The following is a 777,082-nucleotide window of genomic DNA, read 5'->3' as shown; positions in this document are numbered from 1 at the left end:
GTGGCGAACCGCCGCTCAAAGTGGGGAATTACGTGGCGAGAACCCACCTAAAGTGAGGAATTCCGTGGCGGACGACACGCTCCGGCGGCAGTGCTTTGATTTTCCTTGGAACCGTAGGAATTCGTCCGCCGCCAGCCTTTCTCGTATCCATGTCTCACAACTTTTTGGCTGAATAGCTGGATCCACCCTTAGTTTCGAGGCACCGGACTCATGACGAAATCCGATCTGTGTTTGTTTCGACACGGCGGCAATCCATGCACTGGCAGCGCTCGGATCTTCCTGCGCCGGACGCGATAACTTCCGTGATCGCGGTGGGACCGGGACGTGAGCTTTGTGACCCAGTCGATGGGCACCGGGCTTGTTTTCCGTGTTCTGCGGCGGTGCACCGTCCGGCCGGACGAATGGGTCAATGGATGGCGCTGCAGCCGACCGTGAATCTGGCGCAGCGGTAGGTGAGGAGGAAGGCGTATCCGTCAAAGGTTGTCTCCGAGTTCGACACGGCCGACCCTGCATATTCGGGGGGCATGGACAGCATGTCGCTCACGGATTGGATGAGGCCGGTGGTCGGCACGAATCGGTGCTCGGCATCCCAGTAAATGGGGAATGCGCCGGCCTGCGCCGGCCGCACCCAGGTGCGACCCTCTGTATTGATGGTTCCGGACGGTCCGATCTGGGCCGCGATGGTGTGCGTGGCGACCGCGTTGGCATAGCGCTGCCGGCTGACTTGGCCGTACCGGTAGCCGAGCGTTGCCTCCAGCGAGCCGAATATGAATGTGCGCAGCGCCGAGGCCCGTTGCGTTTCGCAGTCCAGAGGTGTGCAGGCCGGGATGCCGTACCCGACTTTGGTCCACAGCTGCTCAAGGTGATCAGCGGTCTGGGCGGGTGTGCTGCCGTCCATTCCCGCGCTGATGAGGACCGGGTAATTGTTTTGCGGGTCGTCGCTCTTGGTCAGGGTCTGCAGGGCTTGGGTCGCCTGCAGGAACGGATCACGGCGGCCGGCAAGCAGGAAGGTGTCCACGCCCAGCAGGCAGATCTTGCTGGTGTAAGGGTAGGCCGTCGTGCCTGCGGGCGGAAGATGGTCGCAGTCGGCGTAGGCATTCTCTTTTCCGGCGGCTGTGAAGGGGAGGTCGCCGGGCAGTTGCTTGCCTGCGCCAAAGATCGTGGCGCGCAAATCCGCCCCTGGTGTGAAGCCGTTGGCCCGCAGGAAGGTTGCGAGCCGGTCCGCCCTGTTGCTGTCTCCGCGGAGAACTGCATACAGGTAGGCTTCCTGGGTGGCGTGGCGGACGGTGTAGCGCAGGCTGCGCAGCAGGCTGCGGGCAGCTGTTGGGAAGTAGTGGACGACGGGTGCGGTGGTCGTGTCGGTTGAGTATGCTCCGAGTGGCACGTTGTCCAGCCATAGCTGGGCGCTGGTGTCTTTGTCGGTCAGCTGCGAGTCTGAAACCGTGACGCTGAACTCGTCAGGGGCGGCGGCCCAGTCCATGGACACGCTGACGCGGAGTGCGTCCGGGACCGAGGGTGTTGCGAAGGAGACCGTGTAGCTCTCTGTGGTGGTGCTGCTGTCGTCGGGTCTGATTGAGGTTGCTCCGGAACATCTGGGCAGGCAGTCTCCGGCGCGGCCCTGCCCGAGGAGCACCCATTGGTCGTAGCCGGGGAAGTAGACACGCAGCGGCAGGCCGTAGTCCTCGCTTTGTACTGCCTGCCCGTCGGGCAGCGGTTTGTACAGCCCGTCGAGGTAGCCCTGGGCGAGGGTGATGGCTGTGTTGACCTGTTCGAGGGACGGGCCGGGCGTTGACGGTGGCACCGTTTCGGTGGTTCGTCCTGCCATCAGGAAGGGGATGAGGAGCGCGGCTGCGGTGAAGGCAACGCAGCGGCGGATGGCCGGAGACTTGCGGTGCCTGCTGCGCGGAGCTCGCGCGGCGGCGGGGATCTTCATGCGCTCAGAACGCTGTGGCGGGTGCGGAACGATGGTTGCCGGTGGGCCGGCGGCGGTACAGCCAGCGGTCGCAGACAGTGAACCGGGTCAGCATGAGGATGCCCACTGCGGCGCCGCTGGCCAGCAGGTAGGAGTCCGCTAGCAGCGGCTGCAGTGCCGCCGCAAGGGGCAGCTGGGCAAGCAGCGACACGCAGCTGAGTACCCAGAACGGCACCAGCCGCCGCAGCCAGTGACCGCCATGCCCGCCGAACGCCCACCGCTCGGTCAGGGTGAAATTCCATGCGACGGCCAACTGGGTGGCGATAACGGCACTGAGCGCGTCGCCGCCGACGAGCAGGGAACCGGGGCGGGCCATCAGCAGCAGCGCCAGGGCCAGCAGGTTCACCCCCAGCCCGCTGACCCCGACCACCGCGAAACGGGCCAGCCGGGCGAACCGGTCGGCGGACGACGGCCGCAATGCGGTCAGCCGAGCAATCAGGGACAAGGACGCGCCAAGGGCGGGACCCGTAGGGATGAGAAGGGGGCGGCGCAGGGCCGCCGCGACGCCCGCTGCACGGCGGGTGGTGGAAAGCTTGCGCATGATGAGACCCTTCGTTTCCAGCAACCTGGAAGCCGCACAGCAGCTCCCGACCCCCGGCCCCGCGCCGGGGAAAAAGCAATGCCCTCATGCTTCAAGGAGAGGCACACCCGGGGCAATGAATCCGTGTACTCGTCTTTCCGACCGACCGATGAGTGGGAAATTCTTGGCTTCTTACCTGAGTACTTGGTCCGGGGGCTGCCGGGTATGGGCCGGCGCGGACGTCGTCGGGACCGGGCGGTCTCCGGCATGTTCTGTTGGCTGCAGCCGTGACAAGGCACGCAGACGGGTAGGGTGCGGTGCCGAAGGGATGGCAGGCGGACATCGAAAAAGGCACCCTGTCAGTCACGCCACCCTCGGGAAAATCCCCGGCAATCAGCCGATCCCAAGGCACGTCCGGCGCGGCTCTCGGCCACCCGGACGCCTTGGGTCGGCAGGCGTTCGCCGCTGCCCGACCCAAGGCGTTCGCGCCGGGAGGAGTGCAGGCTGACGACACCAGCCGGACGCTCCAGCGGGCACCGCAGGGTCCTCAGGAGGTCAAACCAAGTGGTCCGCCGAATGGACGGCGCCCAGCATCCGGATGAATGGTGGCCGCGAACTGGGTGCACAAGAATTGTGCATTCCTTGAGCCAAATCATGGCGACTACAAGGAGCTGTTGCAGCCCCGCATGTGAGCCTGACCGGGACAGCGGGACGCCTTCACGCGTCCGGCAGCTTTAGGGCATGAAGTGCCCGATAACGACCTGGGTCCCGAGCCAGCGGGTACCGGATGAAGGAAGTGCCCGGTATTTCACCCTCCCGATCCGGACCTCAGCTTGGAGGTGAGATCGGCAGGGTCGAAATGATCCGCCAGTTGTCGGCGTGGCCTTACGTGAAGGCGCCGGACCACAGTGAACAGCTCGCCAACGAATGGAAGGCCCTTCTCCCGCCGGACCCGCCCGGAACGTTCGAGGAAGTGGGTGCGGCGTTGGACAAGGGACTAATCGACGGCGACGCGTACGACGTCATTCTCGATTCGTACACCGAGGAGCCGGACGTAGCGTGACTACGCTGTAGAGCGTGACTTCTGAAGACCAAGCGGCAGCCCATCGCCCACGGCTGGAACGCCTGTGCGCCGAGGGCGGTCCGCTGACCGCGCACTCCCGGCACGCGACAACGCAGAACCCGGAGTGGTCCAACGTCAAGCGGCAGCAGCCACTGCACGCCCCGGCGCACCGCTGATCCGGACACAGAGCGACTGCCGTCCCCTTCGAAATGGGGAGCGGCAGTCGCTCTGTGTCCAAAATCAGTTCAAATCTCTGGGAGAGACATGACGAGGGTTTCGCTGGCGGGACCGCGGGTCGTGCTGCCGTTTGAGATTTTGTATGCGCATGCATGTTCATGGTGACTTTGGCTGGATGCTGCACGACCCGGACGTATTTTTTTTGAACTTTTTTCGGCGGGTTCCGTGGCGAGGATATCCTTCGTCGATCACCACTTCTTCATGGTGGCCCCGTGCGGGAACTGCATGATTGGAGAGGTGGGCGCCGGTGGTTCGCAGCGGCCGCACACTGTCTCACGGCCGGCCCGGGTGGCTTGTGCGACACATGGCTGACGTGGCCGTTCACGATCATGGGAGCATCAAAGTCCCCGGGAGTGTGGACTGCGGCGTAGCCTTTTTTGGTGGCGAGCATCAGGATGCGTTCCAGGAAGGACGGCTCCAGGTCCTATATGGTGCGCTGGCGCGATCGGAAGTCGCGCAAGCAACGGGGCCTCACGGTTGCGACCGGCATCGAAGCGGAAACTCTGAAGCGGCTGCTGGATGCCAACGGTCAGTCCTTCGAAATCGCGCAGCATGCGATGCTGGCCAATGCAAGGCGGGTACCGACCGCCGCGGGGGTCATCCAGGAACATATTGATCTGTTGATCCGGCCCTCGAGCGGAACTATCAAGACTTACCAGAGGATGCTTGACCTTCATGTGCGGGATGTGATCGGCCACGTTCCTGTGGATGAGCTCGATTATCGCCATCTGGCGCATTGGGTGAAGTCGATGATGCGAAAGGGCCGTTCTCCAAAGACGATCCACAACGTGCATGGATTGATCTCTGCGGCCATGAATACTGCGCAAATGCTTGGGTATATTCCCCGGAATCCTTGCCGTGGTGTGCAGCTGCCCACCCTGGAAAAGCCTGAGGATGAAGCCAGGTTCCTCACCCACGCCGAGTTCAGCATGGTCATGGAGGGCATGGGGGAGCGCTACAAGGCCTTCACGAATTTTCTTGTCATGACAGGAACCCGTTTCGGGGAGGCTACAGCCCTCACCGTTGCCGACCTTGACCTGTTTTCAAAGCCACCCACTGCACGGATAAACAAGGCATGGAAACGCGATGGCCAGTCCCAGTTCTACATTGGAGCCACCAAGACCGGGGCCGGTAAACGCACCATAGGCCTGAACCCATCCCTTGTGGAACTGCTGATCCCTTTGGTTGCCAATCGCCCCGGGAACGAGTTGGTCTTCACCACGCACCAAGGTCGTAGGATCATTCATCAGGTTTACTGGCGCCAATACTGGGTGCCGGCAGTGCAGGCAGCGAAAGCTCAAGGACTTACGAAGTCCCCGCGCATCCACGACCTGCGGCACACCCACGCTTCGTGGCTGGTGCAAGACGGTGTAAACCTCTTCATCATCTCGCGGCGGCTTGGACACACTTCCACCCGGACGACAGAACAGGTCTACGGACACTTAATGCCGGACGCCCTGCAGGTTGCCGCAGATGCTACGGAACGCTCGATTTCCGGGACGGGTGAATGAGGTTCTTCGGCCCGACAGGGATGTGGAAATATTGTCGACAATATGTAAAGCCCGAGTAGGGGTGAGCTCCCGTGCACTGTCAATCCTTGCTCCGGCCTCTGCCCAACCGGCGCAACTTTGCGCCATCGCCGGCCTTAGGTCGGATGCTGCGGTCACGTCGGTGCCAGCGCTGTTCAAGATCGGCGCACTTCGTTGCCGTTTTTAATCACGAGAAGAACGTCGTTGAATGCGCGGATATATCAGAGGCACGCATGTAGTTGCCGCTGCTGTTCACTGGAGTCAGGTAGGGCTTCGTGAACAGGTTGGGAGACGGGGCGTGGATCGCGTGGGATCTATCTGGGTGAAGCGGGGAAGTGCAGGGGGAGCTCCATGAAGACGCTGCTCGGATCCAGGGTGTAGTCCGCGAACGGTGGGCATTGGGTGAATCCGTGCCGGGCATAGAGCCGTCTGGCGGGCGCGAAATACTCTTCCGTTCCCGTCTCCAGGTAGAGGCGTTCGTAGCCGCGGTTCCGTGCAACGGCCACGATGTGTTCGAGCATGCCGGTGGCGACGCCGCGTCCGCGTGCGCTGGCCGTGGTGCGCATGGACTTGATCTCGCCCAGCCGGCGCGCTTCTGGTTCCGTACCTGCCTCGGTTCCCAGGTCCTTCAACGCGCCGCACCCCAGAAGCTCTCCGTCATCACGGGCTGTCCAGAAGCTGATCGATGGGTGGGACAGAGCCGAATGGTCCAGCGCGTGCACGCTTTCGGCCGGCGAAGTGGCAAACATGTCAGCCAGATGTTCACTAAGAAGTTGGTGCACATCCGGGCGCATGGGATCATCTGGCTCAACGCGGATCATGGACTCGAGTCTACGTGCCATGCGGCCTTTACTGACGTTGACGCTGAAACGTACGGTGGAGATGCCGTTCCAGCTTGCGCAAGACGCCCATCGCCGCGGCAATGTGGGCCTGGGATCAGCCAGCCTGGTGGCGATGAACGATCAACCGTCGACATGGACGGTCAAGCGGCCATTACTATGGAATACGGGAACCTCCGGTGGGAGTGGGCCTTAGACAAGCCACATCCCACCCGGAGGTTTTCGTTCAATCAACCAGGTTCGCCGCTACCAGTGCGCTGGCCGGGTAACACCTAGCGCCCCAAGGCTACGCCGACCGCCTGACGCAGGCTCAGCCGGATCAGCCCAGCACGCTCCGCAGCCACGCGGCGTCGCGCTCCAGTGCCTCCGGCCTATCGTCCGGCACGAACTCGAACATCACGTCCACCGGCCGCCCGGCCTCCTGCAGCACGTCCATCGCCCCGCGCCACAGCCTTTCCCGCTCCGCCAGTGGCAGGCGCGTGTCGAACGGCCACCAGGAGAAGCAGTGCACGCCCCGCAACCAGGGGAGCAGGGCTCGCAGATGCTGCAGCGCGTCGTCGTCCGGCTGGTCGACGTTCGGCTGCCAGTACACGCCCACGTTCTCCCGGCCGACCTCCTCAAGCAACGCAAGCGTGCTATCAAGCGTGTCCGTCAGCGTGTTGCCGTGATACTCCAGCGCGACGGCGACGCCGGCGTCCGCTGCCTCATCGGCCGCTTTGCGCAGCCGCCGGGACAGCCTGGCCCGGGCCGCAGGTTCTGTCGACTCGCTCCCGCGGCTCCCCGCCCAGACACGGATCCGCGGCGCCCCCAACGCCACGGCGGTCTCCAGGACAGGCAGGAAGTCCTCACTTTCGGCACCGAAGTACGAACCTAGGGAGAGCGTCCGTAGGCCGACGGACGCCGTCGCTGTCCGGACGTGCGCCGCGGCGGGCGCGTCCGGGCAGTGCACGTCCCCGCCCCATTCGACTCCGTCGAGTCCCGCCCGTACCGCCGCAGCCAGGACCTCGTACACGTTTCGCTGCCGGAACGTGACGGAACACAGGCCTAGAGTGATGTGCATGGGTCCAGTCTAGGAAGCGTGGCGGGCGCCGTGCATAGAAACTGAGGTTCGGCGGGGGGTCCAGGAACACTGTTCCTGGGTGGTGCCGAATGGAACTGAGGGGTCAAGAGCCGCGGTGTACTCGTTGCCTGACAAGCGGGTTACGAGGATGCCGCGGTCGCCGCGGGCCAAGGCCTCAGGAAGCAGCGCGTCGATGGCTTCATCGAGCCTGGAAACCAGTTCAAGGGCGTTGTCGCTCCTTACCCGGATAATTGGTTCACGTTCAAGCGGGGTGTTCATGGTGTGCCCTTTCATGGTGGGGATTAGTCGAGCGCCTGGATTCGCCAGCAGGCATGGTGTTCTTGTCCGGGAGCCAGGATTACCAGATCGATTCCGGAATTGACGGCGTCCGGCGGGTACGTCATGGGTTCCGTGGTCAGACCCAGACGGTTGGGGGCGGGAGTTTCTTTGTCTGCGGTGTGAATCTGGATCCACGGGTAGTCCTGATTCCAGCGCATTGCCACCCCCGTGCCGTTTGCCGGGTCGGAGGATCACGCTGGCAGTTCCGGTGGCCGAGAAGTCGATTCCGGTGAAGGCATGATCGATTTTCCTTTCCCCGATCCGGCGCGCCCTGCCCCAGTGTGGAGATCGGCGCCCGGTCCGCGGCGTACAGCGGGTGCAGCGGTTCCAGGACCAGCCGCACGCCGTGGTCGACGGCGAACGGCACCAGCCCCTCCAGCCGGTCCGCCACACGCTGCCGGGCGGCCACCACGTCCTTTTCGCCAGGGGCCAGGCCTCCGACGACGAGGAACAGTTCGCGCGTTTCCCGCGCCACGGCTTCGCGCACGGCCTCGAAGTTGTCGGCGAGCGCGGCAGCCTGCCCTTCGGCGTCGGGCGCGGTGAGGAAGCCGCCGCGGCGGAGCGAGGAGACCCGCAGCCCGGCCTCGCGGATCATCCGCGCGGCCTTGTCCAGCCCGGCTTCGTGCCCGCGGTCCCGCCACGGCCCGATCGCGGGGATCCCGGCGCGGACGCAGCCCTCCACGGCCTCGGCGAGGGTCCACTTCTTGGTGGTGGCGGTGTTCAGGGAAAGCCTGTTCAGGGACAGCCGCTCGAAGCTCATGCGCCCACCCCGTTCACCGCAGGAACCCGGCCATGCGGAACTCCGCCAGCGAGGGATCCAGCGGCAGCCCTCCTGGTCCGCGAGTTCGACGCTTCCAAGGTGAAGCCACCGGCGTCGCGGATGGGCAGGATGGAACGCAGCAGGTGCTGGCGGTAACCCATGCGGCCGGTGATGCCGTTCATGGCAATCCGGAGGGATCTTGTGGGGTCATAGGTCCTCCCGTGCTCGTAGTCTCGTCCCACTTGGCAAGCGCTTTCCGACATTCAGTGTGACAGTCTCCCCGGTTTTTGGCAATCGTTGTCCACCTGCCACGATCTGCTCTTGATTCTCTGCATGGATCAATACATCATTGACTCTCAGCGCCTCAGGTCGGCATGGCTTATCGCTGTGCCGGACAAAAATCCAGCCAATTCAGGCTCTGTGCAGCAGCGCGCCTCCCACAGCGGAAACTGTTGCTCTCGTTCTTCATGTCACCTCCAGGAGTTACTCATGTCTGCACCAGAATTCGCCCCTGCCGGCGTTATCGCGCCCGGTAAGGTCTTCCGCGACCAGGAAGGCAAGGTGGCGCAGCTGCACGGCGTCGGGATCCAGCAATTCGGAGACACGTTCTACGCGTGGGGCGAAGACAAGACGAACGGCGACCGGTTCACGGGCGTCGCCTGCTATTCGTCCACCGATCTGGCCACCTGGACCTTCCTGGGCCACGCCCTCGCAGCGGATGAGAACATTGAGGATCTCGGCCCCGACCGGATCATCGAACGCCCCAAGGTGCTCCAGGCGCCTGACAGCCGGTACGTCATGTTCCTGCACGTGGAATCCGGCGACTATTCCTATGCCCGGCTCGGCTGGGCAGTGGCCGACCGCCCCGAAGGCCCCTACACGTATCTGCGCAGTGAGCGCCCGCTGGGCAATATCAGCCGAGACATCGGTGTTTTTCAGGACGAAGACGGTACCGGCTATGTGCTGAGCGAGGATCGTGAGCACGGCCTGCACATCTACCGGCTCTCGGCCGACCACCTTGCCGTGGAGGAAATCGTCTCCACCACACTGGCGCCGCCCAGCGATCACCCCCTGGGCTCCCACGGCCTTGAGTCGCCCGCGGTCGTCAAGCATGAGGGACTCTATTACCTTTTTGGTTCCGAGTTGACCGGCTGGGACACGAACGACAACCAGTACGCAACAGCGACCAGCCTGGCCGGCCCATGGAGCGAATGGAACGGATTCGCCCCCGCGGGTTCGTGCACCTTCGACTCCCAGACGTCAGTAGTAGTTCCCGTACGCGGCACCGAGACCACGTCGTTCGTCTATGTCGGTGACCGGTGGATCAGGGAGGACCTCTTCCACTCTGCTCCTGTCTGGCTTCCCTTGACTCTGAAGGATGGCGTGGCGGAGCTGCAGTGGCACGAACAGTGGACCGTTGACACTGTCACCGGCGTCGTGTCCTGACCAGCGGACGGTAATTCTCAGGTGAAGGAAACGCGCCGTGAACGGATCGAATTCTGACTCCCGTAGTCCATATGCCCTGCTGAACCAGGTGCTGCGCCCATTCCGCAGCCGTCTGGCGGTCGCCGCCCTGGTTTTCGCTGTCAAGGATTGCCCGCTGTGGCTCTTGCCGCTGATCACCGGAGCCGCGGTGGATACCGTGGTGAAGGGTGGACCGCTCGCGGCCTTGGGTTGGCTGGCGATCGCGGCGGCTGTGCTGGTGACACAGAACTACCCGGCCCATCAGCTGTTCACCCGCCTCTACATGGGGAGTATGAGGACCGTAGGCGCCCAGCTGAGGGGCCTGCTGGCTGAACGTCTGCAGCTGCTCTCCATTGCCTTTCATTCGAGATCCAGCGCCGCCGTGATGCAAAGCAAAGTGGTGCGGGACGTGGAGAACATCGAAATGATGCTCACCCAGGCGGGCCCTCTGGCGCTCTCCTCACTACTGGTATTCAGCGGCGCCGTCGCATTGACTGCCGTCAACGTGCCACAGTTCCTCCCCGTGTTCGCTCTCTCGGTTCCTTGCGGCACCGGCGTGTGGTGGCTCATGCGCCGTGCCGCCCGGCAGCGGAATGAGGAATTCCGCCGAGACCTGGAGGTGTTCGCCGCACGGGTGGGGGAGATGACGGCACTGATCCCGATCACCAGGGCTCATGGCCTGGAAGAGGTGGCCGTTGAACGCGTCCGAGAAGTCGCCGAACGGGTCCGGGAACGCGGCCTGAACCTGGATCTGGTCAACGGGCGTTTCGGCGCCGTGAGCTGGGTGACCATGCAGCTGCTTTCCGTTGCTTGCCTTCTGGTCGGGGCCGCCGTCGCGGTACTCGGCTGGGCGCCGATCACCCCGGGGCAGGTGGTTCTCCTGGGAACGTATTTTTCCGCTCTGACCGGAACCGTCACCACGATTCTGGGTCTCATGCCGATCCTGGCTCGTGGCACAGAATCGCTACGTTCCGTGGCTGAGGTGATGCAGGATTCCGAGCTCGAACACAACGAGGGCAAAAAGCGGGCCAGTGAGGTGGCCGGGCGCCTGGTACTGGAGGACGTCACTGTCCGCTACACGTCCGGCCGGAAGACCGACGACGACGGTGCGGGCTTCGGTGCCGGCCGTCCAGCGCTGGACGGGGTGTCTCTGACGATCGGGGAAGGGCAGACGGTCGCCTTTGTCGGCCCTTCGGGGTCGGGTAAGTCCACTGTGGTGAACACGATCCTTGGCTTCATCAGGCCGAACGAAGGCAGAGTGCTGTTGGACGGCGCGGATATGGCGGCTCTGGACTTGCGAACGGTGCGGAAGCAGGTCTCCGTGGTCCCACAGGAATCGGTGCTGTTTGAAGGCAGCATCTATGAGAACGTGGCATACGGCCTGGCGGATGTGGATGCTTCCAGAGTGCGGAAAGCACTGGAGGACGCCAATGCGCTGGACTTCGTGGACGCGCTTCCCGAGGGCTGGGACACCATCGTCGGAGAGCGAGGAGCGCGGCTTTCCGGGGGACAGCGACAAAGGCTTTCCTTGGCCCGCGCATTGGTCCGCGAGCCCCGGATTCTGATCTTGGACGAGGCGACCAGTGCCCTGGATTCGGAGTCGGAGAGCCACATTCAAGACGCTCTGGAGCGGATGGTGCACCGGCGGACCACTTTAGTGGTGGCGCACAGGCTGTCCACGGTGCGGAGCGCGGATCGAATCGTGGTGCTGGATCAGGGAAAGGTCGTGGAGACAGGAACTCATGAGGAACTGCTGGCGTTGGAGGGGCGCTATGCCAGGGCCTGGGCAGTTCAAGTGAAGTGAGAGTCCAGCCGGCTCACACCCCGATATGAAGTCATCTTTCTTAAGGAGCTCAACGTGGCATTAACTGATTCTGGAGCGGCTGCCGTCCCGAAGCCGCTGTTCCGCGACCCCGTGCAAGATGGAGCCGCTGACCCCACGGTGATCTGGAACCGCGCGGCGGGAGAATGGTGGATCTTCTACACCAACCGCCGAGTCATGGCGCCCCCGCTTGACGACGTCTCCTGGGTTTTCGGCACAGACATCGGTATCGCGGCCTCTGCCGATGGTGGTGCCACCTGGTCGTACCGGGGCACGGCGCAGGGCCTGGAGACCGAATGGGGCAGGAACACCTACTGGGCGCCGGAGATCGTGGATGACGGCTCCACGTACCACATGTACGTGAGCTACATCGTGGGGGTACATGCGACGTGGGGCGCGCCTGCGGAGATCCGGCACTACACCAGTGTGGATCTTGAGCATTGGGAGTTCCAGTCGACTCTGGACCTCAACTCCAAGTGGGTGATCGATGCGTGCGTGTTCCCGCTTCCGGACGGCGGATGGCGTATGTGGTTCAAACAAGATAATCACACCTACGCCGCTGACAGCCCGGATCTTTTTCACTGGACGCCGATCGGGTTTGCCGTAGGGAACCTTCCGCATGAGGGTCCGAACGTTTTCGCCCTGGATGGTTCGTTTTGGATGCTGACAGATGAATGGGCTGGGCTCAGGGTCCACCGGTCCGATGATCTGCTCCACTGGAACACCCTGGGCCGGATTCTTGCCGAGCCCGGTCTGGGCACGGACGACGGCGGCAACGGCTTGCATGCCGACGTCGTAGTGGTCGGTGACGAGGCCTTTGTCTTCTACTTCACCCACCCGGGCCGGGGAAGCGAAGCTGTTTCCCATAGCCTCCAGGAGCATCGCCGGACGTCGCTCCAAGTGGCCCGTGCACGCATGGACGGTGACGTCCTGGTATGTGACCGGAATGAAATTCTGACTGCGCCGATTCTGCCGATTGACGGCCTCTAGAAGCAGTCATCAAACCTGATGAGAGTAAGGAACCGAACTCACCCATGAATCCCCCAAGCCAGTACGCGGGTTACCTCTACATCCATTTCAAGCGCGAGTCGGAGGACGGCGAACAGATCCACTTCGCGTTAAGCCGGGGTGATGACCCTCTCCACTTTGACGACCTCGATGGCGGGAAACCCGTGCTCCGTTCATCCCTGGGACAGTGCGGGGTCCGCGATCCCCATATAGTGAGGTCTCCGGATGGTGAGCGCTTCTACCTGATCGCGACGGACCTGCGGGCCTACGCCAAGCCCGACTGGGACGCCGTGCAACGCTGGGGGAGCCGATCGATCGTTGTCTGGGAATCAGCCGATCTGGTGAACTGGGACGAGGGCCGTCTTGCCGAGGTGGCTCCTCCCGAGGCGGGGAACACCTGGGCACCTGAGGCCATCTGGGATCCCGAACAGGAGGCGTTCCTGGTCCATTGGTCGTCCTCCCTCTACGACGACGCAGAGCATCTCGGCGAGAGCTACAACCGGATCATGTGCGCCACCACCCGGGACTTCCGCGAATTCTCCGCGCCACGAATCTGGATTGACCGCGGATGGGCCACCATCGATGCGACAGTGATCGAAGAGGGCGGCCTCTACTACCGCTTTGTCAAGGACGAGCGCCACCGGAGTGACCAGGCTCCTTTCGGCAAGTCGGTTTTCGCGGAGGTCGCCGGAACGCTGTCGGCGGCCGAATGGGAGCCTGTGGCCGAAGGCATCGGGCTCGGTGCGATCAAACAGGGTGAAGGGCCCCTGGTTTACAAGTCGAACACCGGAAACCAGTGGTTCCTGTGGATTGACGAATTCACCCCGGAACGCCGTTACGTCCCCTTCGAGACGACAGATCTGGCGAGCGGAGAGTGGACGGCCTGTGGAGACTACAGTTTGCCCGATGACCCCTGCCACGGCGTGGTCCTGCCAGTGACAGCCGATGAATTCGAGCGCCTGCGCATTGCCTGGTAGAAGGCGCCCGACTAAAAGAAGCTTCAGATGACACCGTGCAGGACGCCGGGCGGCAGGAGCTGGCCGTCGGACTGCCGCCCCACGAAACTCCCACGAACTGAACGATCTGCTGAAGAGGAACCCCAGTGAGCACCGATTTCCTTCCCTTGTCCGCTGTCCGCCTGCTGGATAGCCCTTTTGCCCGGGCGCAGCACGTAAATCTCGAGAGCATCCTGCGGCTGGACCCGGCTAGGCTCCTCCAGCCGTTCAGACGCGACGCCGGCGTGCCGTCCGGCGCTGTGGCCTACGGGGGCTGGGAGGAGTCTGGCCTCGGTGGGCACACCGCCGGACACGTCCTCTCCGCGCTGGCGCACGCCCTGGCCGGCGGAGCCGACTTCCGGGCAACGGACATGCTCGGCTCGATGCTGCACGGCTTGCGGGAAGCGCAGCTCGCCCACGGTACCGGCTATCTCGGTGGTGTCAAGGACGGTGCCGCCCTCTGGAAAGAGCTGGTCAGGGGGGACATCAAGGCCTCTCCTTTTGAGCTCAATGGCCGGTGGGTTCCCCTGTACAACCTTCACAAGGTTCTGGCCGGCTTGGTGGACGTCTGTGAACTGGCTCCTTCGCCGGTAGCGAATGTTCTGCTTGACGGCCTGGGAGAGTGGTGGCTTTCTACTGCAGCTCAGCTGACCCAGGAAGCACTGGAGCAGATCCTGTCCACGGAATTCGGCGGTTTCCCGGAGGCTTTTGCACGACTTGCCATTCTGCGCCAGGACCCGCGCTACCTAGACCTGGCGCTACGCTTCGTCCGGCAGGAACTCCTGGAGGCCGTGAGCCGATTGGGTGATCCTGAGGGGCCTGACACCATGGCCGGCTGGCACGCCAACACCCAGGTTCCGGTGGTGATCGGATACGCCACGATTCAGCGAGCGGCCCGCCGACTGGACAGGGAAAACCCACAGACCGATCGGATCGGCGCCGCAGCGCAGCTGTTCTTCCAGGACGTGGTCCACCGGCGAAGCACAGCGCTGGGCGGGCACGGCGTACGTGAACATTTTCACCGTCGTGACGACTTCAGACCCATGTTCCTCGCTCGAGAAGGCCCGGAAAGCTGCAATAGCTACAACATGATCAAACTCGCCGCAGAGTTGTACCGCCTGCATGGCGACGATGAGTATCTCGACTACATCGAAACCACCCAGTGCAGCCACGTGCTCTCCACGATTCATCCGGAGCACGGCGGGCTAGTCTACTTCACCTCCCATCGGCCAGGCCATTACCGGGTGTATTCGCCGGAGCAGGACGCTTTCTGGTGCTGCATGGGCTCAGGTTTCGAAGCACATTCCCGGCATGGTGCGCACGCCGCCGCAGTGTCGGCGGACGAACTCCGGCTCATCTGGATGCTTCCCGGGACAGTGCGCTGGGAGGCACGCGGCGCCGTCGTACGCATCGAATCTGATTGGCCGCACGGCAGCCAGGCGACCATCACGGTGGATGTTCAGGAAACAGCGGAATTCACTCTGGCGATCCGCGTCCCGGCCTGGGCGGCGTCCGCGCGCTTGGAGCTGGACGGGAACGTGATCGACGACGACGGCGGCTGGTGGCGTCTGCGGCGTCAGTGGCACGGGACGGTGAACCTGCAGCACACCGTTGAGCGGGCGCTGCGGATCGCTCCCTCGCCAGATGGGTCGCCCTGGGGCTGGCTCCAGTATGGCCCAATGGTGCTTGCGGAAGAGATCGAAGATTCCGCGCTGAATTACCGGGCCGGGGGAGCGAGGACGGCCCAAATCGCGTCCGGAACGCTCCAGGCCCTTGCGGAAACTCCAGTTCTTCACTCCGGCACGCTGAATCCAGAGCCGGCTGGCGGTGAACTTGTTGTTCATGCGGTGGACGGCCAAGCGATCAGGCTCAAGCCGCTCCACCAGATCCACGATGCCCGTTACCGGATCTCGTGGCCGGTGGTCGGGTCTTCGTCCGAGGTGGAGGCGGTCGTCGCCGCGCTGGCAGGGGCGGACACCGCATCCACCGCCTTGGAGGCCCGGGCGGTTGACGTGGTGACCTTTGGAGAGCAGCAACCCGAACTGGACCACGAGGTGACAGCGGACGAGGTTGAGCGCGGCCGGACCGCAGAAGGACATCAGTGGCTGCGTCCGCTCAGCCCGATGACCGTGAAGCTGCAGGACTGGCAGGCGGTGTCCACCAGCCTGCGGCTCGAGTGGCTGCCCGCGCCGGAAAGCGCCGCGGAGCCGGCTGAAGCGTTTGCCGTGGGCCGGCTGGAAGGCGGGGACGCCGTCGTCGTTCATGCCGATGACAGTGGATGCTGCGAATTGCCCTTCGGCACGAACGGCGAGGTGGCCACCCAGGTGCTGATTGCTCCTGTGGAGGGGGCCCGTATGCCTCGTCTACGCCGGATTCTGCTGCTGACCGACGCCGCCGATTCATAGCGACAGAATGCTGACGACTTTGTGTAACCCTTCCACACCGTCTCGTGATCCAGGACGATCCGTCGTCTCGGCTGAACCATCGGGAGGACCGTAGTTGTTGGCGAGGTCGAACTGAGTGATTCTGCGGTCGAACGCGTGGCGCAGTATGGCAGGTTGAGTCTCAAACGGCTTGCCGTCTCCGAAGTTATGCCAGAGCCCGAGCGAAATGGCGGGAAGCTTGAGACCGCTGCGCCCCACACGGTACTGCATGTTGTCGTAGCGTTGAGGATCCACGGGGCCATCAAGAGCCAGGCTGCCCGGACTGAAGGGGTGGTATGAGGCGCGCGGTCTGGCCTGGGCATCTGATCAGGAGGCAAGAACCTGGGGTCCTGCCCAGCCTGGGCCTGAGTGCCTCAGAGGGCGTTCTCCTTCGTCGCGGCCGGGCCCGTGAGTCATCGCGAGTCCACTGAAATCGGGCATGCGCTCGAAACGCCACCGCATCCGTCTCGGCGCCTAAGTTATCGGCGAGTTAACGCAAGGCATTGCCCTGTCATTGGGTGTCGGATATCGTCGAGGCGGATAACGTTTGCCTTCCGGCGCGTCATCAATCACCCTCAACGGAGAAGGTACAAGTCATGAGCCCATCTCACGTCATCTCACGGCGTTCCCACATGCTCAAGAGAGCGCTCGCCTTAGGTTCAGTGCTAGGCGTTCTACTCGGTCCATTGCCGCAACCGATTGCGCAGGCTACAACGGTCTCGGGCACCTGCGATGTGCAGTTTCACTCGACCACGAGCGCTGAAGGTTTTACCCACCCGGGGATCGGTCTCACCGAGCCCATCATCCAGAATGTTAAGGCCGGGCTTGCAGCGGGCGCGGAACCGTGGGTCTCGGGTTTCGACGCGCTGAAGCGCGCGCCTGCCGCAGCGGAAAACGCCACGCCCTCCAACGCCGGCGCCGATCCGACCAAGCCGCGTACGACCGCGTTCAATTCGGGCACACGGTTCCTGTTCGAGAACGACGGGCTGAAGGCCTATTCGCAGGCCGTCATGCACGTGCTCACGGGGAAGCAGGTCTACCGGGCCAATGCTCTGGCGATCATCCGCAACTGGGCGCAGATGGACCCGACCCAATTCACGTATTACACCGATTCGCACATCCACAATGGCGTTCCGCTGTTCCGCATGGCCACCGCGGCTGAACTGCTGCGGTACACGAGCTGTGGCAGCGACCCTGCGCTTGTGCTGACCGATGCGGATGCCCAGGCCTTCAGCAACAATCTGATCCGGCCGGCGATCGCCACCTTCATGTCCTCGCCGGACCGTTTCATGAATCAGCACAACTACCCGCTGCTGGGGTCGATGGCCGGATCGATCTTCATGGACGATGCTGCGCTGTATCGGGAGAAGGTCGAGTGGTTCACGGTGAATTCGACGGCTAAGGATCAGGGTTTCAACGGGTCCATCTCGCGTCTGGCCCGGTGGGTCGACAAGAATGACAAGACCGGCGAACCGATCCCCAACCCGCATGTTCAGCAAGTGGAAATGGGGCGTGATCAAGCCCATGGCGGCGGCGATCTCACGAACTTTGCGGGCCTCGCTCGTATGATGCTGTCCCAGGGCACCAAGATGGATCCCGTTCAAGGAACGGTATCGACCGCAGCCAACGCTGTGGGACCGTACGAGTTCCTCGATGACCGGGTCATCAAGGCAGCCGATTACTTCTGGCAGTTCATGTCCGGCCGCGATCCCGAGTGGACCCCGGTCGGGTACGCCATCTCTCCGGACGGCACGATCCGTGACACTTATAACCACATTGCCGATGGCTACCGTGGCCGGTACTCGACCGCGAGCTTCTGGGAGATGTACTACTACTACAAGTACGTGCGCGGAGTGGACGTCGCGAAGATCGCTCCGTTCTACGCTGAGGCGTACGCCAAGCGCTTGACCCCTCAGCAGATCACCTGGGACGGCCACGATGGTGGTGGCGACTCGTGGATGTTCGCTCCCGCGGCGGCAGCAGGCGAGACTGCGGCACCGCCGAACGCCAACCCCAACATTCTTGAGATCGAGCAGCACTACACGCGCCTCGCCGGCGACGTCACTACGGGCGACGGGTTTGTGAGCATGCCCGGAGGCTCGAAGATCGCCTATCTCAGCGGTGCCAACAACAATCCGCAGCAGGGCTTCCGCGTGCGCACGCGCGGCGCGGCCGTCATCCACCTTGGGAGCGTCAGCCACGCCAACACGGTGGAGCGAGACACCGACATCACCGTGCCTGATACCCGCGGCGAATGGCGATACGTCACCGCGAAACGTTCCATGGGCGACATCCTGTACGTCGAGACCGAGGGCGCCACGGTCGACATCGATAACATCGACATCAACGCCCAGGTAGACCTTCACAGCCCGACGTTCCCGGCGAATGCAGCCAAGAGGATCGTCGGCTGGAAGGGTGCCAACCTCGAGATCGACCTCGCGGCCACCGGCCCGGGTGCCATCACGTACAGCGCGACCGGGCTGCCGAACGGCGCGACACTCGACTCGGCCACGGGCCACCTCAGCTGGAATGGCGAGAACCCGGGGACGATCACGCTCGCCGCTGATGATGGAACCAGCGTTGTCGCGCGCACGATCGTGCTGGACACCGCCCCGGACCGCGCTGCGGCTCTGGCGGTGGCGGGGAAGGACTACAAGCCGGATCTCGGCTATGAGTCCGCAACGGACGCCGCGTTCGTCGCTGCACGAGATGCTGCCAAGAACCTGCGGAAGAACAGCACCGACGCGGAGTACGAGGCGACCATGGCCGCCATGGTCGCAGCGGCGGACGGCCTGCGCCTTATCTCGCCGAAGTCCGCCCTTGACGGCAGCCTCGACTACCGGAACGTCCTGTTCTCCTCCACAGCGAAGGAACGCACACCCCTTCTGCTGGACGGCGACGAGCAGACCGGTACCGGCTACCCGCAAGCCGTCAACATGTCGCACATCTTCGACTTCGGCCCTGACTTCCGTGTCTCGGCCAGCAAGTTCGGCTTCCAGAGCAACATCTTCGCCGACCGGCTCGCTAACTCGACGATGTACGGCTCGAACGACGGCGTCAACTGGACCAGGATCACGCCGGGAGCCACGGCGTTCACTCAGGACTACAACACTCTCGATGTGGCACCGGAGTTCATCGACACGCAATTCCGGTATCTCAAGGTCCAGATGATCAAGCAGCTACCTGACGTGCTGTACGGCATTGTTCGGGGGGTGTTCGAGATGACCGAATTCCACATCTACGGCGAACGCCACGAGATTGGAAATCAGATCGCCTCGGCCGTGATCACGTCCCCCGATGCCGTTGCGGGGAAGGTATCGGTGGGCGATACCGTCAATGTCACCGTGACCACGAAGAAGGCGGTCCAGGCCGTTAACGTCAACGTCATGGGCATCCAGAAGGCTGCCACGTCGAGCGACGGTATCAACTGGCTGGCCCCTGTCGCTCTTGACGGCGTCGCAGCCGGCCCTGTTTCGCTCAGCGTCGACTACACCGACGGCGACAAGGCAGGTCCCACCCTGTACGGCACCACCGACGGAAAGAACCTGTTCGTCGGAGGTAACCGGGCCCAGCGCATCGACGTGGCAAACAGCGCGACCGTCGTCGCCTCTTCCCCCCAATTGGCGACCAGCAACCCATTGCCTGCGGACAAGGTCGGGTACCTGCTGTTCGACAACGACTCGACGACGTTTACTGATCTCCAGGCGGCCGCAGCCTATTACACTCTCGATTTCGGTGCCGGGAAGTCGGTCCAGCTCAACGATCTGTTCTTCCTTCCGCGAACCGGTCAGACCGTCCGCGCTGACGGCACCTTCGTGCAGGGTTCGAACGACGGTCAGACCTGGACGAACTTGAGCGCGCCGCTCACGGGTAGCAAGGATGGCGTGTGGACCGCGCGTCCTGTCACGGACAGCACGTCCTACCGCTATTTCAAGGTGACGAATGCGAGCAACTGGCGGGGCAACATGGCGGAGATCCAGCTCTTCGGCACGCTCCGATAACAGAGTTCCGTCTTAACGCTGAAAGGCCGCGGTAGCTCGCGACGAGAGGGGATCGTGTCCAACACACGGTCCCCTCTCGTGCTGTCTCGACCGACTTTTGAACCTCTGTCACAGGCCGCATTCGACATTGACAGGGTGGGCGCGGTCACAGCATAATTGGATGACGTTATCCATTCGGAGGCGAGTGGGACTACTTGTACCGATCCGCACACCATGTGGGTGTGGAACACGAAGGAGTGATTCATGCGATCTGGAAATCGACGGGCTCTCGCCCTCACTGCAGGTCTTACGGCCGCCGCCCTCTTGAGTGGCTGCTCCACCGGAACCGCGACGGAACCCCAGGGAAAGCCCGGCGAACCGGTTACGATCGACGTGTGGGGGTGGGACCCGGTCCAAAAGCAGGTTGTTGACGCGTTCAACATGAGTCAGGACCAGGTCAAGGTCAAATATGTGCAGCAGGCGGACAATGTCGCGATGCAGACCAATTTCCGTAATGTGATGGAGTCCAAGAAGGACGTTCCGTGCCTGGCGCAGGGCTTTGCGCCGTTGGCGACGTCGCTCGTGAATGGATGGGCTCAGGACATCACCGCGTATGTCAAGCCGATCGAAGACAAGTTCGGTGCCGGGGCGTTGTCTGCGGCAAAGCTCGGGGACAAGTACTACGGCATCCCGACTGGTGCGAGCGCGAAGTTCATGGTGGTCAACTCGAAGACGCTGAAGGCCGCTGGCGTCGAGGCCCCGAAGACGTGGGAGGAACTGATCAAGACCGGTAAGGCGCTTGCGCCTTCCGGGACCAAGGTGATCAATCTTGCAGGTGAGGACCCGAGCGTGCTGCTCGATCTCGCGCAGCAGGCGAAGGCCGAATGGTTCAAGATTGACGGTGACAAGTGGGTCGTCAACCTGCACAGCCCGGAGACCTTGAAGGCGGCTGATGTCTTCCAGCAGATCGTGGACAACGGCCTGAACTCGACGCAGACTTACAAGGATCGCCCGGCACTGTACTCGTACTTCGACAGTGGCAAACTGGCGACGCTGCCGACGCAGTGGTGGTCGCTGCCTGGGCTGCAGACCAACTTCAAGACTTCGCTCGGCGACTGGCAGGCCGTTCCCATCCCGCAGTTCGAGGGCGGGGCGGGCCAGGGAGCCCCTGGTCGAGCCACGGCGTCAATCGTTCCGGTCGGGTGCAAGACCCCGGACGCGGCGGTGAAGTTCGTGACCTTCGCCTTGACCGATCCGAAGGGTATCGAGGCGAGCCGCACTAAGGACACGGGAACGGTTGCGGTTCCGGCGGCGCTGAAGGATGTGTCGCAGTACACGGAGGCGGTGGTTCCTACGAAGCTTTTCGCTCAGTCGCCCAAGGAGGTCGGGAAGGTCATTGCTGATGCGCAGGCCAATGTGATCGGCGGGTTCGAGCAGGGCCCCGACTACGATTCGTGGTTCCCGCAGCTGCAGGACCAGTGGGGCAAGGCTGTTGCCAAGCAGATCACGTTCAAGCAGGCCCTGGTGAATGTCGAGGCGTACATTGCGGACGATCTGAAGAGCAAGGGCATCGCTTACACGATCGCGAAGTAGTCCGTTCGTCATATCAAAGGAAGGAGACGCGGATGTCATCCGTCACGGACGTGCGTGAGCACGAACTGGACCTGGCGTCAAAACGGGTCAGACGTGAGAGATCCGGGTCTCCACGATTGTCCTGGCGCACTGTGCAGCGACTCAAGGGGGCGTCGTTCACCTGGCCCTTCTTCGCGGGCTTCGCGCTGTTCACGCTGGTTCCGGTGGTCATGGCGCTCGGGCAGAGTCTGTTCACGACCAAGTCATCTGGTCTCGGATTCGGTGGAGCGCAGGTCACGTTCTCGGGGTTCGACAACTTCGCCCGGGGCTTGGCCGACGGTGTCTTCTGGGAGTCGATGCTCCGGGCAGGAAGCTATGCCGTGGTCGTGGTGCCGCTGACGCAGATTGTCAGCCTCATGCTCGCCCTGCTGGTTGACGCCGTCACTCGCCGAGTTGCAGGTCGCTTCCGGCTTTCGCTGCTTGTGCCGTACATGATCCCTGGCATCGTTGCCACGATGATCTGGATCTATCTTTACAGCCCGACAGTGGGTCCGTTCCAGTCGCTCTTTGAGTTGCTGCATCTCGACATTAATTTCTTTGCGGGGTCGATGATCTGGGTATCCATCGGAAACCTTCATATCTGGGGGACCATCGGATTCAACATGTTGATTCTCAACGGTGCTTTACAGTCAGTTCCACGCGAACTCTTCGATGCCGCACGCGTTGATGGCGCTTCTGAGCTGCGCATCGCACTGTCGATCAAGGTGCCATTCGTCCGCACGTCGCTGGTGCTGACGGGTTTGCTCGCGATCATTGGCACCTTGCAGATTTTTGCTGAGCCGGTGCTGTTCCGCTCGGTGTCGCCGGAGACGATTACGAAGGACTTCACCCCGGCCATGGTGATTTATAACCAAGCATTCCAGGTTGGAAACCTTAACTATGCCGCAGCGCTGTCGATCATACTTGCCGGAGTTGTCGGGATTGCCTCCGCTGTCATCTACCGCTTCACGAACAAGGTCGGATCATGAGCCTCACACGTATGGACAATGAGACGGCGGACACGACGCGGGCGGTGATGTCGGCTGAGCGGAAGGACCCGCGTGCTGTGCGTCGTCGGCGGAGAGGGGCGGCGATGGGTGATGACTCGGGTGGCGCAGCTGTACGCGGCGCATCGAAGTGGTTCGTGCTCGCTGGCCTGATCCTGTTCACGATCTACTCCGTCGGGCCAGCATGGTGGTTGATCGTTTCGGCAACCAAGTCCAGGGAGCAGTTATACACCACCAACGGTCTGTGGTTCGCCGACTTCCGCCTGATCGACAACATCGTTGAACTCTTCAAATATGAGAACGGATCCTTCGGTCTTTGGCTGTGGAATTCGGTCCTCTACGCCACTGCCGGGTCAATCGGTCAGACGATCATCGCGCTGGCTGCCGGTTACGGTCTGGCAATGTACCAGTACAGGGGCAAGGGAACCTCGATGGCGTTCGTTATCGGTTCCTTCCTCATCCCTGGCGCACTTCTCACGGTCCCGTCATACCTGCTGTTCGTGCAGCTGGGGCTCTTCGACACCATCTGGTCGATGATCATCCCCGCATTTTTCGGACCTTTCTCCGTCTATCTGGCCAAAGTGTATGCGGAAGGTGCCGTGCCCCAGGAACTTCTGGAAGCAGCCCGAATTGACGGTGCCGGCGAGTACCGCACGTTCTTCAGCATCGGCCTGCGCCTGCTTACCACGGCTGGAGCCACCATCTTCCTGCTGCACTTTGTCGCTGCGTGGAACTCTTTTTATGGGCCACTGATCATGCTCCGTGATCGCAATCTATGGCCGGTCATGCTGGGCCTCTATTCGTGGATGGGAAGGGGAGCAGACTCGCAAGTGGATGTGACGACGCTCGTAATCACAGGTTCGCTCGTGGCGACCATTCCGATGGTGCTCCTTTTGGTCGCCATGCAGCGGTACTGGCGTGCAGGTGTGACGATGGGAAGCCTGAAGTGACCGTGTCTGATGAACGGGTAGCACTGGCCGATGAAGGCGAGCAGGCGGCTTCGCTTCTCGCTGAATTGCACTGGTCGGCAGAGCAACCGCTCTCCTTGATCTCCCTCGACGGCGTCGAGCTTCTCGGTCGACAGGGCGTGCCGCTTGTGGAGGTGTTCACGGCGCGCGAGCAACGCGCGCGAACGAGTCAGGCCTATGTGCGCTCCGCTGTTGGGTCCCGGCTGCGTGTGCATCACCTTGAAGAACAGAGCGAAGACGGCATGCAGCGCCTGATGGTGGAGCAGCGCGATGAGCTCTCCGGTCTTTCCGTGCAGACCACGCTGAGCCGCCCTATCGGGATGAGTGTGATGCGCGTTGAAACCCTTCTGCGTAACACCTCGAGTGAGCCGCTCACGGTCACTGCGGTCACGACGTCGTTCGGTATTGCCCAGACCGAGCGTCTCGACGGAATTGACGTGGGAACGGCGGCGAGCGAGTGGCTCGGTGAGAACCGCTGGCAGGAAGTACCTCTGAGCGAGGTTCTTCCTCAACTTGCCCTGGCATTCCATGGTCAGGACGCCCGCGGGCATCATGGCATCACAAGCCACGGTGGATGGTCCAGTGGTGAGCGTCTGCCGATCGGGTATCTTGCTGACCGCGTGTCCGGGGAGACGGTCGCCTGGCAGATTGAGACGAGCGCCGGGTGGCACGCTGACTTGTCCGCGACGCGGGAGGGGGCCGTTCTGGCGCTCCTGGGGCCCGCCGACCTTGAGCATCATTTTGCCCATCGGATCGAACCGGGTGCTTCGTTCGAGGCGGTCGCGATAGCAGTCGCGGTGTCGGAACAGGGCCGGGACGGCGCGCTTGGGCAACTGACGGCCTACCGTCGATGGTTGCGGGGCGATGCGCCTCGGGGAGGCGACCTGCCCGTCATCTACAACGATTTCATGAATACGCTCATGGGGCAGCCGACAACTGAGGCCCTCCTTCCGCTGATCCGGGAAGCCGCGGCTGCAGGTGCAGAGGTATTCTGCATCGACGCAGGCTGGTTCGCGGACCCGGAAATCGGCGACTGGTGGGACACCATCGGTGAATGGACCGAGGCCCCCGGCCGCTTCGCGGGCGGTCTTGGGGCAGTCATCGAGGAGATCCACAGCAACGGCATGCGATCCGGCATCTGGCTGGAGCCCGAGATTGTGGGGGTCAAGAGCCCGCTCGCTGCCGCACTTCCTGACGAGTGGTTCTTCCAAAGATTCGGCGAGCGCGTCCGCGAGCACGACCGGTATCACCTGGATCTGCGCCATCCCGAAGTGCGGCGTCACCTCGACAGGGTGATTGATGGGCTTATCAGTGATTTCGGTGTGTCGTACTTCAAATTCGACTACAACATCAATCCCGGTGTTGGCACGGATTGGCAGGCGGTCGGCGCCGGTGACGGGCTGCTTGGGCACACGCGGGCGCTGCGCGACTGGCTGGTGGGGATCGGTGAGCGGCATCCGCACGTTCTCATCGAGAATTGCAGCTCTGGTGCGATGCGTGCTGACTACTCGCTGCTTTCTGTGACCCACATCCAGTCCACGAGTGATCAACAGGACTTCCGTTTGTATCCTCCGGTCGCGGCTTCGGCTCCGGCCCACATCATTCCCGAACAGTGTGGGAACTGGGCCTATCCGGCGTCGGACATGACGGCAGAAGAGACGGCGTTCACGCTGGTCACAGGGCTCAGCGGCCGTCTGTACCTTTCCGGTTTCCTCGACCAGCTCAGCTCCTCTCAGCGTGAGCTTGTGAGCGAGGCTGTCGCTCTGTATCGACGGGACCGTCACTTTCTGAGCTCGGCGATCCCGTTCTGGCCACTCGGTCTACCGGCCTGGACGGACCGGACGGTCTGCCTGGGATTGCGTCATGCTGACGGTGTGAGGCTCTATATCTGGGATCGCGGAGAGGAACCAGCAGAGCTGCTGATCCCCGATGTCCACGGATCCGCATTCGTGGCTTACCCGAATAGGGCGGCATCCTGGTCGCTTGAACAACGTTCTGGGGGGCTCGCCGTGCGGACCCTGCCCGGAGCAACAGCCCGTGTGATCACCGTAGTGGAGGAGAGGAACTGATGGCAGGCGTGAAGGCGGTGTTCGCCATGAACCCCGAGGTCATGCCCTTTGTCTTCGGCGAAAGCGAGATCGAGCGCCTGCGTGAGCTCGTTGACGTGGACCCGCAACGGCTCCTGACCTGGGTGGAGGACCGTGAGCCTGTTCTGGAAGGGCTCGCCGACGTCGAACTGGTGATCAGCGGCTGGGGTGTCCCGTTCCTCGGCGCGAAGCAGCTCGAGCAGCTACCGGCGTTGCGTGCGGTGGTGCACTGGGGAGGGGGAGTCGGGTTCCTCGATCACAGCGCCCGCGAACGTGGGATCGCGGTGTCATCGGCTCGTGTCGCTAACGGCATCCCCGTCGCGGAATTCACCATCGCGATGATCACTCTGGCCGCCAAAGACGCCTTCTGGGTCTCGCGACAGTACTGCCGTGAGCAACGAGAGGTTTACCGCGAGGCCGAGCTACCGCATACCGGCCTGTATGGAACCACGGTGGGCCTGGTCGGAGCATCGACGATCGGGATGATGGTAATCGAGCAGCTCGCCGCTCGGGACGTAGAAGTGCTCGTGTACGACCCGTACCTGGGGGAGGCCGCTGCTGCACGCCTCGGGGTGGAACTCGTCAGCGATCTTGAAGACCTTGCCCGGCGGAGCACCGTGCTCTCCCTGCACGCCCCGGTGACTCCCCAGACGGAGGGGATGATCTCGCGCAAGGTGCTCGCCGCCTTGCCCGACCGGGCGACCCTGGTCAATACGGCCCGAGGGATCCTGGTCGACCAGGACGCCCTCGTCGAGGAACTCGCCGCGAACCGGATCCGGGCGATCCTGGACGTCACTGAACCGGAAGTGCTGCCCGAGGGACACCCCCTCTACACCCTGCCCAACGTCTTCCTCACCCCGCACCTTGCCGGATCCACCGGTGTCGAGCTGAGAAGGCTCGGTCATGCGGCTCTGGCCGAAATCGAGCGGTTCATTGCGGGCGTCCCCTTCGCCCACCCGTTCCCCGTTCCTTGACCGACGCACGCAGATCACGGCGTCCTGCTGACCTCGACAGCGACGGAACGGGCGCTGCGATCGGGCGGCGATGTCAGCCCTTGTGCTTCGGCTGGACCCCTCGGGAACTTCGCGATCGTCACTCGTTCTCTAACCGCGAGTGCTTGCTGACTGACGCACTCGTCAGGCGACGGGCCCGTCGGCCAACTGAACTGGGCTGACAACGCCCCCATTGATGACCATCGCGAAGACCGTCTACGCGGTGGTCATCAATGGTGTTAAGCAAGAACGCTGCCAGAATCGCTGAAGTAAACAGCCCCACTGGCGCCGAACTACGGACACTGCCGGGCAACGAAGCGCTCCTGGATCGCGAGTCAATCCGGGTCGTTATCTGCCTCCGATATGCGTATCGCCCGGTCCAACGATCAGATTGAACGACGTTCACCAGTGCCGACTGTGACAGTTTTGTTTGGCCCTGGTAGGACGGGGCGGATTCTAACGAACGCCGCAATGCTCAGCGGTTATATGTGGGTGTTTAGCCTAGCAAAGCGTTCTGCCCGGGTGTCGTCATCAAGGACGGCGCGCGGGGTCGGTCGTTGAATGCAGCAGCCACCAACGCGAGGTTCGCGGGTGAGTGAAGAGCCTGATCACTGACTTGGGATCAGGGAAGCGAAATGAATCTTCCCGCCGATTTCACCGCCGCTACCGGCGTCCCCGTCTACTGCCGCGAGCCCCGATCGCCCTGGGAGCGCGGCACCAATAAGAACACGAACGGGCATGTCGTGGCCCGGTCTGCAGGGTTGAACGGCCGGTCGTTGATCATCAGCACGTTCCCTGGGAAAGCGATGGAGTGTCGGGGTTGACAGGGCGGACGAACCAATTGCAGTCGGATAACGCTATCCTTAAAGGGAGGTAAGCTATCAACTCCCATCAGTGAAAGGACGCCTCCATGCCTATCGAAAGCGAGAAGGCCGCCGCCCAGGGCCTTTTGGGAACCGATCCCGGGGTGATCTTCGATAGTTGTCCAGCGGTGAACTTCACCGAGGGGTTCCTCCTCGGCAATGGAACGCTCGGCGCCACTGTGTATGGCGGGTATGGTACCGAGACGTTCGACCTCAATCTCGACACCGTGTGGTCGGGCGGACCGCTTTCCGACACCGAGGCCCCGCATGGGGACATCGCCGATCGGCTGCGTGAAGCGATCGCTGGTCATGATCATGCCTCAGCTGACGCATTGGCACGGCGTCTTCAGTCGGACCGCTACACGCAGTCGTACCAGCCCGTCGGCCGCCTCACCTGGCATTGGGGGGACCCCGCGCCAGCGGACGACTATAGAAGACGTCTCGATCTGAGGCTGGCCGAAGCGACGGTCGAACATGCCGGCCAACGGATGCATGCGTACGTCACTGCCCCGGATCGGGTGCTCGTCGCTGAGGCGGAAGGGGACGTTCGTCCCCTGTACCCCAAGGCGAGCGTTAGTTTCGAGAGTCCCCATCCTGTGCTGTTCGAAGAGAGGGCTGCGGACGGTGACGTGGAGTGGGTCCTCGCGGCCGGCCGCGCCCCAGCTCTGGTGCTCCCGAATTACGTGGAGGACCCAGAAGCGGTGCGGTACGGTGATGAGCCGATCGGGCCGGGTGCAGTCGCGCCCGCAGGGATGGGCTGGGCTATCGCTGCCGCCGTGAAACGGGAGCGCGGTGATACCGCTCGACTGATCGCGACCGTGGTAAGCGGGTTTCAAGGCCATAACGAGCCTGTAAGTATCGACCTTGAGCAGCTGGTCGCGACGGCTCGCGCCCGCGTCCAATCTGCGCTGAGCGCTCCTTCGGGCGAACTGGCCCGCCGGCATCGGGCCGATTACGCCGGTTGGTTCGACCGTGCTGCGATCGATCTCACGCCGTCGGGGGCGCCAGCAGCGGTGCAACGCTACTTCGACCTCGGGCGTTACCTCCTCATCTCCTCGTCCCGCCCGGAGACGCAGCCGGCAAACCTGCAGGGGATCTGGAACGTCGACGTGCGGCCTGGGTGGAGCTCGAACTACACGAGTAATATCAATGTGCAGATGAACTACTGGGGAGCCGAGCTTGTCGGCCTCGGGGAGCTTGCTCATCCGTTGCATTCTCTCGTGTCAGACCTCGCTGTCGCTGGGCGATCTACGGCGCGCCTGCGGTATGGGGCGCGTGGGGCTGTCGTGCATCACAACACGGACATCTGGAGGTTCAGTGCTCCGGTTAAGGGGGAACCCAGATGGTCGAACTGGAGTATGGGGCTGGCGTGGCTCTGTGCGCATCTGGGCGACCGGCTGGACTTCCGATGGTCTGATCGGTTCGCCCGGGACGTCGCGCAGCCCGCACTTCGAGCCGCGGCCGAATTCGTTCTCGACCAGTTGATGGAGGGCGATGACAAGCGGCTGGTGGTCAGTCCATCCAGCTCCCCTGAGCATGCCTTTGCGCACGAAGGCACGACGGGCAGTATCACGGCCGGAGCGGCTATCGACCAGGAACTCGCGCATCAGGTGCTCAGTCGTTACATCGCCCTCGACGAAAAGCTGGGGCTCAACGATGACTTGGCGACAGAGGCCGCGGACGCGCTGCTGCGCCTGCACCTTCCCGGCATGGATGCTGACGGGCGAACCGAGGAATGGCTGCCGGACTTCACGGCGACCGAGCTGGATCACCGGCACCTCTCCCACCTCTACGGGGCGTTTCCGGGATCGCGCGTCACCCGGACCGGTGACCCTGCGGCTTTCGAGGGCGTACGAAGGGCGTTGTTCTCGCGTCTGGAGCACGGCGGAGGTTACACGGGCTGGAGCCAGGCCTGGGTTCTCTGCCTCGCAGCCCGGCTCGGCGACGCGGAGCTGGCAGAGCTCGCGCTCTCGCGGCTGCTGGATGATCTCAGCTCCACAACGCTGCTCGACCTTCACCCGCATCATGACTGGCCGGGCGGTAACATCTTCCAGATCGATGGCAACCTCGGCGCCGTGGCTGGCATCACGGAACTGCTCCTTCAAAGCCACGATGGCGCGATCTCGTTACTTCCGTGCCTCCCTGCGAGCTGGACGGATGGGTCCGCGCGGGGTCTGAGAGCGAGAGGGGGCGTTGTCGTGGACATGCGCTGGGTTGATGGCGCGCTGCAGGATGCCAGCCTCATGGTGAAGGAATCGGGCGTCATCGTGGTGGAGCTAACGGACGTTACGGAGATCGAGGTGCTGAATGGTGGCGGCGCACCGGTGGACATTGTCCGCCTAGGAAGCCGGGCCGGGCGGGGCCGATGGCAGTGGAACGCGTCGCGTGATGGTCGATACCAGATCCACACGCGCCAGCACCTTACAGATGGGATAGCGTATGCATGAGAGCGCACGTGGAAGGAAATCGAAGTTGTCTGTGAATAAACCGCCTACGCTGGCGGATGTGGCCAGACTCGCAGGCGTATCCGTCCCAACAGCTTCGCGGGCGCTCAATGGAGGAGTCCGCGGCAAGGACAGTGGGTCCCCTGAGCTTCGGCTCCGAGTTCTCGACGCCGCGGACGCCCTGGGGTATGCCGTGAACCCTGCAGCGCAGACCACGAAAGGCGGTCGCGCCCGCACTGTCGCATTGCTTGTGAGTGATATCGAGGACTTCGGATCCGCGACCATAATCTCGGGCGTCATGCATGCTGCGGAAAAGCGCGGCGTTTCTGTCGCAGTGCGCACCACTTTGGACGATCCGCTGCGCGAAATTAAGCTTCTCTCTGCACTTCGGGGCGAACGGCACCGCGCGGTCGTGATCGCCACCGCGAGAACCACCGACGCGCACCGCGAGCAGGCTCTGGAGGCGCAGCTCCGGACCCTCGACGAACACGGCACGCGGGTCGTGATCGTGGGCGACAGCGACCTCGATTTTCCTGCCGTCACCGTAGACAATCACGAATCGAGCCGCCTCCTCGCGGATGCGCTTGCACGATCCGGCAAGCGGCGCTTCGCTATTCTGGCTGCACCGCCCATAGAGATCACCTCGAGGGATCGCGTTCACGGATTCCTCCAGGGGCTCGCTGAACATGATATTGCCGTCCCTGAGTCCAACGTGGTTCACCAGGCCTTCTCCCGGGATGGGGGGTATGCGGCTATCGACGAGCTAGGCGATCGGATCAGGGAGCTGGACGTGATCGCAGCCATGAGTGACGCGATGGCGGTGGGTGCCATCGCCAGGCTGCGTGAACTCGGCATTGAGTCGCCGCGGGATCTTGAGGTCACGGGGTTTGACCATGTTCCGATGCTTGGCGATGTTCTTCCTCGCTTCAGCACGGTGGAGGTTCCGCTCGAGGCGTTTGGAGAGGCGGCACTGTCGCTAGCACTGGATGAGGGTCTCTCCGATCCTAGTGCCCGCATCGCGTTGTATGGGACGCCCATCGTGCACGGAGAGCCTATCGTGCGCTGACATTAGCGGATCCTTGCGCTTCCTTTGGTATTGCCCAATCGGCTTGGCATCTTGGTTCAGGAACAACTTTCTGCGTTCGGTGTAGTAGGAAGGGGTCGCGACGCTCCAGTCTGCTGAGCTTGGGCCATCGACTACGAAGCTTGGAAATCGTTATCCTAGTCTGTGGAGGCGCGAATCGGCAGAGCGCCGGCTGACGGAATGCATCCGGAAGCAACACTCAGATGCCGCGAGCTTTTGGGCTTCGTTCTGTAGAAACCATCCCCTGAGATTGGAATCCGTCAATGTCCCACTTTGAGATCGGCGAGCGTGATTTCATGCTCGACGGCCAGCCACACCGGATCATCTCCGGCGCCTTGCATTACTTCCGTGTCCACCCGGAGCAGTGGGCGGACCGAATCCGCAAGGCACGTCAAATGGGGCTGAACGCCATCGAAACGTATATTCCATGGAATGCGCATGCTCCGGCCCGCGGGATTTTTGAGACCTCGGGAATCTTGGATCTGGGACGGTTTTTGGATCTCGTGTCGGCTGAAGGTATGCACGCCATCGTTCGGCCAGGCCCATACATTTGCGCTGAATGGGACAACGGGGGGCTGCCCGCGTGGTTGTTTGATTCCGGGGTGAACGCCATCCGGGAGGACGATGACGCATACCTAGGAGCAATTAGGGAGTACTTCGAACAGCTCGCACCCATTTTGGTCCCCCGTCAGATCGATACCGGCGGACCCATCATCCTGATCCAGATAGAAAACGAGTATGGTGCCTATGGCGACGATCATGTCTACCTGGAGAAGTTGGTGCAGATCAACCGCGACATCGGCCTGACCGTGCCGTTCACCACCGTTGACCAGCCCGAAGACCGCATGCTGGCGAACGGGAGCCTTCCTGAATTGCACAAAACCGGCTCCTTCGGCTCCCGCGCAGCTGAACGCCTGGCAATCCTCCGCCGGTACCAGCCCACCGGGCCGCTGATGTGCTCAGAGTTCTGGGTGGGCTGGTTTGACCATTGGGGTGCCCACCACCATACGACGGCGGCTGAGCCGGCGGCGGAAGAACTGGATGTCATGCTAGGGCTCGGCGCGTCAGTGAACATCTACATGTTCCATGGCGGAACGAACTTCGGCTTCACCAACGGCGCCAATGACAAGGGCGTGTACCAGCCCACGGTCACAAGCTATGACTACGATGCCCCACTGGACGAATCCGGCAACCCGACGGCCAAGTATTGGGCCCTTCGGGCCGTGATCGCCAAATACGCCGACCTTGATGACAGCGACGTTCCGGTACCCACCCAGCCCATGGACCACGCAGTTGTGCAGCTCTCAAGCAAGGTGTCGCTCTGGGAGTCCTTGGACCAGCTCGGGGAGGAGAACCAGGAGAGGGTTCTACCTACACACGACGACCTGGCGCACTATTCCGGGTTCAGTGTCTATTCCATCGAAGTGGCTGTTAGTGGTCCCTCGGTCCTGGACTTCGACGCCATCCGTGACCGCGCGCAGGTCTTCCTAAACCGGCAGCCGGTCGGGACCATGGCACGTGACCACCACGAGACGTCCATCACCCTGCCCAATGATGCAGTGGGAACGCTTCAGATCCTGGTTGAGGACCAAGGCCGGGTGAATTACGGACCGAGGCTAGGGGAGCCGAAGGGCCTCATAGGGGAAGGACGCATCAACGGTAAGGCAGTCGAAGAGTGGAACTGCCTTCCCCTGGACCTTGCGGGTATCCCCGGCGGGCTGCCCGGGGCGAACCACCACCCGGTTGCCCCGGACCAGCCGGTCTCCGGCCCCGCATTCGTCCTCGGTGACTTCGAGGTTCACACCCCTGCCGATACTTTCCTGTCCATGGGCGGCTGGACCAAGGGCATCGTCTGGATCAATGGCTTCTGCCTGGGCCGATACTGGTCCCGGGGCCCCCAAGATGCCCTGTACGTCCCCGGACCGCTCCTTCGAAAAGAAAAAAACTCGATCACAGTCTTCGAACTGCACGCAGCAAGGGCGCCGATCGTAGAACTGGTGCCCGCACCTGGACTCGGACACACCGAATACTGAGCCAGCCGGTGCAGCGCACGAACAAGCCAAAGCCCCCCCGCAAAGAAGGCGTCGTAGGGCGCTGGCTCCTTTGTAATTGACCAATACAAGACTCGTTCAATCACCGCATCCCACCCGGATAGGTGATAGTAACTACCTCCTCTGTAATCGTGTGGTCCCACGTCAGTTTGACGATGTCGGAGACGTGCTGGCCAGTACCAGTGCAAGGATGATGTTGCGCGGTCTCGTGGGCATGAATCGAGAGTGTCGTGGCGCCAGCCCGGATCGCTTGATCTTATCCGTGGCCAATGGTGTTGGTGTAGGTGCGCGGGACAGCTTTGGCGATGGTTGCCCTGGTACCCGCGACGTCGAGCACAGCCCTTCACAGGGTCGACTGGCCCCCGGGCTTCTCCCCGTTTTCGGGGAGAAGCCCGGGGGTTCGCATACTGTTCCCCTTTTTCGATTTCGGGGCTATGGCGGCGCAAGTTGGAGGCGCTTTGTGCCCCCGCGGGTTGACCTGCGGGCTCTATCAGCCCGCGGCCGCACAGCACCCGGCTCAGACCTCGGCAACTTCCTCGCCGGCCCTTGCCCGCTCAGTGAGATGGACGTGCAACCGCCCGGCACGATCGAGCTCCGCACCAACGCGCATCGTTTTGAAATCAGCAACTTCAACCTCGCGGCCATCCACGCCCTCGGCGGCGCGCTGGAACTGATTAAAAAGGTCTGCGTGGCCAACATTGAAGAGCACACCCACACCCTGGGGGATCAACTAATCGGAATCGCTGACCGCCTCGGCATCAATCATTCCCATGAGGCGTCTTAGAACTAACGAAGTCGCCGGTGGACTCACGCCAGATGATGCGCTGCAGTCCTCCGCCGGAAGGCGGTTCTGGTTCATCACGCAAGGCGGCAACTAGTCGCTGAACTGATCGGGCACCGAGCCTCTGGTAGTCCAGGAAGACGGTAGTGATTGACGGCACTTGGAGTGCGCTGGAGACCAGGTCGTCCCACCCTGTGACGCAGAGATCGCCGGGTACGGTCCATCCGCGCTCCAGTGCGCCACGAACGACGCCGGTGGCCACCAAATCGTTGGATGCTACGACTGCCAGCGGAGGGGCGTCATCGGGAAGACTGCGAATCGCGTTGAGTCCTGACTCGCCGGTCCAATCTCCCTCGATGACGCCCAGGGATTGCAACCCGAGTTTTTCGATAGTCCTGACATAGGCGTCCCTACGGGCCCTGGCCGAAGGGTAGGCCAGCGCTCCGGTGATGTGGAGGAACCGCCGGTGCCCGCGCGAGGCCAGTTCTTCGATCATCGTGACAAGGGGGGCGGGATCAGTGAGGTCCCCAGACACTTTCATATCGTCATCAAACTCAGCGAGAGACAAGACGGTCGCTCCGCCCTCACCGGACGGGCATGGCGGCATCGGCACGAAAGACAGGACTCCTTCAAACTGCCCGGAGTTGACGATCTCATCAAGGCGTTGTTGCCTCGCGTGGAAGTCGCCTGGGAGGGTGTGGACCTCGATGGTGTAGCCGGCTTCCTGGGCTGCTTGGGTTGCGCCAGCAAGTATTTTGGATGCGAACCAGGTGGTGATCGGGAGCACCAATGCCAATCGACCGGTGCGCTGCGTCCGCATGGACCGCGCCGCCAGATTCGGACGATAGCGCAACTCTTTTGCGACTTTAAGTACGCGCTCACGGGTCGCTTGGGAAATGCCAGGCCGCCCGGTCAGGACGTTTGACACCGTGGACTGCGATACGCCCGCGCGGGCTGCTACGTCACGGCTGGTCGGAACTTTTCCCATGCCGCTTCTCCTGCCAGTTATTAGTTCGGTGTCACTTGACGTCTGGTGATCTTCGTCTCATACTAGCAGATACGTATTACTAATACGTATTACATGGACGTGTTGAGGGTCCCAGCCATCGAGGAGGATGTGACAGCAACCTGCTGCGGACTCGAACTGGGTTGGTCTTGAGAAGTACCGAACGGTGCTTGCGGACGCAATGATCGCGGACGTGAAAGCCTCCGCTAACACGGCCACCTAACGTAACCTGGGGTCCCCTTGGCATCTCTGGCCCCCTCCACCCTTCTTGCTTCATGGAGAGAGAGACGAGCGAATGCTCAAAATTGGAATCATCGGCACGGGAGGAATCGCGGATGCCCACATTCGCGGGTATCTGGAGTTCCCTGACGAGTGCCAAATAGTCGCCTTGGCGGACATCCATCCCGGGAAGGCGGCGAGCAAGGCCGAAGCGTTCGGCTTGATTGACGCGGCCACCTACGATGACCCGGCAGAACTCATCGCTGCCGGCGGGGTCGACCTGATCAGCATTGCCACGCCGCCCAGCAGCCATGCCGAACTCTCTATTGCGGGGTTGGACGCGGGCGTCAATGTACTGGTCGAAAAGCCTATGGCACCGTCCCTCGAAGAATGCGACGCGATGCTCGCCGCGCAGAAGCGGTCAGGCAAGGTCTTGTCCGTGGTCGCGCAAAACCGCTTCCGCGACGATATGGCCATCCTCAAGGAAGCGGTCGAGTCAGGAATGATCGGTTCCGTGTCGCATATGCGCATCGACTCCGCCTGGTGGCGTGGCCTGCCGTACTACGACTTGTGGTGGCGCGGAACGTGGGAATCGGAGGGCGGCGGGTGCACGCTCAACCATGCCATTCACCACATTGATCTGACCTTGTGGCTGATGGGAAAGCCCAGCCAGGCCGTCGCAATGATCGCCAATGCGCAACACGACAACGCCGAGGTTGAGGATCTCTCCGTTGCGATCCTCAAGTACGGACGAGGGCTGGCGCAGCTGACCAGCTCTGTCGTGCACCACGGCGAGGAGCAGGAAATCGTTATCCAGGCTGAACACGCGCGCATCTCACAGCCATGGCGCGTCACCGCGGAAGTATCCCAGCCCAACGGATTCCCCCGTGAAGGCGGCAACCCCGCACTTGTCGACGAACTGAACGCGCTGGCCAGCGCGCATGTCCCGCTTGCTCATCAAGGCCACGCCGGGCAGATCGGGGACGTAATGGCGGCCATCCGGGCCGGACACGCACCCACCGCAGACGGTATCGACGGTCGCAACGCCATCGAGATCGTCACTGCGATCTACAAAGCCGGCATCGAGCACGAAGTCGTCGACCTGCCGCTACGCGCGGACGACCCCTACTACCGGGCGGGCGGTCTTCTCCAACGGGCCCCGCACTTTTACGAAAAACGAGAGTCCGTAAGGGAACTCGCCGGCGACATCATCGTGGGCGCCGCAACAAGCACAGTCTCCGACTGACCGAACAAGAGAAAGTTTCAAGATGCCCAGCTCCGACGGCGCCACGTACGCGCCCGCGCCCATGCCCCAACCCGTCGTCAAACCCGGAGAATTCATTTTCGCGGCTGCACACCTGGACCACGGACACATTTACGCAATGACCGAAGGTCTGCTCGGCGCCGGAGGCACGCTGAAGTCGGTTTACGGCGACGATCCAGCCAAAGTTGCCGCCTTCCGGGCAAAGTTCCCCGATGTCCAGGTCGCAGCTAGTGAGGCCGAGATCCTCACCGACCCGGACGTCCGGCTGATCGCCAGCGCTGCAGTTACCTCCGAACGCGCTGCGATCGGACTGCGCGTCATCGATGCCGGAAAAGACTACTTCACCGACAAAGCACCCTTGACCACGCTCGAGCAGCTCGAGGCGGTCCGTGAAGCCACAGACAGGACCGGGCGGAAATATGCGGTGTACTACTCCGAGCGCATCCACGTCGAAGCCGCCGTCCTCGCCGGGCAGCTCATTGAGCGGGGCGCCATCGGAACCGTTCTGCAAGTCACTAGCCTCGGCCCTCACCGGATCGGCGCCCCCGGCTCCCGACCAGACTGGTTCTATGACAAGGATCAGTTCGGAGGAATCCTTTGCGACATCGGCAGCCACAACTTTGAGCAGATGCTGTACTTCACGGGGGCCTCTGACGCCGAAGTCGTCAGCGCAACCGTCGCCAATTACGCACATTCCGAATACCCCGCGTTCGAAGATTTCGGTGACGCGCACATCGTCATGAACAACGGGACTACCGGTTTTGTCCGCGTTGACTGGTTCACCCCGGACGGCTTGCGCACGTGGGGTGATGGACGCACAATCATCCTCGGCACCGACGGCTTCATCGAATTGCGAAAGTACATCAACATCGCCGCCGACGACGGCGCCGACCACCTGTTCCTGGTTAACAAGGACGGCGAACAGTACATCAACGCCACAGGTCGGGTCGGGTACCCGTTTTTCGGCGCACTGATCCGTGACTGCCTGGACCGCACCGAGACCGCGATGACGCAGGCCCACGCCTTCAAAGCCGCGGAAATCAGTGTCAAGGCGCAGATGCTCGCCCGCGACCTCACTGCCGCCGCCGTGGGACAGGAAGCTCGATGATCGACCCCGGACACAGTGGCGCCCGGTGGGACTCGTTCCCTGACCCTGCCTTCAAACCTCAGCCATATCTCTCAGAAGTAGGTAGGACTGCCCTGTGAAGATCACCGACGCACGGGTTGTCGTCTCCTCGCCGGGACGGAACTACGTCACACTCGTCATTGAAACCGAGGACGGGCTGACCGGCATCGGCGACGCCACCCTGAACGGCCGCGAGCTCGCCGTCGCGGCCTACCTCACGGAGCATGTCTGTCCGCTCCTCGTTGGCCGCGACGCCCGTCGTATCGAGGACACGTGGCAGTACTTCTACAAGGGCGCGTACTGGCGCCGCGGCCCCGTGACCATGACGGCGATCGCCGCGGTGGACGTCGCGCTCTGGGACATCAAGGGCAAGGCGGCCGGCATGCCGGTGTACGAGCTGCTCGGCGGCGCAGCCCGCGAGGGCGTTATGGTTTACGGGCACGCGAGCGGCTCCACCCTGGATGACCTCAGCGCGGATTTCCAGCACCACCTGGACCTTGGTTACAAGGCCATTCGGGCACAGGCCGCCGTCCCGGGTCTGGACAAGACCTACGGCATCGCGCCCGTGGACGGCAAGCTTTACGAGCCGGCCAGCAGCAACGTTCCTCAGGAAGACGTCTGGGAAACCACGGCCTACCTGGACTTCGCGCCCAAGATGATGGCGCACGTCCGTGAGCAATTTGGCTACGGGGTGCACGTACTCCACGACGTCCATCACCGCCTGACGCCCATCGAAGCCGGCCGGCTGGGCGCCTCGCTGGAGCAGTACCGGCCGTTCTGGATCGAGGATCCGACGCCGGCCGAGGACCAGTCCGCGTTCCGGCTGATCCGCCAGCACACCACCACGCCGATCGCAGTGGGTGAGGTATTCAATTCGATCTGGGACTGCCAGCAGCTCATCACCGAGCGGCTGATCGACTACATCCGGACCTCCGTCTCCCACAGCGGCGGCATCACCCACCTGCGCCGAATCTTCTCCCTCGCCGAGCTCTATGGAGTCCGTTCCGGGTCGCACGGCGCCGGCGATCTCTCACCGGTGTCCTTCGCCGCGGCGTTGCACGTGGACACGTCCATTCCCAACTTCGGCGTCCAGGAATACATGGGCCACCGCGATCCGGCTGGAGAGGTCTTCACCACCTCCTACAGCTTCACGGACGGCTACATGCACCCCGGGGACGCACCGGGCATCGGTGTGAAGTTCAACGAGGAGGCCGCCACGCGCTTTCCCTTCGACCCCAAATACCTGCCCGTCAACCGCCGCCTCGACGGGTCGGTGCACGACTGGTGAACAGCATCGACAGCAACTTCGATGTGGTGGTGATGGGGGAGATCCTCGTCGAGGTAGCCACCGACCAGCCTTTCAGCCACGGTGTGCCCGCGCACTTGGGCATCTCGGGCGACGCGCTGAACGTCGCCGCCGCTGCGGCCGCCTCGGGTGCCCAGGTCGGCCTGCTCTCCGTGCTGACCGACGACGACCTCGGCCAGGCCATTGCCGCCCGGATCGCCGAATTGGGCATCTCCACCGCTCTCCTGAAATTCCGCAAGGGCCAGCAGGGCGTCTACCTCGTCCACAGCGATCCCGACGGCGAACGCGAGTTTTCCTACGCCCGCACCGGCAGCGTCGGGTCCAGCCTGGGCCCGGACGACGTCGACCCGGCAGTTTTCGCTGCTGCAGGCGCCGTAGTGGCGGGCGGCATCGCCTGCGCCATTTCGGAGTCGTCCCGAGCGGCGGTGTTCAAGGCCGCTGTCGTCGCCAAACGCTTCGTGTTCGATCCCAACTTCCGCCCGCGTCTTACCTCGGTGGAGGAAGCGACGGCGGCACTGCTGCAGCTGGCGCCCCGTGCCTTCCTGGTCACCCCGTCCTTCCCAAGCGAGACCTCGGCGTTGTTGGGCTGCTCCACGCCGGTGGAGGCAGCCGCGAAACTGCGCGGCCTAGGTGCCTGGAATGTTGCCGTCACCTGCGGTGCCAAGGGCGTCCAGCTTGAAGCCGGCGGCGTGTCAGCCTGGGTGCCGTCGATCCCGGCACCTGCCGTCGTGGATCAGACCGGTGCCGGCGACGCGTTTGTTGGCACCCTGACCGCCCGCCTGGTGCTCGGCGACGACTTCCCGACGGCGGCCCGGTTCGGCGCTGCCGCATCGTCCCTGGTGGTGGGCGGCAGGGGCGGTACGGACTTCATTCCAAGTTTTGAGCAGACCCGGGCGCACACCGCCGGGACTTTGGTTGAAGGGACAGTGCCATCGAACGCCTGAGCAATTTATCCCTCGCGGCTGCCGGCCGGACACCTGCGCTTCAGCGGGAGAAGCTGCAGCCCGGAATCGTCCACCTGGGCCTGGGTGCGTTTGCCCGCGCCCACGCCGCCATTTTCACTGGAAGCAATGCTCGCGACCGGCGATTCCGGCTGGGGGATCATCGGCGTCACCCAGCGTTCAGACACCGTGGGACGCCAGCTGGCGCCACAGGACGGGCTCTTCTGCGTCGCGGAGCGGGGGAAGGGTGCTGCGCCGCTCCGTTTTTCCCCGCGGGCCCAGCAGACGGCCCGGAGTACCTCGCCGCCATCGGAGAACCCATCCCGGAGGTGCTGTTTTCCCCGACGGGCGGGGTGAGCCTTGGAGCCGCGCCTAGGTACCCGCGCGCAGCCATGGAAAACGACGACTGGGAACAGATGACGAACCTACCTGTCGCGGACAAATGTCGCCTACGTTGGCGGCAGCTGGCTCACCTAGCACGTGAAGCCTCCAGGCTCACGGGGGCCAAGTGAATAACGTGATCAGCTCCCGTCGCCCCGTGGCCGATTCTTGCCGAAAGGACAATATGTATGGCAATTTTTGGCAACCGCTTGCCTATCGTTGTTGCAATTCCCTAAAAGTACTGACATGACGGAAAAGTGAGACGAGGCCGCGGCACTACGGGTTTGAGTGCTTCACATAACGCGCCTCGTCCATTCTGCGGAAAGAACAACGGCAGCTTGGAGGATGCCGCCCCCCAACAAAGTATCGCCCCTAAAAAAGCATCGCCCACAGGGCGACCACCATCGAGGAGGATGTAAGTGGCTAAAAAAATTCGAACAACAGCACGTCTGCTGGCAGCACTCACCGCAGTTGCCATGCTTGGCGCATGTGCACCGGGACAGGTCGAAGGCCAGGGCTCGGGAGCGGCGCCATCCGCTGTGAAAAGTGTGGACCCGGCAGAGTTTGCGGGTAAGACCCTGAACTACGTCTACTTCACGGATGGGCCGGACGCACAGGCGACGGCCCAGCTTATCTCGAAGTTCGAGGAGAAGTACAAAGTCAAGGTAAACTTGGAAACCCTGCCTTATAAGGACCTGGTGACCTCGGTCCACGCCAGGCTCTCTGGTGGGAACGCTCCTGACGTAGTCAGGCTGACAGGTTTGACCGACTTCCGTGACGACCTCCTGGATCTGCGCGGCTACCTTGGCGAAGACTATGCCAAGGCATTCCTCCCCGGCCCCGTGGTCGGCGCAACCGGCAAAGACGGCAAGATGCTTGCCGTCCCATCAGACCTGACTCTCAATGGCCCGTTCGTCAACCTGGATATGTTCAAGAAGGCAGGCGTCAGCCTTCCCGATCCCGAGAAGCCGTGGACGTGGGAGCAAATGATCGACGCTGCCACCAAGGTGCAGAAGGCAACGGGCTCACAGTACGCCTTTGCCATGGATAAGTCCGGACACCGTCTCTCTACGGTCCTGAACCAGTACGGCACGGCATTGGTCGCAAACGGGAAGTCCGCGCTGGATGCGGAAAAAGCCAAAAAGGCGCTGACGCCCCTTATCGACATGATGAGTGACAACCGGATGCCCCGAGACTTCTGGCTCGGCTCCGGATCCCGCTACTCCGGTGCCAACGAAATTTTCCTCGCACAGGATGCCCCCGTCTACCTCTCCGGCAACTGGCAGGTCGGTCAGTTCGCCAAGAACGCCAAATTTGAGTGGGCCGCCGCCCCTAACCCCTGTGCGGATAACTGCGGTGGCTTCCCGGGCGGCAAGTACATGGCTGCTCTCCAACAAAGCAAGAACCCGGCGCTGGCAGCGGAATTCATTCGGTTCATGAACAGGACCGAAAACCAGGAAACATTCATCAAAGCAGGCGGTTTCCTGCCCACCCGTAAAGACCTGACTGAAAAGGGTGTTGCCTATCCTGCCCGTCAGGCAGACATGAACGTCTTCCTGAAAGACCTGGCCCGCACTCCCGATCTTGGATACGCGGCGAACTCTGATCCCGCTTTTGTTGGTTCTGCTACTGAGCTTGTCAACGCCGTTTCCGACGTCGTAGGTGGAAAGAAGGATCTCTCGACAGCGGTGTCAGACCTGCAGAAGAAGACGCAGTCCCTCGTGGAGGAACTGCACTAATGGCAGCAGTACAAGCCGCGTCGCGCCTTCGGCAGCCCAAAGCGCCGCTGAAGATGCGCTTGGTTCCCTATCTCTTCCTGCTGCCAAACATGGCGATCTTCGGACTCTTCACCGTATGGCCGGCCATCAACGGCTTCAACATCTCGATGTACTCCTCGTCCAACGGCCGCACGTTCCGGTGGGAGGGCGCCGGTAACTACCAGCGCATCCTCACAGACGAGGATTTTTGGGGCATCGTCAGGAATACGGTCGTTTACGCTCTGTCATTCGTCCTTTTGTCTGTCGTGCTGGGCGTCATGCTGGCCGTGCTTGTTGACCAGCAACGCCGGGGTCGGACCTTCTTCCGGTCCGTGTTCTTCGTCCCCGTCTTGATCTCGCCCGTCGTCGCCGGCCTGGTGTGGAACTGGATGCTTGAGCGTCAAAATGGCCTAATCAACACCTTCTTGGGCTCCTTCGGCATACCGGAGGTCCCGTGGTTGGTGGATAACGCCCTCGCTATGGTCGTCGTCATTGGCGTCGGAACATGGATGCAGGTGGGTTTCTACATGCTTATCCTTCTGGCCGGTCTGCAAAGTATCGACCCGTCGGTCTATGAAGCTGCAAAAATCGATGGTGCGTCGCGCTGGCGGCAGTTCATCAGCCTCACCTTTCCGTTGCTGCAGCCCAGCATCCTTGTCGTTGTCGTACTTGCCACAATTCACGGCTTCCAAGCATTTGATTTCATCTACACCTTGACAGGCGGCGGCCCCGTGGGCGCAACGACACTCATCGTTCAGTACATTTACGAAAACGGCTTCGTCTCGCCAATCCGGTACGGCGTCGCATCAGCCGGCAGCGTCCTGCTGTTCTGTGCAATATTCGCGTTGACCATCGTCAATTGGATGATCGGCCGCAAAAGGGAGGCAGCATGAGCCACAGCACCATAACCAAAAGCCCTCCCGAGATCGGCCCGTCCAAGGCGTGGACGTCCACGGGGCGGAGGAAAGTCACCTCCACAGATGCGTTGAGGGTAGTCATCCTGGTGACGTCAGCACTGCTGGCCCTCATCCCCATCGTGTGGCTGGTTCTCGGGTCGTTCAAGACGCCGGCAGAACTCTCCAAGCGCCCGCCGACGCTGTTGCCTGAGTCCTGGGGGCTTTCCAATTACACGGAGGCTATGACCCGGTTCAATTTCCCCTCATACCTGACCAACAGCGTCATCGTAACCCTCGCCGCAACGTTGCTCACCCTGGCGATCAACTCCATGGCAGCCTATGCTCTGGCGAAGTACAACTTCCGGGGGAAAAACGGGCTGTTCCTGCTGACCCTCGCCACAATTATGATTCCATTGCAGGTCATCTTGCTCCCGGTGTATCAGGTTGTGGCGTCCCTGGGAATGGTCAACACCCTATGGGGTCTCATCATCCCCGCAGCAGCCACTCCAACCGGCGTGTTCATACTGCGGCAGTACATGCTCTCGATTCCCGATGAGCTAATAGAGGCTGCACGAGTAGACGGGGCAGGGGAGTTCCGCATATTTTTCCGGATCGTGCTTCCGATGTGCCGGCCGGCGCTTGCCGTCGTGGCCATCCTGTCCATCATGTGGCGGTGGAACGATTTCCTGTGGCCCCTGGTGGTCGCTCAAAGCGAGGCTGTCTACACCCTGCCGGTTGCCCTTGCCCGGTTCACCGCCGAGGAAACCGTTCCTTTCAACCTCATCATCGCCATGAGCGTCGTCACTGTTCTGCCCGTGATCATTCTGTTCCTCTTCTTCCAACGGCAAATCGTCACCGGCATTGCCAACACGGGCATCAAGTAACCGACACCCGATCCCAGGTACCAGACCGAAAATGGTAATAGTCGCCAGCCCTGTTAGGGCATTCACTCACCCGACGAGCAGGACCGTTCACGCCACAGGTACGGACGGATCGGTCAGGGGACTGGTTGGTCTCGCCTCTATGGGCTGCGCTCTGTGGGGGACGGGAGGAACTCCTCGCGGCCCAGACAGATCCTTGGACCGGGGGCCGAAGAGTATTCACTAACGGACCGGATGTGGGCCTACCCAAGGAAAGGCTTGCGCAGGCAGTTGCCACATAGCGGTCGGCCGTGGCGCCCGGCGGGCCGGTCGACCGTGTCGGTTCGGTGCCGACGTCGTGGCTCATGGCGGCCGAGGCCTTTCTCCATTCGTGGCTCAACCACGGGCCTCGATTCGGGATCTAGTTTTTAGTGGAGCCCAACGCTAGAAACCCGAGGCCTGACATTCGTAGAGCCGAACGTGAGCGCGCACATGATCCATGACGAAAATCAATAGGCGGTCACCCCGTCTAGAGGATGTGGCGGAACCGGCGGGAGTGTCACACCAGACGGTGTCTCGGGTGATCAACAATCATCCGAATGTCAGCAAGGCCACGCGCGCTCGTGTGGCGGCCGCCGTAGGCGAGCTCGGCTACCGGCGTAACACGGCGGCCCGGAATTTAGTCACGCGGATGTCGCACGGGATGCTGGGCAGCGAGCTGTCCCAGTACGGTCCCGCCAACACACTGCTGGGCGTTGAGCAAGCCACGCGAGATGCTGGCTAATTCGTCAGCATTGCAGCCCTTCGCAGGCGGTTTTCTATGCCATCCGGCATTTCCTCGATCAGTCCGTGGACGGCATTGTAGGTGATCGTGCCGCATATCCGAGACCCTCTTGGCCCTCGCAGAGTTGAAACCCGGTGTCTCCGTGGTGGCCGTGGGATCGCTGGGCAGTGGGACGGTGAGCGCCGCCATGGTGAACCAGAAGCGGGGCGCGGAGCTTGCCGTCGGGCATCTGATGGAGTAGGGCACCAGCGGGCCGGCCAGATCGCCGGCCCGCAGAACTGGATTGATGCAGCGGCGCGTGCCGAAGGCTGGAGCGCGGCGTTGCGCTCGGCCGGGCTGGACGACAGCCTGGTGGTGGAGGGGGACTGCAGCGGAGGCTGCGATGGAAGGCCGTACTGCGAGTAGTGTGACTTGCGGATCAACATGGTGCAGAACCGTTGCACCCTTGGATGCTGCGTCAGCCATGTGGGGCCGGTTAGAGGGGCCGGCCCGAACGCACCGCCAAGCCTGTCACCCATTGTCCTTTTGAAGAGCTTCCCACCTGCCTACACGAACTGTTGCCGTTGGATTTGGGTGTCGTTCTGATAAACCGATGATGCTCAGCCCTCTACAGGCGGGAGTGCTTCAGGTCCGGCGATGCGTTGCTATTTCTGGTATCTGGTCATTGCTGCCTGGCCGCGCGGGTCGTCGCCATGAGCAGGAGGATCGATTTCGTCGAGATGACGACGACGAGGAGCGTGACAGCGGCGAGGACTCCGATGGTGATGGCCTGCCAGGCAATCGGTTGGAACAGGTGCAACCATGTGATGGCCAAGGCGGCGACGCTGGCTACGGGGAAAGTGAATGACCAGTGGCCGAGCGAGAACGGCAGTGTGCCATAGCGGGGCAAGAGCATTACTTGGATCAACACCATCAACGCGGTCATCACGATCAACCCTTGGAACACATAATCGGCTCGACCGTCGGAGATCTTGAGCCACGCGGCCCCCGCGACGGCTGGAGGGGCCATCATGATCGCAAGTGTTGGGACGAGCGCGGCAGGCATGGCAGGTCGCAGGGCAAGCCGGAGAAAGAAAAGCACGGAAAAGACCAGCCAGAAGGAGATACCGACCGTGAAGCTTCCAAAGGCAAGCCAGACAGGCCCGGTCTCCGCGGCCGTCAGCGCCCCGACCAGGCCGGCCGCACTGATCGGCAGGAAGTAGCCACCGTGGACGGAGTCGAGGGTCAGCTCCCCACGCATCCAAAACCTCAGAATCCACGCCGCGAATGCCGCCGCGGACGCAATCGAGATCAACGTCAGCGCGGTCCCCGCAAGTGGAACGCTCTGGTGAATGCCAGCTCCGAGCAGCATTGCGGCGATGGGAAGCAAAGCCGCAAGTGGCCCCTGAGTGGCGTGGGTGAGCTGATCGAAGATCGATTGGTCGGCGCGTCTACCGCGATGCACGTGAACCGCGATTGTCCAGATCCATGCGATCGTCGCGATTACCCAGAACGCTTGCCCGAGTTGGAACGCGACGCCGAGCGCGGAAGTTGCAACGGACCAAACTTGCGCGAGGCCAGCCAAACCCAGTGGGATGGCGAGCGTGTTCAATGGGACGCGAGTGGGCGCAGTCGTTGCGGAGACGGCTTGCGTCACGGAGAGCTGATCAGCCAAAGGAATGCCTTCCTGGGAGGGGCCGCGGGATCAGAACGATGAACCACCGCGCCAGTTATTGACCTTGAGGTACAAAACTGTACACGGTATTCTTTCCACGTGGGTAGACCGATGCGTTTTGAGACAGACACCGCTATCGACAAGGCGATGGACCTGTTCTGGCAGCAGGGGTATGCCCGAACGACGCCGCAGGAGTTGGCAAGTCAGCTGGGGATCGGCAAGGGAAGTCTCTACAACACGTTTGAGAGCAAACACGCGCTGTTCATGCGTGCCCTTCAGCGATACAGCGAGATACGACTCCAGTACCTGACCGATCTGTTCTCAGCGCCTGGGGCGATCCGGCCGCGTCTCAGGGAAGCGATGACTGTCCTTGCGGGCGTCGGCGAGCACCAGCGAGGATGCGTCATGGTCAATGCCGAGGTGGAACTCGGCACCGCAGACGATGAAGTGACCCGCATCGCGGACAGCCTCTTCACAGGTATCGAGTCGGTGTTTCGGCGAGCAATCGCACGGGGACAAGAATCGGGTGAATTTGGCGCAGACCGGGATGCTGGAACTGCCGCTAGTCAGCTGCTCGCATCCGTGATCGGGCTCAGCGTTCTCGTCAAAACAGGTGGGCCATCGGAGCGGCTCGGGATCGTCCTCGACGGCATCATCGATGAATTGTGACGTCGAAGAGAACCTACGCTGAGACCTGCAGGCGTGCCAGTCAGGCTGATGCTGAGAAGAGTTCGATGCCGGCTGCCAGCGCGACTTCGCGATAGGAGTCTGCCAAGTCAGCGAGGCTGGCATGCCTGTTCAAGCCGCTCGGGTTCGGGACCACCCATACGGAGGCACCTCCCAGCGGATGCGGCTGATGTCCGACCCTCGCTTGCGGCTCTGCAAAAGCCGTGCGGTAGGCGGTGATTCCCAATACGGCCACCACGGCGGGGGCGATGCCTTCGACGCGTTTGGACAACGCCTCGGCTCCAGTGACGAGTTCCTTTGCCGTGAGTTCCTCGGCGCGCGCTGACGCCCCCGCGACGAGAGAGGTGATGCCGAGGCCGCGTTCCTGCAGATGTGCAAGGTCTCCAGGAAGGAAGCCCGCGGACGCGTCTATCCGCCGATCGACAATGCCCGCTCGATAGAGGGCGGGGTAGAAGCGGTTGCTCCCGCCGCCGCCGAAGTGTGCCTGCACCGCGACGGCGCGCAGACCGGGATTAATCCCGACGAAGAGAAGTCGCGTGCACTCGCCGAGGAGGTCCGGCAGGCTCTGCCCACGGAATGATTCAAGCGTAGACCTAGTAAACCGCACCTACCCACCTTAGGGCGTGCGGCATCAGGGAGTCATGGGGTCCTTGATCGGCTAACATCCTCCGAACCATTCGGCGCCGATTTCGCCTGCGCGGAAATGCTCTGCGAAACCGGTTTGCCCGTCAGTGCGACGGGTCGGCTCTCGGCCGTCTGGTGACATTTTGCGCTGTGGAAACGCCGACATTTATCGCAGCGGCTGGAAGTGGTGGGTATTGGGCCCGTGGCCCGCTATTCAACCGGTCCAGCTGCCCAGCTACCGAGGAGGCCGCGGCGCCGCCTCTCTCGGGGTGTAGCCTCGCCAACGAGGCACCAGGCGAGGATGTCCAAGGCGCGCAGGGGAGTGATGGTCGGTTCGGAGGCCGGCCCGGCAAGCTCGCACCAGAGCGTCGAGGCCCTCTTCAAATCATCTTGTACGTGCGGCAGCCAGGCATGGCCCCGACCCCTATCCTGCAGCAATGGTGTCTCAGTTCCAAGGGTTTCGGGAGGTTGAAGGAATCCGGCAAACGGGCAGCTCCGTTTTTCAAATGCGTCACACCATCCCCGCGAAAGGTATGCACAGGACCGGCAGGTCACTCCGGCGCAGCCGACATGGAAAGACAAATACTCACTACCCGTGCCAGGTGGCATCGAGGCTTCTAGTCGGAGGCATTCGCGTGCGCCAAGCCAAGTAACCCAAACTCCAAGAGGGGATTCCTTGAAACGTAAGTACGCGGGGTCGTTGGCCGTGATCGCTGCGTTCATCTTGGTGCTTTCCGTATGCGGCGTGAGCGGGTTCTTCGTAGCGCTCCTGGTCGTCGCGGCCGTCGTGCCCCAGGGGTAACGGCTCCGTAGGCTAGTCAGGCTTGGGCCTCTGACTCAGGAGGCGGAGGGGTCCCCATCGTTGACGCCTATCGACCGTCCCCGCGCGAAATGGGCGTTGGCGATTCATTGAGCTCCCGGCAGCTCTTCCCGGGGTTGCTCAGCCGGATCCACTCGTAGTCCCACTCCTGCATGTCCCGAACGTGGCGGACCTTTTTGGTGGCGCGCATCTGGGCCGCGAGATCGTCGCTGACGAGGGCCGGACGGGGCGGGTCCATGACTGGCTTGGGCTTGGGTGGAGTGGCCGGCTTGGGCGGAGCTTTGGCGATGCGGACGAGCGCCACGGTCAGTGCAACCACGCCGAGAGCGATCAGGAGAACCTACCAGTACTGGATGAGGAGCCCGATCACGACGAGGGCGAGGATGGGGCCACACGCGCCGGCGCCGGCGACGGCGCTACTTGAGCGACGACGTTTCGTTGCCATGCTGCAGGATCCCACCTGGTGCCGACAATCTTTGCGGGCAGAAGCGCTCGAGGGCCAGCGAGCTTGATTTCACGCTTTGGTTCATCGGTTGCGAACCCCCGCATTTACGACGGCTTGGGGATGTTGGATTCTCAGGCCGTCGGTCCGACGTGACGTGAATAGGCGCCGGTCTCTTCACCCTTGGCTCCCCGTGGAGTTATCGAACGTGAACGTCACTATCGCACCGTGCCCGAGGAATGTCACGCGTAGCTACTACTCGACTTGGCGGGAAAACCGTGCGGAGACTCCGAGGATCACTCAGATCGAGCCTGCCCGCCGCGCGATGGTCCAAGGCGCCAGAGACGCCACGGACGTTGGCTGGACGATTGAGCTTTCGGCTCTCGTACTGACGTCTCGCACTGGCCGCGGTCGAACACGAACCGCACGAATCCGGAGTACATCACCAAACCGCGAGTCATCCGCTGGTTAGCCGAGGCGGTGTGGGCAGTTCCCATATCTGTGCGTATTCGCCGGAAGCCTTCGGTTGGCGCCGGACCAGCCGCAGACCATCCTTGACTACTTTAATCACATTGACCAAGGGTCCGAAGACGACGAAATTCGTGGGGGATCACGCTGCCGGCCGCGTCTTTCCGTCCCAAAGGATCCCGGAAACGCAGTGCAACCTTCTCGCCGACGCGGAGGCAGACTTCCGGCTCGTCCTCGATACCAGAGAAGACGGCATTGTATTCCTGCAACGGACCGGGAAATCCCCCCGTCAAGGAGAAACCGGAAACCCCAGGTCCGCCCACGAGTGGCCCAGATGAGCCTCACTTACGGCTCCTGACAGAAGGCCGGATCCTCAATCAGGGTATTGTCACTGGCCGGAGCGGCCGCCGTGTCAGTATTCCAGCCAGCCATGGCTGGGTCCTTCAACAGATTCCCAACAGTGAGCCGCGACCGGCGCCGCTCCCTGCAGTTACTCGTCGTGTGGATGCACACGACGCTAGGCAGTATGGCTCTGGCAGCAGGACCGGCGCTGCTGCACACTAGTCCAAGCTGCATTCACATATGTCCCTGAGCAGCATGTCCATAGGCAGGGCAGTGGCGTGGGGCGACATCGACCAGCTCTAACCGTCACCTCGTCGAATCGCCCCGAGCAGGCGTCAGTATCACCGCTGGCTGACCGGCTTGTACCTGGCATCGCTCAACCGCCCCGTATCCGGTTAAGCGATTTCCGGTCATCAAATCTCGAAGGCCCCACCTCGAACACAAGGCAACTGCCGCGCCCCTTGAAAGGGGGTGCGGCAGTCGCTTTGCATTGTTCAAATCTGTTCAAATCTGTCAGGAAGGGCGGTGTTGACAATGTTAACGGAATCGGCGGCGGACTGGGTCGTACATCGGTCGAACTGGGCCGGATTGCTTACGTTTTCTGGAGTTCCTTGTATTTGCAGGGGCTGAATTCTGGTTCGAGTTCCACCTTGGGCACACGTTTTCCCTTAGGCTGGGCGGTTTTTGGGCCCCCGGCCGGTGTGGACACTGTCCACACTTCTGGGAGTGAAGTGTCGCTAGGGTGTCCTGGCCGTGTTATTCGGTTGTCCTGGCCCTGGTGTGGCCAGCTTCCTCCATTCCTTGATTTTCTTTGATCGCTTGCTTGGTTTCATTCGTTCATGGCGGCTCTGTGGCCGCACGACATGACTTTGGGGTTTCCCTGCAGGAACGGTCGCGTCCTTCGGGAGCATGAACCCCTTATTTTTGATCCTTCACGTCAGTTCATGCTTGCCCCGGTCGCTGACTACATACAATCGCCGAAGGACTTCCATTTGTCCTTAGTCTGGGGTGCGCCGCGACCCAGGGCTGTTTCCTCACGGGCCCGTGACGCCGGGGCCTGGTGTCTTAGCCGTCCGTTACGCCGGCCAGCAGCCACTGTTCCGAGAGCGGGTCCCGGCGCAGGTGGAACGTCCGCCGGGCGGACGTCGACGCGCCCAGGCGCACCTGGAGGCGCCAGTGCTCGACGCTGACCAGGTCACCGGACCCGACCGGCGCCCGGCGGCTGGTTTTCCACCAGTCGCAGCGGTCGAACCAGTGCACCGGCTCGGCAACGACGGCCCAGATCCGACCCTCGTGGCGGACGGCTAGGGGAACGCCTTTCGCGGTGAAACTCGCAGGAGCGGAGATTCGCCGCAAGGGCCGTGCAGAAGAGTCCCAGTTGCCTACCCCTTATGCCTACCCCTTAAGACCGGGACTCTTCTGCTCTGAAAGGCACCCCTGGGTGACGGCGAGCATACAAAGCCCACTAACCACACATCAACAACGCAAGGATCCCGCCCCATCGGGCACGAAGCCGCAGCCGCCGGTCTCGTCTCGAGCCTGCAGCACGAGTCTCACCGCCCCTCAGCGATCGCCGGCCGCGGATGGCCGGGGTCACGCCGAGGCGATGAGGCGGGGGAGGTTGGAGAGCGCTCCGGCGGCATGGGCTCGGCTGCGCTCGCGAGCCTCGGGGAGGCGTGGGTCGTCGGCGTAACGCTCCAGCTCGGCGAAAGGATACAGCCGGCTCGTGCGCGACCAGGCGGACACGGCCGGATGCTGGCCGCGAGCCCGGGCGTTCGCCATCAGCGCGGCGTAGGCGATGAGGAAGTCGACATTCCGATCCCAGAGGTGCAGCGGGCGGCACAGTTCGTTCTTCTGGTCGTCGTCGTGGAGTTCGGCTTCGACGACGCCAAGCATCGCGTACTGGAACGAGACGGTGCCCCAGAACATCGGCTGAAGGGTGATGCGGCCAGGCTCGAAGATCGGGCGCAGTGGCGGCCGGACGAGCCCCGGCGCCGCGCAGTGGAGGTGCAGCGTGTCGCGTGTCGTGGGGATAATACCGTCGTCGAGGATGATGCGGTCGCGCTCGACAGTACGCACGTGACCGAGGCGGACGACATCCTCGATTCGCCGGAGGAGGGCGATCTCGGCTTCTCCGACGATCGCGCCGTGGAACATAGTGGGCGGCACCGCGGGATCGACCCGCAGCAGGATTCCCTGTTCGTCGAGCCGTGCGAAGAGATCGTCAACCGTCGTCGCTTGGGCCATGGCCTCGATCTGTGCGGCGTTTGCGACGTACTGGTCGACGACGAGGTCGTGCGGCTGCAGGTAGCGTCGATTCGGCCACCATCCCTCGCGCGGTTTGATCCACGTGAGGTCGGCGGGGTCCACACCCTGCTCGAGAAGCCACACACACGTGTCGAGGGCTGTCTTTCCCGCGCCGATCACCGTGAAGTGTTCGGCCGGGTGGGCGAGTCGGGCGAGCCCACCGGTGGGGATGCAGCGGACTCCCTCGGCCACGGCGAACGGCGGGGCGGAGGTGGCGGGGATGCGGCCCTCGAGGTACCTCGCATCCACCACGCGGCGGCGCACGGTGACGGGCACGGTGCGGCCGTCTAGGCGGGAGACGATCCGACCCTCGTCAACGAACTCGCACTCGGGCAGGTAGACTACACGACCGGTCGGCAGGAAGACCCGCGTCATCGCCTCTTCGAAGTGCGCGCAGATCTCGCTCGGGCCGGCCAACTCGTACATGCCTGCGTTCGTGCCGCTGACGTCGCGCCTGTTGGCTCCGAATGGCACGGATTCGACGCCGTAGAGGTTCGCGGGCTGGTGCAGCCGAACGAACGGATATGCGTCCTGCCAGTGTCCGCCGGGTGCGTGCCGGCGATCGACGATCGCAACCGTGGCATCCGAATGCGCGAGGATCCGGTCGGTGAAGACCATCCCCGCTGTCCCAGCGCCGACCACCAGATAGTCGGCTTCGATGCGCCCGCGCACGCACTCACAGTAAAAAGATTCACACCGAATGGCCAGCACCTGCGTAGCGAATTCCGCGTCCCGCTGGCTGCCGTTTGAAGTGGCTGTTGGGAGAGATGACCCGGTCCGTGAGCGAGACCCGGGCGCGCATCTCATCTCCTGTAGCTGATTCGGAACGCGGCCGTTGCATGGATGGCGCCGAAAATGGAGAGCCCTGACATGCCGGATTTTGACCTGTATGGTCGTGAAATCCGCCATGCTGCACACCTAAGGCGGCCTCAGAAAGGGAGCCCTATCCAAGCCTTGGAGAAGTGGAGCCGTGATCTCGCTCAAGCTCTGCAGATCCCCGATTTGCACATCGATCACGAGATGCTGGAGCTCGCTCGACGGTCAGCGGACACGATCACCGACGCTGCTGCACCGGTCACAGCCTTCCTGGTCGGCTATGCTGCCGGCTCACGGGGACCAGGAGGCTCCGACTCCATCGCCGCCGCTGTGGGCGTAGCTATTGATCTTTGCGATAGCATCGGCCAATGCGAGCCAGGGGAGTGACGGGAGGCCATCCGGCTTCCTGACGTTTTGGCCGGTTTCCCATGGGCCAGGTTGTAACCCGGTTCCCTGAGAGCATGCTTTCGGTCATTGGACTGACGGGGACTTTCTGGTAGCGGAGTCCCCGCTGGGCTGAGGGGCCGGAGTGCAACGGGGACCGGCCGATCACGAAAAATTCGTGAGGAGATAAGCGACGGGGAGCGCCGAGCGGATTTTTCGTGGGGAGGCAGGCGCGCAGCGCCCTGGTTGCGCGAAGGGCGCGCCCAGCGAAGATGGCGTCATCAGAATGCAGACGCTGCTGTTAGTGATTAGCGGAGGACGCTGCCGATGTCGGACTCGACAAGTCGCGGTCCTGGCGTGGGGTCTGGTGCGATACGTGCCGCCGAGTCATTAAAGGACGCTCCCGGCCCCGCGGCATTGCCTTTGCAGTCTTGTGAGCAGGAGCCGCTCAGGTACTGCTTTGGTACCATGACGTTATGGCCATGAATTTGCGGGTTCCCGAAGATCTTGATCGGCGTTTGGAGCAGTTGGCCGCCGAGGAACATACGTCGAAGTCTGCTCTGTTGTTGCAGGGTGCGGAGTTGGTGCTGCAGCGGTATGGGCGCCGTCGTGAGATCAGCGAGGGTTTGGAGTTCGTGATGAGCCATGACGCGGAGCTGCTCAAGCGCCTCGAGGACGCGTGACTTCCTACCTGGACATTGAGGATGCCCTGCAGGTTGTTGACCGGTACGGGTTCCATATCCGGGATGTGGGGTTGCTGGCCTCGGCGCTGGCCCGGCCGGCGACGACGGTCATGGGGTCGGAGGCGTATCAGGGGTTGCCGTTGAAGGCTGCAGCGTTGTTGGAATCGGTGACCCGGTTCCATCCTTTGGTGGACGGGAACAAGCGCACTGCGTGGACGCTGATGGTGCTGCTGTTGTGGATCAACGGTTATCAGCATGATTTCAGCACCGAGGAGGGGTTCGACCTGGTGGTGGGGGTCGCTGCCGGTGATGTGTCGCTGCAGCGCAGTGCCGAGCTTATCGCTGCCCATCTTGTGGCCAGGCAGTGATTCCCTGATTGGCAGCGGCTGCCCGGCCGGCTCTGACATGTGGCCATGCATTTCCCACGCCTCCGCCCGTGAGACGCAGGAAGGGGAAGGGAGCCGCCACGAGGGACCCCGAGAAATCAATCCGTAATGGCCCTAAACCCGAACACAAAGCGACTGCCGCGCCCCTCGAATTGGGGTGCGGCAGTCGCTTTGTCTTGTTCAAATCTGTTCAAAATCTATCAGGGAAGGCCTTGTTGACACTGTCAACAAGAATGGCGTCGTACTGGGTCGTACATCGGTCGGATTGGGCCGGATTGCGGAAGTTTTCTGGAGTTCCCTGTGTTTCCAAGGGCTGAAATGCGGTTCGAGTCCCACCTCGGGCACGCGTGTTTCCGCAGGTCAGGGACTGTTTTGGGTCTCTGACCGTGTGTACACTGTACACACCCTATGGCGGTGTGCTGTCCGCGGTGGCTCGGACCGGTGTCCTCGCCGCGGTATGAAATTGTGGGTGGCGGTTTCTGTGACCGGGTTCCTTCCTTTCGCGGATGCGTGTCGGCTTGCTCTTACTCCTTCATTGCCGCGCCGTGCGGTTGCAGCATGACTTTGTCTGGCACCGGGGGAGTTGGCCTGCATCGGCTTGGTGGTTCTTCTCGTTTCACGCATGTTCATGGTGGTCCTCGTGGGCTACTGCATGACTAGTGAAATAGTTCCGGTGTCCACGGCCACGCCTGCCTACGGGTTGCGTTGGCGGCGGACATGGCCGTGGGCCTCGAGCCGCATCAGCGTCTGCCAATTGTCTGGGCCTGCACACGGACGTTCCGGGCGAGCATCGTCTGTGTCATGGGTCCCTCGGCGACCAGGACATCCAGGGCGATGACACCGGCGTGGGTCAGGCCCATGCCGCATACCTTCTCATTCCACGCGTCTTCAACCAGCAGCGGCGCGGTTGACAACAGGCGAGCGGTTGCCCAACGCTCCATGTCAGGCAGAGAGGCACTATAGGACGCGGCGTTGCGTTTCACGGGAGGTCATCAGCCGGGCGGTCTGGTCGTCGGAGTCTCCGTCCTTGGGTTACCCGGGATCCCCACGCGCCAGGCGCTCTTGGGGAAGAGGATCCTTGAAAATCCAGTGCCACTTGGGGTTGCCTTGCGAGTCTGCGAGAGGTTGGACGTCAAACATGCCGGTAGCCGTGAGACGGGCCACCGGTCTGCGGCCCATCTGGCCGTGCCGCCCCATCGGCGTTGAGAGGACCGGACTACGAATGACGGGGTGAATATCTCAACGTCCGACGGGACTTTGCTGACACGATCGCTTGATAGCGTCCAGTGAATGTAACCGACCCACTTGGGTTCAAAGCACAGTTGCCCCGGCAAAACATTCGCAGCCGGCAGGACCTTTACGGCCTTCGCCCATGCGACTTCCATTGGCGGGCGTAGCCCAGTTGGAATCCCCTCAACGGGCCCTGACATGACTTCAGCATAGGCCTGGTCATTCCGAAGGCCCCCGCCAGGCGGCCTTGTCCGGGTTCAGTTGCCGGTGCTCGTTTCCGGCGTAGGATTCAACTCGTGATCGACGTCCAGGCGTTTAGCATGGTCATGGTCTTGGTCGCAGCAGCTCTTCTTGCCGCCGTGCTGGCCCATCGTCTCAGCGCCCGGCTCCGGGTGCCGGCGCCGGCAGTGTTTCTCTTGGCTGCGGCCCTTGCCTCGGGTGTTGCCCCTGTGCTGGGAGAAATCCCGCTGACGGTGGATGAACGGATTGTCACCGTGGCTTTGGTGTTCATCCTCTTCGATGGTGGAATGCACATCGGCTGGCGCCGGTTCCGCCGCTCGGCCGTGGCCATTGCGTGGATCGGGGTCGCCGGGACCGCAGCCACGGCCGCCGCCCTGGCCCTGGCCGCACATGTGTTTTTTGGTTTCGGTTGGGGCGCGGCCCTGCTTATTGGCGCGGCCCTGTCCCCGACAGATCCCGCCGCGGTGTTCTCCATCCTGGGCGGGCGGGAAATCACCGGCCGGACCGGCACGATCCTGGAGGGTGAATCGGGGGCGAACGACCCTGTTGGCATCGCCCTGATGATCAGTCTGCTTGGCGCCACCGGGGGCGGGCTCGACGCTGTGGCCAGTGGTACGGCGGACTTCATGCTCCAAATGGCGATCGGGGCGCTCATTGGTTTCTTCGCCGGCCGTGGCTTATTGGCACTGATGCGCAAAGTTGTCCTGCCCAACGAAGCCCTACACTCGGTGGGAACGATGGCAGCCGTCGCGTTCATCTACGCCGCCACGACCTTGCTCCACGGTTCAGGGTTTTTGGCCGTGTTTTTGGCAGGAATCATCATCGGCGACCAACGAGCCCCTTACAAACGCGACATCGAACGCTTCAGCGCCGCCACCGCCAGCCTCGCCGAAATCGTTGCGTTCACAGTTCTCGGACTCACCGTCTCGCTCCGAGATGTCCTCCGATCCGGCGAGCTGGGGATCGGGCTGGCCCTCGCCGGCATGCTGATCCTCATCATCCGCCCCACCCTTGTCGGATTGCTCATAATACCCGTCCAGCTGCGCTGGGGCGAACGCGCATTCATCCTGCTCACCGGCCTCAAAGGAGCCGTCCCGATCCTGCTGGGCATGTTCATCCTCAGCGCCGGACCGGCCGATGCGTGGCGCATCTACTCCATTATTTTCATCGTCGTCCTGACCTCGGTCATCGTTCAAGGAACACTCGTGCCCTACCTCGCCGCCCCCCTGCACGTGCCGATGCGCCGCAGCGACCCGGAACCCTGGGGCATTGGCCTCCGGTTCACGGACGAACCCCGCGGTCTGCACCGGCACCTCGTTGAGCCAGGGTCACCCGCGGATGGCTCCACTATTGCCGATCTGGCCCTGGGCGAGTCGGGCTGGATTAGCCTGATCCGAAGAGATGGCCAACTGATCCAGGTCCGCGGCCATACCACACTGCGTGCCGGTGACGTCATCCTCGCCCTCTCGGATTCAGAAACCGGGCTCGCGCGACTCTTCCAACAACCCCGGTAAGTCCTGCAGGCGCTCCAACCAGAGCGAGAGGCGGACACCTGCCCCGCATTCGCGTCCATGGCGCTCTACTCACCCAAAAGCCACAGCCTCCCCGCCCAACCGGCCCGTCACTGTGGACAACCGGTGCTCGGCCATTCACAGAAAGAACCCGGCGGCGCCGGACCCCCTGGAGCCCTCGGGAGGCGCCGGGGCCGCGCATCGCGGCCGGGGCTCGCGCCGCCCTCGCGGCAAACTTATTCGGTGTCCTAGCTAGTTGGCGTCCGTTGTGCCGCCCGAGGCGTGGAAGGCCTTGAGCAGTGCCCCGCCTTCCGCGAGGAGGGGTTCGCGGTCGGCGGGCTGGGCCACGAGCCGGGTCACGTCGCTCAGGAGCGTCTCGACGTAGTGCCGCACGACGGCGCGGTGGGCTTCGTCACCGAACCATAAGAGATCCCCGCACACGCGTAGCAAGGCCCGGACGACGCGAGGCTCGTTCGCGCCGTACCGCCGCACTTGTCCGAGGGCCAGATCCACGAGATAGGCGAAATCGCGGGCCGGCACGTGCAGCCGGACGGTGCCCCGGGCGTCCGCCACGGCCTGTGGGCCGTGCTGCCGCAGTGCGAGGGCCGCGAGGATCGAGCCGAGATGGTCCACCGCTTGGTTCGCGGTGTAGGGGTCGTTGATGGCGGGCGAGAGCGCCTTGGACGCGATGTCGGCGAGTTGCCGGATTCCGAAGGCGACGTCCTGCTCAAGCGTCCGTTCGTAACCGATCCGCACGCTCTGTGAGAGGGCCCGGCGCAACTCAGCGCCGACGCCGGGGGCAAGGGGATGTTCGCTCTCACCGGTGTTCCCCCACACCCAAGCGAGCGGGGACCCGGCGATGACGTGCCGGCCGACCATGGGCACCATCCGGGCAGCGAGGTCCCGGCTCGCGAGCACCCCTACGAATGCCTCGACGTGGAAGGCCTGGACATATCCCGATTGCGGTACTAGCAACGCTGTGGCGCCGGGCGGCGGGTTTGGCATGCGAATACCGGGATCGCCCGGAACGAACGAGCGCTCGATCACCGTGAGTGTGGCTTTCTCGACGCCCTTCATGACTTGGTCCACCTGGATGGAATGGGCCAGATGGTGGGCGAAGAACACGAGCATGACCATGCTCACGAACAACAGCAGCAGCGCGCCGCTCACGGCGAGGCGCGGGTAGTCCTGGGTGCGCTGTCCGCCTGCGATACCGACGGTGTAGAGGCCCGCCGTGCTGTACGCGAACGTGGCCACGAAGGCGCTGAGCGTAACCTGGTTGGGGATGTCGCGCAGGAAGTTCCGCAGCAGCCGCGGGCTGAACTGCGTGGACGCGAGCTGCAGGGCCACGACGGTGAGCCCCAGCACGACGGCGATGACCGTGACCATCGTGCTGGCGATCCCGATGAGCAGGTTCCGAGCGTCGTCGGACGTCCCTTGGAACAGGAGGACAGCCAGGGGCGACGTTGCGTCGAACTGCACCGCGGAGAGTCCGGCCCCCGCGATAATCGCGAGCATGACGGCGCAGGTCGGCATCGCCCACAGGGCACTCGCCAAATACTCCCGAACGGCCTCACGCCTCACACGTGACACTCTCGGCCCATGGTCCTTGCGAGTCAAGTGCAACGTGCCAGGTTGTCGCCCAGTGGTGGCGCGTGGGGAACTCCCGCATCGGTAGGGGGACCAGGTCCGTTGCCGGCGGCCAGGGCTGCAACGGTCATCACCAATCAGACGCTTACGGTGGATACAGTGTGGACGAGCACGGGATCGCCCTGCTGGGTGCAGAACGCGCTGCGGGTCGGTTCCGGCATGAGGTTGACGATCGGGCCCGGCGTCGTCGTGAAGATGCACCGGCTGGCCTGAAATCAAATCCCTAAGGGCCTCTTACCCCGGACACAGAGCGACTGCCGCGCCCTCGAAATGGGGAGCGGCAGTCGCTATGTGGCGTTCAAAATCTGTCAGGAAGGGCGTGTGTACATTGCGCACAGTTTTGGCTTCGGATGGGGCCGTACATCGGCCGGATCGGCTCGGTTTGCTTATGTTCTCTGGAGTTCCCAGTGTTGGCGGGGCTGGAATGCGGTTCGAGTCCCACCTCGGGCACGTTTTCCCATGTCAGGGGCGCTTTTGGGTCTCTGACGGTGTACACACGTTGTCGGCGGTGGCTCAGATCGGTGTCCTCGCCGCATGTTATGTAGGTATGGCTGGCGGTGGCGGGCTCCTTCCTTTCCTGGCTACGCTGTCGGGTCTGCTTTTACTACTTCATTGCGCGCCGGGGCGGCTGCAACATGACATGTTTGGACCAGGGGAGCTGGGCCTGTGTCGGCTTGTTGGTTGTTCTGTTTTCATGCATGTTCATGGTGGTTGGTCTGGACAGTGCATGACTGTGGAAAAGAAACTTCCCGGAATTTCCGAGTTGGTAGCGTCGAACCTCTGTCGGACGACCTGATTCTCTGAATGAAGGTGCGCAGAAGACTTCGGTCATTTGCGCAGGGCCCAAGAATCCTCCATCGGCGATGGAGGATTTCTTGGGGTTGATCGTGGTCGGTGGGACAGGGTTTGGATACAGCGTAAGTCCTCGAAAAAGCGGCTGGTGGTCTAGAGGAGAAATCGTATGGTTTCCGAAGCCGGCTGCTGTCCTTTCATCCAAGCGGAGGGGTGGCCGATGGTGAGGGAGGGGCCGCCGGGAGGAAGGGAAACACATCCGGCTTCATACATCCCAGCCATACCCAGAAGATCTCGGGTAGGGCTTCGAGTTGGTGCCACGATTTCGGCAGTTCTTTAAGCCCAGATGGCAAGGTTCTCGTCCTTCATGCAGATGTAGCGGCGTTCGTCTGGGCCGTAAGGTTCGAGCCAAAAGCCACTGCCGTCGGGCATTACTTCTTCCACTCGTCCTGTGCGTGGGGAAGCGTTGTGGGAGCGTATTTCAACTATGTCGCCTGGGCTCGGCGTCCACGTTCTTGGCTGTGGGACGCGAGGCCTGCGGGCAGTCACGGAATGCATGGGTTTCCTCTCAGGCTGGCGCCGATGGGACGGCGCACGGGGGTGTGCGATTTCGTGAAGTGGAGTTCGTGGGCAGCGATACCGAGTCATTCGGCTAGTGGAAGCCACCCCATGAGTTTTTGCGGTTGTCGCCGCCGTCTATGATGACCAGTTCAGAGCCATTGCAGGCGGCTTGTCGGATGGCGGCTGCTTCTTGGTACTCCGGTGAGCTGTACATCGCCAATGCTTCCTTAAGGGAGGGAAAGCGGTGCAGGAAGTAGCGTTCGAATTTGAGGTCGCCTTCGAGTTCCACAAAGGTTTGACCACGCGACAGGGGTTCGAATCCGTAGCGTGGTTGAATCCGGGACACGATTTCGGCGTACTGGACCAACAGTGCTCCGTCGCGGGGGTTTGCTCGTCCCAACCAATATGCAGGCATGATTCTCCTAGGAGTAGGGGTTCTTGAGAGTTGACCCGGTGCCCGGGTCGGCCCGGGCACCGGTGGTGTCAGTGGACGTGTCGTTCCAGGCCTGCCCAGTACTGCTCGCGCAGTCGCTTCTTGTCGATTTTTCCGACCGCTGTCATGGGCAGCTGGTCTACGATTTCGATTGCTTTGGGGGCTTGATGAGCACCCTTGCGTCGCTTGACTGACTCGGTGAGGGTTGAGGTGTCAATTGTGCTGCCAGGGCGTGGGACGACGACGGCGGTTACGGCTTCGCCCCACTGGGCGCTGGGGATCCCGATCACCGCTACGGCCGCGACGTCGGGGTCCTCAGCGATGACGTCTTCGATCTCGCGGGAGTAGACGTTGAAACCGCCTGAAATGATCATGTCTTTCTTGCGTTCGACTATGTGGAAGTACCCGCGTTCGTCTTTCAGGGCAAGGTCTCCGGTGTGAAGCCAGCCGGACCTGAGTGCTTCTTCTGTCTGTTGGGTAAGGCCTTGATAGCCGCTCATGATTCCGCGGCCGCGCACGCAAATTTCCCCGACGGCACCTGCTGCTACGGGCTGATCTTCTTCATCGAGGAGTTCCACTCTGGCGCCCAGGACCGGGCGGCCGCAGGAGCCCAGCAGATCCGGGTCGCCGATTGGGTCGTGTTCGTCCTTACGCAGGACGGTGGCCCAGGAGACGCACTCTGTCTGGCCATAGGCCTGCAGCAGCACTGGTGTTAGGCGTCGCGTTATTTGACGGTGGCGGCGTCAGTTTTTGTGACGACGGGGCGGGCATGGAAACGCCCCGCGGGTGGTTTCCTGCGGGGCGTTCGTCGTCGTCGTGACGTGGTGGTGGTCATCGGTGACGGGGGTTTTTCTTACTCGCTGTTCTCGGTGATTGCGGACTGGGCCGCGGAGACGTCCACGATGGCCTTGTTGCTGGCGTAGGTCGCGATCAGGGCGGAAACGGCGAGGTTGTTCACCGCCCGCGGGTAGCCGCGTGATGCCTGGTGGATTTCGGTGATGGCGTCGTCGGAGAACAGGGTGTCGGATCTGCCGGCGAATTTGAGGTGGTGGCGGATGTAGTCCGCGGTCTCGGCCAGGTCCATTCCGGTGATCGCGAACCTGGTGGAGATCCGTTGGTCCAGTGCGGCCAGGACGGCGAGTTTGAGCCGTCGGCGCAGGGTGGGCTGGCCGACGAGCAGCAGCGCGAAGTGCGAGCCGGTGTCCATCCCGGTGTTGGTCAGCATCCTCAGGGATTCCAGCTCGGTGTTGCCGAGCAGGTGCGCCTCGTCGATCACGACCACGGGCAGGCGGGCGCGTTCGTCCAGTTCCCCGGCGAGCAGGGACGCGGTCTGGTGGGCCAGGACCCCGGAGTAAAACGCCGGGGACCCGCCCAGGGCGGTCACGATCGCCGTGTGGATCCCGCGCATGCCGATCGTGGGGTCCGCGATGTAGACGACCTGGTGGCGGGAGGCTTCCAGCTGGGCCAGGGCTGCCCTGACGGCGACGGTCTTGCCGGCGCCGACTTCGCCGGTGACCACGCCCATCTGGCGTTGGGCAACGCACCATTGGATGCGGGCGACTGCCTCGCGGTGTCCGGGGTGCGGGTGCAGGGCCTGGACCGGGATTGAGCGGCCGAAGGGCATGGTTGTGAAGCCGTAGTGGGATTGCAGGTTTGAGATGCTCATCGGGGTCCTCCATTGGTTCCGGTCGCGCCGGCGCCGGCGGCCATTTTCTCGAAGCTGATCGGGGCGCCCGTCATCGCGGTTTTGTGGCGGGTTTCGACCAGGCGCAGGTAATCGATACCCGACGCGGCGTTCTTCGCCCCCTTGTCGGCGTCTTTGGCGGCGTTGGCGGCTTTGGGGTGGACGTGGCGGTGGATCTGAAGCAGGACGGCTTCGCCGGCGGGGACGCCGCCGGCGGCGGTCACGGCGACCGGGCCGGTGAGATCAAACGGGTCATAGATGAGTTCGATACGGGCCCCGGCCAGGGACGGGTCGACCTGGTAGGTGTTGCCCTGCAGGGACACGGTCCCGGTTTTGGTGACTTTGCGGGCCGCGGACCAGCGGAACGCTTCGGCGATCACGTCCGGGTCCTTCCGGTCCGGGCGCCGGTTCTCCCAGCCTGCATCCCAGCGGGCCAACGGCGTCATACCCGTGGTGGAATGCACGGTGCGGTGGTAGACCATCTGCACCCAGGAGGTGAACAAGGCGTTGAGCTCCTGAAGCGAGGTGACCGCGGTCCCGGCAGGATCCTCCCCGGTGCCCGGAACGATCGTCTGAACCGGGGCGTCGAGCACGGTGACTTCGGAGAGGAACTGGGAGGTCACCGTGTTGAAAAAACGCTCGATCTTGCCTCTGCCCTGGGGCCTGTAAGGCCTGGAATGGATCAGCTTGATGCCCAGCCGCGCGCAGATCCTGGCCAGTGACGAATCGACAAAAGCGCTGCCGTTGTCGACATATGCCGCGTCGGGGATCCCGTGGGTCTGCAGGGCCGGGCGCAACGCGGCCGAGAGCCTCACGGCGTCTTCGGCGAACGCCCAGCGGGCCGCGGTCACCAGACGTGAATAATCATCCAGGAACGCGAAAAGGTAGGTTTTCCGGCCCCCGATCCGGGGCCCGTGGAGCCCGTCACCGACCCAGATCTCGTTCGGGCGCCCAGCTTCGAACCGGCCCGTGGCGGCCGGGGCGGTCCCGGTGGGGATGTCGAGGGTGCGGAAGTGGCGCAGCAGTGTCGACTCAGACGGGGCATCGCCGAGGGTCTCGGCCATGATCCGGCGCACCTGGGCCGCGGTGCGCTGCGGGCGCTCCAGCTTCAGCGTCGCGGCCAGCGACAACACGGTCGCCGGAGTGGCCGGGCCCGCGGCCCTTTCCCGCGGCTTGAGCCCGTCGAACCCGTCACGATGCCAGGCACTTATCCACCTGTCCAGGGTCTCGCGCGAGTAGCGCACGGGTTGGCCGTCCGGGCCTGTATGCTCGGCGCCCGCCAGGGCCCGGACGATCGGTCCGCGCTGGCGGCCAGTCAGGGTTTTGTCCGCGGCGCCGCGGATTAATTGGTAGCGGAACAGGGCGATCTTCTCCGCCCGGTCCTTACGGGCCAGGGGCCCGCGCTGCGGTTTGGCGTCTGTCATGGGGAAGCAGTCCTTTCAAAAGGCTCACGAAGGGATGGCCCCGGCGGGTTCAGCCGGTGCTTCCTTCACCCTTGCCGCCCCGGACTTCCGGGGTAAGAGCCAATTCGTGTTGCACCCCTCCATGCCACCGTCCGGTGCTGAAGAAGAACGGACCGGCCGCTGCAAGACCAGCGCCGTGCCACGGCAGCGCGGCGACGGCGAACCGTTCCGCGAGTACGGACGCGTAGGCTGTGACCGCGCCAAGCGCCCGCCCGGCCGGCGTCAGTTCCGGGGCCGGCCAAAGTCCGGCCCCGTCAGCCCCGTCACGGTGGGCAAGGGCCGTGAACACTTCAGCGATCGAGACGGCGGAAGCGGCAAATGCGCGCAGCCAGCCGCGCACCGTGGACGCGGGACGGCCCAGCCAGGCCGCGATCTTCCGGTGCCCGTGGCCCGCGGCGGTTTTGGCTTCAACGGCGGCGGCAATCACCGCAGCCGCATCGGCCCGCCGCGCAGCCAGCCCGGCTTCAAGCAGCACATGGGTGGCAGCGCATCCGGCGCAGCGTCCGCGGCGCGGACGATGGCGGACCAGGAACCGCCCGGGCCCGGTTCCGTGGCGGATCAGCCGTTCGCGCGCCCAGCCCCAGGGACGCAGCCTGCCCCTGCATTCCGGGCACTCAAGGCGTCCGCCGGCCAGATCGGACTCGACAGAGACAGCGTCGTGATTTACCGTGAGCATCGGCGCGCCCTTTACGCGTCAGAGCGGCCCGGCGTGGACCTTCGAAACCTCACGCCGGGCCGTTCGTTGTATCCGGTCATCGTCAGCCTGACGCCGCCGACGGCACTAAATCAAGACATCACGCGAAAAACCTGCATCGTCACCGGCAAAGACGCCGTCACCGTCAAATACTGCGACGCGCAACAACTGGTCCGAGAGCCTCGTGAGCCTCAGCAATCCGGGACGGGGACATGGGAGAGGCACCATACATCAGGGTTTCGAGTGAGCTGACGTCGTATTTGCTGGCCAGGCCTGAGTCGAGCAGCTTGTAGAGCATGGTGGGAACGCAGAAGCTCCAGTTCACGCGTTCGTCCTGGACTGTGCGAAGCCACTGCTCGGGATCAAAGCCTTGGTGCACAACGATCGTGCCTCCCCGCAGCAGGGTCGGTACGATCGGGAGCACGCCGGCGTGTGAAAGCGGTGCAACTGCTAGATATCGAGGGCTGCTCGGCAAGTCGAGTGCCGCTGTCACCGACACGACAGCCTGAGACATCGCCCGGTCTGGGAGCTTCACCCCTTTGGGGCGGCCCGTTGTTCCCCCCGTATAGGCAATCCAAGGAACGTGCTCGGGTCCGAAGTCGTACCGCACGAGCTGGGTAGGCGGAGCCGACTCGGAAAGGTGGATCAAATCGGGCGCGAGGTCGGACTGCCCCAGCACAAATGTGTGCCTGACGGCGGCCGACTTGGCCATGATTTCTCCGCCAACGGAGGCATGGGCGGGATCGACAATGAGGACATTCACCCCTCCGTCATCACATACGTAGGCGTGGTCTTCTGCCGAACCCAGGGGATGGAGTCCGCTGTAGTGCAGCCCCAGCAGGGTAGCTGCGGCCTGAACCATCCACACCTCAGGCATGTTGGCACTGAGAACACCAATGCCGTCGCCGGGAGCCACGCCGTGGTCAGAGAGTACGCGCATGAACCGGCCTATCCGGTCACGGACCATGTCGTAGGAGAGTCGGCGGTCTCCCGCCACGAACGCGGTTCTGGTCGGATACCGCGTGAGAGCTTCAATCAGCAGATCGCTGTAGTTGACGTCTGTCAGAGACGACATCTTTTTCACCTCTTCTTTGAAGTTAAGCGTGACATAGAGCACACACTTAATGGTAACTTGGTAAGACCAACCATCCAAGCACGAAGGAGTGCCTGATGACTTCAACCGCAGATTCCGTCTTGGTCTCACCCAAGGGGGAGACCGCCTTGGTGATCTCGCGCGATTTGCAAGCCACACCCGAAATTGCGTGGGACGTTCACAACGAGCCCGAACACGTCAGGCAGTGGTGGGGGCTGGAAGGGCACGAGAACCACATCACTGAAGTTGATCTTCGACCGGGCGGTTCGTGGCGTTTCGGTCAGCGCGGCCCGGATGGAACGGAGGTGATTTTCGGTGGCGCTTACCGTGACCTCGATCGGCCGCGGATGTTCAGTTACACCAAGGACTGGCCGGCCGCTGATCCATCCTCGGAGAAGCTTGAGGAAAGTTTGATCACCATCTGGTTCGACGGACATGACCAGGGGACCACAGTCACCTTGGTTTGCGAATTTTCTTCGACAGCTCTACGCGACAGGGTCGCTGCAGGAGGCTTGGATCGGCTGCGCCAGTCGTATGACCGCATGGACAAAGTGCTCGAAACCCTCCGCTTCTCAGAGGTGACCGAAGTGGGCTGACGCCTGCTTGCTTTGCCCCAACCCAGCGCAAATCGCCACATGTCTGCAGATTCTCTCCTGGGGACAACGGGCGATGAACGGACGGCCCCTGGGCCGCCGGACTCCTCATTCCAAATTTCCTTGAATAACGGCACGGAGACACAATGCAATCTCAACCCGATGCTTCACCAGCATCAATCGGAATACTCTCCCGCACAGGTCCTGAGATCATGGCTCGGCTGGAAGGCCTGCCCTTCACGCGGCTCCACAAACGCTTCATCACGATCATTGGCTTGGCCTACTTGTTCGACGCGGCCGATGTTGCCCTCCTGACCTTCGTCCTGGCCCCCATCAGCGCGGAGTTCCACATCGACAAGCTCCAAGCCGGCACCATCGCCAGCATCGCGTTTGTCGGTATGGCCATTGGTTCGATCTGCTCAGGATGGCTATGCGACCGTTTCGGTCGACGGCCCGTTTTCACTTACAGCATGTTGCTCTGGGGCGCCGCCAGCCTCTTTACGGCATTTACGTGGGACTACGGCTCTTTGCTGACCGCCCGGTTCTTTACAGGAATCGGAATGGGAGCAGAACTACCGTGCGCCATGGCCCTTGCATCGGAGTTCTTGACCAAGAAACGGCGCGGGACCTTCCTCGGCTCCGCCCAGGTGCTTGTCATTATGTCGTTCCTTATCTCCGGTGGCATCACGCTGCTCGTGGGCTGGCGGACAGCATTCATCATCATGTTCGTGCTCTCCATGTTCTCGTTCGTCGTACGACGAGGTGTCCCGGAATCCATCCGGTGGCAAGTCACCCATGGACGTCTTGAAGATGCTCAAAAGACCCTCGCCCGCTTCGAAGCGGCCGCCCCTCCAGGCTCCATTACTCCCGTCACGCCTCCGCCACCCGTGGAGGGCTCCACCGTTCCTGCGTCGCGTGGACCGCTGCGTGACCTGTTCGCCGGCGGTCAAGGCAAGCGAACAGTGACGGCCTGGATGATGTGGTTCTTCCAGCTCATGGCCCAGTACGGAATCACCATCTGGATTGCCAAACTGCTTTTCGACAACGGAGCCAGCATCGCTGCCTCGATCGGCACAACAATGCTGATGCAGGTATGGGGCATCCCCGGTGCCCTGACATCCTCGTTCCTTCTGGAGCGGCTGGGCCGGCGTCCTATCTATGTAGCCGCCGCCATCTGTACCGCCGCTGCGGCATTTTGGTATGGAAATGCACCCTCGCCCGCCGTAGCCATTGTCGCTGGCTCGGTACTGCAGTTCTTCCTCTCCGCCATGACTTCGGCACTCAACGCCTACACGCCGGAACTGTTCTCCAATTCTTGCCGTGCAACCGGGATCGGAACGGCAACGGCCTGCGGACGGGTCAGTTCCGTGGTCGGTCCACTTGTCGTGCCCGCGATCCTGCTCACCTGGGGGTACGCAGCCACGTTTGTTGTCCTGGGTCTGTGCTTCCTCGCAGCAGCTACGGCCGTCCTTGCCCTGGGGCGCGAAACACGCGGTAAGAGCCTGGAAGAGGCAGTCCAATAACACCTCACCTGACGCGCGTTGCGGAGGCACAACGAGCCGTGTCTCCGCAAACCGCGGCACAGTTCGATCAAGGTACGACCAAGGTTTCCGGAGCCTTGAGCTCCGATCCCAAGATGAATCACGAAAAGGATGGCACCAAATGCCAGTTGTCATAGGTCAAGTAGCATCGTTGACCGGCAACAACCCGGGCGGCACTGAGAATCGCTTGGGAGCAGAACTCGCCGTTGCCGAGATCAACGCGGGCCAAGGACTGCTGGGGCAGGACGCTGAACTCCTTGTGGCCGACGATGAAACACTGCCAGCACAAGCCATCAGGGCTTATAACGAATTGGTCGGGCAGAAAGTCTGCGCCGTTGTGGGGACATCCTTCTCCAACGCGAGCCTCGCCATCATCCCGGAAGCTGAAAAAGCTGCGGTCCCGTACATCTCAACCGGCGCAGCAGACAGCCAGGTCGAGCCCGTCCGTGCCTACGGTTTCATGACTCCCCCGACCGCAGCGGCAGTCGCCGAGCAAATGCTTCGATACTTCCGGGCCTACGGGTTGACAAGGCTGGCCCTCGTTTACGACGACAACAGCATGTTCGCCAAATCCGGGTTGGAGAAGCAGACACGGCTCGCAGAGGACTACGGCGTAGAGTTCGTGCACCTCGACAAGTTCCATGTGGACACCACCGACTTCGGTTCACTGTGGGCCGGGGTGACTCACGCCGGAGTCGACGGAATCATGGCCTGGGCGACAGGACCACCGGCTGTCGAACTAGTCCGGCAGCGGCCTGGCGGACTTCCCTTCGCGATGAGTCACGGGAACTCCAATCAGCGCTTCCTGGACGCCGCCGGAGAAGCCGCCGATGGCATCATCGCTGCAGCCAACCTCGGGCTCGTAGCAGACGAGCTGCCTGCCTCCGATGTCGCGGAGGCCGCTACATCCTTCGCCCAGACATTCAAGGCGCGCCACGGCCGATTCCCATCCTCATATGCAAGCGACGGGTACGCGGCAGTGAAGCTCATTGCAGCGGCGGTGGTAAAAGCCGGCAGTGATGATCCGAAACTCGTCCGGGATGCCCTTGAGGAGGTTGACGTCGTCACTCCCCAAGGCCGATACCGTTACTCGGCCACCAACCACTACGGCCTGAACGCTGATCAGGTAGCCGTCACGGTCATTCGAGACGGCAGATTCTTCCTAACAGGCTGGTCCAGCAAGGAGCTGGCGCAAGAAGCAAATCACCACGGGAGGTCGTCATGAACAACAGGCAGGTTGTCCTGACCCATGTGCAGGGACCAGTCGGATGGATACGCCTGAATCGGCCGGAAGCGCTCAATGCACTCAACGCCGAACTGGTACCACAACTGGATGAGGCACTTACCCGCTTTGAGACGGATTCGAGTGTCCGGGTCATCGTCATCACCGGAACGGGGCGCGCGTTCTGCGCCGGCGGCGACTTGAACTCCTTCGATCCCTCAGCCGAAGACACCGTACAGGTATTCCTTGAACGCGCGGCCGAAACCCTTGAACACATACCCCGGATCGACAAACCAGTCATCGCAGCCCTCAACGGGGTTACTGCTGCTGGCGGCTTGGAAATAGCAATGGCATGTGACCTCGTTGTTGCAGCACGCAGCGTCCGGATCGGCGACGCCCACGCAAACTTCGGGTTACTCCCAGGTGCTGGAGGAGCGGTGCGCCTTGCCCGGGCTGTGGGGCCAGCCCGCGCGAAATACCTGTCCTTCACCGGCCAACTGTTCCCCGCTGACTTCTTCCTCTCCTGGGGCCTGGTCAACGAAGTCGTCGATGACGACCAGCTGGATAAGCGCGTCCAGGAACTGGCCGAGACGATAGCGGCCAAGAGCCCGATAGTCCTCGCCGGAGCAAAACAGCTCATCGATGAAAGCTTCGACCAATCCCTTGAAGCCGGGCTCAAGGCCGAACGCGACGCGATGTACGCCCACATGCAAACCGAGGACATGCGCGAAGGTCTCGCAGCTTTCGTCGAAAAACGCACCCCCAACTACACCGGACAATGAGGACCACGAAATGACAATTTACGTACTAGTGCACGGCGCCTGGCAATTCGGCGAAAGCTGGGACCAGGTGCGCGCAGAACTTGAAGCGCTCGGACACGAAGTCCACACGCCCACCGCAGCGGGACTCCGCCCGGGTGATCCGGCCGATATCAGCACCGACGACGCCTGTAAACCCTTCATCGACTACATCCTCGAAAAGGACCTCGACGATTTCGTCCTCGTCGGCCACAGCTGGGGCGGCGTTCTGATTGCCAAGATCGCAGAAGCGCTGGCTTACCGGATACGACGAATAGTCTTCCAAGGCGCCTTCGTGCTCCTGGACGGACAAACGGTCCTCGAGAACATCCCACCATTCTTCCCGCCTGCCCTGCAGGCAAACGCCGAAGAGCGAGGCGACGGAAGGGTGATGCTGCCGTTCGAAGTATGGCGCGACGGCTTCATGAACGATGCCCCTTTCGACCTCGCAAAGGACGTCTACGACGGGCTGCGACCCCATCCCTTCCGAACCTTCGCCGAACCGGTCGATCTGGAAAAGTTCTTCGACCTGCCGATCCCGAAGAGCTATCTGCACGCTACCGAAGACAACTGCCTGCTGCAGGGCGAATGGGGGTGGCACCCGAGGATGTCGAACCGGTTGGGATACTTCCGCTTGGTCCAAATGCCAGGAGGCCACGAAGTCATGTACACCGCACCGAAGTTGCTGGCATCAAAAATTGAAGAGGCAGGCCGAGACTAGGAATAGTCAGTTGGTATGACCAGCTAAGCTTGGAGGTGAACACCAGACGGCGGAAGGGACCCCCGGATGACGCAAGTCGCAGACGACGATGGCAACGTCGAGCTATTCGCTCCGGTTGGAAAGCAAAGGCTGTTCGAGAGCGTCTTGAGCCAATTGGAAACCCTCATTTACGAGGGACAGCTCAACGCGGGGGACCGTCTGCCTAGCGAACGCGCACTGAGTGAAATGCTTCAAGTCAGCAGGCCATCCGTCCGCGAAGCACTTCGAGTTCTTGACGCCATGGACATCATCACCGTAAAAACCGGTGTAGGGTCCGCCGGTGGTACCAAAATCAGCGACAAGCTGGGCCCCATGATCTCGAGGCTGATGCGCCTTTACATGGCCTTGGGGCACTTTGACCTGGACAATGTCTTGGAAACCCGTCGTCTGCTCGAGGAAGAAGCCGTCCGTGTCGCTGCGACAAAACGCACGGACGAACAACTTACCGGGATGGATAAGCTGCTGGCGCAGATGGACGACCTTGTGGAGGACCGCGAGAGGTATCTGGCGCTCGACGGAAAATTCCACGTGGCCGTCGCACTGGCCAGCAGCAATCCCCTGCTGGCACACCTCATGGGGTCCATGCGGGACGCCGTAACGGAAAACCTCGTGAAAGCACACGTCGAAGAGAACGACTGGCAGACACTCGCGCGCAAGGCTCAACAGAACCACCGAAAACTGGTCGAGGCCCTGCGAGCAGGGGATGGAGACGCTGCTGCCCAATGCGTCGGCCAGCACGTCGACTTCTATGATGAGGCCCGTCTCAAATCCAAAGGCACATAGATCTCGACGGCGAAACCGCAGCCTGGGGGAAAGGACAGCGTTCCAGTACGAAAGGAACGGAATCGCTACGCGGACGGTCGCGCCTCTACGAGCTAGCGCGACGGCAGCTTTTGGCCGTCGCGACGCAGCCCCCCGGTGTCGAGACATGGCGGTAAGGGTTTGGCGGGTGATGCCGAGTTCGGTGCGGAGGGGGCCAATTGTGGCTTCCGGTTTGCCCATGGAGGCCTTAGCGAGTTGGACCTTGGCCGAGGTTACTTTGTAGTGGCGGCTATCTTGCATCCCCGGGCACGGGAGGCGAGGCCGGCGAGGGTGCATTCTGAGATAAGTTCCCGGAAGAAGCGACGGAGGAGCGCAGAGCGAAGACTTTGATAAGGTGCCACCGCGGGAGCGCCAGGGTTGGGCGGAAGGCCCGCCCAGCGATGATGGAGCTATAAGAACGACAAGCAGCGTTGATGAGTCTCATTCGTCATTTGTGTACCGGCCTGGCGGGACATCTTGTCCGTTGCAAAGCTGTCTCGCTTCCGTGCAGCACGGCAGTCGCTTTGATGGGACAGGGAAATTGGGCAAAAAAAGAAGTGTGTACTTTGTACACACCTTTCGCTTCGGACTGGGTCCTATATCGGTCGGTTTGGCTCGGATTGCTTATGTTTTCCGGAGTTCCCAGTGTTGGCGGGGCTGGAATGCGGTTCGAGTCGCACCTCGGGCACGCGTTTTCCCTCAGACTCCCCGTTCATTGCGGGCGGTGGGGCTGACTGCATGATTAATCGGTTGGCGCGCCTGTCCAGAATCGATTTGGGCACCACCCGGATCCTTTGTCGAAGCAGCGCGGGTGGTCGACGTCACCGCCGGCAATGGGGCGGTGGTGGTCAGTTGGTGTTGCCTGCGCAGGTGGTTGGGCTCCAGAGCCCTCGCTGGGCTGTGCGGGCTGCTTGTTCGGCGTCGCGGAAGGCGTCCTGGTATTTGTAGGGAGCGGCGTAGGTGTATTCGTGGGCGTAGCCCTCGTTGACCAGTCTTTGATTGACGAGTTCGGTGTCGTTGAGCCAGACGTAGGCTAGGGTGCGGCCGTAGCGGTCACGCCGGGCTTGGCTGGGGTCGTATTCCAACCAGACCTGGGTGCCGTCCAGGAGTTCGTGGGCGCGGCGGGATGCCTCTTGTCCGAAGCATTGGACGGGTTTGCGTGGATCGGTGACCTCCGGAGAGTCGATGCCGATGAGCCGCACGGGCGTGGATTTGCCGTTGATGGTGACCAGGATGGTGTCCCCATCGGTGACTGAGGTCACGCGGAAGGGGCCTTCCGCACTTGACGGGCGGGAGACATTCGTCCCGTTCTCGTGAGCTGTGTTTGGTGCCGGGGCGGTCCCGGTTTCGGTGCATCCGGCAAGCAGGAGCACGGAGAGAAGGGCTGCAAACGGGGCGCGCCAGGCGCTCATGCGGTTCGTCAGTGCCTGTCGGCAGCACAGCCGAGACGGGATGACCTGCTGGGCGTGCCGGCGCAGGTAATCCTCCGGCGAGGCTTTTGGCGCGGAGTTTGCGACCATCTGCCGGAACTTGTCGCAACTCGCGGGCGGCTTGCTCCGGCTTCCAGCAGGTGAATCGGCGACACCGGCGCGGCTGCACAGCCTGGAGATCTCAGAGGCCCTGGCATGGGGAGTCAATGAAGCGGGGTTTCAGTCTTGGCAGTCGGGCCAGATATCGAATCCACCGTCGTGGACGCGGTTCCCGGATGTCCAGGTCTTAGCAGCGGTCGACGACGTCCACCACCCCGTGGACGGGGAGCTGATTCCGCTGGAAACGCGAACCTCGGTGCCTTCGCAGGAAGGGCCGACAATGGGCCGGGAAGCTGCTATCCGCTTCATCTCAGCCAGCCACGCCGATCAGTGACGCGAGGGCGGATGCGTTGTCCAAAGCTGCTGCCTGATTCATGGCTCCTCCAGCTCCCGGGTTCTCTCGTTGCCTGCCGCGTCAGCGGCCCAACTCCTATGGCTTGTTGCTGGGTTAAAGCATGCCGCTCCTGGATCAAGGACTGCCGTGGTTTTCCAGAGCCTTGGTGCAGTTTTTGGGCAGGAAAAGGCAAGCACCCGGGGACGGTCTGTCGGTGTGAGATTGATGGTGAGCGTTTCCATGTCGGTGATTCCTCGTATCGTGGTGGACCTGTGGGCGTTGGTTTCGGCCCGTCATTCGGATAGAGGATCCACCGCTGGGCTGAGGGCGTGGAGTGCAACTTGGGGGACCGGGGCCAATCCAAAAGTTTGCGAGGAAGGAAGTGACGAAGGAGCGCCGAGCAACAGTTTTGGATTTGTTCCGGCCCGGCAGCGCCCTGGTTGCGCGGAGGGCCCACCCAGCCATCATGGAGCGAACGGAATGACAAAAGCGCTGATTCTGCTGGTTCATGGCTGTGTTCGAAGCAGCGCAGCATGACATTCGGACCGGTTGACGGAGACCGCCACCGTTGCCGGACATGAAGCACAACGACAAGACAGGACGGCGTATCAGGGAATCCCGATGGCTGAGGTTGGCAGAAACTGCCTACGTCGAGATCCAGGTTCAAATCTTGTGTTTTACAGCCGGTACTCTGGGCCAGTGATCGGTGGTTATATTTCGTCGATGGAGCGGCCTGCCCGGGAAGCGGGCAGAGACCAGCTCGGCAGTTTAAACAACCCTTGCCTGCCGCGCTTTGGGTAGGCAAGGGGTTGCGATGATCCCTTGTCTCTCACGAGCGTTCTGGATCAGCGGGATTTTTAGGGTAGGAAGTCGTTAATTCGCCAGGAGCGAGATGTCGCGGACGGCGCCCTTGTCCGCGGACAGGGCCATGGCGGCGTACGCGCGGAGCGCAGCGGAGACCTGGCGGTCGCGGTCCTTGGGCTTGTAACCGCCGTTGACCAGGAGTTTCTCACGGCGTTCGGCGAGGATCTCGTCGGAGACCTCCAGCTGGAGGGATCGCTGGCTGATGTTGATGCTGATGATGTCGCTATCTTCCACCAAGGCGATGGTGCCGCCGGAGGCGGCTTCCGGGGAGATGTGCCCAATCGACAGGCCGGAGGTACCGCCGGAGAAGCGGCCGTCCGTGATGAGGGCGCACTTTTTGCCCAGGCCGCGGCCCTTGAGGAACGACGTCGGGTAGAGCATTTCCTGCATGCCCGGACCACCCCGGGGGCCTTCGTAGCGGATGACCACTACGTCGCCTTCCTTGATGGTCTTGTTCAGGATCTTTTCCACGGCTTCGTCCTGGGATTCGCAGACAACGGCCGGGCCGGAGAAGGTCCAGATGGACTCGTCCACGCCTGCGGTCTTCACTACGGCGCCGTCGATGGCCACGTTGCCGCGCAGTACGGCCAGGCCGCCGTCCTTGGAGTAGGCGTGCTCCACGGAGCGGATGCAGCCGCCCTCGGCGTCGGTGTCCAGGGAGGTCCACTCGTTCGACTGTGAGAACGCGGTGGAGGAGCGGACGCCGCCGGGGGCCGCGCGCCACAGGGCCTTCGCTTCCTCGGTGGCCTTGCCGCCGCGGATGTCCCAGTCATCCAGCCAGCCGTCCAGGTCCGAGGAATGGACGGAGTGAATGTCCTTGTGCAGGAGGCCGCCGCGGTTCAGCTCGCCGAGCAGGGCGGGGATGCCGCCGGCGCGGTGCACGTCTTCCATGTAGTAGGTCTTGTCCTTGGCGACGTTCGGGGCCACCTTGGCCAGGCAGGGCACCTGGCGGGACTTGGCGTCCATGTCACCCAGGCCATAGTCCACGCCTGCCTCCTGGGCCGCGGCCAGCAGGTGCAGGATGGTGTTGGTGGAGCCGCCCATGGAGATGTCCAGGGCCATGGCGTTGTCGAAGGCCTTGGCGGTGGCGATGGAGCGGGGCAGCACGGAGTCGTCGTCGCCGTCGTAATAGCGCTTCACCAGTTCGACGACGGTGGCGCCGGCCTTCTCGTACAGCGCCTTGCGCGCGGTGTGGGTCGCGAGGATGGAGCCGTTGCCCGGCAGGGAGAGGCCGATGGCCTCGGTGAGGCAGTTCATGGAGTTGGCGGTAAACATGCCGGAGCAGGAACCGCAGGTGGGGCAGGCATTCTCTTCGATGAGGTTGATGTCAGCCTCGGAGATGGACTCGTCGACGGCGTCGGCGATGGCGTTCACGAGGTCCAGAGACCGGACGGAGCCGTCGGTCAGGGTTACGCGGCCGGCCTCCATCGGGCCGCCGGAGACGAACACGGTGGGGATGTTCAGGCGCAGCGCGGCCATCAGCATGCCGGGGGTGATCTTGTCGCAGTTGGAGATGCAGACCAGGGCATCGGCGCAGTGCGCGTTGACCATGTACTCGACGGAGTCGGCGATCAGGTCGCGGGACGGCAGCGAGTAGAGCATGCCGGAATGGCCCATGGCGATGCCGTCGTCGACGGCGATGGTGTTGAACTCGCGCGGCACGGCACCGGCGGCGAGGATCGCGTCGGAGACGATCCGGCCCACGGGGGCGAGGTGGGTGTGGCCGGGGACGAATTCGGTGAAGGAGTTGGCCACGGCGATGATCGGCTTACCGATGTCCGAGTTGGCGACGCCTGAGGCGCGCAGCAGTGCGCGGGCGCCGGCCATGTTGCGGCCGTGGGTGACTGTTTTAGAGCGTAGTGCAGGCATGAATACCATCCTGCTGTGGCCGGGGCACGGGAGGAAGACGGTCCTGCTACTAGTAGTGTGAGTACCAGAGTAATAGTATTTTCTGGTGCAGAATTCAGGGCGCCGCAGAGAACTGGGCCTCTTCCTCCGGGCCCGCAGGGACCAGGCCCTCCGCGCCGATTACGGCTTGCCGGCCATAGCGCGAAAGCGGGAACGGGGCCTTCGCCGGGAGGAGGTGGCGTTCCTGTCCGGGGTGAGCGTCACTTGGTACACGTGGCTGGAGCAGGGCCGCGACATCAGCCCATCCCGCCAGGTGCTGGAAGCTGTGAGCAGGGCACTGCACCTGTCAGATACCGGCCTGGATTACGTCCTGTCGCTTGGGGGCTACGCGTCCGCCGGGCCCGGTACCACCGCCGCTGCCACCGTGCCCGCCCATGTCCAGCGCCTGCTGGATGCCCTCGACCCGAACCCGTCATTCGCACTGTTCCCCGACTGGGGCGTCGCCGGCTGGAACAACGGCTACGCGGCGCTGTATCCGAACATCGCCACGGTACCCACTGCCGACCGCAACCTGCTATGGCTGGTGTTCACCGACCCCTACGTTCGGGACCTGTTGCCAGACTGGGAGATGACGAGTAAGAGGTTCCTTGCGGAGTTCCGCGCCGAGACCGGGCAGCGGCTGGGGGATGTGGACGTCAAGAACCTGGTGGAGCGGCTGAAGAAAGCCAGCCCGGAATTCCGGGAAGCGTGGGACAGGTACGACATTCTGGGCTTCGAGTCACGTGAGCGGCTGTTCCACCACCCTGCCGTGGGGGTCCTGCAGCTGGAGCACCACCAGCTTTCGCCCTCGGACCGGCCCGACCTGCACCTCGTTGTCTACACCCCGGCTCCGGGGAGTGACGCCGCCGCCCAAATGCAGTCAATCATGGCCGATGCTCCCCGGGCTTCCTGACGGCGGCTTGTTCAGCCTAGGCAAAGGGGGAGGTCAGTGGCACTAAGGGGTGTGGACTCCGTGCATCATAGCTTCGCCGGGTGGGACGTCGAGGAGCGTCTTGTAGCCGTCCATGCGGTGGTACATGCGCCGTCCCCCGTTCGCCGGGACCCGGATCAGTTCGGCCGTCGCGGGTGACAGCGTCGACGGTTCCCTCCACCGGTGCAGACTCCTGGTCCGGCCGGATGAGGACGACGCTGTCGCCGTCGACGAGTTCCCGCCAGTCAGCGACGGCCGGGCGGCGGTACCCCTGGAATGTCTGCCGGGGGGAGTGACGTGTATGTTGTGTCAGCGGGATGGCCCATGGATGATTCAACTTTCGTGTGTCTGGGAGCGGAAATGGCGGCGAAACCGATCTGGTTCCGCCGCCATTGCATTTCAGCCGGTAATTATCCTCATGCGGCCGACGTGCAGGGGTCTTGGAATACCACTTGGATTTCGTCGCTGAGCGTGCGCCGTTCCTTGCGGTTCAGCCTGGGCCGCCTTCCCGGCGTACCGCCGCCTCTTTCACACCTTTATTGCACGCCCCGATGCAGGCTTGCATGCCAAAGCATATCTATGTATACAATCGTGTACAGCGATGGAGCTGAGGAGAATGATGATGATCAAAAGCGATGTCTTGATAGTTGGAGGCGGCAACGCGGGATTTGCGGCGGCTCTTTCCGCCGCTGAACGCGGACGCAAAGTTATCCTGCTTGAAAAGTCCGAGGAGGCCTCTTCGGGCGGCAACAGCTTCTACACCGCCGGCGCCACCCGTATCTCCCACAATGGGCTTGAGGAGCTCACCGATTTTGTAGAACCTGATGAGCGGCACGCCGTCAGTGAAGTCCCCGCCTACAGCGCCGACGAATACCTGGCTGATCTCTGCAAGGTCTCTGAAGGGCGGAATGACCCCGAACTGTCTGGTGTTCTGGTCAGCGAGAGCAACCCGACGGTGCGCTGGCTTCAGGGCATGGGACTCAAATACCGCTTGATGTACGAGCGGCAGGCATACCGGACCGAGGACGGAGGCTATCTGTTCTGGGGAGGACTCCACGTGGGCAACGTCGGCGGCGGCAAGGGGCTCATGGCCGACCACCGGGCGGCCGCGAAGCGCCTGGGTGTGGAAGTTATCTATGACTGCGCGGCAATCGGACTGATCCTGGAGGACAGCCGAGTATGCGGAGTCCGCTACCGCACCTCCTCGGAAGAGGGCGAATTCCGGGCCGAATCAGTGATTCTGGCGTCCGGGGGCTTCGAAGCCTCACCTGAGCTCCGACGTCGATACTTGGGTGAGGGCTGGCAGAACGCGAAGGTGCGCGGCACCCCTGGCAACACGGGTGAGATGATCCTTGCTGCCTTGGACGCCGGGGCGGCTAGGGGCGGCGACTGGTCCAGCTGCCACAGCGTGGCCTGGGACGCGTGGCATCCGGAGAACGAGAGCAACCTGGAGCTCACCAACCAGCTGACCCGCGGCGGTTACCCGCTCGGGATCGTGGTGAACAACGAGGGCAAGCGGTTTGGCGACGAAGGTGCCGACTACCGTAACTACACCTACGCGCGGTATGGCCGGGACATCCTTGCCCAGCCGGAATCGGCTGCCTTCCAGATTTTCGACGCCTCCTCCCGCCCCATGTTGCGGAGCGAGGAATACGACATGCCCGGGGTTTCGGTGGTCACTGCGCCAACCCTGGCCGAACTGGCCCAGAAAGCATGCATAAGTGTCGAGGGCCTCAAGGACACTGTCCGGAGCTTCAACGAGTCGATCAGCGGGGGTGCGCCCTTCGACCCCAACGTCAAGGATGGCCGTCGGGCGGATACGGAACCTCCTAAAAGTAACTGGGCCCGCAGCATCTCCACGGGCCCGTTCTACGCCTTCCCCGTTACCTGTGGCATCACCTTCACCTTCGGAGGCCTGAAGACTGATACCTGGGGCCGGGTGCTTACCGAAGGCGCGGAGCCGCTTGAAGGGCTCTACGCCTGCGGGGAAGCGTTGGGCGGATTGTTCAGCGGAAATTACCCCGGTGGCTCCGGGCTCGCAGCAGGAGCTGTCTTCGGACGACGGGCCGGCTCCATCGCCTGAGCCCAACCTGCTGAACCCACACGGAAAGAGGAAGAAATTGGCCACCCCCATCCATCAGCGACTTCGCGAAGACGTTCTGGCGAGCGTCTTCGCCCCTAACGAGCCGCTCACGGAGGCTAAGCTCACCGCGCGTTATGGCGCTTCGAGAACCCCAGTGCGGGAAGCCCTCCAGCGGCTGGAACAGGACGGGCTCGTCGAAAGGCGTGGCAAAGCGGTGGTGGTCCGCACGCATTCGGCTGAGGAAATCATCGATATCTACGAGTCGAGAATCATCCTCGAACAGGCCGCCGCTTCCAAAGCCGCCGTCAAGGCAACGGCTCTGGACAAGTGGTCGCTGAACGCGCTGCTGCTGAAAATGCGCGAACTGGACATCGACGACGGGCGAGCGCTTGCGGACGCAAACCGTACTTTCCACACGCAGCTCTGGCACGCCACTCACAGCCCATCGCTTATCGGCCTGCTGGAGCGTCTGGACCAGCAGGTCCGCCGGTACACCCTCACGACGTTGACCTACCCCGGCAGGTGGCCAGTGGTGCTGGCGGACTACACCGAACTGCTTGCTGCCATTGAGGAGGGCAACCCGGAGCTGGCGGGCCAGGTCGCCGCGCGCCATATGTCAGAGGCCCTGGCCATCAGGTTGAAGATGTACGCCGAGGACCCCAGGACGCTCTAGGCCGTAGCCAGGACCCGGGGACGTTCCCAACCGAGCCCGCCGGCCGATGTTCCTGCATACTCCATCGCAACAGGTAACCCGAAAGTCGGGCGCAGGACATCGGTCGGCGCAAGATATGGGCCAGGCTCAAAAGGAACCCGGCCCACCTCGCATTTCAAATTCTTGGCAGTTGCCGGAAGTCACATCCAATATGTCAAAGATGCCCCGACTCTGGAGGCAAACCGCAAGCCCTTTAGCGTTCCAGTCCTGCCTACCTGCAACAGTCAAGGCAGCTACAGTGCAGCGCCGCGACCTTTCTGGGCACGCCTAGGCAGACTTACGACGTTCTGCTGAAGGTGTTCGCAGCCTGGGCCGAACGCCTCAAAGACCTTCTGGCCGAGGCGGGCCTGCACCGCCGTGATGCCGAAGAGTTCGCCTGGATGCTCATCGTCACCACGGGAGGGAGCCGTCGTGCTCGCACGGGCGCAGCGGAGCATGAGGCCACTCGACCTGGCGCGGGACCAGTTGCAGCGGCTTGGGCGGACCTTCGCCGGCCAGTAGAAGCGATCTATGGACACCCTGCCGGGGAAACCTACAAAAAAGATCGGGCTGATCGCGACCGAGCCCGAGACTGATGAAGCGATTCTCACCTAAGCCGGAAGTGCGGACGACCCAACCGGTCCAGAGGCCTCCGGCCGCAGATCCCTGCTGGGACAACAACCTGCGACGGTGGAAGCGATACAGAAATGCGGGGAGGTTTTGGATTGAGTCCGTCGCGTCCGCCACTCGGGATCGTCCCTGGCTTCGTCATGCAGGTCAGGGTGACCGCGAAGCGATCATTCACCTCGAAGTCACCCGAAGGGGCAATTCCGGACCATGCAGGCACTGCCCCTTCGCCGTGTTGTTCTCAGTGCCCCCGCTGCAGGCCCCTGATGAATGCTTTCAAGGTTTCCTGGCCCAGGCGCCGAAGGATGTCGTTCGAGAACGTCAGGGCCTTCCGAGCTGTAGAGCGTGGACTCATCGCGGCTTCCTGGAATGCGAGCCAGTCACCGACGTCGGTGATGTCCCTGCCTTTGGAGGCCGCGACCGCGTCGCATGCGAAGCCAACCGCCGTGGAACCGTCGGTCAGTTGGACAGAGCCGAGCAGCATCGGTTCAGGCAGCTCCGAGAGGAAGGAGCCCAGCGCAGCCTCTGACAGCAGCCAGCGCTCGGCAACCAGTTCGGCGCCGTCGTCGGACCGGAAGACGCCGGGCTTCGGCGGCTGCGTATCCAATGCAACCATCCGATACCGCGGCGCCAGGGTGACCGGCCCGTCCCAGAAAGCACCACGGCGTTCAAGCTCGCCGGCAAGGGGCTGTCCCTTGCGGTGTGCGCCCACCACCACCAAGGGAACGACGGCGGCGCCCGCCGCCACAGGCCACGGTCGCTGATGCGTCGACAAGGGGGCCGGCGAAGCCCCGCCTGCAAAGAGCGCGGGTGGCTCAGGGCTGGCTTCGACGCGCCGAGCGATATCGGCGACCAGCCCGTCGTCGAACGTCCGCCCCACCACGGTCAGCCCGAACTGCGACACGCCATCCACCTCAGTGACGGTGCCCGCCGGAACCGAGACTGCACAGAAATCAAAGAGATTGCAGAAGTTCGTGTATGTGCCCATGCGCGAATTCACTCCCACCGGATCGGCGGCCACCTCGCTAATCGTGGGATGGAATGGCGCAGTTGGCACAATCAGTGCATCGAACCCCCGCAAGCCGGACAGCGCTTCACGCTTGAGCCGTTCCAGTCTGTCCGTGTCTGTAACGTAGCCGTGGGCGGGGAGCCGGCCGGCGGCGGTGATGATGCCGGTTACCGTCGGGTCGAGTCCGACGTCGGTGTCGTCCTGTAAGTCCTGCACCGCGTCCAGTGCCGCGTCGATGAAACTCCCGACGGCGGCGTAGCGCTCGGCGACCAGCGCGCCGTCGTACAGCAGCCGCGCTGCCGCAAGGAAGACATCCAGCTCGATCGGCTCGGCGTCAACGCCGCCGGCACGCAGCCGCTCGATCTGGGTTCCAAACGCCTCTGCCCAGGCGTCCGGCAGCGCAGGGAGGGACGCGGGGTAGGCGACCCGGGGGACCGACGGCGCGGCGAGCCGGATGTCCGATGGCCACGGCCTGGAATCCCCGGCCATGATGCCCACCGCCAAGTGGGCGGTGGGGAGGTCGCGGGCAAAGATCGTGGCGGTGTCCCAGGACCTGCAGGCCGGCACCATACCCTCCGTAGACACCACGCTCAGCGTAGGTTTGATCCCCACGATGCCTTGCAGTCCGGCCGGAACGCGTCCCGAACCGGCTGTGTCAGTGCCGATCGCGATGTCCACAAGGCCCAGGGCTACTGCAACAGCGGATCCTGAGCTTGATCCGCCGGAGATGCGGTCCGGCCTCCGCGCATCGCGGACAGCACCATACGGACTGCGCGTGCCGACGAGTCCGGTGGCGAACTGGTCAAGGTTGCTCGCCCCCAGCACGATGGCGCCCGCAGCCCGCAGCCGTGCCACTGCCGCGGCGTCCCGTTCAGGGACGCAGGCAAAGCCGGGGCACGCCGCCGTCGTCGGGATTCCGGCGACGTCAACGTTGTTTTTGACGGCGAGCAGGAGCCCGGCGAGCGGCAGGTCCGCTCCGGCGGCGACCGCCGCGTCGATCCGGGCAGCCTCGGCGAGCAGTTCCGCGCCACCCCGAAGATGGATCCAGATCTCCGGGCGGTCGACGGCGTCTATCGCCTCGAGTGCAGCGGTGACCCGCGCCGTCGTCGACCCTGTTGCCAATGCGCGGGTGGGGTTCATGCGGCGCTCCCTTCAAGTATCAAGTCGTCGTTCTCTCCAGCTGCCGTCGCGAGCACCACGAGAGGTTCACCGGCCACTACCTGGGTGCCGGCCGACGCCAGCACTTGATGCACAATCCCGTCGTTCGGCGCGGTGATGACCGTCTCCATCTTCATCGCCTCGATGGATGCCAGCGCTTGCCCAGCCACCACGCGCTGGCCGGGTTCGACGTCGACTTTCCAGACGCTCGCGGCGAAGGGCGACGCGACCATTGCGCCACCGTCGGGCACCACCACGTCCCCGGCGACGACGGCGACATCGGCTGCCGCTTCGGCGCGGTCGAACTCACCTGCGTCCTCCCACACCTGCCGTTCGACGGCGAATGCCGCCGCCTGGCGGGTGCGGAAGGCCTCGATCGACTCACTGTTCCGGGCGAGGAAGTCTTCGTGTTCGGCTAGGGAGAAGGTGCCGTCTTCGATCTCGACGCCGCGGCCCCGGCCGGCAGCCATATCGGCCCGCAGGTCCAGGAGTTCCTCGGGACTCACGGGGTACCAGGAGATCCGGTCGAAGAATCGCAGCAGCCACGGCGAGCCGGGCTCGAAAGGCGCCGCACTCGCGTGCCGGGACCAGACCTGCGTTGTCCGGCCGACGAATTGATAGCCGCCCGGCCCCTCCATGCCGTAGATGCACAGGTAGGCGCCGCCGATGCCTACGGCGTTTTCCGGGGTCCAGGTCCGTGCCGGGTTGTATTTGGTGGTGACTAAACGGTGTCGCGGGTCCAGAGGCGTGGCCACGGGGGCGCCGAGGTAGACGTCGCCGAGTCCGAGGACGAGGTATTCGGCGTTGAAGACGGTGTCAAACACGTCGTTCACGGAGTCCAGGCCGTTGACGCGTCTGATGAACTCGATATTCCATGGGCACCATGGTGCGTCGTCGCGAACGCCTGCCATGTAGCGCTCAATCGCCTCGCGCGTGGCCGGGTCGTCCCAGGACAGCGGAAGGCGGACCCTGCGGCTGGGCACCACAAGCTCCGAACTGGCGGGCAGGGCTGTGTCGATCTCCCTGACCATCCCCAGCAGCGCGGCCGTCGGCAGTACAGAAGGATCCACCTTGACCTGCAGCGAGCGGATGCCGGGGGTGAGGTCCACCACACCCTTGATTCCCAGCCTCTCGAGTTCCTGATGCAGCGCGTGCACGCGTGCCCTCAGGCCGAGGTCCAGAACCATGTCGCCGTACTCGACCAGCAGGTTGTCGTCTCCGGAACGGCGGTAGGTGACCGACGGACGGCCATCGCTTTCCGGCACGCGGCCCAGCACGCCGTCGTCGCCATCTGCCTTCAACGGCGCCCCGGGGAGGAGAAGCTGGCGCGCTGGCCCGAGTTCCCTGGATGAAGGTGCCTGGGCCGCAGGAATAGGCACAAACCGGACTTTGTCGCCGGGCCGGAGCTGACCAAGCTTCCACCGATCTCCGGTGACGACGGTGACCGGGCAGACGAAACCGCCCAGGCTTGGGCCATCGGGTCCAAGGAGGATAGGCGTGTCGCCGGTGAAGTCGAGGGCTCCCACGGAGTACGCGGTGTCGTGGATGTTGGACGGGTGCAGGCCTGCCTCGCCGCCGTCGTTCCGCGCCCAGCGCGGCTTCGGGCCGATCAACCGGACACCGGTGCGCGCCGAGTTGAAGTGCACATCGTACTCGGCGGAGAACAGTTCCTGGATGTCTTCGCGCTGGAAGAACTCCGGCGCGCCGTGGGGCCCCTCCACAACCATGAGTTCCCAGTGGTTGCTGAGGGCGGGACGGTGGTTTGCCGGGACAGGCGCCGCGGACTCAGCCAAAGTGCCGGAAGCCGCCCGCAACACGTCGCCGGCACGCAGGACCCTGCCGCCGTGCCCGCCAAACTGGCCGAGCGTGAAGGTGGAGGCGCTGCCCAGGTATTCGGGGACATCCAGTCCACCCTCGAACAGAACGTAGCCGCGGAGCCCCGCGCTGTCAGCAGATCCGATATCCAGGACGCCGCCGGCGGGAACAACCACTGGCTCCCAGGCGGGCGCGGGGATGCCGTTAATAGTCACGGACACATGGGCGCCGGTCACGCAGATGGTGGTGGGATGCGTGAAATGCAGTGCCGGGCCTGCCATGGTGAACTCCAGTCCGGGAACGCCTTCAGGGTTGCCCAGCGCCACATTGCCCAGACGGAAGGAGAGATCGTCCATCGGGCCGCTCGGCGGGACACCGATCTGCCATAGCCCGGTGCGTCCCGGCCAATCCTGCACGCTGGTTTGGAGGCCGGGCCGCTCGACAGTAATGCGCGGTTCGGGATCGCCCACGTGGTCAAGGGTTCCGGTGGAGTGCATGGCTGTGCGGACGTGTTGCAGTCCCGTCACCGCGCGGAGCATCCCCAGGTTCGTCTCGATGCCGTCCAGCCTGGTCTCCGCGAGGGCGCCGGCCAGTACATCGAAGGCGCGGTCGCGCGTGCTGGCAGAGGTAATGAGCTTGCCCAGAAGGGGATCGTAATTGGTGGATACTTCGCTGCCGGTCTCCGCCCAGGCATCCACCCGGACGTTTCCGCAGTCGATCTCTCCACGCTGCGGGTACTGCACATTAGTCAGCGTCCCGGCACTCGGCTGGAAGTTTCGTGCGGGGTCTTCGGCATAGATACGGGCCTCCACGGCGTGGCCGGTGACCGGAAGGCTGTCCGGAATCCCCTGCAGCACAGGGTTTTCCTGGGCCAGTTCAAGCATCCATTCGACGAGGTCCACGCCGGTGACGGCCTCGGTGACCGGGTGCTCCACCTGGAGGCGGGCGTTGACCTCGAGGAAGGACGCCTCCTGCCGGGAGGGGTCGTACACGAACTCCACAGTTCCTGCCGACCGATAACCCACCGAGGCGCAGAGCGCCCGCGAGGTGCGATGGAGTTCCTCCCGCAGTTCAGCAGGAAGATCGGGCGCCGGCGCCTCCTCCAGCACCTTCTGGTGCCTGCGTTGCAGTGAGCAGTCGCGGTCACCGAGGGAAACCACCCTGCCCTCGCCGTCGCCGAAAATCTGGACTTCCACATGCCGGGCGTGCTCAATATAGCGTTCGGCGAACACACCGGCCGTCCCGAAGCTTGAACTGGCCAGCCGGGATACGCGGGCGTAGCTTTCGGCCAGTTCGGCCTCACTTCGGCACACCGCCATGCCGATGCCGCCACCGCCGCCTGTTGCCTTGAGCATGAGCGGGAAGCCAATTGTTTTCGCGGCGGCCACTGCGGCGTCCAGATCCTCGAGCAGTCCCGAGCCGGCGATCATGGGGACGCCGGCGCGTTGGGCAGCGTCCCGTGCGGTGTGCTTCGTGCCGAAGATGCTTAGCTGTTCCGGCGTGGGCCCGACGAAAACCAGCCCCGCAGCCTCCACGGCTTCCGCGAATGCGGCATCTTCGGAAAGGAAACCGTAACCGGGGTGGATTGCCCCGGCGCCTGTGGCGGCAGCGGCAGCAAGGATGGCGTCCACACGGAGGTAGGATTCCTTGGCCGGCGCCGGGCCGAGGAGCACGGCTTCGTCGGCGAGCCGGACGTGCCGGGCTCCGCGGTCCGCCTCGGAGAAAACGGCCACGGTGCGGAGGCCGATCTTCCGTGCGGTCCCGATAATTCGGCAGGCAATTTCGCCGCGGTTAGCGACCAGGAGCGTATCGAAGCGGTTCATCGTGAAGCCTCCGGACGAGTGACGATCATACGCACGGGCGTCGGGTTGAAGCCGTTGCAGGGGTTATTGATTTGCGGGCAGTTGGAGACCAGGACCAGCGTGTCCATCTCGGCACGAAGGGCGACGCGCTTGCCCGGGGCCGAGAGGCCGTCCACGATGCCGAGGGCTCCGTCCGGATCTACCGGCACATTCATGAACCAGTTGATGTTGGAGACAAGGTCCGGCTTTCCAAGGCCCCACTTGGAACCCTCGATGAGGAAGTTCTCCACGCAGGCGTGCTGATCATGAGTGTGGTGTCCATAGCGGAGGGTGTTCGATTCCTGGGAACAGGCCCCGCCGATCGTGTCGTGAACGCCTACTTCGTCGTCCACCACGGTCATGAGGGCGGTTCCGCTGTCTGCCCGCAGGACCGTGCCGGTGGTGAGGAAAATCGAACGCTGCGACGCGATGGTGACGGCCGCGGAGTAGCGGGTGCCGACATCGTTGGCTGAATACAGGAGGCAGTCCACCGCCTGGTTGCCCTCCACATCAACGATCGTGAGGACATCGCCGGCGGCGACTACGGCGGACCATGGTCCGCGGGACTGGACGTATTCGTCCAGGACCACGTCACCGTTCACCAGGGCGAGCGGAGCCGCGTCCGGCTGCGTGGCGTGCGACAGGGCTGCGGCGGGGTTCATGCGGAGGTCCTTGCTGTGTTGTCGTGTTCGGTGTTCTGCAGGGCGAGCAGGTGTTCGGGCCCGAGGACAAGACCGAGCCTGCCCGCGGCCAGGGCTTCGAGGTCCTGCGGCGCCCGCCAGGCGACAATGTCCACAGCGCTGCCTTCGAACGATGACCGTGGGTCCAGTGGATGGGCTGTGTTGGCGAGCACCAAGATGGTGTCCATGTGGAGGAGAAGTTCGACGGCGGCTCCCGCGCCGGCGCTGCCGGCGAAACCGATGCTGCCCTCCGGGTCCACCGTGATGCCTTTGAAGAACGAGATCGACGGCGGCATTTGCCGCTGCGTAACGCCGTGCTTGAGTGCCCCGAGGGTCAGGAGTTCGCGGCCGGCGGGGGAGGCGCTATGGGCGGAACCGGCGCCGTACTTGGCCTCGTTCCCGGCGAGGTGCGTGGTGCCGGTGAGGGCATCATGCCGGCCCGACGAGTCGGAGACGACGGTGGCCATGAGTCGTCCCGCATCGGATAGGAGCGGGTGGCCCAGGCCGATGTAGGCCTGCCAGGGGACTTTTACGGTGTCGGCTACGTTGAGCCGTTCGTACGTGGCGCCGCCGCGGAGGAGGACCGCGTGGACGCACGCATCGCCGCTGGTGTCTGTCAGCCGAATTCGGGTTCCTCGGGCCAGTTCCAGGTGGGTGTACCGGCCGAAGGCCAGGGATTCCGCCCAGGTGAGAGAGGCTATGGCCTCCTTGTTCAGTCCGGCTGTCAGGCGTTCCGGAGCGGAGGAAGCGGGCACATGGATCATGGTTTCAGCGATCCGTCCATGCTGGGCGCGGGCGTGGGCACGTGCGCCGGCCGTTGTCGCGGTGCTGGCTGGGGCTGTGCTGGCTGTGGCTGTTTCCGGGGCTTCTAGGGTGTGCGTCATGGAGGTCTTTCCCAGGTAGTTGGTGGTGATGGCTCAGGCTGCTTGGGACAGTGTCCGCTTCCGGACCCACAAGCCGAGGAGGAGGACCGCGCCAACCATCAGGGGCGCGGAGAACAGGAGTACGGTGTTCCCGCCGCTGGGGTCATAGACTTCCGGGCGCGGCCAGGCGAGGTTGATGACCATGGCTGCCCCGTAGAGTACGGCGAGGATGTTGACCGGCAGGCCCCAGCGGCCCAGCGAAAACAGGCCGGCGGGCATGGCCTGGCCTACCCGGCCCCAGTCACCGCGGAGGCGGTTGATGAGTTGGGGGACGGTGACGAGCAGGTACGCCAGGTACACCATGACGATGCAGACGCTGCAGAGTGTGGTGAAGAGCGCTGCGTTGCCGATGTTGATGGCGAGGACTCCGACCGCGAGCCCGCCGATGGCAACGGAGGGCCAGGCGGGTGTGCCGCGACGTGGGTGAACGGAGGACAGAAGGGCAGAGGCGGGGAGCTGGCGGTCCCGGGCCATGGAGAACACCAGGCGGGAGCCGGCCGTCTGGATGGCCAGGGTGCAGACAAAAATCGCAACGGCTACGTCCACCAGCAGGACTTTGCCCCAGAACGTACCCAGGACGGCGGTCAGGACGTACGGGAGGCCTTCGGTGGCGAGGCGGCCGTCGTCGAGGCTGGGCGCCGCCATGAGTGCTGTGACGATCATGAGTCCACCGCCGATTCCCGAGATGACCAGGGCCGAGAGGATGGTGCGAGGCGCGGTCCGGCGCGGATTCCTTGTCTCCTCGGACAGCTCCCCGGCTGAATTGAAGCCCACCATGACGTAGGCGGCCATCAGGCCGGAGACCAGGAAGGCCCCCACCGCTCCCAGATCGGAGCTGCTGATTACGCTGACATCCGCGACGACGTCGGGTCCCCTTTGAGCGGCCGAGATCAACGCCAGGATGACGGCGGCTACCCCCACGATTTCGCAGGTGACGCCGATTGAATTGACGTGCGACATCAGCTTCACGCCGAGGCAGTTGATGATGGTGGTGACCACCAGGAGTCCGGCGCCGAGGATGACGGCGTTCGTAGCACCGGTGACGCTGGCCAGTGCCGGGTCGCCGCCGACAATCTGGAAGCCGTCCCACAGCTGCGGCAGGACAACCTGCAGGGCTATCGCTGCGGCGGCCGCGGTGATCACTTGGGCGATGGCCATGAACCAGCCGGCGAACCAGCCGACGCCCTGGCCTCCCATGCGGCGCGCCCATTGGTAGACAGCGCCGGACAGGGGATACCTGGCCGCGAGTTCGGCGAAGTTCAGGGCCACGAGGAGCTGACCGATGAGGACAACGGGCCAGGTCCAGAAGAAGGCAGGGCCGGCGAAGGAATAGCCGAAGGCGAAGAGCTGGAAGATGGTGGTCAGGATGGAAACGAACGAGAAGCCTGCCGCGAACGACTCATAGCGGCCGAGTTTGCGGTGCAGGGAAGGCTGGTATCCGAGCGAGGTGAGGTCGGCGTCGTCCGCGTGGGCGGATGCCGCGGGGAGCGTTGAGGTCATCGGTTTCTCCGTGTCTGGAAGTGGGAGTGACGACGGGACCGGCGGCCATGGAGGCCGTCCGTAATACCGGTCAATTGATAGTTTTCCAGCTGGATATCCTCAGATAGTTTCGCACCCGTAAAAGGCCTGTAACCGGCTAATTTCGGTCATGTGAACGAAACCTCACCGGTTCTTGGTTGCGGTGTAGCCTCGCTGGCCGATGTAAGAATGTGGGGTGACTTCAGCCGGACCTGGACGCCCCAGAAAGAAGCAATCCGTGCGCCCCGGCTCCACCGCACGCGAGGAAATCCTGGATGCAGCGGCGGAGCTCTTCACGAATCAGGGCTTCGCGAACACCCCCACACGCGCCATTGCGGATGCGGTTGGCATCCGGCAGTCGTCGCTGTACCACCACTTCGCCACCAAGGAGGACATCCTCGGAGAACTCCTCGACGGGACCGTGGCGCCTAGCCTCGCCTTCGCGAGGACGGTCCACCGGATCGACCGTCCGGGCAAGCCGGTCGAAGCGGCGGCCCGTCTGCATGCCGTCGCGTTGTTCGACGGGAGCCAACTCTGCCAGGCCCGTTGGAACCTCGGTGTGCTCTACCATCTGCCCGAGGCGCGCACCGACCGCTTTCAGCGGTTCGCCAATGACCGGCTGGAACTGCGAAACCTGTACCGGGCGTTGGGAAAGGACGTGGAGGATCTGCTCGCGCCAGGCCCGAAAGGGCGGGCACCGCTTGGAGACCTGATGTTCCGGCTGGTCGAGTCCCTGATCAGCCTTCGGGCAGATGGACTCAGCGACACCGGATCCGCCTCACAAACAGCCGATGCCGGAATCGAACTGGCTGGCCTGGCATCGGAACTTGAAGCCGTTCGGGCCATCAGTGAGGCACTTGTCTCCTCCCGCACGGACTTAGCTTAGTAAGACTGCCAGTCCGCGGGGCTACCCGTCCGGGGTCTTAGAACGTCGGCGTGTCGCGGGTTCGCGACAAGGAGAGCCCCATGCATGTCAGTCGTCAGGCCTGACAGCTCGATCATCACATCACGGGCCCAGTCATCCCGCATTCAGTTATGGAAGTTTCGGTACTTCTCCCAAGGCGGGTCTGAAAGGGGGTGACCCGCGGTGACTGAATTCGAGTCGACAAATGTGCTGCGAGGGGCTGCTGGCCGGAATCGGCGGGCCGGAAATCGCCCGGTAGGTGCCGGATCCGAACACAGAGCGACTGCCGCGCCCCCTCCAAAATGGGGTGCGGCAGCATTGCTTCATCGGACGCGACGGCTCGGTGTCCAAGTCATTGGTGCAAGGACTGCGCGGAGTCCCGGTTCCAGGAAATGGGACGGTCTTCAAGAGGCCACCCCTTGTGGCTATGGTTCCCGCGTGAGAGCGGGGAGGATGGCCGCGACAGCTTCTTCGGCTTTGGTCCTGGCATTGGGCACGTCGTCGTGACCTTCGAATGCGGCGAGGAACCCTTGATGAAAAGCAACTCCGATGAGGAGCCGGGCCACCGATGCGGTGTTGCTCGTTGCAGCAACGCGTCCGGCGTCTCGTTCTGCATCGAGGTAAGCCTGCAGGCTGAGCACAGGCCCGGCGGGCCCGTATCCGCGCCCCGTTACTCCCGTGCGGTGCTGGGCGAGAAGTTCTGGGGAGCCGAAGATGGATGCGGCCATGGGGAAGGTCTGCACGAAGAATCCCATGAGCTCCTGGACAATGCGGGTAAGGTTTTCCGCAAGGTTTCCGCTGCCGGCGGCCTCGAGCTGAAGCTGCGCCGAGGGGCTCCGTTCCTTCAAGACCAGAAGGAACAACTCCTGTTTGTCGGCGAAATGCTTGTAGAGCATGGCCTCGGAGTAGCCGGCGGCAGCGGCGATCAATTTGGTCGTGGTTTTCGCCAGGCCCTTCTCGCGCATCACGGTCGCGGCGGCATCTAGTATCCGTTCACGCGCCGGCTTGACTTCCTCACGGTTCCGCATGTTCACTAGTCTACGTTAGTAATTGTTTACTAACCTCTATTCGATTAGTGGAGTTCGCATGCGAGTCGCAGTCATCGGAGCATCGGGCCGGACCGGCAGGGCGACCGTCGCTCATGCTCTCGCGGCGGGTCACGACGTTATCTCATTCGTACGCACCCCCGCGTCCGCACCGCAGGGGACGACGGTCGTGCAAGTGGACGTCCGCGACGAGGCGGGGCTGGCCGCCACTCTCACGGGAGTGGACGCCGTGGTCTCCTGCGTCGGGCACGTCACCAGTGATCGGGACAACACGGTGCTGCACGATGGCGCGGTCGCGCTCACCGCAGCCATGGCGTCCGCCGGGGCGTCCCGTCTGGTTGCGGTCTCGGCTGCGGGTGCCTATGTTGCGAGCGACGACCCGCTGTCCCGCTTCATCGCCAAGCCCATCCTCGAACGGATGCTCAAGACGAACAACGAGGACACCCGCGCGATGGAGAACGTAATTCGAGCCAGCGACACGTCCTGGACCCTCTTGCGACCCTCGCGGCTCGTCTCTGGCGACGGCGTGCGCGGCTACCGCAGGCGCCTGGACCAGAGCGTGTGGTGGCACTACAACACCAGGTTCGACACGGTAGGTCGAGCCGCCGTCGACGCTATCGCAAAACCCGAATGGATCGGGCACGCCGTGTTCATCACAGATTGACCGGCAGCCTCGAAACACCTGCCGACCGTTTCGCCGAGCGAGCGCGCCATCGCCACCTGGGAGGCCCGCTGAAGACGCAGTCTCGAAGCGATCACGTTGACGAATCTGGTCCGTGTCCCTGACTGGACCGACGTCAGACAGTGACGGGCCCCTCTGGGCCCACGCCAGCAGCTGAGGAATGTGGGTAACGGCCCTCCTTTCATGCCCTTGGAGAGGGGGACCAGGCCTAGCCGGGATGCGGTGCCCACGCGCACAGACTGTTCATCGATGCTTCAGGTGGGTAAGGATGTAGTCACGGCGGGAAGAGCTGTGGGAACCAAGAGCGGGCGCGTGGCGGGGGCATAGCATGGAATGGAAAAGCGGCGGGCAGGAACACCGGCGGCAGAAGGCTGTAACGGCGGGTCGTTCCTTCGGGGGAGCGGTCCTGGATAGTCTGCAGCCTCTGTCGGTTCTGGTCGCTGATGATGATGCGGGGTCGTTGCTGGTTGCCCAGGCTGCCGTCGAACGGTCCGGGCATCTGTGCCTGACGGCCGCTGACGGGGAAGCGGCCTGGAAGATTTACCGGCAGCACCGGCCTGATGTGGTGGTCACGGACTTGGCGATGCCCAACATGGACGGGCTGGCGCTGTGCCGGGCCATTAGGGCAGCGGAAACCAATTCCTACTCGTACATCATGCTGGTGACCTCCCATGACGCGCGTGAAGATGTTCTTGCCGGTATGCAGGCCGGGGCCGATGACTACGTGACAAAGCCTCTGGATCCTTTTCTCCTGCACACCCGGCTCGTGGCGGCCCGCCGGGTGACCGCGCTGCACCGGGAGCTGGCCGGCGCCCTGAAGTCGGCCACGTCAAGCAATGAACGGTTGGCCGAATTCACTGGGCGTGTCAGCCATGACCTTCGCAACCCGCTGACGTCCCTTCTCGGCTATGTGGAGCTGGCCGAAATGGACGACGACGGAACAGACGGCGAAAACCCGGCGGAGTACCTGCCCCTCATTGGTTCCAGTGCCAGGAGGATGCTGGCCATGGTTGATGACCTGCTTGGATTCGCCTCCATCGGCGGGTCACTCTCACGGTCCCGGATATCGCTTGCGGAACTGGTGCGTGAGGTCACGACGGATTTGAACCAGTGGCTGACCCAGGCCGGTGCTTCCGTTGAATGCACCGATTTCGTCTTTAGCGCCGATCAGGTGCAGATACGGGTCGCGCTGCAGAACCTGATCCATAACGCCGCCGCGTACCGTCGTCCGCAGGTGCCGCCGGTCATTCGGATCTCCGGTCGTGACGTGGAGGATGGTGTGGTGGTGCAGGTGTCCGATAACGGCAAAGGCATCAGTGAAAAGGACCGCCGCAGGGTCATGGAGCCCCTGGTCCGGCTGCACCGGGAAGGTGACCCGCCCGGCACAGGCCTGGGCCTTGCAACCTGTGCACAAATCGCCGCTGCGCACGGTGGCCGACTGGATATCGCAGCCGGGGAAAACGGCGGGACGACAGTAAGCCTCCACCTCCCGAACACCGGGTAGTTCGCGCGGTGCCCGTTCATGGTGTCGCCGACGGCACCGGCGCCATGGACTCTCTCGACTTCTAGGATTCGCGCGTGGCGGACATGCGGGCGGATTTCCTGGCGGCAGGGCTAGCCGAGTGGGTAGGGCAGGGAGGTTGCCGCGAGATGCGGAGTCTTCGATCCTTTTTTGCCCGGCCGGGAGATCGTCCAAAGCCCAGGTGGATCGGCAGGGTCAGCTACTGTCAGCGTCACCGGACTGTCGACGATGGGCAGGGGGATGGCCATGATTCCTTCAGGACCGGAAATTTCGATCATCCCCGTATCGATGATGATGCGCAGTTGTGAGCCTTCAGCAGCGGGGAGGGCGGCATCTGTGAAGTCTGGATTTCCCGGCGTGGTGACGCGGATTGCGCTTCCGTCCTGACGGATGGTGACAAGGGTCCCTGCGAGGGCTGCCAGTCGGATGGCTGTCCCGGAAACGATGGTGCACCGCAGGTCCGCGCCTTCGGCCAGCTCGGCCTCGAAGACGCCGTCGGTGACCTGGTCGAGTTTGGCCGGTTTCGAGTATTTTTCGAGGTCTCCGTGGGGTGTGGCTACGAGGATGTCGCCGTTGAGGGAGAGAGTGTGGGGGATGCTGAGGGCGCTGGCCCACTGCCCGTCCTGGCTGATGACGCCGCGTGCCCAGAAGATCAGCGACGGTGCCCCATCCTTGTCCCGGAAGAAGGAGGGCGCGTAGTAGCTCTTGCCGTAACTCAACTGTCCCCAGGAGCGGGCTTCAAACGTGCCTACGGCGTAGGTTCCCACGCCGTAGGCGACGTAGTGCAGGACGTCGTCTTCCCAGATGGAGGTAATCAGGACATGGGAGCCGTCGATCTCGAATAGCTGAGGGCATTCCCACATGGTGCCTGTCCAGACTGGGGTCGTTTCGCTGCCGTGACGTTGTGCGGCGATGCCGTCCAGGGTCCATACGGCCAGGTCGGGGGAACTGTAGGAGACGGCGGCCGCGGCTCCGCTGGCGAGTCCGGCGCCAACAAACATGCGCCATTGCCCGCCGTCGCGGAAGACGAAGGGGTCACGGTAGGCGATGACGTCTAAGTCCGGGGCGCTCATGAGCTTGGGGCCTTTGGCCCAGGTGTCCCAAGAGGGGTTTTCGGGGGCCGCGGTCCGGACAGTGCCGATACCGATGTCGGGCTGGGTGACGGAGGTGTAGAACATGGTGGTGTTCCCGCCGTCATCGGTGACTATGGAACCGGACCAGACGCCGTCGTCTCCTTCGCCGGGGGCAATGGCGATGCCCTGCTCGGTCCAGGAGATCATGTCCGGGGACGTGGCGTGGCCCCAGTGACAGTTGGAGGCCCAGGTGGTTCGGCCGGGGACGTACTGGTAAAAGAGGTGGTATTGGCCGTCCTTCCAGGTCACGCCGAGGGGGTCGTTGATCCATCCTTCGTTGGCCGTGAAGTGGAAGTTGGGACGGGGAGCGTGGGTATTCATGCTGGTCCTCGTTTGATTGTTGGGGCTACTGGGCCATGACGCTGTTGGAGGCAAGGAACCGTTCCCTGATTTCCCGTGCCTGCACCGCATTCGCCTTTTCCCATTCGTCGATTTCTGCTCTTCGTTCCTGCCTGACGGCATCGCGGGCTTCCGTGAAGCGCTTCATGCGTTCGGCGGATGCCTTGCGGGCGGCTTGCTGGGCGGGGGTCAGGTCTGGCAGGGGAACTTCTACGACATGTTCGCGGGGCCGCAGCGGCAGGCGCTCCTCGACGGCGTCGATGTCCAGGACGGGCGAGGGGAGTGTCTGGTACCAGTAGGCGGTGGAGGACCAGTCATCGGAGAGGTGGTTGGCGTGTCCATGCTCGAATGTGACTTTGATTCGCTTTTGGAAGCGGATGGGGTCGGTCATGTGGAATCGGTAGCTGTGGTGGAAGCCGGGGACGTTTTCTTCGTGGACCATGGTGCCGTTCATGAGGAAGGCGTTGTGCTGCATGCCCCAGGCGTGCCCGAAGTAGTCTTCCATTCCGGTGCCGTGGAGGCTGGGGGGCCAGGTGTCGTCGTCGATGAAGATCATGTCGTCTCCCTCGCCCCACCATGATCCCTGGAAGTGGCGTACGGCGAGGTTGCAGCCGACGTAGTGGCCCTGGCCTTCGGTTTCGAGGACGACGTAGTTGTCCTCGCCGGTGAGGTTGGGGATGGCGACTTCGATGCTGTTGGTCTGCAGGTCCGGACCCCAACCGGCATTGGGTTTCTGCCGGCGCCAGTGTGCGTGGAAGTAGGCGGTGTCTTCCGGGAGCGGCTCGGTGTAGAGCTCGTAGTCAATGTAGAAGTATTGCAGGTAGGGGATGTCGTTTTGGTTTTCGACGACGATCCTGGCCCGGGAGTTGAATGGCATTTCGAAGTAGCTGTTGAACGCTGCGCTGCCGCCGAAGGTGTTCAGTTCGCCTTCTTTGGCCGAGACCGAGAGCGGCAGCGAATCGTAGGAGCCGGACAGGGAGTTCAGCAGTCCGAAGAAGTCCCCAAGGGGTGCGAGCACGCTTGGGGTTTCCTGGTCGTCCCAGTACATCTTGATGAGGATCTTGCGGTAGTAGTCCGGGTCAACGACTTCCCAGCTGACGCCGAGGGCGTTGTGGATTTCGAGCATCGGTACGCCGACGAGTTCCGGCGGGATCTGGCCCGGGCCCGGCTGGATGCGGCAGGACTGTGTCATCCAGATATGTGTGATGGCGCCGGGGCCCTGGATGTCGGCAAGGACGCGTTCTTCGCCGGGCATGATGATCCAGTTGTCACGGTTGCGTCCGGTCTGGTCCCAGCTTGACGCGCGCGCGGTGCGTGCTGAGGAGAGCCGCGTCAGGCTGGAGAGCAGGCCGGAGCGTGGGGATGGAGCCATGGTGGTTTTACCTTTCGGGTGGTGCTAGCCCTTGACGGCTGATTGGGTGAGGCTGGCGATGATCCAGCGCTGGGCCACGAGGAAGACGACGAGCGCCGGGGCGATGGCGATGGTGGTGGCTGCCATGACCTGAGCGACGTTGCCGGCTCCGTAGGGCCCAAGCATGAGGACCAGGCCCAGCGGGAGGGTGGCGGTGTCGGTGCTGTTAAGGAAGATGGAGGGCGCAAAGTACGCATTCCAGCTACCGAGGAAGGTGATGACGCCGAGGGTGCTGACGGCGTTTTTTGCCAGTGGCAAGGCGATGAGGCGGTAGGTTTGCCAGGCGTTGGCTCCGTCCATGCGGGCGGCGTCGATGATTTCCTGCGGCAGGCCCAGGAAGAACTGGCGCAGCAGGAACACTCCCAGCGCGCCGGTGATTCCCGGCAGGATGAGGCTCAGCGGGTTGTCCAGGAGTCCGAAGGTTCGCATCAGCAGGAACAGGGGAATAATGGTGACCTGCGCCGGAACCATGAGGGAGGACAGCAATCCTACGAAGATGGAGTTCTTGCCCGGAAATTGGAGCCTCGCGAACGCGTAGCCAGCCATGGGTGCCGTGATGATCATGCCGATGCTGACGGCGATGGCGATGATTGCGCTATTGAGCATGTTCTTAAGGATGGGAACCGGTCCGCTGACCGCCCCCGCGTAGTTGGTCCAGTCCCACTCCGTCGGGAGCCACTGCGGGGGCAGATCGTAGGCTTGCGCTGCGTCCCGGAGTGAGGTGGTGAACATCCAAAGGAAGGGGGCAATCATTGCGACGGCGCCGATGATCAGCAATGCCACCGATATGGTCTTTCCAATCACGGGCTCGCGGCTGGCCTGCCGGGTTGGCGTGCGGGATGCCCTGATCCCGAAGTTGACGCTACTCATTGTTCACCCACGACTTCCTGAGGCGGAACTGCGCCAGCGTCACCAGCATGATGATGAGGAACAGGGTTACCGCGATGGCTGAGGCGTAGCCCATGTCGAATTTGTTGAAGGCGACTTCGGCGATGTACATCACGACGCTGCGGCTGGCATCGCCCGGGCCGCCCCTGGTGAGCACGATGATCGACTCGTAGATCTGAAAGGCCCCGATGATGGTCATGGTGATGTTGAAGAACGTTGCCTGGCTGATCATGGGCATGACGATCCTGCAGAAAATCTGCCATTCGTTCGCGCCGTCCATACGGGCCGCTTCAACCATGTCTTTCGGTACTTCCTGCAGGGCGGCGACGAAGATCAGCATCGCGAAGCCTGCGTTCCGCCAGGTGTCGACAATGATGACCGACACTTTGGCGAATTCCGAACTGTTGAGCCAGTCGATCTTTTCCCCGCCCAGGGCTGTGAGGTAGTAGTTCAGGATTCCGGTGTCCTTCTGGAACAGGGCCTGCCAGATGATCGACACGTAAACCAGGGCGACCAGGTAGGGGAAGAAGTAGGCGGACCGGAAAACATAGGTCAGGGCTTTGGGCAGCCGCTGGTTGATCAGGACTGCGAAGAGGAGGCCGAAGCCGTTGATGAGAACAACGGCGGCGCCCACATACAGCACGGTGTTCCCGTAGGTCTGGGCCAGCCGCTCGTCCCGGAACATCCGGACGTAGTTGTCAATTCCGATAAATTTCGGCGGCGTCAGAATATTGTATTTTGTCAGGCTCAGGTAGATTGCAGCGACGAGGGGGCCGAGGACGAAGACGAGGAACCCGACGATGGTCGGTGCGGTGAAGGCATAGCCGGTGAGGGCTTCCTGGCGGCGGGCCGTGCTTATCCGTCCGGGCCGCCCCCGGCGCCCTACTGCGGGCGCTGGGGGCAGCTGGGTTGGCGGGACGGTGAGGGTCATTGCTTCAATGCCTCCTGCACGTCCTTTTGTGCCCTCTGAAGGGATGTGCCGATGTCCTGGCCGGACATGATTTCATCCATCGCCCTCATGAACGCCGGGTCCAGGACGTTGTAGGCGCGTGGGGCGGCTACGGGTTTGGCGTAGGACAGGGAGTTGTAAAACTCAGCTGCGTGCTTGGGCGAGGCAAGAAATTCCGGTGAGGATGCAGCCGTCTTGGTCGAGGGGACAGCGGCGCCGGCGTCGGCCCATTTCTTCTGGGTTTGCTGGTCGGTGAGCATCTTGATGAACTCCCAGGACAGTTCCGGGTTCTTGGAGGTTTTGGAAATGGCGAACGCTCCGGCCCCGAAGACTGTTGACTTAGTGGATCCCTTGGGCCACGGGAGGATGTCGTAATCGGCGAAGCCGGCTGCTTTGAAGCCGCCGGTGACGAAGTGTCCGGCGCCGGTCATGGCTGCCTTTCCGGCAGGGAACAACTGGTAGGGGTCGGCGCCCTTGGGCTGGGGTGACACGCCGTGTTTGGTGACCAGGTCCCGCACCCAGCCGACGGTTTCCTGCAGCTTCGGATCTGTCAGCTGGGCAGTGTTCATGTCATTGCTCATCATGGACGTGCCGTTGGAGTACAGCCATGGAGTAATCCCGAAGGAGTAATACGGCATGGCGAAGCCGTAGACCTTGTTCGCCCCGGAGCCGGTCGTTAGCTTCTTCGCGATCGCCAGGAAGTCGTCCCATGTCCAGTCATCGCTGGGACGCTGTATCCCGGCTGCCTCAAACATCTTGGTGTTGTAGTAGATGACCATGGTGTTGAAGGTGTTGGGCATCAGGTAGGTGGAGCCGCTTTTGCTGAACCCTTCCAGCAGCTTCGGGTCGATGTTCTCCCGAAGGGACTTCGCTTGTGGGTCGTTTTTGAGGAAGCCGTCCATTGGCGCGAAGAGCTCGTTGGACAGTCCCAGCTCCACACCTTCGGTGGCGATGTTGATGACGTCTGGGGCTTGGCCGGCGGCAGCCTGGGTCACGAGTTTGTTGACGTACTCGGTCCAGGTGGTGATGGGCGTGAAGTTGTTGTTCACCGTGACGTTCGGATACTTCTCCTTGAAGCGTGCAGCGACGCCGTCGTAAACCACTTTGTCGCCCGGGTCCCCCCAGTTGGAAATGGAGATTGTGGCAGTGACGTCCTTGGCTGGGGCCGAATAGGGGTCATCGTTGGCAGGACCTGCGCTTTGGGTGCCCCCGCAGGCGGTCAACGCCAGCAGGGCTGTCGCCGCGGCCGCAGCCACGGTGGCACGTATGGTGGTTCTCATCTGATGCTCCTTTGCATGTCCTCGGGTGAAATGAGGCGCAGTGGGTTGGGGGATGCGGTGAATGGGATAGTCGCGGGTCGTTGGTCCTTGACTATTCGGTTGACTGGCGGAACTCGATGGAGGATTTGAGCCGATGAATCTGTGTGGCGCCGGATGGGTCCTCCAGACGCCGTACCAGCAGTCCGACGGCCTCTTCTCCGATTTGGAAGGCGGGCTGTCGCACTGTGGTGATCTGGGGTTCGAAAAGGTCTGAATAGGCGAATCCGTCGAATGTGGCGAAGGCCATGCTGTCTGGAATCAGCAAACCCGCTTGCTGTACTGCCTTAAGCACCCCGGCACCCAGAAGGGTGCTGCAGGCCAGGATGGCGGTGGGCTGTTGCGCCGATGTCCGGAGTAGTTCTCCTACCTGCTCGAATGTTGCGGCTGCGGTTGACGTGCCTTCGCACAGCAAATCGGAGGGCGTGTCCAGTCCGCGTTCCCGCATGGCCAGCCGGAATCCGTCGTAGCGCTCCCTGAGGGAGGAAACCCGAAGGTCTCCGGCCACAAGCATGATGCGTTCGTGGCCTTTGTCCGTCAGGTGCTCCACGAGGGCGGTGACGGCGGATTGGTTGTCCACGCCCACTTGGTCGACGTCCAGGTCGGCGAGCCGGTCGAGCAGGACGAGGGGCTTCTTTTCCTCGCGGATCCTCGCCAACAGGCCTGCTCCCGACCCGGCGGCCATGGCCAGGATGAGGCCATCGACCCTCCTGTCGAGCAGGGCCTCAATAGCAGCGCGTTCTCTGGCGGGGTCTTCCGCTGAGTTCGCCAGCAGCAGGGAAATGCCACGTTGCGCCGCCGCTTCCTCCACACCATGGACCATGTCCGCGAAAGCCGGCTCCCCAGCGTCGGAAATCACCAAGCCGATGGAGTCCGTCCTGGAACGGCGAAGCGATCTGGCCAGGGCGTCACGCCGGTAGCCCACGCTTTTCATCGCGGCCACAACCTTGGCACGGGTTTCGGGCTCCACATGTCGTGTTTCGTTCAGGACATGCGACACGGTCGACGTCGAGACGCCTGCCAAGGATGCGACTTCGACGATGGTTGCCATCTGATACCTTCCCAGCGAAACGTTTGCGTCAACGTTTCGATGGTAGAAGCAAACGTTTCGATGTGCAATGGGTCACGTGAAGGTTTTTGCAGAAGTAGCTAAATAATGGCTTGGCGACTTACCGCATCAGGCGTTAGGTTCGGGGGATTCTCCGCTGGAGCGGCGGTATTCGATCGTGGGCATAAGTCGGACGGTGGTGGGCTCCACTGACTTGTCGGCCAATCTCCGGGCAAGAAGCTCGGCCGCGGTTACACCGACGTCGAAGGCCGGCTGGCGGACTGTGGTCAGGCGTGGCTCAAAGAGATCTGAATATGCGAATCCGTCGAAGGTCGCGAAGGCTATGTCGTCAGGCATGCGCAGGCCCCTGCGCTGAAGCGTACGCAGCGCTATGGCGGCGAGTACGGTACCGCAGGCAATCACTGCCGTGGGCGGCTCCCTGCGGTCCAACGCGGCTTCTATTTCCGCCTCGATCACCTTAGGGTCGGCAGCGGTGATGGTGAGCTGTTCGAGTGATGAAAGACCTGCGGCCGTTGCGGCCTCTCCGAAAGACTCCAGTCGTTCTCTCAAGGTGGAGACTCGAATGTCTCCGGCGACCAGCAGCAGCCGTCGGTGCCCTTGGGACGCGAAGTGCTGCACGAGATCATTTGTGGGTTGGGCGTTTTCGATGCCTGCCTGGTCAAAGGGCAGATCCGACATGCGGTCCATCAGGACCACAGGCGTATCTTGCTGGCCAAGGGCAGCCAGCGCCTCTGAAGTCGAGCCGGCGGCCCGGGCCAGGATAAGACCGTCGACGCGGCGTTCCAGCAGGGTCCGGACAGCTCTTGCTTCCCGCTCGGGATCTTCAGCCGAATTAGCCAGGAGGAGGGTTACGCCGTGGCGGGCAGCGGTTTGTTCCACGCCGCGAACCATTTCGGCAAAGGCCGGCTCTCCGGCGTCGGAGACAATCAGACCAATGGTGTCTGTCCTGGACCGGCGCATTGCACGGGCAAGGACGTCTTGGCGATAGGACGTTTCTTCGATGGCCTTCAGAACCCGCTGCCGGGTCTCCTCTTCAACGTGCCGTGTGCCGTTGACCACGTGCGAAACAGTGGAAGTCGAAACACCGGCCAGCTTCGCCACATCTACCATTGTCGCCATTACGGAACCCTATCGAATCGTTTACGCGAACGTTTCGCACATCGGGGCTAGTCTACCTGCCTGTCCCACAGGCAATCCGAATTGGGCCAGGACGTTTCAGACGGCCTGCGTCTTCGACGTGGTTACGTGGTCGATGGAAAAGCTCGTCGCAAGCATTCTCGTGTGGCTTCCCACCTCCGCCTAGGGCGCCCTTGGGCTGGCACCGATGGGCACAACGGCGTAGCGTCGATTGACAAGGCGGCGATCGAACGGTCGACCCGGATCCGCGTGGTGCCGCCGGAGTGTTGAGCCGTTGAAGTCAATCCTTTGAAGGAGTCGGGATGGCTGGATGGAATGCTGACACTGCTGCCGGGCCATTGGGGTCCGGGACGGTCACGCTGGTGGAGGGCTCATCCTTTTGCATCTCCTCGCAGAACGGGGATATCCATCCTGAATTGCCGCATGGGGTTTTCTTCGAGGACACCCGCATCTTGTCCCGCTGGAATCTGACCGTCAATGATGAGGCATTGGAGGCGTTGGCGGCGAAGTCGAAGGAGCCGTACCGGGCCTTGTTTGTCGGCCGGGTTCCTCGCTCGGACGGGTATGCGGACAGCCCGCTCATTGTGGAACGCGTCCGTGAAGTAGGCGCCGGAATCGTGGAGCAGATCACGGTCCGCAACTACTCGACCGCGCCAACCGAGTGTGTGGTTTTCCTTAGGGTCGCGGCGGACTTCGCGGATGTTTTCGAGGTGAAGGATGCGCGGGTCCAGCGGCGGTGGGAAGAGTCCCGCAAAGCGGACGGTGAATCGTTGACCATCCGGGCTGCGTGGCAGGACGTCCGGAAGGGCGTCGTCGTGTCAGCCCGCGGGGCCGACGTCGGACCGGAGGGCCTGACGTACCACACCGTTGTCCCGCCGCGCGGACAATGGAGCGCCACCGTAAGCGTGTTGCCGACCGCCGACGGATCCGGTCCGGTGGCGCCATTCATTCGTCCGATCGAGGGCGAAGTGTCTCCGCGCGATCTACGCCGGCAGCAGTGGGTATCTAGGATTCCGGTGCTGCACATGGGCAACCGCGCAATCGAGCGTACCCTTCGGCGCAGCTATGACGACCTGGGCGCGCTCCGCATTGAGGATCCCGACCACCCGGAGCGGATCGTGGTGGCTGCCGGCGCGCCATGGTTCATGACGCTGTTTGGACGCGACTCGCTGTTGGCATCTCTCATGGCGCTGCCGGTGGACCCGTCCCTGGCCCTCGGTACCATCCAGACGTTGGCGGACCGGCAGGGCACTGTGGTGGATCCGATGAGCGAGGAGGAGCCGGGCAAGATCCTGCACGAGGTCAGGCTCGGTGTCTCCAGCGGGCTGGCGCTGGGCGGCAAGTCCGCCTACTACGGCAGCGTTGACGCCACCCCACTGTTCGTGGCCGTCCTCGGAGAAGTCAGCCGCTGGGGTTTCGCTAAGGACATCGTCGGCGCTTTGCTGCCCCATGCCGACCGGGCACTGGATTGGATCCGTGACTACGGGGACAAGGACGGCGACGGTTTCGTCGAGTACGCCCGGCTCAATCCTCGGGGCCTGATCAATCAGGGCTGGAAGGACTCTTGGGACGGGATCAACTTCGCCGACGGTCATCTGGCAGAGGGTCCGATCGCGCTGTGTGAGGTGCAGGCCTACACTTACAGCGCGTATCTAGCCCGCTCCTGGATGGCCTACGACGCCGGTGACGTGGACTTGGCCGTCGCGTGCCGGGACCGCGCTGCGCGGCTTAGGGAGCAGTTCAACGAGCGGTTCTGGCTGCCCGAGCGCGGCTACTACGCCATCGCTTTGGATGGCAAGAAGCGACCAGTCGATGCCTGCGCTTCCAACATGGGGCAGTGCCTGCTGTTGGGCATCGTCGACGAGGACAAGGCGCCGCTGGTGGCGGAGCGGCTGATGTCTCCGGAAATGTTCAGTGGCTGGGGGGTAAGGACCCTGGCCAGCGATATGGGCGCTTATAACCCGGCGAGCTACCACAATGGTTCGGTCTGGCCCCACGACAACGCGCTCATCGTTGCCGGACTCCTGCGCTATGGCTTCGTGGAGCAGGCGCAGCGGATCTCCACCGCCCTGCTGGAAGCGGCCGAGTACTCAGACGGCCGGCTGCCCGAGTTGTTCTGCGGCTTCAGCCGGGAGCACTACGATGAACCCGTGCCCTATCCCACGGCATGCTCGCCGCAGGCCTGGGCTGCCACCACCCCAATCCAGCTGATCAAGGGCCTGATGGGCTACTACGCGGACGTTGGTCGCGGCGGCCTGTGGATGGATCCCGTGCTTCCGGAATCCTACGGCGATCTGCACATCAGCAATGCGCCCATGGCCAACGGCCGGATCACCATCGACATCTCCGGATCCAACGCGACCATCCAGGGGTTGCCCGAAGGGATGATATTCCATCAAGGCACCCGGCCGTGGGCAGCTGACCTCGTCGAGCAGCACAGAAGGACTGGAAAGGCTTAACCAGATCGGGAGTCCGTCTGCCCTTGTAATCAACGCGCTCGGCCCTCCTCCGAATACCGTGCAGTCCAACGCTGACTCCGTGAGGTGCCTTGCCTTTCGGGTGCCCCGGCGGATTTGCCGCGGCGGCACCTGTCATGTGCCGCCCCTGTGCTTGACAAAGTGAACCGGCTCCCGCTGCATGAGTCATGCTCCGACCTTGACGGATCTAGGTGCCTGTCGGCTACAAGTCTCGCAATTGCGTACCGCTCATTGGAACAGTGCGTTCCTTCTAGAGTGTGAACCCTGCCACTATCTCCTAGGCCGTTGCCGAGCATGCGCGCAACGGCATATGGAAGGAGTCGCAACGATGCGAATAAGGAACCCGCAGCGGACGCTGATCAAAACCGGACCCCGCGAAATCTGGGTTGACATTGCGGTCTGAGGGGCTGATCCGCGAAAATCTGGCGGAGGAGCCAGCCGCCTGGGAAGGCCAGTCGGTAGCGGACCTGTGCCGGCCGGCCTATCTGGTTGGGCTCATCGGTGACGGAGTCCTGCCTTCGCTGAGCCCGCCGATGCATGAGCGGGAGGCTGAGTTTCATGGGATACGCCTGGTCTACCGCCCGATCGACCTTCCCAGCCTGGGACTGGGAGCCGCGGATTTGAAGAGCTTGCTCCACTACGCCCAGCTCTTGGGCTACAACGGGCTGAACATCACGCATCCGTACAAGCAGACCGTCCTCGGGTTACTGGATGAGGTTTCCGATGATGCCCGGATCCTGCGCTCGGTTAACACCGTGGTTTTGGACGGCGACGGCCGGATGACCGGCCACAATACGGATCATCTGGGATTCCAGAGGGGCCTGGCAGAAGGCTTGGGGGACGCTCCGCGCGAGCATGTGGTGCAGGTCGGCGTCGGCGGCGCCGGTGCGGCCGTGGCCCTGGCGCTTGTCCGCTCCGGTGTGGAGCGCCTGACAATCAGTGATCTGTTCCCGGAGCGGGCCCACCTCCTGGCGGTCACGCTTAACGCAACTGCGGACCGGGACGTGGTCCGCGTGGCGGACGGTGGCCAGCTGCGGCAAGCCATCCGTTCTGCTGACGGCGTCGTCAATGCCACGCCCATAGGCATGGCCGCCCACCCCGGAACCTCCTTTGATGTTGGCCTGCTCAACAGCGGCCAGTGGGTGAGCGATGTCGTATACCGGCCGCTGCGCACCGAACTGCTGCGACGAGCGGACTCCATCGGATGCAGGACGTTGGACGGCGGGCGTATGTGTGTCCACCAGGGCGCCGAAGCATTCAGGCTTTTCACCGGCCTCGAGCCGGACCCGCAGCGCATGCGCCGCATTTTCCTTTCCCTTATTGACGCTGAACAACGCAGTTCCGAACACGAGAAATGAGCTCCAAAATGTCCATCTCGGTAAAAGGCCCGACACCCTTGCCCGGCCACGCCCCTACCCCTGTCAAGGCCGCCCTCGCTTCCTTCCTGGGCTCTATGGTGGAGTACTACGACTTCTTCATCTACGGCGTTATGGCGACGCTGGTACTGAACAAGGTCTTTTTCACAGACGCCGATCCGGCCACCGGTACATTGCTCGCGCTGGCAACGTTCGGCGTCGCGTACGTGGCCCGTCCTGTCGGCGCGTTCTTCCTCGGCCACTACGGGGACAAACTGGGCCGTCAGAAGGTCATGGTGTTCTGCCTGCTGCTGATGGGCATCTCCACGTTCCTGATCGGGGTCCTGCCTGATTACAACTCCATCGGCCTTTGGGCTCCAGCGCTGCTGGTTTTCCTGCGTCTGTGCCAGGGCCTGTCCGCGGCGGGCGAGCAAAGCGGTGCCAGCTCGCTGACGATCGAGCATGCACCGATGGGCCGGCGCGCGTTCTTCGCCAGCTGGACCCTCAACGGCACGCAGGCCGGCCTGATCCTGGCCAACCTCGTGTTCCTGCCCTTTGCCGCGCTCCCGCCGGAGCAACTGTACACATGGGGCTGGCGGGTACCGTTCCTGCTCAGCGCCGTTCTGGTGGTCATTGCTTTCATCGTCCGCCGCACGCTGGATGACGCGCCGATCTTCACCGATCTCGAAGAAGACCACAAGGTCGAGAAGATGCCTATCAAGGCACTGTTCCGTGATCAGTGGCGAGATATCATTCGCGTGATTGGCTGCACCAGCCTTGGCGTGGTCAGCTCTGTTACCGCAACCTTCGGTGTGGCCTACGCCTCCAAACCCGAATACGGGCACGCCAACGTGGTCTCCTCGAGCACCATGCTGTGGGTAGTCATCGGGGCAAACCTCGGCGCCTTGATCGTCCAGCCTCTCGCGGCGATGCTGTCAGACCGGATCGGCCGCAAGCCGGTTCTGATCACGGCCGCGGTCGGCTGCACGCTCAGTTCCTTTTTCTGGCTGACCACACTGACATCCGGCAACGGCTGGCTGATCTTCCTGGGCCAGTTCACCATCACGTCCCTCTTCTACAGCTGCTACAACGCCATCTGGCCGTCCTTCTACCCGGAACAGTTCGCGGCCAGGGTGCGCTACTCGGGCGTGGCGGTCTCTACCCAGCTGGGCGTGGTCCTCACCGGCTTCGCACCTTCCATCGCTGCCGCTATCGTGCTCAAGGGCGAGATGGGGTGGCTGCCGATCGCGATCTTCGTCGCCGTCGCATGTTCAATCAGCGCTGTAGCCGTCCTGTTCAGCCGGGAAACCTACAACATCCCGCTGGAGGAGCTGGGTAAGAAGAACCCCCGCCGGGTGGACCTGAAGGCCACCCGGGCAGACCGGATCAAGGCCTCGGTCTGACAGACATTGAACTGCTGCGGCCCGACCCCGAAGCTCCGGTTTCGGGGCCGGGCTGCGCTGCGTCGTCGGCTACGAGGGGTCCGTGCCTTCAGATTCTGTTCAGGAGCGAGTTGTTCCGGATTAGGCGGTTCAAGCCCATCGTGGCCGCCTGGACGGCGGGCCCCACCCTTTCCAGCTGAACGACGCCGAGCGGCCCGGAGACGCTGATGGCCGCCAGTGGTTCACCGTTTTCGCGCAGTATGGCGCTGGCCGCGCAGCAGACGCCCGCAGCTGACTCCTCCTGTTCGTAGGCGACGCCATGTGTGCGCACCGATTCCAATTCCACCCGCAGGTCCTTGGGGGAGGTGAACGTGCGCGGGCCCATCTGCTCCAGCTGACCACCAAGGATCTCCTCCACGGCCGCGGAATCCGCATGGGCCAAAAGGGCTTTGCCGACTCCGGTGGCGTGCGCGGGCATACGCCCGCCGACCCGCGACGGCAGCTGGACGCCATCGCGGCCCCTGAGGATCTCGATGTAGACCACCTCCCGGCCTTCGCGGACAGCCAGGTGCACGGTATGGCCGGTCGCCTGACGCAGGTCAGCCATCGTCGCCAGGGCCAAACGGCGGAGGTCCTTTGGCCTGCGGGTGACAGATCCGAGTTCGAAGATCCGCAGCCCCAGCCGGACCGACGTGCCGCGACGCTCAAGAAACTCATACTCGATAAGCTCCCGTGCGATCCGCGAAACCGTCGCTTTCGCCAGGCCCGTCCGGCGGGCGATCTCGGAGATTCCCAGGTCTTCGTCGTCGGGGCCGAAGGCACCCAGGACCAGCGAGACTCTTCCGATCATGGACTCGGGGACGTTTCGTTCAGTGGGACACATGGTTGGAGTATGGGGCAGCAACCGGCAGTATTCCAAGTGTTCGTTCCATTCACCGGCCGACCAGGCCGCAGCACCACGACTGACGGAGAAGGCATGACCACCAGCACCCGCGACAACGACGCCGCACAGGCACTCCTTGAGGCCTACCGCACCCGTCAGACCGTTGCCCCCCTCACCGACACCGCTCCCGACCTGGGGGTTGAAGGTGCCTACGGTATCCAGTTGGCACAGGTTCAGGCCTGGAAGGTCGAAGGCCGTACCGTCAAGGGCCATAAAGTCGGCCTCACCTCCCGGGCCATGCAGGTGCAGCTTGGCGTGGACCAGCCCGATTTCGGGCACCTGATGGACGACATGTTCTTCGCGGACACGGATCCCATCCGGGCAGGCCGTTTCATCAACCCCAAGGTCGAACCAGAGTTCGCGTTCGTCCTCGGAAAGTCCCTGACCGGCCCGGGCGTCACCGCCACCGAAGCACTCAGCGCGATCGACTACGTCGTGGGGGCACTGGAAATCATCGATTCCAGAATCACGGACTGGAAGATCAAGCTCGCGGACACCATCGCCGACAACGCTTCATCCGGCGGGGTCGTCCTCGGTTCACGGCCCGTGAAACCTGCAGACATGGACCTGCGGACCACGGGGGTGAACCTGTTCCGGAATGGTGAGCTCGTTGCCACCGGCGCCGGCGGTGCGGTGCTCGGCTCACCGCTGAACGCACTCGCCTGGCTCGCAAACACCCTGGGCCCTCTGGGCGTTACCCTCGAGGCTGGCTCCGTTGTTCTTCCCGGCTCCATGACAGGCGCCGTCGCGGCGGCGCCCGGAGACACGATCTCGGCCACTTTCGCCGGCGGTCTGGGCACCGTCACTGCGAACTTCGCCAACTGATACCTCCAACAAGCCACAGGAGTAACCTCATGGACCACCGTCCACGTCCCATCGCGGCCATCGTCGGCCCGGGAAACATCGGCACCGACTTGCTCATCAAGCTCCAGCGCAGCGGCACCCTCGACGTCCGCTACATGATCGGCGTCGATCCCGCGTCGGACGGGCTGCGCAGGGCACGCGAGCTCGGCGTCGAAGCCAGCGCCGGGGGAGTCGACTGGCTCCTTGACCAGGACATCCTGCCCGACGTCGTCTTCGAAGCGACCAGCGCCAAGGCCCACGAAGCGAACGCCCCGCGGTACCGCGAAGCCGGCATAGCCGCCGTCGACCTCACGCCCGCCGCCGTTGGCCCCTTCGTATGCCCGGCAGTAAACCTCGATGAGCACCTGGATGCTGGCGGCGGTACCACGTCGAACATCAACATGATCACCTGCGGCGGCCAGGCCACCATTCCGATCGTTGCTGCCGTCTCCAGGGTCACCCCGGTGCCATACGCCGAAATCGTCGCCTCCATCTCCTCCCGCTCCGCCGGACCCGGAACCCGGGCGAACATCGACGAATTCACCGAAACCACTTCACACGCCCTCCAATCGGTGGGCGGCGCCACAAGGGGCAAGGCCATCATCATCCTGAACCCCGTGGAGCCGCCGATGGTTATGCGTGACACCGTCTTTGCCGCCATCGGACCTGACGCGGACCGCGAAGCCATCACCGAATCCATCCACCGGATGGTCGCCGAAGTCCAGCAGTACGTCCCCGGCTACCAGCTCAAATCCGAGCCCCAGTTCGATGACCCGCGCCCGGACTGGGACGGCAACGGACGGGTTGCCGTCTTCCTCGAAGTCACCGGCAACGGCGACTATCTCCCGCCATGGGCAGGCAACCTCGACATCATGACCGCCGCCGCCGCCCGCGCGGGCGAACAGTTGGCCCTTGCCTGGGCCGCCACGAACGAAAAAGAACAGGTGACAACCAAGTGACCTCCACTGAACCAGCCGGCGTGGCCAACACCGCCGCGAACCCGCCCGTGCGCATCATCGACACCACCCTGCGCGACGGCAGCCACGCCGTCAGCCACAACTTCACCGTCCAACAGGTCACCGACATCTCAAAGGCACTGGACAAGGCCGGCGTACCCATCATCGAAGTCACCCACGGTGACGGGCTCGCCGGGTCCTCCTTCAATTACGGCTTCTCCGCTGTCCGGGACATCGACCTGGTCGCCGCAGCTGCCGAAGCCGTCACCAACGCCAAAATCGCCGTCCTGCTGCTTCCCGGACTCGGTACCGTAAACGATCTCCATGAAGCCCGCGCCGCCGGGGCAGGCATGGCACGTGTCGCCACCCACTCGACGGAGGCCGACGTCAGCGTCCAGCATTTCCGGGCTGCCCGGGACCTGGGCATGGAAACAGCCGGGTTCCTCATGCTGTCCCACCGCACGGAGCCCGCCCAGCTGGCCAAGCAGGCCCGGATCATGGCCGACGCCGGCTGCCAGTGTGTGTATGTTGTGGACTCCGCGGGGGCACTGCTTCCCCACGGCGTCCGGAACAGGGTCGATGCGCTGGTCCAGGAACTGGGCGACGACGCCATGGTGGGCTTCCACGGACACCAGAACCTGTCCATGGGTGTAGCGAACTCGGTGGAAGCCTACCGTGCCGGGGCGCGCAGCATCGACGGAACGCTCCGTGCGCTCGGTGCCGGTGCCGGCAACACCCCAACCGAAGTTCTGGTCACCGTCCTGGACGCCATGGGCATCGCCACCGGCGTTGATGTCGAAGCGGCCCTCGCCGCCGCCGAAGAAGTCTTGGCCCCGATCGTGACACGCATGCCGGTGATGGACCGCTCCTCGATCGTCCAGGGGCGCTACGGTGTGTACAACTCCTTCCTGCTGCACGCGGAACGGGCAGCAGACCGTTATGGCGTTCCGGCCTACCAGATCCTCCGCCGAGTCGGCGAAGCCGGCTACGTCGGCGGGCAGGAGGACATGATCATCGACGTCGCCATCGAACTGGCGGGTCTGCAGCGCCAGGCAGCCGAACACAACGAAAGAGTCCCCGCATGAGCAACGAACCCACCTCACCGTCCGCCCAGGGCAGCGCCTGGACCGAAGAGCGCGTCGCGGACGTGCTGTACAAGCGCGAACTGGACCGGACCGACGGCGGAAAGATCACCGACGAATACCCTGAGCTTGATCTCGACGCCGCGTACCGCGTCCAGCGTAAGCTGATCGACCTCAAGGTAGCGGGAGGAGAGCGCGTCATCGGCGTCAAGCTCGGCCTGACAGCCAGGGCGAAGCAACAGCAGATGGGCATCGATTCGCCCCTCACCGCCGTGATCACCGACAAGATGGTCCTGCAAGCCGGCGTTCCCATCCCGATGGACGAACTGATCCACCCAAAGATCGAACCGGAAATCGTTTTCGTGATGAAGGAACGCCTCGCCGGACCCGGGGTGACGGCCGCAACTGCCATGGCCGCCGTCCAAAGCGTCCACGCCGGCTTTGAGGTCATCGACAGCCGCTACACCGACTTCAAATTCACGCTCCCGGACGTGGTGGCGGACAACGCCTCATCCTCACGGCTCTTCATCGGAGCAGACGGCACCCAGCCCTCCGGCCTTGACCTCGCCCTCGAAGCCGTGGTCCTGTCCGTCAACGGCACGGTGGTGGCCACCGCCACCGGGGCCGCCGTCCAAGGGCACCCCGGCGAAGCCCTGGCCCTGGCGGCCAACGCCCTCGCGGAACGCGGAGAAAGCATCGAAGCCGGAGCCATCGTGCTAACCGGAGGACTGACCGACGCCGTCTTTGTCCGCCCGGGTGAACAGGTCACCGCAGAGTTCACCAACCTGGGAACACTGACGGTCACCGGCGCCTGAACCCGCGCCACGGCACGACCCAGACACACACGACGGAAAAGAGGGAGACGGCCATGACCGCTACCGAAGCCCAGAACTGGCAGATCGATGAATTCCTGGACACCTACCGCGAACTGATGGGCTTCGTGCCCCCGCGCATCCAGGCCCGTTTCGACCGGCTCCGGGACACCAACCCCGAGCTGCTGCTCGCCGAGGAGCGGGTCCGGAACCTGATCTGCTACACGGACAAGCTCGACCAAAAAACAGTCCAGCTGATCCTCTTCGCGGTCCTGGCCGTCAACCTGCGCGACGCGGCCAAGCTCCATGGCCTGGCCGCCCGTCGGGCCGGCGCCAGCTGGGACGAACTGCAGGCCACCATCGATCTCGCCTACCTTTTTGGCGGGCTGTCCGTGGCCAACCATGCCCCGGCGATCCTGGACGGAATCGCGGAGCTTGAGCAGAAAAACGAGGCCGGTCTGGGCGCAACTGCCGCGCCACGCTGACACCTGCAGCTGACCCATCCACAGGAATACCGGGCGGCCCCGCCGGGCCGGCCGCGTGCAAAGGAGCACCATGGTTGACATCTCGCACCACGCCGAACGGCTCACTGACCCCGGAGAGGACACATACAAAGAACCGGTCTACGACGTCGCCCAACTGGGGCACGTGGAAATCCTCAGCCCGGACCTCCAAGCCACGGCGGATTTCTTCACCAGGGTCTACGGGCTCTACACCGTGGAGGAGACGGCTGACTCCGTCTACCTGCGGGCGTGGAACGACGATGTGCTCACGTCGCTGAAGGTGACCGCCGCGGCGCAGCCCGGGCCCGGACACGTGGCGTGGCGCTGCACCAGCCCTCAGGCGCTGCGCCGCAGGGTCGCCGCCCTGGAGGTCAAGGGCATCCAGGGCCAGTGGATTGACGGGGACGTCGGGCACGGTGCCGCCTACCAGTACCGCGGCCCCGGCGGGCACCTTCAGGAGATCTACTTCGAAACGGAAAAGTTCCTCGCCCCTGCGGGACAGAAGCCTTACTTGCCCAACCAACCCCAAAAATACGATCCCCGCGGCGTGGGAGCTGCCCACCTGGACCACATCAACCTGCTGGTGCCGGACGTCGGCCAGGCCAGCGCCTTCGCGCAGGAAGCCCTCGGCTTCAAATTACGGGAGCGTCTGGTCCCGGCCGGTACAGAGCAGGAAGTCGGGGCCTGGCTCTCGGTCATGACCAAGGCACACGACCTTGCCCTGACCCGGGAGCCTTACCCCACGTCAGGCCGGCTGCACCACCTGGCCTACGCCGTCGAAAGCCGCGAAGACGTGCTCAAGGCAGCCGACATCTTCATGGAGAACGGGGTGCCGATCGATTTCGGCCCCGCCAAGCACTCCCGCACCCAGGGGTTCTTCCTCTACGTCATCGAACCCGGCGGCAACCGGATCGAGGTGTTTTCCGGAGGCATCCACATCTACTCCCCGGACTGGGAACCGGTCACCTGGGACACCGAAACCGGCGGGCGCAGCACAGCCTGGGGTCTGGCCACCCCGCCCAGCTTCAAGGAATACGCCACTCCGCCCTACTTGCCCACGGCCGCGCAGGTCGGCTGAGCAGTGACAACGCGCCAGAAGGTACCCCACGCCGACTGCTTCGTAGCGAGCTTCTTCACCCTGTCCGGCAGCGGCTTCGGGCAACCGCCCCGGCATACGTTCACCGACCGGGTTCAGGCAGCAGCCGATACCGGCTACGCCGGCATCGGCCTGCACCTGAACGAACTCACCGACCCGGACTGGAATGAGCTCGGCACGGACGACCCCTCGGAGGTGCTGGCCCACATGTCCGGAGTTCTGCGCGGAACCGGGCTGGACGTCGTCGAAATCGAGTTCATGGGGGGTTGGTGCGACGGACCCGGCAACCCCGCCGTCGCCAAAGCCGCCGAACTTGTCGGTGAAGTGGAAGGGCATCTGGCCACCAACTCTGTCGGCGGACATCACGTGAGTGTCGGGGAGTTCGGCGCCGGACCGGCTGCGGATCCGCAGCTTGCCGGCCGCGGACTCGCCGAACTAGCCGCGTTAGTGGCCGGTACCGGCTACGCCCCCGCCGTCGAGGCCTTCGCGTGGTCAAAGATCCGGGACTACGGCCTGGTCCGCGAAATCCAGGCTATTGCGGGCACCGGGGGAGCGCTGGCTGACACGTGGCACGCCTCAACACAGACTGCACCACTGACGGGATCGCCAAGGGGGAGATGGGGCCGATCACGGCTGTCCAGCTCAACGGCGGATACCGCGTCCACGAAGATTTCCTGGCCAATGCACGCTCAACCCGCCGGTTGCCCGGCGACGGTGACCTCGACGGCGCAGGCTTCGTCCGTGCCGTCCGCACCGCAGGCTTCACCGGGCCGTGGTGCGTAGAAGTCAACTATCCGGAATTCCGTGCGCTCGATTCCACCGCCGCGGCCCGCAGCAGCATCTCCGCCGCCCGCACGCTCGTCGCACACGCCCTGGAACCTTCATGAAACACCAAACCCTTTTAGACCTCGAGCAAGAAAGCAGCCCCATGACCAATCGTGTCCTGGTCCTTAACGGACCCAACCTGAACATGCTCGGCACCCGCGAACCGGAAATATACGGTAGTGACTCGATCGCCGACGTGGAACGCATGGTCCGCGACCGTGCCGCCACCCACGGGCTGGAAGTGGACTTCCTGCAAAGCAACCACGAGGGTGACCTCATCGACGCGCTGCACCGTGGCCGCACCGAGAATGTTGGCTGTGTTATCAACCCGGCCGGCCTGACCCATACCTCCGTCGCATTGCACGACGCCATTAAGGCTTCGGAGTTGGACGTCGTCGAAGTCCACATCAGCAACCCCCACACCCGCGAAAGCTTCCGCCATCACTCCTTCGTCTCGCCCGTGGCCGCCGCTGTCATCGCCGGCGCGGGGGTGAGTGGTTACGCCTTTGGCATAGACATCATCGCTGACCGGCACGCCCAGCGCTCCAAGGCAGTAACCAGGGCTGCACAGGAGAACTGACATGCCGCACGGAAATCTCCGTGTGGGCATCATCGGATGCGGAAAGATCGCGATCAACCACACGGGGGCACTCCAGAGCATCCCCCGAGGTTGAGCTGGTCGCCTGCTGCGACGTCGACGGCGGACGAGCGGGCACATTTGGTTCCCCCTCGCCGCTGCCTAGCCACAGGATGGCACCGTCCGCCGTCGTATCCTCGACGCGGCCGCGCCGCACGGTGGTCCCGCCCTGTCGGCTCTCCACACTTGCGCCGTCTAGGACGGCGTCCACGCCTCCCGTTGGTCAACTCCTTACGCGCTGCATAAACCTCTCGCCGGGGAGGGCCCCGTCAGCCCCGGTTTTGTAGGCACGTAGCGCTTCTCCTCGGATGACACAGTCGCGATGACGCGCGCTGACCGGGATTTCAATAGCTGGATGACCAGCTGAACCACTCCGCCGGCTCCGGCACATCCGGCCCCGCCGGGTCGGCTAGCAACAATGGCTCGGATCATGTTTTCTCCTTTGGAATGTCGCTGGCTGGTGGTGCGGCTGAGGTTCTTTCTCGTGACAGTGCGGCATCGGCCAGCGGATGGGGACTCGGTTGACGAGGCCACAGGCCGCACCTACACTGAGGAACATCCGAACTTTCGATCGGACTCCGAACGGTGAGATGAATCATTCCTCATACGACATCAATTTCCCGTTATCGCTGGAGACTCCTATGGCAAAGAAGCCAACCTCTACCGCCGAGCTGGACAGCTTGGCCCTTACCGAAGCCGGCACCCTTGAGAGCCGGACCCAGATGCGCCGCGTGGCATTCGCCAGCGCCATCGGCAACGCGATTGAGTACTACGACTTCAGTCTGTACGCAGTCGCGTCCTCGCTGGTGTTCAACGTCGTGTTCTTCCCCTCGGGGAACGCCCTTGTCGGTACCCTGCTGGCATTCGTGACGTTCTTCGTCGGCTACTGCGCCCGACCCATCGGCGGCATTATCTTTGGTCACTACGGCGACCGGATTGGCCGCAAGAAGATCCTGCTGCTCACCATGATCATCATGGGCGCGGGCACTTTCATCATCGGCCTCGTGCCGTCCTATGACACGATTGGCATCCTGGCCCCCATCGCGCTCGTTATCCTCCGGCTCGTCCAAGGCATCGGCATCGGCGGCGAGTACGGCGGCGGCATGACCATGACCATCGAACACGCCCCGGCCAACAAGCGCGGTTTCTACAGTTCGCTCGTGCACATCGGCGTCCCCGCCGGCCTGGTGCTGCCGGTCATCTTCCTGGGTGCCCTCTCCGCCCTGCCCAAAGCAGACTTCTTGGCTTGGGGATGGCGCATCCCGTTCATCGCCAGCATCATCCTCGTCGCGATCGGCTTCTTCATCCGCTACCGGATTACGGAGTCTCCGGCGTTCGCCGCCGTCAAGGAAGCTGGCGACACGGCCAAGCTCCCGGTAATCGAGGCACTTCGTGACCACTGGCGAAGCATCCTCCTCGGCATTGGCTCCAAGGTGGCCGAAAGCGGTCTGTTCAACATCTACGCTGTCTTCGCCATCACATTCTGTGTAAGCACCCTGAAGCTGCCCCAGCAGGAGATCCTTAACGGCGTATTGATTGGTGCGGTTCTCGAATGCATCACCCTGCCCCTGTTCGGCGCCCTTTCCGACAGGATCGGACGGCGCAAGGTTTACATCGGTGGCTTGCTCTTCCAGGCTGTGCTGGCGCTCCCATTCTTTGCCATGCTCAGCAGCGGGAACCACGTCCTGATCTACGCCGCCATCGCGCTGGGCCTAGCCGTGGGACACGGCTCCGTCTACGGCGCGCAGGGTGCGTTCTTCTCCGAACTGTTCCCGGCACGCGTCCGCTACAGCGGCCTGTCACTCGTCCAACAGCTCGGACCAATCCTCGGCGGCGGACTCTCGCCCCTGATCGCGGCAACACTGCTGGCCCAGTACGGTACGAGCAATGCCGTCATGGCTTACATGATCATCATCGCTGTTATCTCGGCAGGGTGTGCCTACGCGTTGCGCCCGATCAAAACCATGACCCCCATCGACTGAAACCCGGAGCATCCTTTCGTGAACGGCAACCTCAACGGCGCCATCGCAGTAGTTACCGGCGGCGCGGCAGGCATCGGCAAGGCAGTAGCCAGCGCCCTGCTCGCCGCCGGCGCCAAAGTATCCATCCTGGACAAGAACACCGCCGGAAGTCCTGCCGGCGCTGACCTGTACCAGACTGACATGGGCAGCGATGACCAGGTACGCGCCGCCTTCGACAGCATCGGCCAAAAGCATGGGCACATCAACATCCTGATCAACAACGCCGGTGTCAGCTACCCTGCGACGGTCGAAGACGGGCCCCTGGAGGACTGGCACAGTGTCTTCGATGTGAACGTCCTGGGCTATGTGCGGGCCACGCGGGCAGCCCTGCCATACCTGCGCCGGCGCCGGGGTGCCAGCATCACGAACGTTTCATCGTGCACCGCGACGACAGGGCTCCGGCGCCGGGTCCTCTACTCAGCCACGAAAGGTGCCATCGAGGCCATGAGCCGCGCGATGGCCGCCGACTTCCTACACGAAGGCATCCGTGTGAACTGCGTGAGCCCCGGGACGGTGGACACGCCACTCATCGCGGAACTGATACGGCAGGCGCCGGACCCCGCTGCCCAGCAGGAGGTGTACAACAATCGCCAGCCCACCGGATTCATGGTTTCTGCCGAGGAAGTTGCCCGCGCCGTCATCTATGTGGCCGACCCGGCCGCCGTATCGACGGTGGGCACTGTTCTAACAGTCGACGGCGGTTTTGCTTCGCTGCGTCTCTTCGATTCCTGACCGCCCACCAAACCCAAGGAAGAAATCATGGTGAAAGAGCCCGCCCCGTCGGACAACCCAAAGAACGTCGTTAACTCGGTCGGCAAGTCCTTCGCGGTTCTGCAGGCCTTCGGACCGGAGAACCCAGTGATGAGCGTCAGCGAAGTGGCCGCTGCTGCCGGACTGGACAGGGGTACGGCGTTCCGGTTGCTGCACACGCTGATGTCCCTGGGCTATCTGCGGTCTGTCCCCGGCAAACGGTTCCGATTGGCCCTGAAGTGCCTGGACCTGGGCTACTCGGCGCTTGCCTCCCATGAGCTCTGGGACAACAGCGCACCGTTGCTGGAGGATTGCGTTCCGGACATCGTTGATGCCGCGTCGCTAGGCGTCTTGGATGGAAACGACGTCATCTACCTGAAGCGCTACGACACCTTGGTAGTGCGTCACCGGGTGGACGCGCGGCCGGGCCGGAAAGCAAGCAACCACGCCGCCGCCCTCAGCCACGCGGTCCTGGCTTGGCTGCCCGAGGACCGGCAGGTCGAGATCCTGGAGAGCCAGCCGCGAATCAAATTCTCAGACCGGACGCTGATTGAGCTGCCTGAACTCCTCGAGCGGCTTCGCCAGGTCAAAGCCCAGGGCTATGCGGTGTCCGACGGTGAAAATGCCTACGGACTGCGAACGGTCGCAGTGCCGATCCTTGACGAAAACGCGAGTCCGCTCGCTGGAGTCAGCCTCACCACGGACGCCACACGCATGACGATGAGCGAATTGATCGACACCGCCCTTCCCCGGGCACTCAGCATTGCCGCGGAGCTCTCGCGTGCAATCACCCACCTTTCCGGCGCCCAAGCTGGACCAATTTCTGCATAGGAGAGCAATTGAAAACACCGATCAACACCTTCAAGCGTCGGCTGGGACAGGACCAGCAACTGGGAATGTTCTCAACGCTGAACAGCGCTTCCCTTGTCGAACTCCTGGCGGGCGCCGGATTCGACTGGATCCTGCTGGACACCGAACACTCGCCGACCGAAATGGCCGATGTCATCGAACAGTTGCGTGCCTTGGCCGTCCATGGAGTCAGCGCCGTAGTGCGTCCGGCCTGGTCGGACATGATCCTGATAAAACGACTGCTTGATGCCGGTGCCCAGACGCTGCTGATCCCCAGCATCGATACGGCAGAGGAAGCGGATACGGCGGTTAGCTACACCCGTTACCCGCCCTTCGGCGTCCGGGGCGTCTCCGCCAGTTCCCGAGCCGCGAACTACGGGCAGAATCGCAGCTACGTGACAACTGCCGAGGCTGAAATCTGCATCATCGTGCAAATCGAAACGCCGCTCGGCCTGAGCAATCTCGAGGCGATCGCATCCGTACCGGGAGTGGATGGTGTCTTCATTGGTCCGGCAGACCTCGCGGCATCAATGGGACACGTCGGCAACGCCCAACACCCGGAGGTGCAGGCCGCCATCAATGACGCATTTGACCGCCTGCGCGCCCTCGGCAAGCCCTCCGGTTACCTGACGCTGAACGAGGACGAAGCCCGTTTCCGAATGGGTCAGGGAGTTGACATGCTCGGTGTCGCGACAGACACGTCCATCGTCAACAGCGGCGCAGCAGGCCTGATTGGCCGTCTTGGAGTTGTCGCCCAGGACAAGGTGGCCCTCTGACATGTGGTTTGAAAGTACGCGCTATCCGGATCCGGCCATTGTGGTCCATGACCCGTCCTTCGAGAAATACCGGATAGTTTTGGCAGGGGTGGAGAGGCTCGCCACCGGGTTCCGGTGGACCGAGGGGCCAGTCTGGTTCGGGGACGGCCGCTATCTGCTATTCAGTGACCTGCCCAACAACCGCATCATGAAGTGGGACGAGACGACGGGGGAGACGTCCGAATTCCGACGCCCGTCAGACTTCACCAACGGCAACACCCGCGACCGCCAAGGGCGTCTCGTCAGCTGCGAACACGGCACCCGCCGTGTCACCCGCACGGAATACGACGGAACGATCACGGTCTTGGCAGACAGTTACGACGGCAAACCACTGAATTCGCCCAACGACGTCGTAGTGAAATCCGATGGCAGCATATGGTTTACCGATCCGGCCTTTGGGCTGCTGAGCGACTATGAAGGCTACCGCGCCGAGCCCGAGCTGCCCACCAACATCTACCGGATCAGCCCGGAGGGGGAACTCACGGTGGCATCCAGCGAGGTCCGGTCGCCCAACGGACTCGCCTTCTCGCCGGACGAATCCAGGCTGTACGTAGTCCAAAGCCGGGCCATCCCGCGCCGCAACATTGTGGCTTTTGACATAGCGGCCGACGGACAGACGCTGGACGGGCCCCGCGTGCTGATCGACGCCGGCGACGGCGTCCCGGACGGTTTCCGCTGCGACGAGGACGGAAACCTGTGGTGCGGTTGGGGCATGGGAACCGACGAACTTGACGGCGTGCGGATCTTCAACCCTGACGGCCAGCTGATAGGCCAGATTGTGTTGCCCGAGCGGTGCGCCAACCTCACCTTCGGCGGACCACGGAAAAACCGGCTGTTCATGGCCGCCAGCCGATCCTTGTACTCCCTGTATGTCAACACCCGAGGAGCCATCTGATGCCCGCCCCACAGGCACCGCAGACCATCGTTTTCATCCACACCGTGAGTTTCCTGGTGGAGGAATTCAAGAAGCGCATGGCCGAGGAACTTCCCGCCGTGAAGACCAGGCACGTACTGAACGAAAGCCTGCTTCAGGACCTGCTCGCAGGGGTCCCGACCACAATGGTCTACCGCCGTGTCGTGGAGCAGGTATTGATCGCGGCCGACGCCGGCGCAGACCTGATCGTGATGACCTGCTCTTCGACCTCGCCGGCGGTGGATATCGCCCGTCAACTCACTACTATCCCCATCATCAAGATCGATGACCCAATGGCCTTGTCCGCCGTGCACGCCGGCCGCAACATCGGTCTGGTCTGCACGGCCACCAGCACGGTGGCGCCAAGCACGGCGCTGCTGCGGGCACACGCCGGCACCCAAGACCTCAATGTCACTGTGCTGCTCGAAAGTGACGCCTACGATGCCCTGCTCGGTGGAGATAGGGACCTTCACGACAAGATCGTGACCGCCGCCGCTGTCGACCTTGCACCGCGGGTTGACACCCTGGTTTTGGCACAGGCCAGCCTGATGCACCTCCAAGGGCCGATCTCCGCCGCCACGGCTACTCCGGTCTTGGCCAGCCCGCCGTTGCTGATGCAGGAACTCCATCGACTTCTGAGCGTGACGCCGGAACTGCTGAGCGAAGGGGCAGCATGATCGGCGCGATCGCAGATGACTTCACGGGCGGAACCGACGTAGCGGTCGCCTTCCAACAGGCCGGACTTCGGACTGCCATCGTCTTCGGCGACCCGGCGGCCTCGCATGAGCTGCCCGACGTCGACGCCACGGTGGTTGCGCTCAAAACCCGCACCGTCGCCGCCTCCGAGGCTGTCCGGCGATCCTTGGACGCGGCGCGCTGGCTCCAGGCCCGGGGAGCCACCCAGCTGTATTTCAAGTACTGCTCCACCTTCGATTCAACGGCGAAGGGGAACATTGGACCCGTTTGCGACGCGCTGGCACACCACATGCAGGCCCCCGTCACTGTTGTCGCGCCCTCATCTCCCGTGCACGGCCGGACGCAGTACATGGGCAGGCTCTTCGTCGGCGAACAGCTCCTCTCCGAGTCCTCCATGCGGCACCATCCGCTCACGCCCATGAACGATTCCCGTATTCCAGCGGCGCTGCAACTCCAGACTCCACGCGAAGTCGGTTTGGTGGCCTACCCGACCGTGGCCCGTGGCCATGCGGCCGTCCGGGATGCGTTGGACCTGCTGGCCCGCGATGGAATCGGCTATGCGGTGACTGATGCTCTGAGCGATGCCGACCTCAGGGAAATCGGAAAGGCGTGCGTGGACGACGTCCTGGTCACGGGCGCGGCCGGTATGGCAAGAGGCCTCGGGGACGCGTGGGCAGCTCGCTTGCCGCTGGCCGGCGCTGGTGCGCAGGATGCTCACCACGATCCGGTGGGGGACTCTCCGGCAGCCGCACTGGCTGGCAGCTGCTCGGCACGGACCCTTGAACAGATCGAAACCATGCAATCCACCCACCCTTCCTTCTGCCTGGATCCGGTGGCAACCCCTGACGCTGCAGGACTCGCAGAGCAGGCACTGGCCTGGTACGACAGCCGTGAGGACGAGCGTGCACCGCTGATCTACGCATCACGACCGCCAGAGGAACTCATCGAAATCCAGAACACGCTGGGTTCCGCCCGGGCAGCCGATATCTTGGAGGGCGCCATGGGCCTCATCGCCAGAGGGCTCGTAGCCCGGGGCACACGTCGATTGGTGGTGGCAGGCGGCGAGACGTCTGGCGCCGTCGTCACCGCACTTGGCGTCTACGGCGGAGTCGTCGGTGAGGAAGCCGCGCCGGGGGTCCCTTGGATCTACACCACCTCGGATCAACCACTGGCTCTGTTGCTCAAGTCAGGCAACTTTGGCGAACCAGGACTCCTGGCCCGGGCTGCCGGGGTAGGCATCAAGCAGAAGGCGGACGCGTGAACGAGGACCAGCTGCGGGATTCTGTAGTGGCTGCCGCCCGATCGATATTCACTCGAGGTTTGACGCATGGAAGCACAGGCAACATTAGCGTCCGGTTCGGGGAACGGATCATCATCACGCCCACCGGTAGCAGCCTGGGTACCGTCGAATCCGAAGAGCTAGCCGTCATCGACGCCGACGGCCGACATGTGGACGGCAACCGGCCATCCAAAGAGGCGTTCCTCCATGCCGCAGTATTGCGGGCACGCCCACAGGCCGGTGCGGTGGTCCATACCCATTCAACACACGCGGCTGCCGTGTCCTGTCTGGCCGGCCTCGACCCGTCGGATGCACTGCCTCCCCTGACCGCCTACTTCGCCATGCGCGTAGGCTCGCTGCCGCTCCTGCCTTACCATGCCCCGGGAGACAGGTCGCTCGAGGAACTCGCCGAAACAACAGCACGGAAGAGCCAGGCCATGCTGTTGGCAAACCATGGGCCGGTCACATCAGGACACAGCCTTGCCGCAGCGATTGACGCCATCGAGGAACTGGAGGAAACCGCCAAATTGTTCCTGCTCCTCCAAGGTCGCAACGTCCGAACCCTCACTCCGGAGGAGGCAGCGAAGCTGGCAGGCGCCAAGTGACCTGCCTTCATTGCTCCCGGAGGCTTGAGACGAAGATATTTTGGAGGATCGTCAGGGGGTAGCTGCTTCACACCATCAAGGATCAGGGTGGCGGTGTCGTCCCCTCTGGGCAATGCCCTCGGATCGTTGGAAGAGCAGGATTTGGTCGGTGTTGCCGCAGTTTTTGCGCAGGATTTTCAGAGATTCCATTCACGGCCTGTCGCGGCAGGGGTTGTTTTGTCACCATGGTCTGGGGTTCCGGTCCGGGCTGATTGGGGACGGGATCCGGCACCTGCTCCATGGGGGTCGGCGGCCCTGGCGCGGGGAATTTGTTGTTCGCATCCGGGGCCGCCGAAACCGATCGTTCGCCCCTGACGGGGGCTTCGTTTTCGCTGATGCTGGGGAGTGTTTGTGCGTAAGAATCGTTTTGTTGGGCTGGTGGTGTCGGGACTTGTCCTGTCCCTGGCCACCCTGTTTGGCATTACCGTGCCCGCCGAAGCGGCACCCGCAAAGGCGGGAATCACGCTGAGCGCGTCCTCCAGCCCAGCCGGGGCGTCGGTCACAGTGACAGGATCGGGCTTCGCCCGCCAGGCAAATGGCACGCTGACGGCCGGGTCCTCCACCGTTCCGTTCACCACGACGGCCCAGGGGTCGTTCACGGTCGCGGTGACCATCCCTGTGACTACGGAACCCGCGGTGACGGTGACGGCCGCGGCTGGCAAGACGTCCGCGTCGGCGCCTTACGCGGTGACCTACAGCCCGGCCTCGCTCACGGCCGGGAAGGAGGCCGCAGCGGCAGGGGCGCCGTTGACCATGGCTGCCCGGACGCAGACGATGACCGCGTCGTCGGTCCCGCCGATGAGCACGGACCAGTTGCGCTTCGGCGTGTCCACCCCGGGCGGGCCTCAGGCCACCGCGGAGCTGGACGAAGTCGCGTCCCTGGTGAATGAGAACCCGTCGATCGTGATGTCCTACAAGGACTTCTCCCAGGCTGCCCCGATCGCTGACCTGAACGCCGTCGATGCCCGCGGCGCGGTGAGCCTGGTCACGTGGGAGCCGTGGCTGTGGAGCGGCAACGGCGCCAACCAGCCCGCCTACGCGCTGGACCGGATCACTGCCGGGGATTTCGATGCCTACATCGCCCAGTGGGGCACGGCACTGGCATCCTGGGGCAAGCCGGTGATGCTGCGCTTCGCCCATGAGATGAACGGCAACTGGTACCCGTGGGCCGAGGCCGCCAACGGCAATGGCGCCGGGGACTACGTCGCCGCCTGGCGGCACGTCCACGACGTGATCGCCGCCACCGGCGCGTCGAACGTGCAGTGGGTGTGGGCCCCGAACGTACCGTACTGGGGCTCCACCCCGCTGTCCGGCCTCTACCCGGGTGCCGGATACGTCGATGTCGTGGCCCTGGACGGCTACAACTGGGGCACCTCGCAGTCGTGGAGCGCCTGGACCTCCCCGTCGGCGCTGTTCGGCGACGGCCTGACCGCGCTGCGCAGCCTGGCCCCGGGCAAACCGATCATCATCTCCGAAACCTCCTCGGCCGAAGCCGGCGGATCCAAAGGGGACTGGAACACAGCCCTGGTCTCCTATCTCGCCGCACAGTCGGACGTGACCGGGTTTGTCTGGTTCCACCACAACAAGGAAGTGGACTGGCGGATCAACAGCTCCACCAGCTCCACGAACGCCCTCGCCGCCGCCCTGGCGGCCAGGAACAACTAGGGCCGCCCGCTGCGCTGCACCTCCTAATCGTCCGTGGGGGTGCGGCGCACCGGGTCAGGGGCGACCTGAAAGGGGCCGGTCTGTGGTGAACCATCAATTCCTTGTCCGCGCCGATCAGGATGGTGCCGGACCTTACCAACGACCGAGTCCTGCGCCCGCACCAATCGGTCGACCATTGGCTCCGGTGATTCGCCCGCTGTGTGTCGTGGAACTGCACGCCTGCGCGGACCCTGACTGCCTCGGGACGATCCGCGGCCGCGTTGCCCGGCTCTGGGCCGACGTCGGAGGTGTCTCCGCGATCGACCAGATGATGTTCGAAATGGCGGTGATCGACATCGCCTCCAACATCGTCCGTCACGGAAGGCCGGAAAGCACCGCGGACGGCAGCATGACCTGCAACCTCATCCTCGAGGTCTACAGTGACCGCCTCGACGCCCGGTTCCGGGACGACGGACGGACCGCGCACGTGGATGCAGCGGCCATGCCCGGCGATCTGCCCGAAAACGGCACCGGACTGGCCATGGCCAAGGCAGCCATGGACGTCCTCCGCTACGAACGATGCGACGACGCGAACTACTGGACCCTCAGCCGCACCCGCACACGCATCTGGCCGCCCTTCCTTACACCGTCAGGTGGCACTTAGGCTGGGGCGCGGCGCAGCGCGACGGCGGTGAGGTCGTGGTCGGGGCGCAGGCCCTCGGTCAACGACCGGCTTGCGATAGACGGTGGAGTCTGCGGGCTGCGATCGTTGACTCCCTCAAGAATTCCTTGAGATCGGGCCGGCTGGGCGCTGTGGTCATCTCAGCCAACTGTCAGGAGGACATTTCCGATTTTCTGCTCTGTCTCGACGTATCTCGTTGCCTCAACGACCTGGTCGAGGGTATAACGGCGGTCGATCACGGCGCGGTATTTGCCCGCTTCGATGAGGCCCTTGAGGAAGAGAACTTCCTCAGGGGCGTATCTCGGTAACGGGAATTTGACCTTCTTGCCACCGGCAACGGAGGTCAACAGAGCCAGAAGGGGGTTCTGCGGGAAGGGCCCCAGATCGGTGCTCGTGTAGATTCCGCCCGGCCGCAGCGAGTCTCGGCATCGACCGAACGAGAGCTTGCCCACGGCGTCGAAGATAACGTCGTAGGTCTCGCCGTTGGCGGTGAAGTCCTGCTGGGCATAGTCGATCACCCGCTCGGGACCGAGAGAGCTAACGACGTCGAATCCCTTGGTGCTGCATACAGCGGTGACCTTCGCGCCCAGGTACTTGGCGAGCTGCACGCCGGCGGTTCCGATTGATCCAGAGGCGCCGTAGATGACGACGCTTTGGCCTGGCCGAACACGCGCCGCTTTGAGGTATGTCATGGCCAGGAGGGCCCCGTCGCACATGGCTGCGGCCCCGTCGAAGGACAGGTGGTCCGGCATTACCGCGAGCGGGGCGTCCTCCGGGATGCAGACGTACTCGGCGTGCGTGCCGAAGCGGTTGGCGTTGACGCCGAAGACGTGGTCGCCGACCTTGAAGTGCCGGACGGCCGGTCCTGCTGCCTCGATCTCCCCGGCCAGTTCGGTGCCGAGGATACGTTTCCTGGGTCGCGAGAGGCCGCTGAAGAAGCGGACGACGAAGGGATCGGCTTTGCGAAACCCGCAATCGGTCCGATTGACGGTTGTGGCGCGGACCCGGACGAGGACCTCGTCGGCTTTGGGCGTCGGCTGCTCGATGTCAGCGAGCCGCAGCACCTCGGGCGGTCCGTACTTCTCGTAGACAACTGCTCTCATCAGGTCACCCGCCTGGGCGGTCGTGGGTGTGAGCGCCGAGGTTGGCGTCCAGCATCTGCCCGGAGTCTACCGGAGCCAACCCGCATGTTGGCAGACGTCTTCCCGGCCGACTTCGTCGGGTAGGGTGCGCCAGGGTGATCGGGCCCTGGCGCCCTGATTGTGCGGAGCGTGCGCCCAGGGACCGATCGAAACATCAGAATGACAAACATGCCGCAATCCGCTGACATCACCGATCTTTCGCGCGCGCCGTGATGCAAGCCCTCCTTGGCGTTCAGTCGTAGCTCTATCCACAGGAAGTTTGAGCGAATTCTGATTGAGGGGCACTCGACCCCGCTCCTACGGCTGCGCATCTTCCGCCCGCAGCCTCCGGATCGTAGGGATTGCGAAAATTGCTTGTTTTTGTCCTTTGGTAAGACAGGGGAGTGGATGTCGCTACTTGGGTTCGCGTGCCATGTTCAAGTGTCTCGGATGGCATTTGCTGCCCGTTCGGCCAGCTCGCGCCGGCGCAGCGCGCGCACTGTGTGCGTGTAGCCGATGAGTTCGTGTCCGACTACTTCCACTATCGTGCTGAACGCGACGAGCGCGATTATCACGATGAGGGCGTCTCGGCCGGGGCCGTCGTCAGGGCCTAAAGGAGCAGTGGGACCGGTGACGACGGCCACCACCACTGCCGCGGCGAGCGGGAGCAGAGCAGCGGCGAGCAGGGGGATGTGCGAGAGGTCGTAGGCGTGCACCAGCGTGCTCCACAGGAGGAAGATCAACGCAATGACCAAGCCGACCGGGGCTACTAACGCGATCGTGACCTGCAGCAGCGTGACCTGTCCGCCCTCGACTGCGGCCGCTGCCAGTCTTAGGCCGCCGCCGACGGCTGCAATCGCCCCGTACATCGGCAAGTGCGCGTAGCGCCAGACAAAGATCCGCTCCGGCCAACGGGCAAGAATCAGCCGGGACGGTACGAGGTAGTACCCCCACCACAACCCCGCGACGAGGACGATTCCTGCCGCAGCGATCGCCGCAGCGCCAACGGACCATCCCCCATTCTGTACGAGCGCGCCCACTGCCTCGGTGGTCGCGGCGACGACCTCTCCTAGCGTGATGAGAGCGAGCAGGCTGAAGCGTTCGGCGAGGTGGGTCGCATCCCATGGCGGCCACCCGAGGCGATTCTCTATGACGATCCGAACACCCATCTCCACGGCGACCAGCAGGACCAGAACCAGCACGGCAAGGACGCCCGACATCGGGACGATCGCTGCGAGCAGCCACACCAGCTGAGCGCCCCCGATCGCCGCCGCATATGCGAGCGCCGTCCTGCGATGCCGACGGTCGTGGCGGGCAGCGCGCAGCCACAGCAACACGAGTGGGGCGCGCATGACGAGGTAGCCGACTGCAACCATCAGGTTGTTCGGGTTCGCCCCCGCCGCAGCATCCTCGAAGCTCTGGGGCAGACCGAACGTCAGAACGATGACGCCGACCATTTGGATGATCGTCGCCACCCGGAACAGCGCGTCGTCGTTGCCGTAGGCGGAGGCGTACCACGAGAAATTCAGCCAGGCCCAGCCGACGGCGAAGACCGCGAATACCAGAGCCCCCACCCCTGCAGCGACGTGACCGGCGGCTACCGTTGCGGCCAGCTCTTCTGCGGCCTTGCCGAAGGCGACCACGTATGTGAGGTCGTACAAGAGCTCCAGCGGACTCACAGGCCGGGAGCTTCCGCCAGGGATCACACCTGTCAACGGGCGCAGCCGATGGCGAAGCTCGCGCCGCAGATCCACGTAGAAGTCGGAGACGGTGTCCTCACCGTCAATCGCCGGTTCGGGAATGGTCATGGGTCTATTGGAGCACTGACAGGGCCGCACGTCTCCCTGCCGAGGCGAGGTGGACGAACCATCTCACGCCGCGACAAAGACGCCGAGCCGGGCTAAAAGGCCGCTGTTGACGCGGCACGCGGTATGTTCAGCCGCAAGGGCCCACAGAGGGGTCGACGAGACAGGCAGCGGTGGGTACCGAGTACGCCTGAGAAGCGCTGACTTCCCGGCATCCAGCACGCCCTCGGTTTCGTCCGCACGTTGGTCGTCCTTACCGGTGGTGGTGTTCGGCTGGTTGAGGGTTGTGGCCGAGGGCCCAGTTGGCCAGTAGGCGAAGGGCGTCTTCGGATGCGCTGCCGGATTCGGTGCTGTAGGCGAAGAGGATGAGGCCGTCGGCGGGCAGGTCGAGGGTTTCGTAGTTGAGGTTGAGGGTGCCCACGACTGGGTGATGGATGGATTTTCTGCCTTGGTGGTATTGGCGGCCGTGGGGAAGAGGACAACGGCATTGCCGATGTCCTCGCAGCAGCGGGTCAGGACGTCGGCGACCTGATGAGGTTCGACACGCGTCATCGAAAGCCCGATCCCGGCAAGGATCGGCGCGGCGGCGTTCCCAGCTGCCCAACCGGAGACGGCTTCGACGATGTCCCTGAAGGCTGGGCTGTCTACCGCCCAGCTGTCGACGTTCTTCCTCAGGGGCCGGAAGTCGAGTCCCACAATCCTGTGGTCCAGAGCGGCGCCGACCGAGCAGATCGCGACACAGTGGGCGTACCGTCCCATCTTCGGACGGGGGGCCTGGCCGGTTGTCGGGCGCTGTGACCGTCCCCGTGAAGCCCAGGGGTTTGATGGCTTCGGCGATGGCCTCGGCGATCTCGAATGAGTGGCTCGTGGAATACGAGCACGGACGGCGAGCCGGTCTGGCGCGGCCACCACGAATTGCGGCCGGCACCCGCCCCAACGTCCTGAAACAGGCGTAACCAGGCTTAAGCGTCGGCAGCGAATCGGGCCGCGAAACCGTGAAGGGTTGGGAACCCCATGCGTGGCCCCTTCGGCTTTCTGCGTACTACGTGTTCACTTCTGGTTTTCTACGCGGGTCAGGTGGGCCACGCAGGCTGCATAGCCTGTCATGACGGAGTCGAAGTTGAGTAGTTGTAGTCCGCCGTCGATGGCGGCCGCATCCCATCCGCCCTCGTCTTGGTCGACGGCGCAGAGGAGGGGTTCGCAGGTTCGTCCTGCCGTGGTGAGTGTTGCGATTCCCCAGGGGTGCCGGGCTGCCGTAGCGGTGATGCCGGCCGAGTCCAGGACGTCGCTCAGGACGTAGGCAGTCACGGTGCGCCAGGACTGTAGGAAAGGTGAGCGGAGCTGGTCGATGAGTTCATCGTCTTTGGCGTGGTACGCCTGGCACAGGGTGTTTGAAAGGTCATCCCATTCGGCGGCGGAACGGACCATCAGGTGGCCGGCCCGGATACGGACAGCGGTGTTATTGAACAATGTCTTGTTCCCCCTTGGCATTAGTGTTGCTGGCAGCGAGGTCTGTCCGCCGGTTTCTTTTTCTTGAGCGGCCGGCCCCTGTGGGCTCTGTCCCCGATATGGGCCGATCATTGTCGGAGCCGGGACGGTAAAGGGTTGCCCGGAGGGTAATCACGAAGTGACGAGAAGCGCCCTTTACCGTTCCGGTGGAGACACTAGAATGATGGGCTCGGGGCAGAGCACCTAGGTGGGACTTAGGTGCTGGAGATGGTGGGTATTCAGTTCAAGAACATGATGCCTTCGAGAACGAGATTGTCCAAGACCCTGTGTCTGGCGGGCAGCCGCACACAACCGGGGCACCGGCCCGCAGGAAGCTCGCCACCGTATGCCGGTGGATGTTGAGCAGCAGGACAATAATCCAGTTCCCGGCGATATCTGTCTCTTGAGCTTCTCCTTTGGCCTGCCAAGCTGTCCTGAAGCAGTGGTAGCAATAAGAATTCTCCCGACGGTTGCGAACGCAGGACGGCGGATCGACGACGAAGCGGCGGTCCGTCACTCATCAGCCAGGGGGTGGAGAGCGACAGGATCGCACGGATCTTCGCCACGCGGAACCCGGACAATCTCCCCCATTTGGCGAGTAGACCGGCTGGCGCGTTAGCCGCTCAGACCTCGAGGGTCCGCCGCGCCCGCACAACGCCCGGGGCGTGGGTGAGACGCGGGTCGGGCGTGCCTGCATGCTGGCCGCCCCGGCTCTGCTGCCCCGGTCCTGCGGCACTCGAGTGCCCGTCGCCCGAACATGCGAGGCGCGTCAGGCTCCGAACCAGCGGGCGCGTCGCACCGCGCCGTACTCTGCCTTCTCGTCGGCGTACGCCGGCGATGGCCCCAGGAGCGGCGCGGTGGGCCCGCCGTCAGCGTGGAAATCAACGTCGACGCGACCGACGTCACCGTGGCCGAACTCCAGGTAGCAGAGCCCGGTGCCCCCGGATGCAAGTCCGCCGGCGCCTCGGATGCTGCGAACGATGCCGTCCGCGACGACGTGGGCCGCGCTCTCGGCGAAGGTGCCGGCCTTCGGGATCCCGGTCTCGGCGCAGTCACCGATCGCGTACACTCCGGCGTATGGCGTCTGCAGTGTCACGGGGTCGACCGCGACCCAGCCGTCCTGCGTCAGGCCCGCCTCGACGAGCACGTCGGGCACCTTGTGGGTCGGGATGCCGATGAACAAGTCGTACGGCTCGTCGTGGTCCTTGAACTGCGCGACCCGCGCGTCGGGGTCGATCCCGTGGATCCGATGGCGTTTCGTGTACGCGATCCCACGCTCGGCCATCGCGCGTTCCAGCGCGGCCGACGCCTGCGGCGAGACCGGGATGGGCGACGGCTGCGGACTGACCATGTGAAGGTTGCTGCCCTTGCGGATGCCGCGGGCGACGAGCTGGTCGTGGAGTAGCAGGATCGCCTCGTATGGCGCGGGCGGGCACTTGAACGGGATGGAGAGCACGGCCAGCATCACCCGGCCGCCGCGGAACGCCGCTAGTTCGTCGCGCAGCCGCTCGGCGCCTGCGACCGTGTAGTACTCGAACCCTCCGTCGGCGAAGCCGGGTGTCGCGGCGATGTCGTAATCGGCACCGAGAGCGACGACGACGATGTCGGGATCGTAAACCGCAGCGTCGGTGACGACGTGCCGCGTCTCCGGGTCGATCGCGAGCACTCGCTCCTGGCGGAACTCCACGCTCGGCGTGCGGATCTCGCGGTACGGGATCCGTACCTGTTCCGCGTTCTGGTGCCCGAAGAGGACCTCCAGCTTGGAGAAGCCGAACACGAAGGCGTCGTGCTGGTCGAAGAGGGTGATGTCGACCTCGCCGGCAAGGCGCTCCGACAGAGTCCTCGCCAGTTCCAACCCTCCGAAGCCGGCGCCGAGGATCATGACGGTTGTTGTCATGCACCTCATCTTGCGCCTTGGACGGTCTGGCGTCCATGCCCGATGGATGATGCCCGTTGGACCATAGGAGACTCTGGGCGGGGAGGGCCTGGACCAGTAGACCCTGGACGCGTGGCTGGTCACCCACACCGAAGACAGCATCGCGCTCAGGTTCTTCCGCCTGCTCGTGCCTACACTGTTCTCCGCGGAGTCTCCGGAGCTTTCCCTTCTGATGCCTCTTCTACGTCAAGTCCGGCACCAGCCTTGAAGTATTGGCGGCGATCACAGGCGATGCCCAGGAGTAACGCGTGGTCGCCGGCACCCACCTCGTCTCCGAGAGCATGTCCGCCGCACTGGGTGACGCGGTCCGGTTCAACGCCGTTGTCCGGACCATCCGCCAGGATGAGACGGGCGTGCACGTCGAGTACGAAGGCGGCAGCCTGTGTTCTCTCCGTCCTCGGCGGCAGCCGGGGCGTCGGCGTCGGGTATCGGCCTGGGACGAATATCCATCCGCCCCTTCAGCACAGAGACCTTAGGCGTCGGGAACCCGTCGTCTATGAGCTCCTTCGCCATCCATCTCCCTTGCGTGGCCCTCTTGAACGCCGCGAACGCCTGCGGGCTGCATACAGCTCCTTTCTGGCGATGCACAAGGAATAATGCTGTCCATGACCAGCAGGGAGAACGGTGAAGGGGAGGCCCGGAACCCGGCTACCCCCATGGCGCATGTCGACGGCGCCACCACGCTGCCGGTAGCCATGACCGGCAGGGCGAGCCCGGCGAAAGCGGCGGTCGGTGACAAGCCGGTTTTCGCATATATAGCGAGTTTGCCGCAGCCGCAGCGTGGCATCGCCGAAGCGGTCGACGCGCTGGCGGCAAAAACGCTGCCCGGGCTTCGACGCTCCGTCAAGTGGGGCATGTCGTACTACGGCGTAGGTGACGGGTGGTGCTTCAGCTGCGGCGGTTTTGCCAGCCACGTCAAGCTCATGTTCATCAATGGTGCGGCGCTCGAGCCCCTACCGCCGGTGACACCGGTCGGGATGGGCAAGTCGACGCGCGGCGTGGAGCTCGAGTCCATTGATGACATCGACGAGGACCAAATCGCGGCGTGGATGAAACAAGTCACGTCCGTGCCGGGTGTCGGGGGTAAGAAACGTTGAGTCCCGGGGGAGAGCCGAGTCTGTCAGGACAGTGGCGGCTGCGTCGAGGGCGTCGTCAATGACTACGAGGTAGTTGTCCGCGCACACCCGCAGCATCGTTGTCACGCACGGCGGCGGCTGGGATACTCAGAGCACTGCCGCCCGCCGTGGGCGTACTTCCGGCCCCGCCCCGCAACGCGAAAGGGATCCGCCATGGCCGAGTTCACCGAACGCGAACTGCTCGAGATCGACAAAGCCAATGACTCCGGACTGCGTCCGGTGATGTTCGTCCACGGGCTCTGGCTGCTCTCCAGCAGCTGGGACCGCTGGAGAGCCCTCTTCGAGGACCAGGGTTATGCCACCCTCGCTCCCGGCTGGCCAGACGACCCGGAATCGATCGAGGCAGCTCAGCGGGATCCGGACGTCTTCGCCAAGAAGATGATTAATCAGGTCACGGAGCATTACTTGGCGGCAGCCGGCGCTCTCACTGCCAAGCCCGCGGTCATCGGACACTCTTTCGGTGGCCTGATTGCTCAGAAGGTCGCCGGGATGGGGGCGTCGGCGGTGACGGTGGCCATTGACCCGGCCCCGTTCCGGGGTGTGTTGCCGCTGCCGGTTTCCTCCCTGAAGTCTGCGTCGCCGGTGCTGGGGAATCCGGCCAATGCCTCGCGCGCGGTGTCGTTGACGTTCGAGCAGTTCAGCTATGGCTGGGCAAATGCCCTTCCGGTGGAGGAAGCCCGCGAACTGTATGAGACGTTCCATGTGCCCGCCTCCGGAGTGACGCTGTTCCAGGCCGCAACGGCGAACCTGAACCCGTTCACCGAGGCCAAGGTTGACACCAAGAACCCGGAGCGGGGACCCTTGCTGATCATTTCCGGGGAAAAGGACCACACTGTGCCGTGGTCCATTGCCCATGCATCCTTCAAGCGGCAGAACCGGAACCCGGGACTGACCGAGATCAAGGAAATACCCGGGCGAGGCCATTCACTGACCATCGACCATGGCTGGCGCGAGGTCGCGGACACGGCGCTCGAATTCATTAGTCGGAACAGCTGACGCGCTCAGCAGCCAGGTCCATGTTTGGTTGCGGACCTGGCTGCTGATCTATTGAGTGGGCCTGTCCCGGTGAACTGCCTTTAGGCGCCTGTATCTTCCGGGACGAGGGAAAATGTCGCGGAGCCGGGGGTGGGAATGGCATCGGCTGCCGGCGCGTGTCCGCGGAGGTGGGGTTTCTTCCACCCCATGTAGAGCAGGCCGGCTCCGACCACCAGCGCGGAAGTCAGCAATGTCAGCCAGTTCTCCCACCATGGCCCGTCCGGAGTGCGCGGCCATGCCATATTGATCATGCCGGTTACACCCCAGGCGAGTGCCAACATGTTTACAGGCGCCCCCCATTTGCCTAGCTTGAACTGTCCGCCGGGCTTCCAGCCTTTGAGTCGTGCTCGAAGGGACGCAAGGACGACCATTTGGAATGCGAGGTAGATTCCCATCGTCGCGAAGGACATGATGGCCATCAGTCCCTCTTCAGAGAACTTTGACAGGAGGACGATTAGGGCAGGTGCGACCCCGGCCAGGAGCAGCGCGAACGGCGGCACTCTGCGGCTCTTGCTGAACCTCGTCCATAGATCACTCAGCGGCAGCATCCGGTCGCGGCCCATGGCATAGGTTAGGCGGCTCGTCGCCGCCTGGAAGCTTAGCAGGCAAGAGACGAAGGAGATCATAACGACGGCGAGGACCACTTTGACTCCGACTGCTCCGAACGCGGATGCGAGGGCAGAGTGGACCGGATCTGGGTCCGCTCCGGAGATGACGGCGCCGAAGTCCGGAACGGCAAGCAGGAGCGAGAGGCATACGAACATGGAGGCGGCTCCTCCGATGTAGATGGTCACCCGCATGGCCTTCGGAATGGTTGTCCCGGGATTTTTGACCTCCTCCGCTACATCGCCACATGCCTCGAAGCCGTAATACTGGAAAATTCCGATCAGACCGGCTGCCGCAAAGGCTGCGAAGTACCCATCGCCTCCGCCTGCACCGAATGTCTGGAAAATCACCGAGATGTCTTGGTTTCGGGAGGCGGTCAGCAGCCAGCTGCCGACGAGGATCGCCCCGCCGAGCTCGGCGATCAGACCTATCATCGCCACGGTATTGAGGATCTTGGTCCCACAGAGGTTCAACGTGGTGGAGATGGCGATGAGGATGATTGCCGCTGCGATGGTTGTGTCTACGCCGGGTTCGAATCCGAAGAGGTCTGCCACGTAAGGTCCGGCCCCGTAGCCCACTGTGGCGATGCTCGTCAGTAGGGCGAACAGATAGATCCATCCGCTCATCCAGCCCCACTTGCGGCCCCAGAGGCGTCGTGACCATGGGTAGATTCCACCGGCGACGGGGTAGCTCGAGACCACCTCGCTAAAGACCTGGGCTACGAGGAACTGGCCGACCCCCACGATAAGAAGGGACCAGATCATGGGTGGTCCACCGATGCCGAGGGAACTGGCGAACAGCGTGTAGATGCCGACTACTGGTGACAGGTAGGTGAAGCCGAGGGACACATTGCCCCAGAACGTTACATCGCGCTCGAATTTCGTTTCGTAGGAGTAGCCTAGCTCGCTGAGATGTTCGGCGTCCCCATCCGGCTCTGGCGCTTGGTGGCGAGGGGTTGTGATCGTAGTCATTACACTCCTTGGATCAAGGCAACTATGGGTTGAAAAGCAGGTTGAGAGGTGTAAGGGCGGCGTTTTCGTCCGCGAATTTCTCATGTCGTGACCGGAAGTCCGAGTAAATGTGGCCTCCACGGCGCACCCCAAATGTGGAGTGAGTACTTCTGGGTACTGGGCCGGTTTCTCCCGATACGCACCGGGTTTGGCTCTATGACTGCATCGCGGCCAGTTGCATGAGTTGCTCGATGTGATTTCAGAGGACAACTGATATGAAACTATTGTGAATGACAGTAAACTTGCGATGGGTTTCAGGGTTGTAAATTTCACGTTGCCTTCCCCGTCACAGAGTCTGTGGTTCCCGCGTGTACTTGCAATGGCTGGCCGGAAACCTGGAAGGAACCGTGCACGGTTCTTCGGGTTGTGCCGCAGAGAGCCGGGAATTCTTCGGTCAGGGGTGGCGGAGGCTGTGCAACTTGATGGCAGACGTGAATGTGTCGTCCTGGTTCCCGGGTGCGTCGAAAGCGGATCCATCCCGGTTCGGGGGCTGCTTCGCCCCTGAAGTCTCTTTCGTCTTCGCGGGCGTCGTCGATCAAGAAAAGGCCGGGGCCTCCTTGGGTGAGGACTTCGGATGCACGGTTCGGCGCCGGGGCGAAAGTGCGATGGTCGGCGGGGCGGCACTGATGAGGACTTAGGACCTCGGAGTGAAACAGAGACTTAACCTGGGTGAAATCCACGAAGGTCCACTGTCGGTAATCATGGTTTCACGACGCTAAACCACAGCGAAAGAAATTCAAGACTTTGTGCCGGGCATTCGATCCGGCTCAAACCCTCGGCCCACCCAGCTTCCCCTGGCACCGCTGTGCCGCAAGGGTGAAACCCCAAAGGAGCCCATTCAATGCATGTTGCAACCGACGTCAAGGCGCACCTTTTCGATGTGTCATTCGATGGCACTCGTGGAAGTCCCCGAGACGTCATGCCAGACTGGTCAAGGCACGACCGTTTCGGCATCGTTGTCCGGGAACCGTTCGGCGCCCTCGGGGCGAGCCTGCTCATTCAACTGGCCGCGCTGAACTTTTATGAGGCCCGGCCGGACCGGCGCAGCGAAAACGCGCAGTACCCACAGACTTACCTCTTCCACGTCGGCGGCGCCTTTGGCGACCACAGTAGTTTTGACGTTTGGCCCGCACGGCACGAGGTTGCTGTCGCCGATGACCCGGGCGCCCTGCTCGGCGAAATCAACGACAGGGGCATCACACGGCTGGCCGTGCCCATGGGCCCCGCCCGGTCCCTGGACTACATCGACGCCGGCCCAAGCGGCTGGACCGACAGGTCTGCCGCATTGGACCGTATAAGCAGTGTCCTCGTGTATTCGCCGGATGGTCAGGTTCCCTGCCACGACGTGACAATGACAGCAGCCGACCCCCAGCTGGAGCTCATGGCCAGCTGGACCCTGAGGGCCGAAGAGACCAAGCGCCACTTCGATCACCTCACTGACCAGGAACTCGTCGAGATGGAAATCGGACCAAGCACCGCAGCAGACCTGAGGGCTTGGACGGCTGCCTTCGGCCAGAGGATCAACGAAATCCCGCAAGCTCAGCGCAAAGCCATCGCCCTGCGCAGACGCCAGGGAATGCCAGGCCTCGTTCGCACGGAAACATTCCGACGAGTTTCCGTGGACGAAGGCCTCGCACTCCTCTAGGCGCCGCATGACCCTTTCTCGCCCGTACGGACATTTTGCCGCTTCGGACGTTCCGCCTTTACAGAACGGAGTTTTCAGTATGACCAGCAAGAAAATGCGAGTAGGCATTATCGGTGCCGGGCCCAGTGGAATGGCGCAGCTGCGGGCCTTCGAGTCCGCCAGGAGGAAGGGTACCGAAATCCCCGAGATCACCTGCTTCGAAAAGCAGTCGGACTGGGGTGGCCAATGGAACTATAGCTGGCGAACCGGCCTGGACGGTCACGGCGAGCCTGTCCACAGCAGCATGTATCGCCACCTTTGGTCGAACGGCCCCAAGGAGTGCCTGGAATTCTCCGACTACTCCTTTGACGAGCACTTCGGACGGTCCATCTCGTCCTACCCGCCGCGCGCCGCACTGTTCGACTACATCGAAGGAAGGGCCGTCAAGAGCGACGTCCGGAAGTACATCCAGTTCAGCACAATAGCCCGCTGGGTCGATTACGACGACGTGGCGCGCGAATTCACGGTGCTGGTCGAGGACCTGGTGACCAAGCAGACCCGCAAACATGTCTTCGACAGGCTCGTCGTGTCCACCGGCCACTTCTCAACGCCAAATGTGCCCGAATTCGAAGGAATCCAGACATTCCCGGGACCAGTTCTGCACGCCCACGACTTCCGCGGAGCGGAGCAATTCGCAGGGAAGAACGTGCTCCTGGTGGGTAGCAGCTACTCCGCCGAGGACATCGGCATGCAGGCGTACAAGATGGGCGCCGCCTCGGTGACCATCAGCTACCGGACTGGACCGATGGGATTCAGGTGGCCCGAAGGCGCGCGGGAAGTCCCGACCATTGAGCGTATCGACGGGCAGCAGGTGCACTTCGTCGACGGCACATCCGGCCGGTTCGATGCCCTCATCCTCTGCACAGGCTACCGCCACAAATTCCCCTTCCTTCCCGGGAGTCTCGCCCTAAGCACCCCCAACGTTCTGTACCCGGCAAATCTCTATAAGGGAATCGTCTGGCAGGGCAACAAAGACCTCTTCTACATCGGCATGCAGGACCAGTACTACACCTTCAACATGTTTGACGCCCAGGCCTGGCTGGCCCGCGACTACATCATGGGACGGCACAACATTCCGGACGACCGAGAGCGGCAAGAGGACATTCAGCTCTGGCTCCAGAAACAGGAAGCCCTGCAGAGCCACGAGGACGAGGTCGACTTCCAGACCGACTACGTAAAGGACCTCATTAGCCGCACGGACTATCCTCCGTTCGACCTTGACGCGGTTGCAGTCTTGTTCAAGAAGTGGCTGCACGACAAGGAAGAGAACATCCTGGGCTACCGCGACAACATCCACACCTCAGTCATCACAGGGACGACCGCTTCACCGCACCACACCCCGTGGCTCGACGCCATGGACGACAGCATCGAGGCTTATCTGTCCGCACCGGTTAACTCCCAAGCCTGAGCAAATTTACCGGGTTGGGCCGAATTGCAGACCATGGGAATCAGCCCCCCGAAACCCATAACAATTGAATTTCCGTAAGCCCCATTTGACTGTAGCGAATTCGAAAAGGAGAACGTCATGGATACGACTTTGAGCGGCACGATGTCCAAGGGTGGTTCCATCCACAAGGTGGAGAACGGCTTCCTGGACCTCCCCAAAATGGACGAAGAAGGATGCGAGGCCTTCATCGCGGACTCCTACGCGAACCCTGAAGGCTCCGCGATGTGCGCTGGGTTCTTCGAACTGAAGGCCTCTGAGCCCCTCGTCTACGAATACACCTACGACGAGATGAAGCTGGTTGTCCAGGGCGAATTCATTCTCACCGACATGGCCACCGGCGCCGTCATGCACGCCAAGGAACGCGACGTCCTGTTCTTCCCGAAGGGGACAACCGTGAAGTTCGAGACACCTGACTACGCCTTGGGCTTCTTCACCGGTGACCGCACCTTCGCCCCGTAAGGCATGATCCTGGACCATTCCAGCGTGCCGGTGCCGGGGGCAGCTCCCCCGGCACCGGCACATCACCCGCGCAGGCGCTCTGGTGACCGGTCGTGAGAGTTTCCGTCCCTGAAGCCATGAGAGCGGTGAAGGGAGGTGAACCGCCGTGAGTGAAATCAAGTCGACTAGTCATGCAATCTAATCCGTAAAAAAGGGGTTGGCCGGAATGCTGCTGCGGACGGCATTCGATGAAGGAAACAGAGCGACTACCGCACCCTTTCAAAACGGGAGCTGCAGTCTCTCTGTGTTGGAAATATGTTCAAAATCTCTTATGAAGGCACTGTTGACAGTGTTAACAGAATTGGAGTTTGGCTGTCCGCCGCCGATGACACTCCGCAGGTAATGCGTTCAAAGCACGGCCACGCACGCCCGTGCCGGTTGTACGGCACCGGCGGCTTCCGGTCCGGAGGACCTCCGAGGACGCGCGAAAGGTCTAGTCTCGGACGTATGGGCAGCGATCCCGTGCCGGGGAAGAGATTCCCGTACGCTCCGTCTTACGATGTGCACCGCCGCGTCGTGGACACGTACGTCCGCGACCTGCCCAGCGGCAACAGCCTGCTGGACGCCCTCGCGAAACGTACCAGCCGCGGGGGGCGCAAGGCCGAGTTCGAGTTCACGTCCACTCCGTACAGCTTCTGCGAGGTCCTCTGCGTGGCGTCCCCGGAGACCGCCGTGGCCTTGCTCGATGCGGGGATCAGCACGGCGGACGAGGCTGTGGCGTTCCTGGAAGAGCAAGGGCTCGACGACCTTGTCGAGGACAACTACGATGTCGCGGAGGCGGCGCTCCGCTGGGCGGCGATGCCTTCGGAGGTGCTCGACCGTTTCCAGCATTCCCCGCTGTCCTTCTACGACGACCCGGATGGCTTCGAGGAGAAGTTGGGGGAGGACCTGCTTGGCAAGCTCCGGCGGAACCGGACGGTCTGGGCCGCCGTGCAGGAGCGCAGGATCGATCTGCGGGACATCCTGCAGATCGGCATTTCGCGGTTCCTGGACGCCGAGGACGACGAGGGTACCCTCGGTGGGCTGCTGGCCAGCCTGAGGTCGGGTGCAGATCAGCCGGTCAGGGCCGAGGACATCAGCGGCTGGATCGAGCGGTTCGAGATCGGTATGGCAACCCCAAACGTGGTTAAGACCGGCGTCTACCGGCTCGCCGCACGGCACGGCGGCGACTTCGCCGCGCTGATCCAACGGGATTCACGCACCATGAGGCTTGTGGGCGGCCTCTCGCGTGCCGCCCACAGCGAGAGACGTAGTCTCGACTTCGAGCGGCGCCTAATCCTATTCGGGGTGGCGGTCCTGGACGGGGCCTCGCGGGCGGTAGGGCCGTCAGCTTTGCCGGACGAGCGCGACCTGATGAGGCTGGTCGACGCGGAGATCACCGCCCCACAGGCAGCCGAGGGGTACGTGAGGGGGATGAGCGCGGCCCAGATGATAGCGGTGCACCGGGACGACATCGTCCCCGGCGTCTCAGACGGCTGGATCTGACGCCCCGCACCGCACGCCAAGCGGCCCGAGCGCCGTGCGCTGTGCGAGACAGGGGCGCAGCGCCCGGGAGAGACAGGCATCGACCGGGAATGGAGAAACGGGGGCATAGCCTGGCCGGAGAGGCAATAGCGGCGTCCAGTGAGGCGGAAAAGCAGGCAGGTTGTGACGGCGGAACCCTTGTCGTCGTCGCGAGGTCCCGGCGCGGGAACCTCGCAGGCCGCGGGAGCGAATCCCTGCGGTGGTACCGCACAGGCTTCGGCTGGGCACAACTCGAACGATCCCAAGGGGAGAGAATCGCCGTTTCCACCTTGGGGACTTCGTTCTTCAACGGGCGTCACCCGGGGTGGTTCAAACGTCATCTCGGCAGAAATGCGTCACGTGAGGTCACAGCGGAATCGTTTCTTAACCACGGAGGTGCCCGTCACGAAAAGGAAACAGAGGACACGACTCGACGCCGGTCATTGGACTGGGGCGTCGTGCGATGAATTTGGAGCGACGAGCAAAATTTTCTTGGGGTGGCCTGCGCTTGATGCCCTGGTTGCGCGGAGGACTCGCCTTCCCTTGCTGGCGCTCAGCCACGTGGCGGAACGGTCCTAGCGTGACCGATTCCGTGTGTGCCGTGCACTGCCGTCACGCTCGCCACGGCGTTAGTCGTGGCCACCACCCCGGGACGTTGTGCCGGTACTCGAGGTACTGCTCGCCGTAGGTGCGGGTCAGGGTCGGCTCCTCGTAGCCCTTCACGAAGGCGACGAACGCGGCTAGGACGATCACGGCGTAGAACACGAGCCACCAGCTGCCGAACAGCAGTGTCTGGCCGAGGATGATCGTGAGCACCGCGAGGTATATAGGATTGCGCACGAATCGGTAGGCTCCCGTCACGACGAGCGTCTCGGTCGGAGCGACCGGAGCCGGCGTACCACCGTGCATAGCGAACAGTGCGAAGGCGTGCAGGAGGAAAGCCGCCCCGGTAGCGATCGCGACCCAGGCGACCGGCACGACGACCCAGGCCGCACCGCCCCAGTCGTACCATCGCCAGCCGGAGATGAGCCACGGCATGAGGCCCGCGACGCTGCCGGGCGCGAGAAAGAGGAAGACGATCGTCCCGATCCACGCGCGCACGGGCGAGGCTGGCTGGGTCATGGGCGTCAGGTTAGCGTGATTCTTCCGACCACGCGAGGGCCACGTGAGCCGCCTATGAGGTTAGCCCTGCCATGCTGGTCATGCGAGTTCCTCCGCACGGTGGGCGCCGGCGCGGACGCGGTCAAGGGGGAGCCGCCGGGGCGGGACATCAAGGCACGATCTCCTTTGCCTCAGCAGATGGCCCTTCCCGAATCCAGCGCTGGTCTCACTGTAGTTGGCCCAAATCCCGCCACGATTCGAAATGCATGCCACGCAGTGGATGCCACCTGGGATTGTGATGACTCGTAACGAATCGTGTGTGACAAGCCGTGGAGATCGCGCCTCTGTCATGATCCATTTGCCCGAGGGGAGCAGAGCCTTCATGGCATGGACCAACAGAAATGGGCTAGATATGAAAGAACCACGTTCAATAGCGATCCGAAAACGAGCCCGCGGTGCGGTCGTCGCGGCAGCCACCGCGGCGACCCTGGCCCTTGCGCCGGTTACGGCCGCGTTCGCCGACCCGGGCGAACCGGTGTACGCCTCTGTCGACCAGCCCGGGCCCGCGCTCTCCGTGCCGCAGAACCTCCTGGCGGGCAGCCTCGAGTGCACCGCGAATGTCAGCAATGCGAGCCGCGACGTGGTGCTGCTGATCCCCGGAACCACGCTGACGCCGGATGCGAATTTCGACGGGAACTGGTTTCAGGCCCTGGACGCACTGAACTGGCCCTACTGCTCCGTGAGTCTGCCCGAAGACGCGATGAATGACATCCAGGTCACGGCCGAGTACATCGTCAATGCGATCCGCCAGATTCGAGAAACCAGCGGCCGCAAGGTAGACCTGCTGGGGTTCAGCCAAGGCGGTCTGGCTCCCCGGTTTGCACTGCGGTTCTGGCCCGACGCACGGGCAATGGTCGATGACTACGTGGCTCTGGGTGCAACCAACCACGGCAGCCTGACCGTGGACGGCATGTGCGCTGCCGGATGCGCGCCGGCACTGCAGCAGCAGCGTTACAACTCTGCCTTCACCCAGGCGACCAACTCGCACCAGGAGACCTTCGCGGGCATTTCCTACACCGACATCTACTCTCACACCGACCAGTTCGTCACCCCCAACCTGAACGAGTCCGGGACCACGTCTCTGCACGGCGGCGGAGGCAGCATCACCAACGTCGCCCTCCAGGATGTCTGCCCGCTCAACGCGGCCGACCACCTGGCCACCGGCACGTATGACCCGGTCGCCTACGCCCTGGCCGTCGACGCTCTTAGCCACGACGGTCCGGCAGACCCCGCGAGGGTGCCGGCCTCCACCTGCACGAAACTGCTCATGCCCGGCGTCAGTCCAATGACCTTCCCAGGCAAATACGTGAACCTCTGGAACACCGTCCTCGCCCAGCTCGTCGCGTACCCGCACGTTGGGTCCGAACCGACCCTCAAGCCCTACGTTTACGCACAGCCATGAACCCGGCAGGACACGGTTGGCCCCCGCACGGATTCGCTGCGGGGCCATCAGCCTCCTGTTGCTGGCTGCAGCCTATCGACACCCTGCCGGCCCCCTCAGTCCGCGATCGGCGTCACGAGGCTGAACATGCCCGTCATGTCGCCGGGCGTGAAGCGGTCCCGCAAACGAGCACAAAGCTAAAGTCTTAGGAATCAAGGGGCTTTTTGAAGAAGGCCGTGGCGTCCTCATACGTCAGGGCACGATAGAAATCGTCTGCCTGCCGGCTCGTCAGAGAGACATAGGCCGCTCCTTGCGTCTGCGCCCACGATTCCGACTTATTCATCAAGACCTGCCCTACGCCTTGCCACCGGCGCCGCCCTGTTCGCCGGTCTCCGAGTCCCATCAGCGGAAGTTGAACAGTGGCCCGGTAATGGCGGGGTTAAGGTCGCTGCCCAGCGCAGCGAATGCGGCGAACACCACCAGCGCTGCTCCGGCCAACGCCAGGTCTTTGAAGAACTGCACCTTCTCCATCGCCCGCTTCCGGGCATCGCTTTCCGTCCAGAAGGCATGCATCAGGATCGGCACGGGCACGAGAAACACGAACAGGATCAGCGCACCAAGGTCAGGCCAGAGCCCCAGGGCGACCATGAGCGCCCCGACGGCAATTTGCACGCCAGTGAACGGCACCCAGAATCCGGCCGCGCGAACGCCTTTGCCTGCCGCATATCCGGCCATCATTTTCCACTTCGTGAAGTGACCATAGGCGGACACCAGGAACAGCACCGAAAACAGGACCCGGCCAATGAGGATGAGAATGCCCATTCGTGGACCTCCAATCACCTTGCAATCATCACGTTGCACGGCGCGCGCGTCAGAACGGTGGCTGCAGTGCCCGGGTGGCCTTCGCGGCCGTGCGCTCCCAGCACAAGCAGTTCAGCCTCTTCCCCCGCTTCCACCAGCGCATCCGCCACAGACTCATCCGAGATGAGGTCCTCGGTGGCGGCAAGATCAGGGTCAAACTCCCGCACGGTGAGCATGGCATTACGCAGCACGTCCGCGCCGTGGAACTTCGACGGCACGTGACGTCCCCGTAACGGCTTCGGCGGGTCAACGTGAACGATCCGTAGCTTCCCCTGAAGAGCGCGTGCCATCTGCACCGGCTGCTCCAATACCTTGCTGCTCCTTAGGCGTCCGTCGACGCAGGCGACCACCGGCTTGCCCTCCGAGCGCCGTGCCCTGACCACCACGATGGGACAGGGGCAGGACCCGGCCAGCTCGGCCGAAACGGAGCCGAGCAGTTTTCCAAGGAAGCCCCCCAGTCCGCGGTTACCGACCACGAGCAGGTCAGCGTCAATGGCTTCCCTGCGCAGGACCTCCGGGGGCAGCCCAGCAATCATGCGTGGATGTATCTCCAAGTCCGGCGCGATCTCGCGGGCAAGACCGGCGCCTTCGGAGAGAATCATCTCTGCGGCATGACGCAGGCCGCTGCCCTCCACACCCTTCACCGGTCCCAGATCCTGCGTGAACAGGGGCCAAATCCACGCATGCACGATGCGTAGCGCGGCACCTGATGCCGCGGCATATTCCGCAGCCCAATGCAACGCCAACTTGGACGGATCCGAGCCATCGTATCCGATGGCCACCGTGACCATCTCGGACGTCTCCTTTCTCAGCCTCGGCCTATAGAATCAACGGCCGGCGGCCCCCGAATCTTCCGCCGCGCCTGTCACGCTCGACATTCCGGCCGCACTCCCGCCGATCCTGCCAGGCACAGTCCGAAGAAGAGCCACGCAGCCTTCGGAGCGGGAGTGCGGGCCCAAGGCGGAATGGGCAGGTTAGGGGCGAACCCTTAGAGTCTCGCCGGCGAAAGCGCAGGGCTGCCGCCTGTGGGACTCACCCGGCGTCGTTTCCGGAATCCCCTTGATGCCCGGCCGGCTCTTTCAGGCCGGTCTTCTTCCTGATCTGGCCTGGGCCGGTGGCCCGCGCGGCCTTGAGGTCCCGTTCCAGACGCCGGTTGTCGGCTTCCAATACCAGAACCATTCGGACGCCGGCCAGATTCAAGCCCAGGTCCAGGAGCTCACCGATCCGCCGCAACGTCGCGAGATCATTCTCGCTGTACTGGCGGGTCCCGCCCAATGTCCTGCCCGGTTCCAGCAAGCCTTTGCGTTCATAGAGGCGCAGATTCTGCTGCCCCATGCCCACCAGTTCGGCCGCGACGGAAATCGCGTACACGCCCCGCCTCCGGTCCTCGGCCTGATCCATCCCAACCTCCCAAATATTTCCGCCTGTCACGCACTTGCCCTGAATCATGCGCGGTGCTATAAAAAATATATAGCAGCCACTATAGATTGGCTGGATTCACAAAGGAAATAGACTGCGATCTGCAAGGAGTGAGACACCGTGCTGATGCGAACTGACCCGTTCCGTGAATTCGACCGACTGGCCCAGCAAGTACTCGGCACCACGGCCAGGCCGGCGGCTATGCCCATGGATGCCTGGCGGGACGGGGACGATTTTGTGGTCGCCCTCGATCTTCCGGGGGTCAGCGTCGATTCTGTGGACATTGACGTCGAACGAAACGTTCTGACCGTCAAGGCCGAACGCCCGGACCCCGTGAAAGAGGACACGGAACTGATTGCCTCCGAACGTCCCCGCGGCGTCTTCAGCCGCCAGATCATCCTCGGAGACGCGCTCGATACCGACGGCGTCAAAGCCAGCTATGACGCAGGGGTCCTGACCCTCAGGATCCCGATCGCGGAGACCGCGAAGCCGCGCCGCATCGAAATCGAAACGCCAGCGAACCAGCGGCAGGAGATCAGCGCCTGACCGCGGCCCCAGGTCTCCTGGACCGGGGGCATCGGACGGGTCCGGTGATTTTGAAAGAGGGCGATGGATTGACAAACCACGCCACCGCGCGGGTAGCGCACAATCGAGACCCTGACGATGCCCCCCAACGATGGTCCCCGGTCAAACGGACCGGGGACCATCCCATCCTTCGCCACTGACAAGCTGCACTGGTAAACCATGAAGAACGACGCCCCGGACCCCTACGCCGTCCTGCACATCGCCCCGACCGCGACGCGAAGTGAGGTGGTGCGCGCCTACCGCGCGCTCGTGCGGAGCCGACACCCGGACACCCGGCCAGCGGAAGAACGCGACGCCGGACGGGATTCAACACCGACCGAGCTGCACGAGATCATGGCAGCCTACGCCATCCTCGGTAACCCGGAAAGGCGGGCCGCCTACGACCGGAACCACCGGCAAACCGTAGCAACACCAACCACTCCACGGCCGGAAGCCTTTATACGGGCGCCAAGGCGACCGCTTCCCGCGGCCTCGTTGCTGATCGGACCGGTGCGCTGGGAATCTGGACCGCGATGGGCTGCCGCGATGCCGCTCATACCAGGTCCACATCTGCCAGGCGGCTACATGCTGATCCCGCGGATCCGGCCCTAACTGCCGGTTCTGCGCAAACCGGACGCTGGGCCCGCCGCAACGAGCCACGTCCCCAGCAGCAACGCCTAAACATTCCCCGAGCATACCCAGCCGCGGGGGGCGCCGCCCGAATGTGCGCTATGCCGACGTCCCGACCCCCAAAGCGCCAACCTGTCCGACGCCGTCCGGTGCCGGTCGTGCCATTCCCGCGACCCTTCGACGTCGAACCGAACTGCCTGCCGCTTCAGCCCTGCCTGCGACAGGAAACGTGGTTCGAGGACATGGATATGCCCCTACATGCGGACTCCGGAATCAAGACGGAGCCGTGGACGTTAAATTTCTTGCCCTCAATTGCGCGCAGAAAGTCGCGCGGGAAGGAACAGGATGAATAGGAGAAAACTGAACATCGAGGTGGTCGAGGACGACGCCGGCAACGCCACCACCTACCACCGGCACCCCAACGGGGGTGGCCTGCTGGCATCGGGCGCCCAGGTGAAGACGGATTCTTTCATCGGCGCAACAACCTATGTCGAGGCTGGGGCCAGCGTCGGCTCGGGATGCTGGATCGGCCGTGGAGGCTGGATCGACCGCCAGGCAAGAGTCGGGAACCATGTTTTCATCGGAGACGACGTCTACGTGGGGCCGGGAGCCGTGCTGGGCAGCAGGGTCCACGTCGGCAGCCACTCACGCATCGGTGCAGGGGCGCGCATCGGTCACGGGGTCCGGTTGCACGGAGACAGCCTGGTCCCCGATGGCGCCCATATCCCCGACGCCAGGACTTCCCGTGGCGCCTCACCCCGCATCAGGAAGGCCCACGGCCCGGACTCCCAGATGGTGGCCTAGACCTGCGACTCTCCCGCGGACACAAGGGGCCTTCATTCGCGGCAGAATGACAAACAAGACGGATTGTGTCCTTTGGGTGGTCCCGTCGCGGCGGTCCGCTTCCTTCATCCCTGCAGGCATTCTGGAACCCCCTCCACAGCGTTCGACGTCAGGGGTAAGCGGTCATCACTAACCGGCGTCTTCGCCGGCGCCGGGGTAGTCGTCGTCGTTGCCGGTGGGGAGTTCGGTTGCCTGGTCGAGGAGGTCTGCTTCGGCGGCCTCCGCTTCCGTGGCGGCGATCCCGTCGAAGCCAACGCTGCCGGGCTGTACGTCCGTGTGCTGGTCGATGAAGTCCGGTTGCGGGACGTCATCGGGCAACAGGTCCGGTACCGTCGATTCCTCGGTGCTTTCCGCCAGCACCGGCGTACGCTGCTCAAGTGCGTCGGCCTCCGGCACTTCGGGGCCGATTTCCTCTGGCTCGGTGTTCATCGTCAGTCTCCTATCCCTACACTGGTATTTCCGCAGCACCCCTCCACCTACCATTCTCACACCGTCCGTCTGGGCCACTGCGGGGGCCAACCATACCAACAGCGAAACGGAGGGACTGAAGCCGTCATTTAGCGGGCGGATTCGATCTGTGTGTATTCGGGGTCCGGGTCAGGCTGCGCGGCGGGGGAGCGAGAGCCTATCGGCCGGCCTTCCCTCCGGTGGCCGGTGATTCCGAAGTGATCGATGCGGGAGGCTTTACGGCCGCGGACAGTGTCAACGCGTCGGGGCGCTTCGCCCCTGACGCGTTCCCGACAGCATGCGGGCCCAAATGTCCCAGCGCCCACGGGATCAAGTACCGCCTGGCCCAGAGGAGGTCTCCGGCCCTTGCCTGGTGCCAGCTTCTTTCCGGCAGTTCCCTGGGCTGCAGGGGCCGGAGCGAGTGCGGGACGTGCAGGGCATCCAGCACCGTCATGGCAACCACGCGGTGCCCCTCAGGTGAGAAATGCAGGCGGTCAGGATCCCACATTCGGGCGTCCGCCTCCTGCGTCAAGGACCACAGGTCTGCGATCACTGCATGGTGACGCCGGGCGACGGTGCGGATGTTCTCGTTGTAAATGGCGACCTTGGCGCGGTTACTACCTCCCAGCAGCGGTGTCCCTCCCCAGTCCGGGCCGGTGAACAGCACCAGGGTCGCGCCGGTGGAACCCAGCAGTTCCACGCCGGCATCGAGTTGGGCCGCCAGTTTGTCCGGATCGCTTCTACGGAAAATCAGGTCATTGCCCCCTGCATTGAGGCTGATCAGGTCCGGCTCAAGCGCCAGCGCCGGCCCGGTCTGCTGATTGAGGATCTGCTCCAGCAACAGGCCTCGCACGGCAAGATTCGCGTAAGTGAAACCCGGGTGGTCCTTGCCGAGTTCTTCGGCAACACGGTCCGCCCAACCCCGCAGACCGCCAGGGCTGCCGGGTTCCGGGTCACCCAGCCCTTCAGTGAACGAATCCCCCAAGGCGACGTAACGCTTCCACGGATGCTTCTCTGGTTCGTTCCCGGGGTTGGCGCAACCGCGGAAGACCCTGGAAAGACTGCCCCAGCCGACGGCGCGTCTGGCGTTCATCCGGCACCTTCTTGTGAACCTGTCTGTATCCTGAATAACCGCCGGCGGAGGCCCTGTGTTCCCCGATGCCGTCTTGCGTCGTGAATCGACCAAACAGTCTGCCGTTAGCGGTCGCTGAGGTTACGGTGGACATGATCTCGGGAACACCGATGGAGGAACGCTACCTCGCTGTGTCGCCGCATCCCGATCGTGAGCACCTGCAGGGCCTGCTCGATAAGCTCGCGCGCTACGGCCCGGGAGAAATCGGATGGAGCGACGAGAAGATCCGAGGAATCGCCGCCCCGACGCTTATCACGGTCGGTGACTGTGACATGGTCAGGCTTGATCACGCGGTGAAGTTCCTCCAACTGCGCGGGGGAGACGTAAACGGCGATTTCGAGGGCGTGCCCGCGTCGCAGCTCGCGGTGTTCCCCGGCACGACGCATTTTTTCGGGCTCGCGCGGACCGACCTCGTGCTCGACGTCGTGATCACGTTCCTCGATACACCCTCTCCCACCGCCTCGACCGATCAGTGAGGGTGCACCAATGAACGATCGCGTAGTCGCTTGAGCGCACCGATCGTTAAACGGGAGGCGCCACGATCCAGGTCCTCGGCGTTGCGCGATGCTAATCGGCAGCATATGGTGCTGCTGAAGAACCTGCCAGAGGATCGGGGAGCAGGACGCGTGGCGCCGGTCTGGACCGGGTCCGGCCTGGACTTTCGATATGGTTTTCGGAAGCACTATTGTCCTTCCTGAAGCGCGGAAGATGTCCAATCAAGGGCGGGCGTGCGATCGGGCGCCCCAGCCTGAGTTACTCGGAGCTCTGACGGAGGTCAAGGCCTATGCCCGCTGGCTCCACCGGGCCCGGTATCGGTGCCGGCCACAGGGTGGGGTTCGGATCCGCCCCGCACGAATGAACTTATGTTCAGGTACCTGCTCGGGGTTGTCTGAGGGGTTGGCGCGCCGACGCTGGGCGGATATCCCGGCAGTCAGCAGAATGCAGCCGGCGGCCATAAGCAGGCCGTGGGCGACTCTGAGGGGCTGGGATGCGGCGAACTGGGGGATGTAGAGGGCGACGGCGGTAGTCAGCGGCGGCAGCGTCCAGCCGGGGCGTGGAAGATGTGACCACGCGGCGGTAGTCAGCACGACGGTTCCGCCGGCGAGGGCGAGCAGTCCGAGGATGATGAACCAGATTCCGCTTTTCCCCGCGGAGGGCGGGGTAGACCGCGAATCCGGCCGCGCAGAGCAAAAGTTCCGGGGCGAGGCTCAGGGAGCGAATCAGCGACGGACGTACAGAGCTGGTGGCGGCTTGCACGATGGAGGATGTCATGGCGCTTCTCTATGGGGTATGGATCCGATCGTGATCGGGTTAGCTTTGTGCGTCGGCGGTTAGTTGCTTGGTTGCTCGTTGCTGGCCCAGCCTGCGATGGCCGTGTCGATCCCCTCGACCAGCCGCCGGTAGCTGCGGTCGACGTCGGTGGGAAGCCCGAAGGCGTGGTTGGTCTCCAGATGGACGAAGCCGTGCAGGGTTGCGCGGAGGGCGCGCACGGCATCAATGGCGTCGTCGCCGCTGAGCCCGTAGGCGGACAGGGCGGCTTTGACGAGTTGGAACAGTTCGACGGCGGCCTGATCCTGCCCGGGGTGCTCTCCCGTGGGGGCCGAGACGGTCGCCTGGTAGCGGCCGGGGTGCGCAAGGGCGTAGGTGCGGTAGGCGTCAGCCATCGCGTGCAACGCCGCGCTCCCGGACTTGCCGACCACCGAACTGGTCAGGGCGGCTGTCAGCTCCCGGAGTCCGAGAGCGCTGACCTCCAGGCGCAGCGCGTCGAGAGAGGCGATGTGCTTGTAGAGACTGGGCAGCCTCACCCCGCAACGGGACGCGAGTCCCGCCAGGGACAGACCGTCCCAGCCTGCCTCGTCGGCGAGTTCGGCTGCCTGCTCGACAACCTTCGCAGCATTAAGTCCTGCCCTAGGCAAGTTTCATCGCTTTTCGGGCGAAATCGATCAGGGCGGGGTTGACCTGCTCCGGGCTGTCGGCTTGGGGGTAGTGCCCGCCGCCGGGCACTAGGAGCTGCTCGGCGCCGTGAAGACGCTCCGCGATCCAACGGGCCTCTGCCGAGGGATTCTTGAAATCCGGGTCGGCGGTCCCCATCACCACGAGGGCCGGTGCCTTCACCTCGGGCAGTCTGGCTTCTGCCGGAGCATGGCTGGTACGCGTGGTGGCGGCGAATGCCCTGGCGTAGCCCGGGCGGCGCATGCTGGCCCGGATCCGATCCCGGTGCTCGGCGAAGTCAGCGGGTTTGCGTTCGGGGTAGAGCGAGGGCAGGTAGCTATGCCATACTCCGGCGACCCACGGTCCGGACATGGCGACCCTGAACGCCCACGCCAGCAGAGGATTGATCGGCGGATTTCGTACGAACGGTCCCAAGAGTGCGACACCCGAGACCAGATCCGGTCTCTCTGCGGCGGCCCACACCGCAGCTCCGGCAGCCATTGAGTTCCCCACGACGACGGCCGGTCCGCCCAGTTCCTCAATCAGGGCAAGGATGTCTGCGCCCGCGGCGACGTCGTCATAGCTTGAAAAAGTTGCGTCGCTGTCACCATGACCGCGCAGGTCCATCGCAGCGACCATGAACCCGGCTTCGGCCAGCGGACGCAGGTTGTACCGGTAGGCCCCACGCAGTTCGCCCATGCCTGGCACGCAGACAACCAACGGTCCTTCGCCGTATATCTCATAGGCGATCTGCCCTTCACCGCGGTGAAGCTTCCTCATGCCTGGGTCGATTGCCACAGCCAGTTCCCTTCCCTTTTGCTAGCTTTCATAGCCCAAAAGCTACTCTGATTAGCTATGGGTGGTCAAGGGATCATTCAGTCCCGATGAGCCCGGGTGACAAAGTGCTCAACCCGGCGGTCAGGAACTAGCCAGATCAGGGCCACGATGGTGTAGGCCGCAACCCCAAGCAATGGCTGGACTGCTGTTAGCCCGAGGCCTGCGAGGTAAATCAGTGGCGACGTTTTGCCTTTCCAGTCCCGGCCAATTGCCTGCGCGAGGGGGCCGTCCCGGCCCTGTTGGCGGATCAGTGCCTGTTCCAGAATGAAGTAGGCGATCGCGGCGAACAGCAAGTTGATCCCGTACGTCAGCACCGGGATCTGCACGAACCCGGACTCATCCATCCAGCGGGTGGTGAACGGGATTAGTGAAAGCCAGAACAACAAGTGCAGATTGGCCCAGAGGATCGCGCCGTTGACCCTGCTTCCCAGATGGATCATATGGTGGTGATTGTTCCAGTAGATTCCGACGTAGACGAAGCTGAGCAGGTAGCTGAGGAACGTGGGCAGGACGGACCCCAAACCACGCCAGGTCGGTTCGTCCGGCACATGGAGTTCCAGCACCATGATTGTGATGATGATGGCGAGCACACCATCGCTGAACGCCTCCAAGCGGTTCTTGTTCACCGGCTTCCCTTCATCGAAGCAATATCCCAATTAAGGATCCTCATCCAAGGCCCGGAGTGCTCGCACGTGACGATCGTCCGCTCATCAGGACCTTCGCCGCTGCTGGGGATCTGAAGCTCGTGCACGCGCCTGCACGGAAACGCTAAACTATCTATTTTACGAGAGTAGGGCGCCGCTTCCCGGATCTGGTTCCGCCGACTGGGGCGATACTTTTCTGCCCCGTGGAGTACGGAGCAGAGCGCGCAACGTCTGGATGGTGTCGGCCTCCGCGGCCGTCTTGTCGTCACGATAGCGCTTTACGCGTGCGAACCGAAGGGCGATTCCACCGGGATAGCGGGACGAGTGCTGGACGCCGTCGATGGCGATCTCGACGACGGTGACCGGCTGCGTCCAGACTGTTCCTGCCGTACGCCGCACCTCCAACTCCTGAAACTTTTCAGTCTGCCATTGCAGCAGCGCGTCGGTGAGGCCCTTGAAAGTCTTGCCCACCATCACGTAGCCGCCGGGTTCACCGAACTCGCCAACAGGGTCCAGGGCTCCGAGGTGCAGGTTCGACAGCAGCCCGGTGCGCCGTCCTGACCCCCATTCGCAGGCGAGCACCACCAAGTCGTAGGTGAGCACCGGCTTCACCTTGATCCAGTTCGAACCCCTGCGCCCGGCGGCGTAGGTCGAGCCCACTGCCTTCACCATCACACCCTCATGGCCCGCGGCAAGCGCATCGTGCGACACTCTCTCGGCAACAGCCGCATCCGCAGTGATTTTCCCCGGGATGCGGTAACCGGGGGCGATGCGTTCGAGCACATCGATGCGTGTGGACAGCGGCTCGTCGAGCAGGTCGCGCCCGTCGATGTGCAGCACGTCGAAAAACCATGGATGCAGTAGCGTGGTGCGCGCCGCGTCCGCCCCGAAGCGGGACATGGTCTCCTGGAACGGCCGGGGGCCGCCGTCCTCGTCTAGGGCTAGAGTCTCGCCGTCGAGGATCACATCGCGCACGGGCAGTCCGCGCACCACCTCCACCACCTCGGGCAGCCGATGGGTCACTTCGGCCAGGGTGCGGGTGTAGATGCGTACGTCGTCGCCGGCACGGTGAACCTGGATGCGTGCCCCGTCGAGCTTGTATTCCACCGACGCTTCCCCTGTGGCTTCCAGCGCCTCGCCGGTATTGGCCGCGGTTGCGGCGAGCATGGGCTGCACGGGACGTCCGACGACGAGGCCGACAGCGTCAAGCTGGGCCGCGGTGCCTGTGATCGCCAGCAGGGCGGTCCCGCCGAGATCGCCGGAGAGCATTGCTGCCCGGCGTACGGCCTCGACCGGCCGGCCGGCAGCGCTGGCGATCGCATCCGTCAGTACGCCTTCAAGTGCGCCGGTACGAAGTTCTCCGAGCAGCACGCCGGCAATGAAGGCCTGCTCTCGTTCGGTGGCTTCCGCCATCAGAGTCCGAAGGGTGGCGGCGCGGTCCACGGTCGAGCCAGCGCCTACGACTGCCAGCAGCCGGTCCAACGCAGCGTCGAGGTGGGCAATAGTGAGATGCGGCTCAGGAGCGGACTCGACCCTGGCCGCCCGCATGCCGCTCCAGCCTATCCCGACTCGGCCCTGGCGAGGCTTAGCGGTGAGCAAGCCGACCGCCGTCGGGATGTCCGCGGGGTCGAGCCGAAGCAGCAGCCTTGCCAATTCATTGATCTTCGTGAGCCGGGAGCGGGTGGCCGCAACGGCTTCCGAGGTTCTCACGATCTCGTCGAGCAGCATGGCACCAGTCTGTCACGGCCGCTGGCTATGCAGGATCGTCGAGCGTTGAGTCGGTAGCCCGCGGGAGCCGTTGTCGGGAATGTCGGCCATCAGCTTCACGGAGGGGAGCCCGAGCCTGTACGATCGGGCAGCCATGGGCAGGAAGATTGCGTCGCCGGCGCCGGTTGGGTCATAAAGGCCCGAGCCGACGTCCGCGTGCACTGCTTCGACGACGGTGGTCACGTCGACGGCGCCGATCAGGGTTGCGATCTGGTCGGCGGCGAGGACGAGCGTCACGAGGCGGTGCCGACCGTGCGGGTTCCGCTGAGTTCGTCGAGCGAGGGGGCGCGGGTGATCAGACCGGCGTCGGCGAGGATCCGCATCCAGCGGCCGGACGCGCCGGCGTCGATGACGGTGGTGTCCCAGACCCCGCCGCGGGCCATCTCGTCCACGGCCTGGCGCAGCAGGGCCGGGTTCCGGTCCGGCCAGCGGGCCGCGAGGACGGTGTCGATCTCGGCGGTCGCCGCGCCGGACGTGATGCGTTCCATGGACACTGCGATGGCTTCGACGAAGCGTGCGATCCGGTCGGCGAGTTCGTCCGCCCGGTCGGTCCGGCAGTAGTACACGCTGTTGGGCATGACCCCTCCGGCGTCGAGGTGGCTGAAGACGATGGTTCCTTCGCCTGCGGCGACGAGTTCTTTTGCGGAGAGGAGGTCGAGGATGATGGCATCGCCGAGGCCGCCGCGGTACAGCTCGATGAGCATTGCGGTGGAGAGGTCGCGCACCCAGCGGGTCGCGGCGGGATCCAGCCCGGCCTCGCGGATGAGCCCGGCTGTGAACTCAAACGGTGCGCTGCCGCCGGCGCCGGGGGCGAGCACAACGCGTCCGGCTAGCCCGTCGAGGCCCACGGGGCCGGCGGCATGCCGTGCGACGATGGTCATCGGGAAGCGGTGGTTGAGCTGGCCCACGACGGTGACGCGGCGGTCCATTCCGGCGTACATGCCGGGGACCCACAGCCCGCCGAGCGCGAGGTCAGCGGCACCGGAGTCGAGATCGTCGAGCACACCGGTCCACGGGTCGCACGCGGTCGCGGTGACGCTCAGGCCGTTGGCGGCGAAGATGCCTCCGACGTCGGCGACGTACTCGGGGAGGTAGTTCAGGCCGTTGGCGGTGGCTGAGATGTTCAGGGATTTCATGTTTTTCCTCCAGGAGGGTTGAGCGGTGTGGGTTGATGGGGTGCCGCCGGAACCCGGCGGCACCCCATGGGTCAGGCGTGGGCAGTAGCGAGGGTGTTCTCGTTGACGTCTTCAAGGGACCTTCCCCGGGTTTCCGGGGCCAACCGTGCCGCAAGCACCAGGGCTGCGTACATTACGGCGGCAAGTCCGAAGACGCCGGCGAAGGCGAAGGTGCCGTAGAGGGCGATGGCGAGGAAGGGCATGACCGCGCCGGCGATGTTGCCGATGCCGTTCACGATGGATGCTCCGGAGGCTCGGATGGCCGTCGGGAAGACCTCGGCGGTCCACGATGCGAGCGTCGTGTTGGTCACCATGGTGAAGAACTGGAACAGCGCGCCGAACACCAGGATGGTGGCAGTGCCGTTTCCGAACGCGGCGAAGGCGAGTGCAGTGAGGCATCCGAGCACCCCGGCGACAGTGACGGCGGTGCGCCGCCCGACCTTTCCTGCAATGACCGCAGCGGTGGTGGCGCCTAGCAACGAGCCGATGTTCATGATCATGGTGTAGAGCAGGCTCTCCGACACAGAGTAACCGCGTTCAACAAGGAGCGTGGGCATCAGGAAGTTCAGCGTGACTTGGGACCCGAATGCCATCCAGGATGCGACACCGAGGGCGGCCGTCCGCCGGAGGACGAGGCGGTGGAAGACCGCCGCCGGCGAGGAGCGGAGCGGAACCGGGGGGAGGTCCTCCAAGCTGAGTTCCACTTTCGGACGTTCCTTGGTGGGGCGGAGCGAGTCGGATGCGAGGATGGCGAGTGACTGGTTCGCTTCGGTGACGCGTCCCTTCGAGAGCAGGAACCGCGGGGTCTCGGGCAGCCGCCGCCGGTAAAGGACCACCAGGAGGGCGGGGACGGCGAGGATGACGAATGACCAGCGCCAGACGGCGTCTTCGCCTCCCAGCGGTATTTCCAATGGTCCCAGCAGGAGAAGGAACAGGCCGTAGGAGATGAAGTTGCCGAGGCCGCCGGCGCCGACGTTGATGGCTCCGATTGCGATGCCGCGGAACCGGGTGGCGACCATTTCGGAGAGCATCACGATGCCGATCATGAACTCGCCGCCGATGCCGATACCGACGATGAGCCGGCTGACGAGGAGCATTTCGTAGTTGAACGAGACGGCGCTCAGGAGGCCGCCGAGGGTGTAGATGAGCAGATTGAAGCTGAGGGAGAAGCGCCGGCCGTACCGGTCGGCGAGCCAGCCGGCGAGGACCCGGCCTATGAGCCCGCCGACGACGGTAGCGGTGTTGATTGCGGTGAGTTGGACGTCGCTGATCTGCAGCGACCCTTTGATGTGGGTGGCCATGGCGCCAACGGAGTTCTGCTCGAGGGTGTTGAAGAACTCACCGGCGAGGATCAGCAGAAAGACCCAGAACTGGGCGCGGGTGAATCCGATCGAGTCAAGGACAGAGGCGACGGTACCGCCCGGGGACGGTGCCGGTGACCCGGTAGTGCGGGATACAGCAGTCATGTGTAACTCCACGGCATGAAGGGGAGGGCCGGCCCCGATAAGATCGGCGCCGAAAGGGATACCCATTTTGTATCCCAAAAGCTGTTTCGCGGAGGTTTCAATCATGCTAAGAATTGATTCAAGCCCATAAATCCGGGAATTTATGAGCGCCGCAGCCTTGGTTGCGCCAATTTCTGTATACCGTTTTGGAAAGCTGCTCGGCACGAGAAGCAATGACGGATTGCACCCAATGTAGGCAGGGGTGTTGAGAAATGGGGGTCCACTTCGCGGCCGGCTGTTGAGTCCGCGCCCGGCTCCGCAGAGTTCCGCCGCGCCCGGCTCCTCAGGGCTCCGCCGCGCCCGGCTCCTCAGGGCTCCGCCGCGCCCGGGGCCAGTATTACCGTTTTGCAAGGGCTGGAATGTCGTACCTGAATCTGGCCGCCCTCAGCCCGTCCAGGGCTTGCTAGGCGCACCCGACCGGCAAGGACGAAGCTGTGCCCTGACTCGTCCGGCCGGGGCACAGTAGTGTCGTGTCAGCTGGCGCTGGCGGCGGGTTCGGTCACGTCACCGCCCAAGGCAACCCACAGGTACCGGATGGCGTTCTCGACTCCCTTGGGATCCACCCCCGCCAGCAGCTGGAGGACCAGCCCATCCAATGCGGCAAAAGCGGCCTCGGCGGCGCCGTTTTGGCCGTCGAAGCCGATCCGGCGCAACCCCTCCGAGAGCGCGGCGACGTAGCTGGCGTACAGCCGCCGCACGGCACCGGCAAGCTCGGGTCGGCGCCGGGACTCAAGGATCATCTCGTACTGGAAAACCTGGAGGTCAGGATTATCGGCAATCAACGCCAGGATGCTTTGGCAGAATTCCTCTTCTGTGTCCGGGAGTTCTTCCAGCTGCGACAGGCCGATGGACCGCTTGACCGACCACTCCAGAGCGGCCTCGATGAGTGCATCGCGGGTCCCGAAGTGGTGTGCCACCAGGCTGTTGTTCACTCCCGCCTGCTCGGCGACAGCGCGGAAGGTCGCACCCCTGAGGCCCTTGGCGGCAACGACGTGCACTGTCGCGGCCAATAACGCCTCCCGGCCGGTCCCGTACCCCTTGTGTTTGTCGCCGTTCATGGATCGATTCTAGCTTTCCGAAATGCAGTATTGACGTACTTCCTGAGCAAATGCTTAGATGTGATTCAACACACAACTAAGCATTCGCTTAGTTCTGATTGAAGGAGACTTTGATGTCCGCAATACCGACCACCACGACCGGCTTTTCCATCCACGACGCTTTCGACCCGCAGAAGTACGAGCCCTTCATCCTGGGCCAGGTCCAGTGGGTTCGCCGCCCGGGTGAAGGTGACCGGCCAGCTCTTTCCTCCGGTTTCTGGCACGTCACCACGGCCGAAGCCCCAGAGCCGTTCGACCTGCTGATCGAAGCCGATGAGACCCTGCACATCCTCGAAGGTCACCTGCATATCGAAATTGAAGGCGGCGAAAGCTTCGACCTCACCCCCGGCTCCGCGGCGTCGTTCAATAAGGGCACCCAGACCCGGTGGACCGTCGTGGCAGACACCACTGAATTTTTCGTCTACTCCTGATACCCGCCCGGATTTTCCTGAAAGCAGATTCCGCCGTGACTACCACCCCCACCCCTGAGCAGGCAGACGTCGTCATCATCGGCGCAGGCTTTGCCGGACTAACCGCAGCCCGCGAACTCCGTCAGGCCGGCTTGAAAGTGATCGTCCTCGAAGCACGCGACCGGATCGGAGGCCGCACCTGGCTCGACGACCGGCTGGGCAGGCCCCTGGAGATGGGCGGGACCTGGGTGCACTGGACCCAGCCCTACGTTTGGGCCGAAATGAAACGCTACGGTCTGGGAACGGTCCAGAGCCCGGTCCCCGAGCGGGCGTACTGGTGGGCGGCCGGCCAACGCCACGAAGGCACCCCGGACCAGCTGCTGGGGGAGATCGATGAACCCAACCGGAAACTGGTGCAGGGATCACGGAACTACTTCCCCCAACCGTTCAGCCCCTTCACCAGCACCGAGATCAAAAGCATCGACGAGGTATCTCTTCCGGACAAGTTCATTGAGCTGGGCCTCTCGGAGTACTCGCGGGACATCTTGGAATCCTTCTGGGCGCTGAACTTCAATGGCCCCGTGGCCGGGGCGGCATTCACCCAAGCCCTGCGCTGGGTTGCCCTGACCAACGGGGACTGGATGGTCAACTTCGAAGCTTGCGCCACCTTCAAAATCCAGGGTGGTACCGGGAAGCTCATCAACGGTATTGCTGCCGGTACCGACGTCCGTCTCGGGACAACCGTCGCCTCGGTCAACTACGCTGCCGACAAAGCGACGGTCTCCACCACGGACGGTGGAACCTTCGAGGCAGGATATGTCATCAGCACGCTCCCACTGGGCGCACTGGGGGCGGTCGAATTCGAGCCGTCGCTGCCGGCGCAGGAGCAAACGGCCATCAACGAGGGCCAGATCTCCAAAGGCATCAAGGTCTGGATCACGGTCAAGGGCGAGGTCAAGCCGTTCGTCGCCCTCGGCTCGGCCGAATGGCCCCTGAACTTCGCCCAGGCCGAGTATGACCAGGACGGCAACACGATCCTCGTCGCCTTCGGACCCGACACCGCCCGCCTTGACGGGGCAGACAAGGCCCAGGTCCAGGTAGCGCTGGACTTGCTGGTGCCCGACCTGGAGGTCCTGGATGTCGCGAGCCATGACTGGACCAACGACCCCCTTGCCCGCCAGACCTGGCCCATGCACCGCACCGGCTTCCTCACCGAATCACTGCCCGGCTTCCAACAACAGCACGGCCCGCTCCTGTTCGCAGGATCGGACTTCGCCAACGGCTGGGGCGGCTTCATCGACGGCGCGATCGAAAGCGGACTCGAAGCAGCCCGCACGATCGCCAACCAGCACCTCGCCTAGGCGCACCGCAATCCCCCAAAATCCTCAAAGAAGGTTGACATCCACCATGTCGCACACAGAAACCCCCTCGGGCTCCACAGCGGCAACGAAGCCGGTGACCAGGCCGGGAACCGAGCTGAAGAAGGGCTCCATCGGAGTCATCGGAATCTTGTTCTTCGTCCTCTCGGCCCAAGCGCCGCTGACCGGTATTGCAGGGGCATCCGGTCTCACAGTCCTCCTTGGCAACGGCCCCGGCGCGCCGGGTGCCTACCTGACCGTCGGCGTCGTCATCATCATCTTCGCCGTTGGGTTCATCGCCATGAGCCGCAAGATCCGCGCCAATGGCGCCTTCTACGCGTACGTCACGGCAGGACTCGGCCGCTACGCTGGAGCAGGGTCGGCCTGGCTCGCGCTTTTGGCCTACGGCACAGTCCAGGCCTGCATGTACGGGCTGTACGGGGCAAGCCTGAGCGCCCTGGTTGCCACCTACACTGGACTGAGTGTCCCGTGGTGGCTGCTCGTCTTGGCGACCATGGCCGGCGTCCAGGTCCTCGGTTCCCGGAACATCGAGCTAGGAGCGAAGTTCCTGGCCATGCTCGTCGGCGCCGAAGTGGCCATCCTGCTGGCCTTCGGCATCAGTGTCCTCAGTTCGGGGGGAGGCCACGAAGGCTTGGACCTGGCAGCCAGCTTCTCGCCGGCCGCCATTGCGGCCGGCGCCCCGGGCGTGGCCATCATGTTCGCCGTCGCCTCCATGTTCGGCTTCGAATCCACGGCAATCTACTCCGATGAAGCGAAGGACCCGCGCCGCACGGTCGCCCGCGCAACCTATCTCTCCGTCAGTGTCATCGCCATCTTCTTCGCCTTCATCACCTGGATGCTCGTCTCCTACTACGGTGCCAGCTCAGTAACAGCAGCGGCCGGGGCAGCAGTCGAATCTGGCGATGCCACCTCGTTCTTCTTCGCCGCCGCAGTCGACAAACTCGGTCAATGGGCCGGCCCAGTGGGCGGGATCTTCCTCATTACGTCGGTCCTTGCCGGAATCATCGCCTTCCACAACGCCATCAACCGCTACCTGCACTCGCTCGCCCAACGCGGCTCCATGCCCTCGAGCCTTGCCAGGACGAACTCCCACGCCGCACCCTTCGCAGCGGCGAGAGTACAGACCGTTATGGCGCTGATCATGACCATGCCCTTCGCCATCCTGAACCTGGATCCGGTCCTGACGCTCTTCACCTGGTTCGCCGGTATCGCGGTAGTGGCCCTGCTCGTTCTCTACGTCCTGGCTTCTGCAGCAGTCGTCGTTTTCTTTCGCCGCCACGGCGGCCAGGGCATCTGGCAGACAATCATCGCACCAGCCCTGGCGGTGGTGCTGATGGCCGCGGTCCTCTGCTCAGTGATCAGCAACTTCACCACGCTCATTGGCGGCGACCCCGTAACAGCCAACTGGCTGCTCGCCATGGTCCCCGTCGCCTTCATCGCCGGTGTCGTCCTGGAACGCCGCAACTGTACAGCACAGAGCATCGAGTTCACCGACACCACCACCGCACGCGAACCCGACGTCTAAAAACACCGGCCAGACTCACACCATTTTTTTCTTTACCTGAGATAAGGCACACCCATGAACACCCCACCAATCCTGACCCAGGACGCCGTCACCACCTTGGTGGCGGACATGTTCGGCCCGCCCTGCCGATCATCCGCCACAGCACCATTGACGAGGCCGTCACCAAGGCAAACGCCCTCGACGTCGGACCGGGCGCCTCGGTCTGGTCCTTCGACCTGACCGCCCACGCGAAGTCGCCGCCCGTATCCAGGCAGGAACTGTCTGGATACAAAAGCACGAAGCCGTCGACCCCCGCGTCCCGTTCGGCGGAGTCAAGCAATCCGGTTACGGCCTCGAGTTCGGCGTCGAAGGCCTCAAAGCCCTCGGCGTTCCCCCAGGTCATCAACGGCTAACGCCACAGTCCAACGGCCCGGCCCAAGGGTTTGGGTGTCGCCTGGCCGGGCCGTTCCTCTTTTTCGGAATTCCCTTCTTGAGGTCTGGGGACTACAAGTCGGGTACTGCCGGGAAGATACCGGCGATTGCCGCTGCAGACCCCAGACCGTGCGCCGGGCCCGGGGTGCTCAAAGGGATTGGGCCTTTTTCATGCAGTCCCTGACATAGGCGTCGGACGCGCGAAGGTATTCACCGATTCTTTCGAAACTCCATCCCTGCGTGCCATGGCACTTGAGGCTGGCGACGCCTTCATACCCGACACGGCGCAGCGTTCCCAGCATTACGGAATGGTCAAGTGTTCCGTCGGCGCGGGGGAGTTGCAGGTCGGCGGGACCGAAGTTCAGGCCGTCTATGCCGTGGCGGTAGGCGCGGTCGATGTCCCAGATGTAGTAGTAGAAGAGCCGCTTGCGTTCCGCGAGGAACGTGATCGCTTCGCTGATGGTGTCCTGCATCACCCACAGGTGCGGGGGAGCGATGCAGACGCCAAGGTACGGGTCGTCGATGTCGCGGATGAGCCGTTTCATCTGCGCGAGGGTGTCAACGCCTTCGTCCCAGCGGTGGTCTTCGTTGGCACCGGATTCGAAATCGGCGGAGAACGGGACGGTGAGATGGTTTTCGACTGCGATCCGAACTCCGCGGCGCGCTCCAGCTTCGACGATGGGTGGCAGGAACGTGGAGACGAAGTCGGGGTAGTTGGCTTCGCAGTCGAAGATGAGGGTCTCGATTCCGAGGTCTGCCGCGAAATCGACGCGTTCAAGGATTTCGTCCTGGGTCTTTCCGTAGACGGTGAGGCCGCAGGGTTTGACCCCGTACTTGTCCAGCACTTCTAGGATTTTGCCGGGGTCATCTCCCGGGTTGACGTGGTGGGCCAGCGGTGCTGCGGAGGACCAGAGGTTGACTTCCTTGAAGCCGATGTCGGCGAGGTCGCGGATCGAGTCTTCGAAGCCGTGGTCGTGGTATGGGACGAGTTCGGCGGCATATCTGAACATGGGTTCTCTCCTTGGGAGGGTTTACGGGGTTTACCAGACGAAGACGGCTTTTTCGGTTTCGCGTTGGTCGAAGGCCCGGAAGGCTTCCTCGGCCTGATCAATGGAAAAGTCGTGGCTGATGAGCTTTTCGACCGGGATTTTCTGGTCGATGACCAGGCGCACGATTTCTTCCCAGTCGCTGATGGGGAAGTACCAGCCGCCGACGACGGTGAGCAATTTTCTGAGCATCTGGTCGCTGGGATTGATCTGCGTGGCCCGCGACTCACCGACGAACGCGACGGCGCCTAGCTTGGCGGCGGCGTCCAGGGCCGAGTTCTGCGCGGCGGGGTTGCCGGAACAATCGATGCAGACGTCCGCTCCGCGGCCTTGGGTGAGGTTCCTGATCTGCTGGACGGCATCGGCTGTCGCGCTGTTGATGACGGCGTCCGCGCCGAGCGAGCTGCCCTGTTCGAGCCGGTGGTCGATGACGTCGACGGCGATGACGCGCGCGCCGAAGGCCTTGCCGATGAGTACCGCGGCTGATCCCATTGGTCCCATACCGAAAACGGCGACCGTTTTTCCGCCAACCACGCCGAGCTGCTTCTGCACGTGGTACTGGCTGCCGACCATGTCGGTCATCACCGCGCCGGCGCGAAAGCTGAGTTCGTCAGGGAGCTGAAGACAGTTGCGCTCGGGCAGCACGAAGTAGTCGGCGTCACCGCCATGGACGTCGAAACCGAAGCATTTCCACTGGTTGCACAGCATCATGTAGCCGCTGAGGCAGTACTCGCAGAAGCCGCAGCCCAGGGCGAGGTAGCCGGCGACGCGGTCGCCTACTTTAACGTGGGTCACGGCGTTTCCGACCTTGACGACTTCGCCGGCTGCCTCGTGCCCGGGTATTACCGAACCGTGGCCGGCGCCTTCGCCGCCGACGATCGGGGTGCCGTAGTAGATGCTCATGTCGCTGCGGCAGATCGCGGAGGCACGGGTCCGCACCAGCACCTCATGCGGTCCAGGCTCCGGGATCTCGCATTCCACGACGGTGACTCTTTTGTCACCGGGGAGGATGACTGCTTTCATCTTTTCTTCTCCAATACTCATTTACTTGACTGCACCGAAGGTGAGGCCGGCGACCATCTGGCGCCGCAGCACGACCATGAGGACCAGGATGGGCGCGACGATCAGGGTCGCTGCGGCGGTGATGTTGCCCCAGTCTGTGCCGTACATGCCGGTGAACTGCTGCAGGCCCACCGGAGCGGTCTTGGCTCCGCTGCGGGTCAGGGACAGGGCGAACAGGAATTCGTTCCAGGACAGGACGATGGTGAGTACGGCGGCCGTGGCGACGGACGGCACGAGGAGGGGCCAGATGATCCGGCGGAGGACCTCCCATGTTGAGGCCCCGTCGACCATGGCTGCTTCCTGGATCTCATAGGGCAGCTGCAGGATCGAGCTGCGAAGGATCCAGACGACGATGGGCAGGTTGAAGGCAGCGTACGGGATGATCAGGGCCGGGTAGGTGTCCATGAGCCCGAGCTTGCCGGCGAAGACGAAGACCGGGATGACGGCGACGATGGGTGGGAACATGTAGGTCGACAGGATCCAGGATGAGAGTCCCTTGCGGGCCCGGAAATCCCTCATGGTCAGGGCGTAGGCGGCCGGGACCCCCACGATGATGGCCAGCGCGGTGGCACCGAGACTGACGATTGCGCTGTTGGTGAGCAGCTGACCGAAGCTTTCGGATTTGCCGCCGCCGGCTGAGAGCACAGAGTCGTAGTTATCCAGGGTGGGCTGGAAAATCCAGGCCGGGGGAATCTGGTTGGCGATCCCGGCTGGCTTGATGGAGGTGATGACCATGAACAGCAGCGGCACCAGGCCGATCAGGAGCCATGCCCACAGGAACGTGCGTCCGATGATGACGCGTGCCATGGTACCGCGGCGGCTGGTTGATGATGTCGTTGTCATTACATTTCCTCGGGGTCTGCTCGGCGGCCGATGATGCGCAGCATGAAGGGGATAAGGAGCGAGAGGATGATCAGGAAGACCACGCCCAGGGCGCAGGCGAGACCGACGTTGAAGCTTTGAAGGCCGACGCGGAATACGCCCAGATTGACTATTTCGGTCGATTCACCGGGACCGCCGCCGGTGAGGATCTTGAAGGAATCGAAGGTCTTGAAAGCCTGGATCGTCCGCAGCACGGCCGCGATGGCAATGAACGGCACCATTGCCGGGAACGTGATGTGCCGGAACATCTGCCATGGGGTGGCTCCGTCGACCATCGCTGCTTCCCGGGGTTCCCCCGGCAGGGACTGAAGCCCGGCCATCAGGATCAGGGCGATGAACGGTGTCCACTGCCACATGTCCAGAATGACCAGGACGATCCATGCCGATGTCGGATCACCGAGCAGGTCAATGCCTTTGGGAAATCCGAAGACGCCGAGGTAGTAGCCTACCCACCCGTAGTTGGGATTCAGCAGTTGCTTGAATACCATGGCCGCAACCGCGGGGGTGACGGCGAAAGGCAGCAGCATGAGCGCAGCCCCGACTTTGTTGGCGCGGGTTTGGGCCGCGAGCGGGAGAGCAAGGGCGAAGCCCAGGATCATCTCCAGGATCACGGCGACCGCAACGAAGCCGAAAGTGATAAGGAATGCGTGCTGGACCGAGGCGTTGGTGACGGCCGTGATGAAGTTGTCCAGTCCGACGAATTTGCCCACGCCCCCGAGGATCTTGTCGTTGCGGAATGCCGAATAGAAAATAAATAGGGCCGGGGCCACCGTCATCAGTAGCAGGACAAACATGGCCGGGGCCATGTAGGCCCACGGGGTCGAACGTTTTTTCCAGGTCAGCGGCTTCCTGCCGCGCGGAACGGCCGTGGTAAGGCCGTCCGCACGGCGGGAAGCGTCAACCGTCAAAGTCGCATCCAATGGTGCGGCGGTTGCTTTCATAATCGATACTCCTTGGGCGACCTTGAACGGTCCGATGGGTTAATAGCCAGCCGACTTGAGGAGGGCCGAGACCTTCCCTGAAGCGGACTTGAGTGCATCCGATGGCGAGGAAGCGCCGGTCGCTGCGTTGTTCACTGCGACTGCCACCTCGTGGCTGACTTCGGTGTAGTTGGTCAACCGTGCACGGCCAACGCCCTCCGCGAGGGATTTGCCGAGGGTGTCGTAGAAGGGTGCGAGGGGGTTATCGCTCTTGATGCCGGTGAAGACGGAGTTCCGGCTGGGGTGTAGGGACTTGGCGGTCATCGTCGTTTGCTGCTCGGCGGCGGTCAGCCAGCTGATCCCCTGGTAGGCCCACTCCTTGTTCTTGGAATTCTTATTGACGCTCAGCATCCAGGTCCCGAAGTGGGGCCCAGCGGCCTTCGCTGTGGGCACCGGGGCATAGCCGATGGTGCCGCCCTTGACGTTGTCACCGAGCTTCAGGTCGTGGTAGTTGATCGTCATGGCGGTCAGCCCGCTGCCGAACGATTCGGCAGTTGTACCCCAGTCCGCTGACGTGCTGCCCGGGGGGACATGTCCGCTTTGCGCCAGCTTGGCATAGTAATCCAGCGCCTGGACTCCTTCGGGCGTGTCGAACGTTGGCTTGCCGTTCTGGTCCGCCAGGGTGCCGTCCCCGCCCTGGGATGCGAGCAGGGTCTTGAAGTCATCGGTGGCCCAGTCGCCGACACCCGCCATGACCGTGGTGCCGTAGAGCTTCTTGTCCGGCTGGGTAAAGAACTCCGCCACTTGGGCATAGTCGTCCCAGGTCTTCGGGACCGTGAGGTCCTTGCCGTACTTGGCCTTGAAATTCGCCTTCTGGGCCGGGTCGTTGAACAGGTCGCTGCGGTAGGCCATGACAGCTACGTTCGACTGGATCGGCATCCCGTACACGTCGAATCCTGCATTCTTTATCGCGGAAGCGTCGGGCTTCGCCGTGGGATCCGGGTAGCGCTTAATCGGGGAATCAGCGTTGTAGACGGCCGTGTCGTAGAACACTTTGGGGATGAAGTCGCCCACGTTGGACTGCGGGCCGTCGGGGTTCAGGGCCCCGTTCTCGAGATACTGGCTCAGGGGCTCGAGGTTCTGCACAAGGGCCGGCGCCCACGGAGTGTCGACGACGACGATGTCGTAGTAGCTGCTGTTGGAAGCGAACTCTGAGAAGACCTTCTGCTGCAACGCGTCGTACGGCTGGTTGTCGATCTTCAGATCGATGCCGAACTTTTCCTTGAACTGCGGCACCAGCGACGCGACGGCGGCGCTGTTGGCTTCATCGGTAGTGTAGAGCATCCGCAGCTCTGCCGGTTTTGCCGCCGCCGTGTTCGGTGCTGATGACCCGCCGGTGCATGCGGTCGCCAACAGCGTTACGGTGAGCGCGGCACCCAAGCCCGCTACGATGCGTGACCGTTTGCCGCGATCGAGAGATCGGATCATCCTACTGCCTTCCTTAAGCCACGGGCGCCCCATGCGCCGAGGCATATTTGGATAAATTTTCATTACTTCACTCCTTCTAGTTTTTTCGCGTCTGGGACGTCGACCCACTCGCCGCCCCTGCTGGATTCGATGATGCTTTCGGTGAGGACGGCGGATCTGAGGCCGTCCCGAAAGGTGGGGAGGCCATCGCGGATGTGTCCGTCGATTGCGGCGTAGGTATCGGCGACAAAAGCGTTGAATGCGTCCTGATAACCCTGCGGATGCCCAGCCGGTAGGACACTGAGCCGTGCCGCTTCGGGGCTAAGCGCGTCCGGGTCGCGGACAAGCAGCTGGGAACCGGACCTTTTGCCAAGCCACAACGTCTCCGGGGCTTCCTGGTCGAATTGGAGGGTGTTCTCTGAACCAGAAATCTCGAACATCAGGCGGTTCTTTCGCCCAGGCGCGACTTGGCTGACCAGGAGGTTTCCCACGGTGCCGGCCTCAGTCACGAATACAGCCGCAACTAGGTCTTCGGTCTGGACGTCCTTGTGGTTTGCCCGGCCGGAGAAGAGAGTGCGGCTCAGGGCCCCGACCTGTGCTATCTGTTCCCCGCTCACGAACTCTAGGAGGTCGCACAGGTGGGACCCGATGTCGGCGAACGCCCGCGAAGGGCCACCGATACCGGCGTCGACCCGCCAGTTATCGTCGTCCCGGTACAGCAGCCAGTCCTGAAGATAGGATCCCTGAATGGTGGAGATGCGTCCCGTTTGGCCGGATGCAATGCGTTCCCGGGCTTCCCGGATCATCGGGTGGAACCGGTAGACGAAGGGAACGGTTGCAACCGTTCCGGTCCTAGCGGCTAGCTCCACGAGGGCAGTGGCATCCTGCACGTTGGTAGCCAGGGGCTTCTCACAGACAACGTGCTTGCCTGCTTTCAGCGCGGCCTCTGCCAATGCGTGGTGGGTGGCGTTCGGGGTGCAGATGTGGATGACATCGATCATGTCGTCATGGACGAGGTCGTGGGCTGAGGCGTAAGCCTGTTCGACGCCGAGGCGATCTTTGGCGCGGGCGGCACTGGCAGGGCTCGAGGACGCTATGCCGGCGATTTCCGCCCCTGCGGCACGGGCGGCTCGGCTATGCACCTCCGCCATGAACCCGGCGCCGACAAACCCGGCCCGTAACCGGGAGGGGGCTGTCGTGGTTCTGTCGTTTTCCATGCCGAAACAGTGACATGCAGCACGTAACTTTCGTCAGTCAACCAGCAAAAGTCTGCACCTTTTGACGCTCTTAGGGACGGTTTACGCACCGAAGCTGCACTTTGTGATGCTTCGGGCCTCGACGAGTGGACGGGGGCGAGTGGGCACCTTGACACTGAGTGGAGATGAGGTCCCCTCGGAGTCCTGTGACGCGTGGTGTGTCAAGACCTGATGTGTCAAGACCTGACGCTCCCCACTCCTCTTTTGAGTCCCGAAACGGAGAGACATGCACAACGGCGGCGCCGGCGAACTTTTGCGCATCTTGCGGGACGGACGCCCGCGAACCAGGGCCGACCTGGCCGGGATAACGGGCCTGGGGCGAGCAGCCATCAGTTCCCGCCTCGAGGCCCTCCTGGAACTCGACCTAGTGGTGCCGGTGTCGGATGCGGCTTCCACCGGAGGCCGTCCCTCGGCGCGACTAGCCTTCAACCCCGGTGCAAGGCTAGTCGCTGCCGCCGACGTCGGCGCCACGCACGCGACCGTGGCCCTTACGGACCTGTCGGGGAGGATTCTCTTGCAAACGACTGAACGACTTGAGATTTCGTGCGGACCCGAATTTGTTCTGGACTGGCTAGCGATGACACTGCAGGGTCATTTGAAAACGGAGAAGCGTCCGGCAACGGACATCATCGCTGTCGGGATCGGGTTGCCCGGTCCCGTTGAACACTCCACCGGAAAGCCGACCAGCCCTCCGATCATGCCGGGATGGGACGGATTCAATGTTCCCGCTTATGTTCAACGGACCTTTGATGTTCCCGTATTGGTTGACAACGATGTCAACATTATGGCCCTCGGCGAGCGGGCGACACGCTGGCCCAATGAGGACAACATGATCTTCCTTAAAGTCGCCACCGGCATCGGCTCCGGTGTCATTAGTGGAGGCATACTGCAGCGAGGCGCAGCAGGAGTCGCTGGAGACGTCGGCCATATTGCCGTTTCCAACGCGGCAGGAATTCAATGTCGCTGTGGCAAGAGTGCCTGCCTGGAGGCCATCGCAGGCGCCCCGGCAATCGCGGCCCAGCTCCGCGAAAACGGACTCGAAGCAACAACCGCAAACGACATCGTCTCACTCGTCCGTTCCGGCGATTTGAATGCTATTCAAGCCGTCCGGCAGGCTGGCCGCGTCATCGGAGAAATGCTCAACATGTGCGTGAGCTTCATCAATCCCGCGCTGATTGTCGTGGGCGGATCGCTTGCACAATCCGGAGAACATCTGATCGCCGGAATCCGTGAAGCAGTCTATGCACGCTCAACGCCGTTGGCGACCCAGCATCTGAATATCACCCAATCGAAAACCGGCCCGGAAGCCGGAGTCGTTGGGGCCAGCATCTTGGCTATCGAATATGCCCTCGCCCCCGAACGGCTCAATGATCTCCCAACCACGCTGCATCCCGGCGGACACCTAAATACCGATCTGCAGAATGTGGAACGCGTCGCCCCAGCATCCCAGTCTTCACTCCGTGACTCCGTGGCCAGTTAATGGCAACGCGCATTTCTTTGGCCACGTTTCCAATGATGATGTGGAAGACACGCGCGCCATGGCTAACAGCTCCTCGTAGGAGCAGAGCATATCGCCCGAGCATGCCCTGTCCAACGGCATTCACCCAAGCCAGTGCGGCGACAAAGCCGGTCATGTTGGGGCGCCGGGACTGAAACCACCAACGCACCAAATGAAGATGTGTACACAGGTAAAATATGGTTAACGGCTGTGGTCTTTTCTGGCCAGCCTTGCGTGTGTGCAACGGCTGGCTCAAGACGTCGTGGCCACTCCAGCGGAGCGCTATGAAGGTTCACGCTGGTGAAAAAGGAGGATGGCATGCCTCAATCTGCTATCGAGACCAGCGGTCAGCTGCGACGATATGCGGTGCCGGAGGGGCTCAGTCCTGAACAATGGTTCGAACATTGGCGAACGTGGTACGGCAGTGCTGTCGAAACACCGATGCGGTTAGAAAAGTCGGCACACGCTGTTGCCGTGCCTTTCACTCCTTCGGCCATTAGTCTTGCCGGGCCAGGTTTCAGCCTCATAGAAATAGTCAACGCCCCCGCATTGGGTTCGTGGGCGCCGAATCCCGACACCAAGGATCTTCGCCTGGTCTACTTCAGGAAAGCGCAGGCCCTAACCCTCGCTCTCAACGGCGTGCCTGAGCCTGTATCACCGGGCTCCGTCAGATTCATCGACACCTCGCTGGGCGGCAGCTTCGATGCGCCCGAGGGCTTTCACGCCTTGCAGATCAACATCGACCGCAGCAGTCTAGATGTAAGCGAGGCGGCGCTACGCTCCCTACTTCGCCTGCCGGACCTCGCAAAGCATCCAATTGTGGGCACTTTCGTGATTCCTGCTCTGTTGAGTTGGAAGCGGCCCGGCATCAGCAGGGAGGCGTCGGGAACCGCAGATATCCTCAGATCCATGATGGCGACCCTGGTGGGCTCCCTGCTCGAAACGCCGGTCGACGATGAGGCGAAGAAACCAGCCCTAAATCGGGCGGTGAAAAAATACCTTGAGGCCAGCTATGACAACCCCGATCTGGACGTGGCAAAGGTCGCTGAAAGGTTCAACCTCTCCCGTCGGTCCCTATTCTACTTTTTCGAGAATGAAGAACTCCGCTTGGGCGAGCGTATACGCGCCTTGAGAACGCGCAAGGCGATGGAGCTCCTTCTGCAGGCCGAGGCCCAAAGGACCACCTACTCAGAAATTGCGACATCGTGCGGGTTCACAAACGTGCAAGGCATGCGCCGTGCGGTCAAAGAGTTTACCGGGATGAATCTGAGAGAGGTCCACCAATCAGAGACCGTAGTTCGGGTTGCGCTGCAGCAACTGCGGGAGTCGCTGATCCCCTGACGCTTGACCGAGTTGGCGGAGGCAGCTATAGAACTCCATCGCCTCGAACGAATCATTTCTCCGGCTGGACCAAGACCTTCACCCACCCACGCAGTGCGCAGCTGGTGGGGTCGCCGGAGGCCGCCTTTTGCAAGCTCGACACTGAAGGCTGGCCGTGGATAGGGTTTGGCATCCTGGCAACGACGGGTGGTGCCGCACTTGTCATGCCGATGCCCTGGCGTACCAGGCTCAGCGACCAGCTGCGGGCGTCATTGAAATAAGCTCCCCAAGCCCGCCCTCGAGGGCAGCCTTCGCTGCAGGAAGCTGCTCGCTGGACAGGGCCTGTTCGTAAGCCGCGTTGAGCACGTCTGCGATAAGGACGCGCTGCCCGGACTCAGCGGATCGCACGGCCGCCTCAACCATGGCCAGGCTCAGGATGTTGGAATGGACCTCGCCCGACGGCGTCTCGCCCGTACGTAATGCGGACACGAACTCCGCCAATGCGCCGGCAATCTCTTCGGGGGAGTCATCATCCGCAGAGCTGGGCAGACCGTCGTCGAACGCCAGGCCCTGAACGAACTCTGCTACGGGGACGGACGTTCCGTCCCAGAGGGCGGTGCCGTTGGCGCCGTTCACGCGCCAGCTTCCGTTCCACGATGTTTCCAGGCCGTCCGCGCACCAGCTGCCGGTGTAGGAGAAACGGGCACCACCGCTCATCTCGAAGACGGCAGTGGCGGAAGCGTTGCCGGCGTACCAGCTCCAGCCGGGATTGTATTCCTCGCAGTAGACGGATACCGGGTCCTGGTCCAAAACATACCGTGCGGCATCGAAAGCGTGGATCGCCATGTCCACCAGCAGCACGTGGGGCATTTCTTCACGGAAGCCGCCAAAGTGCGGTGCCTTGAAGAAGTCGCAGGTCAGCGCGCCGATTTCACCTAGTCGGGATGCGTGCCGCCGGTACTGGGCCAGGGCACGGAAGTACCGGCGCGACTGGCTCACCATGAGCAGCTGCCCTGTCGCCTCGGACACCGCGGCCAGCGAGAGCGCCTGGGCGATGGTGGGGGCCACGGGCTTTTCACACAGGATCGGGAGACCGAGCAGGTGCGCTTCGACGTTGACGGGGTGGTGTGCGGCCGGGATAGTCACGTTGACCACCGCCTGGGCATCAACGACGGCGGCAAGCTCGGTCAGGCTGCCAGCAACCGGAACGTCGTGGATCCCCAGGTCGTCCAGCGCCGCGCGCGCCGTTTCCAGGTTGAGGTCCACCACCCCGACGAGCTCGACGTCCGGTGTCGAAGACAGGAGCCGAAGCCAGGCGCGGCCCATTCCTCCGGCGCCCACCTGGATGACCCGGACCGGACCGGTGGCATCCTGCAAAGGAAGGAAAGTACTCAATTGTGCATCGCCCCCTGGTAGCCATGGCCGTTGTAGAAGTCTTCGGTTTCGTAGCGCAACAGCACCGGGTCGGTGCGTTCGGGCCGTAGCGTGCGCGCCCATTCCACACCGTTGGCGATGACCCTGCGGACGTCCTTGTGGTGGTAGACCGGGTAGTCCTGGTCTCCCGGGCTGAAGAAGAAGATCTTGCCGTAGCCCCGCTTGAACGTGCAGCCGCTGCGGAACACTTCGCCGCCGGAGAAAGTGCTCAGGAAAATGAGTTCGTCCGGGGTCGGGATGTCGAAGTGCTCGCCGTACATCTCCTGCTCCGGAATGATGAACGGATGCGGCACGCCCTGGGCGATGGGGTGGGTGGGATCCACGGTCCAGACGATTTCGCGGTCCCGTTCGGAACGCCAGCGGAGCGTACAGGTGGTGCCCATCAGCTTGCCGAAGATCTTGGACCAGTGGCCGGAATGCAGGACCACCAGGCCCATGCCGGCCAAGACGTGCCGGTGGACACGCTCCACTACCTCGTCGGAGACTTCGGCGTGGGCGGCGTGCCCCCACCAGACCAGGACGTCCGTGTTGCGGAGGCGGTCTTCCGTCAGCCCGTGCTCCGGGTCGTCGAGGGTGACGGTGTCCGCTTTGACACGGTCCCCGAGGTTTTCCTCGATCCCTTCGCGAATGGTGCTGTGCATGCCGTCGGGGTAGATCTCGGCGACTTTCGGTTGGAGCTGCTCGTGGCGGTTTTCGCCCCACACGGTGACCCGTAGGGGAGTGTTGGCTGTGCTTTCGGTCATGGGAAGGTTCCTTTGCTGGTGAAGGCGGCTGCCGTCGTCGTCTGTCACTTGACGGCACCACCGGTGGCTCCGGCAGCGATGTACTTCTGGGCGAGGACAAGCAGGACGATTGCTGGGATGGAGGACAGCACGGCCGTGGCCATGACGGCACTCCAGTTGGACACCTGCGTGCCCAGATACGTGTAGATACCGAGGGTTACGGGACGGACATCCTCCGTGGTGGTGAGGGTCAGGGCGAAGAGGAAGTCGCTCCAAGAAAAGAGGAACGCGAACAGCCCGGCCGTGATGAGGGAGTTGCGGCTGATGGGGAGGACGATCGATACGAAGGCCCGCGCTATCCCGGCGCCGTCCACCCGTGCCGCTTCCACGATGCTCGGCGGAATCTTCATCATGAACGCGCGCACGATGAGGATGACGAAGGGAATGGCGTGGGTGGCGTCGGCCAGGATCAGCCCGGGTATCGAGTTGAGCAAGCCGAGATCGTTGTATGCGGCGTAGAGGGCGTTGGCGATCACGATTCCTGGGATCATCTGGGAGATGAGGATGGCCAGGAGACCGACGTTGATCCAGCTGGAGCGGATCTGACCCAGCATATAGGCCGCCGGCGCGGCAACAGCGAGGCTGAAGACCACCGTGCCGAGGGAGATCACCAAGCTGGTCACCAGGTTTGTTCCCTGCTGTTCAATCGCCTTCTGGTAGCCCCCGAAGTCCGGCTTGAGCGGCAGGAAGTCGGCAGTGAGGGTGTTTCCGGACGGCTGCAGGGACGCGTTGATCATCCAGTAGATCGGGAAGAGCATCACTGCGAGGAACAGGATTCCGACGGCGGTGTGGCCCAGCTTCGGCCGGTCGGCCCGCCGGGAGCGGGCGGTAACGGACGGCCGCAGCCTTGCGGGTGCTGTGGTGGGAGTTGCAGTCATGGTGGTTCCTCTTACTCGTCGACCGCGCGACGGTTCAGGCGTAGGTAAATTACCGCGAAGACCAGCGAGATCAGGATCAGGATGTTGCTGAATGCTGCGCCGACGCCGAACTGGAAGTTCACGAACGACTCTTGGTAGGAGCGCACGGCCAGGGTCTGCGTTGCGTTGGCGGGTCCGCCGTTGGTCAGGCCAAGGATGATGTCCAGGACCTTCAGCGTGTAGACCACGCCGAGCACCAGGACCACGCTTACCACGGGGCGCAGGTTGGGCCAGGTAATGTGCCAAAAGGCCTTCCAGCCCGTGGCGCCGTCCACGGCCCCGGCCTCATAGAGTTCCTCGGGGATTTCCTGAAGGCCGCCGTAGAGGATGGTGACGTTGAACGGGATCCCCACCCAGATGGTCACCAGGACCACGGCGAGCAGCGCCACCGAGGGACTGGTCAGCCACGGCACGGGCTCCTGGATGATGCCCAGGCTCCGCAGGAATGCATTGAGGACTCCACTGTCCTGGTCCAGGATCGAACGCCACGTGGCGCTCGAGACGATCAGTGGGAGCAGCCACGGCAACAGCAGCATGGACCGCAGGAACCCGCTCAGGGGGAACTTCCGGCGGAAGAAGGATGCCAGGGCGAGCCCGATCGCGAACTGCCCCACGATCGAGCCGATGGTGAACAGCGCCGTGTTGAGCATTGCCGGCGCGAACAGGGTACTGCCCAGCGCCGTCGCGTAATTCGCCAGGCCCACCCATGGCGCTTCTCCCGTGAAGAAGGTCCTGGTGGTGTATGCCTGCATGCTCATGAGGACGTTCTTGACCACCGGGTAGCCGAAGAACAACACGAGGTACAGTCCTGCGGGGGCCAGGAAGAGGACTTGGACCAGCCGTTCCCGGCCGCCGCGCCGGCGTCGGGCGCCCGGCACTGGTGACGCCGCCCGCGGTGCCTTTTGCCGCCCGGGTGGGGCCGCGGGCCCCGGTCCCAGGGTTGTGTCAAGTGTGGGAGGCATTGCGGTTACGTCAGCCGGCCGAGGCGCGGGTAAAGGCTTCCCCGGGAGTGGCCTGGTCCGTTAGTGCGAGCTGGATCGCGGTGTACATGACAGTGGCGGCCTTTGGCCATTCCTTGCCGAGCTTACCGGTGCGTGAACGGGCGTGGGACACCTGGTCAGTGAAGGCTGCCATCTGAGGTACAGCCTTGACGTAGTCGCCGGCCAGGGCGGTCCTGGTAGGGACAGTGAAGCGTTCCTTGGCCAGGGCCAACTGGTTCTCATCGCTGGTGATGCATTCGACGAGCTTGGCTGCCTTGGCCTGCTTGTCCTTGTTGCCGGTTAGCGGGACGGTCCAGACCTCGCCGCCGAGGGGAGCCACTGGGATCTGGCCTGCCTCATGGACGGGAACCTGCACTGCTTCCCAGCTGATGGTCGGCGTCTTGGCCAGGGAAGGTATCTGCCAGGGCCCGTTGATCATCATGGCGGCCTTGCCGGCCGCGAACTGGTCCCGCACATCCGCCTGGCTCCAGTTCACAACGCTCTTGGAGGCAGAACCGGAGGCCACGAGATCGTCGATGAGCTTCAGCGACTCTGCTACCTTGGCGCTCTTGAGGTCAGTCTCATCCCCACCGTTGGTCCACATAAACGGCAGGAACTGCCAGCTGCCTTCGTACGTGGCGATCGCGGAGAACGCGAGGCCGTACCGGTCACCGGTGGTGAGCTTTGCCGCGGCCGCCTTCAGCTCGTCCCACGTCTTGGGCGGCTGGATCCCGGCCGCGGCGAGCATCTCCTTGTTGTAGAAGAGGCCAAGGGTATTGGCGGTGGGTGCAAGGCCATACACCTTGCCCTCGTAAGTGGCGGCGTCCAGCATGCCCTGGGCGAAACCGGAGGTGTTAACACCGTAGTCGCTCAGCGGGCTGAGGCCTCCGGTGGCGGCAATCTCCTGGACGTCCGGGTTGTCGAGCATGAGCACGTCTGGAAGGGTGCGGGAGGAGGATCGCTGCAGGACCTTTTGGATCAGGTCCTTGCCGGGGACGGTTTCCCTCTTGAGGGTGACGCCGAGCTCGCTGGCGCACTTGTCCAGTGCTTTCTGGATGTGGGTCTTGTCGGGCTCATTGTTGTAGTAGTCGAGCACGGTCAGTTCGCCGACTTTGCCATTGGCCGAGGCCTGACTGCCGCCACCGCCGCAGGCCGTGAGGGCCAGGGGTGCCAATGCGGCTAATGCCAGCAGTCGGTTGATCTTCTTGTTCATACGGGGCTCCTTTGCCATGTCTTAGCAGGTTGGAGTTGTTAGGGGAGGGAGGGACAACGGGTTCAAGCGTTTTGCGGAACATCGCTTGGGTGAATGGGGCGCCACTGCGCGTTGCCAGCGGCACTGGACTCGACGGCGTCGAGCAGTTTTTGGATGGCGAGGCCATCGGCGAATGACGGTTCCGGCTGTTCACTGCGGGCGATGCACCGGGCGAAGTCGGCAACCTCGTGGACGAAGGAGTGGTCGTAGCCCAGGCCGTGCCCGGGCGGCCACCAGGCACCGGCGTCGGGGTGCTGGGGTTCGGTGACCAGGATCCGGCGGAACCCTGAGGACGGGGCAGGCTCAGTCTGGTCGTGGAACCAGAGCTCGTTCGGGTTCTCGAAGTCGAAGGCTACCGACCCCTTGGAGCCGTTGAGCTCCAGGCGGATGGCGTTCTTCCGGCCGGTAGCGAAGCGCGTTGCCTCGAACGTTGCCAGGGCGCCCTCGTCCGTGCGCGCCAGGACGGCGACGGCATCGTCCACGGTCACCTCGCTCCGCTCGCCGCCGCCGGTACCGCTGGCTTGGAGCCCGGCCGACGCAGCGGGCGGTGGCCGATCTTCGGGTCTTCGACGAGCCGCCGCCAGTCGGTTTCCACCCGCGTGATGCCGAAGGCCTCCGCAAAGCGGCCGGCGGCTTCCGGGTTCCGGCCGCACAGTGCAGCCAGGACCGGAGAAGTTCCAAGGTCGAAGAAGCGGGGCGCGGTGGTCCATGCATGGGCATGGATCGGGCCCATGAACGAGTAGCCGATGAGGGCTACCCGGAGAGGCGCGGGGACACGGGAACTATCTGCCGTACTGGACGTCATCGTCCTCCTGTCAGGGAAGGTCCGGGCTTTGCTGGCTGTTGGCTCGCGTTCGAACGACCGGAATCGTTTAAGCGGTTAACCGATAACTGGCGAAGATTTTTCCGGAGGAAGGCTTTGGAGTGATGCACAACACTGTGCCCGCCCGGAGGAGTGCTTGTCAAGGAAAAAGTTAAACGGTTTACTGAAGGGGCGGAAAGCAGAAGAAAGGACTCCGGCTTGGCAACGATGAGCGATGTTGCGCGACTGGCTGACGTCTCTATAGCCACGGTCTCGTTTGTGATCAACGAGACCAAACCCGTCACGGCTGCTACACGCAAACGCGTCGAGGATGCCATGCGGGAGTTGGGGTACCGCCGCAATGCGCTAGGCCGCGCGCTGGCCAGCAAGCGGACGCGGATCCTGGCGATGCTCTACCCGGCGCTGCAGCGGCGGCTGCACGAAAGCGCCGTGGAGTTCTTCACCAGTGCCGCCGAAAGGGCCCGCGAACTGGACTACAGCCTGGTCCTTTGGCCCATCAGCAACGACGCCGACCAGGTGCAGGAGCTTATCGGCAACGGCTTCATCGACGGCGTCCTGCTGATGGAAGTCCAGCGCGACGATGCCCGGGTGGAAGAGCTGACCGGGTCCACCATGCCGTTCTCGCTCATCGGCCGGACCCGGGACCCCAAGGGGCTTCCCTATGTCGATGTCGATTTCGAAAGTTCGCTGGTGGAGGTTATCGACTACCTCGAGGGGCTTGGCCACCGGAAGATCTGCCTGCTGGACAACGGCAGTGCGGAGCACGCCCTCGTGGACTACGGGCCGCTTGTGCGGACGCGGGCAACCTTCGCCGAGGAGATGGAGCGACGGGGACTGGATTCCGTGCATGTCTCCTGCCCGGACACGCCAATTTCCGGCCAGGAAGCTGTGGACGAGCTCCTTGCCACTGCTCCCGATACGACTGCCGTCATCCTAATGAATGACAGCGCTTCCTTTGGGTTTACCACCGGCCTTACCAAGCATGGCATCACGATCCCCCGGGACATTTCTGTGGTCCTGTTCGCTTCCACCCCGGACGTGGCTGCCTCAACCGACCCCCGGCTCACCCTCTGGCGCCTGCCGAGCACGGTCCTGGGCAGGATGGGCGTCGAATCCCTGGTTGACCAACTGGAGAACCGGGCAGAGGAGATGACGCAGTCGGTAGCGGCCTGCACGTTTGAGGAGGGCTACTCCACCGGCCCGGCTCCAGCGGGCAATCCCTAGCGGCCAACCCTTGCTCTTTCGGTTGCCCACGACACTGGAACGGGCCGGTGGCCTGCCCGCCGGTGACCTCGGTATACCCGGCTGAGTGACTAGTCCTCGTCCTGCTTTCCACGCAGGCGTGCGTTGTCGGCTTCGAGTTCGGCGTTGTCCGCCTCCAGTTCCAGGACCATGCGGATGCCTGCGAGGTTCAGCCCGGCTTCGAGGAGTTCATTGATCCGGCGGAGCGTGTCGATGTTTTTCTGGCTGTATTGCCGGGTTCCGCCGGCAGTGCGGGCGGGGGTGAGGAGTCCTTTGCGTTCGTAGGCGCGGAGGTTCTGCTGGCCTGTGCCGGCCATCACGGCGGCCACGGAGATCGCATACACGCCCGCGGTGTACGGGACTGCGGTGCCTGGCATGGTTCCCTCGGCTGTTCGACGAAATTTTCTCTTGCCCCAGTCTCGCACCGGTGCTATAAAAAATCTATACCAGCGAGGTTAGATCGTTGGTATTGCGTCGATATGGAAACCGATAGCGAAAAGGAGTGACAACCACCATGTTGATGCGCACTGACCCTTTCCGGGAGCTTGACCGGATTGCCCAGCAGGTCCTCGGTACGGCCGCCCGGCCCGCGGCGATGCCGCTGGATGCGTGGCAGGAGGATGGCCAGTTTGTTGTTGCTTTCGACCTTCCCGGCGTTGATGTCGATTCGGTGGACCTGGACCTGGAACGCAACGTCCTCACTGTCCGCGCCGAACGGAAGAACGCGGCGGGGGAGGATACCGAGATGCTGGCATCCGAGCGGCCGCGCGGTGTGTTTAGCCGCCAGTTGATCCTTGGCGACGCGCTGGACACCGACAGGATCCAAGCCTCGTACGATGCCGGTGTCCTCACCCTCCGTATTCCGGTGGCCGAGCAGGCCAAGCCGCGGAAGATTGCTATCGAAAGCACCTCGCAGCGGCAAGAAATCAGCGCATGACATCAGGGCAGCGCCAGCTGGCACGGCCTGCGGTGACTCACGCACCGCGGGCCGTGCCCCGCCGACCCGACGACCGTGTCCTGCCGCGCAGATGACAGCAGACCGCAGCCTTCCGCCTGATCCTTATGCCGCGCTCGGCGTTCCGAGGGACGCCTCGATCAGGCAGATCCGGAGCGCCTACCTCGCCTTGATGCGCCGGCACCACCCCGACACGGCCGCCGGCGGAAGGGACGACGGCGGTCTCCCACCTTCCGGGGCGCACGACGCCGGCCCCCCGCCTGGGGCTGGTGACGTCACCGAAGAAGTAACCGGTCCGGGCGTCACCGCCCAGAACGACGGCGGCCACCCATCTTCCGGGGTGCACGACGCGGGCCCCCCGCCTGGGGCTGGTGACGTCACCGAAGAAGTAACCGGTCCGGGCGTCACCGCCCAGGACATCACGGCCGCCTACACTTTGCTGACCGACCGTGTTCGCCGGGCCGCCTACGACGCAGCAACCAAGGAAAGCAGCAATCCGGGCGGGCGTGGCAGCTCCGCGGTTTCCGCCAGGCAGCGGGACGGCCGGGCAGTCGGGCTGCCAGCCGGCGTCGACGTTGTGATCGGACCGGTGCGCCGCGAGACGACTTAGGCCAAAGACCTAACGTCCAGGCCACCCTCGCGAATTCTGGGCAAGCCGTGCCCACGCTTGAGTAACCACCCAATTCCGTGATCGGGAGCTTCCATGAGCAGTAGTTGGCGGCGGTACGACGCCGAACTTATTCCTTTGTTCTTTGAACGTTTCGAGGAGCGGTGGGGTGAGGGGTCCGCGCCCTTCCTTGACCCGCTTCGGCACAACCACCCCGTCCCCCGCGCGCAGTGGATCAACGTGGACACCGGCGCCGCAGTGGCCGTGGTGCCCATTTGGGCCGATGATGAAACGCACCGCACTTTTGGCGTGTTCTACCTGCCGCCTGCCGGAGACATCTGGACGTTGGGGCCGGGCCGCGCCACCTACATTGAGGACGCCCTGGACCGCGACCCGAGCCAGGTGAGTCTGCGTAACGACGAGTTCAAAAAGGCCGTGGCCCACGCCAAGGAATTCATCCACGGTCCCGAGGAATGATGCAGTCCGCCTAATCACTCCTGCCAAGTCCGGAGATAAACGGTGAGCAAAGCGCAGATCGCCTCACAGGAGCTCGGAGAGGGCCTCGCGGATGGCTGCCACGCCCATTTCAACCTCGGCGTAGCTGGTGCTCAACGGGGACAGTCCGATGCGCAGGCCGTGCGGGGGGCGGAAGTCAGGAATGACGCCCTTTTCCCATAGCCTTGCCGTGACGTCGGCAAAGAGCGGGTGTTCCACGGTGATGTGCGAGCCTCGTTCTGCAGGGTCGCGGGGGCTGACCATCTGCACACCGAGCGGCTCCAAGAGCTCCTCGGAAAGGGTGATGGCATACTCGGTGAGCTTGATGGATTTCTCCCTGATGGCGTCCAGGCCCACCGATGCAATCAGTTCCACCATGTCTTTGAGTGGCTGCATGGCCAGGATCGGCGGCGTTCCGGTGATGAAGCGGCGCACTCCTTGGGCCGGACGGTAAGAATCGGTCATCGCGAAGGGATTCTCTGCACCCATCCAACCCCATATCGGCTGCTGAAGGCGGTCCTGGTGGGACGCGTTGATATAGGCGAAGGCGGGCGAACCCGGTCCACCGTTGAGGTATTTGTACGTGCAGCCGACCGCCAGGTCGACGCCCCAGGCGTCCAGTTCCAGTGGCACGCAACCTACGGAATGGCAGAGGTCCCAAAGCATGAGGGCGCCAGCCTTGTGCACTACGGAGGTGATCGCCTCTGCGTCGGCAAGGAACCCTGAGCGGTAGGCCACATGGCTGAGGACCACGACGGCGGTTCGCTCACCGAGCAGCCCGTCGAGGTCGGCAGCGCGGACGCCGCTGGCGGGGTTGGCTGCGATCCACTTGATGCTTGCCCCGCGCTCCTTGGCGATCCCTTCGATGATGAAGCGATCCGTGGGGAAGTTGTCTCGGTCGATGATGATTTCGTCACGGCTAGGCTGGGCATCCATCGCTGCCCGGATCAGTTTGTACAGCATGACGGACGTGGAATCGCCCACGGTGACTTGGCCGGCGGCAGCGCCGAGGGCCACTTGGCCAATGCGGTCGCCCACAACTATTGGTTCATCCATCCACTGCTCGTCCCAGCCACGGATCAGCCGGCTGCCCCAGGCGTCGTGGACGAAGGACGCCAGATTCGCTGCCGTGGCTTTCAGCGGGCGTCCGAGTGAGTTTCCGTCGAGGTAAGAGATGAGCTGGCCCGCCTCGGGGCTGTAGAAGGCGTCCCGCTGGGAGGCGAGCGGATCTGCGGCGTCCAATTCGGCCGGCGTTGGCCGCTGGGTTTGCTGTACGGGGGTCACGGTTCCTCCTGTGGGGATGTTGGGCCGCGGTTGGCGGGCGATGCTTAACGGCCGATCTCAGTGCGGACGGCGAAGAGCTCGGGGAAAAATGTCAGGTCGAGAGCGCGCTTCAGAAAGTCGACGCCGGACGAACCGCCGGTGCCCACCTTGAAGCCGATGGTCCGTTGGACTGCGCGAAGGTGGCGGAAACGCCAGGCGTGGAAGTTGTCCTCGATGTCCACCAAGTCTTCGCACGCTTCATACAGGCCCCACGGGGTGTCGTCCGATTCGTAGATCTTCTGGAAAACCGGAACCAGGTCTTGCCGGAACGTCCACGGTTCACTGGTGTTCCGTTCGAGGATGTCGGCCGGGATGTCGTATCCGGCGCGGGCGAGGGCGGCCAGGAACGCGTCGTACAGGGTGGGTTCTTGCAACAGCGTGTTGAGCAGGGCGTGCGCCCGGGGGTCGCTTTCGAAGACCCTCAGCATTTCGCGGTTCTTGTTGCCGAGCAGGAATTCGACGCCGCGGTATTGGTACGACTGGAAGCCGGAGGAACTGCCCAGGAAGCCGCGGAATTCGGCGTATTCGCGGGGAGTCAGGGTTCCCAGGACGGACCACTGCTCTGTCATAGTGCGCTGGATGGCCTTCACGCGTGCTATGCACTTCAGCGCCTTGCCGAGGTTGTCGGCGTCAAGGAGTGCGCGCGCCTCCAAGAGTTCGTGGAGGACTAACTTGAGCCACAGTTCGCTGGTCTGGTGCTGGATGATGAACAGCAATTCGTCGTGGTGTTCGGGTTCGCTTAAGGGGTGCTGTGAGCTGAGCAGTCTGTCGAGGTCCAGGTATCCGCCATAGGACATCGCGTGCCGGAAATCCGTGCGGACTGTGTCCTCGATGCGGCGGACGCTCTGGGGGGAATGGGCGGGGGGCTTTACCATAACGTCGAGACTATCATTTTCATGACGCGCGTCAAGTTAATGATTTTTTGGATCGACAACTGACGACCGTCACAAGTTTTGGAAAAGTTGACACCGCCAACTCACCGGGCGCCAACTGAGCATGATCGGTCTCGGCGGAGCGATCGGGACCGGGTTGTTCCTTGGCTCTGGGTTGGCCATTTCGCAGGCCTGGCCCAGCCGCGATCATTGCCTACATCGTCTGTGGTCTTGTGGCCTTGGTGGTTGCGTGGGCTCTTGCCGAAATGGCGGTGGTGCACCGTACCGCGCTCTTCGCCTCTGTCATCTCGCTGGTCGCCGCGGACACTGCCTACTTGGCCCTCTTTGGCGTATCGGTCTTCGGTGCATTGGTGGTCTGGATCCTGATCCTGGTAACGCACTTTCGCTTCCGCGTCCTTAGGGAACGCCTCAACCTCCCGGTTTCTCCGGCGAGACTTAAGGGAGCCCCTGTCACCACAGTCCTAGCTATGCTGTTCGTGGCCACCGTCTTGGCTTCGACGCTGTTCATCGATGGATTGAAGTGGGCCTGGATAGCTGGCCTGTTCCTGGCCGTGGTGCTCGGCGCCTACTTCTACGTGGACAAGCGCACCAAGGGCTCAATCGGCCGGTATGACCCCTGGCCGAAGAAATCAAGACAGCCAACGCACTACCGCGCGCAGGCGTCATGGCTGGCGAGAAGTTGGAGGAATAATATCAGTTTCTTGACTGGCGTAATGAAACTGATATTATTGGGAGGGTCAGTCAATGAATCCAGCCAAGCACTGGTGAACCGTCCGCCGTCCGCGATGTCTTAACGGAGGTCCAATGACTCCAGTCCTTGACGACACTTTCTCCCGGCCCGGGAGCGTCGTTTCCTTACTTCGGACAACCATTGGGCTTTACCTGCGCGATAGCGGGGGATGGATGCCTACTAAGTCGCTGACGGATCTCATGGAGCTCTTGGACGTCCCGGTCGATCTCACGCGCACAGCACTGACGCGTCTGAAGCAAAAAGGAGTGCTCACACCGGATACCCGGGGGGGACGGAAGGGATTCGGTCTGACCGAAGAGGCGCATGCCATGTTCTCACGTGGGGATCGTCGAATCTATCAACCCCGCAACATGGAGCCCGGCGACAATTGGTGTGTGATTTCGTTTTCGGTACCGGAATCCCAGAGGCAGCGGCGTCATCAGCTCAGGCGCCATTTGAGCTGGATCGGTTGTGGAACCGTGGCCCCCGGTCTCTGGGTATGTCCGGACTTCTTACGAGAAGAAGTTGTTGGTATCTTGCGTGACCTGGATCTGCAGCAGTATGCAGTCCTATTTAGAACCGAGACTCCCGAAGTAGCTGGCGACATCCGATCAACTGTCCAAAAATGGTGGGATCTGGACTACTTGGCTGACCTTCACCGCAAATTCATCGCGGCGTACAGCACAGTCGCAACGGCATCTGTGCCGGCCAGTGCAGGCACCTTTGCTACCTACGTCCGGTGCATCGACCGTTGGCGAGTGATTCCATACGTCGACCCGGGACTCCCTGACGACTTCCTGCCTGAGGAATGGCCTGGCAAGGAATGCGTCGAACTGTTCGAGCGAATCCGCGAATCGCACGAGCAACCAAGCCGTGAATTCGTACTGACCATGCTGTGACCCGATGTGGCCACCTCCGAGCCTCTGCCCGCCAGCCGGGTTGCCGACGACAGTAATTGATTTGTCAGAGAACCGCCGGGATTTGCTTCAGAGCCACGGGCGGCGCGGATGCCGCTTCGATGCAGCGTAGTGAATGGTCCTAGTCCCGAAGCCATTCCAGCTCGACGCGAACGGGCCGCTCGCCGATGCCGAGGCGGCAACCCGTCATCGGCTCGCCGTCAACGCGTATCGCCGCGGCGCGGGGGAGCCGCACCCGCGTCCCCTCTGGCGGTGCGAGCCACCCGGCCCCAGGGAGTCGACGCACAGTGAAGGCGGCACCTTGCGGCTCCCAGTCAAGCCGGTCGACGGCGAGGCCCCCGCGTGCGCGGAGTCCCGTCACGCATCCGCGCGGCCATGCGGTGGGTAGGGCCGGCAGCACTGACAGCGAGTCGGTGCTGGACCCAAGCAACATTGAGGCAACGAGGCCCGGAAGACCTCCGCTTGCGTCCAGGTTGAATATTCTGCCCGCATCGTGCGTCGTGGTCAGGGTCGGGCTCCAGTGGTCAATTGCGAGCCAGTTGACGCAGGTCTCGGCCGCCGCTGCATCCCCGAGGGCCGCGGCCGCCATCCCGAGTTGGACGAGGCCGAATGCCATCTCCATCCGTCCGGGCGGCGCCGTGGGCATCTCCGCACGCCACGCGATCTTGTTCCTCACGGTCGCAAGGGCGGCTGCACGCAATCGCGTCGCCTCCTCCCCGTCGCCGTCAAAGGCCGGATCGATCTCGTACCACAGCGGGTAAAGCTGGGAGGCGTGACGGTGCGCGATGTTCTCGTTCCATTGCGGGTCGAGCCACTCGGCGAGAGTGCCGTCGCCTGCGACGCGATACGGCGGCAGGTCGCGCAGGACACGTGACCATCGTTCATCCAGTGAGTCGTCGCCGCGGGCTCGGCCCAGTAGCGCAGTCGCCCGCGCGGCATCGCGGAGAATGGCCACATCGATCGTCGCGTCCGTCGCGAGCGGGACCCGGGCACCTCCCGGTGTGTTCTCGGGCGAATAGGAAGGGACAATCCTGCGGACGCCGTCGACCTCAAGCAATGCCGTCTCAGCAAAACGGAGGACTCCTTCGGCCAGTTCCCACGCCCTGTCATCGACGATCGATCGGTCGCCGGTAGTGCCCACCGCATCGGCTACGATCCGCAGAACCCAGCCGCCGCACCCGGTCCAGAACAGGTGGGGATATTGCTCGGCGAAATGGTTGGCGCGGCCGTGCGTGGACATCCGCGAGGGTAGCAGCATTCCCTCGGCACCGAAGACTAGGCGTGCGTTATCACGGTAGTCTTCGAGGTGCGGGAGTACGAGGTTGAGGAGCGACACGGCAAGCTCCGGGGTGCCCGTCGGAGTCATACCGGCCATCGCGCCGTTCTGTACGTTGCCGTTCAGGGTGTAGTCGGCCGACCAAGCGGGGCGCCAGGTGCCCTGCCAGACACCCTGCAGGGTCGGCGGCAGCTCGCCCGTGGAGGCGATGATGTTCGCCCGTCCGCTCAAGTACGCTGCCTCAACCACGCGGCGGCGCGCGTCTTCGTCGCCGGTGCGGGCTTTCGCCCAAAGGTCCTCGGTTCGTGCCTCGTACGAGGCGCCCTGCAGATCGAGCATCGAGGCACCGCTGAGGGGGCAACGCGCTTCCCGCTGCTCGCTGCGGACCGCGTCCCACGACGTCGGCACGCCGCCGGCCGCTTCAACTCTTCCCGCGTTGGTCGGCAGCGTGATGTCGACCCGGATCAGCCGAGACGCCCCGGGCCCCGTCCGTGCGCTTGAGCGTGTGATGTCTCCATCGACCTGCCACGGCGTCCCCATCAATGCCGTGATGGCAGTACGGACGGCAGTCGATCCATCGCCTGCGTCGGCCACGAGTAAGCCACGGGCCCCACCCTCGACACTCGCGTTGACCGCGGCGGAGGCGTCGGGAACCCCCGTGTCAAAGGACGTTGGGGCGCCGGCACCCAGACCTAGCTCGACGATGCTTGTGCTCTCGCATTCCGCCTCGAGCGCAAGCACTACAGACTCGCCACCGTGCGGGGCGATGAGCCGGAGCGCGTGCCGTTTGAGTTCGAGATCGGTCCACTCAACCGCGACCTCGCCAAGAAGCGGATCGATGATCCGCTGCGACTCAGAGACGCCGCCGGGGGTACGGATGGTGAGTGTCGCGCAGAGACCGAGCGGGTCGGTCCAGATCAGGCTGTCGCCGTACCCGCTTGCGCGGACGCCGTCGCCCAGCGCGGCGCTTGCGACCTCAGCATCACCAGAGAGGAACGCGTCCCGCAGCCGCTCCCGCACGGGGGCGAGGTCAGGTGCGTCAGGTCGGGGATTCACGGGGAGGAAGTAGCGCTCGTGCGCGAGGGAAATAGTGATCGCGTCGGCCGGACCGTACGCGACGGCGCCGATCCGACCGCTGCCGACGATAAGCCCCTCCTCCCAGCAGCGGGCGTCGGTGGCCGTCACAAAGACGGGGCCCTTTTTCGCGGGAGCAGGGGGAAGGCCAGTCATCGTCATCCTTGGTGTGCTGGGCGGGCTTTCGCCGTTTGTCGCGGAAATCGAAACTTGTGAAGCTCCGCTTCCGCAGGGCGTGTCCTTTTTTATGCCGACTCTCGCTGGACGAGGGTGGTGTCAAGAATGGGCCGCCGGTCGACGTCACGCCCTTGCACGACCGCGAGGATAGTTTCTGCCGCGACGCGCCCCATATCCTCCAGAGGCTGTCGAACTGTCGTGAGTGTTGGATCCATGGTGGTTGCGATGGAGACGTCGTCGAAGCCGATCACGGCGACATCGGACGGGACGCGTCGACCAGCGGCCTGGAGTACCCGAATCGCTCCACTCGCCATCAGGTCGGAGGAAGCGAAGACGCCATCGAGGTCTGGGTGTCGCTTGAGGAGGCGCGCCATCGCGGCCGAACCGCTCACAAGGGTGAACTCGCCATGCACGATCGGGCTGTCGTCGATGCCGAGCTGGGCGAGCTCGTCGCGCCAGCCCCTGATGCGGTCGCGGGCTGGCTCCATGTCGCTTGGGCCGGCGATGATGCCCAACCGTCGCCGTCCGGCGTCGGCCAGGGCCCGCGCGGCGAGCCTGCCGCCTCCATAGTTGTCAGAGTCGACGACGATCGCGTCGGGAGCGAGGGCGACGCGGGGGCGCCCAACCCACGCGATCGGCACGGGGGAGTCGACGAGCGCCTGCGCGAGATGCGTGATCTCGTGCTGAAGGATGACGATCGCACCGTCTATCGCCCCCGAGCGCAAAAACCGTGGGATGCGGTCGCCATCTTCGTGGTCGGCCGGCAGCAGGACGGGTTGGACCTCGCCGGCGTAAAGGCCCTTCGCAGCGCCCTTGAGCACCGACGTGAAGAACGTACCCGTCAGGCTGTCCAGCTCGTTGAAGGCGACTATGAGCGCAATCGCCCCCGCCCGTCCGCCTCGTAGCACACGAGCGGCGCTGTTGGCCTCATAGCCCAGTTCCTTGGCGGCGCGCTCGACAGCCGCTGCCATCCTGACGTCGACTTTCGTCTCGCCCGAGAGTACCCGCGCAGCCGTGGCGCGGGATACGCCCGCGATTTTGGCAACGTCCACCAGTGTGGGTCTTGGCATTGTGCATCCTTTTGAGGGGGTTGTCGACGATCGGTCCTGGTGCTCGACGCGAGACCAGGAGCACCAGACTTCGATCTCCAGGTATCCACGAAAAAGACTACTCGTCAGACGAACCCGTCCAATTGGCGAAACTTTGTTGCCTTCAGTATAGAGATCGATACTCCCGGTCGGGCAACAAGTTGGCGATCTGCTATTGCACAATGCCTAAACGCACACTACGGTGATGGCCAGAGATCGATCTCTGGATCGGACTCTGAGGCGCCGAGATCCCCTGCAATCCCCAACGAAGAGGAATTGTCGTGAAAAGAAGCTTGACTGCGATAGTCGCCACAACGGCAGCACTGGTGGTCGTCCTGACCGGATGCTCGTCCGGCGGCGGTGGCACATCGGATGATCTGAAAGCCGAGGTCTCCTTCTGGTCCTTCACTGGGATCAACGCGAAGGACGGCGTCAACGAGTACACCAAGAAGGTGCCCGACGCGAGGGTCAAGCTGACCGAAGTTGGCAGCACCACCGAGACGGCGACCGCCCTCACCGCCGCGCTGGCCGGGGGCAAGGTCCCTGACCTCGTCATGATCCAGAATGACGACTTGCCCAAGTTCGTCGAGAACAGCTCCAACTTTCTCGACCTGCGTACCCTCGGCGGCGACAACATCGCCCACGACTACCTCGGCTGGGCGGCCGGTGCCGCGACCGCGAGGGACGGCTCCGTCATCGGCATCCCGACCGACGTCGGAGGATTGGGCTTCGCGTACCGCGCCGACCTCTTCGAGCAGGCAGGTCTGCCGACAAATCCCGACGAGGTCGCTGCCATGTGGAAGGACTGGCCCTCGTTCATCGCAATGGGCGAGAAGTACAAGGCAGCCACCGGTAAACCGTTCGTCGACAATATCGAGACCAGCGTCTTCTTTTCCACAGTCAACCAGGTCAGCGAGAAGTACTATTCGCCCGAAGGCAAGCTGGTCTACGACACGAACCGCCAGGTGAAAGACGCGTTCGACGTCGCCGTGAAAACCCATGACGCCGGCATCAGTGCGGGTATCGCCGCGTGGTCCTCGGGCTGGGCTCCGGGCCGTGCGAACGGTGCCTTCGCAGTGACCGTCGCACCCTCATGGATCCTCTCGGGCATCAAGACCGACGCCCCCAATACCGCGGGCAAGTGGCGCATCACCAGCGTGCCCGGCGTCGGCGGTAACTGGGGTGGCAGCGTTATCGCCATCCCAGCCCGCGCCGAGCACCCCAAGGCCGCCTGGCAGTACATCAAAACGATGATGTCGGCTGAGGGCCAAGCGGACCACTTCGCGAAGTCCGGCACCTTCCCGGCCGCGACGTCCGCTGTCGAAAGCCAGAAGGTCATCGACTACACCGACCCGTTCTTCGGAGACTCGAAGATCGGCAAGGTTATGGCCACCTCCGTCCAGAAGTTCCCGTCGTTCTACAACGGCCCCGACACGACTCCGATCAACGGTGCGCTCCTGAACACCCTCGTCCAGCTGGAAGCCGGGGGCGTCACCTCCGGTAAGGCCTGGACGACGGCCATCGACACTGCCAAGCAGGCCATCGGCCACTGATCGCCCCAACCACCCGAGTGGCCCGGCGCGGACAGCGCCGGGCCGCCCCTTCGACGGAGGTACCTCGTGTCAACGGCGTCAGCCACACTTTCCCGCAAGCAGCGCAAAGCCCCAATTCAAAAAGCCATGCGGATCCGCAACTCGCTCTCCGAGCGGATTGCTCCCTACGCGTACGTCGCGCCCTTTTTCATCATCTTCCTCGTCTTCGGACTTTTTCCCCTCCTCTTCACCTTCTACGTCTCACTGTTCGACTGGAATCCCATCGGAAAGCAGACCTTCGTCGGCCTCGCGAACTTTGAGCAGCTCTTCGCCGACGGACGGTTCTGGAACGCGCTCCTCAACACGTTCGGGATCTTCCTGATCTCGACGATCCCGCAGTTGCTCCTCGCACTCTTTCTGGCGCACCTGCTCAACCACGCGCGCCTGCGCTGGGCGAACTTTTTTCGCATGGCGCTGCTGGTACCGTACATCACCTCTGTCGCAGCGACCGCGATCGTATTCGCGCAGATCTTCGACAAGAACTTTGGCCTCATCAACTGGGTCCTCGGGCTGTTCGGGCTCCCTTCGGTGAACTTCCTCGCGACCAACTACGGCTCCTGGATCCTCATCTCGGCGATGGTCATGTGGCGCTGGTTCGGTTACAACACGCTGCTCTACCTGGCCGGGCTGCAGTCGATGCCCCGGGAGATGTACGAGGCGGCCTCCGTCGACGGCGCCTCGAGCTGGCAGCAGTTCCGGCACTTGACGATCCCGTCGCTGCGCCCCATCATCATCTTCACTGTCATCATGTCGACCATCGGCGGACTTCAAATCTTCACGGAGCCGCTTCTCGCATCACCCGAATCGGGCCTCACTTGCGGCGCGGGCCGGCAGTGCCAGACGCTGGCCCTCTTTCTCTACGAGCAGGGCTTCGGCCAATTCAAGTTCGGTTACGGTTCCGCCATCGGCGTCGTCCTGTTCGTGATCGTCGTTCTCGTATCTCTCCTCAACTTCTTCCTGTCTACACGTACGAGAAAGGCCCGCTGATGTCCGACGTGATCGATCAGGTTATCCCGCAGGCGCCGGCAGCACCCGGAGCGAAGCCGGTCCGCCTCCCCAAGCGCCGCGGCACGGGCGGCAGAGTCGGCTGGCCCGTGTACGTATTCCTCACCCTCGCCGTCGTCGTCTCCGTGTTCCCGCTGTACTACATGTTCGTCGTCGCGTCTGCAGGAGCCACGGCCGTGACCTCGATCCCGCCGCGAATGTGTCCGGGCACGCAGTTCTTCGACGTCACCGCCAAGGTGTTCGCCACTGTCCCGTTCTTCGCCTCACTGATCAACAGCGTATTCGTCTCGCTCACGATCGCCGTCGTGTCCGCGATTATGTGCGCCATGGCGGGCTTCGCGTTCGCAAAGCTTCGGTTCCCCGGCAGGAATCTGTTGTTCCTCATCGTCCTGCTGACGATGACCGTCCCTGCGCAGCTCAGCGTGATCCCGCAGTACCTCATCGTGTCCGGGATTGGCTGGGTTGACACGCTGCAGGCAATCATCGTGCCCGGACTCGCCAGCGCGTTCGGCATCTTCTGGATGCGCCAACACATGTCGACCACCGTCAGCGACGAACTCATCCAGGCCGCACGCATCGACGGTGCCAATTCGTGGCAGATGTTCTGGGCGATCGCGTTCGCCGTCGTGCGCCCGGCCGCGTTTGTGCTCGGACTGATCACGTTCACCGCGGTGTGGAACGACTTCATGTGGCCGTTCATCGTCCTGAAATCGCCGGAGTTGTTCACCGTGCAGATCGCGCTCAAGCAACTCCAAGCCAACCGCACTATCGATGTGGCGCTGGCCATGGGCGGATCGTTCCTGGCTACCCTGCCGCTGCTGATCGTGTTCTTTATCGTCGGCCGGCGCATGGTTTCGGGGATCATGGATGGGGCGTTCAAGGGCTGATGCTGCACGACGACACTTCCACAACCACATTGCGGCACGGAACCGGTCACCGTCGCTGAAAGCCGTAGCTTCGTTGAAGCCACGCAGACGCTCGGCAGGATACCCGGCCGAGCGTCTGCGCTATTTCTAGCTCACTTAAGCAACGAACGTGTTCATCACACTTTCTTCGGAATCAAAGCGACCGTTAAGGCCGCGAGGAGGCCGATGCCCGCGAACACGATGAAGTTCCACTGGAACGGGAGCTGGGCCGAGGCGATCAGGCCGCCGATCATGGGGCCGGTAATCGCGCCGATACGGGCGAATGAGAGGGCCCAGCCGGTCGCTGTGCCGCGCGAATGGGACGGATAATAGTCCGCCACCCAACCGGTCAGGACCAGGGAGGTGGAGATTGATCCGATACCGGCAACAGCGACGAAAACGTAGTTCACGAGCAGGCTTCCGGGGAACATGAGAAGGATGATGCCTGCGGCGCCAAGGGCGTAGAAGAGAACGAGGACGAGCTTCTTGCCGTACCTGTCGGCGATCCCGCCGATGACCAGGCCGCCTATCGCCGAGGCCAGTGAGAAGACGACAAGGAACGTTAGGGACGAGCCCAGGTCGTAGCCGGCCTTTTTCATGATGGCGGGAAGCCAGGTGTTCAGCCCATAGACAAGGAGCAGTCCGCAGAACAGCGAGATCCAGAAACAGACTGTCGCGATTCCGTATTGGCGGGAGAATATCGTGGACAGGACGCTCTTCCATGACGGCCTTTCCTTCTTGTCCGCAATAGCCGCCGACGCCCAATCCTCGGGGACGAAGGGTGCGATCCCGAGCTTGGATGCAAGCTGGGCAGCACGTTCCCTGCGGCCTTTGGCCATGAGGTATTCGATGGATTCGGGGACCAGCACCGCGATGAGCGGAAGGATCACTATCGGGACTGCGCCGAGGCCGATCACCCAGCGCCAGCCAAGGGTCGGAAGGAAGGCAAGGGCGCTCAAGGCCGATACAACGATGCCAAGTGAGTAGCCCGAGTACATGAGGCCGTAGTTAAAGGAGCGCTTCGCGGGGGCCGAGTATTCGATGGTCAGCGCCGCCGCGACGGGGATGATGCCGCCCATCCCAAGGCCTCCAATAAGGCGGAAGAGGCCGAACAACTCGGGAGTCGGAGCCACCGCGGCTGCCAGTTGCGTGAGCGTGAAGATGATCATGGATGCGAAAAGCATGCGCCGCCGGCCGAACAGATCGGACAGGGTTCCGATGAACATAGCACCTATGAGCATTCCCACGACGGCGTAGGAGCCGAGGCCACCGAGCTGGAGGGGCGTGAGTTGCCAGGGTGCATAATCTGCCAAGGCCGGCAGCACGGCGCCAAGAACGCCGACGTCGTAGCCTTCCGCGAGGATGGCAAGCCAGCAGCAGAATACAACGCGGGAGGTGGTGCTCTTGGGCACGGGCCAGGCTCCGGCCTGGATTCCCGTGATGGTGGATGATGGCGCAGTGGCCATAGGGTCTCCTCAATCAGCATGTTTCGTGGCGTGGATCAGCCGAGAGATTGGGTGGATCCGTGAAAGGGCGGGTGAAAGTGCCTCCCCGCCCATTTGCGGGGAGGCATCATCCTGGGTGGCGGTTTGGCTAGTGGACTGGAACTGCTTCCATTTCCCGGCTGGCCGGCTTCCAGCGCACGTGGGCGGACTGTGTTTCCGACTCGGGTTCCTGGAGCAGGGAGAGCCTCGGGCGGACCGCGTCGGTTCGGCTGCTTGGCGGCTTCCGGCGGCCTGCCCGGAACTGCGGAATCCATTCTGAACCAGCGCCACGGTATTCCTGTTCTGCGGCTGCGTGCAGTGTCCAGTGCGGGTCGTACAGATGCGTGCGGCCCAGCGCCACAAGGTCGGCCCGGCCGGCCAGCAGGATGGAATTGACGTCGTCGTATGTTGAGATGGCTCCCACGGCAATGACGGCGACTCCCGCCGGGGCTGCCACTTCCTGGCGGATCCGGTCAGCGAACGGCGTCTGGTAGCTCCGGCCGAAGGCGGGCTTCTCCTCCTTGGCCACCTGGCCGGTGGAGACATCGATGCCCGCGGCACCGTGGTCTACGAACGCCTGGGCGATGCGGATGGAGTCATCGGAGTCGTTGCCGCCTTCAATCCAATCGGTCGCGGAGATGCGGACAGTCATCGGTTTATGCGCGGGCCATACGGCACGGACTGCATCGAAGACTTCGAGCGGGAAGCGCAGCCTGTTCTCCAGGCTGCCCCCATACTCGTCGGAGCGCTGGTTCGAGACGGGGGACAGGAATGAGGACAACAGGTATCCGTGTGCGGCATGCAGTTCGAGGAGGTCGAATCCGGCCTCCTCGGCACGGATCGCCGCGGCGACGAAGTCCCCAATGACCTCGTTCATTTGGCCGCGGGTGATCTCGCGGGGCACCTGGCTGCCTGTGCCGTAGGGGAGGGCCGAGGGTCCAATGGCTTCCCAATTCCCTGATTCAAGGGGTTCGTCGATGCCTTCCCACATAAGCCGGGTTGAGCCTTTGCGGCCGGAATGCCCGATTTGAACGCCGATCTTTGCGGTCGAGCGCCCGTGGACGAATTCGACGACGGACTGCCAGCTATCCCGCTGCTTGTCGGTGTAAAGGCCGGAGCAGCCGGGGGTGATGCGTCCTTCCGCGGAAACACAGACCATCTCGGTCATGACAAGCCCGGCGCCTCCAAGGGCCTTCGAACCCAGATGGACCAGGTGGAATTCTCCGGGGACGCCGTCGACTGCGGAATACATGTCCATGGGCGAGACCACGATCCGGTTCTTCAGTTCCAGTCCACCGATGATGTACGGCTGGAACATGGCCGGGGCTGTTTCAGCGAGGCCCTGGGAGTCGGCAAAGTGCCGGTCGACTGCCTCCGCGAATTCAGGGTCGCGCAGGCGGAGGTTTTCCTGGGTGATGCGGCGGGAACGGGTGAGCAGGTTGAACGCGAACTGCGTGGGTTCCTGGTTCTTGTACTGGCTGATTCGCTCGAACCACTCCAGGGACGCCTGGGCGGCGCGCTGGGTGGATTCGACGACGGGGCGGCGCTCGGTCTCGTACGCGGCCAATGCGGACTCCAGATCGGAGTGCTCGTGCAAACAGGCGGCGAGGGCGAGGGCGTCCTCCATGGCGAGCTTGGTGCCCGAGCCGATGGAGAAATGGGCGGTGTGCGCCGCGTCGCCGAGAAGGACGATGTTTCCGTGGCGCCAGCTGGTGTTCCGAACCGTGGTGAAGTTCAGCCACTTTGAGTTGTTGACCAGGATGTCATGGCCCTCGAGTTCCTCGGCGAAGAGCTCACGGATCTTTTCAATGGCCTTCTCGTCGGAGACGCCGGGCGGGAACACCTCGTTGGCGGTTTCGTCGAAGCCGGCAGCTTCCCAGACATCCGGGGACATTTCGACGATGAAGGTTGATCCTTCGTCGGAGTAGGGGTAGCCGTGGATTTGCATGACACCAAATTCGGTCTCTTTGACGAAGAATTTGAAGGCCTCGAAAACCAGGTCGGTGCCCAGCCACATGAACTTGTTCGCCCTGGGGTCCAGGTTCGGACGGAATGAGTCGGCATAGGTGGCACGGATTTGCGAGTTAACGCCGTCGGAGGCGAGGACCAAATCGTAGTTTGCCTCGAGCTGCTCGATAGGTGGTGCCAGGGTGCTGAAGTGCACGTCGACGCCGAGTTCGAGGCAACGGCGCTGGAGTAGTTCGAGCAGTTCCTTGCGGCTCATGGCTGCGAATCCCTGGCCGCCCACGGTGAGGGTTTCTCCGCGGAAGTGGATGTCAATGTCCGACCAGCGGGCGAAGCGGCGGCTCATGTATTCGGCCACCACAGGGTCGGCGTTGCCAATCCCCCCGAGGGTTTCGTCGGAGAAGACGACGCCGAAGCCGAACGTGTCCGAAGCGGCGTTGCGTTCCCAGAGCGTGATGTCGTGGGACGGGTCGAGCTGTTTCATGAGTGCTGCGAAGTACAGGCCGCCGGGGCCGCCTCCGACGATTGCGATTTTCATGGATAGGTTCCTTCTAAGACTGTGTTGCGGCTGCGCCGGCGAGCTGGTCGTTTTCGTGTCCCAGGCGGTCGCGCAGTTTGAAGTGCTGCAGCTTGCCGCTGGGGTTGCGGGGGAGCTCATCGACGAAGCGGATGTCCCGCGGATACTTGTAGGGGGCAATCGTCGCTTTGACGAAGTCCTGGATTTCCCGTTTTTTGGCATCGTCGCCGATGACGCCGGCGCGCAGGACGATGAAGGCGCAGACCACACTGCCGCGTTCCGGGTCAGGGCGGCCAACAACGGCGTTCTCCACCACGTCAGGGTGCTGGTCGATTGCAGTCTCAACTTCGGGGGCGCCGATGTTGTAGCCCGAGGAAACGATCATGTTGTCTGAACGTGACTGGTAGATGAAGTAGCCGTCGTCGTCGCGGACGAAGGTGTCTCCGGTGACGTTCCAGCCATTCACCACGTAGTTCGCCTGCCTGGCGTCGTCAAGGTAGCGGCAGCCGGTGGGCCCGATGACTGCAAGCCGCCCAACCTGGTTGGGTCCAAGCTCTGCGCCCTGGTCGTCGAGTATGGTTGCGCGGTATCCTGGCACGGCCTTGCCTACGCTGCCGGGCTTGATGTCGTCCCCGGCGGCGGAGATGAAAACGTGGAGGAGTTCGGTGGAGCCGATTCCGTTGACCAGTCGGATTCGCGTGGCGTTGAAGACGGCTTCCCATGTTTCCTTGGGAAGATGTTCTCCTGCTGAGACGGCGACCCGGAGTCGGCTAAGCAGCTCTCCGCGGCCTGCCTTGAGGATGGCGCGGTAAGCGGTCGGCGCGGTGAAGAGAATCGTTGCCTTCGCCGCCGCGGCCTGTTCCGCCAGTTCTACGGGCGTTGCCCTTTCCACCAGGAGGGAAGAGGCGCCGAACCGGAGCGGGAAAATCACGAGTCCGCCAAGGCCGAAGGTGAATGCCACCGGGGGAGAGCCCGCGAAGACGTCCTCGGCTGTGGGCTGCAGGATGTGCCGGGCGAAGGTGTCGGCGTTGGCCAGGATGTCGCGGTGGAAATGCATGGTGATCTTGGGCGCGCCGGTGGTGCCCGACGTCGGTCCCAGCAGCGCGACGTCGTCGGCTGCGGTTTCGACACTGGTGAACTGGCCGTTTTTGGCCGCACAGCGGGCGGCGAAATCGCCGATTCCGGACCCGCCATATGCGAGGACAGGCAAGTCGTCTCCGGCGGCGGCTTTCATCGCGTCGATGACGCGGTGGTCGGAAAGTGCCACCGCCGGCTTGGTCAGCTGGATCAGTGTCTGGATTTCGGCAGCACGCAGCATGGGCATGGTGGTCACGACGACGGCGCCCGCCTTCAGTACGCCCAGCCAGGCGGCGACGATCCAGGGGTTGTTGGGTCCGCGTAGCATGACGCGGTTGCCGGGAACGACGCCGAAGTCTTCGGTGAGTACCTGGGCTGCCTGGTTGCTCCTGAGCTGCAGCTCTCCGTAGGTCCACACCTCCCCGTCCGCAGTGCGCAGCGCCGGGCGGTCGGCACCGAAGTGCGCCACAGTCTCATCGATGAGTACGGCTGCGGCGTTCAGCCGTTCTGGGTACTGCAGTTCCGGGAGGGTGAATTCCAGGGCCGGCCAGGTAGAGGCCGGTGGCAGGTGGTCCCGCGTAAATGTGTCCACATGGGCTGATGTGCTCATGGCCACTCCTTGTTATGTGCTGGGGAAGTCGGTTTAGGATCCGGGGCGGATCATGCCCTCTTGGGCTACGGTGGCGAGCAATCGGCCTTCCTGGTCGAAGAAGTGGCCCAGGGCCAATCCCCTGTTGCTTTGACCGGAGACTGCTTTTTGGGCGTATAGCACCCATTCGTCCGCTCGTCCTTCGCGGTGGAACCACATGGAGTGGTCCAGGCTTGCCGTCGTGAGCCCGGGGGAAGACCAGTGAAGGTCCTGGGCCCGGAGGAGGGGTTCCAGGATGGTGTAGTCGCAGACGTATGCCAGGGCTGCCCGGTGAAGGTTTGCGTTGAGTCGCTGGTCCGCGGTGAGCGGCAGTTTTTCGAAGGCCTTCACCCAGATTGCCTGGTGCGCTTCGCGTCCGCCCTCGACCTCAACGTAGACGGGACCGGGGACGTGACGCATGTCGAAGCTGCGTCCAGTGGACCAGTACTTCGCGGCCGGGCTATCGATATCTGCGAGAACCTCGGCTGCACTGCGGAGGGATTCCGGGTCGAGTTCGGTGGCAGCGGCGTCCCCTGGCGTGACTGGTTGGTAGTCGGCACCATCTTCGGGAACCTGGAAAGAACCCAGTGCCGTGAAGACGGTTTTGCCGTTCTGGTATCCGCGGACGCTTCGGGTGGAGTAGCCACGGCCGTCGCGGAGGTGTTCCACTTCGTACCTGACGGTCGACCCCACATCCACGGGACGCATGAAGTAGCTGTGCATTGAGTGCAGCAACCGGTCGCCGTTGACGGAGCGCATCATCGCCGCCGCTGACTGGGCAACCATGTCTCCGCCGTAGGCCTTGGGCCAGGGAACGTATTGGGTGGTTGCCTCGTACGCTTCGTCATGGACCAGGGCGGGGACTTGGGTCAGTTCCATCGCGCGCAGGAACGTCGCCGAGGTCAGCGTTTGGACGGGGGTTGGGCTGTTCATGGGGTTAGGCCCGCCGGTATCCGGTCAGGGTCTCATCCGCTACATCGTCAAGGTTGACCACAATGTTCTCCGGAGTGCGGGTCGTGAGCCAGACGAGTTCTTCGGTGACGGACATGTTTGCCTCAACGTGGGGCATGAACGGCGGCACAAAAACCCAGTCTCCGGCTTTCATGTCCGTGTATTCAGCGTAGTTTTCGCCATAGTAAATGCGTCCGTGGCCGCGGAGTACGTATCCGCCGGTCTCGGCTTCGCCGTGGTGGTGGGGGAGGGAGCGGTACCCGGGAGTGTTGGACACCTGTCCGAACCAGATCTTGGTGGCAGGGGTGTGCTGGATGGAGACGCCTGATACCCGAACGCAGTCCCCTGACTGCGCTGTATTGGTGTCTTCCTGCCCTGCGCGGGTGACGACGGGAACAACCTTGCCGTCGGGGCCGGCATACCTGGAGTTGTCGCCCTCCGTGCGGTATTGGATGGTTTCGGTCACTTCGGTCATGGTCTTACTCCTTGGTGGTTGTGGTGGCGACGGGGGTGCGCGAGGCGGCCGCGCCGTCGTTCGAATAGATACGGATAGTGTTTTCGAGGCGGCCGATGCCCGGTATTTCCGTGGTCAGCACGTCTCCGTCCTGCAGGAACCGGGCCGGGATCATTCCCATCCCGACTCCTCCCGGCGTGCCCGTCAGCACGAGGTCTCCCGGGCGAAGAATGGTGAACTGCGAAATGTAGGACAGCAGGCGGGCCGGGCCAAAGACCAGGGTGTCCGTGTTCCCCGACTGCACCAGCTCCCCGTTGACATATCCCCGGACCTCAAAGGTCCCGGAAGTGTCCTCGGGTGTGACCAGGACCGGCCCTACCGGAGTGGTCGCGTCAAACGCCTTTCCCTGGAACCACTGCAGTGTGCGGTTTTGCCAGTCCCGCATGGATACGTCGTTGGCCACGGTGTAGCCGGCGATCGCCTCCCGCGCCTGGTCTTCGCCCGCCCGGTAGAGAGGGCCGCCGACGACGACGGCGAGCTCGGCCTCCCAGTCGACCTTTTCGCTGCCGCTGACTTCGATGATGTCGTTGGCGCCGGTCAGGGTGTCCGCGTGCTTGGCAAAGAGCGTCGGGTAATTCGGGAGCTCCCGGCCCATCTCCAGGATGTGGTCCGCGTAATTCAATCCGCCGCAGATGACCTTCCCGGCCTCAGGCAGCAGGGAAGCAAAATCGGCATTCTCCGCCTCGATCATTCCTGCGCCTGCCCGCGATCCGGCGGAAGAGGCCGCCTCGGCAGTTGCTTCGACGATGGATCGCCACGCGGGATCGGCCAGCAGCGCGCCAACGTTCGCATATGGCAGCGGCAGATAGCCGTCGGCACCCACGGCGAGGGCCGCCGTCGTGCCCTTTGCGCCGGTGCGGAGTGTGGCCAGTTTCATCCGTCTGATTCCCTTCCTTTAGATATGTCGACTTTTTTACGGTCGTCACATATGCTCAAGGTAGCACGGCGGAAAGGACCCAAACAAGAGGCCTTTTCGAACGGAGGCCCACAGTCGAATTCACGAGGAGCATCAATGAGCAAGAAGACAATCAATCCCGAGTCGCTGCCCAAGCCGTCCGGTTACGCCCACGGCATTCTTGCGGGCGACGCTGTGTACCTGGGTGGCCAAACTGCGCTGAACCGCGACATGGAGATCGTCCCCGGCGGCATTGTGGAGCAGTTCAGGCAGGCATTTTCGAACGTCCTGACAACCCTGAGGGAGGCCGGGGGCCAGCCGGAGGATTTGGTGAGCGTCACCATCTACCTGACCGATGTGGACGACTACATCGCCAACGGCAAGGAGATCGGGCGGATCTGGCGTGAAATGGCCGGGTCCGAATATCCGGCGATGGCCGGGATCGGCGTCACCCGCCTCTGGCAGAAGGAAGCCCTGATCGAAATCCAGGGAATCGCGGTGATCCAGGACCGTTAAAGCGGGCCGCTAAGAACGTCCGCGGGTGCAAAGAAGCGATCGACGGCGGACGGTCCAACAGGCGGGCCAGTAAACCCCCGGTGACGGTGCCGGCTCTGGATGAGCGGGCGATGTCGCCGGGGGTTTTCCGTTGATTTATGTCCTCATTGACGGGCGGGTCGTCATGCCCGCCGGTGGTCCGTGGATGGTCCTATATCCCAGTGCCTTCCGTGGACGTCACGGCGTCCACGACTGCCGCGGGCCAGGGCTGCGCCTTTGCCGAGCCTGGTGGCACATGGGCGACTGTCACTGTCCCAAAGGCGGCCAGGCCGCCATCCTGGCCGTCATGTGGATGCCCGTGAATCTCGAAGGCGTATGTCATGGACGTCCTGCCCAGTTTGGAAATGCCCACGGTGGCGGTGATCTGTTGCCCGAACCACAGCTTCTTCTTGAAGTGGATCTCCTGGTGGATCCTGGGAACGCTGGGGAAATAGTCCGGCAGCTTGAGGGTGCGCAGGAACAATTCGGCCTCCGCGGACTCCACCCAACGGATGATGGCCGAGTTGTGCTGATGGCCTGATGCGTCCGTATCCACCCATTCCACGGTGCGATGGACACTGGCGCGGGGGTTCGTTCGGGACATGCGGTCCATGGCAGGCTCCTCTCAATGCCGAACGTTCAAAACATATCAGATTACTGACGCTCGCAAGCGATGCCACATAAAAGCATATCGTGTTGTCTTTACGAACGTCATAAAGTCGCTATAAAATGGTTGAAGGCTGCATGCGTGGGGGACATATTCCTTGATCCGTCCTGCATGCTCTTCATTGAGGAGACAAAGATGTCTGCCGCACGCTCGGAAGAAATCAAGCAGGATTCGCAGGAGCTGTCCATCAAGGCCCTGCTCGACGAAGAGTTCAAGTCCGTCTTCGGAGGTTCGATTCCCGTTACGGTTCCCTGGGCTGGACTTATTTTCGTCTAGCCTCTGTCCCGGCAGCGCTGGCGGTGCCTTGTTGCGCGGTAGCCTAGGACTGTAAATCGAAACGTAAGCTAAATGAGGTAGTGCTGAATGGCCAAGGCCGATGCCGTCCCTGACGTTGTTCCGACGCCACGCCATCAACACCTGATTGTCACCGTGTATGGCTTGTACGCCCGCAACCACGATGGAACATTTGCCGTTGCCGACTTGATCCAGCTGTTGGGCGATCTGGGCGTTGAATCCGCTGGCGTGAGATCCTCCGTCTCGAGGTTGAAAAAACGTGGGGTCCTCGTCAGCCTGAAACGCGGCGGTTCCGCAGCGTACAAGCTGTCACCTGAACTTGAGGACGTCTTTTCCGCCGGCGACGAGCGGATTTTCGCTCCCCGGCGGGCCCAAAAAGGCGACCAGTGGCTCCTGGCCTCCTTCTCTGTCCCGGAGGCTCAAAGGCACCTGAGGCATAAGCTGCGGACCATCCTGACCCGCGTCGGCTGCGGGCAGGTTTCCCCGGGATTGTGGATTGCTCCGGGCAATTTGGCGCACGAGGTTCAGCAGCAGCTTGAACGCGCCGGGCTGATGGACTATGTGGACCTTTTCAAGGCAACCCACCTCACGGAGGACCAGATCCACGACAAAGTGGGCCAATGGTGGGACCTGCCTTCGTTGGAGGCCCTTTATACGGACTTCCTGGACCGGCACCAACCAGTTCTGCAGCGGTGGGAGACGCTTGAAAAGGAGGCCTCCGAATCGCCAGAGCTGCTTAAGCAGGCCTTTGCCGACTATGTACCCATGGTGACGCAATGGCGAAGGCTGCCTTACATGGACCCCGGTCTCCCTGAAGAGTATCTGCCTGGCAACTGGCACGGTGTGGCCGCTCAGGAACTCTTCACAAAACTGCACGCGCTGCTCGGCCCAAAGGCCCTGCGCTACGCAAAGTCAGTCATCGAAGCAAGCTAAACCGCAGCGGCGTAGGGCGGGGCACAGGCCCCGCCCTACTCTGCTATTTCGCTCACCAACGGTGAAGATCAGTGTCCCTGGAAAGCTTCCGCAAGCCACCAGGAGCCGGCATCGGAGGCGATCTTCGCATCGATCACCAGCGGCCGGTCCTGTCGACCGTCACGGTAGACGGAAACCCAGTCCCGCACATGCTGCAGGTCCTCAAGCGTCCGCACAGTGACGCCGTCGGCCCCGTATCCCCGGGCAATGGCCGCAATGTCGGTTTCCGGGAACTGCACGCTTTCCAGGTCCTCAGGACCATGGTGTTCGGCAAAATGGTGGACTTCCGCGCCATAAGCGGCGTCGTTGTAGACGATGCAGACCAGTGGCAGTTTGAGCCGGACGGCTGTCTCCAGTTCATTGATGCCCATGAGGAACCCGCCATCGCCTGCACCTAGCACCGGAAGCCGCTCGGGCCGCGCCACCGCGGCCCCAACTGCGGTGTAGAGGCCCAGGCCAATGGCCTGGAAGGCCTGCGTGAAACAGAAGCCGAACTCGTCCGGCCCCGCCAGGTACTGGCTGGGATAACCCATGAAGTTGCCGGAGTCGACGGCCACGATCCTTTCCGAGGGAAGGATCGAATCCAGTTCCTTGCTGATGACCCGCGGATCTATGGACGTCGCCGTGGAGAGGTCCGGTGTTTCCACGTCCCGCCAGCGGGAGCCCTGCTTGATGGCGAGGGCGTTTTGCTCGGTCCGGTACTTTTCGGCCGGGTCAGGCTGGACCCTTAGCAAGGCATTCAACGCGTCGTCGGCAGTGAGTGCGGAATCTCCCAGCACTCCCAGGGCTATGGGCCGATTGGCGCCCAGCGAGGCGTCCTCGACGTCGACCTGGACCACTTTTGTGCCAGGAGAGATCAGCCGGCCGTGGCGCATGGTCCACATGTTCAGCGTGCATCCCCAGCCAACGATCAGGTCTGCTCCGCTGATGAGTTCCGCGGTCAGCGGCGAGGAGAAACCTCCGGAGATGCCGAGATTGTGGGTATCACCGTTAAATAGGCCGCTTGCTACGGCCGAGGTGGCAACGAGCGCTCCTGCATGCCGGGCCAGCGCCAGGATGTTGTCCCGGGCGCCCCTACCGCCTCGTCCAGCCACAAACACGGGGCGCCGGGCCTGGGAAATGAGGGCGACAAGCTCCTCGACCGACCCGGAATCAGGCCGGATCCTGGCGGGCTCCTGGACCTCAATGGCCTCGACCAGGTCCGCTGCCAGAGCGCCCTGGACATCGAGCGGCAGACTGAGGACCACTGTTCGGCGTTCATTCACTGCAGTACGGAACGCCCTGACGGTATCCGTGATGGCAGTTTCCGGCGAATGGATCCGTTCGGCAACCGCCCCCACACTACGCACGAGCGCATCCTGGTCGATCTTGAAATTGGACCGGACGGCTGCGCCCTGGGTGTCCGCCGTCAGTACGATCAGTGGCGTGCGGCTTTTGGCGGCTTCTCCGATGCCGGTAATCGCATTGCTCAGCCCGCAGCCTTGGTGTGTTGTCACCACGCCCACCTTGCCTGACATCCTGGAGTAGGCATCGGCCATGGTCGCCGCGCCCCCCTCATGCCTGGCTGCGGTGTAGGGAACATGTTCCTTGATGAGGGCATTGGTTACGTCAAAATTGCCGCTGCCGACGACGCCGAAAACGTGGCCAACGCCAAGCTTCGCCAAAGTCCGTCCAACCAGGGCGGATACCTGCACTTTCTCGCTCATAAACCCTCCACAAAGGCAAAGACGCGGGTGGGGCTACCGGTGCCACCAACGATGGGCAAGGGTGCGACTACCAGCGTCGCTCCTGTAGCGGGAAGCAGTTCGACGTTGCGCAGCGACGTGAGCCCGTATTTGTCCGCACCGAGAAGAAACGAATGGACAGGAAACATCGGGTCCATATTTGCGGCCTGACCGGCGTCGACGCCGACGGTTTCTACGCCGAACCCGCTGATCCTGTCATTATCGGCGATCCACTTGGCGGCAGCGACGGATACACCAGGGGTATGTGGTCCGTTTTCGTCGGCATTGATGAATTCACCAGCGTTGCCGCCGCGGCTGGACCAGCCCGTCTTGAAGATCACCCAGCAGTTTTCGGGTAGTTGCCCGTGGTCCCTTTGCCATTGTTCGAAGTGCTCCGGCTCCAGCAGGAAGTCGGGGTTTTCGGCGGCCTCCGCGCTCTTGTCGATGACGACGATCGGTCCGACGAGGCGCGCCGGCTCGATTTGGTCGACGGATTTTCCATCCCGCCCGGTAATCCAGTGAACCGGAGCGTCCAAATGGGTGCCCGCGTGTTCGCCTACCGTGACATCGTTCCAGGCCCAGGCGGGGCCCGCGTCGTCGAAATTGCTCACCGGCGTCAGCGAGAGCCCCACCGTATTGGCCAGCGGCTGTGGCAGGTTCAGGATCGGCGTATCGCCGCTGAGGGGAGTGGTGAGGTCGATGACTTCTATTGACCCGGCTGACAGGGCTGCGATGAGCCCGTTTAGAACAGACATTGTTCTCCTGTCGGTTGATGAGGGGTTATTTCAGCTTTTGGGCCACCAAGTGCCCTGATCCGCCGGAAAGCCCGGGACCGGGATGGGTGGACGCGCCGATGTGCCACAGTCCCTTGATCGGTGTTTTGTGGTTTGCGGCCTGCGGGAAGGGACGCCAGAGGAGGTTTTGGAAGAGTTCCGCGGAGCCGCCGTATGGGTCGCCTCTGACGGCATTGGGATTCTCCGCGGCCAGATCGGTCGGCGCCAGGATGTCGCAGGCCAACACCGAAGCCCGCGTGCCCGGAGCAAACTGCTCAAGCCTGGCCAGGACACGCTCCATGTACTGCTCTTTTAGCTCGCGGGTCCAACCGCCCGCAACGTTCAGCACTCCTGCGGCGTCGCCCACCGGCGCGAACGGCACCTCCTGCAGCTGCAGCCACAGCGTGGCTTTGCCCACAGGGGCCCGGGACGGATCAAGGGCACACTGCTGACCGACGACGACGGTGGGTTCTGTTGGCAGTAACCTTGCCTCGGCCTGGGCGCAGGCGATCGCGGTGCTGTTGGAGCCGTTGCTGAGGTGAATCAGCGGCACCGTATCGAGTCGTGAATCCAGCCATTTGACGGGTTTGCTGAGGGCAAGATGGATCTGCATCGCTCCGCGGCCGTTCTGGTATCTGGCAGCCGCCTCTGCCGCCGCGGGGGGCGGTTGGCGCAGCAACCTTGAGTAAAGGGCCTGGGGAGAGACATTGGCAAGGACGGTCTCCGCCCGCACCAGGCTGTGCGAAGTCTTTACGCCGGATACTCCCTTGGCGTCGACGAGTATCTCTTCGGCCTCGGTGTCCAGCAGGATTCGCACCCCTTTGTCCCGTAGAAGCGACTCGAATGCAGCCACGAAGTTGGATGCTCCGCCCTTTACTACCGGAAGCCCATGAACGTGCATGCTGAGCGCCATGACCGGCAACATGACACCTCCGGTGGACTGATCGGGGCCAAGACCGGCATGAAGCAGCCAGGGGGACCAGAGCTGGTCGGTTTCCCAGCCGTTGAATCGAGTCCTGAGGTAGTTGCGGCCGCTCATGACGGAGTCCCGTATGAAAGCCTCAGTCCCTTTGAATCTTCCTTGCTTCAAGGCTCCGAAGGCGATCTTCACGACTTCCCTAAGAGATCTCAGCTCGGCGCCGAAGGCCCCGAAAATGGTGCCTGCATTCTTCCCCAGATCGCCCAGCATCGCCATGTAGGCGTCGTCGTCGCCGCGTGTTTGCAGAGCGGAGGCCGTTAGCGCGGGATCGCGGTGGGCCATGACCACCCGCGGAGTTCCCGTGACGGGATCGGCGGCAACACTGGCGGTTACCGCGCCCTCGGTATTGCAATACTCCAGTCCGCGGGCATGAAGTTCATCCTTCAATGCTTCGTAGGCTCCTCCGGAAATGAACAGGGGGTGCCAGGAGGAAAACGTGTCGTGGATGAAGCCGGGCAGGGTCCGTTCCGCCGATTCGATGAATCCGCCAAGGCGTTCCCTGCGTTCGATGAGGCAGACACGCTTCCCTGCGAGAGCCAATTCCGCGGCCGCCACCAAGGAGTTGATTCCCGAACCAATGATGGCGATGTCAGTGGAATCGTCCATTGGGTGCTCCGTTCCCTTAGAAGTCCGGGTGGTTGGCGGTGGCGTGGTACTTGCCACTGTGGAAGACCAGGGGAGCGCCTCCGGAATTCTCGTATTTCTCGACTTCGCCCACGTAGATGACATGGTCGCCGGCGTCGTGCCGGTCTACCGTGCGGCACTGGAACGTGGCTACGGCTCCGTCCAGCAGCGGAATGCCGGCAATTCCCTCCGATGTTTCCGCGCCGGCAAATTTGTCGATGGATGGTGTGGCGAACTGCCGTGACAACACGTGCTGGTCGCTGGCGAGGATGTTGATGGCGAAATGGGTGGACTCTTCGAAATCCGCAAGGCTGGGCGCCTTCTTGCTGGGACACCACAGGACCAGAGGGGGTTCCATGGAAACGGAGGTAAAGGAATTGGCAGTCATGCCCACCTTTCGACCGTCAGCACCGAGGGTAGTAACCACTGTGACACCGGTGGCGAATTGTCCGAGGGCACTCCTGAAATCCCTGAGGTCGAAGAGCGCTGAGTCTTCTTCCTTCCGGGCCTGGACAAACTCGTCAGCGGCCGTCGGATCGAACCACCAGGGGTAGAAAGTGCGGGGATCATCGAAGCCTTCAGCGATACTGGAAGCCATTGCCGGATGCGTCCCGGCCTCGGCCAGCAGTAAGCGCTGGTGGTCCCTTCGGGGCTTGAGCATGTCGTTGGTCCATGCGACGGACCACTGTCCCCAGCCTCGCCAATACTCGTCGAAGGTCCGTTCCATCCACTCCCGGTCGAAAGACTGCTGCCCCCTGCGGAGGATGGAGTCCAGGTAGTAGCGGGCGGCCAGAGTGGCGTTGTTTGATCCCTGTCCGGTGAGTGGATCGTTGAGGAGGACGGCGTCTCCCAGGCCGAACACCACTTTGCCGTTCCCGAGTTCGCCAACTGCCGAGCGAACCGTAGGGGTGATCCGCCCCAGGAGCGTTGCTCGCTCATCGCTAAGGCGTGCTTCCGCAAAGTTCTTCGCCTCATGGGGGAAGAACTGGTCCAGGATTTCCAGCGAGCGGCTGAGCTGTTCCTCAGGGGTGTGGACATCAGTCCACCTGTCCATCGGGCCACCGACTACGCCTTCAAAGACCATCATCTGGCACGGCCCGGAGACGGTCAGTCCTGGGAAGGTAAAGAACTCACCGACGCCGGGCGCGACGGACATGCGAATACTGTCAGCGCGTTGACCGTCTTCGGCGGAACCTATGGTGACGTAATTCAGGGCAAGGACCCTTTGCGGCCGGTCGAAGGGCGACTTCGATTTGTCCTTGGGGAAAATCTGGCCAATTTCCCCCTTCCCGGTGCTGACGATGACGAGCTCATAGTCGCGGGACAGTTCTTCCAACATTCGAGGGGTAACCTTCTCTATTCGGAAGTCGCCTCCGGACGCCACAAAGGTCTCGATCCAGGCTGCACTTTTGATCCGCTGGTCGATCGAGCGGGCCGTCCCCTGCAAAGGGGCTTCCCATTCGATGGTGTCCGCTGCCGAACCGCCCTCGACGTGCAGGCTCAGTGTGTTGATCCCGGGAACCGTTCCGTCATCATACAAAGCCGCTAGCGCAGGACTCAGTTGGGATTCCGCGGCGAGGGCCGTCGAAAACATGCATTGGCTGGACATGACCTTACCCGTGCGGATTTGCGCTGCTGAGCGGTCGGAGAACAGGGTGATCGCATAGCCCTCGCGTTGCAGGCCCAGGGCCAGTTGTGCGCCGGATTCACCGGCACCGATAATTGCGATCTTTCGCATCGTAGGCTTCCTTCGTGGCAGATATGGGAACGATGAAGAGGGGGGAAGTCAGGGCGTTGCCACCGAGTTAAGGCTGTCCAAATAAGCCGAGGCTTTGTCCGGATACATGAACCATTCCTGGAAGTCCGGCGGGTTGTTGAAGCCGTTGGCGAAGCGGCTGGCGATTTCGGGTGACTGCCCGGCAGCACCAAGCAGCTGCAGTACGTGCGGCGGCGGGGGAGCCAGAAGGGCGTTCGTCCACTGCGCGACGTGCTGGGCGTAGTTCCAGTATTTTTCGAAGGTTGCGTGCATAAAGTCCGCATCAAAGTCCACTTCTTCGTGCTCCTTGATGCTCTGCAGGTACGAGGCCGCGCATTTGCTGGCGTTGTTGGAGCCCTGACCGGTGATGGGATCGTTCAGGACGACGACGTCGGCAAGGCCCAGAACCTGCCTTCCGCTCGGCAGAGTCGCAATGGGGTGGCGGACCGTGGGAGCGAACCTGCCCTGCAGGAAACCATTGGGGTCGGTCAGTTCAACGTCAACTGCCCGCTCAGCTTCCCACGGCAGGAATGTCTTAAGGATGTTCTTGGACGTCTCCAGATGTTCCTCGGCCGACAGGCCTTTCCAGCAGTCCATGGGACCGCCGGGAACCCCTTCAAAAACCATGATTTCGCAGGGGCCTGTCTTGGTCAGGGCGGGGAAAGCAAAGTATTCGCCAACTCCCGGGATCAGGTTGAAAGAGACCGCGGAGAACTCAGGCCTCGGTTCCAGCCCGTTGACGTAGGTCAGGGCTAGGGCACGTTGCGGAGCATCGTAGAAGCTACGCGCGGCGTCGCGGGTGAAAAGCTGGGCAATCTCGCCCTTACCGGCAGCTACGATCACCAAGTCGGAGTCAAGGGTGTACCGTTCGAGTTCCTCAACTCCGGCATCTTCAAAGATGAGCTCGCCTCCGCGAGACACAAATTCTTCCATGAACCTGGGAAATTTGACCCGCTGGTCAATGGATTTGGCCGGGTTGTCCAACCGGGAGGCCCAGTTAATGGCCTTCTGACCGGACACGTCCGGATGAGGGACGGTGAAAGAGATCCCGTCGACTGTGGGTGCTTCAGGCCAGAAATCCAGTCCAAGGCTCCTTTCGTTTTCCAGTGCGTCATGGAAGATGCACTGGCTGGACGAAACTTTGCCTTCGTAGATTTCTTCTGCGGTGCGGTTGGAGATCGTGGTGACGTGGTATCCCGCATCCAGTAGTCCGATGCCCAGCTGCAGCCCTGACTGGCCGGCTCCGACAATGGTGATGTGGCGTTGTGTCATGTTGTTGCCCTTTTCTTTTTGCTGTCTCGGCATCCGTGGATGAATTGTGGGGAGGCTATAAGGGACGGCCTGGGAGCCGGTGTGGGATGGGTTCTTTCGCATCCCAAGAGGCCCATGGGCACCAGCTGTACGTCTTTCACTTGTCGTCACCTCGTTTCGGCGGCAAGCAGTGGGATGGCTTCCTCAGCGCGCTCAGGGCCCAAGGCGGAATATCCGCCGTCGACTGCCCAGTCAGCGCCGGTCACGAAGCTGGCCCGGTCGCTGGCGAGGAACGCGACGACGTCTCCGATCTCCTGGGGCCGGCCCACTCTTTTGAGGACATGGAAGGGGGCGGCCACCGCATCCGTTTTGTCGATGTTGCCCTGGGTCAGGGAGTCCATGATGTTGCTCCACACCCATCCCGGGCTGATCGAGTTGACGCGTATGCCATCCTCGGCGAAATCCACAGCCATGCTCCGCGTGACCTGGACTAGTGCCGCTTTGCTTGCGGGATAAACCCAACGCCCCGTCTGGGCAACAGAACTCGAAATTGATGTGAAGTTGATGATGGTTCCGTGGCCGGAAGCCTTGAGCCAGGGCCTGGCAGCATTGCTTGCCATGACCGTGCTGACCAGATTGACGTTCAGCGCCTCCAGCCATTCATTTCGATCCGATCCGGCCCCATTGTCCCTGTAGCTGCACGCAAGATTGACAAGGATATCGATGCCTCCGTGCGACGCTGCGGTCTCATCCATCAACCGGGACACGGCAGCATCATCTGTGATGTCCGTGTTCGAAAAGCTGACGCCGTTGCCGTGAGCGTTGATGTGGGCGCCTCCATCAGCGTCGATGTCCGCAACCACAACGACGGCGCCAGCCTCACGGAGTGCAGAGACAACGCCCTGGCCAATTTTGGTTACGCCGCCCGTGACGATTGCAGTCCTGCCTGTGAGTCCTGACATGGTCAAACCTTTCCTGGTGAATCTGTGGGATCAAGGGTGCTTCTTGTGCGCGACGTCTGTCGCGCCCCCCGGAGTGCTACTTGGCTGCGGGCCTTGGTGCGGGCTTCGGGTGGGTCCGTTCCCATTCCATGCGGCGCTCGTGTACCAGCTTGACGTTCTTCACCTTGGCTCACCTCCCTGGGGACTTCGTTGTTGCCTATCTATGACCTGCGTCATACTTGTTCTAGAAGTGACTCTATTCACACCCTGAAAACCGGTATATCCAGTTGGCGCAGGGCACATCCAAAAAACGCAAACGAGGAAGTCAGGTGCGCGAGATGGTCCGGATTCTCCCGCGTGACGTCCTAAGGGGCCTCCCAACCGTGGCTACCACGGATGTAGACGACGCCCATCAAAAGATCGCTGAACTGTTCTGCCGGCACGATCTTCTTCCGCAGTCGCGGGGAGTCTCCGTCGACATGAAGCTGAGATCACTGCATCGCGGCGACGTCGGGATCGAGTACCTTGATTACGGTTCGGATGTTCGCATCAATCCGGAGGGCCTGGAGAGCTTCCACCTTGTCCAGATCCCCCTCGCCGGCCATGCGCGGATGATCGTGGGCTCTGAGACAGTTGAGTCCACCCCTAGGATGGCGACCGTTCCGCCGATCGACCGCCCGTTCTCAATGTCCTGGGACCATGGAACGCCGCATTTGATTGTCTATGTGAAGCGGCCCGCTCTCGCCGCCGTAGCCGAGCAACTCTATGGCGACACCCCGCGGGACGGGGTGCAGCTTGGCCATGCGATGGACCTTTCGGGGCCTCCGGGCCGGGCCTTCCTGAGGGCCGTCGTCGAACTTCACGATGACATGATCAGCCAGGCGTCAAACGCCGCTCCCGTTTTTATCCAGAAGCTTCTGGTGGACACCATGCTGTCGCGATTGCTTATGGCAATGGAACAGACACCCGCGGCGGACCATGACGGCAATCCAGATTCCGAAAGTCGGCTGATCCGTAGATTCCTGGATGTCCTGGAACGCCACGCCACGGAGGAGCTTGCGGTCCCGGATATAGCCGAGAATTTGGGAGTTTCAGTGCGCACGCTTCAAACGGCCCTGCGTTCTGAACTCGGTGCCACTCCATCAGAACTTTTGAAGCGGGTCCGACTTGATCGGGCCCGTGAAATGCTTCTTGCAGCGGAGCCTGGCCAGGAAACCATAGTCTCGATCGCCGAACGCTGCGGCTTTTCTCATCAGGGCCGCTTCTCAGCCCTTTATCTCGATACCTTCGGCGAACTGCCGTCTGAGAGCCTTCGGCGGTAGCTCGCAGGACGCAGTCGGTCTCATCCCATTTGCGGAGTCGCGAGCGCCGATGTCCTCAGTCTCGCGAACGATCGCTTTCCGAGAGCGCCCCGGCACGTCTCAGACCGCTATTCGGGTCAGTAGTCGCGAACGATTCCAAGCGCTGGCCGATGTCCCGTGCGGAGTGTCAGGATTGAAGACACCACGCATGCGTAAGCCAGAGGAGGCTCGTGGATGACTGACGAAACAAGGGTCGCACCCGAAATCGGGTATGCGTCAGTCAACGGGCTCCAGATGTATTACGAGTTGCATGGCGACAACGGCGACGGCAGCACCCCGCTGTTGCTCTTACACGGGGGACTCTTTGACATCGAGTTGCAGTTCGGCGCGCTGATCCCCAGCCTGTCGGCAGGGCGCCGAGTGATCGCCGCGGACTTCCAAGGGCATGGACGCACCAATGACACGGACCGGCCGCTGGGCACTCCCGACCTGGCGTCCGATGTCATCGGGCTTCTCGATCACCTCGGTGTCGACCGCGTCGACGTGTTCGGGTTCAGCATCGGGGGTGCGGTCGCGCTAGACCTCGCGATCAATCACCCGGAACTCGTTCGCAAGCTGATCGTATCGTCGGTGTCGTTCCGGCCTGAGGGCGACCGCGGCGGCAACGTTGAGGCGGTCGCTGAGATGACGGTGGACATGATCTCGGGAACACCGATGGAGGAACGCTACCTCGCTGTGTCGCCGCATCCCGATCGCGAGCACCTGCAGGGCCTGCTCGACAAGCTCGCGCGCTACGGCGCGGGAGAAATCGGATGGAGCGACGAGAAGATCCGAGGAATCGCCGCCCCGACGCTTATCACGGTCGGTGACTGTGACATGGTCAGGCTTGATCACGCGGTGAAGTTCCTCCAACTGCGCGGGGGAGACGTAAACGGCGATTTCGAGGGCGTGCCCGCGTCGCAGCTCGCGGTGTTCCCCGGCACGACGCATTTTTTCGGGCTCGCGCGGACCGACCTTGTGCGCGACGTCGTGATCACGTTCCTCGATACACCCTCTCCCACCGCCTCGACCGATCAGTGAGGGTGCACCAATGAACCATCGCGTAGTCGCTTGAGCGCACCGATCGTCCAACGGGAGGCGCCACGATCCAGGTCCTCGGCGTTGCGCGATGCTAATCGGCAGCAAATGGTGCTGCTGAAGAACCGGCCAGAGGATCGGGTAGAACACCACCTACGGCGTTTCCCGCCAGTTCCGCGCGAACTCGATCTCCGCCGGTTGGGCTCAGCCGCCTGAGGTCCAGTTCCGCTCGTGGAGTCGTTCAAAGCCGTCAAGGAGCAGGTCGAGCGCGAATTCAAACTCGAACTGGTCGTCGCAGCCGTGCCCGACCACGGATTCATCGTCATGTGCTGCCGCCATGGCGATCTGAAAGAGATTCGGATAGTTCTGTGCCATGTGGCGGGCCATGGCGACCCGCGCTTCGGACGTTACCGTTGGCTGATCGTTGCCGTTCTGGCGCGCCGAGTCGTCGAACACCTCCTGCGTGAATCCCCACATGCGGCTGCCTAGGGCATGCATGACGTGGTGGGTGAGGTCGACGGAGAATCCGCCCGCCAGGAACATGCCCACGAACGTTTCCATGTATTCCAGTACGGCCGGAGTCGTGCTGGTGCGGGTCTCTATCACCGCGCGGGCCCAGGGATGGCGCAGGAGTGCCTGCCTGGCCGAGAGAACTCTTAGCCGGACCGCCATCTTCCAGTGGGCATCGGTAACGGGAGGGTCGATCTCGCCCACGATGGTGTCCACCATGCCGTCCAGGAGTTCTTCTTTGTTAGCGACGTGCTTGTAGAGCGCCATCGGGACAACGCCCAGTTCCTGTGCGAGCCGGCGCATGCTCAGTGACTCGATGCCGACCTGGTCTGCAAGCGCGACGGCGGCCAGCAGCACGCGGTCCCGGTTCAGCGGCATGCGCCGGGTTGCCTCTACTTGCTGGGTCATCTGTCGCCTCCCTAAGTCGTCGCCCGCCCATGGACTCTCCACCTGTTGACAAGTGTACAACGTACACCTAGGCTCTCACTCAGTAGGTGTACGCCGTACACCAGCGACTCTAGGGGCACGCCATGACATCAGAAACCGCCAGCTCAGTCCCCACCCGCCGCAAGCACCGCCGCGCGCAGTGGTCCGTGCCCGCCGTGATCTTCCTTTGCCTCATCCCGGTGATTGCCGGGGCGGCGCGCCTGGCTGAACTAACGGGCGGCGCGGCCGTGACGGCCCAGAACGAGCGGTTCTTCGCGTCGCCCGTCCCGGTGGTGACGCACATTGTCAGTGTCACTGTTTATAGCCTGCTCGGTGCCTTTCAGTTCGTCCCTGAACTTCGGCGGGGCAGACGTCGGTGGCACCGGATCTCCGGACGAATCCTGGTGCCGGCCGGCCTGCTTGCCGCCTTCTCCGGCTTGTGGATGTCAGTGTTCTACGCCCTTCCGCCGAGCGACGGCGAAGCTCTCCTGATTCTGCGGCTCATCTTCGGCTCGGCCATGGCCGCCAGCATCATCCTGGGATTCCTGGCGATTCTCCGCCGGGATTTCGCCAGGCACGGCGCATGGATGACCCGCGCCTACGCAATCGGCTTGGGCGCAGGAACCCAGGCCCTGGTGATCCTGTCCTGGATCCTTGTTCTTGGCCAGACGGACCAGACAACCCGCGCCGTCCTCATGGGTTCCTCCTGGGTGGTCAACCTTGCAGTTGCCGAGTACGTCATCCAGCGGCGATCGAGGATGCCCGCCCCATGGTCCAGCGCTCAAGGCCGGTCCCTTGAGCCCTCCACAGGATCTCCACGGTAGGGACTGAGGCGCACCCGCTGGCCGAGGGGGCACGGACTCTTCAGCTGCCAGCCCCATACACGGTGGTGCGCTCGCCCGGAGGCCTCGTCTTCCACGACGCCGCCGCCTGGGGCCTGGAATCGCTTTCTAGGCGCCCATCCAACCGGGATTGACGGAACTGCTTCGCGCCCTCGGTCGAGAGACGGCCGGGGGCTTGAAGGCTGAGTGGGAGGCCAACAACCGAGAGAACGGGGTGACCCTGCACCGCGCCTACATGGGCTGACAGGCTGGAAACCGGGCGGGTCAGCTCGACGAAAGCCGGTCCACATAGGGAAACAAGGCGTTTCCCAAACAGTTTCACGGCCTCCTGTCACAGATCGGGCGCGGGCGGTGTCTTCATGTCATACGACACCGAACTGACCGCAGGAGGAGACATGACCACCAGGATCCCGGCCGCAGAAATCACCGGTTTCTACGGCGCACTCATCAAGAAGTTCAGCGCGAAGATGTTCGGCAAAGTCCCGGAATCGCTGGGCGTCATGTGGCACAACCAGTCCGTTCTCAGGGCATCCATGGGCTTCGGACAGAAGCTGCAGAGATGGAACAGCTGCGATGAGTCGCTGAAGTCCTACGCTCACATGGCCGTGGCCTCCTTCATCGGCTGCACTTGGTGCCTGGACTACAACTACTTCATGGCGCACAACCACGGCCTGGACCTGGAGAAGGCCCGGCAGATCCCGTGCTGGCGCGACTCAGACGTCTTCACACCGCTCGAGCAGGACGTCCTGGAGTACGCCGAGGCCATGAGCGCCACGCCCGTCTCGGTGACCGACGGACTGTCGGCCCGGCTGCTCGAGCAATTGGGCGCGCCGGCGCTAATCGAACTGACCAGCGTCATCGGCTTCGCCAACCTCACGACCCGCAGCAACGTGGCCCTTGGCATCGAATCCGAGGGATTCGCGGATTCCTGTGAGCTGAAGCCGCTCGCAGCGCGCAGCAGCCACGGGGTAGCCTGAGCGCCATGAGCAGCCTCGCCGCCACTGACAGGCCGGACCCGTTCGTCGCCCACCGCAGCCTGCTCTTCACGGTCGCCTACGAGATGCTCGGCTCCGCCTCGGATGCCGAGGACGTGGTGCAGGAGGCCTGGCTGCGGTGGGCTGAAGTGGACCCCGACGTCCGCGCGGGGGTTCGCGACCCGCGGGCCTACCTGGTTCGTACCGTCACCCGCCAGGCGCTCAACCGCCTCCGCGCGCTGTCACGACGGCGGGAGGATTACGTCGGCGAATGGCTGCCCGAGCCCCTGCTCACCGTGCCGGATGTCGCCCAGGACGTGGAACTGGCTGAAAGCGTCTCGATCGCCATGCTCACGGTTCTCGAATCGCTCACCCCCGTGGAGCGGGCGGTCTTCGTACTGCGGGAGGTTTTCGACGTGCCCTACGAGGAGATTGCCGAGGCCGTGGGCAAGTCGGCGGCCGCCGTGCGCCAGATCGTCAGCCGTGCGCGCTCTCATGTGGCCGCCCGGCGCCCCCGCATGCGGGTGGACCGCAGTGAGCAGCAGGAAGTCGTCGAACGGTTCCTGACAGCGGTCACCACCGGGGATGTGCAGGGCTTGATGGACGTGCTGGCGCCTGACGTCGTACTCATCGCCGACGGCGGCGGCGTCGCCCAGGCCGTTCGGGTGCCGGTGTACGGCGCGAAGAAGGTGACGAATCTGCTGCGGTCCTTCCCAGAGGCCGCGCTCAACCCGAAAATCGCTCTGCTCTGGCTCAACGGCAGCCTTGGCATCCGCATCGACGACGAAGCAGGCGGTCCGTCGCTCATCAGCCTGGTGGTGGAGGACGGCAAGATCGCACGGATCTTCGCCATGCGGAACCCGGACAAGCTCGGCCACTTGGAAGAGGAGACCCGGCTGGCGCGTTAGCCGCTCAGACGCTCCATAGCGATCTCGGCGCCAGTCGGCGTGGCCTCGTATGGCTAAAGTGGGATCTACTGCTCCGCGTGCGGGACTTCTGGGACGAGGTGACGCCTCCTAAGTGGTGCGCGGGAGAGGCTTCTTGGGGTCCTGCCAAAACAGGGCCCCTGACTTAGCCTGGTCCTGCCGCGCAGGAGGCCGGCAGCGCGTACGGAGTTAGCTGACGCGGCGATAGCGGATGTGGGTGGCCAGCGGTGAGTGAAGCACCTCGGCCGGTTCGAAGCCGAAGGATTCAACGCCGTCGAAGATGCGCTCGCCCGAACCGAGCAGTACCGGTGCGATGTCGAGGGTGAGCTCGTCGATCACACCGGCGATCAATGCCTGTCGGACGGTCGAGGCCCCACCGGCGATGTCCACGCCTTTGTCCCCGGCGGCCTGGCACGCTGCGGAGTAGGCCGCATCGAAGCCATCGGTGACGAAGTGGAAGGTCGTCCCGCCCTCCATCTGGATCGGGTCATGTCCATGATGGGTCAGCACGAACACCGGCGCGTGGTACGGCGGTTCGGGGCCCCACCACCCGGTCCATTCCTCATCCCAGTCCCCGCGGATCGGGCCGAACATATTCCGACCCATCACATACGCGCCCCGCGGGCGCATGAGCCAGTCGTTCGCGACCTTGTCGGCATCGTTAGCTCGCGGATCGCCGATGTGCCAGCCGTGCAGCTCCAGCCCCCGCTTGCCCAGCGGGTCCTCGCGGCTCTGGTCCGGCCCGGCGACGAAGCCGTCCAGCGAGATCGACATATGGCAGGTGGTGTCCGGCACTGCGAATCTCCTGAGTGATTGCGACCTGAATACGGCCGCGTGAGAATTCTGGCGATCATAGCACGGGATTGCATCCTCGCCGACGAGTTTCCGGGTCTACGCCTCAACCGGTCACACGCACTCCTCCCACTGCCCCTGTCCACGGCGTATCGCCCGGGCCGGGCAGCAACAGATGTGCGAAAACGTACCCTTCCTGAAGTGCAATGACCTGCGAAGTGGCCCCGGTGCAATCAAGGGCGAGCTCCAGGGGCCGGAAGGGGGCACCTGGATGCTCCTGCCCTACGGAGACTGTCGCACTTGTTGCGCCAATGCAGGCTGCGGTGACGGTGTAGTGCCCCGTTGCCGGCACCTTCTCTGTCGTGCCGAAGCCCCTGACAGGGCCGTCCAGTGGGCCAACTTCCTGTAAAAGGACCGGGCCCGGCGTTGCCTTCAGGAGATTGTCCAACTGTTTGTAGTTCCTGGCCTCCTGCTCAAGTATGTGCGGATCGCCGTAGGGCTTGGGAAACCCTGCTGTTTGGCCAGCGGCGGCTGGGGTTTCCACGGGTTCGGAGCCAGTTGTTGGCGCGCGCACAGGCTCGGGGTATTCATAGACGCACCCCGCCGTTCCGGTCAGAGGGATCAGCAAGTACAAGGCAAGCCGGATCACGCGCCATTTGTCCTTCATTGCCACGTTTCCATAGTGGGCAAGGCTGCATCCCAAACACAACCACCTGCTGGGATGACACGTCAGGGCAGCTGCGCCATCCTGTCAGTGCCCGGCGGCCCGGACCATCGACAGCCCCCAGACCAAGCATCTTTGTCCTGCGCCAGACATCGATCGCATGGGCTGGTCCATGGTCAACTTGAGCGAGTGGCGGCTGTCAGCTCCGTTAGCCGACGTTCCAGGAAGCGCAGTTCGGCGGCGTCGTCGGTGAGTTCCCTCGCACGTCGGTAGGCGTCACGTGCTTCGTTGGTCCGCCCGAGACGCCGGAGGAGTTCGGCCTTGGTCGAGTGAAGGTAGCGGAAGTCGTCGAGACCGAGTTGGTTGACGAGGTACAGACCGGCTTCGGGGCCTTCGGTCTCGGCGATGGCGATGGCCCGGTTTAGCTCCACGACGGGCAAGCCTGTCAGACGGGCGAGCTCGCCGTACAGCGCCGCGATCTGCGCCCAGTCGCAAGGCGTCTCGGCGTGCAACGAGGCGATGGCGGCCTGCAGGACATAGGGCCCGCGGCCGCCGAGGGCTAGTGCTCGGTCCAGTTCGACGCGTCCCTTGGCGATCTGCTCGGTGTTCCAACGTGACCGGTCCTGATCGCCGAGCAGCACGAGTTCGCTGTCGCGGAATCGCGCCTCGCGACGGGAGTCGTGAAGGAACATCATCGCGAGCAGCCCGTGAACCTCCGGGTCGTCCGGAAGCAGTTCGGCGAGTGCGCGTCCCAGCCAAATTGCTTCGGACGCGAGTTCGTCGCGTCCGCTGTACCCCTCGTTGAAGATCAGGTACACGACGGCCAGAACGGCATCGAGTCGGTCGCGGAGCAGGTGACGCGGTGGCACTCGAAACGGGATCCCCGCTGCTTTGATCTTGCGTTTGGCCCGCACCAGCCGCTGCGCCATCGTGCGCTCCGGTACGAGGAAGGCGCGGGCAATCTCGTCGGTGGTAAGCCCGCCGATGCTGCGCAGGGTGAGCGCAACCTGGGCCTCAACCGAGAGTGCCGGATGACAGCAGGTGAAGATGAGCTCCAGGCGCTCGTCGGGAAACGTCGTGGTGTTCATCGGCACCTCGGCATTGTTGCCTGCGGCGAGCAGGTCTGACTTGGCGGCGAGGGCCTGCTCGCGGCGAATACGGTCCGTGGCTTTGTTCCGGGCCGTTGTTATTAGCCAGGCCCGCGGGTTGTTGGGGATGCCGTCGTGTGTCCATCGGTCCGCCGCGATCGCAAAGGCCTCCTGCGCGGCTTCCTCGGCGAGGTCGAAGTCGCCGAGGAAGCCGATCAGGGTGGCCAGGACGCGGCTCCACTCCTCGCGAAAGACCTGTTCGAGCGACGCTACCAATACACCTCCGAGGGGCGGATCTCGACGGCGCCACCGTAACGTGCTGCAGGGACGCGGGCGGCCACTTCTATGGCCGCGTCGATGTCGTCGGCCTCCAGGATGAACCAGCCACCGAGGGCCTCCTTCATCCCGACGAACGGGCCGTCCGTGGTCAGGGTCTTGCCGCCGTCGACCCGCACCGTGGTCGCGTTCTGGGGGAGTCCCATCGGCAGCCCGGGCGTGACGCCCGGTGTCTGGTTGATTCCCTGGTAGTCGGCGGAGATCTGTTTCTGCTCCTCCTCCCCGAGCGCAGCCTGTTGCTCGAGCGCGGTGCCTTGGTAGATCAGCATGATGTACTTCATCGCTACCTCCTCGTCATGACCGAACCTGTCCTAGTTAGACGAACGGCGGGCCGCGAAATCGACAGGTCGACACCGGAAACTTTAGCGTTTTGCATGCCAAACGGGTATTGGCTTGTTGCTCACGATGGACTCCGTGCACCGTGGTGCTGCCGATCCCGCGTTTTCGCTTAACTCGTCCGCCACGAGTTCATAGCCTAGTGCCCATCACGGTAGAGGCCGGAAATGTCTGTAACGGGTGAGCGGTCAAGGGTAGCCGGAGGTCCATCAGGAACTGACGCGGAGCGCCCTTGCCCCGAGCCGGCACTTAGTTCATACGCGCTCGTGGTGGGTCAATGAGGCCCACTGCGATGCGGAGGACAACGTCCCTTCGCATCCTGACATGTCGGATTTTGACCTGTATGGTCTTGGAATCCGCCATGTAGCACACCAAAAGGCGGCCTCAGAAAAGGGAGCCCTATCATGCCGACCAGTGACGCGGAATTCCAAGCATTGGAGAAGTGGAGCCGTGATCTCGCCCAAGCGTTGCAGATCCCCGATTTAAACATCGATCACGAGATGCTCCTGGAGCTCGCCCGTAGGTCAGCGGACTCGATTACCCATGCTGCTGCACCGGTCACAGCCTTTTTAGTCGGCTATGCTGCCGGCTCGCGGGGACCAGAAAGCCCCGACTCCATCTCCGCCGCTGCACGTGTAGCTATTGATCTTTGCGATAGCATCGGCCAACTCGAACCAGGGCAGTGACGGGGAGGCTATCCGGCTTCCTGACGTTTTAGCCAGTTTCCCATGGGCCAGGTTATAGCCCAGTGCCCCTGTCGGCATGCTTTTCGGTCACTGGACTGACGGCGACATTAACGGAGTCCCCGCTGGGCTGAGGGCCCGGAGAGGCCGTGGGGGAGCGCTACAAGGCCTTCACGAATTTTCTTGTCATGACAGGAACTCTTCGGGGAGCTACGGCACTCAGCGTTAGGCTTGCAGGGCCGTTTGGAAATGGGTGGCCAATTCCCGCCGGAACCTGTCGATGTCGCCCTCCAAAGCAAGCTCGGCCAGCCTCTGGTGCTCAACGGCAATGGCATGGAGATCGCTGTAAGTGCGATGGTCGACTGCGAGGTATAGCCGCAGCTTTGTCTCCCAGCTATTCCAAAGATTCTGTAGCACGCTGTTCCCTGAGAAGTCATAGAACAGCCTGTGAAAGCGCAAGTGCGCGTCGATGCTCGCCGGAATGTCATTCTTCTCTGTGGCCTGGTGGAGTTCCTCGATGGTTTGCATCAACAGCGGCCGCTCAGGTCCACACAACGCTTCAGCAGAGAGCTCAGCCGCATAAGGTTCGACAAGCAGGCGGACTGATGCAATCTCGGCGACCTCCCGGGCGCTTACCTTCACGACGAACGACCCACGGAAGGGGATCTTGACGATCAAGCCTTCCTCCTCCAGCCGGGTCATTGCCTCACGCAGCGGAGACCGGCTAATTCCGAGGTCTGTGGCGATGTGTACCTCCCGAAGCTGTCCACCTGGAGGCAGAGTGCCGTCGAGGATGGCTGTGCGCAGAACAGCGTAGACGCCATCTGGCGTCGTCGTACGCTGCGCCTGCCACTTGAACGTGGGTTCCATCCCGTCCCTTCTTTGTCGATTGTCGATTGTTCAGGCCCAGTCGATTGGGCCTGAATTTCCCGGTCAGTTTTGAGTTGTGGGTTCATGGAACCCTTCTGGTGCAATTATCCTTTCGTTGCGGGCATTAACAGCCCTCATTTCAGCGAACGCATACTACATATTCGTCAAACAGCAATTGCGGGTTATTGATTTCGAGAAACTCTTCGATACCAACCTTGCCGCCTTCGCGTCCCAGACCAGATCGCTTGGCACCAGCGAAGTGTGTCGTGATTTGCCGCGGCTTCACTTCTCCTGCCGTGTGCTGTCGATGGTCACTAGCGAGGTAAAGCGTTGTGGTCGCACGAAATTGAGGCCTTCGAAGGCGCGCCTACCCAAGGCCTCTTGAGCAGCAATCTCCCCATACCCGGTGGCATTCTTGAATCCGCCTCCGGAGAAGCCTGTGGCGCAGTAAACCCTCCTTGACTCGCTGAGCCAGCCCAACAACGGATTGGTGTCCTTGGTGAAGAGGTCGGGGAAGGCGTCGGTGCGGACGATGTTTGGGATGAGTCCGGGGAAGAATTCGGTGACGGTTTCTGTGGTTTCGTTGATTTCTGCGGGGGTGAGGTCGCGGGGGACTGTGTCGGGGTTGGGCGTGGGGCGTCCGCGGCCGTCCAGGGTTGCTTTGACGGTGACGCCGTCGACGGCGGGGGCGCCGTACATGGAGCGGTCGTCATAGATTCGGCTGAAGACGGGGAATTTCTCGGGTGAGAACTCTGAGGCGTCCTTGGCGACGAACCAGGTCAGGAAGATCCGTTTGGTTTCGGTGGCGGCTTTGAGGTGGTCGGGCATGAGCCTGTTGGACCAGCCGCCGGAGGCGATGATGGCGTTGTCGAAGGTCCAGGACTTGTCGCCGGAAGTGACAATCACGCCGTCGTTCGTCTCCCGGACGCTGTCCACGCGGGTGTTCCTGCGGACGGTGGCTCCGTTCGCTTCGGCGGCCGCGATGGCGGCGGTGACGGCGCGGTCGGTGCGCAGGGCTCCGGCGTTCGGGTCGTAGATGGCGATGTCGTGGGGCCGGAGGTTGTGCTGGGGGTAGCGTGCGGCCAGTTCCTCGTGGTTGAGGATCTGGTGTTCGGCTCCGGTGAGCCGGGTGGTTTCCAGGATGCTGCGGATGTAGGGGCCGTCTGCGGTACCGATGGAGAGGCCGCCGCAGCGCGTCAGGATGTTTTGGCCGGTTTCGGCTTCGAGTTCTGCCCAGAGGCTGCGGGAGCGTTCGAGGATGGGGTAGTAGCCGGGGTTGCCGCGGTAGATCATGCGGAAGAGGCGGGTGTCCCCGCCCACAGCGCTGCGGCCGTGGGCGGGGGTGGCGGCCTCAAAACCTACCACGGAGTCGGACAGGCGGGAGGCTTGCCACAGGGCCATGCTTCCGATGCTGCCCAGGCCGATGACTGCGAGTTTTCCGTCTGTCATTTCAGAGCACTTTCTCGAGGAAAGCCTGGGTACGGGGCTCTGCGCTGCCACAGGCACTCACTCCCATTACGACGGCGAGCCCTGCCGTTGGGGTCTGAAGTTTGTTGATGGTTTTCATGATGCTTCCCTTCGAATGGGCTTCGATGCAGTTGATCCGTCCGACAACTGACGGGCTGTTTCGTTACTGATCGGAGTCGATGTATTGGTGTTCAGCTCGGGCGAGCTGTGTAGTACTAGTCGATCCTGATGGCCCCGTGGAGCCCCCACTATTCGTGAAGTCCAGCGAGCCTGCTACCGAACCTGGCCAGGAGTGAGGTCTTGGTGGAGTCCCTGCGCTCTTCCCACTGGTCAGCAACTCCGAATAGCCGGTACATGCCGTGAACGCCTAGCCAGCGGATGGGCTCGGGTTCCCACTTCGGTGCGCGGTACCCCACCCAGGGAAGTGACGTTCGTTGCGTCTTCCGTTCGAAGGCCAGTTCCGCCAGGGTCCTGCCGCCTAGGTAAGCCGCGGTAACGCCGTGTCCTGCGTAACCGGTCGAAGACCCGAATCCGGACGCTTGGTCCCATTGCACGCCGCCGTTCCAGTCACGCGTAACGCCCAGAACTCCGGACCAGGCATGGTCCACTTCGAAGTTGGTGTCCGGGAAGAAGGTGCGAAGCTTGGTGGAAAGGAGGTCAATGGTGGACTGGGCAGTGGCACCGGCGCCCCCCGTCCCGGAGCCGTAACGGTAGGGCTTGCCCCGGCCACCGATGGCGATGCGGCCGTCCGCTGTTCGCTGTGCATAGATGAAGGTGTGCGCGGAGTCGCTTAGGCACTGCGGCCCCTTCCAGCCAATCTGCTGCCACGCCTCGTCCGACAGCGGCTTGGTCACGATCATCGAAGAATTGATCGGTATCAGGCTCCTGCTGCCAAGCAGTTGTCCGGAATAACCCTCGGTGCAGACGAACGTCTTGGCCGCAGTCATCCGTCCGCTGTCTAGAGTGAGGGTCTTGCCGTCGATGCTGCCTACCCGGCTGCCCTCGTAGATGCTCACTCCCATGGAAGTGAGGGTGTCAGCGAGACCGTGGACGAGTTTGGCCGGTTGCAGCCGGGCGCAGTGCTTGTAGACGAGGCCGCCGTGGACGGTGGAGATGTTGATTTCCTTCTGGAACTCATCACGGCCTATCAGATAGACATCGTCTTCGCTCAACCCGTACTTCCAGTCGGCATCACGCCTGGCAACCAGCCGGCCAAGCCCCGCCTTCGTGTGCGCAGCCACCAGCGCGCCGCTCTTCTTCTGATCCGCATCAATGCCTTCGGCCTGAAGAATGTCCAGGACAGCGTCGACGCCGGCGACAAACTCCTGCTGCAAGGCGCGGCTCGCCTCAACGCCGCCTTCGGATGCGCGGGCAAACTTGGCACGGTTACCTGCAGGCATCGCAGAAAGCCAACCGCCGTTCCGGCCGGATGCGCCGTAGCCAATCTGTTCTGCTTCAAAAACCGCGACCGAGAGTGAGGGCTCGAGCTTCTTTGCGAAGTACGCTGCCCATAGTCCCGTGTAACCGCCGCCAATAATGGCCAGGTCTACTGAGTCGTCGCCGGTGAAGCGGGGGTACGAGGTCCTCTTGTCCGCGAGTCCGACCATCCAGAAACCGAGCTCTCCGTTTCGGGGTGCTGCTGCAAGGGCTGTCATTGTTGTCCTTCTTTGTGTGGGAACCGTTGAGCTAATAGGACGGCGGGGCCTCGTCTAGAGAGCCATGGCCAGGCTTACCGGCCGCCTCCGCAACATCGGTGATGCTTAGAACGCTGTGTATCCACCGTCGACGGGAAGGACCGCTCCGGTGATGTACGAGGATTCCGACGACGCCATGAAGAGAATGGCGTCTGCGACCTCTTTGGGTGTTGCGAGGCGCTGGAGCGGGATCTGTCCCTCGCGCTGGCGGCGGTAGGCCTCGGGGTCTTCCCTGCGCTGGAAGGAAGCTTCGATGATCGGGGTGGCGGTCAGGCCCGGAGCGACGACGTTCACGCGGATGTTCCGCTCAGCCCACTCGATCGCTGCACCCTTGGCAAGCATGATGAGGCCACCTTTAGCTGCGGAGTACAAGACTTCATCGGGCTTGCCGACCATTCCGAGCCGTGAACTGACTAAGACGAACGAGCCTCCCGCGGCGGGCATCAACGGGGCGAAGTGCTTCATTACGAGGAACGCGCTGAGCAGGTTGCTGTGGATTACGTTCTTAGCGTCTTCGTAGGCCATTTCAGTAAGCGGGCCGCTGACCTGCAGGCCGTGGTTAAGGACGACGACGTCGACGGTGCCGAAGGATTCGGCGGCCTGGCGGGCGAGGCTTTCGACGAACGCCTCGTCGTTGAGGTCTCCGGGAACGTACAGGTCGTCAGGCTGCGCGCCGTCGAATTGCTCCTTGCGGCCGGTGAGCAGTAGTCGAGCGCCTTCGCGCCGGAAGTGGGAACTTACTTCCCTTCCGATTCCGCTGTTGGCGCCCGTCACTAGGGCCGTGACTTTATCAAGTCTCATATCAGATATTCCTTCATGGGGTACCTTGCTTGGTTTGTGTGCTTCGCTGGGAGATTCCCGATCCGGACCGATCAGTTGAGGAATCCGCGGGCGTCCACCGGCCACCGCTCCAGGGACGTACCTGTGCTGTCGGTGACGATGTACTCCTCGAAATTGACCACAATCGGGCAGACGTGGTTGGGAACCACCGGAAGCACGGTTCCGACACTCGGGCGGAAGCCCTCGGGCAGCGGAAGGAATCCGTGGTACTCGTTGAGCTTTGAGAGGAGGGCGGTTGTCCCGGAGATGCCACCATAGCCGCGCTCAGGGCTGCCTTCGCGGCCGAGGACCTTGGTGCCTACGTCGAGGATGACCTGGTGGGGGACCCAGTCGCTGACCACGGTGCCGGCAACGAACAAGGCGATCTGATCTTCGGTGCAGGCGCCGAGCCGGGTGTTGTTCAGGTCGTTGAACACGTATTCGCCGGGCCGGACTTCGGTGATCACGTTGTTAGTTGCGAACTTTACGGTGGGTGTGGAACCGGCGCTGACCACTTCCGCGGTGATGCCCACGGCAGAGAGGCTGCGAACCGCGATAGCGAGCGCGGTTTCCTGGTCCTGCGCCGCGCCCGTGCGGGCGTCAGGCCCGGAGCTGCCATGGCCCGGGTAGGTGAAGACACCCACCGGTGCCAAGCCGCGCTTGCGGGCAGCGACCGCGAGCTCGCCCGCGGCCTCGGCAGGTGCACCGGAACGCAAGGCACCACAGTCAACCTCGATCACCACTTCCAGCCGGTCAGGTTCTTCTCCCATCGCGTCCGCGAGGGCATTGATCGCTGCGAGGTTGTCGACGCCGACCCGCAGCCGGATGTTCTCGGCCAGCCTGCGGATCCGCGGCCCCTTCGTTCCAGCCACCCAAATCGGGTAGGCGATGAAGATGTCGTCGAACCCCGCCGCGGCGAAGACCTCGGCTTCACCCACATTGCCTGCAGTGATTCCGACCGCCCCGGCCTTAACCTGGCGCCGTCCGATCTCCACACACTTGTGCGTCTTGACATGTGGCCTGACATCGAGACCATGCTGGGCGGCGAAGCCCTGCATGCGGTCGATGTTGTCCTGCATCACGTCGACCAGCACGATCGGCGCCGGGGTGTCAACTCGCTCGACGAGAGCCTCGAGTGCTCGTTGAATGCGGTTCACGCTGTACTCCTCATGATTCTGTCTATGAAAGTTCGAGGGTGGCGATGCTGACCTCCTCGAATGCTGCTGTTCGGGATCCGCCTCAGCGGATCCCGAACAACACCGCCGTCGTTGCCTTTTCCTAAACGGCCGTGCAGACCATCTGGATCTCTACAGGGGTGTTGAGAGGTAGCCCGGCGACTCCGATCGCGGTACGGGCGTGCCGTCCGTTCTCGCCCAAGACCTCGATGAGCAGTTCACTGGCCGCGTTGGCCACCTGAGACTGCAGACCGAAGTCGGGCGGGCTGGCCACGAAGACGAGCATCTGCACGATCCGGACCCGGTCCAGGTCTCCCACCGCCTGAACAGCAGCGGCGAGGCAATTCAGCGCTGCATGGCGGGCGAGCTCCTTGGCCCTCTCAAGCTCCACGTCCCGGCCGACGATGCCCTGGCCCAGCAGCACACCTTCTTTGAAAGGCAGCTGGCCCGAAATGTAGATGCTCTCGCCCGCCGCGCGGTGGTGGACGAAGTATGCGTTCCCGTCGAGATGGGGCAGTTCCAAGCCGAGGGCTTGGAGCCTTTCTGTGGCCGTTTCACCCCGCACGGTCTGGGGGAGAGGCAGGTTCATGCCGTCACCGCCTTGCTTCGGATCATCGTCTCAGCTGCTCAGTTCAGGCGGTAGGACGCGGCAAGCCGAAGAGGACGGGGAGGTCGGCGATGTCGGTGATGCGCTCGTAGCCGAGCCAATGCTCGTCGTGCTCGAAACCGCGGTCGACGTACACCTTCTTCTCGATCCCCATGATGGCCGCGGAGCGGTGGTCGTACATGGGGCTGGCGGAGACATGCACGATCTCGTCCGGCGTAACCCCGAGCTTGTCGAACATGTACTCGAACGCAGCAAGGCGCGGCTTGTAGCAGCCCATCTGCTCGGCCGTGATGATGACCTCGAACGGGGCCTTGAGGTTCGCCGCAAGTTGCTCGGCGACCGCGGTGTCGCTGTTGGTGATGATGACCAGCGGGACGGACTCCGCGAGGCGGTTCAGCGCCGCCGTGACGCCGGGGTAGGGGCCCCATGTGGGGATCCGGTCGTAGACCTCGCGCGCCTCGTCGGCTCGGAACTCGAGGCCGACCTTGCGCGAGGCGCGCTCCATGGAGTCGGCGACGATCTGGTGGAACGGCTTATACGCGCCCACGCACTCGTCGATCCGGTACGCCTTGCAGATCCGCAGGTACTCATCGGCGATCTCGGCAGGCAGCCGGTCGCCCAGAACCTCACGCATCGTGTCGTTGATCGCGAATCTGATGAGCGTTCCGTTCATGTCGAACGTAACGAACTTTGGTTTGGTTTCGAATGCCACGAGTCCTCCAGTGTTGTTTGAAGCAGATGAGTGGTTGTCGATTGTCGACGACCTTTTCGCCGTCGTCGATTGTCGACAATACGCTTCGGGTTGTTGATTGTCAACAACTTTGTGTGCCGCCAAGGGCGTTCTGGTTCGAGGATCCGTCGTGTTTCGCGCCCTGGCAGAGAACCGGACGCTTCGTTTCAAGGATCACACTGGCTGGCTGTAAGAGCGAGTGGTGCGCTGTTGGCCAACGCGCCGTCCCCCGGAAACATGAACCCACACGCGGCCGCCAGAAGAAACAAAAGACCCCGGGTCGAGAGACCAAGGGGTGGGGTGTTCGGACATCATTCACTGGCATGTTTTGGCCTGTGGGCTCGAAGAACCTTGGGAGGTCCCATCAACCCATCAACCTGCCGAGGACATCACGAGACCTGCGAGGCGTTTTCCCTGCGCCGGCATTGTCCGGATCAAGTAATAGGGGTCGCCAGTCGATCCTTCGATCGTCTGGCATCTCAGCCTCTTGGCTCCCTCGCCCGTCTCGCAGGCCTATAACCAGCATACGCGCGTCGAGCCCTTCGAAACAGGGAAAGAGGCCCTAAAGTGCGTGCGGACCGCCCCCTTCCAAGAGGTGCGGTCCGCAGGTCAGCATCGTGTCAGGTCGAGACGGCTCAGTCGAAGCCGTGGCAGTAAACCTTACGAATGGTCTCAGTGACTTCCCAGCGGCCGGCCCAGCTCTTGGGCTGAACGATCACGTCGCCGCCGGCGATTTCATAACGCGTGCCGGTAGCTGTGTCCGTGATGGTCGCGCGGCCGCTGACGATGTAGCAGACCTCGGTGTCCTCACGAGGGGTTACGTTCCAGCCGCCCGGCTGGCACTCCCAGACGCCCGTCTTAATGGCCGTGTCGAACTTCAGGATGGACGTCTTGGGGTCACCTGAGTCGTAGCCGGCGCGGTGGCCGTTGGGCTCCAACTCCCCAAGGATCTTTGCTCCAGGAACGTGAATATATGGCTGCATACAGCTCTCCTTCTGCTCATGTGTCAATTGTTGACAATCCTAATTCTGACAATCCTAGCCCTATTGTGCAGATGATGTCTATGGCAGACCCATTTTTCTGGAGTTCCTCGGGCAGGTGCAGAGTGGCACGAGCGCGAATGCCAGCGCCGTGAGCATCAGGGGCGACGACGGTCGTCAGCCATGCCCCCAGTCCGACCCGCAACCCGGAGAACAGTGAAAGTGGCTAAAAACATCAGCGCCTACACCATGCCCAGCATGCGCAAGCTGGCCGTGATGCGGACGTTGCCATCTGGGTGCGAAATTCCTGTTGACGGATAATAGTCATCCCTGAATCCGCGCTGCGAAAGGTGACGGGACCAGACCAGCAGGAGATTTCCGTGATCTCCAAATGTAAGGGAAGCTAACAGTTGAGTGTCATGAATATTCGCTTTTTACTACCTTTTTGCCCTTATATGGTTGGTTCACCCAGGCCGGCGCTCTCGGCTGCTGTTAGATATTTATCTTCCTGAGCAGCCCATGACATTAACGACAACCCGGAATGCCGCGTTGTGGGGCGCACTGGAAAAGTATTCCAGCGCCTCCGGAGAACGTTGACGTGCGAGCGCGCCGTCGTTTGGGCAACAAGTGTTTTTCAATCCGCGCTAGCGAAAGATTCACAAAGCACAGGAGCTTTTAACCATGACCAGCCAACACTCCGCTGAATCAAGACATTTGCAAGTCACGAAGGACGACCGCCCCGCTTCTCCCGAGGGGCCAGACGTAACAACCGCCCACATTTCGGCTCACGGGAAGAAGCTTCGGACCCGCCACGTCACCATGATCACGCTGGGCGGGATCATCGGCGCAAGCCTGTTCGTCGGCTCGGCCAACATCGTGCGAACCACAGGACCGGCCGCCACGCTTTCCTACGCAGTTGGCGGCCTGTTCGTCTTCCTGGCAATGCGCATGCTAGGCGAGATGGCAGCGGCCCGGCCGGCCGTTGGTTCCTTCATGGAGTATGCCCGAGTGGGCCTTGGCAACTGGGCTGCATACGTTGTCGGCTGGTTGTACTGGTACTTCTGGGTAGGTGTCATCGCCTATGAGGCGGTCGTCGGCGGCGGCATTCTTCACGGCTGGTTTCCTGCCCTGCCCGCATGGGCTGGTTCACTTGCTCTGCTTGCGATATTCGTTGGCACGAACCTCATTTCCCTTCGAATGTTCGGGGAAACGGAGTTTTGGCTCGCAAGCATCAAGGTAATCGCTATCGTTGTGTTCCTCGCGGCCGGATTGCTGTTCGTGCTAGGGCTCTGGCCCAATGCCACGTTCTCGGTATCGAATCTTTGGGTTCACGGAGGATTCATGCCCAATGGCCTGGGCGTGGTCCTCTCCGGCATTTCCCTGGTCCTCTTCTCGTACTTTGGCACGGAGATCGCCGTCATGGCTGCAGCAGAATCAGAGAACCCCGGGAAGGGAATCCGGCAAGCGGCGAACACTGTCATCTGGCGGGTCATGCTCTTTTATGTCGGAGCGATTCTGGTAATTGTCACGATTGTTCCGTGGAACCTGCTCCCCGAACCTTCGGTAATTGCTCCGTTCACCTACGTCTTCTCAATGTTCGGTGTTCCCGGGGCCGAGGTCGTCATGGGTCTCGTCATCTTCACCGCGGTGATCTCAGTACTCAACTCGGGTACATACTCCGCCTCACGTATGTTCGCGGCCCTCGCTGAACAGGGGCTTGCGCCCGCGGTTGTTGCAAAACGCACCACGCGCGGCGTCCCGGCTCTGGCGGTGATTGCTTCGACAATAGGCGGCCTCATCGCCACGCTCGTGAACTTCATTGCGCCAAGCTCGGGTATTTACGACTTCATCATGAATTCAACCGGACTGGTGGCCCTGTTCGTGTACGTGTTTATCGCAGCCACACAATGGAGCCTGCGGAACAAGATGACAGCTGAGGAAAGGTCGAACCTCAAGCTCAAAGTGTGGCTGTTCCCGTGGCTAAACATCATTTTGATCCTTGGTGCCATCGGCATCGTCGCGATCATGATGCTGAGCGAGAGCGGGCGCACCCAAGTATGGACGAGTTTCACCGCAGCCGGTGCTCTGGTGCTGTTCTGGCCGATCGTACGCAAGAAGATCGCGCTTCAGAAAGAAAAGGAAGCTGTAGTCCGATTCTCCGCCCTGGAAGATACCCATCAGTAGGAATCGACACGAGCCGGTGTTGGATCCGTTAAGCAAAAAGCGCGGAATTAACCCGGATTTGCGGGAGTTTGTGGCGTTATCCCTTGGGATCACGCCACAAACTCCTTTTCCGGCACCCCATAGTTTTGAACACTCACGACGGCGGCGCCGGACTTACGCGGTCAGGGCCTTGGTATGACGCGGGAGCCGCGGGCGACGGCGTCGTACTTTTTCTCCTTTGTCAATCTCCGTTATTATGGGCGCGCTCGAATAATGGAATTTGTCTTTCGACTGCATGGCGGACTTATCTTTTGCAAGGTAATTGACATACCGCCGAAAAGGGGCCGGCGCCAATGCCGGCGCCAGCCCAAACCAAGACAAGACTTGGCACGATCCTTATAAGTTCAGCTGCCCTAAGGATCAGCTCAGATGGTGTTCCTGGGCTTGACCCCTTGGATGACCGAGACACGCCCCTGTCTTTCGCCCTCGTGGGCATCAATCTTGATAGCTAGGGAGCGAATACTAGGCAGTTGCGCGTCGCGCCACGTTATAGAACCGGATGTTTTCGTATTCTTCGAGGCCTTCGGCGCTTCCTTCGCGTCCGAGGCCTGACTGCTTGATGCCGCCGAATGGGGCGGCAGCATTGGACGGTACGCCCTGGTTGATGCCAACGATTCCTGTCTGGAGACGATCGGCGACGTTAAGGGCCCGGTCGAGGTTCTCTGTGAATACATAGCCGGCGAGGCCAAATTCTGTCGCGTTGGCCCGGTTGATTGCCTCGGCTTCTGAGCTAAACCGCTGAATCGCGGCAATGGGGCCGAAAATCTCGGACTGGGCAATGTCGGAATCTTCTGCCACCCGGTCCAGGACAGTCGGGGCAAAGAAGTTGCCTGCAGAGTCGTACCCGTGGCCGCCGGTCAGTAGTGTGGCACCCAGGCTCACTGCATTCTCGGTGTAGGCCTGCATCTGAGCTACTGCACGATCGTCGATTAGTGCACCCAAGGCAGTCAGCTTTCCGAGGCCGCTTCCGACGGCGACCTGGGCGAAGCGTTCGGTGAGGGCGGCCACGAAGTCATTGGCGATCCCATCCTGGACGTAGATGCGGTTGGCTCCAATGCAGGACTGTCCGCCATTGCGCATCTTCGCCGCAAACGTTCCATCCACCGCCCGCTGAAGATCCGCGTCGTTGAAGACGATGAGTGGTGCATTACCGCCGAGTTCCATCGAGCTACGGAGCACATTCCGGGAGGCAAGCTTCAGGAGCTGCCGGCCCACCGGGGTTGATCCGGTGAACGAAACCTTCCGGACCCTTGGGTCAAGCAGGACGGCTTCGCTGAAAGCCCCTGAATTTGATGTGGTAATCACTTGAATCAGTTCTTCAGGCACGCCTGCCTCAATGGCGAGCTGTACAGCAAAGTACGTCGTCAGGGGAGTAAGGGTCGCTGGCTTGATGACTACAGGGCATCCTGCCGCCAGCGCCGGCGCAATCTTTCGGGTTGCCATGGCCAGGGGGAAGTTCCATGGAGTAATCAGCACGGCCAGGCCTACGGGGGAGCGGCGCGTCAGAAGGCTCGCGCCTCCGTCCGGCGTCTCCCGGAAGTTCCCGGCGGGGCGCACTGCCTCCTCCGCGTACCAGCGAACGAAGTCTGTACCATACTTGACCTCGCCGCGCGCCTCTGCAAGCGGCTTGCCCATTTCGCGCGAAATCAGGTGGGCGAGATCTTCAGTGTGGGCAACGAGCTTGTCATACCAAGCGTGCAGCACGTCGGCGCGCTGACGAAGAGTGCTACCTGACCACTCAGTTCCTGCCGCGTCGGCCTTCCCAACAGCTTCCAGTGCAGCCTCAACATCAGCGTCAGGGACGTAAGCAATGGTCTCGGTGGTGGCCGGGTCCTGAACCGGGATGCCTTGGCTGGGCAGTTTGATGGATTGGATGACTGCATCCGCGTGCCGGAGGCTGTCCGGGTCTGCAGCAATCAGCGGGGTGATGGTTTGGGATACATGGCTCATCTGTTCTCCTGCTCGGTAATGGCTTGCTCTATGGCGGTGACAAAAAGGGTTAGTTCACGATCGCTGATAATGAACGGCGGGCTGACCTGAAGAGTGTTACCGCGCAACGGCCGGGCGATGTATCCAAGCTCAATAAGGCCGTCGCAAACCTGCTCGGCCTTCAGGTGGTTTGCGAGGGTGATACCCCCCAGCAGCCCCGCAACCCGCACGTCCGTGACGGCAGCCTGTCGCAGGGCGAGCTTGTCGAATTCTGTCCGCAACACCACTTCGAGTTCCTTGACTCGAGGAAGCAGCCGATCGCGCTCAAGGATTTCCAAGTGGCGCAGGGCTACCGCGGCGGCGGTTGCATGCCCGGCATAGGTGGCGCCATGACGGAATACGGGCGTATCCGGTGAGTCGATGTAGAACGGTTCCCACAAGCGCGGGCTAACGAGGACCCCGCCTAGTGGTGCATACCCGGAGGTGACTCCCTTGGCAAACGTCACTAGATCTGGTTTGATCCCGTAGCGTTCGGCTGCAAACATCGTCCCGACGCGACCGAAGCCCGTGATGACTTCATCCAGAATCAAAAGGATGTCGTTGTCCCGGCAGATCTCTTGAATGGCTTCAAGGTAGCCAGGTGCAGGTGGGTTCACGCCCCCGGTGCCCTGAACAGGTTCGGTGACAATTGCTGCGATGTATTCCGGTCCCACCTCTGCAATGACGGCTCCGACTTGCTGCGGATCGTTGAAGGACACCCTTGCCGTTTCGGGCACAAGGGAGTCCGTACCATACCCTTCACGGTTGAAGTCCAGGCCAGCGATACTTGTGCCGTACGCGTGGAGGCCATGGTAAGCAAACTCGCGGCTGAGAATGACCTTTTTGGTGGCGAGGCCTTCACGCTGCCAATGACGGCGGGCTAGCTTGCATGCGACATCGATGGCATCTGAACCGCCTGAGTTGAGAATGACCTTCGAACTGTCAATCGGCGAGATCTCCGCGAGCCGCTCGCCGAGGGCTAGAGCCTTGTCGTTCGTGAAGCGGGCGAAGATGTGATACGTCTCAAGCCGCATCATCTGATTGAAAGCGGCTTCAGCTAGTTCAGGATTCGAATGACCAAGGTTGGCGTGCCATAGGCCAGCGGTGCCATCAAACAGGCGTCGGCCGTCTTTCGTGTAGACATAGGCTCCTTCTCCTCTGTCGATGACGAGCTGCCGGCCGAGCACCGTTGGCGTGTGTGCTTGGGCGGGCCAAAGAGCGGGCCCATCCAGCAGGCTTGAGCGTGAGCTGCTCGGAGATGAAACGTTGTTGACGGTCACTTGTGCTTCGCCCCTTCCGGGTGCAGTCATGGCGTTTGGCAGGAACTACCGCATGATGGCGAGGCAATACGGCGTCGAAGAAAATTTAGCGACGCCCGTCCGTAAATAAAAGCGAATGTTATCGACGCTTATATGTAAGGTTTGCTTACATGTGCGAAGTTAGCCGGAATGCTTGGATAATCGCTTCCCGCACGGCCACGAGCGCCAGGTTGTGTTCCGACCCCTGCCTCACGAGGTAATGGATGCTTCGCCGCTGGTCCGAGGGAAGCCAGGAACTCGGTTCCACGTCACTGCCTGCCTCGCGCACTACCATGTCGGGCAGAAACGCTGCGGCCAGCCCCTGTTCAACCATCCTGAGGTGAAAAAGGAGATCCGAGGATACATGGGCGATGACCGGCTCAATCCCCCGCTCCCGACATACTCGCAGGGCCCATTGGGTGGACGCCGAGGAAAGGGGTTCTACGACCCAGCGCACCGTACGTAGCTGATCAAAGTCATCAAAGGTGAGGCCATGCGGCAGATAGCCCCGAACGGGGTCCTGGCCAATGATGGTGGTGTGGATGCCCCCATTTGGGGCCCCTTGCGTGCCGGGAAATGCGTCAGTCACAACAGCATCAACCTGCCGCGATATGAGCTGCAGGACAGCGGTTTCCGGCTCCTCGCGACGCAGGCGCACGTCGAGGCCCGGATAACTTCTGGTCAGTTCAGCAACGGCCGTTGGCAGGACACTGCGGCTGATGGTTGCAAACGCAGCGACGGTAACCACGCCCTGGGCCCGCTGGTGGGAGGTCGCCAAATCAGATTCCGCATGCTCAATGGCCGCCAGGATTGCCTCTGTATTCCGCACCAGTTCTTCGCCAGCCGGAGTGAGCTTGACGCTGCGACCAACCTTCTCCAGCAAAACCACGCCTGTTTCCTTCTCCAGGACTCCCAGCTGCTGGGAAATGGCGGAATGGCTGTACGCGAGTTCCCGTGCCGCAGCGCTCATGCTGCCGTGCAAGTTGACTTCCCTCAGCAGTATGAGGCGGTGAAGATCTAGCATTGTGCCGAGCAATCCAATCAGCTGTTCGAAATCGCGACATCGACCATCGTATTCCGCATCGGACCCAACGAGGGGACGCGCTGTCGACATCTCGGGCCGACCAGGTTTGGCCATGCCGCCACGCGCTCGATCGCAGGGCTTCTGGCTGCTTCGTAGCGTTCGTACGGCCCCGTACCGGGAGAGCGCGATCCCATAGCACGTGTTGTCATGCGCCGGTCCTCGCGCGATCCCGGATCAGGAGTCCTGCTCGATCAAGCCAACCATCGTGATCGATGGGCGGATGCCGCCTTCAGCGCATCATGCTACGTCCTGGGGTACCTCTTCGCGGCGGGCCGTGGCGGTAGCGGCATGGGCGGCGACCTCGCGTCGGGCCAGGGCATCTGAGGCCTTCGCCGTTGCGTAGAGGGAAGCCGCCAGCGTGAGGGCGAGGGCAACGCCCACGGTGATGATGCCGGCGTCGACGGGTGGGGCGACATCGCCCGTCGCCTCGGCGCGGGCCGTCCCGTTGAAGAAAGTAATGGCGACCAGTACCCCGACGCCGAGGGCGACCTCGGTCCAGACGATCCTCGGGAAATGACGAAGGGTCAGGTGTACGAGGGAGACATCGGGGTCCGCCTGACGGGCCAGGGCAATGCGTGGCATCAGCCAGAACTCGTTCACGGCGCCTGCTGCCATCATGCCCAATACCAGGACGAGCTTGACCAACAGGATCGCTCCGTTGGTCGTAGTCCACAGCTGCGAGATGCTGCCGATGTGCTGCCATGCCAGCCACAGGCCGGAGATCAGCACGGCTCCGACGCTTATCAGCGCGACAAAGCCGAATCGCCGCCAGATGTCCGCCCACAGCAGGCCGGCGCGATCGCTCAGACTGCGACGCGAGCCAGCAAGGACAACGAGCAGAGCCAGGCCGCCGAGCCATGCGCAGGCGCCGGCAATGTGGGCCTGAATGAAGATCTTGCTGAGTAGCGCATCTGTGGTCGCGAAGGGGGCCGGTGGTACGAGCCTGATTAGCGCCGCCGCCAGGGCGAGGGGCAGCGCGGTCAGCGCCAGCCTGTCCAGCCGGCGCCGTGCTAGTGGGCTAAACAGGGCGATCAGCAGGGCGGAGGTCAGAACGATGATGATGTTCTGCACTAGGAAGAGCGTGCCCTCCGCAACCCAGCTGCCCGGCTTCGCGGGTGCAGTCAGGAAGGCCCATATCTGTCCGGGATCCAGGGCCTCGCTGTACGGCATGCCCTTCCCCGACCGGGCCACGCGTGCCGCGAGCTGGAAGTAGGCTGTGACTGCGAGCAGGACCCCCGCCCAGGCCAGGGAAATCGCAGTCCGGCGACGCAGGGTCTCGATATCGCCGCCCTCGTTTCCCGATGTTCGCAGCGCCGGGCGTACCACCGCCGCGTGCGTCACGGTGCCGCCAATGGCCGCGGACAGGCCCACAAAATAGCCAAAGAGAGAGAGCATTTGCCAAAGCGGGGGGAGGGTATAGACCGTCGCAGATGCATTGAGGTAAGCGTTCATGACGCTGATCGTATTGCCGATAGTTGACAATTGACAATCTGGAAGGTCCCGGGCCGTAACTCGATCGTGTGGCGATGAAACTAAGTGAATTTTCGCTCAGCGATCTTTTGTATCTGGGTTCTTTCATTGACGTGCAGAAGTTCACCAAATCGGGGGACAGCCAGCCCGACAAATTCGTGATAGTTCTTTTTATCCACAGGTCACAACATGCTTTTGAGTAGCTGGATGAGGGGAATTGCAAGGCGCCGTTGGTTTGGCATTTGATAACCCGTGATAATGGGACATCGGCCAGCCTAGGCCGCGGCGCACGGCTACGTCTCTCGCGAACTCGCCGAACCCGCAGGGGCGGCTGTGATCGCCGTCGGGCCATTTCCACGTACGTCGACGTCAATTCAGTCTTGGTCGCAGGCATGGCCGACCTGGTCGCGCAGGGCCGCACGCATCTGGACAACCAGCAGTGGACGCTGCACGCAGCCGTCGAACAGGATTACCGCGGACCGGCTCCGACTGGTTTCTACACTTCGGGGTTGTGGCAAGGATCTTGTGGTTGCGGGGACGCGCCGCCGCTGCCATGACCGCACAGCGCCTCAGGCTAGGCGATGAGGAATAAGGTGAGCGGCCGGGCAAACGGAGGGAGGCCGGGTTTCCAAAAAGGCCCGGCCTCTCTCTTTTGGGAGTGATGTGGCAAGGTTCTTAGGCGGTAATTTCCTTGTTCTGGGCAGAGGCCGTGAGATCCTCAACGGCCTTTTGCATGTGTCGTTTGATGGCAGAGAGGAGCCCTGCTGTGTCGCCCGCTTCGAGTAGATCCAGAAGGGTCTGGTGTTCCTGCACCAGCACGTCTACGCGGGGGTAGGAAACCTCCAGATTGAGGATGCACATTCTGGATTCTGCTGCCAAGGTCTTGTAAATGCGTATCAGGCGTGTGTTACCTGCACCGGCAACAAAGGCTGTGTGGAATTCCATGTCGAGTCGTGCAATCGCCTGCCAGTCGGATCGGGCAACCTGCTTCGCCATGTCCTTGATGATTTTCTTCAGGACCTGGCACGTGTCTTTGATCTGCTCCTGCCCGGCGTCCAGCAGGATATTTGCAGCGGCAGATTCCACGGCCTCGCGGACGGCATAGATCTCTTTGATGTCATCAGTTGAAAGCTCCAGGACGAACACTCCCCGGTTCCGATGGCTGACCAGAAGACCTTCCTGGGCCAGGCGTTGCAACGCCTCCCGGAGAGGGCCCCGTGAAGTGCGCAGCTGCCCTGAAAGAACGGACTCGTTAAGCTGCTGTCCCGGACGGAAGACCCCCTGAACAATTTGCTCCCGCAATTGATCGGCAATGACTTGGGCCGTAGGCCTTCCTTCGAGCACAAACAGTCCTTCCGGCGCCGTCATGGACATCCCCTCATCTTCTACTCCCAGTTGTAACAAAATTCCGACAATCAGCACTTCCAAGGCCAATTCTGACCTGCTTCACGTCCATCATTCAGAGCACCTTCTCGAGGAAGGCCTGGGTTCGGCGCTCTTTCGGACGGGCAAGGACCTCACGTGCATCGCCGCGTTCAACCACGAAGCCCTCGTCCATGAAGAGCAGGGAGTCGGAGACCTCGCGGGCAAAGCCCATTTCGTGCGTGACCACAACCATTGTCATGCCTTTTTTGGCAAGGTCTTTCATGACAGCCAGGACTTCACCGACTTTTTCGGGATCCAGGGCGCTCGTTGGCTCGTCGAAAAGCATGATATCCGGGTCCATGGCCAGGGACCGCGCCATCGCCACACGTTGCTGCTGCCCGCCGGAGAGCTGCGCGGGGTAGTGTTCGCCGAAAGCTCCCAGGCCCACGCTTGCCAGCAGTTCCTGCGCCCGCCTGGCAGCTTCGCGCTTGTCGCCGCCTTTGACCAGCACGGGCCCGGCCATGACGTTTTCCTTGGCGGTCATATTGGGGAAGAGGTTGAACTGCTGGAAGACCATGCCAATCCTGGTGCGCTGAAGGGCCAGCTCTCTCTTGCTGAGGGCGTGGTACGCGGTTTCCGTTTCGTAATAACCCACGTTTTCGCCGTTGACTTTCAGGACCCCTGAGTCGACAGTTTCCAGGCCGTTGATGCAGCGCAGAAGCGTTGATTTGCCAGACCCGCTGGGTCCGATAATGCAGCAGATCTCGCCGCTGGAGATGTCGAGATCGACGTCTTTCAAGACCAATTTGGCGCCGAAGGACTTTCGGATTCCGCGGGCATAAATGGTGCCGGCGCTACTCATCGGGCAATACCTTCCGGTTCTGTCAGCACAACTTTCTTCGCCCTCCGCGGAAGCCTGACGGATGGACGCGAGTACCTTTGCTCGAGCTTGGATTGCGGGTAGCTAAGCAGCAGGGTCATGAGGAGGTACCAGAGGCTGGCGACGATCAGCAGCGGGATGGTCTCGTAGGTGCGGGCGTAGATCAACTGGGCACTCTGCAGCAGCTCCGCGACGCCAAGGACGCTCACCAGCGAAGTTTCCTTGAACATACCGATGACCTGGTTTCCGGTTGCGGGGATGATCGAGGGCATCGCCTGGGGAATGATGACCTTGCGCATCTTCGTCCAGCCGCTCATCCCGAGGGAGTCGGCCGCTTCGATCTGGCCCTTGCCGACGGCGGAGAAACCGCCGCGGATGATCTCCGCCATGTAGGCAGCTTCGTTTAGGGTCAGGCCGATGAGGGCTGCTGTGATGGGCGCAATCAGGGCGTTCACGTCGATGGCGGTATTGATGTCCGTGAAGGGAATTCCGATGGTCAGGTTGGGATAAAGCGCGGCGATGTTGAACCAGAAGATGAGCTGCACCAGGACTGGCGTTCCACGGAAGAGGGTGATGTAGACGCCGGCTGTGGCGGCGACTGGTTTGATAGTGGAGGATCTCATGATGGCAAGCGCCAGGCCAAGCAGCGTTCCGAGGGCCATGCTGGCAATGGTCAGGAAGATCGTCAGCATCAGTCCGCGAATGATGGTTTCATGCGTGAAGTACCTGGCCACCACGCCCCATTTGAAATTGGGGTTGGTTACTACGGAGGCGAGTACCCCCAGGCCGACAAGGCTGCACACAACCCAGGCGACGTACTCGAAGGTGCTCCGACGCCGCAGCCGCGGTTTGAGCGCAGGGTCCATCCCACCCATGGCGGTTTCATTTCGTCGACCAATGAATTTCGACACGATGTCCCTCTAATTGAGCTTTGCTTCGGGGATGGCACCTGATTCGAGGCCCCAATGGGCAAGTGACTTCTTGTATTCCGGGCTGTCCAGGATGGACTGCACGGAAGCCTGGAGAGCCGGGGTCAGAGGGGATCCCTTTTTGAGGCCCATGGCAACTATGTGGTCCGAGCGGGTATCAACCTGCGGCGTCAGGACTGTGAAGGTGTTCGGCTGCTGCTTGTCTGCCCACGCAAGCGCCGGGGTGTCGTAGAAGACGCCGTCCACGCGCCTCGATGCCAACTGCGTGAGCGCTTCCTGAACGTTGGGGAGTGTGATGCCGTTGATGGCCGGCTTGCCCTTTGAAGTGCAGGTCCACTCAGACACGTTCGGAAGGTGGTGCAGCTGGGCGGTTGATCCCTTTGTCACGGCGATGTTCCGACCGCACATGTCGTCATTCGTGATGTTCAGGGGATTGCCATGAGCCACCGCCACTGATACGCCGCTGTTGAAGTAGTCGATCATGTCGAGAACTTTTAGCCGTTCGGGTGTTGGTGCCATGGTGGTGACGGTGAAGTCGTAGCGGCCGCCGTCGATGCCGGGAATGATCGTGTCGAAGGCCGTGTTCTCGAACTTGAGCTTCAGGCCGAGCTTCTTGGCCACGAGGCGGGCCATGTCCGGGTTGAGGCCGATCGGTGTCACGTTGTCCTCGGCAAGAAACGTCGTCGGCGGATAGTGAAGGTCCATCGCAACCGTCAGGACGCCCTTATCCTTGTAGGCCTGCGGCAGCAGCCTCATTGCAGCCTCATCAGGCCGCACACCTTCCGAAATATCAGCCGTGTTTGTCGTGTTGGATTCTTCACGTGCCCGATCGTTGCCGGCGTTCGACGTACACGCACTTAGCGCAAATAAGAGAGCCGTTGCCGCGGCGGCAGCCCGGGCTTTGATTCTCGTGCTCACAGTGCCTCCGTTCACATGTTCCGAACCCAGGTTTCAGTAGAGACAATGAGGAACCTTCACCAGCTGCTGCACACCCAACGGTGGGCGCTGGCAATTGGGATGGATCACTGACCTCTCCGTACCTATATGCAATCACCCCAATCCTCGATCGTCGACAATTTACACAGATTCTTTTTGACGCTGCTCGCCATTGTGTTGTGCCGGATCCCGCCCTCCGGCTCGTGGGGGCTTCAGGCTCTGTTCGCAGGGGGAGTGCGGCATGCGGTACCCCTCGAGCCCGGCCATGCGGCCAGCCCGGCTCCTAAGGGTAAGTACGTAGCACATGCGAGAAAAGGGCACATGCCAGAGAAGGCCAGATCCCTTGGATCTGGCCTTCTCGTATTATTTGGCGGAGCGAATTGCTAGGCGAAGATCTCGTTATCCTCCGATGCGGCAGTGAGATCCTCAACGGCCTTCTGCATGTGCCTTTTGATGGCCTTAAAAAGGTCCTCTCGGTTACCTGCCTCGAGCAGATCTAGAATATTCTGATGCTCCTCAACCAGGACGTCGATTCGAGGGTAGGAAACTTCCAGGTTGAAAATACACATTCTGGATTCAGCGGCGAGAGTCTCGTAGATTCTCATGAGGCGCGAGTTGCCTGCGCCGGCGACGAATGTGGTGTGGAAATCCATGTCCAATCGTGCGATTGCCCGCCAATCGGATAAAGCAACCTGCTTCGCCATGTCCCTGATGATTCTTTTCAGGGCCAGGCCGGTATCCCTGGTGGATTTGGACCCGGCGTCCAACAACGCGGCGGCGGCAGTTGATTCCACAGCTTCGCGTGCCGCGTAGATCTCCCTAATGTCCTCGATCGCGAGCTCAAGGACGAAGACCCCGCGGTTGCGTCGGCTGACAAGAATCCCTTCCTGGCATAGACGCTGCAATGCTTCACGGACCGGGCCCCTGGACGTGCTTAATTGGCTTGCCAGTACCGATTCGTTAATTTGTTCTCCCGGACGGAAGGCCCCTTGAACAATTTGTTCCCGCAACTGATCGGCGATCAGCTGTGCAGTAGGTCGTCCCTCCAGTACAAACAGACCTTCCGCCGCCGTCATTGATATCCCCTCATCTCATAATTCGCCCAACGCGAACATTTACACAGCTATTGCGGTGTATTTGGTCTCAAGAAATTCTTCGATGCCGATCTTGCCGCCTTCGCGTCCCAGTCCGGACTGCTTGACGCCTCCGAAGGGTGCTGCCGGGTTGGAGACAAGGCCGGTGTTCAGTCCGACCATGCCTACTTCCAGCTCTGCGGAGAAGCGAAGGGCCTTATCCAGGTTTCCGGTAAATACGTAGCCAACAAGGCCCCACTCGGTGTCGTTGGCCAGGCGAAGAGCTTCGTCCTCGCTGTCGAACGGGGCGATGGCTGCTACGGGACCGAAAATCTCGGTGCTCATCAAGTCGGCATCCATAGAGACGTCTGTCAGGACGGTGGGGGTGTAGAAGTACCCAGGGCCGTGCGGGCGGTTGCCACCGGTCAGGATGCGTGCGCCCTTGGAAACAGCGTCGATGACCAGACTTTCGACCTTGTCCAGGCCTTTCTGCTCGATCAGGGGTCCGACGTCGGTTCCCTCCGCCGCGCCGTTGCCCACCTTCAGCTCCGCGATACGCTTGGCGAACTTCTCGCCGAACTCCTCGATGACGGAACGGTGCACGAAGAAACGGTTCGCGGCAGTGCAGGCCTCGCCCATGTTCCGCATTTTGGCCTTCATCGCACCTTCAACTGCCTTCTCGATGTCCGCGTCGGCCAGGACGATGAACGGGGCGTTTCCACCCAGTTCCATGGAGGAACGCATGACATTGTCGGCCGCTTGGCGCAGCAGGATCTTCCCCACCTCGGTGGAGCCGGTAAAGCTGATCTTCCGTGCGATGCCGCTGCTAGTCCAGGTCCCCACGACGGCGGAGGCGCTGGAGGTAGTGACGACGTTCAGGACGCCATCGGGAAGGCCTGCCTGCTTGAAAATGTCCACCAGGGCCAGGGACGTCAGGGGTGTCAGTTCCGCAGGCTTGAACACCATGGTGCAGCCCGCAGCGACAGCAGGCGCGATCTTGCGGGTGCCCATGGCCAGCGGGAAGTTCCAGGGAGTGACCAGCACACACGGGCCCACGGGCTCCTTGGTGATCATGATCCGGGTGTTGCCGTCAACTGAGGTGGCTTGGTCTCCGCCGATGCGGACTGCTTCTTCGGAGAACCAGCGGAGCATTTCGGCGCCGTAGGCTACTTCGCCCCTCGCCTCAGCCAGGGGCTTGCCCATCTCCGCGGTCATAATGGCCGCTAGCCGGTCGGTGTTGGCAATGACCAGTTCAAAGGCGCGGCGCAGAATGTCGGCCCGTTCACGGGGAGTGGACTTCGCCCACTCCGCCTGGGTACGCCCTGCGGCCTCGATGGCCGCCCGTGCTTCTTCCGGGCCGCCGTCGGCCACATTGGCGATGATCTCACGGGTGGCGGGGTTTTCCACGGGGAAAGTGGCGCCGCTGGCGGCGTTCTGCCAGGCGCCATCGATGAATAGTTCAGTGTGAAGACCTGAGGGATCGAATGGGGTGCTCATGTCACGCTTTCAAGGATCGCAGGGAGGATTAGATGGCCGCTGTCTTCAGCGCCTGGGCGAACCTGGTCAGGCCGGCCTGAATCTCGTCGCTGCTGACGTTGAGCGGCGGGATGATGCGGATCACGTTTCCGTGGGGGCCGCAGGTGAGGAGGAGGAGTTCTTCCGGAATGGCTGCTTGCTGGACCGCGAGTGCAGTTGCCGCATCCGGAGTTCCGTCTGCTGCAGTGAATTCAACCGACTGCATCAGGCCGCGGCCTCGAACGTCGCCGATAGTTGTGAACTGGCCCTTTAGGCTGTCCAGCCCGGCGCGCAGCTCATTGCCGCGTACCAGGGCGTTGGTAACAAGCTCTTCGCGCTCGATGACGCCAAGGGTTGCTACGCCCGCGGCAGCGGCGACGGCGTTCCCACCGTAGGTGCCGCCCTGGGACCCCGGCCACGCTTTGCCCATGAGTTCCGTGGAGGCTGCAATCGCGGAGATGGGGAAGCCGCTGGCGAGGCCCTTTGCGGTGATGACGACATCCGGGGTGATCCCGGCCCAGCCATGTCCCCAGAACTTTCCGGTGCGCCCGACGCCGGCCTGGACTTCATCCACGATGAGGACGATGCCGTGCTTGTCTGCGCGTTCCCTCAGTCCCTGAAGGAAGGCGACCGGGGTGGGGATGTAGCCGCCGTCCCCAAGAACAGGCTCGATGATGAAGCCGGCCGTGTCAGCAGGGCTGCTGATGCTGGCCAGAAGCTGGTCCAATTCCTTGAGGGCGAAGGCAACCGCGGTGTCCTCGTCCCAGCCATAGCGGTAGGCGTGGGGGAAGGGTGCGATATGAACGCCACTCATCAGCGGGGAGAAGCCGGAGCGGAATTTTGTCCCCGCCGTGGTGAGGGATGCAGCACCCACGGTACGGCCGTGAAAGCCGCCGTGGAAGGAGATGATGTTAGGCCGTCCGGTGGCCATGCGGGCCAGACGTACAGAAGCCTCTACAGCCTCGGAGCCGGACGTGGCATAGAAGACGCTGTCCAGCCCCGAGGGCAGGAAGTCTCCGAGCCGGTCCGTGAGCTCAAGCAGGGGCTTGTGCATCACGGTGGTGTACTGGGCATGGACGATCTTTCCCACCTGTTCGCGGGCTGCTGCCACGACATCCGGGTGGCAGTGACCGGTGCTGGTGACGCCGATTCCGGTGGTGAAATCCAGATACTTCTTACCGTCGGTGGCATAGATCCAACTGCCGAGGGCGTGGTCGACTATGACAGGCGTCGCCTGCTTGAGGATGGGACTAAGGGTTGCCATGGCATTCATACTTTCTCAGGAACTGTAGATTGTCAACAATTTGCTGATGCAAGCGACATCGTCCTTGCCGATTGGGTGGTTTAGCTCGTCTTGAACCGTTCAGGACGCACGAAGTCCAAGCCTTCGAAGGTCTGCTTGCCCAGGGCTTCCTGTGCGGCGATGTGGCCGAATCCGGTGGCGTTTTTGAAGCCGGCTCCGGAGAATCCGGTGGCGCAGTAGATCCGGCTTGCGTCCTTCAGTCGGCCAAGGAGGGGATTCCCGTCCTTGGTGTAAAGGTCGGGGAAGGCATCTGAGCGGACGATGTTCGAATAGAGGTCGGGGAAGAATTCGGTGACGGTTTCGGTGGTCTCCTGGATTTCCGCCTGAGTGAGTTCCCTGGGCACGGCGTCAGGATTGGGGGTTGGGCCCCCGCGGCCGTCCAGGGTTGCTTTGACCGTGACGCCGTCGACGGCGGGTGCACCATACATCGACCGGTCCTCATAAATGCGGATGAAGATGGGGAATTTCTCCGGCGTGAACTCTGAGGCGTCCTTGGCGACGAACCAGGTAAGGAAAATCCGTTTGGTTTCGGTGGCTGCCTTGAGATAGTCGGGCATGAGCCTGTTGGACCAGCCGCCGGAGGCGATGATGGCGTTGTCGAAGGTCCAGGACTTGTCGCCGGAAGTGACAATCACGCCGTCGTTCGTCTCCCGGACGCTGTCCACGCGGGTGTTCCTGCGGACGGTGGCTCCGTTCGCTCCGGCAGCTGCGATGGCGGCGGTGACCGCGCGGTCTGTACGCAGGGCTCCGGCGTTCGGGTCGTAGATGGCGATGTCGTCGGGCCGGAGGTTGTGCTGGGGGTAGCGTGCGGCCAGTTCCTCATGGCTAAGGATCTGGTGTTCGGCTCCGGTGAGCCGGGTGGTTTCCAGGATGCTGCGGATGTAGGGGCCGTCTGCGGTACCGATGGAGAGGCCGCCGCAGCGGGTGAGGATGTTTTGGCCGGTTTCGGCTTCGAGTTCTGCCCAGAGGGTTTGGGAGCGTTGCAGGATGGGGTAGTAGTCGGGGTTGCCGCGGTAGATCATGCGGAAGAGGCGGGTGTCCCCGCCGACGGCGCTGCGTCCATGGGCGGGGGTGGCGGCCTCGAAGCCGACGACGGCGTCCGTAATGCGGGAGGCCTGCCACAACGCCATGCTGCCGATGCTGCCCAGGCCGATGACAGCGAGCTTTCCATCTGTCATTTCAGAGCACCTTTTCCAGGAAGGCCTGGGTGCGGCGTTCCTTGGGGCTGCCAAGGACGTCGCGGGCGTCGCCGCGTTCGATGACGTAGCCCTCGTCCATGAAGAGCAGCGAGTCGGACACTTCGCGGGCGAAGCCCATTTCGTGGGTGACGACCACCATGGTCATGCCCTTCTTGGCGAGGTCTTTCATGACGGCGAGGACTTCGCCGACCTTCTCCGGATCCAGGGCGCTGGTGGGTTCGTCGAATAGCATGATCTCCGGGTCCATGGCCAGCGAACGGGCGATGGCCACGCGCTGCTGCTGCCCGCCGGAGAGCTGGGCCGGGTATTTATGTCCATGGCCACTCAGGCCTACGCTGGCCAGCAGCTCATAGGCGCGGACGGCGGCTTTCTTCTTGTCGTGACCCTTGACCAGGACGGGGCCGGACATGACGTTTTCCTGGGCGGTCATGTTTGGAAAGAGGTTGAACTGCTGGAACACCATGCCGACCCTGGTGCGCTGCTCGGCCAGTTTCTTCTTGCTGAGGGCGTGGTAGGCGGTGTCGGTTTCGTAGTAGCCGAAGTTTTCGCCGTTGACTTTCAGGACTCCGGAGTCCACGGTTTCCAGCCCGTTGATGCAGCGGAGCAGCGTTGATTTGCCGGAGCCGCTGGGTCCGATGATGCAGCAGACTTCGCCGCTGGCGACGTCCAGGTCAATGTTCTGCAGGACTGACTTGGATCCGAAGGATTTGCGGATTCCGCGGGCGTGAATGGTGCCGTCGGTGCTCATCGGGCAGCGCCTTCCGGTTCGGTGAGGGCAACCCGCTTGGCCTTGCGGGGCAGGGTGGAGGTTGCGCGGGAGTATCGTTTCTCGAGCTGGGACTGGGGGTAGCTCAGAAGCAGGGTCATCACGAGGTACCAGAGGCTGGCCACAATGAGCAGCGGGATGGTCTCGTAGGTGCGGGCATAAATGAGCTGTGCGCTTTGGAGCAGTTCGGCCACACCGAGCACGCTGACCAGGGAGGTTTCCTTGAACATGCCGATGAACTGGTTTCCGGTGGCAGGAATGATGGAGGGCATGGCTTGCGGGATGATGACCTTGCGCATCTTCATGGACCCGCTCATGCCCAGCGAGTCGGCGGCCTCGATCTGGCCCTTGCCCACTGCGGAGAAACCTCCGCGGATGATCTCGGCCATATACGCGGCCTGGTTCAGGGTCAGGCCCACCAGAGCGGCCGTGATTGGACCCATGATCGCATTCATGTCCACGGCCGTGCCGATGTCCGTGAACGGGATCCCGATCCTCAGGTTCGGGTACAGCGCGGAGATGTTGAACCAGAAGATCAACTGGACCAGCACCGGGGTGCCACGGAACAGAGTGATGTAGAGTCCCGCGGCGATCGAAACCGGCTTCACGTGAGAGGCTCGCATGACCGCCAGGGCAAGGCCTAGCAGCGTTCCCAAGGCCATGCTCGCGACCGTGAGGAAGATCGTGAGCATGAGCCCGCGCAGGATCGACTCCGCGAAGAAATACTTCCCGACGATGCCCCACTTGAAGTTGGGATTGGTCAGGACGGAGACGAGGATCCCGATGCCGACAAGAATGCTCAAGACCCATCCGGCGTACTCGGACGGAGTCCGAAGGCGAAGCCGTGGCTTGAGGGCTGCATCAACGCTACCCATCGTTGCTTCACTTCCTTTGCTAATAGCTGTGACCATTGAGGCGCCCCGCTAGTTCAGCTTGGCGTCGGTGACGGCCCCGGACTCCAGGCCCCAGGTCTGGAGGGATTTCTTGTACTCCGGAGTCTGCAGGACGGACTGGAGCGCTGCCTGCAGGGCCGGGGTCAGCGATGAGCCCTTCTTCAGGCCCACGGCGGTCAGGTCGCTCGAGCCGACGTTGACCCGGCCCAGGATGGTGAAGGAGCCCGGCTGCTGTTTCTCGGCCCACCCCAGCGAGGTCGTGTCGTAGAGGATGCCGTCGATCCGCTTGGAGTGCAACTGGGTCAATGCCTCTTGGATGTTGGGCAGTGTTACTGCATTGATTGCCGGCTGCCCCTTCGAGGTGCAGGTCTGCTCATTGAGGGCCGGAAGGCGCTTGAGCTGGCCGGTCGAGCCCTGGGTGACGGCGATGTTCTTTCCGCACAGGGTCTCCACGGTAAGGTTCAGCGGGTTCCCACTGGCCGCGGCCACAGAAGTGCCGGCCCTGAAGTAATCAATCATGTCCAGGACCTTGAGCCGCTCATCGGTCTTGGACATGGTCGTGGCGGTAAAGTCGAAGCGGCCGCCGTCCAGGCCAGGGACAATCGTGTCGAATTTGGTGTCCACGAACTTCAGCTTCAGGCCGAGCTTCTTTGCCACGAGCCGTGCGATATCCGGGTTCAGCCCAATCGGCGTGACGTTGTCGTCGGCTAGGAACGTCGTCGGAGGATAGTGCAGGTCCATTGCCACCGTAAGTTCGCCCTTGTCCTTGAACGACTGCGGGAGAAGCTTGACGGCGGCCTCGTCAGGCTGGATGCCCTCGGAGATATCCGCCGTGTTGGATGTCTTGGAGCTGTCCGGAGCCTGCTCCCCGCTGGCCGTGCCGCCACAGGCGGTAAGGGCCAACAGTACGGCAAGCCCTGCCGCTGCAGTCTGGACTTTGCTTATGGTCTTCATGATGCTTCCCTTCAAATGGTTTCAGCTGGAGTGATCTGCCGAACGGCTACGAATTTCGCAGGATCTTTCCCGTCGGCATCCCGTGCTGCGGGAGGGGGAGTGGGCTGGCGCTGAACGTTAGGTTTCGGGCGGGGGTGTGATGCGGATCTCCTCCTGCTTGTAAACGCAATGGAACTCTTTCAACTGTGGATTGTCAACAATTGACGATAACTAAATTCGATTGCGTCGGAAGTTCCACGTTCCCGCATTCCAAGCTTCCAGAACTGTTGACAATCTACAATTCGCGGGCATACAGTCGAAGACATCGGGACAGTTGCTCCCTGGACCCGGGAGTAGCCAGGCCTCCACTTCGCTTATGACACCCAGATGCCCTCCAAGTTGGCTCTGGATACCAATTCAAGAAACGGACGAATCATGGCAGAGACCAATTTCCGGCCGAAGTACATCTCTTTCGATTGCTACGGCACCCTGATCAACTTCAACATTGACCCAACCACCCGTCGTCTGCTGGACGGACGTTTGCCGGACGAGCAGTGGTCTACGTTCAAGCCGGTGTTTCGCGGTTACCGTTTCGATGAAGTCTGCGGCGACTACAAGCCCTACGAGCAGATCCTTCAGGACTCCTTTGACCGCGTCTGCAAGCGCTGGGGCATTGGGCCGACGCCCGGTGCCGGCGCGGAATTCGCCGAGGCTGTCCGCGGCTGGGTTGCCCACGAGGACGTGCCGGCTCCGTTGAAGGTGATGGGCGACAACTACCAGCTGGTGATCCTGTCAAACGCCGACGACAGCTTCCTGGACATCAGCGTTCCCAAGCTCGGTGCAGATTTCCACGCCGTGTACACCGCCGAGCAGGCCCAGGCCTACAAGCCGCGCTACCAGGCATTCGAGTACATGCTGGACACCCTCAACGCCAAGCCGGAGGACTTCCTGCACGTCTCCTCGCACACCCGGTATGACATGATGCCGATGCACGATATGGGCTTCAGGAACCTGGTGATGCTGGACCGCGGCTATGACCCCATCACCCACGGCTACGACTACACCACCGTGAAGTCCCTCGACGAGCTCAACAAGCAGCTCGGTCTCTAAACCGACTTCCTGAGGCGAAAGGCCATCCCGTGAAACTCATCCCTTACTGGCTGGACACAGCTGAGCCATCCGGTGACTACCGCGGCACGCCAGTGCCGGAAAATGTCGACGTCGCGATTATCGGTGCCGGCTTCACTGGACTATCCGCCGCGCTCGAGTTCGCGCAGCAGGGCGCGAGCGTCGCAGTCTTCGAACGCCACACTGTTGGCTGGGGAGCATCCGGCCGCAATGGCGGGATGGCCACGACCGGCTTGGCCATCGGCTTCAGCACCGCAGTCAAGCGCTACGGCGAGGACCGGGCGGTACAGTACTTCCGGGAGTACAACGACGCCATCGACAGCATCGAGAAGCTGGTGCATGACCACGCGATCGACTGCGACTTCAACCGCTTCGGCAAGCTCTCGCTGGCCTACCACGAGTCGCACAACGCGGGGTTCCGGAAGTCCCAGGAGCTGCTGGCCAAGCTCGTCGACCACCATGTCACGCTGATCCCGAAGTCCGAGATCCACAGCGAGATCGGCACCGACTTCTACCAAGGCGCCATGATGGATCCCCTGGGCGCCGGACTCCACGTGGGCAAGTTCGCCCACGGCCTGGCGGGTGCGGCAGTCAACGCCGGAGCACAGATCTGCGAGAACGCGGGCGTGACCGAGCTCAAGAAGGTCAGCGGCACGGTCCACGACGTCCACACGACGCGCGGTATCACCAGGGCCAAGCAGGTTTTGGTCGCAACCAGCGGCTACACGGGCAAGATCACACCGTGGATGCAGCGCCGGGTGATCCCGGTGGGCAGCTTCATCATTGTCACCGAACAGCTCCCCGAAGATGTGGTCAACCGGATTCTGCCGAACCGTCGCCAGGCCTCGGACAGCAAGATGCTGACCTACTACTTCCGCATCACCCCGGACAACCGGCTCCTCTTCGGCGGCCGGGCACGGTTTGCCCTCTCCAGCCCGGACTCCGACGTCAAGAGCGCCGAGATTCTGCGCAAGGCCATGCTCGAGCTGTTCCCGTATCTGTCTAACGCCAAGGTGGACTACATCTGGGGTGGTCTGGTGGACTTGTCCATGGACCAGATGGTTCACGCCGGCGTGCATGACGGTCTCTACTACTCCCTCAACTACAGCGGCCACGGTGTGCAGATGGCGGCCCACATGGGCAAGCGGATGGCCCACTATATGGGTGGCGACAAGTCGGCGAACGTGTGGGAGGACCTGAAAAACCCGCCCGTTCCCGGCCACTTCGGCCCGCCGTGGTTCCTGCCCTTCATCGGAGCAGCCGCCAAGATTATCGACCGGATCAAGTAGAACCTCCTCAGCCAGCTGGCCAGCCGATTCCGGCTGGCCAGCGTTCAATCACGTAACCACATCACCTAGCCAAGGGATCACATGTTGCCATCAACAGTCCTCGATGACGCGCGCCCTGAGACTGCCAAAGAAGCTGCCAACAGCCGCGAAAATGTTGCCGATCTTCCTGGAGGTGCCTTCTTCGAAGGACAATGGCAGACCACCGGGATGAATCTGGAGGTCCGGGACCCCGAGGATAGTTTCCTGGTGGGGCGGGTGTGCACGTCAACTTCCGAAGACGTGAAGCGTGCCATCCGGCATATCTACCGCCACCTCCAGATCCAGGACTGGCCGCTGCGGGCCCGACGGGAGGCCCTGGAGAAAGCCGTGGAGTTGCTGGGTGAGCAGTCTGCCCAATTCGCCGCCATCATCGCGGCAGAGAGCAGCAAGACGATCACCGAGGCTGAGCGTGAGGTGCGTCGTTGCAGGGAAACCCTTCGGTTGTCTGCGGTCGCGGGGGAGGAGCTGGCAGGGGAGACCCTGGGTTTCGAGGACAGCCTGGCTGCGGGAAACAAGATCGGCTGGTACAGCCGGAAGCCGGTGGGCATCGTTGCGGCAATCACGCCTTTCAATGACCCGCTGAACCTTGTGGCGCACAAACTGGGGCCGGCCCTGATCGGCGGCAACGGCGTCGTGCTGAAGCCTTCCGCGCGGACGCCGCTGAGCGGGCTGGCACTGGTGCAGCTATTGCTGGAAGCAGGCGTTCCCTCGGGGCGGATTGCCGCCATTGTTGCGGGCGAGGGCGTGTCCGAAGCCTTGGTCACGGACGAGCGGGTGGACCTGATCTCCTTCACGGGAGGCCCAGCCACCGCCGATCGAATCGCTGCCGCAGCGGGGGCAAAGAAGATCCTGTCCGAACTCGGCGGGAACAATGTCACGATTGTGTGCGCCGACGCGGATCCCCAAGCCGCCGCGGCGGCGATCGTTCCCGGCGCTTTCGGAGTGGCCGGGCAGAACTGCCTGTCTGTTCAGAGGGTCTACGTGCACATCTCGCTCTTCGAGAAGGTCCTGGAGCGCGTCGTTGAAGGCACCAAGGCTCTGAAAACCGGTCCGAAGCTTGACCGCGCCACCGACGTCGGACCGTTGATTTCCGAGGCTGAGGCACGCCGCGTCGAGGAATGGGTGGCAGAAGCCACGGCGGCCGGGGCCACTCTGCACGCCGGCGGAAAGCGGCGGGGCGCCTACTATGAGCCCACCGTGCTGACCGATGTTCCTTCCAAGTGCCGGGTCATTCGCGACGAGGTGTTCGGACCGGTAGTCAGCATCCTGCCGTTCATCGAGGTCCAGGACGCCATCTACGCGGCCAACAACACGGAGTACGGGCTCCAGGCCGGCGTGTTTTCCCAGTCCATCGACCAGGCCCTGGCGATCGCGGACAAACTGCACGTCGGCGCCGTCGTCATCAACGAAACCAGCGATATCCGAATCGACTCCATGCCCTTCGGCGGGTTCAAGAAATCCGGCGTCGGCCGCGAAGGTGTGCGGCACGCCCTCCGCGAAATGACCGAACCCAAAAACATCATCATCAACCTCGGCGAACCCCCGCGGTAACACCGGTGTGACGGCCAAACGGAGAATCCATGAGTACCCACAACATCGCAGTCATCGCCGGCGACGGCATCGGCAAGGAAGTTGTCCCTGCAGCGATTACCTGCCTGCAGCGGATCGCGGACGTCCACGCGCTGAAGCTTAACTTCACCTATTTCGACTGGGGCTCCGAGTACTACCTTCAGCATGGACAAATGATGCCTACTGACGGACTCGAGCAGCTCGCCACCCATGACGCCATTTTCCTGGGCGCAGTGGGTTCCCCGGAGGTCCCGGACACCGAGTCGCTGTGGGGCCTGCTGATCCCCATCCGCCGGGAGTTCCAGCAGTACATCAACCTCCGCCCAGTCAAAACGCTCGACGGCGTCGCGTCGCCTCTCGCTGCCAAGATACCGATTGACCTCGTGATTGTTCGGGAGAACAACGAGGGCGAATATTCGGAGGTTGGCGGACGAATGTACCGGGGCCTGCCGCACGAGAGCGCGGTCCAGGAAACGATCTTCACCCGCTTGGGAGTCTCTCGCGCTGCAAGTTTTGCCGCTTCCCTCGCCTCGGCCCGCAGCGGGCAGCTGACATCGGCGACCAAGAGCAACGGCATCATCCACACCATGCCGTTCTGGGACGAAGTGGTGCAGGAAACAGTCCAGGACTATCCGGGCGTAACCGTCACTCATGAACTGGTGGACGCCCTGGCAGCGCACCTGGTCCTTAAACCCTGGACGCTTGATGTCATTGTTGCTTCCAATCTCCTCGGCGACATCCTGTCCGACCTGGGCAGCTCCGTGACTGGGTCCATCGGCCTGGCGCCCAGTGCCAACCTGAACCCGGAGGGGCACCACCCATCCCTTTTTGAACCCGTCCACGGTTCGGCTCCAGATATTGCTGGCAAGGGCCTGGCGAACCCGGTAGGCCAGATCTGGTCCGGCGCCATGATGCTGGAGCACCTCGGCCATCCCGAGGCTGCAGCCCATCTGCAGGCAGCGTTTGAGTCCGCCCTGCGGGACGGTCACGGCACCCGCGACGTCGGCGGGACGTCGTCGACGTCGGAATTCACCACCGCGGTCCTCGCGGCTATCGAGGCATTGGCCGCTGATCGGGCGGCTGTTTCCGAGATCTCGGCGTCGTGACAGCCGCAAGGGAGGGTCGGCGCCCGATCGTGGCCGCCCTTTACCGGGAGGCGTTCCCACCGCGCCTGGATGAGGTGGAGGAGTTCGCCGAGGTTCGGCTGACCAAGGCGGATGGATTGGCGAAGGCCATGGACGGTGCAGACGTGCTGTATCAATGGCACTCATTCTCGCCCGCTCTCAAGGAGAACTGGGTGGCCGCCTCGTCGCTGAAGTGGGTCCATGTTTCCGCCGCCGGCGTGAGCCAGCTGATGTTCGATGAGCTGGTTGCAAGCGAAGTCACCTACACGAATTCCCGCGGTGTCCTGAGCCGGGCGATTGCAGAGTTTGCGCTCGGATTCGTGCTGGACCTGGCCAAGGACGCGCAGGGCTCATTCAAGTTGCAGCAGCAGCAACGCTGGCAGCACCGGACTACCCGCAAGGTCCAGGGACAGTCCGCGCTGGTGGTGGGCACGGGTTCCATCGGCCGCGAGATTGCCCGGCTTTTCCGGGCTGTCGGGATGGAGGTCGACGGCGCCGCCCGAACGGGCCGCCCGCGGGACGCTGACTTTGGCCTGATTTACCCTTCCCGCGAGCTGAGCCGAATTGTCCGGTATTACGACTACGTGGTTCTTGCCGCGCCATTGACCCAGGAGACGATGGGCCTGGTCGATGCCAAAGTCCTGGGAGCCATGAAGCCCTCTGCGTCCCTGATCAATGTGGGGCGAGGGCAGTTGGTTCAGACGGACGCGCTGGTCGATGCCCTTGAATCGGGTTCCATCGCGGCTGCTGCCCTGGACGTCGTGGACCCCGAGCCGTTGCCGGAAGGGCATGCGCTGTGGGAGATGGAGAACGTCATCATCACCCCGCACATGTGCGGTGACACCGTGGACTACCTCGATGACCTCGGGAAGCTCTTCGTAGACAACCTGAAACGGTACTGCAACGGCGAACCACTGCAGAACATCGTGGACAAGTCCCTGGGATACGTTCCCGGCCATTGAACTGTCACTCACCTTTTAAGCGCACTTCTAAGGAACCGCCATGACTACGTCAACGATGACGACACTCACCCAGATCAATCACTTCATCAACGGCGCAGAGACCCCCGGCGAGGGCGACCGCACCCAACCCGTGTACAACCCGGCCACCGGGCAGGTGACCGGGGAGCTGCGCCTGGCCAACAGGTCAGACCTGGAAACCGCCGTTGCCGCGGCGAAGAAGGCCGCGGAGAAGTGGGGCGATATTTCCCTCGCCAAGCGCACCGCGGTGCTGTTCAGGTTCCGCGAGCTTGTCGCCGCGCACGTGGACGAACTCGCCCAGCTGGTGACCGCCGAGCACGGCAAGGTCCTCTCCGATGCGAAGGGCGAGATCGGCCGCGGCCTGGAGGTCATCGAGTTCGCCTGCGGCATCCCGCAGCTGCTCAAGGGCGAGTACTCCGACCAGGTCTCCACCGGCATCGACGTGTTCTCCTTCCGCGAACCGCTCGGCGTCGTGGCGGGTATCACGCCGTTCAACTTCCCGGTGATGGTGCCGCTGTGGATGGCCCCGATGGCCATCGCCACCGGCAACGCGTTCATCCTCAAGCCCTCCGAGCGGGACCCCTCCCCGTCGCTGCTGCTGGCCAAACTCTGGAAGGACGCCGGCCTGCCCGATGGTGTGTTCCAGGTCCTGCACGGGGACAAGGAAACCGTGGACGGTTTGCTGACCCACCCGGACGTGGACGGCATCTCCTTCGTGGGGTCCACCCCGATCGCCAAGTACGTCCACGAGACCGCCACCAGGCACGGCAAGCGGGTCCAGGCCCTGGGCGGGGCGAAGAACCACGCGATCGTGCTGCCCGACGCCGACCTGGACAACGCCGCCGACCACCTGGCCGCTGCCGCGTTCGGTTCCGCGGGGCAGCGCTGCATGGCCATCTCCGTCGCCGTCGCCGTCGGCGACGCCGCCGAGCTGCTGGTGAAGAAGGTCGAAGAACGCGCCCTGGCCGTGAAAGTCAACAACGGCACCGTCCCCGGCGCGGAGATGGGCCCGGTCATCACCCCGGCCTCCAAGGACCGCATCCGGAAGATCGTCACCGACGCCGCCGAGTCCGGCGCCGCACTGGTCGTCGACGGCCGCGACCTCGTGGTCCCCGGCCACGAGGAAGGCTTCTGGGTAGGACCCACCGTCCTGGACCACGTGAAGACCGGAATGAGCGCCTACACCGAGGAAATCTTCGGCCCCGTCCTGGTCGTGGTCCGCGTGGACAGCCTGGAAGAGGGCATCAAGCTCATCAACGCCAACCCCTACGGCAACGGCACCGCGATCTTCACCTCCTCCGGCGCCGCGGCCCGGAAGTTCCAGCGCTCCGTCACCGTGGGCATGGTCGGCATCAACGTCCCCCTGCCCGTCCCGGTGGCCTACCACTCCTTCGGCGGCTGGAAAGCCTCACTCTTCGGCGACAAGCACATCTACGGACCCGAAGGCGTCTCCTTCTACACCCGCGGCAAAGTCATCACCTCCCGCTGGCCCGAAACCCACCACGCCTCCGGCGCCTCCTACAACTTCCCCTCCCACTGACACGGTCTGGTTCGCTCAAATCGAAGTGAGAGCCATGGCAGACGCCAAAGCAACATCCATTCTGGAAGGCACAGCACCGGATTTCTTGGCAGGCCGGAATGAAAGGGATTTCCTGGGAAGCCGGACGCTCGTTTGGCTAACCCCCAAGCCCACATCCTGAATCGACTGCCGCTTTAGCTAACACCCGAGCGAAGCTTAGGAAGCAGAATATGACCACTATCGCCAAAGCCTATGTGGCCCTTTCGCCCACAGAACCCCTCCAGCCCGGCACCATCGAACGACGAGAACCCGGTGACTCCGAAGTTCGCATTGCCATCAAATTCACGGGGATCTGCCATTCGGACATTCACACCGCTCGTGGCGATTGGGCTGGCGTCAATTACCCGGTGGTTGTGGGGCATGAAATTGCGGGCATCGTGGAGGCGGTGGGTGCAAAGGTCACGCGTTACGCAATCGGGGATCGCGTAGGAGTGGGCTGCTTCGTGGATTCCTGCAGGGAATGTCGTAACTGCCGCGCTGGTGAGGAGCAGTATTGCCTTGCCGGCTCCGTCAGTACGTACAACTCCATTGGCCGGGACGGACTGCCGACCGCGGGAGGCTACAGCACCAGCATCGTCGTCGACGAGAACTATGTCCTGAAGATTCCCGCCGGCATTTCCCTCGAAACTGCAGCACCGCTGCTGTGCGCGGGGATCACGATGTATTCGCCGCTGCGCAACTGGGCCGCCGGACCGGGTAAGCGCGTGGCCATCATCGGCATGGGCGGGCTCGGCCACATGGGAGTGAAGATCGCCGCGGCCCTGGGCTCAGAGGTCACGGTGCTCAGCCAATCACTGAAGAAGCGGGAGGACGCGTTCCGCCTCGGGGCCGGCGATTACTATGCAACGTCGGATCCGGTCACCTTCGACATCCTGAAGGGGCGCTTCGACCTGATCATCAATACTGTCACCGCGGGCATTGACGTTGATCAGTACCTTTCCCTCTTGGCCTTGGACGGCACCCTGGTGCTCGTCGGGCTGCCGAGCGAACCCCTGAGCCAGCGGGCCTGGTCCCTGGCCAGTTTTCGGCGGAACCTGGCCGGCTCGAAGATGGGCGGCATCCCGCAGACGCAGGAAATGCTCAACTTCTGTGCCGCGCATGGCCTGGGTGCCGAAGTGGAGGTCATTTCCGCTGACAAGATCAACGAAGCTTTTGAGCGTGTCATCGCCAGTGATGTGAGGTACCGCTTTGTCATCGACGCAAGTACGTTCTAGCGTGCCCCTTGGCCGGGAGCGAGCGGAAAAATAGAACGACGGCGGCGCTTCGGACTTGCTATGACGAGTGACGTAGTCCCGCCTGCTCGACAAGTTCAGTCAGCCACGGGCGATGCCCTTGGTGGAAGACCATTCCCTCGGGCAGCCCTTGGACAGTAGGGACGGAATTGGCAATGTCGATAGTGATCCGGCCTCCGGCCATTGGCGCATTGCTAATGTGAAGGTCGCCGTAAGACTCCGGCAGTGCCGGATCCATCCAGAAGCCACCGCGCGAAACGTGCGTGTCGTACCGCATCATGCTGGTCACCAACTGGATCGGCGCGGTGGCCGCCCACGCCTGCGGAGAGCAGGCAGTCGGGTAGGGCACGGGTGCCGCCAGCTGCTCACGGTCAAAACCGCAGAATAATTCCGGCAGCCGGCCATCAGAGAATTCCGCCGCTTCCAGCAGGGCGGTGGCGATACGTTGTGCCTCCGCCACAAAGCCATATCGCATGAGGCCCGCCGCGATGACGGCATTATCATGCGGCCAGACCGAACCGTTGTGGTAGCTGGCCGGGTTGTAGGCGCCCATGTCACTGGCCAAAGTCCTTACCCCCCAGCCACTGAACATCTCTGGAGACATCAGCCGCTCGGCCACCAGGGGAGCCTTGTCCTCATCCACCAGGCCGACCCAGAGACAGTGGCCCATGTTGGAGGCACAGGCGTCAACCTGACGCTTCTTACCGTCAAGGGCGATGGCATAGTAGCCCCGCTCCGGTATCCAGAACTGCTCGTTAAAGAGTTCCTTCAGTCTCGCCGCACGATCGGCCAGCTCAGTGCCCAAAGCGCGGTCACCGGCGTCGTACGCCATCCAGGCCCGGGCCATGTAGGCGTCGTAGACGTAGGCCTGCACCTCACATAACGCGATAGGACCCTCGGCCAGCCGGCCGTCGGCGAAGTTTATGCCATCCCAGGAGTCCTTCCACCCCTGATTGATCAGTCCCTGCGGATTGAGGCGCTCATACTCCACGAAACCGTCGCCGTCCTTGTCGCCGTAATCCCTGATCCACTCCAGGGCCCGATCCGCGTGGGGGAGCAGGGCGGCGATAGTGTCCTTGGCGAAGCCCCAGCGGCTCACCGACCCCAGGACGATGACGAAGAGCGGAGTAGCATCCACACTGCCGTAGTAGATGGACTTTCCGCCCAGGGAGAGCCCGCTGGAGACATCCAGTCTGACCTCGTGCAGGATCTTGCCGGGCTCCTCTTCGCTCATCGGGTCCACTGCACGGCCCTGCCGGTCAGCCAGCGTCTGCAGCGTGCCAAGGGCAAGCGAGGGATCCACGGGCATCGCCATTTCCGATGCCCACAGGGAGTCGCGGCCGAACAGTGTCATGAACCAGGGGGCTCCGGCGGCCACGACAACGCGATCCGGATGCACCGGATCCTCGATGCGCAGGGCGCCCAGATCGTCATAGCTGCGCCGCAAGGTTCGTTCAATGGAGTGGTTTCCCACGTGTACGACGGGAATCTTCGCAACCCATTCCTGTCGGCGCCTGTCACGGGGAGACAATTCATCCGAGTCCGTATGGACAAACGACGGCGGCGGTGGACTTGCTGCCTCGTTGCTCGGAACCACGGTGAGAACTGTGCTCCACTGGCTATGCCGGCCGATTGAGGCGCGGTACCAAACCGTGTCTTCCGTGACCTCGGCCCCAGGAGCCTGGACCAGGATGCCCTTCCGGACGTCCCGCCAGGCGGCCCGGATGATCAACGAATCGCCCTCCGCTTGCCGCGTTTCCTGCCACCGCCGCTGGATCCGGGCCTCTTTCACTTCGAATAGATCCGCGAAGTCCGCCCCGAGCTTCACGGAAATCTCACATTCGACCGGCTCCGGCGAGTAGTTTCGAATAGTGATCTGTTCCTGGATGCCGGCACCCACTTCACGCAGGCGCTCCACGATGACCGGGCTGTCTGCATACCCGTCCGAGCGGGGGACCCGCCCCACAAACAGGGCCCTGTAGGGTTCCTTTGTCTGAGCCGTCAGCGGCTCGAGTGCCTGTCCGTTAATGTTCAGATTCCAGCGGGAAAGAATGCGCGTGTCCTGGAAGAAGACACCGTGCGGATGCTCCGGATGAATGTCTCCATTCGGCAGGGAAATGCAGAAATTGGATCCTTCGACCAATGTGACCGTCCCGGCTCCAAGCGGACCAGCCGCTGTGTCGGCATTCCATCCGGCCATGGTTGCCCCTTAGCTCCATTTGACCCTGAGGCACCGCCAGAATCTCAAAGCCTGGCGAGCCTTTGTTCTTATTCTCTGAGGTGCGCCGCTCTTCCGGAAGACAATCAGCGCAGGCTCCATCGACAGGAACGCCTCCGCTCTTGGCATTTGCGAGATCGGCATCGCATATCTATCTGGAAATGGCAGTGGACACCATTTCAGCGTGGGGCACCCCGTGGCGAAGCGGACAATATCGTCGCTATGCCGCTTCGGCAGCGATGTACTTGAATCGGTGATAGAGCCCGCAAGGTCTTTTGGTTCGGCCGGCCAGGTCAGGCCCACCGGAATGGTAGAACGTGTAGACGCTGACCGCCTATTCAGAGTGGGGGACGCGCCGATGATCAGCCCGTCGTCGTACTTCCCTTGCGGCCAGCCAGGACGCTGAGGTCGCTCGAGACAGCGTCCAACCGCTCGGCTAGCGTGGCCGGTGTCTTCTTCCGTGGTCGTTTGGTCGCAGACAAATTCGGCCCGGGATGCTTGTGAAAGGGCCTGGCTGGAACGCGCGGAGGGTCTGCCTGTTCCGGGTTTGTCAAAGAAAGCGGGTCGTGGAAGACGACCTCGGAGCCCTTTGGTGGGGGGATTGGGCCTATCGACGCACTGAAGGCCGGCTCCCTCACCGGAACCCGCCGAGTTGGAAGTGAAGAGCCAGGTGGACAAGGCTCAAGGCCAGGATTCCTATGCACGTCTGCAGGACGGGGTTGTATCTGAGGCTTTTGCACCGACTTGCACCTGGGAATGACTGTGGTACATACGAGACCGCGGTTGAGCTGGTAAGGAGCCCCGCAGCTATAAGCATGATCAGGCTGACCATTATCCCCTCCCGATGATTGGTTTGGTCAGGCTTTTGTATGCCGCAGCAGCCGTGGCGTCTTTAGTGGGCGTAGACATTGACAGCAATGAGTAGGTCGTAGTCGTCTTCAATGTGGAAGAGCCGGCGATCCCCGATGCCGTCGGTCACCCATATCACATGGCCATCTTCGCTTCTTTCGTCGATGGTGCCCTTATGGCACTGGACACCCTTTTGGAGAACGGTGACGACGTCTCCACGCTGGAGGGATGTCCACAGGGAGGTACGACTGGACGCACGACCGCTTTGTCGCATGTTTGTCTGCCTTTCTTGTTCCGCGCGTGACTGTGCTTCCGGACCGAACCTGTTCGCCGAGATCTTTTCGAGGTTCCCGCTGTGCCAGATTGGTCCGGATTTGAAGTGTTTTGGGAGCCTGTCGCGTACGAAGGTGTAACGACTGCCCGCTAGTCTATCGTCGATTGTTGACAATTGCTAGAGTGTTGAAGGTTCCTCCAACGAAGGCAGGCACGTTGACACAGGGCGCTGGCCGGCGAAGGAGTAACTATGGTCAAGCGACCGACATGAGCGATGCAACCACGGAAAATCCGGGTCAGCACAACCCGAGGGGACTTCCATTACGCCCGGTACGCCCGGGCAGACCGCCCCGCAAAATGTGGGTCGTTCAGGATCTTTCGGCCGTTAGCAACTAGTCCCTGAGCAGAGACTTTATTGGGGTCAAGGTCGTTGGCGGTTGGGCGAGAGGTGTCAGGATTCGCTCTGTTGCCGTCCGCCTGGAGCCTTACGACGGAGGTCGTGGGATTGTTCGACGGCTCCAGGATGACGTCCGCCCTCTTGCTGCTTTTTGGGTATGGGGCTTGATTCGCTGGATCCCTCGCGCCTAGTCCTCCAAAAGTGTCCGGCCCACGATGAGACGCATGATCTCGTTGGTGCCTTCCAGGATCTGATGGACGCGCAGGTCCCGCACTATCTTTTCCAGCCCGTATTCGGCCAGGTATCCGTATCCTCCATGAAGCTGAACGGCGCTGTTGGCCACGTTGAAACCGGCGTCCGTTGCCACGCGCTTAGCCATAGCGCAGAGCTTGATGGCGTCATCCGCGCCTCTGTCCAGCGCGTCCGCGGCCCTCCAGAGCAGCGTGCGGGCCGACTGAAGCTCGGTTTCCATATCCGCGAGCTGGAAGAGCAGGGCCTCCTGGTTAATCAGCGGTCCACCGAAGGCCTTGCGTTGCTTCAGGTAGGAAACGGCCTTGTCCAAGGCGGCCTGGCCTCCGCCGAGAGAGCAGGCGCCCATGTTGATGCGGCCGCCGTTAAGCCCCTTCATGGCGATGCCGAAGCCACTGCCTTCCTCTCCCAGGCGATTGGCCTGTGGAACGCGTACGTCGTCGAAAACGACCTGGCGGGTGGGCTGCGCGTTCCAGCCCATCTTCTTTTCGTTAGCACCGAAGGACAGCCCCGCGGCATCCGAGGGAACGACGATAGCCGTGATACCGCGACTGCCTGTATCGGCGGTGCGGGCCATGACAATGTAATAGCTGGAGGAGCCGGCTCCGGAGATGAATTGCTTTACGCCGTTGATGATGTAGTCGTCCCCGTCCGGCACGGCCTTCGTGGAAAGCGCGGCCGAGTCCGATCCGGCTTCCGGTTCCGTCAGGCAGTAGCTGCCCAGCGCCTTCATGGAGGCGAGCTGCGGCACCCACTGTTCCCTCTGTTCGTCGTTGCCGAATTCGTCGATCATCCAGACGATCATGTTGTGGATGGAGATATAGGCGGCGATGGTCGGGTCGGCTTTGGCCAGTTCTTCGAAGATCAGGACTGCGTCGCGTCGGGAGAGCCCCGAGCCGCCGAACTTCTCCTGGACATAGATCCCACCCATGCCCAGCGTTCCGGCTTCCTGGAGTACGTCGACGGGGAAGTGCTTTGTTTCGTCCCATGTGACGGCGTTGGGCGCGAGCTCCTCGGTGGCAAAATGGCGGACCATCTGGACCATGGCCTGTTGCTCTTCAGTGAGTTCAAACATGTCAGCCCTTTCTGATGCGCAGTCTTAATTTACTTGGACTTCCAAGTAATTGCTAGGGGTGCTCTAGCACGTTGCTCGATTCTTCGCTCACGACGATCAGGGGAAGTACAACGTACCGATTCTGATACGGCGGTTGCCGACTGTCTCGCGACGCTTAACTGTGGTGGAGCATGTCCTGCCTTGTCTATGCGCTGGTTAGCGGCAGTCCGGTGATCCCCGACGCATAATGCGATCTCAGAGATCGTCTTCGGGCCGGGAGCTGAGAATCCGATTGGCCCTGATCTGCAAGATTCCGAGCGACTCCTGAATCAGGGGTGATGCGATACTGCCCCTTCGCACCGCAGCGACAATGCGGCGCGTGGGCTTCCCTTTGCCGGTAATACGCAGCCGAACCACGTTTTCGGCAGTGTGCAGGGGTGCCAATCGCGGCAGCAGGCCCACGCCGAGCCCAGCACCCACGAAAGCGATCTGGGTTTCCCATTCAACGGCCTCATGGGCTATCCGCGGTGTCACCCCGACCGCGGTGAACGCCGCGGTGAACAGGGCGTGGTAGGTGGAACCGGCGGCCTCGGTGATCCAAGGTTCCGATGCCAACTCTTCGAGCGTCACAGTTTCCCTCGATGCCAACGGATGGTCCGCCGGAATGATCACGTCCAGGGGGTCGTCGAGCAAAACGGTCTGCTCGAAGCGTTGGTCATCCTCAGCGTAGGTGTCGGACTGCATGGCGACGATAACCGCGAGGTCGATTCGCTCAGCAACCAGCAGGTCGAAGCAGCGGGCGGGATTGGCCTCGAGTACCTGCACTTCCAGCAGTGGGCGCGTTGAGCGCAGGGTGGCCGCCAGCGGTGCGAGCAGCTGTGCGGCCGCCGTCGAGAATCCGCCGAGGCCGAAACGGGACTGCACCTGGTCGCCGGCCTCCATGGCCGCGGCGCGCAGGCTCTCCCATTCCGCAATGAGGGCGTCCGAGCCGGCCACGAGGAAGCGGCCCGTGGCGGTCAGCCGCACACCCCTGCCATCTTTCGTCAGCAGCTGCAATCCAAGCACGCGCTGGAGCTCGCGCAATTGCGCGGACACGGCGGAAGGAGAATACCCCGTGAGCTCCGCGGTTGCCCCAACCGTGCCGCACCGGGCGAACACCCGGAGTGTTATGAGCCTAGGATCAATCATGCATCTATTGTGCATGGTTATCTCCTGAATCTTGCGCTTTTGTTGCAGTTCATTCGTCCCTAATCTCTTACTACGAAGACTTCGATAAGGCAGATACGACGACGCCACCCGCGGTCCTCACGAACCGCAAACCGATCCACCCTTCCGAGAGGAAACCCCATGACTGCTCAAGTGAACTTGCCCCTCAATTCACGCGGAAAACTCGCTTCTTCATTGCCTGCGGAGCAGCTGGCGGAAATCTCCGCGTTGTTCGAGTTCCGGCGCGCGGGATACTCCCTCGACGCCCCCTTCTACACAGACCGGACGATTTTCAACATCGACATGGAGGCCATTTTTGGCCGGCACTGGATCTTTGCGGCCAGCACCGCCGAACTGCCGGAACCGGGCGACTACGTCACCGTCGACTATGGGCCCTACTCCCTGATCGTGCTGCGCAACGACGATGGCGGCGTGAACGTCCTGCATAACGTGTGCCGCCACCGCGGCGCCCGCGTCCTGACCGAAGCGGCGGGCTCAACCGGAAACCTGGTGTGCGGCTATCACTCCTGGACATACTTCGCCGAGGGCAACCTGATCCACGCCTCAGCACCGGGTGAGACGAAGTTCGACAAGAGCTGTTTCGGCCTCAAGCGCGCCCACGGCCGCGAAGTCGCAGGCCTCATCTTCGTCTGCATCGCGGACGAACCGCCGACCGACTTCGACGAAACCTCCAAGATCTTCGAGCCTTACCTCGCACCTCACGAGCTGTCGAAAACCAAGATCGCCTACCAGCAGAACATCATCGAAGAGGGCAACTGGAAGCTGGTCATGGAGAACAACCGTGAGTGCTACCACTGCGACGGCCACCCGGAACTCGCATGCTCCCTCTTCCCGACCTGGGGCCTGACCGAGGGCCTCATCCCCACCCACCTCGAGGAAGTGTGGGACCGCAACAAGGAAGCACAGTCCTCGCTCGAGGAGCGTTGCCGCCGCTACGGCCTTCCCTACGAGGTGGTCGAGGAACTCGACACCCGCATCGCAGGAATCCGCATCTCGCGTGAGGCGCTCGACGGCGAGGGCGAGTCGTTCTCGCCCGACGGGCGCAGGCTCTCCAAGAAGCTGCTCGGTGACTTGCGCGACTTCCGCCTAGGCCGCTGCTCAATGCACCTTCAGCCCAACAGCTGGTTCCATTTCCTCGGGGACCACGTCATTACCTTCGGCGTCTTCCCGATCAACGAACACCAGACACTGGTACGCACCACCTGGCTCGTTGCCGACGACGCCGAGGAAGGCGTCGATTACGACCTGGAGAAGCTCACCTACACCTGGAAGCAGACGAACATCCAGGACAAGGCATTCGTTGAGCTGTGCCAGCAGGGTGCCGCCAGCCCCGCCTACGAACCCGGCCCGTACATGAAGAGCGAATACCAGGTTGAGGCATTCATCAACTGGTACGTGCAGCGCGTGCAGGAGCACCTGGCATGATTGAACTCCTCACCAAGACTGCAATCCAGGAACCACAGCGCATTCGCGGTCTTGAGATGCCGTGGAACAGGGTGATGGGTGGGACCGAGGTATACGCTCGTGCCGCACGGGCTTTGGGTCCCTGGCATCCGCAGGAGTTCACAGCCGAATGCGTCGAGACCGTCCCCGAGGCCGGCGGCATCATGACCTTCGTGTTCCGCCGCTGTGACGGTGCACCCTTGGCGTTCCGCGCAGGCCAGTACGTGAACGTCGCCTTTCCCGTGAATGGCGAGGACCAGGAACCGGTGGACCGCAGCTACTCGCTGTCCAGTTCGCCGACGCAGCCGTGGACGTTCAGCATCAGCGTCAAATGCGACCCCACGGGCCTTGTCTCGCCGTGGGTTCACGAGAACGTCAAGCCCGGCACCGTGCTTGAGATGCTTGGACCGGTCGGAGCGTTCCACCTGCCCGATGCCGACCGGCGGGCACGGTACCTCTTGTTGGCGGCCGGGGCGGGCATCACTCCTATCATGTCGATGGTGCGGACCATCCACTCGCTGCCCGGACTGGCAGATGTCGTGGTGCTGTACCACGGATCGGAAGCCGGAGGCTTTGCCTTCGACCGGGAGTTGGCCCACATCGCCTCCGTGGATTCGCGCTTCAACGTCTTCTATTCCCTGGGCGACCGAGGCCGGCCGGAGGACTGGGAAGGACTCAGCGGTAGGCTGTCCGCGGCCATGCTCAACGAGGTGGCCCCAGACGCGAACGGCCGTCAGGTTTACGCATGTGGTCCCGAGGGATACCTGAACGCCGCCACCGAGCTCCTCAAGGAGGTCGGGGTCGACGACACCTCTATCTACATGGAATTTTTCTCGGGTGACCGCCAGACGCTCCTTGAATACCAAGCGGAGCTCGCTCTTGCAGCGGACCTCGCAGAGGAAATCGCTGAGGAAATCGCCGATTCCGCCGAGGACTACTATGAAAGCCAGCCCGCCGCGTTCGGGCTCTACGAGCCTGGTTACGACGCCAAAGGGACCCTGAAAGCCACAGGGCTGCCGCTGGAAACCGTCGACCCGGACGCGCCCGCTTCCGAAGCCTCGGACGGCAGTTCGGGGGAGGGGGCGGCCGATTCCCCTGATGCCTCGAGCTTCGACACGGTGGGAACGGGTAGCCTCACCATGTCCTTCATGCGTACCGGCATTAACGTGCGGATCGACCCCACCGAACACATCCTCGAGGTGGCCCAGCGTGCGGGTGTCAGGATCGGCGCGAACTGCAAGGAAGGCATGTGCGGCTCCTGCAAGGTGGTCAAGCTGTCGGGCGAGGTCGAGATGAACCACCAGGGCGGGATCCGGGCAAGGGAAATCGATGCAGGCAAGTTCCTGCCTTGCTGCTCCACCGCGCAGACCGACCTGGTGATCGATGCGTAGCCGCCTCCAGCTGCTCTAGTCGAAACTTGAAACGATCGACGTCGAAACTCGCGCGTCCTCGTTTCACGTCACGGTCTCGCACGGCTTCCGCGCATGTGGGTCGCCACGACGTCGTTTTGCACGAGGAGATGGTTGACAGCTCCCAAAACTTGCCGAGTCGGGAGTTGGCGAGTGCCACGTGGCGGACAGCTTGTGGCCGAACGCCGGGGATTCGTCCCATGCGGTGACCGCGGCAACAAGCATGCCAGGCTGTTGTTACCTGGTGCAGCGCCAGTCATGCGTATGGGCAGGCGGGGTTCCTTAGCGCGCCGCTGGATTCCCAGGCTGTTCCACATCAGTTTGCGTGCTCGACGCGGGTGCGGAAGTCACTGGACCTGGCGCTGTCCATGAAGCGAGAAGGCGAAGGGCCTCTTCGGAAGGCGAACCTGGTTCGGCCGTGTATATGAGGAGAGTCAGGCCGGGTTCGGCGTCAATCGCCGAACCTTGCCAGGCGAGTGTGAGGTCGCCTACAACGGGATGGTGGAAGCGTTTGCTTCCCGTGCCGTGGCGAATGACGTTGTGGGCGCCCCACCGTGTGCGGAAGGCGTCGCTGCGTGTGCAGAGCTCGCCAACGAGGTCGTGAAGTTCCTTGTCGTGGGGGTTTCTGCCAGCTTCTGTGCGGAGGACGTCGACTGTCATGTCTGCGATGACGTCCCAATCTGGATAGAAGCGGTTGGCGACCGGGTTGAGGAATTGAAAACGGGCCATGTTCGGCGTAGAGGTGTCTGTGTACATGTCGGCGAAGAATGCTCTGGCGAGTTGATTGGCTGCCAGCAAATCCAGTCGACCGTTGAGCACGAAGGCCGGGCCGCCGGTGACGGCATTCAGCGTCCACTGCAGGCTCTCGGACGGCGTCCATTGAGTGCTGGGGCGAGGACGGGGCCTGGCGAGAGATCCTGAGCCGTCGGCGGCCTGTACCAGATGCAGCAGGTGGGCGCGCTCGACGTCATCGAGTTGGAGCGCGCGGGCGACACCTTCGAGAACTGTAGGGGAGACGCCGGCGACGTGTCCGCGTTCGAGCTTGGCGTAGTACTCGACGCTCATGGCGGCAAGGGCCGCAACTTCACTTCTGCGCAGCCCAGGGACGCGGCGTCGGGTTCCACCAGGCAGCCCTGCTTGCTCGGGCGTAATCTTTGATCGCCGTGAGGTGAGGAACTCACCGACTTCCTGCTGGATATCCACGTTTTTAACGGTACGACACAAGGCTCTCGGTAGGGATGTACTGCCGGTACACCCATTGGCAGGGTCTCGCTAGGTGGATGAAAAGACGGTTGTCTGGATGCTGGGAGGGGGCCCAAAGCCCAGGCGGAAACCCGAACATGACCGACCGCCTAACAACAACGTCTTGGAGGAGTACCGACTATGCGCGGTGTTTTGATGTACGGCCCCGGCGACTTCCGTGTGGACGATCGCGCGGACCCGGAGATCCTGGAGCCCACCGACGCGATTATCCGAGTTACCGCGACGTGTGTGTGCGGCTCCGACCTGTGGCCATACCGCGGTGACGACGCTATTGACGGGCCGTCGCCCATTGGTCACGAGTACGTCGGGGTCGTGGAGAGTGTTGGCGCTGACGTCGTCTCTGTGAAGCCTGGGCAGTTTGTGATTGGGGGCTTTTCCGCTTCCGACAACACGTGTGAGCACTGTCAGGCCGGCTACCAGACATCATGTGTGCAGCGAGTTTGGATGAACGACATGGGGGCCCAGGCAGAGCTGCTGCGCGTTCCACTAGCTGACGGAACGTTGGTTGCCACTCCTGGGACACCGGATTCGGACCTGATCCCGAGCTTGCTGACAGCCTCAGATGTCCTTGGCACCGGTTGGTTTGCGGCTGTGGCAGCTCAGGCGGGACCGGGCAAGTCGGTTGCGGTTGTTGGCGACGGCGCGGTTGGTCTGCTCGGCGTGCTGGCAGCAAAGAAGCTCGGGGCAGAACAAGTCATCGCGATGAGCCGCCACGAGCCGCGCCAGAAGCTGGCTCTTGAGTTCGGAGCTACCCACATCGTTAGCGAACGCGGGGACGAGGGCGTGGACCGAATCAGGGAACTGACTGGGGGTGGTGGTGCGGACTCAGTGATTGAAGCCGTGGGCACGCAGGAGTCCATGCTTCAGGCCATCCGTTCCGCCCGGCCCGGCGGGCATGTTGGTTATGTTGGCGTGTCGCATGATGTCCTGTTGCAGGGTCACGAGCTGTTTTTCTCCCATGTCCACCTCCACGGAGGGCCCGCCCCGGTACGGCAGTTCCTGCCCGAATTGATCGACATGATCTGGAAGCGCGAAATCAATGCCGGTAAGGTCTTCGACCTCGAACTTCCATTGGAGCAGGCTGCTGACGCCTACAAAGCAATGGACGAGCGCAGGGCTATTAAGGTCTTGCTGCGCCCGTGAGCGCTGGCGGGGCGAACTCGGCAGTCGTTGCGACTCCCGATACTCTGGCGAAACCGCGCTCGCCAGGCGCGAGGCCAGGGATGACTGCCGGGGCCCCGGCCCCGATCTCCGGTGCCGAGCTGCGTTCGTCGTCTGATCATGTTCAGCTGCTGGCCTCGGGGTCGTCCCTCGACAATGGAAGGCGAGAATCATGTCCCGAGTCCTGGTTACCGGTTCAAGCGACGGTCTCGGCCGCGCGGCGGCTAAGTCCCTGCTCGACGACGGCCATTCAGTTGTGGTGCATTCACGCACCAGTGCACGGCTTGCCGCCGTGCAAGATCTATTGGACCGTGGCGCGCAGGCTGTCGTGGGCGACCTCGGCAGTCTGGACGAGGTGCGCGGGCTGGTTCAACAAGCAAACGCTTTGGGTCGCTTCGACGCCGTGATCCATAACGCTGGCGTAATCGGGGGCTCGTCCCTGCTTTCGGTGAACGTCGTCGCTCCGTTCGTCCTGACCGCGGAAATGAAGCGGCCCGAGCGCTTGATTTACCTCAGTAGCAGCATGCACTACGGCGGACGACCTGACCTTGCAGGGGTGGATTGGAGCGGGGGGCAGTCGTCCCGTTCGTATTCCGACAGCAAGCTATTCGTTACGACACTTGCGGCGGCAGCTGGACGGCTGTGGCCTGATGTCTCCACATACGCGGTCGATCCCGGGTGGGTGCCGACCCGAATGGGAGGGGCGGGCGCGAGTGATGACCTCCGACTTGGTCACGTTACCCAAGCCTGGCTCGCGTCCGGCGGAGACATTCGTGGTGCAGGCTCGACCGGGCTCTACTGGCACCATCAAAAACTTCAAACACCGCACGAAGCGGTTCAGGATGAGCGATTCCAGGCCGAACTCCTCAGCTCCCTGGCCGACTTCACGGGAAGCATGATCCAAGGAGGATCGAAATGACGAAGTGGCTCCGCACGCTCGATCGGATCACCACCAGCGATGATCTGCACATCGCGCCCTTCCGCGCCGACGGTGTCACGTATGGCACACCGACTTGGATCTGGTCGGTTGTGGTGGAGGGACGGTTGTTTGTCCGCGCGTGGAACGGCCAACGATCGCGGTGGTACCGCTCCGCGATGGCGCAGCGCGCCGGTCGGATCATCACAGCGGGAGAGACCCTGGATGTGGAGTTCAGCCCGGGCGATCCTGAACTGAATGGACTCATTGATGAGGCCTACCGTGCGAAGTACGCCGGCAGTCCATATCTTCCACCCATGGTCGCCGCAGGTCCCCGCGGGGCGACGGTGGAGGTCTCCCCGAAAGGGAAGCAAAGCGGTTAGCTGACTGACGAAAATGTCAGTCAAAGGCTCAGCGGCAAAGCAGCTATCGTGGCCCGCCCTTGGCTACGTTCAGCGCGTGCAACGAAAGCCCCTACACACCACTGCATCAGCTGCTAGACCGAAAGAAGTTCCAATGTCGCACGACATTTCTGCCCCGGTGACTAATGAAGTCGGCAAATCCAAAGGGGAAGAGAGGCACCCCAGCCACTGGGGAGGCGTCTACGCCATGTCCCTGTGCGTCTTCGCCCTTATGGCTTCCGAGTTCATGCCTGTCAGCCTGCTCACTCCGATGGCGGCGGACTTGCAGGTCTCCGAAGGGTTGGTTGGCCAGGGGATCGCAATCTCGGGAGTGTTCGCCGTGCTGACAAGCCTGTCCATTTCCAACCTCGCCGGCGGAACGAACCGCAAGACGCTGCTGCTTGCACTGACGGCCGTGATGGCGCTCTCGTGTGGTCTGATCGCAGTGGCACCGGGCTATCTTCCCTTCATGGTGGGCCGGGCAGTGATCGGTGTGGCTATCATCGTTCTCATTCAGCCATCGGCCGTTTCCTGGGCAAGGGTCCCTACCGCACGCTCATCGTCATCCCGGCGCTGATGGCACTCATAGCCGCTGCACTGGTGCCTTTCGGCGAATGGTTTGCCGCCGTCGTCGTGCTCATGGGGCTGTGGGGCCTGATGTCGACCGCGGCGCCCGTCGGGTGGTGGAGCTGGGTCGCCATGGCCATGCCGCACAACGCAGAGGGAGGTGGGGGCTTGATGGTGGCCGTCGTCCAAACGTCCATCGCGATGGGCTCCACCCTGGGCGGGCTCCTGTACGACACGACTGAGTACCGCGGAACCTTCCTGGCCAGCGCTGCCGTATTGACTCTTGCATCGCTTCTTGCCCTTCTTACCGCACGCGCCACCCGTCGAACGAGTGGCTGAGGCAAAGGCGTGGTCTTATGAGTCGAGGATCCTTTCAGGGCGATGCGTCGGTCAGAACGAACGCTGTTCAGGTGTTCCCTATGGTCTTTGCCCTGTCGCTGAAGGCTGGTGCGTTCCAACTTGCGAGCAGCCGCATGGCCTCCGCGGTTGGAGAGCCAGGTTCGATGGTGTAGACGAGCATGACCAAACCGGGATCGGTGGACAACTCAAACGATTCGTAACCAAACTCAAGATCGCCCACCTCGGCGTGGGTCAGCAGCTTCATTCCTGAGCGGTAGCGGAAGACATCGTGTGAGGCCCACAGGGCACGGAACTCTTGGCTTTGAGTAGAGAGCGTGCCGATAACCTCGATGAGTTCCTTGTCGTAGGGATCCTGCGCGGTCGCGGCATGGAGTAGCGCTACAACATTGTGCTTGGCGTTGTCGAAGTCGCGGTGGAACTTCTGTGCCCCCGAGTCGAGGAACAGATAATGCGCGTAGTTGAAGTGATCGCGTGACCCGTCCTCCGGAAGTGAATACAGGGCCCGGCCGATCCGGTTGGACGCGAGCCGGTCCAGCCGGGCGTTCTGTATGAATGCCGGGGTCTCAATGGAGTCAAGGACACGCTGCACGCCGGCCCGCACCGTGGAGCGGTTGGAGGTCTCCTTCCGTGTGGACCGGCGCTGTGTGATCTGGACTAGGTTGAAGAGGTGTTCGCGTTCGTCGTGGTCGAGCTGCAGCGCACGTGCGACGGCTTCGAGCACCTCTCGGGAGGCACCGGAGATCCTCCCACGTTCAAGCCTGGCGTAATAGTCGACGCTGACCCCGGCGAGATGGGCGACTTCCTCGCGGCGCAGCCCCTGTACGCGGCGGTTCCCGCTGTACAGGGGCACGCCCGCCTCCTCCGGCGTGAGCCTGGCGCGCCTGGACGTGAGGAAGCTGCTGATCTCGGACCGGAAATCCATGTTTTCAAGGCTACGCCGGATGGTTGCGGTCAGACATGGACTGTTGAACCAGGACCTGCCAGGTCCTGTCTGACCGCCCAACGACGCCCTGCCGCCGCGCGATTACGCTGGCGCTCGTCGCGGCCCCGCCCTATTAATGCGTCGTAAAGCCGCCGTCGACGGGCAGGGCGACACCGACAATGAAGCTCGCGCCCGGGCTGCACAGCCAGAGGACAGCAGCGGCAACCTCGTCAGACTCACCGAGGCGTCCGATGGGCTGATCCCGCAGGATCGCGGCCATAGCATCGGCCTGGGTCTCGAGCATGCCGGATACCATCGGGGTGTTGATCACGCCCGGGCAAATGGCGTTGATGCGGATGCCTTTGGGCGCATATTCGACCGCGGCGGACTTGGTCAAGCCGATCACACCATGCTTGGAAGCGTGATATGCCGCGCGCTCGGGCAGACCGACCAAGCCTCCAAGAGAGGAACAGTTGACAATGGCACCGGAGCCCTGAGTCCGCATCTGGCGCAGCTCGTGCTTCTGTGCAGCCCAGATGCCACGAAGGTTTACGGCGTTAACGCGATCGAAGTTCTCGGCCGTCTCGTCAGCCGCGTCAGAGGGCGGGACCTGGATGCCGGCATTGTTGAAAGCCATGTCCAGACGACCGAAGGTCTTCACGGTCCGGTCAACCATCGCGGCGGCCTGTTCCTCATCGGCCACGTCGCACCCGATGCCGAGCGCCTGGTAACCGGCATCGACAAGAGTCTGTGCGGCTTTCTCCACGGCGTCGTGGTTGATGTCGGCGAGGACGACGGCGGCGCCAGCCTCCCCGAAGAGGCGGGCGGCCGCCAGGCCCATGCCAGAGGCCGCACCGGTAACAAGGGCAACCTGGCCCTCGAAGTTGTATGTGGGGTTCATAGGTGAAGATTCCTTTTCGTCGGGGGGGGGTTCTCGTGGTCGCAGCCTCATTGGCGCGCAGCCGCGCGCACCGCTCAGGGCTCGGGTAGGCATCTTTGGGGCTCGGCACTCGGCTGTTGCCCGGATTCCTCCTGGGGCGCCAGCAACGGGAGGCTGAGGTCGAAGACCTTGATGGGGACCACGCTATGACAACCACGCAGGCTCAAACAGGACCTGCTGGACCATGGTTCATCCGGTCCTGTGGCAAGCCAACAAGCTGAGCGCCTTAGTCGTCATCTCTGAACAAACAAGGTGTCAGCATCCCTGAGCATTCGTGGGACCAATACCGGGACTGCATGAATCGCACCCTTGGAATCGTGGATGACATGGACGAACCCGCAGCTTCCCCTCGACTGACCGAGCCGCCCGTACCAAAAAGAAGGAGCGCAGTCCCAGTCCGTCTGGTGTTATGGGGACGCTCCCGGCGCTGTCGTGTACATCGTGGCAACCACAGGGCGGCGCTCCTGGGCAATGGTCGGCGGCGGACGCAAGGCCGGCGCTCTCGTTCTCACCGGTGCCCTGATCGTCCTCATCGTCGGAGCAGTCGTTGCCCCGGCACCCGGCCTCAGGCCGACCTTGAGGCGTCCTCGGCGTCGGCCAAGGGACAGACCGCGGTCCAGACGACTGCAACACCCACCGCCTCGGCCACGGTGACCCCGTCGCCGTCGGAAACCGGGGAACCACTGTACCCGGACACCCGCAGCCCCAGCCCCGGTGCAGGAACCTGCACCAGCCCCTGCCGCCCCCGCGCCGGCTCCCGCCGCTCCCGCACCCGCCGCACCGGCCCCGGTTGCTCCGGCTTCCGTGGCCCCAGCACCGGCCGCTCCGCCGGCGCCGACTACGGTGTACTACGCGAACTGCACCGCAGCCAAGGCCGCCGGAGCCGCCCCACTGTACGCAGGCCAGCCAGGGTACAGGCTGGCACTGGACCGCGACGGCGACGGCATAGCCTGCGAAAAATAGCCAAACAAACGCACCAAGCGGCTGATGCCCCACTCACGGCGGAGGGACATCAGCCGCTTCAGTGACCCCGCTCCGCGCGCCGCCTAGCCGGTGGCGCGCGGAGCGGGAGGCTGTGTCTGCCTTGTGCGGACGGCTAACTTATGGCGTGATGACCGTGAAGACGGCGTCGGTGCGGTTGGACGTGTTCGCGTCGTTGGCACGTACAGAGAGCGACGCGAACGATGAGCCGACGGCGGCCAGACCGACGTAGTCGCCCACAAAGAAGCCGCGGGCCACGGGCGCCGTCATCATGTCGAACGGTCCGTACACGTGCGTCTCGTCCCCGAGCGCAAGAGTGCCCACTGGGGAGGAAGTGAACCAGTAGTCCGTTGGAAGCGTGCTCGTGTTCCCGACGGTGAGGTTCCGGAAGTCGTAGTACGTGACGCCGACCTTCCCGCCAGCGACGCGGACGCTCGGGGTAAAGGCCGGAACGCCCATGGGCCTGTTGGCCCGTGCGGGCGCGCTCCAGTTCGCACCGCCGTCAGTTGAGGTCGAGATGGCGACCTCGTCGAAGTGCCCGCCATTGAACCGTGAGTCCTGCCACACCACGTACAGCTGCCCGGTGGCCGGGTCAACCGCCGGCTCGGGGATGATGTCCCCGGTCCGAACGGGCGCCCCAGTGTTCGGGTCGGTGACGCCCACAGTGTTGAGCTTTGCGATGATCTGCGGCGCCGTCCAGGTGGCACCCCTGTCAGTGGACTTGGTGAAGGCCACGTTGAGCCCGTGAAGCTGGCCGACACCGTTCTTGCCTGTTCCCAGAATGAGGTCGAAGAAGTTGTAGAGCGTGCCGTCCGGGCCGACGACGATCTGGTTGCCGATGGTCTGCTGCTTGTTGCCGGTGGGCACGATGACCGTCGGCGAACTCCACGTGGCTCCAAAGTCCGTCGTCTTGGAGAAGAGCGTCGGTCCCCTAAAGGCGGAAGCATGCGCCGTCGCCCGCGGGTTATCGTTCGGCGAGACGAGCCTGTCCCACACTGCGTAGGCTGTACCCGGGGTCAAGGGGTCAGCAGTGACGGACTCCTTGTCGTTAAAGAACTGCGGAGATCCGAGGTCTTCGATCAGGGTCTTCGGCGCGGTCCACGTTGCTCCGCCGTCGCGGGAAGTTGAGGCGAGAACAGCATTGTCGAAGCCGACGGCTTGGAACGAAATGGATACCGAGTATGCCGTGCCGTCCGGTCCTATCGAGACCCACGGGTCCGAGGCACGGTCGTAGCGGGAAGGTCCTCCCGCTGCGCAGGCCGAGAACGGCTGAGCGACTTCATTCCAGGTCGCGCCCCCGTTCATCGAGTAACCGGCTACGAGGCCTCGCGCGCCGCCATCGGACCAGCGGTCCTGCTGCCAAACGCCGATGACGTTGTTGGAGTTGGCCGGATTGACAGCGACCCAAGGCTCGACCTCGGCGTTCGGGTAAATCACGGCACCAGGAGCGGAGCCCAGCGTGCACGACGAGAACGGGCTAGGCCCGCTCGCAACGACCACGGGGTTGAGCGTCGCGGCGGAGGCACCGGACATGTTGAGCATGAGCGCCGCCGGCAGCATGGTAAGCAGTGCCACTCGGCGCACGTGTCTGGCGATCATTGGTTTCTCCTACAAGGTGGGGGTGCTAAGTGCGGATCCCACAACGATCGGGCCTCTTCAGTAAACGGCGGCCCTGAATCCCGAGCGCGAGATCCTTGACGGGGAACAGGACCCCGCGGAGGGTACGCTGGCGACGGGAGTGCGGCGTCGTGCGCCAGGTGCTGGCTGGTGGCCTGTCAAGTACAGCCTCCCACGCCAGAGCGTTGAGCTCGGGGTCGCGGCGGCGGATCCGCTCACCGGCCTCAGCCTCGAATTCAGCCGGGCCCGCCGTCTGCGCTCGGACCAGTTCAGCCTAATCAGGCCGTCGAGCCAGCCAGGCTGCGCGTCCATGCACCCAGAGGACCACAAGCCGGGCGCCAGCGCAAGGCCCCGCGTAGACTCTCTAAGACCTTCCGGGTTGCTCGGGTTAGTGCCTCATCCGGACGCCTGTTTCATGCCGCCGCTCAGTACCAGTTTGTCGAAGTTTCGTGGTCCCACGCGACGCATGGCGTGCCATAGCGGTCCCGGATGTAACCAAGGCCCCACTCGATTTGTGTCCGGTAATTAGTCAGCCAGTCGCTGCCGGCGCTGGAATACTTTCCAGGCGGCAGGGCTTGGGCAATACCGTAGGCCCCTGAGCTCGGATTCGTTGCGTTGGTCAGCCAGTTCGATTCCCTGTTCCACAAGCGCACCAGGCACTGGGACTGGTCCGTCCCCCAGCCGAAGGAGCCAAGCCGGCCGGCGGCATAATTTTGCGCCGCGGCAGGATCGTTGATCGCACCGCCGGGAATTGTGGGGGAAACAACACCGGGGGCAGGCTGTTGGCGCGCCCGTTCCGCGGCAGCACGCTTGGCCTCCTGGGCGGCTCGGTAAGCAGCCAGGGCCGCCTGTCCCTGCCGGTACTGGTCCTCGATAGCCGCCGAGGTCCCCTTCAAGGACGCCAGTTGCGCGGTGAGTTCCTGATCGTGCTGCTTTTCCTGGGCGATTGTCCTCGCCATCGACGCCTGGGCCGCTTGGGCGGCGTCCAGCTTTGCCTTGGCTTCCCCCGCCAGCCGTTCTCTTTCTGCCTTCGCGGCCCGTTCCTGTTCGGCCATCGCCTTCGCTGCGCCCTCGGCCGCAACGGACTCATTGAAGAGCACCGAAGACCTGTCCATCACCAGCTGTAGAACATCCAGGCGCTGGAGACCATCCTTGGACTCCAAGGCGCCCAAGGCGGCAACGAGGCCCGCGTTGGCGCCACCGGCTTTGTAGGCCTGAGCGGCCAGGGCACCGGTTTCCTTCTTATACCGGGCGGCCGCAGCATCCGCCCTGGCTACTTGCGCCGTGAGTGCGTCCACCTTGGCGCGGGCCGCGTCCAACGCCGATGCAGCGGCGGCATACTCGGCCGCGGACCTGACAGCGGCGTTTCCCAGCTCTTCTTCCTGCGTTTTGAGCCCACTCAATAAGGCCTCGATCTTGTGGACCTCTTCGGCCTTGCTGGCCTCGTTCTGCCGGGCGTTCTGGACATCCTGCCAGGACGGATACCCGCCAGGCGGTGCGTCGTCGTCGGCAGCGGCGGAAAGTGGAACCAATGCCGAGCTCATCACCGATCCCGTCAGGATCGCCGACGTGAGAAGGAGCCGTGATTTCAGGGAGGACCCGGACATGACACGTCAGCATAACCCCTCGGTCGCATGCAACATAGACATTGGGCCGCAAGCTCGGGAGCATTATTGGGTGTCTGTCACGGTGCCACGTCGTCCAAAGACTAACCCCGCAGGAAATTCCAAAGGTGCAGGTTAGGGGAGAGGGACGTCTGGCGTTGGATGCCCTGCCGAAGGAGTAATCTAGGGTGCCTCTCATTACCGAGCTACTGAGTAGCCGATGCGAGCATCAGCCGCACGCCCTCTGGCATAGTCGAGCACGCATCCGGGTTGCTCCGCTTTGCGCTATGGTCAGCTGCTCGATCGGTGATACCGATTGTCGCGACGGCTGCTTCCCAGCCGCCGAGTCCTTCCAGCTGTCGGGGTACGCGGACGTTCGCCGCCCCGTTGACGTATTTCCAGACCAAGCTATCTACGTCCGTGCTGAGAAAGATTCCTCCGTCCTGCAAACGCCGCACCCGCTCCGGAATAGGTAGCACGCCAATTAACTGTGCCGCCTCAAACGGCGTCATCTCATACGGTGCATGGCCAAAGTAGTACCAGGTTGCCGCACAGATGCCGTAGAGATTAGGGCCGAACTGTGCGTAATTGAGGTACAACTCCAAGATGCGCTTCGGCGACAGAGTAAGACTGAGTTCAGCTGCAAGGCCGGCTTCAAGTGCCTTTCTTAATGCGTTCTGATCCGGCCATAAATAAATATTCTTTGCGAGTTGTTGCGGGATGGTTGAACCGCTGGGATCTTTCCTGCCCCCCAGATATGCGATGACTCTGGCGTTGAAGTCGTCCAGGTCGAAGGCGCCCTCCCGGGTTCCGAGCTGCTGATCCTCATTAGCAATAGTCGCCGCCAGAACATACCGGCTGATGTGGTCGATCGAGACGAACTGGTAAGCAATCGGCCCGCCTTCCTGCAGCATGTAGGAGGTGCGCGGTGGTGTGAGCCAGATGAACGAAACGGCCGCTACCTCCGTGGTGATGACCAAGGTGACAATGAGTTTCAGGAACCGGCCAGCAACCTTCATAAACGCACCCATATCTTCCTCGTAGTTAGTCCATGAGGAAAAGGATGAACCAAGGGTCTGACAATCCGTGAACCGGTCTTTCTGGGTCCTATGCGTCGGTGGGGGCCGCGGCCTGCGATCTAATACGACTCTATGGAAGGTTTGACCGGTCCGCTCTGCGCAGGTCAGCTTCGCGCTGAATTTATCGCAGGGACGGTACCAGGGGCCAATAGTTTCCGCCGGGAAAACTGCAGCGCCGCCCCTTTGGCGGCACTGCAGGAGTATCACGAATGTGCATACGACGTTTGAACTGTGATGATGTGTTCGATTTTCTCCTGGCTGCGAATTGACCAGATAGACCGCAGGTTAACCCTGTGTAAGAACTCGGGACTTACGCCGCTGAAGCAAGCTGTGAATGATAGCGTCGTCACTGGCTGGAATGTTGGGATTTCAGCACGCTATTGCGTGGGGATTTGTATCCCCACCAAGATGCGAATTTCGTAATTCGTCTCAGGGGGGACAAATGAAGAAGTTTTTTGCAGCGCTTGCACTTGCCGGAACAATGGTACTGGCTGGCACCGCTCCAGCTGTGGCAACCACCTACCCGGCGCCGGGAAATGAGCACGGACTCGTTTCCGACGGCACCATTAATCGAGGTGAATCCATCACTTTCTCCGGCAGCGGCTACATCGCCGGCGAAACCATTAACGTCTCGTTCCAGCGGACCGGAGGAAAGAAGGATTCGGACGGCGAGCGGCCCGCTCCGTCCAACTTCAGCGTCATTGCTGACGGCACCGGCGCTTTCTCCACCAGCATTACCTTCACGGAGGGTGGCAACTACCTGATCAGCGCCATCGGCGCCACGTCCGGCACCACGCGCTCGGCAGCCGTGGTTGTGAATTCCGGCAATGGCGGAGGCAACAACAACGGCGGCGGCAACCACAGCGGAGGCAACGGCAAGGGTAACTCCGGTTTCGCTGCTGTTTCCAGCGTTACCGCCGCTGGCACCGCAACCGGCCAGGACAACACCGCTGCCGATTCCAACCTGATCCTGTGGTCGCTGGTCGGCGCAGGCGCTCTGGCCGCCAGCGCAATATCCACAGCGGTGGTTCGCCGCCGCGCCAAGGATCCTCAAGCCAAGGCCTAGGCAAGTAACACGTATTAACAAAGGGCAGGTGCTTCTCCGGGGAAACGGAAAGCACCTGCCCTTTGCTTTGACCACCGAAAAGGAGAATTCATGCTCTTGCGCCGGCCTGACGCACACGAGCACCTAGAAGCACACATGATGGCTGCATGTTGCAGCCTTGATACAGGCAAAAGGGCGGCGGGCGTACGAAGACGCCTGTAGTGCTGATGATGTTCCCTTCCGCAGTCACTACCTGGCGGTCAGCGCAAAGCGAGGCGGGCGATTGGATTGAGCACCGTCGGGAAGCAGCCGCTGACCGGCCGGGTTCCCGACGGCGCCTCCACTACCAAACGTGCCCTGCTCAATAGCTCAGCGGTCTGGGGAGGCACAGCTGATGAAATGTTCCACCAAGGGCTCCTTCGCTTCGGCTCGGCTGACGATGGAGAGCTCCACCAGGTCCGCGCGCTCCTTGATGTCCCGCCAGACCAGGTCATCCGGCTGGAGACGAACGGAGGACGCTGGCGCGAGCGTTACTCCGAGGCCGCACTTGACCATCGCGAGCTGTGAATTGATTGAGTTGGCATAGTGCTGTGCGTTGGGACTGAAGCCTGCCTGCCTGCATGCTGCAACGAGCTCGTCGTGATAATCGGGGGAGATGGATCGGGGGAGCCAGACCCAGGAGTCGCCCCGAAATTCCGATAGGCCGACTGGCCCCGCTTCGGCAGCGAGCGGATGGTCTTTGGGCATGGCAATTACGAAGTGGTCCCTGCGCAGCGGGACTGAGATGAGTTCGCGGCCTGTTTCTGAATGCCGGATGACGGCAACGTCGACTTCACGCCTGCCGAGGGCGTCCCGACCATGGTGGGAGTCGATCTCTTGGACCCGCAGTTCCACGAGGGGGCGCGAGGCGCGGAAGCGGTCAAGGATCTCCGGGAGTACTTCGCTAAAGGCTGAGGTGACAGCTCCAATGCGCAGGGTTCCTGTGAGGCCGGAACTGGCCATCTGGGCGGCCTCCTGGGCGCGCTCAGATGCGCCGACGAGGAGCCGGCATTGCTCAAGGAAGATGCTTCCGGTTTCGGTCAATAGGACGTTTCGGCTCGATCTCTGCAGAAGGGTTGTGCCGAGTTGCCGCTCGAGTTGAAGGATTGCCTGGCTCAACGGTGGCTGTGACATGCTGAGGCGCCCGGCAGCCCGCCCAAAGTGCAGTTCCTCGGCCACTGCGATGAAGTATCTAGCTTGGCGCACTTCGACGCTCATTCAGTCGCTCTTCCTCTTTCAGCAAGACAAAACTAGACCTTCACTATATCGATCGTGCCGTGTTGACTGGAAGCATGACTTCACGAACAACGCTCCTGGAGCAGTACGCGGCGCTGGACTCGGCCGCCGTCTCAGATGCATTGGACGCACTCGACCTCCCTCCCGGACAGGCAGGATTCCTGCCGGTCTGGGGCACTCCGAAGATCGTCGGGTTCGCCCTGACAGTCCAGTTGGAGCCCTACGTCCCGGGCCCCTCGGGCGCGCACATCGGAACCACAGCAGTGGCCGATGCCGATGACACCAACGTGATCGTTGTGGCGAACGAGGGCCGCACCGATGTGTCCTGCTGGGGCGGTCTCCTCAGCCTTGGCGCCAAACTGAAGGGCGCCCGCGGCGTGGTGGCCGACGGGGCCTGCCGCGATGTCCACGAAGCACGCGAAATCGGATTCCCTGTCTTCGCCAAGTGCCGGATCCCAGCAACTGCCCGTGGCAGGCTGCAGCAGCGCTCATCCGGCGAGCCTGTTCAGCTGGGGGAGGTGACCGTCACCCCCGGTGACCTTGTCCTGGCGGACGAGACCGGCGTCGTGGTTGTCCCCAGCAGCCACCTCGAAGACGTGCTGGAACGCGCCCAGGGCGTTGCCGCCCGCGAACAAGCCATCGCCGCCGACATTCGGGCAGGCGTCGCCCTTCACGAAGCCATGCTCGATACGCGCCTGGCCGGAGTTACAGAGGAACACTGATGAACACAAACACCAAGGCGAGCGTCATCGAACGCCTCGCGGCCATCCCCACAGCGTCCATCTCCGACGCCATGGACTCACTCGGCCTGCACGGAACCTTGCACGGGCTTTCGCCGTTGACATACGGCTTCCGCGCCACAGGCCCGGCGTTCACCGTGCAGTACGCGCCTGCCGGTGGGGCACGCGGCAGCGTCGGTGACTTCCTCGACGACGTCCCGCCGGGTGCCGTCATCGTCATCGACAACGATGGCCGCACCGACGTTACGGTGTGGGGCGGCATCATGACGGAGGTCGCGGCCGACCGCGGCATCGCCGGAACGATCATCAACGGTGTCTGCCGGGATATCGCGACCTCACTGCAGCAAAACTACCCGCTGTTCAGCCGGGGCAAGTTCATGCGCACGGGCAAGGACCGCGTACAGCTCGTGGCAGTCCAGACCGAGGTAACCATCGACGACGTGCACATCGCACCGTCGGACATCATCTGCGCCGACGCAGACGGTGCCCTGGCAGTGCCGCAGGCCTACGCCGAACAAGTGGCCGACATCGCGGAGCGGATCGAGGACACCGAGGCCCGTATCGTCGCAGCCGTCAAGGCTGGCTCCACCCTGGTCCAGGCCCGCAAGGACCTCGGCTACCACGATCTTCAGTGGGGCAACAAATGAGCAATGCAGCCCGCGGACACTCCGCCGCCACCCTCTATGAAGCCTCCAAACTGCCGTGTGCCTGCGACCCCGGCCTGAAGCCGGCATGGCGCGGCGCCAAGGTCGCCGGGCCCGCCTTCACCGTCCGCGGCGTGGGTGGTGACAACCTGGCGCTGCACCACGCGGTGCTGAAAGCACCGGCCGACAGCGTACTGGTGGTGGACATGCAGGGCGCCGAACACGGCCACTGGGGCGAAATCCTCGCCGCGGCCGCCCAGCACCGCGGCATCGCGGGACTGGTGATCGACGGCGGCGTCCGCGACGTAGACGAGATGGCTGAGATGAACTTCCCCGTGTTTTCACGAAGCATCACGGTGGTCGGAACCGCCAAGGATTACGCCGGCGACTTCTCCTCCCCGGTGCGCGTCGGTGGCCTGACCGTCCGCGGCGGCGACCTGGTGGTCGGCGACTCCGACGGCGTGGTCGTCCTGCCCGCGGCCGCCGCGGAAACGGTTCTCGATAAGGCTGACCAGCGCGTCGCCGATGAGCAGCGCATCCTCGCCGAAATCAGCAACGGCAAAGCCACCCTTGAGCTTTACTCGCTCTGATTCCAGGAACCACGTGAACACCATCCACACTTCACGCCCACCGGCGGGGCCAGCGGAGCGCATCGCTGGATCCAGCCGACGCCCCGCCACCCTGGGGGCGGCGGCCCCCGGCGCCATCTCGCTCGCCATGGGAGAGCCCGACGCCGGCACTCCCGCCCCGATTGTCAACGCTGCCGTCCGTTCCCTGCTTGGAGGACGCACCCGGTACTCACCCATGACCGGCGCCCCCGCACTGCGGGAGGCCCTCGCCACAAAGATCTCGGCAGAGCATGCCCGGCCCACTACAGCCCGGGAAGTCGTTCTGACCCACGGAGGCACTGCAGGGCTCGCATCAGCGATGCTTGCCCTGGTTGTGCCCGGCGATCGGGTGCTGATTCCTGAGCCAACGTATTCACTGTATGCAGACCACGCAGCCATGGTGGGTGCCGAGGTGGTCTGGGTTCCGGCCAGGCGCGATGGCTCATTGGACCTAACCACCCTGCGCGAGGAAGCATCCTCGGCACGAATGATCATCCTCTGCAATCCGGGCAATCCCACCGGTCGCGTGTATTCCACCTCGGACTTATCAGGGATCGGCGAGATCCTGGGCATGAATCCCGAACTGCTGCTGCTCTCCGACGAGGCCTACGGAAGCATCATGTTCGACGGCCTGGAGTTCGCCTCCGCCTTGGACCTGCCCGGGGTTACCTCACAGGTGGTTTTTTGCGGCACGCTGTCCAAGACCTACGCGATGACGGGCTGGCGGTTGGGTTACGTCGTGGCGGACGGGGCACACGCGGACAAGATCAACCTGATCCACCGGACCATCAACGGACCCCTGAACACCTTCGTCCAAGACGCGGCCCTGGCTGCATTGGAAACACCTTCCCGCGATCTTCGGGACGCGGCAGTGTCCTACCAGGAACGCCGCGACATGGTGCTGAAGGCACTCAGCGGGATTTCCGGCGTCGAGATGCTCCCACCACAGGGTGCCTTCTACGCCTTCCCGCGCATCGCGTCGGATCTCTCGTCGGACGAGATGGTGGCACGCTTCGCCGACGCCGGCGTGCTGGTCCGCTCCGGCACAGAGTTCGGGCCGTCCGGCGAGGGCCACGTGCGCATTTCGTTCGCTACCGACGTCGCGAGCCTGGACGAGGGATTGCGACGGTTCGCTCAAGCTGTGAAGGATTTTTCGTGACCGTCAACAAACTTGAGCCGTTTACAGCCCAGCTCACGATTGATGGAACCGACGTCGAAGTCGCCGGAATGTCCCGCGGCGGTAGCGGGCTCCCTTTGGTCTTCCTCCACGGCTTCGGGTCCACCAAGGAAGACTACGCGGACGTCATCCAGCGGGAAGGGCTCGCCGACCATCCCATCCTTGCCTACGACGCACCAGGATGCGGAGCGACCGTGTGCTCCAAGCTGGACGCGATCTCCGTGCCGTTCCTCGTGGCCGTTTCGCTCGAAGTGCTCCGGTTCAAGGGGATCGACCGGTTCCACCTGGTGGGGCATTCCATGGGAGGACTGACGGCGCTGCTGTTGGCCGACCAGGAGCCCTCCCGGGTTGTCAGCTTTGTGGACATTGAGGGCAACGTGACGCCGGAAGACTGCTTCCTGAGCCGCCAAATCATCAGCCACGCGCATCCGGACCCGGAGGACTTCTTCAAGGACTTCCAGGACCGCGTGTGGAAGTCCCGCTACTTCTCGAGCAGCCTGTATGCCGCGAGCCTGCCGCACAAGGTGCGGGCCAGCGCCGTCCGGCCGATCTTCGAATCCATGGTGGAACTGTCCGATCACGGCAACCTCATGGACCGCTTCCTGGCCCTGCCGTTCCCCCGCATGTACATGTACGGCGTGCAGAACAACACCCTGTCCTACCTGGACATCCTGGCAGAGAAAGGCGTGGAACTGGCGGAGATCTCCCACAGTGGCCACTTTCCGATGTACTCGAATGCGCCGGAAATGTGGTCCCGCCTGGAAGAGTTCGTTGTCCGCAGCGAGCGGGCATGAATACGCAGGGGCATCCAGCTAAAGCTCGCGCAGCCGCCCGGCGTCGAACTCCAGGTTCCGGTCCGCTGCTGTCCGCCCATATCCGGCGTCGTTCGTAACGAGCACAACGCCTGCGCCGCGCTCCGCGGCCTCTTTGACCGCGTGACTCAGGCGCTCGACACCGTGTCGGTCCAGCCCGACGGTGGGCTCATCCAGGGCAAGCACCGCAGGTTCCCGTGCGAGGACCGTGGCTAGGGCCAGGAGCCGTTGCTGCGAGGCTGACAGCTCCGCCGGGTGTACCTGGGCGGCATTGGACAGCCCCACCTCGTCAAGTGCAGCGAGGGCCCGGACTGTTGCACCTCCGGGACCAAAGAGCGGGCGGAGTCCGAAGCATACTTCCCGCAGTGCCGTCCGTTCGAAGAGTTGATCCCGCGGATGCTGGAACAAGAGTCCCACGGAGGCCGCCACCCGCCCCACCGGCGTTCGGGCGATGCTGTTTCCGCCTACCCGGACGTCCCCCGACGAGGGCCGGAGCAGGCCGTTGAACAGTCGGAGCAGGGTGGACTTGCCAGCCCCGTTGGGTCCGACGATGCGAACAATCTCTCCGGGCCGCAGGCTGAAGTCCAGGTCCCGCAGCACGTTGGTCCGCTGTACTTCATTTGCCGTAGCTGGGCCATTGCGTCGTGACGCGACCGGGTAGCTGAATCCGACCCCCAGAAGTTCCAGGATCGCAGGGCCCTTGCCAAGGACTCGCTCCGGTCCGGGTGAAGTGGAAGCTAGCGCAGAAACGGCTGACCCGGGAAGTCGCACGCCCGAGGCCTCCAGCTCCGCCGATTCCGTGATCTTCCCCGGAGGTCCGGCGGCAGTCGCCGTGCCGTCGTCGAGGACAATCCACTGCCTGGCTTGGAGGGCGAGCCCGTCCACGGCCTGACTCAGCACGACGACGGCCGAGCCGCCGGCGACCAGGTTTCGGATGACGTCGGTGACTTGCGCAGTTCCGGCAGGGTCCAGGGAAGCCAGCGGCTCATCAAGGACCAGGACCTCCGGTTCGGTGATGACGGCGCAGCCCACTGCCAGCCGTCTTAGTTCCCCGCCGGAAAGCGTGGCAGGGTCCCGGTCCAACAGCCCGGACAGTCCCGTGACGGCTGCTGTGCGGTCCACTGCACGGAGCATCTCCTGCCGTGGTGTGGCCCGGTTTTCCAGGCCGAAAGCCAGCTCTTCCGCGACCGACGAGCGTACCGTCGACAGCATCGCGGCGGCCTCCTGCGGGACAAACGCCGCCCTGCGGAACCATTCGGCGGGGTTGATCCTCGGATCAGCCGCGGAACCGTCGAAGTCCAGGCGGGTGCCGCCCAGCTCCAGGCTGCCTCGGAGGGTCCCGGAGTGACCGGCACGCAGCCAGCCCCCGAGCAGCTTGCCCAGCGTAGATTTGCCGCTCCCGGAGCCGCCGAGGATTGCGGTGAGGCTTCCCCCCTCGATCTCAAGGCCGACGTCGCGCAGTGCAGCAGCTGTCCCGCCGTGGTATGTGAATTCATTGATCCTGGCCCGGAGCGCGGTGCGTGTCGTCGCGGTCATAGGGACGCCGTCGGCCACGAAGCCAAGAGGCGGAGCGCGACGGCCGCCGCTGCCAAGACCAGCGCCAGTGCCCGGAAGATTTGCTGTCCGGGCGGGTCGTCAACGTGTCGGTAACTTGTGTGCGGTCCCGGGGCGCCGAAGCCCCTGGCTTCGAGCGCCTGACCGCGAATGCCGGCGTCCTCGATGAGCCCCTGGACCAGCGGCACCATCTGCAGGCGGAGGGCACCGAGGTGGGCCAGCAGACTGCCGCGCAGCAACAACCCGCGTGCCTCCTGGGCCTGCCGGATCCTGTCCAGGGAGCCGACGATGGCAGGCAGCAGCGTAAGCGTGGAGGCCAGGACGAAGCCGAACTGCGGCGGGATCCTCGAGGCAGCCAGGGCGGACACCAGATCGGGCACGCTCACCGTGAAGGAGAACAGGAGGAGGACCAGCACGCACGCCGAGGTGCGCGATGCCAGGTCCAGTGCGAACTGCAGGCCTTCAGCGGTGACTCGGGCGGGCCCCCATTCGGCAAGTACAGTCCGGCCCTCGGGGAAGAACAGCCCGTGCAGCACCACGAGAGACAGGCACAGCGGACCCACCGTCACTGCCGCCGCGGAAAGCACGCGGCCCGCAACCCCCGCCCGTACCGCCAGGACTGACGAGATGATGGACACGGCAAACGACAACTGCCAACTGGCTGCCGCGGTGGTGGCAACGGCGGTGCACGCGGCTGCGGTCAGCGCGGTGAACGGGTGGAGACGCACGGGCAGAGTGTCAGGCGGCGGGCGTGGCCGGGGCCTTGCCTGCGAGTACCCTGAAGCGCCGCACGAAGGGGAACTGGAAAGTGGTCCGGCGCGGCAGGGCATAGGCCAGCAGCGCGGCGATGGCGAAGACGATCGCCTTGTCCATGGGGTCTGAGATGAGCGCCTGCTTGGTGATAGCTGCCATCAGTGTGTCGCCCATGGCGCGGAACGCGCTGACGATCGCACCGGTGCCGACGCCGGACGTGCCGCCGAAGACGAAAGCGGCAATCGGGGCGGAGACGACGCCGGCGAAGATTCCGGTAATGAAGCCGGCCACAGGGGCCAGATAGAAGCGGCGGAATAGCCCGCCGCGGGCGGCCAGGCCCGCCAGGAAGCCGATCAAGGCGGAACCGGCAGCGAAAGGCAGGACTGTTGGGTTGAAGAAGGACCACACGATGCTGCTCAGGGCTCCGGTTGCCGCGCCCGCGGCGGGTCCTGCCAGGACGGCTATTAGGACGGTACCGATAGCGTCGAAGTAGAAGGGCAGCCCGCTGCTGCCCATGATCTGGCCAAGGACCACGTTCAGGACGAGGGCCACCGGGACGAGGACCAAGGTGGAGGTGGGGAGTGCCGGCAGCACGGCCACGATCAGGAGGACGGCGCCCAGCAGGAAGCCGCCCAACGCGACGAGTGCCGAAAAGCTCACCGGGCCATTGGCGATGTCCGCCGGCTGGGTAAGGACCAGAAAGACATAAGTTCCAGCGATGGCGGCAGCACCCAGAATCTCCAGAATTCGGCGATTTCGTGAGGCGGTCCGGCCAGCTTCTGACAGTGTCAGGGGCGAGGATGACATGGTGATTCCTTTGACGGTTCAGGCTCCGCAGCCCGTTCGCTTCGGGGCCGTGCATACGGCTGCCTATGTCACCTCGGCGGCGGGTCGGGCCAGCGTTTCCACTCCCCGGACCGCACCCCTAGTGTACCGGCCGGGAGATTGCCGGACATCCCCTTCAACCAATCTGCGGGCCGCTAACGCCCGGAAGCCGAATTCCCGTGCCTTCACCGGCACGGGAATTCCCAAACCGCTGACGCGTTAGTTCATGAGGGCGGCAAGGGCGTCTGCCAGGGTTTGCGCTCCGGTTTCGGCGTCTTCGTCCACTACGTGTTCTTCAGGGGAGTGGGATACACCGCTTGGATTGCGGACGAACACCATGGCGGTGGGTACGAAAGGTGACAGTACGCCGGCGTCGTGTCCGGCGCCGGTGTCGAGGAGGGGCGCATCCGGCAGCGCGCGTTGCAGTTGTTTTTGAAGGCCGGGGTCGAAGTGGACGGTCGGGCTGAAGGATTCTTCCGTCAGTTCCACGCTGCAGCCTTCTTCGGCGGCGATCAGTTGCGCTTGCGTCTGAATCGCTTCGACGAGGGATGCGGTGACGGCGTCGTCCGGGTGGCGGACGTCGAGCCAGAAGTCCACTCGTGAGGCGATGACGTTGGTTCCTCCTGGGACAGGCTGCAGTCGACCGACGGTTGCCCGGGCGTGGGGTTGGTTACGGGCGGTATCGCGGATGGACACGACCGTCCGTGAGGCAGCAACCACCGGGTCGTGCCGATCGACCATGAGAGTTGTCCCGGCGTGGTTTCCCTGTCCACGGATGCTGAGGCGCCAGCGGCCGTGGCCGAGGATGGAGGAGGCGATGGCGATGGGCTGGTCCAGGTCGATCAGTCCCCGGCCCTGTTCGACGTGGAGTTCGACGAATGCGCCGATCTGGCCCAGCAATTGCTCGTCCCGGCCGACATAGCGGGGGTCGAGGCCGTTAACACGGGCGACGTCGGCGAAGGTGTTGCCGTCCGGGTCCCTGAGGTTGCGCGCCTTGTCCGGGTCGATGGCGCCTGTCATGAGCCGGGAGCCGAGGCACGCCACGCCAAACCGGGAACCTTCCTCTTCCGGGAAGACCACGACGGCGAGGGGCCGGGTTGGGGTTGTGTTGCGGGCTTTGAGGATGTCGACGGAGACGAGGGCTGAGGCGACGCCGAGGGGTCCGTCGAAGGGGCCGCCGCCGGGGACGGAGTCGAGGTGGCTACCGGTGACCAGGCTGTTGCTTCGGTCGCCGCCCGGGATGTCCCACCAGGCCCAGATGGCGCCGTTATGGTCGGTTTCCACGGTCAGTCCGCGTTTGCTGGCATGGTCCATGAACCATGCCCGCAAGTCGAGTTCGGCGGTTGAGTAGACGGGGCGGGTGTAGCCCCCGCGCAGCGGGTCGGTGCCCGTGCCGGCGATGTCGGCCAGCAGTCCGGTGACCGTCGCCGTCGTCGTACTTGTCTGGTCTGTGGAGGTGATGGCGGCGGCGTCTGTGTTGGCGCTTTCCATCAGTGGGCGCCTGCTGCGGCCTGGGCGACGAGGCGGAACTGTTGCGGGACGGTTCCCGTTCCTGTGGCGAGGTCTGCGGCCAGTTGGCCGATCAGCGGTGCGAACTTGGCCCCGTGGCCGGAGCAGGGGGAGAGGATGGTGATGCCGGCGGCGCGGTCCAGGATGAAGTTTTCGGTGGGGGTGTTGGTGAAGAGGCAGGTAGTCTCGGCGTACGGTTCGGGGATCAGGCCTGGGAGGTACTTTTCGACGTATTCAATGACACGACGGCGGTTGGCCGAGTCGATCAGTCCGTCCTGGTCCGCGGCGGACGGCAGGATTTTGCCGCCGTTGTATTCGGCGACCTTTTGACCGCGGAATCCGGCGTCGCGGCCGCCTGGGAGACCGTACGCTTGCCATCCTTCGCGTTTGTGGATAAATGTGGGCCACTGCGACTCATCCCGACTGGCGGGGTCTGCGTAGGGGAAGTGGTAGGCCTGTTCCTGCCGTACTTCCAAGGCGGGCATGTTCGCCAGAAACGCCGACGGCAGGGAGAGCGAGCCGAGCAGTTGAGGGAGCCAGCCTCCGGCAGCGACGATCACGTTCGCGGCGTGAAGGGAGCGTCCGTCCTCGGAGGTCAGAACGTAGCTGCTGTTGCCTGCCACGATAGAGGTGAGGGTCCAGTTGGTATGCAGTGATGCGCCGTGGGCAACGGCCTGGTCCACCATGGCTGCGACGGATTCGTGGGCATCAATGACACCGGCGCCGGGATGCCACAGGACCTCCGTGTCGAAGGCAATCTGCGGCCAGCGATTCTGGGCTTCCTTGGCGGTAAGGAGCTCGTGCTCGATGCCGTGCTGGGCAAGTGCTGCGGCGAGGCGCTCCGGTTGCCGGACGGTACCGTAGTCCACGGCGCCTGTGGGGGTGATGAGCTGCTTGCCGCTGAGGCGGGCAAGTTCGTCCCAACCGGTCTTGGCTTCGAGGACCAGGCCCGTGTAGAACGCGTCCGGATAGGCGTAGCGGAAGATACGCGCCGAGCCGTGGGAGCTGCCGGCGTCATTGGCTGGAGTTGACCGTTCCAGCAGTCCCACCTCGTGGCCCCTTGCCGCGAGCTGCCAGGCCGTGGCGGCGCCGGACAGCCCAGCGCCGACAACGACGTATTCGAACGATTCCATGGATGGCTCCCTTTTGTGGTGGGTGGTTGATGCGTTGCTTCGCTGCATCCAGTTACTCACCTCCAAATGCGTCGCGTCCAATATCATTTATGTAGAATTTGTTAACGTCGCGCGAAAGAATCATCATGGAACTCAGGCAGCTTCGGTACTTCCTCGTGGTCGCAGAAGAGCTCCACTTCGGCCGGGCCGCGGAACGCCTGCACCTCACGCAACCGCCTCTGACGGTTGCCATCAGACGGCTGGAGAGCGAGCTTGGAGTCCAGTTGTTTGACCGGACAACCCGACGTGTGACCTTGACCCCCGCCGGCGAAGCGTTCAAGCGGCGGGTCCAGGATGCCGTGACCGAACTTGATGATGCCGCCAGCGATGTTGCGAGCGTGGCCGCGGGACTGAGTGGACGGATCAGGGTGGGATTCGTCAGTTCCGCCAGTTACACCACCATCCCCGAAGCCATTCGGAGCTTCCGGGAGCAGCGGCCGCGGGTGGAACTGGTCCTGAGTCCGCTCACCAGCGGCGAGCAAATTGAACAACTGCTCGACGGCGACCTTGACGTTGGACTCGTCCGCGACCCTGGCGAGGTTCCCGGGTTGGGAATGGATCTGGTCAGCGCCGAAGACCTTGTTGCCGTGCTGCCCGAGGCGCACCCCCTGGCCTCGAGTTCGGAAGTCCGGCCGGAAGACTTGGAAGGTGAGCCGATGATCCTCTTCCCGTACCGCCTCATGCCCGGGTTCGTGGCCCGGGTGCTCCGCCTGTTCGACGGGCTGAAGAGTTCCCCGCAAGTTGTTCAGCAGGCCATCCACCAGGAAACCGTCCTCGGACTGGTGGCTGCCGGGCTGGGAATATCGATCCTTCCCGAATCTGTCAGGCGCTTCCAAATGCCCGGCCTTGTCACCCGGCCCATCGCAGGGAGCCCGCAGACGGCCCTGTATGCGGCTAGAGGGGCCAGCGATTCGCCAGCTGTGGACGAATTCGTGAACTGCTTGCGCCAACTGGAACAGTAACCAGCACATCCGATCGTGATCGGGACCGACTCGCCAGGTTCTTTTGGGCTCCGGTAGTGCCAATGCGTTAAAAGTCGTTTCCAGTCTAAGCAGTACGCCCGGACCTACACCGCAGCCTGCCCGCCGGCGTTAGACGCCTGGCGGATACTTTTTTATCACTAAGACCTATTGCATTAATCATACAATGATGTATCTTTTACCTGTGACCAGACGCACAAGGCTCTGGGATGCACCTCATAGAAACCTCTCCAGAAACTGGTGGACCCTTCTCCAGCTGCCGAGGAAGACAGCCAATGGGTCCGAGCACTGTGATCCCCTAAGCAAGAAAGTTCAAACTCATGAAAGACGTAGTAATTGTCGGTGGCGGTCTCGCCGGCCTCTCGGCAGCGTGGCGTTTGCGGCACTGGGACACTTTGGTGCTGGAGTCGGAGCACCGCGTCGGTGGTCGCATCCGTTCCGAGCGTCGCGGAAACTACTGGTTGAACTGGGGCGGCCACGTGTTCGCCGGTACCGGTTCCTCCACGGATTCGTTGCTCAACGAAGTGGGCGTCACCGCGGTCCAGATCCCCGGTTCGCTTCAGGCTTTGTCCATGAATGGCAAGTTCATCCGCAAGGGGCACATCGCCACTTATCCGCTCCGTATTCCGATGTCCCTGTCCTCGCGTATAGATACGCTCAAGGCGGGCCTGAAAGTGGTCAGCGGAGTAGCCAAGTACACCGGTGTGGTGCGCAAGCGTACCGGTGAATCCGGTGCCATGCGTCAGCAACGCATCTACGACTTCGAGAACAACAGCTCGTTCCAGGACTTCATCGGCGAGCTGTCCGAGGATGCTGCCGCCCTGTTCAAGACCACAGTCACGCGCTCCGCAGGTGACATGGACCAGATCTCCGCTGGCGCGGGCATCGGCTACTTCAGCCTGGTACTCGGCATTGGGCAAGGCCTGAGCCGGGGCATTGTCGGTGGGCCATCCACGTTGACAGAATCGATCGCAGCGTCGCTCGGCGAGCACGTCCAGCTGGGTGCCACCGTCCATGAAGTAGTGCACAAGCAGGATTCCGTGGTGGTTCGTTACACCCAGGGTGGTGTGGACCGCGAAGTGGAGGCCCGCACGGTGGTGCTCGCAACCACCGCGGACGTCTCCAACAAGATCGGTGTGGATCTTCCCGAGGAACTCCGCGGCGCACTCAGCCAGATCAAGTACGGACCACACGTCAGCACGGCCTTTTTGACCAATGAGACGTCGGCACGGCCCTGGGATGACATCTACGCCATCGCAGCCCCTAAACGTTCCTTCGCCATCGCCTTGAACCAGGCCAGCATCGTGCGTGGCACTGAATCCGTACGCAAGCCGGGCGGAAGCTTCATGACGTTCTCGCCAGCAAGCCTAGGCCGTGCGCTTCTGGAAAAGAGCGACGAGGAAGTCATCAAGACCCACCTCGCCGACCTCGACCAGGTGTTGGGCCATGGCTTCGCTGACAGCGTGATCGAAGCCCAGACCGACCGTTGGCGGGTCGCATCCCCGTACTGCTTCCCGGGCAGGGCAAAGATCCAGTCCACCCTCATGCGCGGCACCAACCGAGTCTTCCTGGCAGGCGACTACCTGGGCACCCTTTATACCGAAAGCTCCATCACAACCGGTTTCTCCGCAGCCCAGGAGGCAGCAAGCGTCCTGGCCACGCACCGCCAGGCGCTCCCGAAGTCGGGCCTCTCCGTCGTCGCCTGAGCCCCGCTTCACTCGAAAACTGCAGCGCAACAACACACCTACCGAAACGAGGAATTACTCCATGTCCAAGGAACTCCGCGGCGTCCTGACCGCCCTCTCCACCCCCTTTAACCAGGACGAAACGATCGATGTCGCCACTTTGCGCAAGATCGTCGACCGCTCCATCAACGCCGGAGTCAACGGCGTTGTCGCGGCCGGCTCCACAGGCGAAGTCGGTGCCCTGTCCTCGGAAGAGCGCCTGCTCCTGATCAAGACCGTCATCGAGCAGGCCAACGGCCGGGTTCCGGTCATCGCGAACACCGGTGCCACCTCCACTGCCGAGGCCATCCGCCTGTCCCGGGCCGCAGAGCAGTTGGGCGCTGACGTGCTCATGCTCATCACTCCCTACTACGAGCCGCTGTCGCTGGAGGAGACCGTCACGTACATCAAGGACGTGGCCCGCTCGGTCAGCATCCCGGTGATGCTCTACAACATCCCGCCGGTCACGGGCGTCAACCTGGATCCTGCAACTGTCCGGCAGTTGGCCGAGGAAGTCGGGAACATCCGCTACATCAAGGACTCGAGCGCCAACTGGGAGCAGGCTCTGCAGCTCATCCACCACCACAGCGACGTCATCGGCACCTTCATCGGCTGGGACGCCTACCTGTACAGCGCCCTTGTGGAAGGTGCAGCCGGCGTCATGGCCGGAACAGCCAACGTGGTTCCCGAAGAGATCGTGGCTGTCACCCGCCGGATCGCTGAGGGCGACCTCGCCGGTGCCCGCGAACTGTGGAACGCCGTTTATCAGGTGATCGACGCACTGCTGTCGGCACCGTTCATTCCCGCCGTCAAGTCTGGACTCACCTTGCAGGGCCTCCCCGCGGGATCACCGCGTCGCCCCACCGCGGAGCTCGGCGCCGCCGACCTCGCCAAGGTGGAGCAGGCGCTGGCCAATCTGGCTTCGATCAAGCAGAACATCGGATAACGCGTGGCTGACTTCCATTTCATCGACGGGGCCGATTTCTGGAAGCACCAGAACGAAAAATCCGCCGCTGTAGTCAAATAGCCGCAACGCAAAGGAACTGAGCACACCATGACAACCACAGAAACGTCCCCATTCACCGTCCGTCGGGAGGGAACCCTTCCGGCGCCGTCGCTCCCGCCTTTCGGCCAGTTCATCCGCGGGGAGTTCGTACCATCCACCTCCGCCTCAACCTTCGATGTGGTGAATCCCGCCACTGAGGAAGTCCTCGTGCAGGTCCCCTCCGGTTCCGTTGAGGACGTCGACGCCGCCGTCGCCGCGGCGAAAGCGGCGACGGCGGACTGGGCGGCGAAGACCCCGAAGGACCGCTCAGCCGTCCTTCTTCGCATCGCGGACGTCATCGAGGCCAACCGCGAAGTCTTCGAAACCCTCGAGGCTGCCAATACCGGCAAGCCGGCCGCTGTGGCTGAAGACGATATCTCCAGCGCCATTGACACCTTCAGGTTCTCTGCTGGTGCTGCCCGTGCCTTCACCACGCTCGGCGCGGACGACTATGCCGAGAACCACACCTCGGTGATCTTCCGCGAGCCTGTGGGCGTGGTCGGGGTGATCACTCCATGGAACTACCCGCTGCTGATGGCCGCGTGGAAGATCGCCCCGGTCCTGGCCGCCGGCAACACCATGGTCCTTAAGCCCTCGGAGCAGACGCCGTTGACCACCCTCAAACTGGCCGAACTCATCGCCTCCGAGGTCCCGGCCGGTGTCCTGAACATCGTCACGGGCTCCGGACGGGTGGTGGGCAACCGGATCTCCGAACACCCTGACGTTGACCTCGTCGCCATCACCGGCAGCGTGGGCAGCGGCCAAAAAGTCGCCGCCACCGCGGCCTCCAGTGTCAAGCGCGTCCACCTGGAACTCGGCGGCAAGGCACCCGTCGTCGTGTTTGACGACGCCGACCTGGAAGCCGCCGCCAAGGGCGTCCGTTCGGCCGGATTCTGGAACGGCGGGCAGGAATGCGGCGCAGCCTGCCGCGTCCTCGTCCACGAGTCCGTGGCCGAGAAGTTCACCGAACTGCTCATCCGCGAAGTCAGCGACATCTCGGTCGGCACCCCCGGCGCCGGGGACGACGTCGAGGTCGGTTCCATGATCTCCAAGGCCCACTACGAGCGTGTGCTCGCCGCGCTCGACGACGTCCGCAAGGACGGCCTGACCATCGCCGTCGGCGGTAACGCCCTGGAAGGACCGGGCTACTTCATCGAACCCACCGTCGTGACCGACGTACCCGCCGGGGCGCCGATCACCCGTACGGAGATCTTCGGCCCGGTGATCTCGGTGGAAACCTTCACCACCGACCAGGAAGCCATCACCCGGGCCAACGAAACCATCTACGGGCTTGCCGCCTCGGTCTGGACCAGCAACTCCGCCCGCTCGCTTTCCGTGCCCCGCCGCCTCGACTTCGGCACCGTCTGGGTCAACTCCCACCTGGTCATCGCCAACGAAGTCCCCTGGGGCGGCTTCAAGGGCTCCGGCTACGGCCGGGACCTGTCCATCTACGCCCTCGAAGACTTCTCCCGCACCAAACACGTCATGTACAACCGCGGTTGACATCGGCTTTTCCAAGTCGCCATGCACCCTGGATTGCTCCGGGGTGCATGGCCATTTCATTTAAGCCTCAAGAGGGATGGAAACCCCATGGGCCTGGGAACGCATCAATGACTGGACCTCCTCACGGAATCAGCATCGAAATCCGACAACAGGGCACGCCCGTTTGCCGGGCACTCGTTGAGGCTGACGGACTACGCGCAGGTCTCTGGCTCCGCACCCCTGCCCAGGGGCGTAGGCTGTTCGCGCCAGCGGCGTTCAACAAGGCCTGGGTCCGCGAGGAACAAGTCGGAATCCACTCCGATGTCGGCAACCGAGCCTGGACGACACAGGGTCGGCGAGGCGTGCCTCCTCATTCTGCCGGAGTAATTCGTTGCCTGTGCACGGGCCAGCCAACTGCCCGACGCCCCTATGGTTCCGGACGGAACGTCAGCCAGGTGCCGGGCGCCCTATGGTTCCGGACGGGAACGTCATCCACCTGCCCGGCGCCCCTAAGGTTCCGGCAGGGAACCCAAAAACGACGCCGGATGATATCCGGCGTCGTTTTGGTGTGGTTGGGGGTTCTCGTCAGAGTTCGCTGGGTGCGCCCGGCTCTCCGACAGCGGGGTCGATTCCGTATTTCTCGAGGATTTTCTTGATGGTGCCGTTTTCGCGGAGCTTCTTGATGTCCTCGTCCAGGGCCTTGCCGAGGGCGGTGTTGTCAAGGCTGGACGGCAACATCACTTGGCCGACAGCGGCGAACTGGGGGACATTCGCGTTCGGCTTCACATCTACCACCGTGGCGCCCTCAATCGGTGCGTCCTTGAACCGGTACTTGGCAGATGCGGACGATGCCACGAGGGCGTCGATGCGGCCTGCCTTGAGGTCGCCGTAGATGGATTCGTCGTCCTGGTAAATCTTGAACTTGTCGCCAAGCCACTTCTGCATGCTGTCGTTCCACAGGTTGCCGGCTACCGAGCCAACCATCTTGCCCTGCAGGTCGTCGCTGGTGAGGCCTTTCGTGGAGACGATTGCCTGTGGGTCGCTCCAGAGCGGCGTGCTCAGGTAGACGATCTTGGTGCGTTCCTTGGTGCGCAGCCAGTTTCCCGATCCGATGTCAACGCGCTTGGACTGTACAGAGGGGATAACTGCTCCAGCACCGCCCGAGGTGCTGACGGTGACTTTGAGGCATTCAAGCTTGGCGATCTCGTTGATGAGGTCACCTTCCATGCCGGTGACGTTGTCGCCTTTCAGGATGGTGGCGGGTGCGTAGTCGTAGCTTGCGACTGTGAGCTCGCCCTGGGTGAGGGTTTTGAGGTCTTTGTGGGCCGGGGTGCAGTCGGCCGAGCCGCTCGCGGCGCCGTTGCCGCCGCAGGCGGCGAGGGAGAGGGCGACCAGGCCGGCGGCGGTGCCGGCCGAAAGTGCGCGCACGAGGGTACGGGTTGTTCGGGACATGGTGTCTCTTTCTTTATTGAGGGGATGGGGGCGAGCCCCAGGGGTTGGTTTGGGGGTTAGTTGCGTTGGAGGTGGTGGTTGAGTCGTGTTTCGAGGAGCTTGACGAGGCTGAGGAAGATGAGTGTGAGGGTTCCGTAGATGACTGCGGTGAGGGTGTAGACGCTGAGGTATTGGAAGGTGATGGAGCCGATTTCGAAGGCTTTGGACATGAGTTCGGGCACGGCGATGACGAAGGCGAGGGCGCTGCCTTGGAAGACGAGGACGGCGAGGCCTGCCAGGGGAGGGGTGCTGATGCGCAGGGCTTGGGGGAGGATGATGATGCGGAATCCTGTCCAGCCGCGCAGTCCGGAGGTGAGGGCTGCTTCTTTTTGTCCTAGTGGTACGGCGGCGAGGCCGGCGCGGAAGTATTCGGAGGCGTAGGCCCCGGTGTTCCAGCTCAGCGCGATGATGGCGGTGGTCAGGGATGTCAGGGTGATGCCGGCGTCGGGGAGGCTGAAGTACAGCATGTAGAGCAGCACCAGGGCCGGCAGGCCACGGCCGATCTCCACGAAGAGGAAGGAGATCCACTGGAAGGGGGCGAATTTCGCTTCGGCCATGACGGCCAGCAGCAGCCCGAAGGGGAATCCGAAGAGCAAGGCGAGCCCTGTGAGTTGGAGGCTGACGGCCAGTCCGGGGGCGAGGTTGGGCAGCCAGTTGAGCCACTGAGTTAGAAGGTCCATCACGCCACTCCGATCTTCCGGCGCAACCTGAGGTCGACCCGCCGCGAGACGACGGCGACAATCAGGCTGATCACGATGTACAGGGCGCCGGCGACGAGGAAGGAGAGCAGTCCTTCGTGGGTTTGCTTGGCGCTTTGCTGGGCGTAGTAGGTGATCTCGCGGACTCCGATGGTGGAGGCCAGGGCGGAGTCCTTCAACAGTCCGATGCCGTAGGTGGCGATCGCGGGCAGCGCGACGCGGAAGGCCTGCGGGGTGATGATGTGCCCCACGGTGGTGACCGTGCTTAACCCGAGTGCGTGGGCGGCTTCGCGTTGCCCGTCGGGGATGCTGAGCAGTCCGGAGCGGTAGATCTCGGCCATGAAGGCCGAAGCGATGATGGAGAAACCGATAATCGCTGCCTGGATGGTGGACAAGCGCAGGGCGTACTGCGGCAGGCCGAAGTAGATCAGGAACAGCCAGGTGATCGGCGGGATGACCCTGACGATGTTGATGTAGAGGGTGGCGGTGGTGCGGATGATCGCGATCGGTGAGCGGGCAGCGCCGACGAGGAGCAGTCCGATCATGCCGCCGAACAGGAGTGAGGCGCCTGTGACGTAAAGGGTGAGCCCGACGCCCTGGGCGATCGAGGTCAAAAGTTGGGTGATCATGACTGCCTCACCTGTCCAGCACGGCCTTGAGGAACTGGCGGGTGCGTTCATTCTGCGGGGCGGACATGACCTGCTCGCTGGGGCCGATTTCCAGCACGCCGCCGTTGCCCATGACCATGATCCGGTCCGAGACGTCCCGGGCGAAGTGCATCTCGTGGGTGACCACCAGCATGGTCATGCCCTCCCCGGCGAGGTCGCGCATGACGGCCAGGACTTCCAGGCCGATCTCGGGGTCCAGGGCGGAGGTTGGTTCGTCGAAAAGCATGACCTTCGGTGACAGGGCCAGGGCCCGGGCGATCGCGATGCGTTGCTGCTGCCCGCCCGAGAGGCGGGCCGGGTAGGCCTTGGCCTTCTCCGGCAGGCCGACCCTTTTCAGCAGCCGGTTGGCGACCTCTTCGGCCTGTTCCTTGCTTGAGCCCAGGACCTTGCGCTGGGGCAGGGTGATGTTCTCCATCACGGTCAGGTGCGGGAACAGGTTAAAGCTTTGGAACACCATCCCGGTGACGCGGCGGAGGTGGTCAAGGCTGGCCTTGTCCGGCAGCTTTCCGCCGGCGACCACACGGGCACCGCCGATCGCGATGGTGCCCTCACTGGGGGTTTCCAGGTAATTCAAGCACCGCAGGAACGTGCTCTTACCGGCCCCCGAGGGGCCGATGATCGAGACCACCTCACCCTCGGCCATCGACAGATTCACATCCGACAAAACCTGGACGGCTCCATACTTCTTGCCAAGCCCGGACACCTCAACCTTGCCGGAGAGTGCGGTCGGGGGAGCTTTCGTGCCAAAACTTAGGCCCATATTTTTCGATTCCTTTGAATAGCCGACGCCTAAACCCCCACAACGGCCCGCGATCGGTGCCGGAGCGTCCAGGCCGAACCACTGGGCGGAGGTGCTGTGAAGTGTGCTGCAGGCGCCTGTGGTACTGATCACACCTAAAGAATACATCCTTGTATGATTAAGGCAATAGTTTTAGCGAAGATTCGAGAATGGCCTGGCTGACCCGCTTAGCCTCCGAATAGGCTCCATGGGTGCCGGCCGTCTCTGAGGAGTAGTCGCCCGCGAAATGCATGGTGCTACCTACCGGCGCTTGGAGCAGCGGAAGAGCTGCCGCCCGCGTCGGCGTGAGCAACGAGAAGCAGTGTCGCCACGACTGAATGTTGGCCCCGAGGATGTGTCCGCGCAGTTCCGGTGCCACGGCCAGAAACTCCTCGACCCACTGCTCCAGCACGCCTGAAGAGGGATCGTTGGCTTCTTGGATGTACCCGGCGGAGTTCCCGTAGCAGACAAACTGGACCTTTCCGTCTTTGCGCCCCGGCCTCGGGTTGATCACCACATCGAACACACGCCCGGCCGTTGCGATGAAAGACCAGTCGTCAAAGCCTGCAAGCTCCGGCGCGCTGATATCCACAACGACCCCGAGCTCGGTTGAGCCGGGAGTCTGCACCGCATCCAGGGCCCGGCTCTTCCATTCCGGCAACTGAACCATTCCGGTAATCCTTGGGGCCGGAACCGCCAGGATGACGTGCTTCGCGGTCACATCCTGAGGTTCCACGGCAGGCTCGGAGCCTTCGTCGGGCCCGGTGGCAGAGACCTGCACGTTCCACAGTCCATCGGCGTCCTGATGAAGCGAGTCCACGCGCTGATGCATGCGCACTTCGGTGCTTTGCAGGGAGTTGGCCAGTGCTGCAGGAATAGCCTGCATGCCCTCCAAGGAGACCATTCGGTTCTTCTTTTCGCGTACCAGATAGCTGGCGAAGTACCGCAGTGCGTAGGTTGTGCTGAGTTCTGAAGGATGTGCCACCGAACCACCGCGGATGGCCGCGGTAAGTACCTTCTGGACGTCTTGGGGCAGGCCGCTAATTCGGGACTGGGCAGATTCGTCGCCAAAGCCTGGTGTTGCTGGACGCAGTTGCCCGTCCACGGTGTTCGCGTAATACTCCGAGCTCGCCCGCTGGATGAACGCCCGCAGGCTTTCGCGGGACTCTTCCGCGAGCGGCAGCCTCTCAACCAGCTCATCGTTATCGGTGGAGACTACGGTCTCTCCATTGACATGGATACCAAACGTCGATGGTTCAAAGGGTTCCAAGGGGATGCCCAGTTCAACGGCCAACTCATGCGAAGCGGTGCCGGTGTACACGAACATGGCACCCATGTTGACCGGTTCCCCGTTGATATCCACGGTCTTTGCGCGTCCGCCAAGCCGGCCGGTTTCCTCCAGGAGCACCACTCTTTGGCCCCCGCGTTCAAGGTTGTAAGCCGCGGCCAGCCCAGCTGGACCTCCACCAATGACGGCGACATCGTACATTTATTCTCCTTAGGAGTTGGTCGGGTGCGGACCGGATCATCGGTAATGCCGGATCTCGGTCTCCATGATTGGCAGTGCCTCCGACGATGGGAATACCAGCACCGAGAAACAGTCCCGGAATGAGTCTTTGAGTCACGCCATGCGCCTGCCTAGACTTGCCGCATGGGGAGTGCAAGTGATCGCGCCGGGCTCAAACGTGCCGTTCTGACGGCGCCGCTCTGGATGCAATCAACCAAGGCCTCCAGCCGCCACGTGGCTGAAGCTGTCGGTGTGAGCCAATCGTTCGTAGCGCGGGCATGGCAGGAATTCGCGGCACCCAACCCAACAACTGAGTCGGTCAGTGCCATGCTGGCGGAGCGGCAGATGGTGTTGGTTGGATTCGCCGTCGGACCCACTGGTTCCTGCTTCGTCTTGAACCCCTCCCGCGCTTCGCGCGTACGGTACCCGGCCGGTCTGTCCACCAGCAGCAAGAGAAGGCTGCGGGCGGTGCTGGCGGCGGATCTGCTTCGAAGTGTCCTGCAGGATCCCGACACCACAGGCCAAGGCCACGGTCTGTGGGCATCGCTGGAGTCCGCTGGGCAAAGCCTTGCCGAAGCCATCATTCTTGTGAGCGGCGACTTTGCAGTACCCGCTGACGTGCGGCCGGCGGCACACTTCGTCGATGCTTGGCAGTGGCAGAAACTCGTGGCGGCCCTGGACCGGTTGCCCCAAGTGCCAACGGGAGAGCAATTGGCAGACCTGGAGTGGCGTATCCGCCGCTGGTACCAGGGCGGGCGGACTCCTTTCTCATGGACGGTTGACCGTAAAGAGCCCACAACCCTGGGGTCAAGCACGGCCGAATTCATCGAGTCCGGGAATGCATTGACAGAAGACATTCTTTCGGCAATTCGCCAGGGGCTGGTCGACGGTACATTCTCCGGCGAGAGCGAAATTTCGATGGGGACGTTGAATCGTTTGCTGGGTGCGCCTGTGAGGGATATTCGATCTGCGGTTCGCGCACTCACCGAAGATGGGCTGGTTACCGCGGCCAGATCAGATTCCGTGGTGGTGCGAATTCCTTCCCTTGACGACGTATCCGAGACCTATATGGCCCGGCGTGCGTTGGGAGCAATCGTGGTTAGGGCGGCCAGCCGTTGGAGCCCAGAAGGCCGTTCCCAAGTCAAGAAACTCCTGGATGAGCTGGGCGATTGTGTCCGTCGCAATGATGTAGCCCGGGCCCACCACCTCGATATGGAGTTCCAAACCGCACTTTTTGAGTCCTCGGGCCTGAACCGAATACCGGCAATGTTGGAGACGCTCACCAAACAGGCGTTCATGCATTTTGCGGTCATCGGGGCGCGATACGCATTTTCACCAACAATAATCCTTGAACAAAATACTGAGATTTTTGAATCAATTGACAAGGCAGATCTTCGAGCCGCGACATTGAGTTGGCAAGCCAAGATGGACGATGGTCTTAACTACTATGCCCAACACATCTTTGCCATGAATCAGCAAAGAAGCCAAAACCGCGGCTGATGCGCGGAAGGTTCAGTCATCACGCCTGTGCCGCGATTTCGTGATCCTTGAATTCCTTGGCTGTTTGCAGAAGGCAGTCGGCAAGGCGCTTGGCATCGTCCCGGGAGAAGCGGGCTATTGGCAGGGCGATGCTGAACGCCGCGTGCTCTCCGTCGATCACTCCCAGCGAGACGGCGAGTGCTGCCACCCCGTCTTCACTTTCTTCGTAGTTCGCACCTACGCCTGACCGACGAGTCTTTTCAAGGTCTGCATGGATTCGAGCCATATCGACTTTCCGGTCGCGACGTCCGGCGCCCGCGGGTGCGACCTTGTATCGGGCATTGACTTCGTCAGGAGCGAGGTCAGCAAGCATGGCCTTGCCGGCCGAGGTGACGTGGGCCGGGAGAGTGACCCCGGTCCTCAAACCGAAGCGCAGCGCATGCGTGGTGGCTTCGATACCGTCGAGATGGTGGATTTCCGTGCCGACAAGCGTCGCGAGATGCACGGTCTCGCCGACGCGCTCGAAGAGGCGCTCCAGATACGGCCGGGCCCGGAGACGGAGGGGCGGAACCGGCTGCATCATCCCGGGGCGGAGAAACTCCGGTCCGGGGGAGTAGCGCTTTTGTTCCCCCTGACGTGCGAAGCCGTCTCCGACGAGGGTGGCGAGTAGGCGTTGAGCCGTCGAGGGGTTGACACCAAGTTCCTTGGCAGCCTCGGTGACGCTGAGCGAACCGTTTTCAGCCATCAGCTTCAACAGGACCAAGGCCCGGTGGACTGCCTCCACCCGGCTGGAGTCTTCCAAACGATTAACGTTTTCATTGCGTATCACGCAATTACTCTAACATCTATTGCGTCATGAACAATGGCAGGGCTACGGTTGCATCACTTCCAGGTGCTACGAGGCACGCACGGACCATGAGTCCTCAGTCAGCGTCGCCTGGCACCTGCAAAACCGCTCACCGACAAAGGAGTCATGATGAGTCAGCCCACCCCCATCCCGTATTTGAAGCGTCCGGTGCGGACCCGCACACCTGCTCCGCGTCAGGCCAAGCGTGCCGTCGTCAGCGGAACCTTTGGCTCGGCCCTGGAATGGTTCGACTTCGCCGTTTATGGGGCGATGTCGGCAACTGTTTTTCCCGTCGTCTTCTTTAACAAGCTGGACCCGGTAATTGGTTTGCTGGCCTCGTTCGCCACGTTCGGCGTCGGGTTCTTCGCCCGGCCGCTGGGAGGCATCGTCTTCGGTCATCTGGGGGACCGGTTCGGCCGCCGCAAAATCCTGCTGACTACCTTCATCCTGATGGGGGCAGCGTCAATGATCATCGGGCTGTTGCCGCCGTACTCCTCAATCGGGTTCATCGCACCGCTGGCACTGGTCCTCATGCGTTTCATTCAGGGTATTGCCCTGGGTGGAGAGGCCACTGGAGCGCAGCTCATGACGATGGAGCACGCTCCGGAGGACCGGCGCTCATTTTATGGGGCCCTTATGGCCATGGGTTCGCCCATCAGCCAGGTACTGGCCAATCTGATGCTCGCGGTACTATCCGGTGTACTAAGCGGGGAGGCCTTCCTGTCCTGGGGCTGGCGGGTGCCGTTCCTGCTGAGCATCTTCCTCGTGGCCGTGGGTATCTACATCCGTCTAAAGGTCGAAGAAACTCCGGTCTTCAAGGAAGGCGTCAGGGAAGTTGCGGCAGAACAGACCAATCCTGGGACTGTGATGAAATCGCACGGCCTGACCATACTTCGGCTGATCCTGGCTTTCGCGCCCATCGTCATCACGTTCTACATCGTTTCCGTCTTCGGCATCAGCTACCTGACCAGCCACGGATTCAGCCAAAGCGAGACGTTCACCATCATCATGATCTCCAATTTCCTGTCCGTAATCGCGATCTGGTGGGGCGGCCGGCTGTCCGACGTCTACGGCCGTCGCAGGATCCTCATGATCGGCTCGGCCGGCACCTTGCTGGCAGCCTTCATCTTCTTCCCCGTGGCGGACCTCGGCAGCTTCCCGCTGGCACTTGGCGTGGTGGCCTTCGCGCTGGTCTCAGCGCAGTTCGGCAATGCCGGGCAGGGAGCGCTCTTCGCCGAAGCCTTCCCCACCCACATGCGCTACACAGGATCGGCTCTGGCGCTGACGGGGGCGAACCTTATCTTCGCAGCACCTGCGCCTTTCCTCGCCTCCTGGCTGATGACCATCACCGCCGGCAACACCGTCTCGATCACCATCTTCTGGGTCGTCACCATCATTGCGGCGCTCATCAACATGCTCTTCATGGGTGACGGCAGGACCCTGGAAGGGAAGCCTCATCGGTTCGGACGGTACGTGCCGGTCCACGAAACCGGTGATCCGAATGTCCAGACCTCGACCAACGTTGTGGTGCGGTGACCTGTGATCGTCGAGCAGCGGACCTACATCCTGCACACCGGCGCCAGTCTTAGGGACTATCTTGCGGCGTACGAGGGAATCGGGCTGCCCGCCCAAAAGCCAATCCTGGGAGGTTTCCTCGGATATTTCCTCACGGAGTTCGGCCGCCAAAACGAGCTGAACCATTTTTGGGCCTATGCAGACCTGGAGGACCGGCGAACACGCCGGACCCAGCTGGCCAAGAGCCCGCAGTGGCAGGAATGCCTGGCCATTATCCGTCCCATGATCATGACCATGGAGAACAAAATCATGTACCCCACCTCCTTCTCACCCATTCGTTCCCTCCCCGTTTCCGTCGATGACGCGCACACGGCGTTCAGCACAAATTGAGGGGTCGCAATGGAAATCACGATTGCCCAATCAACGGACCAGGCGTTCTCGCAACCCAGCACACTCACGCGGACGGCAATTGTCACCGGCGGAGCCGGCGGCATCGGCCGTACGATCAGCCGGCGCCTCGCAGCCGAGGGCTATGCCGTCGTCGTAGCCGATATTGACCAGGCCGCAGCCGACCAGGCAGCTGCCAGCCTTCCCCAGATCGACGGCGCCGATCACCGCGGTTTCGCCGGTGATCTCACCGACAGCGGGGTTAACCGCGCGCTGGCTGCCGTCGCCGCCGAGACGGGGCAGATCAGTGTCCTGGTCAATGCCGTCGGCATCTCCCCAAAACGCAACGGTCGGAAGATCCCGTTCTTCGAACTCGCTGACGAGGAATGGAACCAGGTGATGGCCGTCAATGTCAGCGCCCCGTTCTTTCTTGTCCGCGAGGCATTCCGCTACATGCCAACAGACGGCAGTGCGAGCATCGTGAACCTGCTGTCCATCACTGCCAAGCTGGGCACCGGCGGTCCGTCCGATGCCAGCTTCGGTCCGTTCCTGCCCAGCAGCGTGGCCTACGGAGCGTCCAAGGCGGCCCTGCAAAATCTGACTGCCAGCCTCTCGCATGAGCTGGCAGGCCGCCGCATCCGCGTCAACGGAATCGCGCCGGGCTTCGTTCAGACGCCGATGATGGGTGACGTTCCCGTGGATGAGCGGCTCCTGGGGCAAGTACCGATGAGGCGCTTCGCGAAACCTGAGGAAATTGCCGACGCCGTTGCGTTCCTCATCAGCGACAAGGCCAGCTACATCACCGGCATCAGCCTCGACATCAATGGCGGCTGGCGTACTTGCTGAGCAGCACCGGGACTCCGCAATGACTGCGGCAACCCTTCAACTTTTCACGAAAGTCATCTGAAAGCGAGCGTGCACAAGACCATGCGCGAACATAACTTTGACCTGATTGTCGTCGGCTCCGGCATCGCCGGGCAGACGGCGGCAACGTCGGCCGCTGAAGCGGGACTGAACGTGGCCCTCCTGGAAAAGACCGCCAGCCTCGGCGGCTCCTCGGCGATGAGCGGGGGCTGGTTCGCATTCACCGGTACCGAGGAGCAAAAAGCGGAAGCCATCGAGGACTCTCCCGAACTGTTCCTGCAGGACATGCTCGAAGGCGGCCAGCACCTCAATGACAGGTCCCTGCTGCAGGCCTACCTCAACCGCCAGGAGGAGACCTATCGGTGGCTCAAAGACCACGGAGTGCAATTCCGCGAGGTGGAGATCAGCGCAGGGCAGTCGGCGCGCCGCAGCCATAACTCGGTGATCAAGGAAGTCCTGGCAGCACTGCACCGGGACTTTACCGCCGCTGGGGGAACGACGTTCCTCAACCATAGGGCCGTGCGACTGGTGCAAGACGAGTCGGGAAGCGTCATAGGAGTAATTACGCAGTCAGACCAGGTCGAAGAGCAATTCACCGCAAACGGCGGTGTCATCCTGGCGACCGGCGGATTCAGCCGAGGGACCGAGCTGCTGAAAACCTTTGCGCCGGAGCAGTTGGCCGCCATCCCCTACGGCGGCAAAGGCAACACAGGGGACGGGTTGCGGATGGCCTGGAAGCTCGGGGCAGGCATGGCCGACATGTCATTCATCAGCGGCACCTACGGATCCCACCCGGACACGGGGGAAGACTTCCACGAACTCCTAACCGCCTATTACATGGGAGCCGTCATCGTGAACAAGCACGGCCGGCGCTTCGTCGACGAATCCAAGGACTACAAGACGCTGGGCCGGGTTGTCCTGGACCAACCCGAAGGACTTGGCTTCGAAATCTTCGACGCGAAAGTACGCGCGAAGTCCCACCGCGGCATCCCACTGAAAGACATCGACACCCTCGAGGAGCTCGGCCACTTGCATAAGGCGGACACCCTTGAGGAACTGGCCGAAATCGCGGGAATAGAACCCCGCGCCCTGTCCGAGACAATCCGCTCCTACAACGCCGCCGTCGCCGGTGACCAGCCTGACGAGGTTGGGCGCACCAGCCTTTGCAACGGCGTCGGTCATCTGCTGCCCATCAACGAGGCGCCCTTCTACGCCTACCCGGCCAAGTCGCTCATGACCACCACATACTGCGGCCTGACGATCACTGACCAGGCCCAGGTCATCGACGTCGACGGCGAGGTCATCGACGGCCTCTACGCCATCGGTGAGCTGACCGGCGGATTCCACGGCGCGGCGTACATCACCGGCACGTCCCTGGGCAAGGGCGCCGTCTTCGGGCGCATCGCGGCCGAGCACGTCGCTTCACGCCTTGCCGTCCCAACTGCCTGAGATCCGGATCAATGCAAAGGAGCATTTCCATGGCACATCATGAAAGCGTCGACGAGGCACGCCAGGTCGACGTCGTCGTCGTCGGATCCGGCGTCAGCGGTTCCTCCGCCGCAATGACGGCGGCGCGGCACGGCGCGAAAGTGGCTTTGCTGGAAAAGTTGGACAGCTTCGGAGGGTCGGCCGCCCTGTCGGCCGGCATGTTCTGGACCGCGCCCACCGTCGAGGCATACAGGACTCGCATCCCCATGGGAAACCCTGAGCTAGGGGCTCGTCTGGTCGGGGATTACCAGGCCGCGTTGGCCGAGCTGCGCGCCTCAGGCGTGAGGGTGGCGGATGAACCCAAAGAGGCCATCATGACCTTCGGCATCGGATACTCCACCGACATCCACGGCATCCTTGCCTGGTGTCGTGAAAGAATCCTCGCGGCCGGAGGCCAGGTAAGGGCCAATTCGCCGGTGGTTGAACTTCTGCATGACGGCCGCAAGGTCACGGGGGTGATTGCCCGTGAGGACAAGGATCGCCTGGTGCGATATGAAGCGGGAGCGGTCATCTTGGCGACCGGCGGTTTCCAAGGCGCCCGGGATGAACTGACCCGCTATATTGGTCCGAATGCTGATCGGCTGATGTTGCGGTCCAATCCCGGCAGCGTTGGCGACGGCTTGCGTCTGGCCCGCACGGCTGGCGCCGGGGGCACGACGGCGATGAGCACCTTCTACGGACACCTCCTGCCTTATCCTGTGGACCGGTTCCGCCAGGAGGACTATCTGCCGTATTCGCAGTACTACTCAGGGTCCACCATCCTGCTGAACATGCTCGGGGAACGGTTCACGGACGAGACGGAAGGTGACGAACTGCTCAACCAGGCGGTAACTTTCCAGCCGCAGGCCCGCGGAGTGCTGATTTTCGACGAGCACGTGCGCAGCACCGAGGCGATGGAAGAGCCATTCCCCGGGCTGGGAGCCACCGATAGGTTCGCCACCGCCGTCGAAGCCGGTGGCCTGTACGCGGTGGCCGACAGCCTCCCCGAACTGTTGGACAAGGTCGCCGTGTGGGGAATTGACCGCCAAGCCCTGGGACTTACCCTGGACGCCTACATCCACACTGTGGCCAGCGGAGGGAGAGTCGCCCGCGGCATCAAGGTCTCCCAGACGGCCCGCGCCCCCCAGCAAGGACCCTTCTATGCGCTGATGGTCCAGCCATCCATCACGTTCACTTTCGGGGGAGTGCGCACCAACACCTCCGGAGAGGCCCTGGACCACGATGGCCAGCCGATCTCCGGCCTTTACGCCGCCGGAGCGGACATTGGAGGGCTGTCCAATTACGGCTACGCGGGCGGGCTCGCGCCCGGGTACATCACTGGAAGCTGGGCCGGGCGATCGGCGGCGGAGCGTGCGGCCTCCGGAACCGTACGTGACCGCAACGCGGTTCCGCTCAGAGCCGGGCACCTGAGCACAAAGGGAGAAACGGCATGAACACAACGGTAGATGTACTCATCATCGGTGGCGGCGGCTCAGGAATGAGCGCGGCCATCTCGGCAGCGACCAGCGGAGCCACTGTCATCGTGCTCGAAAAGTGCCCGAAGGTCGGGGGCAGCACAGCAATGTCCGTCGGGTCATTCACCGCTGCCAACACTTCGTACCAGTACCGCGCGGGCGTCAACGACAGCATCGAGCTGTTCGTCGCGGACATGAAGGTCGCGAACGGCCACTACGAGGACCGGGAAAACAAGGAACTGCGGCGGATCCTGGCCGAGAATGCCGGACCCACAGTGGAATGGCTCTCCAGCATCGGTGTCCAGTTCCTGGGGCCGACGCCCGAGCCGCCGTACGAGAAGCCTAGGATGCACAACGTCCTGCCCAACTCCTCCGCCTACGCTTCAGCGCTGTTACGCGAATGTAGGAAGCGCGGCGTCGACGTGCGCACGTCCACCAGAGTTGAAGGGCTGCTGCGCAATGCGGCGGGCGAGATTATCGGGGCACGGGCGAACGGCACGGACTTCTTCGCCCGCAGAGGCGTCATCCTGGCCACCGGAGACTACTCCGCATCCCCAGAGATGAAGGCCGAGTTCGTCGGTGAGGCCGCCGCCAAGGTTCCGCCGGTGAATCCCAACAACACCGGGGACGGATTCAAGCTGGGCACCGACGTTGGCGGAGTCATGATCCAGATGGACCGGCTCTACGAGGGACTGCGGTTCGCTCCCTCGAATCGGCCCGACCCCATCAAGATCCTGCCCTCGCACCCGTTGCTGTCCAAGGCTATGCGCCTGATAGTCGAGCGACTGCCCAAGAAGCTGCTGGCCTACGTGATCCGCGGCGCGCTGACCAGCTGGGTTGGGCCAAATAACACGATGTACCAGGCAGGGGCCATCTTGGTGGGGCATTCGGGGGAACGGATAGCCAACGAGGATTCCGACAAACTCATGGCCCGCGCCGCGGCCGCTGATGAGTTGAACACTGCCTTCATGGTCTTCGATGATCGAGTGGCAAGGAAGTTTTCCGCTTGGCCCAACCCCGTCTCGACCTTCCCCGGCGTCGCCTACGCTTACGTCGATGACTACAAACGGTACCGGCCGGACGTCTATCACAAGGCTGAAACCATCGAGGACCTCGCCACTAGCATGGGCGTGGCCCCTTCAGTTCTACGATCCACCATTCAGGAATGGAACAGCGACGTCGCCAATCGAAAGGACAGCCTGTTCGGCCGCCAACACCTTGGCGACGGCATCAACGAGGCCCCGTTCTACGCGCTGGGCCCGATGAATGCCTACGTCACACTGGCCGACGGCGGCCTTGCGGTCGACACGCAGTTGCGCGTAACGAAAGACGACGGCGAGGCAATTCCCGGACTATGGGCCGCTGGTTCCACCGGCCAAGGAGGACTCCAACTCCTTAACCATGGCCTGCACATCGGATGGGCCATGGTCTCCGGCCGACTTGCTGGCCGAAACGTAGCCCACGCCCCAAACCGAACTGACCTTGAGGCAGTGGACGGCGTGCGAGTCAATTGAACTCTGGTTGGTGGCTGTTCAGCCCGTGGCGGGCACTGCGCCGGGGATGCGGTGTTCGGTGGTTCCTTTGAAGGTGAATTTGGCCTCGTCGCCTTCGCCGTCGACGTCGACCATCACAGTTTCACCGGCGTGCAGTTCGCCGAAGAGGATCTTCTCGGAAAGCTGGTCCTCGATTTCGCGCTGGATGGTCCGGCGCAGGGGCCGGGCGCCCATGGCCGGGTCGTAGCCGCGGGCGGCCAGCAGCGCCTTTGCCGGGGTGGTGAGTTCAAGGCCCATGTCCTTGGCCGCCAGGCTATTGGCCAGGCGGCCGATCATCAGGTCCACGATCTGGAGGATCTCCTCCCGTGTGAGCTGGGGGAAGACGATGATGTCGTCGACGCGGTTGAGGAACTCGGGGCGGAGCTGTTGTTTGAGCTCTTCGGTGACGCGTGCCCGCATCCGGATGTAGCCGGTCTGTGTGTCGGTTCCCGATTGGAAGCCAGTGGGCACGCTCTTGGAGATGTCCGCGGTGCCAAGGTTGGTGGTCATGATGAGGACGGTGTTCTTGAAGTCCACCACACGGCCCTGGGAGTCGGTGAGCCGGCCGTCTTCCAGGATCTGCAGGAGGGAGTTGAAGAGGTCGGCGTGGGCCTTCTCCACTTCGTCGAACAGCACCACTGAGAACGGACGACGACGGACCTTCTCGGTCAGCTGGCCACCCTCTTCGTAGCCAACGTAGCCCGGAGGGGCACCGAACAGGCGGGAGACCGTGTGCTGCTCCGAGTACTCCGACATGTCCAGGGTGATCAGGGCGTCCTCTTCACCGAACAGGAACTCGGCCAATGCCTTGGCCAGCTCACTCTTACCGACGCCGGTGGGGCCGGCGAAGATGAACGAGCCGCCGGGACGTCTGGGGTCCTTGAGTCCGGCACGGGTACGGCGGATGACCTGGGACAGGGCCCTGATGGCCTCGTCCTGGCCGATCACGCGCTTGTGCAGTTCGTCTTCCATCCGCAGCAGCCGGGAGGATTCTTCCTCGGTGAGCTTGATGACCGGGATGCCGGTGGCGTTGGCCAGCACTTCGGCGATCAGGTCCTCGTCCACTTCGGCGATGCCGTTGCGGCCGCCGGACTTCCAGTTGCGTTCCATCGCGGCATGTTCGGCAATGAGCTTCTGCTCTTTTGCGCGCAGCCTGGCTGCGCCTTCGATGTCCCCGGCGTCCATCGCGGATTCCTTCTCCGCTTTGACAGCGGCGATCTCTTCGGCGAGGGCCTTGAGCTCCGGGGGGACGGTCATGCGGCGGACGCCAACCCGGGCGCCTGCCTCGTCGATCAGGTCGATGGCCTTGTCTGGAAGGAAGCGGTCAGAAACATAGCGGTCGGAGAGATTGGCCGCGGCGGCAAGGGCGCCATCGGTGATGGTTACGTGGTGGTGCTCTTCGTAGCGGTCGCGCAGGCCGGTGAGAATCTCGATGGCGGCTGCGGCCGAGGGTTCGTGGACCTGGATGGGCTGGAAGCGGCGCTCCAGCGCGGCGTCCTTTTCGATGTGCAGGCGGTATTCGTCCAGTGTGGTGGCGCCGATGGTTTGGAGTTCACCGCGGGCCAGTACCGGTTTCAGGATCGAGGCCGCATCGATGGAGCCTTCGGCGGCACCTGCCCCCACGAGGGTGTGGATCTCGTCGATGAACAGGATGATGTCACCGCGGGTGAGGATTTCCTTCAGGACTTTCTTCACCCGCTCTTCGAAGTCTCCGCGGTAGCGGGAGCCGGCCACGACGGTCCCCAGGTCCAGGGTGTAGATCTGCTTGTCCTTGAGGGTTTCCGGGACGTCGCCGCGGACGATTGCCTGGGCGAGGCCTTCGACGACGGCGGTCTTGCCAACGCCGGGCTCGCCGATGAGGACTGGGTTGTTCTTGGTGCGGCGGGAAAGGACCTGCATGACGCGTTCGATTTCCAGTTCACGGCCGATCACCGGATCCAGCTTGTTCTCCCGAGCGAGCTGGGTCAGGTTGTGGCCGAACTGGTCCAGCACCGCCGACCCGGCGGGAGCGACCTCCGGCCCGGCGCCGACACCAACCCCAGCTCCGGAGGCGGCTTCCCTGCCTTCGGAAAGCAGCTCGATGACCTGCTGGCGTGCGCGGGTGAGGTCGGCTCCGAGCCTGATGAGCACCTGTGCGGCGATGCCTTCACCTTCATGGATGAGTCCGAGAAGGATGTGTTCTGTACCGATGTAATCGTGGCGCAGCTCGAGGGCCTCACGGAGGGCGAGTTCCAGGACTCTTTTCGCAGGCCGGCTGAAGGGAAGGTGGCCGAACTGGGGTTCCTGGCCCTGACCGATGATCCCGAGCACCTGCTGGCGGATAGTGTGGAGCGAAATGCCCAAGGACGCGAGAGCCTGGGCGGCAACACCCTCACCCTCATTGACCAGCCCCAGCAGGATGTGTTCGGTACCGATGGAATCATGGTTCAGCCGTCCGGCCTCTTCCTGGGCAAGCACCACCACTCGTCTGGCACGGTCGGTGAATCGGTCAAACATTTCGCCACACTTCCTCGCGGGCTCCTACCTTGATGCTACTCCGACGTCTTTCGTGGAAAGGGGTATTCACCGCACGGCTGAACAATTGAACGCGGAGGGTGGCCGGGTATTTGTTGGGGCCTGGTCGGTGTTTTCGTGGGCGCAGCCTTCGCTGACCAGTTTGTTTAACGAGTGTGTTTTTGTTGAGCCAGAAGTAGGCCAGGTTGCGGCCGTAGCGGTGGTGCCTGTCTTTTTTAGTCTTGGCAGTCGGGCCAGATTTCGAATCCGGCGTCGTAGCCCCGGTCCCGGGAGGCGCATGTCCTCGCAACCGTCGACGATGTCCACCAGCCGACGGCCGGGACGGTGATTTCACCGGGCAGGTGAGGGTCTGTGCCTTGGCGGGACGGCCGGCCAGGTGAAGGGTTCGTTGCTATCCGCTTCATGGCTCCCCCTGCTCCCGTAACCTTTTGATTGGACGTTGTGTCCGGTGTCGGCTGTTTAACCAAAGTTGCCGGCTGCTGGGTTAACCATGCTCCGGCTGGATCAAGAGTTCCCCTGGTTTTGCACAGCTTCAGGGAAGGTTTTGGGCAGGAAATGACCAGCATCCCGGTGGTCGCGCTGATGTAGTGCGGAGTCCCTCGTTTGACTAGCACTTCATGCGGCACCCGATCCGTACGGACGCGTGATCGCCTCGAGGAAATGCCCATCAGGATCCGCGAAGTAGACGCCACGTCCGCCGTCGTTGTGGTTGATCTGCTGGGGGCGGGACCGTGCCGGGTCCGCCCAGTAGGGGATACCTTGGGCCTGGATCCTTGAGAAAATGCCGTCGAAGTCCTCCTCGCTGACCAGGAAGGCGTAGTGCTGCGGGGCTATGGGTCGGTCCGTCGTGGCGAAATCGAGGGCCACTCCATGGTCGAGCGGCACGGTCAGGAAAGACCACATGGTTTGGGGTTTCGGCAGTCCGAGTACGTTTGCCAGGAACTCCGCCGAACGGCGCTTGTCCGTTGCGTAGACGATGGTGTGGTTAAAAGCGACCGTCATAGTGACCTCCTCGGGTGTCCAGGGAACAAGCGTACGAATGCGCGACTAATACGAGGATCTGATCAGGCATGGGCGAGCGGCAGCACCAGCATGTAGCCGGTTGGCAGATCGCTGCTCCAACGTTGCGGCTCGCGTACGACGAACTGGGTCGCCAACTGCTCGGGGGTGAGTAGGGCGTTGGGCGCGGGGGACGGACCCCACCGCTGGTCGCCGTACGGGTAGAGCGGATCTTGGACGCGGATGCCGGTGACCGAGAAATTCGGGAACTGCTTGGGATCGCCGAGTGACTCGAAACCGCTCATCACCCAGACGTGGCGACCGCGCCACATGACCAGCCCCACCGGCCGGTCCGTTGCGGCGATAGCGCGCGCCGCGGTCCGCAGCGCTTCGCCGTAGTCGGCGACGCTGACGACGGCGTACGGCCCCATCCCGACCTCGGTCAATACCTGCGCCCAACCCAGGGGGTTGGCACCGTTGAAGGAGTTGAACGACCGGGCCCGGGCCATCTCCCACAGCTCGCCCTGCTGAACGCGATCAGCCCAGGTGCCGGCCCCCGTGTCATCGATGAGGTTGTGCATCATCTGGATGCTCGCCGCCACACACCACTCAAAGGTGTACTGCGGCACGTAGTCCCCCTCCTGGTAAAGGTTTATGGCGAACGCCTGGGGCACCGGTGTGGGCGTGGGGACCGACGTCGGAGACGGCGACGGAGTCTGGTGGGGAGCAGGGACGTCATCGCGTGCGGTTGGCGCCTCCGAGGAGGCGGTCTGGACCGGTCGCTCGGTGGTTGCCTCATCGAGTCTAACCGCAGGGGCGCAGGCCGACAGGAGGGTCGCTAGGACGACGAACCAGGCCAGACGACGGAGCGGGGCACCGATCATGGTCGATCCAGTTTATCGCGGCGCGGCGGGAATGGCCGTGGGGTCGCCGTCTTACCGGAATCCATGCACGCCACCTCAACATCGTTCTTAATGGCGGTGGAACTTAAGAGAGCTGAATTTAACGCCAGTGAAAACCTTGGAACAGTACAGTCATAGACGGGGCCTAAAACGGCACCCGATTCCCGATACGAGGTACGGTTCACAGGAGAAGAACGCTGACCGATCTGCGCCTCGTTTGCCCGAAGCGTGGAGGGGCAGCTGGAGCACGGCGGGGGTTTGGCATGTATGTAGTCATGGTGGCCAGCGAGTGCGCGCCGGTGGCCAAGGCCGGTGGTCTGGGCGATGTGGTTTTCGGGCTGAGCCGTGAGCTGGAGATCCGAGGGCACGACGTGGAGATCGTGCTACCGAAGTATGCTGGCATGCGGTACGGGGATGTGTGGGGTTTGACAATCGACTACCACGACCTATGGGTGCCGTGGCACGGGGCAGCCGTCCATTGCAGCGTGTGGTTCGGCTATGTTCATGGGCGCAAGTGCTTTTTCATCGAGCCGCACTCGGGCGAGGGATTCTTCGACCGGGAACTCATGTACGGGTATCCCGACGACGTGAACCGCTTCACGTTCTTTTCCAAGGCGGCCATGGAATACCTCTACAAGGTGGGGAAACGCCCGGACGTGATCCACTGCCACGACTGGCAGACCGGACTGGTCCCGGTGCTCCTGTATGAGCAGTACGGCCATGTGATGCCGCACCAGCGGGTGTGCTACACAATCCACAACTTCCGCCACCAGGGTTTGACCGGCACCCAGGAGCTTTGGAGCACCCAGCTGGGCCGGCCTGAAAATTTCCTGGACCGTGACCGCCTCGGCGACGACCATCGGTTCGGGACGGTTAATTTGATGAAGGGCGGGGTGGTGTACTCGAACTTCACCACCACGGTCTCACCCAACCATGCCGGCGAGGCCCGGCACGGCGACGGCGGGGACGGGCTGGGGCCCACGTTGTCGACACACCAGGTCAAGTTCGGCGGGGTGCTCAACGGCGTGGACTATGAGACCTGGAACCCTGAGATTGACCCTTTCCTTCCCGCTGGCTATTCGGCGGAGCGGTTGGAGGGCAAGTACGAGGCGAAGAAACGGCTGCGGGAACGGCTCTTGTTGCGGGACAGCTACAGCCCGATCGTCGCCTACGTGGGACGGCTCGACGAGCAAAAGGGAATGCACCTGGTGCATCACGCCCTGTTCTACGCTCTTGAGAAGGGGGCACAGTTCGTGCTCTTAGGCGACGGCCTGCACAACGGGATCAACGGACATTTCCGGCATCTCAAGCGCTACCTCAACGACAACCCGGACTGCCACCTGGAGATCGGCTATAGCGAGGAACTGGCGCACCTGATCTACGCGGGGGCGGACATGATGGTGGTGCCCTCAATTTTTGAGCCGTGCGGGCTGACGCCCATGATTGCCATGCGCTACGGGACCATCCCGGTGGTGCGGGCGGTTGGCGGCATGGTGGACACGGTCTTCGACCGGGACTTCTCAGACCGGCCGGGCTGGCAGCGCAACGGATACGCGTTTCACCAGACTGACAACGCTGCTATCGAGTCAGCGCTGGAACGGGCGTTCGGGTTGTGGTACGACTACCCAGGCGAGTTCCGCGAGCTGATGCTCAACGCGATGCGCAGCGACTACTCCTGGGCTGGCCCGGGCCAGGACTATCTCAACATTTACGACCACATTCGCCACAAGTAGCCCCAACGGGGGAGGGAAGCTGATGGACGTCATGGACGAGTACGTGGATGGCCTGCCGAATATCTGCGGGGAGGAGACCGAAGTCGCCCAATCGATCGCAGCCGGTCGGGGACGGCGAGTGTTCAACGAGGTTGACCTCGCCCGGCTGGGAAGCGGCTTCGCCGTGGCGTTGCACATGCACCAACCGTTGATACCCGCCGGCGGGCAGGACCTACAAAACGCGGCGGTGATCTCGAACCTTGCGTGGATGATGGACCACCCCGACCAAGGCGACAACCACAACGCCCAGACCTTCGTGCAGTGCTACAAGCGGATGGGCGAGTTCATCCCGCAACTCCTGGAACGGGGACTGGCTCCCCGGGTGATGCTGGACTACTCGGGCACCCTGCTGCACGGCATGCGCCAGATGGGCCTCAATGACGTGTTCGATGCGCTGACCCGGATTACCTGTGAAGACCCTTGGCGAAGTGCGGTGGAGTGGCTGGGAACGACCTGGGGGCACGCGGTGGCCCCCTCCACCCCCATCCAGGACTTCCAATTGCACGTGCGTGCCTGGCAGCACCACTTCGCCGCCATTTTCGGTACCGAGGCGCTGAGCAGAGTTCGGGGCTTCTCCCCGGCGGAGATGGCTCTCCCAAACCAGCCTGACATCGCCTATGAGTTCGTGCGCACACTGGTTGAGTGCGGCTATCAGTGGGTTCTGGTCCAAGAGCACACCGTCGAACGCCCCGATGGCAGTCCCATAGACAACCCGCACCTTCCCCACCGGCTCACCTGCACTAGCTCCAGCGGCGAGACCGCCTCGATCACCGCCATCGTCAAAACACAAGGCAGCGACACCAAGCTGGTCGGCCAGATGCAGCCCTACTATGAGGCCAAGGGCCTCGCACCCCAACAGCTGGCCGGACGGACGGTCCCGCCGCTGGTCACCCAGATCGCAGATGGCGAGAACGGGGGAGTGATGATGAACGAGTTCCCCCCCAAATATTTCGATGTCATCGCCGAGTCCTCCGGCTCGTCCACACCCGCTCTCAACGCTTCAGAGTATCTGGAAGCCCTTACCGCCGTCGGTGTCGATTTGGCGGACCTGCCGCCGATCCAGCCGGTGGGCCAGCACCGGGTCTGGGAACGGCTCGCCCCCGGCGATGGACCCGAGCGGCTCGGAGAAGTGATCGAAAAGCTCTCCGGGGAGGACGGCGGGTTCCACATGGACGGCGGCAGTTGGACCAACAACATCTCCTGGGTGTCCGGCTATGACAGCGTCCTAGCCCCGATGCAGCGGGCCAGCGCCCTTTTCAACCAGCGCTTCCTCAGCGCCGGTGTGCCGAGCAGCGAGCCCGCCTACCGGCGGGCGCTGTTTTACCTGCTGGCGTGTGAGACCAGTTGCTACCGCTACTGGGGTCAAGGCATCTGGACCGACTACGGCGCCGAGCTCGCCCGCCGCGCCATCGAAGCCTGCGAGGCTGCCTGATGGCCGGGGGGATCGATTTCGCGCTGGTGCTCAATCTGCATCAACCTGCCGGAAACCTAGAGAACCTGCTCGAGGCCGACCCATGGGCCGCCCGGGAGATCCTCTATGCCCTCGACCGCATCCCAAGGTCCCTGTGGCCCTATGAGGACATCGGCCGGGTCCACCTGTCGATCTCAGGAACCCTGCTCGCCACGCTCGCGGATCCCGCCTTCCAGTCCCGCGTTTATGGGATCGTGGACTGCGGATCGCTGCTTTGGCACTGGCAGAACACCGCCATCATCGACATCCTGGCCACCGGTTACTACCACCCCGTCCTGCCCCTGATACCCGCCCAGGACTGGCCCGACCAGCTCCAAGAGTGGCGCCAAACGGGCGAAAGGATCTTCGCCCGCCCCCACACTGGCGGGTTCTGGCCGCCCGAGATGGGCTTCACAATGGAGCTCATCCCCCTCCTGCAGGCAATGGGCTACCGGTACGTGCTTGTCGACTCCAACAATGTTGAAGCCGTCGACCCGATGCGCTGGGACGAACTGCGCTACCGTACGCATATCGCCCGCCATGGCGGCGCCCAGATCACCGTGGTTGTGCGCGACCGGGAACTCTCCGACGCACAGGAATCCGGGATGGACCCCGAATGGTTCATCCGGGAGGTCAAGGCCCGCACGCGGCACTGCGAGTTCACGCCATTGGTTACCACCGCCACCGACGGCGACAACGGGGGATGGTTCAGAAACACGACCGACGGCGCCAACTTCTGGACCGCCTTCTACCAGCCCCTCCTCGAACGGGCCCGCAGCGGCACCGCGGGCGGTATTACTCCCAGCTTCATAAGCGACCACCTCGACCGCCACGCACCCTACGGCGAAGTACGAGTGCGCGACGGAGCCTGGAACACCGGCTGGCACGACGGCAGTGGCTTCACGCAGTGGACCGGCAGCCTTGCCCAGCGTGACGCCCTGGCACGTGTGGGGCAAATCAGCAGGCAACTCCATGCCGCAGCTGACCGAACCGGCCCGTCCGACCCCGGCCTCCAGCTGGCCCGGCGCCATCTTCTCGAAGCCCAGACGAGCTGCAACTTCTTCTGGGGCGAAGCCTGGCTCGACCGCTGCCACGGCGAACTCGATCAAGCCGCGGCTGCCATCACGCCGCCCTGGTCGTAATCGGTTCCAGAAGCCACGGCGTCACCGCCTTGAAGCGCCAGCCGGAATTACCCTGGCACGGACTCAGGGATGCCCGTCCCATCGACCTAGGCGAACTCTTCGGGCGTTGGCCGTCTTACTCTGGCCTTTGAGCGGCGTCGAGGGAGTCAACTGTTGCCGCTGATTCGCGCAGTAGGCGCGAGACTGTGTCCACCGGTGTGCTGATGGACCTGCGCGGGGTGAATCTGCGCAGGACAATGCGACGTGTGCCGAGTCCGGGTACGTCCAGGATGTCGACGCCGTTGTGGTCCACGCCTGTCAGGGCCAAGGCGGGTACCACGGCGGCGCCTTCTCCTGCAGCCACGAGTGCGAGGGCAGTCAGTGTCTCCTGGTACTGGTGGAGGGTTTGTACCTGGGTGCCCGTTGCGCGGGGGAGCCTCCCGACGACGGCGGCGCTGGCGGCTTCGGGTTTGACGCCCAGCCATGGGATTGGCAGTCGGGCAAGGTCGATCTTTTCGGTCGAGAGCAGCGACCCGGAAGGAACAACCAGCTTCCAGGGTTCGTCAAGGAGTGGCTCTTCGGACATCCCGGCGGGAACCGAGCGTTGCTCAGCCGCGGCGGAGTCGAGTTCGACGACGGCCGCGTCGAGTTCGCGCTTACGGAGCAGCCGCATCAGTGATGGCACGTCGTCCTCAACAATCCGGATCTGCAGTTGAGGATATTGCTCACGCCACTGGGGCAGGCGGGGGACAACGGTCGTCCGGAGGAAGCTGGTAAAGCCGCCAACCCGCACGATACCGGAGAGTTCCGCCCCGCTTTCCATTCGAGTGCGGGCCAGATTGAGGGCCCGTTCGATCTCCTCAGCCGCCTCTGCCATGGCCATGCCTGCATGCGTCAGCATCGAGCCCCTGGGGGTTCGCTCGACTAAGACATGGCCTGTCTCTTCCTCCAATTTGTTCAGCTGCTGGGATACGGCCGACGGCGTGATGCTCAGTTCGTCGGCAGCGGCAAGTACGCCGCCGGTACGGGCTATTGCCAGCAGCACGAGCAGCCGTCGAGGGTCTGGTTCCATGTTAAGTATTTCTAAACCAACACTGCAGAAGAATGCAATTGATCTACATGACTTATTTGCCACATCATTGGTGATGTAGTAGTAACGCGCGCGAAACAATAGGAAGACGCGATGCCAGCGGCAGCTGGCCGGCGGCTCAGGCGCTGCGGCGCGAATCCGCCCTCTCGGGCCACCCTCAACGACGAACCCTCCAACCCTCAGCGGTTGGCAAAATCTTTGAAAGGATGACATGGAACAGCTCTGGGAAATCGCAGGTTGGGCAGGCGCCGCCGCGATCCTTAGTGCGTATCTGGCCGTCTCCATGGGTTGGTGGAAAACTGGCGCGGGCTTTCAGATGGCAAATCTCCTCGGCGCTTGCGCCTTCATCGTCAATGGCGCGTTTCACGAAGCATGGCCGTCCGTGGCGACCAACATAGCCTGGTTTCTCATTTCCGCAGTGGCGCTTCTTCGCATGCGGGCCGCTGGGCGGCCCCGGACACAGGGTGAGGAGACTGCGCATGGTGCTCCGCAGATTCAATTCCCCGGCGTTCCGGAGACCGGTCCAATCGCCATTGTTAAAGTCCACGGTGGCTCTTCACCGTGATAGTGACACGCACGATGTACTAGTCGGCGCGCTTGATGGTCTTCAGCCCACGAAACTAGGGGTGAGGCAGGACACTTGGTGTCGTCCGGGACCGTATGAAGAGGACGCTCCGTTGGGCAAGGTGACCTGTGCCTCGCTTCCCTCAGGAACGGTGAATTCGACCCGGAATTCGTCGTCGAGGATCGACCAGGAGACGTCGATGCCACCCTTGGGCGAGATGAAGCAGTAGCTGGCCGAGCTGACCTCCCCGCCGGGAAAAGGCCGGACTTCGAAGCTGTCCCATCCGACTGATCCGGGTGCCTGGCGCAGTCCCACGAGGTATTCGTGGAGGAACTGGACCACTGCGCCCTTGCTGTAGTGGTTGAGCGATGCGTGGGCGATCCCGTTTTCTTCGATGCCTTCCCAGTCCTCCCAGATGGTCGTCGCGCCCCGGTCCAGCATTCCGAGCCATGACGGCATGCCGCGCCGGAGGAGCAGCCGGAAGGCAAGGTCTGCCCGTCCGTGCTCCGCAAGGGTTGGCAGCAGCAGCCCGCTGGAAAGGAAACCGGTTCCGATGCGGTCGTCAGCTTCGTGGATGAGCTGCACGAGGCGATCCACGGCTGCGTCGCGGAGGGGTTCGGGGACGAGGCCGAATGCGAGGGCCCGGACATACGCACCTTGGGTGTCTTCGCGGGTGCGACCTTCGAGTGTAAGGAACTCCGTCTGCCAGGCGTCCTTCACCGCAGCGGAGATCCGGCCGTACCGCTCAGCGGCTTCCTCATGGCCGAGTATTCGAGCGATGCGGCCTAGGGCCGACGTCGAGCGGTAGAGGTACGCCGTACCGACCTCGCCGCGGTCAGCGCTCATGTAAGCGTACGGGTTCTCCGCCAAGGGGTCGATGAGCGATCCGTCCGAACGCCGGTGCTTGGGCTCGGCCCATTCACCGTAGTGGAATGGCGCGTCCCAGACATAACGCTCGTGGGGGAGCGGCACCTCTGACCGCGCGATCCGCGTGGGGTGCCGGAGAGTCCGGGCAAGATTGATCGCGTAGTCCACCCAGCGGACCATCGATTCCCAGCTCTCGGCGAGGATCTCCGAATCGCCGTACGCCTCGTAGATCGCCCAGGGGACGAGAACCGTGGCGTCGCCCCAGCCTGCGGACCCGCCCATGGCTCGCATCGGGTTGTCCGGATGCCGCCGCATTCTGGCCGAGTCAGGGGAGAAGGCGGCCGGCAGTCCGTCGTCGCACTGATCATCGCGGACGGACTGCAGCCATTTCCGGGAGAATCCTTGGACGTCAAACATCATGGCCGCCACGGGCGCGAAGACCTGGTAATCACCAGTCCACCCCGAGCGTTCGCGGGTAGGGCAGTCGGTGGGCACATCCACGATGTTGCCCCTGAAGCTCCACACCGCTGCCTCATGCAGGCGTTCGAGGTCAGGCGAACTGCACTGGAACCATCCGCGCCGCTCGAGGTCGGAATGGACGACGACGACCGTCAGGTTCTCGGGCGAAAGCTCGCGGCCAGGGTGGGTGATGCGAACGTACCGGAACCCATGGACAGTGTGCCGCGGTTCGAAGACGTTGCCATTGTCTCCCGCGATGACAATGTCCGTCTGGTTGAACTTCAGCCGTTCCCCGCGTGGGGTCGTCATGTCCAGATGTTCTGTGGTTAAGTCGCCGCCGGCGTCGAGATGCTCGCCGAATTCGAGCACTGTCTTGGATCCAGCGGGCCCGAGGTCGCTGAGCCGAACCCATCCGGAGAGGTTCTGGCCGGCGTCGAGGATGGATACTCCGTCCCTAAGCCTCCTGAGGGAGGTCGGCTTCCGTTCCTCCACTCGGCGCACCGGCGGGGCCGGCGACCATGACGGTGCTGGCGGGGAGACCAATCCAACGCGAACCGGTGCGGGATCGGCCTGATCGGGGTCGATGCGGAAGTCCGTGGTCTGTCCGGTCATCAGGTCTGCCCTGACGATTGGGCTGGGCAGGGTGGACCAGTCACCACCGGTGTTAATGGTCACCTTGCTGCCCGAGTCGAGGGAGATCTCCAGCTGCGCGAGGGCGGCGGTGGTGTCGCCCCAGACGTTCCTCCGTTGGGCTCCGCTGTTCCTACCGCGGAACCAGCCATCGGAGAGGACGAGGTCAATCTGATTCTTTCCGGTGGTGAGAAGGTATCCGACATCGTACTGCTGGGCGTACAGGGTCTCGTCGTAGTTCGTCGAGCCGGGGGCAAGTTCAACGTCGCCTACCCTGACGCCGTTGATGAACGCCTCGTAGACACCCAAAGCGGTGGCGTAGAGCGTCGCTGCGCGGGGTATGGCCCTCAGTTCGAAGGACTTGCGAAGCGTGTAGGCGCCTCTGTCTTCCGGACCGGCGTCCTCCTCGGATTCAGTAGGCGAGATCCACTGTGCTGTCCAGGAGACAGGATTGATGGCGGGGTTATTGCTCATCGGACGGACTTCACTTTCAGGACGATGCACAGGCCTCCGATCAGTGCGAGGGCGGCCCCCGCGAGGTAGAGGGCGGTGTAGTTCTTCTCGGCGCCATTCGCGCCGAGGACGATCACCAGCGGCGCCAGGAGCGGGGCGATGGCGCTGGGGATCCGCTGTGAGAATCCGACGACGGCGAGGTAGCGCCCTGCCTGGGCGCGGTCGGGAAGTACGGCGAACACAATGGCCCCGTCGACTGCGCCGAAAACGGCGATCGCACCCTGCATGAGGATGGCACCGACCACGAGCACAAACAAGGAGTGGGCGAAGGCTTCAGTGATGCCGCCGGCCACGAAGAGCAGGGCTCCGATGAAAGTGAAGAGCTTGCGGCGGCGGAGCTTATCTGACAAGAAGCCGCCGAGGAGCGCGCCGGCGCTGGCAGACACGACGCCCAGCAATCCGATGATGGCCACGGTTCCTGCGACCTCCTTGACAGGGAGGCCGAGGCGCTGCGCGTAGAAGAAGGTGCCGAATGTGGTGTTGAAGTAGAGGCCCATGAAGAAGATAAACCGCCCCAGCCAATTCCACGCGAAGTCCGGGTACTTCCTGGGGCTGAAGACGTAGCTTGAGAGGAGGCTCTTGACGCTCACGGCACTGTTGTGGACGAGCCCAACAGAGCTACCCTCTCGCTTGACGAGCGGGAAGAGCAGGAGCAGCGCGAGTCCCACAAACCCGGGGACCAGGAACACGAGGAGCATGCTTGAGGAGACAGCGTAGGCGATGCCGATGCCCAACACAGGCGCCACCTGGGCCGAGAGGCCGCTGAGGGCGGAGATCTTGCCACGTTGTTCCTCGGGAATGCGGTCGGCCTGGAGGTTAAGAATGGCCTGCCCTGCTGCCGCCCAGCCGAAGAGCCCGAAGACCCATCCGACGCCGACGAGGAGCACGGTGGGTGCCAAGGCGATGCCGGTGAGGCCGAGGAGCCCCAGGAGGGCGCCTCCGATCATGAAGGGTGTGCGGCGCCCCAGGCGCGAGCGGAAGCGGTCGCTCCAGACGCCGATGAGGGGGCTTGCGGCGATGGATATGAATTGCGCGGTCCCCGTAACGTATCCGAGGACCTCCTCGTGCCCGGGTGCCAGCTGGGAGATGCGCACGGACAGCGAATAGGAGAGTGGCACGATGAAGGCCATCGAGACGCCGAAGTTCGCAAGTGACATGAAGGTGAGATAGCTGGCACTCGCCTTTTCCAGCGGCGGTGCTTCGATCGCAGGCACGGCCGCGGCGGCGGGTTCTTCCTGCAGCCCGATCTCCAGGTTGGGGTTGACCATAATGACTCCTTTGTCGTGAGTGGGAATAAAGCGCAGGGGCGGCTAGGCGATGGGAGCGGTGAGCACCGGCTCCTGGACGGTTTGGGTTCCGGGTTTGCGTCCGCGAAGTTCCTTCCATCGCTCGCGGAGGGCGAAGGCGGCCGCTTTCGGCTTGCGATCCCGGGTGAAGACGCCCTTCTTGTTCCCGTCGACGCGATGAATTGCGGGGCCCGTGCCGAAGTCGGCGAAGTTCCAGACGTGTTCGCCGACGAATGACGGGATGCGGTCGAAGACCCGGTGGTTCATGGCGAGGAAGTCAGCTTGGAATTCCTCGGTCCACGGCGTGCTCGTTACGGAGTGGAGGCCGGGGATGGTGTCCGCGCCGTATTCGCTCATCATGATTGGCTTGCCGTACTTCGTCATCCAGCCGCGTAGGTCGGCCTCGAGGAGCTTCTCCGCCGTCTCGAGGTCGCCCGTTGCCACGTACCAGCCGTAGTAGCGGTTGAGTGAGATGACATCCACGAGGTCGGCGGTGCGGTCGGTTTCGCACGTGGCGAAGATGACCGTCGTCATGGTCACAGGCCGGGTTGGGTCGAGCTCCCGGGTGAGGTCTATGAGCGGCTCGAAGTACTCCCGCGCCCCTTCCTCGTTCGACGAGGGCTCGTTGGCTACGCACCACATCACCACGCTGGGGTGGTTCTTGTCCCGGTCGATGAGCTCGCGCAGGTGCTGGGCGTGTGCAGCCTGGGTCCGGTCGTTGATGGTGTCAGGGGAGAAGGTGGGCCGCGGCGGCTGTCCCGTCAGCCCCGCTTCGACGGCGAGGTTGAGCCCGACGGCGGCGGTCTCGTCGATCACGACGATCCCGTGGCGATCAGCGTACTCGAGGACCTCTTCGGCGTAGGGGTAGTGGGAGGTGCGGAAGGAGTTCGCGCCAGTCCAGTCCAGGAGACGGAAGTCGTGGACGAGGTAGGCGTTGTCATGGCCCTTGCCCCGGACCGCCGAGTCTTCGTGCTTGCCGAAGCCAGTGAAGTAGAACGGCTCGCCATTGATCAGGAACTGGTCCCCTTCAACGGCTACTGTCCGGATTCCTACGGGGAGCTCGTACTTATCCACTGTGTGCCAGCCGTCGTGGATCTCGATCTCCAAGCGATAGAGGTAGGCCGCCCCTGGCCTCCACAGCACCGCATCATCGACGCGGAGTGTTCCGGAGTGCCCGTCGCAGGACGCAACCGTGATTCCTGCTTCGTCCAGGAGCCGCACGCTCGCCGGAGCCGGTTCGCTCGCCGTCAGGCAATATGCGACAAGCCCGGTTCCGCCGTCGACGTCGGTGGTCACCGTAACGTCGGTGAGGTGGGTGCGGGGAGTGCTGTACAGCCACACGGAGCGGGCCAGGCCCGCGTAGTTATAGAAGTCATGGAAGTAGCTCTGGTGTTCCTTCCCATCCGCACCGATGGCCAGCTTTCCGGGCGGGATCGTGACGTTCGTCAGCCTGTTGTCTACCGCCACGGTGAGCCGGAATTCTGTCCCCGCCGCGACGACGTCGGTGAGGTCCGCTTCGAAAGGGGTGTACCCGCCGTCGTGCTCTGCGACGACGACGTCGTCCACATACACGGCGGCCGCGTGCGTGGCGGCGTCGAAACGGAGGACGATGCGCTGGTCCGCCCAGCCTCGCGGCACGCGGACGGTTCGCTGGTACCAGACGAGGCCCACGTGGTCGTGGATCTCCCGGTCCGCGAACAGGTCGTTGTAGCTAGCCGGGACGGCCGCTTCGAGGTGGGTGTCGAGGGGTGCCCTCCACGGTTCTGGTCCGAGTTTCGTATCGAGGGCAAAGAGCCACAGCCCGTCGAGGCTGGCGAGGTCGCGGGTGGCGGTGGCTAGAGGCTTCAGCATTGAAGGTCTCCTGAGGTAGTTGGCTGGCTGGTTAATGTGCGACGGCGGTGGGCGCGCCCGCGCGGGCGACGGAGCCGAGCCATGCGAGGCTGGGCTTGGGGGTACGAACGAAAGTCGTCCGGTCCACGCTCACGAGCCCGAACGTCGGCTCCCAGTGGCCCCACTCGTAGTTGTCCAGCAGGCTCCAGTGCAGGTAGCCACGGACGTCAATGCCGTCGTCGACCGCTTCGGCGATGTGGCGGAGCGCTTCGCCCGTGTAGGCGATGCGGCGCGCATCGTCCGCTGTGGCGATGCCGTTCTCGGTGATGAGGATCGGAATGCCGCCGGTGACTTCTGCCGTGTGGCGCAAGGCGATGCCTATGGCGTCGGGGCGGTAGGCCGTGCCGACGAGGGTGTTATCGGGTTGCTGTGGGTGGGGTTCGATGCCGGTTTCGCTGACCCACTGACTCGAGTACGACTGGACGCCGACGAAGTCGTCCCCTGCGGAGCCCTCGAGGTACAGGTCCTCCCAGATGTATTCGAGTTCGCGCTTCTTCTCCTCGGCTCCGGGTCGGGCCACGAAGGCTCGATTCGCCACCGTCCAGCCGACTTTGGCGTCGGTCCGGTGGCGGACAATCTCGCGTGCTGCGTGGTGCGCTTCGACGAGGCGGGCGCCAATCTCCGGGTCCGGCGGCGGGAGCTGCGGCCGTGGGTCCTGGTCGACGGTTGGGCTCTGCCAGTCCTGCTGGGCCGTCGGTGCAGCGGTCATCATGCGCCGCATGGTCGTCATCATGGCGAGCATATTCGGCTCGTTCATTGTTGCGACCCATTCGACGTCTTCCAGGATGGAGCTGGACTCGGCGACGTATGCGGAGAATCGCTCGACGGCGCGGTCGCTGAGCCAGCCGCCCTCTTCGGCAAACCAGCGCGGGGTCGTGAAGTGGTTGAGGGTCACCACCGGCGTGATGCCCAGTTCCAAGGCTGTGCCGATCATGCGGCGGTAGTGGGCCAGCTCTGCGCGGGAGAACTGTCCCGGGAGGGGCTCGATGCGGGCCCACTCGATGCCGAAGCGGTAGGCGTTTAGGCCAGCGCCGGCGAGGAGCTCCATGTCCTCGCGGAACCGATGGTAGCTGTCGGTCGCGTCGCCGCTGGGCTCCATTCCGGGGACGGTCTGCTCCTGCACCCACCAGTCGCTGTTGATATTGTTGCCCTCGATCTGGTGCGGCGCCGTGGAGGCTCCCCAGAGGAAACCATGCGGGAAGTTGTTCATTGTTCCTTTGAAACCTTTCATTTTGTTTCTGTGCTACTCGACAAGGTCTTCGATGTTCAGCTGGACGTGTCCGTAGCGGGCGAAGCCGTGGCTCTTGGGTAGCCCATCGGTGTCGGGGTCAAACAGCAACCGGGTTCCCTCCTGGCGGCCGGACCATGTGGCACGGAGCCGCATCTCGCCAGCCTGCTCGCCGGTGACTTCCAGATCGGCCCGGTATACCGTGTCGCTGGTGAATGAGCTGCGTGTCTGTTCGTAGCCGTTGTAGAAGCTGCGGCCGTCGTCGCTGTAATCGACGTACGTGGTTTTCGACGATGCGGCTCGGCCGGCGGCGATATCGCCTGCAACACGTTCGAAGTCGATGTGCCCGGAGTGCGCTCCCGCGATGCGTCCGGAGCGGGCAGGCTCGGAGGGTGCCCTCAGCACGTGTTGGGCGGCGGCTCCGCTGATGCCGTAAGGAGCCGTCGACGGCGTTGGCTGGGTGGGGATGGGAGCTGACGGTTGGTGGTCTAGCAGATGGGCTGTACGTACGCGCATCTCGCGATAGGATCCCGGATGCTCACTTCCGCGAAGCATCTCCAGCCACATGGCCTTCCGACCCGAGGGGTGCCAGGACATCGGAGAGCAGTAGACCCAGGATTCATCGGGGTTGTTCAGCGGCACGCCTTCGTAGCCCGGCTCTTGCATGGACCGTTCGATGTCGATCAGTACGGGGCCCACGTTGCCTTCGCGGAAGCTGCGCACGCCGGAGACGGTGTACGTGTAGACGGCCCAGGCCAGGCCCATGCCCGAGAGGATTGCGTGGGGTCGCGGCACGAGCCCCAGGATCGCTGCGTCGGTACGCTTTGAGGCGCGCGAGGTCATGACAAGCCCGAGGCGTTCGTCGGGGGAGAAGATCGTCGTCTCGTCGTAACCCGGCGTCCGCGTGATCCGGACCATTTCTTCTGAGTCCAGGTCCTGAACGACGGAGTCGGGCAGGAAGCCGTCAATGCCGCCGGCGGACGAGATCGCGGTGCCGCCGCGAACGAACTGCTTGACTTCCCCTCCCCTCATGGGCGCCGGGAGGAAGTAGCCCTCGCGGCGCGGATCAGGGGCAAGCGGGTCGACGGTGCTGATGATCGACTGGTCTTCGATGACGTAGCGGTCATCGTCGCGACGCAGTTTGCCCAAGCCGACGGCAGCGCCCAAATCGTTGCGCAGGATCGTCCAGGCGATGTGCTCGTTGTCGGGGGAGACGATGATCTCGGACCAGTGGTGCGTGGTCGTGGGGTCGTCTTCCAGCCCCCACGGATACTCGACAGGTACGAGTTCGGCGGCGGTGCATGTGTCAATGTCCGGGCTGCATTCGAGCACGTAGTCGCCGAGGAGAACGCGTCGGTTGTCGGCGAAGGGCATGTGTCGGATGCCATTGGCCTTGGCATGTTCGGGGATTCGGCCGGAGAAGATCGTACTGAAGTTGCCGCCGTCGTCATCGACCACCGCCGCGTGATACCAGTCTTCACCGTAGGGGTCCTCGTCGGTGCGATAGAGCACGAAGACTTTCCCGGAGTAGGTGTATGTGGCGCTCGGGTCCCGCACGTGCCCCGGGAGTGGGACGTCGGCGATTTCAATCCGACCGAAGTCGTTTGTGGTGATTTGCATGATGACAACAGTCGCGCTTTCCCTTCGTGCGCACATCCGGCCAGCACAGTCACTCTGGGTGTGCAGTTGCAGTAGGCCGCATACCGCAATCGCGGTAGATCCGCCGACTGGGCAGACAGCAGGCGAATTCGTGCAATAGCCTCTAATCAAGCAGGCAGATCGGGGATATTCCGCCGGCGCGGGTTCACCGATCAGGAGGAGGCGATGATGCCCAGGTCACATCACCTTCTGAGGTTGCGTCCCGCGGCTACGGAGGTACCTGGGATGTTGGCGACAAGGACTTGGGAACTGTCGCTGGACTTTGTCGCCGTTCTTATGGTGATCATCGAGCTGTCCCGCGAGCTGACCCTCGGGGCTTCAATCATGAGCCTCTCGCGTTTGGCCGTTGCAGCGATCTGCGTTGGGCTGCGCCGAAAGTTTCCAGTGAGCGCAAGCCTCATCGGTGCCGCGGCCGGCGCGGGCATCGTCTTGGATCCGGGCTACAACCTCACGGTGTGGACGCTGGTTCAGATCTGCCTCTTCTCTGTTCCGCTTCGACGGTCAAGAAGCCTGTCGATCATCATTGGCATCATTGTGTGTCTCCCGCAGTACATCCTCGCCATGGTCGTCTTCAAGGTGGGTCCGCTCGAACCCACAGCGTTGGTGTCGCCGCTGTGGACGGCTGCGGTCCTCGGAATCGCCCTTTCCCTCCGCAATCACCAGAACTACATTTCTGCGCTCAACCGGAGTGCACAGGCGGCCATCGATGCTCGCGAAAGCGAGGCCATGCACCGCATGGCTGAAGAGCGGCTACGCATTGCGCGGGATCTTCATGACGCCGTCGCCCATAATGTCGCGGTCATCAACGTGCACGCGGGCGCCTTGGAGCGGATTATTCCTGCACCCACCCCGGCCGTCCATAACTCCCTTACAGAGATCAGCAAAGCCTGCCGCAATGTCCTGACCGAGATGCAGGACATCCTCTCCGTCCTTCGCCGGACGGAGGACGAGCCTGTTCGCACGCCCACTAGTGCGGTAGGGGTTCCTGCCCTCATCGATTCGTTCCGCGGCCTGGGGATGGAGCTTCGCTCGGACATCGACCTCGATCCGCCGCTCGGAGCGTCGTCAGACGCGGCTCTTTACCGCATCATCCAAGAGGGCCTGACGAATGCACATCGCCATGGAACCGGCGCGGCGACATTGCACGTCTACAGAAGCGGTGACAAGCTTCGGATCGACATTGAGAATGCCGTGGCGGATGCGGGAAGCGGCCCGGGAAGCGGGGGGTTCGGACTGATCGGCATGCGGGAACGCACTATTGCCGCCGGAGGGTCGTTTGAGGCGGGGAGGCGCCAGCGATCGTTCGTGCTGAGGGCGGCACTGCCCTTGGCGGCAACTGAGCCAACGGAAGAAGCAGGAGCATGATCACGGTCCTGCTGGTCGACGACCAGCCCGCCATCCGAGTAGGCCTTCGGGCGATTCTTGAATCCGCAGGATTCCGTGTGGGAACCGAGGCCGGCAATGGCAGGGAAGCTCTGCTCCTGGCGCAGGAGATTCGTCCGGAAGTCGTCCTCATGGATCTTCGTATGCCAGGGACCGACGGAACTGCGGGAGTCCGTCTTATTCGCGCCCAGCCTGAGCTCGAAGATACCAAGATCATCGTCCTGACCACTTTCGACGATGATCCAGATGTGCTCGAAGCTCTCCGGGCGGGCGCCGATGGCTTCCTGAGCAAGAGCGCCGGCCCAGAGGAGATCATCGACGCGGTGCGGAAGGCTTCGCAGGGAGATATCACGCTTTCGCAGCGCGCCCAGAAGGCACTGCTGCGTCACCTCTCCACTGGATCCGGCACCGTGCCCACGGCCCAGGACGCTGCATTGGCAGCAGCACTCACGGCACGTGAGCGGGACATCGTGATTGCGGCCGCCGAGGGTCTGGATAATGAGGCCATCGCCAGGGCCTTCTTCATTTCCCCGCTCACGGTTAAGACGCACATCAACAGGGCAATGGCCAAACTCAATGCAAGGGACAGGGGCCAGCTGGTCGCCGCGGCCTACCGCATCGGCCTGATGTCCAAGAACTGACACACAGAGCAGATCCCCGCACCGCGGGAAAGAGCTACCGCTCCCACGCCACCGCCATCCGCCTTGTTGCCGTGCCGCCGTCTCTCGACCTGAGATGCGTTCGTCGCTAGTGTGGCATGCAGTGATGCCGACTCTGAGCCGTCCGGTCGATGCACGGAGGTGGCATTCGGTCAGCCGTTCACCCGAAGGAGTACGCCATGGGAATCCTCTCCGTCGACCTGTTCATCACCCTGGATGGCGTGTACCAGGCACCGGGCGGCCCTGACGAGGACCGAGAGGGAGGCTTCAACTTCGGCGGCTGGCAAGGGGCATATTTCGACGACGAGACCGGCGCGGTGATCGGTGCTGGCATCGACCGCATGGACGCGCTGCTGCTCGGACGCAAGACTTACGACATCTTCGCGGCGTTCTGGCCTACCCGGGGCGACGACGACCCGATCGCGGTGACGTTTAACGCTCTCCCAAAGTTCGTCGTGTCTCGCTCCCTGACCGATCCGGCATGGGAGGGCACCACTGCGCTATCGGACGTCGCGGAGGTGGCTGCACTGAAGGACCGGTTCGACGACATCCATGTCATTGGCAGCGGCGACCTGGTGCGGTCGCTGCTCGAGGCCGACCTCGTCGACCGCCTGAACCTCTTCCTCTACCCACTCACTTTGGGATCGGGCAAGCGGCTGTTCGCCGACGGCACCGTGGTGCCGGCTGCATTCCGATTCGCGGAGCCACCGCAGGCATTCCCGAAGGGCGCGATCTCGCTCGCGTACGAGCGCGCGGGCGCGCCGGTCACGGGCATCGACATCAGCCAGCAGTAGGGTCAACTACTCGGTCGCCGCTGACGCGATCCGATCTATCGACTAACGGTCAGTGCTGTGTCGTCGCGGGGCTCCGCAGTCCGCTGTAGGCTGTCACGACTCCGACAAGGAAAACGACGACGGCGAGGTAGATCAGGCCGAGGTGACCAAGCGTGGCCAAACCCCATGGGTAGTGCGCGGGGAGGGCCACGGCGAGTCCGACGATGGGGACTATGACGGCTGTGGCGAAGGCCCACCGTTCTCCGCGGCGAACCCCATACCAGGACAAGCCTGCGACGGCCAGACCAGTCGCAGCAATGAAGCCGCTGACCGCTATGTGCAGATGGCTGATGTAATGATACAGCTGCGGGCTGAATGCCTCGATCTCTGCCTTCCCCTTATTCACTTGATCGGGGCCGATGCCCAGCTCGAGGAACGCGTCCGTGAAGTTCAGTACCAAGAAGATTACGGCGTATCCCACGAAAGCCAGGCCGGCCAGCGTCATAAGTGCAGCCCCTGTCCGGAGGCGGGACTGCTGCCTTTGGGGAGTTTGGATGGTGGACAAGGCCACCACCCCCTTTCTTATTCAAGGAGATACTTGAATAAGAACTCCCAGAAGGCACTCTTGTCAAGAGAACTCTTGAATAACAACCCGAGGTGTGGGATTACCCGGAAAAGGACGTGCGCACGGCATGGCACCGCCGGCCGCTGCAGAGATCTAAAGGCTTGTAGCCCCGCTGGGACCATTCGTCCCAACGGGGCTACAGGCCAGGGGAGAGTCCTTGGCGGTTGAGCCTAGTGCGAGTATGCTGCCGCGGCCTCGGTGAGCGTCTTGCCTTTCGTCTCCGGCGCCAGCCATTGGGCCAGCGCGGCACCGACGATGGCCACGCCGGCGGCGATCAGCATGGTGGGACCGGGTCCGAGGTCCTCCATGGACATGGGGAAGAGGAAGATTCCGATGCCTGCCCCAATACGGCTAACAGCGGCGGCGAAACCCGTTCCTATCCCTCGAATCTCGGTGGGTAGGACTTCGCCCGGGTAGACGTTCGTCAACGTGTTATACCCCGCATTGAAGAAGGAGAAGACCAGGAAGAGGATCAGCACAATGATGGCTGGCGCGCCGGCCCACAGACCGATGATCGCGAGGACGATGCCGCACAGCCACTGCCCAGGGACGGTCAGCGTGCGTCGGCCAATCTTTTCGATCAACAGGAACGTAACTACCACCCCGGCCAGGGCGACGGCGGACAGCCCCACTCCGCCAGCAAGTCCGCCGGCAAGACCGTACTGCTGCAACACGCTGTCAGCGAAGGTGGCGATCGCGAAGTAGGGTGTCACGGCGCAGAACCAGAATCCTGAGATAAAGAGCGTAGAGCGCCAGTACTCCCTGGAGAACAGCATCCTGAAGCTGCCCTTGCGAACATCCTCGTGCTGGACGTCGTCAAGCGCATCGTCGTGCATGTACTTTGCGGCGAGGGCGCGGGCCTCGTCCTTGCGGCCTACGCTCCACAGCCAGCGTGGTGACTCCGGCATTCCGAGCCGGGCCAGGAAGATGGCAACTGCGATGAACGTGCTGGTACCCAGGATGAAATGCCAGCTCAAGCTGGTGTACTCATTGAGCAGATGGCCGATCAGGAACGCGATCATGAAGCCGCCATACCAAGCGATTCCCATTGCGGCCATGAGACGCCCCCGCAGATGGGTTGGCGAGAATTCAGCCATCAGGGGCCACCCGACGGCGTATTCGGTGCCAATGGCTATACCCATCAGGAGTCGCACCACAATGAGCAGCACCGGCGAGTCGACGAAAAACTGCATTGCCGACGCGATGGCGAACAGGCCGATGTCGAACATGAAGATTGGCTTGCGGCCCCATTTGTCGGCGGCCCAGCCACCGAGCGGTGAGCCGATCAGGATCCCAATCAGGGCGGCCGCGGCGATCAGGCCCTGCCAAAACGCAGTGAGCTGCAGGTCCGCCGCCATCCTTCCTGATACCGGTCCGATAATGCCGAGGACGTAGCCATCCAGAACCATGCCCCCGATCAAAACGGTGACCATTCTGATCAGGAAGCGTCGTTTGCTTGCCGTCGAGGCAAGGCTCCGGTTCTCTGTTGCGTTGTTCATGGCTGACACTGGGCACTCCTGACGGCTGGCGTGGCTGGCGTGGTTTCCGCTTCGTCCGCGGCACTGCGAAGTTGGCGCTTGAACATGGTTTGACCTCCCGGTCAATGAGGGCATCGGCCTCCGATGGGCGATGGGCCTGGGTGCTGATCTGGGTACACCGCATGCCGCACGCGTCACAGCTGAGCCAATACGCTACGAAGTTGTTCTCGGGCGAGCGGAGCAGAGCACTGCATGCCTTGATGCAGTGATTCCCGCCGAACTGCCCGAACGTGACTTACACCACTAAAGATACATCATTGTAGGATAAATGCAATAACTTTTTGGTGCACGAACTGCAAGTGGCAGCAACAGCTGCCGGTGCAATCCTTGCCCGCTGCTCGCGGCAGTCCGGCAGTCTCGTTCGTGTTAGAAGGAAGGTTCGGTTCATGAAAGAGCCGCTGTGGCGCTGCAAGCAAGTTCAGTTCTCCAGTCCTCAAAACAAAAAAACGTGCACCCCGGGAAGTCCCGGGGCGCACGTTTGTGGGCCTGATCGACGATTTCGATGAAACTCTGGAATGGTAAAGGCGCGCGGATTAGCGACTTACCTGGCCCAGCAAAGGCGTCCGCCTACACGATTCGGATGTTTTGTGCCTGTGGTCCCTTTTGACCCGGTTCAATGTCGAATGTGACCTTTTGGCCCTCCTCCAGGCTGCGGTATCCGCCGCCGGTGATCGCGGAGTAGTGAGCGAACACGTCTGCGCTTCCGTCATCGTTCGCGATGAAGCCGTAGCCCTTTTCTGCGTTGAACCATTTGACCGTACCGGTTGCCATTCCTTTTTCCTCCTGGGCGTTTTTTGGCGGATTCGCTTTGCCGAGTCCGTTCACGTTGCCCTCGGACGCCAGCATATGTGCGCTTGCAGCGCCCGGCAACGACAATGACTAAATCGTTAGGGCTCGGTGTCACGCGTCGCACTCCCGACGGGCGGCGGGAAATGCCGCATTTCGACAGCCGCGCCGTTTGTTGGCCCCCCGTTGGTGGCGGAAGCCTCGCTCAGGCCGGCAAGGGAGCGACGGCGGCGGGCCCTCCGTTGATGATGGCTGTCCGTACCCAGACTCAGTTCAACGAGCGCCCTCGCCACCGCCTTAGCGGCCCGCAACTCCTGACTAAACTCAGCCCTTACTTCCTGCGAATCCTGCGGTGCGGCGGACCATCACCACGGTGACGTCGTCTTCCGCCTCCCAGTCGGGCGCCAAGTGCAGGATCGCATTACAGGCCTCCTCGGCCGAGGCATGCTCCCGAACTGTCGCCGCAATATGCGCAGTGAACTCATCGATAGTGGCGAAGGCATCCAGCACGCCGTCGCTGACCACCACCAGCGCGTCGCCCGGGGCCAATTCGATTGAGGCCGATTGCCAGCGCTGTTCGGTCCAAGCACCTACGGGTGCCCCCGCAGAAAGGAGCCGTAGGACGGGACCGGCTGCGGGGATGTGCAACGCCAGGCCATGGCCGGCGTCGACGTAGCTGACTTTGCCGGAGGCAGCATGAAGGCGGGCGTGGAAGACGGTGATAAACGATCCGGACTGCTCGAGGTCTCCTTCGATAGTGCGGCTGGCCGATTCGAAGGCCTGGCCGACGTCGGACTCCAACGCTACCGAGCGCATGACCGCGCGGGCAGTTGCTGCTATCAGCGCGGCGCCCATTCCCTTGCCCATGGCGTCGGCAAAGGTCAGGTGCATGCCGTCTTGTGTCGGATACCAGTCGTAAAAGTCGCCGCCGACGCTGCGTGACGGGCGGAAACCGCCGGCGACGTCGTATTCGTCCAATTCCGGGGAGTCCCCGGGAAGGAGGCTTCGTTGCACCTCGGCGGCTCGAACCAGCTCGCTGTCTGGGACCGGTGGCTGTGCTCCAGTGGCGGCCAGTGGAACGTTGACGCGGCGGAAGAGGCGGTCCACCCGCGCTTGGAATTCTTTGATGCTGAACGGCTTGGTGATGTAGTCGTCCGCGCCTGTGTCCAGGCCGTTGAGACGATCGATCTCGGTACCGCGAGCCGTGATCATGATGATGAAGGCATTGGAGAATCCGCGTAGGACCCTGCAGACTTCCAGCCCATCGACGTCCGGCAGATTGAGGTCGAGTGTGACCAGTTCGGGACGCGTTTCGCGGATGACGTCGATGCCTTCGTCTCCGGTTCCGGCTTCGTAGACTTCGAAGCCCTTGCCCCGAAGGACGTGCACGAGCAGCTCGCGAATGTCGGGGTCGTCCTCGATTACAACGGCGCGGCGCGTACTCAGGGTGGAAAACATAAGCCAATTAACTTCTGACACGCCCCATTTGTCACATTCGCCCAGAATATTTCGATGGATGGACGGTGGGACACCCGCACAGGTAATGCTGCGCTGGCATCTGCAGCAGGGCCGCTCAGCCATCCCGAAATCCACCAACCCGGCCCGCATAGCGGAGAACTTCGAAGTGTTCGACTTCCAGCTCAGGGCCGATGAGCTCGCATCCATCGACGCGCTCGATGCCGGTGTGCGCAACGGCCCCGACCCGGACGTGGCTCGGCCGGAGCGCTTCGCCATGGTCATCCCCGAAGCCTAGAAAGCACGCGCCAAAACGCCGAGGAGCCCGCCAAGACCACCATCTGGGGCGAGCACATCAGGGACGACGAATGCAGCGGGAACCAAGTATTGCGAGTCGTCCCGGCCGAGACGCTGCACTCTTGACTTTGTTTTGTCGGTTAGACGTCGACGCCGTCACCAACCGCCGCGCGTCGGAGTGTGTCCCTTTCGGGCATCGTCAGGCATTGCCATTTCGGCGCGCAGGCCGAGGAGTCGAATCGGACGGCCCGCTTCGATAGCGGCTGCGAGGTCCAAGGCCCGCGCGAGGATTTCGTCCCGGTCGAACGTCTCGGGAATCTTCTTCGCATGGGTCTTGGTCAAGAACGGTGCATACCGAACCTTGAGGGTCAGCCCCACCACGGGCCGTCCTTCGGCCACAACGTCCTCGAGGACACGCGCTGTCAATTCCCTCACGGCGTCGTTCACCTGGGCAGGCTCGGCGAGGTCCCGCTGGAAAGTTGTTTCTCGGCTGTGCCCGCGGGCAACCCACGGGGTGTCGTCCACAACGTTGGTGCCGTCCCCGCGTCCAAGCTCCGCATACCAAGGGCCCATCCTGGGGCCGAACTCCGGGACCAGGTCTTGGGGGTCGGACGCGGCGAGCTCGGCAACGGTGTTGATACCGAGTTTGGCCAGCCGGGCTGACACTCTGCCTCCGACACCCCACAGGTCCTTGGTAGGCCGACTGCCCATGACTTCGAGCCAGTTGGCGGAGGTGAGACGGAAAACACCAGCCGGCTTGCCGAAACCGGTGGCGACCTTTGCTCTGACCAGGGTGTCTCCGATGCCGACGCTGCAATGCAGCTGCGTTCGCTCGAGGACAGAGGCCTGTACCTGCCGGGCGTAGGCTTCCGGATTCTCTGTTTCGGTACCTACGAACGCCTCATCCCAACCCAGCACCTGCACAGTGGCGCCGGGCTGCGCACGCAGGGTAGCCATCACCGTTTCGGAGGCAGCGAGGTAAGCCTCATGATCCACGGGCAGTATCACAGCGTCAGGCACCTTCCGTGCCGCAATGCGCAAGGGCATTCCGGAACCCACGCCGAACGCCCTGGCTTCATAGGATGCGGTCGACACCACAGCTCGTTCTGTGGGGTCGCCCCGACCCCCAACAATGATTGGTTTCCCCGCAAGCTCCGGCCGACGAAGCACTTCGACCGCCGCAATGAACTGGTCGAGATCGACGTGGAGCACCCACCGGATTCCGCTCACACCACCAGTCTGCACTAAACACCCCTGATTTCGGCGGCCATGGTAAGCAGATCCACGCCATGCATGGCATCGGCCGCCCGAAACAGGTGCCAGGTGCGAGAATGCCTGCGCGCGCACGAATGCCGCAGTCGTAAGCGACCGGAGTCCAGGAATGAGGCCGCGGGCGCTTCATCTGCTTGGAGACTGTGCAAGGGGGACAAGACGACCTGGCAGCGAGACCGCTTGGCGGCGACTGAACAGCAGATTGTCAGCCCGTCTATTATTGGTTGGTGAGCGAAATCCTCCCCCCCTGCCCTGAATGCGCCAGCGAATACACCTACGAGATGGGCGCTTTGCTGGTTTGCCCCGAGTGCGGCCACGAATGGTCACCGGCTGTGCCCGAGCAGGCAGATGCCGAGTCAATAGCGATCAGAGACGCCGTCGGAAACGTGCTCACAGATGGGGATACCGTGACGGTCATCAAGGACCTCAAGGTCAAGGGGAGCGCCACCGCAATCAAGGTTGGAACCAAGGTTCGCAACATCCGCCTCGTGAACGGTGTGGGTGACCATGACATTGACTGCAAAGTGGACGGCTTCGGCGCCATGCAACTCAAGTCCAGCGTGGTCAGGAAGGTCTGAGCCCTCCCGCTCCACCGGCGGCCACGGGTGTGCGGATGACCTGCCCTGCATAGGAGAATCCTCCGCCAAATCCAAACAGCAGCACAGGGCTGTCGGGCGCCAGTTGTCCGCTTCGGACGAGTCTGGCCAGCGCGATCGGCACGCTGGCCGCAGACGTGTTCCCGGAGGTGACAACGTCGCGCGCCGTGATGGCGAGGGGGATACCGAGCTGGTCGGCCAGAGGCTCGATGATGCGCAGGTTCGCCTGGTGTGGGACAAAACCTGCGAGTTGCTCTGGCTGGATCCCGGCCATCTCGCAGGTGCGCCGGGCAAGTGTTGCCGCTTTGCTTATAGCCCAGCGGAAAACGGACATTCCTTCCTGCTGGAAGCGCAGTTCGGGATGTTCAATCCGGACGGCGTGGGCCAGTTCCGGTACTGAGCCCCAGTGCACTGGTCCCACGCCAGGGGAAGTCGATGCCTGCAGGACCAGGGCGCCAGCGCCGTCACCGACCAGCACGCAGGTGCTCCTGTCTGTCCAGTCGGTAAAGTCGCTGAGCTTCTCCGCGCCGATGACCAAGGCCGTTTCGGCGGCTCCCGCCCGGATAGCCTGGTCTGCAACCGCAAGGGCATGAGTGAAACCCGAGCAGGCGGCGTTGATGTCGAAAACAGCCGGGTTGTTTCCTCCGAGGCTTGCGGAGACCCGTCCGGCGGTGCTGGGGGAGCGGTCCTGTGCGGTCACGGTTGCCACTACGATAAGGTCCAGAGTGCCGGCGTCGATGCCTGCGTCCTGCAGTGCGTCCAGCCCGGCCTTGATGGCCATGTCCGCCACGGACTCGGAGTCGGCAATGTGACGTGTTTGGATCCCCACCCTGGTCCGGATCCACTCATCGCTGGTGTCCACCATCTGGCTTAGTTCGTCGTTCGTCAGGATCTTGTCCGGCTGGTAGGAGCCGACGCCGATGACGCGGGATCCGCGGGTGCTGGGCTCTTCTGCAGTGGTGTGCGGGTCTCTGGTCATGGCTGCTCCGGGGGTAGGGATTTGTCTGATGCTTGAGTTGGTTGCTTGGTGCCCTGCGTATCCTGAACGGGCGGCTTCTGGCCGGCTGTTCGTGCGGCTTGTGCACGGCTCACGTGGCTGCGGGCGTGTTCCACGGCGGATGGCAGTTCAGTGAAGAGGTGTTTGTGGTGGCGGAGGGATTCCAAGACCCCCACCCTGGTAACGAGCCGAAGATGACGGTCCTGGACTCCCTTGATGAGGACTGTGATTCCTCGGCGTTCGAGGGCTTGGACGATGTCCGTGATCACCCTGGCGCCGGTTGCGTCCAAAATCTGGAGTTGGGACATTCGGATGATGACGACGTCGACGTTCTCGATTGCGCTCACCCGCTCCAGGACGCGCTCGGCTGCGGCGAAGAAGAGGGCTCCGTCGAGGCGGAAAACGGCAATGTGTTCGTCACCGTCGTGAACCGGGCCGGGAATCTCTTCCCGGTGCACACCGCTGGAACGGACCAAGGCGCGCAGGGCAAAGAAGGAAGCGACGGCGATGCCGATCTCCACCGCCTCGATCAGGTCGAAGGACACGGTGATGATCGCGGTAACGAAGAACACAACGGTGTCCGCCCGTGTAGAACCGATGACGCCGCGCAGCGCGGTGGGTGAAACCATCCGGGTCGCGGTGACCATAAGCACGCCGGCCAGGGCAGCGAGCGGGATCCGGGACACCGGGCCGGTGGCCAGGTACACCACGGCCAGCAAAAGTATGGCGTGGGTGATGGCAGCCAGGCGTGTCCTGCCGCCCGAGCGGATGTTAACCGCTGTGCGAGCGATGGCTCCGGTGGCCGGCATGCCGCCGAAGAATCCGGACGCGATCGATGCCAGGCCCTGGCCTAGGAGTTCACGGTCGGCGTCGTACGGGCCGGTGTCAGAGATTGAGGCGGCAACTCGTGCCGAGAGCAATGACTCGATGGCGGCGAGGGCCGCGATTGTCGCCGCCGGTCCTGCCAGAGTGGTCAGCGTGGTCCAGTCCGGGAAGGGAATGACTGGTGACGGCAGGCTCTGGGGCAGTGCGCCGATCCTGGCGACGGGAAGATCGAGGATTTGTGCGACGACGCTGGCAACAATGATGGCGACAAGCGAGCCGGGAATCCGCGGATGGATCCGGGGCGCCGCAATCATGATCACTACCACTAGCGCCACCAGCGCGGCCGGTGCCAGGGCCGAGGCAAGGGACACCGTGGCCAGGGCCTGGAAGGCAGACACAGCGGCGTTGGTGCCGGGCCCGGAATGGGACCCGAACGCTGCAGGGATCTGTTGGAGGAAAATAATCACGGCAATGCCGACCGTGAACCCTTCAATCACTGGCCAAGGCAGCAAGGTAACGATCCGGCCGAGTTTGAGCAGCCCCGCAGCCAGGACGATAACACCGGCCATGACGCACACGGTTGCCAACGCACCGAGCCCATGGGTGGCGATTACCGGCCCCAGGACCACCACCATGGCTCCGGTGGGCCCGGACACCTGGACGTTGGAACCCCCGAATACTGCCGCGACGATGCCCGCAACAACCGCGGTGATCAAGCCGCTGGCCGCACCCGCGCCGGAACTGACTCCGAAGGCCAGCGCCAGCGGCAGGGCGACGATGCCCACGGTGACTCCGGCGACAAGGTCGTCTTTCCAGCTACCCGGAAGCTGCGCATAATCTTGCCTACCCGGCAGCAATGCCCGGGCGGTGGCCATAGCCTTCACCGCGTGCTGGACTCAGCAGCGACCTCGGGGAACTCCGCCTCTGCTGACTCAAGCTGGTCCCGCGTGGTGCGCAGGATGTCATTCAGCAGCAACCTGGCCACCGACAGGAGCTCGGCGACCTGCGGATACGCCAAAGAATAGAACATCTGCAGGGCCCTGCGCTCACTCTTGACCAGATGGTACCGGCGAAGCACGGACAAGTGCTGCGAGAGGTGCGAGGCTTCCAATCCGGTTGCAGTCAGCATGTCCGTCACTGAAGCCTCCGGAGCTGCCGAGAGTATCTCCAGCACTCGGATCCGCACCGGGTGGGCCAGCCCCTTAAAGAGATTGGCCTTCACCTCATAGAGCGGTGCCCGGAAATCCGAAAAGCCTTCCACCCTGCCTCCTTTTCCATAAGCCGCGATACTTCACTATTTTATGGATTCATCATTCAATGAAGCAAGTGATCCTCCTAGCCACGGCGTGTCGGGAACACAACATCAAAGCGGCCATGGGCGGGCCACCCAGTTTGGCTATTGGATGAACCGGCGGTGGCGAGCCTGGGCTGCCAGTCGAATGAAGGCTAAGACGAAGACCGCTTCGATGGCCACCATCAATCCGAGAAGAAGCCACTGACTCTGGACAATGAAGACGGCGGCCCCCACGACGACCAGCAGAGTTCCGAGGACCAGTGCGTACAGGGCGAAACCAAAGGCCACGTTCGCGCTGCGAACCCCGGTTCGGAAGCCAAAGCCCTGGGGCTCTCCTCCGGGATAACCCTCGACGCGGTCGTGACCTGCGGGCTTCGACTCGTCGAACTCATCCCAAAGGTTTCGATCCTCATCCGTCATAGTTCAAGTATCCTGCTGCGGTGCAATGCGATGGGCCGCCGGGCCCGGGCAACTTTTAGGGGAGTCTTAGCCGCGGCCGCCGCGATAGCCAGGCGCTCAACCGGGCATCGCTGTTTTCCGGAAGATATTGGTGGGGGAGCCTGCTCGCCGCAAGGTGATCCCGGAAGCAATCAACAGTATTCCTGCAATGACAGCGAACGCGGCCAGCAGTCCTGCCAGGGCCACGATTCCAGCTCCTGGATTGGCGATAACCAAAAGGCCGAACAATACGGTGACAACCGCCGTCATCAACCAGCTCCACCAGACCCTGAGTGACTTTCTGGTTTCCAAAGCCAGGACGATTTGCGAGGTCCCCAGGGCCAGTGCCCATACTCCTACGAGGATCCCCAAGGCCACAGCGGTGATGCTCGGCCACGCTACGGCCACCAGGCCAGCGACGATGGAGACAATGCCCCCGGCCATGGACCAGCGAGAGTGGGGCGACGGGTCGTAGAAGTAATGCGCCACATTTGTGAGTCCATCCGTGAGGGCGTAAATGCCGAACACGAACACGAGGCCAATTACAGTGGCGACCGGAAGGGATGCGATCAGCAAGCCCAAAGCAATGGAGAGGACTCCCCGGAACAGTAGCGCCGTTCCGGAATGCTGAAACAATTTACGCCCAGCTGTCGAGCTCATACCGCCAGTTTAATAGGGAGCGATTCAGTGCAACATGGGTACCGCAAAGCTTCCGGCGGCGAGCATTGCGCGTCAGTGTCCGGTACTCAGTTTGGTTTACCGTTGACAATTGCTCATCTGCGCTCAGCCGCTTAGTTCTAACCGTGAAGCATTCACATGATGGGCGATAGGCAGGATGCGTTTGCTTAGCGGATCACGAGGTAGCGCACGTGTGTCACAAGGCGGGTGCCGCTTACTTCCGTGGGTTCAAGTTTTACGTTCTCCACGCCGTCCAAGAGCCGCTCGCCCGCTCCGAGGAGGATTGGCGCGATGTGGAGCCGTAGCTCATCGATCAACCCTGCCGACAGATATTGGCGGACAGTCTCTGCGCCTCCCGCTATGGCGATCTCCGCGTCCGGCGCCGCAACACGCGCCTTTGCCAGGGCGGACTCGATCCCGTCTGTCACGAAATTGAACGTCGTGCCGCCCTGCATCTCCAGGGGCGGACGTGAATGGTGGGCGAGTACAAAGACAGGGGCGTGGTAAGGCGGTTCCTCACCCCACCAGCCGCGCCAGTCCTGATCCCATGGGCCTGGCCCCGGGCCGGCGAACATGTTGCGGCCCATGATGTAAGCGCCCGCCGAGAGGATGCCCTGAATGGCCGCCGCGTTGGCCTCAGGTTCTTCGAACATCCATCGGTGTAGGTCCTCCCCGCCCTCGCCTAACGGCGTGGTTGGGCTTTGATTGGGACCAGCGAGGAATCCGTCGAGGGATACAGTGAGGTCACACGTGACCCTGTTCATGCTTTTGGGCTGCACTTTCATCGCATTACCGCGGCGATTGCACTGATCTCGACAAGTGCGCCAGGCACTCCCAGACCTGCGACACGCGCCGCGGTGACCAAAGCCGGCTCATCGGATGCGAGTGCCGACGCAATGGCGCCGTAGCCCGCCGCGATATCGGAGCCATCGACGAAGAGAACCGTCCATTGCACCACGTCGTCGAGCGTCGCTCCGGCCGCGGCGAGTGCGGTCTTCGCATTTTCAAGGGAGCGGACGGACTGTGCGGCGATGTCGCCGTCTCCAACGAGTGACCCGGCGGCATCGACGGCGTTTTGGCCGCCGACGTAGATAGTGGTGGCGCCAGGCGGAACGATGGCGACGTGGCTGAAGGCAGGGCTCGAGATGAGCCCCTCTGGGCGGATGCGCTCTATGGATGCCATGCCTGTATCTTGCCACCGACCAGTGACAGTTGGCGTGCCTAGCCCACTGCCCTGGACAAGCACCTTTCTTGAAGGCCCTGTCGCTCGGGGATAGGCTTGCCGACACGAGCGTCGAGCATCGACCTGATCGAGGAGACGGCCATGGGCGAGACAAACGCAGAGGTGTCATCGGCAGACCTGATGATCGACCTGATAATCTCCCTGGACGGCTACGCCTCCGCCGAAGGATGGCCGGGCTTTTGGGGCCTTGAAGGGCCGGAATACCTGGCTTGGCTGGGGCATGAGGCAGAGAAGGAATACACATTCCTCATGGGGGCGAACACTTATCGGCTGATGTCCAGCATGTCAGCGGAGGCGTCGTCCGAGGGTTCGGAATTCTCCGAGGCTGAGGGGGCCAGCCTGACCGGTCTTGACGCCGTGCCCAAGATCATCTTCTCCTCCACCTTGCAAGCGCCCCTGACTTGGCCGAATTCGGAGCTGGTCGCGGGGGACGCGGTGGAGGCCGTGAATGAGTTAAAGAGGACGCGGACCGGGCACTTGAGCACTCTGGGCAGCCTCAGTCTCTGCCGATCGTTGCTTGCCGCAGGCGTCGTGGACCGGTTTCGGCTGGTCGTGTTCCCGGTGATAACGGGGCGCACCGGGCGGGAGCGGATCTATGACGGCTATCCAGACATTGCGCTCGAGATGGTGGACAGCAGGACATTCGATGGTCGCCTTCAGTTGCTCGAGTATGTTCCCACCGTGCTCAACGGTCCTCCCGGCAGAGGTGGTTGGCACTAGCGTGCAAGCCATGGTCAATGTGGAGCGGTTCCGAATTGTTCTCGAGGAGGAGCGGAACCACAAGAATGCCCTACTCAAGGCATTCCGCCAAGACATCAATTCGGTGAGTGTTGCCCGCCAGGATTCCAACGTTGACGACGAACATGATCCCGAAGGAAGCACAATCGCGTTCGAGCTCTCCCAAGCCTCTGCGTTGCTTGAGCAAAGCCGCACCGCATTGGAACAGATCGAGGCTGCTCTTGAGCGGATCTCTGATGGCAGCTTCGGATATTGCGCGGTATGCGGGGCGGCCATTTCGGAAGGTCGTCTCGAAGCGAGGCCTTGGACGCCATTCTGTATAGAACATTCCTCTGGAAGATCCTGAATTGTCTGCCCACAGATGGTCCGGTTTTGGGCGAGGCAGATTTCAGTCGCTGCACCCGGCGAGGTGCCGACGTCGAGAGTTCAGCGGGTGGGACTTCTGAGCTGGCGTTGAGCCGTGCGGCTCCGCGAGCTTAGTGTCCTTCCGTCTACTACGGTCCGCTATTGGCCGGCGGCACGACTGCTACGGTCGAATGCTCCGCGTGGCCGGGCAGATGGGCGTTGCCGGCCTCCCTGGCGCAGTGCGTACAGCAATAGACACCGGCTTTGATTTCAATAGGATGGCCCAGGATGCGACAGCCACAGTGCTCGCACGCCGGTGCCATCATATGAATGGCACATTCGAAACTATCGAAAGTGCCGGTCTGACCGCCCATCGAAACTGTAAACATGCGGCCCTCTTGGCTCCCGCATACGTCGCACGTTGACATGGCTGGCTCCTGTCCTGCTGGTCCGTTTCAGCTTCCTTGGCACTTACCAGTGCATCACGGACGTGCGAGGCTGCCTAGGGCCAAGGCCTGCCGGGCCTCCTGGAGGTAGATCACCAAGGCGCGCATCTCATCCGTCGTACCCCGGCAGGCAGAGCCTGTCCCGCACGGACTACCGGGATTGCAGACGGTTCCGGAGATGCTCCGGAAAGTCCTCGTAGGCTGCAGCTATGTCTTCGAGGTCGATCATTGGGGGAAAATCGATCACTGGCTGATGCGCCGCGAGGAAGTGGGCGGTTTCTTCCACCACACGTTCCCCCTGGGCGTGGGCAAGACCAATCTCTTCAAGAAAGCCGGGGTCGGTTCGGAATAGGGACTCCACTGTGTGGCCTTCTGAATCCGACCGTACGAGGTACTCGTTGTCATTCACGAGCTCAATCTTGAATGTGTTGTCCATGAATGCAGGGTACGCCCTGACCGAATTTGGCGCTCAGCCGTGGACCCCTCGTCCTCTCAGCTTTGGGCGGCCGCCATGACGGGTTCGCCGTTGTAGTACTCCAGCTGCCAACCAACGGCGGGCCGGTGGTGGGCGAGGTTGAGAACAGCGTTGTCGATGCTACGCAGTGTGCGACCGATGGCCCGGCTGAGGCTCACCCGGAGCAGCGTGCCGTGCGCCACGACCAGGAGCCGTCGGCCGCGGAATTCTGCCGCCAGTGATTCCAGGGCGGCCAATCCGCGCGAGGCCGCCTCATCCTCGCTTTCGGCGTCGCGGAAACCGTTTGGAGTGCGCAGAGCGTCGAGTTCGGGACCGGCTTGCAGGCCCTCCGCCGGCCCAAAGCGACGCTCAGTCAGTTCCGGCACGCGGCGGTTCACGGTGAGCCCCAAGCCTGCCGCGATGAGGTCGGCGGTTTCGGCCGCACGGCTCAACGGCGAGGACACGATCGCGTCCCATTCGTAACCGGACAACACGGCGACGGCGTCCCGGGCCTGGCCGCGACCGACGTCGTTCAGGGGAATGTCAGTGGATCCCTGCAGCCGACGCTGCGCGTTCCAGTCTGTCTGGCCATGGCGGATGAGGGCGAAGGTCGTAAGGGTCACGCCCTCCATTCTGCCCTGAGCATCGCCACGGTCTTGAAACGGGACTTAACGAAACCGCCGGAACTGTTCAGAACGCTGGCTCTGGACGGTGTCTATGCCCCCAGCCATGATGGAAAGAAGCGGGAAGGCCACGTCGTCGTCCGCGTTGGGCCATGCCCGCCCCGAGCGGAGGTGCCGTGGCATGTCTGAAAGTCCGTTTCCCGCGGCGGCCGGCAGGCGTGTCGTTGGCCGAGTGATTGAGCCTTTCCTGTCCGCCTACTTCGCGCAACTGTCGGCGGAAGACCTTCGCAACTATGGCACCGAGACACTCCAGGCGTGGGGGTCCTACCACCTCAGGTTGGCTGCGTCGCGGGCACCAGGCCGCGCCGTCGTCGGAATCCTGAACGAATTGGATTCGAGCATCGTTGCCGTAGTGGCCGAGGATCTTCCGTACCTGGTCCACTCCATCACGGCCGAACTGACACACAATGACGCCGAGATCCGGCTGCTGGTGCATCCCACCTTCCACGTGCTTCGGGACGCGGTTTCGCACGACTTGTTGGAGGTCTGGACTAACGCATCCGCGGAAGGTCTCTTGGCCGGGAGTACCCGGAAAGACGGCCAAACAACCGAGGTCTGGATCGCGGCCGAGATTGGCCGGCTGGCGGACAGCCACGCGCTTGAACAACTCACCGCGAACCTGCATAAAGTCTTGGACGATGTCCGGACTGTGGCTGACGACGCCGACGCCATCCGCGGCCGGTTAAGCGAGGCCGTCGGCTCCGTGGCGGAATTCAAACACCCTCTTGTACCTCCGGCAGAACAAATCCGAGATCTGCTCCTCTGGCTCGACGACGGCAATTTCCTGTTCCTCGGCTATGACGAACGTGAGCTTACGACGGCGGACGGCCGCGAGTTGCTCTCGGTTCGGCCCCGTTCCGGGCTGGGACTGCTGAGGCGGTCCCAAGCGGACACAGCGCCCGGCGGGATGGACACGGCGGACGAAGTGGTCCGGGCGTCGGAAGCGCTTAGCCTGGCCACATCTGAGCTCAAGTCCACCATCCTGAGGCGCTCTTACCTCGATGAGGTGCGTTTGAAGGTAGTGAACAAGGCCGGCGAGCAGATCGGTGAACGCCGGTTTGTGGGGCTATTTACCCCGGGGGCCGCACATCAGTCTGTGCTGCGCATTCCGGTCATCAGCGAAAAGGTCCGGGCAGTCAGCGAAAACCTAGGCTTCGCGCCGAGGTCCCGTCAGGGCGGGGAACTGCTCGCCATTTTGGAGGCCTTCCCGCGGGACGAACTGGTCCACATCGAGGTGGAAGATCTCACGCGGCTGGCGGGGGACATCCTCCGAGCAGAGGTGCGGCAGAAGCCACGCGTGTTCCTACGTAAGGACAAGACCGGCCGATTCATATCCGCGATTGTCATCTTTCCGCGCCGCCGATACAGCACTGCCGTCCGGTTACTGATGGAACAGGAGCTCCGGCATGTCTTCAAGGTGAATTCGGTGGAGTTCGAGGTCCGACTGACCGAATCACCCATGGCCCTCGTCTTTTTCCGAGTGCACCTGGCTGGCGCTGAGCCGGACGAATCCGCGTTGATGACTGCTGACATCGACACATTTGAATTGGAGCGGCGGCTGATTTCGGCCGCAAGGCCTTGGTCAGAGGGACTTGAGGAAGCGATCCGCGAAAAATACCCCATGGCGGAAGCATCCCGGTTGTCCGGATTATGGTTGGACGCCTTTCCCCCAAATTATCGAGCGGACAACCAGCCGGAATTCGCCGTTGGGGACATTACCAACTTCGAGAAATTCAACTTGGACGGGACCGGAGGCCGTCCCCTGACTGATCCGCTCCTAACGGTTTACTCCAGGCAGGGAACACCCTCCACCCAGGCTGGAGAAGCCCCGGACGGAACGAGGATCCGCCTCTATCTGACCGGGCCGAGAAGCCTCACACAAATATTGCCGTTCCTGCACAACCTCGGGCTTGAAGTCCTGGACCAGCGGCCGTACGAGCTTCGCCGGGGGACTGGGCAGAATGTGTTCCTGTACGACCTCGGCGTCAAATATCCGGTGGGCATTGACGCCCAGGCCACCAGCGAACTGATGGCCGATGCCTTCGGCGCTGCCATACGCGCCGACATCGAATCGGACAGGCTCGAAGCCCTGGTCATCCGGGAGCGAATTGGCTGGCGCCAGACTGCCATCCTGCGAAGCTATGCCAAATACCTCCAGCAGCTGGGAACAACAAACTCGTACGGATTCATCGCGGATACCTTGGTGGCTTATCCCCGGGCTACTCACGCACTTTTGGACTTGTTCCGAGCGAAATTCGACCCTGCCCTGGATGATCGCGGCCGGGCAATGAATACCGGGGCTGCCCGGCAGGAGCTTCTGGCCGCCATCGACGAAATTCCGGTCCTCGACGCAGACCGGCTGCTGCGGACGTTTATGGATCTTGTGGAAGCCACACTGCGGACAAACTACTTCCAGGACAAGAACCAACTGAGTTTCAAGTTCAACCCGTCCTCGATCGCGATCGCACCGCTGCCGAGGCCCAAGTACGAGATTTGGGTGTATTCCCCGCGCGTTGAAGGTGTCCACCTCCGCTTCGGTGCCTTGGCGAGGGGTGGGCTGCGCTGGTCTGACCGCCGCGAGGATTTCCGGACCGAAGTCCTGGGCTTGGTCAAGGCCCAGAATGTAAAGAACTCGGTCATTGTTCCCACGGGAGCCAAGGGAGGGTTCTACCCCAAGGTCTTACCAGACCCATCGGCAGACAGGGAGGCCTGGCTCGCCGAGGGCCTCGAATGCTACCGAATATTCGTCAGGGGCTTACTGGACCTTACCGACAATCTGGTGATCACGGCCGGCGGCGAGGTGGTGGTGCCGCCCGAACGAGTGGTGCGCCACGATGGTGATGACTACTACCTCGTGGTGGCAGCAGACAAGGGAACCGCAACGTTCTCCGATACGGCAAACGCCCTGGCGAGGGATTACGGGTTCTGGCTAAACGACGCCTTCGCTTCCGGAGGATCCATCGGTTATGACCATAAACAGATGGGAATTACGGCCCGCGGGGCATGGGAATCCGTAAAACACCATTTCAGTGAATTGGGCATCGATCCGCAGACGGATGATTTCACCGTGGTTGGCATCGGCGACATGAGCGGCGACGTGTTCGGAAACGGAATGCTTCTGACTCCGCATATCCAACTCGTGGCGGCATTCGACCATCGGCATATTTTTCTTGATCCGACGCCGAATGCGGCGGTGTCGTTCGCGGAACGCAGGCGCTTGTTCGGGCTGCCTCGATCATCGTGGGCCGACTACGATCCTTCCCTGATCAGTGTTGGCGGGGGCGTTTTCTCCCGCCTGGCAAAAACTATCGAAATCACTGAACAGGTGCGGGCTTGCCTCCGCTTGGATCCTGGAATCGCATCGCTGACACCCCAGGCACTCCAGCAGGCAATTCTGAGGGCACCTGTTGACCTGCTGTACAACGGTGGCATAGGAACCTACGTCAAAGCCTCCAGCGAGAGCCACACAGAGGTGGGCGACAAGGCGAACGACCCCATCAGAATCAATGGCAGCGAAGTGCGGGCAAGGGCCCTGGCCGAGGGCGGAAACCTGGGAGTCACCCAGCGTGGACGGGTGGAGGCAGCCCTGGCCGGAGTACTTATCAATACAGACGCCATAGACAACTCCGCCGGCGTCGACTGCTCGGACCACGAAGTCAACATCAAGATTTTCGTTGACCGCATGATCGCCGCAGGCAAGATGAGCCCCGGGGAACGGACAGGCTTCCTGCAATCAATGACTGCTGAAGTGGCCCGACTGGTGCTGGCCCACAATGCGGACCAGAACATCCTCCTCTTTAATGACCGGCATCTGGCGCTCGAATCGGCCCCAGGCTTCGAGCGGATCATGGACTGGCTTGAGGCCACTGCCGAGTTGGACCGCGGCCTGGAGAGGCTGCCGAGCACGGAACAGCTCCAGGAAAGGCTGCAGTCGGACCGTGCCCTGACGGCACCGGAACTCTCAGTCCTTGCCGCTTATGCCAAGATCGAACTCGCCAGGGACCTGACCGCCAGCGATCTCGCCAACGATCCTTGGTTCAAGCGCGTACTCCGGGGCTATTTTCCGACCCAATTGTCTGAAAGGTTTGAGACCGATCTTGATGCCCACCCCCTGCGCAAGCAGATCATCTGCACCGTGCTGGCCAACGACATGATCAACCTTGGCGGGATCACGTTCGCGTTCCGGGCCATCGAGGAGACGACCGCGACGGCTGCGGCAGTTGCCAGGGCCTTTGTGGTTGTCCGCGAGGCCTATGAGCTGCAATGGTTCGTGGACAGCGTTGCCGGCCTGCCGGCATCCATTCCCAGTGAGCATGCAGTCGAAGTCGCACGCCCCATGCGCCGGCTCCTGGACCGGGCGACGCGCTGGTACGTAACACACGATCACCGTGACCAGCCCATCGCCGAAGCCACGGCGAGGATCATGCCAACCCTGGACCTGCTGCGGACCAGGACCACGGAATTCCTGCTCGGTTCCGATCTGGACCGCGCCAGGGCGCGGCTGTCCCACTGGAACGACGTCGGCATGCCGCCTGAACTGGGACGGCGCGCCGCCGATCTGTTGGAGAGCTTTTCATTGCTGGACATTTCACTCGTGTCCGAGCAGGTGGACGAGCCCCTCAGCACGATTGCGGAGATGTACCACACGGTGATTCACGCCTTCGGCGTCGGAACGCTTCTGCTGCGCATCACGGACCTGCCTCGGGAAACCCGGTGGCAAGCCCTGGCCCGCGCATCCCTACGTGACGACGCCTACTCCGCTGTTGTCGCCATAACCGTTTCCGTGATGCAAACAACCCAAAAGAGCGACACCTCTGGCGCCTCAGCGATGGAACGCATCGAGGAGTGGGAACGCGGACGCGAGGAGCAGCTGGGCCGAATCAAGAGCACCTTCGCGGAGGTCACCAAGCCCGGGCAAGTAGATATCGCATCGATCGCCGTGGCCCTTAAGCTCCTTCGCACCCTGGCCCAGCGCTGACCATCACGGGACGCTAGTCCTGGTGAAGCTGAACGAAGTTGCCACAGCCGTCATCGAAGACCGCACTGATGCCCCATGGATCTTGCTGGATCCTGGACATGGATGCTGCACATTTTTAGTCTCATCGTCCTAGGTTATTGGTACCGGCAGTCTTGTCCGCACGAAGACCTATTGTCGATCCTCGACGGAAAATAGCATTGGTCAATGATGGATAAGTCGGCTTCCGGAGACTGGACGCGCGACGCCGCGCGTGATCCTCGACGCGTGCACTGGATGGAACTATTCTTCGACCTGGTCTTTGTCGCCTTTGTGGGACAGCTCGCCCACGGGATCCACGGTGATCCCGGCTGGGCAGAATTCGCGACGTTTGTCCTGCTGTTCTTCCCGGCATGGTGGGCTTGGGTAAACATCGTTTCAGTGGTGAATCTCCTGCCCGGTTTGTCCACCAGGGGGTTAGGCGTTGCGATGGTGGCGGCCATGGCTGCTGCGAGCGTTATGGCCGCCGCTGCACCGGGCGCTTTCGGCGAGCGGGCATGGGCCTTTTCCCTGGGAAATGCTGCAATGCGCGTTGTTCTTTTGACGCTGTGGCTATATCGGCACCGCCAAGGATCAAGCGACAAACCGTGGCGTATTTGGATTTACAACGGTGCCACAGCGGTTCTATGGTTCATCGCAGCGCTTTTGCCCTTGAACATTGCCGTGATTCTATGGGCCACTTCTATTGTCGTAGAAATTGTTATGGTGATTGTCAGTGGGCGGCTGTGGCCCGACCGTGGCGTGGGTGGCATTAACATCGAGCATGCTTCTGAACGCCTCGGACTCTTTGTCATCATTGTCCTGGGCGAATCCATTTTTACTGTGGTCATTCAGGTTTCAGATGACTGGGGTCCTGGCGCCGGCCTGGTTGGCCTACTCGGATTTCTTATAGTTTCGCTGCTGGGCTGGGCTTTCTTCCAGTACGGCACAGGATACGTTCCTGCGGGTCTTGAGCGTCTTCAGTCTCGCTCTGACTATATTGGGATCCTTCAAACCACGCTTTTCCTGCCATTTCTCCTGGTTTTGGGTGTTACTGCGATTGCCGGCTCGATCGCAACTGCCATTCACGACCCGTTCGAACATTTGCCGCTCGGTTCCTCGATTTCACTTGGTGGCGGATTGGTTCTTTTCTACGGTTGTAATGCTGTTGTATCCATTCGCTATGGGAAGACGTTTCGTGCAGTCATGCCGTGGACGCTGCCAACGGTAATCATCGCGTTATTGCTTATACCGGTGAGCGCCGCGGTCCCCGCCTTCGCAATACTGCTCTGTGCCGTAATCCTCCTGCTCCTTGTCACTGCCTATGTGGAGCTGCAGAGACTCAGGCGCTTGTTGCGCTACCGCGTTGCAGGGGGACCTGATGCGGGTGTCAGGACATGAATTTATGCCTGGGTTCGTCACAGGCGGGCGCAGGCCGTGTCAGGATCAGGTATGCCAAACCGATTGATGCTGCTTGATACTGCGTCGCTGTACTTTCGTGCCTTCTATGGCGTGCCGGACACCATTCGCCGCCCTGACGGCACCCCGGTCAATGCGGTCCGTGGCCTGCTGGACATGATCGCGCGGCTGACGACAGAATTCAGGGCAACACATCTTGTTGCTTGTTGGGACGACAACTGGCGCCCGCAGTGGCGGGTGGATCTCCTGCCTAGCTATAAGGCGCATCGGGTGGCTGAGTTCGTGGCCGGCGGCCCCGACGTCGAGGTGGTTCCCGACTCGCTCGTGGTGCAGGTTCCCCTGATCCGCCACGTGCTTGACCTGGCCGGGATCGCCGTCGTCGGAGCCGCGGACCACGAGGCCGACGACGTCATCGGCACCTATGCCAGCAACGCCGACCTTCCGGTAGACGTTGTGACAGGGGACCGCGATCTGTTCCAGTTGGTCGATGATGCCCGCGACGTGCGGGTGATCTACACCGCCAGGGGGATGAAGAACCTCGAAACCGTCACCGATGCGGTTGTGGTCGGCAAGTACCGCGTGCTTCCGGAACAGTACGCGGACTATGCAATCCTGCGCGGCGACACGTCCGACGGGCTTCCGGGCGTGGCCGGAATCGGCGAAAAGACTGCGGCCTCGCTCATTGGACAATATGGCAGCCTGGACGGGCTGCTGGAGGCGGCATCTGACGGAGGAAGTTCCCTCTCTGCCGCGGTCCGGTCGAAGCTTGCTGCCGCAGCAGATTACCTGGCTGTCGCGCCGGCGGTAGTGAATGTGGTTCGCGACCTTGAATTGCCCAATCTCGACGATGCTGGCGCGCAACTGCACCCTGTGCTTGGGAGCCCGCGGACCGAACTTGAGCGCTTGTCCAACGAGTGGAATCTCGGTAGTTCCATCAAACGGCTCCTCGAAGCGTTCGATGTTCATCAGTGAAGCTCGCAGATTGGTGTCAGGTTTTGTCCAGAAAAGTCGGGAATACTCGAACGAATGCACAGGACTGGCACGCAGATAGCAATTGATGACAACACGCCAGGGCCGGACGTTTGCTTTAGCCCGTTGGAATTGGAACGGGAATTGAAACCGGTCAGCTGGGAGTTCCCGGAGGTTATGTGACGTTGCCTGTTGTTGGAGCGGTGGCGACAGCCGCCCCGAAAACCACAGGGCGTCAAAGGTTGGACGGCTTGGATGTGCTTCGCGGGGCGGCCGTTGCTGCCGTGCTATTGGGGCATTCCTGGCCGGGGATTTTTCAAGGCGCCGGAATCGTCGGTGTCATTGTCTTTTTCGTGCTGAGCGGATATTTGATCACGGGCGTGCTCCTGAGTGATATCGAACGCCATCGAAAAATCCGATACGGCCGTTTCTACGCGCACCGGGCGTTTCGCCTGCTGCCCGCCCTCATATCCTTCCTCGGTGTCTACGCCATTGCGGAATTGACCACCGATTTCCTTGGGGACCGGTCAAAAGGGATTATCGGCTACACCCTCCTGGCAGGCCTCGGCTATCTCAAGGACCTGCCCCTGCCCTTCGACGTCAGTATGGCCATTGGGCCGCTATGGACGCTGGCGGTCGAGGAGCAGTTCTACCTGGTTTGGCCAGCCCTCCTGTTATTTGCCTTGCGTAGAAACGTCCAGGCGAGGCTGATTGGCTGGTCTGCCGCCCTCGTCTTTTCGCTGATGACGGTCAGCGTGGTGCTGATGCTGACGCTGGCACCACACCTGCACTCTTTGGTCTATGCGCTTCCAACCACGTGGGGCCTGGGACTTATTCTCGGTTCCGGTCTGCGCCTCTTTAGGCTCCACTTGTCCAGTTGGATTTCCAGCCCTCGGCACAGGCGCCTCGCCATGGCCTGTTCGGCGGTTGTGCTGGCCGGGCTGACGTTCTTTCCCAAGGCCAACGAATCTCCGGTGTTCTTCTTCGTGGGAGGGCCCTTGGCCATGGTTGGCGCGGGCGTCCTGGTCGTGTTGGCCGCCTCCCGCACCAGGTTGATGCCCGGGTGGACGCGTGCCTTTCAGGTTCTGGGCACCATTTCCTACGCTGCGTACCTGTGGAACTATCCCGTGATTCTCTGGCTCAATGGCGGATCAACCGCGGACCTTCCCCCTTTGGTGGCAGTGACGGCCATCCTGTTGACCCTGATGCTGGCAGGAATCAGTTGGCACACTGTAGAACGGCTGGGACGTATTGCCCGCCAACGCTTCGACAACCACCACAGTTTCGAGGGGCCCGTCATGGAGGTAAAGGCACAAGGGCGTCTCACCGGCGCTTCGAGCGCAAGCCAGCCCAGCCGGACGGGCCAGGCACCATTCGGATAGAAAGGAGCCGGCCGGCTCGCCAGCTTAGTCGGTCGAGCATGGTGCCGGCTCCTGGCACCAGTCAATCTGGCCTAGGCACGCAGGTGCGGGTGCTCCTGCGTCGACGCTTCTATGTCGGCCGCAGTTGCCTCGATCAGCTGCTGGGCTAAATCCGCCAGGGCCCGAGCAGTTGCCAGTTCGTCACCAATGCGGGGGACGTCTGAATCTGCGGGATTTAGCCTGGCCAAACCGACCCCCACCAAGCCCGTGCGGCCTTCAGCGCTTAATTGTGCCTCGGACCGAGTTTGGCCTTCGTGTTCGTCGATGACGATATTCACCGACCAGCTCTTGTTTTGCATGGTCGTCGCCTCCTCGAATCAGAATTCAACAATGTCAAGGTAGGGGAACCCCGTCAAGGGTCCATTGGGACCGCAAATATTGCGCCTGAATAGGACAATTTGGTGCCCGCCAGGTTGCCAGGGTTCGCTCCGGCCTCCTCTTGGAGATCCGCGGCTGGCAGCATTGTCCTGGTTCAGAATGGGAAGGCGCGGTGGTAGTTTGCAGGCTATGGATGCACGTTCCGAATCGATTCCTGTCCTGGACTTGCGGGAAGCGAGGGCCGACGATGGCTCCTTCAATGCAGCCTTTATCCGAAAACTTCGTGACGCTGCCCATGAGGTGGGCTTCTTCCAATTGATCGGATACGGAGCAGCCCAGGGAATGGTCGATGACGTTTTTGATGTGACCCGGCGGTTCTTCGAGCTGCCGCTGGACGACCGGCTCAAGCTGGACAACCGCAAATCGCCGCATTTCCGCGGGTACACCAGGCTCGGTCATGAAATAACGAAAGGTCGGCCCGACGCCCGCGAACAGCTGGATTTCGGACCCGAGCGGCCGGCCCTCAGCGACTATCCCGCAGACCAGCCCTACTGGTTGGTACAGGGGCCAAACCTGTGGCCGGACGAGGCCCTCCCTGAGCTGCGCCAGGTTTCGATGGAGTGGGCGCGGCTGATGTCGGACGTTGGCGACGAGCTCCTCAAGGCTGTGTCTGTGGCACTCGAGTTGCCGGAAGACCACTTTGCAGAAGCATTTGAGGGAACACCGGCATGGATGGCAAAACTGGTCCACTATGTTGGCGGAGTGGTCGAAGAGGCCGGGAACCAGGGCGTTGGCGCCCATGCGGACTACGGCTTCGTCACGCTGCTGCTGCAGGACCACGTGGGCGGGCTGGAAGTCCGGCCTGCGGAAAGTGACGATTGGATTCCGGTGGAACCGATCCCCGGCGCCCTCGTAGTGAACCTTGGTGAGATGCTGGAAGTCGCCACCCAGGGGTACCTTCTGGCCACCATTCACCGCGTACAGGCTCCGCCTCCGGGTATTGACCGCTACACCATCCCGTTCTTCTGGTCACCGAGGCTCGACGCCGTCATCGACCCCGTCATACTCCCGCCGGCGCTCGCCGAACAGGCGCGGGGCATTTCGGACGACCCGGACAATCCGATGCTTGCCTCCTATGGGGCCAACGTCCTGAAGGGATGGCTGCGGGCCCATCCTGAAGTCGCACGAATCCATCACCCACACTTGGTGGAGAGCGGTCAGGAATAGTGTTCCCTGAGCCCAGGGGAATGTTGGTACCCGTAATGCTGACGCCACGGCCAACGCGGGGGTAGTTTGTCCCCATGGCCACAGAAGCGACCACGTTTACTGTTGACGGACCGAACGGTCCCCGAGAGATGCGGATTTCCAGTCCCAGCCGGGTCGTCTGGCCTGAGTTGGGTTTCACCAAGCTCGACCTCGCACGCTACATCGCCGACGTCGGAGGAGCCTTTATTGCCGCCAACGGTGATCGACCCGTCGCACTGCAGCGCTTCTCCGACACCGTCGACGGCGAACAGTTCTTCTCCAAGAATCCGCCCAAGGGCGCGCCAGATTTCATTCGGTCGGTGAAAGTGATTTATCCGAGTGCCCGTTCACATCCCCAACTTGTCCTCGACGAGCCGGCCGCGGCCGTGTGGGCGGTCCAAATGAACACAGTGGTCTTCCACCCATGGCCGTCGCGCGCGGAGAACACAGACAATCCGGACCAGTTGCGGATAGACCTGGACCCACAGCCCGGGACCGACTTCGACGACACGATTCCGGCAGCCCTGGAGCTGAAAGAGGTTCTCGCCGAGGTCGGGCTGAAGGCGTTCCTCAAGACATCCGGAAACCGGGGACTGCATGTCTACGCTCCGATAGAGCCCCTGCGTGAGTTCCTGGATGTCCGACATGCCGTTATCGCCGCCGCCCGCGAGCTTGAACGGCGCATGCCGGACAAGGTCACAACGGCCTGGTGGAAGGAGGAGCGCGGCGAACGGGTGTTTGTGGATTTCAACCAAGCCAACCGGGACCGCACCATAGCCGGGGCCTACAGCCCAAGGCCGCTACCGCACGCCCCCGTCTCCTGCCCGATCACCTGGGACGAACTCGGGAACACCAATCCAAGGAACTTCACTGTCCTTTCGGTGCCTGAACGGCTCAAGACCGTGGGAGACCCATGGGCTGACATGAATGCGGAACCCGGGAACATAGACACGCTCCTCCAGTGGTGGGAGCGGGACCTGGCCGACGGTCTGGGCGAGATGCCGTTCCCGCCGGATTACCCCAAGATGCCCGGGGAACCTCCGCGCGTGCAGCCAAGCAGGGCACGAAAGGATCGCTGACTTTTCAAAGAATAATTGTCGCCACTGTCGATTTGGCCTCGCGCCGTTCGACCTGTGGGTGAGAAGGTCGAAGGGCGACCTTCCCTGAATCAAGGAGTTCACAATGGCCAAGTACATGCTGATCATGAGGGCAACCGACGAATCCTACGCCAAGTTCGCCAACATCGACTTCGGCGAGATCCTGGACGCCATGGGCAAGTTCAACGACGAGCTCATCCGTGCAGGCGTCCTGCTGGCGGCCGAGGGCCTGGACCCGGAGGAGAGCGTTGTCGTTGACTTCACCGGCGAGACGCCTGTTGTGACCGACGGCCCGTACGGGGAAACGAAGGAATTGTTCGGGGGTTACTACGTCCTGGATGTGGCATCCAAGCAGGAAGCCGTCGAATGGGCTAAGCGGATGCCCTACACGGAAGGCGGCAAGATCGAAATCCGCCGGGTAAGCACCATTGACGAGTTCCCGCAGGACAACGAGTGGATCCAGAAGGAGCGTGCCTGGCGCGAGCGTACCGGGCAGCTCTGAAACCGGACCATCTCAAACCGGTGACGGGTGCAAGCGAGGCGCGGGGCGCCGTCGAAGCGGTGTGGCGTATGGAGTCCGCACGCATCGTCGGCGCCCTTGCCCGGTACACGGGAGACTTCGCGCTCGCGGAGGACCTGGCGCAGGACGCCCTCGGGGAGGCGCTGGTCTCCTGGTCCGTCGACGGCATCCCCGCCCAACCTGCCGGCTGGCTTCTAACGGTGGGGCGCCGTCGGGCCATTGACGCATTCCGGCGGCGCGCCGCGCGCGACGAGCGGTACGCAGCCCTGGCCCGCGACCTCGACGATGAAACGCCGGGGGCGGATGTGTTGTTCAATCCGGACGCGATCGACGACGACGTCCTTTCCCTGATGTTCATTTCGTGCCACCCGGTGCTCTCCAAGGAAGCACGCATCGCCTTGACGCTTCGCGTGGTTGGCGGTTTGGGCAGCGAAGAGATCGCCAAGGCGTTCCTCGTACCTGTGGCAACCATCCAGGCGCGGATCACACGCGCCAAGAAGACGCTGGCCGCAGTCCACGTGCCTTTCGCCCCACCCGAACCACACGAGCTCGGCGAACGGCTTAGTTCAGTTCTCCAGGTGGTTTATCTGATCTTTACGGAGGGCTCGTTCGCCTCCGGCGGCGATGAATGGATGCGGGTTGACTTGGCCGGGGAGGCGCTTCGCTTGGCTCGCGTGCTGGTGCGCCTCAAGCCCGAGCCCGAGGCGTTCGGGCTGCTCGCCCTGCTGGAACTTACGGCAGCGCGCTTTCCCGCGCGGCTCGACTCGTCCGGGCATCCGGTGCTCCTGGAGGATCAGGACCGACGGCGGTGGGACCGTTCCGCGATCCGGCGCGGGCGGGCGGCGCTTGCCCGCGCGGTAGCCTCCGGCCGCGGGCTGGGCGCGTACGGACTCCAAGCATCAATTGCCGAGTGCCATGCCGTGGCGCCTTCGGTTGAGGAAACGGACTGGCCGAAGATCGTCGTGCTGTACGAAGCCCTTGGGAGGCTGGCGCCGTCACCAATCATTGAGCTGAACCGCGCAGTGGCGGTGGCGATGGCTTACGGCCCCGAGGACGGCCTCGCAGTGGTCGACGGGATCGACTCACGCAGGGAACTGTCGGGCTCGCACCTGCTGCCCGCGATCCGCGGCGAGATGCTGACGCGGCTGGGCAGGCGGAACGAGGCACGGTCCGCGCTGCTCCACGCGGTTACGTTGTGCGGGAATGCAGCCGAACGCGCGGTGCTGGAGCGAAAGATCAGTGAGCTCGGGGGCCCGCAGGGCCAAAACGCCTCACCCTAGGCGATCGGTATTTCGAGCATATTGTCGGATTCGATCCAGGTACTGCTTGTACCAAGTTCATCGCTGAGTCGCTGCATTCGTCGGCCGATGCCCGACGCGCCACCTCGGGCTAGCCTGGCCTGCATCCGGATGATTATCGTCGGTCGCAGCCGCAGCGCCACTGGCGCATTTTCAACTACCTCAACGATAAAAATAAATGACTGGTCGTTGCGTTCCTCGGGGTCAATGGCGTAATCATCCACAAAGTCACCGGCGCTATAGATAATGGGCCGGCTCCGATAGATTTCGATGCCCCGGAAAATATGCGCCGAATGACCAAAGACCACATCGGCTCCAGCATCTACCAAGGCATGCCCCAGGCGCCTATGCGAAGGCGGTATGGTCGATCCCCAGTTTGGCCCCCAATGCGCCGAAACAATCAACAAATTCACGCTGCTCTTTGTTTGCTCGACCAAATGAAGCAAATCCACGGTGCGGCGGTCGGCCATGTCCACCGGGACGTAATAGGTCCCCGCCGAAATGCTTGAAGCCTCCCAATCCGGCTCATTGTCCGTGAACGCAATGAAGCCCACAGCGGTTGAGTCAACCACCTTGATTACTGCCCGCCGGGCATCGTCCGCATCTTCGCCCGCGCCCAGTCGAAGAATCCTGTGCCGGTCAAGCACCGACAGCATCTGGAGCAGTGCTTCGGACCCGAAATCCAGTACATGGTTGTTGGCCAGTGACACTGCCCCGATTCCCGCCGCGTTGAGGCTTGCCACATTCTTGGGGTCCGATCGGAAGTGGAAGACCTTGCCCGGCATCGGCTTGCCATCGTCGGCGAGGACACATTCGAGATTGGCGAACCTCAGGTCAGCCAGACCGAGGATGGGGAGGGTATCTCCCCAAACGTAGGCGGGGTCCACAAGCTTCAGTTGGTCGTTGACCAGCCTGCCAAGCATCACGTCGCCCAGGAGCGCCATCAGCATGCCCCACCTCCGCAGTACATGGATTGCCATTGTGCAAAACCGCTAGTTTCAGCATGGAACTCTTCGTGCTGCCCTGCCAGCCATAGCCATGGCGCCTTTCGCCGCCAAGGGGAGCTCCGCCGTCGAACTTTGCGTTACTTCTGTTTCCGGGGGCGAAGGCCTCGATTGGGGACGCGTGGTGGGGGATAGTGGAAATAGGAGGTCGCTTAGCGCCTTCCCTGGCGTGCTGGACAAGATCCAGATGGGCGGCGGCCGCAGCGCAGAGGGGAGGGTCCCTACGGGGACGGCGCATCATGGGGAATTTTGAGGACAGGGCCGACGCCGGTCGGCAGCTGGGAAGTCGGCTTGCCTATCTGCGCGGCCAGGATGTAGTGGTTTTGGGACTGCCCCGCGGGGGCGTTCCGGTGGCGGTTGAGGTAGCCGCTGCGCTCAACGCTCCGCTGGACGTGATTGTCGTGCGCAAGTTGGGGGTCCCGTTCCAGCCCGAACTGGCGATGGGCGCCATAGGGGAGGACGGTACGTGTGAGTTCGACCAGCGCGTGCTCTCCATCACGAGGGTCGAGGACGCGGATTTGAGGGCGGTTCAACACGAAGAGCAGGCGGTCCTGAATGACCGCGTGGCCCGGTTCCGGGCACATCGGCCCCGCATAGACCTGCGGGGGCGCACCGCTGTGGTGGTCGACGACGGCATAGCCACCGGGTCAACTGCAAGGGTCGCGTGCAGCGTTGCCCGAAACTCGGGCGCCGGGAAAGTAATCCTTGCCGCTCCGGTGGTTTCGGCGGATGCCCTTGCCACACTCACGGAACCGGACGAGGTGGTGTACGTGTCCGCGCCGCGCAAACTCCAGGCGATCGGCTACCACTACCGGGACTTTTCGCAGGTGGATGACGACGAAGTGGTGCGACTGCTGGACGCCGCTGCGAACCGGCATCTTGCCTGGGCCAACGCCGCTGATCCGCCCGGATCGGATGAGTCTTCCGTTGACGAGGATGTGCGGATTCCTGCACAGGGCGTTTGGCTTCAGGGACACCTGCAGGTCCCGGGACCGGATGCCGGGGTTGTTGTCTTCGCGCATGGAAGCGGCAGCAGCCGGCACAGTCCGCGAAACCAATTTGTGGCCTCGATCCTGGGCAAGGCGGGCCTGGGAACGCTCCTTCTGGATCTGCTGAGTCCGGGGGAGGAACTCAATCGAGCCAATGTTTTTGACATTGAGCTACTGGCGCGCCGGCTTGGAGCAGCAACTGATTGGTTGGCGAACCAACGGGGCACGACTTCGGGCAGGATCGGGTACTTTGGGGCGAGCACGGGAGCAGGCGCGGCTTTGTGGGCTGCGGCGGAACGGGGAAACCAAATCCGTGCAGTGGTATCCCGCGGAGGCCGCCCCGACCTTGCCGGCGCAAAGCTGGCCCTGGTCCGGGCCCCGACACTGCTGATCGTTGGGGGCGAGGACCACAAGGTACTGGAGCTCAACCGACAGGCGAAGGCCCTCCTGACATGTACAAGGCAGCTGGACATTGTTGATGGTGCCACCCATCTGTTCGAAGAGTCAGGCACCCTGGAGAAAGCCGCTGTTCTGGCCCGCGACTGGTTTGTTCTGTACCTTCCCGTTCACCAGGGCGCAGAGGCCGGTTAGCGCTCCCAGGGCCCAGCTTATTCCCTGAACTGCCTTTATTCCTGGAAGAGTGCCGAATAGGCGTTCAATGCCGGTTGGCCGCCAAGGTGGGCGAACAGAACGTTGGAGTCTTTGGGAATGTCCCCGCTGGACACGAGGTCAATCAGCCCAGCCATTGACTTGCCCTCATACACGGTATCGATGATCAATCCTTCGAGCCTGCCTGTGAGCCGGATGGCGTTCAGCGTGGAATCGACGGGAATGCCGTAGAAGTCTCCCGCCCATCCCTCCAGGACGGTGATTTCGTCATCGCGCAGGTCCCGCTCCAGGCCGATCAGCTTGGCGGTGTTACGGGCGATTCGCGCAACCTGCTCACGCGTCTCGTCGATTTTCGCCGAAGCGTCGATGCCAACAACCCGGCGTGGGCGATCCTGCCCGGCGAAACCTGCGATCATCCCGGCCTGGGTAGACCCCGTGACGCTGCAAACCACAATCGTGTCGAAGAAGATCCCTAGCGCTTTCTCCTGTTCCGCGACCTCCGTGGCCCAATTGGCGAAGCCGAGCCCACCGAGGCGATGATCGGAAGCTCCCGCGGGAATCGGGTATGGCACTCCGCCTGAATTCCTCACATCGTCAAGGGCATGTTCCCAGCTGGATTTGAATCCGATTCCAAAGCCCGCAGGATCGAGGCGAACTTCGGCGCCCATAATCCGCGAAAGCATGATGTTGCCCACACGGTCATAGAGCGGATCTGGCCAATCGACCCATTTCTCCTGGACCAGCACGCATTTCATGCCGATCTTCGCGGCAACCGCGGCCACTTGCCGGGTGTGATTGGACTGATACCCACCGATCGAAACGAGTGTGTCGGCGCCTTGCGCAATAGCGTCCGGCACCAAGTACTCCAGCTTCCTGATTTTGTTGCCGCCGTAGGCCAGGCCGCTGTTCACGTCCTCCCGCTTTGCCCAGATGCTGGCACCGCCTAGGTGCTGGCTGAGCCGCGTGAGTGGGTGTATTGGACTTGGGCCGAACATCAGTGGATAGCGCTCAAAGTCGGAAATTGCCATGGCTTGACTCCTTTGCCTAGCGCGGCCCCAGCCACCATGATTCAACTGAAAATTTATCTCACGCGGCCCCAAAATCAATTGGATTCGCAGCCCTGTCCAGGCTTCCAGCCGATACCGGATACGCTCGGTTCACGGGGAGGGCAAGAAGCGCCCGTTCCTGATCTGCGACGGGCCGAACTCCAGGGCTAGTGGCTCTATGTCCCATGTTTCGTGGCTCCTGTGCGGAGGTCGCCCGACAGCAACGTGTGGCGTCCATCGGGGATACCTGTAACCCAGTGCGGGGGAGCTGAGGATGAAATCGTCGATGTTGTCCACCAGGAGCTCATCGAGCAATTGGTGGAGCGCCTCCACAAGATTGACCTGAAACTCATGCACCTGCCGCGGTACTTCCACTTCAAGTCCTGACACGCGCCCGTCAGCCAGGCCAATTAACTTGTCGCTGCGTCCGGAAAAGCCTTGGAGAATAGGCAGGGCGTGCAGCCATTCAACCGTTTTGCGGGTTGCCGTTTCAGCGTCAGTGATGCCGTTGGTCCACTCCGAAACGTCTCGGGCAAATTCGTTGAGGATGCCAACGTGGAGCAAGGTCATGTGCAGTCCTTTAGGGTTACGCAACCCGTAGACATAGCTGCCCAGCTTGACGTAATCGGAGGCCCCGGATCCCAGCCGGAGAAGCGGCACCTCCACGGTGACGCGTGGAAAAGTCGTCACGGGACTCCTCGTCAACGCTGACGGTTTTGCGTTTGAAAACCCATTATGCTCCGCCCTGTTTCGGGATGACACGGACCGTGTGGGCAGAATGGATTCGTGACTTTCCCCGCTTCGCCGCAGCACACGGGCCATTGGCGGCCTTTCGACCTTCAAGAGATTGGAACGGGACTCGCCTTCACCGACTTCCTGCCCGAACTGAAGGAAGCACTCAGCGGAGCGACCATCGCCGGGAGCGCGGTGGTGCAGGCGCCGCCTGGTACGGGCAAGACCACCCTGGTTCCGCCCCTTCTCGCCAATATGGCGGGGCTGGCGAGCGCTGCAGGCCCGGGAGCATTGTCCGCCACCGGGCCACGCATTGTGGTTACACAACCACGCCGCGTCGCAGCCCGCTCCGCGGCACGGCGCCTTGCCGCACTGGACGGAAGCAGGCTGGGGGAACGCGTGGGCTTCACGGTCCGCGGCGAACACATGGCGGGTCCGGGAACGCTGATCGAGTTCGTCACACCAGGCATCCTCATTCGCCGCCTCCTTGCCGACCCGGGTTTGGAGAAGGTGGATGGTGTCATCCTCGATGAGGTGCATGAGCGCGGACTGGAGACCGACCTCCTGCTCGGCATGCTCACCGAGGTGCGCCAGCTTCGGGAAGACCTTCTGCTCGTTGCGATGTCGGCCACGCTGGATTCTCCCCGCTTCGCCGCAGTCCTCGGAGACAAGGGGCAGCCGGCGCCGATCGTCGACTGCCCGCCGGCGCTGCATTCCCTGAATGTTGTCTGGACCCCCGCCCCCGCCCCCAGGCTGGGCATAAACGGGGTCACGCGCGAATTTCTTGACCACGTTGCAGTTACGGCGGCTGCGGAACATACCCAGTGGACGGCGCGGGAACCGGACGTTGACGCCTTGGTTTTTGTTCCCGGTGCGCGGGAAGTTTCCGAGGTGGCAGCACGGCTGCGTTCCCGGCTGGGATCCGGCACCGCGATACTCGAGCTGCACGGTCAGATTGGACCTCGCGAGCAGGATCGCGCCGTGGCTGGGCGGGAGCCGGCTGGGTTGCCGCGCATCATTGTGTCCACCGACCTGGCTGAATCGTCCCTCACGGTTCCGGGTGTCCGGCTGGTGATCGATGCCGGGCTGTCCCGCGAACCGCGTCGGGACAGCGGCCGCGGCATGTCAGGCCTGGTCACCGTTTCCTGCTCACAGGCTTCGGCAGAACAGCGCGCCGGACGTGCCGCCCGGCTGGGCCCGGGACGAGTGGTCCGCTGCTACGCACAAGCAGCGTACGCTGCCGCCCCGGCGCACCGGGCGCCGGAGATCGCATCGGCTGACCTGACATCAGCGGCCCTGGTGCTGGCCTGCTGGGGCGCGCCGGAAGGAAAAGGACTGGCCCTGCCGGACGCACCGCCGCAGGCCGCAATGGCAGACGCGGTGGAGGTGCTTCGGGAACTAGGGGCAGTGGACTCCGCCGGCCTGGCGACACCCACGGGCCGTACGCTGGCGTCCATTCCTGCTGATCCCCGGCTGGCCCGCGCACTGCTCGACGGCGCCCCTGCGGCAGGTGCCCGAGCAGCGGCAGAAGTTGTCGCCGTCGTGTCTGGTGACTACCGTGCCATGGGCGCCGACCTGACCGGTTTGCTTAGCTCCCTTCGTGCGGGACGGCATCCCTCGGCGAGGCCGTGGGCCGAAGAAGTGAAGAGGCTGGAAGCCATCGCTGGGCGGGTAAACAGCCGCCGGACCGCCGGCGCTCCGAACACCGCAGAACAGCGCCGAGAAGGGGGATCCGCCCAGATGCGGTTCGATGATGCCGTTGGCTTTGTCATAGCCCTCGCGTTTCCGGACCGTGTAGCCCGTCGGGTGGACGCCGCCGCCACCGGAACCTACCTTCTGTCGTCGGGGACCAGGGCGGGCCTGCCGGTCGGCAGTCCCTTGACCGGACAGGACTGGCTGGCCGTCGCTGAAGTTGCGCGTGGCGGGGGACGGGACGCCGCCACCACGGGGGCGGCCATCCGTTCAGCAGCGCCGCTCACCGCGATGCACGCCGAAGCGGCAGCGGGACATCTACTTCGCGACGCCGTCGAGGCCCAATTTGCAGGCGGCCGTGTCACCGCCCGCCGCGAGCGCCGCCTGGGCGCCATAGTTCTTTCCTCCGCACCCGTCAGGCCGGGACCGGCGGAAGGCCGGGCCGCCGTCGGGCGAGTCCTCGCCCTCGAGGGGCTGCGCACGATCGGCTGGTCCCAGGCAGCCGACGGCCTCCGCAGACGGATGGCATTCCTGCGCCGCGAAGTTGGCGAACCTTGGCCTGACGTCGCCGAGGCCGCACTACTCAATAAGTTGGAGGAGTGGCTCTCCCCGGAGACGGAGTTGTTGGCGGGCGGTGCGCCGGTCAGCGCCATTGATCTGGCAGAGCCGTTGCGGCGGTTGCTTCCGTGGCCGGAAGCAGGGCGGCTGGCGGAGCTGGCGCCGGAATGGCTCGAGGTCCCCAGCGGCTCGCGTGTGCCTATCGCCTATCCGGACGCAGAGGACGACGACGGCAGGCCAGTTGTCGCGGTCAAGCTGCAAGAATGTTTTGGCTGGGCTGAGACCCCCCGACTTGCAGGCGACCGGGTGCCGGTCCTATTCCATTTATTGTCCCCGGCGAGGCGACCCTTGGCCGTGACCGACGATCTGGCGTCCTTCTGGTCCGGCCCTTACGCGCACGTGCGCGCCGAGATGCGTGGCCGCTATCCGAAACATCCGTGGCCGGAAGACCCTTGGACAGCCCTTCCGACTGCCCGAACGAAAGCGAGGCAATGACATTCTCTGATGGAGCCGCCGATTGGTGGCAGGCGCTCGTGGCTGGCGTGACAAGGCACGACGTGCCCGTTTTCGAGGCACCCGTGGTCCTGGCCATCGTGGCTGCTGCCGTGGTGCTGAGCGTCCCCCGCGTAACGTGGCGGTGGTTTGGTCTCTACGTGACGTTTGTGCATGAACTGGGGCATGCTTTTGCGGCATTGATGACAGGCCGCATTGTCCACGGGCTGCGAATCGGATTGGACCATTCCGGCCAGCTGCTCAGCAGTGGCCGCGGCAGGTTTGGCGCGGCGTGGTCCGGTTTTTGGGGCTATCCGACGCCGGCCCTGGTGGGGGCGGCACTGATCTGGGCGGCGTCGATTGGCCGTTCAGGGGCTGCCCTGTCAATTGGCGCTGTGGCTTTGCTGGCCGCCCTGCTTTTCATCCGCAACTTGACGGGCATCTTGGTGGCAGTGGCCAGCGCCGCAACTGCGCAGCTCCTGGTGGTGAGTGCGAGCGCCGCGACGGTAAGCCACGTGGTCCTGGTGCTGGGTATCGCGCTTGGAGTAGGCGGCGTGCGCGACTGGTTCAAGGTGGCCTCAGTCCATGTGCGGCACCGGGGACGCCTGGCATCATCGGACGCCTACCTGCTTTCGCGATCCACGGGAGTTCCGGCAGCTTTGTGGCTGGGCGGCTTCGCCGTGGTCATCGGAGCGTGCTCAGCTTACTCTGCATTTCTGCTGTGGAGGTTGCTCAGCTAGGCCGTTGAGCTCTTGCCGTGCCCCCTGCCCAAGGTGTGGAATCTGATATCAACAGCACGGTCGGGTCACGGCCGGGACGCCAGGAGGGCTCATGTCGGTGAAAAACTCAGGCAACACGGTGAAGGGCCAGGCAAAAGGAGGGCCGGAAGCCCGGCATGCTGACCCCACAACCGGAGCTGTGGCGGGGCGGCCCGAGGACATACGCAACGTGGCATTGGTCGGCCATTCGGGCGCGGGAAAGACCCTGCTGCTGGAAGCCCTGCTGACTGCCTCGGGTGTGATCACCCGCATGGGATCGATTACCGAAGGGACCACGGTAGGGGACTCGGACCCCACTGCCGTCCACCAGCAACGTTCGGTTGCTTTGTCAGTTGCCCCCTTGCTGACGGACGGTATCAAGGTGAACCTGCTGGATACGCCTGGGTATGCGGATTTTGTGGGCGAACTGCGGGCCGGGCTGCGGGGGGCCGATGCCGCGCTTTTCGTCGTTTCCGCCGTGGACGGCGTGGACGCCGCCACAATCGCCCTGTGGAGCGAATGCGAGCGTGTGGGCATGCCGCGCGCCGTAGTGATGAGCAGGCTCGACCACCCGCGGGCTGACTACGCGGCTGTGCTGGCCGAATGCCGTGCGGCGTTCGGAGACGCGGTCCTACCCTCCCAGCAGCCTGTGTACACGGACGGGCAGGCCACCGGCATCCTGGACCTGCTCTCAAGGAAGGTCTCCGACTACGCTGAGGACTCGAAGCCGGCTGTGCGGGCTGCCAGCGAGCAGGAAATGGCAGCCGCCGAGTCCGCCCGTGCCGAACTCATCGAAGGGATCATCGCCGAGAGCGAAGACGAAACCCTCATGGAGAGGTATCTGGGCGGCGAGGACATCCCCACGGATGTGCTGGTTGACGATTTGGAAACGGCCGTGGCGCGGGGGACGTTTTTCCCGGTGCTGGCGACATCGGCCATCACAGGGCTTGGCACCGCCGAACTGCTTAATTTCATTGCCCGCGCCATTCCCTCGCCCGCCGAACACGACGTTCCCCTGGTCACCGACCTGAACGGCAACCCGTTGGGTCCGCTGACGTGCGATCCGGATGGGCCGCTTGCGGGCGAGGTGGTGCGCACCAACGTGGACCCGTTCCTGGGCCGGGTCTGCCTGGTCCGGCTCTTTTCCGGCACGCTCCGGGAAGACTCCGCCATCCATGTTTCCGGGCACGGCCTGGCCGACCGGGGACACCCGGACCACGACAGCGACGAACGGCTGACCCACCTCTATTCACCGCTAGGCTCCACCCTTAGGGCGGTTCCGCTGGCTGTGGCCGGGGACATCTGCGCTATCGCCAAGCTTTCCGGTGCGGAGACCGGGGACACTGTGTCCGCCAAGGACAGCCCGCTCCTGGTGGAGAAGTGGGACATGCCGGAACCACTGATGCCGGTGGCGGTGGAAGCGGATACGCGCAGCGATGAAGATGCCTTGGTGCGGAGCCTTGCCCGCGTGGTGGCAGGTGATCCGACGCTCCGGGTGGAACGGAACGCAGAAACCCACCAGCTGGTCCTGTGGTGCATGGGTGAGGGCCACGCCGATGCCGTTCTTGACCGGCTTCGGGAGCAGGGCGTCAAGCTGCATACGGTCGACGTCGTGACGCCCCTTCGGGAGACGTTCGCCGGGCAGTCCATCGGCCACGGCCGTTATGTGAAGCAGTCCGGCGGGCACGGGCAGTATGCCATCTGCGACATCGAAGTTGAGCCGCTGGAACGCGGCGCCGGATTCGAGTTCATCGACCGCATTGTGGGCGGTGTGATCCCGGGGCCGTTCATCACGTCCGTTGAAAAGGGCGTCCGGGCACAGATGCTCAAAGGGGTATCGGCGGGCTTTCCGGTGGTGGACATTCGGGTAACCCTGGTAGGCGGAAAAACTCACAGCGTTGATTCGTCCGACGCCGCCTTTCAGGCAGCGGGAGCGCTCGCCTTGCGGGAGGCTGCTGCAGCTGCCCGAATCCAGCTTCTGGAACCCGTGTCGGCCGTGACCATCAGCGTTCCGGATGAGTATGTGGGCGCCGCCATGAGCGATCTTTCGGCCCGCCGGGGCCGTCTGACAGGCACCACGTCCGCCGGCGGCGAGAGCACCGAGATCAGCGCCGAAGTCCCGGACATGGAATTGCTACGCTACGCCGTCGAACTTCGGGCCCTGACGGCCGGGACAGGTCGGTTCAGGCGTGAGTACCTGCGGCACGATCCCGTCCCGCCCAACGTGATGCCTGCGGGCTCCTGACGATGGGCGGGCTGGCGCACAGCCGCGCCTAGGAAGCCAGCCGCTTACGGATGAACTCGGCTACGGGTCCCGCGAGGGAAGCGCCCACCTCAGCCTGCTCGCGCTTGGCGCCGGCCACGGCGAAGGAGTGATCCCCACCGTCCACCCACTCGATGACCGCCGATGGCCCAATGCGGGAGGCCACATCCTCCAGCAGCTGGGGCGTTGCGAACGTGTCCCTGGTCCCTTGCAGGAACAGCATAGGGAGCGTCAGTCCGTAGAGATGCTCATCGCGGAGCTTTTCCGGCTTCCCCGGGGCGTGCAACGGGTAGCCCAGGTAGATCAGTCCGGCTGCGGACATCCCATCGGCAACGGCCATGGAGGCCATCCTGCCCCCGAAAGACTTGCCTGCCGCCCATAAGGCTTCCCCTTGGCTTCGTGCCTGCGCCTCTGCCATCGCAGCGCGCCATGCGACGATAGCGGCCGGCGGACGGTCCGGGAATTTCCTGCCAGCTTCGCGATACGGAAAGTTGAAGCGCAAGGCAGCCAGTCCCTCCGAGAAAAGCGCGCGCGTAAAGCCGGATAGGAAGGGATGGTCCATGCCGGCGCCGGCTCCGTGCGCAACCACCACAGTGGCGAAAGGTTCTGAGGGGCGCGCATAGACGGCGGAGACCGGTGCGCCGCCCGCGTCAAAGGTAAAAGAAGACTCGGGAATCGTCATGTCTCCATCATGCCCGGACGGCACCGTTCCGTGCCTCCGCACTCCATCTCCGGGATCAGTAGGGGTTGCCGTTTGGCAGGCACCGGGGCAGGCTTGACTTTGCCACCCCTCCGGAAGGACGCACAGATGGAAACAGAGGCAGCTGACACGGCGAGGAATGAGGCCGGAATCATCGGAGGCAGGCATGACACGGAGTGGTTCAAGAGCGCGGTGGTCTACCAGGTCTATCCCCGTAGCTTCGCAGACTCGAACGGTGACGGCATAGGAGACCTTCGCGGCATCATCGCCCGCCTCGACTACCTCCACACCCTCGGAGTCGACGTCGTATGGCTGTCTCCTGTCTACGCTTCACCCCAGGACGACAACGGCTATGACATCAGCAACTACCAGGACATCGACCCCATCTTCGGCACGCTGGAAGACCTGGACCAGCTCATTCGGGAACTGCACCAGCGCGGAATGAAGCTCGTAATGGACCTGGTGGTGAACCACACCTCCGACGAGCACCCCTGGTTCCAGGAATCACGGTCCTCCAAAAGCAATCCCAAGCGCGACTGGTACTGGTGGCGGCCGCCCCGGGAAGGCATGGCGGGTGGCCGCGACGGCGCGGAACCCACAAATTGGGGCTCAGCGTTCTCCGGACCGGCATGGGAGTACGACGCAGAAACGGGTGAATACTACCTGCACCTCTTCTCCCGAAAACAGCCGGACCTGAACTGGGAAAACCCGCACGTCCGTGAAGCTGTGTACGCCATGATGAACTGGTGGCTCGACCGCGGCGTGGACGGCTTCCGCATGGACGTCATCAATTTCATCTCCAAGGACACGTCGTTGCCGGACGGGCTGGTGTCCGAGGGGATGCTCTTCGGGGACGGCAGCCCGCATTACATCTGCGGTCCACGGATCCATGAATTCCTGCAGGAAATGCGCCGCAGCGTCTTTGCCCACCGCACAGGGCAATTCCTGACGGTTGGGGAAATGCCCGGCGTGACCGTGGACGAAGCTGTTCTCTTTACCGACCCCGCCCGTTCCGAGGTGGACATGGTCTTCCAGTTCGAGCACGTAGCCCTGGACCAGGAGGAGGGCAACAAGTGGCGCCCCAAGCCCCTGAGGCTTGTGGAGCTGAAGAGATCCCTGGGACGTTGGCAGGAAGCACTCGGCGACACCGGCTGGAACAGCCTCTACTGGGGAAACCACGATCAGGCAAGGGCCGTTTCCCGCTTTGGGGACGACCAGGAGTATCGGGAAGTATCGGCCAAGATGCTGGCCGGCGTACTCCATCTCCACCGCGGCACACCGTACGTGTACCAGGGCGAAGAGCTGGGCATGACCAACATGGCCTTTGGCGCCATCAGCGACTACCGGGACATCGAAGTCCTCAACCACCACAGGGAAGCAACAACGCACCTTGGGCACACTGACGCCGAAGTCCTGGCGGCCTTGGCGCCCCTCAACCGCGACAACGCCCGGACGCCAGTGCAATGGGACGCCAGCAGGCACGCCGGTTTTACCACCGGAGCCCCGTGGATCGTGGTCAACCCCAACGCCAATACAATCAATGCGGCAGCCCAGGTGGACGACCCCAACTCCGTGTACAGCTTCTACCGCAAGGTCATAGCCCTGAGGCACAACGAGCCGTTGGTGTCCCATGGCGCCTTCACCATGCTCCTCCCGGATGACGAGCACATCTACGCCTTCCAACGGACCATGCCGGAGGGAGAACTCCTGGTCCTTGGCAACTTCTCCGGGAACCAACAGACTGTCGACGTCAGGGATGCGTCGTGGGCGCTCGCCGAACCGGTCATTGGCAACTACCCCGACTTCGGCTCGGGAGCCCAACCCCTGACGCTCAGGCCGTGGGAGCTGCAGGTGTTCCGGCGCTAAGCTGGGCAAACAGCGAGCAGGAGGGCAGCGTGGCCAATTCCACCTCAGGAGAATCGGTCATCAGCCGTTTCGTCCGAATCGTCGGCGCCTTTGACGACGCCCACCGGACCATGACCGTGGCCGAGCTGTCCCGCCGTTCCGGCCTTCCGGTGACCACAACCTACCGTCTCACCGACGAAATGCTGTCAGAAGGACTGTTGGAACGCGGAATGGACGGAGTCCGGGTCGGAACCAGGCTGTGGGAACTCGTGTCACGCAGTTCGCGGATGGTCGGCCTCCGCGAAGCCGCCCTGCCGTTCATGGAGGATGTCCAGTCGATCGTTCAGCACTCCACGACCCTCGGCATCCTGGACTCGGATGAAGTGCTGTACATCGAACGCCTCGGGGCCGGATCATCCATCGTGAACATCACCAAAGTGGCTGGGCGGCTGCCTCTCCACGCCACGTCCTCCGGCCTGGTACTGCTCGCCTTCGCCTCGCCCGCATACCAGGACATCATCCTGGCCAAGCCACTCACCCGCTTCACAGAGACCACCCTGACCGACCCAAGTGAACTGCGCCGCCACCTCGCCGCTATCCGGCAGCGCGGTTTCGCCGCCATGCCCGGGGTCATCGTGCCCGAATCGAGCGGCATTGCCGTGCCTGTCTACGGCCCTGACAACACGGTGGTTGCTGCACTCAGTGTGGTAGTCCCGCGGAATGAAGAAAATATCGGCGCCCGCGTCGCCGTCCTCATGACCGCCGCCCGCGGCATCTCCCGCGCCATCGGCTGGCGCGGAGACACCCGTGGCATGATCCGCCAAAGCAACTGAAAGATCAGATTCCCGTTCATCGGTAATCATGTGGCTGCCATCACAGCGCCCTGACAATCTGGAAACACGCCCTACCGCCACACCACCCGGACCCCCGGAACAGTGACCGGCGGAGATCCGCAGCAGCCGAACGGACCGGCAGCCCACCTGACACCAACAGGCCCGCCAAAGGGTCCATGTTGTGCTGCCCGCGGAGGCCCACCCAGAGCGCCCGCGGAGCCGCAGGCGCCAAGAACGCCGCAACGCCGCGGCCAAAGGAAGGTACAGAGTGGAACACCAGCCAGGACGCGTCGCCGGAAAAACAGCCATCGTCACAGGCGGCAGCGGCGACCTCGGCAGCGCAACCGTCCGGCTCCTCGCCCAAGAGGGCGCCCGCGTCGCCAGCCTCGACCGGCCAGGGGCACCTCCCGCCGTCGAGCACCCCAACGTAAGCGCCTACGACGTCGACGTGACCGCAGAAGACAGTGTCGCCCAAACGGTGGCCCGCGTCCGCAAGGAACTCGGCGAACCGGACATTCTCGTCAACGCCGCCGGGATCATCGGCCCCGCTGGCATGTCCCACACCGCCGCCGTGACAGACTTCGACCTCATCTTCGACGTCAACGTCAAAGGCGTCTGGCTGATGACCAAACATGTGGTGCCCGCCATGATCAGCCAGGGACGGGGGAGCATCATCAACTTCTCCTCCATCCACGGCCTTACAGGCGGCCGCAATGTACCCCTCTACCACGCGACCAAGGGTGCCGTCCGACTCCTCAGCAAATCCGACGCCGCCTCCTACGGCGTCCACGGCATCCGCGTCAACTCAGTGCATCCCGGCTCCATGAACACACGCATGAGCCGCCGCTCCGCCGAACAGTCCGACGTCGGACCCGAGGAGTACTACCGCCAACTGGTCAGCGGAAACCCGCTCCCGCGCCAAGGCGAACCCGACGAAATCGCCTACGGGGTCCTCTACCTCGCCTCCGACGAATCCCGCTTCACCACCGGCTCCGAACTCGTCATCGACGGCGGCTACACCGCCGTCTAGCCAACCGCCGCCGGCAACCAACAATTCTTGAAAGGCACCACCGTGAAAATCCTCACCGGAACCCCCGCAGCCCAGTACGACGTCGTCGTCGTTGGCTCCGGCGCCGGAGCCCTCACCGCCGCCGCAACGGCGGCACGCGCCGGACGATCAGTCCTGGTCCTCGAAAAATCACAGCTCCTCGGCGGCACCAGCGCCGTATCCGGCGGAATGCTCTGGATTGCCGACAACCACCACGCCCGGGCAGCCGGGCTCAACGACTCCAAACCGGCCGCCAAAGACTACGTCTGTGCCGTGGCCCGGGGCAGGGGCCGCGAAGAACTGCTCAACGCCGCCCTCGACCACGGAGACACCATGCTCCGCTATGTCGAACAGGAATGCGGCCTCAGATTCATCTTCCTCAACAACTTCCCGGACTACCTCCAGGACCTTCCCGGCGCCGTAGACGGCGGACGCACCGTCGAACCCGAACTGTTCAACATCCACGATGCACTCGGAGAACTCGCCGCCCACGTCCGCTCAGACGGCCGGGCACCGTTCACCATGCAGGAATACGAGGACTGGGGAGCATTCACCAAGTTCCCGTGGGACGAACTGGTCCGCCGCCAGTCCAACGGCCTCGTGGCCAAAGGCCACGCCCTCGTCGCCATGCTCCTCGCAAGCCTCATCCGCGACGGCGCCACACTCGCCGTGGACGCCCGGGGCCACCGGCTCCTGGCACAGGACGGGCGCGTCACCGGCGTCGAACTTGACACCGGAGAGCGGTTCACCGCGTCCGACGGCGTCATCCTCGCCACCGGCGGCTTCGAATGGGACCGGGCGCTCGCCGATTCGCTGCTCGCCTCCCGCCTCTACGCCATGTGCTCCACACCTTCCAACACGGGCGATGGCCTGCGCATGGCACAGCGAATCGGAGCACAAACACGCGGCACCCGCGAAGCCTGGTGGGCTCCAATGTCCATCACCGGCGACACCCGCGACGGCCAGCCCGTCGGAACGCTACTGCGCTTCGAACGGCAAGGACCCGGCTCCATCATGGTCAACCGCCACGGCCTGCGATTCGCCAATGAATCCCAGAACTACAACGACCTGGCCCGCTGTCTCCAGTCGTGGGACTCACCCAACAACCAAACCCTCAACACCCCCGCCCACGTCGTCTTCGACCACGGCTATCTGGAGCGTTACGGAGTGCTGGCCCACCGGGCCGGCCAGCCGACTCCCGGCTACCTCATCGAAGCGCCCACACTGAGTGCGCTTGCAGCGAAGATCGGCGTCCCGGCGCAAAACCTCGAAGCGACTGTTGAGCGCTTCAACCAGTACGCAGTCAAAGGGGAGGACCCCGACTTCGGCCGCGGCCAAAGCGCCTATGACAAGTACTGGGGAGACGAGGAAGGCCCATGGCCCAACCCCTCGCTGGGTCCCCTGGAGAACGGACCGTACTACGCAATGGAAGTGGTCAACGGTGCGTTCGGCAGCAACGGTGGTGTAGCCACCGACGGGCTCGGGCGAGCGCTCGACGTAGACAACCAGCCGATCCCTGGACTGTTCGCCGCCGGCAACACCGCAGAAAACGCCTATGCGGCAGGCTACCCCGGGGCAGGCGCCACTCTCGGTCCGATCATGACCATGGGCTACCTTGCAGGCCGGACCATCACAGGCCAGTCACCCGAATTCGAATCCGCCGCCGGGCGAACCGTCGAATTGGCAGAGGTCGGGGCCGCCGGATCCGGTGAGGCAGGCTCATGATCCGGCACACCGTCCTTTTCAGGTTCAAACCGGAATTCCCGAAGCAGCACAAAGCCGCCTGGATCGAGGGACTGAACCGAATGGCCGGCAACATACCCGGACTCCTGTCACTAACCCACGGTCCGGACTTGGTGGCAAGCGCCAGATCCTTCGACTACGCCATCGTCGCGGACTTCACCAGCCTCGCGGATATCGAGGTTTACAACACCCACCCGCTGCACGAACCCCTCAAGCAATATTCGCTCCCCAACAGCGAAGAAATCGTCTCCGTCGATTTCGAGCTGTAACGTCCAGCCCCCAACCATGTCCACACGGACAAAGATGTCCAAGGAGATCCGCCATGGAAACAACCCCCACGCATCATGCGCCGCAGCGGAAGACACCAGGAAAGGCCGCGCTCGCGTCCTTCCTGGGAAGCACGCTCGAGTACTACGACTTCTTCATCTACGGTTCAGCAGCAGCCCTTGTGTTCGGCCAACTGTTCTTCCCCAGCGACAATCCGGCCGTAGGGCTCGTTGCCGCATTTGCGACCTTCGGCGTCGGCTATGTTGCCCGGCCCGTCGGAGGGCTGGTGATGGGCCATTTCGGTGACAAACTGGGCCGCAAGAAGGTGCTGCTGTTCACCTTGGGACTCATGGGCTTGGCCTCACTCGGCATTGGCTTCCTGCCGACCTACGACCAAGTCGGCCTCTGGGCACCCGCGCTCCTCACGGTAGGCCGGCTCCTGCAGGGATTCTCGGCAGGAGCCGAATCCGCCGGCGCTTCAACACTCACCCTGGAACACTCACCGGAAGGAAAGCGCGGATTCTTCACCAGCTTCGTGATGTCCGGCTACGCCTCCGGAATGGTCCTGGCGACCATCGTGTTCATCCCCGTTTCGTCACTCCCCAAGGCGGACCTGCTGTCCTGGGGTTGGCGCGTACCCTTTTGGCTCTCCATCGCGGTCCTGGCCATCGCCTACTGGGTCCGGACACACTTGGACGAGACCCCCGTCTTCCAAGAGGCCAGGCAACAGCAGGAGGTCAAACCCCTGCCGGTCAAAGATGTCCTGCGTTTCCAAACAGCCGACGTCGTCCGCGTGGCAGGCATGTCGATCATGTCGGTGATGCAGACCGTGTTCACCGTGTTCGGCCTCGCCTACGCCACGGGATCTGCCGGCCTCGACAAGTCGGCAGTCCTGACGGTCAACGCAGTCGCCATCGGACTGTCAATGGTCGTGATGCCGTTCACCGCCAGCCTATCGGACCGAATCGGACGCAGGCCGCTCCTGGTAACGGCCGCCGTCGGGTGCTCCGCCACCATCTTTGTGTACTTCTGGGCCATCGGAACCGGCAACCTGGTCTTCGTCTTCGCGGCCGCCTTCGCGAACATGACGCTCTTCTATTCCTGCTTCAACGGAATCTGGCCCGCATACTTCGCTGAGCAGTTCGCGGCACCCGTACGCTATTCCGGCATGGCCCTCGGTAACCAACTAGGACTGCTGGTGGCCGGCTTCGCTCCCATGATTGCAGGACTCCTGCTGACACCCGGTGCCGCGGGCTGGGTCCCCGTTGCCATTTTCGCCGCAGGATGCATGGCGATTGCTGCGATCTCCGCCTTGCTTTCACGGGAAACGGCAACAACGCCAATCGAGCTTCTCGGCACCCCTTACCTGCGGGCAGTTGCCATTGCACAACGATCAAGAGGGCGCAAAGCCTCGCCCGCTCCCGCCAAGGAGGAAACGCACGAAGTCCGCGCCAACGCCCCACAGACCAGGTGAAACCGATCGCGAAGTCCCCGGGGGAACGTTTCCCCCGGGGACTTCCCCGTCCTAGGCTGGCCTGAGAACGCCCGGACCAGTCCCTGCACGTCAAAGGAGGCCAGCGGATGTCCACAGTCTCGCTGTACCTCGATGTCGATGGGGTCGTAAGCCCCTTCGGGCCACTCGGCCGCACGGGTTGGGGGAGCAAATGGCACCTGGCCGACGCCGGAGTGCTGGAAGTCGCTTACGCAAAGGAACTCGTCGCGGAACTGAACGCCTTAGCCGAAGAACCCGGCGTCCGCTTCGTTTGGCTGACCAGTTGGGAGGAACTGGCACCCAAATATTTGTGCCCGGCTATCGGGCTCCGCGGCGAGGCCTGGCCCGTACTGATCAGCGAAGGCTGGGACCGCAGCCACAACTGGTGGAAGCTGGATGCACTCCAGCGGGACCTGGAAGGCTCAGGCACAGAACGCTTCGTATGGATGGACGACCAATTGGCCTACGAAGCGGAAGCCCTTTCCTGGGCCGGGTATTTAGGACCCAGCGTCCTCTGCATCTCTCCGGACCCCCGCGAAGGCCTCCAACCCCTCCACCTTGAAGCCATCAGGAATTTCCTCGATGCCGTTTTGCCATGATGCCAAGGCAACGTACGATCTATAAGGTTTCGGGAGCGTCCCGTTGAACAACGCAGGTGCATTTAGGTGAATATCCAGCGAACTGTTCGCGGTGCGACGTGATGATTATGGAACTGCTGAACCTCAACTCTGCAGATTGGGCATCGGGTGGATATCACCTTTATGGTCGCGCTGGTTATTGCGCTGGCCCTCTTTTTTGACTTCACCAACGGCTTCCACGACACAGCCAACGCCATGGCCACACCGATCGCCACGGGCGCAATCCGGCCACGGACTGCCGTGGCGCTCGCAGCCGCCTTGAATTTGGTGGGCGCGTTCCTCTCTACGGAGGTGGCCAAAACCATCTCAGGCGGCCTAATACGCGAGGGGAGCGAGGGAATCCACATCACCCCGGAGATTATCTTCGCCGGCTTGATGGGAGCCATCCTCTGGAACATGTTCACCTGGCTAAAAGGCCTGCCTTCCAGTTCGTCCCATGCCCTGTTTGGCGGCCTGATTGGTGCGGCCATCGCAGGAATTGGCCTGTACTCCATCAATTTTGAGACGGTCCTCCAGAAGGTCATTCTCCCGGCTATCTTCGCCCCGATCATTGCCGGCGCTGTCGCCTACGTGTGCACCCGCCTGGCCTACCTCCTCACGTCCCGGCACGATCCGGAAACCGGCGGCAAACTGCCCCAAAAGCGCGGCGGATTCCGGACCGGGCAGGTCTTCACGTCCAGCCTGGTTGCCCTGGCGCACGGAACCAACGATGCGCAGAAGACCATGGGCATCATCACCCTGGTCCTCATTGCCGCAGGATCCCAGCCCGCCGGTACCGGACCGCAGTTCTGGGTGATCACCGCCTGTGCGCTGGCCATCGCGGTCGGCACCTACGCCGGCGGCTGGCGGATCATCCGCACCATGGGCCAAGGGCTGACTGAAGTGAAGCCCGCCCAAGGGTTCTCGGCTGAAACAAGCACCGCATCGGCAATCCTCGCCTCCTCGCATCTCGGCTTCGCCTTGTCCACGACGCAAGTGGCCTCAGGCTCGGTGATTGGCTCCGGCCTCGGCCGGAAAGGCACCTCCGTGCGGTGGGGGACTGCCGGCAGGATTGCCGTGGGCTGGGTCCTCACCCTGCCCGCAGCCGCGATTGTCGGTGCCCTGACTGCCTGGCTGGTCAGCACCGGCGTAGCAGGTGTGACGATTGCCGCCATTCTTGGCGTAGCTGCTGTAACACTGATGTTCCTGCACTCCCGCAAGTCCCACGTGGGCCATCACAACGCCGTCGAAGTCGAGGAAGCCGGCCAGGCCGTCCGCTTCCGCACCAAGAAAAAGAAGCAGTCGTCGAAGGCCGCCAAGCGAAAGGATGTCCAGCGATGAAGTGGCTGGAACTGCTGTTGGTGGCTGGCGCCACCCTCGTATCTGCCGTGACCATAGTGGGGCTCTATTCGCTGGGTGTGCGCCTTACTGCGATCGCCGGAGACATCCAGGACCGGTCCCCGCGCCTGACCCGAGGCCTGGCCTACGCTTGCTTCGGCGTCTGCGGGCTTGCCGTGCTGTTCGGCATCTACCTGATCGTTCCCTATTTCACCAAGTAGTCCCGATCCGGCGGACTCCCGCCCCGTCCCGCGATCAAGCTCTGGATAGCGATCAGGCTCTGGATATTAAGTCTAATCGGGTGAATAATTGGCTCCGTAGTTGTGCGCACACATGGGTTGTGGGTGCGCGGGGGATTGCGTGGGGCCGCCATGAAGGACATTTCCCGTATACATTTGCTGGCCATGGTGCTGCCGGTGCTGGTGGCCCTCGCCGCTTGCGCTCCGTCCACGCCATCCGGAACGCGTTCCGGATCGCCCACTGAAAACCCCGGCCAGGGGACCAGTCAACAGGCTCCGCCTCCGCAGTCGACGTCGGAGCCTGCCGGACCCACCGCCGTCGTACCAGCGGGGCCAGCGGGACCCGATGTTCCCCCTCCTGTTGCGGCCCCGGTGGTGCGATGGGTGCCTATCGGTCCGATCGGACCTAACGACCCCCAGGAGGGGCGGATGTACCTGTTCGCGCAGGGTCGGGACTGTGACCAGTTGCGCGACGGCGTTGACGGCACCACCTTCCGGGACGTCTGGAGTGCGGTCACGTCCGTCTGCTATGCGCTTCGAAACGGCACCCCCGACTTGTGGCGGGAAGCCGATTCGGCAACGGCAGCCATGCTCCCTGTCCCTTCGGAACGCTGCCTGGAGCAGACGGTCGCCGCCGTGGTGCGCGGAGTGGTCCGCTACCACCAGGCGCACCCGGGTGAGTCCATCCCGCTTGAGCCCGGCGCCGGCGTGTCCTGTCCTCGCAAGCTGACAGGGCTGACGGTGGTCGATGAGCAGCGCAACCCCGTGCCGGGACTCGCTCGGCCCTCCGGACCGCCCGCAGGCGGCACTTTGGTCCGACTGGATGGCTACTATGTACGCGTTGAAGCGCTATTGATCGACGGCCAGCAATCGGGAGTCGAAAGGCTCGGCGACGGTGACTACTCGCCCGCCTACTTCCGGACACCCCCGGCGGAGGGTCGTTCTTCCATCACCATTTCGATTCAGGACACCTTGGACGCCGCCGGCGCCGTCCGCTTCTTCTATGAGCCAGGCCAACCCAGCGGGCCCGGATCTCCAACGGGATCGCCCAGCGGAACTCCGCCCGGTACGGCAACCCCGCCCTCCAGTACGACGACGAGCGGCACCGGAGTGCCAGGCGGCCCCGTCAGTTCGGCCGGCACACCGTGACGGCGCCCGTCACGGCCGACGAGAAATCGCTGGCGGACTCGCGCTGGCAGCGGACCCTCGACCTCCTGTCCGTCATCGGTCCGCCCCTCACTGTGGCCACCGCCCTGCTGGTGTACTTCGGCTGGGCGCGCACGGACGCGCAGGCCAAAGCAATGGGCCTGGACGTCAGCCTTTTCGGATACACGGTGCAGGACTTCATCCTGCGCAGCATCCAGTCGCTGTTCCAGCCCTTGGCGTGGCTTGCCGTGCTGGGTCTCCTTGGCCTCATGGCGGATCGTTCGGTTGACCGGCTCCTGGCAGCTGATTCGCATCGAACGGCCGTGCGCCGCGCCGCCTTCGTCGTCCTGGCCGCGGGCTTCGTGTTCGCAGCCGTTATGTGGATCGTTGTGGTATCCCAGCCCGACAGGGTGCTGCTCTATGTCCCGTATTACATCGCCGCCGGCCTTGTGGTGGGTGCCTGGGGCCTGAGCCTCCGGCGCCGGGCGACGGCCAGTCAGGACAGGATGCTCCGTCTTGGCCCGAGGGGCCTGGAGCGTTCCTTCGTTTTTATCCTTGTGACCCTCCTGCTGTTCTGGGGAACCTCGGACTATGCGCAGGCACTCGGCCGCGGTGCCGCCGTCGACTACCAGGAGCGTTCCTCCTTGCTCCCCACCGCAGTCGTTTACAGCAAGGACCGCATGGCCGTAGCCGCACCAAATGTGCGGGAGGAATCGCTTGGATCCGACGCCCAGCCGATGTACCGCTACACGGGATTGCGTTTGTTGGTGGTCAGCGGCGGCCGAATATTCCTGCTCAACGACGGCTGGACGTTGGCCCAGGGCAGGGTGGTGGTCCTGCGGGACGATGCGAGCGTCCGCGTCGAGTACGGCAATGCCTCTTCTAGGTGAACCCTCCCAATCGCTACGCTGGGGCAATGCCTGCTTTCCAGTACTACGTGGCCAGCACCATTGACGGCTTCATTGCCACAGCGGATGACGACCTAGGCTGGCTCCTGCAGTTCGAGGGTGCCGGTGCCGGCGACGAAAGTGTGGGCGCCGCCTACGAGGCGTTTTTCTCCGGCGTCGGCAGCGTGGCCATGGGCGGCACCACCTACCGCTGGCTGCTCGACCACATGCCCAAGGCCTGGCCCTATCCGGACACGCCGTGCTGGGTGTTTACCCACCGTGAGTACACCGCGCCCGAGGGGGCGGATATCACTTTCGTCCGAGGGCCCGCGGAGGAGTACGCCAACGACCTTCAGGCTGCGGCAGGCGGCAAGAACGTCTGGCTGGTGGGTGGTGGAGACCTTGTGGCCCAATTCGCCAACGCCGGGCTTCTGGACGAGATCATCGTCTCAGTGATCCCTGTGCTGTTGGGGGACGGAAAGCGGCTGCTGCCGCTCAAAGGCCCGACGGCGCCACTTGAGCTGGTCTCCTCACGCACCGTGGCTGGCTCAATGGTTGAGTTGCATTACCGGATGCCGCGGCGGTGACGCCAGGGACCTGCCTTCGGGCGATGGCGGCTTTGGCGGGGCCGTCCTAGTTGCGGTTGTGGCGGATCATATTGGTGATCCGGGCAGTCGAAAGCCGCCTACCCCGCTCGTCCGTCATGACCACCTCGTGTGTTGCCAGCGTGCCGCCTAAGTGAATCGCTGAGCAGGTGCCGGTGACGATCCCGGATGACACCGAGCGGTGGTGTGTCGCGTTCACTTCGATGCCCACCGCGTGACGTCCGGGACCTGCGTGCAATGAGGCCGCAAAAGACCCCAGTGTTTCGGCCAGCACAACGTGCGCACCACCGTGCAGGATCCCCGCCACCTGTGTGTTTCCTTCTACTGGCATCGTGGCCACTGCCCGGTCCGCTTTCAACTCCACGAATCGGATGCCCATTCGAACCACCAGCGCACCCACGCCACTGTCTGCAAGCCAGCCGTGCAGCTCCTCAGGAACGCCTGCTTCCCGCAGTTCGGCCAGGAAGGTGCCGGGCGTGAAATTGTCCACCATGCCAACTAGGCTGGCACCTGTGAGTGAAACAACCAAACCGGCCCCCGCAGCAACAGCCACCGTACAGGCACCAGTCCCCGCAGCCGCCCCTTCGCCGTCGGAATCCCCGGCTATTGCGGCAGCCGTGCCAGGTGGTGAGCGGCCCCGCCTGCTGGTCCTGGACGGACACTCCATGGCGTTCCGTGCCTTCTATGCGCTGCCGGCGGAGAACTTCTCCACGTCCACCGGCCAGCACACCAACGCCGTCCATGGCTTCACCTCAATGCTGATCAACTTGATCCGGGACCAGAAGCCCACCCACATCGCCGTGGCTTTCGATGTGTCGGACGACACCACGTTCCGCAAGGCGGAGTACAGCGAATACAAGAGCGGCCGTAACGCCACGCCTGCCGAGTTCCAGGGACAGATCGAGCTGATTGACAAGGTCATGAAGGCCTGGGGCATTCGCACCATCCACATGCCGGGCCATGAAGCCGACGACATCCTTGCCACTCTGGCCGCACAGGGCGATGCCGCAGGCTTCGAAGTACTGCTTGTCTCGGGCGACCGCGACACATTCCAGCTCATCAACGACAATGTCTCCGTCCTGTATCCGAAGCAGGGTGTGTCCAACATCCCGCGCATGGATGCAGCCGCCGTCGAAGAAAAGTACTTCGTTCCGCCGTCCCGCTACCCGGACCTTGCTGCCCTGGTGGGGGAGAGCGCCGACAACCTGCCGGGCGTCCCGGGCGTAGGACCCAAAACAGCCGCCAAGTGGATCGCCCAGTACAACGGCCTGAACGGCATCCTGGAGCACCTGGATTCCATCGGCGGCAAGGCCGGCGCCGCCCTGCGGGAGAACATTGAATCCGTAAAGCGCAACCGCCGCCTCAACCGGCTTCTGACAGACCTTGAGCTGCCTGTGACGCTGGACGACCTCGAAGAGCCCAGGCCGGACAACCAAGCAGTAGAGGACCTCTTCGACACCCTCGAATTCAGGACCCTCCGTCCCCGGCTGTTCGCCCTTTACGCCGACGACACCAAGGGCGGAGAACCCGAATCGATCGACGTTCCGGAATATTCCACTCCCACCACGGCCGCTGAACTCTCCAGTGTCTTCGAGGCAGGTGCACAAGGCCGCCTGGCTGTGACCGTGCAGATGGTTCCCGGCCGAATCGGGGACGATGCCGCCGGAATCGCCGTTGTGGGGGAGAAGGGCTCAGCCTGGATCGACCTGCTGGCTCTCGACGCCCAGGCTGAAGGCGTCCTCGCCCGGTGGCTCCAGGACCCTGAGGCTCCGAAGGTGATGCACGGGTTCAAGGACGCCCTCAAGGCTCTGCGGAACCGTGGCCTCGGCCTGGAAGGTGTAGTGGACGACACCTCCATTTCCGGCTACCTCATCCAGCCGGACCGCCGCAGCTATGAACTGTCGGAACTCGCCCAGCACCATCTGAAGATCCACGTGGAGTCAGCTGCGGCAGCCACCGGACAGCTTGAACTGGACCTCAGCGGTGACGCCGACGGTGCCGCGGCCGCCTCCCACGTCCACCAGGCCGCCGTCGTACTGGCCCTCAGCAAGCACTTTGAACGCGAGCTGGCTGAGCGCAAGGCATCTGCGCTACTCACAACGCTGGAGCTGCCCGTCTCGCGAGTCCTCGCGGACATGGAAATGGCCGGGATCGCCGTGGACATGGAGGGTATCAACGGTCAACTGGCCGACCTCGCCAAGGTCATCGACCTCGCACAGGAGCAGGCGTTCGCGGCCATCGGCCACGAAGTCAACCTTGGATCCCCCAAACAACTGCAGACGGTCCTCTTCGACGAACTCGGCCTGCCCAAGACCAAGAAAATCAAGTCCGGGTACACCACTGATGCCGCATCACTGAAGGCGCTCCTGGAGAAAACCGGCCACGAGTTCCTGGTCCAGCTCATGGCGCATCGCGAATCCTCCAAGCTCGCCCAGATGCTGGAGACGCTCAAGAAATCCGTCGCCGAGGATGGCAGGATCCACACTACGTATGCCCAAAACGTGGCGGCCACCGGGCGAATCTCTTCCAACAACCCGAACCTGCAGAACATCCCCGTCCGCAGCGAGGAAGGCCGCCGCGTACGCAGCATCTTCGTGGTCAGCGACGGTTACGAGTGCCTGCTGTCCGCGGACTATTCTCAGATCGAAATGCGCATCATGGCACACCTGTCCGGGGACCCTGGACTCATCGCCGCCTACCAGGAAGGCGAGGACCTGCACCGTTTTGTGGGTGCCCGCATCTTCAACGTCGCACCGGCTGAGGTCACCAGCGCCATGCGATCCAAGGTGAAGGCCATGTCCTACGGCCTCGCCTACGGCTTGACGTCCTTTGGCCTGTCCAAGCAACTCGAGATCTCGGTGGACGAGGCGCGCACGCTGATGAAGGACTACTTCGACCGCTTCGGAGCGGTGCGGGACTACCTGCGCGGAGTCGTGGAGCAAGCCAGGATCGACGGCTACACGGCTACCATGGAGGGCCGCCGGCGTTACCTTCCGGACCTCACCAGCACTAACCGGCAATCCCGCGAACTGGCGGAACGCATCGCCCTCAATTCACCCATCCAGGGTTCCGCGGCGGACATCATCAAACGCGCCATGCTGGGAGTAGCCGCCGAGTTGGCCGCCCAGAACCTCAAGTCACGCATGCTGCTGCAGGTGCATGACGAACTGGTCCTGGAAGTCGCACACGGGGAGCGGGAAGCGGTTGAGCAGCTAGTCGCACAACAGATGGGATCCGCGGCAACCCTGAAGGTGCCCCTGGACGTCCAGATCGGTGTCGGCACCAGCTGGCACGACGCGGGCCACTAAGCCAACTATCCAGCCGTGCGCTGCCTGACCACTTCTGAAGCAGGCATAGTTGGTGGTTTTGACCCCGGTTGGCGGCTGCCACTAGAATGAACGGGCGCGTACTGGGTGCGCGTTTTTTAACAATCCACAATTCAGGATGACCCGGTTTTCGCCGTGTCCGGCAGCCCGTCCGCGGGATGCCGGCGGTTTGCCTGACCGACACACTATCCACAACGGAGCCCCTACTACATGACCATCACCTCCACCGAGAAGACCGGTGCCCCCGTCGTCGCAGTAAACGACATTGGCACCGCCGAGGACTTCCTCGCAGCAGTCGACGCCACCATCAAGTACTTCAACGACGGAGACCTCGTCGAAGGCACTGTCGTCAAGGTCGACCGCGACGAAGTCCTGCTCGACATCGGTTACAAGACCGAAGGTGTCATCCCCTCCCGCGAGCTTTCCATCAAGCACGACGTTGACCCCGGCGAAGTTGTCGCCGTTGGCGATCAGGTCGAAGCCCTGGTGCTCACCAAGGAAGACAAAGAAGGCCGCCTGATCCTCTCCAAGAAGCGCGCACAGTACGAGCGCGCCTGGGGCGACATCGAGAAGGTCAAGGAAGAAGACGGCGTCGTTACCGGTACCGTCATCGAGGTTGTCAAGGGTGGCCTCATCCTGGACATCGGTCTGCGCGGCTTCCTCCCCGCCTCCCTGGTCGAGATGCGCCGCGTCCGCGACCTGGCTCCGTACATCGGTCAGCAGATCGAAGCCAAGATCATCGAGCTGGACAAGAACCGCAACAACGTGGTCCTGTCCCGCCGTGCATGGCTCGAGCAGACCCAGTCCGAGGTCCGCTCCACCTTCCTCAACAAGCTGGAGAAGGGCCAGGTTCGCCCTGGTGTCGTGTCCTCCATCGTCAACTTCGGTGCATTCGTGGACCTGGGCGGCGTAGACGGCCTGGTTCACGTTTCCGAGCTGTCCTGGAAGCACATCGACCACCCGTCCGAGGTTGTCGAAGTTGGCCAGGAAGTCACCGTCGAGGTTCTCGAAGTGGACCTGGACCGCGAGCGTGTCTCCCTGTCCCTCAAGGCCACCCAGGAAGACCCGTGGCAGACCTTCGCCCGCACCCACGCCTTGGGCCAGGTTGTCCCGGGTAAGGTCACCAAGCTGGTTCCGTTCGGTGCGTTCGTTCGCGTCGAAGACGGCATCGAAGGCCTCGTCCACATCTCCGAGCTGGCTGTCCGCCACGTCGAACTGGCCGAGCAGGTTGTCTCCGTTGGCGACGAGCTGTTCGTCAAGGTCATCGACATCGACCTCGAGCGCCGCCGCATCTCGCTATCCCTCAAGCAGGCTAACGAGGGCGTTGACGCAGACAGCACCGAGTTTGACCCGGCCCTGTACGGCATGGCCGCCGAGTACGACGAAGAGGGTAACTACAAGTACCCCGAGGGCTTCGACCCCGAGTCCAACGAATGGCTCGAAGGCTACGAGGCTCAGCGTGCCGCATGGGAGCAGCAGTACGCTGACGCCCAGGCCCGTTGGGAAGCCCACAAGAAGCAGGTTGCACAGCACGCTGCCGACGACGCCGCCGCTGCGGCTGCCGGCGACAACGAGGCTGCCCCGACCAGCTACAGCTCGGAGCCTGCTGCTTCCGAGTCCAGCTCCGGCACCCTGGCGTCCGACGAAGCTCTCGCCGCACTGCGCGAGAAGCTGACCGGCAACTAAGGTCGCCGCTCAACTGAGCTAGCAAAACGAATGGCCGTCCCTTCGGGGGCGGCCATTCGTCGTCTTGCGGCTTCCAGCAGCCGGTGCCGCACCGCCGTCGAGCATCACATGGAAGGCACGTCAATCCATTCGGTGCCTTCAGGGGACAGTTTCGCGGCACCCGCCGTGAGGGCCGCCACGCGGTCTCGGGCTGAAGCGAGTTCTTCGGGGATGTCCTGGATTGCAAGCCGCAGGACGGTCTCCTGCTCCTCGTAGTTGGTTTCCGCCATGGCAAACCCGGATGCACGGAGGTCGTTGTCCAGCCTCCCGGCAGCCGCGTGCGGTACCCGCACTGCGCAGACCCGGAGCCGCCGTCGTTGCACCAGCGGCGCCGCTTCCAACGCCGACGAGACGGATTCAGAATAGGCCCGGACCAGGCCACCCGCTCCCAGCAGGATCCCGCCGAAGTAGCGTACGACGACGGCACTCACGTCACTGAGGTCCGTTACACCCGGGCGGGTCTCGCGTTTCAGGAGTGCTTCGAGCATCGGAATACCGGCGGTCCCGGACGGTTCGCCGTCGTCGCTGGAACGCTGGACCGTACGGTCCGGGCCGAGGATAAACGCTGAGCAGTGGTGCCGGGCGTCATGGAATTCCTTGCGCAGATCGGACACCAGTGCCCGGGCGCCATCTTCATCCGATGCCCTGCGAAGGACTGTGATGAACCGGGACCTCTTGATCTCCAGTTCCTGCCTGAAGTCCTGGCCCGGCGCCAATGTCGTATAGCTGGTGGTTCTGCTTTGTTCCTCGTCCGGCACCGGTCCAGTCTAGTCTTGAGTGGTGCTGAAGATCGGACTCACAGGCGGCATTGCTTCCGGCAAATCACTGGTAGCCACACGGTTAAAGGAACTCGGTGCCATCCTTGTGGATGCTGATGTCCTTGCCCGGGACGTCGTGGCCCCGGGCACGGCAGGCCTGGATCGTGTGGTCCGGGAATTCGGTCACGGGGTCCTCACCGCCGAGGGGACTTTGGACCGGCCTGCCCTGGGTCGGATCGTGTTCGCCGAGCCCGAACAACGGGAGGTGCTCAACGGCATCATCCATCCGCTCGTTCGGGCGCGTGCAGCTGCCATCCTCTCGGAAGCTGCGCCGGGGGACATCGTGGTCCAGGACATTCCGTTGCTCGTGGAAACCGGACAGGGCGACGCCTTCCATCTGGTGGTGGTTGTGGACGCACCGGATGAACTAAGGCTGGACCGTATGGTTCGGCTGCGCGGGATGGAGCCGCAGGACGCGATGGCACGCATGGCGGCACAGGCCTCCAGGGACCAACGTCTGGCGGCCGCCGATGTGGTTCTGGACAACTCCGGGTCTGTTGAGTCCCTGCTGGCCCTGGTGGACTCGCTCTGGACGCAACGGCTGGTCCCCTTTACGGACAATCTCCTCCGCCAGGTACGCGCAGACCGCAGCGGGCCCGCCGTTCTTGTTCCGCCGGATCCCAGTTGGCCGGCGCAGGCCGAACGAATCGCAGGGAGGCTACGCGCCGCCGTCGGGCATGCCGCGGTGGCAATCGACCACATCGGGTCCACGGCGGTGCCGGGCTTGCCTGCGAAGGATGTTCTGGATCTGCAGCTCACGGTGAAAGACCTTGACGACGCCGACAGGATTGCGCCGCTGCTCGTCGCGGCGGGTTTTCCGCGCCAGAAAGGTGCGGAACAGGACACGCCCAAAGCCCCCGACTTCGACGCCGGCAGCTGGCAAAAGCGGTTCCACGCCAATGCGGATCCCGGCAGGGCCGTGAACCTGCACGTGCGGAAGGTCGGATCACCGGGGTGGCGGTACGCGCTGCTCTTCCGCGACTGGCTCCGGGCCAATCCGGACGCGGTGGCAGCGTACCTGGCCGAGAAGCAGCGGCTCATGCAGTTGCATCAAGGGGAATCCTCCACGCATGCCTACGCTTCGGCCAAGGAAGCATGGTTTACCGACGTCGCTTTTCCTGCCATGAATTCTTGGGCGGCTCAGTCGGGCTGGAAGACGCCGTCATATTCCTGAGCGCCTTAGCCAGCTCCCGCTCAGCCCAAAGGAGTAGGGAAACTGTCAGTGGGCGGCGGTAGATTTGTTCCATGAGCCTTGCCCAGGAGATCAACCGTGTTGTGGCGCCCTTTGAGGTAGTCAGCGAGTACAAGCCTGCGGGCGACCAGCCGACGGCCATCGCGGAACTGACGGAACGCATCAAGAACGGCGAAAAGGACGTTGTGCTGCTCGGCGCCACCGGTACCGGTAAGAGTGCCACAACCGCTTGGGTCATTGAGCAGGTGCAGAGGCCCACATTGGTTTTAGTCCAGAACAAGACGCTCGCGGCACAGTTGGCTAACGAATTTCGTGAACTCCTGCCCAACAATGCAGTGGAGTACTTCGTCTCCTACTACGACTATTACCAGCCGGAAGCCTACGTTCCGCAAACGGATACCTTCATCGAGAAGGATTCCTCAATCAACGAGGAAGTGGAGCGGCTGCGGCACTCGGCCACCAACGCCCTGCTGACCCGCCGGGACGTTGTTGTTGTGGCCACGGTTTCGTGCATCTATGGCCTGGGTACGCCGGAAGAATACATCGCGGGCATGGTCACGCTGAAGCAGGGTGCTGAGCTGAACCGCGATGACCTGCTTCGCCAGTTCGTCGCCATGCAGTATGTCCGGAATGACATGGACTTCCACCGTGGAACGTTCCGCGTCCGCGGGGACACCGTGGAGATCATCCCCATGTACGAGGAACTGGCACTGCGGATCGAATTTTTCGGCGACGAAATCGAGGCCATCCATACGCTGCATCCCGTCACGGGCGAAGTACTTCGGGAAGAAACGGAAATGTATGTCTTCCCGGCGTCCCACTATGTTGCGGGGCCGGAGCGGATGACGCGTGCCATCGCCGGAATCGAGGACGAACTGGCTGATCGGCTCAAGGTGCTCGAGGGACAGAACAAACTGGTGGAGGCCCAGCGATTGCGAATGCGGACCACCTACGACCTCGAGATGATGCAGCAGATGGGGTTCTGCAACGGCATCGAGAACTACTCCCGGCACATAGACGGACGCGGACCCGGGACTGCCCCGCATTGCCTGCTGGACTATTTCCCTGATGATTTCCTCCTGGTCATTGACGAGTCGCACGTCACAGTCCCGCAGATCGGCGCCATGTACGAGGGGGACATGTCCCGCAAGCGCACGCTGGTGGACCACGGCTTCCGTCTGCCCTCTGCCATGGACAATAGGCCGCTGAAATGGGACGAGTTCCTGGAGCGCATCGGGCAGACCGTCTACCTCTCCGCCACGCCCGGCAAGTACGAACTTGGAAAGTCCGACGGCGTTGTCCAGCAGATCATTCGGCCCACCGGCCTTGTTGATCCGGAGGTGGTCGTCAAGCCGACCAAAGGCCAGATTGACGACCTCCTCGGCGAGATCCGCAACCGGGTGGAGCGCGACGAACGAGTCCTCGTCACTACGCTCACCAAGCGGATGGCTGAGGACCTCACGGATTACCTGCTGGGCCACGGCGTCAAGGTCCAATACCTCCACTCCGACGTTGACACGCTGCGCCGTGTCGAGCTGCTCAGGGAACTGAGGCTGGGCAGCTTTGACGTTCTTGTGGGCATCAACCTGCTCCGTGAGGGCCTTGACCTGCCCGAAGTCTCCCTGGTGAGCATCCTCGACGCGGACAAGGAAGGCTTCCTGCGTTCATCCACCTCGCTAATCCAGACCATTGGCCGTGCAGCGCGAAATGTGTCCGGGCAGGTACACATGTACGCGGACCGCATCACTGACTCCATGGCACTGGCCATTGAGGAGACCAACCGCCGCCGCGCGGTCCAGGTTGCCTTCAACAAAGAGAACGGCGTGGATCCCCAGCCACTGCGCAAGAAGATCGCAGACATCACCGACCAGTTGGCCCGCGAAGACGCCGACACACAAGAACTCCTCAACAACAACAGGCTGGCCAAGGGGGGCCGCCGTACCAGCAGCGGCTCCAAGGGGGCGGCTACCGTACGGGCTGACGGCCTGGCCGCCGCGCCCGCGGAGGATCTGGTGGGGCTCATCGAACAGCTAACGGAGCAAATGCACAGCGCTGCCGCTGAGCTGCAGTTCGAAATCGCCGCCAGATTACGGGACGAAGTCAGCGAGCTAAAGCGGGAGCTGAGGCAGATGCAGTCGGCAGGCCACGCCTAAGGTACAGTGGTGAACACGTAGGGGAGTATCCCAAGCGCTTCGTCCGTCAGCACGCAAGGCACAGATGCCTCGCCGGGCGCAGCGGGACGCCGATTTCAGCACGAATGCATAGGCGGCCGGAGAGACTTACTCCGTTTTGTGCACCCTGCGAAAGGTACCTTGTGGAACTTCCCGTCTGGTTTGAGGTGGGCTCCTTTGTTGTGCTGGGCCTCATCCTGCTCACCGATTTGCTACTTGTCCTGAAACGACCCCACGAGCCGTCCATGAAGGAAGCAGGGCTTTGGGTGGCGTTCTACGTTGCCTTGGCACTGGTGTTCGCCGGGGCGATGTTCGCGTTCACCGGGGCAGAGTTTGGCGGTCAATTCATTGCCGGTTGGGTAACCGAATACAGCCTCAGCATCGACAACCTGTTTGTGTTCATCATCATCATGGCCCGCTTCTCCGTGCCTCGTAAGTATCAGCAGGAAGTACTGATGGTGGGGATCATCATCGCGTTGATCCTGCGCGGAATATTCATCCTGCTTGGCGCCTTTGTGATCGAGCAGTTCAGCTGGGTCTTCTACATCTTTGGCGCCTTCCTGCTGTGGACAGCGTGGAAGCAAACCCAGGACGAGGGCGAAGACGAAGAGGAGCGGGAGAACCCTCTCATCGCGCGGATCCGCAAAGTCATCCCGATGTCGGAGAAGTTCGATGGAGGCAAGCTGCGCACCACCCTGAACGGCAGAAAGGTGTTTACGCCGATGCTGATAGTGTTCGTCACTATCGGCATGACCGACCTCCTCTTCGCTGTCGATTCCATCCCCGCGATCTTTGGCCTGACCCAGAGCGCGTTCATCGTCTTCACGGCCAACATTTTTGCCCTGATGGGCCTCCGCCAGCTCTACTTCCTGCTCGGTGGCCTCATGAACAAGCTCATCTACCTCAAGCACGCACTCTCGGTGATTCTCGCCTTCATCGGCGTCAAGCTAGTGCTGCACGCCATGCATGTCAACGAGCTTCCATTCATCAACAACGGCCAGCACATCGAATGGGCACCGGAAATCCCCACGTATGTGTCTCTTGCGATCATCATTGGCACCATCCTGGTGGCGGTCGTCGCAAGCCTCCTCAGCCCTGCAGCCCAGCGGTCCAAGCTGGACGCGAGGCTCGAAGAGGATGCCCGCAAAAGCCGTTCAATGAGCGACGTCGACTAAGCCATAATCCGAGTTAAAGCAGCCCGGGTCCCGCCTGACCAGTTCAGTTCGGGACCAGGGCTGTTTTTCATCATTCGTTGGTCTACTCTCGGTAGATGGCAACGATTCCCAACGCCTTGCCTGATGTTCGCCGCGTCCAGCGGCGCACGCTTGCACTCCTGAGCGCCGCCCAAATCCTTAGCGCCATCGGCACAGGAGCAACTGTGTCAATCGGATCGCTGCTCGCTGTAGACCTGTCGGGAACAGAAGCCTGGGCAGGATCCGCCGCCACTGTGATGACACTTGCTGCCGCGCTGACTGCCCTGCCGTTGGCGTCCCTGGCTGAACGAAAAGGCCGGCGGATCGGGCTGGTTACCGGATTATTGGCGGCCCTTGCGGGCGCCCTGCTGATCATCCTTGCAGTCATCTCCGGATGGCTACTGTTACTCCTGCTGGGGACGGCCGGCGTCGGCGTTGGTTCCGCCTCCAACCTTCAGGCGAGGTTCGCCGCTGTGGACCTCGCGGACGCCGACCACCGGGGAAGATCCCTATCCGTAGTGGTGTGGGCAATCACCATCGGAGCTGTGGCCGGTCCCAATCTCATCCAGCCGGGCGCCGTCGTTGGACAGGCGCTGGGGCTGCCGCCCATCGCCGGACCATTCGTGATTTCATCGGCCGGGCTGGTCCTGTCCTGCCTCCTCCTGGTTACCGCACTCCGGCCGGATCCGCTGCTGCTGGCGAGGGCCTTGGCGGCGACCCCGGGGGAACCGGTCACAGAGGACGCGCAGGAAACCATGCCCGGTGGGGTCGGTAACGCCGCGCCTACCGGTAACACCCTCATGCGTGGTCTGCGCGCCGTCCGGGGCTCCCGGCCTGCAATCCTGGCCCTGACCGCAATCGTCGCCGCACACGCCGTGATGGTCGGCGTGATGTCTATGACTCCGGTTCACCTACAGGCCCTCGTCACCGGCGCATCTGCAACGCACTCCTCGCATGTTGCTGGAACGGACGCACTGGTAATCATTGGCTTCACTATTTCATTGCACATCGCGGGAATGTTCGCGTTATCCCCGCTGATGGGCTGGCTGACAGACAAGATCGGGCGTGCCGGAACCATGAGCTTGGGCTGCGCCTTGTTGGTGCTGGCGGTGGGAGTCGCTGGTGTTGGCCAGGGGCAGGCGGCGGCCGTCGCCACAGGGTTGGTACTACTGGGCCTCGGGTGGTCGGCCACCACGATCTCCGGGTCCACCCTGTTGGCCGAGAGCGTGGCTATGCCTGATCGAGTGGTTGTGCAAGGTGTTTCCGATACTGCGATGGGTGCCGCCGGAGCCATTGGAGGCGCCATCTCCGGTCCAGTCCTGGCGGCAGCAGGTTACGCCGGATTGAACGTGGCTGCGGGCGTCGTTGCCGCGGGTGTGCTCGCCGCAGCAGTGTTTTTCACGGCGAGGAGCCGGACGGGAGTCCGCGCCTAGGACTCTAGCCTTCGTCGGCTGCGGTCCCGCGGACCATCCCCAGGAGCCTCGTGAAAATTCCCTCGCCATCATCGGAAATTCCATCGTGGTGGAAATCGGCTGTTACCCATGTCCGAAGTCCCCGGACCGCCGCAGCCGTTTCCATGGAAAGCCCGTAGTCGACATAGATATCGTCGCGATAGACCGCGGCTGCCACGGGCACCTCATTCCGAGCCAGTTGGACAACGTCGTAGAGCGGTCCCCAGTTATCCTTGGCCGCCAGTATCTCGGCGACGTCGGCGAGAGGAACCAGCGCCGGGTCGTGGTCGAAGTACCAGGGGTAGACCATCTCGCCAGTCAGCAGAGGCTCTTGGGCGGACGGGTGGAACTCCGGGAATTCTTCGAGGATCCGCCACGCCGCCCAGTCCGTTGCCCCACGCTGGGCGTAGATCGACTCGTGCATGACGGCGTACAGAGGGTTGGGCGCGCGGGTTACGATGCCGCGGACCTGTTCCAGGAATGAGTCGGAAAGCCGTTCGCCGACTGGCGTTGGTACAAAGGCGTCCTCCAGCAGGTGGTGCAGGCCGTGCACCCGGGTGTTTCCGCCGAGGAAGGATCCAACCATCTGGAACCGGCCTACGGTAAGTGGCGAGCCGTCCGGCAGGCACTCCGGCACCTGCTCCAAGTGCCGGGCGATGCGGTTGACTACTGACCGGTCTTCCGGATACCACCTGAAATACTCTTCGTTGCGGGCAGCGACGCGCTCGAATGTGGCTCGGTAAACCTGATCGGCTGGACCGGCCAGGGGAGCGAGGCCTCCAGCGATGAGCACTTGTTCAAGGCCCTGCGGAGCGAAGGACAGGTAGCTTAGGGCGCAAAAGCCGCCGTAGCTCTGCCCAAAAACCGTCCAAGGACCGGATCCCAAGGCCTCGCGGATCAGTTCCGCGTCGGCCACGATGGAATCGGCCCGGAAATGTTCCAGGTATTCGGCCTGCTGGGTCGCGTCGCCGCGCAAAGGCAGGCTGTGACGATCCACAGGTTGTGAGAGCCCGGTGCCTCGTTGGTCCAGCATCAGGATCCGGAATGAACGCGCGGCGGCCTTCATCCAACCGGAAAGTGATGTCGAACGGTTGCCGCGTCCGCCGGGACCACCTTGAAGGAAGAGCAGCCAGGGGAGGTCCAACGCCTCTTCCGCTGAATGCTCGGTAGACGTGTACTCCCGGGCGAAAATGGTCAGTTGCTCGCCGTCAGCACTCGCGTCGCTGTGGTCCAGGGGCACTTGAAACCAATGCTCGATTGTCCGCATGCCACGGAATTCATGCACAGCGCCCTTCGTGTGGACGGCTGTGGCCGTATTAGCCATGAACGGGAACCTGACGCGCTGCACCAAAGGCGGACAGGGCCTCACCCGTTAGCCTGAACGTTGACCATTCCGCCATGGGCGCAGCCCCCAGGTTGCGGTAAAAAGCAATGGAAGGCTCGTTCCAATCAAGGACGCTCCACTCAACGCGGGCGTAACCACGTTCGACTGCAATGGCCGCAAGATGCTGGAGCAGAGCCTTGCCATGGCCCTCCCCGCGAGCCTCCGGCATAACGTAGAGGTCCTCAAGGTAGATGCCGTGGACGCCTTCCCACGTGGAGTAGTTCAGGAACCAGAGGGCGAACCCCTGCACTTCTCCTAATTCGTTTTCGGCCATGTGCGCGTAAACCCGCGGGCTTTCTCCGAACAGTACGTCCCGCAATTTCTCCGGGGTGTTCTTGACCGCGTCCGGTTCCTTTTCATAGATCGCCAGGTCATGGATCATACGGAGGATGGCGGGAACGTCGTCAACGGTTGCGGGGCGGATTACACTCATGCCCTCGAGTCTACTGCCGGTTTACAGCCTGTTGACTGCCGTCACGCGGACGACGGCGGTGCCGGAGGCGTCCGACTCGGCAAGGTCGACTTCCGCGGAAATACCCCAGTCGTGGTGGCTGGCAGGGTCGTCAAAGATCTGGCGGACCCGCCACAGTCCCGGCTCTTCGTTGATGATCAGCAGTGCCGGGCCGCGCGCGTCAGGACCCGTACCGATATCGTCGTGTTCGTTGAAGTAGTCGTCCAGCACGTCTTCCCAGCGGTCCGCGTCCCAGCCGCTGCCGCCGTCGAGCTCTGCAAGCGCAGCGGAGTCCTCATCCGCGAACAGCTCGACGCGGCGGAACATCTCGTTGCGAACCATCACCCGGAAGGCGCGAATATTTGAGGTGAGCGAGGGCGGCGGCGGTGGCGGCGCGTCGTGGGGCTTGGGAGCGGCACCGGATGCCAGCTCTTCCCATTCGTCCAGGAGGCTCGAGTCGACCTGACGGACCATCTCGCCGAGCCAGGAAACCAGGTCTTCCAAGTCTTCACGGAGCGCGTCCTGGGGTACGGTTTGCCGCAAGGCCTTGAATCCGTCAGCGAGGTACCGCAGCACGATGCCTTCGGATCGGGCCAGCCCGTAGAACTGCACGAACTCGCCAAAGTTCATTGCGCGCTCGTACATATCCCGGATCACCGACTTGGGGGTCAGCTCAAAGTCGCCCACCCAAGGGGCCGCCTTCCGATACACCTCGAAAGCCTCGCCAAGGATGTCCGCCAACGGCTGGGGATAGGTGATGTCGTCCAGGGCGGCCATACGCTGCTCGTAGTCCAGGCCGTCAGCTTTCATGGCGGCCACAGCTTCGCCGCGGGCCTTCTTCTGTTGGGCTGACAGGATCTGGCGCGGCTTCTCCAGCGTCGACTCAATCACGGACACTACGTCCAAGGCGTACGAAGGAGACTCGGGATCCAGCAACTCCAGTGCCGCCAGGGCGAAGGGGGAGAGCGGCTGGTTAAGCGCGAAGTTTGGCTGCAGATGAACCGTGAGCCGCACGGCGCGGCCCTCCGTCTCCCGCTGGTCTTCGGGGACGCGTTCCACCACGCCTGCCGCAAGGAGTTCGCGGTAAATTCCGAATGCTCTCTTGATGAGGCGAAGCTGGGCCGGCCTGCCTTCGTGGTTCTCGGTGAGTAGCTTACGGGCAGCAACGAACGGATCGCCTGGCCGCTCCATCAGGTTAAGCAGCATCGCGTGGGTGACGGTGAAGCTCGAGGCGAGCGGCTCCGGCGCCGACTCCACAAGCCTGTCGAACGTTGCCTTGCCCCACGACACGAAGCCTTCAGGCGGTTTCTTCTTGACTACCTGCCGGAGCTTGCGCTGGTCGTTTCCAAACTTGGCGGTGGCTTTGGCCATAGCCCGCGCGTTTTCGACAACGTGCTCGGGAGCCTGGACCACCACGGTTCCGGCGGTGTCGTAACCTGCGCGGCCTGCCCGGCCGGCAATCTGGTGGAACTCACGCGAGTTGAGCAACCGGGTCCGTACGCCGTCGTATTTGCTCAAGGCGGTGAGCAGCACCGTCCGGATGGGTACATTGATACCAACGCCCAGCGTGTCCGTGCCACAAATTACTTTCAGCAGCCCGGCCTGCGCCAGCTGCTCCACGAGGCGGCGGTACTTGGGCAGCATTCCGGCATGGTGCACCCCAATGCCGTGCCGGACTAGCCGGTTCAGCGTCTTGCCGAAGCCCGCGGCGAAGCGGAATCCGGCAATCAGCTCGGCGATGCGGTCCTTCTCCTCCCGGGTGCACATATTGATGCTCATGAGGTTCTGGGCGCGGTCGATCGCTTCGATCTGGCTGAAATGGACCACGTAGACCGGGACCTGCTTTGTAGTCAGCAGTTCTTCGAGCGTCTCATGGACGGGAGTCTCCGCGTAGTAATAGTGAAGGGGGATGGGCCGCTCGGCTGAACTCACCGTCGTCGTTGTCCTGCCGGTCAGGGCAGTGAGGCCTTCCTCGAAGCGGGTCACATCGCCCAAAGTGGCGGACATTAGGAGGAACTGGGCCTGCGGCAGTTCCAGCAGGGGTACTTGCCAGGCCCATCCGCGCTGCGGGTCGGCATAGAAGTGGAACTCGTCCATGATGACGGCACCGGCGTCGGCAGCGTTTCCCTCACGGAGCGCGATATTTGCGAGGATCTCGGCCGTGCAGCAGATGATGGGGGCTTCCTGGTTCACCGCGGAATCGCCCGTGATCATCCCGACGTTGTCAGCTCCGAAAATGTCGCACAGCGCGAAGAACTTCTCCGAAACCAAGGCTTTAATCGGCGCCGTATAGTAGCTGCGCACACCCCGTGCCATCGCCTCAAAATGCGCGGCCACGGCAACCAGCGATTTACCCGAACCTGTGGGGGTGGCAAGAATGACGTTTGACCCGCCGACCAATTCCATAATTGCTTCGTCCTGCGCGGGATACAACTCCAGGCCCCTGCTGACCGTCCAATCAACAAAGCGTGAGTAAACCTCGTCAGGGTCGACGTCGGAGCGGCCGTGGGCCGGGCCGGCTGGCCCGGGGAGCTGGTCAAGAAGTCTCATTGCCTCCCAGCTTAGTGCCCCGGAAACTCCGGTAGGCTCGCCGGTATTGGCACCGTGGCCCGCAAGCTCGGGCTCACCGACGCCAGCACTGAGTCGAGGAGCAAGAGCGATGCAATGGGATCCGGGAACGTATGCCAGGTTCGGGGACCACAGGGACCGTCCATTTCACGAGCTGATTGCGAGGGTTGGCGCAGTGGAACCGCGTGGAGTGGTCGATCTCGGCTGCGGACCCGGCAACCTTACGGCGGTGCTGGCGGGACGCTGGCCGCATGCCGCCGTCGTCGGCCTGGATTCATCACCAGAGATGCTGGCCAAGGCAGCCGTCCAGGCTGAGCGGCTGTCCAATCTGGCCTTTCGGCGAGGCGACATCGCCGACTGGGTGCCAGACCGGGACACCGATGTGGTGGTGACCAATGCAGCCCTCCAATGGGTACCGGAGCACCGGGACCTGATGCGTTCCTGGCTTCGCGATCTGGCACCAAATGCCTGGTTCGCAATGCAGGTTCCCGGGAACTTCGACGCTCCGTCGCATGCGCTGATGCGTGGACTCGCCGCCTCCGCACGGTGGCGGGACCTCCTGTCGGAGGTCTTGCGGCATGACGACGCCGTCGGCCAACCGTCCGAGTATCTGGACATCATGCTCGACGCCGGATGCCAGGCCGACGCGTGGGAGACAACATATTTGCAGATCCTTCCGGGCGAGGATGCCGTGTTGCATTGGGTGCGGGGAACGGCATTGCGACCGGTGCTCGCCGCGTTGCCAGCACCAGAGGCGGCGGAATTTGAGCTGGAATACGCCGAAATGTTGCGGAAGGCCTACCCCCGGACACCGCGCGGAACCGTGTTTCCGTTCCGTCGGGTTTTCGCAGTAGCCCGCAAATCCGAATAGCTTGCGTCGCCAGTGCCGAGGACCCGGGTTGTCCGGCATGCCCGACGCTGATGTAATTCTCGTCATGGACCTAGGAAGTATCGGTGGATGCCGCCCGGCGCGCGCGGTGAGAGGCTATGTTTCCCCGGAGACATCCGGTGAAGCCTTGGGGAGCCCCGAATGAGTCTGGGTATGGGCTTTCCGGGTGCCTGGCGCCCTAATCAGTCCAGTACTGTGGCGTTGTTTGACCAGCTGCGGCTGCGCATCATCGAACTTGTGGACAGCGGTTCCCTTGCCGCGGGAACCAGGCTCCCTGCCGTACGCAGCCTCGCAACCGCCCTTGACGTCGCGCCGCACACGGTCGCCAGGGCTTACAAGGAATTGGAAACCGCAGGCGTGGTCCAAACGCGCGGAAGGAACGGCACGGTGGTCCGGGCACGCGACGGCAGGTTGGGCGCCCTGGCCGATGCAGCGGCCGCTTACGCCGCTGCGGCGAAGTCAAGCGGGGCGAACTTCGCTGAGGCGGTCCAGCTCTTGGCTGCGGCGTACGACGCCGACTGACGCTTGCTCCGTAGGGGCCTCCGGGAGTGGCGAACATCGCATGGAAATTCGAAGACGTTTTCGACTAGCATAGGTGGGTGCCCAAAGCCGTCGCAGAAGCTGCTGCCGAAGAACCCGTCATCAAAGATCTACACACCAGCCTGGAATCGCATGAATCGCGTGCAACCTTGAAGACTGTTCCCACGCCGGAAAGGCATGACCTGTCTCGGCTCGTGGTGAAGGGTGCCCGTGAGCACAACCTCCGGAACGTGGACCTGGATCTGCCGCGGGACGCCATGATCGTCTTTACCGGGCTGTCAGGCTCGGGTAAGTCGTCCCTGGCCTTTGACACCATCTTCGCAGAGGGCCAGCGCCGGTATGTCGAATCACTTTCTGCTTATGCGCGGCAGTTCCTCGGCCAGGTGGACAAGCCTGATGTGGACTTCATCGAGGGCCTGTCCCCGGCAGTGTCCATCGACCAGAAATCTACCAGCAAGAACCCGCGGTCCACGGTGGGCACCATCACCGAAATCTACGACTACATGCGTCTTCTCTGGGCACGCATTGGCCGTCCCCACTGTCCAGTGTGCCATGAGCCCATCGCCCGCCAGACTCCGCAACAAATCGTGGATCAGCTGCAGGAGATGGAAGCAGGAACGCGTTTCCAGGTCCTGGCTCCCGTAGTCCGCGGGCGCAAGGGCGAGTTCGTGGACTTATTCAAGGAACTCACAGCAAAGGGTTACTCCCGTGCCCGCGTGGACGGTGAATTGATCCAGCTGAGTGAGCCGCCCAAGCTTGGCAAGCAGTTCAAGCACACCATCGAAGTGGTGGTGGACCGCTTGGTGGTCAAGGAGGGCATACGCCAGCGGCTCACCGACTCGATCGAAACCGCGCTGGGTCTCGCCGAAGGCCGGGTACTGGCTGAACTCGTGGACTTGGACGCAGACGATCCGGCGCGGCTTAGGGCCTTCTCGGAGAACCTTGCCTGCCCCAACGAGCATCCCCTTGCCATTGACGAGATCGAACCACGCTCGTTTTCCTTCAACAACCCATTTGGGGCTTGCCCTGCCTGTACGGGCATCGGAACCAAGCTGGAAGTTGATGAAGAACTCGTGGTGCCAAATCCGGAGCTGTCCCTGGGCGAAGGTGCCATTGCCCCATGGTCGCTTGGCACGGCCACCACGGAGTATTGGAACCGGCTCCTGGAAGGTTTGGCCCATGAGCTGGGCTTCTCCATGGACACGCCCTGGCAGGATCTCCCTCGATCCGTGCAGCAGACGGTACTGCATGGTAAAGACCACAAGGTGGTGGTCCAATACCGCAACCGCTTCGGCCGGGAGCGCAAGTACAGTACGGGCTTTGAGGGCGCCATTCAGTACGTCCATCGGAAACACGGGGAGACCGATTCCGACTGGGCCCGCGATCGCTATGAAGAATACATGCGGCAGGTGCCTTGCCCGGAGTGCAACGGCGCCAGGCTCAACCCGGCGTCGCTGTCGGTTTTGATCAACGGTAAGTCCATCGCCGAAGTCTGTGCGCTTCCCATGCGTGAATGTGCCCACTTCCTCGGAAACCTGGAACTGACCGACCGTGAATCGCAGATCGCGCACCAGGTCCTGAAGGAGATCCATGCGCGCCTAACGTTCCTCTTGGACGTTGGCCTTGAATACCTCAACCTCGAGCGCCCCTCCGGTACGCTCTCCGGCGGTGAGGCGCAGCGCATCCGTCTTGCGACGCAGATTGGCTCAGGCCTGGTTGGTGTCCTCTATGTCCTGGACGAACCCTCCATCGGCCTGCATCAGAAGGACAACCGCCGCCTGATCGAAACACTCACCAGGCTCCGTGATCTTGGGAACACGCTGATCGTCGTCGAGCACGATGAAGACACCATCCACGAGGCCGACTGGGTGGTCGACATCGGACCGGGCGCGGGCGAGCACGGGGGCCAGGTAGTCCATTCCGGAACCTATAAGGAACTGCTGGACAACCCTGACTCCATAACCGGCGACTACCTCGCCGGCCGTCGAAGCATTGAGGTGCCTGCCAAGCGCCGCCCTTATGACAAGAAGCGTGAGCTCAAGGTCGTCGGCGCGCGGGAAAACAACCTCAACAACATCGATGCCGCATTCCCGCTGGGGCTTTTCACTGCGGTCACCGGCGTCAGCGGCTCAGGCAAGTCCACGTTGGTGAACGAGATCCTGTACAAGGTCCTCGCCAACAAACTAAACGGAGCCAAGCAGGTAGCGGGTCGGCACCGCACCGTCACAGGTCTCGAACACCTGGATAAGGTGGTGCACGTCGACCAGAGCCCCATCGGACGGACCCCGCGCTCCAACCCGGCCACCTACACGGGCGTATTCGACAACATCCGGAAGCTGTTCGCTGAGACCACAGAGGCAAAGGTGCGCGGCTATCAGCCCGGCCGCTTCTCCTTCAACGTCAAGGGCGGGCGCTGCGAGGCATGCTCCGGTGACGGAACGCTGAAAATCGAGATGAACTTCCTTCCGGACGTCTACGTTCCGTGCGAGGTGTGCCACGGTGCCCGGTACAATCGGGAAACGCTTGAGGTGCACTATAAGGGCAAGACCATTGCGGACGTGCTGAACATGCCTATTGAGGAAGCGGCGGGGTTCTTCGCGGCGTTCACTCCGATTGCCCGGCACCTCAACACGCTCGTAGACGTCGGACTCGGATACGTGCGGCTGGGACAGCCAGCCACGACGCTCTCCGGCGGCGAGGCCCAGCGCGTCAAGCTGGCCTCCGAACTGCAGAAGCGGTCCAACGGACGCAGCGTGTATGTGCTGGATGAACCCACAACAGGCCTGCACTTCGAGGATATCCGCAAGCTTCTGATGGTCCTTCAGGGACTGGTGGAAAAGGGCAACACGGTCATTACCATCGAGCACAACCTGGACGTCATCAAGTCGGCGGACTGGATTGTCGATCTTGGCCCCAACGGGGGCTCCGGTGGCGGTCGCATTGTGGCTACCGGGACACCTGAAAAAGTGGCGGCAAGCCCCGAAAGCCATACTGGGGTGTTCCTAGCGGAAATCCTCAGCTAGTCGCGGAATGTATTCCTTGCCAGGCATGTGAGTTTCAGGCATGCCGTGACTCATGAGAAACTAACCCGGTGACTCAAACGACGGTGCCCGTAATTTTCGACCTGGACGGCACCCTTGTCGATCCCGCCGGAGGAATCACAGGCGGTATCGCCGAAGCCATGGCCTCACTGGGGCTGCCCGTGCCGCCCCAGCCTGTACTGGACGCCATGGTCGGGCCGAAACTGAGCGACTCACTGCAGCGCATTGCCCAGGTTCCGCTCCACCTCGTGGATGAGGTCATCGCCCGCTACCGCGCCCATTACCGGGCAACGGGCATTGCACAAGGCCGCCTGTATCCCGGAATCCGCGAACTGCTGGTGCATTTCACTGACTCGGGCCGGCCGGCCGCAGTGGCCACGCAGAAGCCGCAGGGCCTAGCGCGGGTAGTGCTGGAGCATCATGGCATTGCGGATCATTTCGTCTCGATCCGTGGCGCATCAGACGACGAGTCTCTTGGCGCCAACACTGCCTCGGACAAGATCCACATTGTTGGTGCCGCATTGGGCGATCTGGAGTCTCAAGCAGCCGTGATGGTAGGGGATCGGCACCAGGACGTAGCCGGTGCCATGGCCAATGGACTGGACTGCATCGGCGTGGATTGGGGTTTCGCGCGCCCTGGTGAGTTGGAAGCGGCCGGTGCGGTGGCCGTCGTCGGGAGCACAGGTGAGTTACGCGGCAAACTTGAAGAATTTGACGCTGTCCGGACGGCAGCCCTGAGCGAGGTACACAACGATGGCAGTCTTTGAGGCAATCCGCTGGACAACCCGTGGCCTGATCTCGGGCACGTGCCGACCCACGATAGTTGGACTGGAAAATGTGCCTCAGGAAGGTCCCTTTATTGTTGCTCCGAATCACCTGTCCTTTTTTGACAGTGTCATCATCCAGGCGCTGATGCCCCGCTCGGTGGCGTTCTTCGCCAAGGCCGAGTACTTCAACGGCAAGGGCTTCAAGGGACGCGTGATGAAATCGTTCTTCGAAGGCGTTGGATCCATCCCCGTAGAACGAGGCGAGCAGGCAGCAAGCGTCGCGGCCCTCAAGACACTCCTGGACATCCTGGAAAGCGGTAAGGGTGTGGGGATCTACCCCGAAGGGACTCGGTCCCGCGATGGCATCCTGTACCGCGGCCGTACCGGTGTCGGCTGGCTTGCCCTGACCACGGGTGCACCTGTAGTGCCGGTGGGGCTGATCGACACTGACAAGCTCCAACCCGTGGACAAGAATTCGGTCCGCCCCCAGCACTTCTCCATGAAGGTGGGAAGGCCGCTCTATTTCGACAAAACGGGGCCCGATCACTCTTTGCCCGCCCGTCGCCAGGTGACGGACAAAATCATGGACGCCATCGCGGAGTTGAGCGGCCAAGAGCGCTCCACCAGCTACAACCAAAGCAAGTCATCCGAATAAGCGGCTTGCTGACCACTGCTGAAGGTCAAGGCGTCGGGCCCGAACTTACTAGACTTGAATAGTGGCAGATCCATCGAGCTACCGGCCTAACACCGGCGAAATACCCACCAACCCGGGCGTCTATCGTTTCCGCGACCCGCACGGCCGGGTGATCTATGTGGGTAAGGCGAAGAACCTTCGCTCAAGGCTCAACTCGTATTTCGCCAACCCTGCGGGCCTCATGCCTAAAACGCACGCCATGGTGCACGCAGCCAACAGCGTTGAGTGGACGGTAGTAGGCAGCGAACTCGAATCGCTGCAGCTTGAATACACCTGGATCAAGGAATTCAAACCGCGGTTCAACGTGATGTTCCGCGACGACAAGACCTACCCCTATCTCGCGGTTACCATGGGGGAGAAGTTACCCCGGGTCCAGGTAATGCGCGGCGAGCGGCGCAAAGGCAACCGCTATTTTGGGCCCTACACTGCCGGCGCCATCCGTGAGACCATGGACACCCTGCTCCGCGTCTTTCCGGTGCGAAGTTGCAGCCCCGGTGTCCTCAAGCGGGCGCAAGCCTCCGGGCGTCCATGCCTGCTCGGCTACATCGACAAGTGTTCCGCGCCGTGTGTAGGCCGGGTAACGCCGGAGGAGCACCGCGCCATCGCCGAGGACTTCTGTTCCTTCATGGGCGGCGAGGCAACACGATTCATCAACAAGCTGGAAAAGGAAATGGCGGCCTCAGTCGCGGAACTCGACTACGAGAGCGCCGCCCGGCTCCGCGATGACATCATTGCCCTCCGGAAGGTCTTCGAGCGCAACGCGGTTGTACTGTCTGAAGATACAGACGCGGACCTCTTCGCCCTGCATGAGGACGAGCTTGAGGCGTCCGTGCAGGTATTCAACGTCCGCGGCGGCAGGGTCCGCGGTCAACGCGGCTGGGTGGTGGAGAAAGTCGAGGACACCACGACGGCGGAACTCATCGAGCACTTGCTTCAACAGGTCTACGGCGAAGATGCCGAATACCAGGGCCGGATCCCGCGCGAAGTCCTCGTCCCGGAGATGCCCAGCAACAGTGACGAGCTGGCCCAATGGCTGGGCGGTCTGCGCGGAGCCAGGGTTGCCATCCGTGTTCCGCAGCGCGGGGACAAGGCCGCCCTGATGGGTACGGTGCGGGAGAACGCCGAGCATGCACTGAAACTGCACAAGGTCAGGCGCGCGGGTGACATCACCACACGATCCCTGGCCCTGCAGGAGCTCCAGGAGGCGCTTGAGCTTCCCGTACCGTTGCTTCGCATCGAATGCTTCGACATCTCCCATGTCCAAGGAACCAACGTTGTTGCCTCGATGGTGGTGGTGGAAGACGGGCTCCCCAAGAAGTCCGACTATCGCAAGTTCTCGATCACGGGTTCCGCCGCCGTTGACGACACCGCGGCGATGCACGACGTCTTGACGCGGCGCTTCCGGCACTATCTAGTGGACAAAGCGGCGCAGCCGCCCGTTTCAGGGGAGATTCCCGGCGAGGTTGGCCAGGCGGCCACGGCCGGCGGCGGGACGGCAACTGCCGTCCTCACGGAAACAAAAGCCAAGTTTGCCTACCCGCCTAACCTGGTGGTGGTCGACGGCGGCAAGCCGCAGGTTAACGCCGCGGCGCGCGCCCTCACCGAGCTTGGCATCGATGACGTCTACGTGGTGGGCCTGGCCAAGAGGCTGGAGGAAGTTTGGCTCCCGGACAGCGACTTCCCGGTGATTTTGCCAAGAACATCGCAAGGACTGTACCTCCTGCAACGCATCCGTGACGAGGCGCACCGCTTCGCTATTTCCTTCCACCGGCAAAAGCGCGGGAAGGCGATGACCGTGTCTGCGCTGGACGGGGTCCCCGGCCTGGGGGAAGCCAAGCGCAAGGCCCTCGTGGCCCATTTCGGATCGCTCAAGAAGATCAAAGCCGCATCGGCGCTCGAGCTTACTGAGGCCAAGGGCATTGGACCGACCCTCGCGGAAGCCATTGTCAGCCATCTGGCCGGAGACACCGCAAAAGACGCCGCACCATCGGTGAACATGACAACCGGCGAAATCCTCGATTCTTAGTTAGGGTTGAGGGGAAGCTGCCGCATGTGGGGAGGCAGGAGCGCCACGGCTCTACGGCGCTCTGGCGCACCGGATTTCCGGCCGCGCCGGACACCCGACGGCGGGCAGCGCCACCAGACCACTGAACGGCAGAAACGGGGCAGCACCGATGGCAGACGCAATGGCAGAATCCGGGATAACGGACGAGGAGGGCCTCATGCCCATCAAGCCCGTGGAATCGGAACTGCTGGTGGTCACCGGAATGTCCGGAGCCGGCCGCAGTACGGCCTCCGACGCCTTGGAGGACCACGGCTGGTACGTTGTGGAGAATCTTCCTCCCCAAATGCTCGGAACCTTGGCAGACATCGTTTCCCACGCTCCACAGTCGATTCCGCGGCTGGCCGTCGTCGTCGATGTGCGTAGCAAGGGCCTCTTCACGGACATCAGGACGGCGCTGGGCGCGCTTAGTGCCAGCGGTGTGACGTTCCGGGTCCTCTTCCTGGACGCCAAGGACGACGTGCTGGTCCGCCGCTTCGAACAAGGCCGGCGTCCACACCCGCTGCAGGGTGGGGGCCGGATCCTCGACGGGATCGCAGCCGAACGGGAGGTGCTCAAGGAACTTCGGGATTCCGCGGACATCATCCTGGACACTTCCACGTTCAACGTTCACGGCCTGGCCACCGCCATTACCGAACTGTTCAGTGAAACGGGGCCGGTGGCTCTCCGCCTGAACATCATGAGTTTCGGTTTCAAGTACGGCCTCCCCGTGGACGCCAACTTCGTGGCCGACGCCCGCTTTATCCCCAACCCCCATTGGGTTCCGCAGTTGCGGCCCCACACCGGCCTCGACGCCGATGTCAGCGACTACGTGCTCGACGCAGATGGAGTCCGAAGCTTTGTGGACCGCTATGTCCAGGCGCTCGAGCCTGTACTGGACGGTTACCGTCGCGAGAACAAGCACTACGCCACCATCGCGGTCGGCTGCACAGGTGGCAAGCACCGTTCGGTTGCGGTCGCCGTCGAACTTTCCAAGCGGCTGGCGCAATATCCAAGGGTCACCGTAACCACGACGCACCGCGATTTGGGCCGCGAATAATGGGGGTGCTGACCGGCCCGCTGCCGCTTGTCCCGCCTTCGGGAACGCCCGGCAGCCAGCAGGGCAAGAATCCTTCAGTGGTGGCCCTGGGCGGTGGCCACGGCCTTTCGGCCTCCCTTTCCGCGCTGCGGCTGCTGACCTCCGAACTGACGGCGGTAGTCACCGTAGCGGACGACGGCGGCTCGTCCGGGCGGCTCCGCGAGGAGTACGGTGTCCTGCCCCCCGGAGACCTGCGAATGGCCTTGTCCGCGCTCTGCGATGACACGGACTGGGGGCGAACGTGGCGCGACGTGATGCAACACCGTTTCCGGTCGCCCCGGGGCAACGGGTCGTTGGACGATCATGCCATGGGCAACCTGCTCATTGTGACCTTGTGGGAATTGCTGGGAGATACGGTTGGCGGCCTGAAGTGGGCAGGTGCGCTCCTGGGTGCGCGAGGCCAGGTGCTGCCGATGTCCAGCGTCCCCCTGACCATCGAAGGCGATGTACGCGTGCCATCCGCCGGCGGCGGCTGGGAAGTTCAAACACTGCGAGGCCAGGCCAAATGCGCAGTAGCGGGGAAACTGGAAGAGGTCCGTCTGATACCTGAGGCTGCGCCCGCCTGCATTGAGGCTTTGACGGCCATTGAGCTTGCGGACTGGGTCATCCTTGGCCCCGGATCGTGGTACACCTCGGTGTTGCCGCACCTGCTCTTGCCTGAATTGCGGACTGCGCTATGCAACACGGCCGCCAAGAGGTGCCTCACCATGAACCTCGCGCCGGACACCAAGGAAACCTCGGGCATGACCGCTGCGGACCACCTCGACGTGCTGCGCCGGTACGCCCCGGAATTCAGCGTGGACGTGGTGCTGGCTGACCCGGACGCAGTGTCTGACATCAATGCGTTCGAAAAGGCGGCGGGAATGATCGGCGCCGAAGTTGTCTTCGGTAAAGTAGGTGCGTCGCGCCGCAGGCCCGTCCATGATCCCCTGCGCCTCGCTGCGGCTTACCACGATATCTTCGGGAACAGTTAGGAAGGTCCAATGGCACTGACGTCGGACGTCAAGGAAGAGCTGTCCCGGCTGGACATCAAGAAGTCCTCGGTGCGAAAGGCCGAGGTATCAGCCACACTTCGCTTTGCAGGCGGACTACACATCATTTCCGGCAGGATCGTCATCGAAGCCGAGGTCGATCTCGCTTCCACGGCCCGTCGGCTCAAGACAGCCATCTCGGAGGTCTACGGCCACCAGGCCGAAATCATCGTGGTCTCCGGCGGCGGCCTTCGACGCGGGAACCGTTACGTTGTGCGTGTGGTGCGCGACGGCGAGGCCCTCGCCCGCCAAACCGGGCTGCTTGACGGACGGGGCCGCCCCGTCCGCGGCCTGCCATCCGTCGTCGTGAACGGATCCGCCGCCGACGCGGAAGCCGTTTGGCGGGGCGCCTTCCTGGCACACGGCTCCCTCACGGAGCCGGGCCGGTCGTCGTCGTTGGAAGTCACTTGTCCCGGCCCCGAATCGGCCCTGGCGCTGGTCGGTGCCGCCCGCCGCCTCGGGATCCAGGCCAAGGCCCGCGAGGTCAGGGGAGTGGACCGCGTGGTCATTCGCGACGGCGACACAATCGCCGCGCTCCTGACGCGCATGGGCGCGCATGACGCGCTGATGAAGTGGGAAGAGCGCCGCATGCGCAAAGAAGTCAGGGCAACGGCCAATCGGCTGGCGAATTTCGACGACGCCAACCTGCGTCGCTCGGCCCAGGCGGCTGTCGCTGCCGGCGCCCGTGTGGACCGCGCGTTGGAGATCTTGGGTGAAGACGTCCCCGAGCACCTCAAGTACGCCGGCGAGCTGCGGGTTGCGCATAAGCAGGCCAGCCTCGACGAACTCGGCCGTTTGGCCGATCCGCCCATGACCAAGGATGCGATTGCCGGCCGCATCCGCCGGTTGCTGGCCATGGCCGACAAGCGCGCCGTGGACCTGGGGATTCCTGGCACTGAGGCGAATGTGACGCCGGACATGATGGAAGAGTAGCCGCGGGGCCTAGAATCAGGGGCGCCAGCAAGGTTTCCGGCCGGTCCGCCTGCCGGGGAGAAAGAACGAGAGAAGTACCAAAACGGACCTAGGTCCAAGACATTGGAGGATTTCGTGACCGAGTACGTACTGCCAGAGCTCAGCTACGACTACGCAGCCCTCGAGCCGCACATTTCGGCGAAGATCATGGAGCTGCACCACAGCAAGCACCACGCCGCCTACGTTGCGGGTGCCAACAACGCCCTGGCCCAGCTGGCGGAAGCACGCGAAAAGGGTGACTTCGCCAACATCAACCGCCTGTCCAAGGACCTGGCCTTCCACACTGGCGGACACATCAACCACTCCGTCTTCTGGAACAACCTCTCCCCGGACGGTGGCGACAAGCCCGAGGGCGAACTGGCTGCGGCGATTGACGACGCCTTCGGTTCCTTTGACGCATTCCGCGCCCAGTTCACGGCCGCTGCGCTCGGCTTGCAGGGCTCCGGTTGGGGCTTCCTGGCCTACGAGCCCATCGGCGGCAACCTGGTCATCGAGCAGCTCTACGACCAGCAGGGCAACGTGGCGGTAGGCACCACGCCGCTGCTGATGCTGGACATGTGGGAGCACGCTTTCTACCTGGACTACGTCAACGTGAAGGCTGACTACGTGAAGGCCTTCTGGAACATCGTCAACTGGGCCGATGTCGCCAAGCGCTTTGACGCCGCCCGCAAGAACGCGAGCGGTCTCATCACCCTTTCCTAAGGTGTGACCGGCCGTACACGTCTCTGTAACAAACTTCACATTTAGCCCAGTTTTGGCCAAATGCTGGATTGCCTGCCCCCGCAGTTGCGGGGGCAGGTCCACTTAAACGTAAGATGGGTCACGGAAGGCGGTTAGCCTTCAGCAACGTGGCTGGTCGCCCTCCGATCTGGAAAATATCTCTGCCCAACGGCGTGCGGGATCTGTTAGTTGGAAACCACATCCGACTGCACTAGGAGTGCTCTCACAAGCACTAAGGAGACTAATAACGTGACGACCCGTATTGGTATCAACGGCTTCGGCCGCATCGGCCGCAACTTCTTCCGCGCAGCCCTTTCCCAGGGTGCAGACCTCGAGATCGTAGCTGTTAACGACCTCACCAGCCCGGAGACCTTGGCCCACCTTCTGAAGTACGACTCGGTGGGCGGTCGCCTGAAGGAGTCCGTTGAGGTCAACGACGGCCAGCTCGTCGTCGATGGCAAGCCCATCAAGGTCCTCGCAGAGCGCGACCCCGCCAACCTGCCCTGGGGTGACCTGGGCGTCGATATCGTCATTGAGTCCACCGGCTTCTTCACCAAGGCCGCGGCGGCCAAGAAGCACCTCGAGGCAGGCGCCAAGAAGGTCCTGATCTCCGCTCCGGCCACGGACGAAGATGTCACCATCGTGATGGGCGTCAACCACGAGCAGTACGACCCGGCTGCGCACAACATCATCTCGAACGCCTCCTGCACCACCAACTGCCTCGGCCCGCTGGCCAAGGTCATCAACGACGCCTTCGGCATCGAACGTGGCCTCATGACCACGGTTCACGCCTACACGGCAGACCAGAACCTTCAGGACGGCCCCCACGGCGATCTTCGCCGCGCACGCGCAGCTGCCATCAACATGGTGCCCACTTCCACCGGCGCGGCCAAGGCCATTGGCCTGGTCCTGCCTGAGCTGAAGGGCAAGCTGGACGGTTACGCCATCCGCGTCCCAGTTCCCACCGGTTCCGCCACCGACCTCACCGTCACCGTTTCTCGCGAAGTTACCGTGGCGGAGGTCAACGCAGCCGTCAAGACCGCTGCCGAGGCTGAACTCAAGGGAATCCTCAGCTACGTTGACGCTCCTATCGTCTCCTCTGACATCGTCGGTGACGCAACGTCGTCCATTTTCGACGCCGGTTTGACCAAGGTCATTGGCAACCAGGTCAAGGTTGTGTCTTGGTATGACAACGAATGGGGATACTCCAACCGCCTCGTAGACCTCACGGAGCTCGTTGCATCCAAGCTGGGCTAGGGTAGACACATGACGTCTCACACCCTCAACGAACTCATCGCTGAAGGTGTCCGCGGGCGGTACATTCTGGTCCGAAGTGACCTGAATGTGCCGCTCGACGGCTCTACAGTGACTGACGACGGCCGCATCAAAGCTTCCCTTCCCGTTATCTCCAAGCTCTCGGACGCCGGTGCCCGTGTGCTGGTTACGGCGCACCTTGGCCGGCCCAAGGGCAACCCTGATCCCAAGTACTCGCTGAAGCCAGCTGCAGACCGACTCGCCGAATTGGCGCCCTTCAAGGTGTCGCTGGCCGAGGACACTGTTGGCGAATCGGCAAAGTCCCAAGCCGCTGCACTGGCTGACGGGGACGTCCTGGTGTTGGAAAACGTTCGCTTCGACGCCCGTGAAACCAGCAAGGATCAAGCCGAGCGTGGCGCGTTTGCGGACGAGCTCGTGGCCCTGACCGGAAGCAACGGCGCCTACGTGGACGATGCCTTCGGCGCAGTGCACCGCAAGCACGCCAGCGTCTATGACGTCGCCAACCGCCTGCCGTCCTACCAGGGCGACCTGGTGCACACGGAGGTTGAAGTACTCCAGAAGCTCACCAAAGAACCCCAGCGTCCCTACGTTGTGGTCCTCGGCGGCTCCAAGGTGTCGGACAAGTTGGCCGTTATAAACAACCTCATTGGCAAGGCTGACACCATCCTCGTGGGCGGCGGGATGCTGTTCACGTTCCTCGCTGCGGCAGGTCACAAAGTGGCCTCCAGCCTGCTCGAGGAGGACCAGATCACGGTGGTTCAGGAATACCTGAAGCGGGCAGCCGACGCAGGGACCCAATTTGTCATCCCCACTGACGTGGTCGTAGCCAGCCGCTTTGCCGCGGATGCTGACCACCAGACGGTCAGTGCGGATGCCATCGAGGAAAGCTCTTTCGGGACCTCCGGCATCGGCCTGGACATCGGACCCGATTCGGCCGCGACCTTCGCAGGACACATCAAGGCAGCCAAGACGGTCTTCTGGAACGGGCCCATGGGCGTCTTCGAATTCCCGGCTTTTGCCGCCGGTACCCGCGCTGTGGCCCAGGCTCTCACCGAGACCGAGGCGTTCACCGTCGTCGGCGGTGGTGACTCCGCAGCGGCTGTCAGGACCCTCGGCTTCGACGACGGTCAGTTTGGCCATATTTCCACCGGCGGCGGCGCCAGCCTGGAATACCTTGAGGGCAAGGAACTTCCCGGCCTGAGTGTCCTGGACCGCTAGGACCCAGCAGCCGGCAGGCGCAATCCCGCGCCTGCCGGCTGCTCCATATTTTTTGAGTACCTATTGGAGATCATGTGACTAGCTCGACCAACGGCGCTTTCGACCGCAAGCCGTTCATCGCAGGCAACTGGAAGATGAACATGGACCACGTCCAGGCAATCACCCTGCTGCAGAAGCTCGCTTGGACGCTGTCGGACGCCAAGCACGACTATGACCGCGTCGAAGTGGCGGTCTTCCCGCCCTTTACGGACCTCCGCGGCGTGCAGACCCTGGTCCAGGGTGATGAGCTGCGCATTGCTTACGGGGGACAGGACCTGTCGGCGCAAGACTCCGGTGCCTACACGGGTGACATCTCCGGTCAGTTCCTCAACAAGCTCGGCTGCGACTACGTCCTGGTGGGCCACAGCGAACGCCGCACCATCCACGGCGAGACCGACGAGCTCCTCAACGCCAAAACCAAGGCTGCTTTCCGTCACTCGCTCACTCCTGTGCTTTGCGTAGGTGAGGGCCTCGACGTTCGCCAGGCAGGCAATCACGTCGAACACACGCTGGCCCAGTTGCGCGCCGACGTTGCGGGCCTCGATGCCGAACAGGCCGCCAAGCTCGTCGTGGCCTACGAACCCGTCTGGGCCATCGGAACCGGCGAGGTTGCAGGACCTGAGGACGCGCAGGAGATGTGCGCCGCTATCCGCGCTGAACTCGCAACCCTCTTCGACGCCACCGTCGCGGACCAGGCCCGCCTCCTCTATGGTGGTTCCGTGAAGGCCAACAACGCAGCAGCGATCCTGGCCGAACGGGACGTTGACGGCCTGCTGGTTGGTGGCGCCAGCCTCGACCCTGCCGAGTTTGCTAACATTGTCAGGTTCGAGAGCCACCTGACGGCCAACTAGCGCCGCCCCGGTCAAGCCCCCGTCTATCCAACTTCCGAAAGGCCGTCGTGGACGTTCTTCATGTCATCCTGCAGATCCTTCTGGGCATCACCAGCCTGCTGCTGACGCTGCTCATTCTCCTGCACAAGGGACGCGGCGGCGGCCTGTCCGACATGTTCGGCGGCGGCATGAGTTCGGGCCTGAGTTCCTCCGGTGTGGCAGAGCGGAACCTCAACCGCTTCACGATCATCCTCGGGGTCACCTGGGGCGTGGTGATCATCGCCCTTGGTCTCCTGGTTCGTTTCTCTACAGTCGGGGATTCCTAGGCGTCCAACTTTGCCCGCTCTGTAGGCGGGACAAGCGTCAAAGCACTGTGGCCTGGGCAAGCAAGCCCGGGTCATAGTGCTTTAAGGTGCCAATAATGTCTACCTGCCGGAGCCGCAGTGCCCGGATTAGACTAGGGCTGTTGGCGTCGCCAGCACCCGTTCGAGCCCCAGGGGGTAGCGATGGTTCATGGCACATCCGGATTCCGAGGCACCCGTGTGGGTGTCGCATTCGGCGAGTCGCCCAAGAACGAGACTGACAGTCATGTCGGTGACAACCTGCCGCGCATCCAGGTGTCATATTGGTGCAACAAGGGCCATGAAACGCGGCTCGTCTTCCTGAAGCTGCCCGAGGACCAGATCCCGTTGGACTGGGACTGCCGGAAGTGTGGTGGTGTGGCGGGGCGTAACCCAGCCCATGCTCCGGAGGCGAGGCATGACGAAGAGGCCTACAAGAGCCATCTCGACTACGTTAAAGAAAGACGCTCCAGCCAAGACGCTGAAATTGTCCTGGCCGGAGCGCTGGAACGCTTACGCGCCCGCGGGGTCCTTTCGGACGAGCTGCTGCGGGACACGGGAGGCGGCGTTTTCGTCGATGAGCCACAGGGTCCTTGACCGTCCGGCAGGGCCAGCCGCCGGCACCTGAACCGGATTCGCACCAGCAAGGGCCAGGCCGACGGCGCCAGCCTTGTCCTCGCCTGCGACAACCATCCACACTTCTTCCGCGTGGTTGATGGCCGGCAGTGTCAGGGAGATCCGGGACGGCGGGGGCTTGGGAGAATTCTCTACCCCCACAACTGCTTTGTCCTTGACTCGGACAGCAGCCTGCTCAGGGAACAGAGAAGCAATGTGCGCATCTGGGCCGACACCCAGCAGGAGGATGTCGAAGCGCGGCAATGTGCCCGCCTGATCAGGACGGTTGTCGGACATATCAGCCGCGTGCTCGGCCTCTGCAGCTTCCCTCAAACGCCTCGCATAGTCTTCGGCTGCATCCTGCGGGCTTGCAAACTCATCCGACGACCCAGGCTTGTGGACCCTCTCCGGATCAACGGGAATGTGGGCAAGCAGTGCTTGCTCAGCCTGGAGCGAATTGCGGTCGGCGTCGTTAGCCCCCACGAAACGCTCGTCTCCCCACCAGAAATTCACTCGCGACCAATCCACGGCTGGCGCAGCGGGGGAAGCCGCTACCGCTTTGAGCGTTCCGATGCCCACAGTGCCGCCCGTGAGCACCACCGTGGCTTCGCCGTACTTGTCCTGCACGTCAACGAGTTTGGTGATGAGCCGGGCCGCGATGGCGGCCATCAGCACTGCGGAGTCTGGATGGATGCTTACTCTGGGGTCAGCTGTCACTGGGCCGTTCACTCCTCTGGTTGGTTCGTGGCAGTCCCATGGTAATCACTTCGCCGAACACCTCGTCCGGGTCCAAGCGCCTAAGCTCCTCGGCCAGGCAGTCCTGCAGGCTCCGCCGGGGGAGGGAGATGCGCTGGGACGGCTGCCCCGGCTGCGTTAGCTCCGCAACGGAAAGTCCGGGACGCACCAACTGCACGTCGCCGGTCTCCCTGGTCAGGCGTACACGGCGGATGCCGGTGCCAGCAGGATCCGCAACGATCTCAACCGGCGCGTCGAGGGCCAGCGCCAGCCATGATGCGAGCAGCAGCGTGCTAGGGGAATCCGAGGCGCCCTCGACGGCGATCGCGGTTACCGGGGCGTCGTCAACCTGGTCCAGGACCGCCGCGAGCTGGATACGCCAGTTGGTGAGCCTGGTCCAGGCGAGGTCGGTGTCACCGGCCTTGTAGGTGGACCTAATGCGTTCCAATGCCTGCTGCGGGTCCGGCTCATTGGCTGAGTCCGTGATACGGCGGTGGGCGATCTTGCCGATGGATGTTTCGCAGGCGTTTTCCGGGGCGCCGTGGGGCCACCAGGCCACAATCGGTGCGTCGGGAAGCAGGAGCCCCGCCACCAGCGATTCGCTTTCCTTGGCGAGCTGGCCGTAGCCGCGAAGCACAATCACTTCGGAGGCGCCGGCGTCGCCACCCACTCGTATTTGGGCGTCGAGCCTGTCCGCTGCATCCCTGCCTGCGTCCGCAAGGACAATGATGCGGCAGGGGTGCTCGCGACTGGCTTCGTTGGCCGCTTCGATGGCCTCTTCTTCCAGCCCGGACTTGGTGACGACCACGAGGGTGAGTACGCGGCTCAGGGCGATGACACCACCCTGCTCGCGCAGGGAAGTAATCTTCTTGGAGATCTTCGAAGTAGTTGTGTCTGGAAGATCTACGATCATGGCCTTCTCCAGGTTCGTCCGTCGCGGGCAAGCAGCTCATCCGCGGAGGCAGGCCCCCAGCTGCCGGGCGCATACGGCTCCGGCTGTTCGTCGAGGCTTGCCCAATATTCCTCGAAGGGGTCGAGGATCTTCCACGAGAGTTCCACTTCCTCATGCCGTGGGAACAGCGGAGGTTCACCGAGGAGAACGTCCAAGATCAGGCGCTCGTAAGCTTCCGGGCTGGACTCGGTGAAGGAGTGGCCATAGCCGAAGTCCATGGAGACATCGCGGATTTCCATCTGCGTGCCAGGGACCTTGGATCCGAAACGGATGGTTGCCCCCTCGTCCGGCTGGACACGGATGACCACTGCGTTCTGGCCGAAGTCGTCATCTGTGTGGTCGCGGAACAGTAGGTTGGGAGCCTTCTTGAACACGACGGCGATCTCGGTGACGCGGCGGCCGAGGCGCTTGCCGGCCCGGAGGTAGAAGGGTACGCCGTACCAGCGGCGGGTGTTGATATCCACCCGGATCGCCGCGTAGGTCTCCGTCTTGGAATCGGCCGGAATGCCATCTTCCTCGAGGTAGCCCTGCACGAGCTCACCACCCTGCCAGCCACCCGTGAACTGTCCGCGGGCGGAGTGCGTGGACAGGTCCTCGGGAAGTTTGACTGCCGCAAGAACCTTTTCCTTCTCAGCACGCAGGTCGTCTGCGTTGAAGGAAATTGGCTCTTCCATGGCCGTCAGGGCCAGGAGTTGGAGTAGGTGGTTCTGGATGACGTCCCGGGCCGCGCCAACGCCGTCATAGTACCCGGCGCGTCCGCCAGTGCCGATGTCCTCAGCCATGGTGATCTGGACGTGGTCCACGTAATTGGCGTTCCACAGGGGCTCGAACAACTGGTTGGCGAAACGGAGGGCCAGAATGTTCTGCACCGTTTCCTTGCCCAGGTAGTGATCGATCCGGAAGACCGCATCCGGCGGGAACACCGATTCGACGATGTCATTCAGCTTCCGGGCCGACTCGAGGTCGTGCCCGAAGGGCTTCTCGATTACAACGCGGCGCCACTGCCCTTCGTTGCCCTGGGCAAGGCCGTGCTTGGAGAGTTGGCGGCAAACCTGCTCAAAGGCCTTGGGCGGAATGGACAGGTAGAAGCCATGGTTTCCCCGCGTTCCGCGGTTCTCGTCCAATTCGTCAAGGGTTTCCTGAAGACGCTTGAAAGCGTGGTCGTCGTCGAAGTCTCCCTGGACGAACCGGATGCCCTCGGACAGTTGGTTCCAGACAGCTTCGTCAAACGGCGTGCGCGAATTCGCCTTGACGTTCTCTTTCACCTCAGCGGCGAAGTCCTCGTTGTCCCACTGCCGGCGGCCAAAGCCAACCAAGGCGAAGCTCGGCGGCAGGAGCCCGCGGTTGGCGAGGTCGTAGACGGCCGGCATGAGTTTTTTCCGGGCCAGGTCGCCCGTGACTCCGAAGAACACGAGCGACGACGGCCCTGCAATGCGGCTTAGGCGCCGGTCGCGCGGATCCCTAAGGGGATTGCGCAGACCGGCGGCCCTTTTGCCGGTTTCAGTATCTGGCATGTTTGCTGTTGTGCCTTAGCTTTCAAGCGCGCTGGCCTGGCCGGCCAGTGCTGCAACGATGTCCTGGAGCTGGGCGGCCCCGGCGGTGCGGTCGGTCAAGTGCAGGCGAAGCACCGGTCGGCCGTGATCTTCCAGCACTTGGGCGTCACCTGCCGCCTGGGCGGAGATGAGTTGCCCGAACGTGAAGGGACGCTCCGGGATGGCGATGTCGGTAGACGCTGCAGCCGTGACCTGGAGGAATGCTCCGATGGCCGGACCGCCCTTGTGGAACTGGCCCGTGGAGTGAAGGAAGCGCGGACCCCAGCCGAATGTGACAGGGCGCCGGGTGGCCTCAGCCAACTGGTCCCTGGTTTCAGCCAAGCTTGCGAACGCAATCCGGTCGAAGTATGCCTGGACGCTCAGGTAACCGTCCGTGCCAAGCTCGCCGAGAAGCGCCTGCACGGCTTCGGCGGCAGTTGACGCGCCACCCAGCCAGGCTCCTCCGCGAACCTCAACGGCACCGTCCGTAAAAGCAGCGGGCGTCGGCTCGGGCCGAGCGTCCAACAGTCCGCGCGCGGCCACCTTGGCGGCTTCGACGTCGGGCTGGTCAAACGGGTTGATACCCAAAAGGCGACCGGCAACTGCCGTTGCAAATTCCCACACCAGCATCTGGCCGGCAAGGCCGCCGGCGATCGCAACTTCGTTTTCGCGAAGCTCGACGTCGGCGTCGGCACCAACCAGCCGGATGACGAGCACGTCGTCCGCCCCGATCCGCGCCTCGGGGGAATCGGGACCCGCCACGACCGGCAATACGCCTGTGCCGGACTTGCCCGTCGACTCTGCAATCAGCTGCTCGGCCCAATCGGCAAAGCCGACGATGCCGGAGCCGTCCTCCGCGATGACAATCTTGTTCCGGAGCGGAGACGTACCACCAAGGGCGGCGCCCAAGGCCAGTCCGATGTTGTCCGCGGAGTCCTCGTTGAGAACCTCGGCAGCCTCTTCGGCTTCATCCAGCAGCGCCTGGATGTCCACGCCGGCAAGGCCGGACGGAACCAGTCCGAATGCGGTCAGCGCGGAAAAGCGGCCGCCAACGTTGGGGTCAGCGTTGAACACGGCACGGTAACCTGCTTCCCGGGAAGCCTTGTCCAAGGGAGAACCCGGATCCGTGACGATGATGATGCGACGTGTGGCATCGATACCGGCGTCGGCAAACGCCTTTTCGAAGATTCGGCGCTGGGAATCGGTCTCCACGGTGGAACCGGACTTGGACGAAACAACGATTGCCGTCTCGGCCAGGCGGTCCGCGAGGGCAGCGCCGACCTGTTCAGGGTCGGTGCTGTCCAGCACAGTCAGCTCGACGCCAGCGGTGCCGGTGATGACCTCGGGTGCCAGGGATGAACCGCCCATGCCGCACAGGACGATGTGCGTGATGCCTTCGGCGCGAAGTTCATCACGGAGCGCCAGAATGTCCGATACGAGCGGCTGCGAAACAGCATGGGCCTCAACCCAGCCGAGGCGGATAGCCGACTCCGACTCTGCTTCAGGCCCCCACAGCGTGTAGTCCTTGGCAAAAATCCGAGTGGCTACCTCGTCCTCGACAAGGACGGGGACGTGCTGCTCGATGGCCTGCTGCGCGGCACCGCTGGCGACGTAGCTGAGAGTGCTCATAGTTGCTTAAGAGGCCTTCCGTGCGGAGGAGAGGGCGCCTTCGACGTCGGCCAGGAGTTCCTTCCAGCTGGCGACGAACTTGTCCAGGCCTTCGGATTCGAGGACGGCGACAACATCGTTGTAGGAGATGCCCAGGCCTTCGAGGGCGTTGAGGACGCCGTTGGCTTCCTCGTAAGTGCCCGCGACGGCGTTGGCGGTGACCTCGGCGTGGTCGAAGGTTGCCTCAAGGGTCTTTTCCGGCATGGTGTTCACGGTGCCGGGAGCGACCAGCTCGGTCACGTAGAGCGTGTCCGGGTAGGCCGGGTCCTTGACGCCAGTGGAGGCCCACAGCGGACGCTGCGGCAGGGCGCCTGCCTCCGCCAGCAGGGCCCAGCGCTCGGTGGAGAACTGCTCTTCGTAGACCTGGTAGGCCAGGCGGGCGTTGGCTACGCCAGCCTTGCCCTTGAGTGCCTTGGCTTCCTCCGTACCGATCTTGTCCAGGCGCTTGTCAATCTCCGTGTCCACGCGGGAGACGAAGAACGAGGCGACGGAGTGGATCTTGGACAGGTCGTGGCCGTTCTCCTTGGCCTGTTCCAGGCCAGACTGGAACGCGTTGATGACTGCCCGATAGCGCTCCAGGGAGAAGATGAGGGTCACGTTGACGCTAATGCCCTCGGCCAAGGTGGCGGTGATGGCCTCAAGGCCTTCCAAAGTTGCCGGGATCTTGATGTGGACGTTGTCCTTGCCAACCTTGTTGTAAAGGTGCTTGGCCTCAGCAATAGTGGCTGCCGTGTCCCAGGCGAGACGCGGGTCTACTTCGATGGACACGCGGCCGTCGATGCCCTTGGTCGCGGCGGCAATCGGTGCGAAGAGGTCGCAGGCGTCGGCGACATCTGTGGTGGTGATCTCGAAGATCGTCTCGTCCAGGCTGGCACCGGTGGCTGCCAGCTCGGCGATCTTGCCGTCGTAGTAGTGGCCGGTGGTGATCGCCGCGTGGAAGATGGACGGGTTGGTGGTCACACCGACGACGTTCTTTTCGTCGATGAGCTTCTGCAGGCTGCCGCTGGAGAGGCGCTCACGGGAGAGATCGTCAAGCCAGATGGACACGCCGGCATCGGAGAGAAGCTGGATGGGGGTGGTCATGTTTATCTCCTAGTTTCGGATGGAGGTCAGGCCTGCAGGCCTGCGAGGGAGTCTTTTGCGGCTTCGGTGACGGCTTCGGTGGTGATGCCGAATTCAGCGAAGAGGCGCTTGTAGTCGGCGGAAGCGCCGTAGTGCTCGAGGCTGATGGAGCGGCCGGCGTCGCCGACGAATTCGGCCCAGCCCAGGGCGAGGCCCGCTTCGACGGACACGCGAGCCTTAACCGCTGCGGGGAGGACCGATTCGCGGTAGGCAGCGTCCTGCTTCTTGAACCATTCCACGCAGGGCATGGAGACCACGCGGGTGGGGATTCCTTCGGCCTGCAGGGCTTCGCGGGCCTGAACGGCCAGCTGGACCTCGGAACCGGTGCCGATCAGGATGACCTGGGCCGGGACGGAGGCGCCGTCCTTGGAGGCTTCTGCGAGGATGTAGCCGCCCTTGGCGACGCCGGCGGTGGAGCCGAAGGTGTCGCCGTCGGCGTCGCCGTCACCGCGCGCCCAGGTGGGGATGTTCTGGCGGGTCAGCACGATGCCGGCGGGGTTTTCGTGGTTTTCCAGCATGGTCTTCCACGCGGCGGCGACCTCGTTCGCGTCGCCGGGCCGCACGACGTCGAGCCCCGGGATGGCGCGCAACGTGGCGAGCTGTTCCACGGGCTGGTGGGTCGGTCCGTCTTCGCCCAGGCCGATGGAGTCGTGCGTCCATACGTAGAGGGACGGGACACCCATCAGGGCGCCGAGGCGGATCGCGGGACGCTGGTAGTCGGAGAAGATCAGGAAGGTGCCGGAGAACGCACGGGTGCGTCCGTGCAGTGAAATGCCATTCACGATCGAAGCTGCGGCGTGTTCGCGGATGCCGAAGTGCAGCACCCGGCCGTATGGGTTGCCGGTCCACGCGTCGGTGGAACGGGAGGCCGGAATGAACGACGGCGAGCCCTCAATGGTGGTGTTGTTGGACTCGGCCAAGTCGGCCGAACCGCCCCACAGCTCCGGCAGGACCGGGCCGATAGCGTTCAGGACCTTGCCGGAAGCGGCGCGGGTGGAGACGTCCTTGCCCGCTTCGAACACCGGCAGCGCGGCGTCAAGCTCCACGGGAAGCTTCTTGGCCTCAACACGCTCCAGCAGCGCGGCGGCTTCGGGGTTGGCGGACTGCCAGGCCTCGAATGCGGTCTGCCATTCGGCGCGGGCAGCGGCGCCGCGGTCCACGATCTGGCGGGTGTGGGCGAGGACCTCGTCCTCCACCTGGAAGGTCTTGTGCGGGTCGAACCCGAGCACGTCCTTCAGTGCGGCGACTTCCTCTGAGCCCAGGGCCGAGCCGTGGATCTTGCCTGTGTTCTGCTTCTTCGGCGCCGGGTAACCGATGATGGTGCGCAGCGAAATGATGGAGGGCTTGGACGTTTCGGCCTTCGCGGCCAGCAGTGCGCTGTAAAGCTCCTGGACGTCCTCTTTGTATTCGCCGGTCTTGGTCCAGTCCACGCGCTGGGTGTGCCAGCCGTAGGACTCGTAGCGCTTCAGCACGTCCTCGGTGAAGGCGATGTCGGTGTCGTCCTCGATGGAGATGTGGTTCTCGTCGTACAGGACCACAAGGTTGCCCAGCTCCTGGTGACCGGCCAGCGAGGACGCCTCGGACGTGACACCTTCCTGCAGGTCGCCGTCGGACGCGATCACCCAGATGGTGTGGTCGAACGGCGACTCGCCGGCGGGAGCATCGGCGTCGAACAGGCCGCGCTGGCGGCGCTGCGAGTAAGCGAAACCAACCGAGGAAGCCAGGCCCTGGCCCAGCGGGCCGGTGGTGATCTCCACGCCCGCGGTGTGCTTGTATTCCGGGTGCCCCGGGGTCAGCGAACCCCAGGTCCGAAGGGCCTGCAGATCCTTCAGCTCCAGCCCGTACCCATTCAGGAAGAGCTGGATGTACAGGGTCAGCGAGGTGTGGCCGGGGGAGAGGATAAAGCGGTCACGACCAATCCAGTCCGGATTCTTCGGGTCATGGCGCATCAGCTTCTGGAAGAGCAGGTAAGCGGCCGGAGCAAGGCTCATCGCCGTACCCGGGTGCCCGTTGCCCACCTTTTCAACGGCGTCAGCCGCAAGGACACGCACGGTGTCAACGGCACGCTGGTCCAGGCTTGTCCATGACAGTTCTTGCTCTTCCAAATGTGGCACGAAAACCGGGCCCCTCTCTGTGCTGACGGCAGTCTTCAAGGACACGTCGGAGCAAGGGCACAAGATGGCGCCCGCTGCGAAATGTCCACCAGCCGTTCACCATTGAAACGTTGATCTCAATCCAGCAGCGCACGCATGAGAACGCGGTTTCCCACGAGCTGACAGTTGGCCGTCGAATGCAGTGCTGTTGCGTGCTGATCTTCAGACAGCTTAGCCCGATTCCACGTGCTGGTCAGCGGGAATCTCAATAAATGGACGGAATTTCCGTTTTATGAATCACCGCAGCGTCGGCAGTGCGTGAAGACGAGGAAACACAATCGGAACATTGGGCCGCTCGAGGCAAGGAGTTCTTGGGGCGGTGTGGGTTCGGAGGGCTCGGACGCCTCACGGTATGATAATCGGAGTCCAGCAGCGGTGCGGGCCCTCCATGCCTGCCTCCGGCACGCTCCGGGAGCGCCGCCGCGGAGAACACCACTGACAGAACAGAGTGACTGCCGCCGTGAGCACATCAGATACTGCCCTCAACAGTTCCCCGACGCAAGGGAAGGGCGGACTTGCCCGCAAGTTCAAGGCGTATCTGGCACTCACCAAACCCCGTGTCATCGAACTGTTGCTCGTGAGCACGCTTCCCACCATGATCTTCGCGCAGCGCGGCTTCCCGTCGCTGGGACTCATGCTTGCCACGCTTGTTGGTGGTGCCTTCGCAGCGGGAAGCGCCGGTGTCTTCAATTGTTACATCGACCGCGATATCGACCGGCTCATGCACCGCACGGAGAACCGGCCACTCGTCACCGGTGAAGTGTCCCCCCGGGAGGCGCTGGTCTTCGCGTGGATCCTCGGGGCGGCCGCAATAGCCATCTTGTGGTTTGGCGCCAACCCGCTCTCGGCCTGGCTGGGCCTGGGGGCCATCCTGTTCTACGTCGTGATATACACGATGATCCTCAAGCGCCGGACCGCACAGAACATCGTGTGGGGCGGAGCGGCTGGATGTTTCCCCGTGCTGATCGCCTGGTCCGCAGTAACCAACACGGTCGAGTGGCCCGCCGTTGTGCTGTTTATGGTGATCTTCCTGTGGACGCCCCCGCACTACTGGCCGCTGTCCATGCGTTATGGCGAGGACTACCGCAACGCGAAGGTGCCAATGCTGGGTGCCATCGCCGGCGCCAAGGTGGTATCAGTCCAGGTTGTGCTCTACGCCTGGGCTATGGTGGCCTGCTCGCTCCTGATGGTGCCCGTCGGACGGGCCGGGTGGGTGTACACCATCGCGGCAGTCCTGGCTGGAGCCTGGTTCCTCTACGAATCCCACGCCCTCTACATCAAGGCGCAGAGGGGCGATGTCTCCAACAAGGGCGCCATGAAGGTCTTCCACGGATCCATTAGCTACCTGACGCTCCTGTTCATTGCCCTCGCCGTGGACCCATTTGTTGGTTTCCCGCTGGTCGGCTGAACTGAGTAGCATTCTCAGCCCCAAGCAATACAGGAAAAGGGCGGCCCCGCCATCTGGGGGGCCGCCTTTTCCTGTATTAAGAATTCGCAGGCTTGGAAGCGCTAGCTTTGACCATGCTGGCCATGTCCGTGCTCAATCGGACTGTACCGCGCAAGGTCAGCCGCGTTGGTGGATGCGGCCATCAACAGGGCTGCGCCCAGCATGTGGGCCCCCACCAGAAGGGCTGGAATACCGTTGTAGTACTGAGTGAACCCTATCGCGGCCTGCAGAATGGTGACCCCCAGCATGAGGAAAGTTGCAGTGCGGAAAGGTCCGGTGATTCGCTTGCGTACCACGGTGTACACCGCCACAAGTGTTCCGGCCGTTACGAGGTACGCCGGCACGGCGTGGATGTGCGAGAAAAGGTCCCAGTCCAGTCCGTTCCGCGGAGCATCGGCGTCACCGGCATGGGGGCCGGCCCCTGTCACTACAACGCCCAGCATGACCGCTATGCCAGAAAATACAGCCACGGCGCGCATTACCGGGCTCAGGGCACCCGGAACCGGAGAAAGGACCCGATTCATGAACTTACCGGTTCGGCCATAGGCCCGGTTCACCATCAAGGTAGCAAGGACCACCAGGGCCATGGAGACCAGGAAATGAAGGCCCACCACCCACGGGTTCAGTTGCGTTAGCACCGTGATACCGCCAATGACCGCCTGTGCAGGGATGCTGGCGAGCAAGCCGAGTGCAAGCAGGAACAGGTCGCGGCGTTCCTTGCGGAGGTTCCACAGGTAGACCAGCATGGCCGCGGCCACGGCGGCGAGGACAAAGGTTAGGAGCCTGTTCCCGAACTCGATGAACCCGTGGATTCCCATTTCCGGCGTATTGACCAGGGAATCGCCGGTGCAACGCGGCCAAGTTGGGCACCCCAGGCCGGACGCAGTCAGACGCACGGCCCCGCCGGTGACTACCAGGACAGTCTGGCCGATCAGCGAAAGCACGGCCAGCCTCCGAATGGTGGTATTCACCTCCGTCGGCAGCGCGGCCACCAGTCGGCGCAGTGGTTTGGGAAGTCGGGAAACCGTGCTCACTTAACCTTCGATTCCTTAGGGGTTAGTTCCACTTAAACCAGCGGACAGCCGCCGCTCCGGCTGCAATCGTCCACGCGAGGAGGACGACGACGGCGGGCCAGCCGGTACTTCCGTGCAGGAACGAGTCCCGCATCGCCTGGCCAAGGGCCCCGGAGGGAAGGACGTGGACTACCGTGTTGGCCACAACTGGAAGACGCTCGGCCGGGACCACGATTCCGCCCAAGGCCCCCAAAAGGATCCACAGCAGGTTGGTGATCGCGAGCGTGGCTTCAGGCCGGACCGTCCCAGCCACCAAGAGCCCAAGGGCGGTAAAGGCCGCGGCTCCAAGCGCGAGCATTGCCAGGCCCGGCAGCCATCCCAGCGGGTTCGGCCTCCACCCAAGAAATGCCGCCACCGTTCCCACCACGGCCACCTGAAGGGCCAAAACGGCGAGCACGGCAAGCACCTTCCCGGCGATAAGGCCAGCACGGCCCAACGGCGTGGTCGAGAGGAAGCGCAGGACACCGTATCTCCGGTCGAAGCCCGTCGCAATGCCCTGGCCCGTGAAGGCCGTGGACATGGCGCACAGTGCCAAGATGCCCGGTACTGCAATGTCCACCCGTGAGTCGCCCAGGCCATCAAGGAGGGGTGTGACAGTCAGGCCAACCAATGCGAGGAGTGGCAGGATCACGGCAAGGATGAGTTGTTCGCCGTTGCGGATCATGGCAGAGGCTTCGTACCGCCCCTGGAGCAGGATGCGGCGGCCGAGCGGTGATGCTCCGTCTTCCCTGGGGGCGCCAGGGGACGGACGGTTGGCGACTGGTGCCGAACTCATCGGAGGTTCCTTCCGGAAATATCGAGGAAAACATCCTCCAGGCTCCGCGCTTCAAGTCGCATGGAGGCGGGCATAATGCCTTGGGCAGCCCACCATGAGGTGAGGCTGGCGAGATCGTGTGCAGTCAGCAGGCCTGTGATCTCATAACTACCGGCACGTGCCTCGGTCACCGTGAGTCCGGGTGAAAGCACAGAAGCCAGGTTCAGCCCGGGTGGACCATCGAAGTGCAGGGTGCGCTGCCTCGTGTCATCGCCGGCGTGCGGCTCGTGGCGGAGCAGGTCTGCGACCGTTCCCTCTGCCACGTTGCGCCCGGCGTCGATGATGTAGACGTAGTCGGCCAGCCGCTGCGCGTCGTCCATGAGGTGCGTAGTCAGGATGATGCCCATTCCAGACGTCCGCAACTCGGCGATGAGATCGAACACGATCTGGCGGGATTGCGGGTCCAGGCCTGCACTTGGTTCATCGAGGAACAACACCTCAGGGTTGCCGACCAGCGCTGCGGCCAGCGCCAGGCGCTGCTTTTGCCCGCCCGAAAGCCTGCGCACAGTGGTCCGGCTGAATGAAGCGATGCCAAGCCGGTCCACCAGGGCGTCCAGTGGGGCCGGGTTGCGGTACATGCCGGCGATGTGGCGAAGGAGCGGGAGCGGACGGGCCGACGGCGGGAGCCCGCCGTCCTGGAGCATCACGCCTACCCGGGCGCGCAGTCCGGCGTCAGCAGTGTCCGGATCTTCGCCCAAGAGCGAAATCGTCCCGTCCGTACGCTTTTGCAGGCCTTGTGCGCATTCAAGCGTGGTTGTTTTTCCCGCACCATTGGCACCCAGCAGCGCCGTGATCTGCCCCTGTTCAGCTACTAGGGAGAGGTCACTGACGACACGCAGCATCTTGCCGTCCAGGCGGGCCAAAGGGCCGACATCCTTGACCAGGCCGTCTATTGTTAAAACGGGTGAAACAGGGGAGCGCACCAAAATATTCTACGGGAAGTAGTAGCGCCCCAGTCCTGCCGTTCGGAAGCCCACCGGCACCTCGGCACGTAGACGGATTCGCCGGTGTTCGAGTCGGTCCTCGCGCACGCCCGGCAGGAGGAAGCCCCAACTGGTGGCCGAAACCCCGGGCCGGGCTTTGGTCAGCCTTGCCTTACTGGATGGGTGGATTAGATTACGACATGATTGTGTTGTGTATTCCGTGAGTAATGCAGTGTCTGCGCGACCGGAGCGGTCTGGCGCGGCGATTCAGCCTGCGGCGGCTCCTCCCGCCCTGCCGGACGCCGAGGACCGCACGCGTGACCGAGTGCTCAGCGCAGTTCTCGAACATGGCCCGGTGAGCGCCGCCGAACTCGGCGACATGCTGGGCTTCACGCCGGCCGCAGTCCGACGGCATCTGGACCACTTGTCCCGCGCAGGAGTCATTGAAGTCAAGCGCGTGGCAAAGGCAGGAGCCGGCGCCGGCCGGCCCGCGCGCCGTTACGTCCTGACGTCCCAGGGTCAGTCCAAATTGGGCGACGACTATCTGAACATCGCAAGCTCAGCACTGCGGAAGCTCCGGGAAATGGCCGGAGACGACGCGATCCGGCAGTTCGCCGTCGAGCGTTTTTCTGACATGGAACGCCGCTATGCGCCCGAAGTCGATAAGGCGGGCAGCGACATCACCGCCCGGGCCATGGCGCTTTCCCAGGCCCTGACCCGCGACGGCTACGTTTCCTCAACGGCCTCCATCGAGGCAAAAGCTCCACTTCCGGCCGCATTGTCAAGCGTCCAGCTGTGCCAGGGCCACTGTCCCGTGCAGCAGCTCGCCGCCGAGTTTCCAGTCTTTTGCGATACGGAAACCGAGGTATTTTCGCGACTTGTCGGCGTCGACGTCCGCCGCCTCTCCACCTTGGCACGGGGCGGCCACGTCTGCACCACCCACATACCCACGGGCCGTCCAGCGGCACGCGAGCCTGAAGGCTCGCGGCTGCTGCCCACCGGCCCGGCACAGGAATCGAACAACCAGCAAGAAAGGCCGTAATGACGGGTCAATTAGCTGAAGGAACAGCAGAGAAGGCGGCTGCCGACGGCACCGTGATCTCGGAGATTCTCGAGAAGAACCCCGAGCTCCACGGCATCGGCAACTACGAATACGGTTGGGCCGACAAGAACGATGTCGGTGCCAACGCACGCCGTGGTCTCGATGAAGAGGTGGTCCGCGACATTTCGGCGAAGAAGAACGAGCCGGAATGGATGCTTGACCTCCGCATCAAGGGCCTGAAGTACTTCGACCGGAAGCCCATGCCCACCTGGGGTGCGGACCTGTCCGGGATCGACTTCGACAACATCAAGTACTTCGTGCGCTCCACCGAGAAGCAGGCTGCCACGTGGGAAGACCTCCCCGAGGACATCCGCAACACTTATGAGAAGCTGGGCATCCCGGAGGCCGAGCGCAACCGCCTCGTGGCCGGCGTCGCTGCCCAGTACGAATCCGAGGTGGTGTACCACCAGATCCGCGAGGACCTGGAAAAGCAGGGCGTCATCTTCCTCGACACTGACACCGCACTCAAGGAGCACCCGGAGTTCTTCCAGGAGTACTTCGGCACCGTGATCCCGGTGGGCGACAACAAGTTCGCCTCACTCAACACGGCCGTGTGGTCCGGTGGATCGTTCGTTTATGTGCCGAAGGGTGTGCACGTCGAAATTCCGCTCCAGGCATACTTCCGCATCAACACGGAGAACATGGGGCAGTTCGAACGCACGCTGATCATCGCTGACGAGGACTCCTACGTCCACTACATCGAAGGCTGCACGGCGCCGATCTACACCTCGGACTCGCTGCACTCCGCTGTCGTCGAGATCATCGTCAAGAAGGGCGCCCGCGTCCGCTACACCACCATCCAGAACTGGTCCAACAACGTGTACAACCTGGTGACCAAGCGCGCTGTCTGCGAAGCGGGCGGCACCATGGAATGGATCGACGGCAACATCGGTTCCAAGGTCACCATGAAGTACCCGGCCGTATACCTTGTCGGCGAGCACGCCAAGGGCGAAACCTTGTCCATCGCGTTCGCGGGCGAGGGCCAGCACCAGGACACCGGCTCCAAGATGGTGCATATCGCTCCGAACACCAAGAGCTCCATCATTTCCAAGTCCGTTGCCCGCGGCGGCGGCCGGGCCGCGTACCGCGGCTTGGTGCAGGTCCGCGAAGGCGCCAAGCATTCGGCCAACACCGTGCGCTGCGACGCCCTGCTTGTGGACACCATTTCCCGTTCGGACACCTATCCTTACATCGACATCCGTGAGGACGACGTCCAGCTCGGACACGAGGCGACTGTGTCGCGCGTCAGCGAAGAACAGCTGTTCTACCTGATGTCCCGCGGCCTGCCCGAGGACGAGGCCATGGCAATGATCGTGCGCGGCTTCATCGAGCCCATCGCCCGCGAGTTGCCCATGGAATACGCCCTTGAACTCAACCGCCTCATCGAACTCCAGATGGAAGGATCCGTCGGTTAATGACTGCCGAAGTAACTACTGAAAAGGCACGTATCGGCGCCCCGTCGATCGCCGGTTTCACCGAGGAGGGCGAACAGCTCGTCGCCGCCAAGGTTGACCGCCACCACAGCCACGGCGTTCAGGTCATGTCTTCCCGCGCGGAACGCCTGACCAGCCACGACGTCGCCGACTTTGCGATCCCCAACGGACGCGAAGAGGAATGGCGCTTCACCCCTGTTCGGGAAATCGCCAACCTGCTGTCCGACACCGCTACCGATGGTGACGTGCTGTCGCTGAGCGTGGAGGCCCCGGACGGCTTCGTCAAGCCCGCTCTCCGCGCAGGCGAAGCTCCGCGCGGCGCCACCCTGGTCCCCGCCGACCGCGCCGCCGTCGTTGCTTCCGCCAACACCGAGGAAGCGCTCCACGTGCAGATTCCCGCCGAGGCCGAGCTCCAGGAACCGGTCCGCGTTCTCGTGAAGGGCAACGGCGCTGGCCGCCGCTCCAACTCGCATTACGTCATCGAAGCCGGCGAAAACAGCCGTGCCGTGGTCATCTTGGAGCACGAGGGTGCCGCCGACCACAACGGCAACGTTGAGGTCTTCGTTCGTGAAGGTGCCCAGCTGACCGTGGTCTCCGTCCAACTCTGGGAAGACGACGCCAAGCACCTGGCCCAGCACGATGCGGAAGTTGCCAAGGACGCCGTCTACAAGCACATTGCCGTCTCCCTGGGCGGCAAGATCGTCCGCCTGAACTCGAACGTCCGTTTCTCCGGGGAAGGCGCCGAAGCTGAACTGCTTGGCCTCTACTTCGCCGATGCCGGGCAGCACTTGGAGCACCGCTCCTTCGTGGACCACAACGTGGCCAACTGCAAGTCCAACGTGCTCTACAAGGGCGCGCTGCAGGGCAAGGGTGCGCACACGGTGTGGGTTGGCGATGTTCTTATCCAGAAGCAGGCTGAGGGCACCGACTCCTATGAGAAGAACCAGAACCTGGTGCTCACCGACGGTTGCCGTGCCGACTCCGTGCCGAACCTGGAAATCGAAACCGGACTGATCGAAGGTGCGGGCCACGCCAGCGCAACCGGCCGCTTCGACGACGAGCACCTGTTCTACCTGATGGCGCGCGGCATACCGGAAGACGTCGCCCGCCGCTTGGTGGTCCGTGGCTTCTTGAACGAGATCATCCAGCAGATCAAAGTACCGGCGCTCGAGGCGCGCCTGACCGAGGCTGTGGAGCGGGAACTCACGGCCGGCAACAACTGACACCTGGCAGGAAGAGGACATATGAGCAAGCCCAAGGGCGAACTGGTGTGCAACGCCAACGACATTCAGGTCAAGCAGGCGCTGCGGATCCTTATCGATGACTACCCCGTGGCTGTCGTAAAGGACTCGATGGGAGAAATTCATGCCATCGGTGACACCTGCTCGCACGCGGACATCTCCCTGTCCGAAGGGGAGATTGAAGGCTGCACCATCGAATGCTGGGGCCACGGTTCCCAGTTCGACCTTCGCAGCGGGCAACCGCTCCAGCTTCCCGCCTATGATCCCGTGCCTGTCTTCGCTGTCGAACTTGACGGCGAGGACGTGTACGTGGATGTCACCAATGTTGTGAACGGCGCAGCGGTCCAAAACTCCTGAGCGCCCGCATTAGAGACTTACGAACGAAAAAGAGAAAGAAGAGCATGTCAACTCTTGAGATCAAGGACCTGCACGTCAGCATCGAGACGGAGCAGGGCACCAAGGAGATCCTGAAGGGCGTCAGCCTGACCATTCGCACCGGGGAAACCCACGCAATCATGGGTCCTAACGGCTCTGGCAAGTCCACTCTGGCTTCCACAATCGCCGGCCACCCGCGCTACACCGTCACCAGCGGTTCCATCACCCTCGACGGCGAAAACGTGCTGGAGATGAGCGTGGATGAGCGAGCCCGCGCAGGCGTCTTCCTTGCGATGCAGTACCCGGTTGAGGTCCCCGGTGTGACCATGACCAACTTCCTGCGCACCGCCAAGACCGCCATCGACGGCGAAGCCCCTGCCCTGCGCACCTGGACCAAGGAAGTCAAGGCTGCCATGGACCAGTTGCGCATCGACGCCGACTTTGCCCAGCGCAACGTCAACGAAGGCTTCTCCGGCGGCGAGAAGAAGCGCGTCGAAATCCTCCAGCTTGAGCTCTTCAAGCCGAAGTTCGCCGTGCTGGACGAGACCGACTCCGGCCTGGATGTCGACGCCCTCAAGGTTGTTTCGGAGGGCGTCAACCGTGCGCACGCTACGGGCAACATGGGCACCATGCTCATCACCCACTACACACGTATCCTGCGCTACATCAAGCCCGACTTTGTGCACGTCTTTGTCGACGGCAAGATCGTGGAAGAAGGCGGTCCTGAACTGGCTGACCGCCTCGAAGAAGAAGGCTACGACCGCTACGTGGTAGGCGCAGGCCAGGCCGTTGCTCCGGCAAGCCACGCCTAGTTAGGATCCCCTTATGACCGAAATCAATGCGGCCCGCACAAGCCTCGAGGACGTCGAGGAAGCGCTTAAGGACGTCATCGACCCCGAACTTGGGGTCAACGTCGTAGACCTCGGCCTGCTTTACGGTCTGAAGTACTCCGACGACGACGGCGCGCTGCTCATCGACATGACGCTCACCACGGCGGCATGCCCGCTAACGGATGTCCTCGAAGAGCAGGTTGGCAAAGCCCTGGACGGCATGGTTGACGATTGGCGTCTGAACTGGGTATGGATGCCGCCATGGGGTCCAGAGCGGATCACCGAAGACGGTCGTGACCAGATGAGGGCCCTCGGCTTCAACATCTGAAGCTGCGTACCCGGGCGAGCTGATCGCAAACCAGCCACGACGGCGGGTCCACCGGAGCTAATCCGGCGGGCCCGCCGTCGATGTTTAACCGGCAGCGACGTTTAACCGGCAGCGACGCGAAACTCCCACCACGCCGGCGTGGTGAAAGGCGTGACAATTAACGCATGGTCCGCTTCAGCGCCGAGGTCCGTCGGCAGGGACAGAATCCGTATGTTGATGTTCCGACGGCAGTCAGCGAGGCGTTCCGGGGCTTTGCAGTGGCTGGCCGCATACGCGTAGCTGGCCAACTGGGAGAGCATGGCTTCAACGCGACACTCATGCCTGTCAAGAACGGCGGGCACATCATGCACCTGCCCGGCGGGCTGCGGAGCGCAGCCGCGGTGGAGATCGGTGACACTGTGGGCATCGACCTTCAGCCACTGAATGCGGGGGAGGTACAGGAGCCGGGGGACCTCACGGCAGCCCTTGGCAGCATTGCTGGCTCGGGGGAGCGTTGGCTGGCCTTGCCCTCAGCCGAAAGGCGCGAATTGATCCGGTACCTCGAAGACTCCCGATCAACCTCAACGCGCATGCGCAGGATCAAAGCCATCGTCCATCAGGTACTAGGGGGACAAGTTCCGGTCCCTGGCAGACGAATTGAACGGGACCTGTGGACCTGTCCTGACTGTGGGCGGCAGTTCGTCACCCGCAACATGTACCACTCGTGCGCAAGGCATTCGCTCGATGGGCCATTTTCCGGCAAACCGGCGGCAGTCAGTAATTTGTTCCAACGGGTTCGAACTGCGGTGGAATCCTTCGGTCCCGTGACGCTGGTTCCCTACCGTGACAAGGTTGCGTTTATGGTCCGTGTGCGTTTTGCCGGGGCGCGGCCAATGCAGCAATGGCTGGACGTGGAATTCTGGCTGACTCGAAGAATCGAATCGCCAAGGTTCCGGCGTGTCGAAACGCTGTCGCCGTATACACATCTCTACACAGTCCGGATTGTGAGCCCGAGTGAGGTTAACGACGAGTTAGTGGCTTGGCTCCACGAAGCCTACGCGGTTGGGCGGCAGGAACATCTGAGGTCGCCCAACGGTCACTAGGCCCCCAGTGCGGAGATGTTCCAGCGCTTAGGGCTGCGGCACCCCGAACGTGTCGCACTGATTGATGTCGCCCGTGGAGTAGCCCTGGTAGAACCATTTCTGCCTCTGGGCGCTGGAACCGTGCGTCCAGGATTCCGGACTAACGCGGCCGGTGGCCGCTTTCTGGATACGGTCGTCACCAACCGCGGAAGCGGCGGACAAAGCATCCGTAAGGTCCTTTTGCGTGATCGGATCCAGAAGCGCTTTCCCCGTCTGGGGATCTTTTTGGCTGGACGCATATTTAACCCAGAGTCCCGCGTAACAATCGGCCTGGAGTTCCGTCCGGACCGACCCTGATTGTGGTCCCTGTGGATCCTGCTGGGCGCGGTCCAAATAGCCCAAGAGATGCTGAACATGGTGGCCGAACTCGTGGGCCACCACATACTCCTGCGCCAATGGCCCGCCGGATGATCCAAACCGATCCACAAGGGCCTGGAAGAAGCCGGGGTCGAAGTACGCCGTGCTGTCCGCAGGGCAGTAGAACGGGCCAACCTGGGTAGTGGCCGGTCCGCAGCCAGTATTCGCTGCCTGGCTGAAGAGAACTGTTCTTGGCCGGGGGTAATTGACGCCGTAATCCTTGAGGTACGCAGGCCAGAAGGCGTTCAGGCTGTTCACCGTTCCGGTGATGCGGCAGTCGAGCCGCTTGTCGGCGTCGGCTCCCGTCCGGCACTCCTGGGTCCCGCCGCTTGCCGGCGCTGTGGCCTGAGGGGCCGGCCCGGTGAGCCCGCCGAGGATCTGCGGGCCGAATCCGAACAGGGTCAGCAACAGCACAATGATTCCCCCGCCGATGCCTCCGCCGATCATCGTTCCTCGTCCCATGCCGCCTCCGCGGCGGTCTTCCACCTGCGATGGGTCGAGCGGTGCATCATCGTTAAAGCTCATACTGCCCACAATAGACGTCACGGACTCCTCTGCCGGACGCGCTGGCCGGTAAAATCGAGCGGTGCCCTTCCTTGACAGACTTAACCGCTGGGCCGACGATCGCCCCGACGACGTTGCCGTCGTTGTGGGCGGGGACCGGATCAGCTGGGCCGGACTTCGCGATGCCGCAACGGAGCGGCTGGCGCAGGCCGGAACCACCACCATCCTGACTAACCACAACAGTACGGATTTCGCTATCGCCTTTTGTGCGGCAGTCGCCGGCGATCGGCGCTGTGCCGTTCTGGACCCGACGTGGCCGCAAACCATGATCGACGACGTCCAGCGGCGGATTGACTACAGCCCTCCGCGAGCCGCGCTTCCGGTTAGCCCACAGCTTGGGGAAGCGGACCCGCCACGGCAGGGCCTGGCCGACGGGAACCCGGAATCGGACTTCCTTATTGGCCTGACTTCCGGGACGACATCCGTTCCCAAGGCCTTCACCCGAACGCGTCGTTCCTGGCAAGTCTCATTTGAGGCGTCCATAGACTTTTTTGAACTCCAGGAGGGGGACCGCACTTTGGCGCCCGGCCCGTTGGCCGCAAGCCTCAACCTCTACGCCCTCTCCGAATGTCTGTACGCGGGCTCAGCGTTCCACACCCTGCCGGCGTTCGACGTCGGCGACGCGCACGCAGCGATAGCCCACGACGGGATCACCCGGCTTGTCCTTGTGCCCACGATGCTGCGCCTTCTTAGCGAACGCGGTCTGGCCGGGGGAGTGGATGCGTCAGGCCTGACGAGCATAGTGTGCGCCGGCTCCAAGCTTGATGCACGCACTTTGGAAGCCGCCCGGCGCTGGGCCCCGAATGCCGCGATCTACGAATATTACGGAGCCTCCGAGCTAAGTTTCGTTTCCGGGACAAGGCTGGCTGCAGGCGAACCGATGGACGCAGGAGGCACCGGGATTGGTGCGCCTTTCCCCGGCGTGGAACTGCGAATCCTGGACGATGAGGGCCGGCGACTGGCGGACGGCGAACACGGAAACATTTCTGTACGCAGCGGGATGATCAGCAACGGCTATCTTTGGGGTGATGACGGCCAGGCGATGCGTGACCTGGCCGGCTGGTACACAGTCGGCGACCAGGGCTATGTCCAGGATGGCATCCTCCATATCCTGGGGCGTCGGGCTGACATGATCATTACGGCGGGCAAGAACGTCTATCCCCATGAAGTGGAGCTTGCCCTCGCGTCGGTTCCCGGGGTTTCGGCGGCCGTTGCTGCGGGCCTGCCTGATGACATCCGGGGCCAGCGTGTTGTGGCCGGTGTCCTGCCGGTTTGTGGTGCGGTGTCTGCCACCCAGTTGCGTACAGGGCTCGATGGATTGCTGGCCAGGGACAAACGACCCTTGCAGTACTTCCAGCTGGCAGAGATGCCCGTCACGGACCGGGGAAAGGTCAGTCGCCGGGTGCTTCTGGACTGGATCGACGGGCGCGACCCCCGGGCAAAACCGTTGTCGTGAAGTGGATGCCGCCGTTATGAATGAATCCACCACTCCAGTAATCATCGCAGCGCTCCGCACACCGGTGTGCCGGGCCAACGGCAAGCTGCGCACCCTGCGAGCCGAGCACCTGCTGGCCCCAGTACTGCGGGGCCTGCTCGACTCCACAGGGGTCAGGCACGGCGACGTCAATGATGTAGTCATCGGCAACGCCGTGGGCGGAGGCGGGAACGTGGCCCGCTTCGCGGCCCTTGAGGCCGGGCTTCCGGTCAGCGTTCCTGGCATCACGGTGGATCGACAATGCGGTTCCGGGTTGGACGCGATTGCCTTGGCATCCCGGCTCGTGGCGGCCGGCGGGGATGGCATCTACCTTGCAGGCGGTGTAGAGAGCATCAGCACCGCGCCCCTTCGGGCCCACCGGGACGAGTCAGGCGAGCCGCTGTTCTATGACCGCGCCCGCTTTGTACCACCGGCATTCGACGACCCGGACATGGGAGTCGCCGCCGACACCGTGGCTGCGGAATACCGAGTATCGAGGCGGCGGCAGGACGAATTTGCCCTGCTCAGCCATCAACGTGCTTTGGAAGCCGCGGCCGCCGGCCGCTTCTCAGATGAAATCGTGCCTCTTCAGACGCCAGGCGGACCAGTGAAGTCCGACGACGGTCCCCGGCCGTCGCTGAACGCCTCCTTGATGGCGCGCTTTCCTCCCGCGTTCGTGCCGGATGGCTCCGTCACCGCCGGAAACTCTTGCTTCGACGCCGACGCGGCTGCCGCCGTCGTCATCACTTCGCTTGGGCGTGCCCGCAGCTTGGGTGCTGCCGAGGGACTGGTGGTTCTAGGAACCGAGACGACGGGAGTGGATCCGACCCTGCTGGGGATCGGGGCCGCTGAAGCGTCGCGGCGCCTCCTTGACCGCCATGGACTGGAGCCAGGAGCCTTGGACCTGGTTGAGTTCAACGAGGCATTCGCGTCCCAGACGCTCGCTTGCCTGGATGCCCTAGACCTGCGCCCTGAGCGGGTGAACCGGGATGGCGGCGCCCTGGCCCTGGGCCACGCCTATGGCGCTTCAGGGGCGGTACTTGTCACCCGCCTGCTGGCACAGGCCCGCCAGCGATCCTTGGAGAACGACGGCGACAGCGCCCTTAATATGGCATCCTCGCCAGGTGGGATGCGGTCTGAGGACATCGGGCAGCTGGCGATGGCAATGATCAGCATTGCGGGCGGAATGGGAACTTCTATGCTGTTTCGATACGCATCGCTGGACGCCTAGTTCCCAGGGAAGGGCCTCTTGGTCCAACAGTGTCGCTAGTCACCGTCCGGCTCGCCGAGCCCCCTGGCGGCGAGTGCTTCACCCGTTTGCCGGGCATACGCCACAGTGGTGATAAAGACCGGTAGAACACGCGCCCTTGGGTTGTGTTCCAGGCCCCTCGCACGTGCAGAATCACGGACGTCGGCGAAGGCCCCGGCAATAAAAGGGATGCTGCGGAGCATAACGGCAATCGTCAGTGCGAATCGCTCCGGGTCTGCTCCGAAACGTCGGAACGGCCGGGCGAGCGACGCAACCCCATCCAGGAGAACCTGAACCGGAGTAGATGCGGTCAGGACTGAAGCTGCCACGACGCAGACGAGCACGTTGAAAACGATCCGGGCAGCGACGGGGCCGCCAAGTTGCCACCATTGAAAGGCGCCGATGGCCGCCAGCACCGGAATTACGGGCCAAACGGCGGAAGCTAGCCTGCGGACACCGGCGCCCGTACACAGGAACAACAGGCAAAACACGCCGAGCGCGATCGCCGGGACCACCCAGTCCACTACAACAAAGGAAGCCACCCCGCAGACCGCCAGGACCACAAACTTTAGCCAGAGCGGAGTCCGGTGGATAAGTGAGCTGCCGGGCACATAGTTGGCCAGCAAAAAGCCATGGCCCCTCACGGCAGGGAAGCCTCGCACAGCGAGCGGTACCGTTCCACGCCCTCAGCCGGGTCGCCGTCGAACACAATCCGACCGGCATCCACTACCAGGACCCGCTCGGCATCAAGGGCGAGTTCCAGGTCGTGTGTAGAAAGAACAACCTGCTGCTCCAGTCCGGCCAGCGTACGGCGCAGCAGTTCCCGGTTCCGGAGGTCCAGCAGGGTGGAGGGTTCATCGAGGACCAGGATCCGTGGATTAACGGACAACACGGCGGCCAAGGCCATCAGCTGCCGCTCGCCTCCGGACAACTCGTAGATGCTCTGGTCGGCGAGGGGCAGGAGCCCAAATCGCTCGAGGGTCCGCTCTGCGGCAGCCCTGCGCTCGGCTCCGCTTCGGATCGAACGCCGCAGGGAGAGCTCAACGTCTTCCCGTCCCGTGGGCATCACCAGCTGTGAGAGCGGATCCGTGAAAACGAACCCCACCTGCGAACGCACTTTCCCGCCATCCCGGGCAGTGTCGTAACCGTTCACGGTGACCGTACCGGAAGTCGGCGCCACAAGCCCGTTCAACAGTCGCAAGAGAGTTGACTTCCCTGAACCATTTGCGCCAATTACTGCGATGCGCTGTTCCGTCAGTTCCAGGCTGATGTCCGCCAGGAGGGTCTTGTATTCGTGGCCGTGGTCGACGGGGACCGCTACAGAGGCCCCACGGAGGCTGACCGTGTTGGTGACAGCTTGCATGCTGGCCTAGCGCTGACGTCGGACCAGCAGGTCTGGAAAGGCGCGGTGGAGGGTAGCGGCCACAATGGCTGCCAGGACATTCTTCAGAATGTCACCAGGATAATAGGGGAGGTCTGCCACAAAAGCAGCACCGATGGTCAGCTTGCCGTTAACCATCATCCCGAGCACGCCCAAAGTGTGAACCAGGACGACACTGCTGGCCATGGCCGCGCAGAACAAGAGAGCCACGCGCCAGCGGACGGTGCGGCGAACAACGATGGCAGCCAGCCAACCAGCGGCAGCGGCTGCGAGCGGGAAGGCGAGGATGTAGCCGGCGGAAGGCGTGGCCAGGATGCCAAGTCCGCTACGTCCACCGCTGAAGATGGGCAGCCCAGCCAGGCCTAGGAGCACATAGAGTCCCACGGCTGCAAAGGCCCGGCCGGGGCCAAGGACCAAGCCAGTCAGCATTACGGCGAGCGTCTGCAGCGTGATCGGCACGCCAAGCCCGCCGACGGGGATAGCGGCCACAAGGGCTGAACCGGCAACCAAGGCGGCGAAGACTGCGATCAAGCCGAGATCGGTGGCGTTCCAACGCCTGCGTGCCGGAGTTCTCGGGGAAGTGGATGTCTCTGTATTGCTCATGACGTGTCCTGTTTGGTGGCGTGGTGGGGACGGAAGTCCCCGAAATGACGTTACTGCCGCTTGTCGCGGCCTATTTTATGGACAGTGAATATCGGCAGCCCCTGTTCTTTGTAGGAGACATACAGCTTTGGCGTCCGCTACCGGATTTCCGGTGTGGGAAGGCCTAGCCGGTAGACTTGGACAGGCCGTCTAACGGTCTTCCGCCCGTGTCAGCCCGGTTGTTCCGGTGCCGCTGGCCATCCCTCGAAAGGCACCCTCCGAAGTGATAACTGTCCAGGACCTCGAACTGCGCGCAGGCGCCCGTCTGCTCATGGACCAGGTCAATTTCCGGGTGGACAAAGGGGACAAAATCGGGCTGGTGGGCCGCAACGGTGCCGGAAAGACCACGTTGACGCGAGTGCTGGCCGGCGAAGGCCTTCCGGCTGCCGGCAAGGTGACGCGCAGCGGCGACATCGGCTATCTTCCCCAGGATCCGCGCACTCCGGACATGGAACAGTTGGCCAGGGACCGGATCCTCTCAGCTCGTGGGCTGGATGTGATTGTGGGCAAGCTGAAAAAAGCCCAGACAGACATGGCCAGCGACGACCCCGCTATCCATCAGAAAGCGATGCGCCGCTACGACCGGCTCGAAGCAGAGTTCCTGGCCGGCGGCGGATATGCCGCAGAGTCGGCAGCCGCGGCGATCTCCGCGAACCTTGCGCTTCCGGACCGCATCCTCAACCAACCCCTCAAGACCCTGTCCGGTGGGCAGCGGCGGCGTGTTGAACTGGCGCGAATCCTTTATTCCGATGCAGAGACGCTCCTCCTGGACGAACCCACCAACCACCTCGATGCGGACTCGATTTCCTGGCTCCGGGACTTCCTCAAGAATCACCAGGGCGGGCTCATCGTGATCTCCCACGATGTGGAACTGCTGGAGGCGACGGTTAATAAGGTGTACCACTTGGACGCCAACCGTTCGCAGATCGATTTCTACAACATGGGTTGGAAGCGCTATTTGTTGCAGCGGGAAACGGATGAGCGGGCCCGCCGCCGCGAGCGTGCCAACGCCGAAAAGAAGGCCCAGGTGCTTATGGACCAGGCCAATAAGATGCGCGCAAAGGCCACAAAGGCCGTCGCCGCGCAGAACATGGCCAAGCGTGCGGAACGGCTCCTCGGCGGACTTGAAGCAGTACGGGAACAAGATCGCGTGGCGGCGCTGCGTTTCCCGGAGCCTGCGCCGTGCGGCAAGACTCCGCTGACGGCCGAGGGCCTCAGCAAGTCCTACGGTTCACTGGAGATCTTTACGGACGTTGACTTGGCCATCGACCGTGGGTCCAAGGTGGTCATCCTGGGCCTTAACGGCGCTGGAAAGACCACTCTGCTGCGTATGCTTGCCGGAGTCGACCGGCCGGACACGGGGGAGATCGTTCCCGGGCATGGCCTGAAGGTCGGCTACTACGCACAGGAGCATGAGACGCTGGACCATGATCGCACGGTGCTGGAGAACATGCGTTCCGCTGCGCCGGACATGAAGGATTCAGAGGTGCGGGGCATCCTGGGCTCATTCCTCTTCTCCGGGGACGATGTCGACAAGCCTGCAGGTGTGCTGTCCGGCGGTGAGAAGACGCGACTGGCCCTCGCCACCATCGTTGCCTCAAGCGCGAACGTGCTTTTGCTGGACGAGCCGACCAACAACCTCGATCCCGCCAGCCGCGCAGAGATCCTCGGTGCCCTGCGCAACTACACTGGCGCCGTCGTGCTGGTCAGCCACGACGAAGGTGCCGTGGAAGCACTCAACCCCGAGCGTGTGGTCCTGCTGCCGGACGGCGTTGAGGACCTCTGGAGCGAGGACTACTTGGACCTCATTACCCTGGCCTAGCGATTACCCTGGCCTAGCGCAGGCCTAGGCCGCGGGGAAGCGTCGTTCTGTCCGCTTAGTAGCCCTGTGCGTCGAGGATTGCGTCTTCCTCTTCTTCCGCCGAGGGCTTGCGACGCTTTCGAGTCGGTGGAGTACGACGGCGGTTAACGGCACCGGCCGCTTCCAGCACTCCGTCCTCGGCAGTCTCGTCCTCGGCATCCATCGCGGCGTTCCGCGCTTGTTGGCGTGCTGCGTAACCGAATGCCACGAACATCAGCACACCGAAGGCGAACCACTGCAATGAGTAGGACAGGTGGGTGCCCTCTTCCGTTGAGGGCTTGGGGAAGGCTTGCGGCATGGTCTGGACCGAAGGCGTTTCCGAGGCCAACTGCCCGTAGGCCCCGGTCATGAGGGGGTAACCAAGCTCCTTGGAGTAGGCCGGCAGGTCAATGGAGGCTAGCTGGCCCTCGAGTGCTCCCCGGTCCAATGTGGGTTCCGCGGGCTTTAGGCGGGCCACCACTGTGACTGTGCCCTCGGGCGGCGCGGGAACCGAGTCGGGGCGCCCGGGAGTCTGGTTGCCGATTGGAAGCCAGCCGCGGTCGATCACCACTGTGTCGCCGTTCGCCAGTTTCAACGGGACCACAACTTCGTAGCCGGGTTGGCCGTTGAGGGGTCTGTTACGGACAACGCGCTGATTGGCCGTGTCATACGTTCCGCGGAGCGTCACCTGCGTCCATTCGCGCTCAGCGTCAAGTTTGATGAACTGCTGGCGAATGTCGTCAAAGGGGACGGGAGCCGCCGAGTAATTGCTGTTGATTCGGTTGATTTCAGCCAGCGTCTCGGCCCGGCGATCCATCTGCCAACGGCCTAGGAAGACACAGGCTGTAGCGAATATGACGGCCAGCAGGAAGTAGCCCAGCCACTTGCTGGAAAACAGGAAGCGGTACATTCAGCTTGCCCCGCCATGAGCCGAGTCCGAAGCAGCTTCAATCGAGCTTCCGTCAACGAAAGGCATTGTCGCTTTCCAAAGACCCCGGGTCTGCAGGTAGTCTTCCAGCCATTCACGGTGCTCGTCGCACGCCAACCAGACTTTGCGCCGGTCCGGTGTGTGGATCCGCGGGTTGTTCCACAGCAGTTGCCATGTAGCCGCGGAGCGGCAGGCCTTCCGTGAGCATTGGGCCTCGGCGTTCGGTGTACCCGCGGCATCGTCGCCGCTTCCCGCCTCCATGCCGCCAAGGTTGAAAATGTTCATGATGCTGCCCGCTCGTCGCCGTCCTGTTCGTTGCCTTCTTGCTTGTCTTCGATGAGTTCGCCCTGGATCAATTCGCCGTCCGAATCCTCCTCATCAGCGGTGCGTTCGTCTGGCTGGCCCGCTTCTTGCGATGCCTCCAGTTCCGCGGCCGATACGTAGTCCAAAAGGGCGTCACTGTGGACTTCGGCCTTATCACTGCCGTTGGCAATGACCACCGCAATCCACGGAAGGAAGACTGCGCCGGCAATGGCCAGGATCTTCAGCCAGCCATCCACAACAAAGATCAAGATGATGCACACCATGCGGATACCCATTGCCAGCGCGTACTTGATCATGCGCTCCCGCATGTCTTCGGAATGCGGGGCCGCTGCGTCAGTGATGCTGTGCACTACGGTATCGCCGGAAAAGTGCTCCGGGTCCTGGCCGGGCTGCGGCGGAGTTTGTTGGGTCACGGCTGAAAGATCACGCTCCAATGGCTTCACTCAATTCTCTCACCATTGCCGGAGGCAGCCTAAACGGCTTGATCCCGTCACCACTGGCATTCTGGCGGATCGACCGGTCGCCGCCGTCTATAAGGCCGTGCCGATGGTTGTACCCGGTGGATGGCGTTTCCGGCGGATAAGATCGTTGGCAGTACCCATCCGATTAGCGTTCTTTGAAGCAGTTGTGCCAAAGAACGCGTCTGCCACAGAAAAATACGGAGCAACTATGTCTGAAGCAGTATCTACCGCTCGCAGCGTCCTGATCACAGGCGGCAACCGAGGCATTGGCCTGGCTATCGCCGAGGCGTTCCTCGCCAACGGCGACAAAGTGGCTGTGACCTACCGCAGCGAGAGTGTGCTGCCAGAGGGTGTGCTGGGCGTAAAGGCCGACGTGACGGACGAAGCATCGTTGGACGCCGCCTTCAAGGAAGTGGAAGCTGCGCACGGTCCGGTTGAAGTCCTGGTGGCAAACGCGGGTATCACTCGTGACACACTGTTGCTGCGGATGAGCGAGGAAGACTTCACGTCGGTGCTGGACACCAACCTCACAGGCGCTTTCCGGGTCATCAAGCGTGCGTCCAAGGGCATGATCCGCCTGAAGAAGGGGCGCGTGGTGCTTATCTCTTCGGTCTCCGGCCTGTACGGCGCCCCCGGCCAGATCAACTACTCCGCATCCAAGGCCGGACTCGTCGGGATGGCGCGGTCCCTCACTCGGGAACTGGGCAGCCGAGGCATCACGGCCAATGTTGTGGCGCCCGGGTTCATCAACACGGACATGACCGCCGAACTTCCCGAGGAAACCCAAAAGGACTACCTCGCAAAAGTTCCTGCCGGCCGCTTCGCCGATGCTTCCGAGGTTGCCAACGTAGTGCGCTGGATTGCCAGCGACGAAGCCGCCTACATTTCCGGCGCAATCATCCCCGTTGATGGCGGCCTCGGCATGGGCCACTAACGAAACTCCATTTATATCGGAGGCCGGATACCACGCCGGCCTACGATCTTTGTACGGACCTAACAACCGGGACCTACCTCCGCGCTTGGCAAGATGGAACACGGACCCGCATTATTTGGATGAATTGAACAAAGGAGCCCGGATGGGACTGCTGGACAACAAGACCGCCATTGTCACTGGATCGTCCCGGGGAATTGGCGCAGAAGTAGCCAAGATCCTGGCCGGCGAAGGTGCCGCTGTTGTGGTGAACTACCGCCAGAAGGCACCACGCGCCAACAAAGTGGTAGCTGCGATTGAGGAAGCCGGCGGCCGCGCGTTGGCAGTCGGAGCCGACCTGACCAGCACGGAAGGGGTTCAGGCACTCACCAACGCAGCGGTAGAGAACTTCGGCTCACTTGACGTATTGGTGCTCAACGCCTCCGGCGGCATGGAGACCGGAGTGGAGGAGGACTACGCACTCAAGTTGAACCGCGACGCGCAGGTCAACATGCTCAAAGCCGCGATCCCGCACATGAAGGACGGTTCACGGGTGGTCTTCGTGACCAGCCACCAGGCGCACTTCATCAACTCGGTGCCTACCATGCCGGAGTACGAGCCGGTGGCCCGCAGCAAGCGTGCCGGCGAGGACGCCCTCCGTGAACTGCTTCCCGAACTGTCGGAGAAGGGAATCACCTTTGTTGTAGTTTCGGGCGACATGATCGAGGGGACCGTCACCGCGACGCTCCTTGACCGCTCCAACCCGGGCGCCATCGAGGCACGCCGCGCTGAGGCCGGCAAGCTGTACTCCGTCGAGGAATTCGGTGCCGAGGTGGCCGCCATGGTGACTGCCGACGTCGAGAACGGCCACACGGAGTACGTCGGCGGCGCCGACTACTTCGGCAAAGGCGCGTAATCCAAGGAATCATACGGATGAAGTCCCGTCCCGGCTGTGGATTGCTCACTTCCGGGGCGGGACTTTTCCTTGGCTCGAAAACGCCGGAACGTGCGCATACCGACACCATGAACGGGACCTTTGCGTCGTCTCTTCCTTGGATCATCCTTGTCGCGGCGCTCGGTGTATGGGCCTACGCCCTGTTGGACTTCACCGCCACGGACGCTCGCGACGTCAGGACGTTCTCGCGAACCGCATGGGCGGTGATTTTAGTCTTCGGCAGCGTCCTTGGGGCTGTGGCGTGGCTTGTTGCGGGAGGCCCACCTCGAAGCCCGGAACCTCGAAGCCCGGAACCTAGAAGCGGCTTGGCGCTCAGACGCCGGCGATGTGGCGTACGGCGTCCAGGTAAGGCATGTTGATGGCTGCGTCCGCAACGGCACGCACTGCCGGTTTGGCGTTGAAGGCTATGCCAATGCCCGCTGCGCCGAGCATGTCCAAGTCATTGGCGCCGTCGCCCACTGCAATGCTGTGTTCCAGGCTGATCCCCTCAGCGGCCGCCCATTCCCGCAGGTATTTCTCCTTGGCAGCACGGTCGATCACGTCGCCGATGACGCGCCCTGTCAGGGCGCCGTCCACGATCTCCAGCTCGTTGGCAATCCAGTAGTCCAATCCGAGTTCGGCGGCGATAGGTTCCAGGATCTGGTTGAAGCCCCCGGAAACTACGGCTACAGCGTGCCCTGCGGACTTGAAGGCGGCTACGAGTTCCGCTGCGCCCAGGCTAAGACGGACTTCCCTCCGAACAGCGTCCACGACGGACTCCGGAAGACCTGCGAGAACCTTGACCCGGGCGTGGAGGCTCTGGGCAAAGTCAAGTTCACCGCGCATGGCAGCCTCAGTCACTGCGGTCACTTCCTCGCGCTTGCCCGCATAGGCAGCCAGCAGTTCGATGACTTCCTGCTGAATCAGAGTTGAGTCCACATCCATAATGAGGAATTTGCGGGATGCGCTGCGGAGTGCATTTGGAACAATCGCGGTGTCAAGTCCCAGCCCCGCCGCGGCAGCCACCTGCTTGCGGAGGGCTGCGATGTCGCCAGCCGTCGCACCCGCAAGCTCCAGGCCCACGGTGTACACCTCGAAACGGCTGTCTCCCGAGCGTTCCTCGGAGGTCAGCGAAGCCCCGGAGCCAACCAGCACATCACGCAGTTGCTCTAGCTCGGCAGGGGACAGTTTGGGGCCGTAGCTGACCGCCGTCACGTTCGAAGTCATGGCTGCAATCTTAGTCAGCGGCGGTGATCCACCCGAATTCGTTGCGTAGGAACTGGCGTTCGAATGGGGTGGCGATGAAGGCGCAGTCCCAGTTATCAGTCACACGCAGTTTTGTCCTAGTGTCTACTGATATGAGTGATGTTCTGGAATTGGCTTCCGTCAGCGTCGTCCGCGGAACCAAGACCCTGCTGGACAAGGTCGATTGGCAGGTTAATGAGGGCGAACGCTGGGTCATCCTTGGACCGAACGGTGCCGGTAAGACCACTCTTCTCCAGATAGCCGCAGCACGCATGCATCCGACCAGTGGTTCGGCCGGAATTCTTGACGAAACGCTGGGCCGGGTTGACGTCTTTGAACTGCGTCCCCGCATCGGGCTATCCTCGGCAGCCCTGGCCACACAGATTCCTGAACACGAGAAAGTGCTCAACGTCGTGGTCACCGCCGCGTACGGCGTCACAGGCCGTTGGCGTGAGGGATACGAGCGCGACGACGAACGCCGGGCCTTTGGCCTCCTGAACGAGTGGGGCATCGGACCGCTCCTGAACCGGTCCTTCGCATCGCTCTCCGAAGGTGAACGCAAGCGTGTCCAGATCGCGCGTGCGCTGATGACGGATCCTGAACTCCTGCTGCTGGATGAACCCGCTGCAGGGCTAGACCTCGGCGGCCGCGAAGAGCTGGTCCACAAGCTCGGCGAACTGGCCATGGACGAAAGCGCTCCAGCCATTGTCTTGGTGACGCACCATCTGGAGGAAGTGCCCCCGGGATTCACGCACGCGCTGCTTCTTCGCGACGGCGGCGTGGTTGCCGCAGGACCAATCGCTGACGTGCTGACAGCCGAAAACCTGAGCACCACTTTCGGTGTGGACCTGGACGTTGTGCAAAACGGCGGACGCTACACCGCCACTGCGCGCCGCTAAGGGCAGCCGCGCATAGCAGTGGAGCTTGTCAACGGTCTCTTCATAACGTTTGCCGGCCTGTGGGCCGGAACCATCAACAGTGTGGTGGGCTCGGGCACCCTCGTGACCTTCCCGGTGCTCATCGCGCTGGGGTATGCACCCGTCACAGCCTCCATCAGCAACGCCATGGGCCTGGTGGCGGGGAACATGAGCGGGGCTTGGGGTTACCGCCGGGAGCTCAAGGGCCGCGGTCGTCAACTCCTGAGGCTCTTGCCGGCGTCCATTCTTGGCGGCATCACCGGAGCCTGGCTCCTGTTGCACCTGCCGGAAAAAGTGTTCCACTACGCCGCCCCAATCTTGATCGTCCTAGCGCTGCTTATGGTGCTGTTCCAACCCCGGCTGCAAGGGTGGGTGCGGGACAGAGCCGGGAACCCGGAACATGCCCTTCACGACAAGCGGCATGGTGCCCTCCTAGTGCTGATGGTGTACCTCGCCGGAGTCTATGGCGGCTACTTTGTGGCGGCCCAGGGCATCCTGCTGGTGGGCATCCTAGGGGTGTTCATGACCGGCACCATGCAAAACGCCAACGCAATGAAGAACATCCTGGTCCTAGCCGTCAACGTCGTGGCGGCTTGCTCCTACCTTCTTTTCGCCTTTGGGCGGATCGAGTGGCCTGTAGTTGCAATCATCGCAGTGAGCTCGCTGATCGGCGGGGTGGTTGGTTCAAAGGTCGGCCGCAGGCTCCGCCCGGTGGCCTTGCGCGGTGTGATCTTCGTCCTGGGCCTGGTGGCCCTCGGCTTTATGATCGCGAATCTGCTGAAATAATTCCCCGGTGACATTCCACTACCTCGAATCCGCAGACGACCCCCGCGTTGCCGACTACACGCAGCTCACGGACGTTCACCTCCGCAAACTCCGCGAGCCGGAAGAAGGCATGTACATCGCCGAGTCGTCCCGGGTCCTTCGGCGGGCGTTGGCCGCGGGCCATCGCCCACGTTCGTTCTTCCTCGCGGAGAAGTGGCTGGCAGACCTCGACGACGTCTTCCGGGCCTATCCGGACGTGCCGGCATACATCGGAAAGGCCGCCCTCCTCGAGGAAATCACAGGCTTCCATCTGCACCGGGGAGCCATGGCGGCGATGCACCGGCCTGCTCCCGTACCGTTGCCGGAACTGCTGGCCACTGCGAAACGGGCAGCGGCTCCCGAAGACATTGTGGACCACACAAACGCGAGGTATTCCCAAACACCGCATCGATCGAGGATCGCGATCTTGGAGGATTTGACCGACCATACGAACGTTGGTGCGGTTTTTCGCAGCGCCGCAGCGATCGGCGTCGACGCTGTGCTGGTCACGCCGCAGTGTGCCGACCCGTTGTACCGCCGCTCGATCAGGGTGAGCATGGGCACCGTCTTCCAGGTGCCGTGGACTCGGATCGACCCGTGGCCGGCTGGTATCGAACAGCTAAAAGAGGGTGGCTACTTCGTGGCAGGCATGTCTCTGGGAGAAGGGGCTATCACGCTCGACGATCTGGTGGCCCAGGATCATCAGAACCTGGTGTTGGTCTTCGGAACCGAAGGCGATGGGCTGAAGCCTGACACCGATCGATTGCTCGACGCGCGCGTGACGATTCCGATGATGAACGGCGTGGATTCTTTGAATGTTGCTGCGTCGTCAGCTGTCGCGTTCTATGCGACCAGGTAACGAATGGCAGGAAGTCGTAGCCTCCATGGCACTTCCGGTTGTCCGGCGTTCCGTCGAGTAGCGGGAATGCCGCTGCCGCCGTCGCGCTCGGTGAGGGAAGTCCGACGACGGCTGGCCGGTTCGCGGGGGCCGTTCGGTTCCGGTATGATTGCTTGTTGGTCCGGAAGCCTTAAACGCATGCCTTGCCGCACGCGATGTGAGCGCGATTCCAAGACCAGTCCATTCATACCTGGCAGCTGGCAAAATCCAGTTGCGCGAACAAAGGTCCCATTATGAAGTCTGATATCCACCCGAAGTACGAATTTGTTGTTTTCAACGACCTCGCTTCCGGCACCAAGTTCCTGACGCGCTCCACCGTCTCCTCCTCCAAGACCATCGAGTGGGAGGACGGCAACACCTACCCGGTCATCGACGTCGAAATCTCGTCCGAGTCGCACCCGTTCTACACGGGCAAGCAGCGCATCATGGACTCCGCAGGCCGCGTCGAGCGCTTCAACGCCCGTTTCAAGGGCTTCGGCAAGAAGTAAAACGCTTCTCACCAAGATTTTGGCGCATGCCCGCACTGCCGGTATATCCGGCGGCTGCGGGCATGCGTGTTTTCGGGCAAGATTGAGCCCATGACGCCGTCTGAAGAAAGCCAACATCCTCCGATTCCCCGACTTCACGGTGAATACAAGGTGCATGGTGGGAAGCTCGTCGTTGTGGATCTCGACATCGATGGTGGGCGGCTCCGGAACGTGTCAGTGAGCGGTGACTTCTTTCTCGAACCCGACGACGCCCTGGACGACATCAACCGGGCCCTGTCCGGACTGCGGGAGGACACTCCGCCGTCGGAGATGGCAGCCGCTATCGAAGACGCCCTGCCGGATGACGCCATGCTGTTTGGCTTCTCTGCTTCCGCCATTGCTGTGGCTGTCCGCCGCGCATTGTCCAAGGCGAGCGGCTGGGCCGACCATCAGTGGGAGGTCATTCCGCCGTCGGTGCTGCCAACCCACATCAACGTTGCCCTGGACGAGGTACTCACCGAGGAGGTAGGGGCAGGGCGGCGCAACCCCACACTGAGGTTCTGGGACTGGGAAGAACCGTCAGTGATTATCGGCAGCTTCCAATCCTTCCGTAACGAAGTGGACGCCGACGGAGTGCAGCGTCACGGCGTGACCGTGGTCCGCCGGATCAGCGGCGGGGGAGCCATGTTTATGGAAGCCGGAAACTGCATCACGTACTCGCTCTACCTGCCACAGACGCTGGTGGACGGGATCAGCTTCGCGGACTCCTATGCCTACCTTGACGCCTGGGTCATGGCAGCCTTGGAGAAACTGGGCATCTCCGCGTTTTACGTGCCCTTGAATGACATTGCCACCGAACACGGCAAGATCGGCGGGGCGGCGCAAAAGCGACTCGCCAATGGCGGCATGCTGCATCACGTCACCATGAGCTACGACATCGATGCCGCCAAGATGGTGGAGGTTCTGCGGATCGGCAAGGAGAAACTTTCGGACAAGGGTACCCGCAGCGCCAAAAAGCGCGTGGACCCCCTGCGACGGCAGACCGGCCTGGCCCGTGAGGCCATCATCGCTGCGATGCAGGAAGTCTTTATGGACCGCTACGGGGCCGTGGAATCACGCCTGACGGAGACAGAACTCAGCGCTGCACGTGACCGGGTCGCCACCAAGTTCGGCACGGAGGAATGGCTGCACAGGATCCCGTAACGGGCCCCGTCGCGGTCGGTGCACATCCGGACGCGAAGCTATCCCATCGGGGCCGCGAACCCTGTCGCCTGGGCATTCAAGGCCCGCAGCAGGTGGCTGCGCTGTTCTATGACAATGCGGCGGAGCGCTTTGGATGCATCCCTGTGGCTGTCGAGCCAGTCGTCTGTCCGCAGCAGGACAGGATGCTCCTCGGGCCGGCGTCCCTCGTCAAGATCCTGGGCCGATGGGTAGAGGCCGCGAACGATGCGCCCCGCGATCTCGATACTCCGCTCCGACCAGACCCGCTCCAAGCATTCGAAGTAGGGCTCCACAAACGGGCTCAGCAGACCCTGTGGGGCAATCATAAAGCCAACTATCGTCGCGCTGAGGAGCTCGTTGGATAGCTCTTTGGACTCCACGCAGCGGTTCCACGCAGCCACCTTGATGTCGGCCACAGGCAGGGCTGCAAGAGCCGTAGCATGGCCCGCTCGCCCTGATGCAGTATTGTCCCGGCCCAGCTCGGCGTCGAGTTCCCCGATGTCGGCGGCGCCGTGGGCGGACAGCGCCTGCCAAAGGCTCCAGCGAAGCTCGGCGTCAACGGTCAGGCCTTCCACCACCTCTGTTCCGTCGAGGAGTCCGGACAGCAGGTCCAGGTGTCCGTTCTCGTGCCGGCTGACGTCCGCCAGGGTACGCGCCCAGGCCAGCTGCCGGTCCGAGCCGGGCACGGCCTTCCGGAGTTGCTCCACAGCGCTGTCAGCGAAGGCGCGCCGCACCGCCGCGCGCTGCGCCGCCGGGACGTAGTGTTCGACGGCGGACGCGGCGTTCGCGAGAACCGCCAGCAATACCCCGATTCCGGTTTCGGAAGGAGCGAATCGACGCACAGCATCGACGTACAGCGAGGCTGCCGTCACGCCGTCGCGTGCCGAGTCCCAGAGGGCCGTCCAGCAGAGCGCCCTGGCCATTGGATCGGCAAGGCGGTCCAGCGTGGAGCGGACCGTGGATTCCGAAGCTGGATCCAGCCGCACCTTCGCGTAGCTGAGATCGTCGTCGTTGACCAGAAGCAGTGCCGGCGTCGTACGGCCGTCCAGTTCCGGGACGGGGGTTTCATCCCCAACCACGTCCACCTCCACGTGGCCGGTGCGGACCAGCTGGCCGGCAGGTCCACCAGGAGCCGAGGTACCGCCGTCGAAATCGTAAAGCCCGATCCGCAACCGGTGCGGCCGGGGACTAGGGAGCTCCGAGACCGGATCTACGGCCATTTGGCGGATCACGACACCTTCGAGGTGACTATTTTTCTCGGAAATGGTGGCCTCAAGCGTGGAGATCCCTGAGGTTTGGAGCCATTGGGCAGCCCAACTTCCCAGGTCTCGGCCGGACGCTGTGCTCAACGCGGCTAGGAGGTCATTCAGCGAAGTATTTCCGAAGGCATGGTCACGGAAGTATTGCCGCGAGCCGGCGACGAAGGCGTCGAATCCCACATAAGCCACGAGTTGCTTGAGGACAGAAGCCCCCTTGGCGTATGTGATGCCATCGAAGTTCTGCTTGGCAGCATCCAGGTCCACGATGTCCGCGACGATGGGATGCGTGGTCGGGAGCTGGTCCTGGACGTAGGCCCACGCCTTGCGCTTGTTGGCAAACGTAATCCACGCGGATTCCCAGTCCGTCGCGCGATCCACGCCCAGTGTGCCCATGTAGTCGGCGAAGGATTCCTTGAGCCAAAGATCATCCCACCAGGCCATCGTCACCAGGTCGCCAAACCACATGTGCGCCATCTCGTGCATGAGGGTGTTCGCGCGGGCTTGGTACTGGGCGTCCGTTGCACGCGAGGTGAAGACAAACTTTTCAGTAAAGGTCACCAGCCCGGGATTCTCCATGGCGCCCAGATTGTATTCCGGCACAAATGCTTGGTCGTATTTGCCCCACGGATAGGGGTAGTCGAAGAGGTTGTTGAAGAAATCCAGGCCCTGCTTGGTCAGCTTGAAGAGTTCCGCCGCGTCGAACGAGTCCCGCAATGAGGCCCGGCAGTACAAAGCCAGTGGAACTTCGAGCTTGGTCCCATCCTGAAGCGTGCTGCTCCAATGGTCAGTGGCCTTGAAGTACGGACCCGCCAGTACCGATGTGATGTACGTCGATATGCGTTTGGTGGGGGCAAAATCCCAGCGGCTGGTCGCAGGATCACTGGTCAGTTGCGAACAGTTCACCTCGACGCCGTTGGAGGCCACCTCCCATTCGGCCGGGGCCATGACGTGGAAGGTAAATTCGGCCTTGAGGTCGGGCTGTTCAAAGCACGCAAAGACTCGTCGGGCATCGGCAGGCTCATACTGCGTATACAGGTAGACTTGTCCGTCCGCCGGGTCGATGAAGCGATGCATCCCCTCGCCGGAACGGCTGTACAACGCAGTACCCGTCACGGTGACCTGGTTCTCCGTTTGAAGCCCTTCGAGCAGGATCCTCGACCCTTTGACGACCTCCGCCACTGGGAGGCCCTTCCCATTGAGGAAAACGCTGTGAACGCTCTCGGAAATGAAATCCAGGAACGTGGACGATCCGGGTTCGGCAGAAAAAGTGATGACCGAACGGCTTGGAAAGCCGGCCATATCGGGGTTGCCGGCGTCCCTGATGTCCACGGAGACCTCGTAACTGAGCGTGCGTACGGTGGACGAACGGGCAGCGGCTTCATCTCGCGTGAGGTTGTGATGTGGCACACGGTTATCTAATCACGAGGCTAAGTCATGAAGCGTGACAGGCCGCCGCGGAGGCTCGGCACGGCACCACCTGTCGCGGCAGGTATATTTGCAGGAAGTTGCAGTGCTTCCCAGGTCCCGGTGCCGGCGTGTCGGCCATGTCCTGGAGGGCTGCGCCGCGAGGCGCGTGCAGCGCCAGCAGACCCCGACGCCAGCCAGTGCGGGGGAGCGCGGTACCGACCCGCCGCACAAGGGGCGGGTAATGCTTTTGAAACAAAAAGGTGATTGTCTGATTCCCATGTCTGAGCTCTTCCAGGATTACTCCGAGGCCGCCGAACGCACTGGCGCCTACGACGAGATGTTTGCCCCTGGCCAGGTGGCCCGAAAATCCTACGGACAGGTTGCAGACGCCCTGCGTAAACTTTCGCTCACCGATGTCAGTGCCCGGGCCGACTCCATGGCCAGGACGTTCCTGGACCGGGGTGTCACGTTCGACTACGCCGGCGAGGAACGGCCCTTTCCCCTTGACATCGTTCCGCGGATCATCCCGGCAGATGAATGGAATGTGCTGGAACGGGGCGTCGCACAGCGCGTGCGCGCACTGGAAGCGTTCCTGAACGATGTCTACGGCAAGATGTCAGTAGTCGCGGACGGCGTTATCCCTCGCCAGATCGTCACCACGAGCGCCCACTTCCACCGCGCAGTGCACGGTTTCGAGCCCGCTGGTGGCGTCCGCGTGCACATATCGGGTATCGACGTGGTCCGGGATGCAGCGGGGACGTTCCGCGTCCTCGAAGACAATGTCCGTGTCCCATCCGGTGTCAGTTACGTCCTGGAAAACCGGCGCGCCATGGCCAAGGGCCTGCCGGAAGCCTTCGGCCAGCAGCACATCCGCCCAGTCGAGGAGTACCCGCGGCGCCTGCTTTCCGCACTCCGCAAGACCGCTCCCTCCGGCGTCGACGATCCCACGGTCGTAGTGCTGACACCGGGTGTCTTTAACAGCGCCTATTTTGAGCACACACTGTTGGCTGGCCTCATGGGCGTTGAGCTTGTGGAGGGCCGCGACCTCATCTGCCGCGGTAACCGTGTCTACATGCGCACCACCGCCGGCGAGCAGCGCGTGGACGTTATCTACAAACGTATCGACGACGATTTCCTGGACCCGCTTCAGTTCCGCTCCGACTCGATGCTGGGGTGCCCCGGACTTGTCAATGCGGCCAGGGCAGGTGGAGTCACCATTGCCAACGCCGTGGGGAACGGCGTGGCAGATGACAAGCTCGTCTACAGCTACGTGCCGGACCTGATCCGGTACTACCTGGGCGAGGAGCCGGTCATCTCCAACGTTGACACCTTCCGGCTGGAGGAAAAGGAAGCCCGGGAACACGTCCTGGACCGTCTTGACGAACTGGTTGTCAAACCTGTCGACGGATCGGGCGGAAAGGGCTTGGTGATTGGTCCCGCCGCATCCAGCCAGGAACTCGATGCGTTGCGCAAGCGTATCCTGACGGATCCTCGGGGGTGGATCGCCCAGCCAGTGCTGCAGTTGTCCACCGTTCCCACGTTGGCCGGCGAGAAGTTCGGCCCCCGGCACGTGGACCTCAGGCCCTTCGCGATCAACGATGGTGAGGACATCTGGGTTCTTCCCGGTGGGCTTACCCGGGTAGCCCTCAAGGAGGGGTCGCTCATCGTCAATTCCAGCCAGGGAGGCGGTTCAAAGGACACTTGGGTGCTGGCGGATTCGCCAGCTCTTCCCACCGAGGTCCTTCCGCGCCCGACGGTAACTATCCGTGAGCGCGTGTCGGTATGGCCGGTCGAAAGCAACTGGCGCGACCGTCAGGCAGAGCAGCAGTGACGGCAGCTAAAGTGAGCGCCGCCGTCGTTAAAGAAGAATCCAAGCTCGCCCAGGAGGTCGCCGCGAATGCTTAGCCGTATTGCCGAATCACTGTTTTGGATCGGCCGCTATGTTGAGCGCGCAGATGGGACGGCCAGGATTCTGGACGTCCATCTGGAACGCCTCAACCACCTCCCGGCCGAGGAACAGAACAGCGTAGCCCGCGAACTGCTCGCCGTTATGGGTGCACGCCCACAAGCCGAGGAATTTGGGCTGCCCGAACTGCTGCACGCGCTGGCCTACGACCGCACTAGCGCGTCCTCAATTGCCGGTGCCCTGGGCGCCGCCCGCGAAAACGCCCGGCGGGCCCGCGAAACTGTGTCGTCGAGCCTGTGGGAGAGCCTCAACACCACGTACTACGGGCTGAACCAGCACCGCAAGGATGTGGTTGGCACTTACCGGTTCTGCAACTGGGTGCTGGAACGAACGGCCATGGTGCGTGGTCTCGCCGACACGACTGTCAGCCATGACGAAAGCTGGCTGTTCCTAGTCCTAGGCCGATCGCTGGAGCGGGCTGACATGACCGCACGCATGCTCTCTACACGCGACGTTCTTTCTGCGGGTATGTCCTGGGTGAACATGCTTCGCTGCGCGGGTGCCTACGAGTCGTTCCTGCGGACCCGCCGGGCTGCCTTCGGGGACCAGCACGCCGCTGAGTTCCTCCTCCTGGACAGGCTCTTCCCACGGTCCATCGTGTTCGCCCTGCGGGATGCGGACGAATGCCTCGCAAAGCTGGACCCTTCGGCGCAACGCGTTGGATTCATGAACGACGCCCGCCGCATCGTCGGCCAGGCCCGAACGTTCCTCGAATTCCACCGAACCGATGACCTGATGTCTGAACTTCCGGAGCACATGGAACGCGTGCAGAAGGCCGTCAACCAAGCGTCGGACGCCATTACCCGTAAGTACTTCAATCAGGCCGATGAACTCGCCTGGGTGGGAGAGGTTTCATGACCCGGCTGAGCATCGTTCACAGGACCGCATACAAGTACAACCGCCGCGTCACGCTTTCCTACAACGAGGCACGCATGACGCCGTTGACCGACCCACAGCAGGTGGTCTTGGAGTCCTCGCTCAAGGTTTCTCCTTCCCAGGCGGCCGTGAGCAGCTACCGGGATTACTGGGGAACCCGAGTGACGGCGTTCGACATGCAGATGCCGCACGAGCACCTTGAGGTACTGGCCACCACCACGGTTGAGGTTCACCGGGTGGAGCGCGTGGCCGTCCCGGAAGACATCGTTGGCTGGGATGTCCTTTCTTCGGATGAGATCGCCAACCAATTCAGTGACTGGCTGCCCCAGTCCCGGCTTAGCGGTCCCGGATCCGAGGTCCTGGGGATTGTGCCAGGAGTGGTAGCAGGCTTGAACCCCCACGAGGCCGCCATGGCGATTTTCGCCTGGATGCGCGGGGAAATGACTTACATGAAGGGCTCCACGGGCGTTACTACCAACGCAGAGGAGGCCTGGATCCAGCGGCAGGGCGTCTGCCAGGACCTGGCCCACCTCGCCATCGGAGCGTTGCGCAGTTGCGGGATTCCCGCCCGTTATGTGTCCGGTTACCTTCACCCGCGGTCGACGGCGGACATCGGCGAGACTGTTGCCGGCCAGTCCCACGCGTGGCTGGAATGGTGGGACGGTGAATGGCGCAGCTGGGATCCAACCAACCACAAGCCAGCGGGTGACTACCACGTCACCGTTGCGAGGGGTCGGGATTATCGTGATGTCCCGCCGCTAAAGGGGATCCTCTCAGGTGGTGGCGGCTCCAGCCTGAGCGTCAGTGTGGAAATCACCCGGCTGGCATAGCGCCAATCCGCAAGGCGGACGGTGTGCGGACGAAATTGACATGGCGCGACGCCGGGCGGGAGTGAACCGCCCGGCCGCGTGCCGTCGTCGTGCGCCGGGCACTTTCCGCGCTGGTTAGCGGTACGGGCCTAAGCGCCAAAAGGCGCTACCAGGCTGACGGCTTGTAATCCTTGAGGAAAACTCCATAGAGGTCCACACCTTGCTCGCCCATGACAATGGGGTCGTAAACACGGGCTGCACCGTCCACCAGGTCAAGCGGCGCGTGGAAGCCCTCTTCCATCAACCGAACCTTGGTGAAGTGCGGACGCTCGTCGGTGATCCAGCCAGTATCCACCGCCGTCATCAGGATGCCATCGCTGTCCAGCATTTCCTTGGCGCTTGTCCGCGTCATCATGTTCAGCGAAGCCTTGGCCATGTTGGTGTGCGGGTGTCCTGGCCCTTTGTAGGCACGGGAGAACTGGCCTTCCATCGCGGAGACGTTGACGATGTACTTGCGCCGGGCGGTGGAACGTCGCATCGCGCCGCGCAATCTGCTGACCAGCAGGAACGGAGCAGTGACATTACAGAGCTGGACCTCCAACATTTCCAGCGGATCCACCTCATCCACCACCTGGGTCCAGCTGTTGACCGTTGCCAAGTCGGGAACCAGTCCACCAGCATCGATCGCCGTCCCGGAGGCAATCCGCTCCAGCGACGCTGAACCGGTTGATAGGGCAAGTGAAGTAACGGCGTCGCCAGCCAAAACGGGGTGTTCGCTGACACTGTTGGCGATTGCGAGTGGGTGCCGGTCGTGGGCATGACCAAACGTCACAAGCTCAGGGCCACCATTTCCGGGCAGAAGTGCGGCAGGTAGCGGCTCATCCTCGGCATCGACCAAGGGCTTGTAGGCGTTACCGGAACGGCGGACGGTCTGGGCTGCGTTGTTGATGATGATGTCCAGCGGTCCGGCGTCGTTGATCGAGTCCGTGAGTGCCATGACCTGGGACGGATCGCGCAAGTCGATGCCCACAATGCGCAGACGGTGCAGCCAGTCGGCGCTGTCCTCCATGGCGGCGAATCTTCGGGCTGCGTCTTTGGGGAAGCGGGTGGTGATGGTGGTGTGCGCACCGTCGCGCAGCAGCCGCAGGGCTATGTACATTCCAATCTTCGCGCGTCCTCCGGTGAGAAGCGCGCGGCGACCGGTGAGATCGGTGCGTGCGTCCCGTTTGCTGTGGCTGAATGCGGCGCATTCGGGGCAGAGCTGGTGGTAGAAGGCGTCCACCTGCGTGTAATGCTGCTTGCAGATGTAGCAGGGACGGGATCGGATAAGGTGACCGGCGATTTTGCCGGTGGCGGACGGCGCAAGCTTGTTCCCCCGCGTCTCGTCGTCGATGCGGTCCGGAGCAGCCGTGGCTGTCAATGCCATAACGGCGCGGTCGGCCTCGGCGATGAGGTCACGCTTGGTGTTCCGGCGGTGGCGCTTCACCGCCTTGAACATCTTGCCGGTGGCCCGGCGGACTGCGATGTAGTCCGGATGCTCCTCCTCATACACGTGGATCGTCGTCAGGACTTTGATGCAGGCCTGGATCTCTTCAGGTGTCAATTCGGTGGAGCTCACCATCCTGATTTTACAGGCATGGAAAGCACGCAGCCTTCCCGCGGGAGGGTCCGTCAAGGGTACCCGTACCGCGGGAAGGCCGTGGGAGCGTGTGCGTGAGGCTAGGCGTCGATGGAGCTCGTCTGGACCTCATTGACCTTGTCAGCGGGGCCGTGGAGCTCGGGGAAGTTCTCTGCGGCTGCCTTGACCGCCTCGGGGAGGCTGCGGCGGTAGGAAGCGGATAGGGCAAGTTCTGCCTCGTCGGGTTCGGGCACAGTCTGGCCCTTCGCCAGTACGGTGATGCCGGATTCAGTGACCTTGTAGCCGCGGCGCTTGTCGAGCTCGGCGTCCAAACCGATGGTTGCTCCTGCCGGAACCTTGACGTTCTTGTCCACGATGGCCCGCTTGATCACCGCGCCTTCACCGACGCGAACCTTGTCCATCAGGACGGAGTCCTGCACTCGGCTGGAATTGTCCACATAGACGTCGTTGGAGAGCACCGAGCCTTCGACGATGCCGCCGGAGATGACCACACCACTCGCCACGATGGAGTCGAGGGCAGAACCGACGGTGTTGTTTTCGCCTCGGACAAACTTGGCAGGCGGGGAGATGCTCTGACGCGTGTAGATGGGCCATTCAGAGTTGTACAGGTTGAACACCGGCACGGGGGAGATGAGGTCCATGTGGGCGTCGTAGAAGGAGTCGATGGTTCCTACATCGCGCCAGTATGTACGGTCGCGCTCGGTGGCTCCCGGAATGTCATTGAGGGTGAAGTCGTAGACACCCGCCTCGCCCTTGTTGACGAAGTAAGGGATGATGTCGCCGCCCATGTCGTGCTTGGTGTCCAGGCGCTCTGCGTCTACGTGCAGGGCATCCACCAGCGCGTCAGCATCAAAGACATAGTTGCCCATCGAGGCAAGGAACTGGTTGGGGTCTGCGGGAAGCCCTGCGGTTGACGAAGGCTTTTCCACGAATGCTGCAATCTTTTGGGGATCGTTCTGGTCCACTTCGATGACACCGAACTGGTTGGCCATATGGAGGGGCTGGCGAACGGCTGCCACCGTTGCCTTTGCTCCGCTGGCAACGTGCTGCGCAACCATCTGGGAGAAGTCCATACGGTACACGTGGTCGGCGCCGACCACGACAACGATGTCGGGGTTATCGTCGTGGATCAGGTTCAGGGACTGGTAAATGGCATTGGCACTGCCCAGGAACCAACTTTTTCCAACGCGCTGCTGCGCGGGAACTGATGCAACATAACGGCCCAGCTGAGTGGACATTCGCCACGTTTCGGAGATATGCCGGTCAAGGCTATGCGATTTGTATTGGGTTAAGACGACGATTCTCAAATATCCAGAGTTGACCAGATTGGACAACGCAAAGTCGATCAGTCGGTAGCCTCCTGCGAATGGGACTGCGGGCTTTGCCCGGTCCGCCGTCAGTGGCATCAACCGGTTGCCCTCGCCTCCGGCCAAAACAATTGCCAAAACTTTCTTCAACGCCATGGTTGCTGCTCCCCGTACGTCTTCGTAACCCCAATGTCCCCGGTTTCCCGGACCCTTTCACACTAGAACACATACTGCTGAACGACTACGTTAGGTACCGTGCGAATAGACATTGTGACTAAAGAATTCCCGCCGGAAATTTACGGCGGCGCCGGCGTCCACGTTGCGGAGCTCAGCCGCGTGCTGGCAAAGCATGTGGACCTTCGCGTCCGGGCGTTTGGCGCCCCGCGGGACCCCGACTACCACGGCGCCAGCGTCTCCTCCTACGCCACGCCCAGCGAGCTGGACGGTGTCAACGCCGCGGTGCAGACGCTCGGCGTCGACCTGCGCATCGTTCCCGATGTCGCCGGCGCGGACGTGGTCCATTCGCACACGTGGTACGCGAACATGGCAGGCCATCTTGCGTCCCTTCTGCACGGTATCCCGCACGTCCTAAGTGCGCACAGCCTTGAGCCGCTTCGGCCTTGGAAGGCCGAGCAGCTGGGTGGCGGCTACGCCCTCTCCTCCTGGGTGGAGAAGACCGCATATGAGGCCGCGGCCGCGATCATCGCTGTCTCCGATGGCATGCGCAAGGACATTCTTCGGAGCTACCCCGGTGTGGATCCGGCCAAGGTCTATGTTGTTCACAATGGCATCGATGTCAGCCTGTGGCAGCGGGATGAAGGCGACGATGCCATCCGAGCGCTCGGGATTGATCCCGCCAAGCCCAGCGTCGTGTTTGTCGGACGCAACACACGCCAGAAAGGCGTTCCCTACCTGTTGCGTGCCGCTTCGAGCCTCCCCGCGGACGTTCAGCTGGTCCTCTGCCTCGGCGCGGCTGACACGCCCGAGCTTGCCGCCGAAACTGCAGCACTTATTGAGGACCTGCAGAGCAAGCGCGAGGGCGTCATCCTGATCGAGCGGATGCTGCCCCGCCATGAGCTCATCCAGGTTTTGAGCCACGCCACGGCTTTCGCCTGTCCGTCCATATACGAACCGTTGGGCATCGTAAACCTGGAAGCGATGGCCTGCGGAGCGGCAGTGGTGGCCAGTGCCACGGGCGGTATTCCTGAAGTTGTCCAGCATGGCGAGACCGGACTGCTAGTGGACCTGGAGCAGGTCACGGACGGCACAGGCACTCCGCTTGATCCCGACAAGTTCGTTGCGGACTTTGCCGCAGCCCTGACGGAGGTTGTCTCCGATCCCGCACGTGCCAGGGAGATGGGCGTTGCCGGCCGCAAGCGCGCGGAAGAGCAATTCTCCTGGGACTCCATTGCGGAGACCACCCTGGAGGTCTACCGCTCCGTCCTGTCTTAGATCCGCCCTATCTTAGGATCCGCCCTGTCCTAGGACCCGCCTCTCTTTCGGGGAGCCCAACCTGGGACTCCAAAAAGGGACAGTACGACGGCGGTGGCGCCCCCCCGGGGGGGGGGGCCCCCCCCGGGGGGGGGCCCCCCCGCCGTCGGGGGTTAAGTCACTTAGCTTAGTTGTTCGGTCAGTGGACGCCTGGCTTCTTCCTTTCCGGATGCTTCTGCCAGCGAAGTGACTTTTCGGGGACGGGAGCAGAGCCGCTTGCCCGCTCTGCCCGGTAGTACGCCCTCGCTTCGTCCTGGCGTTCCTGCTCTGCGCCTGTGGCGATGGCCGCCCGGAGATGGGCCGGTCCGTAGCCAAACGCGTCCACAAGGTGGAGGGCGTGTGGGCGGATCTTGGTCAAGAGGCGATTGATATATGCCCCTACCGTGCGGCCACGCTGCATGGACATCCGACCGTTCATCAAGTACCAGGACAGATGTTTCTCGATGAGGGAGAGTCCGAACAGGTCACGCAGCCAAGTCAGGACGGTACGCGTGCCCGGATCGGCTACCGCTGCGAGCGCCTCGGTAAATGCTTCCCACTGCAGCAGTTCAGCGTGCGCCTGCGCGGCTTCGATCAGTTCGTCCTGGTGCTCATTAAAAAGCGCCGCCGCCTTGTGGTGGGGCAATTTGCCGGCTCCCCGGAGGGCTCCGGCTGCCTCGGCCACCATGGTTTGCACGCGGTCGGTGAGCAACGCGCGCTGTCCGGCCTCGTCGCGCAGGGCCAGGGCGGCCTTTTGCGGCAAGCCGCTATCCGCGACGAACTGCGCCACCTGGCGCAGCCCCGTGCGGTGCAGGGCCGCACCAGCTGCCTGGCCGACTACGAACCGCGCAAGGACCCCAAAATCAAGGTTCCGGAACTCCTTGGCATAGTCCGCCAGCAGCCTCTTGGCCACAAGTTGCAGCAGCACGGTGTTGTCGCCTTCGAACGTTGCGTAGACGTCCATGTCGGCCCGTAGCGAGGTAAAGCGGTTCTCGATGAGGAACCCCGCACCGCCGCAGGCCTCCCTACATTCCTGGAGTGTGTCCAGTGCCTGCCAGGTGCTGAGCGGTTTGAGCGCCGCGGCCAAGGTTTCCAGGTCCTGCCTGTCCTCGTCGCTGTCGTGCCTGCCGGAGAAGACGTCGTCGAACTTCTCCAGGAGTTGCTCATGAGCGAAAGAGGCGGCATACGTGGCTGCCAAGCGCGTGAAGAGGCGCCGCTGGTGGCGTTGGTAGTCCAGCAGGACTTCTTCTTCCGTGGTGGATGAAGCGGTGAACTGGCGCCGTTCCGAGGCGTATTGAATGGCTGCTTTGAGGGCGACTTTGCTTGCGGCCACGGCGGCCCCGTCCAGGGACACGCGCCCCTGGACCAATGTTCCGAGCATTGTGAAGAACCGGCGGCCGGGGCTGTGAATCGGTGAGGTGTACTCTCCGTCCGGGGACACGCTGCCGTAGCGGTCCAGGAGGTTGGTCCGGGGGATCCGTACGTGATTGAAGTGCAGCCTGCCGTTGTCTATGCCGTTGAGCCCGCCCTTGATTCCGTCGTCTTCACCACCGATTCCGGGCAGGAACTCCATGGTTTCCGGATCGCGCAAGGGCACGTAGAAGGCGTGCACGCCGTGGTTGACGCCCTGGCTAATAAGCTGGGCGAAGACGACGGCGGCTAGGCCGTCCGCGGCTGCGTTTCCTATATAGTCCTTCCACGCGGCGCGGAATGGCGTGTGGATGACGAATTCCTGGCTGTCGACATCGTAAGTAGCCGTGGTGGCTATGCTCGCGACGTCGGATCCGTGCCCCGTTTCAGTCATGGCAAAGCAGCCGGGGATGTCCAGGCTCATGATGCCCGGCAGCCATTGGTCATGGTGTGGCTTTGTACCAAGGTGCATTACCGCCGCACCGAACAAACCCCATTGCACGCCGGCTTTGATCTGAAGCGAAGGATCTGCTGTGACCAATTCCTCGAACCCGGCGATGTTGCCGCCGTGGTCATCCGATCCGCCCAGCCGCGAAGGGAACGCCCGATGCACGGCGTTGTTCGCCACGAGGTACTTGAGCTGAGCGAATGTCCGACGGCGGTGCTCGGTGTGCGTGAGTCCCTCGATTTTGTGGACCTCAGGGCGTGCGGCAAGTTCACGTGCCGTCCGCCTGACGTCGGCCCAGCGGCCGAGTAGCTGCTCGCCAAGGGCTGCAACGTCTATCGCCTGGGTTTCCGGCCCGGAGGCAGGCTGCTCCGCCTGCGCCTCGCTGGCGGAGCGGTCCACTACTTCTGTCATGGTCATCCCTTCTTGATCTCCCGGGCAACGGTTGGTGTGGTGCTTTTAAGTTCGGGGGCTATGCCGATGCAAAGCCAATCCGTGATTTGGCGTGCCATGGTTTCCTGATCGGGCTTGAACGGCGAAGCTGGGCTGTCCAACCACGATTCGCCGGCATTCCGAACCAAACCAATGGCTGCCGCCGGCCAGTAGCCGAGGAGCGCTTCCTTGCCTTTTCCGAGTTGCTCCCGCATGGGTCCGGCGATCATCTCGCTGACGGAGTCAAAGAAGTGGCCGAGGGCGCCTGAAGCTGCGATGGCGTCCTGCTGCGAGGCGTCACCCGTGGCGAGCCTCGTGACGAACGCGTAGACATGGGGGCTGGATTCCGCCATTTGCAGGTAGGCGGACACCATGGCGTAGAGGCCTTCGCGAGGTGTGGCAGCCGCCTCGGTGGCTTCCCTCATACGTTTTTGCATCTGCAGTAAAACCACTTCTCCGACGGCCTGCTGAAGCCCCGCCTTGTCCCCGAAATAGCGGTAGAACACGGATTTGGACGTGTTGGCCGCCGCTGCGATGTCCTCCATCGAAGCTTCGCTTCCCAACGTGTGGACCGCGCGGCGCGCCGCCTTGATCAGTTCCTGCCGACGGGTTTCGCGGTGGCTCTGCCAGCGCGCGGAGCGGCCGTCGACGGCGGCAGCCGCTTCAGTGCCGACGTCGCTTGTGGCGCCCGTTGCAGGCAGGGTGTCTGCGGTTTGGTTTTTTGGGGATCGGCCTATGTACACGATACCCAGCGTATCAGGTACGCTGGGTATCAATAACCTACCTCGTTCAAAGGAGAGGGCATGCCCGCAGCAGAACAGCCAGAGTCCGCCGCGAACCAAGTATCCGGTCAGTCCCTTGCGGCATCGGTCAGCGAGCGCAGCTTGCGTAAGGCCGTTGTCGTGGGCGGCAACAGGATCCCCTTCGCCCGCGCGGGTGGAGCGTACGCCAAGTCATCCAACAAGGACATGCTGACGGCCGCGCTGGACGGCCTCATCGCCAGGTTCGGGCTACAGGACGAACGAATTGGTGAGGTGGCAGCAGGCGCGGTGCTAAAACACTCGAGGGATTTCAATCTCACGCGGGAAGCCGTTCTCGGTTCGGCCCTGTCCCCGGAGACTCCGGCCTACGATTTGCAGCAGGCCTGCGCCACCGGCATGGAAGCGGTTCTCGGGCTCGCCAACAAAATCAAGCTCGGCCAGATCGATTCGGCGATCGCCGGTGGCGTTGATACCGCGTCCGACGCCCCTATTGCCGTCAGCGAAGGGCTGCGTGAAGTCCTGCTGGACTTGAATCGCGCCCGCACCGTCCCGGAACGCCTGAGGATCCTTGCCCGGCTACGACCCAAGGATCTGGCGCCGGACGCCCCCACCACGGGCGAACCGCGTACCGGGCTTTCCATGGGCGAGCACCAGGCCCTCACTACGGCCCAGTGGAAAATCACCCGCGGCGCGCAGGACGAGTTGGCGCTCGACAGCCACCGGAACCTGGCCGCTGCCTACGATCGCGGCTTCTTCGACGACCTCATGACGCCCTATCGCGGACTGCAGCGGGATGCCAACCTTCGGCCCGATACTTCCTTGGAGAAACTGGCTGCCCTGAAGCCCGTTTTTGGCAAGAGCTTGAGAGCCGAGGCCACCATGACCGCAGGAAATTCCACACCACTGACCGATGGTGCGGCAACTGTGCTGCTCGCCTCAGAGGAATGGGCGGAAGCGCGCGGCCTACCAAAGCTGGCCACCATCGTGGACGGTGAGGCTGCCGCCGTCGACTTCGTCCATGGCAAGGACGGGTTGCTGATGGCACCGGTATTCGCCGTTCCGCGGCTCCTGGGCCGCTTGGGCCTCACCTTGGATGATATTGACTTCTTCGAGATTCACGAGGCTTTTGCAGGTACCGTGCTATCCACGCTTGCGGCCTGGGAGGACGACAAATTCGGACGTACGCGCCTTGGACTCGGCGGTGCGTTCGGAAAAGTGGATCGAAGCCGCCTTAACGTAAACGGATCTTCCCTTGCTGCTGGCCACCCATTTGCCGCAACCGGCGGACGCATCGTTGCAACGCTTGCCAAGATGCTGCATGACAGTGGAACGGTGGACGGGCGTCCGGCGCGAGGCCTGGTGTCCGTGTGCGCGGCAGGCGGTCAGGGCGTCGTCGCCGTTTTGGAAGCCAACTAGGGGGACGAGTGACAGACAGGTACACACAATTCGTCGACCACGGAATTGGGCGGGACATCGCCAAACGGCTAGGTCTGCCACAGCCCGTGGCTCTCCGCCGCTACCAGCCGGGCGAACCGCTGGCGCCGGGACCTGTGCTGATTCAAGGCACGGGACCCGGCGCTGACGCCCTGGCTAGGGAACTGCTGGGCTGGAACGTTGATGTGCGGCGGCACGCCGAGCCCAAGGAGAAGCTGGGTGCTGTAGTACTGGTCCTAGATGACGTCGCCCACCCTTCGGAGCTTGGCCGTCCCGTTCTTGCGATGGGTGCCTCACTGCGGGACCTGGCGGCCGGAGGGCGTATTGTCACAATTTCCCGCACCGCGTCGTCGGCGGAGAGCCCCGCCGTCGCTGCCGCCAGGCAGGGTGTTGAAGGGATGCTCCGTTCCCTGGCCAGGGAACTGCGCGCAGGCGCCACGGGGAACGGCTTGCTGCTTCGTGACGGAGTGGAAACAACCAGCCCAGGTGTGCTGGCCGCCCTGCGGTTCTTCCTTTCGGGACGATCCGCTTTCGTTGACGGTCAATTCCTAACGATTTCCACTGACGACGGCGGCTTGCCGGGCAACCCGGACCGACCGCTGGACGGAAGGGTCGCCGTCGTAACCGGAGCGGCAAGGGGAATCGGGGCTGCAATCGCCAGGGTCCTCCGGCGCGACGGCGCGAAGCTGGTGCTGGTTGATGTGCCAGCTTCGGGCGACCACCTGGCTGCCATGGCCAACGAGGTGCACGGTACCGCCCTGCAGCTCGACATCACCAGCCAGGACGCCGGCGAAAGAATCATCCGGCACGCGGTCGAACGGCACGGGCGACTCGACATTATGGTGCATAACGCCGGCATCACCCGGGACAAGCTGCTGGCCAACATGGACGGCGCGAAGTGGGACTCCGTGATCGCCGTCAACATTTCTGCGCAACTCGCGATTAATGAAGTTCTGCTTCAGTCGGATCATTTCCGGGAATCCCCGCGCATTGTCTCGGTAGCGTCCACCAGCGGCATCGCAGGTAACCGCGGACAGACGAATTATTCCGCGTCAAAAGCCGGAGTGATGGGCATGGTCCGGGCAAGCGCACCACAGCTCCAGAAGATCGGCGGCGGCATTAACGCCGTGGCCCCTGGATTTATCGAGACGGATATGACTGCACGAATCCCGTTCGCCACCCGTGAAATGGCTCGGCGGCTCAATTCGCTCCAGCAGGGCGGACAGCCCGTAGACGTAGCGGAGGCTATTTCCTTCCTTGCCAGCAACGCTGCCGCGGGAATCAATGGGGAAGTGCTGCGTGTCTGTGGCCAGAACCTGGTGGGCGCATGAGCGGACAACTTGCGGAGCAGCCAATCATTCTGGGAGACGTTCCCTCCCTTTCCAAGCTGTACTTGAACGCGGCGGCCAATACGGCACGGCGGAGGATCCTGGGGGCGCACCCTGATCCCAAGCTACCTACCGGCAGCCATGAGGTGCGCGCGGTCCGGGTCGACATCGCGAAGCTGACCTCGTACCAGCACCTGCTTGGTGAAACGGCCAGCGACGTGTTGCCTGCGGGTTTCATCCACGCCCTGGCGTTCCCGGTGTCCATGAGCGTCCTTAACCGGGACGACTTCCCGTTGCCCTTGCTCGGGATGATCCACCTGAAAAACCACGTGGAGCAATTGGCACCTGTCCTGTTCACCGAAACCCTGGATATCCGTGCCTGGACGGAAAACCTAGCCGGACACCGGTCCGGCACGCAGCTGGACGTTCTGGCCGAAGTGCGTATCCATGGAACGGAGAAGGTTGTCTGGCGGGGAACCTCCACGTACCTCGCGAAGGGGGTGTTCCTTCCTGGCATAGACAAACCACTTGTCCCATCCCAGGGCACTTCCTTCACACCGCCGGTCCCGACCGGTGTCTGGGAACTGGGTCTTGATGTCGGAAGAATGTATGCCGGTGTCTCAGGGGACTTCAATCCGATACACCTCAACGCGCTTTCCGCGAGGGCGCTGGGCCTCCCGCGGTCCATCGCGCATGGGATGTATCTCGCTTCCAGGGCGTTGGCTGATGTCGGCGCTGCAAGAGGGGAAACATTTGCATGGGATGTGCAATTTGAAGCTCCAGTGTTCCTCCCGGCCCGCGTTGCCCTGGAAATCGCCACGAGCCAGGGGATGAATGGACACTGGCAACATTCGGACTATGTTGCATGGAACCCACGCAGCGGACGTCGGCATTTCAGCGGGAGCGTCACAGCCCTGTAGCTTGTGGCACGTGAAGATTAGCGAACCCCGAGAAGGGTTTTTCCTAGTTGAGGGCCCCGCATCCAATTGGATTATTGTCAGGGAAGGTGACTCCTACCTGCTCATTGATACCGGTTACCCGGCAGACACCGACGACGTCCTCAATTCGATCACTCAGCTTGGTTTGGAGCCTGCCAAGGCGGCGGCAGTTCTCATCACCCATGGCCATGTGGATCACACCGGGGGAGCGCAGCACCTTGCCGAAGCATATGGGGTACCCGTCCTCTGCAGCCCGCAGGAATTGGCCCATGTCCGCGGCGAAGTGAAGCATCAGATCACACTTGGCCAAGTTTTACTTCGAGCCTGGCGACCCCGGGCGTTCCGTTGGATGCTCCACGCCCTACGTGCGGGTGCATTGAAGGCTCGCCCCGCAGTCGCCGCCAATGCGTGGACGCCGGAGCAATTAAGGGAACTGCCCCGGTCACCCGAGGCCTTAATCCTCCCGGGCCACACTCCCGGCAACACTGTGTACCTCTTCCGTACGGCCGGGGTTATTGCGGTGGGTGACTCCTTCGTGACTGGGCATCCGATCTCTGGACGCTCAGAACCCCAAATGCTGCACTCAATGTTCCACTACGACCGCGACGGCGCCGTCAGCTCTTTGTCAATGCTCGACGGCGTTGAAGCGGACCTGATTCTGCCCGGGCATGGACCGGCACTTGCCCTCCCGCTTCGCGATGCTGTCTCCTCGCTGCAGGTGCATCATGGGAGTGTCAGGTTCTCTTGAAACGAGGTCATCATGAGCACATTAAAAGAACGGCTGCACGCTGACGTTGTCGTTCACATGAAGGACCACGATAAGGTCGCGCTCAACACCGTACGGAATGTCCTGGGCGAGATCGAGACGCGCGAGAAAGCGGGCAAGGAGCCCGTGGAGCTGAACGACGCCGAGATCACTACGATGCTCCAGAAAGAAGCCCACAAACGCCGCGAAACGGCTGCACTCTACACCGACGCCGGTGAGGCCGACCGGGCGGCAGCCGAGATCGCAGAGGCAGAGGTCATCGAAACCTACCTGCCCGAGCCCCTGTCGGCCGCCGACGTGGAAGCCATCGTGGACGGTGCGATTGCCGACATGCGGGCTGCGGGTCAGGAGCTGTCCCTCAGCCATATGTCCGCAGTCATGAAGCCGGTCAGCGAAAAGGTGGCGGGCCGTTTCGATGGGAAGGCAGTCAGCGATATCGTCCGCCAACGCCTGACATAGCCGGATGAGGCCATCCGAAGGGCGCCTCTCCTGCTGGGACCAGTTCGCCGGGACCAGAAGGAGGGGCGTCCCGTGATTTAAGACACTCTGTGATTGAAAACACGGAGGCTCGAATTCTGGGCACAAAAAAACCCCGGAATTCCGGGGTTTTCGTTGTGCGCGGAGGGGGACTTGAACCCCCACGCCCTAATCGGGCACTAGCACCTCAAGCTAGCGCGTCTGCCATTCCGCCACCCGCGCAGGTGGTTTTCGAAGCTGTGCTTTGCGCCTTTCAGCGCTTCGCTTTCCTCCGAAGCAGCGAGAAAAACTCTAACACGAACTTTCCCGAAAAAAACAATCGGGCCTTGTCAGGGCCAAAGAACCGTCCGGGAGCGTGCCTCGCCGGCCCACCATTCCCCGTCGGAACATTGTTGAGTGACGAACGGAGAAGCCGGGGGACTGACTGATGGGTAGGCTGAGGGGAGCGGCGCCGAGCCCGTCCATGAACACTATCGAGCCCGCGACCCTAAAGCCTGCGACTTGAGCTAAGGAGCCACCATGACCAGCGTGCTGCCGGAGGATGAAGTAGTCCAGATCTGCCAGGAGCTCATCCGGATCGACACGTCCAACTACGGTGACGGCTCCGGACCGGGCGAGCGGAAGGCAGCCGAGTACGCCGCCGGATTGATCACCGACGTAGGCCTCGACGTCGAAATTTTTGAATCGGAGCCCGGACGCACCAGCCTGGTAACGCGGCTCGAGGGCGAGGACCCCTCGGCCGGTGCACTGGTCGTCCACGGCCACCTTGACGTTGTACCGGCCCTCAAAGATCAGTGGTCCGTAGACCCCTTCGGCGCCGAATTGAAGGACGGACTGATCTGGGGCCGCGGGGCAGTAGACATGAAGGACATGGACGCCATGATCCTGTCCGTGATGCGGGACTTCGCCCGCACTGGACGCAAGCCCAAACGCGACCTCATCTTCGCGTTCTTCGCGGACGAGGAAGCTGGCGGCAAACACGGTGCCCGGTATGCAGTTGACCATCGTCCGGACCTGTTCGAGGGCGCTACCGAAGCAATCTCGGAAGTGGGGGGTTTCTCGGCGACCATCGGCGGACGGCGAACCTATCTCCTGCAGACGGCAGAGAAGGGACTCAACTGGCTCCACCTGGTCGCCCACGGGCGTGCCGGCCACGGCTCCCAGATCAACACGGACAACGCCGTCACGCGGCTTGCAGCCGCCGTCGCCCGCATCGGTGAATATCGCTGGCCCATTGAACTCACGCCGACCACTCGGCAGTTCCTTGACGGCGTAACAGAACTCACCGGCGTCGAATTCGACCAGGACAACCCGGACGCGCTCCTCAAGGAGTTGGGGACCGTTGCGCGTTTTGTGGGCGCCACGCTCCAGAACACCACCAACCCAACATTGTTGGCTGGCGGTTACAAGCACAACGTCATCCCCGAATCCGCGGAGGCCTTGGTGGATTGCCGCACGCTGCCCGGCCAGGCGGACCATGTGCTTGAAGTGGTCAAGGAGCTCGCCGGAAGCGGGGTTGAGGTCAGCAGCGTCCACAACGACGTATCGCTTGAAGTTGCCTTCTCCGGCAGCCTCGTGGACTCCATGGTGGACGCGCTTCATGCCGAAGATCCTGGCGCCAAGGTCCTTCCCTACACGCTGTCCGGCGGAACCGACAATAAGTCCCTGAGCCGCCTGGGTGTCACTGGGTATGGGTTCGCGCCATTGCGCCTTCCGGACGAGTTGGACTTCACCGGCATGTTCCATGGCGTCGACGAGCGCGTACCGGCCGATTCTCTCCAGTTCGGGGCGCGCGTACTCAACCGCCTGCTGAGCAGCTACTAGCCATGCTTCCCGAGGATGTCCTTCCCGATGCCCTGCTAAATCGCATTCGGGACAGGGCAGCTGGCTACGACAGCCGCAACGAGTTCTTCCACGAAGACCTCCAAGAGCTTCAAGCTGCGAAGTACCTGAAAGCATTCGTCCCGGAGTACGACGGCGGACTGGGCCTGGGGCTTGAAGCGACGGCTGGGTTGCAGCGCAGGCTCGCGACGGCTGCACCAGCCACGGCACTGGCCATCAATATGCATTTGGTATGGACGGGCGTGGCCCAGTTGCTCTCAGCCCGGGGCGACAACACGCTGGCCTTCGTGCTCGAGGAAGCCGCTGGCGATGAGATTTTCGCATTTGGTAACTCAGAGGCCGGCAATGACTCGGTGTTGTTCGACTCGACAACCACCGCAGAGCCCCTGGAGGATGGCTCCTACGCCTTCACGGGGCGCAAGATCTTTACGAGCCTTTCACCGGTGTGGACAAGGCTCGGCATCTTCGGGAAGGACGCTGGAGCCCGGGACGGAGCCGGGGAGCTCGTGCACGGCTTTATCACGCGGGATACAGCAGGCTACCGCATCCTGGATGACTGGGACGCCTTGGGTATGCGGGCCAGTCAGTCCTGCACAACTCTGCTGGAAGGCGCCGTGGTTCCGGCAGGGCGCGTGTTCCGCAAACTCCCAGTAGGCCCTAATGCCGATCCGCTCATCTTCGCGATCTTCGCGTGCTTCGAATCCTTGCTGGCCGCAGTTTACGCAGGTATCGGCCAACGTGCGCTGGAATTAGCCGTGGAAGCGGCAACCCGACGAACGTCGTTCAAGTTCGGGGGCCGCAGCTACGCACAGGATCCCGACATCCGTTGGAAGGTGGCGGACGCGGCGATGGCCATGGACGGCCTCTATCCGCACCTTGCCTCGGTGACCCGGGACGTTGATCAGTTGGTCGACCACGGGCAACACTGGTTCTCCCGCCTTGTGGGCCTCAAAGTTCGGGCCACAGAGACGGCTCGCACAGCGGTGGACCTGGCCATCCGCATTTCGGGAGGGTCAAGCTACTTCCGTGGATCGGAGCTCGAGAGGCTGTACAGGGACGTGCTTGCGGGCATTTTTCATCCATCAGACGACGAGTCGGCGCACAACACCGTGGCAACCGCCTGGCTCGGTCCGCTCGAAAGCTAAACCGCCAAACGAACAGTGCCGCACAAGGAAAAACGCGGAGCCGCGTCACGCCGTGCGTTGCACAGGCATGATTTTCCGGCGCAACCAGAATCGCCGGGCCCCGCCCATGTAAAGCCTGCTGCGTTCCAGCTCCCACTTGCCATACTCCGAGTGCTCAACCAGGCGGCGCCGAGCCTCGGGCAGGGAATCGTCAGGGCTGACTGTCAGTACAAGGTACTCGTACTGCCGCAGGTAGTCCCGTTCCCGTTCGACGGAACTCCTCAGAAATTGTTCCCTCATCGCTCTCCATTTTCGTCCTTTTCAGACTAACGTGAAGTCATGAGCATCGATCCGCGTGTCGCGCTTCAGTCTTTGACTGCCGCTTTGGAAGAGCATCTTGTTGCTGTTTCTGCCCGCCGGGGCGAAGGGGATCCAGCCGTCGAGGCGGCTTTTTTTGCCGTCGCTGACGCCTTTGAAGTGTACGAGGATTCGCTCTACGAAGCCTACTCGGAAGTTACTCCTCTCCAGGTGTTCGACGAGGAGGACGAAGAGGAAGAAAGCACCGCGCTGGATGACGAAGACGAGCTGGAGATCCTTGATCAATAGCCCGAGCCGGGCATAAAGAGCTGCACCCGTTAGGCGGGTGTAGCTCTTGCTTACGCAGCGACGTTAGCTCCGCGCGGCAGGTCCGGTACCCTCAGAGACGTCTTCGAGTGCACGCGAAATCTCCGCCGGCAAGGTGGACAGCGCGGCATCCAGGAGTTCCTTAAGCTGCACAGGCATCCGTGGGCCCACAACCGCCGTCGCAACGGCCGGCTGGGCCAGCAACCACGAAAGGGCCACGTCAAGAGGTTGCCGGCCGAGTCCGCGGGCGGCCATTGCAACTGCCTCAACCACTCGTGACGAACCGGGCTCCAGGTAGGGTTCCACGTACGCGCTCAACCGCCCGCGGCCCGCGCGCGATTCAGCTGGTATTTGGCCCCTATACTTGCCGCTCAGCACGCCACGTCCCAACGGACCCCACGCCATCAGGCCCAGGCCCGCGTCTTCAATGGCCGGTACCAATTCCTGCTCCGGCCTCCGGTTCAGCAGCGAATACTCGGACTGGTTGGCCACCAGCGTGACGCCGGCAACAGCTGCTGCCTTGGCTGTCTGCCAGCCGTTGTAGTTAGAGACACCCACATAGCGGGAGCGACCGGAACTCACAGCGAACTCAAGAGCGGACAGTGTTTCCTCCAAGGGCACGTTTCCGTCCCACGCTTGGGCGAACCAGATGTCAACGTAATCCGTGCCGAGCCGCGCCAGGCTGGCGTCGAGTCCGGAAAGCAGCGCACCCCGGGACGCGTCCACCCGGTTCCTCCGATCAGCAGGAGTCAGGCCCGCTTTGGTGGCGATCACCACCTCGGAACGGGCGACGACGTCTCCCAACAGCGTGCCCAGCATTGCCTCGGACTGGCCGTCCGCATATGACGACGCTGTGTCCACAAGGGTGCCGCCGGCGTCAACGAACGTGCGTAGCAGTTCTGCTGCATCCTGCTCATCGGTCTCATGGGCCCAGGACATGGTCCCGAGCGACAATGCGGATACCCGGAATCCGCTGTTGCCAACGTAACGCTGCTGCATAGCAGCTAGCTTACGGGCAGTTGCACGGGTTCATGACGTAGGGTCTATTCACGTGAACTGGATTGAAGCAGCCCTGCTCGGACTGGTGCAGGGCCTCACCGAATTTCTCCCGATTTCCTCGAGCGCCCACCTGCGCATCGTCGGCGAATTCATGCCTAACGCCGCAGACCCTGGGGCCGCCTTCACGGCGATAACGCAGCTTGGGACTGAGACCGCAGTGATTGTGTTCTTTTGGCGCGACATCGTCAGGATCATCCGGGCGTGGTTCGGTTCGTTGCGGGGCACGGTACCGCGCAACGATCCTGATGCCCGCATGGGCTGGCTGGTCATCCTGGGCAGCCTGCCGATCGTTGTGCTGGGTTTGTTGTTCCAGGACCAAATTGAGTCGGTGTTGCGCAGCATGTGGCTCGTCGCGACGATGCTTATTGTGTTCGGCCTCATCCTTGCCGTTGCAGACGCCATCGGCAGGCAGCAACGGGACCTGACCGACCTCAGTTACAAACATGGCATCCTGTACGGCCTGGCGCAGGCCATGGCCCTAATTCCCGGCGTTTCGCGCTCCGGCGGCACCATCACTGCCGGACTCTTTATGGCCTACACCCGTGAGGCAGCTGCCCGGTACTCGTTCCTCCTGGCAATCCCTGCCGTCTTCGGCAGCGGGCTTTACCAGCTGTACAAAGTGCTGGCGAAAGATGGCATTGGCGGCCCCTTCGGACTGCCGGAAACCGCATTGGCCACGGTTATCGCCTTCGTGGTCGGGTACGTCATCATTGGCTGGTTCCTCAAGTTCGTTTCCACCCGAAGTTACCGACTGTTTGTCTGGTACCGGATCCTTTTGGGGCTGGGCCTTTATCTGTTGCTTGGTTTCAATGTCATCAGCGCCTAGCACTATGGTGGAGGCTGTGAAATCGTGGACTTCCCGCCCTGTTCCCCAGCTTCCCGGCAAAATGTCCGGCCTGAGCCTCTTCGACACAGTGCGGGGTAAGGCGGCGACCATCGAGGGCCGGGCGGTTCAGTCGATGTACGTCTGCGGGATCACGCCGTATGACGCCACGCACATGGGGCACGCTGCAAGCTATGTGGCCTTTGATCTCCTCAACAGGGCCTGGAGGGATTCGGGGCAAACCGTCGAGTATGTCCAGAACGTGACAGACGTCGACGATCCGTTGCTTGAACGGGCGACGGCGACGGGCGTGGACTGGCGTGACCTCGCCGCCAGCCAGGTTCAGTTGTTTAGGGATGACATGACGGCCCTGAATGTCCTGCCACCCGATCATTACATCGGGGCAGTCGAGGCCATCCCGGACATTGTGCCTGCCGTTGAGAAGCTCCTGGCGGAGGGCCTGGCCTATCGCGTGGCGGGAACCGAGGGCGAACCGGACGGCGACGTGTACTACGACGTCGAAGCGGCCGGCAAGGCTTCCGGTGCCCCCGGCGCTTGGGCTTTGGGCGATGTCTCGGGCCTTGGAGAGACCGAGATGCTGGAACTTTTTGCCGAACGGGGAGGCGATCCAGGACGGCCGGGCAAGCGCCAGGCCCTTGACCCCCTCCTGTGGCGCGTAGCCCGGGAGGGCGAGCCGAGCTGGCCGGGAGCCAGCCTTGGCGACGGCCGGCCGGGCTGGCACATCGAATGCACTGTGATCGCCCAGAAGTACCTACCGGCACCGTTCACGGTCCAAGGCGGGGGATCGGACCTGGTCTTCCCACACCATGAAATGGGTGCCGGCCACGCCTATTCCTTGTCCGGCGTGCCCCTGGCGGAGCACTTCGCCCACGCCGGCATGGTTGGCCTGGACGGCGAAAAGATGAGCAAGTCCAAGGGAAACCTGGTCCTCGTTTCCACGTTGCGTGCGGCCGGCGAAGAACCCTCGGCGATCAGGCTGGCCATTCTGGCCAACCACTACAGGTCTGACTGGTCTTGGACTGATGAAGCCTTCATCGAGGCCAAACAGCGCCTTGAAGCGTGGCGCGCGGCAGTCAGCAATGCTCGCGAAGGCTCGGCTTTGCCGCTCCTCGACGCCATGCGGCGTGAGCTTGCGGACGACCTCAACGCACCCGGCGCGCTTGCCGCCGTCGACCGCTGGGCCACGGAAACTGAATCCTTTTCGGGGCCGGTCTCGACGGCGGATCGCGCTTTGGTGGCGGACGCCATCAACGCGCTGCTCGGCGTCGAACTTTAAACGCGCACGGTGACCCCTCCCGGCCGCTCCTGCGGCTGACGGTCACAACGTCACGAAGGCCCGGGCGGGAATCGGAAGTGGTCCAATTCCCGCCCGGGCCTTCTGCTTGCAAGTGCTCCGGGTTTCCCTCCGGACTGGCGGAAAGAAAGAGTTCGGCGCTAGGGCTTCTCCTTGCCTCGACGCTTGAGGTACCGCTCAAATTCCCGCGCGATCGATTCGCCGCTCGCTTCGGGGAGATCTGCCGTGTCCTTGGCTTCTTCCAGTTGCCTGACGTACGCGGCGATCTCCGGATCTTCCGTGGCGAGCTCATTGACCCCGCGTTCCCAGGCGTCCGCTTCCTCGGCCAGGGCATGGGTGTCCAGGGGAACCTGCAGGAGATCCTCGATCCGATGCAGGATGGCAAGCTGGGCTTTGGGTGAAGGAGCCTGGGCTACATAGTGGGGGACGGCGGCCCAGAGGGAGATCGTGGGAAGCCCTGCAAGCATGGCTACTTCGGCGAGCACACCGACGATGCCCACGGGCCCCTCGTACTGCGGCGCCTCAATATTTAGGCGCTCCCGCAGGCTGCTGTCCTCGGTGGTGGCACTCACGGGGATAGGCCGGCTGTGCGGAACATCTGCGAGCAAGGCGCCCACAAGAACCACGTAATCGACCTTCATGGCTTCCGCGTGGACAAGCAATTCTGCCGTGTAGGCACGCCACTTGTACGAGGGTTCCGTGCCAAGCATAAAAACGATGTCCACATTGGAGTCGGGGACACTTGCGTGGTAGATGCGCGTCGAGGGCCACTTGATTTTGCGCACGCCCGCCGATGTCCTCCGCACCGTGGGGCGCGTGAACTGGAAATCGTAGTATTCGTCGGCATCCACGGACGCCACTTTTTTGCCATTCCAGACTTTATTCAAGTAGTGCAACGCGTCACTGGCAGCCTCGCCGGCGTCATTCCAGCCCTCGAAGGCGGCCAGCATCACGGTGATCCGCTTCCCTTCGGACACCGGAAGCAAAAACCGCTCCGGCTCGCTCACGCTGTCCTGTCCGTCTGGTGCTCCGTCCAAGCTGTTCATTCCCTCACCCTACGTCCAAGAGTGCGCCTGTTGCAGTGCATTAAGCGTGCCGCGACGCTGTTTCTGCTGCGATGGGGCGGCCAGCAGTCGCGGGGCTGCAGAGCTGCCGCCGCTGACGGCGTCGAGGTCGGGATTCGCCAAGGGCGTAGCCGGTCCAGGCCGCTCCGACGTTCAACGTAGACTGGAAAGCATGCATCCTCTTCCCGGACTGTCCGCAATTAAGGCCTCACCGTGCTGAAGGCCGTGCTGTGGGATATGGATGGAACGTTGGTGGACACCGAGCCGTACTGGATTGCCGCAGAGCACGAATTGGTGACCGCCCACGGCGGAACATGGTCGCATACACAGGCCATGCAACTGGTTGGCCAGGCACTGACATATTCGGCAGGCCTGCTGCAAGACGCCGGTGTCCGCATGAGCCGTCGGGAAATCATCGATACGCTGAGCGCAGAGGTCATCCGCAGGATACGCGTTGAGGTACCGTGGCGGCCCGGCGCCCGCGAGCTACTTGATGAACTGCACTCCGCCGGAGTGCGGTGCGCGCTTGTCACGATGTCCGAAGGCCCGTTGGCGCGCGAGGTGGTAGCCAGCCTGCCCAAGCCATATTTCGAATTCCTGCTCACTGGTGACACAGTCAGCCAGGGCAAACCCCACCCGGAAGCGTACTTGACCGCCCTGGAACGCCTGAGGGAAACCGAACCGAACATCGGCGTCGGGCATTGCGTTGCCCTGGAAGATTCAATCCCCGGCGTTACTGCCGCCCTCGGCTCGGGTGTGATCACCGTAGGCATCCCGCATCAAACCCCGCTTCCCGACGACGAGCGGCGGGAAACCTGGGCAACGCTGGCCGGGAAGACTGTGGCCGATCTCGAAGAACTTGTGGTCCGGCGCGAACTCATCGAAACCGAAGAGGATCTGAACGGTGAGTCCCTGCTCGAAGGCGCGCAGTGACTGACGCACCGCCCCGCCACCGCGGACTAGGTCCCCTCGGCAGCCGTAAAGAAGGCATACCGCTGGGCCGCATCGCCGGGATACCCGTCTATCTGGCGTACTCATGGTTTGTCATCGCGGGCTTCACAGTGCTGGCGGTCGGGCCGGCACTTCAGCTGCAGAACAGGTCACTGGGGTTCAGCGCCTATCTGGTGGCGTTCGCCTACGCCCTGCTCCTGGCAGTTTCCGTGCTGGTCCACGAGCTGGCTCACGCACTCAGCGCCAAGGCCTTCGGCTGGCCTACCGAGAAGATCGTCCTGAATCTTTGGGGCGGCCACACACAGTTTGAGAGCTTCGTTGCATCGCCAGGGCGTTCAGTAGTGGTCGCCATGGCCGGTCCTGCGGCCAACTTCGCCCTCTCGGGGGCAACCTGGCTGCTAATCTCCGCCGATGTGCTCAGCGGGGTGGCCGACATGCTGGTAAACATCTTTATGTGGGCCAACTTCCTCATAGCCATCTTCAATGTTCTCCCGGGATTGCCGCTTGATGGCGGACGCCTCATCGAATCAGCTGTGTGGAAAGCCACGGGGAGTCAGGATAAAGGCACTATTGCGGCCGGGTGGGCTGGCCGGGTCATCGTTGTAGGGCTGGTGTTCTGGTTCCTCGTCCGCCCGTTCCTGCAAGGTCTCCGGCCGGACACCAGCCAAATGATTATCACGGTCCTGGTCTGTGGTTTCCTCTGGATGGGGGCAACAGCCGCAATCCGACAAGGACAGATGCGAAGCCGGCTGCCGCGTGTTAACGCCGCCGAGCTTGCAGAACCTGCTGTGGGTGTCCCGGAAACAGCCACAGTCGCCGAGATCTACCCCCTTGCCGGGCCGGAAGGGCCCGCGATTGTGTTGACTTCAGTTGCCGACGGACGGCCTGTCGGCGTCGTGGACCCCGAGGCCCTCCGCCGTGTTCCACCGGCCCAGGCCGCGGGCCTGCCGATTACCACGGTCGCCCATCGGCTGGAGGCCGGAGCCTACGTTCCGCAAACAGCCCATGGTCAGGAACTGATTCAGTACCTGGCCAAGCTCACCGGCGGAGAATACGCCGTGATCGACGACGCCGGAACGGTCACCGGGCTCCTTCGGCAATACGCCGTGGTGATGGCCATAACGGGCAAAGACCGACGGGATAACGGGACCCGCTGACTTCCGAGCCGGTAGAGTTACCTGCCGGTCGAGATTTTTTCCGGGCCTGGGCTGTGCGGCCAAAGACCGCATCCGGAACACAAACGCACACAGGAGCGAGGACATACCCCATGAGCAGCGAGACCGCCGCCAACGAGAAGACCCCTGCGATTGCTGCAGCGCAGCCCGCGGGCGCCGCACGCCGCCGGGGGCCTTTCCGAGTTGGTGAGCGGGTCCAGTTGACGGACGAGCGTGGCCGTATGAACACGATCACCCTCGAGGAGGGCGGGGCATTCCACACCCACCGCGGTTTCCTCAACCATGACGCCATCATCGGACAGGCTGACGGTTCCGTGGTGACCAACAACATTGGACAGCAGTACCAGACTCTCCGGCCGCTGCTCTCCGACTTCGTTCTCTCCATGCCGCGTGGCGCCGCAGTTGTCTACCCCAAGGACGCAGGCCAAATTGTCACCATGGCCGATATTTTTCCGGGGGCACGCGTTGTTGAAGCCGGTGTGGGATCCGGCGCGTTGTCCATTTCGCTCCTGCGCGCGGTAGGGGACAACGGTTACCTCCACTCCTTTGAACGCCGCCAGGAGTTCGCCGACATAGCCCGCGGAAACGTCGAAACCATCTTTGGCGGGGCCCATCCGGCCTGGAAGATTTCATTGGGAGATTTCCAGGAAGAAGTGGTGCGGGCCGAAGAACCTGGTTCCATCGACAGGGTGGTGCTCGACATGCTTGCCCCGTGGGAGTGTCTGGACGCAGTCGCCACGGTACTGGCTCCGGGCGGCGTCTGGATCAACTACGTGGCCACCGTCACCCAACTGTCCCGAACCGCCGAGGCGATCCGAGCCGACGGGCGATTCACCGAACCCGACGCCTGGGAGTCGATGGTTCGCGGATGGCATCTGGAAGGCCTGGCTGTCCGGCCGGACCACAGGATGGTGGCGCACACCGGTTTCCTCCTCGTAACCCGCCGACTCGCCGAGGGTGTCACCGGGATCTCCGTCAAGCGACGTCCCTCCAAGACAGAGTTCAGCGAAGAAGACCTCAACGCGTGGACACCGAGCGCTGTGGGAGAGCGGGCTGTGTCCGACAAGAAGCTTCGTCGTGCTGCACGTGACGCAATCGCGGGCACCAACGTGAAGGACGACGCACCCGACACCCCTTAAGTTGTTGCTCGGGAACAGCTTTTCGGTCACATTCGTTGCAAAGATCACAAACTAATTTGGATTGCGGATGTCACCATCGGTGCATAGCGTTTCGGGACTAAGGTCTTAATAGGAGCGCAGAAAGGGGCTGATGCATCGTGGATACGTCGAACAACAACGACTTCGGCAGGCCAACCTCGGAAGAGCCAAACCCAGCTGGAGACCGCTCGCTAGAGCGTGCCGCCCTTCAATCCTCCAGTGGGGAAGCGGAAGTGAGCGTAGCCGAGCGCCAGATCAACATCCTTCGCGACAAGCTTCGCCACATTGACCGCCAACTGGCGGCTGCCACCCAAAACAACACCAAACTTGTGTCCATGCTGGAAACAGCAAAGGCAGAGATTCTCAGGCTGAAGGCTGCCCTTGAACAGGAAGGACAGCCGCCCTACAGCTTTGGCACCGTCCTGCAGCTAAATCCCCGTCGCCAACCGACGGCCGGGAATTCGGGAATGGCGGCCACCGAAGAGTCTGTGGACATCTTCAACGCCGGACGGAAGATGCGGGTGGGCCTCAGCCCCCTCGTCAACATGAACCAACTGACCGTAGGCCAGGAAGTCCTGCTGAACGAAGCGCTTCTGGTTGTCGCCGGCCTTGGGTACGAACGTGCCGGTGAACTGGTCACCCTCAAGGAACTGCTGGGCGCGGACCGGGCCCTCGTTGTGGGGCGTGCAGACGAGGAACGTGTGGTCCGTTTGTCCGGTGCCCTGCAGAGGCAGGCCCTGAGGGTTGGCGACGCACTGTCAATCGATACCAGGACAGGCTACGCACTTGAGAAGGTTCCCCGCGCGGAGGTTGAGAATCTGGTGCTTGAGGAAGTACCGGACATCACCTATGAGGACATCGGTGGTTTGGGGCCGCAGATTGAGCAGATCCGCGACGCCGTTGAACTTCCCTTCCTGCACCCCGATCTATACCGTGAGCACGGCCTCAAGGCCCCCAAAGGCATCCTGCTCTATGGCCCTCCCGGCTGCGGTAAGACATTGATCGCCAAGGCAGTGGCCAACTCCCTGGCGGCGCGCGCCTCCGAGCGCGCCGGCAACACAGACCTCAAGAGCTATTTCCTCAATATCAAGGGACCTGAGCTTCTCGACAAGTACGTTGGCGAGACTGAACGGCACATCCGCCTGATCTTCTCGCGTGCACGGGAGAAGGCATCGGACGGCAGCCCCGTAGTGGTCTTTTTCGACGAGATGGACTCCCTCTTCCGTACGCGCGGCACTGGCGTATCCTCCGACGTCGAGACGACGATCGTCCCGCAGCTCCTGAGCGAGATCGACGGCGTGGAGCGGCTGGACAACGTCATAGTGATCGGTGCCTCCAACCGGGAGGACATGATCGATCCTGCAATCCTGCGCCCGGGCCGCCTCGACGTGAAGGTCAAAATCCACCGCCCGGACGCGGAAGCGGCGGCAGACATCTTCAGCAAATACATCACCACGGATCTGCCGTTCCACCAGAGTGACCTCTCCGAACACGGCGGTGACGTACAAGCAACGGTTGATGCCATGATCCAGCGCACGGTCGAGGCAATGTACTCCACGGACAAGTCCAACGAGTATCTCGAAGTCACCTACGCCAACGGCGACACTGAGATGCTGTATTTCAAGGACTTCAATTCCGGCGCGGTTGTCCAAAACGTAGTTGATCGGGCCAAGAAGTATGCCATCAAGGATCTACTGACAACAGGGCAAAAGGGCCTGCGAATCGACCACCTGCTGCGTGCAGTGGTAGACGAGTTCCGGGAACACGAGGACATGCCCAACACCACTAACCCGGATGACTGGGCACGCATCTCCGGTAAGAAAGGCGAACGCATCACTTACATCCGCACCATCGTCCAGGGCAAGGCAGGCCAGGAGCCCGGGAAGTCGATCGAGACCACTCCCAACACAGGCCAGTACCTGTGACGGCCCGGGCCGAAGGCGTCCCACCGGAGGGGCTTCCGGTGGGCGGTGCCATGCGCGTCATGGGATCCGAAACCGAGTATGGCATCCATGCTCCTTCCGCGCCCGGCGCGAACGCCACCATGATGTCGGCCCGGATTATCCAGGCCTACGCCCAGCTGACCCGACAGAGGGCCGCGGGTGGTGCGGAAACGCGCTGGGACTACACGGACGAGGAACCGTTGCACGATGCCCGCGGCTGGACTTTGGAGCGGGCAGCCGCCGATCCAAGCCAATTGACCGACCAGCCGCCGGTACTGGATGCAGAAGCGGTCGCCTTGGCCTACGGCCGCCGTGAATTGGAAGCCGACGGCGCGGACGAGTCGGGGTCGCTCCTGATGAACATGGTCTTGGGCAATGGTGCACGCCTGTACGTGGACCACGCCCACCCGGAATATTCCAGCCCCGAGGTCACCAACCCCAGGGACGCCGTGAAATGGGATGCGGCCGGCGATCTGGTGGCCTTGGCCACTGTTCGCAAGGTTGCCGCGGACCAGGATCTTCCGCCGATCAATCTGTACAAGAACAATACGGACAACAAATCCGTGTCCTACGGTTCGCACGAGAACTACCTGATGCCTCGGTCGGTCCCTTTCGGCGACATCATCAAGGGCCTTACGCCGTTCTTCGTGACGCGGCAGATCATGTGTGGTTCCGGTCGTGTGGGACTTGGCCAGGACAGCTCGCGTCCCGGCTACCAGATAAGCCAGCGCGCCGACTTCTTCGAGGCGGAGGTGGGGCTGGAAACCACCATCCGGCGGCCCATCATCAACACCAGGGACGAGCCCCACGCCACAGCGGACAAGTACCGGCGCCTGCACGTCATCATCGGTGATGCCAACCTGAGCCAAGTGGCTAACTACCTCAAGTTCGGCAGCACGGCCATGGTCCTTGGTCTCATTGAGTCTGGCCAGGCTCCCAAGCTCGAGGTACACGAACCGGTGGCGGCGCTCCAGGCAGTCAGCCACGACACCGAACTGACAGGGACTCTTCGCCTGGTGGACGGACGCCGGGTTTCAGCGCTGGACATCCAATGGATGTACTACGAGGCCGCCGCCAAGCGCGCCCAAGAGACTGGCGTTTCCGACGCCGTTACGGGTGACGGGCACACGCACGACGTGCTTGCCAAGTGGGAGTCCACGCTCACGGCACTGGGCTCCGATATCAATTCGGCTGCATCAACTGTCGAATGGCTTGCGAAGCTGTCACTGCTGGACGGGTACAGGCAACGGGACGGCCTTGCCTGGGGGGATGCCCGCCTTGGCCTTGTCGACCTGCAGTGGGCGGACATCAGGCCCGAAAAGGGGCTCTACTATCGGCTGCTGGCCAGGAACCGCATGCAAAGAATCCTCGACGACGGCGCTATCGCCGCGGCGGTGACCGCACCGCCGTCGGACACGCGAGCCTACTTCCGGGGTCGTTGCGTCACCTCCTTCGGCAAGGACGTCGTGGGGGCCAGCTGGGACTCGGTCATCTTCGACGTCCCCGGCTTCGGCAAGCTCCAAAGAGTCCCCACGCGGGAACCTCTTAAAGGCACGGAAAAGCTCACCGGGGCGCTGTTCGGCAGGCACCAGGACGCGGGGTCTTTCCTCTCCGAACTGCTTGGATTGAACACCGCTCCACCTGCGGCTTAAAGCCCCCCATCCGGGCCTCCGGCGTGGCACTATGGCTTTACAGTTAGTCTCCTGCGGGGGACGCACAGAATGGAGAAAGAAATGGCAGGCCAGGAGCAGCAGCAACCCCAGGCGCGCGAAGTGGTTGAAGAGGACATCCCTGAGGCCCCGCCCGCAGCGCCCGAAGCGCAGGCGTCCGAAGCTACCCAGGGCGTGGACGACCTCCTGGACGAGATTGACGGCGTCCTTGAATCCAACGCCGAAGAATTCGTCCGCGCGTTTGTGCAGAAGGGCGGCCAGTAAGCCAGCGCCGCCCCGCCAGATGCACCCGCGGCAGCCCCGCGGATGCTTGAACCAGCGTCGAAGGAGTGCAGTAGTGCAGGAACACACAGCCAGCCGGATCGCGGCCTACGCAACGTCGTCCTTTACCGAACACCTTCAACGCGAAAGGCCCGATCTGCTGCCGTATAACCGCGTGCTGCCCGCCGGCGAGCTGCCTCCTGTCCCGCACGCTACAACCATCGTTGCCCTCACCTACGCCGGCGGCGTCCTGATGGCGGGGGACCGGCGTGCCACGATGGGCAACCTCATCGCCAGCAGGCACATCGAAAAGGTGTTTCCGGCCGACCAATACTCCGTCCTCGGCATTGCCGGGACCGCGGGACTCGCGATTGACATCACCAGGCTCTTCCAGGTGGAGCTGGAGCACTACGAGAAAATCGAGGGCACCCACTTGAGCCTTGACGGCAAGGCGAACAGGCTGGGGGCGATGATCCGCGCCAACCTCCCTATGGCCTTGCAAGGCCTGGCAGTCATCCCGCTGTTCGCCGGCTTTGACGCGGTGACAGGCGTGGGCCGCTTATTTTCCTTCGACGTGACGGGTGGCCGGTACGAAGAGCAGGAACACCACTCGGTTGGCTCAGGTTCCGTTTTTGCCCGCGGCGCACTCAAGAAACTTTGGCGGCCAAACCTTGACGAGGACACCGCCGTGAGCGTGGCGGTTGAGTCTTTGTACGATGCCGCTGACGACGATTCCGCAACAGGTGGTCCGGACCCCGTTCGCCAACTTTGGCCCGTTGTCTACACAGTCAACCGGGCTGGCGCCCGGCGGATCCCGGAGCGCGAGCTCGCACAAATCGCCGGCGCCATTGTTGAGACGCGTGCCATCGCCGGACGGGAGGCCTGACATGGTGCAGCAGTTCTATGTTTCTCCCGAGCAGTTGATGAAGGATCGGGCGGACTTTGCCCGGAAAGGCATCGCGCGCGGACGCTCGGTTGTTGTCGTGAGCTGCGCCCACGGCATCGCACTGGTAGCCGAGAACCCGTCGCCCTCGCTGCACAAAATCGGCGAAATCTACGACAAGATCGGTTTTGCGGCAGTTGGAAAGTACAACGAGTTCGAAAGCCTTCGGCAGGCCGGTGTGCGGTATGCCGACGTACGTGGCTACTCATACGACCGGGAGGACGTCACGGCGCGCGGACTGGCCAGCGTTTACGCCCAGAGCCTCGGTGCCGTGTTCACCGCCGAACAGAAACCCTTTGAGGTGGAACTCGCCGTCGCGGAAGTGGGCCGTAACCAGGCACAGGACCATCTGTACCGGCTGACTTTCGACGGCTCGATTGCCGACGAGGACGGATTCGTGGCCATGGGTGGCCAGGCTGAACGCGTCTCCGAAGTGATCGCAGCTGAATGGAACGCGGATATGGGACTCGGAGGTGCCCTTCGGCTCTCCCTCAAAGCGTTGGCAGCGGACAAGGACGTTGACATGCTGCAGCCTTCGGCCGTTGAGGCGGCTGTTTTGGAACGTGAATCGGAGAGCAGCCGCGGGGCCCGGCGGGCCTTCAGGCGACTCGGTGCCGAGGAAATCACCCAGTTAATGGCAGCGGAGGGCTGAGATGGACAAAAGAATTTTCGGTGTCGAGACCGAGTTTGGCATCTCGTATTCGAGCCCTGATTCGAGGCCGCTCGCACCTGAAGAGGTTGCGCGCTACTTGTTCCGGAAGGTTGTCAGCTGGGGCCGGTCGTCAAACGTCTTCCTGACCAACGGCTCCCGGCTGTATTTGGACGTCGGTTCTCATCCGGAGTACGCAACGGCCGAGTGCGATGACCTGGCCCAGCTGATCGCCCACGACCGTGCAGGCGAATTGATACTGGATGACCTCGTGGACGAGGCGCAGTCCAGGCTTTCCGCCGAGGGCTTTAACGGCACGGTGTACCTCTTCAAGAACAACACCGATTCCGCAGGCAACTCCTACGGCAGTCACGAGAACTACCTGATTCCGCGCAAGGGTGAATTCTCGCGGCTTGCCGAGATCCTGATTCCCTTCCTGGTGACCCGGCAGTTGATCGCCGGGGCAGGAAAGATCCTCAAGACTCCGCATGGGGCCACGTATGCCTTCTCGCAGCGGGCAGACCACATATGGGAGGGCGTTTCCTCTGCCACCACGCGGTCCCGCCCCATCATCAACACAAGGGACGAGCCCCATGCTGATGCTGAGTTCTACCGGCGGCTGCACGTCATTGTTGGCGACTCCAACATGTCCGAAACAACAGCCCTGCTGAAGGTGGGAACCGTTGACCTCATCCTTCGGATGATTGAGGCCGGTGTGATCATGCGCGATATGCGGATGGAGAACCCGATCCGAAGCATCCGGGAAATATCCCACGACCTAACTGGACGGGCTTTGGTGCGCCTCGCAAACGGGCGGCAGTTGACAGCCCTCGAGATCCAGCGCGAATACTTTGCCAAGGTGTCAGAGTTCGTTGCGGCGAACGGCGCCCACAACCCCCATGTCCCCTTGATCCTGGACCTTTGGGGCAGGACGCTCGACGCCATCGACACCGGAGACACCAGCAAGATCGACACCGAGATCGACTGGGCAATCAAAAAGAAGCTCATGGATTCGTACCGGCGCCGCCACGACATCGGCCTCGATTCGCCGCGGATCGCGCAGTTGGACCTGACCTACCATGACATTTCGCGGCAGCGCGGGCTCTACTTCCTGTTGCAATCCCGTGGTGCCGTCCGTCGCATTGTCACGGAAACGGAAATCAAGGATGCCGTGGACGCACCGCCGCAGACCACGCGCGCGAAGCTCCGCGGAGACTTTGTCCGCCGCGCCCAGGAGCTGGGCCGGGACTACACAGTTGACTGGGTGCACCTCAAACTCAATGACCGCGCGCACCAGACGATCCTTTGCAAGGATCCATTCCGTAGTGTGGACGACCGTGTGGATGCGCTGCTTGACTCTATGAGCTGACTCCCAGCTTGGCGGGTTATCCTGAGTGGGGCCGTTTTTGCGGCCCCAAAAATACCGTCGCGCGCCGGCCCCGGTTGCAAGTCCCCGGACCACGCGGCGAGGCCCCTGCCCCCCACGAAAGTTCATTGTTACGTGCGCCGAATACTTGCCATACTCCTCCCGAGCCTGTTGCTCCTTACCGCGTGTGGTGGCACCTCGGCCGCCCCGGAACCCACCAGCCAGTCTGCGGGGGATATTTCAAAGCTTGACTCCCTGAAGGTCACGGACAACGGGGACAAGAAGGCTCCGGGCGTCGAATTCTCGAAGCCGCTGGACGTATCCAAACCGACCATCAAGGTTGTCACTGAAGGCAGCGGCGATCGCGTCAAGGAAAACCAGATCGCCGACTATTCCTACGTCGCGTTTGACGGCAAGGAAGGGAAAACGCTCGAGGACACGTTCCCGAACGATCCCCAGCCGCTCGAACTGAATGAGGAACTCAAGACCGGCGGCGCGGAACTGTACAACGCCATCGTCGGTGCCAAGGTTGGCTCCATGGTCGCGCTGGCAATTCCCGGGAAGGCCGCCGCAAACGGATCACAGGCACAACCGACCCAGGTTGTTGTTATCAAGCTGCTCTCTGCCAAGGACGCACCCAAGGCGCTCGACAAGCCCGAAGGTGATGCCGTCACGCCTCCCGCCGGCCTGCCCACGGTCAAGGAGAACGACAAAGGTATTCCGGAGATCTCCGTTGATGGCGTGGCAGCCCCGAAGGAGTTGATTGCCCGGGACCTCATCAAGGGTAAGGGAGCCACTGTCAAGGAATCGGATACGCTGACTGTGAACTACGTGGGCGTAAACCTTGTTGGCGGCAAGAAATTCGACTCCAGCTACGACAGGGGGCAGAAGGCCTCCTTCCCGCTTACCGGCGTCATCAAGGGCTGGACCAAGGGCCTCGCGGGCAAGACCGTTGGATCCCGCGTCCTGCTGGTCATTCCAAAGGACCTTGCCTACGGCGATGGCGGCCAGGGCGAGGCTAAGGGTGACCTCGTGTTTGTCGTCGATATCCTCGGCACCAAGTAGTCGTTAAGATCCCATCACTCCCGCTCAACTAAAGGAGAAGCCATGTCATTCGGACAGCGCGAGTACGACCGTCAGAAGCCCGAGATCGATTTCCCCGAGGGCGATGTCCCTACGGAACTGGTCATCACGGACCTGATCGAGGGCAGCGGCGCCGAGGCCAAGGCAGGGGACACCGTCTCCACCCACTACGTTGGCGTCGCCTGGTCCACTGGTGAAGAGTTCGATGCCAGCTGGAACCGCGGCACACCGCTGGACTTCCGTGTGGGCGTTGGCCAGGTTATCCAGGGCTGGGACCAGGGGCTCTTGGGCATGAAGGTCGGCGGCCGCCGTCGGCTTGAGATTCCTTCTGAGCTCGCATACGGCTCCAGGGGTGCCGGTGCGGCTATCAAGCCGAACGAAGCCCTGATCTTCGTTGTGGACCTGGTGGCAATCCGCTAGCGGCCAACACCAAGCCAACTTCGCAACGTAACGTGCGGAATACGAAGGCGCGCCCCGCGGCCGGCTACCGGCCCGTGGCGCGCCTTCGCCGTCGTCGGCGCTGTGCTCCAGACTTTAGTAACGTAGCCAACGTGTCCGCTTCTCGAACTGAACGCCTCCTGAACCTCTTGCTTGCCCTGCTCAACACGCGGTATGGGCTTCAGCGGTCCGTACTTCGGGACAAGGTCTACCACGACACGGGCGAGTCGGACGCAGCTTTCGGGCGGATGTTCGAAAGGGACAAGGCGGAGCTTCGGCGCCATGGTTTTGAGATCGAAACCCTCACCGACATAGGTTTCGGCTCCGACGACCCCGCCTCCACGAGATACCGCATCGGCAAGGAATCCAACCGGTTGCCCGACGTCACGCTGACGCCGGCTGAGTGGACCGTCCTTTCGCTTGCTGCCCAATTGTGGGAATACGCCTCGCTCGGTTCCGCCGCCGCCAACGCCGTCCGCAAGCTCCAGGCGTCCGGTGGAACAGCCGACGTAGAACTGCCGGCCGGGGTCCAACCTCGCATCAAGCCGGCTGGCCAGGCTTTTGACACGATCCTGGCTGCCATGCACGCCAGGCAGGCAGTCACGTTCGGCTATCGGGCGGCCAGTACGGGCGTCGACGAGGAACGCAAATTGGAACCTTGGGGGATTGGCAATCGATTCGCCCAGTGGTACGTCGTGGGTTGGGATCGTGCCAGGGGGGCCAAGCGGTTTTTCCGCCTCTCGCGCATGACGACGGCGGTCACCATCCAGAAGGGCGACGCGTACGAGCGTCCCAAAGACTTCGACATGCGGGCTGAGCTGGACAGCCTTCCTGAGCTTCCCGTCCGGGAAGCCGTTGTGAAAGTTGAGCCAGGGCGGCTGCTTGGCCTCCGGCGTCGGACAACAGGATCGGCGCCCGACGGCGGGAGTGCCCTGTTGGTGCCCTTCCGCGACATCGAGGCAATGGCCCAGGAACTGGCCTCTTACGGTCCCCACGCTACGGTGATCTCACCCCAGGAACTCCGGGACGCCGTCGTCGAACGCCTGAGGGGCGCTTTGGCGGCCAACAGCCAGCCGATGGCGCCAGCAGAGTTTCCCGACGACCGCGCCACGGCACCGAAGGCACGGAAGCGAACGTCAGAAGACCAGTTGGCGCGGCTTCTTCAGTTGGTGCCATTCCTGGTCCATAACCAGGGCCTGCACATCCAAGAGGTAGCAGACAAGTTCGGCGTCACACGGCGTGAGTTGGTGGCCGACCTCCAGCTCCTCATTTGTTCCGGCCTGCCAGGCGGCTACCCCGACGATCTCCTGGACATCCAGTGGGAAGACGACCATGTGGTGATCTCCGAGCATCTGGACCTGAACCGGCCTGTCCGGTTCAGTCCCGAAGAGGCGTCGGCACTCCTGGCCGGTCTGGCCACGCTGCGGGGTTTGCCAGGGCTCACCCGGCTCTCCGGTCGGGCAGATGCCGAAAGCAGCGAGCGGGGAGACGTTGCCCGCGGTGACGCGGATGACCCTACCGCCACCAACAGCACTGATGCCCTCGAATCCGTCACGCTGAAGCTGATGGCTGCGGCCGGAGAAGCGGGGGCGCTGGCAGGGTCAGTGGCTGGACCGCCTGTTGGTCCGGGGGAGTCGGAGACGTTCGATGTCATCACGCGTGCAATCGAGCGGGGCGAACAGCTTCACCTGAGGTACTTCTCAGCCCAGCGGGATTCGGTGTCTGAACGCAACGTCGATCCGCTCCGGATCTATTCCTTGGACAACACCTGGTATTTCGAGGCCTATTGCCACAGTAAACGCGGCATCCGGAACTTCCGGCTGGACCGGATTGAGGCGCTGCAGGCCACAGGCCAAGCTGTATCCGGACTGGCATCCGTGGAGGGCGGAGTGCCCGCCAAGCTCTACACCCCGAGCGATGACGACAGCCTGGTGGTCCTTCGACTGAGCCGCCAGGGTGTTGGCATTGCCGACGACTACTATGCCGACCGCACAGCAGCACTGCCGGACGGAGGCCTCCTTGCGGAGATCCGCGTAGGCAGTGCGGACTGGCTTCCCATGCTCGTCGCACAGCACGGCGGTGCGGCCGCCGTCGTCGAACCTGAAGAGCTGCGGTCAGCGGCAGTCCGGTGGATCGAAGCGGGACTAGCCCGATATGTGGGCGCCGATGCCGGCCCCAAGAGCGCAGAAGGAGCCTGAGGAAATGACGTGGTGGTCCTGGATCCTGCTATGGGTGGCGCTGATTGCGCTGTCCCTCCTTCTGCATGTCCTGCTGGGAGTCCGTCTGTTCAGGCAGGCCATGGCCACCGTGAAGGAGCTCGGCGCTGCGGGGGAGAAGCTCGGCCACCTTGGCCCGTTTCCGGAACCGGACAAACCGGATAACGACGGCGGGAAGCGCCTCCTGCCGCCTGGCTCGGCGGTTTTTGCCCCACCTGAACAGATGCGTCATGATTACCTGGCGGCCAAGGCAGCCCGCCGGGAAGCGCGTCGCAAACGACGCGTCGAGCGCCGTGCGGAGCGGGGTCAGCCCCAATCCCTGCACGACATTGATTTCCGATAAGACGTAGGATGTATCAGAGCGAAAGGACTTCCCCGTGGGACGACTCTTTGATGGCCCTTGGCCAATTGTCATTATCATTATCGTTGCGCTGCTACTGTTTGCCGCGCCCAAGCTTCCCGCCATGGCCCGCAGCCTCGGCCAGTCCATGCGCATCATCAAGTCTGAAGTCAAGCAGATGAAGGATGACGGAAAGCCGGAAACCAAGGACGGCGAAGGTCCTGTTGAAGGCAAGATCGTCAACCACCCGGACCGCAAGCCACAGAGCGGAAACGACACCGACGTTCCGCCGCCCGGCCGCGCGTAAGCGGAAGTGGCACAAGGAAAGGGCCGCAAAGCCAACCCCGAAGGGCGCATGCCCCTCGTTGAGCACCTCAGGGAGCTCAAGAACCGACTCATCAAATCGGCAATCGGGTTGGCCATCGGCAGTGTTGGCGGCTGGATTCTCTACGATCCGGTGCTAAGTGCGCTGAAGGAGCCTGTTGACGCGATCGCCCAGCATACTGGGGGAACATCATCGGTTAACTTCTCCTCCATCGCATCGCCCTTCGATTTCAAACTCCAGCTGTCGATCATCATCGGTACCGTAATTTCCAGCCCTGTCTGGATTTACCAGCTCTGGGCCTTTATTACCCCAGGCCTGACGGCCAAGGAGCGCCGATACACCCTGGGATACATGGCGGCGGCAGTCCCGCTCTTCCTCGCTGGCGTGTGGGTTGGCTGGATGGTCACGCCGCAGGTGGTTCGGGCGCTCACCCAGTTCACACCCTCCGGGTTCTCCAACATGATCGACGCGCGCGACTACGTGGACTTCGTTACCCGCATGGTGCTCTTCCTTGGCCTTGCCTTCCTTGTTCCTGTGGTCCTGGTTGGGATCAACATGGCTGGTCTCATCTCCGGAAAGGCCATCCTCAAGGCGTGGCGGATCACCGTGTTCCTTGTCTTTGTCCTTGCTGCGGTCGCCGCACCCGGAGCTGACGCGGTTTCGATGTTTATGCTTGCGGGTCCGCTGCTGCTGCTGTTCTTCGCCGCCATTGGACTCTGCTTGTTCAATGACCGTCGCCGGGCACGCCGGGAAGCCAAGCACGCAGCTGAGACAGACGCCACGGCCGATATCGCGACTCCAAGCAAGGATCTGGAGAATCTATAGCCCGGGTCGCACTAGGCTTGAGCCATGTCCTCTGAATCCGGGTCTCTTTCACCATCTGAGCGCTACCAGGCCGCGGCACAGCGGAACACGGAGGCCAAAACGCATCTCGGTGCCTTTGCACGGACTTTGGACTTCGAACTGGACGAGTTCCAGAAGGACGCTTGCAAGTCACTGCAGGAAGGTCGCGGCGTCCTGGTTGCTGCGCCTACAGGAGCCGGGAAAACCATCGTCGGCGAGTTTGCAATTTACCTGGCGCTGCAACGGGGTCTGAAGGCCTTTTATACGACGCCAATCAAAGCACTGAGCAATCAAAAGTTCACCGAACTCGGTGAGAAGTATGGTGCCTCGAACGTTGGCCTGCTGACCGGTGACACCACCATCAATGGCGAGGCTCCCGTAGTTGTCATGACTACCGAGGTACTCCGCAACATGCTCTACGCGGACTCAGACACGCTTGTCGACCTTGGCTACGTGGTGATGGATGAGGTGCACTACCTCGCTGACCGCTTCCGCGGAGCCGTCTGGGAAGAGGTAATCATCCACCTCCCCAGCGAAGTGCAGGTGGTCTCCCTTAGCGCCACGGTGTCCAATGCTGAGGAGTTCGGTGCCTGGCTCCACACGGTCCGCGGCCACACGGACGTCATCGTTTCTGAACATCGCCCTGTGCCCCTGTGGCAGCACGTTATGGTGGGGCGCGAAATCGTGGACCTTTTCGCAGGGAACACTTCTTTTGATGAAACGGCACCCGAACCGGAGCCCAGCGAAGTTGAGGATACACCGTCCGCCCGTGTCCGCCGCGCCAAGCAGGGCAAGTCCCTGTCCGCGGCGGAGCTTTCACCGGAGTTCGAGGTCAACCCGGAACTGCTGTCCATGGCAAGGGCGGAAAGCCAGATGAACTTCCGCGGCCGGTTTGGCCACGGGGGACGGAGCAGGCGAAGGCAGGATCGGCAACGGGACGAGCGGCCACCGCAGGCTGAGCCGCGGTCCGCAGTCCGCAAGGCCAGCCGCCCACAGGTCATCGCCAGCCTCGATCGGCAGGGGCTGCTTCCCGCCATTACGTTCATCTTTTCGAGGGCCGGCTGCGATGCCGCCGTAGCCCAATGCGCCTCAGCCGGCCTGTGGCTGACAACTGAACGCGAACAGCAGATCATTGCTACACGCGTCGATGAGGCGAGTCGTGATATTCCGGCCGACGATCTTGATGTTCTTGGGTTCTGGGCATGGCGTGACGGCCTTATCCGTGGTCTAGCCGCTCACCATGCCGGTTTGCTTCCCACTTTCAAGGAAGTGGTGGAGAAGCTCTTCGCCGACGGCCTCGTGAAGGCCGTCTTCGCAACGGAAACGCTGGCCCTGGGTGTTAATATGCCTGCGCGCTCAGTGATCCTGGAAAAGCTCGACAAATTCAATGGCGAGGCCCACGTCAACATCACCGCGGGTGAGTACACCCAACTGACCGGGCGCGCCGGAAGGCGTGGCATCGACGTCGAGGGCCATGCAGTGGTGCTATGGCAGCCGGGAACAGATCCCACGGCGGTAGCCGGCCTTGCCTCGCGCCGGACGTATCCGCTCAATTCCAGCTTCCGGCCTACCTATAACATGAGCATCAACTTGATCGCCCAGTTTGGCCGTGCCCGTGCCAGGGAGATCCTGGAGTCCTCCTTCGCCCAGTTCCAGGCGGACCGCTCAGTAGTTGGCCTGGCGCGGCAGGTCCGAAGCCGGGAAGAATCGCTCGCCGGCTTTGCAGAGTCCATGAAATGCCATCTCGGCGATTTTGAGGAATACGCCAAGCTGCGCCGGGAACTCAGCGACGTGGAGCAATTCGCATCCCGGAGCAAAACCCGTGCCCGAAAGTCCCTGACTATCGATTCCCTCACGCGGCTTATGCCCGGCGACGTGATCGACGTTCCAAACGGTCGTTCTCCAGGGTATGCCGTGGTGCTCAACGCAGACTTCAACGCCAGGGAGCCTCGCCCGGCGGTGCTGACAGCTGACAGCCAGTTGAGGCGTGTCGGCATCCATGATCTTGAGGGGCCAGTGTCGCCTGTGACCCGCATCCGGATCCCGAAGTCGTTCAATGCCAAGCTGCCCAAATCTCGCCGTGAACTGACATCTTCCATGCACAGTGCCCTTCGCGAAAACCGCCCGCCTAAACGCGGCAGCAGTCGGAATGAGGACTTTGGGCTGGCGGCTGCCACGCCGGAACTAGAACGACGGATAGCAGGGCTCCGCCGCCAGCTCAAGGCCCATCCTTGCCACGGCTGCAGCGAACGGGAAGACCATGCACGCTGGTCCGAGCGCTGGTGGAAGCTGCGCCAGGAAACTGATGGCCTCGTCCGGCAGATCCAAGGCCGGACAAACACGATCGCCAAGACATTCGACCGGGTGTGCGATGTCTTGGAGAGCTACGGCTACATCGAAACCCGGCCGGACGGCCCCACAACCATCAGCGCCGACGGGCAGCGACTGCGACGTATCTATGGCGAAAAGGACTTGCTGATCTCCCAGGCCATTCGACAGGGAGCCATCAGCGATCTGGACGCAGCAGAAATGGCTGCTCTGGCCAGCGCCCTCGTCTACCAGGCGAAGCGCGAAGATCGTGGCCTCCGTCCGCGCATGCCCTCCGTATCGCTGGAAACCGCCGTGGACACCGTGATTCGTGAGTGGTCCATCCTGGAAGACGTCGAGGAACGCAACAAGCTTCCGCTGACTGGCGAGCCCGAGCTTGGGCTCGTGTGGCCGATCTTCAAGTGGGCTAAGGGCCGTCACCTCCAGGATGTCCTGAGCGGCACCGACCTTGCCGCCGGAGACTTTGTTCGATGGGCCAAGCAAGTGGTGGACATCCTCGATCAAATGGCAAAGATTCCGGGGCTCGACAGGCGCATCAGCAGGATCTGCTCGGAAGCCATCGACCTTGTTCGCCGCGGCGTCGTGGCCTACTCAACAGTCGCCTAAGAACGCCACCATTCCCCATACCAAGGAGACCCCTCTATGACTTCTTCCGGCGCGCCCCAGGACTCCGGGACCACACAGCGGCCCATCCTGTACCGCAACGGCTCGGTCTACTCAGCCGCGGATCCATTTGCCTCCGCCATGCTGGTTGACGGCGGAACGGTTGCCTGGGTTGGTTCCGAACAGGCGGCCTCGTCAATTGCCGATTCACGGATGGACATCATCGACCTCCGCGGCGCCCTGGTGGCCCCGGGATTCGTTGACTCCCACGTCCATTTGACGGAAACGGGCATTGCCCTCGAAGGGCTGAAATTGTCCGGCGTGCGTTCAGCCCGGGAGCTGCTGGACGTCCTTGCCTCCTCCAGTGCAGATGGCACGGTCCTGGGACACGGTTGGGATGAGACCCGCTGGGACACCCCGGATCTGCCGACCGCCGAGGAGTTTGAACGGGCGGCACGCGGCCGCAGGGTTTACTTGGCCCGGATCGACTCCCATTCGGCGCTGGTCTCAGCCGCTTTGATTGACGATGCGGGGCTGAAAGCCCTGGACGGGTACGACGGCGGCCCATGGGTAGTGCGGAAGGCCCACACTGAGGCGCGGCTTGGTACCCGGAAGCAATCAGCGGAAGATACCCGCCGGTACCAGTCTGCTGCACTGGCCGAGGCAGCTGCCAACGGATATGTTGCGGTGGCCGAGATAGCAGCCCCGCACATTGGCGGTGAAGACGATTTCCGCATTGCAGCAGAGTGGAACCGCCAAAGTTTGCCGGTACCCGAGATCCTCCCGTATTGGGGCTCCCTGGCCTCTTCGGTTGAACATGCCCGGTCCATTGTGGAGTCCTTGGGCGTTCCGGTTCTCGGGCTTGCGGGCGACTTGAACATTGATGGCTCCATTGGCTCCCGTACCGCGGCGCTCAGCGAAGACTACAGTGACGCGGCCGGCCACCGCGGAAGTTTGTATGTGACCAAGGAGGAAGCAGCCGCCCACTTAGCAGCCTGCTCCCTGCTGGGGATCCAAGGCGGCTTTCACATCATCGGCGACGCCGGACTTGAAACTGCCCTCGATGCACTTGATCTCGCGGCGGACGAGGTTGGCGGGCAGCGAATCCGTTCCGCGGGCCATCGCTTCGAGCACGTGGAGATGCCTGGGCCCAAAGCCCTCGAGCGGCTTGGGAAGTACTCGGTCACAGTGAGTGCCCAGCCAGTATTCGATGCTGCCTGGGGCGGCGACGGCGGACTGTATGAACAGAGGTTGGGGGAGCGGAGGCACTCCATGAACCCCTTCGCTTCGTACTATTCCGCTGGTGTTCCCGTTTGCTTCGGTAGCGACAGCCCTGTGACTCCGCTGCGCCCCTGGAGCAGCGTGCGCGCCTGCCTTGAACACAGCAACCCGCAGGAGCGCATTTCCGCTCGTGCGGCGTTCATTGGTCACACCCGGGCTGGCTGGAGGGCCAGCCGGAGCCCAAATCCGCTTGCGGGGCAGCTGGTTCCCGGCGCCCCGGCGAGCTTCGCGGTGTGGGAGGTAGAAGAGCTGATGGTGCAGGTGGCTGACACCCGAGTGCAGTCCTGGAGCACGGATCCGCGTGCGCGAACACCCCTTCTTCCGGCGTTGGACGTTGGCTCGGATCCTCGCTGCCTCCAGACCGTCCGGGAAGGCACGGAACTTTTCTCTACCCCTGAACTTCGCGCGTAATGCGCCGTGCCTGGCCGCAGAAATTGCCCTTCCGGCCGCCCGCTTGTGACCTGCACAAACGGATATAACTGCAGGTCAAAAGCCGGTTGACAGAAGCTGTAAAGCCCGTAGCATTGAGGCTCAACGGGCGGTCGCGGAGATTCAGTGGCTGTCTGGCCGCCGTCGGAACGACGGGAAGTCCAACCCGGTGTTCCACCAAGGCAGCGGCACTCCAGCGGGCAGGTCCATCTGCGAAGAAAACAGTCCAGCCGGACGTGCAGCCCGTCCGGCAAGGACTGGTCCTATGCAACCGGACCTGCCCGCGGCCTTGCCCGGACTGACTGGGCTCTATAATGGAGAGTTGCGCCGGAACGCAGTGGCCCCGCTCCTGCATTTCGCACACCGACCGCTCCATGAAGGAAAGGCCTCTCTTTGCGTGTCCTGACGATCATTCCCACTTATAACGAGCTGGAATCCCTGCCGAAGACGCTTGGACGCCTTCGTGCTGCGGTGCCGGCGTCCGACGTTCTGGTGGTCGACGACAACAGCCCGGATGGCACGGGAGAACTGGCTGACCGTATTGCTTCGGAAGATGGCCAGGTCCACGTATTGCACCGCAAAGGAAAAGAAGGCCTGGGGGCGGCATACATCGCAGGCTTCAAGTGGGGCCTCGCTGCTGGATATGACGTCCTCATCGAGATGGATGCTGACGGCTCCCACCAACCCGAGCAGTTGCAGCAACTCATTGACGCTGTCGACCAAGGGGCAGACCTGGCCATGGGGTCCCGCTGGGTCCCCGGCGGGAGCGTAGTGAACTGGCCCCTCTATCGACAGGTGATTTCACGGGTGGGCAGCACCTACGCCCGCCTCATGCTGGGCCTGAAGATCAAGGACGTCACTGGCGGTTTCCGCGCCTTCAGGCGGACCACGCTCGAGAAACTGAACCTGGATGAAGTCGAGTCGGTTGGCTACGGTTTCCAGGTTGACCTGGCTTGGCGCGTCGCCAAGCTGGGACTGACCATCGTTGAACGACCCATTACCTTTGTTGAGCGGGAGCTCGGTGCCTCCAAGATGAGCAGCCACATTGTCCTGGAGGCAATGCTGAATGTAACCAGGTGGGGTCTCGCCGCACGTTGGCATGCGCTAGCAGCAAAGAGGACCAAGCAGGATTAGCCACCCCGGTAGGTAGGGCGAAAAAGGGGCCGCTCCCGCAACCAGTGGTTGCAGGAGCGGCCCCTTTTGGATGCTGCCCGCGAATCTTTAGGCCGAACGGCGCTCTCCGCGGCGCTCACGCAGAATGTTCAGGCGATCTTCGAGGATCTGCTCCAGTTCCGGAATGGTCCTGCGCTCCAGCAGCATGTCCCAGTGGGTCCTCACAGCCTTCTCGCTGTTGTCCACGGGACGCTCACCGTCCACAAGGATAGCTTCCTTGCCGGTTTTGGATACCCAGACAGGGGGAATCTCAGCCTCAGCGGAAAACGTAACAAAAACCTGTTCGCCGTCCTCGCAACGGTACTCAACGCGCTGCCGCGGTGCCGGCTCCACACCGGACTCGGTTTCCATGCTCTGGGCACCCAGACGCATGCCCCTCAGGCTGCGATCGCTCATGTTTACTCCCTCTGTCTGTTCGCAGAGCCGCGCTCCACGCTAGCCGGTGCACGCAGGCGTGCGCGCCGGACAATCTAATGCACTCGTTGCATCACTAGATGAAACGCCTGGCCAAGCTTGAATGTTCCGACTGGGTAAACCTGCCGGACAAATATCCCATTATACGCAACAATCTCGAAACGCGATACATCGCTCGACCACCCCCAAGGGGGCCGGCCCCCGTGCCGCGGGCCGGCCCCCTTGAAAGCAGTATGCGAGCGCGCTTATTCCGCGGAATCCTTCGCTTCCTCCGGAGTACCAAAAAGACCCGGGACCGAGTCCTCCGCAACGGAAACTCCTCCCAAGGCGCTGCCAATGCCCTTGAGCGCTTCGCCGACTTCGCTGGGGATGATCCACAGCTTGTTGGAGGTTCCTTCGGCGAGCTTGGGGAGCGTCTGAAGGTACTGATAGGCCAGCAGCTTCTGGTCAGGATTGCCTTTATGGATGGCGTCGAACACTTTCTGGATGGCCTGCGCTTCTCCGTCTGCACGGAGGATTGCAGCTTTGGCGTCACCTTCTGCCGCCAGGATGGCTGCCTGGCGCTTGCCTTCCGCTGTCAGGATCTGCGATTGCTTGGTGCCCTCCGCGGTCAGGATGGCAGCCCGACGGTCGCGCTCGGCGCGCATCTGCTTCTCCATGGAATCCTGGATGGAGTGCGGCGGATCGATTGCCTTCAGCTCCACTCGTGAAACGCGCAGACCCCAGCGTCCGGTGGCCTCATCGAGGACACCGCGCAGTTGCCCGTTGATCTGGTCCCGGGAGGTCAGCGCTTCTTCCAGGTTGAGACCGCCCACTACGTTACGAAGCGTGGTGATGGTGAGCTGTTCCACGGCTTGGATGTAGTTCGCAATCTCATAGGTTGCCGCCCGCGGATCGGTGACTTGGAAGTACACCACGGTGTCAATCGACACCACCAGGTTGTCTTCAGTAATAACCGGTTGTGGCGGGAACGAAACCACCTGCTCCCGAAGGTCCAGCAGGGGAAGCAGCCTGTCGACAAATGGGATAAGGATTGTGAGGCCGGGATTCAGAGTCCGCTGGTACTTACCAAGCCGCTCCACCACCCCAGCCCTGGCCTGCGGGATGATCCGGATGGAACGGATCAGCACAATGATGACAAAGACAATGAGGACCAACAGCACAATCGTGGCTGCAGTCCCTCCCAAGCTATCCATACATCTCCTCAATTCCCCTGATGTGGTTGATGCACTTGTTCCCCATTCACAGGAAACATAAGAATCCGGGTCAGGGCTGGCTCTCCTGGGTGGCCGGCGTAACGATGGCGGTTGCTCCCTCAATCCGGGTCACGATGACGTGCTCGCCGGCACCCAGAACCCCGACTGTGCTCCGTGCGCTCCACACGTCTCCGCCAATCTTCACCAACCCGCCGGTTGCGCTGACAGACTCCATGACCAAAGCCGTTTCGCCAATCAACCGGTCTACATTGGTTCGCTGCTCCGTGGGGCCCTTCTTCAGGTGCCGCAGCGCCACGGGCCTGACCAGCCCGATCATGAGGAGCGACACAACGCAGAACACCACTACCTGAAGCCAAAGATCAGCTCCGGCAAAGTCCGCGACAAGGGCCGCCAATGACCCGCCGCCGAGCATGATGAAGAAGAGGTCCAAGGTGAGCATTTCAATGACCGCACAGGCCAGAAAGACGGTCAGCCATAGGGCCCACCAGTTGGAGCCGAGCCAGTCGAACATCGTTCCCCCTTGTCCGCACGGAGCGTCCAGCAACCGCGCAGTGCCGCCGTCGACCTACGTCATGGCTGCTGTTTTTCCATCCTATCGCCGGTGGCCTCGTCCCGTCCGGACCAGTGTTTGCGGGGTGTGAACAGGCTGATTCGGAAGCGTGCTGTCGCCTCCGTGACGTCGTCCGTCGAGGCCGCCACCGCACGCAGTGCGCTACGGTCGAGGTGGTGGCCGGCCGGACCCATGAAGGCCGCGTCCGCTACGGCGCCGGGATTGAGGTGGAGGGTGAACTCAAGGTTCCTGCCGCCGTCGGACTCAAAATGGGACGCCATCGCGGCGGCAAGGCGGTCCTCTTTGTTGTCTTCTATGCCCAACATTCCCGTACGATCGGCGATTTCAGCCAGGTGGCCCGGCAGCGGGGTGACGACAAGCAGCCGGCCACCCGGGCGCAGCACCCGGGCAAATTCGGCGGGGTTTCGCGGGGCGAACACCACCATCACCACGTCCATCGCGGCATCAATGATCGGCAGGGGCTGCCAGATGTCCCAAACGACGTTGATCGCATCGGGATTGAGCCGGGCGGCGCGCCGCAGGGCAAACTTGGAGATGTCAAGGCCAACAGCAGCCGCACCAGGTGCCTTGTCCAGCACTGAACGCAGGTAGTGTCCTGTTCCCGTGCCGGCATCGAGGATGGACGGGAACTTCCGTGAAGCTCCGGCCCGGCCGGTCAGGGAGGCGCTGACGGTCTCTGCGACCAATTCCTGTAGGGGTGCGTAATGGCCTGCGTCCAGGAAGGCGAAACGGGCAGCCACCATGTCCGCTGAATCGGCCTCGAACGCGGTGCCCTTCCCGGTCAAAAAGTTGTAGTACCCCTGCTTGGCGGCATCATAACTGTGCCCCAGGGAACAAAGGAGGCTACGGCGGGGCGGGGGCGAGACTGACAAGCCGCCGCGGCAAACTGGACAGCGCATGGCTGAGACGGCGTCGGTGGGCATAGTGACAATCCTATGGTCACTATTCAGGGCCAGCCCTCAGTCCTGTTCGGTCATCGGAAAGGAACCCCAAAGCCTCTTGGGCCTGGACAATCCCAGGCTCAGCCCAGCGTGCAGAATATTCCTCGTTGCAGGCAATCGACCGGAGCTCGGCTTTGTCCAAGTACAGGATTCCGTGGAGATGGTCGGTCTCGTGCTGGACTATCCGCGCCTGCCAACCCCGGTACTCGGCCGAAGCGGAGCTTCCATCCGCCGTCTCATAGTCAAGCCGGACGTCCCGGTAGCGGGACACCACAGCCTGGAGGCCGTGGACTGAGAGGCATCCTTCGTAGAAGGAAGCCACGGCGGCGCCGAGGCCCGTGTAACGGGGATTGAGGATGGCGAAGAAATCCAGGGGCCGGCGGTCACGCAGCTCTGCCACGTCCGGGTCCGTGTCGAACTTATCCTCCAGCACGGCCACCTGCAGCGGGATGCCAAGTTGCGGCGCTGCCAGCCCAACGCCTGGCGCATTGTGCATGACCTCCCGCATGCGCTGGATCAGCTGTTTCAGTTCACCGTCGCCGAGTTGGCCGTCATATGGCGCCGCGTGCTGGCGGAGTACGGGGTGCCCTGCCTGGACAACCGGTGGCAGGACCGGACTGGCAAGGAGCATCTGGACTGTGTCTCGAATTTGTGCGGCAGAGTATGGCGTTGGAGGGCTCAGCGGGAACGTCATATGCAGAGCCTACTGTTGTCCACCCCGGCAAGCGGCACCCACAAACTCCTGGATGGCCGCCTTAAGGCTGGTGTCGGCTGGCACTTTGATGATGCCTGTCCTGTTGCCCGCCCGCACGTTCAGGGGAAGTAGGGTGCCAACCTTGTCTTCCGCCACGGCGTGGGGATCGCAGCGCGTTGGGCGGATAGTCAGTTCGATCGTTCCAGACGTGCCGCTCCCGGACAGTTCAGTGCCCTTCGGCCACGGCGCGTCCCGGTCTTCGCTGATGAGCGTAGTGCCCTGGATTTCGTCAATAGTGATGGAACCGCCCCTGCCCTGCGGAACGTAATTGAGTCGCAAAATCGCCGTTCCATGGACGGGATCCGCGCGAAAGTCGCCGGACAATTCAAGGTGTACGACGGCGGCAACTTCCTGTTCCAGGCAGAGCTCAGTGTTGTTCCGGGCAAGGACGCCGTGCGGATCGTCCGCCGTGAGGCTTAGTGGGGCGTCGCCTTTGAGTTGGATGTTCACTCGCGCGCCGTCCGGGGCACTGTTGCTTGGACCTTTGCAGGCAGGGGAGGGCAGCTGTGCGGGCAGGCTCTTTGTTTGCCCGGGCGGGATCTCCGTTCCGCCTGGTGAGGCGTTCCACTGGGTCGGACCGGTGAACAGCCCGGTGCTGAGGGACGCTGACTCCACGGTCACGGGATGCGATCCGGTGTTGCTCAGTTGGATTTGGATGACGTACGTGGCGTAGTTATCCCGGAACTGATCGATCACCGCCGTTACGGCCGTTGAGGTGCCGGGTGGCTGGGAGCCGCCAATCGACGTCGAACTGTCCGAAGACGTCGGACCGGCAGATGGCGAGGACGGCTGCGTGCAGGCCGTTCCGGTGGCCAAGAGGGCCAGCAGTAGGAGCCTGGCGATAACCCGCCCGGTGACCGCAGTCGGTGCCATGCCTGCAGTTTACGGCGCAGCCATCCGTTAGGCTCTGGATCATGACTGATGCGGCTCCCCTCGAATGTGTTCTGGGATTCATTCGCACCGTCGAAGCCGGAGGAGGTCCGGACGAACTTCGTCCTTACCTGGCTGATGATTTCACTCTTGTGGAATGGCCCCATGCCCTGGCCAAATCGGGCTCCACGCGGAACCTTGACGAAGCCTTGGAAGGAGCTGGAAATAGCAAGGATATTGTCGCGAACCAGCGTTTCGACATCGTCCGAACCACATGCCAAGGCAACCGCGTGGTTCTGGAAATAAACTGGTCCGCCATAATCTTGCTGGACCTGCCTCATTGGGACGCCGGAGAAACCATCCGCGCACGCACAACGGCGGTGTTCGAAGTACGAAACGGCAGGATAGTCAGCCAGGACAGTTACGACTGCTACTACACAGAGTAGAACCGTCATGAGCCGCGGCTAATGCATCGTGAATCTCTTGGCAACAAAACCTTGGACCGCGGGAGCCTCGACGATACGCGCAAATATCCGGTTTCTGGCGGCCAACAGCCCCGGGGGCATCGGACGGCCCAACGCCATGTTCAACCCAGCCTGCCAAGCGGCCCGTTTGGCAGCCTTGTGCCGAACGCGTTCGACGGCGGCCAGTTCGGCAGCGCACGGGCGCCCATCAAGGAGCAGGCCAAGGGTCGGAACCATCGCGGCCATGTCCAGCCAGCCGAGGTTCATGCCCTGACCGCCGATCGGGCTGATTTCGTGGGCAGCGTCGCCCGCCAGCACAACACGGCCGTGGACCATGCGGGAAACCATTGAAGATGTCACTCCGAAAGCGCTCACCATGGAGTTGCTTTCCGGATCCACCGCGCGGCCGGTACGCCGGGTGATGAGTTCAGCCAGGGGGACCGGGCCAGCCTCCGGCCATGGGGCTCTCAACCGCACCACCCAGCGCCGAATGCCCCCAGGCAGGGGAAAACACTCCACGATGCCCGCGGGCTCAAGGAAGAGGACCGCATCATCGCCAAACCCAGTGTCATCCCGGAAATCGCCCATGACGTAAAAGTCAGGATAACGGCGGGTGCGGACAACACCATCGAGGGCAGGCCTGAACGCCGAGTGGGCACCGTTGGCGGCCACAACGATCCGGGCCTGGAACGTGCCCGCTTGCTTGCCCCTTGCCGAAGGCGACTGGGCTGAGATCCGCACGCTGCCGCCGTCGTCCTCTACTTTGGTGGCCTCGACCCCCCGTTGCAGCGCTCCGGGAGCCAACGATTCAAGACGGTCCTCCAATACGCGCTCGGTACGGTTTTGCGGCACCGACAAGATGAACGGGAAGTCCGTCGAAGCGCTGGTGAAATCCAAACCTGCCACCGGGTCGCCACGGCTGAACGCCCTGCCGCGGGTAATGCGGACGCCGGAGTTGACCAAATCGTCCACCACGCCGGCCGCTTCCAGGACAGCCAGCGACGGCGGGTGGATACCGATGGCGCGGGAGTGGCCGCTTGGCGCCGTCCGGCGCTCAAAGACGGACACGCTCCGTCCCTGGAGCCGGAAGAGGATCGCCGTGAGCAGGCCTACAGGACCAGCGCCGATGATGGCAACGTCGGTCATTGTTGGTCTCCCGGACGGTACACCAGGACGTTGCGGAACGGGGTTCGGTGTTCCACCCGCCAGCCCAGGGGAGCGGCGTCCTGGAGTTCCCGGGGGGTGTAACTGCGCCGGATCGATGTGAGCCCATCCCTCAAGATGAAAGAGCCGAAAGCCAGGGTCCAGGCGCTCGCGCCAAAGAGCCCGTAGGCCAGGACATTGCGCTCCAGATCATTGTGGATGGCTACGTCGCGGCATAATGCCTCGGAGTCGTGCAGGAGTTCCTGGAGCTGTACGGACGTCAGATGGTGCAGGATGTGGTTCGAGATGACTGCGTCGAAGCGCCGGCCCTCGGCCACGAGTTCGGAACTATAGGCCTGCCGGAATGTGATGCCCTGGTTCGATTTTGTCCCTACGGCGAATCGGAAAGCCCTTTCGTCCGGGTCTATGGCCGTGATCCGAAGGTTCAGTCCATCCTTCGCTGCCAGGCTGGCGAGGCGCCGGGCAACATCACCACCACCGCAACCAATGTCCAGCAGTGTGGGATAAGACCTCGACGCCAGCACGGGACGCAGAAGGTCGCGATAAATCCCATTCCATCCCGACACCACACGATTGACGATGCGGAAACGGCTGTAACTGCGGTCGAGTTTGAGCGGATCGCAGTCCGGACGGTCCATTTCCTCAACTGCGTCTGCCGCCCTTTCGCGCAGGAACACTGTCACGACACCGGCGACAACTTAGTGAACAGGGCCGTTTCCACCGTCAATCCCGGGCCGAACGCCATGGAACAAATTCGTTCCGCTTCCGTTGTGGGGGCCATGTCCATGATGTGCTTAAGCACGAACAACACAGTGGAACTGCTCATGTTGCCGTATTTGCGCAGGGTCTCCCGGGCAGGAATCATCTGCTCCTCCCTAAGCTCCAGCTTGGATTCGACCTTGTCCAGAATGGCGCGGCCACCCGGATGGATGGCCCACAATGGGATGTCGCTATAGGGCCGGTCACCAAGTCCCGGAACCCGGGCGAGCAACGGCTCAAGGGCCCCGGTTATGTGCTCTTCAATGATGTGCGGGACGTAACTTCCGAGCACCATCTCAAAGCCCTGGTCGCCGATATTCCACGCCATCGCTTCCTCACCGACCGGCGTCAGCACGGTTTCGAAATGGTCCAGGGTTAACGCGGTTTGGCCGGGTGCCGGCTCGCGGGCGGACACGACGGCGGCCGCGGCACCATCTCCGAAGATGGCCGACCCCATGATGGTGTCCGGATCGTTGGACGTGCGCAGGTGCAGGGAACACAGTTCTGCACAAATCACCAGAACAACCGCCGAGGCGTCGGCTTCACAGAATTGCCGGGCGGCGCGGAGCGCCGGGAAAGCCGCATAGCAACCCATGAATCCTAGGTGGTAACGCTGCACGGCGGGGCTAAGGCCCAGAGCGCGAACCACTTTATAGTCGGGTCCCGGATTAAAGAACCCCGTGCAGGAAACGGTTATGACGTGGGTAATGTCGGCCAAGTCCAACCCGGGACAATTGCCGACTGCGGCCTTCGCGGCCTCGATAAAGAGTTTTGTGGCTTCGGTCGCGAAAAGTTCGTTCCGAGACTTGGTGGAGGGGTTAAGGACCAGGCCCGCGCCGTGGTCGAAGAAGCGCGGATTGTCGGGATGGGCATCAAGGGTCAACTCGGACACCGCGGTATGTCTTGTATCGATTGCGGCAGAATCGAAGCAGGTTCGAACAAGGCGGGAACCCAGGCGAGTCAGGCCTGGTTGTTCGGCGAAGACGTCTCGGGCCTGATGCTGGATCAGGACGGTAGGTGGAACTGCTGTTTCCAGGGACCTCACGTAGACCGACATGCTCCATTCTTAGCGGGCAGACAACAAATGACAACGGGTTATGGGCCCGTGTTTTTGGCGTTCAAAAGACAGTTCCGGCCGCGGATTGCTCACTGACCGGGGGCAAGGTGCCTGAACCCGGCCGGGGTTCGGCAGAATGGACTAGGCGATATCGGCCTCGCCAAGGGCAGGCACCTACGTGCGCCTACCCTGATGGAAAGTGAGTTGGTGGAGTTTTGGTGGACGTTGACGTCGTTGTAATCGGCGGGGGAGCCATGGGAAGTGCCGCGGCTTGGCAAATGTCACGCCGGGGACGATCGGTTCTCCTTCTGGAACAGTTCGATGAGGGACACCAGCTGGGAGCCTCACACGGCGCCACCCGCAATTTCAACACGGCATATTCGGAAGCTGACTACCTGGATCTAGTGGCCGAAGCACGCATTCTTTGGGACGCGCTCGCCGAGGAAACCGGCCGACAGCTTCTGGACCTTGTGGGGCTGGTGAACCATGGCAATCTTCCACGTCTCCGTGCGACCCGGGCCGCGCATAAGTTGCGGGGCATCGAGAGCTACTTCCTACCGGCTTCCGCGGCGGCAGAACGCTGGAAGGGCATGAATTTCCGCGGCGAGGTCCTGGTGGTTCCGGGGGCAGGTCGCGTTCGTGCCGCAGAGGCGCTACTCGCGCTCCGCCAGGCCTCAGAGGCGCACTTTCAATATTCGACGCCGGTCCGGGACATCCGTGTCCTGGCTGAAGAGTCGGTGGTGGTAGTGACAGATTCGCAGGAACTGACTGCCCGAAATGTTGTTGTCACCGCAGGTGCCTGGACAAACAAAGTTTTGGGCCGGATGGTGCGGCTGCCTGAGCTTGTGGTGACGCAGGAACAGCCCGCCCATTTCCTGCCGCTTGATGATTCCCTCACCTGGCCCAGCTTCAACCACAATCCCGATCAAGACGATCCCCGCGATGACTATTGGTATAGCCCCGTTTACGGGATGCTAACGCCGGGGGAGGGCATCAAGGCTGGCTGGCATGGCGTCGGTCCCGTCATGGACCCCGATGCCCGGACTTTCCTGCCGGAACCTGTGCAGCTGGAAGCGCTGGTCCGGTATGTTCGGGAATGGCTGCCTGGTGTTGATCCGGAGTCGGTGGTGCCGATCAGCTGCACCTACACCAGCACGGCCAATGAAGATTTTGTGCTTGACCGGTTCGGTCCGGTGGTGGTCGGCGCTGGGTTCTCCGGGCATGGCTTCAAGTTCACTCCGGCCATCGGACGAGTGCTCGCGGACCTGGTAGACGGAGTCCAGGCGCCGTCACGGTTCTCGGCCAGTAGGGATTGACCCTCACAACAAGGGCCCGCAGGGCCGCTGTCAGCGTCTCTGGTGGCTGGCGCCGTCGTTGGCTTTTTCGATGCAAATTCCTCGTTACCGCTTGATCGTGTGGCCCATGCTTGTCACGAGACGGCTGATGGCGTCTTCCGCTGTTGGAACACCGCCAAAGACTTCCAGCTGCCGCGTGATGTTGGCAACGTACCGCCCCGTCTGGAACCAGTCGATCATGGCACTGAGGTCTTTTGCCATTGGATTGAACGGTCCCAGCACGGTGCCCAACGCTCGGATAACGGCGGCTGGGACACCCCGGGCACGGATCGATTCCCCAAGGAGGCGACTGGAAATATCCGCAATCTCCTGCATGCTGACCGGCCGGTCCCAGCCGATGTCAATTCGTTCCCCGTCGATCCCGGGAATATCCACAGCGGAAGCCAGGCATCCGGCAAGGTCCGACGTGAGCACAAAAGTCATCGGAATTCGGGCAGATCCGAACCACGTAAGGCGCCCTTTGGTGAACGGGTCACCGCCAAAGCGGCTGAGCTGGTCCAGGAATGCTCCCGGGCGCAGGGCGACGAATGGAACGCCCAGCTGTTCCAAGCGGTCCTCGGTGAGTTTCTTGTGCCAAAAATGGGGCACGTCTGGAGTCTGGTCGCATGTGAGGATGCTGGTCAGCACGAACCTTCGTATGCCGGTGTAGCTGGCTGCCTCTACGAGGTTGCGGTTGCCGACTGTGTCAATGGTGGGAGTGTCTCCCTTGCTATGCCGCGTGTAGCCGGCGGCGGACGTGACGACGCTGTCCGCCCCTTCCATGGCGTCCCTTAAGGAGGCCGGGTCCAACATGTCGCCGCGGACGACTTTGACACCGGCTGATTCCAGGCGGCTTGCGTCCGATGCCGGGCGGACCAAGGCATGGACTGATTTTCCTCGGGCCAGGAGAGCAGACACAACCTGCCCTCCCAGCCAGCCAGTGCCGCCGACGACCAGTACCGGTTGATTGTTGTTCATCGATGCCTCCGGCTGATGCATTGAAGCTCCCTTTTAGGCAAGCATTGGGCAGCTCGGCATAAACGTAAAGGGCAATGTGATGTTTGACTATGCCCCAGCTGGGGAGTCCTTCGAGTGCTGGGCTCCCAGGGGTTGTCATTTGCTTGTTTGACATGGTCTTGTCCCAAACCCTCATAAAGGTTTGCGACAAGCCACGGGATATCTCCACTCACGGCGACGTCGAAGACGGTGCGCGAAAAGTCCCAGGGCTGCTGCCTATTCAACTGGCATGCCCGGGCAGCCATAGGGCGGGAGTAGCATCTGGGCGGCAACCATATCGAGTCGTGTCTCGGACCGGACCTGCTTCGCATGCTTGGATAGCGGCATGCCGATTCTTCCGAGCACAGAGAATTCACTCTTAGTCCGTACGAGCTTCGCCGATGCCAAAGCCTGGGCCGATGCACTTTCCGTTGTTCTGACTGAAAACGAAGACGGTTTCCGTGCCTACTTGGAAGTAGTTGACAGTAATGCCTGGGAAAACGCCGATTGGGAGCAAGTCTCTGCGAAGAACCGCCGCACGTGCTCTTCAAGCGCCCCGCAGACGTCGTCGCAAGGGGGAAAGTCGGCCACGGGCTACACGCAGACCCAGCAGTAGAGACGTTTCCCTGATGCTTCGGCCCGACGGGCAAGGCGGGCCAGCTCCTTTAGAAAGGCAGCAAGATCTCGTGGATCAGCCGCGTTCCAGAACTCCTCGGTCTCCGACCACGGGACTGCCGCTTGCTCAAGAACTTCGTCACCGGCTGCGGCGAGGGCCGACGAGAGGGAGCCGGTGAGTGTCAGCACGAGACGCTCACCGCCGTCTCGGATTGCGACGGCGTGACCGCTCCGAGGATCGTCAACGATATCGTCGTATGCTCGGCCGGTAATCAGCTCCTCGAGTGTTCCGAACTGCACGACGGGATCAACATTTTTCAACGACACTGTGTCGTAAACGACAAGCTCGGGGTCGGTGCCGGGCCCGGGTGCCGGTGCGCGTTTACGTCCGAACAGACCGCCGCGCTTTAACTGCTGTAGCTGCACAGTCGACTGGGATCCAGGGCCGCCTGGGCGGTCGATCACCGCTGCAGCTTCCTCGTCGGACCCAGCAGAGAAGTAGTCAAAGAGAACACCCATGGGGACATTTTCCACGACTTAGGAGGGAATTCTCCGCCCTTGCTGAGTCGATAGCGTGTCTTTCGATGATGGTGGGGGAGTAGCCAGTTGCTGTTGGGTGCACTGCTGTCTGGTCATGGGTTGGGGGCAGCAGTCCATCAGCAGATTAGGGATCTTCCTCCTGGAACGCCGATCAGCGGAGTGACTCTGAGTTGATCTTGGCTAACGGTTTGTGAAGCGCGCTCTGCTGCCCGGCCATATAGCGCATGTATGTGGCGGCTGAGCTGGCGCAAATGCAGCACCATCTCGATCTGCGCATGAGAACAAGCCGCTTCTGACTACGGAAACACATCGACGGCCGGAGTTCTCGCACCCACTTCCACTCCCGTTGATAACTGGAGAAGCGATGTGTGGACGAGCGACGAGTTGCCGTCCGTCGGCGCCTCGGCCCCGTCGGGTTGGCACCGTACTGCCGAAGTTAGCTGGATACGGATGGCCGGCTAGCCGAGCGTCCTGTCCGCCACGCACTGGGCGACTGTCCGTTGGCTTGCTTGAACGCCCGGCTGAACGCTTCCTCGGACTCGTACTCGATGCGCCTCGCGATTGCGGCGACCGTCATTTCCGTGGTGGCGAGCAGGTCCTGAGCGACGCGCATGCGCCACTCGTTGACGTAGCGGATCGGAGATAGGCCGAGTACCTGGCGGAAGCGAGCGTCGAGCGATGACCGCGACACCGCCGTCTTCCTTGCGAGGTCCTCGACGGTCCACCTGCGCCCCGGTTGCCCGTGGATAGCCTTCATCGCGGGGGCGAGCACCGGATCACGTACGGCAGCGAGCCAGCCCCGGTCAGCCCCGGGCGCGGTTGACAGATAGATGCGCAACACCTCGATGATCAGCATCTCCGGCAGCTTCGTCCGGCGAATTCCCCCGCCCCCGGGAGTTTGCTTGAGGGCGTAAGCGATGCTGGCGTCGAACCACGATCGGGCGGGGCCGTCTGTAGCGCGTACGACGAACGCGGGCGGAAATGCCCTCAGGTCAGGGTCGAACAGTGGGTCCTCGGAGTACAGGCACCCGCAGACGATATCCGTCCTGGAGCCGCCCCCTCCGTAACAGAGCGTCGGCATCCCGTTCCACGGCGGCGGGGGAACGACGGTCATGGCCGACGTCGGCTCGACCGGGTCCTCACCACCGACAACGAACTCGTCGCCGTACGGAAGCACGATTACCTCGCCGGCCCTGGCCCAGGTGCGCTCCCCGCCCTCAGTCGAGACCCAACAGCGTCCCGATGCCACGACGTGGAACACGACTAGGCGCTCGGCGCCCGGATGCATCATCGAGGCGAACGCGGGGCCGCCCAAGTCGGACAGCGCCCAACGTTCGGTGAACTCGCAGCGCATGAAGATGGCGCCCTCGAGGCGGATGCGCTCGATCGCGTCGTTCAGCGACTCCACGGGTTCGCCAACTCCCTCGTTCATCTCCCGACCAACCTCGGCGTCTTCATCAGGTATTTCGGTTTCACCGTCATGGCCGGTAGCTGAGTTCGCCACCACGATTAATCGTGTCATCAGTCCCGCGAAAACGCCATCTGGAGGTGGTCGAGATGCTCAGCACGACTACGGATTTGTGGAAGCAGCACGGCGGAAACCCCATCGAGAACTACGACCGGTTCTTCGTCCCAACGATCGGAACCGCCTGGGCCAGCGCCCTGCTCGATGCGGTCGGTCTGCAGCCCGGTGAGCGGGTACTCGACATCGCATGCGGCACCGGTGTCGTAGCTCTCCGCGCCGCCGAACAGGTCGGGCCGAGCGGATCTGTATCCGGCCTCGACCTCAGCCCCGGAATGCTCGAGATGGCGCGTGCGAAGAGTGCCAAGATCGCGTGGCACGAGGGGGACGCGGCAGCACTGCCGCTGCCCGATGGCGCCTTCGACGTCGTCGTCAGTTCGCTCGGCGTGCAGTTCGTAGAGGACAAGCAATCGGCTCTTCGCGAGATGCACCGCGTCCTCGCGCCCGGTGGGCGTGTCGCCATTGCAACGGTCGGGCCGACTCCGCCGCTGTTCGCGGTCCTCGAGCAGGCGCTCGCGCGGCACGTGTCGCCCGAAGTGGCCGGCTTCATGCGCGCGGTGTTCTCGCTGTACGACCCGGAGCAGATCCAGACGCTGGCGACGGACGCCGGGTTCGACGACGTTGACGTTCGGTCGAAAGTATTGACCGTTACCCTGCCCGCCCCGGCAGAGTTTCTCTGGCAATACGTCCACAGCACCCCCCTGGTCGCCGCCATCGCGCCGCTCGACGACGCGCGGCTGGCCGCACTGGAGCATGACGTCGTGGCCGGATGGCAGTCGTTCGTGAGAGGCGGGGGGTTGGTGTTCTACGGGAACGCCGTCCTCACGACGGCGAGGCGGCGCAACGGGTAGACCTCCCTCTCTGCTCCCGATGGGCAACAGCACGGCAGCCGTGCTTGCATCCCGCTGGACCGCGGCCATCCGGTCATTCCGCAATGAGTGCGTCCCGCTCTTTGCCGCAGGTCAGGCACGACCAGCGTCGAGTCTGGCCTTGATGTAGCCGACGTAGTTGGGGACAGCGCCTCGGGAGTGAAGTTCGATGGTGGCGGGGGAGTAGCCGAGGACTTCGGTGATGATCGCGGTCGGCGCGAGCTTGGTCAGCTCATGGAGCGTGCCAAGACGAGCGGCACGGACTCCGATGGTCGTGCTCAACTGGTCCGCAATGTATCCGGGTTCAAGATGTCTGCAAGCGGAGTAGCCGGGGAAGACCCAGTTGGGATCCAGCCGTCTGGCGGTTCTGAGTTTCCCGCGGCGAGCCGCCGAAAAGGGCTCCTAAAGCCCGGATTGGCGGCGAGTTCTCGCCATGGCTGGGCTAGCCGGTCTGGTAGCGCGATCTTGATTGTTCCGAGCTGAATGGTGACTAGTTCGTCGATGACCGTGGCGTCGTCCCAGGTTAGGCGTGCGATCTTTTCGGCCTGTTGTCCGAAGACGAGGATCAGGATCGCTGCGGCTCGGTTGCGTGTCTCTAGTTTGTTGTCGTGGATGAAGCGCTTGGTCTTGTCCTGGCTTGGCGAGTCTGGGCTGGTGCCGCGGCCGCGGAACGATGGTGAGCCGAGACGGGACCTGCGGAAACGCCTGATTCGTCATGGAACGGGAGTTCTCGCATCCACTTCTACTCCCATTGTTTAACTGGCATGCGCGGGTATTCATGGGCCGGGAGTAGTGGACGCGCCAGACTTCAATGCTTGGGGATGTTGGGCAAGTCCGTTGAGTTCTGCTGAGGTCGGCCTGTCATTGAGATTGTGCCGTGCCCGCTCCGGTAGGGTCTGCGTATGGAGCCCATAAGACGCTTTTCAGCTGAGAACTACGCGGCAGCGCTTGAGTCGTGGTCGTTTCTTGAACTTTCCGATAAGCGGCCGTTGTTCACTTCACCCTTTGGCGATGTGTTCTTTGAATGTCAGGACGGCTTCTGGTTTTTGGACCTGCTTGCTGGTGAGTTGAGCCGTCGCTGGGAGACTGAAGGTGACCTCAGTAGCTCTTTGAATTCCCGAGAGGGCCAGGATGAGTACCTCATGATCGGGTTGGCCAGCGAAGCTGAAAGCGCCGGCCTTCGACCTGGTGAAGCTGAGGTTTACAGCTTCCGGGTTCCTCCGGCACTTGGCGGTGCGGTGGATCTGGAAAATGTCGAGATGAGCGACTTCGTCGTCGCCATCAATATTGCAGGGCAGATCCATCAGCAGATCAAGGATCTCCCGCCCGGAACGCCGATTAGTGGCGTGTCTCTGAATTGATCGTTCTTATCTCCCCGTAGGAGAGCGGCGAACGGCCGCCATGTACTGGGCATACGCAGCGGATGAATCTACTGCGTGGCGTTCGATGGTGGTAGGGGAGTAGCCGAGGGTTTCGGCGATGATGGCCACGGGTGCGAGTTTGGTGAGTTCGTGGAGGGTTCCGAGTCGCGCGGCTCGGGTGCTGAATAGCTTGCTGAGGCGTGTTGTGAGGTGTCCTGGGTGGATGTGCCGGCCGGGTGAGGTTCCGCGGAACACCCAGTTGGTGTTGGGGTGTGAGGCGGTTAAGTTGTGGCCGGGGTTTGCGGCGAGTTCCCGCCAGGGCGCATCTAAGGGGTCAGGCAGTGCGATCTGGATCGTTCCCAGCTGGATGGTGACCAGTTCTTCGGTGACGGCAACGTCATCCCAGGTTAGGCGCGCTATGTTTTCGGCCTGTTGGCCGAAGACGAGGATGAGGATCGCGGCGGCCTGATCGCGTGCTTCAACTTGTCCGCCGGCGTGGAGCACGCGGTTGAGTGCTTCATCCTGCCCTGTCTTGTCGAGTTTGGCGCTCGTTCCCCGACGATGCGGGATGATAGCCAGTCCTGCAGGAGCGGCCTTGGCCTTGATGGCCCATTTCAGGAAGTGTTCAGCGATCCGCCTGGTGGTGGGTCCTTCTGCCTGCCAAAGGTCGAGATGAGTCTGGGTCAGCCCGGCCAGGTTGGTGCCGTGGCCGGTGAGCCAGTTGAGCAGGTCGATGGCGACGGTCACTTGCTGCTTGGCGCGCAGGAAGGTGCCACGGGTGACTTCATCCATCTGGTTCATCCGTCGTAGGTGGTGCCACCGGATGTAGCGGCGGATGATGTCGCGGTTCTCAGGGTTATTGACCCGGTCTAAGGCCTGCGCTGACCAGTTCTCGTAGCGAATGCGGAGCTCGTCGCGGCGGGGCAGCACGCCGTGCTCGGTGAGGAGGCCGCGGACGTATTCGCGGGTCCGTGAGTCGGGCAATTCGTCGAAGCTGTCATGCGTGATCTTTGGTGCGACGGCGAGGTTTCGCAGGAAGGCGGTGACGTGCTTTTGCTGTATCCACGTGATGCCGCTGTTGGCGCGTTTCATCGACTTCAGTGCCGTGGCGAGCGGAATGAGTTCGGGTGCCACGATTCCGCGCGACGGGTCCGTGAGCAGGTCGTCAACAACGGTGGCGAGGACGCAGCTCCAGCAGCGGCCGCCGCTGTGGAGTTCGTCCTCTGCCCCGCAGGCCTCGCAGTCTATGTTGAGCCGAACACCGGAGCACTGGCGGCAGGCAGGCTGTTCATCGATGAGGCCCGGCAGGACGCCTTCGTGTCCGCAGGCGCAGGTGCCTTTGGTGCGTTTTGCCTGTTGATAGCAGTAGCCGCAGATTCCGCCGTCGGGCCATCGCGCGACGGTTTGGTGGTGCTGGCTGCAGCGGGCGCAGGGGACTGGCCAGCGGATGGGATCCTCTGGCTTGCGTGGCCTACTCACCGTCCTCGGGACTGACGAGTCGGATGCGCTTGGCGATCGGGTTACCGGGCTGGATTCCGATGTCTTCGCTGCGCTGTGGTGCATTCGCCGTCGCCGCGGCGCGCATTTCCACGAATGGTTCGAACAGGTCGTTTGGCGTGCAGTCCAGGATGTCGCAGAGCGCCGCGAATGTCCTGGCCGGGATGCGTTCCGGCGCTGCAGTGACCAGCCTGTAGACCTGGCTCTCGGAGAGATTGATGCCACGGGACTTCAGGAGGGGCATCAGTTCGGTGGTTTTCCAGAGGTTGCGCTTGGCCATCAGGGCCCTCAGGTTCCAGTGGTAGCCGATCCGGCGCTGTTCAGGCATCTGGGTCCTCCAAGTTCGCGATGCGGCGTGCAATCATCTGCTGCACGGTTTTCTGCTTGAAGTCCGACGATACCGAGGTGTAGAGCCCGGTGGTCGAGGCGTACGAGTGGCCGACCTGGGTTTGCACGAACGCCGGGTCATAGCCGGCTTCGATCAGGTGGGTTACGTAGGAGTGCCTGAGGCAGTGCAGTCCCAGTTCCTTCGGGAGCCCGACGGCGTCACGGGCAGTTGCGAAGGCATCCCCGAAAGAACCGAGCGACATGCGGGCGCCACGCTCGCTCGGCCACAGCGCGGAGGACCGGTCAGCCGTGGGAAACTTCGCCCGCATGCCGGATGTCCAGGTCCTCAACTGGTCCACGACCCAGTCGAACTCCGGGACGGTCAGGACAGTCCGCCGCCTGGGCCCGGAACCTGCCGTGCCTTTGGCGAAACGGACCTGGAGGGCGCCGTAGCGGCCATACTCACTGACATGGGGATTGGGGCCGAAGTCTTCCAAATCCAGCATGGTCATCTCACGTCGGCGAAGCCCGTAGGCGTAGCAGACCTTGAAGGCCACCGAGTCACGAAACATGGGCAGCCAGCGTTTGGTGCCGGCCTCATATTCACGGTCGATCAGATCATCGATGTAATCGAAGAGCCGCTGCAGTTCCGTCTTGGTGAATGACCGCCGCTGCGCCGGGACGGCGTCGTCGGGTGCCTTGGCATGTTCCACTCGAAGCAGATCTGGCTTGGAATATCGCCGAAAGTACGTTCGCAGAACTCACCCCATCCATAGCCGGGATGCGTCAGGTAGGCGCAGAACATCGCCACGGCATTGCTGTACGACCGCAAGGTCTTCAGGCTGATCGGCTTCTCACCGGAACGCAGCTCAGCCAGGAAATCCTCAATGTCCGCCGGACCCCATTGCCACGGGAACTCACCCGTGAACTTCTGGAACCGTTCCAGCAACTGGCAGCGCTGTTTGATGGTCTGGGTCGTGAGCCCGCGGGCCAGCATCTGCGCGCGCCAGCCATCGAGCATGGCCGTGAAAGCCCGTTCATCAGCCCTGAACAGACCGATGTCCGGGTCCACCAGCATCCGCGGAACGAAACCCGGAACGGCACCACTCACTGCAACCCCTAAACCATGGAAACATGCATTAGATGCAGGAAACCTATAGCTTCAGCGCTCAACGCCGCAAATCCGGACAGCATCACTTGGATTCGCCCACATGAGAAAACCGCATCTGACCTGCGAAAACGCCCAAAACGCCAACAGCCGGGAGTTCTCGCAGCTACTTCTACTCCCGTCCTTTAAGCGCCGATAATCCACATTATGTCAAGTAGAACAGTGATTATTGCATTCGATGCATGATTGCCCCTCCTCTGTCCGCGAGCATCTACCGAAACTGCGTTTTCCAAGGAGTTCGCTTCAAGGGCCTGGGGGGATTCACTATGATGGCTTCCCGCTTCGAAAACTGCACCTTCATCCGCTGCAAGTTCAACGGACACAGGGCTTACGACGCCGACCTCGTCAACTGCAAATTTATCGGGAAGATCGACGGCTGCATCTGGTACGGAACCGTGCCGGAATACCAACACGACGCCGGCCGGCGCAACGAAATCATCAACAACGACTTCAGCGAAGCCACCCTCACCGACAACATTGGCTGGCGTGGAAATTTCGACATCGACTCCCAGATTTGGCCACTCGGAGCAAAGCCGTCAGTTCTTGATCAAGGGTGACCCCGCGGCAAGGACCACCCAGTCAGTATCGAATAGTTCCGAATCGAATAATCACCGTTGCCCCAGTAATACATCTGACGCACGATCGCTCCTACTCCGCGCTCCCCTGTGTCCGGTCAGTCCTTTTCGAGGTACTGCATCGGTGGGAAGACGAGGATTTCGACTTCCTCCAACCGCCCGCTCCGCTCAGCGCGGCAGAGGGTTCGGGCCAGTCGCCGTGACCAGCCGCTGCGGGACCCAAGCGTCGACATGGTGGATGCCGTCGAACGTCCCGCCCTGCAGTTCGATCACCGAGCGCAGCGAGCGGCGGTGGAACTTCACGTGAGTGAAGTCCTCGAACAGGACGTAATACGGCTCGTTCCACTGGCTCTGGAACTGCTGGCCGGTCAGCGCCGCCCGATGCCGGAGGGAGAACGCGTCGACCTCCTCGCCGACGACCACGCCGAAGTGCTCCATGCCCATCTTGTAGACACGCTGGTGGACGGGCGGGATGAGCTCGATAAGCGGGATCACCTGGCCGTCGAGGACGCGCAGCGGCTCAGCGAGGAGGATCATGGACATCGGCCGCCCGTTCCAGACGTTCTCCACATTGGCGATGGCGTGGCGTTCGAGCAGGGTCCGCAGGTGGACATACTGGTCCCACTCCGGCATGCGGACGGCGAGGTGGCTCAGCTCGTACGGCGCGATGTCGATGCCTCGGGCAAGCAGGCGGTCGCGCTGCTGCGCGGCGAACGCCCGATAGTCTCCGATGATGTCGCCCACCGGTTCGGTCATCGCACTCCTCCTCTCGGCCGCCATCTTGCGACGGAGCAGGACGGCTCTCCACACGATCCGCCTAAACACGTCCTCAGGCAAGTGGTAACTGAAGTATCTTCACGAACTGCACAGGATGACTGCGTGATCATGTAGACCTAAATCAGGTCTTCCGCTTCGTCCGCTACGCGCCCGGCCCCTGCGATCCCACTCATTCCGTTGTTTCTCTTTGCTCAAACAAGTGGGACTCTCTTGATGCCTAACCATTGTTGGCAAAGCAGTGGAATCGAATCATGCGGTCGGGGTTCCCGAAAGGAGCCGGAGATGCAAACGCCCCTGCTGTTCGAACTGAAAGGCACTGCATAGGCTTTTGAAATGACGGAATCTCGCCAATCTGAGGAACCCACCCGGTGGCAGACGGGAGGCGGGTGCCTGACGGAATCTGTCGGACTCCGGAATTTGATAGCGTGTCCGTAGCCGTCATTAGCAGGGGGAACAGTGGGCAATTTCGAGACATCTGTCTTTGCCTCAGGGTCAGGGAAGAACGGTGAAACCACCGACTGGCAGCTCCGAATTTCTGTCCACGACAGCAGCTTTGCCGCTGTCGACTACCAGCATGATGGCGTCAAGGGTCGCTTCTATCTAGGATTCCAGCCACGGGATTACTTCGAGGATCCCACGGCAAGCGATCCCGTCGATCTTCAGGTCGAATCTTCCGGATTTTCGCGCTGGGCTTCTAACGTGGTCGGCACAAAGGTCGACCCCTCAGATTTGATAGAGATAATGGCAGCCGAGAGTGTCGATGAACCCGAGGACGTCTTCGTGGAAGACACTGTTGTTAGGCTCCTGAATCGCATTGGCATGCCTTTGCCCGGTTGGTTGCAATCTGAACAATCCTCTCCCCAGGTTGAAGGCCGAGATCAGGAAATCGAAAAAGAATGGGCCGCAGTGACGGCGGCAGTGGCGCAAGACCTTGAGACCATGACTAGTCGTGACTACCTTCTCATTACCTACGACATTGGGCGTCAGGACTACTCCGCGTACGGACAGTTCGCGCTCGATGATGGCGCCTTTCAATGCGAGGTTGTCTCCGATCGCTTCCTGCCGGCCGACGTATGGCCTATTGATGATGCTTACTTCCTCAACACCGGGTGGTCAGCGCCCGATCGCGGAAACCCCAACTGGTCCCGTCACCAGAAAGGATCGGCGGAAGCGGCCGCCACACCATATCCATGCGCCGGGTGATCCGCGACCCGTTGCCTTCGGCTTCTACCGTGAGCGTGGTGACCGGCTCGAACTTTCCCATCTTCTCGGTGATGACCACCCGGTGCGGGGGTTCATACGCCGCGACTGTGCCGGTCCCTTCGGACAATCCCATGAACGGCTTGAACCGGGTCCTGAAGCTGGCCCCTGTCACAGGGGGTCCTAATGCGTCGTATTCGGCCTCCAGCATGTCTGTGTGCCACTGTGGGTCGTTGCGTATATCGGACACGAACGCGAACACTACCTGGGCCGGCCGGCCGATCCATTCACTGTTCTCGATGCTGATCATGGCTCCTCCTCAATGCACCGTGCTGCGTGTGAAGCCGGCCAAGCGTTCAGGAAGGTAACGCTCGGGCACTACCGGGTCAGACCAGGGCTCCAACAATTCGCTGAGCCGCTGGGACTTTTCGCCGTAGTACTGCTCAAGCTCTATCGCTTCCATCCAGTCGAGGCCATTTGCGAGGTGCTTGCTGATCAACTCCATGTGTGTAGCCATGGAGTCGGCGTCGGGGTGGACCTGGACGCACGTCACCCGACCGGTAGCATCATCAATATAGAAGTTGAACGAGATTAGCCGCGGCTCGTTGGCCTCAATAAACTCGGCGTGCTCGGACAAATACTTCCTCGCCTCCCCTACCCTTCCTTCCTTTATCGTCCAGTTGCCGACGTACACGAATGTTCCGCTCATCGCCTTTCTCCTTTCCTTTCTCTCTTTCCTTTCTTTTAGTTTCTGCCGGGCCGCTAAAGCCTCGCTAAAGGCGAGCCGGGCCGAAATGCCGGTGCTACATTTATGCTCGGAAGCATCTGGCTAAGGGGCTTTTTTGGAATTCCGCATCCTGGGGCCGATGGAGGTTCGTGACGGGGCCCGGAGCATCGAAGTCCCGGGTGGAAGGGCCCGCGCGCTGCTGGCAATCCTCGTTCTGCATGCCGGCGACGTGGTGCCCGCAGAACGCTTGATCGATGAACTCTGGGGCGAGCTGCCACCTCCCACCGCCGGCACCATCCTGCAGATGCACGTCCTGAAGCTGCGCAAGATCCTCGAGCCTGGCCGCGAAGCCATCGGCCACCCAGCCCTCCTAGTCACCCAAGGCAGCGGATACCGCCTGGCAATCGATCCGGGCAGCGTTGATGCCGTTCGATTCAAGAAGATCCTAGACCAGGCATACGGCCGGCAGTCTGAACAGCGCGCCGAGCGCCTGGCAGAAGCGTTGGCCCTTTGGCGGGGTCCAGCGCTCGCCGATTTCATTTACCAACCCTTTGCGCAGAGCACTATTGCATCACTGGAAGAACTCAGGCTGGCCGCGCTCGAAGCGCGCATCGAGGCAGACCTTGATGTGGGCCGCGGGCAAGGACTGGCGGCGGAACTCGACGAATTGGTCAGGGAGCACCCATTCCGCGAACGACTGCGGGCCCTTCAAATGCGAGCCCTCTACCGCATGGGCAGGCAGGCAGACGCGCTCGCAGCCTACCGTGCCGCCAGGGAGCTGTTGGTTGAAGAACTCGGCGTAGAGCCCGGACCCGAGCTGCGACAGTTAGAGGCTTCGATCCTTCGCCACGACCCGTCGCTTCGAGAATGGACTACGGGGCGGGAGCGTACGACGGCGGGAGGCTGGCTAGGCCACGAACGTCGCCGCGTGACAGTGGTCGGCATTGAACTGGTGCCGACTACGGATGAAAATCTCGACCCGGAGGTGCTGGCCGCAGCCAGTTCGCGGGCTGGCGCCGCCGCTGCTGGAGTGCTGCACGCCCACGGCGCGCGTGTGGAACCAGTTGTTGGTGGTCTTATGATCGGCTTCTTTGGTTTCCCGACCGCGCGTGAGGACGACGCCGTGCGTGCGGTTCGTGCCGCCGTCGAAGTCCGCGACTGTGTGGAGAGCATCAATGAACCCGTTGCTCCGCATGCCGCGAGGGTCGTCGTCGAGACTGGGGACGTCGTAATAACCAGCTCGGGCGGATCTCTCGCCGACATGGTGTCGGGACCCGCTGTGTCTTCCGCCTTCCGTCTGGGTCGTCGCGACGGCGACGTCGTCGTCGGCCCACGAACCTTGCAGCTGGTTCGTGGAGCGGCACTTGTTGAACGCCTATCGGTCGAAGAGGTCGGATGGCGAGTCATTCAAGTTGTGGATAACCCTCATCAGGTGGGAGGGGGCCATGAACCGATTGTCGGACGAACGCAGGAACTGGCCATGCTCCACGCTGCATTCCAATCGGCTGTCCGGTCTGCCGCCCCGGAACGATTCGTCATCGTGGGCGAAGCCGGCATCGGCAAAACCCGACTCGTGGCCAATTTTCTGGACAGCCTTGCTAACCAGGCGACAGTGGCTGTGGGCCACTGTCCGTCCTACGGTGAGGGGATAACATTTTTGCCGCTCCGTGAGGCGCTCCTCGATGCCGCCGGAGAACAGGGCTGGCCGGCCCTTGCCGAACTGGTCCCCGATACATTCGCTCTCCTGGCGTCCGGGCTCGGCTTAGCTCCAGGCATGCACGACATTCCGGCAGTGTTTGGTGCGGTTGCGACCCTCCTGGACGCGCTTTCCTCGAGCAAGCCCCTGGTGCTGGTGCTCGATGACCTTCATTGGGCCGAGCCGACGCTCCTCGACCTCGTCGATCACATCGTGCGGAGCGGAAATGGACCCCTGCTGGTTGTCTGTCTTGGCCGTCCCGAACTGCTGGACCAGCGCGCAGAATGGACCGACGCGCTATCCCTCGCGCCGCTCCACGCTGACGACGTGGCAACGTTGCTGAGGACCAAGACACCGGGGATCGACGACGGCGATGTTAGGGAAATCGTCAACCGGGCCCGGGGAAACCCACTTTTCGCCGAACAACTCCGGGCAGCCCAGCAGGACGGGGAACTCGATGAACTCCCTCTGTCCCTCCAAGCCTTGCTCGCTTCGCGGCTGGACCGCCTTGGTCCCGGTGAACGCGACCTGCTGAGGGTTGCGGCCGTAGTCGGCGACGACTGTGGCCGCGATGCAATTGCATCCTTGTTGCCAGCCGAAGCGACGGTCTTTCTGGAGCGGCTTCTCGCAGCACTGGAGCGTAAGGGACTTCTCACAAATAGGGACGACGGCGGCGTCCACTTTGCGCACGTACTGATCCGGCTCGCGGCCTACCGCTCAGTGACGCACTCGGACCGCGCTGCGTTGCACCAGCGGTACGCTGAATGGCTCCTGAGCAGCACACCGCAATTGTCTGAGCTCGACGAGCTGTCCGGCTACCACTTGGAGCAGGCCGTGCAGAGCCTCCGCACAATCGGCGTCGACCATGAGGCCCTAGCGGCCCGTGCAGTAGCGCACCTTTCCCATGCGGGAGAACGCGCTGTTGCCAGGGCTGACCAAAGTGCCGCCCAAAACCTCCTGTCCCGTGCCCGGGCCATGATGACCGCCAGCAACCCGACACGGACGACGGTCACCCAAAAGCTCGCCGAAGTTGATCTGGTACTGGGCAAATTCGGCGAGGCGCAGCAACTCCTGCTCGAACTTGCGGAGCGTTCCTCGGCGAGTGGAGACATGGCGGCAGCACAGTCGGCCCGCCTCGAACACGCGCGCATTCAACTCGTCGTCGGCCCGGACCCGGTACCACTTTCAGAAATCGAGCGGGAGGCCGCCGCGGCAGAGTCCTTCTTCAGCGCATGCGGCGACGACGGCGGCCGAGGACGTTCGATCTTCCTCAAAGGTTGCGTCCGGCTGAGACAGGGGCGCCTCGCCGAGGCACAGCAGGCCTTTAGGTCCAGCGTCGAACTGGCTGACGGGGCGGACAGCGTGCGCGAGCGGCTGGCAAGCCGCTGGATGCTTGCTGACGCTCTCGCCACGGGTCCAGTCCCAGTTCACCGATGTCTCTCCGAAGTCGAATCCCTCAAGGTCCCAGGCCGCGAGCACCCTGGGTTGATGATCCATGCCGGCATCCTTTATGCAATGGACCGCCGTTTCCAAGAAGCGCGGGAACTGCTCGACCGCGCCCAACGTGTGGTGCAGGATGCCCTCAACGCGCCACGACTTCTCATGTTTGTTGCTGCGGCACGGGGAACCATCGAGACGCTCGCGGGCAACCGTGACGCCGCAGAGCAAGCCCTACGCACGCGGCTTAACTACTCGCGGAGAACCGGAGAGCGGGAAACGTTGCCGGTAGCGGCAGCCCTTCTTTCCCTGCTACTGCAGCAGAAGGGACTCAAGGACGAGGCCGCCGAGCTGGCATCACTCGCGGCAGCGACGGCTCCAGCGGAAGGCGCAGAGGCTCAGGCCCTGTCAGCGGCGGCGTCCGCGATGGTCGCCGTCTGGCGTGACCTGGACGAGGCGAGGGATCTCTCCCAACGGGCCCTTCAATGGGCGCCGGCCGAAATGCCAAGCCTTCGTGGAGACATTCACCGAATCGCCGCTGAAGTGTGCTCCGCACGCGATGACCAAGTTGGCCGGGAAGCCGCTGTTGCCGAAGCCGCGCGATGCTATCGCTCCAAGGGAAATGTGGCGGCGCTCGCCAAGCTGCACTGAACGTGCTGCACTGACCCGTAGGTCCCGTGCCTGCATCCTTGAGCCGATTGATCTGTGAATGATTGCCTTACCCCACATGCACCCACGGACGATTGGTCACGTCCGGCACCGCCTGACGAAGTACTTCACGGGTCACAGGCGCTATTTCGCCCTCCCCCAGGAATAGGAATCGGAGGAGATTCATGACCGGATTTCCCTCCGTCCATCGGAAATAGATATGGGGCATCAACCCAGTGACATCCCGAATATGCAGCAATACGGACGCAATGGTGTTCGGAACCACGGGCCCGTGGACTTCCAGCACCTTAAATCCGTGGCGATGGACGCCATGGACGTCCAATGGAGTCTCAAAATCTGATGAGTCGTCAACAATAACCTCCAGAAACACAACGGGGTAATCTTCGGGAAGGTGGCTCACTGCCATAGCAGAAGCCAGCTTGTCCCGATATGCCTCGGCGGACATCCGCAGTGGCTCGTGAGCAATGATTCCGATGGGGCCGGATTCCGTTTCCGTGATGAACTCCAGCGCCGGCCTGTCCAGCCGGACGTGGGTTGCATGCAGTTCGAAGGACCGCATGATCCGCGACAGCAAGGAAATCGCAACTATGCCGAGGATAAAGAAGCCCGCAATCCGGATGCCTTCCGGCCGCTCCACGATGTTGGCGATAGTCGTGTATACAAAAACGACGGCGATGGCACCGAACCCAACGGTCCTTCCCCGTTGCTTCATTCGGCGAGCCGAAAGCGTAACCGCAACGGCGGCGGAAGTCATAAGGACCAAGACGCCGGTGGCGTACGCGCCGCCCTGAGCGTCGACGTCGGCGTTGAACACAAAAGTAATCAGGAAACCAACTAGCGTAAACACCAAAACCAACGGTCTCACAGCGCGTGCCCATTCCGGAGCCATGCCGTATCTCGGCAGGTAGCGCGGTACGAGATTGAGCAATCCGGCCATGGCTGAAGCACCCGCAAACCAAAGAATGGCAATAGTGCTGAAGTCGTAGACCGTGCCGAAGCCAGCCCCGAGATACTTATGGGCCAGGAAAGCCAGGGCACGCCCATTGGCCTGGCCTCCCGCTTCGAATTCTTGCTCCGGTATAAGGATCACCGTCGTGAAACTGCTCGTGATGAGGAAAGAACTCATGATGAGTGCTGCGGTAGTGAGAAGTCGGCGGGTCCCATGAATGCGTCCTGCAGGGCTCTCTTCGGTGTCTCCCTCTTCTCCGCGCACCTGGGGCATCACTGCCACACCGGTTTCGAACCCTGACAAACCCAGGGCCAGTTTAGGAAAGACAATCAGGGCGATAGCTACGGCCATTAGGGGGTTCCCGTGCGAAGTGCTCAGCAATGTCCACCAATCCCCTACGGAAGCCGGGCGCATCAAGACCTCGACGATGGTTGTGGCAACCACCACCACATTGAGCACCAGGTAGATCCCCACCAGTGCAACCGCAACGCTGATGGCTTCCTTGAAGCCTTTGAGGAAAACTGCCCCCAGCAACGCAAGCAGGAAGAGCGTGATGGGAACAGTGCCGCCCTGCAGCCAGCTGGTAAAGAACGGATTCTGCACCAGGTGGGCTGTAGCGTCTGCCGCGGAAAGCGTCATGGTAATCATGAAGTCGGTCGCAGCGAAGCCAAGCAAAACCAGCACGAACAGCTTTCCCAACCAACGTGACAGAAGGTGTTCCAGCATGGCGATGGAACCCTCACCCTTGTAGCTCTCCCCTGCCACCCGGCGATAGACAGGCAGGGCTCCGAAAAGTGTCACGGCAACAAGGACCAAGGTGGCTAGCGGGGAGATGGCCCCCGCGGCCAGGGCCGCGATGGCCGGCTGGTAACCCAAGGTAGAGAAGTAGTCCACACCCGTCAGGCACATCACCTGCCACCACGAGTGTGTCCTCTCGTGGGCCGTAGGGACAGCCCCAGGACCTTGGTGGGAGCCTTTTGAGTCTTGGAGACCGAACAGCAGCCAGGACCTGAATCTAGCCTTTCGGCTGCGGCGTAACTCCGACGGATCCGCTGGAGGCCTGCTCATGCTGCTCACTGGTGCTCTCCCTGAGGACGTGTGAAGCGCTTCCCGATGATGCAGAACATAACACCGGCCGCCCGAAGGCGGCCGGTGTCCTTGTTGATCTTGACGGAATCTTTGCGCCGGCGGGAAAGCTGCCGGAGCCGACTAATTTATGGCTGGGCATCTGCCTGTCCGGCATTGACGTTGACAAGCCAGGCGACGCCGAACTTGTCGACGAGCATGCCGAATGTATCGCCCCAAGGCGCCTTTTCCAACGGCATGGTGACGTTGCCGCCGTCTACCAGCTTGTCCCAGTAACCGCGGAGCAGGGCCTCGTCCTCGCCGCTGAGGGAGACCGAGAAGTTGTTCCCGGGCGTGTAGTCCATCGCGTTAGGGGTGTCCGCCCCCATAAGCACCAAACCGTTTTCGGCAACAAGCATGGCGTGCATGACCTTGTCCTGCTCTGCAGGGTCCTGGCTGGCTTGGAAATCGCCGAACGTGCTGATGTTCAGTTCCCCGCCAAACACTGACTGGTAAAACTTCATCGCCTCGCGCGCATTGTCACGGAAACCAAGGTAGGGATTGAGAAGGGTAGCCATTTTTCAGAGTTCTCCTTGTTCGCTTTTCCGGTGTGTGTTCGCTTCCCGGTGCCAGTCCACCGGCGGAGTAAGTGCGGCCGGGTTGGCCGTACACACGGAATCTTGCCGTAATTCGTCCGTCCGGAACAGCCCCGACGGCAGGTCGTGTGGAAACGCAGCTGCCGTGGGACCAGGACTTTGCAGGAAAGCCCGACGGCGGCCCCTAGGCGGGCCAGTCGCCGTCGTACGCCTTCTGAAGTGTCGCGATGTCGATTTTCCGCATCTGGAGCATCGCTTCCATGGCGCGCCGCGCACCTTCCGGATCGGGTCCGTTGAGCAATTCCGGCAGGGCATTAGGGATGATTTGCCACGACAGCCCAAACTTGTCCTTCAGCCAGCCACATTGGCTCTCCTGTCCCCCGTCCGCTGTGAGGGCATCCCAATAGGCGTCAACCTCATCCTGGGAGGAGCAGTCGACTACCATCGAGACAGATTCGTTGAACGTGAAGGCCGGTCCGCCGTTGAGGGCCGTAAATTCGCGCCCCTCCAATTGAAACTGGACAGTCATAACGCGCCCTGGTTCTCCGGGGCCTGTATCCCCATAACGGCTGATGTCCTGGATGCCGGAGTTTTTGAAAATGCTTGTATAAAAATTTGCTGCGTCCTCGGCCTGGTCATCGAACCACAGGCACGTCGAAATTTTCTGCACGATGATCACCCTTCTGCCTTCAGGGCCAGTCCCCCCGGTCTTGCCGCTCTAGTGCACCCGCCCGCTCGTCACGAGTCAGAGACTATCGGCCGGATGCCCCAATGAACACCCATAGCCGGCGCCACAAGACAAGTGGGGATTTTGGGTTCCAACGGCCATCTGGCGCTAGTGTCGAATGCATGCCTGACGTTGCCAAATCCACCTACGCCCCGGCAGTCGTTGCTGCGGCTGCCGACGCCATCCTCATCATCGTCTTCGCCGCGATAGGCCGGGACGCCCACCAGCGGGGCGAGTCAGTCCTTGGAATTCTGGCAACTGCCTGGCCGTTCCTGGCTGGAGCCACCATTGGCTGGCTCATCGTACGCGCGTGGCGCTCGCCGTTGGGGATATGGCCGAGTGGCGTGGTGGTCTGGTTGGCGGCAGTAGCCGGTGGAATGATCCTTCGGGCGGTAACCGGGCAGGGAATCGCCTTTGCGTTCATCATCGTGGCCACTATCAGCCTGGCCGTCTTTCTGATTGGCTACCGGGCAATCATTGCCCTGGTGATCATGGTTCGTCGCCGCAACTCCTGAGCTACGGCACGATCCAATGCACTAGGCTTGCATTCGTCCGTGACGCTTCCCCGAAAGGCCTCCAGTGATCACTGCCTTTGTGCTCATCAAGACCGACGCATCACGCATTCCTGAGACGGCCGAGGAGATTTCCGCCATCGACGGCATCAGCGAGGTTTACTCCGTCACCGGCGAATGGGACCTCATCGCCGTAGCCCGCGTCGCCAAGCACGAAGACCTGGCGGATGTGATCGCCGACCGTCTGTCCAAAGTTCCCGCCGTAGTGCACACCACCACACACATCGCCTTCCGAGCCTATTCACGGCACGATCTCGACGCAGCATTTTCATTGGGCTTCGAGCAGTAGTCAAAGCCCGGCAGGTGCCCAGCGGGCCACCGCGCCTTAATTCCGGGACAGCCCGATCCACGTCTCCAGGATCCGCGCTGCGGCGCCAGAGTCAATGGACTCTTCCGCCCGCTTCCAAGCACCTCTCATGCGATCGACCAGAGGCCCATCCGCTTCAAGTTCGAAGGCCACAAGGCCCGCCGCCGCATTAAGCAGCACCGCGTCCCGGACGGGCCCCCTGGCGCCGTCCAGGACGGCCCTGGCGACAGCAGCATTTGCGCTCGCGTCGCCGCCCCGGAGGTCGGCCACCGTTGCCGGAGCCACGCCAAGGTCCGACGGCGTGAAGCGCTGCTCGGCCACTTCGCCGTTGCGGATTTCCCAAACAGTCGACGGCCCCGTCGTCGTCAACTCATCCAATCCGTCCTCGCCGCGGAAGACCAGCCCGCGACTCCCCCGCCGTGCCAAAACGCCCGCCACCAAAGGCGCCATGCGGGCGTTGGCGACTCCGACAGCCGATGCCTGAACGCGGGCCGGGTTTGTCAGCGGGCCGAGGAAATTAAAGGCGGTGGGGATTGCCAGTTCCTTCCGCGGAACTGCCGTGTGCCTGAACGAGGGATGGAAGACCTGCGCAAAGCAGAAAGTGATTCCCGCCTCCTCTGCGTTGCGGAGGACCCGCTCAATGGAGAGATCCAACCGGACGCCCAGCGCCTCCAGGACGTCGGCAGAGCCAGCGGACGACGACGATGCCCTGTTTCCGTGCTTGACAACCCTTGCGCCCGCACCGGCAGAAACGAGCGCCGCCATCGTCGATATGTTGACAGTGTTGAGGCGGTCCCCTCCGGTGCCAACGATGTCCAGCTTCTCTCCCGGGATGGGCGCCGGCTTAGCGTTGGCCAGCATTGCCTCCACAAGACCTGTGATTTCTTCCACAGTCTCACCCTTCGACCGCAGTGCGACCAGGAACCCTGCGATCTGCGATGGAGTGGCGTCACCGGCCATGATCGTGTTCATCGCCCACTCGGTCTCAGTCGCAGACAGGTCTTCGTGATCGATCAGCGCGGTGATGAGCCGCGGCCACGAGCTGGCAGAGGGGGAAGCGGAAGCCGGAGAAGTCACGTGCTGATGCTATCGACGGACCTACCCCAAGACCAATGTGAACCATGTTGGGAACTTTTCCGCGCGATTTCGCGTCTTTGTAGAAAAAGTCTCGCCAAAACGCGGTTCGCGTTGGGATGTGCGGACTTTTACCGACATAATGTCCTTGTGACATCTGTGACCCATGCCCCCAGTACCCCGGCACATCCCACGCTAAATCGGCCAAATCTGGTTTCCGTTGGAACCGTTGTGTGGCTGTCCAGCGAGCTGATGTTCTTCGCCGGCCTCTTCGCCATGTACTTCACCCTGCGTTCCACTTCCGGTGCGCTGTGGGCCGAAGAGACGGCCAAGCTCAACTTCCCGTTCTCGCTGGTCAACACCATCGTGCTCGTTGCGAGCTCCTTTACGTGCCAGATGGGCGTGTTCGCCGCTGAGCGCCTGGAGCCGCGCCGTACGGGTGGGATCTTCCAGATCACGCGCTGGGGCATGACCGAGTGGTTCGTCCTGACCTTCCTCATGGGTGGCTTCTTCGTTGCGGGCCAGAGCACTGAATACGCCATGCTCGTCTCAGAACACGTTTCCCTGTCTTCGAACGCTTACGGCTCGGCTTTCTACATCACCACCGGCTTCCACGGCCTGCACGTCATCGGCGGCCTGATCGCGTTCCTCTTCATCATCGGCCGTGCATTTGCAGCCAAGAAGTTCGGACACTACGAAGCTACTGCGGCCATCGTCACGTCTTACTACTGGCACTTTGTCGACGTCGTATGGATCGGGCTCTTCCTGGTCATCTACGTCCTCAAATAGACCGGCTTTGACTCTTTTTCTACAAGAGGCAGAATTTCAAGAAGCGGCTCTCGGAGCCGACGCAGGATCGAATAAAGGAACCACCACGTGAAGGCACTTTCGCAGAAGCGACGTCACCCACTGGCAGCGGTAGCGCTGCTGCTGATGGGACTCCTCCTCACTGGTGGGCTGTACGCCATTGCAACAACGGTCAACCAGGCCAAGGCAGAGACCACGAGCTTCAGCGCAAGTGACGCCGAAGAGGGCAAGAAGCTCTTTGAAGCAAACTGTGCAACCTGCCACGGCATGGGCGCCAGCGGAACCAAGGACGGCCCTTCGCTGGTCGGTGTTGGTGCCGCGGCGGTTGACTTCCAGGTTGGCACCGGACGTATGCCCATGCAGATGAACGGACCGCAGGCACAGAAGAAGCCGCAGCAGTTCAACGAAGAACAGACCCGCCAGCTGGCAGCCTACGTTGCCTCCCTGGGCCCCGGCCCGTCCATCCCCGAAGAGCACCTTCTTGACGAGAAGGGTGACGCTGCCGCCGGTGGCGAACTGTTCCGCGTGAACTGCGCCATGTGCCACAACGCCGCAGCTGCCGGTGGCGCGCTGACCCGCGGTAAGTTCGCACCTGCCCTTGGAGACGTCACAGGCAAGCACATCTACGAGGCCATGGTCACAGGCCCGCAGAACATGCCAGTCTTCAACGACGCAAACATCTCTCCTGAGGGCAAGCGGGACATCATCACCTTCCTTAAGAAGATCGAGGCAAACGGTTCCCCGGGTGGCGCCGACCTCGGCTCGCTGGGACCTGTGTCTGAAGGTCTGTTTGTCTGGGTTGCCGGCCTGGGCGTCATCATCGCCTTCACCATCTGGCTGACATCGCGCACCTCCTAGGGGCGTACGCCACACAACGTTTGCTGCACGTAAGCAGCATGGAATTGAACATCAACTCGGCACATTGGCCGAGACAACGAGAGAAGGATGAGGCGAATTATGGGCAACCATAGTGACGGCAGTCCGAACCCCTCGGGCGCCGTAGCTACGGCTGGTCAGGAAGAGGTGGAGAAGTTCCAGGATCCTGGACTTCCTCCGCATCGCTTGCGCCTGGCTGACACGGACCCGAAAGCCGCAAAGCGCGCCGAGCGCCAGGTCGCCATTCTGTTTGGCATTTCCGTCATCGGAACGGTGGTCTTCCTGATTGCGTACTTCGCCATCGATCTGGGCAATGATTCCAGCATCGCGACGATCCGCACCCAGAACCTCCTGCTGGGCTTGGGCACGGCATTTGCCATGCTCGGTATTGGTACCGGCATCGTGCACTGGGCCAAGGCCCTTATGCCTGACCATGAAGTCTCCGAAGAGCGGCACGCAATCCGCACCGAAGACGACCGCAAGGCTGCAGTACGCATCGTCGACGACATCATCGAAGAGACGGGCATCAAGCGCCGTCCGTTGATTCGGAACTCGCTCATCGGTGCCCTTCTGCTTGCGCCGCTGCCCGCGCTGGCAGTTTTCGGCGACCTGGGTCCGCGCCCCGACAGGAAGCTCGCGCACACGATGTGGGCACCCCAAGACGGGAAGCTGAAGCGCCTGACCCGCGACCCCGACGGCACGCCCATCAAGGCCTCGGACGTCACGATAGGCTCCGCCTTCCACGTCATCCCTGAAGGGCTCAACGAACTCCACGAGGGCAAGCTGAACGAGAAGGCCAAGGCCGTCGTCCTGCTCATGCGCCTCAACCCGGAATCGCTGAACCCGTCGCCGGGCCGCGAAAACTGGGGCTACAACGGCATTGTGGCCTACTCCAAGATCTGCACCCACGTTGGTTGCCCGGTTGCCCTCTATGAGCAGCAGACGCACCACCTGCTTTGCCCGTGCCACCAGTCCACGTTCGACCTCACGCAGGAATGCAAGGTCATCTTCGGACCGGCCAGCCGCCCGCTCCCCCAGCTTCCTATCGCCGTGGACGCCGAGGGTTACCTGGTCGCAACAAGCGACTTCAAAGAACCTGTAGGACCGAGTTACTGGGAGCGTGACGAGCATGAGCGCCTCATCAACAGCTGACGTACCCTACGTCGCCAAGACGAAGGTTGGTCGTTTCACTAACTTCGTCGACGAGCGTGTCGGCGGTTCAGGCATCCTGCGCGAGTTCGGCCGGAAGGTCTTCCCTGACCACTGGTCGTTCATGTTCGGTGAGGTGGCGCTGTACTCCTTCGTCATCCTGCTGCTGTCGGGGACCTTCCTGACCTTCTTCTTCGACCCCTCGATGGCGGAGACCCACTACCAGGGCTCCTACACCCCGCTGTACAACGTCGAGATGTCCGTCGCGTACAACTCTTCGCTGAACATCTCCTTCGATGTGCGCGGCGGCTTGTTCATGCGACAGGTCCACCACTGGTCTGCATTGCTGTTCGTTGCTTCGCTGAGCGTCCACATGCTCCGCGTCTTCTTCACCGGTGCATTCCGGAAACCGCGCGAGATGAACTGGGTTGTGGGCGGCGTTCTGCTGATTCTGGCCATGGCCGCCGGCTTCACCGGATACTCGCTCCCCGATGACCTGCTTTCCGGCAACGGCCTCCGCATCATCGATGGCGTTATCAAGTCCATCCCGGTGATTGGAACCTACATCTCGTTCTTCCTCTTCGGTGGCGAGTTCCCGGGAACGGCCATCATCGGCCGCCTGTATGTTCTGCACATCCTGCTTGTGCCCGCCATCATCCTGCTGATGATCGTCATCCACTTGTTCATGGTGGTTGTTCACAAGCACACCCAGTACCCGGGCCCTGGCCGCAATGACGGAAACGTTGTGGGTTACCCGCTGGGTCCTGTTTACGCTGCGAAGGCCGGTGGCTTCTTCTTCATCGTCTTCGGCGTGATCGCACTGATGGCAGCTGCATTCACCATCAACCCGATCTGGAACTACGGTCCCTACGACCCGTCGCCGGTTTCCGCAGGCACCCAGCCTGACTGGTACATCGGCTTTGTTGACGGTGCGCTCCGACTGATGCCGGGTGTGGTCAACGACTTCCACTTTGAGTACATCGTCTTCGGCCACACGCTGACGCTGAATGTGCTTCTTCCGGCCCTGGTGCCCGCTGGCATCCTGTTCACGGTTCTGTTCACCTACCCGTGGATCGAGCGCTGGATCACCAAGGACGACCGTGAGCACCACGTTCTTGACCGTCCGCGCAACGCTCCGACCCGCACGGCCATCGGTGTTGCAGGCTTCACGTGGTACTGCGTTATGTGGGCCGCTGCGGGCTCCGACCTCATCGCAACCCACTTCCATGTGGCCCTGAATGACGTCACCTACTGGCTGCGCGCCCTGTTCTTCCTGGGACCAATCCTCGCCTTCATCGTGACGAAGCGCGTGGCACTGGCCCTGCAGCGCAAGGACCGCGAGATTGCCCTCCATGGCCGCGAGACCGGACGCATTGTCCGCCTCCCGCACGGTGAATTCATCGAGGTCCACGCGCCGCTTGACGAGTACAAGCGGTACCGTCTGGTGGGCTTTGAGTCCCTTGCTCCGCTGCCGGCCGTCCCGAACGAGCATGGCGTGGTCACGCGCAGCGAGAAGCGCCGTGCGGCGCTCTCCAAGTGGTTCTTCGAGGACCGCGTGGCTCCTGCCTCTCCGGCAGAGCTCGAGGCCGCACACGCCCACGGTCACCACGAGGCCATTGAGGCCGGCGCAGATCAGAAGAGCCTGACTCACTAGCTCGTCTGTAACACGTTCAAACGCGGAAGGCCCCCGATCTTCAAGATCGGGGGCCTTCGGCGTTTTGTTTCCCTGCCGCCACTGCTTGCATTGGCACGGCGCTGTGTTGGCACGGCGGCTACGTTCCGCTCCGATAGCCGCTGGAGTAGTTGCGCGTCGGCCTAACTCCAGGCCGCTGGAGGGGCACCCAGAGCTTGTAGCGATCCGCGCGGTAGTAGGACACCGAATAGTCCACCATCGCCCGGGCGACAAACGCGTGGCGCTGGATTTTCAATAGGGGCGATCCGACGTCGACATTGAGGAGGCGTGCTGTGGAAGGAGACGCGGCAGTTGCCTCAATCATGTCCTCTCCCCACTCCATGACCAGACCGTAACGCTCGCTGAGAACGTTGTAGAGAGAGGTGGGTGGACCCTCGTCCAAGAGTCCTGGCACGCGGTGGGCAGGGATGAAGTTTTCATCCACGCTCATAGGCTCGTTATCGGCCAGTAGGAGCCTTCGGAAGCGGACGAGGGGTGTTCCCTCCTCCAGCTGCAATTCGCGCGCCAGGAAGGCACTGGCGGCAATCTGTTCGAAGCTGAGAACCTTAGCCGCCGGGACCATGCCTCGGCGCTGCATTTCCTCGCTGTAGGACGTCAGCTTCACCTGCAGGTCAAGCTTGGGTTTCCGAACGAATGTCCCAAGGCCAACAACGCGTTCGATGACTTCCTCACCAACCAAGGCATCAATGGCCTGGCGGACCGTCATGCGAGCCAAGCCAAAGCGCTCCGCCAAGTCGCGTTCGGACGGCAAGGCAGAGCCAGGAGGGCACGACTGGCCGATGAAGTTCCGCAGGATTTCCCGCAGCTGGATGTAGATAGGTATCCCGCTGGAGCGGTCGATCTCCCCTGCAATGCTCGATGCGTCAGCAGGCATGGCAATAGGCAGACGTGGACAAATACATAAGTCCAGAATAAATCACCGGCATGGGGGTCCGGTGCGCCCTTGGACGTATGCGGGCACGACAAAGGGCCCCACCTGAGGTGGGGCCCTTTGTCAGATATACACCCGGGATCTCTTCCAGGCGATTAGAGCAACTTACCCGGGTTAGTGGGCGTGATCTCCGCGGCTGTACTCATAGACCCAGCCAACCAGCGCAATGAAGGCGAAACCTGCGCTGATGAACAGGATCCAGAAACCTACAGCCAAGCCCAGGAAGCCACCGGCACACGCCAGCCCCAGAACCAACGGCCACCAGCTCCACGGGCTGAAGTGGCCCTGCTCGCCAGCGCCCTCGTGGACTTCGGCATCCGGGCGGTCTTCAGGGCGCATCCCGACACGACGAGCGGTGAAGCCGAGGTAGGCACCAATCATGCCAGCCAGCCCACCGACGAGCAGAATGCCCATGGCGCCTACCCACTCAGACCAGTGGGTCAGGAAGCCATAAACGATGGCCACGGGGATGAAGAAGAATACTCCTGCTCCGAAGAGCCACGATTCGATTTTCACTTAGTGTCCTTCTGGTCAGCGTTGCCGAGCACCGACGCTACCGGCTCAGGCTCGTGGGCAGTGTGGTACTGCGACAGTTCCGGGTGGTGCAGGTCCAGTGCCGGGCGCTCCGACCGGATTCGAGGCAGGGAAGTGAAGTTGTGGCGCGGCGGCGGGCAGGACGTGGCCCACTCCAGCGAGGCACCGAAGCCCCACGGGTCGTCAACTTCAACCTTCTTGTTGCTCCGCCACGTGATGTACACGTTCCAGAAGAACGGCAGAAGCGAGGCGCCCAGGACAAACGAGGAGATCGTGGAGAACTGGTTCATCCAAGTGAAGTTGTCCTGCGGCATGTAGTCCGCGTAGCGGCGGGGCATGCCTTCAACACCAAGCCAGTGCTGGATGAGGAACGTTCCGTGGAAACCAAGGAACAGGAGCCAGAAGTGGATCTTGCCGAGGCGTTCGTTCAGCATCTTTCCGGTCCACTTGGGCCACCAGAAGTAGAAGCCTGCGAACATCGCGAAGACAACCGTTCCGAAGACCACGTAGTGGAAGTGGGCAACCACGAAGTAGGAGTCGGAGACGTGGAAGTCCAGCGGCGGGGAGGCAAGGATGATGCCAGTCAAACCACCGAAGAGGAAGGTCACCAGGAAGCCGATGCTCCAAAGCATCGGGGTTTCGAAAGTGATGGATCCACGCCAGAGAGTACCGATCCAGTTGAAGAACTTCACACCGGTAGGCACCGCGATCAGCATGGTCATAAACGCGAAGAACGGCAGCAGCACGGAACCAGTGACGTACATGTGGTGGGCCCACACGGTCACGGACAACGCGGCAATGGCGATGGTTGCGTAAACAAGGCCCTTGTAACCGAAGATCGGCTTACGGCTGAAGACCGGGAAGATCTCGGACACGATGCCAAAGAACGGCAGGGCGATGATGTAGACCTCGGGGTGGCCGAAGAACCAGAAGAGGTGCTGCCACAGGACTGCACCGCCATTCTCAGGATCGAAGATGTGCGCGCCAAAGCGACGGTCAGCGCCAAGGGCGAAGAGCGCCGAAGCCAGGGGCGGGAAGGCCATCAGGACCAGGATCGCGGTCACCAGGGTGTTCCACGTGAAGATCGGCATACGCCACATGGTCATACCGGGGGCACGCATGCAGATGATCGTGGTGATGAAGTTGACGGCACCGAGGATGGTTCCGAAACCGGAAAGGGCAAGGCCGAATACCCACAAATCGCCGCCCACGCCTGGGGTGAAGGTGGTGTTGTTCAGTGGCGCATAAGCGAACCAGCCGAAGGAAGCAGCACCCTGCGGAGTGATGAAGCCGGACACTGCGATGGTGGAGCCAAACAGGAAGAACCAGAACGCCAGTGCGTTAAGCCTTGGGAAGGCAACGTCCGGGGCACCGATCTGCAACGGCATGATGACGTTGGCGAAACCTGCGAACAGCGGCGTCGCGAACATCAGCAGCATCACTGTGCCGTGCATGGTGAACATCTGGTTGTACTGTTCCTTGGTCTGCAGGATCTGCATTCCAGGCTCGAACAGTTCAGCGCGGATGAGCAGGGCCATCACGCCGCCGAGGCAGAAGAACACGAACGACGTGATCAGGTACATGTACCCGATGGTCTTGTGGTCCGTGGAGGTGATCCAGTTGACGACGATGCGTCCCTTGGACTTGGGCACTACGGGAGCATCCAGGACTCCCGCGGAAGGTGTATAAACAGCCACGTCGCTTCCCTTACTTCGTTGCGTTCAGGTTCGGGTTGCGGTCGTACTTGTCGTCAAGGAGACCCGTGTTGCCCTGTTGGCGCAACTGGTCCATGTGAGCCTTGAATTCAGACTCTGAAACAACCTTGACGCGGAAGAGCATCTCCGAGTGGTACTCACCGCAGAGTTCTGCGCACTTGCCATCGTAGGTGCCCTCCTTGGTGGGGGTGAACCTGATGTAGTTGGTCTTGCCGGGGATCATGTCGCGCTTCTGTAGGAAGGCGGGAACCCAGAAGGAGTGGATGACGTCACGGGCGTTCAGCTCGACATCAACCGACTTGTTGACGGGCAGGTACAGCGTGGGGAGCTTGTCCTTATCCACGTCCTTGCCCGTGAGGTGTGCCTGCACGCCGGCCTCGTAGACGTCTTCGCTGACGACGGAGCCCTTCTTGTAGCTGAAGTCCCATGCCCACTGCTTGCCGCGGACGTCAACGACGACGTCGGCGGGCTTGGAGCGGTCATCGATTGCCTGCTGGTCACGGTCGGTGAAGTAGAAGAACACCAGGATCATGAACAGCGGGATGGTCAGATAAAAGACCTCAAGCGGCAGGTTGTAGCTGATCTGCCTGGGGAAACCAACGGTGCCCTTGCGGCGGCGGTAGGCAACGATGCACCAAACCATAAGGCCCCAGGTGATGACACCAACGGCCAGAGCAGCGATCCATGAGTTGACCCAGAGGTCCATGATGCGGTCCGTGTGGTTGGTGGTGCCGCGCTCAGTGGGCAACCAACCCTTCTCTACCTCTGGTGAACATCCAGTCAAAACCAACGCGCCGGCTAGTGCCAAGCCAGTGATCGAAATGATCTTTTTGCGTCGGCTGCCGGTTCGGTTCTGCGAACTCACAGACGGCCCTTCCTCTTGTTGCTGTCTCCCGGTCGGGCGCGTCGGCGCGCGCCGGGCACACTAAGTTTTACTACCCGATGTAGAGCTTACCGCTCTACGGCTGTTTTCGCCCACACGCGGCGGCAGTGCGTCGGACCCGGTAATGACCGGGCCCGGCGCACTGCCGCAGCAAGAGCCTGTGCTCCTTAGTGGAACGAGTCGCCGCAGGCGCAGGAGCCTCCCGCGTTCGGGTTGTCGATGGTGAATCCCTGCTTGGAAATTGTGTCCTCGAAGTCGATGCTGGCCCCACTGAGGTAGGGCACGCTCATCTTGTCAACGATCACTTCGACGCCGTCAAAGTCGCGGACAGCGTCGCCGTCGAGGATACGCTCATCAAAGTACAGCTGGTAGATCAGGCCGGAGCAGCCACCGGGCTGGACGGCTACGCGCAGACGCAGGTCCGTGCGGCCTTCCTGTTCCAGCAGGCTCCGGACCTTGCCGGCGGCGACGTCGGTCAATTGGACTTCGTGCGTGGGCAGTTCTTCCGCAGTTGCGGTCTCGGTTCCGGTGCTGTTCTGGTTGGTTGCGGTGCTCATACGGCCTACCTTCTTATGACGCTCCTAGCGGCGGCGCCGTGGCGACGCCGGCCCGCGGAAATTACTTTCGGGCTATAGCTAATGCTACGTCGGACGCCGCAATTGCTATAACCTCTGTCGTAACCACGGTCAGCCGCAGCTTGTTCCCAAAAGCCGAATTTGCCCGCCCAACGGGACGTGTTGGGCGCTAGGCCACGGCCTCACCGAGCGCCGCATTGTCTGCCAGGCCCTCTGCATCCAGCCGCGCCAGCAGCAGGGCTTCGGCCAGGATGGCGTTTCGGAAGTCCCCAAGGTGCAGCGATTCGTTGGCGCTGTGGGCCCTGGAGTCCGGATCCTCAACGCCCGTCACCAGAATCTGGACGCTTGGGTAGACCTCCTTAAGGTCAGCAATAAACGGAATCGAACCTCCAATGCCCATTTCAACCGCATCGACGCCCCAGGCCTCTCCCAAAGCCCACATTGCAAGGCGGGCCGCAGAGGACTCCGTGTCCGTGGAAAAGGCGTTGCCGCGCTCTCCCGGGGTGAACAACACCGAGGCCCCGAAGGGGGCGTGTTCCTCAACATGTCGACGAACGGCGTCCATCGCATCGGCCGGGTCCTGGCCGGGTGCCAGCCGCAGGCTGAACTTGGCCTTCGCCGTCGGGATGAGCGTGTTGGATGCGACGGCAACGGACGGCGCGTCAAAGCCGATAATCGACAGCGCAGGCTTCGTCCACAACCGTGAGGCGATGGTGCCCGAACCGGCCAGCCTGACGCCCTCCAGGACGGACGCGTCCGCACGGAACTCTTCCTCCGTCAAGTCGACTGTTGTGTCGTCCCGCGCTACCAGGCCCTTGATGGCCACGGTGCCATCGTCGTCGTGGAAGGTGGCGATCAGGCGGGACAGCAGCGTCGGGGCGTCCAGCACTGGACCGCCAAACATCCCGGAGTGGACAGCATGGTCCAGGACCCTAAGTTCAATAGTGCCGTCCACAAGGCCCCGCAAGCTGGTAGTCAGAGCGGGAATGCCAACCTTCCAGTTGCTGGAGTCTGCGACGACAATGACCTCGGCATGCAAGAGCTCGCGGTATGTCTCCAGGAATGTCCGGAAAGTTGGTGAACCCGCTTCTTCCTCACCCTCCACGAAGAAGGTGACCCCGAGGCCGAAATCGTTGCCCAGAATCTCTGAAACGGCTGCGAAGGCCGCCACGTGCGCCATGATGCCCGCTTTGTCGTCGGCCGCTCCCCTACCGTATAGGCGGCCGTTCCGCTCCTCTGCCGTGAAGGGCTCCGACTCCCAGAGCGCAGGATCTCCGGCGGGTTGGACGTCATGGTGGGCGTACAGGAGGATGGTTGGCTTACCGGGAGCTGCCGGCCGGCGCGCGACGACGGCAGGTCCACCGGGGGTGCCGTCGGCTTTGGGGCACCGCAGTATCTGGACGTCATCCACGCCATTGCGGCGGATGAGCTCTGCCACTGCTTCAGCACTGCGTTCCAATGGCGCGGGATCAAAACTCGGCCACGCGATACCGGGGATGGAAACAAGGTCCGACAAGGTCGCCAGTGTCTGGCCAAACGATCGGTCCACAGCCTGGCGAATGGATGGGATGTTGGCCGCCGCATCCCAAGGCTCTTGGTGCGGGGTCTCCGCGTTGAAGGAGGTCATGGCCCACACACTACCGTCGCGGTGGTATCTGGTGGAGGGAAGGTCCCTGCGTGGCGGGCCCGGCAAAAGCAGTCATGCAGGCAATTCGTGGCGCGCCGCACGGTATTCTGTTCTGGTGTTTGGACGCAAGAAGGAAGAGCCCGGCTCTCAGGACGCAATAGAACAGCCCGCAGAGGCGCCCGTCATACGGGACCCACAAGCAGGCAAGGGTGCACCGACGCCCAAGCGCAAGGAACGGGAGGCGGCACGTAAGCGGCCGCTTGTCCCCACGGACCGGAAGGCTTCCAAGGAAGCCGAGCGGGCTGCCATGCAGGACCAGCGCCTGAAAATGAGGCAGGCCCTCGATACCGGCGACGAGAAATACCTGCCGCTAAGGGACAAGGGGCCGCAGAAGCGTTTCGCCCGCGACTTCGTCGACGCCCGCTTCACCCTGGGTGAATACCTGATGTTCGGCGCCTTGGTTTTTGTCCTGATTTCCTTGGCGGTTCCGTCAACCAGTGAACAGATGATCTATGTCCTTGGCGGGTTCTGGGTGATGTTCCTCGCCGTCTTTGTGGATGTCTTCATCCTGTCTCGCCAACTCCGCAAGCGCCTGGCGAACAAGTTCGGTGAGGTGGAACGCGGAACGGTCTGGTATGGCTCCATGCGCGCCCTGCAGTTCCGCAAGCTGCGCCTGCCCAAACCCCAAGTTAAGCGCGGTCAGTACCCGTCCTGAGCACAGCATGCTCCACATATAGCTGAGGCCCCGGCCATGGATTGCAGGATTCATGACCGGGGCCTCTTGCTATGCGCTGGACCAACCCCGTGCGGGGGCAGGCTCAGCCCGGGGGAATACTCAGTTCTTCATTGCCAGGCGCCGCTGCCTCGCAAGGGCCTTGTTGATGCCCGAAGCCCAGAACGGCCCTTCATAAAGGAAAGCAGTGTACCCCTGCACCAACGTGGCTCCGGCTTCAAGCCGTTCCTGGACATCCGCGGGAGTCTCGACGCCGCCCACTGCGATCAGCACCAGTTCATCGCCAACAGCCGCCTTCAGCCGGCGCAGCACCTCCAATGAGCGCCCTTTGAGCGGCGCTCCGGAGAGGCCGCCTGCGCCACATTCGTCCACCTTGCGAGCTTCCGAACGAAGGCCTTCCCGACCGATGGTGGTGTTGGTGGCGATGATGCCGTCCAGCTTGAGGTCCAGCGCAAGCCGCGCGACGTCGTCGACGTCGTCATCGCTGAGGTCAGGAGCGATCTTGACCAGAAGCGGTACATGGCGGCCAGCCGCCTCGTCGGCTGCCTCCCCCACTGCCTTCAGCAATGGACGAAGGGACTCGACGTTCTGGAGCAGGCGGAGTCCGGGGGTGTTGGGGGAGCTGACGTTAACCACCAGGTAATCAGCGGCTTGGGCAAGGCTGCGGGTGCTCACGAGGTAGTCGTCGATCGCGTCCTCCAGCTCCACGACCTTCGTCTTGCCGATGTTGACGCCGATGACTGGCCGCACATCCGGGAATTTCCGCTGAAGAGCCGCACGCGCCGCCGCCAATCGCGGCGCTACGGCCTTGGCGCCGTCGTTATTGAAACCCATCCGGTTGATGACTGCGCGGTCCTCGGCAAGCCGGAATAGGCGGGGCTTTTCATTCCCGGGCTGGGCCTGGCCGGTAATCGTACCGACTTCCACATGGCCGAAGCCGAGCTCGGTGAGCGCCTCTACGCCGTGTCCCTCCTTATCGAAGCCAGCGGCTAGCCCGAACGGGGATGGAAAGGTCAGGCCGAAGGCCTCGGTCCTCAGGGATGGGTGCGGCGATGTGATGCGGGAGAGTATGCGGCCGGCTCCGGTCCGGTGGGCCAGCCTGATCGCGTGGAAACCAATTTTGTGTGCCTTTTCGGCATCCATCCAGGAAAAGGCAGCTTTGAAGAAGTAGGGGTAAACACGCATGACTCCAGTTTTCCGTTTTCCGGGCCAGCAGCCAAACCGGAGACGCCGTATGAGGGTATGCAATGGATCAGGGACATATCCCCCGCTTGCGGCGGGTGTCTAAGCTGTTCCCATGGAGTGGCAGACCGACATTCTCGGCGAGGACTTCGAAAACTGCACGTTCCAGGCCACAAGTTCCGATGGCGCGGCCCGGCTTGCGACCTTGGTCCGCCATGTCCCGCGGACTGACAAGGAGAGCGCAGCGGAGACTGAACCCCGGCGGGCTGTACTTTTCCTCCACGGCTGGAGCGACTATTTCTTCAACGTTGAGCTCGCGGAGTTTTGGACCGGGAAGGGGTTTACGTTTTATGCCCTGGACATGCACAACCACGGTCGCAGCCTTCGCCCGGAAACGCCCGGCGGCTACGTTGCCCACCTTGACGACTACGACGCCGAAATCGCCCAGGCCGTGGCGATCATCCGTTCGGAGGCCTGCCAAGAGTCCGGCAGCGACTCAACCCGGGTCCCGGTCACACTGATGGGTCATTCCACGGGTGGTCTCATCGCGGCGCTCTGGGTAAGCGCGCATCCCGATGTAGTTCAATACCTGGTACTGAACAGTCCTTGGCTGGAAATGCATGGCAACTCGATGGTTCGCCGCGCAGCAAGGACACTTGTGGAACCGCTGGCGAGGCTTCGCCCGCAGGCAGTCCTCCGATTGCCCGAACGCGGTTTCTATTACCGCAGCATCAGCAGTTCCGCCGAAGGGGAATGGTTCCTTGACGATCGATACCGGCCACCGCTCGCCTTCCCTGTGCGGGCCGGATGGCTGCGGGCGGTGCTGGCCGGCCATTCGCGTGTGGCACGCGGGCTCAAGATTGGGGTTCCGGTCATCGTGCTCATGTCAGGATCAAGCGCCAACGGCATGGTCTGGCAGGAAACGATGCGCCGCTCAGACGCCGTCCTCGACGTTAACACCATGGCTATCAGGGCAATGGCCCTGGGACCCTCAGTCACCCTGGAGAGGGTGGATGGTGCGCTGCATGACGTCTTTCTTTCGGCAGCAACAGTCCGGGCGGATGCCTATGCCAGGCTGGCACGCTGGATCCGGGGCTACGTCGATTACGACACCTTGCCGGGACATTCCGAGGCCGGCGCATGACGGCCGGCGAACCCGGCCAGGACCTGTGGTTGCCGGACATCTTGGGGGAAGGCTTCCACGCCCGCGAACTCGAACTGGTTCCCGACGACGAGGGGCCAGTGTGCGCGACGCTAGTCCGCCACTCCAGGCCGGTCCTGGACGCTCCCCCACACGGGCTACTCGACGGCTTGTCGGCGCTGGCCCACCGACGTCGTCGGCATCTGACCCAGGATCCGGCGACGGCGCCGCGCGCCGTCATGTACCTGCATGGCTGGGCCGACTATTTCCTCCAGAGCGAGCTCGCTGAGTACCTGACTGCGTCTGGCTTCTATTTCTACGCCCTGGACCTCAGGAAGTTCGGCCGCAGCCTACGGACGTGGCAGACCCCCGGCTACACCACTGACCTGTCCGTGTATGACGAGGACATCGGCGCCGCCATTCGTGTAATCGAACAGGACGTGGCAGAGCGATCCGATAGCGAAATGCCCGTCACACTCCATTTGCTGGCGCACTCGTACGGTGGGCTGATCGCTGCGCTCTGGGCGGATCGGCATCCCGGTCGCGTGGGCACGCTCAGTCTCAATGCGCCATGGCTGGAGTTGCAGGGCAGCAGCCTTGTGCGCAGCCTCGCCATGCACTTGGTGGAACCGTTCGCACGGACCGATCCTCGGCGCCCTTTCCGCTTTCCGGAGATGCCTGCCTATTGGGAAAGCGTCAGTAACGAAGCACACGGGGAATGGACCCTCCATGAGGAATGGCGCCCGCGGCTATCGTTCCCCATCCGGGCAGGATGGAGCCGGGCAGTATTGGCAGGGCACGCCGCCATCGGGCACAAGCTGAACATCGACGCACCCATTCTGGTTCTGCTTTCGGACAAAACCCGGATCCAGACAGAGTGGACTGCGGAACTGATGCGAGTCGATGCGGTGATCGACGTCGAAGAAACAGCCCGCCGGGCCCTGGGCCTGGGCCGCCGCACGGCAGTCTTCCGGTACCCGGGCGCACTGCACGACGTGTTCCTGTCCCGCCGGACCGTTCGTCATCAGGCCTACAGGGACTTGGCTTTCTGGCTTGGCTCGTACCCATACTAGGTAGCGTCAGGTCGCTGCAGGGGCGGCGTCCACGGCGCCGCCGTAACGGCGGTCCCTGCGCGCGTAAATCTCCACGGCCTCCCACAAGGTGCGGCGGTCGACGTCGGGCCATAGGGTGTCCATGAAAACGAACTCTGCGTAGGCAGACTGCCACAGCAGGAAGTTGGACAAACGCTGTTCCCCGGAACTGCGGAGGAACAAGTCAACGTCCGGCAGGTCCGGTTCGTCCAAGTAGCGCTGGATAGTTCGCTCCGTGATGGACCCCGGCCTCAGGCGCCCATCAGCGACGTCCCTTGCCAAAGCCGTAACTGCGTCGGTGATTTCTGCCCGGCCGCCGTAGTTGACGCACATCGTCAGCGTGCACGTGTCGTTTCCGCGTGTGTACTCCTCCGCCGCTTCCAACTCCTTGATGACGGATCCCCACAGGCGCGGGCGGCGCCCGGCCCAGCGAATCCTCACGCCCCAGTCGTCCAACTGGTTGCGCTGGCGCCGCAGCACCTCTTTGTTGAAGCCCATGAGGAAGCGCACTTCTTCCGGGGAACGGCGCCAGTTTTCGGTGGAGAAAGCGTAAACACTCACGTACTTGATGCCCAGCTCAATCGCGCCGGCCATAACGTCCAACAAGGCAGGCTCTCCGGCCTTGTGGCCTTCGATCCTGGGAAGCCCGCGCAGGTTGGCCCAGCGGCCGTTACCGTCCATCACAATGGCAACATGCTGCGGCACCAGTTCCGCTGGGACCGCCGGCGGCTTCGCACCGGAAGGATGGGGATACGGCGCCTGCACCGGCTTTGTCCGGGCGGCTATGGTCCTGCCTTTGCTTCCAATTGCCACAGTCAGCTTCGCTCCACATGTTTGAGGGACTTGAGCGCCCGTTCCAAGTGCCATTGCAAGTACGAGGCCACCAATCCGGCGGCTTCACGGCGGTGCACGGCGGCGGACACATCCGCCGTCGCCCAGTTCCCCGTAAGAAGGGCGCCAAGCAACACTACCGTCTCCGGGGCTGGCGCCGGTGATCCGGGCGGGCGGCAGTCCGCGCAGACCATGCCTCCAAGCGGGGCAGAAAATGCGTCGTGCGGCCCTGGCGAACTGCATCTGGCACAGTCCGTAAAGCTTGGCGCCCATCCCCCCGTGGCCATAGCCCGGAGGAGATACGAGTCGAGGATCAGTTCCGGTGGATGCTCTGCACGGCTCAGGGATGCCAAGGCGCCCACCAGTAGGTTGTACTGGGCGGTGCACGACTCCACGTCGGCGTCCGTGAGTTTCTCCGCTGTTTCCGTCATTGCAGCGGCCACCGTGTACCTGGAGTAGTCAGTTGCAATGCTGTTCCCGTAGGCACCCTTTGCCACTGCCTGCGTCACAATGTCGAGGCTGCGACCCGAAACGAGTTGAAGGTCAGCAACCATAAAGGGCTCCAGACGGGCGCCGAAGCGGCTGCTCGTTCGGCGCACGCCTTTGGCTACGGCACGAACTTGTCCATGATGCTTGGTCAGCAGCGTAATGATCCGATCCGCTTCGCCCAATTTGTGCGTGCGGAGCACAACGGCGTCATCCCGGTAGGAGCGGGCAGCGAATGACTGGGTGTTCACGTCTTATCTTCCCACTCTGTACCCAAAGAACGCGGCAACCGGGAGCGACGGAATAGTCCCTGCGCTGCCGTGCGGCCTCCGTACAGGAGCAGCCGCACGACAGCGCTAGGGAGCAGTGGCCGCGGCCGCTCAGGACCGGGCGTCGCGGACCGCCCGGTTGACTGCCGAGATCACAGCTTTGAGGGCCGCCGTGCTGGTGTTTGCATCGATGCCAACTCCCCAGAGCACACGCTCCCCCACGGCACACTCCACGTAGGCCGCTGCGCTGGCACTCCCGCCCTCAGACATGGCGTGCTCGCTGTAGTCCAGGACACGCACGTCCACACCGTCCTCAGCCAGGATGCTCAACAGGGCCGCAATGGGTCCGTTGCCCGTGCCTGTCCTTCGCACCTGGGTACCGTCGATACGCAAGCTTGCGGTGAGGGACATGTCTCCGGACTCGTGGGTTTCCGTGCTGACCGTCCCCAGGGCGTAGCGACCCCATTGCGCTCCGGCGTCCGCGGAAGGCAGGTACTCGTCCTCAAAGTCCTTCCAGAGTTCGGCGCCGCTGACTTCGCCGCCGTGCGTGTCCGTGCGGCGCTGAACCACACCGGAGAACTCGATCTGGAGGCGACGCGGCAGGTCCAGGCTGTGCTCGCTCTTGAGCAGGTAGGCCACCCCGCCCTTGCCGGACTGCGAATTCACGCGAATGACAGCCTCGTAGCTGCGGCCCAGGTCCTTGGGGTCGATCGGCAGGTACGGCACTTGCCACGTGAAGTCGTCCACCGGAACCCCGGCAGCCTTGGCATCGCGCTCCAGCGCCTCGAGGCCCTTCTTGATGGCGTCCTGATGGGAGCCGGAAAACGCCGTGAACACGAGGTCGCCGCCGTAGGGTGAGCGCTCAGGGACCGGCAGCTGGTTGCAGTACTCAACCGTGCGGCGGATTTCGTCGATGTTGGAGAAATCCAGCATCGGATCAACGCCCTGCACGAACAGGTTCAGGCCCAATGTCACCAGGTCGACGTTGCCGGTGCGCTCGCCGTTGCCGAAGAGGCATCCTTCGATCCGGTCGGCGCCGGCCAGGTAGCCCAGTTCCGCAGCGGCTACGCCTGTTCCGCGGTCGTTGTGGGGATGCAGCGACAAGATGATGCCGTCGCGCGGATGCAGGTTGCGGCTCATCCACTCAATCGAGTCGGCATAAACGTTGGGCGTAGCCATTTCCACCGTGGCCGGCAAGTTGATGATGACCTGCTTGTCAGCGGATGCTTCGAACACGTCGGCAATGGCGTTACAGACCCTGACGGCATAGCTGAGTTCGGTGCCAGTAAACGATTCCGGCGAGTATTCATAGGTGATGTGCGTGTCGACCAGGGTTTCCTCGTACTTCTTGCACAAGCGTGCACCCTGCAGCGCGATGTCGAGAATGCCGTCCTCGTCCTGGTTGAACACCACACGACGTTGCAGAACGGATGTGGAGTTGTACAGATGTACGATGGCCTGCTTGGCACCTACGAGGGATTCGTACGTCCGCTCGATCAGGTGTTCACGGGCTTGGGTCAGCACCTGGATGGTGACATCGTCCGGAATGTGGCTTCCTTCGATCAACTGGCGGACGAAGTCGAAGTCAGTCTGCGATGCCGAGGGAAAGCCGACCTCAATTTCCTTGAAGCCCATCTTCACCAGCAGCTGGAACATCTTGAGCTTGCGGGCGGGGCTCATGGGGTCGATCAGTGCCTGGTTGCCATCACGCAGGTCCACTGCGCACCAGCGCGGTGCCTTGGTGATGACCTTGTCGGGCCAAGTCCGGTCCGGAAGTTCAACGCTGATCTGGTCCTGGAACGGAATGTAGCGGTGGATGGGCATTCCGGAGGGCTGCTGTGCGTTATGCATGTCTGGTGGCCTTTGCTGTAGATCTTTCCTTGAAGTCAGGCCGGGCAACACAAAACTCCGCAGCGAGGATGGGCCTTTGCGTCAGATCGCGTTTGAGGCCTCGCCGCGGCAGCTAAGGAGAAGCATTCCTGCACGCACCATTTCACAGTAACACGGTTGCGTATGATGACACTGCAACACCTCATGCATCGTCCACTATGCAGACGCCGCAGCGGTGGTCACGCCGGCTGCACTGCGTCGCACCAAAGGAGTACTTGTGCCACAGTCGGGGATCACGTTGTCCAACATCGATCAGAGCGTGCGGCCGCAGGACGACCTCTATAAGTACGTCAACGGCGCATGGCTAAAAAGCACCACTATCCCTGATGACCGGCCGCTCGAGGGCACCTTCACGGCGTTGCGCGACGGCGCGGAACTCGCAGTCCGGGAAATCATCGAGGAAGCAGCGGCCAAGGGCGAAGATGCCACGGGCATTGAACGAAAAGTCGGCGCCCTCTACACCAGCTTCATGGACGAAGCGACGGTGGAGGCCAAGGGCGTGGAACCGATCCTCGGCCGGCTCGAAGAGGTTTTCGCGACTGGATCGATTGAAGAACTGGTCGCTTTGACGGGCCGGCTCTTCCGGGCAGATGTCTCTGGCCTGTTTTCGATCTACCCCGCACCTGATGCAGGCAACCCGGAACGGGTGCTTCTATACACGGGACAAGGCGGCCTGGGGCTACCCGACGAATCGTACTATCGGGAAGAAAAGTTCGGCCCGATCGTGGATGCCTACGGCAAGTACATCGAGAAGATGTTCGGACTGGCCGGCCTCCGGGATGCCGCCGGCGCCGCCACGCGCGTGGTCGGACTTGAAAAGTCCCTGGCCTCCCACCACTGGGACAACGTGACACTTCGTGACCCCCAGAAGACCTACAACCTCAAGACCGCTGAAGAGGGCACAGGACTCTTCCCGCTTCTTGGCACGTGGTTCGACGCCGCGGACATTGAGAGGGAGAAGTGGGGGGAGCTTGTGTTCAGCACTCCCCCGTTCTTCACAGGTGCCGCCTCCCTCCTGGAGAGCGAACCGCTGCAGGCCTGGCAAGAGTGGCTGGCTGTACGGGTCCTGGGCGCCGCAGCACCGTACCTGTCGTCAGACTTCGTGGACGCCAGCTTCGACTTCTACGGAACCACGCTGAGCGGGACGCCGCACAACAAAGACCGCTGGAAGCGCGGTGTAGCCGTCGTGGAAGCCGGGCTTGGCGAGGCGGTTGGACAGATCTATGTGGCCCGACACTTTCCCGAGGGCCACAAGGCCCGCATGCAAACCCTTGTGTCTGGGCTTATCGAGGCCTACAGGAGCAGCATCACGTCCCTGGAATGGATGGGTGAAGAAACCAAAGCTGAGGCCCTCAAGAAACTGGATTCATTTCGTTCCAAGATCGGTTTCCCGGAGAAGTGGATCGACTACTCCGCCGTCGAGATTGACGCCAGCGATCTCCTTGGCAACGTCGAGCGGGCCCATAGCGCCGACGTCGACCGCCACCTCGACGAGGTGGGAAAACCGGTGGACCTGGCTAAATGGCTCATGACACCGCAAACCGTCAACGCGTACTACCACCCCATGCTCAACGAGATTGTTTTTCCCGCTGCCATCCTGCAGCCCCCGTTCTTCAACGCCGAGGCCGACGACGCAGTGAACTTCGGGGGCATTGGCGCCGTAATCGGCCACGAAATTGGCCATGGCTTCGACGACCAAGGATCGCAGTTTGACGGAAGCGGCGCCCTCCGGAACTGGTGGACCGACGACGACCGGGCAGCCTTTGAGGCGCTCACCTCGAAGCTTGTGGACCAGTACAACGTCCTTTCTCCGGATGCCGCCCCCGGACACACGGTCAATGGCAAGCTGACGCTTGGCGAGAACATCGGCGACCTGGGAGGACTCGCAATCGCCTACAAGGCTTACATGCTCAGCCTCGACGGCGAAGAGCCACCAGTCATCGACGGGTTCACCGGAAAGCAGCGGTTCTTTATGTCGTGGGCTGCAGGATGGCGCCAGGTGATCCGCACTGAAGAGGCCGTCCGGCGCCTGGCCACCGACCCGCACTCTCCCAACGAGTTCCGGACGAACGCCATCGCGCGGAACCTCACGCCGTTCCATGAGGCTTTCGATGTAGCGGAGGGCGACAAGATGTGGCTCGCTCCTGGGGACCGCGTCAGCATCTGGTAACAATGCAGGCTAGGCAGGAAGTGCCCGTGTTCCTTGAGAGGAGCACGGGCACTTTCTTTTGTATTTGGATCCTGGCCTTCCGGGGCTCAGCCCGTGATGACCTCCGGATTCGCCACCTGGCATACAACGTCGCTGGCAGTCTGGTTCACGACGTCCTTGGGAACACTCGCCTGCCCGTACTTCAAGCCCGAAGCAAAATCGCTTCCAACGTAAAGCTGAACCCCGTTCACAGTGGGAGTGGGCTGGACTTGCGCTGCAGGAATCCCGAATTGCGCGGCGACGTCCGCGGCCACATCGGCAAATCCAGGACCGTAGTAAACCACCGTTTGGCCCACCGGCTGGGCGGCGAAGTGCACGGACTTCGTAAAGCCTGCCCCGATCAGAGCCTGCGCGAGCTCCTGGGCCCTTGCAGGGGCCCCCGTGCCGTCTGCCACGGCGACGGGCTGAAGTGCCTTGTTGTAGGCCGGAGCAGGCGGTGCCTGCGGGGTGGTGGGAGCCGTCGACGGCGGCGCTGACGGCGTTGGCGACGGTGTGGCCCCCTCGCCCGGCGACGTCAGGTCCAAGTCGGCGCGCTGCGCCGCGAACAACTGCGTGGCTTGTGGCTGCACAAGTGTCAGGCGGTTGGGGTCGCTCGGTGCAGGCTGCGTGGGAACGGCGACGAACGCAACCTTGGACACGTCAATGTCCTTGAGGCGGCCGCCGATGGTCAGGAGGGACTGGACATTGGCGAGGCCCTCATCGACGGTCAGGTTCTTGGTCACGACGTCGGCAATACGGAGGAGCTTCTGTGGGTCACCCAAGGTGCCGTCGGACTTGATCTTCCGTGTGAGCGCAGACAAGAATCCCTGCTGCGCTTTGATTCGGCCGAGGTCGCCACCGTCGGCAAAGGCGTGCCGTGCCCGAAGGAATGCCAGGGCCTGTTCGCCTTCCACCTGGGAGGTGCCCTTGGGGAGCCTCAGGCCGGAATCGGGATCGAAGACGGAATCGGTGATGCAAACATCCACGCCGCCCACCGTGGCGGAGAGTTCCTTGACCGCGTTGAAGTCGGCCATCATGAAGTGGTCGATTTCCATTCCCGTCAGTTTGTTGACGGTATCCACAGCGCAGCCAATCCCCGCTTCAGCCATTGCCGTGTTGATCATCACTCCGCCGCGGGCAGGGTACTTCTTACCCGTTTTGTGGTCTGTACAGGCAGGGATATCCACTAGCAGGTCACGCGGGAAGCTGGTGACACTGACCCGTTTGTTGTCCTTGGAAATGTCCAAGAGCATCATGACGTCGGACTGGCCGTACCCGGTGGAATCCTGTGCCGTTCCGTACTGCGAATTCTTGCCGTCGCGCGTATCGGAGCCAAGGACCAGGATCTGGAGCCTGTCCGTGCTGTCGTTCGTATTGCTGACTTTGCCCTCACCGGCGGACAAGGGTGCCGTGTTGATGTTGGCCTGCAGGCGGATCACCCAGTAGGCGGCAAAAGCTACTCCGGCGAGGATCACGACTGAAGCGGTCCAGGTAGTGATCTTCAGCCACAGCGGCCAGCCCTTGGGTTGGTTCATGTGCCGTGCCGGCAAGGTGTCCGCGGCCTCGTAGTGGCGTGCGGCGGTTCGGGTGTGGCCTGCGCCTAAGTCGCCAGCGCAGTCATCACGACGTCGCACCACTCGGTTTACCTTTCCTCGGAAATGGGGTTCCGGCCATTCTAGGTGGAAAAACTGGGAGTAGCCTTGGCGGCAGTTTCTCCCCTAGAATCCGAGCTTCACCAATTGCTTGGGGTCGCGCTGCCAGTCTTTGGCTACCTTGACGTGCAGGTCCAGGTAGATCCGCGTGCCAAGGAGCGCCTCGATGCCCTTCCGGGCGTTGGTTCCTACTTCACGCAGGCGGCTACCCGACTTCCCAATAATGATCGCCTTCTGCGAGGGCCGCTCCACGTAAAGGTTGACGCGTACGTCCAGCAGTGGGTTGTCTTCCGACCTGCCTTCGCGCGGGACAATCTCCTCCACCACTACGGCGAGGGAATGCGGGAGCTCGTCGCGAACGCCTTCCAACGCGGCTTCACGGACAAGTTCTGCAACCATCACGGCTTCCGGTTCGTCGGTCAGCTCGCCGTCCGGGTACAACGGCGGCGACGGCGGCATGTGCCTGATGAGGACATCGGCCACCGTGTTCACCTGGAAGCCGTCTTGGGCGGATACCGGCACGATGTCCGCCCAGCCTTCGCCGCCCAGGACTTCCTTGCCGAGCTCGGTGACGGCAATCAACTGTTCCGTGAGCGCAGCCCGGTCTACAAGGTCCGTCTTGGTAACGAGGGCAACCACTGGTTTGCGGCCAACCCCTGCCAGCTGGGTGGCGATGAACCTGTCTCCAGGGCCGATTTTTTCGTTGGCGGGGATGCAGAACCCAATGGCGTCCACTTCCGCCAACGTGTCGGCGACCAGCTCATTGAGGCGCTTGCCGAGGAGCGTACGGGGGCGGTGCAGGCCCGGCGTATCCACCAGTACCAATTGTGCGTCCGCCCTGTGCACGATCCCCCGGATGGTGTGCCTGGTGGTCTGTGGCTTGGCCGATGTGATGGCAACTTTCTGGCCAACCAGCGCATTGGTCAGCGTGGATTTTCCGGCATTTGGGCGTCCCACAAGCACGGAAAAGCCGGCACGGAATCCGCCGTAGGGGTCCTCGGCGTCGTGCTTCTTACTCTGCTTGCTCACGTGGGGCTCCCTGCTGCTGCGTTTTCTCGGCTTCCTCGAGGACGCCGTTTAGGTCAGTTTCTTCCTTTGGAATAGCTGCCGCAATGATGTGGCTGACGCGATTCCGTCGACCTTCAAGCCTATCGGCCCTGAGTAACAGTCCGGCGACTTCCACCGAACTGCCTACGATCGGGACACGGCCGAGCGCCTTTGCAAGCAGTCCGCCCACGGTGTCCACCTCGTCGTCGTCGAGGTCCAGGTCGAACAGCTCGCCGAGGTCGTCGATGCTCATCCGGGAGCTGACCCGGTAGCTGCCATCCGGCAGCCGCACGGCGTCCGCACTGGCGGAGTCATATTCATCGACGATTTCCCCGACAATTTCCTCGATGAGGTCTTCAAGGGTGACGAGGCCCGCGGTTCCGCCGTACTCGTCTATAACGACGGCGACATGCGTGGACTCCTGTTGAAGCTCCTTGAGCAGGACGCTCACTGGTTTCGACTCCGGGACATACCGCGCTTCCCTGGACAGCCTGTCAACTGTTCGTGGCAAATCGGTTTCAGTGCCGTGAAGCGCGGCCGCAACATCCTTGAGGTAGACGATGCCCAGGATCTGGTCGGCATTCTCGCCGATGACCGGAATGCGCGAGTAGCCGGAGCGCAGGAACAGCGCCATGGCCTGCTGCAGCGAGGAACCGCTTTCGATGCACACCATGTCGGTTCGCGGAACCATAACGGAACGCACCATCGTGTCACCGAAGTCGAATACCGACTGGATCAGTTCAGCCTCATCATCCTCGATGACGGCAGATTCGGACGCGCGATCAACCAGCTCGCGGAACTCCTCTTCACTGAAGAAAGACTCATCCCCGCCGGGCGCTCCGGGCGCCACGGCACTGCCGAGTGAAACCAACCAGCTGGGCACGGGTCCCAGGATCCAACACAGGAAGCGAATCAGCCGAGCGGTCACACGGACAACGCCGCCCGGATGCTGCCGGCCAATCTGGCGAGGGGAAACACCCACCAGGACAAAGCCGACCACGGCCATGATGCCCGTAGCCGCCAAGCCAGCCAGCCAGACGTTGTCCAAAACGCTAAGCACCAGCAGGGCGACGGCAACGGCGGCCGCCATCTCAAACCAGACGCGCCAGAAGCGCAGCGCCCGGATATGTGAAACGGGCTGTTCCAGGATACGGCGAAGGGCAGTGCCGCGGCTTTGGACGAGCGCCTGAGCCGCCTCGTGCCTCGGAAGGAAGCTGAACGCGGCCTCTGCCGCCGTCAGTACCGCCACAAACCCGAGGAAGACCATGGCCATAATGACCAGGATCAGCTGAGTCACTGCATGGTCTCCCTGGGGGCATCCTTACCCAGGAAGGCGGACAGAAGATCGCGCTGCAGGCCGAACATTTCTTCCTTGTCCTCCGGCTCAGCGTGGTCAAAGCCGAGGAGGTGCAGGATGCCATGCGTGGTCAGCAGGAGCATCTCTTCCTGCGTGGAGTGGCCAGCATTCTTCGCCTGGACCTGTGCCACCTGCGGGCAGATTGCAATATCGCCCAGCATTCCCTGCGGTGCCGGCTTTTCAGGGGTCCCTGGGGTCAGTTCGTCCATGGGAACCGACAGAACATCTGTAGCCCCGGGCTCGTCCATAAGTTCGATGTGCAGTTTTTCCATCGCCGGTTCATCAACAAGGAGGATGGAAAGCTCAGCCTGTGGGTGGATGTAGAGGCGCTCGAAGATGAACCGTGACAGGGTCACCAGTTGGGCCTCGTCCACCTGGACGCCGGACTCGTTGTTGACCTCGATGCTCACTTGCGCTCCCCCCGCTTGTCTTTGTCCTGGGCCGCACGCCTGGTCCGCAGCTGTTGCTCTTCGTCCCAGACGTTGTAGGCAGAAACAATGTTCGCTACCAGCCGGTGCCGGACGACGTCGCCCGCGTCCAGCATCGTGAAATTGACATCTTCAATGCCGGCGAGGATCTCCTGGACGATCTTCAACCCAGACCTCGTCCCAAAGGGCAGGTCCACCTGGGTGATATCTCCCGTCACCACCATTTTTGATCCGAAGCCGAGCCGGGTGAGGAACATCTTCATTTGCTCCGGCGTGGTGTTCTGCGCCTCGTCGAGGATGATGAAGGCGTCGTTGAGGGTGCGGCCGCGCATGTACGCAAGCGGCGCGACCTCAATGGTGCCTGCGGCCATCAGCCGGGGTATGGACTCAGGATCCATCATGTCGTGCAGGGCGTCATAGAGGGGACGGAGATAGGGATCGATCTTGTCGCTCAGCGTCCCGGGGAGGAAACCAAGCCGCTCCCCCGCTTCGACAGCCGGGCGGGTGAGGATGATCCGGTTTACCTCCTTCATCTGCAGCGCCTGGACAGCCTTTGCCACCGCCAGATAGGTTTTGCCCGTACCCGCTGGACCGATTCCGAATATGACCGTGTTGTCGTCGATCGCGTCGACATAACTCTTCTGGTTGAGCGTCTTGGGACGAATGGTCCTGCCCCGGCTGGAAAGAATGTTGTGCGTGAGCACTTCCACCGGGTTCTGCGCTGTCTGGGCGCGAAGCAGGGACACCAACTGCTGGAGGACATCCGGCGTGATGATTGTCCCTTTTGCCACAAGCCCACGGATTTCCTGAAGCAACCGCATGATGCGCGGCACGTCCTGCACGGGGCCGCTGAGGGACAATTCATTGCCGCGGACGTGGAAATCGACATCGGGGAACTGTGCCTCAATGTAGCGAAGGGCCTCGTCATGGCTGCCCAATGATTGGACCATTTGCTCGGAGTCGTCGAACAAGATCACCTCCGTCCGGACCCCGGGAACCGTGTGCGGGAATTCCCCTATGCCGGACTCAGCGGCATTCGTTCTGGGGCGGGCGTTGAGTGACTCAGTCATGGTGCCGGCCGCTTGGGCCAATGCTCCTCCGGTTCGTGGATTTCGCTGCTGCAGGTGCTTTCCATCCTACGCCAGGGTAACGCCGGACAGGCCCCGGCCAGCCTTCAACGAGGGCTGCGGCGCGGTGAGGTTCAGCGCCCACGTTAATAGATCTCAAGTGCATATCGGCCGCATATCAATCCTGTTGCAGTTGCCCGCGAATCCCGGATTCCCACTTTTTGGAGCAGTCACGTATGTCAAGCTGGCAATACAGGACGCAAACGGCCACCCCAACCGCCGGAATCCAGCACCGCGTCCACCACCGTCTACCACAATGCGGAGTAGCCTCCGTGAAGCAACGAACAGGATCCACCATCAGGCAGCGCACCTCTCCTGCAAGGCCGGCACACTGGCGGACCCGCTCCGCCGTGCTTTCCGGCCTGCTCAGCGCTGCGCTGATGCTGAGTGGCTGCGTAGCCCAGGCCGGCGGGAGCCAGAATACGTCACGGGAGCCGACGCCCCTGAGCGCGGCAGGCGTCCCCAGCGCGCCAGCCACCAACGCTCCGTTGGAAACCACACAGGCGTCGAACAAAGTACCTGTCTACTGGATTGGCCGCAGCGGTGAAAACGTCTACCTGTACCGCGAATTCAGGGATATCTCCGGACAGGAAAACCCTGTAACCACGGCCCTGCGCATCATGATGTCCCAAAAACCGCTGGACCGTGATTTCTTCACGCCATGGCAAGAACCGGACAGCCTGGCGACGTCGATTTCGGGCAAGAACGTCATAACCGTGGATGTATCCAAGGGTGCCTTTAACAGCAACCTCGACGCGGGAATGGCGCAGCGCGCTGTCCAGCAGCTGGTGTATACGGCAACGGCGGCGGCTGCAAGTTCGGGACTCATCGATACCGGACAGCAGCTGCAGGTGGTGATCCTGGTTGATGGACACAAGGACTACATGGCGTTCGGGCAGGTAAAGCTGGGCGATCCCATGTCCCGCAACGCTTCACTCGTAGCGCCAGTGTGGATCATCGACCCGCAGGAAGACACTTCGCTTCCACCGGGGGCTGTCAGGTTCACGGGAAGGAGCACGGTTCCAAACCGGCCTGTCCGCTGGCAGATCCTGCGCGAGAACGCCAATGGCGACAAGGTTCCCGTCGTCAACGGCCAGGCGAATCCGTCCGCGGAATCAGGACAGGGCGGTGCGTTCAACTTCACCGTGGGACTGACTGGCGGAAAATACGAACTGCGGGCTTCCCTGGTCAGCGCGGATGGCGGTTCAGAAGTGGTGACGGACACCAGGCTGTTCGTTATTAAGTAGGAACGACGCTGGTAGTTGCCGTGCACGCCAGACCCGTCATCCCGCTCCTCGAATAGCCGAGCCCGGAATGTCTGCCGCCGCCCTACCAGCGCCGAAGGACGTCGCTGGCCAGAACGACGGCGGCCGGTCCCGCCGTCGACGACCTCAAGACATGGTGGCCCAGCAGGGCGGTGACAGCTCCGGCGTCGCTCAGCCGCGTGACCTCGCGCGGGGAGATGCCGCCCTCCGGCCCGACAATGAGCAAGACTTCCCGGACTTCCGCCGGATTGGAGCCCGTATTGCGCTCCAACCATTCTTCCAAGACAGCGCGGAAGGACCGCTTGGCTGCTTCATGCAGCACGACGGCGAGGTCTGCTGCCTCCACGGCGCGGGCCAATCCTGAACTGTCGACGATAGACCGCACCTCCGGAATCCAGGCCCGACGGGCCTGTTTGGCGGCGGCAGAGACGACAGACTGCCACTTGGCATGGGCTTTGGCGGCCCTGTCGCCCTTCCACCGCACAATTGAGCGCTCCGACTGCCAGGGCACTACTGCGTCCACGCCCAGTTCGGTGGCTGTTTCTGCGGCAAGCTCGTCCCTGTCCCCCTTGGCGAGTGCCTGGACAAGGACCAGACGGGTTGACGGCTGCGGCTCCAAAACCACGGAGCCTGCCATAACGGCAAGGCTCGTCTGGCCGACCTCGGTGACGGTGCCACTGAGCCGGCGGCCGGCGCCGTCGACGATGTCCACTGCCTCGCCCACGGCAATCCTCTTGACGGTGACGGCGTGCCGCGCCTCTGCGCCGTCGAGCACGAACACCGAACCCGGCTGCGTGTGGTCAAGGGCGCCGGGTGTCGTGAAGAAGACCGGATTGCTCACCGCTACAGGTTACCCAGCTTGTCCCTTAGCTTGGCGAACATGCCTCCGCTGGCCACCAGCTTCCCCTCTGTGTACTGCTCACCCCGCAGCTTGGCCAACTGCCTAAGCAACTCCTCCTGCGCGGCGTCCATTTTGGTGGGGGTCTCCACCTGCAGGTGAACCTTCAGGTCTCCGCGGCCATAGCCGCGCAAGTGCGTGACACCCAGGCCTCGCATAGTGATGACCTCACCGGACTGAGTGCCGGCCTTGACGTCAATGTCCTGGGTGCCGTCGTAGGTTTCCAGGGTCAGTTCCGTTCCAAGCGCCGCGGCAGTCATGGGCACGCTCAGTGTCGCATGCAGGTCGTCACCTTCCCTGACGAACATGGGATCGGGATTAACGCGAATCTCCACGTAGAGGTCGCCTGCGGGTCCGCCGGCGGGGCCCGCCTCGCCCTGGCCGGCAAGCTGGATCCGCGTGCCGGTGGCGACGCCGGCCGGTACCTTGACCGTCAGCGAGCGGCGGCTGCGGATGCGGCCTTGGCCGTTGCACTCGTTGCAGGGGTCCTTGATGATGGTGCCGAATCCCTCGCAGGAACCACACGGAGCGGTGGTCATAACCTGGCCGAGGATCGAACGGACGGCACGCTGGACCTGCCCGCTGCCGCCACAAATGTCACAGCGCTCCGGATGCGTGCCCGGACGGCAGCAGGATCCATCACAGGTGGGGCAAACGACGGCGGTGTCGACTTCGAGCCTCTTGTTCACGCCGAAGACCGCGTCCCGAAGTTCGATCCTCACGCTGATGAGGGCGTCCTGTCCACGGCGGACCCGTGATGCCGGGCCCGCGGACCCGCCGCCCCCGAAGAACGTGTCGAAAATGTCCTGGAAGGCGAAGCCCTGGCCGGTGTAGCCACCGAAACCGGTATCCGTGCCGTTCTCATTGCCCGTGGTGTCATAGACATGCCGCTTTTGTGGGTCTGAGAGGACTTCGTAGGCATGCGTCACAGCCTTGAACCGTTCAGCGGCGTCCTCCCCGGGATTAACGTCGGGGTGGAGCGTGCGTGCCAGCTTGCGGTACGCCTTCTTGATCTCTTCACCGGTGGCTTCCGGTGAGACGCCCAATACGTCGTAATGGCTGCTCAAAGTCGGTTTCTCTTCCTGGTTGATCTATCTTTATGCCGGTGCGCGGAGCTCAGCCGGCCAGGATGCGGGACAAGTATCTGGCGACGGCGCGTACGGCCGACATTGTGGTGGGATAGTCCATCCGGGTGGGACCCAGGATACCGATCTTGGCACTTGCGCCGGGACCGTATGCCGTGGCCACAACCGAAGCTTCGGACAGACCGTTGTATGGATTTTCCCGCCCGATACTGACCGCTACCCCGCGCGAGTCTTCAGCCATGTCTGTGAGGAGGCGCAGCATAACCACCTGTTCCTCCAGGGCTTCCAAAATGGGGCCAATGGTGAGCGGGAAATCAACGTTGGAGCGCGCCAGGTTGGCCGTACCGGCCATAACCATGCGCTCATCCCTGGTTCCTGCCGCGAGGGCAGCGAGGCCGTGCGCCAGGGCCAGTGCGATGGACCGCTCGGCAGAAGGCATCAGCGCAACCACGCCCGGCAGGATTTGCGGCAAGAGGCCCAATTGCGTTCCCAGGGTGTCGTGCAGGAAACGCGAACGGATGGACGTCAGCACCTCATCAGTCACGTCCGAGTTCGCCACAACGACTTTCTGTTCCACGCGGCCGGTGTCTGCGATAAGCACCACGAGAACCTGGCGCGGGCCAAGGAGCACAAATTCGATGTGCCGCACCTTGGCACGATCCAAATGCGGGTATTGGACGACGGCCACCTGGTTTGTCAGTTGCGACAACAGCCGCACAGTACGCTCGAGGATGTCGTCCAGGTCTTCCGGGCCCTCAAGGAGCGAATGGATGGCCCGCCGTTCGGCGGCCGACAATGGCTTAACCGCGGAGATGCGGTCCACGAAAAGTCGGTATCCCTTGTCCGTGGGTATGCGTCCTGCGCTGGTGTGTGGGGCAACGATCAGGCCCTCTTCCTCCAGCGCAGCCATGTCGTTGCGGATGGTGGCACTGGAGACGCCCAGATGGTGACGCTCCACGAGCGCCTTGGAGCCCACGGGCTCGCGCGAGTGGACGTAGTCCTCAACGATTGCCCGCAGTACTTCGAGTTTGCGCTGCTCGCTCACTATCCACCTCCAGTCCATTCTCCTGCCGCTGCCCTGCGCCCCGGCGCAGGACATTAGCACTCAGCGTGCCTAAGTGCTAACAAGTCTATTATGTTCCACCCCGTTGCTAGCATTGGTACGGCCCAGAGCGAAAACGCGGAACAAGCCGGCACTGTTCAGTGCGGCTTGTCCGCCAGACCTTGAGAGTGCGGGAATCGCGTGTCCTACCACCAATGGGGTCCCCAGGACCTCACCGCGCCGGCCAAGGCGTCGCTCCCGGAAGTTCCCGTCGAACGTGGAATGGTGCTGGAGGACTCTCAGACGGGATGGGTGGGCGCCGTCATTCGCGTGGAGAAGTCCGGGGGGATGCACATAATTGCGTTGGAAGACCGGCGGGGCAAATCCCGTTTTTTCCAGTTGGGCTTCGGATTCCTCCTTGAGGGCCAGCCCATCAAGCTCCTCCCGCCAGTTCCGCGCCAGGCCGCTGACGGCAACGGCAGCACTCCTGGACGGACGGCGTCCGGGTCCGTCCGGGTCACAGGGCAACGTGCCCAAGTGGCCAAAGCCAACAGGATCTGGGTAGAGGGCAAGCACGACGCCGAACTGGTCGAAAAAGTTTGGGGCGACGACCTGCGCGTGGAGGGCATCGTCGTCGAGCCTCTCCACGGCATCGACGACCTCAAGACCGCAATTGAGGCATTCTCGCCGGGGCCGGCCAGGCGGTTGGGCATACTGGTGGACCACCTGGTACCGGACTCGAAGGAATGGCGCATCGCAGCCGACGCCATGACGCTTCCGGGCGCTGCGGGAAATGTGCTGATCGTCGGACACCCTTATGTGGATGTCTGGCAGGCTATCCGGCCAAAGGTGCTGGGCATTGAACGCTGGCCTGAGGTGCCGAGGGGCATGGACTGGAAGACTGGCATCCTCCGGGCTTTCGGATGGCCGCACTCCACTTCGGAGGACATCGGCCTTGCCTGGCAGAAACTCCTGGGTGCCGTACGCACATACGCTGACCTCGAGGCTTCGCTGCTGGGCCGGGTGGAGGAAGTCATCGACTTCCTGACCGTGCAATAACCAGTCCCCCAGCCCTCTGAACCCGTTCCGCGATGCCACCGCGACACCCGGTGGTTTCGGCCGCGCGAACGGTCCCTGACGTACCAAAGCAGTATTCTGGGAAGGCACCAATGCCTCTCAGCAGATTTTGAAGGAAGAAACCGTGGCACCAGACGCTCATGACGACCAGGACAAGGCCTCCGGCCAGCCCCCTTACCATGGCGTCCCCGCAAATGCCCTACCCCTGACGGCCAGTGAGGACCGCCAATGGGCCACGCTTGCACACTTCGGCGGGATCCTGGGCTGTGTGCCGTCCCTTCTGATCTACCTGATCTTCCGCGACCGTGGTCCATTTACCGCACAGGAGTCGAAGGAAGCCCTGAACTTCACCCTGCCACCCACGATTGCGGCGGTGATCGCGAATATCCTGGTGATAGTTCCTGTGGTCGGCAACTTCTTTGCCGTTATTGCCACGGCCATTTGGATAGCCCTCACCTGCTTCGCCGTGTCAGCTGGAATTCACGTCAACCATGGCCAGCCGCACCGCTACCGGTTCAACCTCCGCTGGATCAAGTAGCCCAGCACGGAGCTAGTCGGGCAGCACGCGCCGCACTACGGCATCTGCCAGCAGCCGGCCTTTCAACGTCAGTACCAGCTTTCCCCTAAAGGCCGCAGCTGGTTCAACCAGCCCTTCGGCGATTAGTCCGGCCATCGCGTGCCGTCCCACTTTGTCCAGCGCATCGACATCGAGTCCGCTGCCGAGCCGCACTTCAAGCATGATGCGCTCCATGGCCCGAGTGCCGGCGTCGAGCGTCTCCCGGCCAGCGGCGGGCGAGTGGCCCGCCGCGAGCCGTGAGGCGTAGGCCGTTGGGTGCTTGACGTTCCACCAGCGGACACCGCCTATGTGGGAGTGCGCACCCGGACCAATCCCCCACCAGTCACCACCCTGCCAGTACGCGAGATTGTGGCGGCATGCCTGCTCAGGGGTGCGGGACCAGTTGCTGACCTCGTACCATGTCAGGCCGGCCGCAGAGATGAGCTCATCGGCCAGTTCGTACTTCGCGGCATGATCGTCGTCGTCAATGCCGGGCACTTCGCCCCGCCGGATTTGGGCAGCGAGCTTGGTACCCTCTTCGACGATCAACGCATAGGCGCTGATATGGTCCGGGTTGTAGGACAGGGCGGTCTCGAGGGACCTCCGCCAATCGTCCATCGATTCGCCCGGCGTGCCGTAAATCAGGTCGAGGCTGACCGAAAGTCCGGCATCGCGGGCCCACTGCACCACCAGCGGCACCCGGCTGGGAGTGTGCGTGCGGTCCAAGACCTTGAGCACGTGAGGCACCGCGGACTGCATGCCAAAGGACACACGCGTGAATCCGGCCTCGGCAAGCACTTGCAGCGATTCCGGCGTGACAGAGTCCGGGTTGGCTTCAGTGGTGACTTCGGCCCCGTCTGCGATGCCCCACTGTTCGACGGCGGCAGCGAGTATCCGGGCCAGGTCGCCGGCCGGGAGAAGGGTGGGCGTTCCGCCACCGAAGAACACAGTGCTGAGCGTCCGGGACGGCAGCCCCGCCGCGTCCATGGCCCGGGCAGCGAACTCGACTTCCGAAACGGCCGTAGCGGCGTAGGCGTCCTGTGACGCCCCTCCGCCCAGCTCTGTGGCCGTGTATGTGTTGAAGTCGCAGTACCCGCAGCGCACGGCGCAGAACGGAATGTGCACGTAGAGGCTGAACGTGCGGCTGGTGGCACCTTCGATCACTTGGACAGGCAGGCTCCCGTCCAGCGGCGCAGGGGCGCCGATGGGCAAAACGCTAGGCACGGAAGCCTCCGTGCAGCGGGGTTGCCGCGTGGTTCACTACTTTTTTGCCTTGTCCTTGCTGCTGTCGTCGGTGGTAAGGGCTGCGATGAACGCTTCCTGCGGGACCTCTACTCGGCCCACCATCTTCATGCGCTTCTTGCCTTCCTTCTGCTTTTCAAGCAGCTTGCGCTTACGCGTGATGTCACCGCCATAGCACTTGGCGAGGACGTCTTTGCGGATAGCGCGAATGTTTTCGCGGGCGATGATCCGGGAGCCGATGGCAGCCTGGATGGGAACCTCGAATTGCTGCCTGGGGATCAATTCGCGCAGCTTGGACGTCATCATGACGCCATACGCGTAGGCCTTGTCACGGTGGGTGATCGCACTGAACGCGTCCACCTGCTCGCCCTGCAGAAGGATGTCCACCTTGACCAGATCGGCCACCTGCTCGCCTTCGGCTTTCCAGTCAAGCGAAGCGTAACCGCGTGTCTTGGACTTCAGTTGATCAAAGAAGTCGAAGACGATCTCCGCGAGGGGGATCCAGTAGCGCATCTCGACACGGTCCTCGGACAAGTAGTCCATGCCGCGCATCTGTCCACGACGGCCTTGGCAAAGTTCCATGATGGCACCTACGAATTCGTTGGGGGCCAGGATGGTGGCGGCCACCATCGGTTCACGTACCTCGTTGATCTTTCCGGAGGGGAACTCGGAAGGGTTAGTCACAGTCCTGACGGATTTGTCCTCAAGTGTCACCTCATAGACAACGTTTGGCGCCGTCGAAATGAGGTCCAGATTGAACTCCCGCTCCAGGCGCTCACGCACGATCTCAAGGTGCAGAAGACCCAGGAAGCCCACGCGGAAGCCAAAGCCAAGGGCCGCGGAGGTTTCCGGCTCATAGACCAGCGCGGCATCGTTCAGCTTGAGCTTGTCCAGCGCCTCGCGCAGGTTCGGGTAGTCCGTCCCGTCCAAGGGGTACAGGCCGGAGAAAACCATCGGCTTCGGATCCTGGTAACCGCCCAGTGACTCAGATGCCGGCTTTGCCTGGTTGGTGACCGTATCACCTACCTTGGACTGGCGAACATCCTTCACGCCAGTGATGAGATAACCTACTTCGCCGACGCCAAGCCCCTTGGTGGGGACCGGTTCCGGGGAACTCACTCCGATCTCAAGAAGTTCGTGGCTTGCCTTGGTAGACATCATCTGGATGCGCTCGCGCGGGCTCAGGTGTCCGTCAACGACGCGAACGTAAGTGACAACGCCGCGGTACGTGTCATACACGGAGTCGAAGATCATTGCGCGGGCGGGCGCATCTGCCTGACCGACGGGCGCCGGGATGTCCCGCACGATGCGGTCGAGGAGGGACTCAACGCCAATGCCTGTTTTGCCGGAAACCCTCATCACTTCGTCGGGGTCGCCGCCGATGAGGTTGGCGAGTTCTTCCGCATACTTCTCAGGCTGCGCCGCCGGGAGGTCGATCTTGTTGAGGACCGGGATGATTGTGAGGTCGTTCTCCATGGCCAGGTAGAGGTTGGCCAGGGTCTGCGCCTCGATGCCCTGTGCCGCGTCCACGAGGAGGACGGCACCTTCACAGGCAGCAAGTGACCGCGAAACTTCGTAAGTGAAGTCGACGTGGCCGGGAGTGTCGATCATGTTCAGCGCGTAGGCGGTATTATCCACTTCCCACGGCATGCGCACGGCCTGCGACTTGATGGTGATGCCGCGCTCCCGCTCGATGTCCATACGGTCCAGGTACTGGGCCTTCATGTCCCGGGCCTGGACGACACCGGTGAACTGCAGCATGCGGTCCGCAAGGGTCGACTTACCGTGGTCGATGTGGGCGATGATGCAGAAGTTCCGGATGATCGCCGGATCTGTTGCGGCAGGCACCGGGGCGGTGCGGGCCATGGGAGACACGCAGAGTCCTTACTGTCGACACTCACACGGCAGGCTCTGAAGTTCCAGTTGTTCGGGCCCGGCCGCATATCTGATCCTCTAGTCTCCCACGTCCCGGCCCTATGGCGCGCATCGGTGGAGAAGGTCCGGGCGCCCCTCGCGTTGAGTGCGTGACTGCCAGGCGCAGGACAACCGATTGCACCACCGTCGCCTACCGTGGAGGCATGGCACTCAATCTCGGCTCCCTTGGAAACCTGCTCAGGCGATCACTCCGTGTTCTTCGCGCTGCCCCGGTACGCAAAGAAGCGCAGCAGTCCCGGACCGAAACGCTAAGCAGGCGCTACCCGGGGGACTTCCAAGGACAGGCAACCCTGAAATATTCGCCCAGCCCCGACGGCAGGCCCGATCCGGGAGAAATAGTGTGGTCGTGGGTACCCTTCGAGGAGGATTTCACCCAAGGCAAGGATCGCCCTGTGCTCCTCGTAGGCCGTGATGGCAACTGGCTGCTGGGGTTGATGCTAACCAGCAAGGACCATGACAATCACCGCTATGCCGAGGACTACGTCGACATCGGTGTTGGCCCCTGGGATGCCAGGCGCCGGCCCAGCGAGGCGCGGCTGGACAGGATCATCCGCGTGGATCCGGAAGGCATTAGGCGTGAAGGCGCCGTGTTGGATTCCCGGACCTTCCGGGCCGTGGCGTCTGCCCTTCGGATTCGGCAAGGGTGGAAGTAGCCAACCCGGTGCGGAACTATTGATCGATCCAGCCCAACCTTCGCTGATCTGCTAAGATTTATGGCTGTGTGTCCGTGCAGGTCGACGGTCACTGATGGTTGGCTGCCATAGGCATCCCCACGCCGCTCAGTCGATGGCCAACCTGAAAGCCCTCTAGACCATTTCCGCATTAAAAAGAGAGTTCACACGTGGCTAATATCAAGTCCCAGAAGAAGCGCATCCTGACCAACGAGAAGGCTCGCCTGCGTAACAACGCCGTCAAGTCCGAGTTGAAGACCGCCATCCGCGCGGTCAACACCGCTGTTGAGTCAGCGAACAAGGATGCTGCGACTACTGCTCTTATCGCTGCCAGCCGCAAGCTGGACAAGGCTGTCAGCAAGGGTGTTATTCACAAGAACAACGCTGCAAACCGCAAGTCGGCGATCTCCAAGAAGGTCAACGCCCTCTAAGGTTTTCCAGTTCGACTGAGCTGACCACTGGCCGGCATCCCTCAGGGGATGGCCGGCCAGTAGTGTTTTCAGCAACCACTACGACAGCACCGGTCAGCGCCTGGCAGCAGAAGTGGCTATGACCGTGACGGCGTGCTCCACAGCATAAACGGGGTCCCTGGCCAAGCCCTTAACTTGGGCATCAGCCTCCGCCGTGACCTGAATTGAACGAATCAGCCCTTCAGGCGTCCAACGCCGGACGTCCCTTTGGGCCTGCTCGACAAGCCACTGCTGCATCCCCAGTTGACGGGCAATTTGCGCCGGTGATCCTTGCGCCCCGGCAACCTTGGCGAGTATCCGGAGCTTCGACGCCAAGGCAGCAACCAGCGGCACGGGGTCAACCCCCGTTGCGAGGGCGTGCCGAAGACTTGAAAGGGCAAGCGCGGCGTTACCCGCCATTGCTGCGTCGGCAACCTTGAATGCCGTGGCCTCAACCCTTCCTCCGTAGTACTTTTCCACGGTTTCGGTATCAACGGTTGTTGTGGAATCAGAGATGAGCTGACTGCACGCGGCAGCCAGTTCGGAGAGACTGGCGCCGACGGCGTTCACGAGGGCCTGGACTGCCTGCGGTTCGATCCGCCTGCCTCCGGCTTTGAATTCAGCCACAACGAACGCCGTCTTGTCCGTGTCCTTCTTGAGTGGCTGGCAATCCACGGACGGCCAGCCGCCCGCCTTGACGGCGTCAAGCAGCTTTTTTCCCCGTGCGCCGCCTGCATGCCGCAGGACCAGGACGACATCATCCGCAGGATTAGCGATAAAAGCCATTGCGTCTGCCAGAAATGCCTCGTTCATCGCTTCAAGGCCGTCGACTTCGATCAACTTCCCTTCTCCGAAGAGGGACGGAGCCGCCGCCATTGCCAGCGCACCAGGTTCGTAGGAGGCCGCATTCAGCCTAGTGACTTCGACGTCGGGCTGGGAGGAACGAACCTGGCTTCGGATCCTGTCCATGGCGCGGATGCCCAGGTACTCCTCGGGTCCGGTGATAAGCACCACAGGGGCTGGGTCGATGTTCCGCCATCCGGCCGGACCAACAGGCGCGCCCTTGGAACGTAGGTTTTGGGCAGCAGCCAATGTCAGGTCCTCCCGGAAGGTTTCTTGCAGACTACAAGTCTGCCATGGCCAACAAGATGCCGTCAGTGGCTCCCGCGCTTGCAACGCTGCCACTCAAGGCGAGCCCCGCTTCCGCTTGCCAGACCTTCGAGGCTTGCCCGAACCGGTCCCCGAACTGCCCGATCGGAGAACTAACGGAAAGGCGAACCGTGGACGCGGGAGGCGGGCGGCGCCCTGAGCAAAGGAGCCCTGAGCAAAGCTGTCCATCCAGCCGACAACAAGGGTGTGGGCCGCCAAGGTTGTTTCCAGGACCGCGCGCGAGTGCGTGAGGAGCCACAGCAGGCCAATGGTCACGACGGAGCACAGGATCATGCTGAAAACCCCCACTGGCCCCTCAGCCCAAGGAAGAGTGGACCCGGGGAGGCCGGCGAAAAACCTTGCCACCGCCGCCACGCCAGCGGTCGCGGCTCCCGCGAGCCAAAGAAGCCCGTGGCCCGCCCACGGCAAAAGAGGTGTCACCGGCACCGCGAGTGTTCCCAGGACCGTGATCGGCGCCACGAAAGGAGCGGCCACCACGTTTGCAATAAGCGCGTAGGGCGAGAATCCCGGTTGCAGGGCCACAACGACAGGCGAGCAGAAGAGCTGGGCTGAGAGGGGCACTGCAAGAGCCATCGCCAGCCAGCCGGGCAGCCAGGTCTGAAGCCATCGTTGAAGCTTGGCGCCGAGCAGCAGAATGCCCGTTGTAGCGGCCACGGAGAGCAAAAAGCCCACGCTGGTCCCCAGCAACGGATCGGCGATAAGGAGTCCCGTGACGGCGAGGCAGAGGAACCCCAATGAACGGCCCCTTCGACCACCCGATAGTGCTCCTATGGCAATGGCACCCATCACGGCGGCACGGAGCACGCTGGGATCAGGCCCAACCAGTGTGACAAACCACAACAATCCGGAGAGTGCCGCCATTGTGGCAAGGGGGCGCGGCATCCGAAGGCTTCGGGCAGCAGCAAGAAGACAACCGAGAACCAGGCTGCAATTGGCTCCGCTGACTGCGGTCAAATGGGTCAGCCCCACCGTTTTCATGGCCTGCTCCAGTGACTCATCCAAACTGGACGTATCGCCGGTAACCATGCCGGGAAGCAAGCCTGCCGCGTCACCGTGCAGGAACGCGGCCGCCGCCCGGAAAGTCTCACGGAGCTGGGTGGGGGCGGCCAAGGGTGGAGCCTCTTTCCCGAGCAGCCTGGGCGGAGCGCTGGCGGAGAGCCTCGCTGCCTCCGCGCGTCCGGGTTGTCCTTCCTTGAGTTTCCCCACGGCCCGCACCCTGTCTCCCGGCACCAGTCGGGACCATTCGGTCCCGCCCGTGACAATCAGCGAGGCATCTGACGTAATGCGCTGGCCATCCGTGGTCAGTGACACGATATTGGCCGGAACGGCCCATCGGGACCCCGGCCGCGGAGTACCGCTGCTTGGCGCTTCCGGCGGATCGGATGAGACTTCGCCACTGGAAGATCCCCCAGATGAGAGAGGGCGCGGCGGCCCCGTGATAGCCAGTTCGGCGACGACTGTCCTGCCACGATCCGCTGCGTCCGGAACATGACCTTCGGTGCGCTGCAGTGCTCCAACACCGGCGTGGATGGCTACGGCAGCGGACATAAGAATAGCCAACGCGGCCGTCGCGGCTAAGGAACCCCGCGGTAGCCCTGTCCTGGAGGTGATTCCTTTGGCGCCGCGGCTGCAGGCGTTAACGGCACCGATGATAGCCCCGACCGCCAGCAAGAGAAGTCCGCCCACCAGCACAGGTGCGGCGGGCAGGACGTTGGCAACTCCTGCTGTGGCCCATGCCATTCCGGCAGTGGGAACGAGGCGAAAATCCGCACGCCGGCGGCTTGCTGCAGGCTCACCCGTACGCTGGTTTCGGCTGGAATTGCTGGACTCGGTTGCAGTCACTGGGGTGCGGCCCGCTTCGGGGTCCTTGGCCGTGAGCCGGACAACTAGTTGTGCGACGATCACTGCGCAAAGTTGCTTCATGTTGCGCCGCACTGTCACACCGTTACGAACGGACGGAGTGCTTCAAGCATCTTGGGACCTATGCCGTCCACGGCGTCCAGCTCGTCGACCGAGCTGAACGGACCATGCTCGGTTCGAAACGTTACGATCTTTCCCGCCAGGACGGGCCCTACCCGGGGCAGGGAGCCAAGCTCTTCCGCCGTAGCCTGGTTGATGTTCACAGTTCCTCCGGCGGCTCGTCCGGGAACTGCGGCGGTAGGAGTTCCACCGGATGCCCCGCCCGCCGTCGATTGAGCCCCACTATTGGCATTGCCCGCGCCGCCTACTTGGGCGACTTCCCCGCGCCGCGGCACGTGGAGCTTGTCCCCGTCCCGCACCGTGCCTGCCAGGTTCAACTGGTTCGCGTCGGCATCAGCGGCCGCTCCCCCTGCCGCTGCGATGGCTTCGAACACACGGCTGCCCTCCGGGAGCGTCACGACGCCGGGACGTGCCACCGCACCGGCAACATGGACCACCACCGGCTTGGCCGACCTCCCGCCGCCGCTGGGCTCTGTGTTTGCACCAACCGCGTGCTTGGATCCGTCCTGATGTGAGGCAACTGGATCCAACGGCACAGCGGTGGACCGACCGGTAAAAGCGGTCCAAGCGAACCAACCTGCCAGCATCACCACCGGCAACACCAGAAGCATGACGATACGTGGCCTTGCTTTCCATCTGGCCCGGTCTTCTGCGTCCCTGTGGTGGAGGTCGCGCTCTGCCGCCCTTGCGTCCCTACGACTGGCGGACGGGTCTCCGGCGCTTGGGACCTCGAGGGGCAGAACACCTTCAGGCACTCCTCCATCGGGCAGGACTGCAGCAGCTGAGTCCGCGTGTGCGTCATCCGTTCCACCGCTGGGACGGAAGCCGGAATCATCAGGGAACAGCCCGCCGTCGGGCTCTGGGCGACCGAGCGAGGCCGCCAACCTGCGGCGCGCAGAAGGCGCCGCTGTAGTGGCTGAGGCTCCCCGGTCCCGTCGCGGCATGCTGTTCAGCCTAGGTTCCGTGCCGGAATGAACGCATTGGCACAAGGAGCTATGTGGACAAATGCTCCGAATGCCCTCTCTCACCCACAACGACGGCGAGCACACCAAGGCCGGCGTGGGCCGCAAGAACTGCAGGAAGGGAACTGAGCTGAGGAGCCGGGCATCCCCCGCATTGCTCCGCGAGCCGTTCGGCAAGTTGCCGGGCTTCAGCTTGGTTACCAAAATGGTGCACCGCAATACGAGCTGCTCCGGGCGGACGGGATTTCACGTCGGCAGCGGCAATTTCCTCGAGGCGCGCCACGGCCCGTGCAGCGGACCGGACCTTTTCCACCGGAACGATCTTGCCGCCGTCGACGGCCAAGATGGGCTTGATGGCGAGCATGGTCCCAAGAACCGAGGCGGCAGTGCCGATCCGCCCGCCGCGGCGCAGTTGCTCCAGGCTCGGCACGTAGAAGTACACCTTAGTGCGGTCCAGGCATTCCTGGGCGGCCCGCACCGATTCCGGTGCGGCCGCGCCTTGTCCCGCAGACGCCACCGCGGCCTGGACACCCATCCCCTGTGCCATGCCAACGGTTCGTGAGTCGAGCACTTCTACAGGGATGCCAACCCGTCCAGCCGCCAGTCGAGCGGCGTCGGACGTGCCAGACAGATCGGCAGAAATATGGATCGACACCACCGACTCGAAGCCCCGGTCCTGCGCTACCCGGTAAGCCTGCTCGAACTGCCCCGGTGAGGGCCGGGAAGTCTTGACGACCGATCCCGCAGCGAGGGCGACGGACAGCGTCCGGGCGATGTCGTCGTCGCCTTCGCCGTAGATTTCGTCGCCCACCATTACTGGCATCGGCACCACCGTTAGCCGGCCGTCGGCCAGCAGGGGCTCGCTCCACTCGGCTGGGAGCGCAGCGGCAGAGTCAGTCACAACAGCGGTTCGTACGACGACGGCCTGGTCGCCGCTGTCCTGAACGGCCTGCTGGCGCAGGCGCACCAAGGCGTCACGGAGCCTTAGCCACCGTCCGGGTTCCCGCTCCGCCACGCATACCCCCTGTGGTCCGTTGGTGGCCGCCGGGAAGCCCGGCGGCCGTTCACCGGCTAGGCCGGGACGATGTTGACCAGCTTAGGCGCCCGTACGATCACCTTCGCGATGCCACGGCCGTCCAGGGCGCGCTGCACGTTCTCCGATGCCAAGGCCAGTTCCTGGAGGTCAGCGTCGGCTATGGAGGGCGAAACCTCCAGCCGATCCCTGACCTTGCCCTGTACCTGGACAACAGCAGTGACCGTCTCTTGGACCAGGAGCGACTCGTCCACGGCGGGCCACGATGCGTTAACCACCGAAGCCGGGTGTCCCAGGACGTTCCATAGGTCCTCGGCCGTGTAGGGCGCGAACATGCTCAGGATGATGGCGACGGCCTCCACAGCCTCACGGACTGCCGGGTCGGAGCCGCCGGGGCCGTTGTCGACCGACTTGCGCGTTGCATTGACCAGTTCCATCGCTTTCGCGATGACGACGTTGAACTTGTGTGCCTCGACCAGATCCGACACGTCGGCGAGCGTTCGGTGCGTGACGGAGCGCAGGCTCCTGTCGCCGTCGGAAGGGTCGGTGCCGGGAGCGCTGCTGACGTCCTGGCCGAGCCGCCAGGCACGCGCGAGGAACTTCGCCGAGGCGGCCGGTGACACGTCGGCCCAGTCGATGTCGTCTTCCGGCGGGGACGCAAAGACCATGGTGAGGCGAACCGCGTCAACGCCGAACTTGTCGAGCTGTTCGCCAAGGTCCACGCCGTTGCCCAGGGACTTGCTCATGGCCTTGCCGCCATTCAGTACCTGGCCCTGGTTCATCAATGATGCGAACGGCTCGTCAAAGTCGATCAGCCCAATGTCCTTGATGACCTTGGTGAAGAAGCGGCTGTAGAGCAGGTGCAGAATGGCGTGCTCCACGCCGCCGACATACTGCGCCACGGGCATCCATGCCTTCGCCGCCTCGGGATCGAAGGGGCCCTCGGTGTAGTCAGGCGACAGATAGCGCAGGTAGTACCAGGACGAGTCCACGAAGGTGTCCATGGTGTCCGTATCACGCCGGGCGGAACCGCCGCAGGATGGGCAGCTCACGTTGACCCAGCCCTCGGCCGCCGCCAGCGGAGAAGTGCCCTTGGGGGCCAATTGTTCGCCGCGGAGGTCGTCCGGCAGGCGCACAGGCAACTGCTCGTCAGGTACCGGCACCTCGCCGCATTCTTCGCAGTGGATGATGGGGATGGGTGCGCCCCAGAACCGCTGGCGTGACAAGAGCCAGTCACGCAGACGGTAATTCACGGTGCCCTGGCCTGTTCCGGCGGACTCGACGATCTCGATCGCCTTGGCAATGCCGTCGGCCTTGGACAGTCCATCCAGGGGGCCTGAGTTGATGACGGTGCCCTCACCGCTCGTGGCGATACCGGACACGTTGGGATCTTCTTCTCCCGTGTCCAAAACTGCGCGCACCGGAAGGTCGAATGCCCTGGCAAAGTCCAGGTCACGCTGATCATGGGCCGGAACAGCCATGATGGCGCCAGTCCCGTAGTCCGCCAGGACATAGTCGGCCGCCCAGACGGGCAACTTCTCCCCGTTCAGCGGGTTGATGGCGTAGCGTCCCAGGAAGACGCCGGTTTTTTCGCGGTCCGTGTTCTGGCGCTCAATTTCCGACAGCGCTTTGACGCGGTCCTGATATTCGCTGAGGGCTTCGGCACGTCCCGGAGTGACCAGCTCTGCGGCCAAGTCAGCGTCCGCGGCGACGACGAAGAACGTGGCACCGTACAGGGTGTCGGGGCGTGTGGTGAATACGGTGACCTTGTTTTCGGCCAAGTTTCCGTCGGCACCGTCTGTTGCTTGGATGACGAAGTCGACGTGCGCCCCCTCGGAGCGGCCGATCCAGTTCCGCTGCATGGCGAGAACCCGCTCGGGCCAGTGGCCTTCGAGTTCGTTCATGTCGTCCAGGAGGCGGTCGGCATACTCGGTGATCTTGAAGTACCACTGGTTCAGCGCCTTTTTGGTCACTGGGGTACCGCAGCGTTCACAAGCACCATTAACAACTTGCTCGTTAGCTAGGACGGTCTGGTCCTTGGGGCACCAGTTCACCGGGTGGTTCTTGCGGTAGGCGAGCCCACGCTCGTAGAAGCGCAGGAAAAGCCACTGGGTCCACCGATAGTATTCGGGGTCCGAGGTGTGGAGGCGGCGGGACCAGTCCAGGCTCAGGCCGTACCGCTTGAACGAGGCGGCCTGGGTTTCAATGTTGGCGTAGGTCCACTCACTCGGGTGGGCGTTGCGCTTGATGGCCGCGTTCTCGGCCGGCAGTCCGAAGGAGTCCCAGCCAATTGGGTGCAGCACGTCGTATCCCTTGAGCCGCCAGTAGCGCGCTACCACATCCCCCATTGCGAATGCCTCGGCGTGCCCCATGTGCAGGTCGCCGGAAGGGTACGGGAACATATCCAGGACGTAGCGGCGTTCACGGGATCCGTCGTCGAGTGGCGTGAAGACTTTGAGGTCTTCCCATACCTGTGGCCACTTGGCCTCCATCGCAGCGAAACTGTAGCTGCCGTCCGAGCTTCCCTCGCCTGCTGCCTGTGCTGTTCCGGTTTCTGTCTCCGGCTGAACGCTCACTGCTACCCTCTTCTGTTCTTCCATGACGCCTGCCCGGTCATGACGGTTCCCGCTCCTGCCTTGGACCAGATGGTCCCTAACACACAAAAGCCCCTCGACATGGAGGGGCGGCCGCTCGGCGTAATGTGCCGGGCGGCTAGCTAAGCAGGAGGCTCGCGTGCATGGTTCTACTTTAGCCGCTCCACGGTATATCGCGCGAAGGCAGAATATAGGTAATTCATAGGTAGTCAGAAGGTATTTTTTAGAAAAATCAAGTACAATCCGCCGAAAATCGAGTAGCGACTACGCTTTGCGGGCACAGCCCGGCAAGTTCAGTATTTCTTCTAGGTCTGGGGGATATTGCCAAAGGTCTCAGGTTGAGGAGCCTGACATGAAACTTTGGTGCGCCGAATATCCGCCTACGCCTAAGGATTCGGCAGTTCAGTACGATTCGTACTCCCCCAGCGAACGCAGGCGCTAGCCATGTTCGGCTGGGTTTCGCGGTTCAGCCTTCAGTTCCGGATCCTGGTGCTTGCCATTGCCGCGGGCATCATTGCCTTTGGAATTGTCAACATTCCCCGTATGGCCGTCGACGGCCTGCCAGAATTCGGCCCTGCCCAAGTCGAGATCCAGACTGAGGCACTGGGCTTATCCGCAGCGGAAGTTGAGCAGCTCATCACCACGCCCATGGAGGCCGACCTGCTCAACGGGGTCCCTTGGCTGGAGGAAATCCGGTCCAAATCCGTGCCGGGCCTGTCCGCCATTGAACTTGTCTTCCGTCCCGGCACCGATCTGATGCGTGCCAGGCAACTGGTGGGCGAACGCATGACGCAGGCACACGCCCTGCCAAACGTGTCCTCGCCGCCATTGATCATGCAGCCATTGTCTTCCACCAGCCGGCTCCTGATGGTGCGGATGTCCTCCAAGCAACTGTCCGGCATTGACATGTCCGTCCTTGCACGGTGGAAGATCAAGCCAAGGCTCATTGGTGTGCAGGGGGTAGCCAACGTCTCCATCTGGGGCCAGCGCGAACAGCAGCTCCAGGTTGAAGTCAACCCCAGCACCTTGCGCGACAAGGGCGTAACCCTTGAGCAAATCGTCAAAACCACGGGCAACGCAGTATGGGTTTCACCCCTGAGCTTCCTGGAGGCTTCAACGCCAGGCACCGGTGGGTTCATCGAATCCTCCAACCAGCGCCTGGGTATCCAGCACGTCTTGCCGATCCGGAATCCCCAGGAACTTTCACAGGTACACGTTGAGGATTCCAACCCATCGCTCGTCCTGGGTGATGTGGCCACGGTTAAGGAAGACCACCAGCCACTAATCGGCGATGCCGTCGTCGGGCAGGATCCAGGGCTGCTGTTGGTTGTGGAGAAGTTCCCCAACGCAAACACCTTGGAAGTGACCAAGGCAGTCGAGGCCGCCCTCAAGGACCTTGAACCCGGCCTCACGGGTGTGGAGCTGGACACAAGCGTATTCCGCCCGGCGTCTGCGCTGCAGGAAACGGTCGATCAGCTTGGCATCGCGCTGCTGGTCAGCCTCCTCCTGTTTGTCGCGCTGTTCTGGCTCCTCTTTAGGTCCTGGCGCGCGGCTCTGGTGGCGTTTGTGTCGCTGTCGACATCCGTGACCGCTGCGGTCCTGGTCCTGCAAATGCAAGGGGCAACACTGAACGTCACGGTCCTAGTGGGCATCCTCTTGGGCGTGTCTCTCATCGTGGGAGACATGGTGGAGGACGTCCACGCCCAGCTGCGCGGCTCGCCCATACCTATCGGCGCCCAGCACAATGGGGACTTCAAGTCATACGTGACCGCCGCAGTCCGGTGGGTACGCACCCCCCTGCTGCTGTCCGCGCTCACCGTCGTCCTGGTTATGGTGCCAGTTCTCTTCTCCACCGGCATCGGTACTGCTTTCTTCAGGCCACTCATCTGGTCGATGGCCCTGGCACTTTTGACAGCCTTTGTTGTCGGCATCAGTTTGACGCCGGTCCTTGCCCACTTGCTGCTGAAGAAGGATGCTGTTCGGCGGCCTGATCCGAGCCGCTTCGCGAGGGTAAGAAGCTACTACGGCCAGGCCCTTGACCGGGGACGCCGGATGCTTCCCCTCGGTGCGGCGGTGGTCGGCGTCGTCGGACTCGCCGGCCTGCTGGCCGCGTCACAGCTGCCAGGCGGCCGTCCGGTCGTGCCGACCCTTCAGGATCGCACCATCCTGGTGCAATGGGACGCGATGGCCGGAACGGCCACGTCCGAAGTCAGCAGGATCGCGGCCCGCGCGGCCGATGAACTCCGGACTGTCAGTGGTGTCACAAGTGTGGGCGGACATGTGGGCCGTGCCATTACCTCCGACCAGGTGGTAGGCAACAGCTCAGCCGAACTGTGGGTCTCGGTGGCCAGGAACGCCGACTACTCTCGGGTTGAAAGCTCGGTCCAGGAAATCGTCAATGGATACCCCGGTATCGCGCACAACCTGATCAGCTACTCCCAGCAGCAAGTCGGCAACACACGCGCTGCCATCGAGCCCGACTTCGCGGTCCGGGTTTACGGAACGGACACTAACATCCTGGGCCAGAAGGCTGAGGAGGTCCGTAAAGCCCTGGAGGGCGTGAACGGGCTAAAGTCTCCGCGCATCAACTCCACCACCAGGCTTCCCGTCCTGGAGGTCGAAGTTGACCTCAAAGCTGCGCAAACAGCGGGCATCAAGCCCGGTGACGCCAGGCGTGCAGCGGCAACACTGATGCAAGGAATCGTGGTGGGCAATCTCTTCGAGCAGCAGAAGGTGTTCGAAGTGGTCGTACGCGGAACGGCCAGTGTTCGCGGCGACCTGACCAGCCTGCGTGAGCTTCTGCTGGACACGCCGAATGGCGGTCATGTGAAGCTCGGCGACATCGCGTCGGTGCGACTCGCAGCCAACGAGACTGTCATCAACCACTACGCCACAAGCCGATACATCGACATTTCCGCCGAAGTCAGCGGACGCCCGCTGGCCGACGTCGAACGCGATATTCAGTCGGCGATCAGCGCCATTAAGTTCCCACTGGAATACCACGCGGAAATCCCCACGAGGTACGCCGAGCAGCAGAACGCAGACATGCTGGTGATGGGAATCGGTGCGGCAGCCCTCCTGGGCGTCCTGATCCTCCTGCAGACCGCGGTCCGCAGTTGGAAGACCGCGGTGGCAGCGTTCCTCGGACTCCCAGCGGCACTATCGGGCGGCTTCCTCGCAGCGTTCCTAGCTGGCCGCACGGTGCCCTGGGTTTCCCTGGCGATGCTGGCCGTCCTGCTTGCCATTGCAGTCCGCAACACGGCGGTCTTCTCCGCCACGTGTGACCGCGGTTGGCGGGAGCACCCTGGGGCGTCGCGCGCCACAGTGGTCATGGCCGCCGCCAGGGAACGTGTAGCACCCGTGATCAAGGCTGCAGCGGTCATGGTCGCAGTGCTTATCCCGGTCGCCCTCTTGGGTGGGGCAGCGGGGCAGGCTGTTGTGGCGTCCATGGCCCTGATCGGCGTCGCTGGCTTGGTAACCACGACCCTCTTCGCTCTCCTTGTGGTCCCGCTGGTGCTGTTGTGGTTCGGTCCCGAACATGGCCCGGAGGACTGGGAAGCAATCTACCGTGTGGAAGTCCCTGTGACGCAGGAAAAGGTGGAAGCAAAATGACACGTCGTCGTCTATCCGGCCGTCAGGCGGCGGCCGGTGTGGCCAGTTCTGCCTGGCTGGTTCTCGGCTTGTTCTTCCTGTCGGGCTGCAGCCAGTCGGTGGCGGCGTCCTCGACGTCGTCGGCGGGTGAGCAGGCGGCCAAGGTTGAGAAGAACGCCACGACCGGAATCGCCAAGATCACACTCTCGGAGAAGGCCATCAACCGCTTGGACCTGAAGACCACAACGGTCCAGGCCGGAACGGCCGGCGCCGCGCTGACATTGCCATATGAGGCGCTGCTCTACGACGCCAAGGGTGCCACCTGGGTTTATACGAGCCCCGCGCCGCGCGTTTACCAGCGGCAGGCAGTCACGGTGTCCCGGATTGAAGGCAACACAGTCTTTGCAGCGGCCGGGCCGCCCGCTGGGACCGTGATCGTCACTACTGCCGCGGCCGAGCTGTTCGGCGCCGAATTCGACACGGCCCACTGACATGCGCCGCATTGTTGCCGCCAGCCTGAGGTTCCGCTCCATCATCCTGGCACTGGCGGCGGTGCTAATGGTGGTGGGCGGAGCACAGCTGAGCACGGCATCCGTAGACGTGTTCCCGGAGTTCGCTCCGCCACGCGTCGAGATTCAGACGGCATGCCTTGGCTTGACGGCGTCTGAAGTCGAACAACTGGTCACGGTGCCGCTCGAAGACGCATTCAACGGCGTGGAAGGGCTGTCCGAACTACGGTCCAAGTCTGTTGCGCAGTTGTCCTCGATCGTTCTGCTCTTCAAGCCGGGCACGGACCAACTGGCGGCGAGGCAGCTGGTATCCGAGAGGATGGCAACGGTCATCCCGACGCTCCCAACGTGGGCCGCACCTCCGGTGATGCTGCAGCCGCTTTCCTCGACGAGCCGTGTCATGAAGATCGGCCTGTCCTCGGACACGCGGTCACTCATCGAAATGTCGATGATCTCGTACTGGAACATCAGGGCGCACCTGCTTCGCGTGCCAGGCGTGGCCAATGTGGCCATTTGGGGCGAGCGCCTGCAGATGCTCCAAGTCCAGGCAGATCCAGCCCGTATGCAGGCGAAGAACGTCAGCCTTGAGTCAGTCATGACGGCGACATCCGAAGCCCTTGATTCCGGTTTGCTCAAGTACACACCGGGTGCCCTCTTTGGTACGGGTGGCGCCTTGGAAACGAGTAACCAGAGTCTCGGTATTCGTCACGTGCAGGCGATTACGAGCCCAGCTGACCTGGCCCAGGTCACCGTCGAGGAGCATCCGGATGGTGCGGTGAAACTCGGAGACGTAGCTGACGTCGTCGAAGACCACCAGCAGCTGATCGGCGACGCTGTGATCGACGGCGGCCCCGGCCTGATGCTGATCGTGGAAAAGCTCCCCTGGGGCAACACGCTGGAAGTGACCAAGGGCGTTGAACAGGCCTTGCAGGAACTGCAGCCCGGCCTGACCGGAATCAAAGTGGACACCACGCTGTTCCGGCCTGCCACGTTCATCGAGGAGTCCATTCACAACCTGAGCCTTGCGCTCCTGTTCGGCTGCCTCTTGGTGATCCTGGTGCTTGCCCTGTTCCTGTTCCAATGGCGCACGGCGTTCGTCAGCGTTGTGGCGATCCCGTTGTCCCTCGTGGCGGCAGGACTTGTGCTGTACCTGACAGGCGGAACTGTCAACACAATGGTGCTGGCCGGCCTGGTGATCGCGGTTGGGGTGGTTGTCGATGACGCGATCATCGACGTCGAGAACATCGTCAGGCGGCTCCGCAAGCACCGCGCGGAAGGAGACGGCGCGCTGACGGCGCGGGTGGTGGTGAATGCCTCCATCGAAGTCCGCGGACCGATCGTCTACGCAACCCTCATCATTATCGCCGCCACGGTGCCGATCTTCTTCCTGGATGGCCTCACCGGCGCGTTCTTCCGGCCTCTGGCGACCGCCTATACGCTGGCCGTGCTGGCATCGATGGTGGTAGCCCTGACGGTGACGCCGGCGCTCGCCTACATCTTCCTGCGCAACGCGCCGCTGGAGGACAAGGACCCGCCCGTGGTCCGCGTACTGAAGCGCTGGTACCACAAGGCGCTCCAGCCCGCTGTGAAACACCCGGTGCCCGGTTACGCAGCCGTCGGTGTGCTGGCCATCGCAGGCATCGTCACGGCACCGCTGCTGGGCCAGTCCCTGCTTCCCGACTTCAAAGAACGCGACTTCCTCATGCACTGGGTCACCCAACCTGGAACGTCCAACGCGGAAGAGGTGCGGGTCAGCCAGGCAGCCTGCAAGGAACTGATGTCGGTGGACGGCGTGCGCAATTGCGGCTCCCACATTGGCCAGGCATTCGCCGCCGACGAAGTGGTGGGGGTGAACTTCGGCGAAAACTGGATCAGCGTGGACCCGTCGGTGAACTACGACAAAACGCTGGCATCGATCCAGGGCATCGTGGAAGGTTATCCAGGCATCCACCGGGACGTGCAGACCTATCTTAAGGAACGCATTCGCGAGGTTCTGACCGGTACTGGCTACGCCGTCGTCGTCCGTGTCTACGGTGACGACCTGACTGAACTGCGGAAGCAGGCTGACAAGGTCAAGACAGTTTTGGCGGGTGTGCCAGGCGCAATCTCCCCCAAAGTGTCCCTCCAAGTGGACGTGCCGCAGATCGACGTGCAGGTGGACTTGGCCAAGGCCAACCAATATGGACTCAAGCCAGGCGATGTCCGGCGCGCGGCCGCTACCCTAATTTCGGGTGAGGAAGCCGGCGACATCTTCCGCGATGGCAAAGCCTACGACGTTCAGGTGTGGAGTGCCCCGGCCATCCGGACCAGTGTCAGCAGCGTCGAAAACCTCCCAATCGACACCCCATCCGGCCAACGGATCCGCGTCGGGGATGTTGCCTCGGTCAAGATCAACCCGACGCCGAACGTCATTGAGCGCACTGCTGGATCCCGACGGATCGACGTCAGTGCCAACGTCAAGGAAGGCGACCTGGCCGCCGTCGTCGACAAGCTCAAGTCGGGGCTCCAGACGATCCAGTTCCCAGTGGGCTATCACGCCGATGTCCTCGGTGAGTACGCCGAACGCCAGGCTGCATCCCAGCGACTGATGATCTTCTCTGTTGCAGCGGTGATCGTCATCTACCTGCTGCTGCAGGCAGCATTCCGCAGCTGGCGATTGGCCACGCTCATCATGCTGACGCTCCCTGTGGCCCTCGTGGGTGGTGTGCTCGCGGCCATGCTGGGCGGTGGCGTCCTCTCACTGGGCTCCCTGGTGGGATTCCTGACGGTGATGGGCATCGCTGCCCGCAATGGCATCTTGCTGGTGAACCACTGCCAGCACCTGGAGCAGTTCGAGGGTGAGGAATTCGGACATGCCCTGGTCATGCGCGGTGCGGCGGAGCGGCTCTCGCCCATCCTCATGACAACGCTGGCCACGGCGCTCGCCCTGGTGCCCCTGGTGGTTATGGGCAACATCCCGGGCCATGAGATCGAACACCCCATGGCGGTGGTAATCCTCGGTGGCCTGGCCTCGTCCACGCTGGTGAACCTGTTCATCGTGCCATCGCTGTACCTCAGGTTCACCAAGCCTCGGCAACGCCGACAGAACCGGCCAGAGCCCGAGCCTGTGCCAGCCTCCTGACCAGCTTCAAATACATCGAAAGGACTGTCCAATGTTCCCTCGACGGCGCCGGGTCACAGCCGGCACATCGACCCTGTTGCTGGTGCTGGGTTCGTTGACGCTGGCGACGGCGGCCCCCGCCGCTGCTGCACCGGCGCCAGCCGAGCTCTGTGGCCCCGGCTCCGCGATCAACTACAACCGCTCAGACTTCATTCAGCCCACGCAAATCACCAATCCGTGGCTCACCCTGAAGCCCGGGATGCAGTTCACCACAACCGGAACGGTAACGGATGTGGACGGCGTCCATCCCCACTCCGTGGTGCACACAGTAACGGGCCTGACCAAGGTGATTGACGGCGTTACTACCCGGGTTCTGTGGGACCGCGACTACCAGGACGGTCAACTCCAGGAATCCGAACTCGCCTTCTTCGCGCAGGACCGCCGAGGCTCGGTGTGGCTGTTTGGCGAATATCCCGAGGAGTATGAGAACGGACAGCTCTTGGGGGCACCGAGTACGTTCATCCACGGGCTCGCCAGGGCCCAGGCTGGCTATGCCATGCAGGGATCGCCGCATCGCAACACACCAGCCTATGTTCAGGCGTACGCTCCAAACGTAAACTTCCTCGATTGCGGCGACGTCCTGTACAAGCACCTGCGTGTGTGTGTTCCCACCGGCTGCTACGACGACGTCATGGTGATCGATGAGTTCAACCCGTTGGATCCGCCCAGTGCGGGCCAGCAGAGGAAGTATTACTCCGCCGGCACGGGACTGATCAAGATCACGGCGGTCGGCGGGGACTCCCAGGAGTTCATGGACCTGGTAAAGATCCGGACATTGAGCGCGTCCGAGATTAATTCCATCAACAACCAGGCCCTGGCCCAGGACGAGCGGGGATATCAGGTCAGCAAAAACGTCTATGCCAAGACTGCAAGGGCCCAGGTTCAGGTAGGAGGCGGCTCCTGACCGCCATCCCGTAGCCACGGGTGCCTTGACGACAGGCCTCCACTCCAGAGGGCGGGCGGTATTGACCGCCCGCCCTCCTTGGCGCAACCCTTGCGCAGACTGATCCGCAAGCTAGCGAACGTCGTCGTCGACCCACTCCATGGACTTCGTGACGGCCTTCTTCCACAGGCGCAGCTGGCGCTCCCGTTCCGCCACGTCCAGCTTGGGCTCCCAGCGTTTGTCCTCGCCCCAGTTCGCCGAAAGCTCATCGGTGTCCTTCCAAAAGCCAACGGCGAGACCTGCTGCGTATGCGGCTCCAAGCGCCGTCGTCTCCACCACCCTCGGGCGCACAACCGGGACGCCCAGGATGTCCGCCTGGAACTGCATGAGGGCCTCATTGGCGACCATTCCGCCGTCGACCTTTAGCTCTGTGAGGGGGACGCCGGAGTCCGCGTTGACAGCATCCAGGACCTCGCGGGTCTGGAACGCCGTCGCCTCCAGCGCGGCACGAGCGATGTGCCCCTTGTTGGCGAACCTCGTCAAGCCCACAATCGCACCGCGTGCGTCAGCCCGCCAATAGGGCGCAAACAGGCCGGAGAAGGCTGGCACGATGTAGACGCCACCATTGTCCGGAACCGAGTCGGCCAGCACCTCCACTTCCGGCGCTGAGGAAATCATGCCCAGGTTGTCGCGAAGCCACTGAATCAGCGAGCCCGTCACAGCGATGGAGCCCTCCAGGGCATAGTGCGGCTTTTCGTCACCGAGTTTGTAGCCAACGGTTGTCAACAAACCGTTCTTGGAATGCACAATCTCTTCGCCTGTATTGAAAATCAGGAAGCAACCGGTGCCGTACGTGTTCTTCGCCTCCCCGGACGCGAACGCAGCCTGGCCGAAGGTCGCGGCCTGCTGGTCGCCTAAAATCCCTGCCACGGGCACTTCCCGAAGCAACTGCGATGAACGGACTCGCCCATAGATCTCGGATGAGCACCTGATCGCAGGCATCATGGAGGCCGGCACACCGAAGGCGTCAAGGATCTCCCGGTCCCAGCTGAGTGTCTCCAGGTCCATAAACATGGTCCTGGAGGCATTCGTGACATCGGTCACGTGCACACCGCCTTCGACTCCGCCGGTCAAGTTCCACAGGACCCAGGAGTCCGTGTTGCCGAACAGAAGGTCGCCGGCCTCGGCCCGCGTACGGGCGCTGGCCACGTTGTCCAGGATCCACTTGATTTTTGTGCCGGAGAAGTAGGTCGCAAGAGGCAGGCCCACTTTTTCCTTGAAGCGGTCCAGGCCGCCGTCGAGGGCCAGTTCATCAACTATGGGCTGGGTGCGGGTGTCCTGCCACACGATGGCGTTGTAGACCGGCTCGCCGGTCCTTTTGTCCCAGACGACCGCCGTCTCGCGCTGGTTGGTGATTCCGACGGCGGCAATATCGTGCCGCGTCAGGTTTGCCTTGGAAAGCGCCGCGCCAATGACCTCCCGGGTGTTGGCCCAGATCTCCATGGGGTCGTGCTCCACCCAGCCCGCCTGCGGGAAGATCTGCCGGTGCTCCAACTGACCTGTGGAAACGATGCTCCCCGAGTGGTCAAACACAATGGCGCGGGTACTGGTGGTTCCCTGGTCAATCGCGATTACGTACTGGGGCATGGTGACGTCCTTGTCTCAATGAAGATGTCCTGTGATCAAGTTACCGTTAGGCCAAAACTGCTTGGCTACAAGACGAGGCTAGGGACCTTCACGCCATGGAACCGCTTCAGCACATCCATTGCGTTCTGAATTTCCGCACGGCGCATCGCTTCATCCCAACCGAGATGGGGTGCCAGGATTTCCGCAACTTCGTTCAACAGTTCGCCGGTCACGAGTCCTCGGAAAGCCAGGGCGGTCCGGCGGATAAGCACATCCACCAAGTGGCCGACCTGTTCGTACCGGGCCATGTATTCGAGTTCCCTGACACTGAGCTCGTGAGTGGAGCGCAGAAGTTCGTCGACGCCATCAGCGAGGAATGCGATCACGCCCTCGGCCTTGGTGCCGTACCTCTCGAGGAGGCCGGTCACCCGATCCGCGTTCAGGGCGGGCGTCATGTGCCCCTTGATCCAGGCCTGTACTTCCTGCTCCGTGGCAGGGAAGCCGGCGCCCCCGCCAATAGCGAGGTTCGCCGTCGAAACAGCGCGACGGTGGCCCAGTTCGGCCAACACCTCATTGCCAAGGTGCTCCGCAAGGGCGCGGAAGGTGGTCCACTTTCCACCCACCAGCGAAAGTACGACGCCGGGCCGACCACCAGCCGCCGACTCACCGCGCTCGATACGGTAGTCGCGGGAAATGAAGCCTGGCTGGGCGTCGTCGTGGCGAGGCAGCGGCCGCACCCCGGCGAAGCTGTAGACGATGTGGTGGCGCCCTACCGGGATCGACGGGAAGACATGGCCTATCAGCTCAAAGAAGTAGTCCACTTCGGCTTCGGTGCACACAGCATCTTCCGCCGCGTTGGCCCGGACGTCGGTTGTGCCAACCAGGACCCGGTCGCCAATGGGATAAATCAGGACTACGCGGCCGTCGGTGTGTTCAAAGAAGATCTCGCGGCCCTGACACGCCTCAAGGAGTTCAGGGTGGTCCAGCACAACGTGGGATCCTTTGGTGCCGCCCATAAACGAGCTGGGTGAACCCATCGCGGAGTTGGTGAGGTCTACCCAGGCTCCTGTGGTGTTCACCACAACGTCGGCTGCGAAGTCGAACTCCTCCCCAGTCAGTTCGTCGCGCAGTCGCACCCCCGAGGGGCTGCTGGAGACGGCGGACACATAGTTGCTTGCCCTGGCTGTGCCTCCGGAAAGGGCGCCCGTAGCTCCGGCCTGCTGCCCGTCCTGGAGGACATCCAGGGTAAGGCGCTCCGGGTTGTGCACTGACGCGTCAAAATACGTCGCGGCGTACTTAATGCCGGGGTTCAACCGGGGAAGTTCCTCCAGGGCATGGTCACGATTCCGGAACTGGTGCCGGGGAACGCTGCCGCCGTCCCGCGAGAAAAAGTCGTAGATCGAAAGGCCCAGCTTGATGAGGACCGCGCCGCGTTCCGTGGGTTTGCCTTTCCCGTGCGAAAGGAACCGCAGCGGGGCGGACAGGATTCCTGAAAACGTACTGAACACCGGAATGGTGGTCTGGAGCGGCTTCACGTAGTGGGGCGCGATCTTCAGCAGCCGGTTGCGTTCGACGACGGACTCCCGGACCAGGCGGAACTCGCCGTTCTCGAGGTAGCGGATGCCGCCGTGGATCATGTGGGAGGAAGCGCCGCTGGCGCCTTGGCAGTAGTCGCCACGCTCTACCAGTGCGACGTCCACGCCCTGCAGGGCAAGGTCGCGGAAAGTCCCGACCCCGTTGATGCCACCGCCAATGATCAGCACCTGTGCGGACGGACGGTCACGTAGGGATTGGGCCTCAGGGCGGAGGGACGGGGAAGCGTTCGGATTCTTTGGGTGTCCCAAGACAACTCCTTTGGGCTGGGGGCAAGGACTGCGAAAAGTGTCTTCACCCATTCTTCGAAGTTGTGGAAAATAGAGTCAAGCTATTTGCACAAACGTGCAGAATGGTTCTAAGTCCAGCCTCTTGCCGGGAAGGTGCCGCCATGCCGCGAACACGCCACTCAGACGCCCTGAGGGCCGCCCAGATGTACTACCTGCAGGACCTCACGATGGATGCAATCGCCCGTGAACTGAGGACATCGCGTTCAACGGTCTCCCGACTGCTGTCTTCCGCAAGGGAAAGCGGACTGGTCCAGATTGAAATCCGCAGCCCCCTTGACACAGCCCCTGAACTGGAGCGGCAGATAAGGAACGAGTACGACGTGGACGCCCACGTGGTTCCTATCCTGGACAGCTTAAACGAAGCGGAAGCCCTGGACCGAGTGGCCATGCAGGCCGCCCGGACGATCGGTCCCCTAGTGGATTCAAACGCCATCATTGGGCTCGCCTGGGGAGCCACGCTCAGCGCGGTGAGCCGGCATCTGACCCGCAAGATCACTCATGACAGCGTCGTTGTCCAACTCAATGGGGCGGGCAACATGCAAACAACCGGCATTGGCTATGCGAGCGACATCATGCGGCGCTTCGGCAACGCTTACGGGGCCCGGGTTGAGCAGTTCCCAGTGCCTGCGTTCTTCGACCATGCTTCAACAAAGACTGCCATGTGGCAGGAACGCAGCGTCCGACGCATCCTGGACCTTCAGGAACGCATGAGCATCGCCATCTTCGGCGTAGGCTCAGTCGATTCGGACTATCCGAGCCACGTCTACGCGGGCGGGTACCTGGACGAAAACGATCTGTCCGTCCTGGCCGCGTCTGGCGTTGTTGGCGACGTTGCCACGGTGTTCTTCCGTGCTGATGGCTCCTCGGACGGAATCACGTTGAACGAACGGTCCACCGGGCCCAGCCATGAGCAGCTCCGACAGGTCCGCCGTCGGATCTGCGTGGTGTCCGGAACGTCCAAGATCAACGGTTTGCGCGGAGCGCTGGCCGCGCGGCTCGCAACAGACTTGATCGTGGACGAAGCGACGGCGCGACGGCTGGTGAGTTTCGGCAACCCTATCTGAGGCGTGGGCAACAGAGTAGGTAGAGTCTTTCCTATGAAATCCTCGCCCCGGATAAGCCTCAACAATGGCGTGCATATCGACCAGCTTGGCTTCGGACTCTACAAAGTACCTGCCCGCGACGCCTCGGATCTGGTCGCCAATGCCCTCGGCGAGGGATACCGCCACTTTGACACCGCCGCGATGTACGGGAATGAAGCCGGTGTGGGACGCGGGATTGGTCGCGGAATTGACGGAGACGGTACTGGCAGCAGCGGAGGTTCAGGCGAGGCCATCCACGGCCTGTCCCGCGAAGATATCTTCGTTACCACCAAGGTTTGGAACGATGACCAGGGTTATGACAACACCCTGCGGGCCTTCGACACCTCCATGGCGAACCTGGGCCTGGATTACGTGGACCTTTACCTCATCCATTGGCCATGTGCCGGCCGGGGCCTGTTCCGCGACACTTACCGTGCCATGGAAACCCTCTACCGCGAAGGCAAGGTCCGGGCCATTGGCGTCTCAAACTTTCAGCCCGCCCACCTCGAAGAGCTGATGTCGGGGGCGGAGGTGGTGCCCGCCGTCAACCAGATCGAAATCCACCCATGGCTGCAGCAAGCCGGGCTACGGACACTGCACGACCAGCTCGGGATCAGGACTGAGGCGTGGAGCCCCCTGGGGCGCGGGCAGGTCCTGGAGGATCCGGCCATCAAGGACCTGTCGGCCGCCTACGGTCGCACTCCGGCACAGATCGTCATCCGCTGGCACCTCCAGCAAGGCAACATCGTCATCCCCAAGGCCAGCACACCCGGGCGGATCCGCGAAAACTTCAACGTCTTCGACTTTGAGATCTCAGCTGCGGATATGGAGGGCATCGCAGCCCTGGAACGCCACCACCGCACGGGATCGCATCCGGACAACGTTAACTAGGACCACCGCATGGATCATGTCGAAACCGCAGCCAGCCCTGAACCATCGGCGCCCAAGACCGGTGAGTTCCTCAGCAAGTCCCTCGGCGGCCGAACCAAGGCATCAGACGTGGACCTTGACGGCAGCAACGTCGCCTACTGGATCTACGAACCCTTACACGTCACCCGACACACCCGGACAATCCTGGTGATCCACGGTTTCCGCGGCGACCACCACGGCCTGCTCAGGGTTGTGGACCATCTTCCGGACATGCGGATCATCATGCCCGACCTCCCGGGCTTCGGCAGTTCGGAGTCGTTCGCCAGCGGCGGCCACACGGTCGAGCGCTATGGAGAATTCATCAGCAGCTTTATGTCGGCCCTGGGTCTGGGTGCGGATACCGTGTTGCTGGGCCACTCCTTTGGGTCGATCATCGCCAGCCACTTCGCTGCCGCCAATCCCGGAGCCGTCAATCCGCTCATCCTCATCAACCCCATCGCCGCCCCGGCTTTGGAGGGTTCCAAGGGGCTGATGACCAGATTGGCGGTCCTCTACTACCAGCTCTCCGCACGCCTGCCGCGCAGACTGGGCCTCGCCGTCCTCCGGAACCGTGCCATTGTGCGCATCATGAGCATCACAATGGCCAAGACCCGGGACCGCAATCTCAGGGCATTCATCCATGGCCAGCATGACGCATACTTCAGTGCATTTTCCGACCGCCGAAGCCTCCTGGAGGCATTCCGCGCGTCGGTCTCCGGCAATGTCGCCCAAGTGGCCCGGAACCTGCGCCTGCCTGTGCTGCTAATCGCCGGTGAGGACGACGAGATCGCGTCGCTGCCGGACCAGCGCAAGCTGCTGGAACTCCTTCCCGACGGCCGGCTCGACGTCATCCCTGGAGTCGGCCACCTCATCCACTACGAAACACCCGCTCCCGCGGCCGCCCACATCCGAAGCTTCCTGGAGGACCATCCCGCGTGAAACTCGTCATCGATGCCCGATTCACCCGGACGGACCACCACGACGGCATCAGCCGGTACGGTTCAAGCCTCATCGCTGCCACCGCCCGGATCGCGGATGTCACCATGCTGATCAGCGACCCGCGTCAACTCGCCCTGCTGCCGGATGTCCCATACGTCATGGTCAACAGCCCGCTGTCACCGCGTGAACTCTTCGTGGCGGGCAGAGTAAACAAGTTGGGCGCGGACGTAGTGGTCTGTCCCATGCAGACCATGGGTACTTGGGGACGCCGCTACGGCCTGGTCCTGACCCTGCACGACCTCATCTACTACGAGCACCCGCAGCCACCTGGCTTCCTGCCCGCGCCTGTCCGCCTTCTGTGGCGTCTCTACCACAAGGCATACTGGCCGCAGAGGCTGCTCCTGAACCGTGCGGACATAGTCGCCACGGTCAGCCGGACCACCGAAGCGCTCATGGCGAAGTACCGCTTGACCAAACGCCCCGTCCGGGTTGTGGGCAACGCCCCACAGCCCGGTCAGGAGCCGCGCGACCCCGCGGCAGGCGCCGATAAATCGCTGGTGTACATGGGCTCCTTCATGCCGTACAAAAATGTGGAGACGATGATCCGGGGAATGGCCGGTTTACCGGGCATTACGCTGCACCTCCTCAGCAGGATCACGCCCGCGCGGCGTGCGGAGCTTGAGGCGCTTATCCCTTCCGGGGCCATGGTGCAGTTCCACAACGGCGTCACGGACAGGGAGTATGTCCGGCTGCTCTCGCGGGCGACGGCCCTTGTCAGCCTGTCCCGGGCAGAGGGCTATGGACTGCCCCTGGTCGAGGCCATGTCCCTCGGCACACCGGTCATTGCCAGTGACATCCCAATTTTCCGTGAAATAGGCGGAGATGCCGTGAGCTTCGTCGACCCGGATTCGCCGGAGGACTTCGCAGCTGCCGTGCACCGCCTTGCGGACGCCGACCTTGGCGACTCCAGCGAGTGGGCTGCCAGTTCGCGCCTGTCAGTGGCCCGCGCCGCAGACTTCAATTGGGACGCCTCCGCAAAAGCCCTGGTGTCAGCCGCGGAGGAAGTCGTCGCAGCGCGTCAACGCCGCAAGCGCAATAGCTAAGGGCACCTCTTAGGCGAAGGCAAGCGGGCAGCCGGCGGCGTGAGTGCAAGCGCCTGCGCAGCGCTCCAGCGGTCGACTCCGGGGATGTCGACCGGTAGAGGACGTCGACCGCTAGAGGACGTCGACGCCGTCGAGCCTCACCTGCACGGGACCGGCGGCCCGCTTCGCGGCGGTGGCCGCCTTTAGGGCGCGCAACGCCGCTGTCGCCTGCGCCGCCTGCCCATAGGGAATAAAGAGGAGCGTCCGTACCTGTCGTGACCGCGACGAGCCGAACGGCGCTGTGGTCCCCGCAGCTGCCTGGCTTTCAGTGCCCATGTCCACTGGCGTGGGTCCCGCCGTGCGCAGGGCCACCTTCTCCGTCACCGCTGCGGTGAGGTGCTCGACGTCGGCCCTCTCGCCGGTGAGCGAGGCGATCCGTACCGCCGGCGGAAGCCCGAGCTCCTGCCGAAGGGACAACTCGCGCGCGGCAAAACCGGCACTGTCCCATCGAACCAAAGCACCGGTCGAAACGGAATCGTCAGCCGTGATGACCACAAGTCCACCTTCATTGGCGGGCCGGACCAGCGCCGCGGCGTTGAACCAGCGACGAACCGAGTCCTCCGCAGCACGCAGGTTTTCCCTCCTCAGAAGGGAGTTCCCGTCCAGCAACAGGGCTGCCGCGTAGCCCGTGGGGGCCACAGGCTCCGCTCCCACCGTTGCCACCACCAAGGCCGGCTTGTCCTGAACGACGGCCTTGACCTGGTCCCGCGAGGAGGTCACCACAGTGGTGCCGGGAAAGGCCCTGCCCAGCTCCTCGGCGGTCCGCAGGGCGCCTACGACTCCGCGGCGCAGCCGGGTCCCACCGCAATGGCGGCAGCTCCACTCCGGGGCAGGCGTGGCGCACCACCGGCATTGCGGGATGGCTGTGCTTCCTTCAGCCCCGCCCAAGGCGAGCGGACCTTGGCACTGTGGGCATCGGGCTGGCTCCCGACACCTCTCACAGGCCAAAGATGGCGCGTAGCCCGCCCGTGCAACCTGGACTAGTACCGGACCATGCTCAAGACCGTTGCGGGCCGCCCGCCACGCTGCGCCTGGCAGGCGTGCGATACGGGCCAGCGGGTCGCGTTCCTGCTCAAAGCTGTCCGCGGTGCTGACCACGCGCGGTGCCCGCTGCCTGACGATGGCACGCGGTGCCTCGATGGCTACGGCCCAGCCACTCTCCACGAGACGCTGCAACTCCGTGCTGCGGCTGTGTGCCGCAAAGAGGCAGGCGGCGTCCTCCTGAGTCGATCGCAGGAGGAGTACCTCCCTGCTGTGCGCGTAGGGCGCGCGCTGGTCAATGTGAAGGTCGTCGCCATCGTCCCAGCACACAACCAAGCCGAGATCCTTCACCGGAGCGTATGCAGCAGACCGAGTGCCCACTGCGACTCGAGCGGAACCGCTCAGCAGCCGCAGGTAGCTTCGATAGCGCGGTGTGGGCCCGTCGTCTGCCGTGAGCCTGGCGATGTCCTCGGCCGGTAGAACGGCCGCCAGCGCCTGCTCCATTCTGTCCAGATCCCGATAGTCCGGAACCACCACAACGGCTCCCCTGCCGGATGCCCTTACTGCCGCCACGGCTCCGGCAATCAGCTCAGGCCAGGCTTCCCCGCCGTAGCCGCGAAGGGCGGACACTACGGCGCGGGGCGATTCGCGCTGTGCCAACCTGCCTAGGAAAGCGTGCCCACTGACGTATGGGTTCCACGCCGGAAACTCCAAGGAGCTTAGCGCTCCGGGCATGCCGCCCCCTGGCGCCGAGGCCCGCTGCTCAGCAACTTCCTGGTCTGTGAACTGGTCCAGGTAGTCCTTCTCCAAGCGGGCGACGCGGGGAGGTATGGCAGTGCGGAGCACGTCACTGAGGGTTCCCGCGTAGCGTGCCGACACCGCGTCGGCCAACTCCAGTACCGCCGGGGTCAGCACGCGAACCGCAGACACCACCTTATGGAGTGGAGTGAGTTCGTGCGCCGTGTCGGATTCTGCTGCGCGTTCCAGGATGAAGCCGTTCAACTCCTGTCCGCTGAAGCGCACCTTGACGCGCACACCCGGCTGGGCCTCAACGTCCAGGTCCCGCGGCACGCTGTAGTCGAAGGGACGATCCAGATGCGGCAGCGGCGATTCGAGCAGGACTTTGGCTACCGGAAGATCCGCGGTCAATGCGGGCCCCCTGCGGTCAACCTGCTTGGCTGGAAAGCCCTGAAGCAGTGACGGCTGAACGCCCTCAGACGGCATAACCAAGCCCTAGGAACGCCATCAAGGTTCGCGACGCCACCCCCGTGAGGGACGGCATGTACTTATTCACTGGAAACCCCATGCCCCCATCCAAGCAGGGCACACCGACACTCTGCCCGGACCCCGGAAGAGTAGACCCCGGAAGACCGAACCCCGGAAGACTAGGCGTTGAAGTACTCCTTGAGTTCATCAACACGGTCCAGGCGCTCCCACGTGAAGTCCGGCTCGTCCCGGCCGAAGTGGCCGTGGGCCGCGGTCTTGGCGTAGATCGGACGCTTCAAGTCCAGGGCGTCGATAATCGCCCGCGGACGCAGGTCGAAGATTTCGTCGATTGCGTTGCTGATCCGGGCCGGGTCCACCGTTTCCGTACCGAAAGTCTCGACGTAGATGCCCACGGGCCGGGCCTTGCCAATGGCATACGCGATTTGGATTTCGGCGCGGCGTGCCAGTCCAGCGGCCACGACGTTCTTCGCAACCCAGCGCATGGCATAGGCCGCGGAACGGTCCACCTTGGACGGGTCCTTGCCGGAGAAAGCTCCACCGCCGTGCCGGGCAAAGCCGCCATACGTGTCAACGATGATCTTCCGGCCGGTCAGGCCGGCGTCGCCAACAGGACCGCCAATAACAAAGGGGCCCGCCGGGTTGAGAATGTTGATGGCCCGGGAGATATCCAGGTCAGATGCTGCCAGTACGGGCTTGATAACGTGCTCGGCAAGGTCAGCCCTGAGAACATCGAGGTGAACGCCTTCGGCATGCTGGCTGGAGATCACAACGGTCTCCACGGACACCGGACGGTCACGGTCGTATCCCACCGTAACCTGGGTCTTGCCGTCCGGCCGAAGGTAGTCCAGTTCCCCGCTCTTGCGGATTTCCGTGAGCCGCTCGGACAGCCGGTGCGCCAGCCAGATGGGTGTGGGCATGTAGGAAGACGTCTCATCGCTGGCGTAGCCGAACATAATGCCCTGGTCGCCTGCGCCCTGGAGGTCGTAGTCGTCTTCCTGCTGACCCTCGCGGGCCTCCAGGGAGTTGAAGACGCCGCTGGCGATGTCATTGGACTGCTGCCCGATTGACACGGAAACGCCGCAACGGGCGCCGTCAAAACCGTTGGCAGAGGAGTCGTAGCCGATCCCGAGGATGGTTTCCCGAACAATCTGGGGAATCTCCACATAGGCGTCGGTTGTGACTTCACCAGCTACGTGCACCAGGCCGGTGGTGGCCATGGTTTCCACTGCAACGCGCGACTCGGGGTCGGCAGCAAGGAGGGCGTCAAGGATCGCGTCACTGATTTGGTCGCAGATCTTGTCGGGATGCCCCTCGGTGACCGACTCGGACGTGAAAAGCCGGAGTGCGGAATGCGGTACGTGGTGTTCGTGATACAGCGGTAAAGTCACTCGACTACCTTACTGGGTTGCGGGAGGGCTGCTTGCGCTCTGTGTCCCTGTACTAAGAAATCGTGCCGCTGCGGGCAGCGGACTGCTGAAGGCAGGAACCTACGGCTAGGCCGGAGGGACAACGCGGCTCAGTTCCGCGCCAATGCGGTCAATGACGGCAGCTGCCACGTCGGCCTTGGACCCCGATGCCGACTGTGGCTCCGCGCCACGCAGGGACAGGATGACCACGGAATTGTCGTCTTGGCCGAAGACACGCCCCACTCCTACGTGGTTGACAACCAGAAGGTCGCAGCCCTTCCGCTCCAGCTTGGCTTGGGCATGCTCCATGACGCCGCCTTCTTCATCACCGGTCTCAGCTGCAAAACCGACCAGCAATTGCTCCCCGCCCGAGGCATTCCTCGTGTCGACCAGCTCGTGAAGAATGTCCGGATTGCGTACCAGGCGCACCACGGGCGCCTCTTGGTCGTCGCGCTTTTTGATCTTGGTCCCGGACACTTCGGCTGGGCGGAAGTCCGCAACAGCGGCCGCCATAATAACGACGTCGGAGTCCGGCAGCGCTGCCAGCGCAGCGTCACGCAGTTCCAGCGCGGATTCAACACTGACAAGTTCGACGCCGGCCGGCGGTTCTACATCCATGTGCGCTGCCAGGAAACGCACCCTGGCTCCGGCCTCGAGCGCGGCTGCGGCGAGGGCAGCCCCCTGCTTTCCGGACGATCGGTTGCCGAGGAAACGGACGGGGTCCAGGGCCTCGCGCGTGCCGCCCGCCGAAATCGTGATGGTTCGGCCAGCCAAGGGCGTCGATCCGCTGGGCGCCGCAAGGAGCGTGTGATCCTGCACAGTCCCGGCTACGCCAGCAGCGCTGGCAAGGGCCAGGGCAGCGTCTCGGATCGCCTCAGGTTCCGGCAGGCGGCCTGGGCCAGAGTCAGGACCCGTAAGGCGGCCTGTGGCGGGCTCCAGCACGGTGGCTCCACGACTGCGCAACGTCTCCACATTGGCCTGCGTTGCGGCGTGTTGCCACATTTCCGTGTGCATTGCCGGGGCAAACAACACAGGTCCGCGGGCCATCAGGAGGGTTGTTGTGAGCAGATCGTCGGCTTGGCCGGTAGCTGCTTTGGCCAGCAAATCGGCAGTTGCCGGTGCCACAACTACGAGGTCCGCCTCGTGGCCCAGCCTGACGTGACGGACCTGTGGGACTTCGTCGAAGACGCTGTTGCTCACAGGGTGGCCGGACAGTGCCTCCCAGGTGGCGACGCCTACGAACTTTCCGGCCGCCTCCGTGGGAATGACCGTCACGTCATGGCCGGCCTCAGTAAAAAGCCGGAGGAGCGATGCCGCTTTATAGGCGGCGATCCCTCCCCCGACTCCTAGCACTATGCGCATGCGTCCTCCGCCTGAAGGCCGTTTGCCTACTCGGCGGCTTCCATCGGCTTGGAGACGAGCAGACCCTCGTTGATCTCGCGCAGGGCGATGGAGAGGGACTTTTCGTTCAGCTTGGTGTCGACCAGCGGGCCAACGTACTCAAAGAGTCCCTCGTGCAACTGCGCGTAGTATGCGTTGATCTGGCGGGCACGCTTGGCGCCGAAGATCACCAGTCCGTACTTCGAGTCGGCAGCCTCAAGCAGCGAGTCGATCGGCGGGTTGATGATGCCTTCAAGGTTCGTGGACACGAAATCTCCAAATTCTAGCGGGCCGACAAGTCCGGGCGGTTAGCTCCGGTGAGGGGTGAGCCCCATGAGTGAAACCAGTTCGTCCGCTGCCCGTCGCACGTCATCATTGATGACGGTGAAGTCGAACTCCGGTTCAGCGGCAAGTTCCAGTTTAGCGGTTTCCAGCCTGCGCTGCTGTTCGTCCGGGGTTTCGGTGCCCCTGCCCACCAGCCGGCGCACCATTTCCTCCCAGCTGGGCGGCGCCAGGAACACGAACCGGGCATCCGGAACTGCAGCCTTGACTTGGCGCGCACCTTGCAGGTCGATCTCCAGCAGCACAGAACGTCCCTCGGCTATGGCAGCATCAACAGTGCTTCGAAGCGTGCCGTAACGGTTGTGTCCGTGAACCACGGCCCATTCGAGCAATTCCCCTTGCTCGATCAGCCTGTCGAACTCCTCCGGTGACTTGAAATAGTAGTGGACGCCCTCGGTTTCACCGGGCCGCGGCGGGCGGGTTGTGGCTGACACTGAGAGCCAGACTTCGGGGTAGTTGTCGCGGATATAAGTGGATACAGTTCCCTTGCCCACCGCAGTGGGGCCAGCAAGGACTGTCAGTCCCGGATTCTTGCTCACGTATTCCTTCGGTGAGGTGCGCGCCGCAGACTGAACACATGCGGCTGCAACGGTAATTCCTTACTTGTCGTCTACAAAATCTATCAGCGCCCGTGCCTGGTGGACTCCCAGCCCACGCACCCTGCGGGACGCGGCGATGCCAATTTCCTTCATGATGGCGGCAGCCCGTACTGGTCCCACTCCCGGAAGCGCTTCCAGGAGATCAACAATCCTCAGTCGGGCAATCGCCGAATCTTCTGCTCCGGCCTTGATGATCTCGGCAATGCTGGCTTCGCCGCTCTTGATCCTGGCCTTTGCCTCGGCACGAACGGCACGTGCTTGTGCCGCTTTCAGCAAGGCGTCGGAACGTTCCTGTTGTGTCAAGGCTCTAAGGCTCACGCGTGCACCCCCTCACGCCGGCCTGCGGGCCGGCCCCAATCCGATTGCTCCCGAAACTACCCGCAGGTTGACGCCAAAGCAATGCAGTGTGCAATGCGCGGCTGGGGTAAGGAACAGGCCGTGCAAGCGGGCAACTCGCCGCACGGCCTGTTTGCGAAGAAGTGTTTCAGCCCCCCAGAAGCTCCCCAAGTGTTTCCTCGGTGGCGCGGCGCAGTCCTGCGATCTGTGGTCCGGCTGCCAGGATGCCCCGGCTTGAAGTACCCAGGACAAGCGGGTAGGCCGAACCAAAGGTGCGGCGGAGGTCGGCCGGAGTGGCGCCTTGTGCACCTAGCCCCGGCGCCAGAATTGGTCCGCGCACCGCCTCAAGGTCCAGCCCCAAATCATCCAGGGCCGATCCAATGGTGGCACCGACTACCAAGCCGACCGACCCCATAGCCCCGTCGTATCGTCGGTTCTCCTCCCTGGCGGCGGCAATGATCCTGCCCGCCACGGAGTCACTGCCGCCAACGTGCTGTACGGACTTGCCTTCCGGGTTGGAGGTCAGGGCCAGCACGAACACGCCCCTGCCGTGGGCTGCGGCAAGGTCAAGGGCGGGCCGAAGCGACTCGAAGCCGAGGTAGGGGCTAAGCGTCACCGAATCAGCTGCGAGGGACGAGCCATCGCGCAGCCATGCATCCGCATAGGCGGCCATGGTTGAGCCAATGTCGCCTCGCTTCGCATCGGCGATGGTCAGGACTCCTGCCTCCGCTGCCGCAGCAAGTGTCCGCTCAAGGACGGCCATACCGGCCGAGCCATGCCGCTCGTACAGCGCCACCTGCGGCTTCACGGCGGCAGCGAGGGAAGCCACGGCCTCCACCACCGTGAGCGAGAAACGCTCCAGACCCGCGGCGTCGTCGTTCAGTTCCCAAGCGGCAAGGAGGCCGGGGTGCGGGTCGATCCCGACGCACAGCGGGCCCCGCGAGGCCATGGCCGAGGCCAGTCGGGAACCGAACGATTCCCGACCGGCTGCAACGGAGAAGGCGGTTTCGGAAGATTCCGCCTCAGGCATTGGCCGCTTCCTTCGCGGAGTTAGTGGCGGCCAGCAGGGCTGCGGCATGTTCCTGCAGGCTGGTCACGGACCACTGGTAGGTCCGAAGGGCTTCAATTGCCTGGACTGCGGCGTTGAATTCCGCAACCGTGGTGATGCAGGGGATGCCAATGGACGTCGCCGCTGCACGCAGCTCATAACCGTCGCCGCGCGCCTCGCCGCCTGACGGGGTGTTGAACACCATATCGATTTCGCCGGCGACGACGAGGTCGGCAATGGTGCCCTCCCCTTCCGCGCTGGTGCCCTCAGCCACCTTGCGGACGGGCGTTGCCTGAATGCCGTTGCGGCGCAGCACGTCGGCGGTACCGCCGGTGGAGACAATCTCGAAGCCGAGGTCGGAAAGCCGCTTGACGCCCATGATCACGCTTCGCTTGTCCCGGTTGGCCACGGAAACGAAGATCTTGCCCTCGGTGGGCAAGGCATTGTTGGCCCCGGCCTGGCTCTTGGCGAACGCCGTGTCGAAGTGCTTGTCGATCCCCATAACCTCGCCGGTGGAGCGCATCTCGGGGCCGAGCAGGGAGTCGACAACCTTGCCCTCCAGTGTGCGGAAACGGCTGAACGGCAGCACAGCCTCTTTGACCGCCACGGGAGCATCCAGCGGCAAGGTGGAACCGTCGCCCGTCTCCGGCAACATCTTGTAGGCGCTGCGCAGCTGGTTGATCGTAACGCCCGTGCCGATCAGGGCAGCAGCCTTGGCCATCTGCACGCCGGTGGCCTTGGAGACGAATGGCACCGTACGGGACGCCCGCGGGTTTGCCTCGAGGACGTACAGGACATCGGAAGCCAGCGCGAACTGGATGTTGATGAGGCCGCGCACACCGACGCCTTCGGCGATGGCACGCGTGGCAGTGCGGACCCGCTCAATGACGTTGGCGCCCAAGGTGATCGGGGGCAGGACGCAGGCGGAGTCGCCGGAGTGTACGCCGGCTTCCTCGATGTGCTCCATAATGCCGCCGAGGTACAGATCCGTGCCGTCGTAAAGGGCGTCGACGTCAATTTCGACGGCGTCTTCCAGGAAACGGTCGATCAGCACCGGGTGGTCCGGAGTGATTTCCGTGGCGTTGGCGATGTACCGCGACAGGTTGGCCTCGTCGTAGACGATTTCCATACCCCGCCCGCCCAAAACGTAGGACGGACGAACCAGGACCGGGTAGCCGATCTCGTCGGCGATCTTCTTGGCATCCTCAAACGAAACAGCGGTGCCGTTCTTCGGGGAGGTCAGTCCGGCCTCGTCCAGGACACGGGCGAAAGCGCCGCGGTGTTCAGCGAGGTCGATCGCCTCGGGGGACGTACCCAGGATCGGCACTCCCGCATCAGCCAACTGCTGGGCCAATTTGAGCGGCGTCTGGCCCCCGAGCTGAACGAATACGCCCATCACGCCGCCCGTGCGTTCCTCCGCCGCGATGACTTCGAGGACATCCTCCAGGGTCAGCGGTTCGAAGTAGAGGCGAGTGGAGACGTCATAGTCCGTGGAGACGGTTTCCGGGTTGCAGTTGACCATAACGGTCTCGTACCCGGCCTTCCGCAGCGCCATGGAAGCGTGCACGCACGAGTAGTCGAACTCGATGCCCTGGCCGATACGGTTGGGGCCGGAGCCGAGAATGATGATGGACGGCTTGGCGTGCAGGCCAACCTCGTCCTCCTCGTCGTAGGCCGAGTAGTGGTACGGCGTGTAGGCCGCGAATTCTGCCGCGCAGGTGTCCACAGTCTTGTAGACGGGCCGGATCCCCAGCGCCTGGCGGACACCGCGGACAACAGCCTCGGGGTTGTGCGTGAGGGCACCGATCTGTTCATCGGAGAAACCGTGGCGCTTTGCATTGCGGAGCATGTCCGGAGTCAGGGCCCCGGCCTTCCGGATTTCATGTGCCGTCTCGTTGAGCAACTGCAGCTGGTCCAGGAACCACGGGTCGATGCCCGTTGCCGCGTACAGTTCCTCGACGCTGGCCCCGCCCAACAGGGCACGCTGCACCTGGTGCAGGCGGTCCGTCGTCGGCCGCTTGGCCTTCTCTACCAGCTCCGGCACTTCCCATTCAGGGACCGGGCTGAAGTCGAGCTGCGAGCCCTTCTGCTCAAGCGAACGGAGGGCCTTCTGCAGCGCCTCGGTGAAGTTGCGGCCCATCGCCATCGCTTCGCCCACGGACTTCATGGTGGTGGTCAGCGTCGGGTCGGCTGCCGGGAACTTCTCGAATGCGAAGCGCGGCACCTTGACCACCACGTAGTCGAGTGTGGGCTCGAAGGAAGCCGGGGTCTTCTGCGTGATGTCGTTGGGGATTTCGTCCAGCGTGTAGCCAAGCGACAGCTTCGTGGCGATCTTGGCGATGGCGAAGCCGGTTGCCTTGGAGGCCAGCGCCGAGGAGCGGGACACGCGGGGGTTCATTTCGATGACGACGACGCGTCCCGTCTTCGGGTCGACGGCGAACTGGATGTTGCAGCCACCCGTGTCGACGCCAACTTCGCGGATCACGGCAATGGCTACGTCGCGAAGCTTCTGGTACTCGCGGTCGGTAAGGGTCAGGGCGGGAGCCACTGTGATGGAGTCGCCCGTGTGCACGCCCACCGGATCGAAGTTCTCGATGGAACAGACAACCACCACGTTGTCGTTTTTGTCCCGCATCATCTCCAGCTCGTATTCCTTCCAGCCGAGGATGCTCTCTTCGAGGAGCACCTCGGTGGTGGGGCTGTACTGGAGGCCCTGGCCAACGATCCGCCGCAGGTCTTCCTCGTTGTAGGCCAGCCCGGAACCCAGGCCACCCATGGTGAAGGACGGGCGGACCACCATCGGGTAGCCGAGCTCGCCGGCGGCTGCAAGGGCCTCGTCCATGGTGTGGATGATGTGGCTGCGCGCGGACTCCGCCCCGCAGCGTTCCACCACACCCTTGAATTTCTCCCGGTCTTCGCCCAGTTCGATGGCCGCGATGTTGGCGCCGATGAGCTCGACGTTGTACTTCTCCAGGACACCGTTCTTGTCCAGGGCGATCGCGGTGTTGAGCGCGGTCTGGCCGCCCAGCGTGGGGAGCACCGCGTCGGGACGCTCCTTGGCGATGATTTTCTCCACCACCTCAGGGGTGATGGGTTCAACATAGGTAGCGTCGGCGAACTCGGGGTCGGTCATGATGGTGGCCGGGTTGGAGTTCACCAGGATGACACGGAGGCCCTCCTCCTTGAGGACGCGAAGGGCCTGCGTCCCCGAATAGTCGAACTCGGCTGCCTGGCCGATGACAATCGGGCCGGAACCGATGACCAGGACGCTTTTAAGGTCTGTACGTTTGGGCATTAGTTCTCGTCCTCGGTGTTGTTGTCGTTAGTGTTCTGGGATGCCTCTGCCGGGTGTTTGGCGTCCACTGGTTCCTTGGAAAGGTTGGCAGTCTGGCCGTCCCTGGTGCCCGCCATCAGCTCAATGAAGCGGTCGAACAGGTACGCGGCGTCGTGCGGACCCGCCGCGGCCTCTGGGTGGTATTGGACGGAAAACGCCGGGATGTCCAGGCAGGCGAGGCCCTCGACGACGTCGTCATTGAGGCTCACGTGGCTGACTTCCACCCGGCCGAAACGCTCTTCAGGAGCCACGGTGGCGCCGTCCATCGGGGCGTCCACGGCGAAGCCGTGGTTCTGTGAAGTGATCTCCACCTTGCCCGTACGGCGGTCCATCACTGGCTGGTTGATGCCGCGATGTCCGTACTTGAGCTTGTAAGTGCCGAACCCGAGTGCCCGGCCCAGGATCTGGTTACCGAAGCAAATACCGAAATACGGCAGTTTCTCGTCCAGCACGGAGCGCAGGAGCTTGACCTGGGCGTCGGCCGTGGCCGGGTCGCCGGGTCCGTTGGACATAAAGAAGCCGTCCGGGTTGACCGCTTTCACATCGTCCAGCGTGGCAGTGGCAGGCAGCACGTGGACCCGAACGCCGCGCTCGGCGAACCGGACCGGGGTCATGGCCTTGATTCCAAGGTCGATGGCGGCGATGGTGAACTTCGGTTCGCCTTCCCAGCCGTGGTCGGAAGGCTCCACGACGTAGGCTTCGTCGATGCTGACCTCCTCGGCCAGGCGGGCACCTTCCATCGGGGCGCTGGCCCGGACTGCGGCAAGCAATTCCTTCTCCGGGGCGGCCGCGGCGTCGCCCGAGAAGATGCCGGCTCGCATGGTCTTGTTCTCGCGGAGGTGCCGGGTGATGGCGCGGGTGTCCACTCCCTGAATGCCCACGATGCCCTGTTCGACGAGTTCTGAGTCCAGGGACCGCTCTGAGCGCCAGTTCGAGGGGCGGCGGGCGGCGTCGCGAACGATGTAGCCGGCTACCCAGATGCGGCGGGACTCGGCGTCCTCACTGTTGACGCCGGTGTTACCGATGTGCGGGGCAGTCTGCACGACCAGCTGACGGGCGTAGGAAGGGTCCGTGATGGTCTCCTGGTAGCCGGTCATTCCGGTGGCGAAGACCGCTTCACCAAGCGCCGTACCCGTGGCGCCGTAGCTGCGCCCACGGAAGACGCGGCCGTCTTCGAGCACCAGCACTGCTGCGCTGGACGTTGCTGTCGTCTGAGGTGTAGTCACTTTGTTACTTTCCACTATCGGCGTCTGCCTGAGGGGCTGCGGAGATCAGTTCCTGAAGCGCTTCCAGGAGGGGTTTCTTGTCGGCGGCCTGCCGGGTTCGGAATCCGGTGTCCAGCGAGTGGCTGCCAAGGGACCAATTGACGACCACCAGGCCGTCCTTTTCTACGAACTTGCCGGCCATGCCGCTTTCCTGGTGGCAACCGGCCAAGGCTTCCTTGGGGATGAAGAGCGGGCCTTTGCCCTGGCGGTCAAAGAGGACGCCTTCGGCATGGACGCTCAGTTCAGCATTGCTCCGGAGTCCGAGGCCATGGACGGCGATCCGGTCAAGCCAGTCCCCCGCCGTCGTCGTAGCCACGTACTGTCCCTCGGCGGTGATCCCTGCCGGGCTGAGCTGCCGGGGAACCTCGGGCAACTGCACGACGCCGGCCTGCCGCCTCAGGCGGTTACGCCAGCCGAGCCACAGCAAAGCGAATATGACGAGGATGATGGACAGGACCGCGAGTCCGGGAAGGATTTTGTCCATCAGTGCCCGCTGCCTGCGCCCGCACCGTCGGTGTACTGGTACGGGGTGTTCAACTGGCCGTCCAGGACCGTGGGGTGTCCCTTGAAGAACGTGGCTACCACCCTTCCGGGAAGTTCCCGGCCGGCGAACGGCGAGTTGCGGCCCATGGTGGCCATCGCTGAGGGATCCACGCGCCAGCGTGCGGCGGGGTCCACAAGCACGATGTTGGCGGGCTCGCCGGCGCGCAGCGGCCGGCCCTGGTCTTCCAAGCGTCCGATTGCCGCTGGAGACGTTGAGGTGACCCGGGCAAAGGCTTCCCAGTCCATAAGTCCGGTTTCGACCATGGTCTGCTGTACCACTGACAGCGCAGTTTCGAGGCCCGTCATGCCCATGGCTGCCTGCGCCCATTCGCATTCCTTGTGCTCGCTGGGGTGCGGCGCATGGTCGGTGCCAACAACGTCGATAGTGCCGTCCGCCAAGCCAGCACGCAGGGCCTGAACGTCTTCGTCCGTGCGCAGCGGCGGGTTGACCTTGTAGACGGGGTCGTAGCTGCGAACCAGTTCGTCGGTGAGCCACAGGTGGTGCGGGGTGACTTCTGCCGTGACGTTGATCCCCCGTGCCTTGGCCCAGCGGATGATTTCCACGGACCCGGCTGTGGATACGTGGCACACGTGGAGCCGAGAGCCGACGTGCTGCGTAAGCAGTACATCGCGGGCGATGATGCTCTCTTCCGCCACTGCGGGCCAGCCGGTTAGGCCCAGGACGGCCGAGACGGCTCCTTCGTTCATCTGGGCGCCGACGGTGAGGCGGGGTTCCTGCGCGTGCTGGGCCACAACGCCGTCGAACGCTTTGACGTACTCCAGGGCGCGGCGCATCAGGACTGGGTCGTGGACGCAGATGCCGTCGTCGGAGAACATCCGGACACGGGCACGGGAATCGGCCATGGCGCCGAGTTCGGCGAGCTGTTCGCCGGCAAGGCCCACCGTGACGGCGCCGACGGGTCGAACGTCAACCCAGCCAGCGTCCCGTCCAAGGCTGTACACCTGCTCAACCACACCTGCCGTGTCCGCCACCGGGTTGCTGTTAGCCATGGCGTGGACGGCGGTGTAGCCGCCCAGTGCCGCGGCGCGCGTCCCGGTTTCCACCGTTTCGGCGTCCTCTCGCCCCGGCTCCCGGAGGTGGGTGTGCACGTCCACCATGCCGGGCAGGGCCACGAGGCCTTCGGCGTCGATGACTTTCACACCCGAGGATCCGGCCGATCCGGACGCGGCGGAACCGACTTCGGCAATCAGGCCCTCACGGATCAGGAGGTCCTGGGCGGCACCGCCAAGGATCGCCGCGCCCCGGATCAGGTAGCTTCCGTTTGCTGCGGCCATTTAGTTGTTCTCCTTGCTTGATGACGGTGCTGAGCTGAGTGACGGGGCTGCTTCGCGGGAATCACCGGAGAGCAGAAGGTACAGGGCGGCCATACGGACGGAAACGCCGTTCCGCACCTGGTCCAGCACGGTGGAACGGGGCGAATCTGCCGCGGACGAAGAAATTTCGAGTCCCCGGTTCATTGGACCGGGATGCATGATGATGGTGTCCTTCAGGCCCAGTTCGTCCAAGGCCTTGAGCCGGGTGTCGTCAAAGCCCCAGCGGCGCGAATACTCGCGCGTTGATGGGAAGAAGGACGCGTTCATCCGCTCCCCTTGGACACGGAGCATCATCATTGCGTCCACACCAGCCTCAAGCGTCGAGTCGAGGTCGTAGCTGACCTTGCAGGGCCAGCTCTCGACGCCGATCGGCAGCAAGGTTGGCGGGGCCACAAGCGTGACGTCGGCGCCAAGCGTCCTGAGGAGCCACACATTGGACCGCGCGACCCTGGAGTGAAGCACATCTCCTGCGATGGCCACCCGCATGCCCTTGAGGGCACTGCCGGTGGAGGCGGTTCCGTTGAGCTTGGACCAATGACGGCGCATGGTGAACGCGTCCAGCAGGGCCTGGGTAGGGTGTTCATGCGTTCCGTCGCCAGCGTTGATAATGGCGGCGTCGATCCAGTCGGTAGCAGCCAGGCGATGCGGTGCGCCGGATGCCCAGTGCCGGATGACGACGGCGTCTGCCCCCATCGCCGCAAGGGTCTGGGCGGTGTCCTTAAGGGACTCGCCCTTTGACACCGACGAACCCTTGGCCGCGAAATTGATGACGTCGGCAGAGAGTCGCTTGGCCGCAGCCTCGAAGGAGATCCGGGTCCGCGTGGAGTCCTCGAAAAAGAGGTTTACCACGGTGCGGCCACGCAGGGCGGGAAGCTTCTTGACCTCACGGTCACCAACCGTGGCCATTTCTTCGGCCGTGTCCAGGATCCCGATGGCATCCTGGATGCTGAGGTTTTCTGTTGAGAGGAGATGCTTCACTGGCCGCCTTCGATCACAACTTCATTGACGGGCTGGCCGTCCACCGTATCCGTCTCCTCCAGGCGCACGCGCACCTTTTCCGAAGACGACGTCGGGAGGTTCTTGCCGACGTGGTCGGCGCGGATTGGCAATTCACGGTGTCCGCGGTCCACTAGGACAGCAAGGCGCACAATGCGCGGGCGGCCGATGTCAACAAGGGCGTCCAGCGCGGCCCGGATGGTGCGGCCCGAATACAGCACGTCATCGATCAGCACAACAACCTTGTTGTCTATGCCGCTGATCGGAAGCTGCGTGGGGTGCGGGGGGCGCGTGGGCTGGTGCGAAAGGTCGTCACGGAACATGGTGACGTCCAGCTGCCCGACAATGGCCTTTGCATTGACGGCTGGATCGGCGGCGGCGATCTTGTGGGCGAGCCGAACGGCCAGTGGATAGCCACGACGCGGAATGCCGAGCAACACCAAGTCCTGGGAACCTTTGTTGGCCTCGAGGATCTCATGGGCGATCCGAGTGAGCGCACGGTCAATGTCCGCCTGGTTGAGCACAACCCTGGACGGCATCTTCGCTGCTGTGACTTCAGTCATCGCTCGTCTCCCCTTTCCCCGCCTCACGGGACGGAATTAAAAAGGAACATTGCTCATCAAAATTACCACACGGCCCATGTCCTGCCCGAGTCGATGGGTGCCGGAGAAACGCGTTCTCCCTCACATGCCGCCAGCGTTGGATTGCTTGCCGCCACCACCCTAGGCTCATGGACATGAGCAACCATGAGCCGGGTTCACCTGGCTGGCCACAATCCGGCGGATATCCACCTCCCGGCATGGGGAACGCCAGCGTCCCGGGATCCAACCCCGCGCACAATCCACGCTGGTTGGGGCACGTCCGGGAGGGGAATTTCCGCCCCGCTCCCGGAAACGCCGCTGGTCCGCCTTCTCCGCTGGTTCCTGCCACGCCTGCTCCGATCCAGGTGCGCGGAGCCATCTGGCCGCTCCTGGCACTGGGTGGCGTGCTGGCGCTTGCCAGCCTCGTGATCGTCGTGCCCTTCCTGCTCAGCAACACCGGGGTGGCGGGCTTTGCCGTTGGCTTTGTTGCTTCGTTGGCGCCCCTCGCGGCGGTGCTCTTCGCTGTTAAGGTGATCGACCGTTGGGAGCCCGAACCGAAGCGGCTCTTATGGTTCTCCTTCAGCTGGGGGGCCGCGGTCTCAATTGCCGGGACTCTGCTGATTCAGCCACTTTTTGCAGCCTTTGCCCCACGAAGCAGCGAGGAAGCGTTCCTTGCCTTCATGGCCACGGTTGAAGCGCCCATCGTCGAAGAGGTGACAAAGTCCCTTGGACTGCTTCTTCTACTGTTCGCAGCCCGGAAATACTTCGACGGGCCAGTGGACGGAATCGTGTTCGCATTCACCATCGCTGGCGGATTCGCGTTCACGGAGAACATTCTGTACTTCGGAAGGGGCATCGCGGAATCAGAAAACTCCGGCGGGGACTTTGTGAGGATCTTTATCCTTCGCGGCATCATGTCGCCATTTGCCCACGCGATTTTCACCGGGACCACGGGCTTGATCATGGGACTCGCAGCCCGTGGCTGGCACCCCGCACGCTCAGTTGTCGCCTTCTTTGTCGGCCTCATTCCGGCCATGATCCTGCATAACCGCTGGAACAGCATGGGAGAGGATTTCCTGACGCAGTACATCCTGGTCCAGGTTCCGGTCTTCCTTTTGGCCGCTGCTGGCATTGTGGGCCTTTTGCTCGCTGAGCGCCGATTGACCAGGCAACGACTCCTGGAGTACGCAGGGGCAGGGTGGTTCACCCCAATGGAAGTGGATATGCTCGCCACCGGTGCAGGGCGGCGGTGGGCGACTGAATGGGCCCGGCGCCGGGGCCGTGGCGCGCAGATGAGGGAGTTCATTCGTACTGCCACGGATTTGGCCTGCACCCGGCAGCGAATCCTCGGCGGCCGGGACGTAGCCGCCCACCAAAACGACGAGGCCCGCCAACTGGCCGTATTGGCTCAGCTGCGGGCCGCCGTCGTTGCCTAGTGCTGGCAGGCGTTGCCTAGTGGTGGCAGGCTTAGGCCAGAAGTGAGGGCTTCAACTGCTGGAGGCGGCCGAGGAGGCCGTTGACGAACGCCGGAGACTCATCCGTGGAAAGGGTCTTGGCGAGGGCAACGGCTTCGCTCACCGCCACGCCATCCGGGATGTCGTCGTTGTAGAGCAGTTCCCACGTTCCGATCCGGAGGATGATGCGGTCCACCCCAGGCATGCGCTCGAGCGTCCAGCCCTGCGCGTAGGTCTGGAGGAATTCATCAATCGTGGACTGCTTCGCCAGCACTCCCTCCACGATTTCCACCGTGTAAGGATTGATGATCTGGTCAGTCTTTTCACGCCGCGACTGTAGGACCTCGAAGACCGAGACGGAACGCTGCTCCGCCTCGAAGAGCACTTCGAGGGCCCTGGTGCGGGCCTTGCCGCGGGCACTCACTAGTCGTTGACCCTGCCCAGGTAGCTGCCATCACGGGTGTCCACCTTGACCTTGGTGCCCTGTTCCACGAACAGCGGTACCTGGATCTCGTAGCCGGTCTCGAGGGTGGCGGGCTTGGTGCCTGCGGACGAGCGGTCGCCCTGGAGGCCAGGCTCGGTGTAGGTGATTTCCAGCACAACGCTCGGAGGAAGTTCGATGTAGAGCGGCGTACCGTCGTGCATCGCGATGTTGACCTGCTGGTTCTCCAGCATGAAGTTGGTTGCGTCACCCACGACCTCACCCGAAACGTGGACCTGGTCGTAGTCCTGGGTGTCCATGAAGACGAAGTCCGCTCCGTCCTGGTACAGGTACTGGTAGTCGCGGCGATCAACCGTGGCGGTCTCGATCTTGAGGCCGGCGTTGAACGTCTTGTCGACAACCTTGCCCGAGAGCACGTTGCGGATCTTGGTGCGGACGAAGGCGCCGCCCTTTCCCGGCTTGACGTGCTGGAACTCGATGACGTTCCAGAGCTGGCCATCCAGCTTCAGGACCGTACCGTTCTTGATGTCGTTAGTGGTTGCCACGCGTATCCTCTGGTTTCTCTGAGACTGGTTACAGCTGCCAGCTGCTATGCCACGCAGGCATGCCGAGGCGGCCGCCAGCCTGTATTTGTCAAAAATCCAGATCTATTCTACCCGCTGGGCGCATGTGCCCGATCCGGCAGCAAATGCAACGCCGCTCAGGAAGCCAGTTCCAGGACGTCCCGGGCGCGTTGCAGAGCCACCGCGGATGAGTAGATCAGGGCTGCATCGGCCGCAGTCGCAACACGCAGGTCAAGTGCCCTGGCGAAAGACTCCGCAGCTGCGGAAACATGGCCGCTGACGTACTGCGCCCTGCCAAGGTACTGGTGGACAACAGCCTCGCGGGGGGTGCCGCTGACTTCGTTTAGCAGCTGGCGGAAAAGTTGCACGGCCCTGTCGAAGCGGTGGGTGGCCCGGTGGATCTCCGCCTCGAAGATACGCAGCCGGAACGATTCCGGATCTTTGATGCGAGCCTCGGCCAAGAGTTCCGCTGCTTCGGACACCTGCCCCTCAAGGAGAAGCACCATAACCCTGTCCGCGTCGTCGGAAGAGGCGGCCAAGGCGTCCTGGCATACGTCTTCGTTGACGATTTGCGGAAGCAGGGTGTCAGGGTTCACCTTTACGCCGGGGAAGCCCGCCGTCGGCCAGTCACTGATTCCGTTGTCCATTGCCGTCATCATGACGCGATCTCCTGGTAGGCAGCAAAGAGCAGGGAGGTGTCCGGCACATCCAGGATGCCCGGCTTCCCGATTCCATCCAGCACAACAAAGCGGAGGAGGTCGCCACGTGACTTCTTGTCCCGCCGCATGCCGTCAAGCAGACCCTGCCAGCGGTCCTTTCGGTAGGTGACCGGAAGCCCAAGCCCTTCCAAAATGTAGCGGTGCCGGTCAGCGTCGGAATCGGAGAGACGGCCCACACTGCGGGCGAGTTCTGCCGCAAACATCATTCCCACAGACACCGCGGCTCCGTGCCGCCAGGAATAGCGTTCCACCAGCTCGATTGCGTGTCCAAGGGTGTGGCCGTAGTTGAGGATCTCGCGCAGCCCGGATTCCTTGAGGTCCTCCGATACCACTTTTGCCTTGACCGCGATGGCCCGCTCGATGAGTTCGCGGACAACTGGCGAAGCGGAATCGGAAACTGCGTCGAAGTCCTTCTCAACCAAGTCAAGGATGATCGGATCGGCGATGAAACCGCACTTGACCACTTCTGCCATGCCTGAGATGAGCTCGTTCCGGGGAAGTGTCTGGAGTGTATCCAAGTCGGCGAGCACAGCTGCCGGAGGGTGGAATGCACCCACGAGGTTCTTGCCTTCAGCTGTGTTGATCCCCGTCTTGCCCCCCACGGCCGCGTCCACCATGCCCAGCAGGCTCGTGGGCATGTGGATGACCCGGACGCCTCGGAGCCATGTTGCCGCCACAAAGCCCGCCAGGTCGGTGACGGCTCCGCCGCCCACGGCGACTATGGCGTCGGAACGCGTAAAGTCGTTCTGCCCCAGGACCTGCCAGCAGAAGGCGGCCACCTGTATGTGCTTTCCTTCTTCTGCATCCGGGATCTCGGCCGTCACCGCTGTGAAGCCGGCGGCCGCAAGTTCATCGCGGACGGTATCTCCCGTCAGCCTGAGCGCACGGGGATGGATCACCAGAACACGCTTGACCCGTTCACCGAGCCGCTCCGGGAGTTGACCCAACAGCCCCCGGCCCACTACGACGTCGTAGTTCTCAGCCGGAGACTGGCCGGTCACCTTGATGACAGTTGCTTCGTCGCTCACTTCTCAACTTCCTGCTTAGCGGCCGCGAATTCACGCAGCCTTCCCTCCAGGAGGAGGCCGATTTCGGGGACCGTGCCCCGACGGACGTCGATCACGATGTTTGCGAGCCGCTCGAAGATTGGGCGGCGGGTCGCATACAGGCTCTCCCAGCGCTGCATGGCGTCCCCCGCAAGCAGGGGCCTGCCGGTGTTTCGGGCAATCCGGTCCGCCACGGTGGCAGAGTCACATTCGAGGTACACCACAGTGCACGAAGCCAGCAGTTGCTGGGTGCCGGAATCCAGGACAGCTCCTCCGCCGAGCGAAATCACCGTCGAGGTGCCCGCAGCATCTTCGATGGCACCGGCGACTGTCCGCGCCTCAATCTCCCGGAATGCGCGTTCACCCCGCCCGGCAAAGATGTCGGCGATACTGCCGTGGTTCTCCACGATGATGACATCGGTATCCACGAACTGCACACCCAACTGGCCAGCCAGCTGCAACCCGATGGCAGACTTGCCCACCGCCATGGGTCCAATGAGCGCGATAGGCCGGCCCAAGCCCAAATCGCCGGTAATACCGCTGGTCACTATCGTCCGACCGAGTCCAGTGTCGGCGGAATGCTCTCCAGGTAGCTGTTCAGGTTACGGGCCGTTTCAGCCACGGAGTCGCCACCGAACTTCTCCGTGACGGCTTCAGCGAGAACCAGCGCAACCATCGCCTCTGCCACCACGCCGGCAGCGGGCACTGCGCAGACATCAGAGCGCTGGTGGTGGGCTTTGGCGGCTTCGCCCGTGCTGACATCAATGGTCTGCAGGGCGCGCGGAACAGTTGCGATCGGCTTCATGGCGGCGCGCACACGAAGGACTTCGCCAATGCTCATGCCGCCTTCAATGCCGCCTGCACGGTTGGTCTTGCGGATGATCTTTCCGGCTTCGTCCTTGACGATCTCGTCGTGCGCGGCGGAACCGCGGCGGGCTGCCGTAAGGAAGCCGTCCCCAACCTCGACGCCCTTGATTGCCTGAATGCCCATGAGTGCAGCGGCAAGTCGTGCATCCAAGCGCCGGTCCCAGTGAACGTAGCTGCCGAGTCCGGGCGGGAGGCCGTATGCAAGGACCTCAACAACGCCTCCGAGCGTCTCGCCCTCTTTGTGCGCAGCATCGACCTCGGCCACCATCGCGTCGGACGTTTCACGGTCGAAGCACCGGAGCGGGTCCGCATCCAGCGCGATGACGTCGCGGGGCTCCGGCAGTGGCCGCCCTTCGGGGACAGTGACGCTGGCAATGGAGACGGTGTGGCTGACCAATTCGATGCCAAGTTGCTTGAGGAACTGCGCAGCAACAGTTCCAAGGGCCACCCGCGTTGCCGTTTCGCGGGCGCTGGCCCGTTCAAGCACCGGACGGGCCTCCGGGAAACCGTACTTCTGCATCCCGGTGAAGTCGGCGTGGCCGGGACGCGGACGGGTCAACGGCGCATTGCGGGCTAGGTCAGCCAGCAGTTCGGGATCCACGGGGTCCGCGGACATGATCTGCTCCCACTTGGGCCACTCGGTATTCCCAACCTGGATGGCAACGGGGCCACCCTGCGTGATTCCGTGCCGGACACCGCCGATGATGGTGACTTCATCCTGTTCGAACTTCATGCGGGCTCCGCGACCATAGCCGAGCCGGCGGCGTGCCAGGGCATCACGAATCTGGCCACTGGTGAGCTCGACACCGGCGGGGACGCCTTCAACAATTCCGACCAGGGACGGCCCATGGGACTCGCCGGCGGTCAACCAACGCAACATATATTCCATCCTGCCATGTACGGCGGTTACAGGACCCGTCGGGGCAGCCCAACTGAGTCGCACATCACATCTATGACGTCCGCGGTGACCTCACCGTCGAGGCCCGCGAAGCGGCGGACCTGCTCAACTGCCTGGTACAGCAGCATCTCGAGTCCGGGGACCACCACTCCCCCGCGTTCCCCCCAGGCTTCCGCAATTTTGCTCGGCCACGGATCGTAGGCGACGTCCAGGAGCACCGCCTGCTCAGCCCGAGACCTCGCAGCAGGAAACGTTGATAGTTCGGCCGCAATGCCGTCAGCCGCACGGGGCGGCAGAGTGGAGATGACGAGGTCGGCGGCAACGGCGGACGCTGCGGCGCCTTCCATCGGCCGAACCTCGATGGGCAGGCCGACGGCGGACGCAGCCGCCTTCGCTTCAGCGGTACGGCTGACATCACGGACGAAGATTTCAGCGCTTGCAGAACCCAATTGGTGGAGGGCCGCGATTGCCGCCGCGGATGTTCCACCACCGCCCAGGATGACAGCATTTGGCTTCGTGCGGACGCCGGCATACCTGACCGCTTCCACAATGCCTTCGACATCGGTGTTGTACCCAATGCGACGAACTCTGGACCCTGAAGTTTCAAAGACGACCGTATTGACGACACCGAGGTGCGCGGCTGCTCCCCTGGCCTCATCGACAGCGCCGAACATGGCCGACTTCAAAGGCATGGTTACGGAAAGCCCGCACCACGAACGGTCAGACTCCAGTTGCTTCATGAAATCCGGCAGCTGCTCAACTGTGACATCAATTGCTGAGTAGCTGATGTCCACCCCGAGCTTGGCATAGGCCGAACCGTGGAGCGCGGGCGACTTCGAATGTCCGATGGGGTGCCCCAGCACCGCCGCTCGTTGGCTCACACGCACCGCCCGGGGTTGGCGCCGCACCATGCGTTGTACTGTTCAACGTACCGGGAGTGCTCAGCGAGCGTCTTGGAGAACTTGGTTTCCTTGGTGTCCAGGTTGATCGTGACCCAATACAGGTAATCATTTGTTGTGGGCTTCGCTGCCGCGTCGATGGCCGTTTTGCCCGGCGAGCCGATAGGGCCGGCCGGAAGACCGGGGTTGGCGTACGTGTTGTAAGGGTTGGACTTGTCCGCCTTCTCAGCCTCGTTGATGTGGAAGCTCTTCCGGCCCAGGCCGTAGGTCACGGTGGCGTCCGACTGGATCAGCCCAGACGTTTCAGTGTTGTTGGGCTTTAGGCGGTTGTAGATGGCACCCGCAACGTTGCCATAGTCAGCCTGGCCACCCTCAGCCTGCACGATGCTGGCCACTGTGATGGTGTCATACTGCTTTGCCGGGTCCGTGATGCCCTGGGCCTTCAGTTCGTCCAAGGTGGTGGTCACAAGCTTCTGCAGGATGTCCTTGGCTGGAGTGCCCAGTGGGAAGCGGTATTCGCCGGGAGAGAGGAAGCCTTCAAGATTCTTCGCTTTTGACGGCACGCCGAATTGGCCGGGCGAATCGCTGAGGGCCTTGAGCTGTTCCAGGGGAATTCCGGATCCCTTGGCGATGGCGTCAAGTGATTCGCCGATGCGCAATCCCGCACTCAGGGCGAAATACATAACCTTGGATGAATCGCGGTTTAGGAGAACGGAGACAGCATCGGAGTTCTTCATTTCTTTGCGGAACTGAAAGTCGCCCGGCGACAGTTCGCCGCCTGCGGCGAGGAACTCCTTGAGGAACGAATCGGCATTTGCCACGACTTTCTGTTCCTCCAACTTGGAAGCAACGAGCTTCGGACCCGCGCCAGGCTGCACCGTGACCGTTACGCTTCCTGTGCCAGGACCGGGATAGTCCGTGACCTTGTCCATGCCCAGCAGTGGCTTGAGGAACTGCGCCCCGACGGCAATGGCGGCTACAAAGACTGCCAACGTCAGCAGAAGTGCAAAGAAACGACGACGGCGACGCACTTTCTTGGATGGCTTGGGGGACGTAGGTACTGCCTCCGAGCCGATCATCACATGGTTGTCGTGCTCAACGTACTCGTGGCCATGATCGTCGTAGTGCAGGCCGTCCTGGTGGGCATAATGGCCGTCTTGGGCATCATCCGTGTGATCCGGCTCGTAGTGGACGGAATCCGCATACTGGGCGGAATCGTCGCCGAAGTTTTCGGGGGCTGCGTGGTCCGCTTCAGGATGGGCGGTCACCTGGGCCGAGGGGTGGAGTATGTCGTGGAATCTCGGCTCCGCAGGTTCCATCGCTTCTACGATGGCCGGGGACGGCTCCTCATTTGGCCGAATGGCTGGCAGAATGCGAGTTCCGTCAATGGCTGGAATTGGATCCGGGTCGGATGCAGGATCTGCTTGCGGCTCCGGCGTGTCCTGGACGGCAGGCTCCTCATGCGCCGACTGCTCCTCGGGCGTGTCCTCGTGGACGACTGGCGGCAAGGCCGGCTCCGGAGGAACGTCCGCTCCAGGGCGGCTTGGGCCGCCGTCGGCAGGGACGGAGTCGACTGGTTCCGGGCCGCGCTGTCCGTCCTCTGGGATGTCCCTTGCCGAACCCCTCGCCGAACCGGCGCTGGAGTTGTGCTGCTCTCCGCTGCGCTCCCCCCGCTGATCCCCGTGATTGCGTTCTTCCGGAGGGCGGCGGGCCGCTGGCTGGTGCTCGACGTCGGCAAAAGCGTACGCAGGTGCCGGAACTACATCCTGGTTCTGCGTTGCCAGGAACCGTTCGCGGGCGCGGAGCTCGCGGCGGGTTAGCGGCAGGCGTCCCGTGGCGACGGTTTCGTCCTGAGAGGGGTCATGGTTGACCGGGCTCACTGTTGACTTCCCCTCGTTGGAGTTGGAGTGTCCGTGTCCGTGCCGTGGTCAGCCGCCCTCGCCGTCGTGGCCTCGGACGCCCCTCGCTGCCCTGTGTCCGCCGGTGCAAGCACCCGGCTGCCGACATCCGCACGTCTGGCTTTCTGCATGTCGATCGCCTGCTGCAGGATTCCGGCAGCGGCAACCTGATCAACCACTTTACGGTGATCGCGGCTGCTCATGCCAGCTTCGTGCAAGCTGCGGTGCGCCGAGACAGTGCTCAGGCGCTCGTCCACAAGGTGGACAGGAATGTCCAGCCCTTGGCGCTCCAGCTCGGCTACCAGCAGTCCAGCGTAGGTGCTGGCCATCAGCGCCGACGCATGTTCCTCACCACGCATGGTGCGCGGCAGGCCGACGAAAATCTGCACAACACCCTCCCCCGCGGCAATTCGCGCGATGAGGCCGATGTCGTAGTTCTTTTTGGCATCCCGCCGCACGGTCTTGAAAGGCGTGGCGAGGATGCCGTCGGGATCGCATATGGCGACGCCGACCCGGACGGTGCCAACGTCTACCCCCAGTTTCCTTCCCCGGGGGTAGACGCCGGCCTGTTCGTTCACATCCACCGCTAGCGCTTGGTAATCGCATCCACGATGGCGGCCAAGGCCGCGGGTACCTGCGACGCATCGGTGCCACCGCCCTGGGCGACATCGTCCTTGCCGCCGCCACCGCCGCCGAGGATGCCTGCCGCTAGGCGGACCAGAGCCCCAGCCTTGACGCCGGCCTCGCGCGCGGCCTCATTTGTGGCTACCAGAATCACGGGCCGATCGTTGCTGACACCCGCCACAGCTACGGTCGCGGCGTCCGAGCCCAGGCGCGAGCGGAGATCAAGGGCCAGACCCCTCAGGTCGTCGGCTCCGCCCACCTGCCCGGCGTCGTGAGCCACGACGCGCACGCCCGCGGCATCCTTTGCCGTGCCGGCAAGGCTGGCAGCGGCAGCTGACAGCTGCTCCTTGCGCAGCCGCTCCAGTTCCTTCTCGGTGGTCTTGAGCTTTGCCAGGGTTGCGGCGATGCGATCAGCAAGCTGACCGGACGGCACCTTCAACATTTCGGTCAGTTCGGTGACCAGTGCGCGCTCCGCCGCCAGGTGGCGGAACGCGTCAAGGCCAACGAACGCCTCGACGCGGCGGTTGCCAGAGCCAACCGACTGCTCACCGAGCAGGGAGAGGCTACCGATGAGTGAGGTGTTGGACACGTGCGTGCCACCACAGAGCTCGCGCGACCACGCGCCGTCGATCTCCACGACCCGCACCTCATTGCCATAGTTCTCGCCGAAGAGGGCCATGGCGCCGAGCGCTTTGGCTTCCGCCAAGGGCATAACCCGGGTTCCCACCTGGAAGTTGTTCCGGATGGCGATGTTGGAAACCTCTTCGATCTCCGATTTGGTAGCAGGGCTCAAGCCCTCGCCCCAGGCGAAGTCAAAGCGAAGGTAGCCCGCCTTGTTGTAGGAACCGCGCTGGGTGGCCTCCGGGCCCAGGATCTGCCGCAGGGCGGCATGCACGATGTGCGTACCGGTGTGGGCCTGTTCGGCGGCGTGGCGACGTTCACGGTCGACGGCGGCACGCACCAGCGCGTCGGTGGCGATTTCGCCTTCCCGGACAATCGCCTTGTGAACGCTGAGGCCCTTGACGGGACGTTGGACATCGAGGACCTCGACGACGAATCCGTCGCCGGTGATCAGGCCGGTGTCGGCGGACTGACCACCGGCTTCGGCGTAGAACGGGGTTTCCGCAAGGACAAGCTCAACCTCGTCCCCGGTGGCAGCCTGGGCCAGGCGCTGGCCGTTGCGCAGTATTCCACGGACCCTGGACTCGCTCTCCAGTTCGGTGTAGCCCGTGAAGATCGTCTCGCCCTCTGCCAGGAACTCCTGGAAAACGGTGGTGTCGACGTGGCCGCCCTTCTTGGCCTTGGCGTCGGCCTGGGCGCGCTTGCGCTGCTCCTGCATGAGGCTGCGGAAGCCTGCTTCATCCACCTTCAGTCCGGCCTCTTCGGCCATTTCCAAGGTCAGGTCGATCGGGAAACCATATGTGTCGTGAAGGGTGAAGGCATCTTCGCCGGACAGCGGCTGGCCGGCAGCCTTGGAGGCAACCACAGCCTCTTCAAGACGGGCCGTGCCGGAGGCAATGGTCCGCAGGAAGGCCTTCTCTTCGGCGTAGGCAATGCGGCTGATCCGGTCAAAGTCGGTTTCCACCACCGGGTAAACGCCCTTCATGGCGTCCCGCGATGCAGGCAGCAACTGGGGCAGGCAGGCCTGTTCGACGCCGAGGAGCCGCATGGCACGCACGGAGCGACGGATCAGGCGGCGAAGGACATAGCCGCGACCTTCGTTCGAGGGCACCACACCGTCGGCGATCAGCATGAGGGCCGAACGGATGTGGTCGGCCACAACTCGCATGCGCACGTCGTCGGTATGGTGCGGGTCGTCGTCGGTTTCCGCGGAGGTGTACTCCTTGCCGGAGAGCGCGGCAGCCTTGTCGATGACGGGACGGACCTGGTCCGTCTCATACATGTTCTCCACGCCCTGCAGGATCATGGCAAGCCGTTCCATGCCCAGGCCGGTGTCGATGTTCTTCTTGGGCAGCTCGCCCACCGTGTCGAAGTCCACCTTGGAGCGCACGTTCTCGATCTGGTACTGCATAAAGACCAAGTTCCAGATTTCGACATAGCGGTTGTCGTCGGCTTCCGGGCCACCTTCAATGCCATAGGCGGGGCCGCGGTCGTAGTAAATCTCGGAACACGGGCCGGCAGGACCGGGCTGCCCCGTGTGCCAGTAGTTGTCCGACTTGCCCATGCGCTGGATGCGGCTGGCGGGAATGGAGGTGTTCTTTAGCCAGAGTTCCTGGGCTTCGTCATCCTCTTCGTAGACGGTGACCCACAGCTTCTCTGGCTCGAGTCCATAGCCGCCATCCTCGACGCCGGACGTCAACAGTTCGAAGGCGAACTTGATGGCGTCTTCCTTGAAGTAGTCCCCAAAGGAGAAGTTCCCGCACATCTGGAAGAACGTACCGTGGCGGGCTGTCTTGCCCACTTCCTCGATGTCACCGGTACGGATGCACTTCTGGACGCTGGTGGCGCGGGTGTAGGGAGGCACTTCGCGGGCAGTCAGGTACGGGATGAAGGGAACCATGCCGGCAACGGTGAACAGCAGTGACGGGTCGCTGGATACGAGCGACGCAGAGGGCACCGCGGTGTGGCCTTTGCTGACAAAAAAGTCCACCCAGCGTTTTGTGATCTCCTGCGACTTCATTGGATGTCTACTTACCCTTCCAGATTCACTGCACAAGTCTTTGTGCGCAGCACGCTTGATACCGTACTGCAGCTTCTCATTCTGCCTTGATTGCGGTCCCCTGCGCGAACCGCGGCCCGTTAGCGGCGGCTCTTCGCCTGTTCCGTCATTCCTGCCTCGGCAATCCCCAAAGCCGTACGCAGATCGTCCTCGCGTTCATGCATCCCGGCCCGTACAGCGTCGGCAAAGTCGTAAATCCCATCTGCCAGCCGCGCCACCGCCCTGTTAAGGCCGTCCGGTCCCAGTGCCGCACGTGCCTCGGTGACTTTGCGAAAGGCGATGATCCCAATCGCTACTCCGATTCCCATCCAGACGATTCTCTTCATGTTCCGACCTTCTCAACGATCAGCGGCTGCGCCGGCCAGTGGAGGGCTTGCGGCGCGTGGACAAAGCGGTGCGGACGCCATAGCTGAAGGCCGCCACTTTGATAAGCGGCGAGCCGAGGGTTGCTGCCACCAGTGAGGACAAGGCAGAGATGTTTGCCGACGCGTCGGAGACGTTGGAGGCGATCCCGTCCACCTTCTTGAGCTGTTGGTTGGTGGTGGAAACAGTCGCCGTCACTTCATCCATCAAAGGCGTGGCGCCGTCGCTGATTGAACGAATCGACTTCCTGACCTCATCAAACACGCCTCCGAGCTTGAGGATCGGCACGGCCAGCAGCAGGACAAGGAGCGCGAAAACACCCGCTGCGATGAGACCAGCGATATCGCCACCAGACATGTCCAACCAACTCCTTGATTCATTGCGGTCACTGAACTACAGCACGTGGAGCATCCCGGGCCCTCGGGCCGCGCACCCGCAGACCCCACCCAAGTACCTTACATACAAAGAAGCCCGCGGCGTGTGCCACGGGCTTCTTTGGAACGCCGCTGGGATTTAGCGAGCGTAGAATTCGACGACGAGCTGCTCTTCGCAGGTCACGGGGATCTCGGAGCGCTTCGGGCGGCGAACCAGGCGGGCCTGGAGGGCCTCCAGTTTCACGTCCAGGTAGGCCGGAACCTGGGGCAGGACATCGCGGTGCGCACCGGCTGCTGCCACCTGGAACGGAGCCATGGTCTCGCTGCGGCTGTGAACGTGGACCAGCTGGCCTTCGGAAACGCGGAAAGACGGGCGGTCAACGCGGACACCGTCAACCAGGATGTGGCGGTGCACAACCAGCTGGCGGGCCTGGGCGATGGTGCGGGCGAAGCCTGCACGCAGCACGAGGGCGTCAAGGCGCATTTCGAGCAGCTCGATGAGGTTTTCACCGGTCAGGCCCTTGGTGCGGCGTGCTTCCTCGAAGGCACGGGTCATCTGTGCCTCGCGGATACCGTACTGGGCGCGCAGACGCTGCTTCTCGCGAAGACGAACGGCGTAGTCAGAGTCCTGCTTCTTGCGGGCGCGGCCGTGTTCACCGGGGCCGTACGGACGGCGCTCCATGTACTTGGCGGCCTTGGGGGTCAGAGCAATGCCGAGCGAACGCGAAAGGCGCGCGGTCCGGCGAGCACGAGTGTTGTTAGCCACTTGTGTCCTTCCAATTTTGCGGTGTATCAGTGTTCCTGGCCTCCAGATGGGAGAGCGTTGGCCAACCGCTGCCTCTCGCTACTGAACCCGTGGCACAGCGCACCGCCAAAGAAATCTTCGGGGATTGTGTGCCGGGCCCATGCCAGACAAGCGTCAATCTTACCACGGGCGTCAGCCACTCCCGCAGCACTAGCCGCCGCGCACGATCCGTCGAAGCTTTTCCAGCCTTGCTGCAATCTCCCGTTCAGCACCGTTGGCCGTGGGCTGGTAATAATCCCTTCCTACCAGGTCATCAGGCGGGTACTGCTGCGCGGCCACCCCATGCGGCGCATCATGGGCATAGACGTAGCCCGCACCGTGGCCCAACTGCTTGGCGCCCTGGTAATGGGCGTCGCGAAGGTGGGCTGGAATGCCCGTACCCAGTCCAGACCTGACGTCCGCAATGGCGCTGTTGATGCCCATGTACGCCGCGTTCGACTTTGGCGCAGTGGCAAGGTGGACCACGGCCTCCGCCAAAACGATCCGACCCTCCGGCATACCAATGAGCTGTACAGCCTGGGCGGCAGCGACGGCTGTCTGCAGGGCAGTGGGATCCGCCATCCCTACGTCTTCCGCCGCGGAGATGACGATCCGGCGCGCAACGAACCGGGGGTCCTCCCCCGCCTCCAGCATTCTTGCAAGGTAGTGGAGGGCAGCGTCCACGTCGGAGCCACGGATCGATTTGATGAAAGCGCTGGCCACGTCATAATGCTGGTCGCCGGCACGGTCATAACGGACGGCCGCGACGTCGAGGGCCCGCTCGGTGTGCCGAAGCTCGAGGGTGACCGGAGCCAGCGACACACCGGCAGAGTCTGTGTCGGCAACTGCTTCACTGCCGCCGTCGGACGCTTCACCAAAAGCGACGCCGGCCGCGGCCTCCAGTGCCGTAAGCGCCCGTCGGGCGTCGCCGCCCGACATCCGCACCAGGTGATCAAGGGCTTCGGGACTCAATTCAGCCCGGCCGCCCAGCCCGCGCGGGTCCTCGGCTGCTCGTTGGAGGAGCCCTTCAATGTCGTCGTCGGTCAACGGCTTCAGGGTGAGCAGGAGTGACCGGGACAGCAGTGGTGAGACCACGGAAAACGAAGGGTTCTCCGTGGTCGCCGCCACAAGTACCACCCAGCGATTCTCAACACCCGGAAGGAGGGCGTCTTGCTGGGCTTTGTTGAACCGATGGATCTCATCGAGGAAGAGGACTGTGGTGGTCCGGTAAAGGTCCCGAGCCGTGAGCGCTTCCTCCATGACCCGCCGAACATCCTTGACGCCTGCGGTGATGGCGGACAGTTCCACGAACTTGCGGCCCGGTCCACGGGCAATGACGTGCGCCAGGGTGGTTTTGCCGGTTCCGGGAGGACCCCACAGGATGACGGAGCTAGGACCTGCCGGGCTGCCGGCGTCGGCTCCAGCGGCAAGTTGCCTCAGCGGTGACCCTTGTCCCAGCAAATGTTGCTGCCCAACAACTTCGTCCAATGACCGGGGACGCATACGGACCGCCAGCGGACTGCGGGGAGACACCCTGCCTCCGGGTTGTCCGGTGCGGCGGGAGTCCTGGCCGCCATCGGCCTCGTCGTCTCCGCCTGCTGAATCGGCATCGCTGGCGCCAAAGAGATCTTCCACAATGTCACGATTCTACTGGCAGTACTGGAGAGCCAACTGACGCCGCCTAGCAGCCGCCCAACGCCCTCCGCAGCGGCGCCTGCCGATACCGGTAGCGTCCACGCTCGCGGAAGCCTTCAGCCTCGTACAGCGCCTTGGCTCCATGGTTGCCTGCCGTCACTAGGAGCCAGTACGCCTCAATTCCTCGCAAACGGCCTTCATCCACGAGGGCGCGCAGGACCGTGGTTCCGTGCCCCTGCCTTCGCCGCTCGCGGCGTGTCGCCATGCAGTACAGCCCACCCCACGCGCCTACCAAGGCGAGGCGTCCGACGGCGGCCGGTTCGCCGTCGTCGTCCCTCACCAGGGCGTAAACCGCTTGACAGTCAGTCAGGATGAGCCGGGCGACGGCCTTCTCGTAGTCTCCTCCGCGTCCATCGATCGACCACCAGAGCTGCATCCACTCATCGTCCGGCGCTTCGGAGAGCTCCACAGAGCCGCCGATATTGGCCGCTGCCCGCGTGTACTCGCCAGGCAAGGAGTCGGCGCCGCCGTGGCGAGCCAAAATCAGCGTCTCGCTCTGCGTCGTGAAGCGCTGCTCGTCCAGCAGCCGGCCCAAGTCCGCCTGCCTGGGATCATCGAAGACCTGGAAAATCACTGGCAGGCGTCGCTGGCGATACCACTCCGCGGCTTCACGAAGCGCCTGCCGCGGATCAGCGGCTGGCTCGCGAAGCCAAATGGAATTAGCGCGCTGGGTCACGCCACCGGCTGCGCGGAATACCCATGCCCCTGTGTCATAGCGGTCGGGGGCCGGCCACGCATGGTCCATCAGTACGTCGAAGCCGCCGGGACCTCCGAGCCCGGTCATGATCGCATCCACTTCCTCGGTCAGTCATTCAAAAAGCACGAGGCCCCCGCACGATAACGGGGGCCCGTTCAAGGTTTCCCAGGGATCGCCACGTATGTCCTACACGTGCGCCCCCTGATACATCTATGCGCTTGCTTCAGCCTTCTGGTCCGCGACCGGCTTCTGCGCGGCCTGCTTAACCTCTGGCTTAGCGTCCACTCCGGCCTCTTTGCGCTGCTGCGCAGTGATTGGTGCCGGGGCAGCGGTCAGCGGGTCGAAGCCTCCGCCCGTCTTCGGGAAAGCGATGACTTCGCGAATCGACTCCACTCCCGCCAGCAGGGCCACCACACGGTCCCAACCGAAGGCAATGCCGCCGTGCGGCGGAGCCCCATACTTGAAGCCTTCAAGGAGGAAGCCGAACTTTTCCTGGGCTTCCTCGTGGCCGATGCCCATCACCTTAAAGACGCGCTCCTGGACATCGCTCTGGTGGATACGGATGGAGCCACCACCGATCTCGTTGCCGTTGCACACAATGTCATAGGCATAGGCCAAGGCGTTTTCCGGATCCTGGTCGAAGGTGTCCAGGTACTCCGGCTTCGGTGACGTAAAGGCGTGGTGCACGGCCGTCCATGCGGAGTAGCCAAGCGCAACGTCACCCGACTCGGTGGCCTGGGCCGACGGTTCGAACAGCGGTGCGTCCACGATCCACACGAACGCCCAATCGTTCGGGTTGATGAGCCCTGTCCGGTGCCCGATTTCGACGCGTGCAGCACCCAGGAGGCCACGCGAGGCGCCCCGTTCACCGGCGGCGAAGAAGATGCAGTCGCCGGGGGCGGCACCGACGGCGGCGGGAAGGCCCGCGCGCTCGGCTTCGGTCAGGTTCTTGGCCACGGGACCGGCCAGTTCGCCGTCTTCCTTGTAGAGGACGTAGGCCAGGCCCTTGGCACCGCGCTGCTTGGCCCACTCCTGCCAGGCATCGAGCGTGCGACGCGGCTGGGAGGCACCACCGGGCATCACTACGGCGCCTACATAGGGAGCTTTGAACACACCAAAGGTGGTGTCCTTGAAGAACTCCGTGAGATCCGTCAGTTCCAGCCCAAAACGAAGGTCAGGCTTGTCGGAGCCGTACTTGTCCATCGCCTCTGCATAGGTCATGCGGCGGATCGGCGTGGGAACTTCGACGTCGATGAGCTTCCAGAGAGTAGAGACGATCCGCTCACCGAGGCCGATGATATCGTCCTGCTCCACGAAGCTGGCCTCGAGGTCGAGCTGGGTGAATTCCGGCTGGCGGTCGGCACGGAAGTCCTCGTCTCGGTAGCAGCGAGCTATCTGGTAGTACTTCTCGATACCGCCAACCTGCAGCAGCTGCTTGAACAGCTGGGGTGACTGCGGCAGTGCGTACCACGATCCCGGCGCCAGGCGTGCCGGAACCAGGAAGTCGCGGGCGCCTTCCGGCGTCGAACGCGTCAGGGTGGGCGTCTCGACCTCGATGAATCCCTCGGTGTGGAGCAGTTCACGCGCAACGCGGTTGGCTTCAGAACGCAGGCGCATGGCACGTGCCGGGCCGGGGCGGCGCAGATCGAGGTAGCGGTGCTTGAGTCGGGCTTCTTCGCCAACCTCAACGTGCTCGTCCACCTGGAACGGGAGCGCATCGGAGGTGTTCAGGACCACAACTTTCTCGGCCATGACCTCGATCTCGCCTGTGGCGAGATGCGGGTTCTCGTTGCCTTCCGGCCGCTTGCTGACGGTTCCCGTAACCTGCAGGACGAACTCGTTGCGAAGCCCGTGGAAGACCTCTTCCTCGCGGACCACGATCTGCGCCACACCGGAAGCGTCCCTGAGGTCCACGAAGGCAACACCGCCATGGTCGCGGCGGCGACCTACCCAGCCGGCCAGGGTAACGGTTTCTCCAATGTGCTCGGGCCGCAGGGATCCGAGGTCATGTGTGCGCAGCACAGCATTCCTTTCAGCATGATGTTCAACGGAGCGTCGCAGGACGGTCCCGTTCGAGTTTACCCGTCCGTTCGGCACGGCACCTCCCGTGCGTACGGCAGGCAGCGCCTTCAGCGGCGAAGCCTAAGCCGCAATGCCCTGTAAACAACGCCTGCGGCGAACATTACTGCACCCGCCATAACGGACTGAACGGGCAGTGTGGCCACCAATAGAACGCAGCCCGCCGCTCCCGCGAGCTGCAATACCCTCGGGTACAGCCGGTCCTGTGGCGGCTGCGTATAGGCGGACAGGTTGGCGATCAGGTAGTAGACCAGTACCCCGAACGATGAGAAGCCAATGGCTGAGCGAACATCGGCAACAAGGATGACCAGGCACACCAGGAGGGTGAGAACAACTTCGGCCCGATGCGGAACGTGGAATCGTACGTGCACTGCCGACAACCAGTGAGGAAGGTCATGATGCCTGGCCATAGCCAGCGCGGTACGTCCCAAACCGGCGATCAGGGCGAGGAGGGCCCCGAGCGATGCGAGGCCCGCGCCCGCCCTAACCACTCTGGCGGACCATGGGAAGGAACCGCCGGCCACCGCATCGGCCAGCGGCGTAGCGCTTCCAGCAACTCCTGAGGGGCCAAGGACAGCGAGGATGCTGATGCCGACCACAGCATAGATTGCCACGGCAATGCCGAGGGCAATGACTATGGCACGGGGAATCGTTGTCCTTGGCCGGATGACTTCCTCTCCCATGGTTGCGATTCGCGCGTAACCGGCGAACGCAAAGAACAGCAGCCCAGCTGCCTGAAGGATCCCGTAGGCGCCGCCGGAAAACAGCTTGCCAACGTCGGGACCATCCCCGAGGACGCGTCCGGGCGAGGCCTGGGTGCCTACCCAGCACAGAGCTATCAGGAAGGCCAGAATGCCCAACACTACGGCGACAATGGCGCGTGTCAGCGCCGCTGTCCGCGTCACCCCGCGGTAGTTGACCGCTGCCAGTACGACGACGGCGGCCACCGCGGCGGGTTTCTGCCATTCCGGCGGTGCCGCGTAGGCAGCAAAGGTCAGCGCCATGGCGGCGCTGCTGGCGCTCTTCCCGACCACAAAGCCCCAGCCCGCCAGGAAACCGGCCCAGGGACCCAGACGCTCACGGCCATAGACGTATGTTCCACCCGAGGTTGGGTATGACGCTGCCAGTTGCGCCGACGATGTCGCATTGCAATACGCCACGAAGGCCGCCACCAACAGCCCAAGAATCAGCCCGGAACCCGCAGCCTGGGCCGCAGGTGTGAACGCGGCGAATACTCCGGCGCCAATCATCGAGCCAAGACCGATGACCACGGCATCGGTGGTGTTCAGCCGTCTGGCGAGGCGACCCGGGGTGGTCATCTGCGTTGATCCGGCTGCCTAGGCAGTGGTAATCCGGACGTGCAGGTCCTCGTCCGCGGGAGTCCAAGTAGCCGGATCCGCGTTGACCTGTTCACCGGTGCGGATGTCCTTGACCTGATGCTTCCCATCTTCGTCGGTGAACCAGACAAACGGGATGCCCCGCCGGTCCGCGAACTTGATCTGCTTGCCGAACTTCTCTGCCTTCGCTGCCACTTCCGTGGGGATGCCCCTGCCGCGAAGTTGCGCGGCAACGTCCTGCGCGGCGGGCCAGCTCTGGTCGTCATTGAGGGCTATCAGGACGGCCGTGGGGACCGAACGGCTGGCGGTCACCAGTTCCTGGCCGAGAATCCTCGAGACGAGACGGGTTACACCGATGGACAGGCCGACACCGGGGAAAGTGCGGTTACCTTTACTGGCAAGGGCATCGTAGCGGCCACCCGAGCAGATGGACCCCAGTTGTTCGTGGCCAACCAGGACCGTTTCCACGACCGTACCTGTGTAGTAATCCAGGCCACGCGCAATACTCAGGTCAGCGACAACTTTGCCAGGCGCGCGTTGGACTACCGCCGAGATGACCTGTTCGAGTTCGTCGATGCCTTCTTCGAGGAGCTCATGGGTAACGCCTAGCTGTCGCACCTGTTCCACAAATGAGGTGTCCTCCGTACGGATGGTCGCAAGCTTCAAAGCCGCCTGCGCCTGTTCGTCCGTGGCGCCCAGTTCCTCCTTGAGCAGTTCCGCCACACGCTCCGGCCCGATCTTTTCGAGCTTGTCGATGCTCCGCAGCACGCCAGGGGTGTCGTTGAGCCCAATTCCACGGTAGAAGCCCTCCGCCAGCTTCCGGTTGTTAATACGGAGCCGGAAATCCGGAATGGGCAAGGCGCTGAGCGCCTCGGCGATCACCAAAGCGATCTCCACGTCGTACCGGAAGGGCAGCTCACCGTCACCAACGACGTCGATGTCCGCCTGTGTGAACTCGCGGGCGCGGCCTTCCTGCGGACGCTCTCCGCGCCAAACCTTCTGGATTTGGTACCGGCGGAATGGGAAGGCGAGGTAGCCGGCGTTCTCCACGACGTACCGGGCGAAAGGCACGGTTAGGTCAAAGTGGAGGGCCAAGGCGTGCGGGTCCGACTTATCCGGCATGCCTGCGGCCTCGGTCTCCTCCTGGAGGCGTCGCAGTCCGTAGACCTCTTTATCGATCTCGCCCTTTCGCAGCAGCTGGCCAACCGTTTCCACGGCGCGTGTCTCGATGGAGGAAAAGCCGTGGAGCTCGAAGATCTTGCGCAGTGTGTCCAGCACATGCAGTTCCACCAACCGCTCCTGGGGAAGCCACTCGGGGAATCCGGACAGGGAGGCGGTGCGTGCCATGGGGAAATGTCTCCTTAGGGTTTGCAGGCGGGAAGGTCCTGCCGGCGGACAGAACATGCCCGCGGCGAACGGTGTTTGCCCAGCGGGTCCCCAGCCAGTCATGCATAAACTAGGTGCGGCAGTAAGTTTATGCTTTCGGCGGGTCCAGATCGAACGCGGCAAAACCGGCCCCTTTGGGTCCAGGTGGCGGAGCCGCCGTCCACAACCAGGAGGAGCGTTGGCCACTAGGTCGCGGGATGACCGTGAAGCCAAACGGCGCATCAGGCAGATGGAAGCCAAGAGGAAGCTGCGCGAAGAGCAAATCGCGCGCAGGCGTCGTGACAATGTTGTGGCGGGCGCCATCGGCGCTGCCGCCGTCGCCATCGCCGTCGTCCTCCAGCTCACCGTTTTCGCGTCGAATCCCACGGAAGCCGAGTATGCGGCCGCGGAGGCGGGTTTGAGTTCGCCGTCGGCATCCCCGTCCCCCACAAACGGACCGAACATTCCCAAGCCAGATACGGCCGCCGGCAAAACCTTTACCGGAACACTTTCCCTCAACGGCAGTCCGCTCGGCGTCGAACTGGATGGCACCGCTGCCCCCCAGGCGGCCGCCGTGTTCAAGTCCCTCAGTGATTCAGGTTTCTACAACGGCATCAAGTGCCATCGCCTGACCACAGGTGAATCCTTTGGCGTGCTGCAGTGCGGCTCCAAGAACGGCAACGGCAGCGGCGACCCCAACTACACGTGGGGGCCCTTGGAGAACACCCCGGCGAACAACTCTTATCCCGCGGGGACCATTGCCGTTGCGCGCTCCGGCGACAATGCCTACGGGAACGGCACGCAATTCTTCGTTGTGTACAAGGACACCGTCATCCCCGCGGATTCCGCCGGTGGGTACACCATCGTCGGCAAGGTCACCAGTGGACTTGACGTTGTCCAGAAAATCGCGGCAGCCGGCATTACGCCCGGTTCAAGCCCAACGGACGGGTCCCCTGTGGCACCTGTCACGATAGACTCTTTTTCTCTGAAGTAACCAACCAGCGGCCACGGGCCGGGGCTTTACCTTAGTAATCCCTCCAAGTGAAAGACTTTTAGCGGTGACAGACAGTCAGAAATCCGACGAAACAGCAGCCTCCGAGGCAGCAGCAACATCCAACGGCCAGGCTCCCGCAGCCATCCCCGAAACCGTACCGCAGGGCGAAGCGGCTCCTGACGCACCCAAGCCCCACCCGGTTCCCGGTCCGCGGCCCACACCGTCACCCGCCGCCTTTGCCGGTCGTCCAAAGATGCCAGCCGCCACGGTGCCCGCGGCCCCCGCACCGGTTCCGACGGCGGTGTCCCTCGCCGAAGCGTCCCGCTGGGGACGAGTCGAGGGCGACGGCCACGTGTTCCTGACGCTGGATGACGAGGAACTTGCAGTCGGTCAGTACCCGGGCGTGAGCGATGATGAGGCCTTGGCCTACTTTGCGCGCAAATACGAGGACGTCACCGCGCAGATTGCCCTGCTGGAGCACCGGGTGGAGTCCAAGGCGCCTGCAACGGACATGCAAAAGACCGTTTCGCACCTGCGCGAACTGCTCGCAGAGCGCAACATGGTGGGCGACATCCGTGGGGCAGAGGGTCGCCTTGATGTCCTGACTGAGCAGATCGCGGAGCTGGAAAAGTCGGAAAAGGCCGCCCACGAGGCACAGCGGGCCAGCGAACTGGCTGCCCGTGAGGCCATAGTTTCCGAAGCCGAACAGATCGCGGAGCAGGATCCCACACATGTGCAGTGGAAGACTTCCAGCGCGCGTATGAACGAACTCTTCGAGAACTGGAAGGCCGCGCAGAAGAGCGGAGTCCGGCTCGGCCGCAGCAATGAAGACGCCCTGTGGAAGCGGTTCCGCTCGGCACGTACGCTGTTCGACCGGCACCGGCGCGCCTACTTCTCCCAGCTCGACAGCAACAACTCGGCAGCCAAGGCCGCCAAGGAGAAGCTGATCGCCGAGGCTGAGGCGCTGTCCGCGTCTACTGACTGGGGCTTCGCCGCTGGAGAATACCGCCGTCTGATGGACCAGTGGAAGGCAACTCCCCGCGCCAGCCGAAAGGACGACGACGCACTGTGGGCTCGCTTCCGGGCCGCCCAGGATGTGTTCTTCGGCAACCGCCAGGCCGCCAACGACGCAATTGATCAGCAATACTCGGCCAACCTGGCGGTGAAGGAGGCACTCATCGCCGAAGCCCAGGCTCTGCTGCCCATCCAGGATCTGGAGTCGGTGAAGCGTGCCCTCCAATCGATTCGTGATCGCTGGGAGGAGGCCGGTAAGGTTCCCCGGGCGGACATGGGACGCGTTGAGGCTGGCCTGCGCAGGGTCGAAGACGCCGTGCGGGACGCTGAAGACGAGCAGTGGCGTCGCAGCAACCCGGAGACCAAGGCCCGCACCAACAGCGCACTGTCCCAGCTGGAGTCCGCTATTGCCGGGCTCAAAGAGGACCTCGCCAAGGCGGAGAAGGCCGGGGATCAGCGGAAGATCAAGGAGGCCAAGGAGGCCCTCGAAGCGCGCCAGGCCTGGCTGGACCAGATTCAGCGCTCGGCCAGCGAGCTCAGCTAGCCTAGCCTGCGACAGGCCCCGGATCCGCCGTTTTCCACATAGCGGTTCCGGGGCCTGTGCCGTCTTCGGCGCCAGCCGACATGATTGCTGAATGAATCGTGAGCCTTCCCTCCATCCAACAGGTCACAGATACGCCGGAACCGGCCCATCCCCGAGCCTGCGGGTGGGAAGCCTGCGGACCGTCAGCTCGGCCCTCTCAACGCCAGTACCCGTCGGGACAGACCTGACGGCGCGAAATCCCGGCCCCCCGCGAAATCCCGTCACCCCGCGAAATCCCGTCACCCGGCGAAGTCTGACGGGCCCGGCAAACTTGACCGCCCCGGCTATTTCAACCTCGCCCAGTCCGGTTGTGCCTTCCAGAGTTGCCGCGTCATCCACGTCGGCGTCGCCCTTCCGGGTAGTCACTCAGTCCCGGAACCGTGACACCGGTGGCAACAGCGGTTTCGCGGAGCTTCCCCTGGACCAGGCGCTTGAGCTGTACGCACCGGGGCCTATGTTCAGCTGGCCGGAGCTTCAGGGCATGGCATTGGACGGTGTCCTTCGTCAGCTCTACCAACAGGGATACGTGCATCCCGGATCAGCAGTCACCCCGCGTCTCAGGGCAAGGGCAGCTGCCATCTGCGTACCGCGCTTCGCGCGGCAGAAGGTGGTGGCGGGCAGGCTGACGGCGGCTTGGATTTATGGCTGTGCACCGGAACCGGACCGCTTAGCACTTTTGGTTGACGCCAGGCACAGGATTTCGAGCCTTCGTTCCACACGCGGTTGCACGCTGCATGAGGTCAGGCTTGGTCCCATGGACGTCCATAGCATGGGCGGCATTATGGTGACTAGTCCTTTGCGCACCGCCGTGGACATCTCGCTGAACGTCCCAGCCGAGCGGGCGGTGCCGGCGCTCCGCAGCTTGGTTGTGCGCCGCGAGCTGGGAGTAAAGCTTCGCCTTGTTGCCCTTGCCGTAGACGCTGTCCCAAGGGTCCCTCATAAGAAGGCGGCGCTGGCTCTCCTGCGCGCCCTTGACGAAGAGATGGCCACCGAATCCCAAGCCGAAACCTAGGCGGCGCAGCGGCAACTAGCCGCGCCTGCGGTTTCCTGTTGTGCGGTAGACGTCAAACACCCCGTCGATGCGCCTCACGGCGCTCAGGACGTGGCTCAGGTACTTGGGGTCGCCCATCTCGAAGGCAAACTTGGACATGGCCACGCGGTCGCTGGATGTGTGCACGCTCGCCGCAAGAATGTTCACATGGTTCTCGGACAAAACACGGGTCACATCAGACAGCAGGGACTTACGGTCGAGTGCCTCCACCTGGATCTCCACGAGGAAGACACTGGACTGGGTTGGCGCCCACTCAACGTCAACAATGCGATCCGGCTGGTCACGGAGATCGGCGACGTTGGTACAGTCCGTGCGGTGAACGGAAACGCCTGAGCCGCGGGTCACGAAGCCTAGGATGGCGTCCGGCGGCACGGGAGTGCAGCAACGGGCCAGCTTCACCAGCACATCGCCGACACCACGCACGATGACACCCGAATCGGAATACCGAACCTTGGCAAGCTGTGACGGAATGCTGACTTCGTCCAGGTCCTCGTCCGGCGCTTCCTTGCCGCCGAGCTGGTCCATCAGCCTTTCCATAACCGCCTGGGCGGAGGTATGGCCGTCGCCGACGCCTGCGTAGAGGCCCGAGATATCTGTGTAGTGCAGCTCTTCAGCTACGGCCGTCAGGGCGTCATGTGTCATCAGGCGCTGCAGCGGCAGGTTCTGTTTCCGCATGGAACGTGTCAGCAGGTCCTTGCCACGCTCGATGGCTTCCTCGCGGCGTTCCTTGCTGAACCATTGACGGATCTTGTTTCTGGCCCGCGCGCTTTTGACGAAGTGCTGCCAATCTTGGCTTGGACCGGCACCCTCAGCCTTCGATGTGAAAATCTCAACCCAGTCACCGTGGTTGAGTTCGCTGTTGAGCGGAACGAGCTTGCCGTTTACCCTGGCGCCGATGGTCCGGTGACCCACCTCCGTGTGTACGGCGTACGCGAAGTCCACGGGAGTCGAGCCGGCGGGAAGGGCCATCACTTCGCCCTTCGGCGTGAAGACGAACACCTCCCGGGCGTTAATCTCGAAACGAAGCGAATCCAGGAATTCACCCGGATCGGACGTTTCCTGCTGCCAGTCCACCAAGGAGCGCAGCCAGCCCATGTCCCCGTCGCGGGGGCTTCCAGGCCCTACGGCAGTGCGGTTCGGCTGGTCTTTGTACTTCCAGTGCGCGGCAACACCGTACTCGGCCCTACGGTGCATCTCGTGCGTCCGGATCTGGATCTCAACCGGTTTTCCGCCAGGCCCAATCACTGTGGTGTGCAGGGACTGGTACATGTTGAACTTCGGCATGGCGATGTAGTCCTTGAACCGCCCCGGCAGGGGGTTCCACCGTGCATGCAGTGTGCCAAGAGCCGCATAGCAGTCACGGACCGTGTCCACCAGGACCCGCACGCCCATCAGGTCATTGATGTCGTCGAAGTCTTTGTCCCGGACAATCATCTTCTGGTAGATCGAGTAGTAATGCTTGGGCCTGCCCGTGATGGTCGCCTTGATTCGTGCGCCGCGAAGATCTTCGGTGATCTGGTCGCGGATCACCGCGAGGCTCTTTTCACGCTCCGGCGTGCGATCACTGACCATCCGGACGATTTCCTCGTACACCTTCGGGTAGAGCGCGGCGAAGGAAAGGTCCTCGAGTTCCCACTTGATGGTGTTCATACCCAAGCGGTGTGCCAACGGGGCGAAGATTTCCAGGGTTTCGCGTGCCTTGCGGGCCGAAGATTCAGCTGAAACAAAACGCCAGGTACGCGCGTTGTGCAAACGGTCCGCGAGCTTGATCATCAGGACCCGGATGTCCTTGGCCATGGCCACGACCATCTTGCGGACAGTTTCGGATTGGGCCGCTTCCCCGAATTGGACCTTATCGAGCTTGGTGACGCCGTCCACCAGCATGGCAACTTCCGGACCAAAGTCGGCGGTCAAGTTATCCAGTGTGTAGGGGGTGTCTTCCACGGTGTCGTGCAACAGGGCCGCGGCCAGCGTGGTTCCCGTCATGCCCAATTCCGCCAGGATCGTGGCCACGGCCACAGGATGTGTAATGTACGGGTCGCCGCTCTTGCGCTTCTGCCCTTGGTGGCTTCGCTCAGCGACGGTGAAGGCCCGCTGGATGAGGTCGAAGTCTTCCTTTGGGTTATTCGCCCGCACGGTCCGCAGAAGGGGTTCCAAGATGGGCGAATAGGTGCCGACTCCCCTGCCCGTCAGTCGGGCGAGGCGGGAACGCGTTCGTTCGCGGCGTCCGGGGAACGTTGGCCGCGCACCGGGGCTGTCAATGGGCACACCCGCGGAGGTCCTCGCCGGCAACACTGAGCCAGCACTGGGCTTTGGCCCAATGCTGCCTTCACCGCCTGCTGGCGGGGCCGACGTCGTACGTTCTTCCACAGATGCACCCCTCACCACTGACTTAATTCTTCAAGTCTATTCCCGGTGCGGGAGACCTCTGCAAACGGAGACCAGATGACGCCTGACGAGTGGCTACGGGTTAACGCCAGAGGACCGGCAGGCGCTGTGGCGTCTGCCGGTCCCTCTGGGCCGAAGAGTTGAATCTATGCCTTTGCGGCTCCTGTGGCCGGCTGCCCGGACTTGGTCGGATTGCCCGCAGTGGAGGCAGCCTCCGAACGTGCGGACTCGCGCCGCTGGGCCACCTTCTTCGCCTGCTTAATAAGCTCTGGTTCACCCTGTCGGAGCCAGGCGTACATAGGTGCTGCCACAAAAATCGTGGCCGCCGTTCCGATGAGGATACCGACGAAGAGCGCCAAAGAGAGATCCCGAAGGGTACCGGCACCTAGCAGCCCGGCCCCGATGAACAGGATCGCGGCGACCGGAAGCACAGCCACCATCATGGTGTTGATCGAGCGGACCAACGTTTGGTTAACCGCGAGATTGACTTCCTCGCCAAAGGTCCGGCGTGTGGAGGATGAGATGTCCGCTGTGTTCTCCCGGATTTTGTCGAACACCACCACCGTGTCATAGAGCGAGTAGCTCAACACGGTGAGGAAGCCGATGATCGCTGACGGTGTGACCTCAAAATCACTGAGTGAATAAACGCCCGCGGTCGTGAACATGGTGACCACCATGCCCCCGATGGCGGAAAGGGACATTTTCCACGTCCGGAAATACAGGGCCATGAGCACCGCCGCAAGTCCCACGAAAATAGCGAGGCCGATCAGCGCTTGCTTGGTGACGTCCTGTCCCCAGGTAGGGCCAACGAACGCGGACGTCACCTCATTGTCGGTGACACCATAGGCACCCGCCAGGCCAGCCTTGATCTTGACGGTCTCATCGTCGCTGAGCTTGTCCGTCTGGATACGCATGGTGTCGCCTGCCACGTTGGCGACCCTCGGAACAGATCCGGGGACAACATCGTGAACGGCTTTCTCGCCAAGGCCGGCATCCACGGTCTTGACGTTGGATACGGTGAATTCGGAGCCGCCCCGGAACTCGATGCCGAGGTTGAAACCGCCCTTCACAAGGGGGAGCAGAATCGACAGCAAAACGGCGGCGCCAGCGATGAGGAACCAGATCTTCTTGGCGCCAACAAAGTCATACGAGCGTTTGCCTGTGTAAAGTTCGTTGCCGAATGTCGCGAAGCTGATCATCTACTTGTTCTCCTTGGCCCCGTTGGACGTGCCCGTGAGCTGTCCCTGTTTTTCGGCGAGCCTGCGTTCGGCGATCGTCATGCGGCGGGCCGCCTCTGCGGCAGCACCACTGTTGCGTCCACGGACTGCAACCGGCTTTTCATCCGGCGTCCGCAGTCGCCCGGCCCCGCGGTAAAGCGGGATGGCACCAAGGCGCTTGGGGTCGAGGCCCGAGAACCGGTGGCCCTCACCGAAGAACCTTGTCCGTGCAAGCACCTGCAGGGTTGGGTGGGTGAACATAAAGACCACAATGAGGTCAGCCACCGCAGTCAGGCCCAGCGTGAACGCGAAGCCCCGCACGTTTCCAACGGCGACGAAATAGAGGACAAGGGCGGCCAGCAGGTTGACTGCCTTGGAGGCAAGGACTGTTCGCTTTGCCCGCTTCCAGCCGTTTTCGACGGCGGAGACCAGGCCGCGACCTTCGCGGAGTTCATCACGGATGCGCTCGAAGTACACGATGAACGAGTCAGCCGTTTGACCGATGGCCACAATCAGACCGGCGACACCAGCCAGGGAAAGCCGATAGTTCTCGGTCCAGCCCAGGATGGCGATGGCCAGATATGTGAGACCACCTGCAACTACCAGCGAGGCAATGGTGACAAAGCCCAGCGCCCGGTATTGGAACAGCGAGTAGACCACAACCAGCAGCAGGCCGATCATGCCGGCCAGCAGACCCATGCGGAGCTGGTCTCCACCGAGCGTGGCCGAGATCTGCTCTTCCGATTGGATTTCGAAGCTGATGGGAAGGGCGCCGTAACGCAGTTGCTCTGACAGGGCCTTGGCCGACTGTTGCGTGAAGTTGCCCGTGATCTGCGGGCGGCCGTCTGTGATGACCGCCAGCGCACGCGGCGCCGAGATGACCTTGTCATCCAGGACGATGGCGAACTGCGACTTGGGGTCGTTGGTGCCCTGGGCCTGTGCTGCCGTATAGAAGCCGTGGAGCCGCTCAGTAACTTCCTTGAACTTTCCTGTGGCGGAGGAGTTGAAGGTGATGGTGACGCCCCACGCGTTGGTGACCGACCCCTGTGCGCCCTGGACTGGGTCGAAGGACGAAGACGCGATGTCCTGGCCTTTGACCTCGACGGGCCCAAGGATGTACTTGACTGCCGGTGCATCAGCGGTGGCCGGCTCACACGTAACCAGTGGCTTGGCCGGGTCCGAGCGCTGGCTCCGGTCCCCGAGCTTGCTGCAATCCAACGCTTCGAACTGCTTGTAAATGTCCGCCGTCACCCAGTTGGTGTCACTGGCATTGGTGGGTGCAGCAGTCGGCTTGGGAAGCTGCTCCTCGGGCGTGCGGGACTCTGCCGGAACCGCTGCCCCATCGGCAGCAACAATCACCGGACGGAAGTTCATGTCCGCCGATGCCTGGATCAGGGCACGCGTTTCGGAGGATGGGGTCCCCGGAAGGCTGACTACGACGTTCCGGCCGGACTGCGTGCTGATTTCCGCCTCTGCAACACCGGAACCGTCTACACGCTGTCGGATGATGGCTACTGCCTGGTTGAGCTGTTGCTCGTTGATTTCCGACGCGCCCTCGACCCGTGGCGCCAGGATCATCTGGGTACCGCCCTCCAGGTCGAGTGCGAGCTTTGGTGCCCAGTTGGCGTGTCCGGAGAAGACGCCACCTGCCAGGACGCCTGTGAGTACAACGAAGATTGCGCCAAGCCAGATCAGTACTCTGCGCCCAGAGTTCTTAGGGCCGGTTCGTGCCATGGTTGGTCTTTCTCGTGAGGCGGAACAGCCGCCGTCGCGCGGTTTTGCGCTCGACGGCGGCGAATCCGTTGCGGGGAAAAGGTGCCGGGCCGGGGTTTCCGGCGTGGGCTTAGTTGTCCTTCTTGCCCTCGTCGTTGAGGCGCTTGGCTGTCTCCTCAGGGGTCTCGCCGGTTGCCGGCTCGGTGGTGCCCTGGGCTTCGGGAGCAGCTGTTTCATCGGCCGGTGCCAGGGACGAAGCGTCGTCCGGAACCGCCGGAGTCTCAGCAGGTTCCACAACCTTGGTCACTGCCTGACGGTGCACTGTGGCCTGGTTGCCCGGCGACAATTCAAGGACAACCTTGTTTTCGGCTTCGTCAATGGAGATGATTCGGCCGAACAGCCCAAAGCTGGTCATGACATCCACTCCGGGTGCGAACTTCGACTGCATCTCAGCCTGCTGCTGCTGGGCCTTCCTGTTTCGCCGAAACATCATAAAGACGAAGACGGCCAGAAGGGCGAAGAGCAGGATCGTGGTGATATCCAAGGGGAAGTTCCGTTCTGTAACTTGCGAGTTTGTACTTTGCGAGCTGGTTGCAGCGGCGCCGCCTTCGACCCGGCGGCGCGATCTTGCGAGGGCGGCCGCGCTGAACGTGCCGTCCCCTGGGGCTGCGCATGGGTACAAAGACTCGAACGTGCCGAGCGTCATACCAGTCTAAAGGGAAAAGCTGGGGAAAAGATGAAAAGGCGGCCCTACAGGCCAACCGTCAACGCCCGACGTCGGCCGCCTCCGGTTCGTTTCCATCCTCGCCAAACAGGTCCAGGGTCTCCTGGCCGAACAGTCCCGGAGGAACTGCGTACCCCAAATGTGTCCACGCGGCGGCCATGGCGATTCGCCCCCGCGGAGTCCGTCCTAGCAGCCCTTCACGCACTAGGTAAGGCTCCGCCACGGTCTCAACCGTTTCTGGTTCCTCGCCCACAGCAATGGCAAGAGTTGACAACCCCACAGGACCACCGTTGAACTTGGTGATCAAGGCGTCCAGCACTGAACGGTCCAACCTGTCCAGACCGCGCTGATCGACTTCATACATGTCCAGGGCCGCCGACGCGGACCGGGCGTCGATCTGCTCGATCCCGTGAACAAGCGCCCAGTCCCGGACACGCCTTAGCAGCCGGTTGGCAATACGGGGAGTGCCACGGGAACGACCCGCTATTTCCGTGAAACCTGCGGAGTTGACCTTAAGGTCAAGCAGGCCGGCGGAACGGCGCAGCACCAGCTCCAGCTCCGGTACGGAATAGAACTCCAAATGCCCGGTGAAGCCAAAGCGGTCCCTCAGTGGCCCCGGTAGAAGCCCGGCGCGCGTCGTGGCCCCAACCAGCGTAAAAGGCGGAAGTTCCAGGGGAATGGCGGTGGCACCGGCCCCCTTGCCAACGACAATATCGACCCTGAAATCCTCCATGGCCATGTAAAGCATCTCTTCGGCGGGTCGCGACATCCTGTGGATCTCGTCGAGGAACAGCACTTCGCCCTCAGACAGAGAGGACAGGATAGCCGCAAGGTCTCCGGCGTGCTGGATCGCGGGGCCGCTGCTGATCCGCAACGGGGCGTTCATTTCTGCCGCGATGATCATGGCGAGAGTGGTCTTGCCAAGTCCAGGCGGCCCGGACAGCAGGACGTGGTCAGCGCTGCGGCCCCGGATCCTCGAAGCCTCGAGTACCAGCGACAATTGTTTGCGGACCCGATGCTGGCCCACAAAGTCATGCAGGTTCTTAGGGCGAAGGGCCGCCTCAATGGCGCGCTCCTCCGGCTCCTCTCCCCCTGCGACGAGCGACTGCTCAGCCACGGCTTCCTACCCTGGCCCCGCTGCGGGCGCCATCCTGACCTAGCCAACGCAGGGTGGTGCGAAGAATGTCCGCAACGTTGCCGCTCTCGGCTGTTTTAGGCGAGTCTGCCATGGCCTTGTCGATGCTGCCCGATGCGTCCTTCTCCGACCAGCCCAGACTGGTCATTGCGGCAACAACCTGCGGCTTCCAGGCGGCTTGGTCAACAGCGGACGGAGCCGAGCCCTGTGCGGTTCCGTGCGGAACGAGCTTGCCGGCCAATTCCAGGACGATCCTGCCAGCTACCTTGGGGCCGATGCCGGGCACCTTGGTGAATGCCTTTCCATCACCCGTATGGGCTGCCGCCCGGACCGCCTCTGGATCGTGGACGGCCAGCACGGCGAGGGCAAGCCTGGGCCCGACACCGCTGACGCTCAACAACACGTCAAAAACTTCGCGTTCATCGTCAGTGGCAAAGCCAAAGAGTGTCAGCGAGTCTTCGCGGACTATCAAGGAAGTAAACAGCTTGGCTTCCTCGCCGGTCCTGAGTTGCGCCAGGGTTTGGGGCGTGGCGTAGACGCTCATGCCTGCACCGTTTAGGTCGATGACGGCAGTGGACAATCCAAGGTGCGCCACTGTGCCCCGAAGAAAACTGATCAAGTCCAGGCTCCTGAATCTCTACTCGCAGGTCGAACATATCTACGAATACCCTAGCAACCACCGCCGACAATCAGCGCGTGCGGCGCGCCTTTGCCTCAGCTTCTGCCCAAGCCCGCTGAGCAGGGGTCATCGCGTTGCTGCCGGGCGCCGTCGTCGTCACCACAGCACCGCTGCCGGCGCGCCAGGCATGAGTGACCGCCAACGCCAGGGCATCGGCAGCGTCTGCCGGCTTTGGCGGTGAGTCCAGGCGGAGGATCTTGGTAATCAATTTGGTGACGGCGTCCTTATTGGCCGAGCCGCTGCCGGTGACGGCCGCCTTGACTTCCGACGGCGTGTGCAGCGCCACCGGGATACCGCGCCTCGCGGCCGCCGCAATGACAACCCCGGAGGCCTGGGCGACGCCCATAACGGTGCTCACGTTGAGCTGGGAAAACACCCGCTCTACAGCGATCACGTCCGGCGCGTAGGTGTCCAGCCACTCATCGATTGAATTGGCGATAACTAAGAGTCGCCTGTCCAGTGCTTCGTCGGGAGCCGTTCCCACGACACCAACCGCAACCATGGTGGCGCGTCGGTTGCGTTCAACGTCGACCACCCCAATGCCGCACCGAGTGAGGCCCGGATCAACTCCCAAAACTCGGAGAGTCAATTCCGGGCCTCCAATGCTATGGCCAAGGTGCTACTCGGCTTCCAGTGCTGCCTGGACTTCCTCGGTCATGTCGGCATTGGTGTAGACGTTCTGGACATCGTCCAGGTCTTCAAGTGCGTCCACCAGCTTGAGGAACTTCTTGGCAGCGTCGACGTCCAGCTGGACTTCCATGGACGGGACAAACTCCGCCTCATCCGTGTCGTATTCAATGCTGGCATCGTTAAGCGCGTCACGAATGGCCTGCAGGTCGCCAGGCTCGGACAGGATCTGCCAGTTGTCGCCGTCGTCCTTGACTTCTTCCGCGCCAGCTTCAAGCACGGCCATCAGGACATCGTCTTCGCTGAGGCCGTTCTTCGGGAGGTTGACAACGCCTTTCCGGGTGAAGAGGTAGCTCACAGAGCCCGGGTCGGCAATGGTGCCGCCGTTGCGGGAAATTGCCAGCCGCACCTCGGATGCCGCGCGGTTCTTGTTGTCCGTGAGGCACTCGATGAGCAGCGCGGAGCCCTGGGGACCACGTGCTTCATAGGTGATCTCCGTGTAGTCCACGGACTCGCCAGTGAGGCCCGCGCCGCGCTTGATGGCGCGGTCGATGTTGTCGTTGGGAACGGAAGTCTTCTTTGCCTTGGTAACCGCAAGCTCCAGGGCGGGGTTGCCGGCGAGATCCGGGCCACCCATGCGGGCAGCGACTTCAATGTTCTTGATCAGTTTGGCGAACGACTTTGCACGTTTGGCGTCAATGACGGCTTTCTTGTGCTTGGTCGTTGCCCATTTGGAGTGGCCTGACATGCTTTACGCTTCTCCTCTGATCATTCGAATGAAAAGTTCATGCACGCGCTTCTCTCCCGTCACTTCCGGGTGGAAGGAGGTGGCCAGCAGGCGGCCGGAGCGCACTGCAACAATTCTAGCGACCCCGTGCAAAGCTTCCGGTTGGCTGACATGCTGCGGATCCACCTGCGCCAGCACCTCGACCCCTGGGCCAACGCGCTCAACCCAGGGACCGCGGATGAACACCGCGTGCACGGGCGCCACGCCGGATTCACCGGCACTAAACTCGAGCCCCTTGAAATCCAGGTCTGTTTCGAAGGATTCGCGCTGCCGTCCGAATGCATTGCGCCGCACGGTCATGTCCAAGCCGCCGAAGGTCTGCTGCGGATTGCCGGCGAGGTCGGTTGCGGGGTCGGCGATTTCGTTGGCCAGCAGGATCATGCCGGCGCACGATCCATAAACGGGCAGCCCTGAGTCAATGCGCTTCTTGATCGGCTCAGCCAGTTCGAAGGCCCGGGCAAGCTTGTCGATGGCTGTGGACTCGCCGCCGGGGATGATGAGTCCGTCAACATCGTCCAATTCGGAAGGACGCCGCACCCCCACGCCGGTGGCGCCAGCGGCCTCCACGGCATGGAGGTGCTCGCGGAAGTCTCCCTGGAGTGCCAGGACGCCGATGCGAAGACCCGCGCCAATGCGCGACGAAGCTTCGGAAATGGGGTTGGTCATTGGACAATCATAGTGCTTACGGGCGTTGAGCCCACGCCGTGTGCTGGCACAACATCAAGGTTGCATGCCCCAATTGGGATATATTACGAAGCATGTTTTCCCTCAGCGTGCCGCTCGGCAAACTGGTCCGTGCACTGTCCAGGCTCCGGGGTGGCGGCTCAGCCCTGCCCGGCCTGGTGGTGGAGAAGATCGACCCCCGTTTTATGGAGCGCACGCTGGCCACGGTGCCTCTAGGTGTTGCAGTCGTCAGTGGAACTAACGGCAAAACGACCACAACCAAAATGGTGGTGGAACTGCTTGAAAGCCAGGGGCTGAAGGTTTTCACCAATCGCACAGGAAGCAATTTCACACGCGGTGTGGCCGCTGCCCTGCTGGGCGAGGTGGACCTGGGCGGCAAGCTGGATGCGGACATCGCCGTCCTGGAGCTGGACGAGGCCCACGCCGTGCACTTCGTTAATCGCGTGGCGCCGCGCTTCTGCCTGTTGCTTAACGTGTTGCGGGACCAGCTGGACCGTTTCGGCGAAATCGACAAGACCGCCACGCTGCTGCAGAAGATCGCCGAAAAGACCACCGGCACAGTGGTTCTGAACCGTGAAGATCCGCGCGTTGCGCGCATCGCCACCACTGTTTCCGGACCAAAAGTCGTCTACTTTGGCTTGGACGAATCGCTACGCAGCACGTTCCCGAACGACGACGACATGCGGGCAACCGCCTCGTCTCCCCACCCGACAGGCGCCAAGGCAACGACTGAGCCGTTGCCGGCTGCCGACGTCGTCCTCCGCCGCGTGGGGCCTGACGACGCGGACTTTGAGTTCGACGGCGGGACCGTCACCACCGGGATGACCTTGCGCGGCGTTTACAACATCTTCAACGCCGCTGCCGCGCTGGCCCTTGCGCGCTCCGTCGTCGCGTCCTCCGGACGTACCGCAAAGCCCGACGGCGGCGAGCGGCTTATTGCCGCCCTGTCCAAGGTGGCTCCGGCGTTCGGACGCGGTGAGAGCCTGGTGGTGGACGGCAAACCCCTTGAACTTGTCCTGGTGAAAAACCCCAGTGGATTCCGGCTGGGCCTCAAGTCGTTCGCGGCGGAAGGCTACGCCACCATGATCGCCATCAATGACAACTACGCCGACGGGCGGGATATGTCCTGGCTGTGGGACGTTGACTTCGAGTCGCTGAGGGACGGCGGCGTGGATGTGGTCACTGGTGTCCGCGCCTACGACATGGCCCTTCGGCTGCAGTACGACGACGTCCCAATCGGCTCAGTGGACACGGACATTCCCGATGCCCTGGCGGCCTTCATTGCCTCCTCCGCGGGTCGGCCGAAACGAATCTTCTGCACGTACACGGCCATGCTGGCCATCAGGCGTGAACTGTCCAAAATTACTGCCGTGGAGGTGGTCTCATGAGCGAACAGCCTGCGGCGAACAAAGGCACCATTCGGGTCCTTCAGCTCTATCCCAGGGAGATGAACATCTACGGCGACTGGGGCAATGCCTTGGTGCTCCAGCAACGCCTGAAGTGGCACGGCTATACGCCGGAGCTATTGGAATACAACGTGGGTGACGACTTCCCCGATGACGTGGACATCATCCTCGGCGGTGGCGGCCAGGACAGCGGGCAGCTGGTGATCCAGGATGACCTGCAGGCCCGGGGCGAGACCCTCAGGACCATGGCTGAAGACGGCACACCGATGCTGGTGATCTGCGGCCTCTACCAATTGTTTGGGAAGTTTTTTAAGACGAGCTCGGGTGCCGTAATTCCAGGCATCGGCATCCTGGATGTTGAGACGCATGGAACCAACGAGCGCCTCATTGGCAACGTCTGCCTGGACTCCCCGGAGTTTGGCGAGATCCTCGGCTACGAGAACCACAGTGGACAGACCAAGCTGGGGGCCGGCGTCGAGCCCCTGGGCACCGTTACCAAGGGCGCGGGCAATAACAGCAAAGACGGCCATGAAGGTGCGCGCCACCGTAACGTGGTGGCCAGTTACTTGCACGGTTCACTGCTGCCAAAGAACCCCGCAATCGCCGATTTCCTGATCCGCACCGCAGCTGAGCGGAAGTTCGGAAGCTTTACGCCGGGGAGCCCTGACGACACGTTCACGGACCTGGCGCGTACCCACGCAGCCCGCCGACCCCGTTAGGTTATTTCTCCTGCGTGATGAGGAGTTCGTGTGCCCCAGCGGTGGCGGCACCCATTGATTCCACCACGCTCTTGGTGCGCTGATAGGTTGCCGCGTCCGCTGCGGGTGAGGCACACACCCCTTGGGGTTTGTCGCTGGCCACCGAGCACCAGCGGTAGGGACCACGGACGATGAGTGACGGCGCCCACGCGAGGTCGGTGGCCTTCCAGCCGCCGGCGGCGTCCTGGCTAAACTGCGCACGGACCAGCAAGCCCTCGTTGTTGACCACGTACCACGGTGAAAGCTCCGTGATTCCGTTGCCCAACCCGTAGACGATCCACGTGCCCTTGTAGTTTTCGATTGGCAGGACGGAATGCGTGTGGTGGCCGTAAACCATAGTGAACTGGCCGCTGTCCACCAAGGCATGCGCCACTTCTGTCTGCTGCGCGTTGGCCTCTGAAGAATATTCGTCACCGGCGTGCATGACGCCCAATACGATGTCCGCTCCAAGGGACCGTGCTTTCCGGGCTTTCTGGATCATCACAGCCGGGTCCAGCATGTCCACCTGCCACGGGTATTCGGGGGTCAGGCCATTCAATCCATAGGCGCCGGCGATCACGGCGATCGTGGCAGCATCCGTCTTCAGCATGAGGATGCCCTGGGAATCGGCCTCTGTTCGATATGACCCCGTGTGCTGCAGCCCTGCTGCATCCAGGGTGTCCAACGTCCGCACCAAGCCCTCTGTGCCCCGGTCGATGGTGTGGTTGCTTGCCGTTGTGCAGGCTTTGTAGCCAAGGTTCTTGGAGGCTGTGGTGATTTGTGGCGGGACGTTAAATGAGGGATAGGCAGAGAACGGTCCTGCAGGTCCGGCGACAGGCGTCTCCTGATGGCAAATAGCTAAGTCGCTGCGCTGGATGTAGCGGCGCTGTCCCTCGAGCAGCGGCACGAAGTTGTATCCCGGCTGGCCTGCAGCAGCGGCATCCTCACGGGCTTGCTGCCACAGTTGGGCATGCACCAGCATGTCGCCTGTGACGAGCACCGAGGTGCAGCGGAGTGTCTTGCAGGCAGGGCCGACGCCCGGAGTCGGTGTGGGAGTGGGCGTAGGAGTTGGGGACGGCGAAACGGACACCGTCGCCTGTGTAGCTGAAGGCGATCCTGTGTTGTTATTTTGGCCGCCAAGGACACCGCATGACGTTGCCGCCAACGCCAATGCCACCGCCGTGCAGGCAGTTGCAGTGCGAAACAGGAATCTGGTGAGTTGGCGCCCCATGATCGCAATCCTATGGCGTCCGGCGCGCAATCGCGGTTCAGGGACACGGGCACTCGCCGCCCCGCTGCTGGTCATTGAGATGCCGTTGGGCCCATGAAAGTGTTGTGCCATGCCGAACCCCCTACTCACCCCCAGTCCCCTGCCCTTCGCCTTGCCGCCCTTCGCGGCCATCGAGGAATCCCATTACAAGGACGCTATCGAGAAGGGCCTGGCGGACCATCTTGCGGAGATTCAGGCCATAGTGGGCAACCCGGAACCGGCCACTTTCGACAATACGGCTGTCGCCATGGAAAGTTCGGGCCGACTGCTGGACCGGGCTACCGCCTCCTTTTTCACCTTGGTCTCTTCCCACGCGACAGATGGCATCCGGGCCCTTGAAACCGAGTTGTCCCCACGCTTTGCGGCCCATGACGATGCCGTCTATATGAACAGGGCCCTGTTTGAGCGCTTCGCGGCGATTGATACCTCCGGACTGCCCGCTGACGCCGTTCGGCTTGTGGAGGAGTACCTTAAGGAGTTTCGCCAGTCAGGCGTGCAGTTGGACAACGAGCAGCAGGAACGGTTGCGGGCAGTGAACGCGGAGTTGGCTTCCCTCGGCACAGAATTCGGGCAACGGGTCAAACACGCCATGAAGGACTCCGGCTTACTCCTGGACCATGTTGAGAAACTCAACGGCCTCAGCGAAGACGAAATTGCTGTGGCGGCACAAGCTGCCCACGAGGCGGGGCACGATGGCAAGTTCCTGCTGACGCTCATCCTGCCCAGCAGCCAGCCTGCCCTGGCAACGTTGGAAAATCGGGAAGTACGGCGTCGACTGTTCGAGGCCTCTACAGGACGCGGAAGCGACGGGGGCAGCCTGGACGTTTTGAGCCTCGCAAAGTCCATGGCCCGGCTACGCGCAGAGAAAGCTGCGCTGCTTGGGTTCGGCAGTTACGCGGAGTTATCCGTCGACAGGCAGACGGCCCCGGATGTCGCCGCGGTGCAGGAAATGCTGGGCAGCCTGGCCACAGCGGCAATACGAAACGCTGACAACGAGGCCGAAGTACTCGCAGAGTCGGCAGGATTCCAAGTGGAAGCCTGGGACTGGGCTTATTACTCGGCACAGGTCAAGCGGGACCGTTACTCCGTTGATGAACAGGAACTCCGCCAGTACTTTGAGCTCGATCGGGTCCTCAAGGACGGAGTCTTCCATGCGGCGACTGCCCTCTATGGGGTCACGTTCACTGAACGGAACGAGCTGCAGGGCTACCATCCCGATGTCCGCGTGTGGGAGGTCAGGGACGCAGACGGCAACGAGATGGGTCTATTCCTAGGCGACTACTATGCCCGCGAGTCCAAACGCGGCGGTGCATGGATGAATTCCCTGGTCCACCAGTCGAGGTTGCTGGGGACGCGTGCCGTTGTGGTCAATAACCTCAATATCTCGAAGCCGCCGCTTGGGGAGCCGACACTCCTGACATTGGATGAGGTAAGAACGGCCTTTCATGAATTCGGCCATGCCCTGCACGGTCTCCTGTCAGATGTCACTTTTCCCAGATTCTCGGGAACATCCGTCCCTAGGGACTTCGTCGAATATCCTTCCCAGGTCAATGAAATGTGGATGTTCTGGCCGGAGATCCTGAACAACTACGCCCGGCACCACGCAACGGGCGAGCGGCTTCCGCAGGAGCTTGTCGATCGACTGGAAGAGTCAAGGCTATGGGGCGAGGGTTTCGCTACAACGGAGTATCTGGGCGCAGCCCTGCTGGACCTTGCGTGGCACGTACTGGACGTCGACTCCGCGCCGGCCGACGCCGTCGAATTTGAGGCCAAAGCGTTGGCGGACGCCGGCGTGGCCCATCCCCTGATTCCGCCTCGTTACCGGACAGGCTACTTCCAACACATTTTTGCCGGCACTGGATACGCTGCGGGCTACTACTCCTACATTTGGAGCGAAGTTCTGGACGCCGACACCGTGGAGTGGTTCAAAGAGCAAGGCGGCCTAAGTCGTGCTAACGGGGATTTCTTCCGCAAAGAACTATTGTCGCGGGGAAACAGCAGGGACCCCTTGGAGTCCTTCCGGGCCTTCCGTGGCCGCGACGCCGACATCGGGCCACTACTGAAACGCCGCGGCCTCGGCTGACTGCCGGACAGTACGACGGCGGCCGGCCACCTGTTGGGGTGACCGGCCGCCGTAGTGCACTTGATGTGCGCGCTCGCTACCAGCCGCGTTCTGCGAGGCGGTGCGGCTGCGGGATCTCGTCGACGTTGATGCCGACCATGGCTTCGCCCAGGCCGCGGGAGACCTTGGCGATCATGTCCGGGTCATCGAAGAACGTGGTGGCCTTCACGACGGCGGCCGCACGCTGGGCCGGGTTTCCGGACTTGAAGATGCCCGAGCCGACGAACACGCCGTCTGCGCCCAGCTGCATCATCATGGCAGCGTCGGCCGGGGTAGCGATGCCGCCCGCGGTGAAGAGCACTACCGGGAGCTTGCCGGTCTGGGCAACTTCCTTGACCAGCTCGTACGGGGCCTGCAGCTCCTTCGCCGCGACGTACAGCTCGTCCTCCGGCATGGAGGTCAGCTTCTTGATCTCCGCACGGATCTGCCGCATGTGTGTGGTGGCGTTGGAAACGTCGCCCGTGCCGGCCTCGCCCTTGGAGCGGATCATCGCCGCGCCCTCGTTGATCCGGCGCAGCGCCTCGCCCAAGTTGGTGGCACCGCAGACGAAGGGAACGGTGAAGTTCCACTTGTCGATGTGGTTGGTGTAGTCGGCCGGGGTCAGGACCTCGGACTCGTCGATGTAGTCGACGCCGAGGGACTGCAGGACCTGCGCCTCGACAAAGTGGCCGATGCGGGCTTTGGCCATCACCGGGATGGACACGGCTGAAATGATCGAATCAATCATGTCAGGGTCGGACATGCGGGACACCCCGCCCTGGGCGCGGATATCCGCTGGCACGCGCTCCAAAGCCATCACTGCAACCGCACCGGCGTCCTCGGCAATGCGGGCTTGTTCAACGTTGACGACGTCCATGATGACGCCGCCCTTGAGCATCTCAGCCATGCCCCGCTTCACGCGGCTGCTGCCCGTGACCGTGTTGGCGGCCGAGCCGGCTCCGTTGCTTACATCAGGTGTAGACACAAAAACCCCTATGGGTAGAGAGAAGATCTTCACCGGGGTACAGAAGGGCTCACCGCTTTCAGCGCACACCGGATGACCAGATCCATTGACCAAGTATTCCTAATACTAGTCCCCTGCGAGCCGCGGCCCGAACCCGTCAAGCGACTGTAGTCCCGCCGTCGATGTTCTCCACCGCCTGGCGGCGCACGGTTGTGATCCGCTGCACAATCGTGACGAAACTTGCAACGCTGAGCAGCACCAAAACTACGGTCAGGACGACGTCCGGGAGGCCCAATCCGGTAAGCCCGGTGACGGTGAGGACCGACACCAGGCGTTCGGCACGTTCGGCAATACCCACACTCGCGTGGAAGCCAAGCGACTCCGCCTTAGCCCGGGCATACGAAACCACCATGCCAAGGACCAGGCACACCATCGCGGCAAAAGCAGCGGTGCGGTTCCCACCCCCGGTGAAGAGCCAAATAGCGAGGCCGGCGAAAATCGATCCGTCCGCGACTCTATCCAGGGTGGAATCCAGGAAATTGCCCCATCGTCCAGACGGTCCCTGCATGCGGGCCATGATGCCGTCCAGCACGTCGGAGAACGCGAACACAGCCACCACGATGGTGCCCCAGAACAGCTGCCCCATGGGATACAGCACCAAGGCTCCGAGGACCACACCCGCAGTACCAACAACGGTGACGTTATCCGGCGTGATTCCGGATTTCAGCAGCCAGCGGGCCAGCGGCGAAAACAGCGCGGTGAAAAACCCGCGGGCATGCTTATTGAGCATCCGACTCCCCGGGCCAGGCCTCTGCAACTTGGCGTCGCACTTCGTCGAGTGTCTGCGTGATGGCCTTGGTCTGGGCGATTATCGGGAAGAAGTTTCCGTCCCCACCCCAACGCGGCACAACGTGCTGGTGGAGGTGCGCGGCGATGCCTGCCCCGCCCGTGACTCCTTGGTTCATGCCGAGGTTAAAGCCACTGGGGTTTGCTACTTTCCGGAGGACACGCATGGCGGTCTGCGTAAGCTCGGCGAACTCCGCGGTTTCCTCTGACGTGATGTCCGTGTAGTCCGGTACGTGGCGGTAGGGGCACACCAGCAGATGGCCAGGGTTGTAAGGGAACAGGTTGAGCACCACGTAGCAGGTCCGCCCGCGGTACACGATGAGGGACTCTTCGTCTGTTCGGGACGGCGCAACGCAGAACGGGCAGTCGTCGTCGCTGAACTGGTTTTGTCCGCCCTTGATGTAAGCCATGCGGTGCGGCGTCCACAGGCGCTGGAAGGCGTCCGGGACTCCGGCCAACCGAAAATCATCGGCTACTTCGGCGTCTCCCGGATAGCCTGCTCCCCTGTTCTCCTCCACGCAAAGTTCCTGTTCCGTTAGCTCTCGCGGTTCCGAACCGCATCCACGATCCGCCGGACCGCCTCTTCAACGGCGATGCCGTTGTCCTGGCTGCCGTCGCGGAAGCGGAACGACACGGCGCCAGCCTCGGCGTCCTCGCCACCAGCAATCAGGACAAACGGAATCTTGTCCTTGCTGGCGTTTCGAATTTTCTTGGGGAACCGGTCGGACGAAATGTCCACCTCGGCCCGGATGCCTGCGGCCTTAAGCTGATCGACGACATCGAACATGTAGTCGTTGAATGCTTCGGCTACAGGAATCCCAACCACCTGGACCGGCGCCAGCCATGCCGGGAACGCACCCGCATAGTGCTCGGTCAGGACACCCATGAACCGCTCGACAGAGCCGAACAGAGCCCGGTGGATCATCACCGGGCGCTGGCGGGTGCCGTCGGGGGCCTGGTACTCGAGCTCGAAGCGCTCGGGCAGGTTGAAGTCCAACTGGATTGTGGACATCTGCCAAGTGCGTCCCAGCGCGTCCTTCGCCTGGACGGAAATCTTGGGTCCGTAGAAAGCGGCTCCACCCGGATCTGGCACCAGTTCAAGGCCGGACTCGCGTGCCACTTCGGCCAACGTGTTGGTTGCTTCCTCCCAAACCTCGTCCGAGCCGACGTTCTTTTCCGGGTCCTTGGTGGAGAGCTCGAGGTAGAAGTCGTCAAGGCCGTAGTCTTTGAGCAGGCCGAGCACGAAGTTGAGCGTGTTGGTCAGCTCGTCCTTCATCTGCTCCTTGGTGCAGTAGATGTGGGCGTCGTCCTGGGTCATGCCCCGGACGCGGGTCAGGCCGTGGACCACGCCCGACTTCTCGTAACGGTAGACCGAGCCAAACTCGAACAGCCTCAGCGGCAACTCGCGATAGGAACGTCCGCGCGAGCGGAAAATGAGGTTGTGCATGGGGCAGTTCATCGGCTTCAGGTAGTAATCCTGGCCGGGCTTGCGGACCGTGCCGTCCTCATTGTGCTCCGCGTCGATATGCATCGCCGGGAACATGCCGTCCTTGTACCAGTCGAGGTGCCCCGAGATTTCGTACAGGTGGCCCTTGGTGATATGCGGGGTGTACACGAACTCGTAACCCGCGTCGACGTGCCGCTGGCGGGAATAGTCCTCCATGGCTTTCCGGATAATGCCGCCCTTGGGGTGGAACACCGGAAGTCCCGATCCCAGCTCATCAGGGAAGGAGAACAGGTCCAGTTCGGCGCCCAGCTTGCGGTGGTCCCTGCGCTCTGCCTCGGCAATGCGCTCTTGGTAGGCCTTCAAGTCTTCCTTGGTGGGCCACGCAGTTCCGTAAATCCGCTGCAACTGCTGGTTCTTTTGGTTGCCGAGCCAATAGGCGGCCGAAGTCCGGGTCAGTGCGAAAGCGTTGGAGATGAGTTTGGTGTTGGGCAGGTGGGGGCCGCGGCATAGGTCGCACCAAATGGTGTCCCCACTCTTGCGGTCCACGTTGTCGTAGATGGTGATATCACCGGCGCCGACCTCGACGTTGACGCCTTCTCCGGCGTCGTCGGCGTCGTTTTTCCTTCCGAGCAGCTCAAGCTTGTAAGGCTCATTCTTCATGGCTTCGCGGGCCTCGTCCTCGGTGACGACGCGACGCACAAACTTCTGGTTCTGGTTCACGATCTTCAGCATCATCTTTTCGAGGGCGCGCAGGTCCTCGGGAGTGAAGGGTTCGGCGACGTCGAAGTCGAAGTAGAAACCGTCGGTGATGTAAGGGCCGATTCCAAGCTTGGCGTCAGGCCGCAGTTGCTGCACCGCCTGGGCCATAACGTGGGCGGTGGAGTGCCGCAGGACGTTGAGCCCGTCCGGAGAATCGATGGTGACGCCCTCAACCTCTGCCCCTTCCGGCAGCCGTTGGTCGAGGTCCTTGAGTTCCCCGTTGACGCGGGCCACAACAACCTCGCGGCGTTCGAAGAAGAGTTCCGCCCCGGTGGTCCCCTCCGTCACCTTGGTCTCTTCGCCATCGACGATGAGGGTGATCTGCTGGGCATCTGACACGGGGGTCTCCTATTCATAGTTCGGGCTTCATAGCTTGTGGCGTACGGGGACCACAGCCAGCCACGGTCAATCGTATCCGCTGGTGCTGGGGGCGGCCAAAGCAGGCGAGGCATGCACCGGGTGTGTCGCTGGCCGCCTACCGCGGCCACAACAGTGCATGCGGTCACTGTTTAGCTACCGAGGCCGGTGATGGCAAGGTTGCGCTCTATGCCGTCCAAGGGGCCAGGGAGCTGGAACTCGGCGGCTTGCGATGATTCGGCAAACGGAAGGGTTTCGATCCGGCTTAGGTCCCATGCCATGCTGGCGCTGAGGCTGATACCGCGAGGACCTGTCCGGCGGGTGGTGCCTCGAATCAGCAACAGCCGCGTCCCAAACAATAGAGGCCCAGTCTTTTCCTGCGCTTCATGAAAGAAGACGCTGTCAACGCAGCCTGTACCGTCGTCGACGCTGATGAACACCACCCTTCTGCCGCCCCTCATGGGCGGAGTCTGTGTTGCCACCCTGACTCCGGCAACCAGAACCTCAGTGCCATTCCGCAGTCCCAGGAGTTTGTCCGCAGTGGTGACACCCAAGCGGTCCAGCAAAGGGCGATGGCTTTCCATGAGGTGCTGACTGACGTCGACCGCCATGAGGTCAAGCTCTGCCCTGACGTTTTCCACCATGCCCGGAGCAGGCAGTTCCGAGGCTAGGTTGGCGAGTTCCACATCGCCAATGGGCAATGCCAATTGCCCTTCCAGGGGTTCAGGTCCTTTGCGTACAGGCTTGTTCTGAAGCTGTTGGAGATGCTGGACCAAATCTGCACGGTTCGAAGCCGAGCCAGTACCGCGATGCAGCGAGTCAAAGGCCCCCAACTGGGCCAGCCGCTTAATGTTCGGCTTGCTGACCCGGGCCCGTGTCCGCAGGTCGGCCAATGAGTCATAGGGCTGGCCTGTGACAATACGCTTCAGCTCGGAACCTGAAAGTCCATAAATCCCGTTCAGGCTCAACCTGATCCCCAGCTTCCCCCTGCCAGGTCCGCTCTCCACCTTCTCCACACGGTATTCGGCTTGGCTCTTGTTGATGTCCAGCGGAAGGATCGGGATTCCCATACGCCGAGCTTCCGCTACAAGCAGCCGTTTGGGGTACATTCCAGGGTCGTGCTCCCACAATCCGGCCAGGAAGGCCTCTGGATGGTGGGCTTTGAGCCAAGCTGATTGATACGTGGGAACTGCGAAGGCTGCACCGTGTGCCTTGCAGAATCCGAAGCTTCCAAAGGCTTTGATGGTGGTCCAGACTTTGTCGACAACCTCAGGGCTGTAGTTCTTTTCTTTGGCACCCTGCCTGAAGAATTCCTCTACTTTCCGTTCCTTCACTTCATCACCCAGGGCTCGTCTGAATTCGTCGGCTCTGGCGAGTCCACACCCAGTCATTACGTCGAAGGTCCTGAGAATCTGTTCGTGGAAGACCGTAACCCCGTGTGTTTCCTTTAGCCATGGTTTTAGGTCTGGATGGGGATATATCTCCGGCGCGAATCCGTGCCTGTGCTCCAGGAAAGGACGAACCATATCCGACTTCATGGGACCGGGCCGGAACAAGGAAATGTCGATGATCAAGTCATTGAATTCGCGAGGAGCCATCTTGCCGACGAGCTCACGCTGGCCGGGGGATTCGATCTGGAAACAACCCAAGGTGTGAGTGCTCCTAATCAACTCATAGGTTGGTTCGTCGTCCAGTGGAATAGCGTCCAGGTCGATCAGGCCCTCGTCAGAGATAAAGTCGGGCCCTTTTCCATCCTGCTGGATTGGGTGTTTGCCTGCAGCCGTCACCTCTGCCTTGGATCCATGGATCCGAACAACTTCCTTCACAGCGAAGGCCATGGAGCTTTGCATTCTCACGCCCAGGACATCCAGTTTCAACATGCCCATCGGATCCATGTCGTGCTTGTCGAACTGGCTCATAGGCAGCCCAAGCCCACTGGGTTGGACTGGCGTCCTGTCTAGAAGTGTGACATCTCCCAGGATCACCCCGCAGGGGTGCATGGAGATATGCCTGGGCAAACGGTCAAGCCGTTCGGTGAGATCAACCAGAAGGTCTAACTGATGGTTCTCCTCAACCCCGCTGTGCTCCACCCTGCCGGCGAATTCACGGAGTTCAGGTTTCTCCTCGAGCGCTTCACGGAATTTCCTCGCCGAAAACCGCCATAATTGCTTAGCAATATCACCTATTTCATGCTCATCCATCCCAAGGGCAAGGCCGGCATCACGAACGGCTCCACGCGCCCGGTAACCGTTCTGCATGCTCATAAGAGTGACTCGCTCAGCTCCAAAGCGCTCGAATATTTTGCGGTACACATTGTGGCGCTCGGCGCTTTCAACGTCGATGTCTATATCCGGCAACGTAGACCGGTCCCGTGAAAGGAACCGTTCGAAGATGAGATCGTGTCGCAATGGGTCAACGTGGCTGACATCGATGAGGTAGTTAACCAGACTGGATGCACCCGAGCCTCGAGCCGCCGACCTGACTCCCATTCCGATAATCATGCGGGAAACTTCCGCTACGGTCAGGAAATACGACGCGAACCCCAAATTGCCGATAATCCGGAGTTCATGCTCAAGGCGGGATCTCATTCTGCGTTCAGCCTCACCGCTAATCCCGGGGAACCTTCTGCCAATTCCTGCTTCGCATCTTTGCGTAAGCTCCACCAATGGATCACCTGAAATCCCAATGACCGACGCCTCCGGCACCACTGGCTGCTTCCAGCCCATGTCCTTTACCGGGTCCATCCTGCAGGCGTCAGCCAGCGCTTCCGTGTTGGCCATGAGGGTGGTCAGTTCCCTGGCGCCGTAGCCTGCAGAGGCCATAATCTCCTTCCCCAGCTGATTCATGTCCTCGGGAGATTTGAGCCACGCCTGGCCATTAGGCTGCAGCAGCGGGGCCGCCGACAGTTCAGGAAGGGACTTCAGGGTTCGTGCAGCATCTAGCACATCGGCAGTGGGAGCGCCGTCTTCAGCCACGTACCTTACTGCATTGCTCAGTACCGCCGGAACTCCGAATTCCTCAGCCAGCTTGAGCATCCTGACAGCATGGGCAGTACTCAACGCCTCACCGGGAGGGGTTAAGTGGGTAACAATCTCGGTGGCCAGGGTCTTTGGAGGCATTGCGTCGATCCAACGCTTGAACAAGGTCCTCGGCCTAAGATACTTCCTCCCGCCCATTGCGAGGCCAACATCGGACTGGGGTCCGATGAGCACAGTCAGCACTGGCTTGAGGGTCTCCGGATGCAACGTTCGTGAAGCCAGCTCTGCCCGTGTGACGGCAACTGGGACAACTCCCCCTGCTTTACCCGAAGTACGGGCATGGGCGTCGGAAACCAGCCGGCATAGCGCTCTATATCCGGCTCCGCCGGTATGTCCGTGGGCGAGTATGACGACGCGGCCCGCCACTTGGGTGCGATGGTCGCCGTCGTCGTCAAATACTGCAAGGTCAACGCCAACTATGGGATCCACGCCGGCATCCATGCACGCCTTGAGGTGCTTGACTGTCCCATACAGGCCGTCTCGGTCGGTGCAGGCTAATGCCGTAGCGCCGTGCGATGCAGCGGCCTGGGCTAGCTCATCGGGCCAGGACACACCGTAGTGGGCGCTGAAGGCAGTGGATACATGCAAATGGGTGAAGCTCATCGAAGGATCCGTTGGTTCAAGCCGTGCGAGGTTCGGAGGAATTTGAACGCAGGGCATCATGGATCCTCAGCAGACGCCACCGCCCGCTGCCCACGTGTCTCACGAGGTCCAAAGTCAAACCACTCCGGGAAACGCCACGCCCGTCATTTCCTTGCAGGCCAACCTGCACGCGCCAAATCTCATGGTCGACCAGCCCTGCCCCACTGCCAAGGGGTGCCCTGCGCTCCTCCGCCCACCACTGCCTGCGTTCATACCAGCGCAAAGGTTCGCCCTGCACCTCATAGTCCTGGCCGTTCCAGCGCAGCCTCATTGGTTGGCCGGCCTGATTGCAGACGACCTCCACGGACTCACTGAACACCCCCACCCATGACCTCCAGATCCCGATGAACTGTTCAAAGTTCCTGCGTTGCTTCGACCCTGCCCAGAAAAATTCGAATAAATATTCGAATGTAATCAGTCTACTCCCGCGGCCTGACAAAACCTAGGTGAGGGGTGGACGGGAGGGACGCCAGAGAGCAGGATTGTGCCATGGATACCCAAGACGCAATCCTGAAGCAGGCCAGCATCTCCGCTGAAGAATCGACACTGGTGGCAAGGTTTGACATCGAGGGGAACATCCCGGGAACGGGCGCCTTCGTCGTGGGCCTTGTTGCCGCCACGCCGGACCATTCGTCCCAACGGCGCCTCGGCATCGAATTCATGAACGGCGAAGCAATCGCGTTCTACTGCTTCAACCACGACCAAGGCACTGAGGAAAACTACGACCTCAGTGGCGTCGAGCACTCAGGCAGCACCATCACCGGGCACTTCCCCCTCTCCGCTATCAATGGCCTCGGCGAAGGCCACCTCATGACCGCCTTTAGCGACTGCGACGGACGGGAATTCCAGTCCGGCGTCACGGTTGCCGAGACCCTTTAGGCTTCCAGGCCAGGTCCAACAGCCACGGGGTTACATGCACGATCACCCGTGTGCCAGTATCGGACCATGCAGCCGAGAGTTGACTTCATTTCATTGGGCGTGCGGGATGTAGCAATTTCCCGCCGCTTTTACGTAGAAGGCCTTGGCTGGCCGGTCCACCGGGAGCACGAAGACGACGTTGTCTTCATCCAGGCCAATCACGGCCTGATTCTGTCCCTGTGGAACGTAGCGCAGATGGAGGAAGAAGCCGCCGTCGATCCGCCTTCAGGCGTACCATGCATCACGCTGAGCCATAACGTCACCAGCCCGGACGACGTCGACCGCACCATGGCCCAGGCCAAGGCGGCGGGGGCCCTCATCGTTTCCACGCCCAGGAAGCAGCCTTGGGGCGGCTATACTGGATACTTCGCTGACCCGGACGGCTTCCGCTGGGAAGTCGCCTTTAACCCGACGTGGACTGTGGCCGACGACGGAGGCGTCACCGTCTAGACAGTGGCCGCGAGCCGCCCCTCAGGGCGACGACTAGAAGAGGCCCTCCACAGGTTCGATGAGCTCGGGACCATTGTTACGGACGTTCCCGACGGCGGCCCCCACCGCGTCGAGCGTCCAAGCTGCGGCGGCATCATGGGCACCGGAGCGGACCAAGTCGACAAGGCCGGCAGCGTCGTCGACCTTGGGGTCAAGCCACGCTTCCATAGTGCTGCGGCTCATCGGCAGCGGCACCCTGTCATGCAGGGCCGTGAGTTCGTCGAACACGGAGTCCGCAGCGCTGGCCGTTGGGGTATCAGCGGTGACGATCGACGTGGACAGCAACCAGCGTGAAGGATCCCCTTCTTCCTTGGTGGGGTCCCTCCACCATTCGTAGAGGCCGGCGAATGCCAGTGCCGAACCGTCCTTCGCATGCACGTAGTAGGGCTGCTTGCTCTTGCCCTCGCCCTTTTTCCATTCGTAGTAACCGTCGGCGGGAACGGCGCAGCGGCGCGACAGCACGGCCTTCTTGAATGAAGGCTTCTCCAAGAGCGTCTCGCTCCGGGCATTAATCAGCCTGGCCCCTCCGCTGGGGTCCTTGGCCCAGGACGGAACCAGACCCCACCGTGCAACATGCAATTGCCGCTTGGGCGTCCCGTCGACAAGCCGTTCCAGGACAATAGGGACAGGATCAGTCGGCGCGACGTTCCACGACTTCTCCACGTCCAGTTCCCGTTCGAGCTCGGCATCAAAATCGGCCAGCAGGTCCCCGACGGCCCGGGCCATTACGTAACGTCCGCACATGCTCCCAGTCTGCCGCCAAATGCCCGAAAGGCAACAGTGCGGCTCCCGGAGTGTCATGTGACACGTCCATGGGAAGGAATGCCGGGCGACGCGCTACCGTTGTGCGGAATGGTTCCACTCGACTAATGACAGGAGGCCTACGTGGACTTCACCCCCGAAACCGGCACGATCACCATGTTCTCGACCACCTGGTGCGGCTACTGCACCCGGTTGAAGAAGCAGCTCGACGCCCATGGTATCGGCTACAACGAGATCAACATCGAAGAGGTCGACGGTACGGCCGAAATCGTGGAGAAGATCAACGGCGGCAACCGTACCGTGCCCACGGTATTGTTCCCGGATGGATCAGCGGCCACCAACCCCTCGGCAGCCGAGGTCAAGTCCCGCCTGGCAGCCTAACAAGCACCACGCCTAAGGTTGCAGGGTTTGCGTAGGGAGGCGGGGGGGGGCCCGGGGGGGGGGGGCCCCCCCCCCCCCCCCCCCCCCGCCTCCCTGTCCCCTGCCAACCGGCGTCGCTGAGCTATGATCCGGGTAATCCCCGGAAAGGGTCAGCTGGTCTCGGCGTGTTTCTCCACGACAAAGTCGCCACCGGGAAAAATCGTGGACTCATGGCCGTCGTCGAACCTGACCACATAGGGTGGCGCGCCTTGCTCACCCTTGACTTCGATGATCACGCCATGCCTGTCCGCGGCCCCAACGGTCCGGCCCCTCACAATGATTCGATCCTGCACTACTGCCTTCATGGCACAACACCTCCCTGCTCCAGAGTACGTTTTTAGTCCACGGCACAACAGGTCGCCAGCCTCCACCCTGCCCCATGACTAGGCGGGCGCCGGAACTCGCTCAAGCCTGACAATGACTGATTTGGATGCCGGCGTGTTGCTCCCTTCGGCGGTGGAGTCCAGGGGCACCAGTACGTTGGCCTCCGGGAAATAGGCCGTGGCGCAGCCGCGGGCCGTTGGATAGGCGATGAGGCGCAGCTGCCGCAGGACGCGGTCCACACCGTCGGGTGCTTCGCTGTGCACGTCCACGTAGCCGCCGTCGGCCAGTCCTAGGCTCGCCAAATCATCCCGGTGCACGAACAGCACCATCCGGCCCTTTTTCACGCCCCGATATCTGTCGTTCATGCTGTAGGTGGTGGTGTTGAACTGATCGTGGGACCGGACGCTCTGCAGCAAAAGCCTGCCCGGTGGAACCTGAATAGTCTCAAGCTCGCCAACCGTGAATATAGCCTTGCCGCTGGCGGTGGGGAATCGACGCGCGTCGCGAGGTCCATGCGGAAGGACAAAGCCACCGGGGACCCTGATCCGTGTGTTGAAGTCGTCGAACCCGGGCACAACGTGCTCAATGTGGTTGCGGATTACGTCGTAGTTGTTCTCGAACGCCCTCCAGTCCACCGGGACCGACTCGCCCAGGACGGCACGCGCCATTCGGCTGACTATCGCCACTTCTGACAAGACGCCTGGCGCAATGGGTTCCAGTCGCCCGGACGATGCATGAACGGCGCATACAGTGTCCTCCACCGTCACGAATTGTTCGCCAGCCGCCTGCCGGTCGATTTCGGTTCGGCCAAGGGTGGGAAGGATCAGCGCCTGCTCGCCGGTGACAACGTGGGAGCGGTTCAGCTTGGTGGAAATCTGAACGGACAGCCGGGTCTTCCGGATGGCAGGTTCGGCTGCGCCTGTGTCCGAAATTGCGTGGACAAGGTTTCCACCGAGTGCAACCAGGACCTTGATTCGGCCGTCGCGCATGCCACGAACGCTGTCCACGACGTCGTCCCCCGGCTCCCGCGGGGGTTCGAAGTGGAACTCATCACGGACAGCGTCCAGGAACGCCGGAGGCATCTTCTCCCAGATACCCATGGTGCGGTCGCCCTGGACGTTGCTGTGTCCACGGATGGGCGATGGTCCAGCGCCTGGCTTGCCGATATTGCCGCGGAGCAGCAGGAGATTCACGATCTCCTTGATGGTTGGGACGGCCTTCTTGTGCTGGGTGAGGCCCATGGCCCACGTGACGATCACGCGCTCAGCTTTGAGATAGCGTGCGGCAAGTTCGTCGATTTCCTCCGCCCGGAGACCTGTGGCGGCGCTTACTTGAGCTTCATCCAGCTGTGCCACATGGGCAGCGAACTCCTCGAAGCCTTCGCAGTGCTCCTCTATGAACGCGTGGTCCAGGACCGTTCCGGGCGCGGCTCGCTCGGCCTCGAGTACGCGCTTGGACAAGGCCTGTAGCATGGCCATGTCCCCGGCCAGGCGAATCTGCAGGAATTGGTCTGCCAGGTCCGTGCCCTTGCCGATCAGTCCCCGCGGGCGCTGGGGGTTGCGGAAGTTGATGAGCCCGGCTTCCGGAAGCGGATTGACGGCAACAATCGACGCCCCTGCCCGCTTGGCTTCCTCCAGTGCCGTGAGCATGCGTGGATGGCACGTTCCCGGGTTTTGCCCCATGACGATAATGAGGTCCGATTTGGCGAAGTCCGTGTAGCTGACTGCAGATTTCCCAACACCTATGGTGTCTCCCAGTGCGAGGCCGGTGGACTCGTGGCACATATTGGAGCAGTCCGGCAGGTTGTTGGTGCCGAAGGCGCGCACAAAGAGCTGGTAGATGAACGCGGCTTCGTTGCTGGTACGGCCACTGGTGTAGAACGTCGCCTCATCCGGAGAGTCCAGGGCATTGAGTTCGCGGGCTATGATCCCAAACGCATCGTCCCAACTGATTGGCCGGTAGTTGTCCGAACCTGCCGCCTTGTAGACCGGTTCCACAAGCCGACCCTGTTGGCCAAGCCAGAACTCTGCGTGGGATGCCAGGTCCGTCAGCGAGTTTTCCGCCCAAAATTCCGTGGGAATCCTTAGGGGTTCGGCTTCCCAGCCGACAGCCTTGGCGCCGTTTTCACAGAACTCGGCGAGCTTACGGTCGGGAGGATCGGGCCACGCGCAGCTCATACAGTCGAAGCCGTCTTTCTGGTTCAAGGCGCGTAACGCCTGCCAGGCGCGAACCGGCCCCATTTCCGCCACGGCGTGTGGCAGTGTTTCGCTCAAGCTCGGCAATCCCGCCGCCGACCTTTTTGGTGCGCTCACCACCAGGCCGGCGTCGGAATCATCAACGTCCGGCCGAGGAGTGCTTTGTGGGTGCCTGCTTTCCATCGCCCCACCCCTTCATTGGGAAGCTGCGGCGGACCCGCGTCAGGAACCGCCGTGATGCGATTTCAGCCTAGTCCCGGTGATTGGCGGCCACAACGGAAGCGGACCGCAATAGGCTCTCGCCGCCGTCGTGGTCTGGGGCGCCTTAGGCGCGCCGTACGGGTTAAGGCGCCACGGCGTCAGCTCAGAAGTGTGCGGAAGTCGCCGTCGTGCAACTCGGCATAGTCCGCGTATGCCGCTATGACAGCCTCCTCGACGGCCTGGACGTCAAGCTGAGGAACCAAATCATCCACGGCCCCCGCCGTCGTCGGATCCCAGTCAAGGCCGAGAGCCGAGTAGCTGGCGGTAAGGACCTCACGGATTGGCTTGGAGTCCTCCACCACAATGACAGAGCTGAAGAGCCATCCGCCCGAAACCACCCTCTGTGCCGTTCCGACCAGCTTGACAAGGTGGGTAGGAAAGTCAGGATCCTGTCCGTGGACGCTGAACTCGCCGGGGCAGTACTCCCCCGGGATTTCCCCGACGGCGGCCTGGACACCGACGCTGCGCAATGCCTTGGCGAGTAGTTCGCCAAAGGATCCGAACCGGTTTTTGGCGCCGGCGATGGCATCGGTGTGCGGTTCAATGTGGTCAACCACCAGCGTGCCTTCGTGATAAGCGGCGGCACGGCCTCCGGCCTTCCGGACCAGCGGCTCAAAGCCAAGATCCCGGCAGGCGCGGGCAGCGTCGTCGAAACCGGACAGTTTGGCGTCCCGTTGGCCGAAGGCGACTGTTGGCTGCGGCCGGTAGATGCGCAGGGTGTTGCCTAGTACGCCCTGCCGCGCTCGGGCCAGCAGCGTCAGTGCGAACTCAAGATCCTCGGCGGGTCCCAGCGACTCCGGCTGGCGGTAAACGGTCAGGGCCGGACGATGACCGTCGCTGCCCGGTTCTGCGTGGCTGGTGTCCATGGTCATCAGCTCTTCCTCAGGGTGAGAATCTGCTCAGAGCGGCCGAACGGACCGTCAAGGTCATGAAGGACTGTGGAGGTCAGGCCAATCCCGTCAGTTCCAAACGAGACCTCATTGTCCAGCCCGAGCCAATCACCGCCGGGTTCCCGGTACATGTGAATTTGCAGATCGACATTGGGGAAGGCGTAACTGTTGCGGCCCGGCGGCACACGGGCGGCGATGCCGTTGGCGGTGTCCACCAGGCCAATGAGTCGTGCGACGTCGGGGCTGTTCCCTTCCTCTGTCAGCGGGTGACGTGTGCGGACCCACACCTTGCCTGAGCCTGCTCGGTGCCCCTCAGCAATGCGCATTTCCAAGGACCGGATGTAGCCGCCGGGCCAGATGCTGGCGCCATCCCAAGGTTTGCATTCATCCGGTCCCGGCATGTTCTTGTCCTCGATCGCAGCCACGTCGCTCGTATCGCTGATGGCCAGGCGCCAGGCGGCCGCCCGGATGGCCGTGCGGCCACCGGCATTGAGTTCCGCCTGGATGAGTTCGATGGTCCGGCCTGGCCTTAGGGTGCTGGTCGTAACGGTGAATTCGCCGCCGGGGATCAAACCCAGGATCTCGTAGCTGATTCGTGCCATGCGCATGTCTGTCCGCGGCTCGTGCCGCAGCAGGCAATCCGCCATGATGCCCGAGGCCGGGGCCATGTGTTGCTCAATGTCGTTCCACGCGCCTTGGGCATGAATGGTCGAGCGGAATTTGCCCCCACCCAGGGCTTCGTAGTAGAAATCGCCGACTGCGAGTTCGGCTGGTGCAATGCTCAACGACGGCCCCTCTTGCAGGTGATTAGCTCCCGGACCAGATTACTTGGTTCCATCGGGCAGCTGGGCTGGATACAGTGAAGGCAGGTTTGTCGTTTGCTTTTCTAATGCCTCAGGGAGGGCGCGATTATCCGAGTCATCAGCTACAACCTGCGAAAGCACAAGGCAAGCGGAGAGCTCCGCGGGCTTGCGCACGGCTTTGATCTGGACGCCCTGTGCCTTCAAGAATGCAACACGGAGGACCTGCCAACGTCGCTGGGGCCATTGCATTTGGCTGATATCACGCGCGGCAACCGGCTGGGCCTGGCTGTCTATTACCGGACTGACCGCTTCACCGCTGTGGAGTCAAACGCTTTCGCGCTCAAGAAGTCAATTCATGACCGTGTACTGAGCCCTGCGCACGAGCGGCTGCTCGCTGTGCGGTTACTCGATAACCGTACGGGCCATGGATTGGCGCTGGGATCATTCCACGCGGCACCGCTCACCGCTTCGAATTCACTTCGGAGGAAGCAGATCCACGCCGCGCACGCCCGGCTGCTGGACATGGGCGGGGAGCAGATCACGCTTATGGTCGGTGATTTCAATTACCCGTTTTTCACCAGCAACCTGACGTCGCACATGAAGAATTCCGGCTACGAGTTGTCATTGTCGGATCGGCGGACTTATACCCGGTACAAAGTCTTCCGTGGCCACTTCGATTTCGCCACCTCGCTGGGACTCGACATCGGAAAGGTGGAGACCCTTCCGCGCGGTGCATCCGATCACCTTCCGATATTGATCACCGCTGAGTATCGGAATGGCCCGGGAAGCGCACCTGCTGTCGAATTGCCGTCCTCTCAGTCTTTATCGCAGAAGGGTCGGCGAATTCTTTAGCCTGAATCCTCGCCAGTCAGCTGGCGAATCGCCTCCTGGACGATCTCGGGGACTTTAGTGCCGCCGTCGTCGGCTTGAGCTGCCCAGGTGGCGAGGTTCCTTCCGCGCAGGTCAGGTGCGCCCGCAACTGCGCCCTTCACCTTGAGTGACGCCGCATGGGACAGGAGGGCTGCGCGCCGCAACCACGGATCCTCGTCGCCTGCCCAGCGCTCGGTCACGCGATCAGCGCGGTATCGCTCCGCGCCTTCCAGCCCGGCAAGCAAGGGCCCGACGACGTCGACAGCCAACGGGTCTGCCAGTTCGGGGAGCGGCGCCTGGCGAAGGAAGCCTTCAAGGCGGGTCAAGTCGCTGCCGGTGAGCAGTTCGACGTTTGACTGGAGAAGTACGACGGCGGCCAGCCGCCGTTCGAAGATCGGCACGTCCCAGAGTTCCGAACTTAGCGCCGTGATTTGGTCGTGGGTGAGGCCGCGGTATCGGCGCAGTGCGTCGCGGACTGTGCCGCGCACTGCGCCAACCGAGGCACCATAGAACCGCAGACCGGTACCGATGGTTCGTTCGTAGTCCTCGGCCCTGATCCAGTTCGCTTCGCGTTGGATCGTCGAATCCACGAACTCGGCGGCATCACTCACCCATCCATTCTGTCAGTGGCCGGCTATAGCCTTTCGGCAAAAGCATCCTCGCTGAAAGGAATTCACCCGTATGGCCACTCCCGCGCCGTCCGAATCAGTAGCGTCACATGAGTCAGCGGCGTCTGCTGAGACGACTGTGGCATTTGAGTCGACGCCTCCCCGGTCCGGCATGCCGGAGTGGTACCCGGAATTGCTGGACCAGGTTTCGGACACCATATCTTCTGGCAGGGCGCGCGCAGTTTCCGCAGCCAACCAGGAACTGGTGCGTGCCTACTGGTCTATTGGACGCAACCTCCTGGCGCGTGAAACTGCGGAAGGCTGGGGAGCCCGCGTGGTCACCAGGCTGTCCGCCGACTTGCGCGAGCGTTTTCCGGAGGCGCGTGGCTTCTCGCCGCGCAACCTGCGCTACATGAAGTCCTTCGCGGCGGCGTGGCCGGACCTGGCAATGTTGCAGACAGCGTCTGCAACATTGCCGTGGAGCCATCATGTGCTCCTGCTGGAGAAGCTCTCTGAGCCGGTCGTCCGGCTTTGGTATGCGGACGCCGCCGTCCGGCACGGCTGGTCCCACACTGTTCTTGGGCATCAGATCGAGTCAAGACTCCACGAGCGTTCCGGTAAGGCCATCAACAACTTCACGGCCACGCTTCCTGGCCCGGAGTCGGACCTCGCCCAGCAGTCGTTCAAGGATCCTTATGTCTTTGACTTTGTAGCGATGACGGATAAGCGCAATGAACGGGGCCTGGAACATCAACTCGTTCTGCACATTCAGAAATTCCTGCTGGAACTGGGTCAAGGCTTTGCGTTTGTTGGCCAGCAGGTGCGGCTAACCATTGGTGACGACGAGTTCTACGCCGATTTGCTTTTTTACAACTTTAAATTGCGCTGCTTCGTGGTGGTGGAGCTCAAGGCGACGCCCTTCAAACCGGAGTACTTGGGCCAAATCAACATGTACATGTCGGCCGTAGATGACCTGTTGTCGCACCCCGACGACAAACCCACTATTGGCCTTTTGCTTTGCAAGACCAAAAACAACGTGGTGGCGGAGTATTCCCTCCGTGGGTTCACCAAGCCCATTGGGGTGGCCGAATGGGAAACCGAAATCGTCCGTTCCTTGCCTGAGGAATTTGCTTCCACCCTGCCGAGTATCGAGACCTTGGAGGCTGAATTGGCTGATCCTGGAAGCCCCGATTCTACTGGCCGGTAGGAGCGTCCGCAGAGGACCCAGCCAAGGCATTTTGGTTCTGTCCCGGTGCTTTTGCTTCCGCTGGTGCGGACCTATCATGCTCATGTATCGCAGAGGAATCAGACTCCCAGTTTGTGGCCGGTTAGCTTTGACGCCGGTTTCTTCCAGATGGGCCGACCTCGCTTGGGTTGGGTCGGAGCCGGTGCCAAAGCCGAGACCTCGATCTGGAAGCCTTGGAATCCGCGTACGCATGTACAGGACAGACACGTTCCAAGACACAAGGAGTTATGCCATGAGTGACCTTCTGAGATGGTCGCCGTTTGAGCGCCGTTCACCCTTTTGAACTGATGGAACCGTTCCGCCGGCTCTTCGAGAGTGAAGCCGACAGATCCATGATCCGCGTCGAGGAGGAAGTCAAGGACAATGAGCTGGTGGTCCGCGCCGAACTTCCTGGAGTCGATCCGGACAAGGACGTAGAGATTTCGGTGACAGACGGACAGTTGCATATTCGGGCCGAGCGCCGCGAAAAGAAGGAAGAGAAGGACAAGGGCAACTACCGCTCCGAATTCCGCTACGGATCCTTCTTCCGATCAATTCCGTTGCCAAAAGGAGTCAAGGAAGAAGACATCAAGGCCAGTTATCGGGATGGTGTCCTTGAAGTGAGGGCCCCCATTCCGGCTCCCGGCGCCGAGACGAAGAGCCAGAGGATCCAGATCTCCCGGGACTAGCGCCTACGGCCTTCGAGCGGTTGGGGACTTCGCTCCCCAACCGCTTTGTTGAACAGGGATCCTCCTCCAGTCCCGCGAGATTGAGTGGCGCCTTCGCTACTGTCCGGAGACTTTCAGGACCCCAGCCCCGACGATTCTCCCCTCGGCCAAGTCGAGGAGGGCATCGTTGGCTGATGAAAGCTGATAGACCGTGGTTGTTGGCTGCAGTGGGATGCGGCTGGCAATAGCCAAAAACTCTTCGCCATCCTTGCGTGTGTTGGCCGTAACGCTGCGGATGCTGCGTTCATGGAATAGGTCCTTCGAATAATTGAGGGATGGGATGGAACTCAGGTGGATACCGGCGATGGCCAGAGTTCCTCCGCGGTCAAGGGCCTGTAGAGCCGGGGGCACCAAGTCGCCGCTGGGCGCGAAAAGGATGGCGGCATCCAAAAGTTCAGGAGGCGTCGTTTCAGCGTCCCCCGCGTAGCTGGCGCCCAACTCCTTCGCGAGCTTTTGGGCATTCTCAGAGCGAGTCATGACAAACACACTCGCGCCTTCAAATATGGCGATCTGCGCGGCAAGGTGTGCCGATCCGCCGAAGCCGTAAATTCCTAATCGCCCGCCCGCGGGAAGCGCGGAACTGCGAAGTGCCCTGTACCCGATGATGCCCGCGCAAAGGAGGGGTGCGGCTTGCTCATTGGTGAAGACGTCCGGCACTCGGTAGGCGTAGTCCTGATGAACCACGGTGAGCTCTGCGTAGCCTCCATCAAAGTCCCAGCCGGTGAATCTTGGCTGCAGGCAGAGGTTCTCCCGATCAGATGTGCAGAACCGGCACGATCCGCAGGTCCAGCCCAGCCAGGCTGCGCCTACCCGGTCACCGGGGCGAAACTTTGTAGTCCCTTCCCCGGATTCGATGACTTCGCCAACGACTTCATGCCCCGGGATGACCTGTTGGGCGTGCGGTTGAAGATCCCCCTCGGCGAGATGCAAGTCTGTGCGGCAGACGCCGCACGTCCTCACTGCGATGAGGAGCTCCCCCGGGCCGGGTTTTGGATCCGGCTTTTGGCCACCTTTCAGTGGGTGTGACGCGATGGGGCCAGGCTCATCCACCCACCATGCCTCCATTGCTTGCCTCCTGCGAAGAGAACTAGACGTACTGCCCGAACCAGGCCAAAGTGTCCTCCCACGCCTTTGTTGCCTGCACCTGGTTGTAGCGGTCTCCGGTGTCGTTGTGGAACGCATGGTCGACGCCGGGATAGACCGTGATCTTGTTGCGGACACCGGCAGCGGCAAGGGCGTCCCGGAGGGGTGGCATTGCGCCGGTGATGCGCTGGTCAAGTTCGGCGTAGACGCCGAAGACGGCGGCTTTGATTTCAGGGACCTTGGCCAGATCCGGGGCTGGACCGTAGAAAGCAGCCGTCGCTTTCAGGCCGGGGAGTTCCGTTGCGGCCTGCCACGTGATTCCGCCGCCAAAACAGTACCCGGTCATGGCTATGCGTTGTGGGTCCACGAACTTCTGCGTCTGGAGGTAGGTGAACGCCGCCTGGAAGTCGGCGACGTGTCGCCGTGCTCCTGCCTTCGTCAATGCCCCAGGGACGGCGTCGGGATCCATTCCTGCTGTGCCGCCTTCACGGCTTAGGAGGTCGGGGGCCAAGGCTACGTAACCGGCCTTGGCGAATCGACGAGCAACATCCTGAATGTGAGGAGTGAGGCCCTTGTTCTCATGGCAGATCAGCACGGCCGGTTTGGGGTCCGCGGTTTCCGGCCTCGCGAGGTAGCCGCTGATGTCAGTCCCGCCAGAAGGGAACTTCACTGTGGAGGTGCTGAGTCCGGCCGCACCCTCGGGTACCGACAGCGGGCTTTTCGCGCCTGGAACCGCACCGGACGTTGGGCCTCGGCTAGCGTTCGACGACGGCGGGCTGGGCGTTGGCATGGGTTCGGTACTGCGTGGGATTTCTTGAGGCGTGCAGCCCACAAGAGTCATCGCCGCTGCAGCTGCAGCCATACTTCCGGTGATGAAGGCGACCCTTCGCGTGAACGTGTGCTGGCTCATCGCGCCAGCGCGGTAATCATCGAAGAATTCCTCGATCAGGTACTTCTCAAATTTCCCAAGCTCAGTCATGACGTGCCCTTCGCTGTGCCCTAATCCTCCTCCGAGGAGGGCTCCCGGTGAAGACTGCCCGTAGAAGCGGTGCCCCTGGTCTTAGCGAATTCGGCTGTCTCGTTCATGTCATGAGTCGATTGCCTGGCTGCTTGGGTGGGCGAGTCGCACCCTTCCCCAAATAGAAAGTATGCTTATTATCTATTCGAACGCGAAGCTGAAGGGATGATGAGCAGTGACTGAGAAACCTAACAACCACGAAGGGCGCGTAGTCCCCAACCCATCCACGATACGTGAGGACATGCCCGGTGACGCGGCAGACGATGCCAACGCCATCCGCTTCAGCGAAGAGCAGGCCTTGATTGAAGAGCAGGCACGCGGAATACGGCCGGAGACCTACAACGTTCCGGGCGGGCCGACCCTCGAAGAGGCGCGAGGGAACCTGGATCTCCCGCCGGAAGACGCTGACAACACTCCCTCAAGTGACAGCAGCGACGACGGCCTGCATGGAGGCGCCGAACATTAAGGACCCAAGTCACTTGCATGCGATTCGCGACACGGAGGAGTTGCCACGTTCGCGGGGAACGGTGAGAGACTCGTTTCCATGCGCGAACTCGTGGTACTCGGCACCGCCTCCCAAGTACCGACGCGCACGCGCAATCACAATGGGTATTTTCTCCGCTGGGACGGCGAAGGCATCCTCTTCGACCCCGGCGAAGGCACACAGCGGCAAATGATCCACGCCGGCATTGCATCCTCTGAAATCACGCGGATCTGCATCACTCATGCCCACGGCGATCATTGTTATGGACTGCCCGGGATCCTGTCCCGCATGGCCCTTGATCGTGTGCCACACCCTATTCGGTTGCACTACCCCGCCGCCGGTGAAGACGTCATCTGGCCACTCATATCCGTCGCCAGCCCCGGCATCGACTTGCGGGTCTACCCGCATGAGGAGGCCGGTGAAATAGCTCCCGGCCTTGAAGTTCGCCCTCTGTTCCACCGAACGGTGACGTTTGGCTACCGCCTGACCGAGCCGGACGGCCGCACGCTCGTTCCAGAAAAACTGGCCGCGGCAGGAATCGAAGGTCCGGACGTCGCCCGACTCCAGCACCAGGGCAGTCTCCGTGGTGTGAAGCTGGAGGAGGTCAGCATCCCTCGCCGCGGCCAGCGCTTCGCCTTCATCATGGACACCGCGCCATGCACGGGGGCAGAGGAACTCGCCGAGGGAGCGGACCTGCTGGTGGCAGAATCCACCTTTAGCGACGATGACAGCGAACTCGCCGCGCAGTTCCGGCACCTTACAGCCGGGCAGGCGGGCCAACTAGCCGCCAGCGGGGGCGTGGGAACACTGATTCTGACGCACTTTTCGGCGAGATATGCGGACGTCGGCCCGCTCGTGGACCAAGCCCGCGCGCACGCCGGAAACACTACAGTCATCGCCGCAAACGATTTAGACCGCTTTTCCTTTCCCAAGCGTCGACAAGGCGTTGTGGACTCACGCTGATGACATAATCCTGCCTGGACTCGCGCTGGAGCACGCTGCCCGGAATGTACGGAAGTTCCCAACGGCACTAGGGATTCAGAGCCGCGAAGTCATCCTGGCCTCGCGGGACGCATCCAGGTATCGGCCCGCCATTGCAGTAGCAGCGTCGGCATTCCAACGGGCTGGCCGCAACTACGAGTCGTATTAGGTCCCCGGGCAGAAGGCTCAGCCTCCCCGGGCTTTCCGGGTTTCCCTCTCATTTGCCTCTTCCAAGGCCTTGACCAGTTCGTCCTTGTCCATTGTGGATCGCCCCCGGACATTCAGTTTCTGGGCAAGCTCATAGAGGTGCTCTTTGGAGGCATTCGCATCTACGCCGCCGGCCGTGGGGGTACTGGAATCACGACTCTGCTCCTCTGCTCGCTCATCGGAAGGTCCGCGCTTCTCCTTGGGCTCCCAATGATCGCCGACTTTCTCATAGCTGTGCTTCAACGAGGCATAGGCTGCCCGGGAGGCACGCTCCTCGTCATTGGCATATGTCTCGAGGGCGGAATCGTAGGTCTTGGCGAACGTATCCTGGGCCTTCTGCTCCGATCGCTGCAGGGTTGAGGGCAGCTCTTCCTTGAGGGCGTGGCCGTTCTTTCCTGTTTTGGGCATGGTGCCCACCCCTTTTCATCAGCTTGCTGACTATCCGGATAGGCCTAGCCTATTCCTGCTGCGCGGCCCGTTCATCAACGCGACGTTTACTTTCGTCTTCGGATAGATCCTCCACGCACGCCTGACAAATGACCTTCAGACGTTCCTTGGTTTTACACGCAGCAAGTATCGACGGTCCTAGCGGCTCTCGGGGCTGGCTGCCCTCCGGTTGAACTTTTCCGATTCGTTGAACTTTTCCGATTCAGACGGCGGATCCAGACATGCGGCCTCTAAAAATGTCAGAGGGTACCGGGATGCTGTGTTTATGGACGGCAACGTGGTTTCGAACCCAGCTGATGTGAGCGAGCTGATCGCCGCTGTCCGATCGCTGCGCCTCGCCGCGGACAGTGCCGAGCTGATTGACCAGCTCACAGCTCTGGAAGACCTCAAAGCTGCCATCGCCGCCGCGCAGGCGCGCATCACCGTCGCACTCGATGCCGCCCAACGCCGCGCCCAAGCCGAGAATGGCACCCCCGCCGAGGATCAGGGCAAGGGCGTCGCCGCGCAGATCGCCCTCGCCCGCCGTGAATCCCCTCACCGCGGTAATCGGCTCCTCGGCCTCGCCCGCGCGCTCGTCGCGGAAATGCCTCATACCCTCACCGCCCTGGACACCGGCCAACTCAACGAATGGCGCGCCACCCTCCTGGTGAAGGAGACCGCCTGCCTCAGCGCAGAAGACCGGTCCGCCGTCGACGAAGAACTTTCCGCTCACAAGGGCACCTTCACCGGAATCGGCGACCGCGCCCTCATCGCTGTCGTCCGGGCCGCCGCATACCGCCGCGACCCCCGCTCTGCCACGCGACGTGCAGCCCATGCCGCCACCGAACGGCACGTCACCCTCCGCCCCGCACCCGACACCATGACCTACCTCACTGCCCTGCTGCCCGTCGCCCAGGGCGTTGCGGTTTACGCTGCGTTGGCCAAGCAAGCTGATGAGGCCCGGGCTACGGGTGATTCCCGGAGCCGTGGTCAGCTCATGGCTGACGCCCTGGTCGAACGCACCACCGGGGTGCCCGGCGGGATCAGCGGGGTAGATATCCAGCTCGTCATGACCGACCGCACTCTCCTCCAAGGCGACAGCGAACCCGCCCGGCTTATCGGCTACGGCACCGTCCCCGCCACCTGGGCCCGCAAGTTAGTGAAGACGGGCACAGCCACCGCAACTCCTGACGTCCCGGACCCTGAACTCGCAGTCCCTGAGCTCGCAGATCCTGAACTCGCGGACCCTGACTTCACAGTCTGGGTCCGGCGGCTCTACACCTCCCCCGGTTCCGGGGAACTGCTCGGCATGGACTCCCGCGCCCGCCTCTTCCCTGCCGGGCTGCGGCGCTTCATCCAAGCCCGTGACAACACCTGCCGCACCCCGTACTGCGACGCACCCATCCGCCACTTCGACCACGTCATCCCCTGGCATAAGAACGGGCCCACCAACTCCGGTAACGGCGCGGGACTCTGCGAAGCCTGCAACCATACCAAAGAGATCCCCGGCTGGAGCGCCACACCCATCCCCGGCCTACGGAACACCATCGAATACCAAACACCCACCGGTCACGCTTACCACTCAACCGCGCCCCCACTACCGGGAACCAGTCTGGCTGACAGGCTTTCGAGCCCATTCGAAATCGCCCTCGAACAACGACGCCGGAGGCGTCAATACCCGGCCAAGTCAGGGCTTCCGGCTGCCTAACAGGCCAGCAGAAACACAGCCGTGCCTCACGTCCAGATCCTCGAACTGAGCGTCGGCCAGACGGAAATAGTCCATCCAGCCCCGAATAAACCGGTTCAGCAGCGTGATGCGCTCCGCCATCGAGATGCTCCACTTCCGGGACGTCAGCTGCTTGATCGGCGCCTTCGCCCGTTTCAGGGCCTTGGCCAGTGAAAATACGAGGGCCATGCTGGCCGGCATGTTCAACTCGCTAGGAATCCAAGTCACCTTCCTGTGACAAATAAATGACCCCGCACACTTCAGCAGGCGAGGTCATTTCGGCCTTCAAGAGCCGGGTCAGCTTGTGGCGGAAGATGTGAGATTAAACTTGCTTGCAAGAACTCGCAAGTACCGACCAGTGAGATCAAGCCGATCAAGCGGCTCTCAAAAGGCTGACCCGCCTATCTGCAAGTCAGTAGCCGAAGGCCAGCTAGACGCACCCCTCGTTCGGGCCTGGCTGGGCCTTCGATCGGCCATGATCCGCCGACGTCGTCGCCTACCGCTTCGCGGCCCCAGGTCCGTGTGGCGCCTCGGCGCCGAGCCAGACCCCGCTTGTGACCCAGCACTCGTAGAAGTAGAGCCACTCGCTCGTCCAAGGAACGATCGTGTCGGCGATGAAGTCCTCGGTGCCAGTGAACTCGTCCTTGTAGTACAGGCAGAGTTCATCTCCGGGGTATACATGTGGCAGCGATTCGCCCTGACGGGATTCGAGTGCTGGGGCCACGACCCTTACCTTGGGGCGCTGGCGATGCCTGTACTGGATCGCAACTTGGTAGTGAACGCTCATCGGCGTTGGCTGCAGGGTGACCGTCCAGATCAGAGCGCCGGCTTTGACCGCAGGCGGGCGCTCGTCGGGAAACCGCCGTTGAAGGCAAACGGCCTGCTGAGTGACGCTCAGCTGCCTACCGTGCGGTCTCGCCACCAAAGAACCTGTGGGTCGGGACGGCGGTCGCAGTCACTGTCGTCGTAAGGAGCCCGCCGCTCCCGAAGTGGACATTCCCGGTCTCTCGAGCAACGTTGGTTCGGGCTCCAATTGCTTTGACGGCTTCCTCGACCGGTGCATTGCCGAAGGCCTTCGCGATGCGCTCATGGAGTGCCACCGCCCCGTTAGTCTCCTCCATGAAGCTGATAAGGTCCTCCTCGACGGCGGCTCGCCAAGTCTCAAACTTCAGCCGTCGAGCCTCGTAGTCATTCCATTTGTCCGCGAAGTTCTCGCCTGCACATACCGGGTTCTCCACCCAGTATTGCCCACTGCGCTTCTCGACGTGGTCAGGCATGCGCTGCACTGCCGCCATCGTCGCAGTGATGAGATCCGTCTCGCCGATGTAGGACAGCCCGGCCAGTGTGGTGATGAGGCTTGATGGTGGCCGGTCATCGAGATCGTCGGCGAAGTAAATATCTCGGTGACGCTTGAGGATCTGCACGACGCGGTGCAGTGGGGTGCGTACCCGATGTTTGGGTACGGCATCTACCGATCCGTAGGACTTGGCCATCACGACTCGTTCTTCCGCGAACTGCTTGGCGCACTGTCGGCGGAACCACTCGACGTACGCAAGCGGATCCGATTTCTGCCAGAGACGCAGGTTGCGGTCGGTGAGTTCGATCGCGGTCTCCGATGTGGAGGCCGTGTCCGGAATGGCTGGCAGAACGTCCATGTGGAAGTTGCTGTAGTGCAGGCACCAGGAGCGCCGTCCTTCGGAGACCTCTTTCGGGCTCTCACAGCCCTCACCGTCGTGCTCTTTATGATACGTGGCCAACAATGAGCCAACTCGTTCCTTGAGCTCCTGTTGGGTGATGGAGGTCTTCGCCACATCGAGACGGGAAACAAGGTCCAAGTCATACTCGCCGTCTCTGTGGTGCGGGCGTACAACAGTGCCGAGAAGGAAGCTGCCCTGAACGTGGACCTCGGCGCTTGCCTCGGCAAGGTGGGAGCCAAGGTCGTGATAGCACCGCTCAGCAGCCGCGAAGGCAGCATCGGTGATGTCGAGCTGCTCGATTGTGGTGCCAATGAGCTGAGAAATCTGCTCTCCCCTGGTGTCAGCAAGGATGGTCATCGGGGGCTTCTTTCTTCAATTCTTCGGAATAGGGCAGGGGATCCCTCACTATCATTCCGTCACGAGGACCAGGGCATAGGTGTTGTCGATGCGGTCGAAGATCCGGAGCGGAGCGTGGACTCCTCTCATGTGGGCACGGCCGATCTCAACGGCGGCCGCTGCACCGACGGCGAGAACCAAGCTGATTGGCCGGTTTCGGTGGTTCGTCTCGACGGTTGCCAGGACCTCGCGCCACGTTTCGATCAGAGCGGCGAGGTCATCGGGGCTGCGAAGGACTGTGGGGCTGAGCTTCGCGCCTTCAGCTCGGATGTCATAACGGGGTTTGCCTTGCAGCTCTTCTGGGAGTGCATGAAAGTCAACCGGCCCGCTGACGCTGAATGTGACCACCGGGTCGCCCTCGCCGGGCACCTCAATGACTGGGAAATGGAGGCCATCAGTCGGGCCGCTCGCATACCACCCCCATCCCTGTCCGCTTCCGCGGCGGCGGTTGTGAACCGTCACGTTTGTGACGTCGTCGAGCAAAACACCGAGCTGGACCAGGATGGGGATGCGCGCCAGAGCGAAGACCGAGATGTGGTCTATCTCCTGGGTCTTCAGGTGGTTTTTCGGCCGGCGAAGCCGCCGTGTGAGGGTAAGCGCAGTCGACTGCCAGTAGGTGGGGTCGTTGTCGTCCTCGCCGTCATGGACGCGCAGGTCGACCTCGCAGTTTTGGGTGTCGTCCTGAAGGCTGAAATCGGGGAACCGCTGATCCTCCAGCAAAGCACGAATCACCGCTTGCTTGCTGTAGTCGACTGTTTGGTCGCGGATGTCACCGGACACCCGAATCACCGTACTCTTGGGCTTTCGCAGCAGGCCGGTAAGCTCGCGGACATCCCGCTCATGCTGCGTCTTGAACGCCTGTAACTGCTCCTCGTCATATAGCGTCCAGTGCTCCAAGGTGTCGATGACCTTGTGCTCGCCAGCGCATAACAGCATCAGATTCTTTGGCAGGGCCCGTTCCTTGAGCGTTTTATCACTCTTCCCGCGTGGCGACCCCTCTTCGGTGGTAGCGCCGACTATATGAGCCAGTTGGCCCGTGAACACCGACTGCCCAGTTGTCTCGTCCTCAGCGAGGAACTCCTTGCAGAAGGTGCAGCGTCCACCTGCGGCAACCCATACCCGTCTGACATCGATGTCGCTAACAGCAACACGCTTTCCCCCACGATCGACGGCGGGGATCAGCTCAGACTCGCTCGCGGAGGCGGACGCCTCCGAGGCATAGCGGGATGGTTTGGACATCGCTTGGGTTCCTCGGTTCGTGAGAGCGTTGCGTAGCGTGGGCGAGTAGATAAATGGGTGAATATATATTCGAACCGACATAGGAGAAGTAGTCGCTAGCCCCGCCGCTGCCAATTCTGGATGGACCAGGGCTGCCCGGCCACCTGCTTGCTAGTCTCCCAAGTAGGTGGCCCGGCAGTTCCAACATGAAGGGCGTCTCACCTACTTGGCCAACTGTATGAACATTTGGCCAAGTACCGTGGAACCTGGACATCTAACTTGGAAAATGGCCAAGTTTCCGTGAAACCTCACACAGGGAAAACGCGTCCTAGAACGCCCAGTCCTCATCCTCTGTGTTGACGGCCTTGCCGATCACGTAGGACGAGCCAGAACCAGAGAAGAAGTCGTGGTTCTCGTCCGCGTTCGGAGACAATGCCGACAGGATTGCCGGGTTCACGTCGGTGACGGACGCCGGGAACATCGCCTCGTACCCGAGGTTCATGAGTGCCTTGTTGGCGTTGTAGTGCAGGAACTTCTTGACGTCCTCTGACAGTCCGACACCGTCATAAAGGTCATGCGTGTACTGCACTTCGTTTTCGTAGAGTTCGAAGAGCAACTCGAAGGTGTAGTCCTTGATTTCCTGGCGCTTGGCCTCGGAAACCTTTTCCAAACCACGCTGGAATTTGTAGCCGATGTAGTAACCATGCACGGCCTCGTCACGGATGATGAGGCGGATCAAGTCGGCAGTGTTTGTCAGCTTCGCCCGGGAAGACCAATACATGGGCAGATAGAAGCCCGAGTAGAACAGGAAGCTCTCCAGCAGTGTGGAGGCCACCTTCCGCTTGAGGGGCTCGTCGCCATAGTAGTAATCCATGACGATCTGGGCCTTCTTCTGCAGGTTCTCGTTCTCAACGGACCAGCGGAAGGCGTCGTCGATCTCTTTGGTGGAGCACAGCGTGGAGAAGATCGACGAGTAGCTCTTGGCGTGCACGGACTCCATAAACGCGATGTTCGTGTAGACGGCTTCCTCGTGCGGAGTGAGCGCATCGGGGATGAGGCTGACCGCGCCCACGGTGCCTTGGATGGTGTCCAGAAGGGTCAGGCCAGTGAACACCCGCATGGTGAGCTGCTGTTCCTGCGGCGTCAGAGTGTGCCACGACTGGACGTCGTTGGACAACGGCACCTTCTCCGGCAGCCAGAAATTGTTGACCAGGCGGTTCCAGACCTCCACGTCCTTTTCGTCCTGGATACGGTTCCAGTTGATCGCCTCGACGTGGCTGAGTAGCTTGACCTTCTCGGTCATTTCATCCCCTTTTTGAGTTGGGCTCTTAAGGTAAGCGTACGACGCCGGGCGCGCACCCGGCGTCGTACTTTTCAGTTTTCTGCGCGGCAGCTGCCGCGAAAATCAACCGTTAAAGGTTGTCACAGCATGCAGCTGACGCAACCTTCCACCTCAGTCCCTTCCAGCGCGAGCTGGCGGAGGCGGATGTAGTAAAGCGTCTTGATTCCCTTGCGCCAGGCGTAGATCTGGGCTTTGTTGATGTCACGCGTGGTTGCAGTGTCCTTGAAGAACAGCGTCAGGGACAGACCTTGGTCCACGTGCTGCGTGGCGGCAGCGTAGGTGTCAATGATCTTCTCGTAGCCGATCTCGTACGCATCCTGGTAGTACTCCAGGTTGTCGTTGGTCAGGTAAGGGGCCGGGTAGTAGACGCGGCCGATCTTGCCTTCCTTGCGGATCTCGATCTTGGAGGCAACCGGGTGGATGGATGAGGTGGAGTTATTGATGTAGCTGATGGAACCCGTGGGCGGGACGGCCTGAAGGTTCTGGTTGTAGATGCCGTGCTCCATGATGGAAGCCTTCAGCTCCAGCCAGTCAGCCTGCGTGGGGATGTGGATGTTGGCGAACAGCTCACGCACACGCTCGGTCTGCGGAACCCATTCCTGTTCCGTGTATTTGTCGAAGAACTCGCCGGAGGCGTACTTGGAGTCCTCGAACCCGCCGAAGGCCTCGCCCGTTTCCATGGCGAGCTTGTTGGATGCACGCAACGCGTGGAACAGCACCGTATAGAAGTAGATATTGGTGAAGTCCAGGCCTTCTTCGGAGCCGTAGTGGACCCGTTCGCGTGCCAGGTAGCCGTGGAGGTTCATCTGGCCAAGGCCAATGGCGTGGCTCTGGGCGTTGCCCTGCGCGATGGACGGCACAGAGTTGATGAACGACATGTCGGACACGGCGCTCAGGGCGCGGATGGCGGTCTCGATGGAGGAACCGAAGTCTGGGGAGTCCATGGTCTTGGCGATGTTCATGGAGCCCAGGTTGCAGGAGATGTCCTTGCCCACGGTCTGGTAGCTGAGGTCCTCGTTGTAGAGGGACGGCGTGGAGACCTGAAGGATCTCGGAGCAGAGGTTGCTCATGGTGATCTTGCCAGCAACAGGATTGGCCCGGTTCACCGTGTCCTCGAACATGATGTAGGGGTAGCCCGACTCGAACTGGATCTCCGCCAGCGTCTGGAAGAACTCGCGTGCGTTGATCTTGGACTTCTTGATGCGGGCGTCGTCCACCATCTCGTAGTACTTCTCCGTGACGGAGATGTCAGAGAACGGCTTGCCGTAGACACGCTCAACGTCGTACGGCGAGAACAGGTACATGTCCTCGTTCTTTTTCGCGAGCTCAAACGTGATGTCCGGGATGACAACTCCAAGGGAGAGCGTCTTGATACGGATCTTCTCGTCCGCGTTCTCGCGCTTGGTGTCCAGGAAACGGTAGATGTCCGGGTGGTGCGCGTGCAGGTATACCGCCCCGGCACCCTGGCGCGCGCCCAGCTGGTTGGCGTAGGAGAAGCTGTCCTCAAGGAGCTTCATCACGGGAATCACACCCGAGGACTGGTTCTCGATCTGCTTGATCGGCGCACCGTGCTCGCGGATGTTGGTCAAGGACAGCGCCACGCCGCCGCCGCGCTTGGACAACTGCAGGGCGGAGTTGATGCCGCGCGCAATCGACTCCATGTTGTCCTCGATACGCAGCAGGAAGCACGAGACCAGTTCGCCGCGCTGCTTCTTGCCTGCATTGAGGAAGGTGGGAGTGGCCGGCTGGAAACGGCCTTCGATGATCTCGTCCACCAACCTGGTGGCCAGTTCCTCGTCGCCGCGGGCCAGGTGGAGAGCCACCATGCATACGCGGTCCTCGTAGCGCTCAAGGTAGCGCTTTCCATCGAACGTCTTCAGTGTGTAGGACGTGTAGAACTTGAACGCGCCAAGGAACGTCTCGAAGCGGAACTTCTTTTTGTAGGCCCGGCTGAACAGTTCGCGGATGAAATTCATCGTGTACTGGTCGAGCGTTTCGCGCTCGTAGTACTGCTTCTTGATGAGGTAGTCGAGCTTTTCCTCAAGGTCATGGAAGAAGACCGTGTTGTTGTTAACGTGCTGCAGGAAGTACTGGTGCGCAGCCTCACGGTCGGCTTCGAACTGGATTTTCCCGTCCGCGCCGTAGAGGTTCAACATGGCATTCAGTTCGTGGTAGCCAAGGCCCTGGTAGGCCGCCGGGAGCGGCTTCTTGCCCTTGTCCGTTGTGGTTGTGAGCTCTTCAGGCATGGCTACTTCTGTTTCTGCGACAGTCGTGTCCAAAACTTTTCCAATCCTTGATTGACGCGCTGGACGTCTTCCGGCGTCCCCATAAGTTCAAATCGGTACAGGTGTGGTACCTGGCACTTTGCAGCGATGATGTCGCCGGCCATGCAGTAGTTATCCGCAAAATTGGTATTACCGGCCCCGATGACACCTCTGATCAGGGCCCTGTTCTGCGGATTGTTCAGGAAGCGAATGACCTGCTTCGGCACGGAACCTTCTCCGCCAGTGCCACCGTACGTAGGAACAACCAGAACGTAGGGCTCTGTCGCCAGCAGCGGGGCTTCCTTGGCGTATAGCGGGATGCGGGCTGCGTCGACGCCCAGCTTCTCGACGAAGCGGCGGGTGTTCTCCGACGTGGACGAAAAGTAGATGAGGTGACTCCGAGTGCCGATGGCCTCAGCCTCTGCACCCGCCTTTGCTGTTGCCAGCGCTGGCATGTGGAGTCACCCCTTCTACGTGAAAGTCATTGCTGTGTTGTGGTTCTCAGGCCACGGAGGCGGCCGCCTGGGCCAGTTCCTCGATCTTGTCAGGACGGAATCCAGACCAGTGGTCCTGCTCGGTCACAACTACCGGAGCCTGCATGTAGCCAAGTGCCTTCAGACGCTCCAGCGCCTCGGGATCCTGCGAGATGTCGACGCTCTGGTAGACGATGCCCTTCTTGTCGAGCGCCCGGTAGGTCGCGTTGCACTGCACACAGGCCGGCTTCGTGTAAACCGTTACGGTCATGATCCCTGTCCCCTTTGTTGAAGTTCGTTCTCTTCGTATCGGCAGACCTGACCGGAACTGACTACATCCGATACTGGCCCGCGGGTGCACACGCCCCCATTGCTGCCTGGTCTTGCGCGGGTCTCCCGCCCAATCCGTAAGTCGATACTACATGTAGTGCACGGACCTCGCTGGGACCCCAAGATGATGTATTACAAGTATGTCATTTAATGCACCGGCCGTCCACAGGCCGGAGCTCGCAAAATGTCCGGAATTCCGCCAAATCCGGAGATGAAATCCACATGCTGTGGATTGGTTAACCACATTTAAACTTGGGCGTGTCGTCAGGTCACCGGCGTGTCGTGACACTTTGTCGGGCGTGGCGCACGCCACTCCCAGCACCGGAAACGCGCTTCGAAGTGGCCCGCCCCACACAACAACTAAGGCTTAAGTCGAGGCCCGGCGGCGGCAATCATTCGCGGCACAACAAATTCTGCTGTTAGGCGGTGCCAGGCACTCCAATCACGCAGCATTCCATGGCCCCCCGGCATGCTGTGCCAGATGGCGTCAACGCCCCGGCGCGCCGCAGCCTCGATCTGCACCCGACTGGACTCAGGATCCACCACCCGGTCGCCCCGGCCGTGCAGGACAAGCACCCGTTGCCCGGACCGCAGGAAGCGGCCTTCGTCGTCGGGCCACCAAGGCGCAAGGCCAACGACGACGGCGACTTCCGGGCGGACGGCAAGGGTGGCCGCGATGCGGCCGCCCATCGAATGGCCCACTAGCGCCACTGGTATTGGTCCAAAAGCGCTGACTACCGCGTCCAACAGTTCCTCGACACCGGCCACGGGGCTGCGTGCCGCACCATTCCAGCCACGCACTGAATACTGCGGCTGCAGCACGGCCAGCCCAAAGTCTCCGGCTTGCTTTCGGATCTCCATGGCGAACGGAGCCATCCGAACGCGCCCGGGATCGGCGCGAACAGGCCTGCGCATGGAAAGTTCCGGTCCCACATGCAAGACGACGACCACGCCGTTCGGGGGATTTTCCGGCCATTCGCCAAGCCACTCGTGGACGTTTCTTTGCCGGTCCGCCCCGCCACCCTTTTCGGCCGCTTCCCCTTCGCCTGCCTTCATGGACAACAACCTACATGCAGCAGCCGGACCGACCCCAAGATTTGCTAAACCTAAACTCCCACCAGACGCTCAGCTAGACTGTGCAGAAGGGGTATATCCCCTGCAAATAAAGGGAAGCGCGAGCAGAAGGAAAACTAATGGTCAACCTGCTTCACCTGCGAACACTCATGGAAGTTACGCGCCTTGGCTCGTTCGCAGCAGCCGCCGCCCGCCTGGGCTATACCGCGTCGGCCGTGTCCCAGCAGATGGCAGCACTGGAGCGGGATACCGGCGTCGAACTCTTCCACCGATCAGCCCGCAGCGCGGTGCCTACAGATGCCGCCCAGACCATGACCCGCCATGCGTCCAAAGTGCTGACCGACGTGGAAGCCCTGCTGGCGGCAGCGTCCCGAAACGAGGATTCGGGACGCCAGGAGCTGCGGCTAGGGATCTTCCCCAGTCTGGCCACGTATGTCTTGCCCGGAATCCTGGCCAGCCCTAGGTGGAAGAAGCTGGGGATCGACCTGCGGGTGCATGTTGCAGAACCTGGACAGGCAATCCAGGGCCTTCGTGCTGGCGGAGAACTGGATGTGGCGCTCGTGTACCAGGTAGGCCAATCCGGCCTCGCGTGGCCGCACTCACTGGAACGGCAATGGATCGGCGACGACGACTTCCGAGTGGTGCTGCCGGCAGGTTGGGGCTTCCGCGAAGATGCGGATGTCGCCGCCTCGCATCTGTCAGACATGCCCTGGATCGTGCACCACCCTGGCACGGCGGACGCCCTGGTTATTGAACGGCTGTTTGCGAGCTGCAACCTCCACCCCCGTGTAGTGGCCTACAGCGACGATTTCCATGCCAGCCTTGAACTCGCTGCGGCCGGCCTGGGCGCGGCGCTCGTCCCGGAGCTGGCGCTGCGAAAGCGGCCACCCGGCGTCGTTGTTTTGGACGTGCCGGACATCAGGCTGGCACGCAACGTCTTCGCCCTGCTGATCAACGAAAAGCGCACTCCGCAGGTTCAGCTCTTCACGGAAATGTTGGGCGACGCCTTCGGCAGGACAGCCGGAACCGCAAGTCCGGGAACGCGGACCGTTCCCGAAGGGGCCCGCCACAAGCAACGCGGCTGAATTCCTTTCGGATGCTGGAATGGTCCCGGTAGTTGGGTCTATCTTGAAGACATGAGCAAGGTAGCGAGCCAACATTTTGGGGTTGTGGAGCTCAATCACGGCAGGGAACACAACTACGCGGCCTCCCACGAGCTCGCCGGCCACGTATTGGAACTGGACCTGAACGTCACCGCCCACGACCATTTTGACGAGGCAGCGCTGCACAAGGTGGACTACCGGCTCCGATACTTGCCCGAACTCATCGAGCAGGTTCGGGACATGATCGCCGAAGAGCTGGAGCAGGAAGGTACCAACCCTCAGCAGTACCTGCACTTCCACAGCACCCAGCTCAAGGAAGAGCAACTCAAGGAAGTCTTTGGCGTCAGCAACAAGGACGAACTCACCAACGAGGTATTCCTGAGAGCGTTGCGCCTTGGCCATGTGGGAATTTACCCCGGCCAGCCTGAACGGTACTTCGTCATGGACTTCACATTGGGATCGCACTTCACTGACGAATTGTTGGTGGTCGCCGCGGATGAGGACGGCGTCGTCGACGACGAGATCCTCTGGGAGTCCTGACTTCCGCTTGCCAGCGCCTGCCTAAAGCACGACGTCGGCCGGTCACCTGACGAGGTGACCGGCCGACGTCGTTGTTTCTCCTGAGGGAGACTTACTTGGCGGCTTCCAGCAGGCTGGCGCGGACCGTCTTGGTGGCCTTGACCAGGTTGCGCAGGGACTCTTCGGTCTCAGCGTAGCCGCGGGTCTTAAGGCCGCAGTCCGGGTTGACCCAGAGCTGGCGGGACGGAACGTGCTTGACGGCGGTGGTGAGCAGCTCGGTGACCTCCGCTTCGCCCGGAACACGCGGCGAGTGGATGTCGTAGACACCCGGTCCAACGCCGCGGCCGAAGCCGTGGGACTCAAGGTCGTGCACAACCTCCATGCGGGAGCGGGCAGCTTCGATGGAGGTCACGTCGGCGTCCAGGCCGTCGATCGCGTCGATGATCACACCGAACTCGGAGTAGCACAGGTGGGTGTGGATCTGCGTTGCGTCGGCTGCACCGGCGGTGGCAAGGCGGAAGGAGTCCACGGACCACTTCAGGTAGTCGGCGTGGGCTGCCTTGCGCAGCGGAAGGAGTTCGCGCAGCGCCGGCTCGTCCACCTGGATGACCTTGATGCCTGCTGCCTCGAGGTCAGCGATCTCATCGCGGAGGGCCAGGCCCACCTGGTTGGCAGTCTCGCCGAGCGGCTGGTCGTCGCGGACGAAGGACCAGGCCAGGATGGTGACCGGGCCGGTGAGCATACCCTTCATCGGCTTCTCCGTGAGCGACTGGGCGTACTGTGCCCAAGCAACCGTGATGGGAGCCGAACGCGTAACGTCACCCCAGAGGATGGAGGGACGGGTGCAGCGGGAGCCGTAGGACTGTACCCAGCCGTGGACGGTAACGTCGAAGCCCTCGAGGTTCTCGGCGAAGTACTGGACCATGTCATTGCGCTCGGGCTCACCGTGCACCAGGACGTCGTAGCCGAGCTCTTCCTGCAGGTCGACGACGCGCTTGATCTCGTCCTTCATGAGCTGCTGGTACTGCTCATCGCTTAGTTCGCCCTTGGTGTTACGGGCACGGGCGGAGCGGATCTCCGAGGTCTGCGGGAAGGAGCCGATGGTGGTGGTGGGCAGCGGCGGCAAGTGCAGTGCAGCTTCCTGGGCAGCTTCGCGCACGGAGTACTCCGAACGCTGGAAGTCTGCCTGGGTCAGGGCTTCGGTGCGGGCACGGACGTCGGCACGGCGGACACCCTCCGCGGCAGCGCGGGACGCGATGACGCGAGTGGCCTCGTCGATGGCCGGCTGCACGGATGCAGGGTCGCTCAGGAGGCCGGCGAGGGTTTTGACCTCAACGGCCTTCTGGTCGGAGAAGGCCAGCCAGCTGCGCAGCTCGGCGGAAAGCTGGGTCTCTTCCTCGACGTCGTGCGGCACGTGCTGCGTGGACGTGGAGGTGGAAACGGCAACGTTGGCGACGGACTTGCGCAGTTCTTCCAGCTTTGCGGCGGAAGCGGCGAGGTCGTTGCGCCAGATGTTGTGGCCGTCCACAAGACCGGCTACCAGGGTCTTGTCGCCGAGCAGGGCGAGGTCAGCGGCTGCCGGGACGGCACCCTTGAAGACATCGATGTGCAGGGCGTCGATGTTGGACTTGGCGATGGCGGCGAACTGGCCGTCCAGCGAACCGTAAGGCGTGGAAACCAGGATCTGCGGACGGTTGGCGACGGAGGTCAGCACCTCGTAGGCACGGGCGACGGCAGCGTCCAGTTCAGCAGCCGGGATCTCCTGGTCCACCACCAAGGCCGGCTCGTCCAACTGGATCCAGCTGGCGCCTGCGGCAGCCAGCTTCTCCAGAAGCTGGGCGTAGACCGGGAGGACATCTTCCAGGCGGGACAGCGGAGCGAAACCGGCGGGAGCGTCGTCGGACGCCTTGGACAGGAGCAGGTAGGTGACCGGACCCACGATGTAGGGGCGGGTCTCGATGCCGTTGGCCAGGGCGAACTCAAACTCTTCAACGATGCGGTTGGAGCTCAAGGAGAATTCAGTCTCGGGGCCGATCTCCGGAACCAGGTAGTGGTAGTTGGTGTCGAACCACTTGGTCATTTCCAGCGGCTGCTGTTCCTTGTTGCCGCGGGCCAGGGTGAAGTAGCCGTCGATGTCCAGCTGGCCCTCGTCGTTGAGGAGCTTGCCAAAACGTGCGGGAACTGCACCGAGGTGGGCCGTGGCATCCAGAACCTGGTCGTAGAAGGAGAAGGTGCCCGGTACGGCAGCAGCCTCGGTCAGGCCAAGTTCCTGCAGTCGCTTGGCGATGGTCAGCTGGATGTCCTTGGCGGCGGCTTCCAGTGCCTGGGAGTCGATCTTACCGGCCCAGTAGGCCTCCACAGCCTTCTTCAGCTCGCGTCGGCGGCCGATGCGGGGGTAGCCCAGGAGAGAGGCTGCCGGGAACGGGGTGGTGCGCTGTTCAGTCATGAATGATTCCTTGCTGGTTGGTGGAACGTGTGTGTTGTCTTGGGGCTGTCCGTGCCGGCCTTAGCTGGCGAGTCCCTGGCTGGCCAGCTCTTGGCCCGCTAGTTCCTCGCTGGCCAGTTCCTGGGAACGGGACAGTGTGAGCCGTCGGCTTGCTGGCCTGACCGGGCGGGGCAGTGCCAGCCTGTCCAGGACGTCAAGCGCGTGTCCGTGCTCATTGAAGGTGTACAGGTGGATGCCGGGCGCTCCGGCGTCGAGGGCCGCGTTGGCGAGGTCAACCGTGGCGGCCACTCCAATCCGGCGCCGCTCGGCGTCGGAGTCCGCGGCCGCGAGTCGGTCCATAAGCTGCGGAGCAGGGTCGACGCCGGCCAGCTCGCCAAGGCGCTTAAGGCGCCGCAGGCTGGTAAGCGGCATCACACCGGGAATGATCGGGATGGTAACGCCGGCGCGGCGTGCCCGGGTCAGCAGGTCCGAGTATTCCTCCGTGTGGAAGAAGACCTGCGTGATCGCGAAGTCAGCACCTGAGCGCTGCTTCGCCAGGAGCACCTCGACATCGTGCTCGATGCTGGGCGATTCCGGGTGGCGGGTGGGGTAAGCCGCAACGCCAACCGCCACTTTGCCCGCGCACAGCAGGGCAGAGCGGCGCTGCTCGACGCGGCGGATAAGTTCGATCAGGTCCTGGGCGTAGCGGAGTGAACCCGGAGCGGGCTGGCTACCATCCTTCGGCAGGTCGCCACGCAGGGCGAGGATGCCACGCACTCCATGGTCCAGCAGGCCGCCAATGATTTCCGCGAGTTCCTGCGGCGTATTGCCTACGCACGTCAGGTGCGCCAAAGGGCGCAGGGTCGTTTCCGTCAGGAGCCTGTTGATGAGATCCACAGCTGTGTCACGGTTGGACCCGCTGGCACCGTACGTGACCGAAACATAGTCCGGATCCGTGGTTTCGATTTCGCGGATGGTGGTCCAAAGCGTCTCCGCGGCCTCGGGCGACCGGGGCGGAAACAACTCGTAGGACAGCGCAACGGGGGCCGCGCCGGAAAGATCGGAATGAGCGTCTATGAGACTCGGTGGTGACATTTGCGTCCTTCGCTATGGGTCATCGTCCTGAATCCGAAATGCAACAGACGCCGCCAAACGGCACCCGTGACGCTTCCTGGCTGGAAACAAGGCCGGTGAATTGAGTTTGGGAACACGAAATAACTCCAGCAGCGCGCAGCCGCGACTGTTACGCCTGGGTTGGAGTTATCCGTGAGCAAATGTCAGGCCCACATGGGGGCACCCACACCCTCCTAAACGGAGGATCGCTGACACGTTACCGCGGTAACTTGTATATGACTCTAGGAGGCCCCAACAGGGACCTTCAACTCAGTCTCCGAATTAAGACGCAGTTTTACGGCCCTGCGGACTCCACGGCAGAACATTGTTCGCCGGAGATTACCATGGGCGTTCCGTGTCCGGTAGCCCTGGGCCTCAAAACATCCAATCTCCGCATTGTCCAGCTCTGCAATGGGGAGGCCTCCCCATGGGGAAGCAGCAGGTCTATTCTTTTCCCATGCATCAGCTTCCAGCCAGCTACTTGGAATTCCTTGAGGGCAAGACGGAACGCTTTGTTGAAACCATCCGTCCTGTCCTTTTACAGTCCGCTGCGGACCAGAAACATGGTGTCCGAGTGACGTACAACCCTGGTCCTACGGGACACCAGGCGCATCTGGACGAAACTATTCCGTACGGAACGATTGTGGAGGACATCGACTAAGTCTTGGCGCCTGAGCTGGTCTTCCCAGGCAGCGGCTCCAGTGCGCCCAAGCAGCGCCTCGTGCGGTCTCACGCCCAGCCTTCGTACACCCCGCCGAAGGCTGTGACGGCATTGCCCATCCGGGACCTGGCGTCGTTCGAGTGATCCGGGACATTGGGATCGAGGGAGTATGCCTTGCGGCTAAGGCGTGTGGTCACATCCATGGTGGCGGCGGTGCTCGGCCTCATGACTGCCTGCCTGGCTTCCGACCAGCGGGGCGTGCCTATCGATCCGGCGTGGAATGCCATGGGGCCCGTAGCCCCTATGGCCGCCCAGATTCCCGCTGAGTCCGGCCGACTGCACATTACGGCCGCCGGAGACTATGCGGCCTTTGCAACAACCCGTAAGGTCCTCTCCCGCATTCGGTCCGTCAATCCGGACCTGAACCTGGCATTGGGTGACCTGTCGTACGGCAACCCGGGTACTGAGAGGTCCTGGTGTGACCTGGTGGTCTCCGAAGTCGGCCCGGAATTTCCGTTCGAGCTGCTGGCCGGAAACCACGAAAGCAGCGGAGAAGACGGATTAATCGACAATTTCGCGGCCTGCCTGCCGAACCGTCTTCCGGGCCTGGTTGGTGACTACGGGCGCCAGTTCTACGTAGATGTTCCCCAGAAGGATCCGTTGGTGCGAATCGTTGCCATCTCCCCCGGGATTCCGTTCCCGGATGGCGAATGGGATTACTCCACCGGTACGGCCAGGTACAGGTGGACCGCAACAGCCATCGACGGGGCCAGGGCAGCGCATATTCCGTGGGTCATTGCCATAATGCATACCCCATGCCTCTCTGTCGGCCAGTACACGTGCCCCGCCGGGAAACCGATCACTGACCTGCTTGTGGCTAAGAAGGTGGATCTAGTGCTGAGCGGACACGAGCACCTGTACCAGAGGACCATGCAATTGGACCGAAGCGCGGCCTGTCCAGGCATCACGCCGAAGTCCTTCGTGGCGGCCTGCATTAAGGATGGCGGAAACACGCTAAGCAAAGGAGCCGGAACGGTCTTTGTCAGCGCGGGAACGGGCGGAAAGGAACTGCGGGAGGTAAACAAATCCGATTCCGAGATGGGCTATTTCGCCGCATACTCCGGGACCAATGTGAATCCAAGCCATGGCTTTCTGGACCTGCAGCTAACGGCAACTCAGCTGACTGCAGGCTTCGTCCCCGTGGACGGAGACTTCACGGACTCGTTCAACATCTCCCGCTAGGCCTTCTGCGACCCGCGGAGACCCATAGTGGGCCAAGTCCGCTGAGGGCGCACGGACTCAGCCCTCCAACAGCAACCGCTGGGCGCGTGGCGCAAGAGTGTGCTCAAGCACAAGGCAGGCCGCACCAATGGCTCCCACGTCCTCCCCCACACCGGTGCCAACCACGTCCACGCTGTGGATCATGCGGGCTGCGAGGTTTTCATCCAGCAGCTCCGGGATCATGTCCAGGTAACGTTCAGCCAGCCGTCCCCAGAACGGACCGCCGAAAACTACCCGCTCTACGTCCAGCGTGTTGGTGACAACGGCCACGGCGCGGGATACAAGGACAGCGGACTTCTCAATAATCTCAATGGCCTTCTTGTTTCCGGCGTCTGCGGCATCGCATAGCCGGGCGAAGCTCTCCTGCACCGCGGGACCGTCTGAATATTGGCGGCTGTTGTCCAGTACGCCCTGTTCCTCGGCCTCCGCGACGAGGACTTGCGGAATGGCGGACGATTTGACACAGCCACGCAGACCGCAATCGCACTGCCTGCCGCCCGGATCCACCACTATGTGCCCAATTTCGCCGGCGTTGCCTGATGTACCGCGGACCACTTCGTCATTGAGGACAATGCCGCAGCCGATGCCGGTACCCATGTACATAAAGACAAAACTGCCAGTGCCGCTGGCTCCGCCGGCCCACGTTTCTGCTACGGCCGCGCTGGTGACATCCTTATCGACCAGCGTCTCCAGTCCTGTCGCCTCGGCCAGCGCATCGCGCAACCGTACCCGGTGCCAGCCGAGGAGCAGCGGAGGATCAACCACCGTGCCCTCGTCCAGGTCAATGGGTCCCGGTGCAGCCACTCCAAGCCCTGCGATCTTGTCCGGATCGACACCCGAGTCCTGGATGATTTTCCCGATCTGATCGGCGATTGTGGCGATTACGGTGGTGGGGTTGCTGCCTCCCGGGGTTGTGATACGGGAGTGCTTAACGACATCGCCAACAAGGTCCAAGACCACAAGCGTGATCACAGCCGGATCGAGGTGGACACCAACGGCGTACATGCCCGAGGGGTTGAGACGGAGGATGGTGCGGGGCTTTCCGGGCCCGCTGCCTTCCTTCCCGGCCTCCACGATGAGCTGTTGATCCAGTAGCCGTCTGGAGATGTTGGAGATCGTTTGCGGGGATAGCCCCACGATCTGTGCCAATTCAACACGGCTCAGGCCACCCGAGGCTCTGCGGATCGCATCGAGGATGACCGTGAGGTTGAAATCGCCCATCCGGGGAAGGTTTGTTCCGCGCCTTGGAGCTGGCTGACGGATCTCGGTCAAGGAGTCCCCTCAATCACTTATCGTTGGGTGCAGCTTTCACTGTGCTTGCATCGTAGGATACCGCTTGTTATGCGGTACACCCACCCACCGCGCGGCACCACCTACACAAGCCTGACATGGCCGGAAAGGCGGGACCTGGATGGCGAAAATGCCCGCCGCCACGGTTGTGGTGAGCACCGCCGTCGTCCGTTCGCTGCTCCTGCAACAGCGCCCCGACCTTGCACATCTCCACCTGAAGGCGGTCTCGAACGGCTGGGACAATGCAATTTTCAGGCTGGGAACGGAACTTGCAGTGAGGCTCCCCCGAAGGCCGGAGGCCGTGCCACTGATCCTGCATGAACAACTCTATCTGCCGGATGTGGCCGAGCGCTCACCGACTCCGGTACCAGCTCCGGTGCATGCCGGCCGGCCGTCGCCGAACTTTCCGTGGCCATGGAGCATCGTGCGCTGGATCGAAGGAACACCGGCTGTGGATATTGACCCGGCGGACCGAAGGGAAGCTGCGGAGGACCTCGCAAGCTTTGTTGCGTCGGTCAATATTCCGGCACCCGCGGATGCCCCGATCAATCCGTTTCGAGGAGTACCGCTGAGGGCCAGAAGTACAACAGTTCTGGAACGACTTGCTGATGGCAGGCGCTACCCGCAGGCGGCGGATCTTGCTGCCATGTGGGCCATGGCACTTGATGCTCCCGACTGGAGCGGCCCCCCGCTATGGATTCATGGCGACCTGCATCCTGCCAACGTCCTGCTGTCCTCGGACGGTTCGCTGGCCGGCGTCGTTGATTTTGGCGACATTGGCGCCGGTGACCCTGCCGTGGACCTCGCCGTCGCCTGGTTAATGTTCGACGACGGCGGGCGGCAACGGTTCATTGCCGCCTTCGACGGTTCGGTAGATGGCATGACGTGGGTCAGGGCACGGGGCTGGGCGGTGGCTTTGTCCGCCGCCATGCTCAGCAACTCTGACGACAACCCGCAGATGTTCTCAGTTGGAGAATTCGGGCTGCGGCAGGTCCTGTCGGGCTGATCCGGAATGGAGCAGTGGCGGCTATTTTGGAGCGATTCAGCAGTTCCGGAGCTAGGGCTTGATTGTGCGTGTGACAGTGAATTTGGCATTCCTGCCCTGCTGGGAGGTTGGACCAACAAGACGCTCCAGCACCGGGCGGTATTGGAGATGGTTGTTCCAGACTGTCCATAGTTCCCCACCTGGGGCAAGGACGCGGGAGGCTGCGTCGAAGAGCTTCAGGGCAGCGCCTGAATGAACTGTGGAACCCAGATGGAAGGGCGGGTTAAGGAGGATAAGATCGGCCGACGAATCGGGGAAGCACGACATGGCGTCGTCCTGAACGACGTCGATTCGTGCCGAAAGGCCGTTGGCCTCAGCGGTACCGCGTGCAGACGCGACGGCGGCCGCTGACTGGTCCGTGGCTTTCACCTGGGCGTCGGGGTGCTGAACCGCGTACATAGTGGCGAGGATTCCTGTGCCGCATCCGAGGTCAACGGCTCGCTTTGCAGCTGGAATTCTGTCGAAGAAGCTGAGTAGGAACCGAGTACCAATGTCTAGCGATGGGCCGGCGAATACCGCACCATGCGCGCAAACCACAATTCCCAATTCCTCGTTAGTCTCAGTCACTGGGTAGCGCGGAATTTCAACGCCCATTGGCTGAGTCGCAATAACTATTCTGGACTTTTGCCTTGCCAGCTGCGGCTGGACCTGCCCGAAAGTGCGGCCAAGGATGGCATTCATTCCAACGGTCATGTGCTTGACCCTGCCGCCGGCCAAGACCACGACGTTGGGCGATGCGTACTGGGCGATCGTCTCGGATATCTGTTCGAGCTCGGCCAGCGACTTTGGCAATTGCAGAAGGACAACCTCCACACCGTCCAACAGTTCACGGTCCAGTTCGTGTTCGCTGAAGTTTCCTATAGACCCGGCCATGGCGGCATTGTTTCTTAGGGCTAGACGGCTGGTGTACAGGTCCTGGTGCACGCGAACGTCATGGACGCCCAGGCCGGCCATGACGCCAAGGGTAAGGGCACCGTAACGGTCGCCGATAACCGCAATCTTTGTCCCTGGCCCGGACAAATACGGCTCCGCCGTGTCCAGGAGGAGGCGGTCAGTGGCGTCGTGGGCGAACAGATTGTCAGCCTCAACGTCAGGAAAGCGCCGCAGTCGTCGGAGGACCGCATCGAGCTCAGATTGGTTCACAATGCCTTCGCTAACCTTTCTGCCTCCGGTCTGGGGGCATGACGATTCAGCCCGAAAACGAAAGAACCCCGCTCATATGAGCGAGGTTCCTTTTCTACGGTGGAGCTGAGGGGACTCGAACCCCTGACCCCCTGCATGCCATGCAGGTGCGCTACCAGCTGCGCCACAGCCCCGGAATTTTGTTCCGTCGGGAACTTTCTTCCCCGCCGGAGCAACCTGAATATCGTAAACCACAACCATGTGAGATGTGAAATCGGCCTTCCAGGGCTTGGGCCCTTTGCAGACCCGTCTCATTACGTCCGCTGCTTGAAATACACAAAGAGCTTCCGTTCCTTGACGAGCGCTGTAACGAGCAATGCGCCACTGACCGCGCCAACAGCCCCGGAGACGCAGGTGAGCGCTACGTTGCCCAAAAGGGTCCCCGCAATTGATGGCATCGCCAACAACACTGCACCCGCACCAAACCCGGCGGTGATTATCGCGGCTAGTGTGGCCCAACAAGCAGTTTCCGTAAGTGAAATAAGGTTGAGTTGGTGCCCCGGAACACCGGCGTGCAACGCCGAGGCGTATTCCAGCCGGCGGCGTAATGAGCCGATCAACCCTAAGGCAAGCCCCAGGACAGCGGCCGCCGAGGGTGCAAAGCGGGTCACGCGATTGCTGTAATCAGACGGTCCGGTAAATACCTGCCCCAAAGACGGATTCAAAGAGGCGATGACCACACTTCCGCCATTCGACTGCGACACCATCGCCGTCCGAATCAATGAGTCGAAGGCAGCAGTCGACGGCCAGACATCCGCCCAGCATTCGTCAAAAGCCGCTTGGCCGAGGGACGGGAAGAGGACAGCGTTCGCAAGCCGCGAATCCCTGCCATCGTTTTCCGGATACCGGAAGACCGCCGCAATGCGCATCTGGCCCCCATCCGTAGCGATCCTGTCCCCTGCCAGAACTCCCCATCGCCTGGCCAGAGACTCCGAGATCAGCGCACCATGGTCGGCCTCCTCGTCGACGCCAAGGAGGGCTTGGAAACCACGGGAAGCCTCGAATGCCGGCGTCGTCAGACCGGAGAGACTGGAGACCGCTACCGGCGCCATTGAACGTAAAGCCCCTGCCGATGCAATCCCGTTGGTAGAAGGCAGCACATCGCAGCGCTGGGCGTCAACGCCCCCGTCTGCTTTGAGAATGCGGATCGATGCGCCCGCGTCGTGGTACTGGCGTGCCCGCGCATCAAGGGCGGCAACAACGGCGAGTTCGCTGGATGTCAGCGCGCCGACAAGTACAACAAAAGCGACCATCAGCCATCCCGCCTTCGCGGTTCCGCTGGACAGATTTCGCCATGCTTCGCTCATGATTTCCCGTCGCAGCATTACAGGCGTCCGACCGGGTTGATGACGTGACTCTCATTGTTGGTGCCCGCAAACTCCTGCAGGTCCAGGACCGCCTTGCATGCCTCCAGAGTCTCCAGGTCGTGGCTTGCGACGACGACCACCGCACCGCTTGCGGCCAGGGCGCCCAGAACCCCGTTGACAGTTGCCGCCGTCGCCCTATCCAGCTGGGCCGTCGGCTCGTCAACGAGGATCAAGTCCGGCTTGCCGGCGGCGGCGCGGGCGAGCATCAGGCGTTGTGCCTCGCCTCCGGAGAGGAGCGAAAAGCGCTTGTCGGCGCTGTCCTCGAGTCCAAAGGCACCCAGTATGTCTGCTGCACGGTGCTCCGCTTCCTGACGGCCGAGGCCCACGGCTAGGAACGGGAGAGCCACGTGGTCCATTACGGAGCGTTGGGCCACACCTAGTGGATTCTGGAATACCCACCTCGTTGTATTGATACCGATTCGCGCAACGCTGCCCTCACGGGGCGCCTCCCATCCTGCGACAATCGACAACAACGTCGATTTTCCTGAACCCGACGGACCTTTAAGGCCCCAAACTTCACCGGCGGCAAAATCCACGGTGAGGTGCCGAAACAGGTAGGTTCCTGGCACGAAACTATGTCCGATATCGCGGAGGCTGAGTCTCGGATCAAGCGCACGAGCGTCACCCTTTCGGGCGTTGTGGTTGTTTACTCGTTGCATTCTGACGCTCCGATGGATTCGCCCAGGAGGATATCCTTGGGAACGTCGGAGGGGAAGGTGGCGAGCACGGAACCCAGGCTGGAGCCTACAATTCTCACTCGATATTCCTTATGGTGGACGGACTTTACGCATCCTGAATCACCGTTGACTGCGAACACCCCGGAGACTGGCAGCTTGGCAACCTCGATCGATGCCGACAGCGACGTCTTCACACTCAAGGGCTTTGGGCTGTTGCTCGACTGTGTAGCAGCAAACTCGGCGCTCCTCGAGACAACATCCAGGAATGCCCGCTCCGTGACCAGCCCATCGTTGGCCATTGGTGCGGAAGCCTCGCCAAATTGGACCCGTCGATCACCCTGCGCTGGCGGCTGACCCGAGGGGAAAACCACACGGATGCTTTGGAGTGTGCCGGCCGTAGTGAGGAATGGCTGGCCAGCGGCGTAATTTGAGCCGAGGAGTGCGTCGCAGGACCGAACCCTCACATTGCCTCCCGGAAGCCACAAAGTATCTTCGACGTGGAGCGTGCCGTCCTGCTTCTGGAGTCCATTGTCTGTCTGCAGTTTCGTTATGGCTGCCCGCAGATCTGCCGCATACAGCCCGGTTTTCGACAGCGCATGGCCCATGGCATTCAGCTGGACTCGCAAGCCGTCAACGTCGGGGCCTTGAGCGCCGGGGCCAATGTCTCGATACAGCGGTACGGCGGTGTGAAGGCCAAGGACGGGCCGCCCATTGATCGAAGCCGCTACTTTCCCCGAGGCAAGTTCTCCTCCGGGAACGCAGGAAGAAGAGGTCACGACGCCGGAGAGCCCCAAGGATGCAGCAACAGGCTGCAGAGCGTCGACTTCGGCGGCAACGGTCCTTTCATCCTTGAACTGCGTCACGGTGATTGCTGCAGTCCTAGCTTCGCCCGGTTCCTTGAGCGTGGATGGCGGCTGCATCCCCGTCACTCCGGCCAGGCCTAGCGCAGCTGCCGCCGCACATGACAGTCCCACCGTGGCATGCGAAATCCATGATGACTTTGCCATTTCTAGTCTCCTTTTGAGAAATGCATGCCAGCGCCCACAAAGCAACCTTGGGCTTCTTCCGAATAGAGGTCAAAGGGAAGGCTGAGATTCCGGGGTCCGGGGGTTGAAGGTGGAGTGTTCAGGGTTTCCGCGAACTTCTTGAAAGAAAATGATGAGTCAACCAGACCTTGGGACTCAAGGCACTTGTATGCCACTTCATATGGATTCTGAAGAAGCAAGGGATTTCCCTGCTGGGTGGCGTAGAGTCCCTGGAGAACCGCGATAGTTCCCTTAGTGCAATTAGTGACAATTTGCATCACCGACTCTATTGATTCACCGGGAGACAGAGGCGTGGGCTTGACGTCATACAAACCATTGCTGAATTTCTTGAGCTTGACGGGTTCACCGGATGCCGCCATGCAGTGCTCGTACCGGCTAAACGCCTCGTCGTAGTCAGCCTGAGCAATCCTTCCGGTGGCCTTGGCTCTTTTCAATACTTCTACATCAAATTCAGAAAGGAGCGGATGCGAAAACGCTTCGTCTATGAGGACAAGGAAATTGCTCGCCCTCACTTGGCCTTCAATCTCCCACGGGTTTTCGGCAGGACCACTCGACGAGCATGCAGTAAGCAAAAGAAGCATCGCGGCGGACACTATCGTCTTCAGACCCACCAGACCGGACGGTTCATGTCTCATGAGCCGCTTCCAACTAAAGTGATATTGGCCCCAATGAAGCACGCTTGTGCTTCATCATCGAACACATCAAAACCCAACGATTCGCTCCATGCTCCTTTGCTATCAGGTGAATTGAATACCTCGGCAAACTTCTCGAATGTAAGACTCGAACCTACTAAGTCCTTGGATTCCAAGCACTTATAAGCTATTTCGTAGGGGTTTAACAGAAGTTCCGGGTTTCCCTGCTGAGTCCCAAAAAGGCTGGCAATATGGTTAATGGTGCCGTTCGAGCACTTATCCACCACGGCCACTGCGGATTCCAACGTCTCGCCCGGCGACAGGGGTGTTGTATCCATCCGGTATAGTCCATTACTCAATTTCTTGAGCTTCACAGGTTCGCCCGAGAACTCCATGCAGTCCGCGAAGCGGCGGTAGGCCTCATCGTAATCGGCCTGCTCCAGGCGTCCGGTTTCTTTGGCCCGCTCCAGCACGCCCCGATCAAATTCCTCCAAATTCGGCGCTGATAATGATTCCTCAACGATTTCGGTGAAATTGTTGGCGACGTGGCGTCCCTGAACCTTCCAGGGTTCTCCCGGCCCGCCCGAGGAGCAGGCCGGGAGCGCCGTCACCAATCCGGCAATTAACGTGCCGGCCGCGGCCAAGCGAATTGGCGATCCGTTCGACACTGCTACCAGATTCGGTTCTGGTAGGCGTTGTGAGTCCAGCTGAAGCCGTGGGCCCTGGCGCCGGAATAGCTATTGCTTCTGGCCCCAACGCCCCAGGTGTCGCCGATCCTGGCGAACGATTGGTAACCCATGCTCGGGTTGTAGACCCAGACCTGGGCGTTAGCGTCCCACCAGTTCGACCAGTTGTTGGTCATTCCGTCTATCGCGGCCGAGGACGGCACAGCGGTAGCGAAAGCTATCCCACTTGCCACACCGAACGCGGCCGCCACCCTTCGTGCGCGTGCAATCGTCTTGGAATACTGCGATGGCTTTGGATGTCCAACCTCCACTGCGCCAGGCGCCCTTCTTCTTACTCGGTTCACTTGCCTACCTTCCGCGAGTTGCTCGATAACCCGGCGAACCGCCGTGGGCACGAAGGTATGCCACGTGAACACCACCTAGATGCCTAAGGTGGCCTACTAGGTACAAATCAGGCCTTATGGGGACTCTGGTGGTTTGCGTCTAGATGGAAAACTGCCATTTTTGACGACATAGTTGGACACAAACTAGGTGTTGGCCGCCAAATCTAGGTGGCGGCCCGGATAGGCCTAGGTGCTGAAGCCCCACCTGCAGTCCTCGTCAGGGCGCGTGAAATTGCCGGCAAAACAGAGAAGGGAACCACCCAGTGGATGGTTCCCTTCGGACAAAAACAGAGGCCCTGCTCTTCCGAGCAAGGCCTCTCATGGTGGAGCTGAGGGGACTCGAACCCCTGACCCCCTGCATGCCATGCAGGTGCGCTACCAGCTGCGCCACAGCCCCAAATTTGGGTTGTTCTTCGTATTTCTCCGAAGCAACTCAAATATCTTAGACCAGCGCCAAGTGAATTCCAAATCGGGCATATTTGCTGGTGAGCAGCGCTTGTTAGGCGCCGCCCGATCCGGAAACAGCCTTCGACGACGGGTCATCGCCCAGCTCGAGGTCCACCACGGGGCAGTCCTTCCACAGCCTTTCCAAGGCGTAGAATACCCGGTCTTCGGCGTGCTGAACGTGGATTACCACATCGGCGTAGTCCAAAAGTACCCAACGGCCTTCCGAACGCCCCTCCCGACGGACTGGCCGGAGGTCGCGCTTGAGCAGTTCTTCCTCAATCCCATCAACAATCGCATTGACCTGCCGCTCGGTAGGGGCGGAGGCGATGAGGAAGATATCGGTCAGCGCCAACCTCTCGCTGACATCTAGGGCAACGATGTCCTCTGCGATCTTGTCCGCCGCAGCCCGGGCGGCGTGGCGGGCAATGGTTACGGACGATTCTGTTGCGGTCACTTGACTCCTTGTTTATCCGAGCGTTTGTTGCCCGGCGGACTCTTCCACTTCAGCGGCTGAGTCCACTGATGATCATGGCAATTCCGGCCACGAGGGCGATGATCCCCGCGGCAAGAATGGCCGCTTGAACCAGACGTTGCCGCTGGGCGCGGCCAAGGCCCGCTGTGGTCGCATCAAGCGGCTCCAAGCCGTAGGCTGAGCTGGCCGAGACCCGAGGCACCTCAAAGAAATCCTCGTCTGAATCCACTGGTTCAGGCGCGTCGACAAGCTGCTGCACGGGCACTGGCTCAGGTTCAACCGGCCGCTTTTTCCTGGGCAGCGACGCAGCCTTCGCCGCAGCTTCCGCACGCGCAAGGACGCCCGCACGGCCTGACCGAGCAGCCTTGACTGAGGCGCCATCGGCGGCGCTTGCATCGGCTGAAACCTTTGGCGCAGCCTTCGTTTGCAGGGGTACGAAACTCGTGGACGGCGGCTTCATGATGGGACGATCGATGCCCGGTACCTTCACAAACTCCAGCGGAGTCACCATGGCGAGGTTGCTGGCTGTGGACGGGGCGGACCCGCCCGGCTCCGGGCGCGAACTTTGGTCCGCGAGCTTTTGCTTCGCCTGGGCACGCTTGTTGAGCACGGCTGCACGCTCGGCAAGGGCGATCTGTTCGGCGAGGATCTTAGGATCGATCGCCTCCGGATCCTGTGAGGCGATGTGCTCCATCTTGTTGAGCTGATTCTGCGCCTGTGCCGCTATCAGCTCCCGTGCTGCCAGCGCCTGCTCGACGGACATCCCTGGAGGTGCCTGCTTCGAACTACCGGGTGCTTCGCCCGCCTGCCCCCCACCGGCATGCGGACGATCATTCGCAGCTCCGGCATCAGTCCCGGAAGGCGCCACTGAGGGCTTTGGGGCCGCGGGAGTTCGTGTCGACTTCCCATCAACGATTGGAACTCGAGCAGTAGACGGAGCGACTTCTTCCCGGAGCTGCTGCAGTCGCATCTGGCGCCGGGTGGGCGGACCATTACCAGAGAGCTGGTCTTCCTTATGCTCCAGCTCCTTGATCGCGCGGAGCGCCGCGCGATCCCTCGCTCGGACCTGCGAGCTTCGTTCGGATTGGGCAGCCCCGGGAACCGCATCCACGGGCGCTTCAGCGGCACGCCTTATCCGTCCGCCCGAAGGCGGTGTCACTGGGGTCCGTGACCCTTCGGGCTTGCCCTGGGAACCGGAGAACTTGTCCTGGGAAGCAGCGGGCGACGGCGGCCCTGGAACCCGCGGAGGAACAACGGGCGCCGAAGGCGCAGGTGCGTTGGCCGATGGCGCAGACTGACTTGTCGCCGTCGGGCTGCCCTCTTTGGTCGCTTCAGGCTGGCCAGCCTGCTGAACCGCCTGGCTCGCTTGTCGGGCTCGACGCAGTTCGCGCCTGCTTCGGATAGGTTGCTGATCCTGACTCATTCGGAACTCATTCGGTACGTGCTCGGTCGTCTGGTCCTGACTGGGACAGCAGCAGCGTCCCTTCCTTACCCTCGTCCTTGTGGTTGGCCGGATCCGCAGCGTACAGGCCGTACTTTGCGATGTACTGCACTACGCCATCGGGAACCAGATACCAGACCGGGTTTCCTGCTGCCACCCTAGTCCGGCAGTCCGTGGAGGAAATAGCCATCGCGGGAACTTCCAGCAGGCTGACGTCATCACGACCCATGTCGTCCAAAACGTGCCCCGGCCGGGTCACGCCAACAAAATGGGCCAACGACCATAGTTCGTCGACGTCTTTCCAGGAAAGGATTTGGGCCAAGGCATCGGCACCGGTAATAAAGAACAGGTCCGCGTCAGGACGAAGTGTCCTCAGGTCCCGAAGGGTGTCGATTGTGTAGGTAGGACCAGGCCGATCCACATCCACCCTGCTTACGGTGAAGCGGGGGTTCGACGCCGTAGCAATGACGGTCATGAGGTAACGATGCTCGGGCTCGCTAACCTTCTTGCTGGACTTCTGCCAGGGCTGTCCCGTCGGCACGAAGACCACCTCGTCAAGGTGGAACTTGGCTGCAACCTCGCTGGCTGCAACCAAGTGGCCGTGATGGATGGGATCGAACGTCCCACCCATCACGCCCAGGCGGTGCCGCCGCGCAGCCCCGTCCCGCGGTTGTTTGGCGTAAATCTTAGTGGCCCGGCTTGTGCTGGTGCTTGTTCGGGTGCTGGCGGTGGGGATCAGAGTGCTCGTCCACCGGCTCGTGGCGGTTGCCGAGGTTGGTGTAGGACAAAGTCACAAACATCAGCACCACCAGGATCGCAAAAATCACGACGCCGAAAACCCACGGTTCCGCCCACAACGGAGCCAGTTCCTCGTGTCCGGATTCGCCGCCCTGGGCGGCAATGGATGTGGTGATCTGCTGCAGCAGCATGTTTTCCCCTACTAGTTCAAAGGATGTTGACGGCGGCATCCCGCCGTCCAGGGCTTCTGTTCTATGTTACAGCGTTGTCAGACGCGGACCTGGCCCTCGCCCTGCACAACCCACTTAGTGGTAGTGAGCTCAGACAGACCCATGGGACCACGTGCGTGCAGCTTCTGGGTGGAAATGCCCACTTCGGCTCCCAAGCCCAGTTCGCCGCCGTCGGTGAAGCGCGTGGACGCATTCACGATCACCGCAGCCGAGTCGACATCAGCAATGAACCTCTCAGCATTGGTCAGGCTGTTGGTCAGGATGGCCTCTGTGTGGCCCGTCGACCAGGTCCGGATGTGCTGGACCGCTTCGTCAAGGCTGTCCACCATGGCAATCGCAAGGTCGAGGTCCATGTATTCCGTAGCCCAGTCCAGTTCCGTGGCGGGCACAGTGTCCACTTTGCCTTCGAGGGCAGCAGCCACGCGGCCATCGGTGTGGAGCGTAACTCCGGCGGCGGCCAGTGCCGACGCGACGGCGGGAAGCACCGTGGAGCCAGAGTGCACCAGGAGCGTCTCCACGGTGTTGCACACGCTGGGGCGCTGTGTCTTGGCGTTCAGGAGGATCTCCACGGCCATGTGTTCATCTGCTGATTCGTCGATGAAGATATGGACGTTGCCCTCGCCGGTCTCAATAACGGGTACCGAGGAGTTGTTCACAACGGTCTGGATCAGGTCACGCCCGCCACGCGGGATCAGGACATCCACGCGCCCACGTGCCCGCATAAGCACGTTCGCGCCCTCTCGACCGTACTGGTCGACAGTCTGAACAGCATCGGCGGGAAGTCCCACGGACTCGAGGGCCTCCCGCAGGATGTCGACAAGGGCCTCGTTGGTCTTGGCGGCAGCCGATCCACCACGAAGAATGACAGCGTTGCCACTCTTGAGCGCCAGCCCGGCAATGTCCACCGTGACATTGGGACGTGCCTCGTAGATGGCCGCCACAACACCCAGGGGTACGTTCACCTGACGCAGCCGAAGGCCATTGGGAAGCGTCTGGCCGCGGACCACGTTGCCCACGGGGTCCGGAAGTCCGGCGAGGTTCTCGAGTGCGGCCGAAAGCCCCTCGATGCGCTTGGTGTCGAGCGTAAGGCGGTCCAGCAGTGCCGTTGAGGTCCCGTTGGCACGGCCTGCCGCCAGGTCTTCTGCGTTAGCAGCGAGTATGCGGTCCCTATTGTTTCCCAAAGCCTCGGCGATAGCGTTGAGGGCACGGTCCTTCAGGGCACGGTTGGCACTGGCCAGGCTTCGCGAGGCCAGGCGCGCGCGGTCAGCTATGGCAAACACTGCGTCCTGGACGTCGTCAGAGACTGGCGGGTTCCCGGCCACCGAGCTCTCCGTCGCGAAACCGGGGGCACCGGACTCACGGGCATCGGAAATCACAGGGGAATTGGGGGTAAGCGCCTCAGTCATGATCCAAGTTTAGAGGAGCGACGCGCCGGCACCAGAACAAGGTCGTCAACATGAACGACTTCACGGTCGTAGCCCCGTCCGAGCGAGCGCGCCAATTCCTTGGTGGAGCGGCCAAGCATCTGCGGCAATTCGTCTGCACCGTAGTTCACCAGGCCGCGCGCCACCACAACGCCGTCAGCGGACACCATTTCCACCGCGTCCCCCGCCTCGAAGCCGCCCTCCACGGCGGAGATGCCTGCAGGAAGCAACGAGGTGTGGCGGTCCCGCACCGCCTTGACGGCGCCGTCGTCGAGCACAAGGCGGCCACGCACCGAGGCGAGGTGCGCCAGCCACAAGAGCCGCACGGGCTTTCGGCTGCCGTTGATCGCGAACCAAGTACCCACATCCTCACCCGCGAGGGCCTTCTCGGCATTGGCTGTTGACGTCACCAGTGCATGGATGCCGGAACTTGCAGCGATGGAGGCGGCCTCCACTTTTGTCATCATGCCGCCGGTACCGACCCCGGCTCTCCCGGCCTTGCCGATAGTCACGCCGTCGAGGTCCCCGGGTCCTGTGACGAGTGGAATTCGGCTGGCGCCTTGGGCGGGTGGACCGTCGTAGAGGGCGTCGACGTCGGACAGCAGCACCAGGGCATCCGCGCGGACAAGGTGCGCAACGAGTGCCGCCAGGCGGTCATTGTCGCCGAAACGAATCTCATGGGTTGCCACCGTGTCGTTCTCATTCACCACGGGAACGACGCCGAGGTTGAGCAGCCGATCCAGCGCACGGAAAGCGTTGGTGTGCTGTGTGCGGCGCATCAGGTCGTCCGCGGTGAGAAGCACCTGGCTGACGGTCACGCCGTGGGCAGCGAAGGCCTGCGTGTAGCGGGCCATGAGCAGCCCCTGGCCCACGCTGGCCGCCGCCTGCTGGGTGGCGAGGTCCTTGGGCCGCTTAGCGAGGCCCAAGGGCGCAAGGCCCGCGGCAATGGCTCCAGAGGAGACCAGGATGATTTCCGTGCCCTCATTCCGCTTCCGGGCGAGGGCGTTGACCAGTGCCGTCAGCGACTTCTCGGAGATACCGCCCTTGATGCTGGTCAGCGACGAAGAGCCGACCTTGACCACGATGCGCCGCGCTCCGGCCAGCGCTTTACGCTCTGCCAATTCCTTCTCCGTTTGCGGCGCACCCCCCATGGCGGTCCTAGACGTCATTGTCCGATTCCAGTCCGCTCTCCTTCAGGGGGTTTGAAGCCCGACGACGGCTGACGGATTCCGTCCAAACGCCCGCCTTGCGCTCGGCCTCCAGTTCGGCGCGGGCTGCCGCCTTTGCCTCCCGGCGTTCAGCCTGCTCGTCGCGCTTTTGGGCACGGGTTGGACGGTCGCCTATGTCAGCGATGCGAATGTCAGTACCGCGGGGCGTGCCCAGCAGTTCGGCGCCGGCCATGATGGTGGGCTCCCAGTCGAAGACGACACCATCGTCCTCGCCGATCACAACGGTGTCCCCGGGTTTGGCGCCCATCTTGAACAGTTCAGTTTCCACACCCAATTTGGCCAGGCGGTCGGCGAGGTATCCGATTGCTTCCTCGTTGGTGAAGTCGGTCTGCTTGACCCAGCGCACGGGTTTGTCCCCCAGCACACGGAACAACGGCTCAAGGTTCTTTTCCTCACGCCGAATCCGGAATCCCGCCTCATTGACTGCGCGGGGACGGAGAACCGGAGGCGCCACCTTGGGCGGCGCGGCCTCGACGGCGTCGCGTGCTGCTTTTACGATCTCAGCCATGGCGAAGCCAAGGGAACGCAGGCCTTCGTGGCTGGTGGCTGAAACCTCAAACACCCGGTAGCCGCGGGACTCCAGCTCGGGACGGACAAACTCGGCCATGTCGCGGCCGTCGGGCAGGTCCACCTTGTTCAGCGCCACCAGCCGGGGCCGCTCATTGAGGGGCACGACTTCCCCATCGACACCCGCGTAGCTCATATCGACGGCGTACTTCTCGAGTTCGGCCTCGATGATTCCAAGGTCGGACAGCGGGTCCCGGTCGGACTCCAGCGTTCCGCAGTCCAGGACGTGTACAAGGGCAGCGCAACGCTCGACATGGCGCAGGAAGTTGTGGCCAAGGCCCCTGCCTTCACTGGCACCCTCAATGAGGCCGGGCACGTCGGCGATGGTGAAACGAACGTCGCCCGCCTGGACCACACCGAGGTTGGGCACCAGCGTTGTGAAGGGGTAGTCGGCGATCTTGGGACGGGCAGCAGACATCGCGGCGATCAGGCTGGATTTCCCCGCCGAAGGAAAACCCACCAGTGCGATGTCCGCGATGGACTTCAGCTCCAGAACGATGTCCGATGAGTCGCCCTCAATGCCGAGCAGCGCGAAACCAGGCGCCTTGCGCTTTGGAGAGGAGAGGGCAGCGTTGCCAAGGCCACCCTGGCCGCCTGCAGCTGCGATGTATTCGGCACCCACGCCCACCAGGTCGGCGAGCACCTTGCCGTCCTTAGTCTTCACAACAGTGCCCTCGGGAACGGGCAGGATGAGGCTCTCGCCGTTCTTGCCCGCGCGCCAGTCACCCATGCCGGGACCCCCGTTGGTGGCGTGGCGGTGCGGTGCGTGATGGTAATCCAGGAGCGTGGTGGTCTGCGGGTCGACTCGCAGAATGACATCGCCACCGTTTCCGCCGTTGCCGCCGTCGGGTCCGCCGAGTGGCTTGAACTTCTCACGCTTTACGGAGACGCAACCGTGGCCGCCTGTACCGCCGGATACGTGAAGTACCACCCGGTCTACGAAGCTGGCCACGTCAATCTCCTCTGTGTGCGACTTTTGACTGGTCCCCGAAATGCTTTCCAGTCGATTCTAGTTGGGGTTAAAAGAACGGTGGAGCGGGCCTGCTGGCCCGCTCCACCGGTTCAGAACGTGTTGTTACTCTGCAGCCGCAGCAGCAACGATGTTGACCACGCGGCGGCCGCGGCGGGTACCGAACTCAACCGCACCGGCCTGCAGGGCGAACAGGGTGTCGTCGCCACCGCGGCCAACGCCTGCGCCGGGGTGGAAGTGGGTGCCGCGCTGGCGGACGATGATCTCGCCCGCAGAAACGACCTGGCCGCCGAAGCGCTTGACGCCGAGACGCTGTGCGTTGGAGTCGCGGCCGTTACGAGTGGAGCTCGCTCCCTTTTTGTGTGCCATTTGAAATGCCTGCCTTCAAAGAATGTTGGAAACTGAAAACCTGTAAAGAACCCGGAAGGTTACTTAATGCCGGTGATCTTGACCTTGGTCAGTTCCTGACGGTGACCCTGGCGCTTCTTGTAACCGGTCTTGTTCTTGAACTTCTGGATGACGATCTTCGGACCACGCAGGTCCTCCAGGATCTCTGCCGTGACCTTCACCTTGGCGAGGTCGGCAGCTGCGGACGTGACCTTGTCACCGTCCACCAGAAGCAGTGCAGGCAGCTCAATGGTGCTGCCGGCTTCTCCGGCGACGCGGTTCAGGGTAACGAAGTCTCCAACGGAAACCTTCTCTTGGCGGCCGCCGGCGCGGACAATCGCGTACACCACTTGGGAACTCACTTCTCTCGACGTATCTAACTGAATTTGCGTGCAGAACCCGGCGCTGTGATTGGCTGGATCTCCGCTGTGCCTCAACGCCGTGGATCCCAGAGCGGAATCCGTGAGCCATCCCATGAACAATTCCAAGGGGCATAACCCAAGTGTTGGCGTAAGCACCGAAGATCAAGATTACGCTAAATTCGCCTTCGGCCGCAAATGAGGCCAGCCCCGCAGCTGCTGGGTGATAAGCACCACAGCCGGGCGTCAGCGCCCCCGGAACCGTGCTTGAACAGCTTACCCGCGCGCGGAGGGCATTGCCGGATTTGCGCACAGGACACGCTGAATCACGCTATGCGTGAAGCCTGGGTGCGTCAAAGAACCCCACTTCGTAGCTGCAGGAGTGCCTGAATGCATCGATCATGCGTGCACGCTCGGGCTCGGATGCGCGGGCTGCGGCAGCATCCGTAAACAGGACGGCCTGCCGTGTTGCAGCGGCGAATTCCTCGTCTGCGTACGTGGCGAGCCACGACGAGTAAGGATGCGACGATAGTGAACCCGCCTCCTGGTACGCCTTGTGTAGCGTGTGCCCTACCTCGGCGTAAAGCCAGTAGCAAGGCAGGATCGCGGCAAGCAGCACAGCATAACTGCCCGTCGCCGACACAGCGAGCAGGTGGTCAACATAGGCCTTTGTCACGGGACCCATAGTGGAATCGACCGTCCGGGTGCTGAGCCAGCTGCGGTGAAGCTCGGACTCGACTTCGAGGCACACTTGCGAAGACCTTGCCCAAAACAGCTGCTCTTCTTCTGTGGGGGCCAGCGCACCGGCCCTTGCAAGGACCCTCGAGTAACCGTTGAGATAGAGGGCGTCCTGAGCCAGGTAGTAGGCGAATTGATGCTCTGGAAGGTCTCCGGACTGGAGTCCGCGGATGAAGTCCAGACTGTAGATCGCCTCAAGGTCGGGGACGGACTCTTCCCACAGCCTGCCGGCAAAATCGCCGGATCCTGACCGTTCAACGTGGTGGAAGTGATGGATGGGACCATTGCCCCGGCCCACTTCCAGGGACGGGGACTGGGTGAGGGCGCCCAGGAGCCATTGCTTGGCAAGCCGCAGGGTAGCCTCCCAATCCCCAGTGGCTACGCGCAGTGTGGCCATCGCTGAGGACAGGGAACAGCCGGTTCCGTGACTATTGTTAGTGTTGACGCGTTCCCCGGGGACCTCCACCACATCCTGGGACAGTCCACCAGTAGTGCTGACAAGGGCGTCGGGGCATTCCCGGCCGTTCAAGTGTCCGCCCTTCACCAGGACGATGCTCCCGGAGATTGCCGCAAGCCGCTTGCCCTGTTCCAGGGCAGTTGGCCAATCCAAGGCTGCGTCCTCCCCCAGCAACACGCCAAGTTCGGGGATATTGGGCGTGATGAGGTGGGCCAGGGGAAGCAACTCCCGCAGGGCCGCCTCTGCGGAATCCTTAAGCAGCCGGTCACCGCTGGTTGCCACCATCACCGGGTCGAGGACCACAACCCCGGGCCGCACCTCCTCGAGCCATGCCCGCACAACACCAATGACCTCGGACTCTCCCAACATGCCTATCTTGACGGCATCGACTGTGATGTCGGCCGAGATGGCGTCCAGTTGAGCCTTGAGGAACGAAGCCGGCGGAACATGTACGCCAGTGACTCCCTGCGTATTCTGGGCTGTCAGCGCTGTGATTGCAGCCATGCCGTAGCCACCATGAGCAGCGATGCTCTTCAGGTCGGCTTGTATGCCTGCGCCGCCTGATGGGTCCGATCCGGCGATGCTCAGCACCCGTGGCACGCGCCGAGTTCCCGACGGGAGGGGAACAACTGCGGAAACGATAGTTTTGGATGAGCGGGCCTCGTCAACAACGACGGGAGCGGTGGATATGGATACAGCCACTGATGGACATCCCTTCGCCGGTACTAACCGGACAGGTTCAACGGGTTTCAATCTCAGCCGGCCCTGTACTCGGCACCCCGTGTCAAAGTCCAAGCCTAACGCGCCACCTCACAAATGACTGTGCCCCGTCCCCCACGCTGACGCGTCATGGGACGGGGCACAAACCGCAAATAGCCGGCGAGCTACTTTAGAGTTCCGAAGCCGGTACTCCGACTCCCAGAATGATCGGTTCATCCGCGGCAGGCCTGGCAGGAGCCGACTCCGGCGCCTTCGCCTGGTGGGCACTGCCCCCGGCAGTCGCTGCAGAAACATCGTGGTGCTCCACGGATGTCGCATTGGCGGCGCCCTGCGCACGGCTAGCGCTGCGGTTACGACGGCCCCTTCGGTTCCGGGAACGGGCCAATTCACCCTCGCCACTGTCAGATGCTTCAGTTCCCTCGTCGAACGGCTGCGAGTCAGCCTCCGAGGCCGGCACGGCATCGGACTCCTGGATCGGCCCAGCTTCCAACAGTGAAGCGCCCTGATCGTTCGGTTCATCCGACGACGTTGCATGCCCCATGTGGGCGAACGCCTCAGCAAGAAGGTCGAGGCTCATCTTGGGCTGGGGACGGAAGGACTCGTCGGTGTGGCGGGCTGCAGGAAGCGCAACCTCTTCGCCGCCGAAACGAAGCACCGGGCCCGGCCGGCCGGCGGCAGCACCGGCGTCGGACTCTTCAGGAGCCGCGGCAGGAATCTGCACGGCTTCTTCCGGCAAGTGCTCCGCTCCCCGTGCGGCCGCGGCCGCAGCCAGTTCGTCCTCGTGCAGGTGCGCGGCGTGCGCAGCAGCGGCGATGTTGGCCAACGCTGCCCGCGTTGCCTCTGCCTTCGCCTGGCGCCGGGCTGCCTCCTCGTCCACCTGGACTGGTGGCGCAGGTGCCGGAACTACAGGCTCGGGCGTCTGCGCGCCACCACGTCCACGCCGCCGCTTGCGCTCGGGCCGGGTTGCCGGCTGTGTTTCCGCACGCTGGTGGTGATGTTCAGCGGCAACGATGTTGGCCCTGCGGTGCTCCACCGGTTCATCGTGGGTGACAACACCCCGGCCACCGCAGTGCTCGCACTGCTCGCCAAAGACTTCCAGCAGGCCTGTTCCCATGCGCTTGCGCGTCATTTGCACCAGGCCAAGGGACGTGACTTCGGCCACTTGGTGCTTGGTCCGGTCGCGGCCCAAGCACTCAACGAGCCGACGGAGCACCAGGTCACGGTTGGATTCAAGGACCATGTCGATGAAGTCGATGACGATGATGCCACCGATGTCCCGGAGCCGAAGCTGCCTAACAACTTCTTCCGCCGCCTCGAGGTTGTTCTTGGTGACGGTTTCTTCGAGGTTGCCGCCGCTTCCGGTGAACTTGCCGGTGTTGACGTCCACAACTGTCATGGCTTCGGTCCGGTCGATAACCAGCGATCCGCCGGACGGCAGGAAGACCTTGCGGTCCAGTGCCTTGTGGATCTGCTCGTCGATGCGCCAGGCGGCGAAGATGTCCTGGTCGGAGCCCCACTTTTCCAGGCGACCCACCAGATCCGGAGCGACATACGTTACGTACGCTTCGATGGTGTCCCAGGCTTCGTCGCCGGAAACGATCAGCTTGGAGAAGTCCTCGTTGAAGACGTCCCGGACCACCTTGATGGTGAGGTCCGGCTCCCCGTACAGCAGTTCCGGAGCCAGCACTTTGGTGGAGTTGGCCTGCGACTGGATGCCTTCCCATTGGGCGCGGAGGCGGTTGATGTCGTGCGTCAACTCCTCCTCGGAGGCACCTTCCGCCGCCGTGCGCACAATCACGCCTGCATCCTCCGGCAGGCGATCCTTGAGGATGCGCTTCAGTCGGTTGCGTTCGACGTCCGGGAGCTTGCGCGAGATGCCCGTCATGGACCCGCCCGGCACGTAGACGAGATAGCGGCCAGGAAGGGAGATCTGGCTGGTCAGGCGGGCGCCCTTGTGCCCCACGGGATCCTTGGTGACCTGCACCAGCACGGAGTCGCCGGACTTGAGGGCGTTCTCGATGCGCCGAGGCTGGCCCTCCAGGGTCACGGAGTCCCAGTTGACTTCGCCTGCGTAAAGCACGGCATTGCGGCCACGTCCGATGTCAACGAAGGCCGCTTCCATGGACGGGAGCACGTTCTGGACCTTGCCCAGGTACACGTTGCCGATCAGGGAGTCCTGCTGGGTCTTGGAGACAAAGTGCTCAGCGAGCACACCATCTTCCAGCACGGCGATTTGGATACGGTCATCGCGCTGCCGGACGACCATTTGGCGGTCGACGGATTCACGACGGGCCAGGAACTCGGCTTCTGTGATGACCTGTCGGCGACGACCGGATTCGCGGGACTCGCGGCGGCGCTGCTTCTTGGCCTCAAGCCGTGTGGAACCCTTGACGCTGGCCACACGGTTGGTGGACGTGGATTCCACGTGCGTCCGCGGCGCCCTTACGCGGGTGATCGTGTTGGGCGGATCGTCGTCCGCTCCGCCTGTCAGCTCAAGATCCTGGTCGCCACGGCGACGACGGCGACGACGGCGGGAAGTGACGCCTTCCTCAAGGCTCTCCTCGGCCTGGGCCGCTTCATCGCCGCCCTCGCCGGTTTCCTCGACTTCCTCGGTGCCTTCCCGCTCGGCTCCGCGGCGGCCCCGCCTGCCACGGCTGCGGCGTCGACGACGGCTGCCGCCCTCCTCGAGGGCGCCCTCCTCGCCGCCTTCTTCGGTCTCCTCCCCAGCCTCAGCCGGTGCCGGCCTGACGACGGCGCTGAGGTCCGGGGCCTGGAAAATCATGGAAGTGATGGACATCGGCTCCATGAAGAGCGAACCAGGGGTTCCTGATGCAGCAGCGGGTTCCTTCTCGGTCGAAGCTGCAGCTTCTTCCACTGCAGCGGCATTTTCTAGGCGTTCTTCGGCCGCCGGCACTTCGGCGGCTTCCTCGCCTTCGACCGCCACCGGCTCGGCGGCGTACTCGGTCGGGACCGCACCTGCCGGCGCGGCGCCCGCCTCAGTCCCTGATTCGTCAGCTACCGCTGCCGGCTCAACAACCGCACGTTCGACGACGGGGACTTCCGGTTGCTCCTCAACTGGCACCTCAGCGGCAACCTTTGTGGTCCGACGTCGGCGGACCACCTTAGGCGGGGCAGCGACGGCGGCCTCTACCGTCGTCGGGCCAGCCTCGACGCCCACTTCAGTAGTGGGCGCAGCGACGGTCGCGTCGCCGTCGAGCCCGGGCAGGGTGTCCTCCGCAGGCTTCTTTCGGGCGCGGGACCGACGGACCGGTGCTTTGGCGGCGGTCTCGGTCGGGGCCTCCGCTTCGGCGGCACTCGTCACGGCGTCGCCGTTCGCATCACTCTCAACAACGGACTCTTCAGCCATGGCAGCCTTGGGGGCTGCCTTGCGGCGCGTCCTGGTGGTCTTTTTGGGTGCTTCCGCGGTCTCCACGGAAGCCGCCTCTTCATTGGCGGCTAGGACCTGGTCATTATCCATATGTGGCAATACTCCTGCCCTGCGGTGCCGCCACATCCGACGCCCGGCGGGGCAAATATTGTCAAAACCCGCAGGCATTGACAGAAGTCAGTCAGTTGCCCTTCAGTTCGCACCATCCTTGGGGTGCGGCAACCTGAAAGGCCGGTGCCGTTGCCCTGGAGAACCCGTTGTTCTGTTACCACAACCAGGTGCCGTCCAGCGTAGTGGCGGGCCGACCGGAACCAGATAGTCCGTGGTGGGCCCTGCGCAATCGTGGCGGTCTTGGGAGCAAATCACCGGACCGGAATCCGCATGTGGATCGGCTTCCGGCCATTGCCATTCTCTCACATGCCTGCCAAAACGGCCGGAAGGGAGGACAGATTCGCCGAAGTGCCGCGAACTTCCGCCTCAGTGGGCACCTTGTCTGTGAGCGGCATTCAGCCGACGGGGCTACAATCGCCCCAAGATCACCATCCGGCACCTTGCCCGGATACCCATTTCTTTGAAGGACCTGAGGCCCATGCCAAGCCAAGCCAGATCTTCCCTGGCCGATCACGCAGCAGACCCTGCCGCCCACCCCTCGGCCGTGCCCACAATGGTGCGGGACAAGCCTTTCGCCTGGCTGCTGCTGGCCACTGGCGTTATCGGCTGGCTCGCCTCCGGCGCCCTGGTACTGGAGAAGCTCGAAGTCCTCAAGGATCCCAGCCACACCACGGTGTGCGACGTGAATCCATGGATTTCCTGCGGCCAAGTCATGCAGACGTGGCAAAGCTCCGTTTTTGGATTCCCAAACATGTTTATTGGGATCGTGGCTTTTGCGATCATCATCACGACTGCCATGGGGATCCTTTCCGGAGCAAAGTTTTCCCGAGGCTACTGGCTTGGCCTGCAGAGCGGCGTGACCCTTGGCTTCGCTTTTGTGGTGTGGCTCTGGTCCCAGGCGCTGTACGTCATCAACGTCCTGTGCCCGTTCTGCATGATCGTGTGGGCTGTGATGATCCCCATGTTCGTCTGGGTGACCATCAGGAACGTGGTCCACGGAGTCATTCCGGCACCGCAGAAGTTGGCTCGGCTGCTTGGCGACTCAGGCTGGATCATCACCGCATTGATCTGCGTCGCGGTCATTGCAACGATATTCTTCGCGTTTGTGCACGTTTTCATCGGAACGTCCGGATACTGATTCATCAGCCAGCAAGAACAAGGGCCCATGCTCCGGTTGGAGCATGGGCCCTTGTTCTTGTGCTGGTGATCCTATTCCGGCGCTGGGACGTCCGGTACTAGTACGGTACTAGGACGTCCGGTATTAGGACGCCTGGAACCAGATCGCGATTTCCCGCGATGCGGATTCGGTGGAGTCGGAGCCGTGCACCAGGTTCTGCTGGACTGCCAGGCCCCAATCACGGCCGAAGTCGCCACGGATGGTTCCCGGGGCGGCCGTGGTTGGATCGGTGGTGCCTGCCAGCGAGCGGAAGCCTTCGATGACCTTGTTGCCCTCAAACACGGCTGCCACGATGGGGCCGCTCAGCATGAACTCCACCAGGGGCTCATAGAAGGGCTTCCCCACGTGTTCGGCGTAGTGTTCCTCCAGCAATTCTCGGGTGGCGTTGACTTTTTTCAGCTCTGCGAGGGTGTACCCCTTCGCTTCGATGCGGCTGAGGATGGTTCCGCTGAGGTTGCGGGCCACGCCGTCTGGCTTGATCAGGACAAGAGTGCGCTCAATGGTCACAGTTGCTCCAATGTCTTGGGAGGGTTTCCCAGTCAGTCTACGGGGTTTCAGGGCCGGGTTTTTCGGGGTGGGCGGCTTCCCATTCAGCTTGGGCGCGGTCGCGCTCAGCCACTTCTCGGTCTATCCGTATACCGGTTCGTATGCCATACCACCAAGCGGCCGCAAACAGTGCTCCGATCACGAACATGGTGGGCTCCGCAAGACCGGTCAGGATCAGCACCACCTGAAGTGCCCAGCCAACCGCGACTCCCCAGGGCCTACTTAGCACCGCGCAAGCGAGGACCAGAACGACGCTGAGCGTTATACCGACGGAGAGGATAACCGCGGGCTCGATCTCGCTGCGGCGGAGGCCAAACACGGCAAGCGTGCCGAAAAAGGCGACGAAAGCCTCGAGCAACAGCACAGTGGACGCGAACATGACTTTGGTCGAACGCCGCTTCTTCGGCATCCCGGGACGCCACTCGCGTTGAGCCCTGGTGAGTCGGGCCACGCTAGGCACCCGCCTTTCCAAGCAGAACGCGGGCTTCTGCCACCACAGTGATGGAGCCAGTGATGAGCACTCCACCAGCTAGGTCGTCATTGGCCTCCGCGCGTTCCACAGCCCATTCGATGGCGTCGTCGAGCCGCTCGGCAATGTGGATGTTCTCCTCGCCGAAGCCAAGGTCGACGGCGAGTTCCGCCAGTTCGGCGGCGGGAACGGCCCGCGGTGACTCGGACTGCGTGAAGCAGAACTCTTCGGCCAAATCCCCGAGTGATTCCTTCAACTGCCTCAGGATCGCCTCTGCGTCCTTCTCCTTGAGTACCCCGAGTACCACCACAAGCTTGCTGAATGTGAAGGACTCCAGGATGGCTTCGGCGGAGACCCGGACACCATCGGGGTTGTGGCCGGCATCAACGATAATCGTTGGGGCCGTGCGAACTACCTCAAGTCGACCGGGCGAGGTCACCGTAGCGAACGCGTCGCGCAGCAGGTCGGTGTTGAGTTCGCGGTCTCCCCCGCCGAAGAAGGCCTCCAAGGCAGCGACGGCAACCGCCGCATTTTCAGCCTGATGGGCGCCATGAAGGGGAATCAGCAGGTCGGTGTATCGTCCGGCTAGCCCACGGATGTCCACCAGCTGGCCGCCGACGGCGACGCTGCGGGCTTCGACACCGAACTCGACCCCTTCGAACCGGTACGGCACGCCTACTTCCCGCGCCTTATCCAAAAGGACCTGGGCAGCGTCAACTGGCTGGGCGGCGCTCACCAGGAAACCGCCCGGCTTGATGATGCCCGCCTTCTCGTAGGCGATGTCCTCTGTGGTGTCGCCCAGCAGATCCGTGTGGTCAAGGGAAATTGGCGTTACCACCGAAACCTGGCCGTCCCCGACGTTCGTCGCGTCGGTGATGCCGCCCAAGCCAACCTCGATGACGGCAACGTCCACTGGCTGGTCAGCGAAAATCGCGAAGCCGAGGATGGTCAGGCATTCGAAATAGGTCAGCCGCGGCTGGCCCTCAGCGACCAGCTCCTTGTCCACGATCTGAAGGTAGGGACGGATCTCGTCCCAGATGCGGACAAAGGTCTCATCGGACACAGGTGCGCCGTCGATGCTGATTCGCTCAGTGACCTTGGACAGGTGTGGGCTGGTGTACCGGCCCGTACTCAGGCCATGGGCACGCAGCCCTGCCTCAATCATCCGGGCAGTTGAGGTCTTGCCATTGGTTCCGGTGACATGGACGATCGGGAACGCCTTGTTGGGCTCGCCCAGGACATCCATGGCACGGAACAGTGGAGCCAGCCGTGGTTCCATCTTGTTCTCGGGGGCACGCCCCAACAATTCGGCGTAAACGCTTTCCACGGAGAATTCGTCGCTCATGCGCCTGCCTTTGCAACAGAGATAACCGGCTCGCCGCTGTCGGCAGCCACTACCGTCTCCAGTTCCACGGAGAGAGTCTCAGCCTTGACCAGTTCGCCGTTGGCCGTGAGTGCACCAATAACGTCGGCCGAAGCAGTGACTGTGGTGGTGATGCGGTCGCTGACGTTCAATCCGGCATCCTTACGGGCCTGCTGGATGGCGCGGACCAGATCCCGCGCGATGCCCTCGGCTTCCAGTTCCGGTGTCACCTGCGTATTCAGGACAACAAAGCCGCCGCCAGGCAGCACCGCCACTGCCGAGGAAGCGGCAGCACCGCCGTCGGACTTGTCCGCCACCACAGTCTCCAGGGTGTATTCCTGCGGTTCCAGCTCAAGCCCGCCGGACGTCACGACGCCGGCCTCGCTAACTGACCAGTCGCCGGTCTTTGAGCCCTTGATGGCCAGCTGCACGTCCTTGCCCAGGCGGGGGCCGGCTGCACGGGCGTTGACTACCAGCTTCTGCTCGATGCCGAACTCCTCGGGGGAGGCGGTTGCCGCGTCGAGCATCCGCACGGACCGCAGATTGAGTTCATCGGCGACGACGGCGGCAAAAACTTCCAGTGCGTCGGCGCCCGGAGCGACGACGGTCAACTCCTGCAACGGCAGGCGGACTCGGAGGTTGGCCGCCTTGCGAAGCGACGAACCGCTGGAGCAGATCTGCTGGACCCGGTCCATGGCTTCCACGAGGTCCGGGTTGGCCGGGAACAGTGACGCCTCTGGCCAGTCGGCGAGGTGTACCGAGCGTCCGCCTGTCAAGCCACGCCAGATTTCCTCGGAGACCAATGGCAGCAGCGATGCCGAGACCCGGCAAACCGCTTCGAGTGCCGTGTACAGGGCGTCGAAAGCGTCAGTGTTCTCGTCAAAGAAGCGCTGCCGGCTCCGTCGGACATACCAGTTGGTGAGCATGTCCAGGTAGCTGCGAAGGGAGTCGCAGGCTCCGGAGATGTCGTACTCGTCCAGGCTCCGGGTCATGGAGCTGACAAGCTCACCGGTGTTTGCCAGCAGGTACTGGTCCAGGGTGTCCGTGTAGCCGTCATAACGGAGCTTCGCATCGTAGCCCGCGCGGCCGTTTGCGGCGTTCGTGTAGAGCGTGAAGAAGCTGTACACGTTCCACAACGGAAGGATGACCTGGCGCACACCGTCGCGGATCCCCTGTTCGGTGACGATGAGGTTGCCGCCGCGAAGGATGGGGCTGGACATCAGGAACCAGCGCATGGCGTCTGATCCGTCACGGTCCAGCACCTCGGAAACGTCCGGGTAGTTCCGCAGGCTCTTGGACATCTTCTGGCCGTCGGAGCCCAGTACGATGCCGTGGCTGATTACGTTACGGAAAGCCGGCCGATCGAACAGCGCTGTGGACAGGATGTGCAGCATGTAGAACCAGCCACGCGTCTGCCCGATGTACTCCACGATGAAGTCCGCCGGATTGTGGGTGTTGAACCAGTCCTCGTTCTGGAACGGGTAGTGCACCTGGCCATAGGGCATGGAGCCGGAGTCGAACCAGACGTCCAGGACGTCCTCCACTCGGCGCATGGTGGACTGGCCCTCTTCCGGAGATCGGGGGTCGTCCGGGTTGGGGCGGGTCAGTTCGTCGATAAACGGACGGTGCAGGTCCACCTCGCCGTTGTTGTTCACCGGGAGGCGTCCAAAATCAGCCTCAAGCTCCGCCAGTGAGCCGTACACGTCGGTGCGGGGGTACTCGGGGTCATCCGACTGCCACACGGGGATCGGCGAGCCCCAGTAGCGGTTGCGGCTGATGGACCAGTCTCGAGCGTTCTCCAGCCACTTGCCAAACTGGCCGTCCTTGACGTTGCCCGGGATCCAGTTGATCTCCTGGTTCAGCTCGGACATCCGGTCCTTGAACTTGGTGACTTCCACGTACCAGGAGGACACTGCCCGGTAGATCAGCGGATTGCGGCAGCGCCAGCAGTGCGGGTAGCTGTGTTCATAGCTGGCGTGGCGCACAAGGCGCCCTGCGCCACGCAGGACCTGGGTGATGGGTTTGTTCGCTTCGAAAACCTGCAGTCCGGCGATGGCGGAAAGCGGACCATGCGCGAAGAGGTGGAGGAACTTGGCGCCCTCGTCAACGGAAAGCACCACGGGGATTCCGGCGTCCTCACAGACTTTCTGGTCGTCCTCACCGTAGGCGGGAGCCTGGTGGACGATTCCCGTGCCGTCAGTTGTGGTGACGTACTCGGCGGCCAGGATGCGCCAGGCATTTTGTGTACCGTACTTCTCGGCGTCGGCGAAGTAATCCCACAGTGGCTCGTAGGACAGCCCCGCCAGTTCGGCGCCGGTGAAGGTGAGTTCGACGGCGGCCCCTGCGGCTGCGACGCCATCGGCACCGTCACCGTACCCCAGGTCCTTCGCGTAGGTTCCCACAAGGTCCGTGGCGAGCAGGAAACGGCCGCTGACGGGGGCGTCGGCTGAAGCCGCCTTCACGCCGTTGGGCCCTGCGGGCAGCACAGCGTAGGAGATGTCAGGTCCGACGGCGAGCGCCAGGTTGGTGGGCAGGGTCCAGGGCGTGGTGGTCCAGGCCAGGATCTGGACGCCTTCAAGTTCACGTGAGAGTTCCGATTCCCCGGCCTTGATGGGGAAGGTGACTGTGACCGAAGGGTCCTGGCGGTTCTTGTAGACGTCGTCATCCATGCGCAGCTCATGGTTGGACAGCGGCGTCTCGTCCTTCCAGCAGTAAGGCAGCACACGGTAGCCGTTGTAGGTGAGGCCCTTTTCGTGCAGCTGCTTGAAGGCCCACAGCACCGACTCCATGTATTCGACGTTGAGCGTCTTGTAGTCGTTGTCGAAGTCCACCCAGCGGGCCTGGCGGGTGACGTAGGCCTTCCACTCATTGGCGTACTTCATCACGGAGGCGCGGCAGGCATCATTGAATTTGTCGATGCCCATGGCTTCGATCTGGGTCTTGTCCGTCATGCCCAGCTGCTTCATGGCCTCGAGTTCGGCGGGCAGGCCATGGGTGTCCCAGCCGAAGCGACGTTCCACCCGCTTGCCGCGCTGGGTCTGGTAGCGCCCTACGAGGTCCTTGGCGTAGCCAGTCAGCAGGTGGCCGTAGTGCGGGAGGCCGTTTGCGAAGGGCGGGCCGTCATAGAAGACGAATTCGTTGCTGCCATGTGCGCCGCCGGGCAAGTCGCTGTCGCGGTTGTCGATGCTGGCCTGGAACGTGCCGTCCTGGTCCCAGTACTTGAGGATCCGTTCCTCGATCTCCGGGAACTTCACGGAGGCTGAAACACCTGTGCCGGCGGAGCCGCCGGCTGAAGCCTTGGGGTAATGCGTCATCTCGTCATCCTGGTCTGAGCTGGTGAACTTGTTCGTTTCATTCAGGATGCGAGGACGGCCCCTGCGCAGCTTTGGCTGCGCCGGTACCGCGGTACCACCTCACTTACCAGCGCCGGGCGCCTTCTTGTTAAGGAGGCGCCATTCAGCGTTGGCCGCTCATTGACTGCTGTGACGGGCTTACCCGTCCGGTTCTAGTGACCGGCCTCGATGCGCGCATTTAGGCCGGTGTTCTTCCGGAAGCTCGCCGGTGATGGCCGGGTCGACGCTTGTTCCAACAGTTTAGCTGGAGGGAAGCTGCGGTCTCCACTTGCGGACACGGCGAAGTCCGCGTTACTCGGGCCTACACTGGGCAATGTGTCGGTCAACACACGCGCGCTGCGCGGAAAAGGGCCCTCGAGGTTTTGGACTGCGGCCACGATGGTCACGGCCCTGCCTGTGTCAGCTCTTTCAGTGGCGAGGCTCTTGCCTGTGGCATGGCCTGTGTCTGTGGTCCAGCTTCTCGCTTTCATTCCGTGGCTATCCGTTCCAGCAGGGGCGTCGCTTGTTTTAGCCGCAGCCAGCAGACGGCCGTGGGCGGTGGGAGCTACGGCGGGATTGCTGACCTTGCAATTGGTATGGCTGTTTCCACCGGCGTTTTGGTTGCCCGGGGCTCCGACTGCCGACCCAACGGTCAAGGTGACGGTTATGAGCATCAACGCTTTATACGGTCAGGCAAATGCGAGGGACATAGTGCGTTTGGTCCGCGAGAATGATGTGGCTGTGCTGGCCGTGCAGGAGCATTCGGCTGCGCTGGAGCGCGGCCTGACGGCGGCCGGCCTGGACGACTTTCTCCCCCACAGGGTGAGCAAACCGGAGTCCAACGCTTCGGGAAGTGCCCTGTATTCCCGCTTTCCGCTGCAGTTGCTGGACACCGTGCCTGGCACGGAGTTCCAGATCCACACCGTTCGTACCGTCGTCCAGGGTCCCGAGGGGGCAGCCACGGCGGAATTCACCAATGTGCATGCCATGCCCCCTATCGAGGCACCCCCGGCACGCTGGCGCAGCGACCTGGCGCGCATTGCCGGAATTGGGCACCGATCCGGGAACCAGGTGCTGTTGGGCGATTTCAACGCCACCTACGACCACGCGGAGTTCCGCCGCCTGTTGGACGGTGATTCAGGTGGGAAACAGCTTGTGGACGTCGGGGTTTCTGCCGGGGCCCGGCTGTCGCCAACCTGGCCGATGCGCGGCTTTCCGTTGCCTGGCATCGTCATCGATCACATCGTGACGAGTCCCGGCATCCGACACGTGAGCTACGACGTCCGGGCTGTTGAAGGTTCGGACCATGCGGCGGTTCTGGCGGAACTGCGCATCCCAGTGGACAGGTAGTTTGAGGGGTGGGGTTGTGCGAGCCTGCCGGGGGCCAGTCCTGTTCAGGCCTTGCGGATGAGCTTGTAGTTGGAGGCCTGGGCCACCGGACGGATAGTGATGTGGTCCAGGTTGACGTGGTGCGGCAGTGAGACTGCGTACTTGACGACGTCGGCAACGTCCTCTGAGGTGAGCGGCTTTTCGACGCCGGCATAGACCTTGTCAGCGGCTTCCTGGTCGCCTAGACGGTTGAGGGCGAATTCCGGCGTCCGGACCAGGCCAGGGGCGACTTCGATAACGCGGATGTTGTTCTCCGCCTCTTCGAGACGGAGGGCGCCGGTCATGGCGTGCTGCGCGAACTTGGCGGCGTTGTAGCCCGCGCCACCTTCATAGGCGGCCAGGCCTGCCGTGGAGGTCAGGTTGAGGACGGTCCCTTCGCCGCAGTCACGAAGCATGGGCAGGAACGCGCGGGTAATCTTCATGGTGCCCAATACGTTGACCTGGTACATCCAGTCCCAGTCTTCGGTGACTGCGTCCGCAACGCGGTCCGAGCCCCGGGCTCCGCCGGCAATGTTGACGAGGGTGTCGATGCCGCCCGCTTCGGTGACGCCTTCGAGCAGCGCGGCGATGTCGCCGTCGTCGCTGATGTCTGCGGGGCATGCGACCGCACCGGTGTCCGCGGCTAGCTTTTCAAGGCGGTCAGCACGGCGTGCGACGGCGAAAACCCGCCAACCGTCGGCACGCAAGGCCCGCACCGTGGCTTCGCCGATGCCGCTGCTTGCACCCGTTACTACTGCTGCCTTGCTCCGCGCGGTGTTGTTTGCTCCCGATTCGCTCATGCTTCCACCCTAGTGGCTGGCGGAGGCTCAGTGACCGGCTGAGGCTCAATGAACGGCGGAAGCGACCGGCGGAGGCTCAGCGACCGGCCGCCGTAATGCCGGCCGGGTGCAGCGCTGACCAGGCCTTGTAGCCACCTGCCAAGTCGCTGATATCGGCAGCCCGCCAAAATCCAGTGGTTCTCAGGATGCTTGCTGCAACGCTGGAGCGGCGACCACTGGTGCAATAGGCGATGATAGGCCTGCTGCTGGGAAGTTCGCCCAAGCGGCGGGGCAGCTCCGCCAGGGGGATGTTGACTGATCCGGCCAGTGCCCCGACTTCGAGTTCGCCGACGTTTCGGACGTCGAGGAGAACTGGCCCACGGCGTGCCTTTTCCTGGTCAAGGTCTTCAGCGGCGACCCTTCGGCCTTCCTGCGTTGCTTTGCTCGCGAAGTCTTCGGTTGCGGGATCGATCCATCCGGCCACGTTGTCACATCCTATTCGGCCCAGCCTCACGACGGCTTCTGCAGCGCGGTCAGCATCGACAACGACCACTACTGAATCGTCGGGCGTCACTATCATTCCGGCTGTTTCGGCAAAGCGGCCGTTGATGCCCACGTTGACTGACCCGGGCAGGTGGCCGCGCGCGAATCTGCTGGGCGAGCGTGCGTCCAGGAGTTTGGTGCCTTCCCGGAGCATTCTGGCTGCTTCGGCGGCTGAAAGTCGCACGGGATGGGGTTCTTCGTTCAGCAGGGCGTGGCTGCTCCGGTTGAGGGCAGCGTCGTAGGCGAAGTATTCCGGGACGGACGGCTGGCCGGTGGTGATCATCCTGACGAATTCTGCCTCCGGCATAGGCCGAAGGGCGGGGTTGGACTGGCGCTGGATCCCGATGGTTGATTCCCGTTCCGGAGACAGGTTCTTGCCGCACAATGAACCCGCACCATGCGCCGGTAGGACTCGAACCTCGTCCGGCAAGGCCAGGAGGACCTCGTGGAGGGAACGCCGAAGCGCGCGGGCCAACTCATCGGGGTCAGCTCCGACTTCCGCCGCCAGGTCGGGACGCCCGACGTCGCCTACAAAAAGTGCGTCACCGGTGAGGACTGCCTGCGACCCGCCGTCGTGGGTGTGCCGGACTAATAGCGAGATTGACTCCCAGGTGTGTCCCGGCGTCTCAAGGACGTCAAGGCGAACTTCGCCGACGTCGACCGTTTCACCGTGCCGGAGCGGCCGGAAGGGGTAATCCACTTCTGCCCGGTAGCCCAGCCCAATCCAGGCACCAGTGGCTGCGGCCAGTTCAAGATGTCCGGCAACGAAGTCGGCGTGCAGGTGCGTGTTGATGATGCCCACAATCCGCAGCCCCGACTCGGCAGCATCACGAAGATAGATCCCCACGTCCCGGCGCGGGTCAACCACAATGGCTTCACCAGCCTCGGCGTCAGCGACCAGATAGGACGCGTGGGAAAGGCATTCGAGGTAGTACTGATTCAAGATCACGGTGTCCTCCTTCGGACCGTTTCCCACCCCCTCGTTGGCACCTTCGCAGGGCCACTACTGCCCATCGTAAGACTGTCAATGGTTGTGGGCGCGATACCTTTGATGCACGTTCTGCCACTTGTCCTGCCCTTGGGGATGGCCGCAAGGCCGCCGCTTTCGGATCCGCCGGGCGGAACCGTCCAACGGATCATGGGACAATTGCGGCATGGCTGAATCACACTTGGGTACAGACACGCCCGAAACCACCCCCATCAACGTCCCGGACAAGCCGGCCCTCGAGGGCCTCGAAGCTGCCCTCTCACAGCGCTGGCTTGAAGAAGAGACTTACGCTTTCAACGCCGACACAAGCCGGGCCGAGGTCTACTCCATCGACACTCCCCCGCCGACGGCGTCCGGTTCGCTGCACGTGGGCCACATGTTTTCCTTCACTCACACCGACGTGGTGGCACGCTACCAGCGGATGCGCGGCAAGAACGTGTTCTACCCCATGGGATGGGACGACAACGGCCTGCCCACTGAGCGTCGAGTGCAGAACTTCTTTGGTGTCCGTTGCGATCCAGCCATCCCTTACGACCCCAACTATCTTCCCCCTGCGCAGCCGGCCAAAAACCAGCGGGACTTCGACGTCGTCTCCCGGCAGAACTTCATTGAGCTGTGTGAGGAGCTGGCGGTCGAGGACGAGAAGGTCTTCGAAAACCTCTTCCGCACCTTGGGCCTATCCGTCGACTGGCGGCTCACGTACCGCACCATCGACGACAACTCACGTGCCGTGTCCCAGCGTGCCTTCCTGGCCAACCTGGCCGCGGGCGACGCTTACATTGCCGAGGCTCCCACGCTGTGGGACGTCACCTTCCGCACCGCCGTTGCCCAGGCCGAACTCGAAGACCGTGACATGCCCAGCGCCTATTACCGCTACCCGTTCTTCACCGAGGACGGGGACAAGGTTTTCGTTGAGACCACGCGTCCCGAACTCCTGGCCGCCTGCGCCGCCCTGGTGGCCAACCCCGACGACGAACGGTACCAGCCGCTGTTCGGCAAGAAGGTGAAGTCCCCGCTATTCGACGTGGAACTCGAGGTCCGCTCCCATCCGCTGGCCAAGTCGGATAAGGGCTCCGGTATAGCCATGGTCTGTACCTTCGGTGACCTCACCGACGTCACCTGGTGGCGGGAACTCCAGCTGCCAACCCGCGCCATCGTTGGCCGGGACGGCCGCATTTCCCCTGAAACGCCAGAATGGATCACCACCAACGCAGGCCGCGAAGCGTACGCAGCAATCGCCGGGAAGACGGTCTTCTCGGCCAAGGAAGCCGTGGTGGAGATGCTCACGGAAGCTTCCCTACTGGACGGTGAACCGAAGAAGATCGTCCACCCGGTCAATTTCTATGAGAAGGGCGACAAGCCCCTTGAGGTAGTCACCTCCCGGCAGTGGTACATCCGAAACGGTGGACGTGACGAGGACCGTCGCGAACGCCTTATCCAGCGCGGCCACGAGATCGACTTCCACCCCTCCTTTATGCGCTCCCGGTACGAGAACTGGATCGCCGGCCTCAACGGCGACTGGCTGGTATCCCGGCAGCGGTTCTTCGGCGTTCCCATCCCGGTCTGGTATGCACTCGATGCCCAGGGCAACCCGGACTTCGAAAACCCAATCGTCCCATCGGACGAGATGCTGCCGGTGGATCCCGTAGCCGATCCCGCCCCGGGATATGACGAATCCCAGAGGGACCAGCCCAATGGATTCATTGGCGACGCGGACATCCTGGACACCTGGGCCACGTCCTCCCTGACACCGCAGATTGTTGGCGGCTGGAGCAGGGACGACGAGCTCTTCGGCAAGGTTTTCCCGTTTGACCTGCGTCCGCAGGGTCACGACATCATCCGCACGTGGCTTTTCTCCTCAGCAGTCCGCGCCGACGCCCTCCAGTCGGTGGCGCCGTGGAAGCACGCCGCGATTTCCGGCTGGATCCTCGACCCAGACCGCAAGAAGATGTCCAAGTCCAAGGGCAACGTTGTGGTGCCAACTGACGTCCTGGACGAATATGGTTCGGACGCCGTGCGGTACTGGGCTGCATCCGCCAAGCTCGGCGCCGACACTGCCTACGAAATCGCACAAATGAAGATCGGCCGACGGCTGGCCATCAAGCTGCTCAACGCGTCGAAATTCGTGCTGAACCTTGGCGCAACGGAGAACAACGTCGTCAGCGGAGACCACCCGGTGCTCACCAACCCGCTGGACCGTGCACTGCTCGCGCAGCTGTCCGACGTTGTCTCGCAGGCCACCAAAGCATTCGAGGGCTACGACCACGCACGGGCCCTGCAGCTCACAGAGTCGTTCTTCTGGCAGTTTACGGACGACTACGTAGAACTCATCAAGGACCGGGCCTACGGTGCCGCCGGCGAGCAGGAGCAGGCTTCTGTCCTGGCGGCTTTGGCAACTACGCTGGACTCTCTCCTACGTCTTTTCGCCCCCGTCCTTCCGTTCGCCACTGAAGAAGTGTGGAGCTGGTGGCGAAGCGGATCGGTGCACCGTGCGTCCTGGCCTTCCGCTCTGGCGATCACAGATGGTGACACGGCGATGCTGGGCACCGTTGGCATGGCGCTGAGCGGCATTCGCAAGGCGAAGTCGGAGGCGAAGGTCAAGCAGCGTACTGAGGTGCTGTCTGCAACCATCACCGCTACGGAATCACTCGTGACGCAGCTTAAGGCGGGCCTGGCGGACCTCAAGGCGGCAGCCAATGCCCGCGACATCACCTTGGTTTCAGGCGACGGGGAACTCGTGGTGAGCGAGGTTGTGCTGGCCCCTGCGGAGGCCCCGGCCGAAGCCTAGGAGTCATCTGCCTGGTTTTGGGCAAAGGGGAAGCCCCATCAGCGTTTTGCCGTTGGTGGGGCTTCGACTTTTCGGCTGTCTGGTGACGGCTTGACAGTCTGGCGGAATCCTCAGACTTTCAGGTCTTACTACCTCGTCACCGGTAGCCTGCTTTCAACTTTGCCGAAGGCTGCGTTGATTGCTAGTCTCAGAATCTTTGGTTCCCGTGTCCCTCTTCTTTCGAAGTGGGTAAATTCCATTGTTGTCCCGCACCCTCGGATGCACAAGAGCCCCGAAAGAACTACTCTGCTGTAATTCTCCGGGGCTGTCTTGTAGCCGTTGGATCCACCAAACACGCCAATCGGCGGCCGGAAGGAGCCGGATTAGTTGAATTCCGGCCGTTCCGTGCGCGTACGCTTCAGTTCAAAGAAATGGGGATAGGAAGCGAGCGAGACCGTAGCGTCCCAGATTCGGCCGGCGTCTTCACCCCGCGGAATCCGCGTCAGCACAGGCCCAAAGAAGGCCGTGCCGTTGAAGGCAACCACAGGTGTGCCAACGTCCTGGCCCACCAGGGAGATGCCGGCCTCGTGGCTTGCGCGCAGCTGCTGGTCGAACTCGTCGCTGTCGGCGAACCGGGCAAGCTCCGCGGGAAGCCCCGTCTCCGCAAGGGCCTTGGCAATCACGGAATCGAGGTCCTTGTTGCCCTGATGGTGGATTTGCTCGCCCATCGCGTCGTAGAGCGGCTTCACGACCTGTTCGCCGTGCTGTTCCTGGGCGGCGATGATCACACGCACCGGGCCCCAGGAGTTGTCCATCCTTTCGCGGTATTCTGCGGGAAGGTCACGGCCTTCGTTGAGCACCGACAGGCTCATGACGTGCCACTTCGTCTGGATGCCGCGGACTTCTTCAACTTCCCCGATCCAGCGTGATGTCACCCACGCAAATGGACAAATGGGGTCGAACCAAAAATCTGCTTTGTCGGCAGGTGCGGACACAGGAGTACTCCTCAACTTTTGGGTACAGACATTTTCCACGCGCCCTGACCAGGGCGGCACACTACCCGTAACCAGAGGTCAGGCGGACTTATTCCGGCGCTTAGCCACAACCTCGTGGGCGATCATGGTGGGCTGGGCCTTCTTATTGACCACATCGGAGGTGATAACAACGCTGGCGATGTCGTCACGGCTCGGCAGGTCAAACATCACCGGCAGCAGGACTTCCTCCATGATGGCCCTCAGGCCACGAGCCCCGGTGCCGCGTTCCAAGGCCTGGTCCGCGATCGCGTCTAATGCCTCGTCGTCGAAAACCAATTCCACGCCGTCCAGCTGGAACATCTTCTGGTATTGCTTCACCAGCGCGTTCTTGGGGGTGGACAAGATTTGGATGAGTGCCGAGCGGTCAAGGTTTGACACTGTTGTGATAACGGGAAGTCGGCCGATAAATTCGGGGATCAGTCCAAACTTCAAGAGGTCCTCGGGCATTACCTCGCCGTAGGAATCGACATTGTCCTTGACCTCATTCAGCGGGGCCCCAAAACCGATGCCTTTGCGACCGGACCGCGAACCGATGATGTCCTCCAGCCCAGCGAATGCTCCGGCCACGATGAAAAGAACATTTGTTGTATCGATCTGGATAAATTCCTGGTGCGGGTGCTTGCGGCCTCCCTGCGGCGGGACGGAAGCCACCGTGCCTTCCAGGATCTTAAGCAATGCCTGCTGAACGCCCTCGCCGGATACGTCACGCGTTATGGACGGGTTTTCGCTTTTGCGGGAAATCTTGTCGATCTCATCGATATAGATGATGCCCTGCTCGGCCTTTTTTACGTCGTAGTCCGCAGCTTGGATGAGTTTCAGCAGGATATTTTCGACGTCTTCACCAACGTAGCCTGCTTCCGTCAGTGCAGTAGCGTCGGCGACGGCGAACGGGACGTTGAGCCTGCGGGCAAGGGTTTGGGCAAGGTACGTCTTGCCACAACCTGTGGGGCCAATGAGCAGGATGTTGGACTTGGCGATCTCCACGTCCTCGTGGTGCCCGTCGCTAAGGTTTCCGCTCTTTGGCGCGTGGCCTGCTTGGATCCGCTTGTAGTGGTTGTAGACGGCGACGGCGAGTGAGCGCTTGGCAGGCTCCTGCCCAATCACGTATTCCTGGAGAAAGTCGAAGATCTCGCGGGGCTTGGGCAGTTCGAAGCTGCCGAGGTCTGCGACTTCCGCGAGCTCCTCTTCGATGATCTCGTTGCACAGCTCAATGCATTCGTCACAAATGTAGACTCCTGGCCCGGCAATCAGCTTCCGCACCTGCTTCTGGCTCTTTCCACAAAAAGAACACTTCAGCAGATCCGTGCTTTCGCCAATGCGAGCCATGTGTGTAAGTCCCTTCACTACTTCCTGCGCCGGCACACCGGTCTACGCCCCTTGAATTGCCGGCGGTCGCGGCTGGACGTCCAAGCGTGACATGTTCCACTCTAGGTCACAATAGGCCCATGGGGTGGATACAGAACACCGGTGCGGTCCATATTTCTGAACCACACCGGTGAATGTAAGTGCTCCTAGCGGGCGATTGCCTGGTGCTTGATCTTCCGGGAATCGAGAACCTGGTCGATCAGCCCGTATTCCTGCGCCTCCGCCGCGGTAAGGATCTTATCGCGCTCGATGTCGTTGTTGACCTGCTCAGAAGTGCGCCCGGAGTGCAGGGCAAGCGCGTCTTCAAGCCATGTCCGCATACGCATTACTTCGGCAGCCTGGATTTCGAGGTCCGATGCCTGGCCGCCCTGTCCTCCCGAGAGCGCCGGCTGGTGGATCAGCACCCGGGCGTTGGGAAGGGCAAGTCGCTTGCCCGGGGTACCGGCCGCGAGGAGAACTGCGGCCGCGCTGGCGGCTTGTCCCAGGCAGACGGTCTGGATCTCCGGGCGAATGTACTGCATGGTGTCGTAGATGGCGGTCATGGCGGTAAACGAGCCACCCGGCGAGTTGATGTACAGCGTAATGTCACGGTCCGGATCGGTGGACTCGAGAACAAGCAGCTGCGCCATGATGTCGTCGGCAGACGCATCGTCAACCTGCACGCCCAGGAAGATGATGCGGTCCTCGAACAGCTTGGTGTAGGGGTCCTGGCGCTTGAAGCCGTAGGGCGTCCGTTCCTCGAACTGGGGCAGGACGTAGCGGCTTGACGGGAGATTACCGGCCGACCATCCGAAGTTGTAGTTCATGTCTTGTTGCTCCTGATCTCAGAGTGGAAGGTTGGCCGGTTACTTCTGCGAGTTCGATGCGTTCTGCGTTCCGCCGCCGCCGGCGACCGATCCCGCATGGGCCGAGATCTTGTCGAAGAAGCCGTAGTCAAGGGCCTCCGCGGCCGTGAACCACTTGTCACGGTCGTTGTCCTTGAGGATCCGTTCAACGGTCTGGCCGGTCTGCTCTGCGGTCAGCTCAGCCATGACTTTCTTCATGTGCAGGATCAGTTCGGCCTGGATCTTGATGTCCGACGCGGTGCCTCCGATACCGCCGGAGGGCTGGTGCATCAGGATGCGGGCGTTGGGAGTGGCGTAGCGTTTGCCTTTGGTGCCCGAGGACAGCAGGAACTGGCCCATGGAGGCCGCGAGGCCGGTGGCCACAGTGACGACGTCGTTCGGGATGAACTGCATGGTGTCATAAATGGCCATACCCGCCGTAACGGAACCGCCCGGCGAGTTGATGTACAGATAAATGTCCTTCTCGGGATCTTCGGCCGAGAGGAGCAGCAGCTGTGAGCAGATGGCGTTGGCGTTCTCGTCGCGGACCTCGGAGCCCAGCCAGATGATCCGTTCCTTCAGCAAGCGGTTGTAGATGTAGTTGTCCTGGGCTGCCGGGTCGACCGTGGCCATCCGCGGTGCCTCTGAATACTGTGACATTTTTATTACCTCTCGCTGGTGACAGTGTCATCCTGAAGTGCCATTTCTGAACTTCACTACTTGGACACTAACCGTTTTCAGAGGTGTTTTGTTCGTCGGAATCGCACTGTTCGCTGACGGCGCAGGATTCCGGATCAGCAAGCCGAGGAGGCCAAACTGAGCGCCTGTTAACGACTCAGTGCTCCCCGATCGTTGGATCAGGGAGCACTGGATCACGGCTGCATTTGACCGCGTTCTGTACGCGGCACAGGCATCAGAACTTGACGGCTGCGGGGTCGTCGCTGGCGGTGGCAACCGCCGGTGACTCCTCGGAAGCGGCCTCTTCAGCTGCCTCCGGAGCTTCAGCGCCTGCGGGCTCTTCGGCACCTGCGGGGCGGACGAAGTCGCTCAGGTCGACCTTGTTGCCCTCGGTGTCCACAACCTCAGCCTGGCCGAGCACCACTGCGAGTGCCTTACGGCGGCGGACCTCGGAAACCATCATGGGAACCTGGCCGCTCTGGTCAATGATCTGGGCGAACTGGTTGGGATCCATACCGTACTGGCTGGCGGTGGTGACGATGTAGTCGATCAGCTCGTTCTGGCTGACGCCTACTTCTTCCTTGTCGGCGATCGCGTCAAGGATGATCTCGTTCTGGAAAGCCCGCTCGGTGTTGGCCTTGACCTCGGCGCGGTGCTCTTCGGTGTCGTGTTCACCTTCGCCGTGGGAGCCTTCCTGGCTGAAGTGCGATTCAATCTGCTCGGCGATCACGGACTCGGGAATCGGTACCTCGATGAGTTCCAGGAGCTTGTCGAGGACCTTGTCGCGGGCCTCAACACCCTGACCCACAACCTTGGACTCGGCGGCCTGCTTCGCCAAGTCGGCGCGCAGCTCCTCCAGAGTGTCGAATTCGGAAGCCAGCTGGGCGAAGTCGTCGTCAGCCTCAGGCAGCTCGCGCTCCTTGACAGCCTTCACAACAACCTTGACCTGTGCGGCGTCGCCTGCGTGCTCGCCACCCACCAGCGTGGTGTCGAAGATTGCGTCCTCGTCGACGGACAGGCCGGTAACGGCCTCGTCGAGGCCATCGAGCATGGTGCCCGAGCCAACCTGGTAGGACAAGCCGGCAGCGGAGTCAACCTCTTCACCGTCAATGGTCGCGGTGATGTCGATGGTCAGGAAGTCGCCGTCCTTGGCGGGGCGGTCAGCCGGGTTCAGGGTTCCGAAACGGCCGCGCAGCTCGTCAAGGGCCTTCTCGACGTCAGCGTCGGAAGCCTCTGCAGCCTCGACCTCCACCTTGATGCCGGAGTAGTCCGGCAGCTCGATCTCGGGACGGACGTCCAGCTCGACCTGGAACTTGAGTTCGCCATCCGTCGCCGACGGGTCCGGCACCTCGGTGATCTCGACCTCGGGGCGGCTCAGCGGGCGAATGCCGGTTTCCTGGACTGCCGACTGGTACCAGCCGTTGAGGCCGTCGTTGATGGCCGTCTCCAGGACGTAACCGCGGCCGACGCGCTGATCGATCAGCTTGGCAGGAACCTTGCCCTTGCGGAAGCCGGGGACCTGGATCTGCGAAGCCACAGTCTTGTAAGCGGCGTCGATGCTCGGCTTCAGTTCCTCGAAGGGAACCTCAACGTTGAGCTTGACCCGCGTGGCGGTGAGGTTCTCGACAGCGCTCTTCACAGTCTAAGTACTCCTGGTTGTATGGATTGGGTTCTGGCGTCGGCATTCGACGGTCGCACAGAGTCGGGGTGACAGGATTTGAACCTGCGACTTCCTGCTCCCAAAGCAGGCGCTCTAGCCAAGCTGAGCTACACCCCGTGAATGCACAGGACAGTCTACGGCCACGGCACGCCCAATTGCACATTTGACACTTGGCACCTGCATTAGGTTTAGTTATATCCGGCTTCACAGCCAGCCGGAAAGACCACCGCAGCGGTTACTTTGAGTAAGCAATGCCGCGGAACGGCTTCTCGGGGACGTAGCTCAATGGTAGAGCCTCAGTCTTCCAAACTGATTACGCGGGTTCGATTCCCGTCGTCCCCTCCACGGAAAACAAAATAAGTTACGAAACACCCCGGTCCTAGTGGTCGGGGTGATTTCGTCGTCTCATTCAGCGCGCTGGTCATTCAGCGCGTTGCTCATTCAGCGCGGTGGGGCTTTGGGGCCTCAGACTGTGAGCCTCACAAATCCAGCACCGACAGCCTCACTTCTGGCAGTTGGGGCACCAGTAGAGTTTCCGGGCGCCAACCTCCGCCAGGCGGACTTCCGTGCCGCACACGAGGCACGGCATGCCGTGCCGCTTATAGACGAAATGGGGCACATCGCCGTCGTTCGCTGCTGCCGCACCTTCCTGACGGTAGGACGCGGGCGTCGTGACGATACGGCCATCGCGGACTCCGTCCGCCATGGCCGCCACGGTGTCGTCCCAAAGACGGCCAGCCGTACCGGCGTCGAGGGCGTTGCCGGGCAGCCACGGGTCCAGGCCTTGCCGGAACAGCACCTCTGCCCGGTAAATGTTGCCGACTCCAGCCAGCACGGACTGGTCCATCATCAGCAGCGCCAGGGTCGTTTTCCGGCGGCCCAGCCGCCGTGTGAACTCTTCCCGGTCGCCCGAAACGTTATGGAGCGGGTCGGGTCCCAAGCGCCCGACGACGGCACGCGCTTCCGCTTCCGTGATTGCTGCGCATGTGGTCGCCCCGCGTAGATCAGCCCAACCGTTGCGGGAGACGAGCCGAACCCGGACAGCGCCTACCGGCTCGGGAGGACCCGCATACTGGCTGTCCTCCAGCCGCCTGGCTGCTTCACGTTCGCCAATGCGGCGCGGCGCGCCGATACTTGACGCGCCGGCGAACTGTTCATCTCCCCCAAAGTCCCAGGCGCCATAGAGCCCCAGATGGACATGGAGGACAAGACCGTGCGAAAAATGCAGGAAGAGTTGCTTCCCGTGTGCCAGCGCGGAGGCGAGGACGCCGCCGTCGAGCAGTGCCGCACCCTCTGCGAATCGCCCTTGGGGGCTGCTGACGGCTAGCCTCTCGCCGGCGAAGACGTCCTGGAACTGCCGAGCGAGCCGATGGATCGAATGGCCTTCAGGCATTGCCTTGGGACCTAGGGAATGATCTCGCCGGTGGTCTCGTAGGCTGCGATTTTGCCGATACGGCGGATGTGCCGTTCATCGTTACTGAAAGGCTCAGCCAGGAATGCCTCGATGATCTCTGTGGCTTCCTCGACGGTGTGCTGGCGGCCGCCCACGGCTACTACGTTGGCGTCGTTGTGTTCGCGGGCAAGCCGGGCGGTGGAGAGGTTCCAAGCGAGGGCTGCGCGGACGCCCTTGACCTTGTTCGCAGCGATCTGTTCGCCATTGCCCGATCCGCCAAGCACGATGCCGAGGGCGTGCACTCCAGCCTCCTGGTCCGCGACCACGGCCCGTGCCGCGTTGATGCAGAAGGAGGGGTAGTCGTCCAGGGCGTCGTATTCCGCGGGTCCGTGGTCAGTGACTTCGTAGCCCTTGGCTGTGAGGTGCTTGACCAAGTGTGCGCTGAGCTCCATGCCGGCGTGGTCCGTGGCGATGTGGACGCGGGGTGTGGTCACGGGTAGTCCATTCAGTTGGGCGCGCCGAGGCTGCTTTCTGCCAGGCGCGGGCGGTTCGAGGTGCGTACATAGACTACTAGGCCAGTGACCCTTGGCTCCCTTGTTACCACTGCAGTCGAGGGCGCTCGGAGTGGTAGGGCCGCCCTTGCACTACTGCGGCGGCTGTTCTTCGCGTTGCGCCCTGGCCGCAACCCTGTTGAGTATCCAGGCAAGGCGCGCGGCGGCGTCGTGAGTGCCTGCACTCAGGGCGATCCTCCGGCCGTTGCGACGGTTCACCAGGACGGCAGGTCCACTGCTGACCAACATGGCTGTGGAGCCGCCGTGGTGCCGGAAGCCCCATCCGCCGAAGTCAGCCGCCTTCACGTCGGCCGCCGTCGCCCCGGTTATGTCTGCTGCTGGCACGTCCAGGACCCGCAGGGCTCCGGCAACGAAAACGCGCAGGCCTCGGCGATCGGCCCGGACCCTGGCGAACAGGAACCCCGCTCCGACGGCGGCCACCACCGCCAGAAGGGCGCCCAACCAAGGGAGCGCCACGGCTATCAGTGCCGCAGGAAACAGGGACGCCACGCAGATCATCACAAAGACCGAACTCCGTGCATGCACCCACAGCTTCATTGAATCTTCGGCGAGCAGCGGATCCTCATGAAGGTCGAATTCACGGGCCAGGGCCCTGTCGTCCTCCGGCGTCCAACGGGCATCCGGCTTGAAGGCAAAGGACATAACGACACCGAGGGAAAGCGCCGCGCCGCTGCCCAAGGCGAGGACTGTGGCGTCGACGTGCGAGTCACGCGCGTCCGCGACGCCGGCTTGTCCCACTATGCCGGCCGCCAGCACGGATGTGGTGAAGAGGCTGGTCATCAGGCCCAGTCCCATCATGATCCGCCGCATGATGATCGGCCGGGAGATAGGAACGGCCTGGGCGAACACGACCCAGCCCACGGCCGTGATCAGCAATGCCCCGGCCAGGACATAGATGCCGAACGGAACGAACGCGGTTCCACCTCGCGTATCCCAGGCAATGGCTACGGGTTCGGGAAGGTCGGCTCGCAAAAGCCAGGCACATACAGCGAACGCTGCCGCGAGCAGCAGCGGAAAAGCCACGGCGAAGCGAAGGGCCCGCAGGTCCAGCGAGTCACGAAACCATCCCATGCCTCAACGCTACTCCGGCGCGAGACACCCGGAACCACGTCCTTGCCTTCCACACCCAAACTGAAAGAATGGCTTCACAGTGCCGCCGTCGGCCGGAGCCAGGCGGCGAATCCCCGACCATCTGGAGGCACCAACTTGCCAGGCCTGAACCTGACGCGCGCTGAAGCCAGTGAACGCGCCGCCCTCGTCACCGTTGATTCCTACGAGGTAGCTCTTGACCTCACCAAGGGCGCCGAAGTGTTCGGTTCCACAACGGTGGTCCGGTTTACGGCTGTGGCAGGGTCATCAACGTTCATCGACGCGATCACCAACAAGGTCCATTCAGTGACACTCAATGGCCGTTCCCTGGACCCGGCCGAAGTGTCTGACGGGGTGCGCATCCAACTACCGGCGCTGGAAGACCACAACCAGCTGACAGTGGTTGCCGACGCCCCGTACATGAACACCGGCGAAGGTCTCCACCGGTTCGTGGACCCGGTGGACGGCGAGGTTTACCTTTACACGCAGTTCGAGGTTCCGGACTCCCGGCGGATGTTTGCTGTCTTTGAGCAGCCAGACCTCAAAGCCACGTTCAAGTTCACGGTCACGGCACCGTCGCACTGGGACGTTGTGTCCAACTCCCCCACGCCAGCGCCTGTCGAAACAGAACCGGGGCAGGACGGGGCGGCCCGCTCGGTGTGGGCCTTTGCGCCAACTGCGCGGCTGTCCTCCTACGTGACGGCGCTCATCGCGGGGCCGTACCAGTCGGTCCGGAGCGAAGTCACCAGCGCAGACGGCAGGGTCATCCCGCTGGGCGTCTTTGCCCGGAAGTCCCTTATGCAATACCTGGACGCCGACAACATTTTCACTTTGACCCGGCAGGGCTTTGAATTCTTTGAAAAGCAGTTCGGCTTTGCGTACCCCTTCGAAAAATATGATCAGCTGTTCGTGCCGGAGTTCAACGCCGGTGCGATGGAGAACGCGGGAGCCGTCACCATCCTGGAAGGCTATGTATTCCGGGGTAAGGTCACCGGCGCCCAGGTGGAACGGCGCGCGATCACCGTGCTGCACGAACTGGCCCACATGTGGTTCGGCGACCTCGTAACGATGCGTTGGTGGAACGACCTCTGGCTCAATGAGTCCTTCGCGGAATACATGTCGCACCTGGCCGCTGTGGAGAACACGGAATTCGACCATGCCTGGACTACTTTCGCCTCAGTGGAGAAGTCCTGGGCCTACCGCCAGGATCAACTGCCCACGACGCACCCGATTTTCGCGGAGATCAACGACCTGCGGGACGTCGAAGTGAATTTTGACGGCATCACGTATGCCAAGGGGGCCTCCGTCCTGCGGCAACTCGTCGCCTGGGTTGGCCAGGAAGAATTCATGGCGGGCGTTCGGAAATACTTCGCGAAGCACGCATGGCAGAACACCGAACTCGAGGACCTCATGCAGGAACTGGAGGCTGCCAGCGGCCGTGATTTGGACCACTGGGGCAAGCTCTGGCTGGAGACCAGTGGCGTCAACACACTTGCGCCGGAGATCCACGTTGACGACCACGGCACCATTACGTCCTTGTCGATCGTCCAAACCGCGATCAAAGAACAGCCAACCCTTCGTCCGCACCGCCTGGCGGTGGGGTTCTATAACCTCTCCCCCGGCGGTCGCCTCGAGCGGGTTCACCGCGAGGAACTCGACGTCGACGGCGAACGCACAAACGTTGCCGGTGTGGAAGGAATGCGCCGCCCCGACTTGCTCCTGCTCAACGACGACGACCTTGCCTACGCCAAGGTCCGCCTCGACGAGACTTCCTGGGCCACGGCCAAGGCCCACCTGAAAGACTTTGCCGCGAGTCTGCCGCGCACGCTCGTGTGGGGTTCGGCCTGGGACGCGGCGCGCGACGGCGAAACTCCGGCACGGGAATACGTGCAGCTGATCCTGGCCAACATTGCCGAGGAATCCGACTCCTCCGTCATCCTGGTACAGCTTCGCCAACTCGCCACTACCCTGACCTATTATGTGGCCGAAGCGCACAAAGACGCAGCAATCGTTTCCGCAGCGGACACTCTGTGGCGGCTTGCCAAGGAAGTCGGCCCGGGTTCGGATGCGCAGCTGCAGTTCGTCAAGGCTTTTGCGCTCCACGCCCGCAGCTCTGGACAGTTGGATACCGTGCAAGGCCTGCTGGACGGAAGCCTCATCCTTGACAACCTCACCGTGGACCAGGACCTTCGCTGGGAGCTGCTCCAATCGCTGGTGGTTGGCGGACGTGCCGTGCAGGCAGAGATCGACACGGAACTGGAGCGGGACAACACCTCCAACGGCCAGAATGCCGCTGCTTTGGCTAAAGCGGCCATTCCCACGGCGGAAGCGAAGGAAGCGGCCTGGGAGTCGATCGTCGTCGAGGGCGAACTGTCGAACGCGTTGCAGGCGTCCGCCGTCGCCGGCTTCACCCGCGTTCCCGACACATCGCTGCTGGAGCCGTTTGCTGAGCGCTACTTCAAGGCTGTTCCCGGAATCGTGAAAGACCGCACGCATGCGCTGGCGCAGCAGATCGTCGTCGGCCTCTACCCTGCCCAGCTGACAACCGAGGCGACCGTGGCGCGCACTGACGAGTTCATCAGTGGCCTGGCTGAGGGTGACGCCGCCCTGCGGCGCATGATGCTGGAAAACCGCGACGGCGTTGCGCGCGCCCTGCGGGCAAGGGCGGCCGATGTCTAGGGAAACAGGGCTATGAGCATTGACGAACACCACTACGAATTGACGGTCCGCTGGACCGGTAACAGGGGAACTGGCACGTCCGGTTATAGGGATTATTCCCGGGACCACGACGTCGAGATTCCGGGCCTGCCGGTCCTTAGGGGATCGTCCGATCCAACCTTCCACGGCGATAGGTCCCGCTACAACCCGGAACAGTTGCTTTTGGCGGCACTTTCGCAATGCCACATGCTGTCCTTCCTGCATGTGGCAGTGAAGCGCGGCGTCATCGTCACAGATTATGTGGATTCCGCGACGGGAATGATGCGGCTGAACAGGGACGGCAGCGGGCAGTTCGAGGTGGTGACACTCCGGCCAACTGTCACCCTGGCGAACCCCGCACATCTTGATCTGATGGCGGAAATGCATCATGAAGCCAACAACGTGTGCTTCATTGCACGCAGCGTCAATTTCCCGGTCCACCACGAGCCTGTCACACTGACAGCTTCCCCGTAGCGCCGCCGTCGGAAATGCCCCGCAGGCGGGGTCTGCACGCCTGGCGGGGTCCGCACAACAGGCGGGACCCGCACCGCCGTCGGGGCCCGCACCGCCGTCGGGGCCCGCACCGCCGTCGGGGCCCGCACCGCCGTCGGGGTCTGCGCGCCAGGCGAAGTGTGCGCGCCAGGCGGGGTCCGCACCGCAGGCGGCGGGGAGGTGGCGGTAGCAGCTGCTTGGCTATCGGGCCGCGAGCTCGGCGAGCAACGCAGCCTCCGTCGCCGGACTCATTCCCGCGTTGCGCCGGCGGTTGAGTCCGCGGGCCAATTCGTCGTCGAGTGTTGCCTGGAGCGTGTCCTCCCAAGGACGGAGCTGGAGGCCCAGATTTCGGGCAGCTGCGTTGGACCGGGCGGAGAATCCCTCATGCTGGGGCGGCAGCCACAGCGGGAGCGAGTCCGGACCGGACCAATAACCCACGCCGTGCGCCACCAGCCACCGCTCTGGCGCGGGCCTCACAAACCAGTTGGCGCCTCCAAGGACGCGGCCGCCGTCGGGGTCTTGGGACAGCTGGCGGGCCAGCCGCTCGGAGGCGGCAACGACGTCGGCAAAGGGCACCACGTCGCCCACTGCGTTGTAGGTTCCGGCGATGCCCCGTCCGGCTGCGTCGAGTACCCATGCGGCGACGTCGCGCACATCAATCACCTGAGTGTGCTGATCCGGAACGTCAGGCACCAGGACCTGGGAGTCCGTTTCGCCGGCCGCACTTGAGTGCTGTGATCGGGCGAAGCGCGCCGGCCAGTAGCCATAACGGTCCGTTTCGTCGCCAGGACCGGCGATCAGCCCCGCCCTCACAATGTGCGCCCGGTCACCAACCAACTCGTTGGTTGCGGCCTCGATGGCAACTTTCGCTTCTCCGTATACGTCCGCTGAATACGACGCACCCTCCGGCAGCGCTGCCAAGAGGGCGGCAGACTCGTCCCCGCCCGGAATATCGTGCCTGGCGTACACGGAACAGCTCGACACGAATGTCCAATGGCGGGTGCGTCCCGCCAGCGCTTTGAGCGCTTGTCGCGCCTGAACCGGGTCGCGGGCAACTTCGACGACGGCGTCCCAATCGCCCTCCAGCGCTTCATACGCGTCTGCGTTACCGGAGCGGTCTGCGCGCACCAGGCGTGCTCCCGGGGGAGGCAACCTTGTGCTAGCGCGAGCCAGGCAGGTGACGCTGTGACCGGCTATGACTGATTGGCGGGCAATCTCCGCCGAAAGGAACGCCGTGCCGCCCAAAATGAGGATGCGCATGGCCACACGCTACGGCTATAGGGTTGGAACAGGACAGGTCTGTCCGCGCCCCGCGAACGAACTATTTAGCAGGAGCAAACCCCAACGATGTACAGCAACGCCGCAGCAGTCCAGGAAACATCGACCGATGCCATAGTCAGGGACGTAGCAGCGATCGACTTGGCAGGCATCTTCATCACACTTGGCGTGGGAACCGTAATCTGGTTGATCGCGAGCTTTGCAATTTCCCGAATCACCAAAAGGGTGGCCGCGGGAACCACCTTCTTCAAAAAACCGCACTTCAAGTGGGTGGCACCAGCGCTGAGAGCATTGGATCACGAACGACGGGCCCAAAGGGCGCACACCATTGGATCCTTGCTCAAAAGCGTCGCAACCGTAGCGGTGGTGACGATCTCAATCATTTACATCCTGAGGTATCTCAATGTAGACATCACGCCGCTGTTGACCAGCGTTGGAATCCTCGGTGTGGCGATTGGCTTCGGCGCCCAGCAGCTTATCCGTGACTTCCTGGCCGGGATCTTCATCACTATCGAGGACCAGTACGGCATCGGAGATGTCATAGAGACCAGCGAAGTGGTCGGGATAGTGGAGTCCGTGGGTCTGCGCATCACCCGCGTCCGGGCAGAGGACGGCGCCATCTGGTACTTGCGGAACGGTGAGATCCTTCGCGTCGGAAACAGGTCGCAAGGCAATTATGTCCCGTCGCAACCGGACGTCGATTCCGCAGCAGCCGAGGAGAATTCGTCAAGCGGTGTCCCCTCGACAAGTCGGGCCGCCAGCGTGCCGGCGTCCCCCAAGACCACAGAGCACCCCGACCAGAAGGCGAGTGAATAGCATGACCGAGCAGCCCCCGGGCCATCCCCAGGCTTCAGCGCCGGATCCCGCTGGGAGAACCCCGCTTGCAGGGCGACCCCTCATGCAAAACGATCCGTTCAGCCAGCCGGGTTACACAGACAGCTTTTACGACGCCGTGGGTGGCCACGAAACGTTCGTGAAGCTCATCGATGTCTTCTACGACGGCGTGGCGAAGGATCCATTGCTTCGCCCGATGTACCCGGAAGAGGACCTGGGGCCCGCCAAGCGCCGGTTCCTGATGTTCCTTGAGCAATACTGGGGCGGACCCACAACCTACAGCCAGGAACGTGGCCACCCACGCCTGCGCATGCGGCACATGCCCTTCCGCGTCACGCCCGAGGCAAAGGACCGCTGGCTCTTCCATATGCGTGCTGCCGTGGATTCGTTGGAGCTCCCGCCTTTGCACGAGGGAACGCTGTGGGACTACATGGAGCGCGCTGCCCTCACCATGGTGAACAGCCCATCGGCCGTCCAATAAATCTCTGTCCACCCGCCTAGCCTCCTGTGGGCGCGTCGACGAGTTCGGCAGGCTGGGCGCGGCTCGGGCAGGCTCGGCGAACAGCTAAGCCGAGAGGCCCAGCCCGGCTCCGGTGCGGACAAGGACGTGGCCCCGGACCCCGCTTACACGGAACCACCGACCGTTGCGAAAAAGCGCTTGTTCGCCTTCGCCCAGGAACCCGAGGGCGTAGGCTGCGAACGCGGCGCCCGCGGGAATTCCGGCAGCCGTTGCAAGGCCACGGCCCCACACTGCAGCCCGAGTGTTGTTCACCATCAGTGTTCCAGGCCGGTCTGGGACCGTGCGTGCCACTTCGGCGATGCCGGCGTCGGCGGCTTCCTTCAGCTCGGCGTCACTTACCGTCCCCAAGGGTTCCCAGCCAGTTCGAGGAGCGCTGACGCCTGTCCACGACTCTGACACGGTGGTCGGCGGGACCGGAAGTTCCACGTCTTCGGCGCCGGCACGTGCAAGCCGATCAAGGACGGATGACAGCGACACCGTGACATCCAGTTGGGCTGGCTCGGCGAGGGCCATGGTGCGCAAACCGAGGATGGTGGGCGTGGATTCCCCCAAGAGTCGCGGCCGCAGCACGCAAACGTAAGCCGCGAGTACCTGTCCTGCAGCCTGGAGCCGAATGGCGCCGTCATCGATCGACTTAGCGCGTGTAGCGTACGTTCGAAGGTCGGCCAGGTCACGAGGATCGGCGAACCGGAGGGATTGGGTCAACACGTCGGTCACACGATTGACTCTACCGGCACGGCATCGGTTGAGCGCTGTTCGGGCCGCAGTCTAGAGTCAGACCATGACTGACACCACGGCCGACGTCGACCGCGAGGCGAAACAGGACCCTACAACCACCCTCATCGATTTGCTGGACCTGGGACAGCTCGAAGGTGCCAGGACCGATGAAGACATCTTCCTCGGGCCATCACAAAAGCAGCCCAGGCAGCGCGTTTTTGGTGGCCAGGTGCTTGCGCAATCCTTGGTGGCTGCCATGCGGACCGTGGACAGCGAACGGACTGTGCATTCGATGCACGGCTACTTCCTTCGTCCTGGCGACGCCGACAAGCCGATCACGTTCGGGGTACAACGGCTGAGGGACGGCCGGTCATTCTCTGCTCGACGCGTCCACGCCTACCAGGACGGCATTCCCATCCTGTCGATGATCGCGTCCTACCAAACAGCGGACAACGGCGTTGAGCATCAGTCGGCCATGCCTGAGGGTGTTCCCGACCCCGAGACGCTGCCCAGCACAGCAGACCTTCTGAGTCGCTTCGACCATCCAGTTGCGAGGCACCTGGCGTTTGAACGGCCTTTCGACATTCGGCACATCGATCCCGCCATCTACGTCTCCGCAGACAAACGCCATGAGGCAAGCAACGCCGTCTGGATGAAAACTTTTGGCCCCATGCCAGATGACGACAATCTGCATCGCGCGGCCCTCGCCTACGCTAGCGACTACACCCTCCTGGAGTCAGTGCTCCGCAACCATGGGTTGAGCTGGATGACTCCTGGCATGAGCGTTGCCAGCCTGGACCACGCGATGTGGTGGCACCGTCCCGTGCGAGTCGATGAATGGCTGCTGTACGTTCAGGAATCCCCCTCCGCCCAAGGAGCCCGTGGGCTGGCTATGGGCAGGATCTTCAACCGGGATGGGGTCCATGTGGCTTCCGTGGCCCAAGAAGGCATGGTCCGGATGCCTGAGGGCGGAGCAAGCGGGGCTGCCCGGTCAGGTCCCATGGAGGGAACCCCTGCCTAGACGGATCGAAACGCGACTGAACCGAATGCCGCAGCAATAAGGGAGCCGGATCCCGATGGATCCGGCTCCCTTATTGCTGCCATTGCAACGAACGGTCTCTAGTCGCGCGTCAGGCGACGATGGGTGACGCGGTGAGGCTTCGCCGCTTCAGGCCCAAGACGTTCGACCTTGTTCTCCTCGTACGACTCGAAGTTGCCCTCGAACCAGTACCACTTGGACGGGTTTTCGTCGTCGCCTTCGTAAGCCAGGATGTGGGTTGCCACGCGGTCCAGGAACCAGCGGTCGTGCGACACAACAACGGCGCAGCCAGGAAACTCGAGCAGGGCATTCTCAAGGCTGCTGAGCGTTTCAACATCGAGGTCGTTGGTCGGCTCGTCAAGCAGGAGCAGATTTCCACCCTGCTTGAGCGTCAGCGCCAGGTTCAGGCGGTTGCGCTCACCGCCGGACAGCACACCGGCCTTCTTCTGCTGGTCCGGGCCCTTGAATCCGAACGCGGAAACGTAGGCGCGGGAAGGCATTTCGACCTGACCAACCTGAATGTGGTCAAGTCCGTCCGACACGACTTCCCAAAGGGTCTTGTTGGGGTCGATGCCACCACGCGACTGGTCAACGTAGGAGATCTTGACCGACTCACCGATCTTCAGATCTCCGCCGTCCAACTGCTCAAGCCCAACGATTGTCTTGAACAGGGTGGACTTGCCGACGCCGTTGGGACCGATAACTCCGACGATACCGTTGCGGGGCAGCGAGAAGGAGAGGTCCTCAATGAGGATACGGTCATCGAAGCCCTTCTTGAGGTCGGTGGCCTCAATGACCAGGCTGCCCAGGCGCGGTCCCGGCGGGATCTGGATCTCTTCGAAGTCCAGCTTCCGAGTACGCTCGGCCTCGGCAACCATCTCCTCGTACCGCGCCAGGCGGGCCTTCGACTTGGTCTGCCGGCCCTTGGCGTTGGAGCGGACCCATTCGAGTTCCTCGGACAAGCGCTTTGCCAGCTTGGCATCCTTCTTGCCTTGGACCTCGAGGCGTGCACGCTTCTTCTCCAGGTACGTGGAGTAGTTCCCCTCGTACGGGTAGAGGTGGCCGCGGTCCACCTCGGCGATCCATTCCGCCACGTGGTCCAGGAAGTACCGGTCGTGGGTCACCGCAAGGACGGCTCCGGGGTACTTGGCGAGGTGCTGCTCCAGCCACAGAACGCTTTCGGCATCCAGGTGGTTGGTGGGTTCGTCGAGCAGGAGAAGGTCGGGCTTCTGAAGAAGGAGCTTGCAGAGGGCCACACGGCGACGCTCACCGCCGGAAAGCACCGTGACATCGGATTCCGGCGGTGGGCAGCGCAGGGCGTCCATTGCCTGCTCCAGCTGGGAGTCGATGTCCCACGCGTCAGCGGCGTCGATGGCTTCCTGGAGTTTGCCCATCTCGTCCAGCAGCGAATCATAGTCCGCATCCGGGTTGGCCATCTCCTCGGAGATCTCGTTGAAACGCTGGATCTTGCCGTAGATCTCGCCAACGCCTTCCTGGACGTTGCCCAGAACGGTCTTCTCCTCGTTCAGCGGGGGCTCCTGGAGCAGGATTCCCACGGTGTAGCCGGGGCTGAGGCGCGCCTCGCCGTTGGATGGCGTGTCGAGTCCGGCCATGATCTTGAGAATCGTGGATTTGCCGGCGCCGTTGGGGCCAACAACGCCGATTTTGGCGCCCGGGAAGAACGACATGCTGACGTCGTCCAAGATAAGTTTGTCACCAACGGCCTTGCGGGCCTTGGTCATGGTGTAAATGAATTCCGGCATGGTTCCAAATCTAGTGGTTTGGGCCGGATATCTCACATTTCTCGCCGGTTGGGAGGCTATCGGGAATCCCCGACGAAGCACTTCCCGCTAGACAGGACGGGCAGGACCACAATGGACACTCTTCCTTCGCGGATCTGACCTACTACGCAGTCGTTTCCGCTTTTGGCGGCAGCTTCAATGGCATCTACATCCAGCCCGGTCGGCGTGCGGCTCACGGAAACCTCGAGGTCCTGGGCCGGGATGCCCGCTGCCGCCAAGGCTCCGCGCAGTTTCTCCTGGTCTGGCACCGATGTTCCCGCGACCGAGGCCCTAAGCGTGGCATCCATGGTGGCCTGCAGCCGAGCCGTAGCTGTGGCGGGGCTCGGTGCGGTGCTGGCGGACGCCGCGGGGCCGGTTGGCGTCGGCGAAGGTGTTGCTGAAGCCGTTGCCGTCGTTGTTGAAGTTGAGGGGCCTTGGGATGTCCGACCACCGTCCGCCTGGCATCCAACAATGCCAAACAGCCCGACTACGGCCAGCGCACACACTGCACCGGGCCTCCCCCAAGCGCCGAAGGCCTCCCGTCGTTGCCCGAATGCCGGTGCGCCACCGGAAAAACCTTCAAGAACAAGTGCGCCCGGCTCTGTGGCCTGCGATTCGTCGCTCGTCACCGTGCCATTCTGTCATGGCCCGGGCGCCCCCACGCCGCACGTCCGGGAAGGGCGTTGCGACCCGGGGCGGCGCCGCTCAACTGTAGTTTCCCACGCCAGTTTCCAACGCCGCCGCCCTTGTTGCCCATCCAACATCTGAACGGCTTTCAAGCGGCTGCGGGTTCCAAATCTTCGGATTCGAGCACCTCGCCTGTGCCAGGGTCAACGAAGAGTGCGCTTCCATCGGCTCCCTCAGTCAGGACCCCATCGGTGTCCTCGCCAGGCGTCCCTTCGTGGTCGACATCCGACGGGTCCTCAGCAGCAGGCCAGGGAGCCTGTTCTCCCAAAGCCTGCGCGCCGGACAGGGCCTGCGCCCCTTGCGACTGCGGGCTCTGGGGTGAGGAACTGGAGGTGCTTCGTGTGAAGTTCGCTGAACCCCACATCAAGTCATGGCCAACAGACTCGGCATCGATTTCCGCCACATGGTAGAACTTCCCCTCGTGCTCCCACGTGCGAAGCTTGAGCTTGCCCACCACGATGACCCGCTGCCCCTTCTTGACGCTGCAGCCAATGTGGCCCGCCAACTGACGGAACGATTGGACCGTAAACCAGTTGGTGTTTCCGTCAACCCATGTGTTGCTGGCCCTGTCGAAACGTCGATCTGTTGAGCCCAGCCTGAATGATGCCGTTGAGACTCCTCCGGGTGTAGTGCTGCTCTTGATCTCCGAGGCGACAAAGCCGCGAATTGTGATGGTGTCACTCATAGTGGTGTCCTTCCGTGTGGTGGTTCGCCTGTCTGGTAGAACCAGCTTCACGGACCTTTCACAACGGACGGGAGGACCATGGCGCCGTATGTGGATAGCCAGAGATAATCCTGCCCTGTGGAGGGGAAGTCGAAGTCGTCGGCCCCGCTGTCAAAGAGCTTTGTGGCGGCCTTGGGCACTGTAGACTTTCATAGTCGCAAGCCACTAAAGGCACAGCGCCTGCCTCGGTAGCTCAGAGGATAGAGCAGGAGCCTTCTAATCTCTTGGTCGGGGGTTCGATTCCCTCCCGGGGCGCTTTTTTTGGGGTGTGGCGGGACATCCTCCGATGTTTCACCACACCCCTTAGCGGCTTTCCACGAACTCCTTGAGGTTGCCCAATACCAGGCGCCACGTTTTCTCGGACTCCACCACTTCGGATTCGCTGCTGTTGTTGGCTTGGGTGATCGTCACGGCGGAGCCTGCGTCGGCCTCCGCCACGCGGTATTCCACAACGTGGTAGTTCTCCGGTTCGTCCGGCTTCCCACCACTTGGACTGTAGTGCGTGTACCGCAGAAGCCCCGGTGGCTCAGAAGCCAAAATCACCCCATGATCCTGATAGCTCTTTCCCTGCCATTCGCCTGAGAAGGTGATAGGGCTGCCAACTTCCCACGTTGACGCGACCGTTGTACCCAAGAAGTACTGCTTGACCAGTTCCGGCGTCGTCAGGGCCTCCCAAACCTCCTGCCGGGGCGCGTTGACGACAATTGACGCGACGGCGTCGGCTGCTTTCTCTGCCATGGCGGGCCTCCTCGCTCGTCTGCCAACCGTACGCCCCTGGCGCAATGCCCGCCACAGCGCCCGCCACTGTGAAACCGAGCCATTGTGAAACCGAGACAAATAATGACTCCGGCACCGCACGGAATGCAGGTCCACGACGCGTGACTCGCCACGGACCCGCAGACTTGGCCAGGTGATCAAGCGAACGGGAGAACCAGCTCCGCGTAACGCTCCTTCATCGTCCCCAGGACAACATTTCCATCCGTGTCCCAGATCTCCTGGTTGAAGATCTCAACCTCGATGTCTCCGGTGTATCCGGCGTCGCGCACCCAGGTGCCGATCGTCGCGAAGTCGATGACGCCGTCGCCCATCATGCCGCGCGACAGCAGGACGTCAGCGGCAATCGGCAGGTTGAAGTCGCAGACTTGGTAGGAGGCGATTCGGTACTCCCGCCCGGCCCGCTCGATCTGCTCCTTCAGCTGTGGATCCCACCACACGTGGAAGGTATCCACAGCGACTCCAACATCCCGGGCATCGAACGGCGCGGCAAGGTCGAGTGCCTGCCCAAGGGTCGAAACCAGGGCCCGGTCCGCCGCGTACATCGGGTGCAGGGGCTCGAGGACAAGGCGGATGCCGTTCTCAGAGGCAAAGGGCACCAGGTCAGCCAAACGGTCAGCCACTCGCCGGCGTGCCGCCACGATGTCCTTCTCCCCCGGAGCCAGGCCGCCGACCACTAGGAACAGCTCCCGTGTATCGAGCGTCACGGCTTCGAGGATGGCCGCACGGTTGTCGGCAAGGGCGGCGGCCTGCCCTTCGGCGTCGGCAGCCGTAAGGAAGCCGCCCCGGCAGAGAGAGGAAACACGCAGTCCGGCGTCCTTGATCAACTTGGCGGCCTTGTCGAGCCCTGCCTCGGCCACGCGGTCCCGCCAAGGACCGATAGCGGGAATTCCAGCCCTGACGCAGCCCTCGACGGCCTCTGCCAGGGTCCACTTCTTGGTGGTCGCGCTATTCAGCGACAGCCTGGCGAAGTCCGTCATGCTCCCACCCCGTTAATGCGCAGGTAATCGGACATCCGGAATGCGGCGAGCGAAGGGTCGCGGAGCAGCCCTGCCTGGTCAGCGAGTTCAAACGTACGCGCCAAGTGGACCACGGAACGGCCAGAATGCAGACCACCAACCATCTGGAAGCCCGATTGCCTTCCATTCAGCCACGACATAAACGCAATCCCTGTCTTGTAATAGAACGTAGGGGCGCTGAAGATGTGCTTGCCAAGCTCCCGGGTCGAATCCAGGATGGCACGTGCCGCGGCCGGCTCACCAGCGTCGTATTTTTGCAGTGCCGCGGAGGCGGCCGGGTAGATGGCGGCGAAAATGCCCAGCAGGGCATCCGAGTGGTGCGTACCGTCGCCGTCGATCAGTTCCGGATAATTGAAGTCATCGCCGGTATAGAGGCGGACACCCGCCGGCAGAGCCGCGCGAAGTGCAATTTCGTGGTTGGCGTCGAGCAGGGAAACCTTGACGCCGTCCACCTTGTCCGCATGTTCCCGGATCAGGCTGAGGAACGTCTCCGTCGCGTCTGCGACGTTGTCGGAGCCCCAGTATCCGGCGAGGGCAGGATCGAACATGGTGCCGAGCCAGTGCAGGATCACGGGCTGATCGACTTCGTTGAGAAGCGTTGAGTAGACGTGCAGGTAGTCATCAGGGCCGGTGGCCACTTTGGCCAGTGCCCGGGAGGCCATGATGATCACCTTTGGTCCGGCCTCGCTGACGACGGCGATCTGCTCGCGGTACGCGTCGAGCACGGCCCGGATGCCGGCGGGTCCCTGCGGAACCGCGGCCAAGTCCAACTGGTCGGTGCCGGCGCCGCAGGACACGAGGTCACGGACGGTCTTCCCTGCGGTGGCGGCTCCTCCGGCGGAGACTACCGACGCTGCTTCGGCGCCTGTGCGCTTGATGAGTTGCTGTGTCGCCGGCCAGTCGAGTCCCATACCTCGCTGGGCTGTGTCCATGGCGTCCGCAACACCCAGGCCGTAGGACCAGAGTTCGTGGCGATAGGCCATGGTGGCCTCCCAGTCGAGCTGGGCGGGAGCACCCGGCGTGTTGTCCGCTGTGGCCTCGGGAATCACGTGGGCTGCTGCGTAGGCGCGGCGCGCGAGCAACGGCCCTGTCGGCTTCGCCCAGCTTGTGCTGCCTTGTAGCTTGTAGAGGCGGGTGGTGCCATCGCTTGCGGGAAGGAGGAGTGAAGTCATTAGAGCACGATCTCCGGGATGTCGACGGTGCGGCGTTCAGCCGAGGACTGCAGGCCCAGCTCGGCCAACTGAACGCCACGGGCAGCCGAAAGAAGTCCGAAGCGGTGTTCGCGGCCTGCCACCACGTCCCGCAGGAATTCTTCCCATTGCAGCTTGAACCCGTTGTCGAGGTCGGCATTTGCGGGAACTTCCTGCCACTGGCTCCGGAAAGACTCTGTGACGGGAAGGTCGGGGTTCCAAACAGGCTTGGGGGTGTGGGCGCGCTGCTGGGCGACGCATTTGTTCAGGCCAGCCACCGCGGAGCCGTGGGTGCCGTCCACCTGGAATTCGACCAATTCGTCGCGGTACACCCGGACTGCCCAGGAAGAGTTGATCTGTCCGACGACGGCGTCTCCGTCTGGTGTCTCTAGCTCGAAAATGCCGTAGGAGGCGTCGTCGGCTGTGGCGTTGTACTCCTTGCCCTGCTCGTCCCAGCGGGTAGGAATGTGGGTGGCGGTCTTGGCCGTGACGGACTTGACCTTGCCGATGATTCCCTCGAGGACGTAGTTCCAGTGGCAGAACATGTCCGTTGTCATTCCGCCGCCGTCTTCCTTGCGGTAGTTCCAGGACGGACGTTGCGGGGCCTGGATGTCGCCTTCGAACACCCAGTAGCCGAATTCGCCGCGAATGGACAGGATTCGTCCGAAGAACCCCTCGTCCACCAAACGGCTAAGTTTAACAAGCCCCGGCAGGTAGAGCTTGTCGTGCACCACGCCTGCAGTGATGCCGGCTTCCTTGCCGATGCGGGCCAACTGAATCGCCTCCTCAAGCGTTTCCGCCGTCGGCTTTTCCGTGAAGATGTGCTTGCCGGCAGCCATTGCCTTCTTGAGCGTCGCCGCGCGCAGGCTGGTCATCGACGCGTCGAAGACGACGTCGACGGTCGGGTCGTTGATGACGGCGTCCAGGTCTGTGGACCACTCGGCAACCTTGTGCTTTTCGGCCAGTTCCCGGATCTTCGCTTCATTGCGGCCAAGCAGAATTGGCTCGACCTGGACGGTTGTGCCGTCTTCCAGGGTGAATCCGCCCGCATCCCGGATGGGCAGGATGGAGCGCAGCAGGTGCTGGCGGTAACCCATGCGGCCAGTGATGCCGTTCATTGCGATGCGGATGGTCTTTTTCTCGAAGCCCATGTGTCCTCCAGGGGTGGTCGTTGGTCGCCTTAGCAACACGGAATTTGGGAAAGCGCATTCCCGCTGCAATTAGTGTGCATCCTCCACCTCGGATTGGCAAGCGCATTCCGGGCGTCCTTTTTGGAACCGCACAAAAGGCCGCCTTGACAGGGCCGCACGCCACACCGCCAGGAAGCGAACGCGGCCGCACTCAGGAGACACGCCACAATCACTTGCAGGCAAACGCTTTCCCCGAAAGGGCATTCTCCTGCGATAATGTGCTGATCATCCCCACCGGGTGACGCGCCCAGAACAGGAGAAGCCACGTGGCCGCCAGCACCCTCGCCGAAGTAGCCAAGCTTGCGGGAGTATCCCCCGCCACGGCATCCCGAGTGCTCAACGGCTCCTCGCGAAAACCTGGCGAGGACATTGCCGAGCGAGTGAGACAGGCCGCGGAGTCTTTGGGCTATGTGCCGAATGCGCAGGCCCAAGCGCTTGCGAAGTCAAGCACGGGGCTGATCGGCCTGGTGGTCCATGACATCGCCGACCCCTATTTCTCCGCAATCGCGCGCGGCGTCCAGCAGGTCGCACGGGAGCAGCATCGAATGGTCCTGCTCGCCACTACGGGAGGAACGCCGGTGGACGAGCGCGAAGCCGTCGCCGCTTTCGCCGCCCGTCGGGCCGACTCCATTGTGATCGCCGGTACGCGCTCAACCAGGACTGAAGACGCGGCCGCCAACCTCGAACTCGCGGCCGAATTGGACCGGTACTGCCGCAACGGCGGCCAGGTCGCCGTCGTCGGCCAGCCTATCGTGGGCGCCCAAGAGACAGACGGCTACCACGTGGTCACAATTCCCAACATCGCTTTGGCCGAAAAACTGGCCACGAGCCTTGCCGGACTGCATGACGGCCCCTTCGTCATCATCGCCGGACCCGCCGGACTGGCAACGTCGGACGAACGAATCGAAGGTTTCCAGCGGGGACTCGCCAAAGCCAGCCTATCCCCTGCCGAAGTTATCCGGGCCGGGTTCAACCGTGAAGGTGGCTTCGAGGCGGGCAAGGAGCTCGCCTCAAGGATCCAGCCGAGGCAGAGCGGCGAACCGGCTCTCCGCCACTGCATCTTCGCGGCGAACGACGTGATGGCAATCGGCGCGGCGGCGTCGCTTAGGGAAAATGGACTGCGCATCCCCAGAGATGTGGCCATCGCCGGATTCGACGACATCGAAACCCTACGGGACTTCCGGCCATCACTCTCCACCGTGCGGCTGCCTCTGGAAGAAATCGGCAGCCTGGCTACCCTCAGCACGGTGGAGCACCACCGGGAAACATCCGGCCAGATCACCGGACAAGTCATCCTTCGCCGCAGCACGGAACCCTCATGACCGCCCGGCGTCGGGAAGTTCCGCCGGCGGGCGCGTGGTCCGATGCTGCCGACAAACAGAACCAGGCAAAGCAGAACGCAGCGGAAATCGTTACCGCCCCCGCAACCTGGTCCGACGTCGAACGCCTCTTTGGGACGCGCGGAGAACCGTCCCGCTGCTGGTGCCGCTGGTTCACGCTTCCAGGCGCCGCCTGGAAGGAGACCGACCCCGTTCAGCGGCGGCAACTCCTCCGGGAAAGGTTCGACGCCGGGCTGCCGGAGCCCGGCGTTCTGGCTTACCGTGAAGACGAGCCCGTTGGCTGGTGTGCCGTAGAACCTCGCCACAGCTACCCGCGCATTATTGCCTCGCAGTTGCTTCGGAAGTCCGGACTGAACGCTACAGACGAGACCACAACAGTCGCGGAGGAAGCCATCTGGGCCGTAAGTTGCTTCGTTGTCGCCCCCGGGCACAGGCGCACCGGCGTCGCGGCCGCACTGCTGGATGCCGCCGTCGCCCATGCCTTCAACCATGGTGCTGCCATCGTCGAAGGGTATCCGGTTGACGCAGCCCAACGGCCAGCAGCTGGATCCAGCGACCTTTATCACGGCACGGTTGGACTGTTCCGCGCGGCGAGATTCACAGTGGCGGCCACTCCCGCACCGGGGCGGGTGGTCATGCGTCTTAATCGGGCAACTTGATCGACTCGCCTTCGTGAATGACGCGCCCGGAGCGGGGCGGGCGCCATGCGTCAGGCGCTATCTACCGCCGACATCATGATGTGCGGCGACTCCAGCACGGAATGAATTGCGCTTCCGGCGGCACCGAGCAGGGCAGCGGATTGGTCCAGCGTGGACGGAAGAACCGCGTCCGGCGCGATGAGTCCTGGAGCATGGTCTTCCAGGCTCTCCAGTAACGCAGGAATGACCCATTCGCCGAGAATTGCGAAATGGCCACCAAGCACCACGCTGGGCAGGTCTACCAATCGGGCGGCTGACACCAGCGCAACACCAAGCGAGCGGCCAGCGCGGGCTACGGCACTCAAAGCTTTCGGGTCTCCCTCGGCACAGCGCCGACGAAGCAGGTCCAATCGGCCAGGAAGGGACTGGCCACCCAGTCCGGCGGCAGAGAACACCGCTTCCAGGCCGGAAAAAACTTCAAGGCACCCGCGGCCGCCGCACGAGCAGGGCGGCCCCGCGGGATCCACCACTACGTGCCCGAGTTCTCCGGCGTGTCCGCCCGGTCCGGTGAACAGTTCCGAATCCATGACCAGACCCCCACCGACACCCACTTCACCGGAAACATACAGGAAATCGCGAAGTCGGGGGCCTTCCCCGTACCAAAGCTCTGCGAGCGCTGCGGAGTTCGCCTCATTGAACAAGACCATGCCAAATGGACTTTCCGGCAATAACCTGTCGACGTCCAGGACAACGCCCGTCCAATGCAGGTTTGGCGCCGCCACCACGGTATTCCGGGACGTGTCCACCAGGCCGGGAACCGCCAGGCCGCCGCCAAGCAGGTCCATCCGGGCTTCGGAGGCGGCATCCACGGCCTCCTTAACGAGTCCGGACAGTGCGAGCATCACCGCCTCAGGCGACGCCCCGCTGTTCTGTCGCTCCATCACCTTGTGGAAGCGAAGGGTCCCCGCCAGGTCCACGAGGCCGGCCGAGATGTAGTCGACATTGATCTCGAGGCCAAGGACGCCCTTTTGAGTGCTGAGTTCGAGTCCTACCCCTGGCCGGCCGCGCTCCCCCGCCCTATTCACGCCAATTTCCCGCACCAGCCCAGCGTCCAGTAACTCACTGACCAGGCTTGAGACCGACGCCTTGGTGAGGCCCGTGGCCGCTGCCACCTGCGCCCGGCTTGGCCTGGCATCCGATTCCGCTGCAAGGAAGGACGCGACGCTGCCCAGGACGAGGGCCAGATTCCCGCGACGGACGTCACCCACGCGTCCGGGAGTTGCGGAATTGCCCGCCTGCGCCGGCCGGGAGTCTTTGTAAGCACTGTTCCTCCCGGCCCCGCGGCCTGGGCTCGCTGCTCCCGTCAACGGTCCTCCCTCGTGGTTCTTCGAACTGCGTCTCGGCTCCTGTCCATTGACCATAGTTCACCATGGCACATATAGTTTAGATCGCAAACTAATTAATCGGCGAGCCATCCGTCCGATCAGACCCATTGCAAGGGAGCAATCATGACTCTGCAGCCCACCCCCGCGGACCGCTTTACTTTTGGTTTGTGGACGATCGGCTGGACAGGCAACGACCCGTTCGGCCAGCCCACGCGTGCGGCATTGGACCCGGTTCAGGCTGTTCACAAGCTCAGTGAACTAGGCGCCTACGGCATCACATTCCATGACAATGACCTTGTTCCCTTCGACGCCACGGCCTCGGAGAAGGACCTCATTCTGAAGAACTTCAAGGCTGCCTTGACCGAAACGGGCCTTAAGGTGCCGATGGTCACCACCAACCTGTTCAGCCATCCGGTCTTCAAGGACGGGGGCTTTACGTCCAACGACCGCTCCGTGCGCCGGTTCGCACTCGCCAAGGTCCTCCGCAACATCGACCTCGCTGCCGAACTCGGCGCAGAGACCTTCGTGATGTGGGGCGGCCGCGAAGGCTCAGAATACGACGGATCGAAGGATCTCCACGCCGCACTCGACCGCTACCGTGAAGGCGTCGACACCGCCGCGGCGTACATCAAGGAGAAGGGCTACGGCCTCCGCATCGCGCTCGAGCCCAAGCCGAACGAGCCGCGCGGCGACATCCTCCTCCCGACCGTCGGCCATGGCCTCGCGTTCATCGCGCAGCTCGAGCACGGCGACATCGTTGGCCTCAACCCCGAGACGGGCCACGAGCAGATGGCCGGCCTGAACTTCACGCACGGCATCGCCCAGGCGCTGTGGGCGGGCAAGCTCTTCCACATCGACCTCAACGGCCAGCGTGGCATCAAGTACGACCAGGACCTCGTGTTCGGCCACGGAGACCTTACCAGCGCTTTCTTCACGGTCGACCTGCTCGAGAATGGCTTCCCGGGCGGTGGGCCCCGCTACGACGGGCCGCGGCACTTCGACTACAAGCCGTCGCGAACCGATGGCTACGACGGCGTCTGGGAGTCCGCAATAGCAAACATGGCCACGTACCTGCTCCTGAAGGAACGGGCCCTGGCCTTCCGCGCCGACCCTGAGGTCCAGGAAGCGCTCGCCACGTCAGGCGTCGCTGAACTGGCGCAGCCCACCCTTGCTCCGGGCGAGACAACAGGAGATCTGCTGGCCGACCCATCGGCCTTCGAGGATTTCGACGCCGACGCAACCGCCCAGCGTTCGTTCGCCTTCATTCGCCTCAATCAGCTGGCGATCGAGCACCTCCTCGGCGCCCGCTGACAAACCGCGGCATTCCGGACCGGCGCCAGCAGCCTGCCGCCGCGATGCGCCGAACAACCGCACATCACACCGCCGCCGGCTCCCTTGGGTCGGCGGCGGCACCATTGATCCATCAGCGGCCCTAGAGAAAGAATCGATCACATGTCCCTTGTTGCAGGTGTCGACAGTTCCACGCAGTCCTGCAAAGTGGTGATCCGCGATGCCGAGACAGGTGCGCTGGTCCGCCAAGGCAAAGCCCGACACCCGGACGGAACAGAAGTCCATCCGGAACACTGGTGGAACGCCCTCCAAGAGGCGATCACGCGCGCGGGCGGGCTAGACGACGTTGACGCCGTGTCAATCGGTGGCCAACAGCACGGAATGGTGTGCCTTGATGCTTCCGGTGACGTGGTTCGGCCTGCACTGCTTTGGAACGACACACGTTCAGCGGCCGATGCCGAAGCCATGGTTGTCGAGGCCGGAGACGGCGACCGAGCCGCCGGTGCTGCCTACTGGGCAAACACCATAGGAACAGTTCCGGTGGCGTCCCTAACGGCCACCAAACTGCGCTGGCTTGCCCGCAATGAACCTGACAATGGCAAACGCACCGCTGCGGTTTGCCTCCCGCACGACTGGCTATCCTGGCGGCTGACAGGCCACGGCCCCGGAACCGGCGGCCTGGAACAGCTCTTCACCGACCGTTCGGACGCCTCAGGTACCGGCTACTACGCGAGCTCAACGGGACGATACCTTCCGGAAGTTCTCTCAGCCACCCTCGGCCATGTCCCCTTGCTGCCCGAGGTCGCCGGTCCGCTGGACCGGGTCGGCAAGACCCCGACCGGAGCACTCATCGGAGCCGGTGCCGGCGACAATGCCGCCGCCGGGCTGGGAGTGGCCGCCGGAGTGGGGGACGTCGTCGTCTCCTTGGGGACGTCAGGGACGGTCTTCGCGGTGTCCGACGTCCCGACGTCGGACGCTTCCGGACTGGTGGCCGGCTTCGCTGACGCAACAGGCAACTACCTGCCGCTGGCCTGCACGCTCAACGCGACCCGCGTCTTCGACGCAACAGCGGCACTGTTGGAAACCGACCTCAGCGGCCTTGGACGACTTGCACAGTCGGCTGCTCGCGGCTCCGGAGGCCTCACCCTTGTTCCCTACTTTGAAGGGGAGCGCACACCCAACCTCCCGGATGCCACGGGATCGCTGCACGGACTCACGCTGGCCAACTACACTCCTGAAAACCTGGCTCGATCTGCGATCGAAGGCATCCTCTGCTCTCTCGCCGACGGACTCGCAGCGCTGCAGGCGCAGGGTGTGGAGGCGAAGCGGATCATCCTGGTGGGCGGCGGCGCCCAGTCACCAGCGGTACAGGAAGCCGCACCTTCAGTCTTCGGCCTGCCAGTCTTCGTCCCCGCCCCGGGAGAGTACGTCGCAGATGGCGCGGCCCGCCAGGCTGCCGGAATACTTATCGGGCGTTTCCCGGATTGGCAGTTGGATGGAACGTCACTGCCTGCCGATGAAGAGTTGGCGGACAGTTACGTCCTGGCGCAATACCGCAAGTACGCGGCAGGCTACCTCAGCGGCTAAGTGCCCTGATCGTCCACGAAGCCATATGGGTTCCGCCCGGGGCCAGCAGCACCACATCCGTACCGCTGTTGAAGGCGTCGGGCGGGCACGTCATCGGTTCGACGGCGAGCCCCAGGCGGTCCGGCTTCTGGGGCTTGTCCGCCGTGTGAATCTGCAGCCAGGGCCATTCGGCGCCCCACTCCAGTTCCACCCCTGTACCTGAGGGATCGAATACGCGCACTGATGCTGTGCCAGACGAGTTAAGTGTCAAGCCCGTGAACGCATGGTCGATCTCAATCGGACCCAGCACGCGTTCCGACCTGAAATCGAACTCATGGCCGGCCACCGCCGCCACGCCGAGGGGGAGCAGCCTGTCCGGCGTGACAGCGAGGAACTGCTCAGCTGGGATGCTCACGGACCACTCGTCCAGCGGAGCACTCCCAGCCACCAGATAAGGATGTGGGCACACGCCGTAGGGGGCGGATGCCGTTCCCTCGTTGACGGCCCGCACATGACAATGAAGGCCGTCCTCTGCCAGCGCATATTTGACCGACACGCGAAGCTGAAACGGGTAACCCTCCACGGACTGAATCGGGCAGGACAACTCAACCGAATCGGCAGTCAGCCCCTCCAGCTTCCATACCTTGTCGAAGACGAGGCCATGGAGCGCAGTCCCCCGCTCGGGCTCATTGACCGGCACTTCATGGACTGCACCGTTGTACCCGTAGCGGCCGTCCGCCAATCTGTTGGGCCACGGTGCGCAGATGACCCCACGATAGTCCGGGATCATTGAGTCGTCATCAAAAGGAACCACCAGGTCCCGTCCATCAAAGCGCAGGCTCCGCAGGGCGCCGCCCAACGTGGTCACGCGGGCTGTATAAGGGCCGCACTGAATATCTACGCCTGGCGGCGCAACAGGCGCGCCAAATGAGACGCCGATGCCTCCGGACGTGCCGTGGTGGGTGGTGGACATAGTGCTCCCCGATGGATCATCCGGTTAGGACCGACTTGGATTGTTAGCGCTCATTATTCCATGCATCACTTAGTGTTGGCGCATGGCCCAAGCCGATCTCGTAGACAGTATCCGCAGCCGGCTCCGTGCGTCCGCGGACCCGGAACGTGCGGCCGGAGCACAGGCCTACATGAAGTCCACCATGCCCTACCTGGGCGTCCGGGTTCCGCAGGTCAGGAGCATTGTGCGCGGTGCAGCCAAAGAGCATCGGCACAGCTCGCTCAATTCCCTCCGAAGCGATGTCCTGCGGCTCTGGCGTGAGGCTGAGGTTCGCGAGGAGCGCTATGCGGCCATCGACCTCACCGGACTGCGTCTGGCCGCCCGGAGCCTGGACATGCTGCCCGTCTATGAGGAATTCATCCGGACAGGCGCGTGGTGGGACCTGGTGGACGGCGTCTCTCCCCGAATCCGCGAACTGCTCCTGTCTCATCCCGAAGTCATGAAACCGCTGCTGATCATGTGGTCGCGCGACGAGGACCTTTGGATCAGGCGGGCCTCCATCACATCGCAGTTGGGAGCCAAAGGGGCGACGGATCCCACGCTTCTGGCAACAGTAATCAAGGTCAACCTGCAGGACACAGACTTCTTCATCCGCAAGGCTATCGGCTGGGCACTGCGCGAGTACGGCAAAACAGATCCCGAGTGGGTCCGGGAGTTCGTTGAAAGCCATGCTGACAGGATCAGCGGCCTGTCCCTCCGGGAGGCCACACGGAACCTGCCGCCGCGAGTGGAAGCCAGCCAGCCGCCGTCGGCCCCTTCACCCCATTCACAAGGTCAGCAGCCGCGGGGGCTGAGGAGCAAATCTCCGACGGAGCGCTAGATAACGGGACGCGTTGTAACGGGTTCCTCGCTCTTGCTGAAGAGGTGCTTGGTCCGCGGGTCCAGGAAAATAAGGTACAACGCGAAGAGCAGGGCGATAATGGCCGCCGCATTGCGGGCCAATGCGAGGGCAAGTCCCAAATCGCCGGTTTGGAGATAGGGGAAGACCTCCAACTGGTCCGAGATTGCATAAACCATAAAGAACGACACCACGAAGTACACGGTCTTTACCTGCCAGTCGTCGCGGATGCCCGTGACGGCGAACAGTGGGAGGAGCCACACAACGTACCAGGACTGGATCATCGGCGCCAGCAAAACGATGGCTGCAAAAGCGAGGGTCAGGCGCCGCATCAGCCGGTCGTGCGAGCCCTTGAAGATCTGCCAGGCAACAATGCCTAGCGCAAGGACCTTCCCGGCGTCGTAAACCCACCGGGCCAGGCCCCAACCATCCAGGCCAAAGACATTGAAGATCGAAGCCACGATAAGACCCAGGAGGCCAACCGGGGCATACCAGATCCAGATACTGCCGGGCGCCGACAAACCATTGATCCAGCCGAAGCCGAAACCGTTCACACGGCTTAGGGCAAACAGGATGCCAAGCGCGATCCCGGCAGTCAGGAGCCAGAATCCGATCTTCCTCCGCCAGCCGGCGTTTTTACCAGCCCACAGGAGTCCTATGAACGGCAGGAAGATGATGGTGATGGGTTTGACGGAAATGGACAGTGTCACAAGCACGAGCCCCAGGATGACCCGTCGCGTGGCGCAGTAATACAAGCCTGCCAGCGCCAGGCCGATCATCAGGGCATCGTTATGGGCACTCGCGATGAAGTTGGTAAGGAAGAGCGGGTTCGCCACCGAGAGCCACAGGGCCCTGTGCGGATTGACTCCGTGGAGCTCGGCTAGCTTGGGCACGTAAATGATGGATAGGACAATCCCGACAGCAGCGGCCAGGCGGAACAGCAAGATACTGCCTTCCGGATGCACGTTGGTTGCCCAGACCACAAATTGCTCAATCCACAGGAACAACTGGCCATACGGGACAGGGGCCTCGGTCCACATTTTGTCGGCACCCAGCTGGAAGTAATTGGGCAGTGCAGAGATGCCCTTTTCATACGGATTGATGCCCTCCACCATGAGCCGGCCCTGGCCGATGTAGGCATAGACGTCCCGGCTGAACAGCGGAACGGTGAACATCATGGGAAGTCCCCACGCCGCGACCGCCTGGAGCGTCGCCTTCCGCGCATCGCGACCCCACACCTTGACGCGCTGGCCCAACCTAAGCCAGGCGCGCACCAGCAACATTCCGCCGATGGCAATCAGCACAATGGACAGGGCAACACCGGCCGCTTCGGTACGCATCCAGATAAAAAGCGGCAGTCTCCGAAGCTCCGAAACAGGTGCCAGCCAGCCCACGCCAAGGGAACCGGCCATCAGGAATACGGAGCCGATGAAGCCCGCGATGATGGGCGACTTGGGGTTGTCGACTTCAGGCTCCGCGGGCGCAACCGTGCCTGCCGCCCCGGACACGCCTGTCTCGGTCTGTCCTGTCGCCGGTCCAGGCATGGTCATTATCGGAGTCATCCCATCTGTCGCTGAGCGTGACCCGGCCCAGATATCTACCGGGTTGGCCGGCGTCGGGGGCGGTCCGCAGGGTGTCAAAAGGGCGCCGCTGCGCTGGCAAAATCTTAGCATCGGCGCACCGCCCAGCTGCCTGGCGGTAGGCTGAGCGGGTGCCTATTACTAATGAACGCATCGTCTGGATCGACTGCGAAATGACGGGTCTGGACCTTGAGAAAGACGCCCTGATAGAGGTTGCCGCACTAGTCACGGACTCTGAACTGAACGTCCTGGGCGACGGGGTGGACGTTGTGATCAAGCCTGATGACCAAGCCCTTGCGCAGATGAACGATTTTGTCCGGGACATGCATACGAAGTCCCGGCTGCTTGAGGAGCTGCCATCCGGCAAGACCATGGCGGAAGCCGAAGCTGCCGTGTTGGAGTACATCGAAAAGTGGGTTCCGGACCCCCGAAAGGCACCCTTGGGGGGAAATTCCGTAGGCACCGACCGCATGTTCCTTGCCCGTGACATGCCGAATGTGGTGGAGCACCTGCACTACCGCGTCATTGACGTCAGCACCATCAAGGAACTTTCACGCCGCTGGTTCCCCAGGGCGTACTTCCAAGCTCCCGCGAAGCACGGTGGACACCGCGCCCTAGGCGACATCAAGGATTCCATCGACGAGCTGCGCTATTACCGCGAAGCCGTGTTTGTCCCGGCACCGGGCCCGGACTCGGCCACAGCGGCTCAGATCGCCCGGACGGTTTCCGGCTTGGAACCTGAGGCCCAGGAAACCCCCGAATCCAGCCAGGACACCGCAGCCTCAAAGTAATCTGCGACACGTTTTGGGGTTTTTTCACCAAAAAGGCGAAAAGTGGCACAAGCACCCTCGGACAGCAGGTAAGCTATTTGTCGTTGCCCTTCCAGGGGCCGGAAGAAGCACTAAGAATTACAACTTTGACCGGTCCGCTGATCGAGGCACATGGTGGGCGTAGCTCAGTTGGCAGAGCGCCTGGTTGTGGTCCAGGAGGTCGCGGGTTCAACCCCCGTCGCTCACCCTTAGGAAGCCCGGCTCCACCAGCCGGTACCTTCGCACAAGGCCGCATCGGATATCCGGTGCGGCTTTTGTTTTGCCCGTTTTGTTCCCGACCCTTGTCGCCGGAAGGACAGCCATGCAGCGCAAGCTCTACGACGAAGACCACGAACTGTTTCGCGAGGTTGCCACCGAGTTCAACGCACGTGAAATTGCACCACACTACGCAAAATGGGACGACGAACACATGATGTCCCGTGACATGTGGACTGCCGCCGGCGAACAAGGCCTGCTGGGCCTCGCCGTCCCAGAGGATTTCGGCGGCATGGGGATGTCCGACTATCGCTTCCGCGCGGTCCTCGACGAAGAGTTCGCGCGCAGCAACCACTTGGCCGTGGGGCTGGCCTTCCACCTGCATGACGACCTGGTTCTCCCCCACTTGCTGGCCTATGGCTCCGACGAGCTGAAGGAACGCTGGCTGCCGGGCATGGTCACCGGGGAGAAGGTCACGTCCATCGCCATGACCGAGCCGGGTGCGGGCTCAGACCTCCGCTCAGTCCGCACCAAAGCCGTCCGTGACGGCGACGACTGGCTCATCTCAGGCCAGAAGACCTTCATCGGCAACGGAATCTCCGGCGACGCCTCGCTGGTGCTCGCCCGCACCGACGGGGGCACCGGGCGTGGTTCCACCGACTCCTTCTCCCTCTTCATGGTGGAAAAGGGCGAGGGCTACAACACCGGAAAACAGCTGGACAAGATGGGCCTCAAGGCCTCCGACACGGCGGAAATCTTCTTCGACGACGTACGCGTTCCGGGCGTCAACCTCGTTGGCGAGGTTGGCCAGGGCCTGCGCTACGCTGCCGAGCAGCTGCCGCAGGGGCGCCTGGCCATCGCGGTGGCGAGCTCCGCCGTCGCACGCACCGTTTACGAGGCGACCGTCCAGTACACCAAGGACCGCAACGCCTTCGGCGAGCGAATCATCGACTTCCAGCACAGCCGCTTCGAACTGGCCGACATCCTCACCGAGGTGGAGGTCACAGAGACCTACGTCGATCAGGCGATCCTGGCCTTCAACGCCGGCGAACTCGATGCCTCTTCCGCAGCGCGGGCGAAGCTGTGGGCTTCCGAACGCGTCAAATCGATCACCGACCGCTGCCTCCAGCTGCACGGCGGCTACGGCTACATCTTGGAGTACCCGGTGGCGCAGGCCTACCTCGCGTCACGCCTGCTGACGATCTTCGGCGGCACCAACGAAATCATGCGGGACGTCATCGGCCGCGCGATTGCGGCCTAGGCCCCGTACACACCGTTAAGGAAATAGCAATGACAGTCCTCCCCGTCACCATTTGGGGTGAACCCGTCCTGCACCGCCGCGCCTCTGAAGTGGAGGTGTTCGACGACGAATTGCGCACCTTGATCTCCAACATGTTCGAGACCAACGACGCCGCCAACGGCGTTGGGTTGGCGGCCCCCCAGGTGGGCGTCGGTAAGCGCCTTTTCGTCTACAAATACGCCAACGACGACGGCGTGCCGCCCACGGGCGTGGTGGTCAATCCCGTGCTGACGCTATCCAAGATCTCCGGAGCCCTCCCCGACCCGGACGATGATGTGGAGGGTTGCCTGTCCTTTCCCGGCGAGCATTACCCCCTCCAGCGGGCTGACTGGGCACACGTCCAGGGCTTCGACGGGGACGGCAAGCCCGTGGACTTTGTTGCCACTGGGTGGTTCGCCCGGGTCATGCAGCACGAATATGACCATCTGGACGGGAAGCTGTACGTCAACAAACTTGTGGACCGCTACGCGAAGAAGGCCATGAAGCAGGCCAAAAAGAACGGCTGGGGTGTTCCCGGACTCAGCTGGATGCCCGGCGTCGACCCGGACCCGTTTGGCCACTGACCGCCTAGGACAGTGGGCCGCCCGGGATGTTCGGGCAGCCCACAGGCGTTTCTGGACGCTTGCCCAAGGCCGCTAAGACGCCGTCACTGTCTGCTGGCCGGGACATGAGCCCAGGACGCGCTTCATGGCGTCCTTCTCAGCCTGCGTAACCCACAAGGTGTAAGCGGCCTTGACGGAAATTTGCCGTGCCACGTAATGACACCTGAATGCCTTGTTGGGAGGCAGCCAGCTAGCGGCGTCAGAGGCGCTCTTCTCCGTATTGGCCGGCCCATCCGCCGCCACGAGGTTGAGGGGGTCGTTTGCCAGGCTCTGCCGCTGCTTTGCGGTCAATTGCTGCGCACCCTTTTGCCACGCGTCGGCAAGGGCCACCACGTGATCAATCTGAACCTCGGCGGACGTCTCCGCTCCGCGGTGGAATTCAATGGTGTGGCCCGTGTAAGGCTCACGCAGGGTCCCTGATGCCACCCGGCAATCGGAGCCTTCAGTGAATTGGACGGCGCGCAGGTCACGGCGAAGTATGTCGTTGCGGGTGTCACAGCCATTGCGGTCGACGTCCAGCCATGCCTCGCCAAATTCGGTTCGCTCGTAGCCTGTTTTCGCTGCCCTGCCCTTCACCGGCAGTCGCTCAAGGGCATCTATGGCCAGACCTGAGGGGGCAGGGACAACCGGATCCACGGGCCGCATAAAGGACGGGTCGACGACGGCCGCGGACGTTGGGCCGTCCGCGTTTCCTTCGGATAAGGCGAACTGGCCAGACGTGAAGAAGCAGCTGGTTGCTCCGACCGCTATGGCGGCGGCCAAGGCAAGGGCTGCCCACGCCTGACGGGACTTACGACGGGCACGCCGATAGGCGGACCATGTGGTGCTCAAAGGGGATCCTCCGTGAGGTGTTCTATGTCCCCTTGAGCCTAATCCAAGGGTGTGACAGCACTTTGGCTGTGCACAATGGGGAGGAAAAGTGAAGCCAGCCTATAGGCGAGCTACTGCTCCTTCATCACGCGGTGAAGGTCCTCCGACGCAAGATCCAGCAGTCCCTGAAGCTGCTTGACCCGCTCCTCGCTGATTTCGCCGGCTGCATAGGCGGCTTTGGCTTCATCCAGGAGCCGTGTGGCTTCCTTATGGTTCGCCCGGGCCACGTCCAAGGCGTGTTCCAGCGTGGTGTCGTGCTGCAGTGTCCTGTCCGTTTCCATGACTCCATTGTGGTCAGCATTCCCGGCTTGGGCCAGTACCCGCGCCGGGAATGCGACGACACAACAATGCAGCAGCGCTGCGTCTGGTCAGCCGAGCTAGACGGCGGCGACCGGCTGAAGCTCCGAGTCCACCACTTCGGCGGCGACAGTGCGGGCGGGGTAGGACGGCGGGTTTACTCCGGCCATTTCCTCCATGACACGGACAACCTGGCAGCTGTAGCCGAACTCGTTGTCGTACCAGACGTAGAGAACCAGGTTCTTGTCGTTGGAGATGGTGGCCAGTCCGTCGACGATGCCAGCGCGGCGGGAGCCGACGAAGTCGGTGGAAACGACCTCGGGCGAGTCGATGTAGTCGATCTGCTTGCGCAGTTCGGAGTGCAGCGACAGGCTGCGGAGGTAATCGTTGACTTCTTCCTTGGTGGTCCCGTTTTCAAGGTTGAGGTTCAGGATGGCCATGGAAACGTCCGGGGTGGGAACGCGGATGGCGTTGCCGGTGAGCTTGCCCTGCAGTTCCGGCAGTGCCTTGGCAACAGCCTTGGCGGCGCCCGTCTCTGTGATGACCATGTTCAGCGCTGCCGAACGTCCACGGCGGTCGCCCTTGTGGAAGTTGTCGATCAGGTTCTGATCGTTGGTGAAGGAGTGCACGGTCTCGACGTGCCCGTGAACAATGCCGTACTTGTCGTTGATGGCTTTCAGGACCGGGGTGATCGCGTTGGTGGTGCAGGAGGCTGCCGTCACGATGCGGTCCGAGCGCTCGATTGAGGTGTGGTTGATGCCATGCACGATGTTCTTCAGGCCGCCCTTTCCAGGTGCGGTCAGGAGCACGCGTGCAACCCCCTTGCTCTGCAGGTGCTGGCTCAGGCCTTCCTCATCACGCCAGCGGCCGGTGTTGTCCACCACCAAGGCGTCCTGGATCCCGTACGCGGTGTAGTCCACGGTGGCGGGGTTGTCCGAGTAGATGACCTGGATGCGAAGCCCGTTCGCCGTGATGGTGTTGGCCTCTTCGTCAACGCGGATGGTACCTTCGAAGGAACCGTGGACCGAGTCACGGCGCAGCAGGCTGGCACGCTTGGCCAGGTCGTTCTCGGCGCCCTTGCGGACCACGATGGCGCGCAGCCGCAGTCCGTGGCCGCCGCCGGCCTTTTCGATGAGCAGGCGGGCCAGCAACCGGCCGATGCGGCCGAAACCGTAGAGTACGACGTCGGTGCTGGTGCGAGTGTCCGCGCCACGCATGCCCACAATGTCCGCGAGTTCCGCGCGGAGGAAGGCGTCCAGGCTGACGCCGTCGGCCTCGGTCTTGTACTTGTCGTTGAGGCGGGCGATGTCGATCGCAGCCGCCCCGAGTTCCAGTCCGGCGAGGGCGTTGAGCAGGGGGGCGGTCTCTTCCAGCGGAAGTTCGTGGTTGCTCATCCGACGGGCGAAGCGGTGCGCCTTGAGGATGTTCATGGTGGACTTGTTGATGAGGCTGCGTCCGTGGATGCTGGTCACCACGTTATTTTCCCGGTACAGCTTGCCGATAACCGGAATCATTGCCTCGGCCAGCGCTTCGCGGGCCATCCAAGCATTAAGACAAGAATCTGACGTCTGGCTCACAGAACTACCTTCCTTGGTCACCGCATACGTCCGCGTATGCAGAGGTCGGCCGCGGGGATTAGTCCTGCGGCACAGGCGATACCAGGGCTTCGGTCCGCCCCGGCTTGCCGTGAACGATGGCAGAGAAAAACCGCCGGCTGCGAACGCAGACCCGGCGGCAGAACATCTACGTTCGCCATCCATTCTACGGTCGGTGAAAGGCCGAAATTGCTGCGGAAGGCGTGAAATCAGTCACGTGGAGCATCGCGCGGAGACCCAAGGTACGTGGGATGGGACAGCCGATACGCCGGGTTCTGTTCCCTCCGGCCGTTGCCGGCCGCAGGGCGACGGCCATCCATCTACGAGCGCCGTTGCCGACGCCCTCCAGCGGCCTACCCGGGCACTCGGGCGAGCAGCCCTCAAACGTGCCCTGTCTGGCCTTGCTCCGAGTGGGGTTTACCTAGCCTCCCCGGTCACCCGGGAAGCTGGTGGTCTCTTACACCACCGTTTCACCCTTACCCGCGCCCTCAGGGCGGGCGGTCTGTTTTCTGTGGCACTGGCCTGCGGGTTGCCCCGAGTGGGTGTTACCCACCACCCTGCTCTGCGGAGCCCGGACGTTCCTCGAGCCACAATCGTGGCTCGCGGCCGTCTGGCTGTCCCATCCGTCGTCCAGTTTACCGGTGGCGGGAACGGAAACATGCATAAGTATTCTCCGCCGGTAATATCGACAGGTGCTGATTCTGCTTCCCCCTTCCGAAGGTAAGACTCCTGCCACCAAAGGCCCGGCCGTCGACTGGTCGGCACTGAGCTTCCCCGAGCTTAATATCCACCGCGCCACTGTGCTGGATGCCCTGGGAATTGTCAGCGCCCATGAGGACGCCCTCGCGCTGCTGGGCGTTGGCGCTTCGCTGCAGGCCGACGTCGAACGCAACACGAGGCTCCACGCCGAGCCAGCCGCCCCTGCCCACCAGGTGTATTCGGGAGTGCTTTACGACGCCCTGGGCTTCAATGGAATGACGCCCGCCCAGCGCCGCAAGGCGACGGCGTCAGTCTTGGTGGTCTCCGCCCTCTGGGGCGCTATAGGCTTCGGGGACAGCGTGCCTGCCTACCGGCTGTCCATGGGCACAGCACTGCCCGACGTCGGACGCCTCGCCACGTTCTGGAAGCCAAAACTTGCGTCCGCCCTCGCTGCCAGGACCGACGGCGAACTGCTGGTCGACTGCCGCTCCAGCACATATGCGGCAGCTTGGACTCCCCCACCCGCCCAGACGGTAGCTGTCAACGTCTTCACGGAATCGAACGGAAAACGGACCGTGGTCAGCCACTTTGCCAAGCACACGCGCGGGGAACTGGCCAGGCACCTCTTGACCCGCCGCGGCAGGGCTCCGCAGTCGCCCGCCCAACTTCTTTCCGCAGCGCAGGAGGCCTGGCAGGCCGAGCTTGTGGAGGGCACTTCCCGCAAGCCTCATACCCTAAACATCATCCTCGAGGGCTAGGGCAAGTCAGGCAGGCCGAACTAGTTCCACTCCGCGGAACGGACCAGGATGCAACCTGAGTCGGGGCAGAACACAATGTCGTCTTCTGCAGCTGCCTTGATCTCAGCGAGGTCGCCGGGGCTGAGCGTCATGCCTGACCCTTCGGATTTGCCGTGGAACAGCCGGGCCGCCCCAACGCCTCGACGGGCCAAGGTTTTCTCATAAACGGCCAGCATGCCCTGGTCCAGACCGCTGGCAAAGGCTTCCCTCTCCGCCGCAATGGCTTTTTCTTCCTGGGCGACCTCCGAAATGGCCTGATCAAGTTCAGCGCGGATCACGGAGAACGATTGCTGAATGTCGTCCGTGATCTTTTGCTGTGTGGCTTGCTTCTCCCGAAGGCCATCCAGCCTCTCGAGGATCTCAAGCTCAATGTCCTCAAGATCAGAGCGCCTGCGGTTGAGCGAAGCGATATCACTCTGCAGTGCCACCAGGTCCTTCGAAAGCCCGGTTCCGCTGTTGAGCCGGGCTTCGTCCCGGGCAATGCGCGCCGCCACTTGTTCAACATCCAATTCGGAGCGCTTGAGCTCGGCCTCTGCATCCTGGACGGCCAAGGTCGCCGTTGACAGCTCCCCCCTGGCCACAGCGAGGGCATGATTCAGATCGGTGATCCGTGGGTCTCCGTCAAGCACCCTTCGTTTGTTGGCCAACGCCTTTAGCCTGGCGTCCAGGGCTTGTAGATCCAAAAGCTTCAACTGTTCCGCCGGCGCTGCTTTCGCCACACAAACCTCCGCAGTTACTGTTTTCCGGGCCGTTGTCCTGACTCTAGTCCCCGCCGGGAGTGAGAATGAAGTCCCACGGATCGCTGTTGGTGGTGCTGACTCGGATTTCGACGTTATGGCCTTGGTCTGAGAGGACGTTCCCAAGGGCTTCCGCAGCCGGCGGCAACCACAGCCATTCACTTGCGAAATGGGACACATCGATCAGATAGGGACGGCCATTAACGGCTTCTTCCCGAGCCTCGGAGGCTGGGTGGTGTCGAAGGTCCGCTGTGACATAAATGTCAGCCCCGCTGGCCCGCACAGCATCGAACAGGCTGTCACCCGCACCGCCGCAAACGGCGACCCGACGGACAAGTCCATCCTTGTCCCCCGCAACCCGGACGCCACCTGCGACGGCCGGAAGTATCTCGAACACGCGGGCAGCAAAGTCACCCAGGGTCATAACATCAGCCAGGTCCCCAACTCTGCCAATTCCTTCTTCAGGGAGACCGTTAGCGGCGGGGGCGAGCGGTTCGGTGTTCTCCAGGCCCAGCGCATCTGCCAGTACGTCCGATACGCCACCGACGGCAGAATCGCCATTGGTGTGGATGGTGAGAAGTGCCGTCCCAGACTCGATAAGCCTGTGGATCGCCAGACCCTTCGCTGTGGTTGCGGCCACGGAGTTCACGCCTTTGAGGAGGAGCGGATGGTGCGTAACCAGGAGGTCCGCACCCCACTCCAACGCTTCGTCAACAACGGCGAGCGTTGGATCTACGGCGAAGAGGATCTTGCGGACGGAGGCTGTGGGCCGCCCCGCCACCAGGCCCACCTCGTCCCAGTCCTCGGCCAGGGACTCCGGCCAAAGCTCTTCCACGGCCACGAGGACCTCGCCAAGCGTGGGCACGGGTACTTCGTCGTTCCCGGCACCGGTCCCTGATCCAGAAGTCGCGCCTTCGTGCTCCGGAGCGGTGGTGTCTGCAGCTTCCATACACCTATTCTTACCTCATGCCGACATCGGGCAGTTCCGGCTTGGTCGTCCCGTCGCCGTCATAGTCCTGTAAGGAACATGGGGAATCTTGTGGGTCCCCGGACCATTGAAGAGGTCATGAGAACCTTTGTGCTTGGCGGAGGCTGCTTCTGGTGCCTCGACGCCGTCTACCAGAAGACCAAGGGCGTGCATTCCGTCGTCTCCGGCTACACCGGCGGGCACGTTCGTAATCCCGACTATTACGAAGTCTGCTCCGGAGTGACGGGGCATGCAGAGGTGGTGGCCGTGACATTCGACGAAGCGGTGATCCCCGAAGACGTCATCCTGGACATGTTCTTCGTCCTCCACGATCCCACCACGCTGAATCGCCAAGGCTATGACGTGGGGACGCAATACAGGTCGTCCATGTTCTACACCACCACAGAGGAAAAGATCCTCTTTGAGGACGCCATTAATCGCAACCAGCAACTGTGGGCCCGTCCGATAGTCACGGAAGTCGTCCGGCTAGGCGACTTTTATGAAGCGGAAGAAATCCACCAAAACTTCTACGCGAAATACCCGGAACAGGGGTATTGCCAAGTGATCATCAATCCCAAACTCGCCAAGGCCCGGAAATATTACTCTGCATGGCTTAATGCTTAGCTGGGGCATGCAGGGGCTGGTTAGGCTGACCTCAGTATTCCCTCTCGAGAGATAGGCATCACCACATGGCAAGGATCTACGACGACGTTACGCAGCTCATCGGCCGCACTCCGCTGGTGCGCCTGAACAGGCTGACCGAGGGCCTTGAGGCCGACGTGGCTGTGAAGCTCGAGTTCTACAACCCAGCCAACAGCGTCAAGGACCGCATCGGTGTTGCCATCATCGACGCTGCCGAGAAGGCCGGCGCCTTGAAGCCGGGCGGCACCATCGTCGAAGGGACGTCCGGCAACACGGGCATCGCGCTGGCGCTTGTGGGCGCTGCACGTGGTTACAAGGTCATCCTGACCATGCCGGAAACCATGTCCACGGAACGTCGTGTCATGCTGCGCGCGTACGGTGCGGAAATCGTCCTCACCCCAGGTTCCGAAGGAATGCGCGGCGCAGTGGAGAAGGCGCAGGAGATTGTCGCCAACACGGAGAACTCCATCTGGGCCCGCCAGTTCGCCAATGAGGCCAACCCGCAGATTCACCGCGACACTACGGCGGAGGAGATCTGGGCTGACACTGACGGCAAGGTAGACATCTTCGTCTCCGGCGTTGGAACGGGCGGAACCATTACGGGCGTCGGCCAGGTCCTCAAAGAACGCAAGCCGGACGTCCAGATCGTGGCTGTTGAGCCGAAGGACTCCCCCATCCTCAACGGCGGCACGCCCGGTCCCCACAAGATCCAGGGCCTCGGCGCCAACTTCGTGCCGGACATCCTGGACACCAACGTCTACGACGAGGTCCTGGACGCCACTCTGGAGGACTCAGTCCGCGTGGCCCGCGAACTGGGAGCCCGCGAAGGAATCCTCGGCGGTATCTCCTCGGGCGCCATCGTCTGGGGTGCACTGGAGCTGGCAAAGCGCCCGGAGAACAAGGGCAAGCTGATCGTGGCTGTTGTTTGCGACTTCGGCGAACGTTACATCTCCACTGTCCTTTTTGACGATATCCGCGGCTGATCCGCCAAACGAACTGCTGACTTTGCCAGCATTCCTGTAGAAAGATCTTTGTGAGCTTTTTCGGAAGACTAAAGGAAGACCTCGAGGCCGCCAGGTCCCATGACCCGGCGGCCCGAGGCTCTTTTGAGAACTTCTTCGCATACTCTGGCCTGCACGCCATCTGGGCGCACCGCCTAACGCACAAGATGTGGAAGACGCCGTCGCTGAGGTTTCCGGCTCGACTGGTCTCCCAGTTCGCCCGGTTCCTCACCGGCATTGAAATCCATCCAGGTGCCACGATTGGACGGCGCTTCTTCATCGACCACGGCATGGGTGTGGTCATCGGGGAAACATCGGAAATCGGCGACGACGTGATGATGTACCACGGCGTCACCCTTGGAGGTCGTTCCTTGGCCAAGGTCAAACGCCACCCGACCATTGGGGACCGGGTCACCATCGGTGCGGGAGCCAAGGTCCTGGGCCCCATCACGATCGGAGCCGACAGCGCGATCGGTGCGAACGCCGTCGTCGTTAAGGACGCTCCGGCTGAGTCCATCATCACCGGCGTGCCGGCTACGTGGCGGCACCGCGATTCCAAGCTGGAAACAAAGCCGGCCGTGGACCCTGCCGAGTACTACATCGAATACCGAATCTAGTTCCCAAAGCGGTTGTAGATCGCCCGCAGAACGGCATCGAACGCCCGGTCCGGAAGTAACCGCCGGGCGGCCAGGATGGAACCCGCGCCCCGCCCAGCGGGGTAGCGGGTTTTCGGCTTCCTGGCTGTTGCCGCCCGAACGATTGCCTTGGCTGACATCTGCGGAGGCGAAGCGAACACTGTCCCTTCAGTGGAGGCCAGGGCAGCCGCCATCATGCGTGCCTGTGAGGCGTAGGGACCGCTTCCCGAGGTCGCCAGCAGCAATTCCCCAGCAATCCGGCCCCATTCACTTGCTGTCCCGGAAGGCTCGATGATGCACACCGATATGCCATGCGGAGCCAGTTCCAGCCGGAGGGAGTCACTCAGGCCCTCAACGGCAAACTTGGAAGCGTGGTACCAAGCGCCCAACGCCTCGTAGATTTTGCCGCCCATCGAGGAAACATTGATGATTCGCCCCTCGCCGGCTTCCCGCATGTGCGGCAGGACCAACTGGGTCATTCTGGCCAGGCCGAAGACGTTCACGTCGAACTGGCGGCGGCCTTCATCCAAGGGCGTTTCCTCCAACGAACCGTACGATCCATACCCCGCGTTGTTGACCAAGACGTCGACGCGGCCATGATCGTCGACGATGTGCCGGACTGCTGCAGCCATGGATTCTTCGTCTGTCACATCCAGCCGCAGCACGTGCACCCCGTAGGCTTTCAACGGCTGCATTTTGTCCAGGCGCCGGGCACCCGCGTACACGGTGAAGCCCGCTTTCGAAAGCATAATCGCAGCCTGGTGGCCGATCCCGGTGGAAGCGCCTGTCACAAGTGCAACTCGTTGGTTCACTCTGGTCTCCTTTGCCCTGCGGGAACAACGGCCTGGTGAAAACGCGGCAGGCCGGCGCCCTCCCAGCCTAACTGGGGGGATGCCGGCCTGTGCGGGTGCGGGGCTTTTAGTGGGTGTCTACCGCGGAGACCTCGGACTTGTCCTCGCCCCACAGGGTGTGGAAGGTGCCTTCCTCATCGATGCGGCCGTAGGTGTGCGCGCCGAACAGGTCGCGCTGGCCCTGGATCAGGGCTGCCGCGACGCGCTTACGGCGCAGGCCATCGTAGTAGGCCAGCGAGGAGGAGAACACGGGAACCGGGATGCCCAGTTGCACGGCGGTGGCCACTACCCGGCGCCAAGCCGGCAGGGCCTCCGCGATGGCCTTGGTGAAGGCCGGAGCGAACAGCAGGTTGGCGGGCTTCTCCTCGGCGGCGTAGGCCTTGGTGATGTCCTTGAGCAGCTCGGCACGGATGATGCAGCCGGCACGCCACAGGGAAGCGATCTCGTCAAGCTTGAGGTCCCAGCCATATTCCTTGGCCGCGGAGGTCAGCATGTCCAGGCCCTGTGCGTAGGAGACCAACTTGGAGGCGTACAGTGCCTGGCGGACGTCCTCGACGAAGGTCTCGGGGATTTCCACCGCAGCCTCTTCGCCTGCGAGGAGCTCCTGGCCCAGCGTCCGCTGCTCGGACTGGGAGGACAGGGCGCGGGCGAACACGGACTCGGCGATACCGGACACCGGGGAACCCAGCTCCAGGGCGGAAATAACGGTCCAACGGCCGGTGCCCTTCTGGCCGGCGGCGTCAACCACGACGTCGACAAACGGCTTGCCGGTCTTGGCGTCAACGTGGCCCAGGACCTCAGCGGAAATCTCGATCAGGAAGGAGGACAGCTCGCCCTTGTTCCACTCGGCGAAGATCTTGGACTGCTCGGCCGGTTCGATGCCTGCGCCGGAGCGGAGCAGGTCGAAGGCTTCACCGATGACCTGCATGTCGGCGTACTCGATGCCATTGTGGACCATCTTGACGAAGTGACCGGCACCGTCGGTGCCGACCCAGGCGCAGCAGGGCTCGCCGTCCACTTTGGCGGAGATCTTTTCCAGCAGCGGGCCGAGGGCCTTGTAGGACTCCTTGGAACCGCCAGGCATGATGGACGGGCCGTTCAGGGCGCCTTCCTCACCACCGGAAACGCCGACGCCCACGAAGTGCAGGCCCTTCTCCGCCAGGGCCGCTTCGCGGCGCCGGGTGTCCTCGTAGTGGGAGTTGCCGGCGTCGATGACGATGTCGCCCTCCTCAAGGAGCGGCACAAGCTGCTCGACGACGGCGTCCACCGGCTTGCCGGCCTTGACCATGATGAGCACGCGACGGGGCTTTTCCAGCGAGTCGACGAGTTCCTGCAGGCTCTCGGTGCGCACAAAGTCACCTTCGTTGCCATACCGCTCCAAAAGCGCATCGGTCTTCTCCACCGAGCGGTTGTGCAGTGCAACGGTGAAGCCGTTCCGGGCCAGGTTCCGGGCCAGATTGGCACCCATCACCGCAAGACCAGTGACACCGATGTGTGCTGACATCAAAACTCCAATTCAATCGTCATGTGAGCTCCGCGTTACGGGCGGAACATGTTTCGGAAACAAGGGCTCCAATAAACCATATGTATTCGGGGTCACTACGGGAAAGTAGCGCCCACCTTTTGGAAGCGGAGGCGTCACAAAGAGTCTATGATGCCCTCCTCGTCGATGTCCTCACGGTGAGATACGCCTCACCAGCCCGACGAGCCTGCGCTCATCGAGGTGTCGTTCGGCGCGCCATTATGCTTACCACTATGTCAACCAGCCTTCACCACCGCGCCGTTGAGCACTTGGGAACCCGCATCGTTGGCGGCATGCTGCCCACGGGCCATGTGATGCTCGCGGAGCACCTCGAGGAGGAACTCAAGGTCTCCCGGTCGGTGGTGCGGGAAGCGGTTCGGGTGTTGCAGAGCCAGGGCCTCGTGGAGACCATCAAGCGCGTCGGGATCCGTGTCCTTCCCGCCCACCGTTGGAATCCCTTCGATCCCTTGGTGATTCGCTGGCGACTGGACAGTGAGGGCCGCGGGGCCCAGTTGCGATCCCTCGCGGAGCTGCGCTCCGCCGTCGAACCCGCAGCCGCGGCGCTTGCCGCACTGAACGCGCCGGACTCCATGCGAAAGGAACTGCTTGAGGTTGCGCTGGCGATGCGGGACGCGGGCAGGGCGGGAGAGGTACAGCGTTTCCTGGACTTGGACATCCGGTTTCACGCACTAGTCCTGTCCGGCTCGGGGAACGAGATGTTTGCCAACTTGATTGGCCAGGTGACCGAGACCCTCGCAGGCCGTACCGCGCATGGACTAATGCCGGAGCACCCAAAGGAAGAAGCGCTCCAATGGCACTTGGACGTGGCCCAGGCCATCACTTCAGGCGACGGAGACAAGGCCCGGGAGGCGTCGACGCGGATCATGCGCGAAACCATCCAAGACCTTGAACCCAGCTGGCAGGGCCAGCCACGGGTCTTCGTCCCAGTTGAACGGCGCCCGGCCCAGCGCAGCGCCTAGGACCGGCCCAGCGCAGCGCCTGGCACCAGGCCAGCGCAGCGCCTGCCCAGACACCGTCTCAGTCACGGAAATTCAGCAGGACTTTCCCCGAAACCGAGGGGTCCTTGGCGGCTTCGAAGGCGTCCAGGCCCCTTGTCACCGGGAATTCGTGCGTAACCACGGGGCCGGTCTGCAGGGAACCATCGGCCAACGCCGCAATGACGTCGTCGATTTCGTCATTGAAGCGGAACGATCCAAGTAGCTCCAGCTCCCGGGTGATCGCCAGCGACACCGGCACAGGCTGGGGGCCAGAAGGGAGCAGGCCGACCATCACCACGGTGCCTCCGCGCACCGCCCCGTTGATCGCTGATGTGAGACCTCGATGATTCCCGGAGGACTCGATGACGACGTCCGCCTCCACTGCGGCGATCCCTTCAGTGTCGTCACCCCGCAGAACCCTGTCGGCGCCGACCGCCGTGGCAATCTGCAGCGGCTTGTTGTGCATGTCGACGGCAACAATCTGGGCCGCCCCTGCACGCTTCAGAACCGCAACTGTTAGTGCACCGATGGGACCGGAACCGATGACGAGGGCCGTCTTCCCGGCCACGTCACCGGCCCGCGCGACTGCGTGCCAAGCCACGCTTGCGGGTTCAACGACGGCTGCGGTGCGCAGGTCCAAAGCGCAAGGCAGCGCGCGAAGCATCCGGCTCGGCAGGTTTGCATACCGGCTGAAGGCGCCCTCCGTGTGCGGGAACTTCGCGGCGCTGCCGAGATATGTACAGCCGGGTGACAGGTTGGGCCGGCCGGCCGGGTAGCGTGCGGCTCCCGGGCCCGGAGTGGCCGGGTGGACAGCTACCCTGGCGCCCTCCCTTGGACCACTGCCATCGGCTGCCTGCTGAACCACCATTCCCACGACTTCGTGGCCCAGGATCATAGGCGCGCGCAATATCGACTCACCGGCTGCTCCGTGCTGCCAGTAATGAAGGTCTGAGCCGCAAATTCCTCCATAGGCGATTTCGACGACGGCCTCATGCGCGGCCGGGGCGGACAAAGAAACATCTTCGATGCGCAAGTCGCCCGCCGAATGCACCACAACGGCGGGAGCGGAAGCAGGAAGTGCGACAGTAGGCATCAGACCACCACCGTCATTCCGCCATCAACGAAGATCGTTTGCCCGTTGACGAAATTGGAAGCTTGGGAGGCCAGCCACACCACCGGTCCGGTCAGGTCCTCCACAGTCCCCCAGCGTTGGGCCGGAGTCCTGCCGAGGATCCAGGCGTTGAATTCGGGATCATCGACCAGCTTCTGCGTCATCTCGGTGTGGATATAGCCCGGCGCAATGCCGTTTATTTGAAGCCCCGATGCCGCCCACTCGGCAGTCATGGCCCTCGTTAGGTTGCGAAGTCCGCCCTTGGCCGCGACGTAGGGCGCAATGGTTGGCCGGGCAAGGTCCGACTGCACGGAACAGATGTTGATGATCTTTCCCCGGCCTCGGGTGATCATGCGGCGCGCGGCCTCTCGTCCCACCAGGAAGGCACTCGTCAAGTCCGTGGAGATAACACGCTCCCAGTCGTTTACGTCGAGGTCCAGCATGGGAACACGGTGCTGGATTCCGGCATTGTTGACCAGGATCTCAAGTGGCCCCACATGTTCTTCGATCCATGCAACGCCGCGGGCCGCATCGCCGCTTTTGGTGACATCAAATGCACAGCTGTGGATTCGGCCGGATCCAAAGTCCCGGGCCATAGCATCCTGGGAAGCTTTGAGGCGCTGCTCGTCGACGCCATTGAGGACCACCACCGCTCCCGCTTCGGCCAGACCGCGGGCCAAGGCGTTCCCGATGCCCCTGCTTGATCCGGTAACCAGGGCGACGCGGCCAGTTAAGTCGAATGAAGAGTTCAAGGAGACGTTGCCTTTCAATTGGCCATCGAATCGGTGTGGCGCGCGCCTGACAGATTGGCGATCGCCTGTCGCACAACAGCAAGGTCCTGGTCCCCCAGCCCCTGCGCCACGAGGTGCCCGTACAGTTCCATTCCGGCGCTGGCCATGGGCACCACTGCTGCAGTTTCCTCCGCGGCGTCAGCCACGAATCCCAGATCCTTGCGCATGAACTTGGCGGGCCCTGTGGGCGTGTAATTCTTGGCGGCGAGCCGTGGTCCCAGTTGTTCCAGCACGCGGCTGCCGGCCAGGCCGCCGGCCAGGACCTCGAACAAGGCCCCCACATCCATGCCGGAGCGCTCGGCGAGTTCCGCAGCTTCGGCGAGCGCCGCCGTCGTTGTTCCGACGATCAACTGGTTGCACGCCTTGGCGAGGGACCCCGAGCCCAGGGGGCCCATCCGGCGCACGGTGGTCCCCATGGCCTGAAGGACGGGGAGGATGCGGTCAAAAACATCCGGCTCGCAGCCCGCCATGATGGCCAGTGATCCGTCGATGGCACCCTTGGTGCCTCCGCTGACGGGAGCATCAACGACGACGGCGTTCCCTCCGCTCGCGGCGTGGACCGCCTCACCGAAGGTTCGGACGCCAGCGGGCGACACGCTGCTCATGACCAGGATCACGGTTCCGGGTGCTGGGGGTTCGACCCGCCAGGATTCCAACAGTGGCTCCACGGTCTCTTCGATGAACGGAAGGTCCGGAAGCATAAAAATGATGACAGGCATGCTGCGGAGTTCTTCCAAGGAGGCGCAGGACTGTCCACCCTGTTCCTCGAAGGCGTGCAGCGCGGCGGCTGAGCGGTTCCATCCGGCGACTTCCCAGCCCTTTCTGAGGAGATTTACGGCCATTGGGAAACCCATGAGTCCCAGCCCCACGAATCCGGCCCGTTGTTCGATCATCCGTTGCGACACCTCACTTCGTTGTGATCAAGTATGACTTTTCGTTCAGCATCTTATCCACCATTCAGTATGATGAACAACATGACGTCTCCTCAAATCACTATCGCGATCGCCGTTCCCCTCGAAGCTGAGCTCGTGGACCGCATCCGGGATGTAGAAACCTCAATCACCGTTCTCTATGAGCCGCAGCTTCTGCCGCCGGAGCGCTTTCCTGCCGACCACTCCGGAGACCCGGCATTCCGGCGAACGCCGGAGCAAGAGGAGCGGTACTGGACAATGCTGGAGCAGGCCCAGATACTCTACGGTTTCCCAAACGAGAGCCCCGCGGGCCTTGCGCGCATTGCGCGGAGCAACCCGCATTTGCAGTGGGTCCACGCAATGGCCGCCGGCGCAGGTGGCGCCGTCAAGGCATCCGGCCTGGACCGTGCCACCCTCGAGAAGTTCAAGGTCACTACATCAGCGGGCGTCCACGCACTGCCGTTGGCCGAGTTCGCAGCACTGGGCATCCTCAATGGCTTCAAGCGCAGCGCCGAGCTGGCCCAGGACCAGGCGGCAAAGCACTGGCCGGAGCTGCGGATACCAACCAGGCTCGTCAATGGTTCCAACCTTGTTGTCACAGGGCTGGGCGAAATCGGCCTGGAGACGGCACGCATCGCCCGGGCGCTCGGCATGACCGTGAGCGGAACAAAGCGCAACGTCGAAGCGATCGAGGGGATCGAACGGGTTGTGGACAACTCCGGACTCGCCTCACTCCTCGAGACCGCGGATGCTGTGGTCAATACCCTGCCAGGCACTCCCTACACCGAGAAGCTGTTTAATCGCGAGGTCTTCGCGGCCATGAAACCGGGCACCGTCTTCATCAACGTCGGCCGCGGAACGGTAGTGGATGAAGCGGCACTCCTTGAAGCCCTCGACAATGGACAAGTGTCCTACGCCTGCCTGGACGTCTTCGCCGTCGAACCCCTCCCCCAGGACAGCCCGCTCTGGGAGCACCCGAAGGTCATGGTGTCGCCTCACACCTCCGCGCTCAGTGCGGCCGAAAACCGACTCATCACCGAGCGTTTTTGCAGCAACCTCCGCATTTTCCTCGACGGCGGCGAACTCCCGCACCTTGTGGATCCGGTGCATTTCTACTGAGCGCCATCGGCATCAGCACAAACCCGCGGCCCCTCCGATTTGGAGGGGCCGCTTTGTCATCCCCCCGCGAATCCCGCCCAGACCCCAAGCCGCCACAGTTGGCGGCCGGTGGAGCGTACTTGCCCGTTAACGCTTCAGCGGCGGACGTCTTGGATGACGTCCGCCGCTGTGGCGGGGACCGGATGCCGGGTAGCTACGCAGCGTCTTCGACGGCAAGCAGGTCCCGCCCTGCAGTTTCCGGAGTGAAGAACGTGGTGACGAAAGAGATCAGGGCAAGCACCAACGAATAGATTGCCGGCACCAGCCACGAGTTGCCGGTGGCAGCCAGGAGCGCCACGCCGATGAGCGGTGCAAGGCCACCCGCGATGACGGCCGAGAGTTCGCGGCTCAATGCAACGCCGGTGAAGCGGTACTGGGAACCGAACAATTCGGGCAGCAGCGGGCACTGCGGACCGAGCATGGACTGCACACCGAGAGCGATGCCGACCACCATGACCGCCCAGACGAGAGTGACGTTGCCCAGAGTGACCAAGTAAAAGGCAGGAAGGGCAATCAATGCCTGGAAGAGGGCGCCATAGCGGTAGACCCGAACACGGCCGAACCGGTCAGACAATGCGCCGAAGGTAATCACCATGACGGCGGCAAAACCGGCTGCGATGAGCAGGCCGACGGGCCCAACGAACTTGTCACCAGGGAAAACACCTACCGAGGCGCTCATGAATGAAATGAGCAACGCCGAATAGATGGAGGAGTTGCCGTTCTCACCCATACGAAGACCAATTCCGACGAGGACATTCTTCTTGGAGTGCTTCCACAGCTCGCCAACGGGGTTCTTCACCACATTCTTGTGCTTCTCCAGCTCCTGGAACACGGGAGTTTCCTTGAGCTTCAAACGAATGAAGACAGCCACAATGATGAGGACAGCGCTCGCGAGGAAAGGGACCCTCCACAGCCAGGATTCGAGTACCGCTTTGTCTGCCAAGGCAATGAGGGTAAAGGTTCCGGCGCCCAACAGGGTACCGAGCTGGATCCCGACGAACGGCAGCGAGGCGAAGTAGCCGCGACGCCGCCGTGGGGCCACTTCGGAAATCAACGTGGTGGCGCCCGCCTGTTCGGCACCGGCGCCCAGCCCTTGGATGATGCGTAGGGTCACCAGCAACACGGCACCCAGCATGCCCGCCTGCTCGAATGTTGGCAGCAGGCCAATGGCGAAGCTTGCTGCACCCATGAGCCCGATAGTCAGGATCAGGACCATTTTGCGGCCGAAGCGGTCACCAATGAAGCCAAAAAAAATTCCGCCAAACGGGCGGGCGGCGAAACCCACTCCGTAGGTGGCGAACGACGCGATCAGGGCACCCGTTTCACCCAAAGGCTTGAAGAAGAGCGGGCCGAAAATCAAGGCCGAAGCGAGCCCGTAAATGTAGAAGTCGTAGTACTCCAGAGCGGAGCCCACTGAACTGGCCAGTGTCGCCTTACGAAGCTGACCCGGTTCGACGACGGCGCCGTCAGCGACTGCCGATTGGGTATTGGTACGAGTTGTCACAAGCACTCCCTTGAGAACACTCCAGACCCCCGTTGGTCTGGTGGCATAGCGACCGCCACCTATGGCGTGAATCACTATATTGAACAGAGTACAGCAAGCTGAACGGAGTGCAAGTTGTAATCTGCTTTATTGCCTTCTTCCCACTTTCCGACACCGGTGCCATGCGACCCAGCCCCGGGGAACGAAGTTCCGGGCGTTCTAGCCCATTGGGTTACCCAACAGATGGGCCAGCTCCTGGAGCTCCTTGACCATGAGGGCTCCCTGCTCCTCGGAATATGTCGCTTTAAGGGCCGTGACGGACAGCCCCAGACTCGGTCCGTGCGCACCGTGCGTTGGGACAGGCACCGCGAGGCAGACCACACCCAGCGTGGATTCCTCATCCTCGAACGCGTAGCCACGCTGCCGGATGGTGGCAATTTCGGCTTTGAACTCCTCGGCCGTCCGCAGTGAGTGCTGGGTCATCGTTGGCAACTGCATGCCGTCAGGGAACATCTCGGCGATGTCATGGTCATGGAGGCGGGCAATCAGGATCTTGCCAACCGCACAGAGGGACACCGGCATCTTGTCTCCAATATTGGAGGTCAGTCGCACCGCCGGGTGACCTTCATAACGTGCCAGGTAGATGACATGATCGCCATCCAACATCGCAATACGCACTGTTTCGCCAGAGAGGGTGGGCGCCTGTTCGCAGAAGCGGTAGAACTCCTGCACTTCATCCATCCGGCTCAGGTACGCGGCTCCGAGCTCCACAAGCTTGCGTCCCAATGCGAAGTCCGAGCCCTGGCGCGTGATGAGCCGCGCTTCCTCCAATGCCAGCAGGAGGTTGGACGTGGAAGACTTGGGGATGCCCAACTCGCGGGCCAGGTCGCTTAAGGTCAGGCGCCCATTTGAAGAGGCGGCCAAAGCTTCCAGAACAGCTGCCGCCCTTGTAACTGCCGGGGCCGGCGAAGAAGCACCGAGGCCTTCGGATGAACGGGAGCTTCGGGAATCGGCCATGATTCTCCTTCAAATAGGCGCACTGTCCAGTCCATTGGACAGAAACCATCATAGTGGAAATGGCGCCAGCAAGCTGTGGCAGGTTCCGCAACGAACAGCTGATTGCCGGACTCTTTCAGGGCCATCACGGCCGCCTAATGGGGTACGTCCGGCTCAATTCACTTTTCCAGAATTTCACTGTATATTCATTTCAAGCTCTCCACCGCGGCATCCCCCAATAGTCGCGGTGGAGAGCTTTTCCATTGGGTCAATTCCCCTGTTCCCCAGTGCGGCCTAACACAGTGGTCCCGGACGGATCCGTCCAGGGCTACAGTCCGGAGCCGCCAACCCCCTCCGCTGCCATCCCGGACAAGCTCCATGGTGGCCAGGTCCGAATTCGGATTTGCCCCGAGCCTGACCTGCACCTGCCAGACCTCTATGTCCACGCGTCCACTGCCCGCAGGCATTCGACGCTGCTGGCTCCACCAGTTGGTCCTTTCAAACCACCTGACAGGAGGCGCCGCTACCTCCCATTCATGCGTTCCCCGAACGATGCGCTCCGGCAGGCCGTCTGGAGACGACCTCATGATCACGTGCTCCATGACGCGCACTCTAGGGGAAGGGTAAGACAGGAAGTCCGGACCGCCTGCAAGGAGCCGCCGGTGATGAGATGGAAACAAAAAGCCGCCGTCCCGGCCTTGGGCCGGAACAGCGGGTTAGTCCTAATTCACTGGGTGGGTCCTACCGGGATCGAACCGATGACATCCACGGTGTAAACGTGGCGCTCTACCAGCTGAGCTAAAGACCCTTGGATGGTTTCCTGCGACTGTTCTTGTTATCCCAGCTGCCGAACCAACGAGCTAAGACTCTACCTGATCAAGCGGTCTGATGGCTAATCGGGGCCGTCAGCCCAGGCAAGTCGGGCAAATTGCCAGCCAGCCAAGAGAGCGCTGGGCTTACCCCAGCGTCGATCTTGACTGATGCGAGGCTGTCTCCCCTCGTGTGACCCCGATTGATAATGACCACCGGCATTCCCCTGCGCGAGGCGTGCCGAACAAAACGCAGGCCACTCATTACGGTCAGTGACGAGCCAGCCACTAGAAGCGCTTCCGCCGAATCGACAATGGCGTAGGAACGCTCTACACGCTCTTTGGGGACGTTTTCACCGAAGTAGACAAAATCCGGTTTAAGGGTTCCGCCACAGGCAGGGCAGACTGCCACAACGAATTCACGGATAAGCCGCGGATCCTCCAATGTCGCGTCGGCGTCCGGGGCAGCAGTCACGAGGCCCGTCTCCATCGCTTCACGAAGGAAATCGGGATTCAATTCCTCGAGAATTGCTGCGACCAAGGAACGTGTAAAGCCGTGGCCATTATCGAGGCAGACAACGCGGTCAAAACGACCATGGAGGTCTACGACGTTTACACTACCCGCGTCCTCGTGCAGGCGGTCCACGTTTTGGGTCACCAGACCGCTCAACAGCCCCCGGTGCTCCATCAGCGCGATGGCGGCATGCCCGGCGTTCGGGTCGGCATGCCGCAAGTGGGACCAGCCAATGTGGTTGCGCGCCCAATAACGCCTGCGGTTGTCCGGCGACCCGATGAACTCCTGGAAGGTCATCGGTTTCCGTGGCGGCGAGCCTGGTCCCCGATAGTCAGGAATCCCTGAATCCGTGCTTAGGCCTGCACCGGTGAGGACTGCGATCCTGCGGCCGCCAAGAATGGCCGCCGCTTCCTGAATTGCCGACAATTCCTTGTCGTTCAGCGCTTCAGGCTCAGACGGCGGACTGCTGGCGAAGCCCGTCATGCCGACCCCGGGGCGACCCTGCGTCATGCCGGTTGTCTTTCAGTGCCGGCCAGCGAGGTTCACAATTGAGAGGTCCCTCAGCACCTTGCGGTATTCAGCGAGCTCACGGGCCTGCCCACGCGGGTTCACCACCACATACCGGATCATGCCCTCGGCATCGATGATGAAAGTACCCCGACGGGCCATGCCACTGTCGCCGTCGAACACTCCATAGTCCCTGGCCACGCCGCCATGGGGCCAAAAATCCGCTAGCAGCTCGAAGCTGTAGCCCTCTTGTTCCGCGTAGGCGCGCAGGGCGAACTTACTGTCCACCGAAATAGCCAGGACCGTGGCGTTGGCGTCCTCGAAGACTGCAAGGTTGTCGCGGATTTCACACAATTCCCCCGTACAGATGCCGGAGAAAGCAAAAGGATAGAAAACCAGGACCACGTTGCTGCCCCGGAAAGAGGAGAGTCGAACGGGTTCGCCATGCTGATTGACGAGCTCGAAGTCAGGGGCTGTGCTGCCGACCGCAGGAACGGAGGCCTGCGGCTCCTGGACAGCCGCCGTCACTTGTTCTTCCTGGTCACTAGCCGGGTAGCGTGCCAGTCTTTCGAAACGCCGACGGCGGTGGTGCAGTGCAGACCCGCTGTCGGTGCCGCGTCCTGGATTTCTGCCGGGGAAACGTATCCTTCACGCCCGGACTTGGGTGTTAGCACCCAGACAACACCGCCTTCAGTGAGTGTGGTTAGGGAATCAACAAGGGCATCTACCAGATCGCCGTCGCCTTCGCGCCACCAGAAGATCACAGCGTCCACAACTTCGTGGTCGTCCTCGTCCAGCAGCTCCGATCCGATGAGATCTTCTATATCGTCACGCAAATCGAAATCGACATCGTCGTCGTAACCGAACTCCTGAATCAGATCTCCCTCTTTGAAACCCAATCTTTCCGCCACATTTACCGAAGTGGCGGCGTCGGCCTCACTCACGTTTTCCTCCTCTTGAAGTGATTTCGATTACTACAAGCCAACACCCTTTGCCCCCGGGCTTCAAGCTGTTGCCCAGCGATCCGCCATATTCCGCGTCCCATAAGGGCGGCCAGGGCGGTGGTTGAGACCCGCGTCATAGAACAAGTATCACCGCGACATACAACGCTGCCGTGTGGTCTGCGGCTACTCATAGCGTGGATCTCGAAGCTAGAGTGGCTCCTAATCAACTATGCCTGCGGGGCGACCGCCTTGTTTACCGTGCAGTCATAGACTTGATATGACCCTGCCCGGCACACATGACCGGGCCGACGTTACCGAGTTGCCGCACACGCCGCGTTCACGACGGGCAGTTACCCTGCCGGACCTGAGGCGTCGATACGTGCGCCAGAAGAGAGGTTGGACGTGGCTGTAGGAGAAGACACCTCACACATCCTTAGCGTGTTGACGAACCAGCTGCCTGATCGTGATCCGGAGGAGACCGCGGAGTGGGTTGAGTCTCTGGATGCGTTGATCCGGGAGCAGGGTACCGAGCGTGCCCAGTTCATTATGCGGAGCCTGTTGCAGCGTGCGGGGGCGCAGAGCGTTGGTGTGCCGATGGTCACGACGACGGATTATGTGAACACGATCCCGGCGGACCAGGAAGCGGAGTTCCCGGGCAATGAGGAGTTCGAGCGCCGGTACCG

692 protein-coding genes, 8 tRNA genes, 1 other RNA gene, 6 pseudogenes and 2 riboswitches are annotated in these 777,082 nt (G+C 62.7%); of the genes and pseudogenes, 320 read left to right on the top strand and 387 right to left on the bottom strand.

Features of this window, described 5'->3' with window-relative positions:
• Positions 1-406: 406 nt before the first annotated feature.
• Entirely contained in the window at positions 407-1,933 is a 1,527-nt protein-coding gene (locus LD110_RS03545) for a hypothetical protein (protein ID WP_225496383.1), read from the bottom strand.
• Between the two features lie 4 nt (positions 1,934-1,937).
• A complete protein-coding gene (locus tag LD110_RS03540; protein ID WP_225496382.1) occupies positions 1,938-2,513 on the bottom strand; it encodes a GtrA family protein in 576 nt (191 codons plus the stop codon).
• 838 nt (positions 2,514-3,351) lie between these two features.
• Between LD110_RS03540 and LD110_RS03535 the strand changes: the two genes are divergently transcribed.
• From LD110_RS03535 to LD110_RS03525, 3 genes are all read left to right on the top strand, one after another.
• Positions 3,352-3,555, top strand: coding sequence for a hypothetical protein (locus LD110_RS03535; RefSeq protein WP_225496381.1), 204 nt, complete (start codon positions 3,352-3,354; stop codon positions 3,553-3,555).
• A gap of 14 nt (positions 3,556-3,569) precedes the next feature.
• Positions 3,570-3,731, top strand: coding sequence for a hypothetical protein (locus LD110_RS03530; protein ID WP_225496380.1), 162 nt, complete (start codon positions 3,570-3,572; stop codon positions 3,729-3,731).
• A 489-nt stretch (positions 3,732-4,220) separates the two neighbouring features.
• Positions 4,221-5,303, top strand: a complete 1,083-nt coding sequence (locus LD110_RS03525) for a site-specific integrase (protein WP_225496378.1) — start codon at positions 4,221-4,223, stop codon at positions 5,301-5,303.
• Between the two features lie 332 nt (positions 5,304-5,635).
• On the opposite strand, the gene LD110_RS03520 is transcribed toward LD110_RS03525, so the two are convergent.
• From LD110_RS03520 to LD110_RS03495, 5 genes are all read right to left on the bottom strand, one after another.
• Complete coding sequence (locus LD110_RS03520; RefSeq protein ID WP_225496376.1) at positions 5,636-6,142, bottom strand: GNAT family N-acetyltransferase; 507 nt, start codon at positions 6,140-6,142, stop codon at positions 5,636-5,638.
• Positions 6,143-6,479: 337 nt separating this feature from the next.
• On the bottom strand, positions 6,480-7,220 hold the full coding sequence (locus LD110_RS03515; RefSeq protein WP_225496374.1) for a sugar phosphate isomerase/epimerase: 741 nt from the start codon (positions 7,218-7,220) through the stop codon (positions 6,480-6,482).
• A gap of 9 nt (positions 7,221-7,229) precedes the next feature.
• A complete protein-coding gene (locus LD110_RS03510) occupies positions 7,230-7,499 on the bottom strand; it encodes a hypothetical protein (RefSeq protein WP_225496372.1) in 270 nt (89 codons plus the stop codon).
• Positions 7,500-7,635: 136 nt separating this feature from the next.
• Complete coding sequence (locus tag LD110_RS03500; protein WP_225496370.1) at positions 7,636-8,319, bottom strand: sugar phosphate isomerase/epimerase; 684 nt, start codon at positions 8,317-8,319, stop codon at positions 7,636-7,638.
• Positions 8,316-8,501 (bottom strand): hypothetical protein, encoded by a 186-nt coding sequence (locus LD110_RS03495; protein WP_225496369.1) that lies wholly within the window; start codon positions 8,499-8,501, stop codon positions 8,316-8,318. The genes LD110_RS03500 and LD110_RS03495 overlap by 4 nt, the downstream gene beginning before the upstream one ends.
• A 307-nt stretch (positions 8,502-8,808) precedes the next feature.
• On the opposite strand from LD110_RS03495, the gene LD110_RS03490 reads away from it, so the two are divergent.
• From LD110_RS03490 to LD110_RS03470, 5 genes are all read left to right on the top strand, one after another.
• Positions 8,809-9,765: a family 43 glycosylhydrolase gene (locus tag LD110_RS03490; protein ID WP_225496367.1), complete on the top strand. Its 957-nt coding sequence runs from the start codon at positions 8,809-8,811 to the stop codon at positions 9,763-9,765.
• Between the two features lie 37 nt (positions 9,766-9,802).
• Complete coding sequence (locus LD110_RS03485) at positions 9,803-11,587, top strand: ABC transporter ATP-binding protein (RefSeq protein WP_225496366.1); 1,785 nt, start codon at positions 9,803-9,805, stop codon at positions 11,585-11,587.
• Positions 11,588-11,641: 54 nt separating this feature from the next.
• Positions 11,642-12,595: a glycoside hydrolase gene (locus tag LD110_RS03480; protein ID WP_225496365.1), complete on the top strand. Its 954-nt coding sequence runs from the start codon at positions 11,642-11,644 to the stop codon at positions 12,593-12,595.
• Between the two features lie 44 nt (positions 12,596-12,639).
• On the top strand, positions 12,640-13,590 hold the full coding sequence (locus tag LD110_RS03475; RefSeq protein ID WP_225496364.1) for a glycoside hydrolase family 43 protein: 951 nt from the start codon (positions 12,640-12,642) through the stop codon (positions 13,588-13,590).
• 125 nt (positions 13,591-13,715) lie between these two features.
• Positions 13,716-16,013 (top strand): beta-L-arabinofuranosidase domain-containing protein, encoded by a 2,298-nt coding sequence (locus tag LD110_RS03470; RefSeq protein ID WP_225496363.1) that lies wholly within the window; start codon positions 13,716-13,718, stop codon positions 16,011-16,013.
• A 66-nt stretch (positions 16,014-16,079) separates the two neighbouring features.
• On the opposite strand, the pseudogene LD110_RS03465 reads toward LD110_RS03470, so the two are convergent.
• A pseudogene (locus tag LD110_RS03465) lies at positions 16,080-16,262 on the bottom strand (L-glyceraldehyde 3-phosphate reductase); the annotation flags it as partial.
• A gap of 365 nt (positions 16,263-16,627) precedes the next feature.
• On the opposite strand from LD110_RS03465, the gene LD110_RS03460 reads away from it, so the two are divergent.
• The 11 genes and pseudogenes from LD110_RS03460 (at position 16,628) to LD110_RS03410 (ending at position 33,902) form a co-directional block, all read left to right on the top strand.
• Complete coding sequence (locus LD110_RS03460) at positions 16,628-20,032, top strand: putative Ig domain-containing protein (RefSeq protein WP_225496362.1); 3,405 nt, start codon at positions 16,628-16,630, stop codon at positions 20,030-20,032.
• 420 nt (positions 20,033-20,452) lie between these two features.
• On the top strand, positions 20,453-21,604 hold the full coding sequence (locus LD110_RS03455; protein WP_374200295.1) for an ABC transporter substrate-binding protein: 1,152 nt from the start codon (positions 20,453-20,455) through the stop codon (positions 21,602-21,604).
• A 32-nt stretch (positions 21,605-21,636) separates the two neighbouring features.
• Positions 21,637-22,611 carry a carbohydrate ABC transporter permease gene (locus tag LD110_RS03450; protein WP_225496360.1) on the top strand — a complete coding sequence of 325 codons (975 nt, stop codon included), beginning with the start codon at positions 21,637-21,639 and terminating at the stop codon, positions 22,609-22,611.
• Positions 22,608-23,579: a carbohydrate ABC transporter permease gene (locus LD110_RS03445; protein WP_225496358.1), complete on the top strand. Its 972-nt coding sequence runs from the start codon at positions 22,608-22,610 to the stop codon at positions 23,577-23,579. Before LD110_RS03450 ends, LD110_RS03445 begins: the two co-directional genes overlap by 4 nt.
• Positions 23,576-25,666 carry a glycoside hydrolase family 36 protein gene (locus LD110_RS03440; RefSeq protein ID WP_225496356.1) on the top strand — a complete coding sequence of 697 codons (2,091 nt, stop codon included), beginning with the start codon at positions 23,576-23,578 and terminating at the stop codon, positions 25,664-25,666. Before LD110_RS03445 ends, LD110_RS03440 begins: the two co-directional genes overlap by 4 nt.
• A complete protein-coding gene (locus tag LD110_RS03435; protein ID WP_225496354.1) occupies positions 25,666-26,658 on the top strand; it encodes a hydroxyacid dehydrogenase in 993 nt (330 codons plus the stop codon). Before LD110_RS03440 ends, LD110_RS03435 begins: the two co-directional genes overlap by 1 nt.
• Before the next feature lie 626 nt (positions 26,659-27,284).
• A pseudogene (locus tag LD110_RS03430) lies at positions 27,285-27,413 on the top strand (IS30 family transposase); the annotation flags it as partial.
• Between the two features lie 173 nt (positions 27,414-27,586).
• A complete protein-coding gene (locus LD110_RS03425; RefSeq protein WP_225496352.1) occupies positions 27,587-29,986 on the top strand; it encodes a glycoside hydrolase N-terminal domain-containing protein in 2,400 nt (799 codons plus the stop codon).
• Between the two features lie 58 nt (positions 29,987-30,044).
• Positions 30,045-31,049: a LacI family DNA-binding transcriptional regulator gene (locus tag LD110_RS03420; RefSeq protein ID WP_308012399.1), complete on the top strand. Its 1,005-nt coding sequence runs from the start codon at positions 30,045-30,047 to the stop codon at positions 31,047-31,049.
• A gap of 281 nt (positions 31,050-31,330) precedes the next feature.
• Positions 31,331-33,100 (top strand): beta-galactosidase family protein, encoded by a 1,770-nt coding sequence (locus tag LD110_RS03415; RefSeq protein WP_225496348.1) that lies wholly within the window; start codon positions 31,331-31,333, stop codon positions 33,098-33,100.
• Positions 33,101-33,680: 580 nt separating this feature from the next.
• Positions 33,681-33,902 (top strand): hypothetical protein, encoded by a 222-nt coding sequence (locus LD110_RS03410; RefSeq protein WP_225496347.1) that lies wholly within the window; start codon positions 33,681-33,683, stop codon positions 33,900-33,902.
• Here the strand turns inward: LD110_RS03410 and LD110_RS03405 are convergent.
• Positions 33,877-34,887, bottom strand: coding sequence for a LacI family DNA-binding transcriptional regulator (locus LD110_RS03405; RefSeq protein ID WP_225496345.1), 1,011 nt, complete (start codon positions 34,885-34,887; stop codon positions 33,877-33,879). The genes LD110_RS03410 and LD110_RS03405 overlap by 26 nt on opposite strands.
• Before the next feature lie 313 nt (positions 34,888-35,200).
• Between LD110_RS03405 and LD110_RS03400 the strand changes: the two genes are divergently transcribed.
• From LD110_RS03400 to LD110_RS03385, 4 genes are all read left to right on the top strand, one after another.
• Entirely contained in the window at positions 35,201-36,370 is a 1,170-nt protein-coding gene (locus LD110_RS03400; RefSeq protein ID WP_225496342.1) for a Gfo/Idh/MocA family protein, read from the top strand.
• A 22-nt stretch (positions 36,371-36,392) separates the two neighbouring features.
• Positions 36,393-37,496, top strand: coding sequence for a Gfo/Idh/MocA family protein (locus tag LD110_RS03395; RefSeq protein ID WP_225496340.1), 1,104 nt, complete (start codon positions 36,393-36,395; stop codon positions 37,494-37,496).
• A gap of 94 nt (positions 37,497-37,590) precedes the next feature.
• A complete protein-coding gene (gene manD / locus LD110_RS03390) occupies positions 37,591-38,802 on the top strand; it encodes a D-mannonate dehydratase ManD (protein ID WP_225496338.1) in 1,212 nt (403 codons plus the stop codon).
• Between the two features lie 32 nt (positions 38,803-38,834).
• Complete coding sequence (locus LD110_RS03385; RefSeq protein WP_263854921.1) at positions 38,835-39,764, top strand: PfkB family carbohydrate kinase; 930 nt, start codon at positions 38,835-38,837, stop codon at positions 39,762-39,764.
• A gap of 5 nt (positions 39,765-39,769) precedes the next feature.
• On the opposite strand, the gene LD110_RS23835 is transcribed toward LD110_RS03385, so the two are convergent.
• Positions 39,770-39,949, bottom strand: coding sequence for a hypothetical protein (locus LD110_RS23835; protein ID WP_308012398.1), 180 nt, complete (start codon positions 39,947-39,949; stop codon positions 39,770-39,772).
• Between the two features lie 612 nt (positions 39,950-40,561).
• Between LD110_RS23835 and LD110_RS03375 the strand changes: the two genes are divergently transcribed.
• The 4 genes and pseudogenes from LD110_RS03375 to LD110_RS24015 form a co-directional block, all read left to right on the top strand.
• Entirely contained in the window at positions 40,562-41,881 is a 1,320-nt protein-coding gene (locus LD110_RS03375) for a sugar ABC transporter substrate-binding protein (RefSeq protein WP_225496334.1), read from the top strand.
• Complete coding sequence (locus LD110_RS03370; protein ID WP_225496333.1) at positions 41,881-42,792, top strand: carbohydrate ABC transporter permease; 912 nt, start codon at positions 41,881-41,883, stop codon at positions 42,790-42,792. Before LD110_RS03375 ends, LD110_RS03370 begins: the two co-directional genes overlap by 1 nt.
• Positions 42,789-43,679, top strand: coding sequence for a carbohydrate ABC transporter permease (locus LD110_RS03365; RefSeq protein ID WP_225496331.1), 891 nt, complete (start codon positions 42,789-42,791; stop codon positions 43,677-43,679). The genes LD110_RS03370 and LD110_RS03365 overlap by 4 nt, the downstream gene beginning before the upstream one ends.
• Positions 43,680-44,154: 475 nt before the next feature.
• Positions 44,155-44,817: pseudogene (locus LD110_RS24015) on the top strand (LacI family DNA-binding transcriptional regulator); the annotation flags it as partial.
• Between the two features lie 283 nt (positions 44,818-45,100).
• Here LD110_RS24015 and LD110_RS03355 read toward each other — a convergent pair.
• Entirely contained in the window at positions 45,101-46,093 is a 993-nt protein-coding gene (locus LD110_RS03355; protein ID WP_225496329.1) for a transporter, read from the bottom strand.
• Positions 46,094-46,192: 99 nt separating this feature from the next.
• Here LD110_RS03355 and LD110_RS03350 point away from each other — a divergent pair, with 99 nt between their 5' ends.
• Positions 46,193-46,762, top strand: a complete 570-nt coding sequence (locus tag LD110_RS03350; RefSeq protein WP_225496328.1) for a TetR/AcrR family transcriptional regulator — start codon at positions 46,193-46,195, stop codon at positions 46,760-46,762.
• A 40-nt stretch (positions 46,763-46,802) separates the two neighbouring features.
• Here the strand turns inward: LD110_RS03350 and LD110_RS03345 are convergent, their stop codons facing one another.
• Positions 46,803-47,387, bottom strand: coding sequence for a mismatch-specific DNA-glycosylase (locus tag LD110_RS03345; RefSeq protein WP_225496327.1), 585 nt, complete (start codon positions 47,385-47,387; stop codon positions 46,803-46,805).
• Between the two features lie 693 nt (positions 47,388-48,080).
• Here LD110_RS03345 and LD110_RS23570 point away from each other — a divergent pair.
• A complete protein-coding gene (locus LD110_RS23570) occupies positions 48,081-48,206 on the top strand; it encodes a hypothetical protein (RefSeq protein ID WP_263854827.1) in 126 nt (41 codons plus the stop codon).
• Positions 48,207-48,273: 67 nt separating this feature from the next.
• Here LD110_RS23570 and LD110_RS03340 read toward each other — a convergent pair whose 3' ends face one another.
• From LD110_RS03340 to LD110_RS03330, 3 genes are all read right to left on the bottom strand, one after another.
• A complete protein-coding gene (locus LD110_RS03340; protein ID WP_225496326.1) occupies positions 48,274-48,543 on the bottom strand; it encodes a hypothetical protein in 270 nt (89 codons plus the stop codon).
• Positions 48,544-50,541: 1,998 nt separating this feature from the next.
• Positions 50,542-50,832, bottom strand: a complete 291-nt coding sequence (locus tag LD110_RS03335; protein WP_225496325.1) for a hypothetical protein — start codon at positions 50,830-50,832, stop codon at positions 50,542-50,544.
• A gap of 237 nt (positions 50,833-51,069) precedes the next feature.
• Positions 51,070-52,455 (bottom strand): NAD(P)-binding protein, encoded by a 1,386-nt coding sequence (locus LD110_RS03330; protein ID WP_225496324.1) that lies wholly within the window; start codon positions 52,453-52,455, stop codon positions 51,070-51,072.
• Positions 52,456-52,653: 198 nt separating this feature from the next.
• Between LD110_RS03330 and LD110_RS03325 the strand changes: the two genes are divergently transcribed.
• The 3 genes from LD110_RS03325 (at position 52,654) to LD110_RS03315 (ending at position 54,034) form a co-directional block, all read left to right on the top strand.
• Positions 52,654-52,986, top strand: coding sequence for a DUF6457 domain-containing protein (locus LD110_RS03325; protein ID WP_225496323.1), 333 nt, complete (start codon positions 52,654-52,656; stop codon positions 52,984-52,986).
• A gap of 473 nt (positions 52,987-53,459) precedes the next feature.
• Positions 53,460-53,666 (top strand): ribbon-helix-helix protein, CopG family, encoded by a 207-nt coding sequence (locus LD110_RS03320; protein WP_225496322.1) that lies wholly within the window; start codon positions 53,460-53,462, stop codon positions 53,664-53,666.
• Complete coding sequence (locus LD110_RS03315) at positions 53,663-54,034, top strand: type II toxin-antitoxin system death-on-curing family toxin (protein WP_225496320.1); 372 nt, start codon at positions 53,663-53,665, stop codon at positions 54,032-54,034. Before LD110_RS03320 ends, LD110_RS03315 begins: the two co-directional genes overlap by 4 nt.
• A gap of 758 nt (positions 54,035-54,792) precedes the next feature.
• On the opposite strand, the gene LD110_RS03310 is transcribed toward LD110_RS03315, so the two are convergent.
• Entirely contained in the window at positions 54,793-55,035 is a 243-nt protein-coding gene (locus LD110_RS03310) for a hypothetical protein (RefSeq protein ID WP_308012396.1), read from the bottom strand.
• Between the two features lie 543 nt (positions 55,036-55,578).
• Between LD110_RS03310 and LD110_RS03305 the strand changes: the two genes are divergently transcribed.
• The gene (locus tag LD110_RS03305) at positions 55,579-57,036 is read left to right on the top strand and encodes a cation:proton antiporter (protein WP_225496318.1); all 1,458 of its coding nucleotides are present in this window, start codon (positions 55,579-55,581) and stop codon (positions 57,034-57,036) included.
• A gap of 249 nt (positions 57,037-57,285) precedes the next feature.
• Here LD110_RS03305 and LD110_RS03300 read toward each other — a convergent pair whose 3' ends face one another.
• The 7 genes from LD110_RS03300 to LD110_RS03270 all read right to left on the bottom strand — a co-directional run bounded on the left by LD110_RS03300 (position 57,286) and on the right by LD110_RS03270 (position 65,385).
• A complete protein-coding gene (locus tag LD110_RS03300; RefSeq protein WP_225496316.1) occupies positions 57,286-58,617 on the bottom strand; it encodes a DUF2254 domain-containing protein in 1,332 nt (443 codons plus the stop codon).
• A 1,510-nt stretch (positions 58,618-60,127) separates the two neighbouring features.
• Positions 60,128-60,451 (bottom strand): DUF1330 domain-containing protein, encoded by a 324-nt coding sequence (locus LD110_RS03295; RefSeq protein WP_225496314.1) that lies wholly within the window; start codon positions 60,449-60,451, stop codon positions 60,128-60,130.
• 68 nt (positions 60,452-60,519) lie between these two features.
• Positions 60,520-61,197 (bottom strand): AMP-binding protein, encoded by a 678-nt coding sequence (locus LD110_RS23825; RefSeq protein WP_308012403.1) that lies wholly within the window; start codon positions 61,195-61,197, stop codon positions 60,520-60,522.
• Positions 61,198-61,322: 125 nt separating this feature from the next.
• Positions 61,323-62,135: an ExeA family protein gene (locus LD110_RS03285; RefSeq protein ID WP_225496309.1), complete on the bottom strand. Its 813-nt coding sequence runs from the start codon at positions 62,133-62,135 to the stop codon at positions 61,323-61,325.
• Positions 62,132-63,577 (bottom strand): DDE-type integrase/transposase/recombinase, encoded by a 1,446-nt coding sequence (locus LD110_RS03280; RefSeq protein ID WP_225496308.1) that lies wholly within the window; start codon positions 63,575-63,577, stop codon positions 62,132-62,134. The genes LD110_RS03285 and LD110_RS03280 overlap by 4 nt, the downstream gene beginning before the upstream one ends.
• A 49-nt stretch (positions 63,578-63,626) precedes the next feature.
• Positions 63,627-64,292, bottom strand: a complete 666-nt coding sequence (locus tag LD110_RS03275; protein WP_225496307.1) for a hypothetical protein — start codon at positions 64,290-64,292, stop codon at positions 63,627-63,629.
• A gap of 163 nt (positions 64,293-64,455) precedes the next feature.
• A complete protein-coding gene (locus LD110_RS03270; RefSeq protein WP_225496306.1) occupies positions 64,456-65,385 on the bottom strand; it encodes an AMP-binding protein in 930 nt (309 codons plus the stop codon).
• A 95-nt stretch (positions 65,386-65,480) separates the two neighbouring features.
• Here LD110_RS03270 and LD110_RS03265 point away from each other — a divergent pair, with 95 nt between their 5' ends.
• The 6 genes from LD110_RS03265 (at position 65,481) to LD110_RS03240 (ending at position 71,099) form a co-directional block, all read left to right on the top strand.
• Entirely contained in the window at positions 65,481-65,999 is a 519-nt protein-coding gene (locus tag LD110_RS03265) for an SRPBCC domain-containing protein (protein ID WP_225496305.1), read from the top strand.
• A 143-nt stretch (positions 66,000-66,142) separates the two neighbouring features.
• Positions 66,143-67,519: an MFS transporter gene (locus LD110_RS03260; RefSeq protein ID WP_225496304.1), complete on the top strand. Its 1,377-nt coding sequence runs from the start codon at positions 66,143-66,145 to the stop codon at positions 67,517-67,519.
• Positions 67,520-67,658: 139 nt separating this feature from the next.
• Positions 67,659-68,762, top strand: coding sequence for an ABC transporter substrate-binding protein (locus LD110_RS03255; protein ID WP_225496303.1), 1,104 nt, complete (start codon positions 67,659-67,661; stop codon positions 68,760-68,762).
• On the top strand, positions 68,759-69,541 hold the full coding sequence (locus tag LD110_RS03250; RefSeq protein ID WP_225496302.1) for an enoyl-CoA hydratase/isomerase family protein: 783 nt from the start codon (positions 68,759-68,761) through the stop codon (positions 69,539-69,541). The genes LD110_RS03255 and LD110_RS03250 overlap by 4 nt, the downstream gene beginning before the upstream one ends.
• Before the next feature lie 10 nt (positions 69,542-69,551).
• Positions 69,552-70,277, top strand: a complete 726-nt coding sequence (locus tag LD110_RS03245; RefSeq protein ID WP_225496301.1) for an alpha/beta hydrolase — start codon at positions 69,552-69,554, stop codon at positions 70,275-70,277.
• A gap of 66 nt (positions 70,278-70,343) precedes the next feature.
• On the top strand, positions 70,344-71,099 hold the full coding sequence (locus LD110_RS03240; protein WP_225496300.1) for a FadR/GntR family transcriptional regulator: 756 nt from the start codon (positions 70,344-70,346) through the stop codon (positions 71,097-71,099).
• A gap of 866 nt (positions 71,100-71,965) precedes the next feature.
• On the opposite strand, the gene LD110_RS03230 is transcribed toward LD110_RS03240, so the two are convergent.
• Positions 71,966-72,637 carry a thermonuclease family protein gene (locus tag LD110_RS03230; RefSeq protein ID WP_225496298.1) on the bottom strand — a complete coding sequence of 224 codons (672 nt, stop codon included), beginning with the start codon at positions 72,635-72,637 and terminating at the stop codon, positions 71,966-71,968.
• Between the two features lie 10 nt (positions 72,638-72,647).
• Here LD110_RS03230 and LD110_RS03225 point away from each other — a divergent pair, with 10 nt between their 5' ends.
• A complete protein-coding gene (locus LD110_RS03225) occupies positions 72,648-72,980 on the top strand; it encodes a hypothetical protein (RefSeq protein ID WP_225496296.1) in 333 nt (110 codons plus the stop codon).
• 873 nt (positions 72,981-73,853) lie between these two features.
• Here LD110_RS03225 and ilvD read toward each other — a convergent pair.
• On the bottom strand, positions 73,854-75,713 hold the full coding sequence (gene ilvD, locus LD110_RS03220; RefSeq protein WP_225496294.1) for a dihydroxy-acid dehydratase: 1,860 nt from the start codon (positions 75,711-75,713) through the stop codon (positions 73,854-73,856).
• A gap of 85 nt (positions 75,714-75,798) precedes the next feature.
• Here ilvD and LD110_RS03215 point away from each other — a divergent pair, with 85 nt between their 5' ends.
• The 3 genes from LD110_RS03215 (at position 75,799) to LD110_RS03205 (ending at position 79,418) form a co-directional block, all read left to right on the top strand.
• On the top strand, positions 75,799-76,644 hold the full coding sequence (locus tag LD110_RS03215) for a helix-turn-helix transcriptional regulator (protein ID WP_225496292.1): 846 nt from the start codon (positions 75,799-75,801) through the stop codon (positions 76,642-76,644).
• A gap of 634 nt (positions 76,645-77,278) precedes the next feature.
• Positions 77,279-78,745 carry an FAD-dependent tricarballylate dehydrogenase TcuA gene (tcuA, locus tag LD110_RS03210; RefSeq protein ID WP_225496290.1) on the top strand — a complete coding sequence of 489 codons (1,467 nt, stop codon included), beginning with the start codon at positions 77,279-77,281 and terminating at the stop codon, positions 78,743-78,745.
• A gap of 37 nt (positions 78,746-78,782) precedes the next feature.
• Positions 78,783-79,418 carry a GntR family transcriptional regulator gene (locus LD110_RS03205; RefSeq protein ID WP_225496288.1) on the top strand — a complete coding sequence of 212 codons (636 nt, stop codon included), beginning with the start codon at positions 78,783-78,785 and terminating at the stop codon, positions 79,416-79,418.
• A 272-nt stretch (positions 79,419-79,690) separates the two neighbouring features.
• On the opposite strand, the gene LD110_RS03200 is transcribed toward LD110_RS03205, so the two are convergent.
• The 6 genes from LD110_RS03200 to LD110_RS03175 all read right to left on the bottom strand — a co-directional run bounded on the left by LD110_RS03200 (position 79,691) and on the right by LD110_RS03175 (position 88,989).
• Positions 79,691-79,894 carry a hypothetical protein gene (locus LD110_RS03200; RefSeq protein ID WP_225496286.1) on the bottom strand — a complete coding sequence of 68 codons (204 nt, stop codon included), beginning with the start codon at positions 79,892-79,894 and terminating at the stop codon, positions 79,691-79,693.
• Between the two features lie 410 nt (positions 79,895-80,304).
• The gene (atzF, locus tag LD110_RS03195) at positions 80,305-82,212 is read right to left on the bottom strand and encodes an allophanate hydrolase (protein ID WP_225496284.1); all 1,908 of its coding nucleotides are present in this window, start codon (positions 82,210-82,212) and stop codon (positions 80,305-80,307) included.
• Complete coding sequence (gene uca, locus LD110_RS03190; RefSeq protein WP_225496283.1) at positions 82,209-85,868, bottom strand: urea carboxylase; 3,660 nt, start codon at positions 85,866-85,868, stop codon at positions 82,209-82,211. The genes atzF and uca overlap by 4 nt, the downstream gene beginning before the upstream one ends.
• On the bottom strand, positions 85,865-86,548 hold the full coding sequence (locus LD110_RS03185; protein WP_225496282.1) for an urea amidolyase associated protein UAAP2: 684 nt from the start codon (positions 86,546-86,548) through the stop codon (positions 85,865-85,867). The genes uca and LD110_RS03185 overlap by 4 nt, the downstream gene beginning before the upstream one ends.
• Entirely contained in the window at positions 86,545-87,450 is a 906-nt protein-coding gene (locus LD110_RS03180; protein WP_225496281.1) for an urea amidolyase associated protein UAAP1, read from the bottom strand. The genes LD110_RS03185 and LD110_RS03180 overlap by 4 nt, the downstream gene beginning before the upstream one ends.
• A gap of 33 nt (positions 87,451-87,483) precedes the next feature.
• Entirely contained in the window at positions 87,484-88,989 is a 1,506-nt protein-coding gene (locus LD110_RS03175; protein WP_225496280.1) for an amino acid permease, read from the bottom strand.
• 214 nt (positions 88,990-89,203) lie between these two features.
• Here LD110_RS03175 and LD110_RS03170 point away from each other — a divergent pair, with 214 nt between their 5' ends.
• Positions 89,204-89,893, top strand: coding sequence for a TetR/AcrR family transcriptional regulator (locus tag LD110_RS03170; protein WP_225496279.1), 690 nt, complete (start codon positions 89,204-89,206; stop codon positions 89,891-89,893).
• 443 nt (positions 89,894-90,336) lie between these two features.
• Here LD110_RS03170 and LD110_RS03165 read toward each other — a convergent pair whose 3' ends face one another.
• Positions 90,337-90,939, bottom strand: a complete 603-nt coding sequence (locus LD110_RS03165) for a TetR/AcrR family transcriptional regulator (RefSeq protein ID WP_225496278.1) — start codon at positions 90,937-90,939, stop codon at positions 90,337-90,339.
• A 58-nt stretch (positions 90,940-90,997) separates the two neighbouring features.
• On the opposite strand from LD110_RS03165, the gene LD110_RS03160 reads away from it, so the two are divergent.
• Both LD110_RS03160 and LD110_RS03155 read left to right on the top strand, forming a co-directional pair.
• Complete coding sequence (locus tag LD110_RS03160) at positions 90,998-91,621, top strand: NAD(P)-dependent oxidoreductase (protein WP_225496277.1); 624 nt, start codon at positions 90,998-91,000, stop codon at positions 91,619-91,621.
• 346 nt (positions 91,622-91,967) lie between these two features.
• Positions 91,968-93,143 (top strand): response regulator, encoded by a 1,176-nt coding sequence (locus tag LD110_RS03155; protein WP_225496276.1) that lies wholly within the window; start codon positions 91,968-91,970, stop codon positions 93,141-93,143.
• A 110-nt stretch (positions 93,144-93,253) separates the two neighbouring features.
• Here the strand turns inward: LD110_RS03155 and LD110_RS03150 are convergent, their stop codons facing one another.
• The 7 genes from LD110_RS03150 to LD110_RS03120 form a co-directional block, all read right to left on the bottom strand.
• Entirely contained in the window at positions 93,254-94,615 is a 1,362-nt protein-coding gene (locus LD110_RS03150) for a glycoside hydrolase family 32 protein (RefSeq protein WP_225496275.1), read from the bottom strand.
• 25 nt (positions 94,616-94,640) lie between these two features.
• Positions 94,641-96,005 (bottom strand): glycoside hydrolase family 172 protein, encoded by a 1,365-nt coding sequence (locus LD110_RS03145; protein WP_225496274.1) that lies wholly within the window; start codon positions 96,003-96,005, stop codon positions 94,641-94,643.
• Positions 96,006-96,029: 24 nt separating this feature from the next.
• The gene (locus LD110_RS03140) at positions 96,030-96,914 is read right to left on the bottom strand and encodes a carbohydrate ABC transporter permease (protein WP_225496273.1); all 885 of its coding nucleotides are present in this window, start codon (positions 96,912-96,914) and stop codon (positions 96,030-96,032) included.
• Positions 96,907-97,863 (bottom strand): carbohydrate ABC transporter permease, encoded by a 957-nt coding sequence (locus LD110_RS03135; protein WP_225496272.1) that lies wholly within the window; start codon positions 97,861-97,863, stop codon positions 96,907-96,909. Before LD110_RS03135 ends, LD110_RS03140 begins: the two co-directional genes overlap by 8 nt.
• The gene (locus LD110_RS03130) at positions 97,860-99,161 is read right to left on the bottom strand and encodes a sugar ABC transporter substrate-binding protein (RefSeq protein WP_225496271.1); all 1,302 of its coding nucleotides are present in this window, start codon (positions 99,159-99,161) and stop codon (positions 97,860-97,862) included. The genes LD110_RS03135 and LD110_RS03130 overlap by 4 nt, the downstream gene beginning before the upstream one ends.
• 91 nt (positions 99,162-99,252) lie before the next feature.
• On the bottom strand, positions 99,253-100,248 hold the full coding sequence (locus tag LD110_RS03125) for a LacI family DNA-binding transcriptional regulator (protein WP_225496270.1): 996 nt from the start codon (positions 100,246-100,248) through the stop codon (positions 99,253-99,255).
• Positions 100,249-100,374: 126 nt separating this feature from the next.
• Positions 100,375-101,385, bottom strand: a complete 1,011-nt coding sequence (locus tag LD110_RS03120) for a LacI family DNA-binding transcriptional regulator (protein ID WP_225496269.1) — start codon at positions 101,383-101,385, stop codon at positions 100,375-100,377.
• 320 nt (positions 101,386-101,705) lie between these two features.
• Between LD110_RS03120 and LD110_RS03115 the strand changes: the two genes are divergently transcribed.
• The 3 genes from LD110_RS03115 (at position 101,706) to LD110_RS03105 (ending at position 106,638) form a co-directional block, all read left to right on the top strand.
• The gene (locus tag LD110_RS03115; RefSeq protein WP_225496268.1) at positions 101,706-103,862 is read left to right on the top strand and encodes a glycogen debranching N-terminal domain-containing protein; all 2,157 of its coding nucleotides are present in this window, start codon (positions 101,706-101,708) and stop codon (positions 103,860-103,862) included.
• A 485-nt stretch (positions 103,863-104,347) separates the two neighbouring features.
• On the top strand, positions 104,348-105,238 hold the full coding sequence (locus LD110_RS03110) for a shikimate dehydrogenase (RefSeq protein WP_225496431.1): 891 nt from the start codon (positions 104,348-104,350) through the stop codon (positions 105,236-105,238).
• 8 nt (positions 105,239-105,246) lie between these two features.
• Positions 105,247-106,638, top strand: a complete 1,392-nt coding sequence (locus LD110_RS03105) for an MFS transporter (RefSeq protein WP_225496267.1) — start codon at positions 105,247-105,249, stop codon at positions 106,636-106,638.
• 88 nt (positions 106,639-106,726) lie between these two features.
• On the opposite strand, the gene LD110_RS03100 is transcribed toward LD110_RS03105, so the two are convergent.
• Positions 106,727-107,500 carry an IclR family transcriptional regulator gene (locus LD110_RS03100; protein WP_225496266.1) on the bottom strand — a complete coding sequence of 258 codons (774 nt, stop codon included), beginning with the start codon at positions 107,498-107,500 and terminating at the stop codon, positions 106,727-106,729.
• Between the two features lie 93 nt (positions 107,501-107,593).
• Between LD110_RS03100 and LD110_RS03095 the strand changes: the two genes are divergently transcribed.
• The 18 genes from LD110_RS03095 to LD110_RS03010 all read left to right on the top strand — a co-directional run bounded on the left by LD110_RS03095 (position 107,594) and on the right by LD110_RS03010 (position 124,589).
• Positions 107,594-108,385 (top strand): 2-keto-4-pentenoate hydratase, encoded by a 792-nt coding sequence (locus tag LD110_RS03095; RefSeq protein ID WP_225496265.1) that lies wholly within the window; start codon positions 107,594-107,596, stop codon positions 108,383-108,385.
• 29 nt (positions 108,386-108,414) lie between these two features.
• Positions 108,415-109,362: an acetaldehyde dehydrogenase (acetylating) gene (locus LD110_RS03090; protein WP_225496264.1), complete on the top strand. Its 948-nt coding sequence runs from the start codon at positions 108,415-108,417 to the stop codon at positions 109,360-109,362.
• Positions 109,359-110,444, top strand: coding sequence for a 4-hydroxy-2-oxovalerate aldolase (dmpG, locus tag LD110_RS03085; RefSeq protein ID WP_225496263.1), 1,086 nt, complete (start codon positions 109,359-109,361; stop codon positions 110,442-110,444). Before LD110_RS03090 ends, dmpG begins: the two co-directional genes overlap by 4 nt.
• Positions 110,441-111,256: a 2-keto-4-pentenoate hydratase gene (locus LD110_RS03080; protein ID WP_225496262.1), complete on the top strand. Its 816-nt coding sequence runs from the start codon at positions 110,441-110,443 to the stop codon at positions 111,254-111,256. Before dmpG ends, LD110_RS03080 begins: the two co-directional genes overlap by 4 nt.
• 53 nt (positions 111,257-111,309) lie before the next feature.
• Positions 111,310-111,738 (top strand): carboxymuconolactone decarboxylase family protein, encoded by a 429-nt coding sequence (locus LD110_RS03075; RefSeq protein ID WP_225496261.1) that lies wholly within the window; start codon positions 111,310-111,312, stop codon positions 111,736-111,738.
• A gap of 70 nt (positions 111,739-111,808) precedes the next feature.
• A complete protein-coding gene (locus LD110_RS03070; protein ID WP_225496260.1) occupies positions 111,809-112,834 on the top strand; it encodes a VOC family protein in 1,026 nt (341 codons plus the stop codon).
• A gap of 3 nt (positions 112,835-112,837) precedes the next feature.
• Positions 112,838-113,635, top strand: coding sequence for a hypothetical protein (locus LD110_RS03065; RefSeq protein ID WP_225496258.1), 798 nt, complete (start codon positions 112,838-112,840; stop codon positions 113,633-113,635).
• Positions 113,636-113,780: 145 nt separating this feature from the next.
• The gene (aroQ, locus tag LD110_RS03060; RefSeq protein WP_225496256.1) at positions 113,781-114,257 is read left to right on the top strand and encodes a type II 3-dehydroquinate dehydratase; all 477 of its coding nucleotides are present in this window, start codon (positions 113,781-113,783) and stop codon (positions 114,255-114,257) included.
• 698 nt (positions 114,258-114,955) lie between these two features.
• Positions 114,956-116,296: an MFS transporter gene (locus tag LD110_RS03055; RefSeq protein WP_225496254.1), complete on the top strand. Its 1,341-nt coding sequence runs from the start codon at positions 114,956-114,958 to the stop codon at positions 116,294-116,296.
• A gap of 18 nt (positions 116,297-116,314) precedes the next feature.
• Positions 116,315-117,067: an SDR family NAD(P)-dependent oxidoreductase gene (locus tag LD110_RS03050; RefSeq protein WP_225496252.1), complete on the top strand. Its 753-nt coding sequence runs from the start codon at positions 116,315-116,317 to the stop codon at positions 117,065-117,067.
• A 27-nt stretch (positions 117,068-117,094) separates the two neighbouring features.
• The gene (locus LD110_RS03045; RefSeq protein ID WP_225496250.1) at positions 117,095-117,916 is read left to right on the top strand and encodes an IclR family transcriptional regulator; all 822 of its coding nucleotides are present in this window, start codon (positions 117,095-117,097) and stop codon (positions 117,914-117,916) included.
• Positions 117,917-117,924: 8 nt separating this feature from the next.
• Positions 117,925-118,710, top strand: coding sequence for an HpcH/HpaI aldolase/citrate lyase family protein (locus tag LD110_RS03040; RefSeq protein ID WP_225496249.1), 786 nt, complete (start codon positions 117,925-117,927; stop codon positions 118,708-118,710).
• A gap of 1 nt (position 118,711) precedes the next feature.
• Entirely contained in the window at positions 118,712-119,644 is a 933-nt protein-coding gene (locus LD110_RS03035; RefSeq protein ID WP_225496248.1) for an SMP-30/gluconolactonase/LRE family protein, read from the top strand.
• Entirely contained in the window at positions 119,644-120,339 is a 696-nt protein-coding gene (locus LD110_RS03030) for an aspartate/glutamate racemase family protein (protein WP_225496247.1), read from the top strand. Before LD110_RS03035 ends, LD110_RS03030 begins: the two co-directional genes overlap by 1 nt.
• Positions 120,336-121,619: a 3-oxo-tetronate kinase gene (gene otnK / locus LD110_RS03025; protein ID WP_225496246.1), complete on the top strand. Its 1,284-nt coding sequence runs from the start codon at positions 120,336-120,338 to the stop codon at positions 121,617-121,619. Before LD110_RS03030 ends, otnK begins: the two co-directional genes overlap by 4 nt.
• A complete protein-coding gene (gene otnC, locus LD110_RS03020) occupies positions 121,616-122,242 on the top strand; it encodes a 3-oxo-tetronate 4-phosphate decarboxylase (protein WP_225496245.1) in 627 nt (208 codons plus the stop codon). The genes otnK and otnC overlap by 4 nt, the downstream gene beginning before the upstream one ends.
• A 390-nt stretch (positions 122,243-122,632) precedes the next feature.
• A complete protein-coding gene (locus LD110_RS03015; protein ID WP_225496244.1) occupies positions 122,633-123,946 on the top strand; it encodes a glycosyl hydrolase in 1,314 nt (437 codons plus the stop codon).
• A 205-nt stretch (positions 123,947-124,151) separates the two neighbouring features.
• Complete coding sequence (locus LD110_RS03010) at positions 124,152-124,589, top strand: ATP-binding protein (protein WP_225496243.1); 438 nt, start codon at positions 124,152-124,154, stop codon at positions 124,587-124,589.
• A 158-nt stretch (positions 124,590-124,747) separates the two neighbouring features.
• Here LD110_RS03010 and LD110_RS03005 read toward each other — a convergent pair whose 3' ends face one another.
• From LD110_RS03005 to LD110_RS02980, 6 genes are all read right to left on the bottom strand, one after another.
• Positions 124,748-125,710, bottom strand: a complete 963-nt coding sequence (locus LD110_RS03005; protein ID WP_225496242.1) for an NAD(P)-dependent alcohol dehydrogenase — start codon at positions 125,708-125,710, stop codon at positions 124,748-124,750.
• A gap of 455 nt (positions 125,711-126,165) precedes the next feature.
• The gene (locus LD110_RS03000) at positions 126,166-127,536 is read right to left on the bottom strand and encodes a low temperature requirement protein A (protein WP_225496240.1); all 1,371 of its coding nucleotides are present in this window, start codon (positions 127,534-127,536) and stop codon (positions 126,166-126,168) included.
• Positions 127,537-127,786: 250 nt separating this feature from the next.
• Positions 127,787-128,461, bottom strand: a complete 675-nt coding sequence (locus tag LD110_RS23820) for a hypothetical protein (protein WP_225496238.1) — start codon at positions 128,459-128,461, stop codon at positions 127,787-127,789.
• Positions 128,462-128,583: 122 nt separating this feature from the next.
• Complete coding sequence (locus LD110_RS02990; protein WP_225496237.1) at positions 128,584-129,003, bottom strand: hypothetical protein; 420 nt, start codon at positions 129,001-129,003, stop codon at positions 128,584-128,586.
• 787 nt (positions 129,004-129,790) lie between these two features.
• The gene (locus LD110_RS02985) at positions 129,791-130,918 is read right to left on the bottom strand and encodes an NAD(P)/FAD-dependent oxidoreductase (protein WP_225496236.1); all 1,128 of its coding nucleotides are present in this window, start codon (positions 130,916-130,918) and stop codon (positions 129,791-129,793) included.
• 170 nt (positions 130,919-131,088) lie between these two features.
• Positions 131,089-131,316: a hypothetical protein gene (locus tag LD110_RS02980; protein WP_225496235.1), complete on the bottom strand. Its 228-nt coding sequence runs from the start codon at positions 131,314-131,316 to the stop codon at positions 131,089-131,091.
• 246 nt (positions 131,317-131,562) lie between these two features.
• Between LD110_RS02980 and LD110_RS02975 the strand changes: the two genes are divergently transcribed.
• Both LD110_RS02975 and LD110_RS02970 read left to right on the top strand, forming a co-directional pair.
• The gene (locus tag LD110_RS02975; protein ID WP_225496234.1) at positions 131,563-132,054 is read left to right on the top strand and encodes a DUF1801 domain-containing protein; all 492 of its coding nucleotides are present in this window, start codon (positions 131,563-131,565) and stop codon (positions 132,052-132,054) included.
• A 192-nt stretch (positions 132,055-132,246) separates the two neighbouring features.
• Positions 132,247-133,089, top strand: coding sequence for an alpha/beta hydrolase (locus LD110_RS02970; RefSeq protein ID WP_225496233.1), 843 nt, complete (start codon positions 132,247-132,249; stop codon positions 133,087-133,089).
• Positions 133,090-133,169: 80 nt separating this feature from the next.
• Here the strand turns inward: LD110_RS02970 and LD110_RS02965 are convergent, their stop codons facing one another.
• Complete coding sequence (locus LD110_RS02965; protein ID WP_225496232.1) at positions 133,170-134,705, bottom strand: APC family permease; 1,536 nt, start codon at positions 134,703-134,705, stop codon at positions 133,170-133,172.
• Positions 134,706-135,585: 880 nt separating this feature from the next.
• Between LD110_RS02965 and LD110_RS02960 the strand changes: the two genes are divergently transcribed.
• The 4 genes from LD110_RS02960 to LD110_RS02945 all read left to right on the top strand — a co-directional run bounded on the left by LD110_RS02960 (position 135,586) and on the right by LD110_RS02945 (position 139,858).
• Complete coding sequence (locus tag LD110_RS02960; protein WP_225496231.1) at positions 135,586-136,389, top strand: hypothetical protein; 804 nt, start codon at positions 135,586-135,588, stop codon at positions 136,387-136,389.
• 79 nt (positions 136,390-136,468) lie between these two features.
• Positions 136,469-137,836 (top strand): NAD(P)-binding domain-containing protein, encoded by a 1,368-nt coding sequence (locus LD110_RS02955; protein ID WP_225496229.1) that lies wholly within the window; start codon positions 136,469-136,471, stop codon positions 137,834-137,836.
• Positions 137,837-137,953: 117 nt separating this feature from the next.
• Positions 137,954-138,334, top strand: coding sequence for an ethanolamine utilization protein (locus tag LD110_RS02950; protein WP_225496227.1), 381 nt, complete (start codon positions 137,954-137,956; stop codon positions 138,332-138,334).
• Positions 138,335-138,835: 501 nt separating this feature from the next.
• Entirely contained in the window at positions 138,836-139,858 is a 1,023-nt protein-coding gene (locus LD110_RS02945; protein WP_225496225.1) for a hypothetical protein, read from the top strand.
• Between the two features lie 630 nt (positions 139,859-140,488).
• Here the strand turns inward: LD110_RS02945 and LD110_RS02940 are convergent.
• Positions 140,489-140,998, bottom strand: coding sequence for an isoprenylcysteine carboxylmethyltransferase family protein (locus LD110_RS02940; RefSeq protein WP_225496223.1), 510 nt, complete (start codon positions 140,996-140,998; stop codon positions 140,489-140,491).
• A 391-nt stretch (positions 140,999-141,389) separates the two neighbouring features.
• Here LD110_RS02940 and LD110_RS02935 point away from each other — a divergent pair, with 391 nt between their 5' ends.
• On the top strand, positions 141,390-142,439 hold the full coding sequence (locus LD110_RS02935) for a triacylglycerol lipase (RefSeq protein WP_225496221.1): 1,050 nt from the start codon (positions 141,390-141,392) through the stop codon (positions 142,437-142,439).
• 381 nt (positions 142,440-142,820) lie between these two features.
• Here the strand turns inward: LD110_RS02935 and LD110_RS02930 are convergent, their stop codons facing one another.
• The 3 genes from LD110_RS02930 to LD110_RS02920 all read right to left on the bottom strand — a co-directional run bounded on the left by LD110_RS02930 (position 142,821) and on the right by LD110_RS02920 (position 144,680).
• Positions 142,821-143,240 carry a DoxX family protein gene (locus LD110_RS02930; RefSeq protein ID WP_225496219.1) on the bottom strand — a complete coding sequence of 140 codons (420 nt, stop codon included), beginning with the start codon at positions 143,238-143,240 and terminating at the stop codon, positions 142,821-142,823.
• A gap of 14 nt (positions 143,241-143,254) precedes the next feature.
• The gene (locus tag LD110_RS02925) at positions 143,255-144,070 is read right to left on the bottom strand and encodes a universal stress protein (RefSeq protein WP_225496217.1); all 816 of its coding nucleotides are present in this window, start codon (positions 144,068-144,070) and stop codon (positions 143,255-143,257) included.
• A gap of 241 nt (positions 144,071-144,311) precedes the next feature.
• Entirely contained in the window at positions 144,312-144,680 is a 369-nt protein-coding gene (locus LD110_RS02920) for a MerR family transcriptional regulator (protein ID WP_225496215.1), read from the bottom strand.
• A 138-nt stretch (positions 144,681-144,818) separates the two neighbouring features.
• Here LD110_RS02920 and LD110_RS02915 point away from each other — a divergent pair, with 138 nt between their 5' ends.
• From LD110_RS02915 to LD110_RS02905, 3 genes are all read left to right on the top strand, one after another.
• Positions 144,819-145,244 carry an Hsp20/alpha crystallin family protein gene (locus LD110_RS02915; protein WP_225496213.1) on the top strand — a complete coding sequence of 142 codons (426 nt, stop codon included), beginning with the start codon at positions 144,819-144,821 and terminating at the stop codon, positions 145,242-145,244.
• A gap of 198 nt (positions 145,245-145,442) precedes the next feature.
• Positions 145,443-145,874 (top strand): J domain-containing protein, encoded by a 432-nt coding sequence (locus LD110_RS02910; RefSeq protein WP_225496211.1) that lies wholly within the window; start codon positions 145,443-145,445, stop codon positions 145,872-145,874.
• A 363-nt stretch (positions 145,875-146,237) separates the two neighbouring features.
• A complete protein-coding gene (locus LD110_RS02905; RefSeq protein ID WP_225496210.1) occupies positions 146,238-146,696 on the top strand; it encodes a DapH/DapD/GlmU-related protein in 459 nt (152 codons plus the stop codon).
• 168 nt (positions 146,697-146,864) lie between these two features.
• Here LD110_RS02905 and LD110_RS02900 read toward each other — a convergent pair whose 3' ends face one another.
• Positions 146,865-147,164, bottom strand: coding sequence for a hypothetical protein (locus LD110_RS02900; RefSeq protein ID WP_225496209.1), 300 nt, complete (start codon positions 147,162-147,164; stop codon positions 146,865-146,867).
• A 196-nt stretch (positions 147,165-147,360) separates the two neighbouring features.
• Positions 147,361-148,275: an SGNH/GDSL hydrolase family protein gene (locus LD110_RS02895; RefSeq protein ID WP_225496208.1), complete on the bottom strand. Its 915-nt coding sequence runs from the start codon at positions 148,273-148,275 to the stop codon at positions 147,361-147,363.
• A gap of 131 nt (positions 148,276-148,406) precedes the next feature.
• On the opposite strand from LD110_RS02895, the gene LD110_RS02890 reads away from it, so the two are divergent.
• Positions 148,407-148,790 (top strand): alpha/beta fold hydrolase, encoded by a 384-nt coding sequence (locus tag LD110_RS02890; protein ID WP_225496207.1) that lies wholly within the window; start codon positions 148,407-148,409, stop codon positions 148,788-148,790.
• 306 nt (positions 148,791-149,096) lie between these two features.
• On the opposite strand, the gene LD110_RS02885 is transcribed toward LD110_RS02890, so the two are convergent.
• The 9 genes from LD110_RS02885 to LD110_RS02845 form a co-directional block, all read right to left on the bottom strand.
• Positions 149,097-149,402: a hypothetical protein gene (locus tag LD110_RS02885; protein ID WP_225496206.1), complete on the bottom strand. Its 306-nt coding sequence runs from the start codon at positions 149,400-149,402 to the stop codon at positions 149,097-149,099.
• A 243-nt stretch (positions 149,403-149,645) separates the two neighbouring features.
• Positions 149,646-150,230 carry a TetR/AcrR family transcriptional regulator gene (locus LD110_RS02880; RefSeq protein ID WP_225496205.1) on the bottom strand — a complete coding sequence of 195 codons (585 nt, stop codon included), beginning with the start codon at positions 150,228-150,230 and terminating at the stop codon, positions 149,646-149,648.
• Complete coding sequence (locus tag LD110_RS02875; RefSeq protein ID WP_225496204.1) at positions 150,223-151,044, bottom strand: alpha/beta fold hydrolase; 822 nt, start codon at positions 151,042-151,044, stop codon at positions 150,223-150,225. Before LD110_RS02875 ends, LD110_RS02880 begins: the two co-directional genes overlap by 8 nt.
• A gap of 77 nt (positions 151,045-151,121) precedes the next feature.
• Positions 151,122-151,709 carry a TMEM175 family protein gene (locus LD110_RS02870; protein ID WP_225496202.1) on the bottom strand — a complete coding sequence of 196 codons (588 nt, stop codon included), beginning with the start codon at positions 151,707-151,709 and terminating at the stop codon, positions 151,122-151,124.
• Positions 151,710-151,865: 156 nt separating this feature from the next.
• Positions 151,866-153,455, bottom strand: coding sequence for an ATP-dependent DNA ligase (locus LD110_RS02865; protein ID WP_225496187.1), 1,590 nt, complete (start codon positions 153,453-153,455; stop codon positions 151,866-151,868).
• Between the two features lie 12 nt (positions 153,456-153,467).
• A complete protein-coding gene (locus LD110_RS02860) occupies positions 153,468-153,731 on the bottom strand; it encodes a hypothetical protein (protein ID WP_225496186.1) in 264 nt (87 codons plus the stop codon).
• A complete protein-coding gene (locus tag LD110_RS02855) occupies positions 153,728-154,630 on the bottom strand; it encodes an ABC transporter substrate-binding protein (protein ID WP_225496185.1) in 903 nt (300 codons plus the stop codon). Before LD110_RS02855 ends, LD110_RS02860 begins: the two co-directional genes overlap by 4 nt.
• Before the next feature lie 71 nt (positions 154,631-154,701).
• Positions 154,702-156,135, bottom strand: a complete 1,434-nt coding sequence (locus LD110_RS02850; protein ID WP_225496184.1) for an MFS transporter — start codon at positions 156,133-156,135, stop codon at positions 154,702-154,704.
• 512 nt (positions 156,136-156,647) lie between these two features.
• A complete protein-coding gene (locus LD110_RS02845; RefSeq protein WP_225496183.1) occupies positions 156,648-157,232 on the bottom strand; it encodes a TetR/AcrR family transcriptional regulator in 585 nt (194 codons plus the stop codon).
• A gap of 113 nt (positions 157,233-157,345) precedes the next feature.
• Here LD110_RS02845 and LD110_RS02840 point away from each other — a divergent pair, with 113 nt between their 5' ends.
• The 4 genes and pseudogenes from LD110_RS02840 to LD110_RS02825 all read left to right on the top strand — a co-directional run.
• Positions 157,346-157,702 (top strand): cupin domain-containing protein, encoded by a 357-nt coding sequence (locus tag LD110_RS02840; protein ID WP_225496182.1) that lies wholly within the window; start codon positions 157,346-157,348, stop codon positions 157,700-157,702.
• Between the two features lie 35 nt (positions 157,703-157,737).
• Entirely contained in the window at positions 157,738-159,042 is a 1,305-nt protein-coding gene (locus LD110_RS02835) for an NAD(P)/FAD-dependent oxidoreductase (RefSeq protein ID WP_225496181.1), read from the top strand.
• 46 nt (positions 159,043-159,088) lie between these two features.
• Positions 159,089-160,585, top strand: coding sequence for an APC family permease (locus LD110_RS02830; RefSeq protein WP_225496179.1), 1,497 nt, complete (start codon positions 159,089-159,091; stop codon positions 160,583-160,585).
• 116 nt (positions 160,586-160,701) lie between these two features.
• Positions 160,702-160,977 (top strand): annotated as a pseudogene (locus LD110_RS02825) (aldehyde dehydrogenase family protein); the annotation flags it as partial.
• 168 nt (positions 160,978-161,145) lie between these two features.
• On the opposite strand, the gene LD110_RS02820 reads toward LD110_RS02825, so the two are convergent.
• The 6 genes from LD110_RS02820 to LD110_RS02795 all read right to left on the bottom strand — a co-directional run bounded on the left by LD110_RS02820 (position 161,146) and on the right by LD110_RS02795 (position 167,590).
• Positions 161,146-162,006: a sugar phosphate isomerase/epimerase gene (locus LD110_RS02820; RefSeq protein WP_225496178.1), complete on the bottom strand. Its 861-nt coding sequence runs from the start codon at positions 162,004-162,006 to the stop codon at positions 161,146-161,148.
• A 30-nt stretch (positions 162,007-162,036) separates the two neighbouring features.
• Complete coding sequence (locus tag LD110_RS02815) at positions 162,037-163,086, bottom strand: zinc-binding dehydrogenase (protein WP_225496177.1); 1,050 nt, start codon at positions 163,084-163,086, stop codon at positions 162,037-162,039.
• Positions 163,087-163,947 (bottom strand): carbohydrate ABC transporter permease, encoded by an 861-nt coding sequence (locus LD110_RS02810; RefSeq protein ID WP_225496175.1) that lies wholly within the window; start codon positions 163,945-163,947, stop codon positions 163,087-163,089. It abuts the gene before it with no gap.
• Complete coding sequence (locus LD110_RS02805; protein WP_225496174.1) at positions 163,947-164,927, bottom strand: carbohydrate ABC transporter permease; 981 nt, start codon at positions 164,925-164,927, stop codon at positions 163,947-163,949. The genes LD110_RS02810 and LD110_RS02805 overlap by 1 nt, the downstream gene beginning before the upstream one ends.
• Positions 164,928-164,966: 39 nt before the next feature.
• Positions 164,967-166,394, bottom strand: coding sequence for an ABC transporter substrate-binding protein (locus LD110_RS02800; RefSeq protein WP_225496173.1), 1,428 nt, complete (start codon positions 166,392-166,394; stop codon positions 164,967-164,969).
• 62 nt (positions 166,395-166,456) lie between these two features.
• Entirely contained in the window at positions 166,457-167,590 is a 1,134-nt protein-coding gene (locus LD110_RS02795; RefSeq protein ID WP_225496172.1) for a Gfo/Idh/MocA family protein, read from the bottom strand.
• A 265-nt stretch (positions 167,591-167,855) separates the two neighbouring features.
• Between LD110_RS02795 and LD110_RS02790 the strand changes: the two genes are divergently transcribed.
• Positions 167,856-169,109, top strand: a complete 1,254-nt coding sequence (locus LD110_RS02790) for an ROK family transcriptional regulator (RefSeq protein WP_225496171.1) — start codon at positions 167,856-167,858, stop codon at positions 169,107-169,109.
• Positions 169,110-169,445: 336 nt separating this feature from the next.
• Positions 169,446-170,468, top strand: a complete 1,023-nt coding sequence (locus LD110_RS02785) for a helix-turn-helix domain-containing protein (protein ID WP_225496170.1) — start codon at positions 169,446-169,448, stop codon at positions 170,466-170,468.
• 228 nt (positions 170,469-170,696) lie between these two features.
• On the opposite strand, the gene LD110_RS02780 is transcribed toward LD110_RS02785, so the two are convergent.
• The 7 genes from LD110_RS02780 to LD110_RS23810 all read right to left on the bottom strand — a co-directional run bounded on the left by LD110_RS02780 (position 170,697) and on the right by LD110_RS23810 (position 176,617).
• Entirely contained in the window at positions 170,697-171,824 is a 1,128-nt protein-coding gene (locus LD110_RS02780) for a Gfo/Idh/MocA family protein (RefSeq protein WP_225496169.1), read from the bottom strand.
• Between the two features lie 14 nt (positions 171,825-171,838).
• A complete protein-coding gene (locus LD110_RS02775) occupies positions 171,839-172,624 on the bottom strand; it encodes a ThuA domain-containing protein (protein ID WP_225496168.1) in 786 nt (261 codons plus the stop codon).
• A 44-nt stretch (positions 172,625-172,668) separates the two neighbouring features.
• Positions 172,669-173,541, bottom strand: a complete 873-nt coding sequence (locus tag LD110_RS02770; RefSeq protein ID WP_225496167.1) for a carbohydrate ABC transporter permease — start codon at positions 173,539-173,541, stop codon at positions 172,669-172,671.
• An 11-nt stretch (positions 173,542-173,552) separates the two neighbouring features.
• A complete protein-coding gene (locus LD110_RS02765; RefSeq protein WP_225496166.1) occupies positions 173,553-174,542 on the bottom strand; it encodes a carbohydrate ABC transporter permease in 990 nt (329 codons plus the stop codon).
• 10 nt (positions 174,543-174,552) lie between these two features.
• Positions 174,553-175,773: an extracellular solute-binding protein gene (locus LD110_RS02760; RefSeq protein WP_225496164.1), complete on the bottom strand. Its 1,221-nt coding sequence runs from the start codon at positions 175,771-175,773 to the stop codon at positions 174,553-174,555.
• Positions 175,774-175,835: 62 nt separating this feature from the next.
• On the bottom strand, positions 175,836-176,300 hold the full coding sequence (locus LD110_RS23815) for a Gfo/Idh/MocA family oxidoreductase (protein WP_308012395.1): 465 nt from the start codon (positions 176,298-176,300) through the stop codon (positions 175,836-175,838).
• Entirely contained in the window at positions 176,297-176,617 is a 321-nt protein-coding gene (locus LD110_RS23810; RefSeq protein WP_308012394.1) for a Gfo/Idh/MocA family oxidoreductase, read from the bottom strand. The genes LD110_RS23815 and LD110_RS23810 overlap by 4 nt, the downstream gene beginning before the upstream one ends.
• Before the next feature lie 225 nt (positions 176,618-176,842).
• On the opposite strand from LD110_RS23810, the gene LD110_RS02750 reads away from it, so the two are divergent.
• Complete coding sequence (locus tag LD110_RS02750) at positions 176,843-177,859, top strand: LacI family DNA-binding transcriptional regulator (RefSeq protein WP_225496430.1); 1,017 nt, start codon at positions 176,843-176,845, stop codon at positions 177,857-177,859.
• 89 nt (positions 177,860-177,948) lie between these two features.
• On the opposite strand, the gene LD110_RS02745 is transcribed toward LD110_RS02750, so the two are convergent.
• Complete coding sequence (locus LD110_RS02745; protein WP_225496162.1) at positions 177,949-178,254, bottom strand: MerR family transcriptional regulator; 306 nt, start codon at positions 178,252-178,254, stop codon at positions 177,949-177,951.
• 137 nt (positions 178,255-178,391) lie between these two features.
• On the opposite strand from LD110_RS02745, the gene LD110_RS02740 reads away from it, so the two are divergent.
• The 3 genes from LD110_RS02740 (at position 178,392) to LD110_RS02730 (ending at position 179,916) form a co-directional block, all read left to right on the top strand.
• The gene (locus tag LD110_RS02740) at positions 178,392-178,814 is read left to right on the top strand and encodes an Hsp20/alpha crystallin family protein (protein WP_225496160.1); all 423 of its coding nucleotides are present in this window, start codon (positions 178,392-178,394) and stop codon (positions 178,812-178,814) included.
• A 91-nt stretch (positions 178,815-178,905) separates the two neighbouring features.
• Positions 178,906-179,442 carry a DnaJ family molecular chaperone gene (locus LD110_RS02735; RefSeq protein ID WP_225496159.1) on the top strand — a complete coding sequence of 179 codons (537 nt, stop codon included), beginning with the start codon at positions 178,906-178,908 and terminating at the stop codon, positions 179,440-179,442.
• Between the two features lie 93 nt (positions 179,443-179,535).
• Positions 179,536-179,916, top strand: coding sequence for a hypothetical protein (locus tag LD110_RS02730; RefSeq protein ID WP_225496158.1), 381 nt, complete (start codon positions 179,536-179,538; stop codon positions 179,914-179,916).
• A 63-nt stretch (positions 179,917-179,979) separates the two neighbouring features.
• Here LD110_RS02730 and kynU read toward each other — a convergent pair whose 3' ends face one another.
• Together kynU and kynA are read right to left on the bottom strand one after the other, a co-directional pair.
• Complete coding sequence (kynU, locus tag LD110_RS02725) at positions 179,980-181,218, bottom strand: kynureninase (protein ID WP_225496157.1); 1,239 nt, start codon at positions 181,216-181,218, stop codon at positions 179,980-179,982.
• A 44-nt stretch (positions 181,219-181,262) separates the two neighbouring features.
• Positions 181,263-182,132: a tryptophan 2,3-dioxygenase gene (kynA, locus tag LD110_RS02720; RefSeq protein WP_225496156.1), complete on the bottom strand. Its 870-nt coding sequence runs from the start codon at positions 182,130-182,132 to the stop codon at positions 181,263-181,265.
• A 161-nt stretch (positions 182,133-182,293) separates the two neighbouring features.
• Here kynA and LD110_RS02715 point away from each other — a divergent pair, with 161 nt between their 5' ends.
• On the top strand, positions 182,294-182,944 hold the full coding sequence (locus tag LD110_RS02715; RefSeq protein ID WP_225496155.1) for a hypothetical protein: 651 nt from the start codon (positions 182,294-182,296) through the stop codon (positions 182,942-182,944).
• 10 nt (positions 182,945-182,954) lie between these two features.
• Positions 182,955-183,779: a PaaX family transcriptional regulator C-terminal domain-containing protein gene (locus LD110_RS24010; RefSeq protein WP_374200294.1), complete on the top strand. Its 825-nt coding sequence runs from the start codon at positions 182,955-182,957 to the stop codon at positions 183,777-183,779.
• Between the two features lie 139 nt (positions 183,780-183,918).
• On the opposite strand, the gene LD110_RS02700 is transcribed toward LD110_RS24010, so the two are convergent.
• Together LD110_RS02700 and LD110_RS02695 are read right to left on the bottom strand one after the other, a co-directional pair.
• Positions 183,919-186,303, bottom strand: coding sequence for a glycoside hydrolase family 95 protein (locus LD110_RS02700; protein ID WP_225496153.1), 2,385 nt, complete (start codon positions 186,301-186,303; stop codon positions 183,919-183,921).
• A gap of 89 nt (positions 186,304-186,392) precedes the next feature.
• Positions 186,393-187,394 carry a LacI family DNA-binding transcriptional regulator gene (locus LD110_RS02695; RefSeq protein ID WP_225496152.1) on the bottom strand — a complete coding sequence of 334 codons (1,002 nt, stop codon included), beginning with the start codon at positions 187,392-187,394 and terminating at the stop codon, positions 186,393-186,395.
• 299 nt (positions 187,395-187,693) lie between these two features.
• Between LD110_RS02695 and LD110_RS02690 the strand changes: the two genes are divergently transcribed.
• The 3 genes from LD110_RS02690 (at position 187,694) to LD110_RS02680 (ending at position 190,896) form a co-directional block, all read left to right on the top strand.
• Complete coding sequence (locus LD110_RS02690) at positions 187,694-188,965, top strand: ABC transporter substrate-binding protein (protein ID WP_225496151.1); 1,272 nt, start codon at positions 187,694-187,696, stop codon at positions 188,963-188,965.
• A 66-nt stretch (positions 188,966-189,031) separates the two neighbouring features.
• A complete protein-coding gene (locus LD110_RS02685; RefSeq protein ID WP_225496150.1) occupies positions 189,032-189,991 on the top strand; it encodes a carbohydrate ABC transporter permease in 960 nt (319 codons plus the stop codon).
• Positions 189,991-190,896 carry a carbohydrate ABC transporter permease gene (locus tag LD110_RS02680; RefSeq protein ID WP_225496149.1) on the top strand — a complete coding sequence of 302 codons (906 nt, stop codon included), beginning with the start codon at positions 189,991-189,993 and terminating at the stop codon, positions 190,894-190,896. The genes LD110_RS02685 and LD110_RS02680 overlap by 1 nt, the downstream gene beginning before the upstream one ends.
• Positions 190,897-191,051: 155 nt before the next feature.
• On the opposite strand, the gene LD110_RS02675 is transcribed toward LD110_RS02680, so the two are convergent.
• The 6 genes from LD110_RS02675 to LD110_RS02650 all read right to left on the bottom strand — a co-directional run bounded on the left by LD110_RS02675 (position 191,052) and on the right by LD110_RS02650 (position 198,927).
• A complete protein-coding gene (locus LD110_RS02675) occupies positions 191,052-192,380 on the bottom strand; it encodes an aromatic acid/H+ symport family MFS transporter (RefSeq protein ID WP_225496148.1) in 1,329 nt (442 codons plus the stop codon).
• 127 nt (positions 192,381-192,507) lie between these two features.
• On the bottom strand, positions 192,508-194,901 hold the full coding sequence (locus LD110_RS02670; protein WP_225496147.1) for a bifunctional salicylyl-CoA 5-hydroxylase/oxidoreductase: 2,394 nt from the start codon (positions 194,899-194,901) through the stop codon (positions 192,508-192,510).
• Positions 194,902-194,914: 13 nt separating this feature from the next.
• On the bottom strand, positions 194,915-196,567 hold the full coding sequence (locus LD110_RS02665; RefSeq protein ID WP_263854824.1) for an AMP-binding protein: 1,653 nt from the start codon (positions 196,565-196,567) through the stop codon (positions 194,915-194,917).
• Positions 196,568-196,600: 33 nt separating this feature from the next.
• Entirely contained in the window at positions 196,601-197,518 is a 918-nt protein-coding gene (locus tag LD110_RS02660; RefSeq protein ID WP_225496145.1) for an acyl-CoA thioesterase II, read from the bottom strand.
• A 4-nt stretch (positions 197,519-197,522) separates the two neighbouring features.
• On the bottom strand, positions 197,523-198,011 hold the full coding sequence (locus tag LD110_RS02655) for a cupin domain-containing protein (RefSeq protein ID WP_225496144.1): 489 nt from the start codon (positions 198,009-198,011) through the stop codon (positions 197,523-197,525).
• 4 nt (positions 198,012-198,015) lie between these two features.
• The gene (locus LD110_RS02650; RefSeq protein WP_225496143.1) at positions 198,016-198,927 is read right to left on the bottom strand and encodes a fumarylacetoacetate hydrolase family protein; all 912 of its coding nucleotides are present in this window, start codon (positions 198,925-198,927) and stop codon (positions 198,016-198,018) included.
• Between the two features lie 135 nt (positions 198,928-199,062).
• Between LD110_RS02650 and LD110_RS02645 the strand changes: the two genes are divergently transcribed.
• The gene (locus LD110_RS02645; protein WP_225496142.1) at positions 199,063-199,461 is read left to right on the top strand and encodes a RidA family protein; all 399 of its coding nucleotides are present in this window, start codon (positions 199,063-199,065) and stop codon (positions 199,459-199,461) included.
• A gap of 190 nt (positions 199,462-199,651) precedes the next feature.
• On the opposite strand, the gene LD110_RS02640 is transcribed toward LD110_RS02645, so the two are convergent.
• Positions 199,652-200,092 carry a thioesterase family protein gene (locus LD110_RS02640; RefSeq protein ID WP_225496141.1) on the bottom strand — a complete coding sequence of 147 codons (441 nt, stop codon included), beginning with the start codon at positions 200,090-200,092 and terminating at the stop codon, positions 199,652-199,654.
• A gap of 189 nt (positions 200,093-200,281) precedes the next feature.
• Between LD110_RS02640 and LD110_RS02635 the strand changes: the two genes are divergently transcribed.
• Entirely contained in the window at positions 200,282-200,422 is a 141-nt protein-coding gene (locus LD110_RS02635; protein ID WP_225496140.1) for a hypothetical protein, read from the top strand.
• A gap of 87 nt (positions 200,423-200,509) precedes the next feature.
• The gene (locus tag LD110_RS02630; protein WP_225496139.1) at positions 200,510-201,373 is read left to right on the top strand and encodes a PaaX family transcriptional regulator C-terminal domain-containing protein; all 864 of its coding nucleotides are present in this window, start codon (positions 200,510-200,512) and stop codon (positions 201,371-201,373) included.
• Between the two features lie 68 nt (positions 201,374-201,441).
• Here LD110_RS02630 and LD110_RS02625 read toward each other — a convergent pair whose 3' ends face one another.
• The 6 genes from LD110_RS02625 to LD110_RS02600 form a co-directional block, all read right to left on the bottom strand.
• Entirely contained in the window at positions 201,442-203,118 is a 1,677-nt protein-coding gene (locus LD110_RS02625; RefSeq protein WP_225496138.1) for a thiamine pyrophosphate-binding protein, read from the bottom strand.
• Positions 203,115-203,891, bottom strand: a complete 777-nt coding sequence (locus LD110_RS02620; protein WP_225496137.1) for a cyclase family protein — start codon at positions 203,889-203,891, stop codon at positions 203,115-203,117. The genes LD110_RS02625 and LD110_RS02620 overlap by 4 nt, the downstream gene beginning before the upstream one ends.
• Positions 203,892-203,916: 25 nt before the next feature.
• Complete coding sequence (locus LD110_RS02615) at positions 203,917-205,494, bottom strand: NAD(P)/FAD-dependent oxidoreductase (protein ID WP_225496136.1); 1,578 nt, start codon at positions 205,492-205,494, stop codon at positions 203,917-203,919.
• 16 nt (positions 205,495-205,510) lie between these two features.
• Positions 205,511-207,250, bottom strand: a complete 1,740-nt coding sequence (locus LD110_RS02610) for a flavin reductase (RefSeq protein WP_225496135.1) — start codon at positions 207,248-207,250, stop codon at positions 205,511-205,513.
• 48 nt (positions 207,251-207,298) lie between these two features.
• A complete protein-coding gene (locus tag LD110_RS02605) occupies positions 207,299-208,540 on the bottom strand; it encodes a styrene monooxygenase/indole monooxygenase family protein (protein ID WP_225496133.1) in 1,242 nt (413 codons plus the stop codon).
• A gap of 146 nt (positions 208,541-208,686) precedes the next feature.
• Positions 208,687-209,481 carry an SDR family oxidoreductase gene (locus LD110_RS02600; RefSeq protein WP_225496131.1) on the bottom strand — a complete coding sequence of 265 codons (795 nt, stop codon included), beginning with the start codon at positions 209,479-209,481 and terminating at the stop codon, positions 208,687-208,689.
• Positions 209,482-209,843: 362 nt separating this feature from the next.
• On the opposite strand from LD110_RS02600, the gene LD110_RS02595 reads away from it, so the two are divergent.
• The gene (locus LD110_RS02595; protein ID WP_225496129.1) at positions 209,844-210,782 is read left to right on the top strand and encodes an AraC family transcriptional regulator; all 939 of its coding nucleotides are present in this window, start codon (positions 209,844-209,846) and stop codon (positions 210,780-210,782) included.
• Between the two features lie 213 nt (positions 210,783-210,995).
• Positions 210,996-211,841, top strand: a complete 846-nt coding sequence (locus tag LD110_RS02590; protein ID WP_225496127.1) for an alpha/beta fold hydrolase — start codon at positions 210,996-210,998, stop codon at positions 211,839-211,841.
• 201 nt (positions 211,842-212,042) lie between these two features.
• Here the strand turns inward: LD110_RS02590 and LD110_RS02585 are convergent, their stop codons facing one another.
• A complete protein-coding gene (locus tag LD110_RS02585) occupies positions 212,043-212,756 on the bottom strand; it encodes a TetR/AcrR family transcriptional regulator C-terminal domain-containing protein (RefSeq protein WP_225496125.1) in 714 nt (237 codons plus the stop codon).
• A 122-nt stretch (positions 212,757-212,878) separates the two neighbouring features.
• On the opposite strand from LD110_RS02585, the gene LD110_RS02580 reads away from it, so the two are divergent.
• The 3 genes from LD110_RS02580 to LD110_RS02570 all read left to right on the top strand — a co-directional run bounded on the left by LD110_RS02580 (position 212,879) and on the right by LD110_RS02570 (position 215,498).
• The gene (locus LD110_RS02580) at positions 212,879-213,598 is read left to right on the top strand and encodes a DUF2306 domain-containing protein (protein WP_225496124.1); all 720 of its coding nucleotides are present in this window, start codon (positions 212,879-212,881) and stop codon (positions 213,596-213,598) included.
• Positions 213,599-214,011: 413 nt separating this feature from the next.
• Positions 214,012-214,593 (top strand): carboxymuconolactone decarboxylase family protein, encoded by a 582-nt coding sequence (locus tag LD110_RS02575; protein WP_225496123.1) that lies wholly within the window; start codon positions 214,012-214,014, stop codon positions 214,591-214,593.
• 5 nt (positions 214,594-214,598) lie between these two features.
• On the top strand, positions 214,599-215,498 hold the full coding sequence (locus tag LD110_RS02570) for an RNA polymerase sigma-70 factor (RefSeq protein WP_225496122.1): 900 nt from the start codon (positions 214,599-214,601) through the stop codon (positions 215,496-215,498).
• A 207-nt stretch (positions 215,499-215,705) separates the two neighbouring features.
• On the opposite strand, the gene LD110_RS02565 is transcribed toward LD110_RS02570, so the two are convergent.
• The 4 genes from LD110_RS02565 to LD110_RS02550 all read right to left on the bottom strand — a co-directional run bounded on the left by LD110_RS02565 (position 215,706) and on the right by LD110_RS02550 (position 218,677).
• Positions 215,706-216,311: a dihydrofolate reductase family protein gene (locus LD110_RS02565; RefSeq protein WP_225496121.1), complete on the bottom strand. Its 606-nt coding sequence runs from the start codon at positions 216,309-216,311 to the stop codon at positions 215,706-215,708.
• Positions 216,312-216,414: 103 nt separating this feature from the next.
• Entirely contained in the window at positions 216,415-216,975 is a 561-nt protein-coding gene (locus tag LD110_RS02560; RefSeq protein ID WP_225496120.1) for a hypothetical protein, read from the bottom strand.
• A gap of 173 nt (positions 216,976-217,148) precedes the next feature.
• Complete coding sequence (locus LD110_RS02555) at positions 217,149-218,336, bottom strand: RNA polymerase sigma factor (protein ID WP_225496119.1); 1,188 nt, start codon at positions 218,334-218,336, stop codon at positions 217,149-217,151.
• Entirely contained in the window at positions 218,330-218,677 is a 348-nt protein-coding gene (locus LD110_RS02550) for a YciI family protein (RefSeq protein ID WP_225496118.1), read from the bottom strand. The genes LD110_RS02555 and LD110_RS02550 overlap by 7 nt, the downstream gene beginning before the upstream one ends.
• Positions 218,678-219,136: 459 nt before the next feature.
• On the opposite strand from LD110_RS02550, the gene LD110_RS02545 reads away from it, so the two are divergent.
• Positions 219,137-219,418 carry a DUF6457 domain-containing protein gene (locus LD110_RS02545; RefSeq protein WP_225496116.1) on the top strand — a complete coding sequence of 94 codons (282 nt, stop codon included), beginning with the start codon at positions 219,137-219,139 and terminating at the stop codon, positions 219,416-219,418.
• Between the two features lie 222 nt (positions 219,419-219,640).
• On the opposite strand, the gene LD110_RS02540 is transcribed toward LD110_RS02545, so the two are convergent.
• The 8 genes from LD110_RS02540 to LD110_RS02505 all read right to left on the bottom strand — a co-directional run bounded on the left by LD110_RS02540 (position 219,641) and on the right by LD110_RS02505 (position 227,760).
• Positions 219,641-220,285, bottom strand: a complete 645-nt coding sequence (locus tag LD110_RS02540; RefSeq protein WP_225496114.1) for a GntR family transcriptional regulator — start codon at positions 220,283-220,285, stop codon at positions 219,641-219,643.
• 282 nt (positions 220,286-220,567) lie between these two features.
• Positions 220,568-221,734: an N-methyl-L-tryptophan oxidase gene (gene solA / locus LD110_RS02535; RefSeq protein ID WP_225496113.1), complete on the bottom strand. Its 1,167-nt coding sequence runs from the start codon at positions 221,732-221,734 to the stop codon at positions 220,568-220,570.
• Positions 221,735-222,000: 266 nt separating this feature from the next.
• The gene (locus tag LD110_RS02530; protein WP_225496112.1) at positions 222,001-223,407 is read right to left on the bottom strand and encodes an FAD-binding oxidoreductase; all 1,407 of its coding nucleotides are present in this window, start codon (positions 223,405-223,407) and stop codon (positions 222,001-222,003) included.
• Between the two features lie 105 nt (positions 223,408-223,512).
• Positions 223,513-224,247, bottom strand: coding sequence for an SDR family NAD(P)-dependent oxidoreductase (locus LD110_RS02525; protein ID WP_225496111.1), 735 nt, complete (start codon positions 224,245-224,247; stop codon positions 223,513-223,515).
• A 71-nt stretch (positions 224,248-224,318) separates the two neighbouring features.
• On the bottom strand, positions 224,319-225,422 hold the full coding sequence (locus LD110_RS02520; RefSeq protein ID WP_225496110.1) for an alanine racemase: 1,104 nt from the start codon (positions 225,420-225,422) through the stop codon (positions 224,319-224,321).
• Between the two features lie 121 nt (positions 225,423-225,543).
• A complete protein-coding gene (locus LD110_RS02515; protein WP_225496109.1) occupies positions 225,544-226,029 on the bottom strand; it encodes a RidA family protein in 486 nt (161 codons plus the stop codon).
• A 43-nt stretch (positions 226,030-226,072) separates the two neighbouring features.
• Positions 226,073-226,759 carry a haloacid dehalogenase type II gene (locus LD110_RS02510; protein ID WP_225496108.1) on the bottom strand — a complete coding sequence of 229 codons (687 nt, stop codon included), beginning with the start codon at positions 226,757-226,759 and terminating at the stop codon, positions 226,073-226,075.
• Between the two features lie 412 nt (positions 226,760-227,171).
• Positions 227,172-227,285: riboswitch (TPP riboswitch) on the bottom strand.
• A gap of 127 nt (positions 227,286-227,412) precedes the next feature.
• On the bottom strand, positions 227,413-227,760 hold the full coding sequence (locus tag LD110_RS02505; protein ID WP_225496107.1) for a cupin domain-containing protein: 348 nt from the start codon (positions 227,758-227,760) through the stop codon (positions 227,413-227,415).
• A 678-nt stretch (positions 227,761-228,438) separates the two neighbouring features.
• Here LD110_RS02505 and LD110_RS02500 point away from each other — a divergent pair.
• Positions 228,439-229,941 carry an amino acid permease gene (locus LD110_RS02500; protein ID WP_225496106.1) on the top strand — a complete coding sequence of 501 codons (1,503 nt, stop codon included), beginning with the start codon at positions 228,439-228,441 and terminating at the stop codon, positions 229,939-229,941.
• A gap of 501 nt (positions 229,942-230,442) precedes the next feature.
• Here LD110_RS02500 and LD110_RS02495 read toward each other — a convergent pair.
• The 15 genes from LD110_RS02495 to LD110_RS02425 all read right to left on the bottom strand — a co-directional run bounded on the left by LD110_RS02495 (position 230,443) and on the right by LD110_RS02425 (position 247,613).
• Positions 230,443-231,930 (bottom strand): NAD-dependent succinate-semialdehyde dehydrogenase, encoded by a 1,488-nt coding sequence (locus tag LD110_RS02495; protein ID WP_225496105.1) that lies wholly within the window; start codon positions 231,928-231,930, stop codon positions 230,443-230,445.
• Positions 231,927-233,228, bottom strand: coding sequence for an aspartate aminotransferase family protein (locus LD110_RS02490; protein WP_225496104.1), 1,302 nt, complete (start codon positions 233,226-233,228; stop codon positions 231,927-231,929). The genes LD110_RS02495 and LD110_RS02490 overlap by 4 nt, the downstream gene beginning before the upstream one ends.
• 145 nt (positions 233,229-233,373) lie before the next feature.
• Entirely contained in the window at positions 233,374-234,270 is an 897-nt protein-coding gene (locus tag LD110_RS02485) for a LysR family transcriptional regulator (RefSeq protein ID WP_225496103.1), read from the bottom strand.
• Between the two features lie 297 nt (positions 234,271-234,567).
• Entirely contained in the window at positions 234,568-235,782 is a 1,215-nt protein-coding gene (locus tag LD110_RS02480; protein ID WP_225496102.1) for a CopD family protein, read from the bottom strand.
• Positions 235,783-236,475: 693 nt separating this feature from the next.
• Positions 236,476-237,222 (bottom strand): GntR family transcriptional regulator, encoded by a 747-nt coding sequence (locus LD110_RS02475; protein ID WP_225496428.1) that lies wholly within the window; start codon positions 237,220-237,222, stop codon positions 236,476-236,478.
• 37 nt (positions 237,223-237,259) lie between these two features.
• Positions 237,260-238,027, bottom strand: coding sequence for an amino acid ABC transporter ATP-binding protein (locus LD110_RS02470; protein WP_225496101.1), 768 nt, complete (start codon positions 238,025-238,027; stop codon positions 237,260-237,262).
• A complete protein-coding gene (locus LD110_RS02465; protein WP_225496100.1) occupies positions 238,024-238,920 on the bottom strand; it encodes an amino acid ABC transporter permease in 897 nt (298 codons plus the stop codon). The genes LD110_RS02470 and LD110_RS02465 overlap by 4 nt, the downstream gene beginning before the upstream one ends.
• A gap of 45 nt (positions 238,921-238,965) precedes the next feature.
• A complete protein-coding gene (locus LD110_RS02460; RefSeq protein ID WP_225496099.1) occupies positions 238,966-239,892 on the bottom strand; it encodes an ABC transporter substrate-binding protein in 927 nt (308 codons plus the stop codon).
• A 401-nt stretch (positions 239,893-240,293) separates the two neighbouring features.
• Positions 240,294-240,986, bottom strand: coding sequence for a GntR family transcriptional regulator (locus LD110_RS02455; RefSeq protein ID WP_225496098.1), 693 nt, complete (start codon positions 240,984-240,986; stop codon positions 240,294-240,296).
• 39 nt (positions 240,987-241,025) lie between these two features.
• The gene (locus LD110_RS02450) at positions 241,026-242,480 is read right to left on the bottom strand and encodes an NAD-dependent succinate-semialdehyde dehydrogenase (RefSeq protein WP_225496097.1); all 1,455 of its coding nucleotides are present in this window, start codon (positions 242,478-242,480) and stop codon (positions 241,026-241,028) included.
• A 28-nt stretch (positions 242,481-242,508) separates the two neighbouring features.
• Complete coding sequence (locus tag LD110_RS02445; RefSeq protein WP_225496096.1) at positions 242,509-243,762, bottom strand: aspartate aminotransferase family protein; 1,254 nt, start codon at positions 243,760-243,762, stop codon at positions 242,509-242,511.
• 80 nt (positions 243,763-243,842) lie between these two features.
• Positions 243,843-244,979, bottom strand: coding sequence for an N-methyl-L-tryptophan oxidase (solA, locus tag LD110_RS02440; RefSeq protein ID WP_225496095.1), 1,137 nt, complete (start codon positions 244,977-244,979; stop codon positions 243,843-243,845).
• Between the two features lies 1 nt (position 244,980).
• Positions 244,981-245,748 carry an amino acid ABC transporter ATP-binding protein gene (locus tag LD110_RS02435; RefSeq protein WP_225496094.1) on the bottom strand — a complete coding sequence of 256 codons (768 nt, stop codon included), beginning with the start codon at positions 245,746-245,748 and terminating at the stop codon, positions 244,981-244,983.
• The gene (locus LD110_RS02430) at positions 245,745-246,641 is read right to left on the bottom strand and encodes an amino acid ABC transporter permease (protein WP_225496093.1); all 897 of its coding nucleotides are present in this window, start codon (positions 246,639-246,641) and stop codon (positions 245,745-245,747) included. The genes LD110_RS02435 and LD110_RS02430 overlap by 4 nt, the downstream gene beginning before the upstream one ends.
• A 48-nt stretch (positions 246,642-246,689) precedes the next feature.
• Positions 246,690-247,613: an ABC transporter substrate-binding protein gene (locus LD110_RS02425; RefSeq protein WP_225496092.1), complete on the bottom strand. Its 924-nt coding sequence runs from the start codon at positions 247,611-247,613 to the stop codon at positions 246,690-246,692.
• Positions 247,614-248,027: 414 nt separating this feature from the next.
• Between LD110_RS02425 and LD110_RS02420 the strand changes: the two genes are divergently transcribed.
• The 7 genes from LD110_RS02420 (at position 248,028) to LD110_RS02390 (ending at position 256,514) form a co-directional block, all read left to right on the top strand.
• Positions 248,028-248,702: a haloacid dehalogenase type II gene (locus tag LD110_RS02420; protein ID WP_225496091.1), complete on the top strand. Its 675-nt coding sequence runs from the start codon at positions 248,028-248,030 to the stop codon at positions 248,700-248,702.
• Between the two features lie 29 nt (positions 248,703-248,731).
• Positions 248,732-250,009 carry an FAD-binding oxidoreductase gene (locus tag LD110_RS02415; protein ID WP_225496090.1) on the top strand — a complete coding sequence of 426 codons (1,278 nt, stop codon included), beginning with the start codon at positions 248,732-248,734 and terminating at the stop codon, positions 250,007-250,009.
• 81 nt (positions 250,010-250,090) lie between these two features.
• A complete protein-coding gene (locus LD110_RS02410) occupies positions 250,091-251,599 on the top strand; it encodes an aldehyde dehydrogenase family protein (RefSeq protein WP_225496089.1) in 1,509 nt (502 codons plus the stop codon).
• 29 nt (positions 251,600-251,628) lie between these two features.
• Positions 251,629-252,723 (top strand): tartrate dehydrogenase, encoded by a 1,095-nt coding sequence (locus LD110_RS02405; RefSeq protein ID WP_225496088.1) that lies wholly within the window; start codon positions 251,629-251,631, stop codon positions 252,721-252,723.
• Positions 252,720-253,703: a D-2-hydroxyacid dehydrogenase gene (locus LD110_RS02400; protein ID WP_225496087.1), complete on the top strand. Its 984-nt coding sequence runs from the start codon at positions 252,720-252,722 to the stop codon at positions 253,701-253,703. The genes LD110_RS02405 and LD110_RS02400 overlap by 4 nt, the downstream gene beginning before the upstream one ends.
• A 40-nt stretch (positions 253,704-253,743) precedes the next feature.
• Positions 253,744-255,261 carry a CoA-acylating methylmalonate-semialdehyde dehydrogenase gene (locus LD110_RS02395; protein ID WP_225496086.1) on the top strand — a complete coding sequence of 506 codons (1,518 nt, stop codon included), beginning with the start codon at positions 253,744-253,746 and terminating at the stop codon, positions 255,259-255,261.
• A gap of 209 nt (positions 255,262-255,470) precedes the next feature.
• Positions 255,471-256,514 carry an NAD(P)-dependent alcohol dehydrogenase gene (locus LD110_RS02390; RefSeq protein WP_225496085.1) on the top strand — a complete coding sequence of 348 codons (1,044 nt, stop codon included), beginning with the start codon at positions 255,471-255,473 and terminating at the stop codon, positions 256,512-256,514.
• A gap of 58 nt (positions 256,515-256,572) precedes the next feature.
• Here the strand turns inward: LD110_RS02390 and LD110_RS02385 are convergent, their stop codons facing one another.
• The 4 genes from LD110_RS02385 to LD110_RS02370 all read right to left on the bottom strand — a co-directional run bounded on the left by LD110_RS02385 (position 256,573) and on the right by LD110_RS02370 (position 262,760).
• Complete coding sequence (locus LD110_RS02385) at positions 256,573-258,732, bottom strand: glycogen debranching N-terminal domain-containing protein (protein ID WP_225496084.1); 2,160 nt, start codon at positions 258,730-258,732, stop codon at positions 256,573-256,575.
• Between the two features lie 910 nt (positions 258,733-259,642).
• A complete protein-coding gene (locus LD110_RS02380; protein ID WP_225496083.1) occupies positions 259,643-259,873 on the bottom strand; it encodes a hypothetical protein in 231 nt (76 codons plus the stop codon).
• Between the two features lie 583 nt (positions 259,874-260,456).
• Positions 260,457-261,593, bottom strand: coding sequence for an acyl-CoA dehydrogenase family protein (locus LD110_RS02375; RefSeq protein WP_225496082.1), 1,137 nt, complete (start codon positions 261,591-261,593; stop codon positions 260,457-260,459).
• Between the two features lie 234 nt (positions 261,594-261,827).
• On the bottom strand, positions 261,828-262,760 hold the full coding sequence (locus tag LD110_RS02370; protein ID WP_225496081.1) for a LysR family transcriptional regulator: 933 nt from the start codon (positions 262,758-262,760) through the stop codon (positions 261,828-261,830).
• A 159-nt stretch (positions 262,761-262,919) separates the two neighbouring features.
• Between LD110_RS02370 and LD110_RS02365 the strand changes: the two genes are divergently transcribed.
• Together LD110_RS02365 and LD110_RS02360 are read left to right on the top strand one after the other, a co-directional pair.
• A complete protein-coding gene (locus tag LD110_RS02365; protein WP_225496080.1) occupies positions 262,920-264,224 on the top strand; it encodes an SRPBCC family protein in 1,305 nt (434 codons plus the stop codon).
• Positions 264,221-265,633 (top strand): ferredoxin reductase, encoded by a 1,413-nt coding sequence (locus tag LD110_RS02360; protein WP_225496079.1) that lies wholly within the window; start codon positions 264,221-264,223, stop codon positions 265,631-265,633. Before LD110_RS02365 ends, LD110_RS02360 begins: the two co-directional genes overlap by 4 nt.
• Before the next feature lie 300 nt (positions 265,634-265,933).
• On the opposite strand, the gene LD110_RS02355 is transcribed toward LD110_RS02360, so the two are convergent.
• Positions 265,934-266,854, bottom strand: a complete 921-nt coding sequence (locus LD110_RS02355) for a helix-turn-helix transcriptional regulator (protein ID WP_225496078.1) — start codon at positions 266,852-266,854, stop codon at positions 265,934-265,936.
• 180 nt (positions 266,855-267,034) lie between these two features.
• Here LD110_RS02355 and LD110_RS02350 point away from each other — a divergent pair, with 180 nt between their 5' ends.
• The 5 genes from LD110_RS02350 (at position 267,035) to LD110_RS02330 (ending at position 270,298) form a co-directional block, all read left to right on the top strand.
• Positions 267,035-268,057, top strand: coding sequence for a zinc-dependent alcohol dehydrogenase family protein (locus LD110_RS02350; RefSeq protein WP_225496077.1), 1,023 nt, complete (start codon positions 267,035-267,037; stop codon positions 268,055-268,057).
• A 190-nt stretch (positions 268,058-268,247) separates the two neighbouring features.
• Positions 268,248-268,994: an SDR family NAD(P)-dependent oxidoreductase gene (locus LD110_RS02345; RefSeq protein WP_225496076.1), complete on the top strand. Its 747-nt coding sequence runs from the start codon at positions 268,248-268,250 to the stop codon at positions 268,992-268,994.
• Complete coding sequence (locus tag LD110_RS02340; protein WP_225496075.1) at positions 268,991-269,374, top strand: DUF2255 family protein; 384 nt, start codon at positions 268,991-268,993, stop codon at positions 269,372-269,374. The genes LD110_RS02345 and LD110_RS02340 overlap by 4 nt, the downstream gene beginning before the upstream one ends.
• 133 nt (positions 269,375-269,507) lie before the next feature.
• A complete protein-coding gene (locus tag LD110_RS02335) occupies positions 269,508-269,969 on the top strand; it encodes a hypothetical protein (RefSeq protein ID WP_225496074.1) in 462 nt (153 codons plus the stop codon).
• Positions 269,969-270,298: a hypothetical protein gene (locus tag LD110_RS02330; protein ID WP_225496073.1), complete on the top strand. Its 330-nt coding sequence runs from the start codon at positions 269,969-269,971 to the stop codon at positions 270,296-270,298. Before LD110_RS02335 ends, LD110_RS02330 begins: the two co-directional genes overlap by 1 nt.
• 67 nt (positions 270,299-270,365) lie before the next feature.
• Here LD110_RS02330 and LD110_RS02325 read toward each other — a convergent pair whose 3' ends face one another.
• From LD110_RS02325 to LD110_RS02315, 3 genes are all read right to left on the bottom strand, one after another.
• Positions 270,366-271,241 (bottom strand): helix-turn-helix transcriptional regulator, encoded by an 876-nt coding sequence (locus tag LD110_RS02325; protein ID WP_225496072.1) that lies wholly within the window; start codon positions 271,239-271,241, stop codon positions 270,366-270,368.
• Positions 271,242-271,374: 133 nt separating this feature from the next.
• The gene (locus tag LD110_RS02320; RefSeq protein WP_225496071.1) at positions 271,375-272,142 is read right to left on the bottom strand and encodes a glucose 1-dehydrogenase; all 768 of its coding nucleotides are present in this window, start codon (positions 272,140-272,142) and stop codon (positions 271,375-271,377) included.
• A gap of 604 nt (positions 272,143-272,746) precedes the next feature.
• On the bottom strand, positions 272,747-272,911 hold the full coding sequence (locus tag LD110_RS02315; protein WP_225496070.1) for a hypothetical protein: 165 nt from the start codon (positions 272,909-272,911) through the stop codon (positions 272,747-272,749).
• Between the two features lie 74 nt (positions 272,912-272,985).
• Here LD110_RS02315 and LD110_RS23805 point away from each other — a divergent pair, with 74 nt between their 5' ends.
• Positions 272,986-273,144: an excalibur calcium-binding domain-containing protein gene (locus LD110_RS23805; RefSeq protein WP_225496069.1), complete on the top strand. Its 159-nt coding sequence runs from the start codon at positions 272,986-272,988 to the stop codon at positions 273,142-273,144.
• Positions 273,145-273,282: 138 nt separating this feature from the next.
• On the opposite strand, the gene LD110_RS02305 is transcribed toward LD110_RS23805, so the two are convergent.
• The 3 genes from LD110_RS02305 to LD110_RS02295 form a co-directional block, all read right to left on the bottom strand.
• Positions 273,283-274,761, bottom strand: coding sequence for a sialidase family protein (locus LD110_RS02305; protein ID WP_225496067.1), 1,479 nt, complete (start codon positions 274,759-274,761; stop codon positions 273,283-273,285).
• Between the two features lie 443 nt (positions 274,762-275,204).
• On the bottom strand, positions 275,205-276,386 hold the full coding sequence (locus LD110_RS02300) for a lytic transglycosylase domain-containing protein (RefSeq protein ID WP_225496065.1): 1,182 nt from the start codon (positions 276,384-276,386) through the stop codon (positions 275,205-275,207).
• A gap of 203 nt (positions 276,387-276,589) precedes the next feature.
• Complete coding sequence (locus LD110_RS02295) at positions 276,590-277,414, bottom strand: biosynthetic peptidoglycan transglycosylase (protein WP_225496064.1); 825 nt, start codon at positions 277,412-277,414, stop codon at positions 276,590-276,592.
• A 490-nt stretch (positions 277,415-277,904) separates the two neighbouring features.
• On the opposite strand from LD110_RS02295, the gene LD110_RS02290 reads away from it, so the two are divergent.
• Positions 277,905-278,528, top strand: a complete 624-nt coding sequence (locus tag LD110_RS02290; RefSeq protein ID WP_225496063.1) for a hypothetical protein — start codon at positions 277,905-277,907, stop codon at positions 278,526-278,528.
• A 348-nt stretch (positions 278,529-278,876) separates the two neighbouring features.
• Here LD110_RS02290 and LD110_RS02285 read toward each other — a convergent pair whose 3' ends face one another.
• Positions 278,877-279,764 carry a LysR family transcriptional regulator gene (locus tag LD110_RS02285; protein ID WP_225496062.1) on the bottom strand — a complete coding sequence of 296 codons (888 nt, stop codon included), beginning with the start codon at positions 279,762-279,764 and terminating at the stop codon, positions 278,877-278,879.
• Positions 279,765-279,838: 74 nt separating this feature from the next.
• Between LD110_RS02285 and LD110_RS02280 the strand changes: the two genes are divergently transcribed.
• The 5 genes from LD110_RS02280 to LD110_RS02260 are packed head-to-tail and all read left to right on the top strand — an operon-like array spanning position 279,839 to position 283,745.
• Complete coding sequence (locus LD110_RS02280) at positions 279,839-280,504, top strand: RraA family protein (protein WP_225496061.1); 666 nt, start codon at positions 279,839-279,841, stop codon at positions 280,502-280,504.
• Positions 280,504-281,169, top strand: a complete 666-nt coding sequence (locus LD110_RS02275; RefSeq protein WP_225496060.1) for an RraA family protein — start codon at positions 280,504-280,506, stop codon at positions 281,167-281,169. Before LD110_RS02280 ends, LD110_RS02275 begins: the two co-directional genes overlap by 1 nt.
• Complete coding sequence (locus tag LD110_RS02270) at positions 281,166-281,756, top strand: RraA family protein (RefSeq protein WP_225496059.1); 591 nt, start codon at positions 281,166-281,168, stop codon at positions 281,754-281,756. The genes LD110_RS02275 and LD110_RS02270 overlap by 4 nt, the downstream gene beginning before the upstream one ends.
• A 13-nt stretch (positions 281,757-281,769) precedes the next feature.
• Entirely contained in the window at positions 281,770-282,933 is a 1,164-nt protein-coding gene (locus LD110_RS02265) for a pyridoxal phosphate-dependent aminotransferase (protein WP_225496058.1), read from the top strand.
• Positions 282,930-283,745, top strand: coding sequence for an alpha/beta fold hydrolase (locus tag LD110_RS02260; RefSeq protein ID WP_225496056.1), 816 nt, complete (start codon positions 282,930-282,932; stop codon positions 283,743-283,745). Before LD110_RS02265 ends, LD110_RS02260 begins: the two co-directional genes overlap by 4 nt.
• A gap of 18 nt (positions 283,746-283,763) precedes the next feature.
• Here the strand turns inward: LD110_RS02260 and LD110_RS02255 are convergent, their stop codons facing one another.
• The 5 genes from LD110_RS02255 to LD110_RS02235 form a co-directional block, all read right to left on the bottom strand.
• Positions 283,764-285,299 carry an ABC transporter ATP-binding protein gene (locus tag LD110_RS02255; protein ID WP_225496053.1) on the bottom strand — a complete coding sequence of 512 codons (1,536 nt, stop codon included), beginning with the start codon at positions 285,297-285,299 and terminating at the stop codon, positions 283,764-283,766.
• Positions 285,296-286,045: an energy-coupling factor transporter transmembrane component T gene (locus LD110_RS02250; protein WP_308012393.1), complete on the bottom strand. Its 750-nt coding sequence runs from the start codon at positions 286,043-286,045 to the stop codon at positions 285,296-285,298. Before LD110_RS02250 ends, LD110_RS02255 begins: the two co-directional genes overlap by 4 nt.
• Before the next feature lie 10 nt (positions 286,046-286,055).
• The gene (locus LD110_RS02245) at positions 286,056-286,877 is read right to left on the bottom strand and encodes an ECF transporter S component (protein ID WP_225496051.1); all 822 of its coding nucleotides are present in this window, start codon (positions 286,875-286,877) and stop codon (positions 286,056-286,058) included.
• 237 nt (positions 286,878-287,114) lie between these two features.
• Complete coding sequence (locus LD110_RS02240; RefSeq protein WP_225496050.1) at positions 287,115-288,386, bottom strand: allantoate amidohydrolase; 1,272 nt, start codon at positions 288,384-288,386, stop codon at positions 287,115-287,117.
• Positions 288,386-289,537, bottom strand: a complete 1,152-nt coding sequence (locus LD110_RS02235; RefSeq protein ID WP_225496049.1) for an FAD-dependent oxidoreductase — start codon at positions 289,535-289,537, stop codon at positions 288,386-288,388. Before LD110_RS02235 ends, LD110_RS02240 begins: the two co-directional genes overlap by 1 nt.
• Before the next feature lie 125 nt (positions 289,538-289,662).
• Here LD110_RS02235 and LD110_RS02230 point away from each other — a divergent pair, with 125 nt between their 5' ends.
• The 4 genes from LD110_RS02230 to LD110_RS02215 all read left to right on the top strand — a co-directional run bounded on the left by LD110_RS02230 (position 289,663) and on the right by LD110_RS02215 (position 294,828).
• Positions 289,663-290,538 (top strand): LysR family transcriptional regulator, encoded by an 876-nt coding sequence (locus tag LD110_RS02230; protein ID WP_225496048.1) that lies wholly within the window; start codon positions 289,663-289,665, stop codon positions 290,536-290,538.
• Between the two features lie 338 nt (positions 290,539-290,876).
• Positions 290,877-292,262, top strand: coding sequence for an NAD(P)/FAD-dependent oxidoreductase (locus LD110_RS02225; RefSeq protein WP_225496047.1), 1,386 nt, complete (start codon positions 290,877-290,879; stop codon positions 292,260-292,262).
• A gap of 61 nt (positions 292,263-292,323) precedes the next feature.
• Positions 292,324-293,226, top strand: coding sequence for a 4-hydroxy-tetrahydrodipicolinate synthase (gene dapA / locus LD110_RS02220; RefSeq protein WP_225496046.1), 903 nt, complete (start codon positions 292,324-292,326; stop codon positions 293,224-293,226).
• 108 nt (positions 293,227-293,334) lie between these two features.
• Positions 293,335-294,828 carry an aldehyde dehydrogenase family protein gene (locus LD110_RS02215; RefSeq protein WP_225496045.1) on the top strand — a complete coding sequence of 498 codons (1,494 nt, stop codon included), beginning with the start codon at positions 293,335-293,337 and terminating at the stop codon, positions 294,826-294,828.
• A gap of 564 nt (positions 294,829-295,392) precedes the next feature.
• Here LD110_RS02215 and LD110_RS02210 read toward each other — a convergent pair.
• The 5 genes from LD110_RS02210 to LD110_RS02190 form a co-directional block, all read right to left on the bottom strand.
• Positions 295,393-296,259: an ABC transporter substrate-binding protein gene (locus tag LD110_RS02210; RefSeq protein ID WP_225496044.1), complete on the bottom strand. Its 867-nt coding sequence runs from the start codon at positions 296,257-296,259 to the stop codon at positions 295,393-295,395.
• A 56-nt stretch (positions 296,260-296,315) separates the two neighbouring features.
• Entirely contained in the window at positions 296,316-296,978 is a 663-nt protein-coding gene (locus LD110_RS02205) for an amino acid ABC transporter permease (RefSeq protein WP_225496043.1), read from the bottom strand.
• Complete coding sequence (locus LD110_RS02200) at positions 296,978-297,625, bottom strand: amino acid ABC transporter permease (protein ID WP_225496040.1); 648 nt, start codon at positions 297,623-297,625, stop codon at positions 296,978-296,980. Before LD110_RS02200 ends, LD110_RS02205 begins: the two co-directional genes overlap by 1 nt.
• A gap of 7 nt (positions 297,626-297,632) precedes the next feature.
• Positions 297,633-298,424: an amino acid ABC transporter ATP-binding protein gene (locus LD110_RS02195; protein WP_225496038.1), complete on the bottom strand. Its 792-nt coding sequence runs from the start codon at positions 298,422-298,424 to the stop codon at positions 297,633-297,635.
• A 157-nt stretch (positions 298,425-298,581) separates the two neighbouring features.
• Positions 298,582-299,931, bottom strand: a complete 1,350-nt coding sequence (locus LD110_RS02190; RefSeq protein ID WP_225496036.1) for an NAD(P)/FAD-dependent oxidoreductase — start codon at positions 299,929-299,931, stop codon at positions 298,582-298,584.
• Between the two features lie 486 nt (positions 299,932-300,417).
• Here LD110_RS02190 and LD110_RS02185 point away from each other — a divergent pair, with 486 nt between their 5' ends.
• A complete protein-coding gene (locus LD110_RS02185) occupies positions 300,418-301,449 on the top strand; it encodes a GntR family transcriptional regulator (protein ID WP_225496034.1) in 1,032 nt (343 codons plus the stop codon).
• A gap of 19 nt (positions 301,450-301,468) precedes the next feature.
• Here LD110_RS02185 and LD110_RS02180 read toward each other — a convergent pair whose 3' ends face one another.
• A complete protein-coding gene (locus LD110_RS02180; protein ID WP_225496032.1) occupies positions 301,469-302,257 on the bottom strand; it encodes an IclR family transcriptional regulator in 789 nt (262 codons plus the stop codon).
• Between the two features lie 147 nt (positions 302,258-302,404).
• Between LD110_RS02180 and LD110_RS02175 the strand changes: the two genes are divergently transcribed.
• The 6 genes from LD110_RS02175 to LD110_RS02150 all read left to right on the top strand — a co-directional run bounded on the left by LD110_RS02175 (position 302,405) and on the right by LD110_RS02150 (position 309,497).
• Positions 302,405-303,811, top strand: a complete 1,407-nt coding sequence (locus LD110_RS02175; RefSeq protein ID WP_225496031.1) for an MFS transporter — start codon at positions 302,405-302,407, stop codon at positions 303,809-303,811.
• A gap of 3 nt (positions 303,812-303,814) precedes the next feature.
• Complete coding sequence (locus LD110_RS02170; RefSeq protein WP_225496030.1) at positions 303,815-304,180, top strand: NIPSNAP family protein; 366 nt, start codon at positions 303,815-303,817, stop codon at positions 304,178-304,180.
• Between the two features lie 9 nt (positions 304,181-304,189).
• Positions 304,190-305,023, top strand: coding sequence for an SDR family NAD(P)-dependent oxidoreductase (locus LD110_RS02165; RefSeq protein ID WP_225496029.1), 834 nt, complete (start codon positions 304,190-304,192; stop codon positions 305,021-305,023).
• Positions 305,024-305,092: 69 nt separating this feature from the next.
• The gene (locus LD110_RS02160) at positions 305,093-306,490 is read left to right on the top strand and encodes a flavocytochrome c (protein ID WP_225496028.1); all 1,398 of its coding nucleotides are present in this window, start codon (positions 305,093-305,095) and stop codon (positions 306,488-306,490) included.
• 29 nt (positions 306,491-306,519) lie between these two features.
• A complete protein-coding gene (locus tag LD110_RS02155) occupies positions 306,520-307,962 on the top strand; it encodes an FAD-dependent oxidoreductase (protein ID WP_263854819.1) in 1,443 nt (480 codons plus the stop codon).
• Complete coding sequence (locus tag LD110_RS02150) at positions 307,959-309,497, top strand: FAD-dependent oxidoreductase (protein WP_225496026.1); 1,539 nt, start codon at positions 307,959-307,961, stop codon at positions 309,495-309,497. Before LD110_RS02155 ends, LD110_RS02150 begins: the two co-directional genes overlap by 4 nt.
• Positions 309,498-309,515: 18 nt before the next feature.
• On the opposite strand, the gene LD110_RS02145 is transcribed toward LD110_RS02150, so the two are convergent.
• The 3 genes from LD110_RS02145 to LD110_RS02135 form a co-directional block, all read right to left on the bottom strand.
• Positions 309,516-312,011 carry an ATP-dependent Clp protease ATP-binding subunit gene (locus LD110_RS02145; protein WP_225496025.1) on the bottom strand — a complete coding sequence of 832 codons (2,496 nt, stop codon included), beginning with the start codon at positions 312,009-312,011 and terminating at the stop codon, positions 309,516-309,518.
• 633 nt (positions 312,012-312,644) lie between these two features.
• Positions 312,645-313,031: a VOC family protein gene (locus LD110_RS02140; RefSeq protein ID WP_225496023.1), complete on the bottom strand. Its 387-nt coding sequence runs from the start codon at positions 313,029-313,031 to the stop codon at positions 312,645-312,647.
• Positions 313,032-313,093: 62 nt separating this feature from the next.
• Positions 313,094-313,912, bottom strand: a complete 819-nt coding sequence (locus LD110_RS02135) for a hypothetical protein (protein WP_225496020.1) — start codon at positions 313,910-313,912, stop codon at positions 313,094-313,096.
• Between the two features lie 281 nt (positions 313,913-314,193).
• Here LD110_RS02135 and LD110_RS02130 point away from each other — a divergent pair, with 281 nt between their 5' ends.
• From LD110_RS02130 to LD110_RS02120, 3 genes are read left to right on the top strand one after another with little or no spacing between them, the layout of a single operon-like run.
• On the top strand, positions 314,194-315,663 hold the full coding sequence (locus tag LD110_RS02130) for a glycogen synthase (protein ID WP_225496018.1): 1,470 nt from the start codon (positions 314,194-314,196) through the stop codon (positions 315,661-315,663).
• Between the two features lie 22 nt (positions 315,664-315,685).
• On the top strand, positions 315,686-317,134 hold the full coding sequence (locus LD110_RS02125; RefSeq protein WP_225496016.1) for a hypothetical protein: 1,449 nt from the start codon (positions 315,686-315,688) through the stop codon (positions 317,132-317,134).
• The gene (locus LD110_RS02120) at positions 317,134-318,294 is read left to right on the top strand and encodes a hypothetical protein (RefSeq protein WP_225496014.1); all 1,161 of its coding nucleotides are present in this window, start codon (positions 317,134-317,136) and stop codon (positions 318,292-318,294) included. Before LD110_RS02125 ends, LD110_RS02120 begins: the two co-directional genes overlap by 1 nt.
• 115 nt (positions 318,295-318,409) lie before the next feature.
• On the opposite strand, the gene LD110_RS02115 is transcribed toward LD110_RS02120, so the two are convergent.
• Complete coding sequence (locus LD110_RS02115) at positions 318,410-319,345, bottom strand: LysR family transcriptional regulator (RefSeq protein WP_225496012.1); 936 nt, start codon at positions 319,343-319,345, stop codon at positions 318,410-318,412.
• 229 nt (positions 319,346-319,574) lie between these two features.
• Here LD110_RS02115 and LD110_RS02110 point away from each other — a divergent pair, with 229 nt between their 5' ends.
• On the top strand, positions 319,575-319,928 hold the full coding sequence (locus LD110_RS02110; protein WP_225496010.1) for a hypothetical protein: 354 nt from the start codon (positions 319,575-319,577) through the stop codon (positions 319,926-319,928).
• A 42-nt stretch (positions 319,929-319,970) separates the two neighbouring features.
• On the opposite strand, the gene LD110_RS02105 is transcribed toward LD110_RS02110, so the two are convergent.
• Genes LD110_RS02105 through LD110_RS02085 form a run of 5 tightly spaced genes read right to left on the bottom strand, consistent with a single transcriptional unit; the run spans position 319,971 to position 328,421 of the window.
• Entirely contained in the window at positions 319,971-322,358 is a 2,388-nt protein-coding gene (locus LD110_RS02105; RefSeq protein WP_225496008.1) for an alpha-L-rhamnosidase, read from the bottom strand.
• Positions 322,355-323,665 (bottom strand): MFS transporter, encoded by a 1,311-nt coding sequence (locus tag LD110_RS02100; RefSeq protein ID WP_225496006.1) that lies wholly within the window; start codon positions 323,663-323,665, stop codon positions 322,355-322,357. Before LD110_RS02100 ends, LD110_RS02105 begins: the two co-directional genes overlap by 4 nt.
• Before the next feature lie 42 nt (positions 323,666-323,707).
• On the bottom strand, positions 323,708-325,534 hold the full coding sequence (gene uidA / locus LD110_RS02095) for a beta-glucuronidase (RefSeq protein ID WP_225496005.1): 1,827 nt from the start codon (positions 325,532-325,534) through the stop codon (positions 323,708-323,710).
• Between the two features lie 31 nt (positions 325,535-325,565).
• Entirely contained in the window at positions 325,566-326,783 is a 1,218-nt protein-coding gene (locus tag LD110_RS02090) for a family 1 glycosylhydrolase (protein WP_225496004.1), read from the bottom strand.
• 33 nt (positions 326,784-326,816) lie between these two features.
• Entirely contained in the window at positions 326,817-328,421 is a 1,605-nt protein-coding gene (locus LD110_RS02085) for a hypothetical protein (RefSeq protein ID WP_225496003.1), read from the bottom strand.
• Positions 328,422-328,685: 264 nt separating this feature from the next.
• On the opposite strand from LD110_RS02085, the gene LD110_RS02080 reads away from it, so the two are divergent.
• The 3 genes from LD110_RS02080 (at position 328,686) to LD110_RS02070 (ending at position 331,296) form a co-directional block, all read left to right on the top strand.
• Complete coding sequence (locus tag LD110_RS02080) at positions 328,686-329,825, top strand: sensor histidine kinase (protein WP_225496002.1); 1,140 nt, start codon at positions 328,686-328,688, stop codon at positions 329,823-329,825.
• Complete coding sequence (locus LD110_RS02075) at positions 329,822-330,484, top strand: response regulator transcription factor (protein ID WP_225496001.1); 663 nt, start codon at positions 329,822-329,824, stop codon at positions 330,482-330,484. Before LD110_RS02080 ends, LD110_RS02075 begins: the two co-directional genes overlap by 4 nt.
• 197 nt (positions 330,485-330,681) lie before the next feature.
• On the top strand, positions 330,682-331,296 hold the full coding sequence (locus tag LD110_RS02070; protein ID WP_225495999.1) for a dihydrofolate reductase family protein: 615 nt from the start codon (positions 330,682-330,684) through the stop codon (positions 331,294-331,296).
• A 49-nt stretch (positions 331,297-331,345) separates the two neighbouring features.
• Here LD110_RS02070 and LD110_RS02065 read toward each other — a convergent pair whose 3' ends face one another.
• From LD110_RS02065 to LD110_RS02050, 4 genes are all read right to left on the bottom strand, one after another.
• Positions 331,346-331,846 carry a hypothetical protein gene (locus tag LD110_RS02065; protein WP_225495997.1) on the bottom strand — a complete coding sequence of 167 codons (501 nt, stop codon included), beginning with the start codon at positions 331,844-331,846 and terminating at the stop codon, positions 331,346-331,348.
• A gap of 224 nt (positions 331,847-332,070) precedes the next feature.
• The gene (locus tag LD110_RS02060; RefSeq protein ID WP_225496425.1) at positions 332,071-333,399 is read right to left on the bottom strand and encodes an MFS transporter; all 1,329 of its coding nucleotides are present in this window, start codon (positions 333,397-333,399) and stop codon (positions 332,071-332,073) included.
• A gap of 606 nt (positions 333,400-334,005) precedes the next feature.
• Entirely contained in the window at positions 334,006-334,209 is a 204-nt protein-coding gene (locus LD110_RS02055) for a cold-shock protein (RefSeq protein ID WP_225495995.1), read from the bottom strand.
• A gap of 339 nt (positions 334,210-334,548) precedes the next feature.
• A complete protein-coding gene (locus LD110_RS02050; protein WP_225496423.1) occupies positions 334,549-335,682 on the bottom strand; it encodes a SpoIIE family protein phosphatase in 1,134 nt (377 codons plus the stop codon).
• Between the two features lie 64 nt (positions 335,683-335,746).
• Here LD110_RS02050 and LD110_RS02045 point away from each other — a divergent pair.
• Positions 335,747-335,977 (top strand): annotated as a pseudogene (locus LD110_RS02045) (aldo/keto reductase); the annotation flags it as partial.
• A 155-nt stretch (positions 335,978-336,132) separates the two neighbouring features.
• On the opposite strand, the gene LD110_RS02040 reads toward LD110_RS02045, so the two are convergent.
• Positions 336,133-337,188, bottom strand: coding sequence for a DNA polymerase IV (locus LD110_RS02040; protein WP_225496421.1), 1,056 nt, complete (start codon positions 337,186-337,188; stop codon positions 336,133-336,135).
• Positions 337,189-337,475: 287 nt separating this feature from the next.
• Between LD110_RS02040 and LD110_RS02035 the strand changes: the two genes are divergently transcribed.
• A complete protein-coding gene (locus LD110_RS02035; protein ID WP_225495993.1) occupies positions 337,476-337,826 on the top strand; it encodes a zinc ribbon domain-containing protein YjdM in 351 nt (116 codons plus the stop codon).
• Here the strand turns inward: LD110_RS02035 and LD110_RS02030 are convergent.
• The 7 genes from LD110_RS02030 to LD110_RS02000 form a co-directional block, all read right to left on the bottom strand.
• On the bottom strand, positions 337,813-338,823 hold the full coding sequence (locus tag LD110_RS02030) for a beta-ketoacyl-ACP synthase III (protein ID WP_225495992.1): 1,011 nt from the start codon (positions 338,821-338,823) through the stop codon (positions 337,813-337,815). The two genes, LD110_RS02035 and LD110_RS02030, sit on opposite strands and share 14 nt — an antisense overlap.
• On the bottom strand, positions 338,820-340,541 hold the full coding sequence (locus tag LD110_RS02025) for a SulP family inorganic anion transporter (protein WP_225495991.1): 1,722 nt from the start codon (positions 340,539-340,541) through the stop codon (positions 338,820-338,822). The genes LD110_RS02030 and LD110_RS02025 overlap by 4 nt, the downstream gene beginning before the upstream one ends.
• A gap of 5 nt (positions 340,542-340,546) precedes the next feature.
• Positions 340,547-340,927 carry a metalloregulator ArsR/SmtB family transcription factor gene (locus tag LD110_RS02020; protein ID WP_225495990.1) on the bottom strand — a complete coding sequence of 127 codons (381 nt, stop codon included), beginning with the start codon at positions 340,925-340,927 and terminating at the stop codon, positions 340,547-340,549.
• Positions 340,928-341,062: 135 nt separating this feature from the next.
• Positions 341,063-341,380, bottom strand: a complete 318-nt coding sequence (locus LD110_RS02015) for a hypothetical protein (RefSeq protein WP_225495989.1) — start codon at positions 341,378-341,380, stop codon at positions 341,063-341,065.
• A gap of 96 nt (positions 341,381-341,476) precedes the next feature.
• Positions 341,477-342,058, bottom strand: coding sequence for an HdeD family acid-resistance protein (locus LD110_RS02010; protein WP_225495988.1), 582 nt, complete (start codon positions 342,056-342,058; stop codon positions 341,477-341,479).
• 185 nt (positions 342,059-342,243) lie between these two features.
• Positions 342,244-342,840: a dihydrofolate reductase family protein gene (locus LD110_RS02005; protein ID WP_225495987.1), complete on the bottom strand. Its 597-nt coding sequence runs from the start codon at positions 342,838-342,840 to the stop codon at positions 342,244-342,246.
• 17 nt (positions 342,841-342,857) lie between these two features.
• A complete protein-coding gene (locus LD110_RS02000) occupies positions 342,858-343,259 on the bottom strand; it encodes a RidA family protein (RefSeq protein WP_225495986.1) in 402 nt (133 codons plus the stop codon).
• Between the two features lie 141 nt (positions 343,260-343,400).
• Between LD110_RS02000 and LD110_RS01995 the strand changes: the two genes are divergently transcribed.
• Positions 343,401-344,039, top strand: coding sequence for a dihydrofolate reductase family protein (locus LD110_RS01995; protein ID WP_225495985.1), 639 nt, complete (start codon positions 343,401-343,403; stop codon positions 344,037-344,039).
• 10 nt (positions 344,040-344,049) lie between these two features.
• Complete coding sequence (locus LD110_RS01990; RefSeq protein ID WP_225495984.1) at positions 344,050-344,403, top strand: TraR/DksA C4-type zinc finger protein; 354 nt, start codon at positions 344,050-344,052, stop codon at positions 344,401-344,403.
• A gap of 596 nt (positions 344,404-344,999) precedes the next feature.
• Here the strand turns inward: LD110_RS01990 and LD110_RS01985 are convergent.
• Positions 345,000-345,284 (bottom strand): hypothetical protein, encoded by a 285-nt coding sequence (locus LD110_RS01985; protein ID WP_225495983.1) that lies wholly within the window; start codon positions 345,282-345,284, stop codon positions 345,000-345,002.
• A gap of 56 nt (positions 345,285-345,340) precedes the next feature.
• Positions 345,341-345,934 carry a histidine phosphatase family protein gene (locus LD110_RS01980; protein WP_225495982.1) on the bottom strand — a complete coding sequence of 198 codons (594 nt, stop codon included), beginning with the start codon at positions 345,932-345,934 and terminating at the stop codon, positions 345,341-345,343.
• A 172-nt stretch (positions 345,935-346,106) separates the two neighbouring features.
• Between LD110_RS01980 and LD110_RS01975 the strand changes: the two genes are divergently transcribed.
• The 4 genes from LD110_RS01975 (at position 346,107) to LD110_RS01960 (ending at position 354,748) form a co-directional block, all read left to right on the top strand.
• Positions 346,107-350,963: an NAD-glutamate dehydrogenase gene (locus LD110_RS01975; RefSeq protein ID WP_225495981.1), complete on the top strand. Its 4,857-nt coding sequence runs from the start codon at positions 346,107-346,109 to the stop codon at positions 350,961-350,963.
• Positions 350,964-351,167: 204 nt separating this feature from the next.
• Entirely contained in the window at positions 351,168-352,379 is a 1,212-nt protein-coding gene (locus LD110_RS01970) for a low temperature requirement protein A (protein ID WP_225495980.1), read from the top strand.
• A 51-nt stretch (positions 352,380-352,430) separates the two neighbouring features.
• Positions 352,431-353,369, top strand: a complete 939-nt coding sequence (locus LD110_RS01965; RefSeq protein ID WP_225495979.1) for a 5'-3' exonuclease — start codon at positions 352,431-352,433, stop codon at positions 353,367-353,369.
• A 254-nt stretch (positions 353,370-353,623) separates the two neighbouring features.
• Positions 353,624-354,748, top strand: a complete 1,125-nt coding sequence (locus LD110_RS01960) for an acyltransferase (RefSeq protein ID WP_308012402.1) — start codon at positions 353,624-353,626, stop codon at positions 354,746-354,748.
• Between the two features lie 71 nt (positions 354,749-354,819).
• Here LD110_RS01960 and LD110_RS01955 read toward each other — a convergent pair whose 3' ends face one another.
• Positions 354,820-355,086, bottom strand: coding sequence for a DUF1876 domain-containing protein (locus LD110_RS01955; protein ID WP_225495977.1), 267 nt, complete (start codon positions 355,084-355,086; stop codon positions 354,820-354,822).
• Between the two features lie 208 nt (positions 355,087-355,294).
• Between LD110_RS01955 and LD110_RS01950 the strand changes: the two genes are divergently transcribed.
• The 4 genes from LD110_RS01950 to LD110_RS01935 all read left to right on the top strand — a co-directional run bounded on the left by LD110_RS01950 (position 355,295) and on the right by LD110_RS01935 (position 359,247).
• Entirely contained in the window at positions 355,295-356,332 is a 1,038-nt protein-coding gene (locus LD110_RS01950; protein WP_225495976.1) for an isopenicillin N synthase family oxygenase, read from the top strand.
• A 74-nt stretch (positions 356,333-356,406) separates the two neighbouring features.
• The gene (gene ligD, locus LD110_RS01945; protein ID WP_225495974.1) at positions 356,407-357,429 is read left to right on the top strand and encodes a non-homologous end-joining DNA ligase; all 1,023 of its coding nucleotides are present in this window, start codon (positions 356,407-356,409) and stop codon (positions 357,427-357,429) included.
• 103 nt (positions 357,430-357,532) lie between these two features.
• Positions 357,533-357,949: a YciI family protein gene (locus LD110_RS01940; RefSeq protein WP_225495971.1), complete on the top strand. Its 417-nt coding sequence runs from the start codon at positions 357,533-357,535 to the stop codon at positions 357,947-357,949.
• Between the two features lie 68 nt (positions 357,950-358,017).
• Positions 358,018-359,247, top strand: a complete 1,230-nt coding sequence (locus LD110_RS01935) for an RNA polymerase sigma factor (RefSeq protein WP_225496419.1) — start codon at positions 358,018-358,020, stop codon at positions 359,245-359,247.
• On the opposite strand, the gene LD110_RS01930 is transcribed toward LD110_RS01935, so the two are convergent.
• On the bottom strand, positions 359,244-360,245 hold the full coding sequence (locus tag LD110_RS01930) for a CapA family protein (RefSeq protein ID WP_225495969.1): 1,002 nt from the start codon (positions 360,243-360,245) through the stop codon (positions 359,244-359,246). The two genes, LD110_RS01935 and LD110_RS01930, sit on opposite strands and share 4 nt — an antisense overlap.
• 263 nt (positions 360,246-360,508) lie before the next feature.
• Here LD110_RS01930 and LD110_RS01925 point away from each other — a divergent pair, with 263 nt between their 5' ends.
• Positions 360,509-361,849 (top strand): phosphoribosyltransferase family protein, encoded by a 1,341-nt coding sequence (locus tag LD110_RS01925; protein ID WP_225495968.1) that lies wholly within the window; start codon positions 360,509-360,511, stop codon positions 361,847-361,849.
• Positions 361,850-361,884: 35 nt separating this feature from the next.
• Here the strand turns inward: LD110_RS01925 and LD110_RS01920 are convergent, their stop codons facing one another.
• Positions 361,885-362,895, bottom strand: a complete 1,011-nt coding sequence (locus LD110_RS01920; protein WP_225495967.1) for a 1-aminocyclopropane-1-carboxylate deaminase — start codon at positions 362,893-362,895, stop codon at positions 361,885-361,887.
• A gap of 129 nt (positions 362,896-363,024) precedes the next feature.
• Positions 363,025-363,603 (bottom strand): hypothetical protein, encoded by a 579-nt coding sequence (locus LD110_RS01915; RefSeq protein WP_225495966.1) that lies wholly within the window; start codon positions 363,601-363,603, stop codon positions 363,025-363,027.
• Between the two features lie 96 nt (positions 363,604-363,699).
• On the opposite strand from LD110_RS01915, the gene hrpB reads away from it, so the two are divergent.
• The 3 genes from hrpB (at position 363,700) to LD110_RS01900 (ending at position 369,390) form a co-directional block, all read left to right on the top strand.
• Positions 363,700-366,390, top strand: a complete 2,691-nt coding sequence (gene hrpB, locus LD110_RS01910; protein WP_225495965.1) for an ATP-dependent helicase HrpB — start codon at positions 363,700-363,702, stop codon at positions 366,388-366,390.
• Positions 366,387-367,127 carry a M50 family metallopeptidase gene (locus LD110_RS01905; RefSeq protein ID WP_225495964.1) on the top strand — a complete coding sequence of 247 codons (741 nt, stop codon included), beginning with the start codon at positions 366,387-366,389 and terminating at the stop codon, positions 367,125-367,127. Before hrpB ends, LD110_RS01905 begins: the two co-directional genes overlap by 4 nt.
• A 91-nt stretch (positions 367,128-367,218) precedes the next feature.
• Positions 367,219-369,390, top strand: a complete 2,172-nt coding sequence (locus LD110_RS01900) for an elongation factor G-like protein EF-G2 (RefSeq protein ID WP_225495963.1) — start codon at positions 367,219-367,221, stop codon at positions 369,388-369,390.
• Positions 369,391-369,418: 28 nt separating this feature from the next.
• On the opposite strand, the gene LD110_RS01895 is transcribed toward LD110_RS01900, so the two are convergent.
• Positions 369,419-370,090, bottom strand: coding sequence for an alpha/beta family hydrolase (locus LD110_RS01895; protein WP_225495962.1), 672 nt, complete (start codon positions 370,088-370,090; stop codon positions 369,419-369,421).
• A gap of 126 nt (positions 370,091-370,216) precedes the next feature.
• On the opposite strand from LD110_RS01895, the gene LD110_RS01890 reads away from it, so the two are divergent.
• From LD110_RS01890 to LD110_RS01835, 12 genes are all read left to right on the top strand, one after another.
• The gene (locus tag LD110_RS01890; RefSeq protein ID WP_225495960.1) at positions 370,217-371,974 is read left to right on the top strand and encodes an alpha-glucosidase; all 1,758 of its coding nucleotides are present in this window, start codon (positions 370,217-370,219) and stop codon (positions 371,972-371,974) included.
• 29 nt (positions 371,975-372,003) lie between these two features.
• Complete coding sequence (locus LD110_RS01885; protein WP_225495958.1) at positions 372,004-372,786, top strand: IclR family transcriptional regulator; 783 nt, start codon at positions 372,004-372,006, stop codon at positions 372,784-372,786.
• A gap of 268 nt (positions 372,787-373,054) precedes the next feature.
• On the top strand, positions 373,055-373,816 hold the full coding sequence (locus LD110_RS01880; protein WP_225495956.1) for an SDR family NAD(P)-dependent oxidoreductase: 762 nt from the start codon (positions 373,055-373,057) through the stop codon (positions 373,814-373,816).
• 42 nt (positions 373,817-373,858) lie between these two features.
• Positions 373,859-375,559: an FAD-dependent oxidoreductase gene (locus LD110_RS01875; RefSeq protein WP_225495954.1), complete on the top strand. Its 1,701-nt coding sequence runs from the start codon at positions 373,859-373,861 to the stop codon at positions 375,557-375,559.
• Complete coding sequence (locus tag LD110_RS01870; protein ID WP_225495952.1) at positions 375,556-375,846, top strand: Dabb family protein; 291 nt, start codon at positions 375,556-375,558, stop codon at positions 375,844-375,846. The genes LD110_RS01875 and LD110_RS01870 overlap by 4 nt, the downstream gene beginning before the upstream one ends.
• A 53-nt stretch (positions 375,847-375,899) precedes the next feature.
• Positions 375,900-377,318, top strand: coding sequence for an MFS transporter (locus LD110_RS01865; protein ID WP_225495951.1), 1,419 nt, complete (start codon positions 375,900-375,902; stop codon positions 377,316-377,318).
• Between the two features lie 107 nt (positions 377,319-377,425).
• Entirely contained in the window at positions 377,426-377,935 is a 510-nt protein-coding gene (locus tag LD110_RS01860; RefSeq protein WP_225495950.1) for an HAD domain-containing protein, read from the top strand.
• 147 nt (positions 377,936-378,082) lie between these two features.
• The gene (locus LD110_RS01855; protein WP_308012392.1) at positions 378,083-379,294 is read left to right on the top strand and encodes an anion permease; all 1,212 of its coding nucleotides are present in this window, start codon (positions 378,083-378,085) and stop codon (positions 379,292-379,294) included.
• On the top strand, positions 379,291-379,512 hold the full coding sequence (locus tag LD110_RS01850) for a hypothetical protein (protein ID WP_225495949.1): 222 nt from the start codon (positions 379,291-379,293) through the stop codon (positions 379,510-379,512). Before LD110_RS01855 ends, LD110_RS01850 begins: the two co-directional genes overlap by 4 nt.
• A gap of 150 nt (positions 379,513-379,662) precedes the next feature.
• A complete protein-coding gene (locus LD110_RS01845; RefSeq protein WP_225495948.1) occupies positions 379,663-380,679 on the top strand; it encodes a hypothetical protein in 1,017 nt (338 codons plus the stop codon).
• Positions 380,676-381,566 carry a hypothetical protein gene (locus LD110_RS01840; protein ID WP_225495947.1) on the top strand — a complete coding sequence of 297 codons (891 nt, stop codon included), beginning with the start codon at positions 380,676-380,678 and terminating at the stop codon, positions 381,564-381,566. The genes LD110_RS01845 and LD110_RS01840 overlap by 4 nt, the downstream gene beginning before the upstream one ends.
• 26 nt (positions 381,567-381,592) lie before the next feature.
• Entirely contained in the window at positions 381,593-382,150 is a 558-nt protein-coding gene (locus LD110_RS01835) for a dihydrofolate reductase family protein (RefSeq protein ID WP_225495946.1), read from the top strand.
• Between the two features lie 46 nt (positions 382,151-382,196).
• Here LD110_RS01835 and LD110_RS01830 read toward each other — a convergent pair whose 3' ends face one another.
• Positions 382,197-382,661, bottom strand: coding sequence for a hotdog fold thioesterase (locus LD110_RS01830; protein WP_225495945.1), 465 nt, complete (start codon positions 382,659-382,661; stop codon positions 382,197-382,199).
• A 172-nt stretch (positions 382,662-382,833) separates the two neighbouring features.
• On the opposite strand from LD110_RS01830, the gene polA reads away from it, so the two are divergent.
• Together polA and rpsA are read left to right on the top strand one after the other, a co-directional pair.
• Complete coding sequence (gene polA, locus LD110_RS01825) at positions 382,834-385,476, top strand: DNA polymerase I (protein ID WP_263854886.1); 2,643 nt, start codon at positions 382,834-382,836, stop codon at positions 385,474-385,476.
• A 228-nt stretch (positions 385,477-385,704) separates the two neighbouring features.
• Positions 385,705-387,180 (top strand): 30S ribosomal protein S1, encoded by a 1,476-nt coding sequence (gene rpsA / locus LD110_RS01820; protein ID WP_225495941.1) that lies wholly within the window; start codon positions 385,705-385,707, stop codon positions 387,178-387,180.
• Between the two features lie 104 nt (positions 387,181-387,284).
• On the opposite strand, the gene LD110_RS01815 is transcribed toward rpsA, so the two are convergent.
• A complete protein-coding gene (locus LD110_RS01815; protein ID WP_225495939.1) occupies positions 387,285-387,977 on the bottom strand; it encodes a YigZ family protein in 693 nt (230 codons plus the stop codon).
• 22 nt (positions 387,978-387,999) lie between these two features.
• On the opposite strand from LD110_RS01815, the gene coaE reads away from it, so the two are divergent.
• The 4 genes from coaE to LD110_RS01795 all read left to right on the top strand — a co-directional run bounded on the left by coaE (position 388,000) and on the right by LD110_RS01795 (position 394,026).
• Positions 388,000-389,211, top strand: coding sequence for a dephospho-CoA kinase (gene coaE / locus LD110_RS01810; protein ID WP_225495937.1), 1,212 nt, complete (start codon positions 388,000-388,002; stop codon positions 389,209-389,211).
• A gap of 71 nt (positions 389,212-389,282) precedes the next feature.
• Entirely contained in the window at positions 389,283-391,382 is a 2,100-nt protein-coding gene (gene uvrB, locus LD110_RS01805; RefSeq protein WP_225495936.1) for an excinuclease ABC subunit UvrB, read from the top strand.
• A 161-nt stretch (positions 391,383-391,543) separates the two neighbouring features.
• Positions 391,544-392,575, top strand: coding sequence for a TerC family protein (locus tag LD110_RS01800; protein WP_225495935.1), 1,032 nt, complete (start codon positions 391,544-391,546; stop codon positions 392,573-392,575).
• A 95-nt stretch (positions 392,576-392,670) separates the two neighbouring features.
• Entirely contained in the window at positions 392,671-394,026 is a 1,356-nt protein-coding gene (locus LD110_RS01795; RefSeq protein ID WP_225495934.1) for an MFS transporter, read from the top strand.
• Between the two features lie 4 nt (positions 394,027-394,030).
• Here the strand turns inward: LD110_RS01795 and LD110_RS01790 are convergent, their stop codons facing one another.
• From LD110_RS01790 to LD110_RS01780, 3 genes are read right to left on the bottom strand one after another with little or no spacing between them, the layout of a single operon-like run.
• A complete protein-coding gene (locus LD110_RS01790; RefSeq protein ID WP_225495933.1) occupies positions 394,031-395,368 on the bottom strand; it encodes an alpha/beta fold hydrolase in 1,338 nt (445 codons plus the stop codon).
• A complete protein-coding gene (locus LD110_RS01785) occupies positions 395,361-395,861 on the bottom strand; it encodes a GNAT family N-acetyltransferase (protein ID WP_225495932.1) in 501 nt (166 codons plus the stop codon). The genes LD110_RS01790 and LD110_RS01785 overlap by 8 nt, the downstream gene beginning before the upstream one ends.
• Positions 395,862-395,882: 21 nt before the next feature.
• On the bottom strand, positions 395,883-398,429 hold the full coding sequence (locus tag LD110_RS01780) for an RNA helicase (RefSeq protein ID WP_225495931.1): 2,547 nt from the start codon (positions 398,427-398,429) through the stop codon (positions 395,883-395,885).
• A gap of 109 nt (positions 398,430-398,538) precedes the next feature.
• Between LD110_RS01780 and LD110_RS01775 the strand changes: the two genes are divergently transcribed.
• The 15 genes from LD110_RS01775 to LD110_RS01705 all read left to right on the top strand — a co-directional run bounded on the left by LD110_RS01775 (position 398,539) and on the right by LD110_RS01705 (position 414,541).
• Positions 398,539-399,318, top strand: coding sequence for a trans-aconitate 2-methyltransferase (locus LD110_RS01775; protein WP_225495929.1), 780 nt, complete (start codon positions 398,539-398,541; stop codon positions 399,316-399,318).
• Positions 399,319-399,477: 159 nt separating this feature from the next.
• Positions 399,478-399,858, top strand: coding sequence for a GntR family transcriptional regulator (locus tag LD110_RS01770; RefSeq protein ID WP_225495927.1), 381 nt, complete (start codon positions 399,478-399,480; stop codon positions 399,856-399,858).
• Between the two features lie 140 nt (positions 399,859-399,998).
• Positions 399,999-402,899, top strand: a complete 2,901-nt coding sequence (uvrA, locus tag LD110_RS01765; protein WP_225496415.1) for an excinuclease ABC subunit UvrA — start codon at positions 399,999-400,001, stop codon at positions 402,897-402,899.
• 68 nt (positions 402,900-402,967) lie between these two features.
• Positions 402,968-403,684, top strand: a complete 717-nt coding sequence (locus tag LD110_RS01760; protein ID WP_225495925.1) for an HAD hydrolase-like protein — start codon at positions 402,968-402,970, stop codon at positions 403,682-403,684.
• The gene (locus tag LD110_RS01755; RefSeq protein WP_225495923.1) at positions 403,671-404,339 is read left to right on the top strand and encodes a 1-acyl-sn-glycerol-3-phosphate acyltransferase; all 669 of its coding nucleotides are present in this window, start codon (positions 403,671-403,673) and stop codon (positions 404,337-404,339) included. The genes LD110_RS01760 and LD110_RS01755 overlap by 14 nt, the downstream gene beginning before the upstream one ends.
• 61 nt (positions 404,340-404,400) lie before the next feature.
• Positions 404,401-406,404, top strand: a complete 2,004-nt coding sequence (gene uvrC / locus LD110_RS01750) for an excinuclease ABC subunit UvrC (RefSeq protein WP_225495921.1) — start codon at positions 404,401-404,403, stop codon at positions 406,402-406,404.
• Between the two features lie 148 nt (positions 406,405-406,552).
• On the top strand, positions 406,553-407,479 hold the full coding sequence (gene rapZ / locus LD110_RS01745; RefSeq protein ID WP_225495919.1) for an RNase adapter RapZ: 927 nt from the start codon (positions 406,553-406,555) through the stop codon (positions 407,477-407,479).
• Positions 407,479-408,492 carry a uridine diphosphate-N-acetylglucosamine-binding protein YvcK gene (gene yvcK / locus LD110_RS01740; RefSeq protein WP_225495917.1) on the top strand — a complete coding sequence of 338 codons (1,014 nt, stop codon included), beginning with the start codon at positions 407,479-407,481 and terminating at the stop codon, positions 408,490-408,492. The genes rapZ and yvcK overlap by 1 nt, the downstream gene beginning before the upstream one ends.
• Positions 408,493-408,501: 9 nt before the next feature.
• Entirely contained in the window at positions 408,502-409,482 is a 981-nt protein-coding gene (gene whiA / locus LD110_RS01735) for a DNA-binding protein WhiA (protein ID WP_225495915.1), read from the top strand.
• Between the two features lie 114 nt (positions 409,483-409,596).
• Positions 409,597-410,223 (top strand): superoxide dismutase, encoded by a 627-nt coding sequence (locus LD110_RS01730; RefSeq protein WP_225495914.1) that lies wholly within the window; start codon positions 409,597-409,599, stop codon positions 410,221-410,223.
• Between the two features lie 267 nt (positions 410,224-410,490).
• Positions 410,491-411,498, top strand: coding sequence for a type I glyceraldehyde-3-phosphate dehydrogenase (gene gap / locus LD110_RS01725; protein WP_225495913.1), 1,008 nt, complete (start codon positions 410,491-410,493; stop codon positions 411,496-411,498).
• A 9-nt stretch (positions 411,499-411,507) separates the two neighbouring features.
• Positions 411,508-412,734, top strand: coding sequence for a phosphoglycerate kinase (pgk, locus tag LD110_RS01720; protein WP_225495912.1), 1,227 nt, complete (start codon positions 411,508-411,510; stop codon positions 412,732-412,734).
• Positions 412,735-412,808: 74 nt separating this feature from the next.
• Complete coding sequence (gene tpiA / locus LD110_RS01715) at positions 412,809-413,624, top strand: triose-phosphate isomerase (RefSeq protein WP_225495911.1); 816 nt, start codon at positions 412,809-412,811, stop codon at positions 413,622-413,624.
• Between the two features lie 47 nt (positions 413,625-413,671).
• A complete protein-coding gene (secG, locus tag LD110_RS01710) occupies positions 413,672-413,929 on the top strand; it encodes a preprotein translocase subunit SecG (RefSeq protein ID WP_225495910.1) in 258 nt (85 codons plus the stop codon).
• A 180-nt stretch (positions 413,930-414,109) separates the two neighbouring features.
• Entirely contained in the window at positions 414,110-414,541 is a 432-nt protein-coding gene (locus tag LD110_RS01705) for an RNA polymerase-binding protein RbpA (RefSeq protein ID WP_225495909.1), read from the top strand.
• Here the strand turns inward: LD110_RS01705 and pgl are convergent.
• The 6 genes from pgl to tkt are packed head-to-tail and all read right to left on the bottom strand — an operon-like array spanning position 414,458 to position 422,673.
• Positions 414,458-415,276: a 6-phosphogluconolactonase gene (pgl, locus tag LD110_RS01700; protein WP_225495907.1), complete on the bottom strand. Its 819-nt coding sequence runs from the start codon at positions 415,274-415,276 to the stop codon at positions 414,458-414,460. The two genes, LD110_RS01705 and pgl, sit on opposite strands and share 84 nt — an antisense overlap.
• Positions 415,266-416,207, bottom strand: coding sequence for a glucose-6-phosphate dehydrogenase assembly protein OpcA (locus LD110_RS01695; RefSeq protein WP_225495905.1), 942 nt, complete (start codon positions 416,205-416,207; stop codon positions 415,266-415,268). Before LD110_RS01695 ends, pgl begins: the two co-directional genes overlap by 11 nt.
• Entirely contained in the window at positions 416,204-417,760 is a 1,557-nt protein-coding gene (gene zwf / locus LD110_RS01690; protein WP_225495903.1) for a glucose-6-phosphate dehydrogenase, read from the bottom strand. The genes LD110_RS01695 and zwf overlap by 4 nt, the downstream gene beginning before the upstream one ends.
• 15 nt (positions 417,761-417,775) lie before the next feature.
• Positions 417,776-419,407, bottom strand: a complete 1,632-nt coding sequence (locus tag LD110_RS01685; protein WP_225495901.1) for a glucose-6-phosphate isomerase — start codon at positions 419,405-419,407, stop codon at positions 417,776-417,778.
• Positions 419,408-419,413: 6 nt separating this feature from the next.
• Entirely contained in the window at positions 419,414-420,529 is a 1,116-nt protein-coding gene (tal, locus tag LD110_RS01680; protein WP_225495899.1) for a transaldolase, read from the bottom strand.
• Between the two features lie 26 nt (positions 420,530-420,555).
• Positions 420,556-422,673 (bottom strand): transketolase, encoded by a 2,118-nt coding sequence (gene tkt / locus LD110_RS01675; RefSeq protein ID WP_225496413.1) that lies wholly within the window; start codon positions 422,671-422,673, stop codon positions 420,556-420,558.
• A gap of 496 nt (positions 422,674-423,169) precedes the next feature.
• On the opposite strand from tkt, the gene LD110_RS01670 reads away from it, so the two are divergent.
• A complete protein-coding gene (locus LD110_RS01670; protein ID WP_225495897.1) occupies positions 423,170-424,129 on the top strand; it encodes a heme o synthase in 960 nt (319 codons plus the stop codon).
• A 101-nt stretch (positions 424,130-424,230) separates the two neighbouring features.
• On the opposite strand, the gene LD110_RS01665 is transcribed toward LD110_RS01670, so the two are convergent.
• From LD110_RS01665 to LD110_RS01655, 3 genes are read right to left on the bottom strand one after another with little or no spacing between them, the layout of a single operon-like run.
• On the bottom strand, positions 424,231-425,202 hold the full coding sequence (locus tag LD110_RS01665; protein ID WP_225495896.1) for a heme A synthase: 972 nt from the start codon (positions 425,200-425,202) through the stop codon (positions 424,231-424,233).
• A 22-nt stretch (positions 425,203-425,224) separates the two neighbouring features.
• Positions 425,225-426,016 (bottom strand): ABC transporter permease, encoded by a 792-nt coding sequence (locus tag LD110_RS01660; protein WP_225495895.1) that lies wholly within the window; start codon positions 426,014-426,016, stop codon positions 425,225-425,227.
• A complete protein-coding gene (locus LD110_RS01655; protein WP_225495894.1) occupies positions 426,013-426,978 on the bottom strand; it encodes an ABC transporter ATP-binding protein in 966 nt (321 codons plus the stop codon). The genes LD110_RS01660 and LD110_RS01655 overlap by 4 nt, the downstream gene beginning before the upstream one ends.
• Positions 426,979-427,198: 220 nt before the next feature.
• On the opposite strand from LD110_RS01655, the gene LD110_RS01650 reads away from it, so the two are divergent.
• The 7 genes from LD110_RS01650 to LD110_RS01620 all read left to right on the top strand — a co-directional run bounded on the left by LD110_RS01650 (position 427,199) and on the right by LD110_RS01620 (position 433,369).
• On the top strand, positions 427,199-428,020 hold the full coding sequence (locus tag LD110_RS01650; RefSeq protein ID WP_374200293.1) for a helix-turn-helix transcriptional regulator: 822 nt from the start codon (positions 427,199-427,201) through the stop codon (positions 428,018-428,020).
• A complete protein-coding gene (gene sufB, locus LD110_RS01645; protein ID WP_225495893.1) occupies positions 428,020-429,495 on the top strand; it encodes a Fe-S cluster assembly protein SufB in 1,476 nt (491 codons plus the stop codon). The genes LD110_RS01650 and sufB overlap by 1 nt, the downstream gene beginning before the upstream one ends.
• Positions 429,495-430,736: a Fe-S cluster assembly protein SufD gene (gene sufD / locus LD110_RS01640; protein ID WP_225495892.1), complete on the top strand. Its 1,242-nt coding sequence runs from the start codon at positions 429,495-429,497 to the stop codon at positions 430,734-430,736. Before sufB ends, sufD begins: the two co-directional genes overlap by 1 nt.
• A 21-nt stretch (positions 430,737-430,757) precedes the next feature.
• On the top strand, positions 430,758-431,111 hold the full coding sequence (locus tag LD110_RS01635; protein WP_225495890.1) for a non-heme iron oxygenase ferredoxin subunit: 354 nt from the start codon (positions 430,758-430,760) through the stop codon (positions 431,109-431,111).
• A gap of 44 nt (positions 431,112-431,155) precedes the next feature.
• Positions 431,156-431,941 (top strand): Fe-S cluster assembly ATPase SufC, encoded by a 786-nt coding sequence (gene sufC / locus LD110_RS01630; protein ID WP_225495888.1) that lies wholly within the window; start codon positions 431,156-431,158, stop codon positions 431,939-431,941.
• A 13-nt stretch (positions 431,942-431,954) separates the two neighbouring features.
• Positions 431,955-432,287 (top strand): metal-sulfur cluster assembly factor, encoded by a 333-nt coding sequence (locus LD110_RS01625; protein ID WP_225495886.1) that lies wholly within the window; start codon positions 431,955-431,957, stop codon positions 432,285-432,287.
• Positions 432,288-432,451: 164 nt separating this feature from the next.
• Entirely contained in the window at positions 432,452-433,369 is a 918-nt protein-coding gene (locus tag LD110_RS01620; RefSeq protein ID WP_225495884.1) for a DUF1905 domain-containing protein, read from the top strand.
• A 27-nt stretch (positions 433,370-433,396) separates the two neighbouring features.
• Here the strand turns inward: LD110_RS01620 and LD110_RS01615 are convergent, their stop codons facing one another.
• Positions 433,397-434,290 carry a neutral zinc metallopeptidase gene (locus LD110_RS01615; RefSeq protein ID WP_225495882.1) on the bottom strand — a complete coding sequence of 298 codons (894 nt, stop codon included), beginning with the start codon at positions 434,288-434,290 and terminating at the stop codon, positions 433,397-433,399.
• 61 nt (positions 434,291-434,351) lie between these two features.
• On the opposite strand from LD110_RS01615, the gene LD110_RS01610 reads away from it, so the two are divergent.
• Both LD110_RS01610 and LD110_RS01605 read left to right on the top strand, forming a co-directional pair.
• The gene (locus LD110_RS01610) at positions 434,352-435,785 is read left to right on the top strand and encodes a class I adenylate-forming enzyme family protein (protein WP_225495880.1); all 1,434 of its coding nucleotides are present in this window, start codon (positions 434,352-434,354) and stop codon (positions 435,783-435,785) included.
• A 16-nt stretch (positions 435,786-435,801) separates the two neighbouring features.
• Positions 435,802-437,034, top strand: a complete 1,233-nt coding sequence (locus LD110_RS01605) for a thiolase family protein (protein WP_225495878.1) — start codon at positions 435,802-435,804, stop codon at positions 437,032-437,034.
• A gap of 35 nt (positions 437,035-437,069) precedes the next feature.
• Here the strand turns inward: LD110_RS01605 and LD110_RS01600 are convergent, their stop codons facing one another.
• The 3 genes from LD110_RS01600 to LD110_RS01590 are packed head-to-tail and all read right to left on the bottom strand — an operon-like array spanning position 437,070 to position 439,036.
• Positions 437,070-437,696 (bottom strand): energy-coupling factor transporter transmembrane protein EcfT, encoded by a 627-nt coding sequence (locus LD110_RS01600; RefSeq protein WP_225495876.1) that lies wholly within the window; start codon positions 437,694-437,696, stop codon positions 437,070-437,072.
• The gene (locus tag LD110_RS01595) at positions 437,693-438,415 is read right to left on the bottom strand and encodes an energy-coupling factor ABC transporter ATP-binding protein (RefSeq protein WP_225495874.1); all 723 of its coding nucleotides are present in this window, start codon (positions 438,413-438,415) and stop codon (positions 437,693-437,695) included. Before LD110_RS01595 ends, LD110_RS01600 begins: the two co-directional genes overlap by 4 nt.
• Before the next feature lie 6 nt (positions 438,416-438,421).
• The gene (locus LD110_RS01590; protein WP_225495872.1) at positions 438,422-439,036 is read right to left on the bottom strand and encodes a biotin transporter BioY; all 615 of its coding nucleotides are present in this window, start codon (positions 439,034-439,036) and stop codon (positions 438,422-438,424) included.
• Positions 439,037-439,298: 262 nt separating this feature from the next.
• On the opposite strand from LD110_RS01590, the gene LD110_RS01585 reads away from it, so the two are divergent.
• Positions 439,299-440,897, top strand: a complete 1,599-nt coding sequence (locus LD110_RS01585; protein WP_225495870.1) for an ABC-F family ATP-binding cassette domain-containing protein — start codon at positions 439,299-439,301, stop codon at positions 440,895-440,897.
• A gap of 55 nt (positions 440,898-440,952) precedes the next feature.
• Here LD110_RS01585 and LD110_RS01580 read toward each other — a convergent pair whose 3' ends face one another.
• Genes LD110_RS01580 through LD110_RS01570 form a run of 3 tightly spaced genes read right to left on the bottom strand, consistent with a single transcriptional unit; the run spans position 440,953 to position 442,601 of the window.
• The gene (locus LD110_RS01580) at positions 440,953-441,825 is read right to left on the bottom strand and encodes an SURF1 family protein (RefSeq protein ID WP_225495868.1); all 873 of its coding nucleotides are present in this window, start codon (positions 441,823-441,825) and stop codon (positions 440,953-440,955) included.
• Positions 441,826-442,128, bottom strand: a complete 303-nt coding sequence (locus LD110_RS01575; protein WP_225495867.1) for a hypothetical protein — start codon at positions 442,126-442,128, stop codon at positions 441,826-441,828.
• Complete coding sequence (locus LD110_RS01570) at positions 442,125-442,601, bottom strand: DUF3099 domain-containing protein (RefSeq protein ID WP_225496409.1); 477 nt, start codon at positions 442,599-442,601, stop codon at positions 442,125-442,127. The genes LD110_RS01575 and LD110_RS01570 overlap by 4 nt, the downstream gene beginning before the upstream one ends.
• Before the next feature lie 235 nt (positions 442,602-442,836).
• Here LD110_RS01570 and LD110_RS01565 point away from each other — a divergent pair, with 235 nt between their 5' ends.
• From LD110_RS01565 to LD110_RS24005, 3 genes are all read left to right on the top strand, one after another.
• On the top strand, positions 442,837-443,562 hold the full coding sequence (locus LD110_RS01565) for a beta-ketoacyl-ACP reductase (protein WP_225495866.1): 726 nt from the start codon (positions 442,837-442,839) through the stop codon (positions 443,560-443,562).
• Between the two features lie 142 nt (positions 443,563-443,704).
• Positions 443,705-444,454: an SDR family oxidoreductase gene (locus LD110_RS01560; protein ID WP_225495865.1), complete on the top strand. Its 750-nt coding sequence runs from the start codon at positions 443,705-443,707 to the stop codon at positions 444,452-444,454.
• Between the two features lie 17 nt (positions 444,455-444,471).
• Positions 444,472-444,852, top strand: a complete 381-nt coding sequence (locus LD110_RS24005; protein WP_374200292.1) for a PLDc N-terminal domain-containing protein — start codon at positions 444,472-444,474, stop codon at positions 444,850-444,852.
• Here the strand turns inward: LD110_RS24005 and serB are convergent.
• Entirely contained in the window at positions 444,806-445,699 is an 894-nt protein-coding gene (gene serB / locus LD110_RS01550) for a phosphoserine phosphatase SerB (protein WP_225495864.1), read from the bottom strand. The two genes, LD110_RS24005 and serB, sit on opposite strands and share 47 nt — an antisense overlap.
• 131 nt (positions 445,700-445,830) lie before the next feature.
• Here serB and LD110_RS01545 point away from each other — a divergent pair, with 131 nt between their 5' ends.
• The 5 genes from LD110_RS01545 to LD110_RS01525 all read left to right on the top strand — a co-directional run bounded on the left by LD110_RS01545 (position 445,831) and on the right by LD110_RS01525 (position 450,006).
• Positions 445,831-446,616, top strand: a complete 786-nt coding sequence (locus tag LD110_RS01545) for an ABC transporter ATP-binding protein (RefSeq protein ID WP_225495863.1) — start codon at positions 445,831-445,833, stop codon at positions 446,614-446,616.
• An 18-nt stretch (positions 446,617-446,634) separates the two neighbouring features.
• On the top strand, positions 446,635-447,420 hold the full coding sequence (locus LD110_RS01540) for a sulfite exporter TauE/SafE family protein (protein WP_225495862.1): 786 nt from the start codon (positions 446,635-446,637) through the stop codon (positions 447,418-447,420).
• A 7-nt stretch (positions 447,421-447,427) separates the two neighbouring features.
• Positions 447,428-448,297: an RNA methyltransferase gene (locus tag LD110_RS01535; protein ID WP_225495861.1), complete on the top strand. Its 870-nt coding sequence runs from the start codon at positions 447,428-447,430 to the stop codon at positions 448,295-448,297.
• 272 nt (positions 448,298-448,569) lie between these two features.
• Positions 448,570-448,824 carry a type B 50S ribosomal protein L31 gene (locus tag LD110_RS01530; RefSeq protein ID WP_225495860.1) on the top strand — a complete coding sequence of 85 codons (255 nt, stop codon included), beginning with the start codon at positions 448,570-448,572 and terminating at the stop codon, positions 448,822-448,824.
• 90 nt (positions 448,825-448,914) lie between these two features.
• Positions 448,915-450,006, top strand: a complete 1,092-nt coding sequence (locus LD110_RS01525; RefSeq protein ID WP_225495858.1) for a biotin/lipoate A/B protein ligase family protein — start codon at positions 448,915-448,917, stop codon at positions 450,004-450,006.
• 38 nt (positions 450,007-450,044) lie between these two features.
• Here the strand turns inward: LD110_RS01525 and pepN (LD110_RS01520) are convergent, their stop codons facing one another.
• Positions 450,045-452,690, bottom strand: coding sequence for an aminopeptidase N (pepN, locus tag LD110_RS01520; RefSeq protein ID WP_225495856.1), 2,646 nt, complete (start codon positions 452,688-452,690; stop codon positions 450,045-450,047).
• A 277-nt stretch (positions 452,691-452,967) separates the two neighbouring features.
• On the opposite strand from pepN (LD110_RS01520), the gene LD110_RS01515 reads away from it, so the two are divergent.
• The 3 genes from LD110_RS01515 to LD110_RS01505 all read left to right on the top strand — a co-directional run bounded on the left by LD110_RS01515 (position 452,968) and on the right by LD110_RS01505 (position 456,362).
• Positions 452,968-454,521: a circularly permuted type 2 ATP-grasp protein gene (locus tag LD110_RS01515; RefSeq protein WP_225495854.1), complete on the top strand. Its 1,554-nt coding sequence runs from the start codon at positions 452,968-452,970 to the stop codon at positions 454,519-454,521.
• A gap of 66 nt (positions 454,522-454,587) precedes the next feature.
• On the top strand, positions 454,588-455,514 hold the full coding sequence (locus LD110_RS01510; RefSeq protein WP_225495852.1) for an alpha-E domain-containing protein: 927 nt from the start codon (positions 454,588-454,590) through the stop codon (positions 455,512-455,514).
• Complete coding sequence (locus LD110_RS01505; RefSeq protein WP_225495850.1) at positions 455,511-456,362, top strand: transglutaminase family protein; 852 nt, start codon at positions 455,511-455,513, stop codon at positions 456,360-456,362. Before LD110_RS01510 ends, LD110_RS01505 begins: the two co-directional genes overlap by 4 nt.
• A 145-nt stretch (positions 456,363-456,507) precedes the next feature.
• On the opposite strand, the gene LD110_RS01500 is transcribed toward LD110_RS01505, so the two are convergent.
• Together LD110_RS01500 and glgC are read right to left on the bottom strand one after the other, a co-directional pair.
• Positions 456,508-457,959 (bottom strand): SDR family NAD(P)-dependent oxidoreductase, encoded by a 1,452-nt coding sequence (locus LD110_RS01500; protein WP_225495848.1) that lies wholly within the window; start codon positions 457,957-457,959, stop codon positions 456,508-456,510.
• 101 nt (positions 457,960-458,060) lie between these two features.
• Entirely contained in the window at positions 458,061-459,443 is a 1,383-nt protein-coding gene (gene glgC / locus LD110_RS01495) for a glucose-1-phosphate adenylyltransferase (RefSeq protein WP_225495846.1), read from the bottom strand.
• 99 nt (positions 459,444-459,542) lie between these two features.
• Here glgC and glgA point away from each other — a divergent pair, with 99 nt between their 5' ends.
• Entirely contained in the window at positions 459,543-460,739 is a 1,197-nt protein-coding gene (glgA, locus tag LD110_RS01490) for a glycogen synthase (RefSeq protein WP_225495845.1), read from the top strand.
• 178 nt (positions 460,740-460,917) lie between these two features.
• Here glgA and LD110_RS01485 read toward each other — a convergent pair whose 3' ends face one another.
• Positions 460,918-463,026: an acyl-CoA dehydrogenase gene (locus LD110_RS01485; RefSeq protein ID WP_225495844.1), complete on the bottom strand. Its 2,109-nt coding sequence runs from the start codon at positions 463,024-463,026 to the stop codon at positions 460,918-460,920.
• A gap of 2 nt (positions 463,027-463,028) precedes the next feature.
• On the bottom strand, positions 463,029-463,745 hold the full coding sequence (locus LD110_RS01480) for a TetR/AcrR family transcriptional regulator (RefSeq protein WP_225496405.1): 717 nt from the start codon (positions 463,743-463,745) through the stop codon (positions 463,029-463,031).
• A 102-nt stretch (positions 463,746-463,847) separates the two neighbouring features.
• Between LD110_RS01480 and LD110_RS01475 the strand changes: the two genes are divergently transcribed.
• The 5 genes from LD110_RS01475 to LD110_RS01455 are packed head-to-tail and all read left to right on the top strand — an operon-like array spanning position 463,848 to position 468,730.
• A complete protein-coding gene (locus LD110_RS01475; RefSeq protein WP_225495843.1) occupies positions 463,848-465,221 on the top strand; it encodes an acetyl-CoA C-acetyltransferase in 1,374 nt (457 codons plus the stop codon).
• A gap of 8 nt (positions 465,222-465,229) precedes the next feature.
• The gene (locus tag LD110_RS01470) at positions 465,230-466,570 is read left to right on the top strand and encodes a 3-oxoacyl-ACP reductase (protein WP_225495842.1); all 1,341 of its coding nucleotides are present in this window, start codon (positions 465,230-465,232) and stop codon (positions 466,568-466,570) included.
• The gene (locus tag LD110_RS01465; protein WP_225495841.1) at positions 466,567-467,487 is read left to right on the top strand and encodes a MaoC/PaaZ C-terminal domain-containing protein; all 921 of its coding nucleotides are present in this window, start codon (positions 466,567-466,569) and stop codon (positions 467,485-467,487) included. The genes LD110_RS01470 and LD110_RS01465 overlap by 4 nt, the downstream gene beginning before the upstream one ends.
• Before the next feature lie 10 nt (positions 467,488-467,497).
• Positions 467,498-468,253: an MBL fold metallo-hydrolase gene (locus LD110_RS01460; RefSeq protein ID WP_225495839.1), complete on the top strand. Its 756-nt coding sequence runs from the start codon at positions 467,498-467,500 to the stop codon at positions 468,251-468,253.
• 12 nt (positions 468,254-468,265) lie between these two features.
• Positions 468,266-468,730: a GatB/YqeY domain-containing protein gene (locus LD110_RS01455; protein ID WP_225495837.1), complete on the top strand. Its 465-nt coding sequence runs from the start codon at positions 468,266-468,268 to the stop codon at positions 468,728-468,730.
• Between the two features lie 156 nt (positions 468,731-468,886).
• On the opposite strand, the gene LD110_RS01450 is transcribed toward LD110_RS01455, so the two are convergent.
• A tRNA-Leu gene (locus LD110_RS01450) sits at positions 468,887-468,970 on the bottom strand.
• Positions 468,971-469,267: 297 nt separating this feature from the next.
• Between LD110_RS01450 and LD110_RS01445 the strand changes: the two genes are divergently transcribed.
• Both LD110_RS01445 and LD110_RS01440 read left to right on the top strand, forming a co-directional pair.
• Positions 469,268-470,572, top strand: coding sequence for a M20/M25/M40 family metallo-hydrolase (locus tag LD110_RS01445; RefSeq protein WP_225495835.1), 1,305 nt, complete (start codon positions 469,268-469,270; stop codon positions 470,570-470,572).
• 2 nt (positions 470,573-470,574) lie between these two features.
• Positions 470,575-471,735 carry an acyl-CoA dehydrogenase family protein gene (locus LD110_RS01440; RefSeq protein ID WP_225495833.1) on the top strand — a complete coding sequence of 387 codons (1,161 nt, stop codon included), beginning with the start codon at positions 470,575-470,577 and terminating at the stop codon, positions 471,733-471,735.
• A gap of 45 nt (positions 471,736-471,780) precedes the next feature.
• Here the strand turns inward: LD110_RS01440 and LD110_RS01435 are convergent, their stop codons facing one another.
• Entirely contained in the window at positions 471,781-472,014 is a 234-nt protein-coding gene (locus LD110_RS01435) for a DUF5703 family protein (RefSeq protein ID WP_225495831.1), read from the bottom strand.
• A 39-nt stretch (positions 472,015-472,053) separates the two neighbouring features.
• Between LD110_RS01435 and LD110_RS01430 the strand changes: the two genes are divergently transcribed.
• Entirely contained in the window at positions 472,054-472,320 is a 267-nt protein-coding gene (locus tag LD110_RS01430; RefSeq protein ID WP_225495829.1) for a hypothetical protein, read from the top strand.
• A gap of 63 nt (positions 472,321-472,383) precedes the next feature.
• Here the strand turns inward: LD110_RS01430 and LD110_RS01425 are convergent, their stop codons facing one another.
• Entirely contained in the window at positions 472,384-473,337 is a 954-nt protein-coding gene (locus LD110_RS01425; protein ID WP_225495827.1) for an aldo/keto reductase, read from the bottom strand.
• 52 nt (positions 473,338-473,389) lie between these two features.
• Between LD110_RS01425 and LD110_RS01420 the strand changes: the two genes are divergently transcribed.
• Both LD110_RS01420 and mshC read left to right on the top strand, forming a co-directional pair.
• The gene (locus tag LD110_RS01420; RefSeq protein WP_225495825.1) at positions 473,390-474,223 is read left to right on the top strand and encodes an undecaprenyl-diphosphate phosphatase; all 834 of its coding nucleotides are present in this window, start codon (positions 473,390-473,392) and stop codon (positions 474,221-474,223) included.
• A gap of 16 nt (positions 474,224-474,239) precedes the next feature.
• On the top strand, positions 474,240-475,517 hold the full coding sequence (gene mshC, locus LD110_RS01415; RefSeq protein ID WP_225495823.1) for a cysteine--1-D-myo-inosityl 2-amino-2-deoxy-alpha-D-glucopyranoside ligase: 1,278 nt from the start codon (positions 474,240-474,242) through the stop codon (positions 475,515-475,517).
• A 158-nt stretch (positions 475,518-475,675) separates the two neighbouring features.
• On the opposite strand, the gene LD110_RS01410 is transcribed toward mshC, so the two are convergent.
• Positions 475,676-476,581, bottom strand: a complete 906-nt coding sequence (locus LD110_RS01410) for a PAC2 family protein (protein WP_225495822.1) — start codon at positions 476,579-476,581, stop codon at positions 475,676-475,678.
• A 255-nt stretch (positions 476,582-476,836) separates the two neighbouring features.
• Between LD110_RS01410 and LD110_RS01405 the strand changes: the two genes are divergently transcribed.
• From LD110_RS01405 to LD110_RS01320, 18 genes are all read left to right on the top strand, one after another.
• Complete coding sequence (locus LD110_RS01405; protein WP_374200298.1) at positions 476,837-477,532, top strand: HAD family hydrolase; 696 nt, start codon at positions 476,837-476,839, stop codon at positions 477,530-477,532.
• Positions 477,529-478,707 carry a site-2 protease family protein gene (locus LD110_RS01400; protein ID WP_225495820.1) on the top strand — a complete coding sequence of 393 codons (1,179 nt, stop codon included), beginning with the start codon at positions 477,529-477,531 and terminating at the stop codon, positions 478,705-478,707. The genes LD110_RS01405 and LD110_RS01400 overlap by 4 nt, the downstream gene beginning before the upstream one ends.
• Positions 478,708-478,817: 110 nt before the next feature.
• Positions 478,818-479,864 (top strand): tRNA (adenine-N1)-methyltransferase, encoded by a 1,047-nt coding sequence (locus tag LD110_RS01395; protein WP_225495819.1) that lies wholly within the window; start codon positions 478,818-478,820, stop codon positions 479,862-479,864.
• 137 nt (positions 479,865-480,001) lie between these two features.
• The gene (gene arc / locus LD110_RS01390; protein WP_225495818.1) at positions 480,002-481,807 is read left to right on the top strand and encodes a proteasome ATPase; all 1,806 of its coding nucleotides are present in this window, start codon (positions 480,002-480,004) and stop codon (positions 481,805-481,807) included.
• A 50-nt stretch (positions 481,808-481,857) separates the two neighbouring features.
• Positions 481,858-483,477, top strand: a complete 1,620-nt coding sequence (gene dop, locus LD110_RS01385; protein ID WP_225496402.1) for a depupylase/deamidase Dop — start codon at positions 481,858-481,860, stop codon at positions 483,475-483,477.
• An 81-nt stretch (positions 483,478-483,558) separates the two neighbouring features.
• The gene (locus tag LD110_RS01380; RefSeq protein WP_225495817.1) at positions 483,559-483,759 is read left to right on the top strand and encodes a ubiquitin-like protein Pup; all 201 of its coding nucleotides are present in this window, start codon (positions 483,559-483,561) and stop codon (positions 483,757-483,759) included.
• 73 nt (positions 483,760-483,832) lie between these two features.
• Positions 483,833-484,642, top strand: a complete 810-nt coding sequence (prcB, locus tag LD110_RS01375; protein ID WP_225495816.1) for a proteasome subunit beta — start codon at positions 483,833-483,835, stop codon at positions 484,640-484,642.
• Position 484,643: 1 nt separating this feature from the next.
• Positions 484,644-485,351: a proteasome subunit alpha gene (gene prcA / locus LD110_RS01370; RefSeq protein WP_225495815.1), complete on the top strand. Its 708-nt coding sequence runs from the start codon at positions 484,644-484,646 to the stop codon at positions 485,349-485,351.
• 1 nt (position 485,352) lies between these two features.
• On the top strand, positions 485,353-486,717 hold the full coding sequence (pafA, locus tag LD110_RS01365; protein ID WP_225495814.1) for a Pup--protein ligase: 1,365 nt from the start codon (positions 485,353-485,355) through the stop codon (positions 486,715-486,717).
• A gap of 132 nt (positions 486,718-486,849) precedes the next feature.
• On the top strand, positions 486,850-487,779 hold the full coding sequence (locus tag LD110_RS01360; protein WP_225495813.1) for an FKBP-type peptidyl-prolyl cis-trans isomerase: 930 nt from the start codon (positions 486,850-486,852) through the stop codon (positions 487,777-487,779).
• A 42-nt stretch (positions 487,780-487,821) separates the two neighbouring features.
• Entirely contained in the window at positions 487,822-488,217 is a 396-nt protein-coding gene (locus LD110_RS01355; protein ID WP_225495812.1) for an FKBP-type peptidyl-prolyl cis-trans isomerase, read from the top strand.
• A 131-nt stretch (positions 488,218-488,348) separates the two neighbouring features.
• A complete protein-coding gene (locus LD110_RS01350) occupies positions 488,349-490,433 on the top strand; it encodes a YafY family protein (protein ID WP_225495811.1) in 2,085 nt (694 codons plus the stop codon).
• A 4-nt stretch (positions 490,434-490,437) separates the two neighbouring features.
• Positions 490,438-490,794 (top strand): hypothetical protein, encoded by a 357-nt coding sequence (locus LD110_RS01345; protein ID WP_225495810.1) that lies wholly within the window; start codon positions 490,438-490,440, stop codon positions 490,792-490,794.
• A 34-nt stretch (positions 490,795-490,828) separates the two neighbouring features.
• The gene (tatA, locus tag LD110_RS01340) at positions 490,829-491,098 is read left to right on the top strand and encodes a Sec-independent protein translocase subunit TatA (RefSeq protein WP_225495809.1); all 270 of its coding nucleotides are present in this window, start codon (positions 490,829-490,831) and stop codon (positions 491,096-491,098) included.
• Positions 491,099-491,146: 48 nt separating this feature from the next.
• On the top strand, positions 491,147-491,941 hold the full coding sequence (tatC, locus tag LD110_RS01335; RefSeq protein ID WP_225495808.1) for a twin-arginine translocase subunit TatC: 795 nt from the start codon (positions 491,147-491,149) through the stop codon (positions 491,939-491,941).
• A 24-nt stretch (positions 491,942-491,965) separates the two neighbouring features.
• Positions 491,966-494,893 (top strand): RNA helicase, encoded by a 2,928-nt coding sequence (locus tag LD110_RS01330; protein ID WP_225495807.1) that lies wholly within the window; start codon positions 491,966-491,968, stop codon positions 494,891-494,893.
• Positions 494,894-494,929: 36 nt separating this feature from the next.
• Entirely contained in the window at positions 494,930-496,582 is a 1,653-nt protein-coding gene (locus tag LD110_RS01325) for an amidohydrolase (protein WP_225495805.1), read from the top strand.
• Positions 496,583-496,993: 411 nt separating this feature from the next.
• The gene (locus tag LD110_RS01320; protein ID WP_225495803.1) at positions 496,994-497,734 is read left to right on the top strand and encodes a polyprenol monophosphomannose synthase; all 741 of its coding nucleotides are present in this window, start codon (positions 496,994-496,996) and stop codon (positions 497,732-497,734) included.
• Between the two features lie 87 nt (positions 497,735-497,821).
• Here LD110_RS01320 and LD110_RS01315 read toward each other — a convergent pair whose 3' ends face one another.
• From LD110_RS01315 to LD110_RS01290, 6 genes are all read right to left on the bottom strand, one after another.
• Positions 497,822-498,169 carry an RNA polymerase-binding protein RbpA gene (locus tag LD110_RS01315; protein ID WP_225495801.1) on the bottom strand — a complete coding sequence of 116 codons (348 nt, stop codon included), beginning with the start codon at positions 498,167-498,169 and terminating at the stop codon, positions 497,822-497,824.
• A 263-nt stretch (positions 498,170-498,432) separates the two neighbouring features.
• A complete protein-coding gene (locus tag LD110_RS01310; RefSeq protein WP_225495800.1) occupies positions 498,433-499,383 on the bottom strand; it encodes an SPFH domain-containing protein in 951 nt (316 codons plus the stop codon).
• Positions 499,384-499,453: 70 nt separating this feature from the next.
• Positions 499,454-499,915, bottom strand: a complete 462-nt coding sequence (locus tag LD110_RS01305) for an NfeD family protein (RefSeq protein ID WP_225495799.1) — start codon at positions 499,913-499,915, stop codon at positions 499,454-499,456.
• A 59-nt stretch (positions 499,916-499,974) separates the two neighbouring features.
• On the bottom strand, positions 499,975-500,898 hold the full coding sequence (locus tag LD110_RS01300; RefSeq protein ID WP_225495798.1) for a methyltransferase domain-containing protein: 924 nt from the start codon (positions 500,896-500,898) through the stop codon (positions 499,975-499,977).
• 19 nt (positions 500,899-500,917) lie between these two features.
• Positions 500,918-501,610, bottom strand: coding sequence for a peptide deformylase (locus tag LD110_RS01295; RefSeq protein ID WP_225495797.1), 693 nt, complete (start codon positions 501,608-501,610; stop codon positions 500,918-500,920).
• A 9-nt stretch (positions 501,611-501,619) separates the two neighbouring features.
• Positions 501,620-502,543 carry a hypothetical protein gene (locus LD110_RS01290; RefSeq protein ID WP_225495796.1) on the bottom strand — a complete coding sequence of 308 codons (924 nt, stop codon included), beginning with the start codon at positions 502,541-502,543 and terminating at the stop codon, positions 501,620-501,622.
• Between the two features lie 41 nt (positions 502,544-502,584).
• Here LD110_RS01290 and LD110_RS01285 point away from each other — a divergent pair, with 41 nt between their 5' ends.
• On the top strand, positions 502,585-502,986 hold the full coding sequence (locus tag LD110_RS01285; protein WP_225495795.1) for a nuclear transport factor 2 family protein: 402 nt from the start codon (positions 502,585-502,587) through the stop codon (positions 502,984-502,986).
• A gap of 18 nt (positions 502,987-503,004) precedes the next feature.
• On the opposite strand, the gene LD110_RS01280 is transcribed toward LD110_RS01285, so the two are convergent.
• From LD110_RS01280 to LD110_RS01270, 3 genes are read right to left on the bottom strand one after another with little or no spacing between them, the layout of a single operon-like run.
• On the bottom strand, positions 503,005-504,150 hold the full coding sequence (locus LD110_RS01280; protein WP_225495794.1) for an NAD(P)/FAD-dependent oxidoreductase: 1,146 nt from the start codon (positions 504,148-504,150) through the stop codon (positions 503,005-503,007).
• Entirely contained in the window at positions 504,147-504,851 is a 705-nt protein-coding gene (locus LD110_RS01275; RefSeq protein ID WP_225495791.1) for a class I SAM-dependent methyltransferase, read from the bottom strand. Before LD110_RS01275 ends, LD110_RS01280 begins: the two co-directional genes overlap by 4 nt.
• The gene (locus LD110_RS01270; RefSeq protein WP_225495789.1) at positions 504,848-505,984 is read right to left on the bottom strand and encodes a type III polyketide synthase; all 1,137 of its coding nucleotides are present in this window, start codon (positions 505,982-505,984) and stop codon (positions 504,848-504,850) included. Before LD110_RS01270 ends, LD110_RS01275 begins: the two co-directional genes overlap by 4 nt.
• 218 nt (positions 505,985-506,202) lie before the next feature.
• Between LD110_RS01270 and LD110_RS01265 the strand changes: the two genes are divergently transcribed.
• Entirely contained in the window at positions 506,203-507,300 is a 1,098-nt protein-coding gene (locus tag LD110_RS01265) for an FAD-dependent oxidoreductase (RefSeq protein ID WP_225495787.1), read from the top strand.
• 84 nt (positions 507,301-507,384) lie between these two features.
• On the opposite strand, the gene LD110_RS01260 is transcribed toward LD110_RS01265, so the two are convergent.
• Positions 507,385-508,317, bottom strand: coding sequence for an SDR family oxidoreductase (locus LD110_RS01260; RefSeq protein ID WP_225495785.1), 933 nt, complete (start codon positions 508,315-508,317; stop codon positions 507,385-507,387).
• A 343-nt stretch (positions 508,318-508,660) separates the two neighbouring features.
• On the opposite strand from LD110_RS01260, the gene LD110_RS01255 reads away from it, so the two are divergent.
• On the top strand, positions 508,661-508,930 hold the full coding sequence (locus LD110_RS01255; protein ID WP_225495783.1) for a hypothetical protein: 270 nt from the start codon (positions 508,661-508,663) through the stop codon (positions 508,928-508,930).
• On the opposite strand, the gene LD110_RS01250 is transcribed toward LD110_RS01255, so the two are convergent.
• Complete coding sequence (locus LD110_RS01250) at positions 508,909-509,448, bottom strand: hypothetical protein (RefSeq protein WP_225495780.1); 540 nt, start codon at positions 509,446-509,448, stop codon at positions 508,909-508,911. The genes LD110_RS01255 and LD110_RS01250 overlap by 22 nt on opposite strands.
• Before the next feature lie 457 nt (positions 509,449-509,905).
• The gene (locus LD110_RS01245) at positions 509,906-510,991 is read right to left on the bottom strand and encodes an AraC family transcriptional regulator (RefSeq protein WP_225495779.1); all 1,086 of its coding nucleotides are present in this window, start codon (positions 510,989-510,991) and stop codon (positions 509,906-509,908) included.
• 35 nt (positions 510,992-511,026) lie between these two features.
• On the opposite strand from LD110_RS01245, the gene LD110_RS01240 reads away from it, so the two are divergent.
• On the top strand, positions 511,027-511,842 hold the full coding sequence (locus LD110_RS01240; protein ID WP_225495778.1) for a class I SAM-dependent methyltransferase: 816 nt from the start codon (positions 511,027-511,029) through the stop codon (positions 511,840-511,842).
• 111 nt (positions 511,843-511,953) lie between these two features.
• Here LD110_RS01240 and LD110_RS01235 read toward each other — a convergent pair whose 3' ends face one another.
• On the bottom strand, positions 511,954-512,142 hold the full coding sequence (locus LD110_RS01235; RefSeq protein WP_225495777.1) for a hypothetical protein: 189 nt from the start codon (positions 512,140-512,142) through the stop codon (positions 511,954-511,956).
• A gap of 620 nt (positions 512,143-512,762) precedes the next feature.
• Between LD110_RS01235 and LD110_RS01230 the strand changes: the two genes are divergently transcribed.
• Positions 512,763-513,221: a T6SS immunity protein Tdi1 domain-containing protein gene (locus LD110_RS01230; protein ID WP_225495775.1), complete on the top strand. Its 459-nt coding sequence runs from the start codon at positions 512,763-512,765 to the stop codon at positions 513,219-513,221.
• 6 nt (positions 513,222-513,227) lie between these two features.
• On the opposite strand, the gene LD110_RS01225 is transcribed toward LD110_RS01230, so the two are convergent.
• The 4 genes from LD110_RS01225 to LD110_RS01210 are packed head-to-tail and all read right to left on the bottom strand — an operon-like array spanning position 513,228 to position 516,123.
• Positions 513,228-514,700, bottom strand: a complete 1,473-nt coding sequence (locus tag LD110_RS01225) for a Fis family transcriptional regulator (RefSeq protein WP_225495773.1) — start codon at positions 514,698-514,700, stop codon at positions 513,228-513,230.
• Complete coding sequence (locus LD110_RS01220) at positions 514,693-515,046, bottom strand: helix-turn-helix transcriptional regulator (protein ID WP_225495771.1); 354 nt, start codon at positions 515,044-515,046, stop codon at positions 514,693-514,695. Before LD110_RS01220 ends, LD110_RS01225 begins: the two co-directional genes overlap by 8 nt.
• The gene (locus LD110_RS01215; protein WP_225495769.1) at positions 515,039-515,758 is read right to left on the bottom strand and encodes a tyrosine-type recombinase/integrase; all 720 of its coding nucleotides are present in this window, start codon (positions 515,756-515,758) and stop codon (positions 515,039-515,041) included. Before LD110_RS01215 ends, LD110_RS01220 begins: the two co-directional genes overlap by 8 nt.
• Entirely contained in the window at positions 515,659-516,123 is a 465-nt protein-coding gene (locus LD110_RS01210) for a phage integrase N-terminal SAM-like domain-containing protein (protein WP_225495767.1), read from the bottom strand. The genes LD110_RS01215 and LD110_RS01210 overlap by 100 nt, the downstream gene beginning before the upstream one ends.
• A gap of 272 nt (positions 516,124-516,395) precedes the next feature.
• On the opposite strand from LD110_RS01210, the gene LD110_RS01205 reads away from it, so the two are divergent.
• Entirely contained in the window at positions 516,396-516,770 is a 375-nt protein-coding gene (locus LD110_RS01205; RefSeq protein ID WP_225495765.1) for a hypothetical protein, read from the top strand.
• Between the two features lie 186 nt (positions 516,771-516,956).
• On the opposite strand, the gene LD110_RS01200 is transcribed toward LD110_RS01205, so the two are convergent.
• Positions 516,957-517,544, bottom strand: coding sequence for a VOC family protein (locus LD110_RS01200; RefSeq protein WP_225495763.1), 588 nt, complete (start codon positions 517,542-517,544; stop codon positions 516,957-516,959).
• A 477-nt stretch (positions 517,545-518,021) separates the two neighbouring features.
• Here LD110_RS01200 and LD110_RS01195 point away from each other — a divergent pair, with 477 nt between their 5' ends.
• A complete protein-coding gene (locus LD110_RS01195) occupies positions 518,022-518,768 on the top strand; it encodes a hypothetical protein (protein WP_225495761.1) in 747 nt (248 codons plus the stop codon).
• On the opposite strand, the gene LD110_RS01190 is transcribed toward LD110_RS01195, so the two are convergent.
• Both LD110_RS01190 and LD110_RS01185 read right to left on the bottom strand, forming a co-directional pair.
• A complete protein-coding gene (locus tag LD110_RS01190) occupies positions 518,665-519,075 on the bottom strand; it encodes an SRPBCC family protein (protein WP_225495759.1) in 411 nt (136 codons plus the stop codon). The two genes, LD110_RS01195 and LD110_RS01190, sit on opposite strands and share 104 nt — an antisense overlap.
• A gap of 9 nt (positions 519,076-519,084) precedes the next feature.
• The gene (locus tag LD110_RS01185) at positions 519,085-519,474 is read right to left on the bottom strand and encodes a hypothetical protein (RefSeq protein ID WP_225495758.1); all 390 of its coding nucleotides are present in this window, start codon (positions 519,472-519,474) and stop codon (positions 519,085-519,087) included.
• A gap of 133 nt (positions 519,475-519,607) precedes the next feature.
• On the opposite strand from LD110_RS01185, the gene LD110_RS01180 reads away from it, so the two are divergent.
• Positions 519,608-523,276 (top strand): BTAD domain-containing putative transcriptional regulator, encoded by a 3,669-nt coding sequence (locus LD110_RS01180; RefSeq protein ID WP_225495757.1) that lies wholly within the window; start codon positions 519,608-519,610, stop codon positions 523,274-523,276.
• Positions 523,277-523,343: 67 nt separating this feature from the next.
• Here the strand turns inward: LD110_RS01180 and LD110_RS01175 are convergent, their stop codons facing one another.
• The 3 genes from LD110_RS01175 to LD110_RS01165 form a co-directional block, all read right to left on the bottom strand.
• The gene (locus LD110_RS01175) at positions 523,344-525,320 is read right to left on the bottom strand and encodes an amino acid transporter (protein ID WP_225495756.1); all 1,977 of its coding nucleotides are present in this window, start codon (positions 525,318-525,320) and stop codon (positions 523,344-523,346) included.
• Positions 525,321-525,457: 137 nt separating this feature from the next.
• On the bottom strand, positions 525,458-525,886 hold the full coding sequence (locus LD110_RS01170; RefSeq protein ID WP_225495755.1) for a VOC family protein: 429 nt from the start codon (positions 525,884-525,886) through the stop codon (positions 525,458-525,460).
• Positions 525,887-526,088: 202 nt separating this feature from the next.
• Positions 526,089-526,574, bottom strand: coding sequence for a VOC family protein (locus LD110_RS01165; RefSeq protein WP_225495754.1), 486 nt, complete (start codon positions 526,572-526,574; stop codon positions 526,089-526,091).
• Positions 526,575-526,753: 179 nt separating this feature from the next.
• Here LD110_RS01165 and LD110_RS01160 point away from each other — a divergent pair, with 179 nt between their 5' ends.
• Together LD110_RS01160 and LD110_RS01155 are read left to right on the top strand one after the other, a co-directional pair.
• Positions 526,754-527,146 (top strand): DUF3054 domain-containing protein, encoded by a 393-nt coding sequence (locus LD110_RS01160; protein ID WP_225495753.1) that lies wholly within the window; start codon positions 526,754-526,756, stop codon positions 527,144-527,146.
• Positions 527,147-527,210: 64 nt separating this feature from the next.
• The gene (locus tag LD110_RS01155) at positions 527,211-527,492 is read left to right on the top strand and encodes an Lrp/AsnC family transcriptional regulator (protein WP_225495752.1); all 282 of its coding nucleotides are present in this window, start codon (positions 527,211-527,213) and stop codon (positions 527,490-527,492) included.
• Positions 527,493-527,528: 36 nt separating this feature from the next.
• On the opposite strand, the gene trpD is transcribed toward LD110_RS01155, so the two are convergent.
• On the bottom strand, positions 527,529-528,587 hold the full coding sequence (gene trpD / locus LD110_RS01150) for an anthranilate phosphoribosyltransferase (protein ID WP_225495750.1): 1,059 nt from the start codon (positions 528,585-528,587) through the stop codon (positions 527,529-527,531).
• Between the two features lie 147 nt (positions 528,588-528,734).
• On the opposite strand from trpD, the gene LD110_RS01145 reads away from it, so the two are divergent.
• From LD110_RS01145 to LD110_RS01130, 4 genes are all read left to right on the top strand, one after another.
• Positions 528,735-529,373, top strand: coding sequence for a heme-copper oxidase subunit III (locus LD110_RS01145; RefSeq protein ID WP_225495748.1), 639 nt, complete (start codon positions 528,735-528,737; stop codon positions 529,371-529,373).
• 87 nt (positions 529,374-529,460) lie between these two features.
• Positions 529,461-530,249: a c-type cytochrome gene (locus LD110_RS01140; protein ID WP_225495746.1), complete on the top strand. Its 789-nt coding sequence runs from the start codon at positions 529,461-529,463 to the stop codon at positions 530,247-530,249.
• A gap of 99 nt (positions 530,250-530,348) precedes the next feature.
• Complete coding sequence (locus tag LD110_RS01135) at positions 530,349-531,419, top strand: ubiquinol-cytochrome c reductase iron-sulfur subunit (RefSeq protein ID WP_225495744.1); 1,071 nt, start codon at positions 530,349-530,351, stop codon at positions 531,417-531,419.
• A complete protein-coding gene (locus LD110_RS01130) occupies positions 531,397-533,070 on the top strand; it encodes a ubiquinol-cytochrome c reductase cytochrome b subunit (RefSeq protein WP_225495742.1) in 1,674 nt (557 codons plus the stop codon). The genes LD110_RS01135 and LD110_RS01130 overlap by 23 nt, the downstream gene beginning before the upstream one ends.
• A gap of 118 nt (positions 533,071-533,188) precedes the next feature.
• On the opposite strand, the gene LD110_RS01125 is transcribed toward LD110_RS01130, so the two are convergent.
• The 6 genes from LD110_RS01125 to LD110_RS01100 all read right to left on the bottom strand — a co-directional run bounded on the left by LD110_RS01125 (position 533,189) and on the right by LD110_RS01100 (position 539,374).
• Positions 533,189-533,983 carry a GntR family transcriptional regulator gene (locus tag LD110_RS01125; RefSeq protein ID WP_225495741.1) on the bottom strand — a complete coding sequence of 265 codons (795 nt, stop codon included), beginning with the start codon at positions 533,981-533,983 and terminating at the stop codon, positions 533,189-533,191.
• Positions 533,984-534,154: 171 nt separating this feature from the next.
• Positions 534,155-534,556 (bottom strand): cytochrome c oxidase subunit 4, encoded by a 402-nt coding sequence (locus tag LD110_RS01120; protein WP_225495740.1) that lies wholly within the window; start codon positions 534,554-534,556, stop codon positions 534,155-534,157.
• Positions 534,553-536,271 (bottom strand): cytochrome c oxidase subunit I, encoded by a 1,719-nt coding sequence (gene ctaD, locus LD110_RS01115; protein WP_225495739.1) that lies wholly within the window; start codon positions 536,269-536,271, stop codon positions 534,553-534,555. The genes LD110_RS01120 and ctaD overlap by 4 nt, the downstream gene beginning before the upstream one ends.
• Before the next feature lie 10 nt (positions 536,272-536,281).
• Positions 536,282-537,154 (bottom strand): cytochrome c oxidase subunit II, encoded by an 873-nt coding sequence (gene coxB, locus LD110_RS01110; RefSeq protein WP_225495737.1) that lies wholly within the window; start codon positions 537,152-537,154, stop codon positions 536,282-536,284.
• A gap of 185 nt (positions 537,155-537,339) precedes the next feature.
• Entirely contained in the window at positions 537,340-537,729 is a 390-nt protein-coding gene (locus LD110_RS01105; RefSeq protein ID WP_225495735.1) for an iron-sulfur cluster assembly accessory protein, read from the bottom strand.
• 187 nt (positions 537,730-537,916) lie between these two features.
• Positions 537,917-539,374 carry a dipeptidase gene (locus tag LD110_RS01100; protein WP_225495733.1) on the bottom strand — a complete coding sequence of 486 codons (1,458 nt, stop codon included), beginning with the start codon at positions 539,372-539,374 and terminating at the stop codon, positions 537,917-537,919.
• A gap of 115 nt (positions 539,375-539,489) precedes the next feature.
• On the opposite strand from LD110_RS01100, the gene LD110_RS01095 reads away from it, so the two are divergent.
• The gene (locus LD110_RS01095) at positions 539,490-540,089 is read left to right on the top strand and encodes a DUF3043 domain-containing protein (protein WP_225496400.1); all 600 of its coding nucleotides are present in this window, start codon (positions 539,490-539,492) and stop codon (positions 540,087-540,089) included.
• Between the two features lie 120 nt (positions 540,090-540,209).
• Here the strand turns inward: LD110_RS01095 and LD110_RS01090 are convergent, their stop codons facing one another.
• On the bottom strand, positions 540,210-541,292 hold the full coding sequence (locus LD110_RS01090) for a quinone-dependent dihydroorotate dehydrogenase (protein ID WP_225495731.1): 1,083 nt from the start codon (positions 541,290-541,292) through the stop codon (positions 540,210-540,212).
• 112 nt (positions 541,293-541,404) lie between these two features.
• Between LD110_RS01090 and LD110_RS01085 the strand changes: the two genes are divergently transcribed.
• Together LD110_RS01085 and LD110_RS01080 are read left to right on the top strand one after the other, a co-directional pair.
• Positions 541,405-542,433, top strand: a complete 1,029-nt coding sequence (locus LD110_RS01085) for an alpha/beta hydrolase (protein ID WP_225495729.1) — start codon at positions 541,405-541,407, stop codon at positions 542,431-542,433.
• Positions 542,430-543,503, top strand: a complete 1,074-nt coding sequence (locus tag LD110_RS01080) for an alpha/beta hydrolase (protein ID WP_225495727.1) — start codon at positions 542,430-542,432, stop codon at positions 543,501-543,503. Before LD110_RS01085 ends, LD110_RS01080 begins: the two co-directional genes overlap by 4 nt.
• 6 nt (positions 543,504-543,509) lie before the next feature.
• Here the strand turns inward: LD110_RS01080 and LD110_RS01075 are convergent, their stop codons facing one another.
• From LD110_RS01075 to leuA, 3 genes are all read right to left on the bottom strand, one after another.
• Positions 543,510-544,334 carry an isoprenyl transferase gene (locus LD110_RS01075; protein WP_225495725.1) on the bottom strand — a complete coding sequence of 275 codons (825 nt, stop codon included), beginning with the start codon at positions 544,332-544,334 and terminating at the stop codon, positions 543,510-543,512.
• A 2-nt stretch (positions 544,335-544,336) separates the two neighbouring features.
• On the bottom strand, positions 544,337-545,089 hold the full coding sequence (gene recO / locus LD110_RS01070) for a DNA repair protein RecO (RefSeq protein ID WP_225495723.1): 753 nt from the start codon (positions 545,087-545,089) through the stop codon (positions 544,337-544,339).
• Positions 545,090-545,218: 129 nt separating this feature from the next.
• A complete protein-coding gene (gene leuA / locus LD110_RS01065) occupies positions 545,219-546,958 on the bottom strand; it encodes a 2-isopropylmalate synthase (RefSeq protein WP_225495721.1) in 1,740 nt (579 codons plus the stop codon).
• A gap of 256 nt (positions 546,959-547,214) precedes the next feature.
• Between leuA and LD110_RS01060 the strand changes: the two genes are divergently transcribed.
• Complete coding sequence (locus LD110_RS01060) at positions 547,215-549,167, top strand: M13-type metalloendopeptidase (RefSeq protein WP_225495719.1); 1,953 nt, start codon at positions 547,215-547,217, stop codon at positions 549,165-549,167.
• 86 nt (positions 549,168-549,253) lie between these two features.
• On the opposite strand, the gene LD110_RS01055 is transcribed toward LD110_RS01060, so the two are convergent.
• The 5 genes from LD110_RS01055 to LD110_RS01035 form a co-directional block, all read right to left on the bottom strand.
• Positions 549,254-550,822, bottom strand: coding sequence for an LCP family protein (locus LD110_RS01055; protein ID WP_374200291.1), 1,569 nt, complete (start codon positions 550,820-550,822; stop codon positions 549,254-549,256).
• An 81-nt stretch (positions 550,823-550,903) separates the two neighbouring features.
• Positions 550,904-551,866, bottom strand: coding sequence for a GTPase Era (gene era, locus LD110_RS01050; RefSeq protein ID WP_225495717.1), 963 nt, complete (start codon positions 551,864-551,866; stop codon positions 550,904-550,906).
• Positions 551,850-553,181, bottom strand: coding sequence for a hemolysin family protein (locus LD110_RS01045; protein ID WP_225495716.1), 1,332 nt, complete (start codon positions 553,179-553,181; stop codon positions 551,850-551,852). Before LD110_RS01045 ends, era begins: the two co-directional genes overlap by 17 nt.
• The gene (gene ybeY / locus LD110_RS01040) at positions 553,178-553,651 is read right to left on the bottom strand and encodes an rRNA maturation RNase YbeY (RefSeq protein WP_225495714.1); all 474 of its coding nucleotides are present in this window, start codon (positions 553,649-553,651) and stop codon (positions 553,178-553,180) included. Before ybeY ends, LD110_RS01045 begins: the two co-directional genes overlap by 4 nt.
• Positions 553,648-554,739 carry a PhoH family protein gene (locus LD110_RS01035; protein WP_225495713.1) on the bottom strand — a complete coding sequence of 364 codons (1,092 nt, stop codon included), beginning with the start codon at positions 554,737-554,739 and terminating at the stop codon, positions 553,648-553,650. The genes ybeY and LD110_RS01035 overlap by 4 nt, the downstream gene beginning before the upstream one ends.
• 437 nt (positions 554,740-555,176) lie before the next feature.
• Between LD110_RS01035 and LD110_RS01030 the strand changes: the two genes are divergently transcribed.
• Positions 555,177-556,043 (top strand): GerMN domain-containing protein, encoded by an 867-nt coding sequence (locus LD110_RS01030; protein ID WP_225496397.1) that lies wholly within the window; start codon positions 555,177-555,179, stop codon positions 556,041-556,043.
• 82 nt (positions 556,044-556,125) lie between these two features.
• Here LD110_RS01030 and LD110_RS01025 read toward each other — a convergent pair whose 3' ends face one another.
• Genes LD110_RS01025 through hrcA form a run of 3 tightly spaced genes read right to left on the bottom strand, consistent with a single transcriptional unit; the run spans position 556,126 to position 559,089 of the window.
• Positions 556,126-556,902, bottom strand: a complete 777-nt coding sequence (locus LD110_RS01025; protein ID WP_225495712.1) for a 16S rRNA (uracil(1498)-N(3))-methyltransferase — start codon at positions 556,900-556,902, stop codon at positions 556,126-556,128.
• A gap of 2 nt (positions 556,903-556,904) precedes the next feature.
• The gene (gene dnaJ / locus LD110_RS01020) at positions 556,905-558,026 is read right to left on the bottom strand and encodes a molecular chaperone DnaJ (protein WP_225495711.1); all 1,122 of its coding nucleotides are present in this window, start codon (positions 558,024-558,026) and stop codon (positions 556,905-556,907) included.
• Between the two features lie 49 nt (positions 558,027-558,075).
• Positions 558,076-559,089 (bottom strand): heat-inducible transcriptional repressor HrcA, encoded by a 1,014-nt coding sequence (hrcA, locus tag LD110_RS01015; protein WP_225495710.1) that lies wholly within the window; start codon positions 559,087-559,089, stop codon positions 558,076-558,078.
• Positions 559,090-559,287: 198 nt separating this feature from the next.
• Here hrcA and LD110_RS01010 point away from each other — a divergent pair, with 198 nt between their 5' ends.
• Both LD110_RS01010 and LD110_RS01005 read left to right on the top strand, forming a co-directional pair.
• Entirely contained in the window at positions 559,288-560,145 is an 858-nt protein-coding gene (locus tag LD110_RS01010; protein WP_225495709.1) for a DUF3097 domain-containing protein, read from the top strand.
• A gap of 142 nt (positions 560,146-560,287) precedes the next feature.
• Entirely contained in the window at positions 560,288-560,701 is a 414-nt protein-coding gene (locus LD110_RS01005) for a DUF4870 domain-containing protein (RefSeq protein WP_225495708.1), read from the top strand.
• 12 nt (positions 560,702-560,713) lie between these two features.
• On the opposite strand, the gene hemW is transcribed toward LD110_RS01005, so the two are convergent.
• Both hemW and lepA read right to left on the bottom strand, forming a co-directional pair.
• Positions 560,714-561,943: a radical SAM family heme chaperone HemW gene (hemW, locus tag LD110_RS01000; RefSeq protein ID WP_225495707.1), complete on the bottom strand. Its 1,230-nt coding sequence runs from the start codon at positions 561,941-561,943 to the stop codon at positions 560,714-560,716.
• Between the two features lie 36 nt (positions 561,944-561,979).
• Positions 561,980-563,836: a translation elongation factor 4 gene (lepA, locus tag LD110_RS00995; protein ID WP_225495706.1), complete on the bottom strand. Its 1,857-nt coding sequence runs from the start codon at positions 563,834-563,836 to the stop codon at positions 561,980-561,982.
• A 203-nt stretch (positions 563,837-564,039) separates the two neighbouring features.
• Here lepA and LD110_RS00990 point away from each other — a divergent pair, with 203 nt between their 5' ends.
• Together LD110_RS00990 and rpsT are read left to right on the top strand one after the other, a co-directional pair.
• On the top strand, positions 564,040-564,549 hold the full coding sequence (locus LD110_RS00990; RefSeq protein ID WP_225495705.1) for a type II toxin-antitoxin system PemK/MazF family toxin: 510 nt from the start codon (positions 564,040-564,042) through the stop codon (positions 564,547-564,549).
• Between the two features lie 188 nt (positions 564,550-564,737).
• Positions 564,738-564,998: a 30S ribosomal protein S20 gene (rpsT, locus tag LD110_RS00985; protein WP_225495704.1), complete on the top strand. Its 261-nt coding sequence runs from the start codon at positions 564,738-564,740 to the stop codon at positions 564,996-564,998.
• A gap of 93 nt (positions 564,999-565,091) precedes the next feature.
• Here rpsT and holA read toward each other — a convergent pair whose 3' ends face one another.
• From holA to leuS, 5 genes are all read right to left on the bottom strand, one after another.
• Positions 565,092-566,108, bottom strand: a complete 1,017-nt coding sequence (holA, locus tag LD110_RS00980) for a DNA polymerase III subunit delta (protein WP_225495703.1) — start codon at positions 566,106-566,108, stop codon at positions 565,092-565,094.
• Positions 566,109-566,201: 93 nt separating this feature from the next.
• Positions 566,202-568,109 carry a ComEC/Rec2 family competence protein gene (locus LD110_RS00975; protein ID WP_225495702.1) on the bottom strand — a complete coding sequence of 636 codons (1,908 nt, stop codon included), beginning with the start codon at positions 568,107-568,109 and terminating at the stop codon, positions 566,202-566,204.
• A 14-nt stretch (positions 568,110-568,123) separates the two neighbouring features.
• Entirely contained in the window at positions 568,124-569,110 is a 987-nt protein-coding gene (locus LD110_RS00970; protein ID WP_225495701.1) for a helix-hairpin-helix domain-containing protein, read from the bottom strand.
• Between the two features lie 49 nt (positions 569,111-569,159).
• Positions 569,160-570,143, bottom strand: coding sequence for a DegV family protein (locus tag LD110_RS00965; RefSeq protein WP_225495700.1), 984 nt, complete (start codon positions 570,141-570,143; stop codon positions 569,160-569,162).
• Positions 570,144-570,199: 56 nt separating this feature from the next.
• Entirely contained in the window at positions 570,200-572,737 is a 2,538-nt protein-coding gene (gene leuS / locus LD110_RS00960) for a leucine--tRNA ligase (protein ID WP_225496396.1), read from the bottom strand.
• Between the two features lie 462 nt (positions 572,738-573,199).
• On the opposite strand from leuS, the gene LD110_RS00955 reads away from it, so the two are divergent.
• Genes LD110_RS00955 through LD110_RS00940 form a run of 4 tightly spaced genes read left to right on the top strand, consistent with a single transcriptional unit; the run spans position 573,200 to position 580,919 of the window.
• Positions 573,200-576,367 carry an efflux RND transporter permease subunit gene (locus LD110_RS00955; RefSeq protein WP_225495699.1) on the top strand — a complete coding sequence of 1,056 codons (3,168 nt, stop codon included), beginning with the start codon at positions 573,200-573,202 and terminating at the stop codon, positions 576,365-576,367.
• Positions 576,364-576,837, top strand: a complete 474-nt coding sequence (locus LD110_RS00950; RefSeq protein WP_225495698.1) for a hypothetical protein — start codon at positions 576,364-576,366, stop codon at positions 576,835-576,837. The genes LD110_RS00955 and LD110_RS00950 overlap by 4 nt, the downstream gene beginning before the upstream one ends.
• A 1-nt stretch (position 576,838) precedes the next feature.
• Positions 576,839-579,976, top strand: a complete 3,138-nt coding sequence (locus LD110_RS00945) for an efflux RND transporter permease subunit (RefSeq protein ID WP_225495696.1) — start codon at positions 576,839-576,841, stop codon at positions 579,974-579,976.
• A gap of 31 nt (positions 579,977-580,007) precedes the next feature.
• Positions 580,008-580,919 carry a hypothetical protein gene (locus tag LD110_RS00940; RefSeq protein ID WP_225495694.1) on the top strand — a complete coding sequence of 304 codons (912 nt, stop codon included), beginning with the start codon at positions 580,008-580,010 and terminating at the stop codon, positions 580,917-580,919.
• 111 nt (positions 580,920-581,030) lie between these two features.
• On the opposite strand, the gene glpK is transcribed toward LD110_RS00940, so the two are convergent.
• Together glpK and LD110_RS00930 are read right to left on the bottom strand one after the other, a co-directional pair.
• Positions 581,031-582,545, bottom strand: a complete 1,515-nt coding sequence (glpK, locus tag LD110_RS00935) for a glycerol kinase GlpK (protein ID WP_225495693.1) — start codon at positions 582,543-582,545, stop codon at positions 581,031-581,033.
• Between the two features lie 65 nt (positions 582,546-582,610).
• Positions 582,611-584,419: a glycerol-3-phosphate dehydrogenase/oxidase gene (locus LD110_RS00930; protein ID WP_374200290.1), complete on the bottom strand. Its 1,809-nt coding sequence runs from the start codon at positions 584,417-584,419 to the stop codon at positions 582,611-582,613.
• An 89-nt stretch (positions 584,420-584,508) separates the two neighbouring features.
• On the opposite strand from LD110_RS00930, the gene LD110_RS00925 reads away from it, so the two are divergent.
• From LD110_RS00925 to LD110_RS00910, 4 genes are read left to right on the top strand one after another with little or no spacing between them, the layout of a single operon-like run.
• Complete coding sequence (locus LD110_RS00925; RefSeq protein ID WP_225495691.1) at positions 584,509-585,471, top strand: sugar-binding transcriptional regulator; 963 nt, start codon at positions 584,509-584,511, stop codon at positions 585,469-585,471.
• Positions 585,472-585,504: 33 nt separating this feature from the next.
• The gene (locus tag LD110_RS00920) at positions 585,505-586,380 is read left to right on the top strand and encodes an aldo/keto reductase (protein ID WP_225495690.1); all 876 of its coding nucleotides are present in this window, start codon (positions 585,505-585,507) and stop codon (positions 586,378-586,380) included.
• A gap of 9 nt (positions 586,381-586,389) precedes the next feature.
• Complete coding sequence (locus tag LD110_RS00915) at positions 586,390-587,337, top strand: alpha/beta fold hydrolase (protein ID WP_225495689.1); 948 nt, start codon at positions 586,390-586,392, stop codon at positions 587,335-587,337.
• On the top strand, positions 587,334-588,440 hold the full coding sequence (locus LD110_RS00910) for a glycosyltransferase family 1 protein (RefSeq protein ID WP_225495688.1): 1,107 nt from the start codon (positions 587,334-587,336) through the stop codon (positions 588,438-588,440). The genes LD110_RS00915 and LD110_RS00910 overlap by 4 nt, the downstream gene beginning before the upstream one ends.
• Before the next feature lie 111 nt (positions 588,441-588,551).
• Here the strand turns inward: LD110_RS00910 and LD110_RS00905 are convergent, their stop codons facing one another.
• From LD110_RS00905 to pyrR, 13 genes are all read right to left on the bottom strand, one after another.
• Positions 588,552-590,684: a primosomal protein N' gene (locus LD110_RS00905; RefSeq protein ID WP_225495687.1), complete on the bottom strand. Its 2,133-nt coding sequence runs from the start codon at positions 590,682-590,684 to the stop codon at positions 588,552-588,554.
• 161 nt (positions 590,685-590,845) lie between these two features.
• Positions 590,846-592,075 (bottom strand): methionine adenosyltransferase, encoded by a 1,230-nt coding sequence (metK, locus tag LD110_RS00900; protein WP_225495685.1) that lies wholly within the window; start codon positions 592,073-592,075, stop codon positions 590,846-590,848.
• Between the two features lie 105 nt (positions 592,076-592,180).
• On the bottom strand, positions 592,181-593,455 hold the full coding sequence (coaBC, locus tag LD110_RS00895; RefSeq protein WP_225495683.1) for a bifunctional phosphopantothenoylcysteine decarboxylase/phosphopantothenate--cysteine ligase CoaBC: 1,275 nt from the start codon (positions 593,453-593,455) through the stop codon (positions 592,181-592,183).
• 26 nt (positions 593,456-593,481) lie between these two features.
• The gene (gene rpoZ / locus LD110_RS00890) at positions 593,482-593,742 is read right to left on the bottom strand and encodes a DNA-directed RNA polymerase subunit omega (RefSeq protein ID WP_225495681.1); all 261 of its coding nucleotides are present in this window, start codon (positions 593,740-593,742) and stop codon (positions 593,482-593,484) included.
• Between the two features lie 39 nt (positions 593,743-593,781).
• Entirely contained in the window at positions 593,782-594,354 is a 573-nt protein-coding gene (gene gmk / locus LD110_RS00885) for a guanylate kinase (RefSeq protein ID WP_225495679.1), read from the bottom strand.
• A 60-nt stretch (positions 594,355-594,414) separates the two neighbouring features.
• Positions 594,415-594,732 carry an integration host factor, actinobacterial type gene (gene mihF / locus LD110_RS00880; protein WP_225495677.1) on the bottom strand — a complete coding sequence of 106 codons (318 nt, stop codon included), beginning with the start codon at positions 594,730-594,732 and terminating at the stop codon, positions 594,415-594,417.
• Positions 594,733-594,898: 166 nt separating this feature from the next.
• Positions 594,899-595,780, bottom strand: a complete 882-nt coding sequence (gene pyrF / locus LD110_RS00875) for an orotidine-5'-phosphate decarboxylase (protein ID WP_225495676.1) — start codon at positions 595,778-595,780, stop codon at positions 594,899-594,901.
• Positions 595,773-599,093 (bottom strand): carbamoyl-phosphate synthase large subunit, encoded by a 3,321-nt coding sequence (carB, locus tag LD110_RS00870; protein WP_225495674.1) that lies wholly within the window; start codon positions 599,091-599,093, stop codon positions 595,773-595,775. The genes pyrF and carB overlap by 8 nt, the downstream gene beginning before the upstream one ends.
• Complete coding sequence (carA, locus tag LD110_RS00865; protein ID WP_225495673.1) at positions 599,093-600,358, bottom strand: glutamine-hydrolyzing carbamoyl-phosphate synthase small subunit; 1,266 nt, start codon at positions 600,356-600,358, stop codon at positions 599,093-599,095. Before carA ends, carB begins: the two co-directional genes overlap by 1 nt.
• A 4-nt stretch (positions 600,359-600,362) precedes the next feature.
• Positions 600,363-600,881, bottom strand: coding sequence for a hypothetical protein (locus LD110_RS00860; RefSeq protein ID WP_225495672.1), 519 nt, complete (start codon positions 600,879-600,881; stop codon positions 600,363-600,365).
• Positions 600,881-602,236: a dihydroorotase gene (locus LD110_RS00855; RefSeq protein WP_225495670.1), complete on the bottom strand. Its 1,356-nt coding sequence runs from the start codon at positions 602,234-602,236 to the stop codon at positions 600,881-600,883. Before LD110_RS00855 ends, LD110_RS00860 begins: the two co-directional genes overlap by 1 nt.
• Positions 602,237-603,253, bottom strand: a complete 1,017-nt coding sequence (locus LD110_RS00850; protein WP_225495668.1) for an aspartate carbamoyltransferase catalytic subunit — start codon at positions 603,251-603,253, stop codon at positions 602,237-602,239.
• On the bottom strand, positions 603,250-603,834 hold the full coding sequence (pyrR, locus tag LD110_RS00845) for a bifunctional pyr operon transcriptional regulator/uracil phosphoribosyltransferase PyrR (RefSeq protein WP_225495666.1): 585 nt from the start codon (positions 603,832-603,834) through the stop codon (positions 603,250-603,252). The genes LD110_RS00850 and pyrR overlap by 4 nt, the downstream gene beginning before the upstream one ends.
• A gap of 173 nt (positions 603,835-604,007) precedes the next feature.
• On the opposite strand from pyrR, the gene LD110_RS00840 reads away from it, so the two are divergent.
• Positions 604,008-605,288 carry a PrsW family intramembrane metalloprotease gene (locus LD110_RS00840; RefSeq protein ID WP_374200289.1) on the top strand — a complete coding sequence of 427 codons (1,281 nt, stop codon included), beginning with the start codon at positions 604,008-604,010 and terminating at the stop codon, positions 605,286-605,288.
• Positions 605,289-605,319: 31 nt separating this feature from the next.
• On the opposite strand, the gene nusB is transcribed toward LD110_RS00840, so the two are convergent.
• From nusB to hisS, 18 genes are all read right to left on the bottom strand, one after another.
• Positions 605,320-605,730 carry a transcription antitermination factor NusB gene (gene nusB / locus LD110_RS00835; protein WP_225495664.1) on the bottom strand — a complete coding sequence of 137 codons (411 nt, stop codon included), beginning with the start codon at positions 605,728-605,730 and terminating at the stop codon, positions 605,320-605,322.
• Positions 605,730-606,293 (bottom strand): elongation factor P, encoded by a 564-nt coding sequence (gene efp / locus LD110_RS00830; RefSeq protein WP_225495662.1) that lies wholly within the window; start codon positions 606,291-606,293, stop codon positions 605,730-605,732. The genes nusB and efp overlap by 1 nt, the downstream gene beginning before the upstream one ends.
• 155 nt (positions 606,294-606,448) lie before the next feature.
• Positions 606,449-606,967: a tetratricopeptide repeat protein gene (locus LD110_RS00825; RefSeq protein ID WP_374200297.1), complete on the bottom strand. Its 519-nt coding sequence runs from the start codon at positions 606,965-606,967 to the stop codon at positions 606,449-606,451.
• Entirely contained in the window at positions 606,967-608,058 is a 1,092-nt protein-coding gene (gene aroB / locus LD110_RS00820) for a 3-dehydroquinate synthase (protein ID WP_225495660.1), read from the bottom strand. The genes LD110_RS00825 and aroB overlap by 1 nt, the downstream gene beginning before the upstream one ends.
• Entirely contained in the window at positions 608,055-608,564 is a 510-nt protein-coding gene (locus LD110_RS00815) for a shikimate kinase (protein WP_225496392.1), read from the bottom strand. The genes aroB and LD110_RS00815 overlap by 4 nt, the downstream gene beginning before the upstream one ends.
• A 59-nt stretch (positions 608,565-608,623) precedes the next feature.
• Positions 608,624-609,823: a chorismate synthase gene (gene aroC / locus LD110_RS00810; RefSeq protein WP_225495659.1), complete on the bottom strand. Its 1,200-nt coding sequence runs from the start codon at positions 609,821-609,823 to the stop codon at positions 608,624-608,626.
• 26 nt (positions 609,824-609,849) lie between these two features.
• Positions 609,850-610,722 carry a shikimate dehydrogenase gene (locus LD110_RS00805; RefSeq protein WP_225495658.1) on the bottom strand — a complete coding sequence of 291 codons (873 nt, stop codon included), beginning with the start codon at positions 610,720-610,722 and terminating at the stop codon, positions 609,850-609,852.
• Positions 610,719-612,620 carry an endolytic transglycosylase MltG gene (gene mltG, locus LD110_RS00800; RefSeq protein WP_225495657.1) on the bottom strand — a complete coding sequence of 634 codons (1,902 nt, stop codon included), beginning with the start codon at positions 612,618-612,620 and terminating at the stop codon, positions 610,719-610,721. The genes LD110_RS00805 and mltG overlap by 4 nt, the downstream gene beginning before the upstream one ends.
• On the bottom strand, positions 612,617-613,222 hold the full coding sequence (gene ruvX / locus LD110_RS00795; RefSeq protein ID WP_225495656.1) for a Holliday junction resolvase RuvX: 606 nt from the start codon (positions 613,220-613,222) through the stop codon (positions 612,617-612,619). The genes mltG and ruvX overlap by 4 nt, the downstream gene beginning before the upstream one ends.
• Positions 613,223-613,224: 2 nt before the next feature.
• Complete coding sequence (gene alaS / locus LD110_RS00790) at positions 613,225-615,903, bottom strand: alanine--tRNA ligase (protein WP_225495655.1); 2,679 nt, start codon at positions 615,901-615,903, stop codon at positions 613,225-613,227.
• 119 nt (positions 615,904-616,022) lie between these two features.
• A complete protein-coding gene (locus tag LD110_RS00785) occupies positions 616,023-616,268 on the bottom strand; it encodes a DUF6167 family protein (protein WP_225495654.1) in 246 nt (81 codons plus the stop codon).
• 19 nt (positions 616,269-616,287) lie between these two features.
• A complete protein-coding gene (locus LD110_RS00780) occupies positions 616,288-616,662 on the bottom strand; it encodes a DUF948 domain-containing protein (RefSeq protein ID WP_225495653.1) in 375 nt (124 codons plus the stop codon).
• A gap of 156 nt (positions 616,663-616,818) precedes the next feature.
• Positions 616,819-617,445: a 30S ribosomal protein S4 gene (gene rpsD / locus LD110_RS00775; protein ID WP_225495652.1), complete on the bottom strand. Its 627-nt coding sequence runs from the start codon at positions 617,443-617,445 to the stop codon at positions 616,819-616,821.
• A gap of 189 nt (positions 617,446-617,634) precedes the next feature.
• Entirely contained in the window at positions 617,635-619,098 is a 1,464-nt protein-coding gene (locus LD110_RS00770; RefSeq protein WP_225495650.1) for a replication-associated recombination protein A, read from the bottom strand.
• Between the two features lie 46 nt (positions 619,099-619,144).
• Positions 619,145-619,942 carry a GNAT family N-acetyltransferase gene (locus LD110_RS00765; RefSeq protein ID WP_225495649.1) on the bottom strand — a complete coding sequence of 266 codons (798 nt, stop codon included), beginning with the start codon at positions 619,940-619,942 and terminating at the stop codon, positions 619,145-619,147.
• A 123-nt stretch (positions 619,943-620,065) separates the two neighbouring features.
• Positions 620,066-621,877, bottom strand: a complete 1,812-nt coding sequence (aspS, locus tag LD110_RS00760) for an aspartate--tRNA ligase (RefSeq protein WP_225495647.1) — start codon at positions 621,875-621,877, stop codon at positions 620,066-620,068.
• A 107-nt stretch (positions 621,878-621,984) separates the two neighbouring features.
• Positions 621,985-623,253 (bottom strand): APC family permease, encoded by a 1,269-nt coding sequence (locus tag LD110_RS00755; RefSeq protein WP_225495646.1) that lies wholly within the window; start codon positions 623,251-623,253, stop codon positions 621,985-621,987.
• A gap of 18 nt (positions 623,254-623,271) precedes the next feature.
• Positions 623,272-624,618, bottom strand: a complete 1,347-nt coding sequence (gene hisS, locus LD110_RS00750; RefSeq protein ID WP_225495645.1) for a histidine--tRNA ligase — start codon at positions 624,616-624,618, stop codon at positions 623,272-623,274.
• Between the two features lie 217 nt (positions 624,619-624,835).
• Between hisS and LD110_RS00745 the strand changes: the two genes are divergently transcribed.
• From LD110_RS00745 to LD110_RS00735, 3 genes are all read left to right on the top strand, one after another.
• Positions 624,836-625,630, top strand: coding sequence for a peptidylprolyl isomerase (locus LD110_RS00745; RefSeq protein ID WP_225495644.1), 795 nt, complete (start codon positions 624,836-624,838; stop codon positions 625,628-625,630).
• Between the two features lie 64 nt (positions 625,631-625,694).
• Positions 625,695-627,188, top strand: a complete 1,494-nt coding sequence (locus LD110_RS00740) for a DUF349 domain-containing protein (RefSeq protein ID WP_225495643.1) — start codon at positions 625,695-625,697, stop codon at positions 627,186-627,188.
• A 349-nt stretch (positions 627,189-627,537) separates the two neighbouring features.
• Positions 627,538-628,239 carry a hypothetical protein gene (locus LD110_RS00735; protein WP_225495642.1) on the top strand — a complete coding sequence of 234 codons (702 nt, stop codon included), beginning with the start codon at positions 627,538-627,540 and terminating at the stop codon, positions 628,237-628,239.
• A 15-nt stretch (positions 628,240-628,254) separates the two neighbouring features.
• On the opposite strand, the gene LD110_RS00730 is transcribed toward LD110_RS00735, so the two are convergent.
• From LD110_RS00730 to pdxT, 9 genes are all read right to left on the bottom strand, one after another.
• Complete coding sequence (locus LD110_RS00730) at positions 628,255-630,648, bottom strand: bifunctional (p)ppGpp synthetase/guanosine-3',5'-bis(diphosphate) 3'-pyrophosphohydrolase (protein ID WP_308012391.1); 2,394 nt, start codon at positions 630,646-630,648, stop codon at positions 628,255-628,257.
• A gap of 164 nt (positions 630,649-630,812) precedes the next feature.
• Positions 630,813-631,865: a protein translocase subunit SecF gene (gene secF, locus LD110_RS00725; RefSeq protein ID WP_225495640.1), complete on the bottom strand. Its 1,053-nt coding sequence runs from the start codon at positions 631,863-631,865 to the stop codon at positions 630,813-630,815.
• The gene (secD, locus tag LD110_RS00720; protein ID WP_225495639.1) at positions 631,866-633,617 is read right to left on the bottom strand and encodes a protein translocase subunit SecD; all 1,752 of its coding nucleotides are present in this window, start codon (positions 633,615-633,617) and stop codon (positions 631,866-631,868) included.
• A gap of 109 nt (positions 633,618-633,726) precedes the next feature.
• Positions 633,727-634,140: a preprotein translocase subunit YajC gene (yajC, locus tag LD110_RS00715; RefSeq protein ID WP_225495638.1), complete on the bottom strand. Its 414-nt coding sequence runs from the start codon at positions 634,138-634,140 to the stop codon at positions 633,727-633,729.
• 220 nt (positions 634,141-634,360) lie between these two features.
• Positions 634,361-635,437, bottom strand: a complete 1,077-nt coding sequence (ruvB, locus tag LD110_RS00710) for a Holliday junction branch migration DNA helicase RuvB (protein WP_225495637.1) — start codon at positions 635,435-635,437, stop codon at positions 634,361-634,363.
• Positions 635,430-636,074 (bottom strand): Holliday junction branch migration protein RuvA, encoded by a 645-nt coding sequence (gene ruvA, locus LD110_RS00705; protein ID WP_225495636.1) that lies wholly within the window; start codon positions 636,072-636,074, stop codon positions 635,430-635,432. Before ruvA ends, ruvB begins: the two co-directional genes overlap by 8 nt.
• Before the next feature lie 70 nt (positions 636,075-636,144).
• Positions 636,145-636,723: a crossover junction endodeoxyribonuclease RuvC gene (gene ruvC, locus LD110_RS00700; RefSeq protein ID WP_225495635.1), complete on the bottom strand. Its 579-nt coding sequence runs from the start codon at positions 636,721-636,723 to the stop codon at positions 636,145-636,147.
• Positions 636,724-636,753: 30 nt separating this feature from the next.
• Positions 636,754-637,509, bottom strand: a complete 756-nt coding sequence (locus LD110_RS00695; protein ID WP_225495634.1) for a YebC/PmpR family DNA-binding transcriptional regulator — start codon at positions 637,507-637,509, stop codon at positions 636,754-636,756.
• Between the two features lie 3 nt (positions 637,510-637,512).
• The gene (gene pdxT / locus LD110_RS00690; RefSeq protein ID WP_225495633.1) at positions 637,513-638,214 is read right to left on the bottom strand and encodes a pyridoxal 5'-phosphate synthase glutaminase subunit PdxT; all 702 of its coding nucleotides are present in this window, start codon (positions 638,212-638,214) and stop codon (positions 637,513-637,515) included.
• Between the two features lie 92 nt (positions 638,215-638,306).
• On the opposite strand from pdxT, the gene LD110_RS00685 reads away from it, so the two are divergent.
• Both LD110_RS00685 and LD110_RS00680 read left to right on the top strand, forming a co-directional pair.
• Positions 638,307-639,620, top strand: a complete 1,314-nt coding sequence (locus tag LD110_RS00685) for a Mur ligase family protein (RefSeq protein ID WP_225495632.1) — start codon at positions 638,307-638,309, stop codon at positions 639,618-639,620.
• A complete protein-coding gene (locus LD110_RS00680; protein WP_225495631.1) occupies positions 639,617-640,357 on the top strand; it encodes a type 1 glutamine amidotransferase in 741 nt (246 codons plus the stop codon). The genes LD110_RS00685 and LD110_RS00680 overlap by 4 nt, the downstream gene beginning before the upstream one ends.
• Before the next feature lies 1 nt (position 640,358).
• Here LD110_RS00680 and LD110_RS00675 read toward each other — a convergent pair whose 3' ends face one another.
• Positions 640,359-641,606 carry a CapA family protein gene (locus LD110_RS00675; RefSeq protein ID WP_225495629.1) on the bottom strand — a complete coding sequence of 416 codons (1,248 nt, stop codon included), beginning with the start codon at positions 641,604-641,606 and terminating at the stop codon, positions 640,359-640,361.
• A gap of 109 nt (positions 641,607-641,715) precedes the next feature.
• Between LD110_RS00675 and LD110_RS00670 the strand changes: the two genes are divergently transcribed.
• The gene (locus LD110_RS00670; RefSeq protein WP_225495627.1) at positions 641,716-643,728 is read left to right on the top strand and encodes a M3 family metallopeptidase; all 2,013 of its coding nucleotides are present in this window, start codon (positions 641,716-641,718) and stop codon (positions 643,726-643,728) included.
• A gap of 76 nt (positions 643,729-643,804) precedes the next feature.
• On the opposite strand, the gene pdxS is transcribed toward LD110_RS00670, so the two are convergent.
• The 6 genes from pdxS to LD110_RS00640 form a co-directional block, all read right to left on the bottom strand.
• Positions 643,805-644,731, bottom strand: a complete 927-nt coding sequence (pdxS, locus tag LD110_RS00665) for a pyridoxal 5'-phosphate synthase lyase subunit PdxS (RefSeq protein ID WP_225495626.1) — start codon at positions 644,729-644,731, stop codon at positions 643,805-643,807.
• A 136-nt stretch (positions 644,732-644,867) separates the two neighbouring features.
• Positions 644,868-645,500 carry a phosphatidylinositol phosphate synthase gene (gene pgsA / locus LD110_RS00660; protein ID WP_225495625.1) on the bottom strand — a complete coding sequence of 211 codons (633 nt, stop codon included), beginning with the start codon at positions 645,498-645,500 and terminating at the stop codon, positions 644,868-644,870.
• Positions 645,490-646,074, bottom strand: a complete 585-nt coding sequence (locus LD110_RS00655; RefSeq protein WP_225495624.1) for an HIT domain-containing protein — start codon at positions 646,072-646,074, stop codon at positions 645,490-645,492. Before LD110_RS00655 ends, pgsA begins: the two co-directional genes overlap by 11 nt.
• Before the next feature lie 17 nt (positions 646,075-646,091).
• Positions 646,092-648,101: a threonine--tRNA ligase gene (gene thrS / locus LD110_RS00650; protein ID WP_225495622.1), complete on the bottom strand. Its 2,010-nt coding sequence runs from the start codon at positions 648,099-648,101 to the stop codon at positions 646,092-646,094.
• 170 nt (positions 648,102-648,271) lie between these two features.
• On the bottom strand, positions 648,272-651,760 hold the full coding sequence (locus LD110_RS00645; protein WP_225495620.1) for a DNA polymerase III subunit alpha: 3,489 nt from the start codon (positions 651,758-651,760) through the stop codon (positions 648,272-648,274).
• A gap of 16 nt (positions 651,761-651,776) precedes the next feature.
• Positions 651,777-652,124: a DUF6504 family protein gene (locus tag LD110_RS00640; RefSeq protein ID WP_225495618.1), complete on the bottom strand. Its 348-nt coding sequence runs from the start codon at positions 652,122-652,124 to the stop codon at positions 651,777-651,779.
• 164 nt (positions 652,125-652,288) lie between these two features.
• On the opposite strand from LD110_RS00640, the gene LD110_RS00635 reads away from it, so the two are divergent.
• Together LD110_RS00635 and LD110_RS00630 are read left to right on the top strand one after the other, a co-directional pair.
• The gene (locus tag LD110_RS00635) at positions 652,289-652,678 is read left to right on the top strand and encodes a hypothetical protein (protein WP_225495616.1); all 390 of its coding nucleotides are present in this window, start codon (positions 652,289-652,291) and stop codon (positions 652,676-652,678) included.
• Positions 652,679-652,744: 66 nt separating this feature from the next.
• A complete protein-coding gene (locus tag LD110_RS00630; protein ID WP_225495613.1) occupies positions 652,745-653,167 on the top strand; it encodes a VOC family protein in 423 nt (140 codons plus the stop codon).
• 33 nt (positions 653,168-653,200) lie between these two features.
• Here the strand turns inward: LD110_RS00630 and LD110_RS00625 are convergent, their stop codons facing one another.
• Positions 653,201-653,950 (bottom strand): SOS response-associated peptidase, encoded by a 750-nt coding sequence (locus LD110_RS00625; protein ID WP_225495611.1) that lies wholly within the window; start codon positions 653,948-653,950, stop codon positions 653,201-653,203.
• 141 nt (positions 653,951-654,091) lie between these two features.
• Between LD110_RS00625 and LD110_RS00620 the strand changes: the two genes are divergently transcribed.
• Complete coding sequence (locus LD110_RS00620) at positions 654,092-654,349, top strand: mycoredoxin (RefSeq protein WP_225495610.1); 258 nt, start codon at positions 654,092-654,094, stop codon at positions 654,347-654,349.
• 149 nt (positions 654,350-654,498) lie between these two features.
• Here the strand turns inward: LD110_RS00620 and LD110_RS00615 are convergent, their stop codons facing one another.
• The 4 genes from LD110_RS00615 to LD110_RS00600 form a co-directional block, all read right to left on the bottom strand.
• The gene (locus tag LD110_RS00615) at positions 654,499-654,693 is read right to left on the bottom strand and encodes a DUF1918 domain-containing protein (RefSeq protein WP_225495609.1); all 195 of its coding nucleotides are present in this window, start codon (positions 654,691-654,693) and stop codon (positions 654,499-654,501) included.
• 78 nt (positions 654,694-654,771) lie between these two features.
• Positions 654,772-657,090, bottom strand: coding sequence for an FdhF/YdeP family oxidoreductase (locus tag LD110_RS00610; RefSeq protein WP_225495607.1), 2,319 nt, complete (start codon positions 657,088-657,090; stop codon positions 654,772-654,774).
• Between the two features lie 176 nt (positions 657,091-657,266).
• On the bottom strand, positions 657,267-658,040 hold the full coding sequence (locus LD110_RS00605) for a lipoate--protein ligase family protein (RefSeq protein ID WP_225495602.1): 774 nt from the start codon (positions 658,038-658,040) through the stop codon (positions 657,267-657,269).
• Entirely contained in the window at positions 658,040-658,843 is an 804-nt protein-coding gene (locus LD110_RS00600; protein ID WP_225495600.1) for a thioesterase family protein, read from the bottom strand. Before LD110_RS00600 ends, LD110_RS00605 begins: the two co-directional genes overlap by 1 nt.
• 126 nt (positions 658,844-658,969) lie before the next feature.
• On the opposite strand from LD110_RS00600, the gene LD110_RS00595 reads away from it, so the two are divergent.
• Positions 658,970-659,713, top strand: coding sequence for an endonuclease/exonuclease/phosphatase family protein (locus LD110_RS00595; protein WP_225496390.1), 744 nt, complete (start codon positions 658,970-658,972; stop codon positions 659,711-659,713).
• Here LD110_RS00595 and LD110_RS00590 read toward each other — a convergent pair.
• Positions 659,710-660,342, bottom strand: a complete 633-nt coding sequence (locus LD110_RS00590) for a DNA alkylation repair protein (RefSeq protein ID WP_225495598.1) — start codon at positions 660,340-660,342, stop codon at positions 659,710-659,712. The genes LD110_RS00595 and LD110_RS00590 overlap by 4 nt on opposite strands.
• Before the next feature lie 70 nt (positions 660,343-660,412).
• Here LD110_RS00590 and LD110_RS00585 point away from each other — a divergent pair, with 70 nt between their 5' ends.
• Together LD110_RS00585 and LD110_RS00580 are read left to right on the top strand one after the other, a co-directional pair.
• Positions 660,413-661,546, top strand: coding sequence for a YhcG family protein (locus tag LD110_RS00585; RefSeq protein WP_225495596.1), 1,134 nt, complete (start codon positions 660,413-660,415; stop codon positions 661,544-661,546).
• Positions 661,547-661,845: 299 nt separating this feature from the next.
• A complete protein-coding gene (locus tag LD110_RS00580; RefSeq protein WP_308012390.1) occupies positions 661,846-662,253 on the top strand; it encodes an Hsp20/alpha crystallin family protein in 408 nt (135 codons plus the stop codon).
• Between the two features lie 96 nt (positions 662,254-662,349).
• Here the strand turns inward: LD110_RS00580 and LD110_RS00575 are convergent, their stop codons facing one another.
• Both LD110_RS00575 and LD110_RS00570 read right to left on the bottom strand, forming a co-directional pair.
• Positions 662,350-663,357, bottom strand: a complete 1,008-nt coding sequence (locus tag LD110_RS00575) for a zinc-dependent alcohol dehydrogenase family protein (protein ID WP_225495588.1) — start codon at positions 663,355-663,357, stop codon at positions 662,350-662,352.
• Between the two features lie 22 nt (positions 663,358-663,379).
• Positions 663,380-664,354 carry a dienelactone hydrolase family protein gene (locus tag LD110_RS00570; RefSeq protein ID WP_225495587.1) on the bottom strand — a complete coding sequence of 325 codons (975 nt, stop codon included), beginning with the start codon at positions 664,352-664,354 and terminating at the stop codon, positions 663,380-663,382.
• Positions 664,355-664,568: 214 nt separating this feature from the next.
• On the opposite strand from LD110_RS00570, the gene LD110_RS00565 reads away from it, so the two are divergent.
• Both LD110_RS00565 and LD110_RS00560 read left to right on the top strand, forming a co-directional pair.
• Positions 664,569-664,859 (top strand): hypothetical protein, encoded by a 291-nt coding sequence (locus LD110_RS00565; protein WP_225495583.1) that lies wholly within the window; start codon positions 664,569-664,571, stop codon positions 664,857-664,859.
• Between the two features lie 78 nt (positions 664,860-664,937).
• Positions 664,938-665,840 (top strand): ribonuclease Z, encoded by a 903-nt coding sequence (locus LD110_RS00560; RefSeq protein ID WP_225495582.1) that lies wholly within the window; start codon positions 664,938-664,940, stop codon positions 665,838-665,840.
• A gap of 204 nt (positions 665,841-666,044) precedes the next feature.
• Here LD110_RS00560 and LD110_RS00555 read toward each other — a convergent pair whose 3' ends face one another.
• Complete coding sequence (locus LD110_RS00555; RefSeq protein ID WP_225495580.1) at positions 666,045-666,473, bottom strand: ChaB family protein; 429 nt, start codon at positions 666,471-666,473, stop codon at positions 666,045-666,047.
• A gap of 304 nt (positions 666,474-666,777) precedes the next feature.
• Between LD110_RS00555 and LD110_RS00550 the strand changes: the two genes are divergently transcribed.
• The gene (locus LD110_RS00550; protein WP_374200288.1) at positions 666,778-668,199 is read left to right on the top strand and encodes a DUF222 domain-containing protein; all 1,422 of its coding nucleotides are present in this window, start codon (positions 666,778-666,780) and stop codon (positions 668,197-668,199) included.
• On the opposite strand, the gene LD110_RS00545 is transcribed toward LD110_RS00550, so the two are convergent.
• The 9 genes from LD110_RS00545 to LD110_RS00505 all read right to left on the bottom strand — a co-directional run bounded on the left by LD110_RS00545 (position 668,179) and on the right by LD110_RS00505 (position 676,993).
• Positions 668,179-668,418: a group II intron maturase-specific domain-containing protein gene (locus tag LD110_RS00545; RefSeq protein ID WP_225495574.1), complete on the bottom strand. Its 240-nt coding sequence runs from the start codon at positions 668,416-668,418 to the stop codon at positions 668,179-668,181. The genes LD110_RS00550 and LD110_RS00545 overlap by 21 nt on opposite strands.
• A 295-nt stretch (positions 668,419-668,713) precedes the next feature.
• Positions 668,714-668,941: a hypothetical protein gene (locus tag LD110_RS00540; RefSeq protein WP_225495572.1), complete on the bottom strand. Its 228-nt coding sequence runs from the start codon at positions 668,939-668,941 to the stop codon at positions 668,714-668,716.
• Between the two features lie 178 nt (positions 668,942-669,119).
• Entirely contained in the window at positions 669,120-670,271 is a 1,152-nt protein-coding gene (locus LD110_RS00535; protein ID WP_225495571.1) for a nucleotidyltransferase, read from the bottom strand.
• Positions 670,272-670,322: 51 nt separating this feature from the next.
• Entirely contained in the window at positions 670,323-671,549 is a 1,227-nt protein-coding gene (locus tag LD110_RS00530; RefSeq protein ID WP_225495569.1) for an SAVED domain-containing protein, read from the bottom strand.
• 307 nt (positions 671,550-671,856) lie between these two features.
• Complete coding sequence (gene nrdF, locus LD110_RS00525; protein ID WP_225495567.1) at positions 671,857-672,831, bottom strand: class 1b ribonucleoside-diphosphate reductase subunit beta; 975 nt, start codon at positions 672,829-672,831, stop codon at positions 671,857-671,859.
• A 119-nt stretch (positions 672,832-672,950) separates the two neighbouring features.
• On the bottom strand, positions 672,951-675,116 hold the full coding sequence (gene nrdE / locus LD110_RS00520) for a class 1b ribonucleoside-diphosphate reductase subunit alpha (RefSeq protein WP_225495565.1): 2,166 nt from the start codon (positions 675,114-675,116) through the stop codon (positions 672,951-672,953).
• Between the two features lie 2 nt (positions 675,117-675,118).
• A complete protein-coding gene (gene nrdI / locus LD110_RS00515) occupies positions 675,119-675,589 on the bottom strand; it encodes a class Ib ribonucleoside-diphosphate reductase assembly flavoprotein NrdI (RefSeq protein WP_225495561.1) in 471 nt (156 codons plus the stop codon).
• A gap of 46 nt (positions 675,590-675,635) precedes the next feature.
• Positions 675,636-675,878, bottom strand: a complete 243-nt coding sequence (gene nrdH / locus LD110_RS00510; protein WP_225495560.1) for a glutaredoxin-like protein NrdH — start codon at positions 675,876-675,878, stop codon at positions 675,636-675,638.
• A gap of 419 nt (positions 675,879-676,297) precedes the next feature.
• Entirely contained in the window at positions 676,298-676,993 is a 696-nt protein-coding gene (locus LD110_RS00505; protein WP_225495559.1) for an alpha/beta hydrolase, read from the bottom strand.
• 137 nt (positions 676,994-677,130) lie between these two features.
• Between LD110_RS00505 and LD110_RS00500 the strand changes: the two genes are divergently transcribed.
• Together LD110_RS00500 and LD110_RS00495 are read left to right on the top strand one after the other, a co-directional pair.
• Entirely contained in the window at positions 677,131-678,096 is a 966-nt protein-coding gene (locus LD110_RS00500) for a LysR family transcriptional regulator (RefSeq protein WP_225495558.1), read from the top strand.
• A gap of 51 nt (positions 678,097-678,147) precedes the next feature.
• Complete coding sequence (locus LD110_RS00495; RefSeq protein ID WP_225495552.1) at positions 678,148-678,654, top strand: DUF2004 domain-containing protein; 507 nt, start codon at positions 678,148-678,150, stop codon at positions 678,652-678,654.
• 91 nt (positions 678,655-678,745) lie between these two features.
• Here the strand turns inward: LD110_RS00495 and metE are convergent, their stop codons facing one another.
• Both metE and LD110_RS00485 read right to left on the bottom strand, forming a co-directional pair.
• Positions 678,746-681,079 (bottom strand): 5-methyltetrahydropteroyltriglutamate--homocysteine S-methyltransferase, encoded by a 2,334-nt coding sequence (gene metE, locus LD110_RS00490; protein WP_225495551.1) that lies wholly within the window; start codon positions 681,077-681,079, stop codon positions 678,746-678,748.
• 60 nt (positions 681,080-681,139) lie between these two features.
• Complete coding sequence (locus LD110_RS00485; RefSeq protein ID WP_225495549.1) at positions 681,140-682,153, bottom strand: methylenetetrahydrofolate reductase; 1,014 nt, start codon at positions 682,151-682,153, stop codon at positions 681,140-681,142.
• Positions 682,154-682,628: 475 nt separating this feature from the next.
• Here LD110_RS00485 and LD110_RS00480 point away from each other — a divergent pair, with 475 nt between their 5' ends.
• On the top strand, positions 682,629-682,832 hold the full coding sequence (locus LD110_RS00480) for a hypothetical protein (RefSeq protein ID WP_225495547.1): 204 nt from the start codon (positions 682,629-682,631) through the stop codon (positions 682,830-682,832).
• Between the two features lie 68 nt (positions 682,833-682,900).
• On the opposite strand, the gene LD110_RS00475 is transcribed toward LD110_RS00480, so the two are convergent.
• The gene (locus LD110_RS00475) at positions 682,901-683,059 is read right to left on the bottom strand and encodes a hypothetical protein (protein ID WP_225495545.1); all 159 of its coding nucleotides are present in this window, start codon (positions 683,057-683,059) and stop codon (positions 682,901-682,903) included.
• Between LD110_RS00475 and LD110_RS00470 the strand changes: the two genes are divergently transcribed.
• Positions 683,058-684,074, top strand: a complete 1,017-nt coding sequence (locus LD110_RS00470) for a metallophosphoesterase (RefSeq protein WP_225495543.1) — start codon at positions 683,058-683,060, stop codon at positions 684,072-684,074. The genes LD110_RS00475 and LD110_RS00470 overlap by 2 nt on opposite strands.
• A gap of 57 nt (positions 684,075-684,131) precedes the next feature.
• On the opposite strand, the gene LD110_RS00465 is transcribed toward LD110_RS00470, so the two are convergent.
• Positions 684,132-685,334, bottom strand: a complete 1,203-nt coding sequence (locus LD110_RS00465; RefSeq protein ID WP_225495541.1) for an ROK family protein — start codon at positions 685,332-685,334, stop codon at positions 684,132-684,134.
• A 190-nt stretch (positions 685,335-685,524) separates the two neighbouring features.
• Between LD110_RS00465 and LD110_RS00460 the strand changes: the two genes are divergently transcribed.
• Positions 685,525-686,409, top strand: a complete 885-nt coding sequence (locus LD110_RS00460) for an aminoglycoside phosphotransferase family protein (protein WP_225495540.1) — start codon at positions 685,525-685,527, stop codon at positions 686,407-686,409.
• Between the two features lie 51 nt (positions 686,410-686,460).
• Here the strand turns inward: LD110_RS00460 and LD110_RS00455 are convergent, their stop codons facing one another.
• The 20 genes from LD110_RS00455 to LD110_RS00360 all read right to left on the bottom strand — a co-directional run bounded on the left by LD110_RS00455 (position 686,461) and on the right by LD110_RS00360 (position 706,078).
• Complete coding sequence (locus LD110_RS00455; RefSeq protein WP_225495538.1) at positions 686,461-687,591, bottom strand: class I SAM-dependent methyltransferase; 1,131 nt, start codon at positions 687,589-687,591, stop codon at positions 686,461-686,463.
• Positions 687,592-687,691: 100 nt separating this feature from the next.
• Positions 687,692-687,764 (bottom strand) — tRNA-Ala (locus LD110_RS00450).
• 120 nt (positions 687,765-687,884) lie between these two features.
• Positions 687,885-688,937, bottom strand: a complete 1,053-nt coding sequence (locus LD110_RS00445; protein WP_225495535.1) for a hypothetical protein — start codon at positions 688,935-688,937, stop codon at positions 687,885-687,887.
• 17 nt (positions 688,938-688,954) lie between these two features.
• Positions 688,955-689,656, bottom strand: coding sequence for an ATP-binding cassette domain-containing protein (locus LD110_RS00440; protein WP_225495532.1), 702 nt, complete (start codon positions 689,654-689,656; stop codon positions 688,955-688,957).
• Entirely contained in the window at positions 689,644-690,681 is a 1,038-nt protein-coding gene (locus tag LD110_RS00435) for a hypothetical protein (protein ID WP_225495530.1), read from the bottom strand. Before LD110_RS00435 ends, LD110_RS00440 begins: the two co-directional genes overlap by 13 nt.
• A 2-nt stretch (positions 690,682-690,683) precedes the next feature.
• The gene (locus tag LD110_RS00430; RefSeq protein WP_225495528.1) at positions 690,684-691,355 is read right to left on the bottom strand and encodes a hypothetical protein; all 672 of its coding nucleotides are present in this window, start codon (positions 691,353-691,355) and stop codon (positions 690,684-690,686) included.
• Positions 691,352-692,020: a hypothetical protein gene (locus LD110_RS00425; protein ID WP_225495526.1), complete on the bottom strand. Its 669-nt coding sequence runs from the start codon at positions 692,018-692,020 to the stop codon at positions 691,352-691,354. Before LD110_RS00425 ends, LD110_RS00430 begins: the two co-directional genes overlap by 4 nt.
• A gap of 2 nt (positions 692,021-692,022) precedes the next feature.
• On the bottom strand, positions 692,023-692,214 hold the full coding sequence (locus LD110_RS00420) for a hypothetical protein (RefSeq protein WP_225495525.1): 192 nt from the start codon (positions 692,212-692,214) through the stop codon (positions 692,023-692,025).
• Between the two features lie 528 nt (positions 692,215-692,742).
• Positions 692,743-692,818: transfer RNA gene (locus tag LD110_RS00415), tRNA-Ala, on the bottom strand.
• Between the two features lie 102 nt (positions 692,819-692,920).
• Positions 692,921-693,322 (bottom strand): ribosome silencing factor, encoded by a 402-nt coding sequence (rsfS, locus tag LD110_RS00410; RefSeq protein ID WP_225495524.1) that lies wholly within the window; start codon positions 693,320-693,322, stop codon positions 692,921-692,923.
• Positions 693,323-693,371: 49 nt separating this feature from the next.
• Positions 693,372-694,103 carry a hypothetical protein gene (locus LD110_RS23800; protein ID WP_308012389.1) on the bottom strand — a complete coding sequence of 244 codons (732 nt, stop codon included), beginning with the start codon at positions 694,101-694,103 and terminating at the stop codon, positions 693,372-693,374.
• Between the two features lie 667 nt (positions 694,104-694,770).
• Positions 694,771-695,466, bottom strand: coding sequence for a nicotinate-nucleotide adenylyltransferase (gene nadD, locus LD110_RS00400; protein WP_308012401.1), 696 nt, complete (start codon positions 695,464-695,466; stop codon positions 694,771-694,773).
• 1 nt (position 695,467) lies between these two features.
• Positions 695,468-695,710, bottom strand: a complete 243-nt coding sequence (locus LD110_RS00395; protein WP_225495522.1) for a hypothetical protein — start codon at positions 695,708-695,710, stop codon at positions 695,468-695,470.
• 77 nt (positions 695,711-695,787) lie between these two features.
• Positions 695,788-697,155: a glutamate-5-semialdehyde dehydrogenase gene (locus LD110_RS00390; protein WP_225495521.1), complete on the bottom strand. Its 1,368-nt coding sequence runs from the start codon at positions 697,153-697,155 to the stop codon at positions 695,788-695,790.
• Positions 697,152-698,342, bottom strand: coding sequence for a glutamate 5-kinase (gene proB / locus LD110_RS00385; RefSeq protein ID WP_225495520.1), 1,191 nt, complete (start codon positions 698,340-698,342; stop codon positions 697,152-697,154). The genes LD110_RS00390 and proB overlap by 4 nt, the downstream gene beginning before the upstream one ends.
• Positions 698,332-699,921: a GTPase ObgE gene (obgE, locus tag LD110_RS00380; protein WP_225495517.1), complete on the bottom strand. Its 1,590-nt coding sequence runs from the start codon at positions 699,919-699,921 to the stop codon at positions 698,332-698,334. The genes proB and obgE overlap by 11 nt, the downstream gene beginning before the upstream one ends.
• Positions 699,922-700,044: 123 nt before the next feature.
• Positions 700,045-700,308 carry a 50S ribosomal protein L27 gene (rpmA, locus tag LD110_RS00375; protein WP_070347479.1) on the bottom strand — a complete coding sequence of 88 codons (264 nt, stop codon included), beginning with the start codon at positions 700,306-700,308 and terminating at the stop codon, positions 700,045-700,047.
• A 59-nt stretch (positions 700,309-700,367) separates the two neighbouring features.
• Positions 700,368-700,676: a 50S ribosomal protein L21 gene (gene rplU, locus LD110_RS00370; protein WP_225496387.1), complete on the bottom strand. Its 309-nt coding sequence runs from the start codon at positions 700,674-700,676 to the stop codon at positions 700,368-700,370.
• Positions 700,677-701,016: 340 nt separating this feature from the next.
• Positions 701,017-702,522 carry a bifunctional hydroxymethylpyrimidine kinase/phosphomethylpyrimidine kinase gene (gene thiD, locus LD110_RS00365; RefSeq protein WP_225496386.1) on the bottom strand — a complete coding sequence of 502 codons (1,506 nt, stop codon included), beginning with the start codon at positions 702,520-702,522 and terminating at the stop codon, positions 701,017-701,019.
• Positions 702,523-702,574: 52 nt separating this feature from the next.
• Positions 702,575-702,672: riboswitch (TPP riboswitch) on the bottom strand.
• Between the two features lie 97 nt (positions 702,673-702,769).
• On the bottom strand, positions 702,770-706,078 hold the full coding sequence (locus tag LD110_RS00360; protein ID WP_225495515.1) for an Rne/Rng family ribonuclease: 3,309 nt from the start codon (positions 706,076-706,078) through the stop codon (positions 702,770-702,772).
• 499 nt (positions 706,079-706,577) lie between these two features.
• Here LD110_RS00360 and LD110_RS00355 point away from each other — a divergent pair, with 499 nt between their 5' ends.
• The gene (locus LD110_RS00355) at positions 706,578-707,237 is read left to right on the top strand and encodes a vitamin K epoxide reductase family protein (RefSeq protein WP_225495507.1); all 660 of its coding nucleotides are present in this window, start codon (positions 706,578-706,580) and stop codon (positions 707,235-707,237) included.
• 123 nt (positions 707,238-707,360) lie between these two features.
• On the opposite strand, the gene ndk is transcribed toward LD110_RS00355, so the two are convergent.
• The 4 genes from ndk to ileS are packed head-to-tail and all read right to left on the bottom strand — an operon-like array spanning position 707,361 to position 712,968.
• The gene (gene ndk / locus LD110_RS00350) at positions 707,361-707,783 is read right to left on the bottom strand and encodes a nucleoside-diphosphate kinase (protein WP_225495505.1); all 423 of its coding nucleotides are present in this window, start codon (positions 707,781-707,783) and stop codon (positions 707,361-707,363) included.
• 37 nt (positions 707,784-707,820) lie between these two features.
• Complete coding sequence (locus LD110_RS00345; RefSeq protein ID WP_225495503.1) at positions 707,821-708,273, bottom strand: DUF4233 domain-containing protein; 453 nt, start codon at positions 708,271-708,273, stop codon at positions 707,821-707,823.
• 1 nt (position 708,274) lies between these two features.
• Complete coding sequence (locus LD110_RS00340) at positions 708,275-709,636, bottom strand: folylpolyglutamate synthase/dihydrofolate synthase family protein (protein ID WP_225495502.1); 1,362 nt, start codon at positions 709,634-709,636, stop codon at positions 708,275-708,277.
• Entirely contained in the window at positions 709,633-712,968 is a 3,336-nt protein-coding gene (ileS, locus tag LD110_RS00335) for an isoleucine--tRNA ligase (protein ID WP_225495500.1), read from the bottom strand. Before ileS ends, LD110_RS00340 begins: the two co-directional genes overlap by 4 nt.
• Before the next feature lie 684 nt (positions 712,969-713,652).
• Between ileS and LD110_RS00330 the strand changes: the two genes are divergently transcribed.
• Positions 713,653-714,336, top strand: a complete 684-nt coding sequence (locus tag LD110_RS00330) for an endonuclease/exonuclease/phosphatase family protein (protein WP_225495498.1) — start codon at positions 713,653-713,655, stop codon at positions 714,334-714,336.
• 44 nt (positions 714,337-714,380) lie between these two features.
• Here LD110_RS00330 and LD110_RS00325 read toward each other — a convergent pair whose 3' ends face one another.
• Positions 714,381-715,154 carry an SDR family oxidoreductase gene (locus tag LD110_RS00325; protein WP_225495496.1) on the bottom strand — a complete coding sequence of 258 codons (774 nt, stop codon included), beginning with the start codon at positions 715,152-715,154 and terminating at the stop codon, positions 714,381-714,383.
• A gap of 76 nt (positions 715,155-715,230) precedes the next feature.
• Positions 715,231-716,625, bottom strand: a complete 1,395-nt coding sequence (locus tag LD110_RS00320) for a rhodanese-like domain-containing protein (RefSeq protein ID WP_225495494.1) — start codon at positions 716,623-716,625, stop codon at positions 715,231-715,233.
• 205 nt (positions 716,626-716,830) lie between these two features.
• Here LD110_RS00320 and valS point away from each other — a divergent pair, with 205 nt between their 5' ends.
• Entirely contained in the window at positions 716,831-719,452 is a 2,622-nt protein-coding gene (valS, locus tag LD110_RS00315; protein ID WP_225495484.1) for a valine--tRNA ligase, read from the top strand.
• A 362-nt stretch (positions 719,453-719,814) separates the two neighbouring features.
• Here the strand turns inward: valS and LD110_RS00310 are convergent, their stop codons facing one another.
• From LD110_RS00310 to LD110_RS00285, 6 genes are all read right to left on the bottom strand, one after another.
• A complete protein-coding gene (locus tag LD110_RS00310; protein ID WP_225495483.1) occupies positions 719,815-720,426 on the bottom strand; it encodes a DsbA family protein in 612 nt (203 codons plus the stop codon).
• A 78-nt stretch (positions 720,427-720,504) separates the two neighbouring features.
• Positions 720,505-721,791, bottom strand: a complete 1,287-nt coding sequence (gene clpX / locus LD110_RS00305; protein ID WP_225495482.1) for an ATP-dependent Clp protease ATP-binding subunit ClpX — start codon at positions 721,789-721,791, stop codon at positions 720,505-720,507.
• 185 nt (positions 721,792-721,976) lie between these two features.
• Complete coding sequence (locus tag LD110_RS00300) at positions 721,977-722,636, bottom strand: ATP-dependent Clp protease proteolytic subunit (RefSeq protein ID WP_225495481.1); 660 nt, start codon at positions 722,634-722,636, stop codon at positions 721,977-721,979.
• Between the two features lie 39 nt (positions 722,637-722,675).
• Complete coding sequence (locus tag LD110_RS00295) at positions 722,676-723,287, bottom strand: ATP-dependent Clp protease proteolytic subunit (RefSeq protein ID WP_308012400.1); 612 nt, start codon at positions 723,285-723,287, stop codon at positions 722,676-722,678.
• Positions 723,288-723,567: 280 nt separating this feature from the next.
• Positions 723,568-724,971 carry a trigger factor gene (gene tig, locus LD110_RS00290; RefSeq protein ID WP_225495478.1) on the bottom strand — a complete coding sequence of 468 codons (1,404 nt, stop codon included), beginning with the start codon at positions 724,969-724,971 and terminating at the stop codon, positions 723,568-723,570.
• Between the two features lie 63 nt (positions 724,972-725,034).
• Positions 725,035-725,109, bottom strand: a tRNA-Pro gene (locus LD110_RS00285).
• Between the two features lie 154 nt (positions 725,110-725,263).
• Between LD110_RS00285 and LD110_RS00280 the strand changes: the two genes are divergently transcribed.
• Positions 725,264-725,337: transfer RNA gene (locus LD110_RS00280), tRNA-Gly, on the top strand.
• A gap of 157 nt (positions 725,338-725,494) precedes the next feature.
• Here the strand turns inward: LD110_RS00280 and LD110_RS00275 are convergent.
• The 3 genes from LD110_RS00275 to LD110_RS00265 form a co-directional block, all read right to left on the bottom strand.
• Positions 725,495-726,385 carry an Fpg/Nei family DNA glycosylase gene (locus LD110_RS00275; RefSeq protein WP_225495476.1) on the bottom strand — a complete coding sequence of 297 codons (891 nt, stop codon included), beginning with the start codon at positions 726,383-726,385 and terminating at the stop codon, positions 725,495-725,497.
• A gap of 11 nt (positions 726,386-726,396) precedes the next feature.
• A complete protein-coding gene (locus LD110_RS00270) occupies positions 726,397-726,879 on the bottom strand; it encodes a ribose-5-phosphate isomerase (RefSeq protein ID WP_225495474.1) in 483 nt (160 codons plus the stop codon).
• Between the two features lie 150 nt (positions 726,880-727,029).
• The gene (locus LD110_RS00265; RefSeq protein WP_225495472.1) at positions 727,030-728,028 is read right to left on the bottom strand and encodes a hypothetical protein; all 999 of its coding nucleotides are present in this window, start codon (positions 728,026-728,028) and stop codon (positions 727,030-727,032) included.
• Positions 728,029-728,163: 135 nt separating this feature from the next.
• Between LD110_RS00265 and pepN (LD110_RS00260) the strand changes: the two genes are divergently transcribed.
• Both pepN (LD110_RS00260) and LD110_RS00255 read left to right on the top strand, forming a co-directional pair.
• Positions 728,164-730,725: an aminopeptidase N gene (gene pepN, locus LD110_RS00260; protein WP_225495470.1), complete on the top strand. Its 2,562-nt coding sequence runs from the start codon at positions 728,164-728,166 to the stop codon at positions 730,723-730,725.
• Between the two features lie 12 nt (positions 730,726-730,737).
• Positions 730,738-731,217, top strand: a complete 480-nt coding sequence (locus tag LD110_RS00255) for an OsmC family protein (protein WP_225495467.1) — start codon at positions 730,738-730,740, stop codon at positions 731,215-731,217.
• A 219-nt stretch (positions 731,218-731,436) separates the two neighbouring features.
• On the opposite strand, the gene LD110_RS00250 is transcribed toward LD110_RS00255, so the two are convergent.
• Positions 731,437-732,495 (bottom strand): NAD-dependent epimerase/dehydratase family protein, encoded by a 1,059-nt coding sequence (locus LD110_RS00250; RefSeq protein WP_225495465.1) that lies wholly within the window; start codon positions 732,493-732,495, stop codon positions 731,437-731,439.
• 87 nt (positions 732,496-732,582) lie between these two features.
• On the opposite strand from LD110_RS00250, the gene LD110_RS00245 reads away from it, so the two are divergent.
• Complete coding sequence (locus LD110_RS00245; protein WP_225495464.1) at positions 732,583-733,329, top strand: mechanosensitive ion channel family protein; 747 nt, start codon at positions 732,583-732,585, stop codon at positions 733,327-733,329.
• An 82-nt stretch (positions 733,330-733,411) separates the two neighbouring features.
• Positions 733,412-733,828 (top strand): globin, encoded by a 417-nt coding sequence (locus tag LD110_RS00240; RefSeq protein WP_225496385.1) that lies wholly within the window; start codon positions 733,412-733,414, stop codon positions 733,826-733,828.
• A gap of 84 nt (positions 733,829-733,912) precedes the next feature.
• Here the strand turns inward: LD110_RS00240 and LD110_RS00235 are convergent, their stop codons facing one another.
• Positions 733,913-734,584: a hypothetical protein gene (locus LD110_RS00235; RefSeq protein WP_225495463.1), complete on the bottom strand. Its 672-nt coding sequence runs from the start codon at positions 734,582-734,584 to the stop codon at positions 733,913-733,915.
• Positions 734,585-734,648: 64 nt separating this feature from the next.
• Between LD110_RS00235 and tesB the strand changes: the two genes are divergently transcribed.
• On the top strand, positions 734,649-735,605 hold the full coding sequence (gene tesB / locus LD110_RS00230; protein WP_225495462.1) for an acyl-CoA thioesterase II: 957 nt from the start codon (positions 734,649-734,651) through the stop codon (positions 735,603-735,605).
• 98 nt (positions 735,606-735,703) lie between these two features.
• Here tesB and ettA read toward each other — a convergent pair whose 3' ends face one another.
• From ettA to LD110_RS00215, 3 genes are all read right to left on the bottom strand, one after another.
• Complete coding sequence (gene ettA, locus LD110_RS00225; RefSeq protein ID WP_225495461.1) at positions 735,704-737,386, bottom strand: energy-dependent translational throttle protein EttA; 1,683 nt, start codon at positions 737,384-737,386, stop codon at positions 735,704-735,706.
• Between the two features lie 56 nt (positions 737,387-737,442).
• The gene (locus LD110_RS00220; RefSeq protein ID WP_225495460.1) at positions 737,443-738,033 is read right to left on the bottom strand and encodes a hypothetical protein; all 591 of its coding nucleotides are present in this window, start codon (positions 738,031-738,033) and stop codon (positions 737,443-737,445) included.
• Positions 738,034-738,179: 146 nt separating this feature from the next.
• Positions 738,180-738,776, bottom strand: a complete 597-nt coding sequence (locus tag LD110_RS00215; protein ID WP_225495458.1) for a single-stranded DNA-binding protein — start codon at positions 738,774-738,776, stop codon at positions 738,180-738,182.
• Positions 738,777-738,997: 221 nt separating this feature from the next.
• Here LD110_RS00215 and LD110_RS00210 point away from each other — a divergent pair.
• Positions 738,998-739,070 (top strand) — tRNA-Arg (locus tag LD110_RS00210).
• 48 nt (positions 739,071-739,118) lie between these two features.
• Here LD110_RS00210 and LD110_RS00205 read toward each other — a convergent pair.
• From LD110_RS00205 to LD110_RS00190, 4 genes are all read right to left on the bottom strand, one after another.
• Positions 739,119-739,553 (bottom strand): SRPBCC domain-containing protein, encoded by a 435-nt coding sequence (locus tag LD110_RS00205; protein WP_225495457.1) that lies wholly within the window; start codon positions 739,551-739,553, stop codon positions 739,119-739,121.
• Positions 739,554-739,729: 176 nt separating this feature from the next.
• Positions 739,730-740,569: a sugar phosphate isomerase/epimerase gene (locus LD110_RS00200; RefSeq protein WP_225495456.1), complete on the bottom strand. Its 840-nt coding sequence runs from the start codon at positions 740,567-740,569 to the stop codon at positions 739,730-739,732.
• Positions 740,566-741,780 carry a dihydrodipicolinate synthase family protein gene (locus LD110_RS00195; RefSeq protein WP_225495455.1) on the bottom strand — a complete coding sequence of 405 codons (1,215 nt, stop codon included), beginning with the start codon at positions 741,778-741,780 and terminating at the stop codon, positions 740,566-740,568. Before LD110_RS00195 ends, LD110_RS00200 begins: the two co-directional genes overlap by 4 nt.
• Positions 741,780-742,949: a Gfo/Idh/MocA family protein gene (locus tag LD110_RS00190; RefSeq protein WP_225495453.1), complete on the bottom strand. Its 1,170-nt coding sequence runs from the start codon at positions 742,947-742,949 to the stop codon at positions 741,780-741,782. The genes LD110_RS00195 and LD110_RS00190 overlap by 1 nt, the downstream gene beginning before the upstream one ends.
• 305 nt (positions 742,950-743,254) lie before the next feature.
• Between LD110_RS00190 and LD110_RS00185 the strand changes: the two genes are divergently transcribed.
• Both LD110_RS00185 and LD110_RS00180 read left to right on the top strand, forming a co-directional pair.
• The gene (locus tag LD110_RS00185) at positions 743,255-744,310 is read left to right on the top strand and encodes a LacI family DNA-binding transcriptional regulator (RefSeq protein ID WP_225495450.1); all 1,056 of its coding nucleotides are present in this window, start codon (positions 743,255-743,257) and stop codon (positions 744,308-744,310) included.
• Positions 744,307-744,987, top strand: a complete 681-nt coding sequence (locus tag LD110_RS00180) for a GNAT family N-acetyltransferase (RefSeq protein ID WP_225495448.1) — start codon at positions 744,307-744,309, stop codon at positions 744,985-744,987. The genes LD110_RS00185 and LD110_RS00180 overlap by 4 nt, the downstream gene beginning before the upstream one ends.
• A gap of 50 nt (positions 744,988-745,037) precedes the next feature.
• Here LD110_RS00180 and LD110_RS00175 read toward each other — a convergent pair whose 3' ends face one another.
• Positions 745,038-746,234, bottom strand: coding sequence for an ROK family protein (locus LD110_RS00175; protein ID WP_225495446.1), 1,197 nt, complete (start codon positions 746,232-746,234; stop codon positions 745,038-745,040).
• 240 nt (positions 746,235-746,474) lie between these two features.
• On the opposite strand from LD110_RS00175, the gene xylA reads away from it, so the two are divergent.
• Positions 746,475-747,662: a xylose isomerase gene (gene xylA / locus LD110_RS00170; RefSeq protein ID WP_225495437.1), complete on the top strand. Its 1,188-nt coding sequence runs from the start codon at positions 746,475-746,477 to the stop codon at positions 747,660-747,662.
• A gap of 141 nt (positions 747,663-747,803) precedes the next feature.
• Entirely contained in the window at positions 747,804-749,228 is a 1,425-nt protein-coding gene (locus LD110_RS00165) for a xylulokinase (RefSeq protein ID WP_225495435.1), read from the top strand.
• On the opposite strand, the gene LD110_RS00160 is transcribed toward LD110_RS00165, so the two are convergent.
• Entirely contained in the window at positions 749,218-750,180 is a 963-nt protein-coding gene (locus LD110_RS00160; protein ID WP_225495433.1) for an aldose 1-epimerase family protein, read from the bottom strand. The two genes, LD110_RS00165 and LD110_RS00160, sit on opposite strands and share 11 nt — an antisense overlap.
• Positions 750,181-750,262: 82 nt before the next feature.
• Between LD110_RS00160 and LD110_RS00155 the strand changes: the two genes are divergently transcribed.
• A complete protein-coding gene (locus tag LD110_RS00155) occupies positions 750,263-751,039 on the top strand; it encodes a DNA alkylation repair protein (protein ID WP_225495432.1) in 777 nt (258 codons plus the stop codon).
• On the opposite strand, the gene mptB is transcribed toward LD110_RS00155, so the two are convergent.
• Entirely contained in the window at positions 751,036-752,607 is a 1,572-nt protein-coding gene (gene mptB, locus LD110_RS00150; RefSeq protein ID WP_225495431.1) for a polyprenol phosphomannose-dependent alpha 1,6 mannosyltransferase MptB, read from the bottom strand. The two genes, LD110_RS00155 and mptB, sit on opposite strands and share 4 nt — an antisense overlap.
• A gap of 203 nt (positions 752,608-752,810) precedes the next feature.
• Here mptB and orn point away from each other — a divergent pair, with 203 nt between their 5' ends.
• The 4 genes from orn (at position 752,811) to def (ending at position 755,525) form a co-directional block, all read left to right on the top strand.
• Positions 752,811-753,428 carry an oligoribonuclease gene (orn, locus tag LD110_RS00145; RefSeq protein WP_374200296.1) on the top strand — a complete coding sequence of 206 codons (618 nt, stop codon included), beginning with the start codon at positions 752,811-752,813 and terminating at the stop codon, positions 753,426-753,428.
• Positions 753,429-753,581: 153 nt separating this feature from the next.
• Positions 753,582-753,654: transfer RNA gene (locus tag LD110_RS00140), tRNA-His, on the top strand.
• A gap of 114 nt (positions 753,655-753,768) precedes the next feature.
• Positions 753,769-754,923, top strand: a complete 1,155-nt coding sequence (locus LD110_RS00135) for an acyl-CoA dehydrogenase family protein (RefSeq protein ID WP_225495429.1) — start codon at positions 753,769-753,771, stop codon at positions 754,921-754,923.
• A 29-nt stretch (positions 754,924-754,952) separates the two neighbouring features.
• Positions 754,953-755,525, top strand: coding sequence for a peptide deformylase (def, locus tag LD110_RS00130; protein WP_225495427.1), 573 nt, complete (start codon positions 754,953-754,955; stop codon positions 755,523-755,525).
• A gap of 72 nt (positions 755,526-755,597) precedes the next feature.
• Here the strand turns inward: def and LD110_RS00125 are convergent, their stop codons facing one another.
• From LD110_RS00125 to rnpB, 4 genes are all read right to left on the bottom strand, one after another.
• A complete protein-coding gene (locus LD110_RS00125) occupies positions 755,598-756,395 on the bottom strand; it encodes an HNH endonuclease family protein (protein ID WP_225495425.1) in 798 nt (265 codons plus the stop codon).
• Positions 756,396-756,505: 110 nt separating this feature from the next.
• Entirely contained in the window at positions 756,506-756,715 is a 210-nt protein-coding gene (locus LD110_RS00120) for a hypothetical protein (RefSeq protein ID WP_225495423.1), read from the bottom strand.
• A gap of 96 nt (positions 756,716-756,811) precedes the next feature.
• Positions 756,812-758,308: a glyceraldehyde-3-phosphate dehydrogenase gene (locus LD110_RS00115; RefSeq protein WP_225495421.1), complete on the bottom strand. Its 1,497-nt coding sequence runs from the start codon at positions 758,306-758,308 to the stop codon at positions 756,812-756,814.
• Positions 758,309-758,574: 266 nt separating this feature from the next.
• An RNA gene (rnpB, locus tag LD110_RS00110) (RNase P RNA component class A) lies at positions 758,575-758,948 on the bottom strand.
• Positions 758,949-759,018: 70 nt separating this feature from the next.
• On the opposite strand from rnpB, the gene LD110_RS00105 reads away from it, so the two are divergent.
• Positions 759,019-759,783, top strand: coding sequence for a YaaA family protein (locus tag LD110_RS00105; RefSeq protein WP_225495419.1), 765 nt, complete (start codon positions 759,019-759,021; stop codon positions 759,781-759,783).
• A 20-nt stretch (positions 759,784-759,803) separates the two neighbouring features.
• Here the strand turns inward: LD110_RS00105 and LD110_RS00100 are convergent, their stop codons facing one another.
• Together LD110_RS00100 and LD110_RS00095 are read right to left on the bottom strand one after the other, a co-directional pair.
• Complete coding sequence (locus LD110_RS00100; RefSeq protein WP_225495417.1) at positions 759,804-760,541, bottom strand: zinc ribbon domain-containing protein; 738 nt, start codon at positions 760,539-760,541, stop codon at positions 759,804-759,806.
• Between the two features lie 43 nt (positions 760,542-760,584).
• The gene (locus LD110_RS00095; RefSeq protein ID WP_225495415.1) at positions 760,585-761,508 is read right to left on the bottom strand and encodes a Nif3-like dinuclear metal center hexameric protein; all 924 of its coding nucleotides are present in this window, start codon (positions 761,506-761,508) and stop codon (positions 760,585-760,587) included.
• Between the two features lie 117 nt (positions 761,509-761,625).
• Here LD110_RS00095 and msrA point away from each other — a divergent pair, with 117 nt between their 5' ends.
• From msrA to epsC, 3 genes are all read left to right on the top strand, one after another.
• Positions 761,626-762,150, top strand: a complete 525-nt coding sequence (gene msrA, locus LD110_RS00090) for a peptide-methionine (S)-S-oxide reductase MsrA (RefSeq protein WP_225496384.1) — start codon at positions 761,626-761,628, stop codon at positions 762,148-762,150.
• Between the two features lie 65 nt (positions 762,151-762,215).
• A complete protein-coding gene (gene cysK / locus LD110_RS00085; RefSeq protein ID WP_225495405.1) occupies positions 762,216-763,151 on the top strand; it encodes a cysteine synthase A in 936 nt (311 codons plus the stop codon).
• A 50-nt stretch (positions 763,152-763,201) separates the two neighbouring features.
• A complete protein-coding gene (gene epsC, locus LD110_RS00080; RefSeq protein WP_225495403.1) occupies positions 763,202-763,786 on the top strand; it encodes a serine O-acetyltransferase EpsC in 585 nt (194 codons plus the stop codon).
• On the opposite strand, the gene LD110_RS00075 is transcribed toward epsC, so the two are convergent.
• Positions 763,783-764,616 carry an oxidoreductase gene (locus tag LD110_RS00075; RefSeq protein ID WP_225495401.1) on the bottom strand — a complete coding sequence of 278 codons (834 nt, stop codon included), beginning with the start codon at positions 764,614-764,616 and terminating at the stop codon, positions 763,783-763,785. The two genes, epsC and LD110_RS00075, sit on opposite strands and share 4 nt — an antisense overlap.
• Positions 764,617-764,722: 106 nt before the next feature.
• Positions 764,723-766,159, bottom strand: a complete 1,437-nt coding sequence (gndA, locus tag LD110_RS00070) for an NADP-dependent phosphogluconate dehydrogenase (RefSeq protein WP_225495399.1) — start codon at positions 766,157-766,159, stop codon at positions 764,723-764,725.
• Positions 766,160-766,410: 251 nt separating this feature from the next.
• Here gndA and LD110_RS00065 point away from each other — a divergent pair, with 251 nt between their 5' ends.
• Positions 766,411-767,157 carry a FadR/GntR family transcriptional regulator gene (locus LD110_RS00065; protein ID WP_225495397.1) on the top strand — a complete coding sequence of 249 codons (747 nt, stop codon included), beginning with the start codon at positions 766,411-766,413 and terminating at the stop codon, positions 767,155-767,157.
• A 58-nt stretch (positions 767,158-767,215) separates the two neighbouring features.
• Here LD110_RS00065 and LD110_RS00060 read toward each other — a convergent pair whose 3' ends face one another.
• From LD110_RS00060 to LD110_RS00050, 3 genes are read right to left on the bottom strand one after another with little or no spacing between them, the layout of a single operon-like run.
• A complete protein-coding gene (locus LD110_RS00060; protein ID WP_225495395.1) occupies positions 767,216-768,268 on the bottom strand; it encodes an L-idonate 5-dehydrogenase in 1,053 nt (350 codons plus the stop codon).
• Positions 768,268-769,038: an SDR family oxidoreductase gene (locus LD110_RS00055; RefSeq protein ID WP_225495393.1), complete on the bottom strand. Its 771-nt coding sequence runs from the start codon at positions 769,036-769,038 to the stop codon at positions 768,268-768,270. Before LD110_RS00055 ends, LD110_RS00060 begins: the two co-directional genes overlap by 1 nt.
• Positions 769,039-769,052: 14 nt before the next feature.
• On the bottom strand, positions 769,053-769,970 hold the full coding sequence (locus LD110_RS00050) for an NAD(P)-dependent oxidoreductase (RefSeq protein WP_225495383.1): 918 nt from the start codon (positions 769,968-769,970) through the stop codon (positions 769,053-769,055).
• Positions 769,971-770,039: 69 nt separating this feature from the next.
• Here LD110_RS00050 and LD110_RS00045 point away from each other — a divergent pair, with 69 nt between their 5' ends.
• Entirely contained in the window at positions 770,040-771,107 is a 1,068-nt protein-coding gene (locus tag LD110_RS00045) for a D-2-hydroxyacid dehydrogenase (RefSeq protein WP_225495374.1), read from the top strand.
• 193 nt (positions 771,108-771,300) lie between these two features.
• Here the strand turns inward: LD110_RS00045 and LD110_RS00040 are convergent, their stop codons facing one another.
• The 6 genes from LD110_RS00040 to LD110_RS00010 form a co-directional block, all read right to left on the bottom strand.
• Positions 771,301-772,656, bottom strand: coding sequence for an MFS transporter (locus LD110_RS00040; RefSeq protein ID WP_225495372.1), 1,356 nt, complete (start codon positions 772,654-772,656; stop codon positions 771,301-771,303).
• Positions 772,657-772,848: 192 nt separating this feature from the next.
• Positions 772,849-773,646, bottom strand: a complete 798-nt coding sequence (locus LD110_RS00035) for an IclR family transcriptional regulator (RefSeq protein WP_225495363.1) — start codon at positions 773,644-773,646, stop codon at positions 772,849-772,851.
• Between the two features lie 714 nt (positions 773,647-774,360).
• Positions 774,361-774,433 (bottom strand) — tRNA-Val (locus LD110_RS00025).
• Positions 774,434-774,501: 68 nt separating this feature from the next.
• Complete coding sequence (locus tag LD110_RS00020) at positions 774,502-775,458, bottom strand: NAD-dependent protein deacetylase (RefSeq protein WP_225495362.1); 957 nt, start codon at positions 775,456-775,458, stop codon at positions 774,502-774,504.
• 12 nt (positions 775,459-775,470) lie between these two features.
• Complete coding sequence (locus LD110_RS00015) at positions 775,471-775,983, bottom strand: peroxiredoxin (RefSeq protein WP_225495361.1); 513 nt, start codon at positions 775,981-775,983, stop codon at positions 775,471-775,473.
• Positions 775,980-776,399 (bottom strand): DUF3052 domain-containing protein, encoded by a 420-nt coding sequence (locus tag LD110_RS00010; protein ID WP_225495360.1) that lies wholly within the window; start codon positions 776,397-776,399, stop codon positions 775,980-775,982. The genes LD110_RS00015 and LD110_RS00010 overlap by 4 nt, the downstream gene beginning before the upstream one ends.
• A gap of 402 nt (positions 776,400-776,801) precedes the next feature.
• Between LD110_RS00010 and LD110_RS00005 the strand changes: the two are divergent.
• Positions 776,802-777,082 (top strand): annotated as a pseudogene (locus LD110_RS00005) (pyruvate dehydrogenase (acetyl-transferring), homodimeric type); the annotation flags it as partial.

Source organism: Arthrobacter sp. M4 (genome assembly GCF_020251205.1).
Lineage (GTDB): Bacteria > Actinomycetota > Actinomycetes > Actinomycetales > Micrococcaceae > Arthrobacter.
The sequence above is the reverse complement of the archived record's forward strand: the minus strand, read 5'-3'. Positions and strand labels throughout refer to the sequence as shown.

What these genes read in the sequence shown, in the direction of transcription:
- LD110_RS03545 (WP_225496383.1), bottom strand. Translation starts at nt 1,933, where the DNA reads ATGAAGATCCCCGCCGCCGCGCGAGCTCCGCGCAGCAGGCACCGCAAG.
- LD110_RS03540 (WP_225496382.1), bottom strand. Translation starts at nt 2,513, where the DNA reads ATGCGCAAGCTTTCCACCACCCGCCGTGCAGCGGGCGTCGCGGCGGCC.
- LD110_RS03535 (WP_225496381.1), top strand. Translation starts at nt 3,352, where the DNA reads ATGATCCGCCAGTTGTCGGCGTGGCCTTACGTGAAGGCGCCGGACCAC.
- LD110_RS03525 (WP_225496378.1), top strand. Translation starts at nt 4,221, where the DNA reads ATGGTGCGCTGGCGCGATCGGAAGTCGCGCAAGCAACGGGGCCTCACG.
- LD110_RS03520 (WP_225496376.1), bottom strand. Translation starts at nt 6,142, where the DNA reads ATGATCCGCGTTGAGCCAGATGATCCCATGCGCCCGGATGTGCACCAA.
- LD110_RS03515 (WP_225496374.1), bottom strand. Translation starts at nt 7,220, where the DNA reads ATGCACATCACTCTAGGCCTGTGTTCCGTCACGTTCCGGCAGCGAAAC.
- LD110_RS03510 (WP_225496372.1), bottom strand. Translation starts at nt 7,499, where the DNA reads ATGAACACCCCGCTTGAACGTGAACCAATTATCCGGGTAAGGAGCGAC.
- LD110_RS03500 (WP_225496370.1), bottom strand. Translation starts at nt 8,319, where the DNA reads ATGAGCTTCGAGCGGCTGTCCCTGAACAGGCTTTCCCTGAACACCGCC.
- LD110_RS03495 (WP_225496369.1), bottom strand. Translation starts at nt 8,501, where the DNA reads ATGAACGGCATCACCGGCCGCATGGGTTACCGCCAGCACCTGCTGCGT.
- LD110_RS03490 (WP_225496367.1), top strand. Translation starts at nt 8,809, where the DNA reads ATGTCTGCACCAGAATTCGCCCCTGCCGGCGTTATCGCGCCCGGTAAG.
- LD110_RS03475 (WP_225496364.1), top strand. Translation starts at nt 12,640, where the DNA reads ATGAATCCCCCAAGCCAGTACGCGGGTTACCTCTACATCCATTTCAAG.
- LD110_RS03460 (WP_225496362.1), top strand. Translation starts at nt 16,628, where the DNA reads ATGAGCCCATCTCACGTCATCTCACGGCGTTCCCACATGCTCAAGAGA.
- LD110_RS03455 (WP_374200295.1), top strand. Translation starts at nt 20,453, where the DNA reads ATGAGTCAGGACCAGGTCAAGGTCAAATATGTGCAGCAGGCGGACAAT.
- LD110_RS03450 (WP_225496360.1), top strand. Translation starts at nt 21,637, where the DNA reads ATGTCATCCGTCACGGACGTGCGTGAGCACGAACTGGACCTGGCGTCA.
- LD110_RS03445 (WP_225496358.1), top strand. Translation starts at nt 22,608, where the DNA reads ATGAGCCTCACACGTATGGACAATGAGACGGCGGACACGACGCGGGCG.
- LD110_RS03435 (WP_225496354.1), top strand. Translation starts at nt 25,666, where the DNA reads ATGGCAGGCGTGAAGGCGGTGTTCGCCATGAACCCCGAGGTCATGCCC.
- LD110_RS03425 (WP_225496352.1), top strand. Translation starts at nt 27,587, where the DNA reads ATGCCTATCGAAAGCGAGAAGGCCGCCGCCCAGGGCCTTTTGGGAACC.
- LD110_RS03415 (WP_225496348.1), top strand. Translation starts at nt 31,331, where the DNA reads ATGTCCCACTTTGAGATCGGCGAGCGTGATTTCATGCTCGACGGCCAG.
- LD110_RS03410 (WP_225496347.1), top strand. Translation starts at nt 33,681, where the DNA reads ATGGACGTGCAACCGCCCGGCACGATCGAGCTCCGCACCAACGCGCAT.
- LD110_RS03405 (WP_225496345.1), bottom strand. Translation starts at nt 34,887, where the DNA reads ATGGGAAAAGTTCCGACCAGCCGTGACGTAGCAGCCCGCGCGGGCGTA.
- LD110_RS03400 (WP_225496342.1), top strand. Translation starts at nt 35,201, where the DNA reads ATGCTCAAAATTGGAATCATCGGCACGGGAGGAATCGCGGATGCCCAC.
- LD110_RS03395 (WP_225496340.1), top strand. Translation starts at nt 36,393, where the DNA reads ATGCCCAGCTCCGACGGCGCCACGTACGCGCCCGCGCCCATGCCCCAA.
- LD110_RS03385 (WP_263854921.1), top strand. Translation starts at nt 38,835, where the DNA reads ATGGGGGAGATCCTCGTCGAGGTAGCCACCGACCAGCCTTTCAGCCAC.
- LD110_RS03370 (WP_225496333.1), top strand. Translation starts at nt 41,881, where the DNA reads ATGGCAGCAGTACAAGCCGCGTCGCGCCTTCGGCAGCCCAAAGCGCCG.
- LD110_RS03365 (WP_225496331.1), top strand. Translation starts at nt 42,789, where the DNA reads ATGAGCCACAGCACCATAACCAAAAGCCCTCCCGAGATCGGCCCGTCC.
- LD110_RS03325 (WP_225496323.1), top strand. Translation starts at nt 52,654, where the DNA reads ATGCCGGATTTTGACCTGTATGGTCGTGAAATCCGCCATGCTGCACAC.
- LD110_RS03320 (WP_225496322.1), top strand. Translation starts at nt 53,460, where the DNA reads ATGGCCATGAATTTGCGGGTTCCCGAAGATCTTGATCGGCGTTTGGAG.
- LD110_RS03295 (WP_225496314.1), bottom strand. Translation starts at nt 60,451, where the DNA reads ATGCCTGCATATTGGTTGGGACGAGCAAACCCCCGCGACGGAGCACTG.
- LD110_RS03285 (WP_225496309.1), bottom strand. Translation starts at nt 62,135, where the DNA reads ATGAGCATCTCAAACCTGCAATCCCACTACGGCTTCACAACCATGCCC.
- LD110_RS03280 (WP_225496308.1), bottom strand. Translation starts at nt 63,577, where the DNA reads ATGACAGACGCCAAACCGCAGCGCGGGCCCCTGGCCCGTAAGGACCGG.
- LD110_RS03275 (WP_225496307.1), bottom strand. Translation starts at nt 64,292, where the DNA reads ATGCTCACGGTAAATCACGACGCTGTCTCTGTCGAGTCCGATCTGGCC.
- LD110_RS03270 (WP_225496306.1), bottom strand. Translation starts at nt 65,385, where the DNA reads ATGTCGTCTCTGACAGACGTCAACTACAGCGATCTGCTGATTGAAGCT.
- LD110_RS03265 (WP_225496305.1), top strand. Translation starts at nt 65,481, where the DNA reads ATGACTTCAACCGCAGATTCCGTCTTGGTCTCACCCAAGGGGGAGACC.
- LD110_RS03260 (WP_225496304.1), top strand. Translation starts at nt 66,143, where the DNA reads ATGCAATCTCAACCCGATGCTTCACCAGCATCAATCGGAATACTCTCC.
- LD110_RS03255 (WP_225496303.1), top strand. Translation starts at nt 67,659, where the DNA reads ATGCCAGTTGTCATAGGTCAAGTAGCATCGTTGACCGGCAACAACCCG.
- LD110_RS03250 (WP_225496302.1), top strand. Translation starts at nt 68,759, where the DNA reads ATGAACAACAGGCAGGTTGTCCTGACCCATGTGCAGGGACCAGTCGGA.
- LD110_RS03245 (WP_225496301.1), top strand. Translation starts at nt 69,552, where the DNA reads ATGACAATTTACGTACTAGTGCACGGCGCCTGGCAATTCGGCGAAAGC.
- LD110_RS03240 (WP_225496300.1), top strand. Translation starts at nt 70,344, where the DNA reads ATGACGCAAGTCGCAGACGACGATGGCAACGTCGAGCTATTCGCTCCG.
- LD110_RS03230 (WP_225496298.1), bottom strand. Translation starts at nt 72,637, where the DNA reads ATGGTCGCAAACTCCGCGCCAAAAGCCTCGCCGGAGGATTACCTGCGC.
- ilvD (WP_225496294.1), bottom strand. Translation starts at nt 75,713, where the DNA reads ATGCCTGCACTACGCTCTAAAACAGTCACCCACGGCCGCAACATGGCC.
- tcuA (WP_225496290.1), top strand. Translation starts at nt 77,279, where the DNA reads ATGATGATGATCAAAAGCGATGTCTTGATAGTTGGAGGCGGCAACGCG.
- LD110_RS03200 (WP_225496286.1), bottom strand. Translation starts at nt 79,894, where the DNA reads ATGCTCCGCTGCGCCCGTGCGAGCACGACGGCTCCCTCCCGTGGTGAC.
- atzF (WP_225496284.1), bottom strand. Translation starts at nt 82,212, where the DNA reads ATGAACCCCACCCGCGCATTGGCAACAGGGTCGACGACGGCGCGGGTC.
- uca (WP_225496283.1), bottom strand. Translation starts at nt 85,868, where the DNA reads ATGAACCGCTTCGATACGCTCCTGGTCGCTAACCGCGGCGAAATTGCC.
- LD110_RS03185 (WP_225496282.1), bottom strand. Translation starts at nt 86,548, where the DNA reads ATGAACCCCGCCGCAGCCCTGTCGCACGCCACGCAGCCGGACGCGGCT.
- LD110_RS03180 (WP_225496281.1), bottom strand. Translation starts at nt 87,450, where the DNA reads ATGACGCACACCCTAGAAGCCCCGGAAACAGCCACAGCCAGCACAGCC.
- LD110_RS03175 (WP_225496280.1), bottom strand. Translation starts at nt 88,989, where the DNA reads ATGACCTCAACGCTCCCCGCGGCATCCGCCCACGCGGACGACGCCGAC.
- LD110_RS03165 (WP_225496278.1), bottom strand. Translation starts at nt 90,939, where the DNA reads ATGCGGAACCGTGAGGAAGTCAAGCCGGCGCGTGAACGGATACTAGAT.
- LD110_RS03160 (WP_225496277.1), top strand. Translation starts at nt 90,998, where the DNA reads ATGCGAGTCGCAGTCATCGGAGCATCGGGCCGGACCGGCAGGGCGACC.
- LD110_RS03155 (WP_225496276.1), top strand. Translation starts at nt 91,968, where the DNA reads ATGGAATGGAAAAGCGGCGGGCAGGAACACCGGCGGCAGAAGGCTGTA.
- LD110_RS03150 (WP_225496275.1), bottom strand. Translation starts at nt 94,615, where the DNA reads ATGAATACCCACGCTCCCCGTCCCAACTTCCACTTCACGGCCAACGAA.
- LD110_RS03145 (WP_225496274.1), bottom strand. Translation starts at nt 96,005, where the DNA reads ATGGCTCCATCCCCACGCTCCGGCCTGCTCTCCAGCCTGACGCGGCTC.
- LD110_RS03140 (WP_225496273.1), bottom strand. Translation starts at nt 96,914, where the DNA reads ATGAGTAGCGTCAACTTCGGGATCAGGGCATCCCGCACGCCAACCCGG.
- LD110_RS03135 (WP_225496272.1), bottom strand. Translation starts at nt 97,863, where the DNA reads ATGACCCTCACCGTCCCGCCAACCCAGCTGCCCCCAGCGCCCGCAGTA.
- LD110_RS03130 (WP_225496271.1), bottom strand. Translation starts at nt 99,161, where the DNA reads ATGAGAACCACCATACGTGCCACCGTGGCTGCGGCCGCGGCGACAGCC.
- LD110_RS03125 (WP_225496270.1), bottom strand. Translation starts at nt 100,248, where the DNA reads ATGGCAACCATCGTCGAAGTCGCATCCTTGGCAGGCGTCTCGACGTCG.
- LD110_RS03120 (WP_225496269.1), bottom strand. Translation starts at nt 101,385, where the DNA reads ATGGCGACAATGGTAGATGTGGCGAAGCTGGCCGGTGTTTCGACTTCC.
- LD110_RS03115 (WP_225496268.1), top strand. Translation starts at nt 101,706, where the DNA reads ATGGCTGGATGGAATGCTGACACTGCTGCCGGGCCATTGGGGTCCGGG.
- LD110_RS03105 (WP_225496267.1), top strand. Translation starts at nt 105,247, where the DNA reads ATGTCCATCTCGGTAAAAGGCCCGACACCCTTGCCCGGCCACGCCCCT.
- LD110_RS03100 (WP_225496266.1), bottom strand. Translation starts at nt 107,500, where the DNA reads ATGTGTCCCACTGAACGAAACGTCCCCGAGTCCATGATCGGAAGAGTC.
- LD110_RS03095 (WP_225496265.1), top strand. Translation starts at nt 107,594, where the DNA reads ATGACCACCAGCACCCGCGACAACGACGCCGCACAGGCACTCCTTGAG.
- LD110_RS03090 (WP_225496264.1), top strand. Translation starts at nt 108,415, where the DNA reads ATGGACCACCGTCCACGTCCCATCGCGGCCATCGTCGGCCCGGGAAAC.
- LD110_RS03080 (WP_225496262.1), top strand. Translation starts at nt 110,441, where the DNA reads ATGAGCAACGAACCCACCTCACCGTCCGCCCAGGGCAGCGCCTGGACC.
- LD110_RS03075 (WP_225496261.1), top strand. Translation starts at nt 111,310, where the DNA reads ATGACCGCTACCGAAGCCCAGAACTGGCAGATCGATGAATTCCTGGAC.
- LD110_RS03070 (WP_225496260.1), top strand. Translation starts at nt 111,809, where the DNA reads ATGGTTGACATCTCGCACCACGCCGAACGGCTCACTGACCCCGGAGAG.
- aroQ (WP_225496256.1), top strand. Translation starts at nt 113,781, where the DNA reads ATGACCAATCGTGTCCTGGTCCTTAACGGACCCAACCTGAACATGCTC.
- LD110_RS03055 (WP_225496254.1), top strand. Translation starts at nt 114,956, where the DNA reads ATGGCAAAGAAGCCAACCTCTACCGCCGAGCTGGACAGCTTGGCCCTT.
- LD110_RS03045 (WP_225496250.1), top strand. Translation starts at nt 117,095, where the DNA reads ATGGTGAAAGAGCCCGCCCCGTCGGACAACCCAAAGAACGTCGTTAAC.
- LD110_RS03035 (WP_225496248.1), top strand. Translation starts at nt 118,712, where the DNA reads ATGTGGTTTGAAAGTACGCGCTATCCGGATCCGGCCATTGTGGTCCAT.
- LD110_RS03030 (WP_225496247.1), top strand. Translation starts at nt 119,644, where the DNA reads ATGCCCGCCCCACAGGCACCGCAGACCATCGTTTTCATCCACACCGTG.
- otnK (WP_225496246.1), top strand. Translation starts at nt 120,336, where the DNA reads ATGATCGGCGCGATCGCAGATGACTTCACGGGCGGAACCGACGTAGCG.
- LD110_RS03005 (WP_225496242.1), bottom strand. Translation starts at nt 125,710, where the DNA reads ATGAGAGCAGTTGTCTACGAGAAGTACGGACCGCCCGAGGTGCTGCGG.
- LD110_RS03000 (WP_225496240.1), bottom strand. Translation starts at nt 127,536, where the DNA reads ATGACCATTCCCGAACCGGCGATTGACGGTGAGGACACCGTCTCCGAC.
- LD110_RS02985 (WP_225496236.1), bottom strand. Translation starts at nt 130,918, where the DNA reads ATGACAACAACCGTCATGATCCTCGGCGCCGGCTTCGGAGGGTTGGAA.
- LD110_RS02975 (WP_225496234.1), top strand. Translation starts at nt 131,563, where the DNA reads ATGACCAGCAGGGAGAACGGTGAAGGGGAGGCCCGGAACCCGGCTACC.
- LD110_RS02970 (WP_225496233.1), top strand. Translation starts at nt 132,247, where the DNA reads ATGGCCGAGTTCACCGAACGCGAACTGCTCGAGATCGACAAAGCCAAT.
- LD110_RS02965 (WP_225496232.1), bottom strand. Translation starts at nt 134,705, where the DNA reads ATGACTACGATCACAACCCCTCGCCACCAAGCGCCAGAGCCGGATGGG.
- LD110_RS02960 (WP_225496231.1), top strand. Translation starts at nt 135,586, where the DNA reads ATGCATGTTGCAACCGACGTCAAGGCGCACCTTTTCGATGTGTCATTC.
- LD110_RS02955 (WP_225496229.1), top strand. Translation starts at nt 136,469, where the DNA reads ATGACCAGCAAGAAAATGCGAGTAGGCATTATCGGTGCCGGGCCCAGT.
- LD110_RS02950 (WP_225496227.1), top strand. Translation starts at nt 137,954, where the DNA reads ATGGATACGACTTTGAGCGGCACGATGTCCAAGGGTGGTTCCATCCAC.
- LD110_RS02940 (WP_225496223.1), bottom strand. Translation starts at nt 140,998, where the DNA reads ATGACCCAGCCAGCCTCGCCCGTGCGCGCGTGGATCGGGACGATCGTC.
- LD110_RS02935 (WP_225496221.1), top strand. Translation starts at nt 141,390, where the DNA reads ATGAAAGAACCACGTTCAATAGCGATCCGAAAACGAGCCCGCGGTGCG.
- LD110_RS02930 (WP_225496219.1), bottom strand. Translation starts at nt 143,240, where the DNA reads ATGGGCATTCTCATCCTCATTGGCCGGGTCCTGTTTTCGGTGCTGTTC.
- LD110_RS02925 (WP_225496217.1), bottom strand. Translation starts at nt 144,070, where the DNA reads ATGGTCACGGTGGCCATCGGATACGATGGCTCGGATCCGTCCAAGTTG.
- LD110_RS02920 (WP_225496215.1), bottom strand. Translation starts at nt 144,680, where the DNA reads ATGGATCAGGCCGAGGACCGGAGGCGGGGCGTGTACGCGATTTCCGTC.
- LD110_RS02910 (WP_225496211.1), top strand. Translation starts at nt 145,443, where the DNA reads ATGAAGAACGACGCCCCGGACCCCTACGCCGTCCTGCACATCGCCCCG.
- LD110_RS02905 (WP_225496210.1), top strand. Translation starts at nt 146,238, where the DNA reads ATGAATAGGAGAAAACTGAACATCGAGGTGGTCGAGGACGACGCCGGC.
- LD110_RS02900 (WP_225496209.1), bottom strand. Translation starts at nt 147,164, where the DNA reads ATGAACACCGAGCCAGAGGAAATCGGCCCCGAAGTGCCGGAGGCCGAC.
- LD110_RS02895 (WP_225496208.1), bottom strand. Translation starts at nt 148,275, where the DNA reads ATGAACGCCAGACGCGCCGTCGGCTGGGGCAGTCTTTCCAGGGTCTTC.
- LD110_RS02890 (WP_225496207.1), top strand. Translation starts at nt 148,407, where the DNA reads ATGATCTCGGGAACACCGATGGAGGAACGCTACCTCGCTGTGTCGCCG.
- LD110_RS02865 (WP_225496187.1), bottom strand. Translation starts at nt 153,455, where the DNA reads ATGCTGCTCGACGAGATCGTGAGAACCTCGGAAGCCGTTGCGGCCACC.
- LD110_RS02855 (WP_225496185.1), bottom strand. Translation starts at nt 154,630, where the DNA reads ATGAAATCCCTGAACATCTCAGCCACCGCCAACGGCCTGAACTACCTC.
- LD110_RS02850 (WP_225496184.1), bottom strand. Translation starts at nt 156,135, where the DNA reads ATGACTGCTGTATCCCGCACTACCGGGTCACCGGCACCGTCCCCGGGC.
- LD110_RS02845 (WP_225496183.1), bottom strand. Translation starts at nt 157,232, where the DNA reads ATGAACGGCGACAAACACAAGGGGTACGGGACCGGCCGGGAGGCGTTA.
- LD110_RS02840 (WP_225496182.1), top strand. Translation starts at nt 157,346, where the DNA reads ATGTCCGCAATACCGACCACCACGACCGGCTTTTCCATCCACGACGCT.
- LD110_RS02830 (WP_225496179.1), top strand. Translation starts at nt 159,089, where the DNA reads ATGTCGCACACAGAAACCCCCTCGGGCTCCACAGCGGCAACGAAGCCG.
- LD110_RS02820 (WP_225496178.1), bottom strand. Translation starts at nt 162,006, where the DNA reads ATGTTCAGATATGCCGCCGAACTCGTCCCATACCACGACCACGGCTTC.
- LD110_RS02815 (WP_225496177.1), bottom strand. Translation starts at nt 163,086, where the DNA reads ATGAGTATTGGAGAAGAAAAGATGAAAGCAGTCATCCTCCCCGGTGAC.
- LD110_RS02810 (WP_225496175.1), bottom strand. Translation starts at nt 163,947, where the DNA reads ATGACAACGACATCATCAACCAGCCGCCGCGGTACCATGGCACGCGTC.
- LD110_RS02805 (WP_225496174.1), bottom strand. Translation starts at nt 164,927, where the DNA reads ATGAAAGCAACCGCCGCACCATTGGATGCGACTTTGACGGTTGACGCT.
- LD110_RS02800 (WP_225496173.1), bottom strand. Translation starts at nt 166,394, where the DNA reads ATGATCCGATCTCTCGATCGCGGCAAACGGTCACGCATCGTAGCGGGC.
- LD110_RS02795 (WP_225496172.1), bottom strand. Translation starts at nt 167,590, where the DNA reads ATGGAAAACGACAGAACCACGACAGCCCCCTCCCGGTTACGGGCCGGG.
- LD110_RS02790 (WP_225496171.1), top strand. Translation starts at nt 167,856, where the DNA reads ATGCACAACGGCGGCGCCGGCGAACTTTTGCGCATCTTGCGGGACGGA.
- LD110_RS02785 (WP_225496170.1), top strand. Translation starts at nt 169,446, where the DNA reads ATGCCTCAATCTGCTATCGAGACCAGCGGTCAGCTGCGACGATATGCG.
- LD110_RS02775 (WP_225496168.1), bottom strand. Translation starts at nt 172,624, where the DNA reads ATGACCGAAAGCACAGCCAACACTCCCCTACGGGTCACCGTGTGGGGC.
- LD110_RS02770 (WP_225496167.1), bottom strand. Translation starts at nt 173,541, where the DNA reads ATGACTGCAACTCCCACCACAGCACCCGCAAGGCTGCGGCCGTCCGTT.
- LD110_RS02765 (WP_225496166.1), bottom strand. Translation starts at nt 174,542, where the DNA reads ATGCCTCCCACACTTGACACAACCCTGGGACCGGGGCCCGCGGCCCCA.
- LD110_RS02760 (WP_225496164.1), bottom strand. Translation starts at nt 175,773, where the DNA reads ATGAACAAGAAGATCAACCGACTGCTGGCATTAGCCGCATTGGCACCC.
- LD110_RS23810 (WP_308012394.1), bottom strand. Translation starts at nt 176,617, where the DNA reads ATGACGTCCAGTACGGCAGATAGTTCCCGTGTCCCCGCGCCTCTCCGG.
- LD110_RS02750 (WP_225496430.1), top strand. Translation starts at nt 176,843, where the DNA reads ATGAGCGATGTTGCGCGACTGGCTGACGTCTCTATAGCCACGGTCTCG.
- LD110_RS02745 (WP_225496162.1), bottom strand. Translation starts at nt 178,254, where the DNA reads ATGCCAGGCACCGCAGTCCCGTACACCGCGGGCGTGTATGCGATCTCC.
- LD110_RS02740 (WP_225496160.1), top strand. Translation starts at nt 178,392, where the DNA reads ATGTTGATGCGCACTGACCCTTTCCGGGAGCTTGACCGGATTGCCCAG.
- LD110_RS02735 (WP_225496159.1), top strand. Translation starts at nt 178,906, where the DNA reads ATGACAGCAGACCGCAGCCTTCCGCCTGATCCTTATGCCGCGCTCGGC.
- LD110_RS02730 (WP_225496158.1), top strand. Translation starts at nt 179,536, where the DNA reads ATGAGCAGTAGTTGGCGGCGGTACGACGCCGAACTTATTCCTTTGTTC.
- kynA (WP_225496156.1), bottom strand. Translation starts at nt 182,132, where the DNA reads ATGGTAAAGCCCCCCGCCCATTCCCCCCAGAGCGTCCGCCGCATCGAG.
- LD110_RS24010 (WP_374200294.1), top strand. Translation starts at nt 182,955, where the DNA reads ATGACTCCAGTCCTTGACGACACTTTCTCCCGGCCCGGGAGCGTCGTT.
- LD110_RS02700 (WP_225496153.1), bottom strand. Translation starts at nt 186,303, where the DNA reads ATGACTGGCCTTCCCCCTGCTCCCGCGAAAAAGGGCCCCGTCTTTGTG.
- LD110_RS02695 (WP_225496152.1), bottom strand. Translation starts at nt 187,394, where the DNA reads ATGCCAAGACCCACACTGGTGGACGTTGCCAAAATCGCGGGCGTATCC.
- LD110_RS02680 (WP_225496149.1), top strand. Translation starts at nt 189,991, where the DNA reads ATGTCCGACGTGATCGATCAGGTTATCCCGCAGGCGCCGGCAGCACCC.
- LD110_RS02675 (WP_225496148.1), bottom strand. Translation starts at nt 192,380, where the DNA reads ATGGCCACTGCGCCATCATCCACCATCACGGGAATCCAGGCCGGAGCC.
- LD110_RS02670 (WP_225496147.1), bottom strand. Translation starts at nt 194,901, where the DNA reads ATGAAAATCGCAATCGTCGGAGGCGGCCCCGGCGGCCTGTACTTCGCA.
- LD110_RS02665 (WP_263854824.1), bottom strand. Translation starts at nt 196,567, where the DNA reads ATGAGCACATCAGCCCATGTGGACACATTTACGCGGGACCACCTGCCA.
- LD110_RS02660 (WP_225496145.1), bottom strand. Translation starts at nt 197,518, where the DNA reads ATGAACAGCCCAACCCCCGTCCAAACGCTGACCTCGGCGACGTTCCTG.
- LD110_RS02655 (WP_225496144.1), bottom strand. Translation starts at nt 198,011, where the DNA reads ATGACCGAAGTGACCGAAACCATCCAATACCGCACGGAGGGCGACAAC.
- LD110_RS02650 (WP_225496143.1), bottom strand. Translation starts at nt 198,927, where the DNA reads ATGAAACTGGCCACACTCCGCACCGGCGCAAAGGGCACGACGGCGGCC.
- LD110_RS02645 (WP_225496142.1), top strand. Translation starts at nt 199,063, where the DNA reads ATGAGCAAGAAGACAATCAATCCCGAGTCGCTGCCCAAGCCGTCCGGT.
- LD110_RS02640 (WP_225496141.1), bottom strand. Translation starts at nt 200,092, where the DNA reads ATGGACCGCATGTCCCGAACGAACCCCCGCGCCAGTGTCCATCGCACC.
- LD110_RS02635 (WP_225496140.1), top strand. Translation starts at nt 200,282, where the DNA reads ATGTCTGCCGCACGCTCGGAAGAAATCAAGCAGGATTCGCAGGAGCTG.
- LD110_RS02630 (WP_225496139.1), top strand. Translation starts at nt 200,510, where the DNA reads ATGGCCAAGGCCGATGCCGTCCCTGACGTTGTTCCGACGCCACGCCAT.
- LD110_RS02625 (WP_225496138.1), bottom strand. Translation starts at nt 203,118, where the DNA reads ATGAGCGAGAAAGTGCAGGTATCCGCCCTGGTTGGACGGACTTTGGCG.
- LD110_RS02620 (WP_225496137.1), bottom strand. Translation starts at nt 203,891, where the DNA reads ATGTCTGTTCTAAACGGGCTCATCGCAGCCCTGTCAGCCGGGTCAATA.
- LD110_RS02615 (WP_225496136.1), bottom strand. Translation starts at nt 205,494, where the DNA reads ATGGACGATTCCACTGACATCGCCATCATTGGTTCGGGAATCAACTCC.
- LD110_RS02610 (WP_225496135.1), bottom strand. Translation starts at nt 207,250, where the DNA reads ATGCGAAAGATCGCAATTATCGGTGCCGGTGAATCCGGCGCACAACTG.
- LD110_RS02605 (WP_225496133.1), bottom strand. Translation starts at nt 208,540, where the DNA reads ATGACACAACGCCACATCACCATTGTCGGAGCCGGCCAGTCAGGGCTG.
- LD110_RS02600 (WP_225496131.1), bottom strand. Translation starts at nt 209,481, where the DNA reads ATGTCAGGACTCACAGGCAGGACTGCAATCGTCACGGGCGGCGTAACC.
- LD110_RS02590 (WP_225496127.1), top strand. Translation starts at nt 210,996, where the DNA reads ATGACTGACGAAACAAGGGTCGCACCCGAAATCGGGTATGCGTCAGTC.
- LD110_RS02585 (WP_225496125.1), bottom strand. Translation starts at nt 212,756, where the DNA reads ATGACCCAGCAAGTAGAGGCAACCCGGCGCATGCCGCTGAACCGGGAC.
- LD110_RS02580 (WP_225496124.1), top strand. Translation starts at nt 212,879, where the DNA reads ATGACATCAGAAACCGCCAGCTCAGTCCCCACCCGCCGCAAGCACCGC.
- LD110_RS02575 (WP_225496123.1), top strand. Translation starts at nt 214,012, where the DNA reads ATGACCACCAGGATCCCGGCCGCAGAAATCACCGGTTTCTACGGCGCA.
- LD110_RS02570 (WP_225496122.1), top strand. Translation starts at nt 214,599, where the DNA reads ATGAGCAGCCTCGCCGCCACTGACAGGCCGGACCCGTTCGTCGCCCAC.
- LD110_RS02560 (WP_225496120.1), bottom strand. Translation starts at nt 216,975, where the DNA reads ATGAAGGACAAATGGCGCGTGATCCGGCTTGCCTTGTACTTGCTGATC.
- LD110_RS02550 (WP_225496118.1), bottom strand. Translation starts at nt 218,677, where the DNA reads ATGAAGTACATCATGCTGATCTACCAAGGCACCGCGCTCGAGCAACAG.
- LD110_RS02545 (WP_225496116.1), top strand. Translation starts at nt 219,137, where the DNA reads ATGCCGACCAGTGACGCGGAATTCCAAGCATTGGAGAAGTGGAGCCGT.
- LD110_RS02540 (WP_225496114.1), bottom strand. Translation starts at nt 220,285, where the DNA reads ATGGAACCCACGTTCAAGTGGCAGGCGCAGCGTACGACGACGCCAGAT.
- solA (WP_225496113.1), bottom strand. Translation starts at nt 221,734, where the DNA reads ATGACAGACGGAAAACTCGCAGTCATCGGCCTGGGCAGCATCGGAAGC.
- LD110_RS02530 (WP_225496112.1), bottom strand. Translation starts at nt 223,407, where the DNA reads ATGACAGCCCTTGCAGCAGCACCCCGAAACGGAGAGCTCGGTTTCTGG.
- LD110_RS02525 (WP_225496111.1), bottom strand. Translation starts at nt 224,247, where the DNA reads ATGAGACTTGATAAAGTCACGGCCCTAGTGACGGGCGCCAACAGCGGA.
- LD110_RS02515 (WP_225496109.1), bottom strand. Translation starts at nt 226,029, where the DNA reads ATGAACCTGCCTCTCCCCCAGACCGTGCGGGGTGAAACGGCCACAGAA.
- LD110_RS02505 (WP_225496107.1), bottom strand. Translation starts at nt 227,760, where the DNA reads ATGCAGCCATATATTCACGTTCCTGGAGCAAAGATCCTTGGGGAGTTG.
- LD110_RS02500 (WP_225496106.1), top strand. Translation starts at nt 228,439, where the DNA reads ATGACCAGCCAACACTCCGCTGAATCAAGACATTTGCAAGTCACGAAG.
- LD110_RS02495 (WP_225496105.1), bottom strand. Translation starts at nt 231,930, where the DNA reads ATGAGCCATGTATCCCAAACCATCACCCCGCTGATTGCTGCAGACCCG.
- LD110_RS02485 (WP_225496103.1), bottom strand. Translation starts at nt 234,270, where the DNA reads ATGCTAGATCTTCACCGCCTCATACTGCTGAGGGAAGTCAACTTGCAC.
- LD110_RS02480 (WP_225496102.1), bottom strand. Translation starts at nt 235,782, where the DNA reads ATGAACGCTTACCTCAATGCATCTGCGACGGTCTATACCCTCCCCCCG.
- LD110_RS02470 (WP_225496101.1), bottom strand. Translation starts at nt 238,027, where the DNA reads ATGAGTAGCGCCGGCACCATTTATGCCCGCGGAATCCGAAAGTCCTTC.
- LD110_RS02465 (WP_225496100.1), bottom strand. Translation starts at nt 238,920, where the DNA reads ATGGGTGGGATGGACCCTGCGCTCAAACCGCGGCTGCGGCGTCGGAGC.
- LD110_RS02455 (WP_225496098.1), bottom strand. Translation starts at nt 240,986, where the DNA reads ATGACGGCGGCGGAAGGTCTGTTTGTACTGGAGGGACGACCTACTGCA.
- LD110_RS02450 (WP_225496097.1), bottom strand. Translation starts at nt 242,480, where the DNA reads ATGAGCACCCCATTCGATCCCTCAGGTCTTCACACTGAACTATTCATC.
- LD110_RS02445 (WP_225496096.1), bottom strand. Translation starts at nt 243,762, where the DNA reads ATGGCAACCCTTAGTCCCATCCTCAAGCAGGCGACGCCTGTCATAGTC.
- solA (WP_225496095.1), bottom strand. Translation starts at nt 244,979, where the DNA reads ATGACAGATGGAAAGCTCGCTGTCATCGGCCTGGGCAGCATCGGCAGC.
- LD110_RS02435 (WP_225496094.1), bottom strand. Translation starts at nt 245,748, where the DNA reads ATGAGCACCGACGGCACCATTCACGCCCGCGGAATCCGCAAATCCTTC.
- LD110_RS02430 (WP_225496093.1), bottom strand. Translation starts at nt 246,641, where the DNA reads ATGGGTAGCGTTGATGCAGCCCTCAAGCCACGGCTTCGCCTTCGGACT.
- LD110_RS02425 (WP_225496092.1), bottom strand. Translation starts at nt 247,613, where the DNA reads ATGAAGACCATAAGCAAAGTCCAGACTGCAGCGGCAGGGCTTGCCGTA.
- LD110_RS02420 (WP_225496091.1), top strand. Translation starts at nt 248,028, where the DNA reads ATGGCAGAGACCAATTTCCGGCCGAAGTACATCTCTTTCGATTGCTAC.
- LD110_RS02410 (WP_225496089.1), top strand. Translation starts at nt 250,091, where the DNA reads ATGTTGCCATCAACAGTCCTCGATGACGCGCGCCCTGAGACTGCCAAA.
- LD110_RS02405 (WP_225496088.1), top strand. Translation starts at nt 251,629, where the DNA reads ATGAGTACCCACAACATCGCAGTCATCGCCGGCGACGGCATCGGCAAG.
- LD110_RS02395 (WP_225496086.1), top strand. Translation starts at nt 253,744, where the DNA reads ATGACTACGTCAACGATGACGACACTCACCCAGATCAATCACTTCATC.
- LD110_RS02390 (WP_225496085.1), top strand. Translation starts at nt 255,471, where the DNA reads ATGACCACTATCGCCAAAGCCTATGTGGCCCTTTCGCCCACAGAACCC.
- LD110_RS02385 (WP_225496084.1), bottom strand. Translation starts at nt 258,732, where the DNA reads ATGGCCGGATGGAATGCCGACACAGCGGCTGGTCCGCTTGGAGCCGGG.
- LD110_RS02380 (WP_225496083.1), bottom strand. Translation starts at nt 259,873, where the DNA reads ATGCGACAAAGCGGTCGTGCGTCCAGTCGTACCTCCCTGTGGACATCC.
- LD110_RS02375 (WP_225496082.1), bottom strand. Translation starts at nt 261,593, where the DNA reads ATGTTTGAACTCACTGAAGAGCAACAGGCCATGGTCCAGATGGTCCGC.
- LD110_RS02370 (WP_225496081.1), bottom strand. Translation starts at nt 262,760, where the DNA reads ATGATTGATCCTAGGCTCATAACACTCCGGGTGTTCGCCCGGTGCGGC.
- LD110_RS02365 (WP_225496080.1), top strand. Translation starts at nt 262,920, where the DNA reads ATGACTGCTCAAGTGAACTTGCCCCTCAATTCACGCGGAAAACTCGCT.
- LD110_RS02360 (WP_225496079.1), top strand. Translation starts at nt 264,221, where the DNA reads ATGATTGAACTCCTCACCAAGACTGCAATCCAGGAACCACAGCGCATT.
- LD110_RS02350 (WP_225496077.1), top strand. Translation starts at nt 267,035, where the DNA reads ATGCGCGGTGTTTTGATGTACGGCCCCGGCGACTTCCGTGTGGACGAT.
- LD110_RS02345 (WP_225496076.1), top strand. Translation starts at nt 268,248, where the DNA reads ATGTCCCGAGTCCTGGTTACCGGTTCAAGCGACGGTCTCGGCCGCGCG.
- LD110_RS02340 (WP_225496075.1), top strand. Translation starts at nt 268,991, where the DNA reads ATGACGAAGTGGCTCCGCACGCTCGATCGGATCACCACCAGCGATGAT.
- LD110_RS02335 (WP_225496074.1), top strand. Translation starts at nt 269,508, where the DNA reads ATGTCGCACGACATTTCTGCCCCGGTGACTAATGAAGTCGGCAAATCC.
- LD110_RS02330 (WP_225496073.1), top strand. Translation starts at nt 269,969, where the DNA reads ATGGCACTCATAGCCGCTGCACTGGTGCCTTTCGGCGAATGGTTTGCC.
- LD110_RS02325 (WP_225496072.1), bottom strand. Translation starts at nt 271,241, where the DNA reads ATGGATTTCCGGTCCGAGATCAGCAGCTTCCTCACGTCCAGGCGCGCC.
- LD110_RS02320 (WP_225496071.1), bottom strand. Translation starts at nt 272,142, where the DNA reads ATGAACCCCACATACAACTTCGAGGGCCAGGTTGCCCTTGTTACCGGT.
- LD110_RS02305 (WP_225496067.1), bottom strand. Translation starts at nt 274,761, where the DNA reads ATGATCGCCAGACACGTGCGCCGAGTGGCACTGCTTACCATGCTGCCG.
- LD110_RS02300 (WP_225496065.1), bottom strand. Translation starts at nt 276,386, where the DNA reads ATGTCCGGGTCCTCCCTGAAATCACGGCTCCTTCTCACGTCGGCGATC.
- LD110_RS02295 (WP_225496064.1), bottom strand. Translation starts at nt 277,414, where the DNA reads ATGGGTGCGTTTATGAAGGTTGCTGGCCGGTTCCTGAAACTCATTGTC.
- LD110_RS02290 (WP_225496063.1), top strand. Translation starts at nt 277,905, where the DNA reads ATGAAGAAGTTTTTTGCAGCGCTTGCACTTGCCGGAACAATGGTACTG.
- LD110_RS02285 (WP_225496062.1), bottom strand. Translation starts at nt 279,764, where the DNA reads ATGAGCGTCGAAGTGCGCCAAGCTAGATACTTCATCGCAGTGGCCGAG.
- LD110_RS02280 (WP_225496061.1), top strand. Translation starts at nt 279,839, where the DNA reads ATGACTTCACGAACAACGCTCCTGGAGCAGTACGCGGCGCTGGACTCG.
- LD110_RS02275 (WP_225496060.1), top strand. Translation starts at nt 280,504, where the DNA reads ATGAACACAAACACCAAGGCGAGCGTCATCGAACGCCTCGCGGCCATC.
- LD110_RS02270 (WP_225496059.1), top strand. Translation starts at nt 281,166, where the DNA reads ATGAGCAATGCAGCCCGCGGACACTCCGCCGCCACCCTCTATGAAGCC.
- LD110_RS02255 (WP_225496053.1), bottom strand. Translation starts at nt 285,299, where the DNA reads ATGACCGCGACGACACGCACCGCGCTCCGGGCCAGGATCAATGAATTC.
- LD110_RS02245 (WP_225496051.1), bottom strand. Translation starts at nt 286,877, where the DNA reads ATGTCATCCTCGCCCCTGACACTGTCAGAAGCTGGCCGGACCGCCTCA.
- LD110_RS02240 (WP_225496050.1), bottom strand. Translation starts at nt 288,386, where the DNA reads ATGGAAAGCGCCAACACAGACGCCGCCGCCATCACCTCCACAGACCAG.
- LD110_RS02235 (WP_225496049.1), bottom strand. Translation starts at nt 289,537, where the DNA reads ATGGAATCGTTCGAATACGTCGTTGTCGGCGCTGGGCTGTCCGGCGCC.
- LD110_RS02230 (WP_225496048.1), top strand. Translation starts at nt 289,663, where the DNA reads ATGGAACTCAGGCAGCTTCGGTACTTCCTCGTGGTCGCAGAAGAGCTC.
- LD110_RS02225 (WP_225496047.1), top strand. Translation starts at nt 290,877, where the DNA reads ATGAAAGACGTAGTAATTGTCGGTGGCGGTCTCGCCGGCCTCTCGGCA.
- dapA (WP_225496046.1), top strand. Translation starts at nt 292,324, where the DNA reads ATGTCCAAGGAACTCCGCGGCGTCCTGACCGCCCTCTCCACCCCCTTT.
- LD110_RS02215 (WP_225496045.1), top strand. Translation starts at nt 293,335, where the DNA reads ATGACAACCACAGAAACGTCCCCATTCACCGTCCGTCGGGAGGGAACC.
- LD110_RS02210 (WP_225496044.1), bottom strand. Translation starts at nt 296,259, where the DNA reads ATGTCCCGAACAACCCGTACCCTCGTGCGCGCACTTTCGGCCGGCACC.
- LD110_RS02205 (WP_225496043.1), bottom strand. Translation starts at nt 296,978, where the DNA reads ATGGACCTTCTAACTCAGTGGCTCAACTGGCTGCCCAACCTCGCCCCC.
- LD110_RS02200 (WP_225496040.1), bottom strand. Translation starts at nt 297,625, where the DNA reads ATGATCACCCAACTTTTGACCTCGATCGCCCAGGGCGTCGGGCTCACC.
- LD110_RS02195 (WP_225496038.1), bottom strand. Translation starts at nt 298,424, where the DNA reads ATGGGCCTAAGTTTTGGCACGAAAGCTCCCCCGACCGCACTCTCCGGC.
- LD110_RS02190 (WP_225496036.1), bottom strand. Translation starts at nt 299,931, where the DNA reads ATGTACGATGTCGCCGTCATTGGTGGAGGTCCAGCTGGGCTGGCCGCG.
- LD110_RS02175 (WP_225496031.1), top strand. Translation starts at nt 302,405, where the DNA reads ATGAGTCAGCCCACCCCCATCCCGTATTTGAAGCGTCCGGTGCGGACC.
- LD110_RS02165 (WP_225496029.1), top strand. Translation starts at nt 304,190, where the DNA reads ATGGAAATCACGATTGCCCAATCAACGGACCAGGCGTTCTCGCAACCC.
- LD110_RS02155 (WP_263854819.1), top strand. Translation starts at nt 306,520, where the DNA reads ATGGCACATCATGAAAGCGTCGACGAGGCACGCCAGGTCGACGTCGTC.
- LD110_RS02150 (WP_225496026.1), top strand. Translation starts at nt 307,959, where the DNA reads ATGAACACAACGGTAGATGTACTCATCATCGGTGGCGGCGGCTCAGGA.
- LD110_RS02145 (WP_225496025.1), bottom strand. Translation starts at nt 312,011, where the DNA reads ATGTTTGACCGATTCACCGACCGTGCCAGACGAGTGGTGGTGCTTGCC.
- LD110_RS02140 (WP_225496023.1), bottom strand. Translation starts at nt 313,031, where the DNA reads ATGACGGTCGCTTTTAACCACACCATCGTCTACGCAACGGACAAGCGC.
- LD110_RS02135 (WP_225496020.1), bottom strand. Translation starts at nt 313,912, where the DNA reads ATGATCGGTGCCCCGCTCCGTCGTCTGGCCTGGTTCGTCGTCCTAGCG.
- LD110_RS02130 (WP_225496018.1), top strand. Translation starts at nt 314,194, where the DNA reads ATGTATGTAGTCATGGTGGCCAGCGAGTGCGCGCCGGTGGCCAAGGCC.
- LD110_RS02125 (WP_225496016.1), top strand. Translation starts at nt 315,686, where the DNA reads ATGGACGTCATGGACGAGTACGTGGATGGCCTGCCGAATATCTGCGGG.
- LD110_RS02120 (WP_225496014.1), top strand. Translation starts at nt 317,134, where the DNA reads ATGGCCGGGGGGATCGATTTCGCGCTGGTGCTCAATCTGCATCAACCT.
- LD110_RS02115 (WP_225496012.1), bottom strand. Translation starts at nt 319,345, where the DNA reads ATGGAACCAGACCCTCGACGGCTGCTCGTGCTGCTGGCAATAGCCCGT.
- LD110_RS02110 (WP_225496010.1), top strand. Translation starts at nt 319,575, where the DNA reads ATGGAACAGCTCTGGGAAATCGCAGGTTGGGCAGGCGCCGCCGCGATC.
- LD110_RS02105 (WP_225496008.1), bottom strand. Translation starts at nt 322,358, where the DNA reads ATGAGCAATAACCCCGCCATCAATCCTGTCTCCTGGACAGCACAGTGG.
- LD110_RS02100 (WP_225496006.1), bottom strand. Translation starts at nt 323,665, where the DNA reads ATGGTCAACCCCAACCTGGAGATCGGGCTGCAGGAAGAACCCGCCGCC.
- uidA (WP_225496005.1), bottom strand. Translation starts at nt 325,534, where the DNA reads ATGCTGAAGCCTCTAGCCACCGCCACCCGCGACCTCGCCAGCCTCGAC.
- LD110_RS02090 (WP_225496004.1), bottom strand. Translation starts at nt 326,783, where the DNA reads ATGAACAACTTCCCGCATGGTTTCCTCTGGGGAGCCTCCACGGCGCCG.
- LD110_RS02085 (WP_225496003.1), bottom strand. Translation starts at nt 328,421, where the DNA reads ATGCAAATCACCACAAACGACTTCGGTCGGATTGAAATCGCCGACGTC.
- LD110_RS02080 (WP_225496002.1), top strand. Translation starts at nt 328,686, where the DNA reads ATGTTGGCGACAAGGACTTGGGAACTGTCGCTGGACTTTGTCGCCGTT.
- LD110_RS02075 (WP_225496001.1), top strand. Translation starts at nt 329,822, where the DNA reads ATGATCACGGTCCTGCTGGTCGACGACCAGCCCGCCATCCGAGTAGGC.
- LD110_RS02070 (WP_225495999.1), top strand. Translation starts at nt 330,682, where the DNA reads ATGGGAATCCTCTCCGTCGACCTGTTCATCACCCTGGATGGCGTGTAC.
- LD110_RS02060 (WP_225496425.1), bottom strand. Translation starts at nt 333,399, where the DNA reads ATGAACAACGCAACAGAGAACCGGAGCCTTGCCTCGACGGCAAGCAAA.
- LD110_RS02055 (WP_225495995.1), bottom strand. Translation starts at nt 334,209, where the DNA reads ATGGCAACCGGTACGGTCAAATGGTTCAACGCAGAAAAGGGCTACGGC.
- LD110_RS02050 (WP_225496423.1), bottom strand. Translation starts at nt 335,682, where the DNA reads ATGTTTTCCACCCTGAGTACGCGCCGCGCCGTTGTAATCGAGGACGAC.
- LD110_RS02030 (WP_225495992.1), bottom strand. Translation starts at nt 338,823, where the DNA reads ATGACCAGAGACCCGCACACCACTGCAGAAGAGCCCAGCACCCGCGGA.
- LD110_RS02025 (WP_225495991.1), bottom strand. Translation starts at nt 340,541, where the DNA reads ATGGCCACCGCCCGGGCATTGCTGCCGGGTAGGCAAGATTATGCGCAG.
- LD110_RS02015 (WP_225495989.1), bottom strand. Translation starts at nt 341,380, where the DNA reads ATGACGGATGAGGATCGAAACCTTTGGGATGAGTTCGACGAGTCGAAG.
- LD110_RS02010 (WP_225495988.1), bottom strand. Translation starts at nt 342,058, where the DNA reads ATGAGCTCGACAGCTGGGCGTAAATTGTTTCAGCATTCCGGAACGGCG.
- LD110_RS02005 (WP_225495987.1), bottom strand. Translation starts at nt 342,840, where the DNA reads ATGAACAGGGTCACGTGTGACCTCACTGTATCCCTCGACGGATTCCTC.
- LD110_RS02000 (WP_225495986.1), bottom strand. Translation starts at nt 343,259, where the DNA reads ATGGCATCCATAGAGCGCATCCGCCCAGAGGGGCTCATCTCGAGCCCT.
- LD110_RS01995 (WP_225495985.1), top strand. Translation starts at nt 343,401, where the DNA reads ATGGGCGAGACAAACGCAGAGGTGTCATCGGCAGACCTGATGATCGAC.
- LD110_RS01990 (WP_225495984.1), top strand. Translation starts at nt 344,050, where the DNA reads ATGGTCAATGTGGAGCGGTTCCGAATTGTTCTCGAGGAGGAGCGGAAC.
- LD110_RS01985 (WP_225495983.1), bottom strand. Translation starts at nt 345,284, where the DNA reads ATGGACAACACATTCAAGATTGAGCTCGTGAATGACAACGAGTACCTC.
- LD110_RS01980 (WP_225495982.1), bottom strand. Translation starts at nt 345,934, where the DNA reads ATGGAGGGCGTGACCCTTACGACCTTCGCCCTCATCCGCCATGGCCAG.
- LD110_RS01975 (WP_225495981.1), top strand. Translation starts at nt 346,107, where the DNA reads ATGTCTGAAAGTCCGTTTCCCGCGGCGGCCGGCAGGCGTGTCGTTGGC.
- LD110_RS01970 (WP_225495980.1), top strand. Translation starts at nt 351,168, where the DNA reads ATGATGGATAAGTCGGCTTCCGGAGACTGGACGCGCGACGCCGCGCGT.
- LD110_RS01965 (WP_225495979.1), top strand. Translation starts at nt 352,431, where the DNA reads ATGCCAAACCGATTGATGCTGCTTGATACTGCGTCGCTGTACTTTCGT.
- LD110_RS01955 (WP_225495977.1), bottom strand. Translation starts at nt 355,086, where the DNA reads ATGCAAAACAAGAGCTGGTCGGTGAATATCGTCATCGACGAACACGAA.
- LD110_RS01950 (WP_225495976.1), top strand. Translation starts at nt 355,295, where the DNA reads ATGGATGCACGTTCCGAATCGATTCCTGTCCTGGACTTGCGGGAAGCG.
- ligD (WP_225495974.1), top strand. Translation starts at nt 356,407, where the DNA reads ATGGCCACAGAAGCGACCACGTTTACTGTTGACGGACCGAACGGTCCC.
- LD110_RS01940 (WP_225495971.1), top strand. Translation starts at nt 357,533, where the DNA reads ATGGCCAAGTACATGCTGATCATGAGGGCAACCGACGAATCCTACGCC.
- LD110_RS01935 (WP_225496419.1), top strand. Translation starts at nt 358,018, where the DNA reads ATGGAGTCCGCACGCATCGTCGGCGCCCTTGCCCGGTACACGGGAGAC.
- LD110_RS01930 (WP_225495969.1), bottom strand. Translation starts at nt 360,245, where the DNA reads ATGGCAATCCATGTACTGCGGAGGTGGGGCATGCTGATGGCGCTCCTG.
- LD110_RS01925 (WP_225495968.1), top strand. Translation starts at nt 360,509, where the DNA reads ATGGGGAATTTTGAGGACAGGGCCGACGCCGGTCGGCAGCTGGGAAGT.
- LD110_RS01920 (WP_225495967.1), bottom strand. Translation starts at nt 362,895, where the DNA reads ATGGCAATTTCCGACTTTGAGCGCTATCCACTGATGTTCGGCCCAAGT.
- LD110_RS01905 (WP_225495964.1), top strand. Translation starts at nt 366,387, where the DNA reads ATGACATTCTCTGATGGAGCCGCCGATTGGTGGCAGGCGCTCGTGGCT.
- LD110_RS01900 (WP_225495963.1), top strand. Translation starts at nt 367,219, where the DNA reads ATGTCGGTGAAAAACTCAGGCAACACGGTGAAGGGCCAGGCAAAAGGA.
- LD110_RS01895 (WP_225495962.1), bottom strand. Translation starts at nt 370,090, where the DNA reads ATGACGATTCCCGAGTCTTCTTTTACCTTTGACGCGGGCGGCGCACCG.
- LD110_RS01890 (WP_225495960.1), top strand. Translation starts at nt 370,217, where the DNA reads ATGGAAACAGAGGCAGCTGACACGGCGAGGAATGAGGCCGGAATCATC.
- LD110_RS01870 (WP_225495952.1), top strand. Translation starts at nt 375,556, where the DNA reads ATGATCCGGCACACCGTCCTTTTCAGGTTCAAACCGGAATTCCCGAAG.
- LD110_RS01865 (WP_225495951.1), top strand. Translation starts at nt 375,900, where the DNA reads ATGGAAACAACCCCCACGCATCATGCGCCGCAGCGGAAGACACCAGGA.
- LD110_RS01860 (WP_225495950.1), top strand. Translation starts at nt 377,426, where the DNA reads ATGTCCACAGTCTCGCTGTACCTCGATGTCGATGGGGTCGTAAGCCCC.
- LD110_RS01850 (WP_225495949.1), top strand. Translation starts at nt 379,291, where the DNA reads ATGAAGTGGCTGGAACTGCTGTTGGTGGCTGGCGCCACCCTCGTATCT.
- LD110_RS01845 (WP_225495948.1), top strand. Translation starts at nt 379,663, where the DNA reads ATGAAGGACATTTCCCGTATACATTTGCTGGCCATGGTGCTGCCGGTG.
- LD110_RS01835 (WP_225495946.1), top strand. Translation starts at nt 381,593, where the DNA reads ATGCCTGCTTTCCAGTACTACGTGGCCAGCACCATTGACGGCTTCATT.
- LD110_RS01830 (WP_225495945.1), bottom strand. Translation starts at nt 382,661, where the DNA reads ATGGTGGACAATTTCACGCCCGGCACCTTCCTGGCCGAACTGCGGGAA.
- polA (WP_263854886.1), top strand. Translation starts at nt 382,834, where the DNA reads ATGGCGTTCCGTGCCTTCTATGCGCTGCCGGCGGAGAACTTCTCCACG.
- rpsA (WP_225495941.1), top strand. Translation starts at nt 385,705, where the DNA reads ATGACCATCACCTCCACCGAGAAGACCGGTGCCCCCGTCGTCGCAGTA.
- uvrB (WP_225495936.1), top strand. Translation starts at nt 389,283, where the DNA reads ATGAGCCTTGCCCAGGAGATCAACCGTGTTGTGGCGCCCTTTGAGGTA.
- LD110_RS01795 (WP_225495934.1), top strand. Translation starts at nt 392,671, where the DNA reads ATGGCAACGATTCCCAACGCCTTGCCTGATGTTCGCCGCGTCCAGCGG.
- LD110_RS01790 (WP_225495933.1), bottom strand. Translation starts at nt 395,368, where the DNA reads ATGGCTAATACGGCCACAGCCGTCCACACGAAGGGCGCTGTGCATGAA.
- LD110_RS01785 (WP_225495932.1), bottom strand. Translation starts at nt 395,861, where the DNA reads ATGAGTGTAATCCGCCCCGCAACCGTTGACGACGTTCCCGCCATCCTC.
- LD110_RS01780 (WP_225495931.1), bottom strand. Translation starts at nt 398,429, where the DNA reads ATGAGACTTCTTGACCAGCTCCCCGGGCCAGCCGGCCCGGCCCACGGC.
- LD110_RS01775 (WP_225495929.1), top strand. Translation starts at nt 398,539, where the DNA reads ATGCAATGGGATCCGGGAACGTATGCCAGGTTCGGGGACCACAGGGAC.
- LD110_RS01770 (WP_225495927.1), top strand. Translation starts at nt 399,478, where the DNA reads ATGAGTCTGGGTATGGGCTTTCCGGGTGCCTGGCGCCCTAATCAGTCC.
- LD110_RS01755 (WP_225495923.1), top strand. Translation starts at nt 403,671, where the DNA reads ATGGCAGTCTTTGAGGCAATCCGCTGGACAACCCGTGGCCTGATCTCG.
- rapZ (WP_225495919.1), top strand. Translation starts at nt 406,553, where the DNA reads ATGGCAGACGCAATGGCAGAATCCGGGATAACGGACGAGGAGGGCCTC.
- yvcK (WP_225495917.1), top strand. Translation starts at nt 407,479, where the DNA reads ATGGGGGTGCTGACCGGCCCGCTGCCGCTTGTCCCGCCTTCGGGAACG.
- whiA (WP_225495915.1), top strand. Translation starts at nt 408,502, where the DNA reads ATGGCACTGACGTCGGACGTCAAGGAAGAGCTGTCCCGGCTGGACATC.
- pgk (WP_225495912.1), top strand. Translation starts at nt 411,508, where the DNA reads ATGACGTCTCACACCCTCAACGAACTCATCGCTGAAGGTGTCCGCGGG.
- LD110_RS01705 (WP_225495909.1), top strand. Translation starts at nt 414,110, where the DNA reads ATGGTTCATGGCACATCCGGATTCCGAGGCACCCGTGTGGGTGTCGCA.
- LD110_RS01695 (WP_225495905.1), bottom strand. Translation starts at nt 416,207, where the DNA reads ATGATCGTAGATCTTCCAGACACAACTACTTCGAAGATCTCCAAGAAG.
- zwf (WP_225495903.1), bottom strand. Translation starts at nt 417,760, where the DNA reads ATGCCAGATACTGAAACCGGCAAAAGGGCCGCCGGTCTGCGCAATCCC.
- LD110_RS01685 (WP_225495901.1), bottom strand. Translation starts at nt 419,407, where the DNA reads ATGAGCACTCTCAGCTACGTCGCCAGCGGTGCCGCGCAGCAGGCCATC.
- tal (WP_225495899.1), bottom strand. Translation starts at nt 420,529, where the DNA reads ATGACCACCCCCATCCAGCTTCTCTCCGATGCCGGCGTGTCCATCTGG.
- LD110_RS01660 (WP_225495895.1), bottom strand. Translation starts at nt 426,016, where the DNA reads ATGAGTTCGGCACCAGTCGCCAACCGTCCGTCCCCTGGCGCCCCCAGG.
- sufB (WP_225495893.1), top strand. Translation starts at nt 428,020, where the DNA reads ATGACGGGTCAATTAGCTGAAGGAACAGCAGAGAAGGCGGCTGCCGAC.
- sufD (WP_225495892.1), top strand. Translation starts at nt 429,495, where the DNA reads ATGACTGCCGAAGTAACTACTGAAAAGGCACGTATCGGCGCCCCGTCG.
- LD110_RS01635 (WP_225495890.1), top strand. Translation starts at nt 430,758, where the DNA reads ATGAGCAAGCCCAAGGGCGAACTGGTGTGCAACGCCAACGACATTCAG.
- sufC (WP_225495888.1), top strand. Translation starts at nt 431,156, where the DNA reads ATGTCAACTCTTGAGATCAAGGACCTGCACGTCAGCATCGAGACGGAG.
- LD110_RS01625 (WP_225495886.1), top strand. Translation starts at nt 431,955, where the DNA reads ATGACCGAAATCAATGCGGCCCGCACAAGCCTCGAGGACGTCGAGGAA.
- LD110_RS01620 (WP_225495884.1), top strand. Translation starts at nt 432,452, where the DNA reads ATGGTCCGCTTCAGCGCCGAGGTCCGTCGGCAGGGACAGAATCCGTAT.
- LD110_RS01615 (WP_225495882.1), bottom strand. Translation starts at nt 434,290, where the DNA reads ATGAGCTTTAACGATGATGCACCGCTCGACCCATCGCAGGTGGAAGAC.
- LD110_RS01605 (WP_225495878.1), top strand. Translation starts at nt 435,802, where the DNA reads ATGAATGAATCCACCACTCCAGTAATCATCGCAGCGCTCCGCACACCG.
- LD110_RS01595 (WP_225495874.1), bottom strand. Translation starts at nt 438,415, where the DNA reads ATGCAAGCTGTCACCAACACGGTCAGCCTCCGTGGGGCCTCTGTAGCG.
- LD110_RS01590 (WP_225495872.1), bottom strand. Translation starts at nt 439,036, where the DNA reads ATGAGCAATACAGAGACATCCACTTCCCCGAGAACTCCGGCACGCAGG.
- LD110_RS01580 (WP_225495868.1), bottom strand. Translation starts at nt 441,825, where the DNA reads ATGTACCGCTTCCTGTTTTCCAGCAAGTGGCTGGGCTACTTCCTGCTG.
- LD110_RS01575 (WP_225495867.1), bottom strand. Translation starts at nt 442,128, where the DNA reads ATGAACATTTTCAACCTTGGCGGCATGGAGGCGGGAAGCGGCGACGAT.
- LD110_RS01565 (WP_225495866.1), top strand. Translation starts at nt 442,837, where the DNA reads ATGTCTGAAGCAGTATCTACCGCTCGCAGCGTCCTGATCACAGGCGGC.
- LD110_RS01560 (WP_225495865.1), top strand. Translation starts at nt 443,705, where the DNA reads ATGGGACTGCTGGACAACAAGACCGCCATTGTCACTGGATCGTCCCGG.
- LD110_RS24005 (WP_374200292.1), top strand. Translation starts at nt 444,472, where the DNA reads ATGAAGTCCCGTCCCGGCTGTGGATTGCTCACTTCCGGGGCGGGACTT.
- serB (WP_225495864.1), bottom strand. Translation starts at nt 445,699, where the DNA reads ATGACTTCGAACGTGACGGCGGTCAGCTACGGCCCCAAACTGTCCCCT.
- LD110_RS01545 (WP_225495863.1), top strand. Translation starts at nt 445,831, where the DNA reads ATGAGTGATGTTCTGGAATTGGCTTCCGTCAGCGTCGTCCGCGGAACC.
- LD110_RS01530 (WP_225495860.1), top strand. Translation starts at nt 448,570, where the DNA reads ATGAAGTCTGATATCCACCCGAAGTACGAATTTGTTGTTTTCAACGAC.
- LD110_RS01525 (WP_225495858.1), top strand. Translation starts at nt 448,915, where the DNA reads ATGACGCCGTCTGAAGAAAGCCAACATCCTCCGATTCCCCGACTTCAC.
- LD110_RS01515 (WP_225495854.1), top strand. Translation starts at nt 452,968, where the DNA reads ATGTCTGAGCTCTTCCAGGATTACTCCGAGGCCGCCGAACGCACTGGC.
- LD110_RS01510 (WP_225495852.1), top strand. Translation starts at nt 454,588, where the DNA reads ATGCTTAGCCGTATTGCCGAATCACTGTTTTGGATCGGCCGCTATGTT.
- LD110_RS01505 (WP_225495850.1), top strand. Translation starts at nt 455,511, where the DNA reads ATGACCCGGCTGAGCATCGTTCACAGGACCGCATACAAGTACAACCGC.
- glgC (WP_225495846.1), bottom strand. Translation starts at nt 459,443, where the DNA reads ATGGCGTTGAAGAAAGTTTTGGCAATTGTTTTGGCCGGAGGCGAGGGC.
- LD110_RS01485 (WP_225495844.1), bottom strand. Translation starts at nt 463,026, where the DNA reads ATGACAGAAGTAGTGGACCGCTCCGCCAGCGAGGCGCAGGCGGAGCAG.
- LD110_RS01475 (WP_225495843.1), top strand. Translation starts at nt 463,848, where the DNA reads ATGCCCGCAGCAGAACAGCCAGAGTCCGCCGCGAACCAAGTATCCGGT.
- LD110_RS01465 (WP_225495841.1), top strand. Translation starts at nt 466,567, where the DNA reads ATGAGCGGACAACTTGCGGAGCAGCCAATCATTCTGGGAGACGTTCCC.
- LD110_RS01455 (WP_225495837.1), top strand. Translation starts at nt 468,266, where the DNA reads ATGAGCACATTAAAAGAACGGCTGCACGCTGACGTTGTCGTTCACATG.
- LD110_RS01445 (WP_225495835.1), top strand. Translation starts at nt 469,268, where the DNA reads ATGACCAGCGTGCTGCCGGAGGATGAAGTAGTCCAGATCTGCCAGGAG.
- LD110_RS01440 (WP_225495833.1), top strand. Translation starts at nt 470,575, where the DNA reads ATGCTTCCCGAGGATGTCCTTCCCGATGCCCTGCTAAATCGCATTCGG.
- LD110_RS01435 (WP_225495831.1), bottom strand. Translation starts at nt 472,014, where the DNA reads ATGAGGGAACAATTTCTGAGGAGTTCCGTCGAACGGGAACGGGACTAC.
- LD110_RS01430 (WP_225495829.1), top strand. Translation starts at nt 472,054, where the DNA reads ATGAGCATCGATCCGCGTGTCGCGCTTCAGTCTTTGACTGCCGCTTTG.
- LD110_RS01425 (WP_225495827.1), bottom strand. Translation starts at nt 473,337, where the DNA reads ATGCAGCAGCGTTACGTTGGCAACAGCGGATTCCGGGTATCCGCATTG.
- LD110_RS01410 (WP_225495822.1), bottom strand. Translation starts at nt 476,581, where the DNA reads ATGAACAGCTTGGACGGAGCACCAGACGGACAGGACAGCGTGAGCGAG.
- LD110_RS01405 (WP_374200298.1), top strand. Translation starts at nt 476,837, where the DNA reads ATGGATGGAACGTTGGTGGACACCGAGCCGTACTGGATTGCCGCAGAG.
- LD110_RS01395 (WP_225495819.1), top strand. Translation starts at nt 478,818, where the DNA reads ATGAGCAGCGAGACCGCCGCCAACGAGAAGACCCCTGCGATTGCTGCA.
- dop (WP_225496402.1), top strand. Translation starts at nt 481,858, where the DNA reads ATGCGCGTCATGGGATCCGAAACCGAGTATGGCATCCATGCTCCTTCC.
- LD110_RS01380 (WP_225495817.1), top strand. Translation starts at nt 483,559, where the DNA reads ATGGCAGGCCAGGAGCAGCAGCAACCCCAGGCGCGCGAAGTGGTTGAA.
- prcA (WP_225495815.1), top strand. Translation starts at nt 484,644, where the DNA reads ATGGTGCAGCAGTTCTATGTTTCTCCCGAGCAGTTGATGAAGGATCGG.
- pafA (WP_225495814.1), top strand. Translation starts at nt 485,353, where the DNA reads ATGGACAAAAGAATTTTCGGTGTCGAGACCGAGTTTGGCATCTCGTAT.
- LD110_RS01355 (WP_225495812.1), top strand. Translation starts at nt 487,822, where the DNA reads ATGTCATTCGGACAGCGCGAGTACGACCGTCAGAAGCCCGAGATCGAT.
- LD110_RS01345 (WP_225495810.1), top strand. Translation starts at nt 490,438, where the DNA reads ATGACGTGGTGGTCCTGGATCCTGCTATGGGTGGCGCTGATTGCGCTG.
- tatC (WP_225495808.1), top strand. Translation starts at nt 491,147, where the DNA reads ATGCCCCTCGTTGAGCACCTCAGGGAGCTCAAGAACCGACTCATCAAA.
- LD110_RS01330 (WP_225495807.1), top strand. Translation starts at nt 491,966, where the DNA reads ATGTCCTCTGAATCCGGGTCTCTTTCACCATCTGAGCGCTACCAGGCC.
- LD110_RS01325 (WP_225495805.1), top strand. Translation starts at nt 494,930, where the DNA reads ATGACTTCTTCCGGCGCGCCCCAGGACTCCGGGACCACACAGCGGCCC.
- LD110_RS01315 (WP_225495801.1), bottom strand. Translation starts at nt 498,169, where the DNA reads ATGAGCGATCGCAGCCTGAGGGGCATGCGTCTGGGTGCCCAGAGCATG.
- LD110_RS01310 (WP_225495800.1), bottom strand. Translation starts at nt 499,383, where the DNA reads ATGGATAGCTTGGGAGGGACTGCAGCCACGATTGTGCTGTTGGTCCTC.
- LD110_RS01305 (WP_225495799.1), bottom strand. Translation starts at nt 499,915, where the DNA reads ATGTTCGACTGGCTCGGCTCCAACTGGTGGGCCCTATGGCTGACCGTC.
- LD110_RS01300 (WP_225495798.1), bottom strand. Translation starts at nt 500,898, where the DNA reads ATGCCCACCGACGCCGTCTCAGCCATGCGCTGTCCAGTTTGCCGCGGC.
- LD110_RS01295 (WP_225495797.1), bottom strand. Translation starts at nt 501,610, where the DNA reads ATGACGTTCCCGCTGAGCCCTCCAACGCCATACTCTGCCGCACAAATT.
- LD110_RS01290 (WP_225495796.1), bottom strand. Translation starts at nt 502,543, where the DNA reads ATGGCACCGACTGCGGTCACCGGGCGGGTTATCGCCAGGCTCCTACTG.
- LD110_RS01285 (WP_225495795.1), top strand. Translation starts at nt 502,585, where the DNA reads ATGACTGATGCGGCTCCCCTCGAATGTGTTCTGGGATTCATTCGCACC.
- LD110_RS01280 (WP_225495794.1), bottom strand. Translation starts at nt 504,150, where the DNA reads ATGACCGACGTTGCCATCATCGGCGCTGGTCCTGTAGGCCTGCTCACG.
- LD110_RS01270 (WP_225495789.1), bottom strand. Translation starts at nt 505,984, where the DNA reads ATGTCGGTCTACGTGAGGTCCCTGGAAACAGCAGTTCCACCTACCGTC.
- LD110_RS01260 (WP_225495785.1), bottom strand. Translation starts at nt 508,317, where the DNA reads ATGCATCAGCCGGAGGCATCGATGAACAACAATCAACCGGTACTGGTC.
- LD110_RS01255 (WP_225495783.1), top strand. Translation starts at nt 508,661, where the DNA reads ATGCCGATTCTTCCGAGCACAGAGAATTCACTCTTAGTCCGTACGAGC.
- LD110_RS01250 (WP_225495780.1), bottom strand. Translation starts at nt 509,448, where the DNA reads ATGGGTGTTCTCTTTGACTACTTCTCTGCTGGGTCCGACGAGGAAGCT.
- LD110_RS01245 (WP_225495779.1), bottom strand. Translation starts at nt 510,991, where the DNA reads ATGACACGATTAATCGTGGTGGCGAACTCAGCTACCGGCCATGACGGT.
- LD110_RS01240 (WP_225495778.1), top strand. Translation starts at nt 511,027, where the DNA reads ATGCTCAGCACGACTACGGATTTGTGGAAGCAGCACGGCGGAAACCCC.
- LD110_RS01230 (WP_225495775.1), top strand. Translation starts at nt 512,763, where the DNA reads ATGGAGCCCATAAGACGCTTTTCAGCTGAGAACTACGCGGCAGCGCTT.
- LD110_RS01220 (WP_225495771.1), bottom strand. Translation starts at nt 515,046, where the DNA reads ATGCCTGAACAGCGCCGGATCGGCTACCACTGGAACCTGAGGGCCCTG.
- LD110_RS01210 (WP_225495767.1), bottom strand. Translation starts at nt 516,123, where the DNA reads ATGCTGGTGGACCCGGACATCGGTCTGTTCAGGGCTGATGAACGGGCT.
- LD110_RS01205 (WP_225495765.1), top strand. Translation starts at nt 516,396, where the DNA reads ATGATTGCCCCTCCTCTGTCCGCGAGCATCTACCGAAACTGCGTTTTC.
- LD110_RS01200 (WP_225495763.1), bottom strand. Translation starts at nt 517,544, where the DNA reads ATGACCGAACCGGTGGGCGACATCATCGGAGACTATCGGGCGTTCGCC.
- LD110_RS01190 (WP_225495759.1), bottom strand. Translation starts at nt 519,075, where the DNA reads ATGATCAGCATCGAGAACAGTGAATGGATCGGCCGGCCGGCCCAGGTA.
- LD110_RS01185 (WP_225495758.1), bottom strand. Translation starts at nt 519,474, where the DNA reads ATGAGCGGAACATTCGTGTACGTCGGCAACTGGACGATAAAGGAAGGA.
- LD110_RS01170 (WP_225495755.1), bottom strand. Translation starts at nt 525,886, where the DNA reads ATGGCTACCCTTCTCAATCCCTACCTTGGTTTCCGTGACAATGCGCGC.
- LD110_RS01160 (WP_225495753.1), top strand. Translation starts at nt 526,754, where the DNA reads ATGCCTGACGTTGCCAAATCCACCTACGCCCCGGCAGTCGTTGCTGCG.
- LD110_RS01135 (WP_225495744.1), top strand. Translation starts at nt 530,349, where the DNA reads ATGGGCAACCATAGTGACGGCAGTCCGAACCCCTCGGGCGCCGTAGCT.
- LD110_RS01130 (WP_225495742.1), top strand. Translation starts at nt 531,397, where the DNA reads ATGAGCGCCTCATCAACAGCTGACGTACCCTACGTCGCCAAGACGAAG.
- LD110_RS01125 (WP_225495741.1), bottom strand. Translation starts at nt 533,983, where the DNA reads ATGCCTGCTGACGCATCGAGCATTGCAGGGGAGATCGACCGCTCCAGC.
- LD110_RS01105 (WP_225495735.1), bottom strand. Translation starts at nt 537,729, where the DNA reads ATGAGCACCGCAACCAACCAGAACAGCACCGGAACCGAGACCGCAACT.
- LD110_RS01100 (WP_225495733.1), bottom strand. Translation starts at nt 539,374, where the DNA reads ATGACCTCCTTCAACGCGGAGACCCCGCACCAAGAGCCTTGGGATGCG.
- LD110_RS01090 (WP_225495731.1), bottom strand. Translation starts at nt 541,292, where the DNA reads ATGCGTGTTTACCCCTACTTCTTCAAAGCTGCCTTTTCCTGGATGGAT.
- LD110_RS01085 (WP_225495729.1), top strand. Translation starts at nt 541,405, where the DNA reads ATGGAGTGGCAGACCGACATTCTCGGCGAGGACTTCGAAAACTGCACG.
- LD110_RS01080 (WP_225495727.1), top strand. Translation starts at nt 542,430, where the DNA reads ATGACGGCCGGCGAACCCGGCCAGGACCTGTGGTTGCCGGACATCTTG.
- leuA (WP_225495721.1), bottom strand. Translation starts at nt 546,958, where the DNA reads ATGCATAACGCACAGCAGCCCTCCGGAATGCCCATCCACCGCTACATT.
- LD110_RS01035 (WP_225495713.1), bottom strand. Translation starts at nt 554,739, where the DNA reads ATGACTGAGTCACTCAACGCCCGCCCCAGAACGAATGCCGCTGAGTCC.
- LD110_RS01030 (WP_225496397.1), top strand. Translation starts at nt 555,177, where the DNA reads ATGCTGAGTGGCTGCGTAGCCCAGGCCGGCGGGAGCCAGAATACGTCA.
- LD110_RS00990 (WP_225495705.1), top strand. Translation starts at nt 564,040, where the DNA reads ATGGCACTCAATCTCGGCTCCCTTGGAAACCTGCTCAGGCGATCACTC.
- LD110_RS00975 (WP_225495702.1), bottom strand. Translation starts at nt 568,109, where the DNA reads ATGAAGCAACTTTGCGCAGTGATCGTCGCACAACTAGTTGTCCGGCTC.
- LD110_RS00970 (WP_225495701.1), bottom strand. Translation starts at nt 569,110, where the DNA reads ATGCCGCGACGGGACCGGGGAGCCTCAGCCACTACAGCGGCGCCTTCT.
- LD110_RS00955 (WP_225495699.1), top strand. Translation starts at nt 573,200, where the DNA reads ATGTTCGGCTGGGTTTCGCGGTTCAGCCTTCAGTTCCGGATCCTGGTG.
- LD110_RS00950 (WP_225495698.1), top strand. Translation starts at nt 576,364, where the DNA reads ATGACACGTCGTCGTCTATCCGGCCGTCAGGCGGCGGCCGGTGTGGCC.
- LD110_RS00945 (WP_225495696.1), top strand. Translation starts at nt 576,839, where the DNA reads ATGCGCCGCATTGTTGCCGCCAGCCTGAGGTTCCGCTCCATCATCCTG.
- LD110_RS00940 (WP_225495694.1), top strand. Translation starts at nt 580,008, where the DNA reads ATGTTCCCTCGACGGCGCCGGGTCACAGCCGGCACATCGACCCTGTTG.
- glpK (WP_225495693.1), bottom strand. Translation starts at nt 582,545, where the DNA reads ATGCCCCAGTACGTAATCGCGATTGACCAGGGAACCACCAGTACCCGC.
- LD110_RS00930 (WP_374200290.1), bottom strand. Translation starts at nt 584,419, where the DNA reads ATGGGTGAAGACACTTTTCGCAGTCCTTGCCCCCAGCCCAAAGGAGTT.
- LD110_RS00925 (WP_225495691.1), top strand. Translation starts at nt 584,509, where the DNA reads ATGCCGCGAACACGCCACTCAGACGCCCTGAGGGCCGCCCAGATGTAC.
- LD110_RS00920 (WP_225495690.1), top strand. Translation starts at nt 585,505, where the DNA reads ATGAAATCCTCGCCCCGGATAAGCCTCAACAATGGCGTGCATATCGAC.
- LD110_RS00915 (WP_225495689.1), top strand. Translation starts at nt 586,390, where the DNA reads ATGGATCATGTCGAAACCGCAGCCAGCCCTGAACCATCGGCGCCCAAG.
- LD110_RS00905 (WP_225495687.1), bottom strand. Translation starts at nt 590,684, where the DNA reads ATGCCGTCTGAGGGCGTTCAGCCGTCACTGCTTCAGGGCTTTCCAGCC.
- coaBC (WP_225495683.1), bottom strand. Translation starts at nt 593,455, where the DNA reads ATGCGCATAGTGCTAGGAGTCGGGGGAGGGATCGCCGCCTATAAAGCG.
- pyrF (WP_225495676.1), bottom strand. Translation starts at nt 595,780, where the DNA reads ATGCCTGAGGCGGAATCTTCCGAAACCGCCTTCTCCGTTGCAGCCGGT.
- carB (WP_225495674.1), bottom strand. Translation starts at nt 599,093, where the DNA reads ATGCCCAAACGTACAGACCTTAAAAGCGTCCTGGTCATCGGTTCCGGC.
- LD110_RS00860 (WP_225495672.1), bottom strand. Translation starts at nt 600,881, where the DNA reads ATGGACAAAATCCTTCCCGGACTCGCGGTCCTGTCCATCATCCTCGTC.
- LD110_RS00855 (WP_225495670.1), bottom strand. Translation starts at nt 602,236, where the DNA reads ATGGCCGCAGCAAACGGAAGCTACCTGATCCGGGGCGCGGCGATCCTT.
- pyrR (WP_225495666.1), bottom strand. Translation starts at nt 603,834, where the DNA reads ATGACTGAAGTCACAGCAGCGAAGATGCCGTCCAGGGTTGTGCTCAAC.
- LD110_RS00840 (WP_374200289.1), top strand. Translation starts at nt 604,008, where the DNA reads ATGAGCAACCATGAGCCGGGTTCACCTGGCTGGCCACAATCCGGCGGA.
- LD110_RS00825 (WP_374200297.1), bottom strand. Translation starts at nt 606,967, where the DNA reads ATGACGGCAATGGACAACGGAATCAGTGACTGGCCGACGGCGGGCTTC.
- LD110_RS00815 (WP_225496392.1), bottom strand. Translation starts at nt 608,564, where the DNA reads ATGGCGGTGGGCAAGTCTGCCATCGGGTTGCAGCTGGCTGGCCAGTTG.
- aroC (WP_225495659.1), bottom strand. Translation starts at nt 609,823, where the DNA reads ATGTTGCGTTGGTTGACCGCCGGCGAGTCCCATGGGCCGTCCCTGGTC.
- alaS (WP_225495655.1), bottom strand. Translation starts at nt 615,903, where the DNA reads ATGAAGTCGCAGGAGATCACAAAACGCTGGGTGGACTTTTTTGTCAGC.
- LD110_RS00785 (WP_225495654.1), bottom strand. Translation starts at nt 616,268, where the DNA reads ATGAAGAGAATCGTCTGGATGGGAATCGGAGTAGCGATTGGGATCATC.
- LD110_RS00780 (WP_225495653.1), bottom strand. Translation starts at nt 616,662, where the DNA reads ATGTCTGGTGGCGATATCGCTGGTCTCATCGCAGCGGGTGTTTTCGCG.
- LD110_RS00765 (WP_225495649.1), bottom strand. Translation starts at nt 619,942, where the DNA reads ATGACCGGGCTCGGAGGTCCCGGCGGCTTCGACGTACTGATGGACCAT.
- LD110_RS00755 (WP_225495646.1), bottom strand. Translation starts at nt 623,253, where the DNA reads ATGACCACCCCGGGTCGCCTCGCCAGACGGCTGAACACCACCGATGCC.
- hisS (WP_225495645.1), bottom strand. Translation starts at nt 624,618, where the DNA reads ATGGCACGCACCGCCTCCCTGTCCGGATTCCCCGAGTGGCTTCCCCAG.
- secF (WP_225495640.1), bottom strand. Translation starts at nt 631,865, where the DNA reads ATGATCAGCTTCGCGACATTCGGCAACGAACTTTACACAGGCAAACGC.
- secD (WP_225495639.1), bottom strand. Translation starts at nt 633,617, where the DNA reads ATGGCACGAACCGGCCCTAAGAACTCTGGGCGCAGAGTACTGATCTGG.
- LD110_RS00695 (WP_225495634.1), bottom strand. Translation starts at nt 637,509, where the DNA reads ATGTCAGGCCACTCCAAATGGGCAACGACCAAGCACAAGAAAGCCGTC.
- pdxT (WP_225495633.1), bottom strand. Translation starts at nt 638,214, where the DNA reads ATGACCAACCCCATTTCCGAAGCTTCGTCGCGCATTGGCGCGGGTCTT.
- LD110_RS00685 (WP_225495632.1), top strand. Translation starts at nt 638,307, where the DNA reads ATGTTTTCCCTCAGCGTGCCGCTCGGCAAACTGGTCCGTGCACTGTCC.
- LD110_RS00680 (WP_225495631.1), top strand. Translation starts at nt 639,617, where the DNA reads ATGAGCGAACAGCCTGCGGCGAACAAAGGCACCATTCGGGTCCTTCAG.
- LD110_RS00675 (WP_225495629.1), bottom strand. Translation starts at nt 641,606, where the DNA reads ATGGGGCGCCAACTCACCAGATTCCTGTTTCGCACTGCAACTGCCTGC.
- LD110_RS00670 (WP_225495627.1), top strand. Translation starts at nt 641,716, where the DNA reads ATGCCGAACCCCCTACTCACCCCCAGTCCCCTGCCCTTCGCCTTGCCG.
- pgsA (WP_225495625.1), bottom strand. Translation starts at nt 645,500, where the DNA reads ATGCTCAATAAGCATGCCCGCGGGTTTTTCACCGCGCTGTTTTCGCCG.
- LD110_RS00645 (WP_225495620.1), bottom strand. Translation starts at nt 651,760, where the DNA reads ATGAGCTTCACCCATTTGCATGTATCCACTGCCTTCAGCGCCCACTAC.
- LD110_RS00635 (WP_225495616.1), top strand. Translation starts at nt 652,289, where the DNA reads ATGGATACCCAAGACGCAATCCTGAAGCAGGCCAGCATCTCCGCTGAA.
- LD110_RS00630 (WP_225495613.1), top strand. Translation starts at nt 652,745, where the DNA reads ATGCAGCCGAGAGTTGACTTCATTTCATTGGGCGTGCGGGATGTAGCA.
- LD110_RS00625 (WP_225495611.1), bottom strand. Translation starts at nt 653,950, where the DNA reads ATGTGCGGACGTTACGTAATGGCCCGGGCCGTCGGGGACCTGCTGGCC.
- LD110_RS00615 (WP_225495609.1), bottom strand. Translation starts at nt 654,693, where the DNA reads ATGAAGGCAGTAGTGCAGGATCGAATCATTGTGAGGGGCCGGACCGTT.
- LD110_RS00610 (WP_225495607.1), bottom strand. Translation starts at nt 657,090, where the DNA reads ATGGAAAGCAGGCACCCACAAAGCACTCCTCGGCCGGACGTTGATGAT.
- LD110_RS00605 (WP_225495602.1), bottom strand. Translation starts at nt 658,040, where the DNA reads ATGACCATGGACACCAGCCACGCAGAACCGGGCAGCGACGGTCATCGT.
- LD110_RS00585 (WP_225495596.1), top strand. Translation starts at nt 660,413, where the DNA reads ATGGCCACTCCCGCGCCGTCCGAATCAGTAGCGTCACATGAGTCAGCG.
- LD110_RS00575 (WP_225495588.1), bottom strand. Translation starts at nt 663,357, where the DNA reads ATGGAGGCATGGTGGGTGGATGAGCCTGGCCCCATCGCGTCACACCCA.
- LD110_RS00570 (WP_225495587.1), bottom strand. Translation starts at nt 664,354, where the DNA reads ATGACTGAGCTTGGGAAATTTGAGAAGTACCTGATCGAGGAATTCTTC.
- LD110_RS00560 (WP_225495582.1), top strand. Translation starts at nt 664,938, where the DNA reads ATGCGCGAACTCGTGGTACTCGGCACCGCCTCCCAAGTACCGACGCGC.
- LD110_RS00555 (WP_225495580.1), bottom strand. Translation starts at nt 666,473, where the DNA reads ATGCCCAAAACAGGAAAGAACGGCCACGCCCTCAAGGAAGAGCTGCCC.
- LD110_RS00550 (WP_374200288.1), top strand. Translation starts at nt 666,778, where the DNA reads ATGGACGGCAACGTGGTTTCGAACCCAGCTGATGTGAGCGAGCTGATC.
- LD110_RS00545 (WP_225495574.1), bottom strand. Translation starts at nt 668,418, where the DNA reads ATGCCGGCCAGCATGGCCCTCGTATTTTCACTGGCCAAGGCCCTGAAA.
- LD110_RS00535 (WP_225495571.1), bottom strand. Translation starts at nt 670,271, where the DNA reads ATGACCATCCTTGCTGACACCAGGGGAGAGCAGATTTCTCAGCTCATT.
- LD110_RS00530 (WP_225495569.1), bottom strand. Translation starts at nt 671,549, where the DNA reads ATGTCCAAACCATCCCGCTATGCCTCGGAGGCGTCCGCCTCCGCGAGC.
- nrdF (WP_225495567.1), bottom strand. Translation starts at nt 672,831, where the DNA reads ATGACCGAGAAGGTCAAGCTACTCAGCCACGTCGAGGCGATCAACTGG.
- nrdE (WP_225495565.1), bottom strand. Translation starts at nt 675,116, where the DNA reads ATGCCTGAAGAGCTCACAACCACAACGGACAAGGGCAAGAAGCCGCTC.
- nrdI (WP_225495561.1), bottom strand. Translation starts at nt 675,589, where the DNA reads ATGCCAGCGCTGGCAACAGCAAAGGCGGGTGCAGAGGCTGAGGCCATC.
- nrdH (WP_225495560.1), bottom strand. Translation starts at nt 675,878, where the DNA reads ATGACCGTAACGGTTTACACGAAGCCGGCCTGTGTGCAGTGCAACGCG.
- LD110_RS00505 (WP_225495559.1), bottom strand. Translation starts at nt 676,993, where the DNA reads ATGAAGGCAGGCGAAGGGGAAGCGGCCGAAAAGGGTGGCGGGGCGGAC.
- LD110_RS00500 (WP_225495558.1), top strand. Translation starts at nt 677,131, where the DNA reads ATGGTCAACCTGCTTCACCTGCGAACACTCATGGAAGTTACGCGCCTT.
- LD110_RS00495 (WP_225495552.1), top strand. Translation starts at nt 678,148, where the DNA reads ATGAGCAAGGTAGCGAGCCAACATTTTGGGGTTGTGGAGCTCAATCAC.
- metE (WP_225495551.1), bottom strand. Translation starts at nt 681,079, where the DNA reads ATGACTGAACAGCGCACCACCCCGTTCCCGGCAGCCTCTCTCCTGGGC.
- LD110_RS00485 (WP_225495549.1), bottom strand. Translation starts at nt 682,153, where the DNA reads ATGTCACCACCGAGTCTCATAGACGCTCATTCCGATCTTTCCGGCGCG.
- LD110_RS00480 (WP_225495547.1), top strand. Translation starts at nt 682,629, where the DNA reads ATGCATCAGCTTCCAGCCAGCTACTTGGAATTCCTTGAGGGCAAGACG.
- LD110_RS00470 (WP_225495543.1), top strand. Translation starts at nt 683,058, where the DNA reads ATGACTGCCTGCCTGGCTTCCGACCAGCGGGGCGTGCCTATCGATCCG.
- LD110_RS00475 (WP_225495545.1), bottom strand. Translation starts at nt 683,059, where the DNA reads ATGAGGCCGAGCACCGCCGCCACCATGGATGTGACCACACGCCTTAGC.
- LD110_RS00465 (WP_225495541.1), bottom strand. Translation starts at nt 685,334, where the DNA reads ATGGGCGATTTCAACCTCACGGTCATCCTCGATGCGATCCGCAGAGCC.
- LD110_RS00460 (WP_225495540.1), top strand. Translation starts at nt 685,525, where the DNA reads ATGGCGAAAATGCCCGCCGCCACGGTTGTGGTGAGCACCGCCGTCGTC.
- LD110_RS00445 (WP_225495535.1), bottom strand. Translation starts at nt 688,937, where the DNA reads ATGAGCGAAGCATGGCGAAATCTGTCCAGCGGAACCGCGAAGGCGGGA.
- LD110_RS00440 (WP_225495532.1), bottom strand. Translation starts at nt 689,656, where the DNA reads ATGCAACGAGTAAACAACCACAACGCCCGAAAGGGTGACGCTCGTGCG.
- LD110_RS00435 (WP_225495530.1), bottom strand. Translation starts at nt 690,681, where the DNA reads ATGGCAAAGTCATCATGGATTTCGCATGCCACGGTGGGACTGTCATGT.
- LD110_RS00430 (WP_225495528.1), bottom strand. Translation starts at nt 691,355, where the DNA reads ATGAGACATGAACCGTCCGGTCTGGTGGGTCTGAAGACGATAGTGTCC.
- LD110_RS00420 (WP_225495525.1), bottom strand. Translation starts at nt 692,214, where the DNA reads ATGACCAACAACTGGTCGAACTGGTGGGACGCTAACGCCCAGGTCTGG.
- LD110_RS23800 (WP_308012389.1), bottom strand. Translation starts at nt 694,103, where the DNA reads ATGTCCGTCGAGCAGGCGCTGGCAGCACGGGAGCTGATAGCGGCACAG.
- LD110_RS00395 (WP_225495522.1), bottom strand. Translation starts at nt 695,710, where the DNA reads ATGCTGCTGCAGCAGATCACCACATCCATTGCCGCCCAGGGCGGCGAA.
- LD110_RS00390 (WP_225495521.1), bottom strand. Translation starts at nt 697,155, where the DNA reads ATGACTGAGGCGCTTACCCCCAATTCCCCTGTGATTTCCGATGCCCGT.
- proB (WP_225495520.1), bottom strand. Translation starts at nt 698,342, where the DNA reads ATGACGTCTAGGACCGCCATGGGGGGTGCGCCGCAAACGGAGAAGGAA.
- rpmA (WP_070347479.1), bottom strand. Translation starts at nt 700,308, where the DNA reads ATGGCACACAAAAAGGGAGCGAGCTCCACTCGTAACGGCCGCGACTCC.
- LD110_RS00360 (WP_225495515.1), bottom strand. Translation starts at nt 706,078, where the DNA reads ATGGATAATGACCAGGTCCTAGCCGCCAATGAAGAGGCGGCTTCCGTG.
- LD110_RS00355 (WP_225495507.1), top strand. Translation starts at nt 706,578, where the DNA reads ATGCCAAGCCAAGCCAGATCTTCCCTGGCCGATCACGCAGCAGACCCT.
- LD110_RS00340 (WP_225495502.1), bottom strand. Translation starts at nt 709,636, where the DNA reads ATGAGCGACGAATTCTCCGTGGAAAGCGTTTACGCCGAATTGTTGGGG.
- ileS (WP_225495500.1), bottom strand. Translation starts at nt 712,968, where the DNA reads ATGACGCATTACCCCAAGGCTTCAGCCGGCGGCTCCGCCGGCACAGGT.
- LD110_RS00330 (WP_225495498.1), top strand. Translation starts at nt 713,653, where the DNA reads ATGAGCATCAACGCTTTATACGGTCAGGCAAATGCGAGGGACATAGTG.
- LD110_RS00325 (WP_225495496.1), bottom strand. Translation starts at nt 715,154, where the DNA reads ATGAGCGAATCGGGAGCAAACAACACCGCGCGGAGCAAGGCAGCAGTA.
- valS (WP_225495484.1), top strand. Translation starts at nt 716,831, where the DNA reads ATGGCTGAATCACACTTGGGTACAGACACGCCCGAAACCACCCCCATC.
- clpX (WP_225495482.1), bottom strand. Translation starts at nt 721,791, where the DNA reads ATGGCTCGCATTGGCGAAAGCACGGATCTGCTGAAGTGTTCTTTTTGT.
- LD110_RS00300 (WP_225495481.1), bottom strand. Translation starts at nt 722,636, where the DNA reads ATGAACTACAACTTCGGATGGTCGGCCGGTAATCTCCCGTCAAGCCGC.
- LD110_RS00295 (WP_308012400.1), bottom strand. Translation starts at nt 723,287, where the DNA reads ATGGCCACGGTCGACCCGGCAGCCCAGGACAACTACATCTACAACCGC.
- LD110_RS00275 (WP_225495476.1), bottom strand. Translation starts at nt 726,385, where the DNA reads ATGCCTGAAGGCCATTCGATCCATCGGCTCGCTCGGCAGTTCCAGGAC.
- LD110_RS00265 (WP_225495472.1), bottom strand. Translation starts at nt 728,028, where the DNA reads ATGGGATGGTTTCGTGACTCGCTGGACCTGCGGGCCCTTCGCTTCGCC.
- LD110_RS00255 (WP_225495467.1), top strand. Translation starts at nt 730,738, where the DNA reads ATGAGCATTGACGAACACCACTACGAATTGACGGTCCGCTGGACCGGT.
- LD110_RS00250 (WP_225495465.1), bottom strand. Translation starts at nt 732,495, where the DNA reads ATGCGCATCCTCATTTTGGGCGGCACGGCGTTCCTTTCGGCGGAGATT.
- LD110_RS00245 (WP_225495464.1), top strand. Translation starts at nt 732,583, where the DNA reads ATGTACAGCAACGCCGCAGCAGTCCAGGAAACATCGACCGATGCCATA.
- LD110_RS00240 (WP_225496385.1), top strand. Translation starts at nt 733,412, where the DNA reads ATGCAAAACGATCCGTTCAGCCAGCCGGGTTACACAGACAGCTTTTAC.
- tesB (WP_225495462.1), top strand. Translation starts at nt 734,649, where the DNA reads ATGACTGACACCACGGCCGACGTCGACCGCGAGGCGAAACAGGACCCT.
- ettA (WP_225495461.1), bottom strand. Translation starts at nt 737,386, where the DNA reads ATGCCGGAATTCATTTACACCATGACCAAGGCCCGCAAGGCCGTTGGT.
- LD110_RS00215 (WP_225495458.1), bottom strand. Translation starts at nt 738,776, where the DNA reads ATGAGTGACACCATCACAATTCGCGGCTTTGTCGCCTCGGAGATCAAG.
- LD110_RS00205 (WP_225495457.1), bottom strand. Translation starts at nt 739,553, where the DNA reads ATGGCAGAGAAAGCAGCCGACGCCGTCGCGTCAATTGTCGTCAACGCG.
- LD110_RS00200 (WP_225495456.1), bottom strand. Translation starts at nt 740,569, where the DNA reads ATGACGGACTTCGCCAGGCTGTCGCTGAATAGCGCGACCACCAAGAAG.
- LD110_RS00195 (WP_225495455.1), bottom strand. Translation starts at nt 741,780, where the DNA reads ATGACTTCACTCCTCCTTCCCGCAAGCGATGGCACCACCCGCCTCTAC.
- LD110_RS00190 (WP_225495453.1), bottom strand. Translation starts at nt 742,949, where the DNA reads ATGGGCTTCGAGAAAAAGACCATCCGCATCGCAATGAACGGCATCACT.
- LD110_RS00180 (WP_225495448.1), top strand. Translation starts at nt 744,307, where the DNA reads ATGACCGCCCGGCGTCGGGAAGTTCCGCCGGCGGGCGCGTGGTCCGAT.
- xylA (WP_225495437.1), top strand. Translation starts at nt 746,475, where the DNA reads ATGACTCTGCAGCCCACCCCCGCGGACCGCTTTACTTTTGGTTTGTGG.
- LD110_RS00165 (WP_225495435.1), top strand. Translation starts at nt 747,804, where the DNA reads ATGTCCCTTGTTGCAGGTGTCGACAGTTCCACGCAGTCCTGCAAAGTG.
- LD110_RS00160 (WP_225495433.1), bottom strand. Translation starts at nt 750,180, where the DNA reads ATGTCCACCACCCACCACGGCACGTCCGGAGGCATCGGCGTCTCATTT.
- LD110_RS00155 (WP_225495432.1), top strand. Translation starts at nt 750,263, where the DNA reads ATGGCCCAAGCCGATCTCGTAGACAGTATCCGCAGCCGGCTCCGTGCG.
- mptB (WP_225495431.1), bottom strand. Translation starts at nt 752,607, where the DNA reads ATGACCATGCCTGGACCGGCGACAGGACAGACCGAGACAGGCGTGTCC.
- orn (WP_374200296.1), top strand. Translation starts at nt 752,811, where the DNA reads ATGACGGGTCTGGACCTTGAGAAAGACGCCCTGATAGAGGTTGCCGCA.
- LD110_RS00135 (WP_225495429.1), top strand. Translation starts at nt 753,769, where the DNA reads ATGCAGCGCAAGCTCTACGACGAAGACCACGAACTGTTTCGCGAGGTT.
- def (WP_225495427.1), top strand. Translation starts at nt 754,953, where the DNA reads ATGACAGTCCTCCCCGTCACCATTTGGGGTGAACCCGTCCTGCACCGC.
- LD110_RS00120 (WP_225495423.1), bottom strand. Translation starts at nt 756,715, where the DNA reads ATGGAAACGGACAGGACACTGCAGCACGACACCACGCTGGAACACGCC.
- LD110_RS00095 (WP_225495415.1), bottom strand. Translation starts at nt 761,508, where the DNA reads ATGGAAGCTGCAGACACCACCGCTCCGGAGCACGAAGGCGCGACTTCT.
- msrA (WP_225496384.1), top strand. Translation starts at nt 761,626, where the DNA reads ATGAGAACCTTTGTGCTTGGCGGAGGCTGCTTCTGGTGCCTCGACGCC.
- cysK (WP_225495405.1), top strand. Translation starts at nt 762,216, where the DNA reads ATGGCAAGGATCTACGACGACGTTACGCAGCTCATCGGCCGCACTCCG.
- gndA (WP_225495399.1), bottom strand. Translation starts at nt 766,159, where the DNA reads ATGTCAGCACACATCGGTGTCACTGGTCTTGCGGTGATGGGTGCCAAT.
- LD110_RS00065 (WP_225495397.1), top strand. Translation starts at nt 766,411, where the DNA reads ATGTCAACCAGCCTTCACCACCGCGCCGTTGAGCACTTGGGAACCCGC.
- LD110_RS00060 (WP_225495395.1), bottom strand. Translation starts at nt 768,268, where the DNA reads ATGCCTACTGTCGCACTTCCTGCTTCCGCTCCCGCCGTTGTGGTGCAT.
- LD110_RS00050 (WP_225495383.1), bottom strand. Translation starts at nt 769,970, where the DNA reads ATGATCGAACAACGGGCCGGATTCGTGGGGCTGGGACTCATGGGTTTC.
- LD110_RS00045 (WP_225495374.1), top strand. Translation starts at nt 770,040, where the DNA reads ATGATGAACAACATGACGTCTCCTCAAATCACTATCGCGATCGCCGTT.
- LD110_RS00035 (WP_225495363.1), bottom strand. Translation starts at nt 773,646, where the DNA reads ATGGCCGATTCCCGAAGCTCCCGTTCATCCGAAGGCCTCGGTGCTTCT.
- LD110_RS00020 (WP_225495362.1), bottom strand. Translation starts at nt 775,458, where the DNA reads ATGACGCAGGGTCGCCCCGGGGTCGGCATGACGGGCTTCGCCAGCAGT.